The following is a 922,746-nucleotide window of genomic DNA, read 5'->3' on the forward strand; positions in this document are numbered from 1 at the left end:
GGAACGTCGGCATGTCCGCGCCGGCGCCCACGCCCGGGCCGCCCATGACGTAGAGGTCCATGAAGGACAAGGCGTGCTTGCGGATGGCCAGGAGCAGCTCCGCGCCCACGCGGCCTCCCTGGAGCGGCACGCCCACCAGCAGGCTCACCTCACCGCGCGTGGACTCACCGGCACGCGACGTCACGGTGCCCGCCAGCCGCAGCTCGCTTCCGATGACGTCCTTGTCGACGCCGGACAGCGGGCCCAGGTCGCGCTTCTCGCGCAGCAGCACGCCGGCCTCGCCGCCCACCTGCCACGTCTCCGCCAGGAAGCCGAGCTGCAGCCGCGGATGGAGGGCGTACTCGTCGCGCGCCAGCAGGTCCTCGCTGCCCAGTGGCAGCGCCGCGCTGAAATCCGCGGCGAGCTGGAAGCCGAAGTCCTGGCGCAGCAGCGCCGCGCGCGCGCCCACCCACGGCGTGGCCAGGCCCGCGCCCTCGGGCGGCTGCACGTCCATGTGCGGCTTGCCGCCCTGCTTGACGATGTAGGGCATCTCCGCCGACACCTGGAGCCAGGGCAGCACGCCGTAGGCGGCCGTCACGTCCATGGTGAAGCGGTTCTCCACGAGCCCGATGCCATTGCCCGGCTCCCAGCGTGTCTGGAAGTGGAAGGGCAGGTTCTCGTAGTGGCCCTGCACCGCGACGCGCAGCATGCCCTGCGGCAGCGTGCGGCCGGTGCCCACCATCAGCGAACCCAGCGCGGCCGGGTCCAGCTGGAGACGCTGGAGGTCGAAGGTGGGGAGCCTGGAGTCCTGCGCCCGCGCGGAGGCGGGGCCGAGGCACAACACGAGAGACGCGACAGCGGAAAACAGCGCGAGCGAAGGCCGGGACGGCACGACGACTCCTTCAATGAATGTCAGCAGCGAGCGGCCCCGAACGGGGCACCACTCGCATGTCTGGGATTGGAGTGCAAGCGCAACGCTATTTGCTCCTCGTGCGGCAACTATTGCGTGCCGTGGGTGCAACCTCCTTGACGCGCGCGCGGTCCGGGCTCTCCAGGACTTGCCGAGAAGTCCGTCCCCGTGCCGGCGGCATGAGAGGCGTGCAATGGCTCCGGAGGCCCTGCGTACGGCAGACACCGCAAGGGGTGCTCGCGTGTCCGTCCTGGTCGATGACCTTCGTTTCTCGCTCCGGCTCTTGCTGAAGAACCGGGGCTTCACGCTCGTTTCGGTGCTGACACTCGCCCTGGCCATCGGGGCGAACACCGCCATCTTCAGCGTCGTGCACGGGGTGCTGCTGCGCCCGCTGCCGTATCCGGATTCGGAGCAGTTGGTGCAGCTCAGCCGGAAGGAGCCGGACGGAACGAGCTCGTCGCAGAGCATCGCCCACTACACGCTGCTGTCCGGCCAGTCCGCCCTCTTCTCGCACGTCACGGCGTACGAGGTGCTCCCCAGCGGCTTCAACCTCGTGGGGGACGGGATGCCGGAGCGGTTGTCCGGCGTGCGCGTGACGCAGTCCTTCTTCGACACCTTCCGCGTTCGGCCGGAGCTGGGGCGAAGCTTCTTGCCGGAGGAGGACGTGCCCGGCGGCGGCCACTCGGTGGTCATCAGCCACGGGCTCTGGCAGCGCCGCTTCGGCGGGGCCGCGGACGTCATCGGCAAGTCGCTCACGCTGAATGACCAGCCCTACACGGTGGTGGGCGTTGCGCCCGCGAGCTTCCAGTACCCCAAGGGCGTGCAGCTCTGGGCGCCGCTGCAACTGGACCTCACCAACGAGGACAACGCCAGCTTCCTCGTCGTCACCGGGCGGCTGAAGCCGGGCCTGTCGCCCGACACGGTGGACGCGGCCCTGAAGACGCTCAGCAGCCGCCTGCACGCGGAGAAGCCGCTCCTCATGGAGGAGAACGAGCGCTTCCAGGCGGAGGACCTGCGCGTGTTCCTCGCGGGCGACTTGCGGCTGGCGCTCTGGGTGCTGCTGGGCGCGGTGGCCCTGGTGCTGCTCATCGCGTGCGTCAACCTGGCCAACCTCCAGCTCGCGCGGGCGGCGGCGCGGCAGCGGGAGCTGGTGGTGCGCGCGGCCCTGGGCGCGGCGCCGGGGCGGCTGGTGCGCCAGCTCCTGACGGAGAGCATGCTGCTGTCCCTGTCGGGCGGTGGGCTCGGGCTGCTGCTGGCCTCGGCGGCGCTGCCGGCACTGCTGTCGCTGGCTCCGGCGGCGGGGGCCGCGTCGGGAAACGGCGGGCTGGGCGGCGCGGCGGTGGGAATCAACGGCGTGGTGCTGCTCTTCACGCTGGGGGCGTCGGTGCTGACGGGCCTGCTGTTCGGCCTCCTGCCCGCGTGGCACGCGTCGAGCCCGGACCTGCAGACGGCGCTGCGCGAGGGGGCGCAGCGGGCCACCGCGGGCCGCGCGGGCGGGCGCACGCGGCGGCTGCTGGTGGTGGGGCAGGTGGCGCTGGCGGTGGTGCTGCTGGTGGGCGCGGCGCTGCTCATCCGCGGCTTCGCGTCGATGAGCCGCACCTCCCCGGGGTTCGACCCGCACGACGTGCACGTGGTGACGCTGTCGCTGCCGGAGGCGCGCTACGCCGACCCCGCCGTCCTGGAGCGCTTCACGAAGCAGGTGACGGAGCGGGTGGCGGCGCTGCCGGGCGTGGAGGCGGCGGGCTTCACCTCGGCGCTGCCCATGGGCATGGGGCCCGGGATGCAGTTCTCCATCGAGGGCAAGTTCGAGGGGCGCATGGACGGGCCCGGCGTGGGCGGCGGGCAGTTCCGCCCGGTGACGCCGGGGTACTTCAAGGCGCTGGGCATCAGCCTCGTGCGCGGCCGGCTGCTGACGGAGACGGACGTGGCGGGCAGCGCGCCGGTGGTGGTCATCAACGAGGCGACGGCGCGCAAGTACTGGAAGGGTGAGGACCCCATCGGCCAGCGCATCCGCTACGGCCCCACGGTGCCGAGCATCCGCGACGAGATACCGCGCACGGTGGTGGGCATCGTCCGGGACGTGCGGGAGAACGGCCTGGCGGAGGACGCGCCCGCCGTCCAGTACGTCGCGCTGGGGCAGCTGACGCCGGGCTTCAACCAGATGCTGGTGCGCCTGCTGCCGCAGAACCTCCTCGTGCGCACCCGGGGCTCGCATGCGTCGGTGGTGTCGAGCGTGCAACGCGAGCTGTGGGCGGTGGACCCGCAGCAGCCGGTGACGGAGACGCTGAAGCTGGAGGACCACGTGGAGCGCTCGATGGGTTCGGAGCGCTTCAACATGGTGCTGCTGGGGCTGATGGCGGCGCTCGCTCTGGTGCTCGCGGCGGTGGGCATCTACGGCGTGCTGTCGTACCTGGTGAGCCAGCGGACGCGGGAGATGGGCGTGCGGCTGGCGCTGGGCGCGCCGCGTGGCGAGGTGGTGCGGCTGGTGCTGCTCCAGGGCCTGGGCTCGGTGGGCCTGGGGGTGGCGCTGGGCGTGGGCGGCGCGTGGGGCCTGACGCGCGTGGTGGAGGGCATGGTGCACGGGGTGAGCGCGCTGGACCCGCTGGCCTTCTCCGCCGCGCCGCTGCTGCTGCTGGGCGTGGGACTGGTGGCCACGTGGGTCCCCGCGCTGCGCGCCTCGCGCGTGGACCCCATCATCGCGCTCAAGTACGACTGAACGGGGGAGGGCGCTGACCGTGCTCAGCGGATGGCGAAGCCCCAGGTGTACGGGGTACCCCGATACCGGCACGTAGTACCGTTGCTCCAGGCCCACGTAAAGTCGAGCCGCCCGCCGGCGCAGTACTCACCCGCATAGTCCGCGAGGTGTCCGCGGGCCGTGGGCTGCCAGTCGCTGTCGCACGCTGAGCCCACCGAGGTTGTGTTGTTGTAGCTGTAGTTGACACAGCCCATCATGATTTGCGAGCTGGCTGGTCCGTACGTGCCTTGCTTGAAGGCCGTGCCGGCCGTGCCAATCACCATGTTGGTGCTGGCGTAGTTCCAGGTCGAGGCAGGGTAGGTTGCGCTGAAGCCTTCGTCATACGTCCGGTTGAAGACGCGAATCTGGCTGAACTGCACGCAGGCGAGGCTCTTGGACCAGTTGTCGCTCCCCATGGTGCCGCGATTGGCGAGGCCGAGGTTTGTCTTGGCCGAGGCGGGCTGCCAGCCCGCCACCGTCCAGCCGCCGCCTTCAGACGTCATGTCGCAGTAGTACTGGCCCGCTCCGGTGCCGCACGGGTTCAGGGAGTAGACGCCGCTGCCCAGCGAGGGACAGAACTGCTGCAACTGGCGGCAGGACTGGGGTGTCGCGGAGGGCGCCTCGGGGCAGGGCTTCGTGGGAATGGAAGGCCCGCTCGGGTCCGTTCCCGTCGACGGGGTGCTGCTCAGGGTGAAGACGATGTCATTGAAGTCGTCGTCCACCTGCTCGTGCATGCGGTCGGAGTCCTCGAACGCCAGCACGCGACGCTGCTCGCCCAGGTGGAACACGGAGATGATGTGTCTGCGCTTGGACTCGGTCAGCTCGGGATTGAGCGCGTCCAGGGAGTAGTAGGTGGTCCGGCTGAAGTCGACCTCGGTCCAATTCCATCCATTGGACACGAGGAAGAACCCGATGCGCGTCCCCGCGGGGAACTGGCCCAGGTACATGCGGTCCCCCGTGTGGAGGCCACCACCCGAGCCCCACGCCGAGGCATTCTCGAAGATGACGTGCTTCTCGATGGCGGAGGCGCTGCTCGGCGGACTGCCATCCGGGTAGGTGAAGTAGCCCAGGCTGTTCAGGAAGGTGGCGCCCTCGGAGATGAAGGTGACCCAGACATCGGACGTCGCGGTCACCAGGACATTGGGGTCGAAGGTGGAGGCCACGAAGGCCGGGTGATGGATGGGGACGGACTGGTTCTCCGGAAGCTCATTGGCGAGGTCCTGAAGGAACGCCTCCGGAAGCGTCTCGGGCGTGTCCGAGCTCACGGCTCCGCGGCTGCTGCGAAGGGGCTTCGTTTCGGTGGGGGCTCCCGCGTCCTTTTCACAGCCCGCCGCCATGAGCAGGAAGAGAGAGGCCAGGACCCTGGGCAGGGTTGGACACGGCAATGAAGTCATTGGGCAGTCTCCGTGGGGGAACGAATGCTCCGGTCAGGAGCAGCCAGATTGGATGGGAATCCGGCAAACTGCGCAATTCCAGTTGCTCAACTAGCGCTGGTGTCGAGACGTACTCAGGTTGCATCTACAACCAGGAACCGCCGGGCGTGGCTACGCCGCGCCGCCGGCGGCCAGGTCCTGCAGCTCCTGCCAGCGCGCGTAGAGCCGGTCCACCTCGGCGGCGGTGGCCTCCAGCTCCTTGTTCACCTCGGCCACCTTGGGGCCGTTGCTGTACACGGCCGGGTCGGCGAGCTGCGCCTCCAGCGCCGCCTTCTTCGTCTCGGCGGCCTCAATCGCGGCCTCCATGCCGTCCAGCTCGCGCTGCTCCTTGTACGAGAGCTTCCCCGGCTTGCGCGCCGCCTTGGACGCGGGCGGGGGCGGGGGCGGCTCCTCTTTCTTGAGCGCGGGCTTCGCGGCGGCGGCCTGCGCGTCCGCCTGCTCCTTGAGCCGCCGGTACATGGCGTAGTTGCCCTCGTACCGGGTGACGCGGCCCTCGCCCTCGAAGGTGAGGATGCTGGTGGCCACCTTGTCCAGGAAGTACCGGTCGTGCGTCACCAGCAGCGTGCTGCCGCCGAAGTCCAGCAGCAGCCGCTCCAGGATGTTGAGCGTGACGATGTCGAGGTCGTTCGTCGGCTCGTCGAGCACCAGCACGTTGGCGCCCTCCAGGAACAGGCGCGCCAGGAGCAGCCGGTTGCGCTCGCCGCCGGACAGCGCCTTCACCTTCATGCGCTGCATGGGCACCGGGAACAGCAAATCGTCCAGGTAGTCGCGCAGCGCCACCTTCTGGTCGCCCAGGATGACCCAGTCCTCGCCCTGCGAGGCCGAGTCGTACACCGTGGACTCCAAATCCAGCTGCGCGCGCTGCTGGTCGTAGTACGCGACCTTCGTGTTCTTCCCGATGACGAGCTTGCCGCCATCCGGAGGCGTCTCACCGAGCAGCACGCGCAGGAACGTCGTCTTGCCCACGCCGTTGGGGCCCACGAGGCCCACGCGCTCGCCGCGCTGGAGCCGGAAGTCCACGTTGCTCAGCACCTTCCGCTCGCCGAAGGACTTCTGCAGCCCCTCCGCCTCGATGACGGTGTGCCCCAGCCGGGGCGCCGCCGCCACGCGCAGGTCCGCCACCTTGGGCCGCTGGAAGCCCTTCTCCGCCATCAGCTTCTGCGCCCGCTCGATTCGTGCCTTGCTCTTGGTGCGGCGCGCCTCGGGGCCGCGGCGCAGCCACGCCACTTCCTGCGCTATCCACCGCTCGCGCTTGTGCTGCGCGAGCTCGGCGTTCTCCTGCGCCACCAGCTTCTGCTCCAGGTAGGCCTGGTAGTTGCCGGGGTAGGACGTCACGCCCTCGCCGGGCTGGATTTCGACGATGCGGTCCACCAGCCCGTCCAGGAAGTAGCGGTCGTGCGTGACGAGCAGCAGCGCGCCGGGCAGCTTGTCCAGCTCCTCCTCCAGCCAGTCCACCGTGTCCGCGTCCAGGTGGTTGGTGGGCTCGTCCAGCAGCAGCAAATCCGGCCGCGTCAGCAGCGCGCGCGCAATGGCCACGCGCTTGCGCAGGCCGCCGGACAGCTGCGCCACCGGCCGGTCCCAGTCCTTCACGCCCAGCCTGTCCAGCAGCGTCTTCGCGTGGTGCTCGGTGTCCCAGCCGCCCATCTGCTCAATCCGGTCGCTGAGCGCGGCCATCTGCTCCAGGAGCTTCTGGTGGCCCTCGGCGGGCGCGGACTCCAGCCGCTTCGTCAGCTCGGCGTGCGCGGCCAGGGCCTCCTTCAGCGGGCCTTGCGACACGGACAGCTCGGACGCCACGGTGGCGCCCTCGGGGAACTCCGGCTCCTGGGGCAGGTAGGTGACGCGGGCGCCGCGGCGCAGCTGCAGCTCGCCCGTGTCCGCCCTCGCCGCGCCGGCGAGAATCTTCATCAGCGACGACTTGCCGGAGCCATTCACGCCCACCAGGCCCACGCGCTCGCCCTCTTCAATCGTGAAGGTGAGGCCCTGGAAGACGGTGCGGCTTCCGAAGCTGAGCTGGACGTTGGCGGCTCGAAGCAGCGTCACGGTGCGGACTCCTGAAAAGGCGAAAGGCGCCCCTCACTGAAGAGGAGCGCCTTCCTTACCGCCAGAGTGCGGCGGAGGTGTGGACTACTTGCGGGCCGCCTGCTCCTGGGCCAGCTTCTCCTTGTACGCGGCCATCAGGGCCTCGGACTCGTTGCGCGGCACCGGCGAGTACTTGGAGAACTCCATCGTGAACTCGCCCTTGCCCTGGGTGGCGGAGCGCAGGTCCGTGGAGTAGCCGAACATCGTGTTCAGCGGCACCTCGGCCACCGCCGTCACGTAGCCCTCGGCCGTCTCCGTGGAGAGGATGGTGCCACGGCGCTGGTTCAGCTGACCCACGACGGAGCCCTGGAAGTCCTCGGGAGCCTGGACCTCCACCTTCATCATCGGCTCGAGGATGATGGGCTTGGCGGCGGCGTAGCCCTCGCGGAAGCCCATGATGGCGGCCGTCTTGAACGCCATTTCGGACGAGTCCACCGCGTGGAAGGCGCCGTCGTTGATGACCACGCGCACACCCACCACGGGGAAGCCGATGAGGCTGCCCTTCTTCACGGCCTCCTGGAAGCCCTTGTCGCAGGCCGGGATGAACTCGCGGGGGATGGAGCCGCCGACGATGTCATCCACGAACTCGTACTGCTGCACCGCGTCCGAGGGCAGCGGCTCGAGGTAGCCGCACACGCGCGCGAACTGGCCGGAACCACCGGTCTGCTTCTTGTGCGTGTAGGCGAACTCGCCCTTCTGGCTGATGGTCTCGCGGTACGCCACCTGCGGCTTACCGGCCTGGACCTCGCAGTTGTACTCGCGCTTCATGCGCTCGATGTAGATCTCCAGGTGGAGCTCGCCCATGCCGGAGATGATGGTCTGACCGGACTCCTCGTCACGGCGGACGCGGAAGGTCGGGTCCTCCTTCGTGAAGCGGTTGAGCGCCTTGGAGAAGTTGGCCAGCGCGCCACGGTCCTTGGGGGACACGGCGAGCGAAATCACCGCGTCCGGCACGTGCATGGACGTCATCGTGTAGTTCACGGTGCCGTCGGTGAACGTGTCGCCGGAGGCGCACTCGACGCCGAACAGCGCCACGATGTCGCCGGCCGTCGCGTCGCCGATGTCGTGCATCTCGCTGGCGTGCATGCGGACGATGCGCGGAACCTTGACCTTCTTCTGGTTCACCTGGTTGACGATGAAGTCACCCTTCGCCACGCGGCCCTGGTAGACGCGCATGTAGGTGAGCTGGCCGTAGCGGCCGTCTTCCAGCTTGAACGCCAGGCCCACGAAGGGCTTGTTCGGGTCGGACTCGAGGACGACCTTCGCCTCGTTGTTCTTCTGGTCCAGCGCCTCGTTCACCGCCTCCTTGGGGTTCGGGAGGAAGCTGCACACGGCGTTGAGGAGCAGCTGCACGCCCTTGTTCTTGTAGGCGGAGCCGCACATGACCGGCGTCATCTTCAGGGCAATGGTGGCCCGGCGGACGGCGGCGACGATGGCATCGTTGGAGATGGCGGCGTCGGACAGGAACAGCTCGCCCAGCGTGTCATCGACCTCGGCCACGAGCTCGATCATCTGCTGACGGCGGCTCTTGGCCTCGTCCACGAGCTCGGCGGGAATCTCCTCCTCGCGGACGTTCTCGCCGTTCTCACCGTCGAAGTAGAACGCCTTCATCTGGATGAGGTCGACCAGGCCCTTGAAGCGGTCCTCGGCGCCGATGGGCAGCTGCAGCTTCACCGGGTGGTGGTTCAGCTTCTCCTTCAGCTGTGCGGCCACGCGGTCATAGTTCGCGCCGGCGCGGTCCATCTTGTTGACGAACGCGATGCGCGGAACGCGGTAGCGCTTCATCTGCCGGTCCACGGTGATGGACTGGGACTGAACGCCGGACACCGAGCAGAGCACCAGGATGGCGCCGTCGAGAACGCGCAGGGAGCGCTCCACCTCGATGGTGAAGTCCACGTGTCCCGGGGTGTCGATGAGGTTGATGTTGTGCTCGCCCCACATCGCGTACGTGGCGGCGGACTGGATGGTGATGCCCTTCTCACGCTCCAGGTCCATCGAGTCCATCACCGCGCCCACGCCGTCCTTGCCGCGAACCTCGTGGATCTCGTGGATCTTGCCCGTATAGAACAGGATGCGCTCGGAGAGCGTCGTCTTGCCCGAGTCGATATGGGCGGAGATACCGATGTTACGAATCTTCTCGATGGGTGCGTTGGCGGCCACGATCCGGTCCTTCTTGATTTGAAAAGTGCCTGAGGGAACAGAGCAGGCGGGGCCCTTACTTCCCACAGGACGTAGTTTCCAGCCAAATCCGCATGACGGTGGGCTTGACTACACCCACCTCCGCCTACCAGGCGGCTATCCCACCTTTATAAGAGTGAGGCCCCGGCCGCCGCTGGAAGCGGGTTGGGGCGATGCTTTCCGAGGTCTCCTAACCATGAGCGCGTCCGAAAACTTCTCCATTGCCCAAGCCTGGTTGCACGCCTTCAACGCCCACGACGTGGACGCCCTGGTGGCGCTCTATGCCGAGGACTGTACGCACACCTCCCCCAAGATTCGCGTGCTGCACCCGGAGACGGGCGGCCGGCTGATTGGACGGCCGGCGCTGGCGAAGTGGTGGAGGGAGGCCATCGCCCGGCTGCCCGGCCTGCGCTACGAGGAGACCGCCCTGACGGCCGACGGTGAGCGCGTCTTCATGGAGTACCTGCGCCACGCGCCGGGCGAGGCGCCCATGCCGGTGGCCGAGGTGCTGGAGGTGCGCGGGGGGAAGATTGTCGCCTCGCGGGTGTACCACGGCTGAGAGAGCCGCACGGGCGGGAGGCGTTGGGTTAGGGTGCCGTGACGACGAGGACGAGGAGGACGGCCGTGGCGAAGAACCCCAGCTCCAGCACCCCTGCCGGCGCCTTCGACAGGGACTTCGGGTACCTGCTGCCCTTCATGGACAAGGTGGCGGCGGCGGCCGAGGGGCTCGAGGACGCCGCGGCCCGCGAGGAGCTCACGCGGCTGATGGCGGAGGAGAAGGTCCGCTGGCAGCGCATCCGGGAGCTGCTCAGCGGGGCCGCCGGACCGGCGGTGGCCGCGGCGCCGGCATCCGCGGAGTCCGGCCGCATGGGGGCGCCGATGGTGGCGCGGGTCTCGGCGGACGGCGCGCACCGCGTGGCGCCCGCGTCCACGGGCCTCACGGTGGGCAGCCTCAAGGGCACGCGCTGAGCGTCAGTCCCCCACGCGCTGGAGGTAGTCCAGCGCGTCGAAGGTGGCCGCCTTGTAGGACTCGGACAGCGTGGGGTAGTTGAAGCACGTCTCGATGAAGAGGCGCGCGCTGGCGCCCATGAGCAGCGCGGTGAGGCCCACGTGCACCAGCTCCGAGGCCTGCTCGCCGATGACGTGCACGCCCAGCAGCTTGAGGCTCTCGCGGTGGAAGAGCAGCTTCAGCAGGCCGTGCATCTCCCCGATGATTTGACCGCGCGGGTTCTGAGCGAAGGCGGCGCGCCCGGCGACGTAGGGCACGCCCTTCTCGCGCAGGGCCTCCTCGGTCTCGCCGGCCATGGACACCTCGGGGATGGTGTAGATGCCGTAAGGCAGCACCGGCGCCATGGTGCGCGAGCCCGTCAAATCGAAGGCGTGCTCCACGGCGATGCGCGCCTGGTCCATGGAGGTGGAGGCCAGCGCGGGGAAGCCGATGACGTCACCCACCGCGTAGATGTGCGGGATGGCCGTCTGGAAGTCCGGGCCCACCTCCACGTGGCCGCGCTTGCTCATCTTGATGCCGAGCGCCTCCAGTCCCAGGCCCGCGGTGTTGGCGGTGCGGCCGGAGGCCACCAGCACCTGGTCCGTGTCCACGGTCTCTCCAGACGAGAGCGTGAGGCGGATGGGCTCGTCCGCGCTGGAGGGCACCGCCACCGCGCTCACCGTCTGGCCGAAGCACAGGCGGATGCCGATGGCCTCCATGCGCTGGGCGAGCAGCGTGGAGATTTCGTCGTCGAGGAAGGGCAGCACCTCGTGCTTCACGTCAATCAGCGTCACGGGGATGCCGAGCGCGGCGAACATGCACGCGTACTCGCAGCCGATGACGCCCGCGCCCACCACCACCAGCGAGCGCGGTAGCCGGCCGATGTCGAGGATTTCATCCGAGTCGTGGATGCGCGGGTCGCCGAAGGGGTACGGCTGCGGGCGGAACGGGGACGAGCCGGTGGCGATGAGGATGTAGTCGCCGGTGAGCAGGCGCTCCGTCCCGTCCTGGCGCTGCACTCGGACGGTGTGCGGGTCCGCGAGCGCGCCGGTGCCCCGGACGACTTCCACTCCGTGGCGCTGCAGGTTCTGGAGGATTCGCTCGCGCTCCATGCTCTTCACGCGGCGCTCGCGGTAGAGGAAGTCGGAGACGGTGGCCTCGTGGCGGAGCGTGGTCTCCACGCTGTAGAGGCCTCGGGCCTTGAGTCCGGAGAGGTGGAGCGCCGTCTCGCGCAGCGTCTTGGAGGGGAGGGTGCCGGTGTTGGCCGCCGTGCCGCCGAGCACGGGCTCCTTCTCCACCACCACCACGCGCTTGCCCGCCAGCGCCGCCTGCACCGCGCCCCACTCACCCGCGGGGCCGCATCCGATGACCACCAAGTCGAAATCCGCCATGGGGCACGACGGTAGACGAGCCCGCGAGGGCTTTGAAGTCACGGGACGAGGTGTTGCTCGAAGAACTGCACTGTCTGCCGCATGGCCTGGCGCGAGCTCTCCACGTCGTCCACCAAATCGAAGGAGTGGTGGGACTCCGGCAGCTCCACCCGCGTGAGCGGCGCGCCCCGGCCCTTCGCGTCCTGGACGACGGCATCCAGCGCGCTGTTCAGCTGTGGCATGTCGCGGCCGGCTCGCACCACGAGGAACGCCTCGCCGGGGCCAGGCGGGCCGGAAGGACGTGGCGGTTTGCACTGCGAGCGCGGACCGGACCGCGGGCTATTCCGGTGACTCCGCCGCGCCACGCCCCTCGTAGCGCAGCTTCTCGCGGACCTCGTCGTCGGTGAGGACGCGGAAGGTGCCCTCGGGGATGTCGAGCACGATGTCGCCCACGGCCTCGCGGTGCAGCGCGCGCACGGGCAGGCCCACCGCGCCGAGCATCCGCTTCACCTGGTGGTTGCGGCCCTCGGTGATGGTGACCTCCACCGTGTGCTCGTCGCGGACCACGACCTTGGCGGGACGCGCCGGGCCGTCGTCGAGCGTCATGCCCTTGCGCAGGGGCTCCACCTTCTCGTCGGTGGCGGTGCTGAACACCGTGGCCACGTAGCGCTTGGGCAGGCGCGTGTCCGGAGACGTCGCGTGCGCGACGAGCTTGTCGTCGTTGGTGAAGAGCAGCAGCCCCGTGGAGTCCACGTCGAGGCGGCCCACCGCGTGCCACGTGTAGCCGGCCAGCTCGGGCGGGAGCTGGGGCAGCAGCACCTCGAACACGGTGCCGGTGCGGTGCTGGCGCGCGGTGGAGGACAACACGCCCGCGGGCTTGTGGAAGGCGAGCACGCGCGTGGCCGGCGCGCCGAGCGGCACCACATGGCCGTCCACCTTCACCACCGAGCCCGCGGGCACGGGAGTGAGTGACATCTTTGCCACTCGGCCGTTGATGCTGACGCGGCCGGCGGCGATGGCGGCCTCCGCCTCGCCTTGGGGAAACACGCCGGCACGGGCGAGCGCGCGCGACAGCCAGTCCGGCTTCTCCTTGCCCTCCCAGCGCTTCTGAGACGGCGGCTTCGGCTTGTCGGGCTTGCGGGACATGGGCGCGGCACTGTACCTGCCCGGGCCGGCGGGGACAGCGCTACTTGCGCGGCGGCCGGCTGGAGTCCTCGCCCTCGGCGGAGCCGGGTGTCTTCCCGGGCTCGCCCTGGGGCATGCGGCGCTCCTCGTCGAGCCCGCCGCCCTCCGCCGTCCTCGGCGTGCGCTTCGGCTCGTTCTCCGAAGGGGCCTGACGCGGATTGCCGCGGCCGGGTTCCTCGCCACCAACCTCCATCGACTCGTAGGGCATGTGGTCCATGCGGTGCTCCCTCGTGAAAGTGCGTGGCCATTCCCCGGCCATTGCCGGGAAGGTAGGGCCGCCGCCGCACCGTGACGCCTCGGGCCTTGCGGCCGGACGCCTGCTCGCTCACCCTCCAGGCCCCTCGCTGCGGAGGTCTCATGTCGCGTCTTGCCGTCTGCCTCGTCCTGCTCGCGCTCCCCGCCCTGGCCGCGGAGCCGGCCGCCGTTCCCCGCCGTCCCGTGCACACGTACTCCATCGTCGCCAGGGACCCGGCGACAGGGGAGCTCGGCGTCGCCGTGCAGTCCCACTGGTTCTCCGTGGGCTCCACGGTGCCGTGGGCCGAGGCGGGCGTGGGCGCCATCGCCACGCAGTCCTTCGTGGACCCGTCGTACGGCAAGCTGGGCCTGGAGCTCCTGCGCGCGGGCCGCGCCGCTCCGGATGCGCTCAAGGGGCTGCTCGCCGCCGACACCGCGAGCAACGTGCGGCAGGTGGCGATGGTTGACGCGCAGGGCCGCGTCGCCGCGCACACCGGCGACAACTGCATCGCCGCCGCCGGCCACATCGTCGGCGAGGGCTTCTCCGTGCAGGCCAACATGATGGAGAAGGACACGGTGTGGCCCGCCATGGCGAAGGCCTTCCGCGAGTCGAAGGGAGACCTGGCCGAGCGCATGCTGGCCGCGCTCGAGGCGGCGCAGGCGCAGGGCGGGGACATCCGTGGCAAGCAGTCCGCGGCCCTCATCGTCGTGTCCGCGAAGCCCTCCGGCCGTCCCTGGGCGGACCGGAAGTTCGACCTGCGCGTGGACGACTCCGCCGAGCCCCTCAAGGAACTGCGCCGGCTCGTCACGCTCCAGCGCGCCTACAACTTCATGAACGAGGGCGACCTCGCGATTGAACGCAAGGACACCGAGGGCGCGCTGAAGGCGTACTCCTCCGCGGAGAAGCTGGTGCCGGACAACGCGGAGATGGTGTTCTGGCATGCCATCTCGCTCGTGAGCGTGGGCCGCGTGGACGAGGCGCTGCCGCTGTTGCAGCGCACGTACAAGGCGGACCCTCGCTGGCGCGAGCTGCTGACCCGGCTGCCGAAGGCGGGGCTGCTCCCGGATGACCCGAAGCTCATCGCCCGGCTGAAGGGCGAGAAGGCAGCGAAGTAGGCCGGCCGGGGAGGCGGGCGGCCCATGCCTGCCTCCGTCGCCGGATGGGACGGAAGGGTAGTGCGCTTGTGGACATCTCCGGGGATGGAGACGTTCCCGGAGAGAGGATGACCATGCGCACGCCCCAGGCCCTGTTGCTCACGTTGCTCGCCCCCATCGTCGCGCTCGCCCAGGCGCCCATGCCGGGGCCCGTCGAGCGGGAAGTCTCCCGCAGCCCTACGTACTGGTTCTGGGTGGTGTTGCTCGCGCTCGCGGTCATCGCCTTCGCGTGGAGCGCGGTGAGCATCTCGCGCAAGAGGCGCGGACCACCGACGAGGCCGGGGACCGGCACGGGTACGGGCCGGGGGCCACGCACGCCGCGGACGCCGCGTCCTGTCTAACCCTGCGTCAGCTTCTTGCGCATCGTATGCAGCGCGGCGAGCCACAGCCGCGCTTCCTTCCGGGTCAGCCGCGAGCGCCGCAGCGGCGCGAACAAGTCTCGCAGCGCCGTGCGTCCCGGCTGCTCGTCCACGAGGAACCCTCCCGCGCCGAGCATCGTGTCCAGCGCGGACTCCACCTGTGCCAGCTCCGCATCCGTCGCCGCGGCGGGCAATGGTCCCGGAGGCGGCGCACTGGCCTCCAGCGTCGCCACACGCACCTCGTAGGCGTAGAGCAGCACCGCCTGCGCGAGGTTGATGGAGGGTTGCTCGGGCGCGGTGGGCACGGCGGACAAATCATGGACGCGCTCCACCTCCGCATTCGTGAGCCCGCTGCGCTCATCCCCGAACACCAGCGCCACCGGCCCCTGCGGAGCACGCGCCACCAACTCCTCTCCGACGGTACGCGGAGCCAATCTGCGCTTCCCCTCCACCTTCCGCGAGCTGGTCCCCACCACCCACACGCAGTCAGCCACCGCTTCCTCCAGTGTGTCCGCGCGGCGCGCCGCATCCAGCACGTCCTCCGCGTGCACGGCGAGCCGGCGCGCCGGGCCCAAATCCTCCACCTCCGGCGTCACCCAGACCCAATCCGACAGGCCGCAGTTCTTCAGGGCTCGCGCGGCGGCACCGAGGTTCTCCGCGTTGCGCGGGCGCATGAGGACGAATCGAACGGGCAGCACCATGAGACGCGAACCTTAAACCCGGTTCGAGCCGGGCGTTGCGGCAGTTCCAGTCCCATGTCTCAAGCCTCGGGAATGGCTCCGACGAGGATGTCTCCGAGCGCCTCGCCCGTTGACCCTGGGCCCCATCGCCCCCTATAGGCTGCGGCCATCGACGTCTTCGCGGGCGCCCGGAGGCCACGGAAGAAGTGTGGTCCACCAGACACCCTGCGGGCCCGGTGACGCATCGGGGAGGCGTCCGGGCCGCGGGCGACCGACCACACTCCTCCCTTGCACGGCGCGCGCAACCCCGGCACGCCGCATGAACTACCGAAGGCACCTTTTCGGAGGAACCATGGGTTCGCGGTCCGTCGTCTCGCACAGAGCGCCTCGCACGAGCTGGCCCCTCGTCGCGCTGCTCGTTGGCGCCATGCTCGCGGGTTGCAAGCAGGAAGCGCAGCAACAGCCCGGCACTCCCGCGCCGTCTCCCACCGCGGAGGCCCCTCCTGCTGCTTCCACGCAGGCGGGCACGGACGCGGGCACCGCCACGGCCGAGGCCACGCCGCCGCCCTCGCCCGAGTCGCTGACGCCCGTCATCCGCGAGCTGGCCACCGGGGACTCGTTGCCCAAGGGCATCGTCATCGAGTTCCCCCGTCCCGTGGCGCCCAATGACAACGAGGTGAAGCCGGGCACCGTCGTCGCGCTGACGCCGCGAGTCCCCGGCGGCTTCTCCTGGCGCACTCCGTCTTCGCTCCTCTTCACCCCGTCGGGAGGCTCGGGCTTCGGCTTCGACACGACGTACACCGTCACCCTCGAGTCCGTGGAGACGGGCAGCGGCGTGGTGAAGCCGCCCTCCGAGGGCGCCTGGTCCCACCGTTTCACCACGCCGGCCTTCCAGTTCCTCCGCCTCGCGCCCAAGCAGTTGGACCTGCTCAAGGGCCGCGTGGAGGTGGACGTCGTCTTCTCCGGTCCGGTGGACGTCAACGCCCTCCGCTCGCGCGGCACCTTCCAGGTGGAGGGAGAGCCCATCTCCGACGTGAAGTGGCGCACCGTCCCCAACATGCGCAATGTCGTCAACGCGCAGCTCGGGCATCCGCGTCTCAAGCCCGCCGCGAAGCTGCGCTTCGACCTCAAGGCCGGGCTCGCCGCCGCGGGTGACGCGAAGGCCACCGCGCCCGCCGCCGAGAGCACCGTCGAGCTGCGCGCCGGCAAGCGCCTGGACTTCACCGCCGTCACGCTGGGAGAGGGCTCCAGCGGTCACTACCTGGAGGTGAGCTGCCGCGACGTGGACGCCAACGCGCCCGTCAGCCCGCGCGAGTCCGAGGGCTACGACGAGTACTACTGGGACCACCGCAACAAGGGCTGCATGCTCGAAGACAGCGTGGCGGTGGACGCCATCCACCTGACGCCTCCGGTGAAGTTCTCGCTCGCGCCCACCCGCCGCGGCTTCCGCATCTTCGGTGACTTCAAGCGCGGGCCGTACTCGCTGCGCATCGACGCGGGCACGCCGTCCGTGGGCGGCGGCGTGCTGCTGTCCCCCTACGTCAACGCCGTCTCCGTCCCCGCGCGCCAGCCGCAGGTCTCCTTCTCCACGTCCGGCCGCTACCTGCCGCGCAGCGCGTGGCGCAACCTGCCCTTGCAGCACCTCAACCTGGACGAGGTGGAGCTCACCGTCCGTGTCGTGCCGCCGGAGAACCTCGTCTTCTGGATGAGCGACGACCGCACCGAGACGGCGGACGAGCGCACCTCCAACGTGATTGCGAAGCGCAAGCTGCCCCTGAAGTCGGAGCCGGACACGCTGGCCACCACGTACGTCGACGTGGCCAGCATGGTGCCCGCCAACACGCGCGGCCTGGTGGAAATCTCCGCGCGCAAGGGGGACTGGCAGGCCGCCTCGCGCATCCTCCTCACGGACCTGAGCCTCGTGGCCAAGCGCGGCGGGCCCGCGCCCGGCTCCGGCGACAAGGGCGAGGTCTGGGTGTGGGCGCTCGGCATGGAGAACACCGAGCCGCTGTCCGGCGTCGAGGTGTCGCTGGTGAAGAAGAGCGGCCAGACGGTGGCTCGCTGCACCACGGTGGCGACAGACGGCTGCCAGCTCAAGGTGCCCGCGCCCGGCGTGGATGACTCGGAGCCCTTCGCCCTCATCGCCCGCGACGGCGACGAGCTCACGTACCTCAAGTACAGCGAGCTGAAGACGGAGATTGCCAACTCGGACGTGCAGGGCGAGCCGTACCGCTCGGAGAAGCCCTACCGCGCCTCCATCTGGTCGGACCGCGGCGTGTACCGTCCCGGCGACACGGCGCACGTGGCCGCGGTGCTGCGCGGGCAGGACGACAAGGCGCCTCCGGCGGGCATGCCGGTGGAGTTGGTGGTGGTGGACCCGCGCGAGCGTGAGCTCAAGAAGGTGCCCCTCAAGACGAACGAGGCGGGCCTCGTGTCGCTGGACCTGCCCTTCGAGGCCTTCCAGGACACGGGCCGCTACCGCGTGACGCTGAAGGTGGCGGACCGCGACGTGGCCACCTACGGCCTGAGCGTGGAGGAGTTCGTCCCCGAGCGCATGAAGGTGACGGCGCGCACGGAGAAGGAGGGCTACGTCCAGGGCGAGGAGGTGCCGGTGGCGGTGGAGGCGGCGTACCTCTTCGGCGGCTCGGCGGAGGGCAGCCCGGTGGAGGTGGCGTGCCGGCTGGTGCCGTCCGAGTTCAAGCCAAAGGAGAACGCGCAGTACGCCTACGGCGTGTGGCGCCAGGACGGCGGCCCGCTGCGCGCCGTGACGCTGGGGCAGGTGAAGGGCACGCTCGACGAGAAGGGCCAGACGCTGCTGCGCTGCCCTGCGCAGGCGGCCACGGGAGGCCTCCGCGGCGCCGCGAAGCTGACGGCGCTGGCCAGCGTCTTCGAGTCCGGCAGCGGCCGCTCCAGCGTGGCCGAGGCGACGACGCCGGTGCACCCGGAGGCGTACTACGTGGGCCTCCAGGCCACGACGCGCAAGGTGAAGGCCGGCAAGCCCTTCACCGTGAATGGCGTGGTGGTGGACTGGGACGGGAAGCTCCTCACCGCCGGAGGCAAGGCGCCGAAGACGGTGGACGTGGAGTACGTGCGCCTGGAGGAGGAGTACGGCTACTACTACGACGAGTCGGAGGGCTATGAGCGCTACCAGCGTTACCTACGCCCCATGCGCGAGGGCCGCGCCACCGCGCAGGTGCAGAATGGCCGCTTCACCCTGCAGGTGACGCCGGGCGAGGACGCCGCCGGCTACCTCGTGCGCGTGCGCTCCGGCGCCACGCAGACGGACCTCGAGTTGGAGGGTGAGGGCCGCTACTACTGGTGGGGCGAGGGCTCGCGCGTGGACCAGACGCCGCGCCCGCTCAAGCCCGCGTCGCTGGACGTGGCGCTGCCGACGACGGCGCGCGTGGGGCAGCCCATCGCCGTGAAGGTGAAGGCGCCCTACAAGGGCCGGATGCTCTTCACCGCGGAGACGGACCGCGTGCTCGCCACCGAGTGGAAGGCGGTGGAGCCTGGCGAGGTGACGTGGAGCTTCAAGCCCTCGGGCTTCGCGCCCAACGTCTACGTGAGCGCCTTCCTGGTGAAGGACCCGCACCTGGAGTCCCGCGAGGCCTTCATGCCGGACCGCGCCTTCGGCGTGGCCAGCGTGCCGCTGGAGCCGGTGGACTTCACGCAGGCCGTGACGATGAACGTGCCCAAGGAGGTCCGCTCCAACGACACGCTGAACGTGGAGCTGGACCTGGGCGCGGTGGAGGGGCCCACCTTCGCCACGGTGGCGGTGGTGGACGAGGGCATCCTCTCCCTCACGCGCTTCCAGAGCCCGGACCCGCTGAAGCAGATCTTCACCAAGCGCGCGCTCGGCGTGGACACGTACGAGACCATCGGCTGGACGCTGCTGGTTCCGCCGGGTGGCAACTCGCGCTCCACCGGTGGTGACGGCGAGGGCGATGCGTCCGGCCGCGTGCAGCCCGTGAAGCCGGTGGCGCTGTGGAGCGGCGTGGTGGCGGTCCCGGCCAACGGCAAGCTGCGCGTGCCCTTCAAGCTGCCGCAGTACCGGGGCGCGGTGCGGGTGATGGCGGTGACGGCGGGGGCGAAGCGCATCGGCCGCGCGAGCGCGCAGGTGCTCGTGAGAGATCCGCTGGTCCTCCAGGCCACGCTGCCGCGCTTCCTCACGCAGAACGACGAAATCCAGGTGCCCGTCTTCGTCACCAACCTGTCCGGCAAGGCGCAGGACGTGAAGGTGACGCTGGTCACCGAGTCCCTCCCGGTGCCTGGGCTCGTCATGACGACGGCGACCTCGCCGCTCCAGTTGCTCGGCAAGAGCGAGGGCCGTGCCCGTCTGGAGGATGGCAAGTCCTCCACCTTCGTCTTCCAGGCGAAGGCGGTGCAGGCGGTGGGAGCGGCGCGGATGACGGTGACGGTGGAGGGCGGCGGCTACACGTCGCGCGAGTCGCTGGACGTGCCGCTGTCTCCCGCCGGCCCCCGCGAGCGGCGCGTGCAGCGCATCGAGCTGGCGCAGGGGGTGACGGACGTCTCGAAGTACCTCCAGGGTTGGGTGCCTACGACGGAGCGCTCCACGCTGTGGGTGACGACGAATCCGTATGCGCAGTCGCTCCAGCACCTCTCGTACCTGGTGCAGTACCCCTACGGGTGCATCGAGCAGACGACGTCCTCCACGCGGCCGCTGCTGTACGTGTCGGAGCTGGTGGACGACGTGGACCCGACGCTGACGCAGGGCAGGGACGTGAGCGACATGGCGCTGGCGGGCATCAACCGAGTGCTCTCCATGCAGACGCCGTCGGGCGGCTTCGCGTACTGGCCGGGCCAGACGGAGCCGGTGGAGTGGGGCACCGCCTACGCCACGCACCTGCTGCTGGACGCGCAGAAGCTGAAGTACCCCGTGCCGCAGGACCGGCTGGATGACGCCCTCACGTGGATGGGCAACGCGCTGAACAACCAGGAGGGCCGAGCGAATCGTCAGCACGGCACGTACAGCGAGAGCTCCGAGGCGTACATGCACTACGTGCTCGCGCTGGGCGGCAAGGGGCGCAAGGCGCGCATGCAGAAGATGGTGGAGGTGCTGGCCGAGCGCGCGAAGAAGGCTCCGCTGTCCGGCGAAGAGCGCGAGGAGGACTACATGCTCAAGGCCGGGCTGTGGCTCGCGGGAGACCGCCGCTACGAGAAGGAGCTGCGCAACCCGGACCTGTCGCCCGTCACCGACGAGCGGAAGAACAACTGGTCCTTCTACTCGGACCGGCGGCGGCGCGGCTTCATGCTGAGCACCTTCCAGGACCTCTTCGGCAACGACGCCGCGGGCGAGCCCCTCGCGCAGATGGTGGCCGAGGCGCTCCAGTCGCACTCGAGCAGTTGGTACACGACGCAGGAGCTGGTGTGGGGCCTCACGGGCCTCGGCAAGCGGTTGCAGGGCGCGGCCTCCAGCTTCACGCCGCCGGTGCTCACGGCGGATGGCAAGGGCGTGGCGCCGGTGCAGGGCAAGGACGCACGCACGTCGGACCGCACGTGGGCCCTGGCTCGCGCGAGCGAGCGGCAGGGGCTCCAGCTCGACGTGAAGACGAAGGAGGCGGGGAAGCTGTACCTCGTGCTCAGCAGCGAGGGCGTGCGCACGGACGGGCAGGTGAAGACGGGCGGGCAGGGGCTCGCGCTGACTCGCACGTGGCGCACGCTGAACGGCGCGGAGCTGAACGTGCGCTCGGCGCCGGTGACGCTGGCGGACCTGGTGTACGTGGAGCTGACGGTGCGCAACACCACGGCCGAGCGCGTGCAGAACATCGCCCTCGTGGATCGGCTGCCGGCGGGCTGGGAAATCGAGAACGCGCGGCTGGGCCGCGGTGGTAGCGCCTCGTGGATTGACGCCGACTCGCTGTGGGCGGCGGACTACGTGAACATCCGCGATGACCGCATGGAGGTGTTCGGCAGCCTCGCGGCGGGCGAGTCGAAGAAGGTGGTGTACGCGGTGCGCGCGGTGACGGCGGGTTCCTTCACGCTGCCGTCGGCGGAAGTCGAAGCCATGTACGACCCGCGCCTCTGGGCGCGCGAGTCGGCCGGCACGGTGCAGGTGTCCGGCCCGTGGAAGGACAACCTGCTCTAGGCCCGTGCTTCCATGAGCCGTATCCGCCGTATCGTCAGGAGGCTCGCGCTGGCCGCCGGGGTGTTGCTCATCCTCGGCGGCGTGGGCGTGTGGGCCGCGTGGTGGGTGCCGCTGCCGTCGCGGCTCTCCGCCCCGGCGTCGGTGGTGATGGAGTACCGCGACGGCACACCGGCGCATGTCTTCCTCGCACCGGACGAGCGGTGGCGCATCCCCACCACTCCGGAGCGAGTGGACCCGGCGTACCTGCGCGCGCTGCTGGCGCTGGAGGACAAGCGCTTCTTCGTCCACCCGGGTGTGGACCCGCTCGCCGTGCTGCGAGCCACCGCGCGCAACGTGACGCGGGGGCGCCGCGTGTCGGGCGCGTCCACGCTCACCATGCAGTTGGTGCGCGTGCTGGAGCCCCGGCCGCGCACCTTCACGTCGAAGCTCATCGAGTCCTTCCGCGCGGTGCAGTTGGAATCGCGGCTGACGAAGCAGGAGGTGCTCGCCGCGTACCTCCAGTTCGTTCCCTACGGGCGCAACGTGGAGGGCGTGGAGGCCGCATCGCTCGCGTACTTCGGCCACACGGCCGCGCACCTGAGCCCGGCTGAAATCTCCACGCTGCTGGCCGTGCCGCAGAATCCGAATCGCCGCTTTCCCTCACCGGAGAACGCGGCACGGCTGAAGTCGGCCAGGGACGGAGTGGCCCGGCGGCTGCTGGACGAAGACGCGCTCCCTCGCGGCCCGGAGGGAGCCACGGTGTCCCCGGACGCGGTGATGACCGAGGTCCACGCCACGCCGGTCCCCGTGGGCCTCACGCCGTTTCCGCGCGAGGCACCGCACGTGGCGGGGTGGCTCCGCACGCAGCACCCGGAGCTGGCGCGGCTGCGCACCACGCTCGACGCGGGCACGCAGCGGATGGTGGAACGGTTGATGCGGGACGCGGCGGGAGGCCTGGCCGCTCACGGCATCCACAACGGCACTGCGGTGGTGGTGGAGCGGGAGCACGCGGAGGTGCTCGCGCTGGTGGGCAACTTCGACTTCTTCGATTTGGAGCACGGCGGGCAGATTGCCGGCTTCGCCACGCCGCGCTCTCCAGGCTCGGCGCTCAAGCCGCTGCTGTACGCCATGGGCATCGACCTGGGGCTCGTCGGCCCGGAGCAGCTCGTCGCGGACGTGCCCACGACGTACGGAGGCTATGCGCCGCGCAACTTCGACGGCCGCTTCCAGGGGCTCGTGCGGCTGGAGTACGCGCTATCGCAGTCGCTCAACATGCCCTTCGTGCGGCTGCTGGAGCGCGTGGGTGTGGAGCGCTTCCTCGGCACGCTGCGAGCGGCGGGCGTCAACAGCCTGGAGACCGAGCCGGGGCACTATGGCCTCTCCGCGGCGGTGGGCGGCATTGAACTGACGCCACTGGAGCTGGCGGGCGTGTACGTGGCCCTGGCGGGGAACGGGCGTGCGCCGACGCTGAAGCTGCTGCAGGACGAACAGCCCGTGGGTGAGCCGGCGGAGGTGGTGTCCCCGGGCGCAGCGTGGCTGACGCGCAAGGCACTGTCGCTGCGAGACAGGCCGGACTTTCCCGAGCGACGGCGGCTGACAGGCATGCCGCCCCGGGTGCACTGGAAGACGGGGACGAGCTTCGGCCACCGGGACGCATGGGCGGCGGGTTCGGGGCCGAGGCACACGGCGGTGGTGTGGCTGGGGAACTTCGACCACTCGCCCAGCGTGCACCTGGTGGGCGCGGACGCGGCGGGGCCGCTGCTGTTCGACATCCTGGAGGGCGTGGGCCCGCGCGGGAAGGCGGTGCCCGACGAGGAGGTGGCGCCGCCGGACGACCTGATGCCCGTGGAGGTGTGCGCGTACTCGGGCCACCTGCCGACGGACGCGTGCACGCAGCGCAAGACGGTGCTGGCGCGGCGCTCGGCGGTGCCCACGGCGAAGTGCCCCTACCACCAGAAGGTGGAGGTGGACGTGGCCACGGGGCTCGCGGTGGGCCCCACGTGCAGGGCAGGGAAGACAACGGAGGAGCGCGTGTTCCTCACGTGGCCCGCGACGATTCGGCGCTGGCTGGAGGAGCAGCACCGCAGGCTGCCCGAGCCTCCATCAGCCGCGCCCGGCTGCGAGCCCGGAGGCGCGCGCGCCGCGCCGACGATTGTGGCCCCGGCGGACGGTCAGGTGGCGATGTTGATTCCCGGTGTGCCCGCGGAGGAGCAGGAGGTGCCGTTGGAGGCAGAGGCCTCGCACGAGCGCGCGCTGACGTGGTTCGTGGACGGCGCGCTCCTGGGCACGGCGCGCGCGGATGAGAGAGTGTGGTGGACGCCCTCGGTGGGCGCGCACGAAATCCTCGTCACGGATGACCGGGGCCTGACGGCGAAGCGCACGCTGGTGGTGCGCCAGCGGCAGTGACTCAGAGGAACCGCGCGCGGAGCTCCGGCGTGGGCATGCGGCACGCCTCGGCCTTGCCGAACCAGCGGTAGCGGTTGCGCGCGATGAAGCGGTAGACGACATCGCGGATGGGGCGGGGCACGACGATGAACGCGTAGAACAGCTTCCACGCGCCGGGCAGCTTCCGGGCCACGCGCAGGGCGGCGCTGGAGCGCTCGTACACGCGACCGTCCTCCACGAGGATGAAGCTCTGGGGCTCGGCCTCGGGCACGCGGCCCAGCGGGGCGAGCAGCGCCGCCGCCTGCGAGGACTGGAGCGCCGCGAAGCGGAAGCGCGCCGACGGGTCCCGGTCGATGATGAAGTTCACCGCCCCATTGCAGAGGTTGCAGACCCCGTCGAACAGCACCACCGCCGTGTCCTGCTTCGCCTCGCTCATACGTGGACCTCTCCCTCCAGATAATGCGCTTTCAGCTCCGGCGCATGCGCCTCAAAGGCGCGGGCGCCCGTTGCAAGCGGGGGGCCTTGCGAGCGGGCCAGTACTACATGCCCTCGTATTCCCAGTCGAAGTAGCGCTGAAGCTTCTCGACGCAATCAGGCCAGGTCTCCGCCTCGCAGGACGCGACGGTCCGTTTGAGCCAGCGCCACAGAGCTTCATGTCAGTGCGCTCCCTGGACTGGGGTCCAAAGGCGGGACGGGAGTCACGTCAGAGGGCTGACAGCCTCCGCGCCAACGCCACGCCGCTGAGGAATGCGCCCTCCACGCGCGGCCCGCCGCACCAGTCCCCGCAGGCCCCGATTCCCAGCGTCGCGTCGAACAGCGACGTCTCTTCCAGCGCGGGGGAGGGCAGGGCATGGCGCCACCGGTGGGCCACCGCTTCCACCGGCCGCACGTCCAGCCCCGTCGCCTGCGCGAAGGCCTCCACCCACCGCGCCGCGACGACGTCCGGAGCAGCCTCCAGGTACTCACGGCTGGCCACCGGCGAGCCATGCAGCACCCACCGCTCGCCCTCCGCGCGCCCGGGCTTGCTCGCGTCCCGTGCCACCCACGACAGCGGCGAGCCATGGACGAATGCTCCATCCAACTCCAGCGGCACGCGCTCCGCGAAGCGAGCCATCACCGCCTGACACGGCTCCATGTTCACCGTCGTCGCGCGCGCCGCCAGCGCCGATGCACCGGCCAGCAGCGGCACTGCCTGCGGCGCGGGCACGGCCACCACCACGACGTCATACGGCCCGAGCTTCTCACCAGACTCCGTCGTGAGCCGCCATGCCGAGCCTTCGCGCTCCACCCGCTCCACGCGGACCTCGTAGCGCACGTTCAGCCTCTCGGCCTCCCTGCGCACCCCGGAGCCCATCGCGGGCACGCCCACGTAGCGAACCTGCTCGCGCTCGGAGCGTGTCACCCGGCCGTGCTCCAGCGTGCCGATGACACCGTGCCACTCCGCGACGAGGCCCGCGTCCATCCACGCGCGGACCTGCTCCTGGAAGAGCGCGTCCCTCGCCGTGAAGTACTGCGCCCCATGGTCGAAGGTGTCGCCCACCGGCGTCCTCCGAGTGGACATGCGCCCACCCGGTCCCCGGCTCTTCTCGAACATCGCCACGGGGAACCCGGCCGCGCTCAACACCCGGCCCACCACCACGCCGGACAGGCCCGCGCCAATCACCGCGACAGAAGGCGCGGGGCCGGTGCGCTTCGGAATCAGGTCATCGAGGGGACTCTGCATCGCACGTCACCCGCTTCGACCCGCGCGCCACGGCCCGGCGGAGCGACGGAAGCGCTCCACCTCGTTGCCGTAGTGGTGCGCGCGTCCCTCGTGCTCCATGCCCAGCTTCCGCAGCACCGCCTGCGAGGCGACGTTCTCCAGGTTTGCCACGCCGATGATCTGCTCCAGCCCCAGCTCCTCGAAGCCCCACCGAAACAACTCACGTCCCACCTCGGTGGCGAGCCCCTGGCCCCAGTACGGCGTGTCGAACAGGTAGGCAATCTCCACCAGGCCCGTGTCCTCCAGGTAGCACAGGCCCGCGCGCCCCATGACGCCCGGAGCCTCCCGAAGCGTGACGGCGAACAGCCCGAAGCCATGCGCCTCCCAGTGGCCCATCATCTTCGCGACGTGGGCCACCGTCTCCTCGCGGCTCCGGGGCCGGCCCGTCAGGTGCCGCATCACCTCCGGCTTCGCGTACAGCGCGGCGAAGCCGTCGGTGTGCTCAGGGGTGACACGGTGGAGTCTCAGCCGCTGGGTTTCGAGCATGGAGCGGGCAGGGTATCACTTCACTTCCCACCCCTTCGTTCCGCGCTCGTAGTGCTTGCCCGTGGACAGCTCGCCGTAGAAGAGCAGGTCCTTCACCCCCACCACGGACTTCCCGTCGAAGAGGCCAATCTCCCCCTCGGAGGGAAGCTGGATGCCCAGCTCCGAGGTCTTCAGGCGCACGCGCTCGCCCGGGGCCACCGTCACGTCCGGCAGCACCGCGCCCGTGGGGTTCTTCACCTGCGTGGGCGCATGGTCGCTCTGCGCCAGGCTCACGCGGAGGTTCGTCGTCAGCACCAGGCCTTTCAGCGACAGCGCGGACGCCGTGCGGTTGCCCACCTCCACCCAACCCTCGCGCGGGTCGAACGCCTCGAACACCAGCGTGGGCTTCTGCTTCGAGAACCTCGCCAGCTCCGCGAGGATGATGGCCCTCCGCTCCTTCACGAAGCGCTTCATGTAGTCGCGCCCCGCCTGGAAGCGGCCATAATCCATGTACGGGTCATCCTTCATGTACGGGGCGATGAGCGCGTGCAGCGAGTCGATGTACGGGTTCATCACCTTCTCGATGAAGAGCTCGTCCATCGCCTTGTCCAGCCGCGCCTCCAGCCGCTCGCGCAGCTCGGGGTTCATCACCACGCGCGTGCCCAGGTTGGAGAACACCGGCAGGTAGCCCGGGTACGACGCCGTCTCCAGCTTGCGCTGCTGGTACATCTTCTCCACCCACGTGTCCGTGAGGGTGAAGTTGAACAGCGGGTGGCGCATGTTGCTGCTGCTCGTGCGCATGTCCTCCACGCTGATGGGGTACCACCAGCGCGCGTCCACGTTGTTCAAGTCCCATGGGACGTAGGACCACTTCGCCACCGCCTTGTCGTAGACGAAGTAGCTCTCCGAGTCCTCCACGTAGTTGTTGGACATCAGCGCGTCCAACACCATGGAGCGCAGGTAGTGCTCGAGCTGGAAGCTCTTCTCCAGCGCCTTCACCAGCTGCGGCTCCGGCGTGTGGTTGATGACGTCCAGCATCTCCACGAGCTTGTCGTTCGGCTGTGTCTCGTTGGTCTTCTTCACCCAGTTGCCCTGGTAGGGCACCTTCCACGTCTTGAACTCGCAGTCCTTCCAGCCGCACCGGTAGATGTCGCCGTCGGTGTCGGTGAAGTCGTGCGCCTTGAGGAAGGCCTTGTTCACCTGCTCCACGTCCAGGAACACGCCCTGGGGCGCGCCATTCACCTTCAGCCGGACGAACTTCGCCTTCGACGCGGGCACCCGCATGGCCTCCAGCAGGTCATAGGAAATCTTCTCCGCCAGCAGCGTCGCGTCCGCGTACTCGGCCACGAGGTTGAGCGACGTGCGCCCCTCGAACTTCACCTTGTCCGCGAAGCTCACGTTCCAGCTCTTCTTCGGGAAGAAGCGCGCGGAGGCGCCGCGCAGGCGCACCTGCACCGGATACGTCGTCCCGTTCGCCTTGAAGACGGCGTCCTGCTCCGGCGTCCACGGGTCCGCCTCGAACTTCTTCATCGCCTCTTCGGGGATGAGGAGCTCGTACTCCTGCACCGAGGTCTGCACGGCCGGCAGCTCGAAGGGCAACTGCGTCTCCGGCACCGGCTGTGGTTCCGGCTCGGGCTGCGGCTCCGGTTCCGGCTGTGGCTCGGGCTGCGGCTGTGGATTGGGTTGCGGCTGCGGATTCGGGTCCGGATGGGGCGTGGGCGTCTCGTCCGGCGGCGTCGTCTGCGGAGACTCGTCCACGGGATGCGGCGTCGTCGGGACGGACGGCGTGTCCGGTCCGCACGCCCACAGGCACAGCAACGGAAGGCAGAGCAGCAGTCGTACGCGTGTCATCGGGTTCCCGGTGAGCAAGGGACGTGCCCTTCGAGCGGCCCGCACGTCTGGCCAGGAGTGGACACCGCGGACGCGAAGGAGGCGCCCGCGCGCGTCACCGGTGGGTAACGGTTTGCCCACGTTGAGGCCGCCTGCTCGCCTCGTCCGGAAGGGTGGGGCCACCGGAGAGAGTCCCGTCCTCTCCTGGTAGGGCAGGCGGCCGGGCGGGGTGGGGCAGGGGGCTGCCCGGCGCGCGGTGCCCACCTCGCGGCGCCAGCCCTAGCTTCACGGGGAAGCAGGGAGCGCTGCGTCAGGGGAGAGAAGCCGCATGGAGACCTGGAACCAGATTGCGTCCGATGAGGTCCGCACCCATACGCCCGTGGTGGTGAACCGGCGCATCGACGAGCACGTGGAGTCCTGCGTGCGGTACATGGCGCAGAAGGGGGACCGCGCGGAGATGAGCCGCTACCTCGAGCGCCTGGAGCGCGAGTGGGACATCAGCCGGGCCCTGACTGTCGGTGCCGCCGCCGCGTCGGCGCTCGGCCTGTTGCTGGGCCGCAGGGACGGCGGTGGTTGGCGCGTGTTGAGCGCCGTGGCCACCGCGCTGCTGTTCCAGCACGGCGTGTTCGGCTTCGGGCCCATGTCCGGGGTGCTGCGCCTGATGGGCGTGCGCACGCGCCGGGAAATCGACCTGGAGAAGTTCGCCATCAAGGCGCTGCGCGGCGACTTCGAGCGCATCCCCAACGACGGGGGCCCGCTCGCGAAGGCCAACGCCGCCCTCGTCGCCGCGCAGTCCTGAGGCCGTGGAGCGTGGAAGGCCCGCCCCACGCGGGCCACGGAGGCGGGCCGTGCGTGGCCCGCCCCCGCCGTCACGTCAGTGCCTCGGTCCGGTGTAGCCGCCGCCCACCGCGGGCATCAGCGCGGGCGAATTGGGCTTCACCGCGCCGTTGTTCTTCGCGCCGGTGTTGCCCTGGTCGAAGAAGCCGTTGAGGCCGGCGATGCCCAGCGAGAAGTTCGTCACCCAGCCCGGGTCCGGCTTGCCCGCGGCCGCGCCGATGTCGAGCGGCCGCGCGAAGTGCAGGCGCATCAGCAGGGGCCCCAGCGCCAGGTTGACGCCGGCAACGGCGTTCAGCACGCGGTGGTCCCGGAAGTCCTCCCAGTTCTCGCCCACGCCGCCGAAGTCCATGGCCGCGATGGCCTCCAAATCACTGAGGAAGGCCACCCGGACGATGTCGTTCAGCGGCAGCTGGAGCTCCAGCGTGGAGTAGAAGAAGTGGCGGCCCAGCAGCCACCGCTCGTCTCCGAAGTTCACGCCGCGCAGCGTGTCGAACGAGGACAGGAAGTAGGAGCGGGCGTACCGGCCACCCAGTGTCGTGCCCGCGCCGCCGCGGAGGAAGACGTTGGTGCGGCCGTAGATGGGGAAGTACCGCTCCGCGTCCAGGCGCAGGTTGCTGTACGCCTCGTTGTCGAAGGGCTGCACGCCCACCGTCGCCTCCAGCAGTGCCGAGCTGCCGGACAGCGGGCCCGTGGCGTAGTGGTACTTCAGCGTGTCGTAGCCCACCTGTCCGCTCACCTCCGTCTGGAAGCGGATGTCCTTGTTCTGCGCGTTCCACGCGGACAGCAACTCCTGGTTGGCCTCGTTGCGGTCCGCGAAGAACAGGTAGAACTCGGTCGGGTCGTCCAGGAAGTACTTCGCGCCGCCCACGCTCAAGTCACCCTGCAGGTAGAAGAAGGTGCTCAGCGGGTAGCGCAGGCTGCCCATCACGCCGAAGTAGCGCTCGCCGGAGGTGAAGAACACGGGCGAGTTGGGGAACGTCTGGTCCACGCGGAAGCGCAGCGACTGGAAGAGGCCGCCGCCCCACGTCGTGCGGTTCTCGTCGTTGATGTACAGCAGGTAGCCGTCCGTCAAATCGAAGCTGCCGTACACCGACAGGGTGAGCAGGAACTGGTGGTCCCGCATGCGGTCGCTCGCCGCGGCGAACAACTGGCCCACGAAGCCGCCGCCGCCCGCGCCCGCGAAGCCGAAGATGGGGCCGAACTCCAGGTTCTGCCGCGTGAAGGGGCGGTATTGCTGCGCGTCCGTCAGCGGGCGCACGGCGATGGGCTCGGGCGGCTCCGGCTTCGTCTCCGTCTTCGGCACGTCCAGCGCCAGCATGCGCGGCGGGCGCAGCAGCGCGGGCCGGCGCTCGCCGGACATGTGGAACAGCATCCACAGGCTGCCCTCCGGGCCGGGGCCGGGCTCGAACACGCCCGTCGTCAGGTCCGTGCGCCGCACGACGCGCCCATCCGTCATCAGCTCATGCAGGTCCGAGCTGCTGTTGTTGAAGGCCGTGAAGAAAATCCGGCCGTCCGGCAGCGCCGTCGGGTCCGCCTCGTCGCGCTCCTCGGTGGTGAGCCGCTCCACTTGGCGGGGCGCGTCCACCCTCACGCGGAAGAGGTTGTACTTGCGGTGCGACGTGGCGTCCGACGTGAAGACGATGCCGGCCGGGCCCCACGTGAGCTGCCGCTCGGAGTACACGTCGTCCGTGAGCTGCAGCGGCTTCGCGTCCGGTCCCGCCTGCAAATCAACGGCGTACAGGTCGCGCAGGCCGCTGTCGTTGATGCCGATGAAGGCCAGCCAGCGCCCGTCCGCGGAGAAGGCCGGCGAGTAGGCCGCCAGCAGGCCGTGCTTGTCGATGCGGTACGCGACGCGCCCGCCCACGCCCAGCCGCACCGTCGTGCCCAGCTCCCGGTCGATGCCGGTGCGGATGGGCGTGCGCCGCACCAGCACGTCCGCGGCGCGCTTCTCCACCACGTGCTGGTAGTCCTGCACGTAGATGACGTCGCGGCCCACCATCTCCGCGATGAAGGCCAGCTTGTTGTCCGTCAGCGCGAAGCTGCGCCCGGAGATGGGGTGCAGCGACTCCACACCCGGCGCGCCGTCCGACGTGACGCGCATCGTCTTCTCCGGAGCGCGCGGGTCCATGAGGTACAGCCGGCTCTCGCCCGTCTCCGGCACAATCGTGCGCAGCGCCAGCACGTGCCCGTCCGGCGAGCTGGCCATCGAGGTGATGTAGCCGGGCGACTTGTCCAGCATGTCCATCACCGGCGCGGCCTGCTCCGAGCTCAGGTACGTCTTGAAGGCCCGGCGCTTCAGCCAGTTCTCGAAGCGCGCCGCCAGCCGCTTCGGGTCATCTCCGGTGAGTCGCTCCAGCAGCTCCTCGAACTTGAGCGACGGCGAGTCGCGCGAGCCGCCCACCAGCCGCGGCGACTCCTCCAGCACGCGCTGGATGAAGCCCTTGCCGTACTCCTCCTCGAGGAAGGTGCAGCGCACCTGGCCCACCTTGTAGATCCACAGGTAGCCGTAGGGCCCGGGCGAGAAGAAGTCGAGGAACGCGTAGCCCTTGTACAGGTCCGGGTTGACGAGCAGGTCCCTCACCAGCATCTCGGCTTCGGGGTCCATGCCGCGCTTGGCGTAGAACTCGGCCAGGCCTTCGATGAACCACAGCGGCATGCCCGCCAGCGGATCACCGAACACCTTCGCCTGCTCGGCCACCGTGCGCACCTTCTGGATGGTGAACTGGTGCGCCAGTTCGTGCGTGGAGATCTCCTCGAAGAGGCGGTGGTCGCCCAGGTACGGCAGCGTCAGCTTCAGGTCCTCGCCGGTGCTGGTGATGCCCAGCGTTCCTTCGGATACCTGGAAGAGGTTCGTCTGCAGGAACTCCTGGTAGCTGCTGTAGAGGATGTACGGGAACGTCTGCGTGGGGACGTACTGGAACGTGTCCACGAGGTATCGGTACGCGCCCTCGATGACGGGCGCGGCGCGCTCGGCGACCATGCGCTCGCGCTCGTAGAAGTAGAAGCGCACGCCACCCGTCTTGTCCCCGAGCGTCTTCGCGTAGGTGTAGTTGAAGCCGCCGTCGGGGTTGCCCAGGCCCAGCGAGGCCACGCCGCCGCCATCCGCCGAGCCTCCATCCGCGCCCGCGGCGCTCAGCAGGGTGCCCCCATCCGTCACGCCGCCGTCCGCGGCCTCCGTGGCCACCAGCGGAGGCGAGGTGGGCGTGCCCTCACTGGCCGGGGACGCCGTGCCCGGCTGGAGGGTCTCCGGCGTGATGTTGCCGCCGGTGGGCTCGGTGCCTCCCGTCTCGGGAGACGTGGTGGGCACATCCGGGTTGGCGCCTCCCTGGGTGCCGGGCGGCTGGTCGTGGGCCGTGCGCTCCGGCGGCTTGGCCATGCCCGCGGCGTTGGGCCCCACGAGGATGTCCACGTGCTGCCACTCGAACTTGTAGCTGTTCACCGGTGATTTCCCCGGCCGTCGGGGCACGACGTAGAACTGGGCGAGCGCCAGCCCGGGGAGGAGCAGCGCCAGGGCGGCGACTGCGAGGGGGCGGGGATTCACAGGGGGTCACCTCTTCGGATGGGGAGCGGGCGAGAGGGCAGAGACCTGGGAGGTTCCCTCCCAGCGACTCGTGTATACAAGCGCCTCGATTATTTCTTTCCGTTTACTTGCCGCTTGGTGAGCGTCCCGCGCGCACGGTCTGCGTGGGATGGGGGCCTTCCTCTGGTGCTGGCGCCCGATGATATGGATGGGGCCATGAGACGCCTTCTCGCACTGTCATCCACGCTGGTCCTCGCTCTCGGCTGCGGCAAGGACAGTAACTCCAATGCCAAGGCCGAGTGTCAGCTTGAAGCCATCGACCTGTCATCCTGTCAGCGTTCAAGCCTCGCCGCTCTCAATCCCGAGGGCGTGTGGAACCTCAACATCGAACTGAATGACGGCACCGGTGCCGCCAGCGCCATGCGCCTGTCGGGCGCGGCCACCGGTGCGTCCATGCTCGGGTTGACGGTGACGGAGCGGCAGGTCTCTGGTGACACCTTCTACCTCGCCAGCGACATCGTGGGCACGGACGACATCGAGCTGCGCTACGCGCTCGCGGGCTGCGCGGCCACGGGGCCGGGGAAGCTCACGGGTGTGTTCCGTCGCTGCCAGGACGGACAGCTCGACCTGCAGGGCACGTTCGAGGCCGTGCGCGTGGCGCGCCGCGACGGAGAGACGGAGTCCGACAAGGTGGCGCTGGTGGGTGAGGCCGTGCTGCCGCGCGGCACGCCCACCGAGCTGGCGGTGGCCAACGGCCACGCCTACGTCACCGCCGGCACGGAGGGGCTCTTCGTCTACGACGTGCGGACGCCCAACGCGCCGCGCAAGGTGGCCGAGTCCAAGCCGTCCGACGACTACTACGCCGACGTGCTGGTGAATGGCACGACGATGTATCTGGCCACCAAGAAGAGCGGCATCGCGGTGTTCGACCTGACGGACCCCGAGTCGCCCGTCCGCGTGCGCGCGGTGCCGGACACGGCGGTGGAGGTGCAGTCGCTGGCCATGGATGGCACCACGCTGTACGCGGCGTCGCCGTACCCCAACGCCGAGGTGCTCATCTACGACATCAGCACGCCCGCGACGCCCAAGCTCCTCACGCGCTACTACGTCGAGGGCGCCGAGCCCACCACCGGCGAGCGTCCGCTGGACGTGGTGGCCATGGGCGGGAAGCTGTACGTGAGCCACTGGACGTACGGCATGACGGTGTCGGACGTCACCAACCCGGCGAAGCCGAAGCTGCAGGGGCGCTTCGGGGCGTCCAGCTCGCGCACCACGGCGGTGGGCACGGTGGGCGGCAAGACGCTGGCCTTCGACGCGGGCGAGGACTGGGGCGCGCACCTGAGCGTGCTGAACGTCACGATTCCGGAGTCGCCGGTGCAGATGGGCGAGTTCCGCCTGCGTGACGAGGTCTCCATCCGCTCGGTGACGCTGGCCGGCACGAAGCTGTACGTGGCCTACTACCAGGACGGCCTGCGCGTGCTGGACGTCTCGGTGCCGGGCGAGCCGCGCCAGGTGGCCTACTACAACACGTGGCGCGAGGGCGACGCAGGGCGCGGCGTCACCTTCTTCGAGGGGCTGAACACGCTGCGCGTGCCGGGTGACGGCTACATCTACGCGACGGAGACGTCGCGCGGGCTGCTCATCTTCCGCGAGACGGAGTAGGGCGCTCGGAGGTTCGCCACCCTGGCGCGGCCGGGGTGGCGGCTCATCCACGTTTCAGGGGTTGAGCATGACGTTGCCGGTGGACTCGCGTCCCAGCATGGCTTCGCGGACGTAGGCCAGCTCGAAGCCGGCATCCGCGAGGGCGCAGCGCGCGGCGTAGTTGTCGCGGTTCTCGACGGCATCGCGAGCGCGTTCGAGGTAGGCGCGAGCCCGCTCGGCGTGGACGACCACGGGGCCCTGGCCGTCGCCGGCGGCGCTGGCGCGCACGTTCTCGAAGGCCTGGTCGGCGAGGTCGATGGCGTTGTCGACGGCGAACTCGCCCTGCTCGAGGGCCTGGTCCGCGGCGAGCATCCACTGGCCAGCGGTCTGGACGTACGACAGGCGTTGCTGTCGGGCCTGCTCCACGTCGAGGGCGCGGTCTCCGGACTGATCGATGTGCTGCTGTACGTCCGTGGTTTCCGACGCGAGCTCCTGGTCGCGCTGCTTCAGCTCGGTGGTGCTCTGCTTCTGCTCGGTTTCGAGTTGGTTCACGCGCGTATGGAGCTGTTGGAGTTGCTCCTGCATGGTGAGGGGGCGGGTGGGGGGTGGCGGGCTCGCCGTGGTGCCGGCCGCCGCGCCGGTGCCGGCCACGAGCGGGAGCGCGGCTCCCTGCGGGGTTGCGGTGCCTGCCGTGCCCGCGCCGCCTGTGGCGTTCTGTCCGGTGGGTTGTGAGGCCGTGGCATTCTCGTCGACGTCGGAGGACTGCGTGCCGGAGGACGGAGGGGTCCCCGTCGCGCCCGCGCCGCCGGTCGCGCGCTGATCCGTGGTTCCAGTAGTGCTCGCGTCGCCGGTCGTTCCCTGACCGATTGTTCCCGCGGTGCCCGCGCCGCCGGTTGCGCCCTGGTCGGCGGTGCCCATCGCGCCTGCGCCGCCGGTCGTGCCCTGAACGGCAGTATCACTGCCCCCGGTTGCGCCTTGCGTGGCTGCTTCCGAGCTGCCCGCCGCATCCTGAGCGGTGGTCCCTGCGCCACCGGTCGCGTCTTGTGGGACCGCACCCGTGCTACCCGTCACCCCTTGTGAGGCAGCTCCTGTGCGATCGATTGCCTCCTGTGCGGCAGCTTCCGAGCTGCGCGTACCATCCTGTGTGACGGTTCCCCCGCCGCCGGTCGCTTCCTGCTGTGCGGTGCTTCCCGTGCTGCTTTCTTTCTCCCGCTCCGGCGTCTCAGGGCTGCTCTCAGCAGAGCCTTGCCCCGTCACAACCGAGCGTCCCCCGATGATCTCGCCCGCGCGGTACCCAGTGACGACGGAGCGTCCCCCGATGATCTCGCCCCCGGTCGAGCTCTGGCTCGTTTCCGTCGAGCCCGCGGCAGACCCCGCGCCGCCGGTCGCGCTCTGGTCTGTGGCAGTACTCGCACCTCCGGTAGCGTCCTGGCCCGCTGCCGCCGAGCCGGTCGCAGTCGCGCCGCCAGTCGCGCCCTGGTCTGTCGTCGCCGAGCCGCCGGACGTACTCGCGCCGCCGGTCGCGCCCTGGCCTGTTGCCGTTGGACTCCCAGCTGTGCCGGCGCCGCCGGTCCCATCCTGTCCCGTTGTCGTGGAGCTCTCGGCAGTGCCTGCGCCGCCAGTCGCGCCCTGGCTCGCTGCCGTCGAGCCGCCGGCACTACCCGCGCCGCTGGTCGCGTCCTGCCCCGTTGTCGTCGCGCCACCGGCCGTGCCCGCGCCGCCGGTCGCGCTCTGTGCGGACGTCCCCGTGTTGCTTCCGGTCTGCCCGCTCGCGGACTGCGTCGCCGTGCGGCTCGTTCCCACGGTGCTTCTCGTGGATCCGCCCGTCACACCCTGCTGTCCGGTCTGATTCGCTGCCCCCGTGGCGGATGTTCCCTGTGCGGCTGTGTCCTGCGTGGATGTCTGGTCGCCGCTGCCACCGGTGCCCGATTCATCCTGCACCTTGTTGTCCCAGGGGGCGGGCACGGGTTGGTACACCTGCGACGCCTCGTCGTAGGCCATGTCCCCGACGGACGTGGCCGGGGCGCCATCGGGAAGGACTGGCACGAACGTGTACGTGGTGGTCGTGTCGACGGGCTGCTGCACCACGTAGCCCTCTGGAGGCCTCGCGCCTTCCGCATTCTCGGCCGCACGCTCGTAGGAATCCCGCAGTGCTTCCGCGGCGGGGTCCCGGTTGTTCGGATCCAGAGGCGACGGCAGGGACGTGGCGTCAGGCGTCTGTCCCAGGCTCAATCCCGCGGCGATGGCAATCCACAGGTGCATGCCTGAAAGGTGTCCACCAGTGGATGTGCAAACACCCCGCCCGGCGGCGCTCCGCCCGACGGGCCGCCTGGTGGGCGCGCCATCGAGCGCCCTCGAGAGATGCGCACCTTCATGCCTCGGATCGATTGGACAGCCCGGTGGCTCACGGGAAAAGCCCGTGCATGCCTGGCGGGGTCGGGTGGCCAGCCTGGTGGCTCCCTGTTCGGAAATGTCGGGACATTTCACGCGTCACATGGCGCTCAAAACCCCCGACATTTCCGAACAGGAAGCCCTCCAGCCCGCTCCCTCGGCAACGTCACTTCCTCCGCCGGGTCACCGCCAGCACCTCGCGCGCCGCGCGCTCACCGGTGGCGATGGCGCCATGCACCGTGCCTTCCTCGCCCTCGGTATTCGTGGCCTCGCCCGCGAAGAACAGGGTGCTGTCCACGGGAGCCGCGAGCGCTTCCATCGCATCCGCCGCGCCCGTCGGAATGACGGCATACCCGCCCCGGGTGAACGGCTCGCGTTGCCAGTCCTGCACATGCCACGCCTCGAGCAACTCATGCAGCGCCTGCCGAGGCAGCCGGAAGATGCGAGAGAGAGACTCCACCGCGCGCGCCAGCACCTCGTGCTCCGGGAGCCCGGACAGCGCCAATGCCCCAGGGCCACCGGCCCAGCCCACCAGGTGCGGGGACTCGCGAGGCGACAGCGTCCACCACGTGGGCACCGGCAGGGATGGCCCATGGAAGAAGCCGAACCGCCGCGTGTCCTCGCGCTCGCTCCAGAACGCGGTGCGGAACCGCAGCAGCACCTTCACGAGCGAGCCCATCTCCAGCCGGCCCCAGGCCCGCTCCTTCTCCGGCAATCGCGGGAGGAAGCGCACCGCACCGGGCTCGGGAGGCCGCGCCCGCAGCACGCCCAGGGGCAGCGTCACCACGGCCCGCTTCGCCCGCACCTGCCCGAGCCCCACGCCCTGCCGGGTACGCACTCGCACCCGCACTTCACCGGCTGCCCAGCGGAGCTCCTCCGCCACCGCGTTGAAGAACACCGTTCCCGGGCGCTCCAGCAGAGGCCGGGCCAGCGCCCGCGGTACACGGTCATAGCCCTCCATCACCCGAGAAGGCGTATTGCCTCCCAGTTCCTCCGAAGCCATCTCCATCCGGGCAATGGCCAGCGTGCTCGCGGTGTCCGGGTCCGCCGCGTAGAAGCCCTCCACGTACGCCCGGCCCATGGCCACCTGGACCGATGGCCAACGCTCGGCCCGGGCGCGCTCTCGCAGCAGCTCCGCGACGGGCCGGTCCGGAGGCTTCGCGGAGGCGAGCGCGTTCATGAAGCGGAAGGACTCCTCGCCATCCATGAAGCGTCCCTTCCACGACAGCGCATGGGTGTCATTGCAGGAGCGCATGGTCAGCCGTGCCCGTCGTGCCAGCTTGCGAAGGGACTCCGGCTCTCCGTGCACGAACTCCGCGCCCAACTCGAGCGGCACATCCGTGACGGGGTCATGAACGGTGGCCACGCGCCCGCCGACCCTGTCGCGAGCCTCCAACACCGTGACGCGAAGCCCCGCCCGGTGCAGGGAGGCCGCGGCCGCGAGCCCCGAAGCCCCCGCGCCCAGGATGACGACATCCGAGATGAGGTCCATGCCGAACCTCTAGCCACGCCCGAGCGAAGGAGCACCCCTCCGCGAGCAGGTCGTCACACGCGAGACACTCAACCCCGAAGACGCGAAGGGCCGCGCCCCCAACCCGGGAGACGCGGCCCCGATGAAACACACCACGCAGCCGTCAGAGGCTGATGCGAAGCCCCACGCCCAGCTCGAACGTGGGCGCGGCGACGCTGAAGCCCTGGATGCTCTCTCCGTTGACGACGACGTCGGGAATGGAGAATCCGAGCCGCAGCTCGCCGCCCTTGTGGCCGTAGTGCACGGCGCCGAACGCCTCCACCGTGAGGTAGGTGAGCGCGCGATACGTCACGTTGAGCCGGCTCGTGTACGAGTCGTCCGACAGGTTCCCCAGCGTGAAGAAGTTGAACGCGGTGTGGTCCCAGTCGAACGGCTGGTTCAGGAACAGGTACGCCGCGCCGTAGTGGCGGCCCACGTACAACGGCTGGAACGCGCTCTGGGCAATCAGGTACGGGTAGCCCACCGAGCTGGTGTAGCCCGTCGAGTTGTAGAAGTACTCGACGCCCACCACGGCCAGGTCGTTCTCTCCATACGGGAAGCTGTAGTTGGCGCCACCCGTCACCTGGGGCGTGAGGCCGCTGGGCACGTACGACTCCACCTGGATGCCGTTCTGGATGATGTCCTGCAGCGAGGTGCCCTCGGGCAGCCGGTACAGCGGGCGGTCCGTGCCCTTCTTGATGCCGAGCTCGCCGTAGACGTCGATGGGGCCCAGCGCGGAGGACAAATCCAACCCGAAGCGCGGCTTGCGGCCACGCTGGGCCACGCCGCTGACGCCCACTTCCGCCGGGCCGAGCACCACCTCCGCGCGCAGCGCACCACCGATGCGGCTGAGCCGGTTGACCGGGTCGCTGCCGCCGGAATTCGTGGGGCTTCCGTTGGGGTCGGTGACGGCGCCCGCGTCGGTGCCCAGGTCATCCACCACGGCGATGCCGTAGAAGTTCCACCCGCGCGACTCCCACGGCACGTGCAGCTTCACCATGGACACGCCGGTGCGCAGGTCCACGAAGGCCAGCGGGTTCCTCCGCTGCGGCGACAGGAAGTCCGTGGGATTCCATATCTGCCCCGTGCCCCACTTCACGTGCTGCTTGCCCACCGTGAAGAACACCTTGCGCTCCAAATCGAAGCGCAGCCACGCCTGGTCCAAGAGGACGCGCGGGTTCGACGGCGCGCCTTCGGCAGGCTCGGTGGAGCGGGTGGGGTCGTAGCTCAACCGCCCCACCACGAAGCCGCGCAGCCGGTCCGTGGGGCGCGCGTCGAAATATCCGTCCACCAGCGTGGGCGCGGAGAACGACGTGTTGCCGAAGGACACGCCCTCGTTCGCCGCCACGTTGGCGCGCAGGTAGAACTGCCCGCCAATCTTCAGCGGGTCATCCACCGCCTCCTCGGAGTCGAAGGCGCTGCGCGTCGCCGGCCCGTCCAGCGCGCTCGCGTCCCGGTCGCCCGCGGCTGGAGGGGCCTCGGTGAGCGAGGGCTGCTGCTGCGCGGGCTCGCCGGACGTCGTTGTGTCCGCCGCCGCCGTGTCCCCGCCGAAGACCTCGTCGTCGCTGGGACGCTCGGACGGTGACTCGGGGGCGGCGGGCGTGGACTCGGCGGGCGTCTGGGACTCACCGCCGAAGAGGGCATTCTCGTCCGGCCGGTCCGCGCTGTCCGACGACTGCGCGAGCACGGGCGCTCCGGCGAGGGCCGCGGACAGCGCCGCGGCCACGGTGAGGGTCCGAGGACTCATCGACTTTTGCTCTCGAGCCACGCCTTGGTGAAGATGTTCGCTTCCAGCGGGCGCAGGTCGACGGACTTGAGGAGGACGACCGTGGAGTTGGCCTTCTCCACCTCGTCGTAGAAGCGCATCTCCTCGGGGTACCAGACGTCGGCGCCCTTGGACTCGCTGAAGACCTTCTTCCAGCGCGGGTAGAGCGCGGTGCGCAGCTTCCGGCCGGACAGCGCGTACTCCTCGCGCTTGAGGACGTTGGTCGTCTCCTTGTCCACCCACAGCTTGATGACGGGGTAGGCCACGTCCACGCCGGGCTTCGCCTTGAGGGTCAGCATGAGGGCCGTGTACTTGCCCAGCTTCCCCTCGCCGTCGAAGGAAGGGTCATACTCCTCGGCCAGGCGGGACTCGTCGAAGTCGGCGCGGCGGCTGTCGGTGCCGGCGATGCGCTCGCGCTCCGTGCGCCGCTCCCACTTGCCCACGTTGGGGTCATAGCTCCAGAGGTTCTTGTCCAGGCGCAGGTAGCCCTTGCCGGCCTCCGTCTTGGGACGGCTGAAGAGAATCATCAGCTTGTCGTCCGCGTCGCGGCGGTAGACGAAGCCCTCGCGCACGCTGTCCGTTTTGTCCTTCTCCTTCTGCTCCAGGTAGAAGAGTGACTTGTAGTCGCCGCCGTTGCGCTGCCGGTCGTCGATGGTGGCCAGGAGCTTCACCAGCTCCGCGGGCTCCATCGCGACCGCCGCCGGAGCGGACAGCAGGGCCACGGCGAGCACCGCGGCCGACATCACGCTTTTGAGACTCATGGTGCTTTCACCCGATGTGGTGCATCGCCGTGACGGGCTTCATCCGCGCGGCGAGGAAGGAGGGAATCAGCGAAATCGCCGTGGTGCACGCGGTGATGAACAGCATGGCGCCCACCACGGACCCGGTGTTGACCGCCAGGTGCAGCTTCTCCGACATGATGAAGACCGCGACCACCTCTGGGACGGCGATGTCCGCGGCGTTGATGGAAAGGCACACCACCAGCCCCAGCGCCGCGCCCGTGAGGGTTCCCAGGGCGCCCAGCGTCAGCGCCTCGAAGACGAACATCGCCAGCACGCGCGTGCGCTGCATGCCGATGGCGCGCAGCGTGCCAATCTCACGCGTGCGCTCCCGGATGGCAATCCACAGCGTGTTCATGATGCCCACGCAGATGATGACCAGCAGGACGAAGATGAGGACGCCGGTGAGGCCGTTGAGCGCGGTGAGCGTCCAGTTGATGAACGAGATTTCGTCCTCCCAGTTGGTGATGTCGAGCTTCTGGCCCGTCCACCCCTCGCGGTTGACCACCTCGAACTTCATCCAGAAGGCGCGCGGGTCGTTGTCCATCACCTCGTAGCCCGCCGCCGCCAGCGTCTGGCGCAGCCGCGCCTGCACCGCCGGCACCTGCTTCACGTCCTTCAGGTACAGGTAGATGGCGCCAGTGGTGTCCTTGTTGAGCTGGTACAGCGAGCGCAGCGTCTGCGAGGGGACGAAGACGTTGAAGTCGCTCATCAGCCCCACGTTGGCGGCGATGGCGGCCACGCGCACGTCCACCGTGTTGTTGGTGCCGCGCATGGTGGGCGCGGAGAGCGTCACGGTGTCGCCCACCTTGACGTCCAGGCGCTTGGCCTGCTTCTCGAACACGAGCACGGTGTCGGGCTCGGCCAGCGCGTCCAGCGAGCCCTGCTTCACCTGGAGGACCTGGTGGATGCCCGGCTCGGACTGCACGTCGATGCCGCCCAGGCCCACCTGCACGGAGCCCGTCTCGCTGACCAGCTTCACCCAGCCGCGGCCGCGGTGGACGACGTAGTCCAGCTCCGGCACGTCCTTGCGGACCTGCTCGATGATTTTCGTGTAGCCCGTCACCACCGGCGCGGACTGACCGGCGGTGACTTTGTAGAAGCCCGCCACGTTGACGTGGCCGGTGGACAGGGTGGTGGCGGAGCGCAGCATCGTCGCCTGCATGCCGTTGGACAGGCCATTCAGGATGACGAGCAGCGCGGTGACGCCTGCGATGGCACCACCCAGGAGCAGCGTGCGGCGGCGGTGGGTGCCGAGGTTGCGGAATGCGATGAGGAAGAGCTGGAGCATGGGCTTACTCGTCCGTCTGCATCGCCTGGAGCGGAGAGACTCGCGTCGCCAGGAACGCCGGGTAGAGGGTGGAGATGGCGGAGACGACCACCACGATGATGAAGGCCGCGATGAGGTTGCCCGCGCTGAGGCTGGGGTACAGCCGCGGCCCGGAGAAGAAGAAGTAGAGCGCCTCGTTGCCCGCGGGGATGCCCGCGCTGCCCAGGGCCGCCATGATGCCGCTGCCGAACAGCATGCCGCCGGCGCCGAACACGAAGCCCAGCAGCAGCGTCTCCACCAGCACCATGCCCAGCACGAAGGAGCGCTGCGCGCCAATGGCCCGCATGGTGCCCACCTCGCGCACGCGCTGCAGCGTGGCCATCATCATCGCGTTGTTGATGATGACCAGCACCACCACGAAGATGATGAAGACGGCCGCGTACAGCACCAGCTTCGCCATCAGCACGAACTGGCCGATGATGCCCGCCGCCTGCTGCCAGGACACCACGCGCAGCTTCAGCCCGGCGTCCGTCGCGGACTGCTTCAACTCCGCCATCGTCTGCTGGAGCTTCTCCGGGTCCTTGAGGATGACGGCCGCGCTGAGCACCACACCCTGCTCGATTTCGCCCTGCGAGTAGACGCGCTTCGTCAGGTCATCCCGGCGCAGCGAATCGATGGCTCCGCCAAGCGAGTCCTGCTCGTTGATGAGGCCCGGGGTGGCCTCGGCCACCAGCGTGTTGCCGCTGTCCTCGCCGAAGAGGGCGGACTCCGCGTCCTCGCGCGAGACGGCCTTCACGCCGCTCTGCTTCTGCAGCTCGGCCAGCTCCTCCTTCTTGTCCGAGGTGAGGTAGCCGTACAAATCCCGGAAGGACATCAGGTCCATCAGGTTGAGGGCGCCGGCCAGCGCGGACTTCTCCAGTCCCTTGAACTGGTAGGTGCCGTAGACCTTCACGTTGACGCTCTGCACGTAGCCGCTCTTGGTGAAGGCGGTGATGGTGAGGCTGTCCCCCAGGCGCAGGCGGTAGAGCTCCAGCAGCGGCGCCAGCTCCGCGTAGAACTGCTGGTAGCGGGCGTCGAAGTTGGCGTCGTCCGTGGTGAGGAAGGCGGACAGGAGCTTGTCCAGCTTCGGCTCCTGGCTGCCCAGCGCCTTCTGCAGGCGCTCCACCGCGAGGCGCGTCTTGATGGGGTCCAGCTGGAAGACGATTTCGCGCGTCTGCGTCTGGTTCTCCTTCACCCAGCGCTGCAGCTGCGGGTCCGTGGCAATGGTCTTCTTGTTGAGCTCGCGCTCCTGCTTGATGAGGTCCAGCCGGCGCGCCGTCTTCAGCTTGAGGTACTCCTCGTAGAAGAACTTGGAGAGGAGCATGCCGCGCTGCCCCTTGGGCACCGGCTGCCCGTCCACCACCTCCATGCGGTCGAAGGTGTGCTGGAAGGCGTCCAGGTCCGTGCCGGCGTAGCGGATGTAGAGCATGTCGCCGTCCGGAATCTGCGGGGCGATGCGGTTCTCCAGGAACTCCAGCGAGCCGAACGGGTCCTGCTCGAAGGCGCTCCAGAACCCGTCGGACATGGCGCGGGCGAGGGCGTCCTTCTCCTCGGGCGTGCGGGCGGCGTCGCTGAGCAGCGCGCTGGCCCTGGCCATGTCCTCCTGCATGAGGGACACCATCTGCCGCACGTGCGCCTTGAGGCTGTCGATGTTCTCCCGCAGGCCGGGTGTCTCGCCTCCTTCCGCGCGCTTCTTGTAGAGGTCCCTCAGGCGGGCCAGCGTCAGGTCCACCGTGTTGCCGGAGGTGATGAGCGCGCCGCTGGTGCCCATGGGCACCACCGTCTTCACGTTGGGGTGCTTCTCCAGCACCGGCTTGATGTGGCTGAAGTCATCCACCTCCGCGAGGTCCGGCTCGCCGCCCATCTGCCCGAACAGGCCCAGCTCGTCCTTGGACTCGTCCGAGTAGACCTGGATGTGCCCGGCCACGCTGCCGATGATGCTGCGGCTCATGGCGCTGTCCATGCTGTCCAGGAGCGCGCCGCCCACGACGACGAGCAGCGTGCCCAGGAAGATGATGCCGCCGATGAGCAGGTTGATCTTGCTGGTGAACAGGTTGCGGAACGCCACCTGCAGCAAGAGACGGAAGTGCCCCATGGTCAGTGACTCCCCGCGGCCATGGCCCGCTGCGCCTCGGAGGCGCTGAGCCGGTCCAGAATCTTCCCGTCCGCCAGGCGCCACACGGCGTTCGCGTGGTGCATCACCTTGGCGTCGTGGGTGGAGAAGATGAAGGTGGTGCCCTCCTTCTGGTTGAGCTCCTTCATCAGGTCGATGATGTGCTGGCCCGTCACCGAGTCGAGGTTGGCGGTGGGCTCGTCCGCGAGCACGAGCTGCGGCCGGGTGACGAGCGCGCGCGCCACGGCCACGCGCTGGCGCTGGCCGCCGGACAGCTCGTTGGGGCGGTGCTTCGCGTGGTTGGCGAGCCCCACCTGCTCCAACAGCTGCATGACGCGCTCGTGGCGCTGCGCCTTGTCCAGCTTGCGCTGGAGCAGCAGGGGGAACTCCACGTTCTGGAAGACGCTGAGCACCGACACCAGGTTGAAGCTCTGGAAGATGAAGCCGATGGTGTGCAGGCGCAGGTCGGTGAGCTGGCGCTCGGAGAGCTGCTTGGTGTCCTTGCCGGCCACGCTGACCACGCCGGTGGTGGCGGTGTCCACGCAGCCGATGAGGTTGAGCAGCGTCGTCTTTCCGCTGCCGGACGGCCCGGCGATGGAGATGAACTCACCCGGGTGAACCTGGAGGTCCACGCCCCGGAGCGCCGGGACGACGACCTTGCCCAGGTTGTAGTCCTTGGTCACGTTCGTGATGGAGACGATGGGAGTCGCTGCGGGCGTCATGCGGTACGTCCTTTCGAAGCCTTGGGGGTGCGGGTGGGGCGTGCGGAGCGGGTGGCGCGCCACCGCTCGGCGATGCCGGCCATCTCGGTGAGGTAGAAGTCGCAGAAGTCCGCCGCCTCGCGCAGGTGCGGCTTGCCGGCGAGCTGCGGCGAGGCGAGGGCGCTGCGGCACATCTTCACGAAGGCCTTCATCGCCTCCTCCGCGGTGCGCAGCCGGCTCTCCCAGCCCTCGGAGCTGATGACGTAGTAGTGCTGCCGGTCTCCAGGCACGCTGACCGGCTCCACCAGCCCCATGGCCATGCAGGCCCGGATGTTGGTGGACACGGAGGCCGCGCTCACCTTGAGCAGCTCGGCGATGTGTTTGAGCGACAGCGGCGCGTCCGCCAGCATCAGCAGCGCGTGGATGCGCCCGCCGATGCGCGTGCCGCCCTGCCGCTCGAAGTGCAGGGCCATCGCTTCGATGAAGCGCAGCTCCGCGGCGCCCAACTCCGTCATGCCTGGCCTCCGTGCCTTCCACCCGGGCGCCGCTCGCGCTCGCGCTACGAAACGGCAGTCCCAGGAAGGCGGGCCGGCATGTAATCCGTTCAGTTCATTCAGTCAACACTGAATGAAGTGAGTTGACCGGGCGTGCATGTGCCACACGGTTGCGAAAAAGGAAGGGGCCCGCGGCCGTGGGTGGCCGTGGGCCCTGGGAGTACCCCGTGCGCCGGGGCAGGGTGTGTGTCACGGGCGGGTGTCCGTGGCGTGACGTGACTCAGTGCGTGTCGGTGCCGGAGCTGTCGTCCGGGTTCATGGTGTTGCTGCCGGAGTTGATGTCGGTGTTCCCGCTCGGCTGCTGCGTCGAGTCCATGCCCGAGCCGCCGGTGTTCATGTCCACGTCCTTGTCCTTCTCCAGGCCGGAGCCGCCCGTGCCCTCGTTGATGGACGAGTCGGGCGACATCACGTCCCCGGAGCCGCCGGTGCCGGACATGGAGATGCTCTTGGCGACGTTGTCCGTCTCCTTCACCTCGTAGCTGGCGCGAATCTCCTGGCCCGGCTGCAGGTCCTTGGCCTTCTTGAGGTTCGGGTCATCGAACTTGGTGCTCTTGTCCACCTTGAGCGGCACGACCGCGCCCATGTGCTCCAGGTAGATGGTCTTCGAATCGGCCTTGACCACCTTGCCCGTCAGCTCCTTCTGGCCCATGGCGTTCTGATTGCCCATGGTGCCGGTGCTGCCCGGGGTGGTGGAGCCCGAGCCGCCCATGCCCGGCTCCTGTTGTGTGGAGCCCTGCATGCTGCTGTCCTGCGGCACGGACTCGCTACCCGCCGTGCCGGAGCCACCCTGGGCGGTCGATGGCTCCTGCTGCGTGCTCGCGGAGTCCTGCGCGAAGGCGGCGCCCGAACCGAACAGTGCGATGGTCGCGATAACCCCAACCAGCTTCTTCATGGAGACTCTCCTGTGTGAGTGCGGCGGAGGGCATGCGGGCCGCTCCGTTGCGCAAAACCTAGGTGCGCTGGAGGAAGCGGACAGGGCTTGCTGGGCAGTCCGTTGGAGTGCCCGTTCCCTCCTCGGCCGGTGGGACGTGGCGTCCAATCCCCAATGGAAGGGGCCGGGCGGCTTGATGGGGGCCGGGCTTTTCCCCTACCGTCCCGAATCCAGAGCCCATCGGCCGTCCGGCCGCTGGCCCGTCAGGAGACTTCCGCCGCAATGCCCCCGTCCGCCAAGCCGTCCACGCCCGCGCCGGCCCAGGAGCTGCCCGCGCCCTCCTATCCCGCCGTCGAATCCCTGATTGAAGCGACCCCGGCGGAGGAGGTGCGCGCCTTCTTCGCGCCCGTGAAGGCCGGCCTCGCCGAGCTCAAGGGCCCCAAGGTGGAGCAGGGCAAGAAGGTGCAGGCCGCCGTGGCCCGCGCCGAGGAGCTGCTGGAGCTGCTGGTGGAGACGCGCGAGCGCCTCATCGTCGAGGCCAAGGGCGGCAAGGGGCGGCGCTAAAGGCCCGGAATGACGGAGGTTTCCCGGGCATCCCACATTTTTGGGGTGGATCAGGAAACCTCGGGCCCCCGGGGCCGATAATCAGGGAGAGAGCATCCGGAGCATTGGGGATCTCTGACCTTTTTCGCTGTCCGCAGCGCCTGGAGGAAGCAATGGCGAAGATCGACAACATGATGGGCCCGAACGTGCGTCTCTCGACCAACGTGACGACGGCACGGCAGACGCCGCAGACGGGCTTTGGAGCGCGCCTGCAGAACGGCCTCAACAGCGCGGCGAGCGCTGTGGGCACGGGCGTGGGCGCGGTGGCGGGCATGGTTCCGGGCGGGACGATTCTGTCCGCCGCGGTTTCGTCCATGCACACCTTCTCGAGCAGCAGCGGCTCCGGCATGGCCGGCCAGCCCTACGCGGGTGTGATGAGCACCGCGGTGTCGCCGGGTGGCGGCTCGGCGGTGATGGCCTCGGGCGTCGCCGGCGTCGGCGGCGGCGTGGCGGGCACCGGCCTCGCCGGTAACCCGTCGGCGGGCGTGGGCTCCAACGCCAGCGCCACGGACACCGTCAACGGCAACTTCTCGCTGAACAAGATGGCCGAGGAGAACTCCAAGCTCCTCAACCTGCAGGCCGCCATCCAGCAGGAGTCGCAGACCTTCACGGCGATTTCCAACGTGATGAAGTCGCGGCACGATTGCATCAAGAACTCCATCGGCAACGTCCGCTAATCCCTGGCGGGCGGCAGGCCTGAGAGGGAGGGGAGCGGCGCCGCTCCCGTCCCCGCCGGGCGCGGAAAGGAAGAGCGAAGTCCATGGCGGAGAGCTCGGAGATTGCGAACAGCCTCGTCCCCGTCGGCCGCCGGCAGGCCATGGTCCTGCTGGAGGCGGGCTATCTGTGGCTCGACATGGGCCACTTCGACAAGGCTCGGGAAATCTTCGCCGGAGCCGCGGCGCTGATGCCGAAGAGCGAGGTGCCTCAGCTCGGGCTCGGCGCGGTGGAGTTCGCGCAGGGTCGCCACGACAAGGCGCTGCAGGCCTACCGCTCGGCGCAGCGGCTGGCGCCTGACTCCGCGCTGCCTCGCGCCCACGCGGGCGAGGCGCTACTGTTCATGGGAAAGGTGCCGGAGGCTCTCAAGGAGCTGAAGGCGGCCATGGACCTGGAGCCGGACGGAGATGGCGCGAAGCTTGCCCAGTCGCTCATCCAGGCGAAGGAGGCGGGTGTCCTGCCTCCTGCGAAGAAGTAGACGACGGGAGGAGATGGCGATGGCTGTCGGTGGTGTGGGACGAGGCGGCGGAAAGGGACGTGCCGGCGGCGCGAAGGGCGCTGGCGGCGCGGCGCCGACGGCGGGCTCCAGCTTTGGCGGGAAGGTGGACCGGGCGGAGTCTCTCGTCGGGCCCTCGGGTCTGGTAGGCTCCAGCAACGTCCAGGGCCCCCAGGCCGCGGACCCGGTCGCCGCCCAGGCGAAGGCCATTGCCCGGAAGCTGAAGAATGGGGGCTTCAAGAGCAAGGAGGAGGCGACGAAGGCACTCGTCGCCGAAATCCTGAAGGAGAAGCTCCGCATGAAGTCCTCCTCCTTGACCAGCAAGATTTCAGACGCGCTGCAGGATGATCCGCGGCTGAACCAGGTTCTCGAGCGGCTGTGGTCCAAGGCCGAGTGAGCTGCGCTTGGCTCTGGGCGAAGACAGGAAGGTCATCCTCGAGAAGTACGGCCCCTACGTGCGGTCGCTGGCGGCGACCGTGCGCAAGCAGTTCAACGCCCAGCTCGAGCTGGATGAACTGGTGGCCTACGGGCAGATAGGGCTGCTGGAGGCCGCCGAGCGGTTCGACCCGAAGGTGGGGGCCAACTTCCTCACCTTCGCGCACTACCGCATCAAGGGTGCCATCTTCGACGGGCTGCGGAAGATGGGGGTGTTGCGAGGGGCGGACGCTCGGACGGCGTTCGCGGGAGAGCGGGCGGCGGCGTACCTGGGCAATCTGGCGGACCGCGAGTCGGGCGCAAGCAACCGGGGCAGCTCCTTCGACGATGATGTCAATGACATCTCGGATGCGGTGGCCGGGCTCGCCATGGTGTTCGCGACGAGCATGGAAGGGGCGGACTCCGCGGGCTACACCGACGAATCGCTGCCGGTGGACGTCCGGATGGAGCTGGAGCAGACGAAGAACAGGGTGAGGGCGGCGATAGAGAAGCTCCCGGAGAAGGAGAAGAAGCTCCTTCAGGGCTACTACTTCCAGGGCAGGACGCTGGAGGAGGCGGGAGCGGAGATTGGGCAGTCGAAGAGCTGGGCATCGCGGCTTCACGCACGCGCCATCGACCGGCTCAAGGAACTCTTGAACGAGGAGGAGGAACTGCCTCCTTCTCCGACGGATGCAAGGAGGGTCTCACATGGCGGGTCCGATGACCGGAGTCTCCGCGGCGCAGGTGGCGCAGCAAAAGCTGCAGGACCAGGGCGCTCAGCAGACGAACAAGCAGGGCGCGTCGAAGTTCGACGGAGTTCTCGCTGACAAGGCCCAGGGCGCGGGCCAGGTGGACGCCGCCCAGGGTGTGAACAAGGCGCAGGCGGCCCAGGCCACCCAGAAGGCGGACGCCGTCCGTCAGGTGGAGACCGTCAACAAGACGGAGAAGGCCGCCCTGAACAAGGTCAGCGGCGCGGGCCAGGAGCCCATGACGGCCAAGGCCGCCGAGCCCGTGCAGGGCAAGGCCGAGACGGCCAAGTCCTCCAAGGCCGGCGACATGGTGACGCAGGTGATTGGCGACCTGGAGAAGGGCCAGGTCAACCTGGAGAAGATCATCTCCCAGGCCTCCAGCGGGAAGCAGTTCTCCAACGCGGAGCTGCTCTCCCTCCAGGCGTCCATGTACCAGTACACGCAGCAGCTGGACCTGACGTCCAAGGTGGTCGAGAAGGCCACCACCGGCCTCAAGGACGTCGTCAAGACGCAGGTCTGAAGCCTCCCACCAACCTCTGGTGGCGCTCGTGAAGGGCGGCTCCTCCCAATCCCGGGAGGGGGCGCCCTTCCGCGTTTTCCGGGGGCCTAGTAAGCTCTCGCCCGCCCATGATTCGCCGACCGCACGCGTTTGCCGCCCTGCTCCTTGCCCTCGTCTTCACGACGGGCTGCCAAATCGAGCTCCAGCACGAGCTGAATGAAGCGGACGCCAACGAAATCTACGTCCTGCTCAGCAAGAACGGCATCAACGCCAAGAAGGAGAAGGAGGAGGGCGGCAACGAGGTGCGGTTCATGATTACCGTGCCCAAGGCGGACGCGGCTCAGGCCGCGGAGCTGCTCAAGCGCAACTCGCTGCCGCGCCCGGTGGAGAAGGGCCTGGCCCACTTCGCCAAGGGCAGCATGGTGCCCACCGCCACGGAAGAGCGCGCCATGCTCCTCAAGGCGCTCGGCGGCGAGGTGTCCAACGCGCTCAATCAGATCGACGGCGTGCTGGAGGCGCGCGCCATCGTGATGATTCCGGAGAACAACGACCTGACGCAGCCGGAGAACAAGCCGATGCCGTCCGCGTCGGTGTTCATCAAGTACAGGCTGATGGACGGCAAGCCGCCCATCGCCGAGGAGATGGTGAAGAACTTCGCGGCCTCCGCGGTGCCGGAGCTCAAGCCGGAGCACGTCACGGTGCTGATGACGCCGGCGATGCTGCCCACGGCGGAGACGGACGCGGAGAGCCGGCTGCAGGACGTGCTGGGGCTGCGGATGACGGCGGCCAGCGCCAGCCAGTTCAAGGTGATGTTCGCCGGGGCCTTCGGCCTGGTGCTGGTGATGATGGGCCTGACGGCGTGGACCTTCATGCGCGGCGGCTCCAGCGCTCCCGCGGCGCGCGCCGGGGCCCGTGGCCGCGGCCGGCCTCCGGAGGCCTGAGGCTGGGGCCTGACGCTTCTCTCCCCTCGAAGCGGGCGGCCGTGAGCCCGCGAGGTGACGTTTGGACTCGTTCTTCACCTCGCTCAACAAGCGCCAGAGCATGATGCTGCTGACCGCCGTGACGTTCGGCGGACAGGACAGCCTCGGCGCGTTGGAGCACCTCCCGGAGGAGGAGGGCGCGCTGCTCAAGCACCGCGCGCAGGAAATCCTCCAGATTCCGCGCGAGAAGCGCATCCCCGCGCTGGTGCAGGAAATCAAGCGGCTGGTGAAGGACCGGCGCGGGCAGCTCTGGAGCGCCGAGCCGGAGCGGCTGGCCGCGCTGCTGCAGCGCGAGCGCGGAGCGCTGGTGGAGGTGGTGATGCGCGCGCTGCCGGGCACGCTGGCGGACGCGGTGCGCACGCACCTGCCGCCCTCGCGCGTGAAGCTCACCCGCGAGGTGCGGCCGCAGGTGCTGGACATCGTCCGGTGGAAGCTGGAGGACGTGCTGGCGCGCGAGGCGGCGGCGCAGCAGGCCGCGAGCTTCAAGTTCTCCGACGTGCTCCAGCTGCAGCAGCGCGAGCTGCTCACCGTCTGCGACAGGCTCGGCGCGCGCGTGCTGGGGCCGGCCATGGCGGGCCTGCCCGACGCGGAGCGCGACGCCCTCGTCGAGCCGCTGCCGCCGGATTTGCGCCTGCTGGCCACCAAGGCAGTGACGGCCAATGCTCCGCGCAAGCTGCCGGAGGAGGACGCCCGCGCGCAGCTGGAGGTGCACGACGGGCTGAAGAACCTCGGCGGCGCCATCCGCAGCGCGGGCGTGCAGCGGCTGGCGCGCGCGTGCGTGGCGCAGTCCCCGGAGTTCGCCGCGCGCATGCTGGAGAAGTACCGCGGCGAGTTCGGCGCCCTCATCGCGAAGTGGGTCCGCGAGGAGCGCATCCGCCCCACCGCGCGCGGCGACGGCGGCCGTACGGACATCGTCATGGACCTGGAGCGGCTGGCCTCGCGCGGCCTCATCGAGCGGCCGGTGCGTCTGGCGTCCGCGCCGCCTCCGCGCCAGTCCGCCATGCTTCCGCCGCCCCCCGGCGCGCGCAAGGCCGCGGGGGCTCCCGCTCGCGCGGCCCCGTCCGCCCCTGCTGCCGATGGCCGTCCGGCGCCGCGTGCCTCCATGGCCGGCCCCGCCGCGTCCCGTCAGGTGCCCGCCGTGTCCGGCGCCGCCCGCCGCGACATCATGGCCGAGCGCGCCGCCCGCAACGCGGGGGCCGTCTCCAACCGCGAGCCCTCGCGCGCTGCGCCCGGCATGAAGCGGCCCGGAGACCCGGGCGGCTCGGCCGTGCACCGGGTGCCGCCGCGCCGTGATGACGCCTCCACCGCCAACCCCGCGGGGAGCCGCCGCGAGCCCGGCGCGCCGGAACCCCGGGCGTCGCGCGCCATGCGGGGAGACCCGGAGGGCGCCCGCATCGGTCCGCCTCCCTCTCGGCTGGGGCAGCGGGACGCCCGCCGGTCCGAGGACCCGGAGACGAACCCCGAGCCCGCTCGGGAGCGCTCGCGCGTGCAGTCGCGGCCGGCGGAGGACTCCTCGCGTGTCTCGCGGGTACGGCCCCGGGCGGAGCCGGAGGCCGACCGCCGCGAGGTGGGGGATGATCCGGAGGGCTCACGGGTGTTCCGCTCTCGGGGCTCCGTTCCCCGGGCCCGGGGCTCGCAGGAGGAGTCCGCGCCGGAGCGGCCTCCTCGCGTCCTGGCCGGGCGGTCCACCACGTCTCCCGGGCAGGGCTCCGTGTCCCTCCCCCGGGGGGAGGGGACGTCGGTGCAGCGCCGCCCCCGGGCCCCGTCCGGAACCGACCGTCCGGTGCCTCCGGGTGCCGGTGGGCGTGGACCGAAGGGCGGAACGCGCTAGCATCCGGGCCCCAAGGAGCACCCCATGGCTATCGGCAAGGTAATCAAAGGCGACGGCTCGGCCGAGCCGGCCCTCGCGTCGGAGCGGCCCGCGCTGCGTCCCCCCTCCATGCGCGGCGGCGGCGTCATCAACGCCGAGGTCTTCGAGGCCAAGCAGGGCGCCCAGGCCATCATCGAGGACGCCCACCGCGAGAAGGAGCGCATCCTCGCCGAGGCCCAGCGCGAGCGCGACGACTTGCTGGCCAGGGCGAGAGACCAGGGGCGCCAGGAGGGCCTGGCGCAGGCCACCGAAATCGTCCTCCGCGCGAAGATGCAGGCGGGGGAGCTCCTCGGCTCCTACGAGAAGGACGTCATCGCGCTGTCCTTGAAGATGGCGGAGAAGATCATCGGCCGGAGCCTGGAGAAGGACCCGGACCTGATGGTGGAGCTGTGCGCGTCCGCCATCGACAACCTGCGCAGCGCCCGTTCCATGGTGCTGCGGGTGCACCCGAAGACGGCGGCGGTGCTGCGCGCCAAGAAGCCCGTCCTCATGGAGCTCATCGGCCGCGCGGTGGACCTGGCCATCAAGGAGGACCCCGAGGTGGCGCCGGTGGGCTGCATCGTCCAGACGGAGTTCGGCACGGTGGACGCCCAGCTCCCCACCCAGCTCGAGATGCTCCAGAACGTCCTCCTTCCGGACCCGAACGGCCGGAAGGAAGGGCCGGCCTGACGAGGGAGGACACCACCCATGGCCATCGACCTGTCGCGCTACTACGAGCTCATCAAGGACGCGAGCCTGGTGCGCGTCCGCGGCCGCGTCACCGAGCTGACGGGCCTCATCATCAAGGCCAGCGTGCCCAACGTGCGCGTGGGCGAGCTGGTGTTCATCAAGAGCCGCACGCGCGGCTCGGTGCGGGCCGAGGTCGTGGGTTTCCAGGGCGACGAGGTCATGCTCATGCCCCTGGGCGAGCTGTACGGCATCGGCCCGGACAGCGAGGTGGTGCCCACCGGCAAGCCGCTGACCATCAAGTGCGGCGAGGCGCTGCTGGGCCGCGTCCTCAACGGCATCGGTGAGCCCATGGACGGCAGCCCCCTGCCGGACGAGGGGCTCGTCGACTGGTCCGTGGACCGAGACTGCCCGGACCCCTTCACCCGCCAGCGAATCGAGCGGCCGCTGCCCCTGGGCGTGCGCTGCATCGACGGGCTCCTGACGGTGGGCGAGGGCCAGCGCGTGGGCCTCTTCGCCGGCTCCGGCGTCGGCAAGTCCACGCTGATGGGACAGATAGCGCGCAACACCAAGGCGGACCTCTGCGTCGTGGCCCTCATCGGCGAGCGTGGCCGCGAGGTGCGCGAGTTCATCGAGGACGCCATGGGCGAGGAGGGCATGAAGCGCTCCGTGCTGGTGTGCGCCACCTCGGACCAGCCCAGCCTCGTGCGCCTTCGCGCCGCCTATGTGGCCACCGCCATCGCCGAGTACTTCCGCGAGCGCGGTGGCAACGTGCTCTTCATGCTCGACACGGTGACGCGTCTGGCCCGTGCCCAGCGTGAGATCGGCCTCGCCGTCGGTGAGCCCCCGGCCCGCCAGGGCTACCCGCCGAGTGTGTTCTCCATGCTGCCCCGCATCCTGGAGCGCACGGGCAACTCGCAGAAGGGCAAGTGCACCGCCATCTACACGTGCCTCGTGGCCGGCGGTGACATGGAAGAGCCCATCGCCGACGAGGTCCGCGGTATTCTCGACGGCCACTTCATCCTCAACCGCGCCCTTGGCGAGCGGAACCAGTGGCCCGCCATGGACGTGCTGGCCAGCCTCTCCCGTGTGATGAGCGGCATCGTCACCAAGGAGCACAAGAAGGCCGCGGGCACGCTGCGCGAGTTGCTCTCCACGTACGAGAAGCAGCGAGACCTCATCCTCCTGGGCGCCTACCAGTACGGCACGGACCCCCGCACGGACCGGGCCATCGACAAGTACGACGCCATCATCGACTTCCTGAAGCAGGACACCCATTCCAACTCGGAATTCGAGGAGACGGTGGCCCAGCTCATCGCCCTGTTCGAGGAGTGACGGCGGGGCAGGGGTGCGCGGTGGGAATTCCGGGTTAGGATGGCGCCACCATGCCCCCGTACCGGTTGCAAGCCCTGCAGGACATGCGCGCCCGGGCCAAGGAGGAGGCGGAGCAGGCCTTCTCCGCCGCCATCAAGGCCCTGGAGAAGGAGAAGGCGGAGCTCCAGCGGCTGATCGACGACCTGGAGAAGCGCAAGCGCGAGCGCAAGCAGAAGGTGGCCGCCTACCTCAAGGAGGTCATGGCCCGGGGTGCCGGCATCAACGGCATGAACATGATGAGCCGCTTCGAGGAGCGCCTGAAGGACGAGGAGGCGCAGGTGGCACTCGAGGTGGAGCGCCAGAAGGAAGCGGTGAAGGTGGCGGAGAAGCTGGTGGAGAAGCGGCGCCAGGAGATGGCGGACGCGGCCATGGAGCTGAAGGCCATCGAGAAGCACAAGGAGAACTGGTTGAAGCAGGTGAAGTACGAGCGCCAACAGCGCGAGGAGCTGAACCAGGAGGAGATTGGCAATGCCTTGTTCCTGGCTCGACAGCGCAAGTAACCTGCCGCCCACCCACCCCTCGGGAATGACGCCATGAGCCGAGTCGACGACGACCGCGAAGCAGCGCGCCTGGCCGAGCGCCTCCTGCAGGAGAAGAAGCTCGCCGAGGGCCAGGCGAAGAAGCGGCAGGAGGGTGCCACCGCCTTCCAGAAGCTGATGCAGCCGCAGGCCCAGACGCCCGCAGCGCCCCAGACGCCAGCGCAGCCCCAGGGGAACCTGGGCCGCTCCGTGCTGGCCAAGGCGCTGCAGCAGGGCAAGACCTTCAACGAGAAGCTCCAGCAGCCGGGCACCGGCGGCAACGAGGCGGCGACGCAGACGGGCCGGCGCTCGGATGCGAACGCGACGGAGGCCCGCTCCGGCTCGCGCGCGGCGGACGCGAAGGAGAACCGCCGCTCCGCGGAGGTCCGCGAGAAGGACATGAGCAGCGCGGAGAGCGCGCTGGGGCAGGTCAGCTCGGAGCGGGGCGCCGCCATCAAGGCGGACGCCGACGCGGGCGGCGGCAAGGGCAACAGCGGCGGGGGAGGGAAGGACAAGAAGGAGGGCGGGACGGAGATGGGCCCGGGCTTCCGCTTCAACCCCGCGCTGATGGCGCCGGTGCCGGTGGCCAAGCCCAAGGACACCGCGGGCTCCGAGCGGCTGCGTGCCCTGGCGAGCGAGATTGCGCAGAAAATCGTCGACCGCATCCGGGTGGGCACCAACGCCGCCGGCAATGCGGAGTTCCAGATTGATTTGCGCGGCGACGTGCTGAGCGGCCTGTCCATCAAGGTCAGCGCGAGGAACGGGAAGATTTCGGCCACCTTCAGCGGCACCAACCGCGAGGTGCTGAAGCAGCTGGAAGAGGCGGGTGAAGGCCTGCGCACCGCGCTGAGCGGCCGCGGCCTGAGGCTCGAGGACCTGAAGTTCGAGGCCCGCACATGAGTGTGGAGCCCGACGACGACGGGCCCGGAACGCACGAGCGGACGATGCTGGTGGACGTCCGCGAGATGCGGATCCGTCCGGACCGTCCACCGGAGCGGCAGGAGCGCGCCCCGGAGCGTGCTCCCGAGCGCCCGGAGCGCGCCCCCGAGCGTCCCGAGCGCGCCCCGGAGCGTCCGGAGCGCGCCCCGGAGCGAACGCCGGAGCGCTACGAGCGCGAGCCGTCGCGGTACGAGCGCGAGCCTTCCCGCTACGAGCGAGAGCCCTCCCGGTATGAGCGCGAGCCGTCCCGGTACGAGCGTCAGCTGCCGGAGCGGCCCGCGAAGCCGGAGCGCCCGTGGCGGCCGTTCACCTTCCGGAACCTGGAGAAGGTGTCGCGCGCCCAGGGCCTGCTGGCGGAGCGGCTGCGCTGGCTGACGCCGGCGGAGGGGACGCTCACCTCGGTGGCCACGCGGCTCAAGGAACTCTTCGACGCCCCGGTGAGCCTGTCGCTGGAGTCCGTGCAGGTGCGGCCCATGGCCGAGCTGCGGCGCTTCCTGGGCGACCCCACGTTCCTGGCGGTGCTGGCCCCGGGCGCGCTGCAGGGGCGCGCGGTGCTGGAGGTGGAGCTGGCGCTGGCGCACGCGGCGGTGGACCTGCTCCTGGGCGGCGCCGGTGAGATGGTGGGCCTGCGGCCGCTGACGGACATCGAGGAGGGCGTGATGGGCTACGTCGTCCTCGAGTCCCTCAAGGTACTGGTGCCCGCGCTGCAGCAGGCGGTGCCCCGGCCCCGGCTGGACGGTGTGGCGCGTGGCGTGGACGAGGTGTCCGCGCGCCTGGGCGACGACGGGCCCATGCTGGCCGTACACCTGCACGCCACGCTGGGGCCGCACGGCGGCCTGGTGCGCCTGGTGGTGCCGGCGGCGGTGCTGGAGGCGGCCGAGCCGGTGGTGGAGAGCGCCCACCGGCGCGCGCGCCTGAAGGCGGACCTGGAGGCCAACGCCAGCCGGCTGTCCGCGGTGCGCAGCTGGCTGCGGGCGGAGATTGGCGCGGCGGAGATTTCGGCGCAGGACCTGGCCAGCTTGCGCGTGAAGGACGTGCTGCTGGTGGACGCGCTGTCGGCGCGGCCGGACCGGGGCGAGCCAGGCACGGCGCAGCTCCGGGTGGGCTCGGGGCGGGCGGGCCGCGCGGACGCGGAAGTCTTCATCGAGGGTGGACGCTACCGGGCGCGCATCACCGACATCGTCCTCGGCGAGCCGGGCAACCCGCGCTCGGCGGGGGAAGAGGGCTCGGGGGCGGAAGAACCAGAGGACTTCACCAACCCGGAGCTGGATGTGCCTCCGGAACTGGAAGGGGCGGCCTTGGACGAGTTGAAGGACGGAAGCGACCTGCTCGGCGATGTGCCCCTGCAGATTGCCGTGGAGCTGGCGCGTGTGCCCGTCACGGCGCAGCAGGTGGTGGGCATGCGGGCGGGCCAGGTGCTCGAGCTGAACCGCGGCCCGGGCGAGCCGGTGGAGCTGAGTGTCAACGGCAAGGTGGTGGCGCGGGGCGAGCTGGTGGAGGTGGAAGGCCAGCTCGGCGTGCGCATCATCGCCCTGGCGGGGTGAGGCCCCGCCCCGGCTCAGGAAAGGGCAGGCGGGCAGGCGGGCGGGGCCCGTGGCGGTCCTCCGTCCGATGAACTAGCCTCGCCCCCAACCATGGCAGTCCTCCGCCCCTCCCTCATGCGCCTGCTGCTCGGTGCCGCGCTGGTGCTCACGCCGCCCGCCGTCCTGGCGCAGGCTCCGTCCGCACCCTCGCAGCCGGCCGTGGCGCCAGCACCCACGGCGGAGTCGGCGAAGGCCGCGCCGGTTCCGGCCGAGCCGTCCGAGAAGCCCGCCCCCCCTGCCTCCGTGACGGACGCGCCCGCTACACAGGCGCAGGCCGCGAAGGCTCCGGCGGACCCCTTCGATGACCCGTCCATCGGCGCGACGCAAGGGGCAGGGGAGGAGCAGGACGAGAGCGTGGGCTGGATGCTCCTGCGCACGCTGCTGGTGCTGGGCGCGGTGGTGGCGTCCATCTACCTCACGCTGAACGTGGGCCTGCGCAGGCTGATGGGGCTGCAGGCGGTGTCCTCGGGCCGCCAGCCGCTGGTCTCCGTGGTGGAGCGGCTCCCGTTGGACCAGCGCCGCAGCCTCTTCGTGGTGAAGGCCGCGGACGAGTATCTCCTGGTGGGTGGCGGCGAGGCCGGCCTGCAGTTGCTGTCGAAGCTGGATTCGGAGGCGGTGGAGCGCATCCGCGCGCAGCAGCGCCCGCAGCCGAACGCTGTCACCCTGAGCCCCTTCCTCCAGAAGCTTCTCTCCCGCCGCAATGGCGGTTCGCCCTCCCAGCCCCCCGGCGCCTGAAGACCTTCCCGTGCACACCCCTTCCTCCGCCCGCTCCGTCCTTCCGCGCATCCCGCCCTGGCTGTTCGCGGCCGCGGTGTCACTCAACCCCATCATCGCGCTCGCCGCGCCGAAGAAGGGCGGCGCCGCCCTCCCCGAGTCGGTGGCCAACGAGGCGGTGAACAGCGACTCGTTCACCTCGCGCCCGCTCATCCTCATCCTCGCGCTCGCCGCCATGGGCCTCGTGCCCTTCGCGCTGATGATGGTGACGAGCTTCGTGAAGATTTCGGTGGTGCTCTCCATCGTCCGCTCGGCGCTGGGCACCCAGCAGATTCCGCCCACCCAGGTGATTACGGGCCTGGCGGTCATCCTCACCGTCTACATCATGGCCCCCGTGGGCATGGAGATGTACCGGGCCGGCGGCGTGGACATCTGGGCCAAGGGGCCCGGCGTGTTCTCCTCGGAGACGGTGGGCTCGCTGCTCGGCGCGGCCGACAAGTCCAAGGAGCCCCTGCGCGCGTGGCTGATGAAGAAGGTGACGAACAAGGACCGTTCGCTCTTCTTCAACCTCGCCAAGAAGCTGCGCAAGGGCGAGGACCGCGACGCCGTGCAGAACAATGACTTCATGGTCATCATCCCGGCGTTCGTGGTGTCCGAATTGAAGGAGGCCTTCCAGATAGGCTTCCTCCTCTTCGTCCCATTCATCGTCATCGACATGGTGGTGGCCAACATCCTGCTGGCGCTCGGCATGCACATGCTGTCGCCCACCACCATCTCCATGCCCTTCAAGCTGCTCCTGTTCGTGCTCGTGGACGGCTGGTACCTCATCGCCAAGGGCCTCGTCGTCGGCTACCTGTAGGAAGGCGCCCCCATGAATCAGCTCACGTTCATCACCCAGGAGGCCCTGTTCCTGGTGCTCGTGGTGTCGGCGCCGCCGGTCCTCACGAGCCTGCTGGTGGGCTTCCTCATCTCCCTGTTCCAGGCCACCACGCAGATTCAGGAGCAGACGCTCACCTTCGCGCCCAAGGTCGTCATCGTCTTCGGTGTGCTGGCGCTGACAGGTCCGTGGATTGGCAGCCAGCTCTTGCGCTTCACCTTCCACGTCTTCGACAGGTTCCCCGCGCTGATTCGATGAACGTCGCGGACCTCGTCAGCGAGCTCGCCTCCCGAGCCAACGTCTCCGCCGTCATCTTCACGGTGGCGCTGCTGATGTGCCGGGTGATGCCCGTGCTCATCTTCAGCCCGTTCCTCGGCGGCGAAGTCGTGCCCACCGAGCTGAAGATGGGCATCGGCCTGACGCTGTCCATCGTGCTGTACCCGGTGGTCGCGGCCTCCGTGAAGACGATTCCGCTGAGCGCGCTGCCGTACATCGCGCTGATGGCCAAGGAGGTCTTCATCGGCTTCTCGATAGCCTTCATCGTCAACACGGCCTTCGAGGCGGCGCGCGTGGCCGGCACGCTGGTGGACACCATGGCGGGCAGCAACAACGCCCAGCTCTTCGTGCCGCAAATCGGCCAGCAGGTGTCCCTCTTCTCCAACCTGAAGATCCAGCTCGCGGTGGTGCTCTTCCTCACGCTGGACGGGCACCACCTCGTCATCCAGGCCCTGGGCGACAGCCTCGTCTCCATTCCCCTGGACGGTTTCCCCCGCTTCAGCCAGGGGCCGTGGCCCTTCTTCGACATGCTGATCCGCGTCTTCGCGGACCTGTTGCGCGTGAGCCTGGCGCTGGCCGCGCCCGCCATGCTGGCCACCTTCCTCACCGACGTGGCGCTGGGCGCCATCAACCGCGTGGCCCCGCAGATTCAGGTGTTCTTCATCTCCATGGCCATCAAGCCGCTGGTGAGCGTGCTCATCATCTTCCTGGTCTTGAGCGCCCTGACGACGCGCATGCAGGTGGAGCTGCGCGGCATGCTGGTGATGCTCAACAACGCCATGAAGCTGCTCACCTGACCTTCCTTCCCCCCGGACGCACGCCATGTCGGACGAGAGCGGAGAAAAAACAGAAGAGCCATCGCAGAAGAAGCTCGATGACTCTCGCAAGAAGGGCCAGGTCTGGAAGAGCAAGGACCTGAGCGGCATGGGCGTGCTGCTCGTGGGCCTGGGCGTGGTGAAGGCGACGTGGAGCTCGCTGGAGCAGGAAATCTCCACGCTGTTCCAGTTCACCTTCGACCACGTGGCGCACCCGGAGCACCTGGACGTCGTCACCGGGCAGGCGCTCTACCTCGCGCTGCGCACCATGCTGCTGGTGTCGCTGCCCATCATCTTCGGCGGCGCCTTGATGGGAGGACTGCTGGAGTACGTGCAGGTCGGGTCCCTCTTCACCATGGACCCGCTGATTCCCAAGCTGGACAAGCTCAACCCGCTCGCCGGCTTGAAGAACATGTTCTCCAAGAAGGCCATCGTCGAGCTGCTCAAGAACCTCATCAAGATCTCCGTCACCGCCTACGTCGTCTACGGCGTGGTGCGGGACGCCATGCCGCTCGTGGTGGAGACGGTGCGCCAGGACACGCGCGGCATCATGATCATCATGGGGGAATTGGTGACGCGCGTGGCCTCCCGCGTCGCGCTCCTCTTCGTCCTCTTCGCCATCTTCGACGTGTGGTGGCAGCGCAAGTCCTTCATGAAGGACATGATGATGACGAAGGAGGAGGTGAAGAAGGAGTACAAGGAGAGCGAGGGCGACCCCCACCACAAGGCCAAGCGCAAGGAGATGCACCACGAAATCATGGAGGGTGCGCAGATGGAGGCCGTGCGCGAGGCGGACGTCATCGTCACCAACCCGGACCACGTGGCCGTGGCCCTGAGTTACGACCGCGAGAAGGACGGCGCGCCCCGCGTCATCGCCCGTGGCATCGACCACAAGGCCGAGCGCATCAAGGCCATTGCCCGCGAGAAGGACGTGCCCACGCTGCGCAACGTGCCGCTGGCCCACGCCCTGCTACGTGTGGAGGTGGGCAACGAGATTCCCGAGGAGCTCTTCGACGCCGTCGCCGAGGTCCTCAACTTCGTCTACGGGCTGAAGGCCGCCCCGTCGACGCCCGCGGCGTCCGGGGACAAGGGCCGCGCGCGTGCATGAGTGGGAGCAAGCGGCCATGATGCACGGAACTTCTTCGGAGCTGCCATGAGTGACGACGAGGCCGAAATCGCCATCGCGCTGAAGTACGACAAGGAGAAGGACGGCGCTCCGCGCGTGGTGGCCAAGGGCATGCGGCTCAAGGCGGAGAAGATTCGCGCCATCGCCAGGGAGCACGGCATCCCCTTCATGCGGAACGTCAACCTCGCCAACGCCCTGTACCGCGTCGAGGTGGGGCAGGAGGTTCCAGAGGAGCTGTACGATGCCGTCGCCGAGGTGCTGAATTTCGTCTACGAGCTGCAGCGCGAGCAGGCGGCCGCCAACAGTAAGCGCTAGGGGGGCTGGACGGCCCCCTCCCACATGGAGTGACATCGGGTACCACGATGGCCAGAATCAACAATCAACCCCCCAAGACGCCGGTATGGCCCTGGGGGGGACCCCGAAGCGTCCGTGAGCGGCTCGTCGACCCGTCCCAGGTCGACCGCAAGAAGCTCCGCAAGACGGGCAACCCCAAGAACCCGGCGCTCGCCTCGTCCGCGCTGCTGGACTTCATCGGCCCGGCGCACTCGTCGGAGGAGCTGCGTCTGCCGCTGCCCCCGCACCCCGGCGGGCACGACGCGGACCTCGAGGGCTTCAGCGACCGGCCGCACCTGGCCAGCGTCGCCGGCCGCGGGGACGAGGAGCAGCGCCGCATGCTGGATCGCGGCCTCTCCAAGGTGAATGCCCCGCCGGAGCGGCTGGAGCGCCTCAAGGCCCTGCTCCAGCGCGAGTCCGCCATGCTGACGCTGGTGGATCAGGTCAACGAGGAGACGAAGGAAATCATCCGCCAGATGTGGGCGGCTCAGAAGGACGAGGGCATCTAGCGCCATGGCCGTGCTGGACCCGGAGGATCCGCAGGACGAGGCGAAGCTCGCGGCCACGCTGCAGCGCTGGGCGGACGGGAAGGCCACCCTGCGCGACGTGCGTGGCTACTCGGACGACGAGCTGTATGCCATTGCGAAGACGGCCTATTTCTTCTTCTACCAGGGCCGTATCAGCGAGGCGCGCACCCTCTTCCAGGGGCTGTACGCCGTGAATCCCACCGACGGCTATTTCGCCAAGGCACTGGGCGTGGTGGAGATGGCCGCCGGCAACGGGCAGGGCGCGCTCGCCGCCTTCGACGTGGCCGCCAAGCTGTCTCCCCAGGACCCGTCCGTCTACGTGGGCCGCGCCGAGGTGAAGCTCGCGCTCGGCCAGAAGCAGCAGGCGCTGGAGGACCTGCGCCGCGCCGCGGCGATGACGCCCGAGGATGACCCCGTCGTGCGCAAGGCCGGGGCCATGCTCACGGCGCTCGGACGCCGGTGACGGGTGGGTCAACCATCACTTCCGGAATGAAACGAAATACCGGGAGTCTGCTAGGCTGTCTGACGTTCCCTTTTTGTCGTCATGGAGGTTGTCGACATGTCGAACCCTAATCCTGATCCGCGCGTTCCCGCCGAGATGCCGCCTGAGGCTCCGGCCGAGCTGGTTGCCAAGCGCGAGCGCATCGTCCCCGAGCTGGAGAAGCAGGCGAAGTCGGCGACGGGCACGCTGCAGCAGGTGATGCGGAAGATGGCGGCGCTGATCGGCAACACGAAGCCGGGCGCGTCGCTGAGCTTCCAGCTCTACCAGGACGTGAAGGACGCCTTCTCGCGCCACCTGGCCGAGGCGGAGAAGAACCCGGCCCTGGCCCAGATGCCGCCGGTGCTCATCGAGTCCGTCGAGTGGATGCAGGCGTACCTGAACGCCCGCGGCTTCGCCTCCGAGCCCGCGGCCGCCTCGACGGCGGCTCCCGCGAAGGCCCCTGCCAAGTCCGGCGCGCCGGCGGGTGCGAAGGACGCCTTCGAGACCAGCAGCAAGAAGCACGCCTCGCTCACCGGTGAGGCGCCCCCGCCTCCCGCGGTGCAGCCGGACGTCAAGGCCGAGCAGAAGGACCTGGAGTCCTTCAAGGCCTGGATGAAGAACCCCAGCCTGGGCAAGCTCAAGGGCTAGCCGGGGCCGCGGTGTCGAAAGGGGCGCGGGAACGCAACTTCCGCGCCCCTCCCGTCGATAACTCCTCCGAGACTCATTTCCCCAAGGAGCTTCCCCCATGGGCAACACCATTGGAAACACGCCGCCGGCCACCGCGCGCGGCAACACCCAGCAGGCCAGCGACGCCGAGAAGACCAGTGCCTGGCAGGGCGTCCTGGACTCCGCCGTGGCTCGGATGACCGACTCGGAGGTCAAGGGCAGCCTGAAGTACCTGGGCGACGGCCGCATCGACGGCGTCAAGCAGAAGGTGAAGGATGAGATGGAGGCCTTCGTCCGGGACAACCCGAACGCCTCCGTCGACGAGATCAAGAAGAAGGCGGAGGAGGTCTCCTCCAAGCACGAGACGAACGCCGTCTTCAACAAGATGCGCGACGACAACTTCTTCAACAAGCTGATGAGCCGCCGCAAGGAGCTGCTCAAGGACATGTGGGGCTGATCCCCCGACGGATCTCCCACAGCCTCCTGTCTTGCCCCGCCGCCCGGGTCCCCTCGAAAGAGGGTTGATCCGGGCGGTGGTCTTTTTGGCGCCCTGCGTCGTGGGCCTGGCCCTCAGGAGTTGAGTCCCCGGGCCCCTGGGAGCTCCAGCAGCTCGTGCGCAGGAGGGGGGCCGCCGAGCTCATGCTTCGCAGGGGCCGGTCACGCCTGGTGCGCGCCGGCAGCTCATGCTCCGGCCGCCGCCCGCGGGCTGGTGGAGTCTGGCCCGCAAAAGCGAAGAGCCGGCATCCCGTGAGGGAGGCCGGCTCTCGAGACTGCGACCGCGGCAACCGAATTACTTGATGTTGCCGATGACGGACATCGCGATCTCGTTCAGCTTCTTGATGATGTTGGAGGCGAACGCGGTGGCCTCCTGCTGCTTCTGGAGCATGAGCTGGGCCTCGGCGCGGTCACGGTCCGGACCGGTCAGGCCGGACAGGGACTTCTCCTCCAGCGCGCTCAGGGACTGGCTGTTGCCCAGGGCCTTCGTGAGGGAAGCGGCGGCGGTGGTGGCGGTGGTCATGGCGTTCTCCGGGAATTTGGAAGCGAGTGGTTTGCTGCGGCGCTGCTTACAAAAGGATTATGGGCGGGACGGGGTCGAAAGTTTCCTCGGGATTTTCTGATTCTTTTTTCCCCTCTGACAAGGGGGTGGGGCCCCTAAGAAATCCCAAGAAATGTGGGACGGGAAATTGTCGGGGCCTTCTTCATAAAGATGGGGGGACGCGCGAAACTCCGGAAAGCCAACTTCGAAAATAGGTGTGTAGCTGCACAGCTCACCCATTTGTTTCGAATTCTTTCTGGGGGTACCAAGTCATGTCGAACAACATCTCCGGCGTCGGCAACCGTCAGATCAGCCCCGCGATGCTCTCGTTTGGCGCCGTCAACACCTCGGCGCTCGAGAAGAACGCGAAGCTCATCGAGTCCACGCTGAACCTGGTGCAGAAGACCATCGACCTGGCCACGAAGTTCGTGGATCAGATGTCGAAGGCGGTCGACTCCAACCCCGGCATCGCGGCCGGCCCGGGCGGGTGCTTCCCCTCCGAGAAGCCGAACCCGCTGGACTCCGTCCGTGAGCAGAACTCCCTGAAGGTGGACAAGGAGAGCGGCAAGATCACCACCCCGGGCGGCTACCAGATTGAGCAGATGGGCCAGTTCGAGTGGAAGGTGACGGGTCCGGACGGCAAGAGCACCCGCGTCTGGGGCGACCCGCACGTCGAGGAGTCCGACGGCGGCAAGTTCGACTTCAAGCGTGACACGGCCTTCGTCCTCGGCGACGGCACCCGCATCAACGTCACCACCAAGCCCTGGGGCAACGGCATGACGGTGACGGGCCAGCTGGACATCGTCTCCGGCGACAGCCACGTGCGCGTGACGGACATCGACAAGGGCAAGGGCAAGGTCGGCGAGGTCAAGCAGGACGGCCTGGACGAGGTGGTCCGCTTCCACTCCAACCCCAAGGCGGACGTGTTCCGCATGGGCAACGAGACGGACGACTGGACCTACGACGGCAAGGAGATCACCGGCTCCGACCAGGGCGGTGACGTCATCAAGACGGCGAAGGATCCGTTCACCTTCAAGCCGGGCCAGAACACCGCGACCCAGAACCACACCACCAACGGCACCAACGGCGCGAAGCCCAAGCCGGCCTGGGAGGAGCTGGGCAAGCTGACCGAGAAGTTCGACGCCATCAGCAAGCTGTTCGACCAGCTGAAGAACACCCGCGCGAACGGCTTCAACCCGTTCCGCCGCCAGGACGACATCTTCGGCCGCTACGACCGCAACCAGCACCGCAGCGCGATGACCCAGTCGTTCCGCGCGCTGGGCAACATGTTCCGGGCGCTGGAGCAGGTCTCCAAGCTGAATGATATGGTCCGCTTCCGCGGCACCCAGATGTTCTGATCGCTGGAACCATCCCACCGGGCCAGGTGCGGTAATGCCTGGCCCTCCTCGAGGTCGTCGTGAGCGACACGCCCCCTGCTGGAGAAGACAAGAAGGCCACGGTCCCGGAGCCCCTCGGCGAGGCAATCATCCGGGGTGAAGTCACCCTCGGTCAGTTCCTCGGTGTCACCAAGGAGGACCTGTACCGCTGGGCGAACACCGCGCATCAGCTCCTGCAGGCGGGCAGCACGCAGCAGGCCTTGACCATCTTCGAGGGCCTGGTGGCGGCGGCGCCCACGGACGCCGTCTTCCACGCGCAGCTGGCCGCGACGTACATGACGCTGGAGCGCTTCGACGAGGCGTTCGACGAGTTCAACCTGGCGTTGCAGTTCAACAACGGGCACGTGGACGCGCTCGCGGGGCGGGGTGAAATCTTCCTGCGCCGGGGGCAGGTGCCCGAGGCGCTCGCGGACCTGAGCGCGGCCATCCAGAAGGACCCCTCGCTCCAGCGGCGCGCGACGCAGCGCGCTCACGGGACTCTGCTCGCGCTGAAGCAGCAGGCCGAGCAGGCGAAGAAGGCGAAGTAACGGGCACCTCACGGGTGTCCTCTCCAGGCCCGGGCGGCGCGAGGTTCGCGCTGCGCCGGGCCTTCGCTTTTTCGGCGACCGGGTGCTGGGGCCGCCGCCCGTCGTGAGGCGCTCGGGTCGAGGTCTCCGGCGGGGCGCGTTGCCCGGCCGGCTTCCCCGGCGAGGACTTCCGAAGCGAAGAAGCGTCAGACAGGTCCGAGCCAGACCGCCCAGCTCGTGCTCCCGAATGCCGCCGGACGGGGAGGGCGCTCGAAGCCGTGCTCCGGCCGCCGCCCGCGGGCTGGTGGAGTCTGGCCCGCAAAAGCGAAGAGCCGGCATCCCGTGAGGGAGGCCGGCTCTCGAGACTGCGACCGCGGCAACCGAATTACTTGATGTTGCCGATGACGGACATCGCGATCTCGTTCAGCTTCTTGATGATGTTGGAGGCGAACGCGGTGGCCTCCTGCTGCTTCTGGAGCATGAGCTGGGCCTCGGCGCGGTCACGGTCCGGACCGGTCAGGCCGGACAGGGACTTCTCCTCCAGCGCGCTCAGGGACTGGCTGTTGCCCAGGGCCTTCGTGAGGGAAGCGGCGGCGGTGGTGGCGGTGGTCATGGCGTTCTCCGGGAATTTGGAAGCGAGTGGTTTGCTGCGGCGCTGCTTACAAAAGGATTATGGGCGGGACGGGGTCGAAAGTTTCCTCGGGATTTTCTGATCCATTTTTCCCGCCCGTCCAGCCACGCCCGCGCTTCAGCGGAGTGCACTGCGTTGTTGGATGACCCGATAACAGTCTAAGCTCCCGGCGCCCGGTACCGACTGCCCTTGCCGGTACCCGGGGCCGTCCTCCCGCCCTCATGAGGGATGTGTGCAGATGACGACCGAATCAAAGGCAACGGTGTCCAAGAACGACGCGAAGCCCCTCTCCGGCCCGGAGATGCTCGAGCGGGCCACCGAAGGCTTCAACCTGTTCCAGGACGGGCGCTTCCGTGAGTCGCTGGCCATCTTCGAGGCCCTCGCCTCCAGGGACCCCACGGAGCCCTACTTCCAGACGGCTCTGGGCGCCTGCCACCTGGCCCTGGAGGACCTGGACGTCGCCGAGTCCTACTTCAACCGCGCCATCGAGCTGGACCCCACCGACCTCACGCCCTTCGTCAACCGGGGCGAGGTGCACCTGCGCCTGGGCAAGGTCATGGAGGCCGCCCGTGACTTCAACCACGCCGTGAGCCTGGACCCCCAGGGGCAGGATCCGCTCAGCGCCCGGGCCCGGATGCTCGCCGCGGCGGCGCTGGAGAGCGTGGAGGATGCTCAGCACTCCGGGCCGGGGAACGACAGCGCTCCGTAGTCACGCGCCCCCCGGCCCTTCACCCCGGGCCGGGCTCAGGGGAACTTCATCTCCAGGTCGATGCGGTTCACCGTGCTGGCGATGGTCTGGAAGTCCGCCGTCACCGAGCTGGCGTACGCGTCGCCACCGTTGAGCCGGATGACCATGTCCCGGGCCGGCTTGCCCGCCGGCGCGTACTTCGCCGTAATCTTGTAGCGCCCCAGCGCCACGTCCTGCAGGCCGAAGCCGTCGCCCGAGTTGGTCCCTCGGGCCGTCAGCGGCGCTCCGGCGCTGCCATCCACCAGCGTGCCCTCCGGCGTCAGCGTCAGCTCCACGTTCTCCCGCTCCACCGGCGCGTTCGGGTCCTCGGGGTCCGTGTACGCCGTCAGGTTGAAGAGCACCTTGCTCCCGTAGACGCCCCCTTCCGGCCTCTGGCCGGTGAGCTTCCAGGAGAAGTTCCGGATGGCCCCCTCGTTCGTGGCGAAGGACGCCGGGTTGTCGGGGTGCAGGTCGAACTTGTACGTCTTGCCGTTGTACTGGCGCTGAATCTGGGCGCTGGCGTTCCACGTGACGGCCGCCCTGCCCAACTCCAGCCGGTAGGTGCCGTCCGTGCCCGTGTTGCCCACCACGTTGGAGTCGTGGAGGACCTGGTTGTCGGCGACGACCTGCGCCCCCGAGAGGGGCTTGCCAGCGGTGTCCACCACCTTGCCCTTCACCACGTTGGTCTCCACCTGGCCGGGGTTGTTCGTTCCCGCGTCGTCCTTCTCCTCCCCACCGTTGCTCGAGCACGCCGAGCAGGCGAGGGTCGAACCCAGCAGCAATAGCGAGAGACTCCGGCTCACCGCACCCTTCAGTCGCATCGTGACGCTCCTCGTTTTCAGACAGCCTGTCCCGGCCCCGGGGGTGACAGGGCTCGTCAAGAGGGGATGAATCCGCGAGGTGTGACGCCGCGCAAGCAGTATCGCCCGCATGGGTCGGCTGACTGGCTGCTCCAATTTCCTGGAGGCGCCATGTCACGGAAAAAGTTTCAGGGCGCTGCTGGTGGAATTCCGTCCACCCGGATGCAGCCCGGGGGAGCCCCCCCTGACAGAAGCAGCCCGGGTTGGCCTAGGATGCCTGTCCGCTGATGGCCTCCAATTCGAACAGCTTCCTTTCGAAGTACTCCGACATCGTCCTGGCGCTGGTGGTCGTGTGCATCGTCGGGATGATGATCGTCCCGCTGCCCACGCTGCTGCTGGACGTGCTGCTGACGCTGAACATCAGCATCTCGGTGGTGCTGCTGCTGGTGTCGCTCTACGTGCCCGCGGCGCTGCATTTGTCGGTGTTCCCGACACTGCTGCTCATCACCACGATGTTCCGGCTGTCGCTGACCATCTCCACCACGCGACTCATCCTCCTCACCGGCGACCCGGGTGAAGTGGTGGTGGCGTTCGGTAACTTCGTGGTGCAGGGCAACTTCGTCGTCGGCGCCATCCTCTTCATCATCCTCGTCATCGTGAACTTCATCGTCATCTCCAAGGGCTCGGAGCGCGTCGCGGAAGTGGCCGCGCGCTTCACCCTGGACGCGATGCCGGGCAAGCAGATGTCCATCGACGCGGACCTGCGCGCGGGCTCCATCGACCAGGACCAGGGCAAGAAGAAGCGCCGTGACTTGGAGCGTGAGAGCCAGCTCTTCGGCGCCATGGACGGCGCCATGAAGTTCGTGAAGGGCGACGCCATCGCCAGCATCATCATCACCGTCGTCAACATCGTCGGCGGCCTCATCATCGGCGTGACGCAGAAGGGCCTGTCCGCGGGCGACGCGGCGCAGAAGTACACGCTGCTCACCATCGGTGACGGCCTGGTGGGCATGATTCCCGCCATCCTCGTGTCCACCTGCGCCGGCATCATCGTGACGCGCGTGGGCGGCGAGGAGGAGGGCAACCACCTCGGCATGGACATGGGCAGCCAGCTCACCGCCTACCCGAAGGCCATCGCCATCGCCGCGGGCATGCTCATCGTCCTCGGCCTCGTCCCCGGTCTGCCGAAGATTCCCTTCTTCCTCCTGGGCGCGGGCGCCGGCTTCGGCGCCTGGACGATGCTGAAGAAGCAGAAGATGGACGCGGTGGTGGAGGAGGCCGGCCCGGCCCTGGAGACGGAGAACGGCACGCCCATGGCGACCGAGCCCGCGCCCAAGGAGCCGATGAATCCGGACTCCGAGCTCTTCATCCCCGTCGTCACGCCGATTGTGCTCGAGGTCTCCGACGCGCTGGTGCCCTTCGTGGACTCGCGCCAGGACAACGGGAAGTTCCTCTTCGAGCTGATTCCCTTCATGCGCGACGGCCTCTTCGTGGAGCTGGGCGTGCGCTTCCCGGGCGTGCGCGCCCGCGGCAACGCGTCCCTCCCGCCGGGCGCGTACCAGATTCAAATCAACGAGGTGCCCGTCGTCACCGGCCAGGCCACGCTGGGGCACATCCTCGTCAACGACACGGTGGACCGCCTCAAGCTGATGAACATCCAGGGCTTCGAGGCCATCAACCCCGCCACCCGCCAGCCGGCCGCGTGGGTGCCAGAGCAGCACCGCGAGACGCTGGAGGCCGCCGGCCTCACCACCTGGGACGTGCCCGGCTACATCATCCTGCACACGGCCGCCGTGCTGCGGCGCAACGCCCGCGAGTTCGTCGGCGTGCAGGAGACGCAGACGATGCTGGAGCAGCTCGAGAAGGCCTTCCCCGCCATCGTCAAGGAGGTGGTGCCGAAGGTCGTCAACGTGCTGAAGCTGACGGACATCCTGCAGCGCCTGGTGGAGGAGGAAATCTCCATCCGAGACCTGCGCGGCATCCTCCAGGCCCTGGCCGAGTACGGGCAGGTGGAGGCGGACAACGTCATGCTCACCGAGCACGTGCGCGCCTCGCAGCGCCGCTACATCTCGCACAAGTACGCGCGCGGCACGGGCACCCTGGTGGTGTACCTGCTGGACCCGAACATCGAGGATGCCATCCGCGGCTCGGTGAAGCGCACGTCGGCGGGCGCGCACCTCGCGCTGGAGCCGGAGCTGGCGCAGGAAATCGTCCAGGCCGTGCGCTCCGAGTGCGGTCACCTGCCGCCCAGCGCCCAGCGCCCCGTCATCCTCACCGCCATGGACATCCGCCGCTACGTGCGGAAGCTGCTGGAGTACGAGTTCAACCCCTCGTTCTCCGTGCTCAGCTACCAGGAGCTGTCGCCCGAGCTGAACATCCAGCCGGTGGCCCGCATCTCCACGCGGTAGCGGCGGCGCGGGAGCGGGCCCTCTTGGGGGCCCGCTTCGTTCGTTGGAAGTGAGTAGGCCGCCCGTGCGCCCTCGGCCTTGGAAGGCCGCTCAGGCGCCGGCGAGCACGGCAATCATCAGCGTGAGGAAGAGCAGCCCCACCACGCCCATCACCACCAGCGGGACGAGCTTCTTCTTGTCCTTCAGCGGAGAGACGGCGTCGGCGGAGTCGTCCGGGACGGCAACCTCCGCGGACTGGGAGACAGGCTCCTCGACGGACGGGGACTCGGCGCTACCCGCGGGCTCCTCTGAAGACGCGGCCTCGGCGGCTTCCTCGGGCGGGGGGGCGGGCTCCTCGTCCGGGGGCGCGGGCTCCTCCGCGGGAGGCTCCTCCACCGCCTTCATCTGGCGCGACGGGCCCGGACGCTGCGGCGAGGGCGGCGGCGAGGCCTTCACGTCCGTGGAGAGCTGGACGGGCTCCTCTGCCGGCTCGGACGGGTCCACGTAGAGGAAGCGGGTGGCGCCCACCTCCAGCTCGTCGCTGTCCTTGAGCGCCTTGCGGTTGACGCGCTTCTTGTTGACCTTGATGCCGTTGCGGCTGCCCAGGTCCTCGACGTGGGTGCCGGACCAGTCGCGGCGAATCTTGGCGTGCTTGCGCGAGACGAGGTCATCCTTGAGGACGACGTCCACCTCCTTCTCGTCGCGCCCGAAGATGATTTCCTGCGTGTCGCCCAGCTCGATGCGCTGGCCCTCGCGCGGGCCATTCATGAAGCGCAGGTAGCGCTCCACGCTGGAGCCGCGCATGGCGTCCTTCACCATGCCGCGGGCGATGAACGACGTCTTCTCCGAGTTGACGTCCGCGTTCAGCTCCGTCATCCGGTCGAAGCGCACGTCGTACTGGGCAATGGCGATGACGTCGCCGTTGCGGAGCAACCGCTTCTCACCCTTGGGCAGCGGCTTGCCGTTGACCTGGGTGCCATAGGCACTGCCCAGGTCCTCCAGGAAGAAGAGGGTGCCCTCCTGGCAGATGCGCGCGTGGTTGCGCGACACGGCCTGCTGGGGGAGCACCACCTGACAGGCCTTGTCACGCCCCAGGGTGATGACCGCGTCGTCGAGGACGACCTCGGTGCTCGGGGCAGCGCCGGCCTCGCTGCGCTGCGTGACGGTGAGACGGACGCTCATCGCGGAGGTTGTACGTACGGGGAAGGGCGGGACGTCAGAAGGTGGCGTCGCTGATGAACTTCTCGCACGTCTGGTACTCCGTGGGGAACTCCTCGGAGGTGCCGTACTTGAGGAAGTTCTTGCAGGCCACCTGCGCGCTCTCCTGTTTGTGCGCGTCCGAGAAGAGCTGGAAGAGGCCGAAGTGGCAGGGGGCGAACTTCGCGTCCAGCTTCACGCACTTGCGGTAGGTGGACTCCTCCTCCGCCAGCAGGCCCTTCTCGCGGTACTGGCGGGCCAGCATGTAGAGGGCCGGGGCGGAGTTCTCCGCCTGCTGGGTGTCCTTCAGCTCCTTGAAGGCCGCGTCGGTGAGGGCCGTCTTGCGCTGGGCCAGGGCGAGGTTGTTGACGCAGCTGGCGTTCTTCGGGTCCAGCTGAGCGCAGTTGGCGAAGGCCTCGCGCGACTCGGGGAAGCGGCCGACCTCCATCAGCGCGGTGCCCAGGTCATGCCACATCTGGGGAGCGTCCGGGGTGAGCTGCACCGCCTGCGAGAGGTGCTCCACCGCCTCGTCGAACTGGTTCTCCGAGTAGGCGATGATGCCCAGGGTGTGGTGCGCGTCCGCCAGGGCGGGGTTCACCGCCAGGAGGGTACGCAGCTCCTTCTTCGCCTCCTCCATCTTCTTCATCTTCATGAAGGTGACGGCGAGGTTGTAGCGCGTCTCGAGGTTGTCCGGGTTGACCTTCAGGGCCCGGCGGAAGTTGTCGTGGGCCTTCCCGTACGCGCCTTCCTCCAGGTAGATGATGCCCAGGCTCTGGTACGCCTGGAGGTGCTCCTGGTTGAAGCGGAGCGCCTTGATGAAGTGCTTCTTGGCCTCCTCCTTCTTGCCGTTGCCCAGGGCGATGAGGCCCTTGTTGGCCCACAGGTCCGCGTACTGGGGAGAGAACTCCAGGCCGAGGTCGCAGTAGACGTCCGCGCGGACCAGGTCGCCCTTGTTGAGCTCCTGGACGCAGAGCTCGTTGTTGATGAGCGCCCGCTCATGAGGTGCAGGCGTGCTCACGCAGGCCGCGAGGGGAAGGGCGGAGACCAGGGACAGCGCGGTAACGAGTCGGCTCAGACGCATGGCCGGCCGAGTGTAGGAGAGCGGCCCCTCCCGAAGCAACGCCCCGGGAACCCCGAATCCGGGCTGTTTTCCGCAGGTTGCACCATTAAAGTGGCGCTCCATGCGTACCCTGCTCTGCACCGTTGTATTCGCCCTGGCCCTCCTCGGGGCCGCCCCCGCGCACGCTCAGTTCGCCAATCGAAGCCTGGGTCTGTCGCTGGGGTACATGGACTTCAACAAGACCAAGGGACTGGACGACGCGCTCTTCCTGGGCGTCGACGCCAGCCTCTACATCGAGAACGGCTTCGAAGTGGTGTCGCTCTCGAAGATTGCCTTCCCGAAGGACACCACGGCTGAGAAGCGGGTCGTGGCACTCGCGCCCTCCGTCGGCCTGCGCTACCTGTTCTCCGAGGAGTCCATCCGCCCGTACATCGGCTCGGACGTGAGCTACCTCGTCGTCTTCAAGGACAGCGTCAGCAACTTCGTGGGCATCGGTCCCAACGTGGGCCTCGACTTCTTCGTGTCGGACTCGGTGAGCCTGGGCCTGCGCGGCCAGTACAACTTCTACATCGCCCTCAACGAGAAGACGCAGACGTCGCTGACGCTGTCGGCCGGCGCGGCGGCGTACTTCTAGACGCGCGCCCATCCGGGCGTGCTCCCGCGGACGGCAGCAGGGCGGCGGCCACCAGCAGGGCCCACTTCTCGTCGGAGAGGTGGGCCGGCTTCTCCATGGCCAGCGCGTCCTGCAGCCTCGCTCCCAGCGCGGAGAACAGCCTCAGCCGCGCCTCCAGCCGCAGCTCCTCGCGGCGCAGGGCGGCGGACAGCACCAGCTCCCGCTCCTCGGTGGACAGCCGCTTCACGCGCGCCACGAAGAGCGGGTCCGCCAGCAGGCCCTCCTCGCCGGTGGTGCCCAGGGCGGAGGGCACCTTGAGGCGGCGCTCGCGCACCACAATCGTTCCGGCCAGCATGTCCCCCAGCCGCTGCTGGGAGCCGGAGACGAGCGCGGCCACCCCACCCACGAGGTAGAGGAGGGGGAGCCCGTCCACCGGCCGCGCCAGGTTGCGCAGCGCCGCGTGGTAGAAGCCGATGCGCACGCCGCTCTCCTGGATGACGCGCAGGGAGAGCACGCGCTTTCCCACCGTGCGGCCGCTCCACACCGTCTCCAGGAAGATGGAGTAGCCCCAGTCCACCAGGAAGAAGACGACGGCCATCAGCGCGCTGCCGAAGCCGGGGAAGGCCATCATCACCACGCTCAGCCCGAGCATGATGGTGAAGGTGAGCGCGCTGACGATGAACCTGTCCAGGAGCCACGCCAGGAAGCGCGAGTAGAGGCCCGCCAGGGTGAAGCGGAACTCCACGTACTCGGGGGTGAGCACCGTGTGGGTGCCGTCCAGCAGCGTGTCGGAGGCGGTCGTCACCCGGCCAGTCTAGCCCTTCGGGGAGGCGGCCGGGCGCCCGGTGGTTCCAGTGCCGCGGCGGAAGTGGGGCGGGGGTGTGACGAAGCGCGGAGGACGTCGCACGCTGAGCAGGTGGCCGTCCGGGCGTTCGCGGGGTTATTCGTGGTTGTCCGGAGCCTGGGTTAGGCTCTGGCGCTCGCTCACCGTGGCCGCCTCCAACACCTCATCCTGGAACCGCCGACTCTGGCCGGCGGCCGCCTTCCAGTTCGCGCTCATCGCCGGAATCACCCAGCTCAAAGCGACGGCGAGCGCGCTGGTGCTGTCGCGCTTCGAGTCGCAGGCGATGCCGTACCTGTACCTGCTGGGCGCACTGATGACGGTGGCGTTGACGGTGCTGCCTCGTGGCCGGCCCGACTCCCCCCTGGAGTCCCCGGGCGTGCTGACGGGGCTGGGCGGGGTGGTGACGCTGGGGTTGGCGTACGCGCTGACGGCCGGGCACCGGATGTCGGCGCTGGCGCTGTACCTCTTCACGGACACCTTCTCCACGTACGTGTCCTTCCGTTTCTGGGGGCGCATGGCCGCCGCGTTCGACGCGCGCGAGGCGCGGCGGGCCTTCACCGCGCTCAACGGCTTCGCCATGGGGGGCGGCATCGCCGGCGGCCTGCTGGTGCAGGGGCTGGCGGTGAAGCTGGGCACGCCGGCCATGGTGGTGAGCGGCGCGCTGGGCCTCTTTGCCGCGGGCGCCATCTTCCACCACCTGTACAAGGGCGCGCCCCCGCCCGCGCCGCGCGGCCGTCCCGCCTTCATGTCCTTCATGGGGTGGAGCTACCTGGCGGAGAGCCCCTACGCGCAGGTGCTGGCGGCGCTGGGCATCGCCTTCGCGGTGCTGTCCTCCTTCGTGGACTACTTCTTCCGGCTGCGGGTGGAAGGCACGATGAGCGAGGACGCGCTGGCGGCGCTCTTCGGCTCGCTGCAGTCGTGGATTGGCCTGTTCTGCGTGGCCTTCCAGCTCGTCCTGGCGCAGCGGCTGCTGAAGCGGCTGGGCCTGCTGCCCTACGTGGCGCTGGTGCCGCTGGTGCTGGCGCCCCTGGCGGGTGCGGCGCTCGTCACCCCGGCGATGTGGCCGGTGCACCTGCTGCGGCTGGTGGAGACGGCGGTGAGCTACTCCATCCTCCCGGTAGGCATCCAGCTCCTGTACGCGGCGGTGCCGGACGACCAGCGCGAGGGGCTGCGCGCCACGGTGGATGGGCTGTTGCGCAAGGGCGGCATGGTGCTGGCGAGCCTGTTGCTCATCGGCGCGGGGCGCGGCGCCACTGGCGACACCATGGCGGTGGCGGTGGTGGGCATGTGCGCCGCGCTGGGCGTGCTGCTGGTGCGGCTCAAGCCCGCGTACGTGGCGGCGCTGGGCGAGCAGGTGGGCGCGCCGGAAGAAGAAGAGGTGGAGCTGGAGGGCGAGGAGGAGCAGCGGCTGTTGGCCGAGGCGCTGGCGGCGCCTTCTCCGGAGCGGGTGCTGCGCGCGGTGGCCATGATGGAGCAGGCCGACGTACCGCTGCGGCCGCACCTGCCGGCCCTGCTGCGCCACCCGAACGAGCGCGTATTGGAGCGCGGCGTGTCGCTGGCCCTGGCGCTGGAGGCGCGCGAGCTGGCGCCCGTGCTGGAGCGGCTGGTGGAGGAGGGCCCTCGCCGTCCTCGGGACCAGGCCGTGTGGGCGCTGGCGCGGCTGTCGCCGGACCGCGCGGAGCGGCTGCTGCCCGCGCTGCTCAACCACCCGGACGTGGGGCTGCGCTGCGCGGCCATCGGCGCGTTGATCAAGGCGACGGGAAGCGCGGTGGCGCTGGCCTCGCTCGAGGAGTTGCTGGCCCGCGGTGAGGCGGCGCAGGAGCCCGAGCGGCGCGAGGTGGCGCGGCTTTTGGGGCGGCTCCAGGACGCGCGCTTCGCCGGGCCGCTGGCTCGCTACCTGGAGGACACGGACCCGTCGGTGCGGCGCGTGGCGCTGGCCGCGGTGGGCGAGGGCGGCTACGTGGAGCTGGCCCCGCGCTTGTTGCCCTTCCTCACCTGGCGCGAGGAGCGCAAGACGGCGCGCGAGGCGCTGGTGGTGTTGGGCGACGCGGTGACGCCGCTGGTGGAGGAGCAGCTCAACAACAAGGGCGCGCCCCTGGCCATGCGGCTGCAGTTGCCCCGCGTGCTGCGCGGCATCGGCACGCCCGAGGCGCTGAACGCGCTGCTGTTCTCCAACGTGAAGGACGACGCCTCGCTGCACTTCCGCATCGGCGCGCAGATGTCGCGCCTGCGCGATGAGCACCCCGAGCACCCGGTGGACGCGGAGCGCGTGCGCGAGGCGCTGGGCCGGCGGCGTGACGTGTACCGCGCGCTGGTGGGCGCCTTCCGCGACGTGCGCGCGGCGCTGGGCGACGGCTCGCTGCTGACTCGCGCGGTGGGAGACCGGCTGGACCAGGCGCTGGAGCTGTCCTTCTTCCTGCTGGGGCTGCTGCACTCGTCACAGGTGATGCGCGGCATCCACTACAACGTGATGGGGCAGGACGCGCGGCGCCGGGCGCTGGCGCTGGAGCTTCTGGAGAACCTGGTCTCCGAGGAGGACCGGGAGCTGATGATGGAGCAGGTGGAGGCCCACCACCGCGAGCTGCCTCCGGGCGCGCCGGGCCGCCTGTGGCGGCGGCTGGCCGCGCTGGTGCAGAGCGAGGACGTGGTGCTGCGCGCGTGCGCTCGCCACGTGGCGCGCGTCAATGGGCTGAACGTGCTCCCGCAGGAGGGTGACTTGAGTGACCGCACTGTCCAACGGATGTTCGCGCTGGAGGGCGTGAGCGTCTTCTCCCAGAGCGACGTGGACGACCTGGCGGCCATCGCCGCCGTGGCGCGCGAGGCCTCGTACAAGGCCGGGGAGCGCATCTACGCGCAGGGCGACCCTGGCGACGCGCTCTACGTCATCGTCGAGGGCGCGGTGGATGCCTTCCACGACGGCGAGCACGTGCTGCGCTTCCAGGGCAAGCAGGCCTTCGGCGAAATCAGCCTCCTGGACGGTGCGCCCCGGCCCACGGACATGGTGGCCGCGGTGGACACGAAGGTGCTCATCATCGACCGGCGCGACTTCCTCGACCTGCTCGCGGACCGCCCGGAGCTGCTCACCGGCTTCTTCCGCGCGGTGGGCCTCCAACTGCAGAAGCTCATCGGCCTGCCGGACTCGCGCGAGCTGGGGCAGCGCCTGGAGCTCACCGGCCCGCAGCCGCTGGAGGTGCCGCCGCTTCCCACCGGCCCGGCCCCCGAGCCCAGCGGGGCCAACGAGACCATCATGTCCTCCGGCGAGGACGAGGAAGAGCGCGCCCGCGACGGGAAGTGACGGGCGCGCCCGCGTGGCTTCGGACGTCAGTGCTGCTCAGGCGCCCGTCTCGCCTGCGGGAATGTGGGGCTTGGGCGCGGGGGGCACGGCCGCGGCGCGCGCGGCGGCTTCTTCCGCGAGCAGGTGCGCGGAGGCCACGGGGATGAGCGGGCGGAAGAAGAACTTCAGCGGCGGAGTGGAGCCGACGAAGCGCACCACCGCCAGCCCCGCGAAGGCCCACGGGTGGCGCTCCACGGTGGCCACGGGGCCGAGCACCTCCTGCGTCCGCCGCGTCCAGAACGCGCCGTAGCGCTGGAGGATGCCCCAGCGCATCCCAGGCACCTTCGTGGTGAGCCACGTCCAGGCGCGCAGGAACCACGGCGGACGGGGCTCCGCGGGCGGCACCCACGCCTGCTCGCTCTTGGCGGCGGTGAACACCACCAGCCACCACGCGCCCCAGACGGTGCTCAGCACGGTGAAGACGGTGGAGCTGAGGCACAGGAAGGGCACGGTGAGCAGCGCCAGGGCCGGCACGCCCACCGCGAACAGCCACCACGCCCGCCAACGCCGCCGCAGCTTCTTGCGGAGCCACTGCACGTCGAGGCGCACGCGCGGCTCGATGACATCGTCCTCCGGCTTCACGCCGGTGAGGAGGCTGGCATCGCGGGCGATGACGTCGTGGTAGTCCCGCGACAGCGCGATGACCACCCACTGGGCGAGGTGCAGCGCACCGAACAGCGCCGCCCAGAAGGCCAGGCTCCACGGCGAGGAGCCACGCACCGTCCAGAAGGAGTCCTCGCCGCCAATCTTCACGCGGATGCGGCCACGGGGCTTCTCGTCGCCGTCCTCGGGCGGGCTGCCCTGGGGGACCGCTGCCACGGCCGTGCCTCCGTCCTGCGCTTCCGTGAGCTCGGCCTCGCTCGAGTCGTCCTCATCCTCGTCTTCGTTCTCGGAGGAGTTGCCGTCGCCCTTGCTGTCGATGTCGGAGGCGGCTTCGTCCGACTCGGCTTCCGCTGTGCGCGCCGCTTCGAGCACCAGCGCGGTGAGGGACTCCGCGAGGGACGTGCCTCCGTCCTGCCCCTGTGCCGCGGCTTCGAACTCGCGGGCCCGCTGTTTGAGGCGGGCCTTCATCTCGGCGCGGCGCTCCGCGCGCGAGAGGGGGCGACTGCTTTCCGCGTCAGGCACGTTCGCGGCAGCGGTGTGTGCGGCCGTTCCGTCCGCGTCCTCACTGCTGGCGGCTGTCGCGAGGTCTTCCGAGGCCGAGCGGGGCATACCCGCGTCCTCCCGGGCCGGCGCGAGTGCCGTCGCTTCCTCGAGCTTGCGTGCCTTCTCGTCCAGCCTGCGGGCCGTCTCGTCCAGGTCGCGGGCCTGTTGATCCGCCCGGGCCTTCGCCCGGCGGATCTTCGCCTCGACCAGCTTCTGTGTCGCGCGCTCGACGGCTTCCGCCCGGCCCCGCTCGTTGTCGTCCGCGTGCTCCGCGACCTCCGTGCCGGACTTCATGCACGTCAGCGCCAGCACCAGCGCCGCCACCATCTGGATCAGCCCCACGCGCAGGTACGTCCGCCGCGCGGCTGGCTCCCTCAACAGCGCCCGCGCCACGTGGAAGGGCAGGCTCATGCCGTGGAAGAACTGCCGCAGCGGGCCCTTCGGACGCGCTTGTCCCTGGAGGTGGAAGTGCTCCACACCCCCGCGTACCTCATCCCAGATTTTCCGGCTCAAAGACTCATCCCGTCCGTCTAATCCCTGTTCACCGGAGTTACGTCCCGGGTCTTCCGGTGAAGACGGGCCCTGACCACTCTTGCGGTCCGACACGCGTATCACCGTACCACGAGCCGACTTGTGCTAAAGGCGCCGGTTGTGAGACCGACCCCTCCTGCCTTCCGTCCGAGTTTCCTCCGCCAGCCGCGGCTGTCCGGCGTGCTGGTCCTCGCTCTTGGAGCCCTCGCTGGCTGCGAGAAGAGCAACCCCACGCCTCCGCCCGCTGCACCGGCGGAGCAGCCCGCGGCGGCGGCACCGGCCCCCGCGGCTCCTGCGGTTCCCCATGAAGTCACGCTCCTGGTTACGGGCGGCGCCTTCGGCCAATTGCAGCCCGTCGATGGCAAGGGCGGCGCCGCGGAGATGCTCGGCCGCTGGGTGGCCGACGAGAAGCACTGTCCCGGCCCCGTGAAGGAGGGCCAGGCCCCCTGCGCCGACTCCGGCACGCTGGCGCTCGCCACCGGCGACCACTGGAACGGCCCGGCCATCTCCTCCTTCTTCCTGGGCACGCCCACCGCCGAGGTCATGGGCCGCATGGGCTACGCGGCCTCCGCCATGGGCAACCACGAGCTGGCCTTCGGCAAGGAGGCCTTCCTGAAGAACCGCGCCGCGGGCGGCTTCCCGTTCCTCGCGGCCAACCTCAAGGTGAAGGATCCGTCGCTCGCGGGTGACCTGTCCCTGCCTGCCTTCCAGGTGTTCGAGCGCCGCGGCCTGAAGATTGGCGTGGTGGGCCTCGCCTCGGAGAAGACGGTGCGCACGGCCATGGCCGGCCGCGCCGAGGGCCTGGAAGTCACCGGCTACGAGGACGCGCTCTCCAGCGCCGTTCCCGAGGCCCGCAAGGCCGGCGCGGACGTGGTGGTGGTGGTGGCCGACACCTGCGTCACCGAGCTGCAGCCCGTCGTCGCCAAGCACGCCGACTGGAAGCTGGCGCTGGTGGCGGGTGGCCGCTGCCCGCAGCCGGTGGACACCAAGGAGGGTGACACCACCTTCGTGTCGCTGGACCGCGGCTTCAACAAGTACTTCCGCGCGCAGCTCAAGTTCGACCCGGCGAAGCCCGCTGGCGAGAAGGTGACGGCGGTGGACACGAAGCTCGTCGACGTGGCCGGCGGCACGCCGGACGCCGAGACGGCGCAGCTCATCGCCAAGTGGAAGGCGCAGCTCGACGAGGTGCTGGGCCAGCAGATCGGCTTCACCAAGGCCGGCATCCCGCAGGCGTCGCCGCTGATGGCGAAGTGGGTGGCGGGCGCGGTGCGCGAGGTGCTCAACGCCGACGGCGCCATCCTCAACAAGGGCGGCATCCGCGGCGACCTGCCGGCCGGCCCGATTACCCGCGGCAGCATCTACTCGGTGATGCCCTTCGAGAACACGCTCCTCGTGGTGAAGCTCAACGGCGAGGACCTGTCGAAGCAGCTCGCCAACCCCAACGCGCTCATCGCCGGCTTCACCCCCGCCGGGAAGGGCAAGTTCAAGGACGCCAAGGGCAAGGCGTTGGACCCGAAGAAGGAGTACTCGGTGGCCACCGTCGAGTACCTGTACTTCGGCGGTGACGGCTTCGAGTTCGAGAAGCTCGCCCCCGAGCCCACCGAGACGGGCATGGCCTGGCAGACGCCGGTGGTGGACTGGACGAAGGGCAAGGAGTCCAGCGAGAAGAAGCCGCTGGAGAAGCTCATCAAGTAGGCCGCACGCTTCTCCGCTGTACTCCGAGGCGCCGGTGGGACTCCCGCGTGGGTCCCCCGGCGCTTCGCCGTTTCAGAGCCCGGAGGGCGCCGGCGCCATCGGCACGCCCGGGGCCGCCGCGGGCGAGGGGGAGGCCGGGCCGCACACGGCCTCGTAGCGGGCCAGCGCGTCGTGCACCGTGCGCCGCAGCCGCTCCGGGGTGCTCTCGTGGAGCATGTCCGCGGCGAGCTGCTGCGTGGAGAGCGCCTCCGGGCAGCGGCCGAGCTGGAAGAGAATCGTGGACCACGTGTCGAGCACGGACGGGTTTCCGGGCGCCAGGGCCACGGCGCGCCGGGCCGCGGCCAGCCCCTTCTCCGGCTGCGACGTGCGCGCGTAGAAGCCGGCCAGCCCGTTCTGCGCGCTCATGCTGTCGGGCAGCAGTTCCACGGCGCGCAGCCGCGCGGTCTCCTGCTCCTCGGAGGTGTTGCCCGCAGCGTCCAGCGCCTGCGCCAGCACGTCCCAGGCCTGGCCGCTGTCCGGGTGCCGCTCCACGAGCTGCTGCGCCAGTCCCAGCCGCCGGGACGGGTCCACCGTGGAGCGGATGCGCAGCAGCGTGGCGGCGACGTTGCCCGGGTCCTCCTTGAGGGCCTGCGCCATCTCCTGCTCCACATGATGGGCGCGCTCCTCCGGCGACGCGGCCCCGGGTGTCATGAGGTAGAGCTGGGCGCGGATGGCGTGCACCTCCGCGGGCTCCAGCGTGCGCATCTGGAGGGGGCTCGTCACCGGCACCAGCGGGGCGGTGATGGTGGGGTAGACGACGTGGCGGCCTCCATAGACATACGCGTGCACCTCGCCGACGAGGTCCTTCACGCCGCGGAAGGACTCCTCCCACGCCGCCCGGGGCTCCTCGCCCGCCATGAGGCGCGTCTGGAAGTCGTCGAAGCGCTCGGCGTGGCGGCTGATGAAGAAGTGCACCCACAGCCACGAGGACGCGTAGTAGTTGCGCGACTCCGCGGTGCCGAGCAATCCCTTGCCGTCCCATTCCCACAGCTCGTTGAGGCTGCGCCAGCCGTTGCGCTGCACGTGGGCGAGGAAGCCCGAGTGCAGGCCGCCGAGGACGACCTCGTGCTTGTCCGGCCGCAAGTCAATGGACTCCAGGTAGGCGGCGAGCCCCTCCGATAGCCAGCGCGGCTGGCGCACCAGGGCGAACTCGGAGAGGTAGTGCGTCAGCTCGTGCGCCTGCGTGCCCACGTCGGCCGGGGCCTCGCTGAGGGCGTAGGCGTTGCCGGCGAGCACCAGCACCGGGCCGTCCTGGGTGGTGGCGCTGAAGCCCTCGATGCGGACGTTGGTGAACTCCTCCAGCGCGGTGCGGTTGCGCAGGACGATGACTTCCACCGTGCCCGGCGGGTCGAAGGTGCCGGCCCACGCCTGGAGCAGTCCCTGGCGGAGCAACTCCAGCTCGCGCGTGGCCTCCTGCGCGGTGTCCCCGTCCAGGTTGGTGCGAACGCTGAAGTGGGGACTTCGCACCTCGACCCAGGGGCGCCCGCCCTCGGCGGGGCAGAGGGCACGCATGTTGGCGCAGCCCGAGAGCAGGCTCAGCACCAGGCCCAGGACGGACACCGACATCCGACACGTCATGGACCCGAGTTTTCCCACAACCCGCGCCGCGAGGGCAGGGAGGGGGGCCGGCGCCTGGGTTAGAGTGTCAGGCCATGGAGATGGCGGAGTTCATCGAAACGCGCCGGCCGCGCTGGGAGAAGCTGGAGGCGCTGCTGGACAGGTCCGAGTCCCACGGCCTTCGCGGGCTGAGCCTGGAGGAGGCCCGCACGCTGGGCAAGCTGTACCGGGCTGTCTCCAGTGACTTGCTCTGGGTTCGCGCGCGCAGCGGCTCGGCGGATGTGAGCGCGTACCTGAACGATTTGGTGGGCCGGGCCTATGCGCTCACCTACCCGGGGAGGCGCCCGCGCTTCGCGGACGTGTGGAACTTCGTGTCCCGGGGCTTCCCCGCGCTGATGCGCCGGGAGTGGCGCATGTATGTGGCCTCGGTGCTGCTGCTGCTGGCGGGGACGGGGTTCGGATACCTGGGCATGATTGTGGACCCGGACGCCGCGCACTACCTGGTGCCGGCCGAGCACCTGAACCTGGACCCGGTGAAGCGCGCCGCGGACGAGGCGGCGGGGGATGGGATGACGGCGGGGCAGCAGGCCCACTTCTCCGCCTTCCTCTTCACCCACAACATCCAGGTGGCCTTCCTGGCCTTCGCGCTGGGAATCACGATGGGGCTGGGCACGGCCATCATGCTCTTCGTCAACGGCCTGTTCCTGGGCGCGCTGGCGCAGGTGTACGCGGCGAAGGGCATGGCGGGCTGGTTCTGGGCGTGGATTCTGCCGCACGGCATCCCGGAGATTTCCGCCATCTGTATTGCAGGTGCAGCGGGGTTGGTGATTGCGCGTGGGCTGGTGGCGCCGCGCGGCCTGCCGCGGGGGCAGGCGCTGCGCCAGGAGGCGGTGACGGCGGTGAAGCTGCTCTTCGGGACGCTCGTGCTGTTCGTGCTCGCGGGCTTCATCGAGGGGACGATTTCCCAAATCCATCCGCCGAAGCTCTCGGTGGCGTTCAAGGTCTCCTTCGCGCTCATGGTGGGCGCGGGCGTGTACGCGTACCTGCTGTCCGACTGGCTGCGCGGCGGGAAGGCGGGCGCGGAGGACGGGGCAGGCGAGGCCGCCCCGGCGCCGTGATACACCGCCCGCGTGACTGAGCGCCTTGCCCTGCCTCCGCTTCCGCCCGAGCCGGAGGTCCTCATCGAGAGCCCGCGCTTCTCCTTCGTGAAGCGGCGCGCGGACGGGGCGGTGGACTTCGTGTCGCCGCTGCCGTGTCCGTACAACTACGGCAGCATCCCCGGCCTCGTCTCCGATGACGGGGACCCGCTGGACGCGGTGGTGATGGGCCGCAGGCTTCCGCGCGGGCAGCGCGTGCGCGTGCCCGTGGTGGCGGTGATTGGCTTCATCGACGCGGGGCGGGGGGACCCGAAGGTGGTGTGCAGTGCCTCGCCGCTGACGGCCTGGGAGCGCGCAGGGCTGGAGCGCTTCTTCCGCGTCTACGCCTTCTTCAAGCGCGGCCTGCACCGCATGCGCGGCAATGTGCCCGACACGCGCTTCGTGGGATGGCTCACGCCACCAGGGGCTTCGTCATCCGCAGCAGGCGGTAGGTGAGCAGGCCCTGCTCCAGCGGTCCCACCCACTTCTCCTCGCCGAAGCCCATGCGCGTCCAGAAGCGCAGGGCCGCGGGATTCGGCTCTGCGACTCCGAGCCGGAGCAATCGCGCGCCCTGACTCCGCAGCCACTCCTCGTACGCGCGGATGACGGCCTCGCCGCGCCGGTGCCCTCGCACCTCCGGGGCCAGCAGCATCAGCCCGAGGTACCACTCACCGGGTGACGGGAAGTCGCTCACGCCTTCCAGGATGCCCACCAGCGCGCCGCTCGCGTCCCGCAGCGCCACGAGGTGTCCGCGCTCCGGGCCCAGACCCGGTGGACGCTCGCCCGGCATCTGCTTCGCCTCGTCGTGGCGCGCGGGCCTTCCGTAGCAGCGCTGGAAGAAGTCCTCGCAGCGCTCCAGCAGCGGCTGGAACAGGTCCACGTCGGCGTCGGCCACGCGCTCGGCGGTGAGGTCGGCGGCCTGGAAGAGAGGGGCCATGGCGTGCCGCTACAGCACGCCGCGCGCCTTGATGTCCAGATAGCGATTGACGGCCGCGAGGCTCAGTTCATCCGGCTGCACGTCCATCATCTGCACGCCGCCCTGGCTCACCCGCGCCTTCAGCACCTCGCGGTCCGTGAGCAGCTCGGAGGCCACCGCCTGCTGGAAGGCTTCCTCCGGTCCCGGCGGCGGAGTGCGCAGCAGCTTCTGCAGCGCGGTGTCCTTCACCGACAGACAGAGCGGCACGTGCCGCCGCGCCAGCCGGTGCAGCGGAGCCACCATGGTGGAGGCCTGCTCCTCGTCGAGGAAGTCCGTGAACACGCACAGCAGGCTGCGGCGCGTGAGGCGGACATTCAGCTCCTTGAAGAGCGCCAGGTAGTCCACGTACGTGAGGCTCGGCGTGGTGGAGTAGAGCGCGTCCACCATCTTCCGGTACTGCCCGCGCCCGGCCGCTGGCGGCAGGTACGTCTTCACTCCGTCCGCGAAGACGGCCAGCCCCACCCGGTCTCCATTGCGCACCGCCACGAAGGCCAGGAAGAGCGCGGCATTCACCGCGTGGTCCAGCTTGGTGAGGCCGTCCACGTGCGCCGCCATGGAGCGGCCCGCGTCCACGCAGATGAGGATGGACTGCGAGCGCTCGGACTCCATGACGCGCGTCACCGGCCGGTTGCGCCGCGCGGTCGCCTTCCAGTCCACGTCGCGCACGCTGTCGCCCTGCGCGTAGTCACGCAGGCGGGCGAACTCGCTGCCGCGCCCGTCTCGCCGCAACTGACGCAGGCCCAGATTCACCAAATCCAGCGCGGCGCCGGACAACAGCAGCCGGCTCGCCCCGCGCAGGTCCGGGTACACGGAGATGGACGTCGCGGAGGGGAAGGCGCGCTCGTGGAACACGAGCCCCAGCGGCCCGCGCACGCGCACGTGTACGTCGCCGAACTCGAAGCGGCCTCGCTTCGAGGGCGTCACCCGGTACACCCAGCGCGCCTCGCTGTCCGGAGGCAGGGACAGCGGCGCCTCCTCCGGCGAGGCCGTGAAGGACTCCGGCACGTCGTCCTTCACCCGCACGTCCACCGTGCCCGAGCCCCGGTGCACCAGCCGCAGCTCCACCTTGTTGGGCACGCCGACGTTGAGCCGCTGCGGCAGCACCCGGCGCACCTCCAGGCGCCCCCGCCGGGCGGAGAGCAGGTCCACCCCGGCCAGCGCCAGCGCCAGCACGTCCAGCGCCAGCACGACGCCGCCGAGGCCGGGGAAGAAGCCCGCGGCCATCATCGGCAGCGCCAGCAGCGCCAGCAGCCCCCAGAGGCGCGGAGTGGGAATCAACGCGGGACCTCCACCCCCTGCACCACCTCGCGCAGCACGTCCGACGGCGTGGCCCCGTCCAGCTCCGCGTCCGGCGACAGCAGCAGGCGGTGCTTCAGCACCGGGCCCGCCAGGAAGCGCACGTCGTCCGGCGTGACGAAGCCACGCCCCCGCAGCGCCGCCAGCGCCTTCGCCGCCAGCAACAGGTGCACGCCCGCGCGCGGGCCCGCGCCCAGGCGGATGCGCGCCGACGAGCGCGTGGCCGCCACCAGCTTGCGGATGTACGCCAGCACCGCCGGCTCCACCGTCACCTCGTTGAGCGCCGCCCGCGCCGACAGGAGGCCATCCTTCGCCACCGCCGCGTTGACGCCCGCGCGCTGCAGGTCACCAGAGTCGAAGCCCCGGTGCACCGAGGCCAGAATCGCGTCCTCCTCCTCCGGCGCGGGGTAGCCCACTTCAATCTTCAGGAGGAAGCGGTCCAGCTGCGCCTCGGGCAGCGGATACGTGCCCTCGGACTCCACCGGGTTCTGCGTGGCGAACACCGTGAAGAGGGGAGACAGCGCGAGGTTGCGCCCCTCCATCGACACGCCGCGCTCCTGCATGGCCTCCAGCAGCGCGGACTGCGTCTTCGCGGGGGCGCGGTTGATTTCGTCCGCCAGCAGCAGGTCCGTGAAGATGGGGCCGCGCACCAGCACGAAGGACTGCGACTTCAAGTCGAAGACGCTGGTGCCGAGGATGTCCGCGGGCATCAGGTCCGGAGTGAACTGGATGCGCTTGAAGTCCGCGCCGATGCTGCGCGACAGCGCCTTGGCCATCAGCGTCTTCGCCACGCCGGGCACGCCCTCCAGCAGCACGTGGCCGCCGGCGATGAGGCCGCACAGCATCAGCTCGAGGGCCTCGTCCTGGCCCACGACGGCCTTGCGCACCTCGTTCAGCACGCCCTCGCGGATGGCGTGGGCGGCCTGCACGGCGGTGCCGCTGGAGGCGAAGGAGGGAGCGGTATCGGTGACGTTCATGTCGTTCCGGGAGTGCTGCGCCGGCCCGCGCCGGCGGTGTGGAGTCGTTGCCGCAGCCCGGCCGCGTTGGCGGCGAGCTGCTGGAGGTCGGAGTCGCTGGCCACCGTGTCCGCCTCGGCGGCCACGGCCTGGAGGCCCTTCGCCAAATCCTCGCGGCCCCGCTCGCGCAGCCCCTGCGCCACCGAGGCGGCGGGCGAGTGCGCGGGCAGGCCCGCGTGCAGGGCCAGCTCCTGCGTGAGCCCCCTGGTGATGAGGCCCGCGGCGAAGGCGTGGTGCCGGCCCTCGCGGTACAGGCGGCCCATGGCGAAGAGGGCGTCGGTGGCGCCCACGCGCACGGACTCGGGCGGCGGGTGGGGGCGGCCGAAGCGCTTCAGCGATACGGACCAGAGCGCCACGCCCAGCAGCAGTTGCACCACTGCGAAGTGCAGGCCATAGCGCCGCGCGAAGTCCACCACCGAGCGCTCGTTGGTGAAGCCGTGGTGGAACTCGTCGAACTCGTACGGGCCGGGGCCCATGGCGGCCAGGGCGCTCAGCCAGAACTGCGCGTTGTCCGCGCGCGACAGCGCCCGGTTCATCGCCAACTCCGGTGCGCCCACCACCAGCACGCGGCCCTGGCCATACGGCACCACCGCCGCCACCACCTGGCCCAGCCGGTCATCCTCCAGCACGGGCACCGCGGACGTTGGCAGCGTCAGGTAGCCCTGCACCTTCGCCTCCACGCGCTCCACGCCCAGCGTGTACGGCGTGGGCAGCGGTGGCACCAGCGTGCGCATGGGCAGCGTGGTGTCCGCCTTGGTGAGCTTCACCTGCAGCGCGTCCAGCAGCGGGTTCTCCCGCGAGCCCCACGGCACATAGACGAGCGTGCCGCCGTTGCGCACGTGCTCCAGCAATGCCTTGGACTCGGTGTCGTCGAGCGCCGCGGCGCGGAAGGCGTTGAAGCCGGTGCGCGGGACGTCCTCGTCCGCGAGGCCGGCGTCGGGCTCGGCGGCCAGCTGCGTCTGGTCCGGGTCCGCCTCGTACGCCTCCTCCACTTCCACCGCGAGCAGCACGGGCGTTGCCGTCTGCTGCCCGTCCCCGTCCATGATGCGCAGGTCCGCCATGCGGCGGGCCACGGGCAGGCCGCTCTCCTGGGCCAGCAGGAAGAGGGCGCGCGCGCCGTCCTCCTGCGCGCGGAAGGTGGACAGCGTGTCGGCGAACTCGCCGCGCTGCGCGCTCTTCACGAGGAAGGTGCCCAGCACGACGGTGAGCACGAGTCCGCCCACCACCAGCAGCGGGAAGCGGTCACGCACCGGCGGCCTCCGGCGTCGGAGCGGGCGCGGCCAGCAGCGGCGCGGTGAGCGCGCGGAACTCGCGGTAGCCCTCCACGCCCACCGGCACGTTGCCGTACCAGGCGAAGTCGAAGCGGCGCGTCAGCTCACGGAAGGGCGGCTTCCACTCCGCGCGGCCGCGGAACTGGCGCAGGTAGTCCCAGTTGCTCAGCGTCACGTCGTACAGGATGGCCCCGTCGCGGTGCAGCCGGGACAGCAGCGCCAGGTACAGGCTGCGCACCGCCTCGCGGTACTCGCCCTTCGCGGCCAATTCGTCGGCCAGGTGCGCCCAGCCCTCGGGCGGGCGGGACAGCGCGTGTGCCGGGTCTCCCGCCAGCGCCGCGGCGTCCAGTGTGGACACCTCCAGCCCGGCCCCGTCCGCCTGCTTCGTTCCCTTGTTGAGGTACACAATCAGCAGCCCGGCCAGCACCAGCACCGTCAGCGTCACCAGCACCATGACGAGCACGTTGGCCACGGTGATGCCGCTGACCCACTGGGCGTTGTCCCTCGGCTCCGGGGCCTCCTCCCGCTCGAAGAGCTTCTTGAGGAGCTCTCCCAGCCAGTCGATGAAGCGCCGCCACCAGCCCGGCGGCTCCGGGGGCACGAGGTCCTCCGGGGCGTCCTTCTCCGCCTTCGGCGGCGCCACCTGAAATTCGGGCCGCGCGAGGATGTCCTTCGCCCGCGCCGAGGCCACCCGCGCGTCCGCCTTCGCCTGGGCCTCGACGGTGCCCCGCGCCTGCTCCAGTCCATGCTCCAGCGTGGCCATGGCCGTGTCGCAGTCCTGCTCGTCCAGGGCCTGGCGCTCCACGGTGCGCACCAGCCGCTCCAGCTTGCCCGCCTCGGCGGGGCCCAGCGCGCCCAGCGACTCGAAGCGCTTGTCGTCCGAGCGGCCATCGGACTCGCACGCGTCGGCGACGGCGCCCAGCCGCTTCACGGCCTCACGGGAGGAGGTGACGTGCCCGCGTGGCGCGCTCTCCGCGAGGGCCGGGCTCCCCGCCAGCAACATCCCCGCGCCGAGCACCGCCGCCAGCACCGCCGCGCTCCTGGAGCCCGGCGAGCCCAGCGGCCGGCCCGTGTTGCGCGCGGGGAGTTGCTGCACGGCGGCGAGCAGGTCCAACCCCTCCTGCCGCACGCGCCCGTCCACCAGGAGCAGCGTGGCCAGCGCGGCGCGCACCGGCTCGAAGAGGGCGAACGTCGCGGCCCCGAGGAACAGCAGCCACGGCGGCGTGTCCAGCGAGGCGAACCGCTCCGCGAAGGTCAGGTCGATGCCCGCCAGCTTGCGGGCGAGGATGAGCGCGAAGTTGGCGGCGATGTGCAGGTTGAAGAAGGCCAGGAGCTGCACGCTCATCAGCAGGCGCACCAGCAGGGCGGTGCCACGCGCCGGGCCCAGGAGCCGCGAGCACAGGCCATACAGCTTCAGCGGGCTGCCCTTGCCCTGCATCATCGCCGCGTAGCCCACGCCTTGCGCGGCGAACACGAAGAAGCCGATGCCCAGCGACAGCGTCGTCACCAGCGCGTTGAAGGCGAAGAGGTACGCCACCGCGATGAAGAGGCCGGGCGCGCGGCCCAGCGCGGCGCGCATGGAGGCCCACGCGCCAGGCTCGCCCTTCGTGCCCAGCAGCAGCTCCTGGACGTAGTGGCACGCGGCGCCCTGGCACAGTCCGCGGAGGTACCACGCCAGCGTCAGCGCCAGCGAGGGCAGGGCGAGCGGCCGGCCCATGCGCACCGCCTCGGCGAGGTACAGCACCGCGGCGGTGACGGCCGCGCCGCCGGGCAGGGTGAGGGCCCAGACGCCGGTGTTGCGCGCGCACAGCCGCAGCGCCGCGTCCATCAGGGCCACCGCGCCCCGGGGGCGCAGCTCGAGTGCGTTGACGGCCATGCGCTAGCTCGCCGCCATCTGGGAGACGAGGAGGATGGCCCCCCAGACGAGGCCCACCCCCACCAACGCCAGCACCACGTTGCCCGGCGTCCACTCGCGCCGCTCGCCCGGGCCCTCCAGCGCCTTGAGGCGCTTGTCCAGGCAGCTCGCGCAGCGGTTGATGCCCTCGAACTGCGTGGTGCACTCCCGGCAGATGACGCGCCGGCACTCCACACAGACGCCGAGGCCGGCGCGCTCCGGGTGGTAGTGGCAGCGGCCCGAGCCCTGAATCATGCCGCCACCTTACGCAAACCCGGGCCCGCCATACCACCCCCCGAAGGAGCGACTAGAGCTCGTCCAGGAACTCGTCGTTGTACGTGTAGCGAGACAGCCGCTTGACGAGCGCCTCCATCGCCTCCACCGGCTTCACCGCGAAGAGCATCTGCCGCAGCTTCTTCACCTTCTCGTACTCGCGCAGCGTGAAGAGCTTCTCCTCCTTGCGCGTGCCGGACTGGGCGATGTTGATGGCCGGGAAGACGCGCTTCTCCGCGAGGAGCCGGTCCAGGGTGACTTCCGAGTTACCCGTGCCCTTGAACTCCTCGAAGATGACCTCGTCCATGCGGCTGCCGGTGTCGATGAGCGCCGTGCCGATGATGGTCAGCGAGCCCGCCTCCTCGGTGGCGCGCGCGGCGCCGAAGATGCGCTTGGGGCGCTCCAGCGCGCGGCTGTCCACGCCGCCCGACAGCGTGCGGCCCGAGTTGTCGATTTCCTTGTTGAAGGCGCGCGCCAGACGCGTAATCGAGTCGAGCAGAATCACCACGTCCTTGCCGGACTCCACCAGCCGGCGAGCGCGCTCCAGCGCGAGCTCCGCCACCTTGAGGTGGTCCGCCGTGGGCCGGTCCGAGCTGGACGCCAGCACCTCGGCCTTGATGCTCCGGCGCATGTCCGTCACTTCTTCCGGACGCTCGTCGATGAGCACCACCATGACGTGGCACTCGGGGTGGTTGGCCAGCACCGCCTGGGCGATGCGCTGGAGCATGATGGTCTTACCCGTCTTCGGCGGGGCGACGATGAGCGCGCGCTGACCCTTGCCGATGGGGGAAATCAGGTCCAGCACCCGCGTCACCATCTCCTTGTGGCCGTTCTCCAGCTTGAGCCGCTCGGTGGGGTCCACCGACGTCAGGTCCGCGAAGTGCGGCAGGCGCGGGGCGCCCTCCAGCGGCCGGCCGTCCACGGTGTCGACCTTCTGCACGACGCCCTTGTTGCCGCGCATCTGCGCGAAGGCCGTGAGGTACTGGCCCTGACGCAGCCGCAGCTTCTGCACCAGGTTCTTGGGCAGCTCCGGGTCATCCGGCGCGGCCAGCAGGTTGCGTTTGACCTGCCGCAGGAAGGCGTTGGGGCCTTTCGCCTCCGTGTCCAGCACGCCCTCCACCGGGGCCAGGTTGGACTGCGGCGCGACCTGGTTCTGCGGGCCGCCGTGCTGCTGGCGCTGCTGCTGGTGGTGGTGATGCTGCTGCTGGCCGCCCTGCTGCTGCTGTTGTTGCTGCTGCTGGGCCTGGCGCTGGCGGTACTGCTCCACCTCCTGCGGCGTCAGGAAGACCTGGACCTGCTGGCCGTCGGGGCTGGCCTGCATGCGGTAGGCCTGACCGTCCGGAGTGAAGAGGACCTGCGCGCCACGACGACGGCGGCGGCGGCGGCGGCGGCGGCCGCCCGCCTGGCCGGGCTGTCCGGGGGCACCCCCGGCAGTGGGGCCACCCGCGCCCGCGGCGTCGCCCTCGTCGGGACCCTCGTCGTCGCCCTCATCGCCGCCGTCGTCGTCCGCTTCGGGCGGAGGCGCCGGCCGGGCGGCCATGGGCATCGGTGGGGTTTCACGAGGGTCGCGGTTATCGGAGTTTTCGCTCATGGGGTTTCCAGACTGCGCGCGTCCCATGCAGACCCGTCCCGGAGGAGGCGGAGACGCGAGTGACTCAGGCTGTGGGACAGGGTGCCGGACGCGGGGCCTTGTGACGAGCAGGCCGAACCGCCGGTCCCTGAAGCGCCCTGGCGGCTCGAGGCCGTCCGGGGTGCATGGACAACACTAACAGAGGCCGGCGGCGGTGCCGCCGGTTTTTTCACCCCCGCCGCACCCTGGTGTTGGGCGGACGACCTCATTCCACCGTGAGGGTGAAGGGCATCATCGCCTTCATGCCCGGCTGGAGCAGCTCCAGGTTGAGGCCCGTGGAGCGCGCCAGGGCGCGGAGGGGCTCGGGGATGGCCGGAGGGGGCTCGGGCAGCAGGGAGAGCACCGCCCGGACGCCCGGCTCCCCGCCCAGCCCGGAGAAGAAGCCCCGCGCCTCGCCCATGATGATGAGGTCCAGCTCCTCGTCCGCGGGCACGCCGGCCCGTGTCCTGGCGGCGTCCACCGCCTCGGGCAGGCCGCCCAGCCGGTCCACCAGCCCGCGCGCCTGCGCGTCCTGGCCGCTCCACACGCGCCCCTGGGCCATTTCATGCACCTTCGCCTTGTCCAGCTTCCGCCGCGCGGCCACCTCGGTGATGAAGATGTCGTACGAGGCATCAACCCAGGCCTGCGCCGCCGTCTGCTCCTCCGGCGTCCACGGCCGCCACGTGTCGAACATGTCCGACAGCGGGCCTCGGGTGATGCTCACCTGGCTGACGCCGAGCATGCCTCCCAGGAGCCCCTCCAGCGCGGGCTTCACGTAGTAGACGCCGATGCTGCCCGTAATCGTGGGCGCCAGCGCGAAAACCTCGTGCGCGCCCATGGCCGCGTAGTAGCCGCCGGACCCGGCCACGTCACCCATGGAGGCGATGACGGGCTTGTGCTTCGCCGCATCCATGACGGCCTGGTACATCAGGTGCGAGGCCAGCACGTCGCCTCCACCCGAGTCCACGCGCACGACGATGGCCACCACCGCCGGGTCCGACTGCGCGCTCTCCAGCGCCCGCACCACCGTCTCCGCGCCGGCAATCTGGCTGAAGCCCAGCGGGTCCTCGCGGCTGCGGCCCCCGGAGATGGTGCCAATCACCGGCACCACGGCGATGCGACGCCGGCGGCCCCAGCGCCCCTCGCGCTCGTCCCTCGGCGCGTAGGTGGTGCTGAAGTGGGCGCCCGGCACCAGCTCCTTCACCTTCGCGTCCAGCTCGGTGGGGAGGATGACGCCGTCGAGGAAGCCCAGCTCCTGCGCCTTCTTCGCGGTGGCGAGCCCCGTGGCCCACAGCTCATGGAGCCGCTCGGGCGGGTGCTTGCGGGACTCGACCACGCCCTTCTTGTACCAGGCCGTCTGCGTGTCCAGGTACGCGTTCACCTGCTCCTTCCACGGCTCGCTGGGCTCGGTGTTGGCGAGCTGCTCCGTCGCGGCCTTGTACTTGCCCACGCGCGCCACGTCCCAGTGCACGTTCAGCTTCTGGAACGTCCCGCCCAGCGTGTTGAGGTGCGCCGTCAGCCCGTTGATGGGGAGCATCGACTCCGGCACCGCGTAGATTCTGTCCGCCGCCGAGGCCACGAAGTAGCCCGCGTCGTCCGCCGACAGCAGCACCGCCATCACCCGCTTGCCCGAGGCGCGCAGCCGCAACACCGCCTGCCGCAACTCGTCCGCCTTGCCCCAGCTCACGCCGGGCATGCCCTCCATCTTCAGCACCACGCCGGACAGCCGCTCGTCCTTCGCGGCCAGGTCCAACCACCGCGTCAGCTTGAGGTACGGGTCCGTGCCGCTGGCGCCGAGCACCGTGAGCAGGGGACTGGTGCCTCCGGCCAGCACGTCGTTGAGGTCCAGCATCGTCACCACGCCGCCGGGCGGGCGCAGCGCGCGGTAGCTCTCGCTGGACAGCCGCAGCGCCACCACGTGGTCCGTCCCGTCCTCCGTGCCGCCCGCCGCGTAGGTGAGGCCCAGGCCGGACGTGTCCACCGTGGCCGCGAGCTGGAGCGCCAGCGGCACGCCGCTGACGAAGCCGTGGGACACGCCCGCGCCCACGCGCAGGCCCGGAATCACCTCCGCGTTCAGCGTGTACGTGGCCTTCCCCTGGCGGAAGGCCCCCTCGGAGAAGAGCCAGTCCACGCCCAGCGTGTAGCGCTCGTCCAGCGGACGCACGCCCAGGCCCAGGTTGTACTGGCGCTTCAAGTCATACGGGCCCTCCTGGGGCGCGTTGATGTCGCGCACCACCGCCGCCAGCGACAGCGCGCGCGCCGGCCGCGCGGTGAGGCCCAGGTCGAAGGTGTCCAGGTCGTCCAAATCACCATCGTCCGAGCTGAAGGCGTGCCACGCGCCGCCCAATTGCAGCGTGCGCGGGCCCACCGACAGGCCCAGCGACGTCTTGCGGTAGTCCGGCTGGGCGTGGCCGCGCACCCACTCCATGGAGAGGCCCGCGCCCAGCCCGAGGAAGCGCGAGGCGAGGAAGACGCCGTCCCCCACGCCGTCCTGCACGAGGTTGCGCTCGTGCAGGTAGAAGAGCTGGCTGCCGCCGACGTAGCCGAGGCCGGCGGGGTTGAGGGAGAGGGAGGTGGCCTCGTCCACCAGGGCGGCGCCGGTGGGCGGCAGCGTCACGCCGCGCGAGGGCAGTTGAGCGGAATCGATGGCCCCTGTCTGGGCCACCGCGAGGGAGGGAAGCAGCAGGAGGGCGAGCAGGCGCATACGGCCCGGGACTCTAGGCGCCGAGCGCCCCGGGACAAGCGCCTCGCGTCACCAATCCTCGGTTCCGGACACCCCGTCGAGCGGGTCGTCGGCTTTCTTCTTCTTCTCCGAGGCCTTCGTCTTGCCGCCGCGGTCCTCGGCGCTCCAGTCCTCGGTGCCGCCGCGGTTGTCCAGCGGGTCCGAGCTGCGCGACACCTTCTCGCCGCTCGAGTTCACCATCTGGTTCACCATGCGCTCCAGCTCCTGCTTCAGCTGGCCGTACTCGTCACCCTGGAGCACCGCGCGCCGGCCGCCGAGCCTCTTGCCGCTCTTGATGTCGTAGTAGCCCAGCAACAGCTCGGAGCCGACCTCCTGCGCCTTCAGCGTGCCCACCATGACGCGCTCCAGCCCCAGCGACTGGCCCAGCGCCGACACGCCGCGAGACTGCTGCCCGGCGCGCATCACCTCGCCGGCCACGCGGTCCAGCTGCGCGTCGTAGGCCTTGTACTCGGGCGTGGGCACCAGGTCCGTGCTCACCTCCACGTCGTCCGGCGTCACCTCGATGAGCTGCCCGTGCTGGCGGAAGCCGGGACGCTCCAGCCGCAAGAGGTGCTTGCCGATGGGCAGCGTGGACAGCGTCACCGGCGTGTAGCCCACCTGCTCGCCGTCCAGGAACACCCGCGCGCCGGCCGGCCGGGACTTCACCACGGCGCCGCCACGGAGCTGCGCGGAGCGGCCGGTGGCCACCTGCACGCGCAGGGCGAGGTAGTCCCGGCCGAAGCGCTTGGGGTTGAGCTCGAAGGTGGGGTTGAGGGCAATCAAGTCCATCAGCGCCAGCTTCGCCTCCTCCACGTCGCCGCGAAGCTGCAGCAGCGCGCCGTAGAGGGCCAGCGACTCGCACAGCGGCGAGCAGCCGCGCATGGCGCCCGCGGCCGTCTCCAGCTCCTTGAGGGTGGCGCGAACCTTCTTCTCCGCCTCCTCGTACTCCTTCTTGTCGAAGGCGGCGACGCTCTCCGACAGGCCCTTGCGCGCCTTGTCCAGCGACGCCTTGGCCGCCGCGTCCTCCGGCAGGCCGAAGAGCTCCTCGGGCTTGCGCACCGTGAGGCCCTCGAAGTTGCCGAGGGCGTCATTCATGTAGCCCTCCATCTGCACACTGGTGGACTCGGAGGCCGGGTCCATGGGCACGACGAGGCTGGTGATGCGCCGCGCCGGCGGTGGCGCCGCCAGGGCCAGGGAGGGGAGGAGGGCGAGGAGAAGGGCTTTCATGGGGGGAGCACCTCGGCGCGGGCGACGCGAGCCGCCCGCCAGACATTCATTCCCTGTGCCTTTTTTAGAAGCCGACGCCGCCGTTGACGGGGTTCCAGCCCTTGCCCTTGTCCTGCGTCACCACGAACACCGTGCCCGCCGTCACCGCCGCCACGCCGCCCACCACGGCCCAGAAGGCGGGGCGCTTCAGCAGCGAGAAGTCCGGGCCGCCGCCGCGCTCGGAGACGCGGGGCGCCATGGCGCCGTTGACGAAGCCGCGCACCTGGTCCGCCGCCGCGGCCGGGCCGTGCTTCGGGCTGCCGGAGGCCAGCTCGATTTCCACGCCGCGCAGCCGCGCCTTGGAGCGCAAATCCCACGCCTGGAGCTCCGCCTCGGCGCGGCCCTTCCTGTCGCGGGACACCGCGGCCAGCACCACGTAGCGGGCGCCCAGCCGCTCACCGATGGCCCGCGCCTCGGGCGGGACGGTGTCCTGGTCGAAGGCCTCCTCCGTCGCCGCCTTGGAGGCGAAGTCGCGCACCGCGGCCAGGCCCGGCGCGGGCTCCAGCTTCGCCTTCACGTCGGTGGGCTTCGAGGACTTCACCTCCGCGTAGAGGGCGTAGGACGTGTAGCCGGGCAGCGACACCACGACGGGGTGCTGGCCGGCGGGCACCTCCAGGTTGCGCACCGGTGTGATTCCCACCTTGCGGCCGCGCACCCGCACCTCGGCGCCGGCCGGCTGCGAGTCCACCGTCAGCGAGCCCTGGGCCAGCCCGCGCACCGCGCCGCGGGCCTCCTCGTAGGCCTTCTGTACCTCCTGGCTGAAGAGGGCGCTGTCCGGGCGGGCGGTGGGCTCGGCCACCACCGCGTGGGTGAAGGCCTCCTTCGCGCCAATCATGTCCCCGTTGAGCTGCCGCGAGGCGCCCAGGAAGACGTACGTCTGCGCCAGCCGCTCCGTGCTCATGTCCGCCGGGGCCTGCGTGTACGCCTCCGCCGCCGCCTTGAACTTCTTCTCCGCGGCCTCGGGGTCCAGGTTGTCGTAGGCGGTGCGCCCCTCCTCGAAGAGGGTGTCCGCCTTCGTCAGCGGCACGGGCGCGGGCGGCGGGAAGGCCGCCCCCAGGTCCACCAGCGTCACGTCGCCGGTGCCCAGGTGGCGCAGCAACTCGCCCTCGAGCTTCACCGCCGCGTCCTGCGCGTTGGGCGTGCGCGCCACGGCGAACAGCACCACCGGGCCGGAGGCCGTCAGCACGGCGGGCTTCTCGACGACAGGCTTCTCCACGACGGGCTTCGCCGTGGGAGGCGGGGGGAGCTGCGGCATTGCCGGCGTGGCCACCGCGGGCGTCGCCGGCTTCTCCAGCGGCGTCACCGGCGTGTCGTGCCCGGCGGGGGTGGGCTTCGAGTCGGGCTCGCCGAAGACCATGGGCTCCGGCGACTCCACGTCCGTTGTACCCGCCGTCTCGGTGGCCTCCACGGGCGGCGCCTTCTTCTTCTTGTTGGAAGGCGCCTTCTTCTTCTTCGCCACCTTGGTGACGGCCGGCTTCTTCCGGGTGACCTTCCTCTTGGTGGTCTGCGCGTGCGCGGGAAGGACGGCCAGCAGCAGCGCGAATAACAGGGCGAGTCGGCGGAACGTGTTCACGGGGCCGGAGCCTAGCCGAGCAGGGGGGCTTCCTCAAAAGCCCCAGGCCGTCACCCCGGCCCCACCGGGTGGAGAGAGACCCGCGCCACCCCGGGGAGGGGGGGCGCGGGCCCGATTCCGGGGACCGAGGGCGCTAGACGTCCAGCTCCTGGACGTCGCTGGCGCGCTCCATGATGAACTTGAAGCGGGCGCTCACGTCCTTGCCCATCAGGTCATTGATGAGGCGGTCCGTCTCCAGCGCGTTGTCGATGGTGACGCGCAGGCTCATGCGGTTCTTCGGGTCGAGCGTCGTCTCCTTCAGCTCGTCCGGCGTCATCTCGCCGAGACCCTTGAAGCGCATGATGTTGGGCTTCGCATTGCCCTTGGTCTTCTCCCGGATGATGCGGTCCCGGTCCGCCTCGTCCAGCGCCCAGTACGTCTCCTTGCCGATGTCCACCCGGTACAGGGGCGGCTGGGCGATGTGGATGGTGCCGCCTTCAATCAGCGGACGCAGGTGCCGGTAGAAGAACGTCAACAGCAGCGTGGCGATGTGGTGGCCGTCGCTGTCCGCGTCCATCAGCAGGAAGACGCGGCCGTAGCGCAGCTTGGAGATGTCGAAGTCCGAGCCGATGCCGCAGCCCAGCGCGGAGACGATGTCCTGCAGCTCCTTGTTCGTCGTCACCTTGTCGGTGGACGCCTGCTCCGCGTTGAGCACCTTGCCGCGCAGCGGGAGGATGGCCTGGGTGCGCCTGTCGCGGCCCTGCTTCGCGGAGCCGCCTGCGGAGTCACCTTCCACGATGAACAGCTCGCTCAGTCCCGGGTCGGTCGAGGAGCAGTCCGCCAGCTTGCCCGGCAGGTTGAGCCGGTGGCTGACGGCCGACTTGCGGCTGATGGCCTGCGACGCCGCGCGGCTCGCCTCGCGCGCGCGGGCGGCGAGGATGATGCGGGCCACCACCGCCTCGGCGATGGACTTGTTGTCGTTGAGCCACTTCTCCAGCGCCGGACGCAGCACGCCGTCCACCTGGGCCGTGGTTTCGGGGTTGTTGAGGCGGCCCTTCGTCTGGCCCTGGAACTGCGGCTCCACGACGTAGGTGGAGAGAATCGCCACCATGCCCTCGCGGATGTCCTCCGCGGTGAGCGTCACGCCCTTGGGCGTCAAGTCATGGGTCTCGATGTAGTTGCGCACCGCCTTGACGACAGCGCCGCGCAGGCCCGCCTCGTGCGTGCCGCCCAGGTTGGTGGGGATGCCGTTGACGTACGAGCGGATGTGCTCGTCCGTGGCCTCCGTCCACGCCAGCGAGGCCTCCAGGCGCACGCCGTTGTCACGCGAGTGGTAGAACGTCGCGCTGCCCGGCGGCACCATCGGCTTGTTGCGCTCCGCCACCACCTTGGTGAGGTACTCGGCGATGCCGCCGTCGTGCTTGTACGTCACGTGCGTGTGCGGGTGGGCCGTCTCGTCCTTCCAGACGACCGTCATTCCCTTGTGGAGGTAGCTCTTCGCCTCCAGCCGCTCGCGCACCAGCTCCGCGTCGAACTTCAGCTTCTCGCCGAAAATCTCCGGGTCCGGCTCGAAGGTGACGGACGTGCCCGTGCCGCGCGCGGGGCCGTCCACCTTCAGCGCGCTGGTGGGCTTGCCGCGCGAATACGTCTGGACGTGCTTCTTGCCGTCGCGCTTGATTTCGATGACGAGCTTGCGCGACAGCGCGTTGACCACCGAGCTGCCCACGCCGTGCAGACCGCCCGAGTGGATGTAGTTGCCCTGCTCGAACTTGCCGCCCGCGTGAAGCGTCGTGAGGATGACCTCCACGGCCGGCTTCTTTTGCTTGGGCATGATGTCCACGGGCATACCGCGCCCGTTGTCCACCACGGAGATGCTGCGGCCGTCCTTGTGGAGCGTCACCTCGATGGTGGTCGCGAAGCTGTTGATGACCTCGTCCACCGAGTTGTCGACAATCTCCCACAGCAGGTGGTGATACCCGGTGCTGTCGGTGCCGCCGATGTACATCGCCGGGCGCTTGCGCACCGGCTCCAGGCCCTCGAGGACCTGGATGTCCGCGCCTGTATAGCTTTCCTTCTTCGTCGCCATGGCGTCCTCTGGCTACTCCTTCTTCTCCGGCAGCGGGATGAAGACAATGGGCCGGACCACCGTCTCCACCGCGTCCTTCTTGGACATCTCGTGGCCCTTGCCGCCGCGGCCCGTCACCTCGTACTTCGCCGGGGACAGGTGCAGCTTGCGGCCCTTCTGCGTCTCGAACTCCAGCTTCGCGTCCTTGTTGCTCGGCGGGACGGCCAGGAACTCCACCACGCCGTCGCCCTCGTCCACCTTGATGACGGTGACGCCCTTGCCGGGACCGGCCAGCTCGTTCACCTCCGCCACCTTGCACACCAGGGCGCTGGTCTTCTTCGTGAGCACCGCGAGCAGGTCCTTCTCGCCCACCGGCTGCACGCCGATGATTTCGTCGCCCTCGCCCGTCTTCGCGTAGCGGCGGCCGGCGCGCGTGGAGACCTCCAGGTGCGGCTCCAGGAGGAAGCGCATGCCCAGGCCGTGCTTCGTCACGCCCAGCAGCTTCTCCGGGCGCGGCAGCCGCGCGTCCAGCGACAGCGCGGCGACGACTCGCTCACCGTCGTCGAACTTGAAGAACTTCTGCACCGGCTCGCCGTAGCCCGTGGAGGCGGGCACGTCGTTGAAGCGCGTCACGTACGCGGTGCCGAAGTTGCTGAACAGCACCAGGTTGGACTTCAGGCTGCCGGCCAGCACCGCCATGACGGCGTCGCCCTCGCGCAGACGCGTGGAGGAGGGGTCCTTCACCTCGCGCATGCGCTTGACCCAGCCGTCGCGCGTCAACACGACGTGCGCGTCCTCGTCCGCGATGAAGGCCTCCTCGCTGAACTCCATCTCCTCGGAGCCCGCGCCGCCGATGCGCGTGCGGCGCTTGTCGCCGTACTGCGTCTTCAGCCCCGTCAGCTCGTCGCGCACGGTGGCCCAGACCTTCTTCTTGTCCTTGAGGATGGCCTCGATGCGCTTGATTTCCGCGCGCTTCTCCTTGAGCTCCTTCTCCACCACGAGAATCTCGAGGCGGGCCAGCTTGTAGAGCTTCATCTCCAGGATGGCGTCCACCTGGAGCTCGTCCAGCTTGAAGCGGGCGATGAGCTTCTTCGCCGCGTCCTGCTTCCCCTCGGACGCGCGGATGATTTTGATCATCTCGTCGAGCGCGTCGTAGACCTTCTCGAAGCCCTCGAGGATGTGGACGCGCCGCTGCAGCTCTCCCAGCTCGTGCTGGAAGCGCTTGGTGACGACGTCGAAGCGGAAGTCGAGGAAGTACTGGAGGATGGACTTGAGGTCCAGGCGCTCCGGGGTGCAGACCTCGGGGTTGTCCTTGTTGGGGACGAGGCACGTCAGGTTGACGCCGAAGTTCGTCTGGAGCGCCGTCTGCTTGTAGAGGTACGCCATCACCAGCTCGGCGTTGGCGTCCTTCTTCAGCTCCAGGACGATGCGCACCTCCTTGGTGGACTCGTCGCGCACGTCGGTGATGAGCGGCATCTTCCGCTCGCGCACCAGCTCGCCAATCTTGGCGACCAGGGTGGACTTGTTCACCGTGTAGGGGATGGAGGTGATGATGATCTGCTGGCCGCCGCGCTTCAGGTCCTCCAGCTTGTACTCGCCGCGGATGCGGATGCTGCCCTGGCCCGTCTCGTAGATTTCCCGCAGCTCCGGCTTGCTGTTGAGCACCTGCGCGCCGGTGGGGAAGTCCGGACCCTTGACCCACTTCATCAGGTCCTTGGTGACGAGCTTCGGGTCTTCAATCAGCGCCACCAGCGCGTCCACCAGCTCGCCCAGGTGGTGGGGAGGAATGTTGGTGGCCATGCCCACGGCGATGCCGGTGGTGCCGTTCATCAGGAGCTGCGGCACGCGCGCGGGGATGACGACGGGCTCCTGGCCCGAGCCGTCATAGGTGGGGCGGTAGGCCACCGTCTTGCGGCCCAGCTCCTCGAGCAGCTCGCTGGCCAGCGGCGCCATGCGGCACTCGGTGTAGCGCATGGCCGCGGCGCCATCGCCGTCCATGGAGCCGAAGTTGCCGTGGCCGTCCACCAGCGGGTAGCGCAGGGAGAAGTCCTGCGCCATGCGCACCAGGGCCTCGTAGATGGAGGCGTCGCCGTGCGGGTGGTACTGGCCCATGACGCTGCCCACCACCTTGGCGGACTTCTGGTACTTGGCGTCAGAGGTGAGCCGGTGGTCGTGGTACATGCCATAGAGGATGCGGCGCTGCACCGGCTTGAGGCCGTCCCGCACGTCCGGCAGGGCGCGCGAGGTGATGACGGAAAGGGCGTAGTTGATGTACCGGCGACGCGCCTCGTCAGCCAGCGAGGCCGGGACGGAGTTCTCCCCACCGCCGCCACCGGCGCCAGCAGCGGAGCCGCCGCCACCGCCGCCGCCCCCGGCCCCCTGCTTCTTTCGCGTCTTCGTTTCGGCTTCTGCGAGCATGGTCATCAATCCAGGTGAGAACGCCTCGTACCCGAACGCGGCGCGCGGCCCGCGCACTCCTCACTTCCGGGGTCAGAGGTATGTAACAAGGCGCCGGGACTACCATGGCCCCCTGACATTGGGAACGAATTCGGGGGGTTGCGCATGCTCCGGGTGTGCACACCTATACGCCCGTATAGTCCTGAGCCCCAGTAGAACCCCTCAGCAACCCCGCGAAATTCCGAGGTTGTGGGCCTGGCTGGTTGCTTTGTGAGGACGCGACGGTGGGTGTGGGGCGTACCGGACTACCCGTTGTCGCCGGTAGGGCTGCCGGGCGTGCGGGGCTTGCGCGGGTCGGCGTCGCGGGCCCGGCCCCAGCTCCCGCCCTTGAAGATGCGGACGCCCTTGCTGCCCCCGCCGCCGCCGATCATCCCGGGGATGGAGGCCTGGACGGGCTTGGCGCCCGGGGGCTGGTACACGACGCGCACCTTGCGGGCGGACGGAATGGCGGGGCTGGTGGCGTCCACGAGGACGTAGACGGTGTTCTCGTCCACGTGGAGGCGCTCGGTGTCCTGGCGGTGGTTGAGCTCGGCGAGCAATTCACCGTCGTCCGCGGAGCGCGCGTCGTTGGCGAGCAGGCGCACCTTGATGCGCAGCCAGGTTTCAGGGGGAGCGCCGTCCTCCTTGGCGGCCTCGCGGACGCCCTGGACGACGATGGCCAGGTCGGCGCCGTTGGCGGGGCCCTCCTGCGTCAGGTGCAGGCCCGTCTGCTTGCTGGCGTCGGTGTCGAGCAGGAGCGTGGCGTTGGCGCAGCGGTTCTTGCATGCCTCTCCCCAGGGCTCGCGGTTGAAGCGCAGGCGCATGGCGAAGTCGCTGCCCTGGGGGCCGACGGTGGCGTCGACGATGACGGGGCGCTCCTCGTCCGCCGGAGCGGTGTAGCTGAAGGTCGGCTTCTCCTTCGCGGCGAAGCTGGTGCTGGCGAGCAGGGTGCAGACGAGCAGCGGCAGCTTTCGCTTCACGGGGCGGAACCTCCTCGGGAGCCGAGGGACGTATTCAAGTGGGAAGGGGGCCGCGGCTTCAAGCCCCGGACGTTAGAGTGGGCCAGTCTGGAGGACGAACGCGATGCGCAATCCATACGTGCGGCAGCTCAAGCTCGGGCCCATGGACAACTTCGTCTACCTCGTGGGGCCGGCGTCCTCGGACGAGGTGCTGGTGGTGGACCCCGCGTGGGACGTGGACGCGATTGAACAGGCGGTGAAGGCCGAGGGAAAGCGGTTGGTGGGCGCCTTCGTGTCGCACTGTCACTTCGACCACATCAACGGGCTGCCGGATTTGTTGTCGCGCCACGACGTGCCGGTGTACGCGCAGCGCGAGGAGGTGGAGTTCTCCGCCGAGCTGCGTGAGCTGGGTGACGCGCTGCGTCCGGTGGGGCCGGGGGACGCGGTGAAGGTGGGGGCGGAGAGCTTCCAGGCGCTGCACACGCCGGGGCACACGCCGGGCTCGCACTGCCTGCTGGCGGGGGACGCGCTGGTGTCCGGGGACACGGTGTTCATCAACGGCTGCGGCCGGTGCGACATGAAGGGCGGCAACCCGGAGGAGATGTACCGCTCGCTGTCCCAGGTGCTGCTGAAGGTGCCGGACACCGCGAAGCTGTGGCCGGGGCACGACTACGCGGACGTGCCCGTGACGTCCATGTCCGAGGTCCGGAAGAAGAACCCGTACTTCGCCTTCAACGACGTGGCGTCCTTCGTCGCGTTCCGGATGCGGCCGAGGAAGTAGCGCCCGGCGCCCGGGAGGTGCGTCCCCGGGCGCTCGCGGGCATCGGCGTCAGACGAACAGGTTCTCGATGGAGAGGTAGCGCTCGCCGGTGTCGTAGTTGAACGTCAGCACGCGGCTGCCGTCCGGGACTTCCGCCAGCTTGCGCTGCACCGCCGCGAGCGACGCGCCCGAGGAGATGCCGAGGAAGATGCCCTCCTCCTTGGCGGCGCGGCGCGCGAAGTCGAAGGCCTCCTCCTCGGGAATCTGGATGACGCCGTCGAGGACGTCCGTGCGCATGATTTTGGGGATGAAGCCCGCGCCGATGCCCTGGATGGGGTGGGGGCCGGGCTGGCCGCCGCTGAGCACCGGGGACTTCGTGGGCTCCACGGCGAAGACCTTCAGCTTCGGGAAGCGGTCCTTGAGCACCTCGGCCACGCCGGTGATGTGGCCGCCGGTGCCCACGCCGGTAATCAGGTAGTCGATGCCCTCGGGAAAGTCCTGGAGGATTTCGCGCGCGGTGGTGCGCTTGTGCACCTCCACGTTGGCGGCGTTCTCGAACTGCTGCGGCATCCACGCGCCGGGCGTCTGCGCCACCAATTCCTGCGCGCGCGCAATTGCGCCCTTCATGCCCTGCGCGCGCGGGGTGAGCTCCAGCTTCGCGCCGTACGCGGCCATGAGGCGGCGGCGCTCGATGCTCATCGACTCGGGCATGACGAGGGTGAGCGGATAGCCCTTCACCGCGGCCACCACCGCGAGTCCGATGCCTGTGTTGCCGGACGTCGGCTCGATGATGACGCTGTCCTTCTTGAGCACGCCGCGCGCTTCCGCGTCCTCAATCATCGACAGGGCGATGCGGTCCTTGATGCTGCCGCCCGGGTTGGAGCGCTCCAGCTTCACCCAGACCTCCACGCGCGGGGAGAAGAGGCGGTTGAGCCGGACGTGCGGGGTGTTGCCGATGGTCTGCAGGATGTTGGCTGCCTTCATGGGGTCTGCCTCCAGGGAACGGAACGACGGGGACGTGAAAATGGAAGCGGCCCGACACCTCTGAGAGGGCGGGCCGCGCGAGCGACGGGGAGAGATTTCAGGGACGCTCTACGCGCTCTCCCAGTGCTCGGGGCCCGCCAGACAGCAGCAGGTACACGCCACGCGGCAGCAGCAGCACTGAGCGCCAGTCGTGGGGAGCGAGAGCGACATTCGGGGAGGAACTATGGGCGCCAGGGCGGGCGGACGTCAATCCGTTATAACGGAGGGCGGCCAGTCACTCGGGCCCCGCGTGCCCTGCTCTCGCACGCGGTGTCATGCCCCGCCGCTCGCGCACACCTTCCTTCATGGGCCCCGGCGAGGGCCCGCAAGGAGGGGCGCGTCGTGTTGATGCCGTCCAGTGGCCTGAAGCCCTCCGAGGTCAGCGTCCATGCCGAGCCCCTGACGGTGTTCGCGCCGCTGGTGGGCGAGGCGGGCTGGCGTGCCTTCACGGAAGACATCGAGCAGGCCCGCGCCCGCATGGCGGGCCACACCTTCTGGAGCGTGAATTCCACGGCGCGGGGAGGGGGCGTGGCGGAGATGCTTCCCTGGTTGCTCGCCTATGCGCGCGGCGCGGGCGTGGACGCGCGGTGGATGGTGCTGGAGGGCACGCCGGACTTCTTCCGCATCACCAAGCGGCTGCACCATGCGCTGCACGGCTCGCCGGGAGACGGCTCGCCGCTGGGGCCGGAGGAGCGCGCCGTCTATGACGAGGTGCTGCGCGACAACGCGGAGGAGTTGCTCGCGCTGGTGCGGCCGGGGGACGTGGTGCTGCTCCATGACCCGCAGACCGCGGGCCTCGCGCCGGCGTGCGCGGCGGTGGGGGCCCGCGTGCTGTGGCGGTGCCATGTGGGCTCGGACACGGTCAACGCGGAGGTGAAGCGCGCGTGGGAGTTCCTGGCGCCGGGGCTCGCCGCCGCGGAGGTCACCATCTTCTCGCGCGCCTCCTATGTGCCACCGGAGTGCGCGGACCGCGCGCTCATCGTCCGGCCGTCCATCGACATCTTCTCGGTGAAGAACCAGCCGCTCGCGCCGGACATCTCTCGCGCCATCCTCGCGCACGCGGGCCTGCTGCGGGAGGAGCCCGGTGCGCCCGAGCCCATCTTCACCCGGGTGGATGGGTTGGCGGCTCGTGTGTCGCGTGGGGCGGACATCGTGCGGCTCGGCTCGGCGCCGGTGCCGGACATGCCGCTGGTGGTGCAGGTGTCGCGGTGGGACCCGCTGAAGGACCCGGCGGGCGTGCTGCGGGGCTTCGCGCTGCTCGCGCGGGCGACTCCGGGCCTGCGCGCGGAGTTGGTCCTCGCGGGCCCGGCGGTGACGTCCGTGGCGGACGACCCCGAGGCCGCGTCCACGCTCAACGCCGTCATCGCGCTGTGGCGGCAGCAGCCCCACTCGGTACGCCAGCGCATCCACCTGGCGTGCCTGCCCATGCGGGATTTGGAGGAGAACGCCGCCATCGTCAACGCGCTCCAACGTCACGCGACGGTGGTGGTGCAGAAGAGTCTGCAGGAGGGCTTCGGGCTCACCGTCACCGAGGCGATGTGGAAGGAGCGCGCCGTGGTGGCCAGCGCGGTGGGCGGCATCCAGGACCAGATTGTCCACGAGGTGAATGGCCTGCTCGTGAGAGAGCCGAATGACCTGCCGGAGTTCGCCAGTGCGGTGCGCAGGGTGCTCTGTGACAGCGAGCTCGCCGCGCGCCTGGGGACGCGGGCGCGTCAGGACGTGCTCAAGTACTTCACGGCCCCGCGTCACCTCATCGACTTCGCACGGCTGCTCGAGCGGCTGGACCTGCACCCCGAGCGCAGCCACATCGCTCCGCCCGGAGATGCGTCCGCGATGCACGCTGTCTGACACGGAGCCGGGGCTCATCACGAGCCCCGGTCCGCTCACGCGGCGACTACCAGTAGACGGCGACCGAAGAGATTCGGTCGTTCCACGAGTGCCAGCGGCGGAACGGCCACCAGCCCGTGTACCAGCCCCAGTTGCTCAGGTTGGGGATGGCCCAGCCGCGGCCAATCCACAGCACGTGGCCCTGGAAGTTGGAGTGCTCCGTGACGAGCGTCCAGCGCCCGCAGCCGGTGCTCCAGATGGAGGAGATGCGGTCGTTCCAGTACCAACCCAGGTTGCCATAGCCCCAGCCCGGGTACACCGCGAACCAGTTCCCCCAGTAGCCCGCGTGCTCGAAGAAATACGACCACGGGTTGCAGACGAGTGGCTGCATCCGGGGCTCTTCGGAGGGGAACTGGTCGGTCTCCTCGAAGTACTTCTTCAGCTCCTCCGTGGTGCGGAAGCCCTGCACCACGCCCTGCTCCGCCGCGCGCTCGTCGAGCACGTAGTGCGACAGGTGGATGTCCTTCTCCTGGAGCTCCGCGGGCGTGTACTTCTCGCCATCCACGAGGATGGGCAGGTCCGGGAGGAAGCCGTCCTCGGGCTCCTTCTCCAGGTCCTCGCGCTCCGCGTCGCGCAGCACCGCGGACAGCGGCACCCGGGTCAGCTCGCCGTCCTTGTTGTCCTGCGGCTCCGTGTTGTTCTCCGGAACGGGCTCGTACGGCGGTTCAGCGAGAGACGGCCCGCCGACCAGCAGCGAGGCCAGCGTCAGGGAACCAATGAGCGTCTTCAGCTTCATGTGTTCGCCACCTGTTCGTGATTGGGGTGCGGAAGGGCCGGACGGCCTCCCATGCCCGCGGCCACACCGCGGCCGGGACCTCACGCTTATGGCATTATTCATGATTTAACTGAAATACGTGCAATCCACGTGTGGGCGTGGATTGACCTGTGTGTGACCGCACCGGTAGGGCTACACCCGCCGTGCCCGCGCGGACACGGGCGGCATCTGGAGGCCGCGCGGCTTCGCGTGCATGGACACGTATGCCGCCACGGCGAGCAGGCCCACGGCGAGCCCCGTCCATATCGCGGCCCACACCACCGAGGGCACCCAGGTCAGCTCCGCCAGCAGCGCCGCATCGCTGTGCGAGCGCACCGCGCTGTTCCACAGGTCGTCCCGCAAATCGAACACGGCGTACAGCGCGGTGAACGCGGCGATGAACAGGTTCAGCACGTCCACCGCGCCGTCGGGCAGGTACTTCGCGCAAAGGCCCAGCACCAGCGCCGTGCCCAGACAGAAGGCCAGTGTGAACAGGTCCCCGAAGTAGAGCAGGCCCATCACCGTCAGCCACACGCACGCGGCGCCCAGCACCCAGCGCCGGAGCTGGAAGCGGAACGTGGCCAGGAGCAGCCCCGCCCCCGCCACCGCGCTGCCCAGGTAGCCTCCCGAGTAGACGGCCACCTTCGGGAAGAAGCCCGGCGGCAGGCTGGACAGGCAGGAGCCGGACTCGTTGGTCGCCAGGTGGATTTTGTCCACCGAGCCACCCACCAGCAGCGTGGCCAGCGCATGCCCGCTCTCGTGCATCATCACCACCAGCACCTTCAGCGGCCACAACACGGGCGAATACCAGAAGTACCAGCCCACCCCCAGCATCAGGACGAGGAGGGCCAACCGGCCGAAATCAAGCTGTGCTCCGCTGGCGGTCCTCATGGCTGCCTCCCCTCCTGGGACACCCCAACACTTAAGCCGGGTTCATCTTCCTGTGAAAATGCCCCCTTCGTGCCGCAAGGCGTTGAAGAAAGGGGAGTCGCGTGCGGGCGCCGGACGGGGTAGGGAATGGGGTCATGAAGAAGACGCTCCTCCTCCTGTCGCTCATGGCGGCGCCGGCCCTCGCCGGTGAAGGCAAGTGGACTCCCCAGCAGGTCCTGGAGCTGGACCCCGCGTGGCTTCGCGCCCAGGGCCTCCAGGTTCCTCCCAAGAAGCTGTGGGACCCCCAGCGCGGCACCGGCCTGCTCGCGGGCGCGGTGAACGTCGGAGGCTGCTCCGGCGCCTTCATCTCCGCGTCCGGGCTCGTCATCACCAACCACCACTGCGCCTTCGGCATCATCCAGGAGCACAGCTCCCCGAAGCGCGACCTCATCACCGACGGCTACCTCGCCTCCAAGCGCGAGGACGAGCTGCCCGGCAAGGGCGCGCGCGTGCAGGTGCCGCGCAGCTTCACGGACGTGACGAAGGACGTGCTCGCCGCGGTGCCGGCCGGCGCGGACGACCTCACGCGCTACAAGGCGATTGAGCGCAAGCAGAAGGAGCTCGTCGCCGAGTGCGAGAAGCGCCCCGCCACCCGCTGCCAGGTGGCGACGTTCGATGGTGGCCTCAACTACACGCTGGTGGACGCGGTGGAGCTGGCGGACGTGCGGCTCGTCTACGCGCCGCCGCGCGCGGTGGGCGAGTACGGCGGCGAGGAGGACAACTGGATGTGGCCGCGCCACACCGGTGACTTCGCCATCATCCGCGCGTACACCGCGCCGGACGGAACGTCCGCGCCCTACAGCGAGAAGAACGTCCCCTACAAGGCGGAGTTCTTCTTCCCGCTCGCCACCGAGGGCGTGAAGCCCAACGACTTCGTCATGGTGCTGGGCTACCCGGGCCGCACCTGGCGCGCGCTGCTCGCGGAGGAGATGGCCTCGCGCCAGTCGCAGGTCTATCCGAGCATGCGCGACGTGCTCGGCGAGGCCATCCGCATCCTCGAGGAGGAGGGCGAGAAGGACGCCGCCGGGAAGATTGCCGTCGCCTCGCAGCTCAAGGGTCTGCACAACGTCCACAAGAACGCGGCGGGCCAGCTCACCGGCCTGAAGCGCGGCCACATCGTGGAGAAGCAGCACGCCTCCGAGGCCGCCGTGGTCGAGTGGGCGAAGAAGGGCGGCGCGAAGTGGGCGGACGCATTGAAGGCCCGCGAGGAGCTGCTGGCCCTCCAGGCCGAGACGGCGAAGTTCTTCGGACGCGAGTTCCTCCTCGGCTCGGTGATGCGCCTGGCGCGCGGCCCGGCGCTGGCGGCCACGGTGTCCCGCCTGGCCGCGGAGCGCGCGAAGCCTGATTTGGAGCGGCGCCCGGAGTTCATGGACCGCGAGCTGCCGCGCCTCAAGGACCGCCTGGAGCGCGAGCAGAAGAACCTCTTCCTCGCCGCGGACAAGAAGCTCCTGCTCGCCTTCGTCAAGCGCGCGCAGGCGCTGGGCCCCAGCGAGCGCATCGCCGCCGTGGACACGCACTTCGGCAAGACGTTCTCCGAGAAGGACGCCGCCGCGAAGATTGATGCGATGTACGCGGGCACGAAGGTGCTCACGCTCGACGAGCGCATGAAGATGGCGGGCGAGACGGTGGCGCAGCTCTCGGCCCGCCAGGACCCGCTGCTCGCCTTCGGCCTGGACCTGGCGAAGGAGCTGGACGCGCTCGACGACGTCGAGGACCGCCGCGACGGCGCCACGCTGCGCCTGCGGCCGGAGTGGCGCAGGGCCGTGCTGGCCCACGCGGGCAAGCCGGTGGCGCCGGACGCCAACAGCACCCTGCGCGTGACGTTCGCGAAGGTGCAGGGCTACTCGCCGCGCGACGGCGCCATCTACACGCCGCAGACGACGCTGTCGGGCATGCTGGCCAAGCACACCGGCGAGGAGCCCTTCGACGTGCCGGAGAAGGTGGCGAAGGTGGCGGAGGCGAAGCGCTTCGGCACGTGGATGGACCCTCGCCTGAAGGACGTGCCGGTGGACTTCCTGGCGGACGCGGACACCACGGGTGGCAACTCGGGCAGCCCCACCGTCAACGGCAAGGGCCAGCTCGTGGGCGTCAACTTCGACCGCGTCTGGGAGAACGTCGCCAACGACTTCGGCTACAACCCGGACGTGGCCCGCAACGTCAACGTGGATGTGCGCTACATCCTCTGGATGCTGGACCAGGTGGAGGACGCGGACGCGCTCCTCCGTGAGCTGGGCGTGCGCAAGGGCCCGCCCGTGGTGCGGGAGACGCGCTGATGTCGGACGCGGGAAACGGCTCGCTGCCCCTGCCCGTCTTCAAGCCGGACGAGCGGGTGTGCGCCAACTGCAAGCTGTTCAGCCCGCACTCCATCGAGGAGGGGAAGGGCTGGGTGGGGACGTGCCGGCTGCACTCGTGGCGCGGGATGTTCCCTCCGTCCGCTCCCATCTGCGACAAGTACGTGCCCAAGGGGAGCGCCGCGCCGGTGACGCCGTCCGTCCCCGGGCGCGAGCGCTCCGCGCGCAGCGTGGCGCCGGTGGTGGTGCGGCGCCGCGTGGACCCTCAAGAAGAAGTGGATTTGGAAGGGCTGAGCATGACGCGTGAAGAGCTGATGGAGATATTCCGGGAGGCGTCCGGCATGGGCGAGGCGCCGCCCCTGGCCAACAAGTGGGAGGGCGGCACGCTGCGCCTCGTCCCCGGCAACCCGGAGCTCCAGTCGAAGGACCTGCCCATCGACAACCTGTTCCACAAGGTCGTCATGGTGCGCGACCGGCTGCGCGTGCTGGAGCAGAAGCTCAACGCGCACCCCAAGCTGACGGACGCGGAGAAGGTGGAGATGCAGAGTTACATCACCCGCGTCTACGGCTCGCTGACGAGCTTCAACGTCCTCTTCAAGGAGAAGGCGGACCAGTTCGTCGGCTCGAAGGGCGACGAGTGACGTCGCGCCGCCAGGGGCCGCGGGGGACGTCCCCGTGGCCCGTGGCGGTGATGCCTCAGGGCACCGGATGGAAGTGGTAGTTCTGGTTGTACGCCGAGTCCCACGTCACGCAGGAGGTGCGGTCCCAGTTGTGGAACCACAGCTCCAGGTGGCTCGCGGTGGCGGGAATGGCGAGGACGGCCGGCACCTGCTCGCGGCCGAAGGTGCCCACCACCTGCGTCAGCGGCGCGTACTGCACCGTGCCTCCGTCGAAGCGGTACTGCGCCTCCACGTCCCACGTCTGGTAGCCGTTGTACGTCTGGCGGCAGCCGGACAGCCGGGTGATGTCGTAGTCCACCACCACGTTGCCGCCCCGCTTCAGCGTCCCGTAGACGGCCGTCGTCCAGTTGGAGCCGAAGACGATGCGCGGGCTGCCCACGTCGAAGCGGAAGTTGTTGCCGTAGTTCGAGTCCCACTCGCTGCAGCCCCACAGGTTCGTCACCTGGAACCACAGCGCGAGGCCGCCGTCCTCGGGCAGGTTCAGCACGGCCTCCGGCGACTGGCCGGGGAACGAGGGCCGCCCGCCCGCGAAGAAGTTGCCCACGGTGCCGTCGTTGAGCTGGTAGTAGCCGGTGATGGCCCACGCCGGCCCGCCGTCGTTGGCGGTGCCGCGGCAGCCCGGCAGCCGGTCCGTGTCGTAGATGATTTTGACCTGCCCCCCCGGCGTCAGCGGCGCGGACTGGGTGATGCTCCAGTTGAGCGCGCTGTCGTTGAAGGTGAGGGTGGGGATGGACGTCTGGGCCCCCGCCGCCGTGGCGACGAGCAGCAGCGGGAGCAGGTACAGCGAGGTACGGCGCATGAAGGATGACTCCGGGGGAAGCGGGGGTGAGCCGGCCCGAGGTCCTCCAGGCCGGAAGGTGCGGAGGGCCCGGCTTCCCTCCGCGGGCCTCCACACTCCTGCTTAGCAGGCGGGCCCCACTTCACGTGGCGTCAGGGCTGCTGGCCGCGCTGCTCCATCAGCGTGAGTGCGCGCTGCCGGGCGCGGTGCAGGGTGCTCTTCACCGTGCCCTCGGGGATGCGCAACAGGCTCGCAATCTCCGGGTAGCTGAGGCCCCGCACCTCGCGCAGGTAGAGCACCTGTCGCTGCTGCTCGTTGATGTCCTCCAGGGCCTGGCCGAAGTGGCGCTCCATCTCCGCGCCCACCGCGAGCAGCTCGGGGGACAGCGGCTCCTGCGGCTCGTGGCTCAGCCGCTCGCGACGCTTGCGCGCGCGCAGCCAGTTGATGCTGCTGTTGACCATGACCCGGTGCAGCCACGTGCTCCATGCCGCTCGGCCGCCGAAGCCCGGGGCCCTGCGGGCCAGCCTCGCGAAGACGTCCTGCACCACGTCCTCCGCGTCGTCGGTGTCGCCGACGATGCGCCTTGCGATGGCCAGCGCGCGAGGACGGTGCTCGTTGTAGAGCTGCGACAGCGGCGGAAGGGTGAGAGCGGCGGCGTGCATGACGGGTGGTCTCCTGAACACCCCGGGTGGGGACTGCCACCCGTGTGAACGAACCCGCCGTCAAAAGGGTCTATCGCCTCAGGGCGAAAGGGTTTCTCACCCCGCGTGTCCGGAGAGCGACACGCACATCGCCCTCGCGGGAGGGCCTGCTCCCGCGCGTCCTGCTTCGTCAGGCCCCGGTGCTTCAGCCGCTCGCAGCGGCAGCGTCTACTCCTGCTCGTCCTGCTTCGTCAGTCCCCAGTCCTTCAGCCGCTTGAAGAGGGTGGAGCGCGCCACGCCCAGCTCGCGCGCCACGCGCTCGCGGTTGTTGTTGCAGCGCTTGAGCGCGGCCTCGACGATTTGCCGCTCCAGCTTCTCCAGCATCTGCTCCAGCGTCATGCCGGGCGGAATCTCCGGCACGGCGATGCCGGTGTCGCGGTTGAGCTCCTGGTCGAAGCTGATGTCGCCCGCGTCGATGACGGGGCCCTTGCGGAGCAGCAGCGCGCGGTGCACCACGTTGCGCAGCTCGCGGATGTTGCCCGGCCACCCGTGGTGCTGCAGCCGCTCCAGCGCCGCGGGCGTGAAGCGCACGGCCTGCCCGCGCGGCGCGTAGGTGCGGATGAAGTGCTCCGCCAGCATGGGCAGGTCCCCCTTGCGGCTGCGCAGCGGCGGCAGGTGCAGGGGAATCACGCAGAGCCGGTAGTACAAATCTTCACGGAAGCGCCCCTCGCGCGCGGCGGCGAGGAGGTCGCGGTTGGTGGCCGCCACCACCCGCACGTCCACCTGCACCGGGCGGCTGGCGCCCACGCGCTTGATTTCACCGCCCTCCAGCGCGCGCAGCAGCTTGGCCTGCAAATCCAGGGGCAGCTCGCCAATCTCGTCGAGGAAGAGGGTGCCGCCGTCGGCCTCCTCGAAGGCGCCCTTGCGCGCGTTGGCCGCGCCGGTGAAGGAGCCCTTCTCGTGGCCGAACAGCTCGCTCTCGATGAGCTCCTTGGAGATGGCCGCGCAGTTGACGGGGATGAGGGGCCGGTTGGCGCGCTGCGAGCACGCGTGGATGGCGCGCGCCACCAGCTCCTTGCCGGTGCCGGACTCGCCCAGCACCGTCACCGCCGCGGAGGACGGGGACACGCGTTCAATCAGCTCCGCCAGCTGCCGCACCGACGGGTCCGAGCCGATGATGCCGTGGAAGTCCGCCACCTCCTTGCGCGCCGCCGGCGTCGCGGCCTCCAGCACCAGCTCCGTTTCGCCCACGCGCAGCACCGTGGGCAGCGGCACCTCCGCCTCGAAGACGCGCACCGGGCCCAGCCACGTGCCGTTGGTGGAGCGCAGGTCCACCACGTGGAAGACGCCGTCGCGCCGCGTGACCTTCAGGTGCCGGCTGGAGGCGAAGCGGTCATGGAGCACGAGGTCGCACGCGGCATCCTTGCCCGCGGTGAAGCCCTCGCCGGTGAGCCGGTGCACGGACTCGTTGAGGCCCTGCTTCACGCGCACCTGCGCGGCCTGCCAGCGCGCGGCCTGCGCGTCCGGGGCCTGCACCGACGTGGTGTGCCCTACCTCCGTGGTCTGGTCCGCGCCGTCGCCGCCCGCGCGCACGCGGAACACCGCGCGCCACTGGCCCAGTGCCAGGTCCGCGCCGTCCGCGAGCTCGCCCTCGGTGAGCGTCTTGCCCGCCACGGTGGTGCCCTTGCCGGACAAGTCCTCCACCCGGCAGCGCGCGCCGTCCCACAGGAGGGCCACCTGCTGGCGGCTCACCTCCGGGTCGGGGATTGCGACGTCGCTCTGCTCGCCGCGACCGAGCACCAGCCGGGCCCGGTCCACCGCCACCCTCAGCACCTCCTCGCCACGACGAAAGAACACCAGCTCCGGCATTTCAGCCTCTCCCGGCAGGTCCGAAGGGGAGGGCTTTACACAGGAAGCTGTTCACCTTTCAACCCACACGCCCCAGGTAGGGCGTGGGGTGGGGGGAGGCCGTCAGCGGCGCGGCAGGAAGGTGGGCCGGTTGAGGAAGCCGGCGAGGCGCGCGGCGCGGAAGGACGGGTCCTTCTTGTCCGGCGGGAAGATGGTGACGCCCGCGGCGAGGAGGCCCAGGCGCTTCTGGGCCTCGGGGTCCAACTTGAGATTCACATCCATGGCGGGCTCGCTGTACTCCAGCCGCTTGCCCAGCTTCAGCGTGCCGGTGGCCATCGCCTCCAGGTCCTCGCTCTTGAGCCGCAGCGTCTGCACGGTGCCCAGCCCCTTCTCGAACTGGATGCGGCCGGTGAGGTTGCCCAGCGCGACCTTCGGCAGGTCCATGGGCATGGCCGGGCCACCGCCCATGGGCACCGCCACCTTGCCGCCCTTGATGACGAGCCCCTGCGTGTCCAGCGTCAGCTCACCGTCCGCCAGGGACAGGTCCGCGTCCGCGCCCTTCGAGGGCAGCGTCAGAGAGAGGGCGCCGTTGATTTCACCGTCCAGGTCCAGGCCGGTGAAGGCCGGCAGGTTGCCGCCGGACGCCTTCAGCCCGTCCGCCTCCACGTGCACCTTCTTGTCGCCGAGCAGGCCGACGGACGCCGACACCGTGCCGCCCATGGCATTCGCGCGCATGGCGACGCCGGGCGGGAAGAGGCTGGGGCGCACCGCCACCGAGTCGAGCACCAGCGCCTCGCCCAGCTCCAGCGCGCCGGGCACGTTGCCCTGGCCGGAAGCCAGCGCCGCGATGGTCTCCGCGCTCAGCGGCTGCGGCGGCTTGCTCACCCGCACCTGGGTGGCGGTGATGCCCGCCAGCCCCGGACGCAGCGAGCCGATACGCACGGCGAGCCCCGCCTTCGCCGCCTCCGTGACGAGCAGCGAGCGGACGGTGTCGTACGGGAAGGTGAGGAACAGGCAGAGGATGAAGGCCACCACCGCGAACGCGGCGTAGCCGAGGAAGACCTTCCAGCGGGCAGGCTTGTTCTCAGGAGGCATGGTTTATTGCTTCATCCGGTAGGTGGCGACGGTGGTCCACGCCGTCAGTGTGTCCGAGGCGGGCTTCGGCTCGATGCGCAGGTACTTCACCTTCACCACGCCCGGGCCGCTCTCCACCGTGCGCAGGAAGTCCGTCAGCTTGCGCAGGTCCACGTCCGTGAAGGTCAGCTCCACGGTGCTCTCGATGATTTTTCCGTCACCGACGCCCATGTCTCCCTTGGGCGTCATGTTGGGCACCTGGAGGCCGGACGCGGTGGCCTTGTCCTCGATGTAGCTGATGAGCTGCACGTTGCTGGACGTGAGCTGCTGCTCCACGGACTGGCGGGCCGCCTGCGCCTCGCGGTAGCTGGCCGCCAGCGCCTGCACCTCCTGCAGCTTCGCCAGCTTGTCCTGCGTGCGCTTGCGGTGGCCGGCCGCGCTGGTGGAGAACCCCATCACCACCGCGAAGACGATGAACGCCAGCAGCGCCGCGCCGGCGATGGACACCATGCGCCGCTCGCGCTCGCTCAGCCGCTCGAACCACGCCGTCACCGGCGCGAAGATTTCAGAAGCCTTGGCCATGACTAGCTCTCACCGCCCGTGTCGCCGGGGCACTGCACCTGGACGTCCAGGCGGAAGGACACCTTGTTGCCGTCGCGCGTGCGCTCCACCTTGCCCTGCTTCACGTCCTTGAAGCAGGCGTGGCCCTTGAGCGCGTTGGACAGCGTGTCCACCTGCTTCGAGGAGTCCGTCTCACCCTGGAGGATGACCCGGTCCAGGTCGATTTGGATGCGGTCGAACTTCACCGGCACGCTCTCCGGCACCCGCTGCGTGACTTCCGCGAGCAGATTCACCGCCGTCATGCGCGGCAGCGCCGCCGCCGGGCTCTCCACGCCCTTCAACATGCTGAGCGCGCGGTTGTAGTCCTTCTCGCAGCGGCCGAGGATGCGCTGGGTGGTGTCACACAGCACGGCGTCCACCTCCGCCTCGCGGCGGGACAGCACCGTGTTGCGCACCACGCCGAACGCGATGAGGAGCAGCAGGAGCGTGGCCCCGAACGCGGCCAGCAGCCCCAGCTTGTCCTTCATGTAGTCGAAGTCACCCTTGAAGGCGAGCTCGCCCCGGCGGAAGTTGAAGCGCGGCGCCTTCGCGCCCGTCGCGTTGCCGCGCAGCGCGAGCGCGTACGCCTGCGCCGCCGCCGGCTGCGTCGCCGCGGGGATGGCCTCCGCCGTGTCCGCGGGCAGCGCGAGCACGCGCACCGGCAGGTTCAGGTCCCGCGACAGCTGCTCGGCGAGGCCGGGCATGCGCGCGGTGCCGCCGCACAGCACCACCGCGCCCACCTGCTGGCGGGTGCGGGCGGTGAAGGCCTTGAGGGTGGGACGCAGCTCGCGCAGCACCGGCTGCAGGCCGCGCACGAAGGCCGCCGCCGCGCGCTCCGCGTCCGGGCCCTGCGCCGCGCCGGCCATGGCCCCGTGCTGCTCCTTCCAGTGGTGCGCCTCCGCGAGGGACGTCTGGAACTCGGTGGCCAGCGCCTTGGACAAGTCCCGGCCGCCGCCCGCGAAGGTGCGCGCGAAGAGCACGCCCGTGCCCGGCTTGCCGAAGGACACCGAGGTGCGCTCGTGGCCGATGTCCACCATCGCGATGGCGCCGCCCTCGCCCTGGCCCTCGAAGAGGCCCGGGTACTGCTGGAGCAGGTTCTGGTACGCGAGGCCCGGGTGCGTGACGATGCGCGGGTCCAGCTTCAGCTCGGACAGCAGCGCCAGGAGCGACTGGAGCTCCTCCTTGCGCACCACGCCGACGAGCAGGTCCGCCGCCTTCTCCTTGCTGCCCTCTGTCTCCTTCTGCGCCACCACCTGGTAGTCGTAGACCACCTCGGAGATGTCGAAGGGCAGCTGGCTGCCGATTTCGAAGGGGAGGGTGGCCTCGATGCGCTTGCCGTCGGAGAACGGCAGGCCGAGCGCGTGGGTGATGAGGGACGGGCCGGGCAGGGCGATGACGACCTGGTCCGCATGCCCCGGCGGGAGCTGACCGATGAGCTCCTGCACCGCGGCGCGCAGCGTGTCCGCGCGCTCTCCCTCGGTGGCGCGCCGCACCTCGGCGAACCCCCGGACTCCGTGTCCCTTCGTCTTGGACTCCAGCACCACGCCCTTCACGGAGTGGCTGCCGAGGTCCAGGCCAAGAATGCGGGCCATGCTATTCCTCTCTCCAGTACAGGAGGCGTCCCAGCGAGTCGTCCAGCCGGACCACGGCGGTGAGCGTCTTCTGCACGCTGCCCGCCTCTCCCACGGATTTGATGGTGAACGTCTGACTCTTGTCGCCCAGGAGGCGGTTGCCCGCCACGTTGGACTTCACGGCCGGGTTGACGGCGATGCCATTGGACTCGATGACGGCGACGAAGTCCTGCACGGACATGCCGAAGAAGCTGAACATGCGCGCGGAGCGGACGCGGTTGATGAGCTCGTTGAGGAACACCGGGTCCGTCAGCCGCGGGTCCGGGTGCGCCGGGTCCGCCACCGACAGGATGGCCAGCCCCATCATCACCGGGTCGTCCGTGTTGATGTTGGGCCGGCGGTTGATGTCCGGGTACACCGTGAGCCGGTCGCGGAACGCGGACATGAACTGGTCATTCACGCCGTGCACCCGGTACAGCTCGTCCAGGCTGTCGAAGCGCGCGTTCTTCGGCTCGTAGGACGGGTCATAGCGGCTGTAGTCCCCGCCCTCGTCCTTGAAACCGTTGGGCATGGGGTTGGTGGGGTCCACCTTGTTCATCGTCGACCCTGTCTCGTCGTCGTCCGCCCAGTCCTTGATGGCCAGCACCACGTCCTCCGGCACACCCCGCACCTTGTTCGCGTCGTCGCGCTCCCAGAGGAACTCGAAGCGCTTGTCCTTGAACATGTCCACCATGCGCAGCATGGTGGGGTACGCGTCGCCGGCACCGGCCATGAGGCGGTGGACGTTGAGCTTCTCCTCCTCGTCCGTAATCGAGGCGAGGAAGCAGCCCTCGAAGCCGCCGAAGGAGCGCTTCGTCATCTGCGATGCGACTTCACGCGCGGCCGGGTCCGCTTCCGCGTCGTCCATCTTGAAGTTCGAGTCTTCCTCCGCCGGCTTCAGCGGAGACGTCTCGCCGCCCCCGGAGCCGTCCTCGCTCTTCACCAGCCCCTTGAGCATGTGGCAGTCCACGCGCGCCATCTTGTAGAGCTGGATGTTGAGCGACGTGGGCTGCGGCGTCTGGGTGCCGCCCTGCTGCTGCCCGCCGCCGATGCCGAGCTGCGCGAGGATGGACGCCGGGTTGGGGATGGGCGTCTGGTCCACCTGCTTCTGGAAGCGCAGGAGCAGCCGCGACAGGGCGATGCCCGAGCGCGCCATGTAATAGGCGCGCACCTCGTCCCGCTGGTTGGCCGCGAGCTGCAGGTCCACCCGGCTGTTGTACGCGAACTCGGTGGCAATCACCGTGAGGATGGCGATGGAGACGATGGCGATGATGAGCGCCACGCCCCGCTCGCGCTTGCCGCCAGCGGCCGTGGAGGCACCGGGTGCCCCGGGGTCCGCGGCCGGGCGGCGGCGCCTCGACGTCTGTTTGAAGAAGGAGCGTGACATCAGTACCTCGGGAGCTCCGTGTTGAGCATGATTCGGGCCTGGGTGGTGTAACGCGCTTCCTTCCCGGACTCGTCCACGGCCGTGACGGTGATGCGCACGCGCGTGGGCAGGATGGCCTTCTGCTCCGTGCGCTTCGTGTCCCACTCGTCATCCCACTGCTTCTTCTCCGAATTCCAGTACTCGAGCTCCAGCCCCTTCACGCCCTCGAAGAGGGTGTCGGTGGTGCCGCCGCGGTCCATGCGGTCGTCCACGTTGGGGTTGACGCGCCGCTTGAGGTCCATACGCCCGCGCGCGTCGCGGTCCGAGGACTGCTCCACGAAGTACTCCACCACCGCCTGGTCGGACTCCTTCACGTCCGTGTACAGGCGCTGATGGGCGAACGTGGTGAAGAGCAGCTTGTCCCGCTCGCCCACGAAGTTGGTGGGCCGGTCCTGCTGGTCGCGGAAGCGCTTCAAGTCGTAGCGGTCGCTCACGTACGCGGAGCCGATTTCGCGCGCCATGCGGTTCATGGCCACGCGCACCTGGCGGTAGCGGTCCGCGTCCGTCTCCACCGTCTCCTTCGCGGTGATGCCCGTCTGGAAGGCCATGGCCACCACCGTGCCCATCAGGGCGGTGATGGCGACGGCCACCATGACCTCCATCAGCGTGAAGCCTCGCATGCGGCGCCTCATCACTGGTCCCTCCTCAGGCCGCCCGGGAGCTTGATGTTGCCCAGCGGGTTGTTGCCCTGCCTGCCGCCCGGAACGATGCCGCCGTTGCCGCTGCCGGTGCCCTGGCCGCCGTTGCGTTGGTTGTTGAAGACGTCCTGACGCACGAGCGGCGCGCGCGTCTGCGGGTGCAGCATGGTGCCGTTGGGGCCCGGAATGGGGTTGGGCACGATGAGGCCCGTGTTCGGGTCCACCCACTGGTTCGACTGGCCCTCGGGCTGCTGGCCCTGCTGGTTGAGCGCGCCGCCGTTGCGGTCCGAGCCCGGCCCCAGCGACACCACGTGCGTCACCAGGTCGATGCTCTCCACCTGGGTGCCTTCCTGCCAGTAGACGGTGAGGTGCACCTCGCGGACCGTCTGCGTAATCTGCTGCACCATCTGCGTGAACATGGGCTGCGCCATGCCCATGGCCGCGCCCTGCATGCCGCTCACGCCGGCCTGCTGCGGACCGCTGGAGCCGTCCTTGCCTCCGCCGGAGCCGCCGCCGCCGAAGAGGCCGGCCAGCCCGGACATGGGGTCGCTGCCGTCGCCGCCGATGGGCAGGTTGAAGATGGCGCCGATGAGCTGGTCCGGCGTCACGCCCTCCGTCTTGGGAGCGATGATGCGCGCGCGCCACTTGAACTGGGACCAGCCCTCGTCGGAGAAGTCGCCGGACTCCTCGTCGTCGTCGTTGGAGAAGCCCTCGTCGTAGAGCTTCTGCTCCAGGTCCGTCATCTTCGAGCGGGCCAGCAGCGACGCCACGGTGAGCCGCTTCGTGTACACGTGGTTGGCCACCGCGCCCGCGTTCAGGTCGAAGATGGCCATGAGCGCCATCGCGAGGATGGCGAGCGCCACCACGACTTCGAGCAGGGTGAAGCCCTTGTTGCGCCTCATCGCGGCACCTCCAGCGCCTCGGCCACCACCTGTACCTTGCCGGTGAGGGGTGACACGTCCAGCGTCCAGACGTTGTCTCCCTGCCTCAGGTAGACGTACGCCTTCTCCGTGTAGCCCTGCGGGAAGAAGTAGAGGTACGCCACGCCGCTCTCCACGGGCTCGCGCTGCTGGCGCGTCCACACCGACACCTTCACGTCCGGCGGCAGCTCGCGCATGGGCACCTCTTCCGAGGTGTACGACGAGAAGCGGGACGCGCTCTCCACGCGCTGCTTCTCGCCCTCCATCAGGTCCGTCGCGCTCGGCGCATCGCCGCCGCCGGACACCATGTAGTTGCGGCGCGTCTCGCCCGGCGGGGCCTTGCCGCCCGAGCGCTCGGCCCGCTCTCGCGCGCTGTTGTCCTCGCGCAGCGTCGCGTCGCGGTCTCGCGACGTCGTCACCGCGCCCTCCGCGCACTCGGCGTGGTAGCGGGTGGGCTCCTCTGCCTTCGGGTCCGGAATCTCGAACACCAGGCGGCACGTCTTGCCGCGCAGCGCGGACGAGTCGTAGAGCGAGCGGATGAGGCCCGCCATCTCCCCCGCGGAGCCCTTCGCCTTCGCGCCGGTGATGGAGCCGATGCCCATCACCGCGGCCGAGAAGAGCATCGCGACGATGATGATGGCGATGGAGATTTCGATGAGCGTCAGGCCGCGCTGGGCCCGGCGGCGCGCAGGCGTCAACCCGCGCCGCGTCCGGAAGTCCGTGCGGCGGGGAGAAGTGTGGGCCGGAGTCATGGCTGGTGCTCCCAGTTGGAGGCGAGCACGCCGCCGCTGCTCAGGTCCGCGTCCACGCCGGTGCCGCCCGGTTTGCCGTCCGCCCCGTAGGAGATGACGGCGCCGCTGGCGCCATCCATCCAGTACACGTACGGGTGGCCCCACGGGTCCATGGGCGGGCCGTCCAGCAGCTGCGCCTGGATGAGCGGAGTGAAGCCCTCTTCCTTCGAGGGGAAGCGGCCCATCAGCCGGTGATGCGACTTGAAGAGCCCCTCCAGCTTGCGGATGTCCGCCCGGGCCCGCCGCTGCTCGCGCGTCAGCGAGGGGTCGTTGGTCAGCCAGACCAGGAAGAAGGCCAGGGCCGTGGCGACCGAGACGACGAGGGCCAGGATGAGCCGCCCCGTCCTGCTGGGGCGCTCCAGCCCTGTCGTCGAGGGCATCGGGGATGTGGTGGAGACGTGCTCGTTCATACCCAAGGCCCTGTTCAACACGCGCGGTGCGCTAGTTCTTCACTTGTTGGCAGCAGCGGCGTCAGCAGACGAGATATCCGCGTCGTTGCCCTCGCCGCCGGCGGTGCCGTCCGCGCCGTAGGAGATGATGACGGGCTTGCCGCCCTCGTTGATGTACACGTAGTCGTTGTTCCAGGGGTCCTTGGGCATCTGCTCGAGCGCCTGCGCCTCCACCAGCGCGCCCAGGCCGGAAGCGGTGTCCGGGTACTTGCCCTTCTTCGTGTAGTACAGCTTCATCGCGCCCTGGATGTTCTTGATGTCCAGCGAGGCGCGGTCGCGACGGGCGGCCTCGAGCTGCGGAATCACGGCGACACCCACCGCCGCGGCGATGAGGCCGAGGATGGTGATGACCACCATGATTTCGATGAGGGTCATGCCGCGGCTGCGACGGCGGCGCTGCTGCTTCTGGGTGTTCTGGCTCATGTCAGCTCACTTTCTGGGGTGACTTTCTGGCAAGCCACCGAAGGGTTTGTGTGTCGTCCTGTCAGGGCGTCCGGGCCCCGGCCGCCACTCCCGCCTCCGGACGCGCCGGCTGGGAACCGTACAGCCGGGCCCCCACCGTCAGCAGCGCCGCCGCCACGGCAATCATCGCCGCCAGGGTGACGCGCTGTATCCAGCGGTCCAGGGTGTCGTTCATCGCTCCGTCACTCCTCAGTGGATGGCCGAGTTCACCTGCAGAATCGGCATCAGGATGCTGAGTGCGACGAATGCAATCACCGCGCCCATCACCACGATGAGCATCGGCTCGAGCAACGAGGTGAGGGCGGTGATGCGCACATTCACCTGCGTCTCGTAGTTGTCCGCCACGCTGGTGAGCATCTCCTCCAACTGGCCGGAGCGCTCGCCGATGGCGACCATGTGGTACACGAGGGGAGGGAACTCACCGGAGCGCTTGAGCGGGTTGGCGATGCTCTCGCCCTCGCGGATGGAGTCCCGGGCCTTCTCCACCACCTCCGCGAGGACGGTGTTGGTGATGATGGCCTTCACGATGTCCATGGCCGCCAGCAGCGGGACGCCGCTCTTGAGCAGGGTGGACAGCGTGCGGGCGAAGCGGGAGATGGCCAGCAGGCGCACGAGGTGGCCCACCACCGGCGCCTTCAGCGTGAAGCGGTCCCACTTCGGCTTGCCCTTGGGGCTCTTCGTCCAGCGCACGAAGAGGAAGCCTCCCAGCACCATCAGCGGGAGGATGATGAACCACCAGTTCTGGAAGAAGTTGCTGCTGGCGATGAGGATGCGCGTGTTCAGCGGCAGCGTGGCCTTCATCGTCTCGAAGATTTTCGTCACCTTCGGCACCACGAAGACCATGAGGGCCACGAGGATGCCGCCGCCCACCACCATCATGATGGCGGGGTAGAGCATGGTGCTGAGAATCTTCTGCTGCAGCCGGGCCTGGTTCTCCGTGAAGTCCGCCAGGCGCGTGAGCACGGCGTCCAGCGCGCCCGAGGCCTCGCCCGCGCGCACCATGTTCACGTAGATGCTGGGGAAGATTTTCGGGTGGGCGCCCATGGCGTCCGCCAGGGACGAGCCCTCATTCACGCGCTGCTTGATGTCGGAGAGGGCGCGCTTGAAGCGCTCCTTCTCCACCTGGTCCACCAGCGCGCTGAGGGACTCGACGAGGGTGACGCCCGCGCCCAGCAGCGTGGAGAGCTGCCGGGTGAAGATGGCCACGTCGTCCGTGTTGACGCGGCCGCGGCCCAGCTTGCGCAGGTCGATGTCGCGCGCGACGAGGGACGCGTTGGCGCCCCTGGCCACGGCGGCGCGGCTGCCCTCCGCCTGCGCCAGCACGTCGGTGAGGAAGATGCCGTCGGTGCGCAGCTTGGTGCGCAGCGTCTTGGGCGAATCCGCTTCCAGCAGGCCCTTGACCTGCTTGCCCGCGGCGTTGAGACCTCTGTACTCGAAGACCGGCATGGCTCAGTACCCCGGCCCCTCCCAGGGAGGAGCGGTCGGTTACATGTCCTCCTGGGTGATGCTCAGCACTTCCGCGATGGTCGTCTCTCCGAGGGCAATCTTCCGGGCTCCGTCGTCCAGCAGCGTCGTCATGCCCTTGGACGTGGCGGAGCGCTTGATGGTGGACGCGTCCACGTTCTTCAGGACGAGCTGGCGGACGTCGTCATCCACGGGGAGGAACTCGTAGATGCCGGTGCGGCCGCGGTAGCCGTTGCGGTTGCACGAGGGGCAGCCGGCGGCCTTGTAGATGCGGTCCGTGCCGTAGCGCTCCTTGAACGACGCGAGGGTGTGGCCCAGTTCCTTGAGCTCCGCGTCCGTGGGCTTGTAGGGCACCCGGCAGTCCGGGCACACGCGCCGCACGAGGCGCTGGGCGAGGATGCCGGTGAGCGAGGACGCCACGAGGAAGGGCTCCACGCCCATGTCCACGAGTCGCGTCACCGCGCCCGCCGCGTCGTTGGTGTGCACCGTGGAGAGCACCAGGTGGCCCGTCAGCGACGCCTGGATGGCGATTTCCGCCGTCTCCTTGTCGCGGATTTCGCCCACCATGATGACGTCCGGGTCCTGGCGGAGGAAGGAGCGCAGCCCCTGGGCGAACGTCAGCCCAATCTTCGGGTTGATGGCCATCTGGCCAATGCCCTTGAGCTGGTACTCGACCGGGTCCTCGACGGTGAGGATGTTGAGGTCCGGCGTATTGATTTTCGACAGGGCGCCGTAGAGCGTCGTCGTCTTGCCGGAGCCCGTGGGGCCGGTGACGAGGATGATGCCGTGAGAGCGCTTGATGACGGCTTCCATCGACTCGAGCGTCTTCTGGCTCATGCCGATTTCCGCCAGGTCCAGCAGCGTCGCCGTCTTGTCGAGCAGACGCATGACGATGCGCTCGCCGAAGGACGTGGGGATGGTGGACAGACGGATGTCGATGTCGCGGCCCGCGAGCTTGATGCGGATGCGGCCGTCCTGCGGCAGGCGCTTCTCGGCGATGTTGAGCTGCCCCATGACCTTCACGCGGGACACAATCGCGTTCTGGTAGCGCTTGGGCGGCTTGATGATTTCCTGCAGCACGCCGTCCACGCGGAAGCGCACGAGCAGCTCGCGCTCCATGGGCTCGATGTGGATATCGCTCGCGCGCTCCTTGGCGGCGCGGAAGAGGATGGAGTTCACCAGCCGGATGACCGGCGCCTCGTCGTTGACGTCGAGCAGGTCCGTGGGCTCGTCCAGCTCGTGGGCGATGGCGTCCAGGTCCTGCGTCTCCATCTCGTCCACGAGCTGCTCGGCCTCGTTGACGGAGCGGTCATAGACGCTGTTGATGGCGTCGATGATGGTGCTGGCCAGCGCGATGCGGGGGGTGATGTTCTGCCCCAGCAGCACGCGCACGTGGTCAATGGCGGAGGTGTCCAGCGGGTCCGCGACGGCGACGACGACGGTGTCACCCTCCAGGGACAGCGGGAGGATGTGGGACTGCTTGGCGAAGTTGATGGGGATGCGCTTGACCAGCTCCGCGTCCACCTCCTCGGTGAAGATGCGCGCGAGGTAGGGCAAATCCAGCTGGTGGCCGAGCGCCTTGGCCACGTCCTCTTCGGAGACGGCCCGCATGCCCACCAGGGCCTCGCCGATGCGCTGGCCCTTCTCCGCCTGGACGGTGAGGGCTTCCTGGATCTTCTCCTCGGTGAGCGAGGGGACGAGCGCGCGGAGGATTTCCCCCAGCGGCCGTCCGCAGAGGAAGGCCTGGCCGTGCGCGACGACCTGGGTGGCGTCGTTGCGGGCGGGAGCCACGGCGGCCGTGGCGTTGGTGGTGGGGTCTGCGGTCACGTTCATGGAGTCTGTTCCCCTGGGTCCGGCTGCACGCGCAGGTTCTCCGGCGAGGCCTCCGGAGCCGGAGGGCTCTCGGGGGCGGGCGCCCCGGAGGGCTGCGCCGGTGCACCAGGCACTGGTTGATCGGAACCACCCGGAGGCGGCTCGACTTCCCGCACCGGCGGTTCAGCCGGAGGCGTCCCCGGGGCGGGGGCCGACGAGGGGGCGGGGGCCGTGCGCCCGTTCGCCGGGGCGGGGGCCGGGCTGGAGGGGGCGATGATGCGCTCACCGTTGGCGCCGGGGCCGCCGTTCTCCGCGCGCTGCTGCTCCTTGAGGACGGACTGGTTCATGCGCGACAGCGGGCCGGGCTTGTGGCTGAAGTCCACCGCCACGTCGTAGCCGGGCACCTGGCCGTAGAACTGCTCCACGAACTGCTGCCGCTCCTTCATCTTGCGCTCGAAGATGATGCGGAAGTCCTCGGGGCCCCGGATGATGTAGGGCGTCAGGAAGAGGAGCAGGTTCGTCTTCGTCTTCTTGCGCGTCGTCTCTCGGAACAGGTGGCCGATGATGGGGATGTCACCCAGCACCGGCACCTTGGTGACGGACTCCAGGGTGCGGTCCTGCATGATGCCGCCGAGCACCACCGTCTCCTGGTCCTTGGCAATCACCGTCGTCTTCGCGCTGCGGCGCGAGGTGGTGGGGCCGAGCACCGGGTCCGTGGAGGCAATCTCCTCCGTCTGCTCGCTGATGACGAGGCGGATGTAGTCGCTCTCGTTGATCTGCGGCTTGACGGTGAGCTTCAGCTCCACGTTCTGGCGCGTGATGGGCGCGTACAGCGAGCTCAGGCCGCCGAGCCCGCCGAGGATGCCGCCCAGGCCGCCGGAGGTGGTGCCGCCTCCGGTGCCGCCCACCGTGGAGCCCAGCGACGAGGGGTTGAAGCCGGACTGGAAGGGCACGTTCTGGCCCACCGTGATTTCCGCCTCCTCGTTATCGCTGGTGAGGATGTGCGGGGTGGAGAGCACGTTGACGTCCGAGCTCTGCTGCATGGCGTGCAGGATGATGCCGAAGGCGGGGATGTCCAGGCCGAGCTTCTCCAGCGCGGGGATGACGGGGCCCTGGAGGCCGGCGAGGAAGCCGCCGAACTGCGCGAGGCTGCCCAGCGACAGCGACGGGGGCAGGCCGTTGCCCGTGTTGTTGGTGCCGATGATGCCCGGCACCGCGCCGTCATCCGTCTTCAGGCTGAAGCCGCTGTGGAGGTTGACGCCGAACGCGGCGTCCCGGTTGAGGTTGACCTCCATGATGACCGCCTCGACGAAGACCTGGCGGCGCGGCGTGTCCAGCTGCTGGATGATGGAGACGATGTTCTTGTAGTCCGCCGCGCTGGCGACGATGACCAGCGAGTTGGTGCCCTTGTCGGCCGAAATCTTCACCTCGCCGCTGAACAGCTCCGCGGCCTGTGTGCCGGCGCCCGGCGCACGGGGGATGCCCGCCGGCGGCACCGGAGAGGGGTTGCGCGGGCGGTTGGCGGTGCCCTGCGCCAGCGACTGGAGCGTGCTGGCCAGCTCCTCCGCGTTGGCGTTCTCCAGCGGGTAGACGTTGATGCGGCCGCCGCTGGTGGTGGGGATGTCGAGCTGCGCCACCAGCTCCTGGATGCGGTCGAACGCGGCGGGGCTGGCGACGATGATGAGCTTGTTGGTGCGCTCGTCCGGGATGATTTGAGACAGCGTCACCGGGCCGGCGGCGGTGTCCTGGCCCCCGGCGGACTGGACGGCGACCTCCTGCGGCGGGCCACCGGGATTCACGTTGGACTGGAAGCCGCCGGGGCGCTGGCCGCCGCGGGCGTTCTTCGCCTCGAAGAGGCGCTGCACCGTGTTGGCCACGTCCTGCGCGGTGGCGTACTGAATCTGGATGATGCGCAGCTCGTCGCTCGCGGCGCGGCTGTCGAGCTGGTTGATGATGCGCTCCAGGCGGTGGATGTTGGAGCCCACGTCGTTGACGATGATGGTGTCCGGCGGGTACGGAATCGTGTCGCCGTCCTTGGACACGAGCTGCTGGAGCACGCCGCGCAGGGGCTCTACTTCCACGTTCTTGATGCGGAAGAGCTTGGTCACCATCTGCTCGTTGGTGGTGTACGGCTCCCCATCCTCGATGATGGTGGGGATGGGGTTCTGCTTCGCCGAGCGCTTGTCGACAATCTTCAGGAAGCGGCCGTGCTGGTAGACGGACAGGCCGTTGGCGTCGAGCGCGGCGAGGAAGGCGGAGTAGAAGGCATCCGCGTTGACCTCCACGCGGCCATTCTCAGGGCCGATGATGGAAATCTTCCCGCGCACGTTCTCCGGGAGGATGAAGGTGCGGCAGGTGGCGTCCGCCACCGTCTGGACCAGCTTCTCGATTTCCACCTTGTCGAAGTAGATGCCGTAGCGGGCATTGCGCCGGGCCTCCTCGCACGTGGGCGTGCGGCGGGGACCCTGGTTGGACTCCTCGCCGTTGCCGCTGGCGGAGGGGGCCTGAGGGGAAATCGTCCTCTCGCCCGGCGTGGCGGGTGCGGTGGTGCCGGGCGGAGGGGGGCGGCGCTGGGCCTGCGCGGGAACGGCGAGCGCGAGGCACAGGCAGAGCATCCAGGACGGGAGCGTCTTCATGGAGAGCGGGCGCTGCGGGTGTGATTAACGGACGTTGTACGACTTTTTGATCGGCGCTCCGTTGCGCTCGATCTCGATTTCGATACGGGATGCGTCCTTCATCTTCGAGTAGACCTCGAGCGCCTTCTCGGGGCTGTTGAGGTCGAACCCGTTGATGCGGCGGATGACGTCGCCGTTCTGGACACCAATCTTGGAGTAGATGGAGTCCGGACGGATGGAGAAGAGCTTGAAGCCCACCGCCTGACCGTCCTTGAAGGCGGGAACGATGCGGGCCTGCATGGCCACGTCGTTGAGGTTGTTGAGCGTCTTGTCGATTTCCGCGCGCGGGACTTCGTACTCGTTGTCGCTGGTGGCGCGGATGCCGCTGCCGTTGCCAGGCGGCGGCGGAGCGGTGTTGGCGGCCACGGGCGGCGAGGGCGGAACGAAGGCGCCGTCACCCGGCTGCCCGTCGATGAACTCGCGGCGGCCGTTGTTGAGGATGATGACGCGCTCGCGCTCGATTTCCTGCACGGTGGCGCCCTGGAGGGCGTTGCCCACCATGTACGTCTGCGAGCGCTGCGTCACCATGTCCTGGATGGACGCGAAGGACCAGTCCGGGTTGGCCGCGACGAGGGTGCCGAGCAGCTTCACCCGCAGGCCGCTCTTCACCGGCGGCGCGTTGGGGTCCACCTGAGGAGTCTCGGGCTCCTTCACGGCGACCTCGAGCTCCGGAATCTTGATGCCGGTGAGCTTCGACAGGCGCTCCATGTCGAGCATCGCCATGGCCGTCTCCGCGCGCCGCGTATGCGTGGGCGCGCGCGCCGTCGCCCCGGAGGGCACGGGAGAGAAGGCGACCTCGAACACGAGGTTCACCGTGCGCGCGGCCAGCAGCGCCACGAGCAGGATGAACAGCAGGTTCACCGTCCAGAAGTACTTTCGAAAGAAGAGTTCCATCACGCTTCCGGTGGAAAGCCGGGCCAACGGTGAGCAAGTCAGGTGCCACCGCGTGCCAGGCGGGCAATCCAGGGGCAACGGGCCAAGGGCGCGAAATTATTCCGAAATGGCGGCCCGCCCCGCGCCCGGGGGCGGCCCTCGGAACCCCGTGGGACAAATTGTCAAAAGGCGGCGGGGCCCCGTGTGACGCCCTGTCAGTCGTCCGCTTCGGTGGTGGGGGCCGGGGCGGAGGGGTTGGAGGGGGCCTCGCCGGTGGACTGCTCGCGCTCCAGCTTGCGGTAGATGGTGCGCGCGGCGATGCCCAGCAGGCGGGCGGCCAGCGTCTTGTCGCCGCGCGTGTGGCGCAGTGTCTCGTGGATCACCCGCCGCTCGACTTCCTCCATGGGCGTGCCAATGGGGATGACGAGCTGACCGGCCGAGCCCACCGGGCCCTTGCGCACCGACTCGGGGAGGTCGCTCGCCTCCAGCACCTCGCCGCGCGCGAGCACCACCGCGCGCTCCACGGCGTGCTCCAATTCGCGCACGTTGCCGGGCCACGCGTAGTTCTCCAGGACGTTGAGCGCCTCCTGCGAGAAGCCGCGCAGCACCTTGCCATTCTTGGCGGCGAAGCGGCGCAGGAAGGCGTCCGCCAAGAGGGGGATGTCCTCGCGGCGCGAGGCGAGCGCGGGCACGCGAATCTCCACCACGTTGAGGCGGTAGTAGAGGTCCTCTCGGAAGCGGCCCTCCGCCACCTCCTTCTGCAGGTCCTTGTTCGTGGCGGCCACCAGCCGCACGTCCACCTTCACCGTCTGCGTGCCGCCCAGCCGCTCGATTTCGCCCTCGGCCAGCGCGCGCAGGAGCTTCACCTGCGCGGACAGCGGCATCTCGCCCACTTCGTCGAGGAAGAGGGTGCCGCCGCTGGCGCGCTCGAAGCGGCCCTCGCGGCGGGCCACCGCGCCGGTGAAGGCGCCGCGCTCCACGCCGAAGAGCTCCGCCTCCAGGATGTTCTCCGGCAGCGCGCCGCAATTGACGGCGACGAAGGGCCCCTTCGCGCGGTTGGAGTACTCGTGCACCGAGCGCGCGGCCAGCTCCTTGCCGGTGCCGGACTCGCCGAGCAGCAGCACCGTGGCGGTGGAGGGTGCCGCCTGGCGGATGGTGTCCAGCATGGCGCGGAAGGCGGGGGACTGGCCCACCATGGTGCGCCCGCCGGCCGCGTTCATCTCCGCCAGCTTCGCCTTGAGGGACTGGTTCTCCGCGACGAGCGCGCGCTTCTCCAGCGCCTTCTGCACCGCCTTCACCAGCGCGTGGCGCTTGAGGGGCTTGGTGATGAAGTCGTAGGCGCCGTCCTTCATGGCGGCCACGGCCGTCTCCACCGTGCCGTAGGCCGTCATCAGCACCACCTCCACGTCCGGGCGGATGGTGCGCGCGGCGCGCAGCAACTCCTGCCCGTCCATGTTGGGCATCATCAGGTCCGTCACCATCACAGTGACTTCGGGGCGGCGCAGCAGCTCCAGGGCCTCCGTGCCGTTGGCGGCGGACAGGGTGGCCATGCCTTCACGCTGGAAGATGCGGGCGACGGAATCGAGGTTGGCGCGGTCGTCGTCGACGACCAGGACCGTGGGGGATGTCATGGCGTGCGGAAATTCTCCTGGGCGGCCGCGCTCCTGCAAGTCGCGTTCCCTCAGGCCGACTCCTCGTCGGCCTCCACGGGGCCGCCGCCCATGCGGCCGATGTCCTCGCGGTTCACCTTGTCCACGTTGAACTTGCGGGCGCTGGCCAGCATGCGGTCCAGGGTGGCGTTGAAGTCCGGCTTGCCCCCGTCCTTGCGGAAGCGGAGGAAGTTGATGCGGGCGACGACGAAGTTCTTGAGGTAGGGGCTCTGGAGGCCGCGCTCCTTGAGGGTGTTGACGACGGCGACGACGGCGTCGTCCAGCTCCAGCAGCCGGTCCGCGCGAGCCTCGCGCAGGGCCAGGGCCTCCTTGAGAGACATCTCCTGGAAGTCCTCCAGCACCTTGACGAAGGGGTGGTAGGCGCCGGCGGAGAAGCGGGGCCGCTTCTCGTACGCGGCGCCGAGCGTCACGAAGGACGGCTCCTCGAAGAGGTGGGAGAAGGCCGTCTCGTTGCCCTTCCGGTCCGCGCCCACGAGGCCGCGGTACATGCGGATGACCTCCAGCGAGCGTTCCTTCAGGTTGTGCGCCTTCTCCGTGTTGAGGGCGAGGATTTGGTAGGCCACGTCCTCGTCCGGCAGCACCAGCGCCACAATCGACTTCGCGCCCAGCAGCTTGCTGGCGTTGAGGCGGTGGTTGCCGTTGGGCGTCCAGTACATGCCGTCCTTGCGCACGGCGATGACGGGGTCCAGGTAGCGGTCCAGCCGCTCCATGGCGTTGGCCAGCCGCTTCACGTGCGGCTCGGACAAGTCGCGCTGGTACGGGGTGGGCTCCACCTTGTCGATGGGGAGCACGGCGAAGATGGTGGGGTGGCCGCCCAGGGGCTCGCGGTAGACGCCGAGCACCTCACCGCCGTCGGTGTGGATGGCCTCCAGCAAATCCGTGGGGTACTCCACCGAGTCGCTGGCCACCTCCGCCGGGGAGAGGCCCTTCGACTTCGGTTCCGCCTTCTTGCGGCGTGGCTTGCGGGCCGTCGTCGGCTTCTTCGCGGTGGCGGACTTCCGTGCGGACTTCGCTGCTGCCATGGGCCGAGCCCTCCTTGCGTTGCCACTGGGTTGTACGCGGGGCCCCTGACATGGAGGCGGCCCCGCGTTGGTCCACGCTAGGGTGACGCGGAGGGTAGGGCTACTCTCCCGAGACGGTGAGCTGCCGGAAGCGGACAGTGGGCGCGCCCACCGAGCCTCCGCGGAACTGCAAGTCGTTCCCGAGGCCGTCCACATCCTGCAGCATCTGGAGGAGGTTGCCCGCCACCGTCACCTCCTGCACCGGGTGCGTCAGCTCGCCCTTCTCAATCCAGAGGCCGTTGGCGCCGGCGGACAGCTCGCCCGTCACCGGGTCCGTGCCCTGGCCGAGCAGCGCCGTCACGTAGAAGCCGCTGTCCACCTCGCGCAGCAGCTCCTCGGGCGGCTTCGTACCGGCCTCCAGGTAGAGGTTGGTGGTGCCGATGGAGGGCAGGGCGTTGTAGCCGCGCGACGCGTTGCCCGTGGTGCGCGCCTTCGCCTTGCGCGCGGTGAAAGCGTCGTAGAGGAAGCCGGACAGCACGCCCTTGTCGAGGATGGGCGTGCGCCGCGTGGGCACGCCCTCGCCGTCGAAGGGCGCGGTGGCGAGGCCGCGGGGCAGCAGGCCGTCATCCACCAGCGTCACGTGCGGGCCCGCCAGCTTCTTGCCCTTCAGCGGCGCGAGGATGCTGGCCCCCTGGTACACGGCGTTGCCGTTGGCCGCGGCGGCGAGGTCCGAGACGAAGCTGGAGGCGACGAGCGGGTCCAACACCACCGGCACCTGCTGCGTCTTCACCCGCTTCGCGCCCAGCATCCGCACCGCGCGGCGCGTGGCCTCGCGGCCGATGGACTCGGGCGTGTCCAAATCATCCAGGAAGCGCTTGTAGTCCACCCAGTAGCCCGTCTGGAGGCCCGCGCCGTCGGACGCCACCGGCATGGCGTAGAGGAAGACGTACGTGCCGGAGTACGCGCCGGTCAGCCCCTCGGTGGAGGCCACGTACACCTCGGAGACGAAGTCCCCGGCGCCCACCGCGTTGAAGGCGACGACGCGCGAGTCCTCCGCGCGGGCGGCCTTCTCCACCTCGAGCGCGGCCTTTATCTTCCAGTCGCCGGGCAGCTCCGAGACCCTGGTATCGAAGAGCAGGCCGGTGTCCCCGAAGCGGCCCAGGTCCTTGCCGGACGGCAGTCCGTTGAGCTTGTTGGGCGCGGCGGCCCCGGCGAGCTTCAGCGCCTGGTCGATGATGTGGTCCAGGGCGCCGGTCTCGAAGTCCGACGTATAGGCGAACCCGAGCCGGCCCTTCACGAGGACGCGCACTCCCACGCCCTTGCTGGTGGACTGGGTGAGGTCCTCGATTTCTCCGTTGTGCACACGCACGCTGCCCTGGCGGCCCACCTCCAGGAAGGCCTCCGCCTGCTGGGCGCCCTTCTTCTTCGCGCGCTGGACAATCTTCTTCGCGAGCTGCTGGTAGTCCACGGTTGGCGCTCCCTCTCTCAGGCGACCTTCGTTCCGCCGACGGTGACGTTGTCGATGCGCAGCGTGGGCAGGCCCACGCCCACCGGAAGCATCTGCCCATCCTTCATGCACACGCCCATGCCCGGGTCCGGCATCGGGTCACTCCCCACGCGCGAGACGTTCTTCAGCGCCTCCGGCCCCACGCCGATGAGCATGGCGTTCTTCACCGGGCGGCCCAGCTTGCCGTCCTCAATCTGGTAGGCCTCGCTCACCTCGAAGACGAAGTTGCCGTTGGTGATGTCCACCTGCCCGCCGCCGAACGTCGCGCAGTACAGGCCGCGCTTCACCTCCTTGAGGATGTCCTCGGGCGCATGGTCGCCGGGTGCGAGGAAGGTGTTCGTCATGCGCGGCAGCGGCAGGTGCTTGAAGGACTCGCGCCGCCCGCTGCCGGTGGTGCGCTGGCCCATCAGCTTCGCGTTGAGGCTGTCGTAGAGGTAGTTCTTGAGGACGCCGTTCTCGATGAGCACCTTGCGCTCACCGGGGTTTCCCTCGTCGTCGATGTTGATGGAGCCGCGCCCGCTGGACACCGTGCCGTCGTCGATGACGGTGACGAGGTCCGACGCCACCTTCTGTCCGAGTTTGCCAGCGAACAGCGAGGTGCCCTTCCGGATGAAGTCCGCCTCCAGGCCGTGGCCCACCGCCTCGTGCAGGAGGATGCCGCTCCAGCCCGGCGCCAGCACCACCGTCTGTGGGCCGGCCGCGCACTCCACCGCGCCCAGCGTGGCCACCGCCTGCCGCGCCGCCTCGCGCGCCACGCCCTCGGGCGGGAAGGTGTCCCAGTGCGTGAAGGGCACCCGGCCGCCGCCGCCGAACATGCCGGTGCGCTGCTCGCCGTTCTTCCCCTGCGCCACGACCTGGACCGCCATGCGGCACAGGTCCTGGGTGTCCTCGGTGTAGCGCCCGTGCGTGTTGGCCACGGCGATGCGGCGCGTCTGGTCCACGTACGAGGCATTCACCTGCTTCACCCGCGCGTCGAAGGCGCGGGCGGCCTTGTCCGCGCGGGACAGCAGGCCCGTCTTCAGCGCCACGTCCACGTCCATCAGCGGCGTGGCCACGCGGTAGTGGCTGGGCACGGCGGCGCGGTGCACCGGGAAGCTGCGCTCGGCGCCGCCACCCTGGGCAATCATCGCGGCGGTGGAGGCCGCGCGGAGGAGGGCGGCCTCGTCCCAGTCGTCCGAGTAGGCGTAGCCCACCTTGGGCCCGGAGATGACGCGCACGCCGACGCCCTGGATGAGGCCCGTCTGGGCGCTCTTGATGCGGGACTCCTCCAGCATCACCGCCGTGGTGAGCGTGCGCTCCACGTAGACCTCCGCGAAGTCACCGCCGCGCTCCATGGCGACGGCGAGCAGGCGCTCGATGAGCGGCTGGGGCAGCAGCGGGGCGGCCGAGGGCCCCCGGGCCACCGGGGGGGCAAGCTGGGAGGCGGAAGCGCGTCGAGTGGACGCAGTGGCTCGCGGCATGTGTCGGGACTCCCAAGGTGAAGCTGGTGGGGTGTGGGCACCTACATAGGAGGCGGCGCCGCCCGGAGCAACGCTCAATGCCCGCCCTTCTTTCCCGGGTGAGCGGCCTGTCCGCATTCCCACCGTGGAGACGGCGCTCTAAGATGCCCGCCGCTTCGAGACTGGAAACCACCCCATGCCTCCTCGTCCTCCTCCCTCTTCCCGCGCTGGCACCGGCCGTTCCGGTAGTGGCTCGGGGGCCAACTCCGGCCGTGGCCGGCCTGCCCGCGGTACGTCCTCGTCCGAGGACGAGGACTTCTCCGCGCCATTGTCCAGTGAGGAGAGCTACCCGGAGGACGGGCCACCCAACCCGGAGCTGTACGGCGACGCCAGCGGCTCGCGCCGCGACGAGACGCGCGTGGCCTCCGTGCGGGACTTCGAGGAGGAGGAAGGCTCCGCGCGCGAGCAGGACGACGACAACCCGGACGCCACGCGCGCCGGCCCGCCGGTGCAGATGCTGGTGCTGGACGGCCCGGACCGGGGCCGCAAGAAGCGCTTCCAGAGCGTGCGGATGGTCGTCGGCCGCGGCAAGGACTGCGACTTCGTGCTGGAGGACCAGTCCATCTCCCGCCGCCACCTGGAGCTGGTGTACGGCGAGGGCGGCGTGGTGATGCGTGATCTGGGCAGCGTCTCCGGCACCCGGGTCAACGACGAGCGCGTGGACGAGTGCGTGCTGAAGCACGGCGACGAGCTTCAGGTGGGCAAGACGCGCCTGCGCTTCGTGGACGAAGCGGAGCAGATAAAAGAGATGCGCGCCCAGGCCGAGGCCCGCGATGCCGAGGAGCAGCGCGAGCGCGAGGAGTCCGCCAAGGATGCGGCGGAGGCCCGGAAGAATGCCTCCTCCGCGCGCGGCCGCGACCTGGACCCGAGCGACCCTCGCCTCAACGAGGCCACCAACGCCAACTACAAGCTGGCGGACGTGCTCCGCGACGAGGGGAGGAACAAGGGCACTGCCGTGGTGTCCCGTCCCGTGCGGCCGCCCACGCGCAGCGGGGGCAGGACGGGCGGGGGGATGACGGGCAAGCAGAAGGCCCTCATCGGCCTGGCCGGCCTCGTCCTGGTGCTGCTGGTGGTGGGGCTCGTCTTCGCGAAGAAGCGGCCGCCGCCTCCGCCGCCGGTGGACCCGAACGCGGAGCGCGCGAAGGTGCTGATGCAGAAGGCGCGCGAGTCCGTGCGCGCGGAGGACTTCGCCAACGCGGTGCGGCTGGTGGAGGAGGCGGAGAAGCTGCTCCCCGGCGTGGACGAGGAGGGCCTGGCCCGCGCGGCGAAGAAGCAGCAGGACGTGCTGGACGCGCTGCAGGCGGTGCGGGAGCTCATCGACGAGAAGAAGTTCGACGAGGCGCGCGAGAAGCTGGCCAATGCGCCGGAGGGCACGGCGAAGACGGATGACGACCGCCGCAAGCTGGAGGCGGAGCTGGAGGAGAAGCACCTGGCCTTCCGCATCCAGCAGGTGGAGGAGGCGCTCGCCACGAGAGACCCGGAGGCGGTGCGCCCGCTGCTGGACGCGCTGCCCCCGGCGAACCGGCCCGCGTACGAGACGAAGCTGGCGGACCTGGAGGCGGAGCTGGCGAAGGATGCCGCCGACGACGCGCGCCGCAACCGCAACGCCCGGGAGCGCGCCGCGGCCAACGCCAAGGAGCAGCGCCGCCAGTTCATCGAGGAGGCCTTCGTGGACGTGGAGCGCCGCTTCAACGGCGGCGACTACCAGCGCGCGGTGCTGGAGTGCGACCGCGTGGTGGACAAGTACAAGGGCGACAAGGACGTCAAGGACCGCGCCACGGCGCTCAAGCGCCTCATTCCCCAGTTCGCCCGCGTCCTCGAAGAGGGGCAGCGGAAGATGGAGCAGAACGCCCTGGAGGCGGCGGCCAAGCCGCTGCGCCGGGCGGCGGAGCTGTACCGGCAGATTGGCTTCCGCGGCTCGCTGGGCAACACGCTCGACGAGCAGCTCGCGTCCTCGTCCGTGGCGGCGGGGCAGGCGGCCCTCAAGCGCGGGGAGCTCGCGGTGGCGGGCTCCAACTTCCGCGAGGCGATGCGCCTCAACCCCGGCGACGGCCGCGCGCGCGACGGGCTGGAGTCCCTGCAGAAGAAGGTGGAGGAGCTCTACCTCCAGGCCTATATCCAGCGCGACCGCGACCCGCAGGCCGCCGCGGAGAAGTTCAAGATCATCATCGAGACCGCCGCGGATGGTTCCGAAGTGAAGCGCAAGGCGGAGATGTACCTGAGCGAAGTGCAGCAGTGAGCCGCGGCGAGCAAACACCGAAAGTGCTGGGAGAGTAGGGATGAACGAGTCGTCGCTGCGTGAGCTCGGGATGGACCTCATCGAGGAGCGCCAGTTCGAGCGCGCGCTCGCCGTGTTCGCCGAGGCGGTGCGCCGCGTTCCGGCGGACCACCGCTCGCGGATGCTGGCGGCCCGGAGCCTGGCGGAGTTGGGTGAGCGCGAGCGCGCCGTCACCGCGTACCACGCGTGCGCGGAGGGGCTGCTGCGCCGTGACTACCTGCTGTCCGCGATGGCCGCGTGCAAGCAGGCGTTGGATTTGTCCCCGAACGAGCGCCGGCTGAAGGACACGCTCATCCGCGTGCACGCGCGCGCGGTGCGCAACGCGCCGGGCCGCGCCGCGGTGCCGCCGCCCCTGCCGCCGGAGACGCTCTACGACGGCAAGGTGGACACGGACCTGATGGGCCTGCAGGGCGAGGAGCTGTCCAACCGCGCGATTGAGGTGCTGGCCGCGCCGGACCCGGGTGGACAGGCGGACCCGAACAGCCGGCCGCCGCTGCCGTTGTTCGCGGAGCTGGACCGGGACGCCTTCCTGGACCTCGTGGGCCGCATGGCGTGGCGCCGGGTGAAGCCGGACGAGGTGGTGAGCCGCGAGGGCGAGACGACGGACCACCTCTACGTGCTCGTCGCGGGCAAGGCGGAGGTGACGCGGCAGATGGATGGCGAGGCGCGCACGCTGGGCTTCCTCGGCGGCGGCTCCATCTTCGGTGAGATTGCGCTGCTCACGGGCGCGCCCCCCACGGCGACGGTGACGTCGGTGGTGGACACGGAGGTGTTCGAGATTCGCCGCGAGCACCTCAACGCGGTGGCCAAGAACCACCCCGCGGTGCCGCAGGTGCTGGCGGACTTCGCGCAGCAGCGCATGGCGCGAAACCTCATGGCGACGTCGCCCATGTTCCAGACGCTGCCGGAGTCCGAGCGTGGCGCGCTGCTCCAGCGCTTCACCTTCCGGGCCCTGCAGGCGCGCGAGAAGGCGCTGGTGGAGGGCGAGCACTCCCCGGGCCTCTTCCTCGTGCTGGCGGGCGAGCTGGTGGTGCAGAAGGAGGACCCGGCGGGCGGGCTGGTGACGCTGGGCGTGCTGCGCGAGGGCGACGTGGCGGGGGAGATTTCCCTGCTGACGGGCCTGCGCGCGTCCGCCACGGTGGTGGCCACGCGCAAGACGGCGGCGGCCTTCCTGGAGCGCGCGGCCTTCCACGAGCTGGTGAAGAACTTCCCGCACATCCGCACGTACCTGGAGCAGCTCTCGGACCGGCGCCTGAAGCAGATTGGCGAGGCGCTGCGGCCGGCGGAAATCATCGACGCGGACGAGCTGGTGCTCGAGCCGGAGGCGGCCTGAGGCCGGCATGCTGACGTTGTCGCGCTCTCGCGTATTGGGGCTGGGGCTGGCGCTGCTGGTGGCGGGCGCGGTTCTGTATTTCTGGCCGCGCCCGGAGCCGGGCGTGCAGGAGGCCATCACCCGCAAGGTGGTGGAGATGACGCGCGCCGCCGAGGAGAAGGACGTGGGCGGGGTGATGGAGTCCGTCTCCGAGCGCTTCAAGAGCGACGGGGGCGGCTGGGGCAAGCAGGAGGTGCGCGGCGTGCTGACGGCGCAGGTGCTGCGCGGTCAGTGGGTCCGCGTCTTCATGACCAACCTGGAGGTCCAAGAGGTGTCGCCCACGCAGGGCGACTTCCAGGCGCGCTTCATCTTCGGCCGCTCGCAGGCGGAGCGGGTGCAGGACCTCGCCGCCTCCAGCGTGCTCAACGCGTACCTCATCGAGGGCACGTTCGAGAAGGAAGAGGACGGCGAGTGGCGCGTGGTGCGCGCGAAGTACCGCCCGCTGGACCCGACCGACCTGCTGTAGCGGCGCGCTACTGGAGCAGCACGCCCGTCTCGTTCACCCAGGCCTTGGCCATGTTGCCCTGGCCCGCGGCCTCCAGGCTCTTCTTGATGCCGTCGATGCGCGCGGACAGCTCCTCGCGCGGGGCGCCCTGCGTGCGGGCGCGCACGAGGCCGAAGTAGTAGTGCTGGCAGCCGGCGGCGTACTCGCTCTGGGCGAAGAGCAGGTCGCCCATGGCGGTGTACGCCTCCGCCAGGGTGCCCGAGCCGGAGTCCGGTGCCACCAGGGTGAGCAGCGCCTTCGCGCCCGCGTAGTCCTTGCGCGCGAGCAGCAGCGCGCCCTTGGCGTACTGGGCGCGTCCCAGCCCCACGCCACGCGCCGCGATGGCCTTGTCGTACGCGGTCAGCGCCTCGTCCTGGCGGCCCGCCGCCTCCAGCACGCCGCCGCGCGCCAGCCAGTAGCGGCCGTCCTGCTCCAGCAGGGCGACCTTCTTCCCGTCGGCGGACGCCACCTGCACGGGGCGGAAGGTGGCCTCGTATGCGTCCAGCAGCGCCAGCGCGCCCGCGCCGTCTCCGGCGCCTTGCAAGGCTCGCGCGCCGTCCAGGTAGAGCAGGGGGGCGTTGCGGCGCTTCGCCACGGCGGCCTCGAAGGCGGCGCGGGCTTCCGGGGCCTTCTTCACCGCCAGCGCGCGGGCGCGGGCGAAGAGGGCGTAGTGGTCATCCGGGGTGATTTTCAGCGCCTCGTCCGCGGCCTGCACGGCCTCGTCCGCCGCGCCGCGCGCCAGGGCCAGCTCGGCCTTCAGCGCGCCCACGCGGGACTTCACCACCGGCGTCAATTCCGCGTCGCGGGCCTGGAGGTCGGCCAGCGTCTTCTGCGCCGCCTCCAGCTTGCGGCCCTGGTACGCCTGCGCCAGCGCGAGCGACACGCGCGCCAGCAGGTGGTCCGGGCTGACGGTGGTGGCCTTGGAGAAGGCCTCCATCGCCGGGCCGTACTGGCCCTCGTCCAGCAGGGCCTCGCCCTGCGCGGTGGTGAAGCGCGGGTCCCGGTAGGCGACCTCGGCGGCGCGGGCGAAGGCCTGCCGGGCGCCGGGCAGGTCTCCACGGGCCTGGAGGGCCATGGCCATGGCCAGCGTCAGCTTCGGGCTGCTCGCGCCCTGCGTCTTGAGGTCCTCGAGGTACTTCTCCGCCTCCGCCGCCTTGCCCTCCGCGAGCAGGTGCAGCGCGCGCGTGCCGAAGCGCTCGCCGGAGCGCGAGTCCAGCGCCTCCGCGCGCGAGAGGAAGTCACGGGCCTGCGCGTCCGAGCCGGGCTGGTGGTGCTCCAGCCACAGCACCGTCTGGATGTCGGCGGCCAGGGCCTGCGCGTCGCGGTTCTTGTCATTGAGCTGGAAGACGGCGTCCAGCTCCTTCATGGCCTGCGCGAGGTCGGCCGGGTTGCCGCGCTGGGCGGCGGCGCGGGCCGCGCGCATGTGCTCCTCGGTCTCCTTCCGGACACCGCCCCGGTGGACGAAGTACACCACCGCACCCACCAGCAGCAGGGCGACGGCACCCACCTGAATCAGGGCGCTGGCAAAGCTCTCGCGCCGCTTCCAGTCCCCGCGTCCTTCCGTGCCCATGGACCTGCCTCCCCCGCTGGGAATGAGTGTTTCCGGACGGTTTGAGCCCTCTTGCCGAGTATAGGGGCCGCGCACAGATAGGAACGCCCCCTCCAGGTGTCAACGGCGCGGCCCGAGGGCTGAGCGCCAGCTGTCGACACGGAGCGTCTGCGTCCGGCGCCACTGGTGCATACTGGCCATCGGAGGTGCGCAATGGCGGTACACACGGCCCTGTCTCCCGAGGCGTTCGCCCGGGTCTCGGAGGCGTACGGGTTGGGGCAGGTGCGCGAGGTGACGCCCATTCCCCAGGGCTCCATCAACACCAACCACCGGCTGGAGACGGACACGGGGCGCTTCTTCATGCGCCACACCACCGTGCGCTCCGCGGAGGATTTGCGCTTCGAGTCCGCGCTGCTCACGCACCTGGCCGAGTACCACTTCCCCGGGCCGGTGCTGCTGAAGCCGCGCACCGGCGACACGCCCTTCCTGGAGCTGGAGGGCGGGCGCGTCAGCGTCTTCCGCTGGCTGCCCGGAGAGGAGCTGCGCCACCCGAACCTCACGCCCGACCACCTGGAGTCGCTGGGCACGGAGCTGGGGAAGATGCACCGGGACACGCAGTCCTTCTCCGGCTCGCGCGCCAACCCCTATGGGCCGGAGACGGTGCGCCAGTGGCTGGTGGGCCTGACGGGCCACCCGGACGCGGAACTGGCGTCCGTGGCGAAGGAGCTGGAGCGCTACCTGGACACGGCGGAGGCGGTGCGCCAGGGGCTGGAGCCCCGTGGCGTCATCCACGCGGACCTCTTCATGGACAACGTGAAGTGGCTGGGAGACCGCGTGGGCGCCTTCTTCGACTTCGAGATGGCGTGCCGCGAGGCGTACGGCCTGGACGTCGTCATCACGCTCAACGCGTGGTGCTTCGACAACGGCCAGTACCTGCCCGAGCTGTGCCGCGCCTTCATCCGCGGCTACCAGGACGTGCGGCCCCTGTCCGCCGTGGAGCGCGCCAACCTCTTCGGCCACGCGCTCTTCGGGGCGGTGCGCTTCACGTCCAGCCGCATCCGCGACTACCACCTGTCGCCGCTGCCGGCGGACAAGCTCACCAAGAAGGACTACCGCACGTACCTCAACCGGGCCCGGGCACTGTCCGCCATGGGGCCCGAGGGGCTCGCGCGGTTGCTGGGGCTGTGAGGCCGGGGGGCATGGAGCCAGGTGCCCCACGCCCCGCGCCGGTGCCTCAGATGCCGGAGACAATCTTCCAGGTGCCGTCCTTCTCGCGACGGAACACCATCTGCTCCAGCTCGGAGTCGCGCTGGGGCTTCGGGTTGAGGCCCGGCATGCGCCAGGTCGCCTTCCAGTAGTAGATGGCGGCGGCGAGGTTCTCGCTCACCTGCACGCGGCGCACATCCAGCTCCACCTTGGGCGACTGGAGCGCCTTGAAGAGGTTCTGCAGGTAGGGGGCAAGGTTGGCGGCGGTGAGGTCGTCCTCGGGGTCGGACGGGGTGCCCGCGTCCTCGCGGAAGTCGTTCGCGACGAGGGCCTGGATGGCCGCGGCGTCGCGGTTCTCCAGCGCGGAGCGGTACTTCTCCATCACCTCGAGGATGGCGCGCGTGTCGGACGTGTCCTCGATTTCGGTGCCGGGGATGCGCTTCGGAGCGCAGGCGGCCAGGAGGGACAGGACGCTGAGGGCGAGGAAGCGTTTGAGCATGACGGGGCCTTACGGGGACAACCAAGAGGAAGTCAACCCATTCCCAGGCCCCGCTCGGGGGCGGACTTTCGCGGTCCGCCCCGGCGGCCGGGCTAGGCCTTGCGGATGACCTCGGCGATGAACCGGTTCAGCACCGGCACCTCGTTGTCGAGAATCTTCAGGCCCTCGGACTGGATGACCTTCTCGCCAATCATCGCCAGGGGCTTCATGAGGAACGGCAGTTTGAGGGTGATTTCGCCATCCAGCGTGCGCTCCGTCTGACCGCCGCCCAAATCCCGCAGGCTCAGCTTGCCGGTGTTGACCAGCATCTTGGAGATGGTGTGCGACGTGGGCACGTTGGAGAAGGTCAGCTCCTTGCGGCGCTTGTCGTACGTGGACGTCTCGATGAAGGCGAAGTACTCGGGCGGCACCTGCTTGGGGCCGATGCTCTGGATGACGGGCCTGGGGCGGTAGCGCACGCGGCGCTTCACCAGGTCACCCTCCGTCTTCACCTCCAGCGGCTGCAGCTCCAGGAGCACGCCGTGGTTCTTCAGCAGGAAGTCGAAGTACCGCTCGTCGAGGAGCGCACGCTCCACCTCGTCCACCGTCCCCTGGATTCGCTGCCTCGTCTCGAACCGCATCCGCTCCTCCTTGGCTTTGGGCTGCTTTCGTCGTTGCTGTCGGGCCCTGCCTAGCGGAATCCCCGGCTAGCGGAAAGCCTGACGTGGCACGAGGGGGCCCCGGAAGGTCGTCTCCTCGAAATCACACCGCTCGCGCCACTCGTCGGCTGTGGCCTTGAAGGCGGCGCCGAAGTCCGGCAGGGCACCCACCTCGTGTCGCACCGCGCCGCAGTCCCCGGCCAGGTAGGCCGTCTCCACGCGAAGGCGCAGCGCCTCGCGGCGCAGGGCCTCGGGCAGCGCCTCGGCGGACAGGGCCCGCAGGAGCGGCTCCCCGGCCAGCGTGGGGGCCCCCACCTGGCTCAGCCGCCGCCCCAGCAGGTAGTTGAGGTACGCGTCACCGGGCAGCGCGATGAGGGCGCGGTTCAGCAGCAGGAGCCGCAGCTCCTCCTGCGTGGCGCGGAAGTAGGCGTCGATGGGGGCGCGGCGCCCGGGCGCGTCCGGGTCCAACGCGGCGAGCTTCACCTGCGCGGTGCGCGTCAGCTCCGGCCCCGCGTCCTTCGCCAGCACGGTGTCGAGGAAGCGGCGTGCGGCGTCCGGCTGCTCGCGACGCAGCTCGACGTCCGCGCGCGCCATGGCGACCTCGGCTGCCAGCACGGGCTGGCTCTTCACGCGCTCGGAGTCCGCGAGCGACGTCAACACGGCGGCCGCGTCGTCGTACCGCTCCATGACGGACAGCGCGGCGGCTTGGCCGATGCGGAACGAGGGCTCATCCGGCTGCAGGTCCGCGGCGCGGCGGTAGCGCTCCAGCGCGTCCTCCGGGTCGCTGGCGAGCGCATCGCGGGCGGACTCGGACAGGCGGGCCACCTCGCGCGCGCAGGCGCGGGTGAAGAGGCTGCCGGTGCGGAAGCGGGCGAAGGCGCGCGCCACCGCGGCGTCGTCCAGCGGCAGCGCGTCTACGTAGCGCTCCCACTCGGTGACGAGCTCGTCCAGCGGCCGGCCGTAGGCGTCCTGGAAGTCCCCGTGCGCGTACACGGCGCGCAGCTTGGGCGCGCCGTACGTCTCCGCGAGGTACAGCAGGAACGAGCCGGCCACGGTGTACGCGCGCGCGGGCGCGGACTGGTAGAAGCCCTCCGGCCCCATCAGCTTGCGCATGTCCGGGGCCAGCTTCTGCCGGCGCATGCCCGCGGCCCACTGGTGCAGCGTGAGGTCGCCCTGCACCGGACCGTCCGCCGCCACCGCGAGGCCTTCAATCAGCCCCATCAGCGGCCACACGCCCAGCCGGGTGGTGACGCGGAAGGGGCCGCCGCCCGCGGGGCCCGCCATGACGTGCGCCAATTCGTGGTGCAGCGTGGAGTGGGGGAAGGGCTTGTCCTGGATGTGCAGCGCGTGCAGCCACGGCTTGGCGAACTGGGTGCGGCCGGCGCCCACGAGCTGCTGCTTCTGCTTCTCGTCCTTGTAGAGCCAGATGTCGATGCGCTCCGTGGGCGCCACGCCGAGGAAGCGCTGCGTCTGCATCCACCGGAACTCCAGGTCGCGGACGAAGCGGTCCACGTCCTCGCGCGGCTTGCCCCGGTAGTAGTGCAGGCGGAAGTGCTCCGTCTCGCGCAGGCCGCCCAGCGTCTCCGCGAGGTGCGCGTCGTTCATCCGCAGGCCCAGTTCCGGCCCGCGCGACTCCAGGAAGGCGATGGCGGCCAGCGGCAGCACCAGCGGCACCAGGGCCCCCGGGCGCAGACCGGAGCGGCCCAGCCTTCCGGTGCCCTTGTCGAGCAGGCCGGCGGACAGGCCCACCAGCACCCAGGCCCACAGCAGCGTCTGCAGGCGGAACCAGCCCAGGGCGGGCGTCACCGCCAGGGCCTCGTCGTACAGCGGCCCCGGCATGTGTCCCAGGAAGTGGTTGAAGGCGAACACCTGGGGGCCGAGGACGATGGGCCATACCGTCGGCACGGCCGACACCAGCACCAGCAGCGCATACAGGCCCACCGCACCCCGGGGCCGCTTCGCCCTGAAGCCGCAGAAGACGCCCGCCGCCGACGCCAGCACGGCCGAGGGGAGGGTGAGCAGGGGATAGAAGCCCACCAATTCGAAGGGGTCGCACGCGGTGCGCAGCAGGGCGAAGAGGGTGGCCGCGAGGAAGGGAGGCACCAGCACGCCCACATTCAGGACGAGGGCGGCCCCCAGGGCGCGACCCACGGCGGTGCCGGGGGCCTCTTCACGCAGGGCGCCAGGGGGGCGGGGGTCCACCCCCAGGAGCAGGCGGCGCTCCTGGAAGGCGGCGGCGATGCCTGGTCCCCCTCCCAGCAGGCCGACGGCGATGGAGAGGGCCAGGCCCAGCTCGAAGCCGGGGACGCCGAAGAGAGGCACGAGGACGAGCGCCGAGCCACCTCCCGCCAGGACGAGGACGGTGGCCAGGACAGCCGGGCGGCGCAGGAGGCCCAGGGCACGGGTGAGGACTTGCCGCATGGCCTCCCCTATACTCCCGGCCAGCATGTCCGAACAGAAGACAGGTCCCGAGGCCCGCCAGCATGGGCGCGCGCCCATCGAGCTGAAGGTCGACTACAAGAAGCTCAACTCGTTCTTCGCGGACTACACGAAGAACATCAGCAAGGGCGGCACCTTCATCAAGACGAAGAAGCCGCTGCCCATCGGCACGCGCTTCCTCTTCAAGCTGACGGTGCCCCACCGCGACGCCCCCTTCGAATTGCTGGGCGAGGTGGTCTGGTCCAAGGCGGACGCGGAGGAGCCCGGCATGGGCATCCGCTTCATCTACAGCAGCGAGGGCCAGCGGGTGGAGTTCGAGACCATCGTCGAGCGCCTCATGTCCGACAGCCTCGGGCCCGAGCTGACGGAGAAGCTGCTCAACAAGCCGCTGCACCCGCACGCGTGAGGGCCCACGCCTTCATCCGGGGCGCCGCGCTGGCCGGGGCGCTGCTCGTCTCCGGCTGCCAGCAGGAGGCCCAGGGCAGCACGCCGCGGAAGGCGGCTCCCGCGAAGCCGCCGTCCAACGACGTCAGCGCGGAGGACTACCCCATGCAGCCGCTGCCCCGAGGGTATGTGCGGCTCAAGGACGCCTTCGGCGGCGTGCACCGCGTGGAGGTGGAGATTGCCGCCACCCCGGAGGCGCGCACCCGCGGCCTCATGTGGCGCAAGGAATTGGCGGACGGGAAGGGCATGCTCTTCCTCTTCCCCGAGGAGAACGTCCAGAGCTTCTGGATGCGCAACACGCTCATCCCCCTGGACATGTTGTTCATCACCACGGACCTGCGCGTGGCTGGAATCGTCTCTCGCGCGGAGCCGCGGACGCTGACGTCCCGCTCGGTGGGGCTGCCCAGCCAGTACGTGCTGGAGGTGCCCGGCGGCTGGACGGAGAAGGTCGGCGTGAAGAAGGGCAGCGCCGTGGAGTTCGAGGGCGTGTCCGGAGTGCGCATCGCCCCCTGAGCACCGCGCGTCACCGCCGCCGGCACGTGTCGCGAGCCCGTGACGCGGGGGCGCCGCCGTGATGAAGAAGTGACACTCTCTCCAATGGGTTGCCACACGGCCCTCGCAGGATGCGCCAGCGTTCGCGTGTCCTCGGGCCGCGAAACCACCTTGGAGGGTGTACTTCATGGCTTCTCGTCTGTTGGGGCTCGCCACCGGCGCGATGCTCCTGGGCAGCACCGTGGTTGTCGTCGGCTGTGAGGGGGAGCAGGGGCTCGATGGAGCCCAGGGCGCGGCCGGCCAGGACGGGCAGGACGGTGCCCCCGGGCAGGATGGCCAGGACGGGCAGCCCGGCTCGCAGGGCCCGCAGGGTCCCTCGGGCCCGGGCTCGAATGGCCAGCCCGGCCCCGGCGCCGTCACCCGCGCACCCGGCGTGGAGTCGGGCACGGCGCTGTCCTCGGTGATTGCAATCACGTTCCGCGGCGACCTGGGCACCGGCGCCACCAACCTGCCGGAGTACGTGAAGGCGCGCGTGGACCAGGTGGTGGCCGGGAAGATGCCGACGCCCATGGTCTTCCCGCTGCCGCCGGCCTCGACGGACACCGTGCGCACGGTGCCGGGCCTGTTCTCCACCACCGTCATCAAGTGGATGGACCCCATCGGCTTCGCGAAGACGAGCCCGCGCTTCGGCGGCAACGCGGACTACATCGCGTTCTTCGGTGACACCTGGTCCGCCAACGGCAACGCGCCCCAGTTCAACGGCAACGGCACGTCTGGCTGGATGTGGGTGAACCACGAGTACGTCTCCGGCTCGAGGCCGAGCACCGGCACCGCGCCCCTCGGCCAGCACCTGGACTTCGCGAAGTTCCTCCGCAACACGGGCGCGCTGTCCAACAACGTGACGGACGGCACCACGTGGCAGGCGGACCAGCTGATTGCGTACAACAAGGAGTGGAAGAAGCAGGTCGGCGGCTCGTGGATTCGCGTGGTGCAGGACCCGGCCACCGGCGAGTGGGCCGTGGACCGCAACGCGGCCAACGTCCGTTACGACGCCACCAGCGCCACGCTGGCGAAGGTGACGGGCGTGACGCTGTCCGCGACCGAGCGCGATGACAGCGGCGCCGCGCTGCCCGAGGGCGTGGTCCCCGGCACGCACTCCAACTGCTCGGGTGGCCAGACGCCGTGGGGCACCATCTTCATGGGCGAGGAGAACGTCCAGGGTGCCTACGGCGACCCGGAGATGGCCCTGTGGACCGACAGCCAGAACGTCTGGAACGAGAACGCCCCGGGCTTCGCCCCCGGCGCCCCGGTCTCGCCGAACTTCATGCCCTCCACGACGGGTGACTTCATCAGCCCCGACGTCAACTCCAGCCACAGGAGGGACGGCTACGGCTACCTGACGGAGGTGGACCCGGGCCAGCCCGCGAACCTCTGGTACGACAAGGACGCGACGAAGCCGGGCGCGGGCCACCGCAAGCTGGGCGCCATGGGCCGCGCGCACTGGGAGAACGCGGCCTTCGTGGTGGACGCCAACTGGAAGCTCCTCAACAACCAGCCCATCGTCATGTACGGCGGCGATGACCGCCGTGGCGGCCGCATCTACAAGTTCGTCTCCAGCGGCGTCTACACCGAGGGCATGACGAAGAAGCAGATCCGCGACCTGCTCAACGACGGCAAGCTGTACGCCGCGCACTTCGCGGGCCTGGACAACAGCACGGGTGACACGCTGGTGGGCGGCGCCATCCCCACCGAGCAGGCGCCCGGTCAGGGCCGCTGGGTGGAGCTGAGCGTGGACAGCCAGGACCTCGCGCCCAACGGCGCGGCCTATGGCCAGCCCACGCTGACGGTGGGTGCGGCGCTGCGCGACGCCAGCTACAACGCGGTGGGCGGCTTCACCAGCGACGACCAGGTGCGCAAGGTGCTCTTCACGGTCTCCAACAAGCTTGGCGTGATGGAGCTCAACCGCCCCGAGGACCTGGAGTGGAACCCGAAGGACCCGAGCGGCGCGCCGCTCCTGTACGTGGCCTTCACGGAGCACGGGCAGCCCACCTACCTGGACCAGCAGGGCCGCGTCGCCACCGCCGAGCGCAACTCGGAGGGGACGTGGGTGAAGAAGAGCCGTGGCGCCACGGACAACCGCAGCGGAGACCGCGTGGGCTCCATCTTCGGCATCCGCGAGTCCAACACCGCGGCGCCGGGCGGCTCGAAGACGTTCACCTATTTCCGCGTGTGGAAGGGCGAGACGGCGTCCCTCAGTGCGGCGCCGGAGTACTCGGCGGCCAAGCCGGACAACATCGCCATCGACCATGACGGCGGCGTGTGGTTCGGCACCGACGGCAACTTCGGCGTCAACAAGGTGGCTGACAGCGTCTACTACCTGGACCAGAGCCCGGCCCACCGCGGCAGCGAGTACTTCCGCCGCGCGTTCCGCGTGCTCTCCATGCCGAGCGACGCGGAGGCCACCGGCCCCGCCTTCAGCGCGGACATGAAGACCCTCTTCGTCAGCGTCCAGCACCCGGGCGAGGACAACTTCAGCGTCTGGCCGTAGCGAGCAGTCCCCGGGAGTGAGTCGGATGCGCGCGATGTCGAAGGGAATGATTCAGGGGGCCCTCATCGGGGCCCTCGCGGTGGGGCTCGTGGTCTCCGCGGTCGGCGTGTGGAGGACGCGGCAGCCTCCCACACCGGAGCCTCCCTTCGACCCGCTCGCGCAGGCCCTGGCGAGCGGCAGCCGCGTGCTCAACCGCGAGGCCCCCATTCCCTCCGTCTGCTACACGAAGACGGAGGGCGTCTCGAACCCGTGCTGGACGTGCCACACGGGCGGGGTGGGCGCCAATGTCATGGGGGACTCGGCGCTGCAGACGGAGTACGCCTTCAGCGACGTGGGGCAGACGAACCAGTGGACGAACCTCTTCACGGACCGCTCCGCCGTCATGGCGGACATCTCCGACGACGAGGTGCGGGAGTACATCCGCGGCGACAACTACACGCCGCTGGCGGCCGCGCTGAAGGGGCGGCCCGGCGGCTTCAAGGGCTGGGTGCCGGACCTGGACCTGAAGCAGGGCTTCGATGGAGACGGCTTCGCCCGCGATGGCAGTGATTGGCGGGCGGTGCGCTACAAGCCCTTTCCCGGCACCTTCTGGCCCACCAATGGCAGCACGGATGATGTCTTCATCCGCCTGCCGGATGTGTTCAGGAGGGATGCGGCAGGGCAGCCGTCTCGCGAGGTGTACCGGCTGAACCTCGCCATCCTCGAGGCGGCGATGACGGTGGACCCGGGCCTGAAGGACGTGACGCAGGCGCGTCGCCGCGTGGAGCCCGTGGATGAGCGCGCGGGCGGCGTGGACCTGGACGGCGATGGTGAGCTGAAGCCCGGCGTGGAGGAGGTGCGCGGGCTCCCGGCGCACTACGCGGGCGCCGCGGCGCAGGTGGCGGTGCGCAAGCACTTCTACCCACGGGGCACGGAGTTCCTGCACACGGTGCGCTACGTGGACCCGGATGCGCCGAGCCTCTTGTCCGCGCGGATGAAGGAGGTCCGCTACTCGCGCAAGGACGAGGAGCACGACGAGCTGCGCGTGCAGGGCTTCTACGCCGAGGAGGCGGAGAAGAAGCTCCAGGGGCGCCTGCCGGTGTTCCCTGGCAACCCCGAGCTGGGACTGGTGAACGAGTTCGGCTGGCGGTTCCAGGGCTTCATCGAGGACGCGCGCGGGCGGCTGCGCGTGCAGACGATGGAGGAGCACGTCTTCTGCATGGGCTGTCACAGCAACCTCGGCGTGACGGTGGACCAGACGTTTGGCTTTCCGCGCAAGGTGCCGGGCAAGGAAGGCTGGAGGCACCAGGACCTGCGAGGCATTCCCGACGTGCCGCAGGCGGGCCACGCGAAGCCGGAGGTGCTGACGTACTTCGAGCGCGTGAAGGGCGGCGACGAGCTGCGCGCGAATGACGAATTGCTCTCGCGCTTCTTCCCGGGCGGCGTCTTGGATGAGGCCAACGTGCGCCGCGCCGCGAAGGGGGGCGACAGGGACCTGGCGTGGCTGCTGACGCCCTCGCGCGAGCGGGCGCTGGCGTTGGACCGGGCCTATATGGCGTTGGTGCCTGAGCAGGCTTTCACGAAGGGACGCGATACTCTGATTGCGCCGCCGAAGAACGTGCTCACGCACATCGAGAACGGCTCCACGGGATTGGAAGACGCCGGCCTCGTCTTCGAGGACGGGCGGCTGCACCTGTCGTGGGAGTAGGCAGGGATTGCGCTCCGTGACACGAAAGTTGCGTGTGTTTGTCTGTCAGAACGGCGACATCGTGCACCCTCTTGTGAGGGGGCGCATTGCCATACATCGAGACGGGTAGGGGCGCTTCGTGCGTGCGGCGACTGCTGGAGGCGCGCACGGCGGGCATTTCGCGGACAGTGCTGCTGGGACTCCTGGTGGCGGGCGTCATGGCCTGTCAGGGCAGCTCCGTCGAGCTCGAGCCCGGCCTGGAAACGTCGTCGGATGGGCAGGAGCTCGTTCATGCCTGCTGGCCGGCGAATACGCCCGATGACCAGAAGGTGTGTGCGGGCGGTTTCTATTACAGCCTTCAGTGCTTCAACCTGAAGCGCTCAGCCGCGTGCCCCCTGCAACCCTCGGGGCAAACGTGCACGCGAAACAAGACGTGCGCCCACCCCGACTTTGGCGTGGCGACTCGTGGCACGTATTCCTACCTCGGGTACGCGTATGACTATGACTTTGATCCATGGGGCCTCAACAACTGCCAGGGGATGGCGGAGGACATCCTGGCTTCAGAAGTCCCCAATCCACTGAATCGCCAAGGCGTCACCTTCACCTTCACACAGAATACGTACTTGGACACCTCGGACGGCCGGTATGTCACCGAGTGCAACGTGACGTATTCCGGCTTCCCGCTGACCTACAACACCGGCACGGGGCCCCAGTGCGGAACCGAGACGTATGACTGCGGTCCCGAGCAGTTCAGCGAGTGCAGGCATCCCAGCCATGGTGAAGCCCCCGCGCTCGACTGCGGATTGGAGACCCGCTTCACGCAGCCGAACGTCTCGCTCGTCCAGGTGCAGGCGCAAGCGGCCAGCGAGTGGGCGGCGATGAAAGGCCAGGGCGCTCCCGTGTTCCGGGTCCAGCCCACCTGCACCTCCTGCTCGGAGACCGGCGCGTTGGACGCGAACGGCTGCTGGCCCGCGGGTACCACGGACTCCAACAAGACCTGCGCCGACGGCTACACCTTTGGCCTGAAGTGTTTCAACCTCCAGTCCTCCCCGGCCTGCCCGCGGACTGGCTACGAGCAGAAGACCTGCACGGAATACAACACGTGCCGTCACCCGGACTTCGGCGTGGAGAGCCTTGGCACCCGGCAGGTGCACGAGATGCTTCCCGGCTACATCGATCTGGTCTGGGTGTGCCTGCCCACGCTCACCTCGAGCGGTGGCCAGGTCGCTGCTCCGGACCCCGGCCGGGACTGCACGCAGGTGGAAACACCCAAGCTGAGCAAGACGTGCTCCCAGCGTGCCTCGGAGATTCGCGCGACGCTTCCGACCCAGCTCCAGGCGTCGGTGACGTACAGCGTGACGCAGGGGCCCATGACCACCAATGCGGAGGGGGACCCCACCGCCTCGTGCGACATCACCTTCCAGAACTGGCCCACGTTCCGTGAGGGCACCGGGGTGTCGTGCGGCATCAAACGCACCTATTCGTGTGACGACGTCACGCGCCCCATTCATGGCGCATGCCGCCACGAGAGCCATGGACTTGCACCGGCCTATACCTGTGGCGTGCCCGAGCTCGTGACGTCGGCGCGGGGCTCGTCGCTGGCTCAGGTGAATGCACAGGCGCAGCAGCTCTGGTCCGAGATGAAGGGGCAGGGGCCCATTCCCTATCGCGTCGCTCCAGTCTGTCCCTCCTGCACCGATGTGGTGCCCTCCCAGGAGAGCATGGGGCAGTCGCCGGGGCGCACCACCGGCACGCCATCCGTCACCGCGGATGGGGCCGCTGCCTATTCCCTGCCGCTCTGGGTGTCTCCGGGACGCGCGGGGGTGCAGCCGGAATTGACGCTCCAGTACAACAGCCGCCAGGGTGATGGGCCACTGGGCGTGGGCTTCTCCCTCACGGGCCTGTCGAGCATCTCCCGGTGCAGGCGCACGGTGGCGCAGGACAGCGAGGCGGATGCCATCCGGTTCGACTCGACGGACCGCTTCTGCCTCGACGGCAACCGGCTGGTGGCAGTGAGCGGTGTCTATGGCGCCCACGGGACGGAGTACCGCACGGAGAACAACCTCTTCGCGCGCATCGTCTCCCTCAACCCGGATGCACTGGGGCCCACCTCCTTCGACGTGTACCTGAAGGACGGGCGCATCCTCACCTTCGGCGGCACGACGGACTCCCGGGTGGAGGCCCAGCGCGCGCGCCTGCGGCCCCTGGGGAGGGACAACGTCGATTTCCAGTACCCTGAATCCGTCCGCTACACGTGGGCGATGTCCCAGCTGCGCGACCGCTCTGGCAACGCGCTGCGCGTGCGCTACGGCTCCTTCCGGGACGCCTACGTGGACGAGTCGGTGGAGCACTGGCCGGAGGATATTGTCTATACCGGCTCGACGGTGCAGGGGGCGCCCGCGCCCACCCGCTCGGTGACGTTCGTCTACGAGAACCGCCCGGATGTCACCGAGCAGTACGTCTCGGGAATCAAGCTCCGCCGCTCGCGCCGGCTGGCCCGCCTGGAGATGCGGGGACCCCATCCGACGCAGCCGGCGCTCCTGCGGAGCTACCGCCTGGTGTACGGCACGCCCTCCATCTCCGGGCGGAGCGTCCTGACGGAGCTGTACGAGTGCGATGGGGCGGGGGTCTGCAAGGCCCCGACGCGCTTCGAGTGGACGCCCGGCAGCGCGGAGTTCGAGGAGATTCCCACCGGCATCACCGACGTGACGAACAGCGCGGGCTACGCCCGGGCCGAGGGCGTGTGGATGCTGCACACGCCGGACGTCAACGGCGACGGCTGGGATGACCTGCTCTACCGGGAGTACCTCAACGATGGCGGCGGCTCGCTGGGCTACGGGCGCTGGTGGGTGCGGCTGAGCAACGGCCAGGGCTTCGGACCGCGCCAGCCTGCCAACGTCCCCGACAACTTCTACGAGGGAGTCACCTCCGCGGGGCGTCCCGCCGACTTCGACGTCGACGGGAAGCTGGACTTCGTCAACCTCGCCACGCGGGAGGATGGCTGGTCCCATTACCGCCTGTACCGCTCCAATGGCGCGGGGTTCACCTGGGACGGGGTGGACCTCGAGTCCTCGAAGATGTGGGTGACCACCGGCACTCCGGCGCTGCCGCTGTTCTACGTGGCAGACCTCAACGGCGACGGGCTCCCCGAGGCCACCCGCTCCATCACCTCGAACGCGTGGGATTCCCATACCGCGTGGGGCTACCGGCTCAACGTGGGGGGCACGCTCGGGGCCTACACGGAGCTGCCGGTCAACGCGGTCAATGAGGCGGGTGCGCAGTTCGCGGACGTGGATGGCAGCGGCCGCACGGCCCTGCTGGCGACGGACCCCGCGTCCAGTCCCTACTACTACACGGCCCTCATGCTGGGCGCGGGCAACCAACTGGTGCGCAAGCCCACCGCGCTCCAGGCCACGCAGTGGACCGGCTACCGCCACTGGTTCGCCGACCTGAATGGGGACGGGCTCTCCGACGCTGTCAGCGTCCTGTGGAGCGGTGAGAATCCGCTTATCTCCATCAACACCGGCAACGGCTTCCTGCCGCAGCGGCTGCAATCGCTGCCCGTCGAGCACCAGTTCGGCGAGCTCGATTATGGCTACCGGGGCATCGAGGGCGGTGTCCGCGTCGACGACTTCAACGGCGACGGGCGTGCCGACATCTTCATCGCCAATTCCTATGTCTCACAGGGCTCGCGCGGTCATTGGCTGGTCCTCGAGTCCACGGGCAACCAATTCCGTGCGCGCCCGCTCTCCGTGCCACTGGGCATGACGGCTCAGAGCGGGTGGAAGATGCACCAGTTGCTGGACGCCAACGGCGACGGGCTGCGGGACATCGTCCAGGCCGTCAATGGGACGGTGCGTCTCTACCTGCGCAAGGGCCAGAAGCCGGACCTGCTGACGCGGGTGACGGACGCCGTCGGTGCCCGCTCGGAGTTCGACTACAAGCCCCTGTCGGACCGCAACGTCTACTCGCCCGGTTCCCAACCTGCGTTGCCCCAGATTCGCGTGACGCGAGGACTGTGGGTGGTGGCGGAGCACCGGGTGGAGAATGGCGTGTATGGCCTGGATGCCACCCGCTACACGTACTCGGACGCGCGCGCGGACCTCCAGGGGCGGGGATGGCTCGGCTTCGGTACGCGCGTCGCCACGGAGGTGCGGACCGGGGAGGAGCGCCTGACCCGGTATGGCCTGGACACCCGGGCGGGCACGGCGTGGCCGTACGCGGGCCGTCCCGTCTTCGAGCAGAAGACGCTGCGCCTCGGCTCGGGGCTCTACGTGCGGGAGCAGCGCCATACGGGCTATTCGCTCCACACCGAGGCGGGAGGGCAGGTCCGGTTCGCCTGGCCTTCCTCCCAGTCGGAAGTCCATCTGGAATGGGGCCAGGGCGTGTCGCTGGAGGACGCCCGGGTGACATTCGGCGCCCAGACCACGCTGGCCTTCGACACGGATGGAAACCCGACGCTGCGGCACCTGCGCTCGATGTATGGCGGGCTGTACACAGGCGACGAAGAGGAGTGGCGCGCCACCTACGAGCGTTGGCCCGGGGCATGGATCATCGGACGTCCGAGCGGCGAACAGCACATCAGCCGCTCGCGGACCGGTGCTTCTGTCACCCGCCGCATCCGCTACACGCACGACCCAGCCACGGGGTTGTTGCGCACGCGGACCGTCGAGGAAGGGGACGCTCTCTTCCAGTTGCGCAGCACCTTCGAGCGCGATGCGTACGGGCTCGTCACGCGCATCACCGACGCTGACGCCGCGGGCCACACGCGCGTCGCCTCCACCGCCTACGACAACGTGGATGGCACCTTCCCCGCGTCCATCACCAACGCCATGGGCCATCGCACGGAGCTTGCCTATCACTCCGGGCTGGGCGTGGAGGTGGCTCGCACGGACGCCAATGGCCTGCGGACGCGCCGGCGCTATGACGGCTTCGGGCGGATTCGCTGGGAGGGGCAGCCGGATGGAATGGAGGTGTCCTTCACCTACGGCAGCGGCGGTACCTACTTCCTGAACGAGCTGGGGAGCATCGCCCACGCCACTCGCTCCGATGGGAGCCGGGTGAGTGTCTATTTCGACCGTCTCGAGCGGCAGGTGGTTTCGGAGTCCACCGACGCCGAGGGGCGGCCGGTCTATGCGCCCGTCCAGTACGACCTCCTGGGGCGTGTCTCCAAGGTCTGGCAGCCCTACACCTCGACGGACATCATCCTCTTCACGAGCTACGAGTACGACGAGCTGGGGCGCCTGCTCTTCGCCCGTCACAGCGATGGCTCCTTCGAGGAGTACCAGCACACCACCCTGACGACGGAGGGCTGGGACGCCAAACGCAACCACAGCACCCTGGTGCGCGATGAGCTGGGCCGCATCCGGGAAAGCATTCAGACCGGGCCGCAGGGCGAACCCCTGCGCACGCGCTTCACATATGCCCCCTTCAACCTGCCGGAGAAGGTGGAGCAGCTCGTCAACAGCGAGGTGCGCCACACCGCCCAGCTCGAGTACGACCGCCTGGGGCGGCGCACGGTGCTGGTGGAGCCGCAGGGCATCCGGCAGTACCGCGAGGACCTCACCTACAGCGCGTTTGGCGACGTGACACGCAGGACGGACGCCGCGGGTGCGGTCACCACCTACGAGCACGACCTCCTGGGGCGCACCGTGCTGGAGACGGGACCGGAGGGAGACACACGCCTCATCTGGGACACGGGAAGCGGCAAGGGGAGAGGCCAGCTCGCGTCGGCCCTGAGTCCGGACGGCGTGCTGACCACGTATGACTATGACTCCGTGGGCCGGCTGGCGCGCAGCGCGTGGACCATCGATGGGCGTCAGTACACCGTGGGGCTCGGCTACGACTCGGTGGGCCGGCTGGACGTGCTCTCCTACCCGGAGGTGCCAGGGCAATCCCGCTTCCAGGTCCGCCACACCTATACGGCATGGGGCGCGCCCAAGGACGTCCGCGACGCGGTGAGCGGCCATGTGTACTGGTCCGCCGAGTCGCGCACGGGCGCGGGGGTGCTGAAGTCCGAGCGCTTCGGAAACGGCGTGACGTCCACCCGCCAGTACGACCCTGTTCGCGGTGTGTTGCGGCGCATCGATACGGCGCATGCGTCGGGTGTGGTGCAGTCATTGGGTTACGACTTCGACGCCAATGGCAACCTCTCCACGCGGCAGGACGGCGTCACGGGTGTGTCGGAGTCGTTTGGCTATGACTCGCTGGACCGGCTCACTGGCTGGACGGTGGTGGCTCCGGGGCGGCGCTCCGTCCATGGCTTCCGCTACGACGGGTTGGGCAACCTGCTCGGCCGGGACGTGTACGAGGGTGACGGGACGCCCTATTCGCTCACCTACGACACGTCATTGGGGTACGGCGCCTTCGCGGTGACGCACTCGACCTGGGGAACCTACGCCTACGATGCCAATGGCAATCAGGTCTCCGCGCCCGGAAGGCAGGTGCGCTACACCGGCTTCGGGCTGCCCTCGCGCATCGAGCTGGCCTCCGAGGTGCTCACCTTCCAGTACGGCGCGAACCAGACTCGCGCGCTGAAGCGCAGCAGCACGGGCGCCACGACGGCGTATGTGGAGGGGCTCTACGAGCACCGGCGCTCCGGCACGAGCGCGGAGCACGTCTTCCACATCCACGGCGATGGCCGTCCGGTGGCGGAGGTGTCTTGGAAGGAGCAGGCCGGGACTATCACCAGCAAGGACGTGCTGTACCTGCACGGTGACCACCAGGGGTCCGTCGACACGGTGACGAACGCTTCGGGCGGCGTGGTGCGGCGCCTGAAATACGACCCGTTCGGCGCGCGGGCCCTTGCCACCAACCCCGCGCTTCCCGAGTCGTGGGTGCCCGGCATGCCCAGGCGTGGCTTCACCGCTCACGAGCACGACGAGGAAGCGGGGCTCATCAACATGCGGGGGCGTGTCTACGACCCGAGGACAGGACGCTTCCTCAGCCGGGACCCGCTGGTCCAGTTCCCCACCTTCGGCCAGTCACACAACCGCTACTCGTACGCGCTGAACAACCCGCTGCGATGGACCGACCCGTCGGGCTTCGCCAACGAGGAGCTCCGCATCCTCAGCACGACCTATACCCCCAACGTCGGCACCATGGAGGTGGACGGAGAGTCGCTTCAGGTCGACGAGATTGCCGTCGAAGCGGAGTTCGTGAAGGGCGGCTCCGAAGTGAAGGGTGGGGGCAGCAATGATGATGGCTTTTCGGGTGCCAGCACCGGCGACGGCGTGGCGGGAGCAGGTGGCGCAGCCTCCTCGTCGGATACGGGAGGCGGCTCGGGGACCGGCGCCACACAGGCCTACGATGACTGTCATGGGTGTGTCTATCTGGATGATTCGATGGTCTGGAGCCATACGGCTGAGCAGTTGTCGGCCATGGGCTACCAGCAGGACTGGAATGGGGGGTGGTACATGCCCGGACTGCCCCGCATTGGCTTCACGCTGGACTATGCGGGACTGACGCTTCAGCGTCTGCTGGCAGTCTCGCCCCTGTTGTCAGGGTGGGGAAGCTCGCTGTCGATGAGCACCCTGTTCGCGAACAGCCGCACAACCGTCCAGCTCACGGCCGCGGACCTGGGCCTCGGCGCGACCGATGCGAACGTTCAAGTGTTGTACCGTCTCAAGGACTCTCTTGCGATATTCAAGTTTGAATATCTGGGGACCGTGAGGGGGATAGGGACGTCCGCGGTGCGGGTGCTCAAGAGAATGACGACCATGGCTCGAGAGGATGGCGCAACTTCGATGCGAATCGAGACCACGCCAGTTGTCGAGGAGACGGGCAAGCTGCGCGCCTTCCTGGAGCGGCTGGGGTTCAATTCGCGTCCGAATGGGACGATGTATTATGAGGGACCGCTCTGATGATGACACTGGAGAGGTACGTCAATCGAAACTTCCACCTGAAGCCTGGGCGGGGCGGAGCGATGATAGGGCTGAAGCAGTATTATGCGTTTGCGCATGGCTCGCGCCCGACCTGGTGGACGGATGATGTGCCATTCGCCGCCGCTACATTTGGTGTCTACGAGAACGTTCCCGGGAGCAGGGCGCAGGCCCTCTTGTTTGGTGAGGAGCAACTGACGGTTCTGTCTCCGAACGGTGTCTCGTTTGTACGGTTCGCGGACATCGAACGGCTGGTGCTTCCGGTGAAGGAGCCCATTTCGGAGTCATTGTCCGTTGTCCTGTACTCCGGTGAGGTTTTCGAGATTCCAGCCTTCGGCCCCAAAGGAGTTGCCTTCGACCTGTACCGGTTGCTTCTGGCTGCCACACGCAACCTGCCGAAGCGTGATTCCCCGGGCACGCCCAGGGATTCGGATACGAAGTGAAGATGAGGAGCGCTCGCCTCAGCGCGAGACGCGGCGCTCCAGCAGCTCCGTGGAGCGGTGGATGAGCTGCCTCATCGTCACCGTGCCCAGGAAGCGTCCCTGGCCGTCCACCACCACCACCGGCTCGTAGAGCGTCTCGGGCCCGCGCTTCATCGCCACGCGGGCCAGCGTGGTAATCGCCATGCGGTCCTCGACCACCAGCGGGTGCTCATCGCGCTCCAACATGCGCTGCCGCGTCACCAGGGACTTCGGCTGCTCTCCGTTCAGGAGGACCACGTGGTCCAACTGAGGCGCCTCGCGGAACAGGCCGTGCAGTTCATCGGTGGGCAGTGACTCATCCACGCAGAGGCGGCGGATGATCATGCTGCCCACCGTCTCGTCATCCTCGCGCTCGCGGAAGTCGAGCGCGCGCATGGCCTTGTGCCGCGCGGTCTCGAACTCGGTGGTGGGCAGCACGGGGGTCGGGGCAGGGCGGGCGATGAGATAGCCCTGCACGTGGCGGATGCCGAGCCGCAAGAGCACCGCAAGCTCGTCCCACGTCTCCACGCCCTCGGCGATGAGGACCGCGTCCACGCTCGCGGCGAAGTTGACCAGCGACTTCACCAGGTGCTGCTGGTAGCTGTACCGATGGATGTCGCGCACGAGCGCCTGGTCCAGCTTGATGAACTGCGGCGCGCTGTGCACCAGTGTCACCAGCCCCGAGTGCCCCGCGCCGAAGTCGTCCAGCGCAAGGCCGAAGCCCTCCGCCGCGCACTGGCGCGTCAGCCGCTGGATGAGCGCGTGGTCCTCGAACGCCGCCTTCTCGGTGATTTCGAGCACGAGGTGGCGCGGCGTGAGGCCATAGCGCGCCAGCAGCGCCACGGTGGAGCCGTCACCGAAGCGCGGGTCGCTCAGCACGTCCGGGCTGACGTTGAAGAAGAAGGGCGCACTGCGCTGCTCGGCCGGCAGCGTGGAGATGCACCGCAGCGCGGACGTCCAGCACGCGCGCTCGAGCTCCCAGGTGAAGCCCTCCGCGCGCGCCTGCGTGAAGAGCGCCGTCGCCTCCCGCCACTGACCGGGTCCTCGTGAGAGCACCTCGTGCCCGATGACCTTGCCGTGCAGCAGATCCACGATGGGCTGAAACACAGATGTCACGCTCGGCTCGTCGCCGTTCCACAGCCAGGCGGGGGCCTGGGTGGAAGATGAGGAGAGGCTCATGTGGGGAAAGTGTAGCCCAACCGTCCCACGCCTTCAGGCCACCCCTGTGAGAAACCCATGGCGGTCGGGTGACGCGGGGCTCCGTAACCCCGCGTCACCGGCCGGCCGGGTGGCCCCGCCAGGACCCGCGAGCTTGCGTAAGTCGCTGTTTTCCCTCGGATATCAACGTGAATACCCGTTCAACTCCCGGCCCCGCGCCCCCTCGGCCCTGCGGCTGAATGTCCCTTCAACTTCCAGCCGGGCTGCGTCGCGCGGAAGCCCCTGCCTGCCTCCCGGCCGGCCGTTTCAGGACTCCCTCACCCGCTCAGGCCCACCTGAGAGCGCTGCTTCCGAATCGGACGGAGGAAGCTCGCTCACGGGTGCGGACAGCGCTGGAGAAGCACTCACCGGCTCCGCAGCCGAAGCCGCCACCGGCGGAGTCACCGACAGCGCGGCCTGCGTGGCGACGGCGTCCAGCGACTGCCCCTCTTCCCATTGCACGGACGAGAGCGAGCGGAAGCGGCGCGCCAGGGCGGACAGCTCCGCCGCCTTGAGCTGGGCCTGACCACTGCGCAGCGACAGCAGCGCCACCCGCGCCCGCTCCAGCAGCGCCACCTCCGCGCGCAGCCGCGCGAGGATGCGCTCCCGACGCCCCTTCAGCTCGCCCAGGTGCGCCACCTCCTCGGCCAACGACGCCGCGGCCAGCTCGAGCTGCCGCCGCGCCACGGCGTCCGTGCTCGCGCGAGCGCTGCGCTCCAACTCCTCGCGCTCGGCCTGGAGCTCCGCCTGGGCCCGCTCCTCCAGCTGCGCCTCCACCCCGGCCCACTCCGACGCCAGCTCCACTGCGTCGCGCGTAATCCGCGCCAGCGTCCGCGCCAATTCCTCACGCGCGGGCTCGCGAGGCAGCAGCGCGAGCGACTGGCCACATTGCCGGTACAGCGACAGGGCCCGCTCGGACAGCGTGCGGAAGTCCCCCGCCAATCGCGGCAGCAATTCCTCCGCGCGCGCCTCCACCGGGTCTGCCGACAGTCCCAGGTGCGCGGCCACCGCGCTCAAGCCCACGAACAAACCCAGGATGCCGCCCACGACGCCCGCTCCCAGCAACGCCGGAGTGGCCAGGTCCGCCATGCGCGCGGAGAACACCTTCGCCACCTCCAGGCCCGCCAGCGTGAGGCCCACGCTCAACCCCGCGCCCAGCCCGAAGTGCACGAGCGTGGGCCGCGCTTCGGCCACCTGTCCCTTCTCGCCCCGCTCGCTGAGCCGGGCGCGCACCAGCAGCGCCCCCGCCGCCGCCGCGCTGCACGCCACCGTCCACCCGGGCGCCATGCCCAGCGCGTACGGAATCGCGGTGAGCAGCAACCCCAGGCCCCCCAGGAGGAAGCGGTCCCACCGGTCACCCTGCGCGCATGCCAGCACCACCGCAGCGGGTACCAGCCACGCCAGCGGCAATGGCATCCCCAGGCGCGCGGTGGCCAGGTTCACCAGGCCCGCCCCCGCGCCCGCGGCCAGGGCGCGCGTCACGGTCCTCTCGAAGGCTTCACGGTGGTGGAACTGTAGAATGGTGGCGCTCATCGACACCCCACGGAGTCGGGTCGGGCTGGGAATTCCCCCTTTCACGCGCGGGAGAATAAAAAGGTCTTCCGGATGAGCACCCCTCCCGTTCCCGAGACGATGCGAGCGCTGGTCCTCACCGCCTACGACGGGCGGCCGACGTCGCTCCAGGTGCAGGAGCGCCCCGTGCCCCGGCCCACGACGAGCCAGGTCCTGGTCCGCGTGGCGGCGTCCCCCATCAACCCGTCCGACATGATGTTCGTCCGCGGCACGTACGGGGTGAAGAAGCCGCTTCCCACCGTCCCGGGCTTCGAGGGCAGCGGCACGGTGGTGGCCGCGGGCGGAGTCACGGGCAAGCTGCTGGTGGGCCGGCGCGTGGCCTGCGCGGCCCCGCCGGAGGGAGACGGACTCTGGGCGGAGTACGCGGTGGTGGGGCTGTCCCAGTGCATGCCGTTGCGCTCGCACATCAGCGACGAGCAGGGCGCGTGCCTCTTCGTCAACCCCGTCACCGCCTGGGCCTTCATGGAGCGCGCGAGAGAGGGCAACCACGTGGCCCTCGCGCAGACGGCGGCGGCCAGCTCACTGGGCCGGATGATGCTCGCGCTGGCGAAGCGCGCGAAGCTGCCCATGGTGAACGTGGTGGGGCGGCCGGAGCAGGTGGAGCTGTTGAAGAAGCGCGGCGCCGAGCACGTGCTCAGCAGCCACGAGCCCGAGTTCGAGGAGCTGCTGCGCATCAAGTGTCACGAGCTGAAGGTGTCGCTCGCCTTCGACGCGGTGGGCGGAAGGCTCACCGGGCAGCTCCTGCACGCGATGCCGGACGGTGGCACCCTCATCGTCCACGGTCTCCTGTCCGAGCAGGAGTGCCGCATCCACCCTGGCGAGCTCATCTTCGGCGACAAGAAGGTGGAGGGCTTCTGGACGGAGCGCTGGGTCCGTCAGGGATTCGGCCGCGAGAAGCTCAAGGCGGGCATGGCCGTGCCCGCGCTGGTGGGCCGCGTGCTGGAGACGCCGGTGCGCGCGCGCCTGCCGCTGGAGTCCGCGGGCGACGCGGTGCGCATCGCCTCGTCGGACATGACGGCGGGCAAGGTGCTCTTCGTGCCGGGGCAGGGCGCCTCGGCGTAGCTGCGCCTACGCCTTGTCGCGGGAGATGGGGCCCGTCTTCGCCTTCGTCACCCGCAGGTAGTCCGCCGGCGCCAGCACGAGCTGCGTACCGCGCACGCCCGCGGACACCGCCACCACGTCGAACAGCTCCAGCGTCTCGTCGACGAAGACGGGGTAGTCCTTCTTGCCGCCAATGGCGGTGCAGCCGCCGCGCACGTAGCCCGTCAGCGGTTGCAATTCCTTCAGCGGCACGGTGTCCACCTTGCGGTCGCCGGTGAGCCGCGCCAGCGCCTTCAAGTCCAGCTCCGCGTTGCCGGGCACCACCGCCATCAGCACGCCCGTGCGGTCTCCTCGCGCCACCAGCGTCTTGAAGACCTGCTCGGGGGGCATGCCCACCTTCGCGGCCACCGACTCCGCGGACAGGTCATCCGGGTCCACCTCGTAGTCGCGCAGCTCGTACTTCACGCCGAGCGAGTCGAGGATGCGGGCGGCGTTCGTCTTCACGGCGTCACACTCCCAGGGCGGTGGCCGCGGCCTTCACTCGCGCGAGCGCGTCCTCGGGCGTGGAGCCCACCGCGGACAGGTGCCCCATCTTCCGGCCCTTGCGCGCGTCCTTCTTGCCGTACAGGTGCAGCCGGACGCCGGGCATGGCCAGCACATCCTCGAAGCGCGGCCCGCCCTCCTTCAGCCACAGGTCACCCAGCAGGTTGACGATGGCCGCGGGGCGCACCACCTCCACCGAGCCCAGCGGCAGGTTGCACGCCGCGCGCACCGCCTGCTCGAACTGCGACGTGAGGCACGCCACCTCCGTCGAGTGGAAGCTGTTGTGCGGACGCGGCGCCACCTCGTTGACGAGCAGCGTGTCGTCGCCCAGCAGGAACATCTCCACCACCAGCAGCCCCTCCACCTGGAGCGAGTCCGTAATCGCGCGCGCCAGCTCCGTGGCCTGCGCGGCCACCTTCGGCGGCAGCGGGCCGGGCAGGAGGGACCACGCGAGGATGCGCTCCTCGTGGTGGTTGTACGCGGGCGGGTACACCGCCGTCTCGCCCTTCGGGCTGCGCGCCACCAGCACGGACAGCTCGGACTTCAAATCCAGCGCGGCCTCCACCACCACGGAGCGCTCGCCCAATTCCTTCCACGCGGTGGGCGCGTCCGCGGCGGACTTCACCTCCCACTGGCCACGGCCGTCGTAGCCGCCCTCGCTGGACTTCACGAAGCAGCGGCCGCCCAGCGCCTGAATCGCCTCGGCCAGCTCCTGCTCGGAGTGCGCCTCGCGCCACGGGCCCAGCGGGAAAGCGCCCTTCGCGAGCCAGCCCTTCTGCCGGCCGCGGTGCTGGACGATTCGCAGTACGTCCGCGCCCGGGCGCATGGGCGCGTGGCGGGCCACCGCCTCCAGCGTGGCCAGCGACACCTTCTCGATTTCGAGCGTCACCGTGTCACAGCCACGCGCCAGCTCCTCGGCCGCGGCGGTGTCGGAGAAGGACGCGGTGATGCAGCGGTCCACGACGGAGAGGGCAGGGCAGGTGGCGTCCGGGTCCAGCGCCTGCACCTGGAAGCCCAGCGTGCGCGCCGCCAGCGCCATCATCCGGCCGAGCTGACCGCCGCCGAGGATGCCAATCGTCCCGCCGGGGAGCACCACGCGTGACTTCATGAAATCTCCCGGTGCGCCAGCACCTCGTCGGTGCGCGCCTTGCGCCAGGCCGCGAGCCGCTCGCGCAGCTCCGGGTACTTCAGGCAGAGGATGGCCGCCGCGTGCAGCGCCGCGTTGGCCGCGCCCGGCTTGCCGATGGCCTGCGTGCCCACGGGCACGCCCTTGGGCATCTGGACGATGGAGAGCAGCGCATCCAACCCGCTGAGCAGGGTGGTGGGCATGGGCACGCCGATGACGGGCAGCAGCGTCTTGCTGGAGACCATGCCGGGCAGGTGGGCGGCCCCTCCCGCGGCGGCGATGATGACGGACAGGCCGCGAGACTCCGCGGTGGACGCGTACTCCATCATCCAGTCCGGCGTCCGGTGGGCGGACACCACGCGCACCTCGTGCGGGATGCCCAGCTCCTTGAGGATGTCGACCGCGGGCTGCAGGTACTCCAAATCACTCCTGCCGCCCATGATGACCCCGACCCAGGGGGTGACCGTACTCGCCATGTGGTGTGCGCGCCTCCGTGCGCTCTCTCCAGCCGAGGCCGGAGGAAACGCGGAGATAGGGCGGGGGGGAACGTCGGTCAACACGGAAGGTAGGGCGGTGCACCCGAGTGGGCACGGGGCGCCCGTCCGTCCCGCCGTCCGTCCAGGTGTGGGTGCCCCACGGTATGACTGCGCTGGAGCCCGCCGGGATGCAATCGCCCCGGTGCCCGGCCGTGTGGCGGCCAGGCGCAAGGCTTCGTGACGTATCCATCCGGGGCCCCAGGCCCCACCCGGGAGGCCCTTCACCGCCTCCCGGTCCGAAGAGGGGGAATCACACATGAATCATCGAAGGCCGTGGATGGCTCCACGCAATCCGTTGCGTTCTCGCGGTGGCTCCAGGCTCCGTGAGGCGCTCGCTCCATTTCTCCTGCCCCTGGCGTTCCTGGCCGGGTGTACCGGCACGGCGCCGGAGGGCGTACCCACCGAAGCCGCCGTCGCGCAGGAGGGCGCCGCTTCCGCCGCATTGACAGGCTCGGAGACGCGGAGCCTGCCCGCCATCACCCTGCGCAACGCCATCGTCACGCAGCCCTTCGCCCCGGTGCTGCTGACGCCGGACGGGCGGCTGGGGCTCGGCTTCGGAGGCGCCGGCATCAACCTCATGGCCCTGGGGGACCCGTCCATCACCGTCACGGATGGCGCGCCCCGTTTCTCGGCCGCCATGGCGCAGGGGACGACGTTCACACTCGCCCTGCCTCCGCTCGCGGCCCGCTCCGTCACCCTCACGCATGTGAATGGCTCCGCGCCGCTCTACACGAACACGGCGCTCCAGCCCTGGGTGAACTCGGGGCAGGGGACGCTGGTGTTGGATCCGCGCTACTCGCCCGCGGGCAAGCCCTTCCCCGTCACCGAGCCCGGCGAGTGCCTCAACGCCACGCCGGCGACGCAGGAGGGCGTCATCAACCCCGCCGGGCGCTACGAGTGCTACCGCCTCATCCACTTCCAGCCCTTCTACGCGACGGCGACGGGCGCGCTCGCGCTGCATCAGGCGGAGCTCGCGGTGGTGGTGGACGCGCGCCGTCCGGACACCAGCACCGGCGTCGTGGCCCGCGCGGCGACGCCCAACGTGGTGAATGCGCGCTACGTGTCCAACGCCTTCTCCATCTGCCGCAGCCAGGGGTCGTCCTTCTACCTCTGGTCGCTGGAAGCGAGCGTGACGGGTGACTCGCGGCTGATGACGGCCCAGGGCGGGTACTGGGCCTTCAACGAGACGCCCTGGAATCCGAACACCTGGACGACGCAGCGGGAGTTCAGTGTCCTCTACGACAGCGTGCGCAACAACGTGGAGGGGCTGCAGCGCATCTGCCGCCGCATCGACCCGGCCACGGGCCTGTCGTCCTGCACCACCGCGACGGAGGAGGACTTCGCGCGCGTGTACCCCGTGGCCGCCCGGCCCCTCTTCCTCGCGGACGGCTCGCGCCGCACGGATGGCGGCTTCCCCACGCACTACACCTCGTGCGGCTACACGTGGATTACGCCCGAGGGCACCGACGTCTTCTGCCGCCCCGACCCGAACGTCAACGGCAGCGTCCAGCCGTCCGTAGCGTTGGATTTGCCCCAGGGCTTCGAGAGCTCCACGGGCATGCACTTCTTCTCCTTCGGTCAGCACAGCGGCTGGATGTTCCGCCGGCTCGACAGCACCATCAACAGCCGGCGCTTCAACCCGCAGCGCCTGATGTCCCCGGTGCCGCCCGAGGACCCCATCCACCGGCCCTTCTCGCCGGTGTTCCTCAACACGGCCACGGGCTTCTGGGCGGAGAACCGCACCAGCGCGGAGCGCTCGCTGCCGCTGCGCCGCCAGTGGCCGCTGTTCCAGTTCATGTCGCAGGCGGAAGGCGTGCGCAACGCCGCGGGCGCCGCGTACGCGAGCCTCGGTCTGGTGCCCGAGGCGTACACCTCCATGTGGAGCAACATGCAGTACTGGGAGGCCTCGTTCGCGTGCGGCGTGAATCCGAGCTGCCTCATCCACCTGCCGATGAACGAGATGTTCTACGACAAGGCCGCCGCCCCCTCGGTGCTGCGCGCGCTGCCGCTCACCCACGATGACTCCAACAACACGGACTTCCTGGACGCGAGCGGCAACCCGCTGGTGGCCCTCCACCCGTACGTGGGTCAGCTCCAGGGCGCCGCGCGTTTCGTCGGTGAGGTCTACGGGCCGCAGGCCGACGAGCGCTACCTCTCGGGCTTCCGCGGCACCGCCATCAGCCTGGGCGCCACCGGCTTCGTCTCGGTGGCGGCCGGTGTCCCGGATGGCACGTCATGCCGCCGCAACAAGGGCTGCCTCGCCGGGGAGCTCTACGACAATGGCTTCACCGCGGAGCTGGCCTTCCTGCCGCTGTTCGACACCACGGGGGCCACGCTCCCGCTGGCGCAGCACCACGGCCTCTGGGCCTTCCGCATCCAGAACGGCACGCTGATGGCGGACGTGTTCTACACGTCGTCCAAGGGCCTCGCGAGGTCTCTCACCCTCACGGGCCCGAGCGTGCTGCCCTTCGCGCAGGTGGCGGACCTCCCGAGCACGCAGGCGGCTCGCTGGCGCCACGTGGCGCTGCGGGTGGCTCCGGACGAGTCCACGGTGTTCCTCCTGGTGAATGGCGTGGCCGTCGCCAAGGCCGGGCTGGAGGCCGGGGCCTTCTACCAGGGCACGGGGAACGGCGCGGAACTGCTGCGCGTGGGCCCGGCGGGCCAGTGCGCGGCCTGCGCCGCGAATGACGCGCTCTTCGTGGACGAGCTGGCCTTCCACCGGGCCGCGGTGCCCTTCGAGGAGCTGGCCGCGTCCGCGTCCGCCTTCGCGGGCCGGCAGGACTTCCTCACGCCGGCGCAGGCGCGCACGCTCTTCGCTCGCTACTTCAGCGTCACCAACCCGCGCCGGCTGAGCCTGCAGGCGGATGGCTTCCCGCGCTTCCTGCGCGCGGAGGACCTGCGCGTGCCGGTGGCCTTCAACGTCTTCCTGGACCCGTCGCGCGAGGCGGCCTTCCGCCAGCTCGTCTCGGTGGGTGATTCGCTCTTCCACTCACCGGTGCTGTCGACGAACGCGGCGGGCGTCAGCCAGGTGCAGGCGGGCACCAACGCGCCGCTGTCCTGCTCCACGTGCCACCAGGTGGCGCGGGCCTTCACGGACGGCCGCGCGACGGCGGTGGGCGTGCAGCCGCTGACGCTCAACGCGCCCACCATCGTCAACCGCGCGTTCGGCACCAACCAGTTCTTCGCCCGGCGCTCGCAGGACCTCATGGACCTGGCGCTGGAGCCGGTGGTGGACCCGCGCGAGCTCAACGCGGACGTGAACAAGGTCCTGGAGCGCATCAACACCGGCGCGGACCAGGCGGTGCTGCGGCAGGGCTTCAACGCGGTCTTCGGCAACGTGCCCGTCACCCGCGAGCACCTGGAGCTGGCGCTCACAGCGTTCCAACTCGTGCAGCTCAGCGTGGACTCGCTGGCGGAGGCCGTCATCGCCTCCGGCAAGCCGGTGGTGGACGGGCAGGGCACCCTGCTGCGGCCGGAGTTGCTGCGGCTCGGCAAGGAGCTCTTCGAGGGCAAGGCCCGCTGCAGCGCCTGCCACACGGGCCCCAACCTCACGGACGAGCTGGCCCACGACACGGGCGTCTCCACCACCAGCGCTGGCGCCTTCAAGACGCCCACGCTCTGGGACGTGGCCAACACCGGGCCGTACTTCCATGACGGCAGCCGCACCACGCTGCGGCAGGTGCTGGACTTCTACAACGCCGGGGGCAACGCGCCCGGGCGGGTGGCGGACGGCCTGCGCATCATCGACCCCGAGCTGCGCCCGCTGGCGCTGTCGGAGCGCGAGCTGAACGCGCTGGAAGTCTATCTGCGCTCGCTCCAGAACGCGGGGCCGGTGCTCACGGCGGGCTTCGAGGGCCTGGCCTTCAGCGACCATGGCCCGATTCCCGGCATGGCGTGCGTGGCCATCAGCGAGAGCGCGGACCCGGACTCCTGGGACAACAACTACCTCTGCGCGCCGCAGAGCCGGGGCTTCGCGTGGAGCAGCGCCGGCCCCATCGCCGGCATGCGCTGCACGCAAATCAACGAGGGCGCGGAGCCCGCTTCCACGACGTGGGCGGACAACTACCTGTGCGTGCCCAATGACTCGCCGCTGCGGCTGACGTGGTCCATGGCGGGCCCCGTGTTCGGCAAGGCCTGCGTCCGCTTCTACGAGCCGGCGGACCCCTACGCCTGGTCCGACAACTACCTCTGCTACGACGAGCCGCTGCGGCTGCGCTTCAGCGCGGAGGGCCCCATCTCCGGGATGACGTGCACGGAGATGAACGAGCTCTATGACGCCGCGGGCGGGTGGAACGACAACTACCTCTGCGCGAACAAGGACATCGGCATGCGGTGGAGCATGGGCGGGCCCATTGCCGGCATGCGCTGCACGCAGGTGTACGAGGACGCGGAGCCGCCCTCCACGACGTGGGGTGACAACTACCTGTGCGTGCCGCCCGAGGTGGACGCGCAGCTGTCCTACTCGCAGGCCGGGCCCATCTCCGGGCTCACCTGCGCGCAGGTGTACGAGCCGAAAGATCCGCAGCCCTGGGTGGACAACCACGTCTGCTGGCGCGAGGAGCCGCTGTCGCTCCAGTTCTTCTCGGCCGGTGCGCCGGCGGGGCTGGCGTGCACCTCCGTCAACGAGTCGCAGGACGTGGCGGGCACGTGGGGGGACAACTACTTCTGCGCCAACCGCGACATCGGCATGCGCTGGAGCGGCGCCAACCCCATCGCCGGCATGCGCTGCACGCAAGTCACCGAGCGCATGGAGCCGGTGCAGACGGCCTGGCACGACAACTACCTGTGCCTGCCGTCCCAGTCCCGGCTCGACTTCGCGTGGTCCGACGTGGGGCCGCTCGCGGGGAGGACGTGCGTGGCCTGGTACGAGGCTGCGGACCCGCACTCCTGGGACAACAACTACCTCTGCTACTGACGGCGTCCGCTGAAGCCTGAAACGGCACACCCCGCCTCCAGCCGGCTCCGAAAGGGGCCGCCGGGGGCGGGGTGGCGAGGTGCGAGGGGTGCGCGGCCCCTACCGTCTCAGTAGGTCGAGCCCACCTTGCCGAAGCTCTTCAGGGCCTTGACCTTGCTGCGCTTGACGGCGGAGCGCGTCTCCTCGTCGTTGTCCGCGCTGTCGTACTCGTCCAGCGTGGCCTGCTGCTCGGCCACGTCGGCGGCCACCGCGGCGGCGCCCGTCACGGCGCTGGCCTCGTGGAAGAGGGCCTGGTTCTGCTGGATGTAGCCCTTCGCCTCGTCCTTGCGGCCCCCGCGCAGGGCCTCGGCGGCCTTCTGCATGTTGGCGGCGCTGCGCGCCCGCGTCGCGTACACCGTGGCCTCGCGGTCCTGCTTCGCCAGCACCTCCTCGTGCCGGTCCGTCACCACCGAGGACAGCGTGGCCGCGTTCTGCACGCCCACGTTGCGGATGAGGTCCGTGTACGCGAGCTTCAGGTCCGTCACGCGCACCGTGTGGCCCACCGTGTCGTCCGTCACGTTGAGCCGCACCACCACGCGCTCCAGCTGGCCCGCGGAGAAGTCCGGCAGCGACACGCTGACAATATTGCCGGACTGCGTGGCGCGGTAGCCCAGCACCTCGCCCAGCGCCGTGCCCGGGGGCAGCGTGAAGGTCAGCGTCACGTCGCGCGCCACGGACGTCGTGGCCTGCTGCAGGTCCTTCTGGAAGAGGGTGGCCAGCTGCGCCGCGTCCTCGAGGAAGCCGTACGCGCCCGCGCCGTACTCCGCGAAGCCCTGCATCAGGTCCTCGTTGAAGTCGGTGCCCACGCCGATGGCGCTCATGGTGATGCCGGCGGCGCGCAGCTCGCGCACCTGCTGCGTCAGGCCCTCGTCGTCGGTGATGCCCTCGGTGGGCTGGCCGTCGCTCATGAGGATGAGGCGGTTGACGTGGAACGCCCCCTGCGCCGAGGCGAGCTGGAAGCGGCCCGCGGACAGCCCCGCGCCGATGTTGGTGCCTCCCTCATCCCAGATGCCGTCGATGTACTGGAGCATCCGCTCGCGGTTGCCCGGCGTGGCCTGCAGCGACGGCAGGCTCTTCACGTCCGAGCCGTAGTGGATGATGGCCAGCCGGTCCTCGTCGCGCAGAAGCCCCACGAGGTGCCGCGCGGCCTGCTTCGCCTGGGCCAGCTTGTAGCCGCTCATGGAGCCCGAGCGGTCGATGACCACCGCCAGGTTCACCGCGCTGCGCTTCGCCCCCGGCACCTCGGCGCCCGTCAGGTCCACCGTGGCGAAGACCTCGGACGTGCCCACGGGGATGTACGGATGCGACAGGCGGCTCGTCATGGTGAGCGAGCCGGGCGTCGCCGTCACGGGCGGGGGCGGAGTGGGCGGCGGCGTCACCACCACCGGGCCCGGAGGCGGCTGCGGGGGCTGCACCCCCGCGAGCTGCGGCAGCCCCAGCACCAGGGCCGTCAGGGCGAGGCCACCGGCGAGGCTGAGGAAGAGGACCGTTCGGTTCATGGCAGGGCTCCTGGCGCAAACGACGCGGGCCCTGCCTTTACGAACGAAGCGCGGGAAAAGGTCTACCCCCCGCGCCGGAAAGTGTCAGTTGCCGGCCTGCGTCACCGGGGCGCCCGCGCAGAAGAAGGGCGAGTTGTTCTCGCCGAACGTCCGCCGGTAGAAGGCCTCGTCCGCGGAGCGCAGGGCCTCCAGCGTGTCCTGATCCAGCAGCAGCGCGCGGCAGCTCATGCGCCCCGGCAGGTCCACCTGCACGTCGGAGGTGTCCTTCACCTCGCACGCGTTGGAGCCTTCCACGCACTCCTTGCTGCAGTAGCCCTGGGCCGGCGCGTTCTGGTTGATGGTGCCGTCCTCGTTCGTCGCCCGGGGGAAGTCCGCGTCGCGCACGCAGATGAGGTCCTCGCAGCCCAGCGCACCGAAGGAGATGAAGTCCTGCCTCGGGGCAATCTCCTTCTCGAGGATGGGCATGGTGTCGGAACCGAACTGCTCCTTCTCCTCGGGCGTCGCCTTGCGCACCAGCGTGCACGGCTTGCCGATCTGGCTGCTGACCTCGCAACCGCCCAGGAACAGCGCGGCGGACATCAGGAGGGCGGTTCGCACGGACATCTTCATGACACCTCTGAACATGGGGGGAGGGGACGCGGGACCTCTGGACCCGCGATGCGCCAAAGAGGGTAGCACAGCACCCTCGCAGGCCAACCCTCCCGTACCATGGGACGGGGCAGTGGAAAGATGAAGGAATACCGGAGGGATACAGGGCAACCAGGCATGCGCGGCGTGGTTGATGGTTGGGAATGTGACCGATAGGATGCGCAAGCCGAGAGTCGCGCTGTACCCCCGGTGGCAGTTACGCCCCCCTCCCTCACGGAGCCTCCGGATTTGAACCGCCCCACGTTGCTGCTCGCCCTGTGTCTGGTGCCGTCACTGGCGCCCGCGCAGAGCCAGGAAGGCATGGGACTCGACCTGACCAAGGAAGAGACCCAGGCCGCGCCGTCTTCTTCATCCGAGGAGACCCCCACGCCACCACCCGCGGAGGAGGCCACGCCCGCCGTGTCCACCGCCGCGGAAGAACCTCCCCCCGAGCCCGTCGCGCCGCTGGCGGACATCACCCAGGAGGACCGGGTGAAGAGCGTCCAGCGCAAGGTCTACCGGAAGAAGGGCCGCTTCGAACTGACGCCGCTCATCAGCATTTCGGTCAATGATCCGTTCTACTCCAAGGTCGGCGCGTCGCTGCGCGGCGCCTGGTACCTGGCGGACACGCTGGCCATCTCCGCCCGCGGCACCGTGATGCAGGTGGTGCCGTCCGACGACGTGCGGACGGCCAAGGGCACCTTCAACAGCAAGATCTACAACTCCGTCCCCGAGTGGTCCGCCATGGGCGACCTGGAGTGGAGCCCGCTGTACGGCAAGGTGGCGTTCCTCAACTCCATCCTCCACTTCGACGGTTACCTGCTGGCGGGTGCCGGCGTGGTGCGCACGGAGACCTCCGCGCTGCCCGACCGCGGCCTCAACCCCGCCGCCGACCTGGGCCTGGGCATGCGCTTCGTGGCCAAGGACTTCGTGGCCGTGAACGTGGCCCTCATCAACACCTCCTACGTGGATCAGCCCCTGGGCAGCAGCAAGGGCGCCATCCAGAACATGATGACCCTCAACGCCGGCATCTCGCTGTTCCTGCCCTTCAAGTCGACGGGGAGGGACGCGGAATGAAGTGGACCCTTCGTCTTCTCCTGGCCCTCTGTCTCGTGATGCCCGCCCTGGGCCATGCCCAGAACACCTCCGAGGAGGAGGAGGCCGGCGACGTGTCCGAGGTGGACAAGGACCGGATGGGGCCGCTGCGCGAGCGCGTGCGCCCCGTCTCCGGGCACCTCTTCCTCAAGAAGGGGCGCTTCGAAATCAGCCCGTCCGTCTCGCTGTCGCTGCGCGACGCCTTCTTCAGCAAGTACATCTTCGGCGGCTCGCTCACCTACCACCCGATGGAGACGCTCGGCGTCGGCCTGCGCCTGGGCTATGCCCTCAACACGGTGGCCGGCGCGGCGCAGTTGTGCACCTTCTCGGACGGCACGGACGGTGGCTCCACGCGCGGCTGCAGCTCGCCCACCATGAACCAGCTCGACGGCCGGGCCCCCGGGCAGCTCAAGCTGCTGGCCGGCGCGGACGTCCAGTGGGCGCCCATCTACGGCAAGCTGTCACTGCTGGCGGAGAAGTTCGTCAGCTTCGACCTGTACGGCATCGTGGGCGCGTCCGCGGTGCAGTACCGCGGCCCGGACCTGTCCAACGCCTCTGCCGCGAAGAACTACATGACCGGCGGCGGCAACCTGGGCGTGGGTGCGCGCTTCTTCTTCAACCGCTGGGTGACGCTGCGCACCGAGGTGCGTGACCTCATCTATGTGGAGAAGGGCCGCGGCGAGCCCGACAACTACCTGCGCAACCAGCTCATGTTCGAGCTGGGCGTGTCCTTCTTCTTCCTCAACGGCTCCGAGTCATGATTCGCTCCTTCCGGCTCATCCGTCTCGCCGTCCTCGGGCTCGCGCTCGCGTGGACGGCCCCCACCTACGCCCAGAGCTTCGAGGGCCTGGACCTCGGCGCCCAGTCCAAGAAGAAGAAGCGCGGCTCCAGCACCACCTCCAGCAAGAAGAAGAAGCCCACCACGCGCAAGGCGCGCGGCAAGGGCAAGCAGGCCACGCCTCCGGAGGAGGACGCCGCCGAGGCCTCCGCTCCCACCGAGAGCGCGGCCCCCGCCGAGTCCACGCCCGCCGTGGCCACGCCGGCCGCTCCCGCCACCACGCCCGCGGCGGCCCCGGCGCCGACGCCCGCCACGCCTCCGGCGTCCGCCCAGTCCGGTGGCTCCACCGGCGGCGGCCTGGGGCTGGACCTGTCGCAGGAGGCGCCCAAGCAGGCCGCGCCCACCATGTCCTTCGACGCGGTGGACGTGTCCGGCAAGACGGCGGACCGCCAGCGCCTGGACATCGCCGTCAACCTCTTCAAGAACGACGAGTACGAGAAGGCCGCCATGTCGGCCCATGAGCTCTTGCAGGACCAGAAGCTGGCGGGCCTGCACACCGAGGCGCGCTACGTCCTCGCCAAGTCGCTCTACCGCATGGGCATGTACCACTCGTCGCTGGGCGAGTTCTCCAAGCTGCTCGCCCTGGGCCCGTCCACCAAGTTCTTCAAGACGAGCCTGGAGTGGCTCTTCTTCATCAGCCGCAAGACGAAGAACGAGACGGTCATCCTCGACGAGATTGCCCGGCACGCGAACCAGGAGTTCCCCGAGAAGTACCGGAACGAGTTCCGCTACCTCCTGGCGCGCTACCACTTCGTGCGCGGCCGCGCGCTGGACCAGGTGGGCCAGCCGGCGGACGCGGACAAGAGCTTCGAGGAGGTCAAGCGCCTCGCCCTGAGCATTCCGCGCACGGACCCGTTCTACCCGCGCGCGAAGTACCTGGAGGGCCTGTCCTCCTTCCGCAACGGCAGCCACCAGAAGGACGCGGCGGCCAAGCGCGGCAACGGCGACATGCTGGCCTCCATCGAGGCGATGAAGGAGGTCATCCGCCTCACCCGGCCCGTGGCCGGCAAGTCCGCCGAGCAGGCGAAGCTGGACAAGTCGCTGCGCGAGCTGGCCTTCATGCAGCTGGCCCGCACGCACTACGGCATGCAGCAGAACCGCTACGCGCTCTTCTACCTGGCCAAGGTGGAGCGCGGTAACACGCAGTGGCTGGAGTCCCTCTTCGAGTCCTCCTGGGCCAACTACCGCGTGGGCCAGTACGAGCAGGCGCTGGGCAACCTGATTACGTTGTCCTCGCCCTTCTTCCGCGAGGAGTACTTCCCCGAGGCGCTCATCCTGAAGGCGGTCATCTATTACGAGAACTGCCGCTACCGGGAGTCCAACCTCATCCTCCAGGACTTCGAGCGCACGTACCTGCCGGTGCATGACCAGCTCGAGGCGCTGGTGAAGAAGAACATGGACGCCAGCGAGTACTACTCGGTGCTCGCCGACGTGCAGAAGAAGAACAAGGAAGGCCTGGAGAAGAACGAGACGGACCTCATCCTGGAGCGCATCCTCCGGCTGGCCCTCACGGACCAGGACCTGCGCAAGACGAACGACTCCATCCTCGAGCTGGAAGGGGAGATGGACGCCTTCGCCAACCGGGCGGACACCTTCAAGTACAGCGACCTGAGCAAGTCGCTCCTGGAGGGCCTCAAGGTCCAGCGCACCGCGCTCATCTCCAAGGCCGGCATCATGGCCAAGGGCAAGCTGGAGACGGAGCTCGTGGCGCTCAAGCAGCTGCTCGCCAACGGCCTGCGCATCAAGTTCGAGACGACGACGAAGGAGAAGGAGTTCCTCGAGGAGCAGCTCAAGGCGGGCGGCCGCACGGCCATCGTCAAGAAGTACAAGTACTCGGTGGCCGTCTCGGACGACCAGCTCTACTGGCCGTACGAGGGTGAGTACTGGCGCGACGAGCTGGGCACGTACCAGTACACCCTGACGAAGGGCTGCATCGAGCGCGACACGGCGAACCGGAACGTCCAGTCCGCCGAGGCCCTGTAGCACCCCTCACAAAGGGTACTTCTCCACCCTACCCACCGCCGGGGGCGCTATGTTCCGCGCTCCCGGCGGTTTCGTTTTTGGAAGGAAGGTGTCCCTGGTGGTGAGGCGGGCGGCGTCACTGCGCGTCGTCTTCGGAATCGTCACGCTGGACCTCATCGGGTTCGGCATCCTGATTCCGCAGTTGGGCGTGTACGGGGTGAAGTTCGGCGCCTCGCCGTTCACGGTGGGGCTGCTGATTTCCGTCTATTCGCTGATGCAGCTGGTGGCGGCCCCGGTGCTGGGGCGGATGAGCGACAGGTTCGGCCGGAGGCCGGTGCTGCTGCTCAGCCAGGTGGGCTCGCTGGTGGCCTACGTGTTGTTCGCCTTCGCGCACTCGCTGCCGCTGTTGTTCCTGGCGCGCATCATCGACGGCGTGTCTGGAGGCAACATCTCCACCGCGCAGGCGGTGGTGGCGGACATCACCCCGCCGAAGGACAGGGCACGGGGCATGGGCGTCATCGGCGCGGCATTCGGACTGGGCTTCGTGCTGGGGCCGGCGCTGGGCGGCTTTCTGGGCGCGTGGGGCGGCAACCTCGCCATCGGCCTGTTCGCGGCGGGGCTGGTGGCGCTCAACCTGACGTGCACCTTCCTCTTCCTCCCGGAGACGCGGGCCCAGGGGGCCGCGGGGCACGCGCGCACGCTGAAGGGCGCGTCGGTGGCGCTGGGCCTGCCGCTGGTGGGGCGGTGCCTCGTGCTGGTGCTGGTGTTCACCACCGCCTTCGCGCAGATGGAGGGGACGTTCTCGGTGTACCTGCTGACGCGCTTCCTCTCGTCGGGGCCGGTGCCGCTGCAAGGGGGGCTGTTCCTCCAGGCGGCGCTGCCGGACGCGGCGGTGCTGCGCGAGGCGAGCCTGCGGGCGGGCTGGCTCTTCGCGACGGTGGGCGTGCTGTCCGCGGTGGTGCAGGGCGGGCTGGTGCGGCGGCTGGTGGGCGGGGGGGAGGGCAGGCCCGGGCGCGAGGCCCCGGTGGCCACGGCGGGCTTCGTCCTCACGGCGGCGGGGCTGGCGCTGCTGCCGGTGGCCCCCGGTTATGGGTGGCTCTTTCCCGTCATGGGCCTGCTGGCGGTGGGCTCGGCGCTGGTGAACCCATGTCTGTCCGCCCTGGTATCCCTCCATGCTCCACCGGAGCGGCTGGGCGCGGTGCTGGGGGCGTACCAGGCCTTCGGCTCGCTGGGGCGAATCGTGGGGCCGGCGCTGGGCGGGTGGCTCTTCACCCGTCTGGGGCCGGGGGCGCCGTACGGGACGGCGGCGGTGTTGGTGGGGCTGGCGGCGCTCTTGGCGTTGACGCTGGTGGCCCAGGCGAGAATGGCAGGCGCGGGGGACGTGCAAAGGTCCTAAGATGGAGGCCATGGTGGGGACGCAGCCGCAGCCGGTGACGATTGCCTTCGATGTCATGGGGACCGACCACGGTCCGGCGGAAGTGGTCCGGGGCGCGGCGATGCTGTCGCTCGAGTCCCCGCACATCCACACGCTGCTCGTCGGGGACAGGGCCCTCATCGACGAGGCGCTGGCCGAGACGAAGCACAACGGCGAGCGCATCTCCGTGCAGCACGCGGCGGACTTCGTCGGCATGGACGAGAAGCCGGGCGAGGCGCTGGCGCGCAAGCCCAACGCGTCCGTGGCGGTGGCCGCGCGGCTGGTGGCCGAGGGCGAGGCGCAGGCGCTGGTGTCCGCCGGCAACACGGGCGCGGGCGTGCTCGCGTGCGCGCGTCACTTCCAGCTCATCCCCGGCGTGCGGCGCGCCGCGCTGGCCACGGTGTACCCGACGCGCTCGGTGCGCGGCGAGAAGGAGGACCCCTTCTCCCTCATCCTCGACGTGGGGGCCACGGTGGAGGCCAACGCGGAGGACCTGGTGACGTTCGCCGTCATGGGCTCGGCGTACGCGCGCATCATCTCCAAGAACGAGCGGCCCAAGGTGGCGCTCCTGTCCAACGGCGTGGAGCCGCAGAAGGGCCCGCCGCGGGTGGTGGAGGCGCACGCGCGGCTGACGGAGATGCCGGGCATCAACTTCATCGGCAACGTGGAGGGCATCGACATCCCGAAGGGCACCGCGGACGTCATCGTCACCGACGGCTTCGTGGGCAACGTGTGCCTGAAGATGCTGGAGGGCGTCCACGACACGGTGGTGGAGCTGGCCCAGTACGCCTACAAGGAGAGCCTGCGCTGGCGCGCGGGCCTGGCCATGCTGTCCAGCGGCATCCAGCGCATCAAGGACATCACCGACTGGAACCAGTACGGCGGCGCTCCGATTCTGGGGTTCGATAAAATCTTCATCAAGGCGCACGGGCGCTCGAAGTCGCGGGCCATCGCCAACGCGGGCAAGGTGGCGGCGAAGGTGGTGGCGAACAATCTGACGAGCGCCATCCGGGAAGGCCTGAAGAAGTGAGCCTGCCGGACCGCATCGACCCGCGTCCCCCGCGGCGCATCTACCGCTGGGACCTGGACAAGACGTACCTCCAGACGGACTTCGACTCGCTGCGTGACTTGCTGCGCACCGCCTTCCAGAAGGCGCACGAGAAGGTGGCCGTGCCGGGCGCGAGCGCGCTCATCCGGGAGCTGTCGGAGCAGGGCGACTCGCGGCTGTGCATCGTCTCCGGCAGCCCGAAGCAGATGCGGGCGGTGCTGGAGGAGAAGCTCAAGCTGGACGGCGTGAAGTGGGACGAGTTCGTCCTCAAGGACAACGTGGGCAACCTCTTGCGCGGGCGCTTCCGGGCCCTGCGCGGGCAGGTGGGCTACAAGCTGCCGGCGATTCTGGAGAGCCGCGTGCACGCGCCGGTGGAGGCCGAGGAGGTGCTCTTCGGCGACGACGCGGAGGCGGACGCGTTCATCTACTCGCTGTACGCGGACCTGATTGCGGGCCGCGTGGACGAGCGCGTGCTTTCACAGGTGCTGGAGGCGGGCGGGGTGTACCCGGACGACGCGGAGCGGGTGCGCGCGGCGTGGAAGAAGATTCCGGTGTCGGACCCGGTGCGGCGCATCTTCATCCACCTGGACCGGCTGACGCCGCCCGCGCAGTTCTCCGCGTACGGCCCTCGCGTGGTGCCCATCTTCAACTACTTCCAGGCCGCGCTGGTGCTGCTGGCGGACGGCCACCTCACCGCGCCGCAGGTGCTGAAGATTGCCGTGGAGATGGTGCAGACGGCGGGGCACAACATCATCACCCTGTCGAACTCGTTCCAGGACCTGCTGCGGCGCGGGCTGCCGCTGCAGCAGGCGGCCATTGCCCTGTCGCAGGCGCTGGAGGGGCCCAACAAGCTCCTGGCGGCGATGCGGCCCATGCCGGACATCCTGGCCGCCTTCAGCAAGCGCCTGGCCGCGCTGGGCACGCCGCCGCCCCCGCCGCCGGTGCAGGCGGTGGACTACGTGAAGCTCATCCACCACGCGCTGCCGCGCACCCACAAGGGGCGCAAACAGCCGGCGGAGGAGTAGGGGGCCTCGAGTCTCAGGCGCCGCCCGGCCGGGCCCGCCGAACCCACCGACGCACCTGCTGGAGCGTCTGGCGGACGGGAGCGGGCAGGTTCTCCACCGCCCCCTGGCGGAGCATGGGCAGCACGTTGCCCTGGAGCGACATCTGCCCGTCCCGCACGTCCTGGAGGAGCCGTGGCAGCAGCCGCGCGCGAGTCACCGCCGCGGGCCGGGAGAGGACTTCGCGCGCCCGCGCTCGTCCAGCCCCCGCGTCCCGTGCCAGCACGTAGAAGGCCTTCACCGAGTGCGGGAAGAACGGGTCGAACACCTCGTGGAGCCGGCGCTCCACGTCCGTCAGCCGCTGCAGGCCGTGCCGTTCGAACTGCCGCTCCCACCACTCCGTGTGGGCCCAGATGAGGTGGCCCGAGGCGGGGATGGCCGGCGAGGTGTGCTCGGCGAGGAGGTACTCGAAGGGCTCGCGGGCGTCGAAGCGGGAGCGGTTCTCCTCGAACTCGAGGGGGAACTGCTCGCCGAAGACGCGGTCCTCACCGAAGGCGGGGATGACGAAGACGCAGAGCGCGTCCGGCGAGGCCACGTCGAGCACGGCGGCGATGTAGTCGTGCAGGGTGCTGGGGGCGAGGTGCTCCCAGATGTCGAAGCCGCACAGCGTGTCGAAGCGGCGGCCCCGGGCGGCGAGGGTGCGGCAGCACTCGCGGATGTCGCCGGAGAAGAAGGCGTCCCGGATGTTGGGCCAGACGGAGGCGCGGATGTCCTCGCTGAAGTCCACGCCGGCCACGTCCACGCCCTTGTGACGCAGCAGGGAGATGACGTCACCCCGGCTGCAGCCCAGGTCGAGCACGGCCCGCGGCGCGAGCTCACGCACCAGCTCCGAGAGGAACCAGAAATGATTGACCTTCGTCGTGTCCCGCAGCCCGCTGTGGGTGCGGAAGTACGCCTGGTCGTAATAGCCGGTGTCGAGGATGTTGCCGAGCAGCGCCTGGAAGTCCTCCGGAGCTTCGACGTGGATGAGCCGGGCGGCCTGCCCGTGGTTGAAGAGCTTGCCGTCGTCGAGGTACCGGGAATCGAGCAACTTCATGGCGCGCGAGAGTAGGCGCTTTGCCGCGAACGGGGCCAGGACAAGCCCGCCCGGCACCCCCCCGAGCGGCCCGCTGCCCGACACCCCGGTGGCCGCCAGAACGTTTCACGTGCGTGGCGTGTTGATACGGGACAGAGTGCCCCGGGAGAACGGGTCGTCCGACGCGCTTCCGGCCAGACCGCCGCTCGCGTGACACCCCTTCACGCCCTGGAGCCAGCCCGGAGCAGGATGCCCTTCCACGTCTCCCCGAATGTTCCACCTCGAAGAGACAGCCTGGCCGTCCGCCCGTGGGGGCGCGGGGTGGGCCCCTCCGGGCCGGTAATGCCGGTCAACATTGTCTTCACGCGCTACTCCCCTGGCGGGTGGATGCGGTATAGACGGCTGCCCTTGAAGCGCCCCGTGGGGGGCGTCTATAGGCGATGACGCGAGATTCGACTGAAACGCCGCCTGCCGGCATGACGCTGCCACCTGCGCCCGACACTGACGCGCGCGAGGTTGCCTCCTTCGAGGCGGTAGCGACTTCCGAGCGCGGCGCACAAGAGGTTCCCATGAGTTCAAACCCGGAGCTGTCGGCGCCCCCCGAGCGGGCCAGCGCCTCCGAGCCCGAGGCCGCCGAAGCGGCCCCTTCCGAAACCGAAACACCCCGCACCACCCCCGCCCCCGCCGAAGCGCCCGAGCCGCCCGTTGAGGCCGCTGGCACGGATGACGCTGACGAGGACGAAGAAGACGACGAGACCGATGACGAGGAGAGCGGGCTGGCCGTCGAGGCCGTGCTCGCCGCCGCCGAGGCCGCGGACGCCGCCGAGCACCGTGGCGAAGAGGTGGAGCCCATTCCCGCGGTGCTCGAGCCCGAGCCGGAGCCCACGCCCTACGAGCGCGAGCTGCACGCCCCCCACGTCCGCCCCACCGGCGAGCCGGCGGAAATCGACCCCGACGAGCTGGACCCGGACGCGCTGAAGGTCGTGCTGCGGCTGCACCAGCACGGGCACCAGGCGTACATGGTCGGCGGCTGCGTGCGCGACCTGCTCCTCGGCCGCAAGCCGAAGGACTTCGACATCGCGACCAGTGCGACGCCCAACGAGGTGCGCGCCATCTTCCGCAACTGCCGCCTCATCGGCCGGCGCTTCCGGCTGGCGCACGTCTACTTCAAGGGCGGGAAGATCATCGAGGTCTCCACCTTCCGCGCCAACCCGACGGAGCTGGAGCCGGCCAACGGCGGCGAGGACGAGGGTGAGAGCGAGGACCTGCTCATCACCCACGACAACGTCTTCGGCACGGCGCAGCAGGACGCGCGCCGCCGCGACTTCACCATCAACGGCCTCTTCTACGACGTGGCCGAGGGACGGGTCATCGACTACGTCCGTGGCCGCAGGGACCTCGACGAGCGCTTCATCCGGACGATTGGCGACCCGGAGATTCGCATGCGCGAGGACCCGGTGCGCATCCTGCGCGCCGTGCGCTTCGCCGCGAAGCTGGCCCTGGACATCGAGTCGCGCACGTACGCGGCGATGGAGGGCGCGGTGGAGGACCTGCCGCGCTGCGCTCCCGCGCGCCTGCTGGAGGAGACGTTCCGCCTCATCCGCGGCGGTGTGTCCGCGCCTGCGCTGAAGCTGCTGGACGCGCTGGACGCGCTGAAGATTCTCCTCCCGCCGGTGAATGCGTACCTCAAGCAGCACGGCAAGGAGGGCGAGAAGACCTTCTACGCCTTCGCCGAGTCGCTGGACCGCCGCGTCACCGCGGGCGAGGCGCTGGACGACGCCATCCTCCTGGCCATGCTGCTGATGCCCATCAGCCGCTCGACGACGCAGGAGGAGGCGCAGCAGTCCTCGTCGCAGGAGGGCGGGCGTCCGTCGGTGTCGCAGGTGGTGGAGGACCTGCTCGCGGGCTTCGTGCAGTCCGCGCGTCTGCCCCGCCGCATCGCCGAGCGCTGCCGCATGCTGCTGCTGGCCCAGCGCACGCTGTCCGGCGAGCGCCGCCGCCGCAGTGCCGCCTTCAAGCGCCACCCGCTCTTCCAGGAGGCGCTCACCGTGTTCGAGATGACGGTGGAGGCCACCGGCGAGGGCCGTGAGCAGTTGGACGCGTGGAAGGCCGGCGAGGTGCCGCAGCCGCGCGCGGATGCCGCCGAGGGAGAGGGCTCCGAGGGTGGAGGCCAGCGCAAGCGCCGCCGCCGTCGTCGCCGCCGTCGTCCCTCGGGCTCCGGGAATGGTGCTGCCTCCGGTGAGTCGGCCTCGGGGTCGTCCGCGTCGGGCTCCGACGCTGGCGACGCTTGAGCCTTCCGGCCTCGAGCACCGCGAGCCCGTCCCGGGCTCGGGTCTACGGAGGCCTGGTGCTGGGCGTGGTGGCCGTGTCCTGGGCCGCCCCGCTCATCCGCTTCGCGGAGGCGCCGTCGCTGGCCATCTCCGCGTGGCGCCTCACCTTCGCCTCCGTGCCGCTGCTGTTGCTGGCACTGCTGCGCGGCCGCGCTGGGTTGTCCACGCTCACCGCGCGCACGTGGGGCTGGCTGGTGCTGTCCGGCCTCGCCCTCGCGCTGCACTTCGCCACGTGGATTGCGTCGCTGCGGTACACCACCGTGGCCAGCTCCGTGGCCCTCGTCACCACGACGCCCGTCTGGGTGACGCTGTTCTCCTGGCTGTCCCTGTCCGAGCGCGTGGGCTCGCGAGGGCTCGGTGCCATCGCGTTGTGCCTCGCGGGCAGCGTGCTCATCGGCGCGCGCGACTTCGCCCTCGGTGGCTCGGCGCTGTGGGGCGACGTGCTCGCGGTGATGGGCGCCATCCTCGCGGCCGCGTACTTCGTCATCGGCCGGCGCGTGCGCGAGGCGCTGTCGCTGGGCAGCTACGTGGGCGTCGTGAACTCGGTGGCCGCGGTGGCGCTGCTGGTGACGCATGCCTTCGTGGACTCGCCGCTCACCGGCTTTGCGCCGCGCACGTGGCTGGTGTTGGTGGGCCTGGCGCTCGTGCCCCAGCTCATCGGCCATTCGATGCTCAACGCGTCCGTGCGCCACCTGTCCGCGCCCTTCGTTTCGGTGGCCGCCCTCGGCGAGCCGGTGCTGGCCACGCTGTGGGCCGTGCCCCTGCTGGGCGAGACACCCGACTGGGTGCAGGTCCTCGGCGGAGTCATGGCCCTGGTGGGCGTCATGCTGATGGCCCGCGAGGAGGCCCTGCGTCAGCCGCCGCCGCCGGACATGGTGCCGGCGGCGGACTGAGCCACGCGCACGCCCGCACGCCCTGGAATGAGGCGTGCGGGCATCGGACACCGACGTCATCCGACTGCGTCAGGTCCTCACTCCAGCGCCAGGGCCGGCGGCTGGGAGAAGCCCTTCAGCATGGGCGCCGTCGGTCCGCCGTTGCGCACGCACTGGCCGCTGATGGGCTCGCTCAGGCCACAGCCCGCCTCGGGGTTGCCCCAGTCGGCGGTGATGTTGAGCCAGGCCAGGCTTCCGGCGTACGTGCCCGTGGTCTGCCAGGGGAAGACCACCGGCCGCACCCAACCGTCCCACGCGATTCCCCGGCCCGTGTCGTCAGCGAGGAAGTCCCCATTGGGGAGGTTCTCGTAGATGTGCCGGGCCGCATCCCGGTAGAGCCCGTGCGAGCCCATCGCCGCGTAGGCCTCCGGGTGGGTGTTGTCCACGAGGGTCAGCCACTTGGAGCCGTAGGGGAAGGTCTCTCCTCCCGAGTGCTGGCTCAGATACACCGCGTCCGGCCGGCCATCGACGAAGCGCACCGTCATGTGCTCCCAGTCGCCCACGTGGTTGCCGAAGGTGGAGTAGGCACCCACGCATCCCCAGGGCGAGTACCAGCCGATGCACACGCGCTTGCCATTGTTATACGGGTAGAAGGTCCAATAGATGATGTCGGTGATGTTGGTGGGCAGGCCGTTCTGCGTGCGCTGGACGATCTCCACGTACATTGGCACGTGGACCTGGTCCGGCCGCTGGCCGTCGAGGAACGCCGGGTCCGTGCAGGAGTCACAGCCCAGGTCCTGGTTGGTCACCAGGTGCCCGTTGTCCAAGTGCACGTTGGCCAGGAAGTGCTCGACCGACGAGGGGAAGTAGTACTCCTCGCCGTGCAGCCAGATGCGCGGCGCGAACTGGAGCGCCGTCTGCCCGTCGACGGGCAACCCCATCAACTCCGGATTGGCGGTGGCGCTCTTGTTGAGGACCCAGAAGCGATTGGGGTCTGAAGCCCCGTAGTAGTTCTGGCCCTTGAAGGTGGACAGGCTCAGCCCGCGGTAGTCGCGTGGCTCCGACTGCGACAGGCTCACGTCGTAGTCCGCGCCGGAGCCCGCGTCGTCCCACACATAGACGGGATTGCCCGGCAGCACGTAATCGCTCCGGACGCACCGGATGAGGTCGGTGGAGGGCTTGTCGTAGCCCAGCACCGTGACGGTGCCCAGGCACGTGTAGCCCGAGGGCGGCACCGGGTCCCAGAAGGACACGTCATGCTCGCCACCCGAGCCCCAGTCGCTCCAGATCCAGTTGTAGTCCACCGGCCGCGCGAGCAGGTCTCCCTCGCCGGAGACCACGAAGGTCATCCGGGGCGCTTCACCATGCGAGGGCATGGCCACGTCGCCGAGCGAGTAGTATCCCGGATACCGGCTGAGGTCCGCGCGCCAGACGGACACGTCGTCGGCGGCCCCCGTCTCGTAGTCGTCGTACACCCAATTGAAATACGTGGCCACCTGGACGCGGAGGCGCTGCGGATAGCGCAGCAGCGCCCGGTCCGCGTTGAGCGTGAACTCGGCGGTCTGTCCGGCGGTGGCGGTCGCCGCGACCAGCTTGTACGTCCCCGCCTGCAGCACCCGGGAGATGCGCGCGTGGGTGCCGCCTCCGCTGTTGTCATCCTCCGCGATGACGTTGCCATTCCCATCCAGCAGGTAGAGATAGGCATTGGCGGAAGAGGTGAGCTGGAAGCTCACGGACTCGCTCATTCCGTAGACGTCCACGAAGAACTGCCGGTTGGACGCATGGGAAGCGGAGCGCCCGCCGGAGTTGTTCCAGTGGCCATACACGGTGTTGCCGATGTTGGCGCCGCCCGACCCGGGAGACTCGGAGGCGAAGACCTGGACCTCGGCGAGGCTCAGGGGATTGGTGCCGTTGAGCTGGACGCGGACGTAGCGGGCCGCGCGGTTGATGGTGAACGAGGTCTGCGTCGGCGCGACACCCGTGTACGGGTAGTCCTGCCAGTTGAGCCCGTCCGAGGACACGCGCACGCGGAAGTTCTGGAGCCGCTCCGCGCAGCAGTCAGTGCGGTTGTGGAGGACCACGGTGGAGATGTTGGCCAGGCCCTGGAGGTCGACCTGCCACCAGGCCTGTGCCTCGTTATTGGTGTGGGTGACCGAGTTGGCGCCCCAGTTGCCATTCGTGATGCCGTCCACCGCGAGCGCCGCCGCGCCGCCGCCGCCGGGGTAGTTGCTCGACTGCATCGTCGGCTTGCCGAGCGCGACGTTGGAGGCCGCCGGGAAGACCTGGACCTCGGCGAGGCTCAGGGGATTGGTGCCGTCGAGCTGCACGCGCACATAGCGGACCGTGCGGTTGATGGTGAACAGGGTCTGCGTCGGCGCGATGCCCGTGTAGGAGTAGTCCTGCCAGTTGAGCCCGTCCACGGAGACGCGTACGCGGAAGTTCTGGAGCCGCTCCGCGCAGCAGTCGGTGCGGTTGTGGAGGACCACGGTGGAGATGGCGTACTGGTTCTGGAGGTCGACCTGCCACCAGGGCTGCGCCTCGTTGTTGGTGTGGGTGACCGAGCCGGCGCCCCAGTTGCCGTTGGTGTTGCCGTCCACCGCGAGCGCCGCCGCGCCGCCGCCACCGGGATAGTTGCTGGACTGCGTCGTCGGCTTGCCGAGCGCGTAGTTGGGAAGGGGGCTCAGCGCCGCTTGCGCGCTGGCACCGGGGCCATCGTTGGGAAGCTCCTCATCGGTGAGGCCCTCCGGAGAGCACGCGCCGAGGAGCGCGGCTCCCGCGAGGCCTATGAGCCAGGGGAGTCTGGATGTTCGAGTGAAGGGCATGTGACGTCCTCTCGGGGGTGGACGGCCGCAGGCGGCTGGCGAGATGCCGGCGTGCCGCGACCGTGCGGCGCGACACCAAAGCAGCCAGCGTGCCATGGCCCGGTACCCCAGGACTCCAGAGGGGACCGGCCGTCCCGGGCTGGAGGAGAGGTCGCTTCCACGCGTGGAACCCGGACGCCGACGCGTGGAAGTGCTGTCGGAAGTCTGCTTTGTTCCGGGACGTGTCCTCCCAGCCCCGTCCCCCGGCGTTGGACCACTCCACGGCCGATGTCTCCGGACGCCCGCTCACCGCGGAAGGTTCCCGGCTCGTCCCCGCGCTGACCATCGCCTCACACCCGCGGACGCATCGCGTCGGTGAGCGGCTGTTGCTGGAGGCGCTGGCCGCGGGCCGCCCGGTGAGCCTGTCCCGCAACGAGCCGGACTTCATGCGGCCCGGGGGCGGTCTCGGCCAGCACCTGGCGGACCCCTTCCTGAGCCGCAAGCCGCTCGTCTTCGCGCCGGGCGCGGACGGCGGCATCCGGCTGGAGCCGAGCGAGGGGAGCCGCGTGGCCATCGCTGGCGAGGTGCTGCGCGAGCCGTGGGAGCTGTCGGCCGGGGAGGTGGCCGCGGGCGTGCCGCTGGAGCTGGCCGGGCGCGTGCTGCTGGTGCTGCACCTGGCGGACCCCGCGGCGAGGGAGGCCGAGGATGCGCTGGGCATGGTGGGCAGCAGCGTGGGGCTCCAGCGCGTGCGCCAGCACATCACCCGGGTGGCGGACCTCCACGTGCCGGTGCTCATTCGAGGAGAGACGGGCTCGGGCAAGGAGCTGATTGCCCGGGCCATCCACCGGCACGGCCCGCGCCGGGACAAGCCCTTCGTCAGCGTGAATCTGGGAGCCATCCCCCGCGAGCTGGCGGCCGCGGAGCTGTTTGGCGCGCGCAAGGGGGCCTTCACCGGCGCGCTGCGGGACCAGCCCGGCTTCTTCCAGGCCGCGCACGAGGGGACGCTGTTCCTGGACGAGGTGGGCGAGGCGCCGCCCGAGGTGCAGGTGATGCTGCTGCGCGTGCTGGAGACGGGGCAGCTCTACCCCGTGGGTGAGCGCACGCCCGTCACCGTCGACGTGAGGCTCGTCGCCGCGACGGATGCGCACCTGGAGCAGCAGATTCAGGAGGGGCGCTTCAAGGCGCCGCTGCTGCACCGGCTGGCCGGCTACTCCATCCGCGTGCCGCCGCTGCGGGAGCGGCGAGAGGACATCGGGCTGCTGTTCCACCACTTCGCTCGCCAGGAGCTGGAGGCACTGGGGGAGGCCTGGCGCCTGAAGCCCGAGGAGCCCCTCGCGGAGCCGTGGCTCCCACCGGTGCTGGCCTCGCGCCTGGTGGGCCACCGGTGGTCGGGGAACATCCGCGAGCTGCGCAACGTGGTGCGGCAGCTCGTCATCGGCAGCCGGGGCCAGCCGTCCCTGCGGCTCGACGCCCAGCTCGAGCAGGAGCTGGCCCTGGTGAAGGAGGCGCCTCCGGGGCGCCCCGCCACCGCGGCCCCGCCTCCGGCCGGGCCCCGGGCCGCGCCCCGCCGCAAGCCCTCGGAGATTTCAGAGGCGGAGCTGCTGGCCGCCCTGCGGGAGAACGACTGGGACTTCCAGGCCGCCGCCGACCAGCTCCGCATCCACCGGTCCTCCATCTACGACTTGATAGACAAGAGCCCCAACCTGCGGACCGCTGGCGAGCTGAGCACGGAGGAAATCACCCGCTGCTTCCACGAGTGCCACGGGGACCTCGACGCGATGACCCGGCGCCTCCAGGTGTCGAAGCGGGCGCTGGGGCGTCGCGTGAAGGAGCTCGGCCTCGCCTAGCGGACTCCGGAGTCTGGGATGTCATTGGCTCCGTGAAGTGTTGGAATTCTGGCATACCCGGTGTTCGTCCAGAGTCCGACGTGGGAGCCAGCGCGATGAATCCAAGAGATGAGATGCGCAGTGGTGTGGGGCAGGTCCTGGTCCGTGTCCTGATGCCGGGACTGCTGCTGGGGCTTTCGTTCACCTGGCTCGTGGCCTGCGCCACGTCGGCGGCCGCGCAGGAGCAGCCACCGCCGAAGCCCCCGGTCTGCAAGCGCTTCCACTCCGTGGTGGATATCGACCTGAACGAGAGCGGGCTCCACTTCATGCCGGACCACTGTCTCGCGAAGGGAGGCACGGCCCGGTTCATCAACGCGTGCAAGGAGGAGACAGTCTTCAAGGTCGATGGGCCCGAACCGGGCATCACCCTGCCGCTGCCTCCGGACAAGGAGCGCGACCTGTCCTTCGCGGTGGCGGGCGCCTACTTCGTCAGGGCCTTCAAGGGGTGTCCTGGGCTGCCGGATGACTCGAAGATAGGGACGCTGGAGGTCGGGACGGGCCCAGGCCCCGAGGAGAAGGAGTCGCCCTGAGCAGGGGGTTCAGCGCGAGGGCCTGCTCGAGGTCCTCCCGGGCCTCGCGCGGCGACTCCGCCTCTTCACGCAGCCGCGCGCGCAGGAGCAGCGCGTCCGCCCAGCGGGGACGCGCGGCCAGCACCTCGTCCACCAGGGCGAGGCCGCGCTCCAGTGCGGCGCGAGACTCCAACCCCGTCTTCTTCCGCCAGGCGGCCCACTCGCGGCAGAAGTGGCCGAAGGCGATGCGGTAGTCCAGGCGCCGGGGCTCCAGCTCCAGCGCCTTCTCGAAGGAGCGAGCGGCCTCCTCGAAGTCCCCGGCGTGCGCCCGTCCCTGGAGCGCGAGCCAACTGGCCCGCAGGCCCTTCACCTCGCCCTGGACGAGCCAGGCCAGGGGTTCCCGGGGGCCGCGCTCGAAGGCCTGACGCAGGGCCGCCTCGGCATGGTCGAGGCTCGCGCGCGGCTCACCCGCGTGCTCCAACTCGAAGGCCGCCCGGCGCGCGTGGACCCGCGCAAGGCTGGCCGGGAAGTGCGCGCCGCCCGGGAGCAGCGCGCTGGCCTCGCGGTAGGCCGCCTCGGCCGCCTGGAGGTCGGTGCGTGGGTCCTCTCCGGAGCGGGCGCGGTACGTGGCGCGCTCGGCGTGGGCCTCACCGAGGTTGTGCTGGCCGAAGCCCTGCTGGGGGGACACCTCGATGGCCTGACGCGCGGCGTGCGCGGCCTGCTCGAGCCAGGGGTAGGGCGCTCGGCCGGAGTCCCACGCCTCCCGCGCTTGCTCGACGAAGACCGCGCTCCGGCCGTTGTGGAGCTGCGCGATGCGGGCGTTGATGCGCAGGCCGCCGTCGAAGAACTCCAGGGCGGTGGCCAGGTCGGGCCCGGCGTCCGCTCCCTGGCTCCGGCGCCGCTGGGCGAGCTCCAGGTGCAGCGTGCCCCCGAGGAAGTAGGGCACGTAGCTGCGCGGGTTGAGCTTGCGCGAGGTCTCCAGCGCGGCGCGGGCCTGCTCCAGGTCCTCCAGGGGCGCCTCGGCGCGCGGGTTCGTGGCCCGGGCGAGGAGGGCGATGCCCAGGTTCATCCACGTGTCCGGCAGCCGCTCGTCGAGCCGGATGGCCTCGCGGTAGGACGCGATGGCCTCTCCACGGTGGGCCCGCGAGTCCTCTCCCTGCTCGTCCTCGTAGTCCGCCCAGATTTTGAAGACGAGGCCGCGAGTGGTGTGGAGCTCGTAGTCCTGCTCCTTCGCGGGGATGGACTCCAACAGCGCCACGGCCTCGCGGAGCGGCGCGTTCGGATTCAACCCCCGGGCCTGGATGGCGCGGGCGCGCCGCCAGAGGCTCTGGACCTGCTCCAAGCGGGCCCGGGGCGGTTCGGGCACGAGGCGCATGGCGGCGCGCGCGGCCGAGAGGGCCTTCTCGAGGGGCTCCTCCACGTCACCGCCCCGGCTCATCCGGTACTCCGCCAGCCGGTTGTGGAAGCGCGCCTCCAGCACCCGCGCGAGCCCGAAGTCCGGGTCCGCCTGGAGCGCGCGGGAGACAGCCTCCAGCCCACGGGTGAAGGGAGGCAGGATGTCCCCCTGGCCGTAGAGCTCCATCACCATCGCGGCGTATTCGAGCCGTGCCAGGGAGTGGTGGACCTCGGGCACGCTCTCGCCGGTGGCGGCGGCCGCGGCGTAGGCGCGGCGGCCGGCCTCGAAGTCGGCCAATGCCCCCTCCCGGTCTCCCTCGTTCCATCGCCGGGTGGCGCGCGCCTGGAGGAGGTCGCCGCGCAGCAGGGGCGACTCGTGGAACCAGGGGAGGCGGTCCCTCATCGCGTCGAGCCGGGCGAGGGCCTCGTCCAGCCGGTCCTCGTAGAAGGCCAGCAGCGCCGCCACGTACTCGGGAGAGGGCACGTCGGCGCCCTGGCTCTGGCGCAGCCACTCCAGGGCGGGCGCGCGGTACTGGCGCTGGATGTCCTGCTTGCGTGACTCGCGCTGCTCCGGGACGCGGAGCCGCTCGGCCTCCAGAAGCTGCTCCTGGTACAGGTGTCCCATCACCAGCGCCAGGGACCAGGCCACGCGGGGCTCGCGGAAGCCATGGCTCCAGGCGGCCTCCAGGTGCTCGCGGGCCAGGGCCCTGTCACCGAGCGCCAGCGCGCCTCGTCCCAGCGCGTAGTGGCCGGGGCCCACGGCCAGCGCGCCGGCCTCCTTCACCTCGGCCTCCAGCGCGCGCATGTGGCCGCGGAGGGCCTCGCGGTCGGCGCGGATGTCGTGGAGCCGGGACAGGCCGGAGTAGCGAGCCAACGCCTCGATGCGCTCGACGCGCTCGGTGAACTGACGCGAGAGGCGCTCGCGGCGGCTCGCGTCCTGGCGCGTGAGGGCGACCTGGACGGCGGCGAGCGCCACGGCGAGCAGGGCCACGGCGGCCACGCCCACCACGACACGGTGCTTGCGGAGGCTCCTGCGCAGCCGTTGGCCCGGGCCGGAGGGGCGCGCCCGCACGGGCTCGCCGGCGAGGAAGCGGTCCAGGTCCTCGGCCAGCGCGCGCGCCGAGTCGTAGCGAGCCGCGCGCTCCTTCTCCAGGCACTTGAGGACGATGGCCTCCAGGTCCACCGGCAGGGCCGGGTTGAGCGCGCGCGGCGGACGGGGCTCGACGGTGGCGATGTTGCTGAGGACCTCCAGCGCGTTGTCGCCTGGAATGGGGGGCTGGCCCGTCAGGAGGGTGTAGAGCGTGGCGCCCAGGCTGTAGACATCCGCGCGCCTGTCCAGCCGGGACACCTCGCCGCGAGCCTGCTCGGGAGCCATGTAGTGCGGCGTGCCGAGCACGGCGCCGGTCGCGGTGAGGCCCTGCGCCTTCCAGTCGCGCGCCAGCCCGAAGTCCATGACATAGGGCTTGAGGCGGCCATCCTCGGTGCGCTCGACGAGGATGTTGCCGGGCTTGAGGTCTCTGTGGATGAGGCCGGCCCGGTGGGCGGCGTGGACGCCCTCGGCGACATCCCGGAGCAGCAGGGCCATCTGCTCCACGGTGAGCGCGTCCCCGAGCTGGTTCGACGGGAGCCCGTTCACGTACTGCATGGCGATGAAGGCGAGTCCCTGGACCTCGCCCACCTCGTACACCTGGCAGACGCGCTCGTGCTGGACGCGGGCCTGGGCTCGGGCCTCGGAGAGGACGCGCCGGGTGTGCCCGGTGTCCGCGTCCCGGACGAACTTGAGGGCGGCATGGCGGCGCAGCCGTGGGTCATAGGCGAGGAAGACCTGACCCATGCCTCCCTGCCCGAGGAAGCGCACGCCCTGGTAGCGCTCCCAGCCGGGCACGGGGAAGACGGGAGCCTCTGAAGATGGTGAGCGAGGTGCGGGGAGGCCCTCCAGGGTGGATGCACCCGCTGTTGCGGCCCTGCCGGCGTCGCTCATGGCTCGCGCTCCCGTGGACACACACCGGGCGCGAATCTAACCGCCCCCGAGCCGGGGCGGGGGGACCAGGCGAACGCGAGCGCCCTCCCGTGACGGCATGGTCCGTCCGGAGGGAGCACCGGGGGAGGGGAGCTTCAGCGCTTCGGCTTCTCCACGGGGCGCTCGGAGCGGTGCTCGTCGCTGTCGGTGGCCTCGCTGCCCGCGATGTCCGCCGTCGTAATCGCCTTGCTGCCGAAGCGCTCCGCGATCTTGTCCAGCGCCGCGTTCAGCTTCGCGGTGCGCGGCGGCGCGGCGGGGAAGAGCCCGAGCTGCGGCGGCACCTCGTCGAGCTGCACGCTGACGCCGGTGAGGCGGATGGGCTTGCCCTCGTGCGAGCGCTCCAGCAGCTCCAGCGCCGTGCGGTAGAGCGTCTGTCCGTCATCCGTGGCCTCGCGCAGCGTGGTGCGCCGGGTGATGAGTGTGAAGTCCGAGAACTTCAGCTTGAGCTGCACCACGCGGCTCTTCACGCCCGCGCGCCGCAGTCGCCTCGCCACCCGCAGCGCCTGCGAGTGCACGTGCGGCTTCAGCGCGTCCACGCCCGTGAGGTCCTCCTCGAAGGTGTCCTCCGCGCCCACGCTCTTCGCGGCCCGGTCCGGCACCACCTCTCGCGAGTCGATGCCCTGCGAGAGCTCCCACAGGTGCCGTCCGCTGGAGCCCAGCCGCTCCTCCAGCCACTCCGGTTCCCGCACCGCCACGTCGCCGATGGTCCGCAGCCCCGCGAGCTTGAGCGCCTCCTCCGTCTTCGGCCCCACGCCCCACAGGCGCGACACCGGCAGCGCGGCGAGGAACGCCACCATCTCCTCCGGCCGCACCTCGCGCTGGCCGTTGGGCTTCGCCAGGTCCGAGGCAATCTTCGCCACGAACTTCACGGGGGCGATGCCCGCGGAGGCCGGCAGGGACAGCTCGTCGGCAATCTCCTTGCGGATGCGCCGGGCGATCTCCGCGGGCGAGCCGAACAGGCCCACCGAGGCCGTCACGTCGAGGAACGCCTCGTCCAGCGAGAGCGGCTCGATGAGCGGCGTGTAGCGCTCGAAGATGGAGAAGACCTGCTCGCTGGCCTCGGCGTACGCGGAGAAGCGCGGCTTCACGACGATGGCGTGCGGCGCGGCTTTCATGGCGCGGGCCATGGGCATGGCGCTGCGCACCCCGAAGGGACGGACCTCGTAGGAGGCGGCGACGACGACCCCGCGCTGTGCATGCCCACCGACAATGATGGGCTTGCCCCGCAGGGCAGGGTTGTCGCGCTGCTCCACGGACGCATAGAAGGCGTCCATGTCCACGTGGATGATGGCTCGCATGGCGTGAGTCACTGTAGTGGGCCCCTCTGACGCTGAACCGCCGCCGACATGAAGACCCTGACCGAGTACCTGTGGTTCGAAACCAAGGAGCGCCGCGAGCTGGTCCGCCTCACCGACACGGTGGCCGCGCTGGTCCGCAAGAGCGGCATCCAGGAAGGGATGGTCCTCGTTTCGGCCATGCACATCACCGCCGGGGTCTTCGTCAACGACGACGAGCCCGGCCTCCATGAAGACATCTGGGAGTGGCTCCAGAAGCTGGCGCCCTTCGGTCCCGATTACCGCCACCACCGCACCGGCGAGGACAACGGCGACGCGCACCTCAAGTCCATGCTCGTGCACCACCAGGTCGTCATCCCGGTGACGACCGGGAAGCTGGACCTGGGGCCATGGCAGCAGGTGTTCTACGCCGAGTTCGACGGACAGCGCCGAAAGCGCGTCATCGTGAAGGTGATGGGCGCGTAGGGCTACACCCTGAGGGGGCGTCTCCGAGAGGACGACGTCACAGGTGGGGCGGGGGGGCAGGGCTCCGAGGGAACCCCGCTGGTCCGGAACGGAAGCTCCGTTCCGATGCGGGCCTCCCAGGCGGGTAGAGGCTTCAGCCCTCGCTGATGCTCGACGGAAGGGGCAGTCCCAGGCGTTCCAGCTCCGCGCGCAATTCCGGAGGCAGGGGGCTGCTCACACGGAGCTGCCGCTGCGTCTGCGGGTGGGGCAGGGACAGCGACCGGGCGTGCAGGAAGAAGCGGCCCAGCCCCGGCGCCTCGCGTCCGCCGTACAGCGTGTCACCGACGATGGGCGCACCCACGCCGGCCAGGTGCGCGCGCACCTGGTGCAGCACGCCGGTGAGAATCTGCACCTCCACGAGGCTGTGCTCGCCCGTGCGCGCCAGCACCTTGAAGCGCGACACCGCCTCGCGCGCGTCCTCGGCGCCGTGGGGCGCGGGCTCCACGCGGTCCGGATGGCGCGGGTGGTGGCGCAGCGGCACGTCGATGTCGCCCTCGTCCGCCAGCGGCCCCGTCACCAGCGCCACGTAGCGCTTGTCCACCGAGCGCCCACCGAAGGCCTCGCGCACCGCCGTCCACGCCTCACGCGTGCGTGCCGCCACCAGCACTCCGGACGTCTCCACGTCCAGCCGGTGGCACAGCCCGCCCTCGCGCGGGTCCACGGAGGCCTGCGCGCACTCGGGGTAGCGCGCCACGAGCGCGTTCGCCACCGTGCCCGTCTCACCGGACTGCAGCGGGTGCGAGGGCCGGCCGGCGGGCTTGTCCACGAACACCAGCGCCGAGTCCTCGTGCAGCACCACCAGCGGGAAGTCGGTGTCGGGCACCGCCTCGCGCGTCTCGTCCTCGACCTCCACCGCAATCTGCTGGCCGGCCGTCAGCGTGAGGCCCTTCTTCGCGGTGCGGCCATTCACCTTCACCGCGCCGGCCTCGAAGAGGCGCTTGAGGCGCGCGCGAGACAGGCCCAGGGCTTCGCCAATGAAGAGGTCCACCCGCTGGCCCGCCTTGCCGGCGTCCACGGTGAGGGTGTGCAGCTTGGGGGGATTCACTCGGAAAGGGCCTCGTAGACTTCCTCGGCCGTCTGGAACCGGTCGTCCGGCTCCTTGCGGATGAGGCGGTGGGCCACGCGCGCGAGCTGCGGGTCCCCGTAAAGGTTCAGCGCCAGCACCGGTGGCGGCTCCGTCTCCAGCACCTGACGCCAGAGCTCGTGCGGCGTCTTCGCGTCGAAGGGGGGCCGCCCGCTCATCAGCTCATAGAGGATGACCCCGAGGCTGTACAGGTCCGAGCGCCCATCCAGCGGCTCACCCAGAATCTGCTCCGGCGCCATGTAGCGGTACGTGCCCACCATCTTGCCGGCCTCGGTGATGGCCACGTCGTCCGCGAGGAACTTGGCGAGCCCGAAGTCCATCAGCCGCACCTGCCGGTCCTCGTCCACCATGATGTTGGACGGCTTGAGGTCCCGGTGCACCAGGCCGTGGCCGTGGATGTACGCGAGCGCCTCGCAGACCTGGAGCATCGCGTCCTTGAGACGTCCCATGCGCTCGGGGCGGTTGAGCTCCTCCACGCGCATCACCCGGTTGCGGTCCTCGGGCACCGGACGGCGGGGCGCGGGGGGCGGCGGGGCGAGGCCCTCGTACGAGTCGTCCGAGTCGTACGCGGACGACGCCAGGCCGCCCGTCATTCCGCCGCCCGCGAAGCTGGCGAGGTCCTCGCTGGGGGCCTCGTCGGCGAAGGCCTCGAGGCCGAAGACGGCCTCGCCGCTCTCCTGCGAGCCGGAGACGCTGTCGTCGCTGCCGGGGCCGAAGTCGTCGTCCGCCGTGCGCTTGATGGACAGCGGGCTGCGCGGCGTGAGGCCGGCGGGGTTGGAGAGCAGGTCCTCGCCGCTCATGTCGAGGTAGTGGCGCAGCGTGAGCCCCTCGATGAGCTCCATGGCGAGGTACGGCCAGCCCTGGTGGACGCCGGACTCGAAGACCTTGACCACGTTCGGATGGGACAGGTCCGCGAGCGTGTCGAACTCGCGGGCGAGCCTGCGCGCGGCACGAGCGTCCAACGCGGGGCCGGCTGAGAGCAGCTTCAGCGCGACCTCGTCGTTGGTGCGGCGGTCCAGGGCCCGGTACACGGTTCCGGCCCCGCCACTGCCGAGCGTCTCAAGAACGCGGTAGGGACCGATGACCTTCGGGGGCATGGGTGCGGAGATCCTACGGAGCGCGTCGGGTCAGGGTCAAACGCGATGTACGCTCGTTTGCCTGGAGTTGGGCAGAGCGGGCCGGGCGGGGTTTCACTTTTCCATCAAACCTGGGAGAACCCGACTCCAACATGCAAATCGGGAAGTACCAGCTCGTTCGTAAGCTCGCCTCGGGGGGCATGGCGGAGGTCTTCCTGGCGAAGGCCGCCGGGCCCATGGGCTTCGAGAAGACGCTCGTGCTCAAGCGCATCCTCCCGCATCTGGCGGAGGACCCGGCATTTGTTGAGATGTTCCTCGGCGAGGCCAAGCTGGCCGCGCAGCTGGAGCATCCGAACGTCGTGCAGATCTTCGACTTCGGTGAAGCCGAGGGCAGCTACTTCCTGGCGATGGAGCTCATCGACGGGCCCACGCTGCGCAAGCTGGTGAAGCGCGCACAGGAGGTGCCGCTGCAGCCCGCGCTGTGCGCGAAGCTGGTGGCATACGCCGCGGAGGGGCTGGCGTACGCGCACGACTTCAGGGACTCGGCGACCGGCGAGCTGCTGGGGCTGATTCACCGCGACGTGAGCCCGGACAACATCCTGGTGTCGAGGCAGGGCGCGGTGAAGGTGGTGGACTTCGGCATCGCGAAGGTGGCGGGGCAGAGCCATCGCACGCAGACGGGCGTGGTGAAGGGGAAGGTGGCGTACATGCCACCGGAGCAGCTCCAGACGAAGCCGTTGGACAAGCGCGTGGATGTCTACGCGCTCGGGGTGGTGCTGTACGAGTTGCTCACGGGCAAGCGGCCGTTCGACGCGACGACGGACGTGAGCGTGATGCAGGCGATTCTGTTCGAGACCTTCATTCCCGCCACGCAGCGGCGGCCGGATTTGCCGGTGGCGCTGCAGCAGGTGTTGGACAAGGCGCTCGCGAAGGACCGCGACAAGCGCTACCCGGACTGCCGCGCGCTTCAGTCGGATTTGGAGCGGTTCGTGATGTCCACCGGTGAGTCGGTGGGCGCGTACCAGATTTCGCAGTTCATCGCGCAGTGGATGGCGGCAACGGGCGCGGCCGCCGTGGGCATGACGCCGCCGGTGGCCGGGCCGCGTGTGCAGACGGGGCCGAAGCCGGTGACGGGACCGAGGTCCATCTCCATGGCGGCGCCGCCAGAGCCGCCGGTGGATTCCACGTCGCCCACGACGCCGATGCCGATTTCGATGCGCTCCATGATGGGCGAGATGGAGGGGCCCACAGAAGAGGAGCTCCCGGCGCTCCGCCCCGCGGAGCGGGCCACCGTTCAGGAGCGGGCGATTCAGGGCAGCGGACAGGCGTCGTCTCGGCCGCGAACGGAAGCGCGTGCTGCGCCCGGTCTGGCGGTAGCGGGAGGCCGTGCGGGCGGGACGTGGAAGCCGCCCGCGGCCGTGGCGATGGGGGCCGTGACGGACGCTTCGCCTTCCGTGGGGCAGTCGAGTTCCGACGGGAAGGTGGACGCCGAGGACTCGCTGGATACGCGGAGCGCGGAGTACACCGCGCCGCAGCCGGTGCCGAAGCGCTCACGCACGCTCGTCGCGGTGGCGGCGGGTGGTGTGCTGCTCGCGGTGGGCGGCGCGGTGGTGCTGTTCGGCTCGGACCCGGAGCACGCGGTGCCGGTGGATGTGAAGCCGCTGCCGGAGCAGCCGAAGCCTTTCGAGCCGCGGGCGGACCGTGTCACTCCGGCTCCGCCTTCAGCGCCCGTGGCCGGGCCCTCGAAGAGCAGTGGCGCCACGGTGGTGAATTCGGCTGCTGGAGCGGGACCTGCTCCGAGAACGGATGTAGCGCAAGGCAGCGAGGAGCAGGAGCCGGTTGAAGGGAAGCCGGTCCAGGACAGTGCTCCAGCGGCTACAAACGGGACCGCACCGGGAGCGGCTCAAGCCGCGGTGACGCCTCCCACCACGGTGACTCCCGTCAGTGCTTCTGGTGCCTCGGCCGCGCCGAAGACAGTCGCGGAGAAACCGACCTGGCAGGGGCCTCGGCCGACGCCTCCGGCCCGGTCCACCACGGTCAAGGTCCCGATAGACATCCGCATTCGCCCCTACGCCGTCGTGTACATCGACGGGAAGTTGGTCGGTTCGATGCCGTTCGACAAGGCCGTCACGGTTTCCGTGGGCAAGCACAGGCTGAGGCTCGTGAACCCCGAGGACAAGCTGGAGAAGACAGTGACCATCGAGGTCACGGCGAGCGGTCCCAACGTGTTCAAGCTCAAGTGGGACGGGGAATAGGGCGGTACGGAGTTGCTATCGCTGAGGGCTGTGCTGTGGCGGCCCCGCATACTGCACGGGGCCGCGTGCGCAGTGGGGCCGCATCCAAGGGCAGGGCCTGGAGCCAATCGAGGTGAAGGCGGACCCGCCGAACGTGTTCAAGCTCAACCTGGAAGCGGAGTAGGGCGTTACTGCGGCCAGTGGATGATGTTGCCCTTGTTGCCGGCCACCCAGAGGTCCACGGGACTGGTGCCCGCGATGTCGTGGAGCTGGACGCTCCCGAGATCGCCAATTCGCGCCCAGCTCGTGCCATTGAATCGGTAGATGTTGCCTTGGAGCGAGGTGGCGTAGGCCGAGTTCATGCCGAAGGCAACCACGGACGTCAGGTCGTCGTTGTTGGGGAAGTTCAGCCTGCTCCAGTCCGTGCCGTTCCACCGCAGGGCGACGCCATCATCACCAACGACGAACATCAGTTGCTCGTTTACCAGCCAGATTCCATTGAGGCGCCACGACAGCCCTGGGACCTTCGACTCCACTCCCATCGAGTCCCACTGCTTCGAGTCATTGTTGAACCAGAAGACACGCGGTCCCACGAAGGTGCCCGAGTTACTACCGCCGACCGCGAAGACCCGGTCCGGGGACACTGCGTGGACATCATAGAGGGGGAGCACGGTATTGGTGGGGGCGTTGAAGGTCACCGAGGCGCTGGCGCCGTCCCATCGGAATGCAGAGCCTAGAGTTGCAGCGCCGTTCTGGTCGCTTGCTCCGTAGAACTCGAGCACGTTGTTGTTCCGCACGCCCGTGATGCCTTGGACGGGGTAATCAATATCCGCGACCTGGGTGCAGCCAGGAGTGGCGGTCGGATCCTGGAACGCCAACCGGCCACTTGCGGAGCCGAGATAGGCACGACCATTGTTGTTGGGGTCGGCCCAGACGGAATACCAGGCGGTCGTCGAATCGCCGCACCCATTCGTCGTCACGGTGAATGCCGTTTCTGTCGGCTTCATGAACGCGCGGCGATTGTTGTCGCCGACGAACCACACGCCTCCTGGCGTCCAGGTGGAGACCGAATGCCAGATCTGGCCTCCCCGCCGACGCCTGCTTGAGCGACCCATTTCGGTCCACCTCCCGGGCACACGGCCGCATCGTCGGATGGGGACTTGCAGTCGTTGTCGAGCCCATCGCAAACCTCGCTCGCGCCGGGGTGGATGAAGCGGTTGCCATCATCGCAGTCGCCGCCCTGGCTCACGAAAGTGGGGGGCTGCACGCAGGACTCCCTCTCCCCTGAGTTCGGGCCATAACCGTCACCGTCCGCATCCGGGTACCACTTCGTCGCGGCCTGCGTCGCGATGCACGTCAACCCGCTTCCGGCAGTGCACTGCTGGGTGCCGGCACATTGGGTCGCTGAAATGGTGCACGCGTCACCACGCCCCGCGATGCCCTCGTCGGTCTGGCCGTTGCAGTTGTCCCGGGTGTCGCAGAGCTCCATGGCCCCGGGGTGCACGCTGGCGCCCGTGGCGGGGGTGTCATCGCAGTCGTCGGGCGTGGTGGTGACGATATATCCGGGGTCTACGGTGCCGCAGAAGGTCTTCGCGGTCGCGCTCTTGTCCGCGTACCCATCGTTGTCCGCGTCCGGATACGCCTGGAAGACGGTGGGCGTTTGGCAGAAGTGCTTGCCATCGCTGCCACAGGCATTTGTGCCGCTGCAGCCGGAGGCGGTGCACGCCGCTCCCAGCTGGAACGCTTCTCTATCCGACTTGCCGTCGCAGTTGTCGTCCACGTCGTTACACAATTCTGCCGCGTCCGGATGGATGTTGGCCCCGGCGGTCGGGTTGTCATTGCAGTCGGTGCCGCCCGAGTTTGGAGCGACGTAGCCGTCCCCATCCGCGTCCGTTGCCTTCAGCGACAGAGACGCAGTGGCCGACTGGCCTCGTGTCAGCTCGACGTCCCGCGAGGCGGTCGCGACCTGTTGTACGTCGCAGAAGCGCTCGTAGGCCCGCGCTTCCACCTGCACTGTGCTGCCCCAGTTGCCCGGAGGGAGCACCGCGACCACGAGCGAGCCGTCGCCGGGCGTGACCGTGTCCTTGACCTCCTGGGTGATTTCCGTCCCGCTGGCCACGTCGCGCGCGATGACGCGCATGCAGCCGGGCTTGAAGCCTTCGTAGGTCACCGTGACCTTCACGGCGCTACAGCCCAAGCGGTTACCGAGGACTGCATCGACTGGTCCACCCGCAACACCTGTAGGAGTGAGAGAGTCTGAGCCGTCGCACAGAAGTTCGTTGAGGCTCGGCACGGTGCACGAAGTACCGAGCAGCAACACAACCAGCGCCGCGCGAATTACGGAGACACCTCCGCCTGCGCGGTCTCGTTGCCGGTGAAGTACGTGATGACAGCGCCCGCCGCCGCGGTGACAGCGACGCCGAAGAGGATGTTGGCCGCGAGAGCCTGTCCCCGGGCGTCATCCAGATGTGCTTCCTTCTCGCTGAGAGGGGCGACCTTGCGTGCGTCGTCGATGTTGCCCTGGGACCGGAGCCCGAAATACGTCCCCGCTCCGCCAGCCACCACGCCCGCTCCGAGCAGCGCCAGCGAGAGCGGCCGGATTCGGCGCGAGCTCTTCTCGTCCAGGGCCGGCTCATCCAATCCTCCCACGGGCGCGGTGGGCGTCGGTTTCGCGATGAGTTCCGGAATCTGCTCGGGTGGCCGCGTCGGACGGTCTGTGGGCGTGGGCGGCTGCACGGGCTTCGCGCGCTCCAGCACGGCGAGCTCGTTCTTCACCTCCGAGCGCACCATCTCGAAGTCCCGCGCCACCTTGGGGGACACCTTCACCGGAAGCTGGGCATTCGGGTTCAGCAAGAGCGCCTCGCGGAACGCCGCGAGCGAGCGGGCCCGCTGCCCGACGTCCGCCATCACGATGCCCTCGTACAGGGCCCGCTGGATCCGCTCGGCGTCGGTCTTCACCAGGGCAATGGCCTGGGTCAGCGCGTCGAGAGCCTGCTCATACTCCAATTCCTCGTAGAGCCGCGCTGCCTCCTTCAATCGCGCCTGGAATCCATTCTCCTGCCCGGTGCTGGCCTTCGTCGTGGCGGGTGCCGCCCCCTGCGCGAAGGTCAGCCCCGGCAGCGCCAGGACCAGACACAAGGCCAGACAACGGACAGACTTCCCCCCGAAAGGAATGCTTTCCATGGAAGCCAACCCTAGCACGCCAGCTTCGCCGGCTCATCGCGGAGCTTTCTTCTTCGCGTCACCGGATTGCTGAAGTGAACGGTCATGCATCGCCAGAATCCCTCTCGCCAAATCGACGAGCCGGTTCCGCAATGCCTCCGGCGCGAGCACCTCGAAGCCGCCGCCCACCTCGCAGAGTTGACCCACGGCGATGCTCTCGCGCTCGAAGTCCACGGTGACCGTCCTCAATCCCTTTCGAGACTTAGGCGCCGAGTCGAAGCGCGCGTGCTCGGTGCGCGGACGAATCTGCCGCAGCTTCTCCGCAGCCTCCTCCGTGAGCCGCAGTGACACCTCGAAGGTCGCCCGCTTCTCCGCGAAGCGTTGGCACCACTCCTTCCAGAACGAGGGCAAATCGAAGCGCTGCGGCCGTTCGAACGTCTCCGCCAGCATTCGCGCGCCGTCCACCCGTGAGCCCCGGTAGACGCGCGGCTCGCCTTCCTTTCCCGCGACGAGGTACCAGCGGTCCGCCTTGATGACGAGCGCGTACGGGTCCACCGTCCGCTTGCTCTGCTTCCCGTCGAAGTCCCGATACACCAGTGACACCCGCCGGTCCTGCCACACCGCGTCCCGCAGCACCGCCAGATGCGGCACGGGCTCGCGCTCCGCGAACCACGAGGACGCGTCCACATGGAGCCGCTGACGCGCGTACTCCAACGCAGGCTGTTGAATCGCTGGCAGCGCCGCCGCGAGCTTCACCAGCCCCGTGCGCAGCGGCGCCGACAATCCCAAATCCTCCAACGCTCCCGGCGCGCCCACGGTGGCCAGCGCATGCAATTCCGCCCGGGTGAGCCCGGTGAGCTGCGTGCGCCAGCCCTCCAGCAGGGACACGCCGCCCTCCGCGCCGCGCGTCGCGTACACCGGCACGCCCGCGCTGGAGAGCGCCTCCACGTCCCGGTGAATCGTCCGCTCGGACACCTGGAGCTCACGCGCCAGCTCTCCCGCCGTCATCTTCGGGCGCATCTGCAACAGCAAGGTCAGCCTGACGAGTCGGTCTGCTCGCATCGGCCGCGCACTGTACGCGGGGAATCATGACAGCGGATGTCAGGATTCCCTCCCTAGGGTGCGTTGCGAACGACCGGCGAAGCCATCCACCCTCCGGTCCACCAAGGAGAGCCCAGCCATGAAGCCACTCGAAGGACGCATCGCACTCGTCGCAGGCGCCACGCGCGGGGCGGGACGCGGCATCGCCACCATGCTCGGTGAGGCCGGAGCCACCGTGTACTGCACGGGCCGCAGCGTCCGCGGACGGCCCGCTTCCGGCTCCAACCGCCCGGAGACCATCGAGGAGACAGCGGAGTTGGTCGATGCACGGGGAGGGAAGGGCATCGCGGTGCGCGTGGACCACTCCGTGGAGGAGGAGGTCATCGCCCTCTGCGAGCGCATCCGCCGCGAGCAGGGCCGACTCGACGTCCTCGTGAATGACATCTGGGGCGGCGAGCAGCTCACCGAGTTCGGCCCGCCGTTCTGGAAGCAGGACGTCGCGAAGGGCCAGCAGATGTTCGAGCGCGCCATCTTCACGCACGTGCTGACGAGCCGTCACGCCGTCCCGCTCATGGTGGAGCGCAACCAGGGGCTCATCGTCGAAATCACCGACGGCAACATGTTCGGCTACCGCGGCAGCCTCTGGTACGACCTCGTGAAGATGTCCGTCATCCGGCTGGCCTTCTCCATGTCGAGAGACCTCCGGCGCACGAAGGTGACGGCGCTGGCCCTGACGCCCGGCTTCCTGCGCTCGGAAGAGATGCTGGAGCTCTTCGGCGTCACCGAGGCCAACTGGCGCGACGGCGCGAAGAAGGAGCCCGACTTCATCTGCTCGGAGTCTCCCTTCTTCGTGGGCCGTGCCGTCGCGGCGCTCGCGGCCGATCCCAACGTGGGCTCCAAGGCCGGCCGCGTCTTCGCCTCCTGGGACCTCGCGCGTGAGTACGGCTTCACCGACGTGGACGGCTCCCAGCCGCACTGGGCCGAGCACTTCTCGCGCACCTATGGCACGCCGTACCCCGCCGCCAACGAGGCCGCCTACGCCTCGTGGCTCGACAGCCCCATCGAGCGCGTCCGGCCCAACTGGCCCGAATACTGAGCGTGCGAGCAGGGGAGCGGACCAGGTCATGCCTACTCCGCCCCACATGTCCTGGCGCTCTGGCCATTCAGCCCCGACGGGCGACCGGCCAGGGCGGTCGGGTGACGGTTGGGCTACGCGCCCGTGGACGGCGCAGCGCAGCGTCGATAGGGTGCGCGGCTCAATGGATCGCCCTTCGGTTTCCGCCCTCGAGCTACAGGTGAAGGCCCGTCCCGTGCCTCGCCACGTGGGCATCATCATGGATGGCAACGGGCGTTGGGCGGAGTCCCGGGGGCTTCCCCGGCTGGAGGGCCACCGCGAGGGCAGCGTCAGCGTGCGTGAAGTCACCCGCACCGCGCGCCGCCTGGGCATCCAGGCCCTCACGCTGTACGCCTTCTCCTCGCAGAACTGGGCCCGTCCCGCCGAGGAGGTCGCTGGCCTCATGGAGCTGCTGCGCGACTACCTCGAGCGCGAGCGCCCCGAAATCCTCGACAACGGCATCCGCCTCAACGCCATTGGCGACGTGGACCGGCTGCCCCGCTACGTGCGCGAGCCGCTCGAGAAGCTGATCGCCGACTCGAAGCACAACACCGGCATGGTGCTGTCGCTGGCGCTGTCCTACGGCGGGCGCGAGGAAATCCTCCAGGCCGCCCGGCGCATGGCGGACGCGATTGCAAAGGGCGAACTGCCCGCGACGGGGCCGGTGGAGGAGAAGGACTTCGAGCAGTTCCTGTGGACGAACGGGCTGCCCCCGCTGGACCTGGTGGTGCGCACCAGCGGCGAGCTGCGCGTGTCCAACTTCCTCCTCTGGCAGGTGGCGTACGCGGAGCTGTGCTTCACGGACGCCCTGTGGCCGGACTTCCGCACCGAGGAGTTCCTCCGCTGCGTGGCGCAGTTCCAGCAGCGTGAGCGGCGCTTCGGGCTCACCTCCGCCCAGGTGAAGCGGGACGACCCTCCGCAACGGGCCAAGGCGTGAACGACAAGAACCGAAACCTCGTCATCCGCGTCGTATCGGCAGTGACGCTGCTGCCGCTGGTGCTGCTGTTGCTGTTCCTCGGGGGCGTCTGGAGCGCCGGGTTGCTCGCCGTCGCCGCCGCCGCGTGCGTGGGCGAGTACTACCTCATCGTCCAGAAGCGGCTCACGGTGGCCGCCTGGGTGGGCATGCTCGCCGCCGCGGTGCTGCCCTTCCTGCCGCTGAAGGACGCCGCCCGCACGGGTGAGACGGCCTTCTGGCTCACCATCGTCTACGCGTTCTTCGCGTGGATCTACCACCTCTTCAAGGGCCCCCTCGCCGAGGCCCCCACCCGCACCGCGCACCTCGTCAACGGCTTCCTGTACGGTGCGGTGGGCCTCACCGCCCTGTCCGCCCTGCGGCTGCTGCCCGGGGACGGCCTGGCGTGGGTCATCTGTGCGCTGGTCATCACCTGGGCCAACGACACCGCCGCGTACTTCTTCGGCCGCTTCCTGGGGAAGCACAAGCTCTACCCCGAGGTGAGCCCCAACAAGACGTGGGAGGGCTTCTTCGGCGGCATGCTCGGCTCGGTGGGCGGCATGTTCATCGCCAAGGCGGGCTTCTTCCCCGTCTTCACCGTGTGGGACTGCGTGCTCCTGGGCGTGGCGGGCGGAATCCTCGGGCCCATCGGCGACCTGTGCGAGTCCATGCTCAAGCGCGCGTACGGCGTGAAGGACTCGGGGTTCCTCATCCCCGGCCACGGCGGCGTGCTGGACCGCATCGACGCGCTGCTGTTCAACGCCCCGCTGGTGTTCGTCTATGTGCAATTCGTGCGCGGTCTCCTGCCGTAACCGCGCGTGAATCCGCCTGCCCGCCTGCTCGGCGGGCCCTGATGTGCGTTGTCCCTCCGGGCGCCCACGATTACTGTTGCGCCCATGCTCCAGAATGCCGGGTTCTTCATCCTGTTGCTGGGCGTGCTCGTGACGGTGCACGAGCTCGGCCACTTCCTCGTGGCCAAGGCCTGCGGGGTGAAGGTTCTCAAGTTCTCCATCGGCTTCGGGCCGAAGCTGATTGGCTTCACCAAGGGTGAGACGGAGTACCAGATTGCGCTGCTGCCCCTGGGCGGCTTCGTGAAGATGGCGGGAGACCTGCCCCACGAGGAGCTCAGCCCGGAGGAGGCCAGCCGGGGCTTCCTGGCGCAGCCGCCCTGGAAGCGCGGCCTCATCGTCCTGGCGGGGCCGGTCTTCAACCTCATCTTCCCGGTCCTCATCTACTTCTTCGTCTACCTCGGGCCACATCAGGCCACGTCCACCCTGGTGGGCAGCGTCATCCCCGGCCAGCCCGCCGCTTCCGCTGGCGTCCGCCCGGGAGACCGCGTGCGCGCGGTGGACGGCATCGAGGTGGAGACCTTCGGCGACATGCAGGAGGCCTTCATCGGCCGCTTCGAGCGGCCCATCCCCGTGGTGGTGGAGCGCGACGGGCAGCGCGTCACCCTGCAGGTGACGCCCCGGCGCAACGAGGAGAAGTCCCCCATCGAGACGGTGGAGCGGGGGCAGATTGGCATCATGGCGGCCTCGCGGCCGGCCCTCGTCGGCGTGCCGAAGGGCTCCGTCGCGGAGCAGGCGGGCCTGCGCACCTTCGACCGAATCCTCACCGTCAACGGCACGGCCGTGGCGGACGAGGCCCGGCTCCAGCAGGTCGTGGACAAGGTGCCGGAAGGCACGTCGCTGGAGCTCGCCGTGCGGCGGCTGGACGCGGTGGAGGCGGGCGCGGTGACGGGACGGGTGCCCCGGGTGCTGAAGCTCACCGTGCCCCGGCAGTCGGGAGAGGGCCTGGCGGCGCTGGGCGCGGAGCCCGCGGACCTGTACCTGGCCGTCGTCGCCTCGGGCAGCGCGGCGGAGAAGGCCGGGCTGAAGCCGGGAGACCGCGTCGTCTCCATGAACGGCAAGCCGCTCCAGTCCTTCCAGGAGCTCGTGCAGAACCTCGGTGAGGTGAAGGAGCAGCCCTTCACGCTGGTGTGGCGTGGCGCGGACGGTGAGCGCACGGAGAAGCTGGCCCAGGCCCCGCTGCCGATGACGGACGGGATGGGCACCAAGAGCGCGCCGCTGGCGCTGGGCGTGCGCGGGTGGTTGCTGACGGCGACGGATGTGCCGCCGCAGGACGAGGTCACCGTCCACCTGGGCCCGGGCGCGGCCTTCAAGGAAGCGGCGCTCATCGTCCCGAAAATCGTCTTCCAGATGGTGAAGGTGATTGGCGGGCTCGTCACGCGTGACGTGCCGCTGAGCACGGTGGGCGGACCCATCATGATGTACCAGATGGCGTCCAAGAGCGCCGAGCAGGGCATGGACAGCTTCCTCAACCTGATGGCCATCATCTCCATCAACCTGGGGGTGATGAACCTGCTGCCCATTCCCGTGCTGGACGGCTTCCACCTGCTGTCCGCCGCCTGGGAGGGCGTGCGCCGCCGCCCCATTCCGGTGCGCGTGCGCGAGGTGGCCAACATGGTCGGCCTGGCGCTGCTCATCATGCTGATGCTGCTGGCCGTCACCAACGACGTCATGCGCTAGAGGTGCCATGCGAGGAAGCTTCGTTGCCGTCATGCTGGGCTTGAGCGTGCTCGCGGCCTGCGCGCCGCGCGCCGCGAAGCCCCAGCCGCCGGAGACGTCCACGCGCGAGCAGCCGGCCTCCTCCGGCTCGCCGCGCGTGACGAAGCGGGAGCAGATGCCGCGCACGTACCTGGGCGAGGGGCTGGCGTCCTTCTACGGCCCCGGGCTGCACGGCAGGCCCACCGCGAGCGGGGAGCGCTTCAACCAGAACGCCCTCACCGCCGCGCACCGCAAGGAGCGCTTCGGCTCGTGCCTGCGCGTCGTCAACATGGAGAACGGCAAGCAGGTGGAGGTGCGGGTGAATGACCGCGGGCCCTTCGTGGAGGGCCGCATCATCGACCTCTCGCAGGCGGCCGCGAAGAAGCTGGGCATGCTGGACAAGGGCGTGGCGCGGGTGCGGCTGTACCGGTGCGAGACACCCGTCTCGGAGATTCCCCGGGCATCGTGGGCCGCGCCGGTGTAGGGAGCGGCGCCATGTTCCTCTCGCTGGACACCTCCACGCTGACGCTGTCGCTCGCCCTGGTGGAGCGCGAGCCCTCCGGGGCCGTGCGCGCGCTGGAGCACGTGGTGGTACCGCCGCCGCAGAAGCAGAGCGAGGTGCTGCCCGGCGTGGTGGGTGAGCTGCTCGCGCGGCACGGCGTGAAGCTGGCGGAGTTGGAAGGGCTGGCGGTGGGGCTGGGGCCGGGCTCCTTCACGGGGCTGCGCATCGGCCTGGCCACGGTGAAGTCGCTGGCGTACGCGACGGGCCTGAAGGTGGCCGGGGCGTCGTCGCTGGCGGCGGTGGCGCTGGAGGGGCCGGAGGGCGTGCCGCTGTACTGCCTCGCGGTGGCGCGCAAGGATGACTTGTACCTGGGCGCGTACCGGCGCACCGGTGCCACGGTGGAGGCGCTGGAGCCGGAGACGGCCATGTCGCCGAAGGAGGTGGCGGAGCGGCTCGCCGCCGAGCCTCGCGCGCTGGCGCTGGGCCCCGCGCTGGTGGACTACCGCGCCGCGCTGGAGTCGCACGGCGTCGCGCCCGAGCGGCTGCTGGCGGGGCCGGGCTTCCCGTCCGCGGTGGAGCTGGCGCGGCTGGTGCGCTTCCCGGAGGAGCGCTCGCTGCAGGCGCTCTTCTCGCTGGAGCCGCACTACGTGCGCGCCTCCGAGCCGGAGCGCAACCCGAAGTTCCCCCCGCTGCCGGGCCCCGCGCCCGCGGCGCGGTTGAAGGATGACTGAACGCACGCGCGAGTACTGCCCGCGTGCGCGGTGACGTAAAGGACGCGCCATGAAAAACGACTTCAGTATCGCCGTGGTGGGCGCCACCGGCGTGGTGGGCCGCGAGGTGCTGGCCGCGCTGCACGCGCAGGACGTGCCCGCAGAGCGCGTGCGGGCCTTCGGCTCGGAGCGCTCGAAGGGGCTGGAGGTGGAGTACGGCGAGGACTCGCTGGATGTGGAGCGCGCCACGCCGGACGCCTTCCGGGGTGTGGGCGTGGTGCTGCTGGCCACGCCGGCCGAGGCCTCACGCACGCTGGCCCCGGCCGCGCAGGCGGCGGGCGCGTGGGTGGTGGACGCCAGCTCCGCCTTCCGGAGCGACGGCAACGTCCCCATGGTGCTGCCCGGCTTCAACACGGAGGTGCTGGGCGCGGGCTTCACCTTCAAGGGCCGGGTGGTGTGCCTGCCGGGCGCCGTCACCACCGCCGTGGTGCACCTGGTGGAGCCGCTGCGGCGGGCCTTCGGCGTGACGCGCGCGCAGGTGACGGCGATGATGGGCGTGTCCAGCGCGGGCGTGCGCGGCGTGGCGGAGCTGGAGAAGCAGACGGCGGACCTGCTCTCCGGCCGCGAGCCCGAGCCGCACGTCTTCCCCCACCGGGTGGGCTTCAACCTCGTCCCGCAGGTGGGCGGCTTCATGGTCAACTCGCCGTGGACGGAAGAGGAGGGCGGCTGGACGCTCGAGGGCGCCCGGCTGTTCTCCTCGCGCGGCGACGTGCCCGTCATCGCCGGCACCGCGGTGCAGGTGCCGACGTTCTACGGCCACGGAATCACCCTCAACGTCCAGCTCAAGAAGGCGGGCCCGGTGGAGCAGGTGCGCGCCGCCCTCAAGACGTCACCGGTGCTCAAGGTGCTGGACGTCCCCGGCGAGCGCGTCTACCCCATGCCCATGCTCGTCATGTCGGACCCGGCCGTGCATGTGGGCCGGGTGCGCGCCTTCCCCCAGGCCCCGGAGTGGGTGACGCTCTTCGCCTCGGTGGACAACGCCAGCCGGGGCGCCGCCCTCAACCTGGTGGAGGCCGGCTTCAAGCTGGCCGAGCGCCCCGCCTGACAAATTGGCAGACCGGCCCCGGCCTCCCCCTGCCTGTTTGGCGCGGGGCGGCCGTCCTCCCGGGGGGAATCCGGCGATTAGATGGGGGTTGTGGGTGGCCCCCCGCTTGCTAGCGTGCGCGTACCCATGCGTTTCCTATTCGTTGGTCTCCTGCTCTTCGCATCGACCGCCCTGGGGCAGACCCTCACCCTGACGGTCAACAACATCACTGACACCAGCAAGGCCGTCGGGCTCAACCGCAGCGATTGTGGCGACACGGTGGAGGTCCGGTGGACCCTCAGCGGAGGCGTCGCCTGCGCGTCGATGCAGTTGTGGGTCACTCAGGATGGCTCCTGCAAGGACACGGCGTCGGCCGGTGATTTGGAGCTGCAGGAGGTGTCCATCGGCAGCGTCAACAGCCCGGGCAACCTGTTCCGCGAAATCAAGGTGAACCAGCTGCCCATCTTCACGTCGGGGGACGCAGGCACGGTCACCTGCGACACGGCCCAGGTGGAGAAGACGATGCGCGTGTGCGCGGCCACCAAGGTGCAGAACAGCCTGCTCCAGTGTGAGACCATCATCAAGCCGTCGGCGGCCCCGCTGGTGCGCTTCGACACCCAGCCCCCGCCCAAGCCCACCATCACCGCGGTGTCGCCGCGCGACTCCGCGCTGGGTGTCACGGTGGAGGCCGAGGAGGACTCCACCGTGGTCGTCAGGGCCTTTCTCCAGGACGGAGACGGGGGCGTCGGCACGGAGGTGGCGTCGGACGAGACGACGGCCACCGAGGGGCTCGCGAACCTGGATGGTCTGGAGAACGGGGTGACCTACCTCGTGACGGCCACGGCGACGGACGTCGCGGGCAACTCCACCGAGTCGGACCCGTCGGAGGGTACGCCCGTCAAGAGCAACGGTTTCTTCGAGGCCTATCGGCGCGCGGGCGGCCAGGAGACGGGCGGCTGCGGCGCGGCGGGTGGCGGTCTCGCGGGTGGCGCGGTGGTGGCCGCCCTGGGGTTCTGGCTTTCGAGGAGGAAGCAGTCATGAGGCGGGCAACGGCCCTCGGTTTCGCGGCGGTGCTCGCCGCGCTTCCGGCATGGGGAGAGGATTCGACTTCGTCGTTGGTGCAGGAGGACGTGACGCTGCGCTCGCCGCGCACGGGTGCCGTCATCCTCCGTCTGGGCGGGTACAAGCCGCGCATCGACGAGGAGGAGGCGCTCAACGGCGCCACGCCGTACAAGGACACCTTCGGTGATGCCTCGCTGTTGCTGTTCGAGGCGGAATTGCAGCGCTTCTTCTACCAGGGCTATGGCACGGCGGGGCTCAGCCTGTCCGCCGGCTACGGTGAGAAGTACGCGGCGGCGAGACTGGCCGATGGCGGGGCGGCTGGAGAGCAGACGGCGCTGCGGGTGATTCCGCTGAGCGCCAACGTCTTCTACAAGTTCGACTACGCGGCCTTCGAGTGGGGCGTGCCCCTGGTGCCGTACGGCAAGCTGGGCCTCAACTACATCCCGTGGTGGATTACCAAGGGCAGCAGCCGGGAGGTCGCTGACGGCTTCACGGGCTCCGGCGGCAAGTGGGGCTGGAGCGCCACCGGCGGCATTGCCTTCATGCTCGACGTGCTGGAGCCGCGTTTCGCGCGCGACTTCGACTCGGACCTCGGGGTGAACCACTCGTACCTGTTCGCCGAGTACATCTACGCGGACGTGAACAATTTCGGGAAGCCGGGGCTCGACCTGTCCAGTCGGCGCTGGATGTTCGGACTGGCGCTGGACTACTAAGCGGCTCATGCCGCTTCCACCGCGCCGCTCCACGTCTCTTGTCGCGCTCCTGCTGATGGCGGTCGCCGTGGGCTCCACGGCGGCGGGTTGCAGGCGCGCGGTGCGGCCGGACCTGGGGCAGGACCGCACGGTGGAGGCGGGCGTGCCGGTGGAGCTCGGCTCGCGCGAGAAGGGCGTCCCCGCCGTCACCTGGGAGCTGGGTGACGGCACCGACGCGCAGCAGGCGGCCAACGTGTCCCACGCGTACGCGCGGCCGGGCACGTACACCGTGCGCGCGCTGCACGAGGGCGAGGAGGTGGGCCGCGTGCGCCTCACCGTGGTGCCGCGACCGGTGCTGCGCGCGGTGCCCGCGGGCGCGCAGACGGTGCTGTGGGTGCCCCGGCTGCGCGGCAACGTGGAGCCGCTGGTGGACTTCTACGAGCGGCTCATCGGCCCGGAGAACGCGCGGCGCTCGCTGGAGGAGGCCCCGCTGGTGTCGCTGCTCCTGCGCAGCCTCTACGGCGGCCCCGGCGTGGTGGACCCGGACGAGGGCCTCGGCTTCTTCCTCCTGCCCGGCTTCGACGGTGTGGTGGCGCTCCTGGGCATCCACGAGCCGGCCGAGGCGCTGGACGCGGTGGGGCACGAGCTGGAGGAGGCGGGCCACCGGGTGCTGCGGCAGGAGGACGGCTCGATGCGGGTGGTGCCGCAGGACAACGGCCCGCAGTGGCTGCTGTTCGAGGACCGGGGCTACCTCTACCTCGCGGTGCCGGAGAGCCCGGACGCGGTGGAGGAGGGGGCGCCGGTGCAGGCGCAGGCCGTGGCGTCTCCGGACCCCGAAATCGCGCGGCGCGAGGTGAAGGGCCTCACCGGTGCGGGCATGTCCGAGGAGGCGCTCCTGGGCGAGCTGCGCGGCAAGGTGGCCGAGGGCAGCGTGTACCTGTACTCGGGCGCGAGGCCGGAGCCGCGCGAGGAGCCGGGCCCGGTGCGCGGCTTCTTCGCGTCGGTGGGCATGCAGTCGGAGGAGCTGGTGCTGGATGGCTTCCTCGCCTCGTCGCGGCCGCTGCTCCAGGGCGCGAGCGCGCCGGCGTCGGCGCTGCTGGAGCAGGCGGCGCTGGGGCCCGTGGCGGCGGCGCAGCTGTCCGTGCCGCCCGAGGAGCTGGCGAAGCTGGCCTTCGGCGCGCCGGGCTCTCCGCGCCGCGAGCGCACGCTGGAGCGCTGGCGTCAGCAGGGGCTGGACGCGGAGGCGCTGCTGAAGGCGCTGCGCGGCGACGTGGCGATGCTGGTGTACTTCGACGCGGCGGCCTTCTTCCGCAACTTCATCCGCAACAAGCGGCCGGAGCCGAAGGGCACCGTGGTGGTGGACGCGGGCCTCACCTCGGCGGAGGCGGTGCGCAAGCTCATCGACAAGCAGCTGCAGGACACGTCGCTGCGCTTCACCACGCAGCCGCTGCCGGACGGCGTGCTGTACCGCACGCAGGTGCGGGAGCAGCCGGTGGAGCTGCGAATCACCGCGCAGCGCGCGACGCTGCTGGCGGGCGAGGTGTTGGAGGGGCGCCCGCGCGGGGACGTGGGCGCGGCGCTGCGCGAGCGCTTCGGCGGCGCGGCGTTCGGCGCGGGGCACGTGTCGGTGATGCTGGATTTGGGGCAGCTCCGCGCGGACCTCCAGGCGCCGGAGGAGGTGCCGGGCGTGCCGTCGGGGCAGCTCGACGCGGCGCAGGCCTTCACCGGGGCGCTGCTGGACCAGCTCACGCCGCTGGACTCGGCCTTCCTGGACTTCTCGCTGGCGGAGGGCGGGGCCCGGCTCAAGGGGCGCGTGTCCCTGCGTGGCACGCGGGAGGTCTCGCGTTGAGCGGGGCCGTCACCGTCCTCTACTTCGCCGCGGCCCGCGAGCGCGCGGGTGGGGCGCGTGAGGCCGTGGAGATTCCCGAGGGCGCGCTCGTGCGGGACGTGCTGAGGCTCGTCACCGAGCGGCACCCGTCGCTGGCGCCGCTGCTGCCGCACCTGCGCGTGGCGGTGGACCAGGAGTTCGTCGGGCCGGAGGCGCCGGTGCGCGTGGGCGCGGAGGTGGCGCTGATTCCGCCGGTGGCGGGTGGCTCGCCGGGGCTGTTCCGCGTGGTGGACCGGCCGCTGCGGCTGGACGAGGTGGTGGACGCGGTGGGGGGCGAGGCCTACGGCGGGCTGGTGACGTTCAGCGGCTCCGTGCGCAACCAGACGAAGGGCCGGCGCGTGCTGCGGCTGGAGTACGAGGCCTACGCACCCATGGCGGAGAAGAAGCTGGCGGAGATTGGCGCGGAGGTGGCGGCGCAGTGGCCCGGGACGCGGCTGGCCATCGTCCACCGCGTGGGCACGCTGGTGCCGGGGGAGTTGGCGGTGGTGATTGCCGCGGCGGCGCCTCACCGGAAGGAAGCCTTCCGCGGCTGTGAGCACGCGATTGAACGGCTCAAGCAGGACGTGCCCATCTGGAAGAAGGAGTTCTTCGAGGACGGCGAGGTCTGGGTGGGCCTGGGGCCCTGACTCAGCGCACGCGGAAGTAGCCGGGCAAGTGGACTTCGGTGCCACCGTCGGACTGCTGGGCGCGCTCGTCGTCGGTGAGGGGGCGCATCGGCGTGTCCAGGCCCAGGGCCTTGCGGCGCGCGGCCTCCTGCTCGGCGGCGGCCTTGAGGGCGCGCGCGTTGGACTCGGCCTTGCGTTCCGGGGTGGGGCCCGCGATGAGGAAGCCCACCGGCAGGCTGAGGAAGAGGGCGCTGACCACCAGCAGCCAGCCGAAGTCCTTCGCCTGGAGGCGGCCGACGCGCTCCTTCACCACGGAGCCCTGCACCACGAGGTGGAGGTCGCCCTCGGAGAGGCGGAGCGTCATGCCATCGGACAGGTCCACGGAGGTGCGGCCGTCGCGGCGGTGCAGTGACGTCTCGGGGACGGTGCCGAAGGTGTCACCGCGCACGCGGCGCTCGGCGCGCACGGCGGGGGGCAGGTGGATGCGCCAGCCGTGCTCGGTGTGCTCGGCGAGGAGGAAGGGCTCCTCGGGCAGCGTGAAGCCGTAGAGGGGGAGGGGGGCCTTCTCGTCCGGGGCGGCGTGAACCTGCGCCTGCTCGGGGCCGTAGCTCCACGCCTCGGACAGGTTGGTGCCCCAGTACAGCTCGCAGTACAGCCCTCCGCTCGGCCTGGTGTTCATCGCGCGCTGAAGCATAGGTCGTTCACCCGTTCCCGGCCCCTCGAAGTGGACCGGGACGTCCCACAGACGACGCCCGCCGCCTGCCAGGTCCCTGGACAGCCGGGGCGGGGGAGAGGTTCCACGGACGCGCGGTCAAGGAGGCGTGCCGGCGGCGGTGGCAGGGGGCGTGGGCTGCCTGCCCTGCGCGGGCGCGGGGCTGGTGGGGGCGGAGGTCGCCGCTGGGGACTGGGGCGCCTCCACACGGGCGCTTCCGCTCGGTGAGGCGGGAGGCGTTGAGCCCGGCGTCGTGGCCTGCGTGGTTCCGGTCGTGCCTGTCGGAACTGGCGCCGGGGCGGCCTGCGTTCCCGGTGCTGCTCCGGCAGGCGGCGTCGCTCCGCCCGAGGCCGCGCCGTTGCCTGTCGCGACGGTCGGCGGAGAAGGCGCGGGGACTTGTCCCGCATCGGACGTCATCGCGGTCGCGGCCACCGTGCCGGCCGTGCCTGCATCGGACGTCATCGCGGTCGCGGCGGCCGTGCCCGCATCCGCCGCCGTGGCCGGAGCCGGAAGCCCGGCGGCCACCGCCGTGCCTTGCGCCGGAGTCGACGCATCCGGAGCGACCGCGCTGCCCGCAGCCGCTCCTGCATCCGAGGGTGGTGTCACCGGTCGTGCCGCCGATGCACCACTGGCCGTCGCCGGAGCCGGGCCCGTTGGCGCCGTCGCGGGTGTCGAGCCCGCTGGCATCGTCGGTGGCGTTGTCGCGGGTGACGCGGTGCTCGCCACCGGTGCCGGAGGCTGTGCCGGCTCCGGGAGCGCCCGCCGAATCTCCGCGCCCGCCATCGCCACAATCACCGCGGCGATGCCGAGGAAGCCCACCGTCTGCGCCACGGTCTCCACGCGCGCGGGCAGCTTCCTTCCGCTCGCCGCCTCCACCAGCAGCAGCACCACGCGGCCGCCATCCAGTCCCGGCACCGGAAGCATCGTCAGCAGCGCCAGCGCCACCGACGCCGCCACCAGCGCTCGCAGCATCGAATCCCAACCCGACGCCGCGGCGTCCGAGGACTCCTGCCGCATCAGCGCCCCGGGCCCCGAGGCGTCGGAGTGCCCCGGCCCCTTCACCAGCCGCACCAGCATCGACAGTCCCTCGCTGGCCACGTTGCCGATGTGCGTGAACGAGTGCCTCAGCGCCTCGCCGGCCTCGTGCGTCCGGTACACGTACTGCTGGCTCACGCCGATGCGGCCCGCGCCGCGCTCGTCCGGACGCGGGCGCACCTGCACCGTGCGCAGCTCGCCGTGCCGGTCCACCGCCAATTCCAGCGGACGCCCCGGCGACTCGGCCACCTTCTCCACGAACTCCGACCAGCTCTTCAGCGGCTGTCCCGCCACGCTGACGATGCGGTCTCCCGGCAACAACTGCGCCCGCGCCGCCTCCGAGCCGGGCTGCACCGTGCCCACCGTCAGCGGCACCACCACGTGCGTGCCCGCCGTGTACAGCGCGAAGAGGACGCCCAGCGCCAGCAGCGCGTTGGCCAGCGGCCCCGCCAGGACGATGAGCACGCGCCGCAGCGGGCCCAGCGCGCGGAAGCTGGCCGGCTCTTCCGAGTCCGCGCGGTGCGGGTTCATCCCCTGCACGTGCGCGGTGGCCCCCAGCGGCACCGCGGCGAACACGTACTGCGTGCCCCACAGCCGGAACGACAGCAGCGGCGGGCCGAAGCCGAACACGAAGCGCGGCACCTTCACGCCGAGCAGCCGCGCGGCGACGAGGTGCCCCAACTCATGCAGGGCCAGCAGGGCCCCGAGGGCCAGGAGGACGAGCGCGTAATGCATCCGCCGTTCGCCGCGCCCCTACAGCTTCCGCCGCTGCCCGGTCCGCTTGTACGTCCGGTAGTCGGAGAGGATGGTGCCGTGGTCGAAGCAGAGGTCCTTCGGCAGCGCGTCGAGCGCGAACGCCTTCGCCTCCTCCGCGTCGTCCGCGCCCTTCGGCTCGCCCTCGGCCGTGGCGAGGTAGACGGTGGAAATCGTGTGCTGGCGCGGGTCTCTCTTCGGGTCCGAGTACGTGAAGAGCTGCTCCACCAGCTTCACCGTCAACCCCGTCTCCTCCCGGGCCTCGCGCGCGGCGGCCGTGTGCAGCGCCTCGCCCTCGTCCACGAAGCCGCCCGGCAACGCCCAGCCGACGGGCGGATTCTTCCGGCGGATGAGGACGATGCGTTCACCGGACAGCTCGATGATGCAGTCCACGGTGGGCTTGGGGTTGCGGTATTCGGCCATGGCGGCAAGTCTAACCGCGCCCGTCACGGCGCACTGCACCCAATGCGCCCCGTGGGCTATGGTGCGCGCCGTGTCCACCCCGAGACGCTTCCAGCTCCTCGTCCCCGCACTCCTCGTGGTCGGCATGGCCGGCTGCCTGCCCTACGCCCAGGAGGAGGGCGACTACGTCCTCACTCCCGTCGAGGTCTACCGCGACGAGTGCGGGCTGTACGCCTCCGACCCGGACGCATTCCGGGGGGCCCTCCAGATTACCGGCCGCGTCGTCACCATGGACTTCGCCCTGCTGGACAGCCGCCTCACCGGCTACTTCCTCGAGAACGGCGACGACTTCTCCATCGACGGCAGCATCGTGAACGCCGCCACGGAGGTGAATGGCGAGGAGTGCCTGCTGGACCAGGTCAACCTCCACCTGGAGGGCACGACGCAGTGCGAGACGCAGTTCAACGGCGTGCTGCGTGTGCGCTACGAGGCCCCGCGCCCGGACTCGTGCGTCTGCGAGCTGTGGATGAGGTACGAAGCCGTCAAGGATTCGAAGCGCTGCGACTAGTTCGCTTGAGCCCGGGCGCGTGGGTTCCTAGAACAGAGGGGCGGTTGCCCATTCTGCGGAGGAGCCCATGGCTGAAACGCAGCACGAAATCCAGTCGGTCCTGACGGAGACGCGTGTCTTCCCGCCGCCGGAGGCCTTCTCGAAACAGGCCCATATCCGGAGCATGGAGGACTATCGGCGGCTCTGGGACGAGGCCGCGAAGGACCCGGAGAAGTACTGGGGCGACAGGGCCCGCGAGGAGCTGTACTGGAAGGAGCCCTTCCGCACGGTCCTGGACTGGAAGCCGCCGCACGCGCGCTGGTTCGTCGAGGGCCGCACCAACCTGGCCTACAACTGTCTGGACCGGCACCTCGACAAGCGCCGCGACAAGCCCGCCATCCTCTTCGAGGGGGAGCCCGGTGACAGGCGGAAGCTGACGTACGGAGAGCTGGCGGCCGAGGTGAATCGGCTCGCCAACGGGCTCAAGTCGCTGGGCATCCGCAAGGGTGACCGCGTGGGCATCTACCTGCCCATGATTCCCGAGGCCGCGGTGGCCATGCTGGCGTGCGCGCGCATCGGCGCGGTGCACTCGGTGGTGTTCGGCGGCTTCTCCGCCGAGGCGCTCCAGGAGCGCATGAGCGACATGGGCGCGCGGCTCCTGCTCACCTCGGACGGCGGCTGGCGCAAGGGCGCGGTGGTGCCGCTGTTGAAGAACGTGGAGGCCGCGCTCCCGAACATGCCCACCGTGGAGAAGGTGGTGGTGCTGCGGCGCACGGGAGACTCGCTGCCCCTGTCCGGCCCGAAGCTGCTGGCGTGGGACGCGCTGGTGAAGTCGCAGTCCGACGTCTGCGAGCCCGAGTGGGTGGAGAGCGAGCACCCGCTGTTCATCCTCTACACCTCCGGCTCCACCGGGAAGCCCAAGGGCGTGCTGCACACCACCGGCGGCTACGCGGTGAATACGTCGCTCACCACGCGCTGGGTGTTCGATTTGAGGGAGGACGACGTCTACTGGTGCACCGCGGACGTGGGCTGGGTGACGGGGCACAGCTACGTCGTCTACGGCCCGCTGATGAACGGCGTCACCACCGTGCTCTACGAGGGCGCGCCCACGCACCCGGGCCCGGACCGCTTCTGGGAAATCATCGCGCGCTACAAGGCCACCATCCTCTACACCGCGCCCACCGCCATCCGCGCCTTCATGCGCCTGGGCGAGGAGCACCCGCGCAAGCATGACCTCTCCTCGCTGCGCCTGCTGGGCAGCGTGGGCGAGCCCATCAACCCCGAGGCGTGGATGTGGTACCGCGACGTCATCGGCGGCGGCCGTTGCCCCGTGGTGGACACGTGGTGGCAGACGGAGACGGGCGCCATCATGGTTTCGCCGCTGCCGGGCGCGACGCCGACGAAGCCCGGCTCGGCCACGTTCCCGCTGCCCGGCATCCACGCGGAGATTCTGGACCGGCAGGGCAACCCGGTGCCGCGAGGGCAGGGCGGGCTCCTCTTCATCACCAAGCCGTGGCCCTCCATGCTGCGCACCGTGTACGGCGACCCGGACCGCTACGTGCGCACGTACTTCAGCGAGCTGCCCGGCAAGTACTTCACCGGCGACGGCGCGCGCACCGACGCGGACGGCTACTTCTGGCTGATGGGCCGCGTGGACGACGTGGTGAATGTCGCCGGCCACCGCCTGGGCACCGCGGAGGTGGAGAGCGCGCTGGTGGCGCACCCGCGCATCGCCGAGGCCGCCGTGGTGGGCCGGCCCGACGACTTGAAGGGCACGGCGCTGGTGGCCTTCGTCACGCTGAAGCAGGGCAACGCGCCCTCGCCCGAGCTGAAGAAGGAACTGGCCGCGCACGTGGGCAAGGAGATTGGCGCCATCGCCCGGCCGGATGAAATCCGCTTCGCCGAGGCGCTGCCGAAGACGCGCTCCGGCAAAATCATGCGCCGCCTGCTGCGCGACGTGGCCGCGGGCAAGCAGTCCTCCCAGGACACCACCACGCTGGAGGACCTCAACGTCCTCGCCGCGCTGCGGCAGAGCGACGAGTAGCGCACTGCGGCTCGCACCGCGGTGCAGGTAGACCCGCGCCACGTACGGGTTTCCACGGGCCCCGGCCGTCACCCCAAGCGGGTGGCGCCGGGGCCCTCGCATTCCTGGAGGCCGACGGCTTCCTACCTCTCAGGAAGCACCGAAAAGGCCACCCCTTCCTACCTCTTCTCCTGCTTCCAGCACCCATGACGCGAGCAGCCGCCGACCAGGCAAAGCAAGCGCTTGCTGGGCTTGCCCGAGTCGCCTGCAAGGGCAGTCTTTCGCTCTGTGCTGAACATCCCTTTGAGTCGGAACAAACGAATACAGCCCGGTCATCGGAGTAGCCCGGTTGACACTGGAAAGATGCAAAGGCATTAAATGGAGCCAGGCTCGCCCCCCAAGTGCCTTGCCTCTCGACCCAGCGACGCCCCCCTCCTCCCCCGGAAGTGCTTCATGGATCTCCGTGATCAGCTCGAGTCGCCCCTCTTCACCCACTTCATCTCCAACTACTCCCAGCCGACGGGGCCGGACCTGCTGGGGCGGACGGAGGAGTTCTTCCAGTGGCAGGAGGCGCGGCGTCAGACGGGGCTGTGGCCGTACTCGCGGAGCCTGGAGTCCGCTCCCACTCCGGAGGGTGGTGTGCGCAGCGAGACGGGCACCTCGCGGCAGGGCCTGAATTTCGGCTCACAGGACTACCTGGGGCTTTCCACGCATCCGGAAGTCGTGGCCACGGCGCACCGGGCCATCGAGCAGTACGGGCTGCACAGCGCGGGTTCCGCGATGCTGGGGGGCAACACGGCACCGTCGCTGATGCTGGAGAAGGCGCTCGCCGAGCACCTGCAGATGCCGCACGTGGCGCTGTTCTCCACGGGGTGGGGCGCGGGCTTCGGGACGATTGTGGGGCTCGTCCGGCCGGATGACCACGTGGTGCTGGACGCGCTGTCGCACCAGTGCCTGCAGCAGGGCGCCGCCGCCGCCACGCAGAACGTGAGCCGCGTGCCGCACCTGAGCAACCGCGCCATGCGCCGCAAGCTGCAGGAGATTCGCGCGAAGGACGCGCGCAACGGCGTGCTCGTCGTCACCGAGGGCCTGTTCTCCATGGACTCGGACGTTCCTCGCATCGAGGAGCTCCAGGCCATCTGCCGCGAGTACAGCGCCACGCTGCTGGTGGACGTGGCCCATGACCTCGGCGCGCTGGGGCCTCGCGGCACGGGCAGCCTGGGCGCGCAGGGGCTGCTCGGGAAGGTGGACCTGGTGGTGGGGGCCTTCTCGAAGACGTTCGCGTCCAACGGTGGCTTCATGGCCACGCGCTCGCCGGCGGTGCGCCAGTTCGTGCGCGTCATGGGCGGGCCGCACATCTTCTCCAACGCGCTCTTGCCCATCCAGGCGGCGGTGGTGCTGGAGGCGCTGCGCATCGTCCGCTCCGAGGAGGGCGAGGCGCTGCGCAACAAGGCGCGGGAGAACAGCATGGCGCTGCGCACCGCGTTCTCCGAGCGCGGCATCGAGTGCCTCGGCGAGCCGTCCAACGTGGTGCCGGTGCCGGTGGGGGACCCGAAGGTGGCCCGCCTGGCCGCCAAGCTCGTCTTCGAGCGCGGCATCTTCTCCAACCTCGTGGAGTACCCCGCGGTGCGCCTGCGCGAGACGCGCTTCCGCATGCAGGTCATGGCGACGCACACCCCGGAGCAGGCGCGCCACGCCGCCGACGTGGTGTCCGGCGCGATTGAGGAGGCCCGCCGGCTGGTGAAGTCCCTGTCCCGCGCCTCCCGCGTCGTCTCGCCTCTCCTCGACGAGCGCCTCCAGGCCGAGCTGTAGTCCACGGCCCCGGCGTCCCGCCCACGTGTCGGAGCGGGGCGCCGCTCAGGTGTTGTCGTCGCGGCTGGCGGCCTGCAGGTGGGTGACGTCGCCCCACGTCACGAGGCGCAGCCTGCCGTCGTGGAAGTCGAACTGGTTCCACCCCGCGTTGAGCACGGAGAATGCGCGGGGCGTGCCAATCGGAATCCCCAGGCTGTGGCGGAACAGCAGGCTCAGCACGCCGCCGTGGGTCACCGCCACCACGCGCTCACCCCGGTGCCGCGTGCCCAGCTCCTCCAGGCACGCCACCGCGTGCGCCAGCCGCTGCGCGGTGCTCTCGCCCTCGGGGACGACGTAGTCCGGCCCCTCGTTCGTGTAGCACGCGTACACCTCCGGGTGGCGCTGATGGGCCTCTTCGCGCGTCAGCCCCTCCAGGATGCCCAGGCCCCGCTCGCGCAGGCGCGTGTCCGCAACCACCGCGTGCCCCGTGCGCGCGGCGATGCGGCGGGCCGTCTCCAGCGCGCGGCCGAGGTCACTGCTGTAGAGCGCGTGGAAGCGCACCGACGCGAGCCGCGCGGCCAGCAAGTCCGCCTGCCGCAGCCCCTCGCGGCTCAGCGCGCTGTCCTTGTGCCCCTGCAGCCGGTTCTGTGAGTTCCACTCCGTCTCGCCGTGGCGGATGAGGATGAGCTCGGTCTTCAACGTGCCCGCTCCAGATGGGTCATCGCCTCTTCCAGCAGGGCGGCCACGCCCCGGCGGACCACGTGCACGACTTTATGGCTGTAGGCCGGGCCCCCGTGCGTGTAGTGCCCGCTCACCTTGTGGTGCAGCTCCGTGGCGCCCCACACCAGCACCAGGTCCGCCCAGTCCAAATCACTCCGCGCCCGGTCCGACGTGCGCCGCTCGGTGCCGTCCACCATGCGCAAATCAATCTGGTGCCCGAGCTTCTGCTCCAGCTCCTCGCGCACCGCGGGCGAGCCGCCGACAATCACCACCTTGCGCACGCCGTGGCGCTTGCAGCTCTCCACGAAGGCCACCTCCGCGCGCCGGTTGGCCGAGCCGCCACACCGCGCGCAGTGGCTCCGCGGCTCCACGCGCAGCGGCTCCCTGCCGCTCGCCTGGGCCACCTTGAGACACGCCCCGTCCGCGCACACGGAGAAGAAGCGGGAGTCCAGCAGCTCCGCGGCCTTGAGCAGCTTCGGCTCGCTCATGCGCTGCTTGCCCTGCCGGGTGAGGCCCGCCTCCTCCAGCACCTCACGCGCGCGGGCCTTGGCGTCGGGCAGGGTGATGCCCCGCGCCGCCATCCACAGGTCGATGTCCTGGTCAGAGCTCACGTGTCGTTCGTCGTCGTCGCGGAAGGGATAGCGGGGAAGAGCTCCGTCTGCACCGCGGAGGGCGTGGAGCCGGGCCCCAGTCCGAGCGCCTCGCGCACCGGCCCGAAGCTCCGGCGATGGATGGGCAGCACGCCCTTCTCCTTGAGCGCCTGCACATGCTGCGGCGTGGGGTAGCCCTTGTGCGCGGCCAGCCCGTAGCCCGGGTACTGCGCGTCCAGCTCCGTCATCAGCCTGTCGCGCGTCGTCTTCGCGAGGATGGACGCCGCGGCGATGCTCATGGAGAGCGAGTCACCCTTGATGATGCCGCGCTGGGGCGCGGGACACTCCGGAATCTTCCGCGCGTCCACCAGCACGAAGTCCGGCTTCAGCCCCAGCCCCTCCACCGCGCGGCGCATGGCCAGCAGGCCCGCGTGGTAGATGTTGATGCGGTCGATCTCCTCCACCTCCGCCCGTCCCACCGCCCACGCCACCGCGTCGCGCTTGATGGCCACGGCCAGCTCCTCGCGCTTCTCCGCGTCGAGAACCTTCTTCGAGTCGTCCAGGCCCTTGAGCCGGTAGCCCTTCGGCAGCACCGCTGCGGCGGCCACCACCGGGCCGGCCAGCGGAGCCATGCCCGCCTCGTCCACACCGGCCACGTGCGTCAGGCCCTGCTCCCACAGCTCCACCTCGAACTTCAGCAGGTGGCGCAGGCGCTGGCCCTCGGCGCGGTTGCGCTCCTGCCGCGCCCGGATGCGGCGGGCGAGCTCCCGCGCGCCGCGCCGCGAGTCACCCTCCAACGCCTCCAGCAGCCCGGAGGGCACGGGGTGGGAGTGGGTGACGAAGCGCTCCGTCAGCTCGGAGAGCGCGCACTGGAGAAGCTGTTCCACGCTGTCTGCGGACATGTCGATTGAACGCTACCCGAGAGGTAGCGCCCGGGCATGACCTCGTGGAGGGGCAACCCGCTGGCCGCCGCGACACGTCCCCCCCTCCGCGCACATGTCGGCGCCCGGCTGGCGGGTCGCCCTGGGGGCGGGGAGGGTGGGACGCAGGGAGGGCAGGCGGGCGTCTCGCATGGCACTAGCCGTACCCCAGGCGCAGGGGACAACACAACCTCCCTGGTGGAAGTCCGGAAGTCCCGGGAGCGGAGGGGACCGGGGCCAGCGGCCTACGGCGTCAGCTCGAGCCGCAGCGTCTGGGGTTCCGGAACGCAGTTGCAGCTGTCACACACCCACTCGACGCGGACGGAGGGCGACACCTTGGAGCCCGCGTTGGCCACCACGCGCACCGGGCTGGGCGCGAGCGACTCGTTGACGGCGGTGGTGACGCCGTTCTCGTCGGTGATGCCGGTGATGCTCACGTCCGACGCCAGGTTGGTGGCCGTGACGGTGGCGCCACGCACGCGGGCTCCATCCGCCGCCACCACCTCCACCCGAAGCGCCACCAGCTCCTCCTGGCAGTCGTCGTCCGCGCGCTCCACGCGCGGCGCCTCGTCACACCCGGTGAGAAGAGAGAACCCGATGAGCCACCACCACCCACGCACCCGAACCATGATGCGCTTGAAGGTGGTGCCGCACGGGGCGCGCGGCAACGCGGGTGTCAGTCGGATGACGGAGACACGCGCTCGCGCGCGAAGCGCGCCGCGCTCGAGTCCGGATAGCGGTGCAGCACGTAGCGGTACACCTCTTCCGCGCGCGCCGTGTCGGCCATCCGCTCGCCCAGGACACGCGCCAGAAGTACCAACGCACGGGGCGCGGTGGGGGCATCTGGCGCCGTGTCTGCCGCGGATTCCAACGCCGCTACCGCCAGTGGGAAGTTTCCTTCCACCGCCGCGGCCTGTCCGACGAACAGGTGGTGCGCCGGAGGGACACGCACCTCCGGCTGCGCCCGCAGTGTCGTGTACAACGCCATCGCCTGCGGCACGTCGCGCGCCTCCACCGCCGACGCCAGCGCGGAGAGGCCGTCGCTGGCGGCCTGCCGCGATGCATCCTTCACCTCGGTGAACGGCTGCCCGCCTTCGAGGGCCGCCAGCGGCGCGTCGTCACGCAGGGGCGCGGCCGTGAGGCGCGGGCGCGTGTCTCCGAGGATGGGCACCCAGTAGTCCCTCGCCACGCCATACCCGAGCGCATCCCCGCGCACGTACAGCAACAGCCCCAGCACGTGCGCGGCGGTGAACGGGGCGACCAGGGTGACGGCCTCCGCCAGGATGCGCGAGATGAAGACCCAGTCGTGCCACCGCAGCCACAGTGCGATGCCTTTCGCTCCCAGGTGGACGAGGCCCAGCAGCACGAGCGCGCCCACGGTGAGCAGGTAGTCGCGTCCCAGGCTGCGCATCATCCGCACCACCGACGGCACCTTGAAGATGGCCGAGGGCGGCATGCCCGCCGACGTGACGATGAGCGCCTGGGGCAGCCACACCACGCCCACGAGCAGGAGCACCCAGAGCACCGGGTCCTCCAGCGGAGGCCGCTGGTCCCCGCTCAGGATGAAGCCGAACCCGACCCAGCCGGTGTGCCCCGGCCGCAGGAAGGCCGTCCAGATGATGGCCGGCATCCACACCGCGGTGAAGGCCGTGAGCCCCCTGATGCCGGGGATGATGGCGTCGTTGAAGAAGTCGGTGAACTCCGGCGTCTCCAGCTCCGTGACGCCCCGGGAGGAGTCGCGCACCAGGGTGAAGAAGGTGGCCCAGAACATGCTGCCGTACAGCGCCAGGGGCAGCGGCTTCAGGAAGGGGGCCGTGAACTCCACCAGGAACCCGAGGGCGGAGAGCACGAGGCTCACCGCCGTCAGCACCTGCGCGCCGGACGCGGTGAAGACGTAGCGCCACGCATTCTTCAGGCGCCGGGCCAGCGGCTCGCGGCTCCGGTGGGTGAGGATGGGCGAGGCCCCGCCTCCGCAGAGGCTGCACGCCACGAGCTCCACCGTCTGCGCGCGGCGTCCCACCGCGCAGTCGGGGCACAGCGCCGATTCGCACGACTGGCAGCGCCAGCCGGCGGGCGCGCGAGGGTGTTGTTTGCAGAAGGGCGCGGGCGCGTCCGCGTCCACGGCGTCCGGCGGGGGCAACAGGGCGGTCATCGCCCTCCAGCCTACGTCGGGCCAGGGGCCTCGTCCCAGGGGGCACCGAGCCACGCCTGGAATGCGGCTTTCTGCGCGTCGGTGGGGCGCTCCACCCGCGCCAGCCACACGGCCTCGGCGGGCTTCTGGCCCAGCACCACCGGTACCTCCAGCAGCCTGTCCCGGCGGAACACCGTCACCCGCACCGTCTCGCCGGGCCGCTTGTCCTCACAGCGGCTCAGGAGGCCCGCGCCGTCCACCTTCCACCCGTCCAGCGCCACCACGTCGTCCTCCACGTAGAGGCCGGCCTCCTGCGCGGGCGAGCCCTCCAGCACCGTGGCCACCGTGGTGCTGCTCCCCTTGGTGGTGAGGCCCAGCCAGCCCTTGGGACGGCCCTCGCCGGCCTTGCCCTTGGGCGGCGGCGTGCCGCCCTTGTCGTTGGCGGACTCGCGCGGGCGGAAGCACGGCTCCAGTCCCACGTGCGAGAAGACGCCGTAGTCCAGCTCATCGGTGGTGCGCAGCGCGCGGTCGAAGAAGGCCGTGAGGTCCGTGCCCGCCACCTCGCTCGCCGTCTTCTCCACGCCGTCCTCGGGCACGCCGGAGCCGTCGCCATGGCGCAGCCACAAGAGGCGCAGCACGTCGTCCAGGCACTTCACGTCATGGGTGGCGCGGCGGATTTCGAGGTCCAGCAGCGCCGACACCACCTCGCCCTTCAGGTAGTAGGAGATGGCGCTGTTGGGCGAGTGCTCGTCGGGGCGGTAGTGCTTCACCCACGCCACCAGCGACGCCTCCTCCAGTGTCTGCACGCGGCGGCCCGGCGTGGAGTGGAGCGCGGTGAGCGTCTCGCCCAGGCGGGTGACGTAGCGCTGCGCGGACATCAGCCCGGCGCGGCGCACGAAGAGGTTGTCGTAGTACGCGGTGGAGCCCTCGAAGGCCCACAGGAGCGAGGTGTAGTTCTCCTGCGTGTAGTCGAAGGGCACCAGCGCCCGGGGCTTCACCCGCTTGATGTTCCACAGGTGGAAGTACTCGTGCGCGGCCAGCGTGAGGAGGTCCTCCCAGCCGCGCGAGCTGGACAGCCCCGCGCGTGGGAAGAGCAGGGCGGTGCTGGCCTGGTGCTCCAGCCCTCCGCGCCCCTTGTCCGTCAGGTAGATGAGGAAGAGGTAGCGGGAGACGGGCAGCCCGCCGTACATGCGCGCCTGCGTCTCGCAGATGCGCTGCAGGTCCGCGCACAGCCGCTCCGGGTCCGCGACGGTGTCGCCCCACACGACGACTTCATGGGGCACGCCCGCGGCCATGAAGCTGAGCGGCGTGTGCGGCCCCACCTCGAAGGGGCTGTCCACCAGCGTGTCGTAGTCCGGCGCGACGAAGGCGCCCTCGCGCTGCTCCAGCGCGCAGAACGCCCGCCAGCCCCGCGGCGCGTCCACGGTGACGTGGTGCCGCAGGCCGCGCGTGGCCTCCGTGTAGAGGAAGACACAGGCGCCGTTGAAGAAGGCGTGGGTGCCGTCCAGGTGGCTGGTGCGCACCGTGAGCTCGTTGGCGTAGACGCGGTAGCGCAGCGTGACGGCGCGGCCGCCCGCCTGCACGCGCCAGGTGCGCTTGTCCACGCGGCGCACCGGCAGCGGCGTGCCCTCCGGGGAGACGGCGGACAATTCCTGCACGTGCCGGGCGAACTCTCGCACCAGGTAGCTGCCAGGCGTCCATACCGGCAGCACCGCGTCGAGCACGTCGGCGCCTTCCGGAAAGGTGACCTCCACCTCCAGCAGGTGCGAGTGCGGCCGGGGCATGGAAACGCGGTAGCGGACGGCGTGGGGCATGGCCGGTGTCTCTCTCCCTGGTGCGAGGCGAGGTGAAGGCTACTTCGCGCGGACGAGCACGGCGCCGAAGAAGCCGTCGGTGCCGTGCGTGTGCGGCGCCAGCCGCAGGTACGGGCCGGGGCCCAGCTTCGGCCCCAGCTCCGGGCCCAGCAGCTCCGCCACCGGGCGCACCGTGAAGTCGGGGTGCTTGGAGAGGAAGTCCTCGATGACGCCCTCGTTCTCCGCGTGGAGCACGCTGCACGTGCCGTAGATGAGGCGGCCGCCCGGCTTCACCAGCATGGCGAAGCGCGCGAGCAGCGCCTTCTGCCGGCCCACGTGCATCTCCAAATCCTCGGGCGTGAGGCGGTAGCGCGCGTCCGGCTTGCGCCTGAACGTCCCGGTGCCGCTGCACGGCGCGTCCACCAGCACGCGGTCCGCCTTGCCCTTGAGGGGCTCCAGCGCGGCGTCCGCATCAGGGCCCTCGTGGGGGATGAGCTGGGCGCGCACGTTGTGCACCCCGGCGCGGCGCGCGCGCTTCTTGAGGTCCTCCATGCGGCGCTCGTCCACGTCCAGCGCGTGCAAGTCACCCCGGTTCTTCATCTGCGCGGCCAGCTGCAGCGTCTTGCCGCCGGCGCCCGCGCACGCGTCCACCACGCGCGTGGGCGGCGCGTCCACCAGCATGCCGAGGAGCTGGCTGCCCTCGTCCTGCAGCTCCAGGAAGCCCTCGCGGAAGCTCTCCAGCGAGAACACGTTGAGGCGCGACTCGAGGTGCAGGCCCATGGGCGACAGCGGGGTGGGGGTGGTGTCCACGCCCTCGGCCTTGAGGCGCTTCGCCAGGGTGTCGCGGTCCGTCTTGAGGAGGTTGGCGCGGCCGGTGAGGGGGGCGCGCTCGTTCATCGCCTCGGCGGCGCGGGCGGCGTCGGGGCCGAACTGCTTCAGGAAGAGCTCCGCGAGGAAGTCCGGCAGCGAGGAGGCGATGGGGAAGCGCTCCTTGCGCGGCAGCGCCTCCAGCGCGGCGGCGGCTTCCGGCAGCGCGCCGAGGGCCGCGGCATCCGCGGGGGCCAGCGCGCTGGTGCGGGCCACGACGTCGAGCGGCTCACCGTAGAGGACGCGCGAGGTGGCCAGGCGCAGCACGTCCTGGCGCGTCTTGTCGAGCGAGTCGAAGCGCGAGTGGGCGCGCGAGAGGAGGAAGTCGACGGTGCGCTGGCGGCGGAGCAGGCCGTAGACGCGCTCGGCCACGGCGCGGCGCTCGTTGGAGTAGAGGTTCTTCTTGTGGCGCAGGACGAAGTCGAGGGCGCGGTCCGACAGGCGGCCCTCGTGGCGGACGGAGCCGTAGGCCTCGAGGCACGCCTGGAGGACGAGGTCCTCGCGCAGGGGCCGCTCATAGCGCTCCGGGTTCCTCGCGCGCTCGGCGGGGGAGACGCGCTCGCGCGCCTCGCGCTGGGAGCCGCCCGGACGACGCTCGGCGCGGCCACCTCGCTTGGAGTGGCCGAAGCGGCGGGCACCCTCGTCACGGCCCATGCCGCCTCGGCGCTCGGACCCCTCCCGAGACTCAGTGCCACGGGGCTGCTCGCCGCGGCGCGGACGCTCGGAACGGCCGGTGCGCTCGGGACGCTCAGCGGGCCCGGTGTCGCGAGGGGACTCGGAGCGGCGCGGACGCTCGGAACGCTCCGGGCGCTCGGCGTGGCGCGCGTCTTCGGCGCGCCGGGGGCGCTCGGTGGACGCGGGCTTCTTCCCGGCCCCTTCGGTGGCGAACTTCTTCGGGGCAGGGCGGGAGACCGGTCGGGACTTGTGTTTCATGGCCATGGCGGAATGGGCCTTTGCATTCCCCGGGCCGGGTTGACAAGCCCGGAAAGCAAACCCGGGTGTCCGATGGACGCGAGCCCACCGGTCCACCCGGGCCGAACCGCGCCTCCCGACAGGGGCGCGGAGGCCCCACCCGCTGCCTCGGGGTGGGGCCGGGGTTCACCTTCCTACTTGCGGCGGCGCCGGCGGAGCATGCCCGCCACCAGCAGGGCGACACCCGGGAGGACGGCGGCCGCGGGGCTCGCGGCGCATCCGCCACCCCCGGAGCCCGAGCCGTCGCCCGTCTCATCCGAAGGGCTCGTCGGGGGGGTGGGCAGCGTCGGCCGCGACTCGTCCGGCGTGTCCGTGCCGCCGTCGCCGTCCGACGGCTGCGGCTGCGTGGGCGTCTCGCCCGGCGTCGCCGCGCCCGTCACCTGCACCACCGAGGTGGCCGTCAGCGTCTGCGTGCCCGCGGTGGCCGTGGCCGTCACCGTGTACTGGCCGGCCTTCGCGTAGGTGTGCGTCACCGACTCGCCCTCGGCCGAGCCGCCATCGCCGAAGTCCCACGTCACCTTCGCGCCGGAGGCTGTCGTCGTCGCGCGGAAGAGCGCCTGGTGCGGGGCCACGCCGCGCTCGCCCTCGACGGTGACGGTGAGCGTGCCCGCGGGCTGCTCCAGCGGGGGCAGGTCCTTCCTCAGCGTGAAGCTGTCCAGCACCTTGCCGTTCGTCTCGATGAGGTTCGCGGTGAGGGTGCCTTCCTCGACCTTCACGTCCAGGAAGCCGTGGGCCTGGTCGTCACGGATGACGCTCCAGTCCGGCTTCGACGTGGCGAAGGCGCGCAGCGACGCGCCGCCTCCGCCCACCACGAGGTAGGGGATGCCCCGGCCCGCGGCGGCGATGGCATCACCCTCCATGGGCTTGCTGCGCTCGTAGTTGTGGTCATGCCCGGTGAGCACGAGGTCCACGCCGTACTTCTCGAAGATGGGCGCGAAGTTGCGGCGCATGGCGAGCTGCGAGCCGTGCTCGCCGCTGGACCAGGGCGGGTGGTGGAAGAAGACAATCTTCCAGGGCTGCTTCGTCGCGGCCAGGTCCTTCTCCAGCCACGTCTTCTGCGCGGCCAGCGCGCAGCGGTCCGCCGACGACAGGCCGATGGCGCAGTTGGAGTCCAGCGCCACGAAGTGCACGTGGCCCCAGTCGAACGAGTAGTACCGCTCGCTGTTCGCCGGGTTGTTGGACGGCAGGTAGAGGTTGTCCAGGTACGGCTGCCCCTGGTTCGTCACGTACTCGTGGTTGCCCAGCGACGCGAAGAGGGGCACCTCGGCGAGCAGGTCCGCCATGGGGGCGAAGAGGTTGTTCTGAATCTCGGACTCGGTGCCGGACGAGTAGGCGTTGTCGCCCAGCGCCACGAACAGCTCCGGCTCCGCCTTGAGCATGGCGGTGGACACCTGCTTCTGGTCCGTGCCGCCGGTGCCGAAGTCACCCACCGCGGCGAAGTGCACGCTGCGCGTGCCGGGCACGGGCGCGGTGCGGAAGTGCTTCGCGGGCGTCACCTTGCCGCACGCGTCCACCACGTAGGTGTACTCGGTGGCGGGCTTCAGCCCCGTCAGCACCACCGCGTGGATTTTGCCGCTGTCCGGGGATGCCTTCGTCTGGTCGGTCGCTCCCTCGCCGAACCGGACGGTGGGCGTGCAGTTGGCCGCCAGGCGGAACGCCACCGTGGCGGTATCCGGCCCGACCTTCTGCAGGAACGGGTCCCTGGGCAGCACGCCCGCGCAGGCAACACCCGTCGCCAGCGTCAGCGCCGCCAGCAGCGGCGCGAGGATGAAGGTGGAAGTGCGGTGCATGAAACCTCCTCCCGAAGCAACTCGGGGTGGAGGCGCAACCGTTCATTCTCCAACCTTCATCCAGCCTTCTTCAGTGACGAGCAGGCGGCGGGGCGGGCCTTCCGGCGGACGCCGCCTCCTCGGGCGGGCGCTACTTCTTCACGTCGTAGGACACGAGCTCCTCGGTGCGCTCGCCCTCCTCGCGAATCTTCCCCACGCCGGGCGCGAGCCAGTAGGTGCGCTCCTTGCCCTCCTTCACCTCGCCCGCGTCGTTGAGCTTGTCGCGCTGAACCTTCACGACGTCGGTGAAGGTGCCCGCCTTCGTCGTCACTGTCAGGCCCGTTTCCAACACGCGCCACGTGTACGTCGGGTCGCTGTCCTCCTTCGTCCCGTCGCCCAGCACCGTCTGCTCCTGCACCGCGCTCTGGTAGGACCAGGGCATGGACTCCGGCGCGCGCGCCAGGGACTTCACCGTGGCCGGAGCCCAGACGGTGCTGCGCACCTGCGCGCCGTCCCGGTGGTCCTCCTCGCGCAGGCGCACCACGAGGCCGTTGGTCAGCTCGAGCTGGTACGAGTACTCCTCGTACACCGTGCCGCTCCGCGTGCGGTCCTGCCGGCTGTGCACGAGCACCGCCTTCTTGCCCTGCATGTCCGGCACCTCGCGCGGGCCGAGCACCGTCACCGTCTTCTTGAACCGGCCCAGCATGGGGTCGGGGTCATCGATGTCGTAGACCCACGTGGAGCCCGTCGTCAGCGGCCACAGCGAGGTCGACACCTCGGGCGTGTTCTCGTCCGGATTCACCGAGTCGCCGGGCAGCTCGCCGGGCGGCGTCCGCGAGTCATCCCCTGGCCCTGGAGGCAGGCTGTTCCCGCCACCACACGCCACCAGCACCCAGCCCGCCGCGAGCGCGGCCATCCATCTGCGGCTCATACCATGTCCTCCCGTGCCCCCTTCGGGCTCACCGCCGTCCACCGCAGCCCCCTCAACGGCGTCCCCTCGGTGCGGCCCAGCGCCGCCGCGAGGGAGCCCGGCTCCGGCTCCTCCACTTCCAGCTCCACGCGCCGCCCGTCGAAGTCGAGCGCGCAGCTCTTGACCATGACGTTCCGCTCGCGCAGCGCCCGCCGCAGCGTGGCCTCCGCGCCCACCAGGTCATCCGCCTGCGCGGACACCAGCAGCCGCTGCTTCGGCGCGCTCTTCTCCTCGCGGCTGAAGATGTCGAGCACCCACAGGAGCCCGGCGACGAAGAGCGTGCCCATGCCGGCCAACCCCAGGCTGCCGTGGCCGCACGCCATGCCCAGGCCAATCATCAGGAAGAGGATGGCCGCGTCACGCGGGTCCTTCAGTCCCGAGCGGAAGCGCACGAAGCCGCCCAGGCCCACGAGGCCGAAGGCCTTGGCCACGCTGTCGCCGATGACGGCGGTAATCACCGCCGCCGCGGCGCACAGCAGCACCTGCGCCTGAATCATCTCCGACCGGGGCAGCGCGCGCTTCATCAGGAGCCGCCACGGCCGCAGCGACAGCACCGCGCCGATGAGCGTGGCCGCCAGCATGCGGGGGAACATGGCCCCCGCTTGCAGCGAGCCCAGCTCCGACTTCGCGCCCTCGAAGAACGCAGAGAGGGGTTCCATGGGCCGCTATCCCTGGACTTCCACGCGCGCCGTGACGTCCGTCTCGGAGCGGGCCGCGCGTGCGGGCATCGTCGAGAGGTGGCGCGCGGTGGCGACGACGGCGTACGCATTGCGCAGCACCGGCAGCCGGCCCGGGTTCGCCTCCAGCACGCGGTCGATGAGCGCACGCGAGTACGGCCCCAGCGGCAGGCCCTTCAGCGACGACACCACCGTGGTCGGCCACCGGTTCGCATGCGTCACGCGGAGCTGCCACGCGCGCGGGTCATCCAGCCCGTCCACCGAGTCCAGCGCCTCCTTCGTCAGCGGCGCGCCCTTCTCGCGCAAGCTCCAGGCCCCCTCCGTGGTGAGGCCGGTGAGCGAGCGCAGCACCAGCTTCATCGCCTTGTCCGCCAGGGCCTCGCGCAGGCCGCGCGCCAGCGCCGTGTCGAGGCCGGTGGTGCTGCGCAGCACCGCGAGCCTGTCGTGCGCCAGCAGCACCTCGCGCAGCGCGTCCGCGCGAGCGGTGGTGAGGCCACCGAGGCTGCGCGCCACCTCCGCGTACAGCCGGCGCTGCATGCCCGCCTCGCGCACCACCCAGGACTCCTCGCCGTCCACGCCGGCGAGGCCGCAGAGCACCTCCGCCAGCCGGCCGTCCTTCATGCCGCGCTCGCGCAGCGCCCACGCCTGGGGCGAGCCGTCCCGCTTGAGGCCGGTCAGCACCTCCTCCGGGGCCTGCGCGTACAGGCGCTCGCGCAGCATCATCGCGCGCGGGCTGTTGAGCCCGCCCAGGCTGGAGGCCACCTCCGCGGGTGCCACCGGGGCCAGCACCTCGCGCAGCGTCCAGGCCGGCTCGTCGTCCAGGCCACCCAGGCCGCGCGCGGTGAGGGCGGGGAAGCGCTCCGTGTACGCGAGCCGCCGCTGGTGCGCGGCCATCCCGGGCAGGCCTCCCACCATCCACGCCGCGAGCGCCGGCTCGCGCACCTCCACCGCGTCGAGCGCTCGGAAGAAGCGCTCCTCGACGTTCTCCACCGTCGCCGGGTCCGAGGGCAGGGTGGCCGGCGCGGGGACGATGCGCTGCACCGGAATCTCGCGCCCCTCCAGCCGCGCCACCACCGCGTCCACCAGCCGCTGCTCCAGCACGCGCAGCGGCACGTCGTTGTTCTCCAGGATGAGCCAGCGCTGCGGGTCCTTGCGCGCCATCTCCAGGAAGGACTCGCGCACGCGCACCGCGAGGCCCGCGCCGGCCAGCCCCTTGCGGCTGTCGCCGTCCGCCGCGCGGGCGCTCTGCATCTTGCCCAGGCGCTTGCGCCAACGCGCGAGGTCCGGGTCCACGTCCACGAGGATGACCAGGTCCGGCCACAGGCCCTGTGAGGCCAGCTCGCACGCGGGCATCAGCTCCGCCATGGGCAGGCCGCGCCCGCCGCCGCTCAGCGCGAGCTGCGAGTACAGGTAGCGGTCGGTGATGCACACCTCGCCCCGCCGCAGCGCGGGGGCCACCACCTCTTCCAGTTGCTGCGCGTCGCGCGCCAGGTTGAGGAAGAACTCGGTGCGGGGCGACATCTCCAACAGGCGCGCGTCGCGCGTCAGCTCGCGCACGCGCCGCGCGGCGGGTGCCTGCAACTCGCCGCCCTCGCGCGCATGCGCCACCCGGTAGCCCAGCCGCTTGAGCCGCACGGCGAGCAGGTTGGAAAGCGTCGTCTTTCCGCTGCCGTCAATTCCCTCGAAGTCGATGAACACGGTGCCCTATCCCCCTGCGACCCCATCCGTGGCGAAGGCATGCACCCTCGCCATTCCTTCCGCGAACTTGCTGTATGCCGGCGCTCCGCCCGGATTGAGCGACGCCAGCCACTCGGGCAGCTCACACCCGAGGTGCTTCACCTCCACCACCACCCGGCGGTCCACCGAGTGGGGTGCTCCCAGCCGCTCCGCCGTGAGCGACAGCTGCGACAGCGCCAGCTCCGGCGTAATCGTGTGGAAGGTGATGTCCCGGTCCACCGTCACGCGCCACTCCTGCATGGCCTGGTACACGTGGCGCTTGTACGTGACGGCCAGCACCGGCACGAGGCTGCCCCCCGCGATGAGCGGCAGCAGCCCGCCGGCCCCTCCGCGCAGCACGCGGCCCAGGTCGCCGCGCGGCACCCAGACGCGGCGCTTCTGCGTGAGGCCATGGCGCTCGCGCTTCACCTCCAGCACCACGCGCTGTATTCCGCCCGCGCCCAGGTCCGGCGAGTACTCCTTGGTGCGGACCTTGAGGCAGTCCTCCGGAGTACGCAGCGCGCGCTGCGCCAGCGGGCAGCCCGGCCGGTCGAAATAGACCGAGACGATGCGCGTGGGCGCGGGCAGGTGCCCACCCAACCCGCGCGACAGGCGCCCGCACAGCGCCACGGCATCTTCCTCCTCCAGCACGAGCTTGAACTCACGCCGGAGCTTGGTGACTTCTCCCTCGGCGAACGACAACATGGCGTTCTGTCTCCGTGCGCTAGAAACGCGTGGCGAGCTGCACCGTGTATTCGAGCGCGGCGGTCTCATCCCCCGGACGCAGCGCGCGCTCCGCCTGGAACATCGCCTTGAAGCGGTCCCCCAACAGCACATTGAGGCCACCCACCAGCGCGTGGCCCTTGCCCTCCACGTCCCCTCGAAGCTGGAGCGCCTCGAAGCCCGCGACGGGCTGCACGGCCCACTCCTCGCCGCCCACCGGCAGCGTGTAGTGCGCCAGCAGCAACTGCGCGGTGAAGGGGCCCAGCGGCAGCCGGCCGGTGACGGCCTCGCCGCTGAGCATCAGCCCGCCCAGGTGCAATTGCGCGTCGGCGGCCACCGCGTGCTTGCGCACCACGTCCAGGGCCTCCGCCACGTAGGTGCTCACGCCCAGGGTGAGCTTCTTGAACGGGCGCAGGCTCACCCGAGCGGAGAGGTCCTCCTTCATGCGCACGCCCGCCTCGTCCTTGGCGCCCTCGAAGACGCCCGCGGACACCTTGAGGCCCCACGCGTTCTTGAGGCGCATCTCGCCCATGAGGCCCAGCCGGCGCCCGCCGAGCTGGTGCACCTCGGTGAGGTAGTCCTCCACGAGCCCGCGGCGCACCAGGGGCAAATCCCACGACGACTCCAGCGAGCGCTCGAGGAAGGGCGACTTGAACTGGCCGCCGTAGATGCGGAAGCGCTTCGAGTCATCCGCGAGGCGCACGAAGGCGTCCTTCAGCAGCGAATCGTCAGCGAGGTCCGCAGTCACCTCGGCCTCGATGTTGGGCAGCGACGTGCCGACGCCCACGCGCGCGGAGGGGATGCTGAGCGAGCGCTGGTACTTCTGGCGCTCGTCCGCGCTGGCCCTCGCGTACACGCGGCCGAAGACGCGCACGTGCTCCTTGTCCTCCTCGGCCGTGTCGTCCACGACGTCGGGGTTCTCGCCCATCGAGTCGTCCTGCGCCTCGCCGGGCTTCGCCTTCTTCTTCTGCTGCTTCTTCTTGGCCTGCTTCTCCGGCGCGGCGGGGGCTGCCTCGCCCGGCACCGGGCCCACGGGCGACACCTGCTCCTCGGGCTTCCCCTGCGCTGGCATCGACTGCGCCAGTGCCCCCTCCATCACCTCGCCCGAGCCGTCACCCGTGGGCCCCTCCGCGGCCGCATCGGCCGGCGCACTGCTCCCGGTCCCCTCCACGCCATCCACGACTCCGCCCGAGAGCGTGTCCTCTTCAGCCTCCGTGCTGGAGGCCCCTTCCTCCGGAACGGGCATGCCCGCGCTCGCGAGCCCCGGCACGCCCAGGAGGACTGCGGCGAGAAGGCCCCGCCTCGCCCGTTCTTCGAACCTCCACCCCACCATGTCCCTCGCCTCCCCGCCGCAGTCGGGAGGCTTCGTGTGCAACACCGGTGCCCGTCTGATGGGGCGTCGGATGGTGGACAGATGAGCGTGGGATGAGCGCGTGATGCGTTCGGAAGCGGGCGTCACGAGGCAGTTACCTGCCCGTGATTGGGAACGAAAGTTCCCACGCCCCGGGCAGGCGGGCCTGTACGAATGCCCGGCCGATGGAAGGAGTTACCGGCTGGCTGACGGATCCGCCGGTGGCGTGGAGGACACGTCGGTGTCCGGCGCGGCCGGCGGCTGCGGAGCAGGCTGCGCGGTGTCCGCCGCCGACGCTCGGATGCGGCGGAGCACGGTGCGCACGCCCAGCACCAGCGCCGTCCCGGCCGCCGTGATGATCAACCCCCAGCCGAGCCCGCGCGGCAGCGGTTGATCCGCCACCGGGATTTTCGCCGTGAGCACCTTCAGGCGCGTGTTCCGGTAGCGCACCTCCAGGTCCCACAGGCCGGGAGCATCCGCGGTCAGCTCGGTGTGCCAGTTGACCCCCTCCCGCGTCAGCGTCCGCGTCACCAGGGCAGGGGAGCCGGGCTTCTGGAAGGTAATCGTGAGGGGCCCGTCGAACTCGGGGCCCTGGAAGTTGCCCACATGGAGCGACAGGGCGAAGGGCTCGCCCTCCCGGGGAATCGCGGGGTGGAGGCTGCCCTGGAGGCGCTCCTCGGCGTCGGACCACCGCAACTCCAGGAGGTCGCCGCGCCGCTCCACGCGGATCTGATCATCCGAGGGCGCGGCGGCCGCGACACTGGCCACGACCAGGCAGGCGACCAGCGCCCACCCGGGTTCCCATGCTCGCTGCCTTTGCCATGGAGGCGGCGGTCCTCTAGTATGCCGTGCCCTGACGCATTCCACCTGAGCTGCTCCCCGCGGCCGAAGTCCCGGGATGAACCCTCAATCATTCGGGAAATACCAGCTTCTGAAGAAGCTCGCCACGGGCGGCATGGCCGAGGTCTGGCTTGCGCGCCAGATGGGCATCGAGGGCTTCCAGAAGAACCTCGTCGTCAAGCGCATCCTTCCGCACCTCGCGGAGGACCGTGAGTTCGTGGAGATGTTCCGGAACGAGGCGCTGATTGCCGCGCGCTTCAACCACCCGAACATCGCCCAGGTCTACGAGTTCGGCGAGGCCAACGGCACCTACTACATCGCCATGGAGTTCATCCACGGCGAGGACCTCGGCCGCGTCATGCGCAAGGCGGCCAGCTCCGGTCAGTGGGTGGCCCGGCCGCTCGCCATCCGCATCGTCGCCGCCGCGTGCGAGGGCCTGCACTACGCCCACTCCCGCACGGACGACGCGGGCCGGCCGCTGCGCGTGGTGCACCGCGACATCTCGCCGCAGAACATCCTCATCAGCTTCGACGGCTCGGTGAAGCTGGTGGACTTCGGCATCGCCAAGGCGGCGGATCAGGCGTCGCTGACGAAGTCCGGCGCCATCAAGGGCAAGTTCGCGTACATGGCCCCGGAGCAGGCCGCCGGCAAGCCGCTGGACGGGCGCGCGGACATCTTCGCCATCGGCCTGGTCCTCTACGAATTGCTCACCGGCGTGCGGCCGCTGAAGCGCGACTCCGAGCTGGCCACGCTCCAGGCCGCCATGGAGTGCGCCATCTCCCCGCCGTCGCAGGTGGCGGACGTGCCGGAGGAGATGGACCCGGTGGTGATGCGGGCCATCGCGAAGAACGCGGACGACCGCTACCGCGACGCGCGCCAGTTCCAGATGGCGCTCGAGGAAATCCTCGTCGGGCAGCGCTGGGTGGCGGGCTCGGTGCAGATCTCCGAGCTGATGGAGACGCTCTTCGCGGACCGGCTCAACGAGGAGAAGGCCCAGGGCCAGGTGGTTCCGGTGGGCGAGGACTCCGGCAACTCCGGCACGCCCCAGCCGCCCGCGCCGCCTCCTCCGGAGCGCGGCCGCAACAAGCCTCCTCCCTCCGCGGCGGACATGAGCTGGGAGGCGCCTCCGGGCGAGCCCTCGCACCGCGAGCGTCCGCGCGCCCCGGCCGCGCGTGCCTCGGCGCCTCCGCCCCCGCGCCGCGCGTCCTCGGTGGCCGCGCCGGCCGTGGCGCCCGAGGACCCGAATGAGTGGGAGGCGCCGTCGGGCACGGACGAGCACCCGCCTCGCCGCCGCACCCAGGAGGGCGTGCGCCGCACGTCCAACCCCAACGTCACGCAGGTGGCGCGTACCAACTCGCGCACGGACCTGGGCCGCACGCCCACCGGCGAGTCGCCGCTGCCGCGCCGCTCCAACACGCGGGCCCCCGCGGTGCCGGACGACGGGGACATGGACACGCTGCCGCCTCCGCCGCCGTCGCGCTCGCGCGCGAATCTCCAGGCGGTGCAGGACGAGGAGGCGGATGACGAGCGGACGCTCCTGCCGCCTCCGGAGCCCGTCGCGCCGCCGCGCCGCCGCGCCACCGGCATGCAGTCCTCGGTGGAGGCGCCGCGCCGCCGCACCAGCAGCCGCATCGACAACCGTCAGGAGATGCCGGACGCGCCGCCGCGCCGCTCCTCGGGCTCCGCGCTCGCCGTTCGCGACGAGGACGACGACCCGGTGGCGCGCGCCCTCGAGGCGTCCAACCGCCGCGCGCGCAAGAGCATGGTCACGCGCAACGTGGCCACGGCGGCCTTCGTCGTCGGTGTGCTGATTGTCGGCTTCATCTTCCGCAATCCCATCCTCGGGGTGCTCAACGGCACGGCGCAGGACGGGCAGGGCGTGTTGCTCACCGTCAACACGAACGAGCGCGTGAAGGTGTCCGTGCGTCACACCGAAAGGTGCCGGAGTGCCAAGCCCGTGACGGAGCTGGGCTTCACGCCGATGACGATGATGTCCGGGGCGCACCTGCAGGACACGCTCATCCTGGAGAACGAGCAGCAGGGCATCTACCGCGAGGACAGCGACACGCTGGCCTTCGGCGAGCCCGGCCAGCCCAAGGTCGTCACGTACGAGTTCAAGCGCGGCCACCTCCAGCTCACGCTGAAGCCGGACGGGCTGAAGGGCATCACCGTGCGGCGCAACGGCCAGGAGGTCGGCAGCTACGTGGGCGGCAAGTTCCTCAAGCTCGAGCTCATGGAGGGCCACCACAAGCTGGAGCTGACGGGCGGCCCGCTGAAGGAGCCGTTCCTCTTCGAGGTCGAAATCAAGCCCGGCTCCATCACCAAGGAAACGCAGGACTTGAGCGCCTTCGTCGGCTAGTGACGCGTCAGCGACGCGTCAGTAGCGCGGCAGGCGGGGGTCCACCTGCCGCGAGTACAGGTCGATGCCGCCCTTCAGCGACACGGCCTCCAGCCCCTTCGCAATCAGGTACGCCGCGCCGTCCAGGCTGCGCACGCCGTGGTGGCAGTACACGACGACGGGCCGGCCGCGCAGGGCCTCCAGCTCGTCGGCGCGCTCGTCCAGCTCCGGCAGCGGAATCAGCACCGAGTCCGGGAGCGCCACCCACGCGTGCTCGTCCGGGAAGCGCACGTCGAGCAGCGCGGGGCGGGACTCGGGAGGGCCGGCGAGCAGCTCGGCGAGCCGGGTGGGGGAGATTTCGGGAATGGGCATCATGCGTCTCAGGCGGCGGTGGGGGAGGCGCAGAACTGCTCGTAGTCGATGAGCTCCACCTTCGCGCCCGGCGCGCACACCGGGCACTTGGAGTCCCTGCGCAGCTTCAGCTCCTGGAAGCGGGTGCCCAGCGCGTCGAAGGTGAGGAGCCGGCCGATGAGCGGCTCGCCCCGGCCGAGGATGAGCTTCAGGGCCTCGTTGGCCTGGAGCAGGCCGATGAGCCCGGGCAGCACGCCCAGCACGCCGGCCTCCGCGCACGACGGGGCCAGCTCCGGCGGCGGCGGGGCGGGGTAGAGGCAGCGGTAGCAGGGGCCCTGGCCGGGGACGAAGGACGTCACCTGTCCCTCGAAGCGGAAGATGGAGCCGTGGATGTTGGGCTTGCCCTGCATGACGCACGCGTCGTTGAGGAGGTAGCGCGTGGGGAAGTTGTCCCCGCCGTCCAGCACCAGGTCGAAGCCCTGCAGCACGCGCAGCACGTTGTCCGAGGTGAGCCGCTCCTGGAAGGGCACCACCTTCACGTCTGCATTCAGCGCTTCAATCGCCGCGCGAGCGCTCACCACCTTGGGCTGGCCCTGAAACTCGCGGGTGTGGATGACCTGTCGCTGGAGGTTGCTCAGGTCCACCACGTCCGAGTCGACGATGCCCAGCGTGCCCACGCCGGCCGCCGCGAGGTACAGCGCCGCGGGCGAGCCCAGGCCTCCGGCGCCCAGCAGCAGCACCTTCGCCTGGAGGAGCTTCGCCTGACCCTCCTCGCCCACCTCGGGGAGGATGAGGTGGCGGCGGTAGCGCTCCTTCTGCTCGGCGGTGAGGACGAAGGGCTTCTCCACCGGGAGGGCCGCGTCGCTCCAGCGGTTGAAGCCGCCCGCCATGGACGCCACGCGCGTGTAGCCCAGCTCCTTCAGCGTCTTCGCGGCCAGCGCGGAGCGGGTGCCGCCGGCGCAGTAGACGACGACGTCCTCGTCCCGGCGGGCCCGGTCCTCGATTCGAAGCTCCAGGTAGCCCCGGGGGATGTGGAGGGCGCCGGGCAGGCGGCCGCCCGCGTACTCGTCCGCCTCGCGTACGTCCACGAGCTTCACGGGGGGGTGGGTGTCCAGGAGCCGCTTCACCTCGTCCACGGTGACTTCGCGAATCTCCTGCTTCACTCCGGCCAGCAGCTCTTGAAAGGTGGGAGCCATGCCGCCGGGTATAACCCGCCACCCCTGGCGCGTCCGTCCAGATGTGGGCCTCCGGGCGGACGGCCAGCCGGCCCCATGGATTTTCCCGGCCCGGGCGTTATAAGGCGCGTCATAGGAGAGCAACCGACATGGAAAGCACCACGACGACTTCCGCCGCCGGTACCGTGACGGCCCCCCAGGCCAACCCGGACGTGGCCGTGCGCCTGACGGAGACCGCCATCAATCAGGTGAAGGCGGTCATCAAGGCCCAGGGTTTCGAGGGCTACTACTTCTCCATCCGCGTCGTCCCCGCCGGCTGCAGCGGCCTCGGCTACGACCTGAACCTGGTCAAGGAGACCAAGGCCGGCGACACCGTCTGGGAGCAGGACGGCGTGAAGATTGCCACCGACGCGATGAGCAGCCAGTACCTCGCGGGCACGGAAATCGACTACGTCTCCGCGATTACGGGCTCGGGCTTCAAGTTCAACAACCCGAACGCGAAGTCCTCCTGCGGCTGCGGCACGTCGTTCTCCACCTGAGACGCACGCCGTTTCGCGGTCGAGCCTCCCGCCCCGGAATGGGGACGGGCACCACGGGCCGGGTGGGGCGGATGCCTCCCCCGGCCTCGTTGTCTTCGCTCAGGCCCCGGCGAGGGGCCGCATCACCTTCAGCCAGGTCTGGTTCTCCTTCTGTCGCGCGAGCCGCTGGGCGCGGCGCGACTCGGCCTCACGGAAGGCCTCGCGCTCGGCGTCCGTCTCCATGAAGAGCGGCGGCACCAGCACGCGGCCCCCGTCCTTGTCGATGGCCACGAAGGTGAGCAGCGCGCTGGTGGTGAGGAAGCGCTCCCCGGTGAGCGGGTTCTCCGCGTGCACCGTGACGCCCACCTCCATGGACGTGCGGAACGCCGCCAGCACCCGCGCGTGCAGCAGCGCCACCCAGCCCACCTTGATGGGCGCGTGGAAGTGCAAATCATCCATGGACGCGGTGACGACCACCTGCCGGCAGTGGCGCTGAGCCGCCACCGCGCCGCAGATGTCTATCCACTCCATCACCTTGCCGCCGAAGGCGGCGTTCAGGTTGTTGGCGTCCGGAGGGAGGATGAGCTGCGTCATCACCACCTCTGTGTCCTTCGCACTCTTCGGGCTCAAGTCGTGCATCTCACACCTTCGGTTCTCTTCTCCAAGACAGGTGTCTGCCTGGAGGGAGGGACAGGGACGATGTCATCCCGTGAATGGCTCCGGGCTTCAACGCGCGGGTGCGCGGGAAACGCGGTTGCGGCTCAAGCGTTCCGTCCCTATCAGTCCGGGCATTGCTTTCCACCCCCGGAAGCAGCCCCTTCCCACCGGAGAACCCCCGTGTCCGCCACCCCCGTTTCCGCGCGTTCCGTGTTGCCCCAGGGCGTAACGGCTGAAGACCTCATCCGCCAGGCGGACGAGCTTCAGGGCTCGGACCTGGACGCGCTGCCGTTCGGGATGATTCAGCTCGACCGCACCGGCCGCATCCTCAAGTTCAACCAGACGGAAGCGCGGATGGCGCGCATCAACCGGGACCGGCAGATTGGGAGGAACTTCTTCGACCAGGTGGCCCCGTGCACCAAGGTGCGCGAGTTCTACGGCCGCTTCCAGGAAGGGCTGGAGAAGCGGAACCTCTACGAGACGTTCGGCTTCGTCTTCAAGTTCGACCACGGCTGGCGCAACGTGGCCATCACCATGATGTACAGCGACAAGACGGACAGCGTCTGGGTCCTCGTGTCGCAGCAGTCGGTGACGCCGCCGCCCCCGTCGAAGTAGGGCGGCGCGGTCCTCGCGGAGCCGGGCGCGGCGCGTGCGCGCTTCAGGCGAGGAAGTCGGAGATGCGGTCCAGGAACTCCTCGCGGCCGCGTCCCCGGCGGATGTCCTGCGTGGACACGTCCATGATGAGGCAGTCCACGCCGTACTTCTCCTGCAGCACGAGGGGGAAGCTGGCGTAGTAGCCGTTGAGGCCGCGCAGGAACTGGTGGCGGATGCCCTTCTCCTCCTCGCGGCCGCGGGTGCGGATGCGCTGGAGGAGCACGTCCACGCTGCCCACCTCGAAGCAGATGACCTTGTCGGGCTGGATGATGTGGCGCGACAGGCGCTGGAAGTACTCGTAGTACAGGTCCAGCTCCGCGTTCGTCATGTGCCCCAGGCCGTGGAGGTACTTGGCGAAGATTTCCGGGTCCTCGTACAGCGTGCGGTCCTGCACGCAGCTGCGCTTGTACGAGTGGATGAGCTCGTGGTGCTCCACGCGGCGGATGAGGAACTCGAGCTGGAGCGTGAAGGACCAGCGCGACATGTCCGCGTAGTAGTCACGCAGGAAGCGGTTGTCGATGACGGGCTCGTCGAAGAGCTGGTAGCCGAAGCACTGGCTGATGAGCTTCGCGGCCGTCGTCTTGCCCGCGCCGATGTTGCCCGCGAGCGCCACGAAGCGCCGCCCCTTGGGCACCTTCACCCGCAGGGTGTTGCGGGGGCGGGGAGCGGGTGCGGCTTCGTCCCCGGCGGGTGCGGCCGGTGGCGTGGGCGGGCGCTGGCGCGAGGTGGTGCGGGGCATGGGAGGCAGGGCTTACCCCGGCTTCGTGGAGGCGTCCATTCGCTGCCTCAGCAGGTCTGGCCGGTCGGTCATGATGCCGCCGACCCCTTCCTGTAGCAGCGTGTCCATCTCCGCCGCGTCATCCACCGTCCAGACGTTGACCCACTTGCCCCGGGCGGCGCACGCGCGCAGGAAGTCCGGGTCCACCAGCCGGATGTCCCCGAAGTACAGGGGCATGTCGAGGACGGTGAAGCGCGGGTCCTCGGGCGGAGTCTCCCCGGCGCGCAGGGAGATGACGAAGGCGGCCAACGCGTCGCGCGGGTAGAAGTGGCAGGCGTCCGGCAGCCGCGCGGCGAGCCGCTCTCCCACGCTGTCCTGCTCGCTGCCCATGCAGACGCGCTCCAGGGCGCCCTCCTCCTTCAGGAGCTGCGCGAAGGGCTCCTCGATGCCGGGCACGTCCGGCTTGAGCTCCACGTTGAGCCGCAAGGAGGGGAAGGCGCGCAGCACCTCGCGCAGGGTGGGGATGCGGGCGCCCCGGCCGCGGAAGGGGAAGGTGTGGCCCTCGTCCGGGCTGAAGTGGAAGCCCGCGTCCAGCCGTTGCAGTTCGGCGAGCGTCAGCGCGGCCAGCGGTCCGGTGCCGTCGGTGCAGCGCTCCAGCGTGGCGTCGTGGGCCACCACCACCTCGCCGTCGCGGGTGAGGTGCACGTCCAGCTCCAGCATGTCCGTGCGGTAGCGCTCCACCGCCATGCGGAAGGCGTCCAGCGTGTTCTCCGGGGCCAGCGCCGCGCCGCCCCGGTGGGAGATGTGCAGCGTGGGCTTCAGGCCCTGGAGGAAGGGAGGCGGGCGAGGGGACATGCCGCCATTGTAGCGAGCGGAAGCGGCGGCCCGGAAAGACGAAGGCCGCGGCCCCCGAAGAGGGAGGCCGCGGCCCGGTACGTCAGTCAGGCGTCGACTGTTACTGGCGCTTGGTGCCCGGGGTCGGCGTCACGACCTCGAAGTCGGCCTTGTTGTCGTTCGTGTCCAGCACCTTGCCGGTCACGTCGGGGTTCAGCTTGCGCTGGTAGGACACGTTGTTGGTGTTGTTCTCGAAGAGGTCCGTGGCGGTGCCCTCGACGAAGGAGAATTCCTTGTCACCCACGCCCGTCGCGATGGTGCCGGTGAAGACGGTGGGGGGCGCATCCTTGGAGGTCTCGTACCAGAGCGTGTCGGTCAGCGTGCCGGTCGGGTAGTAGAGCAGGGCGACCGCATCGTCCGAGCCGTTCTGGATGATGTCCGTGAGCGGGCTGGTGATGGTGACGCGCAGGGTGCCCGCGGGCAGCGAGTTCGTCACGGTGGCGGGGCCGACGACGAGCACCGCGCCGGGGGCGAGCTCGTCGGTGGCGTTGGTGCCGTCCGTCACGGAGGACAGCTCGAAGCGGCGGTACTCCTGGCGGCTGGTGGCGGGCGTGGTCGGCGGGCTGCCACCGGTGGGGCTCGCGTTGATGAGCACCACCGCCATGTTGCCCACGTGCACGGGCACGTCGGAGTTGTTGATGAGCTCGACGTACTCACTGTCGTCCGGGTTGCCCTGGGCGGCCGGGACGTTGTCGGACTCCAGCTCGTTGATGATGAGGCCGTTGGGCGCCGTGTCGCTGCCGCCCCAGAAGGTGGCGGTGGCGGCGGTGGTGCTCACGGGGGCCCCGTTGGTGCCGCTCAGGTCCTTGGCCGTCACCGTGTAGCGGGTGCCCTCGGCCTGGGCCGAGGTGGTGAGCTTCACCTTGCTGCCCGAGACTTCCACCGCGCTGACGGCGAGGTCCGGGGTGATGGTGAAGTCAGCGGCCGCCACGGTGGAGGCGTCCACGGGCACGTTGAAGACGACCTCCACCGAGGTCGTCCCCAGCGGGCGCGCGGCCGTCACGTTGACGGGGCAGGCCACGACGAGGTCATTGGCGCTGAACGGGGAGATCTGCGCGATGGCGTTGAAGCGGACGTAGGGCACGGCCTTCGCGGTGAAGTTGCACTGCTGGTTGATGCCCGTGGCCGTCACCACCGTGTTGGGGATGCGCAGGATGAAGTTGGGCGACGCCGTGGGCGAGCCCGCGGTGGTGAAGGTGAAGGTCGTGAAGCTGCTGCCCGAGGCGGTGGCGGGGCCGGCCACCGTGCCGCGCACCTGCACGAGGTCCGCCTGATAGGCGGTGAGCGCCGCTTCGCTCTTCACGTCCGTGCGGTTGCTGATGTCCACGGCGAGGCCCGGGGTGCTGGCGTCCACCAGGTTCTGCACGGGGGCGCCCTGGCTCACGCGGGTGAGGCCGGTGATGGCGCTCGCCTGGCCGAGGCTGCCGAAGACGGTCTTCTCCGTGATGTTGAAGGAGATCTTGTCACCCACCGCGAGCGCTGGCGTCTGCGCGGCGGCGTCCAGCTTCACGAAGATGGAGGGGCCCGGCGCGGTCGCCTGCACGTAGAAGCCCGTCGGCGTGGAGCCGACCGTGGGCGAGACGTACGTGACGTACACGTTGGTGATGGGCAGCGGCGGGCTCACCGGCGTCGGATTGGTGCCGTTGGCCGTCGCCGCGATGAACGCGTTGATCTGCGCGTTCTCGGCGCTGGTGATATCGGCCGGGATGTCCGACGTGCCCGCATCCGTGCCCGCGTCGGAGCCCGCATCCGAGCCCGCGTCGGTGCCGGCATCCGTGCCGCCGTCGGCCGGGGTCGGATTCACGCATACGTTGTTCGAGCAGACCTGGCCGGTTGCACAGTCGACGTTGGATTCACACTCGTTTTCGCCGTCGCGGTCAGAGCAGGCTGCCACCGCGGCGAGCGCGGTGAGACCAGCCACCAGCACCAACCGCCCATTGCGATTCACCATTGGGTCATGCCTCCAGGATGCCTTCGTAGGTGGTCCGCTCTTACACTGCTGCCCGGGGGGGCGTCCATTCGCTGAACCATCCGAAACAGGGCCGTCACATGCCGCTGATTTCCCTCTGGGAGGGCATGTTTCCCAGGGAGTGCCAGGGCTCTCGCGGAGCGTGCGCGCGAGGTGTCCTTCGCGACGCATCCACCCCGCATCACGCATGCGAAATCCGCATCCGTTGCGCATCCATCCCGCGTCCACGCATGCGAGATCCGCATCCGCGGCGCATTCCACGCGCCATGCATGCGAGATCCGCACTCGCGACGCATCCACCACGCGCCATCCACGATGCGGAATCCGCATCCCGGCGCACGCGACGGCGGCCCCGGACGCGGCCTTGAATGATCCGCACCCCGCACCACACCCGGTAGGGCGGCTTCTTTTCCGGGGTTGTCTGGTCCTGTCCGGTACCCACCGAAGCGGGTAGGGCGGTTGGCTCCCCCTAGCCGGTGATTGTGGGTAAGCTCAGGAAAAGTACGCCCCACCCACCTCCAGACAGACGGCGTTCCCTTCCGTGAGCTCGCCCCAGACGGCCATTCCGTTCGGAAACTACCTGCTGATCAAGCGGCTCGCCGTGGGCGGCATGGCCGAGCTGTTCCTGGCGCAGCGGCCTCCGTCGCCGGAGCTGGTGGTGCTGAAGCGGATCCTCCCGTACCTGTCGGAGGAGCCGGAGTTCGTCCAGATGTTCCTGGACGAGGCGCGCATCGCCGCGCAGCTCCACCACCCCAACATCGTGCAGGTGCACGAGCTGGGGAAGGAGGGGGACAACATCTTCATCGCCATGGAGTACGTGGAGGGCGTGGACCTGCGGCGCGTCGTCGCCGAGGAGGCCAAGTTCGGCGCCACCGTGCCCTACGCCGTGGCGGCGCGCATCTGCGCGCAGGTGGCGGCGGGCCTGGACTACGCGCACCACAGCCGGGGCGTGGACGGGCGCCCGCTGGAGCTCATCCACCGCGACGTCAGCCCGCAGAACGTGATGGTTGGCTACGACGGGCGCGTGAAGCTCGTCGACTTCGGCATCGCCAAGGCCGGCGCCTTCATGGAGCGCAGCAAGCCGGGCGTCATCAAGGGGAAGTTCCTCTACCTGGCACCGGAGCAGGTGGCGCAGGAGCGGCTGGACCACCGCGCGGACATCTTCGCGCTGGGCACCATGCTGTACGAAATCACCACCGGCCGGCAGCCCTTCGCCAAGCCCACCACCGAGGGCATCCTCTACGCCATCCGCTACGAGGACCCGCCGCCGCCGCACGTCCTGCGCAACGACTACCCGGAGGCGCTGTCGCGCATCATCATGCGCTGCCTCACCAAGGACCGCGGGCAGCGCTACCAGCGGGCCTCGGCGGTGCGCGCGGACCTGGAGTCCTTCCTCGACTCGGGCGTGCTCCGGCAGAGCACGGACGTGTCCGAGTACATCGCCCGGCTGCTGGGCGAGGAGGAGGAGCGCACCATCCTCCACATCCCCGTGGCCAAGGGGCCGGGGCGCCGGGACGCCACGGTGCCGCTGCCGGCCACGCGGCCGCCGGTGCCCGAGCCGTCCGCGCGCCCCTCCCTCCTGGAGAGCACCGCCCCCACGCTGTCCTCCACCACGCCATCCGCGGAGCCGCCCGCGCTGGCCACGCCCGGCCTCACCGCCCGGCCCACGCCGCGCCGTGTCTCGGGGGACGCGCTGCCGGTGCCCTCGTACGCGGATGAGCCGGAGCCCGCGACGCAGATGGCGCGCCCCAGGGAGCTGCCCACCGGCCGCCGGGACGAGGAGGACGCCGACGCGGACGTCTCCACCGCCATCAACACCACGCCCACCGGCTTCCGGCTCGCGGCCGAGGTGGCGGCGGAGCTGGACGTCGAGGACGCCGAGCACACCCTGCCGCAGCGCGGCCGCATCGTCCGTGACGAGCGCCCGCGCACGCCCTCCGCGCCGCCGGTGCCGCCGTCGCCCGCGCGCCGCTCGGGCCCTCCCTCCGAGCCCCCGCCGCCGCCGCGCGCGTCCCACATCTCCGAGCCGCCGCGCTCGCGCCGCGTCTCCCCGCCGCCCGCGCCGCTGACGCCGCCGCCCCGGCGCACGCCCCGCCCGGATGACGGGGCCTCGCAGTCCGTCTCCGTCACGCCGCCCTCGCCGCCGCGCCGTCCCTCCGTCGTGGACGAGGTGGACGAGGAAGCGTCGCAGTCCGTCTCCATCACCCCGGCCACGGTGAACCAGCGGCCCGTGTCGCGCAGTGGCCTGCCCGCGTCCCGGATGGCCGCGCCGGACGAGGAGGACGACTACCTCCCCACCGACTCGGGCCTGTCCACGGTGGAGCACACGGACCCCACGCCCACGCTGCGGCCGGACCCGGACGATGACGAGTCCACCGCCGGCTACGTCGGCTACGCGGACGACTCCGACTCGGGGGAGATGTACGTGGCCACGAATGCCACCCCGGCCAGGCGCCGCTTCCCGGTGGCGCTGCTGGTGGCCGTGGGCGGTTTGCTGCTGCTCGCTCTTGGCGTCGGAGTCGTCTGGGCCCTGCGCATGCCCGCGGCGGTGCCGCGGCAGGACCTCTCCGCGGGCGCCCTGCAACAGCCGCCGCCCGAGGCCGCTCCGGCCACACCCTCGGAGCCGCCGCCGGCCGTGGACGCGCCTTCTCCGAATGGGAACGGCGACGCGACGAGCGTGAAGGCCACCGTGGCGGACGCGGGGACGGACGGCACCGCGCTCGCTCCGGAGGGCACGACGGCACCGGAGCCGGACTCCACCGCAGTGACTGAAGCCGACGCGGGTACATCCGCACCCGCTCTGGTGGATGTCCGCTTCGAGGCCCCCGCGCGCACCATCCTCAAGCAGGAGGGGGGAGAGCGGCTCCCCGTCAACAAGGTGGTCTCCCTGGCCCCGGGCCCCATCCGCGTGCGCTACGCCTGCCCCGGGCGTCGGGCACCCAAGGGTACAAAGCCCTACCTCATAGAGCCGGCGAGCAAGGGACCGTTGGTCCTCCAGATTCCCTGCAAGAGCCGGCGCTAGTCGTGTCGGGTACTTGGCACGTATGCGGCATCCTGCCCCCGGGGCGGACAAGTGGGACCGGGTGGGCTTGAGTGCCATTAAGTCGTTGGAATTCCTAGGTTTTCCTCTTCCAGTGCGCGTTGCTACATGTCAGACCGGCCCGTAGAATCCGTGGCCCTTATGGCGCGCCCGAAGACTCAGAAAAGCGTAGTCAAGAAGAGGAGTTACACGGCCGGCCGGGTGGCCCGGCAGCTTCCCGTCGCACCGGAGCCCAACAGGCTCCTCAAGGTGTGGCGGCGCGTGCTCGAGCGCCGCCTACGCACGCGGTTGCGCGCGAAGGTGGCGTTGGAGATCCACGACAACACGCACACCATGCTGACCTTCCAGCGGCAGAGGTCCATGTGGCGGCTGCGGCTGCACCACATGTTCCTCGCGGCGCCGGATGACATCGTCCAGGCGCTCGCCAGCTTCGTGCGCAGGGGCGACCCGGACGCGAGCGTCATGCTGGACCGCTACATCGAGCGCAACCGCGCCTACATCCGCCGGCTGTCCCCGGCGCAGATGCGCAAGCGCATCCGCCTGGAGCCGGAGGGGGCGCACCATGATTTGGAGCGCATCTTCGCCCGTCTCAACGAGCGCTACTTCGAGAGCCGCATCGACGCGGCGATCACGTACGGCCCGGCGCCGCGGGTGAAGGGGCCTCGCAAGAGCATCAAGATGGGCTCGTACTCCGCGGACTCGAAGGTCATCCGCATCCACCCGGCGTTGGACCAGCCCGTGGTCCCCCGCTACTTCGTGGAGTGGATTGTCTTCCACGAGATGCTCCACCACGTGTACCGGACGCGGCGGGGCGATGACGGGCGGCGCTGCATCCACCCGCCCGAGCTGATGGAGCACGAGAAGCGCTTCCACGACTACTCGCGCGCCCAGACCTGGGAGCGGGAGAACCTGGACCTGCTGTTGCGCGCCCGCGTCGGACCGGCGTGAGCGGGCGCGCCGCCTCCCCGCGCGTCAGGGGAGGATGAGGCCGCCGGGGCTGCGCCGCTCCTGCGAGGGAGCAGGCGCGGCCGCGGGGGCCTCGGACGTCGTACCCGGGGGCTGGGTCGCCGCGGCCCCCTGCGCGCTGGCCCGGGCGCCGGCGGCGGCGACGAGGGCGAGCACCTTGTCGAAGAGCCGCTCCATGAAGCGCGAGGTGGGCTCCCCGGCGTCATGGTAGAGGCGGCGGGCCTCGCCCCGGGCCACCTCGGCCTCGTGTGGGCGGGCGGTGCGCTCGAAGTAGTCGGCCATGCGCCACAGCCGCAGGGCGTAGCGCTGGCGGAGCTCCGGGGTGGCGAGGAAGTCGCGCGCCACGGTGCGCACCGCCGCCTGGAGCTGCTCCTGGCGCTGCACGTCGCTCAGGGCCAGCGGGCTGTGCATCACCTCGTCCATCTTCTGCAGGAGGCGCTTCACGTCGGGCTCCGGCGGCAGCCAGGTGGCCATCTCCGGCGTGGCGTGGAGCGTGTCGCCCTCGAGGACGCGGCGCACGTCCTCGGGCTCGGGCGTGGGCAGGGGCGTGGGCTCCACCTGGGGCTGCACGCCGAGGTGGCGCAGCGCCAGGTCCAAATCGGGCGGGAAGGGCGTGCGTGTGCGGAGGTTGGTGCCGGCGGCCTCGGCGAGCAGGGTGGCGGCCTCGTGCAGGGGAAGCTCCACCGTGCCGCCGCGCTCCAGGCTCTCCTTGAGGAGGCGCCGGAAGCTGCCGCGGCTCTTCTCGCCCACGCGCAGCTCGACGACACCCTCCGTCTCGGTGATGAGGGCCTGCACCATCTCCACGCCGCCGCCCTTCAGCGGGCGGGCCATGACGACCGCCCGCTCGCCCGCGCTGGTGATGGTGGACGCCATGGCGGGCAGCGCTTCCGGCGCGGGCGCGGCGCGAGGAGCCTCCGGCTCGCTGGGGCGGGGAGCCTCGGCCACGGCGACGCCGCGCGAGCGCAGGCGGTACAGCGCCTTCTTCGCGGCCTTGGCGAGGGGCTTCACCTTGGAGTTGCAGAGGGCCTCGGGGAGGGCGGGCAGGCCTTCGAGGACGGCGGCCTCCAGCACGGCGGCGGCGAGGGCCTCCGGAAGGGGCTCCACGGCGGCGGGCGAGGCCGCGCGCACGTCCCGCGCGAGGGTGCGGGCGGCCTCCACGGCGTCGGCGGGGAAGGCGGGCAGCGGGGTGCCGGCGCGCAGCGCGTCCAGCAGGGGGCGGGGTTCATTGGCGCTCATGCCCGGGCCTTCTACTGCACGCGGCATGGTGCGGGGCACGGGACGTGAGGGGCGTGCGCCCACCAGGCCACACTCGCGCGTGCTCAGCGGCGGCGCACCAGCCAGCTCCGTCCGGACTCCGCCACCACCACGAGCTCCGACTGGAGCCGCGCGCCGAACACGCGCGAGGGGTGCACGCCGCGCACGAGGAAGTGGTCGTACCAGACGCCCTGCGTGGCGTAGTCCATCTGCTGCGGCTGCCACTCCGACGGGAAGGTCGGCGGCACCTCGCCGGAGTAGCGCAGCGGCGAGTGCGGCGTGGACGCGAAGGTGAAGTTGGGCACGCCGCCGCGAGCGCGGGCCAGCACGGCCGCGCCGTGGAGGAACACCGGGAAGCGCACCACGCGCGACTGGCTGTCGAAGATGAGCCCCATGACGCGCGCCCTGGGCGCCGTGGCGGCCACCAGCGGCTCCCACTCGACGGCGGCCTCGCGCGAGAAGGCCCGGTAGCCGCGCGTCATGACGAAGCCCAGCACCAGCGCGCACGCGGCCGCCGCCAGCCGCAGGGGCCGCCGCCACTCCGGCACCGCGGCCGGCGCGGTGGCCACCAGCAGCGCCGCCGCCAGGTGCGCATAGCGCGTGTTCAGGTAGTAGACGTACCCGCGGATGTCGAAGGGCAGCAGGAAGTAGAGCGCCAGCGCCAGCAACCCCAGTCCCAGCAGCCGCGCTCCACCCACGGGCCTTCGCGCCTTCGAGCGGTCCGGCCGCAGAAGCCCCGCCACCCACGCGGCCACCGCCACCGCGCCCACCGCGTACAGCGCCCACCGGTCCGAGCCGTCGCGGAACGTGTTGGCCAGCACCTCGAGGAACTCGGCCCGGTTCTGCTCGAAGCTCTTCCACGCCAGGTTCTGCGGCGAGAAGGTCGGCCCCCACGCCTTCCACGGCACGCCGGGCTGGATGTCCGGCGGCTCGCCAAAGCGCAGCACCACCCAGCCGAGGAAGAGCGCCACGCCGGGCACCACGCCCAACAGCGCCGGCACCCGGGGCACGAGCCGCGCGCCCAGGCCCTTCGCGCCCGCGTCCTCCGGCACGGACGTGGTGAGGAGCAACCACGGCAGCCCGAAGGCGAGGAACCCGAAGGCCTGCACGTGGAAGAGCAGCACCGCCACCAGGCACACCGCCAGCCCCACGGCCCACTTCCGGCGGCGGGGCACGTCCTCCAGCGTCCGCACGAAGAGGCCGCAGCACAGCAGCGTCAGCGGCAGCGCCGCGCAATAGTTGACGAAGCCCCAGCCGAAGCTGTCGCCGTACGCGAAGGGCAGCGCCAGCAGCGACGGCCACACCGGCCGCCCCAGGCTGCGCAAGAGGAAGCCCAGCCCCAGCGGCAGCCCCACCACGTACGCGGTGAGGAAGACGCGGTTGGCCATCTCCAGAGGGAAGAGCCAGTTGAGGGCGCTGACGAGGTAGTAGTAGCCGAGGTACGGCGTCAGCTCATGACGCGCGGCGAAGAGCTGCGGGTACAGCGTGGTGGCGTCATCCAGCCGGTGCAGGACGGAGATGAGGTACAGGTGCTGCGGCAGGTCCGTCATGGGCAGGTCGCGCGACGCCCACAGGGGCAGCGCGCCCAGCACCAGCGCCACGGCGTAGACGCGTCGGTCGTTTCGGTTCGTCACGGAAGGCGCGGACTGTACGCGCCACCTCCAGCCCCGGCGACAAACCCGTGCGAGCAGCCAGCCAACCGTCACGGGTAGACAAAGGTGTGGCCTTCATCCTTGGCAGGGGGCGGGGGCTGCGGTATGAGCGCACGGCGAGAGTGGGTGCCGTGGCGGTATCCCGAAGGAGAACGGACATGATGCGCATCGCGACGATGGTGGCCGCGGGGCTGATGGCCGGAGGGCTGCTGCTCGCGCCGGGCTCGGCTCGCGCCTGCGAGGCCCACGCACGGGCCGCCGCCGAGGCGAAGAAGGCCGAGGCCGCGAAGGCCGACGCGAAGCAGGCGGACGCCACTCCCAAGCCTGACGCCACCAAGGCGGCCGACGAGGCCGGCGCGGCGGACCCGAAGGCATCGCCCGCGCGTGGTGAGGTCGAGCGCCCGCTGGACGCGCTGGACTCGCTCATCGCCGGCAAGTGCAACTGCGGCAGCAAGGCGGACTGCACCTGCAAGAAGGGCTCGTGCAGCTGCTCCAAGTGCCAGAAGTCCAAGCACCAGGTGATGGACGCGCTGCGTGGCCGTCCCGCCGAGCTGAAGCTCCAGGAGGCCCGCTACGACGCCTCCGCCGGCATCTTCATCTGAGCGACTCGGCGGAGCCCTTCTCCGCCTTCACCACCAGCAGCGGCGGCAGCGACACGCGCTCGAAGCGCACCAGCCCCGCCGCGGTGGCCTCCGCGCGCAGCAGCGCCTCGCCGCGCGGGTGCAGTCCCAGCCGCTTGTGCAGGAGCGCCGTGGGCGCGCCCGGGGGCTGGTAGGTGCTGGCCACCCAGCGGCCGCCGGGGCGCAGCACCCGCGACACCTCCAACATCATCCGGCCCAGGTCCGCCACGAAGTGCAGCGCGCCGGCCATCAGCACCGCCCCGAGCGTGCCGTCCTGGAAGGGGAGGTAGGGCGCCTCGGCGCGGAGGAAGTCCACCGCGGTGCCGGCCTCGCGCACCTGGGCCACGCCTTCCTCCAGCATGGCGCGCGACACGTCCATCGCCGCCACGGTGGGGAAGTCCGGCTCTCTCGCCAGCCTCCGCGCCATCAGGCCCGTGCCGCAGCCCGCGTCCAGCACCGGCGCCTCCGGGCGGCCCAGCAGGTTGCGGTAGAGGACGTACTCGCTCTCCACGTCCCACGACTGGCGGGTGAGGGCGCGCTCCAGCGCGGGGCGCACGTAGCGCTCGTACGAGCGCGCCACCCAGCGATTCTCCAGGCCGCGCTGCACGGTGCCCGCGGCGGAGTGCTCCACCACGAGGTCCGCCACGCCCTCCGCCACGGGGAACGTCGCGCGGCACTCGGTGCAGCGCAGCGGGCCGAAGAGCAGCACCGCGGCATCCACCTCCGGCTGGAGGCCGCCACGCCGGCACCGGGGACACCGAAGGAGGGAGACGAGCGCGCGCCGCATGGAACCGGTGAGGCTAGCGCCCCCGGCCCCACACGAGAACCGCTTTCACCATGGCACGGCGCTTCGGCTCAGGCCGACGGCGGGGTGCGCGCGACGCGCTTGTCCTCGGCCACCAGCACCGGCCAGCCGCGCGCCATGGCCTCGCGGAAGAAGGCGGCCAGCTCGCGCCGGCTGTGATTCACCGCGCCCAGGAAGGGGTCGATGAGCGCCTCCTCGCCCAGGCTGCGCGGGGACGTCAGCTCCACCGGATTGCCGCACCGCTCGCAGCGGATGGACACCTGGCGCACCAGCGCCACCGGCACCGCGTAGCGGGCCCCGCACTCGGTGCACTTCCACACCAGGGCGCGCTCGCCGGCCTCTCGCTTCGCCAGGTTCTCCAACTCGTCCGCCAGCCGCAGGAGCGCCGGCAAGTCCTGGGGCGGCTGCGCGAAGACGGCGGATGGGCCGAAGCCCGCCTCGGGGGCGCCCAGCGTGGGGGGACGGTCCCCCTGCAGGAGGGCGCGCAGCCTGTCGCGGGCGCGCACGTCGCGGAACTCGGCGCCCGTCAGGGCACGCTCCACGGCCTCGTGTACCGGAGGCAGCTCCGGCTCGAGGCGCTCATCGTCCGGCAGCGACTGGGGGTAGTTGACCAGTCGGTGCCCGGGGACTGCGAGGAATCGGAAGGCCACGCCTGCTCCATTGCACCCCGCCCGTTTCGAAGCAAGGCGCGAGTTGCCAAATGTCCGCTGCTCGGAGTTCCCCGCCCGCCCCTATACCGACCACTCCAGCATCCGCTGCAGCGGCGCCCGGGCGGCCTCGCGCAAATCCGTGGGCATCACCAGCTCCGGCGTCCGCTCCTTCATGCAGCGCCACAGCTTCTCCAGCGTGTTCAGCCGCATGTACGGGCACTCGTTGCATGCGCAGCCATTGTCCGGAGGCGCGGGGATGAATGTCTTGTGCGGCGCGCCCTTCTTCATCTGGTGGAGGATGCCCGCCTCCGTCACCACGATGAACTTCTCCTTCGGGCTCTTCAGCACGTAGTCGAGGAGGCCCTTCGTGGAGCCGATGAAGTCCGCGTGCCGCAACACCGGCGCCTCGCACTCCGGATGCGCCACCACGTCCGCGTCCGGGTGCTCCACCTTCAGCTGCACCAGCTTCTTCTCGCTGAAGATTTCGTGGACGATGCAGCTGCCCGGCCACAGCACCATGTCGCGACCGGTCTGCTTCATCACGTAGCGCCCCAGGTGCTGGTCCGGGGCGAACAGGATTTGCCGGTCCTTCGGCACCTGGTTCACGATTTTCACCGCGTTGGACGACGTGCAGATGACGTCGCTCATCGCCTTCACCGCGGCGGAGCTGTTCACGTAGCTCACCACGAAGGCCCCCGGGTGCTTGTCCTTGAAGGCCTTGAAGGCCGCGGGCGGGCACCGGTCGGAGAGCGAGCAGCCGGCCTTCAGGTCCGGCAGCAGCACCTGCCGCGTGGGGTTCAGGATTTTCGCCGTCTCCGCCATGAAGTGCACGCCGCAGAAGACGATGACGTCCGCCTTCGTCGTCGCCGCCGCCTGCGCCAGCGCGAGGCTGTCCCCCACGAAGTCGGCGAGGTCCTGCACCTCACTCTCCTGGTAGTAATGCGCCAGGATGACCGCGTTCATGGAACGCTTGAGCTCCTGGATTTCCTTCGCGTAGTCCACCTCGGTGCCCATCGCACCTCCTTGCGTAGAGGACAATTAACCCGGTCGAGGGTGCCAGGCCATAGCGGCCCTCTCCCGCCGACCGGCCGGGCGGGCCTCCCCAAGTGTCCCTGGGTCGTCTCTGCACCGCCCCCCCGTCGCGCTACTCTTCGCCATGGATGGCCTCACCTGATGGCTGGGAGCAGGTAGAATGCGCGCAATCCCCCGGGTCGTCTCGGTGGGGCGCATCCGCACTGCTGTCAAGGTTGGACAAGCCAAATCACATCAGGGTTCGAGAACACGCGATTGGCTCTGGAGGGGGCAGCACCAGACCTGGGGCAGGAACGAAGGGTCTGGAACGCGCTGGCTCCGCCGTGAGGCCTTTCCGTCGAGGAGTGACATGAGTGTCCCCACTCAGGACGTGCTGATTGTGCATCCGAACGCTGGCCGCCGCGCTGCCCTGGCCGCGGTTCTAGGTGTCCATCGGGTCGTGGCCGTGGAGTCGCAATCGGAAGCCACGCGGCGGATGGAGTCCGCCGTCCCCACGCTCATCATCGCGCCGCCGGACAATGCGCGCCGCTTCCTCCGGCACGTGGACCGCGCGGCCCCCGAGGCCGTGCGCGTCTTCGTCTGCTCTCAGACGGACCGGCAGGGACTGGAGGAGCTGGTGGAGACGGCCGCGGAGGGCCACGTCTTCAACACGCTGGATGACAGCCTCACCATCTCCGAAATCGGCCGGCGCCTGACCAACCTCCTCCAGTCGCGCGCCTCGGCGCGCGTGGCCCCCAGCAGCACGCTGGACGTCCACTTCCGGCTGCACGGGGTGACGTACACGGCGGGCTGCCTGGACGTGGGCAACTTCGGCGCCGCGCTGCGCATGCCGCTCAGTACCTCCGTCGGTGCCTTCCTCGTGGGCACCGCGCTGGAGGACCTGTGCATGGAGCGCGACGGCAAGCTCGTACTCCAGGTCCCTCGCGCCTTCATCCGGCATGCCTATCAGGTACGGGGGTTCTCCCAGCCCTACCTGCGGCTGGGTGTCACCTGGAGCGAGGTATTGGACGAGCCTGGCAAGTCACCCTCCACGACGGTGAGGGACCCCGTCATCGTGCTCGGCGCGCTGCGCAAGGCGGTGCGGCGCGAGTCGCCCATCTGGCTGCACTTCCTGGACACGCCGTCCTCGCACTTCCGCCTGGACGCGCCGGTGGTGGAGCTGGTCTCCGGGCGCGCGGTGCTGCGTGGCCTCAACAACGGTGGCTTCCCGGCGGACCAGGGAGATGTGCTGCAGCTCTCCTTCGAGGTGGGCGGCCAGAGCTACTCGGGCGCCACCAGCGTCTTGCGGCGCGGCCCCCATGACGTGGCGCTGAGCGTGCCGCGCACCTTCAACCAGCAGAACCGGCGGGGCATGCAGCGCTTCCGCCTGGGGCCGGACCACCGCTTCCTGGTGACGTTCCAGGCGCCCATCAACGGTGAGCGCATCACCCGCTCCGTGCTGGACCTGAGCAGCCGCGGCTTCGCCTTCCCGTTCGACGCCTCGTGCGAGGTGCTGCCCGCGGGCTCCAAGCTGGAGGCGTCGCTGCTGCTGCCGGACGGCTCGTCGGTGCCGTGTCTCGCCGAGGTGCGCTCGGTGGACGCCGTCACGGCCGACAGGCGCTTCGACCGGCAGCTGCGCCCGTACCGCTGCGGCGTGCGGCTGCTGGAGGTGCCCCCGGCGGTGCGCGACGCCATCCAGGATGCCTTCATGGCGGCGCGCTGCCCGGCCTCGCTGGACGGCGGGCGCCAGGACTTCGCGGACATCTGGAAGATGATGGAGGAGTCGCACTACACCTTCCATCCGGACTACCCCTTCGGCGGCGAGCCCCGCTACCTGGCCGCGCTGGAGGACACGCACCAGAAGCTGGCCCGCGCGAAGGACCTGGGGCGCTCCATCCTCTATACGGACGAGGGCCGGATGATGGGTCACGTGGGCGGGCTGCGGATGCACTCGCGCTCGTGGCTGGTGCAGCACCTGGCCGTGCGTCCCGGCTACCACCGGCACGAGCAGATTGCCAACGAGCTGACCGCGCTCGCGGTGGAGCTGGGAGAGGCCGTCGAGGACGTGGAGTTCATCCGGTACATGTGGCGCGGCGACAACCGCTGGCCCAACCGGCTGGGCACGTGGCTGGCCCGCGTCATGGAGGACCGGGGCTTCAGCCAGCTCCGCTCGTTCCACTACATGCGCCTGGCGCTGGAGGACGCGCCCGAGGTCCCCGCGCCGACGCTGCCCGTGCGGGAGGGGACGCGGGAGGACCGGACCTGGCTGGAGGCCCACCTGCGCTCGCGCGGCGAGGTGGTCCGGGTGCTGGCGGAGGACCTCCAGGCCGAGCCGGACGCGCAGGACGAGCTGAAGTCGCGCTTCGCCGCGGCCGGGCTGCACCGCGACCGGCGCATGTTCGTGGTGGATGGCGAGGACGGGCCGCTGGCCATGGCGCTGCTGGAGGAGGCCTCGCCGGGCCTGAGCCTCATCGAGGTGACGAATGCCTTCTGGCTGGCGGTGGCGGACCGTGAGCACCCCCAGGCAGCGGAGGCCCTGCGCGCGTTGGTGGCGCGCTGCATCGAGCATGCGCGCGCCCAGGGCCGGCCCTCCGCCGTGGGGCTGATGTCCGAGGAGGACGTGCCGCTCCTGGCCGACTTCGGCTTCAAGGACCAGGGGCGCTTCTGCGAGTGGCTCTTCCACCGCTCCATGGTCCGCCGCTGGTGCGACCTGTGGCGCTCGCTCTTCGAGCGCCTCAGCCGGCCGCGCCGGGGGGCCACGGCCCAGGGCGCCGACACGGCCACCGACACCGACAAGGACAAGGACAAGGACACTTCATGTACCTGATGGAGTCCTCGGAAGAGGGCCGACGGCTGCTGGCGCAGGAGGGGGCGGCCGGGTACTTGCGCACCGTCCTCACCGGGACGGGCCTCAAGGTCGGGGACCGCGTGCTGGACGCGGGCTGCGGGCCCGGCGGCATCTCGGAGACGCTGGCCGACCTCGTCGGCGACACGGGCCAGGTGACGGGCCTGGACCTCAACGCCGAGCGCATCCGCGATGCCGCGGCGCGCAATGCCCACCGCCCCTGGCTGCGCTTCGTCCAGGGGGACGTGCGGCGCACGGGCCTGCCGGATGCCTCCTTCGACTATGTCTGGAGCCAGTACGTCTTCGAGTACCTGCCGGACCGGGACGTGGCGCTCGCGGAGTTGATGCGCGTCACCCGGCCGGGCGGCAAGGTGGTCATCTCCGACATCGACGGGCTGGGCTTCCAGAACTGGCCCTTCCAGGACTCGCTGCGCGAGGGCACGCAGCGCATCGTCGAGGCCCTGTCCACGCGCGGGTTCGACCTGCACGTGGGCCGCAAGCTCTTCTCGGAGTTCCGCACGGCGGGGCTGCGCGACGTGCGGGTGCACCTCTTGCCGTACTACCTGGTGGCCGGCGCGGCGGACGAGCGGCTGATGAAGGACTGGGAGATTCGCTTCGCCGCGCTGGCGCCGGTGGCGGCGCTGGCCTTCGGGGGCAAGGAGGCCTATGAGGCCCACTGCCGTGAGTACCTGCGCATGCTGGCGGACCCGGACGGACTCAAGTATGCCGTGACGCTGGTGACGGAAGGAACCCGGCCTTGACCGACAGTGCCCCACGGCGGGAGGAGGCGCTCCCCCCGGACAACGCGCCCGAGGTGGGCACTCGCGCCACCTCCACGCTGCTGCTCTACTTCGAGCACCGCTACGGCGCGGAGCGCCTGTCCCGCGTGTGGAAACAGCACGGCTTCGGCCTGGGCCTGGACTACATGCGCACGCCGACGAACTTCGTCTCGCTGCGCTTCCTGGAGCGCGTGGCGTCCGTGCTCCAGGCGGAGTCCGGGGACTCCGGCTTCATGCGCCAGGCGGGCCTGTTCACCGCCTCGCCGCAGGCGCTGGGCTTCGTCTACTACATGCTCCGCGCGGTCGGCTCGCCGCGCATGTGCTACCGGCAGACGATTGAGTTCTCTCCCAGCTACAACCGCGTGGGCACCTTCACGGTGGAGCGGCTGGAGCGCCAGCGGCTGGAGCTGTCGTACCGCAGCAGCATCCTCGAGCAGGACCGGAAGATTTGTGAGCTGCGGATGGGGCAGTTCGCGTCGTTCCCCACCATCTGGGGCCTGTCGCCCGCGGAGGTGCGCGAGTCGGAGTGCCAGGTGCATGGCGCGCCCGCGTGTCGCTACCACCTCAAGTGGATGGATCCGCCGTCCAACTGGGGGCACCACCTGGGGCTGGTGCTGGGCACGGCGGGCGGCCTGGCCGCGAGCGTGGCGGGCCTGGGCAACCCGGTGTTCTGCGTGGGCTCGCTGGCCACGGCGGGCTTCTGCATGGGCGGCTGGTGGGACCGGCGCCGGGAGCTGCGCCGCAAGGATGACGCCCTGGCCGCGCAGACCGAGGCCAACATGGGCTCGCTGCGCGAGCTGCAGGAGCGCTACGACGAGGTCTTCCGCACCAAGCTGGCCCTCGAGGACCGGGTGGCCGAGCGCACGCGCGAGCTGTCCGAGGCCAACGTCAAGCTGGAGGCGTCGCTCGCGAAGCAGCAGGAGCTGGACCGGCTCAAGAGCGAGTTCTTCGACAACGTCAGCCACGAGCTGCGAACGCCGCTCACGCTCATCCTGCTGACGCTGGAGTCGCTGGAGCGCCGGCACGGGGAAGCGCTGCCGCCGGCGGTGCGCCAGCACCTGGCCACCATGGACCGCAGCGCGCAGCGCCTGCTGCGGCTCATCAACAACCTGCTGGACCTGGCGCAGCTGGAGTCGGGCAAGGCGCGGCTGCGCTACCAGCCGCTGGAGCTCAACGGCTTCCTGGCCTCGGTGCTGCCGCCGTTCCAGGCCATGGCGGACCGGCAGAACCTGTGGCTGCGTCTGGAGGGCGGGGTGGTGTCCCCCGTCCACGTGGACCACGAGCGCATCGACATCGTCTTCCAGAACCTGTTGTCCAACGCGCTCAAGTTCACCCAGGCCGGAGGGGTGACGGTGCGCCTGCGCGAGGACGCGACGGACGCGCACGTGGAGGTGGAGGACACCGGCCCGGGCATCGCTCCCCAGGACATCCCCGTCATCTTCGACCGCTTCGCCCAGGCGGACAACAGCGGCACCCGCCGCTTCGGCGGCACGGGCATTGGCCTCGCCCTGGTGAAGGAGACGCTGGAGCTGCACTCGGGTGGCATCTCGGTGACGAGCGTGCAGGGCAAGGGCTCCACCTTCCACGTGCGGCTGCCCAAGGGCACGGCCCACATCCGCGAGGACCTGCGCGAGCGCCGCCGGTCGGACATGCCGGTGCGCAAGGACCGCCGCTCCTCGGGCTCCTTCCCCTCGCTGGAGCCGGGCAGCCCCAGCAGCGGCTCCGTGTCCCTCTCCGCGCCGGCGAGGGACCACGAGGGCCCCGTCCAGCACGCGCCGCGCCTGCTGGTGGTGGAGGACGACGCGGAGATTCGCGGCTTCATCGCCCGGATGCTGGCGCAGCACTACCGGGTGCTGGAGGCCGTCAACGGCGAGGAGGGGCGCCAGCGCGCGCTGGCCGAGCGGCCGGACCTCATCGTCTCGGACGTGATGATGCCCGTCATGTCCGGCCTGCAGATGCTGACCGCGCTGCGCGCCGACGCGCGCACGGTGGACATTCCCGTCATCCTCCTCACCGCGCGGCAGGAGGTGGCCGCCAAGGTGGAGGGCCTGGGCACGGGCGCCAATGACTACCTGGGCAAGCCCTTCAGCCCGCGCGAGCTGCTGGCCCGCATCGAGACGCAGCTGCGCCTGCGTGAGGCGGCGGTGCGCGCCGCGGAGAACGAGCGGCTGGCGGCCATCGGTCTGCTCACCTCCGGCTTCGCGCACGAGGTGCGCAACCCGCTCAACGGCCTGATGAATGCCCTGGGGCCCCTCAAGGCCACGCTGGAGGGCGGGCCCACGGACGTGGAGCTGGGCCGCGCCATGCTCTCCGTGGTGGAGGAGTGCGGCCAGCGCATCCGCCACCTGGCCGAGTCCCTGCTGTCCTTCACCCGGACGAGCGAGACGCCGCTGGCGCTGTCGCTGGCCTCCTCGCTCGACTCCACGCTCAGCGTGCTGGCCTGGCGCGTGCCGTCCGGGGTGACGGTGGAGCGCGACTACGCGTGCACCGAGCCGGTGATGGGCGACCCGGGCACACTCAACCAGGTGTGGCTCAACCTGTTGGACAACGCCCTGCGCGCGGTGGGCGAGCAAGGCCGCATCGTCGTCGCCACGGCGCGTCAGGGTGACGAGGCCGTCATCACCATCAGCGACAACGGCGTGGGCATCCGCGAGGAGGACATGGAGCGGCTCTTCCAGCCCTTCTTCTCCACCCGCGCCGCGGGCGAGGGCACCGGGCTGGGGCTGGCCTTGAGCCGGCGCATCATCATCCGGCACGGCGGCAAGGTCCTCCTCTCCAGCTCGCCCGGCGTCGGCACGAAGGTGGAGGTGCGGTTGCCTCTACGCCCGCCGACGTCGCAGCCCTCCGCGCCAGGGGAGCTCGGCGAGCCGTCCCTGGAGCACCACGTCGGCCGCCTGGGGTGAGGCGGACAACGCCCGCCCGCCGGGCCCCGGAACAGGGCTCCCTGTCCTGCGGGTAGGGAATTCCGCATGTGCCCAGGTGTCCTCCTGGGCATGGCCGGCGTGTCTGCTACAGTCACGCCTCTTTTCCGTTACACCCCTCCTTCAAGGAAAACCACGGCATGCAAGCCACAGTTGCGGCGGGCGCCGCCCGCAAGGGCCACCCGCGAGGGCTCTACCTCCTGTTCTTCACCGAGATGTGGGAGCGCATGTCGTATTACGGCATGCGCGGCCTGCTGGTGCTCTTCCTGACCGACAAGGTTGGAGGCTGGGGATGGACCACGGGGAACGCGCTCGCCCTCTACGGCACGTATACGGGCCTCGTGTACCTGACGCCGATTGCTGGCGGCTATATCGCCGACAACCTCATCGGGCAGCGCAAGGCGGTGGTGTTCGGCGGCACGCTGATGATGATTGGCCACCTGTTATTGGCACTCCCGGGGCAGGCCGTCTTCTTCACGGGACTGGGGTTCCTCATCGCCGGCAACGGCTTCTTCAAGCCCAACATCTCCACCATGGTGGGTGGCCTGTACGAGCAGGGTGACGGCCGCCGCGACAGCGCCTTCACCATCTTCTACATGGGCATCAACCTGGGCGCGGTGCTCGGCAACTTCATCTGCGGCACCCTGGGCGAGAAGGTCGGCTGGCATTATGGCTTTGGCGCCGCTGGCGTGGGCATGTTCCTGGGCCTCGTCACGTTCCTCGCGCTGAGCCGCGGCCTGCTCGGCAAGGTGGGCCTGACGCCCGAGAAGACGGATGCGGAGCGCCGGGATGCGTGGCGCCGCGTGGGGATGTATGGGATTGCCACCGCCGTCGCTGTCGCCGTCTTCTACGGCCTCGCCGCGCTCGTGCCGTCGCTCGCGGACGCCACGCTGGTGAAGTTCGCCGTCGCGCTCGGGGCGTTCGTGGCCGTGGCGCTGCTGGGCAACAAGGTGCTGAAGCAGGGGAAGAGCGCGGCGGAGGCGCATGCCGGTGCGCTGACGAAGGAGGAGCGCGACCGCGTCATCTCCATCTTCATCATCGCCATCTTCGTCGTCCTCTTCTGGATGGGCTTCGAGCAGGCCGGCGGTCTGATGAACCTCTACACGGACCAGAAGGTGGACCGCGGCCTCTTCGGCTGGGAGGTCCCCACCACGTGGTTCCAGAACTTCAACTCCGCGTTCATCGTGCTGCTCGCCCCCATCCTGGCCGCGCTCTGGAGCCGGCTCGCCGCGCGCGGCAAGGACCCGAACGTGGCGGTGAAGATGGCGCTCGGCCTCATCTTCATGGGCGTGGGCTTCCTCTTCATGGTGGGCGCCTCGCGCGAGAGCGCCGTCATGGGCAAGGCGGCCGCCTGGTGGGTCATCATGGCCTACCTCTTCCACACCGTGGGCGAGCTGTGCCTGTCGCCGGTGGGTCTCTCCATGGTGACCAAGGTCGCCCCGGCGCGGATGGTGAGCGCGATGATGGGCGTGTGGTTCCTCGCCAACGCCGCGGCCAACAAGCTGTCCGGCGTGGTGGGCGGCTACAGCGAGCAGATGGGTGAGTTCAACGTGTTCCTCTCGCTCGTCGCGGTGGGCGTGCTGGGCGGCGGCCTCCTGTGGGCGCTCTCCGGCAGGGTGAAGGCGCTCATGCACGGCACGGACGAGGTGAAGCCCGCCGCGCCGGCCACCACGACGCAGGGGAGCACCGCGGCCGCGGCCTGAGCCCCGCCTTCCGTCGAAACAGAAACGCCGGAGCGCCCGCGAGGGTGCTCCGGCGTTTTCATTTCCGACGCCCGCGCGTCTACGCCGTCTTCGCCGTGGCTCCCGCGCCCGCCGTCGTGTGCTCGCCGGTGGGGACGGAGGCGGCCTGCGACTGGAAGTAGTCGCGCACCTTGAAGTTGCGCGCCACGAGCCAGAGCATCAGCCCCGCCAGCAGCGCGAGGCTGCCGTAGAAGAAGAACTGGCTCGGGCCCTTGAACGCCTGGATGCCCGAGATGAAGGCCACGAAGATGTTCGCGAGCGCCGTCGTCACCAGCCACAGCGACTGCACCACGCTCTTCATCTCGCGCGGCGCCTGCGTATAGGCGAACTCCAGGCCCGTGGTGGACACGAGGATTTCCGCCACCGTCAGCACCGCGTAGGGCAGCACCATCCACGCGATGTTGAGCACCTCCTTGTTGTCCATGCGCTGCTGGAAGAAGCCGGCGATGACGTAGGACGCCGCGCACAGCACCATGCCCAGCGGCATGCGGCGCAGCGGCGTCAACTCCCAGCCCAGGCGCTTGAAGAGCGGGTAGACGCCGCCGGCCAACAGGGGAATCAGGATCATCACCAGGCCGGGGTTGATGATTTGAATCTGGCTCGGCCGGAAGGTGAAGGGGCCCACCACCGGGTCCATGGACTTCGCCTGCAGCACCAGCGTCGAGGCCTTCTGGTCGAAAATCATCCAGAAGAACATCACCGGGATGAAGAGCACGACGAGCCGGAGCACGGCCTTCACGCCCTCGATGGCCGCCTCGGGGTGCTTGGCCTTCGCGGCGTCCAGCCAGTGCGCGCCCTTCTCGCGCGTGCCCTTCGCGAACAGCGCGGACAGGACCACCTTGAGGAACGAGTGCGGGTCCTTCCCCGTGGGCGGCACCATGACGTAGTGCTTGCGGCCCAGCCAGTAGATGGCCGTGGCGACGAACATCAGGACGCCGGGAATGCCGAACGCCACCGACGGCCCGTACCTCGCCAGCACCTCGGGGATGAACAGCGCCGCGAAGAACGAGCCGAGGTTGATGCTCCAGTAGAAGATGGAGAAGATTTTGTTCACGAGGTGCTTGTTGGACTCGTTGAACTGGTCCCCCACCATCGCCGCGACACACGGCTTGATTCCGCCCGAGCCCACCGCGATGAGCAGCAGCCCGAAGTAGAAGCCCAGCGGCACGTTCTCGAAGAACGCCAGGCACGCGTGGCCCACGCAGTACACCAGGCTCAGCCAGAGGATGACCTTGAACTTGCCGAACACCCGGTCGGCGAGCCAGCCGCCCACGAGCGGGAACCAGTACACGCCGAACATGAAGAGGTGGAAGTAGCTCTTCGCGAGCGCGGTGCGCTCCTCGCCTTCGCCCGCCGACTGGCGCAGCAGGTAGTCCGCCAGGAACACGGTGAGGATGCCGCGCATCCCGTAGAAGCTGAACCGCTCACAGGCCTCCTGGCCGATGATGAACGGAATCTGGGGCGGGAACTTGTTGCTCGGCGCGGCGGGGGCGCTGGTCGTCTGTGCCATGCGTCGGGGTGCTCCCTCGTGGCGAAAGGTGGGGCTCTGGGAAAGCGGGCGCCCACCCTATCCAACGCGGCGTCCGGACTCCAACCACCCCCGCGCCCGGAGTCGGGGACTGCACCCGCTCGCCCGGGCAGCAGTCTGACGCGGCAAGTCAAAAAGGCCGTGCGGCGCACGGAGCGCTCGCGGCCACACCCCTATCGGAATTCTCTCGCGAGCATGCTCGCGCAATTCCGATACAGATGCGGCTTGAACGATACAACTTGATTAGTTGTCACGCGTTTGACAGGGATTGGGACATCCCTATCATATGACTCGCGGTACGTCTCACTTCGCGAACCACACCCCTCCCGTGACACCGTTCCTCCAAGGTGGACGGGGGGTTGGGGGTGAATGAAGGCACCCCCGCCCCCCGCTCCATGTTCGCGGTGAGGGCGCGATGGGACGTCAGCTCGCTTCCTGCAGCTCCACCGCGGGGCCGTCCACGCGCTGGCCCACGCGAGCGCGCCGCGCCTTCGACAGCACGTGCGCCAGGTAGCGGCCGGTGTGGCTGCCCTCCACCTTCGCGACCTGCTCCGGAGTGCCGGTGGCCAGAATCTTCCCGCCGCCCGCGCCGCCCTCGGGGCCGAGGTCGATGACCCAGTCCGCGCTCTTGATGACATCCAGGTTGTGCTCGATGACGAGCACGCTGTTGCCCGCCTCCACCAGCCGGTTGAGCACGGAGAGCAGCTTGCGGATGTCCTCGAAGTGCAGGCCGGTGGTGGGCTCGTCGAGGATGTAGAGCGTGCGGCCGGTGGCCACGCGGGCCAATTCGCGCGCCAGCTTGATTCGCTGGGCCTCGCCGCCGGACAGGGTGGGGGAGGGCTGCCCGAGGCGGATGTAGCTCAGGCCCACGTCATGCAGCGTCTGCAGGACGCGCATGATGTCCCTGTGCGCGGCGAAGTGCTCCATTGCCTCGCGCACGCTCATGTCGAGCACCTCGGCGATGTTCTTCCCCTTGTAGCGCACGCGCAGGGTGGCCTCGTTGAAGCGCTTGCCGCCGCACACCTCGCAGGGCACGTACACGTCCGCGAGGAAGTGCATCTCCACCAGCTTCACGCCGTCGCCCTCGCACGCCTCGCAGCGGCCGCCCTTGATGTTGAAGCTGAAGCGGCCCGGGCCGTAGCCGAAGGCGCGCGCCTCCGGCGTCATCGCGAACACGTCGCGGATGTTGTCGAACAGCTTGGTGTACGTGGCCGGGTTGCTGCGCGGCGTGCGGCCGATGGGGCGCTGGTCGATGTCGATGACCTTGTCCAGGTGCTCGAAGCCCTGAATCGACTTGTGCTTGCCGGGCGCCTCGCGGCTCTCGTAGAGGTGCCGCGCCAGGGCGGGGTAGAGGATTTCGTTGATGAGCGTGGACTTGCCCGCGCCGGACACGCCGGTGACGGCGGTGAAGATGCCGAGCGGAATCTCCGCGTCCACGTTCTTCAGGTTGTTCTCCTGCGCCCCCTGAATGACGATCTTCCTCTTCGGGTCCGGCTTGCGGCGCGACTCGGGGATTTCGATTTCCTTGCGCCCGGAGAGGTACGCGCCCGTCTCGCTGGCCTCGTTGGCCATCACCTGCGCCGGCGTGCCCTGGGCCACCACCTGGCCGCCCAATTCACCCGCGCCGGGGCCGAAGTCCACCAGCCAGTCCGCCTCCTCCATCGTCTCCTCGTCGTGCTCCACCACGAGGACGGAGTTGCCCAAATCCCTCAGGCGCTTGAGCGTGGCCAGGAGCTTGCCGTTGTCGCGCTGGTGCAGGCCGATGGAGGGCTCGTCGAGGATGTAGATGACGCCCGTGAGCTCGCTGCCCATCTGCGACGCCAGGCGGATGCGCTGGCTCTCGCCGCCGGACAGCGTGGACGCGGTGCGGTCCAGCATCAGGTAGCCCAGGCCCACGTCCACCAGGAAGGACAGGCGGCTGCGAATCTCCTTCAGGAGCTCGGTGGCAATCTTCCGCTCGTGCGCGGTGAGCCCCAGGTCCCCGAGGAAGCTCAGCGCGTCGGAGATGGTCAGCCGGCTCAGCTGCACAATCGTCTGGCCGTGCACCTTCACCGCGCGGCTCTCCGGCTTCAGGCGCTCGCTCTTGCAGGAGGGGCAGGGCTTGTCACTGAAGTACTTCTGCAGCTCGGCGCGGCGCGACTCGGAGGTGGTGGTCTTGAAGTTGCGCATCAGGCGCTCGACCAGGCCCTCCCACTCCATCTTGTACTGGCCGCCCTCGCCCCACTCGACGGTGAAGCTCTTGCCGTTGGAGCCGTACATCAGCGTTTCCTTCTCACGCTTGGACAGCTTCGCGTACGGCACGTCCAAATCAATCTTGAACGCCTTGGCCAGGCTCTCCACGAAGTCCGCCGTCCAGCCCTCGCCGCGATTCATTCCGCTGGCCCACGGCTCAATGGCGCCGTCGCGGATGCTGCGGGACGGGTCCGGGACGATGAGGTCCGGGTCCATCTCCGGCTTGGTGCCCAGGCCGTTGCAGTCCGTGCACATGCCCAGCGGGTTGTTGAAGGAGAAGGACGCGGGCGTCAGGTCGCCGAAGGACAGGCCGCAGGTGGGGCACGCGTTCAGCTCGGACATGACGCGGTCCGAGGCCGGGGTGCCCTTCTCGTCGGTGACGATGAGCGTGCCCTTGCCCTCGCGCAGCGCCGTCTCCACCGAGTCGGTGAGGCGCGTCTTGATGTCCGGCTTGAGCACGAGCCGGTCGATGATGAGCGCGATGTCGTGCTTGGACTTCTTGTCCAGCTCGATGCGCTCCTCCAGGCTCTTGAGCGCCCCGTCGATGCGCGCGCGGGAGAAGCCGCGCTTCTGCGCCTCGGTGAGCAGGTCCTTGTGCTCGCCCTTGCGGTTGGTGACGAGCGGCGCGAGAACCTGAATCTTGCTGCCCGCGGGCATCTTCAGGATTTCGTCGACAATCTGTTGCGCGCTCTGCTTGCCCACCTTGCGCCCGCAGTTGGGGCAGTGCTGCACGCCGATGGAGGCGTAGAGCACGCGCAGGTAGTCGTGCACCTCGGTGACGGTGCCCACGGTGGAGCGCGGGTTGTTGCTGGCCGCCTTCTGCTCGATGGAGATGGTGGGCGACAGGCCGCGGATGGTGTCGTACTTCGGCTTCTCCATCTGCCCGAGGAACTGCCGGGCATAGGCGGAGAGGCTCTCCACGTAGCGGCGCTGGCCTTCCGCGTAGAGCGTGTCGAAGGCGAGCGAGCTCTTGCCGGACCCCGACACACCCGTGAAGACGACGAGCTTCTTCTTGGGGATGTCCAGGGAGACGTTCTTGAGGTTGTGCTCCTTGGCGCCTCGGAGGGAGATGACGTCGGGCTCGGACATGGTGGCGGCGCTTTACACTGAAAGGGTGTTCCGGTGCGAGGAAACTCGCACGGGAGGAGTGGATGACATCCAACGCCCCGGGTTTCAACGCACATCCCACATGTGGCAGGTCTCCATGCAGGCGTGCGCTCGACGCACGACATGCAGGCGTGCGCGTCGAGCACGACATGCAGGCGAGCGCGTCGGGCATGACGGGCAGGCGTGCGCATCGCACACGACGGCGGGGCGAGCAGGGTGGCTCTCGTGCCTCCGCGGTTTCCCTGTAGCGTGCGCCCGTACATGAGTCGTTGGGTCCTTCCAGAGCGCTACCGCGGCATTCCCCTGCTCGTCTTCTCGAGCTTCCTCTTCGCGGTGATGGCGCTGTGCACGCGTCTTCTGGCGGGCCGCCTGTCCCCCGGGCAGGTCGCGTCTGGCCGCTTCCTCATCGGGCTGGCCTTCCTCGCCATCTACTTCCCGGTGCTGAAGCGCAGGCCTCGCTACGGGCGGCTGTCGCTGTGGGCGCTGCGCGGCGTCTTCGGCGGCGCGGCCGTCTACCTGTACTTCATCGCCATCGACCGGATGACGGTGGGCCCGGCGGTGATGCTCAACGCGTGCTGGCCCATCTACGCGGCCATCATCGGCTGGCTCTTCCTGCGCGAGCGCGTCACCGGGCCGCTGCTGGGCGGACTGGTGCTCACCACGCTGGGCGCGGGCCTGGTGATGTGGAGCACCCTGGACGGAGGCGCGTCGCTGTCGCTGGGGCTGGGCGCGTGGGCGGGCATGGGCTCGGCGGTGCTGGGCGGCGCGGCGATAGTCGTGGTGCGCGCGCTGCGGCACGACACGGACTCGGCCACCGTCTTCTTCTCCTTCTGTCTCTTCGGCCTGCTCTTCAGCCTGCCCTTCGCGATTCAGGACTGGCGGCCGCTGGGGTGGGACGTGGTGCTGCCGCTGCTCGGCGTGGGGCTGACGTCCGTCGCGGCGCAGATGACCTTCACGTATGCCTTTGGCTACGTCACTGCGGTGGCGGGCGGCGTGGCCACGCAGCTCACGCCGGCCTTCTCGTGGGTGATGGGCGCGCTGCTGCTCGGCGAGCCCGTGTCTCTGCTGGCCGTCACCGGCGCGGCGGTGTGCGTGGGCGGAGTGCTGTGGGGCACCGGCGTGGTGGGGCGGCTCTTCGCGCCCGCGTCGGCGTCGCGGCCCACCGCGTGAGCGTCGCCTGCTGAACTCGCCAGCCCCTCCCGTCCGTTGGATTCGTCCGTGTGGTACCGGCGCTTCCTGAAAAAACTCCAGACTTCCGGCCCGAATGGGAAATGTTGTTCCACGCTCGGAGCAAGCCGTTTCCCATGGAGGCCAGAGGCTTGCCACGTCGGCATGCCGACGTCTTCCCCCTACAACGCCCGGGCATCGTGGTTGCAGAAGGCCCACCGCCGGAGCCGTGGATCACCGCGGCACATCGAATTCGAAGTCCCCGGGGCGTGGTGGGAGGTCGTTATGCGAAGGGCGCTGTGGGTGGCGTGGGTGGCGGCGGCGTTGATTGTTGGAGTGGGCTGCGAGCGGCCGTCGTCCCAGAAGGCGAAGAGCGCTTTCGTCGTTCGCCCGGAGACGATTGAGTTCGGCCCCGCGGCGCTGGGGCGCACCAAGAGCTTCAAGCTGAAGATTGCCAACGGTGGCCGCGCCTCGTACCGCGTGGAGGGCGCCGTCTCCAGCGTGCCCAACGTGGAGATTCCGCCCTTCGAGCCCTTCACCCTCTCGGCCGGTGCCGAGCAGGAGATTGAAGTCCGCTTCACGCCGAGGGTGGAGGGCGTGGTGCAGGGCATGGTGGAAATCATCACCGACGCGGAGGCCGACGGGAATGTCCCCGTCAACGGCCGCGGCGTGAAGGCCTTCGTCGAGGTGCCCGAGGCGGCGCTCGACTTCGGCAACGTGGCCATGGGCATGGTGGAGATGCGCGAGGTGACGGTGCGCAATCCCTCCGACGTGGAGAGCCCGCTGGTGCTGTCGATTCAGGGCACGGACGCGGACCAGTTCTCCGCCGGAGCGGGGCAGGCCCCCACGCTGGCGGCGGGCGAGGAGCGCGTGGTGCCGGTGGCCTTCGCGCCCAACCGCCTGGGCCAGTCGGAGGCCGCGCTGCACGTGGTGGTGTGCGAGGGCTGCGAGCCAGCGGTGATTCCGCTGCGCGGCATGGGCGTGGCCTCCAAGCTGGAGGTGACGCCGCTGCGCGTGGACTTCGGGCGCGTGGCGCTGGGGGCCACGGCGGAGCAGTCGATTACGGTGCGCAACCAGGGCACGCAGCCGCTGAGCTACTCGGGGGTGCAGCTCCTGGACAACCCGGGCGGCGTCTTCAGGGTGGTGAACGAGCCGCAGCTCGCGGGGGGAGTGCTGGCCGCGGGCGCGGCGGTGGAGCTGCGCGTGGCCTTCACGCCAGTGGCGCTGGGGCGCGTGCGCGACGGCCGCGTGGAGATTGGCGTGCGCGAGCAGGGCACCACCGCGCCGGGTCCCAAGGTGTCGCTGACGGGCGAGGGCGGTGCCTCGTGCGTCACGGTGCTGCCGCGCAAGATTGACTTCGGCGTGGTGGCGGAGGGGATGACGGCCACGCGCGAGGCGGAGGTCATCAACCGCTGCCGGGAGAGCGTGCTGGTGAGCAACCTGCAGCTCGACACGCTCCAGGGCGGCTACTTCACCCTGGCCCAGGCGCCCGCGAGCATCACCGTGCCCGCCGGTGAGACGGTGAAGGTGGGCGTCACCTTCAGCCCGCGCGCCGGGCTGCTGAAGGCCAGCGCCGGGCAGCTCGCGGTGACGGTGCGCACCAACAGCACCTCCGCCACGGAGGCCGTGTCGCTGACCGGCGAGGGCCGCGTCTTCAAGCCCTGCACGTATGACATGCCGCCGACCCTCAAGTTCGGGAAGGTGCCGGTGGGCGCCTCCGTGGCGCTGGGCGTGTCGGTGCGCAACACCGGCGCGGAGGACTGCTACCTGGCCTCCATGCAGCTCACGCCGGGCTCGGACGCGGTCTTCACCTCGCTGCCGGTGCAGAACGGCGTGCTGGCGCCGGGGAAGAAGGCCACGCTGGTGGTGAGCTTCAAGCCGGACGCGGAAGGGCTCTTCAATGGCATGGCCGAGGCGTGGGTGAACCACCCGACGCTGGGCCACCCGATGACGCAGATTACCGGTGAGGGTGTGAAGGGCTGCTTCGCGGTGCAGCCCACCACGGTGGACTTCGGAGTCACCAAGCTGTCCTGCGGCCCGCGCACCCGCGAGCTGCTCGCCATCAACGACTGCCTCGGTCCGGTGAAGGTGTCGGGCATGACGGTGGAGCAGGTGGGGAGCGAGTTCGAGGTGTCGAGCGACCACGCCTTCCCGTACGAGATTCCGCGTGGCGGCCGGGTGCGTCTGACGGCCTCCTACACACCGGTGGATGACGGAGATGACGCGGCGACGCTGCGCTTCATGCTGCCGGACGGCGCCGAGTACACGGCGGGCCTCGTGGGCCGCGGCGTGACGAAGGCGGAGCAGACGGACCGCTTCTTCCAGGAGTCCGAGGCGAAGGTCGACGTGCTCTTCGTGGTGGATAACTCCGGTTCCATGATGGAGGAGCAGCAGAGCCTGGGGCAGAACTTCGCTGCCTTCCTGAGCGCGGCGAGCCAGGCGGCGGTGGACTACCGCATCGGCGTCACCACCACGGGTCTGGACCCGTCTCCGGGCGGCTGGTCCGAGTGCCCGGGCGGCGCGCAGGGCGGTGAGAATGGCCGCCTCTTCCCCGTGGATGGCTCGCGGCCGCGCATCATCACCCCGGGCACGCCCAACGCGGCGAGCGTCTTCGCCAACAACACCCGGGTGGGGGTGTGCCACTGGAACGAGCAGGGACTGGACGCGGCGTACCGCGCGCTGTCGGACCCGCTCATCTACAAGCAGGACGACCCGCGCACCCCGCTGGCCAACGACGGCAACGCGGGCTTCCTGCGCGAGGAGGCGAAGCTGGCCATCATCTTCCTGTCGGACGAGGAGGACTTCAGCTCGCAGCCGGTGTCCTTCTACGAGACGTACTTCCTGGCGCTGAAGGGCAATGACAAGACGAAGCTGAGCATCAACGCCATCGTCGGTCCCATGGACCTGGGCACCTGCCCCACGTCGAGCAGCTCCGGCAGCCGCTACATCCAGCTCGCGCAGTCCACGGGCGGCGCGGTGGAGAGCATCTGCACGCCGAACTGGGCCGCGTCCCTGGAGAAGCTGTCCAACAGCGCCTTCGGCCCCAACCGCCGCTTCAAGCTGACCGAGGAGCCCGCGGACCCCTCGCGCATCGTCGTCGCGGTGGACGGCGTCCCGGTGACGGAGGGCTGGCAGTACGAGGCGGACAGCAACTCCATCCTCTTCGACCGCAACGCGGCTCCCGCGCCCGGCTCCATGATTGAGGTGACGTACCCGCTGGGCTGCAACTAGGCCCGCGACGCGACACGGTCCTCCCGGGGCGCTCCCGCCGTGAGGTGGGGGCGCCCCGTCGTTTCTTCCCCCCGCCAGGGCCGGCCGGCCGGCGAGCGGGCTATTTGTCAGCCATTGACCCCCACGTCACAAAGATGACTCGACAGGGCGGGGAGGCGCGTGCAGCCTTTCGGCCCGAGATGCCGGAACCCCTTCTCGTCGCCGCCCTGGGTGACATCCACGGGCGCTTCCACCGCGTGGAGACGTGGTTGGACGCGCTGGAGGAGACGCGCGGCCGCCGCGTGGACCTGGTGCTGGCGGTGGGGGACGTGGAGGCCTTCCGCCGCGCGGACGACCACCGGCGCAAGGCCGCCAAGCGCACCATGCCGGCGGAGTTCGCGGAGTACGCGGACGGGGTACGCCGGGTGAAGCGGCCGCTGTACTTCATCGGTGGCAACAACGAGGACTTCGAGGCGCTGCACGACCTGCAGGGCGGCGGCGAGCTGGCCCCGGGCGTCTGCTACCTGGGCCGCGCCGGGCTGCGCGAGCTGCACGGGCTGCGGGTGGCGTACCTGTCCGGCATCCACGCACCACGCTTCATCGAGCAGCCGCTGAAGCGGCCCACCACGCAGGACACGATGAAGCAGGCCGGCTACTTCCGCACGGCGGAGGTGGAGCACGTGGCCACGCTGCGCGACGTGGACGTGATGCTGGTGCACGAGTGGCCGCGAGGCATCGTCCAGCGGGCGCGCGCGGAGAACCCATCGCCGCCCCGGCCGCTGCCCTCGTACTGGATTGGCAACCCGGTGACGCGGCGACTGGTGGACACGGTGCAGCCGAAGTGGGTGCTGTGCGGCCACTCGCACAAGGCCTTCGCGGTGACCCTGGAGGAGCAGGGACGGCAGCCCACGCGCGTCGCCTGTCTGGACCAGGCGGCGAGGGCGCAGGAGGCCGTCTTCTGGCTGGAGTTCGAAGGCCGGGAGGCCGTGCGCGCGGGCTGGGGCACGTCCGGCGCCGTGTCGTGGGAGGCGGGGCAGCGGTGGGACTTGTCCTCGCTGCCGCCGCACGTGGGAGACGGCGAAGGGGCTCCGGCGGAAGCGGGTTACTGAGCCCCGCTCAGGGCTGGCCCGGGCGCCAGTGCGTCACGGCGACGACCGGCGAGGTGCTGTTGGAAGGGCCCCCCTGCGTCGAGAGCGATTCGAGCTCCTGGGCCTGCTGGCGGAGCTGCGCGTCCAGGAACCGGAGCGTGTCGTTCGCGCAGGCAGCCCAGCCTCGCGACGTGCTCGTGGCCCGTCCCGCGGGCGCGAGCGCGGGAGCCACGTTGGCGGCGGCACCGATGCTGGTGAAGTCGAGATGCCGCAAGCCGGTGATTCGCACGAGCCACCGGTCCGCGCCGCGCAGGGAGCGCACGAAGTCGAAGTCGGGCACCACCGTGTTGTCGCCCTGCTGGTAGAGGTGCATCAGCGGTACGCGGAAGTCATCGGGGCGGAAGCCGGTGAGGCCATCGAGCCACTCCTTCCCCTGACGGTTGGCGATGCCTCCGTCGAGGCTGACGAGGGCGGACGACTCGGGGTGCTCGCGCGCGAAGAGGAACGCGGAGCGGGCTCCGAAGCTGTGCCCCACGAGCGCGATGCGCGAGGCGTCCACGTGTGTGTCGGCCTTGATGACGTCGTACGCGCGCGCCAGGTCCCGCGTCTGTCCCCGGGCAATGGCGAGCACGTCCTCGTTCTCCGCCGGCGGCGCGAGGTGCGCGGGGAAGGGCGTGGTGGCCACGATGTAGCCGTGGCTCGCGAGGTACTCGGCCAGCACGGCCTGATGGTGGGCGGAGTGGAAGCGCCCCTGGGCCACGAGCACCAACGGGAAGCGCCCCGGCGCATGTGCCGCTCCGCGCACCGCGAGGACCTCCGCGTCCAGCCACGCCGACACGGCGGACGCGGGCAGCCCCATGCTCGTCACGAGCTTCTGGTAGCGAGCCACCGCGGCCTTGGAGACGTACGGGTCCTCCGAGGAGTCCGGCTGCTGCTCGGAGCCGGTGAGGCCCACGTAGTCGCGGTAGTGCAGGCGCGAGGCGGGGGCCTCGGCTCGCGCCGGATACCAGACGGTGAGCTGGAGCGGACGCGCGTCCGCGGCGTCCTGGCCGGGGGGAACCGTCAGGACTCGCAGGCCCACGTCATGGTTGCCTGGGGCGAGCGGCCCCCAGAGTGCGGGCGCCTTGCTCGCTGGCGCCGGGGCCACCATGGGCTGGGCGGAAGGCGTGGGACGGGACGTGCCGCAGCCGGCGAGGAGGGCCAGCGCCAGCAGCCAGGAGTGGAGCGCTCGATGCCCGAGGGAGCTCATCAGAAGCGCCCCGAGATGCCCGCCATGTGCGCACCGGCCACGGGCATCATCCGCACACGGGCGGCCCTTTCGGGACTCGTGGTCTCGCCGGTGCGTCCGTGCATCAACAGGGGAACGGCGAGGCCGAACGCCGAGCCGAGCAGGGCGCCGGTGGCGACATCGGTGAGGTAGTGCTTGTCGGCGCCCATGCGCAGCAGGCCCACGGAGGTGGCGAGCGGTAGTCCCACGGCCCAGATCCACGCCTGGTTCTCATAGCCGCGCAGCGCGGCCACGGTGCCCGCGGAGACGACGAGGGAGAACGCGAGGTTGGTGTGGCCGCTGTAGAAGGAGAGGTTGTTGTCGCTCGGGTGGGCGGTGAGGCCCTTCTGGTCCTCGGGGAGTTGGTGCACGAAGGGGCGCTCGCGGCCGACGATGAACTTCACCGTCTGGTTGGCCACGGACGCGAGCACCGCGCTCTGGATGATGATGGTGGCGTCCTGGGCGAAGAAGCGGTCGGGAGCGCCGGAGCCGTGGCCCACGGCGTACTGCACGCCGAGGACGCTGGCGGGGACGACGGCGAAGCCGAGGATGTTGCTCCAGGTGTCGGCGCGCTTGCGGGACTCCTCGGTGCTGCCCGCGAGCCCGCGGCCCCAGCGGTCCAGCCGGTTGAGGGTGTCGGTGCCGTCCGGGGCGCGGTCACACCAGCGGCACTGCGCGGGGGCGAGGTCGTCCTTGAAGAAGGCCTCGCTGGAAATCCATAGGACGCCGCCGGTGCCGGTGATGATGGCGTCGCGGGTCCAGTCGAAACGAAGCTCATGGAGCCGGGGCGAGTCCTCCTGGGCGGAGGCGGACAGGGGTGCGAGGGCCAGCAGGAAGGCCACCACGGCGGCAATGGGAGCAGGGCGCACGGCGCGGAGCATAGGAGGCTCCCGCGTCGTCGTTCCACCCTCCGGAAGCCGTTCTCCCGCGCGGCCTACACTTCGGTGAACTTCATGCCCGTGGCTCCCGTGCGCTCCAGGGCGAGCTTGATGTCCTCGGAGACGATGATGACCATCGGCCAGCCCCAGGGACGGAAGACCTTTCCGGCGCCGACCTTGGACTTGTCGATTCGAAGGCCGCGAACGTTGTGGTAGGTCCCCACCTTCTCTGGCTGCCCGTCCTCCGGCTGATAGTAGTCGACGTATTCTGAAGCCTTGTCGTCGATGCACCTCAACAGCCGCGTGACGTTGAGGATGAAGTACGGCTCGGGCTGACCTTCGACCTCCACGGAGAAGAGCTGCACGTCGTCGGGTGCCAGTTCCGCGAACACGGAGGCGACCGTCTTGTGAACGATGGGAGTGGCGCCCACGGCTGTCGTAGCGAAGTCGACCGCTCGGCCAGGGCGATACAGAGGGATGCGGAGGGGCTCGCGAAGCTCCAAGGGCTGCCCCTGGGAAAACTGCCAGACGTCCCCGATCTCCTGGCCTTGGAGGTCCGTGGGCTCGTCTGGGTACCAGCGACCTGGGACGTAGAGGTTCTGTGCGAGGTCGAAGTAGCGTTCAGGCATGTCTACTCCAGGTCCTTCGTAACAAGGCGGCGGAGCATGGCTCCTGGGGTGAGGAGCTCGTTGCGCAGTTTCTTCAACTCCCCAAGCAGCGCTTCCCTGCACACGTTGGTGCTACGGCAAGAACCAAGTGCTCGCTGTAGCCGCAGAAAGACTTCCCGATGATACGCCTCCGGGTGCGGACCTTCATGGCCACGGATGCGTACCAGATTGGCGGGGTCGTTCAGCGTCATGCCCGCCCTTCTGAAGAGCTTCTCGAACACCGGCGTCCACGGTCCTCCGTTCGCATCTGACTCGGTGTTCTTGTCGGTGCAGATGTGATGCACCTTCCCGTCCGGATCACCCAGGATGCCACTCGAGCCCGAAGCCACCATGGCCACCGCGCCGGGCCCGAGGGTGATGATGACGCCACCCTCGACCACCGCGACCGCGCTCACTTGTTCAATCGCCGCGAGATTCACTCCGAGCTGCGATGCACTCAGTGCCGCTGCCGGAGGGAAGCCTGGTAACAGGGGTAACCGGGAGGCCAGCGCTGAGGCTCCACTCATAGTGCCCTTGCCCAGCACTACTGCCACTGCGAGCACGAAGATGCGCGCCCCTTGCGTGCCCATGACATGGCCGAAGCGCTCGCCGGCCTCTTCCAACTCCTCGAACGTACGGGCCCGGTCCGAGTTCCGCTTCAGCTCGATGCATGCGTGGACCAACTCGAGGAACGCGTCGATGCCCACGTACGCCAGCATCAGCACCGACACTACTGCGGCCGCCTTGGTGAACACGGGCTCGGGGTTCGCTGCCAGCACGGCCCACGTCACCAACGCCGACACCACCACCGCCTTGAAGAAGGTGGGGTTGAGCGTCTTCTCCACCGCCTCCGCGATGCTCGCGTGCATTGGGTCCAGTGACAGGCCCATTGCCAGGGTCAACCGGTCCCTCTCATCGAAGCCAAGTCCGTCCTCCAGCAGCGAGAGACAGTCCCCTGGCCCCTCGTGCGCCTGGCACCACCGGCCGTACCGCTTATGCAGCGCGCTCCGCAGCGCCTTGTCCATGGTGCTGCCGCGATTCGAGGCACGTACCAACCACCCGGCATCATCGGAGGGCCGCAGGGACAGGGGCACATCCAGCGCGAGCCGTGCGAGAGCCTTCTCGAAGTCCTCTGCATCGACCTCGACGGAACCACCCGAGGCCCGCGGGACATGCTCCACCACCCGACCCTGGCCAGTATCGAGCCGCACGACGCGCGAGCCCGTACAGCCCACCATCCACGGAATCAACAGCAGGGCCCACCAGCTTTTCGCCACCACACGTGCCTCCCCGGGGCCGAGCACCCCTGAGTCAGGCGCGGCACGAGAGCATCGGCTTGGAGCCCAGGTCGATGGTGGAGAACCGCAGAGTCTCTCCTCTGGCCTGAACGGCATGAGCCGGATGTGCCCGCTCGCTTGCTGGAGACCCACGCTTGGGCCGACCCACCTCGTCCGTGCGAGCCCTCGTTGAACGCCCTGTCCGAGGATGGCCTAGAGTCCCGGAGCGAACACGTCATGACGACCTCCTTCGCCACCCGGTTCCCGCTCAAGGTCCGCCTCTCGCTGCACGGAGGCACGCTCCTGGTGGGCGCGTTCACGTATCTCTACGCGCGGCTCGTCTGCACGTATATCTGCTCGCTGCCGCCCCTGCTGTTGCTGCAATCGGTCCTCGGGCTCTCGGCGGTCCACATCGTCTTGCGAGAAGGCGTGTTCCGCTTCGCTCCCGAGCCGGATGGAAGCCGCACTCCGGCCCGCCATGCGTATCTGCTCTCCGTGGGCACCTGGGTGGTGACGGGCTTCGTGGCCTTCACGCTGCATCTCTGGCTCTATCCCCACTTCCCGCTCCTCAGCCACGTGAAGCTCGCCGTCGGGTACTGGCTGCTCGGAGGCGGCCTCGTCGCCCAGGTGGAGTACCTCCTCTTCGAGCAGCTCCGCCCCTCCACGTCCTCGCCCGTCGCGCAGTTGCGCGAGCGACTGGGGCACCGGCTCATCGAGGGCTACGTCCTCTTCACCACCATCCCCGTGCTGGTGCTGCTGCTCACCCTCGTGCGCATGGTGGGCGAGTTTCACGGGAGCCGGCAGGCGTTGATTGAAGCCTCGCTCCTCGCCGCTTCCATCACCGTGGTGGCGCTCATCGCGGCCGTGGCCTATGGCTCCAGCCTGCGGCGCGACTCGGAGCGACTGCTGGACGCCGTGCGCCGGGTCGGCAGTGGGGACCTCCATCCCTCCGCCGCCACGAGCCGCCCTGATGAACTCGGGCTCATCGCCCTCGGCATCAACGACATGGCTGACGGACTCCGTCTCCGCGAGCGCATCCGCGAAGCCTTCGGCCGCTTCGTCTCACCGCAGGTGGCCAACGAGTTCATCGAGAAGTACGCGCGCCCGGGACGTGCCGCGGAGCTGGGAGGCCGCCGGCGCGATGTGGTCCTTCTCTTCAGCGACCTGCGCGACTTCACGCCGCTGTCCGAGTCGCTCTCCCCCGAGGACCTCATCGAGGTGCTCAACGGCTACTTCGGGGAGATGGTCGCCACCATCCAGAAGCACGGGGGCATGGTGGACAAGTTCATCGGCGACGCGGTGCTCGCCGTCTTCGGTCTCACCGAGGGCAGCGAGAACCCGGCCGTCGCCGCCGTGGCCGCCGCGCGCGAGATGCAGCAGCGTCTGAAGGACTACAACGCGCGGCTCGCCGGACGAGGGCTGTGCCTTCGTTCCGGCATCGGCGTGCACGCGGGCGAGGTCGTCGCGGGCTATCTCGGCAGCGCGGAGCGGCTGGAGTTCACCGTCATCGGCCACACCGTCAACGTCGCGGCCCGCATCGAGAGCCGGGCCCGCGAGCCGCTGCCCTCGCTGCTCTTCAGCGACGAGGTGGCCCGGAGGCTCGCGGGGAAGCTCGACGTTCGCGAGGTGGAGTCCGTCACCCTCAAGGGCGTCGCGGAGCCGATGCGTCTCTACACGTTGGCGCGCGAGGCCGAAGACAACCAGGCCGCGTGAGGGCGTGAGCCGCTGCTCAGGTGGTCCCGCTGACGCGCAAGTCCGAGGACAGGCAGGACACCTGAAGACAGACGCCGCTCAGGTGCCAGAAGCCACCGGGACGCGTGTGAAGCTCAGCGTCTCCGCCTCGTCCTTGCCATTGCTCCGATACGTCTCCACCTTCGTGAAGTGGTTCGCATCCCCAAGCGTCAACTCCAGCCGGTGCAGATGCGAAGCACGAGGCGCCTTCAGATTGGTCGCGTCCAGGAAGGTGAAGACCCACCGTCTCTCGGTGGCATCCGGAGCGAGGCGGAGGCGCGGCTGGTTGCCCTGCGCGCAGTAGTGCGTCGCCAGCAGTCGCGCTCCATCCAGGTGATAGAGCGTCAGCGTCTCCTTGCCCGAGGGCAGCGTGTACGTCTCGACGAGCGTGCTGTCGCCTGAGACGAGCCGGTAGGTCAGCCGGATTTCCTTGCCCTCGGACAGGGGCGCGGTCCACGTGCCGACCAGGGCACGCAGTTGCTCGAAGCTCTGCGCGGCGGAAGGAGCCCCCGCGCGAGCCGGCGTCGAGCCGAGACACAGCAAGACCGCGAGGAAGAGGGGAGCGGTGAGTCGCCAAGGCATGAGCATGCGTGAAACATAGAAGCGCCGGGTGTCCCACCGCACGCGTGTTCCTCACGGACCGGAGCTCACTCCGAGGGAGACAGCTTCGTCACCCAGAACGCGTCCGGCACCTTCGCCGCCGCGCCCTTCTGCAGTTGGTTGCGCAACCGCGCCTCGGTGACCCAGATGCGTCCATTGGCTTCCACCGTGAGGTTGACGGGGGACTCCATCCCCGAGGCCAGCACCTCGATGCGCCTCGGACCCGACGTCTTCCCGAGCACGTCGATGCGGACCACACGCCCGTCGCCACTCTTCGTCGCGCCCTCCAGCACGAGCAGCCGTCCATCCGGCGCGAAGCGCATTCCATCCGGATTCTCCAGGCGTCGCGGCAGCTCCACCTCGCTCACGGCCGGAGGCGCCCCCGCGTCACCAGGGCGCACGAGGAAGAGCCGGCCAGGACCGAAGGTGCTGACGGCCAGCGTCTTCCCGTCTGGAGCCAGCGCGATGCCCGCGGGGCCGATGCCCGAGAGCCCCGCCTCCTTCGACTGGAAGCGTGCGTCGGACACGTAGGTCTCCAGGCGCTCACCTCCAGGCGGCAGGTAGAGGACGGAGGCCCGGGTGCTGTCCGTCACGTACAGCCCACCGTCGGCTGCAAGAGTGATGTCATTGCCCAGCCCTCCCTCCGGGATGGGGACGATGCGCCGCACCTCGCCGGAGCGAGCATCCACCGCGAAGAGCCGGTGCCACCGCTTCCCCAGCGCTCCGTCCGGGCGCATCAAGCCCATGACGTCCGGAGACGTGCCCCACAGCAGGCCACGCGGTGCATCGAGCCGCAGGCTCGTCACCGCGAAGACCTCCTCCGAGCCGGGGAACAGCACCGTCCATTCGCCTCCCGGAGCCTTGCGGAGGATGCGCCCGCTCGGCACCGAGCCGACGAAGAGCGTCCCGTCTTCCGCGTGGGTGATGCCATTGGGATACGTGAAGCCCGAGGGCAGGGTCAGCCGCTCACGGCGCGGGGCGGCGGCCTCCGGAGCAGAGGGCGTCAGCGTAAGCAGGACCGCGGTGAGGACTCCGAGGAAGTTCAGTCCGTGCATGGCGCTCACCGCTGCGAAGCCGTGGTGGAAGGAGTGACCCAGGAACGGTGCCCGGCGATGGTGTACCCGCCGTCGACCAGCAGGTTCTGTCCCGTGACGAAGCGCGCCCCGTCGGAGCACAGCCAGACCACCGCGTCCGCCACCTCCTCCGGGCTGCCGAGCCGGCGCGCGGGCGTGTGCGCGATGAACGGCCGCTGAATCTCCTCCGTGGAGAGGAGACGGTGGAGCATGGGCGTTTCGATGATGCCCGGGTTGACGTTGTTGACGCGCACGCCGCGGTCCATGCCCTCCAGCGCCACCGCGCGAATCATCCCGTCCAGCGCCGCCTTGCTCGCCGAGTAGATGGAAGTCCCCGTCATCGCGCCATGCGCCAGCCACGAGGAGTTGTTGACGATGGCCCCGCCGCGCCCCGAGCGCAGCATGGCCTCCACCTCGTACTTCATGCACAGCCACACCCCACGCACGTTGATGCCGAAGGTGTGGTCGAAGTCCTCGGCCTTCAACTCGTGAATGGGAGCGAAGGAGCCCTCGACGCCCGCGTTGTTGAAGGCCGCGTCCAGCCGGTCGAACCGCTCGAGCGTCGTGCGCACGAGCCGCTCCACCTCCTCCTCCTTCGCCACGTCGGTGGGGACGGCGAGCGCCCGTCCACCGGCCGCCTGGACTTCCGCCGCCACCGCTTCCAACTCCGCGCGCCGCCGGCCCGCGAGGACCACGGTGGCTCCCTCGCGAGCGAAGGCCACCGCGGCGGCCTGCCCGATTCCACTTCCGGCCCCGGTGACGAGGACCACCTTCTCCTGGAACGACTTCGAACCCTTCACGTCCGCCATGGTGCTTGTACTCCGCAGGGGGGACCGGAAGCCCACGCGGCCCGGATGGCCGCCCGCGCCTTTCCGATGCGTGCGCTGCACAAGTAGCCCACGGGTTCCGCCCCATCATCGCGCGGCGCCGCACTAGACTCGTGCACCGCACGCAACAATGTGGGAGGAGCGGGGCATGGAGCGCGTGGCACTGCGGGACAGGCTGGAGGACATGCTCAGCTTCACGGCGGTGGCGCGGGCGTTGAGCTTCGCGGACGCGGCCCGGGAGCTGGGCATCAGTCCCTCTGCTCTGAGCCGGCGCATCGCCCGCCTGGAGGATGCGCTGGGCACGGCGCTCCTTCGCCGCACCACGCGCCATGTGTCGCTCACGGAGGCGGGGACGCTGTACCTGGAGCGATGCACCGACGTGCTCACCCGCGTCGAGGATGCGGAGGCGCTCGTCTCGGGCCTGGCGGGAGAGCCCAGGGGGCGGTTGCGCGTGGCCGTGCCCAACCTGTTCGGCCAGCTCCAGGTGGCGCCATTGCTGCCGGACTTCCTGCGCCGATATGCGCGCATCGGGTTGGAGCTCTCGTTCATGGACCGCTACGTGGACCTCGTGCAGGAGGGCTTCGACGTGGCCATCCGCATCGGCGCGCTCACGGACTCCAGTCTCGTGGTGCGCCGGCTCGCCACGAACCACCGCTTCCTCGTCGCGGCCCCGAGCTACCTGCGAGGCCGCCGGCCGCTGACGAAGCCCGAGGACCTCGCGCACCATGCGTGCCTCTACTTCAGTCCGCTTGCGGATGGGCAGTCGTGGACCCTGCACAGGGCAGAGGAGCAGGTGACGGCGCGAGGACGCCCGGTGCTCGTCGCGGACAACGCGGAGGCACTGCGACTGGCGGCGGTGGCGGGCTGTGGTGTCACCGTGCTGGCCACGTTCCTCATCGCGGAGGACCTGCGGGCCGGGCGGCTCGTACGGGTGATGGACGGTTGGTCGGTGCCTGACACGGGCATCTTCGCCGTGCACCCACCCGGGAGGCTGGTGCCGTCGAAGGTGAAGTCCTTCGTCTCGTTCCTCGCGGAGCGCTACGCGGGCACGCCACCGTGGGAGCAGCGGTTGGGCTCGCGACGCTCCGGTGCGTGAGGAACTCTGGTAGACATCGCGGCGCCATGGAGCTCATTCCCGCTTCGGATTTCTCACCGCGCGCCCTCTCCACCCTCTTCGCGCGCTCGTTCGAGAATTACTTCGTCAACATCCCCGACGCGCCCGCGCTGTTCGACGCGCGCGTGCGCACCGAGCACATCTCGCTGGCGGACAGCCGGGTGGCCCGGGTGGACGGTGAGTCAGTGGGGTTGGTGCTGATGGCGCGGCGGGGAAGGGTGAGCCGCGTCGCGGGCATGGGCATCATTCCCTCGCACCGCAACCGCAAGCTGGGGGCTCGCATGTTGTTGCCGTTGTTGGACGAGGCCCGGGCGCGCGGCGACACGCGGATGGTGCTGGAGGTCATCGAGCAGAACGCCCCAGCGGTGAAGCTGTACGAGCGCCTGGGCTTCCAGCGCGTCCGCCGGCTGGTGGGCTTCGTGGGGACTCCGGCGCCGGAGCCCGCCGCGCTGGAGGAGGTGGAGGCGCTGGCCTGCGCGCGGCTGCTCCCGGATGACGTGCCCTGGCAGATGGCGCCATCCACGGTGGCGGGACTGGCGCTGCCCGCGCGGGCGTTCCGGCTCGGGCCCGCGGTGGCGGTGATTGGAGATGTCTCCGCCCCCACGCTCGCGCTGCGCGCCATCGCCGTGGAGCCTTCCGAGCGGGGAAAGGGCTTCGGGCGCAGGCTGTTCCGCGCGCTGGCGGCGGCCTGGCCCGGAAGGCCGATTGCCGCGGGCGCCATCATTCCGGAAGGGCTGTGCGACGGCTTCTTCCTCGGCGCGGGCTTCCAGCATCCGGCGTTGTCCCAACTCGAGCTCGTCCACCGTCTGACCGCGCCATGAACCTCATCGAACGTCTTCAAGACTCCATGCGCCACGCGGCGCAGGAGCGCTACACCGCCGTCTCCGTCCCGCCCTTCACGGCCTACTTCCACCCGTTCGACGCGATGGTCTACCTGAACTACGCCATCCCGGACGGGCCCGTGACGGGCGACACGCGCGTGGCCCTGCGGCGGCTCCGCACCGAGTTCGAGTCGCGCCAGCGCGTGCCCCGCTTCGAGTACGTCGACGCGCTGGCCCCCGAGCTGGCCGGCATGCTGCGCGACGCCGGCTACCGCCAGGAGGCCGAGGCCCGGCTCATGGTCTGCACTCGCGACAGTTACGTCCCCGTCCCGGGGCCGGACGGGCTCGTGCTCGCGGTGCTCTCGCCGGACTCGCCTCGCGAGGAGGTCCGCGCCTTCTGCGTCACCACGCGCCAGGGCTTCAGCCCCGACGAGACGCCCGCCGTGAGCGACGAGGAGGTCTCCAAGACGCTCGCGGACCTGAAGGACGGCCGCGCGTTCCTCGCGAAGATGAACGGGCGCCCGGTGGCGGGCGGGCTGTTCACCTCACCCCACCAGGGCACTTCCGAGCTCGCGGGCGTGGCGACGCTCCAGGAGTGGCGCGGGCGCGGCATCGGCGCGGCGCTTGTCTCGCGCGCGGCGCAGGAGGCCTTCTCACGCGGCGTGGAGGTGCTGTTCCTGAGCACCATCACCGAGGAGGCCGGCCGCCTCTACGAGCGCGGCGGCTTCCGGTTCGTCACGCGGATGTTGTTCTACGTCGACGCCGCGGCTCCCACCCACGGCTGAGTCACGTCGGGACGCTGGCGCGTCCCCGTGCGACGCGGATGGTGTGCCTGGCCGCCCGCTCGCGTGAAGTACGAGGTCGCCAACTTCGACGAGGACCTCATCGACCGCGCGAGCAAGAGCTATGAGATTCGGGCTGCCATCGACACGCTGAACGGTGGCGGCGTCGCCGGCTTCATCCAGAGCGTCCTCTGAGAAGTCCGGGAAGTCTTCCTTCCTGGGCAGGGCAGACAGGCGAGCATTGAAAAGACCTGGGCGGCGGGCTCGCAAACGAGCATGAAAGCCACCCGCCCGGTCGTTCTACAATCCGCTCCCGAATGTCCCCCCGTCCCGGCCGTACCCTCCACGTGTATCCCGACGCCGGCCGGCGCCAGGCCGCGCTGCGCGCAGGGGGGGATGCGAGCGGCCTGTCGGTGGGGGCCCACCTGCTCACCTGGGATGAGCTGCTGCATGCCCTCGGTGGCGCGCGCGAGCTGAACCGGCGCCCGTGCCCGGCCATGGCCGCACGCGCCGTCGTGTCCTCGCTGGGCCCCGTGCTGGGCGACACGCCCTTCGGTGAGTACGTGCGAGAGCCCGCCTTCGCGCGCGCCGCGCTGGACGTGGTGCTCGACTTGAAGGCCGGCCGCCTCACCGCGCGCGAGCTGCAGGACGCGGTGGAGGTACTGCCTCCGGACAGGCAGAGGAGGGGACGGGTGCTCGCCCGCCTGTACCACCTCTACGAGCAGAAGATGGCGGAGCTGGGACTGGCGGACCGCGAGGACGTGATGCGCGGCGCACGCGAGGCCCTGGGCCGTGGCGCATGGCCGGCGGGCTGGGAGGGCGTGGGCGCGCTCGTGCTGCACGGCATCTACGACGTGCGGCCTTCCGGGCTGGAATTGCTGCTGGCGCTGGTCGCGGCGTGCGAGTCGCGCCGGGTGACGCTGCGGGTGGAGACGCCGGTGGGTGGCTCGCCCGCGGCGGACGCGGCGTTGGCGGCGTTGTTCCGCGCCTTCGAGAACCGCGGCGAGACGATGCCGCACGTGGACCTCTTCAAGGCGGACGTCACCTTCGAGGGCCGGCCCTTCATCGACCTCGGTCGTCACCTGTTCTCTCCGCGTGCCTCGCGGGACGTGCTGAAGGACGCGCTGCCGGGCCTGCGCGTGTGGAGCGCGGCCACGGCTCGCGAGGAGGCGCGCCTCGTCGCGCGAGACGTGAAGCGGCTCATCGCGGAGGGCGCCTCGCCGGGAGACATCGCCATCGCGTGGCGCGAGCCGGGGCCCGAGGCCGGGTGGCTCGCGGAGTCGCTGGGAGAGCTGGGCGTGCCGGTGCGCCTGCCCTGGGGTGAGCCGCTGGCCCTCGCGGGCCCCGTGCGCCTCGCGTTGGACCTGCCGGCGCTGGCGGAGGACGGCTTCCCCGCCGAGCGCGTCGCGGAGTTGGTGGGCAGCCGCTACGCGCCCACGCTGTCTCGCGGTGGCCCGGACGCGCCCGCGAGCCTCTTCGCTCTCGCGGCCGTGCGCGACGACAAGCTGGGCGCGCTGCGCAACCGCGGCGCGTATGACGTGCGGCTGGATGGGCTCGCGCGCCGGCTCCTCGCGCTCTACGGAGCGCAGAAGAAGGACGCCGGCAACCGCGTGCACGCCGTGCAGGTGCTGCGCCAGCGCTGCATGCTGCTCGTGGACCACTGCCGTCGCATCCCCGAGAAGGGCACCATCGAGGAGCTGCTCACCGCGTGGTGGCACGTGGTGGAGCGGCTGGGCCTGATGGACTCGGAAGGCCCGCTGGAGGCGCGTGAGGAAGGTGGCCTGGGCGCGCGGGCGGTGGACGCGCGAGCGCGGGACGAGGCCGCTCGTGAGGCGCTGCGTCAGCGCGTGCAGGGACTCCTGCGGACGATGAAGGCCGTGGGCGGAGGGCCGGAGCTGAAGCGGCGCACCTTCGGCCGCTGGCTGCGTGACGCCATGGCGGACGCGCACCTGCCTCCGCGCGGGCCTCGCACCGGAGCGGTGGAGGTGCTCGACGTGGCCGAGCTACCGGGCCGCACCTTCCGCCATCTCTTCCTCGCGGGCATGACGGAGGGCCGCTTCCCCGGCCGTGACGCGCCGTCTCCGCTGCTGGGAGACGCGGAGCGCTCCGCCCTCAACAAGCACCTGGGCCGCGACGTGTTCCGCCTCACCGGCGGCGAGTTCGAGGACCGCGCGGCGTGGCGCCTCACCGAGGACCGGCTGCTCTTCGCCAGCGCGCTCGCCGTCGCCGAGGAGACGGTGAGCCTGTCCTTCGCCATGGAGGCCGCGGGTGGACAGGAGCAGGTGCCCTCCGCGTTCCTCGAGGAGGTGCGCCGGCTCACCGCGCTGAAGTGGATGCCGCGCTCGTTGCCGCCCATTCCTCCGCTCGACGAGGTGCTCACCGAGGCGGAGCTGCGCCGCAGCGTCGCGCTGGAGGCGCTGGCCCAGCCCAAGCTGCGCGTCACCGAGCCGGACCCGGCGGCCCCGCTGCTCCGGCGTCAGTTCGAGAAGGAGGTCTGGTACTCGGCCGCGAAGGAATTGTCGCTCGTGGAGATTGAGCGCCTGTTCTTCTTCGGCGACCCCAACCGGCAGCCGGGTCCGTACACGGGCTCGGTGGATGCGAACACGCTGCGCGAGTCCCTGCGCGAGACGTTCCGCTTCGACCTCACCCGCCCGCTGTCCGCGTCGGCGCTCGCGCGCTTCGGCAACTGCGGCTTCCAGGGCTTCCTCACGTATGGCCTGAAGGTGACGGAGCCCGACACGCCGGGCGAGGAGTTCGACGCGCGCGGCCGAGGCACCTTCTGGCACCGCGTGGTGGAGGAGGTGTTCAAGTCGCTCAAGGAGCACGGCCTGCTGGGCAAGGCGCCCGAGGACGTGCCGGACGAGGTGCTGGACACGGCGCTCAAGTCCGCCATCAAGCACTTCGAGAAGTTCCACCACGTGGGCCATCCCGCGCTGTGGAAGCTGGCGCACGAGCGCGCCCGCGCCATGGCCCGCCGCATCCTCGTGGACGAGCGGCACGGGCTACCCTTCGACAAGATGGTGCCCGAGGGCTTCGAGCTCCAGTTCGGCCCCGCCGCCGAAGACGACAAGTGGCGCAACGTCATCCTCCCGATTGGCGGTGACGCCATCGTCTTCGAGGGGAAGATTGACCGGTTGGACAAGGCGGGCGGCGAGGTGGGCGTCATCGACTACAAGTCCGGGCGGCTGGACAAGCGCGCGCTGAAGGAGAAGCTGCTCACGTCGGACTTCCAGCTCCCGCTGTACCTCTACGCGGCGCGCGAGAGCGGCCACAAGGACGCGAAGCAGGCGGCGTGGTTCTCGCTGCGCACCGGCGCCACCATCCACCTGACGGAGGTGGTCTCCGCGCAGGAGATGGACGAGCTGCTGTCCACGGACCCGGAGGTGCGCGCGAAGGTGGCGGAGAAGCAAGGCCTCAACCTGCCCAACGCGGTGGAGTCGCTCGTGAATACGCTGCGCGAGGGGCGCTTCGCCGCGCGACCCCAGGACTGCGGCACGTGCGGCTTCCGCGCCGTGTGCCGCATCACGGAGCGCCGCATGACGGAGGAGGGCGGATGAGCGGCACGCCGTCCATCTTCGCGCTGGAGCGCAACCTGGCCCTGATGGCGGGCGCGGGCGCGGGCAAGACGTACAGCCTGGTGACGATGACGCTGCACCTGCTCGCGGGCGCGCGTGAGGCCGGCGCGGCGGTGCGTCCGTCTCGGCTGTGCATGCTCACCTTCACGGACAAGGCCGCCGCGGAGATGCGCTCGCGCGTGCGGCAGCGTCTGGATGGGCTCGCGCAGGGCGACACGCGGCAGGACCAGGAGAAGGAGCTGCGTGCCTCGCTGGAGCGGCTGGACAAGCCCTTCCCGCTGCCGGATGCGTGGCGGCAGCTCCGCGAGGAGCTGGGCGCGGCCACGGTGGGCACGTTCCACTCGCTCTGCGGGCAGTTGCTGCGCCGTGCACCGCCGGCCGTGGGCATCGACCCGAACTTCGAGGTGCTCGACGAGCTGGAGGCCTCGGGGCTGGTGCAGGACGTCTGCGAGCGCGTGGTGCTGGATGCGCTCGAAGAGGGCGACGCGCAGGTGCGCGAGCTGTGTCAGGAATTGGGCTTCTCCGGCTCGGGCTTCTCGGATGGCCTGGTGGCCGCGCTGGTGTCCGTCTACCGCAAGCTGCGTGAAGAGGGCCTGCGCGCCGCCACCGCCGCCGTGGGCAATGCCGCGGAGGCCCGCGCGGAGCTGGAGGAGGAGATTACGAGGTGCATCCAGCTCTGCTCCGAGGCGCACGGGCTGGACGTGAAGGGCGAGTGGAGCCGGCTGCTCGGCGGGCTGGAGCGCGCGCTGAATGGAATGACGGCTGAGAACTTCGGCACGGGCGAGCGCTTCCCGTGGCTGCGCGCCTGCTTCAAGGCCGATGGTCGCAACTTCGCGCGACTGAGCAAGGGCGCCGCGTCTCCCATTCGCGAGCTGTACTGGCGCGTCTTCGGCAAGAGCGACGGCTCCGTGCCCCGTCTGGACGACGCGTGGGCCGCGTGGCGTACCGCGCCCTTCGAGCTCACCTTTCGCGAGCTGCTGACACAGGTGGAGGAGCGCCATGACGAGGAATTGTCGCGGCGCAACGTGTTCGACTTCACCTCGCTGCTCGTGAAGTCGCGAGACCTGCTGCGAGACTTCCCGGAGTTCCGCCGGCAAGTGCAGGAGCGCATCGGCGCGCTGCTGGTGGACGAGTTCCAGGACACCAACCGCCTCCAGTTGGAGTTGGTGCTGCTGCTCGCGGAGAAACGCGACGGTGGGCCGCGCGAGCTGGCGAAGGACACGGACGTGGTGGCGTCGCTGCCATTGGAGCCCGCGTTCCTCTGCGCGGTGGGTGACCGCAAGCAGTCCATCTACGAGTTCCGCGGCGCGGACGTGTCTGTCTTCTCGGTGCTGGCGAAGAAGATTGAGGACGAGGGCGGCACGCGCGGCTTCCTCCAGCACAACCGCCGCTCGGTGCCAGGGCTGCTGTCCTTCTTCAACCGCACCTTCGCCGGAGTGCTCGTCGCCGCCGACGAGAGCGAGCCGCGCCCCTTCGAGGTCGTCTACGTCCCCGAGGAGGACGACCTCTCGCCCGTGCGTCCGTCCCTCACCGAGTCACAGGTGGTGGAGCGGCTGCAATTGGAAGAGGCGGACACGGCGGCGGACCTGCGCTGGCTGGACGCGGACTCGGTGGCGCGGCGGCTGCGGTGTCTGCTGGCACCGGGCGCACCGGCCACCGTGGAGCGCGAGGACGGAGAAGGATTGCGCCCCGCGCGCGGTGGCGACGTGGCCATGCTCTTCCGGACCTTCACGCACCTGGAGGTGTACCGGCAGGCGCTCATCCGCCACGGTGTTCCGCACCGGGTGCTGCGCGGGCGTGGCTTCTATGGCGCGCAGGAGGTGCTGGACCTGGCCTCGCTGCTGGCGCTGCTCGCGGACGCGGAGGACTCGCTCGGCTTCGCCGCGGTGCTTCGCTCTCCACTGGTGGGGCTGTCGGATGCGTCGCTGTTCCTCCTCGCGGGGGACCAGCCCTTGTCGCTGGCGTCGCCCAACCTGAAGGATGCGAAGGTGCTGGAGTCCCTCCCCGAGCGCGAGCGGACGCGGCTGGAGCGCTTCCTCGGGGCACTGCCCGCGCTGCGCCGTGAGCGCGACCGGCTGGGCGTGCGCGAATTGTTGCTGTCCGCGCTGGACGTGACGGGCTACCGCGAGGCGCTGGCGGGCTCGCCCTACGCGGAGCAGGCGAGCGCCAACGTGGAGAAGCTGCTGGCGCTGGCTTCGCGTCGGGACGAGCGCGGCACTGGTGGCTGCGTGGCCTTCGCGCGCGAGCTGCGCATGCTCGCGGAGAACGACCCCACCGAGGCGCAGGCGGACCTGCTGGATGCGGGCGACCCGCGCGCGGTGCAGTTGCTCACCATCCACCGCGCGAAGGGCCTGGAGTGGCCCATCGTCGTGGTGCCGGCGCTCGGCGGGCGGCGGCGCACCACCAGCGCTCGCGCGCACTTCGAGCGCTCGCACGGAATCTCCCTGCGGCCATGGGTGCCGGACTCGCTGGACACCGACTACACCTCCAAGCGCTTCGACGCGGTGAGGGCGGAGCTCAAGGCGCGCGAGGACGCCGAGTACCGCCGCCTCCTCTACGTGGCCCTCACCCGCGCCCGGGACATGCTGGTGCTGTCGGGCGGCGCGGAGCCGCGCGGCGGCAAGGACTCGTGGTGGCACCTCATCAACGCGCGGCTGGAGGAGGAGCCGGAGCTGCGCGAGCTGGTCGATGACCTGAATGTGGATTCACTTCCGCCGCCCGCGGACCCCGTGCCTCCAGGCCCCGAGGAGCTGGCGCGCGCCGGGGCTCGCGTGGAGGCCGCTCTGCTGCGCGTGCGCGGGGGGCTCGGAGAGGATGGCGAGACTTCGGGCTCGGTGGTGGCGTCGGTGGACGCGGTGCAGGACTTCCTCGCGTGTCCGCGGCGCTTCCACTACCTGCACCGGCTCGGCTTGCGCGGCGCCGCGTGGCCCTGGGAGGTTCCGCCCCGGGGAACGCCGCCGCTCGTGGAGCCCGACGGGTGGTTGCCCGCCGAGAGTCCGGAGAACCTGACGCTGCGCCTGCTGCGCGCCGTGGACTTGCGGCTCGCGGCGGCCCCGGACGTGGAGCCCGCCGAGCGGCGTGCCCACCTGGAGGCGCTGCTGCGCGCCGCGGGCGCGCTCCCGGACGATGAGGGCATGGAGGGCGTGGTGGGCACCGTGGAGCGCTTCCTCGGCACCGAGCTGGCGCGGCGCATGGCGGCGTCGCCCTCGCAGGCCGTCCACCGGGGGCTGCCCTTCCACGTGGTGCTGGAAGAGGGGGCTGCCCTGGAGGGCGAGGTGGACATCCTCTGGGAATCACCCGAGGGCGAGGCGGTGGTGCTGTCCTTCAAGTCCGGCGGACGACATCCGATGGGGGCGGCGGCCTACACGCACGAACTGGCGGCGCTGGACCTGGCCGCGCGGCGCATGGTGCGTGAAGGGGTGCCGGTGCGGGTGGGAGTGGTCTTCCTGGGCGAGCCTCGCCCGGAGCCGGAGTGGCTGACGGGCGCGAAGGGGCTGGAGGCGGCCGCCGGGAGGCTGGCCGGGGCCGTCCGGGCGCTGGCTCGCGGGGAAACCCGGGGGGAGTGGGCCGGGCGGGAGAGGGCGACCTGCCAGGCCCTGCATTGTGGCTTCTCGGAACACTGTCACCCGGCCCCCGGCGCGTGCTAAGCGGCGCTCACCATGCCGAACGTCGTCGTCATCGGAGCGCAGTGGGGAGATGAGGGTAAGGGCAAGGTCGTCGACCTGCTCACCGAGCACGCCCAGTTGGTCGTCCGTTTCCAGGGCGGCAACAACGCGGGCCATACGCTCGTGGTGGGCGGGCAGAAGACGGTGCTGCATCTGATTCCCTCGGGCATCCTCCACCCGGGCAAGACGTGTGTCATTGGCAACGGAGTGGTGGTGGACCCTGCCGTCCTCGTCGGGGAAATCGACGCGCTCAAGGCGCGCGGCTTCCTCAAGGAAGACTCGCAGCTCATCATCTCCGACAATGCCCACGTCATCTTCCCGTGGCACAAGCTGCTGGACAGCTTCCGCGAGAAGGCGCGCGGTGGCAGCGCCATCGGCACCACGGGCCGGGGAATCGGCCCGTCCTATGAGGACAAGGTCGCTCGCCGCGGCATCCGCGTGCGCGACCTGCTCAACCCGGAGCGCCTGCGCAAGCGCATCGAAGAGCGCCTGCCGCTGGCGCTGGAGGAGCTGAAGGAGCTCTGCAAGCAGGCCGGCGCGGACGTGCCGCAGCTCGAGGTGCCGCAGGTGCTGGCGGAGTTCTCCGCCCTGGGCCAGCGGCTCAAGCCCTACGTGCACGACGCCTCGCTCTTCCTCTCCGAGCAGGTGCGCAAGGGCGCGCGCATCCTCTTCGAGGGCGCGCAGGGCACGCTGCTGGACGTGGACCACGGCACGTATCCCTTCGTCACCTCGTCCAACTGCGTTGCGGGCAACGCCGCGGTGGGCTCGGGCCTGGGACCCACGGCCATCGACAAGGTGATGGGCATCAGCAAGGCGTACACCACGCGCGTGGGTGGCGGCCCGTTCCCCACCGAGCTGAACGACGCCCTCGGCGACCAGCTCCGCAAGGTGGGTGACGAGTACGGCGCCACCACCGGCCGCCCGCGCCGCTGCGGCTGGCTGGACGGCGTGGTGCTGCGCTACGCCGCGCGCGTCAACGGCCTGTGGGGCATGGCGCTCACCAAGCTGGACGTGCTGAGCGGCCTGAAGACGCTGTGCATCTGCACCGCGTACGACCTGGACGGCCAGAAGATTACGGAGCTGCCCGGGGACTACGAGGACCTGGCGCGCGTGAAGCCCATCTACGAGACGCTGCCCGGCTGGGACGAGAAGCTCGCCGGCGTGCGCACCTTCGATGAGCTTCCGGAGAACGCCAAGCGCTACGTGCGCCGCGTGGAGGAAGTCTCCGGCGTCCCCGTGGTGTGCGTCTCCGTGGGCGCCGACCGCGGCGAGACGGTGTTGCTGCAGAACCCGTTCCGCAGCTGAACCGACCGTGGTGAGGCGGTGCTGCTCCCATCCGTCGCGGAGCAGCACCGCGCAGCGCCTTCCCTGCATGTGCAGTGGCCGCGGCGGCGAGATGGTGCTGCTCCCATCCGTCGCGGAGCAGCCCCTCGCTGAGCCCTTCCATCCCGCGCAGTGGCCACGGCGTGGGGGGCACCTCCGCATCGAGCGCGAGGTGGGCTGACACGCCCCCGGGGTTTCTGCTACGGCTTCCGGGTCGGCACACCCGGGGGCTGTTCATGTTTTTGCGCAGGTTCGTCATCGCCGTGTCCGCGACGTGGCTCTTGGGCGCCGCGGAGCCCTCCGCTCCGGCGCGTGCGGCCTTCGAGCGCGGTGAAGCGGCGCTGTCGGCCGGCCGGGTGGACGAGGCGAGTGCGGCCTTTCGCGAGGCACTATCCGCCACGCCCGGTTACGCCGCGGCCCTGAACGGGCTGGGCAGCGTGCTCTTCCGCAAGGGACAGGTGAGCGAGTCCATCGCCCGCTTCCGCGAGGCCACCCAGGCGGACCCCAACTTCAAGATGGCGTACTTCAACCTGGGCTATGCCGCGCGCAAGGCGGGCGACGTCGCCACCGCGGCCCAGGCGTACGAGCGTTACACGCAGCTCGAGCCGAACGACGCGGACGGCTACTACGGGCTCGGCGAGAGCTACCGGCAGCTCGGCCAGAAGGACAAGGCGATTCCCGCGTACCAGGCGTACATCGCGCGCGAGAAGCGCCCCGGTGAGCAGGTCTGGGTGCGCAAGGCGCGCGAGTACCTCGCGGCCATGGGCGCCGAGCCGCTTCCGGCAGGTGCGACGGTGCCGGCGTCGGCTCCGGCGTCTGCTGCCGCTTCGGCGCAGCCTGCCGCCGCGCAGCCGTCGGCGGCGCAGCCCGCGCCGTTCCCGGAGTCGAAGCCCGCGGCCCCAGCCGTGGCCGAGCCGGAGCGCACGCCGAACCCGTCGCTCGCGGCCTCGCGCATCCGGGACGGGGACGCGCTGATGAAGGAGCGCCGCTACCGCGAGGCGGCCTTCGCCTTCCTCGACGCGACGCACGCGGACAACGGCCACGTGGAGGCGCTGTTCAAGCTGGGCAACGCGATGGCGGTGCTCGGCTACTACGGGCAGGCGGTGGAGGAGTGGGAGCGCGCGGCGAAGCTCACCCAGGACGCCACCATCCGCCAGAGCGCGCAGGACAACATCACCCGGGCGCGCTCGAAGATGGCGCAGGCGGGCGCCTCACCGCAGGCCGCGGGCCAGCCTCCGGGCTCCGGGCCGGTGGCGGACACGACGCGCGCGCAGGCGCGCCGCGCTTACGAGCAGGGGGTGCAGCGCATCGGCAGCCGTGACTACGGCGGCGCGCTGACGAGCCTCACGCAGGCCATCCAACTGGAGCCGATGCTGGCGGTCGCATACACCGCTCGCGGCAGCGCGAACATTGGACTCCGGCGCTATGCGGAAGCCGCGGCGGACTATCAGTATGCGCTGGAATTGGAGCCGGCCTCGGCCTCGCCGTTGTACGGACTCGCGGAGTCGTTCCGCGCGCTGGGCCGCAACGCGGAGGCGCGAGTCCTCTACGAGCGCTATGCGTCCTCGTCCGCCACGGACGTGCGTGCACAGCTCCAGGAAGAATCCCGACAGAAGGCCGCGAAGCTGCGTTGACCGCCTGCCAGGAGGGCAGGGGGGCAGGTGGACCATGTCAGCTCCAAGCATTAACTTGGGAGTATGACCGGGCGAGACGCGGATGTGGACCGAGGGCAGGTCTTCCGACCCCGCAGAGTCCTGGCGGCTTCCATGGCCGTGGCGGGACTGCTCTGGGTGGCGGTGCTGCTGTACCTGCTCCGCTTCGATGGGGTTCCGCTGAAGACGTTCCTCTCAGCGGGGTTCTTCGTCCTCTTCTTCGGTGTCTCGCTCACCTACTACGCGCGCACACGCATCGTGGTGGATGCGCGGGGCATCACGTACCGGGGCATGGTCCGCACGCGGCACTTCTCCTTCGCGGACATCCGCAAGCTCGACGTGCTGCCCGGCCCCGTGACGGTCTACGCCATCCGCGGCAAGTGGGGCTTCGTCCACTTCACCAGCTTCTTCCAGCACCACCAGCGGCTCGCGCGGATTCTCGTGGAGCGCGCGGGTCTCGCGCCGATGGCCGGGTAGGGGCGGCTCAGCCGCTTCCCGCCAGCGCGTAGGTGACGACGAGCCCTGCGAGCGCCGCGAGCGCGCCCAGGCCAATCAGCCACCACTCACCTCGGGCCTTCTTCGGCGGTGGAGGCATCGCCGGCGCCTCCATGGGCACCTGCGCTTCTGCTTCCGTCGCGGGAGCCGGAGCCTCGGCCCCCGGTGTCTGCTCCGCGTTTGCGCCAGGAGCGGGCTCGGGCGCCGGAGGTGGTGCGGGAGGCGGCGGTGGCTCCTCCACGGGCGCCTGGAAGCGCAGCAGCGTGCGTCCCAACTCGATGACGTCTCCATCCGCCAGTGGCGCGCGTCCCTTGACGCGCTGCCCGTTGAGGAAGACGCCATTGGGGCTGCCCAGGTCCTCCAGCGTGAATCCCCCGTCCCCGTGAAGGACACGCGCGTGGGTCCGTGACACGGCCCTGTCGCGCAGGCGGAGGGCCACCTCGCTGCCACGCCCCAGCTCCGTGCACGCCTCCGCGAGCGCATGTGTGCGGCCCACGTCCAGTCCCGTGAGGCAGGTGAGGGTGGCCGCGCGCGACGGGCCCGGTCCCTCCGCGCCGGTGAGCAGGCCCTTGAGCACGGCCACGGTGCCCACGCCGCGCTCCGCCGGAGCCTCCTGAAGCACCCGCAGGCACATCTCCTCCGGAAGTCCGAGCACCTCCCCGGGAAGCACCAGCCGGGAGACACCGGGCGGGGCGAGGACGCCATTCACGGAGACCGTGCGCGATGCCTCGACCATCAGCCGCTGCGCCTCGATGCGCAGGGTCAACAGCCGCGGAGGCAGTCCCTCCAGCCGGATGTGGTCCTCGGTGCCGCCGCCCAGCAGGTGTTGACCATCGGAGAGCTCGAACGGCGTGGTGGTGCCCAGGTGCTCGAATTCGAAGCGCATGGCCCGGCACCGGAGCAACCGCCGGACCGGCATGGTGCCCCGGGTTTTCGCGAAGTTGCCGGGACGGAGGCGTCCACGTCCGGCGAAGCCCGTCCAGGCCTCGGGACGGCCTTCAGCCCGCGTCACTCCCAGGGGCGGGACTCATGCCGCGTGGCCGACACCGGGAGGCGTTGCTCCAGGAGCGTCGGCTGGCAGCCGCGAGCCCGGGTACACGGACACCTCCGAGCCATCCGCGACGAACGCCGAGCTGGGCTTCCCACACAGGAACGGCTCGAAGCGCGCGCCGTAGAGCCCGCGCACGTCGCAGTCCAGCTCCACGTCGTCCGCCTGCCAAACGGACCAGCGCGGGTGCTCCACGCGGTACTCCGCGCAGCCGCCGTCCCGCTGCTGCGTGTAGCCCCAGTAGTGCTCGGTGATGAACTCCTCCTCCGAGCCCGGCGCACTGGCTTGCGGCGCACCACGCGTCCTCGCCGACAGGTGCTGCCAGCGCCCGCCGGCCCTCCACGCGTATTCCAGCCGGCCCGGCGTGCCCTGCTCCGCGCCCTGCATCTCCACCATGTGCCGCATGCGGAGCGCGACGTACGGCTCGTTGTAGAGGACGCGAGCCACCGTGGCGATGGCGAGGCGCGGGACGATTTCCTTCACGAACGCCACACCGCGCCGCCAGCCCTCCGGGCCCCGATAGCGCACGTAGTAGCGCAGGTTCACCTCATCGAAGTTCTGGTGGAACGGCACGGCCAGGCCGCGCACGCGAGTGTCCAGGAAGCGGAAGCCCACCATGCTGGCGAATGCCTTGCCCTGCCACGTGTCCAGCTCCGTCCCCCGGGGCACGAGGGGCCGCAGCACCTCGGGGTCCACCTCGTAGTTGAGCATGACGAGGTACCGCCACGTGGCCGTCAGGAAGGGGCGCATGCTCATGTCGTAGCGCGCGCGTTGTCCGCCCGTCCAACCCGCGCGGGAGCCCCTCATTCCCAGCTCTGATGGCGCGAAGAACGAGCCCGGGCTCCGTGCACATGCACTCCTGCCGGGCCGGCCTCGAACGCACGGCGACGCGAGCAGTCCGACCCATCCTCCGCGAAGCCCGCTAGGATGTCCGGCCCCGATGCGCCTCTCGTCCAAAGTCCTCGTCCCGCTCCTGACGCTCACGTGCCTCGCCGCCTGCCGCGACGAGCAGGCCGGTCCGCCGCAGCGCGCACCCCGCCTGCCCGCGCCCACGCAGACGCGCACCCTGGATGCCGCGCCCGCGGACCTCACGTTCCGCAGCGGCGCCACCTTCGCGGGCGGCACGGTGGTGTACCTGGGCTCGAAGGTGACACCGCAGAACGCCTCGCCCGGTGAGCAGGTGCGCCTCGCGCACTACTTCCAGGCCACGCGCCCGCCGCCTTCGGGCTTCGGCTTCTTCGTCCACCTCATCGACCCCAACAGCGGCGGCATGCTCTTCAACGCCGACCATGAGGTGCAGGGCGGAGCCGCGCCGCTCGCGTCATGGCCCGTGGGCAAGGTCATCGAGGACGTGCACTCCGTCCCCATGCCGTCCGTGCCCGCGCGAGTGGTGCTCGGCTTCTGGCGCGACGACCAGCGTCTCCCCGTGGACGACGCGAACGCCCATGATGGCAGCCAGCGCATGCTGGGCCCGCAGCTCGGTGGTAGTGCTCCCGAGCTGCCCGAATACGCCGTCGGCCGCGCGAAGAAGGCGCCTACCATCGACGGGGTGCTGGACGACGCGGCATGGAAGGGCGCCCAGCCCGTGCTGCTGCGCGGCAGCTTCGACGGACGTCCCGCGCAGCTGCGCACCGAGGCGCGCCTCGTCTACGACGATGCGAACCTCTACGTGGCCTTCGACATCGAGGACCCGGATATCTGGGGCACGCTGCGCAACCGCGACGACTCCATCTACGAGGAGGAGGTGGTGGAAATCTTCCTCGACGCCAACGCGGACGGGCGCACGTACAACGAGCTGCAGGTGTCTCCGCACAACGTCATCTTCGATGCGTACTTCCCCGCGCGACGCCAGGGCATGGACCGCTCGTGGGACTCGGGCATGAAGACGGCGGTGAAGGTGCGCGGCACGCTGGATGCCCCGTCCGACAAGGACGAGGGCTGGACGGTGGAGATGCAGATTCCCTTCGCGCGCCTGGCCGAGGTGCCGCGCATTCCGCCGCAGAAGGGCGACCGCTGGCGCTTCAACCTGTACCGGCTGGAGCACCACCAGCGGCGCACGGTGGAAGGGCAGGCCTTCTCACCGCTCTTCATCGGAGACTTCCACGCGCTGCCACGCTTCGGCTGGCTGAGCTTCCAGTAGCGAGGCGGGCACGCCTCACGCGTGCGGAGTGATTTCCCAGTGTGCGTCCGCCACGGAACGCTCCGCCGGGTCGCCCAGGAAGCGCAGGAAGCCGCGAAGCTCCAACGTGTCGACGAGCTCCTCGGCCTCAAGCTCCGAGAAGCCCTTCATGTGCACGAGCACGTCCCGCATGAGCGCCTTGCCACGCAGGTAGCCGACGGGCTCACCGGGGCCGAGCGTCTGCTTCAGCTCGGCGGTCAACGCCTGGAGATCGAGATCCTCTGAAATCATCGCTCGAAGGTTGCGGACGCTCTTCCCCGACGGCAACCCGGGCATTCTCCGGCGAAGGCTCGCGCGGCAGATGGGGGACCAGCCGGACGTCCTTCCCGTCACTCTCCACGGTGACGGCCCCGTCCAGGTCTGTCCGCCAGCACTCACTCCCCACGGCGCGGTAGCGCGCTTCGACCTCCGGGTGGGGGAAGCCATAGCGGTTGCGCCGTCCCACGCAGAAGACGACGTGCCGGGGCCGCGTCTTCGCGAGCATCGCCTCCGTGGACGACGTCCGCGAGCCATGGTGCGGCGCCTTCATCACCGTCACCGCGTCGAGCTGTCCGAGGAGTTCCGCCTCGCCGTCCTCCTCCACGTCGCCCGGGAGCAGCACGGTGACGTCGCCGTGCCGCACCCGCAGCACCACGCTCCTGTCATTCGCGCCCTCCAGCAACTCGCGCTCGAGCGGGCCGGGAGGCCCCAGCACCTCCAGCGTGGCCTCGCCCAGGCGCAGTGAGGGGTGGCCGGCTTCCACTCCCTCCACGCGCGCGTCGCGGGCGGCGGCCACCACCTGCCGCGACAGGGGACCGTCGCCATCACCCGCGGGCATCCACAGCCGCTCGGTGGGCACGTGCTTCAGCGCCGACGCCAGGCCCAGCGCATGGTCCGGATGAGGATGGGACAACACCGCCAGGTCCAACCGCGAGATGCCGGCCTGCTTCAGGTACGGGACGACGAAGCGCTCTCCGGTGTCCATGCCGCCGGGCACACCGCCACCGTCCACCAGCGCATGGTGTCCCCGCGAGCTGAGCACCACCGAGTCCCCCTGGCCCACCGAGAGGAAGGTGATGCGCAGCCCCGGCTCCGGCAGCAGCTTCGGCGCCAGCACCGTGCCCGCGACTGCCATGGGCGCGAGCCACCCGCAGAGCCTCCACCGTCCCGTGCCGAGTGCCCACGTGAGCAACCCCGCCGCATACAGTGCAGAGGCGAGTCCCCCCAGCGCGGGCACCTCCACGGCGGCCAGCGGCGCGGCGGCGAAGAAGCGGGTGATGGCCAGGAGCAGCTCGGACGCCCACGCACCGGCCCACAGCACCGGCGTGGCGAGTACGGGCACCACCACGAAGAGCGCGGCCCCGCCCGCGGCCAGCCCCGTGAGCAGCCCGCAGAGGGGCAGGGCGACGATGTTGGAGACGAGCCCCGCCAGGCTCACCCGCCCGAAGGCCGCGGCCACGACGGGCAGGCCCGACAGCGTGGCGGCGGCGCTCGCGCTCAAGGTCTGCGCCACCGTCTCGCGCGCCTGTCCCCACCAGCGCCGCAGCCGCCGGGGCTCCTGGGGATTCGGAGGCGCCAGCGGAATCGCCTCCCGCAGCGGAGGGGACAGCAGCACCAGCCCCAGCACCGCGAGGAACGACAGCCGTAGCGACAGGTCCATGACACTGGAGGGCGCCCACGCCACCAGCACCACCGCCGCGGCAGCCAGCCCGTTGAGCCCATCCGCGCGCCGCCACAGCGCCAGCCCCAGCAACACCACCGTGGCCATCACCGCCGAGCGCACCGCGGGCGGCTGATTGCCAGTGAACAACACGTACGCCCAGACGAAGGGCACCGCCGCCGGAGCCGCCATTCGCCGCGCGTCCAGCTTCCGCCACCGGGCCCCCGCGCGCACCAGCCCGCGCCGCAGCAGCGCGAGCGTCATCAGCGCCAGCGCCGCCACGTGCAGCCCGCTGACGCTCAGCACGTGCGCCAGCCCCGCGCGGGAGAACGCCTCCTCCCACGCGTCATCCAATTCCGCCCGCTGTCCGGCTGCCAACGTGAGGAACAACGCCGCCGCGTCCTTCGACGGCGCCACCGCATGCACCGCCACCGCCAGCCGCGCGCGAGTCGCCTCCAGCGCGCTCCTCCAATCCGGGGCAGGGGAGAGCACCAGCACGCGTCCCGCCTCCGCGCCGCCGGTGAAGGCCACGCCCTGCCGCCGCCGCGCGGCGCCGAAGTCCTTCTCTCCCGGATTGCCGGGCGGCACCTCCGGGGCGAGCCGCGTCTCTACTCGCACGCGTTGCCCGGGCAGCAACTCCACGAGCGCCCCGCGAAGCGACAGGCTCACCCGGAAGCGCGACGGCTCCAATGCCCCGTCCGGCGCCCCGGCGCGGGCCACCGCCAGGCGCACCCGGGTGGCTCCGTCGAAGCGCTCCACGCGCTCCGCCTCGCCCTCCAGCACCGCCGGGCCTCCAGCCCTGAGGGCGGTCGGCACCTCCACCCGTGCCTCCCAGCACGCGAGGCCCGCTCCTGCCGACCCGAGCGCCGCCAGCACCGCGAGATGGGCACCAGGCAGGCGAGCGAGCGCCAGCCCGAGCGCTCCCAGCAACGCCCCGGCAACCAGAAATGGAAGGGGTCCGATAAGTGTTGCTGGTGCGCAAAGCGCGCCGAGCGTGAGGCTCAACGCGGGAAAGAATAGAGGTCGCGACCCCAGGTCGCGCCACGCATGACGATCCACCGCCCGACCCCCACCCGCCACCGCCGTCACGCGAGCGCGCACACCTGGCGACACCGCGTACGAAAACCGACAACCTAGTCGGGCGCCGAAGGGGTGGTCAAGGCGTTATCGTTGCCCGTGGATGTGGTTTGTGGTAGTAGTGCCCGGCTGAAAGGCCGGCATCGAGTCTTTCAAGGAGGCAGTTAGTGCAGACCAGCTTCAAGACTGGTGACAAGGCGGTCTATCCGGGCCAGGGCGTCGGTGAGGTGATGGGAATCGAGCACACCGAGGTGGCCGGGCAGCGCCAGTCCTTCTACGTGCTGCGCATCCTCGAGAACGGGATGCGGATCATGATCCCGATCAACAAGGTCGGGTCGGTCGGCCTCCGGGAGATCATCAGCGAGGAGGACGTCAAGCAGGTCTACTCCATCCTCAAGGAGAAGGACATCTCGGTCGACTCCACGACGTGGAACCGTCGCTACCGGGAGTACATGGAGAAGATCAAGACGGGCTCCGTCTTCGAGATCGCCGAGGTGCTGCGCGACCTCTACCTCCTGAAGGGTGACAAGGACCTGTCCTTCGGCGAGCGGAAGATGCTCGACACGGCCCGCTCGCTGCTCATCAAGGAGCTGTCGCTGGCCAAGGACTGCTCCGAGGAAGAGATCGAGTCGGACCTGAAGAAGATCTTCAACCTCGCCTGAGTCGTCCGCCGGGCGCACGCCCGAGACGCTCCGCCCCGGGTTCCCTTCGTGGGGACTCGGGGCTTCGTGTTTCCACGCCATGAGCGAGCCGTTGTCCACATCGCCGGAGCAGGAGGAGCGGGAGCGCCGCATCGCCGAGTTGGAGGCGCGGCTCGCTCGTCGCCGCGTGGGCGTGAAGCCCCTGGCGGCGGTGATGGCCATCGTCGTGGCCGGGGCGCTGCTGTGGATGCAGCGGCGCGAGCTGGCCTGGTTCTTCTCCCCGAGGGCGCCGCTCACGCTGGGGACGGAGGGCGCGTACCGGTACGAGGAGCTCGTCTCGAACCGCTATGCGCAGGTGCACGGCATTCCCACGGCGCGGGGCGCCTATGAGCGTACGGATGGCGGCCTCTACGTGCTGGTGGGGCTGCGGGAGTCGCCGCTCGTGGTGCGCCGGAGCGCGCTGGACGGGGAAGAGTGGAAGCCGGGAAGGCCTCCGCCGCAGCCGGATCAGCGGCCCTTTGCCGTCCGGGGGCGGCTCCTGGCGGAGGAGGATGCGCCGCGCTACCGCGAGGCGCTTGCCCTGCTGAGGAGCATGGGCGAGGTGCAGCCCCACGAGGGGCGGCTGTGGCTCCTCGTCGAAGGGGAGCAGCCGGGAGCGGACCGGGGCCTCTTGCTGGTGGCCCTGGCGCTCGTGGCCTTCATCGCATTCAACGCGGTGCTGCTCGTCAGGGGCCTGCGGCGGGGCTGAGCTCCGCGAGTCGTTCACGGGCCTCGCGGTGGTCGGCGTCGTACTTCAGCGCCTGCTCGAAGGACGCGCGGGCCTCGTCCACCCGGCCGGCCCTGCCGTGCTCCGTGCCCTCCTTCACGTGCAGGTCCGCCAGTCGCTTGCGGAGCTGCGGACCATGTCGGCTGCGACCCGCCGCGAGCGTCTCGTCCACCGTGACCGCCGTGGTGAGCTGGGTGATGGCGCGCCGCAGGTCCCGCTTCGACATCGCATCGCGGGCCTCGGCCTCGGCGTTCTCGAAGCGCGCGAGCTGCTTGTCCAGGTCGTGGAGCTTCGCTGCCTTGGCCCGCTCGCGTGCCGCGGCCACCTCGCCCGCCTCGTAGCGCTTCAGCACGTCCGCTTCCGCCGGCGAGCCTGACCGCGCCGCCACGTCGTGCGCGGACGGTGCCGCTTCGGAGCGCTCCAGCTTCGCCGCCGAAGCGTTCGCCACTCCGCGCGCCACGTCCGTGGCACTCGGCCCCGGAGTCACCTCGATGCGGATTCCGGGCGTCTGCATCACAGGCCCGTTCGCACGCTCACCCGCGGGATTCGCGGCTGGCGGCGGGGGCTGGGGCTCCATCGAGGCCAGCTCCGTGACGGACTTCGAGGGCTTCGTCGCGGGTGCCTCGGCGTCGCCGTCGCCGAAGCCCACGGCGATGCCGGTGACGAGCGCGGCCACCGCCGAGCCCAGCGCCGCCGCGATGAGCGCCACACCGAGCGTGCCCAGGCCCTTCTTCTTCCCGCCATCCGGAATCGTCGTGGTGGCGGTGACGGAGGGCACGCCCAGCGCCGGCGTCCCACCCGGGCCGCGCAGCCGCAGCAGCGCGTTGCCCATCGAAATCTCGTCCCCCGCCTTCAGCTCCATCTCGGTGGTGATGCGGTCCCGGTTGAGGAACGTGCCGTTCTGGCTGCTCAGGTCCTTCAGGTAGAAGCGGTCCGCGCGCCGGGTGAGCTGCGCATGGCGGCGGCTGATGGACGGATGCTGCAGCCGCAGGTCCGACGACGACGAGCGCCCCATCACCAGCGTGCCCTGCTTCACCGGCACGAGCTGGCCCACGCCGGGCCCTCGCTCGACGTACAGGAAGGCGGGCGGATGGCCCGGGTCCGAGTACTCGTGCGCCCAGTCGAAGCGCGGGGCCAGCTCGCGGTCGTTGCTCTCGCGCTCGCTTCCCTGCCTCCTGCTGCGGCGTGAGCCGGCCGGGTACTGCGGCACGCGCTGAGGGCGCGGGTCGTCAGCCCTCAGGGGGTCCACTTCGTCGTCATCGAAGGGGAGCTCCACATCGGAGTCCTTCGGCGCCTGCGTGCCCGGCGGACGGGGAGGGCGGGGCGGGCGCTTGGGATTCGGTGGAGCCATGCGGCCATTCTCCCATACGAACTTCCTAAAGTTTCCCGAAGCAGGAGCCTACTGCTCAGCGCCATCCAGAACTCGCGAATCCCTGGTGAATGCTGGCCTGTGTGGGGACCGAGATCCTAGAGTGACGGCCACACCCACGACTACGGACACAGGAGGATTGCCGCACGTGACCCCGCCATCCATCCGGCTCTTCAACACGATGACCATGCAGAAGGAGCTGCTGGAGCCCGCCACCCCTGGCGAGGTCGGGGTCTATGTGTGTGGTCCTACCACGTATAGCTACATCCACATCGGCAACGCCCGCACCTTCACCTCCTTCGACGTGGTGGTGCGCTACCTCCGACACCGGGGGTTCAAGGTCCGGTACGTCCGCAACTACACGGACGTGGATGACAAAATCATCAAGGCCGCCGCCGAGACGGGCGAGGCCGCGGTGGCGCTGGCCGCGCGCTACGTCGAACTCTTCCGCGAGGATGCCCGCGCCCTGCACCTGCTGGAGCCGGACGTCTCGCCGAAGGTGAGCGAGCACATCCCCGAAATCGTCGGCATCATCCAGAAGCTGGTGGACAAGGGCCACGCGTACGAGTCGCAGGGCGACGTGTACTTCTCCGTCAGCAGCGACCCGGACTACGCGAAGCTCTCCAAGCGCAACCTGGACGAGCTCTGCGTGGGCGAGCGCGTCCAGCCGGGCGAGCAGAAGCGCGAGCCGCTCGACTTCGCGCTGTGGAAGGCGGCCAAGCCGGGCGAGCCCTCGTGGGACAGCCCCTGGGGCAAGGGCCGGCCGGGCTGGCACATCGAGTGCTCGGCGATGAGCGCCAAGTACCTGGGCGAGACGTTCGACATCCACGGCGGGGCGCTGGACCTCATCTTCCCCCACCACGAGAACGAGATTGCCCAGAGCGAGTCCGCCAACGACAAGCTCTTCGCCAAGTACTGGATGCACTGCGGCTTCCTGGACCTCGAAGGCGCGAAGATGTCCAAGTCGCTGGGCAACGTGGTGCGCCTGCGCGACGCCCTGTCCCGGGTGGACCCGGAGGCCCTGCGCTTCTTCTTCCTCTCCACGCACTACCGCCACCCGCTGCACTTCGCCGACAAGGCGCTGGCGGACGCGGAAGCGCGCATGGAGTACTTCTACGAGACGCTGCGCAAGGTGGACGACCGCGTGGCGGGCAAGGACTTCGGCAAGGGGCCGCTCCACGGCGAGCCGCACCGCTTCTTCACCGAGTTCGAAGCCGCCATGGACGACGACTTCAACTCCGCCGGTGCCCTCGGCGCGCTGTCCGGCCTCTTCGTGCTGATGAACGAGCTGGTCGACAAGCCGCCGGTCAAGGACAAGGCGCTGGTGGGCCGCACGCTCCAGGCGCTGCGTGAGGACGTGCGCCGCGTGTCCGGCGTGCTCGGCCTCTTCGAGGACGACGCGGGCCAGTGGCTGCTGCGCCGCCGCGACAGGGCCGTGCGCGAGCGCGGCATCGACGTGGCGGAGGTCGAGCGGCTGCTCGGCGAGCGGACCGCCGCGCGCGCCGCGAAGGACTTCGCCGCGGCGGACCGGGTGCGCACGACGCTGAAGGAGAAGGGCGTGGAAATCATGGACACGCCTGCTGGGACGACGTGGAAGGTGGCCTCGGCGTAGGCCCGACGCGGCTGCTGCATGGGCCCGGAGCTTCGTGTTAGGGCTCCGGGCACCATGAAGCGCCTGCTGTCCCTGTTCCTCGCCCTCAGTGCCGTCCCCGCGCTCGCGCAGCGCACGCCGCTCGTCACCTCCGCGGAGAAGTCCGCGTCCGAGGCCATCGTCCCGGACGTGATGCGCGCGCACGTGCGCTTCCTCGCGGATGATTTGCTGGAGGGCCGCGGGCCCGGCACGCGCGGAGACGCGCTGGGGCAGGCGTACATCGCCTCGCAGCTCGAGGCGCTCGGGCTGAAGCCGGCGGGCACGGACGGCACGTACTTCCAGCAGTTTGATTTGGTGGGCATCACCAGCCACCCGAAGGGCTTGTCGTTCCGCACGCCGCAGGGCTCGGCGGACCTCGAGTTCTACAAGGACTTCATCGCCGTCTCCGGCGTGCAGGAGCCCGAGGCGAAGCTGGAGGACTCGGAGCTCGTCTTCGTGGGCTACGGCATCCAGGCGCCCGAGTACGAGTGGGACGACTTCAAGGGGATGGACCTGCGCGGCAAGACGCTGCTCATCCTCAACAACGACCCCGAGGACGACCCCAAGCTCTTCGCCGGCCGCACGCGGCTCTGGTACGGCCGCTGGGATTACAAGTACGAGCAGGCGGCGAAGGTGGGCGCCGCGGGCGCCATCATCATCCACACCACGCCCAGCGCGGGCTATCCGTGGCAGGTGGTGCAGACGTCGTGGACCGGTGAGCAGTTCGAATTGCCCGCCACCAACGGCCCGCGCGTGCAGGTGAAGGCGTGGACCACCGAGGACGCCACGCGCCGCGCGCTGAAGCTCACGGGGATGGATCTGGACGCGCTCCGCGCCGCCGCGCAGAAGCGCGACTTCCAGCCGGTGCCGCTCGGCGTGAAGGTGAACACGCGCTTCAACAGCGAGGTGCGCCGCCGGCCCACGGCCAACGTGCTGGCGGTGCTGCCCGGCAGCGACGCGAAGCTCTCCCAGCAGGTGGTGCTCTACACCGCGCACCATGACCACCTCGGCCTGAAGGAGGGCGGGCAGCCGGGCGAGGACACCATCTACAACGGCGCGCTCGACAACGCGGCCGGCGTGGCCGCGATGCTGTCGGTGGCGAAGGCCTTCAGCGAGCTGCCCCAGCCGCCGCGCCGCTCCATCCTCTTCGCCGCCGTGGCCGCGGAGGAGCAGGGCCTCTTGGGCTCGCAGTACCTCGCCGAGCACCCGCCCGTGCCGGCCGGCCGCGTCGCCGCGAACATCAACATCGACGGCGCCAACATCCACGGCCGCACCCGCGACCTCACCGTCATCGGCCTGGGCAAGTCCAACCTGGACGCCGTCATCACCGCGCTGGCGAAGACGCAGGGCCGCGTGGTGAAGGCGGACCAGCTCTCCGACCGCGGCTTCTTCTACCGCTCGGACCAGTTCAACTTCGCCAAGCGCGGCATTCCCGCCGCGTACTTCGGCAGCGGCATGGACTTCATCGGCCGGCCGGAAGGCTGGGGCAAGCAGCAGCGCGAGGCGTGGGAGGCGAAGCACTACCACCAGCCCTCCGATGAGCTGCGTCCGGAGTGGGACCTCTCCGGTGCCGTGGAGGACGTGCGCCTGTTCTTCCTCCTGGGGGCGAATGTCGCCCGCGCGCCGGAGATGCCGCGCTGGAACAAGGGCGACGAGTTCGAGGCCGCCCGCCTGGAGGCCCTGGAGGCGCTGAAGTCCAGCGGCGCGGCGCGGTAGGCACGCGCTCCGTCCTCCGTCCGACGGGCAGGCACGAACCAGCGGCCTTCCCCTCCGTGCGGTGTTAAACCTCACGGATATGCCGGACTTCCAGATCGTCAGTGACCACAAGCCCGAGGGCGACCAGCCGAGGGCCATTGGAGAGCTCACGGAGGGCGTCCTGCGGGGCGACCGCTATCAGACCCTCCTGGGCGTCACCGGTTCGGGCAAGACCTTCACCATGGCGAACGTCATCGCCAACGTGAAGCGCCCGGCGCTGGTCATCGCCCACAACAAGACGCTGGCCGCCCAGCTCTACGGCGAGTTCAAGGCGCTCTTCCCCAACAACGCCGTCGAGTACTTCGTCTCGTACTACGACTACTACCAGCCCGAGGCGTACGTCCCGTCGACGGACACCTTCATCGAGAAGGACTCGTCCATCAACGACAACATCGAGCGGATGCGCCACTCGGCCACCCACTCGCTGCGCACGCGCGACGACGTCATCATCGTGGCCAGCGTGTCCTGCATCTACGGCCTCGGCGCGGCCCGCAGCTACGTGGACCTCGCGGTGCGCGCGGGAGTGGGCGAGGACATGGGGCGCGATACCTTCATGCGCCGGCTCGTGGAGGCCCAGTACGAGCGCAATGATTTGGACTTCCACCGCGGCACCTTCCGCGCGCGCGGCGACACCGTCGAGGTGTTCCCCGCGTACGAGGAGGAGCGCGCCGTCCGCGTCTCCTTCTTCGGCGACGAGGTGGAGAAGATTACCGAGTTCGACCCGCTGCGCGGCGTGACGCTGGGCGCGCTGGACAAGATTGTCATCTTCCCCGCGAGCCACTACGTGGCCGGTGAGGACGTGCGCAAGCGCGCGCTGCAGACCATCCGCGACGAGCTGTCCGAGCAGCTCCAGCTCTTCAAGAAGGAGGGCAAGCTGCTGGAGGCGCAGCGGCTGGAGCAGCGCACCATGTTCGACCTCGAGATGATTGAGCAGGTCGGCTACTGCAGCGGCATCGAGAACTACTCGCGCCACTTCTCCGGCCGCGCCCCGGGTGAGCCGCCCCCGTGCCTCATCGACTACTTCCCGCGCAACCTGCTCGTCCTCATCGACGAGAGCCACCAGACGGTGCCGCAGATTGGCGCCATGTATCGCGGCGACCGCGCGCGCAAGGAGACGCTGGTCAGCTTCGGCTTCCGCATGCCCAGCGCCCTGGACAACCGCCCGCTGAAGTTCGGCGAGTTCGAGGAGCTGGTGCCCCAGTCCGTCTTCGTCTCCGCGACGCCGTCCGAATACGAGCTGCAGAAGTCCCAGGGTGTGGTGGTGGAGCAGATCATCCGTCCCACGGGCCTCACCGACCCCGAGGTGGAGACGCGCCCCGTGGGCAACCAGGTGGATGACCTGCTGGAGGAGGTGCGCCTGCGCGTGGCCCGCCAGGAGCGCGTGCTGGTGACGACGCTCACCAAGCGCATGGCGGAGGACCTCACCGAGTACTTCGCCGACGTGGGCGTGCGCGTGCGCTACCTGCACTCGGACATCGACGCCATCGAGCGCATGGCCATCATCCGGGACCTGCGCAAGGGCGAGTTCGACGTGCTGGTGGGCATCAACCTGTTGCGCGAGGGCCTGGACATCCCCGAGGTGTCGCTGGTGGCCATCCTCGACGCGGACAAGGAAGGCTTCCTGCGCAGCCACGTGTCGCTCATCCAGACCATTGGCCGCGCGGCCCGCAACCTGAATGGCCGCGTCATCATGTACGCGGACAACATCACCGACTCGATGAAGAAGGCGCTGGAAGAGACGACGCGCCGCCGCGACATCCAGAAGAAGTACAACCAGGAGCACGGCATCACCCCGCGCTCCGTCAAGAGCAACATCACCGACCTGTCCGAGCACGCCGCCTACGATGCGGGCGACGCGGGCGCGCTGCCCATGGCCGCCGAGGGCGAGGACGACGTCCTCCAGCCCAAGGAGATCAAGCGGCTCATCGAGGAGTTCACCAAGGACATGCTCGCCGCCGCGGACGAGATGCAGTTCGAGAAGGCGGCCGAGTACCGCGACAGGGTGCAGCTCCTCAAGGACATGGACCTGGGGCTCAAGCCGGCGTCGCGCTCGCTCTTGAGGGCTCCCGCGAAGAAGCAGGAGGATGAGCCTGTGAAGGGCCGCGGCAAGGGCAGGGGCCGCGGAGGCGCGGGCGCGCGGGCTCGGGGCCGCCGGTAGTCGTCAGGAGACGGCACGAGTATGGACGCGAAGCTCCAGGAGAAGCTGGACGCACTGCCCACCGAGCCCGGCGTGTACCTGATGAAGGACCGCCGGGGGCAGATCATCTACGTCGGCAAGGCCGTCAACCTGCGCAACCGCGTGCGCTCGTACTTCACGCGCACCGGGGACACGCGCGTCTTCGTGTCGCTGTTGGATCAGCTCCTCGGCGACCTGGAGACGGTGCTCGTCCACAACGAGAAGGAAGCGCTGCTTCTCGAAAACGAGCTCATCAAGAAGCACAAGCCTCGCTTCAACGTCCTGCTCAAGGATGACAAGCAGTTCATCTCCTTGAGACTGGACCGGACGCAGGCCTATCCGCGCCTGGAGGTGGTGCGGAAGTACGAGCGCGACGGCGCGCGCTACTTCGGCCCGTACTCCAGCGCGGGCGCCATCCGCGAGACGCTGCGCATCATCAACCGCTACTTCCACCTGCGCACCTGCACGGACCACGTGCTGGCCAATCGCAAGCGGCCCTGTCTGCTGTATCAGATTGGCCGCTGTCCCGCGCCGTGCGTCCACCCCGTCCCCGAGGACGAGTACCGCCGCAGCGTGGACGAGGTGGGGATGTTCCTGGAGGGCAAGGCCAACGAACTGGTGGAGGGCCTGCGTCTGCGCATGAAGCGCGCGTCCCAGGAATTGAAGTTCGAGGAGGCCGCGCGGCTGAGAGATCAGCTCAATGCCATCGAACGGAGCCTGGAGCGGCAGAAGGTGGCCACCACGGACTTCAAGGACCAGGACGTCTTCGCCCTCCACCGCGAGGGGGACCGCATCCTGTTCTACGTCCTCTGGGTGCGGCAGGGCCGCCTCAACGGTGGGCAGGCCTTCCCCTTCGGCAGCCAGGAGTTCCCCGACGCGGAGCTGCTGTCGTCCTTCGTCAACCTCTACTACGACCAGGGCAGCTTCGTGCCGGAGGAGGTGCTGCTGCCGCTGGAGCCCGACGACGGGACGGACGGCCTGGAGGCACTGCTCTCCGAGCGCAAGGGCGAGCGCGTGCGGATTGCGGTACCCAAGCGCGGCGAGAAGCACGACCTGGTGCTGATGGCCGCGAAGAACGCCGAGCAGGCCTTCGTGGAACGCCGCCGCACCAAGGACGAGACGGACAACGTGCTGTCGCGCCTCCAGCAGCGGCTGGGCCTGCGCAACTTCCCGCGCCGCATGGAGTGCTTCGACATCTCGCACTTCCAGGGCTCGGCCATCGTCGCCTCGCAGGTGGCGGTGACGGACGGCGAGGCCGACAAGTCGCGCTACCGGAAGTACAAAATCAAGACGCTGGAGAAGCAGGACGACTTCGCCAGCATGTACGAGGTCGTGACGCGCCGGCTCAAGCGCGGGCTGGAGGACAATGACCTGCCTGATTTGCTCGTCATCGACGGCGGCAAGGGACAGCTCGCCAGCGCGCACGCGGCCATGAAGGACCTGGGCGTGGACACGGTGGACGTGGTGGGCCTCGCCAAGAGCCGTGATTTGGAAGTCTTCGACCGGGATGAAGAGAGCGCGAGGAGCCCGGAGCGCGTCTTCGTGGTGGGGCGGAAGGACCCCATCGTCCTTCAACAGAACTCCGCGGAGATGTTCATGCTCACGCGGATGCGGGACGAGGCGCACCGCTTCGCCATCACCTTCCAGAAGCAGGTGCTGCGCAAGAGTCGGGTTCGCTCGGCCCTGGAGGACATTCCCGGGGTGGGCGAGGCGCGGCGGAAGATGTTGCTGCGGCACTTCGGTTCGCTCAAGCGGGTGTCGGAGGCCACCATCGAGGAGCTGGCGGAGGTGGTGGGCCCGGCGGTGGCCGAGCGGGTCCACGCCGGCCTTCACGGGCACCCCGAGGAGGACGCGGAGGACCCCGTACGTCAGGCGTCCCTGGACGACGCGAGCGAGCCGGTGAACGAAAAATCGCAGGGAGGGTCGCCACCCGGAGCGGCGTGATTAATTTCCGCTGCAGACCGTGGGGGCAGTGCGCTGAAACCGCGAAGTTCCCGGGGTTTTTCATTGCGACTGGGCTCGGCGCTGATTTATAGCGGTTCACGATCCGAGCACGTTTTTAGAGGGTGAGGGACCGACATGAGGCTGTATCCGAAGGTGATCCCGATCATCTCGCGCGAGGGAATTCAGCAGCTCATGCAGGATGGGGACATCGAGGTGGAGCCGATGCGCGTGGCTGACGCCGAGATGGACCTGTCCGCCATCATGCGCGAGTACCTTGCCAACGAGGAGCGTGTGAACCAGGCGACGCGAGAGGCGCTGGAGCGTCGCGGATATGACTACTCGAAGTTCAACCAGGTGAAGCGCGAGATGGCCGACGTCCGCGGCTTCAAGATGGGCGACGAGGGCATCGAGTACGTCATCAACCAGATGATTGAGTTCCTCCTCATCAGCCGGAACGTCGAGGAGGTGTACGCCGCGGACAACGTGCTGCGTCAGAAGATCTTCGCGGTGATGAAGCGGCACCTGGACGTGGACGACGAAATCGACAAGGAGGCCCGCTCCCGCCTGAAGCACCTGCAGGAGGGCACGAGCGCCTTCGACATCGAGTACAACAAGACGGTGGAGCAGATCCGCCGCGCCCGGGGTCTCATCTAGCCTTCCGGAGAGGGGACTGCCGTTCCCCGCTCCGCTGCCTACCTTGTGAGACAAGGAGGCAGCGTCGATGGCGGGACCCTTCACCACGCTTCTGTTGTCTGGCTTCCTGGCCGCGGCGCCAGGCGGGTTCACGTTCGAGGGCCGGGAGGCCAGCGCGAGGACCGAGCGGCCGGACGGCTTCTTCATCCACGGCCCACTGCCCTTCACCGACCTGGCCGAGAGCGGCACGGGCAGCGCCTCGCTGTCGGTGGAGGACCGGGTGTCCCTGCCACGCGCCACGTACGGCGACCTGGGGCAGCTCTCCGCCACATTCAGACTGGGCGGGGTGGAGTACCGGGTGGAGCTGACGCGCCCCGGTTTCCCGCCGCCGCAGGTGTCGGGGCAGGCGGGCTCGGGCCCGCTTCCCCGGCCGCCTCCGCACGCGATTGGCGGCGGCGTGCTGCTGGACGTGCCGATGTACGGCGACAGCGGGCTGGGCTGGACGGCGATGACGCGCACGCACGCGGCGGCCGCGCTGTGGGGCGTGGGCAGCGTGTGGCGCAACGGGCAGCTCCTCACGGACCGGGCCTTCGTGCACGCGGCGGCGCTGTCCTCGGGCGCGTGGGCGGATGACGACACGCACCGGCTGATTCGGCAGGCGCGCCCCGGCGACACGGAGCTGGTGGTGGTGGCGTGGAACCTGCCGGCGGCGGAGCCTCGCGGCTTCGTGCAGTTCGTGTTCGAGGACGTGTCCATCGCCCTCGACGGTGCGTCGGTGCCGTACCGCGCCGTGGTGGAGGTTACGGGGAACCCGCCGGTGGACTACCGCCTGCTGACGCCGACGCCGCCCACGACGCTGTTCGGGACGCAGACGACACCGCCGCCGGTGACAGTCACCGTGGGCACGGCGGGGACGACGTTCGCCACGGCGCCCGGAGGCACGCCGGAGACGACGCCCGGGGCGCAGACCGGCGTCGGCGTGGCGGGCGGCGGGCGGGACATCGTGGCCACGCAGGGGGGCGGAATCGTCACCGTGGGTGGCGCGACGACGGGCACCGGGGGGGCGGGCACGGGGGGCGCGGGGACGACCACCGGCACCGGCGAGGTGGCCTCCGGCGGACTCGGGGCTGAAACCATCAGCGGCACGGGGGAGACGGGGTCGGCCCTGGGGGCGAACGTCGCGGGCGGCGGGACGACGCCCACGGGGGCGGCGCTGCCGGACGCGGACACGGGCGTGGTGGGCGGGCCGGTGACGGCGACGACGTCGGCGGCCGCGGAGGGCTCCGGGGCCCTGGGCGGCACGGGACAGCCGTCGGTGGCGGGCGTGGCGGGCGGAGCGCTGGTGACGCCGCCGGGCTCCACGGTGGCCGCGCTGCCGGGGGCCGAGGTGCCGGGGCTGCCGGTGACGCCGGATGTGACGAGCGGCACGTTCCCCGTCACGGGCGCGCCGAATCCACCGGTGAACATCTCGGGCTCCCTGCCGGGCACACCCGCGCCGGGCTCGCAGCTGGCGGTGGAGGGCGCCGTGGTGCCGGGGACTGCGCCGCCGGGGACGCCGTCGGGCTTCGGGCCGGCGACGAGTGCGTTCTCCACGCCGACGGGGGGCGTGGCCTCGCTGGGCCTCTTCACCGTGCAGGGCCTGACGGCGGGCACGTTCGACCAGTTCCTCGGGACGTCGCAGTCGAGCACGGGCGTCCTGGCGACGCCGCCACCGCTGAACTCGGACACGGCGACGCCGCCGTCCGCGCTGCTGGGCTCACCGGCGCCGCTGACGGCGGGTCAGGCGGCACCGCTGCTGGGCACGCCCGCGCCGCTCACGGCCGCGCCGGCCACACCGCTTCCGGCGACGCCCGCACCAGCGAACGTGACGCCGGGCACGAGCACCACGACGGCGGGCCCCGCGGCACCCGCGGGCTCGGCACCCGCGACGCCGGTGACCTCGCCCGGCGGTACGGCGGTTCCGCCCAGTATCTGACGGGCTCAGCGCAGTCGCGTGGGCACGTAGCCCTGGCGCTGCAGGGCGGCGGCTTGCGACAGGCGCTTGCGCACCTGGACGATGACGTCTTGCAGGTAGTCCAGTTGCTGGAGGACGCGCAGGTCCTCGCCGGCCTCCAGCAGCGTCACCGGTGACAGTTCCTCGGTGCGCAGCGTGTCCAGCAAGCCGGTGAAGTGGGCCCCCACGTCGCCGAGCGCGTCGAGCCCTTCGCGCAGGTCATCCTCCAGCAGGTCCACCAGCACCCGCGCGTCCGTGCGGGCCGGGAGCGAGTGGGCCAGGCGCTCCATGGCCACGTGGACCGGGTCGGCGCGGCGCGGTTGCGCGGAAGCGGCGATGGCAAGGGCCGGAGGGGGCATGGCCATGACGCTACAGGCCGGTAGCACCCCGTCAATTTCCCGGCCGGCATGCCCCGCCCGCGAGTCTGTCAGAGCGAGTGGAGGAACTCTACCAACGCCGCGCGGTCCGACGCGGACAGCCCGCGGAAGCCCTCGCGCGAGGCCTCCGCTTCACCGCCGTGCCAGAGGATGGCCTCCTCCAGCGTGCGGGCCCGGCCGTCATGCAGGAAGGCCGCGTACGGCAGCACCGTCTGCGTCAGCCCCAGACCCCACAGCGCGGGCGTGCGCCACTCGCTGCCCGTGGCCGCGCCGTCCGGACGCCCGTCAGCGAGCTCCGGGCCCATGTCGTGGAGCAGCAGGTCCGTGTACGGATGGATGCGCTGCCGCACCACTTCCGCCACCGCGTGCGCGCCGGTCTCCAGCGTCTCGCGGTGGCACTGCTCGCAGCCCAGCGACTTGAAGAGCCCCTCTCCGCGCACCACCTCGAGGTCGCTCAGCGCCGTGCGCGCCGGCACACCCAGCGACTGCGCGTAGAACACCGCCGCCTCCAGCGTGTCGCGCGTGATTTCGTGCGTGCCGTCCTGCTCGGGGAAGAGGGGATTCGTCACGCCCATGTCGTTGACGTACGCCTCCGCGGACTGCTGCGTGAGGTGCGGGCTGTTCGCCTTCCAGCCGAAGCGCCCCGGCGCCAGCGCACGGGCCGCCACGTCCCAGACCTCGTTCAGCCGTCCGGAGACGCCGTCCCCGTTCCCATCATCCGGGTCCGCGAGCGCCTGGAGCGTGGACACGTCCACCGCCTCCAGCAGCCCCAGTCCAAACACCGGCGGAGGCAACCGCAGCGACGTCAGCAGTCGCTCGGGCAGCACCGCGCCGTTCTTCGGAGTGATGCTCACCCGGGGCGAGCGCAGCGAATACGCCGTGCCATCCGCGTAGCGCCCCTGCGTCTCCACCCACTCCAGCGCGACGGAGGCCTCCGGCTGCACGCCGTAGTTGGACTGGTCCTGCACCTGGAAGCCGAAGCCCGGCACCGGCACCGCGCCACGGGGGTGGTCCGGCGTGCCGTCCGGCAGGCTCACGCGCACGAGCAACTGCGTGCGCTGTGGGCCCGTGCCCATCACCGGCATGCCGCGCCCGTTGCGCAGGTGGCAGCCATTGCAGGAGGTGTTGTTGTAGACGGGCCCCAGCCCCGGGTTGACGGGCGCGGGGCCGGGCACGAACACCGCCTCGAAGGCCGCGTCGCCCATCCGGTGTCGCTCCGCGTCCTCGGGCGACAGGTTGGGCGCGGGCTGGGCGAAGGCCAGCGACGTGCGGTCATCGATGGTCGTCGCGCCTCCCGCACGCGGCGGCTCGGCTGGCGCCCCGGGCGCCTCCTCTCCGCAGCCCGTGGTCCACAACAGCAGCGCTCCCAACATCAACGCACGTCGCATGGCTATTTCCCCCTTTTGAGACGAACCGAGCTGCCTGCGCTCAGCGAGTCACCAGCGGCAGCACCTGGGTCTGGAAGGTGTCGTGCAGCTTGCGGATGGCGGCCTGCGCGGCCTCGATTTCGTCCGCCGAGCCCGGGTCGCTGATGGAGTCGCGGAAGGGCTCGGGAATCTTCGCGAGCGCGTCGATGGCCACCTTCAGCTCTTCGCCGATGCGCGCGTCGATGTCCTTGCCCGCGCCCACCACGTCGCGCAGCGTCTGACCCTTCGCCGCCCCGTCGGCCGTGCGGCCGAAGTACACGTTCTCCACGCTGCGCAGGTTGTTGGTGAAGTCGCTCAGCGAGTTGTACGCGAACTGGCTCTCCACCAGGTTCGGGTCCTTCGCGTCGTACGGGTCGGCAATCTTCCCGTTCGCCACCTCGTCGAGGATGTTGATGATGCCGCCCACCATCTCCTGCGCCGCCGCCTGCAGGGACGGGTAGGCCGTGTTGCCGGACTGGCCGGCGGTGGCCAGCGTGTCGCGGTACGGCGGCCGGCCGTCGACGGACTGCGTCCACGCGGCCGCCAGCGACGTGCTCACGGACTTCAGCTCGTTGGTAATCGCGGTGAGGTACTCGAACTGGCGCGCGGTGAACTCGTTCGCCGTCTTGGTGCCGCCCTCGCCGAAGAGCAGGTACTCCACCGTGTGGAAGCCCTTCTGCGTCTCCTGCAGGTTGCGCACGTACTCGGCGGTGAGCGTGTCGTTGCTGGCCAGCACCGCGTCCAGGTCCGTCCGGTTCACCGGCCAGCTGTCCAGCGCCGGGTCAAACCCGTAGCTGTCCACCGGCCCGAAGAGGAACGCCTCGCTCTGCTCCCACGGCACGCGCGCGGCGAACCATGCGGTCTTCGCCGCCGCCAGCTTCTCCGCGGTGGGGGCCGCCTGCAGCGCGCGCGCCGCCGCGTCCAGCTCCGACAGCCGCGTGGCCAGCTTCTGGTACGTGGGCACCACCACCGTGTCCGCGAAGTTGACCACGAGCTCCTGCTTCAGGTCGGTTTCAGGTGCGGTGCAGCACACCTCGTCGTCGCCACAGGCACTGAGGAACAGCGCGCCGGACGCGAGCACGGACGTCAGCGCGAAACGAAGGGTGCGGGGGAAAGAAGGCATGGGATTGATTCCTTGCGGGGGTCAGTAGGAGAAGCCGGTGGACACGCGCAGCGTGTTCTCCGGCCGGAAGGTGACGGCACCGAGGCGGCGGTGGCTGAAGTCGAGCTTCGCGAACGCCACGCCCTCGAGCGTGTACGACGTGCCCACCGTGTAGATGGTGCGGCGGAAGCGCGGGTTGTCGAAGAGCTCCGCGCGCGGCTTGAACTCGGTGTCCGCGTAGTCCACTCGGACGAAGGGGAAGAGCTGGTGCGCGTCACCCAGGTGCAGCGGCCGCGCCACGTCGAAGCCCAGCTCACCCCAGGCGGCGAGCGCGTTGTCGGACACGGGCGTGCGCAGCACGCCGAGCAGGTTGGACAAGCGCGCGTTGCGCTGGGACACCTGCTCCGCGTTGCTCAGGTGGCCCCACATCACCAGCGCCTTCGCGCGCCACGGGCCCTTCCGCACGGACAGGTGCGCGTCGAGGATGACCACCGGCGCGGACACGTAGCCGCACGGCGCCACCACGTTTTCATTCCCGTTCTCGCACTGCTGGACGAGGTCCGGCTTGGGGCGGTTGCGCGTGGTGTTGCCGTAGTAGCCGGACGTGCCGAAGGTGAAGCCGTCGTAGCGGACGACGTCCGCGCGGCCGACGAAGGCCAGGTCCGAGGCGCGCGCCACCTCGAAGCGGCGCTGGTGCCCGCCCACCACCCACTGCTGTGAGCTGAAGCCCGTGGAGTCCAGCCCGTTGACCACCTGCCCGATGAGCCGCAGGCCCCAGGGCGCCTTCCACTGGACCTGCAGGCCCATCTCGTCCCAGGTGTTGGGGATGATGAGCGTCTCCGCCTCGTCCCGCACCGTGCCCAGGTAGTCCGTGGGGCGGTAGTACTCGAACAGCGTGCCCACCGCGACGTAGAAGCGGCCCACGGTGACCGCCGCGTGGCGGCCCAGCTTCTTGGAGAGGTACAGCTCCTCGATGAGCACCTCGCCGCCCTTGTCCACCTCCTGCTCGTACTCGCCGAACTCCTCGTACTCCAATTCCAGCGCGGCGCCGGTGCCGGCGTGCTCGAACTCCACCTCCGCCTCGGCCTCCAGCCCGTACTCCTCGAGGCCCGCCTCCATCGACAGCACCAGGCGCGTGGTGTCGAACGCCAGCCGCGAGTCGCGCTGCGAGCCGCGCGCCCGGTTCTGGTTCTCACCGTAGTTGAAGTACGCGAACTGCAGGTCGCCGTAGCCGCCCAGCTCGAAGTCCAGCTTGGGGCGCTTCTCCTCGTCCTCGTCTTCTTCGTGCTCCTCGTGCTCGCGCTCCTTCTGGGGTTCATCTTCGTCGGCCCAGGCGGGCGCGGCGCAGAGGAGGAGGGACGCGGACAGCAGCAGCGACAGCGGACGAGGTGTACGGGCAGTCATCGGAGCGGCGAGCACCGTACGCCCATGATTTTGATATTGCAAACCACTTTCAATTCGCAGGAAAAGAAGAAGCCAGGGATGCAGCATCCCTGGCTCCGAGGGCGGACGTCAGTCGTGGTCGTGCGTCAGCCTCTCACCACTTCATGTCCTCCTCGCCGCCGGCCTCCTGGCGCTTCTCGCCGGGGCGGGCGACGGAGGTGAGGGTGGCGCGCACGGCGCCCAGGTCCAGCGTGCCCACGGCGGCCAGGGGCAGGCGGCGGGCGTCGTCGGAAATCCACACGTGCACCTCGCGCTTCTGCGAGGGCCTGTCCAGGCGGATGGCCATGCCCTGCATGTGCCAGGCGTTGAACTGGCCCAGCGGCGTCGTCACCTGCTCGCGCTTCACCACCGCGCCCTGCATGCGCCACAGTCGGCGCACGCCGTAGACGTCGAAGCACACCTGGAGGTTCTCCTGCAGCGGCAGCTGGCGCAGCAGGTAGATGGAGCCGGCCACGTCGAGGCCGTCCTTGTCATAGGTGTAGTTGAACTGGCCCTTGGGGCGCTTCCCAATCTGGTAGTCCACCTTCACCGAGCGGTCCTTCGCGCCGAAGGCGACCTCCACCTTGCGGCGCTGCTCGTTCTCCGTGGTGTCCTCCACGTAGCGCTTGGGGCGCAGCGTGCGCGGGTGCAGGTACGTGGTGGCGCTGCCCTTCACGCGCCGCACCTTGGAGAAGAAGGAGTTGGTCTGCGCCTCCACCTCCACCGGCAGGTGCCCGTCCTTCTGCTTCTGGACGCGCATCACCATCTTCCCGGCCTGGGCGCCCATGGCGTCCAAATCGAACTCGAGCACCTCGCCGGGCATGAAGGCCATGGGCGTGCGCAGCGCGGGCAGCGCGTGCGCGCACGGGGCGACGGTGAGGGGCTGCTTGTCCTTCTCCGCCTGTTCGGCCTTCTCGGCCTCGGGCTTGTCGGCCTCCGCGTCCGGGAGCTGGGCCCAGGCGGTGGCGGTGGTCAACGTCAGCCAGGCCGCGAGGAGGGTGCGCATGGAGCTCATCCTTTTCCTTCCACAGGGACTACGGGGTGCTGTCGGGCGTCTGACGGCCCGGGCGCTTCGCATATTCGGAACGGGCCCACAGCTTCCGCAGCCGGGCCGTGACTTCCTGGCGGACAGCTTCCCATTCTCCCGCATCCCGGGTGATGTCCCAACCCGAGGGGGCCAGCCTCCGCGCGGCCGCCTGCGCGAAGGCGCCATCTCCCAGCTCCGTCAGCAGCCGGAGGTATTCATGGTCCTCCAGCCCGTCGCGGATCTGCTTGAGACGCAAACTGATGACAGGATGGTGGCCGGACGTACCCAGGCGGGCCGGAGTGCCCGGATAGAAGAGGGTGCCGTCGCCGTTGCCGCCGAACTCGAAGACGTCCGTCCACGGGTCCTTCTTCGTGTTGTAGGCGAACACGGTGTCGAAATAGAGCTCGCCGTCCACGCCGGACGAGAAGGCCAGCACGCCCATGGCGCGGTTGAGCGGGGCGGGGTGGTCCACCATGTAGGAAGCCCAGCCGCTGTAGACGGCGTCCACCGCCGCGTCCTCGGGCGGGCCGCCGTTGCAGCCGTGCGAGTTGCAGCTCTGGTACCACCACACCCTCGCGCTCTTCGGCAGGCGGCCGCGCAGCGTGCGGGCCGTCAACACGTTGCGGCACGTCTGCGGGCCGGGGCGCGGGTAGAAGCAGTTGAGCGTGGGCGTGAGGATGTCCGCCGAGCCTCGCAGCGCGTCATCCAGCGGGCTGGTGACGAGCACCGGGATGCCCCCGGCCGCGCGCACGCGCTTCGCCTGCGCCTGCACCAGCGGCACGTCCTCCGGCTTCGGCTCGTCCTTGGCGTAGAAGAAGAGCTGCGCCGGCCAGCCCTTCTTGCGGAAGTGCTCGACGAAGGCGCGGTAGTACGCGGCCTTCTCCGCGTCCGTGCTGGCCTGCTTGTTGTCGCGCACCTCGGCGGTGGTGAAGCGCGCGCCCGAGGGCAGCAGGCTGCCGTCGAGGAAGGGCCCCATTTCCGCGTCGTACGCGCGCCAGTCCACCACCGGCCTGCCGTTCTCGAAGCGCACCGGCGGCGGCGACATGCTCATGCCGTGCGCGCTCACCCGGTGCTCCAGGAGGGCGCGGCCGTACTCGCGCAGCAGCGCCTGCGCCTCGGTGGACTCCGGCGACAGGCCGTGCCCCCGGGCGATGCTGTACAGCGACACGCCGAAGCTGTTGGGCAGCGAGGACGTCGCCGGCAGCGCGAAGGGCTGCACCTCCACCGTGAAGGGCACCGGCGCGGCAGACGCGCCCTCCGTCTTCACGCGCAGCTCGCCCTTATAGGTGCCCGGGGCCTGCTTCTCCGGCGCGCACACCTCCACGAAGAGGACGGTGGGGAGGCTCGCGTCGTCCGCTTGTATTGGCGCCTCCACGGGCACCAGCGCGTCCGGCCACGGGCCCTGCCGGCCCTCTCCGTTGGACGGCGTCTTCACGTCCACGAAGACTTCGCGCCACACGGAGGCCTTCAACGCGGCGCCAGGCCCCGAGAGCGACAGCGCCGCCACCTTCGGGCGCGCCACGTGCGAGGGCAGCACCACCTGCGTGGCCTCGCACTCGCCGCGGGCCACGCTGAGCCGGGCGTCGCGGCGCCCCTGCACCGCTTCACCCGGACGCACCTTCACCAGGGGGGAGACGACCCGTGCCCCTGAGGTGGCGGAGTCCGCCGCCACTGTCGGAGTCGCGGCCAGCGCCGCGATGACACCCCACGCCCTTGCCCCGCCCATCCGCCCCCTTCGCCGCTCCCGCGGGTGGCTACCCGTCGTTCCCGGCCCGGGCCAGCTCCATGATGCGGCCCGGCTTGTAGTCGGTGATTTCCGCCACCATCGTCCCCAGCGCGAAGTCCGCCTCCACGCGCACCGGCACGTGGTTGGGGTCCGTGGTGAGGTACACGAACATGTCCCGCTTCGACGTCAGGCTGCCGCCGAACTCCGCCGCCACGCGCAGCTTGAAGACCTCCTTCGGTCCCAGCTCCGTGTTCAGCATCTCTCGCGCTTCCACCTTCGCGCGCATGGTGAACGTCTTGCTGCCCGTGAAGACGGGGAAGGCGTAGTCCTGGCCCACCACCAGCTCGCGGTTGCGCAGCGCGAAGGTGGCGCCCGTCACGTCCAGCGTGCCCTGCTCCAGCTCGCGCGTGGACTCGCGCGGCGGCTCGCCCTCCTTCTGCTTCACCACGAGGGCGCCCTTGCCATCCGGCTGCATCTTGATGCGCTGGCGGCGGCGCTTGCCGTTCTCGTCCGCGTGCAAATCACTGCCCAGCACGCGCTGACCGGCGGCCTGCCAGTACGAGACGAACTTGTCCTTGATGGGCCACACGCCGATGACGTCCTGCGACTTCGCCAGGGCGATGATGGGCCACACCTCCTCGCCGAACTGCTTCATGGGCGCGCCCACCGTCACCTGCGCGGTGCCCGCCGTCACGCCGAGGTACTTCACCCGATACTGCGCCTGCTCACCGGGGCCGAAGGCCGGATTGGCGGAAGATTCCTGGGCCGTGGCCGTTGCCGACCACACCAGGCCCGCCAGCATCGCCGCGAACCCCCACCTGGACTGCGCACGCATCGAGTGAGCTCCCTCGCTAGGAAGTTAAGTAGCCTGGTCGCTTTCCGCCAGGCCCGCCCCCAACCGTCCCCGCCGCGCCGCATTTCCACTGACGTGCCTGGAGGCCAGGCATTCAACGGGTGCTCGCTCCCTCCACCGGGGGCCGGCGGAAGCGTCACGGGGGACACACTCTCGCATGCATGGCCCACCCGGCGCCTCCCTGGCTGCCCGAGCCCGGCTGCCCTCCATGCGACCCAGGATGTCCACCCGGAGACAGCGCTCTGCTAGCCTTCGGCCCCGTCCGCGCCCGAGGCGGCGCCACGCGCCAGGAGGCACCATGGCCAACGACTACGATTTCGACGATGACGACAAGGACGCAAAGGCGTCCGGCGGGGGCAAGCGCAAGGAGTTCGACTGTCCGGACTGCAACGCGAACAACCCTGTGCACGAGCCCTTCGGAGACGGGGACGAGGTGCGCTGCAACTACTGCGGCACCGAGTACCGCGTCACCATCAATGCCGAGGGCAGGGTGAAGTTCAAGGAGCTGTGAGGCGGAAGGCCGCGCCCAGGCCTCACGCCCGCTCGCCGAAGATGGCGGTGCCCACGCGGACCATGCTGGCCCCCTCGGAGATGGCCAGCTCGAAGTCGTGCGTGGTGCCCATGGACAGGCCGGGCAGCCCGTGCGTCCGGGCCAGCTCGCGCAGCGCCTGGAAGTAGCCGCGCGCCTTCGCCTCGTCGTCCGTGGGCGGCGGCAGCGACATCAGCCCCACCAGTTGCAGGTTCGGCAGGGCGCGTGCCTCCGCGAGGAACGTGCCCAGCGCTTCAGGCTCGAGGCCGCTCTTGGTGGCCTCACCGCCCACGTTGACCTCCACGTAGCAGGGCAGGGGAGGTGTGCCCTCGCGGCGCTTCGACAGCTCGCGCGCCACCTCCAGCCTGTCCAACGCCTGGAAGGCGTGGGCCACGCGCGCCACGTACTTCACCTTGTTCGTCTGCAGCGGACCGATGGCGTGCCAGCGCAAATCCGTCAGGTCCGCCAGCTCCGCGGCCTTGTCCCGCAGCTCCTGCGCGTAGTTCTCCCCGAAGTCGCGCTGCCCGGCCGCGTACGCCTCGCGGATGAGCGCCGCGGGCTTCAGCTTGGACACCGCCACCAGCGTCACCGACTCCACCGGCCGCCCGGCGCGCGCGCAGGCCTTCGCCACGCGCTCGCGCACCGCCGCGAGGTTCTCCGCCACGCTGCCGCTCATGACGCCGCCCTCCACGGCAGCGACACCCCGGCGCGCTCCAGCAGTGCCAGCGTCTCGCCCAGCGGCAGGCCGATGACGTTGGTGGGGCTGCCGTCCACCGCCGCCACGAGGAAGCCCCCCTTGCCCTGCACGGCGTAGGCGCCCGCCTTGTCCAGGGGCTCGCCGGTGCCCGCGTACCAGGCAATCTCCCCCGGCGTGAGGCCGCGGAAGGTGACGCGGGTGCGCACCACGAGCGCTTCCGCGTGCCGGCCCGCCAGCGCCACGCCGGTGTGCACCTCGTGGGTGCGCCCGGACAGGCGGGTGAGCATGGCCTTCGCCTCCTCCACGTCACGGGGCTTGCCCAGCAGCTCCGGCCCCAGCACCACGGTGGTGTCAGCGGCCAGCACCCACGCACCGGGGTGGCGGGCGGCCACCGCGCCCGCCTTCTCGCGCGCCAGGCGCAGCACGTAGGCCTCGGGGGCCTCCCCGGGACGGGGGGTTTCGTCGATGTCCGCCGCCGACACGGTGAAAGTGAGGCCCAGTTGTGACAGCAACTCCCTGCGCCGGGGGGAGGCCGAAGCCAGGACTAGCAACGTTTGCTCCGCGTTCGTGTGCATGTTACGGCTCGGGGCGGCCTTACCAGACTTGCGCCCCGGAGTGGACTCTACGGATGAAGCCCGCAGACCTCCTGTCGGCCATGAAGCGGACGGTGGAGCAGCTTGCCGCCTTCAACGAGATGGCCAAGGCGCTGACCTCCACGCTCGAGCTGCGCGAGGTGCTCGGGCTCGTCATGCAGAAGGTCAGCAGCCTGCTGTTGCCTCGCAACTGGTCCCTCATCCTCCAGGACGAGCGCACCGGGAAGCTGTACTTCGAAATCGCCGTGGGCGACGGCGCCGAGGTCCTCAAGGGCCTCCAGCTCAACCCCGGCGAGGGCATCGCCGGCGCCGTCTTCTCCTCTGGCGTCGCCCGCCTCGTCCATGACGTGGGGGGAGACCCGAGCTTCGCTCCCCGCTTCGACAAGGCCTCCGCCTTCCACACCCGCTCCATCCTCGCCGTGCCGCTGCTCGCGCGCGGCCGGGTGCTGGGTGTGATTGAGCTCGTCAATGGCCCCTCGGACCCGCCCTTCGGCAACGAGGACCTCACCACCCTCACCGCCATCGCCGACTACGCGGCGATTGCCATTGAGAACGCGCGCAACTTCCGCCGGGTGCAGGAGCTGACGATTACCGATGAGCACACCGGCTGCTACAACGCCCGGCACCTGCGCGCGCTGCTGGACCACGAGGTGAAGCGCGCCGCGCGTTTCCGGCATCCGCTGTCGCTCGTCTTCCTGGACCTGGACCACTTCAAGAGCATCAACGACAGCCACGGCCACCTGATGGGCAGCGCCGCCCTGAAGGAGGTGGGCGACATGCTCATCGCCCTGGGCCGGCAGAACCTGGACGCCGTCTTCCGCTACGGCGGCGACGAGTTCGCCGTGCTGCTGGTGGAGACGGATTTGGACGGCGCGGCCATCATCGGCCAGCGCATCTGCGAGGCCTTCCGCGGGCGCGCCTTCCTCCAGGAGCACGGCCTGGACGCGCGCCTCACCGCCAGCGTCGGCGTGGCCACCTTCCCGGACCACGCCATGTCCGCGCTGGACCTCATCCGCGCCGCGGACTTCGCCATGTACGCGGCCAAGGCCCGAGGCCGGGACGGCGTCAGCATCGCCGTGCCCACCACGCCGGACAGCGGCTCCTCGGACTTCCCCGCGCGCTGAAGGAGTCCTGGGAAAAAGCAGAGGGCCGGGGAGGGAAGCACCCTCCGACCGGCCCTCATGCTGCTTCGACGTGAAGCGGACTCGGGACTACCCCGCGCCCACCACCTGGTCGATGGCCTCGGTGTTCGTCACCACGGTGCCCGTCTTCTTCAGGGCCTTGAGGAAGGACTCCGTGACTTCAATCTGCTTGGCCTGCGTGGCCTGGGCGCGGAGCTCGTCCTTGCGCTTCTCGAAGCCGGCGGCGTCCGGCTTCTGGCGCTCCACCACCTGCGCCACCACGAAGCCCTCGCCCACCGGGTAGACCTGACCGAGCGCCTGCGGGCCGTTGACCGCGAACACGGCCTTCACCAGCTCGGGCGCGGGGCCCAGGTGCGGCACCGCCTCACCCTCGGCGGTGAAGCTGTCCGTCTCCACCGCCTCCGGACGCGTCTCCGTCTCGAAGCGCAGCAGGGCCGGCTGCTCCTTCTCCGGCGGGAAGAGCTCCTTCAGCGTCTTGCCACCCTGCACGGAGGCCAGCGCCTTCTGCGCCTCGTCGCGGGCCTGCTGCTTCGCGCGCTCCTGCTTGTAGAGCGTGGTGGCAATCTCGTCCTGCACGTCCTCGAGCTTCTTGTCCTGGGCCGCCTGCTTCTCCTCCACCTTCACCAGGTGCACGCCGAACTTCGTCTCCACCGGCTGCGTCACCTCGCCCGCCTTCAGCGCGAAGGCCGCGTCCGCCAGCGACGGCTCCCAGCTGCCACGCTCCACCCAGCCGAGGTCTCCACCGCGCGCCTTGCTGCCCGGGTCCTCGCTGCTCTCCTTCGCCACCGCGGCGAAGTCCTTGCCGCCCTCGAGCTCCTTGCGCAGCGCCTCGGCCTTCGCCTTCGCCTGGGCCTTCTGCTCGGCCGTGGCCTCGGGGGCCAGCTTCACCAGAATCTGCCGGGCGTGGATGCGCTCGGGCTGCTGGTAGACGAACCTGTTCGCCTCGAAGTAGTCCTTGATTTCCTTCTCGTGCGCCTTCTTCCAGTCCGCGAGCTGGGCGGGCGTGGGTGCGGGCACCTTGTCTGCGTACATGGTGGGCAGGAAGCGGGCGAAGACGACCTTGGCCTGGTTGCCCTCCTTCTCGAACTTCGCGCGAATCTCGTCGTCGGACACCACGGCGCTGGCGCGCACCACCTCAATCATCTTCTGCGCGGAGAGCTGGCGGCGCAGCTCGCCCTCGAAGTCCGGCGGCGTCTTCCGGTAGAAGTCGCGCAGCACCTGCTTGTAGCGCTCCATGTCGAACACGCCGTCCTTCTGGAAGTCGGGGTTCTGATGGATGAGCTTGCGCAGCTCGTCGTCGGAGGCGGTGATGCCGTGGCGCTCGGCCGCCTGGGCGAGCAGCTCGGTGTTCACCAACCGGTCGAGCACCTGCGTGTGCATGCCGAACTGGCGGGCGAGCGACTCGGGGATGGGGCTGCCTTGCGAGCGCAGGAAGTTCATCTGCCGGGCCCAGGCGGTGGCGAAGTCCCGCATGGGGATTTCCTTGCCATTTACCGTGGCCACCGAGCCGGGCGCCGTCGTGGTGCCGCCCGTACCGCCGAAGCCGCTGCTGCCCGGCCCGAAGGACAGCGTGAACACCACCGCGATGCCGATGATGAACACCAGGGAGAAGACCTTCCGGGGATTCAGACCGTCCATTGTCGTCACTTCGAGGGCAAACGCGCCGAGAAAACCCGTGCGGAAGGACTCGCGACGCGGTGTTGTTGGTAGCCCGGCCGGAGGGTGGTGAAGCTGTGACCGCCCCCCATGCAAGGCCTTGACTGCCTAGGACAACGCACCGGAAAATGCAAGCGATTTAGAGAGCTTAGCCCACTCCCACCCCACCTGCTCCACCCTCCCACCTCGGGGACCACCTTCCCTTGTTGTCGCTCCTCAAGCGGTACCGCCGCCCCCTCACCGTGGGCGTCCTGCTGCTCTACCCGCTCCTCGCTTTCCTGTTGAGCGGGCGGAAGGGCAGGGACCCCAATCCCATCGACCGGGCCGTCATCGCCGTGACGTCGCCCGTCCAGCAGGCGCTCACCACCACCATCGAGGGTACGGTGGCGGCGGTGCGCGGCTATCTGGACCTGCGCGGGGTGCGGCAGGAGAATGACGCGCTGCGGTTGGAGAACCTGCAGCTCCGGGCGGCCGTGCAATCGCTCGGGGAGTCCCGCGCGGAGAACGAGCGGCTGCGGAAGCTTCTGGGGTACGCGGAGGCGGAAGCGGGCGCGGAGATTCCGGCGCGGGTGGTGGGGGTCAATCCGGTGGCCAAGCTCCTGTCGGTGCGGATCAGCAGTGGTGAGAAGGACGGCGTGTTCCGCGGCATGTCCGTGGTGACGCCGGACGGAATCGTGGGCCAGGTCATCCGCGCCACGGGCGGCTACGCGGACGTGGCGCTGGTGACGGACCCGCAGAGCCGGGTGGCGGTGCGCGTGCAGCGCTCGCGGGCGCGCGGCACGGCGGCGGGCACGGGCTCGGGGCCCCTCAAGCTGGAGAACATGCTGCGCACCGAGGATGTCGAGGACGGTGACCTCATCATCACCGCCGGCACCGACGGCGTGTATCCGCCCGGCGTGGTGGTGGGCCGGGTGACGAACCTGGAGAAGAAGGAGCACGGCATGTTCCAGGGGGCGGACATCATCCCGGCGGTGGACACGAGCAAGCTGGAAGAGGTGTTGGTGGTGGGCAGTCCCTACAGCGCCATGGCGCCGGGCAGCACCGCGGAGGGCGCGCAGAAATGAAGTTCCTGGTGACGGTGGGCCTCGCGTTGGCGTTGCTCACGTTGGAATCCGTGGTGGTGAAGCAGGCGGGCCTGGTGCTCGGCCGCATCGACGTCACCGTGGTGCTGGTGGCGTTCCTGGCCCTGCGCGCCACGCTGCTGGAAGGGGCCTTCTCCGCCTTCGCGGTGGGCTACCTGCTGGACCTGATGAGCGGCCAGCCCACGGGGCTCTTCACGTTCCTCGCCGTGTTCACCTTCCTGGTGGGCCGGCTGGTCTCCACCTTTGTCGACGTGCGCGGCGCCATGTCCTTCGCCCTCTTCGCCATGGGCGCGGACGTGGGGCACTCGCTCCTGTCCGCCTTCTTCACGTGGCTGACGGTGAAGGATGGCAGCACGTCCTCGCTCCTGTCCGGCCTGCCGCTCCAGGTGTTGCTGACGGGAGCGGCGGCGCTGGCGCTCTTCCCCCTGCTGCGCCGCTTCGAGGCGGGTCAGGACCGTCAAGTGGGGTTGCTGCGGTGACGCCTCCGACGCTGGGCAACACGACGCCGGGCCGCGAGCTGAAGCGGCGCTTCCTGTGGCTGGGCCTCGCCATGACGGTGGGGCTCGGCCTCTTGTCCATCCAGCTCTACCGGCTGCAAATCACGCGTGGCGAGGAGTACTCCGCCAAGAGCGTGGCCAACTTCGTGAAGGAGGTGCGGCTGCGCGCCGACCGCGGCGTCATCAAGGACGCGCGCGGCACCATCCTCGTGGACAGCCGTCCGTCCTTCGACGCTGTCATCACCCCGGCCTTCTGCACGGACTGCTCCAATCAGGTGATTCCGCGCCTGGCGGAGCTGCTCCAGTGGGACGCGGACCAGCGCAAGAAGGTGGAGGACCAGGTCCGCATGGGCCGGCGCAACGCGCCCTTCCAGCCGGTGCCGGTGCGCGTGGACCTCACGCGTGACGAGTTCGACCGCATCGCCGCCCGCCGCGACATCCTCGACGGTGTCGAGGTGGCGCCCGTTCCGCACCGCTTCTACCGGACCAACACGGTGCTGTCGCACGTGCTGGGCTACATGAACGAAATCACCCAGGAGGAACTGGAGCGGCTCAGCGCCGACGGCGCGAAGTACGCCCTGGGCGACTACATCGGCCGGCGCGGCCTGGAGCGCTACTTCGAGCAGCGGCTGCGCGGCACGGACGGCGTGCGCAAGGAAGTGGTGGATGCGCGCGGCAAGACGATTGACGAGCTCAACGTCAAGCTGGGCGACAACGCGGTGATTCCGCCCGTCGCGGGCAGCAACCTGGTGCTGTCCATCGACATGCGGCTGCAGGAGGAGGCGGAGCGCGCCTTCCCGGGCGTGGCGGGCGCGGTGGTGGCCATCGACGTCAATACCGGCTTCGTCAAGGCGCTGGTGTCGCGGCCGGGCTTCGACCCCAACCTGCTCACCGGCCGCGTGACGCCGGCGCAGATGGCCATGCTCTCCAGGGACCCGCTGGAGCCCATGGTGAACCGCGTGGCGGCGGAGCACTACAGCCCGGGCTCCACCTTCAAGGTGGTGACCCAGCTCGCCGCGTACAAGTCCGGCGCCTTCCGGCCCGAGTCGTCCGTGTTCTGCCCCGGTGGCTACCGGCTGGGCGCGCGCGTGTGGCGCTGCCACAAGGACAGCGGCCACGGGCAGATGGACGGCTACAACGCGATGAAGACGTCCTGCGACACCTGGTTCTACAAGGTGGCGGACACCATCGGCCTGGACCCCATTGGTGAGATGGGCAAGGCGCTGGGCCTGGGCTCGCCCACCGGCATCGACGTGGTGGCTGAAGTCCCGGGCATCATGCCCACCAGCGCGTACCACGATAAGGCCTCGCCCGGCGGCTACACCAAGGGCATGGCGCTCAACAGCGCCATCGGCCAGGGCGATGACAACGTGACGCCGCTGCAGCTCGCGCTGGTGTACGCGGCGATTGCGAATGGCGGCATGCTCTTCAAGCCGCAGCTCGTGCAGCGCCTGGAGAACCTGGACGGCCAGGTGGTGGAGGAGTTCAAGCCCGAAATCGTGCGCAAGGTGGACATCCCTCCCGCGCACCGTCAGGCCGTCATCGAGGGGCTGGTGAAGGTGGCGCAGGAGCCGGGCGGCACGGCGTACCGCGCGCGCATGGCGGGGCTGGCGGACAAGGGCATGCAGGTGGCGGCGAAGACGGGCACCGCGCAGGTGGCGCGGCTGGGCACGGTGCGCCTGAAGACGCAGCAGATGAGCTTCTTCGAGCGCGACCACGCCTGGTTCGCCGGCTTCGCCCCGGCGGACAAGCCGGAGCTGGCCATCGTCGTGCTCAACGAGCACGGCGGCCACGGCGGCGCGGACGCGGCCCCCACCGCCATGGCCGTCATCCAGAAGTACTTCGAGTTGAAGAAGCTGGACGCCACGGCCCCGCCGCCGCGTCCCAACCAGCCCTACACGCCGTCCCTCTCACGCGCGCCGAGTCCCGACGAGGCGGCGCTGACGCGGGGCGTGGTGCCTCCGGCCAATCTGCCGGGTGACGATGACGAGGACGTGACGAGTGCAACTCCGGATTGAGCGTCGCATGGTGCCCCACATTCCGTGGGGCCTCATCGTCTGCGTGCTGGCGGTGTGCACGCTGGGCATCTGGAATCTGGCCTCGGCCGCGCGTCCGGCGCCTCCGCTCACGCCCGTGTGGTACAGCCAGACGCTGTACCTGGGGCTGGGCGTCGTGGCGGTGCTGGTGGTGTGCCTGGTGGACTACCGGTGGATTCAGCGCATGGCGCTGCCCATCTACGTCGCCAACATCCTGGCGCTGCTCGCGCTGCGTGTCATCGGCCACACCGCGAAGGGCGCCGAGAGCTGGTTCGTCATCGGCCCGTTCCGCCTGCAGCCGGCGGAGTTCATGAAGATTGGCGTGGTGCTGATGCTGGCCAAGGTCTACCACGACGACTTCCGGCCCAATGAGCCGTCCTATGGACTGGTGCGGCTGTGGAAGCCGCTCCTCGTCGTCGGCGTGCCCTTCCTGCTGGTGCTGGTGCAGCCGGATTTGGGCACCGCGCTGATGATTGGCCTGTCGTCCCTCACCGTCATCCTGTTCGGCAAGGTGCGCTGGTACCTGGTGGCCACGCTGGTGGCGGGCCTCCTCGCGGGCGCCATCGTCATCTGGAATGACTACATCCGCGAGGTGCCGGAGCCTCGGCCCACCATCGTCCGGCACTACCTGAAGAAGCACCAGAGCCAGCGCATCTCCGGGTGGTTGGACCCGGAGGCGGACCTGCGCGGCAGCGGCTACCACGCGGCGCAGTCGAAAATCGCGGTGGGCTCGGGCGGCGTCTCCGGCAAGGGCTGGCGCGAGGGCACCCAGACGGGCCTGCGCTTCCTCCCAGAGCAGCACACGGACTTCATCTTCTCCGTGTGGGCCGAGGAGCACGGCTTCGTGCTGTGCGTGATGCTGTTGGTGCTCTATGGCGCCATCTTCATCTTCGGGCTGGGCGTGGGCTTCAACGCACGCGACAGGTTTGGCGCCTTCGTCGCGGTGGGCGTGGTGGCCATGCTGTTCTGGCAGGTGTTCGAGAACATCGGCATGGTGATTGGCCTGCTCCCGGTGACGGGCATCACCCTCCCGCTGATGAGCTATGGCGGCTCTTCCATGCTTTCCGTCATGCTCAGCATCGGCCTGCTGGTGAACATCAGCATGCGCCGTCACATGTTCTGAGCCGCCCTCCGCCGCGCCCGGCGTGCGTCCTGCCTGGAATGGAAGGGTGGTGTTGGAATCACCCCACCATTGCAGGTAGGAAGGCGGTAGCTTCCGGGGCAGGTGGAGGTCGAGCATGCAGAGGAAGGTTGCCCAGAAGGGCAGTGTGACGGTGGCCGCGGTGGCGGAAATGGCGGCGAAGGACGTCCGCCCCGCCGCCGGGGCCGGGGCCCTTGACGCGCGCCGGACGGTGGCGCCCCTCATCGAGATGAACCAGGGAGAGGCCGAGCACCGGCAGTTCCCCCGCGCGCAGCTGGCCACGCGCTTCGAGGCGTGGGTGGACGGTGAGGGCGGGCGGCGCTTCTCCGCGAGCTTCCTGTCCGTCAACGTCAGCGTCAGCGGGGCCTTCCTGGAGAGCACCTTCTACCTGCCGCTGGGCACGGTGCTGGCGGTGCGCTTCTCGCTGGAGCCGGGAGCCGCGCCGGTGCTGGCGCGCGCGGAAATCGTCCGGGAGGAGCGCAGCAGCGGGCCCGGCGGCCGCAGCGGCTTCGGCATCCGCTTCCTCGACTTCAGCGGGCAGACGGAGGTGGCGCTGGCGCGCCTCTTCGTGGGCATGCGGCTGCGCGCCTTCGCGGAGGACTACCTCAAGTCCCAGCGCGCGCGTTCCCTGCCCAACGAGCTGGAGCGCGTGGTGGACGTGCTGGCCGCCTGGGAGCTGCTCAAGGCCACCACCTCCGCCGTGGATCCCTGGCAGGGCGGGTAGGGGCCGAGTCCGCCGGCCCGGACTCACGAATATCAACCATTGATAAAAGCTCTGCCGTCTTCATTCCCTGGCGCCGCGAGGGGTGTGGGGTGCGCCGGGAGCGCGACACCTGCGGCTCGCCCAGGGCCGTGGGCGTCACCGCGAGCGTCGGGATGACTCGCTCAGGCGGGCTTGCCACCCGAGAGCTGCCGGCGGCGCTCCGCCTGGTAGTGCGCCGAGCACAGCCCCTTCGAGCGCTGCTCCCGGTTGCAGCCATCCACGGTACAGCGGCGGTCCGTGGGCACCACGTTGCCGCCCGCCAGCACCTTGGGCGGCCTGCCGCGGCGGCGGCCCGCCGTCACTGTGTTGTAGGACCCGCTGCCGTTGCCATTGCCACCCAGTGACGGCATGCCCGTGTTCAGCGCACGCAGCATTCCCCGGCCGATGGCGTCTCCCAGCGCCTCCGCCCAGTTCACCATGGCTGGCGTCAGCGGGACGTTGGACAATTCTTTGCGTGGACGTGCCATGAATACTCCAAGTGAAAACAGTTGGTGAAGACAGACACTGCTATGTGCCTATTTGGCGGTTGAAGTCATCGCTGTCAATACAACCTTGGAGGGTCTGTCGTGACTCGTAAACGAATTCAGAAATTTGATGACAAGAGTGAACATGGATACGTGTTTCCCGTAAGTCCTCCGGGCACGTTGTCTCTTCGTGACGTGGACCTGACGGTCTCGGTGGAGAGCGACGAGGCGTATGAGAAAGAGCTGGAGGTGCTCCAGGAGCGCGCGTTCCAGCTCCAGATTCAGACGTACCTGGCGAAGCGGCGGGCGGTGCTCGTCTTCGAGGGCTGGGACGCGTCAGGGAAGGGCGGCGTCATCCGGCGGTTGACGACCCTCATGGACCCGCGCGGCTACAAGGTCTGGCCCATCAGCGCGCCGTCCGAGGAAGAGAAGCGGCACCACTACCTCTGGCGCTTCTGGTCGAAGACGCCGGGCTCGGGCGAAGTCTGTGTGTTCGACCGGAGCTGGTACGGCCGGGTGCTGGTGGAGCGGGTGGAGGGCTTCGCCCGGCCGGCCGAGTGGCGCAGGGCCTACGCGGAAATCAATGCCTTCGAGCGCACGCTCACCGAGGACGGCGTGCGCATGGCGAAGTTCTTCATCCACATCGACAAGAAGACGCAGTTGCAGCGCTTCCGCTCGCGGGAGAAGGACCCCACCCGGCGCTACAAGCTCGGGCCGGAGGACTGGCGCAACCGCTCGAAGTGGGGGAAGTACGAGGGCGCCATCCAGGACATGCTGGACCACACCCACCGGCCCGACGCGCCCTGGCACGTGGTGCCCGGCAACGACAAGCGTCACGCGCGGCTGGAGGTGCTGCGCCGCTGCGTGGAATTGCTGGAAGCGTGAAGGGGTGGGGCGGCACGCGGGCGGGCAAGCGGCCCTCCCGCGCGCACGGGCCCCGGAAAGCCGAGCCTGCGGACTACAGCGCCTTCTGGAGCGCGGCCTCGATGCGGGCCTTGGGCACCGCGCCGACAATCTGCTCCACGACCTGGCCGCCCTTGAAGATGAGCAGCGTGGGGATGGAGCGGATGCCGTACTGCTGCGGCGTGTCCTGGTTCTCGTCGATGTTGAGCTTGGTGAACTTCACCTGGCCCTGGTACTGCGTGGCCAGGGAGTCGATGGCCGGGGCGATGGCCCGGCACGGCGCGCACCAGGTGGCCCAGAAGTCCACCAGCACGGGCTGCTGGGATTCCAGCACCTGCTTCGTGAAGTCACCGTCCCCGACGTTCGTCACATTGTCGCCTGCCATGATGTCTCCTTCGGGCCCTCAACCGGCCATTCCGGCGCGTCGTCTAGTACGCGTCCGTTGGCCCTGCAAGAACGGGCCGGGCATCAGCCCATCTGGCCGGACAGATGCGGCTGACACGTAGGCGTTTCAACCCATTCCCCCGAAGTGGCCCCCTCGCGAGGGGTGGGTGGTGTAAGCTTGGGGGCGTGACGAAGCTCTTCCTGCCCCAGGCCCAGCTCGAGGAGTGGGCACTGGCGGACAAAGCGGACCTGCGTGAGGGCAAGCTGGTGGTGATGGCGGAGGGAGGTGTGAGCTTCCCCCTCACCCCGGCGGTGCACTTCGTGCAGCTCGTGTCGGGCGAGGACACCCAGGGGCTGGTGGCCCGGGTGAAGACCGAGGAGCAGCTCGCCCGCATGGGGGCCGAGCAGATGGCCGACTCGGTGCTGGTGGGGGACAACGCCTATGAGGTCGTCCCGGGGTATGTCACGGAGGTGGCCTCGGCGCCCCGTCCGGAAGGAGGGGCGAAGAAGCCGGACTCCGAGGCGGACCTGCTGGCCGCCTTCATCCTCAACAAGATGGGCTGATGCCCGTCTCGCAAGGCGGACTGAATTGCCCGTCTTCGGTGGTTAAGAGCCAGTGCCCATGAGCCATACGCTCGTCTCGCTCGCCTGCCACGCCTATGGCATCGCCGCCGTGGTCTATCTCGCCTACCTGGTGCGCCAGAGAGAGGAGCTGGCCACCGTCGGCCGCGTGCTGGTGGGCGGCGGGCTGGCGCTGCACGGCGTGGCCCTCTTCGAACTGCTCGACGCGCAGTCCGGCCGCCCGGTGGGCCTGGCCCAGGGCTTCTCCGCGCTCGCCTTCCTGCTGCTCGCCATCTTCCTGGCGCTGGACGTGCGCTACCGCCGGCCCGTCATCGGCGCGTTCCTCACGCCGCTCGCGGTGACGGTGCTGATTCCGGGCCTGCTCCTCCAGGGGGGCCAGGCTCCGCTGCCCCCGGGCGTGCGCCAGCCGCTCTTGCCGCTGCACATCACGCTGGCCCTGCTGGGGCTGGCGGCGTTCGCGGTGGCCGCGGGGGTGGGCGTGATGTACCTGCTGATGGAGCGGCAGGTGAAGAACAAGCGCTTCGGGCTGCTCTTCTCGCGGCTGCCCTCGCTGGAGTTCCTGGACACCCTCAACCGGCGCCTCGTCGTCTGGGGTTTCATCGCGTTGTCGGTGACGCTGGCGACGGGCGCCTTCTTCGTCACCTCCACGCCGGATTTGGGCTGGCATTGGGACGGCAAGTCGATTGCGACGGTGGTGGCGTGGGGCGTCTTCGCGGCGCTGGTGAACGCGCGCATCTTCGCGGGATGGCGAGGGCGGCGGGTGGCGCTGCTCACCATGGCGGGCTTCTGCCTCGTGCTGGTGTCCTTCCTGTCTTCGTATGACCTGGCGGCGCCCACGGCCGCGGCCATGAGGGTGCCCTGAGTATGGAGCTCATCTGCATCGGCCTGTCCCACCGCACGGCGCCCCTGATGGTCCGTGAGCGGCTGGCCCTGCCCGAGTCCCGGCAGGTGGAGGTGCTCCAGCGGTTGGCGCAGGCGCCGGTGGAGGCGCTCTGGGTGTCCACCTGCAACCGCGTGGAGGTGTACCTCGCGGCCCCGGACGCCGCGCAGGCGAAGCAGCGCGTGGTGGAGGAGATGCAGTCGCTGGGCGGGCCCGAGGCGCTGGAGCACCTCTACGAGCACCGCGGGGAGAACGCGCTGGTGCACCTGTTCCGCGTCGCCGGCAGCCTGGACTCCATGGTGCTGGGCGAGGCGCAGATTCTCGGTCAGGTGAAGGACGCCTTCGAGCGGGGCCAGGGCGCGGGCGCGGTGCGCGGCGAGCTGACGCGCGCGTGCGCGGCGGCCTTCAGTTGCGCCAAGCGCGTGCGCACGGAGACGGCCATCGGCCGCGCGTCCACGTCCATGGCGGCGGCGGCGGTGCAACTGGCGAGCAAGGTGTTCGACGGGCTTCGCGGCAAGACGGTGCTGGTGGTGGGCGCGGGCGAGATGGGCGAATTGGCCGCGCGCCACCTGAAGCAGGCGGGCGCCACGAAGCTCTTCATCACCAACCGCACCCTGGCCCGCGCGGAAGGACTGGCCACGGAGGTGGGCGGCACGGCGCGGCCCTTCGAGGAGCTGTTCGCGCTGCTGACGGCGGCGGACGTGGTGGTGTGCAGCACGGCGTCGCCGGTGCCGCTCTTCACGAAGGAGAACGTCGGCTCGGTGGCGAAAGCGCGCAAGGGACGGCCGCTGTTCATGGTGGACCTCGCGGTACCGCGCGACATCGACCCGGGCGTGGGCCAGCTGGACTGGGTGCACGCGTACGACGTGGACGACATCCAGAAGTTCGTCGCGGACAACGCCGCGGCGCGCGCCGAGGAGGCGCAGAAGGCCGGGGTGCTGGTGGCGCAGGAGGTGGCCCGCTTCGTCAAGGAGCGCGCGCTGCGCGAGGGCACGCCGGTGCTGGCCCGCCTGCGCCAGCGCGCGGAGGCCATTGCCCGCGCCGAAGTGGAGCGCACGCTGGGTGCGCTGGGCGACGGCCTCAACGAGAAGCAGCGCAAGAGCATCGAGGCCATGGGCCGCGCCATCGTCAACAAGCTGTTGCATGAGCCCACCTCGCGCCTGCGCGCCGTGGGCCCGGAGGGCGAGGGCAACCGGCTGGCCGGCGCCGCCGCGGAGTTGTTCGGGTTGCTGGAGCTGGAGGAGCCCGCCGCACCGGCCGCTCCCGCCGAGCTCCCCGCCGCCCAGGCCGCCGCTACGGGAGCCAATCGATGAAGGTTGTGAGGATTGCCACCCGCCAGAGCCCGCTCGCGCTCTGGCAGGCCCGCCACGTGGGCGCGCTGCTGGCGGCGCGCCACCCGGGGTTGGAGGTGTCCCTGGTGGAGATGACCACCGAGGGTGACCGCTTCCTGGGCGCGCCCCTGTCCGCCGTCGGCGGCAAGGGGCTGTTCGTGAAGGAAATCGAGCAGGCGCTGCTCGACGGCCGCGCGGACCTGGCCGTGCACAGCTTGAAGGACATGACGTCCGTGCTGCCGGAGGGGTTGATGCTCGCGGCGGTGCCGGTGCGCGAGGACCCGCGCGACGCCTTCTGCGGCCTCGCCGGGCAGACGCTGGACACGCTGCCGAAGGGCGCGCGCGTGGGCACGTCGTCGCTGCGGCGCAGCTGCATCCTGCGCTCGGGGCGGCCTGATTTGGACATCGTCAGCCTGCGCGGCAACGTGCAGACGCGGTTGGCGAAGACGAAGGAGCTGGGGCTTGCCGGCGCGGTGCTCGCGTACGCGGGCCTGAAGCGGCTGGGGTTGGAGGGCGTCGTCACCCAGGTGCTGTCCACCGAGGTGAGCCTGCCCGCGGTGGGGCAGGGCGTGCTGGCGATTCAATGCCGCACGGCCGACGCGCGCGTGCGCGAGTTGCTGGCGCCGCTGGAGGACGCCACCACGCGCATCGCCGTGACGGCCGAGCGCGCGCTGCTGGCGAAGCTGGAGGGCGGCTGCACCGTGCCGCTGGCGGGCCACGCCACCGTGTCCGGCGACACCGTGCACCTGCGCGGGCTGGTGGGCCGGCCGGACGGCACCCACGTGGTGCGCGGCGAGGTGCGCGGCCCGGTGGAGCGCGCGAGGGAGCTGGGCGAGTCCCTGGCGGATGACCTGCTGTCGCGTGGGGCGGCGGACATCCTGCGTGATTTCGCTCGCCGCGCGGAGGCGCGGGAGTCCTAGACTGCCGCCCGCGTGGAACGGCGACTGGAAGGCATCCGAGTGTTGGTGACGCGCCCGCGTGAGCGGGCCGAGGAGCTGTGCTTCCTCCTCGAGGACGAGGGCGCGGAGGTGCTCAGCGTGCCCCTGCTGGAGCTGCGGCCGCCGGAGGACCCGCGCCCGCTGGCGTCCGCCGCGGAGCACATCCAACGCTACAAGTGGGTGGTGTTCGCCAGCCCGTCCGCGGTGGAGGCGCTGATGGAGGCGCTGCGCGAGGCCGGCACGGCGGACCGGCTGCGCCGAGTGAAGGTGGCCGCCGTGGGGCCCCGCACCGCGCGCACCGCGGAGGGTTATGGCCTGGACGTGGCGGCGGAGCCGGAGGAGGGCACTGGCGAGGCGCTCTTCCACGTCATCAAGGACGGCCTCCAGCCAGGTGACGAGGTGCTGCTGCCCGCCGCCGAGGAGGGCCGGCGTGAGCTGGAGGACGGGCTGCGGGAATCGGGCGTGCTCGTGACGCGCGTGACGGCGTACCGGTCCGCGCCCGCGGCGCTGCCGCCCGAGGTCCTGTCGCTGCTGGCGGAGTCGCCTCCGGACGTGGCCCTCTTCGCCTCGCCGCGCACCGCGGAGGTGTTCCTGGAGGACGTGGGGCGAGAGAAGCTGGGCACGGCGAAGGTGGTGGCGATTGGCCCCACCACGGCGGCCGCGCTGGAGCGGTTGGGATTGCCCGCGGCCGCCGTCGCGGAGCGGCCCACGCCTGAAGCGCTGGTGGACGCGGCGGTGCGCGCGGTTCGCGGCCAGGCGTCCATGCCACAGGCGTAGTCGCACGGCGTGCGGGGCCTCGGGCCCGTCGCTGTCTTGGAACGTTTCGCCGAGGCCTGCCCGGCGGGCTGCCAGTCCGGCCCGGATGCACGTCCGACAGACTCCGCGCCAGCGGCGGCGCCTGTTACGCTTCCTCCCCGGAAGGGAAGGAGACGGGCTTGGCACAGGCACTCAATAGCGCGAGCAACATCCCCTCGAGGAGCCGGGACGACTTCACCACGCTCTTCGTGCTGGAGGCGCTGGTGGCCCAGCAACTCCTATCGCCGCAGCAGGCGCAGGAGGTGTTGGCCCGCGAGTCCGCCGCGCGCGCCCGCGTCCTCAAGGCGCAGGGAGGCACCGGCAAGGAGGCCGCGCGCTACGACGTGTCACCGGTGGAGGTGGTGGCCATCTTCCAGGTGCCCCTGGCCAACGGCCGCGGCGTGCTGGACGAGGACCGCGTCACCGAGGCCGCCGCGCGGGCCGCGGGCGTCGCCTACCGCAAAATCGACCCGCTGAAGCTGGACATGGCCATGGCCACGCGCACCGTGTCCCGGCCCTACGCGCAGAAGCACGTGCTGCTGCCGCTGGAGCGCACCGAGGGCGGGCGGCTGCTGGTGGCCGTCGCCAACCCGTTCGACCGCGAGCTCTTCGAGAACCTGCAGCGCCTCACCGGGCTGCCGGTGGACCCGGTGCTGTGCGCCAAGACGGACATCCTCAAGTCCATCGCCCACATCTACGGCTTCAACAAGACGCTGGCGCGCGCCGCCGACGACTTCGGCGCCACCGTGGGCGCGCAGGTCTCCAACTTCGAGCAGCTCGTGTCGCTCAGCGGCACGCAGGAGCTCGAGGCCTCCGACAAGCCCGTGGTGCAGGCGGTGGACTACCTGCTGCGCTACGCCTTCGACAACCGCGCCTCGGACATCCACCTGGAGCCCAAGCGCTCCACCAGCCTCGTGCGGCTGCGCATCGACGGCGTGCTGCACCCCGTGTACACGCTGCCCGCGCAGGTGCACGCGCCCATGGTGTCGCGCGTGAAGATGCTGGCGCGCATCGACATCTCCGAGAAGCGCAAGCCGCAGGACGGCCGCATCAAGACGGAGCGCGATGGCCGCGAGGTGGAGCTCCGCGTCTCCACGCTGCCCACGGCTTTCGGCGAGAAGGTGGTCATCCGTATCTTCGACCCGGAGACGCTGGTGCAGGACATCGCCCAGCTCGGCTTCGAGCAGGACGAGAAGTCCTCCTTCGAGTCGTGGATTGACAGGCCCCACGGCCTCATCCTCGTCACCGGCCCCACGGGCAGCGGCAAGACGACGACGCTGTACTCCGCGCTCAAGGCGCTGGCCGGGCCGGACGTCAACGTCACCACGATTGAAGACCCCATCGAAATGGTGTGGGACGCCTTCAACCAGGTGCAGGTGCAGCCCAAGGCCGGGCTCGACTTCGCCGGGGCGCTTCGCCACATCCTCCGTCAGGACCCGGACGTCATCATGGTGGGCGAGATTCGAGACCCGGAGACGGCGGAGAACGCCATTCAAGCCGCGCTCACCGGCCACCTCGTGCTCTCCACGCTGCACACCAACGACGCGCTGGGTGCGGTGGCGCGCATGCGGGATTTGGGCGTGCCGTCCTTCCTCCTCGCGCAGAGCCTCCTGGGCGTCATGGCCCAGCGCCTCCTGCGCCGCGTGTGCAGCCACTGCGCGGAGGAGACGACACTCACGCCGGACGAGCTGCTCGCGCTCCAGGCGCCGCTGCCGCTGTTGCCCGGTGGCGTGCGGCTCCTCAAGGGCGCCGGCTGCGTGCGCTGCCGCGGCACCGGCTTCGTGGGCCGCACCGGCGTCTTCGAAATCGTCACCTGCGGAGGCGAGCTGCGGGACCTCGTCTCGCGCGAGGCGCCCTACGACAAGCTGGTGGAGGCCGCGCGGCGCTCGGGCATGCGCACCCTGCGCGAGGCCGCCGTGCGCAAGCTGGCCCAGGGCCTCACCGCCTTCGACGAGGTGGTGCGGATGACGTCCGCCTGAGCGCGGGCCTTCGAGCTCCCGAGCCCTGAAAACGACACGGCCCGGCTCCCCACGAAGGGAGTCGGGCCGCGGTGTTTCAGGGGAGGAACGGCTGCGGGACTAGAAGCGCGCCTGCAGCAGCGTGTTGAAGCCCAGCGCGCTCGGCTCCTCGAACGTGGGCTGCGCCACGCCGGTGATGTCGTCGCGGAACGTGGTCCGGTTGTTGTCGTACGTGTAGTAGATCTCACCCACGGCGGCGACGGAGTCCGACAGGTCCCACCGGAAGGTGGCCTTCGCCGAGTAGATGGGCTCCGCCTGGCAGACCTTGTTCGACGTGCCGCACACCTCGGGGAGCACGCTGAGCTGGTTCACGTCACGCACCACCACGGTGCGCGTGCCGATGAGGCCCTCGGGCGGGTTGTTGCCGCCCAGCACCGGGGTGGGGCTGCGGAACGACGCCGGCTGCTGCACGCCGACGACGAAGCCCGGCGTGAAGTGCAGCTTCGGCAGGTGGTAGTCCGCGCCCAGCGCCAGGAACATCTCCGGCTTCAGCTTCGTGCCCTCGGGGAAGTCCTGGAACGGGGGGAAGCCCGGCACGTTGAACTGGATGTACGAGAGGCTGCGGTACAGGCCCAGGAGGCTGACGCGCAGGAAGTTCCACTTGGCGCGCGCCTGCAGGGCCACCGCGGTGGCGCCCTGCGGCTGGGTGGCGCCGAACTCGTCCGGCTTCTCCAGCGTCTGCGAGAGGTAGCTGCCCTCGAGCGACACGGAGTAGGAGAGGCCTCCCGGGTACAGCTCCGGCGCGAAGAAGCGCTGGTAGATGTCCGGGTCGTTCTTGTAGAGCCGGAAGTCCACGCTGGTGCCCACCGGCACGCCCACGTGGTAGACGACCTGGCCGGAGATGCCCGCGGCGTTCACCGGAGCCTCTACGCCCAGCGTCGCCAGGCCGGGCACCAGGCCCTTCTGGAAGTAGCCGCCGCCCGCCTCGACGCGCAGCGTGTCCAGGATGTCGAAGCCCGCGCCGGCCATGATGCCGTAGAGCGTCTCCTCCTCGAGGATGAGCTCGTTCTGCACCAGCGCCGTCTTGCCGCCGACGTACGCGTACCACCTGTCGCGCGTAATCTGGAGCTTCGCGCCGGGCACGCCGTTGGTCGCCGAGCGCGTGGTGAACACGTCGCTGCCGCCCCAGGAGATGCGGTACGCATAGCCCAGGCGGAAGCGGTCCGCGGACACCGGGAAGCCGACGAGGGAGATGCCCTCCTTCTCGCCCCAGCCCGGCGGCTGGTAGTTGAGCCGGATGTAGCTGGAGTTGTCGCGGATGTCGACGCCACCCGCGGGCCGCTCCAGCACCAGCAGCGTCAGCGCCGCTTCCGTGGTGAGCCCCTCGAAGAACGCGGGCGCGCGCTTGTAGAGCACCACGTTCGACAGCGACTCGAAGCCGGAGAACTTGGTGTTGAAGTTGTCGTAGAACTGGGTGTTCTGGTTGCCCGCGCCAAAGCGTGCGTTCGGGCTGTTGGGCGTCGTCTCGCCCGAGCCCGCCAGCACGTTGTCGTCCGCGAAGACGAACGACAGGCGCGTGTCCACGAAATCACCGGCCCAGGCGGGCGCACTCAGGGATAGCAGCCCGGTCAGGGCCAGCGTCTGCAGCGTTTTCAATGTCCCTCTCCACGAAGCGGCCCGGGGGGAACCGCTCCTCCCCGCGCTCCGGCTCTCACCGGAGCGCGAACTTCGTCAACTGACTACGGATTGGCGCACGGCTGGATGGGCTTCGGGCACTGATTGCCCGGGCCCGGGTGGCAGCAGATGTCGTCCTGGTCTCTCGGAAGGACAATCCACCGGGGCCGCGCGGCGCTCACCTGGCGCAGGTGGCCCACGACGTCGAAGGTGGCCTCGTGCAGGTACTTGCACTGCAGGGCCTTGTCCGAGTCCGGGTCGTCCGTGCGGCAGTTCACCACGAGGTCCGGCACCGCGTCCTTCGTCACCAGGTTGATGCGGGTGCGCGCGTTCACGCCCACCTTGCAGGTGACATTGCCCTTCGTCTCGTCCTGCGGGACGAACCACATGACGGACTGGGACGCCGTCAGCTTGTAGGAAAGCCGCGTGTTCGCCGCCAGCGGCGTGTTCGCCGTGTTGGGCAGGCTGTCGCCGCCGAAGCGCAGGAAGGCCGCCTTGTCGCACCAGACATTCACCTCGTACTCGGGCGTGAGCGCCCGGGACTGGCCCCACGACACGGTGTCCGGGTCGCCGTCCGCCGTCGCGACGAGCGTCTGCACGCGGCCCGTCACCGAGGCGTCCAGGCCCGCCTCGGCCGCGCCAGACGGGTTCATCTCCACCACGAACTGGCCGAACCCTTCATAGGTGTTCTTCTCGGTGCAGAGCTTCCCGGCGAACTCGCCGATGCCCAGCGTGCAGTCGATGTTGCACTGGCGCTCCGGCACGTCCGGGTCTCCCGGAGTGTCCGTGCCGCAGGCGCCCCAGGTGCCGGCGCTCGGGTTCGGGCAGAAGAAGGGCACCGAGCCGTTGCCGTTGGCGTCGCAGCTCTTGAAGACCTCGGGGAAGCGCACGCGGCGAATCGTCACCAGCGAGGACTCCAGGCTCTCCATCTTGTAGTTGCCGTAGCTGTAACCGCACAGCGGGTCGGTGATGTAGAGCGTGCTGCTGTAGCCGCACCGCCGGCCGTTGATTTCCACCGGCGGGGCCAGCTTCAGGTACTTGTTCCACTCGGCCTGTGGCAGCAGGCGCACGCGCTCGCGAATGCTCCACGACGGGAAGGTGAGCTGCGTGGTGGCGGTGAACTCCTGCACCGAGCCGGCCACCGTCCACAGGAGGTCACCCGGGTCCAGGCCCTCGGGGAAGGAGTAGTTGTAGATGTAGAGCGAGTTGAAGCGGCCCGGGTAGTAGCCGTCCGGCTCCGCCGTCTGGGTGTTGCCGCCCTGGAGGCCCTCCCTCACGCGGCACGCCGTCAGGTCCGTCACGAAGAAGCCACCCGGGTCCGTGCCCGTCACCAGCAGCGTCACGGGCTCGTTGTTGTTCGGGTCGTTGGCATCGCAGTTCTGGCGCAGCACGCTCCCGGACTCGGGGTTGCGGCCGATGCGCATGTACGTGCCGCTGTACGCGGTGAGCTGGTCGCCGTTCTGCGGGACCTGCACCGTGGCCAGCGTGGGCTCCTCGAAGAGGAGCTCCTTGGACAGGCCCGTGGCGTACGTGCGCGTCGCCGGCTCCTCCGGCAAATCACCCGGAGCCACGTCGCCCTGGGCGTAGTCCACCTCGGGCGGCTCGTCCTCCACCCACACGTGCAGCTCACCGTAGAGCTGCGAGGCGCGCACGGTGCCGCTGCCCTTGCCGTTGGTGAGGTTCGTCCAGCGGTAGGTGTACGCACCGGTGAGGTTGCCCGGGACGACGCGGAAGGACACCGGACCGTTGAAGGTCTCCAACGGCTGGCCCTTCACGTCGATGGCGGTGACGTCCACGTCGATGTCCACCGCGCTGCGGGGGATGACGTAGCGGCACTCCTCCGTGCCGCGCACCTCGGCGGGGACCTGCGCCTGCGAGCCGTACTTCGTCGCGCACGCATTCACCACCGACACGGCCGTGCGGGGGTTGCTGTTGGCGACGTAGAGGCCCTTCACCTGCACGTCGAAGGTGGCGACACCCTTCGGCTGCGTGGCGTCATCGGTATAACAGCCAGCCAGGGCAAGGGCCGACAGCAGCATGAGTCGCTTCATCACTTCACCCTCCGGCCGATACGGCCGTCTTCCACCGCGTCCGCGATGGCCATGGACGTGGGATTCTCACAGTAGTTGCGCAGCTCCGGCGTGATGTTGCCGCAGATGGGATTGGTGCCCGCGAGCACTTCACGGCAGCTGCAGCGGCCCGAGTAGGGGCCGTTGGACGGCGCGCAGTAGGCCCGCGCCTCGGCGGGCGTATCGAGCTCGGCCGGCACGTTGCAGTTCCCGGGGAAGGTGCCCGTGTCCGGGTTGAGGTCCCTGCAGCTGCACTGCTCGCCGACCGGCTTCGCGGCGACGCAGGCCGCCTGGGCCTCCGCGGCCGTGGTGACGCCCGCCTCGTTGCAGCCCGTGGGGTCGAAGCCCCGGCGCATGAGGTCCACGCACGTGCAGCTGCCGACCTTCGACGAGAGCTCCGCCTTGAAGGACTGGGCCGCGCGGCAGAAGCCCACCACCTGGTCATCCACCGTCCACTGGCCGTTGATGAGGTTGCCGCAGCGGGCGCCCGACTTGGACGTGGCGTTGCCGGCGAGGATGTCCTCGCAGGTGCAGAAGCCCTGCATGTAGCCGATGAGCGAGTCGCGCAGGGAGATGCCCGTCTCGATGCGCGTGGTGTTGCGCTTGAGCACGTTGAAGCCCGAGCCGCCCTTGGCGATGTAGTCGTTGACGGCAATCTTGTACGTGCCGTTCGGGTCCAGCGGCTTGCCGTTGATCTGGATGTCCGTGCCCGGGTTGGCGTAGCAGCGGCCCTCGCCGGGGGCGGACGCCTCGTCCTCGATGCACTGCCAGGCGGCGTGGCCCGTGCGGTTCTCCGCGGGGCAGTCCGTGGCGTTCTTCGCCAGGTCGCAGGAGACGCGCAGGTCGTTGATCTGCACCTGGGCGCAGTCCATGGTGAAGCGCGCGCCGGAAATCTGCGCCTGGCTCACGCAGCCGCGCTCGGCGGAGCGCTCGGCCACGAAGTTGAACATCTCCTGCATCTCCTTGCCGGAGAGGTACATGATGTTGATGGTGTTCTCGAACGGGAACACGTTGAACATCGACTCCTGCGTCACCACGCCGGCATAGAGGTTGTCGCGGATGCCCAGCGAGTTGGTGAGCGCCATCTCCGCCTCGACGCGGCGGCGCTTGCGCATGGAGTCCGCGGCGATGTTGCCCAGCGGCGAGTCACCACCCGTGGAGTTGTTGCGGCGCTGCACGTCGCGCGGGGCGTAGGAGAAGATGTTGGTGAGCTGCAGCTTGAAGTCCATGCCCAGGATGTAGGGCTGGAGCAGCTGCGTGGTGTCCCGGTCCTCCTGGTCCTTGCAGGCCTCGATGGCGGCGCGCACGTCCGGGTTCGAGATGAACTGGCCCTCCTCCCAGAAGATGCTCGAGTCATACCGGTAGCGGCGCATGGCGTCGTTGCACCAGAGCGCGTCCAGCGGGAACACGCGGTAGTCCTGGCTGAGCACCTCGGCGCCCTCGTTCTCGCCGAGCGCCTCGGGCATCTTCACCACCAGCTCCAGCCGGCCGATGTACTTGGCGAAAGCGCCCGAGTGCGCGAGCACCACCTTGCGGCCGGCCGGGTCCGTGAGCAGCTGCGGCGGGTTGAGCACCACGTGCAGGTGGCCGCCCAGAATCACGTCCACGCCGGACACGCCGGGAATCATCACGCGCACCACCGACTTCTCGTCGCCCTGGGGGCCGAACCACTCCAGCACCTGCCACGGGTTCTTCGCGCGCGTCACGAAGGACTTCGCGCGGCCCCACTCGTAGTAGGCCTCGTAGCCCTGGACGACGTCCTGGTCCTCGGTGAGGCCCAGGTGGCTGACGATGACGATGAGGTCCGTCACCGGGCGCAGCAGCTCCACGTACGCGCGCACCACCTCGTTCTGCTCCAGCGCGGTGGCCTGCAGGCTGTTGCCGCCTTCCACGATGGAGTTGAGCGAGGAGATGTTGGCCATGCCGATGACACCCACCCGCACGCCCTTGATGTTGCGGATGGTGTACGGCGCGGTCTCCAGCCCCGTCTGGTTGCTGCCCGTCGCGCGCCAGTCGTTCCAGAGGTAGTTGGCGGCCAGCAGCGGGAAGGTCGCGTTGTCCCGCGCGCGCTGGGTGAAGTTGAGCGCGCCCGCGTCGAACTCGTGGTTGCCCACCACCGCCGCGTCCAGGCGGCTCTGCGAGAGGAACTTGAACTCCACCTCGCCGGTGTTGAGGTTGAAGATGGGCGCGCCCTGGAAGCAGTCGCCCGAGTCGAGGTGGATGACCCGGTCACCCTTCTCACGCTCGCGCTTGAGCAGCGCCCCGATTCGCGTCGCGCCACCGAAGGGGCCGGCCTCCGGGATGAGCCCCAGGTCCTGGTCCGTCTTCAGCGGTGCGAAGTCATACGGGATGAGGCGCGAGTGGATGTCCGAGGTATGGAGGATGGTGAGGCGCACCTCCTGTCCCTCGAGGTTGTAATCCTGGCCTTCCTTCACCGGCATACAAGAAGCCGCAGCCAGGACGCAGGAGAGGCCGAGCAGGACGCGACGCATCAGGAGAGATTCCGTGTTTCAGGGGGAGGACAACGGTAAAGCCGGCGCACCGTACGGGATCAGGCTCTGTCGGGCAAGCAACGCAGCCATGGCATCCCTTCTCCCTTCCATTGCATTCCTACTCCCCAGGAGGGCAGCCAGGCATGAAGGCCCCGCATTCCAGTGTGACTGACATCGAGATCATCGAGGATTTCTCGTCCACCGCGCGTTGTGACGAGGGCTTCCTGCGAGTGCGGCGGCTGCGCTGCCGGAACCGGCGCTCGGACGGCAGTGCCTCTCCGGTGTACCGGGTGGACGTGGTGGACCGGCCCCGGTTGGACGCCGTCGCGGTGCTGGTCTACCGACGCGGCGCGTCGGGATTGTTGGAGGTCCTGACGCGGATGAACCTGCGGCCCGCGGCGTACTTCCGGAAGGACAACCGGGACGCCATGACGGTGCCGGACCCGGTGGTGGGGTACCTGCGGGTGGAGGAAATCGTCGCGGGGCTGTTGGAGCCGGACGACAAGGGCGAGGAGGGCCTGAAGCGGCGCGCGGCGGAGGAGGTGCGCGAGGAGGCTGGCTTCGCGGTGGCGCCCGGAGACATCCAATTGCTGGGCGGCGCCTTCTTCCTCGCGCCGGGCATCCTGTCCGAGAAGGTCTTCCCCGCGGCGGTGGACGTGACGGGCCTGGCGCCGGAGGAGCCGGAGGGGGACGGCTCGCCTTTGGAGGAGGGGACGCAGCTGCACTGGCGGCCCATCCAGGAGGTGCTGGAGGCGTGCCGGCGCGGGGACATCCCGGATGCGAAGACGGAGGTGGCGCTGACGCGGCTGCTCGCCCGCCCGGCGTGAAGGACGGAGAGTGTGGGGCGGCGGGCTTGCGGTTTCGCGGGGCCTCGGAAGCGGGGTAGGGTGCGCCCCGTCCCGTCACCCATTGCCGAGGTCGCTGCATGTCGTCGCTGCCCCCCTGGCTGGCCCAGCTCCTGCCCATCCTCATCCTGCTGGGGGCCATCGCCCTCGTGCTGGCCCGGCTTCCCAAGGTGGAGCTGGGGCACTCGAAGGCGTTCCAGCGCCGCCGCTTCTACAACTGGTTCCCGCTGGGCCTGACGTACGCGTTCCTCTACATGGGGCGCTACAACGTCAACGTGGCCACCAGCGCCATGGGGGACCGCACCTCCAACGCGGACTTCGCCACCATCTTCATGTGGGGGACCATCGTCTACGGCGTGGCCTTCCTCCTCAACGGCCCGCTGACGGACAAGCTGGGCGGCCGCGTCACCATCCTCCTGTCGGCGGGCGGCTCGGCGGTGGCCAACATCCTCATGGGCCTCGTCGTGTACGCGGTGCTGGAGAGGGGCTGGGCGCCGCCCGGCGGCCTCGTGGCGACGCTGTCCTTCCTCTACGCCGTCAACATGTACTTCCAGAGCTTCGGCGCGGTCTCCATCGTCAAGGTGAACGCGGCGTGGTTCCACGTGCGCGAGCGCGGCCAGCTGGGCGGCGTCTTCGGCATCCTCATCTCGCTGGGCCTGTACTTCGCCTTCGACTGGAGCCGCCTCATCCTCCAGGCGGCGTCGGTGTACTGGGTGTTCTTCGTGCCGGCGGTGGTGCTGCTGGCCTTCGTGGTGCTGGACTCCTTCATCATCCGCGACAACCCGAGCCAGGCGGGCCACCAGGACTTCGACACCGCGGACGCGTCCAGCGGGGACACCGGCGCGCCGCTGGGCGTGGTGGCGGTGTTCCAGAAGATGCTGAGCAACCGCATCATCCTGGTCATCCTCGCCATCGAGTTCTGCAGCGGCTTCCTGCGCAACGCCGTGCTGCAGTGGTTCCCCAAGTACGCCAAGGCCATCGGCGAGGGCGGCGGCTTCGTGGCCACCAACTGGGGCATGCTGTCGTGCGTGGCCGGCATCCTCGGCGGCATGTTCGCGGGCGTCATCAGCGACCGCATCTTCGACTCGCGCCGTGGCCCCGTGTCCGCGGTGCTCTACGCCGGCCTGCTGGTGGGCTCCACCGCCGCGTGTTTCCTGATGGGCAGCGCGGGCATGGGCTGGTCCGTGGTGTGGATGTCCCTGTGCGTCATCGGCGTGCACGGCATGCTGTCCGGCACGGCCACCATGGACTTCGGTGGCAAGAAGAACGCGGGCGTGGTGGTGGGCATCATCGACGGCGCGGTTTACGCCGGCACGGCCTTCCACGCCTTCATCTACGGCATCATCCTCCCCACCGGGGACGCGACGAAGGTGGCGGCCAACTGGCAGCCCTGGCCGGTGGCGATGCTGCCCTTCGCCGTGGTGGGCCTGCTCCTGGCCACCCGGGTGTGGAACGCCAAGCCCCAGCCGAAGGGGGCCTCGCTGCCCACCGCCGCCCCCATTCCGTCTCCGGCGGAAACCGCCTCCACCCCCCGGACTGGTACCCGGGGCTGATGGGGCTGTGGACCCGAGGACGCGTTACGGCCGGGTCACTCCCGCGTGACAGACAGGTAACGTAGAGTGCGGGTGTGTCCCAGGCACCCGCACCATTGCAGAGCCGCTTCGAGGTCCACGACCGGAAGCAGTTCGAAATCAAGCTCGAGTACCAGCCCTCCGGGACGGACGAGACGCGCTACCTCGTGGAGGCGTACCTCTTCCTGCCCGGCAGTCTGAACATCGACGCGGAGACGTACCCGCGCGCGGACTTCTACGCGGACATCCACAACTACGTGCGCTTCAAGACGCCGGTGATGGCGGTGGAGGAGCTGCTCTCGTCGGACGCCTCACCGCTGGTGAAGCTGGAGGCGTGGCTGCGCACGGGGATGGGCAGCGAGAGCGACATCGTCTACCAGGCGAAGCTGCTGTCCTGCGTGCTGCGCGGGGCGCTGCGCCGCTTCGCGGTGGGCGTGGAGTCGCGCTGCGAGGGCTCGAGCACGCCGCTGCCGCAGGACGCGTGCGCGGTGCTGGAGGCGGACGTCGTCGCCATGCAGTCCGGCGTCACGGCGGTGCTGGAGCGCTTCCGCGCGTGGCTGCGCTCGGCGGGGGAGCTGCGCCTGCAGGAGCGCCCGCGCGCGGCGCTGCGGCTGGTGGACGAGTACGTCAGCCTCCTCGTGGAGGGCGGCTTCCGGCGCGCGGTGGCGGACATGAAGGCGCTGCCCAAGACGGAGCCGTGGATGGGGCTGCGCAAGGGGTTGATGGAGGCGGTGCTGCGCGAGGAGGCCTACCGCAAGGAGCACCGGCTGCGCAGCGTGTTGAGCCCCACGGGGGACAACGAGGAGTACATCCAGCGGCTGGGCTTCCTGAAGAAGTTCTGCATGAACGTGCTGTTCCTGTCGTCGAAGCGGAAGCAGAAGCGGCAGGGCTTCGAGGAGATGCTCTTCGCGCTGGCGGCGGGCGTGGCGATGACGTTCGCCACAGCGGTGGCCTTCTGGGCGCAGGCGCGCTTCGCGCAGGCGAGCCTCAACTTCTTCCTCATCCTCGTCGTGGGCTACATGGTGAAGGACCGCATCAAGGAGGGCATGCGGAAGATGCTCAGCCGCGTGGCGGCCACGCACCTGGCGGACCGGACCATGGACCTGGTGGACCCGGTGACGAAGCGCTCCATCGGCACGTGTGAGGAGCGGGTGGACTACGGCCCGACGCTGAAGGTGCCGGAGTCCGTGTCCGCGCTGCGCCACCGCGACGACTTCCTCACCGCGTCCCAGGGCGAGCTGACGGAGACGGTCATCCGCTACCGCAAGCACATCGAGCTGGACGCGCGCCTCATGCCGCGCACCGAGCGCGGCCTGTCCGGCGTCACGGACATCATGCGCCTCAACGTGGGGCGCTTCCTGCGCGACATGGACGAGCCGGAGCTCGCGCTGGAATACGTGGACCTAGCGGACCTGTCGGTGGGGCACATCCGCGGCGCCAAGCGCTACCCGGTGGACGTGGTGTTCCGCTTCACGGTGGAAGAAGAAGAGACGGACCGCCGTCAGGAGACGACGCAGTTCGTCAGGCTGGTGCTGGACCGCAATGGCATCCAGCGCATGCAGTGCTTCCCGGAGCCCTCGTCTCCCGGGACGCCCCCCGGCACCGTGCCCTGGCAGTCGGCTGCCTGACGGCCACGGTTTCGGCGGCGCCCATGCGCGGGCGCGGGTAATCTGCCCCGCGCTCATGGCCTACGACGACTTCAAGAAGCGCATCCGCCACGACTGGCGGGACACCCTGCGGGGCATCCTGACGCACGCCCGCTCGCTCGGTTCCCGGGCGGTACTGGCGTTCGATTTGGACTCCACCCTCTTCGACAACCGGCCCCGGCAGGCCCGCATCCTCCGTGAGTTCGGTGCCGCTCGCTCGCTGGCCGTGCTGGCCGCGTGCGAGCCCCGCCACTGGGTGACGGGCTGGGACATGCGCGAGGCCATGCGTGCCTGCGGCCTCGACGAGGCCCTGGTGCAGGCCCACTTCCCCGACGCCCGCCGCTTCTGGGTGGAGCGCTTCTTCACCAGCGACTACTGCGTGGACGACGTGGCGATTGAAGGAGCGGCCGCCTTCACGCACGCGGTGGTGGGGACGGGCGCGCTGCTCGTCTACGTCACCGGCCGGCACGAGGGCATGCGTCACGGCTCCGTGTCCTGCATGCGGCAGCACGGGCTGGCCATTCCCGACGAGAAGCAGGTGCACCTCTTCATGAAGCCCACGCTCCAGGAGGACGACGACGCCTTCAAGCGGGAGGCCCACGCGAAGCTGGGCCGGCTGGGCACCGTGGTGGCCGCCTTCGACAACGAGCCCACCCACGCCAACGACTACCGGCGCAAGTTCCCCGAGGCCACCGTCATCCATCTCGCCACCGACCATTCCGGCCGGCCCGTGGAACTGCTGGAGGGCGTCATTTCCGTCCCTCACTTCGCACTCGATTCGTGACGCACCGCGCCTGGAAAGACAGGCGTGGCACAGAACGGTTTGTATCGCTTTGAAGTCCCCCTGCCGCGCGCTATGAGGCGCACGGCGTCCGCCGCCCCGTAAGGACGAAACAGGGGCGGCCAGCATGGAGGCATTCCGCGGTGGCCAGCCCGTACTCGAAGGAACTGCTGTTGACGATGTACCGGAAGATGTACCTCATCCGTCGCTTCGAGGAGCGCGCGGGTCAGCAGTACACGCTGGGGAAGATCGCCGGTTTCTGCCACCTCTACATCGGCCAGGAGGCCGTGGCGGTGGGCCCCAACGAAGCCATCCGTCCGGACGACTACATGCTGAGCGCGTACCGCGACCACGGCCAGCCGCTGGCGCGTGGCAGCGACGCGGGCATGGTGATGGCGGAGCTGTTCGGCCGGGGCACCGGCTACAGCAAGGGCAAGGGCGGCTCGATGCACATCTTCGACATCGAGCACCACTTCTACGGCGGCTACGGCATCGTCGGCGGGCAGATTCCGCTCGCGGCGGGCATGGCCTTCGCCAGCCGCTACCGCAACGAGGACCGCGTCACGGTCTGCTACTTCGGCGACGCGGCGGCCAACCAGGGCTCCTTCCACGAGACGTTCAACATGGCGTCCAAGTGGAAGCTGCCGGTCATCTACATCTGCGAGAACAACCGCTACGGCATGGGCACGGCCATCGCCCGCACGTCCGCGGTGCCTGAAATCCACAAGCGCGCCGCCGCCTACGGCATGCGCGGCGAGCCGGTGGACGGCATGGACTGCCTCGCCATGTACGAGGCGGTGAAGGACGCCGCCGCGTACTGCCGCGCGGGCAAGGGCCCGGTGCTGCTGGAGGCCAACACCTACCGCTTCCGCGGCCACTCCATGGCGGACCCCGCCACCTACCGCAGCAAGCAGGAGGTGGAGGACGAGCGCAAGAACGACCCCATCCCCAAGCTGCGCGAGCACACCCTCAAGAACAAGCTGGCCGCCGACGCCGACTTCGAGGCCATCGAAGAGGAAGTGAAGGCGCAGGTGGACGCGGCGGTGAAGTTCGCGGACGAGTCCCCCGAGCCCAGCGTGGAAGAGCTGTGGCGGGACACGATTGTGGACGAGGGCGAGCAGGACGTGCGCCCCCGCGAGCGCGTGCTGGGCGTGAAGGTGACCAACTGGCCCAAGTATCCGAGCGGCCAGGAGCTGAAGGTGACGTGGGACCTCGAGCCCCGCGAGCAGGCCGAGCAGACCGACAAGAAGGCGGGCCTGAGCCGCTAGCCCCCACGAGTCCATCCACCCAACCCTTTTTCTTCGATTCCCTTCGGAGCTGACGATGCCCGAGTTGATGTACCGCGAGGCGCTGAACCAGGCGCTCGCCGAGGAGATGGAGCGCGACGCCAACGTCTTCCTGATTGGCGAGGAGGTGGGCCGCTACAACGGCGCCTTCAAGGTGTCGCAGGGACTGCTGGACAAGTTCGGGAGCGCGCGCATCATCGACGCGCCCATCTCCGAGCTGGGCTTCACCGGCATGAGCGTGGGCGCGGCCATGGTGGGCCTGCGCCCCGTGGTGGAGATGATGACGTGGAACTTCGCGATTCTCGCGATGGACCAGATCGTCAACAACGCGGCCAAGCTGCGCCACATGTCCGGCGGCCAGCTGCGCTGCCCCATCGTGTTCCGCGGCCCCGGCGGCGCGGGCGGCCGGCTCTCCAGCCAGCACAGCCAGGCGCTCGAGGCCAACTACGCGCACTTCCCGGGCCTGAAGGTGATTGCCCCGGCCACGCCGGCGGACGCCAAGGGCATGCTCAAGGCGGCCATCCGGGACGAGAACCCGGTCATCATGTTCGAGGGCGAGCGCCTGTACGCGCTCAAGGGGGAGGTGCCGGAGGGCGAGCACGTCGTTCCCCTCGGCAAGGCGGACGTGAAGCGCGAGGGCACGGACGTCACCATCATCACCTGGAGCCGCATGTACTACTTCTGCATGGAGGCGGCCGAGCAGCTCGCGAAGGAGGGCATCTCCGCGGAGGTGCTGGACCTGCGCACGCTGAGGCCGCTGGACGAGGAGGCCATCCTCGCCAGCGTGCGGAAGACGAACCGGGTGGTCATCGTCGAGGAAGGGTGGGCGCTCGCGGGCGTGGGCGCCTCCGTGGTGGACATCATCCAGTCGAAGGCGTTCGACGACCTGGACGCGCCGGTGCTGCGCGTGACGGGGCTCGACGTGAACATGTCCTACGCGGCGAACCTGGAGAACGCGACCCAGCCGGACGCGCCCAAGATCATCGACGCGGTGAAGAAGGTGCTGTACCGCGAGGGAGCCTGAACGCGTATGGCCATTGCCATCCAGATGCCCAGCCTTTCCCCCACGATGAAGGAGGGGAAGATCGTCAAGTGGCTCAAGAAGGTGGGCGACAAGGTCTCCTCCGGCGAGGCAGTCGCCGAGGTGGAGACGGACAAGTCCAACCTCGAGATTGAAGCCTACGACGACGGCTACCTGCTGCAGATTCTCGTCGGCGAGGACCAGATGGCCGCCGTGGGCGCGCCCATCGCGTACCTCGGCGCCAAGGGCGAGAAGGTGGACGCCGGCAAGGCCGCCGCCGCGCCCGCCACGAAGCCCGCCGAGGCTCCGGCCGCCGCGAAGGCTCCGGTTTCGGCTCCGGCGCCCCAGGCCCCGGCCGCGCAGCCCGCCGCCGCTGGCGGTGGCAACCGCATCGCCGTGGTGATGCCGAACCTCTCCCCGACGATGAAGGAGGGGAAGATCGTCCGGTGGATGAAGAAGGTGGGCGACAAGGTCTCCTCCGGCGACGCCATCGCCGAGCTGGAGACGGACAAGTCCAACCTCGAGATTGAAGCCTACGACGACGGCACGCTGGCGGAAATCGTCGTCGGCGAGAACCAGATGGCCGCCGTGGGCGCGCCCATCGCGTACCTCACGGGCAAGGGCGCCAAGGCGGCCGCGGCTCCTGCTCCGGCGGCTCCGGCCCCGAAGCCCGCGGCTGCCGCGCCCCAGGCTCCGGCCGGGGGCCAGGTGGTGTCGCCGCGCCGCGAGGAGCCGGCCCCGGCCGGTGATGGCCGGCGCGTGCGCGCCAGCCCGCTGGCGAAGAAGATCGCCCGCGAGCGCGGCCTGGACATTGCCCAGGTGCGGGGCTCCGGCCCCTCTGGCCGCATCGTGAAGCGCGACATCGAGGAGGCGCTGGCGAAGGGCGTGGCGGCTCCGGCGCCCGCGGCGAAGAAGGCCCCGGCGGCGCCCGGCGCGCGTCCGGCGTTGGGCGTGCGGCCCGAGCCGCAGGTGGTGCCGCTCACGTCCATGCGCAAGGTCATCGCGCAGCGCATGACGGAGGTGAAGCCCGGCGTCCCGCACTTCTACCTCACCATCGAGGTGGACATGGAGGCCGCGGTGAAGGTCCGCGAGGAGGCGAAGGCGATGGAGCTCAAGGTCTCCGTCAACGACCTCATCGTGAAGGCCGTGGCCATGGCGGTGCGCCGCTATCCGAAGATCAACGTGTCGCTCCAGGGCGACCACGTCGTGCAGTTCGGCACCGTGGACGTGGGCATCGCCGTGGCGCTGGAGGAGGGGCTCATCACGCCCATCCTCCGTGACGCGGACCAGAAGGGCCTGCAGGCCATCGCCACCGAGGTGCGCGAGCTGGCCGAGCGCGCCCGCAAGCGCGCGCTCAAGCCGGAGGAGTACTCCGGCGGCTCCATCACCGTCAGCAACCTGGGCATGTACGGCATCGACCAGTTCGTCGCCGTCATCAACCCGCCGCAGGCGTCCATCCTCGCGGTGGGCGCGGTGGCCGACAAGGCGGTGGTCGTCAACGGGCAGCTCGCGGTGCGGAAGACGATGACGGCCACGCTGTCGTGTGACCACCGCGTCATCGACGGCGCCATCGGCGCGGAGTTCCTGCGCGAGCTGCGCGGCCTCCTGGAGCACCCCACGCGGCTGCTCTTCTAGACGCACGCGGCAACGAGGAGGGGCCGACCACCGCTCGGGTGCGTCGGCCCCTTCGCATTTGCGGGGCCTCGCTGGGCTCCGGAGTCGAGGCCGGCGCTACTCGCGCGTCGGCTCCTTCGAGCCCTCCATCTCCTCCTCGAGCTTGCGCTGGGCCTCCGTCACGCCCGCCTGCTGCTCGCGCGGGGTGCCGGTGGGCAGGTCGTGCTCCTCGTCCCGCGAGCGGCCTTCGATTCCGGGCCACGGCTCGGGCCGTGTGGCCTGAACATGCTCGATGTGCTCGACGTAACCCTTCTCACCGCTCGCGTTGCGCTTGTTCTCGCCGCCTTTGTCCTTCTTCGCCATGGCGCTGTCCTCCCTCGTTGAATCCAGGTGCGGCTGCATCCGTGGCGGTAACGGTGGGACGCCTCGCCTTCGCTGACCACCCGCGAGCAGGCACGGCGGCTTGCTTCCCCGCCTGCAGGGCAGGTCCCGAAAAAAGGCCGGCAGCCGGGCGCGTTCGCTGCTTAACTTCGTCTCAAATGAACGACGACATGACACGCGAACGGCTTGCCCAGGGTGTGTCGGAGTTGGAGGCCCGCGTGGGCCAGCCGCTGCCCCTCGCTCGGGTGCTGCATGACGCGCTCCTCGGCGCGGTGTTTCCCCTCTCCGCGGAGCAACTGTCGCGGGTGGCTCGGGAGAACGAGTCCCCGCCCATGCTGCTCTCGCTCCTCGGAGGACTGCCGCGCGGCGACTTCGCCTCCCTGGACGCGGTGACGGTCGCGCTGGAGGGCACGTTGTCCGGCGAGGACGCCCCCGCCACGCAGCCCCCGGCCACGCCCACGCGCTGAGCGCGTTCCACACCCCGCGCGTGCGCCATGCGCTGCACGCGAAAGAGACGGACAGCCTCGCAATCCCCGCGAGCGCTACCGCCTTCACCGTCACTGCAGGATTTCCTCGGGAATCTTCCCTGAGCGGGAGGAGAGCCTGGGGGGATGCGGCTCGTCAGTGTCTCCCCTTATGCTGCCTGGTGCGCGCCGTACCCGGCGAAAGCCAGGGGGAGGAGGCGCTATCCTAGGCCCTACCAGCCTGGCCCCTCGTGGGACACCCCGGCCAGGAGGAGCGTCATGAACCCGTCTGAACTGCCCGCGGTGCTGTACGTCGATGACGACGCCCTGAACCTGCGGGTCTTCGACGCGAACTTCGGACAGCGCTTCCGCATCTTCCGCAGCTCCTCGCCGAGCGAGGCGCTCGCGCTGTTGGAGCAGCGCCGGGGTGAGATTGGCGTCATCCTCTCCGACCAGCGCATGCCGGGCATGACGGGCGTGGAGTTGCTGGAGCGCGCGCGCACGATTGCGCCCGACGCCAAGCGCATGCTCGTCACGGCGTACGCGGACATGCAGGCCGTCATCGACGCGGTGAACCGCGGTCAGGTGACGCGCTACTTCGTGAAGCCGTGGGACCGCGCGGAGCTGCAGTCCGCGCTGGACGACGCGCTGAAGATTGCCCGGCTGGAGTTGCGCATCCGCGAGGTGGAGGGGCGCATGCTGAAGTCCGAGCGCCTGGCCACGCTGGGGCAGGTGACGGCGGGCATCGCCCATGAGCTGATGGGCCCGGTGGGCTACCTCTCGCAGAACGTGGTGTCGCTGCAGCGAGACCTCGCGAGCGTCATCCAGTACGTGTCGCGGCACCTGCCGGCGGACCCGAACCCGCAGGTGGCGGAGACGGTGGAGGACTTGCCCGCGCTCATCAAGGACCTGGCGGACGGCGCCGAGCACCTGCGGCAGGTGGCGCTGGGCCTGCGCGCGCAGGCGCGGGGCGAGGACCACGAGGCGACGGCGGATGTGGCGGAGGTGGTGTCCTTCGCGGTGAAGCTGGCGCGCGCCGAGGTGCGTGACAGGGCGCGGCTGACGAGCAACGGCGAGCCGGTGCGCGTCACCTTCGGGCCGGTGAAGCTGTGCCAGGTGGTGCTCAACCTCGTCGTCAATGCGTCGCAGGCTATGGCGGGCACGGGCCGGCCCGGGCGGATTGAAGTGCGGTGGACGGTGCGCCCCGAGGACGTGGTGCTCACCGTGGCGGACAACGGCTGCGGCATTCCCCTGGAGCTTCAGGAGCGCGTCTTCCAGCCGCTCTTCACCACCAAGCCCGTGGGCGTGGGCACCGGGCTGGGCCTGTCCATCTGCAAGGAGCTGGTGACGCAGGCGGGCGGCAACCTGCGCCTGTCCTCCACGCCGGGCGAGGGGACGGAAATCGAAATCACCCTCCGGCGAGCCCCGCACCCCTGAGCCCGAAGGCGTTGCTCAGCATGCGCCACACGCGGTGGAGCGTCTCGCCCTCGGAAGGGCGCACGCCCTCCACCAGCAGCGCGCGGCGCCGCTGCGCGTCCTCCAACTCGTACTCCACCACCAGCGCGTAGCGCGGGCCGGGGCGCTCCACCATGTGCACGGCCTTCACCGCGTCGAAGGGTACCTGCTCCGCGCGCGTGGCCCCGGGCGTCCACGCCAGCCGCTCCACACGCAGGGACTCCGAGCGGAAGTGCAGCACGAAGCGCCGTCGTCCCAGGGATGACTCCAGCCGCAGCGCGAGGCCCACCAGCACCGCCGCGGCGAGGCCCAGCGCCAGCGCGGCGGCCGGCAGCGTGCCACCCTCCAGGCCCACGAGCAGGGCCGCGCCCACGGTGCACCCCAGTGCCACTCCGACGCACAGCCCCGGCAACAGGCGCCTGTCCCAGGGAGGAGGCAGGGACTCGCCCACCAGCCTGGCGCCGTCGAAGCGCAGCCTCACGTCGCCCAGCAGGGGGGGCACCCGGTTGTCCAGCAGCGCGTCTTCGAAGCTCGCCACACGGGCAGCATAGCGGGCCTGTCACCGGAGCCTCAGCTGAGCCTCGAAGTTGGAAGAGAGCTGTGCGAATCTGCGCAGCCATGGATCTCCCGTTCGAGACCGGGGACGGCGAGGGTGGGGAAGGGGGGACGCTCGCCTCGACGGTGTTGGTGGTGGACGACGAACCCGTCGTCCTGGACATCTGCGCCCGCCTGCTGGAGCGCGAGCCGGACCTCGCGGTGACGCTGGCCCAGAGCGCTGAAGAGGCGCTGCCGCTGCTCGCGGAGCAGCGCTTCGACGTGCTGGTGACGGACAAGAACCTGCCCGGCATGGGCGGCGTGGAGCTCATCGCCGAGGCGCGGAGGCTGCAGCCCGCGCTGGAGGCGCTGATGATTACCGCCTACGCGAGCTCCGAGTCCGTCGTCGCTGCCTTCGCGGCGGGCGCCAGCGACTACATCCTCAAGCCCTTCGACGATTTGCGAGTGCTGCGCGCGAAGGTGCGCGCCGCCCTGGAGCGCGGCAGCTCCGGCTCGCGGGTGCGCCAGCAGGCGAGGGAGGTGGCCCGCGAGGCCGCCGTGCTGCTGGCCGCCGGCCAGGATGCGCCCGAGCCCGCCCACGAGGCGCTGGAGGAGGAGCTGCGCGCGTACGAAGAGGCCGTGCGCGTGGGCCTCAACGGCCGCGTGGCGGTGGTGGGCAGCAGCGAGGCCGTGGCGGTGCTGCGAGAGCACGGCTTCGAGACGGTGGAGCTGCCGCCCTACGCGCCCGAGCTGCAGGGCGTGGACATCGTCGTGGTGGAGACGGGGGACCCGCAGTGGCGCACGCTGGCGGAGCGGCTCCAGCGCCGTCCCCCGGACGTGCTGCTGCTGGCCAGCCCCCAGGCCGACCTGGGAGACCTGCTGGAGGCGATTACGCTCCGCATGGACCTGGTGGGCTTCGGAAGCACCCACGGCGCCAGCGCGCTGCCGGAGAAGGTGCGCATGTTGCTGCTGCGCCGGGGCGTCGAGCGCGCGCAGGACAGGCTCGCGGCCGCGCTCGCGGCCTTCCGCCAGAGCATCCCCGCGCCGACGGCCTGAAGTCCGGCCCGGGCGGCCCGTCGCGCTGCCCGCGTGTCCATGGCCCCAAAAAGCGAAACGCCCACCTTCTTTTCAGAAGGTGGGCGTCTCAGTGACCCTGCCGGGATTCGAACCCGAGTTTGAGCCGTGAGAGGGCTCCGTCCTAACCACTAGACGACAGGGCCGATGCTTGTTTCAACCGCTGCTAACTGCCGATGCTTCCTACATTTTCCGTCCGCCCTCGTCAACCATTCTTCTTTGCTGCCGTGCTGCCTGGTTGCTTCGGACTTCCGGGTGCTGCGAGCTGGGGAACTAGGATTCGAACCTAGATAAGCAGAGTCAGAGTCTGCTGTCCTGCCGTTAGACGATTCCCCAAGGACCAACTGCGGCGCTTCTCTACCAACGCCGCTTCAGGACTGCAACAACCAACTGCCCCTTCGACTTCTTCCTACTTCTTCTTCGCCGGCTTCGGATTCTCCGGCTTCTTCACCGGCCGGGGCGCCTGCTGCACCGGAACGATGTAGATGCGAACCTCGTCGTTCGCCTCGTAAATGTTCAGCCCCGCGAAGTTCTTCCCCGACGGGTTGCTGATGTGGACCGCCTTCACGCCCGGCTGGTTGACGATCTGCCGGCGCGGGTAGTTCGAGGTCGAGTACACCGCTTTGTAGTAGTCGAGCGTCGCCTCGAAGTCCCTGGGCGCCCGGTAGCGGTTCTCGCCAACCTTCTGCGAGCCGTCCGGGAGCTGCGCGCCGCTGACCACCTCGGCGCCCGCCACGGTCGCCCAGAGGGCCAACAGCGCCGTCCCGAGCGGGCGCGCCTTATAGGAGTGGCGTTTCAGGCTGTCAAGCGCTCGAGTCATGGGCCCAAGAATAGGTTCCGCATGTGCTGACGTCCACCGCTTCATGGGCCTGACGTTCAGCCGCGAGCGAGCGCCGCGTCGATGCGCCGCAGGGCCTCGTCGCGGCCCACGAGGAGCAGCGTCTCGCCGATGCCGGGGCTGGTGGTGTTGCCGGTGACGGCCACCCGGATGGGCTGCGCCACCTTGCCCATGCCCACGCTGGAGGACTCGCTCACCGTCTTCACCACGCCGTCCAGCGCCTCCACCTTCCACTCGGGCAGGGCGGCGAGCGCCTCGCGCGCCTTGCGCAGCAGGTTGAGCGACTCACCGGTGAGGTGCTTGGCCGCGGCCTTCTCGTCCAACGTGATTCCGGAGCGGAAGTACACGTTGACCGCCGTGGTGGCCATCTCCTCCAGCGTGTTGGAGCGCTCGCGCAATGCGCGCACCAGCGGCTCCAGGCGCGCGTCGCCCTTCACGTGGACGCCCTTGGCCTCGAGGAACGGCAACAGCCGCTCGGCGACGACGGACTCCGGCAAGGCCTTCATCCACTGCTGGTTGACCCACAGCAGCTTCTCCGGGTTCCACACGCCGGACGTGGTGCCCACGTCGGAGAAGTCGAACCACTGGAGCATCTGCTCGCGGGAGATGACCTCGTCGTTGCCGTGGCTCCAGCCCAGGCGGACGACGAAGTTGAGCAGCGCCTCCGGCAGGATGCCGTTGCGCTTGTGCAGCATCACGTCCGCCTCCGGGTGCTTGCGCTTGGACAGCTTCTCGCGGTCCGGCCCGAGGATGAGCGGCAGGTGGGCGAAGTCCGGCGGCGTCCAGCCCAGCGCCATGTACAGCATGAGCTGCGGGAAGGTGGAGTTGACGTGCTCCTGGCCGCGCGCCACCAGGGTGATGTCCATCAGGTGGTCGTCGATGACGCAGCCGAAGTTGTAGAGGGGGATGCCGTCCGCGCGCAGCATGACCCAGTCGTCCAGGTCCGAGTACGGCTTGGCAATCTTCCCCAGCGCCTTGTCGTCGAAGGACACGGTGCCCTCGCCCGACGGCATCTTGAAGCGGATGACGGCGTCCTCTGCGCGCTTGCCCGGGGGCGGGCCCTTCAGCTCCCGGCAGGTGCCCGGGTACTTGAAGGCGCCGCCCGTCTTCTCCGCGGCCTGGCGCTGCGCGTCCAGCTCCTCGCGGGTGCAGTAGCAGCGGTACGCCTTGCCCTCGGCGAGCAGCCGGTCCGCGTGCTCGCGGTAGGTGTTCAGCCGCTGCATCTGGAAGTAGGGCGCGTAGGGGCCCTCCTTGCCCGGGCCCTCGTCCCACTCCAGGCCCAGCCAGTTGAGGCCGTCGAGGATGGCCTGCACCGACTCCGGCGTGGAGCGGCCCTGGTCCGTGTCCTCGATGCGCAGGATGAAGGTGCCACCCTGGCGCCGGGCCTGGAGGTAGTTCATCAGCGCCGTACGGGCACCGCCGATGTGGAGGTAGCCGGTGGGCGAGGGAGCGAAGCGGACGCGAAGGGCGGAAGGCATACGGGCGCGCGGATTAGCAGGAGGAGGGTAGGGGGTCAACGCGCATGGCCGTTGCAGAAGCCATACGCCCGGGGGCCGCTGGGGTAAGCTGCGCCGCCAGGGAGAACACGTATGTCCATTCGTCAGGTATTTCGCACGTTGCTGATGACGGCCTTCCTGGGGGCCCTTCCGGCGGGCGCCACCACCCAGCTCAAGGTCGAGCTGTCCGAGCTCGCCCAGGGCGCGGACGCCGTCGTCCATGGCGTCGTCCGGCGGGTGGAGAGCCGCTGGAGCGGCGACCACATGCGCATCGTCACCGACGTGGAAATCCAGGTGACGGAGTCCCTCAAGGGGCAGCCGGGCAGCAGCACGGTGCTCGTCACCCAGCCTGGAGGCCGCGTGGACGACGTGGGGCAGGTGGTGCACGGCCTCGCCTCCTTCGCTGAAGGCGAGGAGGTGGTGGTGTTCCTCCAGAAGCGCGGCGCGCGCGCCTTCCGCGTGTCCTCCATGGCGCAGGGCAAGTACCAGGTGCAGCGCGCCGAGGACGGGAAGACGGCCATGGCGGTGCCCGAGTCCACCGAGGCGCTGCTCCTGGACCCCGTCACCCGCAAGCCGACCGCGAGCGCGCTCAAGCCCATGACGCTGGAGCAGCTCAAGGCCGCCGTGCGCACGGCGCTCGAGTCCGCGCCCGCGACGAAGGGACGGACACCGTGATGCCGCTCGCGCCCCTCATGGTGGCCCTGGCGCTGGGCCAGACGGCCCCGTACGTGCGCAGCCGCGTGGACGCGGGCGACACGAGCACCCAGTGCCTCTACTGGACGGCCAGGGCCCTCCCCTGGCAGCAGAGCACCTACGGCAATCCGAACACGCAGGGGGACACGGAGTTCGACGCCATCCGCCGCTCCTTCCAGAGCTGGCAGGACATCTTCACCCAGTGCGGCAACCTCGTGCTGCAGGAGGGCCCCCGCGTCGACGACCGGCAGGTGGGCTACAAGCGCGAGGGGGGCAACCGCAACCTGGTGCTCTTCCGGGACAGGGACTGCAACACGGTGGCGCCCGCGACGGACAAGTGCTGGGACGATGACACGTGCGCCAACACGTTCGACTGCTGGGAGGATGACGACAACACCATCGCCATCACCCTCACCACGTACGACGAGCGCTCGGGCATCATTTACGACTCGGACATCTCCTTCAACGCTGCGCGCTTCCAGTTCACGACCTCGGATGGGACCACCTGCTTTCCACCGGTGACGACCAACTGCGTGGCCACCGACGTGCAGAACACGGCCACGCACGAGATTGGCCACTTCGTCGGGCTGGACCATACGCTCGCCTCGGGCTCCACCATGAACCCGAGCGCCCCGCCGGGCGAGGTGTCCAAGCGCAGCATCGACTCCGGCTCGCGCGACTTCGTCTGCGACGTGTACCCCAAGGGCAGCGCGAGCCAGGCGTGCCTGCACCCCGTCATGGAGAAGGAGCTGGGCCCCAAGGGCGGCGGTGGTTGCGCCGCCGCCGGGCCGGGCGCGCTGCTGCCCGCGCTGGCCGCGTGGGCGCTGTGGCTGGCGCGCCGCCGCCGCGAGGAGGTGTCCCGGTGAAGCGGACGCTCGGGGTGCTCGTGGCCGCGCTGCTCGGGGCCGCTCCCGCGCTGGCGCAGGAGGAGGAGGACGCGCCCTTCCATCGCACCACCGTGCCCGGGCGGCCGCTGTGCCTGCTGTGGCCGGGGCGGGACTACGTCTACCACCTCGACGCGGACGGCAGCGCGCGCACGCCGGGCAACACCGAGGTGGCCGCCATCGAGGCCTCCTTCGCTACCTGGCGCCAGCTGTCCAGGTCGTGCAGCGACTACAACTTCATCCGCGGCGAGGACTGGAGCCTGCCGGTGAAGGTGGGCTACGACCAGGAGCATCCGTACAACAACTACAACGTCGTTACGTTTCGCGAGACGTCGTGCCCGGACGTGGCCCCCGCGGAGGACCCGTGCTGGGATGACGACACGTGTGGCAACACCTACGACTGCTGGGACCATGGTGAGGGCACCATCGGCCTCACCTCGTCCACCTTCAGCTACCGCGACGGGCGCGTGCTGGACTCGGACATCGAGCTGAACGCCTCGATGCCGGGCGGCAGCGTCGGCTTCCTCTTCACCACGGTGGACTCGCCGGTGTGCGAGGGCCCGCCCGCGACGGACTGCGTGGCCACGGACCTCCAGAACACCATGACGCACGAGATTGGCCACGTGGTGGGGCTGGACCACACGTTCTACCCGGGCTCCACCATGGGGCACACCGCGCCGCCGGGCGAGACGAGCAAGCGCGTCATCGACCCCGGCAGCGCCTCCGGCTTCTGCTCCATCTACCCGCGCGGCATGCCGCCCACCCAGTGTGCCGTCCGGCCGGGCGCGGGCATCACCACGCAGGGCGAGGGCCGGGGCACCGGCTGCACCGCCGCGCCGGGGCCGCTGGCGCTGGGCGCGGTGCTCGCCGTCCTCGCGCTGGGCCGTCGGCGGGTGGCCAGGCGGCCGGGGGACGGCGCTGCGGCCCCAGGCGGGCGGGGTTAGAGGTCCAGGCGTGACCGTCGCCTTCTTCGACCTGGACAAGACGCTCATCGCCGCCAACTCCGGCGCGCTGTGGGTGCGCCGCGAGCTGGAGCTGGGACACATCACCCGCCTCCAGGCGCTGCGCGCCAGCCTGTGGATTGCGCGCTACCACCTGGGCTTCGTCTCCATGCAGGACGCGGTGGCGCGCGCCATCGCCCAGCTCGCGGGCTCGCTGGCGGAGCCCATCCGCGAGCGCACCGCCGTCTTCTACGAGACGTACGTGCGTTCCCTGTACCGGCCCGGCGCGCGCGTGGCGCTGGAGTCGCACCGCCAGGCCGGGGACAGGCTGGTGCTGCTGACGTCCTCCTCGGGCTACCTGTCGGAGCTGGTGGCGCGCGAGCTGAAGCTGGACGCGGTGCTGTGCAACCGCTTCGAGGTGGACGGCGAGGGGCGGCACACCGGCCGTCCGCTGGGCGTCATCTGCTTCGGCGAGGGCAAGCGCACCGTGGCCGAGGCCTATGCGCGCGAGGCCGGCGTGGCGCTGTCCGCGTGCGCCTTCTACACGGACTCGTACTCGGACCTGCCGGTGATGGAGGTGGTGGGGCGGCCGGTGGCCGTGCACCCGGACCACCGGCTCAAGCGCGAGGCGAAGCGTCGCGGCTGGCCGGTGGTGAGCTGGGGCGTGCCCGAGGGCGGCGCTCCCGCCGCTCCGCCCGCGCCTCCCGTGGTTCCGTCCACGGGGCCCTGAGCCGGAGCGCGGGAGTCACGCCGCCGGGCTCGTGACAGGCCCGGCGGCGGCAAGGCATTTCAGCGCCGGGGCGCCACGAGCCGCATGGTGAAGGTGTAGTCCACGTTCACCGGGTGGCCCTGGTAGAGGATGGGCTTGTACGTGCGCGACTGGAGCGCGTCGAGCACGGCCTTCTCCATGTAGGGCACCGGCTTGATGATGCGGCACTTCTCCACGCGCCCCTTCTGGGTGATGGTGCAGCGGACAATCATCGCGCCCTCGGACTTCGCGGCCATCGCCTCGCGCGTGTAGATGATGTCCTTCGTCTGGTCGAGCATCTCCGGACGGGGCATGTCGTCGTTGTAGGGCAGCACGTCGCCGCGCGCGGAGGCCAGGGCCGCCGTGGGCAGCACGGGCACCGCGAGGCCACCCGACACGCCCTTGGCCGGAGTGGCCGCCGCGGTGGCACCCACCGCGCCCGCCGTGGGAGGGGGCTCGGGCGCGGGCTGGGCCGTGGGGGCCAGCATCACCGGAGCGGACATGCCGCCGGGCGTGGCCACCGGCTCGGCGGCCTCCACCTCGTCCGTCGCCGTGGCGGCCGAGGCCACCTCGACGTTGCCGCCGCGACCACCGCCGCCGCCGCGCCGCTTCTGCAGCTTCTGCGACAGCACCACCTCGCCGGAGCCGCCCGCGACGACGGTCTCCATCTGGTAGCCCTCGAGCGCGAAGGTGAGCTCTACCGTGACGGAGCCGTCCGCGCCGGTGGGAATCTCCAGCGTGAAGGGCGTCGTGCCGCGCTCCTTGCCCCGGTAGAAGACGCGCGCGCCGCTCGGCTGGCTCATCAGCTTGAAGCGCACCTTGCCGTTGCCGGGCGTCGGCGCCGGCTCCTGCGCGGCGGCCGCCGCGACGGGCGCAGTCGGGGCCGTCGTGGGCGCAGTGGCCGCCGGCTCCGGCTTGGGGTCCTCACCCTTGCCCTTCGACATGAACAACACCGCGCCACCGGCGATGAGGCCCGCCACCACGAGGCCGACGAGGCCTCCCGTCAGCAGCGTGCGCTGCCGGGCGCGCTTCACCTCGCGAGGCACCTCCACGCTGATGTCCACCGCCAGCGTGTCACCGGAGGACTCGTGCGCGCTGCCCGCGCTGGAGAAGAGCGCGGGGGACGGGTAGGGGCCCGTCGTCGTCGCGCCGCCGGGGCGCTTGAAGATGCCGCTGTTGCCGCCCGCGGCCATGCTGGACTCGCGCAGCCCGTCCAGCACCTCGTCCATCGTCTGGAAGCGCCTCGCCGGGTCTTTCTCCAGGCAGCGCCGCACCACCGCCTCGATTTCCGGCGGCACGTTGATGTCCGGGCGCAGCTGCTGGAAGGTGGGCGGGGCTTCTTTGTAGTGGGCGAAGATGAGCTCGATGTGGTCCCGCGCGATGAACGGCGGGCGGCCCATCAGCATCTGGAACAGCACGATGCCCAGCGAGTACACGTCGCTGCGCGCGTCGGTGACGTTGCGCGCCTGCTCGGGCGCCATGTACTGCGGCGAGCCGAGGAACGTGCCGTTCTGGGTGATCTCCGGGGAGATCTGCCCCTCCTGCGGCGCGGCCACGGACTTCACGAGGCCGAAGTCGAGCACCTTCACCAGGTCCTGATCCGACTCGTTCAGGAGCATGATGTTGGCGGGCTTCAGGTCGCGGTGGACGATGCCCAGGCTGTGCGCCTCGCGCAGCGAGCGGCAGATCTGCTGGGCCACGGAGACGGCGCGCTGCCACGGCAGCGGGCCAATCTGGCCGAGCACCTGGGCCAGCGTGCGGCCGTCCAGGTACTCCATGGCGATGTAGTAGATGCCGTCGTCCGTCTGGCCGTAGTCGATGACGGTGACGGTGTTGGGGTGACGGAGCTTGGAGGTGAGCGAGGCCTCCCGCAGGAAGCGCTTCTGGAACCCCGGGTCCTTGCTCTGGGGGAAGCTGGGGTTGAGCACCTTGAGCGCCACCACGCGCTCCAGCGGAGCTTGCAGGGCGCGGTACACCTTGCCCATGCCGCCGACGCCGAGGGGCTCCAGGATGCTGAAGCGTCCGTTGAGGGTTCGTCCGATGAGCGGATCAGCGCCCGTGCCAGAAGGTGCCTCGGGGTTCGACGCGTCGCCCTTGATCATTCGTTACCCCTGACAGCAAGCAACATGGATTCTCCAGGAGTGTGGCGACTGGGCATCAAACCACAAATTCCCGACGCGACGCACCCCTGGGATGTCCTCTTCAGCACGTCTGGTTGCTCTGGATGGCGAGACCAACCCTGGAGGGTGGTGTGTGCGTGGTGTGGGCGAATGGAGGGCGCAGCCCCCTTTGACGCTTCTTCGCCCTCCGGACTAGCGTGGCTCGTCCGGCGCTTCAGGGCTGAAGCAGGCCGGTCGCGCAGATGTCCGACACCCCCAACCCTTTCGTGAATGCCCAGGTACGCCGGCTCTCGGTCCAGGAGCGGCTGAGCGAGCTGGAGGCCGAGCAGGCCCGGCTGCGTCATGAGCTCGTGTCGCTCGCGGGCGAGCTGCGACTGCCGGGCATGTATCTCACCATCGACGCCGCGAGCACGAGCGCGCTGCTGGCCGCGGACTCGGTCCAGGAGGTGGTGCGCCTGGTGGAGCTGGAGCCGCTGCCGGGCGCGCCGCCGCACATCGCGGGGACGTTCGTCTACCGGGGCAGCCCGGCGGTGGTGGTGGATCTGGCCGCGCTGATGGGCGTGCGCCGCGTGCCGGATCTGGACGCGCACCTGGTCATCTGCCGGGGCGCGCGCACGGTGGCGGTGCTGGTGGACCGCGTGAGGGACCTGGTGGAGGCGCCCGTGCTGGTGGACGGGACGCCGGACGGCACCACGCCCCTGCCGTGGGATGCCACGGGGCTGATGGCGGGGTTGTGCCGCACGCCAGAGGGCGTCCGCCCGCTGCTGCGCACCTCGGCGGTGCTGGTGGGGTCGGAGGGGTCGTGAGCGAAGCGGTGCTCGACGATGCGACGCTCGTCCGCGTCGAGGAGGTGCTCCGGGCCGCGTGCGGTCTGTCGCTGGCGCGCAGCCTGCGCCGCTCGCTGGAGACGGCGCTGACGCGGGCCTCCGAGTCGCGCGGGGTGCAGCCGGACGAGTTCCTCCGCCTCCTGCTGCTGCGCGAGTCCGCGGCGGTGGAGAGCTTCATCGAGCACGCCGTCATCGGCGAGACGTATTTCTTCCGCCACCCGGAGCAGTTGCGCGCGCTGGCGCGGCTGGCGCAGGCGCACACGGGGTCCTTCTTCCAGGTGTGGAGCGCGGGTTGCGCCACCGGCGAGGAGCCCTACAGCATCGCCATGGCGTTGCTGGCGTCGGGCATGCCCGAGGGGCGCTTCCGCGTGCTGGCCACCGACGTGTCCGGCCGGGCGCTGCAGCGGGCTCGCGAGGGCGTGTACGGGCCGTGGTCGCTGCGCCGCATCGAGCCGGATCTGGAGAAGCGCTTCCTCGAGGCGCGGGGTGATCAGCTCTCCGTGGTGGCGCAGGTGCGGCGGACCGTGGACTTCCGGCGGCACAACCTCGCGGTGGACGCGCCCCCGGTCAATGGGCTCGCGGCCATCTTCTGCCGCAACGTGCTCATCTACTTCCCGCCGGAGCTGGTGCGCGACGTGCTCACGCGCTTCGTGGAGGCGCTGGCGCCGGGCGGGCTGCTCTTCGTGTCGCCCGCCGAGGTGCCGCTGACCAATGGCCTGGGCCTGGAGACGGTGGACGCCGAGGGCAGCGTGGCGCTGCGTGTGCCGACGCCCGGGTGGGCGCGCCCCGTGGTGCAGGTCGTGCCGAAGCTGGAGCGTCCGCGTCTCGTGCCCACGCCGCCTCGCCGGGTGACGCCCACGCCGCTGCCCATGCCGGTGCTCGCGCCGGCCGCCGCGCGAGCGGAGTCGCCCACCGTCCGGACGGTGGCACCCGCCCCGCGCGAGCAGACGCCTGCCACGCCGGAGCCGCTGAGCCGTGCCCTGGAGGCCGCTCGCGCGGGCCGCTTCGAGGAGGCGGAGGCGCTCGCTCGCGAGGCGGCGAAGGGGCTGGTACCGGAGGCGTACCTGCTGCTCGCGATGGTGGCCGAGGGGCGCGGAGATTTGAACGGCGCGGTGGAGGCGGTGCGCAAGGCGCTGTACCTGGAGCCGCAGCTCGCGCTCGGGCACGCGACGCTGGTGGCGCTCTACGGACGGTTGGACCGGCGCGAGGACGCGGAGCGGGCGAGGCAGAACGCCCTGCGCGCGCTGGACGGGCTCGACGACGAGCAGCCGCTGCGTGGGGTGGAGACGATGACCGCCGGAGGCCTGCGGCAGGCCCTGGTGCCAAGGAATCAGGCCGGATGGCAGGGCGCGCGCTGAAGGCGCGGGCCCGCGTGTAGGTGGGAGGCAACGTGGACGTCAAAGGGACGAAGCTGACACTGCCGGGACAGGGCGCGGTGGGGCGGCTCAGCTTGAGGATCAAGATCCTCGCCGTCACCGGGGTGACAGGCCTGCTGGTGGCGGGCATCCTCATCCTGGCGTTCTGGGTGCAGATGGGCGCCGCGCAGCGCGACGACCTGTCCCGCCGCTCCCACATGGTGAGCGGAGAGCTGGCCAAGACGCTCACGCCCATGCTCACGGCCAACACCGACCCGGGGAAGCTCCAGGCCTCGGCGCACGGCGTGCTCCGGCACGTGCCCGACGTGGCCTACGTGCTGGTCCGCGACGCGAAGGGAGACCTGCTGGGCGAGGTCGCCACGGAGCGCTTCGCGGGCGAGGACACCGCGCCCCCCGAGGGCGACGAGCCCGTGGACCGCCGCATGAGCGTCAACGGGGAGAGCGTGGTGGAGTCCACGACGCCCGTCTTCGTGCCGTCCACCACGGCGGGCGGCGCGCCCCAGCGGGTGGGCACGGTGCAGGTGGCGCTGCACGAGGAGGCGCTCAACGATGCGCTGCGGGGCACCACTCGCTTCACGGTCATCCTCGGCGTGCTCATCCTCGCGGGCTGCCTGCTCGCGTCGTGGCTGATGTCCGGCCTGCTCATCGTCCCGCTGGAGCGGCTCGCGCACGCGGCCGCCGGCATCGCCTCGGGCAACCTGCGCCAGCAAATCGATACGCAGGGCCGGGACGAGATTGGCGACGTGGCGCGCAGCTTCGCGGCCATGGCGGACGCGCTCACGCACCTGCTCCAGGATTTGCGCGGCGCCGCGGCGGAGATGGAGCGCGAGGCGGCGGGCGTGCTGGCCACCTCCACGCAGCAGTCCGCGATGGCGCACCAGCAGGCCTCCGCCATCAACGAGACCAGCACCACGGTGGCGGAGATTGCACAGACGTCCAAGCAGGCCACCGCCTACGCGGACTCGGTCATCTCGCAGACGCAGAAGTCGGAGACGCTCAGCACGGAGGGCCAGAAGGTCGTCGCGGAGAGCGTGTCCGGCATGGAGAAGCTGGGCGACCAGGTGAAGGCCATCGCCCTGTCGATTACGGACCTCAGCGAGCGCACCCTGCAGATTGGCGACATCATCAGCACCGTGAAGGACGTGGCCGAGCAGTCGAACCTGCTCGCGCTCAACGCCTCCATCGAGGCGGCCAAGGCGGGCGAGCACGGCCGCGGCTTCGCGGTGGTGGCCACGGAGATGCGCACGCTGGCGGAGCAGTCGCGCATCGCCGCGGACCAGGTGCGCGGCCTGCTCAACGAGGTGCAGAAGGGCACGCGCGCGGCCGTCTCCGCCACGGAGGAAGGCAGCCGCCGCGCCCAGGCGGCCATGGAGCTGGCGCGCAGCGCGGGCTCCACCATCCTCGGCCTGTCGGAGGTCATCCGTGAGTCGTCGGGCGCGGCGCGGCAGATTGCCGGCAACACGCGCCAGCAGACCATTGGCGTGGAGCAGATTTCCGCGGCCATGGGCGAGCTGACCTCCGCCATGGGCGACGCGGTGGATCAGACCCGGCGCATCGAACAGGTGGCCGGCAACCTGACGACTCTTTCCAAACGGTTCTCGGACCTGGTGGGTAGGTACCAGCTATGACCAATACGGTGGCGGCAGGACGACGGGCCATGAAGGTGCTCATCGTCGAGGACACGAAGACCATCACCAACCTGCTCCAGGTGTACCTCATGGGGTGGGGCCTGGAGTTCTTCGACGCGCCCAACGGTGCGTTGGGGCTCACCCGCGCGCGGGACTTGAAGCCGGACCTCATCATCTCCGACGTGCAGATGCCGGAGATGGATGGCTTCGCGCTCTGCGCGGCGGTGCGGGCGGACCCGAACCTGCACAACACGCCCTTCATGATGCTCACCTCGCTCAAGGACGATGCGAGCCGGCAGAAGGGCAAGCTCGTCGGTGCGAGCGCCTTCCTCAACAAGCCGGTGTCCGTGGATGACCTGCGCTCGAAGGTGCGCGACATCCTGAAGCTGCCCGCCACCCGGTACTAGAGCCCATGCCCGGCGAAGACGACGCGAAGGTGGGAATCAACTACACCGAGCTGCGCAAGCAGCTCGACGAGGCGCATGCGCTGCTCGAGGGCACGCAGGCGGTGAGCCCGGAGCGGCGGCGCGAGGTGCTCGGCGCGCGCGCTCGGGCGCTGGCCGAGTCCCGTCACGAGGAACAGCAGGAGGTGCTCTCCGTGCTGGCCTTCCAGGTGGGCGGCGAGCGCTACGCGGTGCGCATCGAGAACGTGGACCACGTGCTGGAGGCGCGCGGAATTGCCTCGCTGCCGGGGGCGCCGAGGCACGTGCTGGGCGCGCTGGTGAGCCGCTCGCGCGTGGTGCCGGTGTTGGACCTGCGCCAGCTCCTCGGGCTGGAGGGCGGTGGCATGTCGGACCTGGGCAAGGTGGTGGTGGTGGAAGTGGGCGAGGAATGCTTCGGGCTGGCGGCGCAGGAGGTGGAGGGACGCAAGGAGCTGCCGAAGGTGGAGCTGTCACAGCCGCCGCCGGGGCCCTTCTTGTTCCTCACGCAGGACCGGTTGACGGTGTTGGATTTGGAGCAGCTCGGGGGACCCTCCGCGCGGCCAGAGGGGGAATAGGGGCGCGCCATGGACGCACAGCTCTTGCGCAGCATCTGGCCGGTGTTCTCCGCGGAGACGCGCGAGCAAATCCAGGCCATCGGGTCGAAGGTGCTGGGGCTGGAGGGCCCCGCGCACGAGCGTGAGCCGGACCTGCTCCCATCCCTCAAGCGGCTGGTGCACAGCCTCAAGGGCTCGGCGGCCAGCCTCGGGCTGGACGACATCGAGCAGGTGGTGCACGCGATTGAAGACGGGCTCGCCCACTTCAAGCCGGAGGAGCAGCTTCCTCGCGCGGTGGTGGAGTCCATGCTGCGCGGCCTGTCCGCGATTGAAACGGCCATGGGCCGTGGCGACGCGGGACACAATCCGGTGGTGGATGGGCTGGGGTCGCTGTTGTCCGCGCTGGGGCGCGGGGGCGCGGTGACGGCGTCCTCGGGCAACGCGAGCGGCGGCGTGGCGAAGGGGCTGGACGCGCTGGAGTCGCTGGAGGCGGCGCTGGGCGCGCTGTGCTCTCCGGACGTGCCGGACCGCGCGGCGGTGGTGCGCACCGCGGTGGAGCGGGCGCGCGCGCTGAGGGCCGTGGCCGAGGCATCCGGCGGGGAGAAGGTGGCCTCGCTGGCGGAGTCCGCGGCGCTGGGCTTCACGCGCATGGAGCCCGGTGGCGACGCCGCGGGCCTGGCCGCGTCCGACGTGGCGGGCACGCTGGTGGACCTGCGGGCCGCGCTGGAGGCGTCGGGCGGAGAGGGCGCGGTGGAGCGCGCCGTGGAGGCGCTGCGCTCGGTGCCGGCGCCGTCTTCGTCGGCGGAAGGCTCGGGTGTGCAGGCGACGGCGGGGGGCTCGCAGGAGGCTCGCGGCGCGGCGGACCGCACGGTGCGCGTGTCGGTGAAGACGCTGGAGTCGCTGGCGCTGCAGGTGGAGCTCCTGATGGCGGGCCGGGCGCAGCAGGCCCGGCGCGGCGAGGCGCACCGCACGCTGATGGACGGCATGCACGAGGTGCTGCTGCACCTGGAGCGCGCGTCCTCGCAGCTGACCATGGCGGGCGGCGGGCCGGCGCTGGAGCCGCTGCGCTCGGGCGTGACGCTGATGCGTGGCCTGCAGAAGCGGCTCCTGGAGCTGACGAAGGAGACGCACCGCGACGGCGAGCAGCTCTCGCTGGTGGTGCAGGTGGCGCGCGATGACCTGCGCGATTTGCGCATGGTGCCCGCGTCGCAGGTGCTGGAGCCGCTGCGGCGCACGGTGCGCGAGGTGTCCGCGCGGCTGAACAAGGAAGTCTCGTTGGAGCTGGCCGGCGGTGACGTGCGGTTGGACCGGCGCATCCTGGACGCGCTGAAGGACCCGCTGCTGCACCTGGTGCGCAACGCCATCGACCACGGCTTGGAGTCCACGGCGGAGCGCCGCGCGGCGGGCAAGTCGGAGACGGGGCGGCTGTCGGTGCGGGTGGAGCCTCGGGGCACGCGCATCGCGGTGGTGGTGGAGGACGACGGCGCGGGCCTGTCTCCGGAGCGGGTGCGGGCGACGGCGGTGCGGCGCGGGCTGCTCACGGCCGAGGCCGCGGAGAAGCTGACGGACGCGCAGGCGGCGCGGCTGGTCTTCCAGCCGGGGTTCTCCACGCGCGAGCAGGTGACGGCGACATCCGGGCGCGGCGTGGGCCTGGACGTGGTGCAGGCCACCGCGCAGCGGCTGCAGGGCTCGGTGGACGTGGACTTCACGGCGGGGAAGGGGACGCGCTTCACGGTGGACCTGCCGCTGACGCTGGCCGCGGCGCTGGGCCTGCTGGTGCGCACGGGCACGACGGTGTCCGCGATTCCCTCCGACAGCGTGAAGCGCGTGCTGCGCCTGACGCCCGACGACGTGGGCACGGTGGCGGGGCGCGTGGTGGCTCGCGTGGACGGGGAGCAGCTCACGTTCCTCCCGCTCGCGGAGTCCATCGGCCTGCCCCGGCTGCCCATGGCGCTGGACTCGGGGAAGCTGCAGAACGCGGCGCTGCTGTCCGTGGGCGAGGACAAGGTGCTCTTCGCCATCGACGAGGTGGTGGGGCAGCAGGAGATTGTCGTCCGCTCCCTGGGGCGGCACGTCGCGGGCGTGCGGCACCTGGCTGGCGCGGCGGTGCTGGACGATGGGCGCGTGGTGCCGGTGCTGAATGCGACGGAGTTGGTGCGCGCGGCGCGGCCGGAGACGCGCTCGACTCCGGCGGCGCAGGCGACGCGGCCTCGCATCCTGGTGTGCGACGACGCGCTCACCACGCGCTTCGCCATGAAGTCGCTGCTGGAGATTGCCGGCTACCCGGTGGTGACGGCGGCGGATGGCGAGGAGGCGTGGGGCGTGCTGGAGCGCTCGCCCGTGCAGCTCGTGGTGAGCGACTGGCAGATGCCCCGGCTCGACGGCGTGGGGCTTGCCCGGCGCATCAAGTCACATCCGACGCTCAACCGGACGCCCATCATCCTCGTCACCTCGCTCGACAGCCCGGAGGACCGGGCCGCGGGCCTGGAGGCGGGCGCGGATGGCTACCTCGTCAAGCGAGAGGTGGAGCGCGGCAAGCTGCTGGAGTTGGTGCGGCAGCTCCTTCCCGCGTCCTGAAATGCATGCGCGTCGAGGCCGTGGTGCGCCGTTGATGGATGGGCGCACCGGGCCGCGGCAAGAGAGCGCGGGCTGGCTGCTGCTTCAGCCGTCGTGAGCCGCGAGCGCCGCGGGCAGGGTGTCATCCGCGGGCAGATGCACCACCAGCTCGCCTCCGTCTTCCGTCGGAAGCGACAGCCCGCCGCGCAGCCGCTGCGCGAGGTGTCGCAGCACGGCCCCCGTCTTCTCCGGCAGCGCCTTGCCTCCGCGCGCGTCCACGCGCAGCCGCCACATGCCCAGGTCCTCCGCCGGCTCCACGCGCACCGTCACCGCGCCCGCTGAGACCACCGCGCGAGCCAGCGTGCGCACCAGCAATTCCACCTGGGGCCTCGCTCCCTTCACCGCCACGGGCCGGTCCGGCAACGTCATCGTCACGTCCACCGTGCGCCCCGCGCGCACTGCCGGAAGGAACGCGGCGCGGAGAATGGGACGCGCGTCATCCACGCACTCGCCCAGGCCCTTTCCCAGACGCCGCTCGATGAGCGCGCCCTGGTCGTTCGCCACACGCTGCATCCGGTCCAGATATCGCTGCATCGGCGGAGTGAGCGGGCCCGCGGTGCCCTTCGCCATCATGTCCACGTAGCCCTTCATCACCATCAACGGCGTACGCAAATCATGTGACGCCCGCGAGCGCCGCCGCTCCGCCTGCGACACCGCGCGCTCCAGCCGCTGCTTCGCTTCCAACAGCCGCGCCTGCCGTGCGCCCGCGTCCACCTCACGCGCGTGCGCCGCCATCAACGCGCCGCCGAAGCGCGCGAGCCGCGTGAGCACCTCCTGACTCGAAATGCCCAGCGGCTCCGGCCACACCACCAGCGCCTGCCTCCGCGCCGTCGAGGCACACGCTCGCGCCGGAGCGGCATGGCCCGCCCTCGCGACGCACGTGCGTCCGTCATAGAGCGCCGCGCCCGAAGCGCCGGTCAGCCGCAGTGCCTCGCGCACCAGCGCGTCCAGTCCCGCGCGCGTGCCACACCGGAGCGCTCGCTCGGCTACCGCCGCGAGCACTGTTTCCACCCTTGCATCGAGGCTGTCCTCGATGCGCCGCCCCATCCATTCCCCTGCCCGCACGCGCCAAGGTATGGGCATGGCACCGCCGGGACGCAACGCTGCCCACCCTGGGAAGCGAAGGGGGCGCCGATCGGAAATCCTTTACCCATGTCAGGCCTCACTTCTCCCGAATTTTTACCGTCATACGGGGCGGGGTGAGCGTCCAAACCCCTTCAACTCCTCGGGAGTACCCACTGGCCGGGCGTTTGCTAACAGGCATCGCGACGGGCGGCGGAAGGGACGGATGGGGACTCTCGACTACTACGCGGCGATCGCTCGACTTGCCCCGGCGGGGCTGGCGCGGAGCGCGGTGCGGCGGGTTCAAGGCGTGGCCAGGCAGGCGCTGTATCGCCGGCGCGAGCGCGCCGACGAGGTCCAGCTCCTCCAGACCTTCGGTGCCACGAGCGCCGACGCGCTGGCGGACCTGGCCCTGGGACAACGCTCCTCGCGCATCTGGTGCGAAGTCTCTCATCGCGCCTCCGTGCGTGAAGCGCTGGCGGGCATTCCCGGCGCAACCGTGCGCGCCCGGGCCCGTGCGCTCGCGGCGCTCCGGCAGGAATGGGACATCTTCGGCACGCGCGTGGCCTTCGGTGAGGGCAACCCCGTGGACTGGTCCCTGGACCCGGTCAGCGGCCACCGCTACCCGGTGGAGCCCGTGGAGCGGATGCCGCATCACTCGACGGGGAAGGACCCGAAGTACCCGTGGGTGATGGGCCGCCTCGACAGCGTGGTTGCTCTGGGTCAGGGCTACTGGGTTGCGGATGCAACTGTTGAACGCTCGCGCTTCGCCACGGGCTTCGTGACGCAGACGCTGGATTTCCTCCAGGCCAACCCCGTGGGCATGGGCGTCCATTGGACGTGCCCCATGGAAATCGCGCTGCGCGCGGCCAACCTCGCGCAGGCGCTGGCCATGTTCTCCGACGCGCCCGAGGTGCACCGGCCCGAGTTCCTGGTGCCGTTGCTGGGCGCGCTCGCCGAGCACACCGCGTGGGTGGAGGCACATCTGGAGGACAGGGGCGCGGTGCCCAACAACCACCTCGTCTCCAACTACGTGGGCCTGCTCATCGTGGGCCTGCTCTTCCCGGAGCTGCCGGGCGCGCCGCAGCAGGTGGCGCTCGCGGTGTCCGGCCTTCGCGAGCAGGTGGAGCAGCAGGTGCACCTCGAGGGCACGTCCTTCGAGGGCTCCATTCCCTATCACCGCCTCGCGGTGGAGCTCTTCACGCTCGCGTACCTCGCGGCGCGCGGCGCGGGCGTGTCACTGGGCCCGGCGTACGAGTCGCGGCTGCGCCGCATGTTCCACGCCGTGCGCGCGTGGTGCTCGGAATCAGGCCTGGCGCCGCAGATTGGCGACAACGACTCTGGCCGCGTCTTCCCGCTGTGTGAGCGCGAGGACAACGCGCACGGCTACCTCGTGGGACTGGGCGCGGCGCTTTTCGGCGACACGGGCCTGGGCGGTGGCGAGCTTCCGGACGAGGCGGCGTGGCTGCTGGGCCGTGCGGGCGCGGAGCGCTTCCATTCGTTGTCCGTGGCTCCCACGCCGGTGTCGGTGAGCTATCCGGAAGGTGGCTTCCACATCTTGCGCGGCGCGGGCGCCGTTATCACTGTCAGCGCGGGCAAGCAGGGGCAGGGCGGCGTCGGAGGACACAGCCACAACGACAAACTTTCTTTCGAGCTCCACCTCGACGGGCACCCCGTCATCGTGGACCCCGGCACGGGCACGTACACGCGAGACCCGGCCACGCGGAACTGGTTCCGCGGCACTTCGGCGCACAACACGGTGCAGGTGGATGGCGCGGAGCAGGCCTTCCTCGACCCGGCGCGGCTCTTCGCGCTGCCGGAGGAGGCCCGGGCCCGCGTGGTGGCCTTCCTTCCCGGAGGCACCGTGGACCGGCTGCTGGTCCGCCATGACGGCTACCGCATGCTGCCGGCGCCGGTGGGCATCGAGCGCACGTTCCGCCTGGACCGGCACGAGCGCGCGCTGTCGGGACGCGACAGGTTCATCGGCATGGGCCGCCACGACGTCGTGGGCCGGTTCCACCTGCCGGACGAGGCGGCGCGGATGGTGGCGCCGGACATGCAGGTCCTCGCGCGCGCGCGGCGCGTGGCGGAGGGGCCGGTGGAGTTCGAGCCGCTCGCGGTGGAGCTGGGCCCGGAAGGGGCGCCCCGCGCGTGGTTGGTGGTGGAGAAGGGATTGGCGCTGAAGCTGGCGCCGTCGCGGTATTCGCCAGGGTATGGCCGGGTGGAATCGGCGCTGGCGGTGGAGTTCCGGGGGCAGGTGACTCCTCCGGTGTGGCTGAGGTGGGTGGTTGTCTTCAGGTGAGTGTTGGGTCGGGGCGTGACCGTCTCTGGCGGCACGTCGCATCAGGAGAGGTGAGGACGATGAGGGTGATGGTGAGCAGCCCGCTGCTGGATCGCATCAAGAAGCGGGACGCGAAGGTGGGCGTGGTGGGTCTGGGTTATGTCGGTCTGCCGCTGGGCATGGCCTTCGCGGAGGCGGGCTTCCCGGTGATGGGGCTCGACATCGACAAGCGCAAGATTGACAAGATTGAGAAGGGCGAGAGCTACATCAAGCACATCCCCAGCGCGCCGCTGGCGGAGCTGAGCAAGGCTGGCAAGCTGAAGGCGACGTCGGACTTCGCGAAGGCGAAGGACATGGACTGCGTCATCATCTGCGTCCCCACGCCGCTCACCGCCTCGCGCGAGCCGGACATGAGCTTCATCATCCAGACGGGTGAGGCCCTCGCGCCGTACGTGCGCCGCGGCCAGCTCTTCATCCTCGAGTCCACCACCTACCCGGGGACGACCGAGGAGGTGCTCAAGCCCCTGCTGGAGAAGAACGGCCTCAAGGCCGGCGTCGACTTCCACCTGGCCTTCAGCCCCGAGCGCGAGGACCCGGGCAACAAGAGCTTCAACACCAAGACGATTCCGAAGATTGTCGGCGGCTACTCTCCCGAGTGCTCCGAGGTGGCGTGCGCCCTCTACGGCAGCGCCCTGAAGGAAGTGGTGCCGGTGTCCTCCACCCGCGTGGCCGAGCTGGCCAAGCTGCTGGAGAACATCTTCCGCTGCGTCAACATCGCCATGGTCAACGAGATGAAGATGCTCTGCGACCGCATGAACGTGGACGTCTGGGAGGTCATCCAGGCCGCCAGCACCAAGCCCTTCGGCTTCATGCCCTTCTTCCCGGGCCCGGGCCTCGGTGGGCACTGCATCCCCATCGACCCGTTCTACCTGACGTGGAAGGCGCGCGAGTACGAGTTCCACACCAAGTTCATCGAGCTGGCCGGCGAGGTGAACTGGCAGATGCCCTACTACGTGGTGCAGCGCACCATGGAGGCCCTCAACAACCAGCGCAAGACGCTCAATGGCGCGAAGGTCCTCTGCATCGGCGCGGCCTACAAGAAGGACATCGATGACATGCGCGAGAGCCCCTCGCTGCGCGTCATGACGCTGCTCAAGGAGAAGGGCGCCGAAATCAACTACCACGACCCGTACGTCCCCGAGCTCCACAAGGGCCACGGCTTCAACATGGAGCTGAAGTCGGTGCCGCTGAACGTGGACACCCTCGGCAAGTACGACGCGGTCCTCATCCTCACGGACCACTCGAACATCGACTATGCCGCCGTGGTGGCCAACTCGCAGGTCGTCATCGACACGCGCAACGCCACGAAGAATGTCAGCAAGGGCCGCGAGAAGGTGACCAAGGCCTGAGCCTCTGACGAGGAGTTGCCCGGATACCGACCCTCCGGGCAGGGGGCCTCGTCTCCGGACGTCGGGAGGGGCGTTCGGAGGCGAGGACCTGCTCGTGTTACGTCGGGGGTTGGATAAAGTAGAGGGGTGCGAACCCTCTTCCGTCCCGTACTCCCTCTGCTGATGGCCTCGGCGGTGTTGATGGCGGCGGCGCCCGCGCCGGATGCCCGCGTGACGCTGCTCGACGCCATGGCGAGCGAGCTGGCGCGCAACCAGCAGCAGTTGAAGATGCAGAGCCACGAGCCGCCGTACTTCATGAGCTATCAGCTCAAGGACAGCGAGCAGACAGCCGTGGCGGCGCGTTACGGCGCCATCTTCCTCGATGACAGCTATCGGGAGCGGAAGCTCTACGTCGACGTGCGCGTCGGCAGCTACGAGTTCGACAGCTCCGTGCCGGAGGGGCTCGACTTCAGCTTCTCCACCAAGGGCACCAGCTACATCGCGCGCAAGGACGGCCCGCTGGACGACTCGCCGCTGGCGCTGCGCACCTCGCTGTGGCTCGTCACGGACGAGAAGTACAAGTCCGCGCTCTTCCAGTACCTGAAGAAGAAGGGTGAGGACGTCTACGCGGTGGAGGACCCGAAGCGGCCTCCGTCCTTCACGAAGGAGAAGCCCGCCACCCTCGTGCAGCCGCCCCTGGCCGCCCCGTTCAACCGGGAGCGCTGGGTGAAGCTGTCGCGCGAGGTGTCCGGCCTGTTCAACGCGCATCCGGAGATTTTCGACTCGGAGGTGCGCGTCACCGCGGACAAGACGACGCGCCTGTTCGTCTCCACGGAGGGCAGCCGCATCATCACCGAGGAGGTGCTGTACGGCCTGCACGTGTCGGCGGTGACGCGGGCGCCGGACGGGCAGCTCCTGGACGACTCGCGTGACTTCTACACGCCCACGGAGGCGGGGCTGCCGGACGACGCGACGGTGCGCGAGGCGGCGGCGAAGGTCATCGAGGAGATGCTCGCGCTGCGCGCGGCGCCGGCCATCGACCCGTACACGGGCCCGGCCATCCTCGCGCCCGAGGCCTCCGGCGTGCTCTTCCACGAGGCGGTGGGCCACCGGCTGGAGGGGGACAGGCAGGACGGCGACAACGAGGGCAAGACGTTCAAGGGCCAGGTGGGCAAGGCCGTGTTGCCGTCGTTCATCTCCATCCACGACGACCCGTCGGTGCGGCAGCTCAACGGGGAGCCGCTCAACGGCTACTACCTGTTCGACGAGGAGGGCGTGAAGGGGCAGCGCGTGACGCTGGTGGAGAAGGGCGTGCTGCGCAGCTACCTGCTGGGGCGCATGCCGGTGGAGGGCTTCCTCCAGTCCAACGGACATGGGCGCAGCCAGGGCACGCTGAAGCCGGTGGCGCGCATGGCCAACCTCATCGTGGACAGCACGAAGGCGGTGAGCGACGCGGAGCTGAAGAAGCTGCTCATCGCCGAGGCGAAGCGCCAGGGCAAGCCGTATGGCCTCATCATCCGCGACATCACCGGCGGCAATACCAATACATCCAACTACGGCTACCAGGCCTTCAAGGGCGTGCCGCGCATGGTGTACCGCGTGGACGTGAAGACGGGGCAGGAGTCGCTGGTGCGCGGCGTGGAAATCGTCGGCACGCCGCTGTCGGCGGTGAATCGCATCATGGCGTCCGGGCAGAAGCAGGGCGTCTTCAACGGCTTCTGCGGCGCGGAGAGCGGCAACGTGCCGGTGTCCACCGTGGCGCCCGCGATTCTCCTCCAGGAGATGGAGCTGCAGCGGGCCATGGAGGGCAAGGACCGCCCGCCCATCCTCTCCAGCCCGGCGGCCCTGAAGGACACGGCGGTACAGAAGGCCACGCCGTGACGCGGCCGTGTCCCGGGGAGGGGTCGTCCCTCCCTTGGCTCACGGTGTGACCGCACCCGTGCCAGGGGGTACTTGTGCTGGCCCCCGCGACTTGCGTCTGATGAGGCCGATGCGCTCCGTCCGCTTCCTCGCGCTGCTCGTGCTCACCGTGGCGTCCGCCGCGCGCGCCCAGCCTGTGTCTCCGGCTTCCCTGGAGCTGATCCATGAGGACCGGCTCGGGGCGGCGGGCGGCTGGGAACTGCGCTCAGTGGAGTACGTGCTGGATGGGCAGCCGCTGAGGGATGGAGCGAAGGTTCCGCTTCCGCCCGGCATGCGCCAGTTGGACGTGCGCGTGGTGTACGAGGGGCGCTCGCCCGTCTTCTCGTACGTGGACGGCTACCGCTTCGTGATGCGGGGCCGCGTCACGCTGGACGCGCGGCCGGGTGACACGGTGCGAATCACCTCCACCGCCTTCGAGCGCGAGGGCGTCACGGTGCAATGGGCGCAGCGCCCCGCCTTCGTGCTCGCGGGCCAGCCGCAGGACGCGGTGGTGGGCATCGAGTACGGGCCGGTGGAGAACCTGCCGCTCGCGGAGGCCGCGGCCCTGCGTGCGGTGGACGAGGTGCTGGCCGAGGCGCGGCGCCGCGTATCCGAGTCGCCGGCACGCACGACTGCCTCGTGCGCGATGGAGCCCGTCTTCTTCGGCTTCTTCGACACGCGGTTGAGCCCGGAGGCGGAGGCCGTGCTGCGGCGCTCGGCGGCGTGCCTGCTCCAGCAGCCGGCGCTGCGCGTGCGCCTGGAGGGCCATGCGGACGCGAGCGGGCCCGAGTCCGTCAACGCGTCGCTGGGCCAGGGCCGCGCGCAGTCCGTGGCCGCGTATCTCCTGTCGCTCGGCGTGGAGCGCGCGCGGCTGGTGCTGGAGTCGCAGGGCGCCACGCGGCCACCGTGCCCCGAGCACACGCCCGAGTGCTTCTCGAAGAGCCGCCGCGTGGAGCTGGTGGCGGAGCCCGTGGGCCCCTGAAGCAACTCAGTTCGGGTGCTGCCGCGCGCTGGCCAGGGCGAGCAGGCCGTGGATGTGCGCGGGCTGGAAGGGCTTGGTGAGCAGCGGGTTGCGCACCTGCTCGACGAAGCGCTGCATCTCGGGCGTGAAGGCGCCGCCGGTGATGAAGGCGATGCGGTCCTGGAGTCCCGGCCACGACTCGCGGACCGCCTGGTACACGTCGATGCCCGTCAGCTCGGGCATCATCAAGTCACAGAGGATGAGGTCGAAGCGCGCGTCCTCTCGCAGCCGCTCCAGCGCCTCTCGGCCGTTGGTGGCCGTGACGAGCTCATGCCCGCGCAGCATGCGCCGCAGCAAATCCAGCACGCGTGGCTCGTCGTCCACCGCCAGCACGCGCCGGCCGCTGGTGGGCGGCACCATCTCCTCGCTCTGGGCCTTCGGCGGAGTGACGTCGATGCGCGGCAGGCTTACCTCCACCTTGGTGCCCTGGCCGGGCTCGCTGCGCGCCGTCATGGTGCCGCCGAAGGACGTGACGATGTCGCGGCAGATGGCCAGCCCCAGGCCCATGCCGCCGCCACCGCGCTTCGTGGTGAAGAACGGGTCGAAGATGCGGGGCAGCACCTCCGGGGGGATGCCGCGCCCCGTGTCGGAGATGGCCAGCAGCACGCCGCCCGCGGTGTTTCGCAGCGAGACGGTGAGGCGGTTCTCCGAGTAGTGCCCCTCGGGAATGGCCTGCGCCGAGTTGAGCACGAGGTTGAGCACCACCTGGCCCAGCTTCGTCGTGGTGCCGCGCACGCGGGGCAGCTCCACGTCGTACTCGCGCACCACCTCCGCGCGGTGGCGGAGCTGGTTGGCGGCGATGCGCAGGGTGCTCTCGACGACGGCCTTCAGGTCCACCGCCTCTTCGTCCGCGGAGTCCCCGCGCGAGAAGGAGCCGAGGTCCGCGACGATGCGGCGGATGCGCCGCGCGCCCTCCAGCGCCTCGTCCAGCACCTGTTGGCACTCGTCCGCGAGCCCCTGCGTCGTGTGGGGGCAGGGGAGCTGCTGCTTCAGGTACTCCAGGTTGCCCGTCGTGTACGCGAGCGGGTTGTTGATTTCGTGCGCGAGCCCCGCGGCGATGATGCCCAGCGAGCGGGCGCGCTGCTCCGTCTCCTTCTCGTGGAGGAGCAGCGTGTCCCTCCGCTTGCGCTCCAGCGCCGTCACCAGCGCGCTGCCCGTCAGCCCCAACAGGTGCAGCTCCTCCGGCGTCCAGTTGCGGGGCGCACCCACCGCGTCGAACCCCATCCACCCGCACAGCCGGCCCCCGAGCGACAGCGGCGCGTTGACGTAGGCACGTACACGTCGCGCATCGAAGGCGCCGCGCTCGCCGGCGGCCTCGGGCGGCAGCATGGCCGGGTCCGACACCGTCACCGTGCGGCCCGCCTGGAACTCCCGCAGCGTCCACGCGAAGGAGGAGGTGGACTTGCCGCGCAGCCGCTCCAGGCCGGCGGGCTCCGTGCCCGGCGCGCACCACTCGTACGCGTCCGTGATGACTTTGCCGTCCTCGGAGATGAGGCCCACATAGCAGCGCTGCGCGCGCACGTGCTGGCCGAGCAGCGCGAGCGCGGCGCGGATGCCGGACTCCATCTCCTCCGGCGGAAGGTTGAGCAGCCGCTGCGAGGTGTCGGCGATGAGTGCGCTGCGCTCCAGCAACTTCCCCAGCTCGCCTCGCATCTGGCGGAGCGCGGCCACCTCTCGCTTCAGGGCGAGGTGGGCCTCGTCGCCCACGCCGGAAGTCTCCTGGGCGCACAGGCGCTCCAGGACCTCCTCCGACTGCTGAAGGCGCTCCAGCAGTGTCCGCGACCCGGGCTCCTCGCCGGACGGCTCCTGCCGTGCACCTTGCTGCTCGACCATGAACTCACCCCTCGGTTCCGGGCAGCGCTTCCCCAAGTATCTCCCGGATTCCAACGCGGCGAGAATAATGTCACCAGTTTGTTGCCTGCATCCACTGTGCAGTTTTGAAAAGTGCAAGTAGGCGTCACCCCGTGCATCAGCGTGCCTCAAGGGGCCGTGGGAGGCGGGATGGAGGGCGCCGGCCGCTGGGGCGCGAGCTTCCGGCCACCCTTGAAGCCCCGCCAACGCACGTAATTCCGGAAATCCTGGAGGAAGGTCTCCGGTGGGAGGCCCACGGCCTCGGTGAAGGCGGCGGTGAAGTCCGGCCCCCGGCTCATGGAGTGGAGGACGTTGCGCACGGTGGGCTCGCCGTAGCGGCGCACCAGGAAGGTGAAGGCGTGGTGGGCGGCCCCGTAAACGATGTCGCTGTCACCCTGGTACAGCGTGTCCGCCTGACTCAGCGGGTCGGCGGTGGGGTGGTTGCGCCAGAAACGCTCCAGGTCGTCCAGGCTGGGGACGCGGTAGCCCTGCTCGGCGGTGTACGAGGCCATGCCCTCGCGGAACCAGAGGGGGATGCCCTTGCGCGTCCAGCCCATCCGGTCCGAGGCCACCTGGTACATGAGGCTGTGGGTGAGCTCGTGCAGCAGCAGCTCGTCCACCTGCGTCTGGCTGGCGCCGAGCAGCGTCCAGGTGCTGGGGCTCTGGAGCTCTATCTGCTCGTAGCGGGCCCAGGCGCGGAGGAAGTCGTAGCCGGAGCGGTTGGCGGCGCGCTCCAGCGCGGCGTGGTTGGGGTGGATGACGATGGTGACGGAGTCGTCGAAGGAGCCCCAGCGGGCCAGCTTCGGCAGGGCGCGCTCCACGGCGAGCCTCACCTGGTCGGCGGAGGCGGCATCCTTGTCGCGGAACTCCACGTCGATGCGGGGGCCGGAGGGAGCCTTCATGAGCGCGCCTTCCGCCGACTGCTCGGCGGCCACGGCGGGCACGCTGGTGCTGCGGGTGCTGGCGCAGCCGGTGAGCCACGCCGCGACGAACAGCGCCGCGACCCGGCCGGGACTCCACCCCCTCTGCGTCCTTCCCCGCATCACGTGTCTCACTCCGCCCCAAACCAGCGCAGCACCGCGCGCCCCACGTCGGCGACGGTGGAGAAGGACTCCACCTCCGGCGCGGGAGGTCCGAAGTAGAGCACGGGCACGGGGTGGACGGTGTGGCCCCGCGTGGAGAGGTCCTCCACATTGCCGTGGTCACTACAGACGAGCACCCGGGCGTCCGATGGACGGGCGGCCACCACCGCCCGTGTGAAGGCGTCGAAGGTGTCCAATGCGCTCAGGGCCGCTGTCCAATCCTGGGCATGGCCGGCCTCGTCCGCGAGGTAGTGCTCGAAGTAGGTGAAGTCCGCGCCCGAGGCGACGTGCCAGAAGACACGAGCGGCCTCCTCGGGCGTGCGCTCGGGCGCGGGCAGGCCGTGCGCACGGGCGGCGGCGCCGGTGATGTCGGGCGTGAGGCCGTCCCCGGCGCGCGCGTCATCGAGCGTCCGCAGGAGAACACCGCCGGCGGTGAAGGCGAGCTTCGCGGCGGAGGGCTTCACCTTGCGGCGCGCCTCGGCGGGGATGGTGAACTCGGGCGGTGAGGTGCTCTGGCGGCGGGGCACGCCCATCGCGTCCAGGTACGGAGCGGGGTACGCGTTGGCGAAGGTGGCGGTGCGGCCGGCGGCGCCCAGGCGCTTCACGATGGAGCGGTCCGCCATGAGGCCGCGCAGGGGTGCGTTCGGGTAGCCGAGGACGTGCTGGCCGAGCAGCTTGGGGGCCGGGTCTCCGGTGAGGATGGCCGTCTGGTTGGAGGCCGACTGGGGCCGGCCGGCCACGCCAAACGTCGTATCCACGGGGATGATGCGGCCGCCGTCCGGCAGGGCGGGGGGCGGGGAGTCCTGGAAGCAGGAAAGCAGGTGCTCCCTGTGGGCAAGCGGGTTGATGGCCGGGTCCTTGCGGCCGATGCCCACGCCATCGATGAACAGGAGCGCGACGCGCACGGCGGTCGACTGTATCCTCAACTCTGACAGCATGGCCCTCCACGGCGACCTCTTCAGCTATCCGCTTCCCGAGTTCCTTCAATGGTTGGACAGCTCCCGCAAGACGGGCACGCTCCAGCTCTCCTGGGAGGCCGGCGAGCGGAAGCTCTTCGTGCTCTCCGGCCAGGTCAGCGCCACGGCGTCCGAAGGCCTGCGGGGCCGGGTGGCGCGGCTGCTGACGCTGGGGAAGCTGGCGGCGGGGACGAAGGTGCTCGCCGCGTTCGATGAACTGGCGCGCACGCCGGACGTGGACGCGGCGTTCGACTCGCATGGCATCCAGGCGCGGTGGATTCGCGATTTGGGCCGCGAGGAACTGTTCGCGGCGATGACGGACCTGACGATTGCCGCGCGGGGCACGTTCCACTGGACGGAGGACGCGGACCGCTCGGGCGAGGACTGGGTGCCGTCGGACATGAGCATCCGCGAGCTGCTCTTCGAGTCGCTGCGCTGGGTGGATGAGCAGCCGGACGTGGAGAAGGCGCTGCCGATTGATGCGTTGAGCGTGAAGGCGCTGGCGCCGCCGAGCCCGAGCCAGCCGCTGATGCACCGGCTCATCCTGACGCTGTGCACGTCGCCGCAGAACCTGGGGCGGCTGCGGTTGTCGATGGGCGTGTCGCGCTCGTCGGTGACGCGGCGGGTGTACGAGCTGCTGCGGGCGAAGCTGGTGGAGGTGGACGGGGCGCCGCAGGTGGAGGCGGACCCGGTGGCGGAGATGCTGGAGAAGGGCGCGGTGCTGATGCGCGAGGGCCAGTACGACGCGGCGGGCATCGTCTGCGCGTCCCTGCTGGCCAGCGACCCCGCGGACCGGCGCGTGCGCGAGTTCGCGCGCCTGGTGCAGCGCGAGCACGTGGCCGCGCTCTACACGGAGATGCCGCCGCTGGTGATTCCGGTGATGATCCACGACCCGCAGGGGCTGGCCCTGCTCAAGCCGGAGGAGCGGCAGATTGCCGGGCTCGTGAATAGCGCGTGGGACGTGTCCACGCTCGTGCTGGCGAGCCCCGCGCGTGAGCTGGAGACGCTGAAGACGCTGGCGAAGCTGCAGCGGATGGGACTGCTGCAGCTCACGTATCCGCGCTGAGCGTTGTGCCTGTCCGCGCCGCGCGCTGCATCCATGATGCGGCGGCAGCGACGGCACCCGCCCGGTCGAGCCTCACCGGGCGAGGGCTACTCCGCGTTCGGCAGGCCCACCGAGTTGAGCCGGATGAACACCTGCATCAGCACGTAGAGGGCGAACGCGGCGTCATCCACGCGGATGTGCTGCTGCGTGGCCAGGCCCTGGAAGCGGAGCAGGTCCGCGCCGTCCACGCGGAGCAGGTACGCCTGCTGCGTCAGCGAGCCCTCACCGGCGTACGCCAGCGCGCGGCGGATGGCGTCCGTGCACGCGGCCACGCACGTCGCGTAGTCGCCCGACATGAACGCGGCCTCGGCGGCGCGCGCGTGGTCGAACATGTCGCCCGGTGCCAGCGCGCTCGCCGCGCCCAGCAGCTTGGGGCCCGTCTGGGGCGAGGCCACCGGCGCCGCCTCCATGCGCGGCGGCGGCACCACGGCCACCGGTGCCACGCGAGGCACCGGCGTCGGCGCCAGGGCAGGGGCGGGGCCTCCCGTGAAGGCCATGGGCGAGGCCGGCTGCGTCACGTGCGGCTGCTGCCGGTTCTGCAGGTGCTGCGTGAGCTGCGCCTCCAGGCCCGCGGGCTGCGGCCCGCCCGTCGGCGTCGTGGGACGCGGCGGCGGGACGATGCGCTTGGCGCGCAGGTCCTTGATGACCAGCCGCGTAATCGCCTTCAGCGTGTCCAGCACGCCGCGCCCGTTGGCGGCCGCCGTCTCGAACTCGGGCACGCCGCGCGGGTTGAGCTCCTTGTGGAGCACGTCCACCGGCAGCACGCCCTCCAGGTCCCGCTTGTTCCACTGCATCACCAGTGGGAAGCGGTCCAGGCGGATGCCGTGCTCGAAGAGGTTCTCCTCCAGGTTGGCCAGTGACTCGCGGTTGGCGTCCATCGCCTCCGGCTGCGAGTCCGCCACGAACACCACGCCGTCGGCGCCCTGGAGCACCAGCTTGCGGGTGGCGTTGTAGAAGACCTGGCCCGGCACGGTGTACAGCGCGAGCCGCACGGAGCAGTCGCCCACGCGCTCGACCTTCACGGGGAGGAAGTCGAAGAAGAGCGTCCGGTCCCCCTCCGTGGCGATGGACATCATCTCGCCGCGGTGCGCGGGACGCACGGTCTCGTAGATCTTCCGCAGGGTGGTCGTCTTCCCCGACAGGCCCGGCCCGTAGAAGACAATCTTCGCGGCCACCTCGCGGGCCATCAGGTTCACGCTGCTCACGGTGTCAGCTTACCTAGAACGACTCGACGCCTCGCGCCAGTTGCGGACGGCACATTCGCCGCCGTTCCCACCAGATGCTCGGCCGCCAGGAGGGCAAAGAGGGCGGCCTCTTTCGCTCCTTCCGGGAAACCGAGAGCCTCCAACGTCCGCACGGGCAGGGGCGCCAGCCGGGCCCGCAGCCGCTCCATCATCGCAGGGTTTCGCGTCCCTCCTCCCGAGGCATACATCCCCTCCAGACCCGGGAAGCGCGGGAGCAGCCACATTTCATGGGCCCGGGCGATGCTCTCCACCGTGAGCTCCAGCGCCGTGGCCATCAAGTCGTAGGGACGCTCCGCGTACCGGGCCCAGAGCCGGTCCACCAGCACCTCCCCGAAGCTCTCGCGGCCGGCGCTCCGGGGCGGGGGCTGGGCCAGGAAGGGGTGCGCCAGCAACTCCTCGAGCAGCTCCGGAATCACCCGGCCCCGGCGGGACAGCGTGCCGTCCAAATCGCACGCGAGCGCACCCTGTGTGACACGCCGGGCCAGCCCGTCCAGCACCATGTTGCCGGGCCCGGTATCGAAGGCGAGGGTGTCCTCGAGCCTCGCGCTGACGGCGCTGACGTTGCCGATGCCGCCGATGTTCAGCAGGGCGCGGGGGGCGTCGCGGCCCCGGAAGAGGGCCCAGTCCAGGTAGGGCACCAGCGGCGCGCCATGGCCTCCGGCGGCCACGTCCCGCGTGCGGAAGTCGCTGATGACGGGCACGCCGGTGCGCTCGGCGATGACGGCGGGCTCGCCAATCTGGAGCGTGGAGGGCGTCTCGTCCGTGCCCGGCGGCAGGTGCGCCATCGTCTGCCCGTGCGAGCCGATGGCGGCCACCTGCTCCGGCGACACCCCGGCGCGGGCCATGACCTGCTTCGCGGCGTCAGCGAAGTGCTCGGCCAACTCGAAGTTGAGGCGGCTCAGCGAGGCCGCGTCCTGCGGCCCCAGCACGCGAGCCACCAGCTCGCGGGGGAAGGGCACGGAGACGTGGGCCAGCAGCTTCAGGCGCACGCTGTCCCCCGTGCCCGTCACCTCACACAGCGCCGCCTCCACGGCGTCCACGCTGGTGCCGGAGAGCAGGCCCACGCACAGGCGGGACTGGCGCGCGTCGCTGAGGGGTGGGGGCAGGCGCATACCGGGAGTGTATGCCCCAGGGCCCACGCCCCGCTCCTCACCGGGGCTTCTTCGTCCGCGCACTCCGTCGCCCGCCGGGCGAGAGGGCACGCAGGCCCTCGGCCTGGAGGCGCTTCCGGGCCTCCTTCGCGTCCAGCCCGGTGAAGTGCATGGCCAGCGCCAGCTTCACCTCGCCGCCCGCGGCTCGCAGCAGCTTCGAGGCTTCGGTCGCGGGCAGGTCCGTCAATTCCGCCACCATGCGCGCCGCGCGCGTGCGCAGCTTCGCATTGGCGGGGCGCACGTCCACCATGCGCCCCCGGTACACCTTGCCCAGGGAGACGAAGGCCGCCGTCGTCATGGCGTTGAGGATCAGCTTCGTCGCGGTGCCGGCCTTCAGCCGCGTGGAGCCCGCCACCAATTCCGGCCCCGTGCGCGCCAGCACCACCGTGTCCGCGTCCACCTTCGGGCCAGGAGGGTTGCAGCACACCAGCACCGTGTGTGCGCCGCGCCGCCTCGCCTCGCTCAGGGCGCCCAGGACATACGGGGTGGAGGCGCTGGCGGAGATGCCGCACACCACGTCCTTCGGGCCCGCCCGGAAGGCGCGCACCGCGGTGGCTCCGGCCTCGAGGTCATCCTCGGCGCCCTCCACGGCATGCGTCAGCGCCCGGCGGCCACCAGCGATGGCGGCGCGAACCTGGGACGGAGGGACTCCGAAGGTGGGTGGGCACTCGCTGGCGTCCAGAACGCCGAGCCGCCCGCTGGTACCCGCTCCGACGTAGAGGAGCCGGCCACCTGCCCGCAACGCATCCGCCACGGCCCGCGCCGCTTCGCCAACAGCGGGAAGCGCGGCACGAACCGCTCGGACGGCGGCCAGGTCTTCGTCATGCAGCCGCCGGACGATGCTCTGGATGGGACGTAAATCCAGGTCGTCCGCGCGGGGGTGAAGCCGCTCGGTGGGGGGCAGTGACGGCGGTGAGGCGCGAGACGTGCCCACCCTCGAGCGTCCAGGCCTCAGGCGGCCTTGGTCACCTTTCCTGCCTTGATGCAGCGGGTGCACGCCAGCACGCGAGTGGTGCTGCCTTCGACGGTCGCCCGCACCTTCTGGAGGTTCGGGAGGGTCCGCTTCTTGGTCTTGTTGTTCGCGTGGCTGACGTTGTTACCCACCAGCGGACGCTTCCCACAGATGTCACACTTCCACGCCATGACTTCTAACTCCTTGAAAACTGGGGCGTCGGACGCCTGCCGATTAAAAGAGCGGCGGAACCTGCCAGAAGACGGACAGGAAATCCAGCCTATACCGCCAGAGGATCATCCCTTGAGCGGATCCTTCTTCTTCAACATCTCCTGAGCCATTCGAGCGGATCGGATTCCGGCGAGCAGCTCGCCCTCCAGGCCGAGGCCGGGCAGCACCTCCCGGCTGGCGAGGAGGATGTTCTTCGCCGGCGTACGCTGGCTCAACCCCGTGACACCCAGGAAGGCTTCCGACTCGAAGCTGTAGAGGGGGTGGGGCATGAGCCGGCTGCCGCGCACTCCTCCGGCGTCCAGGTAGGGGGCCGAGCGCAGCAGGCGGTGCTGCGCGGTGAAGGGCATCAGCGCATCGAGGTGCTCGTCGATGCGGTTGGCCACGCCGCGCAGGTGCTCCTCGCCGAGGTCGCGATAGGAGTCCGGAACGAAGGCGCCCGCGCACACCACGCGCAGCCCTTCCGCCTCCTTGGCCTCCTTGCCGCCGGGGCCCGGGGCGGTGCGCGCCAGGTGGACCTGCACCAGCAGCGGGCCCAGCTCCTGGTCTCCGGTGTCCACCAGGGCCAGCTCGCCCAGGCCACGCGGCAGGGCCGACTCCGGCACCACCCAGTTCACGGTGAACAGGAGCGACTTGGTGGACGACTGGTCCAGGTGCTCCAGGAGGCCGCGGTTGTGCTTCTTGTCCGTGACGAGCCGCCGCAGCGCGCCGGAGTCCGTGGCCGCCACGAGGCACGAGGCGCGGTACACCGTGTCCGAGCGCAGCAGCTTCATGCCGGCGAACTTGCTGCCGTCGAAGGTGAGCTCCTCGACGATGAAGCCCGCCGGGCTGTCTCGGCCGAGCACGTCGCCGCCCAGCTCCATGACGCGGCGGGTGAGCAGCTCACGCAGGCCCTCACGCCCGCCGTTGAAGCAGGACGGGGAGGACAGCACCTGGGAGATGGGCCTCGAGCGGGACAGCGGCGACTCGGGGCTCTCCAGGTGGCTGACGAAGGGGAGCAGCCCGCGCACCAGCTTCATCGCGGGGGCGTCTCCGGCGAGCCGGGGCGGGGCCTCCAGGCCGGGGTGGGCCTTGATGAGCTTGTTGAGGCCCCACTTCTCGAAGAAGCCGTCCGGAGGGAGGGCGGGTACTTCCTTGAAGAAGGCGTCGGTCGTCTCGTGCTGGGCGGCGGCGCCGGCCAGGGCTCCGAGGAGCGCCTCTCCCTCCTCGCCGAGCTCGCGCGTGGCCTCGGCCTTGCGGCGGGCCGCGTCGGCGTGGAGGTCGAGGCGGTTCCTGGGGAGGAGGAGCTGCAGGTCGGGGACGTGGGGCCGCAGCGAGCGCTGCACGGTGCCGGTGAGGCCCAGCTCGGTGAGGGCCTCCTCCACCACGGGCATCGTCTTGAGCGGCGGCGCGACGAAGGGGGCGTAGGGGAGCACGTAGCCGTCGTGCTCGTAGCCCGGGCCCATGCCGTCGTGCTCCACCAGCAGGACGCGGTGGCTGCGCTTCGCGAGAAGCGCGGCCGCGAGGGCACCGCCCAGCTGACTGCCGAGCACGATGACGTCGTACACGTGCCGGGAGGGGCCCGAAGGAAGCTTGAGTTTGGCTGAGGACGTCGCCATGGGCGCGCAACACTACACAACGTGCCCGCCGCTGGCGCCCTTTTGGCGCATCGGGCCCGCACGGGTGCGGCTGGCCCCGGGGCGCGTGTGCCCGGTACCTACCAGGGCGCCCGGCCTGCCTCGAGGCGGGCTACAGCGCCGGTTGTCCCCGGAGGCGCCCCATGGCCCAGGCGGCCCCCGCCCCGAGCACGTACAGCGTGCACGCGATGACGAGGGCGAACTTGATGGAGGCACAGACGCCCGCGAGGACCGTCAGGAGCGCGGAGGGATTCCGGCTGACGGGGACGTCGAGGATGCGCAACAGACACAGGTTCTCGACGACGTCGAAGAGGCCCGCCAGCCACGGCGTGAGCGCGAGGCCCAGGCCCAGCCTCTGGAGCCGGCCGCTGCTGCCGCGCGCGACGAGCAGCACCAGCCCGGTCAGCAGCGTCGCGTAGGCCACGATGTATGGGAAGTCGATGACCACCGAGTCCCACGCGTTGGAGGCCTTCACCGGGCCCCAGGAGTCGAGCAGCGCGCGGGCCCGCTCCGGCGTCCAGACGAACTCGAAGGCGATGATGTCGGGCCCGCTCACCGACATCCGGCCGGCGATGAGCGGGACGGCGATGGCCGCCAGCACCGTCAGTCCCCCCAGGATGGGCTTGGGCGGGAACTCCAGCAGCCGTCGGAGGAAGCTCATGCGCGCGCCCCTTTTCGCGAGGCCTTCGTGCAGCGGTGCCTCGCCAGGCCCGTGAGCTTGGGCGGCGAGGCGCCAGGGACGCAATGCTTCAGGCTCGCGCGTCGAAGAGCCGCGCCTCCACTTCCTTCGGGAGCGTCATGAAGTCCGGGACCGTCCACCCGGCACCGGCCTCGCGAAGCTGCTCCGCTGGAGCGGCGGTGGTGATGCCCACCGTCGTCATGCCCGCGTTCTTCGCCGCCATGACGCCCAGCACCGCGTCCTCGAACGCGAGGCACTCGGAGGGCTCCACGCCCAGCGCCTTCGCCGCGGCGAGGAAGATGTCCGGCGCGGGCTTGCCTCGCGTCACCTCCTCGGCGCCCACCACGCGGTTGAACAGGGGGCGGATGCCGAGCCCGTCGAGCACCAATTCGCGGTTGCCCCGCGGCGCGGCGGTGGCGATGGCGATGGGAATGCGCGCCTCGCGCAGCCGGGTGATGAAGGCCTCCGCGCCCCGGTGCAGGCGCAGGTGGGGCCGGTACAGCGTGCGGTAGTGGTTCTCCTTCTCCTCGGCGAGGTGGTTCATTTCGTCATGGGGCAGTTCGCGCCCGAGGATGGCCGGGAGGATTTCTTCGTTCTTCTTCCCGGCGAAGTGCGTCTGGAAGTCCTCGGCCGTCAGCGACAGCCCCAGCCTGCGGGCGAGCGTCACCCAGGCCTGGTTGTGGAAGACCATGTTGTCGACGAGCGTCCCGTCCATGTCGAAGATGACGGCGCGCAGGGGAGCCATGGAGGAGGTCATGGTGTCCCCCATAGCGCTTCCGGCGCCGGGGTGGGCCAAGGAATCCGCGCAAGGTGGCCGCCCGCCTGATATCCCCTCCGAGCATGAGTGATGACGTGCTCCTGGAGACGCGGGGGGCGGTGGGCGTGGTGACGCTGAACCGTCCCAAGGCGCTGAACGCGCTGGACCTGGGAATGTGCCGGACGATGCTCCCCCAGCTCGACGCCTGGGCGAGGGACGCGGCGGTGAAGGCCGTGGTCATCCGGGGCGCGGGCGGCCGGGCCTTCTGCGCCGGAGGCGACGTGCGCGCGGTCGCCGCCTCGCTGGCCACTTCACCGGCCGAGGGACAGGAGCGGCTCTCCCGCGAGTTCTTCCGCGCCGAGTACGCGCTCAACCACCGCATCCACCACTTCGGCAAGCCGTTCATCGCGCTGGTGGACGGCATCTGCATGGGCGGCGGGCTGGGGCTGTCCATCCACGGCGCGTACCGCGTCGTCACCGAGAAGCTGGTGCTGGCCATGCCCGAGACGGCGATTGGCCTCTTCCCCGACGTGGGTGGAGGCTGGTTCCTCCCGCGCTTCCCCGGCGAGTCGGGCACGTACCTCGGCCTCACGGGCGCGCGGTGCAGCGCGGCGGATGCGCTGTGGCTCGGCTATGCGACACACCACGTGGAGTCCGTACGGCTGGACGCGGTGCTGGAGGCGCTGGTGGGCGCGGAGTGGGGAAGCGGCACGGCGAAGGCCGTGGTGGAGCGCGTGCTCGCGGGCTTCCACGCGGACGCCGGCACGTCGGCGCTGGCGGTGCAGCACGCGGCCATCGACCGGTGCTTCGCGGCGGAGCGGGTGGATGACATCCTCCAGGCGCTCGAATTGGAGGGCACTCAGTGGGCCCAGGAGACGTGGGCCACGCTGATGCGCATGTGCCCCGCGAGCCTCAAGGTGACGCTGCACCAGCTCCACATGGGCCGCACGCGCGACTACGACGAGATGGTGACGGTGGAGTACCGCCTCAGCCAGACGATGACGGCGCGCGCGGACTTCCGCGAGGGCATCCGCGCGGTGCTCGTGGACAAGGACAACAAGCCGCGCTGGCAGCCGCCCACATTGTCCGAGGTGTCCGACGCGGACGTGGAGGCCTGCTTCGCGCCGCTGCCGGAGGGCGACTGGGCGCCGCCCGCCCGGTAGCGGTGTCGTTCCGTCAACCCAGGGACGCCATGATGCCGCGCTGTGAGAGCTGGACGCGGCGGCGGATGACGCGGATGCACTCGATGGCTTCCTCCACGCTCTCGGCTTCGGCCGTGGGGGCATTGAAGCGCACGCCACTGGTGATGATGGTGACGCGCACCGCGGTATCTCCACCGACCCGGTAGGAGATGCCCATGTAGTTGTTGGTCAGGTCTGCCCGGAATGTGCCCCAGAGGGACAGGGCTTCGTCGCGGACATGAAAGTCATCGAGCACGATGACCACGTCAGGCTTTCGCTCCAGCGTGAATTGCTTGAGCCCACACTTCCATTCCTGATGCCAGGCGAGAATGTCCTCCCGGGTGCGCAGCGTGCAGTGAGCCGTTGCAATGACGATGTCGTTCACCAGGTCGTATCTGAAATCAATCATTCACGGCCCCCACGGTGCGCCCCACCTTTCAGGCGCGCACGTGCGCCTGTCGAGCCGGGCTGTAGCGTTGAAGCCTGTCTGTGATTTCAGGACGAAGCAAGGCGCGGGGCTGCTCTGAGTCTGAGAATGTCCCGGATTGTGAGAAGGTTTTATCCGCTCGGTGACGTCGGGTCCGGCGCTCTGTCTGTCAATAGGGGCCGGGCCCGTGCCGATGTCAGGGATTGAACGCCCGGCGGCTGCTAGAGGTCCTCGTCGCTGAGGACGGTGATGCCCTCGGCGAGCAGCAGCGCGGCGGTGATGCCTTCACCGGACCGCAGCTTGCCGGCCTCGTACACGTGTTGCGTCCCGCACGAAGGGCTCTTCTCCTTCAGGAGGGCCACCGTCGCGCCGAACTTTCGTGCTGCTTCCAGGGCCATGCGCGCGCCACGCAGGAAGGCGTCGGTGCGGTCCACACCGGCCTCACGCTCCAGGGCCCGCGCGCGGCCCGCCCAGACGTCCACGCCGGTGCCGCCGCTGAGCTCCACCGGAGGACGCGGAATGGGCAGACCCGAGCCCACCTCCGGGCACATGGGCACGACTTCCTTGCCCTCCAGCGCCGCCATCACCCGCTCCGAGCGCTTGGAGCATCCGTCGAAGCGGCAGGCCTCGCCCAGGAGGCACGCGCTGACAAGCACCACCCGGGCCTCGCGCAGCGCGGTGACGCGGTCCTCACGAGAGAGCGAGGCCGCCTCCGTCATCCCCGCGGCGCCCCGGGGCTGCGCAGGGACAACTCACCCACCGTGGACTGTGCGTCCACGCGCGTGCGCGTCCCATCCATCGTCACCTTGCCCGTCACCGCCAGCCGCACGGCGAGCGGATAGAGCCGATGCTCCTCGGTGAGGATGCGCGCGCTCAGGGACTTCTCGTCATCGTCCGGCAGCACCGGCACGGCGGCCTGCGCGATGATGGGGCCCGTGTCCGTGCCCGCGTCCACGAAGTGCACCGTGCAGCCGGCCACCTTCACCCCGCGCTCCAGCGCCTGCCGCTGTGCATGCAGCCCGGGGAAGGACGGCAGCAGGGAAGGGTGGATGTTCAGCACCCGCCCCGCGTAGTGCCCCAGGAAGTCCGCGCTCAACAGGCGCATGAACCCCGCCAGGCACACCCACTCCACGCCCGCGCCGCGCAGCGCCTCCCGTAGCGCCTGCTCGAAGTCCGCCTTCGAGGCGAAGGCCTTGTGGTCCACCACCACCGCGGGCACGCCCGCCTTGCGCGCGCGCTCCAGCGCGAAGGCGGTGGGCACGTTGGACACCACGCAGGCCACCTCGGCCGGGAAGCCCTCCTGCGCGCACGCGTCCAGCAACGCCTGCAGGTTGCTCCCGCTGCCGCTGACGAGCACTCCCAGCCGCGCCCGCTTCGCGCTCATGGCTCGATGACCGCCGTCGCCTCGCCCTGGCCGGCTTCCACGCGGCCGACCTCGGTGGCCTGCACGCCGCGCGCCTTCAGCACGCTCAGCGCCTGCGCCACGTCCTCCTTCGCCACCACGACGATGAGGCCCAGGCCCATGTTGAACGTGTTGAACATCTCGTCGCGCGCCACGCCGCCGCGCTTCGCGATGAGGTCGAAGATGGGCGGCTTCGTCCACGTCTTCTCGCTCAGCACCGCGCGCGTGCCGTCGGGCAGGCAGCGGGGCAGGTTGCCCGGAATGCCGCTGCCGGTGATGTGGGCCATGCCCTTCACCTTCACCGCCTGGCACAGCGCCAGCGCGTCCTTCACGTAGATGCGCGTGGGCTCCAGCAGCGCGTCCGCGAGCGGCCTGTCCAGGCCCTCGGGCGTCGAGTCCAGCGACAGCTTCGCGTCGTCCAGCAGCACCTTGCGCGCCAGCGAGTAGCCGTTGCTGTGCAGTCCGGACGAAGTCAGTCCGATGAGCGCGTCACCGGGCTTCACGCTCTTGCCGTCGATGATGGCCGAGCGCTCCACCACGCCCACGCAGAAGCCCGCCAGGTCGTACTCGCCCCGCGCGTAGAAGCCCGGCATCTCCGCCGTCTCGCCGCCGAGCAGCGTGCACCCGGCCTGCTCGCAGCCCTGGGCGATGCCCTTCACCACCTCGGCGGCGGCGTCCACCTCCAGCCGGCCGGTGGCGAAGTAGTCGAGGAAGAACAGGGGCTCGGCGCCGCAGGTGAGGATGTCGTTCACCGACATGGCGACGAGGTCGATGCCCACCGTGCCGTGGCGCCCCGCCGCGAAGGCCACCTTCAGCTTGGTGCCCACGCCGTCCGTGCCGGCCACCAGCACCGGCTCCTTGTACTTGCCGGGCGGCAGTGCGAACAGGCCACCGAAGCCACCCACCCCGGCCACCACCTCGGGGCGCATGGTGCGCGCGGCAAAGGGTTTGATGCGCTCGACGAACGCGTCGCCGGCCTCGATATCCACTCCGGACTGCTTGTAGGTCGTTCCCACGGGCGGCCTTCTACCCGGCCGGAGCCCGCATGTCTCGGGCCCTGAAACAGCGGTGTCGCCTTTGCGGCGTGTCATGGGCCGGCCCGCCGGCGCGGACTGGGACGGCGTCTTCTCCGCCCCGACCCGCCAGGTCACACGCGATGTCCCACACGCGGTGCACAGCAAGGATATTTGACCGGTGGGGTGGGGGCTGATTGACTCGCAGGCAGGATGGGCGCCGAGGAAACCCTCTTTCAACGCTTCGGGAAGGAATTCCCCAAAGGTACCGAGCTCTTCCGCGAGGGAGAGACCGGCAAGGAGATGTTCGTCATCCAGGCGGGCCGGGTGACCATCTCCAAGCGCGTGCGCGACGTGGAGAAGGTGCTCGCGGTGCTCGGCCCCGGCGAGTTCTTCGGGGAGATGGCCATCATCTCCAACAAGCCTCGCAACGCCTCCGCCATCGTCCAGGACGACGCGCGCCTGCTGGTCATCGACCCCAAGACGTTCGAGGGGATGATCCGCGGCAACGCCGAAATCGCCGTCCGGATGATCAAGAAGCTGGCCGAGCGCCTCTCCGAGGCCGACGCGCAGATTGAAAACCTGCTCCACCATGATCCGGCCAGCCGCGTGGTGCACCAGATCCTCCAGGCGGCGCTGACGCGCGGCCGCCCGTCGGACGAGGGCGTGGAAATCGACTACCTGGTGCGCGAGATGCCCAGGCAGCTCGGCGTGGGGGAGCCCGCGGTGCGGAGCATGCTGGACAAGCTGGAGCGGGCCGGCCTCGTCGAGCGCGGCCCTGACAGACTGGTTGTGTATGACACGTCCAGGCTCCACGACTACCTCCAATACCTGGAGATGAAGTGGAAGTTCGGAGACCTCTAGCGTGAAGCTGCGAGTCCTCGGCTGCCACGGCGGCGAGCTGCCCAACTGCAAGAGCACGTGCTTCCTCGTCGATGACGTGCTCGCGCTCGACGCGGGGGCGCTGACGGGCTCGCTCACTCTCGAGGAGCTGTGCCGCGTGGACCACATCCTCGTGGGCCACAGCCACTTCGACCACGTGAAGGACCTGCCGCTGATGGCGGACCTGGTCATCGGTCGCCGCGACAAGCCGGTCACCATCCACGCCTCGCGCGAGTGTACGCGCGCCCTGCGCGACAACATGTTCAACAACGCGCTGTGGCCGGACTTCACCCGCATCCCCACGCGCGCCAACCCCGTCCTCCAGCTCAAGTCGTTCAGGGCGGGCAGCACCTTCCAGGTAGGCCCCTACACCGTGCGCAGCGTGCCGGTGAGCCACCCGGTGGAGTCGTGCGGCTTCATCATCTCCAATGGGAAGAGCTCGCTCGCCATGAGCGGCGACACCGGGCCCACCGACAAGCTCTGGAAGGCGCTCAACGAGACGGACAACCTCAAGGCGCTGCTCCTGGAGACGTCCTTCCCCAACAAGCTCCAGTCGCTCGCGGACATCTCCGGCCACCTCACGCCGTACACGCTGGAGCAGGAGCTGAAGAAGTTCCGCCGCAACGGGGCCTCGGTGATGCTGTACCACCTGAAGCCCGCCTTCGTGGCCCAGCTCAAGAAGGAGCTGGCGCCCCTGCCGGTGGACGTGCTCGAGCTCGGCGACACGTTCGAGCTGTAGAGCCGCTGTAGCCGGGGGCCGTCATCCCGGGGCTGTCGTCAACGCGGCGCGCTACACGGAACGGTTGACGGCTGGGGGCAGGCGGGATTAACCCGCCCTCGTCATGGCCTGGTTCTCCAAGAAGCCCCGCATCTCCACTCCCTCCGAAGCCGAGCAGCCCGCCGAGTCCCGTCCTTCCCGCATGGAAGGCCTGTGGGCGAAGTGCGAGACCTGCGACGAAATCCTCTACCGGCAGGACCTGGAGAAGAACTGGATGGTGTGCCCGCACTGCGAGCACCACCACTACTGGCCGGCCCGCGCCCGGCTGGCCGCGCTGTTGGATCCGGACAGCTTCGAGGAGTTCGACAAGGAATTGGAGCCGCAGGACCCGCTCCAGTTCAGCGACTCGAAGAAGTACAAGGACCGGCTCAAGTCCACGCGCAAGAACCTCGGTGAGAACGACGCCTTCGTCTCCGGCGTGGGCCGCATCGAGGGCCACCAGGTGTCCGTGGGCTGCTTCGTCTTCGAGTTCATGGGCGGCTCCATGGGCTCGGTGGTGGGCGAGAAGGTGGCCCGCGTCTTCGAGCGCGCGCATGAGCTGAAGTGCTCCGCGCTCGTCTTCTCCGCGTCCGGCGGCGCGCGCATGCAGGAGGGCATCTTCTCCCTCATGCAGATGGCGAAGACGTCGGCGGCCATCGCCCGCTTCCGCACCGGCACGCGGCCGTACATCTCCGTGCTGCTCAACCCCACCACGGGCGGCGTGGCCGCGTCCTTCTCGTGGCTGGGCGACGTCATGCTCGCCGAGCCCAAGGCCCTCATCGGCTTCGCCGGCCCGCGCGTCATCGAGCAGACCATCCGCCAGAAGCTGCCCGAGGGCTTCCAGCGCTCCGAGTTCCTGCTGGAGCACGGGATGATCGACAGCATCGTCCACCGCAAGGAGCTGCGGGCGAAGCTGGGGCAGATTCTCGGCCTGCTGGGCTGAGCGCGCCAAAGGCCACCGGCATGAGCGCCCCGCGGACGCCCCAGGAGGCGCTGGCCTTCTTCACGAGGCTCAACCCCTCCGGCATCAAGTTGGGGTTGGAGCGCGTGCGCGAGGCGCTGGAGGCGCTGGGCCACCCGGAGCGGCGCTACCCGGCGCTGCACGTGGCGGGCACCAACGGCAAGGGCAGCACCTGCGCCTTCACCGCCGCCGCGCTCCAGGCCGCCGGCCACCACGTGGGCCTCTACACGTCCCCGCACCTGGTGCGCATCAACGAGCGCATCCGCGTGGACGGCGTGGACATCTCCGACGAGGACTTCGGGCGCGCCATCCTCGAGGTGCTGGAGCGCTACCCGTCCGCCGTCACCGAGCCGATGACGTACTTCGAGTTCGGCACCGTGGTGGCCCTCTGGCACTTCGCGCGCGTGGGCGTGGACGTGGCCGTGCTGGAGACGGGCCTCGGCGGGCGCCTGGACGCCACCACCGCGTCGAGCCCGGTGGTGACGGCGATTACGCCCGTGTCCTTCGACCACATGGAGTACCTGGGCCACACGCTCGCGGCCATCGCCGGGGAGAAGGCCGGCATCCTCAAGCCGGGTGTGCCCTGCGTGGTGTCCCGGCAGGAACCGGAGGCCCTCGAGGCGATTGCCCGCAAGGCCGGGTCCCTGGGGGTCCCCCTGTGGGTGGAGGGCCGCGACTTCGCGGGTGAGACGAAGTCGGATGGAACCCTCTCGTACCGGGGGCCTTCCTGGTCGCTGGAGGGGCTGACGCCCGTGCTGCGCGGTCCCCACCAGAAGCAGAACGCCGCGGTGGCGCTCGCCTGTCTGGAGGCCCTGCACGCGCGCGGCGTGTCCGTGCCCCAGGAGGCCGCGCGGGTGGGACTGGCCTCGGCGCGCTGGCCGGGGCGCTTGGAGGAAGTGCCGGGGCAGCCGCCCCTCCTGCTCGACGGCGCCCACAACCCCGCGGGGGTGGAGGTGCTGCTCGCCTCCCTTCGCGCGCTGTACGCGGACCGCCGCATCCACCTCGTGTTCGGCGTGGTGGGCGACAAGGACCGGGGACCGATGATGCGGGCCCTGTTTCCCAAGTGTACCTCGGTACAACTCACGCCGTTGGATACACCTCGCTCGCTCGCGCCCGCGGCGTACCTCGACGAGGCTCGCTCGCTGTGCGCGGACGTGGCTGCCTGGCCTGACCTGGGCTCGGCGCTGGACGCGGCACGTAGGAAGGCAGGGCAGGGCGACGTCGTGCTCTGCACAGGCTCACTGTTCCTGGTGGGCATGGTGAAGGCCCGCCTGGGCTGAATCCCGGGCGCAATGCTTGGCGCAATGCAGCAGCGGCCGTAGATTCAAGGCATGCGCCTGCCGGACTGGAGAACAGCGACCCCAGGGCCGCACTTCCCCACCGTCGACGAAGTCGACTTCCGGGCGCTTTACTCGAAGACGAAGTACGTCGTGGAGACGGCGGACGGTTGGTCGCTGGTCATCACCCGCTACCGTCCGGTGAAGCAGCCCTTCCCGCAACCGTTGTTCGGCGAGCCGCTGCTGCTGGTGCACGGCTTCTCGCAGAACCGGCACACGTGGACGAGCGGCCAGTTCGTGAAGAACCTGCTCTTCTTCGGGGTGGACATCCACATCCTGGAGCTGCGCGGCCACGGCAAGAGCTCCATCGCCTTCCAGAAGGAGCGGGCCGAGCGCTTCAAGCGTCCCCTGCCGACGGACCTCGACTACGGCTGGGACATCGACAGCTACTTCCTCTACGACCTGCCGGCGGCCGTCTCCGGCGTGAAGCGCATCACCCGGCGCGAGCGCATCTTCTACTGCGGCCACTCGATGGGCGGCATGCTGGGCTACGGCTACGCCGGCATCCACAACGACTTCGCGGGGCTCATCACCATCGGCTCCCCGGCGGACCTGGGCCGGGGCTTCATGCTGCTGCGCGTGCTGGCGCACGGCACGCCGCTCCTGGGCGGCATGATTGATTTGACGCTCGCCGGCCTGAATGTGACGGGCAAGGTCGAAGGCGCGAGCCGCAGGCTGCTGGCGCGAGGCGTGGGGGCCCTGCACGCGGGGCTGGGCCGCAAGCTGGAGCCGGAGGAGCGGCGGTCGCTGAAGTTCAACGCGATGCCGGTGGACGTCATCCTCAAGTTCGTGGAGCGGCAGATTGGCAAGGCGGAGGAGTCCCCCCTCTACCAGCAGCTCACCACGCGGCTGAACCGGCTCATCAACCCGGAGCGGGTGAGCGCGGACGACGTCCGCTGGCTCCTGCGCGAGGGCGGCGAGCGCGAGCCGCGCAAGGTGCTGGAGCAGTTCGCCCGGTGGATTCGCCGGGGGGAGATGGTCTGCTACCGGACGGGCTTCGACTTCAAGCGTGGCTTCGGCCGCATCGAAGTGCCCATGGCCATCATCTTCGGTGATCTGGACCCGCTGGCCTCGCTGGAGTCCACCCGGAGCGTGTACCGCGCCGCGAAGAGCGAGTACCTCCTCTGGCGGCCGGTGAAGGGAAACAGCCACATCGAGCTGACGATGGGCCACGACATCCGGCAGATCTGCTACGACATCAAGAACCTCATCGAGTACGCCCGGACGCACCGCAACCGCGCACCCAGCCTCCCACGTCTGGGGAAGTAGCGCGGGGCCGCGTCCCGGTCGAAAAGTTGGGGGGATGGGGACGCGTGCTAGCATCCCCAGGGCTCTGTCAACGTGAACGGGAGTGGTCGATGAAGGCCTCTGCGGTGTGGCTGCTCGGTGTCGTGCTGGTGCCTGTGCTGGCGCTCGCGCAAGCGCCGGCGGCGGACGTGAACACCATCACCGGTGTCCAGGTGAATGGCGGCACCGTGTCCATCACCGGCACGAAGAAGCCCAACTTCACCACCTTCACCATGACGGACCCGCCGCGGCTCGTCATCGACATCTCCGAGGCCGTCTTCTCCGGCGTCCCGGAGGAGGTGCAGGTGGGCAATGGCACGGTGACGGGCATCCGCACCGCCAGCTACGGCTCGGACGCGTCCGCCATCGCCCGCGTGCTCATCGGCTATGAGCGCGAGGTGGAGACGGACATCCAGGCCAACGGCAACCAGCTCGTCGTGAAGGTGACGGGCGGTGGGGGCCAGGCCGTCGCGCAGGCGCCCGCGCAAGCCCCGGCCGGGGAGACGGCCGCGCCCGCCGGGGACGGCAGCGCCGCCCAGGCCGCCGCCGCCGCGAAGGCGGACCGCGAGGCCCAGGAGAAGGCCGCCGCCGAGTCCGCCGCCGCCGCGAAGGCCGAGCGTGAGGCGCAGGAGAAGGCCGCCGCCGAGGCCTCCGCCCGCGCCCAGGCGGACGCGGATGCCGAGCGCAAGCGCCAGGAGGAGGCCCGCGCCTCGGCCCAGCGCCAGGAGGAGGAGGCTCGCGCCTCCGCCCAGGCCGCCGCCGAGGAGAAGAAGCGCCAGGAGGACGAGGCCCGTGCCTCCGCGCAGGCCGCCGCCGACGCGAAGAAGCGTCAGCAGGAGGAGGCCCAGGCCGCCGCGAAGTCCGCCGAGGACGAGCGCCGTGCCGCCGCCGAGGCCGCCGCGGACGAGAAGAAGCGCCAGCAGGAGGAGGCCCGCGCCGCCGCGAAGTCCGCCGCCGAGGAGAAGAAGCTCCAGGCCCAGGCCGCCGCCGAGGAGCGCCAGGCCCAGGCCGAGGCCGCCGCCGAGGCGCGCCGCCAGCGCCAGGAGGAGGCCCGCGCCTCCCGCGAGAGCGCGAAGCAGGAGAAGCTCGCCATGGCGGAGACGCCGCGCGAGCGCCGCGAGGTGTCCAGCAGCGGTGGCGAGGTCTCCGTGTCCTCCCGCCGCAAGACGATGACGCTGGTGGGCTTCCAGCAGCAGCCCGGCGCGTCCCGCGTCTTCATCCGCACCAACGAGCCGGTGCGCTACTCGGCCAGCGAGGACGGCCGCTCCGTGGTGGTGGAGCTGGAGAACACCCGCATCGACCTGAGCAACAACACCCGCCCGCTGGACACGTCCTTCTTCAGCTCCCCCGTGACTCGGGTGGAGGCGGATGCCTCGGGGCGCTCGGTGCGCGTCACCATCAACCTGCGCCAGCAGGTGGCGTTCCAGGCCCGCCAGGAGGGCAATGTCATTTCGTTGGACTTCCCGCGCGCGGGGCGGTGAAAAGGGGAGGCCGCGCGGCCCGGGCGCGGCATACCCTGCACCCCTGAATGAGCATCCTCGTCCCGCTCGCCGCCGCGCTGCTCGTGTCGTCGGCGCAGATTCCGCTCGCCACGCAGGTGCAGCTGCCCACCGGCGAGACGGTGGAGCTGGCGGCGGACTTCGTCGCGTATGAAGCCGACAAGCAGGTCCTCACCGCGCGCGGCCACTGCGAGCTGCGCACCGGGGACATGCTGCTGCGCGCCGACGAGGTGACGTACGACGAGGCCGGCCAGGTGGCCACCGCCTCCGGCAACGTCATGTTCGTGGGCCCCGGAGGCATGGCCGCGGTGGCGGATTCCGTCCACGTGGACATCCGCTCCTTCGAGGCCAACCTCCAGGGCGGCCTCTTCATGCAGAAGAAGGGCGTCACGCTGGAGGCCATGCTCGCGGCCAAGACGCCGCAGGAGCTGCGCGCCATGGGGGAGACGCCCGTCATCCTCAGCGGCACGCGCATCCGCCGCACCGGGCCCGAGTCCTTCGTCGTGGACGACCTGGCCTTCACCCCGTGCGAGTGCGGCCCCGGCGAGCCGAGCTGGCGCGTGGAGGCCAGCGCCGCCAACGTCGTCCTCGGCGAGCGCGCCACGCTGAGCTGGCCCGTCGTGTACGTGCGCTCGGTGCCCGTCTTCGCGCTGCCGTGGCTCTACCTGCCGCTGGCGGAGCGGCGCTCCGGCCTGCTCATCCCGAAGCCCTCCACGTCCAGCCTCAACGGCTTCAGCCTGGAGCAGCCCGTCTTCGTCACCCTGGGCCGCAGCTACGACATGACCTTCACGCCGGGGTACTTCACCGGCGGCGGGGCCCAGACGCACGCCATCAGCACGGCGGAAGGGAGTGTCGACGCGCTCGAGCCGAACTACTTCGGTGTGAAGGGCCCGCGCCTGCTCACCGAGTTCCGCTACGTGCCGAGTGAGCATGCCCGGGGCCGACTCACGTTGGGGTTCCTCTACGACAGCCGGCCGATTCGCGACCCCCGCGACGGGACCTTCTACCGGGAGCTGACCGCGGAGGGGGCGAGGACGGCGACCTTCGTCGACGACCCACGGGGCCTGCGCGGCGAGGCCTCCTGGCAGCACACACAGGAGCTGGGCAACAACTGGTACAACCGCGTCGAGGCGTCCTTCGTCTCCGACGGCTACTACACGCGCGACCTCACCGCCGACATCATCGCGCGCGAGTTCCAGTACCTGCGCAGCACCGCCTCCCTCTACAAGCGCGAGGACGACCTCTACGCGGGCCTCGACGTGTCCCTGCGGCAGGACATCCGCTACGCCTACCGCTTCTTCCAGGACGACAGCATCCCGGCCAACGCCACCTCGACCAATCCCGACCTCGCGCTCCCGCCGGGGACGGTGCTGCCATCCCCCAGGACGTTCCAGCGGCTTCCCGGCGTCACCTTCGCGCTGCCCGAGCGCCCGCTCCCGTTCCCCGGCGGGCTCACCGGCGGGCTCAAGGTGGAGTACGCGCGCCTGTCGCCCATCCTGCACAGCAACGGCGACGAGGGCATCGACGGCATCTTCCGGCCGGAGGCCAACGCCGTCGCCCCCTGGTACGCCGAGGTACCGGGCGCGGCGGTGCCCGACCCGGCCCAGTCCGACGGCGTCTTCAACGCCTCGGACCGCGAGGCGCGGCACCGGGTGGACTTCCTTCCCCGTTTGTCCACGTCCTTCGCGCTGGGAGACTACGCGCGCGTGACGCCCTCGCTCGGGCTGCGGCAGGACATCTGGGCCGGGGAAATCTCCGGGCGGACGTATCAGCGCGGCTACCCGATTGCCGGACTGCTCGTGGACTCGCAGGTGGCCACCACCTGGTCGGGCAGGGCGGACGCGAAGTATCGCCACGCCATCGCTCCGTCGCTGGAGCTGCGCTACGTCCCCGGCGGCTGGGGGCGCGTGCCCTCAGCGGGGGCCACGCCGGGCGGGCCGCCCCAGCCCTACGACGAGGTCGACGCCGCCGTCCCCCTGAGGCCGGACGGGCGGACGCGCCCCTTCCTGCACGCCATCCTCGCCGTGGACCAGACCCTGCGCTTCAAGCGGGGGACGAACATGCAGGAGCCCCTGCGCCTGCGCATCGGGCAGGGATTCGACCTGACACGGAATGGCTCGAATCCCGCAAATCCAGACGAACGTGGACCGGTGCTACGCGATACCTTCGCGCGCCTGAGCGCCAGCGCGGGCGTGCTCTCGGCGGGTGGGCAGATTCGTCTGGATCCGAACACTGGCCGTCTCATGCAGGTCAGCGCGGACTGCACCATCGACAATGGAAAGGCCGCCCTCTACGGACGGTTCGATGACCTGCTCGTCACCTCGCCCGAGGCACTCGGCAAGGGAGTCGCTCCCTTGTCCATCGGGCCGGACGCATTACGGAGAAGACTGGATACCCTGGTAGGCAGCGCATCGTTCGCACCGCTCGGCCCCTCTTCGGCCAGACGAGAACAGACCCTCATCGCGGGTACGCGATTGAAGCTCGGATTTGGGCTGGGAGTGCGGTACGAAGCCTATGTGCAGCCGTTGGTCGAAGACCCGAACCCCCTCTCGCAACAGACTCTAGGCCTCTCGTATGGGCCCGCGTGTGACTGCTGGAGAGTCGAAGGGGTGATGATCCTACGCAGGAATGCGTCGCTGGAGTTTGGCGGCATCAATGTCAGCGTAGCCGGGTTCGGGTCCTTCGGTTCCGGTGGCTAGGAATCACCCGCCGTGCGTGGTGGTTCCAACAACCTCGAAACAGCCAGGAGAAGTAATTTCGTGTCGGACCTCGGAAAACGAATCGGCCAGCGCATCCGCGAGCTTCGCACGCAGCGACCGGAGCGATGGACGCAGGAAGAGCTCGCTGAGCGGGCTCAGATCAGCGTCTCCTTCCTTTCCATGATCGAGCGCGGTGAGCGTGTCCCCCACGTGGAGACGCTCGCTGCCCTGGCCAACGCCCTCGGCGTGAGCCTCGGTGAGCTCTTCACGGGAACGGAGCAGACCCTTGCTCAGACGGAGGACCTGCTGCGTCCCCTGTCTGACTTCGCGCGCGCCCGCGGCCTCACGGCCCGGGACGTGGACCGCCTGCTCGGGGTCGCGCGGGTGATGTTCAGCGGCTCCGCCGCCTGACGTCCCCACTCGGGGCTTCGGGCCCGGAGCGCAAGAGGACTCCGGTCTTCCTGTCCTGTCCTTGACTGGACGGCAGGTGGCCCGGGAAGATGAGGGGCCACGCTGTGCGTCGCTTACGCACAGCGCGCTTCCTTCTTCGTTCCAAGGAGTCTCCGCTGATGCGTCCGGGTCTGGCCCCATGGGTGGCCTTCGCGAGCGTGATGTTCGTGGCGTGCGCGCCGCCGCCTCCCGCCACACTTGAGTTCGTGGACCAGTCACCGGCGCGGCCGAGACTGGGAGAAATCACCACCCTGCGCTTCCGGGCGGTGGACTCCAGCGGCCAGCCTCAGGCGGGCGCGAAGGTGTCCTTCTCGCTGCAGTCGGAAGTGCCCGGGGTGGAGCTGTCGCCCGACGAGGGCACCACCAACGTCGGGGACGGCCTCGTCTCCGTGCAGTTGGTGGCCCGGGGCGGCCGGGTGACTTCCGTCGTCGTGATTGCCACCGCGACCGGCAGCGAAGGGGAGACGAAGACGGCCATCAGCCCGGCGGTGAGCTTCGCCGGTGCCGGCGCCAACTCGCGCCAGCTGACCTTCCAGTGCGGCTCGTTCTCCGGTGACGGCTCCGGCCTGCACCACGCCATTGGCGCGTGGGACGAGACGCGCGGCCTCATCGCGGGCGTGAAGGTGCGCTGCATCGCCCACGTGGGTGACCGCAACGGCGACGGCGTCCTGGGCGCCCAGGTGTCCTTCCTCACGGAGGCGGGCACCATCGGTCCCAGCGCCGAGACTGTCACCGACGTGGTGGGCAACGCCGAGGTCCTCTACAAGTCCTCGTACCCGCTGCCGGAGGACGTGGAGCCGGGGACCTTCACGTGGAGTCCGGTGGAGGACGTCACCCATACGGGCGAGTACCTCGCCCCGCTGTGGATGCACCCGTTCCTCTGGGCGGAGAACCCCCTGGCGGCCTACGGCACCGTCATCAATCCCCAGGAGCCGCGCCCCGAGCCGCGCCGCAATGACCCCATCCGCCCGGGCAAGGTCAACAACCCGCGCGACAGCCTCGTCTCCATCATCGCCGTCACCAACGGCGAGGAGGAGTTCGATGACGACAACAACAACGGCGTGTGGGACCAGGGCGAGCACTACGAGGACCTGACGGAGCCCTTCGTCGACAACAACGACAACGGCACGTGGGACCCGCACGAGCGCTTCGTCGACGCCAACGGCGACGGCAAGTGGAACGGGAAGAACGGGCGGTTCGACGAGTCCACCGTCATCTGGGCGCAGGAGCGCATCCTCTGGACGGGCTGGCCGCACGCGCTGGACAACCCGCAGGTCTTCCGGCAGATCCGCCCGCCGGTGGGCCAGGACGAGACGACCTTCATCGTCGAGCACTTCGGCTCGCAGACGGTTCAGTTCCTCGTGTCGGACCCCTGGTTCAACCGCATCGCGCAGAACGGCGACGATGACGGCTGCACCGGCGGCGCGTCCGGCCCCGTCACGGTGGCGCCCACCGTCACCGGCATCGCCATGACGTACCCCTCGTTCAAGTTCGAGATCTACTCCGTGAAGGACGTCCACGAGCAGCCCCCCGAGGGCCTCCCGCCGCCGGAGAGCAACCCGCCCGTGGCCTGGGAGGTGTCTCCGGCGTGCTACTACACGGCCGCCCAGCTCGAGGGCCACAAGGTGGGCATCGTCGGCCCTACCGTGAAGGGCCGGGTGAAGTAGCAGGGCAGGGGATGTGGGCCCGGGGTGTCAGCCGCAACAAGGCATTGACCCCAGGGCCCCTCCCTCCGTAGGGTCGGCCCCCCGGCCGATTCGCGAATCAACCGTGCCGGGGGAGGACGTCGTGGGTCAGCAGAGCAAGACGGCGGCGGACAATGGCTCGCGGGAGAGCGAGCGCCGCCGCACCATCCTGCGCGCGGCCATCGACGTGTTCGCTCGCAAGGGCTACCACGGGTGCCGCATCGCGGACGTCGCCAAGGAGGCGGGCGTCGCGTACGGGCTCGTCTACCACTACTTCAAGAACAAGGATGAGCTGCTGGAGACGGTGTTCGACACCGGCTGGAGCGGCTTCGTCACGCGCGTGCGCGCGGTGGTGGAGACGGAGGGGACGCTCGCGGAGAAGGTGCGCGGCATCGTCGACGTGGCCTTCGAGGCGTACCGCGTGGACCCGCGCGCGGTGAAGGTCCTCATCCTGGAGATTGCCCGCAGCCCGGCGGGCTCGCGCATCAACCGGCAGACGGCCTTCGTGGACGCCATCCGCCTGAGCTCGGGGCTCTTCGCGCAGGCGCAGGCGTCCGGGGAGCTGCGCGCGGACATGGACCCGCAGCTCGCCGCGGCCCTCCTCTTCGGCAACATCGAGATGGGGCTCACCGCCTTCGTGGTGGGGCTGACCGACTCGCGCGACGCCGCCACGCTGGAGCGGGCCAAGGCGCAGATTGCCGACTCCTTCCTGTACGGCGTCCTCACGGATGCCCAAGGCGAAGAGGTGCCCACATGGAAGTCGTCGGAGAAGCCGCAGGAGAAGTCCGCTACGAAGTCCAGGGCGCCCAGGCGCACCTGACCATCGACCGGCCCAGGGCCCGCAACGCGCTGTCTCCCTCCGTGGTGCGGGGCCTGGTTTCCGGCCTCGAGCGCGCCGAGGCCGACCCCGCCGTCCGCGTGGTGGTGCTCACCGGCGCGGGCGAGAAGGTGTTCTGCGCGGGGGGGGATTTGGGCCAGATGGCCGGCGACGAGGGCTTCCTGGCCACGCACGAGGGACGGCGCGCCTACGGGCGGCTCCTGTCGCGCTTCCAGGAGGTGAAGAAGCCCACCGTGGCCCGCGTCAACGGGCACGCGCTGGCGGGAGGCCTGGGGCTGGTGCTCGCGTGTGACTTGGCCGTCGCGGTGGAGGGCGCGGACTTCGGCACGCCCGAAATCGACGTGGGGCTCTTCCCGATGATGATGATGGCGCTGCTCCAGCGGCACCTGGGCCGCAAGCGCGCGCTGGAGCTGGTGCTCACCGGGGACAAGCTGCCGGCGCGCGAGGCGCTGGCGCTGGGACTGGTGAACCGGGTGGTGCCCGCGGCGGAGCTGGACGCCGCGGTGGGGGCGCTGGCGGGGAAGCTGGCCGGGAAGAGCCAGGCGGTGCTGGCGCTGGGGCGCCGCGCCTTCTTCACCGCGGAGGACCTGCCGCTGCCCGCCGCGCTCGAGTACCTCGCGTCACAGCTCTCGCTGAACGTGCTCGCGGACGACGCGGGCGAGGGCATCTCCGCGTTCCTGGAGAAGCGGCCGCCGAAGTGGAACGACCGCTGACCGGGGCCGGGCGCGTGCGCTAGGGCACGCCGACCTGCGTGGACCCGGCGGCGACGCCGGGCGTGGTGGGCGGGAAGAAGTCCAGGCGGAGGAGCTGCGCGCCGTCCACCCAGAGGTCATCCACCTTCACGCCCCAGTGGAGGTGCGGGCCGGTGACGCGGCCGGTGCTGCCCACGAGGCCGAGCTTCTGGCCCTGCTTCACGCGCGTGCCGTTCTTCACGCCGAGGCGGGACATGTGGAAGTACGAGGTGTAGAGGCCGCCGCCGTGGTTGACGATGACCGTCTTCCCGGAGGAGTAGCAGTCGCGCGACATCACCACGACGCCGTCGTTGGCGGCGAGGATGGGCGTGCCCGGGTCCCCGTCGATGTCCACGCCGAAGTGCTGGCTGGACAGCTTGCCGTTGAAGGTGCGCCGGTCGCCGTAGGGCGCGGTGACGCGGTCCTGGCGCGGCCAGGCGAAGTTCTGCCCGAAGAGCGGGGCGGCGAAGGCCTGCGAGAAGGCCTGGGCGAAGGCGCGGCGGTCCGCGGCCATGCGGGCCTTCACGCTCGCGGGCGGCTCCACGTACTTGCCGGACACCTTCAGCTCGCGCGCGGGGTAGCCGGGCTCCACCACGTCCAGCGTGCCCGTCAGCTCCACTGGCGCGGCGCCAGGAGCGGCGGGGCCCAGCACCTTCACGGCCGCCGTGCCCGGCGTCATCTCCACCGGCAGGCCCGTCATGGCCATGAAGCCCTCGCCCCAGGGGAAGAAGCGCAGGGGCCGGCCCGCCAGCGTGCCCGAGGGCAGCTCCGCCATGCCGCGCACCACGACGAGCACCGGGTCACCAGGCTTGGCCGCGCCGGGCTGCAGCGACAGGAGGGGACGGCCCTCCGCGAGCGGCGGCGACTCGGGCGTGGCGACCGTGGGAGTGGAGGCGCCGGTGGGCGCCGCCGGAGACGGCGCGGCGGCCTGGGCCTTCGCACCGAGGGCGAGCAGGGCGAGCAGCAGGTAGGGCGAGGTGGAATACTTCCGGCCAGCGGGGAGCGGAGGCATGGGCCGTTCTTACACCACGCAAGCGCGTCCTCTTCCCGCGGTGATGCAAGGAGGCGCCGCACGCCTGCTCCGTCCCCCGGAAGCGCTCGCCGTGCCGCCTGCTGCGGCGTGCTCCGCCGGCTGCCCGGCGAAGGAGCGATGACTGCCTGACATTGTCGGTACTTGGACGGGCTCGATGGGGATGACGCCGGCCGGAGGCCTGGAGGGGGGGCGAGCGGGCGGGGCATGTGCCGTCAAGGCGTACCCGGGGACACCGGTGCTCCCTAGCTTCTGGGCGGACTCGATTCTTGGAGATTCGCGGATGCCACGTCCCTATAGCTACGACCACTTCCAGGTCCCGAAGACGCTGCCCGCGCAGAAGCGCAGCCTGCGCCACGAGGACAAGGCGCGCGTGAAGAAGACCAGCGCCCATCCGGAGCAGATGGAGAGCCACGAGGGCGTGCACTACGGGAAGAGCCACGCGCAGACGGAGGAGCTCTACCAGGCGCACCAGATGGAGGCGGAGCTGGAGGAGCTCGCCCGCCCCGAGCCCGACACCAAGTTCTCCCGCGGCCCGGAGTTCAAGAAGCCGAAGCAGAAGAAGCGGGCCGCGGCCGCGGCCGTCTCGGCCCGGGCCCAGGTGCCCGTCATCGGCGGCACGGCGCCCATCGGCGCGCTGCCTCCGACGAAGGAGCAGCCTCCGCGCGGGCGGTGGGCGGACCTGATGGACGAGGCCCAGCGCCAGCTCCAGGCCATCCAGGGCGGGCTGGGAGACGCGGCCAAGGCGGTGTCGCGGCTGGCCTCGCTGCCCGTGGAGGTGGCGCGGCTGGCGGCCCGGCGCTTCCACCTCGTCAACGGGTGAGCCGCGCGCGTGGAGCTGACCCTCGTCTCGTACAACATCCACAGCGGCATCGGCACCGATGGCCGCTTCGACCTGTCGCGCGTGGGCGCGGTGATTCGCGAGGTGGGCGCGGACATCGTCGCCCTCCAGGAGGTGGGGGACTTCCGCAACCTCACGCCGCGCGAGGACCAGCCCGAGCACCTCGCGGACATGCTCGGCATGCACATGGCCTTCGGCCCCAACGTGGTGCGCAACAACCGGCGCTACGGCAACGCGATTCTCTCGCGGCTGCCCATCCTCAAGTCGAAGAACTATGACCTGAGCGTGGGGCGCCGCGAGCCGCGGGGCGCGCTGCGGTGCGACCTGGACCTGGGCGACAGCAAGCAGCTCCACGTCTTCAGCCTGCACCTGGGGCTGCGGCTGGGCGAGCGGCGCCGGCAGGAGGCCCTGCTGCTCTCCGCGGACATCCTCCGCGAGGCCGCGCGCAAGGACCCGCTCGTGGTGTGCGGGGACTTCAACTACCTGGGGAACGGGCCGGTGCCGTCGCTGGTGCGCCAGGCCATCCACGACGCGGCGCTGGAGCTGGGGGCTCCGGCGCGCACGTATCCCACCCGGCTGCCCATGCTGCGGCTGGACCGCATCTACGTGGACGCCGGGGTGCGCCCCCTGGACATCCACCCCCACCGCACCGAGACGAGCCGTGTGGCCTCGGACCACCTGCCGCTGGTGCTGCGCTTCGAGGCGCCCATCTCCGTGGAAGGACCCCACTCTCTCCCCGTGCAGCTCATCGGCTAGCCTTGTGCGGGCCGGTGGGCGCGTTCAGTGGCCGACGCTTGCGAACGCCGGACAGATCCGCCGTGACGTGGTTGTCGCGCGGAGGTGGGGTGCCTAGGTTGGCCCCCACCCGAGAGGGACGTGGGCGCCGGCCGGAGAAGCACATGCACGTGGGGAGTGAACAGACAGAGCGCGGAATCTCCGCGCTCGTCGGGCGCATGGCGGACGGCTTCAGCCGCCTGGTGACACAGCACCTGCAGCTCGCGCGGCTGGAGCTCGCCGAGGACGTGAAGGCCACCGGCCTGGACGTGGCGATGATTGCGGCCTTCGTGCCCTTCATCCTCGTGGGCTATGCCTTCGTGTGCGGCGCGATTGCCGCGGTGCTGTCCACGTGGCTGGGCTGGGCCGGGGCGCTCGGCGCGGTGGGGCTCGTCAACCTCGCGGGCGGCGCGGGTGGCGCGCTCTGGGCGGTGAAGCGCCTGAAGGAGCGCCGGGTGATGGACGACAGCACCAGCGAGCTCTCCCGTAGCATGGCCGCGCTCACCCAGTCCCCGACGGCCGCCCCCGTGAATACGCTGCGGGCCGCCAACAGCGAATACTTCAAGGAGCCGCAGAATGGCCGCTAGCAATGGACTCCCCAAGTCCGCGAGCCCCCAGAGTGCCGCCGCGCTTCGCGCGGAAATCGAGCGCACTCGCGCGGAGCTGGCCACGCACGTGAGCGCCCTGCGCGAGGAGGTGGCGGTGGCCGCCGACTGGCGCCAGTGGGTGCGCCGTCATCCGCACGCGTGCATCGGCGCGGCCTTCGTCGTGGGTTTCTGGCTGGGCTCGCGCCGTTGAGGGACGCGACTTCTACGTTTCACCCCTGAAAGAGGAGATGGCTTCGATGGAGATGAATCCGCAGCAGGTGGCCGACCGGGCCCGGCAGCTCCAGGACCGCGTGGTGCCGCAGATTGACGAGGCCCGGCAGAACCTGGTGGACCTGAACAACCGCGTCGTCGGTTTCATCCGCGCCAACCCGGGCACGTGCCTGCTGGGCGCGGTGGCCATTGGCTTCCTCGTCGGCCGCATCGCCTCGCGCCGCTGACGCGTTCCCGAAGGACACGAGAGAGGGCACTCATGACGACCTATCCAGGTGCAACGGGCAACGGTACGCCGCAGTCGCAGGAGGGTGGCAACAACGCGGGCTTCGGGCAGCGGGTGGACCAGATTGGCTCGGAGGCGCAGCAGCTCTGGACGGACGCTCGCAGCGCGGTGACGGACCTGGGCGAGACGTTGGACCTGCGGGGCCGCGTGGAGCGCAACCCGTACGGGATGATGGCGCTCGGTCTGGCCGCGGGCTACGTCCTGGGCGGTGGCCTCTTCACGCCGCTGACCGCGCGCATCTTCCGCCTGGGCGTGAGGCTGGCCGCGCTGCCGCTCGTGAAGGACGAGCTCATCGGCATGGCCGAGCGCGCCTTCGAGGGCTACCAGGCGGGCCGTGAAGTGGCCCGCGGGATGGGCTCGCCGGGCAGCGCCTCGGCGAACGCCACCCATGCCAGTACGCCGCGCCCGCCGAGCTACTAGGCTGGCGGGCATCACCCATTTGCCGTCGCAGTACCCACCCCTGGAGTAGAGAATGGTGAACCTCAACACCCTCAAGAAGATGGACAAGGACGACCTGCTGCACCTCATCGGCCTGGAGACGCGCCGCGACACGACGGAGCAAATCCTCCCGGTGCTGGGCGCCTTCGCGGCCGGCATCCTGGTGGGCGCGGGACTGGGGCTGCTGCTCGCGCCGAAGCGGGGCACCGAGCTTCGGGATGACCTGCGGCAGCGGCTGGCCAGCGGCCAGGAGTACCTGTCCAACGCCGTGGGCCGCGTCGCCGAGACGGCCCAGCAGCAGGGCGTGCCGTCGAACCGCACGACCTGATTTCGAGCGGACGGCTGTCTGCATGTGAGGGCCTCCATCCAGCAGCGGATGGGGGCCTTCTCGTTGCGGGGCGGTTAGAGTCGAGCGCGTGAGTGACACGAATCAGGGCGGGATGTCGCGGCTGCCCGGAGTGGAGTCCGCTTCCGGAGCGGGGCCGGATGCCGCGCTGGCGCGGCTGCGTGCGCTGGAGACGCTCGAGTCCGGCTACGAGGCGTGGCTGGAGCTGAAGCTGGACCACGCCGCCTTCCGCGCGCGCCTGCGCGACGAGCGCGAGCGGTTGGACCAGCAGGGCTCCTTCCTTCTCGGGGCCGTGCGCGCCGCGGGCCTGGTGCCGCCGTCGACTCCGGAGGGCCCGGGCCTCGTCCCGTCCGCGCCGTCCGCCGGTGACTTCGTCCGCGACGCCGAGGCGAAGCTGGCCACCACCCGTGAGGCCCTGGCGAAGCGCGAGGGCGAAGCCGAGGCCCGCTACGACGCGGCCTTCGCGGAGATTCGCGCCACGCTCGAGGACCGCATCCAGCGTCACCTGGCCGTGAGCCGCCCGCGCCTCACGCTGCTGCTGCGCCGCGTGGGCACGGAGCGCTCCATCCTCCACGTGGAGCGCGTGTCCGGGGACACGCCCGTGCTGCTGTGCTTCCTCTTCAGCGGGCGCATTCCGTCGCGCCACGGCTTCCTCCTGGACGACTCCACGGAGGACGTGGCGCTTCCGCCCGCGCCCCTCTATCCCGACGAGGGCGTGGACCCGGCCCAGGTGCGCCCGGACGCGGTGGGCCTGGAGGCGCGGCTGCGAGGGTCCGGGGAGGTGGTGCCGCTGAAGGGCTTCCTGCCCGTGTTCGTCCCTCGCCCGGGCGGAGGTGAGGACTTCTTCCGCCTCCTGCAGCGCGGGGCCGTGCTGGAGGTGGAGGTCGCGGAAGGGGTGGCCTTCCGCAACGTCCTCGCCCGCGAGGAGGCGGAGCGCTTCGCGGGACACCTCCTGCGCCTCAAGCTCGAAGGGAGAATCGACCTGGAGCTCGAGGCGGGCTGAAGTGGGCGTTCAGCGCGTGCGCACCACGCCGACCTCGGCGGTGCCCGCCAGGAGCGCGCTGCCGAGGAACAGGTTGTCGGACTCGGCTCCACCCATGCGCACGGCCTGGAAGATGACGAGGTACGTCTTGTTCGCCTCGGGGAACGCGGTGCCCGGAATCGTCACGCGCGCCTCGCGGTACGGGCCCGGCAGGCCCACGAGCTGGAGGAACTGCACCGGCGTCTGCGGCACGTTGGTGTACGTGGGCTCGCCCTGCGAGCCGTCCGCGCTCAGCGGCACCACCGTGACGAAGCCCAGCGTGCGGTCCTGGCCCTCGGGCACCGCCGCGCGGTCGAACGTCAGCTGCGCCTTCGCGTCGAGGCGCACGAAGCCCTCGGGCGGGTGGAAGGTGGCGATGGTCTCCTTCACCGGCGCGTTCTCCACCTCGCCCACGTAGCGCGTACCACCCTGAGAGGCGATGAACTGGTACGTCGCGCCGGACTGGTACTGGAAGCCCTCCTCGCCCACGCTGGTGCGGCTGTAGCTGCCCGAGCCGTCCTCCGTCAGCGTCGTGGCCTGCCCGCCCGACGGCTGCACCGAGACGGACGCGCCCGACACGCCCGACGGCTGCGAGTTCTCCCCGGAGCGCGTGCCCAGGAACACCACGGCCGCCGTCTGCGCGGGCAGCGAGATGACGTCACCGCCATCCGGGCCGAACGTGCCGGCGTCGTAGCCCGCCATCGCGGAGGCGGAGATGTCCACCTGCGGCGTGGCGAGCAGGGTGCCGACCATGACGTGGTCGGCGGCGAGCTGGTTCCCCGTCTTCTCCAGGTCGCAGGCCAGGGGAGCGAGGGAGGAGGCGGCGAGGGCAACGGACAGCAGCAAACGTTTCATCGGTGTCTTCCAGGGATGCGACAGGAGCGGCGAGCATAGCAGGGGCCGATGACGGCGCCCTCGCGGGGGCCGGAGTCGGGGTATCCTCCGGGCTCCCGTGCAAGGTCACCGTGTCCACTCCGCAGGCCGGCGCTTCCTCAAGCGGCTCGGCGTCTCGCTCCTGATGGCGGTCAGCTTCGGCTGCGTGCTGGGCCTGATGGTCTACCTGCGCGCGCCCGGGCTGGCCGAGCGCAGGGACGATGACACGGGCTGGTCACTCTCCTCCGCCTTCGATGCCACGCAGGCGTGGCTCGACGGGTGGGAGCGCGTCTCGTACGACTGGCGCGTGCGCGAGCTGGGCGAGCGCAGCGAGCGGCCGGACGAGGCGGTGGTGGTGGCCATCGACGACGAGACGCTCGCCGAGGCCCGGCAGGACGACCGGCCAGGCGTCGCCACGCAGCCATGGCCCCGCCAGTTGGTGGGCGGCATGGTGCACCGGCTGGTGGAAGAGGGCGCCCTGCTGGTGCTGGTGGACCTGCCCTTCACGGAGCTGAGCCCCAACTCCTGCGTGGACCCCCGGCTGGCCCCCCAGCCCGCGCCCAATGACGACGCCGCCTTCCGCGCGCTGCTGGACCGCGACTCCGGCCGCGCGCTCCTGTCCTTCTCCTGGGAGTCCCAGGGGCCCCGCGTGCTGCCGCCCGCCAACCGCCTGTGGCCGTACCGCGCGAAGCTGGGCAGCTATGCCACGCCCGCCGAGGCCCGCACGCGCGCGCAGGCCGTGCTCGCCGTGCAGCGCCCCGCGTTCCTCATCCCCAATGGCAATCAGGTGGAGGTGTGGGGCGGCGCCACCGACGAGGCGGACGGCCATGCCCTGGGCATCCGCCTGGGCGTGAGCTCCGCAGTGGTCGAGGAGCGCCGCGCCGCCGACGACGCCTGGCGCGTGGGCCCCACGGACCTCTTCGTGTCGCTGGCGGAGGTGCAGGTGGAGGGGCTGGACCCGTCGAAGCTGCTGGAGGTGCGCCACCTCCAGCACCCGGTGGCCCCGCTGATGGGCGGAGGCAGCGGCTATGGCTCCGTCACGCTGCCGGCGGACCCGGACGGAGTGGTGCGCGCCATTCCCCAGCTCGTGGCGTACACCGTGCGCGGGCAGCGGCACGTGTTGCCCTCGCTGCCGCTCGCCGCGGCCATGCGCCTGGCTGGTACGCGCACGCTGCGCTACGCGGACGGACTGCTGCACGTGGGCGACGCGTACGCGGTGCCCATGGACGCGTCGGGCTTCAGCCTGGTGCGCTGGGACGCGCCCACCGCGGGCCGGGGCTCTCGCGGCTCGCTGGCGCGCTCCATCCGCGCGTGGAACGTGCTGCTCAACGTCTTCGACGTGGCGGGCGAGCGGCCGGCGCGCTTCGACAACGACCTGGAGGGCCGCACCGTCGTCCTCACGCGCACGGCGGGGGAGGGCGGCCACCTGCTGGCGACGCCCATCGGCCCGGAGACGCCGGGCGGCGCCATCCTCGGACAGGCGCTGGCCAACATCCTCCGCTCGCAGGGCATCTCCCGGGCGACACCGGACACGGACCTGATGCTCACCGTGGGCCTGGCCTTCTCGGGGGCCTTCCTCGCGCTGTCGCTCAGCTTCCTCCTGCGCTCGGTGCGCGGCGCGGTGCTGTACGTGGGCATCCTCGTCGCGGCCGCCGCGGGCTACACGGCGGTGGCTGGCTATGTCTTCATCGAGCAGCGGTTGTGGATTGCCATGGCCGGCCCGCTGCTGGCCATGGTGGGCGCCTTCGTCGTCACGCTCCTCTACGCCTTCAGCACCGAGAACGAGGTGCGCGACTTCGTGCAGAACGCGCTCGGCCGCTACGTCAGCCCCGAGGTGGCGCGGCTGGTGACGCGTGACTTGAACCTGATGCGGCCCGAGCGCCGCAAGATGTCCGTGTACATCTGCGACATCGAGGGCTTCACGCGCCTGTCGGAGGGCATGTCCCCGGAGCAGCTCGTGGGGCTCTTCAACGAGTACCTCACGGAGATGGCCGCGGTGGTGCGCTCCACGGCGGGGCAGGTGGACAAGTACATCGGCGACTCCGTCATGGCCTTCTGGGGCGCGCCGGTGCGCACGGACCGGCACGCGCACCTGGCCTGCGAGGCGGCGCTGAAGCTGCGCGCGGTGCTCGCGGAGAAGCAGGACGCGTGGGAGAAGAAGTTCGGCCGCCGCCTGAGCTTCCGCGCCGGCATCGACACCGGCGAGGTGGTGGTGGGCGACATGGGCAGCCAGCTCAAGTCCAACTACACCGTGCTCGGTGACGCGGTGGGGCTGGCCGCGCGGCTGGAGTCCGTCAACAAGGTGTACGGCACCTGGGTGCTGGTGGGGGACGCCACCGCGCAGATGGCGAGCGACAGCTACGTGTTCCGCATGGTGGACCACGTGCGCTTCAAGGGGCGCTCGCAGCCGGTGCGTGTCCACGAGTTGTTCGGGCGGCGCGGCGAAATCACCCCGCGCATGCAGGAGCAGCTCGCCCTCCACGAGCAGGCCCTCACCGCGTACCACCAGCGCCGCTTCGCGGAGGCCCACGTCCTCTTCGAGCGCGCCAGCATGGACTTCAAGGACACCGTCGCCGCCGTCTACGTGGCCCGCTGCGCGCGCTTCCTCGTGACGCCGCCGCCCGCGGACTGGGACGGCGTGCACGGCCTGGAGGACCCGGGGCCCACCGCCACCGCGGCGTGAGGCGGAGGGGCCCGGCCGGCCCACGAGCACGGGCCGCACGCGACGGCGGAAACTCAGTCCTCGCCGGAGTCCGGCTGGCCGAAGAGCTCCTTCACCGGCGCGTCCCTGGCGATGTGCTCCTCCACCACGCGCCGCATCTTCTCCGGCGTCATGTGCGAGTAGTACACCTCGCCCGGCCAGCCCATGAGCTGGTAGTCCTCGGGGGACAGCGGGTCCCTCTTGCGGCCCGTGTCCTCGCGCACGACGACGTTGGGGCCCATGTGGCAGAAGCCGTAGCAGCCGCCCCGGTACAGCTCGCAGCGCGGCACCAGCTTCCCGGAGGACAGCGCGTCCCTCGCCTCGGCGTACACGGCGTCCGCTCCGTTCGCCTTGCAGCTCGAGCCCTTGCACACCGACAGCCGGTAACGCTTCATGGGTGGCTCCACCCTACGGAGTCCCGGTGGTGTCGAAAAGCAGACGGGCGCCGGCACACCACGGCCGCCTGTACACCGCACGGGCCCGGGAGACGGCCGTCCTCGCGCGTGGCGCCAAGTGCATTGAAGAGCTTCATCGTCACCACCTGCACCCCGAAAAGGCACCGGCCCGCCTTTCCGCTGCGGGAGCGGAGGGCGGGCCGGCAGTCACAGAGCCCTACGGGCTCGTGAGGAAGTCGGATCTACTTGAGGAACTTCGTCACCTGGATGGGACCCTGCTGCGTCACCACCGTCTGGCCGTGGCCGCCCGTCTGGGCGCCCGAGGTGGCCTTGCCGTGGCCGCCGTGGCCGTGGCCCGCGCCGAGCTGGCCGTGCTGCGGCAGCTTCAGCTCCACCAGGCCCTCGCCGATGCGCGTGTGGGCCTCCTTGTGCACGTGGTGCGGCTCCTCGGAGCCCTCGCGCTTGTTCCACGGGTCCGAGGGGTGCGACACCGCCGGCCCCTTCAGCAGCTTGGGGATGTCGTACACGAAGTTCTGCCGCGTGTACTCCGGAGGGGTGTGCGTGTACGTGTCCATGCGGATGGCGTCCTTGGGGCACGCATCCACGCACAGGCCGCAGACGATGCAGCGCAGCTCGTCGATGACGAACTGGGTGGGGAACTTCTCGATGACGCGCGACTCGCCCTCGGCCGACGTCTCCTCGTACTCACCCGCCTCGATGTAGATGCACTGCGCGGGGCAGATGGTGGCGCACATGTAGCAGGCCACGCAGCGGGGCTTGCCGTCCTCGCGCGGAACCAGCCGGTGCAGCCCGCGGTAGCCCTCGGGGTAGATGGGCTTCTCCTCGGGGTACTCCACCGTCGTCATCAGGCTGGTGCCCGTGCGGTCCACCACCGACGTGTTCGTGTCGCGCGTGCCGAAGAGGTTGCGGAAGAAGTGCTTCGCGGTGATGCCCAGGCCGCGCAGCAGCTCGGGCACGTACGCCCGCTCGCGGATGTCGGTACGCGGGTCCTTGGTTACCTTGACGGCCATGATGATGTTCTCGATTCCCGGTATGCCTGGAGCGCGAGTGGGAGGCTAGTGGGTGGAGGCGTGAGCCGCGCCGTGCGCCGCATGCGCGCCGGCCGGCAGCCCGTGCCCGTGGTCGTCATGTCCGTGGCCGCCGTGAGCACCATGCGCCCCATGCGCACCGCCCTCGGCCGGCGCCTTCTGCGTCATCGTCAGCACCACGAAGAACGCAATCTCCAGCAGGCCGACAATCGCCAGCGTCCGCAGGGACGGATCCCACAGCACCAGCGCGCCGCTGACGAAGACATTCACCAGGCCCATGGGCAGGAGGATCTTCCAGCCCAGCGCCTGAATCTGGTCGTAGCGGAAGCGGGGGAACGTCCAGCGGATGAGCAGCTGCACCCAGATGAGGAAGAGCACCTTCACCCAGAACACGGTGCCGAGGATGGCGCCGTAGAGCCAGCCGTGCTCCTGCATCGCGGGCAGGCTCGCCAGCCACTCGCCGCCGAAGGGCAGGTGGTGGCCGCCGAAGAAGAGCGCCGTCGTCACGCCGGCCAGCACCACGACCTCCACGAACTCGGAGATCATGAAGAGGCCGAACTTCATGCCGGAGTACTCCACGAAGTAGCCGATGATTTCGGACTCGCCTTCCGGCAGGTCGAACGGGGCGCGCTTGGTCTCCGCGAAGGACGCGGCGAAGAAGCCGAGGAAGCCCAGCGGCTGCAGGAAGATGCCCCACGCCGGCAGGCCCAGGTCGAAGCCGCCGTCGGTGCGCCACAGGTACTGCGCCTGGCCGGTGCCGGCGACGGCCGCGGAGCCCAGCTCACCGACGATGGCGGGGAGCTGCACGGAGGAGAAGGCGAGGAACAGGCCCACCAGCGACAGGCCCAGCGCCACCTCGTACGAAATCATCTGCGACGTGGCGCGCACGCCGCCCAGCAGCGCGAACTTGTTGTTGGAGGCCCAGCCCGCCAGCGCCGTGCCGTAGACGGCCAGCGAGGCGATGGCGAGCACGTACAGCATGCCGAAGTCCGGCGTGGCCACCACCATGTCCACCGTGTGCCCGAGGACCTTCACCGTCGGGCCGGCGGGGACGACGGCGAAGAGCGCGAACACCGGGGCGAAGGCGAGGATGGGGCCCAGGTTGAACAGGAAGCGGTTGGCCGTCCCCGGGATGAAGTCCTCCTTCGTCAGCATCTTGAGGACGTCGGTGAGGATGTGCGGCAGGCCGCCCAGCGCGCGGTTCTTCAGGCCGGGCAGGCCGATGCGCGCGCGGTTGGGACCCACGCGGTCCTGGATGAACGCGCTCCACTTGCGCTCCGCCATCGTGAGGAGCGTGGCGATGATCATCACGAAGACGAGGATGAGGAAGATGATGTTCGTCAGCCGGCTGGCGCCGGTGAACAGCTTCTCCTCGGCCAGTCCGCCCACGGCATACGCCGCCGCCGAGACGCCGAACATGGCGGCGACGATGGTGAAGATGGCGGTGAGGATGGTCAGTACGCGGCTCATGATTTACATACCCCTCACTCGAGGCGTACCGAACTCGCGGTACCCCGGAGGACGCCCGTCGGCGCCAGCAGGCAGCGGGTTGATGCCCGGCTTCTCCCGGTCCGGCGGAGAGGCCTTGTCCCAGTTGAACTCGGCGAAAGCGGCCACCTTGCCGGCCAGCTCGCGCCACACGTCGCGCGCGGACGCCCAGGCGGCCTCGCCGCCCAGCTCACGCGTCAGCTCCGCGGCCCAGCGCCAGTGGGGCACCACGTCGCCCTTGGGCGGGTAGGCCTTGCGGAAGCGCTGGATGATGCCGTCCAGGTTGACGAAGGAGCCCTCGTCCTCCACGTGCACGGAGGCCGGCAGCAGCACCGTGGCCTGCGTGGTGATGGGGGACTCGTTGAAGGCCTGCGCCACGAAGACCTCCAGGCCGGCCACGGCCTGCGCGAAGGCCGCCGCGTCGCCCGGCACCTCCGTGCCGATGGCGTACAGCGCCTTCACCCGGCCCGCGCCCACCGCGGAGGACAGCGCGTCGAAGGACTCCAGCTTCAGCCCCAGGCCCTGGGCGATGAGCTCCAGGCCCTTGCGGTTGGGGTTCTTGTCCGCCGTCATCAGGAAGTGGTCCGCGGCGCCCTGCGGACGGCCGCCCACGTACACCGTGGACACGCCCAGCGTGGCCTTGGCGAAGGTGAGGCCCGCCAGCAGGTCCTCGTTGGAGGCCACCGGGGACGCCAGCACCGCGAGCTGCCCGCTGCCCACCAGCGGCTTGAGCGCCTTGGCCGCGGCCTGCACCGCCTCCTTGCGCGTCACCACCGGCTCGGCCTCGCCGGCCTTGCCCGTGCGGCGGCCCACCTGCGGCCGGAGCGCACGCTCCAGGTTGAGGTACTTGTACGAGAGCCGGCCCTGGTCGCACATCCAGCTCTTGTTGACGGCCTCGTTCTCACGCGGGCGGTAGCGGTAGGTGTCCTGCGACATCCAGTCCGCGTAGGTGGTGCAGCCGCGCGAGCAGCCGGTGCACACCGACGGGGTGGCGGACAGGAACCACGCGCGCGCCTTGAAGCGGAAGTCGCGGCTGAGCAGCGCGCCCACCGGGCACACGTCCACGGTGTTCAGCGAGTAGTTGCTGTCCAGCTCGCTGCCGGGGAACACGTCGATGCGCTCGTGGCTGCCGCGGCCGAACACGCCGAGCTGCGGCTCCTTGGCCACCTCGTTCATCACGCGCACGCAGCGGGTGCACATGATGCAGCGCTCCTGGTCCAGGACGACGCGGGGCCCCAGCACCTTGCGCTTGTTCTTCAGCGTCTTGCCGCCCTCCAGGCGCGAGGGGCGGTAGTCGTACTTCATGTAGTAGTCCTGCAGCTTGCACTCACCGGCCTGGTCGCAGATGGAGCAGTCGACCGGGTGGTTGAGCAGCAGGAACTCCATCACCGCGCGCTGCTGCTCCTTCACCTTGGGCGTGGTGGTCTTGATGACCACGCCCTCGGCGAGCGGCGTCTGGCACGCGGGCACCAGCTTGGGGGCGTTGGACGCCTCGATGAGGCAGATGCGGCAGTTGGCCGCGATGGAGAGGCGCGGGTGGTAGCAGTAGTACGGAATCTCCGAGCCGACCGTCTTGGCCGCCTCGATCATGTTCGTCCCCGGCTTCACGACGACTTCCTTGCCGTCGATGGTGCAGGTGACGAAGCCCGGATTCTTGGGCGCCGGCTTGGGCGGCGGACCGGCCGGGGGCGGCGGCTTGGGCGTGCCGGTGGGGCCGCTGGCGGCGGCGGGAGGCGTGTCGAGCTTCGCGCCTGCCGGCGGGTTGGACGGCTCGGGGCCAATCTTGGCCGCCGGGGTGTCGGTGGGCGCGCCCTTGGGAGGCGTCTGCGCATCACCGGTGGGCTTCTTCGTGTCGTTGTCGCTCACTGCTCGACCTCGCCGCCGATCATGTTGATGGTGTCGAAAGTGGGGATGAGGTCCGCCAGCATCTTGCCTTCGATGATGTGCGGCACCGCCGCGAGGACGGGGAAGCCCGGGGCGCGCACGTGGACCTTGTACGGACGGCCGCGGCCGTCGCTCACGATGTACCAGCCCAGCTCGCCGTTGGACGCCTCGGTGGAGTCGTAGACCTCGCCGGGGGGCACCTGGATGCCCTCCATCACCAGCTTGAAGTGGGACATCACGCCCTCGATGGTGCCGTAGACCTCGGGCTTGGGCGGCAGGGCGATGCGCCAGTCATCCACGATGATGGGGCCGGCGGGGATGGTGTCCATGGCCTGGCGCAGGATGCGGATGGACTGCTGCATCTCCTCGAGGCGGACGAGGTAGCGGTCGTAGTTGTCGCCGTGCTCGCCCACCGGGACGTCGAAGTCGAACCGGTCATAGACCCAGTACGGCTTCGCCTTGCGGATGTCATAGTTGACGCCGCAGGCGCGCAGGGCGGGGCCCGTGTAGCCGAAGTCGATGGCGTCCTCGGCGGAGATGACGCCGGTGCCCTTGGTGCGGTCCACGAAGATGCGGTTGCGCGTGAGCAGCGCATCCATCTCCTGGATGAGCTCCTCGCCGCGGTCCAGCGACTTGCGAAGCTTCTCCACCCAGCCGTCCGGCAGGTCGCGGTTGATGCCACCCACGCGGCCGAAGCTGGTGGTGAGGCGGGCGCCCGTCAGCTCGGCGGTGCGGTCAAAGAGCAGCTCGCGGAACTCCATGGCGAGGAGGAACGGCGCGAAGCCGCCCATCTCCAGGCCGGTGGCGCCCACGCACGTCAGGTGGTCCGTCAGCCGGTGCACCTCGGAGCCGATGACGCGGATGTACTTGGCGCGCTCGGGAATCTCGAGGCCGATGAGCTTCTCCACGGCGTTGAGGAACCCGAAGTTGTTCATCATCGCGGACAGGTAGTTGAGCCGGTCCGTGTAGGGCAGGCACTGCGTCCACGTGACGTTCTCGCAGCTCTTCTGGAAGCCGCGGTGGAGGAAGCCGATCTCCGGGTCGATCTTGACGATGGTCTCACCCTCGAGCTCCACCTTGAGCCGCACGGTGCCGTGCGTGGCGGGGTGAGAGGGGCCCATGTTGATGACCATGCGCTTGGTCTGGAGGTGGGACTCCAGCTCCGACTCGTGGGCGTACGCGTCGGTGTCCGGGTTGGGGGCGTGGTCTTCGGGCTTGCCGTGGTCAGCCATGGTGTCCTCGAGAAGTGCGCTGGGCCGGGCGGGGCGTCAGGAGAGCCCGCTGGTGCCGGGGCCGCGGAAGATGTCCTTGATGGGGCGCTCGGGGATGAGCGGCTGCCGGTCGCGCAGCGCGTAGTCCTTGCGCAGGGGGTAGCCCTGGAACTCCTCGTACAGGAGGATGCGGCGGAGGTCCGGGTGGCCCTCGAAGCGGATGCCGTAGAAGTCGAAGGTGAGGCGCTCCCACCAGTTGGCGCCCTTGTAGAGCGACGACAGCGTGGGCACCACCGGGGCGTTCTCACCCACGCGCACCTTCAGGCGCACGTGCTCGTTCCGCTTGAGCGAGTAGAGGAAGTAGACGACCTCGAAGCGCGGGTCGTTCTCCGCGAGGTGCAGGCGGTCCACGGCGTCGATGGAGCCGAAGAGCTTGAACTCCAGCTCCGGGTCGTTCTTCAGGAAGGCCGCGACCTTCGGAAGAGCGTCCGCATGGACCACGGCCCAGGCGCCGCCGGTCCGGTCCACATAGCGCTCCACCACCGCCTCTGGGAGCTGGGCGGAGACCCTGTCCAACGCGAAAGTGCTCAAGGGGAACCCAATAGACTGAAGGGAGAAGAATTCGCGGCGTTATAAGGACCCCCGGAGGGGGGCGTCAACGTAAACCCTCAACCATGTAGGCCACTTAGGAGGCCCAGAAGCCCGAGTTGGGCGGGCGGGAGCCAGGAGGCCGTGCGGACCTCCCGTGCGGGAATGGATCACGGCGCCGCACCCACCGTGTCACCGAGGGGGACGGGGGCCGGGGAGGGGACGAAGGTGGCCACCGGCTGGCTCTTGCCGGGGACGGGGGCCTGGGTGACGGGCTCCCACCGGAAGCCCGCTCCGGCGCGCTCCCGGGTGGCCTGGGAGACGAGGACGGGGACGCCGGCCTTCTTGGTCAACCCCTCGATTCGACTGGCCAGGTTCACCGTGTCGCCGATGGCGGTGTACTCCAGGCGGCGGGTGACGGAGCCGATGTTGCCGAGGACGGCCAGGCCGGTGTGGACGCCCACGCCCATGCGCAGGCCGGGGGCGCCCCGGGCGGCGCGCTCGGCGTTGACGGCCTCCAGCTCCGCCACCATCTCCAGCGCGCAGCGGACGGCGTGGGCGGCATGGTCCGGGTCGTCCAGGGGGGCGCCGAAGTACACCATCAGCGCGTCCCCGATGAACTTGTCGAGCGTGCCGCCGTTGCGGAACACCACCTCCACCATGCGGCCGTAGTACTCGTTGAGGATGCCCACCACCTGCTCGGGGGGCAGGCGCTCGCTCAGGGCGGTGAAGTCCCGGATGTCCGCGAAGAGGACCGTCACCTCGCGCAACTCGGGGGCGAGCGAGGCCTGGTGCTGGAGGTGCTCAGCCACCCAGGGGGAGAAGTAGCGGCCGAGGCGGGCGCGCTTGAGCTCCTCCTCGGAGACGGCGGCGGACAGGGCGCGGATGCGGTTGAGCAGGTGCCGGGCCCCGGCGGCGGCCACGCCCAGCACCACCAGCGCGGCCACCTGGGCCCCCACGCCGATGCCGGCCTCGCGCTGGAGCCGCACCTCCGCGATGACGGCAATCGCCGTCACCACCAGCGTCACGGTGCGGCGCAGGGACAGGGCAGCCAGCACCACCAGCACGGCGTAGATGCCCAGCGTGAAGCCCGCCACGCCGCCGGGTGAGGGCGACACGGGGATGGCCAGGTGCTGGAGCCAGTACACCGCCGGCACGTCCACGAAGGCCAGCGAGAGGCCGGCCCACCTGGCGGCGCGGGGCGTGGCGAGCACGGCCACGGCGACGGCGGTGGTGAGCACCCAGTAGACGGAGAAGGTCTCCAGGTAGACTTCCCAGTCCTCCAGGCCTCGGAAGAGGCCCAGGTATGCCGACACGGCGAACAGGAGGGTGACGGCCACGAAGCGGATGGCCGACATCTGCCGGGCATTGCGCAGGCGCTCGGCGTCCAGCGCCCGGCTCACCGAGTCCTGGCTGCCCTCGAGCTGGCGGGCCCGCCCCGTCTGGCCCCACGGGCCCGGCCTGGTGGGTTGGTCACTCAAGCGCCCTCATCTTGCCTGCTCCCCCGCGACACGCACGTTTCGTGAAGCGCCGATGCGTCAACCGTAGCGTGGTTGTTGCAATCCGGGCATCGGGTGTAGACGCGGGCGCATGTCCGTCCCCTCCCTGTCCGGCACCCTCCGCCCCCTGCTGTGGCGCCTGCTGTCCGGCGCGGCGCTGGGACTGGGGCTCTTCGGGGCGGAGTCGTGGCTTCTCCTGAGCTCGGGTGTGGTGGGGGTGGACATCCCCGTGGAGGGTCCGTACGCGGCGCTGGCGGCGGCGGTGCGGCCGGTGGTGCCGGCCCTGCTGCTTCGCGTCGCGGCGGTGTACGCGGCGACGGGGGCGGTGCTGGCGCTGGCGGCCTTCGTGCTGGCGCGGGCGTGGGGGCCGGTGGAAGGGGCGGGTCTCGGGGCGCGGGCGTGGGGCCTGGGGCGGCGGGTGCTGATGGAGCTGGGCGAGGGGCTGGTGCTGCTGGGGCTGCTGGCATGGGGACATGCCATCTCCCGTCCCGCCCTCTTCGATGACCTGCCCGCGGTGCGGCCGCTGCTGGCGTGGCTGGTGGAGCACGGGCAGCCCTGGCATCCGCGAGCGGCGGCGGGGGCGTGGCTGCTGCTGCACGGCGTGCTCTTCGTGACGCGCTCCGGCGTCCCGAGGCGCCGGCTGGCGGTGGGGGCGGCGGTGGCGGGCATCTGCGCGCTGGCCTTCGCCGGGGCGGGGCGGTGGGGAGCAGGGGAGGCCCGGCATCCGCTGGTGGTGGTCATCGGCATCGACGCCTTCCGGCCGGACCGGCTGAAGTCGCAGGGCGGCACGGGCGAGGTGGCGCCGCACGTGGAGCGCTTCCTGGAGGACGCCACGCTCTTCACCCGTGCGTACACGTCCGTCGCCCAGACGGAGCCCGCGTGGCGCTCGCTGCTCACCGCGCGGTGGCCCCACACGACGGGCGTGCGCTACGCGCTGACGGCGGACTCGCGGATGCGCCTGCAGCCCACCTTCCCGCAGTCGTTCGCCCAGGCGGGCTGGCGCACGATGTTCGCCACGGACTGCTCGCGCTTCCACTTCGAGGGGCCGGCATCCGGCTTCGCCACGCGCTTGCAGCCGCCTCGCGGCGCGGTGAACTTCCTCCTGGAGAAGCTTCGCTACCGCGCGCTGGGTGTCTTCGCGGACCACGCGCTCGGGGCGGCGTGGGTGCCCGAGTTCATCGACAACCGCGCGCTGGCCGGCATCCACGACCCGATGGGCTACGCGGAGCGGCTCGCCTCCCGGCTGGTGGACGAGTCCCGCCAGGGCCCCACGCTGTTCGCCTTCCACGCCACCGCCGCGCACTTCCCGGGTGACCCGGTGCACCCCTTCTACCGGCGCTTCGTGCCGGCCTCCGAGCCGCTGGAGCGCCGCCTGCGCATGCACTTCGCCCCGGTGACGCCGGGCGCGAAGGGCGGGTGGCGCCGCGAGGGCGCGGAGGCGCTGTACGACGAGCTGCTCGCGCAGGCCGACGCGCAGGTGGGCGAGGTGCTGGACGCGCTCAGGCGCAGCGGGCGCTACGACGACGCGCTCATCGTCCTGCTGTCGGACCACGGCGAGAGCTTCCACGCGGACCGGCCGGACCTCGCGGGCGCAACGCCCGTGCACGGCGCGCGGCTGTCCGACGAGGAGTACCGCGTGCTGCTGGCCGTGAAGCCTTCGAAGGGTCGGGGCACCGGGCCGGCGGTGGTGGATGCGCTGGTGCGTCTGGTGGACGTGGGCCCCACGCTGCTGGACTTGTCCGGCCTGCCCGCGCTGCCAGAGGCGGACGGCGCGACGCTGGCGCCACTCTTGCGCGGCGGAACGCGGGCGACGCTGCCGCTCTACGCGGAGACGGGCTTCACCCACGTGCTGCCCGAGGTCTTCGACGCGGGGCACTGGCCCGGCGCGCCGCGCGCCTTCGACGCGTACCGCATCCGCCCCGACGGCGTGGTGGAGATGGGCGAGGAGGCCCACGCGGCCATCCTCCGCGAGAAGGACCGCGGCGCCTTCGACGGGAAGCGCTGGTGGGTGGACCGTCCACGCGCGGACGGAAGCGTGCTCCGCACGTGCGAGGGCGACTGTGAGGGCCTGGACGCCCATGCGCTGGAGGCGTGGCTGGACTCCGTGCAGGGCCTTACGCCGGAGGGCGGCTGGCGTAAGGTGGCGGGCCATGTCGACGACCCCAGACACACCGAGCCTCCAGGAACGCTACGCCCCCCACAACAGCTGCTTCGGCTGCGGGCCGGCCAACCCGATGGGCCTGCGAATCCGCAGCCGCGCGGAGGGTGACCTCGTAGTCGCGGACTGGACGCCCCTGGAGCACCACCAGGCGTTCCCCGGCGTCCTCAACGGCGGCATCATCGGCGCGCTGCTGGACTGCCACTGCAACTGGACGGCCGCGTACCACCTCATGAAGGCGCAGGGCGCGGAGTCCCCGCCCTGCACCGTCACCGCCGACTACGCGATTACCCTCAAGCGCCCCACGCCCATGTCCGGGCCGGTGCACCTGGAGGCGAAGCCAGTCGAGATTCAGGACGACCGCGCGGTGATTGAAGGCACGCTCACCGCGGGCGGGAAGGTGACGGCCACCTGCCGCGGCACCTTCGTCGCGGTGAAGCCCGGCCACCCCGCGTACCACCGCTGGTAGACGGCGCGCTCGCGCTGGAAAAGCCAGGGCCCCGGCGCCTCCGCTCTTTCGAGGGGAGGCACGCGGGGCCCTGTCACTACCGCGCGTGGGGCGCGTGAAAGCTTCGCTACTTGCCCATGGACAGCAGCAGGTCGTGCCGGGCGGCCGTGGGGTTCGGCTGCTCGCGGTCCGCGATGCGGTGGACCTGGTTGCCAATCTTGTCCTGGAGCAGCATCAGGCCGTCGAGCACCTGCTCGGGGCGCGGCGGGCAGCCGGGGATGTAGACGTCCACCGGGATGATGCGGTCGATGCCCTGGAGCACCGCGTAGTTGTCGTAGAAGCCGCCGGACGACGCGCAGACGCCGAAGGCCACCACCCACTTGGGCTCGGCCATCTGCTCGTAGACGCGCTTGAGGATGGGGGCCTGCTTCAGGTTGATGGTGCCCACCACCATGAGCAGGTCCGCCTGGCGCGGCGAGAAGCGGGGGAACTCGGCGCCGAAGCGCGAGATGTCGTGACGGCTGGCCGCCACGGACATGTACTCCATGCCGCAGCAGGCGGTGGCGTACGGGTAGGTGAAGAGGGAGTACTTGCGAGCCCAGCCCAGGCCCTTGGAGACCATGCGCTGGAAGAAGCCCATGGCCTCGTCGCGGCGGGTCGCCAGTACAGGAGCAATGTCGGTGTCAGCCATGATGTCTCAGCTCTCCCAGTCCAGGGCGCCCTTCTTCCAGATGTAGATGAGGCCCACGACGAGCGTCACCGCGAAGATCAGCATCTCCACGTACCCGAACCAGCCCAGCCACTTGAAGTTGACCGCCCAGGGGTAGAGGAACACCGCTTCGACGTCGAACACGATGAACAGTAGCGCCACGACGTAGAACTTCACCGCGAAGCGCTGGCGCGCCGGGCCGCTCGACTCGGAGCCGGCCTCGAAGCTGGTGGACTTGATGGCGCTCGGACGCCGGGGCCCCAGACGGGTGGTGATCTGGGGAATGAGCATCGCCATGCCGCCGGCCAGCAGCAGCACCACTGCCAGGGGCAGGTACGGCGAGAGTGGAGTGGGAGTCATCGCGCGCGGAACCTAATGACACCGGCCGCGCCATGTCAAAGGGAAACTCCCCCGGGGCGGCCCTCCAACCCCTTGAGATGACGGCGAAAAGCGGAGCTTGTCGGCCCGGCTCCTCCCCCGGGCGCCCCGGCCCGCCAGCGCCCGTCCGCTCGTGCACAGGGGAGGCGGGGGCCCCGTTTGACGCTCCGCGGACACCCGCCTACCGTCCCTGGACGCCCGTTCCGGCGTGGATCACCACTAGAGGGGAGACGACAAGGCATGTGGGGCCGGCTCAGCTTGCGGATGCAGGTGGCCATCGCGGTGCTGGTGCCCTGCCTCGCGGTGGTCCTCTTCTCGTTGGTGTACTTCCCCGCCCAGCAGCGTGACGTCACCCTGGACCTGCTGGAGAAGCGCGTGCGGGTGGTGGGGCTGCTGATGGCGCAGCACCCGGTGCTGCTCGCGGCGGAGAGCGCTCCGGACAAGCAGGCGCTGGGCGTGGTGTTCAGCCGGCTCGAGTCGCCCAGCCCCGTGGACGGGCGCAGGGGCTTCACGGTGCACTACCAGGGGCTGCTCCGCCCGGACGGCACCGTGGTGTACGAGCACATTCCCCTGGCTCCGCCTCCCAAGGTGAAGGAGCCGGGCTCGGTGCCCCCGGAAGGCTGCGTGACGACCCCCTCGATGGCGCGCGGTGAGGTGGTGGTGCGCTGCGCGAGCGGCGGCCTCACCTACGTGGCGAGCTTCGGCGTGGAGGATGCGCTGTCGACGGGGACGGAGCTGCGCGGCTCCGCGCTGGGGGGACTGTTGGGCGCGCTGTTGGGCGGCCTGCTCCTGGCGCTGGTCATCGGCCGCAACATCGTCGAGCCCGTGTCGCGCGTGACGGAGGTGGTGCGAGATTTGTCGCGCGGGGACATGTCGCGCGGGGAACTGGACGTGCCGGCCACGGGCGAGGTGCGGCTCATGGCGCAGTCCTTCAACCAGATGCTCGGCACGCTGCGCGGCACGGTGATGGAGCTGGTGTCGCGGACGGAGCAGCTCTCCGGTGCGTCGCGCGGGCTGTTGGGCGCGTCCGCGGACCAGGAGCACGTCATCAGCCAGCAGGCCGCGTACGCGCAGCAGATTGCCGCGACGTTCGAGGAGCTGAGCCGCACGGCCGAGCAGATTTCCAGCTCCACCGAGGTGGTGGAGTCCGCCGCGCGCCGCACGCATGAAGCGGTGGCCGAGGCCATGGCCGTGGTGGCGCAGGTGGTGGCCGGCATCAACGACATCCGCACCGAGTCCAAGGGCGTGGCCGACGCGATTGTCGGCCTCAACCAGGACCTCCAGCAGGTCTCCAAGATTGCGCAGGTCATCAATCAGGTGGCGGAGCGCTCGGACCTGCTCGCGCTGAACGCGGCGCTGGAGGGCACCAAGGCGGGCGAGGTGGGGCGCGGCTTCTCGCTGGTGGCCGCGGAGATGCGCAAGCTGGCGGAGAACGTGTCCGCGTCCGCGCGCGACATCGCCCGCATCGTGGAGAAGGTGCAGGACTCGGGTGAGGAGGCGGCGGCCAAGGCGCGCGTGGGCATGGCCACCAGCGACCGTGGCGTGGAGGTGGCCGAGCAGGCCTCCTCCGTGTTCCAGCGCATCGTCGAGCTGGCGCGCGGGACCAGCGAGGCGGCCCGCCAAATCACCATCGCCACGCGGCAGCAGCGCCAGTCCAGCGAACAGGCCGTGCAGGGCGCGCGCAACGTGGCGGAGTTGGTGAAACAGGGAGTGGACGCCACGGGGCGCACCACCCGCATCGCTCAGGACCTGCAGGCCGTGGCCGAGGGGCTGACGGCCGTCACCAGCCGCTTCAAGACGACGCGGAGCTAGCGACTCACTCTCGCTGCCAGCGCACCTGGAACTCCACCTCGTCCAGGCCGCCCTCGCGCTCGTGCTCGATGTTGAAGTGCGCGCTGGCGGGGATGTGCAGGCGCTCTCCGGCAATCTGGATGCTGAAGGCCTTGCCGGCTTCAAGGGCATCCGCCAGTCGCCGCAGCTTCGCGACGAAATCCTTGCGCGGGTAGGTCTTCTCCAGGTCTCGGTCGGGACGTTTCTTGGCCATGGCCTCATCCTGCCAGCGATGTGGCCCGTGCATGCATGGCCATTCACCGAGAGGGCTTCGGGCGTTAGCGTGCGCGCACCATGAGCGCCCTGGATGTGACTCCCGCGCAGTTCCGCCGCCTCGCCGACCGGATTTCGTCTCTCGCGGAGCAGTGGCTCTCGGGATTGGACTCGCGGCGCATCGCTCCCGCCACCACGGGCGCCGCCACGGAGGCGCTGTTCGCGGACGGCCTTCCCGAGGTGGGATTGCAGGACGCGGCGTTGGAGTTGCTGAAGCCGGTCATGGACGGCTCGCGCGCGGGCAACGGGCGCTTCCTCGCGTATGTGTTCGGCTCGGGTGAGCCGGTGGGCGTGCTCGGTGACTACGTGGCCAGCGTCATCAACCAGAACGTCACCGCGTGGCGCTCCGCGCCCACGATTGTGAGCCTGGAGCGCTCGGTGGTGCGGAGCCTGGCGCGCGCGGTGGGCTGTGAGGGCTTCACCGGCAGCCTCACGGGCGGCGGCTCGGCGGCCAACCTCATGGCCCTGGCCATGGCTCGCGAGGCCGTGGCTCCCGCGAACGAGGAGGGCTCGCCCTCCGGCGTGGTGTACGCCTCGTCCGAAGTGCACATGTCCATTCCCAAGGCGATGGCGCTGCTTGGCCTGGGGCGGAAGAACCTGCGGCTGATTCCCGTCGACTCCGCGTGGCGCATGCGCCCCGAGTTGCTGGAGCGCGCCATCGCCGAGGACCTCGCGGCCGGTCGGCGCCCGCTGGCGGTGGTGGCCACCGCGGGCACCGTCAACACCGGCGCGGTGGACCCGCTGCCCGAGGTGTCACGCATCGCTCGCGCGCACGGCCTGTGGATGCACGTGGACGGTGCCTATGGGGCGCTCGCCGCCATGTCCCTGCCTGAGAAGTTCGAGGGCATGTCCCTGGCGGACTCGCTCTCCATGGACGCGCACAAGTGGCTCTACCAGCCGGCGGACTGCGGCGTGCTCCTGTTCCGCGATGCGGGCGCCGCGCGCAAGGCCTTCTCCTTCAGCGGTGACTACGTGCGCACGATGAACGCCGACGCGGTGGAGGGCTTCGCCTTCTTCGACGAGTCGATGGAACTCTCCCGCCGCGCCCGTGCGCTGAAGGTATGGCTCTCCGTGCGCTACCACGGCCTCGCGGCGTTCCGGGAAGCCATCCGCCGCGACGTGGAGAACGCGCGGCGCATGGAATCACTCATCCGCGCCGCGCCCACCCTGGAATTGCTTGCACCCGCGAACCTGAGCGCGGTGTGCTTCCGCTACGCGGGCAGCGTTCCCGAGGCGGAGCGTGATGCGTTCAACGCGCGGTTGATGGCTCGCATCAACGCGCGCGGCCGTGCCTATCTCTCCAATGCCACGCTGCACGGGCGCTTCGTGCTGCGCGCCTGCTTTGTCAATCACCGCACCTCGCCCGAGGACGTGGACACGGTGGTGGCGGAAGTGCTCGCCGCCGCCGGGGAGTTGTTCTGAGCTTCCCGGTGACGGACATGCTCACCGCCGCGAAGACGGCGCGGTAATCCGCCAGGGCCCGCGAGCCTGATACCGGGGCTCGCGGGCTCATGGCCCGCCCGTGCGCTACGGGCGGGTCCCCGTGCGCGCCGCGATGAGCTGGGTGAGCAGCTCGGTGCGCTGGCCGTCGGGGAGTAGCGTGAGCTGCGCGCCGCTCTCCAGCAAGCGCTGCGTCTCCAGCAACTCGAAGGTGGCCTCCAGCACCTCGGGGTCCTCGCCAATCTTCTTCAGCGCGGCGCCGACAATCTGGGGGCGCAGCGCGGCGGCGCGGGCGAACTCCACGGCGCTCTGTCGCTCGGCGGTGCTGGTGATGATGCTCACCTGGTTGGCGCCGTCCTGGCGGATGGCGCTCGTCACCTGCCGCAGCCGGTTGACGACCTTCTCTTCAATCTGCCGAATCATCTGCGCGTCGCGGAAGTGCACCTTGCGCACGTAGACGCTGCCCAGCTTGTAGCCCCACTCGTGGCTCTGGGGGCTCACCTCGGCGCGCACGGTGCGGCTCATCTCGTGCCGCGTCTCCAGCATGGCGGACAGCTTCATGTTGGACAGACAGCGCACGGCGGCGTTGCTCACGTTGGCCGCGAGGCTGCCGCGCGGGTCCGCGTTCTCGAAGAGGAAGCGCTTCGGGTCCGAGACGTACATCTCGTACCAGATGCCGATGCCCATCGGCGCGCCCTCCTCGGAGTTCACCGCCTGGCTGCGCAGGTACTGCTGGTCCAGTCGCAGGTCCACGACGTGGCAGCGGCCCACGAGGTTGACGATGAGCGCCTTCCACCCGAGCTTCGGCCACAGGAAGTGGAGGCCGGGCTCGTCCAGCGTGCACACCACCGAGCCGAACAGCACGTACACCCGGCAGGTGCGCTCCTGGACGATGGCGTAGAAGCCGAACAGCCGTAGCAGCGAGAAGAAGACGGGCAGGCCGATGGCCATGCCGAAGAAGCCGATGATGGCACCCACCAGCGTGCTAACCATGCTTCACCCCCATCAGCACCGCCTGGGCTTTCTGATACAGCCCGAGCCGGATGTTGCGCAGGTACGCCTGGAGCGCGCCCGGCCCGCTGCGCTTGAGCAGGGCCAGCTCGTTGGAGATGGCGACGAGGGGCTCCACCTCCGCCTGCGCCTTCAGCGTTTCGATTTCCACCGCGCGGCGGCTCTGGACGATTTTCTGGTCCGCGGAGGCCTGCGCGAGGCTGATGTCGCTGGAGACGTGGTTGTGCGCGGTGTTGATGGCGGCCAGCGCGCTCTCCACCTCCTGCGGCGGGTCGATGCCGGTGATGAGCGACGCCTCCAGCACCACGCCGTAGCGCGCCTCGCTGCCGCGGCACTCGTGGACCATGTGCTCGTTGAGGTCCCTCAGGTTCTTCCGCAAGTCATTGATGGACACGCCGGAGACGACGCTGGCCTCCAGGCTGTTGTCGTCGCGCGCGGCGGGCGGCGCCTCGAAGTTGGCGATGCGCTGGCGGAGGATGGAGATGAAGAAGCCCATGACGTGGGCCACCGGATTCTTCACGCCGAAGAGGTACGCGTAGAGGTTCTTCTCCGAGACGCGGTAGCGAATTTGCCCGGTGAGGCCGGTGTTGAGCTGGTCCTTGGTGACGGCGTCCACCACGGTGCCGCCCTGGTTGGCCTCGGGTGACTCCGGGTCGAAGGCCATGTTGAGCGTCTGCGTGGCGACGGAGACCTTGCGCACCTGCTCCCACGGCCACTTGAAGTACGGGCCGCCGGAGGAGATGACGCGGAGCTGCGGATAGACGTAGCGCTCCTCGTCGGTGCGGGCGAGCCCCTCGGAGAGCGGGCCGTCGCGGTTGGTGAGGTTGGCGCCGAGGCGCTCGGCGCGGCCCAGCCGCACCTTCACCGCGCGCACGTTCTGGTCGACGGTGAAGAGCCCGCCCAGCACGTAGCGCACGAAGAGATAAGTGAGTGCGCCCAGGAGCACTCCGTTGAAGAGTCCCTGGGCGAACGTCACCACTTCAGGGTCTGTCGGTTCCATGGCCCCGCAGCGTAGCAGGCCCTGGCGCCGCCCCCGACAGCCCCCCTCGAAGCCCTCTTCAGCTCCGCTTCGCGTTGCGGCGCCAGGCCAGGCAGGCGAGCAGCAGCAGGGGACTCCAGGCCAGCCCCGCCGACGCGCCCGAGCCGGTGCTGCACCCGAGCGAGGCCTCTTCCGGCGCCGGCACGGACACCGGCTTGCGCCGGCTCACCGTCACCTGGAAGGCACACGAGGCGCTGTTGCCCGCGGCATCCGTGGCCGTCATCGTCACCGGCGTGGTGCCCACCGGGAACTCGGAGCCGGAGGCCGGCGTCGACGTCACCGTTGGCGAGGACACCGCGTCCTCGGCGGTGGCGGAGGGGAGCTCCACCGTGGTGGGCTTGTCCGGGCCCACCCGGACGGAGACATCCGTGGGGCAGGTGATGGCGGGCGCCGTGGTGTCGCGCACCGTGACGGTGAAGGTGCAGGACGCGGTGCGGTCCTCCGCATCCCGGGCCGTGGCGGTGATGGACGTGGTGCCCACGGGGAAATCCTCGCCGGACGCGTGGCTGTACGTCACCGACACCGGGAGGCGGCCGTCCGTGGCGCTCGCGGCCGCGTACGTGGCGGTGGCGCCGTTGGGGCTGGTGGCCTCGACCACGACGTCCACAGGGCAGGTGATGGCGGGCGGAGGCGGCCTCGGCTGCACGGTGATGTCAAAGCCGCACGTGCCGGTATTTCCCGCCGCGTCCTTCGTGGTGATGGTGACGTGCGTGACGCCGACGGGGAAGACGCTGCCGGAAGCGTGGCTCGCGGACAGCGCGGGCGCGGCGGTGACGGCATCCGTCGCGACGGGCGCCGCGTACGTCACCGTGGCGCCGTCCGGTCCGGTGGCCTCAATGCCGATGTTCCCCGGGCAGCTCACTGCCGGCGGCGTGGTGTCCTGCACGACGACGAACGTGGTGCAGGTGTTGCTGACGTTGCCTGCTTCATCCTTCGCGGTGCCGGTGCGCGGCGTGGGGCCGAGCGGGAAGGTGGAGCCGGGAGTGGGCGAGTAGGTGAGCTCCACGGAAGTGGACGCGGCATCGGTCCACGTCGCCGCTGGCACGTCGGCCACGGCGCCCGCGCTGCTGGTGGCCTCCACCGCGAAGAAGGACTCGCAGGTGAGGACGGGCGGCGTCGTGTCGCGCACCGTGACGGTGAAGCTGCAGGAGCCGCCGCCATCCTGGCTGTCACGCGCGGTGGCGGTGACGGTGGTGGTGCCCCTCGGGAACGGGGTGCCCGTCGCCTGGCTGTACGTCACCGTGTACGGCGGATAGCCGTCAGTGACGAGCGCCGGGCCGTAGTCGACGATGGCGCCGTTGGGGCTGGTGGCCTCCACCACCTCGTCATTCGGGCAGGTGATGGCGAGCGGTCTCGGCACCACGGTGACGGTGAAGGAGCAGGTGGCCGCGTTGCCCGCAAGGTCCGTGGCCGTGACGTTGACGGTCGATGTGCCCAGGGAGAAGCGCGAGCCGGACAGCGGGCTGAAGAACACCGTCAGCGCGGACGCGGGCGTCACCGTGTCCGATACGGTGGCGGGCGGATAGAACACCTCCGCGCTGCCTCCACCGGTGGCAGTGACGGTCATGTCCGCAGGGCACGTCAGCTCCGGAGGCGTGGTGTCGCGCACCGTGACGTTGAAGCTGCAGGACGCGGTGCGCTCCTCCGCGTCCCGCGCGGTGGCGGTGACGGACGTGGTGCCCACGGAGAACACCGTGCCCGACTCCTGACTGTACGTCACCGACATGGGCGGCCGGCCGTCAGAGGCCGTCGCGGCCGGGTACATGACGGTGGCGCCGCTCGGGCCGGTGGCCTCGGCCATCACGTCCGCGGGGCAGGTGATGGCGGGCGGAGGCGGCCTCGGCTGCACGGTGACGTCGAAGCCGCACGTGCCGGTGTTGTTCGCCGTGTCCGTCGCGGTGACGGTGACGTGCGTGGTGCCCACGGGGAAGACGCTCCCGGAGGCATGCGAGGCCGACAGCGTCGGCGAGGTCGTGACTGCGTCCGTCGCCACGGGCGCCGCGTACGTCACCGTGGCGCCGTCCGGTCCGGTGGCCTCCACGGCGATGTTTCCAGGGCAGCTCACGGCGGGCGGCGTGGTGTCCTGCACGACGACGAACGTGGTGCAGAACTGGCTGACGTTGCCCGACTCATCCGTGGCGGAGGCCTGGCGGAAGGTGACTCCCAGAGGGAAGGTGGAGCCAGGCGCCGGCCAGTAGCTGAACGTCACGGTATTCGACGCGGCGTCCTGCCACGTGGGCTCCGGAATGTCGACGACGGCGCCCGCGCTGCTGGTGGCCTCGGTCCCCATGAACGACTCGCACGTAATCACCGGCGGCGTCGTGTCGCGCACCTCCACGCGGAACGTGCAGGAGCCCGTGCCGCCCTGGCTGTCCACCACGTCCGCCCTGGCGGGGGTGAAGCCCTTCGGGAACCGCGAGCCCGAGGCGGGCGTGAAGGTCACCGTCCGCGGATACGGGAAGCTGCCGTCGGTGAGCCGGACGATGCCCGGTTCGAGGTACACGAGGGCACCGGCGGGACTGGTGGCCTCGGTATACGTGGGGTCATCACAGGCGAGGGCGAGCTGTCTCGGCACCACCGTGACGTTGAAGGTACAGGTGGTCCTGTTGCCCGCTTCGTCCGTGGCCGTCGCGGTGACGAGCGTCGTGCCCAGGGGAAAGCGGTACCCGCTCGCGGGGCTGTAGAAGACGCCGATGCCCTGCGCGGGCGTGACGGCGTCGGAGACCACCGCGGGCGGGTACTCCACGATGGCGCTCTGCGCGGTGACGACCTCGGCGGTGATGTCCGCCGGGCAGGTGAAGGAGGGCGGCGTGCTGTCCCGCACCGTGACGTCGAAGCTGCACGAGGCCGTGTTGCCTTCGTCGTCCTTCGCCGTGACGCCCACGTGCGTGGTGCCCAGGGGGAAGGTGCTTCCTCGCGGATGCGTGTAGCTCACCGTGGGCTCGAGAGTGCCGTCATCCACCACCGTCGCGAGCGGATACTCCACCGCCGCGCCGCTGGCGCTGGTGGCCTCGGCGATGACGGTGGCCGGGCACGTCAGCGTGGGGGGCGTGGTGTCGAGCGGAGAGGGGAGCACGAGGCTCCACAGCTCCCAGCCCGATGTGCCGTCGTCCGCGCTGAAGTACAGCCGGTCTCCCGCCACGGTGAGCCTCCACGGAGAAGAAGTCCAGGCGCCCGGGGCCAGGTCCGCCACCATCACCGTGCCGGCCTCGGTTCCGTCGCTCACCCACAGTTCCTGGCCGTGCGCTCCATCGTTGGCCACGAACCAGACCCGCCCGCGCGCGGCCACCATGTACCGGGGCCGCGAGCTCTGTGTCCCTGGAGCGATGTCCTTGATGAGCACCGTGCCCTCCGCGGTGCCGTCCGTCCTCCACAGCTCCGCGCCATGCTCGGCATCGGCGGCGCTGAAGAAGAGCTGTCTGCCCACGGGCAGCAGGCGGCTCCCGTAGAAGGCGTAGTGGGTGGGGTAGTCCGAGCCGGCGTGCACCTTGACCGTGCCGGCCGCCGTTCCATCCGTCCGCCAGAGCGTGTCGCCCCACGAGCCGGTGAAGAAGTAGAGCGCGCCATTCCAGGCGGTGAGGCCAGACACGGTCGTGCCCGTGGCGCCCGGCGTCAGGTCCGCGACGAGCTGCGTGCCCACCTCGGTGCCATCGCTCTTCCACAGCTCGCGGCCGTGGGCGGAATCCGAGGCCGTGAAGTACAGCAGGTCTCCCATGCGTGTGAGCCCGGAGGGCGCGAAGCCGGTGTTCCCGGGGACGCTCTCGCGCACCCGCCGCGTGCCTTCCCCGGTGCCGTCGGTGCGCCACAGGTCGGGTCCGTGCGTGCCGTCGTCCGCCACGAAGTAGACCGTGTCCCCCACCTGGACGAGGTTGGAGAGCGACGAGCCCGTGGCTCCGGGCTGGAGGTCCTTCACGAGCCGCGTCCCCTCGGGCGTGCCGTCGCTCGTCCACAGCTCCGCGCCAGACACCCCGTCATTGCCGTCGAAGTAGACGCGGTCTCCCACCGCCCATATCTGCGTGAAGGCCGACATGTTCTCCACCGGGTGGATGTCCTTCACCATCCGGGTGCCTTCCGGCGTGCCGTCACTCACCCACAGGGTGTGGCCGCCCGTCGAACCGTGGGCGCGGAAGAAGAGCTTTCCTCCCGCCTTGACGAGCAGGTTCGGAAGGGAGCCTTCAAATCCCACCCGCACGTCCTTCAGCAGCGAGGTGCCCTCGGACGTGCCGTCGGTGCGCCAGGGCTCGGTGTTGCTGATGCCATCGTCGGCGGTGAAGTGGAGGATGCCACCCAGCTCCACGAGGCTCATGGGTGAGGAGGACTCTGTCTGCCTGCGCACGCTGCGGAGGGCCTCGGTCGTCGCCTCCGTGCCGTCGCTTCGCCACAGCTGTCGCTGGATGCTGACATTGGCCGTGAAGAAGAGCCGCGAGCCCGACGCGACGAGCTCCGCCGGCGCCGACCCATTCGAGCCGGGCCACACGTCCCTCACGAGCACCGTGCCCTTGTCGGTGCCGTCGCTCTTCCACAGCTCGCGGCCGATGGAGCTCGACTGGGCCGCGAAGTAGAGCGTGCCCTGCACATCCACCAGGCCCGTGGGCAAGGAGTCGGACGAGCCCGTGTTGATGTCCCGGACGAGCAGCGTGCCCGCCTCGGTACCATCACTTCTCCACAGCTCGCAGCCGGCTCCGGAACGAGCATTGAAGAAGAGCAGCCCACGCGACACGGCGAAATTATTCGGCGTGCAGTTGCTGGAGGTCGGCCACGGGGTGGCGCGGACGATGCGTGTGCCGGCAGCTGTGCCGTCGGTGCGCCACAGCTCGGAGCCGGACTGCCCGAGCAGGTGGATGTAGAGGACATCGCCGGCGGAGACGAGGTTGCTCACGTTGCTTCCCGCCGTGCCGGGGACGAGGTCCTTCACCAGCATGACATCGCCGGCCATGCCCTGGGTCCGCCACAGCTCCTGGCCATGCGTCGGCGAATACGCATGGAAGACGAGTGAGTCACCGAAGGCGGTGAGCAGCGTGGGATTGGAGTCGCCCCGCATGGGGTTGAGGTCCGCGACCATGAAGGTGCCCCCGGGCGTGCCGTTGGTGCACCACAGCTCCACGCCGCGCGTGTTGTCGGTGGCCGAGAAGAAGAGGAGGCCCAGTGCCGGCACCGGAGTCAGGTTGGAGGGAAGGTACGTGGTGATAGAGACGGGCGGCCGGAGCATCACTGTGCCCGCGGCGGTGCCGTCGCTGACCCAGAGCTCCGGCACGCTGTGCTCGCCCCTCGCCCGGAAGAAGAGCAGGTCGCCGAGCGCCGTGAGGAGCTCGGGGTTGGAGGAGCTCTTCCCGGGGAGGATGTCCTTGACGAGCACGGTGCCCTCGGAGGTGCCGTCGCTCTTCCAGAGCTCGCGGCCCGTCCGGTCGTCGTCCGCGACGAAGAAGAGGGTGTTGCCCACGGCGGTGAGCTCCAGGATGTCGGTACCGTCCTCGCCCGGGCTGAGGTCCTTGACGAGCTGCGTTCCCGCCATCGTGCCGTCGCTCTTCCAGAGCTCACGGCCGCCGTTTCCGACTCCCTCGAAGAAGACGGTGTCCCCAATGACAACCAGGTCCGTCGGGCTGTAGGGCTGGAGTTCGGTCTCCGGCCGGGCGTTGAGGTCCCGCACGAGCTGGAGCACCTGCCCCTGAAGCGCGGCGCTGGCCGTGCGCGACTCCTCCCGCGCCTCGGGCTTCGAGGCCGTGGGCGCTTCACAGCCGACCAGGACGAACGCCAGAATCCACCCGCACAGCAGCCGCTGCCCGCTTCGCATGACACAGTCTCCGGAAGTTCCGCGGTGCGCCCGTCATTGCACGCATGGCCGGGGGCCCCTCCCGCCTGCGGAACGGGCAGAGAATCCCCTCTCCACGAGGGGAAATCAATTGCATCCGCTGAATCACAGACAGTGCGGCGTCAGTCCATCAGCCGGTGGAGGCTGAGGTCCAGCCGGCTCTGGACCAGTCCCAGAAGACTCTCCAATTCCTGTCCATTCAGCTTCAAGCGCGCGGCCAGCTCGCGGTGGGTACGCTTGAGGAGCTTCTCGCGGGCCTGGGCGACGTGGCGGGCGATGCTGGAGCGGGGCTCGCCGTACATGGTTGCGATGCGATCCATGGTGAGGCCGTGCAGGTGGTGCAGGCGGAGCAGGGCGCGCTCGCGCTCGGTGAGCTCCGCGAGGGCGGACTGGAGGGACTCGGTGAGCGCCTGGCGCGAGTGGGCGTGGAGCAGGTCCTGCTCCGGGTCGCCGCCGGACAGCAGGCGCTCCAGGGCCCGCGGGGCCTCGGAGCCCAATTCCTGACGGCCGGCCTGGCTGCGCAGCTCGCGGGCGATGCGCGAGGCGACGATGCGCACCCAGCCGCTCAGCGCGCCCCGGCCGGAGAACTCGGCAATCTTGGGCGAAGACCCCGCCACACCCAGGAACAAACGCTGACGCGTCACCTGGAGCACTTCGTCCAGCGTGACGCCGGGTGAGGAGCTCAGACGCGAGGCGACCTTGGACAGCACGTGATGCTCGAAGTGCCGCAGGGCCTGGGGCTCGCCCGCGGCGCACGCGCATGCGAGGTACAGGTCCGCGGCGCGCAGGTGGCGGAGCGCGTCCTCGGCCGGGCCCTCGGAGTGGAGGTGACGCGCGAGGTGACGGAGGAACTGCTCCGGCGTGAGCGTCACGTCGGGCCAGGCCTCGCGGCCCTTCGCGAGGTGCCCTTCCAGCAGGGCTTCCAGGTCGGACACCGTGCGCAGCGCGTCCCGCTGCGCGGAAGGCACGTGTGACAGCAATTGCTCCGTGAGAGCGCCGGACGTCATCGGGTGGCCTCGCTCACGGTGGGCGGATGTTTCGCCTGCCATGCCGTCACCTCTCGCAACTCCACGCGCCCGCGGAGGCCCTGTGCCTCCAGCCAGTCGTGGGCCTCGCGGGCCAGGTCCATCGCGCGCTTCCTCGCCTCGGGCGAGCGGCGCTCCCACAGCGCACGGGCCAGCAGGAAGGACACGCGGGCCGCGTCGCGCCGGTCCAACCGCGCTTTCGTGTCGATGCGCCGCGCGCGCTCCAGCAGCGGTACGGCCTCCTCCGGCGCTCCCAGGCCGAGCTGCGCCTCCCCCAGGCACGCGAGGTCCAGCGCGGTGTCCGGGTTCTCCGCGCCCTGTGTCTCTTCGTCGAGCTTCAACGTGCGCTGGCACCGCGCGAGCGCCGCCTTCCAGGCTCCCGTCGCCAGGTCCACCCGCGCGAGGTCCCTCAGCGCACCCGTCGCCACCGCGCTGTCAGGGCCGTTCTCCTTCTCCAGCAGCGTCACCGCGCGCTGCAGGCTCCGCCGCGCCTCCTCGGGCCGCCCCGCGCGCAGATGGATGAGGCCCAGGTTGCGCAGCGCCATCTCCGCGCGCGGCGTGTCCGCGCCCAGGCCGCGCTGGATGCGCTCCAGCGCCTGCTGGTTGTACGCGAGCGCCTCGTCCAGTTGCCGCGAATCGTACGCCACCATCCCCAGCGCCGCGAGCGCGGTGACGGTGCTCGGGTGGTTGGGGCCCTTGCTGCGCTCGAACAGGGCGAGCGCCCGCTGCGCATGCTGCCGCGCCTCATCCAGGCGTCCTTCGCGCCGCAGCAACACCGCGAGGTTGTTGAGCGGCGCGGCGAGGCTCGGGTGGTCCTTGCCGCGCGCCGTCTCCAGCAGTGTGAGCGAGCGCTGGAACGTGGCCAGCGCCTCGTTCGTGCGGCCCAGGGAGACGAGCTCCGAGGCGACGTTGTTGAGGTTGAGCGCGAGCGCGGGATGCTCGGGACTCCACTGCCGCTCCTTCAGCGCATAGGCCTGGGCCCGCTGGTACAGCTCGAGCGCCTCCTCGGAGCGGAGCTGGCGCGAGCGGACGCGGCCCAGCCCGGAGAGGAAGTAGAAGGTGCGCAGCCGCTCGGGGCCGGTGGCCTTGCGCGACAGCTCCAGCCCCTGCGTGTACTCCGCCTCCGCCTCGTCCAGCTTGCCCTGCACGAGCCGCAGTCCGCCCATGCGCAGGTGCAGGTCCATGGCGATGGCGGGGAAGCGCTCACGGCCCAGCCGCTCCACGGCGGCGCGCGCGTGGTGCACGAGCCGGTTGGCCTCGTCCATCCGCGCCATCTGGTCACCCACCACCCAGAGCAGCAGCGTCCAGACGCGCGCGACCGTCTCGTCGTCGCGCCCGGCCTCGGCCGCCCACAGGGCCTTGTAGAGGATGTCCTCGGCCTCCTTCGGCTTGCCGGTGAGGCCGAGCAGGTACCCGTGCATCGTGAGCACCTCGCCCTCCAGCGGGCGGTAGTCGAGCCCCTTCAGGTCCTGGAGCAGCGCCGTGGTGACTTCGAGCGCCGAGGCATGGTTGCCCACCTCCATGCGCGCCCGGGCATCCGCCATCCGGCGGCGGGCCGCATCCACGCGGGGGCGCAGCGCGTCCGGAGGCTGCGGGCGCGTCGTCAGGGCGGGCGCGTCCTTGCACCCGGAGATGCCCTCCAGCGAGGCCACCAGCTGCGGCGCGTTCTGCACCGTCTGCGCGTCGGCCTTCTCCAGCACGTCGGTGATGGCGGCCAGGTGCCACAGCCGCGCGTCCAGGCACGCCGCCGTCTGCCATGTGGTGCTGCTGGCATCGCGCGCCGCGAGGCACGAGACGGTGCGCAGCGAGCGCCACGCGGAGGCCTGAGTGTCCAGCGCGGTGGAGACGGTCTCCCACGCGGAGGCCGCATGGGGCTTGCCGGTGGCGAGGAAGGCCGCGTGGATGCGCTCGCGCCGCTCGGGGTTCCAGACGGTGGCGAGCTTGTCCGCCTCCTGCGCGCATCTCGCCTCGTCGCGGTGTGCCACCACGTAGCCCACCGTGAGGCCCACGAGACTGGCCGCTCCGGCGGAGGCCGCCATCCAGGTGCGGATGTGCAGGGTCCTCGGCGCCAGCTCCGCGAGCAGCGCGTCCATGGAGGGGAAGCGCTCCTCCGGACGCGCGAGCAGGCCGCGCATCACCGCGCGCCGCACCCGCGCGGGCACCTTCGACTCGCGCTCCGGCGCACGCAGGCGTCCCTCGCGCGCCGAGCGCGCCAGCGCCTCCGGGCTGTAGCCCTCGAAGGGGCGCACGCCGTACAGGGCCTCGTAGAGCGCGACGCAGAAGCTGAACTGGTCCGACCGGGCATCCACACCCTGGCCCTGCTGCTGCTCCGGCGCCATGTAGGCCGGCGTGCCCACCGTCGCGCCCGTGCGCGTCAGCGGCGCCGGGGCGTCCGGAGCGCGCGGCACGGACCCGGGGCTTCCGCGAGGGCTCAGCCACCGGTTGGACGGGCGCGCGAGGCCGAAGTCCGTCACCCGCACCCGGCCGTCATGCCCGACGAGGACGTTGCCCGGCTTGAAGTCGCGATGCACGAGGCCCGCCGCGTGCGCCGCCGCGAGCCCGCTCCCCGCGTCGCGGAAGACGCGCAGCACCTCCTTCCACGGGCGCGGCGTCTTCAGCCACTCGGAGAGGGTGGTGCCCTCGACGAGCTCCAGCGCCAGGAAGAGACAGTCCCCGGCCACGCCCACGTCGTGCACGGTGACGACATGCGGGTGCGCGAGGCGCGCCAGGGCCTGGGCCTCGCGCAGCAGCCGCACGCGCAAGTCCTCCAGGTGGCGCCCCTCCGGACGCAGCAGCTTGAGGGCCACCTGCCGGTCCAGCTCCGGGTCATAGGCCGCGTACACCTCGCCCATGGCTCCCCGGCCAATGCGCTCCAGCACCACGTAGCGGGACAGGGTGGCGCCCTGGGCCAGCGCCGGCGGCTCCCCGGGGGGCTCCGGGACGCCCGGCTCGGAGCTGGTCCCCATGGCCACCTGCTCCTGACACGCCTCGCAGCCCTCCACGTGCGCCAGGACGCGCGCGCGCTCCGCCTCGGGGAGCTGGCCCTCGAGGAAGTCGCTCAGTGTCGTCTCGCTCGGGCACTCCATGGAGATGGGGAGCGTAGCAAAAACCCGGACCCCTCTTCTTTCCCTGGAATTTGCGGCATGGGGTGGAAGCCACCCCGAGGCTCACGCCGAGGCGCGGGCGCGGAGCTTCGCGAAGAGCTCCGGCGGCATGGCGGCGTCGCCGAACTTGTGGTCGGGGGAGACGGCCTCGCCATGGAAGTCGCTGCCGGAGGTGGGCACGAGGTCCAGCTCCTTCGCCAGCGCGAGGTACTTCTGCCGCACGCTGGGGTTGTGGTCCGAGTGGAGCACCTCCAGCCCGGCCAGCCCGGCCTTCGCCAGCGCGCGAATCTCCAGCCGCTCCATGCGCGAGGAGCCGGGGTGGGCGAGTGTCGCGGTGCCGCCGGCATTGCGGATGAGGCGGATGGCCTCCGCGCCGTCCAGCTTGTACCGGTCAACCCAGGCCGCGCCCCGCGTACCCAGGAAGCGGTCGAAGGCCTCCCTCACGTCCACGGCCCAGCCCTTCTCCACCAGCACCCGCGCCAGGTGCGGCCGCCCGAGCTGCGCGTTGCCCGCCATCGCGCGCACGTGCTCCATGTGCACGGGATAGCCGAGCTGCCGCATCCGCTCCACCATGGCCTCCATCCGCGTGTCGCGCTCCTTGCGCAGTCGCTCGGCGAAGCGGGCGATGTCCTCGTCGTCCGGCCGCAGGAAGTGCCCGAGGATGTGCACCTCGCGGCCGTGGATGAAGGCGGACAGCTCGATGCCGGGCACCAATTCCACCCCGTGCGCGCGCGCCGCCTCCGCCGCCTCCTCCAGCCCCGCCACCGTGTCGTGGTCCGTCACCGCCAGCACCGTCACCCCGGCGGCCGCCGCGCGCGCCAGCAGCTCCGACGGCGGGTACTGCCCGTCGCTGGCGGTGGTGTGCGAGTGCAGGTCAATCAAGGCGGGCTCCCAGGGGCGGGTGGTGCACCTCACACCTACGTGAAGCATGCACGCTTTCACACCAACTTAAGACGTTGGACGCGCCGGTGCAGCGGCCCGAATGTCCAGGGTGGACAGTCCCTCACGGTGTGTCGAAGCCGACCTCGCGGTCCCTGGAGCCGGTGCCTAGAGTGGCCGGCCTATGGGCAAGAAGAACGACACGACCATCGAGAACCGGGTGTACCTCTTCGAGTCGCTGGCCAGCAGCTACGTCTCCGCCGCCTCCGAGGAGCTGGGCTCGGACGACCCCGCCGTGCGCGAGCGCTCGCGGCGCGCGCTGGCGGAGCTGGCCTATGTCTCCTGTGTGGTGTCCGACACCGCGCACCTGTCCGCCGAGCAGGTGAGGGACCGGGTGCTGGGACTTCCGGAGCCGGAACGCGCTCGGGACGCCGCCGACGACAACGGCGGCAACGCCACCGGCGGCGGTAGGAAGCGCGGCAAGTAGCAGCGGGGCGCACCCGGCGCTCCCCATGGGGGGCGCGGGGTGCTATGTCGCCGCGCCATGGCCAAGACCTCCTCGAACCCGAAGAAGTCCCTTCGCGCCGCGTACTCCGGGGCGCGCAAGGCTGACCCCCGTCCCATCACCGGCAAGGAGAAGCCGTCGGAGCTGCTCGCCCACGCCTTCAGCGCCTACGTGGGCCGCCAGGAGCGCACGGCCTTCGAGCTGATGTCTCAGTCCATGGAGCAGGACGCCTCCATCTTCCTCACGCTCTCCGGCGCCATGACGCCCGCGGGCCTGCACCAGAGCTGCCTCATCCCCCTCATCGAGAAGGGCGTCATCAGCGCGATTACCACGACGGGCGCCAACCTCTACCACGACGCCCACCGCATCATCGGCCACGCCATCCGCGAGGTGAACCCCAACGCGGGCGACCTCCAGTACCGCCTGGCGCGCATCATCCGCATCTATGATTTGGGCTTCTGGGAGGAGGCGCTGCTCGACACGGACCGGCTCTTCTCCGCCATCATCCGGGGCCCCGAGTTCCAGCGGAAGATGACCACGCCCGAGTTCCACTACCTGCTCGGCAAGGCCATCTACCAGATTGAGAAGAAGCTCGGCGTGAAGCAGCCGTCGCTGTTGTCCACGGCGTACAAGCACGCGGTGCCCATCTGGGTGGGCGCGGTGCAGGACGGCTCCATCTTCCTCAACATCGTCAAGCTGAAGCGGCTGCTCGGTGACGAGTTCAAGTTCGAGCTCGACATCAACGACGACGTCTACTCCATGGCGGCCATGCAGCACTTCTGCCGGCACAATGGCAGCAAGCGGCTGGCCATCTGGATTCTGGGCGGCGGCGTGCCGAAGAACTACACGCTGCAGGGCGAGCCGCTGCTGGACCAGATTCTCAACGTCCCCACCACGGGCTTCGACATCGACGTGCAGTTCTGCGTGGACCCGGTGGACAACGGCGCGCTGTCCAGCTGCCCCGCCGGCGAGGGCCACACCTGGGGCAAGGTGTCCGTGGAGGCGGTGGAGACGGGCTCCGTCTACGTGCACACCGACGTGACGGCGGTGTTCCCCTGGCTGACGCACGCGCTGCTCAGCGAGCCGAAGAACAAGCGCAAGCCGATGCGGCTGATGGACCGCATGGCGGACGCCATCTCCTTCCTCGACGCGGACGTGCAGAAGCGCCGCAAGTCGCTGATGAAGACGCTGGATTGGAGCGTGGAGGACGCGGAGCCCTCCACCAAGGACGACACCCAGAAGCACGAGGCCTTCGTCCGCTGAAAAGGCGGATTCACCCCTCAGGAGCGCCGACATGAGCCAGCCGCAGACCCCCGCCACGGGCGTGGTGATGACCGTGGTCAGCCAGCCCCAGTTCAAGACGCAGCTCACCCACGGCCCGTCCGGCTCGGTGGTCGTCACCGAGGCGCCGCGCGACAACGGCGGCACCGGCGGCAGCTTCTCGCCCACGGACATGCTGGCCGCGGCGCTGCTGTCCTGCGCGGTGACGACCATGCACCTGTTCGCCTCGCGCGAGGGAATCACCCTGGGCGAGGTGACGGGCCGCGTGGAGAAGCGGATGACGCCCCCGCCGCGCCGCGTGGGTGAGCTGGTGATGGCGCTCCAGATGCCGGCGGGCCTGTCCGCCGACCAACGCAAGCGCCTGGAGGAGATTGCCCATGGCTGCCCCGTGGCCCGCAGCCTCCACCCGGACGTGAAGCTGCCGCTGACGTTCAGCTACCCGGACTGACGCCCGCCCGCCTGCCCCACGGCCGAGCCCCCTGGCCCCTGCTGCCAGGGGGCCGGGCCATGCCCACCCTCCGGGGCTGCGGGAGTGCGCAACCGGAGGGCAGGGCATGGACGCGAAGCGGCTGGGCATCTATCTCAACGACCACCTGGCGGGCTCGGTGGGAGGCATCGAGCTGGCGGTCCGCACGGAGTCGGAGAACCGCAGCAACCCGGTGGGCCGCTACCTCGCGGCGTTCATCCCCGAGCTGAGGCATGACCAGTCCGTCCTGCGCTCCGTCATGCAGGCGCTGGAGCTGAAGGAGGACCCGCTCAAGAAGCGCGGCGCGTGGGTCGTCGAGAAGCTCGCGCGCCTGAAGCTCAACGGCTCCCTGGTGCGCTACTCCCCGCTGAGCCGGCTGGTGGAGCTGGAGGGGCTGTGTACCGCCACCGAGGGGCGCCTGTCCCTGTGGCGCACCCTGGCCCGGCTGTCCGCGAAGGACACGCGCCTGGCCGGCTTCGACTTCGAGTCCCTCATTGCCCGCGGCGAGTCGCAGCAGCAGGCGCTCCAGCACCTGCGCGCCCGCGCCGCCGACGTGGCCTTCGCCGACGAGCCCGTGCCCTTCGGCGCGGGGGAGCCCGTCATCGCCAACCTGTAGACGTACGAAGCCCCCTGGCGCGGCGTGCGCGGCAGGGGGCTCCATGGGACTGCTTCAGCGTCTCGGGGCTTCAGCGCCCTCAGGTGCCCGACGGAGGCAGCGTGTTGCGCTGGCCCGAGCCGGTGTTGGGCTGGGGCACCAGGCGGAGCTGGTTGGCGCTGGTGGCGAAGCTCGCGTCCACCTCGCGCTCCAGGTACGTGTAGCCGGAGAGGCCGTCCTCGTACATGCGCAGCAGGCTGCGCGACTCGTCCAGGCTGATGCGGCCGTTGCGCAGCGCCAGCTCGGTGAACTTGCGCAGCTTCGCGACGAGGTCGTCCTTGTTGTAGCTGACGTAGTTGAGGACCTCCGTCACCGTGTCGCCCGCCACCACGTTGTCGATGAGGTAGCCGCCGTTGGGCCCCAGCGACACCTGCACTGCGTGCGTGTCGCCGAAGAGGTTGTGCAGGTCGCCCAGAATCTCCTGGTACGCGCCCACCAGGAAGATGCCCAGGTAGTAGTCGTCGTCGTTGAGCGCGTGCAGCTCCAGCGCGTCCTTCACCTCGCGCTTGTCGATGAAGTGCTCAATCTTCCCGTCCGAGTCGCAGGTGATGTCCGCGAGCGTCGCCCGGCGCGTCGGCTTCTCCGCCAGCCGGTGGATGGGCATCATCGGGAAGAGCTGGTCGATGGCCCACGAGTCCGGCAGTGACTGGAACACGGAGAAGTTGCAGAAGTAGGTGTCGCTGAGCGACTTCTCCAGCGACTCCAGCTCCTCCGGAATCTCCCCCGCCTCCTTCGCGATGCGCAGAATCTTGTGGCAGGTGGCCCAGTAGATGTTCTCCGCCGCCACGCGCTGCTCCAGCGACAGGTGGCCCAGCGAGAAGAGGGTGAGGCTCTCCTCCTTGGCGTCCTGGGCGTCGTGCCACGCCTCCAGGAGGTTCTTGTTGGTGACCTCCTTGAAGGTGGCCATCAGGTTGCGCACGACGGACGGGGCCTTGTCGTCCAGCTTGTCCGGCACCTGGGCCGGGTCGAACTCGCTGGTGCCCAGCACGTCCACCACCAGCACCGCGTGGTGCGCCACCACCGCGCGGCCGGACTCGGACACGAGGGTGGGGTGCGGCACGCCGGCGCGGTCACACGCCTCCATGACGCCGAACACCACGTCGTTGGCGTACTCCTCCGTCGTGTAGTTCATGGAGGAGGCGAAGTTCGTCTGCGAGCCGTCGTAGTCCACGCCCAGGCCGCCGCCCACGTCCAGGTACTTCAGCGGCGCGCCCTGGCGGGCCACCTCCACGTAGAAGCAGCCCACCTCGCGCAGCGCGTTCTTCACGTTGCGGATATTGGAAATCTGGCTGCCCAGGTGGAAGTGCAAGAGCTCGAAGGAGCCGAGCATGTTCGTCTCCTTCATGAAGCTGATGCAGCTCATCAGCTCCGAGGAGGAGAGGCCGAACTTGGAGCGGTCACCCCCGCTCGCCTCCCACTTGCCGGCGCCGCGCGTGGACAGCTTCACGCGCATGCCCAGCCGCGGGGCGATGCCCGTGCGGCGCGAGACCTCCGCGATGAGCGGCAGCTCGCTGGGCTTCTCCACCACGAGGATGACGTTGCGGCCCAGGCGCGAGTAGAAGAGCGCCGTCTCGATGTACTCCTCGTCCTTGTAGCCGTTGCAGATGACGAGCGCGTCCTCGTTGTCGAGGAGCGCCATCACCGCGAGCAGCTCCGGCTTGCTGCCGGCCTCCAGGCCGTAGTTGTAGGGCTTGCCCGCGTCGATGATGGTCTCCACCACGTAGCGGTGCTGGTTCACCTTGATGGGGTACACGCCCCGGTAGCCGCCCTTGAAGCCCTGGTCGGCCATGGCCTTGCGGAAGGCCTCGTTGAGGTGCACCACGCGGTGGCGCAGCACGTCCGTGAAGCGCAGCAGCAGCGGCAGGCCGATGCCCCGGCGGCGGACTTCGTCCACCAGGTCCTTCAGGTCCATGCTGGGAGCCTGCGGCCCGTCCGGATGGACGCACACATGGCCCTTGTCGTTGATGCCGAAGTAGGGGTTGCCCCAGTTGCGGATTCCGTAGAGCTCGTGGGCGTCAGCAAGGGTCCAGCGGTGCGGAGGGGCGTTTGCGGGCATCGGCGTCTCGAGGCTCCCTATGAAGAGGGGGTGACTCCCGTGAACAACGGAAGGGCGCGGGAACTATAGGAAAGCAACACCGCGATCAACAGTCGCCTGCCGCCAGGGCGGGCAGGCGGGCTCCGAGGCATCCGCCGGCCGCCAGAAGGGCAGGCGGGCGGGCACTGTTACATTCTGGTGCCTGTCGTCCCGCAGGCGAGCCTTCCATTCAATTCCTACCCTTTGTCCATAGGTCCGGGAGGACGCGTGGATAGAAGGGGAGGGTTCATGGAGTCGTCCGCACGCAGGGAAGACGCGGTGCTGACCCCGAGGGAAATCTTCGAGCGGCTGGACCGCTTCGTCATCGGCCAGGATGCCGCCAAGCGCGCGGTGGCCATCGCCGCCCACAACCACCTCAAGCGCGTGCAGGCGCGGCGGCTGCGCAGGACGTCGCTCATCAAGAAGTCCAACATCCTACTGATTGGCCCCACCGGCAGCGGCAAGACGCACATCGCGCGGAACCTGGCGGACATCCTCCATGTCCCGTTCACCACCGTGGACGCCACCGAGTACACGGAGGCCGGCTATTACGGGAAGGACGTGGAGGTGATGATTTCGGACCTCCTGTTCAAGGCGAACCACTCGGTGGAGGACACGCAGCGGGGCATCATCTTCATCGACGAGGTGGACAAGATTGCCCGCCGCTCGCAGGGGGCGCGCAACGGCGCGGGCAGCCGCGACATCGGCGGCGAGGGCGTTCAGCAGGCGCTCCTGAAGCTGCTGGAGGGCCGCGAGGTGTACGTGCCCCTCAACGTCACCCAGGCGTGGAACAAGAGCGACTTCGTGCAGGTGGACACGCGCGACATCCTCTTCATCTGCGCGGGGACGTTCAGCGACCTGCACGACTACGGCGACGAGGGCAGCCGGGCCATGGGCTTCGGCGCGGAGGATGCGGCGAAGCGCTCGCGGAGGCGGATTACGACGAAGCAGCTGGTGGACTTCGGCATGCTGGCGGAGTTCCTCGGCCGCCTGCCGGTGGTGGTGCAGCTGGAGAAGCTGGGCGAGCCGGAGCTCATCCGGGTGCTGACGGAGCCGCCCGACTCCATCGTCCGCGAGTTCCGCGAGCTGCTGGCCATGGACGACATCGAGCTGGACTTCACCGAGGGCGGGCTGCGTGAGGTGGTGCGCTACTCGGTGGAGCGCGGGCTGGGGGCCCGCGGGCTGCGCTCGATTCTGGAGTTCGTGATGGCGGACATCATGTTCGAGGCGCCCGAGCGCCGGCGCCGCCGCGTGGAGGTGGGCTCGGACTTCGTGCGCCAGCGGCTGGTGGGGCTGGACTCCGCGCAGATTGGCGTGTGAGTCAGTCCGTGTGCTCCGCCGCCTTGACGGCCGCTCGCAGGCGGGCGGCCACGTCCGGGTCCTGGATGAGCTGGAGCACCAGGTCGTTGCGCAGCAGGGCGGCGGTGTCGCCCTTCGCGAGCGCCTGCTTCAGCGCGTCGTCCCGGAGCAGCTGCTGGAAGCGCGCGTCCTTGCGCAGGGCCTTGTAGGCGGGGTCCTCCTGGAGGCGGCTGGCGGCTTCCGGGTCGCTGGACGCCTTGGCCACGCGGACGAGGTTGCCCACCTGGGAGAACTGCGTCATCTCGAAGAGGTTGAAGCGGCGGGCCACCCGGAGGGCCAGCGAGTCCTGCGTGGCGAGGCCGACGCGGCGGCCGGCCACCACGACGTGCTGCTCGAAGAAGGTGAGGGCGCTGAGCGCCACCCAGGCGATGAGGAGCATCTTCGCGCCGCCGAGGGCGAAGCCGAGGAAGCGGTCCACGCTGCGGTCCTCGTTGTGCTTGCCGGTGCTGAGGAAGCGCAGGAGCAGCGCGCCCAGCGCGTAGCGCACCGCGAGCCACACGACGACGAAGACGATGATGGAGCCCGCGATGATGCCGAGGAACAGCGGGCTGCCGAGTGAGGCCGCGAGCTTCGGGCCGAGGATGGGGCCCAGGCGGCTGGAGGCGAAGTATGCCGCCGCGATGCCCACGAAGTTCGCCACCTGCCGCGAGGCGCCGGTAAAGGCGCCGATGACGGCGAAGAAGAGCACCAGGCCGAGGATGAGGAGGTCGAATGCCATGGTGCCGTCCTGGAAGTGGCGCCGTCAGCGAATCTTGAACGAGGAGTCGCCCTTGTTCTTCGCTTCGTCCTGGAGCTGCTTCTGCACCTCGGCCAGGCGCTCCTTGTAGCGGGCGTTGGAGGGCTCGTAGGTGAGGGCCATCTTGAGGTTGCGCTCGGCGGCGGAGGGGTTGCCGGCGTCGCTGTCCTTCTGGGCCTGCGCGTAGAACTGGCGCCCCTTGGGGTGGGTGCCGATCTGCTCCTCCTGCTCCTTCTTGGCGGCGGCCTTGGTCTCCGCCTCGGAGGCATCGGTGAAGCGCAGCTTCTGGGCGCGCTCGGGGCCCGTCAGGTCGGCGAGGTACTTCTTGCGCTTCGTGTCGTCGCGCAGGACGTAATAGGCCTCGGTGACGCGCTTGTAGAGCTCGTGGACGCGCTCCTTCAGCTCCTTGTCCTCGACGTGGAAGAAGCGGTCCGGGTGGTAGGTGCGGCTCTCCCGGTAGAAGGCCTTCTTGATGTCCCCCGGCGCGGCGGTCTTCTCGATGAGGAGCACCTCGAAGTAGTCCACCTGGTCCAGCTTCGCGCAGCGCGCCTCCAGGTCCGCGAGCTGCTGCGCGTCCAGGCCCGGGCCCTTGTCGGCGCCGGGAGGGGGCGGCGGCGTCATCGCGGCGGCGGGAGGCGGAGGCGGCACCCGCTGCGCCACGGACGGAGCGGCCGGGGCGATGGGCGGCACCACGGGGGCGATGCCGGGCACGGCCGGGACGCGCGCGGCCACGGGAGCGACGCCCGGCACGGCGGGCGCGACGGAGGGCACCGCGGGAACGGCAGGAGCCACGGGCGGCACCGCGCCGCCCACGGCGGGCGGAGGCGGAGGACGCGGCGCGGAGCCGGCGGGGGCGAGGGCGGGAAGGGAGACCGTGGGGCGCGCGCCAGGACGAGGCTGGGGCGGCGAGGCCGGAGCCACGGGCGGCGCCACCTGGCCCACCGCGAGCGTGGGCGGCGGACGTGGGGCACCTCCACCCACGATGGGCGGACGCACGGCGGCACCGGCGCTCGGGACAGGACCCGCGGCGGACGGAGGACGCGCGGTGGCGCCGGGGGCCGCGGCCGGGCCTGCGCCGGAGGCGGGACGCTGGGCGGTTGCCGCCGCCGGAACGCCGGCTGCCGGTGCAGCGGCGCCCGGAGCGACGGGCGGCACGGCGTTCGGCACCGTGGTCACGGTGGCCGCCGCGACGGAGGGCACGGCCGGAGCGACGGAGGGCACGGCGCTCGGCATCGTGGTCACGGTGGCCGCCGCGACGGAGGGCACGGCCGGAGCGACGGAGGGCACGGCGCTCGGCACCGTGGTCACGGTGGCTGCGGCGACGGACGGCACGCTTCCGGAGGGAGGACGCCGCGCGGCGGCCGCAGCGACCCCCGGCGCGACGGGCGGAACGCTGCCGGTGGGCGTGCGCTGTGCGGCCGCGGGTGACACGCCGGGCACGGCGCCCGACGGCGGGCGCTGCATGGCGGCTGCCGGGGGCGGAGGTGGCTGTCCGGGCACGCCAGGCGTGATGGACGGCAGCGTCGCCGGAGTTCCTCGAGGCGCGGGGCCAGACGCGGTGGCCACGGCGGGAGTGATCGCGGGCGTGCCGCGCGGGGCAGTGCCGCTGGCATCAGCGCCCGGACGTCCGGCCTGCTGGGGCGAGGCCGCGGCGCCAACCGCCGGTGCCGTCACCGTGGGACGCGCGGACGGAGGCACGGTGCCCGGTGCCCCCGCGGCGGGGAGGGGGGTGATGGTGGCCCGCGGGGTCGTGGGAGTCCCGCCGGCAGCGGGCGCGCCCACGGTGGGAATGCCCGCGACGGTGGCGCGCTGAGGCGCCCCGGGAGTCGCTCCAGCAGCGGGAGCTCCCACGGCGGGGATTCCGGTCACGGTGGCGCGCTGCGAAGCCATAGGAGCCGCACCCGCGGCGGGAGCGCCCACGGCGGGAATGCCCGCGACGGTGGTGCGCTGAGGCGCGGCGGGAGCAGCACCGGCGGCGGGAGCGCCCACTGCGGGAACGCCCGTCACGGTGGCGCGCTGAGGCGCGGCGGGAGCAGCACCGGTGGCAGGAGCGCCCACGGCGGGAACGCCCGTCACCGTTGCCCGCTGCGGAGCCACGGACGGCGCGCCGGGCGCCGTCACCACGGGGCGCGGCGTGGCCGCCGTGGCCGCTCCAGGGGCTCGAGGCGGCACGGTGCCCTGCGACGCGGGCACGGCGCCCGGAGCCAGCGGCGGTCTCGGAGCCTGGGGGGCGCCCGGAGCGGGCGCGGACGGTACCGTGGGGACGGTGGCCGTCACCCTGGGGACGGCGGGGCGTGCGGGGGCCGCCGGCGTCCCGGGCGGGGCTCCCGGCGGCTTGCCGGTGCTGGGGTCTGAAGGCTGGGACATCTTCGGCGTCCAGGGGCCCCTTACTGGGCCACGGCGGGCAGGTCGTTCGTGTTGTGGCCAGCCAGCCGCGTGTCACGGTTCGACTGGATGGACTTCTGGATGTCGGCCTCGGACATGCCGGACGACAGGGTGATGGTCGTCGACGTCTTCTGGCCCGTCTCGGTGTCGCACGCGGACACGTTCACCAGGCCGTCCGTGTTGATTTCGAAGGTGACCTCAATCTTCACCTCGCCGCGGTACCCGATGCGGAAGCCCGAGAACTCGAACTCGCCCAGCATCTCGCACTCGTCGGCGCGGTTGGACTCGCCCTGGTACACGCGAATCTTCACCTTCTCCTGGCCGTCGCGGCTGGTGGTGAAGGTCTTCGAGCGGTCGATGGGGACCGGCGTGTTCTTGTCGATGATCTTCTCGGTGTAGCCGCCCACCGTGCCGATACGCAGCGTCAGCGGAGTCACGTCCACCAGGAACGTCTCCGTCTTGCTGTCCAAGAGCGCGTGCGACTGGAGCGCCGCGCCCATGGCCACGACCTGGTCCGGGTTGATGCCCTCCAGCGGGTCCTTCTGGAAGTAGTGCTTCACCGAGTTGCGGATGATGGGCAGCCGCGTGGGACCGCCCACCAGGATGACCGCGTCGATGTCCGCCGCCGTCAGGCGCGCGCTCTGCAGCGCCTCGTCGCAGACCTTGAACGTGCGCTGCACCAGGTCCATCACCATCCGGTTGAACTGGTCCTGGGTGAGCGAGCCGCGCAGGTCCATGATGTTGCCCTGCGCGTCCTGGCAGATGCCCTGGCAGAGGATGTCCGCGTGGCCCGTCTGCCCCACGTCGATCTTCGCCTTCTCCGCGGCCTCCTTGAGCATCTGCAGGCAGTACTTGTTCTGCCGCACGTCCAGCCGCGTCTTCGTCAGGAAGTCGTCCGCCAGCCACGTCATGATGCGGTCGTCGAAGTCGTCGCCGCCCAGGTACGTGTCACCCGCGGTGGCCAGCACCTCGAAGACGTCCTTGCCGATCTCCAGGATGGACACGTCGAACGTGCCGCCGCCGAGGTCGTAGACGACGATGCGCTGGTTGACGTCGCGGCCGAAGCCGTACGCGAGCGCCGCCGCGGTGGGCTCGTTGAGGATGCGCAGCACCTCCAGCCCGGCGATGCGGCCCGCGTCCTTGGTGGCCTGCCGCTGGTTGTCGTTGAAGTACGCGGGCACGGTGATGACGGCCTTCGTCACCTCGCGTCCCAGGTACGTCTCCGCCACCGCCTTCATCTCCTTGAGGACGAGCGCGCTGATTTCCGGCAGCGAGTACGTCCGCGCCCCCACGGCGATGCGCACCGAGTTGTTGTCGCCCTCGACGATGCGGTACGGCATCACCGCCTGCGCCTTCTTCACCTCGTCGGAGAAGTAGTAGCGGCCGATGAGCCGCTTCGCGGAATAGACGGTCTGCTCGGGGCTGGTGATGATGTTCTTCTTCGCCGCGTTGCCCACCAGCACCGAGCCGTCCTCGAGGAAGGACACACAGGAGGCGTGCGTCGTCTCGCCCCACTCGTTGGGGATGACGACGGGCCCACCGTCCTGGACCACCGACACGCATGAATACGACGTGCCCAGGTCGATGCCGATTGCGATCTCGTCCGCCATTACGTCTCCGGTGAAGACCCGCGAGCCCAGGTCCGTCGGTGAAGGGCAGGGAGGTTAGGACTCTCTCCCCGGCGTGTCAACGTTTCAGGTCAAGCAAAGCCCAGCCATTTCAAGGACTTAGCGAGGGGGCAAGGGGCCGTGCCTGCTGGCTTGAGGGGGGAGGTTGGCGTCATTATCTATCTCTGGGAAGGGGGTCTTCATCCATGTCCGTCGTCCTCGCCGCCCTGACGTCCGACCCGAACCTGCTCCGCTGCGAGCTGCAGCGGCTCGCCAGTCAGGTGCTCCTTCAAGGAGAGCAGCGCTCGAATGCCCTGGGGGTCGGCGCCTATGCGCAGGACGAGGTTTTGCTGCGGCGCTTCGCGGGCGACGGCGAGCTGACGCTGGACTCGCTCGCGCCCCCGCATGAGTCCGAGGCCCTGCTGTTCCACGGCGGCAGGCTGCCGCTGGGGCTGTCGCTGGAGGACAACACCCAGCCATTCCGCGCGCGCCGCTGGCTCTTCGCGCACCAGGGAAGCGTCAACGGCTTCGAGCAGCTGCGCGCGGGGCTGATGGCCTCGCTGCCCGAGCACCTGCGGCGGCTGGTGCGCGGCGGCACCGACAGCGAGGTGCTCTTCGCCCTCTTCCTGCGCCACCTGCGCGACGTGGGCCGCACGGATGACCCGAGGCTGGAGGCCCAGGTCGCCGGCCAGCTCCTGGCGGACACCGCGCGCGAGGTGGCGAAGGCCGGCGCGGACGCGGGAATCACCCGCACCTCCACGCTCAACCTCGTGGCCACCAACGGCTTCGTCCTCGTGGCGTGCCGCTTCGGCGAGGCGCCGCTCTTCTATACGCGGCTGGAGGGCACCGCGGAGTGCGAGCGCTGCGGCCTCACCGCCGGCACGCCGGAGACGCAGCCCGCGGTGGGCGCTCACCGCCGCCGCCACACGGTGGTGGTGGCCAGTCACGTGAAGCGCCCCGCGGGTTGGGTGGAGCTGGCCCAGGGCACCACGTTGGTCGTCGGGCCGGACCTCCAGGTGAAGCACCTCCACGCGGCCTGACGAGCGAGGAGGGCGCAGCACCCGGCGTAGAACCGGAAACCCAGAGCTTCGCGGATGAATCCGGTGAAGCCGGGTCCCAATTCACAAAAGTCGTGGATTTTAGCCCGAGCTTCCCAGGAATGGAAGTGGGTTGTAGTGGGTGAGATGTGCACCACTTTACATATTCATCGTGAGGGTGCTTAATTTACGGAAATTTTTCATCTGGGATGACTCTTTTTGCCGGCCCCTCTCCCTCAATTCTCAGATTCTGAGGCTCCGCTCTCCGTAGAGGTCCGACTGAAGTCGGACGCGGCGGTGGCGGCGGCGCTGGGGCGGCGGTTCGCGCGGCAGGTGGGGCTGACGGCCCCGGCCAGCGCGGAGGTGGCGGTGGTGGTGAGTGAGCTCGCCACCAACCTCGTCCGTCACGCCGGCGCGGGTGGCACGGTGGAGCTGTGGTGCGAGGGCGAGTTCCTTTTCATCCGCTCGAGAGACCGTGGCCCCGGTATGACGGACCCGTCGCGCCTCTTCATGGGGCGCGGCGAGGGACGTCCCGGGCCGCTGCCGGGCGAGAGCCTGGGTGAGGGTGGCGCGGCGGTGATGCGGCTGACGGATGGAGTCCACGTGTGCAACCGCGAGGGCGGCGGCCTGGAAGTGGTCGCCCGCAAGCGCGTGATTCTGGAGAACAGGAGGCACCGGTGAGCCGGGGCACGATGTGCACGGAGCTGTTGCGGGTGCTGCAGCAGTTCATGTCCGAGACGGCCGCGCGGCTGGTGCTGCGCGGTACGCTGGAGCCGCTGCGGCTGTCGGCCGAGTCCGTGGGTTCCGCGGAGCTGCCCCGCGTCATCGAGGCGCTGGAGCCGGCGACGCGCCACTTCGTGGACCCCGCCCGCAGGCCGCAGCTCGCCGCGCAGCTGCGCACGCTGGCCACGCCCAACGCCAGCGCGGTGTCGGCGCTGTACCCCACGGCCACGCCCGCCGCGCAGAAGCCCGGTGGCAGTGGCACCCCGGCGCAGGGCAGCCACGTCGCCGCCGCGCCGGCTCCGGCCCCCGCCGGACCCCAGGTCCGCGCCACGACGTACCTGGTGCGCACCGAGGCGGACGCCAGCCACGCGCGGCTCGCGGCGCGGATGATGTGCGAGGCCATGGGCGGCCGCGGCTACGAGTGCCAGAAGGTGGCCACGGCGGTGAGCGAGCTGGCGCGCAACCAGATTGCCTACGCCGGCGGTGGCACCATCCAGCTCACCCCCGAGCAGACGCCGAAGCGGCTGTTGCGCGTGCGCGCGGAGGACCAGGGCCGCGGCATTCCGGACCTGGAGCGCGTGCTGTCCGGCACCTACCGCAGCAAGACGGGCATGGGCCTGGGCATCCTCGGCGTGAAGCGGCTGGCGGACAAGTTCGACGTGCGCACCGGCCCCTCGGGCACCCAGGTGGACTTCGAGGTATGGCTGTGAAGCTCTCCGTCGCCTGGCAGTCCCGCCCCAAGCACGGCGAGGTGCGGAACGGCGACATGGCGCTGGTGCGCCAGGAAGGAACCCACACCCTGCTGGCCGTGGTGGACGCGCTGGGCCACGGCGCCGCCGCGGCGGAGGTCGCCGCCGAAGCGGGCCGCTGCCTGGAGCGCACGCCGCTGGACGGCGGCGTGGAGCCGCTGATGGAGGCGGCGCACGCGGCCCTGCGCAATGGCCGGGGCGCGGCCATCATGGTGGGCCTGTTCGACGGGAAGACGCTCCAGTGTGGAGGTGTTGGCAACGTGGAGCTGCGCACGCGCGGCACGCGGGTGCCGGTGGTGCCCACCCCTGGAATCCTCGGGCAGTCCATGCGCTCGCTCCGCACCGCCTCGGCGGCGCTCGTGCCGGGAGACCGGCTCGTCCTCTTCAGCGACGGGCTGAGCTCCCGGTTGGACCTGGAATACGCTCGGAAGCTTCCCCCCAACGAGGCCTGCGTGCTGCTCATGGAGCGCTACGCCCGCCCTTCGGACGACGCCACCGTGCTGGTGGCGGACGTGGAGAATTGACTCATGAGCCAGCACGACTTCCCCGGGGGCTCCCGCCCCGACCGTGAGACGTCCCGCATTCCCATCATCCCCCTCTGGGGCAACCTCATCGTCCCGCTGCAGGGGGACATCACCGACGCCCAGGCCGCGCAGCTGTGCTCGGACGTGCTGCGCGACATCCAGCGCATCGGCGCGCGCGGCATGGTGGTGGACATCTCCGGCCTGTGGCTGGTGGACAGCCACCTGTGCGCGGTGCTCGCGCGGCTGGCCGCCTCGGCGCGGCTGATGGGGACGCGCACCGTGCTGTGCGGCATGGGCGCGGACGTGGCGCTCACCTTGCAGAGCATGGGCATCCAGCTCGAGGGCGTGGAGACGGCGCTGGGCCTGGAGGAAGGCCTGGCGCTGCTCGGCGTCGAGGTGGTGGGCGCGCGCGGCGCCGACTCCGAGCGCGAGGCCTCCATGGCCCTGGCCGACGAGATGCTCGGCCTGGCGCCCTCACCCGTGACGAAGCCTTCCGCTTGAAGTCCGAAGGAAGAGGAACCCCACCCCCACCATGAGCGCCCTTCCCAAGCAGGACCTTCTCACCATCAGCCCCGAGCGCATCGGCCGCATCATCGACGTGCTGTCGATGATTTCCGTGGGGGAGTTCTCCCCCGAGCGCACCACCATCCCCATCCACGAGATGGACGAGCTGGCGGCGCTGGAGGAGACGCTCAACGTCTTCGTGCGCGAATTGGCCACCACGCGCCGCGAGCACGAGGAGGCGCTCACCCGCCTGGCGACGAGCCACCGGGAGCTGGAGGAGAAGCTCGGCACGATTGACCGCCAGCGCGAGGCCATCCGGGACTTGTCCACGCCCATCATCGAGCTGTGGGAGGACATCCTCACGCTGCCGATTGTCGGCGTGGTGGACACGCAGCGCTCGGTGGAGATGACCGAGCGGCTGCTCCACCGCATCGTCCAGTCGAAGGCCCGCTGCGTCATCATCGACATCACCGGCGTGGAGGTGGTGGACACGATGACGGCCAACCACTTCATCAAGATGGTCAACGCCGCGCGCCTGTTGGGCGCGTACTGCGTGGTGACGGGCATCAGCCCGCTCATCGCCCAGACGCTGGTGCAGATTGGCGTGGACCTGCGCGAGGTGAAGACGCTCAGCAGCCTGAAGGAAGGTCTGCGCGACTGCTTCCTCCACCTGCGCAAGCACACCACCGGCACGTCCAACACGCAGCGCTGACGCTCGCCCGAGCCCGGACAGGGAGCACCGCCATGAACGCCATCTGGACGCTGGGTCCTCACAAGATGTGGTTCGAGGAGCCGGACACCGTGCGGCTCCAGACCGTGGGCGTCTACGACTTGAAGCTGCTGGAGGAGTCGACCGCGCTCGCCAGCGAGCTGAAGAGGACGCATCCCACGCTCTTCCTCATCTCGGACATGAGCCGGTCCACGGGCATGTCTCCCGAGGCGCGCAAGCTGCTGGGAGACAAGCCGGAGCTGCTGCCCTACGCGGGCACGGTGGTGTTCGGCGCCAACTTCGCCGTGCGCACCATGGTCAACATGATGACTCGCGCCGCGGAGCTGCTGGGCCGCGGCACGGTGAGCACCCCCTTCACCATGGTGGCCACCGAGGACGAGGCGAAGGCCTGGGTGGCCCAGCTGCGCGAGGCCGCGCGCGTGAAGCCGGCCTCCTGAACCCAACCCCTTCCTGATTCTCTAGAGGAGCCGAAGCCATGGGAGCCGTCTGGACGTTGGGCCCGCACAAGATGTGGTTCGAGGAGCCGGACACGCTGCGGCTCGTCACCGTGGGCGTCTACGACATGAAGCTGTTGGAGGAATCCAACGCCATCGCCAACGAGCTGAAGAAGCACCATCCCACGCTCTACCTCATCACCGACTCGCGGCAGGGCTCGGGCATGTCCGCGGACGTGCGCAAGCTGCTGGGCGAGAAGCCGGACCTGATGCCCTACGCGGGCTCGGTGCTGTTCGGCTCCAGTTTCGCCATGCGGACCATGGTCAACATGATGATTCGCGCGCAGCAGTTGATGGGGCGCACGGCCGCCGTCGAGTTCACCATGGTGGCCACCGAGGAGGACGCGAAGGCCTGGGTCGCCGGGCTGCGCGAGGCCGCGAAGGCGAAGAAGCCGGCCTGAGGTCTTCAGGACGCTCCCCTCGTACCGGAGGGTGATTGCCGTACGACTCGGGAAGTACACCCCGGGTCTGGAAGGAAGTAACCGGGCGTGATGGCCTATGCTGCCCGGCATGATCATCGCCATTCCCCGTGAAACGGTGCCGGGCGAAAGGCGGGTCGCGCTCGTGGCGGAGAGCGTGAAACGCCTCGTCGGCAAGAAGCACGAAGTGGTGGTCGAGAGCGGTGCGGGCCTGGGCGCGGAGTGCTCCGACGAGGAGCTACGCGCCGCCGGAGCGCGCATCGAGTCCAGCGCCGCCGCCGTCTACGGTGCCGCGGACGTGCTGCTGAAGGTGCAGCCTCCGACTCCTGACGAGGTGTCGCTCCTGAAGTCCGGCTCGGTGCTGGCGAGCCTGGCGTTCCCCCTGGCCAACCCGAAGCTGGCGCGCGCCATCGCCGAGCGGCAGGTGACGCTGCTGGCCATGGACATGGTGCCGCGCACCACGCTGGCGCAGATGATGGACGTGCTCAGCTCGCAGGCGACGATTGCGGGCTACCGCGCGGTGCTGCTCGCGGCGGAGGCGCTGCCGAAGCTGTTCCCCATGCTGATGACGGCCGCCGGCACCATTCCGCCAGCCAAGGTGCTGGTGCTGGGCGCGGGCGTGGCCGGCCTGCAGGCCATCGCCACCGCGCGCCGCCTGGGCGCGGTGGTGGAGGCGTACGACGTCCGCAAGGTGGTGAAGGAGCAGGTGGAGAGCCTCGGCGCCCGCTTCGTCAACATCGAGATTGAAGACGGCGCGGGCTCCGGTGGCTACGCGAAGGAGTTGAGCGAGGAGGCCAGGAAGAAGCAGGCCGAGGTGCTCGCGACGCACGTGGCGAAGTCCGACGCGGTCATCACCACCGCGCAGGTGCCCGGGCGGCGCGCGCCGCTGCTGCTGCCGGCGGACATGGTGCGGCGGATGAAGACCGGCTCGGTGGTGGTGGACATCGCGGCGGAGCAGGGCGGCAACTGCGAGCTCACCCGCCCCGGCGAGCGCTACCGCACGGACTTCGGCGTCACCGTCATCGGCGAGAAGAACCTGCCCAGCCAGCTCTCGGTGCACGCCAGCGCCATGTACTCGCGCAACCTGGAGAAGCTGCTGGCGCACGTCACGGACAAGGACGGCGCGCTGAAGCTGGATACGGCCGACGAAATCGTGAAGGGGATGCTCATCACCCGCGGCGGGGACATCGTCCATCCGGCCGTGGCGGACGTGGCGTTGAAGGAGGTGGCCTGACATGTCGCTGACGCTCATCTTCGGCCTGTACGTGTTCTTCCTGGCCGCCTTCACCGGCTACCAGGTCATCTCCAAGGTGCCGCACCTGTTGCACACGCCGCTGATGGCCTTCACCAACGCCATCTCCGGCATCTCCCTGGTGGGCTCGCTGCTGGCGGCGGGCGGTCACTACGGGACGGTGTCCACGGTGCTGGGCGCGGTGGCGGTGCTCGCGGCCACCATCAACGTGGTGGGCGGCTTCCTCATCACCGACCGCATGCTGCGCATGTTCAAGAAGAAGGGCGGTGCGCGATGACGCTCTCCCTGACGGAGACGTTCGTCCAGTTGCTGTACCTCGCGGCCTCCATCCTCTTCGTGCTGGGCCTGAAGGACTTGGGCGACGCGCAGACGGCGCGGCGGGGCGTGCTGCTGGCGGAGGTGGGCATGCTCGCCGCCGTCGTCGGCACGCTGCTGTACGGCATGGAGGTGTCCGGCGTCATCGTGCGCTGGGAGTGGATCATCCTCTCCATCCTCATCGGCTCGGCGGTGGGCACGGGCATGGGCCTGTGGATTCCCATGACGAAGATGCCCGAGCGCATCGCCCTGTCGCACGCCTTCGGCGGCCTCGCGGTGGCCTTGGTCGGCGTCGTCGAGTACCTGGAGCACGGCGGCCCGCACATGACCACGCTGGCCGTGACGGCCACCGGCCTGGAGGTGGCGCTCGGCGCGCTCACCTTCACCGGCAGCCTCATGGCCTTCGGCAAGCTGCAGGGCTTCATCACCGGCAAGCCCGTCACCTACCCGGGGCAGAACGCGTCCAACATGCTGCTGATTGTCGGCACGCTGGGCCTGGTGGGGCTGCTCGTCTACTCGCCGGAGGCGTCGTGGGCCTTCTACGCCGTGGCGGCGCTGGGCGTGCTCCTGGGCGTGCTGCTGGTGCTGCCCATCGGCGGCGCGGACATGCCGGTGGTCATCTGCCTCCTCAACTCGTACGCGGGCCTCGCGGCGTCGGCCACGGGCTTCGCGCTGGGCAACAACGTCCTCATCATCTGCGGCGCGCTGGACGGCTTCTCCGGCTTCCTGCTCGGCATGATGATGTCCAAGGCGATGAACCGCTCGTTCGCCAACGTGCTCTTCGGCGCCTTCGGTGCGGAGCCCGAGGCGAAGGCGGTCACGGCGGGAGCGGCGTCCTCCGGGCCCGCGCCCAACGTGGGCTCGGTGGAGGAGGCGGCCGAGGTGCTCCGCGCGGCGCGCTCCGTCATCGTGGTGCCGGGCTACGGCATGGCGGTGTCCCAGGCGCAGCACGCGGTGCGAGACCTGGCCAACGCGCTCCAGTCCAACGGCTGCGACGTGCGCTACGCCATCCACCCGGTGGCCGGCCGCATGCCCGGACACATGAACGTGCTGCTCGCCGAGGCGAACGTCCCGTACGACCACCTCTTCGACCTGGAGGTCATCAACGATGACTTCGCGGCGACGGACGTGGCGCTGGTGGTGGGGGCGAATGACGTGGTGAACCCCGCCGCGCGCAGCAACCAGAGCAGCCCCATCTACGGCATGCCGATTCTGTCGGCGGACATGGCGAAGACGTGTCTGGTGCTGAAGCGCTCGCTCAACCCGGGGTTCGCGGGCATCGAAAACGAGTTGTTCGTCCGGCCGAATACGATGATGGTGCTGGGTGACGCCAAGAAGACCATCTCCCAGTTCACCGCGGCGTTGAAGGAGTAGCGCGGACGATGATTCGTGAAGCGGTTCCGGCGGATGCCCCGTTGCTGGCCCGCCTGCTCCGGGAGTCGTTCGAGGAGTACCGGGGGCGGTTGGATCCGCCCTCCAGCGCGCACGGCAAGACGGAGGACGTCGTGCTGCGCGAGCTTCGGGACGGAGGCGCCCTCATCGCCGAGGAGCCCTCCGGGCCGGTGGGCTGCGTCTTCTTCCACGTGAAGCCGGACCATGTGTACCTGGACCGGCTGGCGGTGCTCCCGCCCTTCCGGGGGCGGGGCACGGCCCGCGCGCTGATGGAGGCGGTGGAGGCCCGGGCCCGGGCGCTGGGGCCCACGCCCGTGCGACTCAACGTGCGGCTGGCGCTCAAGGACCACCAGGACTGGTACGGGCGCCAGGGCTACGCCTTCCTCAGCTACGGCACCCACGCGGGGTACGCCTCGCCCACCTACGTCGTGCTCCAGAAGGACCTCTGACTCCGCGTCACTCCTGTCGCCGGGACGCCTGCTCGGACCTCGTGCGGGCGGGTGTCATGTGGCGGACGGAGCGCCTCGAGCCGCTGGAGGCGTGACTGGGCCACTGTGGGCGGGCGCCGCACAGTGGGATGACGATGCCAGAACGGAGGCGGATATTTTCGTCGGGGCTCCGATTAAAGTGGGGACCTCGTCCACCTTCGCGCAGTCGCTCTCCGTTGACGAATCCGCCCGCGGGCATTCCATTGGGGAGTCAGAGGGTGGCGGAGCGGGTCGTCGATCGGGTTCTGGCAAGGAGCGGTGCATGGTGGGCAACTCAGGCGATGGGAGCGCCAAGCCGGGCGGCTCCCGGGAAGGCCGCTCGGAGGAGCCGGACACCGACTCCTCGCCCGTGCTGGATGGTGTGGCCGACGCGGAGCTGGATGCCATCGTCAGCAAGCTGCGCACGGACAAGCGCCGCACCATGGCGCCCGCGGCGCAGTCGCGCTCGCGCGGGGAGATGATGTCCGAGCGGCTGCATCGTGGACGCCCGCTCGTGTCCGCGATGCCCACGCCGCAGCCTCCGCCCCCGGAGGCGCCGAGCTATGCGTGGTACGTCGCGCTCGGCACGCAGGCCTCGGGGCCGCATGACGCCGCGGCGCTGAAGGCCTTCTGGGAAAAGGGTGAGCTGGGACCGGATTCGCTGTGCTGGCGCGAGGGCTTCAGCGCGTGGCTGCCGCTGTCCCAGGTGCCGGAGCTGGCGGGGACCGTCGTTCCGCTGCCGGAGGAGAAGGTGCCGGCGGTGGACGCGCCCGCGGATGCCGGTGCCCAGCGGGCCCGTTCCGGGTTGAAGGGAGCCGAGGTCCTGCGGGCCATCGCGGCGGGAGCCGTGGCGGACGAGGTGACGTCCGCGCCCGTGGCTTCCTCGGGGCCGGTGGCAGGCGCGACCGTGGGAAGCGGGGCCGCTGGGATGCCTGTGGCCGGCGCGATGCCTGGCGTCACGGGCTCGGGCGTGCAGGGCCCTGCGGCCCAGCAGCTCCAGTCCGCTGGCGTTGCTTCGGCGGGCGTCGACTCCGAGAGCACCACGGAGAAGGAAGTACCCGTGGCCCCGCCTCGGCAGGAGGGTGGCTTCGCGGGTGCGCAGGTGCAGGCCGCTGGCTTCACCACGGAACAGGACACGTCCGTGACTCCGGCGGCGATGCACGCCGTGCTGACGGATGAACCGAAGGCGGGCCGTGAGCGCGCGCGGCGGCGTGGCGCCGTGTGGCTCGTGGCTGGAGGCGGAGTCGTGGGCGGCCTGACGGTCGCCGTGGCCATGGGGCTGCTGGGGAACGTGGACGTCCGTGGGCTCGCGGCGCGGTTCGGCCTCCGCGAGGACGCTCCCAGGTTGGAGGCCTCCGCTTCCGGGAACGCATCCGCCACTCCGAACGCTGGCGGCACGGAGCCCTCCGCTTCCGGGAGCGCGTCTGCCACTCCGAGCGCTGGCGGTACTGAATCCCCCGTCATCTCGAATACGGGTGGCGCGGCGACCGGCGAAGGGCAGGGCGCCGCCGGTGGTATCGCCAGCACCTCCGCTAAGGGGACCGGCGGGGAGACCTCGGGAGCGGCGGGAAGCGGCCTCGCGGCCACGGTTGCCTCGGGGACCTCGGGAGCGTCCGTGTCCTCAGGGGCCGGCGCGAGCCCCTCGCGCGCACCGCTGGGCGCCGTTGGAATCGACCGGGGTGGAAGCCTGCCCACGCTGACGGGCTCGCGCAGTGACGACGTGGATGATGTCGACCGTGCGCCGAACTCGGTGCTGTCCTCTCCGCTGCCGACGGGCAGCTATCCCTCGCGAGCACAGGGAGACCCGCAGGCCGCGTCCGGCGCCGCGCTCGCGAAGCGCACGGCGGAGTCGCCCGTGGGCGGAGCTCCGGGCAAGACGGAGCCGAATGCCGCCGCCGCGAAGGCGGAGCCCAAGTCGGACGTGGGCCCGGACGAGGACTACGAGCGCGAGCTGCTGGATCCGCCAGCCGTGAGCGGCCCCCCGGAGCGCAACGTCTACGTGCCGCCGGACCCGTCGACGCCGCGCGAGATTCTCCCGGAGACCGACATCTACGAGGTGGTGGCCGCGAACACGGCGGACATCGCCTCGTGCGCCGTGGGGGAGAAGCCTCCGCGCCGGGTGGTGGTGCGCTGGACCATCCTCCCGAGCGGCCGGGTGACCGATGTCATCACCGAGACCGCGTCCGTCAAGGGCACTTCGCTCGCCTTCTGCATCGAGGACAAGGTGCGCGCGTGGAACTTCTCCCGGCACCAGTCGCAGGGCGGTCCCGTGCGTTTCCCGTTCGTGTTCTAGGCAGACCTCGAGGAGCCTGAATGCCGGCCTACGTCGTGGTGCAGATTGCCGTGCACGATGCGCAGACCTACGAGCGCTACAAGCAGCTCGCCCCGCCGTCGATTGCGCAGTACGGCGGGCGCTACCTCGTGCGCGGAGGCGCGACGGAAATCCTCGAGGGCACGTGGCAGCCTCCGCGCTTCGTCATCCTCGAGTTCCCCAACGTGGAGCAGGCCCGCGCCTGGTGGAGCTCACCGGAGTACGCGCCCGCCAAGGCGCTGCGCCAGTCCAGCACCCACTCGATGATGGTTCTCGCCGAGGGCCTGCCCGTCGGCGCCGTGCCGCCCTGATTTCGCCCGTCCTCCCAACGTCCCCGCGCACCGGACGGGGCGGCCCGGGGCCGCGGGCCGCACACCCGTCCTGAACGACCCGTCAGCTCACGCCGACGGCGGTCCAGCTCTCCTTCACCTTCTGGAGCTCCGTCGAGTTGGCGCCGTACAGGTCGGTGGCGGCCTTGATGGTGGCCTCACGCGCCTGCTTGAAGGTGGTGTTGGGCGTCATGTAGTGGGCGAGGGCGCGGTAGTAGATCTTCAGGCCCTTCTCCATGCCGATGCCGTCCTTCACCTCGACGCCGGAGGTGCGGTTCTTCCCGCCGTTCGCCAGCAGGTAGAACGCGTTGTTCGCGATGCCGCTGGAGCCGTGGACCTCCTGCTGCTTCGGGTAGTTCTTGTAGTTGTCGATGGAGTACCCGTCCTTCGTCGGGTCGTTCATGTACCGCAGGCCGTCCGTGTTGCCGTTGCCCGGGGTCCACGCCGTCTCGCCCACCGTCCAGTTGAACTTCACGTCGGAGTTCTTCTGCGAGGCGTACCACTCCACGCCCGCGCCGAAGATGTCGCTCATGGCCTCGTTGAGGCCGCCGGACTCGCCGCTGTAGATGAGGCCCGCGGTGCGCTCCGTGAGGCCGTGCGCGATTTCGTGCCCGGCGATGTCCAGCGCGGTGAGCGGGCCGGCGTCCTTCCCGTCGCCGTCGCCGTAGCTCATCTTCTCGCCGTCCCAGAACGCGTTGACCAGGTTCTTGTCCACGTGCACGTACGAGACGAGCTTCTCGCCCGCGCCGTCGAGCGAGTCGCGGCCGAGCACGTTCTTGATCATGTCGTACGTCATGGCCGCGCCGTAGTGCGCGTCCACCGCCGCCTTCGAGCGCGCATCGTCACCGGTCTCGCCCCAGACGTCGTTCTTGTCCTTGAAGTCCACCGAGCCGCTGGCCTGCGCCTTGTTCTGGCCGTCGTAGGTGATGACGCCCTTGCCGCGCGTGGAGTCGTGGAGGCTGAAGGTGCCGTCCGCGTTCTTGTTCGTGGAGAGCGCCACCTTGCCGCTGTAGAGCGACGTGTCGTCCGCCGTGCCCGAGGGCGTGGGCGTCGGGCCCGGCGTGGGCTGCGTCTCCGGCTTGCCCGTGGCCTTCAGGCCCCAGCCATTGAGCACGCCCGTGTCGCCGCGCGCCTTGTCGCTCACCGTGAGCGTCCACTCGCCCTTGGCCTTCTCGCCCGCGAAGGCCGTCAGGTCGAACGAGCCCTTCAGGTCGTCCGCGCTGCCGCCGGTGCGGTTGTGCACCACCGCGCTCTTGCCGGAGGGGCTCGTGAGGGTGACGGTCAGGTCGCCGCGGTACGTGTGCTTGATGTCGAGGTCCAGCTTCAGCTTGTCGACGGTGACGTCGCCGTCCAGCTTCAGCTTCGACGTGACGGTGCCCAGGTCGCCGATGGCGGCCTTCGGCGTGGCGGTGGCGCTCGTCTCGGGTGTGGTGGCCGTCGCGGTGGCGGCCTTCGCGCCCTTCTTCGAGACGGAGAAGCCGTCAATCTCGTTGTAGCGGTTGAGGACCTTCCCGGTGTTGGCGTCCACCAGGTAGTTCATCCGGCGCGGCTTCTCCTGGCCGGCAATCTGGTCCATCTCCACGCGGTAGGCGGACTGGTACTTCCCGGTGGACGGGTCCTTGTAGATGACGCGCTCGGCGTTGGGCTGCTTGTCCGGCCTGGCGCCGAACTCCTTGCGCGCCACCTCGATGGCCTGCGCGGGCGACAGCTTGGGCTTCTCGCTGCCGAGGCCGGAGGGGATGGCGGGCTGCTCGCCGGTGATGCTCGTCACCTTCCCGTCCTTGTCGAGGTGGGAGATGAGCTGCTCACCGAAGACCTTCACGCCCTCGTGCACGCGGTCCAGGCGCACGTGCGTCATGCCCAGCTCATCGCGCTCGACGTTCTTCGGGACGTAGGTGTCGGCCGGCCTCGCGAGCGACGGCGTCCCCGGGCCGATGTACGCGAGCGAAGTCTGGATGGCGGCCTGCGCGTCCTTGCTGGCCAGGGCAAGGCGGCCGGGCTTGGGGGGCACGGGCGTCAGCGTCTGCTCCGCGCGAGCCAGCTCGGTGCGGCGCGGGGCCGGTCCGAAGCCGTCCTGGATGACGAGGGGCTTCGCGGCCCCAGCCTTCACGGTGTTCTTCGGCTGCGTCTCAGTGGTGGTGGGGCGGAGGTTGACCGTCTTCGGGCCATCGGTACGGCGGACGCTCATGGTGGGGGGCTCCGTGCGGCTGGGGGTACTGAATTGTCGGGCCCGCACCGTCAAAGTTGCGCTGTGCGTCGAAAAATTTATTGATTTGATACAACCCGGGAAGTCAGGCGAAGGCTTTCGGGTTTTCAGGGGAGTTTGTTGGAGGGGCATCCACCTCGATGACCTGGGTCCCCGGCTCCCTGTCCAACGACCTGCCCCGCGGGGCAGCAGCTCGGCGCGCCGACGCAGTCCCATTACCTCGCGCGTAATTGAGACACGCACCTCGTCGGCGCACATTGCCCTCGTGAGCGCGCGGGCCCGCCTGGGCCCCGCGGGATGACTCCCACGCTCCATTCGAAAGCGAGAGCAATCATGGACAGGCGAGACCTTCTGAAGTCGGCGGTGGCGGCGGGCGTGGGCATGAGCCTCGTGGCCGAGGGCAGCGAATGGCTGTCCCCGAGCGGCAGGCCCGGCGAAGCGAGGGGCCAGGTGCAGTCCGGCTCCATCATCCGCACCCGTGATGGCGTGGAGCTGTACTACCGCGACTGGGGTTCGGGCCGGCCCGTGGTGTTCCTCCACGGCTGGGCGCTCACCTCGGAGATGTGGGCGTACCAGATGCAGCCGCTGTCCGAGCAGGGGCTGCGCTGCATCGCGTACGACAGGCGTGGGCACGGCCGCTCCAGCGACCCGGGGCGGGGCTACGACTTCGACACGCTCGCGGATGACCTCGCCGCGGTGCTGGACGCGCTGGACCTCCGTGACGTCACGGTGGTGGCCCACTCGATAGCGAGCTGCGAGCTGACCCGCTACCTGTCGCGCCACGGCCGTGGGCGCATTGCGCGGCTCGTGTATCTCGCGCCGGTGACGCCGTTCCTGCTCAAGACGGCGGACAACCCGGACGGCGTCGACGCGGCGGTCTTCGAGTATGTCCGCAACCACTTCTACCTCCGCGACTTCCCCGGGTGGCTGGCGGACAACGCGCGCCCGTTCTTCGTCCCCGAGACGTCGGCGGCGATGGTGGAGTGGATCATGAGCCAGATGCGCGGCTGCTCCATGAAGGCCGTCATCGACTGCAACCGCGCCATGACGTCCACGGACTTCCGTCCCGAGCTGGCGCGCATCCGCCTGCCCACGCTCGTCATCCACGGCGACAAGGACGCGTCCGCGCCGCTGGAGCTCACCGGGCGCAAGACGGCGCGTCTCATCCCCGGCGCGCGGCTGGAGGTGTACGAGGGCGCGCCGCACGGCCTCTTCGTCACCCACCTGGAGCGGCTGAACGCCGACCTGCTGGCCTTCGCGAAGAGCTGAAGGCGCCTCACGGCCCGCCGAAGAAGGACACCTCCAGGATGCGCACGTAGAGGTTGCACGCGGCGTGGAAGAGGGACGAGCCGATGACGGTGCCGGTGCGCTCGCGCATCCAGCCGAAGAGGAGCGCGGGGAAGAACACCGACAGGCGCCAGGCCTGGAAGATGGCCAGGTGGCCCAGGGCGAAGAGCACCGCCGTCACCCAGAAGGCGCGGCCCAGCCTGCCGCCCAGCACGACGCGCCCCTGCGGCCACGCGTCGCGCAGCCGCGCCTGGACATAGCCGCGGTAGAAGAACTCCTCCGGCAGCGCGACGACGAAGAGCTGGTCGATGACCCACTCGCCGAAGCGCGGGGGCAGGCGGAACTGGAAGTGGGGCTCGCCCACCATGGGCGTGATGAAGCGCGCCAGCCAACGGGGCAGGTGGGGAATCACCTCCGCGAAGCCCGCGAAGGCGACGAAGAACAGCGGCCCGACGATGACGGACAACACGAGGAACAGGCGCACGTCCTCGCGCCACGCGCGCAGGGACAGCCCGTAGTCGCGGTAGTCCTCGTCCCGCCAGCGCATGGGGATGAGCGGCAGGTAGAGGAAGCCCACCGTGGCCACCAGCTTGGGGATGCTGGTGCCGCCGAAGAGCAGGAACGCGACGATGATGCCCAGGAAGCCCACCGCCCACAGGCCCAGCACTTCCTGCACGGCGCTCGGGCGCCACTGCGTCGTCATCGCCTGACTCATGTCCCGTCCGCCGACGCGAGCTGCACCTTCACCTCGCCCAGGGGCAGCACGCGGCAGCCGCGCTTGTGCCGCTGCACCACCACCGCCACCAGCCGCCCGTCCCCGTCGAACACCGGGCTGCCCGGAGGCAGGGCCAGGGGCACGTCGAAGAAGGGCAGGGGGGCGGTGCGGTTCACCTGCGCGGACACGGGCCGTGCGGGCTCCCGCCGCGTCGCGGGCAGCACGCCCACCACCCACCGTCCCGCGAGGCTGTCGCCGTCCTTCAGCAGCCTCACCGGCACGGCGGGGTAGGTACCGTCCGGCGCGGCCACCACCGCCACCTTGAGCGCAGCATTGGCCAGCACCACCTTCGCGGGCAGGGCCTTGCCGTCGTGCTCCACCGTGGCGGCATTCAGCCCGACGAAATCCTCACCCACCGGGCCCAACGCGGTGAGCACCTGCCCGGCGGACCCCACGATGACGCCGGGGCCGGTCTCCTTCGGCCCGCGCACCCGCACCACCGAGCGCGTGTGCAGCTCCATCACCCGCTGCAGGTCCGCGCGCGAGGGACGGGCCTCGTCCGCGAGGGCGGGGAGGGTGAGGAGAACGAGACAGAGGAGGAGCGGCGGCAGGCGGGACATCGGCTCGCGCCGCAGCCTATCACCGGCGGGCGCGCAGCGCGGCGAGGAAGCGGTCCGCCGGCAGGGTATTCAAAACGTCGGATTTCCGAGCCCAGCCCCGGCGCGCGGTGGCCACGGCATAGGCGAGGTTGCGCAGGTCCTCCTGGCGGTGCGCATCGCAGCTCACCACCAGTCGCACGCCGAGCTTCACGGCCTGGCGCACGTACTCGGCCTTGATGTCCAGCCGCGCCGGCTTGCCGTTGACTTCAATCGTCACCCCGCGCTCGGCGGCGCGCTCGAGGATTTCCTCCATGCGCAGCGGGTACGGCTCGCGGTTCTGGATGAGGCGGCCGGTGGGGTGCCCGAGGATGTGCAGGTGCGGGTTGTCCAGCGCGGTGAGCAGCCGCCGCGTCATCTGGTCCTCGTCCATGCCATGCCGCACGTGGATGGAGCCGATGACCAGCTCCAACTGCTCCAGCACGCTGTCGGGGTAGTCGAGCGCGCCGTCCTCCAGGATGTCCACCTCGATGCCCTTGAGCAGGCGCATCCCGGGCACCGCCGCGTTGACGCGGTCGATTTCGTCCCACTGGCGCTTCAGGTCTTCCACCTTCATGCCGCCGGCGTAGATGGCCGCCTGGCTGTGCTCGGTGACGGTGAGGTACTTGAGGCCCAGCGCCTGCGCGGCGCGCGCCATCTCCTCCAGCGAGTGCTTCCCGTCGGACCACGTGCTGTGCGCGTGCACGGCGCCCTGCACGTCCTCCAGCGTGACCAGCTCCCGCGGCAGCGTCCCTTCGCGCGCGGCCTCGACTTCACCGTTGTCCTCGCGCAGCTCCGGCGGGACGTACTGCATGTCCAGCAGCGCGTAGAGCGAGGCCTCGTTCGTGACGGGCACCTTGGTGCCGTCCTCGCGGTGCACGCCCCACTCGGAAATCTTGAGGCCCCGCTCGTGGCCCAGGTTGCGCAGGCGGATGTGGTGCGCGCGCGAGCCGGTGAAGTGGTGCAGCGCGGTGGCGTAGTCCTCGTCCGGCAGCACGCGCAGGTCCACCTGCAAATCCCCCTGCGTCATCCGCACGGAGCACTTGCTGCCGCCCTTGCCCAGCACCGTGGCCACGCCCGGCGCATTCGCGAGCGCGTCCAGCACCGGGCCCGGGTCCTTCGCGGACGCGATGATGTCCACGTCCGCCACCGTCTCCGCGCGGCGGCGCACGCTGCCGCCGAGGCTCGCGCGCACGACGCCGGGGCTGGCCTTCACCTGCTCCAGCAGCGCCTCCGCCACGGGCAGCACCTCACCCAGCAGCTTCCGCTCGCCTCGGGCGCGCCGGTACACGGCGATGCCCTCCAGAATCTTCGCCTCGCTCTTCTCGCCGAAGCCGCGGAGCTGGCGCACGCGGCCCTCCTGGCACGCGCGCTCCAGGGCCTCGATGCTGCCCACGTCCAGCTCGCGCCAGAGGACGGCCAGCTTCTTCGGGCCGATGTCCGGCAGCTTCAGCAGCTCCAGCAGGCCGGCGGGGAACTTCGACTTCAGCTCCTCGTAGTAGCCGAGCCGGCCGGTGGTCACCAGCTCGGTGATCTTCTCCGCGAGCGCGGGCCCGATTCCCGGCAGGCTCTCCAGGCGGCCCTCGGCGACGAGCGGACCCAGCTCCTGGGGCAGCCCGGCGATGCGGTCCGCGCCCATGTCGTAGGCACGCACGCGGTAGCCGCTCTCGCCCTGGAGTTGGAGCAACTGCGCGATGTCCCGGAGGACCTGGGCGACTGCCGCCTTGTCGACGCTCGGTTGGCTGACGTCTGGAGTCACGGGGGAGAAGGTAATGCCCGGGGAACGGGGGTGCAGGGCGCACCGCATTGTGGGAAAAGAGACCGCGATGACGAAGATCAAGCTGGGCCCGGCGGATTTCGCCGAACGGGAAATGCGCGGTTACGAAGTCGGCAAGCGCAACGTGTGTATCGCGAAGATTCAGGGCCGCTACAAGGGCCTGGATGATTGGTGCAACCACGCGGGATGTCTGCTGTCGGGTGGCCGCGTCGAGAACAACATGGTGGTGTGTCCGTGCCACGAGGTCGGCTTCGACATGGACACCGGCCGCAACGAGACGTCCCCCGGCGTCTGTGACGACCAGCCGACAGTGCAGGTCGAGGTCAAGGACGGCGAGCTCGTCGTCGACCTGCCCGACAACACCTGACCGCGCCACGCGCGCACCGGAGCACCTCTCATGGCACACGACGGGCACGACCACGACCATGACCATGACCACGGTCATGGCCACTCGCACTCCCACGGCCACTCGCACGGGCATGACCACTCGCATGACCACGACCACGGTCATGACCACTCGCACGACCATGGGCCCGGGCATCCGCACCACGGGCATGAGCACGGGCACGAGCATCACCACCACCCTCCGCACGGCCATGACCACGCGGCCCCGGGTGTCGCGGCGGAGCACAAGGCCCGCGCGCCGGTGCACGTGAGCGCCTTCGTGGTGACGTGCTCGGACTCGCGTGACGCGGCGCGGGACGAGAGCGGGCGGGTGCTGCGCGAAGGGCTGGAGTCCGCCGGCCACCAGGTCGCGGGCTCGGTGGTGGTGAAGGACGACGCCGAGGCCATCCGCGGCGCGCTCGCCCAGGCGCAGGCGGCGGGGGCTCGCGCGGTGCTGTTCACCGGCGGCACCGGCATTGGCCGGCGCGACTGCACGGTGGAGACGCTGCGTCCGCTGTTCGAGAAGGAGCTGCCGGGCTTCGGCGAGCTCTTCCGCATGCTGTCGTACCGGCAGGTGGGCAGCGCGGCCATGATGTCCCGCGCCACCGCCGGCACGTACCAGGGGATGATTCTCTTCGCCCTCCCGGGCTCGCCCCAGGCGGTGCGGCTGGCGCTGGACGCGCTCATCCTCCCCGAATTGGGCCATGCGGTGCGCGAACTGACGCGCTGACGACGTTCCTATCGCTCCTCGGGGCGGGGGTTGAGACGGCTCACCGTGGCTCATGGCTGTCTCACGAGCGACAGTGATTCCCAGTTATCTCAGGAAATGTCACACTGACGGTGAAGGCGGGAAAATTCATTCCTGCTGGTTCGCAGTAGCCGTCCCCCCGCACACCGCAGTGGAGAAGCATATGAACGTGAAGCGCCTGGCTTCAGTCGTCATGGTGCTCTGTTGTGTCTCGGCGTTCGCGAAGGCCCCTGAAGCGAGCGCCCCCCTGGCGAAGGCCCCCGAGCAGGACCGGGAGGTCTACATCACCGTCGGCACGGATGCCCTGGAGGTCGTGAACTCGGCGCTGGCCGCCCAGGGCCTCGCGGCGGCGACGCTGGCGGGCCAGAAGGGCGAAATCACCGCGCTGCGCGTGCGCGAGTCCCAGCTCAACTCCATCGCCCGGGAGATGCACGCGAAGGCCAACCGCTGTGGTGGCTTCATCTACCACGAGTCGGAGGCGGAGGCGCTCGAGGCGCTCAACGGCCTGTCGTCGCAGAAGGGCATGGCGTCGCTCGCGACGTACACCACGGACAACCCCGCCGTGGCCAATGGCCTGGCGAACGCGGTGCAGGAGTCCAACATCAAGAGCACCATCGGCTCGCTGGTGGGATTCGGGACGCGCTACCACACGACGACGAACGCCAACTCGGCGGGTAGCTGGCTGAAGACGCAGTGGGAGACCTACGCGGCGGGCCGCTCCGACGTCACCGTCGAGCTCTACACCCACACCAACACGGCGATGAAGTCCGTCGTCATGACGATTACGGGCACCGCGCAGCCGACGGAAGTCGTCGTGCTGGGCGCGCACCTGGACTCCACCTCCTCGCCCACGAGCAACGCACCGGGCGCGGATGACGACGCGTCCGGCGTGGCCACGCTCACCGAGGTCATCCGCGTGGCGATGCTCCAGGGCTACCACCCGGCGAAGACGGTGAAGTTCATGGCCTACGCCGCCGAGGAAGTCGGCCTCGTGGGCTCCAAGGAAATCGCCAACGCGTACAAGGCCGCGGGCACCAACGTCATCGGTGTGATGCAGCTCGACATGACGAACTACCAGGGCTCGAGCTGGGACGTGGTGCTGATGACGGACTACACGAACGCGGCGCAGAACACCTTCATCACCGGCCTGATGTCCACGTACCTGCCCACGCTGACCAAGAGCACGTCCTCGTGCGGCTACGCGTGCTCGGACCACGCCTCGTGGACGAACGCGGGCTTCCCCGCGTCGATTCCGTTCGAGTCGCTGATGAGCCAGTACAACCCGTACATCCACACGGTGAACGACACGATTGACAAGAGCGGGAGCACCGCGAACCACGCGCTCAAGTTCGCGAAGGTGGCGTCGGTGTACGTCGCCGAGCTGGCCAAGGGCACGCTGGCGTCGGCGGACACCACGCCTCCGACGGTGGCCCTCACGGCGCCCTCGGCGGGCAGCTCGCTGACGGGCACGGTGACGCTGTCCGCGAACGCCTCGGACGCCTCGGGCATCAGCAAGGTGGAGTTCCTGGTGGACGGTGCGGTCGCCGGCACGGCGACGGCGTCGCCCTACAGCTACGCGTGGAACAGCGCCAGCACCACCAACGGCAGCCACAGCATCTCCGCGAAGGCGTACGACGCGTTCGGCAACACGGCGACGACGAGCGCGGTGGCGGTGACGGTGAGCAACACCAGCACCGCGGCGGCGTATGACTCCACGCTGAAGGCGCCCCGGTGCTTCTCGGCGTTGGCCTCGTGCGACTCCGGCACGCTGCTCAACGGCCGCGGCACGCTGTCCGGCGGAGCCGAGCCCAACCAGCCCAACACCATCGCCGGCTCGTGCACGGACGGCCTCTCCGGCTCGTACCACGTGGACGAGTCGAACGACCGCATCAAGGTGTCCACGCTGGACGGCACGCCGTTCGCCGCGGGCAAGACGGTGAAGGTCGAGGCGACCGTCTTCGTGTACTCGACCACGGCGGACAAGCTGGACCTGTACTACACGGCCAACGCCAACAGCCCGGCCTGGACGCTCATCGGCACGATTACGCCGACGGCGAAGGGCATCCAGACGCTGTCGGCCAACTACACGCTGCCCTCGGGCACCGTGCAGGCGGTGCGCGCGCGCTTCCGCTACAACGGCAGCGCGGCCGCGTGCGGCACCGGCAACTACAACGACCACGACGACCTCATCTTCGCCGTGCAGTAGTCTGCGCTCCGTCCCCCTTCCTCCCGCCATGAGGGAGGGGGACGTCCGGGCCCTCGTGAAGAGGGCCCGGGAAGCCCGGCCCCCGGGCTGAAGTTCCAGTGGCATTGGGAGCCTCCGACGTGACACCGCGCTCTTCGAAGCGCACCAGCCGTGGCAGTGGATTGAGCGCCCGGGCAGCCGAGCACCTGCGCCCGAGGCTGGATGCCTTCCTGGCCTCCACCGACTCTCGCGCCCGCATCGCCTTCGACCCGGTGGAGTTCCCCCACCGCTACGAGGACCCTCGCGACATCGAGGTCAGCGCGCTGCTCGCCGCGTCCCTGGCGTACGGGCGCGCGGACCTGTTCCGCCCCAAGGTGGACGCGCTCCTCCAGCGCATGGGGCCTTCTCCCGCGGCCTTCGTCCGTGCGCTCGACGTGCCCGGCGCCGCCGCCTTGCTGTCCGGCTTCGTCTACCGCTTCAACGTGGGCACCGACGTCGCAGTGCTGCTGCTCGGCATGGGCCGCGCCCTGCGCGAGCACGGCAGCCTGGAAGCCCTCTTCGTGAAGGGACTGGAGGCGCGCGGCACGCTGCACGGCGCGCTCGACGCCTTCACCACCGCCCTGCGCCAGCTTCCGGAGATGGACGCGCTGCGCGCGGCCATGGGCCCGGAGCGCGGCCTGCACCACCTGCTGCCCTCGCCGCTGGGCACGGGCGCGGCCAAGCGGCTCAATCTCTATCTCCGGTGGATGGTGCGCGGCCCGGACGCGGTGGACTTCGGCATCTGGAAGCGCGTGCCGCCGTCCGCACTCGTCATCCCGCTGGACACCCATATTGGTCGCATCTCCAAGTACCTGGGCTTCACGAAGCGCAAGGACCTCACGTGGCGGACGGCCGAGGAGGTCACCGCGTCCCTGCGTGCCCTGGATGCCGCCGACCCCGTCCGCTACGACTTCGCCCTCTGCCACTACGGAATGAGCGGCGCCTGCCCGGCCCAGCCGGTGCCGGAGAACTGCGCTCGCTGCCCCCTCCTGGTCGCCTGCGCTGTGGGCCCTCGCGTGGTGGCAATGGCGACCCGGCGGGTCCGTAAGGCCACCAAATAGATGAGTGCGGGTGCATCGAATATCCGCCGACGTTGATTGTTTTGCTCCGGGGCTGTGCAATCCAGGGTGGCCCCGGGACTTGCATGCCGGCGGACATGGGTCCTGTTCGAGGCCGAGGAGCGACAGGAGTGCACGCGACGTTGGTGGCGGTGCCGTCCGCGGTGGCGGAGGAAGTCGAGCGCGGGTTGCGCGAGTCCGACGCGGGGCGCACTTGTTACGTGCTTCGCGTCTCCGAGGCCCTGGCTCCCGGCTCCATGACGGAGGGGCTGCTCGTGGCGTGGGACGAGGGCGGCCCGCTGGAGGAGGCCCTCGCCTGGTGCCGCCGGCTGGATGAGTCTCGCGTCGCCTCTCGCACGCAGTTCGTGGTGCTGACGGGTCGGCCGCCCTCGGAGACCGAGGCGCTGTGCCGGGCCGGTGCCGACGAGTGCGTGGCCCCACCGGGCACGCACTGGGGCGCGCGGCTGGCGTCGCTGACGCGCAGGCTTCGAGCGGAGCACGCGGCGGTGGACGCCCAGGCGATGCGCCGCACCGCGGACTTCCTGCGCAGCGCGCTGGACGCGGTGCCGGACCCCATCTTCATCAAGGACCGGCAGCACCGCTTCGTCGCCGTCAACAGCGCCTTCTGCGACTTCATGGGCTCCTCGCCCGGAGACTTGCTGAGTCGCTCGGACTACGACTTCGTCCCCGCGCAGGAGGCGGACGTCTTCTGGCGCAAGGACGAGCAGGTCTTCCGCTCCGGCCGCACCGACGAGAACGAGGAGCAGCACACCAACCCCGTTGGCCAGACGCGCACCATCGTCACGAAGAAGGGCACCTTCATCAGCGCGGACGGCGAGGGCTTCCTCGTGGGCGTCATCCGCGACGTGACGGACCGCAAGCGGCTGGAGTCGCAGCTCATGGTGGCCGAGCGCATGGCCTCCGTGGGCACGCTGGCCGCTGGCGTCGCGCACGAAATCAACAACCCGCTGGCCTACGTCTGCTCCAACCTCTCCTTCCTCAAGGAGCGCCTGGGGCAGCCCTTCGTGTCGCCGGACGCGCTCCCGGAATTGCGAGAGGTGGTGGCGGAGGCGGAGGAGGGTGCCGGGCGCGTCTGCGCCATCGTCCGTGACCTGCGCACCTTCGCCCGCGCGGACGAGGAGCGCCTCGCGCCGGTGGACGTGTCACGCGTGGTGGACGCCGCGCTCCGGCTGGTGCGCAACGAGCTGTCGCACCGGGCCCGGCTGGTGTGCATGCTGCAGCCCGTGCCGCGCGTGCACGGCAACGACGTGCGGCTGAGCCAGGTCGTGGTGAATCTGCTGGTGAATGCGCTGCAGGCGCTTCCCGAGCGGCCCGCGGACGAGAACGAGGTGCGCCTGTCCCTGCGCACCACGCGCAACGGCCAGGTGGAGCTGGAGGTGACGGACAACGGGAACGGCATGCCGCCCGAGGTGCAGCGCCGCATCTTCGACCCGTTCTTCACCACCAGGCCCGTGGGCGAGGGCACCGGGCTGGGGCTGTCCATCTGCCTCACCCTGGTGCAGGCCATGGGCGGGCGCATCGAGGTCTCCAGCGCACCCGGCCGGGGCAGCACCTTCCGCGTGCTGCTGCCCGCGCTCGCGCCGGAGCCGGCCATCCCGTCCGTGAATACGAGGCCGCGCGTGGCGCGCCCGGCGGCCCCCCGCCGGAAGCTGCTGCTCATCGACGATGAGCCCTCCGTGGGCAGCTCGGTGAGCCGGCTGGTGCGGGACGTGTACGACGTCCGCGCCGTGCAGGGCGCGCGCGAGGCACTTCAGTTGCTCTCGGAAGGCGAGCGGTTCGATGCCATCCTGTGTGACCTGATGATGCCGGGCATGAGCGGGATGGACTTCGTGGTGGAGCTGGAGCGGTTGGCTCCGGACCTGGTGGTGCGCACCGGGCTGATGACGGGCGGGGCCTTCACGCCGCAGGCGCGTGAATTCGTCGGCCGCCACTCCCGCGGGCTGCTGGAGAAGCCCTTCGAGCGCGAGCGCCTGTGCACCTTCGTCGAGCACCTGCTCCAGTGAACCGCGCCGGACGCAGGGCCCTGGCCGCGTCGCTGGCGCTGCTGCTGGGCCTCGCGCTGTGGGCAGGGGCGGATTGGCAGCGCGGCCTGTCCTTCGTGCTGCGCGCCGCGGGCATGAAGGGCGAGCCGGCGGAGACCGTCGCCCGCTGGGGCACCGGGCCCTTCGACGTCAGTGAGTTGCGTGTGCCCACGCGCCACGGCGAGGTGCGCGCGCGGCTGTACCGTCCCCGCGAGCCGCGGGGGCGCACGGTGGTGCTCACCTCGGGCGTGCACGCGGACGGCATCGACGAGCCGCGCCTCGTGAAGCTCGCGGGAGACCTGGCCGCGGGCGGGCATCTGGTGCTCACCCCCGAGCCGCCGGACCTGCTCCGCTACGAAATCACCCCGCGCCTGGCGGACATCATCGAGGACGCCGCCGGGTGGGCCGCGTCGCGCGCGGACCTGGCGCCCGACGGGAAGGTGGCCCTGTTCGGCATCAGCTTCTCCGGAGGGCTGTCCGTGGTGGCCTCGGGGCGGCCGGCGCTGAAGGGGAAGGTGGCCGCGACGCTCTCGTTCGGCGGGCATGGGGATTTGCCGCGCGTGCTGTCCTTCCTGTGCACCGGCGTGCTCCCGGACGGCCGCCACCTGTCGCCGCACGACTACGGCGTGGTGGTCATCCTGCTCAACGTGGCGGACCGGCTGGTGCCTCCCGAGCAGGTGGAGCCGCTGCGCGCGGGCATCCGCACCTTCCTGCGCGCCTCGCACCTGACGCTCACCGACGGGGCCCTGGCGGAGCAGACCTTCGCGAAGGCGCGGGCGATGCAAGCGGAGATGGCCGAGCCGGCCACCACGCTGATGAAGTACGTCAACACGCGCGACGTGGCGGCGCTGGGGCCGCTGCTGCTGCCGTACGTGAAGACCTTCGCCGCGGACCCGTCGCTGTCACCCGAGCGCTCTCCGCCGCCGTCCTCGCCCGTGTACCTGCTGCACGGTGAGGGCGACACGGTGATTCCCGCCATGGAGTCCGTGCTGCTCGCGAAGGCGCTGCGGCCGCACACCGAGGTCCATCAACTGGCCACGCCCCTCATCTCCCACGCGGAGGTGGACCGGCAGGCGAGCGCCGGAGACGTGTGGCGGCTGGTGGGATTCTGGGCCGGGCTGCTCGACGAGTAGGCGGGACGCTTGGCCCTGCAACGAACCCGTTACACGAGGACGGAACAGCCGGGCGGGCGTCACGAAGGTGACATCGGCGCACGTGCATGGCTTCCCGATTGGCTCGGCGGATACATTGTCCGGCGCCATGAGCGTGAGCCTTCGTGATGTCCTCACCGGCGAGGATGTCTTCGGCTACATCCACCGGGTTCGGGGTTCCTTCGATTCGCGCCTCTACCAGCAGCTCCTGGGCGCGGCCAACGCCTTCAAGGAGGGCGACGAGGCCCTCGGCATCGCCGCCGCGGACGAGGTGTCCCGCGCCAATGCCCGCACGCTGCTGGCCCGCACGAGGCTGGGCGCCATCCACGCACATCCGCCCTTCGAGGACAGGCTCCATGCCTTCATGTTGGAAGGGTTGGACGGGGAGCTGCTCGCCCGGTTGTCCGACTGGACGCTGGGGCAGCTGAAGCAGTTCCTGCTCACCGCTCCCGAGGCGGAGGTGCATGCCATCCTCGGTGGGCTGGGCAGCGACGTCATCGCCTGCGTCGTGAAGCTGATGAGCGACGCGGAGCTCACGGCGGTGGGCGCGCGCATCTTCCACCCACTGCCCGGTAGCAAGCTGGGCGCGAAGGGCTACCTGGGCGCGCGCATCCAGCCGAACTCGCCCACGGACCACCCGGACGACATCCGCTGGCAGGTGTTCAACGGCTGGTCCTTCGCGGTGGGCGACGTGGTGCTGGGCACCAACCCCGTGTCCTCGGTGCCCGGGTCCGTGGCGGCGGTGGAGTCCGCGCTGCTCGACATCCTCGTCACCTTCGGGCTGACGGAGGTGATGCCCCACTGCGTGCTCTCGCACATCGACGTGCAGGCGCAGGTGGAGGCCGAGCAGCCGGGCACCACCGGCATCTGGTTCCAGAGCCTCGGCGGTAACGAGGCGGCCAACCGCACCTTCGACGTGACGATTGAGAAGATGGTGCGGCACGCGGCGAGCCGCACCGGGAAGTTCGGGCTCTACTTCGAGACGGGGCAGGGCGCGGACGCGACGAATGGGCACCACCACGGCTGCGACATGCTCATCCACGAGTCGCGCAAGTACGGCTTCGCGCGGGCACTGAAGGCTCGCGTGGCGCTGGCGCAGCTCGGAGCGGGGCAGAAGCCGGAGCCGTGGGTGCACGTGAATGACGTGGCGGGCTTCATCGGGCCGGAGGTGTTCCGGACGAAGGAGCAGCTCGTGCGCTGCTGCCTGGAAGACATCGTCATGGGCAAGCTGCACGGGCTGATGATTGGCCTGGACGTGTGCTCCACGCTGCACATGGACGTGTCGCTGGACGACCTGGGCTGGTGCCAGGAGCAGGTGGCGCCCGCGGGGCCGGGCTACCTGATGGCGTTGCCCACGCGGAACGACCCGATGCTCAGCTACCTGACGACGGCGTTCCAGGACCACGTCCGGCTGCGCGAGAAGTACGGCCTCAAGGTGGATGACCGGATGTGGGCCTTCTTCCAGGAGCTGGGCGTCATCGACGCGCAGGGCCGGCCCACGGAGCACTTCGGCGACCCGGCGTGGGTGTACCTCCAGTACCGGCGTCGGAAGGGGGACACGCGCCCGGACGCGGAGGTGCTCGCGGAGGCGAAGCGGGAGATGGCGGCGGTGCGCGAGCGCAGTGTGCCGCTGGCGGTGGGGCACGGAGCGCGGACGTACGATTTGGAACCCTCGCTGGAGCGCGAGCTGCGCGCGCTGTACGAGGACGCCAAGGTGGGCCTCTGGTCGGAGCTGTCCGATGCAGCGGTGGCGCAGCTATCGGACGCGGTGACGCTGCGGACGTGCTCGGAGGACCGGCGCGACTACATCCTGCATCCGCCGTCGGGTGAGCGGTTGGACTCGGAGTCGGAGCTCGCGGTGCGGATGCTGCGGCTGCGGCACGCGGGGCAGTGGGACGCGCAGATTGTCATCTCGGATGGACTGGACGCGCGCTCATTGATGGACGAGGGGCACCTGAATCCGTTCCTCACGGAGCTGCGCCGCGAGCTGACGGCGGCGGGCTGGCGCGTGGCGCCGGAGCACCTGGTGGTGAAGTACGGCCGCGTGCGCGCGGGCTACCAGGTAGGCGAGTTGTTGTTCGGTGACGTGGAGGCGTCGGCACCGCGAGCACTGGTGCACGTCATCGGCGAGCGGCCGGGCTCGGGGCACCATGCCTTCTCCGCGTACCTGAGTGCTCCGTCCGCGAGAGCGTGGGGCGTGCAGGGCAGGGTGGACCACGACATCACGCGGTTGATTGCCGGCATCTCGGATACGAGCGTGCGGCCCGAGGCTGCGGCTCGTGAAGCGGTGCGAATCCTCGCGGAGCTGGCGGCGGCGGCGCGGAATGAGCCGCCCACGGCCGGTGGGACCGTGGAGGCTCGTGGGGCCTGACGGGCGCTGGAGCAACGGTCATCCAGCGCCTTCAGGAGTTTCGCTACGAGACGTCCCCGTTGCAGCTCCAACCCGCGCCATCGCACTTGATCCAGCCCGGGCTGCCCGGAGCATCCGTTCGGTAGTCGCAGTCCCACGCGCCCGAGCATTCCAGGGACATGCCGTTGTTGCAGATGAGGTGCAGGTAGCAGGGGCCTGCATAGCCTGGGGCCTCCTGCGCCTCTGCCTTCCCAATGGGAGAGATGCCAACACCGAGTCCGATGACCGCGCCCAGGGTGACTGCAAGCCACTTCGACATGGTGACCAGCCTTTCATCAGAGGAGGACTGCGTGGAAAGGATACCAGTCAATCCCAGACGTCACCATGCGGGCGGGGACGAAAAGCCATGAATATGCCGTAGCCACTCCGTTGCAGTTGAGCCAATACCATGCGGGCGGAGTCGTGAGGCCCTGTCGGGAGTCAGGTGATGCGGGCGGCCGTGCGCACTCCGCCCACGGCCGTGGCCAATGTGCTCTGACCGGGGAACACCGAATCTCCGACGAGCCACAGTCCATCCATGACCTGCACGGGGCCCAGGTTCCGGTAGTTGCCCAGGCCCGCGCGCCGGGGCACTCCGCCTACCGCGCCCCCCTCCCGCTGCGTGAAGCGCTGATACGTGCGGGGTGAGGCCGTCATCGTGTGCGTGAGCCCGGCCATCCACTCGGGTGCGAGCAGTTCCAGCCCCTGCTGCATGCGCTCCTGGATGCCTCCCAGGTAGCGTCCCTGTTCCTCCGGTGGCAGCCGCGCCAGCGTCTTCAATGGCACGTGCGTGGACACCGTCACCGTGCGGTGGCCTTCAGGGGCTCGGCCTTCGTCCGACGCGCCGCTGATGGACATGAACAGGTGATTGCCTTCGATGAACGGCGCGCGTGAGTCTCGCACCAGCTCCAGGTGGTGCGCGCTGCCGCCCTCATGCTCCGGGGCCTTCACCACGAGATAGAGCATCGCCGCGCCCCAGCCCTCGGCGATGCGCTCGGACATGGCGTCCAGCCGGGGGAGCTGTTCCGCCGTCATTCCGAGCAGGCGGAGCACGCCTCGCGGCAGCAGGTTGGCGACGACGTGCCGTGCTCTCAGCTCGCCCTTACGCGATGCCACGCTCCAGCCACCGGACACCTTGGTGATGGACTTCACGCGGTTGGCCAGCAGCACCGTGCCGCCGCGCGATTCCACCGCCTTCGCCATCGCCTCCGCCAGCTTGCCGATGCCGCCCCGCACGTGGCCCGTGCCGCGCCAGTAGTAGTCCATCGCCGCGAGCGCGAACGGAGCCTCGGCTTCGGCCGCGCTGCACTGCACGGTGATTTGACAGAGCGCATCCAGGTACGTGCGCAGCGGCTCGAAGCCCGTGAGCCCCAGCTTCTCCAGCACCGCGTCCAATGGACGTCCCATCCACCGCAGCAGCGGCGCGTATTGGAGCGCGCGTCCCGAGTGGCGCAGCAGGGCCCGCGCATTCAGCGGCGGCAGCAACGCCGGGTCATCGAACAGCGGCCAGAGCGCTTCAGCCACCTGGGCCTGCAACGCGAACAGGCGACGGATGCCATCCACGGGCGCGCCGGGCAGGGCACACAGTGACTCGATGAAGCGCGCCTTGTCCCGGTGTATCGGCAACTGAAGCTCTGGCGTGCGCAGCTCCACCACCGGGTCCAGCCAGTCCACTGTCACGGCCATGCCGTGCTCGCGAATCCACCGGCCGAAGAGCTGATGCGGTTCGAAGCCGGAGAACAGCGTGGCCCCCGCCTCGAAGGCGTGGCCTTCTCGGCGGAAGGTGCTGGCGCAGCCGCCGGGGTAGTTCAGCGTCTCGCACAGCGCCACGCGAGCGCCCCGCCGCGCCAGCTCCAGCGCCGTGGCGAGCCCGCCGAAGCCCGCGCCCACCACCACCGCGTCGTACCAGGTGCTCGACATCATCCTCGAGAGGATGCCCCAGCTCCCGCCGGCAGGAGCACTGCATCCGAGGAGCGCTATTCCGGATCGAGCGCCCAGGTTCCTTCTTCCCAGCGTTTCAATGCCTGCTGCGCTCCGAACGGGACCAGCCCCTGTCCCTTGGCAGCTTCGTCAAGGACCGCTTTGGCTTCGGCCGTCCGATAACGGAGCAGATGTGCGGCAGCCATCACGCGCACGTCCATTCGCTCATGCTTGAGCAGCGCGGCGAGAGCATCACGTCCGGCATTGCCGTGGGCCAGGAGCTTATCGACGGCGGCACCGTACTTCCTGGCGTGCTTGTTCCCGGTCTTGGCGTCTCCCCGCAGGATGGCCTCGTTCTGCTCCTCCACGTTCAGCGCGAACTGCTCGACAAGATCCTCCAACTTCACCACCAGAGCCCCTTCCTGATGTTCTTGATGGCCAGCAGCCCCAACTCACGTTGGCCTACTCCGGATCAAGCGCCCAGGTTCCGTTCTCCCAGTGCCTCAGGGTCATGATTGCGTCGAGGGCGCCGATGCCTCCTTCCTTCGCCGCAGCCTCCAACACGGCCTTGGCTTCTGCCGTCCGGTAGCGGAGCAAGAACCCAGCCGCCATGGCGCGAACATCCGTACGCGGATGCTTTAGCAGCACGGCGAGGGCGTCTCGCCCAGTATCTCCCTGCGCGCGTAGCGCCTGAAGCGCGGCAGTGTACTGCCTGGCGTGCTTGTTCCCTGTCCTGGCATCTCCTCGATGAATGGCATCCGTCTGGGCCGCGACGTTCCGCGCGAATTGATCGACCAGTTCTTCCAGCGTCATCACCAGACCCTCTTCTTCACGTTCTCGATGGCCAACAGCCCGAACTCGCGTTGGACCTCGTAGGACTGTGTGCTCAACCACTGCCTCACGGTCTGTGTATACGACTGCGTGACCGAATGGCGAATCGACGAAAAGAACGCGCTGACGTCGCTATGTAGGGCCTTGTCCAGCGGGATGATGTTCTCGGTGTTGTGGAGGGCCTGGGGGCCGAAGCGATTCACGTTGCCCGGAGTCTGCTCGACGATGTGGTGCCACTGCTTGTTCTGGCCCGCCGGGCCCATGGCCTTCTTGAAGCCACTGAACGAGCCCCAGGCCCTGTAGCCCGAGGGACGCGCCTTGGCGGAGGCGCCGCTACTCGTGCCGCTGGCCGCCATGGCCACAGCGCCGGGCGCGAGGGCGATGGTGACGGTCTCGGCACTCACGGCCACCGTTCCCACTTCCGCGACCGCCGCGAGCCTGATGCCCACCTGTGCTTCGGCCTGCACCGCCGCCTGCGCGGCGCCGGGGAGCTTTGGCACCTTCGCCCCCAGCCCCGCCGCCGTGTTCCCAATGGCGGCCGTGGCCAACATGGCGAACGCGCGCGCCGCGTTGCGGCCCATGACCTTTCCGTAGCGCCCCCCCGCCTCGCGTAGCTCGTCAAACGTGGTGGCCTGTTCCGCTTCCTCCATCAACCGCTTGAAGCCCACGATGAGGCTCCAGAACGTATCGACCCCTACGTAGGCAATGAGCGAAGCGGTCATCACGGCGGCCACGCCCTTCGAGAAAGGCTCGGGCACCGCGAGCAAGATGCAGTACGTGGTCCACGTCCAAAGAGCCGCCGACATCATGGCCTGGGGGTCGGCCATGTCCTTGAATGCGTCCATCATCTCGTCCAACACGACGCCCTGGGCCAGGGCCATGGCCAGGGCGTAACGGCCATCCCCGGTGACAGTGGGGCTCTCCATCAGGAGGCGCAGGCAATCGCCGGACTTGTTCGTGCGCTCGCACCAACGCAGGTAGGCGCGCGTCAACTCCACCTCTGCCTCGGGTTGTTCGCCCTCCAGGTGTTCGCCTGGTCCCAGCGGGATGACGCGGTGGCCGCGTGGCTCGTACAGGTACGAGCCGCTGCGTGCATCCACCTCGAACAACCGCCGGGCCGTTTCCTGGGGACGAGTGGAAGGCCGCACGCTCCGGGCCAGCGCTTCTACGGCTTCAACGAAGTCGCCTTCGTCCAGTTCCACCGGCGCGGCATCGCCGCTGCGTAGAGCGAGGACGATGGGTTCGCCGTGGCCCGTGTGAAGGCGCACAGACTTCGTGGTGCCGCTGCATCCGGCCAGACTCACGAGCAGTAGGGGAATCGACCATCGTGGCAGCATGCGGAGCCCTCCTGGCGCCCGTGGACGGCTCGCCACTCAGCGATACATGAGCGCCATGCTGTCCATGCGCGCGCCCTGGCCGGGCGTGAACTCGAACATGCAGGCGTCGTCCGTGTAGCCCATGTAGTTGTGCACGGGGTCCAGGCCCGGGTCCGCGGGGCACGTGTCCAGTCCGTCCGTGCACGCGGTGGACGAGCCCGCGGACCTCGGCGTGTCCGCCACGCCGTCATCCACCGAGCAGCCCTGCACCGTGTGATTGAGGCCCAGCCAGTGCCCCACCTCGTGCACCGTGCTGTCGCCCTGGTTGTACGGCGCCGCCGTGCCACCCGGCAGCGTCGAGTTCAGCATCACCACGCCATCAATCACCGGGCTGGAGGCATAGCTCCACGGGAAGGTCGCCCAGCCGAGCAGCCCGCCGCCAGGGCTCGCGAGGTACAGGTTGAGCGACTCCTTTCCACCCCGGCGCAGCGCCGACTTCGCCGTCCGCTCCGCCGAGCTCCCCGGCGACATCACGTACCACGTGGCATTCGTCGTCCGCGTGGTGGTCACCAGGTCGAAGTAGAACGGCGTGGCGCTGTACGCACTGTTGAGCACCGCGAGCTGCGCGCTGATGACCGAGTCCGGCACGTCTCCATTCGCCGTGCCCGTCCCCTTGCGGATGACGTGCACGTACGTAGGCACGCGCACCGAGCCCGGCAGCCGCATCTCGCGCACCGCGTGCGCCGCCAGCTCCGTCTCCACTCGCGCCAGCTCCGTCACGTCCGCGTCACCGGTGCCGCACCGCGCCTCCTCCACCACGGCGGAGGCCGGCTCCTCCACCTCCAGCGTCCCGCCACATCCCACCGCCAGCAGGCCTCCCACGGCGAGCCACAGCGTGCTGCTCCGCTTCTGCATCCGCATGTCTCCTCCTGTGTGCGCAACTCCAGTCACATACCAGCGAGAACCGTACTTCCTGCCAGCGGAGGAAAACGAGGCGCGGCGCGCCAGGGCCGTGTCATTTCATTTTGGGTGCGCGATGACCCGGTGCCACGCGCGTAGACTGGGGGCGCTGCTTCCACGGAAAGGCCCCTCCCGCTTGAACCGCTCGCTCATTGCCGCCGGCTGTGCGCTCGTCCTGGGTTGTGCGTCCACGCAGAAGCCCGCGGTCGCGTCGCAGGCGGAGGCCTCCCCGCCGACGCGCGCCACGCCAGCGGAGACCGCGCCAGAGCACCCGCGCTTCCTCTCGCCCGCGGAAATCGCCAGGCGCCTGGAGGAGTCGTCGGTGTCCTACCGCGTGGAGGGAAAGGACTCGCCGCCGGGAGGCTGGGCGGACGCGCTGTGGCCGCAGCGCGTGGAGGAGGTGCAGTTCCCCCGCGTGGTGGCGAAGGACGGCGAGCGCGTCATCCGCGAGTGGCCGGAGAACCCGCAGGCGCGCAAGCTGCTCGACGAGTCCGAGCCCCTCTTCCAGGCGAAGAAGTACGCGGAGGCGGGGAAGCTCTACGCGCGCGCCACCGAGGTGTGCCCGGACTGCTACATGGCCTGGAACTTCCGCGGCGACGCGGCCTACTTCTCGGACGACGCGGCCACCGCGCTCGGGTACTACCGCAAGGCCGTCGAGCTCAATCCGAACGACCACCGCTCGTGGTTCTTCCTGGGCAATGCGCTCGGGAAGCTGGGGCGCTTCGATGAGGCGCTCGACGCGTGGGCACAGTGCCTGACGCTCAACCCTCGCTACTCCGTCATCCGCCAGTTCTTCCGCAACAACTCGCACCTGGGGCTCATCGTCCGCGAGGACGCCATCGTCCCGCGCGGCTACGCGGAGCGCTCGGGCGAGGGCGTCACCATCCAGTTCGACCCGAACCATGACCTCGGCTGGTTCGCCTTCGCCAACTGCAAGGCGTTATGGATTGGCGAGCCCTCGCACCGGAAGGAGATGACCGGCACCACCGAGGAGCACTTCAACTCCATCGAGGAGCTGGAGTGCCTCGGCGCCGCGCTCGTCGTGCACGAGGACCAGAAGCAGCAGGGGAAGACGGACACGTCGGACCCCTCGCTGGACCGGCTGTATGACATTGCACAAGACGGCATGCTGCTGGAGGCGGTGCTTTTCGAGGTGGGCTCCCGCGTGCACCCGCAAATCGTGCTCACGTTGGATGATGCCGCGCGCCAGCGTTTGAAGGCCTACGTGCGCAAGCACGTCCTGGTGTCGATGAGCGGCATCGACCTGTGAGGGACTACCGGGGCGGCTTGCGCTTCACCTCACTCCAGGAGTCCTCCAGGTCCTTCGCCGTGCCGGTGGAGAAGGCGCCTGGCAGGACATGGCTTGAGGCAAGACTGAAATCCACAATATCTTGGTTTTCATGGGCACCCAGAACACGGAAGCCGAGCTGGCTCGAGCCCTCGAGCAGATCAGCGTCCGGGGCAACCTCGTCGATGCCGAGCGCATCCGCGAGCTCGCGGAGCGCTTCGGATCCGCGGCTGCTCCGTTTCTTCTCCTTGCCATTCGAGACGGGTCTCCCGCGGTTGTTGCCGCGGCCATTCAGGCGCTCGCGCGAGTCGCCCCGGAGACGGTGGAAGAGAGTGCTCTCGCCATTCTCGCGATGCCCGACCAGGACTCCGATGCCCGCGCTGCAGCCGCCGAAGCCCTGTCTCAGGTTCATGGCGAGTCGGCACTCACCGCCCTGCTTCAAGCCACCGTGGACAGTCCCCTCGTCTCGAGCGCCGCGCTTCGTGCCCTTCACGAGCACCGCGGCACTGCCGCGACGGTTCGGATTCGCGAGCGGTTGCGGTCGCTGCTCGAAGACCTGGCGCGCTCGCAAGTGGAACCGGTGACCGACGAGGACCGACAACTCCGGGCGCGCCGTCGCAGGGCCGTCACAGGGAGCGCTGGCAGCAGCGGCCTGTTGCAGCTCCTCGTGCAGCGTGCGTATCCAGAAATGGAGGCAGACCTGCTCTCCTGGTTGAGAACGCATCCTGATGTCGATGTGAAGGCCGCGGCGGCGAGCGAGCTCTTGCGGGGCTCCAGCAACAACGCCTACGCGGTACTGGCCGAAGGGCTCCCTGGTGCGAACGATGGGCATCCCATGAGGCCGCGGGGAGAGCTTGATAACGGACCAGTACGTCATTCCCTGGCCCACGCTGCGTACGTTGTGCTTCTCGGCGCACCTCCGTCCGACGCGTTCAATCGACTTTCGCCGTTCTTCGACGTTGGAAACCTGGGGGACTGGTTCGGCACCAAGCGCGCCGAAATCATTCTTCTGCTCCTGCTCGGCCAGGTGGGGTGGAGCCCCACTTCCTGGCTGGCGGGCTACGCTAATAAGCTGTATCGCCGAGGTGTTCCGCCCGACACAAGATGGCAGGAAATCGGCTCCCGATTGCATGGCGGCCCTCAGCTACTGCAGGACCTTGCCGCCGAGCTACGCGCAAGGCTCTAACTGGAGTCCTGGGGTTTCAGAAAGAAGTCTTGAGTCAGTTGGCCTCATGAAGGACTTGCCGTCGGGTCCGCCGTTGCGTTCAAGCGCTCCGTCCGGGCGCTCCCTATTTTGGGAGGTATGAACAATCACCTCCCGGCAGCGTCGCCCCTCCAACTGCTCGTCACTCACAACGCGTGGGCCAACCGACAGCTCTTCGCCGCCCTTCGCGCGGTCGATTCCTTCGAGTCGCAGACGGGCTCGGACTTGATCAGGCGGGCCCTCGATCACATCCATGTCGTCAGATGCGTCTTCCAGGCCCACCTGCAGGGCGTTTCGCACGGCTACACGTCTACACAGAGGGCGGTCTTTCCCTCACTCGAGGAGCTTGACCGTGAATCCGAGGCCATCGACCGCTGGTATGTGGATACCGCGGCGTCGCTCTCACCGGAGGAGCTCGCACGGCCTCGCGATGTGCGCTTCACCGACGGGAAGGTCGTGACGATGACCGCCGCCACGATGCTCCTCCACGTGGTCACCCACACCATCCATCATCGTGGAAACGTGGACGTCATCATGATTCAAGCCGGGATGCCGCGCCGGAGGGACGGCTTCCCCGAGTTCATCGTCAGTCGAGCGTCCGCCACGTGACCGAGCTCAGCCCCTGCGTTGGCGTCATGCCGAACTGCTCCCGGAAGACGCGGCTCAGGTGGGCGCTGTCCGCGAACCCGGCGGAGACCGCGGCGGTACTCAGGCTCGCTCCTTTCTCCACCTCGGCGATGGCGCGGCGCAGGCGCTTCCACCGCAGATACGCGCGCATCGGGAGCCCGACGTCCCGCGCGAAGGCATGACGCATCTGCCGGGGCGAGAGCCCGGCCTCGTGTGAAAGGCTCGCGAGGTCGACGGGGTCGGAGCCGTCGAGATACGCGCACATCCGGCGTGCCGCCGGGTGTCGCGGCCTCGGTGGCTGATGCAGGTCGAGGGCGGAGAGAATCGAGTCGATGAGAGCGCGTGCCTGCTCCGGCGTCGGATGGAGAGGCACCTCCACCTCGAGCGTGTCGCGCTTCCACGTTTCGCACCGAGGCTCGGCGTTACGAGAGAGTGCTCGGCTCGCCAGGTCGTCTCCGTCGAGGAACAGAAGGGCGCCATGTGTGCACGCACCGTGTCCATGGAGTTGGTGTGGGGGAATGACGGCCGTGCAGGCGCGAATGCGGCCGTCGGCACCGTCCTCGATGTCCAGCCCCCGCGGCGCGATGACGATCTGGGCCGCATGGTGCGCGTGCCGCCTCGTGGCAACGAGAGGGCCCACGTAGAGCATCCGCGTCCCCGACGCGAACACCGTACCGTCCAACCGTGCCGACCTGCTCACCTGGCTCCCTCCATCCGCTTTCCATTCTCTTCTACAAGCGCTACCAACGTAACTCATGATGCACACGCTCTATCGACCCAGGCCACCGCTCGATCGGCTCGTGGAATCCCTATGGGTCTCCGACAGCTACGTCGCGCAGGCACCGCGACAGCGTGTGCTGCCAATCGGTGCGCAGGCGCTCATCGTCCCTCTCGTCGAGAGTCCGGTTCGCATCTACGCCGGCGAGAGCACGAGCGGGTTCGCCGACATCTCCGGCGCAATCGTGTGCGGTGCACGGAGCAGCCCGCTGATCATCGGCACCTCTCTGGGCCCCATTGTCGGCGTCAAATTCAGGCCTGGCGGCGCCCTTCCTTTCTTCGATGTCCCCGCCGATGCACTCGCGGAGCAGATCCTCTCGCTGGAGGCGCTGTGGGGCACCGCGGGCCGCTCGCTGCGTGAGCGGCTCATGGACGCGCCCTCGCCGGCCGAGCGCGTGCACCTCCTGGAAACAGCGCTTCTCCAAAGCGCACGCCGTTCGTTCGAGCAGAGCCCCGCGCTTCGCGAGTCCCTCAGCGCGTTCGAGGAGCCTGACCTTTCGTCGGTCGCGGAGGTCAATCGCCGCACGGGGCTCTCGCCGAAGCGCCTCCTGGCGCTCTTTCGTGAGCAGGTCGGCTTGAGCCCGAAGGCCTACTGGCGTGTCCGGCGGTTCCGAGCGGCACTGCACGACCTGGAGCGCGGCGCCTTGCGTGGCGCCGACCTGGCCAGCGAGCACGGCTACTTCGACCAGGCGCACTTCATCCGCGAGTTCCACGCTCTCGCCGGGTCGAGCCCGCGCGAGTACCTCGCGGCACGAATCGCGGACACCGACCACGTCCTGGTCCACGGGTAAAAAGATCCAATACGCGGGAGCTCTCCTGGCGTCTGCTTGGGGCATGAGCTCAAGCAATCACGCCACTGAGAGAGCGGAGAACCGCCCGCTCGCGGGTCTCGGAGCGCTCCTCGCGCTGCAGGGGCCGCTCGTCGCCAGCGCGGCCCTCACGTCCACGTTGGCCGCCGCGCTGGCCCTTCTGCCGTTCTTCGTCGTCGCTCGTATGGCGACCGCCATCTACGCGGCGCCGCCCGATCTCGACGCCGTTCGCTCGCTGGCCCTCGTCGCGGTCGGAGCGCTGGCCATTCGCTACGTTCTCGTCGCCGCCGCGAACATGCTTGCCCATGTCGCCGCGTTCCGCATCCTGCACGCGCTCCGCCTCGGCCTCGCGAAGAAGCTCGGCGCGGTCCCGCTCTCGTTCTTCAGTCATCGCGGCGCTGGGGAGCTGAAGAAGACGCTGATGGACGACGTGAACCAGATTGAAGGGTTCGTCGCCCATCACTTCCCGGACGCGGTGGCCTCGTTCGTCGTCCCGATTGCGACGGGTACGGCGCTCTTCTGGATCGACTGGCGCATGGCGCTCGCCAGCCTGGTGATGGCGCCGCTCGCCGTGATGGCGATGGCCATCGCCATGCGCGACGTCGGCAAGGCCCACCAGCAGTGGAACGAGATTCAGGGCCGGATGAATACGTCTCTGCTCGAATACTTCCGGGGCATCCACGTCATCAAGACCTTCGGCCTGACGGCGCAGCGCTTCGGTGACCTCTCGCGCTCGATAGAGGATGGCCTGACGTGGATGGAGGGGTTCATGCGCACCAACGGCCGGGGCTTCGGCGCGTTCGGCGCGCTCATCGGCTCGAGCCTCGTCGTCCTCGTCCCCATCGGCGGTTGGCTCTACACCCGCGGCACGCTGTCCCTCGAGGCGCTGGTGCTCTTCCTCGTGCTCGGGCCGCAGCTCCTCATGTCGATGATGCGGCTCATGTTCGCGTGGGGCAACGTCGACCGCATCAAGGCGAGCAACGCGCGTATCCAGGCCATCCTCACCACGCCGGACCTGGAGAGCGCCGGGAGCGTTGCTCGGCCCGCGCACCATGGCCTCGCGTTCCGCGGCGTCGGCTTTCGCTACGACGCTGATGGGCGCGAAGTCCTCCACGACGTGTCCTTCGAAGCGCCATCCGGCAAGGTCACGGCGCTGGTGGGGCCGTCGGGCGCCGGCAAGACGACCCTCGTGCGGCTGGTGCCGAGGCTGTGGGAGGTGACGAGCGGCGCCGTCGAGCTCGGCGGCGTCGACGTGCGAGCGCTCCAGCTCGACGGGTTGCTCTCGCACATCTCGATGGTGTTCCAGGACGTGTTCCTCTTCCACGGGACGGTCCGCGAGAACCTTCGCCTCGCTCGACCGGACGCCACCGACGAGCAGGTCGAAGCTGTCTGCCGTGCCGCGCGCGCGCACGACTTCATCCAGGCGTTGCCCCGCGGGTACGACACGCTCCTGGGAGAGCGCGGCGCGCGGCTCTCCGGCGGGGAGAAGCAGCGCCTGTCGATTGCCCGCGCGCTGCTCAAGGACGCGCCCGTATTGCTTCTCGACGAGGCGACGGCGTTCGCCGACCCCGAGAACGAGGCGCGCATCCAAGAAGCGCTGTCGGAGCTGTGCGCGGGGCGAACGGTGCTGGTGGTCGCGCATCGCCTCTCGACCATCGCCACCGCTGACCACATCGTCGTGCTGGACGGCGGCCGCGTGGAGGACCAGGGGACGCACGCGGAGCTGCTCGCGCGCTGCGCCCTCTACCAACGTTTGTGGAAGAGCCATACCGAGGCGCTCGACTGGTCCCTCGGCGAACCCGGCCCTTCGTCCATCGCACAGGAGGTGGCGTGATGCTGCAAGAGGTCTTCCTGCTCGGTGAGCGGCTCGCCGGCAAAAAGGATGCGCGCCTTCGCCGAGGCCTGCTCTTCGCCTTCGCCGAGGCCGTCGCCATCGCAGCGCCCTACGCCCTGGTCCTCTTCTTCATCCGAGAGGCGCTCGGGCACCGGCTGTCCCCGGCGCTGACGGGCCAGGTCACGGTGGGCATCGTCACCGCCGTGCTGCTGCGCCTCGTGTTTTCGCGGGGCGCGCTGTCGAACATCTTCGTGGCGGCCCATGCCCTCATGGGGCAGGCGCGCATCCGCACCGCGGACCACCTGCGCCGCCTGCCGATGGGTTTCTTCACGCAGCGCCGGAGCGGCGAGCTCACGGGCGTGCTGACCACGGACGTCGCGCTCGTCGAAGACCTGTGGTCGCACACCATCGGTGTCTTCGCGTCGAGCTTCGCGCTGCCCATGTTGGTCGGCCTCGGCCTGTGCTTCCTCGATTTGCGCCTCGGCCTCGTGGTGCTGGCCGCGCTGCCGGCGGCGCTCCTGGTGATGGCAAGAATCACCCCGATCTTCGTACGGGAAGTGGATGCGGTACTCGAAGCCACCACCGACGTCAGTGCGCGCGTGGTCGAGTACGTGCAGGGCATCGCCGTGCTCCGCACGTTCGGCCGGCATGGTGAAATCTACCAGCGGCTCGTCAGGGCCATGGAGCGCCTGCGCGACGCCCTCACTCGCGCCGACGTCCTGCCCTCGCCGCTGCTTGCCGTGTTCGGCTTCGTCATCGAGGTGAGCTTCGTCGCGGTGGCCTACGTAGGAAGCTCGCTGGCCCTGGTCGGCTCGATTGAGCCGGGGGGGCTGCTCGTCTTCCTCGTCGTCACCGTCGGCATGGTGCGGCAGGTCGCGGACATCGGTGTGGCGCTGCTCCTGTTGCGCGCCTCGCAGCGGGCGCTCGGTCGTGTCAATCGGCTGCTCGCCGAGGAGCCGCTCGTGGAGCCGCCCACGCCGACCGCGCAGGTCCAGCGGTTCGACGTGCAGGTCGACGCCGTGTCGTTCGCCTACGAAGACCAGACCGTACTCGACGGCGTCTCGGTGACGTTCCCCGAGCGCTCGCTCACCGCGCTCGTCGGCGCTTCGGGGGCCGGGAAGTCGACGTTGGTCCACCTGGTCGCGCGGCTGTGGGACATCCCGCGCGGCAAGGGCGCCATCCGCATCGGCGGCGTCGACGTCCGCGACGTGCCGTTCGAGGAGCTGCACCGGCACATCGCGATGGTGTTCCAGGACGTCGTCCTCTTCTCGGGGACCGTCCTGGAGAACCTCCGTGTCGGGCGTCCCGACGCCTCACGCGAGGAGGTCGAGCAGGCGGCGAAGGCGGCGCGCGCGCATGACTTCATCGCGGCGTTGCCGGACGGCTACGACACCGTGCTCGGCGAAGGAGGCGGAACGCTCTCGGGCGGAGAGCGCCAGCGTCTCTCCATCGCACGCGCCATTCTCAAGGACGCGCCCATCGTGCTCCTCGACGAAGCGACAGCTTCCGTCGACGCGTCGGCCGAAGCGGAGATACAGCGCGCGATTGACGCGCTGGTCAGGACGAAGACCGTCGTGGTGATCGCGCATCGACTGCGCACCGTGCGACGCGCGCAGCAGATTGTCGTGCTCGACAAGGGGCGCGTCGCGGAGTCAGGCAACCACGACGGGCTGCTCGCCCGGGAGGGTGTATACGCCGCACTCTGGCGAGAGCAGGAGCGGGCGAAGGGCTGGCACCTCGGCGGGACCGCGCGGGTCGCGGGCTGAATCCAATGTCAGGAGGCGTCACCTCTCGCCGGACGCGAGCCCGGCGAGAGGACGGCACGGACGTCTGTCGCTGGTGTTCGGCCACAAGGTGCTGGTCTTCAACGCCGCTTCGAGCGCGGCAGACCAGGGAAGGCCTGGAGTCCGGCCCTCATTACCTTAAGGGTACTGGGAGGACGATGAAACCAGAGCTCCAGGCGTATGCGCTGGGCGAGCGGCTCCATGCAGGGCACCGGGCGACCGTCCACCACGCCGTGCGTAGCACCGATGGACGCGCGATCCTCCTCAAGGTTCTCGAGCCCGAGCACAGCCGCCCGGAGGACCTCGAGCGGCTGCGGAAGGAATGCGAGGTGGGGCGTGCGCTCTCGGGCCTGGCCGTCGTCGAGCCGCTCGCCCTCTCGACGTTCGAGGGGCGGCCGGCGCTCGAGCTCGAGGACTTCCCAGGCGTTCCGCTCGAGAAGCTCGTGGGCGCGCCGATGCCCGTCGGGGACTTCCTTCGCCTGGCGGTGCGTCTGGCCGGGATTGTCGCTGACATCCACGAGCGAAACGTCATCCACAAGGAGCTCAAGCCGGGAAACATCCTCTTCGACCCCGGGAGTGGCGAGCTCAAGGTCTGGAACTTCAGCATCGCCGTGCGCAGCCCACGGGCGCAGCCCCCACCTCGCGCCGCGCGGCTCGTCGAGGGGGCGCTCCCCTACATGTCGCCGGAGCAGACGGGCTGGATGAACCGCTCCGTCGACAGCCGCTCCGACCTCTACGCCCTCGGCGTCACCTTCTATGAGCTGCTCACGGGGCGCCTTCCCTTCGATGCCCGCGACCCCCTGGAATGGGTGCACTGCCACGTTGCCCGCACTCCGCCCGCGCCTTCCTCGCAGGTTCCCCGCCTCGCGGGCGTCCTCTCGGACATCGTCCTCAAGCTCCTGGCCAAGCTGGCGGAGGAGCGGTACCAGACCGCGCGCGGGCTCCAGCACGACCTCGAGCGCTGTCTGTCGGACTGGCAGGCGAAAGGCAGGCTCGTGCCCTTCAACCTGGGAACGCACGATGTTTCGGACCGCTTCGAGCTACCCCAGCAGCTCTACGGCCGCGAGGCCGAGCTCACCGAGCTCCTTCATGCCTTCGGGCGCGTCGTCGAGCAGGGGACCCCGGAGCTCGTACTGGTGTCTGGGTACTCTGGCATCGGCAAGTCTTCGCTGGTCCGTGAGCTGCACAGGCCCATCGTGCAGGAGCGCGGGTTCTTCATCTCCGGCAAGTTCGACCAGTACCGGCGTGACGTGCCGTACTCCACCTTCGCCCAGGCGTTCGCCGAGCTGATCGATCAAATCCTCACCGAAAGCGAAGCGAGCGTGGCCGCCTGGAGGGAGCTGCTGCGGCAGGCGCTCGGCGCGAGCGGGCAGCTCATCATCGACATCATTCCTCACGTGGAGCTCATCCTCGGCCCGCAGCCCGCGCTTCCTTCCCTCCCTCCGCTCGAAGCGCAGAACCGCTTCCACTGGGTGTTCCGCCAGTTCATCAGCGTCTTCGCGCGCAAGGAGCACCCTCTCGCCCTGTTCCTCGACGACCTCCAGTGGCTCGACTCCGGGAGCTTGAAGCTCCTCGAGGACCTCGTCCTCCACCCGCAGACCCGCTACCTCCTCCTGCTGGGCGCGTACCGCGACAACGAGGTGGGCCCCTCCCACCCCCTCGCGCTCACGCTCGACACCATCCGGAAGTCCGACGTGCCCGTGCATGAGCTCGTCCTCGCCCCCCTCACCGTCGAGCATCTGGGACAGTTCATCGCGGATGCCCTGCGCTGTCCCCCCGGCTCCGCCGCGCCCCTGGCCCGCCTCGTCCACGAGAAGACCGCCGGCAATCCCTTCTTCGCCATCCAGTTCCTCACCACGCTCCACGAGGAGGGCCTGCTGGAGTTCGACCGCGGTGCCTCCCGGTGGCGCTGGGACGTGGCGAAGATCCACGCCAAGGGCTTCACCGACAACGTCGTCGAGCTCATGGTGCGCAAGCTCAAGCGCCTCCCATCCGCCACACAGGAGGTGTTGAAGCTCGCCGCGTGCGTCGGAAACACCACGAACCTGCACACCCTGGCCGTCATCTCCAACCAGTCGGGCGAGCAGGCCGCGAGCTCGCTCGCGGACGCGGTCCGGGAAGGGCTGATGCTTCAGCAGGGTGACGTCTACACCTTCCTGCACGACCGGGTCCAACAGGGGGCCTATGTGCTCATCGAGGACGAGAGGAAGAAGGGCGTCCATCTCAGGATAGGACGTCTGCTGCTGGCGAGCCTGGACGCACGCAGCATCGAGGAGCGCATCTTCGAAGTCGTCAGCCAGCTCAACCACGGCCTCGTCCTCATCACCGACCCGGCGGAGAGAGGCGAGCTTGCGAGGCTCAACTTCCTCGCTGGAAGGAGGGCGAAGGCGTCCATCGCCTATGCCTCCGCGAGGAGCTTCCTCTCCGTCGCGGCGGCCCTCCTGCCCGAGGACGCCTTGGAGTCCCGCTACGACTTCGCGTTTCCACTCTTCCTCGAGCGCGCGGAGTGCGAGTACCTGGGCGGCGCGTTCGAGCAGGCCGAAGCCCTGTTCGACCTCCTCCTCGCGGGTGCGAAGACCGACCTCGACAAGGCCTCGGTGTACGAGCTCCGCCTGAAGCTCTTCCACGTCGCGGGCAGATATGACGATGCGGTGGCGATGGGCCTCAAGGCCCTTCAGCTCTTCGGTGTGGACATCCCCGAGGACGACGCGGTGCTGGGCGAGGCGACCCGCGCCGAGGCGGAGGCCATCCCGGTCAGCCTGGGCGGACGCCGCATCGCGGACCTCGCGGATGCCGCCGAGGCCAGAGACCCGCGTATCAGGGCCATCATCGGTCTGCTCTCGAACGTGGCCCCCGCGGCCTACATCGGCAGCAGGCCCCAGGTCTTCCCGCTCGTCATCCTGAAGCTCGTCAATCACTCCCTCCGGTTCGGCCACACGCGCGAGTCCTGCATGGGGTACAGCTGCTACGGCCTGATGCTCATCTCCCTCTACGGTGACCCTCGTGCCGCACACGAGTTCTCGGAGATGTCCATCAGGCTCAACCAGAAGCTCGGCGACATCAGCCGGCGGGGCACGGTCATGCACCTCCACGGCAACCACATCAATTTCTGGAGCCATCACATCGCGACGGACTTTCCCATCCTGGAGCGGGGATTCCTCGCGTGCCTGGATGCGGGCGACCTGGTCTTCGCGAACGCCATCGCATTCCAGATTGTCTGGCAGGCCATCGAGCGGGGCGATGCCATCGATGATGTCATCAGGTTCTCGCGGAGCTACGCGGCCTTCGCCCGGGACTCCCGCAACGAGCCCATCCACCAGACCATCCGGCTGGAGCAGCAGTTCCTCGCGTGCCTGAAGGGACAGACCCGCGGGAGCACCTCCTTCGACGACGAAGCGTTCCAGGAGGCCCCGAGCCTCGCGAAGATCGCCGAGGCGTCCTTCGGGTGCGGCATCGCCTTCTTCCACACGATGAAGCTCATCACGGCGTATCTCGCCGGAGACGACGCCGAGGCGCTCCATCACGCGGACGAAGCGAAGAAGACGCTCAGCGCCGTGATGGCCATGCCCATGGAGGCGACCTTCTATTACTTCCACGCCCTCCTGCTCGCCCGCATCCACCCGCGGAGGACGGAAGCAGAGCAGCGGGAGATTGCGAGGACACTCGAGGGCTACAGCAAGAAGCTCGCCCTCTGGGCCCAGAGCTGCCCGGAGAACTTCCTCACGAAGCACGCCCTCGTGTCCGCGGAGATGGCCCGAATCACGGGAGACGAGCTCCAGGCCGAGCGGCGCTACGAGGAGGCCATCCGGGCGGCGCGGGCCAACGGCTTCGTCCACTGGGAGGGCGTGGCCAACGAGCTTGCCGCGGCGTTCTACCGGGAGCGACGCTTCGAGACCGTCACCGCCGCCTATCTTCGGGAAGCTCGAGACTGTTACGTCCGGTGGGGCGCGGAAGCGAAGGTGAGGCAGCTTGCCCAGCGCCACGCGCACCTTCACGAGCCAGCTCCGCTCGGCCCCGCGGCCGTCTTCGCGGCCCGGCCCGAGCAGTTCGACCTGCTCTCGGTGGTCAAGGCCTCGCAGACCATCTCCGGGGAGATGGTCCGCGAGAAGCTCTTGCGCACGCTCTTGCAGGTCGTCCTCGAGCAGGGTGGGGCGCGACGGGCCCTCCTGGTCCTGTCCCGCGAGGGCGAGCTCGAGGTCGCGGCCGAGTCCTCCGTGGGCGAGGAGGGGGCGCCGGGCAGGTTGTTCAGCCCGGCCTCGCAAGCGCTGGGGGCACGCGCCCCGGCGTCCATCCTGCAGTACGCGCAGCGGACCCGGGAGCACGTGCTGCTTGCCGACGCGGCCGCCGACGCGGAGCGGTTCTCGGGGGACCCGTACTTCGCGCGGGCGCGCCCGCGGTCCGTCCTCTGCCTCCCCATTCGCAGGCAGGCGGAGCTCGTCGCCTTCCTCTACCTCGAGAACGACCTCGTCCCCGGAAGCTTCACGCCCGAGCGGTTGCTGGCGCTGGAGCTGCTCGCGGCCCAGGCGGCCATCTCGCTGGAGAACGCGCTCCTCCTCGAGCGCGAGCATGCCGGCCGCGTGGAGGCCGAGACGGCCGGGCGGCGCGCGCTCCTGCTCGGAGAGGCGACCGCGCTCATCTCCTCGTCGCTCGACTACGAGGGCGTGTTCGACGCGCTGACCCGCCTGTGCGCGCGCTCGTTCGCCGACTGGGCGTTCATCGACCTCAACGAGGGGGGCACGGTGAGGCGCCTGGCGGGCGCACACCGCGACCCGCAGAAGGAGCCGCTCCTGCGTGAGCTTTCGGAGCGGTACCCCGCGAGCATCGGCACGGCCACGCCGGTGGCGAGCGTGCTCCAGAGCGGGGCCCTCGTCCACCTGCCGGCCCTCTCCGACGAGCAGATCCGGGCCTACACGCGCGACGAGCACCATGCCGCGCTCGTCCACCAACTGGGTACGCGGAGCGTGCTCATCGTTCCGCTGGTCGCGCGAGACACGCCGCTCGGGGCCTTGACGTTCGTGGCGGCCTCTCCGCACTGGTTCGGGACGGCCGACGTGGAGCTGGCGGTGGAGCTGGGCCGCCGCGCGGCGCTGGCCATCGACAACGCGCGCCTCCTCGCCGAGACGCAGCGGGCACTGCGCTTGCGGGAGGAGTTCCTCACCGTGGCCTCGCACGAGCTCCGCACGCCGGTGACCTCGCTCAGGCTTTCGGTGGAGGGACTGCTCCGCGCGGCCGCGTCCGGAAGGGCCGTCTCGCCGGAGACGCTGAACCGTAGCCTCAACCGGGTGCTGAGCAAGACCGACAGGCTCGAGCAGCTCACCGGGGAAATCCTCGACGTGACGCGCATCGAGCAGGGACGGTTGGTGCTGGAGCTCGGCGAGGTCGAGCTCGGTGCGCTGGTGCGCACCGTGGTGGAGCGCCTCGAGCCCGAGCTGACCGCGGCCTGTTGCAGGGTGTCCTTCACGTGCGAGGCGCCGGTGGTGGGGCAGTGGGACGCCGCGCGGCTCGCGCAGGTCGTGACCCACCTGCTCCACAACGCCCTCAAGTTCGGGCCGGGCAAGCCCATCGAGGTCTTCGTCGGCAAGGAGGAGGGGAGCGCGCGGCTCGTGGTCAGGGACCACGGAATCGGTATCGCCCCGGTACAGCAAGGCCGCCTCTTCGAGCGCTTCGAGCGCGGCGTGTCCAAGAACTATGGCGGGATGGGGCTCGGCCTGTATCTCAGCCGCAGGATTGCGGAGTCGCACGGCGGTTCCATCCAGGTCCAGAGCGTGCCCGGCGCCGGCGCCACGTTCACCGTCACGCTTCCGTGCGTCGGGCGGTGAGCAGAAGGCCGCGTTCGAGGTGCTCGCGCCGACCTGCTCCGGCCGGGTGCACGAGCAGGGCTCCGGAGCAGATGGCTATGGACCGCCGTCTCGCTCCGCGGGGCCCGAGGTGGCAGGGCGTTCCCGCTTCATGACAGGGAAGTAGCACGCGCCCTTGTATTCAAAGCTGCCCTCCTCATCATCACAGTCCTTCAGGTCCACGGGCAGCTTCCTCCAACAGCCGCCGTTGATTGCGACCTGCACCTTGCTGGGACAGCGGCCGTTGCCGTCCGGGCGCCGCTGACCTGGGAAGGGTTTCGATGGCAGGTCTACCGCGATGGGTTGCCACACGGAGAGGGCTCGTTCGGGCTCCACCCGCGCCGTCAGCGCGGTGTCCCCGAGGGCCACGGTGCCGCCATCCGCTGACTCTTCCTGCTCCGCGAAGTGGGGCGTCTCGGGCTCCTCGGAGCGACTCACACTCAGCAACCCCGCGGCGCTCAGCGCCAATGCGCCTCCGATGCCCGCGGCCGCGAGCCCGGGCCATCTGCGCGGGCGGGGAGGAGGCCGCACCATGACGCGCCGGGGGAGGGGAAAGAGGCCCGCGGGCTGCGGCTCGTTTCCAGTGAAGAGAGGCACATCCGCCCCGCGTCCCGCGCTGCGCGTTGCCTGCTCCAGTGCTTCCGCCACCTCCCGCGCGCTTCCTCGCGCCTCGGGTTGGGGCGAGAGCATTTTGGACACCAGCGCGCTCAGCTCCTGAATGCAGCGGGGGTTGCAGACTCTCGCCGTCCAGTGCGCGAGCTCCTCGGGACGCCAGAGCCGGGCATCCTCATCCTCCGGGTGCGTCGCCGGCGGGTACTGCCCGGTGACGAGTCGATAGGCGGTGACACCCAGGGCGAAGACGTCATCCGCGGGCCCCGGGGGATAGGGGACAGCGGGAGGCTTGCCGGAGCGGGGGATGTGGCGCCATGCCTCGGGTGCGCGGTAGGCCGGAGTGCCAGGAGGAAAGGCCTGCCAGGTCAGCGTGGCGGCCCCCAGGTGGTGTCCGGCGCCGAAGTCCACGAGGAAGGGCAAACCGTCGGCCCGCCGGACGCGGACGTTGTCCCCCTTCACATCACGGTGGAGGCCTCCGGCCGAATGGGTGGCGTCCAGGGCTCGTGCGAGCTGGGTCAGGAGCTGAAGCACCTGCCGCGAAGACGGGCGCTGGGCCCGGGCCCATTCGTAGAGCGGCACGCCCTCAATCCACTCCATGACGAGCCAGGCGTAGGACAGGCGCTCCCGGGGCTGCCATTGGCCGTGGTCCAGCAGGCGGGGGACGGCGGGGTGGCGGATGCGGGAGAGCAGCTCGGCCTCACGCGCGAAGCGCGCATCCCCTGGGTGCAGGGCCAGTTTGATGGCCACGGCCTCGGCGGCTGGCGCCTCGGCGGGGACGGCGAGGAAGACGACGCCGAAGGTTCCCCGGCCGCGCAGCTCCAGCAGACGCCACGGGCCGATGAGCGCCCCGGGGAGCAGGCTTGCCGGATTGAAGACGTAAGACTCCATGAGCTACCTCGTGAGGCGGTCCGCACCGCGCTCGGGGAGACTACTCGCGAGGTAGTTGGACTCCAACGCAATCCGGCAAGGTGGGCGAGGTGTTGGCCGCAGCCCCATGCATCCCAAGCACTCCTGACATCTGGCCCCATCGTGGGAACCGGAGGGTGGTCAGCGGAAGCTGACTCCCACGGAGCTGACCACGTCGTTCCAGGGGCCGCCCGTGACGTTGCCGACGTTGCTCACGGACTGGGACGTGCTGAAGCACCGGCCGGTCTGGTCGATGTGCTCACAGAAGGTCCCCACGTACGGGCCGATGATGTCGATGGAGGACAGGATGTCGTTGAAGCCGAGGTCGCCGAGCCGGCCCACGCTCGAGGTGAGGCGCACCACGTTGCCCTCGAAGTTCGCGTGCTCGTAGAGGTACACGCCATCCTGCGCGGAGTAGCCCTGGACAGCGTAGGTGTAGTCGCCCAGCGTGAGCTTGGCGGCCTTTCCATAATCCGCATACGCCCAGTTGCTGAGCCCGCCAGGTGCCTGTTTCACCACGACAGACCAGGACTGGAAGGGATAGCGCGCCTTCACGCGGTTGAAGAGCTGGGTGGCCCGGTCCGCCGTGTTCCCCGACAGGCTGCCCAACTGCCCATTCACATAACTCTCCAGGGCGCTCTTGCTGACCGCGCTCGTCACCGTGCGCGAGGTGAAGGCGATATGGGTATAGCCATCCATGGCGTCGGACTGGAGGAAGGTCCCGTCGTAGTGCATCCATGCGCCCCAGGACTGCTTCAGGGCCATGATGTGCCAGTTCCGTCCAGGCGCGGTGTTGTGGATGAAGTCGCTGATTCCATACCAGCGGTCCTCGGCATCGCCCCCGAGGGTGTAGGAGATGTTCCTGAAGATGGTGGAGAGGTCGGCGGGAAGGCTGCTCGAGGCGGGCAGCATCCGGTAGTTGAGGGCCAGGATGGCATCGATGAGCCCCGCGCCCGGGAAGTCCATCATCAGGATTCCCGCGCGCTGGACATGGGCGCCCACCAGGTAGTCGATGGCGAAGTCATTGACACCGCGGGTCGCGCCCACGCCACCTGCCACCACGTTGGGGAAGGCCCCCACTGACGAGCCGCTCAGGAAATTCACATACAGCGTGGAGGGGGCGCCCGTGTTCGTTGCATCCAGGTGGGCGCGGACCTTGTTCCACTTGTCGTCGATGTCGAAGATGGTGGACACCGTCCAGTCATCCTGGAGGGCCAGCGACGACCAGGGGATGCCGTAGGTCCCGCCACTGAAGTCGTCGAGGATGACAATCTTCCCGCGCACTTCGCCCAGGGTGGGCACGAAGTTGCCTCGCCAGATGTATGGATTGAAGGCGGGCTGGTTCCGGTACCACTCGAAGGTCTGGGCGAAGGTGCGGGTGACGTTCTCCTCCGTGTGCTCCTTCTTCACGCGCATCACGAGCGTCTCGCGAGGGTTCGCGTTCAGGAACTGGACGGCGGTGTTCAACACATCCGTGAAGTTGACGTTCAGGTAGACGACGCCGTGATGGATGGTGAAGGCGTCGTCGATGTGGCGGCAGCGGATGTCGAGCGCCCGGATGCCCGCGTCGAGCTGGGCCCGCAGGTTCAGGGACTGGGTCTGCGTCAGGTCTCCACCGGCGTTCGTGAACGCCATGGTGTCATGCGTTCCGGGCAGGGACATGGACGCGAGGCTCGTCGAGTCGGGGAACGCGTTCATCCAGTTGGGGTGACTCGTCTCGATGCTGCCCGAGTGGTTGTAGTAGCGCCCACCCGCGGAGGCGGGCAGGGCCAGGGTGAGCAGACCGAGAACGAGGAACATCGCCGCGCCTCGTGGGCGCACGGTGGGGCGTGGGGAGGGAGTCATGGGACTTCGGTTTTACTTGGAATCCATGTTTGTCTGAAAGAGGTCTTGCTGCCTGGCACCAGGTGCTTCGCGCCAGCAGGCGGGCAGGCGCCCGGCACCGGGCCTGACTACCGCAACGTGCAACACTCCCCATGGCGTTCTGCCCGTCCACGGAGTGTCATGCGCGGGCTGGTAGAGTGTGCGCGCTACGGCGGCATGCGCTTCGCATTCGACGCCTCCCGAGCAGGTGAGGTCCGCATGTCACGCCACATCGCACTCGTACTCATCGCGGTCGGACTGACGCTCGTGGTGATTCCCTTCGCGCTGGTCCGCTTCTTCGGAGTGACGGCGTCCTCGGAGCGGGGCGCGGGCCTGGGAGCGCTGCCCCTGGACTTCGTCCGGGGTGATGCCGAGCTGCCGCGGCACCTCGAATATGTGCGGCTCGACAGCCGCGCCCTCGACGGAAATCTGCTGGGCGATTCACGGACGCGGGAGTTGGGCGTGCTGCTTCCGCCGTCGTACTTCAGCGCCCCCGAGCGCAGGTTTCCGGTGGTGTACCTCCTCCATGGTCTGGGGCAGCGGAAGAACGGGCACCTGGGCGCCTTGGGTGTGCAGCGCGCCGCGTTTCGCCAGATGGAGGAGGGCGCGTTGCCCGAGCTCATCCTCGTCGCGGTGGATGGGACGACCTCGCTGGGCGGGAGCTACTACGCGCGCTCGCCGACGATTGGTGACTTCGAGACCTACGTCGTGCGTGAAATCGTGGGTGCGGTGGATGCGCGGTACCGGACTCGCGCCGATGCGACCTGGCGCGCGATTGCCGGCTTCTCGATGGGCGGGCACGGCGCCATCAAGCTGGCCATGAAGTACCCGGGCGTGTTCTCCATCGTCGGTACCTTGAGCGCGAGCCCGCTGGCCATCGACCAGCGCAAGGCGCTGTACCGGAGCGCACTGGCGCAGAAGCCCGTGGCGCGCGACGCCGAGGAGCTCGCGGCGCTGTACCCGTTCGATGGGGCCTGGACGGTGGCGTCCATCTACGCCAAGGCCGCTGCATATTCTTCCGACCGGTCGCGGCCCCCGCTCTTCCTCGCGCTGCCGTTCGAGAGCGGACGCGACGACGACCCGGTGTGGCGGCGCTGGCTGGAAGAGGACCCGCTCACACTGCTGCGAAAGCACCACGCCGCGTTGGGCGCACTCGACACGCTGTACATGGACCGGGGCAGCGAGGAGACCTTCCTCGGCGCCGAGGCGTTCGACCGCGCGCTCGAGGCCCATGGGATTCCCTTCCGGCACCACGTGTTCGAAGGCGGCCACGCGGATGACTTCCAGGAGCGGCACCTGCGCATGTTGCGGTTCCTGGCGATGCGCTGGGCTCCCGGCGCGTAGCGCGGCCTTGGACGCCCGCACCTCGTGTGGTTCAGTGCCGGAGAATGCCTCCACCCCTGACAACGGACCGATTCACCCTGCAGCGGATAGCGCCAGAGGACCGGCCTTTCATTTTCGAAGGCCTGAGCCATCCGCAGGTGATTCCTTTCTACGGGGTCCGGTTCGATTCACTCGAAGCCACCCAAGCCCAGATGGATTTCTTTGAAGCCCTGGAGCGGGATGGAACCGGGCAGTGGTGGAAGATCGTCAGCAGGCAGAGTCAGGAAGCCCTGGGGGCGATCGGGTACAATCACTATCAATCTCAGCATCGGAAGGCCGAGATTGGCTATTGGCTGCTCCCCCGGTTCTGGAAGCAAGGCGTCATCACGGAAGCGATGCCCGCTCTGCTTCGTTACATGCAACGGGGAATAGGCATTCACCGCATCGAAGCGCTGGTGGAGGAAGGGAACACTGCCAGCAATCGGCTCCTGGAGCGCATGGGATTCCGCCATGAGGGCACCCTGCGTGACTGTGAAATCAAAGACAGCCGCTACATCAGCCTTCGGGTCTACAGCCTGCTTTCGACGGATGGAGCCGGCCCGGAACTCTAGCAGGCTGGGGCCTTTGGCCCCCCATGTGAAGGACGTGGCCGATTCCGCTGGCGAGAGTTCGTGCTCGGGACGACAGCCAGAGTGAGCGGGACATTTCGTATCCCCCACCAGAGACCTGGTACGAGGCTCTGGGAGCGCGTTCATGTGGTGGGCGGTAGACGTCGAGCGAAGGTTTGGCCCGCACCGGGACATCCCACGGAGTGACATCGATTCTCGCGTGCCTCCAGAGGGTGGCGGCAGTGCGCCTCCCGCTGCCCCTCACTCCAGGCTCCGCGACCTCGGAGCGGGGCTGGCCTTTCCCGTCGGGCTCTTCTGCTTCAGCCGGCTGGCGCTGTTCCTGCTCGCGCGGGTGTCGCTCTTGTTCGATGACAGGCTGCACCGCGCGCCCTTCAAGCAGGAGGGGCTCGCGAGGCTGGACGCGTTCTGCCGCTGGGACTGTGGCTGGTACTCGGACATTGCCCAGAATGGCTATGCACGTCCCCTGGCCCCCAACTTCTTTCCGCTCCTGCCGTTGCTGGGGCGGCTCGTACACGAGGCCACGGGACTGCGCGTCGAGGTCTCCGTGGTGCTGGTGGCCAATCTCGCCGGGTTGCTGGGGCTCATCGTCCTGTACCGCCTCTTCCGCTCGCTGGAGGGCGAGGACACGGCCCGCGTCTCGCTCCTGCTCTTCACGGCCTATCCGTTCGCCTTCTTCCAGTCTGCGGGCTATCCCGAATCCGCCATGGTGTTGTTCACCGCGCTCGCGGTGTTGCTGAGCCAGCGAGGTCGGCACTGGCTGGCGGCGCTCGCGCTGGGGTTCGGTGGACTGGCGCGCCATCTGTCGCTGGTGGCGGGATTGTCCCTGCTGTTCCAGCAGCTTCGCTCACGCGGCGGTGGGCTCCGGGCCTGGTTTCATCGCGACCTGCTCGCGCTGGCGTTGCCGCTGCTGATGACGTCGCTCTACTTCGTCTTCCTCTGGCGCACGCTCGGAGATCCACAGTTGTGGTGGAAGGTTCGCGACGGGGGATGGGCGGGGGCCTGGGCGGGACTGGTGACCTGGTGGACCGGCAACTGGGGACCCGAGGTGGGGATGTACGTGGTGACGTCGTTCATCCCGGGAGCGGGAGCCCTGCTGCTCGCGCGCCACCGTCGCTGGTGGCCGCTGGCCGTGTTCGGCATCCCGTTGATGCTCGTGTTGTGGACGGTGGGGCTGGTGGGGCTGGGCCGCTACAGCGCGGCGGTCTGGCCCGCGTTCCTGCCCCTGGGCGCATGGCTGGCGCGGCACCACGCGCTGCGAGGCCCCGTGGTGCTCGGCTGCGCGCTCTTCCAGGGCATGCTCGTCTTTCTCTTCGTGCACTCCTATCCCATCAACTAGCCCGGCTCAGTCACACCGGGCACGGCCATCGGCCTGGAGCCGGAGCATGACTTGCGGGTTCCCGAGATGTCGGTGTTCTTGCCTCAATGTGAGCGAGCAACTGCGCTTCACTCCTTTTGTCATGGGTGTGACGCCCCAACAACGCTGGCTGCAATTGGCGCCGTTGCAATCAGCTCCGCCCTTCCCGGGGCATCAAAATAATATTCAAACAAGGATTAATTGAAAATCATGTAATAAATGAATAGCATGAGGAATGTCTTCACGCGTGTCGGGTGGTTTCGTCGTGGGGTGTCTGATGCTGGCATGTCAGAGCAGCCCCACCGTGGGAGGGCCCTCGGCGGAGTCGGCTCGCGGCGCCACGTCTGAAGGAGCGGATGCGGGCGCGGCCCCCGGGTGCCTGCCGGAGGGCGCGGGATGGACTCCGTATGGTGAACCCTCCAGTCAGGGCGAGGCATCGTGGCCCGGCTGTTGCCCGGGGTTGGTGAAGCTGGAGCTCTACGACGAACACCTGCTCGCGGAGGGCAAGTGCATTCCCTCCAAGGGAGGGCGCCTGGTCTGCACCCGCTGCGGGAACGGGCGCTGCGAGGCCGGAGAGAGTCGATGCAACTGCCCCGCTGACTGCCCCTGAGCCAGCAGCCCGGGTCAATTCCTGTTTGCAACGCCGTTGTCCCCACCATGGAGTAGACATGCAAGCCAGACGGAATGTTTTGTCTGTCGTATCGTTGCTGGGATTCGGGCTGTCCGGCTGCGGCACTGTCGAGGGCGCTGCGGAGGAGGCCGTGCCTACGAGCGACCTCGTGCAGCGGGTCTCTGACCCGACAGAGCTCGCCCGGATGCAGCAGCACCTCGACTCGCTGTACGACGCGAAGGACGTCCGTCACCACTTCCAGTCCCTGCAGGGAGACGACATCGACTGCGTGGACCTCTACCGCCAGCCGGCGCTGCGGCAGCCGGGCATGGAGAATCACGTCGTCCAGTTCGCCCCGAGCACCTTCCCCAAGGAACTGGACGAGGCCCCCAAGGCCTCCGCGGACGCGTCGCAGCCGGCCCAGGCCGAGCTGGCCTTCTCGATGGACGCCACGGGCGCGGTGCAGCGCTGCCCCCAGGGCACCATCCCCATCCTCCGGTTGACCCTGGACACGCTGAAGCGCTTCAAGAGCCTGGAGGACTTCCGCAGCAAGGTTCCCAGCCATCTCGCGGGTGACCCGAGCATCGCGGGCTCGACGGCCTCCCACCAGTACGCCGCCTACCGGCAGACCGTGGACAACATGGGCGCGGAGAGCGCGCTGAACCTCTGGAACCCCGCGGTCGAGCTGGCCAGCGAGTTCAGCCTCTCGCAAATCTGGGTCGCGCGCGGCAGCGGCGCCGACACCGAGACGGTGGAGACGGGCTGGCAGAACTACCGGAACCTGTACGGAGACAACAACTCCCGGCTCTTCATCTACTTCACGCCGGACAACTACGGCTCCGGTGGCTGCTACAACCTGAGCTGCGGGGCTTTCGTCCAGACGGACAGCTCCATCACCATCGGCGGCGCCTTCTCCGCGTACAGCGTCTCCGGCGGCGCCCAGCAGGAGGTAAAGCTCTTCTGGTTCAAGGACGGGACGGCCGGCAACTGGTGGCTGCGCTTCGGGACCACGTGGGTCGGCTACTATCCGCGCACCAAATTCGACGCGAACGGCATCGCCGACAAGGCCGGCCGCGTGACTTTCGGCGGGGAAATCATCAACAGCAACGCCGGGCGGCACACGACGACGGACATGGGCAGCGGCGCCTTCTCCGCGCAGGGCTGGCAGCGCGCCGCCTACCAGCGGCAGATTCAGTACGTGGACACCGGCAACGTCTATCGCTCTCCCGCCAGCCTGTTCGCCATCACCACCGACGCCAACTGCTATGACAGCAGCGCGGTGGGCAACGACACGTCGGCGGGTGGCTGGGGCCGGTACTTCTACTTCGGCGGGACTGGCTACAACACCAACTGCACCTAGCGAGACGTCTCAGCGCCTGGCGGAGTGTGGCTCTGGGACGCGGCATTCTCCGCCGCGTCCCGCACACTTTGGACGGCATCGACCTGTGAGGGATTACCGGGGCAGCTTGAGTCGGAGGGTGAAGACGTAGGACACGCTCACCGCCCTGCCCTGGTACGTGACGGGGCGGTAGCGCCAGGTCTCCAGGGCATCCACCACGGTTTCATCCATGTGCGGCAGGCCCTTGAGGACGCGGCAGTTCTTCACCTCGCCCTCGGAGGTGATGACGCACTTGGCGATGAGCGTGCCCTCCACGCCGGCCGCGCGCGCCGCGGGTGTGTAGTCGATGGGCGTGACACGCACCTGCGTCGGCGGCGTCATGCCCTGGCCGAAGGGGAGCACCTCCGTGCCCGTGGGGCCCTGGCCCATTCCGCCCGTGAGGCCGGGGATGAGCGGCACGCCGATGGTGGTGCTGTTCGGGTCGCCGTTCGGGTCGCCCCCGACGACGCCATCGCCCGGGTCCGCCACCTCGTCGGTGCTGCTGGAGTCGGACGGAGTGGGCTCATCCACCGCGGGCGGCGCGTCCGCCGGCAGCGGCATCACCTGCTTGGGGACGCGGTCCTTGTTGCGCGGGCGGGGCTTCGGCGCGGCGGCCTGCTTGGGCGCGGCGGGCGCCGGCGTGCCCTTCGCCAGGTTGGGGCCCGCGCTGAGCTTGATGGTGTAGTCCTTGTCGGGCTCGGGCGGCAGCTCCGCCGGCCTCGCGGAGATGAAGAGCACCGCGGCGAACAGCGCGGCATGCACTCCGACGGACAGCCACATCCCCGTGCCAAGACGTCCTGCCCTCTGCCGCTCGATGACTGACTGGAACATGGTGAAGGCCTCCTCCCAGGACGGGCGCTCCCGGCATCCGTCCGTCCCCCACGAAACGGATGCCGGCGTGGGTGGATGGCTCTGGAGCGCCCTGACCACGCACCACTCAAACTACGCAGTCGACGCAAGGGATTGGCCGTGAGGAGTCCATCTCTTGGTCACGGTTTGGTCATGAGGAAAGGCCGCTTGCTTCCGGTGCGGCCGTGAGCCGGAAACAGCAACGCCCTCCTTCCCGGGAGAGGGGAGGAGGGCGTCGATGCCACCGGCGCGTGTCTGTCTTTGTTCCCTACCGAGGCAGCTTGAGGCGGACCGTGACGTTATAGGTGACGCTCACCGGACTCCCCTGGAACGTCACCGGGCGGTAGTGCCGCGTCTCGAGCGCTTCGAGCACGGCCTCGTCCATGTGGGGCATGCCCTTGAGGATGCGGCAGTCCCGCATCTCGCCCTCGCGGGTGATGACACACCGGGCGATGAGCGTGCCCTCCACTCCGGCCTGCAGCGCCCGCTGCGTGTACTCGATGGGCTCTCCGCGCAGCAGCACCGGCGGCGTCATGCCGTCACCGAAGGGGAGGTGCTCCTCGACGGGGGCCTGGTTCACGAGCTCCGTGGGGAGGTCCGTGGGCAGCGGGCCCGTGGGCAGGGTGCTCTCCGGGTCGCCCTCGGGGTGACCCTCCGGGTCGACGACCCGGCCCGTCACCGCTCGCTCCTCGGTGCCTTCCGAGGTGGGCGCGGGGTCGGGCTCGGGCGGGAGCGGAACCACCGGCAGGGGCTCGGGCTGGCGGGGCACGCGGTTCCGCGGGCGCGGCTTCGGACGCGGGGCCGTGGCCTGCGGTTGGGGTGCGGGCTCTGGCGTGCCCTTCCGCACGCTGGGGCCCTGCCGTTTGAAGGGGCGGTGGGGCAGGAGCTCGATTTCGGGCGGTGGTTCCGGCGGCCTCGTGGAGACGAAGAGCACCACGGCGAACAGCGCCGCGTGCACGCCGATGGACATCCACACGCCCGCGCCCAGCCGCCCCGCCCGTTGCCGCTCAGTGACTGACTTGAACATACGGAAGCCCTCCCGCACCGATGGGCGCTCCCGGTGGACCGCCGCTCAGGCGCGGGCGTGACACCGGCGTGGGCGGATGGCTCTGGAGCGCCCTGACCACGCAAGTGTCAACCTACGTGGCGGGAGTCGAGGCATGGCCGTGGGCCGGCCATCGCTTCATCATCGTTGTGTCACAGGCTCGAGACTTCCATGCGGTAGCCCACGCCGCGGATGGTGTGGATGGTGAAGCCGGAGGTGCTCGTCCATCCGAGCTTCTTCTTCAGGCTGGAGACGAAGTTGTCCACCGTGCGCGGGTCCACCACCACGTCCCGGCCCCACACCGCGTCGAGGATTTCGCCGCGCGGCAGCGCCCGGTCCTTGTGGCGCAGCAGGAAGGCCAGCAGGTCGAACTCGGTGCGCGTCAGCTCCACGTCCTGCCCGTCCGGCTTCGTCACCGCGCGCCGGCCCAAATCCAACGAGAAGCCACCGAAGGTCATGACTTGCGGCGGGGGCGTGCCGGCCCGGCGCACCAGCGCGCGCACGCGGGCGAGCAGCTCACGCAGCCGGTAGGGCTTGGTCAGGTAGTCCTGCGCGCCCGCCTCGAAGCCGCGGAGGATGTCGTCCTCCAGCGAGCGCGCGGTGAGCATCAGCACCATGCTCTTCACGCCCTGGCCGCGCAGCCGGCGGCAGAAGGAGTAGCCGTCCTCGCCCGGCAGCATCACGTCCAGGATGAGCAGATCGAACTCGCGCTCGCGCAGCATCGCCTCGGCGTCGCGGGCGGAGGGGGCCTCGGACACGACGTAGCCCTCGTCCTGCAGGTTGTCACGCAGGCCGATGCGGAGGTGGGCATCGTCCTCGACGATGAGGACGGAGGGGCGGGTGGTCGGGTTCGGAGTGGCGGTGGTCATCGGTACGGCTCGTGAAAGGTGAGAGCGAAGGTGGTGCCCTCCGGGCTGGAGGTGGCCACCTGGATGTCGCCTCCGTGCAGCTTCATGATCTTCCGGCAGAGCGCCAGTCCCAGGCCACTGCCGTGCACTTCCAGGCCGGGCGGTGTCAGCCGGTAGAAGTCCTGGAAGACGTTCTCCCATTCCTCCTCGGGCATGCCCATGCCGTTGTCGCTGAAGAGCACGGTGCAGCCATGGCCGGGGACCACCTGCGCGGAGACGGAGATGCGCACGGGGCTGCGCCGATTGTAGGCGCACGCGTTGCGGCCCAGGTTGGAGAAGAGCAGCCGCAGGAGGGACGGGTCCGCCAGCAGCTCCGCGTCACCCACGTCCGCCACCAGGTCCACCGGTACGGTGGTCGCGGTGGCCAGGTCGTCGCGCAGCGGGTTGACCAGCTCCTCCAGTCGCACGCGCGAGGCCCGCAGCTTCCAGCGGCCCTTGTCGATGCGGTTGAAGGACAGGATGTTCTCCACGAGGAAGTGCAGGCCGTCCGCCGCCTGGACGATGCGGGCCGGGTAGTCGCGCACCTCGGGCGCCTGCGCGAGCTTGCGCTCCAGCGTCTCGCCCAGCAGGCGGATGGAGGCCAGCGGCGTGCGCAGCTCGTGCGAGACGGTGGCCACGAAGTCGCTCTTCAGCTCCAGGAAGCGGTACTTGCGCTGCTGCGCCACCACGGACAGGACGAAGATGGCCAGGGCCAGCCCACCGCACACCAGCACCAGCACCGTCTTCAGGCCGTAGCGTGCCTCGATGTCCGCCTCCGCCCGCGCCCACTGCGGCATGTCCGCGCGCACCCGCAGCGTGCGCATGGGTTGCGCAAAGCGGTCGGGCTTGAGGCTCAGCGTGCCGTCCGAGTCGAGAAGCCGGCGCGCGCGCAGGTCATCCGCGATGGGGCGCAGCATCGCCGGCACGTTCACGGCGATGCCGTAGACGGCCTCCTCGTTGCGAGGCTCCACGTACCAACTCTCGCCCAGCAGGGTGGGCTCCACCAGCCCGTCCGGCATCACCAGCATGCCGGCGCCCACCTCCTCCGCGCGGTCCTTGAAGTCCTTGGTGGGCTCGCCCAGCGCGGTGCTCAGGCGGACAATGCGCTCATGGAGGAAGTCGAAGTCCGCCTGCGTGAAGCGCGAGCGCTCGCGCAGCAAGTCGCGCTGGAGGCCCGAGGCACGCGCGAAGCCGCCGAAGTCCTCCGGGAGTCCCTCACGCAACAGGGCCCGCACCAGCGGCTCCGTGGCGGGGCCGCGCTGCATGCGCTCGACCGCGAGCACCAGGAAGGGGAGCTCCTGCGCCGCGGGGAGCGGATTGGCGGCGTGGTAGCGCAGCAGGTCCTCCACCAGCCGGCTCGCGCCGCGCGTGTTCCGCGCCGCGAGCGCCGCCTCCACCGCGCGCAGCCTGGCAATGCGCTGCTCCCACTTCCCCGCGTGCGAGCCGTCCGCGAGGTGGCCTTCGAGGGCCTGGTACGCGTCGCGCGCGGGCGTGCGGTTGCCGGCGTTGGGGCGGGTGATGCGGGGGAGGAACTGGTAGCCGCGGAAGAGGAGGTAGAAGCCCTCGGCTGGAGCGAGCGGGTCTCCCACCGCCTCGTGCAGGAAGGGGATGTTCTCCTCGAGCTGCTTCGCGAGGCTCTGCCGAAGCGCCTCGGAGGCGGCGTGCTCCAGCGCCTCGCGGCGGGAGCGCACCTGGGCGTGAGCGTCCTCACGCTCCTGCGTGAAGATGCGCTGGAGGCTGTAGAGCCCCCAGCCGAGGGCCAGGAGGCCACAACCCAGGGCGATGAGGGTGGGAAGGAGCCGGCGCAGCATGCAGTGGGACGCCGACTATCGCACAGCCGGCGGCCCCCCGAGGCTTTTCGCGTGGGCCCGGAGGAGGAGGTGAGTGTCCTCGGAGGGCGGACGGCCGGACTTCCGGTCCACGGGCCGACAGCATGGCGCGGCGGGCCATGGCGCCAGGAAGCCCGAGGGAAAACCCTGGGGCAGGAGGTGCCCGCATGCGTGTCGAGTTCCCCCTGTCGCGTCCCTGGTCCGGTGGCCCTGTCGTGCTGTGGGGTGGGGCGCTCCCCGCCGGCAGCCTCAAGTACCTCACCTTTTCTCGCTACCTGGAGTCAGCGATGCCGGAGGGGGCGCGCGGGCTGGTGGAGCTCTCCGGCGCGGCCACCGCGCTGGCGCTGGATGCGCTGGGACAGGAGCGAGGGCTGCCGGTGGTGGCGCTGACGGACGCGGCGGGGACGGGCTACCTGCGCACCCACGGGTTCGGCGGCGAGGTGCGCACCGTGCGCGGACTGGCCGAGGCGTGGGAGCTGGCGCTGGGCTACGAGCGCGAGGGCTGGTGCTGGCCGAGGCAGCTCGCCAACGGGGAGCTGGTGGAGTGCGTGGCGGCGTGGGCCATGCGGCTGCGCGACATCGTGCGCGACGTGTTCCCCTCGGTGCGGACGGTGGTGTGCGGCTTCGGCACGGGCGCCACGGTGGTGGGGCTGCACCGGACCTTCACGGCGGCGGGCTACGAGGTGGTGGGCGTGCAGCCCGCGCCGGGTTGCGTGCTGCCCGGCTGGCGGCGCTGGATGGAGCAGAGCCTGGGGGAGACGGACCTCTTCTACCCGTACCGCGAGGAGGTGGCGCTGGAGACGGCGCGGGAGCGGGACTCAGATGGGCTGGGCGCGCTGCTGGCCTGGGCGCGCGAGGAGCCCCGGCCGGAGGAGGTGCTCATCATCTCCCACAACGCGCGGCCCCCGTGTGGTTGATGTGGGCTACGGCTGCTCGCCACCGGCGCGGAACCCGCCGCGCGGGCGGTCATTGCCCCACTCCTCGCGGCGCAGCTCGCGGTACTTCGCCTGCTGCTCCTCGTTGAGGAGCGAGCTCATCTCCTGGTCCGTCTGCTGGCGCTCGGCGCGCAGCTCCTGGCGGATGTCGCGCGGGTTCTTCGTGCCGGCCTGCACCTCGGCCATGAGCGCCTGGCGCTTCGCGTCCTCGGCCTGCATGCGGCGGGTGAGGGCCTGCTCCTGGTTGTAGTTGAGCCCGGCCTCGGTGGCGAACTTGCGCAGGCGCTCCGCGCGCTGCGTCTGGGCCTGGGCCTGGGCCTGCGCCCACTCCTGCTGGCGGGCCTCGCGCTGCTCGGTGCGCATCTCGTCCTGCACGGCGCGCACGGCGTCCTTGAGGTAGGAGCGCCCGCCCTCGGAGTTGAGCGCCTCGCCCGCCACCATGCCGCGCACCTCCGCGCGGAGTTGCTCGATTTCGGCCGTGAGCGCGGCGGGGGCGGCCACCACGCCGCCATCCGCGGAGACGACGGGACGCTGCTCCAGCGCCATCAGCCGCCGAGACAGGCCGAGCGAGGTGTCCTCCAGCGCGCGGATGCGCCGCTCCAGGTCATCCATGTCCGCGGAGGTCACATCGGACAGGGCCTCCTGCGCGGCGGGGGCGGGAGCGGCGGGCTCACCCCGACCCATGAGGGACACAGCGAGCGCCGCGGAGGCCAGGACGAGGGACGCGATGCCGAGGAGCTTGTTCATGTCTTCTCCGACGTGGGAGGGCGGTCCGTATTCCATACCTCGCCCGCGCGTCCGGCTCCACGCACGGCTCATGTAGGCGGGCCTGGTGACGGAGTACGACGGACCGTCCAGGTCCGCGGGGCACTCTGCTGGTGCCGAGCCTCATGGCGCGGTCATCACACATCGGCATCACGAGGGGATGTGTGGTGCCGGGCGTCTCCACGGACGTGGCGCTCGGAGCGCTCGTTCGACAGCACCAGAGACGGGCAAAATCATCCGATGCCCAACGAGTACCGGTTCCGTGTGGATGGTCACATCCCTGTCCTCAAGGTGCACTACGAGCCCAGGCCCGGCCCTGCCGTCGTCGTGCTGCACGGGCTGTTCTCGAATGCCGACGCGCAGCGCTGGGAACTGGATGCGCTCGCGCAGTGGGGCATGGCCGCTGTCGGCGTGGACGCCCCGCACCATGGCGCCCGGCGCGACGGCTGGCTCGACGGGATGCCCTCGCTCGGCCCCACGGACTACCACGCGCGTCTGCTCTACTTCATCCGCGAGGCCGTCCCCGAGGTCTCACGGGTCATCGACCATGTGGCGGGGGAGGGGCACTGGCCCATCGGGCTCGCGGGCGTGTCGTTCGGCGCGTACACGGCGCTGGCCGTGGCGGCCCAGGACTCCCGCGTCCAGGCGACGGTGTCCATTCTCGGCTCGCCGGATTGGACGCCCCGGGATGGCTACGTCACCGACGAGCTGCGCTGGCTGATGCAGGACGCGCCCGTCCACCGTCCCTGGGACTGCGCGCGCCACCCGCTCCTCCTGCTGAACGCGGGGAGGGATCAGCTCGTCCCCGCGCATCAGGCCCGGGACTTCGCGCACCGGCTCTGGAGGGAGCTCCCCTGGCTGGGCTCGCACGTCGGGCACTACGAGTACCCGGAGTCGGACCACTACATGCGAGCGGAGGACTGGAACGACGCCTGGGGCCGGGCGTTCGGCTTCCTGCGGCGCAGCCTCTATCGGGAGTGACGCCAGGCAGGGCCTCTCGGTGAAGCGCCCCGCCAGGTGATGCCGGGTCGTGGGGCGGCCAGCAATGACGTCGTCGTGGACCTCACGCGCGGTGATGCGCGGCGGCACGCGGCCCGCGCAGGGCCGCACTCCTCGCCGCTGAGCCAGACAGGGCTACGAGTCACGATGCCGCGCTCGGGACTTCCGGGCGCGGCATCGACGTGTCTGAAGACGCTCAGCCAATCTTGAACGCGTCCAGCTCCGGCACCTTCTCCAGCAGCAGCGGCGCGGAGTGGAGGTACGCGGTGCTGCGGCGCTTCTGGTCGATGTCGTCGTAGACGCGCTGCACCTGCGTGGGCGTCAGGCCCATCACCTGCGCGGCCTCGTCCGTGGACACGCCGTGATTCTTCGCCCACATGAGCAGGTCCAGCTGCGAGTAGTGCACGGAGAAGTAGAAGTCCTCCTGCGACTGCGGAAGGCTGAACGTGTCCGTGGTGGGCTCGCCGCTGGTGATTTCGTCGATGACGCCCAGGTGCTTCGCGAGCTTGTACACCTGCGTCTTGTAGAGGCCGGCGATGGGCTTCACGTCCGCCGCGCCGTCACCGAGCTTCACGAAGAAGCCCTGGTCGTACTCGAGGCGGTTCGGCGTACCGGCCACGGCGAAGTTGAGCCGGTCCGCGTGGAAGTAGTCCATCATCTTCCGGGTGCGCTGCTTGAAGTTCGTCGCGGCGACAATCTGCGTGTACGCCTGCGGCGAGAGGCGGAAGCGGCGCTCCTCGCCATTCACCTGCACCACCACGTAGAAGAAGTTCACCGCGTCCGTGTTGAGCCGGTCGCCGTGCATGACAATCTTCCACTTCATGTCCGGGGTGAACTCGGGGAACACCGAGCGCACTGCCTCGTCGCGCTGCTTGTAGCAGCCGGCCGCCTCGAGAATCGGGGCGATGTCGTGGAGCTGGTACTTGATGCCCAGCTTCTCGCAGAGCTTGCGGCCCAGCTGCGAGCTCCACCCGCTGGAGTCCTTCTCCGGCAGGAGGATGCCGAACACCCGGTCCGGCCCCAGCGCGCGCACGGCCAGCGCGGACACGCAGGCGGAGTCGATGCCACCGGAGATGGCCACCACCAGCCCGCGCTTCTTCAGCTTCTTCAGCACCGCTTCGCGGAGTCCCTCGGACAGCTCGGCCGCCTTGGCCTCCCAGTCCAGCTCCAGCACCTGCTTCGAGAACTTCATCGTGTCCACCCCTCTGTGGAATCCGTTACTTGGAACCGACTGACGAATAACGCGTGCGCAACTCCGCCTTGAGCACCTTGCCGGCGGGCCCGCGCGGCAGCGCCTCCGCGAACACCACGTGCTTGGGCACCTTGTGCACCGGCAGCGACTCGCGGCAGAAGCGCCGCAGGTCGTCTTCCTTCACCTCGGCGCCCGCGTGCGGCACCACCACCGCGCAGGCCGCCTCGCCGCCCAGCGCGTCCGGCACGCCCACCACCGCGACTTCATTCACGGCAGGGTGACGCGCGAGGTGATGCTCGATTTCCGCCGGGCTCACCCGGTGGCCATTCACCTTGAGGATTTCCTTCGCGCGGCCCACCAGGAAGAAGAAGCCGTCCGCGTCGCGCCACGCGAGGTCGCCCGTCCACAGCCAGCCGTCCTTCAGCACGGCGGCCGTCTCCTCGGGCGCGTTCAGGTAGCCCGGCGTGACGTTGGCGCCCCTGGCCACCAGGTGGCCCGTCTCGCCCACGGGCAGCGGCGTGCCGTCCTCGCCGACGACGCCGAGCTCCACGCCGGGGATGCCCATGCCGATGGAGCCCACCTTCTCCTTCGCGTACTTCGGCGGCAGGTAGCTCAGCCGCGCGGTGGCCTCCGTCTGGCCGTACATGACGTACAGCTCGGCCGGGTGGAAGGACTCGCGCGTCCACTGGATGGTGTCCGGCGCCATGCCTCCGCCCGCCTGGGTGAGGTAGCGCAGCTTCAGCTTGGACAGCGTCTCCGGGCTGGCCTGCCGCTTCAGCAGCTCGAAGGTGAGCGGCACGCCCGCGAAGCCGGTGCTGCCCTCGGCGGCCATGGCCTCCAGCACCACCTGCGGGTACATGAAGCGCGGGTCCAGGAACACCGAGCCACCCGCGAGCAGGTGCGTCTGCAGGACGCTCTTCCCGTAGCAGTAGTGCAGCGGGAGGATGAGGTGCGCGCGGTCCTTCGGCGTCAGGTTCAGGTACTCGACGATGGAGCGCGTGTTGGCGGCGATGTTGCCGAACGTCTGGATGACGCCGCGAGGCGTGCCCGTGCTGCCGGACGTGTAGACGATGGCCGCGTGCGCGTCCGGCGGCGTGGCGGGCAGCGCGTCCAGGGGCGGGGACTTCGCCTCCGAATCCAACGCGCCGTCCTCCTGCACCCACGTGCACGTGGCTGGCGCGAGCACCTGGAGCATGCGCTCCGGCGGGCGCGCGGAGTGCGCTACGAAGAAGTGCGTGAGGCCCGGCTTGCCGGCCCACTTGCGCGCGTCCTGGCCGAAGAGGAAGGCGTGCCGCGCGCCCGTCTGCGCGAGGATGGCGTCCAGCGAGGCCGCGCCGGACTCACGGTCCAGCTCCACCGCGCACGCGCCGAGCGCCTGCACCGCGAGGCCCGCGACGACGGCCGCGGAGCCGAGGGGCAGGGCGATGAGCACCTTGTCGCCGGGCCGCACGCCCGAGGCCTGGAGGTGGCCGGCCACCGCCAGCATCCGCTCCGCCAGTTGACGGTACGTGAGCCGCACCCACGGCGAGTCCACCGCGGGAGCGTCCGGCGTGCGCTCTGCGTGACCGAGCACCCAGGCAGGGGATGAGGCCATCGCGCTCATGCCGCCTCCAACACCACCGCGTCCACATCCGCCTGGGGCGGAGGCCGGGGCGGGAGGAAGTGGTGCGCCAGCAGTTGCGTGGACGCCATGGCGAACAGGGCCATTGTGTCCGCCTCGCTCTCCGCCGCGTTGGGCGCGCGCAGCTTGGCCACCAGCCGCTCCGCCTTCTTCGCGTCGAAGACGCCCACCTTCGCCACCGCCTCGGGCGACAGCAGCTCGCGGGCCCAGGCCGGCGCGTCGGGCCCCACCAGCGCTCCGGCAATGGGCGCGCGGTAGGGGAACTTGCTGCGCTCCAGGATGGACGCGGGCACCTTGCCTCGCGCGAAGCGCTTGAGGACGTGCTTCTCGTCCAGGCCCTTCAGGCGCACCCGCTCCGGCACGCGCGCGGCGAACTCCATCACCGCCGTGTCCAGGAAAGGGAAGCGCCCCTCCACCGCGTTGCCCAGCAGCATGCGGTCGCCCTGCGCGGACAGCAGGTACCCGGACAGCAGCGTCTTCGCCTCCAGGTACTGCGCGCGCGCCAGCGGCCGCCACCGCGCCACATGCTCCGGCACCGACTGGAGCACCGACGCCACCGGGTCCTCGTCCGCCACGCGCGCGGCGAAGTCCGCCGAGAGGAAGCGCGTAATCCGGCCGCTGTTGGACCAGCGCACGAGGTGCGAGAAGCCCAGGCTCCCCGGGTCCTCCAGCCCCATGCCGAAGAACTCGCGCAGCAGCTCCACGTTCTGCTGGCTCACGGACAGCGTGGGGTACAGCTTGCGCAGCAGCAGCGGGCGGTACTTCGACTCCGGGCGCCGCGCCCAGAACTGGCGGACCTTCGTCTCCTTGAAGAGGTCGTACCCGAGGAACATCTCATCCGAGCCCTCACCGGTGAGGACCACCCGGATGCCGTTCTCCCGCACCCACTCGCTCAGGCGCAGGAAGGGCGCCGGCGCGGAGCGCATCATCGCCTGCTCGGCGTGGAAGATGACGCCCGGCACCAGCGTGCCGATGTCCCCGTCCTTCATCTCCACCACGCGGTGCTGCGTGCGCAGTTCCTCCGCGACGGTGGCCTGGTGCTGGCGCTCGTCGAAGCGCGCGTGCGCGAAGCCCACGGAGAACGTGCGCAGCGTGCCGCCGAGCTGCCCCTGCGCCAGCGCGCACAGGAGGCTGGAGTCCAACCCGCCCGACAGGTACGCCGCCACCGGCACGTCCGCGCGCAGGCGCAGCCGCACCGCGCGCTCCAGCACCTCGCCCAATTCCTCCAGCAGCTTCGGCTCGTTGGCGGGCTCCGGCGTGACGCCGAAGTCGAAGTCCCAGTACCGGAAGGTTTCCAGCTTCCCGTCGCGGAAGCGCGCCGAGTGCGCGGGCGGCAGGAGGCTGACGCCCTCGAACGAGGTGCGCGGCGCCACCGGGGACCAGAGCGCGAAGGTCTGCTTGAGGCCCCGCGCGTCCAGCGTCGGCGTCACCAGCCCGCCCGCGAAGAGCACCTTCGCCTCGGAGCCGAACGCGAGCTGCCCGCCCGGCAGCTCCGAGTAATACAGCGGGCAGATGCCCACCCTGTCCCGCGAGAGCCAGAGCGTCTTGTCGCGCGGGTCCCACAGGGCGAAGGCCCACTGCCCCTCGAAGCGGCGCACGCAGTCGATGCCCCACGTGAGGAACGCGGCGAGGATGACCTCGGTGTCCGAGCGCGTGCGGAACGCGTAGTGCGCCGAGAGCTGCTCGCGCAGCTCGACGTAGTTGAAGATTTCACCGTTGAAGACGACGGTGAGTCCCGTCCGGGCGTCCCGCATGGGCTGGTGGCCGCCCTCCAGGTCGACGATGGAGAGCCGCGTGTGGCCCAGGCCCACTCCGTCCAGCACCAGCGCCCGCTGTGCGTCCGGGCCCCGGTGCTTGATGCTGGCGGTCATCCTGCGCAGCCGCTCGGCGGCCTCCTGCCGCGCGGCTGCTCCGGCACTCCCGCCCGCCGGAAAGGTGAATCCCGCGATGCCACACATGGCCGTCCCCCCTTCTGCTCAGCTCGCCTGAGACAGGCGCTGCGCCTGCTTCTTCTCGACGAAGGCCACCACGCGCGACAGCGAGTCCAGGTTCTCCGGCACCAGCTCGCGGTCCTCCAGCTTCAGGCCGAAGTCCGACTCGAGGAAGGCCACCAGCTCCATCATGCCCGTGGAGTCGATGAGGCCCTTGCGGAGGAACGAGTCGTCGTCGGCGAACTCGTCCACGAAGAAGGTGTCGACGATGAATCCGCGGATGCGCTCACGAGTGCTCATGTTTATCAGTCCTGTCTGGGATGGGTTGTGAATGGAAGTGCAAGGCTCCAGGGCGGGCAGGCCGCCCCGGCGGTGAAGCGAAGTGGAAAGGCTTTCAGGAGCCCGACGACTCGCGGGCGACCAGCTCCAGGCTCATGTTGCGGGCGGGGTTGCCCATGGCGAGCGAGTCCGGTGGCACGTCCTGCGTGACGATGCTGCCGGCGGAGACCACCGAGCGCGCCCCCACGCGCACTCCCGGCATGATGATGGCGCCATGGGCCACCCAGACATCGTCCTCGATGACGATGGGCGCGGTGCGGTGCCCGTCGCGGTCTCCCACGCGCACGAACGAGGCGAACATGCACCGGTCGCCGATGGTGACGGACTCCCAGGCCTCCAGGGAGACGCCGTAGTTGAACTGCCCGTCCGCGCCGATGCGCAGCCGCGCGCCCGGGTGGCACACCAGCGAGCTGGGCATCATGCCGCCCACGAAGGTGAGCCTGTCACCGAGGCAGATGGTGCCCTCGTTCTTGACGGACATGGGGCCGTACGCGGCCACGTTGCGGCCCACGGACTGGACGGAGCGGAACAGCCAGCGCGCGCGGGCCAGCGCGACCGCGCGCACGGCCCGGGGCTCCACGGTGTCGCGCAGCCCCTGGAGCTGCGTCACCCAGTTGGACAGCGGCAGGGCGGACAGTCTCGAAATCATCCGGCCACCTCGCGGCGAAGCACCCGGGGCGGCGAGCCACCCACCGTCACACGGGGAGGAATGCGGCGGGAAATCACGGTGCCCGGCGCCACGGTGGCGCCCTCCTGCACGTGCGCGCCGGGAAGGAGGATGGCGCGGCTGCCCACCGTCACCCCGCGCTCGATGACGAGCGGGACGGAGGGCGGGCGCTCGTGGCGGTTGCCGCGCAGCGGGTGGTGCTGGTTGTCCATCACCTTGCAGAAGGCGCCCAGCCGCGCGCCTGCGCCCACGGTGATGGACTGGAGCGCCTCCAGCGAGGCGCCCCCTTCGATGGTGACGTCGTCGCCGAGGACGATGCTGCCGCCCTGCATGGCGTGCAGCTCGATGGGCGCCGTCCGCCCGTCCAACACCACGCGGTGGCCCAGGCGCACCTCGCCGGTGCCGTGAATCCACACGCGGCCGAGCACCGTGGGGGAGTCTCCCACCACGCGACAGCGTCGCAGCTTCAGGCGCGAGCGGAGCGTGTCCAGCCCGCGCGTCAGAGGTGAGGGAAGCGGGCTCATGTCACGGTGCGGCCTGGACGGCCGGGATGGGAGGCTGCACGGCCGGGGCCGGCAGGTTGGACAGGAAGGCGAGGAACTCCTTCGCCATGCGGGCCTGCCCCGCGGCGTTGAGGTGGCCGCCGTCATCCGAGTACGCCGGCACCATCGCCGGCCACGTCTGCCCGTTCAGCTCGTACGTCTCCGGCGTGCCCTCGGCCGTGGTGGACTCGAGCTTCGCCAAATCAAACAGCGGCTCCTTGCCGCCGTACGTCTGGCGCAGGAGCTGGTTGAAGTTCTCGCGCTGCACGTTCTCCTTGATGCCCCACACCGACTTGCCGAGCAGCTCCTTCAGCCACGCCTTGGCGCCGCGCTGCACGGTGGTGAGCGGCACGGTGACGTGCACGAAGGTGGTGTGGGGGTGACGCGCCTTCAGGCCTTCCATGGTGGCGCGGTACTTCGCGAAGAGGGCGCGGGTGTCGGTCGCGCCGTCGAAGTCGATGTAGCAGAACTTGAAGAAGGCCACGTCCGCCCCCTTCGCGAGGCCCGCATCCATCAGACGCTCGAAGTCCACAATCTTGGATTCTGGTTTCGTATTTTCGCCCACCATGGCGTGGGCGATGGTGCCGGGAGCCACCGGCTGCGACGGGTCCTTCACTTCCACGACACGCGGAGCGGACGGCACCTGCTGGACGCCGTCGAGGATGTTGCCGCCCACGGATTGGTGTCCGAAGAAGATGCGCTTCTGCGCCAGCTTTTCCATTGCCACCCCCGCTTCGGAGCCCGGAGGCGTCGCGGCGCTCGCCACGCCGTGCAACGCCATGAGCATGACGGCAGACAGCACCGCGGTGCTCATCCGCACAAGAAAGGTCCAGTCGAAGTGCATGCGGACTCTTAAACCCGACGCTTGGCAAGCGTCAAAGGGCCAACGGTCCAGGATGCGCGTCTGGCTTTCTTGGGGCTTGGAATGACTGGAGTGCCGTTGGACCCGCCCCCCTGGCTGGCCGGGCGGCGAGCATGCCGTCCCCAGGGCATTGACACGGGCCGCGCGGGTTCCGGTCCTACTCCGAGCGCAGGGAGATGGCCGGCGACACGCGGCTGGCACGCAGCGCCGGCAGCCAGCTCGCGAGCAGCGCCACCGCGGCCAGGGCCACGGCCACGCCCGCGAAGATGGTGGGCTCGCTGGCGTCCACGCCGTAGAGCAGCGAGGCCAGCAGCCGCGTGCAGCCGAAGGCGGCGAGCAGGCCCACGCCCACGCCCATCAGCGTCAGCCGCAGGCCCTGGCTCAACACCAGCCGCAGCACCTGCCGGGGGTGTGCGCCCAGCGCCAGGCGGATGCCCAGCTCGCGCGTGCGCTGCCCCACGCTGTAGGCCATGACGCCGTAGACGCCCACGCCGGCCAGCACCACCGCGAGGAGCGCGAAGGCGGCCAGGAGCCGCGCCGTCGCCGTGGGGCGCAAGAGCTGGCGGTCCACCCGGTCCGAGAAGGGCGCGAGGTCATAGACGGGCTGCTCCGCGTCCACCGCCTTCACCTCCTGGCGCACGGCCGTCACCAGCGGGGCCGCCGCGCCCTGCGAGCGCAAAAGCAGCGTCACGGAGGGGACGGGCACCTGCGCCAGGGGCAGGTAGATTTCCGGCCGGGCGGGGACGGTGAGCCGGTCCGCCCGGACGTCCGCGACGACGCCGACGATGTCGTGGAACGCCGTGTCCCCGTACCAGTCGAGCTTCACCCGCCGGCCCAGGGGCTCGCCCGTGCCGAGGTAGGCCCGGACGAAGGCCTCGTTGACGATGGCCACGGGCGCGCCCTTGTCCCCGTCCTGCGGGCCGAAGGCGCGGCCCTGCCGCACGGCGATGCGCAGGGTGCGGAAGTAGTCCGGGCTGGCCACCCGGTACTCGGCGAGGAAGCGCTCCCCGGGCTGCGGCGCGCTGCCCTCCAGGACGAAGTCCCCGTTGGTGTTGCTGCCACCCAGCGGGGCGTCGTTGATGAGGCCCGCGGCCTCCACGCCCGGCAGCGTCGCCAGCCGGCCCAGCAGCTCCTGGTAGAAGGCGGCCCGGCGCGGCGCGTCCGTGTACTTCGTGGCGGGCAGCGACAGCCGCGCGGAGTGCACGCCGTTCAGGTCGAAGCCCAGGTCCACGGCCATCACGTTCTGCAGCGTGCGCACCATGAGGCCGGTGCCCACCAGCAGCACCAGCGCCAGCGCGAGCTGCACCATGACGAGCGCGTTGCGCAGCGGGTGGTTGGAGCGCGCGCCCGCCGCGCTGCTGGACTGCTTGAGCAGCGGCAGCACGTCCATGCCCGAGGTGTGAAGCGCGGGCGCCAGCCCGAAGAGCAGCCCCGCGCCCACGGACAGCGCCACGCTGAAGGCCATGGCCGGGCCGCTCAGCTCCACCGGCGTCATCCGCAGCATGTTGGCGGGCAGGAGGGTGCGCACCAGCTCCATGCCCCACAGCACCAGGAGGAGGCCCAGCGCTCCGCCGAAGACGGCGAGCAGCACGCTCTCCGCCAGCGCCTGCTGCATGCGCCGGCTCCGGCTGGCCCCCAGCGCCGCGCGGATGGCGCCGTCGCGCTGCCGCGCCAGCGCCCGCACCAGCATGAGGTTGGCCACGTTGGCGCAGGCGATGAGCAGCACGAAGGCCACCGCCGCCCACAGCGTCCACAGAATGGGGCGCACGTTGCCGGTGAGGTGCTCCTGGAAGGTGAACAGCGTCACCTCGTGTGGTGGCTCGCCGGGGTCCCCGGTGTCGAGCAGCGTGGCCACGCGCGCCAGGTCCGTCCGCGCCGCCTCCACCGAGGTGCCCGGGGCCAGGCGGCCGAGCACGCTCAGGTAGTGGCTGCCCTTGGCCTGCGGGTCCAGCCAGTGGGGGACCCAGACCTCCGCCTCGTTGCCGAACTCGGGGAAGGTGAAGTCCTCCGGGAGCACGCCCACCACGGTATGGCTCCGGCCGTCCAGCACCACCGTGCGGCCCACGGCGTCCGCGCCGCCGAGCGCGCGCTTCGCGAAGCCGTGGCTCACCACCACCGTGGATGCCGGCTGCCCGGCCTGGGCGTCCTCATCGGTGAAGTCGCGGCCCTGCGTGGGCAGCACGCCCAGTGTGGAGAAGAAGTTGGTCGTCACCAGGCCCGCGCGGACGCGCTCCGGCGACTCCACCCCGGTGCGATTCAAGTCACGCATCCCGAAGCCCGCGAGCTTCGCGAAGCCCTTGCCGTTCTCCCGCCAGCCGAGCAGCTCCGGCGCCGAGACGGACGCCTGGTCCAGGTTGCCCCGCTGCTTGCACCAGACTCGCACCAGCTCCGCCGGATTCGGGAAGGGCAGGGGCCGCAGCAGCATGGCGTGGATGGCGCTGAAGAGGACGGTGTTCGCACCAATGGCCAGCGCGAGGGTGATGCCGGCGGCCAGCGTGAAGCCCGGGGTGCGCTTCAGGGTGCGCAGCGCGTAGCGGAAATCCTGGCGGAGGGAATCCATGGGCACGTCCCAAGAGCGAAGGACATGCCAGCGCCAGGTCCCCGGCTTTACGAGGGAAGGCCGCCAGGCAACCCGGACGGGATGCACGGATGCGGGAAGTCGTGTCCCGGAAACGGACACCGCGTGCCGCGACGGGCCGGGGCCGCGGCCACGTCACGAGCTCGATGTGCCGGCAGGACGGGCCGGGGCCGCGGCCACGTCACCATCTGGCGCCCCGGGCACACCTCGCGTGTGTGTGCCCCGAGGCCCGCGTTCAGTTCACATCCCAGCGAGCGGCAATCTCCTCGCACGCCAGCTTCACGTCATTCATCCGGCGCTGACGGGCGCGCGGCGCGACGTACAGCTTGCCGGCGAAGACGTCGAAGACGCCCACGAGGCGCGGGTCCACGGGGCCGCGCTGCTCGAGCTGCTGCTCGGCGTAGTGCAGGAGCACGGTGGCGATGTACTGCCCGGCGCGCTCATCCAGCGGCGTGTGCTTGGAGAAGTAGAGCTTCATCAGGCCCGAGCGCATCTGCCCCTGCGCGTCCACGCTGCGAAGCAGCACCTCCGGCCGCACGTTGACGGCGACGCCCGCCAGCTCGAGCGGCGGCAGGTCTCCGTCCACCGGGCTGGCGACGGCGTGCGTGGCGAGCCCATCCGCGGAGACGAGGCAGCGCTGCAGCGCCTCCGCGCACAGCGCGAGCCGGTGCGCGTCGAAGTCCGACTCCGGCGCGGCGTTCAACAGTCGACGCTGGTGGTAGCGGAGGATGACCTCGTCGCGGCCTTCGCAGAGGTACTCGACGATGGCCTGCGAGGCCGCCGGGTAGCGCAGGTACTGCGGGTCCACAGGATTTTTCTGCCCATGGATGATGCGCTTGCGCAAAGAGGGCGTGCCGGTGAGGTACTGGCCCAGCTTGTTGACGGAGACGCGGGGGTTCTCACGGGTGGCGTTCATGCGGCCTTCCTTTCGTGCTTCGTTGATGAAAGGGAGACTACCGGAGGGGTCTGACATTCCCTCGGCTGGCCGGCCGCGGGGTGGGGTGGCGCGGATTCCTCCCTGAAAGGTAGGAAACCACCCCCTCCGGAACCCACCCGAAACCCCTGACGCGGTGCTCACCGAGGGTGCCGCGAAGCGTCACCAGAGGCCCGTTTCCTGGCGCATCGCACTGTGCGGCGCGCTGACAATCTCTGCTCGTGCTTTGTACTTTTCCCTGAGCAGGTCGGTCCCTACCTTTCGCGACGAAGAAGCCTCCCTCAGTCGGGGGCTTCCTGAGACACGGCGCGGGTGGAGCCCGCGCCCAATCGAAGCGGAGGCGGTGCAATGGTGGATACGGCTGAGAACCCTCTTGGGCTGAACGGCTTCGAGTTCGTGGAGTTCACGAGCCCCGCTCCCGAGGTGATGGTGAAGCTGCTGGAGCGGCTGGGCTTCACCGCGTACTCCAAGCATCCGACCAAGGACCTGCTTCGCTTCAAGCAGGGTGACATCAACCTGCTCGTCAACCGCGAGCCCACCGGTCAGGTCTCCGAGTTCCGCGTCGCTCACGGCCCGTCCGCCAACGGCATGGCCTTCCGCGTGGCCAACGCCCGCACCGCCTACGAGATGGCGCTGGAGCGCGGCGCCAGGGCAGCCGACCCCGCCCGCGGCGCGCTGGGCGAGGGCTCCTATGTGCTGGAGGGCATCGGCGGCAGCCTGCTGTATCTCGTCGACCGCTATGGCGCGAAGGGCTCCATCTACGACGGGTGGACCAAGTTCCCCGGCGCGGACGAGGCCGAGGCGAAGAACAGCGTGGGCCTGGAGACGCTGGACCACCTGACGCACAACGTGCGCCGCGGCCAGATGCGCACCTGGTCGTCCTTCTACAACCGCATCTTCGGCTTCACCGAGCAGAAGTACTTCGACATCAAGGGCCAGGCCACGGGCCTGTTCAGCCAGGCGATGATTGCCCCGGACAAGGCCATCCGCATTCCGCTGAACGAGAGCCAGGACGACAAGTCCCAGATTGAGGAGTTCATCCGCCAGTACAACGGCGAGGGCATCCAGCACCTGGCCCTGACGACGCGCGACATCTACGGCACGGTGGAGCGCCTGCGTCAGCGCGGCGTGGCCCTGCAGGACACCATCGACACGTACTACGACCTCGTCGACAAGCGCATCCCGAACCACGGCGAGGACCTGGAGCGCATGCGGAAGAACCGCATCCTCATCGACGGCTCCGAGCAGGAAGGCCTGCTGCTGCAGATCTTCACCGAGAACCTCTTCGGGCCCATCTTCTTCGAGATCATCCAGCGCAAGGGCAACGAGGGCTTCGGCAACGGCAACTTCCAGGCGCTCTTCGAGTCCATCGAGCTCGACCAGATTCGCCGCGGCGTCATCAAGGTCGACAAGGCCCACTGACCCGACACATCCGGCCCCGCGGAAGGAGATTCCGGTGACTCTCAACACCCAACCCGGGGCCGGCTCGCAGGGCGAGCTGAAGATGGCGCCCGGCGGCTACCTCTCTGGCTTCGGCAACGAGTTCGCGACCGAGGCCGTCCCTGGCGCGCTCCCGCAGGGGCAGAACTCGCCGCAGCGCGCGCCGTATGGGCTGTATGCCGAGCAGCTCTCGGGCTCGGCCTTCACCGCGCCGCGCCGGGAGAACCGGCGCTCGTGGCTCTACCGCATCCGTCCGAGCGCCAACCACCCGGCCTTCGAGCCGCACCCGCAGGGCCTGCTGCGCAGCGGTCCGTTCGACGAGGTGCCCGTCTCGCCCAACCGGCTGCGCTGGAGTCCGCTGCCGGCACCCACGGGCAAGGTGGACTTCGTGGATGGGCTCGTCACCTACGCCGGCAACGGCGACCCGGCGACGGGCGGGGGCATCAGCATCCACCTGTATTCCGCCAACACGTCCATGGTGGACCGCGTGTTCCAGGACGCGGACGGCGAGCTGCTCCTCGTGCCGCAGGCGGGGCGGCTGCGCCTCGTCACGGAGATGGGCGTGCTGGACCTGGCGCCGGGCGACGTGGGCGTGGTGCCGCGCGGCGTGCGCTTCCGCGCGGAGCTGCCGGACGGCAAGGCCTCCGGCTACGTCTGCGAGAACCACGGCGCGTTCTTCCGCCTGCCTGATTTGGGCCCCATCGGCGCCAACGGCCTGGCGAACCCGCGCGACTTCCTGACGCCCGTCGCGGCGTACGAGGACGTGGACCGGCCGACGCTGGTCATCCAGAAGTTCGCGGGGAAGCTCTGGGCGTCGAAGTTCGACCACTCGCCGCTGGACGTGGTGGCGTGGCACGGCAACCTCGTGCCGTACAAGTACGACCTCGGGCGCTTCAACACCATCAACACGGTGAGCTACGACCACCCGGACCCGTCCATCTTCACGGTGCTGACGTCGCCGAGTGAAATCCCGGGCACGGCCAACTGCGACTTCGTCATCTTCCCGCCGCGGTGGATGGTGGCCGAGCACACCTTCCGGCCGCCCTGGTTCCACCGCAACGTGATGAGCGAGTTCATGGGCCTGGTGCAGGGTGTCTACGACGCCAAGGCCGGCGGCTTCGCTCCGGGCGGCGCGTCGCTGCACAACTGCATGAGCGGCCACGGCCCGGACCAGGCGAGCTACGAGGGCGCCATCAACGCGGACCTGAAGCCGCACAAAATCAAGGACACGCTGGCCTTCATGTTCGAGTCGCGCTGGGTCATCCGCCCGACGCGCTTCGCGATGGAGACGCCCGCGCTCCAGTCCGACTACGACCACTGCTGGTCGGGCTTCCAGAAGGCGAAGCTGCCCTGAGGTCCGCGCGGTGAGTGACGCGGCACAGCCGCCTCGCGAGAGGCTCACCGAGACGCCGCCGGGCGTGAAGCTGCTCCCGGTGGCGGCGCTCCAGGACCCGGGCGCGCGCAACCTCGTGCTGCAGATTGGCGACGCGTACTTCCACGGCTTCCTGGTGCGCACCGGCGACGAGGTCCATGGCTACGTGGACCGGTGCCCGCACGCGGGCCTGCCGCTGGCGCAGAAGCTGGACCAGTACCTCACGCCCGACAAGCAGCTCATCGTCTGCTCCTGGCACGGCGCGCTGTTCCAGCCCCGGGACGGACGCTGCGTCGGAGGCCCGTGCGCGGGTGCTCGCCTCACGCCCTGGCCGGTGAAGGTCGAGGGCGGCTACGTGATGACGGCCTGAGCCACGGGGCTCAAGCGCCCGCGTGCGCCACGACGGGCTCGGCGCCCATCGTCGGCTCCACGAGCGACTTCTTCTCCCAGGCCCGGCTCCGCCAGCGCATCCACATCGTGATTCCGCGCACCCACTCGTCCGCCGCGACGGCGAGCCACACGCCGGACAGGCCCAGTCCCAGCTTGAAGACGAGGAAGTACCCCAGGGGCAGGCTCATGCAGGCCATGGACAGAAAGCCCATGTAGACGGTGAACGTGGCATCGCCCGCGGCCCGCAGCCCGTTGATGAGCACGAGGTTGAAGGCCCGCCCCGTCTCCAGCATGAAGCCGATGACGATGACCTGGGCCGCCACCTGGAGGATGTCGGCGTTGTCCGTGAAGAGGCGGATGAGCGGCACGCGCACGAGGATGATGGCCAGGTCCACCACCACGGTGATGCCGAGCGCCCACTTCAGGCCGTGAAGGGCCTCGCGGTATGCGTCGTCCGTGCGGCGCGCGCCCACCAGCCGTCCCACGAGGATGGACGTGCCCAGGCCGAGCGCCAGGCTGCACAGGAAGACGTACTGCGAAATCGAGTGCGCGTACTGCCGCGCCGCCAGCGCCACGGGTCCGAGGAACGTCACGTAGTACAGGAACACCGTCTGGCACGCCTGATACGTGAGCTGCTCCACCGCGGAGGGCACGCCCACCTTGAGAATCTTGCGGACGTACTCCAGGGAGAACGTCACGTAGTCGCGCGACACCATGCGCACGGGCATGACGCGGTAGAGCATCCACACGAAGACGCCGAGCGCGACGGCGCGGCTCATCACCGTGGAGACGGCCGCACCGGCCACGCCCAGCGCCGGCAGCCCGAAGTGGCCGAAGATGAGCGCGAAGTTGCCGCCCACGTGAATCACGTTCATGCCCAGCGACACGAGCATCGACTGCTTCGTGAAGCCGTACGTGCGGATGAGACTGGAGAAGACGTTGATGAGCGCCTGGAGGAACAGGAACCCGCCGACGATGTGCAGGTATGTCGTCGCGTAGGTCAGCACCTCGCCGTGCAGGTTCATCCCGCCGAGGATTCGGTCCCCGAAGCCGATCAGCGCGGCGCTCACGGTGACGCCGAGCCCCAGGTTCAGCGAGACGGCGAGCGCGGCGATGCGCGCGGCCTCCTGCTGCCTGCGCGCGCCGAGGTACTGCGACACGACGATGGCCGCGCCGTTGCCGATGACCTCCATGATGAGGATGCAGATGAAGACGTACTGGTTGACGACGCCCACGGCGGAGACGGCGTCGTCGGACACGCCGCTGAGCATCAGCGTGTCCGCCGTGCCCATCAGCATGAAGAGCAGCAGCTCCAGGAGGATGGGCCAGGTGAGCCGGAACAGGCTCAGGGGTGCAGCGGGGTGCGACTCGGATGCGGCGGGGACTGCGACGTCCATCGGTAGCGGTCAGCTCTCCGTCGGGCAGGGGCCCGGCACCTCCGGCATCTCGCACCTTTGTCGCGCCGCGTCGAGTGACATCCGGTATCGCCGCCGCGCCTGCCTGCTACGACACGGCGCGGACCTTCCCCTCGGACGGGGCCGGACCTCAATCGTGCGTGGCGGCCAGCCCGAAAATCTGCCGCAGCCGTCCGAGGATGCGGCCCACCTCGGCGGGGATGGGGTCGGCTCCGGGCCCGCCGGCCTGGGCCATGGCGCGCAGTTGCGTGCGCCGCTGGGCGAGCAGGGCGGAGAGCTGCCGCGCCAGCCCGGGGTACTGCTCGAACATGCGCGCGAAGGTGGGCCGGTCCACCTCCAAGAGCAGCGAGTCCTCCACCGCCACCACCGTGGCCGCGCGCTTCTCGCCCGTCAGCAGCGACATCTCCCCGAAGTAGCCGCCGCGCCCCAGCCGCGTCACCTCGGCCTGTAGCTTCCCGGCGCGTACGCTCACCTCACCGGACGCGAGCACGTAGAACGTCCGGCCCTCGTCGCCCTCCTGGATGATGCGCTCGCCCTTGCCGAAGCGGCGCACCAGCACCTCCTGGCGCAGTTGGTCCAGGTCCTCGGTGCCCAGGGGCTGGAAGATGTCCACCTGGCGCAACAGCCCACGCACCGTGTCCTCGGACAGCTCCGCGTGGGCCACCTGCTGCCGCACGTGCACCGTGCGCTGCGGGTACGGAACCTCGATGTTCTCCCGCCGCAGCCGGTACCAGAGCCGCGTGTGCAGGTCCTCCTTCACCAGGTCCGCCAGCCCATAGTCCGAGAGGAAGAAGCGCACCATGTAGCGGACGCACGATTCCTCGTACGACAGCGTGCGGGCCTGCGGCGGCGGCTCCACCAGTACCTGCGGAATCTCCTTCAACACATCGAGGAGCACCGCCTTCACGTGGTTGGGCGGCGCGTCGTAGGACAGCCCGAGCGTCACGTCGACGCCGACGGGCGCCTGGCTCTCGGAGAAGTTCTGCACCCGCTCCTTCGCCACCATGCTGTTGGGCAGGGTGACGACCTCCCGCCGGAAGCTGGACAGGCGGATGGAGCGCCAGCCGATGTGCACCACGCGGCCCGTGTGGTCGCCAATGCGGATGATGTGCCCCACCTCGAACGGCGCATCGAGCTGCAGCGACAGGCCGGCGAAGAGGTTGCCCAGCGTCTCCTGGAGCGCGAGACCCACCACGACGGACAGCACCGCGGACGTGGCCACCAGGCCCGTGAGGTCCAGCGCGAGCTGCGTCTTGAGGATGGGCACCGCCGCCAGGCCGTAGAGCGTGAAGTCGATGACGTCCCGGAGGATTTTCGGCATCGCCACCGCGCGGGCTCGCAGCCGCATCAGCTTCAGCCCGAAGCCCACGCTCGCGCGGATGACGCCGAAGGCGAACGTCAGCATCCACCCGACGCGCACCGCCTTCAGCAGCGCCTTGGGGGCCGTGTCCGGAATCGCCCAGGCTGCCACCCGCAGCACCAGGAAGGCGAACAGCAGCCGGATGGCCCCGTTCAAATCCCGCTGCAAATCCCGGTCTTGGGTGGTGGTGCGGACCGCCAGCAGTGTCATCGCCAGCAATGCGCCCACGGCGAGGGACAGGTTGCTCTGGAGGAAGGGAAGCAAGGCCCGCCCATGTCACCAGTGGGTTACGAGAGGGTCAAGGCAGGCTTGTTGACGGGGGCCAGACCTCCGGGGATACACCCCCTTCATGACGCTGGCATCGGTTCAGGGACAGCCGCGCGCGATTGATGCACTCCAGGCGGCACTGCGCGGAGGCGCGGTGCACCACGCGTATCTCTTCGCCGGGCCGCCGGGTGTGGGCAAGGAGCTGGCCGCGGTGGGGCTGGCCCAGGCGCTCACGTGCCCCGAGCATCCGGACGTGGGCTGTGGCACCTGCGCGAGCTGCGTGCGCGTGGCCAAGGGGCTGCATCCCGACGTCACCTGGGTGATGCCGGACGAGGAGCGCGTGGCGCGCGGGCTGGCGGGGCGCTCGGACTTCACGGGCACGCCCAGCCGCGAGCTGCGCGTGGAACAGATTCGAAACCTCCAGGAGCGGCTGGCGCTGCGCGGCCTGGAGTCGAAGCGCAAGGTGGCGATTCTCATCTCCGCCGAGACGATGAACGTGCAGGCGCAGAACGCCTTCTTGAAGACGCTGGAGGAGCCGCCCTCGGACACCACGCTCATCCTGGTGGCCAGCGCCATGGACAGGCTGCTGCCCACCATCCGCAGCCGGTGCAGCAAGGTGCACTTCGGCCCGCTGCCGGTGGAGCTCATCGCGAAGCGCGTGCAGGAGGAGCGCAAGCTGGACGCGGACACCGCCGCGCTCGCGGCCGTCATGGCCGGAGGCAGCCTGGGCCGCGCGCTGGCGCTGGACGTGGACGCGCTGTCGCAGCGCAAGGACGTCATCACCGCCTTCGAGTCGCTGCGCGGCGAGGACGCGGTGGGCCTCTTGCGCTTCGCGGAGGCCCATGGCGGCTCGCGCGAGGAGGCGGAGGCCGCGCTGGAGCTGCTGGTGCTGTGGACGCGCGACGTGGCGCTGGCGCGGGTGGGGATGGAGGCGGGGCTCGCCAACCGGGACTTGAGGGAGCTGGCGCGGGAGGTGGCGGCGCGCTCGTCGGAGGCGCTGCTGCACCGGCGGCACGCGTTGCTGGAAGGCGCGCGCGCGGCCATTGCCCGCAACGGCGCGCCGAGGCTGCAGCTCGAGCGCATGCTGATTGAGCTGTTCACGGAGGCCGCACGGTGAGCGCCGAACTCGACGAGGTGCTGAAGGAGGTCAAGGCGGGCAAGGTGGCGCCGCTGTACCTCCTGTGGGGCGAGGAGTTCCTCGTCCGCAAGGACGCCGACGAGCTGGTGAAGACGCTGGTGCCGGACGCGGCCATGGGCCTCAACCTGGCCGTGCTGGACGCGGGCAGCCCGCGCGAGGTGGCGCAGGAGCTGGCCACGATGCCGCTGTTCCCCGGGCGCAAGGTGGTGCTGGTGCGAGACCCGGAGTTCCTCGCGCCGAAGAAGGGCCGTGGCGACGCGCTGGGCAAGGCGCGCGAGGCGTGGAAGGCGGGCAAGCGGAAGGAGGGCGCGCGGCGGCTCCTGGCGCTGGCGGCGCGCGCGGGCTGGGGCGTGGAGCAACTGGACCCGGGCGCGCCCAAGGCGCCGACGGTGGAGCAGTGGAAGGACGAGCTGAACGTGGACCTCGCCGAGGCGGACATCGCCTTCCTGCGCGAGGCCGCCGCCTTCTGCCGCGAGGAGCGAATCAGCGCGCCCGAGGGTGACGCGTCCGCGCTGCTGGAGCTCATCCAGAAGGGCGTGCCGTCCGGGCACGCGCTCGTCATGGCGGCCTCGGAGGTGGACGCGAAGAGCCCGCTGGTGAAGCTGGCCCACGACAAGGGCCACGTCGTCGAGCGCAAGGTGGCCGCGCGCCACAAGGATTTGGACCTCTCCGAAATCGCGAAGGAGTTCCTGGCGCCCTTCAAGAAGAAGCTGGGCCCCGGCGCGCTGGACGAGCTGAAGGAGCGCATCGGCGGCAACATCCGCCTGCTCCAGTCCGAGCTGGAGAAGCTGGCCACGTACTCGGAGGGGCCGGCGATTGAGAAGGCGGACGTGGCGATGCTCGTCCACCACGCCCGCGAAGAGGAGTTCTTCGAGCTGTCCGAGGCGCTGCAGAAGCGCGACTTCGGCGGGGCGCTCGCCTACGCGGAGGACGCGATGGGGCAGGGGACCCACGCACTGCAGTTGCTGGGCGCGGTGGCCTCCATCGTCCGCTCGCTGCTGGAGAGCCACGAGTGGCTGTGGCGCTACGCGGGTGGCAACCCGCCCCGCACGGCGAAGGACGTGGAGGCGCGCGTGCTGCCCCGCCTGGAGGCGGAGCTGAAGGGCACGAAGCGGAAGATGCCCAACGCGTGGGCGCTCACCTTCAGCATGAAGGCCGCGGCCGGCTACGAGCGGAAGGAGCTGCTGGGTGCGCTGGTGGCGTGCGCGGAGGCGGACCTCGCGCTCAAGTCGTCGGCGAATGGCCGGCTGGTCATCGAGCGCCTGCTGGCCACGGTGTGTACCCGGGTCTGAGCGCCCGGCGAGGGGCGGGGACGCCGGCCTGCTCCCCGCTCCAGGCACTTCGGGATGCGCGAGCGCCCGGGTTTGGGTAGAGGAGGCCCGCCATGGCGGACAAGCGTCGCTTCGACCTCTTCGCGGACTTCATCGTGTCGCGCTTCGCGGCCCCTCGCGTCTTCGACGTCGCGGGCGGCCAGGGGCGTCTCAACGAGGCGCTGACGAAGCGTGGCCGCTCCGTCATGACGTTCGATTTGCGCCACAAGCACCTGCCCGTCACCTACGCGCAGCGCATCTTCACCCTCGACGAGCCCTGCGAGGCGGAGCTCGTGGTGGGCATGCACCCGGACGGCGCCACCCGCGTCATCATCGAGTACGCCGCGAAGCACCGGCTGCCCTTCGCCGTGGTGCCGTGCTGCTCGGACAACGGCATGCCCTACAACCCGTGGATGCGGCACCTGGCGGAGCTGGCCCGCGCGTCCGGCTTCGCCACGGTGGAGGAGGCGAAGCTCTCCATGGATGGCCGCGCCCGCGTCCTCCTGGGTGTGCACGGCCCCGGGTAAAGTTGTCATCCAAAACATATTTCGTTATAATTCACGCCTGTTCCAAAAACAGACACCCTCACTGATGGTGTGTCGTTTTGAGCGACAGGCTTGGAGCGCGCGGCTCCCGAGCGGCGGAGTGGGTCTCCCGGGCTTTTCTGTAACGCCCTGATACATTCGGGCAGTGCGTCGAGCGACATCCGTGTGCCACCGCAGGGCGGGCGCAGGCGGGGCTTATCGAGTGTATCGCGAGGGCTCAAGGCGTTGGCCCGGTCCGTGCTGAGGCGGGAGCCGCCCGCCGGCACCTCGCAGGCGGGCTCACAGGAGCCACCCCCTTTGGTTCGAACCCGTTTCCTTACCGCACTGCTGGTCCTCCCCCTGACCGCTTGCGAGATGAGTGGTGACGCGTCGTCTCAAGACTCCCAGAAGCCCGACGAGCTCGCGGACGTGACGAGCTCGCTGGCCTCCATGCCCGGCGCCGAGGTGGTAGGCCGGCATGACGACGGCGTGCCGTTCCTCATCCGTGGCCGCCTGGGCACGGTGGACAGCGCGGTCCGCGGCTTCGCGGGTGCGGACACGGTGCGCGCCGCCAGCGCCTCGCTGCCGGGCATCGCCGGCTCCTTCCGCCTGCGCGCCGAGGACCTGGTGGTGAGCCGGGTCAACGTGGACGACCAGGGCTTCACGCACATCCGCTACAGCCAGACGAAGAATGGCCTCCCCGTGGTGGGCCAGGAGCTGGCCGTCCATCTGGACAAGGACGGCAACATCGTCATGGCCAACGGCTCGGCCCGTGACGGCGAGTCCGGCGTGCCCTCGAAGGCCCGCATCGCCGCCCAGGCCGCGATGACGTCCGCGCTGCGCAGCACCGCGGGCACCCGCCTGGAGATTGAGGGCCAGCCGCGCCTCGTCTACGTGCGCCCGAGCGAGGGCGCGAAGCTGACGCTGGCCTTCGAGGTGGTGGTGACGGGTGAGGGCGCGGACCTGCCCATCCGCGACCACGTCTTCGTGGACGCCACCACCGGCGTCGTCGCCGCCCGCTTCGGTGACATCCACTCCGCCCTGAACCGCGCGGTGTACAGCGCCAACAACGGCTCCACGCTGCCGGGCACCCTGCGCCGCAGCGAGGGCGGGGCCACCACGGGCGACGCGCACATCGACCAGAACTACGACCAGCTCGGGTTCACGTACAACTGCTACAAGACCATCTTCAACCGCGACTCGTACAACAACGCGGGCGCGCAGCTGAAGAGCTCGGTGCACTACAGCACCAACTACGTCAACGCCTACTGGAACGGCACCCAGATGGTGTACGGCGATGGCGACGGCGTGAACTCCGGCATGCTCGGCAAGGACGCCGACGTGACGGTGCACGAGCTGACGCACGCCGTGACGTCGTCCGAGTCCAACCTCACGTACTCCAACGAGTCCGGCGCGCTCAACGAGGGCATGTCCGACATCTTCGCGGCGGTGTGCGAGTCCTGGAACACGGGCTGGTCCACCAGCGCGGACGTGTGGATGATTGGCGAGGACATCTGGACGCCGGGCACCGCGGGTGACGCCCTCCGCTACATGGCGAACCCGACGCAGGACGGCTCGTCGAAGGACTACTACCCCGAGCGCTACACGGGCACCTCCGACAACGGCGGCGTGCACTGGAACTCGGGTATCGCCAACCTGGCGTTCAAGCTGCTCGCCACGGGCGGCACGCACCCGCGCAGCAAGACGACGGTGAGCGTGACGGGCGTGGGCGTGGAAGTGGCCGCGCGCATCTTCTACAAGGCGAACACGGACCTCTTCACGGCGTCCACCACCTTCGCCCAGGCGAAGACGTACACGGTGACGGCGGCGCAGCAGCTCGGCTACAGCACGGCCATCCAGGACTCGGTGACGAAGGCCTGGGAGGCGGTGGGCGTGGGCGTGACGACGCCTCCTCCGGCGTGCACCCTGCTGACCAACGGCGTGGCCGTGACGGGCATCTCCGGTGCGGCGGCCTCGCAGAAGTTCTACTGCATCGACGTGCCGGCCTCGAAGGCGTCGACCTTCGCCATCAGCGGCGGCACGGGTGATGCGGACATGTACGTGAAGTACAACGCGGCCCCGACGACGTCCTCGTACGACTGCCGCCCGTACCTCTCCGGCAACGCCGAGTCGTGCAGCATCGCCGCGAAGACGACGGCCGGCCGCTTCTACATCATGCTGAACGGTTACTCTGCCTACAGCGGCGTCTCGCTCAAGGCGACCTACTAGCCTGATGCGAAGCGTGGCGGGGTGAAGCCTCGCCGCGACACCGCCTCCGGGGCCTCGTGCCTCGGGGGCGGTTTCGTTTCTGGCGGTCCCCGTCAGGAGTCCCCGGGCTCCAGTGCACGCATGAGCGCGTTGAGTTTCTCCGCCAGGGTGGCGACGTTCGGCGGCTGCATCACGGTGGTGTGGTCACCCGGCAACTCGCTCACCCTGACGCCACCCGAGACCCAGGCCGACCAGCCTCCATCCATGGGCCGGTGGAAGTGAGGGGGCGCTGAAGAAGCCATGAGGAACTCGGCCGTGCCCGTGAAGGGGCTTGAGGGGACGTAGAGACGTTGCGCCTCGGAGAGCCGCTCGTTGACGGCGTAGAGCTGGCTGACGTGGGTTGGCTCCAGGCCTTCGATGGCGGGCAGGTCCCGCAGCTCTTCCAGCACCCGCTTCATCAGCTCCGCACCTTCCAGCCCGCTCAGTTGCTCCGGCTCCAGCGGCGGGAGGTCCTGTAGCGGCAGTCTCACCATCCGGGCGAAGTCGGCCACCCGAGCCAGCGGCGGTTGCGCGGGTTGGATTTGTCCCGAGGGCGCGTAGCTGTCGATGAAGGCCAGCAGTGCCACCTGCTCGCCCAGGGCCTCGAGCTGCCGCGCCATCTCGTACGCCACCACTCCGCCCAGGGACCAGCCCGCGAGCAGATAGGGGCCGTGGGGCTGCTCCTCGCGCACCTGGTCCACGTAGAGGCGGGCCAGGGCCTCCATGGAGGTGGGAGGCAGCTCTCCGCCGTTCAGGCCGGGGGCGAAGATGCCGTGGATGGGCCGCTCGTTCCCGAGGTTGCGGGCGAGCTCGGCATGGCTGAGCAGTGCCCCTCCGCCGCCGTGGACGAGGAACAGGGGCCGGCGCCGGGAGGTGCCTGTGTCGAGCCGCATCAGGTTGGGCGTGCGCTGGCGGACCTCCGAGGGCGGCGGCGCGAGGCGGGCGAGCCGCTCGACGGTGGAGCCCTGGAAGAGCGCGGACAGGGGCAGCGTCAGGCCGGTGCGCTCGCGGATGAGGGCCAGCAGGCGCACGGCGAGCAGGGAGTGACCGCCGAGGGCGAAGAAGTCGTCCTCCACGCCGACACGCTCCAGGCCCAGCACCTCGGCGAACACCCGCGCGAGCTGCTCCTCCAGCGGGGTGCGCGGGGCGACGTACTCCGCGCGAGCCGCCGAGACATCCGGGACGGGTAGCGCCTTCCGGTCCACCTTGCCGTTGGGAGTCAGCGGCATGGCCTCCAGCGCGACGAAGGCCGAGGGCACCATGTAGGCCGGCAGTCGCTCCTGGAGGAAGGTTCGCAGGGCTTCGGTGGGCACTGGCTCGGAGGAGACGACGTAGGCGACGAGGCGCTTGTCACCGGCGACATCCTCGCGAGCCACCACGAGGGCCTCGCGCACGGCGGGATGTTCTCGCAACATGGTTGCGATTTCGCCGGGCTCCACGCGGAAGCCGCGCACCTTCACCTGGAAGTCGGCGCGGCCGATGAACTCCACGCGTCCGTCCGCCAGCCAGCGCACCTTGTCGCCGCTGCGGTACATGCGCGCGCCCGGAGTCGGGCTGTAGAGGTCGGGCACGTACCGCTCCGCCGTCAGCTCCGGACGGCCGAGGTAGCCACGCGTCACCTGGGCACCGCCGATGTACAGCTCACCGGGCACGCCGATGGGCGCGGGCTGCAGATGCTCGTCGAGGACGTAGATGCGCGAATGGGCCAGGGGCCGGCCCAGCGGAACGGTGGCCGGAGCGGAGCCCTCGGTGGGCCACTGCACGCGGCCGGCGAGCACACCCACCGTCGTCTCGGTGGGGCCGTAGTGGTTGAAGACTTCGCAGTCGGGCGCGAGCGCGCGCACCTGCTCCATGAGGGCCCAGGTGGAGGACTCACCACCGAGCACCAGCTTCTTGCGAGGCAGGACGTGCTGGGGCTCGGTCGCGGTGAGCAGCGCGGACAGGTGAGAGGGGACGAGCTTCACGCAGTCGACGGCGTGGCGCTGGAAGTACTCGGCGACGCCCGCGGGGTTGCTGGCGCGCTCGTGGGTGAGGACATGCAGCAGGCCGCCAGTGCACAGGGCGGGGAAGAGGACGGTGTTGCCGAGGTCGGCGACGAAGGTGGAGACGAGGGCAAAGCTGGTGCAGTCGGCGAGGCCCAGCCGCTGGGTGGCGGCGTGGACGTAGTGGGCGAGCTGTCCGTGGGAGACGGCGACGCCCTTGGGCCTGCCGGTGCTGCCGGAGGTGAAGAGGACGTAGGCCACGTTGTCCGCGGACACGCCGCTCGTCGGCGCATCCGTGCGTTGGCTCGCGAGCAGCTCCGCGTCCTCATCCATCCGCACGCAAGCGGAGGCGAAGGAAGCGGCGTAGCGGGACACCGTCACCACGACGGGAGCGGCGACCTCTTCCACCAGGGCTTGCAGGCGCAGCGCGGGCTGAGCCGGGTCGAGCGGGACGTACGCGGCGCCCGCCTTCCAGACGCCCAGCAGCGCCACCACTGTGTCCACGGAGCGCTCCAGGCACAGGGCTACGCACGTCTCGGGGCCCACGCCCAACGAGCGCAGGTGCCAGGCCAGTTGGTTGGCGCGGGCATCCAGCTCCGCGTAGGTGAGCACCTGGCCCTCGCAGGCCACCGCGGGCTTGGATGGGTGAAGCGCGGCCTGTGCCTCGATGACGGAGTGGAGGCAGTCCTCGGTCGGGAGGTCCGCCCGGGTGTCATTCCACTCGCGCAGGAGTTGGTGGCGCTCGGCGGCGTCCAGGAGTGGCAACTCGGACAGGCGCGCCTCGGGGCGTGCCACCACGCCGTGCAGCAGCGTGCGCAGATGGGCGACGAGACGGCGCACGGTGTCTTCCCGGAAGAGGGCGGTGCTGTACGTGGCCGAGCCAGCCAGCCCCTCGGGGGACTGGGTGAAGGAGAAGGTGAGGTCGAACTTGGCTCCCACGGACTCCGTCTCCAGGGGGAGCATGGACAGCTGCTCCGGGTGCGCCGGGGTGGCCGGCCGCGAGGCGCTCTGCTGGAGGATGAGCATGACCTGGAAGAGCGGAGAGCGGCTCAGGTCGCGCTGGGGCTGCAGCTCCTCCACCAGCTTCTCGAAGGGCACGTCCTGATGGGCGTAGGCACCCAGCGTTGTCTCGCGCACGCGGGCCAGCAGCTGGGTGAAAGTGGGGTTGTCGTGCAGGCGCGCGCGGAGCGCGAGTGTGTTGATGAAACAGCCGATGAGTCCCTCCAACTGGGCGAAGCGACGGCCGGCGATGGAGGAGCCGAGGGTGATGTCGTCCTGGCCGCAGTAGCGCGCGAGCAGCGCGTGGGTGGAGGCCAGCAGGACCATGAAGAGGGTAGCTCCGTGCTGGTGGGAGAGGGATTGGAGTGACTGGCTCAGCTCGGCGGGCAGGTGGAAGTGGAAGGTGGCACCCGCGGAGGACCGCACGGCGGGCCGAGGGAAATCCGTGGGCAGCTCCAGCGCGTGTGGCGCGCCTTCCAGGTGCTGGCGCCACCAGGAGAGCTGCTGCTCGAGGCTGTCGCCGTGCAGCCAGGAGCGCTGCCAGACGGCATAGTCGGCGTACTGCACGGGCAGCTCGAGCAGGGGCGAGGGCTGGCCTCGGCTGAAGGCGGCGTAGAGCGCGGCGACCTCGCGCACCAGCACACCCATGGACCAACCGTCCGAGATGATGTGGTGCATGTTGAGCACCAGCACGTGCTCGGCCAGGGCGAGCCTGAGCAGCAGCGCACGCAGCAGTGGGCCCGCCGCCAGGTCGAAGCCACGCGCGCCCTCCCGGACCAGCAGGCGCCGGGCTTCTTCTGGCGCGGACTCGCCCAGACCGCTCAGGTCCACCACGTGCAGTGGCAGCTCCATGGCGGGCGCGATGACCTGGATGGGCTCGCCCTGGCGCTCGTGGAAGGTGGTGCGCAGGGCCTCGTGGCGGCGCACCAACTCGTTGAGGCCGCGCTGGAGGGCTTCGACATTCAGCTCGCCCTCCAGCCGCACGGCGGTGGGGATGTTGTAGGCGGAGCTGCCGGGCGTCAGCTGCGCGAGGAACCACAGCCGCTGCTGGGCGAAGGACAACGGCAGCGCGTCCGTGCGTGGCACCGGCACCAGTGGCGGTAGCTCGGGGAGCTCCACCAGCCCGCGCGCGAGCAGCGAGCGGTGCACCTGGCGCGCACGCTGGTACAGCTCACTCCAGGTGAGCGTCTGGCCTTCGTGCTCCGCGGCCACTGTGTCCGGCGTGAGGCGGGCCTGGGCCTGGAGGAGCCGGTGCAGGCTGGCGTCACCCACCGAGATGGCGGAGGGCTCGCGCCACGCATTGAACAGCAGGTGCCGCTCCCCGGGCGTGAGCATGGACAGGGTGGACAGCGGCCGGTCCGGGCTCGCGAGTGCGGCTTCCAGCAACACGCGCAGGTGCTGCACCATGCGCGCTGCCGTCGAGGCGTCGAACAGGTCGGTGCTGTACTCGAGCTGGCCCCGCAGCTGATGCCCCCGGTCGGAGATGGCGAGGGCGAGGTCGAACTTCGCCGCGCGACTGTCGAAGGGCACGGCCTCCATTCGGAGCCCCGGCCCCATCACCTGCGGCATGGGGGCGTTCTGGAAGGCGAGCATCACCTGGAAGAGAGGCGTGCGGCCCGCGACACGCTCGGGCCGCAGTGCCTCCACCAGCTTGTCGAAGGGGACGTCCTGGTGGGCGTAGGCGCCGAGCGTCACGTCGCGCACGCGTGCGAGCAGTGCGCGGAAGCTGGGGTCGCCGTCCAGCCGGGTGCGCAGCACCAGCGTGTTGACGAAGAAGCCGATGAGGCCCTCCAGCTCCACGTGGGTGCGGCCGGCGGTGGGCATGCCCACGCTGACATCGTCCTGGCCGGAGTAGCGCGAAAGCAGCGCCTGGAAGGCGGCGAGCACCACCATGGCGGGCGTGACGCCCTCCTGCCGGCAGAGCGCGTGGAGTGCGTTCGACAGCTCGGGAGGGAACTGGAAGGCGTGCGTGGCGCCGTGGAAGGTCTGCACGGCGGGACAGGGCCTGTCCGTGGGCAGCTCCAGCGCTCGGGGCGCGCCGTGGAGCTGCTGGCGCCACCAGCCCAGTTGCGCCTCCAGCACTTCGTCTCGCAGCCAGTCGCGCTGCCACAGGGTGTGGTCGGCGGGCTGCACTGGCAGCGGCTCGAGGTGCGCGGGCTGGCCCGTGGCGTGGGCTGTGTACAGCGCCGTCAGTTCCTGGAGGAGCACGCCCATGGACCAGGCGTCGGAGATGGCGTGGTGCAGGGTGAGGAGCAGCGCGTGCTCGTGCGCGGAAATGCGGACCAGGAGGGCGCGCCAGAGCGGTCCCGCCTCCAGGTCGAACGGCGTCCAGGCCACGTGTTCGAGGAAGCGCGCGAGCGTGGCTTCGCGCTCTTCGTCGGAAAGGGCGCTCAGGTCCACCCAGCCCGCGGGCAGCGCGGGCTCTGGGGTAATCACCTGGAAGGGAGTGTGCTCGCGCTCCTGGAAGGTGGTGCGCAGCGACTCGTGGCGCTGGAGCACGTCACGCAGGGCGCGCGTGAGGGCGGGGACATCGAGCGGGCCGTGCAGGCGCACCGCGGCGGGGAGGTGGTAGGCGGCGCCGTCCGGGTCCAGCTTCGCGAAGAACCACAGGCGCTGCTGCGAGAAGGAGAGCGGCGTGGGGACACCCTCCGGCCGCGGACGAAGCGGCGGGCGGTCCTGCGCGGGGCGCTCCGCCGCCAGCGCCTCGATGCGCTGGGCGAAGGACTCCAGGGTGGCGGCGGCGAAGAAGTCACCCATCGGGAGGTCCACATGGAAGTGCTGGCGCGCGTGCGTGAGCACCTGCATGGCGCTCAGCGAGTGGCCCCCGAGCTCGAAGAAATGGTCCCCGGCGCCCACTCGGTCCACGTGAAGCACCCGGGACCAGAGCGCCGCCAGCGCCTGCTCGGTGGGAGTCCTCGGCGCGACGTACGCGGAGGAGGAGCTGGCCTCCGGAGCGGGCAGAGCCTTCCTGTGCACCTTGCCATTGGGAGTCAGGGGGAAGGAGTCCAGGGCCATGAAGAGAGAGGGCACCATGTGCTCGGGCAGGTGCTCTCGGAGGAAGTCGCGCAGGGCGGAGGTGTCCAGCATGGCGCCACCAGCCGACGGGGAGGCGGGCACCACGTAGGCCACCAGCCGCCCGTCACCGGAGGCGTCGCGGTGCACGCTGGCCACGGCCTGGCGGACGGAGGGGTGACGAGAGAGGACGGCCTCGACTTCGCCCAGCTCAATCCGGAAGCCGCGCACCTTCACCTGGAAGTCAGTGCGGCCCAGGAAGTCGAGCGTGCCGTCATGGCGCCAGCGAGCCAAATCTCCGGTGCGGTACATGCGGCCACCGGGGACGGAGGAGAAGGCGTCGGGGACGAAGCGCTCGGCGGTGAGCTCCGGGCGGCCGAGGTAGCCGCGCACCACGCCGTCGCCAGTGATGAAGAGCTCACCGGGGGTACCCACGGGGACTGGCTGCCCATGGGCGTCCAGCACGTAGAGGCGGGTATTGGCGATGGGAGCGCCGATGGAGATGGTGGAGGCGTCCGCGTCGGCGGAGGAGACGCAGTGGGTGGAGGACCAGACGGTGGTTTCCGTCGGGCCGTACATGTTGGTGAGGGTGGTGGAGGGAAGGGCCTGGCGAGTCTGGGAAGCCAGGGGCCCGGGAAGGGCTTCGCCGCCGACGAGCAGGTGGCGAAGCGCGCCCAGCGCTGCAACTGACTCGGAAGCCAGCACCCGTGCGCGGAGGAAGGCGGGGGTGCATTGCAGGTGGGTCACCGCGTGGCGGCGAAGCACCTCGGGCAGGGCGAGCGCGGTGCCCTGGCGAGAGGCGGCGCGCTCGTCATGAAGCACGACGTGGAAGCCGCGAGTGAGAGTCCAGAGCAACTCCAGCACGGAGATGTCGAAGGAGATGCTGGTGACTGCCAGCCAGGTGCCGGGGGAGGAGGAGCCCAGCAGCGAGTCCATGGCGGCGAAGAAGTTGGCGGCGGTGCGGTGGGGCACCATGACGCCCTTGGGGCGGCCGGTGCTTCCGGAGGTGTAGATGACGTAGGCGAGGGAGTCTGGCTGCGAGGCGCCAGCACGTGGCGCTGCTTCTGCCTCCATTGCCTCTTCGAGCAGCAGCACCTGGACGCCGTCGGAGGGCAGGGTGCCTTGCAGCGAGCGAGAGGTGAGCAGGACGCGTGCGCCGGAGTCCTGGAGCATCCACGCCAGGCGCTCGGAGGGGTAGTCGGGGTCGAGAGGAAGGTAGGCGCCGCCAGCATGGAGGATGGCGAGCATGGCGGCGACCATGTCGGGGGAGCGCTGGAGACACAGGCCGACGGGCGCATCCGGCCGCACGCCGAGAGCCTGGAGGCGGAGGGACAAGCGCAGCACGCGCTGATGGAGCTGGCGGTAGGTGAGGTGCGTGTCGCCGAAGCTGAGGGCGATGGCATCCGGAGTGCGAGCCACCTGGGCTTCGAATTGCTGGTGGATGCAGGCGGCGTCGTAGGCGCGGGCAGTGGCATTCCACGCATGGAGCACCTGTTGTCGCTCGTCCTCGGCCAGCGGGGGGATGGTGCCGGTGTGCTCCTCGGGACCGGCGATGGCGCCTTCCAGCTCTCGCTGGCGCTCCTTGGCGGACAGGGGCGTCTCAGGGCCAGACCGCGCCGGCTCACGCGCGGCGGCTTCCTCCAATGGGGTGACGGGCAGCGGTAGCGCGTGGGTGTCCCGAGGTCTGGCGGCGGCCGGCGCACCCTGGCCCGCGAGGGCTGCGTCAATCAGGCGCGCCACGCCCTCGAGGGTGGGGGATTCGAATAGCCCGCGCAGCGGCAGCTCCACGCCGATGGCCTGACGGATGCGGCTGACGGCCTGGGTGGCCAGCAGCGAGTGGCCGCCCAGGTCGAAGAAGTTGTCGCCGACGCCCACGCGCTGGACGCCGAGCAACTGGCTCCACAGCTCCGCGAGGCGCTCCTCGGTGGGCGTGCGGGGCGCGACGTGCTCGCGGACCTCGCTGTCGAAGTCCGGCGCCGGCAGCGCCCGGCGGTCCACCTTGCCGTTGGAGGTGAGCGGCAGCGCCGGCAGCACCACCACGGCGGAGGGCACCATGTACTCGGGCAGCGTCTGCTTGAGGGCCGCGCGGAGGGTGGCGCTGTCCGTCCGCGCTCCCTCGTGCGTCACCACGTAGCCCACAAGCCGCTTCCCGCCGGGCCCGTCCTCGCGCGCCACCACCACCGCCTCGCGCACCGCGGGCAGCTTCGCGAGCGCCGCTTCCACCTCGCCCAATTCAATCCGGAAGCCGCGCACCTTCACCTGCGCGTCCGCCCGGCCGATGTAGTCCAGCGTGCCGTCTTCCCTCCAGCGCACCACGTCGCCCGTGCGGTACAGCCGTGCGCCCGGCACGCCGGAGTACGGGTCCGGCACGAAGCGCTCGGCCGTCAGCGAGGGCCGGCCCGCATAGCAGCGCGCCACGCCCACGCCACCCACGTACAGCTCGCCCTTGACGCCCACGGGGACCGGCTCGCCGCGCCCATCGAGCACATAGACGCGCATGTTGGCCAGGGGCCGGCCGATGGAGGGCTGGCGCCCATCCGCCTCGCACACGGCTAGCGTGGCCACCACCGTGGTCTCCGTCGGGCCGTAGCCGTTGAAGAACGTCCTGCCGGGAGCCCACCGCGCCACCACCTCGGCCGATACGGCTTCACCGCCGGAGATGACGGTGCGCAGCGCGGGGTAGCCCTCGGAGGGCGTGGCCGCCAGCGCGGCCGGGGTGACGCTGATGACGGTGAGCGCCTCGTCCAGCATCAACCGCTGCAGCGGCGCGCCCGGCATGAGCTTCTCCATGGGCGCCAGCACCAGCGTGCCGCCGGAGCACAGCGTGGTGAATATCTCCTCCACCGACAGGTCGAACGAGAGGCTGGCGAACTGCAGCACGCGGCTGCCCGGGCCGATGCCGTAGGCCACCGCCTCGTGCGTCACCAGGTTCGCCACGCCGCGGTGCTCCACGGCGGTGCCCTTGGGAATGCCGGTGCTGCCGGAGGTGTAGAGCAGGTACGCCAGGTGGTACGGGGCCACGCCCGTGGCCGGAGCCTCCGTGCTCTCCCGCGAGAGGGCTTCGCGCTCGGAGTCCAGGCAGAGGGCGTGGGCGCGGTGCGCCTCGGGGAAGCGCTCCAGCAGGGCCGACTGCGTCACCAGCGCCGAGGCGCCGCTGTCCTCCAGCATGAACGCCAGCCGCTCGCGCGGCAGCAGTGGATCCACGGGCACCCAGGCGCCGCCGGCCTTGAGGATGCCCAGCAGGCCGATGACGACGTCCAGCGAGCGCTCCACGCTCAGGGCCACGCGCCGTTCGGGCCCCACGCCGCGGCGGCGCAGGGCGTGGGCGAGCTGGTTGGCCTGCGCATCGAGCTGCGCGTAGGTGAGGCACTCGCCCTCGAATGAGGCGGCCACCGCATCCGGAGCGCGGCGGGCCTGGGCCTCGAAGAGCGAGTGGACGCACGCCTCGGGGAAGGAGGCGTGGGTGGCGTTCCAATCCACGAGCACCTGGCGGCGCTCGTCCCCTGCCAGCAGCGAGAGTGCCGACAGGCGGCGCTCGGGAGTCGCCACCAGGGACGCCACCAGCACGAGCAGGTGCCGCACCATGCGCTCCACGGTGGACGCGTCGAACAGGTCGACGGCGTACTCCAGCCCTCCGTGAAAGCCATTCGCGGTGCGCGACAGGTTCAGCGTCAGGTCGAACTTGGCGACGCGGCTCTGGGTGGAGCCAGGCCGGAAGGTCAGCCCCGGCATGGAGAGCTCCGCCGGAGGGAGGTTCTGCAGGATGAACATCACCTGGAACAGCGGCGCCTGGTGCAGGTCGCGCATCGGCTGGAGTTGTTCGAAGGGGATGTGCTGGTGGGCGAAGGCGCCGAGGGCGGTGTCCCGGACACGCGCCAGCAGCTCGCGCCCCGTGGGGTCACCGTCCAGGCGCGTGCGCAGGACGAGGGTGTTGAGGAAGAAGCCGACGAGGCCCTCCAGCTCGGCGCGGTCGCGTCCGGCCACCGGCGAGCCGACGACGATGTCGTCCTGGCCGGAGTAGCGGGACAGCAGCAGCTGGAATGCGGCCAGCAGGAACATGAAGGGCGTGAGGCCCTCACGGAGGCAGAGGGCCTCCACGGCTTCCGAGAGCTCCCGTGGGAGCACGACGGGGACGTGGGCCCCCAGCGGCAGGGCGCTGTGCGTGCGCGGCCTGTCGGTGGGCAGCTCCAGCTCCTGCGGCGCCCCTTCGAGCTGTCGCCGCCACCAGGTGAGCTGCTCCTCCAGCTCGGCACCTTGCAACCACTGGCGCTGCCAGGCGGCGAAGTCCGCGTACTGGAGCGGTAGCGGCGCCAGGGGTGAAGGACGGCCGGAGGCGAAGGCGGCATGGAGCTGTGCCACCTCGCGCACCATGACACCCATGGACCAGCCGTCGGAGACGATGTGGTGGACGGTGAGCAGCAGCACGTGCTCCTGCTCGTCGAGCACCAGCAGGCGGGTCCGCATCAGCGGGCCGGTGGACAGGTTGAAGGGGAGCAGGGCCTCCGCCTCGGACAGCCGCTGTGCCTCGGCCTCACGCTGCTCCGCGGGCAGCGAGCGCAGGTCGACGCGCTCCAGGCGCAGGGCACCAGGTGGGAAGATGACCTGGACGGAGCCGCCTGGCTCGTCGCGGAAGGTGGTGCGCAGCGCTTCATGCCGGTGCACCAGCGCTTCGAGGCTCCGGCGCAGGGCCTCGGTGTCCAGCACGCCGGACAGGCGCAGCGCGAAGGGCATGTTGTAGGCGGGGCTGCCGGGAGCGAGCTGGTCGAGGAACCACAGGCGCTGCTGCGCGAAGGACAGTGGCAGTGCTTCCGTGCGGGAGACGGGGACGAGGGCGGGCGCCCGGCTGCCGGAAGAGGACTCGCGGGCGGAGTCGATGCGAGCGGCGAGAGCCTGGAGGGTGGGCGCTTCGAAGAGCGCGAGCAGCGGCAGCTCCACGCCCAGGGTGGAGCGCACGCGTGAGATCACCTGTGCGGCCAGCAGGGAGTGGCCGCCTGACTCGAAGAAATGATCATGCACGCCCACGCGAGGCAGGCGCAGCACCTCGGCCCAGAGGGTGGCGAGCTTCTCCTCCGTCGCCGTGCGCGGAGCGACGTACTCGGAGGCGGAGGACGCTTCCGGTGCGGGCAGGGCCTTCCTATCCACCTTGCCATTGGGAGTCAGGGGGAAGGAGTCCAGGGCCATGAAGAGGGAGGGCACCATGTGCTCGGGCAGGTGCTCTCGGAGGAAGTCGCGCAGGGCGGAGGTGTCCAGCGGGGTGTCGCTGGCCGCAGGGGAAGCGGGCACCACGTAAGCCACCAGCCGCCCGTCACCGGAGGCGTCGCGGTGCACGCTGGCCACGGCCTGGCGGACGGAGGGGTGACGAGAGAGGACGGCCTCGACTTCGCCCAGTTCAATCCGGAAGCCGCGCACCTTCACCTGGAAGTCAGTGCGGCCCAGGAAGTCGAGCGTGCCGTCATGGCGCCAGCGAGCCAAATCTCCGGTGCGGTACATGCGGCCACCGGGGACGGAGGAGAAGGCGTCGGGGACGAAGCGCTCGGCGGTGAGCTCCGGGCGGCCGAGGTAGCCGCGCACCACGCCGTCGCCAGTGATGAAGAGCTCACCGGGGGTACCCACGGGGACTGGCTGCCCATGGGCGTCCAGCACGTAGAGGCGGGTATTGGCGATGGGAGCGCCGATGGAGATGGTGGAGGCGTCCGCGTCGGCGGAGGAGACGCAGTGGGTGGAGGACCAGACGGTGGTTTCCGTCGGGCCGTACATGTTGGTGAGGGTGGTGGAGGGAAGGGCCTGGCGAGTCTGGGAAGCCAGGGGCCCGGGAAGGGCTTCGCCGCCGACGAGCAGGTGGCGAAGCGCGCCCAGCGCTGCAACTGACTCGGAAGCCAGCACCCGTGCGCGGAGGAAGGCGGGGGTGCATTGCAGGTGGGTTACCGCGTGGCGGCGAAGCACCTCGGGCAGGGCGAGCGCGGTGCCCTGGCGAGAGGCGGCGCGTTCGTCATGAAGCACGACGTGGAAGCCGCGAGTGAGAGTCCAGAGCAGCTCCAGCACGGAGATGTCGAAGGAGATGCTGGTGACTGCCAGCCAGGTGCCGGGGGAGGAGGAGCCCAGCAGCGAGTCCATGGCGGCGAAGAAGTTGGCGGCGGTGCGGTGGGGCACCATGACGCCCTTGGGGCGGCCGGTGCTTCCGGAGGTGTAGATGACGTAGGCGAGGGAGTCTGGCTGCGAGGCGCCAGCACGTGGCGCTGCTTCTGCCTCCATTGCCTCTTCGAGCAGCAGCACCTGGACGCCGTCGGAGGGCAGGGTGCCTTGCAGCGAGCGAGAGGTGAGCAGGACGCGTGCGCCGGAGTCCTGGAGCATCCACGCCAGGCGCTCGGAGGGGTAGTCGGGGTCGAGAGGAAGGTAGGCACCGCCAGCATGGAGGATGGCAAGCATGGCGGCGACCATGTCGGGGGAGCGCTGGAGGCACAGGCCGACAGGTGCATCCGGCCGCACGCCGAGAGCCTGGAGGCGGAGGGACAAGCGCAGCACGCGCTGATGGAGCTGGCGGTAGGTGAGGTGCGTGTCGCCAAAGCTGAGGGCAATAGCGTCCGGAGTGCGAGCCACCTGGGCTTCGAATTGCTGGTGGATGCAGGCGGCGTCGTAGGCGCGGGCGGTGTCATTCCACGCGCGCAGCACCTGCTGGCGCTCGGCCTCGTCCATGAGCGACAGCTCGGAGAGGCGTGCTTCGGGCCGCTCCACCACTCCCCGCAGCAGCGTGTGGAAGTGGCCCAGCAGCCGCGCCACCGTGCTCTCGTCGAAGAGGTCCGTGCTGTACTCGGCGGTGAGGCGCAGGCCGCGCGACTCCTCTGCGGCGATGAGCGTCAGGTCGAACCGCGAGGAGCCCGAGTCCACCGGCTGCGCGTGCATCAGCAGGCCGGGCAACTGCACCGGCGGCAGCGGGGCGTTCTGCAACATGAACATCACCTGGAACAGCAGCGGGATGTTCAGGTTGCGCGTGGGCCGGAGGACCTCCACCAACTTCTCGAAGGGGACATCCTGGTGCGCGAAGGCGCCCAGGGCCGTCTCATGCACCCGGCCCACCAACTGCGAGAAGGACGGGTCGCCGGACAGGTCCGTGCGCAGGGCCAGGCTATTGACGAACAGGCCGATGAGCCCTTCGAGCTCGGCGCGGTTGCGGCCCGCGATGGGGGTGCCCACGGTGATGTCGTCCTGGCCGCAGTAGCGGTGAAGCAGGACGTTGAAGGCGGCCAGCAGGACGGAGAAGAGGGTGCGGCCGTCGCGTGCGCCCAGGTCCTTCAAGGACTCGGCGAGGTGCGGAGGCAGGAAGACGGTGTGGCGCGCGCCACGGGCGGAAGGAGTGGCGGGACGGGGCCTGTCCGCCGGAAGCTGAAGCACGGCGTTGGGGTCCAGCCGCTGGCGCCAGTAGGAGAGCTGGGCCCCCAGCACCTCGCCCTGAAGCCACTCGCGCTGCCAGGAGGCGAAGCTGGCGTACTGGAGTGGCAGCGGGGGCAGGGCCGAGGGACGTCCGGAGACGAAGGCCCCGTAGAGCTCCGCCACCTCGCGCACCAGCACGCCCATGGACCAGCCGTCAGTGACGATGTGGTGCAGGGAGAGCAGCAGCAGGTGCTCGCTGCTGGAGAGCCGGTAGAGCACCACGTGCAACAGCGGGCCCTTCTCGAGGTCGAAGGGCCGGCGGGCTTCTTCGCGCAGGCGGAGCCAGGCCTCCGGCTCGCGCTCCGGGGCCGGGAGGCCTTGCAGCTCCACCACGGCCAGGGACAACTCCAGCGCGGGGACGAGCTGCTGCAGGGGACGGCCGTCCTGCTCGACGAAGGTGGTGCGCAGGGGCTCGTGGCGGCGTATCAGCTCGTTGAGACTGTGGCGCAGGGACTCCTCGTCGAGCTGTCCCGAGATGCGGATGACGACGGGGACGTTGAGGGTGGCGCTGCCAGGGGCCAGGCGCTCCTGAATCCACATCCGCTCCTGGGCGAAGGAGGCGGGGACAAGCGAGGGTTGACGGTTCTTCTCGCGCAGCAGCTCGGCGAGCCGCGCGCGTTTCTGCTCAGGAGTCAGGGCCATGGATGGGTTTCCTTCGCGCTACGCGAAGGACCGGCAGGTTCATGTCCCCCCTGAGTTCGTTGGACCTGCGCAGTCGCGTGAGTTCATCGAGTTGAAACGGTCACAGTTGACGCGGACTGAATGTGATTGCGCATTCTGTCGCCCCTCGACGGTGCGCTCAATCTTTTACATCCCGCGCGCGTGAATCCTTGTCTCGTGGCCTGCTTCCGGCTGCAACCCGACGAGGGCCAGCACCCATCGGCCCTGTTGGCACGTGACTTCCTGGCGTCGCTGGTTGTCTTTTATTCGCAGCGACAGCAACTCATTGCGTTGGTCGCGCGGTTTTGATGACAGCGGAGTGTCTCTCCAGCGTCACCACGCCACGGACGGCACACGGTGCCTGACAGGCTCATCCCCGAGGTCCTCCGGTAGCCATCGCGGAGGCCGACCCGCGGCGGCGGCCATCGCGCGCCGAAGCCGGGACCGCTCCGGCCGGGAAGGTCAGCCGGTGGCCGTCGCGGCGGAAGGCGCGAGCAGCCCGGTGACGTCCTTCCACGGGCCCACGCAGGGCGCCGTGTCACTGGCCAGGTAGTGCCCCACGCGCCCCGGCGCGAGCGTGACGAGGGCCGACGAGCGCGTACCGTAGGCCGGCGTGTGGATGCACAGCGCCTGGAGCTGCTGGAGGAAGTCGCGCGGCAGGTCCTCCCCGGTGGCGGGCATCGGAATCGCTTCGGGCGGCGGCAGCGTCGCGTCCGCCAGCAGCGCCTTCAGCCCGGCCTCCAATTCCGGCCAGGGCCGGTGGGCCACCTGTGCGGCGAGCAGCCGGGCGCGCTCCACCTTGGGCATCGCGGGCGAGTCCAGCACGTCATTGGGGAGCACGTGGATGCCGGGCGGCACGTCCTCCCGCTTGAGGCGCTTGTCTCCCGGCCGGGCATAGGCCACCCGGAGCCGGTTCGCGTCGCCGTAGAGGAGGTTGAAGGGGAGGAACTCGTCGCCGGGGAGGGTGTCCAGGTAGCGGTCGACGGCCTCCACGCTCCCCGCCTCCAGGGCCCGGAGCACCACCTCGCCCCGCGAGCGGGGGGCCGGGCCTCGGGCTCGGTCGCCCCGCTGGTTCGTCAGGCCGACGAAGAGTCCTTCGTTGGTTACACCCATCCAGGTCCCGCCGCGCTCCACGTCGCGCCCGCCCACGGCGCGCGGGGACTCCCGAAGTACCTGGGGGCCGGTGGCGGGGCGGGCGTAGAACTCGTCCCGGTTGGCCGCGAGCACCAGCGGCCATTCGGGGTGGACCTGGCGAAGAATGACGATGGTGCACATGCGTATCCGGTCGATAACATCCCCGGCTCCCCGGCGCATTCGTGTCCGGGACCCCTCACGCCGTCGATGACCTCGGCCCCCCGAGCGGCTAAGGTCCGCCGCCCTCAGGAGAATCCATGGCTGAGAGAATCCTCGTCACCAGCGCGCTTCCCTACGCCAACGGCCCGGTCCACATCGGCCACGCCGTGGAGTACGTCCAGACGGACATCTTCGTCCGCTTCCTCCGCTCGTGCGGCAAGGACGTCGTCTACTTCTGTGCGGACGACACCCACGGCACCCCCATCGAAATCAACGCGGCGAAGCAGGGCCTCAAGCCCGAGGACTTCATCGCCCGCTTCCACGAAGAGCATCAGCGCGACTTCCGCGACCTGGACATCCGCTTCGACTACTTCCACTCCACCAACTCGCCGGAGAACCGCCACTACGCGGAGCTCATCTACGGGCGGCTGAAGGAGAAGGGCGACATCGAGCGGCGCAACATCGAGCAGGCCTACTGCGAGAAGGACCGTCGCTTCCTGCCGGACCGCTTCATCAAGGGCACCTGCCCCAACTGCAAGTCCCCGGACCAGTACGGCGACGCCTGCGAGAAGTGCGGCAAGGCCTACTCGCCCACGGACCTCATCGAGCCCCGCTGTGCCCTGTGCGGCACGCCGCCGGTGCGCAAGAACTCCGAGCACCTGTTCTTCAAGCTGTCGCGCCACGCGGACTTCCTCCAGTCCGTGCTGCGCCGCCCCGGCTTCATCCACCCGGGCCTCGCCACCCAGCTCCAGGGCTTCTTCGAGAAGGGTCTGGCGGACTGGGACATCAGCCGCGACGGGCCGTACTTCGGCTTCGCGATTCCGGGTGAGACGGACAAGTTCTTCTACGTCTGGCTGGACGCCCCCATCGGCTACATCGCCACCACGGAGAAGTGGGCGAAGGAGACGGGCAAGGCGAAGGGCGCGCTGGACTACTGGGACGGCAACAGCCCGTCGCGCATCATCCACTTCATCGGCAAGGACATCGTCTACTTCCACGCCCTGTTCTGGCCGGCCGTGCTCAACGTCGCGGGCCTGCACGTGCCCAACGAAATCAAGGTGCACGGCCACCTGACGGTGAACGGCGAGAAGATGTCGAAGAGCCGCGGCACCATGGTGCCGGTGCGGGACTACCTGGACCAGTTGGATCCGAGCTACCTGCGCTACTTCTACGCGGCCAACCTGGGCGCGGGCGTGGAGGACCTGGACCTCAGCCTCAAGGACTTCCGCGAGCGGGTGAACGGCGAGCTGGTCAACAACGTGTGCAACCTGGCCAACCGCGCGCTGTCGCTGCTGTCCGGTCCGCTGGAGAAGCGGCTGGCGCCGGGCCGCGCGGGAGGGCCGGGCCGCGCGCTGGTGGAGTCCGCGCTCGCCCGCGTTCCGGAGGTGCGCGCCGCGTTCGAGAAGCTGGAGTACCGCAACGCCATCCGCGTGATTACGGACATCGCCTCGGCGGCCAACGCCTTCGTGCAGGCGCAGGCTCCGTGGGCGGCGGCCCGCAAGCCGGAGACGGCCGAGACGGCGCGCGCGGACCTGTCCGACGTGGCGGATGTCATCTACCTCCTGGGCGCGCTGCTCGCCCCGGTGACGCCGCGCCTGTCGGAGAAGCTGTTCGCGCAGCTCGGCGCTCCGGAGTTGACGTTCCAGGGGCTGGAGGGCGCGAAGTACCCGCTGTTGGACCGCAGCCGTCCCACTGGCACGCCGGAGCCGCTGCTGCCCCGGCTGGAACCGGACCGGGTCAACGCCATCATCAAGGCCCCCGAGGGGGCACCCCAGGCCGCGGAGGCGAAGCCGGCCGCTGGCAAGGAGAAGAAGAAGGTGGAGAGCGAGAAGAAGCCCGAGGCAGGGACCCCGCAGGCGTCTGCGGGCGCGGGCGCGGGTGAGGCGTCGGGGGAAATCGAGTACGCGGACTTCGCGAAGGTGGTGCTCAAGGCCGGCCGCATCGTCGCCGCGGAGAAGGTGAAGGACGCGGACAAGCTCCTGAAGCTCACCGTGGACCTGGGCGAGCCGTCGGGCCCGCGCACCATCGTCTCCGGCATCGCCGAGGCGTACGCGCCGGAGGCCATCACCGGGCGGAACGTGGTGGTGGTGGCCAACCTGAAGCCGCGCAAGCTCAGGGGCATCGAGTCGCGCGGCATGCTCCTGACGGCCGGCACGGGCGGCAAGGACCTGTCGCTGCTCGACCCGGGCAACATGCCTCCTGGCAGCGAGGTGAAGTGAAGTGACGGACTGGCGCGCCGAGCGCGACCGCGCTCTGTTGACGTTGGAGCGCGAGAAGCGCCCGGCGCTCCGGGCCGAGGCCGCGGACCAGCTCTACCACCTCGCCCTCGAGGCCCCCTCGCGCGCGGCGGACTTCACCGACGCGCTCGCCCGGCTGCTGACGGACGCGCAGCCGGAGGTGCGCCGCTCAGGGGTGGGGCTGGCCGCCGTGGTGCTGCCCGCGGACGAGTTGCCGGGCACGCTCATCTCCCGGCTGCGTGACGACGAGTGGCTGGTGCGCCTGGAGGCCACCGGCCGGCTCGCGGACCTCGCGCGGCCGGAGCTGCGCGGGGCGCTGGCGAGCATGCTGGAAGATTCGATGCCCGAGATCCGCTTCGAGGCCGCGCGAGGCATCGCCGCCCTCAGGCACCCGGCCGGGCTGGACATCCTCGTGGAGGCGCTGGACTCGGACCTGCTGCGCTTCCGCGCCCTGGGCGCCATTGGCGAGTTGGAGGATGCGCGCGCGCTGCCGGCCGTGAAGAAGCTCTTCCGGCGGTGGCTGTTGCCCGCCTTCGACAAGACGCAGGCCGCGGGGGTGCTCGCGCAGTTGGGCGACGCGGAGGGGGCCACCTGGCTGCTCCAGCGGACGCGGAAGAAGTGGAGCACGGACCGCGCGCTGGCGGTGGAGCTGTGCGGCGCGGTGAAGGCGCCCGGCGCGCTGGAGCGGCTGAAGGAGATTCTGGAGGACGCCAAGGACGACTGCCGCGGGGCCGCCGCGCGCGGGCTGGGGCGGCTGGGCGACGCGCGGGCGCTGCCCTGGCTGCTCGCGCTGCTGGACGAGCGGGGCGCCGCGGAGGACTTCCGCCTGGATGCCGCGGACGCGCTGTGGCGGCTGGGCCTGCCGGAGGGACGCGAGCGGGTGCGCGCCTCCATCCCCACCTTCACCTCACCCGAGGCGCGCACGGAGCTGGAAGAGCTGTTGTTGGAGGAGACATGAGACTGGTCGACGCCCATTGTCATCTCGAGGTGAAGGACTACCCGGACGTCATGGCCATCCTCGAAGGGGCCCGGGCCGCGGGCCTCGTGCACGCGATTGTCGTGGGCCAGTTCCACGGGCCGGGGGACTGGGGCAACGCGCTGGAGCTGGCCGCCGCGCACCCGGACTTCCTCTCGCCCACGCTGGGCATCCACCCCCATGAGGCGGCACGCGCCACCGAGGCGGACTTCGCCACGCTGGAGGCGCAGTGCGCGCGTCCCGAGGTTCGCGCGGTGGGGGAGGCGGGGCTGGACTACTACTATGACAACTCGCCCCGGGACGTGCAGGCCACCGTCTTCCGGCGCCAGTGCGAGCTGGCGCGCCGGCTCTCCAAGCCGCTGGTGGTGCACGTGCGCGACGCGCATGACGACTGCGAGGCGATTCTTCGCGAGGCGGGGCTGTCCCGGGGCGTCATCCACTGCTTCACCGGGGACACGGCCGCCGCGCGGCGCTACCTGGACCTCGGCTTCCTCCTGTCGCTGTCCGGCGTCGTCACCTACAAGAACGCGCAGGCGCTGCAGGATGCGGTGCGCTTCGCGCCGCTGGACAGGCTGATGGTGGAGACGGACAGCCCGTACCTCGCGCCAATCCCGCACCGGGGGAAGAAGAACCAGCCCGCGCACGTGGTGGAGACGGCGCGCAAGGTGGCGGAGCTGAAGGGCGTGACGCTGGACGAGGTGGCGGCCACCACCACCGCCAACGCCTCCGCCTTCTTCGGGCTCAGCCTGGGCTGACGGTGGAACCGAGGCCGCCGCGCTCGCAGCCAGTGCCGGCTGCGAGCAGCAGGGGAACCTTCGGGCTCAGCCAGCGGTGACGGCGCTGACGAGCGACAGCAGGTCCTGGAGGTCCTGGTCCATCTGCGGGACGTCCAGGAGCAGCGCGTCCGGGTCGTACTGGAAGTCCGCCTGCTTGAGCTTCAGCAGTGCCTGCAGCGCCGGCTCCCCGGAGTGGCCGCCGAAGGACGCGAAGACGACGCGGCCGCGCTCCAGGTGGAGGTAGCCCTCCAGCGTGTGCTGGCGCAGGTGCAGCCGGCCATTCTTGTGGTTTCCGGCCAGCGTGCGCAGCAGCTCCTTCGGCGGTAGCTCGTCGAAGCTGCCCCGCACCACGCGGCCCGGGCCGTTGTGCTGCACCCGGTCCTCCAGCTGCGCCCGCACCGCCTTGGCCACCACCTGCTTGTCCGCGGGCGGCAGCACCTCCGTGGCGCCGCCCATCATCAGCCGCTCGCGCGTGGGGCCATCCGGCTCTCCCACTACGACGATGGGCAGGCCCGCCGTCTCCGGCATGGAGCGCGCCTGCTGGAGCAGCTCCAGCACCTCCTGCTGCCCCAGGCGCAGGCTCAGCACCAGCACGTCGCAGTCCTGCCGGGCCAGGCCGTCCTGCGCGCCCTCCAGCGTGGACAGCGCGTGCGCCACCAGCCCCTGCTTCAGCACCACCTCCAGCAGCTCGCCGCGCGTCGCCTCGTCCGGCTCCACGATGAGGACCTGCCGGCCCTCGCTCTCCAGCCGGTGGCGCAGCAGCTCGCCGCTCTGCAACTGGATGACGATGTCCGCCACCACCGGGTCATAGAGCACGCCCGCGTGGGTGCGCAGGTGCTCCAGCGCCTGGTCCTTGGTGAAGACCTTGCCGTTCGCGTTGCCCGGGTTCTTCGTCAGCTCCAGGAAGCTGTCCACCGCCGCGAGGATGCGCGCCCCCAGGGTGATGTCCTCGCCCTTGGCGCCCTGCGGGGTGCCCGAGCCGTCCCAGGCCTCATAGAGCTGCGCGAGGATGGTGTTCGTCTGCGTGGGCAGGTGCACCGTCTCGAACAGCTTGGTGGGCGCGCGCACCGCCAGCTTCGCCTGCGCCTTCCAGTCCGGGTTGACGGCGTTGCTGGCCAGGGAGAAGTGGCGCTCGGACGTCTTGCCCAAATCGTGGAGGTACGCGGCGATGGACAGCGCCGTCAGCTCCTTGTGCGGCATGCCCATGCGCTGACCGACGATGACCGCCTGCCGCGCGAGCTGCGCGGAGTGGCCGCGGTGGCGCTGCCGGTCCTGCTCCAGCAGGCCCACGAGGATGCCCAGCGTCTCCACGTAGTCGGCGTCGCTGACGATGCCGCGGGGGCCGCCCGGCTCGCGCCGCTGGGTGGAGGAGGGGCGCGGGGCCGGGGTGCCTCCACTGGGCCGATTCACCCGCATCCGCGGGTCCGTCTCCATGGGGTACTGGAGTCTGCTCAGCCCCGTCATGGTGCTGCGGCCCGTAGAGGTGCGGTTGTGCTCCGCCGCCCCCGTGCGCCCGGGCGCGACGGGGCTGGCCGCCACCTGCTCCCTGGCGCCCTCCAGCAGCGCGGTGAAGGCCGTGGGGTCGCCGTAGTAGTGCTTGCGGATGGCCGCGGCGATGGCGCTGCGCAGGCCCACGTACGCGTAGACCTCGGACATGCCGGTGACGAGCGCAATCTCGTCCATCAGCGCCTTGTTCTGCGGCTCGGCGGCGACGATGGAGATGAGCTTGCGCTCCGGGTCCACCGCCAGCGGCAGCACGTTCTGCGCCTCGGCGAGGCGGACGGGCAGCCTGTCCAGCACCTCGGTGGCGATGCGGGCCTTGGCCAGCTTGTCCGCGCTCACGAAGCGCGTCTGGAACTCGGCGGCGAGGAAGCGAAGCAGCCCCGTCTCCTGGAGCAGCCCCAGTTCCACCAGGCAGTCCCCCAGCTTGTGGCCGGTGATTTTCTGGTGCTCCAGGGCCTGCTCCACGGCCTGTGCATTGACGAGGCCGGCCTCGATGAGGCGCTCTCCCAACTTCTTCGCCATGTGACTTTGAGCTCCCTCAGCTCTCCGAGGACCCCTCGCCGTCCTTCGCCGGGGTGATGGTCGTCAGCGCGCTGAACGGCTTGAAGGTCAGCTCGCGGGGCAGGCTGCTCGCGTCGCGGGGCGGACGCTCCTCGCGCGGAGGCCGCGGCGGACGCTCCTCGCGGGGCGGACGCTCTTCACGCGCGCGCTCCTCGCGGGGCGGACGCTCGCGACGCGGCGGCCGCTGCTGCTGCTGCTGCTGCTGCGAGCCGGCCTCGGCCTGCGCGGCGCCTTCGGCCTGGGCCTGGGGCTTCTCGCCGCCCTGCTCACGCGGCTTGTCGCCCTTGGCCTTGCGCTTCTCCTCGCGCGACTTGCGGCGGCCACCGCCACCGCCTTCCACCGGGGCGCGGCCCCGCTGGGTGGGCGCCGGGCCCTTCCAGAGCTGCCGGTCGTAGTGGCGCAGCACGTCCGTCCACTTGTCGTTCGAGTCCCGCTGCATGGCCTCCAGCCACGAGGCGATGCGCGAGTCGAGCGAGTCCAGCGCGTGGACGATGTGCGCCTCCAGCGTCATCGGCACCTTGGGGCTGCCGTACTCGAGCTGGCCGTGGTGGGCGATGACCAGGTGCGTGAGGTGCTGCTCCAGCAGCGGCGGGAAGCCCGGGATGGCCAGCGTCTTCTCGCGAATCTTCTGCGCCGTCATCACCAGGTGGCCAACGAGCTTCCCCTCGTCGGTGTAGTCGAAGCCCTTCTCGGGGGAGATTTCGGCCACCTTCATCACGTCGTGCAGCAGCGCGCCGGCCAGCAGCAAATCCCGGTCCGCCATGGGGTAGTGGTCCGCCACGCGGAGCGTCAGCCGCATCACCGACAGGAGGTGCTCGGCCAGGCCGCCGCGCCACGCGTGGTGCATGCCCTTGGCCGCCGGGGCGATGGGCAGGCCCGCCGCAATCTGCGGGTCGTCCAGGAAGGCCAGCAGCAGCTGCTTCACGTGCGGGTCGTTCACCCGCTCGGAGACCATCTCCCGGATGAGGCCGGCGGCGCGCGAACCCGCGGAGCCGTCCCGGGCGCCCTCGTGGCCCCGGGCCTCCTTGCCCTCGGCGCGGGCCTCGCCCTTGTCGGCCTTCTCGCCCTTGTCACCCTTGGGCTCGCGGGCCTCGCGCGGCTCGGCCGGCTTCGCCTCGGCGGCGGGCTTCGCCTCGGGGGGCGGAGCGGGGGGCGGCTCGAACTCCTTGGGGTCCAGCGGCTCCGGATCCAACCGCTCCAGGCCCTCCACGACGACCTGCGTGCGGCCGTGGAAGCTGATGACGTTGCCCTGCACCAGCACGAAGTCGCTGGACTGGAAGGTGGATTCCAGGGCGTCCACCTTGTCGAAGATTCGGGCGTCCACCTCGCCGCTCTTGTCGACGAGCGTCAGGGCGAGGAACACCTTGCCGCTGCGCGCGGTCACCTTCTCCTTCTTCGTGACGCGGAAGACGGTGTTGACGCGGTCCTTCTCGCGCAGGTCCGCCGCGTACACCTTGCGGACGGTCTCCACGGAACCCTCCGGGGTAGGGGTGGCGGTCTCGGGCACGTTTTCGTTGGTCATTGCGGCCGCGGACACTAGCACCAGGAAGGCGCTTCGAGGGGAACTCGCGTCAGCTCACCTCCAGGGCCATGGCGTCGAGGTAGTCGGACCCCGGGGAACCGACCAGGGTGGGGTGGTCCGGCGGCAGGCCCAGCCGGGCGAGCCGGGTGCCGATGCGGGCCTCCCCCTCACAGGCGGTGGCCACCAGCTCGTCGAAGTTCCCCAGTCCAAGAGGCGGGTGGTAGCCGACCACCAGCAGCCTCCCCCCGTGCCGGGTGCGCCGGAGGGCATGGCGGAGCTGCTCCAGGAATTCCTCCTCGGACGTCACGCCGGGTGTGTCCAGGAGGACCAGGTCGAAGGTGTCCCGGAGGGCCCGGAGCACCTGGAGCGGCTGGCCCGTCTCCACCGTGGCCCGTCCGAGCAGACCGTTGGCCTCGGCGTTCTCCCGGGCCAGGTCCGCCGCGTCCGCGTTCTTGTCGAAGGCCAGAATCTGCCGCGCGCCGTGCAGGCCGGCGTGGACGAAGAGGCCGCCCACGTTGCAGCACGTGTCCAGCACCCGTCCGCCGTTGGCCATGCGCGCCACGAAGCGGCGTAGCTCGCGCTGGTCGTAGTGGTAGCCGGTGCCCACCCCGTAGGTGAGGTCCACGGTGAAGCGCGCGCCCATCTCCAGGAGTCGGCACCAGCGGGGCGGGGTGCCGTAGAGGACGTGGGCCCGCTGCGTGGGCAGGCCCAGCGCCTTGCGCCGCGGCGAGTCGTTGCGCAGCAGCACCGAGCCGGCGCCCGTCACCTCCACCAGCGCGCGGGTGATTTCCGCCTGCCGCGCGTCCATGGCGCGCGTCAGCGTCTGCACCACGAAGTGGGTGTCGTACCGGTCCACGATGAGTCCGGGCAGTCCGTCCCCGTCGTCATTCACCACGCGGCAGAAGCGCGGGTCGTCCACCAGCCGGCCGCGCCGCTCGAAGGCGTGGCGCAGGTGGCGGGGGATGAGGCCTTCCACGGCTTCGTCGGGCTGGCCAATCCGCCGCACCGCGAACGAGGACTCCAGGTCCACGTCGCCCAGGCCCAGCACCGAGCCGTCCTCGTCCCGGAGCTGCACGGGCTCCCCGGGCTGCGGCGTTCCCTCCATCGAGACGATGTCCTCCCGGTGCAGCCAGGGGGCACCATGGCGAAGCCGGCGGGCGGCATCTCGGGACAGATAGGTGCTGAGCAAGGTGTCTCCTCCCTCTCGCGGTTCCACCGCGGGCACCGGCGCCCACGGGCGTCCTCCCGAGGGAGAACATGCGCTGTCGTCCGCCAGCTTGCGGCGAGCGCCGGGACGCCGCGCGGCAGGGCAGGCGGGGGAGGGAGCGGTGCCTTCGGGGCGTCAGCCGCCGGAAGAGGGGCGCTTGAACGCCTTGAACGTCACCCGGGTGAGCATGAAGCTGGCCGTCAGCGCGAGGACGATGCCGAACAGGCGCAGGTGCCAGTTGTCGCGGAACAGCAGCGACAGGGCCAGGACGCCCAGCAGCACCACGCCCACCACCGACAGAATCTGCCCCCGCTGGGCGGCGCCGGTGGCCGCGCGGCGCGCTCGGGCCAGCGTGGGAAGGCTGCCCGCCTTGCGCCACTTGGACGAGTCCTCCTCGCGGACCTCGTCCTCCGGGTCCACCAGCCCCTGGAGGTAGGCCTGCTCCACCTCCAACAGGCTGGGGTAGACCAGCTCACCGTCCGGTGTGCGCACCACGTAGCGCATGGAGCCCTCCTCCCGGGCTGCCCGTACTAGGACAGCTCGATGGCAATCTGCTCAGCGACCCGCAGCCCATCAATGGCGGAGGACACGATACCACCCGCGTAGCCGCACCCCTCGCCCGCCGGGTAGAGCCCCTTGAGGGACACCGACTGCAAATCCTCCCCACGGGTGATGCGCACGGGAGACGAAGTGCGGCTCTCGATGCCAATGAGCTTGCCCTCGTCGCTGATGAAGCCGCGCATCTTCCGGTCGAAGGTGCGCAGGGCCTGCTTGATGGACTCGGTGAGCCGCTCCGGGAAGAGGCGGTTGAGGTCCACGTGCGCCAGCCCCGGCCGGTAGCTGGTGCCGCCCGGGTCCTTCTTCACGCGCCCGGCCAGGTAGTCCGGAATCGTCTGGGCCGGGGCGAAGAAGCGCCCGCCGCCCAATTCATACGCCTTCTTCTCCCAGTGGCGCTGGAACTCCAGGCCCGCGAGCGGGCCGCGGAAGCCCTCGCGCTCGAAGTCCGCCACGGACACGGAGACGACGATGCCCGCGTTGGCGTAGCGCGCGTTGCGGCGCGAGTTGCTCATGCCATTGGTGCACTGCAGGCCCTCTTCCGTCGGCGTGGGCACGACGATTCCGCCGGGGCACATGCAGAACGAGTAGACGCCGCGCACCTCGCCGTCCACGTCCAGGTTCTCCGCCAGCTTGTAGTCGGCCGGGGGGAGCTTGGGATTCTTGGCGGCGTTGCCGTACTGGATGCTGTTGATGAGCGTCTGCGGGTGCTCGGCGCGGAAGCCGAGCGCGAAGGGCTTGGCCTCCACGCTCACCCGGCCGTCGGCGGCGAAGCGCTCGTAGAGCTCACGCGCGGAGTTGCCCGGCGCGAGGATGACGCGGTCGCTCTCCAGCGTGCGCCCGTCGGACAGCTTCACGCCCGCCACGTGGCCGTCGCGGTAGAGCAAATCGTCCACCCGGTGCTCGAAGAGCACCTGGCAGCCGCCGGCGATGAGCTCGTCGCGCAGCTTCGCCACCGCGCCCGGCAGCAGGTCCGAGCCGATGTGCGGCTTGCCCTCGATGAGGATCTGGTCGGGCGCGCCGTACTTCGCGAAGGCCTCGATGACCTTGCGCACCATGGGGTGGTTGATGCGCGTGGACAGCTTGCCGTCCGTGTAGGCGCCGGCGCCGCCCTCCCCGAAGTTCATGTTGCTCTCCGGGTCCAGCGTGCCGTCGCGCATCAGCTTCGCCACGTCCTTGCGGCGCGCCACCACCTCGCGGCCGCGCTCCAGGAGGATGCTGCGTACGCCGCGCTCCAGCAGGCCCAGCGCGCAGAAGAGCCCGGCCGGGCCGGTGCCGATGATGATGGGCCAGCGCTCCGGCGGCTTCACGGGGGCCAGCGGCTCCGGCGGAGGAGGGGCTTCACCCACGTCCGGAGGCAGGTGGGCCGGCTTGCGGCCGGGCGCCATCTCCACCTCCAGCGTGTAGATGTAGCGGGGGCTGCCCTTCTTCCGCGCGTCCAGCACGGAGCGCACCACGCGCACGCTGGCGAGGTCGGAGCGGGTGACCCCGAGCTTCTCCGCCGCACGCTGGCCGAGCAGCTCTTCCGGCTCGTCCAGCCACAGCCCGATGTTGTTCACCCGATACGCCATGACCATTCGCTCCTGGTGGGGGCGCGTATCTGCTCCACCCCCATGAAAGATTGCAAGCACTTGAAACCACGAGGCTCGCGAAGCGCCTCGCAGGTGCGTACCCGTTGATGCACCCCCCTTCGCCATCCCCCCGTGGGGACGACAGGTGCGTAACAGTCTTCGCACCCTTTGGGAGGCCATGCCGGGCCGCGGCATGGTTCAACCCCTGGGAACTGCTGGGGAATCCGTTTGGAAGAGAACGTCTGGCACGGGGGTTGAAGTGTTGAGGCCGCATGCTTATGCGGCGACCCCCTCTCTTCGCCGCTTTCTGGAGGCAACCACTGTGAGCACGGACCAAAAGGGCACCCGAATCCTGGCGCGCACCTTCTTCAACCAGCTGCGCGCGAGCGGCTACACGCCGCACCAGGTCATCGGCATCGCCACGGAGCTGCTCGACCTGGTGACCACGGACCTGAAGGAAGGCGACAAGGCCGTTGCCGTCCAGGCGACACAGGAGCAGGGCTCCGAGTGGCGCCAGCGGGCCTGAGTAGCTACTCTTCCAACCATCGACCCCGCGGGCGCGCGGGCTCCGGACTGGTTTCGGGGCTCCCGCCCGCGCGGATGCAGGACGGAACCGGCGTCAGCCGGTTTTTTTGTTTCCGCTGACCGGTGAATCGCCCGCCTCGTGGGCCGCGAAGCGCTGCTCCCGCCTCCGCTGTTGCGCGGCCGCGCCGGCCACGAAGATGAGCCCGCCCGTCAGCGCGCTGAAGACCATGCTGGCCGTCTGGAGCGCCAGCACCGCGAGCAGCACGAAGGCCGCCAGGAGGGCCACCACGTCCACCGCGACGGGGCGGCGCTGCGGCAGCACCAGCGCGACGACGCAGGCGGTGAGCGGCAGGCCCAACGCCACCTGCCGGGCGATGGCGTCCGTGCTGGTGCGCACCGTCTCCCAGTTGCTCACGAGGATGGCGGCGAAGATGACGACGGTGCCCAGCGCCAGCACCAGCACGCCGGCGGCGGCCGCGTCCTTGGCGAGGCGGGCCTTCTCGTCGAACTGCTGGACGGCGAGGTCCACCAGGTGCTCCAGGGCGCTGTTGAGGATTTCCGCGAAGAAGATGAGGAGGACGCAGAAGATGAGCGTCACCTTCTCCGCGAGCCCCAGGGTGATGCCGCTGCCCACCAGTCCCACCAGCACGCCCGAAATCAGGTGGACGCGCATGTTGCGCTGGTGGACGACGGTGTGGATGAGCCCGTTCCACGCGTGGCCGAACGAGGCGAACAGCCCCGAGCCCCGGCGGGGAGGGAAGGCGGAAGGTGGCCGGACAGGAACGTTCATCGGTGATTGAAGGGGCGGGCACCGTAGCACCCACGGGTCCGGTTGCCGCTCGGGGTTGAACGGGTATGGTCTGACCCCGTGAATTCCGCTTCCTACCGTTACCGGGCGCGCCTGGGGTGTGCGGCCCTGTCCCTGTTGTTGACTTCCTCCCTGGCCCGCGCCGAGGCGCCGGCTTCCGACGCGTCGCTCGACGAGGGCGCCTGCGGCCTGGAGCCCCCCGGCGTCCAGTACCTCCCACCGCCCGGCCCCCGGGCGCACGAGACGCGGCGCTGGTCCTCCTCGGAGCCGCCGGTGGTGCGGCGCGAGGAGCGGGGTGGGGCGGTGCGCGCGTCCGTGGCCGGCGTGCCGCAGACGCGCGTGCGCGGCGGCGCGCTGTCCGGGAAGGTGGTGTACCTGAGCCCCGGCCACGGCTTCTACCGGAGCGCCCCGCTGGACAGGTGGGCCACGCAGCGGCCCAATACCTGGGCGGTGGTGGAGGACTTCATCTCCGCCGAGGTGGTGAGCCAGTACCTCATGCCCATGCTGATGGGGGCGGGCGCCACCGTGGTGCCGGTGCGCGAGACGGACCTCAACTCGCGCATGGTGATTCTGGACGCGGGGCAGGCGCAGGGGGGCTACACCGAGGCGGGTGACGCGGCCCTCTTCCAGGACTCCGCGCAGAAGGGGTGGGGCACGCCGGCTTTTCCCATCGGCAACGCGGTGGAGCCCTTCACGCTGGGCACCACGCGCGTCATGTCCACCGCGCGCACCGCCACCGCGAGCGCCACGTGGGCGCCGGAGGTGCCGGCGGACGGCTACTACAACGTCTACGTCTCCTACGCGTCGGACGCGGCGCGGGCGACGGATGCGCACTACGTGGTGAAGCACGCGGGCGGGGAGAGCCACTTCCGCGTCAACCAGCGGCGCCACGGCGGCACGTGGGTGCTGCTGGGCCGCTTCTACTTCAAGGCGGGCACGCACGCGGACACGGCCTCCGTGGTGGCGATGAACGACACGGCCGAGGGCGGCACGGTGTCGCTGGACGCGGTGCGCTTCGGCGGAGGCCGGGGCCTCATCGGCGACGCGGAGGTCGCCGCGCTCGACAGGCCTCGCTTCGAGGAGGCCGCGCGCTACCACGTGCAGTTCAGCGGCGCGCCCGCCACCGTGTACGCGCCCACCGGGGCCAACGCGCTCTCCAACGAGCGCAACGCGGACGTCACCGCGCGCCCGCGCTTCGCGGCGTGGCTGCACGAGGACGGTGAGGACGCGGTGTACCTCGCGTGGCACACCAACGCGGGCAGCACCGGCACGGTGAATGGCACGGAGGGCTACGTGTACGGGCCCAACCCGGTGGACGGCACGCTCAACTTCACCGGTGTGGCCGGCAGCGACGTCATGGCCCGCGCGCTGCTGGACGAAATCAGCCGCGACTTGAAGCGCGAGGTGGACCCCAACTGGCGCGTGCGCAACCTGCGCTCGGCCAACCTGGGTGAAGTCAATCCCACGCACAACCCGGAGATGCCGTCGGTGCTGCTGGAGATGGCGTACCACGACAACATCCCCGACTCGAACCGGCTGAAGGAGCCGGAGTTCCGCCGCGTCGCCGCGCGCGCGATTCTGCAGGGGCTCATCAAGTACTACGCCGCGAGGGACGGCACGCCGGTGCTCCTGCCGCCCGAGGCCCCCGCCGCCGTCGCCGCGCGCAACGCCGCTGCCGGCGCGGTGGAGGTGCGCTGGACGGCGCCCGCCGCCAACCCCGACGAGGAGGGCCACGACGCGCCCACCGGCTACCGCGTCTACCAGAGCGCGGACGGCTTCGGCTGGGACGAGGGCACCGAGGTGACGGGCACGTCGTTCACCACCACGCTGCCGCCGGGCACGGTGCGCTACTTCCGCGTGGCGGCGCTGAGCGCGGGCGGCGAGGGCTTTCCGTCCTCCACCGTCGGCGTGCGCACGCCCGCAAGCGGCGCGCAGGCGCCCGTGCTGCTCGTCAACGCCTTCGAGCGGCTGGACGCGTCGCTCGCCTGCGCCGAGGCGCTGGACGCGTACGACTTGCAGGCCCCGGTGCGCGTCTTCGTGGAGGCGATGAACGACGGCACCTACGTGCGCCGCCACGGCGACGCGCTGGCGCACGCGAGCACGGCCTTCGACAGCGCCACGAGCGCGGCGGTGAAGGCGGGGCTCATCACCGTCGCGGCGCCGTACACGGCGGTGGACTGGTTCACCGGCCGGGGCGGCGAGGACGCGTCGAGGCCCACGCGCCAGGAGCAGGACGCGCTGCGCGCCTTCGTCACCGGCGGAGGGAGTCTGCTGCTGTCCGGCAGCCAGGTGACGTCCGCGCTCGCCACGGGCGGGGCGGAGGACCAGGCCTTCCTCGCGGACATCCTCCGCGCATCGCCAGGCACGGGCACGCCGCCGCTCACGGTGGAGGGGCTGGCGAGCGGCTGGCTCTCCGGCGTGCCCGCGGGAATTCTCGACGAGGGCACGCGCGGGGCGTACCCGGTGGGCGTGACGGACGTGCTCACGCCCGCGTCCGGCGGCTCGGCGGTGCTGCGCTACGCCGGCACGGACCTGGTGGCGGGCGTGTCCTCCAAGCCGAACGGTGAGGTGCTGCTGTTGGGCGTGCCCTTCGAGGGCATCGTCAGCCCGACGCGGCGCAAGCAGCTGCTCTCCGCATTCCTGGTGCACGCGGGCGTGCTCGCGCAGGAGCCTCCTCCGCCCGCCGAGGACCCGGGCGGCGAGGGCCCTGGCCTGCTCACCGCCTGCGTGGCCGCGCGCGGCGTGGACCCGCATCCGCCCCCGCCGCCTCCTCCTCCGCCGCCTCCGCAACCCATCGTCCTTGAGGAGCTTCCGCAGTTCTACTATCCGGTCGGTGACTCGGGCTGCGGCTGTGGGGCTGGAGGGGGAACGGGCTCCGGTATCAGCCTGTTGCTCGGGGTGATTGTTCAGCTTCGGCGTGCGCACCGTCGCAAGTGCGACGCGAAGCGTTGACTCGGAGGGTGCGGATGCCTACGGTCGGCGCCCTCGAATTCGACGTGACGTGACGACACGCGTGGGCACTCGTGCACACGCCCTTCAAGGAGACACTCGGACATGGCTACCCGCATCGCCATCAATGGCTTCGGTCGCATCGGTCGCTGCATCCTTCGCGCTGCCCTCAGCCGCAAGGAGGACCTGGAGATCGTCGCCATCAACGACCTCGACAAGCCCGCGGCGCTGGCCCACCTGTTCAAGTACGACTCCGTGCACCGCACGTGGCCGGGGACGGTGAAGGCCTCCGAGAAGGGCATCATCGTGGACGGCAAGGAGATTGCCGTCACCGCCGAGAAGGACCCGACGGCGCTGCCCTGGAAGGGCATGAACGTGGACGTGGTGCTCGAGTGCACCGGCCGCTTCACCGCGCGCGACGGCGCCGAGAAGCACCTGAAGGCGGGCGCGAAGAAGGTCCTCATCTCCGCCCCGGCCAAGGGCCCGGACCTCACCATCGCCTACGGCATCAACCACAACGAGTACGACCCGGCGAAGCACCACATCGTCTCCAACGCCTCGTGCACCACCAACTGCCTGGCGCCCATCGCCAAGGTGCTGGTGGACAACTTCGGCGTGGAGAAGGGCCTGATGACCACGGTCCACAGCTACACCAACGACCAGCGCATCCTGGACCTCACCCACGAGGACATGCGCCGCGCCCGCGCCGCCGCGCTCTCCATGATTCCCACCAGCACCGGCGCCGCGAAGGCCATCGGTGAGGTGATTCCGCAGCTCAAGGGCAAGATGCACGGCCTCGCCGTCCGCGTGCCCACCCCGAACGTGTCCCTGGTGGACCTGACGGTGAACACGCAGAAGAGCGTCACCGCCGAGGCCGTCATCGAGGCCTACCGCAAGGCCGCGGAAGGGCCGCTCAAGGGCATCCTCCAGTTCAGCGACGAGCAGACGGTGTCGGTGGACTACAACGGCAACTCGCACTCGGCCATCTTCGACTCCACCAACTGCTTCGTGATGGGCGACAACCTCCTGAAGGTCATGGCCTGGTACGACAACGAGTGGGGCTTCTCCAACCGCATGGTGGACACGGCGAAGTTCCTCGTCTCCAAGGGCGTCTGAGTCCCGCGGGCTCCAGAGGGAACGACCGAGATGATCCGCTACATCGACGAACTGCAGCTCACCGGGAAGCGCGTCTTCATCCGCGTGGACTTCAACGTCCCGCTGGAGGGGCGGCGCGTGACGGACGACACCCGCATCCGCGAGGCGCTGCCCACCATCCGGCGGGCGCTGGAGATGGGCGGGAAGGTCATCCTGGCCTCCCACCTCGGCCGTCCCAAGGGCCCGGACCCCAAGCTGTCGCTGGAGCCCGTCGCCGCGAAGCTGGCCGAGCTGCTCGGCGGCAAGCACGAGGTCATCCTCACGGATGACTGCATCGGCGACGGCGTGAAGAAGCAGGTGAAGGAGCTCAAGGACGGCCAGGTGGTCGTCCTGGAGAACCTGCGCTTCCACAAGGAGGAGGAGGCCAACGACGAGACGTTCGCCCGCGAGCTGGCCTCGCTCGCCGACGTCTACGTCAACGACGCCTTCGGCACCGCGCACCGCGCCCACGCCTCCACCGCGGGCATGGTGCCCTTCGTGAAGGAGAAGGCCGCCGGCTTCCTGATGCGGAAGGAAATCGAGTACCTCGGCAAGGTGCTCAAGAACCCGGAGAAGCCCTTCGTGGCCATCCTGGGTGGCTCGAAGGTGAGCGATAAAATCAAGGTCATCGAGAGCCTGCTGCCCAAGGTGGACGCGCTGCTCATCGGCGGCGCCATGGCCTACACCTTCCTCAAGGCGCAGGGTGTGGAGGTGGGCAAGTCCCGCGTCGAGGGCGACAAGCTGTCGCTGGCCACGCGCATCCTGGAGGCCGCGCAGCGGCTGAAGACGCAGCTGGTGCTCCCGGTGGACCACATCATCGGCACCGAGCCCACCGAGGCCAGCGTCGCGAAGGAGACGGCGGACAACGCCATTCCTCCGGACATGATGGGCCTGGACATCGGCCCGAAGACGCGCGCCATCTACGCGCAGCACATCCGTGACGCGCGCACGGTGGTTTGGAACGGGCCCATGGGTCTGTTCGAGGTGGCGAAGTTCGCGGAGGGCACCCGCTCGGTGGCCGCCGCCATGGCCATCAACACCCAGGCCACCACCGTCATCGGCGGTGGCGACAGCGCGGCGGCCGTGGAGCAGATGGGCTTCGCCGCCAAGATGAGCCACGTGTCCACCGGTGGCGGCGCCTCCCTGGAGTTCCTGGAGGGGCGTGAGTTGCCGGGTATCAAGGCGCTGGAAACGCGGTAGGCTGCGCGCCCGCATCAAACCCGTATCGCACACCCCTGGGGGGCTAAATGTCTGCCGCTGCTCGTCGCAGGAAGATCGTCGCCGGCAACTGGAAGATGAACAAGACGGTGCCCGAGGCGTTGGGCCTCGTGCGCGAGCTGCGGAGCATGGTGGCTCCGCTGGGTGACACGGTGGAGGTGGTGCTGGCGCCGCCGTTCGTGGCGCTGCAGCCGCTCCACGTGGCGCTGGAAGGTGCGCCGCTGCAGCTGGCGGCGCAGAACTGCCACTGGGAGTCGTCCGGCGCGTTCACTGGTGAGGTGTCCGCGCCGATGCTGGCGGAGCTCGGGTGTGCCTACGTCATCGTGGGGCACTCGGAGCGCCGGCAGTTCTTCGGCGAGACGGACGAGACGGTGAACAAGCGGGCCCGCGCGGTACGGGCGGCGGGCATGACGCCCATCATCTGCGTGGGCGAGACGCTGGCCGAGCGCGAGGCGAACCAGACGCTCCCGGTGGTGGAGCGCCAGGTGCGCGGGGCGCTGGCCGGCTTCGACAAGAAGGACGTGGCCACCTTCGTCCTCGCGTACGAGCCGGTGTGGGCGATTGGGACGGGGCGGACGGCCACGTCGGCGCAGGCGCAGGAGGTCCACGCGGCGATTCGTGGGCTGCTCGAGCGCCTGTACGACGGGGAGACGGCCGGGCGGGTGCGCATCCAGTACGGCGGCAGCGTGAAGCCGGACAACGCGGCGGAATTGCTGGGACAGCCGGACGTGGACGGGGCGCTCGTCGGAGGGGCCAGCCTGAAGGCGGGCGACTTCGCGGCCATCGTCAAGGCTGCTGGTTAGATCGGCATTACTGGAATCGGTGGGCGGAAGAAGTTGTCACCCGTTCACCACTTTGTGTAGGGTGCGCCTCCTTCTCACGGAACGTCTGGAAGACCTCCCATGCTGACCTTCGTCACGATCGTGCACGTCCTCGTGTGCGTGTTCATGATCTTCGTCATCCTGCTGCAGCCCGGTAAGGACGCGGGCATGGGCTCGGCCCTCGGCGGCGGCGCGGCCACGAGCGCCTTCGGTGGCCGCGGCGCGGTGACGTTCCTGAGCAAGCTCACGGGCGTCTGCGCGATGCTCTTCTTCTTCACGTCGCTCGGCCTGTCCTTCGTGGGGATGCGCTCCTCGGTGGCGAGTGGTGGCTCGGTTGCCGCACCGCCTCCGGCGCAGCAGGCTCCGGCGACGCCGGGTGGTGCCACGGCTCCGGCCTCGGGTGCGTCGACGACGCCCTCGGCTCCGCCGCCTGGCAGCCTGGAGCAGCCGCGCGGCGAGACGCCGGTTCCTCCGCCCGCCGAGGGTGGGGCGCAGCAGCAGGCTCCGGCGCCTGCTCCGGCTCCGGCGCAGTAGGTTTCAGGAAGTATCTGAGTCACGCGTCGGTTGAAATTGTCGTTGCGTGACTCAAGGCGGTCCTGTAGATGGTCGCCGCAGAAGTTGCCCAGGTGGTGGAACTGGTAGACACACCAGCTTGAGGGGCTGGCGCCGCAAGGTGTGCGGGTTCGAATCCCGCCTTGGGCACTCCGAATGAGGCCCCCGAGTCGAAAGACTCGGGGGCTTTTTTCGTTTCTGGGGCTTCGCGCCTGGGGCGCGATGGATGACTCGACCTGCATCTTCTTCTCCGTCGATGCCGCCGGGGCGGCGGAGCCACTCTTCGAGCAGATGAAGCGACTCCATCCCGGCCTCGTGCTGAAGCACCACGATGCGGACGAGGACTTCACGTGAGCGCCCCGGGGGCATGAGGGCTTGCGTGTGGGGCTTTCCGGCTCTCGCCGCTTCTGTGGCCCGCGTGGTCAGCTCCGCTCGTTCCTGCACCTGTCCGCGTGCGGAGGGCATGGAGGCTTTTTCGTTTTCTGGGTTCGGTGCCGGCGTGTTGACCTGCGTCTTCCGCCCGGAGACGAAGGATGCCCGCTCGCCGTGTGGTGTGCTGGAGGCCTGTTTCCTGCGCGCGGCTGGCGCGCTTTGGATGGCTTGTGCCGGCGGCTCTCAACATGCCACCCGGGGTGAGCTGCGGCTCGGCACGGAGACTGCGCACCTCTTCCACCATGCCGAGGCCCTGGGTTGGTCTGGCCGTCATAGAAGGTGATGGTGCCGTCGTCCGAGTTCGCCGTCGCGGCGGGCCCACCTGGGTCTGGCTCCCCCTTGATGGCGACGTGCTCGCGCGAGCTCCGGAGGTCCTTCGGCGTCTCGCTGTAGGAGTCGATGGCCTGGGTGAGGACGTCCGCCACGTCAACGTCGCTGCCCGCCTCGACGGTCACGGTGAACGGGTCCTCACCGACGCGCATGGCGTAGATGCTGTCGCCATTGATGGCGCCGGGAAGCTGCTGGACGGAGACGGCTGTCTGGGATTGGCTACGGGCTGGCGTTCAATCATCTGTCACCCCTCGAGGAGCAGGTGCCAGCGGTCCGCGACCTGCTGCGCCTCTGGAGCACCCACTACTGCCGCACGCACGTACTCTGTCGAGCGGTCTCTGGTGATGACCTCGACGCCAGGATGCCGGCGCAGCCGGTCGGCCAAAGTAGGAGCCGAACGGTCTGGCAACACATCCACGCCGCGATGCGCCTCCAGGTCAACGAGGATGGCCCATACATGCGTCCCTTACGTAAAGCCCCGTCATCCCCACCAAGCACTCGAGAAGTCTTGGGGGGGAGAGCGGAGCGCTGCGTATCAGCCGCAAAAGCGTGTCGAGGCTTGCGGGCATGGCCAGAGGTTTGAGCAACCTGACTCCTGTCTCTGCACCGGTGGTCAGTGCCACCACGCATTGGGCCGCAACCGGCCACCGCGTTCGCCGGGCTGGGTGAGCCAGCAGGCGAGGCAGTCGCTGCGGAAACGTGTGGCGAGAGCACGCCCAGGGTGTATTCGCCCCACTGGCCGCCTGCGGCGTCTGCCTGCTCCTGTGAGGGAGACCCACGAAGCGCGGGAGCGCCTTCAAGCCGGTGCAACACCACTCACCGGCTTGCCCTTCGGTACAGCTCCCGACCCCATAGCTCAGTCGGTTGGACCCGCGACACAGGCGCTGTGCCCTCGGCAACGCGTGGTCATGAGATTTGTCGACCCAGAACCCATTATCTACCTCCCGTCTTGTGGTTCCGGGACTTCGCACCCAATGTCCCGCCCGCTGTGGCGGTTGGGGGGCAGGTCATCACCAGATTCTGAGTCCCGTTCGCGCGTTCGCCCCTCGATGCAGTCCACGCTCACGGCCGGGGGGCTCGATGGCGGAGACGATCATTCCAGGGACGTACATCACCGTCCGTGCGGAGGGCCTGATCTCCGCAGGCCGTATCGCGACGGGGATTGTGGGCGTGGTGGGGACTGCGGCCAGGGGCCAGGTGGGGAAGCCAATGACCCTGGCCAGCTTTGGCAACGCGCGCGAGCTGTTCGGCGCGGCGGACGACTTCGACAATCCGGAAGACAATGCGAACCCGCTCACGCTCGTCCGGGCGCTTGAGCAGGCCTACAACAACGGAGCGTCGACTGTGGTGGCGGTGCGCGCCGCCAGCGCCACATATTCGAGCGCCAGCTATGCCGTCCTGGACGAGGTGGGCCGCACGGTGGCGACGCTCGCCGCCAATACGCCGGGGACGTGGGGCAACTCCCTTCGCATCCAGGTAGAGGATGCCCAGGACCCGGCGCGCATCTCGCGCGAGGTGGTCCCCGCCACACTTGCGCGCCTCCGCTACGCCCCGGTCATGGACTCCGCGGAGAACCAGTTCCGCATCTTCCGGGGGACGACCCGACAGACCGAGACACTGATCCCTCACTACAGACGGAGGGTCTCGGATGAGCGGGTGCCGAACGTGGGCGGCCGGTTCATCCTGCAGTCCAAACCCCTCGCGTCGGCCGACTTCACCCGGATCGTGGTGAGGGACAAGACCAGCACGACTGTTGTGAGGGAGTACGCTGGGCCGGCCATCCATTTCGAAGCCGGTGCCGCGCCCGCGAGCGACAACGTCCGCATCAACACCGCCACTGGCGAGATCACCTTCGCGGCCGACCAGCTCCCGAAGACGACCCACGAGGTGCTCGCGACGTATGGAGTTGGCTTCGATGGGACGTTCGAACGGGGTCATGTGCTCGTCACGACCTGGGATGGCTCGCTTGAGTTCGCGAGCGGGGCAGGGCCGGTGCAGGCCGATAGAGATCAGATCATCGCCTCGTACCTGGTCGCTCCATCGAGTTGCGTCCGGGTCACGCTCAGCGAGGGGACCGTCACCGAACGGTACACGGTCCCTGACGGGCGGATGCTCGCGGAGCTCGTCAGGGGCTCGAAGCTGGTCAGCGGAATCGCGGACCAGGACCAGGGCGACAAACGGCCGGCCCAGGTGGACGCATTCTTCGGGACCGGCAGCAACCCGTCCGGCAACAACGGCGCGGACGCGGGGCAGGACGACTACGCCGCTGCGCTCGACACGCTCTCCAACGAGACCATCAACATCGTCGTGCTTGCCGGTCAGGATACCCGGAAGATGGGCCCCGTCCTGGAGTCGCATCTCAACCAGACGGGGGAAACGGACCGCGAGCGCATCGGTGTCATCGGCGCACCGGGCAGCACCCTGGAGGAGGCGCTCGGCCACTCCCGCGTGAGCGACCGGCTCATCGTGGTGGCGCCCGGTATCGCGAACCCGGACGGGCCGACGCTGCCTGCCGCGTACACTGCGGCGGCGGTGGCGGGGCTGATGAGCTCCCTGGCGGTGCAGACGAGCCTGACCAACAAAGCACTGAACGTGTCCGACCTGGCGCTCGACTTCAACCGCGGCCAGCAGGAGCAGCTCATCCAGCGCAACGTGCTGGCGGTGGTGCGCAAGAACGGCTTTCGCCTCCTCAAGGGCGTCACCACTGCGGGCGAGGGCACGCCCTTCTCGTCCATCCCCATCCGCCGCATCGTCGACTATGCCCGGTACGGTGTTCGCTCGGCGGCCAACCCGTACATCGGCCGGCTGAACAACCCGCGCGTGCGGACCGCGATGAAGGCCACGATCGATGCCTTCCTCACCCGCATGGTGGAGGACGAGGCGCTCACCGCCTACGAACTCGAGGTCACCGCCACGCGCCCGCAGGAGATCCGCGGCGAGGTCAACGTGACCATGACCCTCAAGCCGACCTTCAGCATCGACTTCGTCCTGGTCACCATGATCTTGAAGTAGTGCCGGGGGGAACGATTCATGCCAAACGACATCTTTCGCGCGAACGACGCGGTGCTGGTGTTGGGCGTCGACGATGCGGTCTCTCCCGAGGGAGCGCTCGCAGACGGGCTGATCTCGCAGTACGCGCTCAGCAATGCCGTGGGACGGCTGACCGACGTGACCTTCACCGTCACCACGGACCTCAGGCCCTTCTACGAGATAGGCCGGCGCTACCCGGCGCACCTGCGGCCGGGTACCGTCAGCGTCTCGGGCACTGCCGAGCGCGGCCACGTCAACGGGGCGCTGCTGCGGCTGCTGCTCGGCGAAGGCGCGGTGAGCCCACCTGCGACGGCCAACTTCGTGCAGCCATCGTTCAACATCATCTCCACCCTGAGGGATCCCGCGCACCCGGACCAGTTGACGAAGATCATCATCTTCGGCGCCCGGTTCTCGAGCTGGCGCTACAGCATCCCCGTGGAGGAGTTCGTGATGGAGTCGGTCTCGTTCCACGCGATGCGGGTGGCATTCGAGGAGGCGTGAGCGTTGCCTGCTCCACCGACCATGACTGAAACACCGCGACCCACGGACACCCCCCGGATGCTCTCCGCTCAGGAGCTGTTGCTCGGAGGCGGCATCCTCCACGACGTGAACGTTCCCCAGGAGATCCTCCTCCCCGGCGCACCGCCGAAGGAGAGGGTCGCCGGAGGCAGGGTGCGAATGCGCCCCCTGAGCGTGGCGATGCTCACGCTCATCTCACAGGCATCCCATGAGAATCCGACACTGGTGCCGCTGCTGATGATCAAGGAGTCGATCGTCGAGCCTCCGCTCACGCTCGACCAGGTCCGCGCGATGCACGTGGGGCTGGTGGACTTCCTCGTGCGGCGGATCAACGCCCTCTCGGGGCTGTCGGAGGACGGGGAGTCGTTCGAACAGGTCGCGAGCTCGCCGCTGGGGCGGACGCACCTGTTGCTGGCGAAGCACTTCGGCTGGACCCCCGAGCAGGTGGCCCAGCTCACTCCCGGGCAGGTGGCCGTGTACCTCGCCGGCATCGAGCAGCTCCTCCGGCTGGAGGAGCGTGGCCCATGAGGGTGGCGGTCATCGCGCGCCTGACCTCCGTGGGCAGCAGGCTGCTGGGGCTCGACGAGAGGCTCCGCGGGCCGCTGGTCTCCTCAGCACTCGGGGACCCGCCGCGGCTGCGCGGGCTGCTGGACGACCCGGTGGACCGGTGGACGGCCAACCTGGGCCTCATCCTCGCGCGGCTTGATGCTTCGGACCCCTCCGTGCCTCCGGTGCCCCGGCCCCCGGATGGGCGGGGCACATCCCGACCCTTCGCCGCAGAGTGGCCGGCGCCGTCCCGGGCGGTGGTGGAGCCAGTGCGAGCGAAGCCGTCCGGAAGCGCGACGTGGAGTGGACCGGGCCTCTCCGCGCCAGGAACCGGGCTCCGGCGAGCGGGAGCGGGGGCGACACCCATGGTGCATGGCCCGGGGGCGGTGCCGCGGGCGGCCCCTCTTCACGCGTTCGCGGCTGGTGGGCCCGCCCGTGCGGCGGCCGTGCCAGGGGCGCAAGACAGTCGAAGTTCCTCGCGCTGGCCGGGGCTTGCGGTCGGAGGCGCGGGAGGCCGGGTGGTGGACGTACCTCGAACGAGCCGTGCGCTTCCGTCCGTCCAGGCCAGTCCCCGAAAGGCGCCGCTCCTCATTCAGTCTCCACCTCGAAGGGCTCCCCTCCGCGTTCTGCCGCCGGGTGGCCCTGAGACGACAGACATGGCCTTGCCGCTGCTGGACGAAGGTCCGCTCCCGCGGGGGGCGACGCGTGCAACACGGGAGCAGGGAGCGCAGGACGCCGCGCCAGCGGCGAATGGTCAGCGGGAGGAAGGCGTTGAACCCTCCGGTGGACTCCGCCTGGCACCCGGTCCCGGGCGGCTCGTGGACCTGCTCCGCACGAACCTCGCCCGTTCCCGCGAGCCGGTGGTGCCAGCGGTGTCTCCGCTACCCGGGGACGCGCTCCACGAGGACCTGGTCCGAGCGAACCCCTCCCGTGCCTTCGAGGCTGTTGTGCCCTCGGTGTCTTCGCCGTCCGGGGACATGCCCCGAGCGGACCTGCTCCGCACGAACCTCGCCCGTTCCCGCGAGCCGGTGGCGCCCGCGGTGTCTCCGCTACCCGGGGACGCGTTCCACGAGGACCTGGTCCGCGCGAACCCCTCCCGTGCCTTCGAGGCTGTTGTGCCCTCGGTGTCTCCGCCGCCCGCGGTTGCGCCCCTCGCCCTGGAGCCGGACTTCAAGGCGGGCACACCGGGCACGGTGGACCCGCTCGGCTCGCAATGTCGGGAGGGGCTCGGTGCGGGCGCGAACGAGACCGGGGCGAGGCAGCAGACGGCCGGGGTGGGGCTGCTCGATGCGGAGCGCCTTGCCGACGCGCTCGCGGACCTCCTCGAGCTCGAGCTCCTTCGCGTCTATGGGACCACCGGGAGATAGAGCGTGGCGATCGAGCTCGGAACCGTCAGGCTGGAGCACCTCACCCACGTCGCGGTTCGCGAGCACGCCCGCCTGGTCGCGCACGGCGTGCCCGGCATGAACGGGGATCTGATCCAGGTCCTCGGGCGCCCCTCGGTGGAGGTGGAGTTCCGGGGCATCTTCTACGGTGCCGGCGCCTTCGAGGAGCTCCAGGAGCTGCGCGATGCATACCGCGCCCACGTGCCGGTGGACTTCTTCGCCGAGGCGGTGGGTGAGGGCTACTTCGCACAGGTCATCATCGCCTCCCTGGAAGTGGCGCAGCGCGCCGGCTACCTGGACCAATACGACTACGCCTGTCGGGTTCTCGAGTATGTCGAGCCGCCCGCGGCGGTGGCGGTGAGCCCCTTCGATGCGCTGAACTCGGACCTGGTCAACGAGGCCACCGGTGCGGTGGACACGGTGCAGAACTCCCTGGACCAGGTCTCTCAGCTCACCCAATTGCTGAGCTCCATCCCGTCCTTCGGCGATCCCACGAGCAAGCTGCCGTCCATGCTGAGCGACTACCAATCCGTCAGCACCAGCGGAGAGGCCGTGCTGACCGCCCTGCGCCGCGTCTTCTGAGGAGGCACTGACTTGGCCGATGGCATCCTCCAGAGGCTTCCGGATCCCGCGCCGCTCCGCGACGCGCTCGGCCGGACCGGGTCGCTCCTCGAGCCGCTCGAGACGGTCCTCGGCGCGCTCGGTGCGCAGGACGCCAGCTCGCCGCTCGGCCCGCTGGTGGGCGCCATGGTCGGGCTCGAGGTTCAGGCCCACGTCGACGTGAGTGGGATCTCCACCCGGCTGCCCCATGCGCTCGAGACGCTCTCCGGTGCACTGCCCTCGAGCGCCCTCGAGTACGTGGAGTCCATCCACGACGCGTACGCGCGCGCCCAGACCTCCCTCATGCGGCACCCGCTCCTCCGGGACCTGCCGACGGGCAAGGGGCCGCGGGACGTGGCACTCGCCGTCCTCGACGAGGCCGTCAGGCTCTTCCAGGCCAGGGTCCAGCAGCTCACCCAGGGCCTGATTCCCACCGAGACGCTCCAGCGCATCTCCGCGGAGCTCGCCGAACTGGAGCAACTGCTGTCGGACTTCGAGACGCACAAGGAACAGCTCGGCCCGTTCCTGGCGCGGCAGCTCGCCGGGGTCGCGCCGGAGTTGCTGCGCGGGCCACTCGAGCACGTCCAGGCCTCGCTGGCGGCGGTGGCCTTCCTGGAGCCGGACGCGCTGGCCACCGCGCTCGGTGCGCCGCTCGGAGCGCTGGCCACCGCCCGGGACGAGGTCGCGGCCGCCCTCGCCGCCCTGGAGCCTGACGACCCACAGGGCTACGCCGCCGTCGCCCAGGCGCTGGACGCCCTGCAGCAGGCTGTGACGGTCCTGTTCGGCGCGCTGCCCCACCTGTACGAGCAAATCCAGCAGCTCGTGGAGGCGCAGGACTGGGACGCAATCGCGCCGACGTACCAGCGGCTCCTCGAGGCCATCGAGCTGGTGCCCGCGGCCACCGTTGACGACATCGTCGGCTCGGCCGTGGAGCTGCTGACCTCGATGCAGGCCGGCCTCGCCCGGGCCGGCACGGTGGACGACCTGAAGGCCCGCATCGACGCGATGGGCGACTCCATCCGCGAGGCGGCGCGCCAGTCCGCGCTCGGCCAGGTGCGCCCCGCGGTGCTCGACTTCCTCGATGGCGTCCGCGCCACCGTCGAGGCGATTCCCACCGGCGACATCCAGCAGGCCGTCGAGCAGATGTTCGGGCGGGTGAAGCAGGAACTGGACGCGCTGGGGATGGAGCAGGCCGCCGCGAACATCGAGGCCGGCTTCCAGTCCCTCGAGGACTTCACCACGAGCACCATCCGGGGCGTGGAGGTGCACCCCCCCGACGTGGCGAATGGGGTGCTGGCCCAGGTCGAGGCCAGCCTCACGCCGCTTCTGGGGCAGCTCTCCAGTGCCCTGACGACCCTCTCCGAGCTGCTCACCGAGGCCGAGAAGAGCGTCGGGGAACAGCTCGACAAGCTCCAGGAGCTCCTGGCGAGGCTGGAGCAGGTCAGCTTCGAGCCGGTGGGCACCGCGGTCATCGACGAGATCCATCAGATCCGCGACAAGCTGCGCGGCATCGACCCCAACGCGCTGTCGGACGTGGAGAAGCTCGCCCTCGTGGCGGCGCTGGCCACGCTCCAGGCGCTGGACCTGGAGAACCAGGCGCTCAAGGAGCTCAAGGAGCTCTTCGCCGCGGCCGAGGGCAAGGTGATGCCGCTCCTGGACGAGCTGGGCGCGGCGGTGGACGAGTTGAAGCACCACCTCGGCGGCTTCCACCCTGCTTCGCTGCTCGAGCCCCTCTCCGGTCTGCTGAAGAAGGTCTCGGACGCGGTGAGCCACCTCCAGGGGAACGAGCTCGTGGCGCCGCTGCGCCACCAGGCGGACGCGCTGAACCAGGCCCTCGCCAGGATTTCGCCGGGCGCACTGCTCGGTCCGCTCCAGAAGCCCTATCAAGACTTCATGGGGCAGGTGGCGCGTCTGGAGCCGGCGCGGTGGCTGGCGCCCTTGAAGGACCTCTACGCGCAGCTCGACCACCTCATCGCATGGCTGGACGTCACACCGCTCCTCGAGGAGCTGGGGCGGCGCGAGCAGGCGCTGCTCGCCTCCATCCGCTCCGGCCTGCTGTCCGCGCTGGATGAGCTGCTCCTTCCGGAGCCGCTCAAGTCCTTCTTCGCGGCCCTACGGCCGTTGGTGGAGGACCTGACGGGCGCCCTCCTGACGGACACGGGCACGGAGCTCACGCGTATCGCCCCCCACGTCCGCGACCACTTCCAGGTAGGAGCCGCCTTCAAGGCGCTCGATCCGCTCTTCGACAAGCTGGTGGCGATAATCCAGGCCGCTCCGCAAGCCGCCGTCACCGACGCGGTCAACACCCTCCGGACCGGGTTGTCAGTGGCGCTCGAGGTGCTCGACCCCTGGGCCATCCGCTCCCACCTGCTCGGCGCGCTCGACCGGCTGGCCCGGCTCTCGCCTCGGCCGCTCCTGCAGCCGCTGGAGGACCTCGCGACGATGAAGCGGGCCTTCCATGCCACCGCCTCGCTGGCCGCGACGGACCGGGAGGGGGACATCGCCACCGTGAGCGTGCGCTTCGACGCGGTGCTTGCGCTGGTGGACCCCCAGCAGGTGGACGGTGCGGCGTGGCGGCTGTCGCGGTTTCACGAGGCCGTCTTCACGGCGCTCCAGCGCGGGGTATCCGCGGTGGACCTCTCCCCGGCGGCCGGGACGTACTCGCGGCTCCGTGAGGCGCTGGACCACCGCCTGCCCACCTTCCTCCGCCAGAGCGAGGCGCTCGCCTTCGAGGCCATCCTTGCCGGAGTCACCGAGCTGAGGCCGTCCCTGCGCGCCAGGCCCCTCCAGGAGGCGGCGGACGCCTTCCTCACCCAGTTGCAGCCGGTGGCGGACGCGCTGGCCACCACCCTCAACGGCTTCTTCGGCGCGCTCCACGACGTCGTCTGGCTGATCGACCCGCGCTCGCTGGAAGACGCCGTCCGCATCGTCTACGACGCCCTCCACGCGAAGATCCGCCTGCTCGACCCGGATGCGGTGGCCAACGCCCTGCGGACCCAGGTCCTGGAGCCGCTGAAGGCGCCCCTGGAGGCCATCGACCCCGGGAAGCTGGGCGCGCGGCTGGACGCCGCCTACACCCGGGCGCGCGATGCCGTGAGGGACAACCTCGGGCTCGTGCTCGACGCCGCGGCGAGAGCGCTCGACGAGGAGTTGGTCAAGGTGCGCGTCGCGCTGGGGGCGCTCCTCGGACAGGTGGACGGCGTGGTGAAGAAGACCGGCGCGGACCTCGAGCGCCTCACCCGCCGGGTGGAGCAGCTGGCGCTGGTGGAGTTGATCGACCGGTTGAAGCGGATGGCGGACAAGCTGAGGGAGAGCTTCGACGCGGAGCTGAACCGGGTCCGCGTCGCGTTCGACGACATGCTGCGGGCCATTCCGTACAGAGGCGCGCCGCGGCCCGCGGCCGCGGTCAACGGGTGACGACCATGGACCGACGCGTCCAGCACACGCGCGAGCGACTCCGAGCGGAGGCCGAGCGGCGCATCCTGGCGTGGCGGGAGCGCGACCAGGCTGGCCGCTCGGTGCACGCGCCAGCGGGGCGGGTCGAGGCCGTGGACGAGCTCGGGGCCGGCACTTCGCGCTACCTCTACGATGAGCGCGGCGAGCTGGTGGCCCTCGTCGAGCCCGACGGGCAGCGGACGTCCTATCGCCATGACGACCTGCGCCGGCTGGTCCGGGTCGAGCACCCCGACGGCGGCGCGACGTCGTACACCTACGACGCGCGGGACCGGCTGGTGTGCGTCGAGGAGCGCGGCGTCCCCCGGCGCTTCGAGTACGACGAGGCGGGGCGCCTCCGGGCCGTGCTCCGGGGCAACGCCGAGCCGCTCTCCTTCCAGTATGACGCGGCGGGGCGCGCCGTCGAGGCGTCCACCGCGCATGTCTCCACGCGGCACGTCCATGACGAGGCAGGGCGGCTTGCCTCCCTCCGCCAGGAGATCGACGGCGTGGTGCTGGAGGTGACGCTCGCGTACGACGCCTCGGGCCGCGTCTCGGAGCTGGGCCTGCCCGGCGCGCACGCGGTCCGTTACGCCTGGGACGAGCGCGGCCGACTTGCGTCCCTGGCGCTCGGCGAGCGGGTGGTTGCGCGCTTCGAGTACGAGCCCGCAAGGCTGAGGACTCGCGTCCTGCTGGCCAACGGCGTGGTCGAGGAGACGCAGGTGGATCCGGTGGACGGCCGGCCGCTGACGCGCGCCGTGCGCGGCGAGGCGGGCCTGCTCTTCCACCGTGACTACGCGTATGGCCCGGCCGGCGAGCTCCTCGATGAGGGTGTCCGGCGCTACGCCTACGACGGGCGGGGCCGGCTCTCGGCCGCGGAGGAGCGTGAGGGTGGGGCCTGGCGCTTCGGATACGACGCGCTCGACAACCTGAGCTGGATGCAGGAGCCGGGCGGTGAGCGCCGTTTCGCCCACGCGGGCGGACGGCTGGTGGGCCTGGAGGGCCCGGGCGTCCGCGCGGAGGTGGTCTCGGACGCCTTCGGCCGGGTTGTGGGCCTGGCCGGAGCGGAGGGGTGGACGTACCGCTACGACGCCGCCGGCCAGCTCGTGCAGGTGCTGCGGCACGGCGCCCCGGTGGCGCGCTTCCTCTATGACCACGCCGGCCGCCCGGTGCTGGCCCGGTTCGCCGACCGGACCGAGCGCTATCTCTATGGGCCGGACGATGCGCTCGTCGCGGTCACCGATGCGACCGGCCGCTGGCTGCGGCTTCCGCTCTGCTCGCCCCACGGCGTGGTCGCGGAGCTGCGCGCGGACGGCGGACTCGTCTTCCAGCACCACGACGTCCGCGGCACCTGCCACCTGGTCACCGACGAGGCCGGACGGGTGGTGACCCGCTTCGGGTACACACCGTTCGGCGCGCCCACGGCCGAGGGGGGAGGGGAGGGCCGGCCGGTGTTCAGCAGCCGCGCCTGGGTCCCGGAGGTCGGGCTCTATTGGTTCGGCGCGCGGTGGTACCACCCGCACCTGGGCCGCTTCCTCACGCCCGACACGTACTCGGCCGGGCCGGACGACGAGCGGCTCGTCCACCCGGGCGCGCCCGCCAGCCGCCAGGCCGCGGCGCGCTCCGCGCTGCTGGCCGACTGGCTGCGCCGCCCCCGCCTGCGCAACCGCTACGCCTTCTGCGGGAACGACCCCGTCGGCCGCGTGGATCCCGACGGCCACTGGTCCTTCGGTGGCGTGCTTCTCTCCGTGCTCGGCGTCCTGTGGACCCTGCCCAACACGGCGATCGGGTTGATCATCGAGATTTCGAACCTCGTGGGCGAGGTGATTCGCTGGCTCGTCTACGCCATCACCGCGGGGCGTGCGACGTGGGATGGGGCCGGCTTTGGTGCGGCGGCGTCCACCCGGCTCGACGCGTTCGCGCTGGTGTTCAAGTGCGGAGGGTTTGGCGAGCTGCTGGATGCGCTCGGCATCCATGCCATCACGTTCGGCAATGTCTTCTTCGTCTCGCCCAGCGGTGAGCGGCAGACCGACCCCTCCCTCACGGAGCTCGTGCGCCCCAGGGCCTACGGCGGCCGGGTCGAGCTGCCTTTGAAGGACGCGCTCTACGAGCACGAGCTGCGGCACACCAATCAGTACGGCTGGTTCGGGCCGTTCTTCCTGGGCTTCTACCTGGTGGACGCCGTCTTCCTGCACGACTACTGGCACTCGTGGACGGAGACGGATGCACGCGACCACTCCCTGGGCGAGCCCGACCCCGCGGGCGGCTACAGCTCCACCGGCGTGGGGCTCGTCCTCCAAACGACGGCGCCCAACGCGCAGCCGTTCAAGAATGCCTGGGTCTACCGGCACGAGGCGGGGCGCTTCACCCCGCTCCGGACCGACGCCCGGGGCACCCTCCTCGCGCTCTCCAGCGGCAAGGATGCAGAGCTCCCGGAATCCTATGAGCAGCCGTACAAGGCGCGCGAGCAGGCCACCCTCGAGCTCTTCGCGAGCTCCTGCGCGAAGCGGCTCCCGGATGCGGTACTGACAACCCTCCTCCCGATGTTCCGGAATCAGGTGGTGCCATACGAGGCGTCGCCCGGCGCGTCCGCGATCCTCGTGCAGGAGGAGGCCCTGCTCTCCCTGACGAAGCCGGCGCAGCTGTCCCTCTGGCCGCTGCTCTGGGAGCCGCTGCCGGAGGGCTACGCCACCGACCACCTGAGCCAGGGGGCGCGTCTCTGGAGGCAGGTGGGGACGAGGTTCATTCCGCAGGTCAACGAGGACGGCACGCCGCAGCCCCCCGATGCGTCCGTTCGTCCCCGGGAGCGGGCCCTGGTGGTGGAGGGGCTCGTGGACGCCCGCGCGCGCACGGCCACCGTCCAGCTGCTCGACGCACGGGGGCGCATCATCTCGCTCAAGCCCTCGCGTGACTCCGCCACCGGCGTCCCGCTTGTCCCGGCCACACTGGACATGCCCGCCGGAAAGACGCGGCCCTTCAAGGCGGTGCTCTACCTGGTGGACCCTGCCCAGGCGCTCGGCCCCGTGTTCGTCGCGGTGCACGCGGGTCCCGTGCCACGCATTGCCGACCTGTTCTTCTGCCAGCTCGTGGGCGTGCAGATTGCGCTCGTGGATGACTACACCGCCGCGGACGACAGCGGCCAGTCGCCCGGGAGGATTCTCGACGAGAGCGATGAAATCATCGTCGTCGACTTCCTGGACTCGCCGGGCACATCCGACGGCGCACAGCGGGCGCGGGCCCGGGCGCGACGGATGGTGCCGTACGACCATCACTTCCGCCAGCGGGTGCTCGAGCTCCCGGACGGACGACGGCCCGTGGTCCCGCTGCCCGAGATGCCGCTCTGGATGATGGAGCTCCAGATGGTGGGCCTGGGCAAGGCCGACCTTCAGCAGTTGCTGAGGCTCCGCAAGGCGCTGCTTCCCGGCAACCCCACCACGCTGGAGTTCGAGATCGTCTGGGAGTTCCAGCTCGAATGGGGCGGCCCCGATCGCAGCGTCCCGGGGGACAAGCACTTCCGGGAGGACCACCGGCTACCGGTGGGGCTCCAGCGCGCCACCGTCACGCTGCTCAAGAACGGCACCGTGGAGGACACGAAGCTGGCGGAGCCGGTGGCGTACCCGGTGGCCGGCCGGCGCCCTCCCAGGCTGGTGGTGCAGGGCCGCACGCGCCGCTGGGGGCGCCGCCCGACGGGGCCCGAGCGCGACACGGTGGTGATTGAATTCCAGCCCACCGTCGCCGAGGACGCAGAGCGGATGCGGGGCGGCAACGGACATCTCGCGGCGAGGTCCCTCTCCATCGCCGGAGTCCCTATCGAGCCGGGCCTGGTGCTCGTCTCCGGCAGCCCCGCGCCCCCACCGGCCGGCACGCCCGTCCAGGTGCTGCCAACGTTCCGGGTCCGAGGGGCCAACCCACCCGACCTGCGCCGCCTGACGGACGCGCTCATGGCCAACTTCGTCCACGAGCACCGGGACAAGAACTGGGTCCAGTTCCTCCCCCTCGAAGTCTGGCAGGTGACGCTGTGGCTCATCGCCGGCCACGAGTCCGACCGGCACCAGTTCGACTCCAATGCGTCGCGGGTCGTGAAGTTCAAGTCGGCCTCCTACGGTCTCGAGAAGAACATGCCGCTGTTCGGTCCTCCTCACGGCTACGGCTACGGCCAGCTCGACTCGCCTCCGGACAGCGTCAAGCAGGAGGCCAACTGGAGCGTCCTGGAGAACCTGCGGGAGTCCATCGAAATCCTGATGAGCGGCGCTCGAGCCGCATACGCCGAAAGGATCAGTGCGCACGTGAGGGAGCTGCCCCTCCAGCGGGTCCGTGCGGTGTACCGGCGCGAGCTCGTCCGCGCGTACAACGGCGGGACGGAGTTCAGCTGGAACGGGTCGGACTGGGAGATACGCCCGAGCCTGCACCAGTGGCAGGACGAAGCAGACCACACGAAGGGGCCGTACCAGAACCTGCTGTATCCGAACCGGGTGCTCGGGACCGGCGTGGTCTACTTCACGGGCCAGGCCGAGAACACCCGCTTCCCCTGGCCCATCACCTTCACCGAAGCCCACTACGGACCGGGGTTCTGACCGCCATGCTCCGTCCAACCTTCGCGCTCGGCATCGGGAGCCTGCGCTCCACCACGGATAGACCGGCCGGAGGCCCGCGCGCGCTCGTGGTGGACCGGGACATGGACGTGGCCGCGGACGTGCTGCGCGTGGAGCTCGAGGCGCTCTCCGGAATCGCGCTGGAGGACGAGGTGGCGCTCGAGCTGGGCTACGGCGGGAACACCGAGCGCGTCTTCACGGGCCTGGTCGCGGAGCTCCGCGCGGGATTGGCGGGCGTGACGGTGACGGCGCTGGGCACGCTGCGCGCGCTGCTCGAGCTGCGCGCGGCCGCCACCTACGAGAACCGGCCCGCTGGCGGCATCGTCACGGATCTGCTGGACCAGGCCGGGCTTGAGGCGGGCACGGTGTCCACCGGGCCGACGCTTCCCCGGTTCGCGGTGGACCGGCGCCGCAGCGCCTTCGCCCACGTGAAGGGGCTGGCGGACCGGCTGGGCTACGAGCTGTACGCGGACCGCACCGGGCGCGTCATGTTCCACGCGCTCGGCGCGGACGCGGCGCTCGACGCGGGAGGCGGAGCGCTGGGAGGGCTCGGAGGGGCGCTGGCGACGGCCGCTGGGGGAGGCGGCGAGGACTACGCCCAGGGCAAGCACCTGCTCGACGCGACGGCGGCGCGCCGGACGCGGGGGCCCGGGAGCATCGAGGTGGGCGGCGAGAGCCCCATGTCGAGCCAGGGCGATACCACCGCGTACTGGCTCACCACCGGCGACGAGGACTTCCGGGGCAAGGCGGGCGACGGAGGGCCCCGCGTGCTGGTGACGGATGCGGCCGCGCGCACCCGGGACCTGGCGGACCGCTTCGCCGCCGGGCGGCTGGCCCGGGCGCAGCGCGACGCGCGGCAGCTGCGCGTCACCCTGGCGGGCCGGCCAGGACTGGAGCTGGGGGACACCGTCTCGGTGAGCAACTCCCGCGGCACGCCGCTGGCTGGCAGCGGCTACGTGCGCGCCCTGAGGCACGTGTTCTCGGGAGCGGCCGGCTTCGTCACCCTGCTACGCATCCGGGAGGTCGAGTCATGAGCCGGATTCTCAACGCCATCCGCCGCGTGGTGACGGAGGAGCTGGCCCAGCGGCGCGACTGCGCGCTGGGCGTGGTGACCGCCACCTGGCCGCACGAGGCGAAGGACGACGCCAACAACTACGAGGTGGACGTCCGGCTGAAGCACGAGGACCTGGAGCTGGGCCGGGTTCCCATGGCGGTGGGGCACATGGGCATGGCGGCGCCACCCAAAGCGGGCGAGCTGGTGCTGGTGCAGTTCGTGGACGGCGACCTGAACCAGGCGCTGGTGACCGGGCGCTTCTACCACGCGGACGAGCGGCCACCGCTCCACAAGGACGGGGAGTTCCTCTTCGAGCAGCGCGTCGGGAGCGACGGGACGCTGAACCACCTGCGCTTCAAGGACGACGGCACCTTCCTCCTGCAGCGCGACGTCACCAGGCCGGAAGACAACACCGAGTACAGGACGAGCCTCATCATCGACGGCCCCAGTGGCGACGTGACGCTCGAGGCACCGAAGAAGAAGGCGCGCATCCACATCGAGAACGAGAGCGGGAACATCGAGCTCAAGGCGGGGGACTCAATCGTCATCACGCTGAAGAACGATGGCGCCATCCAGATCGAGGCGAAGGACAAGCCGGTGGACGTCACGTGCGAGAAGCTGACCATCACCGGAGACGTGGAGGTGAAGGGCGACCTCACGGTGGGGAACGGCAGCAAGAGCACGAAAATCAGTGGGAACGTCATCACGGGGGCATGAATGGCGGATCTGCTCTTGAAGGGCCCGTTGAACCTGAATGGGAGCCTGGAGTTGAAGACCTCGGCTGGCGGGAAGGTGAAGGCCAATGACATGGAGGTGCTGGTGGAGGGCCAGAGCCAATCGGTGCCGCCGAGTGGACACGGCATGGCTCCCGCACCGGTGCCCATCCCTCCGCCGCCGCTCCCGCCCTCGGACCTCAAGATGGAGGTGTGGATCCTCAAGTCCTTCAACATGACGGTGACCGCGAACGGCAAGGCGGTGGTGGTGCAGGGCCTGTGTGCGCAGGGCACCACGGGCTGGCCAGGGATGGTCCAGGCCGGCTCCTCGACCGTGAAGGTCAACGGCATGCCGCTGAACGTGGTGAATGACACGGGGACCATCCTCCCCTCGGGTGCCTCCGTCACCTTCACCGCGAGCGGGCAATGACTTGAGGTGACCCTCGATGACGGCCATCCCACTCCAGATTTTGAGCCCCCTGCACGGCAGCGTCCTTCTGGGCGCCACCCAGGTGGAACTCAGGGGCGCCGCCCAGGTGCCCGCCGCGCTCGACGGCGTGCTGCTCTACTACCGCTGGTACTCGAGCCTCTTTGCCGCCCAGCGGAATCGCTACTCGCTCAACGAGCCCGCGCTCACCAACCTGAAAGCTCCCTACCCGGCGGCGCTCGGGCCGGGCTCGCATGCCATTACCCTGGCGGTGTCCGACCGGCCCGGCGAGGCGGACGTGGACTGGGACTCCATCCAGCACGGCGGCGTGGCGGGGGGAGCGGCAGGGGCCGCGCCCTGCGTCGTGCACGTGCTGACGGCCATCCTCGTCCACCCTCCCGAGGGCGCCACGGTGAGCTGGGCGGACGAAGTGGACGGGGTGAAGTTCGCCGCCCGGGCGCCCCTGCTGTGGGACAAGCCGGACTACGCGAGCATCAACCGGCTGCGCTACCGCTTCGTGGTGACGCCCCAGGCGGGCGAGCCGGCGGAGCTCGCTCTCGCGTTCCAGTTTTACGAGGGCGGGCCCGCGCTCTGTTACACGGGGCCGCGCCCCGTGGCCCTGGTCCCAGGCCCCTCCACGCTGACGCTGCGCGTGGAGGACAAGGGAGCCCCCGGCGTGGGCCACGAGGTCTCCCGTTCCGTCACCCTGACCGATTGAGGAACCCGAACCATGGAACGCGCCAGGCTCTTCGGTGACGACCTCCTCCTGGGAAATGACTCCGGCGGATTGGACCTGCGCCTGGACGCGGGGGGCCTGGCCCTGGCCCGCGGCAACGACAACATCGTGCAGGCGCTGACGCTCCGGCTGCGGGTGCACCGGGGCGAGTTGGCGCTGCTGGGCTGGCCCGACTACGGCTCACGGCTCCACGAGCTCATCGGCGAGCCCAACATCCCGCGCACCCACGCGAAGCTGATGGCGTTTGCGCGCGCCGCCGTCGAGCAGGATCCCCGCGTGGCGGAGGTGCTGGACGTGCGCGCCGAGCCCGGCGAGCGCGGGGTCGTGCGGCTCTCCCTGGAGCTGCGTCTCATCGACCGCCCTGTCCCGGCCAACCTCGTCTACCACCTGGACCTGGAGGCTCCATGATGGACCCGGGGCACCCGTTCTCGGCGAAGTACGAGGACCTCATCCAGTCCCTGGAGGACGGCATCCGCCTGGGGGCGGAGCAGCCGGCCACCCAGGTCTTCACCTTCCAGAAGGACGTGGATACCTACGAGCTGACGAGCCCGGCGGCCACAGTCTTGAGCGTCACCGGGTGGCTGGACAAGCGTGTCTTCGTCTTCCAGCCGGGCGAGGACTACGCCTTCATCGACAACAACGTCGTCTTCCGGCAGGGCGAGGAGGTGAATCGGCCGGATGATGGCTCGCAGCTGAACGTCACGTACACCTGGCGCCTGCACCCCGCAGGCCTCACCGACTTCAACCCCGGCAGCGTGGTGGGGACGCTCGTCCGCGTGGTGGCCCGCGAACTGAAGCGTCTCTACGAGCAGATGGACCAGGCCTACCGCCGCGCCTTCATCGACGGTGCCACCGGTCCGGCGCTCGACAATGTCGTGGCGTTGCTCGGCGTCACGCGCAACGCGGCCCTCCCGGCGACGGGCCGCGTGACGTTCTTCCGCAAGAGCGCCGCGCGGCAGGCCGTCACCATCCCCCATGGGACCCGCGTGGCCGACGTTGGCGGTCGCCTGTATGCGACCACCGAGGCCGGCACGATGGGCCCGGACCCGGTGGACGAGCTCCTCACGCCCACCGGCAACGTGCTCCAGGCTTCCCGCCGCATCGCCGAGGTGATGGGCCTCTGGCCTGGGGCCGTGGATCCCCAGACCACCGGCAGCCTCGCGTGGCGGGAGACCGCGCGCGGGAAGCCCTTCGGAGACGACGAGCGGACGGTGACGCTCGAGGCAGCGCCTCCCGCCGGGAGGCTGCGGCTGCGCTACGTCGCCCGGAGCGTCCAGCTCCCCGTTCAGGCGGTCGAGCTGGGGCCCCAGGGCAACGCCGAGGCTGGCAGGGTGAACCTCATGCCCACGCCCCCGCGAGGTGTGGACGGTGTCGTCAACGAGGCGCCCCTGACTGGCGGCCAGGAGGCCGAGTCCGACGACTCGCTCCGCCTCCGCGCCAGGCACAGGCTCGATCGCGCCGGCAACGCCACCCTGGACGCCCTCAAGTTCGCAGTGCTGGGGATTGACGGCGTGGAGGGCGTCACGGTCCTCGACTCCACCGTGGACGACACGGTACCGCCCGGCGAGGTGCGCGTTCGCTACTCTGTCGCGAGCGCGGACCCCGCCCGGCGCGAGGAGCTCAAGGCCAGCGTCTACGAAGCGGTGAACAGCACGCGCGCCGCCGGCATCTTCGCCCGGCTGGAGGAGATCGAGGCGGCGCTGCTGGCCGGGACGTTCTATGTGGTGCCGGACGAGACGCGCGCCAAGGACGCGGCTGGCGACTTCCGTGACGCGGTGGTCGACGCAGTGAAGGGAACGGGCATCGGCGCGCCGCTCTCGGTGCGCCGGCTCAACGCGCTCGCCTACCGGGTGCCCGGGCTCGCCGACGTGGCCGAGGCGCAGTTGACGTACACCGCGGGTGGGGCGACCCGCACCGTGACGGACCCGCTGCTCATCCTTCCCACCCAGCAGCTCCGGCCCGACGTGGGCCACCTCGCGGTGGAGGTGCTGGACCGCCTGACCATCAAGGAGGTGCATCCCTCCGACGCCACGGTCAAGTTCGTCCTGCAGCTCCTGGCGGCGGGCCCGGACGCTGGCGAAGCGCCGCTCCAGCGGTTCGCGCTCGATGTCATCGTGACGGTGAAGGCCCGGCTCAAGCGCAACCCGGAGCTGCCGCCCGAGCGGGTGGGCACCCTGGTTCCTTCCCCGCTCGTTTTCTCCCCCACGGCCACCCTGACCCTCGTTCCCGGCGACCTCCAGGACTTCCGCCCGGAGGACCACGAACCGACGGGCCTCCAGGTGACGGTCACCGCAGCGGCGCATGGCGGCCTCGGAAGCGCGACCCGGGCCTTCGACCTGCCTCCCGTCTGGAGCTAGCCACGCATGGCCCAGCAGACCGACAGGATGACGCAGCTCTTCCCGGAGGCCTATGCGGCCCGCGATCCGGGCTCGCTCCTCTACCGCCTGCTGGACGCCATCGGCGCGGAGCTGTGGTCCGCGGACGACGCGCTCAAGACGCTGCTCAAGTCGCATTGGGTCCACTACGCGAGCGGCGCCGCGCTGGACGGCCTGGGCGCGAGCTTCGGCGTATCCCGCCGGACCCTGCGTGGCGGTGCGCCCGAGAGCGACGACGCATTCCGCGTGCGCCTCCGGTCTGTCGTCCCGCTCTTCACCGGCGGCGGCACGGTCCGCGCGGTGAAGGGAGCGGTCCGCTCGGCGCTCGGGCTCCCGTTCGACCTGGCCGACCTGAAGCTCGACCCAACCTCGCCGCTCTTGCAGGAGCTCGAGGCGCTCGTCCAGCTCGACGAGTTCTCCCCCAAACCCGAGGAGGTCTCCGACGATCGGGTGGCACCGGTGACGGTGGCGCCGGGTGTGGAGGCCCACGAGCTGGTGCTCGTGGTGGACGTGCCCGGAGTCTACGAGGAGTGGCCGCGCATCGTATGGACGTTCACCTCCGGGGCGGCGCGCTTCGTCTCGGTGGAGCGCAGGGGGGCGCCGGGCCTGGGCGTGGCCTCGGGGGACCTGCTGCTACCGGCCGGCAGCGTGCTCATCCTCGCGGCACGGGACGGAGACGGGGCACTGAGCGCGTCGGTGGGTACGGACGACGTGACCGGCTCCTTCACCGACCTGGATGACCACTCGCCGCCGCGACTGCCGGTCATCCCCCAGGGGCGGAGCGAGTGGGTGTTCCGCGCCCGCAGCGGCTTCGACCAGGCGCTCTTCGATACCGACACGTTCGACCTGCCCGCCTTCCGGGTGGAGCTCCAGTGGCAGCGCAGGCAGCCGCTCACCTTCGACATCCACGTCCCGTTCTTCCTGAGCCAGACGGTGGAGGCGCTCGCAGAGCGGTACGGCTACACGGGCAACCCGCTCGTTTACGAGGGCATCCCGCTGGAGCGCCTGCAGGAGGTGGTGAATGAGACGCAGGCCGCGGGCGTGCGGGGCAGCGTTCACTTCTCGCTGATGTTCTTCGACGACCATTCCCAGCACGAGCGGCTCGTCCGCTCCGCCGAGCACCGGCAGACGGAGGACTCCCGCCTTTCGGAGTCGCAGTCGCCCGTGGTGGGGAGCCTCAGCACGGCGGTGGACCGCCAGGAGCTGCAGGAGGCGTTCGGTATCGGCGGCCTCTTCGACCTGTCGACGTTCGATGGAAGCCATGTGTTCACGGAACAGTGAGTGACCAAGGAGCCGGGCATGAGAGAGCAGATCGACATGCGCGGGCAGCTCACGCTGCGCGCGACGGACCGGGAGGGACGGCTCCTCGAGGAGCGCGTGTACGAGAACCGCATCGTCAAGACCGGCCGGGAACTGGTGGCGCAGATGTTTGGAGGCCCGCCCACCGGCCCCGCGCCCGCCAGGGTGAGTCACATGGCGGTGGGGACGGCAGCCGCGGCGCCGACGGACGACGATAAGGCGCTGGGGACGCAGCGGGGGGACCGCAAGCCTCTCAGCGACGTCACCTTCAAGGAGTTCGTCGACATCACCTCGGCGGGCAACCCGGTCAAACGGGTGGCCGTGACGCTCACCGCGATCTTCGACTTCAACGAGGCGAACGGGGCCGAGCCCCTCCGCGAGGCCGGCGTCTTCAACGCCGCCGCCGGAGGCGTCATGTACAACCGCGTCGTCTTCGAGCCAGTAACGAAGACCAACACGTTCAAGCTCACGTTGCTGTGGGACATCATCTTCTAGCGGGCGGAGGCCCAGATGCCATTCACTCCAGATCTGCCGTTTCCGAAGGCCCAGGGGAGCACCATCCGCTCGAAGGACTGGAACGACCTCGTCACCGAGGTGAAGCGGCTCGACGAGGCCAAGGTCAATCGTGCGGGGGCCGACACGCTGACGGGCCCACTGTCCGTCACGGGCGGCGAGTGGGACCTGACGAACAGCGAAGGCGACTTCAAGATTGGCAATGACGCCACACGGCTGAAGGTCGGCGTGACCTTGAGCGGCGGCAACGCCGGCGACGTGCGGCTCCGAGCGCAGGGCGGTACCAACAGGCTCCTGCTGGGGGGAGGGACGAACGACGTCCTCGCCATCACCCCCGACAGCGTGGGAATCGGAACCCCCGTGCCAACAGAGCGACTTGAGGTCGCGGGAAACCTCAAACTCACAGGCTCAATCAGGTTGGAATTCTCGTCCGCACGGAGCTTCAGGATCACGCACGACTCGACCGGCGAGAGCGTTCAATTTGTCCTTGATAACGGTAAAGGCTCTGTCATGGACCGCACTGGCACCCTCGGCCAGCTCTCAGACGCTTCACTCAAGGAGAACGTGGCCGGGCTCTCCGGCGTGCTGGAGCGGATCGTGCAGCTCCGGCCGGTGAGCTTCGATTGGAAGGGACTCGGTCTCAAGGGCCTGGGCTTCGTCGCGCAGGAGGTCGAGCCTGTCTTTCCGGAGCTCGTCTCTGCGCACACCGGGCCGGATGGAGAGCCACTCAAAGGTTTGTCCTACGCGACCTTCGGGGTCCTCGCCATCGGCGCCCTCCAGGAAATGAAGCGCCACTACGACGCACGGTTCGAGGTGCTCGAAACGCAGCTCCGCGCCCTCGCCTCGCGCTCATGAGTCGCCCATGATCGGTAACGTCGATGCCGCCCTGCGCGCGCTGCTCGCCGAAACCCTTCCCGACCTGTTCGGGGGGACGCCTGCCAAGGTCGAGCTCAAGGTGACGAGCGAGGCGCTCGCACTCGAGCCATCCTCGGTGGACGCGCTCGCAGGCGAGCCTCTCCCGGATGAGCGGGTGGACCCGCTGCCGTTCGACGCCGCGCAGCCGAAGGGGCCGTACACCCTGGCGCATCCCCCCTGCGAGGGGCCCCGCCGCGTCCGCCTGCGCACGCGTCAGGGTGACGCTGTCTGGCTCAAGGACCGCGAGGTGACGTGGGATGCGGACCAGCCGCGCGTCTTCAGGCTCGCGCTCGGGCCCGAGCGCGAGCCGGCGGACGTGGCCGGGGTGGACGCGGTCTACCCGGTGATGTCTGCCTTCACCACGTTGAAGGCGGTGCAGACGCTGGGCCTCGAACTGGAGAGCGCGGACGCGGATGCGCTCGAGCGAGCCCGGGCGCTGCTCATCGCCGTGGTGGCGCTGGAGCAGCAGCGGCTCATCGACGAGGCGCGGAATGCGTATACGACGCCGGGTTCGAGCTACGGCATGAGCGTCGAGCTCAAGAGCCTCCGGCTGGTGAGTGCGAGCAGTGCCGGGACGGCTCCGTCGCAGCTCACGCTCGTGGCCGAGCAGGAGCTCAAGGCGACCCGTGCGCTCGTGGACGGGGAGGGCAGGGCCATCCAGCGAGTGAACATCTCCAGTCGAGTGAACATCTCCAGTGCGGTGGAGTGACGCGCCCTGGGGAGCACCGGCGTAGAATCCGCTGACGGTCCCGCCTCTAGAGGCATGGGGCCCATCATGGGAGGGGATATGAACGAGCAGGTGCAGCGGCGCCTCAAGGACCTCGAGACCGAGTACCAGTCTGGTCAGAAGATGCTGGCCGAGCTCGACGCCAAGCGGAACATGCTGACCTCGACGCTCCTGCGCATCGAGGGCGCCATCCAGGTGCTGCGCGAAATGGTTCCGCCAGCCCAGGGCGGGCCGGCCGACGACTCCTCGGCCGGCGGCGCCCCCCGAGCCCTTGCCCACGGTCCCGCCAGGGCCGAAGGTCAGACTCCCGGCTGACTCCGTTGCCCGGGGGCGCGCTCGCTCCGGACCCGCACTCATCTGCTCAGCCCGTCTGGATGGGCAGACGCTCTTCCAGCCTGGCGACGCGCCGCTCGAGCGCCACACCCCGCGCGCTCAGTTCCTTGGTCGCCTCGATGAGGATTCCCACCAACCCGGAGTAGTCGACGGCTTTGTAATGATTTTCGGCGCCTCCCGCGACCAATTCGGGAAACACCCGCTCGATCTCCTGGGCAATCACGCCAATGTCGCGTCTCGCGGAAGCAGCCGGCCCCTTGCCCGCATCCTTTCGAACGAAGGACACCCCGCGAATCTCCTCCAACTTCGACAGCACCTCACCCAGCGGGTGCACGTCAGCCTTGAGGCGTGCGTCGGAGAACACCCTGAATTCTGGTCCCCAGATGGGTACCGAAAACTCCATCCGGCGCACCATGTCCGGGCGGTTCTCCCAGGGTTGTGCGAAGGCATACCAAGACTGATAATCATCTGCATCTGTTCTCACCCAGTGATAGCCATTGAGCCGACCGTTTCCGTCAAACCCGTTGATGCTCGTCCTTGCGTAGTGGAGGTGCAGTTCCCCAGAGACCGTCAGGTTTCCATCCAGGTTGGTGGAGCCCTGCGTGCGAAGCTCTCCCTGCACCACGAGGTTGCCATTGCCACCCCACTGCCTGCCGACCATCAGCCCCGCCATGTTCAGTACGTATAGATAATCCCCTCCCGCAATGTGACCGGTCTTCAGGACGCCATTGCCGCCGGCGCCAACTGTCACCTCCCCACTGGTCGTGATGTTTCCGACGGAGATGCCTCCGTAGACATGCAGGGCACTCGGGTTGTTCGGGTTGCCAATGACAACAGGCTGCCCATTCCCCCAGTTCAAGTAGAGCCCCTCATCGGAATCATTCTCGTAATGCTTGCCATTGATGTGGCGGGTCTTCAGGGCACCACTGCTGCCGGCGCCAACTGTCAGGTTCCCGCTGAGGGAGGCGCCTCCGGAGACCTGCAGGGCGCTCGGATTGTTCGGATTACCGATGACAACAGGCTGGCCATTCCCCCAGTTCAAGTAGAGCGCATCGTCGGCATCGTTCCCGTGCTGTTTGCCATCAATGTGGCGGGTCTTCAGGATGCCACTGCTGCCGGCGCCAACTGTCAGATTCCCGCTGACGTAGGCGCCTCCGTAGACCTGCAGGGGCCACGCGCCCGGGTTGTTCGTGCCTCCTATGACGACAGGGTGCCCGGTTTCCCAGTTCAAGTAGAGCGTTTCATTGGAATCATTCTCATGATGCTTGCCATTGATGTTTCGGGTCTTCAGGGTGGCGTTTCCGCCGGCGCCAACTGTCAGGTCCCCTTTGGCGAAGATGCTTCCATAGACATGCAGGACCAGCGCGCCCGGGTTGTTCGTGCCGCCGATGACGACAGGGTACCCGGTTTCCCAGTTCAAGTAGAGCCCTTCGTCGGAATCATTCTCAAAGTGCTTGCCATTGATGTGGCGGGTCTTCAGGGCACCACTGCTGCCGGCGCCAACTGTCAGGTTTCCACTGACGGAGGCGCCTCCGTAGACCTGCAGGGCGCTCAGATTGTTCGGGTTGCCGACGACAACAGGATTCCCATTCCCCCAGTTCAAGAAGAGAGCGTCGGCGGCATTCGTCGCGAAGTGCTTGCCATCAATGTGGCGGGTCTTCAGGGTGGCGTGTCCGTCGGCGCCAACTGTCAGGTTCCCACTGACAAGCGCGTCGCCCCCGCTGACGTGAAGCCTCGCCTCGGGCGCTGCGGTGCCGATACCGACGTTCCCGGAGTCCGCAATATGCAATGCCTCGGACACGTCCTGTCCCGGCCGTTTGACGTAGAACGCCATGTAGGAGCTCGCGCTCCCGTCCGCGGTGGCCGCGAAGCGAGATGAAATCGCTCCCAGGCGAACTGTCTTCCCTCCATCGTTGAGGCCCCAGAAGTTCAGGTTGGGGCCCTGGTTGATGGCAGCAGGCTGCCGCATGTCGAACAGGTTGAGCGTCTCCCAACCCTTGTGTCCGATCACGGTGCTGACGTTTGCCCACGCACCACTATGAGCGTCAGCCGTTTCGTCCAGATTTGTCTCAACTGACAGGGGGTCGTTGAAGTGGTAGTGAACTTCTGTGTCAGGCATTGGACTTCATCCTTTCTCCAGACCTTGTCCACGCAACGCGCTGCGATGTGGCGTCGCATCAATCCGTGGGCCTCATCCCACCGCTTTCTTGGGAAGGACAGGTGAGTGCCGGAGTCATCTGCACCTTGAAAGCCGCCCTCCGGTCTGAATGGGGTCGCGGAGGGACCTCGCGACTCACGGCAGCCGGGCCGGGTTCATGTCGTGCAACTGTTTGCGCAGCCGGATCGGCCGCTCGAACAGTCTGCGCACGCCGGCTTGCTCGCAGAGGGGGGATGACGCCTGGCGCCCCTGTCACGCTTCGCTGCACTGCGCGGCAGGGTCCCCCCGCCTGACCGACCTTGCGAAGGACCCCGTGCCTCGCCATGACAGCCCCCTGTGCTGCGAGGAAGGTGCACCGGACGCCTGTATGAGCCCATGGGCTGGAGGGGTACCGGCAATGCCTCCGCCACGACAGCCGGTGGCCCTGGCCGGCATGCCCTGAGTGGGCCGCTCATCGCCGCTCAGGTAGGCGACAGCCCGTCAGCAACCCGGGTGTCTGCCTCCCACGAGCTGCCGGGGCGCGCCTCCTCATCGGGCGGTTCAGCCTGCTTATCCGGGAAGAACAAGCTCCACTTCGTTGTCGCTGTCTCCGGGTCAATTCCACTTGAGGTTCCATCACCTGTACCGGGTTCGAATCCCTCCCTGGGCACTCCGAACAAGAGCCTCCGAGTCGAAAGACTCGGGGCTTTTTTCGTTTCAGGCCCCGGCCACCTGGCCGCGCGCTGGTTTGGTATGCAGCCGAGATGCCGCAGGCTGTCGTCCACCGGAGCCAACCCCAGCTTTCTACTGCGCAGCGGGCGTTCCCCCGACTGCGCGGAGAGAGAGGTCGGAGATGAAGGTGTTGGCGTTCGCCTCGTCGGTGCGGCGCGGCTCATTCAACCGGAAGCTCATCGAGCTTGCGGTGAGGATTGCTCGCGAGGAACAGGCCGAGGTGGATCTCGCGGACTTTCGGGACTTCTCCATGCCCGTCTACGACGGAGACCTGGAGCATGAGCAGGGCCTGCCGGATGGCGCACTCGAGCTGAAGCGCCGGGTCGAATGGGCAGATGCCCTCCTCATCTCCACCCCTGAGTACAACTTCTCCATCGCCGGGCCGCTGAAGAACGCCTTCGATTGGGTGTCCCGCGCCCGCCCGATGCCGTGGCGGGGCAAAAGCGTCTACCTGATGTCCGCCTCGCCCTCGCCCATGGGAGGAATCCGGGGGCTGTGGCAGACGCGCATCCCCTTCGAGGGCTGTGGGGCGCTCGTCTTCCCGGACATGTTCGCGCTTCCTCACGCCAATGCCGCCTTCACGGCGAGCGGAGAGCTCTCGGATGCGCAGCAGGCGGAGCGCTTGCGCAAGGAGCTCGTGGGCTTCCTCCGCCTCGCCGAAGCGGTCAGCCACATCTGTGGCAAGGAGGTCCCGCCGCGAGAGCGGGCACGTCGCACCCAGATTGCCGCCGCGCTGGAGGAGCAGTCGGTCATCCAGCCCGGCACGGCGTAGGACTCGTCCGCAGCCCCGAGGGTAACGGCTGCGCCGAGCGCTTCATCCACACCCTCAATGAGCAACTGCTCTGGGGGGCCGTCCTTCGCCACGGTGGAAGAACTCTGCCAGGCCCTATTGGAGTGGGCCCATCGGTACAGCGAGCACTGGCTGCTGGAACGCCACAACTTCCTCTCGCCGAGTCAGGCCCGGCGGGAACTGATGCAGAAGCGGGCGGCCTGATTACGGCCAACCTGGTGTTTCAACAATCCGGTGCGGTACAGGTGGATTCACCGTGGTCTCCGCGAATGGGGACTACGCCACGGGTCTGGCCTGCTCCAGTCGAGTGAACATCGCCAGTGGGTGGAGTGACGCGCCCCGGAGGACCCCGGCGTAGAATCCGCTCGCGGTCCCGCCGCCAAAGGGTCGGGCCCCCCGCCACGGGAGGAAATATGACCGAGCAGGTTCAGTAGCGCCTGAAGAACCTCGAGGCCGAGTACCAGTCCGGTCAGAAGATGCTGGCCGAGCTCGACGCCAAGCGAAGCAACCTGACCTCGACGCTCCTGCGCATCGAGGGCGCAATCCAGGTGCTGCGCGAAATGGTTCCACCAGCCCAAGGAGGGGCCGCCGACGGCGCCTCGGCCGGCGGTACCCCCCGGAACCTTGCCCCCGGCCCTGCGAGGGCCGAAGGACAGGCTCTCCCACTTACTCCGTAGCCTGTCATGGGCGGGTGCCATGAGCTGGCGCCCGCTTCGCTGCAATCACTTCCTGGCGCTGCTGGTCGCCACCTTGGCGTATGTCCCCTTGAGGGTCACGCCGATGACGAAGGTGCCGGCGTGGCACTCGTACTCGGTGGCGCTCATGAACTCGGTGCTCTTGTAGCTGCTGACGATGTCCACCACGGCGTTGGCGCCCTTCTTCTTCGCGCCCTCCTGGAGGGTGATCAGCGCGGAGAGCGCCGCCCACCGGCAGCCATCCTCGTCCGACTTGCCCACGCCGTTGGTCTTCTTGTTGGTCTCGCCGGTGCCCAGCGTCTCGGTCGGCTTGGGCGCATTCTTCTGCCCGGACATGTAGAACTTCACCGAGCCGTCCAGCTTCGTCTTGGCCTCGGGCATCGCCAGCACGTCGGCGATGGGAAGCTTGTACACGGTGTCACGCGCCAGCGCCGGGCCGGACACCGTGAGTGCGAGCAGCGACAGCGACAAGGCCTTCTTCATAGGGCTTCTCCGTCACTCCCATCGGCGGAAGATCAACGACGTGTTGATTCCCCCGAAGGCGAAGTTGTTACTCATGACGACATCCGTCGAAATCCTTCGACCCGCGCCCGTCACGTAGTCCAGCGGGGCGCAGCGGGGGTCCACCGTACCCGGCTCCAGGTGCAGCGTGGGCGCGAACCAGCCGGAGCGCATCATCTCGATGCTCATCCACGCCTCCAACGCCCCGCAGGCCCCCAGCGTGTGGCCCATGTAGCTCTTCAGCGAGGAAATCGGCATGGCCTCGCCGAAGACCTGGTTCGTCGCCGCCGTCTCCGCGATGTCCCCCTGGTCCGTGGCCGTGCCATGCGCATTCACATAGCCCACGGCCGAGGGCGCAATCCCCGCGTCCTCCAGGGCCAGCCGCATCGCCTCGGCCATGGTCTCCGCGTGGGGCTGGGTGATGTGGCGCCCGTCGCTGTTCGTCCCGTAGCCGAGCAGCTCCGCGTGAATCCTCGCGCCGCGCGCTCGCGCGTGCTCCAGCTCCTCCAGCACCAGGGTGCAGGCACCTTCCCCCAGCACCAGCCCGTCCCGCTGGGTGTGGAAGGGGCGCGGCGTCAGCTCCGGCGTGTCGTTGTTCTTCGTGCTGGTGGCGAACAGCGTGTCGAACACCGCGGCCCCCGTGGCATCCAGCTCCTCCGAGCCACCGGCGAGCATGGCCACCTGCCGTCCCAGCTTGATGGCCTCGTAGGCGTAGCCGATGCCCTGGCTCCCCGAGGTACACGCGCTGGAGGTGGTGATGATGCGCCCGGTGATTCCGAAGAAGACGCCGATGTTCACCGCGGCCGTATGGGACATCATCCGCACGTACGTCGTGGCGGTGATGCCCTCGGTGGTCTTCTCCGTAATCATCCGCCCGAAGTCGCCCATGTTGGCCGGCGTGCCCGCGGACGAGCCGTAGGCGATGCCCAGCTTCCCGCTCTTCACCAGCGGGTCTCCCAGCAGCCCGGCGTCCGCGAGCGCGAGCTCGCTAGCGCGCGTGGCCAGCAGGGCCACCCGGCCCATGCCCCGCATCGTCTTGCGGGAGTACGTCTGGGGCGGCAGCTCGAAGGGCGCGGCGGGAGCTCCGACGCTCGTGTGCAGCCCGTCAATCTGCTTCCAGTCCTCCATGACCTGCACGGCGTTGCGCAGCGACTTCAGCCGCGCCTCCACCGTGGGCCAGTCATGGCCCAGCGGGCTGAGGGCTCCCATGCCCGTCACGACAACGCGCCTCATCCGAACAGCCCTCCATTCACCGAGATGACCTGCCGGGTGATGTAGCCGGCATCCTCGCTCATCAGGAAGCTGACCGCGGCGGCTACCTCCTCGGGTTTCCCCATGCGCTTCGCCGGAATCATCTTCAGCGCTTCCTCCACCACGTGCGGCTCCACCATCTCCGTATCGATAAGGCCGGGGGCCACGCAGTTCACCGTAATCCCACGGCTCGCCAATTCCACGGCCAGCGCCTTCGTCGCGCCGATGATGCCGGCCTTCGCCGCGCTGTAGTTCACCTGCCCCCGGTTCCCCATCAGCCCGGAGACCGAGGACAGCGTGACGATGCGCCCCGGCTTGCGCCGACGGACCAGCGGCATCGAGAGCGGGTTGAGCACGTTGTAGAAGGCGTCGAGGTTGGTGTGGATGACCGCGTCCCAGTCCTCGCCGGGCATGGCGGGGAAGGCGTTGTCCCGGGCAATGCCCGCGTTGCACACCACGCCGTAGTAGCAGCCGTTCGCCTCGACGTCGGCGAGCAGCGCCTGCTCCGTCTTCGCGCGGTCCGCCACGTCGAACTGAAGCACGCGGGCGCTCCGGCCCAGCGCGCGAATCTGCGTGGCCACTTCCTCCGCCTGCTCCACCTTGTTGCGGCAGTGCACCACGACGTCGTAGCCGTCGCGCGCCAGCCGCAGGGCAATCGCCCGGCCGATGCCGCGGCTCGAGCCCGTCACCAGTACCGTCTTCTCACTCATCCGCGTCCACCTTCATCCCTTGCCCCGCGACGGGCGGCTCGAACACCGTCAGCGCGGCCGTGGCCACCGTCTCGCCGCCAATGCCAATGGTGCAGTCGAACTGGCCCAGCCCGTTCTCCGCCCAGAACTGGCGGTGCACCTCGATGCGCAGCAGCTCTCCTGCCTTGAACATGGGCCGGCTGCACTCATAGCGCCGCGTGCCGAGCAGGAAGCCCACCTTCAACGGCGCGCCGCGAAGTCGTGCAGTCCAACCGGCCCACGCGCCAATCGTCTGCGCCATGAACTCGATTCCCACCCAGCCTCCCACTCCGCCGTGCTCGTAGAAGAGGCTGTCCTCGCGGATGGTGACCTCCGCTACCAGGCTCTCCTCGTCGGCCTCCACGGCCCGGTCCAACAGGCGCATCCGGTCCGTGTGCTGGAGCAATTCCGAGATGTCGTAGGCAATGGCCGTGCGCATCAGGCCCTCCCCAGCACCAGGGCGGCATTGCTGCCACCGAAGGCGAACGAGTTGCTCAGCACATAGCGGAGCGGACGCCCCAGCGTCTGTCCCGGCTTCACCAGCGACAGGGTGGGGAGCTCCGGGTCCACCTCGCCGTCCCACCAGTGCGGCGGCAGACGTCCCTGTGCGTTGTCCGTCAGCGTGAGCCAGCTGAACGCCGCTTCGAGCGCCCCCGCGGCCCCGAGCGTGTGCCCGGTGAGCGGCTTCGTTGAGCTGCACGGCACGTCGCCGCCCAACAGCCCATGCACCGCGCGGCTCTCCATGGAGTCGTTGTGCGGCGTCGCGGTGCCGTGGAGATTGACGTAGTCCACCTCGGCGGGGCTGATGCCCGCGCGCTCCAGCGCAGCCTGCATGGCAGTCCGCGCGCCCTGGCCATCCGGAGCGGGGGCGGAGATGTGGTGGGCGTCCGAGGACTCGCCCCAGCCCGCGAGCCGCACCGGCCCGGGCTCCCGCGTCATCAGGAACAGGGCCGCGCCTTCGCCGATGTTGATGCCACGGCGATTCACGCTCATCGGATTGCAGCGAGCCTCGCTCACCGAGTCGAGTGCGGAGAAGCCCGCCACGGTGAAGCGGCACAGCGCGTCCGCGCCGCCGGTGATGACCGCGTCCGCAAGGCCCATCCGCAACAGCCGCGCCGCGCTGGCCAGGGCCTTGGCGCTGGAGGAGCAGGCGGTGGAGATGACGTGCGAAGGCCCCTTCACGCCCAGCACGTGATTCAGCGCCAGGGCCGGCGAGCCAAGCTCCTGCTGCCCGATGTGGAAGTGCGCGGGGAGCTGCCCCGTCGCCACGTGCGCGGCGATGGCGGCCTCGCTCTCTCCGATGCCCGAGGTGCTGGTGCCCAGCACGATGGCCACGCGCTCCGGGCCGAAGCGGCGCAGGGCCTCGTCCACGGCGGGACGGAGCTCCGCCAGCGCGGTGAGCAGCAGCGCGTTGTTCCGGCTGCGCAGTGGCACGGGAAGCCCGGACACGTCGGCGAGCGGCGCGGTGACGCAGCCCACGTGCAGCGTGCGCGCGGCGAAGTCCGGGCTCGGAGCCACGCCCGTGGGCCTGTCGCCGAAGAGGCCCGCGGACACCTCGCGCTGTCCGCTGCCCAGGGCGCAGACGAGTCCGAGCTGGTTGAGAAATACGGGCACGGTCATCCGCTCATCCCTCGGTGGGGCGTGATTCGATGGTCAGCCGGTAGTGCTCCGCGAGGTTGACCAGCTCCGCGTGCCCGTTCCAGCGGGGCTCGCCACCATACCGCACCGTCACCCACTCCCGGCCCTGTTGGAAGAGGACCCGCCGACCAGGGCCATCCTCCAGCGTCCACCCCGGAGGCAGGGCGGCGCGGACTGCCTCGGCCGGCCAGTAGACGAGCTGCACGTCCCGCAGCACCTGGCGCGCCTGGAACTGCTCGGGCAGGCGAGGGTCTCGCTGCTCGTCGAGCGCCGTGCCGTCCCATTGCATCGTGAAGACCCGCTGCCCGAGCGCGAAGCCCGCCAGCCGCAGCGCCGACGCGTCGACCTCCAGCAGTGCTTCCAGCGAGCGGGGGCCCTCCGGGTCGGCCTCGTGCGCGAAGCTCAGCCGCTGCGTCAGGCTCACGCTGGCGCCGAAGGCCACCGGCGCCAGCTCGAGCGCTGGCAGCGGCACCTCCGGCGCCAACTGCCGCGGGCGCACGGTGGCGCACGCGGCGAGCCCAAGCAGCAGCAGTGTCGGAATCAGCCGGAGCACAGTTCCTCGAGCACACCCAGCCGGCGCTTGCTGTCGGCCACGTAGGGGTTGGTCTTGTCCCAGGCGTAGCCCGCGAGGATGGCCGAAATCATCCGGCGGACATCCGTGGAGGGCGTCGGGTGGAAGATGACGTTCTGGAAGCCACCCTCGTACCAGGACTCGACGAAGGTGCGGAACGTGTCCACGCCGGCCTTGAGCGGCACCGCGTAGTCGCGCTCCCAGTCCACCGTCTCACCGGCGAAGGCGCGGTTGAGGCAGGCCGCCGCGAGGCTCGCCGACTTGAAGGCGATGGTGACTCCCGAGGAGAACACCGGGTCCAGGAACTCGCCCGCGTTGCCCAGCAGCGCGAAGTTGCGGCCCCACAGCGACTTCACGTTCGCCGAGTAGCCGGTGATGGTGCGCGCCGGCGTGTCCCAGACCGCGTTCTTCAGCAGGGAGGACAGCGTCGGGTCCTCGCCAACGATGGCCTTCAGGCGCTCGGTCTCCGTGCCCTGGTACTGCTGGAGGAACTCCTGCTTCGCCACCACGCCCAGCGAGCAGCGGCCGTTGGAGAAGGGGATGGTCCAGTACCAGACGTGCACGTGCTCGGGATGCACGGTGACGCGAATCTTCTCGCGGTCGAAGGTGCCCAGGGGAACCCGGTCCTCCACGTGGGTGAAGAGGGCGCCGCGCACCGGGAAGTTGGAGGGCGTCTCCAAGTCCAGCAGCCGCGGCAGCACCCGGCCGAAGCCGCTGGCGTCCAGCAGGAAGCGCGCCTGGACGCGGTACGTCTCTCCCCCGGGAGAGCGCACCGTCACCTCGGGCTGCTCACCCGAGACATTCACGGAGGTGACGGTGTGGCCGAAGCGCAGGGTGGCGCCCATCCGCTCGGCGGCGCGGGCCAGCACATTGTCGAAGTGGGCGCGCTGGACCTGGTAGGTGGTGCCCCAGCCCTGGGAGAACTTGTCCCGGAAGTCGAACGCCGTGTACTTGTCGCCGCGCGCGAAGGCCGCGCCGTTCTTGAACTGGAAGCCAGCCTCGACGACGTCCCGGAGCATTCCAGCCGCCTCCAGGTACTCCATGCTCTGCGGCAGCAGGCTCTCGCCGATGGAGAAGCGCGGGAATTGCTCGCGCTCCAGCATCAACACCGTGCGCCCCTGCTTGCGCAACAGTCCCGCCGCCACCGAGCCCGCGGGGCCCGCGCCAATGATGAGAACCTCAGTTGTCTCTACGTTCACGTTTGTTCCTTGCCCGGAGGCATTCTGTAACACGGTGTCAGAATCCAGATGGTGACCTCGCCCAGGAGCATGGCGAGTCCGAATGAGCGCAGGGCCGGCGTGGCCGACAACCCCAGCAGCCCGAAGGAGAGGAGGGTGCTCACGCCGGCAAGTGCCACCGCGAGCCACGCCGAGCCGTCGCCCGGGTGCTCCAGCAGGAAGATGCCGTAGTCCACGCCCATGCCCAGCAGGAGCACGAGACCCAGCACGCTGAAGAGCTGCAGCGGCTCGCCGGCATACCCGAACACGGCCAGGGTGATGAGCGTGCCCAGCACGGAGGGAACCCAGGCCCGCCAGGCCTCGCGCTTGAAGCGGGCGACCAGCGTCAGCAGCACCGCCACGTAGCCCACGCCGATGAGCCAGCCCATGAGCCGCCGGTAGCGCCCCAGCAGCCGCGAAATCTCCTCCGTCTTGTCCACCCAGCGCACGCCCTCGAGCCCGCGAGCGGCCTCCGCCACGCGGGGGAGCACGGACGGGTCGCTCAGTCCCCGCAGCATGACGACGCTGTAGTGCTTCGTCCCCAGGAGCCCCAGCCACTGCTGCCGGATGGCCTGCGCGGCGGGGCTGGCGAGGAAGCTCGCGGGGGTGAGGACTCCCGAGGCGAAGGTGGCGCGGGTGGGGGCCTCGCCCGTGGCTGCGGCGACGGCGGACACCGCCTGCTCTTCCGCGCGGGCGCTCAGGCTCGCGTCCGCGACCTGCTGCGCGGCGGACGGCAGCCAGTCCGATACCGCGCGGTAGCCGGCCAGCGCCTTGTCCGCGACGAGCGGCTCCAGCCGCTGCTTCAGCTCGCCCTCTCGCGCGAGGACCTGCTCCTCGCTGTCTCCACCGACGAGGAAGAACTGGGCCGGGCTGGGCAGGCCCAGGAGCCGCCCCAGCTCCCGCTGGTCCGAGATGAGCTTCTCCGGCGCTCCCTGGAGCTGGCGGATGTCGTCACGCGTCTGAAGCCGCCACAGCCCTCCGGCGATGACCACGGCGAGCGCCGCCGTCGCCAGCCACCCATTCCGCGTGGACGAGAAGCGGGGCCAGCGGGAGATGGACGCGGAGAAGCGCGCGGCGAACCGCGTCACCGGCAGCGCGCCGGTGTCCAGCGAGGGGAACCAGCACACCACGGTGAGGAAGGCGCCCGTGAGCCCCGCGGCGGAGAACACCGCCATCTGCCGGAGCCCCGGGAAGGGCGCCACGCCCAGCGCGAGGTACGCCACCACGCTGGTGATGAGCGCCAGCGCCATGCCCGGCAGCAGGCTGCGCATCACCGGGCCGCGCTCGGAGGGAGGCTTGCCCTGTCGCGCCGCGAAGTAGTGGAAGCCGTAGTCCTCGGCCACGCCGACGAGGCTCGAGCCGAACACCAGCGTGAGCAGGTGGACGCGCTCGAAGAGCAGGGCAGTGACGCTCAGGGCAATCGCGCACCCGAGCGTCAGCGACACGCCCACCAGAAGGATGGGCCTCAGCGAGCGGAAGGTGAGCCAGACGAGCAGCAGCACCGCCGCGAGCGAGCCGAAGCCGATGGTGGACATCTCCCAGCTCGCCTGCGCGGCGGCGGCCTCCGCGTACAGCGGCACGCCCGCGGCCACCAGTCGGCCTCCCGGCACCGCGGCCTCCACGGCCGCCCGGGCGCGCTCCACCACGGAGGTGATGCGCCCGTCCGCGCCCAGGGCGAAGGCGGAGACCTTGATGCGCCAGGTGAGCAGCACCCACTCGCGCCCCTCGCCAGCCACCCAGAGCCGTCCGTCCCTCGGCCGCGCCGAGCTCTCCCCGGCCCGGGCCGACCACCAGTCCGGCCACAGCCCCAGCGGGTCGGCGTCCCACGCGGTCAGCCTCGGGCCGGCGGGCTGGTACAGCTTCATCAGCGCCGTGCCGCCCAGCTCCTCCGGTGTCGCCTTCGCCAGCCACGTGCGCTGGGCGGGCGTCAGCAGCCTGTCGCGATAGGGGCGGTAGAACTCCACCGCCGCCTCCAGCGCGGAGGCATCCGTGGCGGTGGGCTCCAAGAGCGCCGCGTCCTTCGTCAGCTCCGCCAGGGCGGTGTCCGCCGCGTGCTGCGCCGAGGCCCAGTCCGGAGCGCCCACCAGCAGCACCAGCTCCCGCCCCGCGCCGTCCGCGAGCCGCCGGGTGGCCGCGTCCACCTCGGGGGCCTGCTCGTCCTCGGGCAGCAGCGCGAGTACGTCCGTGTCCAGGCGCGCCGAGCGCCAGAACAGCACCTGGTGCACGCCCACGGCGAGGACGACGAGCGTCCAGAAGATGGCCAGCCTATTTCGCAAGGCGCTTCGCTTCCGCTTCGCTCGGGAGAGGCGTCCTCGCCAGGTGGTCGAACCGGATGACGCTGGAGTCCCCGCGCGTCTCCTCGAGCTGCACCTGGCGCACGTACTTGTCGCCCTCGAGCTTCACGCTCTTGAAGACGCGCGCGAGCCCCGCGTCCGTCGGCGTGAGGCTCAGCTTCCAGCCGTCCGCGCCCACCAGCTCGCCCTCGACGCGGAAGCGCGTGGCGAGCGAGGCCACGTCCCCGGCGAGCAGCGCGAACAGCAGCTCATTCACCGCGGCCAGCGCCGGCTCGCGGCTCGAGTCCAGGTGGTAGGCCGCGCCGCCCGCTCCCTGCTCCGCGCTCAGCGACGTGCGCGTCAGCGTGAGCGTCGAGGCGAAGGGCTGCTTCGTGTCCCAGAGCACGCCCTTCTGCCGGGACAGGACGAAGTCACCCCGGGAGACGAGCGGCTTCTTGAATCCAGCCACCGTCTTCGTCTGCTCGAACTGGCCGCGCAGGAATTGCGCGTCCTCCAGCCGGGCGCGCACGCCTGTCACCACGTCGCTGGCGCTGGCGCTCGTCGCCAGCAGCATGCCCACGAGGACCATCAGCCGCTTCATTCGGGCCTCACTCCCAGCCGCTCCCACAGCACTGGCGGGCAGACGTACTGCAACTCCCCGGTGGCCATCGACACGGCGACCTGGATGGTGTGGGCCTGAGTGATTTTCTGTCCGGTGGCCGCGTCCCGGATGACGAAGTCCATGCGCAGGCGGTTCTCCCACTCGGTGATTTCCGCGCGCACCTTCAGCCGCTGCCCATAGACAACCGGCTGCACGTACTTCAGCCGCATGTCCACCACGGGCCAGGCGAAGCCGGACTCCTTCATCTGCGGGTAGTCGTAGTTGAATTTCGCCAGCAGCGCGCCGCGAGCCAGCTCCAGGTACTTCACGTAGTTGCCATGCCAGACGACCTCCATCATGTCGAGGTCATGGAAGGCGGGCGCCAGCTCGATTTCGTGACTGAGGTCAGGCTTCATAGAGCGTCCATTCGCGCGCGCGGATGGCTCCCAACAATCCTTGCAACTCGCGGTCCAGTGCCCGGTCCTCCACGACCAGGGCCATCCGCTTCTCGAGGTCCGCCTGCATCGACGCAAGCGAGGGCGCAAGCTTCAATCCGTTGTCCACGCGCTGGCGCAGGGTGACGCCCTGCCGCGCCGCGATGAGCATGGCCGCCACCACCTGCTCGGAGAGCTCCAGCACCCGCAGGCAGTCGCGCGCGGCGATGGTGCCCATGCTCACCTTGTCCTGGTTGTGGCACTCGGTGGAGCGGGAGAAGACGGAGGCCGGCATCGTCTGCTTGAGGGCCTCGGCCGTCCACGCGGAGACGCTGATTTGCAGCGCCTTGAGCCCGTGGTTGATGGTGGCGCGCGGCCCCGTCGCACCGGAGAGGTTGGCCGGCAGCCCGTGGTTGTAGCGGGTGTCCACGAGGAGCGCGAGCTGCCGGTCCAGGAGGTCCGCCACGTTGGCCACCGCGTTCTTCAGGCCGTCCATCGCGAAGGCGATGTGCCCGCCGTAGAAGTGGCCGCCGTGGAGCACGCGCTCGCCCTCGGGGTCGATGAGCGGATTGTCGTTGGCGCTGTTCAGCTCGTTTTCAATCTGCGTGCGGAAGAAGGGCAGCGCGTCTTCAAGAACGCCAATCACATGCGGGGCGCAGCGCAGCGAATAACGGTCCTGCAGCCGCTGCTCGTTGCGGCCGGGGTGGCCCGTCGCCAAATCCGTGCGCAGGCGCGCGGCCACGCGCTGCTGGCCCACGTGCGGCTTCACCGCGAACAGCGCCTCGTCGAAGTGGTGCGCGTTGCCGGCGCTGGCCACCACGTTGAAGGCGGTGAGCCGCGTGGCCATCCGGCACAGGTACTCGGCGCGCTCCCACGCGAGGCAGGCCAGGGCGGTCATCACCGCCGTGCCATTCATGATGGCCAGGCCCTCCTTGGGACGCAGCCGCAGGGGCGCGAGCCCGAGCTTCGCGAGGACCTCCGCCGCGGGGCGCCGCTCGCCGCGGTACCAGGCCTCGCGCTCGCCGCAGAGCACCGCCGCCACGTACGACAGCGGGGTGAGGTCGCCGCTGGCGCCCACCGAGCCCTCCGCCGGGATGAGCGGAAGCACGTCGTGCTGGAGCAGCAGCTGCAACCGGGTGAGCAGCTCCAGCCCCACGCCCGAGAAGCCCTGGGCCAGCGAGGCCAGCCGCGTCGCCAGCACGGCGCGCGTCTCCTCGGGGGAGAGGAACCGGCCCGCTCCGACGCCGTGGTACGTGTAGAGGTGGTGCGGCAGCTCCGCGACGAGCTCCGGCGGAATGGACACGGTGCACGAGTCGCCGTACCCCGTCGTCACGCCGTAGATGACGCCTTCCTCGGCCAGCAGCCGGTCGAGGAACTCCGCGCCCCGGGTGATGCGCTGGCGGAAGTCGGGCGACGTGCCCAGCTCGGCGGGGCGCTCTCGGCGCGCGAGCGCCGTCACATCTTCGATGGTGAGCCGGCTTCCGTCGAAGCGGACCGCGCGTTCATTGTGGAGGCCTTGCGGGGACATTCTCTTGATTCCAGAAGGGGAAGAAGTTGAACCAGTCGAGCGGCGAGCGCTTCAGCAGCTCCGTCAGCCGCTCGGCGTACCGGTGGGCGTAGCCCGTCAGTGCCGCCTCGCGTCTACCGCGGGGAAGCTCCACGCGCTCGGCCAGGCACTCGAAGTGGATGGTGTAGCCGGGGCCCTCGCGGATGCACCCCAGCAGGAACAGCGGGCACTTGAACAGCGCCGCCAGCACGTACGGGCCTATCGGGAAGGGGGCGGAGTGGCCCAGGAAGTCCACGCGCACCGTCTGGGTGGAGTGCACCGGGACGCGGTCTCCCGCAATCACCACGAACTCGCCCGCGGACACGCGCTCCTGCAGCGCGACGGCCGTCGCCGGCCCCATCTCCGTGACTTCCATCAAGCGGAACTCGCTGTCCGGATTGAGCCGCTTGAGCAGCCGGTTGAACTGCTCGGCGTGCCGGGTGTGCACGAGGATGGTGAGCTTCACCTCGCCGCGCTTCTCGGCCATGGCGCGGCACAATTCGAGGCAGCCCATGTGCGCGGTGATGATGATGCCGCCTCGGCCACCCTTCGCCGCCTCGTAGAACTGCTCGCGGCCCTCGGTGCGGACCTGCTCGAAGCGGTAGCGGCCGCTGACGGCCAGGAGCTTGTCGAGCATCGTCTCCGCGAAGGCCACCATGTGGCGCAGGCTGTCCCAGCGCCCGGGCTTCCTACCCAGGGCCCCGGTGGCGGACTCCACCCGCGCGAGGTACTCGAGCGAGGCCTCGCGCACGAGCGGGCGGGCCAGCCAGTGCACCAGGACCACCGGATACAGGCAGACGCGGAAGGGCCAGCGGCCCAGCAGCCGGTGAATCCAGTACAAGAGCCAGATGCCGAGGACGAAGGTGCTCTCACCCACGTCCGCCCAGTGCCGCGCCTTCATCCCGCCACCTTCCTCCACAGGAGCAGCGGCAGCCGCACCAGCATTCCGAAGAACAGCTTCGCGTGCATGCCGGAGATGCGCACGTTGTCCCAGAGCACGTCGAAGTGGGAGATGCCGTCCGTGGGGTAGCGCACCCGGGTGGGCTGGTTGAGGATTCGCATGCCCCGCCAGAACAGGCGCACCAGCACCTCCACGTCGAAGTCCATCCGCTTGCCGATGTGCACCGAGTCGATGAGCGCCACCGTGGGCGCCAGCGGATAGACGCGGAAGCCGCACATCGAATCGCGGATGGCGAAGGACAGCGTGTTGATCCACACCCAGATGTGCGTGGCGTAGCGGCCGTAGAGCCGGCCCTTGGGCACGGACTCGTCATACACGGGGGTGCCGCAGATGAGCTTCTCGGGCGAGCCGGCCGCCAGCTGCAGGAAGCGGGGGATGTCGCCGGTGTCGTGCTGGCCGTCGGCGTCAATCTGCAGCGCGTGCGAGTAGCCCGCCGCCTTCGCCGCGCGCAGGCCGGCCATCATGGCTCCGCCCTTACCCTCGTTCTGTGGCAGGCGGACCAGCTCGATTCCGGCGGAGTCCTGCGCGGCCAGCGTGTCCAGCACCGCGGCGCAGCCCGGCTCGCTGCCGTCGTCCACCAGCACGCAGGGCAGCCCGTGGCCGCGCACGGCCTTCACCACCGCGCCCACGGCCTCGCCGTGGTTGTAGACGGGAATCACCGCGCAGACCTTCATCCGTGGACTCCACCGAACAGAATGCGGCCGCTGGCGTGGGGACCGGCGTCCGACGAGAGCTTGAAGTGGAGGCTCCCCTTCGCCTCCGTCCAGGCGAGCTCCACGGTGAGGCGCGTGCCGGGCGTGATGACGCGCTGGAACTTCACCGCCTCCATGCGGAGGAAGTCGGGGGGGATGGGGAAGAGCTCGCGGCCGAGATGGATGGCCCACTCCAGCTGCGCCACGCCGGGCAGGATGGGCATGCCGGGGAAATGCCCTTTGAGGAAGGGCGAGCTGTCGGGGACGTCCACCTCCAGCACGGCGCGCGCGGCTTCGCGCTCCAGCACCCGCGCCGCCGGCCGGCGGGGGTCGAAGAGGGCGGCGAGCGCCGCTTCGGTGGTCTTGCCCTGGCTGTTGACTGGCATCGCCTCCAGATACCGGAAGCGGCGCGGGAGGACACTCGCTTCGAACTGTTGCGAGAGCTGTTCGCGAAGCGCCTGGTTCAGGGAGCGCTTGCTCCCCTCCGTGTGGAGCCGCCAACCCGCCTCGCCCGGCACCGCCACCACCGCCAGCGACAGCCGGTGGCCCTCGGGAATCGGCACCACCCGGGCCTCTCTCAGGAGCCCGCCTTCGAGCAGCGCCCGCTCCATGCCCGTCAGCGACACCCGCTTCTCCTCCAGCTTGAGGAGGCGGTCCTTGCGGCCCAGCAGCTCGAAGCCCTCCGGCAGGAGCCGGACCCGGTCCTCGGTGCGGAACCAGCCTTCTTCATCCCACTGCGCGTGAGGCGACCGGATGGCCAGCGCGTCGTCCTCGAGGCGCACCTCGACGCCGGGCATCAGCGTCCACGGCCAGGTGTCCTCCTGGGTGCGCTGGCGCCAGGCGACGCCGCCCGTCTCGGAGCTGCCATAGACTTCGACGGGCGCCTGGCCGAGCAGGGCGCGGCAGGCGTGCAGGGCCTCGTTGGACAGCGGCCCGCCGGAGGAAAACACCGCGAGGAGATTTCCGCGGACGCCCGCCCAGTCCAGCGACTCCGGCAGGCGCTTGAGGTGGGCCGGACTGGAGACCAGCGCGGCGGGTCCCTCCGCCAGCGCGGCCACGATGTCCTCGGGGTACGTGAGGCTCCGCGCCAGGAACGGCCGGCCCGCTGCCAGGGGCCAGAGCGCGCGGAACAACAGCCCGTAGATGTGCTGGTGCGAGACGGTGGCCAGCACCCGCTCCTCGCCGAGCCGCGCGTCGAAGAGGCGCGCCAGCGTCGCGACTTCGCGGCTCAACTGCCCCAGCCGCTTGGGAATGGCGGTGGGCTCGCCGCTGGAGCCCGAGGTGTAGAGCACCAGCGCCCGCGCCTCCAGGGAGAGGGGCCGCCAGTCACCCCGGGCGCCCTCCACCGGCGTCAGTGGTGCGTATTCGGAAGGAATGTCTCCCGCGAAGCCATCCACCTCGCCGCGCAGGCGCTCCAGCGTCGCGGGGCGGGCGTCGGCGGGCAGATAGACGCACCGGTCCGCGTGCCATGCGCCGAGCAGCGCGGCGGTGAGCTCGAAGGTGTCCTCGAAGTAGAGGGCCAGGCGCCGGCCCGGCCGGGCCTCGAAGGCCGCGCGCCAGCCAGCGGCCCGCGCCGCGAAGTCGGCGAAGCCCAGCGTCCGTCCCTCGCGGAGCGCCACCGGGAACGAGGCGGGCCGCCCGCGCGCCAGGAGTTGCTCGATGCCGATGTGCTCAGCCATGCGCGTGCCTCGCCCTCACGCGGCGCCGCACCAGCCACTCTCCCGCGAAGAGCACTCCCATCAGCCCGTAGGAGATGAGCCCGTTGTACAGCGCCCACGTGGCGTCACTGCCCCAGAGCGCCGTGCCCAGGGAGATGCCGCCGTTGAGCACGAAGAAGCCGCACCACACCTGCGTCACCCGCCGCGTGTAGGCCACCCCCGACGGGGGAAGGTCCGGCTCGCGCAGCCGCGCCAGGCGCTCGATGACGGTGGGAGGGTAGGCGAGGCTGGTGGCGAACAACACGAGCAGCAGCCCGTTCACCAGGAGCGGGTAGAGCTTCAGCGGCAGCGCGTGGTTGCCGAGCATGCTGGCCGCGGCGAGGACCAGGGCCCCCGCGGCGGCGGCAAGCCAGACCCGCTCGCGGGTGGCCACGGCGCGCACCACGGCCATGCCCGCCAGTGGCACCGCCATCCAGCGAGGCTCGAACCGGCCCAGGCCCAGGTAGACCAGCAGCGGGTAGGCCAGGCTCAGCAGGCCGAGCAGCGCTGGACGCAGGTGCTTCACGCCGCCACGGATTCGTCGAGGAGCGAGTGCAGCGCGTCCACCACGTCCTGGATGGTGCGGACGGACTTGAAGACCTCCGGCGGCAGGCGCTTGCCCGTCACCGGCTTCAGCCGCACCAGGAGGTCCACCGCGTCGATGCTGTCGATGTCGAGGTCGTCCCGCAGCCGGGCCTCGGGAGTGATGCGCTCCGGCTCGATGTCGAAGGTCTCTTGCAGGAGCGTGCTCAGGTTCTCGAATAGCTGTGTCTTGGTCATGGTCTATTTCCCCCTCGGAAATGGGTTGGGCTCAGGACTTGCGGTGGGCGCTTACGAACTCTGCTAGGGCGCGCACGCTGGCGAAGTGACGGCGGTTGTCCTTCGAATCGCTCGCCAGCGTCACCCCGTAGGCTTTCTGCAGCGCGAGGCCGAGCTCCAGGGCGTCAATCGAATCGAGACCGAGTCCCTCGACGAACAGTGGCTCGGACACATTGATGTCATCCGGGGTGAGGTCCTCGAGGTTCAGCGTCTCGATGACCAGCTTCTTGATTTCCTGCTCAAGCGCCTGCATGACGTTGCGTCTCCCTGACAAAGTAGTCGTGCAGCATCTCGGTGAGCTGGCGCGCGGCGAGTGCCTCGCCGCCTGCGTCCCCCACCAGTGATTCCACCGGGATGTCGTCCTGCACGACGATGGTGAAGTTCATGGGCCGGGGCGGCACCTTCCACCAGGGCGTTCCCTTGGTGAGGCCCAGCGGCTCGCACACGATGGTGACCGGGGTGATGTTGCACGGCCCTCGCACCGCGATGTTGGCGGCGCCGCGCTGCAGCTTCATCCCGCCGCTCACCGGAGTCCGCGTGCCCTCCGGGAAGATGATGAGGTTGTTGCCCGCCTTGACCGACGCGATGCAGTCCTTGACGAGCTCCGGTCCGGAGTCGTTGCACAGGTAGCCGGTGGCCTCGATGGGGCCGCGGCAGAAGGGGTTCCTGGCCAGGCTCGCCTTCACCACGCAGTCGGCGTTGGGCACCAGCGAGATGAGGAAGACCACGTCGATGAGCGTCGGGTGGTTGGCGAGCACCAGCAGCCCGGGGCGCGACAGCTTCTCCACCCCGATGATGCGGTAGCGCAGCACCCCGACGAAGCGCATGAACCCGATGAAGAAGCGGAAGCTGTAGTGCACGGCGAGGCGCGCCTGCCGCGTGCGGTTGGCCTTGTTCCGCACGAGTAGCCCCAGCAGCGGGAAATACAGCAGCCGCAGCAGGAGCCCGCCAATCCCGAAGGTGGCGAAGGAGATTCCGGTGGCCAGCACGCGCCACGCGCGGTCGAGCAGTTCACGCATGACGTTGCCACCGCCAGAGCCGGGACCCCACGGCGTGTTCGAAGCGCTCCTCGCCGCTGACGAGGAAGCGGAGCACGGAGAGGGACTCCGGCAGTCCGTCCGCCCCGGCGCTGTCCTGCGTCCCCGTGCAGGCGCCACACTCCAGGCTGAAGCCCGGCGCGCCGTTGGCGGCCGTCAGTCGGCAGGCCCAGGCGTGGGGCAGGGTCACCTGCTCGGGGAAGTGCTCGAAGGGGCGGGGGAGCGGCTCGTCGTAGACGACCACCATCACCTCCGGCGCCCCGTCCGCCAGGAGCCCGCACGCCTCGACGAAGGCGGCCTCGACCGTCTCGGCGCCCGCGGCCACGGCGCTGTAGGCGGAGGTGTCGCCCCGGGCGATGGAGTAGAGCGCGCCAATCGCGTTGTGGACCGACATGCTGAAGGACGCGGGGGACAGCGGCGTGGCGTGCGCGAGTTGCTCCAGCAACTCCACTGAGCGTCCAATCTCTCCATACCGGGATGCGAACACCACGGGACACGGCGGAGCTTCCCCCTGGCACTCATAGGTCGCCTGCAGGGCGACGCGCCCCAGGCGGTCCATGCGTCGGCGCAGCATCGCCGGCATCTCGCTCAGGGGCGGGGTGCCCTCGGTGGGAAGGGGGTGACGGCTCGAGAACCAGGTTCTCCAAGCGTCTTGGCCGGAGAGCCCGGGTGCCCAGGCTGCCCAGTGGTGAAGGGAAAAAACCATCATGATGCCGGGAGGATGCGTGTGCTCCAGGCGGCCTTTTCTACCAAAGCATCACATAGGGGACAATTGGCCGCGAGTCGGACTTTTCATGATGGACGGCCTTTCCCTCGGCTTCCAAGAGGCCTCGGTGGGGGGCTCCGAGAGGAGAGGGAGGGGCCATGGTGCTCGCATGGCCGCTGGCCGGGCGGGTTGGACGATCTGACTTCGGCACGGTGAGGCCCCCCAAGTACGCGATTCCCGGCGTCAGGGGACGTGCTCCGCGCATCGATATTCACGCCGGACGGCGGGTCCCCGATGCCGGCCCCCATCCTCGAACTCCCCCAGCGCCTCGGGCCCCTGGTCGAGGGCGCGCATGTACTCGGACCAGGCCTCCGCGAAGTCCTCTGTATAGGTACCGGACTCCTCGTAGCTGTCCTCCGTGTAGTCGTTCAGGTGGTTGTCGTCGTCGTCGGCCGCCTCGGCCCAGCCGTCGGGGATGCCCGGGGGCTGCCCGGTGAGGCTCTCGATGATGCGCGACAGGAAGGTGTCGTTCGCGTCCTCCACCTGCCGGCCGATGAGGTGGCCGATTTCGTGGTGGAAGATGTCCGCCGTCACGTTGGCCTCGCCGCCGTAGAACGTGATGGTGCCGTCGTCCGAGCTCGCGGTCGCGGCGGCCCCACCCGGGTCCGGCTCCCCTTGATGACGACAGGGTGGAGCGAGCCCGGAGGTCCTCCGGCGTCTCGCTGTACGAGTCGACGACCTGCGGACGGGCTCGAACACGCTGGCGCCCTGGAACGTCCGCATCGCCGTGTTCTGGATGCTGGGAGCGGTGGTGGGCAGGGCGCGGGACGGGCCGCGAGGGACGCCGTGGCGGACGCCGAAGTGGAGGAGGACAGCGACACGGGACGGGGCAGCCGGCTCCGCGGCAGCCGTGTGTTGAGTCAGGGCTCAAGGGCGGGCGAGGCGCCGTGACGTGACTGTCGGCCCGAAGGGAACGCGTCACTGTCTGTCAATCAAGACGCCTGTGTCATTTGATGTTTCGGCAGGTGGAGTGCCGGCCGACGTGTGAGTCATTGCCCTCGCGGGCAGTACATTGTTGGACCGGACGCATACATGGAGTGTGCGATTGACTGAGCACGCGCAACCTGTTCATGCGAGCGTGGTGATGCGGGGCGTCAAATGTTCCGCTCTGTATTCTTGACGTGATGGGTAGGATGTAGCACGGCCGATGTAACCCGACGGGCATATGCGATCTGTTTTTCCTATACGCACGGGGGGTGACAAACCGTTTTGTTTTTGGCATGGTGCCTCCCCAATTGACGTTGGTGTGTTGGAAATCAGCTGGAGATTTCCAGGGGTGGGGGAAACCAATGCTTCGGGAAGTTTTGCCTCGGCCAATTGTCATACCGAATCGCGGAGGGCGCTGGGGGCGCGCCATCCGTGAGTGGCCTCGTTCGACGGCTCATCCCGGCCCCTAGTCACACGGCGGAATCCACTGACGTGCTTGTTGCACCGGCACGCGCGTTCTTCGTGCGTGCGCCGCAGGGCCCCGTCTGCGTTCTCTTCCCGCGGCCTGGGCATTCAGAACCCATTCTTGAAGGGAGGACGACTCATGCCGGCTGCTCTCAGCTACCCGGGCGTCTACGTCGAAGAGATTCCAAGTGGTGTCCGTGCCATCACCGGCGTGCCCACGTCCGTCACGGCCTTCATCGGCCGCGCACTGCGCGGGCCCACCGATGACCCCATCATCGTCAACGGTTTCGGGGACTTCGAGCGCATCTTCGGCGGCCTCTGGGTGGACAGCTCCCTGGGCTACGCCGTGCGCGACTTCTTCCTCAACGGAGGTGGGCAGGCCATCATCGTCCGCCTCATCGGCACCGGCGCCACCACGGCCAGCATCGCCGTGAGTGGCATCACGTTCGTGGCCGCCAGCCCGGGCGCCTGGGGCAACAACCTGCGCATCTCGGTGGACCACGACACGAAGGACCCCACCAGCACCACGCTGTTCAACCTGACCGTCACCGACACGGGGACGAACAACTCGGAGCGGTTCCTCAACCTCTCCAGCTCGGCGTCGGACGTGCGCTTCTACCCGAAGGTGCTCGAGCAGAGCTCCCGGTACGTCCGCGTCCAGCCGGACGGGTCCGGCAACTTCCCCACCTCCCGGCCGGCGGTGACGGCCTCGCCCGTGGGCCCCGCCACCGCGCCCGTCGACGGCGGCCGCCTCACCGAGGCCGCGTTCACCGGCACCGGCAAGGAGGATGCCAAGCAGGGCCTCTACGCGCTGGAGAAGGCGGACATCTTCAACCTGCTGTGCATCCCGCCCTACCTGGCCGGGGATGACGTGGACCCGTCCCTGGTGGGGGCCGCGGCCAGCTACTGCGAGAAGCGCCGCGCCGTCCTCATCGTGGACCCGCCCAGCGACTGGGACGACGTGAAGGCGGCGACGGACGGCTACAAGGCGGACCCGGACCCCATCGGCACGCGCAGCAAGAACGCGGCGCTGTACTTCCCGCGCCTCGTGCAGCCCAACCCGCTGCGCGAGAACCAGTTCGAAATCTTCGCCCCCTGCGGCGCGGTGGCCGGCGTCATCTCCCGCACGGACACGCAGCGCGGCGTGTGGAAGGCGCCCGCGGGCCTGGAGGCGTCGCTCACCGGCGTGCCCAAGCTGAGCGTGCCGCTCACCGACAAGGAGAACGGCCAGCTCAACCCGCTGGGCATCAACTGCCTGCGCACGATGCCGGCCGCCGGCCGCGTGGTGTGGGGCGCGCGCACGCTGCAGGGCAATGACCTGCTGGCCTCCGAGTGGAAGTACCTGCCGGTGCGCCGGCTCGCGCTCTACATCGAGGAGAGCCTCTACCGGGGCATCCAGTGGGTGGTGTTCGAGCCCAACGACGAGCCGCTCTGGGCGCAGATCCGCCTCAACGTGGGGGCCTTCATGCAGGGGCTCTTCCGCCAGGGGGCCTTCCAGGGCGCGTCGCCGCGCGAGGCGTACTTCGTCAAGTGCGACAAGGAGACCACCACGCAGGACGACATCAACCTGGGCGTGGTCAACATCGTCGTCGGCTTCGCGCCGCTCAAGCCCGCGGAGTTCGTGGTGCTGAAGCTGCAGCAGATGGCCGGTCAGAGCGAGGCGTAAAGGAGATTCCCCATGGCCCAGTTCAGCGTCAACGCGCAGCGGTTCGATCCGTACAAGAACTTCAAGTTCCGCGTGAAGTGGGACGGGAAGTACGTGGCCGGCGTGAGCAAGGTGAGCGCCCTCAAGCGCACCACCGAGGTGGTGAAGCACCGCGAGGGTGGAGACCCGAGCAGCAGCCGCAAGTCTCCCGGCCGCACGGAGTACGAGGCGATTACGTTGGAGCGCGGCGTCACCCACGACCGCGAGTTCGAGCAGTGGGCGAACAAGGTGTGGAACTACGGCTCCGGCCTCGGCGCGGAAGTCTCGCTGAAGGACTTCCGCAAGGAGGTCATCATCGAGGTCTACAACGAGGCGGGGCAGCTCGCGATTGCCTACAGGGTCTACCGGGCCTGGGTGTCCGAGTTCCAGGCGCTGCCGGACCTGGACGCCAACGCCAACGCCGTCGCCATCCAGACGCTCAAGCTGGAGAACGAGGGCTGGGAGCGCGACTACCAGGTGGGCGAGCCCACCGAGCCGAGCTTCCTGGAGCCGCCCAACTCGTGAGCCGGTGACGGGGCATGCGCGCACTGACCGCTCCAGAGCTGATGGGAGCCTGGGAGGCGGGCCATCCGCACGCCGGCCCCGGGCGAGCGCTCGCGCTGTTGTGCGCGGCGTTCCCGGACGTGGCGCCGGAGCAGCTCGCGAAGCTGCCGGTGGGAGCGCGCGATGCGCTCCTGCTGACAGTGCGCGAGGGCACCTTCGGGCCGCGTGTGGTGGGGCTCGTGCCGTGCCCCGCCTGCGGTGAGCGGGTGGAGCTGGGCTTCGAGGTGGCGGACATCCGCGCGGCTCCGGAGGCGCCGCCGCCGGAAGCGCTGGACGTGGCGCATGCGGGGTACGCGGTGCGGTTCCGGCTGCCGGACAGCCGGGACCTGGCGAGCCTGCTCGGGCTGGACGCGGGCAGGGCGCGGCAGCGGCTTCTGGGGCGGTGCGTGCTGGAGGTGAGCCGGGAAGGAGAGGCCGTGAGCGTGGCGGAGCTGCCAACAGACGTGGTGCTCGCGGTGGCGGACGCCATGGAGAAGGCGGACCCGCAGGCGCGCGTGGAGCTCGTCACGGCCTGCCCGGCGTGCCGGCACTCGTGGCAGCCGGTGTTCGACATCGGGGAGTTCTTCTGGAGGGAAGTGGAGACGTGGGCGCAGCGCACGCTCCACGAGGTGAACGTGCTGGCGCGGGCCTACGGCTGGTCCGAGGAGCGCATCCTCGCGATGAGCCCGTGGAAGCGGCAGCGCTACCTGGAGATGGCGGCGGGATGAGCGACTACTTGAGCCATCTGGTGGGACGGCAGCTCAGCCCCGACTCCGGGGTGCGGCCCCGGGTCGCCTCGATGTTCGCCCCCAGCGAGCACGTGCCCGAGGAGGGCTCCGCGCTCACCGAGGGCATCGAGGAGCGCGAGGTGCTTGGCACTCCGTCCCGGAGCCCGGCGCGCATGGACCCGTGGAACACCGTGGCCCGCGCGCTGGCCTCGCCGCCGCGGCCCGGCCCCGCGCCGGTGCCGTCCATGGCCGCGGGCCTGGCGCGTGATTCGTTGGACTCGCCGCCGGGGCTCGCCGCGCGTGGACGCGCGTCGCCTGCGTCCGCCATCGCCGTGGGGCTCGACCTCGACGTGCCGCCCGCGCGGCGGAGCGCACCGGCGAGCTCCGTGCCGGCTCAGGACCCGCTCTCGACGAGAGGCGAGGGGACCGCAGCACAAGTGGTCGCCGACCTGGACGCGAATGCGCCACGCGAGGGCACGGTGCGTCCGGAGCCGGAGGGCCTGGAGCCAACGCCCCGGAGCGTGGAGGCGAGCGCGCCTTCTCCGAAGAGCCCCGCGCCGCGGAGCCCGGGCGAGGCTCCGCGCTTCGCCGAGCGTGCTCCCTCGCGGAATACCTCCGCTCCGCATCAGGACTTCGTTCCTTCCGCCTCGCGGGAGGTCGCTTCCCCATTCTCCGGGGGCAACGGGCCCGGGACGTTCGAGGCCACCGCCACGGTGTCGCCGCCAGACGCGGCCGCCCCGGGGCGCGCGGCGCCGCCCGCCTTGGAGCGGGCCCGTGCCCCCGGTGCCGTACCGGTCCGGACATCCTCCGCGGCCGAAGCGTCCGACGCCCGGGCCTCCACCTCGCCGCGTGGCCCGGCCATCCCGGTGCAGGCGGAGCGCGTGGTGTCCACGCCCCCGCAGGTGGTCACGGAGAGCACGTCCGCGCCTGTGGTGCAGGTGACCATCGGCCGAATCGAGGTGCGCGCCGCCACGCCGCCCGCGCCCGCGAGGCCGGCTCCCGCGCGCCCGTCATCGGCGCTGTCACTCGATGAGTACCTCCGGCGCCGCAATGGGGGTGGGCGATGAGCAACTCCCTGGCCATCGCGGCCGTGACGGCCACGCTGCGCACGCTGCTGTTCAGCCACCTGCAGGGGGACTTCCCGGACATCGACGTGTCGACGCTGCCGCCGGACAAGGCGCGCTCGAAGGACGCGACGCACCACCAGGTCAACGTCTTCCTCTTCCAGGTCACGCACAATCCGAACCTCCGCAACATGGAGATGCCCACGCCGGGCCGGACGAACGAGGGCGGCTTCCCGCCGCTCGCGCTCCGGTTGAGCTACATGCTCACCGCGTACTCGCCGGGCGACGACGACGTCGCCAGCCACAAGGTGCTCGGCAAGGCGATGCTCGTGCTGCACGACCACGCGCTGCTGGGGCCGGAGGAGATTCGCACCTCGCTCCCCGACAATGATTTGCACCAGCAGGTGGAGCGCGTCCGCATCACCCCCGACCAGCTCTCGCTGGAGGACGTCTCCAAGATGTGGACGGCCTTCCAGTCGCAGTACCGCATCTCCGTCATCTACCAGGTGTCGGCCGTGCTCATCGAAAGCGCCCGGGCCCGCCGCTCGCCGCTGCCCGTGCTGCGCAGCCAGATTACGTCCCGGGCCGGGCTCCCGGCGCCGTTCCCCGTGCTGGAGTCCGTCCTCCCGCCCGACCCGCAGACGGGCGCGCGGCTGGGCGAGACGGTGGTCCTCCAGGGCGGAAACCTCGCGGGCGACACGGTGGCGGTACGCTTCAACCACCCGCAGTGGACGGCCCCGGTGGACGTGGCGGCGTCGGACGTCACCGCCGCGCGCCTGACGGTGGCCATCCCCAACAACGCGGCGGCCTGGCCCGCCGGCATGTACTCCGTGGCGGCGGTCATCCAGCGCGCGGGCGAGCCCACGCGCACCACCAACGCGCTGCCGCTGGCGCTGGCGCCCAACCTCACCAGCATCACCGTGGGGCCGCGCGCCGGGGACGACTCGGTGACGCTCACCGTGGGCTTCGCGCCCCAGGTGCGCGTGGAGCAGCGCGTGTCCCTGCTGGTGGGCGACCGCGAGGTGCCCGCGCCCTCTCGCGGCAGCGCGGTGGCGTCCCTGGCCTTCGTCGTGCCGGACGCGCCCACGGGTGAGCACTACGTGCGCCTGCGCGTGGACGGCGTGGACTCGCTGCGCGTGGACCGCAGCGTGACGCCTCCGGTGTTCGACTCCTCGCAGCGGGTGACCCTCCCATGAGCACGCCCAGCAAGGCGCAGCCCTGGACGGAGGCCAACCGCCGCCACCTCACCGCGGCGCTGGGCGTGGTGCGCGCGCACCTGCACCGGCACGCGCGCGCGTCCGGAGCGCAGGTGCCCGCCGGCGCGGATGACCTGGACGCGGCCCGCGCCGCGCTGGCCAGCGCCGAGGCCGCGCTGCCCGCTCCCTCCGCGATGAGCGTGCTGGTGGCCGCCTTCGGGCTGTCCCCCTTCGAGCGGGACGTGCTGCTGTGCAGCGCGGGAATGGAATTGGATTCCGGCTTCGCCGCCGCGTGCGCCGCCGCGCAGGGCGAGCCCCGGCGCGCATTCCCCACCTTCGGCATGGCGCTGTCCGCGCTGCCGGACGCGCACTGGAGCGCGCTGACGCCGGTGGCCCCGCTGCGCCAGTGGGAGCTCGTCTCGGTGTCGCCGGCCGAAGGGCTGACGCACGGCGCGCTGCGCGCCGACGAGCGCGTGCTGCACTACCTCGCCGGGCTCTCGTACCTGGACCCGCGCCTGCGTGACATCGTGTTCCCCGTGCCACCGGGTGCCGCGCTGCCGCCCTCGCACGAGGCGCTGGTGGGCCGTATCCAGCGCGTGTGGCAGCACGGCGCGGGCCTGGACGAGGCGCCGGTGGTGCAGCTCTGCGGCCCGGAGTCGGAGGGCGCGCAGGCCGTCGCCTCCGCCGCGTGCTCCGCGCTGGGGCTGGGCCTGCACGTCCTCCGGGCCTCGCACCTGCCCGCGTCGCTGGACGAGCGCGCGGCCCTGGGCCGACTGTGGGAGCGCGAGGCGCTGCTGGCCGGCAGCGGCCTGCTCGTGGAGTGCGACGAGTCGTCCGGCGCCGAGGTGCTGCGCGCGGCGGTGTCGTTCGCCGAGCGGGTGCGCGGCGCCGTCTTCCTCTCCAGCCGCGAGCCGCTGCGCCTGCGCGGCCGCCCCGCGCTGCACCTGGACGTGCGGCGGCCCACCCGCGACGAGCAGCGCGTGTTGTGGCGCGAGGCGCTCGGCCCCGCCGCGTCCCGCGTGGACGGGGTGGTGGAGCGCGTGGTGTCCCAGTTCGACCTGTCCATGCGCTCCATCCGCGCCGCGGGCGCCGAAGTGCGCGGGCAGGCGGGAGATGGCGAGGGCTCCCCGCTGGGCGACGCGCTGTGGTCCGCGTGCCGGCTCCAGGCGCGGCCCCGCCTGGAGGACCTGGCGCAGCGAATCGAGCCCTCCGCCGACTGGGACGCCCTGGTGCTGCCCGAGGCGCAGAAGTCGCTGCTGCGGCAGGTGGCCGCGTGCGTGCGCCAGCGCGTGCGCGTGTACGAGACGTGGGGCTTCGCGGCGCAGGGCTCTCGCGGCCTGGGCATCAGCGCGCTGTTCTCCGGCGCCAGCGGCACCGGCAAGACGATGGCGGCCGAGGTGCTGGCGCGCGAGCTGAAGCTGGACCTGTTCCGCATCGACCTGTCGCAGGTGGTCAGCAAGTACATCGGCGAGACGGAGAAGAACCTGCGCCGCGTCTTCGAGGCCGCGCAGGAGGGCGGCGCCATCCTCCTCTTCGACGAGGCCGACGCCCTCTTCGGCAAGCGCACCGAGGTGAAGGACAGCCACGACCGCTACGCCAACATCGAGGTGAGCTACCTCCTGCAGCAGATGGAGGCGTACAGCGGCCTGGCCATCCTCACCACGAACATGAAGGACGCGCTGGACACCGCGTTCCTCCGCCGCCTGCGCTTCGTGGTGCAGTTCCCGTTCCCGGACGCCGCGCAGCGCGCGGAAATCTGGCGTCGCATGTTCCCGCCCTCCACGCCCACCGAGTCGCTGGAGGTGGCACGGCTGGCGCGGCTGAGCGTCACGGGCGGCAACATCCGCACCATCGCCCTCAACGCCGCCTTCCTGGCCGCGGACGCCGGAGAGCCCGTCCGCATGGCGCACCTGCAACGCGCGGTGCGAGCCGAGTTCAGCAAGTTGGACAAGCCCTTGTCGGAAGCCGAGGTCTCGGGGTGGACATGAAGCCGCGACACATCTCGCTGCACATCGACGAGCTGGTGCTGCACGGCGTCCCGTCCGCCCACCGCCAGCGCGTGGGCGAGGCCATCCGCGAGGAGTTGTCGCGGCTCCTGGCCGAGCAGGGCCTGCCGCCGGGCGTGGACGCGGCCTCGCTGGCGTCCCGGCTGGACGCCGGGGCCATCACCGTGAAGCCCGGTGGCACGCCGGAGGCCATGGGCGTGAGCGTGGCCCGCGCCGTGTACTCGGGCCTGGGCGGTGGCGGAGGGCAGGGACGATGACCACCTTCCCGCGTTCACCCCGCGCGCAGCGCGGCGCCATCATCGGCCTGGACCCGATGAACCCGGTCTCCAGCGTCGTCGTGTTCCAGTACAACCCGGACACGATGACGCGCACGTTGCAGCCCCAGATGGCGGGCGACAACGGAGACCGCACCGAGGTGCAGCGCCTCAAGGGCCCCCCCATCGAGACCATCAAGCTGGACGTGGAAATCGACGCCACGGACCAGCTCGCGTCGGTGAATCCCATCGCCACGTCGATGGGCATCTACCCGCAGCTCTCCGCGCTGGAGATGCTCGTCTACCCGAAGACGGCGCAGGTGCTCCTCAGCAACGTGCTCGCGAAGGCGGGCGTGCTGGAGGTGCTGCCCAACGTCTCGTCGATGACGCTGTTCGTCTGGGGGCCCAAGCGCGTGGTGCCCGTGAAGCTGACGGAGTTCTCCATCACCGAGGAGGCCTACGACCCGTCGCTCAACCCCATCCGGGCCAAGGTGACGCTGTCGTTGCGGGTGCTCACGTACAACGACCTGCCCATCACCCACCCGGGCTTCGCCCTCTTCTTCTCCCACCAGGTCGTCAAGGAGGCCATGGCCGTCGTCGGCAGCGTCAATGGTGCTGCCAGCGCGCTGCCGAGGTGATTCCCGCATGCTCGACCCCAACAGCCGCTACGCCAACCTCGAGACTGTCACCATCACCCTGCCGGATGGCCGGGTGGCCGCGTACAAGCGCCGCCGCTTCCTTCCGTCCGGCCAGGACATGCGTCTGCTCGCCGAGCTCACCGTCACCGAGGGCGACCGCCTGGACTTGCTGACGGCGCGCACGCTGGGAGACCCGGAGCAGTTCTGGCGCGTGTGTGACGCCAACGACGTGCTCAACCCCTTCGAGGTGATGGAGGAGCCGGGGGCGGTGGTCCGCATCGCCATGCCGGAGATTTAAGCGCGTATGGGAATGCTGGGCGTCAACCTCCTGATGATGGTGGGACCGGCGGTGCCGATCCCCGCTCCGCCTCCGCTCATCGAGGCGCTGCAGTCCGTGGAGGTCACCCACAACGACGAGGGGCGCTCCGGCTTCCAGCTCACCTTCAGCGTGGGCCGCGCCGGGCCGTTGCAGTTGGTGGACTACGGGCTGTTGTCCAACCCGCTGCTCCAGCCCTTCAACCGCGTGGTGCTGGTGGTGACGTTCAACGTGGTGCCGCAGGTGCTCTTCGACGGCATCATCACCCACCGGCAGCTCACTCCGTCCGAGCAGCCCGGGGCCTCCACGCTCACCGTCACCGGTGAGGACGTGAGCACCATGATGGACCTGGAGCAGAAGGTCCACGAGAACCCGGCACAGGTGGAGCCGCTCATCGCCCTGCAGCTCATCGCCCGGTACGCGAAGTACCAGATGGTGCCCATGGTGCTGCCGCCGCCCACGCTGGACGTGCCGCTGCCCATCGTCCGCTCACCGATATTCCGCGGCACGGACTACGCGTACCTCCAGGAGATGGCCCGCCGCTTCGGCTACGTCTTCTACGTGGAGCCCGGCCCGGCGCCGCTGATGAACAAGGCGTACTGGGGCCCGCCCATCCGCACCGGCGTCCCGCAGCGCGCCCTGTCCGTCAACATGGGCGCGGACACCAACGTCAACAACATCAGCTTCCAGTACAACGCGCTGGAGCCCACCACCGTGTCCGGCAAGGCGATGGTCTTCGGCCGGGCCATTCCGGTGCAGACATTCATCAGCACGCGCCTGCCGCCGCTCGCGGCCATGCCCGCGGTGCTGGTGCACCAGCCGAACGTGCGCAAGACGCTGCTGGAGGTGCCGGACGGCACCAGCTACGTCGCCGCCTACGCCCAGGCGCAGGCGATGACGGACGCGTCCACGGACAAGGTGCTCACGGGCTCCGGCGAGCTGGACGCAGCGCGGTACGGAGACCTGTTGCGCCCGCGCGGCCTCGTGGGCGTGCGCGGGGTGGGGTGGATGCACGACGGCTTCTACTACGTGAAGAACGTCACGCACTCCATCAAGGTCGGCGAATACAAGCAGCGCTTCACCCTCACTCGCGAGGGACTCGGGGCGCTCACACCGGTGGTGCCTCCATGAGCACGTACTACGGGAAGTACCGGGGCGAGGTGGCCAACAACATCGACCCCATGATGCAGGGGCGCGTCCAGGTGAAGGTGCCCACCGTGCTGGGTGACAGCCAGCTCTCCTGGGCCATGCCCTGCATGCCCTATGGCGGCAACGGCGTGGGCTTCTTCGCGGTGCCGCCCAACGGCGCCAAGGTGTGGGTGGAGTTCGAGCGCGGCGACCCGAACTACCCCATCTATACCGGCTGCTTCTGGGAGGCGGGCGAGGCACCCGCCCAGCCCGCCGTGCCGCAGATGAAGGTGTGGAAGACGGACGGCATCACGATGACGCTGAGCGACATGCCCGGCGCGGGCGGGCTCACGATTGAAATCAGCCCTCCCGTCGTGGCCATGCCGCTGAAGGCCGTCTTCAACTCGCAGGGCATCGAGCTGTCGCAGGGCGGCACGACGAAGGCGGTGCTGAGCGCCACCGGCATCGAGCTGTCGTTCGGCGCGGCCAACGTGAAGCTCGGCCCCACGGGAGTCAACATCAACAACGGCGCGCTCGAGGTGATGTGACGCCATGCCCGGATTCCTCCTCCACGTCGGCGCCACGGTGATGTGCCCCCACGGGGGCCAGGTGCAGATTTCCCCCGGCAACCCTCGGGTGAAGGTGGGCGGCCAGCCGGTGGCCACCATGGCGGACATGTACATGGTGTCCGGCTGCCCGGTGACGATTCCGCCGCCCACGCCCGGCCCGTGCCTGCGGGTGCAGTGGCTGGTGCCGGCGGTGCGCGTCCGCGTGGGCGGGCAGCCCGTCATCCTCCAGTCCAGCTCGGGCCTGACGTTCAGCGTCCAGCAGATACCGGTGGGCCCGCCGCAAGTGGTGATGACCCAAGTCCGGGTGAAGGGGACCTGACATGCAGATCGGCTTCCCGTTCCGCATCGATGGACGTGGCCGCACGGCAGACGCGGACCTGGACACGCACGTGCGGCATCTCCTGGAGCAGGTGCTCTTCACCTCGCCCGGCGAGCGCGTGAATCGGCCCACCTTCGGCACGGGACTGGCGCAGCTCGTCTTCGCGCCGAACAGCGAGGAGCTGGCCACCGCCACCCAGTTCCTGGTGCAGGGCGCGTTGCAGCAGTGGCTGGGAGACCTCATCCAGGTGGAGTCGGTGGACGTCGTCAGCGTGGAGGGCACGCTGTCGGTGACGGTGCGTTACGTGGTCCGCCGCACGCAGCAGCGGCAGGTGGCCCAGCTGTCCCGGGGGACGTGACATGGGCGAGCGCTACGTCTGCAAGAGTGAGCGGCGCCGTCAGCTCGTCGCCGCGTCCACGGACTTCAACGGCATCGACTACCTGGAGGTGCTGGACGCCGAGGCCACCGAGCTCGGCGTGGAGCGCCAGAAGACGCTCTGGGTCCACTTCTTCAAGGAGCTGCCGGAGACGCTCGGCACCGACAACGTCCTCATCGAAGGCGGCGTGCGCCTGAAGGACGTGGGCGTGGTGTGGGCGTACCGGCTGGACAGGATTCCCGCCGGCACGGACGGCGGCGCGTGGGCGGGGGAGCAGTCCCGCCCGGACGCGAAGGAATGGCTGGTGGTGCGCACCGACTCCGTGGGGGACTTCTCCACGTACACGCTGGTGCTGCGCCGCTCTGTTGCCGACACCGTCCCGCCGGACGGCTTCGACGTGCTGCTGTCTCGCGTGGACTTCACCTTCAAGGTGGAGTGCCCCAGCGAGTTCGACTGCGCGCCCGCGAAGGCTGGCCCTCCGCCCCCGGGCGCGGACCCGCAAATCGACTACCTCACCCGCGACTTCTCCAGCTTCCGGCGGCTGATGCTGGACCGGCTGTCTCAGGTGTCGCCGCAGTGGAAGGAGCGCAACGCGGCGGACCTGGGCGTGGCGCTGGTGGAGGTCATGGCCTACGCGGCCGACTACCTCAGCTACTACCAGGACGCGGCGGCCACCGAGGCGTACCTCGGCACCGCGCGCAAGCGCACCTCCGTGCGCCGGCACGCGAAGCTGCTGGACTACCCCATGCACGACGGCTGCAACTCGCGTGCGTGGGTCTGCGTGGAGGTGATGGAGGGCGCGGACGGCTTCGAGCTGAAGGGCCCGACGGAGACGACGCCGGGGACGCTGTTCCTCACCACCACGAACCCGGGGCCGCGCGTGCTGGACGCGTCCCAGCTCACCGTCGCGGTGAGCGAGGGTGCCGAGGTCTTCGAGTCGCTGCACGACGTCAAGCTCTCCTGGAAGCACTCGGAGATGCGCTTCTACACGTGGGGCGAGGACAAGTGCTGCCTGCCCGAGGGCTCCACGACGGCCACGCTGCTCAACGAGGGCAACGTGCTGAAGGACCTCGCGGTGGGGCAGGTGCTCCTCTTCGAGGAGGTGCGCGGCGCCACCACGGGCCGTCCGGAGGACGCGGACCCGTCCCGCCGCCACCCGGTGCGCCTCACCAGCGTCACCTTCACCGAGGACCCGCTGCTGGAGAAGCAGGTGGTGGACATCGCGTGGAGCGCGGAGGACGCGCTGCCCTTCGAGCTGTGCCTGTGGGACGTGGAGGTGCCCGCGGATTCGTTCGCGCTCTCCGCGAACGCGCCCGCGCTGCTGGCGCAGAGCACCACTGGCACGCCGGAGATGCTCAGTGGCGTCACGGGCCCTGGGGCCCTGATGCTCACGGGTGGAGGCGGTGGAGGCCCGCCGCCGGGCGAGAAGGCCCCGGTGAGCGTGGTGCGCGGCAACGTGGTGCTGGTGGACCACGGGCGCACGCTGAGCGGCGAGGAGCTGGCGGACGTGCCGGAGGAGGGGCGCTACCGGCCCCGGCTGAAGCGTGGACCGCTGACGATGGCGGGCCGTGCAACGGGAGGCCGCAAGGCGGTGGACGCGAAGGCCTCGGCGGCCGCGGCCATGCGCTGGTCCATGGAGGACGTGCTGCCCGCCATCTGGCTCCAGGAGAAGGACGGCGGGCGCGTGTGGACGCCGCGCCGCACGCTGCTCAACAGCGGGCGCTTCAGTCGTGAGTTGGTGGCGGAGGTGGAAGAGGACGGCCGCGCGCGGCTGCGCTTCGGCGACAACGTGCTGGGCGAGCGCCCCTCCGCCGCGGACACGCTGCTGGCCACCTACCGCGTCGGCAACGGCACCGCGGGCAACGTGGGAGCGGAGTCCATCTCCCGCCTGTACCACGCGACGGGCGGCGACTGGCGCAATGCCATCTTGCGCGTGCGCAACCCGCTGCCCGCCGTGGGCGGCGTGGAGCCGGAGTCGCTGGCGCAGGTGCGCATCAACGCGCCCCAGGCCTTCCGCGTGCAGCAGCGCGCGGTGACGGAGGCGGACTACGCGGAGGTGGCCCAGCGCCACCCCGAGGTGCAGCGCGCGGTGGGCAGCCTCCGGTGGACGGGGAGCTGGCACACCATGTTCGTCACCGTGGACCGCAGGGGCGGGCGCCCGGTGGACGGCGAGTTCTCCAGCACGCTGGGCACCTTCCTGGAGCGCTTCCGGCTGGCGGGCTACGACATGCGCATCGAAGGCCCCGTCTTCGTGCCGCTCGACATCGTCATGACGGTGTGCGTGCAGCCGGGCTTCCTCGCCAGCAACGTGAAGGCGGCGCTGCTGGAGGTCTTCAGCAGCAGGGATTTGCCGGACGGCCGCCGCGGCTTCTTCCACCCGGACAACTTCACCTTCGGACAGCCGGTGTACCTGAGCCGCATCGTCGCCGCCGCCATGGCGGTGCCGGGCGTGGCGTGGGTGGACACCGAGGAGGCCACGGCCAAGCCCAACCGCTTCAAGCGCTGGGGCCAGGTGTCGCGTGGCGAGTGGCAGGAGGGGCTCATCACCATGGAACGGCTGGAGATTGCCCGGCTCGACAATGACCCGAGCCAGCCGGAGAACGGGAAGCTCGACTTCCAGATGCAGGGGGGCCTGTGAGCACGCCAGGGACGGGGCTGGACGACGGATGCGAGGCCTGCACGGATGACGGCTCCGCGGAGCCGTCGCCGCTGTACAACCGCCCCGGACAGCCGGCGCTCGCGTACCGCATCGGCACGCACGCCAGCTTCTTCCACCGCATGCTGGCGCGGCTGCCGCGCGAGGCGCTGCCGGACGGCGACTTCGCCCACACGCGCCCCCTGGCCGCGCTCACCACGCGCAGCCCGGAGGACCCGGCCGTCGCGCTGCTCGACGCGTTCGCCACCGCGGCGGACGTGCTGACCTTCTACCAGGAGCGCATCGCCAACGAGGGCTTCCTGCGCACCGCCACCGAGCGGCGCTCGGTGCTCGAATTGGCGCGCGAGATTGGCTACGAGCTGAAGCCGGGCGTGGCCGCGAGCACGTACCTGGCCTTCACCGTGGAGACGGCGCCGGGCTCGCCCGAGGTGGTCCAGGTGGCCGAGGGCGTGCAGATTCTCAGCATCCCCGGCCAGGACGAGCGGCCCCAGACGTTCGAGACGGTGGAGGCACTGGAGGCGCGCGCGGCGTGGAACGAGCTGTACCCCCGCCAGACGGAGCCGCAGGACTTCTCCAACACCACGAAGAAGCTCTACCTGCAGGGGCTCCAGACGGGAATCGTTCCCGGGGACGCGCTGCTCCTCGTGGGCGCCGAGCGCGAGGAGAGTCCCGGCAGCGAGCGGTGGGACCTACGCATCGTCCGTGAAATCACGCGGGTGACGGACCTGACGGACTCGGCGCGCAGCCACACGGTGGTGGCGTGGGAGCCGGCGCTGGGCAGCGAGACGCCGCCCGTGCCGCCCTCGTCGAAGCCCAGGGCCTATGTGCTGCGGCTGCGCGCCAGCCTGTTCGGCTACAACGCCGCGGACTTCCGGCTGCTGCCGGACCAGGTGAAGGATGCGTTCAAGAAGAAGCCCGAGGACCCGCGCCCCACCGACTATCCCGGCTTCGAAATCCAGACCGCCTCCGACCGGATGTTCGACCTGGACCGCGAGTACCCCTCGCTCGTCCCCGGGAGCTGGGTGGTGTTGCAGAAGTCCAGCTACCTGGAGCTGTACCGCATCCAGGAGGCGAAGCCCTTCGCTCGCGTGGACTTCGGCCTCACCGGCCGGGTGACGCGCCTGAAGGTGGACGCGATTGAGCACCTGTCGTGGTTCCCCCTGCGCGGCACCACGGTGCTGGCGCAGAGCGAGGAGGTGCCGCTGACGGAGAAGCCGCTCACCACGACGGTGAAGGGCCTGACGGTGCTGCTGGACCGCGAGGTGGCTGGGCTGACGGCGGGGCGCATCCTCATCGTCGAGGGGCGGACCACGGCCGCGGGCGCCCCGCTGGTGCGCGAGCGGGCGATTCTCGCGAGCGCGACGAAGAGCGGCACCAGCACGCTGCTCGAGTTCGAGGAGCCGCTGCAATACGAGTACGTGCGCTCCACGGTGCGCATCTACGCCAACGTGGCCAATTCCACGCACGGCGAGACGGTGTCGGAGGTGCTGGGCAGCGGCGACGGCTCGCGGAAGAACCAGCGCTTCGCGCTGAAGAAGCCGCCGCTCACCTACGTGCCCGCGGCCACCGTCACCGGCGGGGAGAGCACGCTGGAGGTGCGCGTCAACGGCGTCCTCTGGGAGCAGGTTCCCACCCTGTTCGGCCAGGACTCGCGCCGCCAGGTGTACATGGTGCGGCACGAGGACGACGGCTCCGTGGTGCTCACCTTCGGCGACGGCGAGTCCGGCGCGCGGCTGCCCACGGGGCAGGAGAACGTGGTGGCGGTGTATCGCTCCGGCATCGGTCCGGAGGGAGAGGTGGACTCGGGGCAGCTCGCGCTCCTGCGCGTGCGCCCGCTGGGCATCCGCGCCGTCACCAACCCGCAAGACGCCACCGGCGCGGCGGCGCCCGAGTCGCGAGACGACGCGCGCTCGCATGCGCCGTCCTCCGTGCTGACGCTGGAGCGCGTGGTGTCGCTCCAGGACTACGAGGACTTCGCCTCCACGTTCTCCGGCATCGGCAAGGCGCAGGCGGCGGACCTGACGAACGGCGAGCGCATCCTCGTGCACCTCACGGTGGCGTCGGAGCGGGGAGAGGCGGTCGCCAAGGGCACGCAGCTGTACGACGCGCTGGTGGACGCGTTGACGAAGGTCCATGACCCGGTGCGCGAGTTCGTCGTGGACTCGTTCGAGCGCATCACCTTCCGCCTGAAGGCGAAGCTCCAGGTGGACCCGCGCTACCTGGCGGAAGACGTGCTGGCCCGTGCGGAGGCGGCGCTGGGCTCGGCCTTCTCCTTCACGGCGCGGCGCTTCGGTCAGGCGGTGAGCGCGGCGGAGGTCATCCGCGTGCTGCAGGAGGTGGAGGGCGTGGTGATGGTGGACCTGGACTCGCTCTATTTCGGCACCACGCCGTCGCTGAGCTCGCTGCTGCCCGCGCGCACGGCCCGCTGGGAGGGCACGCAGATGAAGCCCGCCCAGCTCCTGCTGCTGGAGTGGGTGGCCGGTAGCCTCGAGGTGAAGCCATGAGCACGGCCCCCCAGGACAGGCTCTACAAGCTGCTGCCGGCCGTCTACCGCAGCCGGGATGCGCTGCAGGGCGAGCCCCTGCGCGCGCTGCTCGCCATCATCGAGCGCGAGATGCTGGCCGTCGAAGACGACATCGGCCAGCTCCACGACAACTGGTTCATCGAGACGTGCCAGGAGTGGGTGGTGCCGTACATCGGCGACCTGCTCGGGGTGCGGGACCTCATCCCGGTGGACCCGTCGCTCTTCAGCCAGCGCGCGTACGTGGCCAACACGCTGGCCTACCGCCGCCGCAAGGGCACGGCCGCGATGCTGGAGCAGCTCGCGCGCGACGTGACGGGCTGGCCGGCGAAGGTGGTGGAGTTCTTCGAGCGCGTGGGCACCACGCAGCACGTCAACCACGTCCGCCTGCACTCGCTGCGCACCCCGGACCTGCGCGACGCCAACGCGATGGAGCTGGTGAGCACGCCCTTCGAGAACGCCACCCGCACGGTGAACGTGCGCCACATCGACAACCGGCGCGGCAAGCACAACATCGCCAACGTGGGTGTCTTCCTGTGGCGCCTGGAGGCGTTCCCGGTGGTGGGCGCGCCTGCTGCTCCAGTGGCTGTCGGCTCCGAGCCGGGCGTGGAGGGACCGGGCTACTTCCGCTTCAGCGTCCTCGGCAACGACACGCCCCTCTTCAACCCGCCGCAGTCGGAGACGGCCATCACCTCGCTGGCCTCGGAGGTCAACGTGCCCGGGCGGCTGCGCCGCAAGCCGCTCTCCGCCGAGCTGGAGGCACGCCGCGCGGCCCTCACCCGGGGCGAGACGCCCGAGGAGCTGTACTTCGGCGCGGCTCCGGCCTTCACCCTCTACCAGGCCAACCTGCCGGCGCAGCCCACGCCGCTGGAGCCCGAGCGCCTGGTGCTGTGCGACTTGTCCACCTGGCACCGGCCGCCGGAGAAGCTCACGTACCAGGACGCGGACGGCAACGACGTGGAGGTGCCCATCCTCGCCGGGGTGGACCCCGTCACCGGCCGCATCGCCTTCGCACCGGGACAGCACCCGGACCGGCTCCACGTGTCCTATTCGTACGGCTTCAGCAGCGAGGTGGGCGGCGGCTTCTATGACAGGCAGGACACGCTCCCGGCCGTCGAGGAGCGCGCCGTGTACCGCGTCTCGTACAAGGGGCCGCACGCCACGGTGGGCCACGCGCTCATCGCCTGGCGCGCGGACCTGAACGCGGGCGCGCCGCGCGCGAAGGACGCGCTCATCGAGGTGCAGGACAGCAGCGTCCATGCCTTCGACGAGCTCCATGTCCCGGCCGGCGTGAAGCTGGAGCTGCGCGCCGCCAACCTCCAGCGCCCGGTGCTGGACGTGCCCGGCGCCCCGTGCGTGGTGCGGCTGGACGCGGGCGCGGAGGCCATCCTCAACGGCTTCATCGTGAAGGGCGATGCCCTGGACGTGCGCGCGGGCGACGACGCGTCGCTGACGCTGCGGCACTGCACGCTGGTGCCCGGGCTCGGACTGAGGCCGGACGGCTCGCCCATGGACCCGATGGCGGCGAGCCTCACCCTCCGCGGCGCGGGCGTGGGCTCGTGCGCGGTGTCGCTGGTCCGCTGCATCACCGGCCCCATCCTCGCGGGGCAGGCCACGCGCCTGCTGCTGGAGGACTCCATCGTGGACGGCCTCGGTGGCCCCGCGCTGGGCAGCCTGCCGGAGCCCGGCACGGGTGGCGGCGGTCAGGTGCTGGCCCCGGAGGAAGACGCGGCGGAGGAGGCCGGCCAGAAGAGCTTCGGGCCCGGCGAGGAGCCTCCACCCGAGGGGCCTTTGACGGACTCGGGGGCGACGGGCCGGCTGACGATTCGGGCCAGCACGGTGCTGGGCGACGTGGAGGCCACGGTGTTGGAGCTGGCCAGCGACTCGCTCTTCACCGGAATGGTGAGCGTGGTGCAGCGGCAGAAGGGGTGCATGCGCTTCAGCCACGTGCCGGCGGGCTCGCATGTGCCCACGCGTTTCCGTTGCCAGCCGGCCTACGCGGAGGACGCGCCGGCGGAGGTGAAGGAGGAGGTGGAGCGGCGCGTGTGGCCCGTCTTCACCTCCCTGCGGTACGGCGACCCCGGCTACTGCCAGTTGTTGGTGGATGCGGATGACGCCATCCGCCGGGGCGCCAGTGACGAAGGCGAGATGGGCGTGTTCCACCACCTGCAACAACCCCAGCGCGAGGCCAACCTGCGCGCCAGCTTGAAGGATTACCTGCGCTTCGGACTCGAGGCGGGGATCTTCTTCGTGACCTGAGGAGACGCCATGAAGGGCGATTTCAGCCGGAACACCTTCCGGCCCGCGAAGCACTACTCCGGCGTGCGCATGCAGCAGGGCCGCGTGCAGCTCGACGCGGACTGGAACGAGCAGCTCGACATCCAGTCGCACCTGGACGAGACGACGCACAAGGACGTCATCGGCCGCGCCGGTGGGCCGCTCGAGGCGGGCAAGCCCATCGACCAGACGGGCTTCGCCATCTTCCTGCAGGGCAGCCAGCCCTGGGTGCGCAAGGGGCGCTACTACGTCGACGGCATCCTCTGCGAGAACGAGGAGGACACCGCCGTCGCCACGCAGCCGGACCTCAAGGCCCTGCCGCCGCTGCCCACGGCCGAGGGCACGTACGTCTTCTTCCTGGACGTGTGGCAGCGCCACGTGACGGCGCTGGAGGACCCGGCCCTGCGCGAGGTGGCGCTGGGCGGCCCGGACACCGCCACGCGCTCGCGGACGGTGTGGCAGGTGAAGTGGCTGCCAGTCACGGGCGCGGACCTGTCCAAGCCGTGCGAGGACTTCGGCACCGCGAGCTGGCTGCCTCCGGCGCTGGCGAGCACCGGCAAGCTGGCCGCGCGCGCGCAACCCGAGGCGACCAGCACGAACCCGTGTGAGGTGCCGGCCAGCGCGGGCTACCGGCGGCTGGAGAACCAGCTCTACCGCGTGGAGGTCCACGACGAGGGCTCCGCGGACGGCACGGCCACCTTCAAGTGGTCCCGCGACAACGGCGTGCTGGTGAGCGCCGTGAAGAACGTGGACTCGGCCCTGCGGCTCATCACCGTGGACGTGCCGGGCAAGGACGCCTACCGGCGCTTCATGCCCAACCAGTGGGTGGAGCTCACCGACGAGGACCGCGTGCTGCGCGGCCAGCCCGGCGTGCTGCTCCAAATCGAGACCGTCACCGGCCCCCAGCTCAAGGTGAAGACGTGGCCCGCGGGGACGCCCACGACGGGCAAGCTCACCGTGCGGGCCTGGGACACGGTGTCCACCAACGGCACCCTGAAGGTGGCGACGGACGCCGACACCACCACGCCCGCCGTGAAGGACTGGCTGACGCTGGAGAGCGGCATCCAGGTGCTCTTCACCGCGGGAACCTACCGCACGGGCGACTACTGGCTCATCCCCGCGCGCACCGTGCTGGGCGACGTGGAGTGGCCGGTCGACGCGTCGAAGAATCCCATCTTCGAGGCGCGCCACGGCATCGACCACCACTACTGCGCGCTGGCCATGGTGCGGCGCAACGCGGACGGCTCGTACACGCTGATGCACGACTGCCGGCGGCTCTTCCCGCCGCTCACCCAGCTCAAGTCGCTGCTGTACGCGGGCGGTGACGGGCAGGAGACGATGCCGGGGCAGTGGCTCATGCGGCCGCTGCGCGCGGGCGTGTTCAACGGTCAGGTGCCGGTGCAGGGCGCGAGCGTGCGCTTCACCGTGCTCACCGCCGAGGGCAACGGCGTGCTCGGCGCGACGTACAACGCCGCGACGACGGCCACCACGCTCACCGTGCAGACCGACGCGAATGGCATCGCGGAGGTGTTCTGGAAGCCGGACGACACGGGCTGGACGACGGCCAACATCCGCTACAGCCAGCGCGTGGAGGCGAAGCTGCTGGACCAGGATGGCCACGAGATTCACGGCCCCATCCGCTACGGCGCCAGCCTCAGCGTGGCCAGCCAGGTGGCCTACAACCCGGGCTGCACCAACCTGAGCGCGACGCACACGGTGCAGGAGGCGCTGGACACGCTCTGCAACCAGTTGGAGCTGTCCTACGAGGGCGGTGACGGGCAGGAGGTGCTGCCGGGACAGGCGCTGGACCAGCCGCTGCGCGTGGGCGTGGCGCGGCACCAGCTGCCGGTGGCCGGTCAGACGGTGCGCTTCACGACGACGCAGGGGCGGTTGTCGCTGGACGGCACGACCTTCACCTCGCAGGAGGTGGTGGCCACCACCGGAGCGGCGGGCGAGCTGCTCGGCATCGCCCAGGTGTACTGGCGGCCGGACGGCACCAGCGCGGCGCCCGCCACGCAGCAGGTGAAGGCGCGGCTGGAGATTGCGGGCACGCCGGTGCACCTGCCGCTCGTCTTCACCGCGCGGCTGAGCCTCGCGCGCCTCGTGGCCTACACGCCGGGCTGCACCAACCTCAGCGACGCGGACACGGTGCAGGAGGCGCTGGACACGCTGTGCAACCAGCTCGAGCTGTCCTACGTGGGCGGGGACGCGCAGGAGGTCATTCCCGGCCAGTCCCTGTTCCAGCCGTTGCGTGTGGGCGTGGCGCGCCATCAGCAGCCGGTGGGCGGCCAGACGGTGCGCTTCACGGCGCTGCAGGGCGAGCTGTCGCTGAACAACGACACGGGCTGGGCGCCGGAGCTGGTGGCCACCACCGGGACCACGGGGGATGCGCTCGGCATCGCCCAGGTGTACTGGCGGCCGGCCAGCGGCGTCGAGGCTCCCGCCACACAGGAGGTCATCGCGAAGCTGGAGGTGGGCGGCAAGGTGGTGCACCTGCCCGTCCGCTTCACGGCGCACCTGAGCCGCGCCAGCTCGGTGGCGTACCAGCCCGGCGCGTGCTCCACCCTGAGTAGCGCCACCAGCGTGCAGGAGGCGCTGGACACGCTGTGCCGCGTGCGCGAGTTCCGCTACGTGGGCGGAGACGGGCAGCAGGGCCCGCGCGGGCAGTTCCTCCCGTCGCCGCTGGAGGTGGCGGTGGTCAGCGGCGAGACGCCGCTGGCGGGCGTCATGGTGCGCTTCCGCATCACCACCGGCACGACTACCGAGGCACAGCTGCGCCGGGTGGATGACCCGCGGGTGGTGGGCCCACAGCTCGACGTGCCCACGGATTCCGAGGGCATCGCCCGCGTGAGCTGGAGGCTGGACTCGCAGAACACCACGCAGCGCGTGGAGGCGCGGCTGCTGGAGCCGTCCGGCCCGTCCAACGCGGTGCCGCCCATCCACTTCAATGCGGGCTACGCCGAGGGTGCCTCGGACCCGGTCATCAAGGTGACGGGCATGTCGTGGGTCAGCACGAACTACGGCACGCTGGTGAACAACGGGGGCTACATCTTCTTCTCCGACAGCTTCGCCCCGGGCATCCGCCTCACCTGCGACACCGAGCTGCTGCAGACGACTCCGCCTCCGTCCGTGGTCTACGCGCAGGTGGACGTGCCGTATCCCTTCTCGCCGCAGGACCGGACCTACTGGCAGGGGCAGTGGAACAACCAGCAGCTGGGGACGCTGCCAGGCGTCATCGCCTACCAGACCTTCACGCTCCTCGGGAACGTGAGCATCCAGGGCAACACCATCGTCTGGGTGCCGCCCAAGGCCACCACGGACTTCATCAACGTGCTCATGTCGGTGTCGTGGCCCGTGGGCGTGCTGATGCGGCTGACGGTGAAGGGCGGCTTCATCCGCTCGAAGGATGGGACGCGCCTGCTCGACGGCGAGGTGACCTCCCTCTCCAACGAGAATCCGTGGAGCATCGGCCTGCCCAACACGGGCGACGGGAAGCGCGGTGGGGACTTCCAGGTGTGGTTCTACATGCGGCCCCTGGTCATCGGAATCGTTCCGATTACGGGCGGCACGGGCGGCGCCATCGAGGTGCCGCGCGTCACGGAAGGCACGGCGACGCCGAGCCTGGTGCCCGCCACCGCACGGTTGGCGGTCTCCGCGCCGACGACGGAGGAGGCCGCGAAGCCGCGCACGTACTCCGGGCTGAAGCAGTCCTGGGGCATGGCGCGTGACTCGAAGCGGGCCGAGCTGCTGGTGGCGGACTCGGCGGGGGACGCGGTGGTGCGCTTCGACCTGAAGGCCGAGGGCACCGTGAAGCCCCTGGGCACCACGGAGAAGGGGCTGGACGCGCCCACGGCGCTCGTGGTGGACGCGGAGCGCGACGAGGTGTTCGTCGCCAACAGCGGCAATGACTCCGTGGCCGTCTTCAAGCGCGACGCGAAGGGCAACCTCGTGCCGGCTCGTACGTTGGCGGGCCGCAAGACGGGGCTGTCCGGGCCGGTGGGCCTGGCGTTGGACTCGGCGAAGAAGGTGCTCTACGTCGCGGGCTCGGGGAAGACGCTGCTCGGCGCGGCGACCGGGACGCGGCCGGTGAAGGCGGCCTTCCTCTCGGTATTCGACGTGGACGCCAGTGACGACACGGCGCCGCGGCATCGGTGGACGGGGGATGAGCTCGGCCTCCACCGGGCGGCGGGCCTGGCGGTGGACCTCCAGAAGCGGGAGCTCTTCGTGGCGGACACGGGGGCGGATGCGGTGTTCGTCTTCTCGCTGGATGCGCTGGAGTCGGGCGCGGAGGAGGTGAAGCCGCTTCGCGTGCTCCAGGGCAAGCGCACGGGGCTGGCGCAGCCGGTGAGCCTGTCGCTGGACGAGCGGAGCGAGGAGCTGTGGGTGGCGAATGCCCGCACGGGCGCGGTGACGGTGTACGCGCGCACCGCGCAGGGCGACGTGGCTCCGGCGCGCACGGTGGAGGTGCCGGGCGAGGCGAAGAAGGGCCTGCGAGGCGTGCTGGTGTAGCAGGCGCGGCGGGAAGGGGGTTGCTGCGTGGCGGCTCGGGCCAGGACGAAGGCGACGGTGAAGCCCACGGCCCCCGCCTCGCGGGCCCGGGCCTCCGTGCGTCCGCAGCCGGCTTCGGCCGTGGCTCCGCAGGTGCAGTCGGCGCTGGAGGCGCCGGGCCAGGCGCTGGAGCCGGGCGTGCGCGAGGCGATGGAGGCGCGCTTCGGGCACGACTTCGGCCAGGTGCGTGTGCACACCGGTGGCTCGGCGGCGATGGCGGCGAAGGACCTCCAGTCGCTGGCCTTCACGCATGGGCAGGACATCGTGTTCGCGGCGGGGCAGTACCAGCCGCACACGCAGGCCGGTATGCGGCTGCTCGCGCACGAGCTGGCGCACACGGTGCATCAGCGCGGGGCCGCGCGGCCGGTGCGGGGCTTCAGCGAGGTGAGCCGTCCCGGTGAGCCGCTGGAGCGCGAGGCCGAGTCGGCGGCATCGCGGGTTGCGGACGGGGGCGGGATTGCACCGGCGGCGCTCTCGGTGGGCGCGGCGGGAGCGCGGGGGCTGATTGCCCGGCGCGTGGACCCGGCGGCCTCGAGTGCGTCCGGGGCGGTGGAGCTGGACTCCACGCGCATCATCGAGACGCTGGTGCGCGTCATCCTGCTCAGCTTGCAGATGGACCCCGGGGACAGCTCCGGGCGGGTGCGGCGGCAACTGGAGCCGCTGCCGGAGACGGTGCGCGACGCGGTGGTGGCGCGGCTCCGGGAGCGCGTGGCTCCGGCGAGGCTGGAGGCGCTGCTGGCCACGGTGCAGGAGGCGCCCGAGGAGGCACCGGCACCGGGAGAGACGCCGGAGGTGCAGGCCCGTTCGCCGGAGGAACAGGCGGGGGCCCGCAACGAGGGCTCGGCCGCGGCCACGGAGCAGGGAATCTCCGAGTCGGAGCGCGAGGCGGCGGGAGAGGCGGAGCCGGGAAGGGCGCGGCTGACGGCCGAGGAGCAGCGCGCGGCGCAGGCGGAGGCGGAGCGTGCCGCGGCGGCGAATGCGTCGCGAGGGGCCGCCATCGCCGCGAGGGTGGCGGCGGAGGCCGCGGCGGCGGAGCGGCGCGGAGTCGGCTCGCCCGCGACGGCGGCCCGAGTGGCGGCGGAGCGTCTGGCCGCGGGAGTCCCGGCGCCGACCCCGCCACCGCTTCCGTCGGAGGCACAGGCAGAGAGCACGAGGGACACGGCCCAGGAGTCGCGCGCCGAGGCGGCGAGGAAGGCGCCCTCCGCGGCCCAGGCCCTCGCGGTGGCAGTGCGGCTCCGGGCGGGGAGGGACGCGGAGGCCGAGGCGCGGACCGGCGCGGAACCCACGGATGTCAGCAGTGCGGCACCGGAAGGAGCTGCCGCCGCTCCGGCCGAGGGGGCCACGGCGGAAGAGGCGCGACAGGCCGAGGAAGCTCAGCCGGAAGAAGCACGCACGGCGGGGGCTCGTGGCCGAGGACCTCGGGCGGCCGCGGGAGCCGCGCCGACGGAGGGCGGAGCTGCCGCGATAAATCGTGGGGAGCCCGTCGGTCCGCCGCCCAACCGGGCGCCGCCACTCCAGATAGGGGCGGTGGAGGCCGCGGCGTCAGATGCCGCGCGTGGCGCCGCTCAGGCGGGGGGCGCCGCACCTGCGGGCGCATCGGCGGCAAGGCCTGCCGCGGCAGGTGCCACCACAGGCGCGGCGTCGGGAGGAGCGGTCGCGGCAGGCCCTTCGGCGGCACGAGCTGGCGTGGCAGGGCTCTCGACGGGCGGTGGTGCCGCGGCAGGTCTCACAACGGGAGGTGCGGGCGCAGCAGTCGCCACGACAGTCGGTGCTGTAGCAGCAGGTCCTGCGGCGAGCGCGACGACGGCCAGTGCTGCAGCAGCAGGTCCTGCGACGGGCGCGACGACAGCCGAAGCAGGCGCGGCGGGTGCGGCGACAGGCACGGCCGCAGCGGGACTCGTTACGGGCGCACCAGCGGGAGGTGCAGGCGCAGCAGCCCCATCCGCCGAAGCGCCGACGGGAGGTGTCACCGTTGCAGGCGCGAGAGCTGCCGGAGCAGGAGGCGCTGTCACAGCGGCGCCGACGGGCAGTGCCGCTGCGGGCACCGTGGCAGGAGCACCGACGGGCAGTGCTGCCACGGCGGGCGCCTCGGCAGCCACGGGGATGGAAGGTGCCGCACCGGCCGGCGCCGTGTCGGGTTCGCCGACAGGAGCCGCTGCCTCGACGGGCGCGGCGACAGGAGCGCCATCGGGAAGCACTGCCTTGGCAGGCGCGGCGACAGGAGCGCCGACGGCAGGCGCCGCTGAGAGCGCGACGGCGGGCATGGCGACGGGAGGCGCTGCCTCGGCGGAAGGTGCCACCTCCGCACCCGCTGGTGGTGCGCTTCCGGCTGGCGAGGAGTCCGCGGGAGGCGGGGCCGAAGCTGTTCCGGAAGAGGAAGGCGCCTCCACCGCTCCAGCAGGGCCCGAAGGCGCCGAGGCGGGAGCCGCCGCGCCGGAAGCCGCGGGGCAGGGTGCGGCTGGAGAGAGCGCCGCCGAAGAGGCGGAGCCCGTCGCGGCCGAGGAGGTCGCCGCGGCCGAGGAAGAGGGTGCCACGGCGCAGGTCCTGCCCGAGCCCCAACCGGAAACCTTCCCGTCCGGTTCGCCGCCAGAAGTCGAGGCCGGGCCCACTCCAGAGCAGCTCGGCTCGGGAGGCGCGGCTCCATCCATGAGCGCCCCCCCGGCGGAGTCGTCCGCCGCCTCCGAGCCATCGGAGACCGCCGCTCCACGGGCCGCCACGAGAGGCGCCGCCGACGTGAGCGCGGAGCAGGCCGCTGCATCCGTCGGGGCCGCACCCGAAGAGTCCGAAGTGGGCCCCGCCCCGGCGGAAGCGGCCGCCGAGACGGCCCCCGCTCCGGCGGAACCTGCTGTCGAGGAAGGCCCCGCGCCCGCGACTTTGGAGTCCCCGGCGCCCGAGCCCGAGGCCACGGCGGCACCTGGAGCCACCACGGCGGCAACTCCGTCGGTGGACCTCGGCTCGATGGCGGAAGCGGGAGACCTCGCCGGAGACCTGGGCGGCGGCGGGGAGATGGCGGCCCCGTCCATGGGCGGAGGTGGGGGCGGAGGCAGCGCCGTGCCCGAGCCGCCGACGCCTTCGGTGCCCGACGTCTCCCAAGCAGACCCGGTCTCGGCGATGGGAGCCGTGGGCAACCTGCCCGCCGTGCAGCTGCAGCAGGCCCTCGGTGGCGTGAGCGCCTCGGCGACGCGGAGCGTGCAGGAGCAGCGGCAGGAGCTGACCGCGAACCCGCCGCAGATGGAGCGCCCCTCGGGAGCGCCCGCGCCCGGAACGGAGACCGAGGGCACCGCGCCCTCTTCGCGGCAGGGACGGAGCCGCGTGGATCGCGCTCCGGAAGGCCCGGCCAGGCCCGTGGCTGGGCCCGCGCCGCTCCCGCAGGCCCCCGTGCTGCCCACCGCCTCGGTCGCGACGCCCCAGATATCCGGCACGGCGGAAATCACGGCGCAGGATGCCCAGCGGGTCGCCAACGCCGTGCGCGACCTGCCCACGAGAGACCCCGCGCTGAACGTCACGGTGGGCGCTGCGCCAGCGCTCACCCTGGAGGGCAATGCCGACCCCGCCCGCATGCGCGAGCAGCGCGAGCGGCTGGAGCAGAGCACCACGGAGTCGTTGACGCAGGGCCGCAGTGACGTCGCCCAGCCCATGGGCGAGGACCACGTGCTCCCCGACGTGCCCGAGGAGACGCTGCAAGCCAATCTCTCAACGGGAGGAGGCGCGGCGGCGGGAGGCGGAGGCGCGGGAGGCGGCGGCGGGGCGGCCCCTGCGGGAGGAGGCGCAGCGGGAGGAGGCGGGGACGACGTCGCCCTCTCGGTCATCGCCGAGCAGGAGCGGGGCGACGAGATTCGCGCGAGCGTGGCGGGCGCGCGCACCGAGCTCGGCAGCCGGGTGCAGGAGCACGGCCAGCAGGTGGCGGAGGAGCGGGCCCGCTCGCAGGAGGAAATCGACACGCTCGTCGCGGAGAACGCCAGCGCGCAGACCGACGAGCGCTCCCGCGTGCGCAGGGACGTGAGCGCGAGGCGCGAGGAGTGGAGCCGCGAGCAGGACTCGGAAGTCTCACGAGCTCGCGAGCAGGCGGGAGAGGCCGGCCAGCGGGGCGCCAGGGACATCGAGCGCGAGCGGGCCTCGGGCGAGGGCGAGGCCGCGGGCCACGTGCGCGAGGGCGACGCCGAGGTGGCGGGGCATCGCCAGGAAGCGGAGCGCAACGCCGCGAGGGAGCGGCGCAACGCGGAGGGAGAGTCGGGAGGCATCTTCGGGTGGATTGGCTCGCGGGTGCGGGCGTTCTTCGACCGCGTCAAGCGAGCCATCCAGGCGGGCTTCGAGCGGGCAAGACGCCTCGTCCGCGCCGCCATCCAACGCGCGCGTCAGTTGGCCATGGCGGCCATCGAGCGCGCGCGCCGGGCCATCGTGGGCGCCATCCGCTGGGTGGGCGACCGGCTCATCGAAATCGGCGACACGCTGCTGGCGGCCTTCCCGAGGCTGAGGGACCGCTTCCGCCGCTTCATCCAGGAGCGGGTGGCGCAGGCCGAGGCCGCGGTCAACCGGCTGGCCGAGGCGCTGAAGCAGGGCGTGCAGCGGGCGCTGGACCTGCTGGGCGCGGCGCTGGACGCGGCGCTGGGGCTGCTGGAGCGCGGGCTGCTCGCCGCGGTGGACGCGGTGAACCAGGTGGTGCAGAGCGCCATCAACGCGGCGCGAGCGATTGCGCAGGCGCTGGGCGCGTTCATGCAGCTCATCCGCGACATCGCGGCCAACCCGGGGCAGTGGCTGCGCAACCTGGGTGCCTCGATTGTGGACGGCATCCGCAACCACCTGGTGAGCGCGTTCCGGACGGCCATCCGGCAGTGGTTCAACGAGACGGTGGAGGGGCTGCTGGGGTTGGGCTCGGCCATCCTGAATCTGCTGCGGAACGGGGGAATCACCTTCCAGCAGATTGCTCGCATGGCATGGGACGGGCTGAAGTCGGTCATCCCGATGCTGCTGGTGCAGCTGCTCATCGAGCGGCTGGTCTCGATGATTGTCCCTGCGGCGGGAGCGGTGCTGGCCATCATCCAGGGCCTGCAGGCGGCGTGGGGGACGGTGAGCCGCATCATCCAGGCGTTCCAGCAGTTCTTCGCCTTCCTGCGAGCGGTGAAGAACGGCAACGCGGGCCCGCAGTTCGCGCAGGCGCTGGCGTCGGCGGCCATCGTCGTCATCCAGTTCGTGGCCTTCTTCCTGTTGCGCCGGCTGGTGCGGCCGGCGGCGCGAATCGGCCAGCGCATACGGGCCATCGCCCAGCGCATCGGCCGGCTCCTGCAGCGGGCCGCGCGCACGGTGGCGCGAGGCGCGAGAGCGGCGGGCCGCGGCCTCATGCGAGGCGTGCGCGCGGTGGGCCGTGCGGTGGCGCGAGGCGCGAGGTCGGCGGGAAGGGCCGTGGCGCGAGGCGCACGCGCGGTGGCGAGGAGGCTCGCGAGGACGAGGTTGGGGCGGCTGCTGCGGCGGGGCTGGAGGGGCCTGCGCAGCCGGCTGCAGCGTGCGCGCGAGCGCATCCGTCAGTGGCGCGAGCGGAGGCGGCGGCAGCGGCCCACGCCTCAGCAGCGGCTGGACCGGGCCGTGAGTGCCCTGAGGCCGCGCATCGCTGCAATGCTCCGCAGGGGAACGTCCGGCGTGCTGTTCCGGGCCTGGTTGATGGCTTGGCGCATCCAATATCGCCTGACCCGCTTGGACGTTCAGCGGCAGGGCGATCGCTTCACCGTCATGGCCGTCGTCAATCCCCAGGCGCCGCTCGGCGAGGGATTGCGTGCCTCTGACCGGAAGTTGCTGCAGATCCTGGATACTCGCTTGGGGCGCGAGAAGGTCGAGCTGCTTCGCCTCGTCCGGGAAATCACCGAGCAGCTCACGGAGCAGCACGCTGCCCAGGCTCAAGCGCTGCGGGCTCAGCGGGGGACCTTCACGGAAGGTGACGTCTCGGGCCGCAGCGTCCGGGTGGACCGGAACGTTCCCATTCCCGCGGTGGTCCAGTACATCCACCAGCGGGGGCAGCCGACCGTGCCGCACTTCCGCTACAGCTACGGAGAGGCCAACGTACGCGAGAGCTACGTCCCCACGCCGCAGCAGCGCACGCGCATGGCAAGTGGAGGTGGGTTGCCGAGCCTCACGGAAGGACAGGCCCAGGTCTACGGTCTGGGCCGGGGCGGCAGGTACAGCGACATCGCTGAGGACCTCATTCCCAGGCTGCGAGCCACGGGGCTGACGGATGCTCAGATCGCACAGAACCTGGGTCACTTCGTCCAGACGAATACGCTTCTTCCTGGAGCTGCCGGTAACAGGGAGCAAAGAAGGACGTTCGCGGCGCTGCAACACCTGCTCTTCGTTCGTGAGTCCTCGAGAACCCGTGCGAACCTCGCTCATGCCGCCATGCTCACGCAGCTTGTCGAGCAGGGAGGCATCACGGATATCAGGCAGGCCTTCACCGGCTTTGGACCCGAGCGTCAGGGGGGCGGTCTGCTACCCGTGTCCTTCGAAGGTGCGGCGGGCGCTGCCCGGCGGCTCGACAGAGTGCTCGGCTTTGAACCCCAGCGAGGGACAACACCGGCGAGACACGTGCTAGAGCTTGCCCAGCGCGAGTACGATTTGATTGAGCGCTGGATTCGAATGACGCTGCGCACCCGGGCACAGTTGGAAGGGCTCGAGTTCGATAACGAAGAGCATCTGCAGGAGTACGTCGCAGCCCAGTTCCGTGCACTCATGCAGGACAGGCCGAGACTTCGTCTGCTCATCCAGGAGAACCTGGAGATTTTCTACAGGAGGGCGCCTGCGAGCTGAGGTGGCATGACGCGCGCTCCCGCGAAAGGTTCATATGAAGAAGGTCCGTGTTCCCCTGAAGAACGTTCATGCCGCGGCGCAACTCAGCTCGGTCGCGCGAATCGGTGGCTGGAAGATGGACTCCGTGACGGAAGCCACGCCCACCCAGCCGTACCAGGTCATCTGGGTCACGGCGGATGGACAGAGCATCGTCCGCTTCATCGACGACTTCATGATTGAAGTGCCGTACATCTACATCGAGAGCGAGACGCCGGAGCGCATCATCCGCGGCCTCCGGAAGTTCGTGGACCTCTACACCGATGAAGAAATCCGGAAGCTCGCCGAGGCGGCTTCCACGGTGGAGGAGATGGACCTGGCGGTCCGCCTCATGGCGCTCATCGCTCCACCCTCTTTTGACGCCGCCTTCTTCGATTTCCTTCGCAAGGGCCTGACGTTCTCAGAGCCCTCCGTCCGGCGCAGGGCCATCCTCGCCATCGGTTACCCGGGATGGAAGGAGTTCCGTCCCGTGCTGGAGTCACTGGCGAAGGACGATCCTGTTCCGGAGGTTCGAGACCTGGCGAAGATTGCGCTAGAGGGATTCGAGAAGTTCGGTTTCCAAGGCGGTGGAGAGCCCGAGCCGTCCGGTGGCAAGACCTAGCGGGCCCATGAAGTTCGAGATTCATCTGGAGGCCGTGGTTCCGCCGGACTGCACGTTCGAGAAGATCAAGCAGGCCTTCGAAGCGCAGGGTTGGAAGTGGGCCCAGAGCATCACGAAGCAGGAATCATATTTTCGAGAGGAAATCTGGGAGGTCGAAGAGGAGCGCGGAGCCGTGCGCTACATCGACGACGACTTCCTGAAGGTCACCATCATCCGTGCGGAGAGCAACATCGGGGGAATGGTGGCCACGCTGCTCCAGCAGCTCGAATCACAGTTACCCCTCCGATACCTCACGCCGTTGGTGCACCTGAGCAGGTCCGAAGACTCAGGGACCCGGGCGTTCGCGCTCCGGGGCATGGCGGCCATCACGGACGAGTTCTACGGCGACGTCTTCCGAGCCTTGAAAGAAGCTGCCCTCGACCCGGACCCAAGGTTTCGCGGACTGGCACTGCGGTGCATCACCCGCTACCCGTGGTTCCAGTTCATCAAGGTGCTCCAGGAGGCCGCCTCGAAAGAGACCATGCCCGAACTGCACGCGGAGCAACTGGCCCTCAGTGAAGACCTCCGCAAGCACGGCCGGCGCGGAACCTGAACCTCCACGGGCACCCTACGCCCCGAACGCCCGCTGAGCCCGGTCGTCCGCACCACAGTCCGTTGTCCTCTTCCCATCAGCCCGCCACCTTCAAGGACGATTTCCCCTGGAGGAGGACAGGCATGAGGGCAGGCATCCGGATGGGACTGTGCTTCGCGCTGCTCGCGGGAGGGAGCGCGGCCGCCGAGGAGCTCACGGCGATGGACTCCCGGTACGTGGAGTGGCAGGGGCCCTATTTCCTGCTGGGCCTCGGCGCGGAGGGCTACACCGGCGACCTCGCCCCCAACCTCAACCCCGGCCTCTCCTACGACGCCACCATCGGCTTCCGCGCGTCGGAGATTCTCGGCGTCGAGGTGGGCTACAGCGGCGGCGTCAACGACCTGGACCCGGGCGCGGGCACGGGCGTGGGCGGCCCCGACATCGTCCGCAATGGCGCGCAGCTCGCCATCAACGTGGGCTTCATCCCCCACACCCGCCTGCAGCCCTATGCCCTGGCCGGCATCGGTGTGGAGCGCTACTCCGTGCGCAGCGGCGTCTCCGTCCGGTACTTCGATGACACGGGTGGCTACGTCCCCGTCGGGCTGGGCCTGCGGTACAAGCTCAGCCAGACCCTCTCCGCCGAGGCCCGCGCCAGCTACAGCGCCCTCTTCAGCCAGGACTTCGCGCCCATCACCGACGAGGACGTGCTCGATGGGCGCTACCAGGGCCTGCTGCAACTGGGTGGCACCTTCTGAACCTGTCCGGAGCCACGGCGCCTCGAGGCCGTCGTCGCTCCGGGTACGGTGGGCCCACGCTACGGATGCTGCGCCCGCGCGGAAGCGCGCTGCGCCTTCTCCGCCTTCTTGAGCAACTCCAACAGGTCCCGCAGGCGCGGCTCCTCCACGGGCTCGACGAGCTGCACCGAGTGCCGCCGCCCATCATCGTCCTCGATGGTGACGGTGTAGAGCGTCCGGTCCGCGCCGCGTGACGCCGTGCCCACGGTGCCGGGCTGCTCGAAGAAGCGCGCCTCCCGCACGGCGCGCTGGAGCGCCTCCGCCGTATCAGGCGGAAGCGACGCCACGTCCATGCTGCGAGGCTTGCTGAGGCCCGGGAAGAAGGCGATGCCCCCCTCCCGCTTGAGCTCGATTCGCATCACTCGCTCCAGGTTGCCTCGTCCTGCCTAGTGGGCCGGCGGCCGCTGTCCGGGCTGCTGCGGGAGCTGCACGCCGGGGCCCCACATGGGCTCGCCCGCCCGCTCGCGCGAGACGCGGATGTCCACCTGGGCCCAGGAGTCGCGGACCACCTTCTCCTCGTCGCTGCCGCTCCCGTAGAGGCGGGCGGCGGACAGCACCGTGAGCCGCGCGAAGGACAGGAAGGACGCATTGGCCCGCAGCCGCGGGTCCCTCAACGTCTCGTACCAGATGTGGCCGGCGCGCTCCCACGAGTAGCCGCCCAACTGCGAGGCCACGAGGTAGAAGGCCCGGTTGGGGATGCCCGAGTTGATGTGCACGCCGCCGTTGTCCTCCCACGTGCGCACGTATTCCTTCATGCGGCCCGGCTGCGGGTCCTTCCCCAGCACGTCGTCGTCGTACGCAGTGCCCGGGTCCTTCATGGAGCGCAGCGCCACGCCCTCGACGTTGTCCGTGAAGAGGCCCTCGCCGATGAGCCAGTCCGCCTGTTCCGCCGTCTGGTTCAGCACGCGCTGCTTCACGAGCGAGCCGAAGACGTCGGAAATCGACTCGTTGAGCGCGCCCGACTGGGAGAAGTAGGTGAGGGGGCCGTCGTACTCGGTGACGCCATGGGTCAGCTCGTGGCCGATGACGTCCACGGCGATGGTGAAGCGGTTGAAGAGGTCTCCGTCCCCGTCGCCGAACACCATGCGCTCGCCGTCCCAGAAGGCGTTGTCGTAGTCCACGCCATAGTGGACGTGGGCGTTGAGCGGCATGCCCTTTCCGTCGATGGAGTTGCGGGCGAAGATCTCCCAAAACAGGTCATACGTGGCGCCCAGACCGTTATAGGCCTCGTTGACGCACACGTCGGCGGTGTCGCCCTGTCCCTCGGTGCGGACCACGGTGCCGGGGAAGGACTCCGTGTTCTTCATGTCGTAGATGGTTCGCTGCTTCTGGCTCTCCACCATCATCGGTGCGGGAATGAGCCGCTGCCCCAGTGGGACCATCGCTCCGCGCGCCACGCGCATGGCCCGGATGGTGCTGTCGGTGGCCAGCGTCCGGAGGACGCGCTCGCGCTGCTCCTTCGAGCCGTTCTGCGCAATCTGGCGACTGAGATGAGGCGGGAGGATGCAGTGCAGGGAATGTCGGTGTCGCGGATGGGGTCTCATCGCCGGGCGCTCCTGTAGACGTGTTCAAGAGGGCTGAAGGTGATGGCCGCCGTTGTGACGGGGCGTGCCCGCCTGCCTGCTTCCCTCCGCGTAGTCAGGTCGGCCCGTGTCCTGACGTGGGTAGTGGCGCCGCCGAAGACCCCTGCCTGGGACTCCATGCTCCTGACGCTCTCGACGACCCACCACCCAGCGACGGACCTGGGCTACCTGCTCCACAAGAATCCCACCCACGCCCGGTCGTTCGAGCTGCCCTTCGGACAGGCCCACGTCTTCTACCCGGAGGCCAGCGAGGCGCGCACCACGGTGGCCTTGTTGCTGGAGGTGGACCCCGTCGGCCTCGTGCGCAACCGCCGTGGCCCGGCGGGCGAGGGGGGCGCCCTGGAGCAGTACGTGAACGACCGGCCCTACGTGGCCTCGTCGTTCATGTCGGTGGCGCTCTCGCGCCTCTTCGGCTCGGCGATGTCGGGTCGCAGCCGCGAGCGGCCGGAGCTGGCCGGGCAGGCGCTGCCGCTCGCCGCGCGACTCTCCGTGCTGCCGTGCCGGGGCGGGGAGTCCTTCCTGCGCCGCCTCTTCGAGCCCCTCGGGTATGCCGTCACCGTCACGCCGCATGTGCTGGACGAGACGCGGCCCGACTGGGGCAACAGCCGCTACTTCACGGTGACGCTGGAGGCGTGCACCCGGGTGAGCGAGCTCCTCACGCACCTCTACGTCCTCATCCCGGTGCTCGACGACGACAAGCATTATTGGGTGGGCGACGAGGAGGTGGAGAAGCTGCTGCGTCACGGCGAGGGCTGGCTCGCGGCGCACCCCGAGCGGGAGCTGATTGCCCGTCGCTACCTGCGCCACCAGAAGAGCCTCGCGCGTCAGGTGCTGGAACGGCTCGAGGGCGACGAGGCCGCCGAGCCCGAGGAGCGCGAGCGCGTGCGCAACGAGGAGGAGGCCGCGCTGGAGTCGCGCCTCAGCCTCAATGACCAGCGCCTCCAGGCGGTGGTGGACGTCCTGAAGCAGAGCGGCGCCGCGCGCGTGGTGGACCTCGGCTGTGGCGAGGGCCGGCTGCTCAAGGCCCTGCTGGAGGAGCGCCAGTTCACGGAGCTCCTCGGCATGGACGTGTCCTTCCGCACGCTGGAGCTGGCGAAGGAGCGGCTGGGGCTCGACCGGCTCCCGGACATGCAGCGCCGCCGAGTGAAGCTCCTCCACGGCTCGCTCATGTACCGCGACTCACGGCTGGCGGGTCATGACGCGGCCACCGTCATCGAGGTCGTCGAGCACCTGGACCCGCCGCGCCTCGCGGCCTTCGAGCGCGTGCTCTTCGAATGCGCGCGGCCGGGCACGGTGGTCCTGACCACTCCGAACGCGGAATACAACGTGCGCTTCGAGTCGCTCCCCGCCGGGAAGCTCCGCCACAAGGACCACCGCTTCGAGTGGACGCGCGCCGAGCTCGAGTCCTGGGCGCAGGGCCTGTGCGCGCGGTTCGGCTACAGCGTCCGCTTCCAGCCGGTAGGCCCCGTGGATGAACGGGTCGGCGCGCCGACCCAGATGGCGGTGTTCACCCGATGAAGCTCACCATTCCCGAGCTCTCGCTCGTCCTCCTCATCGGCCCGTCCGGCTCGGGCAAGTCCACCTTCGCGCGGCGGCACTTCAAGCCCACGGAGGTCCTGTCCTCGGACACCTGGCGCGGCATCGTCTCCGACGACGAGAACGACCAGGACGCGACGAAGGACGCCTTCGAGGCGCTGCGCTTCGTCGCCGCGAAGCGCCTCGCGCGCGGCCTGCTCACCGTGGTGGACGCCACCAACGTCCAGCCCGAGGCGCGCAAGCCGCTCGTCGAGCTCGCGCGCGAGTACCACGTGCTGCCGGTGGCGGTGGTGCTCGATGTCCCCGAGAAGACCTGTCACGAGCGCAACCGCCAGCGGCCGGACCGGAGCTTCGGCCCGCACGTGGTCCGCGGCCAGCTCCAGCAACTGCACCGCTCGCTGCGAGGCCTGGAGCGCGAGGGCTTCCGGCACGTCCATATCCTCAAGTCGGAGCACATCGACACCGTCGAGCTCGCGCGGCAGCCGCTCTGGAACAACCGCAGGCACGAGCACGGCCCATTCGACATCATCGGCGACATCCATGGCTGCCTCGATGAGCTCGTGGCGCTGCTCACCCGCCTCGGCTACGGGCTCGCGCCCCGCGCGGACGGAGCCCCGGGCTTCGACGTGTCCCCACCCTCCGGGCGCAAGGCTGTCTTCCTCGGAGATTTGGTGGACCGGGGCCCGGACACGCCGGGCGTGCTCCGGCTCGTCATGGGAATGGTGAAGGCGGGCACGGCGCTGTGTGTCCCCGGCAACCACGAAATCAAGCTGATGCGGAAGCTGCGCGGCAAGGACGTGAAGGTGTCGCACGGCCTGGCGCAGTCGCTGGAGCAACTGGAGCGCGAGTCTCCGGAGTTCCGCCAGCAGGTGGTGGACTTCATCGACGGGCTCGTCTCGCACTACGTGCTGGATGGCGGGCGTCTGGTGGTGGCGCACGCGGGTCTGAAGGAGTCCATGCAGGGGCGCGGCTCGGGCAAGGTGCGCGACTTCGCTCTCTACGGGGAGACCACGGGCGAGACGGACGAGTACGGCCTGCCCGTGCGCTACAACTGGGCCGCTGAATACCGGGGCAAGGCCTCGGTGGTGTACGGCCACACGCCGGTGGTGGAGGCCGAGTGGCTCAACAACACGCTCTGCGTGGACACCGGCTGTGTGTATGGCGGGAAGCTCACCGCGCTGCGCTACCCGGAGCGCGAGCTCGTCTCCGTGCCCGCGGCCCGCGCGTACTGCGAGGCGGTGCGGCCGCTGGGCGGCGCGCCCACGGCTCCGCAACGGAGCGCCCAGCAACAGCACGACGACCTGCTGGACCTGGAGGACGTGCTGGGCAAGCGCATCGTCACCACGCGGCTGCTCCAGAACGTCACCCTGCGCGAGGAGAACGCGACGGCGGCGCTGGAGGCGATGAGCCGCTTTGCCATCGACCCGAAGTGGCTCATCTACCTGCCCCCGACGATGTCGCCCTCGGAGACGAGCCAGGCGCCAGGGCTCCTCGAACACCCCGCCGAGGCCTTCGCGTACTACCGCAAGGAGGGCGTGGCGAAGGTGGTGTGCGAGGAGAAGCACATGGGCTCGCGCTCCGTCATCGTCCTCGCGCGCGACGCGGAAGCCGCGCGGCGCCGCTTCGGCGTGACGTCCGGAGAGACGGGCGTCTGCTACACGCGCACCGGGCGCCGCTTCTTCGCCGACGCGGCGCTGGAGTCGGCCTTCCTGGCCCGGCTGACGAAGGCGTTGGACGCCTCCGGGTTCTGGGAGGCGCTGAGCACGGACTGGGCCTGCTTCGACTGCGAGCTGATGCCCTGGTCCCTCAAGGCGCAGGAGTTGCTGCGGGAGCAGTACGCGGCCGTGGGCGCGGCGTCCCGCGCGGCGCTCGCGGACGTGGTGGCGGTGCTCGGACAGGCGGCGGCGCGAGGGCTGGACGTGGGCGAGTTGTCCGCCCGCTTCGGCGAGAAGGCGAGCAGTGCCGGGCGCTACGTGGAGGCGTGGCGGCGCTACTGCTGGCCGGTGCGCTCGTTGGAGGACGTGCGGCTCGCGCCCTTCCACCTGCTGGCCACCGAGGGCGCGGCCCACGTGGACAAGGACCACGTGTGGCACATGGAGACGCTGGCCCGGGTGTGCCGCGCGGATGAGGCGCTGCTCCTCGCGACGCCCTACCGCGTCGTCGACCTGGCGGACGAGGCCGCCGTGGCGGAGGGCATCCGCTGGTGGGAAGCGCTGACGTCGCGAGGAGGGGAGGGGATGGTGGTGAAGCCGCTCGACTTCGCGGTGCGCGGGCGCAAGGCGCTGCTCCAGCCGGCAATCAAGTCTCGCGGCCCGGAGTACCTGCGCATCATCTACGGCCCGGAGTACACGGCCCCCGCGCACCTGGAGCGCCTGCGCCAGCGAGGGCTCTCCACCAAGCGCTCCCTGGCGCTGCGCGAGTTCGCGCTCGGCGTCGAGGGGCTGGAGCGCTTCGTCCGTGCCGAGCCGCTGCGCCGCGTGCACGAGTGTGTCTTCGGAGTGCTGGCACTGGAGAGCGAGCCGGTGGACCCGAGGCTTTGACGCGCGGGCTCAGGACGCCTTCGTTGGAGGAAGGCGTTCCATGACCTCGTCGATGATGCCGTACTGCCGGGCCTCCTCGGCGCTCATGTAGTAGTCGCGCTCGGTGTCCTTCTCCACGCGCTCCAGCGAGTGGCCCGTGTGCTTCTGGGTGATTTCGTTGAGGCGCTGCTTGAGGCGCAGCATCTCCCGCACCTGGATTTCGAGGTCCGTGGCCTGGCCCTTCGCCCCGCCGTGCGGCTGGTGCATCATGATGCGCGCATTGGGCAGGGCGTAGCGCCGGCCCTTGGCGCCCGCGAGCAGCAGCATGGCGCCGAAGCTGGCGGCCTGCCCCACGCAGATGGTGGACACCGGCGCACGCACGTACTGCATGGTGTCGTAGATGGCGAGCCCCGCGGTGACGCTGCCTCCCGGCGAGTTGATGTAGAGGCTGATGGGCTTCTCCGGGTCCTCGCTCTCCAGGAAGAGCAGCTGGGCGACGATGATGTTGGCCACATCGTCGTTCACCTCGGTGCCCAGCATGATGATGCGGTCCTTGAGCAGGCGGCTGTACAGGTCGTACGTCCGCTCACCACGGTGCGTCTGCTCGATGACGTAGGGAATGTTCATCGCACGGCCTCGCTGAAGGGAAAGGGACGCGCTGCTTCAAGCGGCGCGGAGACGCATGCCCACGGCACGGCGCACGGCCCGGAGCTGGGGCCTCCGGAGGCGCGGACGCGCCGCCACCCGCGAGCGCGCACGGCGGCGGACTCCCGGCGCACCGAGCCGCGAGGCGAGCGAGTCGAGGAACGCGCCCGCTCCACCCATGGCCACCGCACTGATGGGGGCCCGCCAGTGCGTGAGAACGAGGCGCACTTTCTCGCCCTGGGGCGTCAGCTCGAACGTCACCTCCGAGTGTGGCGTGTCCGCCTCGCTCCAGGTGAAGGACAACACGCGCGGAGGCTCGCACCGGGTGACCACGCCCTGCACGGTGCGCTCCGTGGGCCGCTGCTCCTGGCCCTCCGTGCGGAGCGGCTGGAGCTCCACTCGGCCTCCCTCGCGCAATTCGATTCGGGAGACGGCCAGCCACTGGGCCAGCAGCTCCGGTTCCGTCAGGTGGCGCCAGACGAGCTCCAGCGAGCCCGGGAGCAGTCGCTCCAGCCGTGTGCTGCGCGACTCCTTCGGAAGGACGGACGGTTTCACGGGCGTCTCCGTTTCTTCGTTTCAGGGTGGGCCGCCAGCCGCTGTTCGAGCACGTCGAGGCGCTCGTTCCAGAAGCCGCGGATGCGGTGGACCCAGCCCTCGAGCTCGTCGAAGCCCGCCGGGTCCAGCGTGTAGATGCGCCGCTGCGCCTCGGCGCGCACCTGCACCAGCCGCGCCTCCTTCAGCACCTTCAGGTGCTGGGAGATGGCGGGGGCGCTGATGTCGAAGCTCTCTCCCAGCTCGCCCGCGGAGCGCTCACCCGAGGCGAGCAGCTCCACGATGCGCCGGCGTGTGGGGTCCGAGAGGGCGGTGAAGGCTTGCACGTCCGGTATTTAAGTCCGGATTTAATTAAGCGCAATCTTAAATTAGAGCCGAGCCGGAGCCGTGGCCGGGACGGCTCCCCGCCTGCTCAGCCCACGGCGAGCCCACGCGGGGCGGTGGTCTCCAGGGCGGCCATCAGCCGGAGCGCGGCGTCGTCGACTTCCCGACGCCAGGCGATACGCCAGGGCCGGCGCAGGGGCCCCGAGGCGAGCCGCTTCGCGACGAGGTCACCCCGGCCGAGGTGCGGGCTGGCAATCCACTCGGACAGCACGGCGACGCCCATGCCCGCGCGCGCCACGTCGAGGATGGCCTCGGTGAGTGGCAGTTGCTCGAAGCGCAGCCGGGGCCGCTCGCGGCCGAAGACGTGCTTCATGAACCACTGTATCTCCGCGGGTGGCGTCCTCCCGGTGAGCAGCGTCGTCTGCTTCAGGTCCTCCCGCGTGAGGGCCCTGCGGGACGCCAGCGGGTGCGAGGTGGACATGACGAAGGCCACCTCGTCGGTGAAGATTTCGCGCTCCTGGATGCCCCCGCTCGGGACGGAGGCCGTCGTGACGAGCGCCACGTCGATGTCTCCGGCCACCAGCGCGGGGATGGGGTCCTGCGTGTGCTCCACCACGAGGCTGAGCTCCAGACCCGGCAGGCTGGCGCGCATCTTCACCAGCGCGGACGGCAGCCAGTGGTACGCGGTGTAGCACTCGCAGACGAGGCGGACGCGGACGGGCGGGGCCACCGGTGTGCGCACGCGGTGCTCCAGGTCTCCCAGCTCCATGAGGAGTCGCGTGGCGCCGGAGACGAGCTGCTCGCCCGCCGGAGTGAGCACGAGTCCCCGGGGCGTCCGGTCGAAGAGGCGCGCCCCGAGCTTGTCCTCCGCCGCCAGCAGCGCGCGGCTCACCGCGGGCTGGGTGAGGTGCAGCACGCTGGCCGCCTGCGCGGTGGTGCCGGCGGAGGCCAGGGCGAGGACGACGCGCAGGTCGCGGATGTCCAGCCGGGGGTTCGGAAGGGGGGCGATGTCTGCCATGCATCGAGCCTATGCCAAGTATGCGTTGGATGCATCGGCCCGAAGTGAGCACTGTTGCGCCGTTCCCACGCAGGGAACGGGACTTCACACCTGGGAGTCAAGACCATGCAGCTCTATTACTCGCCCCTGGCCTGCTCGCTGGCGACCCGCATCTCCCTCTACGACGCCGGCGCGGAGGCGTCGTACATCGAGGTCGACAAGGCGAAGCGCACCTCCGACGGGAAGGACTTCCGCGACATCCACCCGCTCGGCCTCGTCCCCACGCTGCGCACGGATGACGGCGACATCCTCACGGAGAACGCCGCCATCCTCCAGCACGTGGCCGAGAGCTTCCCCAAGGCCAACCTCGCGCCCACGGACAGCAAGGGCCGCGCGAGGCTGCAGCAGTGGCTGTGCTTCATCGGCACCGAGCTGCACAAGGCCCTCTTCGTGCCGCTCCTGGACGCCAAGGCTCCCGAGGTCGTGAAGGCCTACGCGCTGGAGAAGGCGGCCTCGCGCCTGGGCTACCTGGAGAACCACCTGAAGGGGCGCGAGTTCCTCCTCGACCACTTCAGCGTCGCGGACGCATACCTGTTCACGGTGCTGAACTGGTGCGCCGTGACGCCGGTGGACCTGAAGCCGTGGCCGGCCATCAGCGCCTACGTCGCGCGCCTGCGCGAGCGCCCGAGTATCGCGAAGGCCTTCGCCGAGGAGGCGAAGCTCTACGCGGCCGAGCAGAAGCGGCACAAGGCCACCGCGTGACGGAGCCTCACCGGAAGGCGTGGAGCGAGGCCTGGGCCGCGAGCCACCGCTCGATGTTCTCGAGCTCCCGAGGGTGTCTCCGCGGTTGGCTCCGGTAGAAGTCTCCCGCCGCGCTCGCGAGCCTCCGCGCCCGCTCCAGTTCCGCGGGCTCGTTCGCGAGTGCCCTCGCGAGCGCGAAGCGCGCATCCGCCAGGTTGCCACCCGCCGTCTCGGGCGGCTGCCGTTCGAAGATGGCCACCGCGCGCTCCAGCGGCGCGCGGGCCTTCCGGTGCGCGCCCATCCCCAGATAGTCCACGCCCAGCCCCAACAGGTCGATGGCCACCTGACCACTCTCCGGCCCCAGCGCCTTCTCCCTGATGGACAGCGCACGCTCGTGGCGCACCGCGGCCTCCGCGTAGCGCCCCAGCTTCGCGAGCGCCCGCCCCGTGCCGGACAGTGACGATGCGAACTTCGTGTCCGTGGAGCCGAGCTGCTTCTCGCGGATGCCCGCCGCGTGCTCGAAGGCCTGGAGGGACTCGTCCGCGCGGCCCAGCTCCAGCAGGAAGCCGCCGAGGTTGTGGAGGGTGCTCGCGGTGGTGAGGTTCTCCTCGCCGAGGACGCGCTGGAAGATGGCCAGGGCGCGCCTGCCATGCTCCACCGCCCCCGCCGCGTCTCCGGCCTGCACCTGGTGCACGGCGATGACGTCGTGGACGACGGCGACGTTGGGGTGCTCCGGGCCGAACGTCCGGGCGTAGATGGACTCCGCCTCCAGCAGGAAGGGCAGTCCCTCTTCACTCCGTCCGAGCAACCCGAGCGTCTGGCCCACGCCGAGCAGCGCCGTGGCCAGCTCCGGCTCGTCCGCGGTGTACGTCTTCCGTGCCATCTCCAGCGCGCGCTGGCTCTCCTCCAGCGCCTCGTGCAGCCGGCCCCGGGCGCGGTGCAGGCTGACGAGGTTGCGCGAGAGCGTGGCCTCGATGCGTGCGTCTCCGCCCAGGCGCTGGAGCGCGGCCCTCGCGTGACGGGGCGTCTCCTCGTCCGGGTCCAGCTCCGTGCCCACGAAGCTGAGCAGCCGCACCAGCCCGGCCCACGACTCCGCGGCCTGACGGTCATGCCGGCTGGCCTCCGAGGCCTGGATGGCCCGGTGCAGCGTCTTGATGGCGTCCCGGTACTGCCGCGCCTGGCCCTGTGCCTCCGCGAGGATGTCGAGGACCTCGGCCTCCAGCGGGCCATAGCCCACCTCGTGGGCCTCCTTCGCCACCGTCGTCGCCAGCTCCAGCGCGGGCATCACCTGTCCGGAGTTGAGCTTCGCGCGCACCGCCGCGCGTCCGGTGCGGATGCCCTCCATCCGGCGCCGCGTCGGCTCGTCCAAAGGCGGCGGCTCCGGCGAGGCCAGCGTCGCGATGTCCGCGCAGGGGGCCAGGCTCTCCAGGCCATGGGCCGCGCGCGCCGCGTTCTGGATGACCTGGGCATCCGCGGTGGACAGCGTGTCGACCACGGCCGACAAGTCCTTGAGGCGCTGGTCCAGGCAGATGACGCGCCTGTCCAGCAGTCGCTCCGGCTGGTGTCCCGTCACCCACGTGGCGGCACAGGCCTCGTGGCTCGCGCTCACCCAGTCGCGCGCGTAGTCATCCAGTGTGCGCTCCACCTCGTGCCACGCGCTCGGCGCGAACGGTAGGGGACTGGCCGCGAAGACGTTCTGCACGGCGCTCTTCCGGGACGCGTCCCAGACTCCGGCGAGGGCCTGCTCACTGCCGCCGCACGGGTCCGTCGATGTGGAGCGGTTGAGCACCGCGCCCCCGGCGACGAGCACCAGCCCGGCGGCGGCGACACCCACCCTGCGCCAGGTCTTGCCGGGCCTGCGTCCGAGCTGCCGGAGCAGCGCGTCCATGGACGCGTGACGTTGCTCGGGGGAAGGGGAGAGCCCCTGGAGGAGGGTGCGGTGTAGCCACGCCGGCACGCCGGCATCGCGCGTTGGGCGCAGCCCGTTGGCGATGTCCTCCGCGACGGGGCGCTTGCCATACAGCGCCTCGTGGAGCGCGACGCAGTAGCTGTACTGGTCGCTGCGGGCGTCGGACGTCTCGCCACGCTTCTGCTCGGGGGACATGTAGGCCGGCGTGCCCAGCACCTGGTCCGAGTACACGGGCGACTCCCCGCGCCGGAGTCCCGGGCGTGGCTCGGCGACGGGCTCACGAGGGGTGTCGAGTCCGTCGACGATTCGCGCGAGCCCGAAGTCGGTGATGCGCACGCGCCCGTCGCGTCCCACCAGCACGTTGTCGGGCTTGAAGTCCCGGTGCACGAGCCCCTGCGCGTGCGCGGCGGCGAGCCCACGTCCTGCCTGGAGGAACAGCTCCAGGAGGGTGCGCCAGTCGCGCGGGCCCTTCTGGCGGCGCATGTGCTCGCGAAGGGTGGTGCCGTCCACGAGCTCCATGGCGAGGAACACGTGCTCGCCGAAGCGGCCCACGTCATGGATGGTGATGACGTTGGGGTGGACGACGCGGGCGGTGGCCTGGGCCTCTCGCAGGAGGCGGGCCTGGGCCTCTTCACGCTTCGACGGGCCCACCGCGTCGAAGCGGATGAGCTTCAGGGCGACGCGGCGGTCCAGCTCCGGGTCATACGCGGCATGGACGACGCCCATGCCGCCGGCTCCGAGTCGTTCGAGCACCACATAGCGTCCGAGCAGGGTGCCGCGCTGGAGCCAGGGGAGGAGCGCCTGCCCGGCATCCTGCCTGGTGGCGGAGGGCTCGGCTTCACCCTGGGCGCGAGCGGCCTCGGCGAGGAGCGCTCGACAGACGGCGCAGGAATCCAGATGCTGTTCCACCGGCGCCGCGGCCTCGGTGCCCAGCTCGCCTTGTGCGAAGGCGAGGAGTTGTTGGGTGTCGAGGCAATCCATGGCGAGAGATAGGATACCCCGTCGCGGGTGGTCATGACGATGAACGACACCGACCCCCAGGGTGACCTGGCCTTCGCGCGAGCCTGTGCTCGGGGCGATGTGGATGCGCTCGCCGCGTTCGAGACGCGCTTCATTCCTCCGCTGAAGAAGTCCCTGCTCACGCGGGGGCTGGATGTCGCGACGGTGGACGAGGCCCTCCAGCTCCTGCGGGTGAAGCTCTTCGTGCCCTCGGAGGAACGAGCGGCGCGGATTGAGGATTACAGCGGGCAGGGTACGCTGCTGGCCTGGCTCCGTGTCGCCGCCCTGCGCACCGCGCTGAACATGCTGCGCGAGCGCAAGGGAGCGGTGGAGCTGGATGACTCCTCGCTGGAGGAGGCCGCAGCGCCCATCGACGAGGCCGACAGTCGCTACATCAAGGAACGCTACCGGAAGGACTTCACGGAGGTGTTCCAGGAGGCGCTGAAGGCGCTGCAGCCGCGAGACAGGACGCTGCTGCGTCTGCACCTGGTGGAGGGGCTGGGGACGGCGCAGATTGCCCGCGCCTACCGGGTGGACCGCTCCACGGTGAAGCGCTGGCTCGCGCAGGCGCGTGAGTGGCTGCGCGCGGAGGTCCGCATGCGGCTCGCGGCGCGAATCGGTGTGGACACGCCCGCGCTCGGCAGTCTGCTGCGTGAGCTCCAGAGTCAGCTCGACTTGAGCATCCGCACCGCGATGAAAGACCCGACGCCGGGTTGAGGGGCGCGCCGCTGCCTCAGGCGGAGGGCTCGCCTCTTCCGGCTTCAGCCCTGCCCCCACTTGAGGGGAATACAGAAAGCATTGTTCCCCCTTGGGGTTCGACGAGGCTTGAAGCATGGTCGATCCATGAATCGGCAGGAGTCCGCGCTGTTCTTCGGGTCGCTGTTGCTGTGGGTTCCCTTGCTCCTGGGCGCGGGGGTCGGGAGGTGGCGTCGCAAACGCGCCGGGGACGACGCGTCCGCCGCCAGGCTCTGGGCCATCGTGAACCTCCCGGGGGCGCTGGTCTTGATGCTGGCCTGCAACGGCGTCATGGCGCCCAGGACCCTCGCGTGGCTCAGGTCGCTCGGCGCGCTGCCCTTCGCGCCCACGCAAGGGATGCTGCAGGGCGTCGCCATGTTCGCGGCGTTCGTGTTGGGCTACAGCATCGCGTCCATGATCTGGCGCGGCATGGCGCAGGACGCCTCGACGGCGTCCGCCAACGCGCCGGGGACGGCAGGGCCCGTCAACAAGCACTCCAGCGCGAAGGTGTTCGCCGTCATCTGCGCCACGATCGCCCTCGGCATCGGCACGGGCGTGGTGAGCCAGGGCCTCCGGAAGGGCGGCTTCCTGACGACCTCGGACGTGGGAGGACTCACCGAGCTGGCTCAGGTCCAGGAGCAGCTGAGACCCCTCGAGGCCTGTTCGATCACCTACCGGCGGCGCGACAAGCGCGGCCAGCGCCAGTATCCGAACACGGTCTTCATCGAGACGTGCACGGTGGGCGAGTACATCAGCGTCCTCATCGATGTCCCAGGCACCTGGGCAGCCAAGGGCGTCGGCTTCGAGATGAGCCGCGGCTCGATGTCGGAGCCCTGGGAGATCCAGGTCGAGAGGGCGGAAGTGCCCTTCCCCGACCTCAAGGAGGCGCTCGAGCACTTCGCGCCCCTCATCGCCGCGCAGTATCCCGAGAAACTGCGCGAACGACGCGCGAGCGCGAGCGACATGGAGCGCCACCTGGACGAGCAGCAGCGGCTGGAGCAGGAGCGCAAGGCGCGCGCGAAGGACTCCTATCCGCGATGACGCATCCGTTCCACCTGGGCGTCCATCTCGCGGCCTGACGTCACGCCCCGCGGACCGCCCGGGTGAGACGCCCATGAAGCGTTTGAAGGCAAATATAGGAGAGATGGAGGCCCTGCTCTTATCCCTGGGGAAGCAACAGTCTTCAGGTCGGGAGTCAGCGGCCGTGCTGCGAGCACCTGCCAACCCGCCGGACCTTGGCTACCAGCCAGTTCTACTGCGAAGGATTCGAGGTGGCCGGGCGTGGGGGCGGGAAGGCCGGCATGTAGCAGGCTCCTTTGTACACGTAGTCCTCCACATCGCAGTCCTTCACATCCACGGCCAGTTTCTTCCAGCAACCTCCATTGATGGCGACCTCTGAGCGTCGGGGACAACGCCCGTTGGCATCAGGCCGGGTCTGCCCTGGGAAGGGCGTGGCTGGCAAGTTCGTGGCAATGGGGGCCCAATCGGAGGGAATAGACGTTGACGGCAAGAATGGCTCGCCCGAGTGAAACAATGCGGCGCACGCGAGACTCGCCACGCAGGAGCGGCTCCACGGCCTCGGTGTGCCGCAGCTTTGACTACTGGCCTTCAGGCGGGTCCGTAGGATTTGAGGTGGCCGGGCGCCCAGGTGGCAGTGCAGGCGAGTAACAAGCGCCTTTGTATACGTAGTAATCCTCGTCGCATTCCTTCACACCTACGGCCATCTTGTTCCAGCAACCGCCATTGATGGCGACCTGCGGTCGTCGGGGGCAACGACCGCTGGCATCGGGTCGGATTTGCCCTGGCAACGGCTTCGGTGGCAGGTCCACCGCGATGGTGGACCATACAAAGGGCGCCTTGGGGGAAGACACCGGTGCTGTCAGTACTGAATCGCCAACGGCGATGGTGCCGCCGTCCTTGGCTTCTTCGGACATCTGCGGTTCCACCATCGCGGGCACTGCCTTGGGGAGTGCGCGGAGCATCCACCCGACGCCCAGCGCCACCAACCCACCCATGCCCACCACTGCGAGCCAGGGCCTTCGTGACTCGCGAGGCGGATGGAACTCGAAACGACGTTCAGGCCACTCATCCAGGGGACGTGGTTCGTCACCAGTGAAGAGAGGCACATCGGCCTCGGCTCCTGCTGCCACAGCAGCCCGCTCCAGCGCATCAGCCAGCTCGCGCGCGCTCCCACGAGCGTCCGCGCGCAGCGCGAGCATCCTCACGACGAGCCCATCCAACTCCGGCGCACAGCGCCCGTTGCGAGCGCGCGGCGAACCAGCACTGGAGCTCTCAATCCACTGCCACGACTCGTCATCCCCTGGATGTGTCGATGGGGGATATCGCAGGGTAATCAACCGATACGCGGTGACTCCCAACGCGAAGACATCATCCGCGGGAGTGGGGGCGTAGGGCGCAGCCCGGGAATTGTCTCTGTACCGATGTGCGAACCGCCAGGCCTCCGGTGAGCGATAGGGCGGCGTCCCCGGAGGAAACGGCTGCTTCGTCAATGTCGCGGCGCCCAGGTGGTGCCCGGAGCCGAAGTCCATCAGGAAGGCCAGTCCATCCGCACGCCGCACCAGCACGTTGCTGCCCTTCACGTCCCGGTGGAGGCCGCCCACCGCATGCGTGACCTCCAGCGCCCGAGCGAGCCGTGCCAGGAGCCGGAGCACCTGCCGTGACGTGGGCCGCTGCGCACGCGCCCATTCATAAAGCGGCATGCCCTCGATGAACTCCATCGCGAGCCAGGCGTACGGCGTGCCCGCCGCGTTCTGCCACTGTCCCTGGTCCCTGAATCCGGGCACGGCCGGATGGTGGATGCGGGACAGCAGCTCCGCCTCGCGAGCGAACCGTGCATCCCACGGGTACATGGCCAGCTTGAGCGCCACGGTGTCTTTCGCCGAGTTCACGCTCTCGGCGCGATACACGGTGCCATAGGCCCCACGGCCTCGCTGCTCCAACACGCGCCACGGCCCGACCTGCGTTCCAGGTGGCAGGTATGCCGGGTTCAGTCTGCCCATCTCCATGACTGTCCTCGCGACGGGGTGCGGCTCACTCTGGGGATACTACTTGCGGAGTAGGTAGGCGTCAGCGCAATCTGCTAGGTGGACGAGGCACTGGAGGCCCGCGCCTTCGTCCATCAGCCATCAGCTCCCGGTGCCCCGAAACAGTTGCGGGCCCAGGGCTTCGGCGGGGGGCGTTACCGTGCTCAGGGTCGGGGCCCCATGCGGGCCGGGGGAGAGGAGCAGGAATGCCACTGTGGCTTCAGGCCGGGCTGTGGGGACTGCTCGCGGGGAGCGCGCTGCTCGTGGGGGCGGTCGTGGGCTACGCCGTCCGCCTCCCGGTGCGCCTCATCGCCGGCATCATGGCCTTCGGCGCGGGAGTGCTCATCTCCGCGCTCTCCTTCGATCTGATGGACGAGGCCTTCCATCAGGGAGGTTTCATCCCGACAGCGCTCGGCTTTCTCAGTGGGGCCGCCGTCTACAGCGCCGCCAACCTCTTGCTCGCGAGCTATGGAGCCCGGCATCGCAAGCGTTCCGGCGGACAACAGCCCTCGGAGTCCGAGGCGGAAGGGAGCGGCACGGCCATTGCCGTTGGCGCGCTCCTCGATGGCATCCCGGAGTCCATCGTCATTGGCGTCAGCCTCATCGCGGGAGGCGCCGTGAGCACGGTGGCCGTCGCCGCCGTCTTCCTCTCCAACGTGCCAGAGGGACTCTCCTCCGCGGCGGGGATGAAGCGGGCAGGGCGCTCGAAGGGCTACGTCTTCGGAGTGTGGGGCGGCATCGCGCTCGTCTCCGGGCTCGCGTCGCTCGTCGGCTACGTCGTCTTCCGGAGCTTCTCCCCGGCTGTCGTCGCAGGGACCACGGCGGTCGCCGCTGGCGCCATCCTCGCGATGTTGGCGGACACGATGATTCCCGAGGCCACGGAGGGGACGCACAACCTGACGGGCCTCATCACGGTCTTCGGCTTCCTCGCTGCCTTCGTGCTCAGCAAGCTCGGAGGTTGAGCCATTCGGCGGCCTGGCAGCACGCACCGCGCTGGGGGCGCGATGGCGAATCGAGCGGTGGCATTCCGGGCGTCTTGAACGCTGGCCAGGGACGTTTCCTCTCCGGCCGCGAGCATTCACAGGAGACGTGTATGCGCGTGAAGCGAAGATGGGTCGCTGTATGGCTGCTGCTCTTGCCGCGTGTCGCGTGGACGCAAGAGAGCGACGAGCCTCCAATCGCGTCGGAGCAGGAGGAGACCTCGGCAGATGGGCCGCCGGTAGAATCGCCGCCCGCGTTGGAGCCAGAGGCGGCCGAGCTCCCCGTGCCTTCCTCCGCGCGCAAGTGGCACTACCTGACGCGCCTGGAGGCGACGAATTGGAGGCTGGTTCCTCGTGCCGGTGCCGGTGATGACGAGGGCTTCGTGCAGGTGGAGCCCCTGCTCATCATCGATGGCGGAGAGGACTTTGGCGTCAACGTGGGTGCCCCGGTGCGGCTGCGGCTGTGGGGAGGCGGGCAGGACACGGGCGTGGTGAGGCGGGAGGACTGGGACGCACTCTCCGACTGGGGACAGCTCGTGCGAGGGCTCAAGCTGGGCTCCGACACCGCGCCTCTGTCCGCGTGGTTTGGAGGGCTGGAGGACTACACCCTCCTGTCCGGCCATCTCGTCCGGCGCTACTCCAACCGGGCCAATCCGGACTACCACCCAGCGGGCGGTTTCCTCCTCGGCACATTGGGGCCGCTCTACACGGAAACCTTTGTCTCGGACGTGCTGGGAGCGCGCCTCACGGGCGCGGAGCTCTCCCTGGACCTGGAGCACGTCCTCTTCGGCCAGCCGCGCGCACCGGCCTGCTACACGCTGGCATTGTCGGCGGTGCATGACTGGGGGCGTGCCGGAGGTCGCGCGCCTTCGCTGACGCTGGCGCACCTGGACGCGATGGCCATCTTCGTGGCGCAGCCGACATACGAGGCACACGTGTCCGCGGGTTGGGGTGGGCGGCCTGGAGACGGCGGCGCGTGGGGCGCGGTGGTGGGTGCGGGACTCGATGTGCTGACGTCCACGCTGGACATGAGGCTGCGGCTGGAGGCACGTCGGCAGCACGGTGGTTTCCGGCAGGGCTTCTTCGGCCCGGACTACGAGCTGGCGCGCTTCCAGGCGGCGGGCTCGAGCGGCATGCCGTTGGCGGATACCCCCTTCCCGGATGGCTACTCGATTCATGCCGAGGCGCTCGTGGGCTGGGACGCCGTCAGCTACGGCGGACTCCAGAAGCACCTGTGGCTGTCACTGGGTGTGGAAGCCTTCACCTGGGGACGCTTCGACGTGGACGGTCGCGTCGAGGTGCAGCTCTTCCGCCGCAACCTGGAGCTGGTCGTGAAGGGGCTGGGCGTGGGCATGGGGCAGCCCGGAGCGCGCTACCTCGGCGCGGCGGAAGTCCGGTGGCGCTTCCTCGGCGGGAAGCTCTACGCCATGGGAACGGGCGGCACGCTCCTCTTCCCGGAATCGGAAGGGACGCTGCGTCCGGGAGCTTTCGCGTCGGTGGGCCTGGGGGTGGACAATGCGCGCTGACGTCCTGTTGCTGTGCGTGGCGTTGCTCTCCACCGGTTGCGCGTCATTGTCGCCAGCGCCGAGCCGAAGTGGGGGCCTGCGCTCCATGCCGCGCGTCCCGCCGGCACTGACGCAACCGCCGCACGAGGGGCACCCGCATTCCTGGGAGGCTTCGCCGCCTTCCATCGTGGGGGATGCGATTCAACGTCGGTTGTCGCATCGTAAAGCACCACAGGGCGGCGTAACGGGGGCAGCCTCGGGCGGCGTGGCGGGCGGCACTGCCGCGAGTGCCTCACAGGCGCGGGACGCGGTGCTCGAAGCGGTGGATGGCGTGAAGGGCTCCACGGACACCATCGCCACCGCGCTCTCGAAGCTGGCCAGTCGTCCACCCGCGAGCCTGGGGAACCGGACCCTGACTGGCTTCAACGGGGCCTTTTCGCGCTACCTGGACTACGGCTCCAACCAACTGCCCTGGCTGCGCGGCGCGCTCGGCGGCACGACGGCGCTGGTGGCTGTTGCCGGGGAAGTTGGCGACGCGGACATGGAAATGGGCATCCTCCGGATGACGGGCCCGCGCCTTCAGTCGGCCATGTTCGGCTCCACGCTGCTGGCCGCTTGGCTCGACTTCCTCACCCTCGCGGATGTCGTGCTCCGCGAGTGCCCCGCGTGCGGAGTCGAGACGTTGCTCGTGGACATGCACCGGGTGCAGCAGCGGATTGCGCCCACCATGGAAGCGCTCGCGTCAGGTGATGCCGAGAGGGCGGAGGAAGCGGCCATGGCAATGCCCGAGTTGATGGGGCAGCTCACCCGCGAGTTCGGCTCCATCCGTGACGGTGCGCGCAAGTCCATGGAGAGCAGCGAAAAGCTCATGACGGTGATGCAGCTCGTGGACATGGTCACCATGATTTCGGCGCTGAAGATGTCGCTGCCCCGTCTTCCACCCGCAGCTCCCGCCACAATCGGCGTGAGTTTCGTCATGGGCTCGGGCGGTGTCATGGCCGGCTCGCAGTTCGTCGTCTCCGCCGAGTGGGTGGAGATGATTCGGCGCCTCGTGAAGGCGGGCGTCATCTCCATCCCCGCCGTGAGCGCCGCGGTCCGCATTCACGGTGGGCAGGTGATGATGGCGCAGTCGAACGGGGACCTGCCGGACGGTGTCCGCGACGCGCTGGGGGATGGTCCCGAGGTGCGTGGTATGCACGAGACGGGCAGAGCGGGGGCGGGCATGTCCGAGAACCCTCTGCACCACGTCATGCCGCGAGAGCGCCGTGCATGGTTCCAGCAGCGCGGCTTCAAGGGCGACATGGACATCGACAACTTCTGCGTCCGGTTGGAGAGGGCGAACCACGAGGCGATTCACGGTGGCGGCGACTGGCGCCTGGGGCGCATGTGGCCCGGCGAGTGGAACCGGATGATCATGCGTACCTTGAGTGATGCGGAGCTGGCAGCAGGCCGGATGTTGACCCACAACGAGATCCTGAGAATCGTCGCCGAGCGAATGAGGACCTATAAGATCCCGATGAACTTCGTTACCGGGAGAAGCCGATGAGCGAGGATCGTTCTTGGGAGGGCAACTGGAGAGTTCGCCTCTATGAGCGGGTCCGGGCTCGTGGCTTCGATTCGCTGACCGCCTTCGCCGAGGCACGTCCTGCCGTGCCGCTGTACGCGCTGGCCGAAGAGCTTGGCAAGGATGACGTCGCAGGGGTGCAGGTGTTGACGGGGTTGCGCGCTGAAGCGGAACGAAGAAAGCAAGTCACACGATTTGTTCGTGATTTGCTCGTGCGCGAGCTGGCCGCAGGACTCCCCAATGGCTGGCCTGCAGAACTTGATGACGCAAACCGCTTCGAGGTTGCCAAGGCACTTGGCCTCTGGTCTGGCTCCACTCCAGATGCGTATTCGGATCGCACCAGGCAGTTGATTGTAGCGCTCCTCGCGAATCCGCCTCCCGCCGGCTGGCGTCCCATCGGGCCTGACGACGAGCTTCTCCGGACGCTCTTGCCGGATGATGAGGTCTGAGCGGGGACGACGAACCTCACCCCACATCCTCCTTCGCCCGCGCTCGCACCTCCGCCGCGAACAGCTCCGCCGCGGGCGCCCGGAACGCCCCCTTACGCCACAGGAGCGCCGCCAGCTCCGAGCGCGGAGCAGGGGACAACCGCTTCACCACCAACCGCTCCGCGTCCCCGAGCCGTGGCTCCGGCAGCACCGTCACCGCGAGCCCCGCCCGTACAATCGCGAGCACCGTCGCCACCGCATTCGACTCCAGCGCCACCCGTGGCGCGAGCCGCATCGCCGCGAAGTACGCATCCACCCGCGCGCGCACCCGCAGCCCCCGTGACAGCAGCGCGAACGGCTCCTCCACCAACTGCTTCACTCCCACCGACTCCGCCCCCGCCAGCGCGTGCCCCCGCGCGATGACGAGCGTCAGCCGGCTGTCGAACACCGGCTCCGCGTCCAGGTCCGCCAGTCGCGCGGGCGCATAGCCCAGCCCCACGTCCAGCTTTCCGTCCGCGAGCCGCCGCTCCAGCCGCCGCACCACCGCCTCCTCCGCGCTCAACGCCAACCCCGGGTGCCTGCGCAGCACCGCCGCCAGCGCCGGCACCACGATGCCGCGCATGCTCGGCGGATACCCCACACGCAGCGCCCCCGTGGTGAGCCCGCGCAGCGCCTCCACCGCGGACACACCGGCATTCACGTCCTCCAGCGCACGAGACGCATACGTGCGAAACAGCTCCCCCGCCTGCGTCAGCCGCACCCCCGCCCGAGCCCTCTCGAACAGTGGCGTCCCCAGCTCCTCCTCCAACTGGCGAATCTGCTGCGACAGCGTGGGCTGTGAGACATGCACCCGCCGCGCGGCGCGCCCGAAGTGCAGCGTGTCCGCGACGGCGGAGAAGTAGCGAAGGTGCCGGAGCTCCATGCCTTCATCATAGATGCCACCTATCGGGTCGATGAGAACAAACGAATGTACGAATCGAGCCCCGCGGGTACATCTTCCTCGTCACGAAGGAGAGGCACCCATGAAGGCATCCGACCTGTTCGTCAAAGCCCTCGAAGCGGAAGGCGTTCGCAACGTCTACGGACTCCCCGGCGAGGAGAACCTGGACCTGCTCGAGTCCATGCGCACCGCGGGCATGCGCCTCATCGTCACCCGCCACGAGCAGGCGGCCGGGTTCATGGCCGCCACCCAGGGCCGGCTCACCGGGCGCGCGGGCGTGTGCCTGGCGACGCTCGGCCCGGGGGCCACCAACCTCGTCACCGCCGCCGCGTACGCGCAGCTCGGCGCCATGCCCATGGTGATGCTCACCGGCCAGAAGCCCATCAAGGTCAGCAAGCAGGGCCACTTCCAGATTGTCGACGTCGTCGGGATGATGCGGCCCCTCACCAAGTCCACCCGCACGCTCGTCTCCGCGGAGCACGTCCCCTCGGCCGTCCGCGAGGCCTTCCGCCGCGCCGAGGAGGAGCGCCCCGGCGCCACCCACCTGGAGCTCCCCGAGGACGTCGCCCGCGAGTCGACCGAGGCCGCGCCCCTGGCGCCCGGAGTCCTCCGCCGGCCCGTGGCCGACGAGGCCTCCATCGCCCAGGCGGTGGAGACCATCGCCTCGGCGCGCCGCCCGCTGCTGATGATTGGCGCGGGCGCCAACCGCAAGCTCACCTCGGAGATGCTCCGCGTCTTCGTGGACCGTGTGGGCATGCCCTTCTTCAGCACGCAGATGGGCAAGGGCGTCGTCGACGAGTCGCACCCCTTGTGGATGGGCACCGCCGCGCTGTCCGACGGCGACTTCGTCCACCGCGCCATCGAGGCCTCGGACTGCATCGTCAACGTGGGCCACGACGTCATCGAGAAGCCCCCGTTCGTCATGCGCGACGGTCGCCGCACCGTGGTTCACCTGAACTTCAGCTCCGCCGAGGTCGACCCCGTGTACTTCCCGCAGGTCCAGGTGACGGGAGACATCGCCAACGCCGTGTGGCGAATCGCCGAGGGCGTCGGTCCACGCTCGCACTGGGACTTCACGCCCTTCGAGCGCGCTCGCGCCGGGCTCGACGCGCAGCTCGCGGGCGGCGCGGCCGATGACCGCTTCCCCATCTACCCCGCGCGACTCGTCGCGGAGGTGCGCCGCGCCATGCCGGACGACGGCATCGTCTGCCTGGACAACGGCATGTACAAGCTGTGGTTCGCCCGCTACTACCGCTGCCGGAGGCCCAATACGCTGCTGCTCGACAACGCGCTTGCGACGATGGGCGCGGGCCTGCCGTCCGCGATTGCCGCGAAGCTCGTCTATCCTCGCCGCAAGGTGCTCGCGGTCTGCGGCGACGGAGGCTTCATGATGAACTCGCAGGAGCTGGAGACGGCGGTGCGCCTGAAGCTGGACCTGACCGTCGTCGTCGTGCGCGACGACGGCTACGGGATGATTCGCTGGAAGCAGGGGGAGATGGGCCTGCCTGACTTCGGGATGACGCTGGGCAACCCGGACTTCGTCCGCTACGCGGAGGCGTACGGCGCCCGGGGCCACCGCCCGGGGAGCGCCACCGAGTTCGGCGCCACGCTCGCCCGCTGCCTGGAGTCCGGCGGCGTGCACGTCATCGACCTGCCCATCGACTACTCGGACAACGCACGGGCGCTCGGCGCCGGTGCCGAGGCCGCCATCGAGCCGTGAACACAGGACGGAATGTGGGGAACACCATGCTGGCTGAACGCTACCCGTACTACCTGGCCAACCGTCCGCGGCAGCCCAACGCGGACCTGCCCGTCACCGACAAGTACTCGGGGGAAATCGTCACCCGCGTGGCCGTCGCCGACGCGGCCGCCGTGGAGGAGGCCATCGCCGCGGCGGTACGCGCGGCGGGGCCCATGCGCAAGCTCGCGCCGTACGCGCGGCAGGAGGTGCTGGAGCACTGCGTGCGCCGCTTCCATGAGCGCGCGGAGGAGCTCGCGCTCGCCCTCTGCATCGAGGCGGGCAAGCCGCTGCGCGACGCGCGGGGGGAAGTCACGCGCCTCATCGAGACCTTCAAGGCGGCCGCGGAGGAGGCGGTGCGCGGCGGCGGCGAGGTGCTGAACCTGGAGGTGTCGAAGCGCACGGCGGGCTACCGGGGCTTCACGCAGCGGGTGCCGGTGGGGCCCGTCTCGTTCATCACCCCGTTCAACTTCCCGCTCAACCTGGTGGCGCACAAGGTGGCGCCGGCCATCGCGGCGGGCTGCCCCTTCGTGCTCAAGCCGTCGGACCGCACGCCGGTGAGCGCGCTCATCATGGCGGAGGTGCTCGCCGAGACGGCCCTGCCCGAGGGCGCCTTCTCCGTGCTCCCGACGCGCCTGGAGGACGTGGGCCCGTTCATCGAGGACGACCGGCTGAAGCTGCTGTCCTTCACCGGCTCGGAGAAGGTGGGGTGGGACCTGAAGGCCCGCGCCGGCCGCAAGAAGGTGGTGCTGGAGCTGGGCGGCAACGCGGCCTGCATCGTGGACCGCGAGCCGGGCGCGGACCTCGACTTCGTCGCGGACCGGATTTCCCACGGCGCCTTCTTCCAGGCGGGGCAGAGCTGCATCTCGGTGCAGCGCGTGCTCGTGCACGAGGAGCTGTACGGCGCCCTCAAGGACAAGCTCGTCACGAGGGCCCGGGCGCTGCGCGCGGGCAACCCGAGGGACGAGGCCACCACGCTCGGGCCCATGATTGACGAGCCCGCCGCGCGGAGGCTGGAGGGGTGGATTCAGCAGGCCGTGAAGCGGGGCGCGAAGGTGCTGACCGGGGGAGGGCGGAAGGGCGCGTTGCTCGAGGCCACGGTGGTGGAGGGCGTCCCCGCGGACGAGCCGCTGTGCGCGGAGGAGGCCTTCGGCCCCGTGGTGCTGCTCCAGCCGTTCCGCGACTTCGACGAGGCGTTGCGCCTGGTGAATGACAGCCGCTACGGGCTGCAGGCCGGCCTCTTCACTCGGGACTGGCCCAAGGCGATGCGAGCCTGGGACGAGCTGGAGGTGGGCGGCGTCATCGTCGGTGACGTGCCGAGCTTCCGCGTCGACACCATGCCCTACGGTGGCGTGAAGGGCTCGGGGCTGGGACGCGAGGGCGTGAAGTACGCCATGGAGGACATGACGGAGCCGCGGCTGCTCGTGCTCCGCCAGGGCTGAGTCGTGCACACGGCCGGGCGCGCCCCGTCACGCGCGGGGTGCGAACCGGCCGCGGTACTCGGCGGGCGTCACTCCGAGCGCCCGCTTGAAGACGCGGTGCAGGGTCTCCAACGTGCCGAAGCCCACCTCGGTGGCGACCTCCTTCACCGTCCGCTCCGTCGACTCCAGCAGGGTGCGCGCGGCCTCCACGCGCAGCCGCTCGACGTAGCGCGCGGGCGTCACGCCGACCTCGGAGTGGAAGGCGCGGGCGAAGTTGCGCGGGCTCATCGTCGCGCGCTTCGCCAGCGCCTCCACGGAGAGGTCCTCCTGGAGGTGCTCGGGCAGCCACTCCTGCACCTCACGCACGGGCGCGCGCGAGGCCCACTGCGAGGCCATCTGCACGCTGAACTGGCTCTGTCCTCCGGGCCGGCGGAAGTACACCACCAGCAGCCGCGCCACCTGCCGCGCCACCTTCGCGCCCAAATCCTCCTCCACCAGCGCGAGCGCCAGGTCGATGCCGCTGGTGACTCCCGCCGACGTCCAGACGCGGCCGTCCCGCAGGTAGATGGAGTCCGGCTGCACGTCGCACCGGGGATGCTGCTGTCGCAACAAATCGCATGCGAGCCAGTGCGTCGTGGCGCGCTTGCCGTCGAGCAGCCCGGCGCGCGCGAGCAGGAAGCTGCCCGTGCACACGGACGCCACGCGCCGGCAGCGCTTCGCGAGCGAGGTCAGGTGCGGGGGCAAGTCCGGCTCCGAGTCGGGAACCATCGTCACCTCGCCGCCGGGCACCATCAGCGTGTCCACCGGGCCGCGCACGCGGTCGAGCGCGACGGTGGCCTGGAGGAGCACGCCGCCCTGGGTCATCACCGGGCCCTTGCGCAGGGCCGCGATTTCCACGCGGTATCCCGGACGCTTCCCCTCCACCACCCGCGAGGCGGTGGTGAAAACCGAGGACGGCCCCGCGATGTCCAGGAGCTGCACCTCGGGGAAGGCCACGAACAACACCCGCCGCTCTGTCGGAACCCGGTTGGCAGACATCGTCAAATCATTGGCAGCCCTGCCATCGACTGACAAGCGTACGTTGGCTCTCGTCGGCGCCAGGGCGGCGCCGGCTGACAACCCGACACGGGGGAGCCCACCATGGACATTGCCTTCCTGCTCTACGACAACATGACCTCGCTGGACTTCATCGGCCCCTACCAGGTGCTCACCATGGTGCCGAAGGCGCGCATCCACCTTGTCGCCGCCCAGGCCGGCCCGGTGCGCACGGACATGGGCGTGCTCATCCACGCGGACAAGCGATTGGAGGACGTGCCCCGCGCGGACATCGTCGTCGTCCCCGGGAGCCCGGACCCGTCGAAGACGATGGCGGACGAGCGCGTGCTCGCGTGGCTCCGCGCCATGGACGACAAGTCGCGCTGGACGACGTCGGTGTGCACGGGCTCGCTCATCCTCGGCGCGGCGGGACTGCTGAAGGGGAAGCGGGCGACGACGCATTGGATTGCGATGGAGGCGCTGGGCGGCTTCGGCGCGACGCCCGTCTCGGAGCGCATCGTGTTCGACGGGAAGACTGTCTCCGCCGCGGGTGTGTCCGCCGGCATCGACATGGCGCTGGCGCTGGTGGGGAAGGAGCTCGGGGCCATGGTGGCGCAGTGCATCCAGTTGGGCATCGAGTACGACCCCGAGCCGCCGTTCAATTCGGGCTCGTTGAAGGTGGCCTCGCCGGAGGTCATCGAGGCCACCCGGCGCATGCTGCAGGCCATGATGGCGGCCTGAAGTCCCTGGGCGCTTGTCATTCGGGAGCACCACTCACACCGTGTGTGGCCTCGCTCAGGGATGGGGATAGAGTGGCGCTCTCCATGCGCTTGCGTCTGCTCTCGTATTGCCTCTGTCTGGTGTTGTCCGGTCTCTACACCACGCCTTCCCATGCGGAGAGCGCCCCGGTCGGCGCCGAATCGGCGTGTACGCCCGGGGAGCTGCTCTTCGCGCCCAGCTACGTCCCGCTGGACCTGATTCCCACGCCCGATGGGCGCTCGCTCTTCGTGGTGGACCGCGGCGTCCTCGCCCTGCGGGATGTCTCTACCCTGAAGGTGCAGCGCTACCTGCTGCCCCAGGTGGACGGCTGGCAGTCGGCCTCTCTCTCCCAGGATGGCCGCACGCTCACCGCCCAGACCTTCGACGGTCAGCGCTATGCCTTCGACACCACCACGTGGGAGGCCCGACGCCTGCAGGATGCGCGCGTGCTGAAGGGGGAGCGTGAGCAGGCCGACTACGTGGGCATGGACGGCCTCGTGGGCACGAAGTTCCTGGGGCGTGAGGCCGACTCCCAGGTCCGGGAGGTGCTGCGAGCGCCCGGCCTCGTCCAGAAGCTGACGGCCGGCGGGGATTTCACCCAAGCGGTCGCCATGGATGCCGCTCGGCAGCAGTTGCTCATCGGCGGGGCGACGGGCTCGCTCACGCTCGTGGACCTGAAGGGTCAGCGCATCCTGAAGCGCATCCCGTGCAAGGGCTGCTCGTCCTATGTCGCACTGTCGGCCGATGCCAATGGGTATCTGGGCGTGACGGACCAGGGCCTGCTGCGCGTGCTGGACCGGAAGCTGAAGGTGGTGCGGGAGGTGGCCCTCCTGCCCCCGGAGCGCTCCGCGACGGGCGAGCCCGACGTGCGACTCGTGCGGAGTGTAGTTCGCGTCGGCGGCGGCTCGCGCGTCGCATGGCTCACCCGGGACCGCGAGCTGGGCCTCTTCGACCTCGAGACGGGGACCCATGTCGTCCGACTGCCCGCCGTGGGGCTCGGAGGAACGGACCTGGCGGCCCTGCTGGATGCGCGGCGTCTTGCCGTGGTCCACGAGGGGACGGTGCGCATCTGGGACATCCCGGAGCAGCGCCTGCTCGTCGAGAAGAAGGGGCCCTATGCGGACGCGGCCCGGGTCGATGCGGAGCAGCTCCTCGCCACGCGCTGGGATGGCTTCGCCGAGCTCATCTCCTCCCGCTCGGGAGAGGTCGTGCGCAGCCTCTGTGTCACGCAGCGCGGCTGCAAGCGTGGCGGCCCCAAGGACCTGAAGAGCCTCATCGCGCGCTACCGGGAGCATGCCCTGAAGGGCGAGGAGCGTGAGGCGGAGCTCCTGGCCGAAGAAATCACGGACCTCCAGACCCCCGAGGGGGCGGAGCTGCACGTCTCGCCGGACCGGCGGACGTTGGTGGCGCTGACCTATCCCTTCCTCGTGGCGGGCCGTTGGCAAGCCGGCTCCATCGGGACCTGGCGCCTGCCGGGGCTGGAGCCCCTGGCCATGCGTCCTCTCGCGCGGGACGAGATGAACGGGGAGGCGCGCTTCGGCGCTGACGGTGTGCTCTACGCGGGGAACAAGGCCTTGAGTGGCGCGGGTCTGCCCACCCCGGTCGCCAGGAAGGAGCAGGACCGCAACCAGGATGCGCCGGACGAGGACACGAAGAACGTCCGCGTCTACTCCGGTGGAGGGCTCACCCTCCGGGTGGAGCCTCCTGGTAACAGCGAGGATTCCTACGACGATGTCGCGCTGCTCGGCCCTGGCGAGCAGCCGCTGGGACTCCTCTCGGCCTTCGATGTGCACTTCCGGCGCTGGCCGCTCCGCCACGCGACGGTCGCGGACGTGCTCCCCTCGGGAGAGCGCTTCGTCATCTCCAGCCAGGCTTTGGTGAAGGACACACCGTCCTTGCCAGGCATTGCCCTGCTGGGTTCCACCCAGGTGTGGTGCTCGCCGAAGGGGCAGCCCCTGCCGCTCTTCCCCGAGGCCCCGCCCCTGCCCGCGGTGCTGGAGAGCAAGGGGCTCACCGAAGTGAGCCTCGCGGGTGTGCCCATGGGCTACGACTCCATCTCCGCCACGGCGGACGGCTCCGCCTGGCTCCTGGCCAGGGCCAGGCTGGAGTCCCTCTCCGCACCCACGGGGCCCTCCACGCTGTGGCGGCTCACGCCGCTCAAGCCCGAGGCCGAGCGGCTGGAGCTGCCTCCCACCCCCGAGGAGTGGTCTCGCCTCGCGAACGCGCCGGATGATGGTTCCCTCTGGGCCCTGGGCAAGGGCTCGCTGGCGCATCGCGAGGCGGATGGCCGGTGGACGCTGCACACGCTGCCAGCGGCCGACGGCACGTCACGAGAGCTGCTGGCGCCTGAGTTCATGGCGCTTCCCGGCGGACGGGCGGTGGTGATGCGCAGCTTCAACGAGCAGCCGGGCCTCCGCCTGCAGTTCGTCTTCGCGGGCCCGGGGCCGGCTCTGGAGGTGACGGAGTACAAGGGCGCGGGAGAGCTGCTCCCGCTGGTTCCACTGCCGGACGGCTTCCTGTTCCTGGGGACCCGGACGTCCATTCATCCCGTGTCGGGGCCCACGACTCCCGCATCGCTCCTCGTGCCGGGCTTCCGGTTCCGCGACGGCAAGCGCCTCGAAGAGGACGCGCTCCTCTCGCGGGTCCGTGAGCTGTTGCCCGAGCAGCTCTGGGGCCGTCAGGGTCGCGTGCTGCTGATTTCCGGGCGGCCTTCCAAGAACCTCGAGTCATGGCCCTGGGTCGAGCTGGACGCGCGGACGGGCAAGGTGCTGAAGCAGCATCCGTCCGCAGCGCTGCTCAGCACCGCGGTGGGCGTGCCCGACAAGCCGTCCGCGCCTGCTCGTCAGGGCAGCGCGAGACCCGAGTGGTTGGACCATCGGGGCAGGGCCCTCGCGGTTCCACAGTGGGCACATCCCGATTGGCTGCGCTGGGGCAGCGAGCCCCAGGACGTCGTGAGCACTCCGAAGGGCACCTGGGTGAGGCTGAAGGATGACGTGCTGCTCTTCTGGGATGGGGCGAAGCTGAGCGCCTATTTCCATCCCCAGACGCGCGACTACGCACTCAGGTACTCGAACTGAGCCGCTCACCGCCTGACGGGGACAGGGGAGGGCGGTGTCATGGGCCGTCGGTGATGACGACCCTGGGCCCTTCCTGCGAATTGGACTGCTCGAAGACCTCGATTTTCGTCGGGACCTCTTCGGGAATCGGGTCCTCGGACCGGACCCTCACGGTGGTGCCCTCGACACGGTCGGGCTTCACACAGGTCTCGCCCGCGCTGACGAGGCCATCTGTGTCGAGCCGTCTCCAGCCGGCCTTCACGCAGAACGTCCTGCCCGTCTCGTCACACCCATCGACCTCGCCATCTCCCGCGCCCACGCAGGTGAGCGTGGCGCTTACCGTGACATGTCCATCCGCATCTCGCGTCGCCGTGGCAGCCCGAATCCCCACCACATCGAACCGGGGCCCGCAGCCGGTGACGACGCAGCCGAAGACAACCATCCAAGAAGTCATTCGCATGTCGGTCTCCAGTGAGGCTCAGGGATTGGGAAGGACGACGCTGACGACGCGCGGGTCGGCCTGGACGTGGACTCGCAAGGTCGAATCGCTCGGAATGCGCTCGGAGGTGACTAGGTCCACGCGTGCACCGATGATGGACTTGACCTTCTGACACTGCTCGGCTTTCGCGATGGGATTCGCTGAGTCGGTGTCCGAGGCCTCGTACCAGCGAGCGGTGACGCAGACGCGGTCGCCATCCGCATCACATGAGTCACCGCCGCGCGGCATCCCGTAGATCAGGTCGCATGAGAGCGTGACGGAAATGGCGACCCGGTCATCTGACAGCCGCGAGGCCGTGGCCTCGCCGATACCGGGGGCCTCGAGCCCGAACTCGCAGCCCATGAAGGGCAGGACAATGAATGTCATGAGGATGGGATTCAGCCAACGACTCACGGGGGACCTCCGAGGGGTGTGTCCCGGTTGCGTTAGCAATCGTTGGACCACAAGCAGCTCGGGGTTTCACCCAGAGGGCGAAGCGGCACGGCCCTGACATGGAAGTCGCGAACGTCGGCGTTCAACGCATCAGGCGCATGACCTGGATGTCATGTCCGCGGGCCGGCCGCGTCGCTCTGTATGCTCTGCACGGAGGACCATCCATGGGTATCTGCCTCGAATCTTTCTCCCTCGCCGAAGTGCCACGGATGGCTCTCGTCCGGGACAGGGTGTGCGAAAGGCTGGGACGCCCGGTAGAGCTGATCGAGCACCCCGCGGGATTCAAGGTCGAGACCCGGTCGCGACTGTTCGTCGACATCGTGCCGGGTGAGCGCGTGCTCGACGTCCGCGATCTCGTCTTGGACCCCGAGCACCGCCTGTATCATCCATCCTTGCTGCTTCTATGTCGGGCCCTGACGGAGCTGGGAGGAAAGCAGGCTGCCGTTGAACATATTGCTACTCGGCCTGTGTAGAGCCGGAGGCCTCTGTCAGCAGCGCGTCGATGAGCTGAAGCCTGATGTCGCCAGGAACCTTCTGCTCATACGCGTAGAACCTTCGCTGGCGTCGCCCCGTTGGGAGATGCACCACTTCATAGGTGCCGCCTCCGTCGGCCCGACCGATACGGAACTCGAACTCTTCCACCTTGAAGAACCGGGACAGGAGCTGCGCGCGCAATTGCCGCTCCGCCTCCTTGACGCTGCCGCCACGAGGCACGTCGCGTTCGACCTGAGTCCCAGTCGGCACATGGGTGACGCGGACCCGCACTCCCTGCCCGATGGGGTCGATGGTGATTCGGAAGTCCTTGGGCAGAATCACAGGGAAGGCCTCGTAGCAGGTCTCTGCATGGCACTGAGCGTCAGGCCCGGGCGTGTGCGTCGTCCCCTCGGGGCACGCCGGGCGTCCACCGGCTCGCCTATAAGGTTCCCATGCCTCGCTCACAGCCTGTCGACTTCTCCCCGCGCGGGAGCCGTGCGCTCCTGGAGCATCGGCTCCGCACCGAGCGACTGTCGCCCTCCGAGCTACGCGGATTGCTCGCCGCGCCTGACATGGAGTGGGTTCATGCCGCGCTGCTGCACCTGAAACGGCGGCTGGAGCGGCTGGAGGCGGGCGACACGGCGGCGCAGCTCCTGGAGGCATTGCCCACGGCGCTCGGTGCGTGTGCTCCCGAGTCGCACGTCCTCCTCGCGGAGCTCGCCCGCCTGCTGCCTCCGGAGGTGCCGGTGGCGCGGCTGGCATCGCTGGCCACGGGGCCACGTCCCGTCGAAGCGGAGGTGGCGTGGCTCGTCACCGACATCCTTCGCGAGCCCGCGAAGCTGGCCTCGCATCCGGGAGGCGAGGTGCTGCTCCTCGCGGTCCAGCGACTCTCCCTCTCCGAAGCTCCCGATGCCGAGGCATGGGTCGATGCGCTGTGTGCGCACCCTGTGCCCGACGTCCAGCTCGCGGGCCTGCGTCACCTGGGCGACGCGGTGGGCACGGGACTCGTGACGCTGACCCACGCGCTGGCCCTGGCGGCTCGCGCGCTCGACGCCACGGACGAACGCGTGGCGCTCCAGGCCGCGGAGCTGCTCGCGGAGCCCTGGGCGGCGCGGCCCGCTCTGGCTCCCTCACTGCCATCACTCCACGCGCTGCTCGGACGCTCGGAGCGGCTGGCCATTGCCGCCCTGCGCGTGTGGGCCCATCGGGGAGAGTCCTTCGCGCTGCGGCTCGTGCTGGAGGACGAACGGCACTGGCGCTCCGCGCGGCGCGAGGCCATGTCACTGCTGGCTCCCTTCGCGGGTCACGAGGAGCTGCGGCTCGCGTTGCTCATCTCGCGGGAGGACCCGCTGTTCTTCGGGCCCACGTGCGCGGGGCTGCTCCAGACGCTCTACCGGCGGGGAGTGCGGTGCGAGTCCGAAGACGTGCCCCTGGTGAGTGAGCTGTTCGTATCGTCTCCTGCCATTGCGCCCGAGGTCGTCGCGGAGGTGCTGAGCCACCGGCAACGCGAGTACGTCGAGCCGCTGTGGACGCTGCCCACCTCGCACGCGGACTTCCCACGGCACCTCGCGCTCCTGCGGGAGCTGGATGGCTCCGAGGCCCTGGACCTGCTCGGAGTGCTGCTCGTACGGCCCGAGGGGCGTCCACTCCGGCCCGAGGTCATCGAGGCGCTCGGGCACCAGGGACATGAGACGTCCGAGGAGACCCTGCTGCGGGTCTTCGATGAGGAGCCCTGGGCCTGTCTCGAAGCGCTCCGTCGCGTGGGCGGCGCGCGCACCGTGGAGTTCGTTCGCGAGCACCCGAGGCTGCCCGTCGCCGAGTGGCGCGCAGAGGCCCTGGCCCTGGTCGCGGCGCTCGACGACGCAGCCCCAACGAAGACACCGTGGCCTGATGAAGGAGCGCCGACCTTCGAGAGGGTCGCGAGCCTCCAGCCTGTCTACGACGACGCGGCCTTCGCCGAGCTCTCTCGCATCGCCCTGCAGACGCAGCACCCTCGGAGACTCCAGGCCATCGACCAGCTCGGTCGCGAGGCGCGACGACGCGGGCTCGGGGCACTGGGAGCGCTGTTGCTCGACGCGGATGAGACCGTTCGTGCCTCGGCGCATCGGGCCATCACCGAAGTGGGACGCGGGCTCCATGCAAGGGGGCGTCTGCGTCCGAGAGGGCTGATCGGCTGTTCTTCGGGAGACGAGGCGGGTGCGCGCGTCCTCGCGGAGTGCCTGCTCGACCAGCTCGAGCAGCGGGACCTGAGTGACGCGCAGCTCGAGCGGGTGCTGGCACAGCTCGTGGGGCGGAAGCATCCGATGCTCGCGCGGCGGCTGCGGCGCTTCCTGCGCCACGGGAACGTGCATGTGCAGAAGCTCGCGCTGGAATGTCTCGCGCATTGCGGTGACGTGCGCGCCATCGCATGGCTGGTTCCCTTCGCGCGCTCGGAGGATATCTACCGGCTGCGCCAGGCGCTCGCGGGGCTCGGGGCCTTCAAGGTGCAATGGGCGGTGCCGTTGCTCGTGGCGGGGCTCGCACACCCCAACATGAACATCAAGAAGACCGCCGCCGAGGCGCTCGGGAACGCGGGCCCCGGGTGGCCGGCGCCGGTCGAGGCGATGCTGGGTTGGCTGCGGCGCCACGACAACCCCGGTCTGCGCGAGTCCCTGGTCCGAGCACTTCGCATCGCGTGCGGGCGGGGCTACGTGGCCACGGTGCTCGATGCGCTCCAGGACGCGGCCTCGTCTCGGGAGGAGCAGTTGCTGTGCGAGGCGCTCTCCGGAGTCCTGTCGCCCCATGCGCTCGTGGCATTCCTGCGGCGTGGGGCGCGCATCGGGAAGGTGCTGAACGATGCGGTGCGCGGCGGAGTCCTGGAGCTGTCTCCGGAGGCGCTCCAGGAACTGGAGGTGCTGCTGCGCCGCCATGGGCTCTCGCAGTGGATTCCCGAAGCGTCCTGGGACCCCGAGCAGGCCCGGCTGCTTCGTGAGCGACGGCTGGACGAGGACCTCGCATGGATGGACGACATGCTGTCGTCGGGGGATGTCAGCACGCTCGAAGCCGCCGAAGAGGACTTCTCGCGGCTGCTCTCGTCGGCGGCCATTGTCGGGCTCACGGCGGCGCGTGCGGCCGTCCTGAAGCGGCACCTCGATATGATTCGAGGCCTGCTCGAAAGTCCCAGGGCCTCCTTGCGCAACCTGGCGCTCTCTCTTCTCACGGTGCTCGCGCGTTGGCTGTCCGGGTTCGAGCGGGTGGGGGCTCTCGTCGACGTGCGACGCGCATGGGCGGACGCGCGCATCGAGCCGCGGGAAGCGCTCGATGCCATGCATCGACTGGAGGCCGTGCTGTCCGTGGAAGAGGCCCGGGTGGCGTCGGCGCTGCCCGATGAGCCCGTGGCGCTCTGGGGCGCCGAGCGGCTCATCCTCGCGGGTGAGCTGTCCGGTCCGAGATTGATGGAGGCGCTCGTCCAGGCCCGCTCCTCCTCGGTGCGTCGGTTCTTCCTGCCGTATGTGCTCCGCGAGGTGCCGCCGCTCCAGGTGCTCGACGCAGTGGCGCGAGGGCCGCACCCGGACCTGTTGGAGACCGTCCGGAAGGAGTGGGGCGTTCAGGCTCCGGAGGATGAGTTGCTCGCGAGCCTCACACGTGCCGCTGAATCCGCGACGCCCGCGAATGTTGGGACGGTGGTGCGGTGGATGGGGGACCTCGGGACGGAAGCGTCCCGTGCGGCGCTGCGACGACTCGCGCGGCATCATGAGCACGGGCTCGCGCTCGCCGCGCTCTCCGTGTTGGGGACTCCCGCGTCGGACGAGGACGAGGCGCTGTTCGTCGACCTGCTGACCCATGCCCACGTCGAGGTCCGCCGGCAGGCCGCTCGTCAGCTCTGGCGCGTGCGTGGATTGCCTCGGCTCCAATCGCTGCTCGACAGCCTCGGCGCTGAACGGCCGCTCAAGTGGGTTCCTCCAGGGGCGCTTGACCGGCGTGAGCTGGAAGCCCTCCGAGAGCAGCTCGGCGCGGTAGGGGAGGGCGTGGAGGGAGAGCTCTGGCTGGAGTCGCTGCTGGAGCTGCTCGGCGGGCTCGGTCCGAAGCCGAGCCTGCTACCGACGTACGTGCAGCTTCTCCTCGACGTGTGGCGGATGAATCGCGGCCGCTCGGGGACGACGGCGGCGGGCATGCTCCGCTCGTTCCCATCCGCACGGGTCCTGCCCTTCGTCCTCCCGATGCTTCGCGAAGGCCACACCGCGGTGCTGGCCGTCCTCGCCAGCGACCTCGTGTGGAGCCCCGAGCTGGTGGAGCTGTTCACCCAGGCGCGAGACCTGGAGCGAACCCACTTCCTGGAGCTGCTCGAACGGGGCGCCGCCTCGTACGCCATCGAAGGCCGCAAGCTGGAGGCCGCGCTTTTCCACCTCGTCCACGAGGATGACGGGCATCGAGAGGTGGCACTGCGGGTGCTCGGTGGCTTCGCATCGTGGGGCCGTCGCGACGAAGCCTTCCGCCTCGGCGGTTGGCTCGTCGACCTCGCGAACCGGAAGGAGGACGCCGAAGCCCTGGCGGCCCTGCTGCGGGGACTCGAACGTCAGAGCCCGGAGGTGCGAATCGCGCTGCTCTCGCTGGTCACCACGCTCGCGCTGCGGGCGGATGTCGTCACCGCGCTCGCGCCGATACTGCTGGATGACCCGTCCCTCGAACGGAACCTCTCCGCCGAGATGATGCGCGACGTGGAACGGAGGCTGGAGACGCTCGCGTGGGAGATTCCAGAGCCCGACCCGAGGGCCTTGGAGTGGATGGTGCAGCGGAGGGTGCCACATGTCGTCGAGCGGCTGACCCGGCTGCTCTCCCACCGGAAGTCCTCGGTGCGGCTGCGCGCGCACCGGCTGCTCAAGGGACTGGTGCCCAGGGCGCAATACCTGGAGCTGACCCGCGAGCTGCTGAAGGACTCGGAGGCGGGCCATGTCGTCCGGGCCATCCGGACGCTGATGTTCGGGAAGCACGAGCCCGCGGTGGCGGAGGTCGCGGCGTTGCTGCATGACCGTCGCAACCCGGTTGCACGCGCGGCGCTGGAGGGCCTGAGCGTCATGGGGGACGCCGCGCTGCCCATCCTCCGAGGAGAGGTGGCCCACGCCCGCCCGGACCGGCGCGCGTTGCTCGCACGGGTCATCGCCAGCCTGGAGCAGGCATCGGAGCCCTCCCGCACCCCGTAACGAAGCCTTGCCTTGCCCGTCAGCGACTTCTCCCGCAGTGTGGGTTGCGCAACACGCTCGTTTGGACTTCGAACCCAGGAGAAATCGCGATGCGCAAGTCGGTGATGTGGGTCCTCGGCTGTGGAGCTCTGCTGTCGTGCGGTGCCCCCGCGCCGGAGGAGCAGGATGCAGTCGGCACCCGCAAGGACGGCCTGTCCCAGGTCTTCACGCAGCAGGCGGACTTCACGGCCGCGACGGGCGCCACCCTCGTGCCTTTTCCGCAGTCCGCCTCCACCGCGTATCCGGACCATCCGTCCGGCTCGACGTCGAGCTGCGTCCGGACGCCTCCGGGGACGGACCTTCCCTGGGGCTCCAGCGCGCCCACCATCAACGTGCTGGCGCCCCGCGCCTCCACCAACAATTGGCTCTGCTTCATCGGGCCGGGGTGGAATCACAGCAACACGAACCCGCTGCCTGTGAAGTCCACGCTCGTCGTCAACGGCGAGGATGACTTCGAGATTGCCTTCCTCCGGCCCGTCTCCGCCGTGGGCCTGGAGTTGCTCACCAACACGTCGGCCGTGCACACCCTCACGCTCACCTTCACGGATGCCACCCAGGAGGTGATTGGCGACTCGGTCCTGGACACTGCTCCCAATTCGTTCGAGTTCGTGGGCATCAAGGCGTCGAAGCCCATCCGGACCATCTTCGTCGACACGCTCGGGGGCGCCTCCATCAACGAGGGCATCGCCGGCATCTGGACGGCGCCGTAGCAGGGAGTGAACAGGCCCTCCCGCTGGCCCGACGTGCCGGGTTGCGCCACGACGGGCCTCGTGCGTGATTGGGCGCCGTGCGGACTCCTACCGACCACTTCCTTCCACCGGAGGCCCCAACCCCGGCGGCACCTCGCGGGCGGGTGATTGTCATCGCCCCCACGCGGGCCGCCTGCGAGACCATCGAGCTCGCCCTGGGGCTGCGGCTGGACACATGGCTGGAGCGGCACCACGGCACACGCGTGCGAGAGCTGGCGCGCGCCGGGAAGGGCTTCGGCATCATCGCCGGGACGGGCACCGGGAAGACGCTCGCCATCCGGCCCATCGCCGAGGAAATCGTCCGGACGCCGCTGAAGGTGGGCGTGGTGAACCGCGAGCGCGAGGCCTCGCCGGAAACGCCGGGCTGGAACGTGGTCATCGTGACGACGGGCATCGCGCGGCGCTGGTTCCAGCACGGCGACATCCGGCCACACGACACGCTCGTCATCGACGAAATCCACCAGACATCGGCGGAGCTGGAGCTGTGCCTCGCGTTGGGCAAGCACGTGGGTTGCCGCTTCATCTGGCTGTCGGCCACGGTGGACCCCACCTTCTACGTGCGCTACCTGGACAGCGCCGAGGCCATCGAGGTCTCCGCCTACGACGCGACGAAGGCCGCGCGCGTCCGCGTCGAACGCCGGGAGCCGCTCGCGTTTCTCGACGCGGACTTCCTGGGCGAGGTGGAGGAGGAGCAGCGCGGCGTGGGCGTCTTCCTCCCTACGCGCGCGGCGGTGGAGCAGGTGGCGAAGCACGTCCGCGAGGACTGGCCGGGCATCAACGCTGCGTACTACCACGGGGGACAGCCCATCCGAGTCATCCGGCCGTTCCTGGAGGGCACGGAGCCCCGGCCGTACCTCCTCGCCATGACGGCGGCGGGGCAGAGCGCGCTCAACGTGCCCGGGTTGGACACGGTGGTCATCGACGACACGCGCTTCGCCAACCTCGTGGCGGAGGGGCGCAACGTGCTCACGCGCGTCCACCTGGGGAACAACGAGCTCCTCCAGATGGCCGGGCGCGTGCACGGCCGCGTCGAGGGCGGGCGCGTCTTCATCCTGAGCGACCGCGACATCGACTTCTTCGCGCTGCGGCCCACGACGCCCGAGTTCCAGCTCGCCGGAGACTCGGAGCGCGTCGCGCTCACCGCCGCCGCGCTCGGTGTTCGCGCGGATGCGCTGGAGCTGCCCGTGCCGTTGGACAAGGCCGCCTACGCGCAGGCGCTCCAGCGGTTGCAGGCGCGCAACATCGTGGATGCGCAGGGCCGGCTCACCCCGTACGGGCGCGCGGTGGAGGCGCTCCCGGTGGAGCGCGGCTGGGCGGAGCTCATCGTCAACGCTGAGGACGCGCTGCTGCCGGTGCTCGCGGTGTGCAGCGCCATCGAGTCCCTGCACCGGATGACGCGCGACGAGCGCGACTTGGAGGGGGTGCTCGCGCCGGGGAGTGACCACCTCACCGCGTACAACCTCTATGCCGAGGCGTACGGTGAGGCGGGCTCCGTGGGCGAGGTGTACGGGCTGCCGCGCCACGTGTTCGACGCGGAGAAGCTGGCTCGCTGGGCGGAGCGGCGAGGTGTGTTGGTCAAGGCGGTGGAGGACGCGGCGCTCGCCATGGCCAGCGTCTACCGCAGCGTGGGCGTGGACCTGCCCGAGCGGATGTCATCCGCCGACGAGGAGCTGCACCATCGCTTCGCAGACCTTCTCGCGTGCTTCATTCCGTTCGACCTCGTCATCGACGAGCTGACGGTGGAGGGCGAGACGGTCCGCGTCGCGAAGTCGAGCGTGTGCGGAAGCTTCGGCGCGGTGGCGGGCGCCATCCGCTACTTCGCGGACCGCTCCGGTGCCACGCATGGCTCCATCGAGGGGACACAGGTTCCTCTGGAGTTGCTGCGGAAGTACGCGCGGCGCGGGGAGCCGGAGGTCGCCTATGACGTGTTCCAACACTCGCTCGTGCTGGAGCGGAGCCTGGTGCACTCCGGCTTCGAGCTGGACCGCGAAGTCGAGGTGCTGAGCGCCTGGGGCCCGGAGCTGGCCGGACGCGCGCGGCACGTGCTCGCGGAGGCATTGGCGACGGGTGGGGCACATCATCCGGCCGTGCAGCGCAACCAGCCGGGCATCGACGTGGTGCGAGAGGTGTGGTGCCGGTCGGGAGGACAGACGCCCGCGCTGGAGGTCCCGGAGTTGACGGCGCGCTACGAGGCGCTGCTCGACGGCGTGGACTCGATGGAGGCATTCCTCGAGCGCCCGCTGGAGCTGGACCTGGAGGGGCTGGTGCCGCCCGACGTGCGCGCGCGGCTCATGTCACTCCCGAATGGGGTCCTCGTGCGCGAGCAGGCGGTGCCGCTCATCTACGATGTGGAGCGGGACGAGGAGGGGACGCCATACGGAGTGGTGTGGGTGGACCTGCCGGAGAAGCTGGCGCGGACGCTCGTGGAGGAGGAACTGCCGTCTCTCGACAGGCCCGTGCGCTTCCAGGCGCGGCGCGGCCGCCGCGGCATCGTCCGCGGCGACACGCTGTATGACTTGCAGGACCAGCTCGACCTGCCGTGGACCCCTGACGAGCTGGAGCAGGCGGGGGAGGGCGGTTACGGCCGCACGCGGAGGCGGCCGGGGCAGCGTCGATGAGGCACAGTCGACACACCGCGAGGCGCCGGGAATCAGGTGCCGGCCTACCCGGCCCGGAGCAGCGCCGCGAAGAGCTCTCGCGGGTCCAGGCTGGGAGGCAGGCCGGAGACGCCGCCGTCATTCACCTCGACGACGGCCCAGCCTCCGTCCTCCAGCATGGCCACATCCAGCGTGAAGAAGGGCGAGTCGATGCGCCGGCCGATACGCCCCCAGCTTGCACGCCTCCGCCAACGTCTTGGCGTGCCTCCACATCCGTGGCTAGCCGGTCGCTTCATCCCCTCTGTGCTCCTCTACAACGCGAGCTTGAACTGGTGCGGCATTGAATCCCGCATGCGAGCGCCCACGCTTAGCGATGCACGGGACGCGACGCTGATGCGTCGCCGCTCGTCGAATCACCAACGGTAAGGCTGCCTCCCGCAGTTGCCTGCGGGGTGCAGCCTCAAGCTGAGTGGCTTGTTCAGATTCCGAGCGCAGCGAACTCGTCGACGACCGGCAGATCGACGTAGATGCTCATGTGCGTCGTACGGGTCTGGAATGGCCCCTGCGTCCACGGCCCCACCACCGACTTGCACTCTGCCCAATCGAGGCCGCTGTCGAAGAGCACCTTGAGCGAGCTGTGCTTGCCGCCTGGCGCGAACTCGACCACCAGCTTGCGCGGGTGTTCGAGCTCAAAGCGGCGCTCGAAACTCAGGTCGAGGCCCTTCTTGCCCGCCTCGACAGAGCACCACTTCGCCAGCAGCTCGGACTGCTTCGGCCCGAGGTTTCCAGGGGCCTTCTTCAGCTTGAACAGCTCGTCGCTGGACTTCGCCTGGCCGTCGTAGCCATCCGCCTCGCGCGTCCAAATCTTGCCCTTGGCATTCGGCGCATAGGCGAAGCGCTGGAGGAGCTCTCCGAGCATCCACATCGCGATCGCACTCTTGCCGAGGTGCCGATCGTTGTACGCGAGCTTCGTTACCTTTCCCAGCTGGTTCAGGTCGCCGAGGTGCGAGCGGAGCAGGCGCCACGCGTAAACGAGGTCGGGGTTGATCACTCCTTTTACGATCTCGACGAGCGGACGGGCATTGGGCGATTTCGGCGTGAGATCGTCCACCGTCACCGGCTGACCGCGTCCCCAGCGCTCGGTGAACCTGGACCACGCATCCCTGGCAGCCTCGGGCTTCGCCTCGATGGGAGCGTACCCATCGAGCCACGCGGAGCCGAAGCTCAAACCAGTGCCGCCGGTAGTTTGTACACCGCCGATGGCCGCAGCGCGCGTCGGGCCGTTGGAGAGGACCTGCCACACGTCCTCACCGAGCGCCTTTAGATCCGTAGCGGCAGCGATGCGTATGTGCACGCCGCTCTCGATCAGACGTCGCAGATGCACGGCGACGACGGCATCCTTGTCGTTCTTTCCACTGGCATCGGGCAGGCGGCTGAGCATCAGCCTCGGCACGTGCTTCTCCGGGCCGAGCACGCGCCGCTGCACGGCACGCAGGATCCCGCCCGCATCGAGTGCATCTCCAGCGATCTCAGCTGCCTGAAGCCCAAGTTCCGAGCCGGTGTCCTCGACCAGCTCAATTGCGGCGAGCACCGGCCCGCGTCCACGCAGCACTGCGGCCCTGTGCTTTTCAACCGGATTGGCCGCATAGAGCAGCATCCTGCGCGCGGAATCGCGGAAGTGCGTCTGTAGCAGGTCGACGCGCAGCATGCCGCGCGCGGCGAGGAACTGCGTGTCAAAACGGATGATCTTCGCCTCGTCGTCGTTCTCAAGCATGTCGACCACATCGCGAAGAAGCGCGACCGGATCGTCCATGAGGTGTCGCAGCATGCCGGAGCCGCTAGTCTCATACACGACCGCCTCTAGTGCGGAGGCGCTCGTGTGCCCGTTGCTCGGGGGGGCGCCCTGCCACGTTGCGACGGCCGCGTGCAGCGTGCGCGGATCGATTTGGAGCTTCCGAGCAGCGACGAGTTGCAGGTAAGCCGCGAGCGTATGGAAGAACGCTTCTTCCTCATTAGGCATTACGGCAGGACGGAACTCCTTTGTCAGCCGCAGTCGGAATGCGTCGACCGTCATCGAGGTGCCAAGAACAGCGTGCCGCCAAGTGCCCTGGCCGTCGCATGGGCGGAATCCCCGGAGTCGATTGTGCTCGACGAACGCCTTGGGCAGGGGACCGCCGAACGAATCCTCCGGCTCTGCGAATCCGCAGCGCTGGCAGATGGCGAAGCCGAAGCCAGGTCCGCCCGGCCGTTCGGACCTGCCCTCAGAACGCACGAACACCGTCGAGTTGGCGGTGAAGCCACCGATGACGCCAGCGGGAAGGATCTCCACGAGGCCTATGGAGTTGGATGCGCGAACGGTCACGCGCGGGGAGGGCATCCGATCGATTTCGGAGCCCACCCGCCGTGGCCGGCGCCCGGCCTTGACCGCAAAGCCACTCGGTCGCATGTAACGGCGCACGCGACTCGGAGGAACTTCGCCCGCCTCGAGCGGAGTCTCCGCCTCGGAGGACTTCTTCTTTCGACGGCGGCGCCCAGCCGTCTCGGTGGTCGACTCCAACTCTTCGAGGAACACCGTGGGATGGTTGCAGATCTCGCATGCTACCGGCGGCGCGTTGTGGTCCTCGAAATGCCCGCACCTCTCGCACTCAAGATAGAAGTGACGGACGACGCTGCTCTCGTCGCCGGCCAGCCAGTTGCGAACCACACCCGCGACGCGGTGCAACTTCTTGCCGGCGATGATTTCGGAACCGGGCGCATACTCACTCAGTGCTATGTCGAGGGCGCGCTCCATTCGTAGATCGAGCGGCTCTTCCTGCGGCTTAGGCTCATCCTCGTCGTCGTTCTGCTCGCTCTTGCCCTTCTTCTTCCTAAACTTCCACTTCGTGTCGAGATGCACGACGTCGAGCGGAAAGCCGAAGCGCGGCAGGAAGCCGGTTCGCGCGAGGCATGCAATCAGCGTCTCGATGAGAAGCACGCGTTCCTGGTGTGCGAGAGCAGCGAGGAAAATCTCGTCGCGAGCGGACTCACCTTTCTGCTGCTCGCGTTCACGCTGCTCCTTGAGCACGTTGTAGTCCCTGGTGACCGCCCCGACAGCACGCGCAAGCGCCTTGGAGCAGGAGGCAGCCAGCTCAGAAATCGAATACGTGGCTAGAGTCGTGCCGTGCGTCAGATCACGGATTCGCGGCGCCACACTTGAATTGTCGTCGAGCTGTCCGAGCCAGCTCGCAAACGCATGTGCGAGCGGATCCTCGCTGAGCAGCTCAAGATCGCCGGCGAGTTGCTTGTCCATGCCTCCGCCACCAATGGCAGACCGGAACATGAACTCGTCAACCGTTCCAAATGCGCGCATTGGACTGCCAGTGCTGTCACGTTCCACTGCTTCCTCGAAGAACGCCGCCAGCAGCGACGCGTTCACGTGCCGAAGCAGAAGCGGCGACGTGTCAAGGCGCACCTGTGGTGGCGTCATCTCTGAGTGGAGGAAGCGCCGCGGGTTGGTGAACACTAGCTGATCGTGCGGCCGGTTGAGCGCAAGCGTGAGTACCATTGACGAGCCATCGGCGCGGCGGCCGGCACGGCCAGCTCGCTGCCAGTAGTTCGCGGGGCCCGGCGGTACGTTGGTCAGCATTACGAACGTGAGGCCTCCGATGTCGACGCCCATCTCCAGCGTGGTGGACGATGCGAGCAGGTTGCGCTCGCCGCGGCGGAAGGCGTTCTCTTCTCCTTCGAGTGAGTCGACGCCGATCTGCGCTGTATGCTCCACGCTGTGTAGGCCGAGGAGTGGATCCTCGAGGATGCGACGCACTGAGTGACGGGCAGACCAGGAGGCACGCTGGTCGTCATTCAGTGGCACGAGGGTACGCCGGCAGTTGGCCGCAGGAGCCACACCGCCCACGGAGCGGAAATAGACTCGGCCGGAGTCGACGTCGATGAGCGGCGGCTTTTCGTGCAACCGGAGTTCGAGGCGCGACAGATCGATTTGGAGCTTGTCCTGCTTCCGCCGGAGCCACTTGCAGCCCTGCTCTGCATGCTGGGTCAGCGCGTTCCACACGAGTGAGAGCAGCGAGTCGACGCCCATCGAGTCGGGCATCTTGAGGCGCTCGCGCACGCGCGCTGTGTACTCGTGCATTCGGCCAGCCTCGGGGCGGCGGCGCGGGTACATAGGGATGTCGCGGCCTGCATCTTCGTCTTCCGTCTCGGATTCGTCCTCGTCCGGTAGATCGTCGGCCGTGCTCCAGACGAGCTTGTTGCCGATCGTGTTTGGGAGGAAGTGCCCAAGCTTTTCCTCTGCTTCCGGCTCGTCGGTACTGGGCTTGATTACCACGCCTCGGCTGCGCGCAATGTCGAGTAGCTGAGCGACGAAGTCCTTCCATACCTTGTCGCTCCCAAAATAGGGCAGCGCATCGCTCGGGCACGGCGGTAGGGTGGGGTATACGACCTCCACGATACCGAGCGTCTCAAGCGTGTTGGCGCGGCTGGGCGGCCTCGCAAACTCTTCATAGAGCGAGAGCAGGCCGAGGTATTCGAGCGATTCAAATTGCTTGAGACCGCGCGAGGCCGCGCGCTCGCGGAGCAAGTTATCTTGACCGAGAGCGCGCGCCAGCTCTTTCACCGTCGAACTCCCGGCCTCGGCACGGAGCGCCGTGACGATGAGCTGGCGGTTGACCCCGGTGTCGTGTGTGCTCTCCACGACCGCAGCAATGCGAGCCGCTTCCTGGCGGCTATCCGAGAACGTGAGCAGGCGACGTCCGCCGCCCGGGCGAAACTCCTGCTTCGTATTGCTCGGCGGCATCTCGCCAAGGTGCGGATACACCATGTCAACCACGGCGCCGAGCGCCGCTCGCGGGCTGAGCAGAAGCGGGCGAAGCCGGGTCGCAGCCGTCTTGCATTGCAGGCATTTCATTGGCGAACGCCCGTGACGGTCCGCCGCCCCGAGTTCCTCGACCTCGACGGGGATGCGTGTTTCGCCGATGCACAGCACGTCCTCGCTGTTTTCCTTCGGGCGAACTGCGAGGCGGACCGCCTTGTCAGCCTTCTCGATCCGTAGTTCCTTAGCCTTTCCGACTCGGTGAGCGACTAGGTATGGCGCACCACATTCAGCGCAGACGCCGAGCTGCGTACGCGGAGATTCGGTGGGATCGCCGGAAGGTGGGAGCGAGGTCACCTGCCCCCAGGGCCACCCTTCAACGACCTTCGCCTTGGGCGGACGAGGATCGACCCAGACACCGGTTGGCGCGCGCACGAACGCATGCATGCGGATAGGGATGAACGGGTGGTGCTTGGCGTCAAGACGCGCGAGCGAACCAAGGCGCAGGATTGCATCGGTCGCGCGCCGCCGCTGTTCGCTCGGAGCGGCAGGACCATATACCTGGGCGGCGACTTGGTCGATGTCGGGTAGCTCATTTTGATCAGAGAGCCAAACGCGCAGCTTGGTGAGTCGCGGATGCGTCGCGTACACGTGATGCAGGAGGAGCGCCGGGCGGTCGGCAATGTCCGCTGGCAGCTGTGTGCGCTCCACTGCGGTCACCAGTCCGAGCGCTTCGCATGCCCTCCAAGCGGTATTGGCAAGTGCGGCATCGCGAAGCAATGCGGAGGGATTGCCCGAGTTGTCGTACTCAATTGTGCGGAGTTCGGCGTCAATCAACTGCTGATCGGCAGCGAGTGTGGAAGGATCTCGAAGCTCCGGCACTTGGCGCGGCGGGCGGGCTTCGGGCGGCAGATAGCGGTGTCCCTCGACGGACTTCACGCCGCACTTCTTTGCGAACATGCGGGACGCATACTCGTCGAGCACTGCGCGTCCTTCGTTCTCTCCGTTCGCGAGCGTCGCGGAAGTCGCGAACCCTTGCACCGCTTCGAGCGTGGTGCCGAAGCGCTGCGCTGCGCGGCGCAGCAGCATGTGGATCTCGGCTGCCTGCGCGCCAGCGTACACGTGCGCTTCATCAAGCACCATCAACTTGAGGCGCGGATGCTCGCCGTAGAAGAGGTTCTCGGGCTCGAAAATCGTCCGGTCGCTCGGGCGGATTAGCATGTACTCGAGCATGCTGAAATTGGTGATTAGAACGTGCGGCGGTCCCTTAGGCCGATCGTCACCACCATCAAGGCCACGCAGCGTCGCGCGGTCGATAATCTGGCATTTTGGCGGTACCGACTTGCCGCGGCGCTCATACGAGTTCTTCGCCGAACGCCACGTGTCCTTCAACCGGCTGGTGTAGTATGCGAAGTTGATCTCGTCTTGTGCGCCGAGCATCGCCAGCAGGCGATCCACTTGGTTGTTCACGAGCGCGTTGAGCGGGTAGACGACCAACGCGCGCACACCCGGCTGGCTTAGATCGTCGCGTGCCTCTTCATGATCCCAGAAGAGGCGATCAATGAGCGGGATGACGAACGCCTCGGTCTTGCCACTGCCCGTGCCTGCGGAGAGGACCACGGTTTCGCCGAGGGAAGCTGCGCGGATGGTGTCGACCTGATGCTCGAAAAGCCTGTAGTCGATTCCCGCCTTCTCTAGTAGAGAAACCGTCTTCGGATGGAGTGGCCGCTCCATCGTGCGCTGTTTGGTCGAGGGCGCCTGGAGCTCGGCAAGCGTCTTTCCCGGACGGAATGGGAACGCGGCTTGAACGAGCAGAGGGGCGAACAGAGAGAAGCCGCTGTCGCTGCTCCAGTGTGAGCGAAGAACGTCCGCAAGAGGCCCGGGGCGCACTCCAAATACGTCGAGCAGGAAGTCGGCGTACCGGCTCTGCAGTGCGTGATAGGCTTGGTAGCCGTCGAACTGGTAGTGCTTGCTCACGTTGTGCTTTCCTCCGCTGCCCAGCGGTTGAGCCAGTAGTCGAAAAGAGTTGGGGTGCTGTGCTGCAGCACCCGTACGTCGTCCCAAAGTTTCGGCAGAACAGGACCACCTGCGCGCCAGCGATGGACGCGCTCTGTCACGTTAACAACCGCGTTTTCGATTGCGCGTGCATCGGGGGGCAGCGTCTGCTGCCAGATTGCGTTAAGGCGGGGATGCACGTTCCCGGTATCGCCATCACGAGAAATGAGCCCCCGAAGGTCGGGATCATTTGACAGTTCGGTGTGCTTCCGCCGAACCTCAATGAGACCAGCAAGCCGGCCGTTGGCCGTACGTCTGCTGGGGCGGCTCATTCCTTCGGCTTCGGGACTGCACACTGCATTGATCTCTGTGTCGCTGAGCCGTCTAGGAATCTCGTTGAGCGGAGCGAGAAGCATTGCGACGTCCATGTAGCGCTCCCTCAGGTCCCATGTGAGGAATGCGGGCACGAGCAATCCAGCGTGCCAATCTGCGACCCTTCTCAATGCGACAACAGGATCGGATGGCTTGATACGCTGGAAATCGGCGTATCGGACACAGGCCAACGGCCAATCGAGTTCGCGAAAGACCGCTTCGACGACGTCGGACTCCTCGGTGGGCGCCACGAGGGCGCCAAGACGCAGATGCGTGGTGGCATCCGGGAGATGCTCGGCAATCTTGAACCAGCGCGCGCCATAGCGGCGGAGCGTTTTGAAGGTATCGAAGACCCACTTCTCGCGGTACTTGGAGAGGCGGCGCTCGATTGCATCGCGCCAGAGCTCCCGCTTGCGCTCGGTTCCATCCCAGAGCAAGCGTTCGAGCAGGTCGAGCCCAGGTGGCGCGGTCGGGCGGACAGCGTGAGAGTAGATCAATCCCATGCCGGCGATTCGTTCGGCGCCGGAGAACGCGGTAACCTGGTACGGGCGACCGGGAGTAGGGACGGGCACCTCGTAGAGGAAGCCACCCTCGTCGTGAGAGACGACCTTCGCCTCGATGCGGTGCGCGGGCATCCACGGAGTCCATGCGTTCACAAACTCGATGTGCACTGGAGGCGAATCCGGAAGCTTGGTACGCGCGTACCAAGTGTCTGCTCGCAGTTCCGCAATGACGTTCAGGCGGCGAGCTGTGCGCCGTGTGAAGCGGAGAGTTTCGGAGCGCCAGCTGCCCACGTACACACGGATGCGGAGACCGCCGTCGCCGACCTTGAGCACGCGCTGCGGTAGTTCGGAGAAGCGGATGAATCGGTGACCGGCCGAGTCGAGATAGCGGACGAAGATGACTTCGCCTAAATCGATGCGGACGGCGGCTGCCGGTGGGCCGTCGATCTGAAGGCCGCCACTGCCAAGGAGCAACTCGAGCGCACGCTCGTCGGTAGCCTCTGCGTCGGCCGCTGGGCGAACTTCCACGCGCGGCGGATAGGCGCCGATAGAATACGCACCGCGCAGGTTGGCACGCGGCCAGATGACGTCGATTGAGAGCTCGCCGTGAACCGAGGAGGGGACAGTCAATGCGAGTGTGTGCTCATTCGCGTACGTAAGCAGCTTCAGCTCATTGCCGGAAATGGCGATGTGAGTGCCGAGCGCGTCGGTTCTTGACGTGAGCGCGGTGCCTTCCGGAATGATTACAAAGTGAGCGAAGCCACGCCTTCCGTCTGCAGAGACCTCAAGCCGGTAGCGCCCAGGAGTCGCGGCGAGCTTCTGCGCAGGCCTGACGAGCCGATTGCGCAGATCGCTTGAATGCCTGCCGGCAGGACCAGTAAGGAGATAGCTGAACGTGCGGATGTCGCCATCGACGAAGAAGCGTGGAAAGCGCGAGTAGGCAGCAGCGCGACCGAACGTCAAGCCTGGGACATGGGGGGGCTCGAAGACGATGCGAAGTGGGAGCGCCTTGGGGTCGATTGGCCACTCCTCAGTCGAGCCATCTGGGCAGTACAGCGTCAGCGTCAGCGCGTGTGCTGGAAGCTGGCATGACCATGCGTCCAGGTCGGCGAGCGACCGGTGCTTGAAGCCTTCCGGTGCATCGAGTCGGTAGCCCGGCGCGCAGACAAGAACGACTGTGGTGCCGGCCGGTGCTGTGGAGAGTTGCGCTCCGGTATCGGCGTCGAAGAGCGCTACCGGCTCGGCAGGCGCCTCCACATCCATGTACGGGATCTCGAATTCGCCCTGCTCCTCGAAGGCGAGGATTGCAGCCGGAAATTTGGTACCGCGCGGCAACGGCAGTGACGACGAGTTGGACTCGCGCACGTATTGATCGCCTTGGCGCAAGTAGGCGACTGTGATGGTTCCATTCGCGAAGCCGAGGGAGAGGCGCTGTTGCTCAGGGCCGGCGCCGGGAACGGTGAGCATCTTGGGCAGGCGCAGTACGAGCCGGTCCAGTCCATTCTTGCTGTCCCAGTGCCACTCGGCTTGCGCTGGGGCCTGCGCCGTCGCCGCAGGTGGCGCCAAGCGGGCTGCGAGAGCGCGGGCCGTCTCCTCATCCGGAACTCCGAGCACCTCAGCGAGCGCGCCGCGAGCGAGCGGGGCAGCGGCGCGTTGGGCGAGGAATGCTTTCACCTCGGCGAAGCGCTGAAGACGCTCGCCGAGGTCAAGGCGCATGTCTTCGTCGCCAAGGACCGAGCGCAGGCCTTCACGTACCCGCAGGCACTTTGCCCGGTTCGCTATCCAGTCCCCAATCGCCGGCCCATCCGCTTGCGCCAGCGATTCCCAGCTCCAAGAGCACTCGACTTCGTCCGTGAGCGCCTCAAGCAGCGGCCAGAGCGCGCCGGAGTGCAGCAGCATGGTTTCGAGAATACGACGTGCTGCTACGCGGGAGCGCATCAGTCGTACACCCCAGACCTGGCGAGCTCCTCTCTCGATGGCAGACAAGGCGTCGGGATTCATGTGCTGAGCGAGGCCGTCGATGCCGAGCTTGACCCCGACGTTCGCGTATTCGAGGCGTGCGTCCGGATTGTCGTGGAAGAGCCTCTGAATTGCGCGCGCGCCGGCAAGCAGCATTGCTCCGCCCCAGGCGACCTTGAACTCGTCACGAAGCTTTTTGATCCTGTGAGCGCGATTGCCGACCCACGCGTCGAGCTGGCCGAGCTGCGAATCGGTCAGCTTGAGTGTGGCGAGATTGTCGCCAGGCTCCCATCCTGGCGAACTCGCCTTGATTGAGTTTAGGAACTCTTCAATTCGCATGTTCCCACCCCCACAACGCCTGCACGCAGTGTCAGCGCGAATTCCGAAACGCTGCTCAGGCGGCTACAAGTTTTACTTGTGAGCGCTTGGAGGTCAACGCGTGTTTATTGACCTTTGGTGTGCGCTGATGTGGCTGCGTGCGTAGTGGAACGGGCACGCACAACACGCTCATGGTCATTGCCGGAGCTGCGCATGCGCATTCGACACCGAGGGTAGCGAGGGCCTGCCGCAGTCCCCGGTTCGCGCCCTCGACTATGCGAGGCCCCGCCTCCGTCGCTGCACGCTGTGCGTGGTTGCGGGTGAGCAGCACCACACGACACGCAACTGCTCCTTGCGCTGGTGCACGGAGTGACTCACTGGGGTTGCGATGACACCCAGTCCGTGCGCCGCGCCGCTGGAGCTGCGCGGTCGCGCGACAGCGAGAAACGCTTGAAACTGTGGTAGCAGCGCTGAGCTCATTGCGCGAACTCCTGCGAAGCCCATGCGCGCTTCGCCTCATCATGCTCAAAAGGCTGAACCGACTGCGGGGAAGTATTTCCTAGGGAATGCCGCTGCGCAGGATGAAGACGATGGCCTTCAGGTCAGGTCGGTTATCCACCTTGTGGTCTTCCCTGCTTCTCTTGGGACTTGGAGGAGGGCTGCAGGTGCGCCACGTGCTGCCGAAATGCCTTCGGAACACAAGCTCTCCGGCCATACTCAAAAGAGGAGGGCACGTTTCGCTCGGGGCCAGCCCAGGCCTCACATTGGTTGCGCGCTCTTATTGCCTCTGTCGTCCAAAGTTTCGAAGAGCAGCGGCTAGCATGGCTTGCCGATCGACCTTCTCGCCTTGCCCAGCGTAATCTGCTACCAGCGCGCAAAACAGCGCCGACAGATTCACTCCAGCAGCCTGAAACCGTTCTGTGATGCTGTTCCGGATGGATTCCGCCGTCCACGTGTCAGGGACTTCTCCCATCACGCTCGTGTTCGGCAGGTAGGTGTTGCTTTCCAGTTCAGTGACATGAAGTCCCATGTCCCCCAAAATTCGGTATGCGGCTTTGTAATCCAGTGTTTCCCTGGCTAAATCGAACGTCACGAATGCTGTCTGCGTCATCTTGCTGTTTCCTCTCGACGAAATGGATGACCTCGCCATGGGCAGCTACTTCGCGTTGGGCTAATCAACGGACCGCACGCACCAGGCCTGTCCTCAGCAATGGCTGCGAATCGGTTCGGTTGAGGGGGGAGATGTTGTTGTTCTTTGAGACGGCAGGGAGTTACGCTTGAACTTTATTGCTCGGGTCAACTGAGTCCACGGCTGTCTTCATCTCTCAGCTCGTTATTTGCTTCCCATCTTGTTTGTTTGGGCCGCAATGTGGTTCGCGCGGACTTTCGCTGCATCCCTTTGAGGGTTGACTTGATGGGCGGGAACGTCTCGTTGCTGTCGAACTGGCTGATGCGCTCTTCGCTGAACGGCGTGAGGTCGTGTAGTCTGTATCGCCACCGAAGATGTAGATTCTCCGGGGTTGGGCACGGCTCGGCTGTCTTGAACCGCTGTTCCACAGGTGCCACGTTGGCCTCCTTTCCTGTCCTCACGAGATGGTCGTGCCACTTGGCACCGCGTAAGACTCTGGAATTGTGGATAGGCGCAGGCCATACCTCCCGAGGGGTAGTAGCCGGCCGCAGGGAAGAAGCACCCGGCGGAGAGAAGGAGCTGTCATAACCAATTGGGCGGTACTATCTGGGCATGGCACGAAAGCGCTCCCCAAGCAGGGCACTGGCTGCAAGTGCTCGGGGAGCACGATTCTGATGCCTCGTGGACGCGATGTTCCGGCGGGCCAACCAGGGACTGGTGACGTGAGCGGTGTGGGAGGCGGTCTCTCCTTGGGGGCGCGCCAGGGGCGGCACCGCCACGCTCATTCCCCCAGCTTACTTGAGCCTTATCGTCGCTTTTTCAACGCAGGAGCGCCGCGAAGAGCTCGCGCGGGTCCAGGCTGGGAGGCAGGCCGGAGACGCCGCCGTCATTCACCTCGACGACGGCCCAACCACCGTCCTCCAGCATGGCCACATCCAGCGTGAAGAAGGGCGAGTCGACGCGCCGGCCGAGCGGCTCGAAGCCGGTGAAGTCGGGCACCTCCACGTCGAAGTCGTGGTACGGCTCGGCGGCGAGCAGGCGGCCTCGCCCGAAGAAGAGGCGGAACTCCAGGTGCGCGGGACCGGCCGGCGTCCGGCCGAAGACCTTGAGCGGCAGGTACTTCCGCACCACGAAGCCGCGCTCGAAGCGGTCCCCTCGCTCCTCGACCAGGTTGGCGCAGATGCGCTCGAAGTCCTCGCGCGTGGCGCCGGCCGGGACGTAGCAGGCCTCCGCCCAGCGCTCCTTCGCCGACTTCACGTGGTCCTTCACAATCCACGGCGACGGCCCGAGCGACTGCGCCACGTGCCACGCCTCCGTCGCATCCGGCCCCTCCGTCCACACGGAGCGCGCCGTGTACGGCGCGAGGCGCGGGTACCAGTTCGGCAGGTAGTGCGCCGCCGCGTACTGCTCAGGCGTCGTCATCAGCCGGTGGCCCATGTCCGTGACGGCCTCATCGAGCGAGGTGTACTCCTCCTCGGTGAGCATCCACCCGCGGTAGAGCAACTGGAGCGAGCCGCGCTCCGGCACCGCGGCCAGGGCTCGTGAGGCATTGCCCGACAACAGGGCCGAGAGGTCGGCCTGGTACGAGTCGATGCCGAGCGCCTCGGCGGCCTCGGCCTCCACGTCGAACGGGTCGTGCTGGTGGGGATTGCGCCCGAAGAGGAGGGCCTGCGTTCGCCGCGAGTTCCGGGAGGAGGACATCCACGAGCCTTTCGTCAGGGGTGGCGACAGCGGGCTCATCCGACGGAGCCACACGCGTGTCCTGACGCGACCATTCCGGGCACACGCAGGTGCGCCAGCGGGCGGTCTCTCGTGAAGTTGCGTCCTCCTCCTGAACGGACGAAGGCGCACGGTGGGACCTGACACCGTGCGCCTTCCGGCTATTGCACCTCGAGCCGGCCGATGGCGAACCCGCTGCCATCGACGACGTCGGTGCCGAGCCTGTCCCGCATCAGCGCGCGGAACATCGGCCCGAGCGCCGCGCCGTCGAACACCACGCCCGAGGTGGCTCCAGGCTTCATCGCCAGTTGCACCGTGTAGAGCACCGAGCCCGCGGAGATGGCCGTGTCCGTCGTCACCGCGCCGTCACCCGCGGCCTTCTGGCTCTGGCCGGTGGTGAGCGTGCCCGCCAGCGGGCCGCTCGTGGGCAGCTTGCCGTAGGCGGCGATGGGGTTCTGCCCCGGAGGCAGCGCCGCGCCCGGAACCATCAGCGAGCCCGCGCCCTGCACGAGCGTCGTGTCCAGCGGCAGGTTCATGCCCACCGAGTAGCCCGTGAGGTCCTCCATGGCCACGAGGTCCAGCACCACGGTGGTGTCCGTGGAGGAGGGGTTGCGCACCAGGGCAATCCTCCTGCCCGGGGCGGGGTCCACGTAGACGAGCTTCGTGCCCGCCACCACCGCGTCGAACGCGGTGCTCGTGGCGCCGGTGAGGTCCGTGGCATTCGCGGTGAGGGTGTAGCCATTGCCGGCCGCGCTCACGGTGAGGTTCGCGAACGAGGCCACGCCGTTGGAGGCCGACACGGTGAGCGTGCCGCCCAGCGTGGCGCCGGACGGGTTGTTGCCCAGGGCCACGGTGATGCTGTCCGTAGCGCCCGTCACGGTGTTGCCGAAGGCGTCCTGCACCGTCACCTGCACGGCCGGGGTGATGGCCTGGCCGACGGAGGCGCGCGAAGGCTGGCCGGTGAAGGCGAGCTTGCTCGCCGTGCCCGCCGTCACGTTGAAGGCGGGGCTGGTGCCAGCCGTGAGGCCCGTGCTCGTCGCGGTGAGCGTGTAGCCCGTGCCCACGCGGGCCAGCGACACGCCGGAGAAGGTGGCCACGCCATTGACGGCGCTGACGACGAGGGTGCCCGACAGCGTGGCGCCGGACGGGTTGGTGCCCAGGCCCAGGGTGATGCTCGCGGTGGAGCCCGTCACCGTGTTGCCTCCCGCGTCCTGCACCGCCACCTGCACGGCCGGGTCGAAGGCCGTGCCCGCGGTGGTGTTCCCGGGCGGGGTGATGAAGGCGAGCCTGCTGGCCGCGCCCGCCGTCACGTTGAACGCGGCGGACGTCGCGCCCGTCAGGGGCGAGCTGGAGGCCACCAGCGTGTAACCCGTGCCAATCCTGTCGACGGTGAGGTTGGCGAAGGTGGCCACGCCGCTGACCGTCGTCACCGTGGTGGTGCCACCCAACGTCGCGCCGGTGGGGTTGTTGCCCAGGGCCATGCCTACCGAGACAGCTGGCGTCGTCACCGTGTTGCCGAAAGCGTCCTGCACCGTCACCCTCACGGAGGTGGTGAAGGTGGAGCCCGCGACGACGTTGGCCGGCTGGGTGGTGAAGGCGAGCTTGCTGGCCGCGCCCGCCGACACGATGAAGGTCGCGGAGGTGTTGCCGGTGAGGCCCGTGGACGCGGCGGCGAAGCGGTAGGTGTTGCCCGCCTTGTCCAGCGTGAGGTCCGGGAAGGTGGCCACGCCGTCCACCGCGTTGACGGTGAGGGTGCCACCCAGCGTGGATCCCCCCGAATTGGCGGACAGCGACAGGGTGATGGGCGCCGTGGAGCCCGTCACCGTGTTGCCGTAGGAATCACGCACGCCCACCTTCACCGCAGGGGTGATGGGCGCGCCGGCCGTCACCACGTTCGGCGGGTTCGTATAGAAGGACAGCGAGGCGGCCGGGCCCGGAATGACGTTGAAGGCCGCGCTGGTGCCACCGGTGAGTCCCGTGGTGGCTGCCGTGAGGGTGTAGCCGACGCCCGTCTTGGTGAGGGACAGGCCCGGGAAGGTGGCCACGCCATCCACGGCGGCCACCGTCTTGGTGCCGTTGAGGATGGCCACACCCGGGTTGTTGCCGATGGCCACGGTGATGCTGTTCGTCGCCGTCGTCACCGTGTTGCCCGCCGCGTCCACCACGCGCACCGTCACCGCCGGGGTGATGGCGCTTCCCGCCACCACGTCCGAGGGCTGCACGCCGAAGGCCAGCCTCGTGGGCACGCCCGGCACGACGTTGAACTCGATGGAGGTGGCGGTGAGGCCCGGCGCGGAGACGGAGAGGGTGTACCTGCTCCCTTCCTTGTCGACCGCGACGCCATTGAAGGTGGCCACGCCATTCACCACGGCCACCGCCACCGTGCCCGTGAGCGAGGCGCCAGTGGAGTTGTTGGCCAGCGCGAGCGTCAGCGTCGCCGTGCTGTTCGTCACCGTGTTGCCGAAGGCGTCGCGCACCGTCACCGCCACCGGAGGATTGAAGGGCGCGCCCACCGTCGCCTGCGTGGGCTGCGTGGTGAAGGTGAGGACGCGGGCCTCGCCCGGCGTCACGTCGAAGGACTGCGAAGCGGCGGACGTCAGCCCCGAGGCCGAGGCCGCCAGCGTGTAGCCCGTGCCCGGCTTGCGCAGGGACACGTTGGTGAAGCGGGCCACGCCGGCCACTGCGTCCACGGTGAGGGTGCCCTGGAGCGTGTCATTCGTTGGGTTGGCGGCGAGCGCCACCGTCACCGGGCCCGTGAAGCCGGTGGACAGGTTGCCCTTCGCGTCGAGCGCCGTCACCTCCACAGCCGGGGCGATGGAGGAGCCCGCGCCCACCGTCGACGGCTGCACGCGGAAGGTGAGCTGCGTGGCCGGGCCGCCGGTGATGTCGAAGCTGCTGGACGTCGCACCCTCCAGCCCGGCGCCGGAAGCGACGAGCGTGTACGTGCCCACGCGGTCCACGGAGAGGTCCGCGAACGAGGCCACGCCCTCCACGGCCGCCACGGTGACGGTGCCGGACAGCGCGGCGCCGCTCGCGTTGGTGCCGAGCGCCAGGGTGATGCTGTCCGTGGCGCCGGTGGCGGCGTTGCCGTGCGCGTCCACCAGCCGCACCTGCACCGCCGGGGTGAGCGTCGCGTCCACGGCCGCCGAGGCGGGCTGCGTGACGAAGGCCAGCGACTTCGCCTTGCCCGGCTTCACGCGGAACGCGGCGCTGTTGGCGGGCTCCACGCCCGGCGCGCTGGCGACGAGGATGTAGCCCTCGCCGGCCTTGTCGAGGGACAGCTCGGGGAAGGTGGCCACGCCATCCGTGGTGTTGGCGGTGAGGGTGCCGGAGAGGGTACCGCCCGCGGGGTTGGCGCCGAGCGCCAGCGTGACGGGCACGCTCATGGGCACCGGGTTGCCGGCCGCGTCTCGCACCGTCACCTGCACGCTAGGGGAGAAGGCGCCGCCGGCCTCCAGCTCGCCGGGCTGCTGTGTGAAGGCCAGGTCGTGCGCGATAACCGGGGCCGCGGTGATGTTGAAGGGCTGGCTCGTCGCGGGCTCCAGGCCCTGGGCCCGCGCGACGAGCGTGTAGCCCTCGCCCGCCTTGTCCAGCGCGAGGCTGGAGAAGGTGGCCACCCCCTGGGACACCGCCACCGGCGCGGCGCCGGAGAGGGTGGCGCCCGAGGGGTTGGCCTCCAGCGACAGCGACACCGTCACCTGCGCGCCGGGGACGACATTGCCCTCGGCGGTGAGGACGGACACCTTCACCGCCGGGGCGAGGACGGCGCCCGCGACGGCCTGCGAGGGCTGCACCGTGAAGGCCAGCTTCTTCGCCACCGGCTGCTCGGGCGGCTTGGAGCCGCCGCCGCAGCCACTCAGGATGAGCGCGCCCGTGAAGAGGACGAGCGCCAGGTTCTTCAGGCTCAAGGGGGACATCTCCAGGAAGGGGGCGGGGGAGGCGCGGCTCACGGGCGGCCTCCGATGCGGTTGAGCAGGTCGGTGAGGTCGTCGGAGTCGGTGCCGTTCACCGTGCCCGTCACGTCGGTGTTCCAGTCGTAATAGGGCTGCGCCGCGGTGGCCGGGCTCGTCCCCAGGCGACTGGCCGTGGCGGCCAGGTCCACGAAGTCGAGCTGCTGGTCCCGGTCCCAGTCCCCGTTACCGTTGACACCCTTCTCGGCGGTGGCGGACGGATAGATTTCCCACAGGCCGCGCCCGTAGGTGCCCACGCGCATCATCGCGCCGGTGCGGCTGAGGAACATGTCCGTCACCTTCACCAGCGGCAGGCCCTGGCCGAAGCGCCGCCACGTCTGGCCCGCGTCGGTGGAGCGGTACACGCCCAGCTCGGTGCCCACGTAGAGCGTGTTGTTCGTCAGGTCCGACGGGTCGTACTTCACGACGTCGATGCCCACGTTGGGCAAATCGAAGCCGGTGCCGTTGCCGTGCAGCGGTGCCCACGTGGCCCCGCGGTCCTGGGTGATGAAGAGGTGGCCCAGGGCATCCGGCACCACGGTGACGTTGTCGTTGGTGACGGGCGCCGCCGTCGCCGCCACGTACACATCGCCGGGGTTCTTCCCCGAGGGCGTGGTGGGCGGGAAGGCCACCGTCGTGGTGTAGCTGAGCTGCTCGCCGGCGGAGATGCTGCCGTTGCCGTTGACGTCGAAGCCCAGCACGCTGCTCTGCGTCCAGGTGCAGTTGGTGGCCGTGCCCTGGCAGTTGCCGGTGACGTAGAAGCGGCCGCCGCTCATGGACACGCCGTACAGTCCGTCGATGTTGGCGGACGCGGAGAGCAGGCGGGTGTAGCCGCTGAGGCAGGGGCTGATGACCTGCCACGCGCCCGTGCCGCTCACCCGGTGCACGGCGCTGTTGGTGGCGGTGAGGAACGTGTTGGCGCTGGGGCTGGCCGGCGCGAGCGCGTAGCGCATGATGAACGGCTGGCCCTCGGTGGCGCAGCTGGAGCGGGGCGTGGCGTCCTTGGCGAGCCACGCCGTGCCGGAGTTGCAGTTGCTGTTGGCGGCGGTGGGGATGCAGTACTCGCGCTCGCCGTTGACGCTGGCCCAGTAGATGGTGGCACCAGACGTGCCGTCCTTCGACGCCGCCGCGCCGAAGCCGTCACCGCCGATGACCTGGTTGAAGGTGGTGGACGCGGCGCCCGCGGCCGGGTCGCGGAAGCGCGTGCCGTTGTCCTGCAGGCCCGTGTAGGCCAGGTACGGGTTGCCCGTGGCCGGGTCGCCCGAGGCCACCGAGTAGCTCAGGTGCGTGACGATGCCGCGGTTCTGCCCGTCCCACACCACCTGCGGCGGCGTGGCGTTGAAGAGGTTGCGCGACACGAAGAGGCCGCCGTCCGTGCCGGCCATGGCCACGTAGCCCGTGCCGGTGCGGACGATGAGCGCCCGGTGCCAGTCCGCGTGCACGTAGTCCAGCGTGCCGCCCGTCACGTTGCCGTAGCCGCTGCTGGGCAGCCAGTGCGAGACGTTCTCCCAGGTGGGCGTGGCGGCCAGTCCGTTGGTGGTGCGCAGGCCGCAGAGCATGCCGCCCACGAGGACGTTGTTGTCGTTCCCCGGGTCCACCGCGAGCGCGGCGTTGTACCAGGCCTGCAGGTCATTCACGTTGACGGTGCCGCAGTCGCGCCCGTCGCCCGGGTCGTTGGTCCGGTTGGACAGCGTGCCGTTGATGGCCGTCCAGTTGGTGCCCGAGTTGATGGAGCGCCAGTACCCGGCACCCGTGGAGTTGCTGTACTCGTCCTGGTTGCCGAGCTGCGCGTACACCACCGTCACCGGCGGCACGGCGGCGGACGGCGTGCCCGCGGCCAACGTAATCCGGCCCACGGCGGTGGTGGGAATGGTGCCCGCCGCCTTGCGTGAGCTCCACGTCGCGCCCGCGTCGGTGCTCGTCCAGATGTCACCCGGGTTGCCCGAGGTGCAGTCCACGTTCGTGAGCTGCCCGAAGCCGGCCTCGGGCGGCAGCGATGCGGCGTTGCACGCATACGTTCCGCTCAGCGCCCAGCGACTCACGCCGTTGACGGCGCCCGTATAGACAATCGTCCACACGCTCTCCGCGCGCTGCACGGTGCCCGAGTTGGGCAGGTCCACCAGCGTGAAGCTCGCGCCCGCGTCGGTGGAGCGGAAGAGGCCCACCTCGGTGCCCACCAGCACCACGTTGGGGTTGGCGGGGTCCACCTTCACCGCGCGGATGCGCAGCGCCTTGACGGACAGGCCACCGGACGCGGCGGGGTACTGGCCGGTGAGGCGCACCGGCTCGCCCCACGTGGCGCCGCCGTCCTGCGTCTTCACCACGTGGCCGCCCGGCGTGTCCACGAAGTCACCCGCGCCCACGTAGAGCGTCTCGGGATTCGTGGGGTCCAGGTCCATGGCGCCGATGGCCAGGTTGCCCAGTGACTCGCTCACCGGGTACCAGGACGGATTGGCCACGCCGAAGTTGAACGTCTTCCAGAGGCCGCCGCCGCTGGTGGCCAGGTACACCACCTGCGCATCGAGCGGGTGGACGGCGATGCCGGAGATGCGCCCCGAGTCCACCTCGTTGTAGTTGGAGCCGTTGTATTCGAAGTTCGCGTTGGTGGGCCCCAGGTTCACCCACGACAGGCCGGACACCACGGCCTTGTTGGCGCCGGACGGCGCCGCGAACCAGTCCCACGGCCTGGGCGGGCGGGGCAGCAGGTTCTTCCAGCGCGTCGCCTCCGCGTGCGCGACGCGGGCGCGGTGCTCCATCACCTCGGCGGTGGGCACGCCCCACATCATCCGCGCGGCAACCTGCCGGCGCATCGGGTCGTCGCTCTCGGCTTCGCCCTCGCGCTCCTCGAACTTCTCCTCGCCGCGCGTGGCTTTCAACTCGCGCATCACCTCGGGCGTGGCCTCGCCCGCGCCCGGGTCATGGAGGAAGTTGGCGAACGTCGTCCGCGCGTTGCGCTGCTTCCAGCGCTTGTAGGCACTGGCGCCGGCAGGCACGGCGACGACCGAGACCACCACGACCGTGGAGGTCGCGATGAGCCACCGATAACGCTTGAGCAAGGGAGGCCTCGTATGGGGAGAACGAGGCCCTACTGTCCGTTCCCGGATGGCAAGCCGTCAACTGGACGGTAATGATGTGGTGTTGCTGTATGGGTCCTCAATGACTCCCGGTGTGGGCCCGCCGCCCAGGACGCGCGGAATGCCCCCCGCCACGGCGCCCAGCCGGGGCTGCCGCCCGAGGATGCCCAGCCTGTCGTGGGCGATGACGAGCAGCAGCGTGTAGAAGCCGCACGAGACGAGCACGTGCCACCACGCGTGGAACTGCGGATTGGGGAGGCCGTGCGCGGGGAGCGTCTCGTTGAGCGTCGGGCAGAACTGGATGTCGCTCAGCCACAGGATGATTGCCAGGGCATATGCGGCGATGCCGAGCCGGAACAGGCGCTTCACCTTCGCGTCCGGGCTGCGGCGCTGGAGCACGTACGTGCGGCCGAGCGCGTAGAACTCCAGCGACGCGAAGCTCACCTGGAAGAGGAAGAACTGCGCCGTGCCGCGCGTGAAGGCCGTGAGGTACGTCACCAGCACCGCATGGCCCAGGAGCAGCAACGGGAGCCACGTGCCGAAGCGCCGCACGGGCCGGTTCTCCAGCAGGATGTAGACGATGACGATGGCGAGGTAGAGCATCGGCAGCTCGTCGAGCATCTGGAACTCGCGCAGCAGCGTCGCGTGGAAGGCGGTGCTGCCGATGCCCACGACGGAGAGCAGCGCGAAGGCGAGCAGGAAGCGGCGCTCCAGCACGCGGCGGTGGAGGACGAGGCCGAGGACTCCCACCAGCACCAGCACGAGGCTGGAGGCGGAGTTGAACAGCTCGCCGACGTGGAAGAGGTGCTGGTAGTTCGTCTCGCACCAGTCCACCGTCGAGGTGCTCGGGCCCCAGAAGCCCACCGTGGGTGACGACATAGGGCACGGACGGTAGCCGGGGGAGGGTGGGGCGTCCACCTCAGGCGCGCGGCCGCGTGGGCAGCTCGACGATGAACGTGGCGCCGTGCTCCGGCTCGCTCTCCACGCGAATCCTCCCGCCGTGGGCCTCCACGAGCTGCCGGGTGATGAAGAGCCCCAGGCCGAGCCCGCCGTAGTTGCGCGAGGCGGCGCGCTCGAAGCGCTCGAAGATGCGCGCCTGCGACTCGCGCGGGATGCCCACGCCCTGGTCCGCCACCAGCAGCCGCGCCCGCTCCGCCTCGCGCGTCACCTCCACGCGGATGGGCCGGCCCGCGCCGTACTTCATCGCGTTCGTCAGCAGGTTCAGCAGCACCTGCTCCAGCCGGAGCCGGTCCCACAGCCCCACCACCGGCGTGTCGGCCACCAGCGTGAGCTCGCAGCCGGTCCGCTGGAGCTGCTCGCGCAGGTGGGCCACGACGCCGCGGGCCAGCTCCGTCAAATCCAGCTCCTCCAGCCGCAGCTCCAGCCGGCTGTCGTCGATGCGGGACACGTCGAGCAGGTGCTCCACCAGGTGCGTCAGCCGCTTGAGCTGCTCGTCGAAGACCTCCAGCATGCCCGCCACCTTCACGGCGAGCCGCGGGCCGTCATGCGGCCCCGACAGCGTGCGCTCCATCTGCTGGGCCCGCAGCTTCATGGACGTCAGCGGCGTCTTCAGCTCGTGCGAGGCGATGGAGAGGAACTCGTCGCGCGTGCGGATGGACTCCTGGGCCTTGGTGTAGAGCTGCGCGTTGTCGATGGCGAAGCCCGCCCGGCGCCCCAGCTCCTCCACCAGCGCCAGGTCCGCCGGGGCATGGGCGCGGCCGTACTGCGCGGACACCAGCGACAGCACCCCGAGAATCCGGCCTCGCGCGCGCAGCGGCACGCTGATGGATGGCCAGTGCTGGAACGGCCGCAGCGCCTCCCACCGCGGCTTCTCCAGGGCCTTCGGCGCCAGCATGCCCCCGGACTCACGAGCTGCCTCCGAGCGGCCGGTGGACATCACCCACGCGGGGCCCCGGGGGGCGCACGGCTCCGGGGGGTGGCGCTCGAGGAACTCACGTGCGTGGATGGGGACCTCGGGAGAGCTGTCGGCGACGGCCACGGGCCGCAGCGTCGCGTCCTCGCCCGGCATGAAGACGACACAGAGGTCCGCGAGCGTGGGCACCGCCAGCTCGGCGACGCGCTGGAGCGTGGCGGGCACGTCGAGCGACGTCACCAGCTCGCGGCTCGCCTCGGCGAGGAAGCGCTGTGCCACCTCCACGCGCTTGCGCTCGGTGATGTCGTTGGAGATGCCGCAGACGGCGTACAGGTGGCCCGAGGAGTCGATGAGCGGGAACTTCTGCGTGAGGAACGTGTGCAGCCCGTCATCCTGCGGGATGAGCTCCTCGCGCGACAGCGAGGCGCCGGTGTGGATGACGGCCTGGTTCAGCGCGTGGAGCCGGTCGGCGACGTCCTTCGGGAAGACGTCGTACGAGGTCTTCCCCAGAATCTCCTGACGCGTCTGGTGGAAGAGGCGCTCCCACTGGCGGTTCACGAACATGTAGCGCTCGTGCGGGTCCAGCAGGAAGAAGATGGTGGGTGCATTGTCGAGGATGGCCCGCAGCCGCTGCTCGCTCTCCAGCAGCGCCTTCTCGGTCCGCTTCCGCTCCGTCACGTCGATGAGCACCGCGAGCGAGCGGGTGACATGCCCCTCGGCGTCCTTCTCCGCGATGGCCGACAGGAGGACGTCCACGGGCTCGCCGCTCTTCTTCAGCATGCGGTACGGGACGTCCTTGCACGCGCCCGTCTCGAAGTACTCCGGCAGGACGACTTCCTTCGCGTAGCGCCGGGACTCGGACGTCATGAAGTCCACCGAGGAGCGCCCAAGCACCTCCTCGCGCTTGTAGCCCAGCGTGCTCAGCCAGTAGTCGCTGACGCTGATGAGCCGCCCCTCGCGGTCGATGGAATGCATCATCACCGGCGTGCTGCTGTAGAGCGAGCGGTACTGCTCCTCGCCCTGGCGCAGCCGGTCCAAAGCCCGCTTGAAGCGGGTGACGTCATTGAGGACGGAGACGCCGCCGCGAATCACCCCGGCCCCGTCCCGGACGGGCCGGGCGCTGACGAGCAGCCAGGCTCCCGCGGGCCTGGTCGCGTTGCGCATGTAGATTTCCGCCTGGTTGACGGCCTCACCCCGGATGGCGCGAGCCAGCGGAAGCTGCTCGGAGGGGTAGGGCGTCTTCATGTCCGGGAGGAAGAAGCCGAAGATGCCCGGCCAGTAGGGGAGGGGCTCGGTCGGCATCCCCCTGCCCAGGATGCTCTCCGCCATCGGGTTGAAGAGCTGGAAGTAGCCGCGCTCGTCCGACACCACCACGCCCTCGCTGATGCTGGAGAAGACGGACTCCAGGACCTGCGCCTGCTTCCGAAGGTCCGCGTCGATGGAGGCCGGGTCCTCGGGCATGTCTCGCAGGCGGGCCATGGGACGGTTGCGGTGGACGGTCTCCTCCAGCGTCTACGGTGAGGACGCCAGCCCCCTTTCGCCATCCCCGACGTGCGCGCCGCGCGGGGCTCGATTGGCTGGCGCGTGGGTGGCTTGACATGCAACCTGGAGGTTGCGTATTGATGAGGCCGTGGATGAGCGCTGACTTGGACATCGTCTTCAGGGCGCTCGCGGACCCGAGCCGCCGGCGGTTGCTCGACGCGCTGTTCGCGCGCAACGGGCAGACGCTCGGGGAGTTGTGCGGGCACCTGGAGATGACGCGGCAGGCGGTGACGAAGCACCTGGTGCTGCTGGAGGAGGCGCAGCTCGTCGCCGTCGTCTGGCGCGGGCGCGAGAAGCTGCACTACCTGAATCCGGTGCCCATCCACGCGATTGCCGAGCGGTGGATTGGCAAGTTCGAGCGCCAGCGGCTCACCGCGCTCGGGGATTTGAAGAAGGCCCTGGAGGAGGACGAGGATGCGTAGGCCCGGCTTTGTGTACGTGCTGTACATCGCCACGACGCCGGAGAAGCTCTGGAGCGCGCTCCTCTCAAGTCTCAAGACGTACTTGGAGACGGGCGAGGCGCTGGACATCTCCAAGCGCTTCGCCGCGGAAGGGCACTGACGCGCGCAGTCCCGCATTGGGGGCGTCGGAGTCCTGAGGTACACGGAGGGCATGACATCCAGACGCTTCCGTTCCTTCGCCGTGTCCCTGGGTCTTCCCGTCGTACTGAGCTGTGGTGCCGCGCCCTCGGGTGGTGAGCCCACGGCCTCCTCCGTCGTCACGACTCAGTCACAGGCCCTCCTGGCCGACAGCACGCCCTCCGCGACGGGTGTGCTGGCGTTCCTGAATGACTGGACCACCACGGTCAGCGTGCTCGACAACGACGTGCCGCTGAACGCGCAAGCCGCGCAGGCAATCATCGCGTGGCGCACGGGGCCGGACGGAATCGAGCACACGGCGGATGACCGGCGCTTCGTGTCGATTGCCCAGGTGGATGCGGTGCAGTACGTGGGGCCGGCCGCGCTCGCGGACCTGGAGTGGTACGCCAAGGGCACCGGCCGGGTGACGGGGCTGCCGCTGGACGAGCGGGTGGGCAACTTCGACGGGCATGACTTCACCGTGGCCGAGGCGCGGCGCACGCTGAAGGCGGCGAACACGGTGAGCGGGCCGGACCTGCAGAACGTGTACGGCATCTCCGCGCTCGCGGTGCAGGACATCCTGGCCGCGCGGCCGCTCTTCAACATGGTAAGGCTGTCGCGGCTGGCGAACGTGGACTCCACGGTGCTCCAGCAGTTCAAGACAATGACGGCGCTCGCGCCCGTGGGGGACCCGTGCACCGGCCCCGGGACGTGCCAGGCCGGGCTGGTGTGCGAGGGCCGGCCGGGGGATGGCTCCAGCAACTACGGCCGCTGCATCGACCCGGCGCCGATTGCGGGCGATGGCGACACGTGCTCCGTCTTCGTGCCGTGCCAGGCCGGGCTCGAGTGCCGCGGCGTTCCGTCCGGCGCGCCGGAGGGCTGGTGCCGTCCCGCGTGGATGTCGGGCGAGTTCACGAAGTACGCGGAGGTGGCGCTGCCGGCCGCCACCACGCCGGTGGAGTCCACGCAGGCGGTGGTGGGACTGGCCACGGTGCCCGAGGACATCATCGTGGAGGTGGACCTGGTGCACAGCGCGTCGCACCGGCTGGTGCTGACGCTGGTGGACCCGGGTGGTGACTCCGCGCTGTTGTGGGACGGGCCGAACGAGGGCACGCCGCCGTCGCGCATCTCCGTGACGCGGGGCATCTCGCGGGATGCCTCCGTCAACGGGCGCTGGCTGCTGCGCGTCACCAACCCGTCGGGCGTGGGCAGCGGCACGCTGCGCTCGTGGAAGCTGAAGCTCAACAGCCGGTACGACTGATGTAGCGGCTTCCGGTCCGGCCCCGTGCGTGGGCCGGACCGGTGGCTCATGCGGTGAACAGCTTGCGCCCGAGCCAGAAGAAGAGGGCGATTCCGGCGAGCACGGTGGGGAGGACGATGAGCAGGGCCTTGCCGAGGCGGGCCCACGTGAGTGCCCCCTCGCGAAACGCACGGCGCAGCAGGGTGGCCGTCACCGGAAGGATGCAGAGCAGCGCGGTGCCGAGCCCCGGCGCATAACGCCCGAGCGCCAGCGTGGCGAGCAGGTGGGGGAAGACGACGTTGAGGAGCATCATCGCCGAGGCGGCGAAGAACGCGTCGAGCCAGCGTCCTCCGCGCCGGAGGGCCAAGGCCGTCAGCCAACAGGCCGCGGCGGTGAGCACCACGAGGGTGAGCCGGAACTCCGCGGCCCCCACGGGAGGATGGAAGCCGCCTGCATTGGCGGCCCAGCCGGGCAGCCAGATGGCCTCCTCCAGGTTGTGAATCGTCAGCGCGACGGGGAAGAGCCAGAGGGCGCGGGAGGGGGAACTGCGCGGGGTGCTCTTCATGAGAACGCGTGGGGCACGAGGGACGCGCGCAGTCTATGCCCTCGCAGCCGGTAGTTTCGCCAGGCGAAAGTCGACTGAACATCTTTCGCGTAACTCGACGGCCTCACCCGGGCGGCGCGCTATAGATTGCGCTCGCAACCGGTTCAGGAGGACGCGATGGGCTGCTGCCACTACCACCCCGTGGGCGAGGGCTGCGACGGTGCCTTCACCGTGGACACGTCCCGGGTCACCTTCGGACGTGGCTGCCTCGCGGAGGCGGGCGACCGGGCGCGGGCGCTCGGGATGAAGCGCGTGGCGCTGTTCTCCGATGCGCGCGTGGCGCGGCTGCCCTTCTTCGAGAAGACGCGCCAGTCATTGCTCGCCGCGGGGCTCGACGTGGTCGTCTTCACCGACGTGCACGTGGAACCCACGGACAAGTCCTTCCTGGACGCGGCGCGCTTCGCGGCGGAGGCGAAGCCGGATGGCTACGTGTCGCTGGGCGGCGGCTCGGTCATCGACACGTGCAAGGCCGCGAACCTCTACGCCACGTATCCGGCGGACTTCCTCACGTATGTGAATGCACCCGTCGGAGCGGGGAAGCCGGTGCCCGGCCCGCTCAAGCCGCACATCGCGTGCCCCACCACGTCGGGCACGGGCAGCGAGGTGACGGGCATCACCATTTTCGACCTGCTGTCCATGGCCGCGAAGACGGGCATCGCCTCGCACGCGCTGCGCCCCACCGAGGCGCTCATCGACCCGGACTGCACCACGAGCCTGCCCGGTGAGGTCGTGGCGGCCAGCGGGCTGGACGTGCTCTCCCACGCGCTGGAGTCCTATACGGCGCGGCCCTACGTGCGGCGTCCCGCGCCCGCGAGGCCGAGCCTGCGGCCCATGAGCCAGGGAGCGAACCCATGGAGCGATTTGGGCTGCCGTGAGGCACTGCGCTTGATGGGGCTGTACCTGGAGCGCGCGGTGAAGGACGCCTCGGACACCGAGGCGCGGGAGCAGACGATGTGGGCCGCGACGCTCGCTGGAATCGCCTTCGGCAACGCGGGGGTGCACGCGCCGCATGGCATGGCCTACGCGGTGGCCGGGCTGGTGCGCGACTTCCGTCCGTCGGGCTATCCCGACGAGGAGCCCCTGGTGCCGCACGGCATGGCGGTCATCGTGAACGCGCCCTCCGTGTTCCGCTTCACGGCGGAGGTGAGCCCGGAGCGCCACCTGGAGGCCGCGCAGGGGCTGGGCGCGGACACGCGGGGCGCCCGGCCGGAGGACGCGGGCGAGGTGCTCGCGAAGGAGGTCATCCGCATCATGCGCGCGGTGGGCATGCCGAACGGGCTGAGCGGGGTGGGGTACACGGAGGCGGACGTCGCGGCCCTCACGGAAGGGGCCTTCCCCCAGCAGCGCCTGCTGCAGAACGCCCCGCGCGAGATGAGCAAGCCGGTGCTCACGGACCTGTTCCGGCAGGCGATGCGCTACTGGTAGTCCCAACGAGAGAGGCAAACACCGTGTCCGAGGTCGAGACCCCCGAGCGCTACCGCTACTTCCTGCCCATCACCACGCGGTGGATGGACAACGACGTCTACGGACACATCAACAACGTCACGTACTACAGCTACTTCGACACGGTGGCGAACCACTACCTCATCCACGAGGGTGGCCTGGACATCCACGCCGCGTCTGTCATTGGATTGGTGGTGGAGTCGAAGTGCTCCTACCGCGCGCCGCTCGCGTACCCGGACACGCTCCGCGCGGGCCTGCGCGTGGACAAGCTGGGCAACCGGTCCGTGACGTATGGCATCGCCATCTTCAAGGAAGGGGAGACGCAGGCGGCGGCCCACGGCCACTTCGTGCACGTCTTCGTGGACCGGGAGACACGCAAGGCTGTGGCCATGCCGGAGCGCCTGCGGGAGGCGCTCGCGCGTATCTCCGTGGGCTGAGTCGTAGCGGCGCTGTCAGTTGGCCTGGGCGACTGACCGTCCATGCCGACGCCGTTACGTGGACCGGCTTGGAGAGGAACGAGGGCAATGAACCATCAATCGCAGGCGGACCTCGTTGCCGCGCTCGTCGCGATCTTTCCCGAGTTCAAGGCGGAGTGGGAGGAGGACAACGAGGGCGGGTTTCGCAGTGACTCACTGCACTCGGTCTATATGTCGTTCCTGCCCTTTGTCTCGAAGGCGAATCCATCTCCCAAGCAGCTCGAACGCCTGGCTGTGGTTCTGAACGAAGCCGTTACCGCTGGCGGTGACGCGGAGAATGCGGTCGCAACCTGTTTTTTCGAGGGGCTTGGGCCGGGGCCTCTCCTTCGGACTTTGCGTCCACTGCTCAGCCGCGAGAACAGGACCCGGTATCACCTCTAACCGACGTCCACGATCTTCGAACACCTGCGTCGGAGCACCGCATCTCAGCGTAGCGATGGTCTCGACGGAATGTCGAAGAACTCATCCTCGCGGAACTTCGGGTCGCGTACCTTCTCGGGCGCGAAGTTCAGCGTGCCCTCCTCGAGGAGGGCCTTGGCCTTGGAGAGCTTGCTTCGAATTCTGGAGGACACGGCCACTCCTTGGAAGCAGATGAGCGTCATTACAAATACGCCGCTACCGCCCTTGCCTTCAAGCTGCTGACGGGGCGGTGCTTCATGGCTGCTTCCTCTTCATGCACGCGAGCGCAACCGGCTCCCGTTCGAGCGCGGACGAGAGGAAGCGGCGTAATTGAGTTTACGGTTGCGGCGCAATTCACCTGACAGCTCATGGACTGCTCGGCTTGCTGCGCATCAGCCGAGCGACGAGCTGCGCGAGTTCCATCAAGTCCTTGGCGCGGAAGAGCGCGCGCCCCCCGCCGATGGTGATTTCAGGGTCCTCGGCTACGAGGTCTGTCCACTGTTGAGGAACTGAGCAGATGGTCTCTTCATCGACTCTTAGTAAGAGACGCTTCCCGTAGCGGTTGAGCCGCTCGCCCACGCAGACGAGTTGCTGACCGCTGAGTGGGTGGAACGGGTGCATCACGCGTACAAGACGCGTCGAAGTGACGGGAGAGCCTGCATTCTGGACTGAGTTACAAGCGGCTGGACACCGGCTGCTTCCAGGTGCCGCACGGACTTGAGGAGGGCGCCCAAAGCCTCGCGGTGGAGGAGCACGTGCTGGAGGAGTTGCTGGACGGGCTGCGCGTCGAGGCGCCGCGCCGAGGCCCTCGTCCGCATTGAGGAGCCAGGGTAGCGGGGCGGAGGCGGTGGCCCCTACCCGGTAGGAGGGTATCGACAGCGCCGATGCAAGGGGTTACAAGGCCGCCGCCGATGCACGAGTCCCCGTCCGTTACCCAGGCGCGCATTGCCGAATTGGAGGCGGCCCTACTGGCGGAGCGGGCGGCCCTGGCCGCCGAGAGGCAGCGCACCGCGCAGTTGGAGAAGGAGCGGGAGGTACTGAAGGCCTCGCACGAGAGGCTGCGGCTGGAGTTGGAGCTGCACAAGCAACGACTCTTCGTGGCCAAGGCCGAGCGGGTGGACACGCGGCAACTGGAGCTGGAGTTCGCCCAGAAGCTGCGCGCCCTGGAGCAGGTGGCCGGCACGCTGGGCATGGCCTCGGGTGAGGTGTCAGGCAACGCGGGGGCGAAAAAGAAGCGCAAGCCCTCGGGCCGGCGGGACTTGAGAAACCTGCCGCTGGAGGAGAAGCGGGTAGAGATTGCTGACCCCGTCTTCGACGCGCTGGTGGCGCAGGGCAAGGCGTAGCGAATCGGCTTCGAGGAGAGCTGCAAGCTGGCCTGGCAACGGGGCGGGATGCGCCGGCTCGTCATCGCCCGGGTGAAGTACCGCACCGTGGACGCCGATGGTGAGGTCTTCCTGGCGTCGGCGATGACGCCCCCGGAGCTCTTCTTCCGCTGCCTGGCCGCGCCGTCGCTGCTGGCCCACCTGGTGACGGGGAAGTACTGCGAGGGGCTGCCGCTCTTCCGCTTGGAGCAGCGCTTCGCGCGCGACGGGGTGCCGGTGGACCGGGGCACCATGGCCCGGTGGATGGAGGACATGGGGGCGACGGTAGGCACCACCGTGGTGGCCGCCATGCGCGACGAGGCGCTCGCCACCGCCTTCTGCATCGCCACGGATGCCACGGGCGTGGCGGTGCAGCCGGTGCCCGTCGAAGGCCAGCGCCAGGCGTGCCGGCGGGGCCACTACTTCGTGCAGGTGGTGGACAAGGACGCCGTCTTCTTCGAGTACACGCCGCGCGAGACGAGCGCCGCGGTGCTGGAGCTCTTCAAGGGCTTCAGCGGGTACGTGCAGGCCGACGCCAAGAGCGTCTACGACGCCCTCTTCCGTCCCGCCGAGGACGAGCCGCCGGACGGCGAGGCCGAGGTGAGACACGAGGTGGCGTGCTGGGCGCACTGCCGCCGAGGCTTCTGGGAGGCGACGGTGGCCAAGAGTGTCGTCGCCCGTGAGGGCCTGGCGCGCATCGGCCGCATTTTCGAGTTGGAAGCGACGTGGAGGGACAAGCCTGCCGAGGAGATTCACCGGCTGCGGCTGGCGCACCTGCGCCCGCACGTGGACGCCTTCTTCACCTGGGCCGAGGCCGAGCACGAGAAGGTGCGGGAGGAGCGCGGCCTGTTGCGCAAGGCGCTCGGCTACGCGGTGCGGCACTGCGAGGCCCTGCGACGCTTCCTCGAGGTGTTGGCGGTCATCGCGGAGCGCGGAAATCTGGTCATCGGAAGCAGCTCGGCCCCGCCCTCCGACCGCAGAGGCGGAGCGGGAGAGCGAGGCCGGCTGGTCACTGCGGGGCACGGAGGAGTTCAGCCCTTCTTGGCCTTGCGCTCGGCGCGGGACTCCTCGGCCACGCGTCGGCGGTAGCTGTCGCCCTCAATGCTGATGATGCTGGCGTGGTGGATGACGCGGTCGATGAGCGCGATGGCGCACGCGGCGTTGGGGAAGATGGTGGTCCATTCCGAAAACGGGAGGTTTGTCGTCAGGACAATCGGCTTTTTCTCATACCTGCGCGACACCACCTGGAAGAGCAGGTCCGCGTTCCTCGCGTCGTAGGAGAGGTAGCCAATCTCGTCGATGACGAGCAGGCCCGCCTGGGTGCAGTAGTGCTTCAGGCGCCTGTCGAGGGCCCGCGCGGAGTCCTGGCTGCCCAGGTCGAGCAGCAGCTGGGAGGCGGTGGTGAAGAGGACGGAGTGGCCGGCCTGCACGGCGTTGTAGGCGATGTTCTGGGCAATCATCGTCTTGCCCAGCCCCTGGGGCGCGACGAGGACGACGTTGGCAGGGCGAGCCATGAAGTCGAGGGCCAGGGCGCTCTCGACGGCCGGCCTGTCAATCCGCTTGGGCCAGCCCCAGTCGAAATCGGCCATCGTCCTGAGCGCGCCGAGCTTGCTGCGCGACAGGCGCCGCTCCACGCTGCGTCGGGCCCGGTCCTTCGTCTCTTCTTCGGCGATGACTTCCAGCAGCTCGGTCGGCCCCCACCTGCGCTTGGTGGCCATGGCAATGAGGTCATCGAGTGCTTCACTGGTGTGGCGCAGGCCGAGGGCGGTGAGACGTTCTTTCAGGGGCATCATGGTGCTTGCTCCGGGTCGCCCCCGAGGAGGGCGTCGTAGGCGTTGAGGGAGTGTTGGGGGACGCGCTGCTCGCGCACGCGCGGGTCATCTGGCAGCACCAGGGGCAGCGGCGGGAGCGCCCCCTTCTGACGGCGTCTCTGGTCGAGGACGTGGGCGACGGAGGCGGGCCCGAGTGCGCCCCGCTCGAGCGTCTCGGCCAGTGCTGCGTCCAGTTCCGCGGAGCCGTACCGCTCTGCCAGCGCCAGCAGCTTCACGGTGTGGTTGCCGAGGTTGTCACCGCGCTCGGCGAGTGCCTGGAGCATCTGGTCCGCGCGTGGGCAGCGGGCGCGCAGCAAGTCCCTGCCGCGCAGCTCATGGGCGTGGGCCTTCTTCTTCGCCAGCGCGGCCAGGTGCCGTGCGTCCTCGACGACGGCGCCCTTGTCCCAGCTGCGCACGTGAGAGGCGACCTCCTCGGCGCCGTCGAGGAGGCGCACCGTGGTGGGGGAGGCCACCAGCGTGAGGGGACGGCGTACCAGGCCATCCGGAATCGAGTAGTCGTTGCCATCGAAGCGCACGTAGGGCGTCTTGCCAGAGGAGGCGGGGCGCACCACGTCGGTGGGCAGTGGGTGGGCGGGCAGCGGCAGCAGGCGGGGGCGCTCCTCCTCCAGGGCCTGCGCCACCGTGCGGCCCGAGGCGTCGCCGGGCACCCGACGCTGGTGGGCCACCTCGTCCACCCAGCGCTTCAGTTGCCGGTTGAGGTCGTCCAGCCCGTGGAAGCTGCGCGCGGCGAAGAAGGAGTCGCGCAGGTAGCGGATGGTGCGCTCCACCTTGCCCTTCTCGTTGCCGCGGTAGGGGGCGCAGGGCTTGGGCGCGAAGTGGTAATGGCCGGCGGCCTCCAGGACGCGTGGGTGGAAGCGGATGGCGTCTCCGGCCCGCTCCAACACGACGGACTTCAGGTTGTCGTAGAGGAGGCTGCGTGGGACGCCGCCGAGCGCCTCGAAGGCCTGGACGTGCCCCTGGAGGAAGCACTCCATTGTCTGGCCCAGGAAGAAGCGCGCGTACATGGCGCGCGAGTGGCCCAGCACCAGGACGAAGCAGGAGAGTGTCCGGGTGGCCCGTCCCACCTGCACCTTGCCGAAGCTGCCCCAGTCCACCTGCGCCTCTTCGCCAGGCAGCGTGCAGCGGCGCAGGAAGGCCTCGGCGTGGGGCGTGGGGCGCACCCGCCGCACGTAGCGCTTCACCTGCTCGTAGCCGCCCGGGTAGCCACGGGCCTTCACCATGTGGAAGAGGCGCGTGGCCCTCAGGCGCGGGTGGGCCTTGAGGGTGGCGTCGATAAAGTCCGTGTAGGGGCCCAGCACGGTGGGTTTCACCGTGCTCCTGTCGGCGGGGGCCACCTGCGCGTCCTCAAGGGCCGCCTCCACGGTGTCGTGGTGCAGCCCCAACTCCGTGGCGATGGTGCCCACCGGCCAGTGCTCCGCGTAGTGCAGCCGGCGGATGCGGGCGCGTACCTCCGGGGCAATCATCCGCGCGCCTCCTCAGGGAGGGGAGCGCCGCCAGCGCGGGCCCACTCGCGTGCGCGCCAGGGTGGTGTGACGCAGAAAGGGGCTGGGGCGCCCGCAGAACGTGCAGGCGGGAGAAGACGGCAGTGCATGCGGAGGTGGCCTCGCTGCGCTCGGCTCCGCGGTCACCTGCGTGGTGGCCTGGACCGGCGCGGGTGGCACCGTCGCCTCCCGGGCCACCCCCGGGGGAGCCTGATGCGTCACTTTCCTGCGTCGCTCCCGGTACGCGGCCTGGCGCGCGGCGTGGGCATGCCGCCCCTCCCGCGTGCGCTGGTAGCGCCGCCCGGCCGCACGCACCGACTCCGCGCGCGCCCGCCTGCCGCAGGCCCGCTCGCAGTAGCGCTGGCCCCGGTCACACCCGGTGCACAGCTGGAACTGCCGCCGACACTCCGGCCGCCCGCACACCGCCAACCGCAGCGACTCCACGCGCAGCCTCCCGCGCGCGCCGACTTCTGGCGCCGTGCCCCGGAGTGCGCTACCCCTCCCTCACCGGCCCGCCCCTCTCGCACACCAGGGCGCGCCTCCAGGAGGGCCCTCCAGGTGTCGCTGGTGGGCCTTCCGTTTTTCAGGACGCGCGCGACCGCGGACTCCACCGGCGCACTCCCCACCCCTCAACTTTTTGGCTGCACGCGCCGGCGGTGTCGGCCACGAAGTCAGGGAACTCAGGGCGACCGATGACCAGGAATCAGCGCATCCTGGAGACCATCAACACTCGAGGACGGCCGGCTGCTGCTGGAGAACAACCGCTCCGAAAGAGAGTTGAGGCGGATTGCCGTCGGAAGAAAGGCGTGGCTCTTCGTCGGCAGTGATGACCACGCCCAGAGCGCCGGCCACCTCTTCACCCTTATCGCCACCGCGCGGCTGCACCGCCTCGACCCCGAGGCCTACCTGAGAGACCTCTTGCGCGTGCTGGCCCACTGGCCCCGCGAGCGCTACCTGGAGCTGGCTCCCAAGTACTGGTCCGCCACGCGAGCCCGCCTCATGGCCGCCGAACTCGACGCGGAGGTGGGGGAGCTCACCGTCCCGGAGCCGCTCGCGACCTCGTCCGAAGAGCAGTCGTCGCCGCGCTGAAAGGGTTCCGTTCACCCCGTCAGCTTGCGCCGACCTCCCGGCTCACGGAAGACGGGGCTCGTGCAGCGCATACCTTCTCTGCGCAGAACGTCCGCTGGCTGGAGTCGGTGGACGTCGAGCCATACATCGCCACCGGCCGCCAGAAGCACGGAGAAGAGCAGGCAAAGGTGAGAGGCCGTCCGCCCGCGGGACTCACCCCGCGGCAGCGGATGGCCCGTAAGCTGGCGACGACTCGAGGCAGAGAGGTGTACCGAATGCGCAAGGCCATCGTGGAGCCCGTCTTTGGACAAATCAAAGAGGCACGTGGCATCCGTGCTCTGCTTCGACGGGGACTGCAGGCGGCGCAGCAAGAGTGGGCGCTCATCTGCGCCACCCACAACCTGCTCAAGCTCTTCCACGTGGCGGCCGCGTAGCGGCCTGCCCCAGCAGAGCGGCGGCGCGGCCATTATGCCGTCCGGTACCTGCTCGCGAGCCCGTTACCGCCACACGCTCCTAGTCAGACGAACCCTATCCTTGCCCCTGGGCAGGGCCTTCTCGCACTCAGGGGGGCTGCGCACACAGAGCCGAACGAGGAGTGCCCCTGCCACTTCTTCTCGTCGGCTCCGTGCCCGCCTTCCCTCCAAACTCGAGCGAGAATCACGATCCTTCGTTTAGGAAGACTTGATCCCGCCGAAGAACAAGGCGCTCTCGATGGAAGGGGCCAACGGCCATCCCGCTGGAAGACCCACCCCACTGAGTGCATCAATCAAGCCCTGGAGCAGACGTGGGAACGCAAGGCCGCAGAGTCTCGGCAGTCTGCAGTACTACAACCCTCAGCTATCCCAGTAAGGTCGCATAGATACCGACATTCTCCAAGGGAGCCAATCTTTGTATATTCATGCACAGGCAATGCCAATTGGCCACGTTCGGTGGGGGAAAATCAATGCTCTTGGTAGTCTGCTGGTGGGGGCAATCATTTGATCAATGAATTCCGTGACATCGACGCGCTCTCAGATCGTGACTTTGAGTTTTTTGTTCGAGATGTATTTGCCCAGGCCGGTTGGCAAGACCTTGAGGTGACGACGCCAGGATCGGAATATCGCTACGGAGATGGAGGGGTTGACATCTTTGGACGAAAGGATGATCGGCGCTTCGCTATCGAAGTCAAGCACCGAGCGAAGGGCACGCGCGTAGAGGTAAGTGCGCTGAATCAACTCTATACAGGAGCGAAGCTCGCCGGAGTCAGGCACATGGCTTTGGTGACAAACTCTACCTTCACCTCAGAGGTGAAGCTGCGAGCATTGCGACTTGGTGTAGAACTCGTTGATCGCGACGCCCTGCAAAACATCTGGATTGAGAAGCGGACCGACATCGGCAAGCGCATCCGCCCATGGATCTACCAGCAGCGAGTAATTGACGAAGTGCTAAATAGTGTCCAGGCAGGCAAGAGCCGATTTCTCATTGAGATGGCGACTGGACTTGGGAAGACGTATACCGCTGCTCACTTGGTGAAGGCCTTGATGGGGGAGCGAAGGCCCTATCGTGTCCTGTTCTTGGCGCATCAGGTGGAGTTGCTAATTCAGGCGCATACATCTTTTAAGAACGTGATTGGCATGGGAGACGTGAGCTACTCAGCTTGTTTTGATGGGGCAGATCCAGAGGAAACGGACCTCGTCTTCGCCAGTTTCGATACGTTCTCTCTTAAGTTGGAGATGCTAGAGCGGACTCGGTTCGACCTGATTATTATAGATGAGGCCCATCATGTGCCCGCTCGGACTTATGCGAGGGTGATTCAGCATTTTCATCCGCAGGTACTAATTGGTCTTACTGCTACGCCGTTTCGAATGGATGGAAGGAACGTGCAAGAGTTCTTTGGGGGCCCAGAAGGGCACGTCGGGAAATACGATTTGCTTTGGGGCTTGCGACATCGAAAGCTTGCCCAACCGAAGTATGAGGTGCTTCTTGATGACATTGATGAGCAGCAGATTGCTCGGTTGAGTCGGGGGCTTTCGATTGCCGATCTCGACCGTCGACTGTTTTTGCATAAACGTGACGAGCAGATTGTGTCAATCCTCGAGAAGACGATCGCATCGCGGAATATCAAAAGTCCCAAGGGCATTATCTTCTGCCGCAGCATTGGGCACATGAAGCATCTACATCAGTTCTTTCCGCCCGGAAGCGCTACGCTAGTGCACTCCAAGATGAACGGTCAGCAGCGACGAGAGAGTCTGACGCTCTTCCGGGAGGAGCCGACTTGTCGTTATGCACTGGTTTGTGACCTATTTAATGAGGGGATTGATATTCCCGAAACGAACCTGCTCGTCTTCCTGCGATACACACGCTCCCGGACAATCTGGCTTCAGCAACTTGGTCGCGGGCTTAGGAAGACTGCGAACAAAGACTATGTCCATGTTCTTGACTTTGTGGGTTCGTTGGAACGCATCCGTGACATCCAGGAGATCCGGGCTGCGGTTAGTCGTGTTCCCCTGGATGTTGACAGTCTCGAGGTTGGCGATTCGAAAGACGTAATACATGATGATGTAATTGAGGTGAGATTTAGCAAGACGGCGGCGCAGGTTTTGTCGTTGATCGAGCGATTTGAGTACCGACTGACCTCACGCGAACAGGCGATGAATGCGCTGCGCACTTTCTGGGAGGACGAGAAGCGTCTTCCGGCGATTGAAGAGCTTGAACAATCGTTGCCTGGCATCAGTCTCGATCAGATTGCGACCCACTTCGAATCATACATGGGGTTCGCTCGGGCGGCTTTTGGACTCACGGTAGATATCTCTGCTTTTCGAGCCCGGTGTCTGATGGATGCGCGCACGTTCATTGCCAAGGCTGGGTTCGAGCCAAGTGCACGGGGATTGAGTTCAGATAGTCGATACGACGTGCTCCCAGCCTATACAGAGTCTGAGGCAGAAGAACTCCTGGTGAGTATGAAGAGTGATTTGGGCATAACGAACGCTCTACATGTGAAAGAAAGGGCGGTCGTTGTTCCTGCTGCACCAGTGGAGGGTCCGAACGCTCAAGCAGTCTCTGACGACGAGCCTCTTGTTCTGAAGTACAGAGGCGTTTTGCGTACGATGGACGATGCTCGGTGTCTGACTGCGAACGAGAGGGACGAAATACGTCGGCAATATGGAACCCTGCTTGGCTTCCTTAGGAAACTGGAGACGCTGTAATGGGCCGGCTTCTCAATTTGGGACCGATGTCCCCCGGGCTTCGCTCTGCTGCGCTGGAGTTTGAGGACGAGTTGGCGCCGCAAAATGTAGTCGATGTGCTTGAGAAATGTCAGACTGCCCATGATGCACGTCTCAAGCGAGTTGGTAAGCATAAGGGGATGCGGTACGCGGAGCTTCGAGCCTTGGTGCTCATGGACCTGGGACAAAGGCCGGAGGCTGCGGAACTTTCACGAAGGGTAGTGCTTGAGCCGCGTAATGAACTCTTACCCGTTGAATTGCTGGATCGGGCTCTTGCCGAGGACTTCGAAGAGTATGTGCTGACCCTTGAAGCGCGCGAAGCTCGAGTGGTGCTTGCTCGGTGGGGGTGGGAGATGCATCAGCGCACCCTCGTAAGTTTAGGCGTTGAATTGGATGTAACACGGGAGCGTGTTCGGCAGATCGATTCAAAAGTTGCCAAGCAGGTGCTGGGTCGATCTATTCGGGTTCACCCCCAAACGCTTGAGCATAACGTGCGTGAACGTCTTGGAGCGGATCTGAGTGCCACATTTCCCCTTCTATCTAGTGCATTCTCCGAGCGTTCACTTTTTATCCGGTTCCTTGAGCTCTGTTCAGGTGTTGAGGAAGGGGCTTTCGCAGAACACCAAGTAGTTGATGGAGTTGGGCAGCGCATACTGGAAGGATTCTTTTGTGAGCACTCTTCGCCCATTCTGAAGGAGCGGTTGCTTGAAGCGCTGATGGCCGAAGAGGGTTGGACGCAGGTGCAGGCTTCGCGAGCTTACAGTGAACTCATAAATTTGGGGCGTCTCGAGGAGACATGCGATGGAGTGATACCTCGGCGATTGAAGCGGACGACGGCAATTGCGCATGTGTTACTCGACTTCCCAAAGGGACTCTGGTGGAAAGACGCCGCGCGTCTAGTGAATCTCCGCCGAGTTGCCGAGCACCCTCTTGTGGAGGACCGACCAGATCCTGCCTTTGGAAACGGCGCGCACGTGGCATGGGGAGGTCGGGGTATTTATAGGCACTTGGCATTTGCAGGTTTGAGCGAGGTGAATGTTGGTGAGTGTATTCAAGTCGTTCGCAAGGCACTTGAGTCTCGGGGGGTCGAGAATGAAAATCTTCGCAAGCTCTATCTTGAGTTGCCGGAGTTGGCGACGGTTGAGTACTGGATTCTACGCCACATAGTGCGAGAGATGGGACAGGAGGAGGGGCTCTACTTTGAGGGGCGATCTTTATCGGAAACGGTCAAGCTCGATCCGGCGGCGCCACGCGTATCAACCCGTGAGGCCATCGTACGGGCTCTTGAAGATGCGGGCGAGCCGCTTAGCGTAGGTGAGATAGCGCTTCGCGTGAACGCGTCAGAGGCGGTTGCTCACATGAACATGGAGTTGCTCCGAACGAATGGTCGAATCGTGCGAGTAGATTCGGCCCTTTTTACAGTTGCCCATCTGGCATTCAAAGGCTTGGATGTGGAATCCCTTGCGAGTCGTATCGAGGTGATACTTCAGGAGGAGGACCGCCCCGTGGATGTCGACTTGCTTCGCGAGAGGGTTAACGCGGAGAGCGGCGAGTTTTCTTCTAAGCACTTCTATGCGTCGTTTTCACGGATTTATGGGCAGCCACGTGGATGGTATGTGCGCCGCGGTTTGGTGTCCTTGAAGCCCGTCGCCTATGAAGGACTGTTCGAACTCGCCCGTCGACTGAGTAGGGAGAGCCCATCACTTGGCGCTGTGATGGAAATAATCCAAAGAGAGGTTGCTATTGGCGTGCAAACACTGCGTGGGCTTCGAGCGAGGCTCGCTCGTGAGTTTGATTTTGAAGACTAGTACTGCCCGGTCAGATGAATCGAGCGTTGGCGCCCCACGTTGATGGGCAACTTCACTCAGGGCCGCGAGTAGCACTACACGGCTCATGTTCCAAGAACACCGGACATCTCGTAGCCACTTTGTGGCTACGCCTCACTCCTCGAGCTCCCTGACCTTCCACGCGCAGCCGGTGTCGTCCCACTGCACATTCGCGAACACGGACGGCGGTTCGCCCGGCTTCGCATCGCGGGCCGGCATGGCGAGCGAGAATCGCTTCCAGGCATCCCGGCCCTGCTGGACGGGCCGTGCCTCCGCCGTGTGGAAGTCCGGATTCATGGAGAACCTGCCGCTGCCGTTGAATCGCTCCGAGAGGACAAACTTCCCGCAGCCAATGCTGGCGATGTGGCCATAGGTGCCAACCGCGTCCTCCGAGTAGTGGTGCTGGCTGGATACCAGGAGCACGGGGCGTTCCAGTGAGGGCAACGCCACATGGAATTCGGGCTGGAGGGACTGGCAGCCGGTGTAGTCGAAGTCGAGCAGGGTACGGGACTCGCCTTCCTCGACTGCCTTCTCTGCCGCCGCGAGGTCCTTCGCGCCTTCTTCCTTCGCCTCCTTCGTACAGGCCCCCACGCACCGGCCTTCCATCCATTCCTCCGCCAGCACCGCCTTCCCCTGCACCACGCGCAGGACCAGGTCGCTGGTCTCGCACTCCTCCTCGGAGCGCCGGTTGACCCGGTGGACGGTGAGCGCCAGCGCTGATGTCCCCGGGAAGCTGAAGGAGCCGAGCAACTCCGCGTCCCGGGGCAGCGCCGCCTTGACGTTGACGGGCTTGGGGCAGGCGAGGGGCACGGGGCCGGCGAGCTGCTTCACGTACACGTCTTCCACCATGGGCTGGACGCGGGTCCGGAAGGTGTCGGCCTCCGCGCGTGAGCCGCAGACCCCGAGCACCAGCACATGCAGTCCGTATCCGTCCGGCGAACGCCGTGCCGAGCCGCTTGAAGACGGTCGGGTGCTGTGCTCGGCAGTGGTCGCGAGCAGCACGACGTCCCAGGGCGTGAGCAGGTGGACGGGATGGAGCTGAGCGAGGGTGCTCAGGAGGAGTCGGCGGCGCGCAGGCGCTTCCACTCGTGGGGCAGCAGCTCGCCGATGCGCGAGTGGGGGTGCGTCTGCACGCGCAGCAGCACGTCGGCCAGGTACTCCTCGGGGTTGACGTCGTTGACCTCGCAGGTGGCTACCAGCGCGTAGAGTCCGGCGAGGTTCTCACCCGCGGCCTCGTGGCCGACGAAGAGAAAGTTTTTGCGGCCCAGAGCTGCCTTTCGCAGGGCACCCTCGCTCCGGTTGTTGTCCAACGGGAGTCGTTCATCGGAGACAAAGCGGCTCAGCGCGTCCCATTGCTTCAGCGCGTAGGAAATGGCCTGCCCCAGTGGCCCCTTGGGCGGATGCCGTGGGGCCTGCGTCTCCAGCCAGGCGCGCAACTGCGCGAGGACGGGCACGCTGTGCCGCTGGCGCAGCTCGCGGTGGGCGGCCGTGCGCACCACGTCCGCCTCGCGCGCCTGGGCCTCCACCCGGTAGAGGGCCAGGATGAGGTCCAGGGCCTCGCGCGCCTCGGGCGCGGTGGCGAGCGCGTCGAAGAAGCGACGGCGGGCATGCGCCCAACATCCGACGCGGGTGCGCCCGTCCGGCAGCGTCACCGGGTTGTAGCCGGTGTACCCGTCCACCACGAGCGCGCCCGTCGTGCCGCCCAGCACGTCCAGGGGCGTCCTGCCCCCGCGGCCCATGCTGAAGCGGTAGCCGATGAGCCATTGGCCCTTCTCGTTCTGGGTGAGGAACGTCCAGAGGTAGCCCAACTTCGTCTTCTTCACGTCCAGCACGCGCAGCGGCGTCTCGTCGGCCCACACCACCTCGGCGGACGCAATGCATTGCAAGAGGTGGCGGGACAGCGGCAGCAGTACCGAAGCGGACAGGTGGAAGAGGTCCGTCAGGGTGCTGCGGCTCATCGGCACCCCGCCTCTCTCAATCCGCTGCGCCAGCCGGTGCAGGGGCATGGAGTCAGCGCACTTGGACGTCACCACGTGCGCCAGGAAGCCCGGGCCGTACTCGCCTCTGTCCACCACCTTGGCGGGGGCGGGCGCCGTCACCACGCCCTGGCCGCACTTGCACGAGAGGACTTCCTGCACGTGCACCTGGCGCTCGAAGCGGGCGGGTATGTACTCGTACACCTCGGTGGTGCGCCCCTTGCCCAGCGGCTTCAAGTCCTCGCTGCCGCACGCGGGGCAGTGGCGCTCCTCGGCCGGGACGGCGTGGCGAATCTCGCGCGTGGGCGCCTCCTCCGCCTTGCGGGCCGCGCGCTCGCGTCGCTTCTTCAGCGCCGCCTCGTCCCGCGTCGCCTGCGCCTGCGCGCTCGCTGCGTCCGCGCGCAGCTCGGCCGCTACCGGCGGCAGGCGCTCCGCCTTGCGTCCGAAGACGTGGCGCTCCAGCGCCGCCATCTTCCCCTCCAACGAGGTCAGGCGCGCTTTGAGCTCCTCGGCTTCCTCGCGCCAGGGGCAGAAATGGTCGAGGGGCAGCTCTCGCGGCACCTGGGCTCAACACCGCCCCGGGTAGGGCATTCGCCACGTGACGTGCTCAGGTACCTGGACGCCCCGGGGGAGTCCAGGCAGGCTGGCGCTTCACCTGAGCCACGTCGATGCCGTCCAACAGCATCGCCAATTGCGTGGCGTCCAGCGGCACCGACTGCGCGTCGGCGTCCACCGGCGGCAGCCGGAAGCGGCCCGTCTCCAAGCGCTTGTAGTACAGGACGAAGCCGCCCCGACTGAAGGTGAGGATTTTCACCCTGTCGCCCCGCCGGCTGACGAAGGCGAAGAGGTGCCCGGAGTAGACGTCCTCGCCCCACGAGGTGCGTACCAGGGCCATGAGCCCATCAATCGACTTACGCATGTCCACCGGAGAGGTGGCCAGCAGGATTCGCACCGAGGCCGGCAGCGTCAGCACGCGGTGCGCCCCAGCGCCGCCACCAACCGCGCCACGTAGTCCACGTCCGTCCCGGGACAGAACCGCACGCGCGCCCCGCCGACGGTGAGCACCTCCACCGTCACCTCCTCGGCCCTGAGGGGAGGACTCACCTGCACGGGCAGCAGGCGCACGGGCGGCTCCGCCTCGGCACTCACCTGGCGCCGACGCCGGTACACCCACGACTGCAGCGTGCTCAGCCGCAGTCCGCGGCCCTCGGCGAACTCTCGCTGCGTCTGCCCGCTCGCTTCGAACTCCTCGGCGACCCGCAGCCACTCCGGTTTCTCGGCCCTCTTCTGCATCCGTCGAGGGATGACCCGAACGGCTCAACCCGGCAATGCCCCGCAGCACGTCATCCGCCGTACGGATACTGCAGTCCGGAGGCAAGGCCGGGCAGCGTGGAGGACTCGATGACCTTGGGAAACCCCTCTGCCGGGCTCACCCAGGCGAAGGCACCCGCCTTGCGCATCGGGTCGAGCTTCGCCTCCACGTCTGCGCGCTGGCCCTCGCTGGAGAGGATGATGACCCATGGGTTGCCCGAGGGCTTCGCCTTCGCGGGAGGACGCCCCCAGCCCTGGAAGGGCAGGAGCAGGAGTGCCAGCACCACCACGACGAGCTTGGGAGCGGAGGACATTCGACGCGCAGTCTAACCCGCACTACAACCCGTTGGATGATGCGAACCGTCCTCTGTGTGTCATTGCTCATCGCGGCGAACGCCGCCGCTCAGGGCACTCCCGATGCGGGCACGCGGGTGCCGCTCCAGTCCGTGGTGGACTCGCTGGTGCAGGAGGCCGCGCGCCTCACCCCTGGCGCCGATGTGGCCATCGCCGTGAAGGACCTGCGCACCGGGGAGTACGCGGGGACTCGTGACACGGTGCCGCATGTCTCGGCCAGCTCGGCGAAGGTGTTCTGGGTGGCCGCCGCGCTGAAGAAGGTGGACACGGCGAAGGTGGCTCCGCTGGCGGAGAAGGTCTTCCGCACCTCCGACAACGAAGCCACGGGCCTCGTCATCGACTCCGTGGGCGGGCCGGACGCCATCAATGACTATCTGCGCTCGCTGGGCTTCCTGAACACCGCCATCACGAAGTGGAACTACGGCAAGCCTCGCCGCGCCACCAACTCGCCCCGGGCGCTCGACAATGACAACTATTTCTGCGCCGCCGATGCCGTGTCTTTCCTCCAGCGCCTGGACGGCGGTGAGTTGCTGAAGCCCGGCCCCACCTCGCGCCTCCTCGGCTGGATGGAATTGCCTCGGCGCGAAGGCTGCGGCGGCTGGCTCGGCACGCTGCTGCCGCCCCCGGCGAAGGCGACGCTGCGGCACAAGGCGGGCTGGTTGCCTCCGGGCTGCTGCTCGGATGACGCGCGCTACAACGTGCTCAACGAAGTCGGCATCGTCCGGCTGCCGGACGGAGGCCGCTACGCCGTAGCCCTGCTCACGGCGCACGGGCCGGACTGGCCGCGACAGGCCTTCTTCGTCGAGCGTGCCTCATGCGTCCTCTACCGCGCCCTCTCCGGCGAGGCGTCACTGGACTGCGGCGAGGCGCTGGCGAAGCAGGGCGGGCCCACCCCCATCCCCGTACCGGATGGAGGCACTCCGCCCAACTACGACTGCGATTGACGTCACCCGCTCACGCCGCCGTGACGTGCACCGGAGGCCGGCGCCCCGCCCACGGGCGGGCCTCCTCCAACTGCGCGGCCAGGCGGAACAGCGTCGCCTCGTCCGCGTAGCGCCCGGCGAACTGCACGCCAATCGGCAGGCCCTCCTGGTTCCAATACAGCGGCACGGACATCGCCGGCTGGCCGGTGACGTTGAACACAGCCGTGAACGGGCACAGGCTGAAGACATACGCGTACCAGTCCTCGGGTGCCCTCGGCTGCATCGTATCCAGCACGCCGAGCTTGTACGGCGGCACCGCCACCGTGGGCGTCAGCAGCACGTCGTAGTCCACGAAGAACGCGCCCACGATGCGCGACACCTGGTTGAACGTGGCGAGCGCCATCTGGTGCTGCGCCACCGTGAGGCTCGCGCCGTAGCGCGCCACCTCCAGCGTGGTGGTCTCCATCGTCTCCGGCCCCAGCGGACGTCCCAGCACCGCGCTCAGTACCTGGGACCAGCCGGCCAGGGCCACCGCCCACACCGTCGTCATCGCGGAGTTCAGCGCCCCCGCGTCGTAGGTGAAGCCCGCCTCCACCACCTCATGGCCCAATTCCTGACACAGTCGCGCCGCATCCTCGAGGGCGGCGATGCAATCCGGGCTCACCGGTACGCCGGATACCGCCGTCCGTGACATCGCGATGCGCAGCTTGCGCGGCTTGTGTTTCAGCTGTTCGAGGAACGGCCGCTCCGGCGGAGCCGCGTAGTAAGGGTCGCCCGGCTCCGGCTGGCACGTGGCATCCATCATCGCGGCGCTGTCCCTCACGGTGCGCGAGAGGACGTGCTCGATGCCCATGCCGTTGAGCGCCTCGCCCATGTCCGGGCCGATGGAGATGCGGCCGCGCGTGGGCTTCATTCCAAAGACACCGCACAGCGACGAGGGGATGCGCAGCGAGCCGCCGCCATCATTGCCATGCGCCACCGGGACGATGCCCGCCGCCACCGCCGCCGCCGAGCCGCCGCTGGAGCCTCCCGAGCTGCGCTCCAGGCTCCACGGGTTGCGCGTGGGCCCGTGGAGCACGGGCTCGGTGCTGGCGTTGTTGCCGAACTCGGGCGTGTTGGTGCGGCCCACCGTCACCAGGCCGGCCCGCTTGTAACGCGCGGCCAGCGCGGTGTCCTGCGGGAAGACCATGCCCTTGCCCAGCCGGCTGCCCAGGTCCGTGGGCATGCCGCCCGTGTGGAGCACCAGGTCCTTCACCAGGAAGGGCACACCCCGGAACGGGCCCTCGGGCAGTCCGTGCTTCAGCGTGTTCCGCGCGTCGGCCTCGCGCACGTCGATGACGGCGTTGATGCGCGGATTGACGCGCGCAATCGCCGCCACCGTGGCCTGCAACAACTCCTCGGGTGTCACTTCCTTGCGTCGAACCAACTCCGCCAGCCCCACCGCGTCGTAACGACAGTAGTCGTCCAGGTGCATGTGTCCTCGCAGGCGCGCCGGAGGGAGGAGGCGGTCCGGTGCGTGAGCGGGAGGATACTCCCGGTGCCAGTGGACATGCGCCGGGGCCCCTGACCGGCCTTCTGGAGCCCGAGCCGTCAGCCAGTGCACCGATTGTCGCCATGCACGGCGAAAGCCGCCCATGCGCGTCCTCCGCGTTGTTAGGACGAGGGTCCCCGCCCTTCATCGCAGCAGCGCCACCAGGAGCACGTCGGGGTCCATGAAGAACGACTCGGTCCAGGACATCTTCGCGGTGGGCGGTGAGATGGGGGCGCTGATGCGCTCCGTCGACTGGTCCCGCACCGCGCTGGGGCCGGTGGAGACGTGGCCCTCCAGCTTGCGCACCGCGTTGGGACTGGTGCTCGGCGGCCGCTTCCCCATGCTCCTCTGGTGGGGCGAGGAGCTCATCCAGCTCTACAACGACGCCTACCGTCCCATCCTCGGGGACAAGCACCCCCGCTCGCTGGGCGCGCCCGGGGCGCGGGTGTGGGCGGAAATCTGGCACATCATCGGCCCGCAGGCGGAGCGCATCCGCGCGGGCGGGGCGGCCACCTGGAACGAGCACCTGCTGCTTCCCATGCAGCGCAAGGGCTACCTCGAGGAGACGTACTTCACCTTCTCCTACAGCCCCGTGCCCGACGAGACGGGCCAGGTGGGTGGCGTCCTCGTGACGTGCCAGGAGACCACGGCGCAGGTCCAGGACGAGCGCCAGCTCCGAGTCCTCCGTGACTTGGGCACCGCGCTCGCGGAGACGCGGTCCGCCGAGGAGGCCTGCGCGGTGGCCGCGCGCATCCTGGGGGGCAACACCGCGGACGTGCCGTTCTGCCGGGTGTTCCTCGCGGAGAAGGGCGGCGAGGAGGCCCGGCAGGTGGCCACCTCGGGTGACTTCAGCGGCGACGGACCGGAGGCGCCCGAGTGCTTCGTGTTGACGGAAGACGGTCCTCAGCAGGGACGCTGGCCGTTCGCGGAGGTGGCGCGCACCGGGCAGCCCGTCGTCGTCCGCGGGCTCGTGTCGCTGCCGGAGCCGGGGCGGGGCGTCGTCCCGCACTCGGCTGTCTGCCTTCCGCTGTCGCGGCCGGGGCAGCCGCACGTGGACGGCTTCCTCGTGTGCGGCGCCAATCCCCGGCGCGGACTCGACGAGCGCTACCTGGGCTTCTTCCGGCTCGCGGCCGACCAGGTGGTGACGGCCATCGCCAACGCGCGCGCGTGGCAGGAGGAGCGCCGGCGCGCCGAGGCCCTCGCGGAGGCGGACCGCGCGAAGACGCTCTTCTTCAGCAATGTCTCACACGAGTTCCGCACGCCCCTCACGCTGATGCTGGGGCCGCTCGAAGACGCGCTGGTGGACTCGCGCCATCCGCTGCCCACGCCCCAGCGCGAGCGGATGGAATTGGTCCGCCGCAATGGTCTGCGATTGCAGAAGCTGGTCAACAGCCTGCTGGACTTCGCGCGAATCGAGGCGGGGCGGGCCCAGGCCAACTTCGTGCCGACGGACCTCTCCACGCTCACCACGGACCTGGCCAGCTCCTTCCGCTCGGCCATGGAGGTGGCGGGGCTGGAGTTCATCGTGGACTGCCCGCCGCTGCCGGAGCCCATCCACGTGGACCCGTCCGCGTGGGAGAAGGTCGTCCTCAACCTCCTCTCCAATGCCTTCAAGCACACGCTGGAGGGCATGGTCCGCGTGGCCGTGCGGTGGCTGGGAGACCGTGTGGAGCTGGCCGTGCAGGACACCGGCACCGGCATTCCTCCCGACGAGCTGCCGCGCGTCTTCGAGCGCTTCCACCGCGTGCAGGGCGCGCAGGGCCGCAGCCATGAGGGCAGCGGCATCGGCCTCGCGCTGGTGCAGGAGTTGGTGAAGCTGCACGGCGGCACGGTGGGAGTGCGCAGCACGTTGGGGCAGGGCTCCACCTTCACGGTGACGCTGCCCTCGGGCACCGCGCACCTGCCCTCGGGCGAGCACTCGGAAGGCGCGCGTCCCTTCGTCTCCACCGGGGCCGCGGCCTTCCTCGTGGAGGCCACGCAGTGGAGCAGCATCCCCGCGCCGGCCCAGGTTCAGGAGGGTGCGTCCGGGGCCGTGGTGCCTCCCGTGCTCCTGGCGGGCGCCCGCATCCTCGTCGCGGATGACAACGCGGACATGCGCGGCTACCTCGTGCGGCTGCTGTCCGCGCACTGGCACGTGGAGGCGGTGGGCGATGGCGTGCAGGCCCTGGCCGCGGCGCGCGCGCGTCCGCCCGACCTGGTGCTCTCCGATGTGATGATGCCCAGGCTCGACGGGCTGGGCCTGCTGCGCGAGCTGCGCGCGGACGAGCGCACCCGCACCACGCCGGTGGTGCTCCTGTCCGCGCGCGCCGGCGAGGAGGCCACGGTGGACGCGCTGACGGCCGGCGCGGACGACTACCTCGTCAAGCCCTTCTCCGCGAACGAGCTGCTCGCCCGCGTCAACGGGCAGCTCACACTGGCGCGCCAGCGGCAGGAGGCGCTCGCCGCGGAGCGCGCGCACGCGGAGGAGGCCACGCGGCTGCTGCGTGAGGCGGAGCGGGCCACCCACTCGCGCGAGGAGATGCTCGCCGTCGTCAGCCACGATTTGCGCACGCCCCTCACGTCTGTCTTCACGGCCGTCGAGTTGCTGGAGCGCTCGCTCGGAAGCGACGGGCGTGACACCACCGCGCGCCGGCACGTCGCCTCCATCCGGCGTGCGGCCGGGCGCATGCGCCGGCTCATCGGCGACCTGTTGGACCTGGCGAGCATCGACTCGGGGACGCTGTCACTGGACCGGCAGACCCATGCGCCCGAGGACCTGGTGCGCGAGGCACGCGAGGCCTTCGAGCCGCTGGCGTACGAGAAACGGCTCAGCTTCACGACCGCCGCGGCGCCCGGGCTGCCGCTCCTGCCCTGCGACCGGGAGCGCGTCTTCCAGGCGCTCTCCAACCTCCTGTCCAACGCCTTCAAGTTCACTCCCGAGGGCGGCCGCGTGACGCTTCGGGCCCGCGCCGACGGAGCGCGCGGCGTGTTCTTCACGGTGGAGGACACCGGCGCCGGCATTCCCGCCGACGTGCTGCCCCGTATCTTCGAGCGTCACTGGCACACGACGCAGAAGGGGCGCGAGGGCCATGGCCTGGGGCTGCCGATTGCCCAGGGCATCGTCGAGGCCCACGGTGGGCACATTCACGTGGAGAGCACGCCAGGGCAGGGGAGCCGGTTCTCCTTCCGGCTCCCGGCGGTGGCGGCGCCGGAGGTCCCACTGAAGCCGCGTGTCGTGGGCACCCACCTCCCGCGAGTGTCGGGCGAGGAGTTCCTGCAAGGCGGTGGCGAGGCGGGGGAGCTCATGCGCTCCACCGACTGGAGGCGGACGCCGACGGGCCCCGTGTCGTCCTGGCCGCAGAGCCTGCGCACCGCCATCAGCATGATGCTCCCGTCGACGTTCGCGATGGTGGTCGCCTGGGGGCCGGAGTTCCGCTTCTTCTACAACGACCGCTACCGGCCCATCATCGGCAACAAGCACCCGGCCGCATTGGGCACGCCGGCGCGGGACATCTTCCCCGAGTCGTGGCCCGTCGTCGGTCCGCTGTTCGAGCGGACGCGGCGGGGCGAGTCCGTGGGCCTGGAAGACCTGCTCATTCCACTGGACCGCAGCGGCTACCTGGAGAACGCCTGGTTCACGATTGCGTACAGCCCCATCCGCGACGAGTCCGGCGGCGTCGGCGGCATGCTCGCGGTGGTGGCCGAGACGACGGAGCGCGTGGAGGGAGAGCGGCGGCTCGCCACGCTGCGCGCGCTGGCGCGACAGGTGTCCGACGCGAGGACGGTGGATGGAGCGCTCGAGGTGGCCGCGGCCATCTGCTCGAAGAACCCCACGGACCTGCCGTTCGCGCTGCTCTACCTCAACGAGGGGGGCGGACGCCGCGCGCGGCTCGCGGCCTGCGCGGGGCTGTCTCCGGGACAGTCCGGTGCGCCCACCGAGGTGGACCTGCGTGAGCCGGGCGACGCATCGGGCTGGCCGCTCGCGCGGGCGCTGCGGACGCGCAAGCTGGAGGTGGTGACGGACGTGCTGCCGCGCTTCGGTACGCTCCCGGGCGGCACGTGTCCCGAGCCCGCGCACACGGCGGTGGTGCTGCCGCTGGTGAAGGCGGGCACGGACAAGGCCCATGGTTTCCTGGTGGCCGGTGTCAGTCCGCGGCGGGCGCTCGATGAGCGGTACCGCGCCTTCTTCGAGCTGGTGAGCGAGCACGTGACGGCGGCCATCGCGAACGCGACGGCCTACGAGGACGAGCGCCGCCGGGCCTCGGTGTTGACGGAGCTGGACCGGGCGAAGACGGCCTTCTTCTCCAACCTGAGCCACGAGTTCCGCACGCCGCTGACGCTGCTGCTGGGGCCCGTGGAGGACGCGCGCGCGGACGTGTCGAAGCCGCTCACGGGCGAGCGGCTGGAGATGGTGTGGCGCAACGTGCTGCGCCTGTCGAGGATGGTGAACAGCCTGCTCGACTTCTCGCGCCTGGAGGCGGGCAGCGCGCAGGCGGCGCTCGTCCCCACGGACCTGGCGGCCTTCACCGCGAGCCTCGCGGGCGCCTTCCTTCCGGCCGCGGAGCACGCGGGCCTGAAGCTGAAGGTGGATTGCCCGCCGCTGCCCGCGCCCGTCCCCGTGGACCCGGAGATGTGGGAGAAGGTTGTCTTCAACCTGCTCTCCAACGCGGTGAAGTACACGCACCAGGGAGAGATTCACGTGTCGCTGCGCTGGGAGGACGGAGTCGCCGTGCTCTCGGTGAAGGACACCGGCGTGGGCATCCCCGAGGACGCGCTCCCGCACCTCTTCGAGCGCTTCTACCGGGTGCGGGCCACGCGGGGCCGCAGCCACGAGGGCACGGGCATCGGCCTGTCCCTGGTGCGCGAATTGGTGAGGCTGCACGGCGGCACGGTGTGGGTGGCGAGCCGGATGGGCGAGGGCAGCGCCTTCACGGTGCGGCTCCCCGTGTCCCAGGGGCCGCGTGTGGACCCGGTGGTGCTGCTCCCCGTGGCCTCCGAGGCGGCGCCCTTCGTCGAGGAGGCGCGGCGCTGGTCGCTTCCCACCGGGGAGACATCCGAGTCGCCGGTGGTGCTCGACGTCCCGTCGGGTGAGTGCTCGGTGCTCGCCGGTGCGCGCATCCTGGTGGCGGACGACAACGCGGACCTGCGCGAGTACGTCACCGGGCTGCTGCGCCAGGTCGGCTCGCGGGTGGAGGCGGTGGGGGACGGGAGCGCGGCGCTGGCTCGGGTGCATGAGTGGCGGCCGGACCTCATCCTGTCGGATGTGATGATGCCGGGGCTGGATGGGCTGGCGCTGGTGCGCGAGCTGCGGGCGGAGGCGCGCACGCGGACGCTGCCCATCATCCTGCTGTCCGCGCGCGTGGGTGAGGACGCGACGGTGGAGGGGCTGGAGGCGGGGGCGGACGACTACCTGGTGAAGCCCTTCAGCGCGAGGGAGCTCCGGGCGCGGGTGCGGTCCGCGCTGGAATTGGCTCGCGTGCGCCAGGAGGTGGCGGCGCACGAGGCGCTGGAGGCGTCGCTGCGCGAGGCGGTGCGGGCGCGGGACGAATTCCTCTCCGCCGCGAGCCATGAATTGAAGACGCCGCTGGCCGCGTTCCGGCTGAACCTGGAGCTCATCGACAAGGGACTCAGCGAGGAGTCACGGGCGCACGTCCACGAGAGATTGATTGCGGCCGGGCGCCAGGTGCGGCGGCTGCATGTGCTGCTGGAGCGGATGCTCGACGTGACGCTCATCACCACGGGCCGCTTCCAACTGTCATTGGGCGAGACGGACCTGGGCGCGCTGGTGCTGGACACGGTGGCCCAAGTGCGTGACGAGTTGAAGCGCGCGGGGATGTCCCTGGAGGTGCATGCGGAGCGCGGGCTGCTGGGCAACGTGGACCCGGCTCGGCTGGGACAGGTGTTGACGAACCTCCTGCGGAACGCGGCGACGTACGGGCAGGGGAGGGCGGTGGAGGTGCACCTCGGGAGGCAGGGAGACACGGCGCGCCTGGGCGTCGTGGACCATGGAATGGGGATTCGGCCCGAGGACCGTGCGCGCATCTTCGAGCGCTTCGAGCGGGCCGTGTCCACGCGGCATCACAGTGGACTGGGCTTGGGGTTGTGGACCGCCCGGGTCATCGTGGAGATGCACGGGGGCACCATTACCGTGGAGGACACTCCGGGCGGCGGGGCCACGTTCATCGTGGAGTTGCCGCTCCGGGCGGAGAAGGCAGACAGCGGCTCCGCTCCTGTCCATCATCCCTGGGGGTGATTCCCATTGCGTGGCCGGATGGCAGGGTTTGCATCCCATGCGAACCCTCTCTGCTGTCGGGCTGTTGGTGTTTACCGTGTCCTGGCTGGGCTGCTCCGGCTCTCGTCCCATCATGCAGCAGGCATGGGAGGGGGCGGAGGTGGAGTGCCGCGCGCCGGAAGAGGACCAGTGTGTCACGCTTCTGTGTCTGGGAACCGCGTGTGGCTTCTACCGCTGCGGTGACAGGATTTCTGAAGCCGAGTTGGCCCGTCTCCCTCCGGGTGCGGGTGCGCAGAACCTGCCCGACGGCGCCATCGTGGTGTTCTCCAGTTGGGGTGGCGCTCCCCAGCGGGTCATCCCGCCTTCACGGCAGCTCATGCCCGGCCGCTGGGAGAAGCACCACATCTTTCCCCAGACGGCCGACCTCGCGGAATGGTTCAAGGGCAGGGACGTCGAGATTCACGCCTACGCCATGCCCATTCCACGCGAGCTCCACGGACAGATTCACGACGGCAGTGGCCGAGGCGGGGCGTGGAACGATGCATGGCGCGCGTTCATGGTGCAGCACAAGCTCGCCACTCCAGAGGAGATATACAGGCACGCTGGCGAGCTCATGGTCCGCTTCAACCTCGTCGGTGGGACCTGACGCCGACGACTTCCGCGGCCGCGGATTGAGCGGGCGACGTCACAACGGCACGTTGACCGCAACTCCCTCGCGGCCGGAAATCCAATCGCGCAAGTACTGGTTGAGTCCCCCGAAAAATGACACCGACACCAGCTCCGCCACCGCAAAGAGCTCGCGGAGCAGTGGAGCCACATGGTTGTTATGCGTTTCGGCCGCGTCAGCGTCGACGTACTCCTCGATTATCGAATAATGACCGGGCCGCTGCGTGGCGAACCACTGGTAGCGCAACGTTCCCGGCTCGGTCGCAGCGGCGGATGCCAATGCCCGCGCCACCCGCAGGAACTCCGCCTCCCCGTTGGTCCGCGCTCTGAACTCACATAGCACCGTAAGACTCATACGATTCTCCTACGCTGGCCGCGCTTTGAAGGTCGGTTTTCGTCGTACCACTCGGCCGGCGAGAAGTCGTTTGATTACGCCCAAGAGGGATGGGGGCGAGCGCACACGCCTCGAGGTCTCCTGTCGTCGCGGTCTCACCGCGAACCAGAATGCCGTAGGGGCCGGGGGCTCCGAGCGACCTGGTGAATATCGCGGTGAGCCCGAGGCGGGAGCCCTCGGTGTGTCTCATGAGACCCGGGAGCCGCAATGAGCCGCTCCATGCCGCGGCGCGGCGCACGAAAAACGCCAATTCCTCCCATCGAGGTGAGCGTGTTTTGCAGGCCTGACGTGTATTTGTATGCAATCTCCACTAAGACGGGAGACTCCATTCGTCACACGAAGTGAGAAGGGAGTTGCGTATGTCCGGGTATCACCACCTGACCCGCCGTGCGGTACTGGCCGCCCTGTCATTCACCCTGGGCCTGGGCTGCGGCCCGGTGGAGGAGGCCTCGTCCCTCCCCGCCGCCGCCCCCGCGCCCGCCGCTGAAGCCCACCAGGGGCTCGCGGTGACGGGCTTCGCGGAATTGCACCATCACATGTTCGCGGAGGAGGCCTTCGGCGGCGGCTGGTTCCACGGCAGCCACCTCGGGACGCTCGCGAGCTGTGACGGCGGACTTCCGGAGAGCGACCACGCACGCGTACGCATGGACCTGAGCAACATGCTCAACCTATGTCCCAACTCCGGCAGCGTGGACCTGAGCGGCGTCCCCATCCTGTCCGCCGTCTTCGGCATCGGTGGCGCGGTGGCCTCCGAGTACATCGGCAAGATTGAGGGCACCGAGGGCGATACCGGAATCCACCTCGGCCGCGCCACGGTGAATACGCAATGGCCGCGCTGGGACACGATTGCCCACCAGCAATCCTGGGGCGGCTGGCTCAAGCAGGCGAAGGACGGCGGCATGTCCCTCGTCATGGTGTCGCTCGTCAGCAATGAGTTCCTCTGCAAGGCGCTGCCGTACGACAACCTCAAGCGCTCCTGTGACGAGATGGCGGACGTGGAGGTGCAGCTCCAGATGGCGAAGGCCTTCGACGCCGCCAACGACTGGGTGGAGATTGCCCTCTCGCCCGCGGACGCGCGCCGCATCATCTCCGAGGGCAAGCTGGCCATGGTGCTCTCCATCGAGGTGAGCAAGCTGTTCGGCACCAAGGACTGGCGCACGGAACTGGACCGCTTCCATGCGCTGGGCGTGCGTTCGTTGCAGCCGGTGCACCAGCTCGACAACCGCTTCGGCGGCGCGGCGCTGCACAACCCCATCTTCCAGGCGGCGCAGTTTTTGGAGAACTGCCACATCGACACGGACTGCGGCGTGACGACGGACTCCTTCACGCTCGGCTTCGACGTGTACAAGGACGCCGCCGGCAACTGCCGCAACACGCGCGGGCTCACCGCGGATGGCAAGGCGCTGCTCCAGGCGATGATGGCCAAGGGGATGATCATCGACGTGGCCCACGTGTCGGAGAAGGGCCTGCAGGACGCGTATGCCGTGGCGCAGGCGAACGCGTACTACCCGCTGGTCATCTCCCACGGCCACTTCCGCGAGGTGATGAACCCCGAGCTGGCGGACGACGAGAAGACGACGCCGTCCTGGGCGGTGCGCTATGTGCGGCAGACGGGCGGCATGTTCGGCCTGCGCACCGCGCACGACGAGACGCGCGCGTACACGAAGTCCAACGTGGCCAACAACTGCCAGGGCTCCACGCGCTCGCTGGCGCAGGCGTACGAGTACGGCCGCCAGGGCCTCAAGGTGCCCATGGCCTTCGGCGCGGACCTCAACGGCTTCATCCAGCAGACGCGGCCGCGCTTCGGTGACAACGGCGCGTGCTCGGCGGGCTTCAAGGCGGAGGCCGACGCGCAGTCCCGGCAGCAGACGGTGGGGGGCCCCGCTCGCCTGGGCACGGGCTTCGACGAGTACGGCCTCGCGCACGTGGGCATGCTGCCGGACCTCCTGAAGGACCTGGGGCGCGTGGGGGCGAATACCACCGCGCTGTCCGGGTCGGCGGAGACCTTCCTGCGCGTCTGGGAGCGCGCGGCGGGCCCGCGCACGGGCATGGCTGACGCGGCCGCTGACATCGACACCTCCGGCATCGCCGCGTACGTGGACAAGGCCGCCCGCGAGGCGGCGTACCCGGTGCTGTGCGGCGAGCACTACGCGCCGGACTCGAAGGAGGTGGGGCAGGCGTGCCGCTTCGACCAGGAGTGCCTCAGCCACGCGTGCAGCTCCGGCGACTGCGGCTCCGTGGGCTACTGCACGTGCACGTCGGACGCGAACTGCACCTCCAGCCAGTACTGCGGCTGGGGCCTCAACGAGGGTAAGTGCATGAACAAGAAGCCCAAGGGCGCCACCTGCCTCTATGGGCGGGAATGCCTGTCCGGCTCGTGCAGCTGGCTGTCCTGCCGCTGAAGGAAGGCACCGGGGCCCTGGCCGCGTGTCTCGGCCGGCCAGGGCCAACGCGCCGCGCTGTGTTCGCGGGGCGCCTGTCCGGCCTCGGGGCGTCCTGATGGACATTGCGCGGCGCACCCGTGGCGGGTAGGGAAAACACGCCCCATGTCAGCGACTGCTCAACTGCTGGAAGCCGTCCGGAAGGAAGCAAAGCCGGGCATCTGGTCCAATGGCGTCAACCTCGCGCGCTCGGGAGCCGTGGTGCTCCAGGCGCAGAAGGAGGGCGAGCTGGAGCTGCGAGTCCGCGCCAAGGGTCGGCCGGTCGCACTCACGGTCGTCCTCTACCCGAACGACGATGCCTGGGAGTGTGACTGCCCCAGCCAGGTGGACCCGTGCGAGCACGTCGTCGCGGCGGCCATCTCCATCCAGCAGGCGGAGAAGCAGGAGACGCCACTGGAGACGGCGGCGGCCCGCTGGTCGCGCGTGGTGTACCACTTCACCCGCGCGGACGGCGGGCTGGAGCTGCACCGGGCGCTCGCGCACGCGGACGGCCGCGAGGAGCCCCTGGAGGGGAGCCTGACGTCGCTGGTGGCGCAGCCCGCGAAGGCGGCGACGCTCCAGGTGGAGCAGGCGGACCTGCTGGCGGACCGGATTCTCGAGGCGCGTCGCACGCGCGGCACGCTGTCCCCGGAGACACTGGAGGCCCTCCTCAAGGTGCTGGAGAACGCGCGCAACGTGCTGCTCGACGGGCGCCCGGTGGCCGTGTCCGACGAGCCCGTGCTGCCGCGCGCCGTGGTGGAGGACCGCGCGCAGCAGATTGCGGTGACGGTGACGAGGGACGCGCGCGTGACGGAGGTGGTGAGCCCCGGCGTCGCGCTCGCCGGTGACACGCTGGCCCGCCTGGGCGAGACGCAGATGACGGGCGCGTGGCTCCAGGCGCTGCCCATCGTCCGCACGTACTCCGTGGAGCAGGTCGGTGAGTTGACGGCGAAGATTCTGCCCGAGCTGGGGCGCCGCATCCCCGTCGAGGTGCGCAGCAAGCGTCTGCCGCGGTTGGACCGCGAGCTGAGGCCGCGCGTCCTGCTGGAGCTGAACCAGTTGGAGCAGGGCCTGTCCGTGCTGCCCACGCTCGTCTACGGCGCGCCGCCCGCGGTGCGCATCGACAACGGGCGCATGGTGTACCTGCGCGGCGCGGTGCCGCTGCGCGACGAGGCCGCGGAGCAGCGCCTCATCCACCAGCTCCGCGACGAGCTGAACCTCGTGCCGGGCCGCCGGCTGACGGTGGCGGGCCCGGAGATGGTGCGCTGGGCGGACAAGCTGCGCCGGTGGCGGGGTGACCTGGCCGGCGACGCGGCGGGCCTCGTGAGCCCGGACGTGAAGCTCAAGCCGCTGCTCCAGGTGCAGTCCGGCGCCAACGCGCAGGGCGTGCCCGACGTGCGCTTCACGCTGGAGTTCCAGGTGGAGGGCGCGAAGGGCGAGGTGAAGACCGTGGATGCGGCCGCCGTCGTCCGCGCATGGTCCGAGGGGCTGGGACTCGTGCCGCTCGAAGGTGGCGGCTGGGCGCCGCTGCCGCGCGCCTGGCTGGACAAGCATGGCCAGCGCGTGGCGGACCTGCTCTCGGCGCGGCAGGCGGATGGCAAGGTGTCCAACCACGCGCTGCCGGAATTGAGCGCGCTGTGCGAGACGCTGGAGCAGCCGCCTCCGCCGGGGCTGGACCGGCTGGCGCCGCTCGTCGCTGGCTTCGAGAAGCTTCCGGCGCCGACGCTGCCGCAGGACCTCACCGCGACGCTGCGCCCGTACCAGCTCCAGGGCGTGAGCTGGCTCGGCTTCCTGCGCAACGCGGGGCTGGGCGGAATCCTCGCGGACGACATGGGCCTCGGAAAGACGCTCCAGACGATTTGCGCGCTGGGGCCGGGCTCGCTCGTGGTGTGCCCCACCAGCGTGCTGCCCAACTGGGCCGCGGAGCTGAAGCGCTTCCGCCCGTCGCTCAAGGTCTGCGTGTACCACGGGCCCGGCCGCGCGTTGGAGCCGGCCGCGGACGTGACGCTCACCACGTACGCCATCATGCGCCTGGACGCGGCGGTGCTCGGCACGCGCACGTGGGACGCGGTGGTGCTGGACGAGGCGCAGGCCATCAAGAACCCGGAGAGCCAGGTGGCGCGCGCGGCCTTCGGGCTCAAGGCGGGCTTCCGGCTCGCGCTCAGCGGCACCCCGCTGGAGAACCGGCTGGAGGAGCTGTGGAGCCTGATGCACTTCACCAACCCGGGCCTGCTCGGGGGGCGGAGGCACTTCCAGGACAAGGTGGCGCAGCCCATCTCCGACGGCCGGGCCGACGCCGCGGAAGGACTGCGCCGGAAGATTCGTCCCTTCGTCCTGCGCCGCCTCAAGCGCGACGTGGCGCCCGAGCTGCCGCCGCGCATCGAGTCGGTGATGCACGTGCAGTTGGATGAGCGCGAGCGCTCCGTCTACGACGCCGTCATGGCCGCGACGCGGAAGGAAGTCGTGGCGCTGCTCAACGAGGGCGGCAGCGTGCTCAAGGCGCTGGAGGCGTTGCTCCGGCTGCGCCAGGCCGCGTGCCACCCGGCGCTCGTGCCGGGCCAGCGGGCCAACACCTCGTCGAAGGTGGAGACGCTGGTGGACGCGCTCGACACCGCGGTGTCGGAGGGCCACAAGGCGCTCGTCTTCTCGCAGTGGACGTCGATGCTGGACCTCATCGAGCCGCAGCTCAAGGCAACGGGCATCACCTTCGAGCGGCTGGACGGCTCCACGCCCAACCGCGGCGAAATCACGCAGCGCTTCCAGTCCGACGGGGGGGCGCCGGTGCTGCTGATGTCGCTGAAGGCCGGCGGCACGGGCCTCAACCTCACGGCGGCGGACCACGTGTTCCTGGTGGACCCGTGGTGGAACCCGGCCGTGGAGGCGCAGGCGGCGGACCGCGCGCACCGCATCGGCCAGGAGCGGACGGTGATGGTGTACCGGCTCGTCTCGCAGGGAACGGTGGAGGAGCGAATCCTGGGGCTCCAGGAGAAGAAGCGCGCCATCTTCGAGGCCGCCCTGAGCGAGGCCTCCGCCGCGACGTCCATCACCCGAGAAGACCTGCTCGAGCTGTTCTCCTGAGGAGGACCGATGCTGAAACTGCGCAGGACGCACGTTCGCCTGGGACAGGCCGCCACCAGCAGGACGGAGGCCATCCGCCTCGTCGGGCAGACGCTGGTGGACGCGGGCTTCATCGAGCCCGGCTACATCGACAGCATGCTTCGGCGCGAGAAGGTCTCCGCGACGTACCTGGGGCACGGCATCGCCATCCCGCACGGCACGCCCGACGCGCGGGAGATGGTGAAGCAGACCGGCGTCGTCGTCGTGCAGTTCCCCCGGGGCGTGGAGTGGGGCGGGGACGGGCACGCGCGCATCGTCGTCGGCATCGCCGCGCGCTCGGACGAGCACCTCCAGGTGCTGGCCAACCTCACCGGCGTGCTCGGCGACGCGGCGAAGGCGGAGGAGCTGGCCCTCACGACGGACGTGGACGTCGTCGTCGCCACGCTCAACGGGGCTCCCGCGCGGGCCGAGCCCGTACCGGAGCCGCTGGCCGGCGGGGGCTGTTTCATCGAGGTGACTTCGCCCGTGCCGCACGGCCTGCACGCACGTCCATCCACCGTGCTGGTGGACGTGGCCAAGCGCTTCCGCAGCGACATCTTCGTCAAGTTCGACGGGCGGACGGCCAACGCGAAGAGCCTGGTGACGCTGCTGACGCTCGGGGCGCGAGGTGGCGCCACGCTCACCGTGGGCGCCGTGGGCGACGATGCGCCGACGGCGCTGGCCGCCATCCGCGAGGCCTTCGAGGAGGGGTTGGGTGAAGAGATGGAGGCGCCCCGTCCCGGTGGCGCGCCGGAGCCCGTCGCGGCGCCGGCGGTGACGCTCGACTACGAGGGGACGCTGGTGGTGGGCATCTCCGCGTCGCCGGGCATCGCCGCCGGTCCGATGTGGGCCTTCCAGCACGAGCGCCTGCACGTGGAGGAGCGGGCGCCGGACTCCATCCGCGAGCGCGTGCGCCTGGACAAGGCCCTGGCCAGCGCCACGGCGGACCTCCAGAACCTGCACCAGGAGTTCTTCAAGAAGGCCGGCGCCTCGCGGGCCGCCATCTTCAAGGCGCACCAGGAGCTGCTGGACGACCCGGACATGGTGAGCGAGGCACACCGGCATATCATCGCGGGCGCGAGCGCCGGCTGGGCGTGGCGCGCCGTCTACGAGGCGCGGGCGGACGTGCTCGCGCGCCTGCCGGACCCGCTGCTCGCCGGGCGCGCCGGGGATTTGCGCGACGTGGGGCGCCGCGTGCTGCGCCTGCTGGCGGACGTGGTGGAGGGCGTGGCCACGCTGCCGGACCACCCCGTGGTGCTGCTGGCCGAGGACCTGGCCCCGTCCGACACGGCGAAGCTGGACCCGGCGATGGTGCTGGGCCTGTGTACCGTCGGCGGCGGAGCCACCTCGCACACGGCCATCATCGCCCGCTCGCTGGACATTCCGGCGGTGGTGGCGGCCGGGCCGTCCGTGCTCGACCTGAAGAACGGGCAGGAGTGCATCCTCGACGGCAACGCGGGGGTGCTCGTCGTCACCCCGTCCGCGAAGGACCGCGAGCGCGCGGCCAGGCAGCGCGAGAAGGTGCGCGAGCAGCGCGAGGCCGAGAAGCTGGACCGCTACAAGCCCGCCATCACCCGCGACGGGCGCCGCGTGGAGGTGGCCGCGAACATCGGCTCCGCGAAGGACGCGCAGAAGGCCGTGGACGCGGGCGGCGAGGGCGTGGGGCTGATGCGCACGGAGTTCCTCTTCCTCCAGCGTGACGACCCGCCCGGCGAGGACGAGCAGTACGAGGCCTACCGCGCCATGGTGCGGGCGCTGAACGGGCTGCCCATCATCCTGCGCACGCTGGACATCGGCGGCGACAAGCAGGTGCCCTACCTGTCGCTGCCCGCGGAGGCCAACCCGTTCCTCGGCGTGCGCGGCATCCGCCTGTGCTTCGAGCGGGAGGATTTGTTCCGCACGCAGTTGCGCGCCATCTTCCGCGCGGCCCTGGACGGGCCGGTGCGCATCATGTTCCCCATGGTGGCCACGCTCGCGGAGTTGCGCCGGGCGAAGGCCCTCACCGAGGAGGTGCGCCGCGAGGTGGGCGCGCCGCCGGTGGAGATTGGCATCATGATTGAGGTGCCCTCCGCGGTGCTGCTCGCGGACCAGTTGGCGAAGGAGGTGTCCTTCTTCTCCATCGGCACCAATGACCTCACGCAGTACGTGCTGGCGATGGACCGCGAGCACCCCGTGCTCGCGCCGCAGGCGGACGGTGTGCATCCGGCCGTGCTGCGCATGGTGGACCTCACCGTGAAGGCGGCGCGCGCGGCCGGCATCTGGGTGGGCGCGTGCGGCGGCGTGGCGGGAGACCCGGCGGGCGCGATGACGCTGGCGGGGCTCGGCGTCAGCGAGCTGAGCGTGGCCATTCCCACCATCCCCGCCATCAAGGCGCTGCTGCGGAGCGTGTCCATGGCGGACCTGGAGGTGCTCGCGCGTGGGGCGCTCGCCTGTGAAAACGCGGCGGACGTGCGAGCGCTGGTGCAGGGCCTGCTGTCCCGGACGGGGGGGAACGTATGAATCCGATGAAGCCCGGCATCGTCACGGTGAGCCTCAACTCGGCCATCGACCAGACGCTGGAGTGTCCCGGCTTCACCGCCGGCGCCGTCAACCGCGTGACGTCGGAGACGCGCACGGCGGGTGGGAAGGCCATCAACGTCGCCGCGTTCCTCTCGGACGGCGACGTGCCCATCACCGCCACGGGTTTCCTGGGCACGGACAACGCCCAGGTCTTCGAGGTGCTGTTCCGCGAGCGCGGCATTCAGGACCGCTGCCTCCGGCTGCCCGGCGCCAGCCGTGTCAACATCAAGGTCGTGGACCGGACGGGTGGCACCGTCACGGACCTCAACCTGCCGGGCCTGCAGGTGCCGGACGGTGCGCTGCGGAAGCTGACGGAGACGCTGGACGCGCTCGCCAGGGACAACGGCTGCTTCGTGCTCTCGGGCAGCCTGCCGGCCGGAGTGCCCGAGGACGCGTACGCCACGCTGACGGCGCGGCTGCGGGCCCGGGGGGCCATCGTGGTGGTGGACACCAGCGGCGCGCCGCTGAAGCACGCGGTGGCGGCGAGGCCCGACTTCGTGAAGCCGAATGTGCACGAGCTCTCCGAGCTGCTCGGCCGTGCGCTGCCGGACCGGACCGAGGTGGTGCGCGCGGCGCGGCAGCTCCATGCGACGGGCATCGAGCTGGTGGTGGTGTCGCTGGGCGCGGAGGGCGCCATCTTCGTGGACGGCGAGGGCGCGCTGCTGGCGGTGCCGCCCCGGGTGGAGGTGGCCAGCACGGTGGGGGCGGGGGACTCGATGGTGGCGGGGGTGCTGACCGCGCGGCTGTCGGGGCGCTCGCTGGAGGAGTGCGCGCGGTACGGCACCGCCTTCGCCGCCGGCAAGCTGGTGCAGGTGGGGCCAGTGCCGCCGTCGCAGGCGCGCGTTCAGTCGCTGATGCGCATCGTGTCCATCGAACCCCTGGGAAGTGCCTGAGCCGCGAGAGACGAGGAGCGCACGACCATGGCGAAACTGGTAGCCATCACCGCCTGCCCGACGGGCATCGCCCACACCGTCATGGCGGCCGAGGCGCTGCACCGGGTGGCGGTGCTCAAGGGACACTCCATCTCCGTCGAGACGCGCGGCTCCGAGGGCGTCCGCTCGCCGCTCGAGGATGCGGCCATCGCCGAGGCGGACGCGGTCATCGTCGCGGCGGACATCTCCGTCGACGAGACTCGCTTCCAGGGCAAGCGCATCGTCCGCACCTCGACGGCGCTGGCCATCCGGGAGACGGACCACATCATCGACGAGGCGGTGGCACGTACGGGTGAGGCAACGGGGGCCGGCCCGTCAGCGGGCGCAATGGCAGGACACCCGTCAGGGGCAATGGCTTCCGGCCAGCCCCTGGCCGTGACTTCTCCGCGGCCCGTGGTGGGCGGTGCGGGGACTGCCCCGGCGGCGGCGATGGGCGGTCCCTCGACCGGGGTTGCAGGTGCGCTGACTTCCGCCGCTCCCGGCACCACCGGCCGCCTCGTGGCCATCACCGCGTGCCCCACGGGCATCGCCCACACCTTCATGGCGGCCGAGGCGCTGACTCGCGCCGCGAAGGCGAGGGGCTACACCATCAAGGTGGAGACGCAGGGCTCGGTGGGCGCGAAGAACCTGCTGACGCCGGAGGAGATCGCCGCGGCGGACGCGGTCATCATCGGTGCGGACACGCACGTCTCCACCGAGCGCTTCGCAGGCAAGCGGCTGTTGCAGACCTCGGTGGGCGAGGCGTTGAAGCAGGCGGACTCGGTCATCGAGCGGGCGCTGTCGCTGCCCGTGGCCCCGCCCGGGACTCCCGCCGCCGAGGCGCCCGCGAAGGCCGTGGCTCGTGCGAAGGCGGAGCCCACGGGGCCCTACAAGCACCTGCTCACGGGCGTGTCGTTCATGCTCCCGTTCGTCGTGGCGGGTGGGCTCGTGATGGCGCTGTCGTTCGTCTTCGGCATCGACGCCTTCAAGCAGGAGGGCACGCTCCCCGCCGCGCTGATGCAGATTGGCCAGTCCGCCTTCGCGCTCATGGTGCCGGCGCTGGCGGGCTACATCGCCTATTCCATCGCGGACCGGCCGGGGCTCGCGCCGGGCTTCATCGGCGGCATGCTCGCGAGTCGCATCGAGGCCGGCTTCCTCGGAGGCATCGCCGCGGGCTTCCTCGCGGGCTACGTGGCGCGCTGGTTCCGCGACCACATCCGCCTGCCCGCCAACCTCGAAGGGCTGAAGCCCGTCCTCATCCTCCCGCTGCTGTCGTCCCTCGTCGTCGGCCTGCTCATGGTCTACGTCATCGGCGCGCCGGTGGCCGCCATCATGCGCGGGCTGACGGGCTTCCTGTCGGGGATGAGCGGCACCAACGCCATCCTGCTCGGGCTGCTGCTCGGGGCGATGATGGCGGTTGATACGGGCGGGCCCGTCAACAAGGCGGCCTATGCCTTCGCGGTGGGCCTGCTCGGCTCCAACACCTTCACGCCGATGGCGGCGGTGATGGCCGCGGGCATGACGCCGCCGCTCGGGCTCGCGCTGGCGACGGTGGTGGCGCGCAACCGCTTCACGCTCCAGGAGCGCGAGGCCGGCAAGGCCGCCGCGGTGCTGGGCCTCGCGTTCATCTCCGAGGGCGCCATTCCCTTCGCCGCCAAGGACCCGCTGCGCGTCATCCCCTCCATCGTCTTCGGCTCGGCGATAACGGGCGCGCTGTCCATGTGGTTCGGGTGCGGCCTGCGCGCGCCGCACGGTGGCGTGTTCGTGCTCGCCATCCCCAATGCGGTGCAGCCGGTGGGGCTCTACCTCGTGTCCATCCTCGCGGGCACACTGGCGACCACGCTGGCGCTCGTCGTCCTCAAGCGTCCGCTCCCGGAGGAGCCCGTGCTGACGGGCCCTGAAACGACGCCCACCTTGCGCTAGAGAGGCGGTTCGATGTTCCGCGCAGTCCCGTTCCTTGTCCTGGGGTTCATCGCGATGCAGCCCGTCACCGCCGAAGCCGCGAAGCAGTCCGATGCCGCCACCGCGCTGCATGCGCTCATCCAGCGCGAGTGGCAGTACCAGCTCGAGCGCAGCCCGACGTATGCGTCCGTGTCCGGAGACCGGCGGTGGAACGACCGCTGGGATGACCTGAGCCTGAAGTCCATCGAGGCGGACCACCAGCACAACCTCCAGGTCGTCGCGCAGGTGAAGAAGCTGGACCGCAAGAAGCTCTCCGCGGCGGACCAGCTCAACTACGACCTGTTCCTTCGCGACTACGAGCTGTGGGTGGAGGAGCACCGCTTCAAGACGTACCTGATGCCGTCCAACCACCTCGGAGGCCTGCCGGAGGGAATCAAGCAGCCGCCGGGCGTGCAGACGGCCTACCAGTTCGCGGACACGCTGCGCTTCGAGACGGTGAAGGACTACGAGGACTGGGTGGTGCGGCTCCAGCGCTTCGGCACCTACGCGGACCAGGTCATCGCCCTGATGCGCGAGGGCCTGCGCGAGGGGCGCGTCCACCCCCAGGCCGTGCTGAAGCGCATGCCGTCGCAGGTGGAGAAGCAGCTCGTGGACGCGCCCGAGAAGAGCGCCTTCCACGGCCCCTTCACGCGCTTCCCCGCAAGCATCTCCGCCGCCGAGCAGCAGCGCCTCGCCTCCTCGGGCCGCGCCGCCATCGCCGAGAGCGTGCTCCCCGCGCTGAAGCGCTACCACCGCTTCCTCGTGGAGGAGTACCTCCCGAAGGGCCCGGAGCAGGTGGGCATCTGGCAGCTCCCCGAGGGCGAGGCGCTGTATTCGTTCCTGGCCCGCCGCTACACCACGACGTCGCTGACGCCGGACGAAATCCACGCGCTGGGCCTGTCCGAGGTGAAGCGCATCCGCGCGGAGATGGAGGCGGTGAAGGCGAAGGCGGGCTTCCAGGGCTCGCTGGCGGACCTCTTCAAGTTCCTGCGCACGGACTCGCGCTTCTACTACCGCACCGGGGACGAGCTGCTGACGCGCTACCGCAGCCTCTCCAAGCGCATCGACCCGCTGCTGGTGAAGCTGTTCAAGACGCTGCCGCGCCAGCCATACGGTGTAGAGCCCACGCCCGAGGCCATGGCCCCGGACGCCACGACGGGCTTCTACTACCCGGGCGCGTCGGACGGCTCGCGCCCCGGGACGTACCTGGTGAACCTGTACCGCCCGGAGACGCGGCCCCGCTGGGAGATGGTGCCCCTCACGCTGCACGAGGCGGTGCCCGGCCACCACCTCCAGACGGCGCTGGCCGCCGAGCAGACGGGCCTGCCCGAGTTCCGCCGCTACGCGTACCACGTCGCCTACGGCGAGGGCTGGGCGCTGTACTGCGAGACGCTGGGCGACGAGCTGGGGCTGTACGAGGACCCGTACGACAAGTTCGGCCAGCTCTCGTATGACATGTGGCGCGCGGTGCGGCTCGTCGTGGACACGGGCATGCACGTGAAGCGCTGGACGCGGCAGCAGGCGCTGGACTTCTTCATGGAGAACTCGCCGCGCCAGGAGCTGGACACCACCAACGAAATCGACCGCTACATCGCCTGGCCGGCGCAGGCGCTGGCGTACAAGGTCGGCCAGCTCAAGATTCGCGAGCTGCGCACCCGCGCCGAGAAGGAGCTGGGCCCGCGCTTCGACGTGCGCGAGTTCCACGACGTGGTGCTGCTCGACGGCTCGCTGCCGCTGGACATGCTGGAGACGAAGGTCCAGGGCTGGGTGGCCGCGCGGAAGGCGGCGCCGTAACGCGGTGTCAGCGGCAGCGCGCGCGGAAGGCGGCGAGCTCCTGGTTGAAGCGCGCCGCGTCCTCGGAGAACGGCGAGTGGCCCACCTCGGGGTAGAGCGACAGCTCCGCCCCGCGCACCTTCGAGGCGATGTGCTCGCTGGTGGCGGGCAGCACCACGCGGTCCGCCTTGCCGTGCGCAATCAGCACGGGGACCTTCAGCTCGCCCAGCACGTCGTCGCCGTCCTCCACCCGCTGGCCGACGCCCACGCGGACATGGAGGGGCACGCGGAGGTTGTAGGCGACCACTTCCGCGAGCCGCTCGGCCGTCACCGGCTGGTGGGAGAGCAGGGACGCGAAGGTGGCGAGCGCCGCGTCTCCCTCCGGTGAGAGCAGGGCGGGGATGAGCTGGAGGAACTCCGACCCGAAGTCGGCGAAGTACTCCGGCCGGCCCACGCGGGTGAGCGCGCCGACGAAGTGCACACCGGCCACATGCATGTCCCCGTGTTGGCGCAGGTAGTCCGTGACGACCACGCCACCGTAGGACCAGCCGACGAGCATGGGCCGGTGGAGTCCCAGCGTGCGGATGACGGCATGGAGGTCCCCCGCCCACAGGCGGCTGTCGGCATAGGCGCCCGCGGGCTTGTCCGAGTCACCGTGGCCGCGCAGGTCCAACGCGACGAGGCGGAAGTCCCGCGTGAGCTCGCTCTGGAGCTGGTAGCGCCACGCGAGGTGGGACTGGCAGAAGCCGTGGACGAGGAGGATGGGCGCGCCCTCGGGGTTGCCGGCCTCGACGACGTGCAGGTCCACGCCTCCCGGGCCCTTCACGGTGTGCCTCCGGACGGCCAGGGCGGGAGCGGGAAGGGACGGCTTCGGCGCGGCGGAGGGAGTCACGGCGGAACCTCTGGAGGTGGGGAGCAACGCTCCCGTCTCCTGATACGAGGCCGCCCGCCGTTCCTGGCTGTCACCGTCTCATGGCGTGCGTGCCTTGGGCGCCGGGGCTGGCGTGGAGGTCAGCCGCCCGTACTTGCGCATGGCCTTGACGAGCCTGTCTTTCGGCAGGGAGAAGGCGCGGGTGCCATCCGCGCCCGTCATGGTGTCCGCGGCGAGCATGGCGTTGAGGATGGCCTCCTGCGTGGCCTGCACCGTGGCCTCGAAGAGTGGGGTGATGCGGTCGTTGTCGAGCACCGACACGCTGGCGATGGGAGCATCTCCGGGCGCCTTCAGGTGCTGCGTGGAGAAGGCGAGGAAGATGTCGCCCGACATGTTCTCTCCGAGGCCGCCCATCTTCGCGATGCCCAGGGGCACGCGGCGCGCCAGCCGCGCGAGCTGGTGCGGCAGCAGGGGCGCGTCCGTCGCGACGGTGACGATGATGGAGCCCGCGCCCTCCGGCGTCGTGGGCTTCGTGACGCCACCCGAGGTGGCGCAGGGCTGCATCCTCGCGAACATCTCGTTGCTCGGCTTCTGCGTCCCCACGTAGCAGGGGCGCAGGTCGCTGATCTCCTCGCCCACCGGCACGCCCTCCACGGAGAGGAGGCGGCGCGAGCCGTAGTTGCACTGCACCAGCACGCCCACGGTGTAGCCGCCCTCCGTGTCCGCCAGCTTGCGCGACGACGTGCCGATGCCGCCCTTGAAGGAATGGCAGACCATGCCCGTCCCACCGCCCACGTTGCCTTCCGCCACGGGCCCGCTTCGCGCGGCGTCCAGCGCCTGCTGCGCGTGCGAGCCCTTCACGTGGAAGCCGTAGATGTCGTTGAGCATGCCGTCCCAGGTCTCCGCCACCACGGGCAGGCCGAGGTCCCACTCGAGCCCGCGCTTCATGGCCCAGGCAATCACCGCGTCACGCACCGCGCCCACGTCGTTGGTGTTGGTGAGCATCAGCGGCCCGGCGAGCTGGCCGGACTCGGCAATCCAGTGCGAGCCCGTCAGCTCGCCGTTGCCGTTGAGGGCGTACACGGAGGCGAAGACCTCCTCGGCCACGCCGTCGTGGCCCCGGGGCAGCACCGCCGTGACGCCGGTGCGCACCGCGCCCTTGCCCGGCTCGCCCGAGATGAGCGTGACGTGGCCGACCTCCACGCCCGCCACGTCGGTGATGGCGTTGAGCGGACCGGTCCGCCCACCGAAGGTGATGCCCAGGTCCCTCGCGCGAGGTCTGGCCGTGACGCTTTGTGCCAGACCCGCCCGGGGAGGCAATGCCAGACACAGCAGGACGCAGGGGAGGAGATGTCGCCAGGTCGAGTGCATGGCTTCGTATACCTCACCGTGAGGGGCATCTGGCTACGGATGGAGAGAGTGGTGCTAGGGTTTGCCCCCCTTCATCGACCCATGCGACTGCGAGCGTTCTCGATGCGTCTGATGTCATCCGTGGCCCGAATGGCCATGGTGGTGCTGCTGGTTGCCGGATGTGGTGATTCCTCCGAGCCCTCCACCCCGAACGATGCGGGCCTGCCCGATGCGGGGAGAGCGGATGCGGGCCTTCCCGACGGGGGGACCTCGGACGCGGGCGGTGATGACGGAGGCGCAACCGACGCGGGCGGTGATGACGCGGGCCTTCCCGACGCGGGAGGCGATGACGCGGGAACGCCGGATGCGGGAGATGACGCGGGGACGCAGGACTCGGGTACTCCCGACGCGGGGCCCCAGGAGACGTTCATCCTCTTCGACCCGCGCGGCAGCGAGCCCGTCTTCCCCGAGCCCAATGACTTGCGCATCGACCCGGACACGGGGCGGGTACGCCTCCCGGTGAGGGCAGAGGACACTCCCGCTCAGCAGGAGCTCACGCGCGACTACCTCAACACCCTTGACGGCTTCGTGCGGACGAGCGCCGCCCGCGCATTTGCGTCGGCCCAGCTCGAATACAGCACCGTCAACGCCGACACGGTCCGGGTGATGCGGGACGACGGGGCCGCGCCGGGGGGGCAGTATCTCGTCTCCGTCGACGTGGACTGGAAGAGCTTCCATGTCGTTGCCCCCAGCGGCTGGGAGCGCGGCACGCGGTACGTCGTGGCGGTGGTTGGCGGCAACTCGGGCATGAAGGACACGGAGGGCCGCCCCGTGGTCGGCAGCCAGGCGTGGCGGTGGGTCCGCTCCACCACGCCATTGGTGGATGACTCGGGTCGGAGCACCGTGACGGGACTCCCGGATGCGGAGGCGGCGTCACTGGAACGCCTGCGTCTGCGCTACGCGCCCTACCTGGACCGGCTCGCGCTCCAGGGGACGCGCCGCGAGGACGTGGCGGCGCTCTGGACGTTCACCACGGCGAGCCTCCCGCAGGTCCCCTTCGCTCCCGAGCGCCCCGTCCTCCCCCTTCCCAGCCACTACTTCATGACCAGCGACGGGAGCCGGGTGACGCTCCCGCTGCCTCCGTCCGGCACGGCGCCGCTGCAGACACAGGTCATCCGCGGCCTCAACCACCTGGATGGCTTCTCCACCACGGGCGTCATCGTCTCGGAGAACAGTCCGACGGAAGGCGCCCTGGACACGGGACTCGTGGCCCCGGACTCGCTCGCGGCGGGAACCCGGTTCATCCGGCTGAGCGGCACGGGCGCGGCGCCGTCCGTGGAGGCATGCCTGAACTGCACCTCCAGCCCGGCTCCTCCGTCCTCACCGCAGCAGCTCCAGTTCGTTCCGAAGCTGCCCCTCGATGAGGGCACCACGTACGCGGCCGCCGTCACCACCGGCCTGCGAGACACCACGGGCCGGCCGGTGACCGCGACGGTGGCCTGGGCGCTGCTGCGCCTGTCGGTGTCCCTCGTCGACGGCCAGGGCAAGAGCCAGGTGGCGGGAGTGGCGGACCTGACCGCACAGTCGCTGGAGCCGATGCGCCTGTCCATGAAGCCCATGCTGGATGCGCTGGAGGCCGGAGGACTTCCCCGCGCGCAGGTGGCACTGGCCTTCACCGTCAGGACGCAGTCCACGCTGAGCGCGCAGGCGAAGCTCGCGCAATTGGCGCGGACGCAGCCATCGACACCGGTCCAGGTGCTCGATGCGTCCAGCCAACTGCCGGCGCTGAGCGTGCCTCATGACCAGCTCGGCGGGCTCCATGAGGCCTGGGTCTCCGTCATCAACCTCCTCAACGGCCCCGGAGGCGTCATCGACACCAGCCAGATACGGCGGGAACAGGCGCGGGTGTTGTTGACCGTTCCGAGCGCGCCCATGCCCGCGTCCGGTTGGCCCGTGGTCCTCTTCGCCCATGACCTGGGCGGGGACCGGACGCACCTGCTGTTCATTGCCAACGAGCTGGCGCGCGCGGGCTTCGCCGCCGCCGCCATGGACTCCATCCGCCACGGCGAGCGCAGCATCTGTGTGGGGGCTCGATACCCGGCCAACGATGACGACGCATGCTCGGACCCGTCCACCATGCGCTGCGAGACCAACGTGGCCTCGGAGAGCCATGGCCGCTGCGTGGCGCGCAACACCGGCACCCGTGTGGACTGCACGCAGCCGGCGGGCGGCATGGGAGGAGACGTGTTCTGCGCGCAGGCCTCACTCGGCCGCTGCGTGTCCTCGGGGCTGGGGGATGGGAGACGCGTGTGCGAGGGCGGCACGTTCCGAACGGTGAGCAGCACGCAGCGCACGCCCGCCATCTCCGGCTGGAACATGCTCAATCCGTTGGACCCCTTTGCCACGCGCGACAACCACCGGCAGGCGGCCATGGACCTGGAGCAGTTGGTCCGAGTGGTTCGCAGCCAGGAACTGGCCTCGGCGCTCGGGAGCGTGAAGCTGGATGGCTCGCGGCTGCATTTCGTGGGCACGGGCCTGGGCGCGCAGGTGGGCTCGCTCTTCCTGGCCGTGAACGATGATGTCCAGCGCGCGGTGCTCAACGTTCCGGCGGCCGACCCGGTGGGGCTGCTGCTGACGTCGCCAGTGCTTGCGGCACAGCGGACGGGCTTGCTCGCGGCGCTCCAGGCGGAGGGCCTTGTCCAAGGCATGCCCGCCTACGACACCTTCATCCAGTACCTGCGCCAGGCGTTGGACCCGGCCGACGCATGGAACGCGGCGCGTGCCGTGAAGGACCACGCGGGGGCTCCTGCGGAGCGGGCGGTGTTCATTCAGTACATCGACGGGGACACGTTCATGCCCACGGCGCTGACGGAGAAGTTCATCGCCGCGGCCAACGCGGGAGACGCGAATCGGTGCCCGGTGTTCCGGTGGGACGCGGCGAACCTGCCAGCGGATTTCCGCCACGGCTTCCTGCTCAACCGGGTGGGGGATGGGGCGGTGACGGACGCGGCCCAGCGTCAGGCCGCCACGTTCCTCAAGTCGGGCACCATCACGGCTCCGCTCGCTGGCCCGCGGTAGCGGAGTCCTCGTGCGCAGCACCCGACGCTCGGCGTCTTTCGGCGCCGGACGGGGTGGAGACGTGAGGCGGGGGAGGGATAGCCTCCGTCCGCCTCGACGTCTCCACACCTCTGGGAGCGCTCCATGAACCGCGGTATCCGCGCCGTCGTCATGTCGTTGGCTGTGTCCCTGCTGCTGACTTCCTCCGTGGCCCGGGCCGATGGCCTGTCCACCATTCCCTATGGGGACAACTGCTGGGGCACCGGCACGGACACGGACCAGGACGGGCTCAATGACGACTGTGAATACCAGGTCGCGCTCGCGTTCATGCCGAAGCTCTGGTTCGACACGGGCGAGAGCGGCTACGGCCGCCGGCCCTATTTCGCGGTGAAGAGCGAGGCCTTCTCCACGCGCACGCTGCGCATCTTCTACCTGGACACCTTCTTCGACGACACCGGCGTCACCACCGGCCATGACGGTGACCCCGAGTTCCAGCTCTTCGAGGTGCACTACTCCGGTGGGCGTTGGTACCTCGACTGGGCGTACCTGTCCGCGCACCGCAAGAGCTCGTGTGACTCGTCTGCGTGGTACTCGTACGACCAGCTCGAGTACGACACGAGCGATTCGCGCAATGCCTGGCGCGGCTGGCCCACGCTCTACGTCGCCGAGGACAAGCACGCGACGTACAACAACCTCTCCACGTGCGACAACGGCTGCTTCTACCAGGACTACTGCAGCCGGTACGTGTCCCAGTTCCTTGATACCAGCAGCCAGCTCGTGTCTCGCAACGTGGGCTCCACGGCGGTGCCGCTCATCAACCAGGTGGTCCTCAACGGGAAGACGGAGCGGTTGCTCGACGACGTCGAGTTCAAGGGCTGGGATGACCAGTGGTACCGGCCCAACTCGCAGGGCTACCGCCGGCACCTCGTGGACTTCGGTTTCTAGCCCGAGCGCGTTCCATGTCTCCCGATGTTCATGAGCGTCGTCGTGGAGCCCGCAGCCGCTGGTTCCTCGTGGCGGGCGGTGCGCTGGTCATCGCGGGTGTGGCCCTGACGATTCCGGAGAGTGGTGAAGCACCCCTGCGGCCCACGACGCTCGACACGGTGACGTCGACGCCGCGAGCCGTGGGGGCGCCACCCGCACCCGTGGCCTCCGAGCGGGTGCTGCCCGTCGTGTCGGCCTCCGCATCCATTCCCGAAGCAGCGACGGGCGAGGCGCTCTCCCTGGCGTTGAACGAGGAGCGCGTCGTGCTCGCCTCCAGCACCGTCGTCGAGGGCATCGACGCGGACCGCCCGTGGGTATGCGCGGGCGAGTTGATGACGCTGTCCGCCCGCGTGGGCGGAGCGACGGAGCCGGGGGCCGTGCAGCGCTGGGTGTGGCCGGGCTCCGAGACAGGCGCCGAGCTGCAACCCGGCTCACGTCTCCAGTGGCGCGCACCGAAGCACGCGGGCCGGTACTTCGTGCGCTTCCAGGTGTGCAAGGACCTGGGCGGCCGGCGCGTCGGAGTGCTGGCCGAGCAGGCCGTGGGCGTCGAGGTGCGAGAGTGCGGAGCGTCGGACGCGGCGGATTCCCTCCGCGTGGAGGTCAGCCAGCGAGGACCCGCTGATTTCGTCTTCCGGGCCGTCGCCTCGGATGCAGCATCGCTCACTGCCTTGCAGTGGGATTTCGGTGATGGAGCTTCCGTTGTTACCGAGGGGCCCACGGCTTCGCACGCCTATGGCGCGCAGGGAATCGGGGCACAAGAAGCGCGCGGCTTCACGGTGCGACTCTCCGCCCGCGACAGCACAGGCAAGGCGCGGAATGCCACCGCCTTCGTGCAGCTTCGCGGTCAGCCGCCTCCGGACGAACCACGACTGGCGACCCTGGACTTCACGCGTGCGCGCGAGCCGATGGGCGACGAGGGCTGGCGCAGCGGCGTGACAGTCCACGTCCCCGAGGGCGGCGACGTCACCTGGGAGCGTGTGGAGCGCCTCACCGTGAGCTGGGATGACCAGGTGGAGTCCAGCACGCGCTCCTGGCGGGAGGTCATCACTGTGACGGAAGAACTGGAGCGCGGAGGCTTCCGAGGCCACGTCACGGTGCGGCCGTCGGAGGTGAATCCCAACGTGAAGCAGGTGGTGGACACCCTGCATGGGCGCGACGTGTCGGGCAGGGAGGTGGCGCTGTCCTGGGCCTCCTACAAGAGCGAGGCGCGGCCACCGCCCCGGTAGCTCGTGGATGGCGACTCGGCAGTGCCAGCTCGGGGCGGCAAGTCCGCCCCGAACCGGCCTCTTCTTCAACCCTTCAGAACGCCGTCCCGTCCGCGCGCTTGCCCGGCGAGTTACCAACGCCTCCCGGCAGCGTGTTGTGCAGCACGAAGCTCGCGTCCGGGTCCGCATCGGGCGAGCGGTTGAAGGACACGTTCTGCGTGGGCGAGGTGTAGTTGTACTGGTCCACCACGCCGCCATCCGGCAGCCGGAGCCGCACGGAGTCACCGGCGGCGGTGTTGCTCAGGCCGAGCGTGTTCTGGTTGCTGGAGGCCGCCGCCGCGTTCGTCAGGCCGGCCGGAATGCCCGCGCTGCCGCCGAACACGACGAAGCCCTTGCCCGCGCCCAGCTTCATGCCCGACGGGAACACGTGCCGCGCCGCTCCATTGGAGGAGTCCCACACGCTCCAGCCGGAGATGTCCACGGGGAAGGGGCTCCCGTTGACGAGCTCCACGAACTCATAGGCCTGGTTGAGCGAGCCATTGACGGTGGGCTCGTACGCGAGCACCTCGTTGATGAACACGCGCCCCGGGCCCTTCACCAGCGTCAGCGCCGCGTCGCTCGTGTCGGTGCGCGCCGGGTTGGACACGTCCACCACCCGCACGCGCACGCTGCTGGAGTCGATGTCCGGCAGCGTCCACGCATACCGCCCCTGCACCGCGGGCACCGACGCGGCGAGCACGCTCCACTGCGCGCCATTGTCCGTGGAGACCTCGATGCGCACCTGGTCCACGGAGAACGACGTCCAGGTGATGTCGAGCGCGCTGCCCGCCTGGTACGTGCCGCCCTGCGGCGACTTGAGACGGAGGAACGGGCCCGTCTCCGCGCTGAACGCGTACGCGCTGGTGACGGGGCGGTGGTCGCTCACGATGTTCTCGTAGTCCGGCAACTGGTTGTCCGCGTAGATGACGCGGGCCGACCTGGCCACGTAGCGCGCGGCCACCTCGTTGCTGGCCAGCGTGTGGTCCACCACGTTCTCGAAGTTGATGGTCGTGTCATCCCCCGCGAGCGACAGCTCCCGGGTGATGAAGGTGTAGTCCTCCGGGGCCGAGACGAAGTTCTGGTACGGCGTGGGCAGCGGATTGCCGGAGCTCGGGTCCAGGGTGATGGACTCGTCCACGTCGTCGTTCCAGTCACCGAGCACGATGACGTGCCGCGTGGGCAGGTTCGTGTCCAGGTACTCCTTCAACGCGGTGCTCGCGCGCTCACGCGAATCCCGGGGGGCTGTGGGGTCCGTGCTCTCCGCGCGCATGTGGACGACGATGACGGTGAGCGGCGTCTCCACGCCCTGGATTTCCGTCGTGAAGTCCACGCGCAAGGGCGGGCGGCTGCTGAAGTCGGGCAGGTGGGTCGCGTCGTTCAGGATGAGCTGCGCGCTCTGGAAGGTGAGGGAGCTGTCGTAGAGCACGCCCAGCTTCTGGGTGGTGCTGCCATACGGCGACGTGCCGCCGGAGACGAAGGCCGCGTTGTTGGAGAGGAAGCCGCTGAAGCCGGGGAGCTGGGACTTGAGGAGGTCGAAGTCGGCCGTGTCCACCATCTCCACCATGCCCCAGAGGTTGGCGCCCGCGTCGCGCATGATGTCGCGCGCGGAGGCAATCTGCAGGTCGTCGGACGTGCCGCCGTCCGAGCTGGAGTGCGTGGGGCCGCGCGTGTTGTCGCCGAAGTAGGCGAGGTTGTACTGGCCCACGGTGAACACCGGCGCGCCCGGGTCCCTCACCGTGAAGTCGAATGTGGCGGTGGTCGTCTGGCCGTCCGCGTCCTGCACGGACACGATGAAGTTGAACGCCCCCGCCGCGGGCGGCGTCCCGGAAAAGACACCCGCCGAGGACAGGGCGAGCCCGGCGATCGTGCCGCCGCCGACGAGGTTCCACGTCAGGGGCTCGCGGCCGCCCGACGCGGTGAACGTGAAGGAGTACGGCTCGCCGCGCGTGGCTTGCGGCAGCGCCCCCGAGGTGACAGCGAAGCGCGCGGCGACGGTGAACGTCTCGGTGCGCGTGGCCGTCACGCCATTCGCGTCCGTGGCGGTGAGGTCGAAGGTGAAGGTTCCGGCCTGGCTGAGCGTTCCCTTGAGGACGCCGTTCGTCAGGGAGAGTCCCGGCGGCAGCGTGCCGGACGAGAAGGTGAAGGGCGCCTTGCCGCCGGTGACGGTGAGCGTCTCGTTGACGGTGTCGCCCACCCTGCGCGACGCGGCGGGGAGCTCGGCGAGGGTAGGGGCCGCGTAGGTGGCGAGGGTGCGGAATGCCTCGACGGAAGTCCCCGCGGCATCACGCGCGGAAACGGTGAATGAGGTCTCCGAGGCGGCGGACGGGGTACCGGACAGCACGCCGTCCGTGGAGAGGGACAGTCCCATGGGCAGCGTGCCTCCCACGAGCGACCACGTGTACGGAGCCACGCCGCCAGACGCCACCAGCGTGGCCGAGTACGCGCGGCCGACATAGCCATCCGTCAGGGCCGCGGTGTCGATGGTCAGGGGCGTCTCGGTGCCCGAATCGGTACCGGAATCCGCGCCGGCGTCGGTGTCGGGGCCCGCGTCGGTGTTGGGGCCCGCGTCGGTGTCGGGGCCCGCGTCCTGGGTGATGCCGCTGTCCACCGGGCCTGGCGTGGGGTCGGGGTCGTCGGAGCAGGCGGACAGCAAGAGGAGGACGCACAGCGGTGCGAGGACGCGGGGGGACGTCATGGGCAACTCCGGGCGGAAGTACGAAGGTCGAAGGAGGCGGACTGTAGCCTTTTCACCTGGGGTGCGCTCGACACCTGCGGGGGAAGTCCCGATTCCGGCAACGGCAATCCGATGGCACCCGTATTGGTGAAGTGTGGGGCCATGGGCGTGGGCTCACGGGCGCGTGGATGAGGCGGGTGTGGCGGGTCCCATTGGCTCGCGAAGGCGCGGCGAGGGAGGATGGGGCCATGTGGTGTGAGTGGGGCCGCTACCGGGTGAGGCGCTGAGGGTGGGCTCGTCCCAGGACATCTACCGCGTGCGGCTGGAGGGGCGCGCGGAGCTGCTGGAGGCTGCACGGCCGCGCTTCCGGGAGCTGCTGGACGTGCTGCGCACTCCCCACTGGGAGGAGCGCGTGCGCGGCAGGGTGGATTTGCTGCGCGAGTCGGGCCCGGTGCTGGAGCGCGTGGACGCGGCGCTCACCCAGGCGCTGCGGCGGGCCGGAGTGGAGGCGTGGCCCGAGCGCTCACCCACGGTTCTCCTGCTGCACGAGGTGAAGGGCCTGCGCGACACGTTCTTCCGCACCGCCGCCGAGCGGCTCAAAGGCACGGTGCCCACGAACGCGGGAGTCTCCGCCTGGCTCCGGGCCCTGGAGGAGCATGCGCGCTGCGCGCCGCGCGAGGTGGCTCCCTCGCGCAGGGAGGCCGTGGCCATCGAGGTGCTTCCCGACGACCTGCCCGTGCTGAGGGAGGTCTCCACGTTTGGTGCGCTGCTGCGACGCATTTTCGCCCAGTCCTTCGACCCCGCACGTCCGCTGCCATTCCAGGCGGAGGACGTCGAGGCGCTGCGGCGGGAATGGAGCGAGGGACAGTTGGCGCTCGCCACGTGCTGGGACCGGCTGATGCGCGTGGACCTCCGGGGCGGTGTCGTGAGCGAGCTGCGCAAGCGCGCGGGACGGGAGCCGCACCACGAGCCACGCACCGGTCCCGAGCAGCTCGTGCAGGCCGAGTACTGGTTCCAGACGGCACGCGCCGCGCTGGAAGGCATCATCCGCGAGCGCCTTTCGCTCCTCCAGCCCACGCCCGCGGAATGGCTGGAGGTGGTGCTCTGGATATGCGAGCGCGACCGGAATCCGGAGGCACGACTGGAGTGCCCAACGCGTGTGGCGGAGTCGCGCGCGGGGCTCTTCGGCCTGGCGCACGAGCTGTGGGAGCCGCTCCGGGGCGCGGTGTCCGAGCCACGGCCCTGGCCCGCGAGGCGGTGGGAGCGCATGCAGGAGCACGCTCGCCGCGCCGAGCCCGAGGCCCGAGGCCCCGCCGGCCTGCGCGTGCGCGAGGCCCTGCGCACGCTCACCCTCGAGCGCTCCCTGGGCACATCGCACGTGCGCGGCTGGAGGGAGCCCGACACGCTGGAGGCGTGGGTGCGGCACGCGCGCGAGCTCGCCGGGTAGGGCCCATGTCCCGTGCGTCAGGCCCGTTCAGGGCCCGGCGTCAGCGGGCTCGGACCGCGGTGGTGGAAGGAAGGAAGAATCATGCGAGCTCGGGAGCTGACGACCCTCCAGGTGGAGCCCTTCGTTGACTTCTCGGAGGCCCTGGCGGGCCGCGAGATACGGGGCTGGGGCATCGGGCTCGCGAATGACCTGTGGCTCCTCGCGGATGGCGAGGCCCTCCACTTCGACGGAACGGGTACGCCTCTTTCGCGACTGCGCATCTCCGAGCCGGACCTCCAAATCCACTACGTCCAGCCGTTGCCCGGGGGCGAGGTGGTGCTGGTGGATGCCCGCTGCCGCTTCATCGAGAAGGACCGTCACGAGCGCAACGCCGTCGTCTACTCCCGCGACGGCGCGCGGGTGCGCGAGTTCACGCTGGGCGATGGCATCGAGGACGTGCAGGCCACCTCCGATGGGCGGCTCTGGGTGAGCTACTTCGACGAAGGCGTGTTCGGCAACTACGGCTGGGGCCGTGGAGACGATGACAGCATTCCCATCGGAGAGTCCGGATTGGTCCTCTTCGACGGTCAGGGGAAGCTCCTGTCCGACTACGACGCGGTAGAGGTGGGGACGGACTTCATCGCGGACTGTTATGCGCTCAACGTGGCGTCCGATGACGAGACGTGGCTCTACTTCTACACGGACTTCCCGCTCGTCCGGCTGCGCTCCGGTGAGCCCGCCACCATCTGGAAGACGCCCTTGCGCGGGGCCAGCGCCTTCGCCGTCAACGACACGCATGTGCTGTTCAACGGCACCTACGAGTCCCGCGAGCACTTCCCGCTCTTCTCGCTGTACGACCGGGGCGCTCGCCGAATGAAGCCTCAGGGCACCTTCCGCTTCGAGGACGGAGCGGGCACGCCGTGGCGCCCCGCGTGGACGCGCGGGCGAGGACCCTGGCTCTACGGCATCGAAGGCACTCGGGCGTTCCGCATCGACCTGGACACCGTGCTGGCAGCCGCGAACGCCTGGAGCTGAAGCCGGGTGGGATTGGCTCCGCGAGCGGAGCGTGCGAGGAGAGGGGACGCATGCGACAGGTGGTGTGCATCACGCGGGAACCCCATGGATTGGTGGCCCTCGTCCTCTCCGAGGCGGGGGCTGAACCCGCGCTCGCCCGGGTGCCGCTCCACGAGCTCGGTGAGCGGGACGCACCGGGACGCTCCGCGCTCCTGGCTGCATGGGAGGCCCTGGCGCGGTCGCGTGGCGCCACCGCCGAGACGCTGACACACGTGCTGCGCGTGCTGCTGGGAACGGTGCAGGGGGATGACGTCCCCTCTCGCGCGCTGGGGCATCCCTGGGTGGAACCGCCTCCCGAGCCCTTCCGCCGGACGGCGGCGCATCCGCGTGGCTATCGGGGCACCATCCACCAGCCACCCAAGCGGCGGCAGCCGGAGGCCCTCGACGTCCGGCTCCATCTGCTCCATCGCAGGGATATCCAGGCGCTGCTGGAGGCCCTACGCCCATGTCTGGCGGAGGCCGTGGGTTTCATGGAGTCACAGGGCTTCTCCGCCGAGCGACTGCGGCGCATGGCGGCGGCGCTGGAGTCCTCCGCGCGCGCCGATGCCGCGCTCGCCTACCACCACGGCTTCACCGAGGCGCGAGGCGCCGAAGTGCCCGCTGCATTCATGCGGCTCGGTGCGCTGCTCGCGGGAGGTCCGGAGGGAAGCTTCACGCGGCTGCTTTCGCTGCGCGGAAGGCTCGCCATCGACACACAGTCCTCCGTCTTCGCGGCCGCCGCGCGGTTGCTGCGGCGCCGGGGGCCGGGCGCGGGCCTTCCCTGGCTGGAGCTCGCGGCGAAGCTGCCGCCGGAGTCTCACGTCTCGTTGCTCTCCGCGCTCCTCGAGCCCGGTACGGACGGCGCGGATGCGAGCTCCTACGACCTGGACATCGAGCCATTCATCGCCCACGAGTCCCTGCGTCGCGTGCAGTACCTCCAGGGGCTCGCGGCGGGCTACTCGCGCGAGTACCTCAGGAGCGGCTTCAGGCTTCTCGAAGCCTTGGGCCTGGGCAGCCGCTCCTGGCTCGAATGGCCCATGCGCAGCGGCCCCGTCCCGGAGGAATGCCTCGTGCAGCTGAGGGGCCCGCTGAAGGCCGGAGGCTCCGGGGCCTATTCCCTGCCACGTCTCTGGACCCTCTGCGGTGAGCTGCCGGGCTTCGGGGAGAGGCTCGCCGCCCTGCCGTGGGAGTCACTGTCCCCGGCCGCCGTCCACGAGCTGGTGGAACTGCTGGTCTCGCTCTGGGACTCCCAGGTGGAGCGCGAGGTGCGCCTGCGTTGGTGGCGCATGGCGCGTCGTGTCCTTCCTCTGCTGGCTCGGCAACTGCTGCGCACCCCGGCCAGCCATCAGGCCCGCTGCGTCCACATGGTCTACGCCGCGGTGGCGTACGACGCGCCGCCATGGACTGCCCCCGAGGTCCGGGTGGCCACCGTGCTCGCCTTCTCCGAGCGCGTCTGCAAGCCACCATTCCAGGAAATGGACCGGCTGTCCTTCGCGCTGGAGCCGCTGCTCTGGCACACCGAGCCGGAGGTCCAGCGTCGCTTGCAGTCCATCTCCGAGCGGAGCCTCCTCCGCTTCGAGCACTGCTGTGCCCGGAACACCCAGGCGGGGTTGGTGGGCGAGGGGATGGCGCTGTTGGGGCCCCACGACGTGGGCCTCGTCCTGGACGCGCTGGAGCGCTTCCCCGACGTGCTCGGACGCACGGCACGGCTCCTCGGCTCGCTGCGGCGGCACGTGGGCCGACAGGTGCTCGCCGAATTCGCCCGGCATCCCCTCGTGCGCGAGGACCCCTTCGCCCTGCCCCCCGAGCGGATGGTGGCGCTGCTGGGACAGCACTGCACCGACGGCGTGGAGAGCCCGCTGCCGAGGAAGGCGCGGCTCGCGCTGGAGTCGGGCAGTGCCCTGCCGCCCGCGCAGCTCGAACGCGCGCTCCGTGTGGCCTCGGAAGCGCTGCCCCGCCTGCGTCTCCAGCTCCTCGCCCGCATGGCCGTGGACAGTCTGCGCGGTGGCCTCCCAGCGGATGCGCGGGACTCGCGCGTCCTCCATGCGCTCCAGATGGCGACGCTCATCGAGGACAACCGGCGCCCGCTGCGGCGGCTCTTGTCCCGCTACTTCTCCGGTGAGCGCGACTTCGCCCTCAGGCATCCCCGCTCTCGTGAGTGGTTCCAGCGTCATCCTCGCGTCGACGCGGAGCGCTGGCTCACGGGCCCGGTGTGGAAGCGCGAAGTCCCGGGCCTGGGGCCTGTGACGCTGGCGCTCGAACAGGACGTGCTGGAGGCACTGAGGCTCGGCACGCACGTGGGGAGCTGCCTCGGCCTCAACGCCGTCTGTGATTATTCCGCCGCGGCCGTGGTGCTCGACGTGAACAAGCGCGTCCTCTACGCGCGCGACGCGCAGGGACAGGTGCTCGCGCGGCAGCTCCTCGCCATCTCCGCGGATGACAGGCTGGTGCCCTTCAGCGTGTACCCGGAGCGCGCCCCGCAGGCGCTCCACTCACTCTTCCTCGAATACGACTTCGCCTTTGCCGAGGCGCTGGGGCTGTCGCTGTCGGACGGCCCCGGCTACCCGGAGGTGGAGAACGTTCTCTCCGAGTCCTTCTGGCACGACGGAAGCTGGGACCTGGGCGGGCCTCGCGAGGAGTGAGGCGCACGCACCGCGTGCCAGGCAGGCGCGATGCGAACCCTGCTCGCCGTCCCATTCCTGCTACCTACGACAGCCACGTCCCGCCCGAGCCCGGCGCGTCCTGCACGCCGTGACTGCGGCGCTCAGTGGATGCCGGGCGCCACTTCCTCGGTGCTGCTCGCGTACCGCGTGCCCGACTCCTCGCGCCGCGCGTATTGGGACATGCCCTCGAAGTCCACCATGGTGCAGGGCTCGTCGCCGAGGACCCACGCATCATGTCCGGGAGGGATGACGACCAGGTCTCCGGGGCCCAGCTCCGCCCGCGTGCCGTCATCCATGGCGACGGCCAGCCGGCCGGAGAGGACGTAGCCCGTGTGCGAAGCCTGGCAGCTCTCCGTGCCCGCGATGGGCTTGACGTCCTTGGACCATTGCCACCCCGGTTCGAAGACGCCGAAACCCGCCATGCTGCCGCCGCCGAAGTCGAAGATGTCGACATGCCCGTGCGCGAGGAAGGGCCGGCGCTCGTCCGGTGCCCTGGCATGTTTGACGATGAGCTCACTCATGACGCGCTCCCCAGCGCCCGTGAGCGAAGCACTTCCGCGCGCCACCGCCCACGCGGCGCCCCTGTGTTTCCCATTTGAAACTAGGGGCGCGCCCGGACTCCGGCAGCACCCGGGCTCAGGCGAGGAACTCGAGGCGCATGGACAGCCCCGCCTCGAACTCCGGCGCCTGGCGGAGCTGCTCCAGCACCCCCTGCGTGCAGTGCAACGTCACCTGCGGCAGCGTGCCCGGCTCGCTGATCCACCGCACCGCGCTCATGAGGTGCCTTGCCTGGAGGAAGCCCAGCACCGCGTCGCGGAAGCGGCGGCCCTCCTCACACCCCTCGGCGTGGAGCCTCGCGCGGTCGGGAGCAGGCGAGGGAGCGCTTGCCCGCATGCCTCGTCCACGTCGCGACAGCGAACGCGACGGGCGAGGACTCTCTCGGGGCATGACGATGGCTTCAATCCACATCACGTCATCCTCCGCGCACGGCGGTTACAACCAGCTTAGAAGATTATCGGACAGGGTCGGGTCCCGGTTTCTTGGAGTCGGTGTCGCACTGGAGGGTGGGGCCGACCCGCCCCAATGGCACGGGTGGGCCGCAAGGCCCCTGGTCGTCGCCTCGGAAGGCAGGCTGACAACCTGGGGCCTGCTCGCTCGGCTGCCCTCACGCGGACGCGCGGAGCGCCGCTGTTCCCGCGCACTTGCGGACGTGTGCAACGAGCGCACGCCGTGGAGCGCCTGCCATGCGGGCCGCCACTTCCTACCTTGGGGGACATGAAGTCCTCGCGTCGGCAGCTCCCGGTCTACGTGCCTCCGCGCACGGTGTGGTCCGTGGGGCTTCAAGTCCTCCTGCTCGCCGTGTGCTGGCTGGTCATCCGGCAGCTCTATCCGGTGCTCACGCTGCTGGCCGTGGTGGTGCTGCTGTCCATCGCCCTGGACCCGCTGGTGCGCCGGCTGGAGCGCTGGGGGCTGAAGCGGGGACTCGGCGTGGCCGTGGTGGCGCTGATGCTGCTCGGAGTCATGGGCGTGCTGGTGGGGACGCTGGTGCCCATGCTGGTGCAGCAGCTCCAGTCCCTGGTGCAGTCCACACCCGAGTACCTCCAGCAGCTCTCGCGGAAGGACTGGGTGCTGGACCTGGGCCGGAAGTACAACGTCCACGTCCGTCCGGAGGACCTCGTCCGCTTCGAGCCCGCGGACGTGGCGGACCGGGTCATCGACGTCCTCTCGTCCACGCTGGGGCTGGTGGGGGCGGGCATCACCGTGGTGGCGCTCACCGTCTTCAGCCTGCTGTTCGGCGCGGACCTCTACGAGAGCATCCTCCAGTGGGTGTCTCCGCGCCGCCGTCCGCGCGTGCGCCTCCTGGTGGGCCGCATGCGCGAGGCCGTGGGCAACTACCTCGCGGGCACGCTGCTGGTGATGACCATCGGCGGCACGGTGGCCGCCATCGTGGCCCTCGTCCAGGGCGTGCCGTACTTCCTCGCGCTCGGGCTGGTGGTGATGCTGCTCGGAGTCATTCCCTTCCTCGGCAGCGTCATCAGCGCGGTGCTGGTGGCGCTCACCACGCTCGCCACCGTGGGCATGAAGAAGGCCCTCATCGCGCTGGCGTTGTTCATGGTGTACCAGCAGCTCGAGTCCAACGTGCTCGGGCCCATGGTGCAGCGGCGCGCCATCCGGATGAACCCGCTGCTCATCTCCATCGTCGCGCTCTGCGGCGGCGCGCTGTCCGGGCTGGCCGGCGTGGTGCTCGCCGTGCCGCTGGCCGCGGCGGCGCAGGTGCTGGTGCAGGAAATCCTCCGCATCCGCCACGACGGCTGGAAGCAGGCGCACCGGCGCGAGCTGGCGCAGCACGAGCCGGGCCGGAGCGCGGCGGAGGTGGGGCTCCTGTACGGCGGCCCCCTGGATGAACCGCGCCGCGCGCACCCGCATGAGCCGGAGCACCCGGACATGCCGGAGCACCCGGGCCGCCACTGAGCACGCGCGCCCGGCAAAAAGCGAAGGGCCCCCGGACGCGCGTCCCGGGAGCCCTTCATTCACTCAGTCGTCAGCGAGGGTCAGCGGTCGGCCGGAGCCGCGCGGCCCTGCGCCGTCGCCTTCTTGCCGGACGGGCTGGCCGCCACCGCCGCGCCGACGCCGAACACCACGTCGTCGCGGTCGTTGTAGCTGCCGGAGGTGCACGCGCTGGCCGAGCCGCCGTAGCGGAACTGGGCGCGGATGGCGTGCGTGCCGGTCGTGGCGCCGAGGTTGAACGTGTGGGTGAACGTCTTCGACACGGCGCCCGCGGTGCAGGCCTGAGCGGTGGTCAGCGCCGTCCAGGCCGGAGTCCCGGCGTTCGTCGTGTAGTACAGGTCGAAGTAGTCCGTCGTGCCCCAGCACCAGACCGTCACTTCCACCGTCACCTGCTTGCCGACGGCGAACGGGCCCTGGTCCACCGTCTTGATGACCACCCGGTCGATGCTCTCGTCGGAGTGGAACGTACCGGAGGTGCCGTCCGCGCACGAGTCGGCGATGGTGTTGGGCTGGTTGGCCTCGACGCCGCCGGACATCGTGCCGCGGCCGTTGACCAGCGTGGTGCCCGTGTCGCAGCCGCACACCGTGCCGCACGTCGGAGCCTGGCGGGTGGTGTCGAAGGTGGCCGCGACAGGCGTGCAGACGCTGGTGGTGGTGAAGCTGTTGGTGGCGCTGTAGGCGCCGGTGCCGCAGCTATCCGCCGCGCGGGCCCGCCAGTAGTACACCGTGGAGCTGGACAGGGCCGGAGACACCGTCCAGTTGCTGGAGGTCAGCGTGGTGCTGGAGCGGACCACGTTGGTGAACGCGGAGTCGGTGGCCACCTGCACTTCGTAGCGGGTGGCGCCCGTCACGTCGGACCAGTCGAGCGCCGCGCCCGTGGCGACGCCGGTGGCGCCGTTGGCGGGGCTCGTCAGCGTGGGGGCGGCCAGGGTGACGCAGCCGCGGGTGGTGAAGGAGAACGCCGAGGACCACGCACCGGTGCCGCCGCACGAGTTCTTCGCGCGCACGCGCCAGAAGTACGAGGTGTTGGCACTGAGGGCCGGCGACGTCGTCCAGGTGCTCGTCGTCAGCGTGGTGGCGGTGGCCACGACGTTGGTGAAGGCGGAGTCGGTGGCCACCTGGACCTCGTAGGTGGACGCGCCCGACACGTCGGCCCAGTCCAGCACCGCGAGCGGCTCCACGCCGGTGGCGCCGTTGGCGGGCGTGGACAGCGTGGCGACACCCGGCGCCGTGCAGGCCGGCGTCGCGCAGCTGCAGGTGCTGGCGCGGCCGTAGCAGGCGTTCGAGGAGGCCGGGACGACCGAGTAGCAGTACTGACGGCCGTTGGCGACCTCGGAGTCCGTGTAGCTGGTGCCGGTGACGGTGGCGATCTTCGCCTTGCCGAAGTCACAGCCGGCGAAGCCCTCCGTGCGCATCACCCAGTACTCGGAGGCGCCCGAGGACGTGGACCAGTTGAGGGCCACCTGGCCGTCGCCCGCCGTGGCGGTGTGCGTGGGGGCGGCGGTGGGGCCGGCGGAGCAGCCCGCGTTGGTGGGGGCCGGCGTGGTGCAGGCGATGTTGTGGCGGTTGTAGGCGTTGTAGATGGCCGTCATGTGCGGCGTGCCATCGTTCAGGTTGCCGTTGTCGTCGTCCGCGGCCAGCCACTGCATGTAGCCGTTGGTGGCGCCACAGCCGTCGGAGGTGCCGGCGGTGCAGTTACAGCCGTGCCACGTGCCGATGTTGCCGCTACCTTGGTAGAAGATCTTGTTCGCGGTGATGAAGGCGGTGTTGGAGTCCATGTTGAAGGGCGCCGCCGTCAAATCACGCGTGACGAGGTCCCAGGCGGCCTGGCGCGCGGGAGACGCGGCGCAGTGCACCTGACGGCCGCAGGGGCCGGTGCTGGAGCTGCACATGGGGCACACGAAGTTCTGCGGCGTGGCCGGCACGTTGTTCACGCTGGCCGCCCAGTCCGCATCGCGCACGCCGGAGCACTTCGTGTTGCACCACGACTGGCCGGAGACCTGCGACTCCTGCTGGTTGTAGCCAGAGCCGTCCGGCGTCAGGCCGCAGCCGCGGTTGCTGGTCTGGAAGAAGCCGTAGCCCACGCAGGACGTCTGCAGGCGGTAGATGGCGGCGATGTCCGCGTAGCCCTCGGAGGAGTTGGACAGGGTGCCGTTGGAGTCGAAGTTGTCCATGCCGTGGCCCCACTCGTGGTCGAACACGGCGCCAATCTCACCGGTGTTCCGGCAGCCACCGCCGCTGCGGTAGAAGTTGACCGTCGAGCCGTTCCAGAAGGCGTTGCAGGTGCTGTTGATGTTGACGTTGGCGGTGAGCTGACCCTGGAGCCAGGTGTTGTTGGGCAGCCAGCCGCGGGCCTGCTCCTTCAGCTTGCCCAGCTCGTAGAAGCTGGAGCGCGACGCGGCCGTGTTGCCCGTGGAGCTGCCGGAGGGCACGGTGCAGTCGTGGTCGTTGTTCACGCCGCCCAGGTCCAGGTTGCCCGTGGACGTGCTGGCGCTGACGGTGCCGCAGGTGTCCGTCACGCGGACGTACTTGCCGTTCAGCGTGGTGGTGGAGGTGCCGGAGCTGAAGTTGTAGATGCCGGCGCCGTCCGTGTAGTTGTTGGGCGAGGCGAGGCCCGTGTTCGCCCACGGCATGGGCGTGTTGGGCTGCATGGTGCCGCACACCGTGTTGTCGGCGCAGGTGCCGATGTTGGTGGACGGGTAGACGCCACCCACGTACTGCGCGTCGAAGTAGTGGTTGTCGTCCTCGATGGCGATGGTCTCACCGGACTGCGCGTCCACCGTCACCTTCCAGCGCTGGTGGGCGTTGGGGTCCTGGAAGCCGTAGGTGTAGACGAGCTGGTGCTCGTAGCCGGTGCCCACGGCGCCGCTGAAGGACTCACCCTGGCGGGCGACGGGGGCCACCTCGAGGACGGGCTGCTGCCACAGGCTCTGCGCCACCGGCGCGAAGCCGATGAAGCTGCTGCCGGCGGACAGCGCGTCCTGCGGGCCGAAGGCGGGCTTCGTGTCGATGGCGACATTGGCCCACGCCTCGGTGCCCAGGAGGATGAGGTTGCCGTGGCTGATGGTGGCGGCCACGCGGCCGTGCCGCACGGCGATGCCATTCACCTGCTGGGGAATGTGCACCTGCCACAGGTGCTCGCTGACCTGCGTCACCTTGGGCTGGCCGAGCTGGAGCAGGTCGATGTTGAGCGCGGCCTGGTTGTCCGCGATGAACTTGAGGACGAGGTCCTCGATGACGGACGCATCCACGGCCGCGATGGAGCGGCCGATGGACTCGCGTACCTCGTCCATCGTCACCTTGTTGTTGAAGCCGTCACCCGGGATGAGGGGGATGACACCCTGCACGGCCGTGGGCGAGCCCGTGCGCGGGTCGATGTAGACGTTGAAGTCCTTCCCGTTCCTGGCGAAGAACGCGTCCCACGCGTCCTCCGTGGTGGCGGCCATGTTGCGGCGCGCCGTGTCCAACGGAACGTTCTGGATGGGCAGGTACAACTCAGGCTTGAAGAAAGCCTTGCTCGCGACTGCGCTCTGACCGCTCTCCGGGGGCTGCAACGCCCAGCTCGTCGCAGCTCCCAGGAGCAGGACGAGACATGCTGCTGACACCTTGGTGTGGCGCATGCGTTTCTCCTCGACGGGACCCCAGGGCCTTGAGCCCGGGATGGCTCCACAGACGGAGCCCGGAGAACGCCTTAGCCGATCACCCTACAAAATCTGAATACGGGTAATTCCAAGTGATACCGACAAACGTCGTAACAAAATGAAATCAATGGGTAGGAGTGTTGACTGGTGAACACTACCCAAGACGGATTGTGAAACCCACCGCGCCTCGGAGCGCGAATCGTCAACACCTGGAACGGATTTTTATTGACGGGGCCAGATTCTCACCCAGTCGTCCTGGATGAGCTTTCCGCTGGCGCTGTCGGTGCTACCGCTGGCCATGAAGCCGCGAGGCGCACCCAGTGCGAGGGTTCCGGCCTCCACCCACAACAGCAACAGCGTTGCGGCGGCGAAGGCGGGCAGCCGCGGGGCCAGCGAGGGCCGGCGCGCGGCGAGGGCGACGAGCGGCAGGAGCAGCAGCGGGAGGAGCGCGGGGAAGATGGCGAGCAGCCCGCGCGTGTAGCCGAAGAAGGCGAGGGTGATGAGGGCCCGGTGCAGCACCACGGCGGTGAACAGCGCCCAGGTGCGCCAGGGTGGCAGGAGTGACAGGGTTGCACCTGCGAGGAGGAGCACCAGGAGCGGCCACTTGAGCCACGCGCTCTCGGGGACGAAGAGGTCCACGGGCGCGCGGTTGCCGCTCAGGCCGGACGGCAGGTTGGACGCGCCGAAGCCCAGGCCCAGCCCGTCCAGCCAGCGGTCCAGCTTGGCCACGCAGAGGCGGGCCGCGTCGGCGGGGTGCTCGCGAATCCAGGTGAGCCCCTCTGCGTAGCCGTGAAGCAGCAGGCGGCGCTGGGAGGGGTTGGCCACGTCCAGGTTGCCGTCCTGGCCGAGCCGGTTGACGGAGTCCGGCGTGAAGCCGCCGGTGGCCCCGGCGTGGTTGGCCATGGCGAAGTTGATGGGGCCATAGACGGTGACGGGCGCCAGCTCCGGCAGCGGCTCCAGCTCCGGCGTGCGCGCGTTGATTTCCGCGAGCACGCGCGCGTTGTGCACGGCCCACGGCGCCAGCACGAGCGCGCAGACGAGCCCCGCCGCACCCCAGCGCGCCGCCAGGGCGGACAGCGGCGTCGTGCCCCGGTACAGCCAGGCCCACGCGAGCAGGAAGGGCCAGAGGTAGAGGTGCTCGGCGCGCGTCAGCGAGCCCAGCCCCATGACGAGGCCGAGCAGCACGGCGCCGCCCCACGTGGGCCCGGCGCGATGTTCGAGCATCAGCGCGCAGGTGGCGGACAGGAAGAGGGCGTAGAGCACCTCGTTGCTGTACGTGGTGGAGAGCACCAGCCAGCCGAAGCTGGACGCGAAGAGGGCGGCGCCGAGCAGGCTCCAGCCGGTACCGAGCGCCTTGCGCCACCACACCCACGTGAAGGCCACCGTGGCGGAGTTGAGCACCGCGAGCACGAGCTTGTACGGGTACGCGCTGCCCTGCGGCTCGCCCATGAGGCGGTAGAGCAGGCCCAGGCACCAGGGGAACAGGGGCGGGTGGTAGGGCAGGGTGGCCTGCGCGGGCCGCTCCCGCGCCCAATCGAGCGCGTACCCGTGGAAGAAGCGCGCGTCGCCGTAGAAGAAGATGGAGAAGGGCCAGGTCCGGTCCGGCGACGCCTGGAGATAGAGCCAGCGCATGAGCAGGCTCAAGCCGAACACCGCAGCGGCACCCAGGGCCACCGGGTGCCGCGTGCAGAGCTCCCGCACGCTGATGAAGAGCCGGCGCATGTCACCCCCAGGGGGAATCCCGCCCGCCGCCAGATGCGCTCGTGGGGCGGGCGTCTTCTTCAGGGGAACAGCAGTATCAGAAGACGAAGATGGACGGCGGGGTGGTGCTGGTGAAGAAGTTGGTGAAGCTCGCCGAGTAGTAGGTTCCCGACTGGCCGTTGATCTTCCCGCTCTTCGTGCCGAACACGCTGACGTTCGTGCCGCTCGTGCTGATGCCGAGGCTGCCCGTGAGGATGTTGCCCGTCATGTAGTCGCAGTAGATGTCCGCGTTGCGCACGGTGGCCAGCGTCGTCGGGTCCACGTGGCGCAGGCCGTAGATGTACGCGGCGGAGCCGCTCCAACCATTGCGCATCACGAAGCCCACGGCGAGCCCCAGGTCCGAGCCGACAATCGCCACGTCGGTCGGCGCGCTCAACGGGACGCTCTGCACCACCTGCGAGATGCCCGTCGTCAGGGCGCAGGCGGTGCCCCCCGTGCGGGTCACCACGATGTTGTACTGCGGCGGCGCGACGCTCGTCTGGACCGACGCCACCGAGTAGTCACAGCCCTGGGACGTCGCCGTCGTGAGGCGCGCGGTCTGCTGCGCCAGCGGCTCGCCCTCCTCCTCCTCCTGCTGCGGGCCACCACAGGCGCAGATGACGAGAGCCAGGCCCAGACACGCTGCACGCATGAATCTGTTCATTCTGTGAATTCCTTTTCTTCCTGGGAATTCAAGTACCTTAGCAATCCTCACCGGTGGGACCAAGGTGAGGTCCTGGTGGGCGAGCCGTTTCTGGCGACGTTGGGGCGCGTTGGGGCTCAGGCGCCGAGGTCAGCGTGCGGCGGCCTTGGCCGGTCTGGTCTACCCGGGCTTGCTCAGCAGGGAAGGGAGGCTCAGGTCCAGCTCGCCGTGCAGCGCTCGCATCAGGCTGTGCAGCTCGCCGGAGGACAGCCGGAGCCGCTCCGCCAGCCGCTGACGTGTCCCCTCGAGCGCTGTCTCCCGGGCCCTGGACACCCAGCGCGACACGGTGGACTTGTGCGTCTGGTACATGATGCCAATGCGCTCCAGGCTCAGTCCCTCCACGGCGTGCAGGCGCAGCACGGTGCGCTCCCGCGCGGGCAGGGCATTGAGTGCCTCGGAGAGCGCCGCCTGGAAGTCCTCGCGGTGTTTTCTGCGCAGGTAGTCCAGCTCGACGTCCGTCGCGCCCGCTTCGGCCGGGAGCGGCAGTGCCTCCGCCTCTTCCTCGGCGTGGGTCCTCCGGCGTTCCGCGCGCTGGAGGTTGAGGGCCGTGCGCACCGCCGCCGCCCGCAGCCAGGCCGTGAGCGGACCGGTGCCCTGGTATTCCGCCACGCGCGCGGGCCGGCCTCCTTCCGGAACCAGGAGCCGCTCACGCAGGCGCTGGAACACCTCGGCCGGCTCCACTCCGGTCTCCCGCAGACGCGCCACCGAGGCCGCTGCCTTGGGCAACACCTGACTCTCCAGCGCGGCATGCGCCGCGGGGTCACCTCGCGCGCAGGCACATGCCAGAAAGAGGTCCGAGGCATGCACGGATGCGAGCACCCGGGCGGGGTCCTCGTCCGGCGGCAGGCACCCGGCGAGGTGCCGCAGGAAATCCTCCTCCGCCAGGGACACGCCCGGCCAGGCCCGCTGTCCCGCGGCATACAGCGAGGCCAGCACGTCCTCCAGTCCGGGGAGGTTTGCGTAGCCACTCCGGGCGCCAGGCCCCAGGCGCTGGAGGAAGACGAGCAAGCGGCTCTGCTGCGTTCGCATGCGCACCTCGGCACGGCGCGTGCCTGGACCGGCACGACTCACGTCTTGTTACCCCGCCCCGTGCTCTCGTTTCCACCCGACCCTCACGACCCCTGTCCCGGGCGCGGATGCGCGCTTCCAGAAGCTGGCCGCTCGCTTGAAGTAGAGGGGAGGGCGTGCGCGGGGGGCACGCCCACGGTTCAGAAAGACAACGATTTACGGCACGCGGCTGGCGGGTTCTGTTACGCCCTTCCTAGAGTCGGGCGACTCCTGAGCCCTTCGCATGGAGGACCGCGTGTCCCACGCAGGTGAGAAGTCCATCCTGGCCATCGATCTCGGCACCTCGGCCGTGAAGCTCGCGGTGGTGACGGTTCGCGGGCGCATCCTCGGTGGAAGCACGGAGCCGTTGGAGCTCTCCCTGCTCCCCGACGGAGGCGCCGAGCAGGACCCCGAGGCCTGGTGGCACGCCATCATCGCGGGCACGCGGCGGCTGCTCGGCTCCGGCACCGTCCGCACGGAGGACATCATCGGCGTCAACTGCAGCTCGCAGTGGTCCGGCACCGTGGCCGTGGACGCGGCCGGAAAACCCCTGTGCCCCGCCCTCATCTGGATGGACTCGCGTGGCGCGGCCGAGGTGAAGCGCGTGGCCAGCGGCTTCATCCCCATCGAAGGCTACGGCATCCGCCGGCTGCTCACCTGGATTCGCCTGTCCGGCGGGGCGCCGAGCCTGTCCGGGAAGGACCCGGTGGGCCACATCCTCTACCTCCAGCGCGCGCAGCCGGACGTCTACCGGAACACGTACAAGTTCCTGGAGCCCAAGGACTGGCTCAACCTGAAGCTGAGCGGCCGCATCGCCGCTTCGTACGACTCCATCACCCTGCACTGGGTGACGGACAACCGCGAGCTCAGCCGCGTCACCTATGACGACCGCCTCCTGCAAATCACGGGGCTGGAGCGCGAGAAGCTGCCGGACCTGGTGCCCGCCGCCACGGTGCTCGGCCCGCTTCAGCCCGAGGCCGCGCGTGCGCTGGGCTTGCGCGAGGACGTGCAGGTGGTGACGGGCGCGCCGGACATCCTCGCCGCCGCGGTGGGCTCCGGCGCGGTGCGAGACCACGAGCCGCACCTGTGCGTGGGCACGTCCTCGTGGCTGAGCTGCCACGTGCCGTACAAGAAGACGGACATCTTCCACCAGATGGCCTCCGTGCCCTCCGCGCTGCAGGGGCGCTACCTGCTGGCCAACGAGCAGGAGTCCGCCGGCATCTGCCTCACCTTCCTCAAGGACAACATCCTCTACGGCCGCGACGCGAAGCCGGGCGAGGCCGAGGAGGACGACTCGGCGGAAGTGTACAAGCTGATGGAGCGTCAGGCCGGCAGCGTCCCCGCCGGCAGTGACAGGCTCATCTTCATGCCGTGGCTCAACGGCGAGCGCAGTCCGGTGGATGACAAGGCGCTGCGTGGCGGCTTCTTCAACCAGTCCCTCAAGACGACGCGGGCCCACATGGTCCGCGCGGTGATGGAGGGCGTGGCGTACAACTCGCGCTGGCTGTTCACCTACGTGGAGCAGTTCGTGGGACGCAAGCTGGACTCGCTGCGCATCATCGGCGGCGGGGCGCGCTCGCCGCTGTGGTGCCAGATTCACGCGGACGTGCTGGGCCGCACGATTCAGCAGGTGGACGAGCCCGTGCTGGCCAACGCCCGGGGCGCCGCGTTCCAGGCCGCCGTCGCGCTGGGACAGCTCACGGTGGATGAGATTCCCTCCCTCGTCCCCATCGCCCGCACGTACGAGCCGGACCCGAAGAATCGCGCCCTCTACGACGAGCTGTTCCGCGAGTTCGTCAACCTCTACAAGGCCAACAAGGCCATCTTCGCGCGCCTCAACCGCGCCCGGAGCGCGTGAAGCCCCGGAAAGGAACCCCTGCCATGGCACTGCCCGACCCGAAGTCGCTGCGCCTGTTGAACCACGTGCCCCCGCGCCTGCTGTCCGCGGCCGAGCGCTACCTCAAGGCGGTCCCCGTGGTGAGGGATTTGCTCTCGAAGGAGACGGACTCGCTCTTGTCCGAGCTGGAGGGAGACCTCAAGCCGTACCGGGGAAAGCTGCCCTCGTATGACCATCTGCCGGTGACGGGGCGCTCGCGCGAGGAGGTGCTGAAGGAATTGCAGGCGCTGGAGGCGAAGGAGGAGGTGCGCTGGCGCGAGGGCAAGGTGTCCGGCGCCGTGTACAACGGGGACTCGGAGCACATCGACTTCCTCAACCGCGTGTACGGGCTCCACTCGCAGAGCAACCCGCTGCACGCGGACCTGTGGCCCAGCGCCACCAAGTTCGAGGCGGAAGTCGTGGCCATGACGGCGAGCATGCTCGGGGCCGACGCGGCCAACGCGGGCAAGCCGGCGGAGGAGCACATCTGCGGCTCCATGTCGTCCGGTGGCACCGAGAGCATCATGCTCGCCATCAAGACGTACCGGGATTGGGCGCGGGCGACGAAGGGAATCACGAAGCCGGAGATGGTGGCGCCGTCCAGCGCGCACCCGGCGTTCGACAAGGCGGCGCACTACTTCGGCGTGAAGATGGTGCGGGTGCCGGTGGGGCCGGACTACCGCGCGGACGTGGCCGCGACGAAGAAGGCCATCAACCGCAACACGATTGTCCTCATCGGCTCCGCGCCGGGCTTTCCCCATGGCGTCATCGACCCCATCGCCGAGCTGTCCGAGTTGGCGCGGCGCAAGCGCATCGGCTTCCACACCGACGGTTGCCTGGGCGGCTTCGTGCTGCCCTTCGCGCGGAAGCTGGGCTACGAGGTGCCGCCCTTCGACTTCCGGCTGCCGGGCGTGACGTCCATCTCCGTGGACACGCACAAGTTCGGCTACGCGGCCAAGGGCTCGTCCGTGGTGCTCTACCGGGGGACGGAGCTGCGCTCGCACCAGTACTTCACGGCGACGGACTGGCCGGGTGGCATCTACTTCTCGCCGACGTTCTCCGGCAGCCGGCCCGGCGCGCTCATCGCCACCGCGTGGGCGTCCATGGTGAGCATGGGCGAGCAGGGCTACCTGGAGGCCACCCGCCGCATCCTGGAGACGGCCGACACCCTCAAGAAGGGCATCAAGGCCATTCCGGAGCTGCACGTGCTGGGAGACCCGCTGTTCGTCATCGCCTTCGGTTCGGAGGCGCTGGACGTGTTCAAGGTGATGGAGCAGATGAGCGCGCACGGGTGGAGCCTCAACGGCCTGCACAAGCCCGCCGCGGTCCACCTGTGCGTCACCTTGCGCCACACGCAGCCCGGCGTGGCGGAGCGGTTCCTCAGCGACTTGCGCAACGCCGTGGCTCACGTGAAGGCGAACCCCGGCGAGAAGGGCACCATGGCCCCTGTCTACGGCATGGCGGCCAGCGTTCCGTTCCGCGGGCTCGTGAGCGATTTGCTCAAGAAGTACATGGACCTGCTCTACAAGGTGTGACGGTCCTCCGGACGCTGCGCAAAAAGAGAACCCCCGGAACCTCCCGAGGGTTCTCGCTTTTCACTGCACTCTCAGCAGCCGCCCCACCAGCACGAAACATTGTCACGGAAATACCTGGCGGCGTCCCATTTCGGGGTTGAGACTTGCTGGATATCTTGACGCAAGCCCCAGTAGCCATACGAGCCATCAGCAGCGATGTTCGTGAACAGAACCATCGTCTGGGGGCCCGCATCCTTCCATTGGGTCAGGTATCGGGTGTACAGGCTGCCCATGCGCGGATCGCTATTGGCTTTCCGGAACAGAGCCTGGACAGCCGGATGGTAGAACCAGACCTCCTCGCCGCCTTGGACTGTTTTTTCAGCAAAGTCGAGCAGGTGCTGGCCACCCTCATACCCAAGTAGGATTTTGCCATATTTGTCGGCCACTGCCTTGTTCTGCCTCGTCCAGTTGATGGACTCTGGCAGAGAGACATATTCCAATTCCTCGAAGAGGGCCCCCAAGCCACCATCAGAATCGCCCAGCCACTGCATGACCGTGCGACCATGGCGGTCAAAATAGGGTGCCGGGTCGTGTCCATTGCCATCGGAGTCGACGTTCCCGATTTCTCCGCCGAAATAGGGAGCAATCGCAATGGCGTCAAACACCTGATCGCACGGCTTGCCCAACACATCATCGGCCACCGGGCACTTCAGAAGCATGTGCTCGTTTGTCCAGGCATTGGCCGCCCAGCCGCCCATGACGCATTTGACAGCAGATGAATCCGCGCCAAATTGCGCCTTCACGAGCTGACAGATTTGAGACGCCCGCAGGCTGTAGTAGTTGAGCTGTTTGCTCCAGTCGCTGCACTCGGAATCCTCACTTGCGCGACAGCAAGCGCCGGATTCCCCGGTCTTGCAGTCGGGGAAGGTGGCCTTCCCCCGTGCTGCAAGCCAGCTCGAGTTCGGAAAGGCACCGTTCCAGGGTTCATTCCCGTATTCAAGGTACAGGGTCTGACCTGGCGTCAGGCGACTCTTCGCCAGCTTTCCAAAGTTGATGGCAACGCTATCCTGAGCGCGGTATCCGATATTGATCCAGGGATCCGCACCGACTTCGTCGGCCAGGTCAAACAGCACAGGAAATGGAAGGCCTTCGTACTGGGTGTAGCTGACATCCTCGCGTTTTGCCCGGTCGCTCCAGGCAACCAGCGTATGTCTGGGGTCACCCGTGCTGCTGTCCTTGTCAGTGCAGTTCGTGCACATGGTATCCATGAAGCGCAGAACCCGCATGCCTTTCAGGCCCGCCACGAAGCGAGGATGAAAGACATGTGTCTTGGCATATTCTTCCATCGGGGTGAAGGTCCCCGTGCATTCAGCGGCCGTTGGCGTGAAGTTGTCCGGCTCGTTTGAGCAGGCCCCACCCGGAGGAATCACGCGAATATTGCGGAGGTGGTTGTCCGGGTTCGTTGTCGTGATCGTCAGATTGAACTCGTTTCCTGCGGTGTATTTGACGACATCCCGGCCAGGAACTGAGCCTGCCTTTGTCACGCCAGTGTAAGCCAGCGTGCCCTCGCCATCGTAGAGAATGATGTATTCGCCCGGATCGGACTTCGAGTCCGGGTGTAGGACGATTGCTCCGACCGCTCTGTATTTGACGCTCGTGTCGTTCGGAGCAGGCAGGGACAAGGGATAGCCATTGGGGTCCAGGTTCAGCTTGCTCTGCTCGCCCGTGTCCCAGGCTGCAAAAGTCCCCCAGCCGTTGGGATATGCGCGGAAGTTCCTACATCCGTCTCTTTCGACCTGGTTGTTGGAGTTCGGGTCGCATCTGGTCATCCAGATTCCAAATGGGCCAGAAGCCGCCTTCATGACGTTGGTGAATTTCAGCTCCGTGCCCCAGTAGTTGGCCGCGTTGATATTCACGCCAAGTCCGGAACGTGCGTGGACCGTTTCGGGCAGAGCGAAAACAGACAGCATCAGTGCGGCCAGGGCAAAGTGAAGCCTTTGATTTTGCGTGCTGTGTTTCATTTTGTATTCTCAAAGGGGGTACGTCGTCGCCGAGCACGGGTTCGCGTTGCAGTAGAGCTGCTCGTTCGTATGGCTCGCGGGATAGTCGAGGGAGTAATCGTATCGGGCGGCGAAATTGACGAGCCTGGTGCCGCGGTCGGCCATCTCGTCCAATGAGTAGGGAGTGCCGTTCGGGTTGGCCTGCACGGGGCCGGTCAGGAATGCCGAGACCTGCGCATCCTCGCCGGCCAACCTGGGGCTGATGTGGAAGACCGTCGGGTTTCCCGTCTCCGTCGAATGGCAGCCGCTGCATGTGGCCGCGGCGGCCTTGTGCCGCTTGGTCTCGCCGACGTTGCTTATCGTCCATACCGTGCTGCTGGTGAAGCGCGTGAACTTGGCTCGGAGCCCGTACCCGCCGGATTTCAGGTCCTGCCCGTAGGGCAGACCCTCTGGTGATGGGTATCGGTTGTTCCCGCAGCGCGCCGACAACTCGTCGACCTCGGCCTGTTCGAGCTTCCGCTCACCCAGCATGAACGTGAAGTGGAAATCATTTGCAGCGTTGTTCCACTCCTCCAGGATTCGATTCTTGAGGGTGGTGCTCCCCTGGGCGCAGAGAATCGGCTCTCGGCGGAGCTTGCGCGTCGCGATGTTCCACTGGTCGTTATGGTAGAACTCGCGGTACTCGAATTCGTTGGTGAATGCGCCCGTGGTCGGATCGTAGACCCGCTCTCCGGTTCGAAGCGCAAGGAGGTTGTCTCCGGTGGCGAACAGCTTGACGATCTTGAGCAGCAGCGCCTTGTAGTTGGCGTCGGTGTGAGGATATCGGGAGAGCTCGCGCCAGAGCTTTGCCCAGCGCGCTCGTCCGTCTCTCCATGCGTCGTTGCCCGCGGGCCCGGCCACGTAGTTGAACTCGGTATCGAGCTCGTACGTGGTGCTGCTGCCGACGGTGGTCTCTTTCAAGGCTGGCAACCGGTATTCTATGATGAGCGTCATGGGGTACGGCGTGCTTCCGTCGACATCCTGGTTCAGTCCGAAGACCAAGCGTCCCTCCCCGAACCATCGCCGCTCGCTCCCCGCGAAGTTTCCGCCGCCGCGGGTATCGACGTCACCGGCGATATCCATTCGGTTGACCACCGCGAGAAGGCGGAATGGACCGTTTTCGTCGCCGGCCGCCCACGGGGTCAGAATCCGCTCTTGAAACGTGTTTCTGATTGTTGGAGTCGTCCCGACTTTGACTCGGGGCCAGGCGTTGTGTTCGTTCACGTCATTGGCGCCTCCCTGGAATGGATTGCGCACGAAGCTTTCCAGCTCCTTGGGCGGGTCGCCGGGGCGGTCCTGGCAGATGTGGTAGTTGATGAAGTTGCCGTTGTCCTTGAGCAGCCTTCCGAGCGTGAACAGCGGTTTCACCGAGGAATAGCCGGCCTGCCTGGTGATGAGGAGGCTCCTGTCATTCACGAGGGTGGGAGTCGGCAGGCTGTTGTCGAGCGTGATGGTGGCAGTGCCGTTGAGCGACACGTAGGGACTACAAACGGCTTCCTGCGACCGCCCGGTGGCGCTCTCGACAGCGGCATCATCGACGGAGCCCGTTTCTGGCTGGCACGCCCCCATGGCGACGAGGGCCGGGAGTGCGAGTGCCATGAGGAGCCGTGGTCTTCTTCGGTGGTGATTTCGTGTCACGGTGGAATTCCGGGAAGGGCGCGGAATCGCGCTTTCCCGCATGAACACGGGGCCCCCGAAAAGGTTTCAGGAGGATGGGTGTCCGGGCTGCGCCTGCGGTCGTAGGAGCCAGGGTGTAAGGCCCGGGCCGTCTTTCGCCACCTCGAGCAGGTCCTCGCGGCTGGGTTCCAGCCAGCGGGTGATGCGCCGCCCGCGCGCCTTGTCACTCGAAGAAACCCGCGTGCCTTCCGGCGCGTACGGCTCCAGCTCCTTCACCCGCTCCTTCAGCGAGGGGCTCGCGTCCCGTTGAGCCATGGGGCTCGCCGTCAATGGCGGCGTGCCACCATGGCTCCAGCGAGGTTGGACCCCAGGGCCATGTCGCAATGCTTCAGTGAGGCCGTGCTTCCCGGGTTGCGGCACGGTGCTTCAGTGGCGCCATGCCGCCATGGTGGGCACGTGTTGGTCGAGCCTCACTCCGCCAGCGGGTTGAAGTCCTCCGGAGGCGTGAGGAAGAAGTACTTGTTCTTCCAGTCCCACATGAAGGGGATGTGCAGCTGGCGGTCCCGCTCGGTCGTCCCTTCGGCGGCCTGGATGTTGTAGATGCAGACGGCGCGGGCTTCGGCAATCTCCTGCATGAGGTCGTGCCCGGCCGTCCCGCCGATGGTCAAGTCACACGCGGCCTGGTCCGTGACGTAGCTGGCCATGGTCAGGGCCGCATCTGGAGCGTCATACCGGCGGATGACCTCCGCCGCGTCGAAGGAGAGCCACGTCTGCGCAATCCTCTCGGCCTCTGCCTGCGCGGCCGCCTGACGGTTCGCGACGGAGATGTCCCTCACGCGGATGAAGGAGGCCCACACGTCCTTCATGCCCTCGACCGCCGCAAGCGCGTTGAGCTTCACGTTCGCAGGCGTCCAGTCCCACTGACGGCTGCGCCAGATGATGTCACCCGTCGACAGGTAGTCCAGGTTGAGGTCGGCGGAGAACGGACGGGTGTGCGAGTGCTGGTCGCTGTGCATGGAGCAAAGGTAGGTCTTCATCCCGCGCACCCGCTTGTATCCGTCATCCAGCTCGCGCACGGAGTGGTCCGAGCTGAAGGAGTCCTGGAAGAGGTGCATGGCGCGGCCCGCGAGGAAGTACGGCCGGTCGACGGTCACCGCGGCGGAGAAGCCGCCTCCATCCCACGCGCGCAGGGTGCCTTCGGGCGCCATGGCCGCCGCCACGAAGTACTGGATGAAGCGCTGCGCCGAGTCCTCCATGGCTACCACGGCGCCCTCACCGCCCTCGTCCCCACGCTCACGGACGTAGTGGTCATGCTGCACGTCATCCGGAAGCTGCGCCACCGCGTCGAAGCAGTTGTAGGACGCCGTCTGCGATTTGGTGACGTTGAAGCCCCCGATGTCCACCCAGCGCTGGCCGAGGACCGCCGCCAGGACCTTGGAATAGCGCGCTTCGTAGCGCGTCTCCGACACCGTGGCCTGCTTGAAGGCGGAGAGCTGGGAGGACGTGATGTACGGATTCACCGCGCGAGGGAATGGCTGACCATTCGCAAGCGGCTGGTTGCGCGGGTCTCCCGCCGCATCCCCTGCTGCGTCCCCGAGCACCTCGTGGGCCGAACGCACCGTCAGCCACTCGTGTCCCTGGGGAGTTCCGCCCGAGCCGAGCACTCCAGCTCCCTGCGTAAAAGCCATCGCGTTCGCGGACACCATCACCGCCGCCGCCACGAACACACCGCACGAACCGCGCACCACACCGTTGTTCTTGAAAATCATTGCACGCCAGGAAGATGAACACCCGCACACCGGTGCGGAATGAGCGCGCGCATCTACACCAGGCCACGACGGACGTTCAAAACACGAGATATTTGTAGACTAATAATAACAGAAATGATGGTTATTTGGATGACCAATAAGGATTGATTCGGGAGTCAATGAGCACTCGGCTTTGTCTCACCTCCGTGTTGGTCACCGGCGCCGGTGGAATGCCCCACCGGCGCGATGTCTCCAGGCTCAGTGTGGCCGCTTCGCCCACTCCCACGCGCTGCCCTGGTGGAGTGCCGCGTAGATGTCGTCGCGGAGCGTGTTGCACTCGTCATGGGTGAGTGTGCGGTCCAGCGCACGCAGCACCACGCGGAGCAGCACGTTCTTCTGACCCGGAGAGACGCCCATGCGCTTCACCGCGCTGGGCGGCAGGCCGGAGTACGGCGTCTCCGAGAGGACCTGCACGCTCTCCACCAATTCCGCCCGCTCGCCCAGCGCCGCGCGCACGGCGTCTCCGAGCTCCTCGGGTGTCTGCTGTTCATCCAGGACGATGGACAAGTCCCGCCGCACCTCCGGCATGGAGGACACGGGGCGGTACGGCTCCAGGTCCTGGAGTTGTGAAGCGATGCGCGGGTCCGCCGAGCGCAACAGGCGGATGTCGTCCAATCCCTTGCGCAGCATCAGGATGCGGTCCATGCCCAGGCCCATGGCGAGGCCCGAGGTGGTGCGCGTGTCGAGGCCGCTCTCGTCGAGCAGCGCGGGGAGCGCGAGGCCGCACTCGCCAATCTCCACCCACTCGTTGCCTTCGAGGACGTCTATCTGGAGGCCGTCCGTGGTGTACGGGTGGACGGCCGGGGTGAGCTTCAGCTCGCGTCCCGGGAGCAGCGCGCGGACCACGGTGGAAATCATGGCGCGCAGGTCGTCTGTCGTCAGCGGTGGTCCCCGGCGGATGCGCCAGAGGTCCATCTGGTGGGGCTCGCCGGTGTGCAGCCGGTCGATGCAGTCGCGTCGGTAGACGAGGCCGGGGCACGCCAGCAGCGCGTCTCGAGGCGGCGCGACGGAGACGCCGCGCAGGAGGCCTGGAATCATGGCCGACGTTTGTGAGCGGAGGAGGGCGGTGTCACAGACGTAGCGTGAGTAACGCGCATCCCGGGCGGCGCCGCCCGGCGGGTAGTGGAGCCGGTCGTAGTTGTCCGCGATGGAGACGATGGGGCTCTGGCGGTGGATGCGCACCTCGCAACCCCAGGCGGTGCGCAGGGCTTCGAGCGCGGCGGACACGAGCTGCTGCATCGCGTGCGGGCCGGTGGTGGGGTCGGTGAGGTCGCGGACGGACAGGGCGCGCCGAAGCTCCTCGGCGCTGAGGATGGAGACGGAGACAGAGACGGACGACATGGAGAACCTCTCGGGTGGAATCGCGGTAGGACGCAGCGGTCTCCGGGACGCCGGGCGGGGAAGCCGCCATGCGCCGCCGGCTTCGGATGTCCCCCCGGCGAGCTCGGGAGGGCGTCGCGCCTGACGGCGGTCCACCAACGAGAGGGGCGTGCGCTCAGTCGAAGTGCACGGCCTCCCGACTCCCAAACGGGGCCGGGGGGCGGCTAAATCGACGTGCGCTCACGACGAGGTGCATGACGACAGGATTAACGATGCCGGGGGCTCCTGGCAAGCGGCCGGGCCAACTTCATCGCCTGAGAAGCCGGGCCGATGACGCGGGCCCAGACCCGGGCGGACACCGGGTCTCTGCGTTGCGGCTGCTCCAGGCCCCGCGTATATGCGGAGACATCGTGTCGCTGGTCCTTCGCCTCTTCACACTCGCTCTTCTGCTCGGCTGGCAGGCCGTGGCCATTGGTGCGAGTGGGCCCGCGCACTACTGCCCGAAGCAAATCGAGCGGCGCTCCACCCATTGTCGCTGCCCTCATGGGCTGGAGAAGGCGGAGCAGTCTCCGCATGCGCAGCAGATGCTGCGAATGGATTGCTGCGACGAGCCGGGCTGGCGGTTGCCCGCGCCGGTCTTCGCGGACGTCTCCAGCACCTCGTTCCTTTTGGCCGCCCCGCAGGTCCTGCCTCCCACGTGGCTGGACGTCCCCCCACCCGAGGGTGGGCCGCTCCCGTCACTCGCGTTGTGGGAAGTGCCGCGAGCCCAGGGGCCACCTGTCTTCCTCCGTATCCGCACGCTCCTGCTGTGAGAGCTCCTGGCTCCAGGACGAGGCCCTGCCACGTCCTGAAGCAAGCACGCCGAAGCCGGCGTGGTGGACCCGCCCGGGTTCGCCGCCGGTGTCCGTCAAGCCAGCATGCATTCCCACAGCATTCAGAAAGAGCCAGGTCGGATATGTTTTTGGAACTTCTCGTCGGTATCTTGGTGATGACGCTTCTCATCGTGGTGTTCGGGCCCGCTCTGTGGAGCTCGCGGCTCAGCCTCACCGAGGAGCAGAAGCAATGGGAGACGCAGGGCAAGAAGCGCCCCGGTTCAGGGCCCTGACGCTTCGGCCGAGGGCTTGCGCACGGTGACATCGCCCGTGCGCTCTCCCGGGGCCTGCGTCCAGCCCGAGGTCAGCTCCAGCTCCCAGCCATCGCCGACGAGCCGGCCGTCACGCGCCTCGAAGGGGAGGGGCACCGTCGCGCTCTTCCACTTCGTGTCCACCAGCACACCCGAGCGCGCCACCAGGCTTCCCCAGCCATCCACGATGCGCGCGCCGGGGTAGACGGTGCCCACGCCCTCGATGGGCACCATCTCCGAGGTGTTGAACTGGATGCGCATCTTCTCGAACGGCAGCCGCAGCACGGGGCCGTCGATGAAGCGCTTGCGCATCGTCGCGAGTCGCTCAAGGGTCGAGCGCTCTCGCTCGGCCTCGTGCTGCTCCAGTTCGGGCGCGCCGTAGGCCTTGCCGCGACTGGCGAGCAGCTCCTCCGACGGAGGCTTCGTGTCCAGGGACAGCGCTCGGGCCAGGAGGTCGCCCAGGTCCGCCCGGTCCAGGGCCTCGCGTCGCCAGCGCGGGCCGGCCGCATCGTCGAGGAGCAGCCCGTACGCGGGGCCAGTGGCGTGCACGAAGAGGCGCACCAGGGAGGGTCGCTCAGTGGCTTCCGCCATCGCCTTCTTCACGAACGCAAGGCGCGAGGCGGCGCTCTTCGCTCCCAGCCGCACACCGGTGTACTCGGCGAGGCCCTCGTTCTGTTCGAGCGCGCGTTCCTCCTCCTCGGCCTTCGGGAAGAGAGCGCGGCGGGCCGAGCGGAACGCGAGCGCATCCTGCACGGCGGCGCGGCGTGCGGCTCCGCTCGACTCCAGGGCCCGCGTGAGCGCCCTCCATTCGAGCTGTATCAGCGTCCGGCCCCGGGCCGTGTCGAAGTGCGCATTGGGCCTCTCCCCTGTGGTGAGCCCCATGCGGCGCTGGAGGTGGTGGAAGGCCTCGTGCGCCATCAAGACGCGCAGGGCCGTTGTGTCCTCGGGCAGGGGCCAGAGCAACTGTACCCAGAGGGTGCCCGCCCATTCCGTGGCGGTGTTGGCGACCGTCACCTCCGGCGGCAGGTCGCCGGTGAACGGGGGACCCGGGGACTTGCCCTGCTTCGGGGCCTCGCTCGCGACGAAGCGGCGGCTCTGGGCGTCCACCACCATCACGGGCGCGCAGATGGAGTCGCCCCAGAGGGCGCCCGCGTCCGCGCGGCAGGTGCGCTCGAGCTCCTTGATGGCTTTGGTGACTGTCGCGACGTCGGGCCCCGGAGGCGCCGCGAGGGCCATGGCCGCGGGCATCAATAGGAGCGACAGCACGAGACCTTGAAAGCGGGAGCGCGCACCCATGCATCCTCCTTGGCGAGGGACACCGCAGCCTTGCATGGTACGCAGCGCTCTCGGGGCCATTTCCCGCTGGGACCGTGCGGGCGCTGGCCATGTCGTCGTGGCGCATTTGCGACGAAGCACGCCACGCCGAGGGCATGCCGCTCACGCGGCGGTTCGCCGGCCGTTTGTGCAGGCGTTCTGGGGCGCCGTGCGCGCCGCGTGAAGCCGGTAGTCCTCGGCCCAAGCTCGACCCACCTGAGAAGTTCCCTCCTCAGCCGCGCCGGTGGCCGAGTACGCTGCCCTCTTGCCCGACCGTACTGGCTCCGCAGTGGACCGGGGCTGTAGCACTCTCACATTCAGCTGCTCCATGCTCCGCAGCGGGCCGCGCGGCCTCATGCGCGGGCCGAGCAGGAGCTACGGGGGCTGTAGGCCCCCGACCCGGTGCCGAACAACCGCGGAGAGAACGAGCAGGTGCTTGCCTCGGTCCTCATTCACCAGCTCAGGCTGACTCAAGCTCCGCCCTTCCCATCAACCGTGGTTCGCCACCGCCGCGCAGGTCGCTGATGGCCATCAACATGCCTGGCACGAGGTGGAGCATCTGCGCTGATGGCCATCACCCAGCCGGTTCACACGGCCATCAACAAAGGTGCGCGGCAACAGGCGACTCCCGCAATGCAATGCATTCACCCCGCAGCCCGGCGCCCTGCCGGACTGAACGGGAAGCCTCTGTCCATTGTCCCGCCGCTGGGGCCTTCACAGGAGACGTCGATGCTCATGCGCTGGGCCGTCGTGTTGCTGCTGCTGCCCGTAGCTGGGTGGGCCGAGGAGATTGCCTACCCTGAAGACTACGTAGCGGATCAAGAGGAAGACACCGTCCTCCTCGAGCCAGACGTGGACGAACTGCTCGGGCCTTCCATGGACGAGGGTGACGCGCAGCCCGAGGAGGCGCCTCCGGCCTCGTCCGGCTCGGGCTCTCGCTGGGCGGACCGGCTGAGCCTGGAGACCACGACATGGGCGCTACTGCCTCGACGTGGGGCGGGGACGGAAGAAGGCTTCATGCAGGTGCACCCGCGGCTGGAGGTCGTCAAACCAGGCCTGCTCCAGCTCGAACTGGGCGCTCCGGTGCGACTGCGCATGTGGGGCGGCGAGGCGGGCGCCAGTCTGGTGCGGAAGGAGGACTGGGACGAGTTCTCCGATTGGGGCCAGGTGGTGCAGAACCTGATGGTGGGAGGCGACGCACCGAACTTCGTGTGGGTGGGCTCCCTGGAGTCATACACGCTGCTGTCCGGGCACTTGGTGCGCCGCTACAACAATCGGGGCAACCCCAACTACAACCCGGCCGGGGCGGTGGTGACGGGCATGCTGAGGCCTTTGTACGTGGAGGCCTTCGCCTCGGACGTGCTGGGCGCGCGGCTGATGGGGGCGGAAGTCGTCCTGGACATGCAGCACATCCTCTTGGGCCGCCAGCCGTACCCCATGCAGTACACGCTGGCGCTGTCCGCGGTGCATGACTGGGGCAAGGCCGGAGGGACGTCGGAGCCGATGACGCTGGCCCACCTGGATGGGACGGCCATTCTCGTGCGGCGCCGCAATCCCGAGGGGGGCTTCGAGCTGCAGGCGAATGCGGGCTGGGGCGGACGTCCCGGCGAGGGTGGCGCGTGGGGCGCGGTGGCGGGGCTGGGCGCGGAGTACCTGACCTCGAGGATGGACCTGCGAGCGCGCCTGGAGGGCCGCCTCCAGCGCGGAGGCTTCCGGCAAGGCGCCTTCGGCCCGGACTACGAACTGGCGCGCTTCCAGATGGCGGGCCCGGACGCCTTGCCACAGGCGGACACGCCCTTCCCAGACGGGTACTCGGCCTACGGCGAGGTGATTCTGAGCTGGGATGCGGAGAGCCTGGGCGTGCTGGGGCAGCGCCACTTCCGGCTGACAATGGGCACCGAGGTCTTCAACTGGGGCCGGGTGGACGTGGACGGCCGACTGGAGACGCAGCTCATCCATCGGAACCTCTCGGTGGGGGTGGGCGGCGTGGCGGTGGGCGCAGGTCAGCCGGGAGCGCGCTACCTCGCCTCGGCCGAGGCGCGATGGCGCTTCCTGGGCGGGAAGCTGTACGCGGTGGGGCAGGGGGGCACGCTGCTCTTCCCGACGGCGGAAGGGACGCTGCGGCCAGGCGCCTTTGCTTCCGTGGGGATGGGGGTGGACAATGCGCGCTGAGCGGCCTTGGCGCGGCGGGCTTGGCCTGGCGCTGGTGGTAGCCCTTCTGGCCTCCGGGTGCGCCTCGTTGCCGGCGAGGCCGGGCCAGGTGGGCCGTGGGGCGGACCTGGCCTTCAGTCCCTTCTCCGCGCCCTCCCAGGCGGCAAGAGGTGCGGCGACGGGTGTGTACCAGGGGGAGGTGTCGGGCTCCGCGGATGGGACGCCGGAGCCGGCGCCGATGGGCTACCGGCGAGGGCCTATCGGCAATGCCGTCAACGGGAAGGGGGCGCGGGGCTCGGACGGGGAGGGCGGCGCCTTCGCCTGTGGCGGCAAGGCCCTGCTCTCGGGCTGGCCCCGCATGGGCTCCAGCCGGGAGGTACTGGCGCCCTTCCTGGCGTGTGCTTCGCCCGCGGAGTTCGTGGCCATGCAGCGCGGGGTGGACATGGCCGCGCTGGTGGAGTCCCTCACCGGCTGGGACGCCGTCCGCCTGGGGGCTCTGGGGCCTCTGGACGCGCAAGCCTCGGCAGTGCTGGGCCGCAAGCGCGCGGCCTTCCTGGTCACGGCCACCGAGAAGTACGGCGTGCCGTATACCGAGGTGCTCGCGCTCTTCGTCCTCCACTCGGCCTTCGACGACGAGCTGAGCGAGGTGGTGCAGCTGCTGGCCCGCGACAAGCAGCTGGGCGAGACGCTGGGCGCCATGGCCGCCGTCCGTGAGGAGCTGAAGCGGCGGGGCCTGGAGCTGGAGGGCTTCCCGGAGCGGGGCGAGCAGGCCCGCGACGTGCTGCGCGGGCTGGGTCGCGCGGGCCGGGACATGCTCTCCAGCACATTGGTGAGCGGTGAGGCCCGGTACACGGAACTCATGGCGATGCGTGGGCAGATGCCGCCGCCCTACCAGGCCGCCCTCGACGAAGTGCAAAAGGCGTTGATGGAGAGGCACTACTTGCCGGGAAGCGTCTCGGCGGGGGCCTTTGACCACCTCACCTTCGGTGTGCCGGTGGGCTTCTATCACCTGGCGGTGGGGACGGGGCACGGGGCGTACTCGCTGGCGCAGGGCAAGTACGAGCAGGCCACGCGCGAGCTGGCGCCGGCCGCGCTGGCGGTGGCGGTGTACGCCGGGGGCAAGGGCGCTCGCGCCCTGGTGGAGTCGCGCGGAGGGCTGCGGCGGCTCCAGATGCCGCCGCTCGACGTGGCCGGCATGAAGGCGCTGATGGCGCGCCTGGAGGAGCAGCTCGGCATCACCGCCGCGCGGGACTTGCTGCGCTACCTCCAGGCGAGCCGCGAGGGCGCGCTGATGGCCGCCGAGTGGGGTGAGGCGGGGCTGTTGGCGCTGTACGAGGCCCGCGGAAACCCCGCGAAGGCGCAGGCGGTGCTGATGGAGACGGCCAGCCGCGAGCCCGCCCAGCCCATGGCCACACGGGGCTCGGCGGGGACGCGGGCCGTCAACCTGGACCTATTCGCGCAGAACGCCGAGGTGGGCGCTACGGAGGCCGCGAAGGCGAAGCTGTTCCTGGCGGAGCTGGAGTCCTCGGGCCCCCGTCTCCCGAAGGACGTGAAGCTGCTGAAGGAGATGGCGCCCAAGCTGAACGAGCCACCTCCGGGAGTCGAGAAGGGAGCGCCGCTCTGGCAGGAGTACGTCGCCTACCGCAAGCGGCGGCTGAAGGAGATTCGGGACGGTGAGGCCGTCAAGGGACCCCTGAAGTGGGAGGGCTACGGGGGGATGCGCGCCTACTATGCTCGGGGAATGGCATTCGAGAGGACCATGGTCGCCATCCTGGAGGCGGACGCTGCGTTGCCCCGCTCACAGCGGCGCTGGCTCGGCGACTTCGAACAGCCTCGAATCGAGACGCACGTGGGTGTCTCGAAGGTGGACTTCCGGTATGCCGACGTCCTCGTCATCGAGGAGCGCCCTCCGCCGGGCCAGCCTCCTCGGGTGGAGACGTTCAGCTTCAAGAGTCGTGACCTCAGCCTCCTGAAGAGTGAGGAACTGGAGGTGCGGGTGAATACAGATGCGAGCAACGCAATGAAGTACTACGGTGGGTCGCTCAAGATTCTTCGGGAAGGTATGCGGCAACAGGCGGATGTTCGGAGGGTGCGCCTTGTCTATGAGGGACAGGACCTTCTGCCTAAAGATCAGAAAATGTTTAGCGACGCGGCGAGGCTGGCAGAGAATAGGATTAAGGGCGTGGAGGTGGAGCTTCAATGAGTCTGCTGACACTGCATGACTTGAATGGAGTGGATAGTCTGAACTTCACCTTCGAGGGGAGCTTCGATGCGACCGAAGGGGTTGAGCGCGCGTTGACGCCTCTACTCGATGCTCTTGAAAAGCAAGCCGAAGCTTGGATGCCAACAATCGTCAAGTCTGGGCGGAAACGAAAGTACTCCCGAGAGGCAGTGTGGCGTGCGCTGGAGGAACGGCGCGATGAATACGGATCAATCATCGGGTTGTATCGTTTGGAGAATCCCGCAGTGTCGCTGGCTCTCAATCTCATGCTCGCGCAGGGCGAGTCTAGCTTGCACGCCCGTCTCGACGTGCAGCCGCTCCCCTTCTTTCAGGAGGAATCTAGCCGCAGCCTTGTGGCAGTGGCGCGCGCATGGGCATCTCGATATCCGGCTGCTCATGCATCGGCCCATAGCATTGCAGACGAGCAGCTGGCTGGCTCTCCCAATTTTGGTCGTAAGGGGCGAGATGCGCGAAGAGATGGGTTCGACAAGATTTATGAGTTGTTTTGGCTGAACATCTTCGGGCCGAAATTGGTGGAGTCAGTAGGCCGCGAGCGGATGCTCTCGACGCCTGCGCACCTTGTGGAGGAGTTGCCCAACGGCTCCGTACTCCTAGTGCTACGGCCCACTGCCGCCGAGTTCGCCAGTGAGGAGGCTCGCGTGGCCCAGGCCCGTGCGCATGTCCACCTGCGGCCGGACCTCGACTTCAACACAGTGCTGCGCGCGCTGCGGGAGCGCAGCGCCGCGCTCGTACCCGTCGAGCCGCGCTTCCACCCTGACGTGGCGCCGTTCCTCTCGCGGCTGCCGGACGAGTTCGCCATCAGCGAGCGGCAACGGAAGATTGCCGAGCTCAACGCCTTCCAGCCGCCGGTGCCGGATGAGTGGCTGCCGGGCGCTCTTCCATCGGACGTGGCGAATCCGGAGCGCGTCCTCGAATCCTACGGAGACCTGTCCGAAGGTCTCGTGGCAGCGCTGCACACGAAGGTGCCCTCCATCATGGACGAGACGGCCGAGTCGCTCACGGACCTCGACTTCTACTTCTGGCGGGAGAACTTCCCGGAACGGTACACGCGCGAACTCATCGACAGTCACACAGCTCCGGCGCTTGGAGCCTATCTGGGGGACGTGCTGGTGCGGCGGTTGGGAGGGACGTGGGTGCTGCGGCAGAAGCTGGAAGAGTCCCAGGTGCGGGTGGGTAAGCGCGTCTGGCTGCCCTTCCTTCGGGCCCGCCGGTACATGCAGTCCCGCCAGTCGCTGCTGGACTACTCGCTCACTCAGTTCTTCCATGAGGCGGAGCGGTACCGGCCCTGACTGCGGCGGCCGGGCAGGGCGTGGGGGACCGAGGCAGAAGCTGGAGGAGCCTGGGCGCGCGTCGGCGGGCGCGCATGGCAGCTCCTGCCTTACACTCGCACCCGATAGCCCGAAGCCCACGACGGCTGCTGGAGCTTCAGCTGCTCCAGTACCGGCCGCAGCCGCTCCCCGCTGCACTGCACCCACTCTCGTACCACCCGCGGCTCGGTGTGGTGCACCTTCTCGTACAGCGCCTGCATCGACACCTTCAGCCCCTCGCTGGACTGGGCCGCCGCATGCAGCGACGGCCGCAGGCCCAGGGCCACCAGCGCCATCAGGTCCACCTCGGTGGAGAAGAGCAGCTCGCGCGTGTACTGCCGCTGACGATGCTGCTCGAACAGGCTGTCGAGCCACTCGGCACTCAGGGCCCGCTGCATCAGCAACCGCGCCATGACGGGCAAGGGGCTGTGCTGCACGAAGCGCTCGAAGACGACGTCCAGGGCCATGACTCTCCCTCCGGCCATACCTCCCGGAAAGATGCTCTCGCGGACCTCTCCCAGCGCCGCTACCTTCAGCGACCGCTTCCTCTCCTGCCTCCCCGCCCGCCAGGGAGACTCTTCCTTCACCTTGAAAGGGGGGGCTCTGAGCGCTTCAGCCCGGTAGGTTCCGTCCGAACAAGTCCACCAGCCGCTGCCAGTGCTGCTCGGAGGCGTCCTTGTCGTACGCGCCCGCGCCCGCCACGGCGTAACCGTGGCGCTTGCCCGTGAAGAGCTCGGAGCGGTGCCTGACGCCGGACTCCTTCAGGGCGGCCTCCAGCTTCTGGATGGCCTCGGCGGGCATGGAGCCGTCGTTGTCCGCGTGGCCGAAGTACAGCTCGCCCTTCGCCCTGCCGACGAGGCGATGCGGACTCTCTGGCGCGTCCGTGGCCAGTCGTCCGCCGTGGTTCGAGGCCGCCGCGCCGATGCGGTCCGGGAAGTCCGCCGCCATGCGCACGGCGATGCCGCCGCTCATGCAGTAGCCGACGACGCCCGCCTTCGGCCCCTTCACCTTCGGATGCTTCGCGAGGAAGTCGAGCTCCGCGGCCGCGTCCAGCTTCTGCCGCTCGGGCGTCAGGCTTCCGATGAGCCCATAGATGCGCTTGCGGAATGGCTCGTCCTCGAAGGAGCCGTTCAGGTCCAGCTTCGACGCATGAGCCTCACGGTAGAAGACGTTGGGCAGCAGGACGACGTAGCCCTCATTCGAGAGCCGCCGCGCCATGTCCTCGAACACGGGCCGGATTCCAAAGGCATCCACCAGCATGATGACCGCGGGCCACGGGCCGTTGCCCTCCGGGTACACCAGCTTCGCGTCCAGCGTTCCGTCAGCAGTCTTGATGTTGATGTCTTCCATACGCCTCTGTGACCTCCACCAGGGGTTACATCGAACGGGTGGCAATCTCCGTGAGCTCCGCGTCCGTGAGCGCCAGGGGATTGGCCTTCATGCTGCTCGCGGCCTTCGCCTTCGCCACCAGCGCTGGCACCTCCGCCGCCGTCAGTCCGTAGCGTCCCAGGCCCGGCACGCGTAGCGCGGCGCGCAAGTCCTCCACCCACGCCAGCGCATCCTCCGCGCGCGCGTCGGGCCGGCCCGTGAGCAGCACGGCCACCTCCTGGAAGCGCGGCACGGACGGGTGCTCCGGCGCGCGGGCGCGCAGGGCCCGCAGATTCACATCCAGCACGGCGGGCAGCAGCGCCGCGCACACCGCGCCATGGGGCGCCTCGAACATGCCGCCCACCGGTGCCGCGAAGCCATGCACCGCGCCCAGGCCGGAGTTCGCCAGGCACAGCCCTCCGAAGAGACTGGCCAGGGCCAGGTCCTCGCGTGCCTCCGCGTCCGGCCCCTGCAGCACCGCGCGCCGCAGCGAGCGTGCCGAGCGGCGCATGCCCTCGCGCGCCAGGGCATCCGTGAGCGGGTTGGCCCGCGCGGAGAGGAACGGCTCGATGAGCTGCGACAGCGCGTCCAGCCCGCTGGAGGCGAGCACGGCCGCCGGTGCGCCCGTGAGCAGGTCCGGGTCCACCAGCGCCACGCGCGGCAGCATGTGCGGGCTGCGGAGGCTGGCCTTCACCTTCGCCTCCTTCGAGCCCAGCACCGCGTTGCGCGTCACCTCCGAGCCCGTGCCCGCCGTCGTCGGAATCGCCACGAAGGGCAGCGACGGGCGCGAGAGCGGCTGTCCCCGGCCAATCACCTCCAGGTAGTCCAGCGGGTCTCCGCCGTTGGCGGCCAGCGCGGCAATCGCCTTGCCCGCGTCCAGCGCGCTGCCGCCGCCGAATGCCACCACCGCGTCGCAGCGGGACTCCCGCGCCATGGCCGTGCCTTCCCGCGCCAGCTCCACCGTGGGCTCACCGTCCACCGGGAAGACGCGCACCGGCAGGCCGAGCCGCTCCATGGCTTCCTGCAAGCTCCGCGCGCGCGACGGGTCCTTCCCGGTGACGAGGAGCACCCGGCTCCCGCCCAGGGACTTCACGGCCTCGGGCGCTTCGGAGAGGCGGCCGGGGCCGAAGACGATGCGCGTGGCGGTGGCGAACTCGAAGGGGGCGATGCTCACGTCACCACCCGGCGTCGTCGGGGACGCGGTTGATGTACTTCCGGCTGGTGCGCGGCTCCGCCATCATCGGCGCCACCGTGTCGCGCCAGAGGAGGTAGTGCGCCGTCTCCTTGTGCGCGGCCGGGGCCTGGGCATCCCGGTAGACTTCGACGAGCACGAAGCGCGTCGTGTCCTCGGTGTCCTGGATGACGTCGAAGCGCGCGATGCCGGGCTCCCTCACGCTCTGGCGGGCATTGGCCAGGGTGGCCTCGCGGAACGCCTCCACGTGCTCCGGCTTCACGTGGACGTGGACATGGACGACCAGCAGGGAATGGGACATGGCCCGTGAAACTACTCCGGGCCGGCGCCGCGCGGGTGCACGGACATCGGCCCGGAGGCTCCGCTGTTCGCTGTCAGGCAGCGGCTACGGCACGGTGAGCACCGCCGTCGGGCTGAGGACGTCCTCCAGCTTGCGGGCCATGGTCCATCCGTCGTGGTAGACGATGCCCGTCTGGGAGATGGTCTCGTTCCGGTACAGGCCCACCTTCAGGTAGTTGAGCATCCCCGGGAACTGGGTGGCGATGTTGCGCTTGGGCAGCACGAGCTGGCCGTTGAGGTACAGCTCCACGAAGCCCACGCTGGAGTCCGGCGACCACTTCACGTGGAAGATGAAGTCCAGCCACTTGCCGCGCACCAGCGGCGTGCGCCAGACGATGGTGCCCGGGCTGCCGCCGATGTTGAGGCGGATCTCCTCGCTGTACACGGTGAACTCCACCGGCGGCGAGCCCGAGTTGCCCTCGTGGTGCCACTGCGCGAAGAGCTGCCACGTCTTCGCGCTCGGGTAGGTGGCATCGAACATCGTGCTCCAGCGGTAGTAGTACTCGGAGCCCACCGGCTCGCGCGTCATGCGCACCAGCTCGTTCCGGTTGCCGCTGGCGTTGATGGGGTCATCGCCCTGCTTCACCGTGGCCTTGAGGGCGTAGCGGCCCTGGCGCAGCGGTGACGAGACGATGGCCAGCCGGTCCGCGCTCACCATCTGCGTGCTGCTCCACTGGGAGCGGCTGCCCGTCTCGAAGTCACCCACCCAGACCACGCTGGAGCCCGAGGGCGGGGGCGTCGGAGTCGTGGCGGCGCAGGCGCGCGCCTCGGCGATGCTGGCCCAGTCGTTCAGCGTGTTGCCGTTGACGGTGATGCGCAGGCGGCGGGCGGACACGGCCGGGAAGCTGTACGTCTCCGCCGCCGTCGTGGTGCCGCTGCTCCTACCGGAGTACACCGTCGTGTACGTGTTGCCATCCGGCGAGATGGACACCGTGAAGGTGTTGGCGCGCGTGTTGCCGTTGTGCCAGGCGATGGTGGCGCCGGAGACGGACTTCGTGGCGCCCAGGTCGTAGTCAATCCACGAGCCCTTGCCGAGGTTGCTCCAGCGCGTGTCGAGCCGGTCATCCATCGTATTGGCCGGGACGTTGCCGTCGTTGCCGCTGGCGATGACGGAGGTGGCGGTGAGCTGCGTGCAGTTCGACGCGGTGAGGTCCGCGGCCGAGGTGCCCATTGTTTCCGGGGCCTCGCCCGCTTCGGTGGAGGCGTCATAGCCGCCACAGCCCGCGCCGCCGATGCCCAGCAGCGTTCCAACCAGGAGGAGGGTCTTCTTCATTTCAGCTCTCGGAAAGCAAAGCAGACGGGGAGTGAGTCCGCGCCGCTGGGGGCGGGCGGACGCATGTCTGACTTTGCGAGTTGAGGTCTGCTCCAAGGAAGCGGCGAGACCGCCGCACTGCGATGTGAACGAGTATCGGTGATAACTATTTCGTACTCAACACATCGCGCACACGCCTGCCTGCCCTGCAGGGAGGGTAGCTGGGTAATTCATGTAAATTGATTGTATTTGTATATTGCGTCGCACCACTAGAACGAAAGGCCGACACACGCGGTGGAGAGCGGACAGTCGCACAGCCCCGAGGCGCGAGGGGCCGTGGGCCCGCGCGGCGTTACAAGTTCCACGCTGCTCCGAGGACGCGAGGGCTCGGCGCTCCAACCACACCGCATCAATCCGTTACGGGAGGTGGCCATGGCCTCGTCCTCGGGCATCTGTGTTGCCTGTGGGGCTCGAATTCCGGCGGGGGCTCTCGCGTGCCCGCGCGCCTCACCCGGGCGGACACCCGGGGCACTGGTGCGCAGGTGGATGTCCAGCACCTGCGAGCCCCCACTCGTGGGGCGCACGGCTCACCTGTCGCGGCTGGGGGACTTCGCGGTGCAGGTGCGGCGGGGGCTCGGCCGCGCGGTGTGGCTGGTGGGGGAGGCGGGGCTGGGCAAGTCGCGGCTGAAGGACGCGCTGGTGGAGCAGCTCTCGGGAGAGGGTTTCGAGGTGTGGGAGGGGAGTGGCACGGCGCTGCCGGGAATGCCGGGCGGGGCGTTCCGTGAGTTGCTCGAGGCCACGAAGGGCCTGCAGCCGCCGACGGGGGTGGGGTGGGTGTCCAGCGCGGACGCGGAGTTGTTGGCGCGCTTCCTGGAAGGGCGCGAGCGGCAGGGCGTGCCGGCAAGCCTGGCCTCCGAGCGGACCGCGCTGTTCGATGCGCTCTGCCATGCGCTGATGCCGCACCGGCGCCCGAGGCTGCTCGTGTTGGAGGACTGGCAGCACGCGGACCCGTTGAGTCATGCGCTCATGGAGGTGCTGGTGTCGCGGCTGTCGCACACGCCGCTGTTCCTGCTCGTGCTCCAGCGGCCCGGGGGGACGGCACCGGTGCCGCTGTCGGCCGAAGTGCTCACGGTGGGGCGGCTGTCCGACGACGAGGCCTCCGCGCTCCTCTCGCAGCGCGTGCGCTCTCCCGCGTCCCTGCAGCCCGGCGTCCGCGAGGCGCTGCTGCGGGCCGGCGCGGGGCATCCACTGCACCTCCTGCATGTGATGACCTTGCATGAGGAGCGGCCCGCGGCACCGGTGCCGCGCACGGGGGAAGAGGCGCTGATGGCGCGGATGGAGGCGCTGTCTCCCGCGCAGCGCGAGGCGCTCCAGATGGCTTCGGCGCTGGGCCCTTCGTTTCCCCGGCCGGTGCTCGGCGCGCTGGTGGGCGGCTATGCGCCGCTCTCGCCGCTGGAGGCGGGCGGGTGGCTGCGGGCCGTGGCGGGGGGGCGGTATGTGTGGGCGGTGACTCTTCCCGAGAGCGCACTGGACGCGGGAGCTCGCGCGCCGGATGGCGGAGACGTGGAAGCCCACGAGGCACTGGAGCGCGCTGCCTCCTCGTCGCACGCACTCCACCGCCGCGCGGCCGAGGCATATGAGTCGCTGCCGGTGGAGCTGCGTCGCCGGGCCTGCGTGGAGCTGTCGCGCCACTGGATGTCCGCCGACGTGCCGGAGCGCGCGCTGCCGCACCTGCTGGAGCTGGCCGGGTGGCACCGCGCGGCGCTGGAGACGGACTTCGCGCTCGGGGTGTATCGCTTCTCGCTCGGATGGGTGCAGGCGTGGGAGCCCTCCGTGTCGCTCGACTGGCAGCGCGTCCTCTGGGAGCGCAAGGGGGACTGCCACCGGCTCGCGGGCGCTCGCGAGGAGGCGGAATACGCATGGCGCACGGCCCGCACCCTGGACGCGCGCGAGCCGCCGCCTCCCCCGGTGGACCGGACCCGGCGCCTCTACAAGCTGGCCGCCGTGCTGCTCGCGCTGGGGCGCTTCGAGGAGGTGTTCGGGCTGGCGGACGAGGGCCACCGCGAGGGTGCGGAGGCCGTGCCCACGCTGGCCGCGGGGCTCGAAGCGCAGGCGGTGCTCGCGCTCTGCGGGCAGGGCTGCTACGCGCAGGCGAGCACCCGGCTGCGCGTGGCGCGCGAGCGGCTGCGGCTGGCGCCACCGGAGACCGGGCCGGTGCGTGCCGCCGTGGAGGCCGCGCTGCATCGGGCGATGGGCAACGTCCTCATGGGGCAGGGGAGGCCGGAGCGGGCCATCGCGGAGTACCTCGCGGTGCTGCGCTGGAGCGAGCTGGCGGGAGACACGTGGGAGCACGCCACCGCGCTGCTCAATCTCGGTGACGCCCATATGCGCGCGGGAGACCGGGAGCGGGCCACGCACTTCTTCCAGCTCGCGCTGGAGGTCGAGGCGCGCACCGGGGACCGCTGGGGCATGGCGAACACGCACCACGGCCTGGCCCTGCTGCACACCCAGGCGGACGCGCCGGAGCTGGCGAAGGAGGATGCCGTGCGCGGTCTGCAGCTCGCTTCCAAACTGGGGGACCGGAAGCTCAAGTCGCGCCTGCGCTTCGCCCTCGGTCGGGCCCAGTGGCGATTGGGGGAGGTGGAGGAGGCGGGCAAGCAGCTCCAGCTCGCCGCGCAGGACGCCGCCGCCGCGGGCGCCCACTCGGAGCAGCTCCAGGCGGAGGCCGCGCTGAAGGCGCTCGTCGCGCGGCGTTGACGGAACCCCGGGCGAGGCACGAGTGTCCACCTCCCGGTGCCTCTCCTCTTCCTCTTCGTGATGCTGGCCGGTGTGCTGGGGCTTCCGTCCGTCGCGCTCGCGGCGGATGCTCCCGATGCATTCGAGGCCTGGCTGCGTCCTCCCCATCCGCCAGCGGATGGCTTCGCCTCCATGCCCGACCTCCAGGCTGTTCGCGCGGGGAGCGAGGTGCGTGCGCTGGCGCACGGCCGCGTGGCGGAGGTCGGCGACGGGGGACGCTCCGTCGTGCTGGAGCACCTGTACTACGAGAACCATGCGCTGCTGCGCGCCCGCTCGGAGTACTCGGGGTTGGATGGCGTGGTGCTCCAGCCGGGAGCGCTCGTCACGCGTGGGCAGGCGCTGGGGCGCGTGGGGGCGAAGGTCCGGCCCTCGGTGACATTGCACGCGGGCCGGCGTCTCTCCGCGACCGAGGCGCGGCGCTTCGTCGATGCGAGGGAGAAGCTGCCGCTTCCGGCGGAGGAGCCCGCGCTGCTGCTCATCTCGCACGAAGACTTCCAGCTCCGGCTCTATGCGCGTGGCCGTGAGCTGGCGCGCAAGGAGGTGGGCTTCGGCCAGGCGGCGGGGGCCAAGCAGGTGCGCGGCGACAACCGCACGCCGAAGGGCATGTACTTCGTCACGCAGAAGGTGCGCGGTGACATCCCCGGGCCGTACTCGGCCTTCTACGGCGGACACTGGATTCGGGTGAACTATCCCAATCCGTGGGACGCGGACCGTGGCGTGGCCTCGGGCTTCATCGACGCGAAGACTCGCGAGCGGATTGCCCGGGACTGGGCGGCGCGGAAGAACACGGAGGCCTCCACGCGGCTGGGCAGTGGAATCGGCCTGCACGGGTGGGCGGGGGATTGGACGCTGGCGGAGAGCGGCGGCCGGTTGTCCTGGGGCTGCGTGGTGATGCACACGCCGGACATCTCCTCGTTGTATGACCAGGTTCCCGAGGGGACCATGGTCGTCCTCTTCTAGCCGCCATGGACGCCCAGCACATTCCATCGAAGTGGGTCGTGCACCTCCACATCGAGCCCCCGGAGGAGCATGTGTGGCTTGGCTGGAGCTCACTGGCGAGGTTGCTCGAGGACCTCAGCGAGCTGGCGACCGAACCGGACACCTTTGCCCGTGTCGCGTTCTCGGACGAGACCGTCGAGACCCTGAGCCAGTTCCTGGCACGCGTCGAGGAATGCCACGCGGCCCAGGAGCGCTTCGAGAAAAAATCGTTCGAGATGCGGGCCGAGCCGCTCGCCAGCGCCGCCAACGAATTGCATGAACGCGCGGCCCACATCGCGGAGGCGCTGGCCCGGCCCGGGGGAATGCCGACCGTCTCGCGTGAGCACCTGGCCGCGCGACAGTCCTTCCTCTCGGAGTGGCAGACGCTCCAGCACCAGATGGCGATGGGAGGCGGTCCGCGCATGCCCCTGCGCGGCTGCTCGGGCCGCGTGGCGCTGAAGCTCGAATGGGGATGGTAGCCTGACAAAGGCCTGACGAAGCCCTACCGCGCAGGGAGGCAGGCGTGGAATCCTTCCGCGCGTGATTGAACTCGAAACCGTCGAGGCCTTCGAGCGACACCTGCGCTCGGGGGCCCGCCTCGCCCATGTCGTCATCCAGGGGTTGGACTTGCGGCGCTTCACCCGCGAGCTCGTCTCCGCCGACCTGAGCGGCACCGTCTTCCTGGGCTGCGAGCTGGAGAAGGACGCCCTGCGCGCGGCGCTCGTGGGAGGGGCCCTGGTGTTCCCTCCCATCACCGGGCTTCCATACCAGCCCTATCGCAGCAGCCTCTACTCGCCGGAGGAGCTGTACGCCGGCTTCGACCCGGTGCGCCCGGAGACGTACTCCGACACGCCGGACGCGCGCATCTACTCGCACTGGGCCGCGCATGGACGGGGCAACGCGCCCACGCTGTTGGAGACGCTGGCCCAGCGGCTCCATGACCATGCCGTCACGGATGCGATGGAGGAGGTGCTCCACGCTGGCGGCGGCAAGCGCAAGGTGGTGGCCATCATGGGCGGCCACTCGATGAAGCGCGGCCAGGAGGACTACCGTGCGGTGGCGGCGCTGGCCCGCGAGCTGACGCAGCGGGGCTTCTTCATGGTCAGCGGCGGTGGCCCCGGCGCCATGGAGGCCACACACGTCGGCGCGTGGTTCGCGCGGCGCACCGAGGCGGAGCTCGACGCGGGGCTCGCCATCCTCGCGAAGGCCCCGAGCTACACGGACCGCGAGTGGCTCGCGCGCGCCTTCGAGGTGCGGAACGCGTTTCCGCTGCGCGACGGTGACAGGCCCCACTGCGACAGCCTGGGCATCCCCACGTGGCACTACGGGCATGAGCCGCCCAACCCGTTCGCGACGTACATCGCCAAGTACTTCGCCAACAGCGTGCGCGAGGACGGCCTGCTCACGATTGCGCGCGGCGGAATCGTCTATGCGCCGGGCAGCGCCGGCACCATCCAGGAAATCTTCCAGGACGCGTGCCAGAACCACTACAACTCCGTGGGCGTCATCAGCCCGATGATATTCCTCGGCACCGAGTTCTGGACGCGCACCCGCCCCGTGTACCCGCTGCTCGTGCAGCTCGCCCAGGGGCAGGAGTACGCGCGCTATCTCATGCTCACGGACTCGCGGGAGGAGGTCATCCGGGCGCTGGTGGATTACGACTCCGTGCAGGGCTCGACATCTGCCTCGTCCTGAAGTCGGTGACATTTTCTGCCCGGGTGGGTGTTTCGGGACATGCACGCGCGCCGGGCGTGCCGATATGCGCCGCAGTCAGGTCCGTTCCGCGAGGGACGTTCCTGGCCCCATCGGCCGAGGAGGAGTGCCATGTCCCACACCAATCCGTTCTGGCTGGGGGCAGCGTGCGTCGTGCTGGGTGCGCTCCTCTGGATGGCGCCCTCGTGCTGGACTTCCGAGCGGCCCCAGTCTCCGAGCAGGCCCGAGTCGCCCAGGCCCACACGGACGTATGTGAATGCCTCCTGGGGCCCACTGAGAGTCGCGTCCGGTGTGAGGTAGGGGGCGAGCCTTCACGCACGCGATGCACGGCCCCGGCGTGACGGTTTCGTCACGTCCTCCGGATTCAACGTGGGGCCCAGGCGCCGGAGCTCCGCGGCGATGAAGTCCGCGACCTCCTTGACCCGGGGCGTCGCGCGCAAGTCCCGGTGGACGCCCAGCCAGAGGTCCCTCGTAGGAGGCGGCGTGGGCGTGGTGAGTCTGCGCAATCCATTCATCGCATCGCCGAGGCACCGGGGCAGGCTCGCGAGCCCCGCGCCCGCCAGGGCCACGCGCGTCTGGACGTCACGATTGTTCAACCGGAAGGCGATGCGCGCACTGCCCGCGAGCTCGCGCAGCCAGGCGGTGTCGGCGATGGGGCCCAGCTCGTCGCTCATGGTGACGAGCGTGTGGCCCTCGCACTGGCGCGAGAAGTCCGGCGCGCCGTGCCTCGCGAGGTAGTCCTCCGACGCGTAGAGGCCGAAGGCCACGCGAGCCACCTTTCGCTGGATGATGTCCTGCTGCTCGAAGGGCACGACGCGCAGCGCGAGGTCCGCCTCCCGCTGCGTCAGGCTCACCCGGCGCACGTCCGCGTGCAGCTCGATGCCCAGCGCGGGGTGCTTCCCGGTCAGCGGGACGAGCATGGGCCCGAGCACGTGGCTCGCGAGCCACTCCGTGGTGCTCACGCGCACGGTGCCGGAGAGCCCGATGTCGCGGCCGGTGGCCTGGCGCTCGGCGGCGAGCGCGTCCTGCTCCATGCGCTCGACGTGGGCGCGGATGCTCTCGCCGGTGGCCGTCAGGGTGAAGCCCGAGGGCGTCCGCTGGAAGAGCCGGGAGCCGAGCTTCCGTTCCAGCGCGTCCAGGCGACGGCCCACCGTGGGCTGCGTCACCCGAAGCGTGCGCGCGGCGGACGACAGGCTGCCGTGCTGGGCAATGGCGAGGAAGAAGCGGAGGTCATCCCAGTCGAGCATCGTTCGAAGTCTCGCGAAGGCGGGCCATGCGTGGCGCATCCCAAGCCCATGCGAAAATGCATGGCCGGTCAACGCGCATGTCGTTGGCTTCAGGCAGGCCGGGCGCGCATGTCCTCCTCCGTCACAGTCTTGGAAAGGAAGGCAGTCATGTCGCTCGGGAAGTTCGGAATCGTTGCCGCGATGGTTTCACTGCTCGCCGCCTGCGCTGGCTCGGCGCCCAGGTCGCCCACTTCCAGCGAAGGCACCCTGCGCTGGTTCGGTGGGCCCACCGTTCTTCTGGAGCGCGGCGGCGTACGGCTGATGACGGACCCCATGCTGGGACCTCGCGGGCCGCATGCCTTCGTACTCCCGAAGCATCCCTCCACCGGCGCGCCCAACGCGGACATCGCCCGCTACATGGACCCGCCGGAGGTGCCTCTGGGACGGCTCGATGCCGTCCTCCTCAGCCACGGGCACGCCGACCACTTCGACGCGCGGGCCAAGGAGCTGCTCCCCAAGGACACGCTGCTCATCGTCGCTCCCGCCTCGGAGGCCAACGTCCGGAAGGCGGGCTTCACGAACGTGCGGGCGCTCGACTGGGGACAGTCCACGGTGCTGGAGGCGGGCGCCTCGCGCGTCCGAGTCACCGCCGTGCCCGCGCACCACTCGCATGACGCCGCGCTCGACTCGGAGCTGGGGAAGGGGAATGGCTATGTCCTCGCGTGGGAGGGTGCCTCTCCGTACGTGGTGTACTGGACGGGCGACGCTGTGCTGAGCGACGAGCTGCGCCAGCTCCCCGCGCAGTTCGGCACGGTGGACCTGTTCCTGCCCCACATGGGGGGCGTGGGAGGAGATGGGCCGCTGGGGCTCCGGACGATGGACGCCGACGAGGCGCTGGAGCTCCTCACGCTGCTTCGCCCGCGACGCACCATCCCCATCCACCACTCCACGTTCAGCCACTACCGCGAGCCCGCACGGGCGCTGGAGCAGCAGGCGGAGAAGGCGGGCCTGGGGGATGGACTCCGGCTTCCGCGCGAGGGTGAAGCCATCGACCTCGCCCGGTAGCGCGGCCCGCGTCACCCTCCGGGTCGCTGGGAGTCGTCGACGGGGCATGGCTACAGTGGGACTCCTGATGGGAGGGGGAACGTGAGCCAGCCGGAAGCGTCGTCGGACCTCGTGGTGCTCAAGGGCTGTGGTGACTCGGCGGAGGCGGCCATGGTGCGCGCGCTGCTGGAGTCCCACGGCATCGAGTGCGTCGTCCAGGGTGAGAACCACCGCGCCATGCTGGGCGCGATCATGGGCGGGTACATCGAGGTCAATGTGCTCGTCGCCGCGAGACGGACGCTTCGTGTGCGCAGACCCACCGAGCCAGTGTCGGACCACTTCTTGAGCTGAGCAACGCGGACACCCGTTGTTCCGAATCGATTCGTGAGGGCCATGCCAGCAGCTCCCGTGGCCTTGGTGCGTTCACGCAGCGCGGCCAGCTCCGCCTCACAGGCTGCACGGCGCGCTTCCAGCTCGGCCACCTGAGCCTGCATCGCCTCGGGTGGCCGCGCATCGCGGAACACTCGTACCTGGCTGTCTACTTCGGACGGATGAGAGACCAGCGTGAACTTTGCCTCGGGCTGAGACGCATCGGCGAAGCGAACTCGCAGCACTACATCACCCTTCAGCGCCGCGACGGGCTCCACGTTGATGGTCCGCTCGCCCACGTCCACCAGGGTGAAGAGTGTTCGGTCCAACTCCACGGAGTCCCGGTCGAGGTTCGGGTCGAGAATCAGCGTGGTAACCGTACCCGGTGCCACTCGAATCTCGGTCGGCGCCTTGGAGAGGGTGACGCGGCGGTCCTTGCGTACTCGCTCGGGATTCGGCTCCGCTGTTACCGTTCCCGCCAAGAGGGTGGCGAGCACCAGGACCAGCGCATGAAGTTGGAGCAATTCGGGGCAACCTCCCACGTCACTCTACCTGATGCCGCACTCGGGGCACGTCGCAGTGCAGTGCCCGGAAGAGGGGCCGAGGCTTTGGAGGTGGCCGAAGTCCGCAAGCTGGCCAGGGGCTCCTCGCTCCCGCTGCGCACACTCGCAATCCGGAGCGGCTCGCAGGCAGTTGTGGCGGACGCTTCTTCCTGACGAAGAATCCTGACCGACGACCGGCTCGGCCAGCCAACGAGCGGGGGTTTACTGGACGTGGAGAGGGAGTCCTTCGCGGAGCGCTCCACCGAGCAGGCAGGGGAGGGCGCGAGCCCTGTTCCACGGGGGCGAGGCGGCATATCCTCGGGGCCCTTCGGGAGGAATGCTCGGATGCGGCCCCGGGCCGTCTTCTTCGACCTGGATGACACGCTCATCGACCGTGCGGACGCCTTCGCCCGCTACGTCGAGCTCCTCTTCTCCCGGAACAGGGAGGCCTTGCCCAATGCCACCCGTGCCGCCGCCATCGCCGAGGTGCACGCGTTGGACCGGCGCGGTGCCACGGACCGCACCGTCTTCTGCAAGCGCGTGACGGAGACCTTCCCGGCCCTGGGGCTGACGCCCGATGCGCTCTGGCAGGACATGTCCACGCACCTCCCCATGTTCGTGAAGCCGGATGAGGCGGTCTGCTCGCTGATGAAGCAGGTGCAGCGGAGGTGGCCGGTGGCGGTGGTGTCCAACGGCTCGGCGCGGGTGCAGCACATGAAGCTGCGCTACGCCCGCCTGTGGGACGTGCTGCCCGACGTCTTCCTGTCCGGGGAGGTGGGCGCGGAGAAGCCGGACGCGCGCATCTTCCAGGCGGCGCTCGCGCGCGTGGAGCGGGCTCCCGAGGACGTGCTCCACGTGGGCGACGACCCGGAGCGCGACATCGCCGGCGCCGCACGCCTGGGCATGGCCACGTGCTGGGTGTCCCACGGACGGCCGTGGCCCTACGGACTGCCGCCGCCCACCTTCACCGTGGAGCGAATCGTGGGCGACCTGACCCCCATCGTGGAGGTGCTCGCGCGATGGACATGAACACCGTGGTCGGCTCCCATGACCTGCTCTTCCTCACGCTGGACACCCTCCGCTACGACGTGGCGGAGGAGCTGGCCGCGCAGGGCCGCACGCCCAACCTCACCGCGCTGATGCCCGGAGGCCGGTGGGAGAAACGCCACTCGCCCGCCAGCTTCACCTACGCCGCGCACCACGCCTTCTTCGCGGGCTTCCTGCCCACACCCGCCGCGCCCGGCGTCCACCCGCGCCTGTTCGCCATGCGCTTCGAGGGCAGCGAGACGACGGCCACGGGCACGTGCGTGCTCGACGCGCCGGACCTCGTCACGGGCCTCGCCGGGCGCGGCTACCACACGGTCTGCATCGGCGGCGTGGGCTTCTTCAACAAGCGCAACCCGCTGGGCAATGTGCTGCCCGGCCTCTTCGCGGAGAGCCACTGGAGCCGGGAGCTGGGCGTGACGGACCCGCGCTCCACCGAGCACCAGGTGGCCCTCGCGGTGAGCCGCCTGGACGCACTGCCCCGCGAGCAGCGCGTCTTCCTGTTCATCAACGTGTCCGCGCTGCACCAGCCCAACCGGCACTACCTGCCCGGAGCCACCGAGGACTCCCGGGCCTCGCACGCCGCGGCGCTGGAGTACGTGGACCGCCAGCTTCCGCCCCTCTTCGCCGCCCTGCGACGCCGGGGGCCTGCCTTCTGCATCGTCTGCTCGGACCACGGGACGGCCTATGGCGAGGACGGCTATACCGGTCATCGCCTGGGCCACCCCGTCGTCTGGACGGTGCCCTACGCCGAGTTTTCGCTGAATCGAGACACCGCACCATGACGCGCCTGGAGCAGATGCTGGGGGAGTCGCCCTACGTGGCGTACCTCTACGGTTACCCCCACAAGACGGCCTACCGGCCCTTCACCCCCGCGCTCCCCCTGGAGTCCGTCTGGGCGGAGGAGCGGCGCGACGCGCTGTTCCTCTACGTCCACGTGCCCTTCTGTGAGATGCGCTGCGGCTTCTGCAACCTCTTCACCGCCGCCGGCCCGAAGCAGGACGTGGTGGACGGCTACCTCGCCGCGCTCGGCCGTGAGACGCGTCGGGTGAAGCAGGCCCTGGGCCCGGCCTCCTTCGCGCGCGCGGCCATCGGCGGCGGAACGCCCACGCTGCTCGACGTGGCCGGCCTGCACGGCGTGTTCGACCTCATGGAAGGTGTCCTGGGCGCGGACTTGAAGGCCATCCCCGTGGGCGTGGAGGTGTCGCCGGAGACGGTGGACGCGGAGAAGCTGCGAGCGCTGCGCTCGCGCGGCACGGACCGGGTGAGCATCGGCGTGCAGAGCTTCCTCGAAGCGGAGGTGGCCGCGGTGAAGCGGCCCCAGCAGACGGCGCAGGTGGAGGCCGCGCTGGACCTCATCCGCTCCGTGGGCTTCCCCACGCTCAACATCGACCTCATCTACGGGATGGAGGGGCAGACGGTGGAGAGCTTCCTCTACTCGATTCGCGCCGCCCTCCGCTTCAACCCCGAAGAGCTGTACCTCTATCCGCTCTACGTGCGGCCGCTCACGTTCCTCGGCAAGAAGGCTCGCGCGTGGGATGACCTGCGCCTGGCGCTCTACCGCGCCGGCCGCGACTTCCTCCTGTCCCAGGGCTACACGCAGGTCTCCATGCGCATGTTCCGCGCGAAGCACGCGCCGGACCTCGGCGGCCCCGTGTACCGCTGCCAGGAGGACGGCATGGTGGGGCTGGGAGTCGGGGCTCGCTCGTACACCGGCAGCGTGCACTACTCGTCCGAGTACGCGGTGGGCTCGCGCGAGGTGCGCTCCATCATCGCCGCGTACAGCGAGCGCACCGAGGCGTCCTTCGGCGAGGTGGGCTACGGCTTCCGGCTGGACTCCGACGAGCGGCGGCGGCGGTACATGCTGCTGTCGCTGCTGGCGGACGGCGTGGACCTGGAGGCGTACCGGCAGCGCTTCTGCACCGACGTGCTGGCGGACTTCCCCGAGCTGCTGGAGCTGGAGGCGCGCGGGCTGGGCAGGCGGGTGGACGGTGTGCTGAAGCTCTCCGACGCGGGCGTGGAGCGCTCGGACCTGATTGGCCCGTGGCTGCACTCGGAGCGGGTGCAGGACATGATGAAGGAGTACGCCTGGCGATGAAGCTCACCGTGCTCTACCGGGGCCCGCTGTCCGGCTGCAACTTCGGCTGCGAGTACTGCCCCTTCGGCAAGTGGAAGCAGAGCGAGGAGGAGCTCGCCAAGGACCGTGAGGACCTGGCGCGCTTCATGGCGTGGGTGGAGTCACGCACGGACCTGCGCATCTCCGTCTTCTTCACGCCGTGGGGCGAGGCGCTCATCTGGCCGTGGTACCAGGAGGCGCTCGCGCGGCTGACGCACCTGGAGCACGTGGACAAGGCCGCGGTGCAGACGAACCTCTCCTGCACGCTGGACTGGGTGGAGCGCTGCAAGGTGGAGAAGCTGGGCATCTGGGCGACGTACCACCCCGAGTGGATGAAGCGCCGCCGCTTCGTGGCCCAGTGCGAGAAGCTGTCCGCGTTTGGCGTGCGGCACAGCGCCGGCATGGTGGGCTTCGTGCGCTTCGCGGAAGAAGCAGAGGCCCTGCGGAGCGAGCTGCCCGCGGACACGTACCTCTGGGTCAACGCGGTGAAGGACGGGCAGGAGGAGCCGTACACGCCCGAGGACCTCGCCCGCTTCACGCGCGTGGACCCGCTCTTCCCCATCAACAACACGCGCCACCCCAGCCTGGGCCGCGCGTGCCGCGGCGGCGAGTCCGTCATCTCCGTGGACGGCGAGGGCACCGCGCGCCGGTGTCACTTCATCGACGAGCCCATCGGCAACCTCTACGCGCCGGACTTCGACGCGGCCTTGAAGCCGCGTCCGTGCACGAAGGCGGTGTGCGGGTGCCACATCGGCTACGTGCACCTGGAGTACCTGGAGCTGGACCGCGTGTTCGGCTCCGGCATCCTGGAGCGCGTGCCCGCGACGCCGTTGTGGCGCGACGTCGCGGGCCTGAAAGCGGCTCCGGGTGTGGAGCAGCGCTTCACCACAATGTCCCCCGCCGGGGCCGTAGCCCCGGTTGTGAATGCGGCTCAGGGCGTGGAGTAGACCTTCACCGCGATGTCTCCGCCGGGGCCGAAGCCCCAGGCCACGGAGCCGGCGGTGCCGTCCGAACTGCGCCGGTAGTACCAGACGCTGGAGCTGGGGTTCGGGTCGACGTAGGGCCGCCAGACGGACAGGTCCGCCTTGCCGTCGCCGTCGTAGTCCGCGGGGACGGTGATGTCTCCGGCCAGGCCGAAGGGCCCACCAGTGAAGCCGCTCAGGTCCGGCGTGCGGATGTACCAGGTGCCATCCGACGGCCGCCAGACGGCGATGTTCGCCTTGCCGTCCTCGTCGTAGCCGGCGGGGACGGGGACGTCGCCGGAGAGGCCGAAGGTGTGGATCAGCGCGGGCGCGCCGTTGGAGTAGAGGACGTACCAGGTGGCGTTGGAGGGCCGCCACACGGCCAGGTCCGCCTTGCCGTCGCCGTCGTAGTCGGCGGGCACGGGCAGGTCGCCATACATGCCCCATTGCGTCACGGGAGCGTCGATGCCGGTGCAGCCGTAGCGGATGCGCCACGAGCCGTCCGACGGCCGCCACACGGCCAGGTCCGCCACCCCGTTGCCGTCGTAGTCGGCGGGGAAGGGCACATCCCCCTGCTGTCCGAGGTACGCCGTGGTGACAGTCTTGTCGGCGTTGCGGATGCTCCAGCGGCCCGTGGCCGGGTCCCACACGGCGAGGTTGGTGGTGCCGTCGCCGTCATAGTCCGCCGGGACGAGGCGCGAGTTGCTGTCACCCAGCGCCACCTGCGTCTGCACGCCCGCGGCGGTGCGAATCTTCCAGAGGCCCAGCGGCCGGTTGTACACGGCGATGTCCGAGACGCCGTCACCGTCGAAGTCCTGCGCGGGCCGGTTCGAGAAGCCGCCTCCGCACTGCGCCGTGGCGGCCTCTTGCGTACCCAGCTCCTCCGCCGTGGCCGGGGTGTCGAGCTCCGTGCCACAACCCGCCAGCAACATGGCGGCCGTGGCGGAAACGTACAGCTTCATGGGGACGGACATGGGTGCTCCTCCTGCGTGGGTGTTTCCGTCGAGCCGGTTGCAGATGCATTTCTTTGCATTTGCCGCCGTGAATTTCTCGGAGCACCTCTCGATGCCCACGTGGAGGCAGTCGTGGGCGCGGCAGTCGAAGGAGTCGCCGCACTGGCGGGCCTTGGTGAATCGAAGCACGCACCGGCCCGGGGACGCACCCAGCGTTCGCGAAGGACCTCTCCCCCGAGAGGCGTGCAATGCTGGCGCTCATCCTCGCCCGCGGCGAGGGAGGGCTGAAGCCCAAGGGGATGACCGAGATGCCCATGTGGATGCCGACCCGACGCCTTGTTCCGCTCCTGGCCCTCGTCTTCACCGCCTGCGCGGGCATCGACGTGAGCACCCAGTACGACGGTAACGCCATGAAGGCCGCGAGCGGCTATCGCACCTATGCCTGGCTGCCCCATGCGAAGCCCGCGGGGCAGGCCGCCCCGGAGGGCGCCGCGGACACGAGCGTCGAGAAGTCCGTGGACGCCTATCTCGCGTCTCGCGGCTACCAGCGCGTGGAGGCGGGCGCAACGCCGGACCTCCTCATCAGGTGGGGCAGCTCCATCAACTTCCAGGGCATCCTCGTGCCGGGTATGGACCCGAACCCTCCGAGGGCGCCCTACCAGGGCCCGTACCAGGACCCCTACCCGAGCATGCAGTCCAAGCCCATCAAGCAGGAGTTCTCCAAGGGCGTGCTCGACATCGACATCACGGATGCCCGCGCGCAGAAGCTCGTGTGGCGGGGCACGGCCCAGGGGGAGCTGTCGCCCGGGGCCAGCAACGCGGAGATACAGGAGTGGCTGGGCAAGGCCGTCCCCAAGCTCCTCGCGGAGTTCCCTCCCGAAACTCCGAAGGACTGACGGTCCGCTGGGGACATGGCAGGTCGGCGAGCGACTTGTTCATCCCCGGGTCCTATGCGGCGGGCCCGCCGAGCGTGAACGGATCGTGGACGGCGACGCGGATCGCCGCGGCGAGCTTGGGCTCGAGCCGCGACCGCTCGGTGTCCTCGACCCACTGCAAGGCGGCGCGCAGCCGCTGGGAGAGCCGAATGAAGTAGAACGGACTCTGACCATCGAAGGGCATGCCGCCGCCGCGGAGGCGACTCATCGTGTGTGCCGCGACCCGCATGGGCTCGAAGAACGACATCTGGGTCGCCAGCTCGAGGCACTTCTCCTCGTCGTGTCGGGGATGCAGCGCGGCGAGCAGGAGCAGCATCGCTCGCGGATCGTCGCTCGCTAGCCAGGCGGCCGCGACCGTCGCGCGATCGAAACCGAGGTCCTGCTGCGATGACCAGTCGCGGTTGCGGCCGGATACCTCGTCCATCAGGTCGGTGAGCGTGCGCCGCGTCGTCATGCGACGATAGTACGGCACGGCGCGCGTTGTTCGGCAGCCAGCCGGCGGCCGGCCGCGGTCTGCTCGCCCGCAGCGACAGCCGAGCCACGCCCGCCCCAACCGGAACGAAAGGCGAATGGGAAGGACAGGAGTCCTATCGGGCGTTGCGGGCGGGAGCAGAGGGGGAGGTGAGGGATGCTGACGGGGAGCCCATGCGCCGCACTGCGGGCCGGCGCAGAAGCGTAAGTGTTCGCCGTGCCCCGGCCCGGGTCCTCACCGCACCCCATCAAGGCAGTGCGGGAGTTGAAGCACACGATTTAATCCTTTCACGCGTCATCTACGTTGACTCTCACCGTGTGCCATCGCCTACCTCTCGGGGGATGTGGAGCACGCGGCGGAAGGGTTGCCCATGCCGCTGCGCGACATCATCCACACGCTGCTCCAGCGCAAGCCCTCGGAGCGTCTCGCAAGGGCCGCGGAGCTGGAAGCCGTCGTGCGTGCGCGACTGGCCCAGTTGGGGCCGTACTCGGGCGAAGACGTGGTGAAGGAAGTCCAGCAGGCGCTCGCGGAGGCGGAGGACAGCCTCTGGGACTTCGTGGTGCCCGAGGACGAGGGTGGCATCACCCCGCCCGCAGCCGGCGCTGGTGCGGACGAATCCTCCACTGAGACAGCGCCGCCGCGAGGCCGCCCACGGGCAGCCGCCGTGCCGAGCAGCCCGGATGAAGTGCCGACGGAGCCAGGTACGGGCCCGCGCCGGGCGTTGAAGAAGCAGCCGACGGCTTGACGCCGACGGCAATCCCTTTCCCTCATCGCTGCTGAGCAACACCGGCCCGGCCCGGCCTCGCCGAACTGGACGTCAGACGTGTGTCGTTTCGTCCCCGCCTGGGGCATTCACAGGAGACGTGTATGCGCGTGAAGCGAAGTTGGGCCGTTGCCTTGCTGTTGCTCTTGCCGTGCGTCGCGTGGGCGCAGCAGAGCGAAGCGCCTTCCGTGTCACCGGAGCAAGAGGAAGGCCCGCCAGCTGTGCCTCCGGAAGAAGCGCTGTCCGCGTCCGAGACGGAGGCGTCCGCGTCCGGCTCAATGCCCTCGGCGAAGAGGTGGCACTACCTGACGCGCCTGGAGGCTACGAGTTGGACATTGCTGCCGCGTGCGGGCGCGGGGACTGACGAGGGCTTCGTGCAGGTGGAGCCCACGCTCATCATCGACGGCGGAGAGGAGTTCGGCGTCAACGTGGGCGCCCCGATGCGGCTGCGGCTGTGGGGAGGCAGGGAAGGCGCGGGCATCGTGCGGCGTGAAGACTGGGACAGCCTCTCCGACTGGGGACAGCTGGTGCGCGGCCTCAAACTCGGCTCGGACTTCTCGCCGCTGGCCGTGTGGTTCGGCGCGCTGGAGGACTACACCCTCCTGTCCGGCCACCTCGTGCGGCGCTACTCCAGCCGTGCCAATCCCGACTACCACCCGGCAGGCGGCTTTCTCACCGGCACGCTTGGGCCACTCTATGCACACGCCTTCGCGTCGGATGTGCTGGGCGCGCGTCTCATGGGTGCGGAGTTCTCCCTGGACATGCAGCACGTCCTCTTTGGCCAGCCGCGCGAGCCGGGCCGCTACACGCTGGCGCTGTCGGCGGTGCATGACTGGGGGCGTGCCGGAGGACGCGCGCCCTCGGTGACGCTGGCGCACCTGGACGCGACCGCCATTGTGCTGGTGCGTCCGACGTATGAGGCGCACGTGATTGCAGGCTGGGGAGGAAGGCCCGGGGAGGGCGACGCGTGGGGCGCGGTGATGGGCGTCGGCCTCGACGTGCTGACGTCCACGTTGGACATGAAGCTGCGACTGGAAGGGCGGCGGCAGCATGGCGGCTTCCGGCAGGGTTTCTTCGGCCCCGACTACGAGCTGGCGCGCTTCCGGGCGGTGGGCCCTGATGGCGTGCCGGTGGCGGAAGCCCCATTCCCCGACGGCTACTCCGCTCATGGCGAGCTGAACGTGGGCTGGGATGCTGCCAGCTACGGCGGACTGCAACGGCACCTGAAGCTGTCGCTGGGCGCCGAAGCCTTCTCCTGGGGCCGCTTCGACATGGACGGGCGCGTCGCGGTGCAGCTCATGGAGCGCAGCCTTGAACTTGCGTTGAAGGGGCTGGGCGCGGGCATGGGGAAACCTGGGGCGCGCTACCTGGGAGCGGCGGAAGTGCGGTGGCGATTCCTCAAGGGGCAGCTCTACGCCATGGGCACGGGAGGGACGCTGCTGTTCCCAGAAGGTGACGGGACGCTGCGGCCTGGGGCCTTCGCCTCCGTGGGCCTGGGGGTGGACAATGCGCGCTGACACTCTGCTGCTGTGTGTGGCTCTGCTGTCCACCGGCTGCGCGTCACTGTCGCGAGCACCGAACCGAAGCGGAAGCCTGCGCTACATGCCGCGCGGTGCCACGAGCCCCATATTGACGCAACCGCCCGGCGAGGAGCCTCCGAGAGCCCCGGTTTCCGCTTCGCTGGTCGTGGCTGGGCCTGGAGTGCTGGAGCGGCGGCTGCTCCGTCGTGTCGAGCCACGGAATGACGTGACGGGAGCGGGCTCGGGCAGCGTGGCGCCTGCCGCCGGGGGCGTCGCTCGCGGCACGTCGCAAACGGATGCCTGGGAGAAGCTGCTCACCGACGCGGGTATGGAAGACCGGGACGAGCGGCCCTTGCCGGGACGCTCGCTGTCGCCCACGCAGGCGGCGCGGCTGATGGGGGCGTTGCTGCGCAAGCCGGTGACGCTGGGCAACTTCCCGGCCCGCATGGGCGTGGGCCTCATGCTGCGCGAGGTGCTGGAGACGGGAGAGGCTTCACGCGAAGAGCTGGTGCGCCGGGTGGAGCGCTTCGCGGACGTGGCGGTGCTCCGGCCCGATGGTTGCCTCGCGTGGGTGCGGAGTGGGAAGACGCAGCAGCGGGTGGCGCCCGTCGAATGGCGCGATGGAGCCTTCCGCTCCCACCAATTCGAGCTGGGCCGCTTCTACGTGAGCGATGGCTTCCTCTTCCATCTCGCGGATGAGCGGATAGTGCCGATTCGCAACGGCCAGGTGATGACGGAGGTCCACGATGACGCGGACTACGTCAGCCGCACTCTGGACGGAGCCGAGGCGGCGTTCGTGAAGCTGGCGCTCTCCATCGGCCACTTCTTCACCTACCCGCTGGACAGCATCGCCTCGCTCAAGAACCTGCCCGCTGGAGTGGCGGCGCTCATCGAGTCGTCCCCCGAATACTTCGAGCGCTTCCGGTACATGACGCGAGGCGAGCAGGTGCAGGCCATTGCGGAGTTGGTGACGAACCTCCTCGTGACGACGGGCACTGCTACGGCCACCACGCGCACGATTACGGGGGCGCTGGCGGGTGCCGAGGCGACCGTGCCGGTGCTGTCGCTGTCTGCACAGGGAGCACTGGCGATTGAGCGCGTCACGGTGCCGGTGGGAAGGGCGGTGGCCGGTCTTGGCGGTGGACCTGGGGCAGCTATCATCCTCCACCGGGCCAACACGGCAGCGGGACAGTCATCACCCTCCGGTGGGCGTGGTCCAGGACAGTGGGCTCCGTCCGGAGAAAAGGGCGCGTCCCCTCGTGCTCGGGCGTACCAGGAGCAGATCTCAGGACACCCCTACGATGACGCCTACTGGGTGGGGGGCGTGGGCAGGAACAGCGGTGGCGTGAAGTTCGATGGCTACAAGGACGGAGTGCTACTGGAGGCAAAGGGGCCCGGCTACGCTGAGTTCTTCGAGGACGGCCTTGACCCCAAATACTGGTACGAAAGATCCGGCAAAGCCCAGGACCTCATCGACCAAGCCGAACGGCAGCGCAAGATTGTTCAGGGCATGGGCATTCGCATCGAGTGGCATGTTGCCGAGGAGCATGCTGCCAATGCGATCCTGGCGCTGCTCAAGGAGAACAGGATCAAGGAGATCACCGTCATCCACACCCCGGCACGTCCCCTGGTACCCTAAAAAGAGCGCAGCAATGACCGTTCAATCCGCGCCCAAGACCTACCCTGAGACCTACTACGCTGGTGCCTACTGGGGGCCGAGACGGGAATCCCCAGAGGAGTGCGCCCGACGAGCAGTGACCTTCCTCAACATGCTGGCCGCGTGTGACCCCCTGCTGGCGCACTGGAACAAGATTCCCAAGCCGCGAGGCAAGGGACGGAAAATCCCCCTCATGCCCCCTGACCTCCCCACCTTGACGGAGGCGTTCCGGCGCGGCGTCAACCGAGAGTCCGGCGGGCCCCCCATTGAAGATTTGGGTTTGACCGTCTCGGCATACAACGACGGCGCTGGCCCAGACTTCGTCTCTGTGAGAATGCACTGCGGGAGCTACGCCGAATTCAGCGCCGCCAATGCGTGCGTCCTGTCGCTACCCTCCAAGGGGGAGAACGCGGAGCGAATACTCACGGCATCCGTGCTATCCGAGGTGGTGCGCAGCATGGCGCTGGCCTGGGAGCCTGATTGGGCGGTGGCCATTTCCCGCACGCATCGGGAGCTGGACGACAAGGACGGCGAGGCCGACGTGTGGCTTGGCTGGGTGACGTACCTTGCGCGTCAGCAGGGTAGGGCACCGCCGCTTCCTGCTCCCGTTCGCATCGAGCCGGTGGAGGACAAGGGCACGCTCATCGTCCTGACCCCGGAACGCTTCACGGTGGCCAACCCTGAGCATGTGGCGCTGGCGCGGCGCGTGCGCGAGCTGCTGTCCAGGGCCGGCCTCATGCAGCCAGTTGCGCCCTGACCGACAACGGCGGCCCCGCCTGCTGATGCGCGGGGGCGTCGTGTTCCCGCTCACTTCGTGAGCTCGTCGAAACCGTCAGAGGCCGTGCAGCGCCTCGCGAATTTCCCACTCGTACACGGTGAGCCCGTCGCGGCGCAGGTTGGGGAGCAGGTCGCCGAAGGCGTTGGCCTCCAGCACGCGGTGCCCCGTGAAGAAGTCCTCGAACATCAGGTCGATGCCCACATGGAGGCAGTCATGGGCGCGCGCCACGGTGCGGCAGCTCTCCAGGGCCGCGTTCCATTCATTCGCGGGGACGGCGGCGCGCAATTCGTCCAGCTCGCCTCTCCAGCCGCCCAGGTGCAGGTTGGTAATCGGGTGCCGGCTCTGCCGCACCACCGTGAAGGCCGGCTCGCCGCGCACCATCAGGATGCGGCAGTCGAAGTAGTCGCCGCCCAGGCGCGCCTTGGGGATGGAGTGCTCCACCTGTGAGCCCTCGGCGAGGAGGAAGCCCAGCACCTCGTCCACGCGCGCGGGCTCGTCGATGCGGCGCACCTTGAGTGAGTTGTACCAGCCCGTCTTCGCCTGCTCGATGGTGGTGACCAGCGTGTCCCGTGCGCGCCCGAGCCGGTAGATGGCGAGGCACGACGCGGACGAGCCGCAGGACAGCTTCACGAACACCTCGCGGCAGTCCTGCTCGCGCATCCGCTGGCGCAGGGAGTCCGAATCCGTCACGCCGTCCAGCCACTCCGGCACCGGCACGCCGAGCCCCGCGTACCTCCGCGAGGTGATGCGCTTGTCGAAGAGGTCCGCGATGCTCGCGGGCGCCTGGAGCACCTTCCAGCGCGGGTGCGCCGCGAAGATGGCCTCCAGCTCTGAGAGCGTGCGCAGGAAGCCGAGGTGGTGCTGCCGGGGATGGAGGATGCGCCCGTGGTCGTACTCCAGCGCGTCCACCTGCGCCGGAGTGATGGCCGTACAGCCGGTCTCCTGTGCATCTGGAGCGCCGCGCTTCAGCAGCGCCCGCTCCACGTCCCAGCTCTCGCCCGCCGAGTCGATGCGGACCAGCGCGTCGGTGTCCGGCAGGTCCGCGAGGAGTCCCGGGGTGGAGAGGAAGTCCACCCAGGGCACCACCCTCGCGGGAGGGAGCCCCTGCCGCGCCAGTGCCTCCTGGAAGAGGGTGACGCGGCGGTTCTCCGCGTTGCCGATGAGGATGAAGGGCGGAGCCAACGCCATCCGGCGCTACTCGCCCACCGCGACATAGCGGTGGTCGTCATCGTCGTCGGAGTAGTCCTTGCGCTGGTGTCCAATGACCACGTCCGCGCACAGCTTCGACAGCGACTTCGCAGCCTTGGTGCCGAGCAGGTTCTTGGTGAGGTCCAGGCGCTTGAGGTGCTTGAAGGCCGCCGCGTTCGCCAGCAGCACCGCCGCGCCTTCGTCCGTCAGCGTGCCCTTGGACAAGTCCAACGTCTCGAGCTGCGGGAGCACCTTGGACTTCGGCAGCGCCTCGACCAGCTCGTTGGTGAACTCGGCGTTGCACAGGCCCAGGTGCTTGAGCTCCGGCAGGCCGGTGGCGTCGAGGATGGGTTGGATGTGCTTCAGCTCGCCGCTGGCTCCGTAGTTCTCGCTGCCGAACCAGACTTCCAGCTTCTGCATCTTCGGCCAGTTCGCCGCGGCGATGGCCTTCACCGAGCCCCGGTCCAGTCCGCCGGACTCCAGGATGAACTCGCGCAGCTCCGGCAGGTCGATCTTCCCGAGGCTCACGTCACCACCGCGCAGGTGCAGCGAGCGCAGCTCCGGCAGGGCCTTGTACAGCGGCGCCACGTTGCCCACGTCCGTCCACGAAATCTCCGTATCGTCCGGGAACACGTAGTCGCCGATGAACAGCTTGCGCACCGTCTTGGGCGCGGACTTCGCGATGAGTCGGATGATGTCGTTGTACTCGTTCTCTCCCTCGTTGTCCGCCAGGCCGATGGTCAGCTCCTGGAGGAAGCGCGCGGACGGGTGCGCGAGCAGCATCTTCAGCGTCTCGTCGACCTGGAACTCCGGGTCCTCATCCCAGCCAGCGACCGCCACGCGGGCGCTGCGGATGAAGCCCAGGTGCCACTCGATTTTCAGCGTCTCGCCCCCGAGCATCGATGAGAGTTTCGTGCCCAGCAGCAGCCCCTGGTGCTTCTTGAGGAGCGCGGACACCTTCTTCTTGAGGGCGCTCGCCTCCGCGCCCTTCGCCTGTGACATCGCGTGCTGGAGGGCGATGAGCTCGCCGCGCGGGTCGCCCTGGGACTGGAGCCAGTCGCCGTAGACGAGGTAGCCGTCCGCGGCCTCGGGCTCACGGAGGATGGCGTCCTCCAATTCCTTGTTGGACTTGGGCTCGGGGCCGGTGTCCTCGGGCTTCACGCGCGCGTAGCCCTTCTTCGTCTTCTCCAGCACCTGCTTGTCGTAGGACGTGCGCGCCTCGTATTCGTGCTCGAAGGTCTGCGTCTTCTCCTGGCCCTCGGTGCCGATGCGGCCCCAGCGCGTGGTGAGGACGTTCTCCTTCCGGTCGATTTCCCAGAACTTGTTCGAGCTGCCTTCCTTGAATTCGAAGCGCGGCATGGTGTGTCCCCCAGACGTGTGATGCGCGTGGTGCTACTCGCCGACCGCCGAGTAGCGGTAGTCCTCTTCGTAGTCGCGCTGGTTGCCCGCGGCGACGCTGGGGCACAGCTTCGCGACCAGGCGCTCGCCCTCGTCGGTGAGCGTGTTCTCCGTGAGGTCGATGTGCTTGAGGTGGGCGAAGGCCGCGGCGTTCTCCGCGAGGATGCGCGCGCCCTCGTCGGACATGACGCCCTTGGACACGTCCAGCCGCTCGAGCTGCGGCAGCACCTTCGCCTTCGGCAGCACCTTGCAGAGGTCGTCGGTGAACTCCGAGTTGCACAGGCCCAGCGACTTGAGGTTGGGCAGGCCCTTGCCGTCGAGGATGGGCTGGATGTCCTCCACGCCGCCCTCGCCGCCGTAGTTGTCCTGTCCGAACCAGACCTCCAGCTTCTCCAGCTTGGGCCACTTCGCGGCGGCGATGGACTTCACCGCGGACAGGGGCAGGCCGCCCGTCTCCACCGTGAACTCGCGCAGCTCCGGCAGGTCCACGTTGCCCAGCTCCAGCGAGCCGCCGCGCAGCCGCAGCGAGCGCAGGTTGGGCAGCAGCTTGTAGAGGCTGGAGATGTCATGGATGTAGGACCAGGAGATTTCGGTGTCGTCCGGGTACTCGAAGTCACCGATGAACAGGCTCTGGAGCGTCTTCGAGCCGCCCAGCTCGTTGAGCGCCTCGGTGAGGGACTCGATGACGCTCCCGTAGTCGTTCTCACCGTCGAAGCTCGCCATGCCGATGGTGAGCTCGCGGATGAAGCGCGCGGACGGATGCGCGAGCAGCTCCTTCACCAGCTCCGGGATGTCGCGGTCGGAGTCGTAGTCCTTCTGGCCCACGCGCGCCGACTTGATGAAGCCCAGGTGCCACTCGAGCTTCAGCTCCTCCTCGTCCTGCGCGTCCGCGAGGTCGCCGAGGAGCGAGTCCTTGAAGCTCTTGAGGTGCTTCGCAATCTGCTTCTTGAGGTTGGCGGCCTCCTCGCCGCTGGCCTGGAGGGCCGCGTGCTGGAGGGCCACCAGCTCACCGCGCGGGTCGCCCTGGCGCTGGAGCCAGTCGCCGTAGACGAGGTACGCGTCCGCGTTGTCCGGGTTGGAGAGGATGGTGGCCTCGAGCTCCGGGTTGGAGGCGCTCTCGCCGGCCTCGCCTTCACCCTCGTCGCCGCCCTCGCCGTCGCCGACGAGCTCGTAGCCCTTCTTCTCCTTCTCGCGGACGAGCTTGTCGTACTCCTTCTTCGCGGTGGCGGTGTCGCTGAAGGACTGCGTCTTCTCCTGGCCATCCGTGCCGATGCGGCCCCAGCGCGTGGTGAAGGAGGTACCCGAGAGGGAAATCTCCCAGAACTTGTTGGAGCTGCCTTCCTTGAACTCGTACCGCGGCATGGACGTCCTCCGCGCGCCGTCGTGGCGCGTCCCGGACCGGACGCTAGAGAAGGCTCCGCGCAAGCTCAAGCGTCGTGCCCGTCCAGGACTCCCAGGGCGATTCGGGCTGGGGGGATTCCTGGGGCGCGCGTGTCGCAGTCTTGGAACCCAGGACGCGCACGTGCGGGGACGGTCCACTCAGGTCCACGAGCTGGAGGCCCACCCGGGCGTCGGCTTCCCGTGCGTCGTGGGCGCCGCGGGCTCCGTGACGTGCCGCGTCCACGAGGAGCACGTCCACCCGGGAGCGCTTGGTGCTCGCCGCGGCCTCGGAGAGGACGGAGTCGAGGTCGGGGGCGGTGAGGACTTCCGCGGTGCCTCGCTCGCGCCACTCGCGCAGGAGCAGCTCGCAGAGGCCTCGCTCAGGTTCTAGCGGGGACTGCGCCTTTTCGTCCTGCACGAAGACGACGCGGAAGCGCAGGTCCTCGGCGGTGAGCCAGGCGGAGAGCCGGCGCACGAGACACAACACCAGGCCCAGCGCGACGACGGCGCGCTGCCAGCGCACGCCGGTGTCCTTCACCCGCGCGTCCACCAGGCCCGGCAGCACGGCGAAGGTGATGACGCGGCGACGGCGCACGGCCACGCTCTCGTCGCGCGTGTAGTAGAGGAGCTCGCCCTCGACGTAGCGCACGTCGAAGAGGTCCAGGGTGGGCTCGTCCTCCATGTAGACCAGCTCGGAGGTGACGAGGTTCTCCAGGCTGCCCACGTTGGACACGGAGGCGAAGCCGCCCTGCGGGAAGGCGGCCTCGTCCTCCAGCGACGTGGGCGTGGGGCCGGAGGAGACGGGGCGCGCGCGCAGCTTCGGCGGCAGCGTGCGGGAGAGGGCTTCGGCGGCTTCCACCGCCTGCTCCAGGGCCATGCGCTGCGCCTTGCCCTGGAGGTGCTCCAGGTTCTCCAGCGTGAAGGCCTCCGCGTCGCCGAGGAGCGCCTGGGCCCGGCGGGCCGCGCTGGCCAGGGCCTCGTAGCCTTCGGCCAGTCGCTCCAGCGCGGCGCCGGCTCCGGGCTCTCGGAGTGCCGCGTAGCCCGCTTGCAGCAGTTCGGCGGGAGGGCGTTCCAGGACACGCCGTGCGAGGCCCGGGCTCAGCGCGGTGCCTCCGGTGAAGCCGAGCCGGGTGAGGATTCGTGCCGCGAGGAAGGCGACGCCCCGGGGGCGGAGTGCTTCGGGCAGGCGGGCCAGGGCGGAGGACACGGCGTCGAGGTGGGGCTCGGCGGCGAGCCGTGCGAGCACGTGGTCGTCATACGCGCGCACGGCGGCGCGCAGCCGGGGGAGCGTGTCCGGGACGGGCAGGGCGGGGGCGAGCGGCACGCCCGAGACGAGGCGCCCGAGGTCGGCGACGAGGGCCGGAGGCGGCAGGTCGGGGGCCTCCGCGAGCGTGGCGAGGAGCCATGGCACCGATGTGGTCAGTGACTCCGGGCCGAGGCCCTCCTGCCGCGCGAGGCAGAGCCCCGCGCACAGCCAGCGCTCCGCGTCCTGGGGTCCTCGCAGCTCCGCGCTCATGGGTTGCCCGCCAGTGACTCCAGGCCGAGGACTTCCTGCCGGGCGAGGTGCAACCCCGCACATGGCCAGCGCTCCGGGTCCTGGGGTCTTCTCAGCTCCGCGCTCATGGTTGCTCGTGAGACGGGGACGCAGGTCCCGCCCCTGTCGCCCGCTCCGTGGGAAGCGTGGAGCTTATCAGCCATTCAGGGTCCTTCGAGGGCAACGACGCATGCGGCGTTGCACGAAGCGGCAACCATTCGCGGCGGGGCTCGTGGATCGCTCTCGAGTGGAGATGTCGCGCTCGCGCCGCAAGGGTGGACGGTCGCCAACCGAGACACTGCGTGTAAGTCGCTGGCACGGCCGTGGTCGCGTCCGCAGCGGAGGGGAATCTTCTGCTATGAAAAGTCTCAGGAGCCCCAGGGGCGGCTCCGTCACGGAGAGGGGCACATGAGGAGTATCGCCGGCTGGTTTCTTCTCATCATCGGGCTCACCGGCTTCGCCGTGGAAATCGACAACCTGCGGAATGGCAAGACGGACAACACGGTCCTCGGGTTCTTCCTCGCCACCGCTTTTGTCATCTCGGGCCTGGCGCTCTTCCGTAGCGCGCGGCGAGCAAGGATGCCGGTTGCACAGCAGGAAGAGCCCGTCGCGCCGCAGCTCCCCGCCAGGTCTCCTCGCGACATCGAGCGGGCGGTCCTCTCCTGCGCGCAGCAGCACGCCGGCCGCGTCACCATCGCCGAGGTGGCGGCCGGGAGCGACCTCTCCTTCACCGAGGCCAAGGAGGTGCTCGAGGAGCTGTCTCGCGCGGGCGCCTGCACCGTCGACGTCACCGAGCACGGCGCCTTCATCTACGAGTTCAACGGCCTGATGCCCCGCGCCCCGAAGCGCGAGGCCATCGACGCTTGAGCCCCGCGCTCAGGTGAGACCCAGCAACCGGGGCACCTTCTCCTCCAGCAAATCAATCTCCTCCCGGCTCTCGCCGAGATAGGAGAGGAGCTGGAGGTCCTGCCGCTCCACCGCGCCGCCGTGGAATATCCACGCGCGCGTGCGCAGCAGCCGGTACAGCTTCACCAGCTTGCGGTCGCTGATGAAGACGCCGTCCTCGCGCGTCAGCGTCTGCACCACGCGGCGGAACTCTCGCAGCAGCTCGTCGCGGAAGAAGAGGTCGCGGTCTCGCAGCTCTCGCCCGTCCGGCCCCGTCTCGCGCTTGCCCATCATCAGCGTCAGGTAGCGGTGCGCCTTGAGCACGTCGTCCAGCGTGGCGTGCCCCTCCGCCCACGGCTTCTGGTTCATCTCCCGGTGCGTCTGCGAGTCCAGGCCCGAGTCCAGCAGCTCCAGGAAGTAGCGGTCCTGCACCGGACGGCACGCGGCCTTGAGGCAGAAGCGGTCCTTGAGCGCACCCAATTCCGCATGCTCGGGCAGCTCGTTGGTGGCGGCGAAGAGGACCTTCAGCCGCACCGGCTGCGGCGCTCCGTCCTGGTAGAACTTGCGCTCGTTGATGACGGTGAGCAGCGCGTTGAGGATGGCCGAGCTCGCCTTGAAGACCTCGTCCAGGAAGACGAGCTTCGCGGTGGGCAGCTTGCCGCCCTCGCGCCGGATGTAGCGGCCCTGGCGGAGCAGGTTGATGTCGATGGGGCCCAGCACCTCGGACGGCTCGGTGAAGCGCGTGAGGAGGTACTCGAAGTAGTCCTCGTTCGGGATGCGCAGCGCGTCCCGGAACTTCAGCACCAGGTCCGACTTCGCCGTGCCCGGCGGGCCCACCAGCAGCAGCGGCTCCTGTGCCACTGCCGCCACGGTCATCAGGTCCACCAACCCCTGCTTGCCCACGAAGTGCCGGCCCAGGGCCTGACGGAAGCGATTGAGCCGCTCGCGCAAGGCGTGGGCCTCTCGCGAGAGCGCGTCGAAGGAAAGCTCGCTGATGGGGTCGACGGCGAGGGACTCCTCGCGCCGCGGCAGACTGCTCATGTTGTGCGCTCCTCCAGCTCCCGATGGATGCGCCGTCGCACCAGGAATTCGTCCTCGTCCAGCCAGCTCCGCGCCCGCTCTCCGCTGCCCTGGCCCACTTCCACGTGGCCCAGCACCAGCGCGTCCGCGAGCTCCACCACGGAGAGGCAGAAATGGCTGTTCGTGTTGTAGCTGTCCGTCACGCTCGGCAACTGCTCCGACAGCTTCGCCAGCCCGGGCAGCGCCACGTCCACCGGCGCGTGCGCCAGGGCTCCCGCGAGGCTTCGCGTCAGCGCCAGCCGCTCCGGCAGCGCGCCCTTCGCCGCGGCGAGCGACTCGAAGGCGCGGTCGAACACGGGCAGGGCCTCGTCCACGCGGCCGAGCATCGCCAGCCCCGACGCCACGCCGAGCTGCGCGGGCATCGGCGTCTTCGGCTTGGAGAGCAGCCCCTGCGCCGCGTCCACCAGCTCGCGCGCCTCACGGGCCAGTCCCACCCGGCGCAGGCCGCGCAGGCTCACGCCCAGCAGGCCCTGGCCCCAGGCCGGTGACTCGGGAGGCAGTCCCGCCAGCACCTTGCGCAGGCGTCCCGCCAGCGCCGTCGCCCGGTCCGCGCGGCCGAAGAGGGCCGCCAGCGTGAGCGCGTCACCCAGCAGTTGTCCCTGCGCCTCACCGGGCAGTCCTTCCAGCGCGCCCACCATCCGGTCCAGCAGCGGCAGGGCTCGCGCGGGAGACAGCCGCGGCAGCGTGTCCAGCAATCCGCCTAGCAGTCGTTGCTTCTCCGGAGCCGCGAGCTTCGGCGCGGTGGCGCGGGAGGTGAGGGCCTCCACCTCCGCCGCGACCTTCACCGGGTCCCGGATGTCTCGCAGCGCCGCGAACTCCTCGCCGCGCAAGTCCCTCGCGCCACGCCCGAAGGCCCGCGCCGGGTCCAACCGCTCGCTTGGCTCCAGCAGCGCGGAGGACTGCCGCAGCCGGTCCACCTTGTACCGCTGGAAGGTCTGCAGCGCGTTCAGCTCCGCACCGATGTCCGCGGGCAGCGGTGTCTCCGGCGGCTGTCCCTCCAGCGCCTGCGCCACGCGCGCGCCATAGGCCCGTGAGAGGAAGCCGTGGATGGGCTCCGACGCGTCGAGTGCTCCAACGGCGGCAGTGGCCAGTGCGCGAGCCCGCTCCGCCTGCCCCAGCCGCGCCAGGCCGCAGGCGAAGACGAAGTGGACATAGGCCTGCGTCAGCGCCGGTGGTGCCTCGATGGAGGAGCGGCGGCGCGTGGTGCGCTCGAAGCGGTCCAGGAGGGCTTCCAACTGCGCCACCAGCTTGGGCGCGTGCGTGGCGTCCGTGCCGGCGCGCAGGAAGCGGGGCACGTCGCGCGCGAGGGACAGCCCGCGCTGGAGCAACTCCAGCAGCCGGTCTCCCGCCCGAGCGAGCCCGAGGGGGTCTCCTCCCGCGAGCCTGTCCAACGAAGCCCGCGCCAGCCACAGCGAGCGCACGTCGAGCGCCCCGTCGTGCCGGTCCAGCCAGCGCTGCAGCGAGGGCACATCCCCCGGTGCCTTCTCTCCGGGAGAGAGCACCGAGCGCACCAGGCTGCTGGCGAGCGCGCGCACGTCGTCGTCGGTCGGCGTCGCGCGTGAGAGCACTTCAGCGGGAGCGGGCGCGCCGCTCGTCTCGGCCTCGGCCCAGCGCGAGGCGAGCTCCGCGGCCTCGGGACCCGCGCTCTCCCAGAGCGCCCGCGTCCAGCACAGGCCCGCGTCGCGCCTGCGCCCGAGCTGTCCATTCAGCTCCGCCATGCGCACCCAGAGCTGCCGCCGCTCCGAAGAGTCCGCCGGTGCGTCGAGCGCGAGGAACGACTTCTCCAGCTTCGCCAGTTCCTCCTCGACGGCGCCGAGCTGCGTGGGCGTGAGCGGTGTCAGCCTCGGGCCCGGTGCCGGCCCCGAGGCCGCGCGCTTCGGAGCGGCCGACGCCGGTGCGGTGGGCTCCGCCTGCTGCGAAGGGGGCGTGCGGCGCGTGCGGCGCGACGACCTCGAATCCTTGTCGTCCTCCTCTTCGGCCTGCGCCTTCTTCGGGGCGGTGGTCAGCCACTCTCCGTCGGCGGCCTCGAAGGCGTCGAAGTCGAACGTCGTGCCGCGCACCCAGGGCACCAGCGCGGCGGCGCCCGTGTCCACCACGTAGTCCACCCACGCGTCGAGCGGATGGAAGGCCGACTCGGGCAGGCGCTCGGCGCGGAAGGCTCCGCCTCCGGTGGGGTGCAGCCACGTCACGGTGTCGCGCTCGGGCGCGAGCAGGGCGCGCAGCCTGTCCCGCCGCACGGGCGGCTCCAGCAATCCGTCACACGGCAGGAACAGGTCCGCGAGCTGCGGCAGCGGCGCGTACGCCATGCCGGACAGGCCCAGCTCGGGCGGATGCTCGCGTCCCGGCCTCGCGCGGAGGACGATGCACGGGGCCTCCGGCGTCCCGGCCACGGCGAAGCGGAGCTGCGCGAGCAGCGCCTCCGGCAGCGTGTGGACGAGCGACTCCACCTGGGCCAGCGCGTTGTCTCGGAGCACCCAGAGGCTCGCGGGCTCCGTGCGCGCGGCGCGCGTGAGGCGCAGCGGCACCGAGAGCCGGCCGGGCGACGCCTCGGCCTCCCACTCCTCCGCGGGCTCGGGGAGGCACAGGTCCGTGAGCTGGTACAGGTCCGTCCAGGGCCCGTCCGGCGCCGTCAGCCAGCGGCCTTCACCCGGGATGAGCAGCAGCGTCCCCGGCGCGGGCTGGAGCGTGCGCGCCAGCGGATGCGTGTGGCCCAGCTCCACCCAGACGGAGTGCTGTCCGGGCACCGCGGGCACGAAGGCGCGCAGCCCACCCGTGTGGTCCAGCGCGCCGGTGAGCGTGAAGTACGGCGGCGCCACCGCGCGCAGCAGGGCACGGCGTGCGTCACCCTTCGCGCTTCCGGCGAGACACACCTCCTGCCTGTCACACCCCAGCCGCAGCATCTCTCCGGCCAGTGGTAGCAGCGCCTCCGCGCTCTCCGGCAGGAAGAGCACCGGGCCACCGGGCGCCGAGTCGACAGGGACGCGACGCGGACGCAGCAGCTCCGCCCAGCACAGCACGGGGGCCGCGTCGTTGGCCTCCGCGTCCCGCGCCTTGACGCCGAGCGAGGTGAGCCCCTTGAGCGCGGCCCTGGTGAGGGGCGCGTCCGGGGTGACGTGGAGCGCACCCTCGGCGGTCCGGTGATAGCGCGCCGGCGAGGTCTGCACTTCGGAAGGGACGAGACCGGAGGTGAGCGCGAGCTGGAGCGCTTCCTCACTGGGGAAGACGAGCGTGGACATCAGGCCTTCTGGCCCACCTTTCCGGAAGTCTCCTCGGCCGAGGACGTGGGCTCCGCGGCCTGTCCGGCCGGAGTGTCGCGCTGGACGATGACGCGGCCCAGTTCAGAGGCCTTCAGCGTGCCGCCCGCGATGAGCTTGTCCACGAGGCGGCGGTGCTCCTCCTCGTGCTCCATGGGCAGCGCGTCCGAGTCGCTCTCGTACTGGATGATGACGTCCTTGCGGCCCGTCGCCGGGTCCACCTGCAGTCGGAGGATGAGGCTAGCCAAGGGCGGGCTCCTTCTTCGGCGCCGACGCGGGCGCCAGGTGGGTGAAGGCCTCTCGGTCCAACACCTTGCGTTCGATGAGCAAATCACGCAGCGCCACGAGCCGGTCCTTCTCGCGGCGGAGGATGTCGCGGGCGCGGGCGCGCTGCACCTCCAGCACCTCCTGCACCGCGGCCTCCAGCGTGCCGCGCGTGGCGTCGGAGAGGGCGTGGCGCTCGGCGTTGCGGCCCGGGGCGTCGAAGCGGCGCACCGGCACTCCGTCGCCGCCCATGCCCAGTTCCTCCACCAGCTCGCGGGCCATCTCCGTGGCGCGCTGCAAGTCGTGCGCGCTGCCCATGGAGAGGTCGTCCAGGAGCAGCGCCTCCGCCTCACGTCCACCGAAGAGCATGCAGATGCTGTCGAGCATCTGCCCGCGCGTGACGACATAGCGGTGCGCCGGGTCCGCGTACTGCACGAAGCCGAGCGAGCCCGCGAGGTCCCCGCGAATGCTGATGCGGTCGATGGCCGGTGCATGCGGGCAGAAGAGGGCGCACACCGCGTGGCCCGCCTCGTGCGTGGCCACCACCTTCTCCTCCGTGGGCGTGAGCTCCGGCCGGTCGAGGAAGTCCGTGAGGGCCTTCTCCACGTCCACCGCTTCCGTCGGCGCCTGCGTGCCGTCGCGCAGCCGTCGCCGCGCCAGGGCCCGGCACAGCGCCTGGATGTGGTCGCCGGAGAAGCGCGTGCCGGTGCCTTCCACGAGGTCCCCCGTGCGCTTCACCGCGTAGTCCATCGCGCGCTCCGTCATCGCGAGGCCCAGCTTCTTGTCATAGATGGACAGAATCGCGCGCCGGTCCGAGCTGTTCGGATACGGAATGCAGAGCTGGAACTCGAAGCGGCCGGGGCGCAGCAGCGCCGGGTCCAGCGACTCCACGAAGTTGGTGGTGCCCACCACGAAGACGAGCTCCTCCTTGCGGAAGCCGTCCATCTCCGTGAGGAGCTGGTTCACCATGGAGTGCTCCACGCCGGAGCCGGTGAAGGTGCCGCGCGCCGCCGCGAAGGAATCCAGCTCGTCGAAGACGATGATGCTGGGCGCGGCCTGCCGGGCGCGGACGAAAATCTGCCGCAGGTTCTCCTCGCTCTCGCCCACCCAGCGGCTCTTCAGCTCCGGGCCGCTCACCACCTGCACCGCCGCGCCCAGCGAGGACGCCATCGCCTTGGCGAAGAGCGTCTTTCCCGTGCCAGGAGGACCCCAGAAAATCATGCCGCGCGGCAGGAGCGCCTCCACGCGCTTCACCGCCTCCGGGTCATTCAGCGTGTCCTTGTGCGCGAGCACGTCGAGGATTTCCTGCTGGAGGCGCTGCTTCACCTTCGCATAGCCGCCGATGTCCGCGTGCAGGTCCAGCTCCGGCACGCTGAGGTTGCCGGTGAGCGTGGCGGAGCGGAGCTGCGCGTACGCGGGCCTCGGGTCCGCGGGGTAGTCCTCGCCGGTAATCGCTCCGAGCAGCCGGCGCAGGCGCACGGCATTGACGCCGGACACGTGCTTGTAGAGCGCGTACGGCTGGAGGCCCCGGCCGAACTTGCGGGCCTCGCGCTGGGTGATGAGGTAGCGGAGCCGGTCGCGGCTGACGCCGAGGATGCTCTCCTTGTGCGGGAAGAGGTTCTCGATGACGCGCGGCACGGGGAAGGACGGGTCCTTGAAGCCGACCCAGACCATCTCCGGGTTTTCATACAGGAGCGGAATCACCTCGCGCGCCTCGGAGGTGAGGCCTCCGCTGCTGGTGGTGAGCAGGTCCAGGTGCGGCAGCACGACGATGCGCTCGCGCACCGCGCCTCGCACCGCGTCCCGGAGCTGGCCGATGAGCGTGGCCATCATGCTCGGCGCGGGCATGCCCGGGGGCGGCTCCTGCGCGGCGCGGCCGTCCAGGTAGAGGAACTGCTTGCCGTCCTTCTTCAGCCTGTCGCGCAGGCACTTGTAGAAGAAGGGCGTGAGCTCCTTGTCGGCTTCAATCATCACCGGCAGGCCGCGCAGCAGGGCTTCACAGACGCGGTTCAGCTCGGCGGGGTAGGCGGCCTCCACCGCGGCGAAGGGCGACAGCTCGGTGGGCAGCGCGTCCTCGGGGATGCGCTGGCTCATACGCGCACCTTGATGGTGAGCGAGCCGGTGGCCGCGTCCTCGTGAATCTCCTCCACGGTGCCGAGCTGCTTCGCGCGCACCTTCAGCGCGTCCGCTGTCACCTTGTTCGACACGGCGTCCAGCTCCGACTTGAGGTCCTTCAAGCGGCCTTCGAGGCGGCGCGTCACCTGCTCGCGCAGGCGCTCGGTGGCGTCCTTGGCCTCGTCCTCCAGCCGGCTGCGCGCCTTCTCGCGGGCCTTGACCTCCGCCTCCTTCGTGTCGTTGGGATGGGTCACCGTCATCTCGCCCTTCGCCGTCAGCTCCACCTGGGCTTCGTCGGAGAGGGTGACGCTGACGTCTCCGGTGGTGACGTCCACGGCGATGCGCACGCCGTCCGACTCGGTGCGCACGGCGACGTCGCCATCACGCTTGAAGCCACGGCCTTCCAGCTCGGCCGCGAGCAGGCCAGCCAGCTCCTCTCGGGACAGCAGGGGCAGCAGCTCCAGCTTGGAGCAGAGGCCGTCCTCGGCCTGCACCACGCGGTTGAGGGACTCGGAGACGGAGACACGGTAGGCGCGGCTCATGGGGCGCTCCCGGTGGAGGGTGGGGAAAGGGGGGTGGGAATCGCGCTGGCTGTCGTCAGGGACGAGGACAGCTCACGCTCCAGGTCCGCGGCGCGGCGGAAGCCGGCCTCGCCGAAGGAGCTCCACTCGGAGAGGAGGAGCTGGGCGGCGTCGTAGTTGTCGTCGAAGAAGCGCACCACGCGGTGGTCCGCGTCCCACCGCGCGAGGCGGCCCAGCGAGCGCAGGAACGCACCCGAGGACCGGGCCGCCGAGGCACGCAGGCTCAGCGCGGAGTGGAGGGACAGGCCCTCCACCCAGCGCGACGCGGGCTGCTCCAGCAATGGGCGCCCGGCGTGGAGCAGGAAGCCGGCGAGGTCCCTGCGTCCGGCGGCGTCCACGGCGTCGAGGAACGCGGACAGCACGGCCTCCTGCGCGGTGCCCAGGGCCACCATCGCCTCGGGCTCGTGGACGAAGCGCTTGGACTCCTCGAGGCGGCGCCACCGGTGCGCGAGGTCCGCTTGCAACGCTTCCAGCAACCAGCCCCCATTGGCGAGCAGCGGCGCGAAGCTGGAGGCGGTGAGCTTCGGAGTCGTGGCGCCGAACACCTCCGGGACGCCGAGCCAGCAGAGCGCGGAGCGCCGGAAGAGGGCCTGCTCTCCCACGGCCTTCGCGCAGGGCGTGCCCGCGACGAGGCGGCAGCAGAGGTAGAGGAGGAATTCGTCGGCGGGCGTCAGCGTGCCCTCGGCGTCGAGCGGCTTGCCCCCGTGCTTCACCAGCGGCTGCTCCAGGAGCCAGCGCAGCATGTGGAGGCTCAGCGCGGAGAAGTGGAGCGTGGGCGGTGCGTGCCGCTCCCAGAGGCGGCCGGAGCGCTCCTGCCCACCGTCGAGGTAGCGCTGTTTGCGCCATCCACCACAGCGGGCGAGGGCGAGGACGGCGCCCTTGGAGAGGGTGTCGCGGAGCACGTGCATCGCGCCAGGGCTGAGGCGCTCGGGGACGGCGATGTGTCTGTCTCGGAGCAGGTCCTCGACGGGGGCATACTGTCCCAGGCCGATGATGGCGCGGGCGAGCGTGAGGAGGTCGTGCTCGGCGGTGGAGACGCGAATCATGGACGGAGCCGGTTGGCGAGCTCGGGCCAGCCGTTGATGACGAGCTTGCCGTCGATGAGGTGCATCTCCGCCGTGTTGGGGGAGGTGAACCGGGGCTCGTCCGGTGAGTAGCGCGCGGTGAGGAAGTGCATGACCTGGTTGCGCGAGCCAATCCAGCGCCGCCGGGTCTCCGGTTGGTCCTTCTCGTAGCGGCCGTCCACCAGCAGGTCCACGGTGGACAGCAGCCGCTCCACGTCGGGGCGGGACTGGGCCTTCAACTCCGCGAGCGTGTGGCCGGTGAAGAGCATGACGCTCAGGCCCGCGGCGCGGACGCGCTCGCAGAGGTCCGCGGCGGGGCCGGCCTGGGAGGTGGGCTCGCCGCCAAGGAGGGAGAGGCCCTCGATGCCCGGGGTGGCGAGGATGCGGGCGGCGAGGGACTCCACCGTCATGACGGTGCCACGCTCGAAGGCGAACATCTCCGGGTTGCAGCAGCCCGGGCAGCGCAGCGCGCAGCCCTGGACCCACACGGAGAAGCGCACTCCGGGCCCTTCCGCCTCCGTGCGCGGGACGATTTGCGCCACCCGGAGCACGGGTCCGCTGTCGGGAGTGGGGGAGGTGCCTTGGGCCGGAGACATGGACGTCCCGCCAGCATGCCAGGAGCGGCCCCGTCTGGGGGAGGGGCGTGTGCCACTTCGGCGCCGGGCCTCAGGATGTGGCACGTCGGGCGACCTGTGAGGGCGGTTCCAGGGAGGGCCTGCCCGGCCGGCAGAGGAGCCGGCGTGCGTCACAGCGCGATGACCGGGGCCTGGCCCCTGTCTTCCAGGATTCGTTTTCGTGCCCGCTGGCGCAGGCCATGGGCGCGGCCGCGAAGTCCTTGCACTGGTGCCCGTGGGCTGAAGCAGGCGCAAGTTGCTGTGATTCACGTTGCTGTTGCCACACACGCGTCAACACGAAACGCGCGTGCGAGCGCAAGAGGTGAGTGATGCTTGCGACTGGATGTGGCAGGGGACGCTGACCATCAAGCGGCCCTAGACACGCGCGGCGTGTGCAATGACACACTTCCCGCATGGGCGACTGTTGTATGTCCGGTTGCACCATGGCCACCCAACGCAAGTACGGCACCGCGCCCTTCAACGTTCCCGGTGAGTTCGTCGGAATCGATTTCTCTCCGGACTCGCGCCACCTGTGGGCCGTCCTGCCCGGCGACGAAAACACACAGTTGGTGTCCTTCGACGTGGCGACCGGCGAGGTCGCCTCGCAACGCAAACTCGAAGAACCCCTGCGCGTCATCTTCTCGCTGCCGGGAGGCGCCGTGCTGGTGGGTTGGTGGGGGCTCATCCAACGCATCTCCGCCAAGGGGAAGGTGGACTGGGCGCTCACGGGACCGCAGGCCTACCACCTGAAGGCGATGAACCCGAAGCGCACCCTCTTCGTCAGCGTCGAGGAGGGCGAAGTCCTGGTCCGTGACGTGAAGAACGCCGCCGTCATCCACACCCTCCAGGAGAAGGAGGGTGAGGTCTACGCCGTCGCCTTCAGCACGGACGGCGCGTGGCTGGCCACCGGGTCGTCGAAGGGAATCGTCCGGCTCTACGACGCGCACACGGGAAAGGAGCGGGCGAAGCGGAAGAGCACCAAGGTCCTTGCCCTCGCGTTCTCTCCGACGGGCGAGCACCTGCTCGTCGGTCATGGCAATGGGGCCGTGGAGCTGTGGAACGCGCAGGACCTGAAGCCCGTGCGCGGCTCCGTGGGCCGTCACGAGTTCGAGGCGGGCGGTGGCGCGGGGTGCCGCTGGGTCGCCTTCTCTCCGGACGGCACGCGCGCATACTCGCTGGGCAATGAGCTCATGCTGCGCTCGTGGAGCGTCCCGGACTTCGACGAGGGCCCGGTCATCGAGGTGCCCGACCGCCACATGCAGGGCTCCGTCACGGCGCTCTCTCCTGACGGAAAGTGGCTCGCCACCGGCACCACTCCGGGCGCGCTGAGCGTGTGGTCGACGGAGGACGGCTCCGCGCGGACAGGGAGCGCCGCTCCTTCTCCCATTCTCGGCCTGGCGCTCACGGCTCGCGCCGTCGTCGCCACGTCGAACCGCACCTACGTCTCGTGGGAGCTCGACACGGGCAAGTCGACGGAGATTGCAGCGAACTTCCCTCCCACGGATGTGAAGGCGCTGTCGTCGGGTGTGCTGGTGCGGCTCGACTACGCCTCCATCTTCGTCGGCAAGTCGCTCGACGCGAAGGCGCGCGAGTCGTTCGAGCTCTCCAGCTATTCGTCGGGGCCGCTCGCCATCTCCCGGGACGAGACGCTGCTCGCGGCGCCGGCCCAGGAGAACGTCCAGGTCTGGGTGCTGAAGCGCGCCCTGCTCAAGGCGGACCTTCCGCACAAGGACAGGGTGAGGGCCTGTGCCTTCGGTCCGAAGGACGCGTGGCTGGCTACCGCGGACAAGGCGCTGCACCTGTGGCGGCTCGGGAAGACGCCGGAGGTGATTCGCGAGGTCTCCCTGGGAGTCGACACGCTGGGCTCGCGCGTGTGCGGGCTCGCGGTATCGCCGCGTGGCTGGATTGCGGTCAGCGTCGCCGACGACGACCGTGACGACGCGGAGAGTGTGTTGCTCATGGTGGACCCTCGCAGTGGCGAGACGGTGAGCCGGCTCGAGCGCCACGACGCGGTGCTGGGGCAGGTGGCCTTCGTGGGGGACACGCGCGTCGCGGTGGCGGATTCGCTGGGGCGGCTGCTGTTCGCGGACGTGGCCAACCCGAAGAAGGCGCGCTGGCTCGGACCCGACGAAGTGGAGCCCCGGCCCGATGCGCTGATTCAAGAGGTGTGGCCCCTCGCGATGCTCGGCGACTCGGTGGCCTACGTGGGGCCGGACGGCAGCGTGGTGGTGGAGACGCTGAAGCCCGCGAAGGTCGACGACGGTGAGCCATTCCTGCTCGAAGCCGAGGCAGCGCCGAAGCGCGGCGGTAAGACGAAGAACACCGTGACCGGCAAGTCCGAGGCCCTGTTCGAGAAGCGCCTCGCCGGAGCGCGATTCCTCTTCGGCGGCCGATTCAAGAACGCGACTCCCGCGTTCCGCGAGGGGCTGCTGAAGGAGCTCGGCGCGGAGGTGGCGGCGAAGCCCGACGCGAAGGTGACGCACCTGGTGCTGGGGGACGGCGCCGCGGCCAGCGTGGCGGCGGGGCTGACGGCCAAGGGGGCGCAGCTCAAGAAGCTCTCCGAGAACGAGCTCATGAAGCTCCTGCTGCCCACCCCGGCGGAGGCGACGGCGATGCTCCGGAACGAGGTGAAGGACAGCGCGGAGCGGTGGAACTCCTGGCGCGAGCGCTACCGGGAGGCCCGCGGCAGTTCGGAGTTCTCCGTGCTCTTGCAGGGCATCGACCTGGCGGGGCGCAACCTGAGCGGGTACGAGCTGCTGGAGCTCGACTTCACCGAGGGCCGTTTCTCCGGAGTGGACTTCTCGAAGGTCTACCTGGGCGGCACCAACTTCCGCCACGCGGACGTGAGCAAGGCGAACTTCTCCGGAGCCTCCTGCTCCCAGGCGATCTTCACCAACGCGAACCTGCGCGGCGCGCGCTTCGAGAGCGCATCGCTCATGGTCACCCGCTTCGACGGCGCGGACCTTCGGGACGTGGACTTCTCGAAGGCCAAACTGCATTGGACCGACTTCAGCGGCGCGGACCTCACCGGCGCGAAGATGTCCTCCGACCTGAAGGACCTGAAGTACGACGCGAAGACCCGATGGCCCAAGGGCTTCAAGCCCTGAGTCACACGTTGGCCGATCGCGTGGCACCGTGTGAGTGCCACGCGACGAGCCGGCTTCATGCGGGAATCATTGCCCGTGCAGTCTGTGCTCGTCGCGCGACGACGTGTCGGAGGCCGCGCGACGAGTCAGCTTGATGCCAGCATCGTTGCCCGTGCAGTCCCGGCCACGTCCTCAGTGGGCCCCGTGACGCCGTCGGACCGCCAAGGTGAGGCCGAGCGCCGCGAGCAGAAGCCACGGCGCACTGCCGCTTCCCGACATGCTGCACCCGACGCCACCCTCGCCGGGATGACGCGCGAAGGCGGCCTCCGCTGCGCCTCCTTCATCCGCCGAGGACGGGTTGAGCATGTCGCTGTCGGAGAGCGGCGCGCCAACCCACGCGTCGTCCATCGGCGGCTCACCCGGATTCGCCGCATCGTTCGGGAAGCCGCTCCTGGTGTCCTCGAAGGCCGTTTCGCTAGCGCCGTTCGCCTGGAGCGCCACCCGTGAGTCACCCATCCGCGCCCGCAGTCGCTGCGCGTAGATGCCGGCGTCGACCTCCAGCCGCGACGTCACGCCGACCCACGTGCCGTTGCCCAGCGAGGCCAGCCCCAGCCTTCCGTAGTCGTCAACGTCCTCCTCCCGCGTCAGCTCGGGCGGGAAGAGCGTGAACGGCGTCGCATCGACCACACCGCCATCCCGATTCACGCGGGCTGCCTGGTAGAGCAGCGCGCTGGAGACGAGGCTCGAGCCGTACCGACGCCACCCGACCAGGTAGTTCGTCCCGTCCCAGGTGACCGTCGAGCGCAGGTTGTACCCCTGCGCTTGACCCAGGAGCACCGAAGCGCTCGCGACCTGGCCCGTGGCGGAGATGCGGGTCGCGCGGATGTCCGCGGTGGTCGACGTCGCGTTCTGCGCAAAGGTGAGGAGGAAGTCCGTACCGTCGCTGGCCGCTGAAGGCTGCGAGCCCGTCCCCGCGTCGAACCGGACGCCCTGTGCCACGCCCTGTGCGTTGAACCGCTGCGCCTTGAGCACGCCATTGTCCTGCCACGCCACCAGGTACTGGCTGGCATTGCCGGCGACCGTGGACAGGTTGGCTCCGCCATCCGTGGGCAGGGAGCCCAGCACCGTCACGCCACCATCACCCCGGACCAGGGTGGCCTGGAGGCCGCCACTCGGGGGGCCACCCGCCCAGGTCACCACCGCGCCTGAATTGCCGCTCGCGGCGGCGGGCTGGCTCCAGTTGGTCGAGGGCCCCAACGTCAGGGGCGTGGTGTCCACCCACTGGCCCGTGGACGAGACGCGCCGAGCCCGCAGTTGAGCGCTCCCCGTGCCGCCCCGCTCGACCCAGGCCACCAGCCAGTCCGTGCCATTCCAGGCCGCCACCGGTGCCACCTCGTCCCGAACTGTCGTGGCGATGGCGATGCCCGACGCATTCAGCACCTCGCCCGTCGGGCCGAGCCGCGCCCCGTAGAGGTCCGAGAGCTGCTCCACGTGGCGCCGGCTGTCCTGCCACACGACGAAGTAGCCTTCGGGGCTCGACGCGACAAAGGGCTCGGTCTGCGAGTTGTAACTGGTGCTGAGCGTCTTCGACGCCGTGCCGTCGAATGCCCGGCCGAGCACGTCCATTCCCGCGGACGTGGTCTTCCGGTCCCACACCACCAGGCTTCCATTCGGCCCCGCCGCGATGCGGGCGTGCCCCTGCAGATGGCCGCTCAATGCCGGGCTGACCCTGCCATTCGCGACGATGCCCGCATCGGGCTTCAGCCACGCGCTCTGAACCTCGGTGTAGTCGGTGCTGTTGTTGCGCGTGTTCGTCCAGACGACGCCGTACGCGCCCGCTCGCGGCAGCCAGGCGATGTCGGGGCGAAGCTGCTTCGTGGCGCTGCTCACGGTGTAGTTGCTGGTCCCGCCATCCGCCCGGCGAAGCCTGCCGCCGATGTACTGGCTGGTGTTCGCGAACATGTCGCCATACTGGTAGACGATGGCGTAGTCCTCTCCGTTGCTCGCGACGGCCGGGTAGCGCGCCTGGCCCGTGCTGATGCCGTAGAGCTCCTGCTCGATGGGACCCAGGTTGCCGTTGGCCTCCACCACCCGCGAGAGCATGTTGTCGCCCGCCTGCGTGTAGACGACGCGGAACGAGGTGCCGACGGCGGTGACGTCCACGTCGTAGGCGATGGCGTACTGCGACAGGAGCTTCTCGGGCATCACGATGGTGCCGGAGGGAGAGACCATGATCGCGTAGAGCCCACCGCTGCCGCTGCCGCCGGGTTCGACCCAGGCGATGAGGAAGCTCGTCCCGTTGAAGGCGATGGACGAGGGCGAGCCGCGGTTCGGCGAGTAGAACGAGATGGGCGTCGGGTCCACCACCTGGCCGTCGGGCGTGATGCGGAACATGCCGTACGCGCAGGCGACGACGTAGTAGCCCCCGCCGTAGGCCAGGGTGTCCATGCCGCAGCTGAGGCTGGGAAGCTTGAAGCCGCTGGGGTCCAGCACGGTTCCGTCCGGCGTCACCCTCGTGGCCCAATCTTCGGACCACGGGCCGCGCCTGTCAGTCCACGTCACCAGGAAGTTCGTTCCGTCGGTGGCGACCTTCGGAGCTTCCTGGTCGCCCGGCTCCACCGCCATCACGGGCTGGTCGATGCCGAACTCGGGTCCGATGACGGGGTCCAGCACCGCGGGGAAGGCGCTGGCCTTCAGCGTCTCCTCCGGGACGGTGAGCACGATGGCGCCGTCCTGGAACGTCGGCGTCACCTCGGTGCGCCTTCCGGTGGCGTCAATCCACGTGCCCGTGCCATAGCGGAGCCCCGCGCCCGTGGCCGCGTCGGAGAAGTGCAGGCCGCCAGCCGTCGTGCCCTGGTACGCGAGTCCGCGCACGGGCACGCGCACGCTCAGCGGGCCGCGCCCGGCGGGGAGGATGGGGAAACGCCACGACTGCTCCACTCCGTCCTCTCCGTTGCGGAGTTGTTCCTCCACGAGGCCGCGCTGCAGGTGCAGCGAGCCGTCCGAGGCCACCGCCGTGCGCGGCGTGCCCAGGCGGAGTGTCCGGGGGCCTCGCATCACCTGTGTGGCGCCGAAGGTGAGGGCGCTGCGGCGCGGCTCCGCCGGGTCGACTCGGGACGCCAGTGGCGAGACGGTGAGCTGACCGTCGGTGTGTGTGACTCGATAGGTGCGGTGCCCGCCGGAGAAGCCTTCACCGTCGGGGCGGAAGGAGAGTTGAACCTGCTGAATCACCTGCTGGGGTGAGAACGGCAATGTCTCCGCGGGGAGTGTCTCCGCGGAAGCGCCAGAGCCGAGAAGAAACAAGAAGGGGACGAAGCGTAGAGAGCGACTCACGTGTACTCCTGTCCTGATGGGTGCTCAGGACAAGGACAACACAGTTGCATTTTGGTTCAAGCGACTTACTGCTTTTTCCTGATTCCGACCCGCCAGGGAGTCCGTGCTCACGAAGCCGTGCCGCGCGCGTTCAATTGCATGCGCGCTCTCGCGTGGTGAGTCTTCGCTCCACCCGGCAGGTCTGTGCGCGTCGTCATTGCGACTTCTGGCGCGAAAAGCGGCCAACGCTGCCGCGCGGACGCCATGCAACGCTGTTGCGAATTCGGGACGAGCTCCGGTGGCGATTACCGCTTGCCCGCCACTCGGCGTTCGGGCGCGTCACTGAGTCCGGGCAGCTCCGAGGGCAGCGTCTGGCGAATCACATCCCTCGCCCGGCCTCCGAAGCGCAGGTCCAGCGTCACCGCCACGGGCACATCCGCCCGGCACTTCGGGCAGCGCGAGGCCTCCTCACGGATGGACGCGCCACACCCCGCCGGACACGGCCGCCGGGAGCGCGCCTCGAGTCGCCGCGCCACGACACCCGCCGCCACGCTCCCCACGGTGAACACCAGCACCAGGGCCAGTGCCAGCGGAGCCCACAGCAGCGCCGCCGCGGCCAGGCCCAGCGCGAGACAGTCCTCCGCGCGCATGAGCCACCGGTATGGATGGAACAGCTCGGACTCCAATTGGTCCACACTCTGCGCCAGCCGCTGCCGCATCGTCAGCGTCGCCACCGCGATGCCCGCGCCCACCGCGCCCACGGCCCAGGGCGGCATCTGCCCCGTCTGCACGCCCATCGACGCGAGCGCCACCAGGGCCCCGCTGCCAGCGCTCAGCGCGAGCTGCGCCGTCCCCAGGAACATGCGCAAATCGCCGTCCCGCTGCGTGTACATCTCGAAGGCCAGCAGGGTGATGAAGATGGCCATGGCCTCGGGCGTGGCCATCCACGCCATCTCCCGAGGCAGTGCGAGGAATTGGAAGTGCGCGGCCAATGCCAGCAGCAGCAGGCTTCCGCCCGCGCGCGTGCCGGACGCGCTGCTCAGGCCGATGAGCTGTGAAATCAGTGCGAACGAGAGCATGGCTCAGCCTCCCACCGGGGCGGCGAGGAACGACTGGAGCAGCCCGAGCTTCTGGAACACCCACCACAGCAGCGCCACCGCCGAGGCCGTGAAGACGAGCAGCGTCAGCAGGAACCCGACGAGCAGCGCGACTTCCCAGCCCGCCATGGGAATGCCCCGCGCCTCGCGCTCCGTCTGCCACGCCAGGTAGCGGCGCGCGAAGATGCCGGCGGCCGCGACCTGGCCCGTGCTCAGCGCCACCTTGGCCAGGGCGCCGATGGCGGGGACGAAGGTGAGCAGCTCATGCAGGATGATGGAGGCCGCGAGAAAGCACGCCGCTGCCAGCCGCAATGTCAGACGCGACACCTGCCGCCGCTGGGGCGTGAGCAGCCTCAGCGCCGGCTGCACCAGCGTCGCCCGAATCCATATCAGCGCGGCCAGCAGCAGCAGGGACGTGAGCAGCGGGAACCAGCTCGCCGCCAGGCTCGCGGTGGCCACCACCACCACGGCCACCCACAGCCGCGCCGAGGCGCGCTCGGAGGAGAGCCGGTGCAGGAGCTCGCGGTCCGCGGGGCTCGGGAGCGTCGCTTCACCGCAGCGGGGGCACGGCCTGCCTCGCAGCACGGCGCCGCCCGGAATCAGCTCCGCGCAGCGGCGGCAGCGGCCGCCCAGCAGCAGCGCGAGCTCGTGCTCCTCGCTGCCGGCGACCGCGGTGGTGCTCATCGTCACGGTGCTTCCCCCTCTACGACGAAGGCTTGCGGGGGGCGACGCTACTGGTAGGAGATAGGGTTTCCAATGGGGTGGCTCCGCCCCACGGGCCCGCGACTCGGGCTGCACCAACCACGGCGGCACGGGAAGCCCCGCCCCGTGAAGCACGCCCTCACCCGGTGCGCGAGTGATGAATGCTGAATCCTCCTACGCCGCAATTTGACGCCAGGACTTCACCCTTGAAGTAGAGTGCTTCACCCATGACGCGGCCTGTGTCCGCCTACGCCCCTCGAAGCGAGCGCAAGCCGTTGTACGTGAAGGTGGTGACGCAGCCCGCGCTCCATGGGTGCTGGGCCGTCAACATCAGCGAGACAGGCATTGGCCTCATTGCCACGCCGCGCGACTCGGCGGAAGGGCCCCGCGAGGGCGAGGAGGTGGAGCTGTCCTTCTCGCTGCCCGACTCCGGAGAGCACATCCGGGTGCTGGGGGACGTGCGGTGGCGGCACGACGCGTCCGGCGCGGTGACGTCGCTGGGCGTGAACTTCCGCAACTTCGAGGGCTCGGACGGGGTGAAGCTGGCGCGCTACCTCGCCACCATGCACGTCCAGGTGGTGGTGGCCTTCGCCAGCGATTTGGAGGCCCGCGCGGTGCGCGCCGCGCTGGAGGGGCAGGCCACGCCGCACTTCGCCACCCACCTCGACGAGGTCCACTCGCTGCTGTCGCGAGGCGACGCCGCCGCGCTGCTCGTCTGCGGGCATGACGAGGAGCAGGCGCTGGCGCTGGTGCAGTCGCTGGCCCTGCGCCGCGCGGAGCTGGACCTGTCCGGCGCGGGGGCGCCCAGCGACCTCGCCTCGCGCATCGTCTACTGCGCGCCCGCCGCCGCGGAGCGGCTGGTGGCCCTCTTCAACGCCGGGCGCATCTTCCGCGCCCTGGGGCCGCACCCCACGCCCGAGGCCCTGCGCCAGGCGGTGCTGGACGCGGGCCGCGAGCACGGCGTGCGCACCGAGCAGTGGCGCATGGCGCTGGAACTGGAGCGCAACCTCCTGCGCGAGCGCGCCCTGTCGATGGCGCTGCCCGCGGCGCCGGGCGGCAGGGGAGGGGACGAGGTCGGCTTCCGCAGCGGCGCCATGCAGCGGGTGATGGAGATGGTGCGCCTGGTGGCGCCCCACCGCGTGGCGGTGCTGCTGCAAGGCGAGACGGGCACCGGCAAGGAGGTGCTGGCGCGCATCCTCCACCGGCTCAGCGGCCGCGGGGACGTGTCACTGGTGGCCCAGGACTGCGGCGCGCTGTCGGAGACGCTGCTGGAGAGCGAGCTGTTCGGCCACGTGAAGGGCGCCTTCACCGGCGCGGTGGCGGACCACCCGGGCCTCTTCGTGCTCGCCAACGGCGGCACCATCTTCCTGGACGAAATCGAGAACACCACCCCCAACCTCCAGTCCAAGCTGCTGCGCGTGCTGGAGACGGGGGACGTGCGGCCGGTGGGCGGCACCCAGGTGCGCCACGTGGACGTGCGCGTGGTGGCCGCCAGCAACAAGGACCTGGGGGAGGAAGTGCGGGCCGGCCGCTTCCGCGCGGACCTCTTCTACCGGCTCAACAGCTTCACCATCGACATCCCTCCGCTGAGGGACCGGCCCGAGGACGTGCCGGAGCTGGCTCGCTACTTCCTCGACCTGTTCAACCGCGTCCTCAAGCGCTCCGCCAGCGGCATTGCCCCGGACGCGGAGAACGCGCTGCGTGCCCACGCGTGGCAGGGCAACGTGCGTGAGCTGCGCAACGTCATGGAGCGCGCCGTGCTCCTGTCCCGCCCGGGCGAGGTGGTGACGCTGCGGCTGTTGCCCCCGGCGCTGAACGCCGTGGCGCCGGTGCGCAACGAGCACACGGGCGATGGTTCGCTGCGCGCGCGGCTGGAGCGGGTGGAACGCGAGCTCATCCGCGAGGCCCTGGAGCGCCATGGCGGCGTGCTGCGCCGCGCGGCCGTGGCGCTGGGCATGGACCCGGTGACGCTGGGCCGCAGGGCCCGGCGCCACGGGCTGTGGAAGCCGGACTAGCGGCTCAGTGCGCCTTCACCCACTGGAGCACGGGCTTCCAGACGCGCTCCTTCGCGTCGTTCGCGAGGAAGATGTCCGCGTGGCCGTAGTCCACCGCGCGCTGTGCCTCCGGCAGCGTCCGCGCGATCAGGACGGTGACGTCCTGGCTGCCCAGCATCGAGAGGCCGTACTCGCCATAGCGGCCCACGCCGCCCGCGGCGCCGACGTACAGCACCGGCACCTTCACCTTGGCGAGGTGGTCGTCGAACGGCACGTCCAGGCCGCACGCCCACGCGTCCGACTCCACCACCTCGTTGAGGCTCTGGTAGGGCGCGGCGCGCTGCGCGTACTCGTAGAGGTAGGCCTCCTGGGTGAAGGTCAGCGTGTCCGGAAGGCCCAGCGCGTCCGGCTGGCCGGCCATCAGGTGGTAGCTCGGCGCGAGCGGCTTGAGCGGCGCCAGCATCGCGCCCGTGGCCGCCGCGGAGACGATGGCCACCTTCCGGTTGGTGGGGATGCCCGTGCCGGGGCCGAACACATCCTCCGGCAGGAGCGGCGTCGGCGCGTTGGGCGCCAGCGTGGCGAGCTGGCCGATGGCCTGCAACGTGATTCCGGGAGCGGGCCCGAGGACTCCTCCCTCCACGCGCCCCTTCTGCCGCTCCAGCTTCAGCGCCTCGTAGCGCTCACACGCGTGGGCCTTCTGCTCCGTGTCCTCGGGCGCGTAGCGCACCACCATGTCCACGGGGATGAAGCCGTCCACCTGGCGCAGCCCGCGCGGCAGCTTCGCCTCCAGGTTCATGTACACGTAGGCCACCGCCGCGCCGCGGCTCCAGCCCATGAGGTGCATGGAGCCGTTGCCGCCGCTGCCCGTGGCCAGCCGCACCGCCCGCGCCAGGCCCAGGCCCGTGCCCACGTCCTTCGCGTGCGTCTCCAGCGTCCAGTTCGCCATGAAGGAGAAGTCCTGCGTGCCCGCCGGCACCCCCACCCACCGCAGGTCGATGCCCCACACGTCCACGCCCTCCTTCGCCAGGTACGCGGCGATGGAGCGGTCCACCGGCACGTGCGCCGAGCCCACGCTGGAGAGGAAGGCCGCCTCGAAGCCCCACCCGTCGCCGTGCACCATGAAGACGGCGCGGCTCGTGCGCGCCGGCCGCCAGGGCGCGTCCTCCCGCACCACGCGGTGCAGGGTGACGAAGTCATGGGCACCCGGGCCCACGCGCACCTTCATCCGGTAGTGCGCCACGTTGTCGAAAATCACATCGCGCACGTCGGGCCGCATCGCGGCCAGCTCCGCCGCTCCCTCCTGGAGGGTCGTCTTCGCGGAAACGTCCTGGGAAGACACCTCGGCCGGGTCCGCATCGCGGACATCACCACCACAACCGAGTGTCAGCCCGGCCAGCGAGACGCAGAGAACAAACAAGAAACGCATACAAACCTCGAATCGACGGAAGGGGTTCCGAGGAAGCTGTCCGCCGGCCCGGGGCTTCCCCTGCTGTGTCGCCCTCCGAGCAGAATCCAAGCCACCCCCCAAACCCTTGGAATCCCTGGAGTGCTCTCCTGGCGTGAACTTCATGTCTGAAGTGCACTCTGGATCGAACCCCTGACATGCCCTGCCAGGTACGGGACTTCCGGGCTCGCTTCACCTCTGAAGCGGACACGTCATCCGTGCGGCCCCTCGCGCGAGCGAAAGGTCAATGGCAGCACATGGGCAGGAGGGCAATGAGCGTCAACCACTAAACACTGAAGGGATAGCTCCAGCAAGGACTGCTTAGTCCCCCAGGGCGGGATACCTGCATGGGTCCAGACAGCACCGGATGACGTGAAGGGATGCTGAACACCCGGGTCCCTCCCGCCCTCGCATCGCCCAGGGGGCTGGCGCACATGGGGTGTATCGCCCCACCCGGAGGCTCCATGGTGCAACCCCGTTTTCAGCGCAACCTCGGTGTCGTCGGCCCTGAAACCCTGGCGCGGCTGGCTCGCACGCACGTGCTCGTCGCGGGCGTGGGCGGAGCGGGCGGGCAGTGCGCGGTGGACCTGGCCCGGATGGGCTTCGGCTGCCTCACGCTGGCGGACTTCGACGTGTACGAGCGCCACAACATGAACCGGCAGGTGGGCTGCTTCGAGAGCACGCTGGGCCAGCCGAAGGTGGAGGTGGTGGGGCGCATGTGTCTGGACATCCACCCGGACCTGAAGCTGCGGTGTGTGCCCGAGGGCATCACCGAGTCCAACGCCGCGGAGGTCCTCGCGGGCGGCGAGGGGCTGCCCCCGGTGGACTACGTGGTGGAGGTCATCGACATCGCGGGCACGCGCGCGAAGCAGGCGCTCCACCGTGCGTGCCGCGCGCGCGGGGTGACGGCCATGACGGGGTTGATGCTGGGCTTCGGTGCGGCGCTGCACGTCTTCCAGCCGGACGCGCCTGCGTACGAGGCGCTCTACTTCCAGCCGGACGGCCGCATCGATTTGCCGGCCATCATCCCCCACCTGGGCAGCTACATGCTCCAGCAGTACATGGAGGCGTGCTACCGGGGCACGGGGCACGCGCCCACGTGCGTGGTGGGCGCCACCACCGCGGCGGGGATGCTGGTGAGCGAGCTGATGCGCGGAGTCATGCTCGGCGCGCGCGCCATGGTGTCCTGGCCCGAGTACCTCTACGTGGACCTCTTCGACCACCGCTACGTCCGGGCCTCGGTGAAGCCCGGGCGTCCCCAGCTCCGGCTCACACCACGCCGCGTGTCCGCGCCTCGTGGATGACCCTCGCGCCGTCCACGCCCAGGCGCCTGTTGAGGTACGGCGCCACCAGGTCCGCGTGCTTGTGCACGCGGTGGTACGACTCGTCGAAGGTGCGCGTGACGAGGTTGATGCCGGTGATGATGACCCGCTGCAGGTTGTAGTGCAGGTCGCTCCCCTCGAGGATGGCGTGAATCTCCGTGAAGAGCGGCCGCACGTCCGACTGGAGGTTGGACAGGTTGCGGCGCTGCTCGGTGTTGGGCACGGAGGACTTCGGATTCAGACTCGCCACCAGCACCAGCGGCGGCTTGAGCTCGTCGTACGCGCTCTTCATCTCGGCGTGGACGGTCTGGATTTCCTCGAGGCTCGGCGGCCCCTCCCAGCGGAGGAAGAAGACCCTGTCGATGATGGCTGTCTTGAAGACCGGAGTTCCCATGACGTCGCACTGCTCCTTCGCGCAATAGAACCGGAAAGCTCCCGGTCCCCCTCTCGCCCACGAACGCATGACGCGCGTGGGCGGTTCTGGGGGCGGATCGTGCGCGGGGCGTGTGCGGACGAAATCAGACCTGGGGGCGTGCATCGCCGGCAGGACAGTGCGGGACGCTCCAGTGCCCTCCAGAACCGGGATGCGTGACAGTTACGGGGATTGCGATGTCGGCGAGTGGATGCTCACGGCGGTGGCGGGCACTCGAGCCGATGTCGGCGGGTCAACGCGCGCTCGCGGGAGGCCGGGCGCGAGTCGGTGAAGAGCTCGGGCCCTGGCCGCGTCACCGCGAGGGTGGCGCCGGTGCTTCAGGCGGGAGCCCCGCCACGGTGAATGGCGGGGCCCCGGTACGGCTCAGTCGCCCGGCGTGGTGACTTCCTCAGTCACCCCACAGGGCGACTGCTTCAGTTACCGGAGATGGTGACCTCGTCGACCTTGGACGCGGCAATGTCCGCGTCCGTGTAGACGATGTCGCGCCACTCCTTCTTGGAGAACAGGCGCGTCTGGTCCGCGAAGTACGGCGACGCCGGGTCGCTGCTCTCGCTGTACGTCAGCACCGCGCGGCCCTTGGGGCCCTGGTCGGTGAACTCCATCGCCATGATGAAGCTGCTGCCGTTGTTGATGACGTAGCCCGTGGTCGAAAGGCCGGTGCGCGTGTTGTAGAGCACGCCCTGCGAGGCGCTGGGCGCGGCCTCCTCGGTGGAGGAGCGGAAGGTGCCGAAGGAGACGACGTTCGCCGTGCCGTCCACGGCGATGCCGCCGTGGATGGGAATCTTCTCGCCCGCGACGCGCGGCGAGTACTGCACCTCACCCAGCGGCCTGGTCAGCGCGATGCCCGCGCGGGTGAGCACGTCCACCGCCGACGCCAGGCGCTGGAGCACCGGGTCCTCACCGGTGGCGGGCGCCGGGGCCAGCGTGTTGGGCGTGGTGATGGGGGCGTCCTTGTTGAAGGGCACCGCGTACAGCGTGCCGCCAGTGGTGTGCGTGCCGCCCGGAGCGGTGGCCGCGAACTCGCGCCAGACGATGGCACCCACGCTGTTGGTGTTGTAGAGGCCGTCCCAGTTCTTCAGCACGGTGCAGGCCTGGCTGATGTCCACCTGCTTGGTGCCGGGGGGCAGCACGGTGGCGAGCGTCTTCCCCTCGCAGCGCTGCACCACGGCGGCGCGCAGCAGCTCCTCCGTCAGGCTGCGGTTGCTGAGGATGGCGTTCTCCAGCTCGGTCCGGTTGAACTTGCCGTTGGCTCCAGAGGCGCCGTTCTCCTTGACCTCCATGAGCAGCTCCGCGTTCATGCGCGTGCGCGGGCTCTGGCCCACGTTCTCCAGGCCGTGCATGGGCGAGTAGCCCGTGAGCGGCTGGAGCGGGTTGGCCAGCCAGTAGCTGTCGTTGGCGTTGAAGACGAAGTCCGTGCGGTCCAGCTTCGGCACCTTGCTGAAGGAGATGATGCCGGGGCGCTTGGCCTCGGGGTCATTCTGCCACTCGTTCTGCGAGTTGCTGCCGTCCAGCAGGACCAGGCCGTTGCCGTTGAAGACGGCGGCGACCTGCGGATCCGCGCCTCCCACGGCGGCGCGCCAGGCCTGGATGGCCTCGGGCTTCAGGTTGGGCGTGGGGGTGGCGTCCGTGTACCAGACGTTGCCGTCCTTGTCGGTCGCCATGGTGTTGACCCAGGGGATGCCCTCGGTGTCCGCGAAGGCCTGCTTGAACTCCGCCAGGCTCTTCGCCTTGTCCATGCGGAGGAACTGCTCGGTCAGCACGGTGTTTTCGAGGTTCGCGTCGCGCAGCGAGTAGGCGTACTGCTTCGTCCAGTCCAGCGAGCCGGGGATGGTGAGGATGGGGCCGTAGTGGCTCGTGTACATCGTCCGCGTGACGTTGGTCAGCGAGCCCTCGGGCAGCTTCACCAGGATGGTGATCTCCTTCGCCGTCATCTGGCGCTCGGCGCCGTCGTACTTGTACGTCGTCGGCTTGCCCTCCACGAGCGGCAGCCGGTACAGCGTCATGCGCTGGCCATAGGAGAACGTGTGCGTCCATGCGACGTTCTCGTTGAAGCCGATGAGGACGGCGGGCACGCCGAGCAGGCCCACGCCGTAGATGTTGAGCTGGCCGGGCACCGTGAGGTGGCTCTCCCACAGCTTGAGCTCACCCTCCCAGGGGAAGTGCGGGTTGGCCACCACCATGCCGCGGCCGCCCTCGGACTTGTCCTTGCCCACGGCCCAGCCGTTGCTGCCGACCTGCGCGGCGTCGGGGCGCTCCACCTTGAAGCTGCCCGGGGCGGGCACGCCCACGCCACCGCCCGTCGCCGTCGGCGGCGTGGCCGCGGCGATGGCGAGGATGAGCTGGTAGCTGCTGGCCGCGAGGCCCACGCTGATGTGGTACGCGAGCAGGTCCTCGGCGGTGATGGGCTTCACCCAGTCCGCGTTGGTGCAGGGCTTGGGCAGGCTGGCCGCCGGCGTCTCCTTCACATAGCGGTTGAAGCCCGCCGTGTAGCCCTTCAGCAGCGCCTGGAGCTCCGGCGTCTGCTTGCTGAAGCTGGCCTGCGCCTTGGCCGGCAGGTCCAACAGCCGGTACGCGAAGTCGCTGGCCGCGTAGAGCTGGCCGGTGCCCTGGCCGAAGTAGCGCGCGCGCTCACCGCGGACCTTGAGGATCTGATCCGCGAGGATGCAGACGTGGTCCTTGGCGAAGGCATAGCCCTCGCCGTAGCCCAGGCTGCCCATGTCCTTGGCGGTGATGTGGGGGATGCCGTGCGCCGTACGCTTGATGGTGGCTTCGTACGTCGGCGTCGTCGGGCCCGGGCCCGCATCCGGGATGGGGTCCGGATCTACTGGATCATCCGAGCATCCGGTGGCGAGGGCCAGGCTCAGCCCGGCGAGGAGGGATAACTGCCAGCGGGTGCTCCGGGTCTTCAGGGGCACTCCGCGCGGAGATGAGGGCGCAAGAGGGGTTGAGTGCATGACTATCTTCGAGCGTAGGGAGCGGTTGATTGATGCGTCAAAAGTTTTCTGGGAATGAACAATTTCCCACCTCAACGTACCAGACGCGACTGACGGGTACGAGGCGACCAGCAGTGAAGACGCGGTGTGCTAGGAGAACCTGCATATGACGACCGAGCCGCAAGGTGCCGCCCGCCGCCCGCGCCGCCACTTCTCGATGATCCGCACGTTCGTGCTCGCCGACTTCGTGACGCTGGGAAACGGTTTCGCGGGGGCGGGGGCCATCCTCGCCGCGATGCAGTTCCTCGCGTCGGGCGTGCAGGGCTGGCTGTGGGTGGCCTTCGGGTTGATGCCGCTGGCGCTGCTCCTGGACTTCCTGGATGGGCGCATCGCCCGGTGGCGTTACAAGAAGTCGCCCCTGGGGGCGGACCTGGACTCGCTGGCGGACGTCATCTCGTTCGGCATGGCGCCGGCGGCCCTGGGCTTCGCGGTGGGCCTGCGCGGCGCGCTGGACGTGGCGGCGCTCCTCTACTTCGTGGCGTGTGGCATCAGCCGGCTGGCGCGCTTCAACGTCACCTCCGCGGAGCTGGCGGACGCGACGGGGAAGGTGAAGTACTTCGAGGGCACGCCCATTCCCACCAGCCTCGCGCTGGTCATGGTGCTGGCGGTGGCCACGTGGATGGGGCGCATCGGTCCGGACCTGCTCGGTGGGGTGTGGGACTGGGGCCCGGTGGCGCTGCACCCGCTCGCGCTGATGTACGCGGCGAGCGGCAGCGCGATGATCAGCAAGACACTGCGCATCCCCAAGATTTGAAAGCGGACAGCAGACCCGGGTGAGCCCCCGTTTTTCCCACCCGTGGGTGGTTGCCCGCCCAGGAGTGGGTGCCTAGCTTCGCCACCGATTCGTGCGTGCTCCACCGAGTGGGGAGCGCGGCGGACATGGGCGATGGTTGTGGGGAAGGGGTGGGAGCCATGACGGGGCGCTGGGGCGTGCTGGCCCTCGCGGTGGTGGGCTTGCTGGCCGGGTGTGCGGACCGGGACCGTTCGTCTCTCGCGGACGGGCGACTGACGGCCACGCCCGGCGGGGTGGACTTCCAGAAGGTGGCCATCTTCGACGCGCGCGAGGCGGAAATCTCGCTGCGCAACGTGGGCCGCGCGCGCATCAATGTGAATGAAATCTGGGTGGAGGGGCCCGAGGGCAGCTACCGGGCCGAGTTCACCCACGAGGGGCCGCACAGCCTGCAGCCGGGAAGCGCGTGCGGCCTGAAGGTGCGCTTCGCGCCGCCGAAGCCGGGGGCGCTGCCGGCGATGTTGGTGGTGCGCTCGGACACGCGCATCGAGCCGCTGCTGAAGATTCCGCTCAGCGGGCTGGGCGTGGCGGCGTGGGCGGAGGTGTCGCCCCGGCGGCTGGACTTCGGGCGGATTGAAGCGGACTCGACGAAGACGCTGACGCTCAAGCTGGACAACGCCACGGAGATGCCCGTGGAGGTGACGCCGCGGCTGGTGGGCGCGGACCGCGACGAGTTCACGATGGAGCCGGTGACGCTGGCGGCGGGGGAGAGCCGCGAGGTGCCGGTGACGTTCAGTCCCGTGCGCGTGGGGAAGAAGCAGGTGGCGCTGGCGGTGTCGCCGTGCCGCGGCTGCGCGGACGTGCCGGTGCAGGTGGCGGCCGAGGCGCTGGAGCGCGCCGTCGTCGCCGAGCCCGAGGTGGTGGACTTCGGCGCGGTGCCGGTGGACCGCGAGTCCTACCGCGAGTCGCGCATCCACAACATCAGCACCGAGCCGGTGACGGTGACGCAGCTGACGCTGGAGGGGAAGGACGCGTCCTTCAGCCAGGCCAACACCGGCTTTCCGCTGGTGCTCCAGCCCGGCGAGGTGCGCGGCTTCCAGCTGCGCTACAGCCCGGACCACCAGGGTCCGGCGCAGGACAACGCCCTCTATCATGTGGAGAGCCGCCGCCACCCGACGCTGCCGGTGGGCCTGCGCGGCTATGGCGGCGCGGCGGAGCTGTGCGTGTCGCCGCTCTCGTATGACTTCGGCCGGCAGCCACTGGGCTCGAAGACGCGCGTCATCGTCAACGTGAAGAACTGCGGCTCGTCCAACGCGGGCGGGCTCACGCTCAACACGCTGGCGTGGCAGCCGGACCCGGGGGGCGAGCTGCAGTTCAACCACACGCCGCTGGCCATGCCGCACACGCTGAAGCCCGGTGAGGAGGTGAACATCGCCGTGTTCTACGAGCCCACGCGCACGGGTGATGCGCTGGGCTCGCTGGTGATGACCACCAACGCCTTCTCCGCGGCCACGGTGCAGATGGACTTCCGCGGCACGGCGGAGCAGCACGCACCCTGCCAGCTCACCGTCACCCCGCTGGCGCTGGACTTCGGCACGGTGCCGCCGGCGTCGGGCGCGGTGCTGGGCGTGAAGCTGGAGAACAAGGGCACGGACCTGTGCCCGGTGAAGAACATCCAGCTGCGCGACGACGGCGGCGGCGTGTTCGGCATGCCGGGCGGCGCGCTGTACGGCGGCATCATGTACCCCGGTGACTGGTTCAGCTTCATGGTGTCCTTCACCTCGCCCCCGCAGGGCGGCAGCTTCACGGGCACGCTGCAAATCGAGCAGATGGACCCGGCCAACCCGGTCCTCCTGGTGCCGCTGCGGGCGAACTCGCAGACGGCGTGCCTCGTGGCGTCGCGCCGCTACCTGGACTGGGGCGTGGCGCGCCGCGACTGCCCACCCGAGCCCCTGGAGGTGAACTTCCTCAACGCGTGCACCGCGCCGGTGACGGTGGACGACGTGTTCATCGGCCCGGGCACCACGGACTCCGAGTTCGAGCTCAAGGACGTGCCGGACCCGATGCCCTTCACCCTGCAGCCCAACCAGGGCTTCACGGTGGGGGTGGACTACCTCGCGCAGGTCTACGGCCTCAACATCTCGCCGCTCTACGTGGCCTCCAGTGATTTGCCCGAGCCGCTCCTGGTGCCGCTCATCGGCGAGTCCTCGAAGCGGGTGGAGAAGACGGACCTCTTCGTGCAGCAGGACGTGAGCAAGGTGGACGTCCTCTTCGTGGTGGACAACACGGACTCCATGGCGGTGGAGCAGACGCGGCTGGTGGACGCGGTGCCGACCTTCGTCGACACGGCGCAGGAGAAGAACGTCAACCTGCACGTGGCCGTCACCACCACCGGCATCCAGAAGGCGCCGCAGCCGAACCCGGCGGACAACTGCCCCGGTGGCGCGCTGGGCGGCGAGGCCGGCCGCTTCTTCCCGGCGGACAACAGCTTCAACCGCATCCTCGACAGCGGCATGCCGGACCTGGCCGCGCAGCTGCAGCGCAACGTGCAGGTGGGCAAGTGCGCCGAGGTGGAGGAGGGCTTCGAGGCCATGCGCCGCGCGCTGTCCCGGCCGCTGGTGGACAACGTGGATGATGCGCGCACCCCCCTGCCGCGCGACGGCAACGCGGGCTTTCTGCGCGACGCGGCCGCGCTGGTAGTGCTCTTCGTCAGCGACGAGGACGACCACTCGCCGGACGCGGTGGACACCTACGTGCAGTGGGCGCAGCAGCTCAAGGGCGTCAACCAGCCGCAGCGCGCGACGTTCTACGCCATTGCTCCGCCGGAGGACGGCTGCGACACGGCGGGCGGCGCGGGCACGCGTTACGCGGACGCCACGGCCCGCACCGGCGGCGAGGTGGTGAGCGTGTGCGCCACGGACTACCGGCCGCTCCTGCGCGCGGTGGCGGACAAGGCCTTCTCCGCGCAGACGCGCTTCCCGCTCAGCGAGGTGCCGGAGCCGGGCACCGTCACCGTCACGGTGGATGGCGCGCCGGTGACGACGGGCTGGACGTACGACGGCGCCACCAACAGCGTGGAGTTCTCCAACGTGCCCGGCCCGGGCTCGAAGATCGCGATTACGTACCGCCGCTCGTGCGCCGCGCTGTAGGGCAGGCGGGGGAGCGCGCCATGTGACGCAGTCGATGGGCCGGTCATCCGGCCCTCGACGTTCATGTCAGTCCCGGGTGCTACAGGCCTGCCATTGCCTGTGCGAATGACCAGAAAATTGGAGGTCACCTCGTGGTGTGTACCCTGAGGTCGTACCTGCTGCTGCCGAGGAGGCACCCGGTGAGCTCCCACGAGACCGAAGGAACGACGACCGCGGCGCGCGCGCCGGTGCGCACGCCCGGGTTGCGCGTCATCCGCGGTGAGGGCCAGCGGAGGGAAGAACCGCTCGCTTCCCGGGATGCCGTCGCGAGGGTGCTGATGGAGGCCGGCGCGGACCTGCTGCTGCGGAGGATCAGCCCGCTGCGAGCGCAGGAAATCGAGCGCAAGGTGGACCGCGTCCTGGACCTGTTCGACCGGGTGGACGCGGCGCCGGTGCTGATGCCGGTGCTCAAGCGCCACCTGGATGAGCTGGAGGCGCTGATGCGGGAGACACGCGAGGTGCGGGCCGCCCGCAGGTAGCCGCCAGGTCCGGGGACAACGTCGTTCGGACGTTTGATTCCCCTGGCCGGTGCGCTTACGCTCGGGACCTCTCCGCGTCCGGACCCCGGGGCCACGGGTGGTGGCAGGCTGGGGGAGCGGTCAGGTCGCCGTGTCCATTGAAACCTACGGCAGGTACCAGCTCCTGAAGCGACTCGCCACGGGCGGGATGGCGCAGATCTACCTGGCGCGCCGCCCGGGACCTGACGGCGATGGGCTGCTGGTGGTGAAGCGGATCCTCCCGCACCTCACGGAGAACGAAGACTTCGTCAAGATGTTCCTGGACGAGGCGCGCATCGCCGCCCGCCTCAACCACGCCAACGTCGTGCAGATCTTCGACCTGGGCGCGCAGGACGACTCGTTCTTCATCGCCATGGAGTACATCCACGGCGAGGACCTGCGGAAGCTGTGGCGGCACGCGGAAGGGCGGGGCATGCCGCCGCCGGTGCCGCTGGTGTGCCGCATCCTCATCGAGGCGTGCGCGGGCCTGGACTACGCGCACAAGCGCACGGACCCGGCCACGGGCCGGCCGCTGGGCATCGTCCACCGCGACGTGTCCCCGCAGAACATCCTCGTGACGTTCGAGGGTGGCGTGAAGGTGGTGGACTTCGGCATCGCCAAGGCGGCGGACCAGGCCACGGTGACGCGCTCCGGGGTGCTGAAGGGGAAGTACTCGTACATGTCCCCGGAGCAGGCGGCCGGGGAGCGCGTGGACTGCCGCGCGGACATCTTCGCGCTGGGCGTGGTGCTGTACGAGCTGCTCACCGGGACGCGCCTGTTCAAGCGCACCACCGACATCCAGACGCTGGCCGCCGTGTCCGAGTGCCGCGTCACGCCGCCCTCGCAGCTGACGACGCGCGTGCCGCCGGACCTGGACCCCATCATCCTCAAGGCGCTGGCGAAGAACCCGGCCGAGCGCTACCAGGAGGCGGCGCAGCTCCAGGCCGCGCTGGAGGAGTGGCTGGCCACGCACCGGCTGCCCGCGTCGTCCGCGCACCTGGCCGCGTACATGAAGGAGCTGTACGCGGAGCGGCTGGCCGAGGAGGCCCGCTCGGGCGAGGTGCAGGTGGAGGACTCGGAGGTGCCCATGCCGCCGCCTCCGCCGCGTTCGGATCCGCCTTCGCGGCGCACGGGCCAGCGGCCGGCGCTGCGGCCCGGTCCTCCGGTGCCGGACGAGGCCACGTCCGCGCAGCGCCCTCGCCGGCGCGCGGAGATGGAGCCCGAGGCGGAGCGCCCGTCATCGCCGCGGACGTCGGGGGCGCGCCGCATGGTGGAGCCAGCCCCGGGCGAGCGTCCCTCCCGGACGGGCGTGGCGGTGCCGGCGCTGCCCGTCATCGAGGAGGAGGCGCCGACGCTGGACAGCCGCGTCTCCAGACGGGGGACGCAGACGGACGTCGAGGTGGACGTGGAGCCGCCGGAGGTCGACGCGCGCACGTCCCGGGTGACGCCGCCGGGTCCGCCGTACCCGATTCATGCGGATGAGGACGGCCCCACGCAGGCGCTGCCGGAGGTGCGCTCCTCGCGCATCATCCTGCCCGTCCCCCCGGAGAACGAGGCGGAGGAGGACGCCCCCACGCTGGCGATGGTGGACGTGGGCCGCATCTCCCGCGTGGTGCTGCCCGTGCCCGAGGAGAACGAGGCGGAGGAGGACGCGCCCACGCTGTCGCTGGGGTTCTCCAAGGAGACGCGGCCCCAGCCGGCCCCCGTGGCTTCCGCGGCCCCGGACCTGAAGCGCATGGGCTGGATGGCCGGGGTGGGGCTGGTGGTGGTCGCCGTGGGCGCGCTGCTGTGGGCGTTGCTGAAGCCTCCGCCCGCCACGGTGCGGCTGGAGACGCTGCCACCCGGGGCCACGGTGGTCTTCAACGGCGAAAAGCTGGCGCAGAAGACGCCGCTGGTGCTGCCTCCGGTGGAGGCCGGCCAGTACCCCCTCGAGGTGAGCCGGGACGGCTACGAGGTGCTGCGGAGCAGGTTGGATGTCCCGGCCACGGGCAATGTGTCCCCCGGGCTGCTGCGGCTGGTGCCGGTGGCGCCGAAGCCCGTGGCGGCGCCGCCTCACGGGGAGACGGAGTCCAGGCCCGCGCAGGCGAAGCCGGCCGCCCCCGCGCAGGTGCTGTTGAGGGTGGAGACGGAGCCCGCGGAGTCTCTCGTCTATGTGGACGGCCAGCCGCAGGGGCCCGCTCCGGCGCAGGTCTCCGTGGTGGCGGGGCGCGAGGTGGCCATCCGCGTGGAGTCGGCGAAGCACCACCCGCTGGTGCGCGCGGTGAAGGTGGGGACGGGGCCGGAGCAGGTGGAGCGCTTCGTGCTGGAGCCCACGGCGGCCGCGGCGCGCGCCCGGTCCGGCATGGCCCGGGTCCGTTTCGCGGTGCAGCCCTGGGCGAAGGTGACGTGCGACGGGGAGTACCTGGGGGAGACGCCGCTCGGGGTCATCGAGATGCGGCTCGGCTCTCATGAATGCCGGTTCTTCAATCCCGAGCTCAAGAAGACGCGCAACCAGCGTATCGAGGTAGAGCCCATCGACCTCAACGTCGTGAATGTGAAGCTCGAATAGGTCAACCTCCGGATGCTCTCGTGACGCTCGAAGCCGGCACCCACATCGGCAAGTACGTCGTCCGCCGCAAGCTCGCCGAGGGCGGGATGGCGGAGATCTACCTGTGTACGGCCCGGGGCGCGGAGGGGTTCGAGAAGGAGGTCGTCATCAAGCGGGTGCGGGCCTACCTCGCGAGCGACCCCGAGTTCGTCGGGATGTTCATCGCCGAGGCGCGCCTGGCCTCGCGGCTCAACCACGCCAACGTGGTGCAGATCTTCGACTTCGACAAGCACGAGGACACGTACTACCTGGCCATGGAGTACGTGCGCGGCTGCTCGCTGTGGGAGCTGCGCAAGAAGAGCAAGGAGCTGATGGAGCCGGTGCCGCCGGTGATGGTGGCGCACATCGGCACGGAGGTGGCGCGCGGGCTGCACTACGCGCACCGGCTGAAGGTGAACGGGCAGCCGCTGGACCTGGTGCACCGGGACGTCACGCCGCACAACGTGCTGCTGTCCTACGACGGCGCGGTGAAGCTGACGGACTTCGGCATCGCCAAGGCGGGCAACAAGCTGACGCAGCCGGGCGTGCTCAAGGGCAAGTTCGCGTACATGTCCCCGGAGCAGGCCCGCGGCGAGGCGGTGGACGCGCGCACGGACATCTTCGCCCTGGGCGTGGTGCTGTGGGAGATGCTCACGGGTGGGCGGCTGTTCGACGGGGACTCCGAGGTGGCGGTGCTGCGCGCGGTGCAGCAGAGCGCCATTCCGCCGCCGGCCCGGCTCAACCCGGACGTGCCGGAGGACCTGGACGCCGTGGTGGTGCGGGCGTTGGACAGGGACCCGGCGGGCCGCTTCCAGACGGCGGGCGAGCTGGAGCGCGCCCTGGCCCAGTGCGTGCTGAAGCACGCGAAGACGGTGGACGACACGGACCTGAGCGTCTTCATGCGGCGCCTGTTCCCCACGAGCCTCACCCAGGCCATGCCCACGGTGCAGGAGCGGACGCACGTGGAGGATGCACCGGTGCCTCCCGGCGCCGGGGTGCAGGTCCAGGTGCCGCGCGAGCCCACGGCGGTGATGCCGGGCGTGTCGAGCGGGCGGGGCGTGGCGATGGCGCCCTCGCCGGACGAGGACGTCAACGCGTCCACCTTCGTACTGCCGCGCCGGGATGAAGGGGCGGGGGACGCAGCGCTGTCCGTGCCGTTGCCGCCCATGGCCACGCCGATGATGCCGCTGCCGGCGGTGGCCTCGTCGCCGGTGCCCCGGCCGCTGCCGCCGGTGGCCGTGCCCGTTGCCGTCGTGCGCCAGAGCCGTCCGGAGGGGACTCCCGCCGTGGCTCCGGCCGAGGAAGGGCAGGGGAGTGGCACGGGGGGCAGTGGGAAGCGCTCCAGCAGGCCAGAGGGTGTTTCGTCCGTCAGCGGGAAGCGGCCGAGCAACGAGGGCGTGTCCTCCGTCAGTGGCAGGAACCCCAGCCGCGACGGGGTGTCCTCCGTCAGCGGGAAGAGGCCGAGCAACGAGGGCGTGTCCTCCGTCAGTGGCAAGAACCCCAGCCGCGACGGGGTGTCCTCCGTCAGCGGCAAGAGGCCGAGCCAGCCCGAGGGGATTTCCCCCGTCGGTGCTCGGAATCCGGGGGGAGCCGAGGACGGGTCCTTCGGTTCCTCCGGCCTGGGGCTGGGGACCGGGTCGTTCGAGGATGACGACGACCTGGACGACGACGCGCCGGACACCGTGTCATCGACCGAGCCGGAGGGCATGGTGGAGGACGCGTCCGTCCCGGCGCCCGCACCGGCGGGGCGTTCGTCGGCCGAGTCCTCCGTTACCGATGGCTCGGGTGCGCACGGAGCCGCGAAGCCCGCGGCCCGGCGCCGTCCGATGGCCCTGGGCCTGGCCGCCGCGGTGGCGCTGGCCGTCGTGGGCGGTGGCGTGGCGGTGATGCGCTTCAACTCGCACCCGGCGTCCACCGAGACGTCCGGGACTCCCGCCACCGAGGTCCCCGCCGCGACGGCACCGAAGCCGGGTGAGACGCCGTCTTCCGGCACGCAGGGCATGGCCTCCGCGCCCGACAAGACGGCCCAGGCCGGCGAGCCCACCCAGCCCTCCGCTACTCCGGATGCCCCGGCGACCGACACCCCCGCCGTGGCCGCGGCGGGCCACGCGGACTCCGACACCGCCGAGGTGGACGGACTCAAGCGCGAGGCGGCGCTCGGCACGGAGCCCTCTCCGGCCACCGCGGACGCCCGGCCCGCGGCCGGCACCGCCCAGGACACCCGTCCCGCCGAGTCCACCGGTACGCTCCAGGTGCGGGCCTCCCCGTACGCCACCGTCTTCCTCAACGGGAAGCGCATGGGCGAGGTCACCGGGCGCGCCACCTACAAGCTCCCGCCGGGCACCTACAAGCTGGTCTTCCAGCACCCCTCCGGCGACAAGCGGTTCGACGTCTCCGTCACCGCCGGCACCTCGGTGATTCGCGAGTTCCGCGCGCCGAAGGCCCGCTGAAGCGCCGAACCGTCATCCACTGAACGTTGCTGGAAATCCCGGGGCCGCGCCGCCCCGGACGGCCGCCGTCCGCTCGCGGCGTGCGTGTCGGAACCGCCTCCCGCCACCGGCCTGAAGCGTCGTCCGCGAATCAGACCTGTAGCACTGCCTTGACTCCTCCGATCGGCTCTGGCACTCACTGGTCCCCATTCAATAGCCTATATTCAATGGAATCAATGGACCTGCTGGCTCCCGACGAGATTGCCCGCATCGAGCGCGAGAACGCGAGCGGCCTGCCCGCGAGCGCCATCCTGGAGCTCTTCCGGCCCAAGGGCGTGCGGCTGTCGGAGGCGACGTTCCGCAAGTACGTCCAGGCGGGGCTGCTACCGCGCAGCCGCCGCGTGGGGCGCAAGGGCAAGCACCAGGGGAGCCGGGGGCTCTATCCGGTGGAGACGGTGCGCCGCATCAATGTCATCAAGAAGATGATGGCGGAGGGGCACACCCTGGAGGACATCAAGCGCTCTTATGTCTTCCACCGCAATCACATCGACCAGTTGGAGCGGGACCTGGCGGGTCTATTGGATGGGTTCCAGGAAGAGTTGGGGGACCGCGCCTTCGGGGGGGCGCACCGGCGGACGCTCGAGGCGGAGTTGGCAACCCTGAGGCAAAGAGCGCAGGATCTGGTCCGGGATGTGGCCCGGCTGGGCAGCGCGGTAACCGCACGCGAAGACGAAACCATCCGTTCGCAATAAGATGCCGGCCCGGAACCGGGTAGACTGGCCTCACGTGGAGGGGACATGTCGGAAGTGAAGCAGCTTCAGGAGGAGGGCGGGGCCCAGGACGAGGAGCAGTCGCCCGAGCGGCGCCGCTCGAAGACCATGTCGCGCAAGGAGATGGCGCGCGACCTGCGGCGGCGCCGCCTCACCGGTCAGGTGGACCCGGAAGAGGCGGACCTGCTGAAGCAGATGGACGACACGCGGCCGCGCACCCGCGCCGACTGCGTCAATGGTCCGCGCCCCTGCATGTTCGTCTCCTGCAAGCACAACCTCTATCTGGACGTGAATCCGGAGACGGGGTCCATCAAGCTCAACTTCCCCGACAAGGAAATCTGGGAGCTGGAGCACACCTGCGCCCTGGACGTGGCGGAGAAGGGCGGAATCACGCTCGAGGAGGTGGGGGAAATCATGAACCTCACCCGTGAGCGCATCCGCCAGGTGGAAACGCGCGGTCTCATGAAGCTGCGCGAGGCCACCGAGGCCGAGCCCCCGGTCTCGGCCCGCAAACCCTGAAGGTCCGGGCGGATTCCGCCCGTCGACGAAGGGCCGACGTGTTGCGTTGACACCCCTGGGGGTGGTTGCTAGTACCGCGCCGCCCCCGCACACCGAGGCCCACACGTGCTGGCTCTCCTCAGCGTTTCCGACAAGCGCGGTCTTGTCCCCTTCGCCCAGGGCCTTGTTCGCCTGGGTTTCCGGCTCCTCTCCACCGGCGGCACGCTGGAGGCGCTCAAGGGCGCCGGCGTCCCCGCCACCAAGGTGTCGGAGCACACGCAGAGCCCCGAGATTCTCGGCGGCCGCGTGAAGACGCTCCATCCCCGCATCCACGGCGGGCTCCTCGGTCGGGTGGACCTGGAGTCGGACCGGGCGGAGATGAAGGCGAACGGAATCGAGCCCATCTCCCTCGTCGCGGTGAATCTGTACCCGTTCCGCCAGACGGTGGCCTCGGGCGCCGCCGAGGCGGACGTCATCGAGCAGATTGACATCGGCGGGCCGGCGATGGTCCGCGCGTCCGCGAAGAACTTCCGGCACGTCACCATCGTGGTGGACCCGGACGACTATCCGGCGGTGCTCGCGGAACTGGAGCAGCAGAAGGCGGTGGGCGAGGAGACGCGGCGCCGGCTGATGCGCAAGGCCTTCGCGCACACGGCGGCCTATGACGCGTCCATCTCCGGGTGGCTGTCCTCCACCGCGAGCGAGCCCTTCCCGGGGGAGCTGGCGCTGGCGTACCAGAAGGCGCAGGACCTGCGGTACGGCGAGAATCCGCACCAGCGCGGCGCCTTCTACCGCGAGCACTCCGCGCCGGCCGAGCCCACGGTGGCCTTCTCCAAGGTGCTGCAGGGCAAGGAGCTCTCCTACAACAACATCCTGGACCTGGACGCGGCGCTGGGGCTGCTGCTGGAGTTCCCGGAGAATCCCGCCGCAGTCATCATCAAGCACAACACCCCGTGCGGCGTCGCGGTGGATGACGCGCTGGTGAAGGCCTACCGCACGGCGCGCGCGGTGGACGAGGTCTCCGCCTTCGGCGGCATCGTCGCCCTCAACCGCGAGGTGGACGAGGCCACCGCCCAGGCGATGGCGGAGACGTTCCTGGAGGCGGTCATCGCGCCGTCGTACTCGGCCGCGGCGCTCCAGGTGCTGGCGGCGAAGAAGAACCTGCGGCTCCTGGAGGCGGGCCCGGCGCTCGCCTCGCCGCAGGCCCGGCCGAGGGCCCAGCTCGACGCCCGGAGCGTGTCCGGCGGCCTGCTCCTCATGGACCGGGACGCCGTCGAGCCCCCGCTCTCCTGGAAGGTGGTCTCCAAGCGGGCGCCTACACCGGAGGAGGAGCGGGCCCTCCGCTTCGCCTGGAAGGTGTGCAAGCACGTGAAGAGCAATGCCATCGTGTTCTCCTCGGGGGCGCAGTTGCTCGCGCAGGGCGGCGGCCAGACGAACCGGGTGGACTCGGTCCGTATCGCCATGAAGCGGGGCGGCGATGCCCTCAAGGGGAGCGCCGTGGCCTCGGATGCCTTCTTCCCCTTCCGGGACGGCCTGGACGAGGCCGCCCGGGCCGGGGCGACATGCGTGGTCCACCCTGGCGGCTCGGTCCGGGACGCGGAGGTCATCGCCGCGGCGGATGAGCATGGGATGGCCATGGTGCTCACGGGAGTGCGACACTTCCGGCACTGAGCCATGCGCATCGTCTGTCAGAAATGCGCGGCCGCCTATGCGATCGATGATCGTCTGATCACCGCCAAGGGCGTTCGCGCGCAATGTCCCCGCTGCCGGCACCTGCAGCTCGTGCGGCGCGATCCTTCGGCCGCGCCCGCAGCGGGCGCGCCGGCTCCCTCGCCGCAGCCCGGGGCGCCCGCCACCGCGGTTCCTTCCGCTCCGGCGGGGGCCGCCCCCGCGGACGACCTCTTCGGCGACTTCGGCTCGCCGCCGCCCGCGGCGAGTCCACCGGCGGCGGGGCCGTCACCCGCGGCCGGTCCGCCAACAGGGGCCGCCGCGCCCCGGCCCGCCCCGGCGCCTCAGGCCGCGAATCGTCCCGCCCAGGCGGGGGCGGCCGGAGCACGGCCCGCCGCAGGGACGGACCTCTTCGCCGACTTCGGCGCCATGCCGAGTCCCGGCCCCGCTTCCGCGCCGCCGGTGGACCCGTTCGGCGCCCCGGGGGCCGCGTCGCCGTCCGCCGGTGGGGCGCCCGCCAGTGGGGACCCGCTGCTCGACTTCCTCGGGCCGCCTCCCGCCGCGCCGCCCGCTCCGGTGGCTCGAGTCCCCACGGCGCACGGCGCCGCGCCCGTGTCCGTGGCGCCTCCCGGTGGCGCCGCCGCGCCCAGGCCGGCCACCGCCGGCTGCCGCTCCTGTGGCAAGCCGCTGACGGACTCCTTCGACCAGGCGCTCGGCATGTGCGACGACTGCCGGCAGCGTCAGCCAGCATCCGCTGCCGCCGCGCCGGCCCCCACTCCCGCACCTGCTGCTTCCGAGGGCGCGGACTTCCTGCCGCCGCTCACCACGCTGGACGCGGGCTCCGCGGCGTCGCCGCTGCCTTCCGAGCCCAGGTCCAGCCCGCGTGCGCCGGCGGCCCCGGCCCTGGGCGCGGAGCCCCGGAGCAACAGCAGCCCGCGCATCCCCATCAGCACCGACATCATCCCGGACATGGGCCCGGAGCCGCGCAGCGGTCCGCGCCCGGCCGCGCCGTCCCTGGGGCCCGAGCCGCGCAGTGGCTCGCGCAACTCCGGCATCTCCGCGGCGCGCACGGGCTCCGCGCAAATCCAGGTCGCGGGCGGTGGGACCGGACGCGGGCGGGGCGTGCTCGTGGGCGCGCTCGCGGTGCTGCTCATCGGCGGTGGCGCCGGGGCGTGGTTCCTCTACTCGCGCCACCAGGAGACGGCGCGCCGCAATGCCCAGCCTCCCGCGCCGCCGCCCGTTCCAGAGGCGGTGCAGGCCTCGCTGTCTCGCTGGAAGCTGAAGTACCTGGAGGAGCTCACCGGCACCACCAGCACGGAGAAGCTGGCGGAGGGGCAGCAGCAGCTCGCCCGGGACGAGCGCTTCGCGTACGCCCAGTCGGAGGAGTCCTTCCAGCAGGCGCTGCTCCTGGACCCGCAGAGCGACGACGCCATCGCCGGCTACGTGCAGGCGCTGGCGCTGGGCCGTGGCGCGGGCATGGACGACGCCACCTTCCAGGAGGCGCGCTCGCTGGTGGAGGCCGCGGAGGCCCGCTCCGGCCGCACGGCGTCGCTCCTGCTGTCGCATGCGAACCTGCTGCTGGCGCGCTCGCGTGAGCCGGAGCGCATGGAGCAGGCGCGCAAGCTGGCCGAGGAGCTGCTGGCGCTTCCCAAGGCCTCCGACGCGCAGAAGGCCGAGGCGCACCTCGTGCTGGGCCGCGCCTACCTGTCCACGTCCCGCGAGCTGGCGCGCACGCACTTCGACGAGGCGCAGAAGCTCGCGCCGGGCCTCAAGCGCGTGGCCTTCTACCGCGCGCTGGCGCACGAGTCGGCCGGCGAGTACTCGCTCGCGCTGGACACGCTCCGCAAGCGCCTGGCGGCCGACCCGGACGACTGGGACAGCCTCGCGGCCACGTCGCGCATCTACCAGGAGGTGGGCGAGCCCGGTGAGGCGCGCAAGCTGTACGAGGCGCGCGTGAAGGCGGACCCCAACGAGCTGCGAGCGCTGCTGCCACTGGCCATGCTGCGCTACCAGTCGGAGGACAACCCCGGCGCCGCGGTGCGCGAGCTGCGCGCGTTGCTGAAGAACCGCTCCCGCTACGAGAACCCCGAGGTGGCCGAGGTGCTGGTGCACCTCGCGTCCGCGCAGCGCTCCGCCAACGACGCGGACGGCGCGGCGAAGTCGGCGGAGGAAGCACTCCAGCTCGTGAAGGACCTGCCCGAGGCGCACCTCCAGGTCTTCCTGGTGGCGCTGGGCCGCAAGGAGGCCCCGCGGGCGCGGACGCACTTCACGGGCTTCCAGGGCCGCCTGGACGACGCCGCGCTGGAGAAGGTGCTCGAGGGCCGGCTGCTGCTCCTGGAGAAGAAGCCCGCCGAGGCGGTGGAGCGCTTCCAGGAGGCGGTGCGGCTGGACTCGCGGCGGCTGGACGCGCAATTGCTGGCCGGCGTGGCTTCCGCGAGCGCGAAGCGGCGGGACGACGCGTTCCGCGCGTTGAATCCGGCGCTCCAGTCGGACCCGATGCGGCTGGCGCCCCGGCCGGTGGCGACGCGCTTCTGGCTGCGCCCTGGCGAGACGGTGGAGGGCATGGAGGGCGCCATCCTCGCGCTGGCCGAGGGGCCGGAGGACCCGTCCCCGCTGCTCTACGAGGGCCTCTTGCGCTTCCACCAAGGCGAGCTCGAGGCGGCCGACCGGCACTTCCGCGACGTGCTGGAGGTGGACGCGAACAACGCGGGCGCGCTCGCGTACCGCTCGCTCATCGCGCTGAAGCGCGGCAACACCTCCGAGGCGAAGGCCCTGGGCGCGCGCGCGGTGGAGGGCGGCCGGCAGAACGCCATCGCCCACCTGTCGCTGGGCATGGCACTGGCGGAGTCCCGGCAGGTGGAGCCCGCCAAGCGCTCGCTCCGGGACGCGCTGCAGCTGGCGCCCGCGCTGCTGTCGGCGCAGGCGCGGCTGGCGGAGTTGGAGGCGCCCCAGCGGCGCGACGTGGCACGAGACACCCTGGTGCGGGTGGTGGGGTTGGACCCGTCGTACCTCCCCGCCAAGAGGATGCTCTACCAATTGGAACGGTGAGGTGGATGTGAAGGTCCTGCTGCTCGGCTCCGGAGGCCGCGAGCACGCGCTCGCGTGGAAGCTGTCCCAGAGCCCCCGGCTCACGAAGCTCCTGTGCGGCCCCGGCAACCCGGGCACCACGCGGCTGGCCACCAACGTCCCGCTGCGCGCCGACGTGCCGGACGAGGTGGTGGCACTGGCGAAGCGCGAGGCGGTGGACCTGGTGGTGGTGGGGCCCGAGGCGCCGCTGGTGGCGGGCGTGGCGGACGCGCTGGCGAAGGCGGGCATCCCCTGCTTCGGCCCGGTGGCGGGCGCGGCCCTCATCGAGGGCTCCAAGGCCTTCGCGAAGGAAATCATGGCCGAGGCGGGCGTGCCCACCGCGGCCTTCCGCACCTTCACCGACGTGGCCGAGGCGGAGGCCTACGCGGTGCAACAGGGCCGCATCGTCGTCAAGGCGGACGGGCTGGCCGCGGGCAAGGGCGTCATCGTGGCGCACGACGTGGAGGCCGCTCGCGCGGCGGTGCGCGCGGTGGGCGCCATGGGCACGGCGGGCCAGAAGATGGTCCTGGAGGAGCTGCTGGAGGGCGAGGAGGTCTCCGCCATGGCCCTCTGCGACGGTGAGCGCTACGCCATGCTGCCCCTGTCGCAGGACCACAAGCGGGTGGGGGACGGCGACACCGGCCCCAACACCGGCGGCATGGGCGCGTACAGCCCGGCGCCGTTCCTCACCGACGCGCAGCTCGACGAGGTGGGAGAGCGCGTCATGGCCCCCACGCTGGCCGTGCTGCGAAAGCGCGGAATACCGTTCCGGGGTGTGCTGTATGCGGGGCTGATGCTCACGCGCAGCGGACCGAAGGTGCTGGAGTTCAACGCGCGCTTCGGTGACCCGGAGACGCAGGTGTTGATGATGCAGCTCGGCGAGGACCTGCTGCCGCTGGTGGACGCGTGCGCGCGGGGCCGGCTGGAGGCGCGCCCGCTGAAGTCCAACCCGGGCGCCTCGGTGGGCGTGGTGATGGCCGCGGAGGGCTACCCGGACGCGCCGAAGAAGGGCCAGCGCATCGACGGGCTGGACGGGGTGCCCGCGGACGCCACGGTGTTCCTCGCGGGCGTGGAGGCGAAGGACGGCGCGCTGGTGACGAGCGGCGGCCGGGTGATGACGGTGTGCGCGCGGGGGGACACCCTGGCGCAAGCGCGCGAGCGGGCCTACGCGGCGGCGCAGGCGGTGCGCTTCGAGGGCATGCACTTCCGCCGGGACATCGGCGCGCGAGGGTTGAAGGCGGCGCCGTGAATCGCGTCTCGCGCTACCTGCTCAAGGAGCTGCTCGTGCCGCTCGGAGTGTGGGTGGCGTTCATGTTCCTGCTCCTCTTCGTCATGCAGTTCCTGAGGGGCACGGACGTGCTGCTGGGCTCCTCGGTGACGCTGGTGGATTTGGGGCGGCTGATTGCGTACCTCGCGCCGCACTTCCTGATGATGGCGCTGCCCATCGCCTTCCTGCTGGCCATCCTCCTGGGGCTGGGGCGGCTGGGAGAGGACAGGGAGCTCACCGCGCTCCAGTCGCTGGGCGTGGGGCCGATGCGTCTGCTGGCCGCGCCGATGGGCGTGGCCGCGGTGCTCAGCGCGCTGATGATGCTGATTACCTCCACCGCGCAGCCCTGGGGGCTCACCGGCGTGAAGGAGTTGGTGAGCGAGGTCATCCGCAAGAACGTGGTGGGCGACGTGAAGTCCGGCGTCTTCTACGAGGACCTCAGTGACTTGACGCTCTACGCGGAGCGGGTGTCGCCGGACGGGAGCTGGACGAACGTGCTGCTGCACGACGACCGCGAGGCGAGCGCGCCGCTGCTGGTGCTGGCGCACCGCGGGCAGGTGGGCGTGAGCGGGACGGGCGAGGTGCTGCGCTTCGCCCTGGAGGAGGGCGAGGTGCACCGCTCCGGCCGCGCGGGCGAGGATTACAGCGTCATCCGCTTCGACAAGTCCGAAATCAGCGTGGGCGTGGGTGTCTCCATGGGCAAGCGCAGCCGCTTCACCTCGGCGAAGGAGGAGCTGACGCCCGTGGAGCTGATTCAGGCGGCGCGCGAAGCGGAGGCGCAGGGTGGAGACCCGCGCTCGTTCCGCATGGCGCTGCACAGCCGGCTGGGCGGCGCGCTGGCGCCCATTGCCTTCGCGCTGCTGGGCACGCCGCTGGCCATCGGTCGGCGGCAGTCGGGGCGGGCGTGGGGCTACCTGCTCACGCTGGGCGGCTACGTCCTCTACTACCTGCTGAGCCGGGCCTTCGAGCAGATGGGGCAGAAGGGGAAGCTGCCGGTGGAGCTGGCCGGGCAGCTGGCCAACGTCATCTTCATGCTGGTGGGCGCGGTGACGCTGTACCGCGTCAACCGCTCTGGGACGGTCCGGTGAAGGTCACCCTCTTCGGCTACGTGCTGCGCACGTACCTGCGCTTCGCCCTGGGCATCCTCGCGGGGCTCGTCATCATCTTCGTGGTGGTGGACTTCGTGGACCGCGCGAAGACGTACACCGGGGCGGGCTGGGTGGAGGCCGCGGCGAAGCTGTACGGCTACAAGGCGCTGGTGTCTGTGCAGCAGCTGGGGCCGGCGGCGCTGCTGCTCGCGGCGGGGACGGCGGTGTCCGCGCTGCGCAAGCAGGGCGAGGTGACGGCCATCCGCGCGCTGACGTTCGGCCCGTCCGCGCTGTACCTGCCCATCCTCGCCTGCTCGCTGACGGCGTGCGTGGGGCTGGTGGCCTTCGACGAGTGGGTGGCGACGCACGCGGGGCGGCGGGTGGATGAAATCACCACCCAGCGCTTCAACCGCGGAGGCGACTGGCGCTTCTACTACACGCCGAAGCAGTGGTTCCGGCGAGGGGACCGCATCTTCTTCCTCCGCTCGGGCAGCGCGCAGGAAGGCTTCCGGGACGTGTCCATCTTCACGGTGTCGAAGCAGTTCGAGCTGCGCCAGCGCCTGGACGCGGCGGAGATGCACCCGCTGGAGGGCAATCGCTGGCGGTTGGTGGACGTGTCCGAGCGCGGCTTCTCCGGCGAGGGACGCACGACGGTGAAGCAGCTCGCCGAGGCCGAGTACGATTTGGGCGTGGCGCCCGGCGTCTTCCGCATCCGTCCGGGCCGGCCGGAGCAGATGCGCGTGCCGGAGTTGCGTGAGCAGATTGTCGCGCGCAGGGAGGTGGGGCTCGCGACGCGCCAGTTCGAATTGGCGCTGCACAACCGCTTCGCGTACCCGATGGCGGCGCTGCCCGCGGCGCTGTTGGGCGTGGGCCTGGCGCTGCGCTCGAGCAGGCGGGGACACCTGACGGCGGCCATCGTCGAGGGGCTGCTCATCGCGGTGGCCATGTGGGGGCTGATGGTGGTGTGCCGCACGCTGGTGCTGACGGAGCGGCTGCCGCCCCTCGTGGCCGCGTGGATGCCCACCTTCCTCCTGGTGCTGGTGGCGGGGGCGGTGTGGCTGCGCCGCGAGGGCCTGCTGCACCTTCCTCGCGGTCGCGCGCTGGTGAGGTAGCGTGCTCAACCCCATGGACTCCGCTCCTCCTCCGCAGACGGTGGACGCACGTTTCCGCCGCGCGGCGACGGGCGTGTTCGTGGTGTGGGCGGTGGGGTTGGTGTTCGCGGAGGTGGTGCTCCAGGTGGCCGCGAGCGCGGCGGTGCTGCTCGCGGGTGTGCTGGTGGCGCGCAAGCGGCTGCGGCTGGCGCCGGATGTCCGCGCGTACGTGGTGGCCAGCCTGGTGCTGTGTGCGTGGCAGCTCGTGTCGCCGGCGGTGGCGCTGCTGACGGGCGCGGCGGAGAAGTGGCCGCGCGGCTCGCGCTACGGGCAGGTGCTGGACACGGTGGCGGGCGCGGCGGCGGCGTGCATCGGCACGGTGGGCGTGCCGTGGCTGCTGCTGGCGGCGGTGGTGGCGGGAGGCTGGCTGGTGGCCGCGGCGCTGGGGCTGTTCCAGAACCGGGTGAAGTGGCCGTGGGCGCCGCCCGCGTTCCTCAAGCTGAGCGTGGTGCGCCTGCACGAGAACTTCGGCACGGAGGAGTCCCCGCGCTTCGCGGCCGGAGGCTTCTTCTTCCACCGGCTGCGCTTCGCGCACGGGGCCATCGCCGCGCTGGGGCCGACGCTGGCGGTGCTGGGCGGCTCCGAGGTGGCGCGGCGCCGGGCGGTGGCGGGGCTCGTGGTGTTGGGGATGCTGGTGTCCATCTACAACGCCTTCGCGCGGGCGGCGCTGGGCGCGGCGCTGATTGTCAGCGTGGTGGCGCTGCTGCTGCTCGTGCAGGGACGGGCGCGGCGGGTGGGGCTGGTGCTGCTGGCGGCGGTGGTGCTGGCCGTCGGAGTGTCACCCGCGTGGCGCGCGCGGCTGGGCAAGGCGGTGGGGAACATCTACGGCGGCGAGCGGGAGCTGGCCATGTCCGTGGGGTGGATGCTCGTGCGCGAGCACCCGCTGACGGGCGTGGGCTTCGGCAACCACCGGACGGCGGCCATGGCCACGGCGCCGGAGACGGGCATCAACGACTTCCTCGCCACGGACTCGCACAACCTCTGGCTCACCGCGTGGGCGGAGACGGGGCTGGTGGGCCTGGTGCTGCTGGCGGCCATGCACGCGCTGCTGGCGAAGGCGCTCATCCGGCGCCACCGCGAGGGCTCGCTGGCGGCGACGGGCGCGTTGCTGTCATGGGTGGGCTTCCACGTATTGTCGCTGGTGCACTACCTGCCGTTCCACCCCAGCGTGCACCTGTCCTTCGCGCTCGTGTGGGGACTGGGGCTGTGCGACGGCAGTGAAGTCCTGCGCGGTGGGGCCGCGTCACTCGCCGCGAGTGCCCGGGACTGAAGGCATCTCCAGCACCCGCCGATACACCGCGAGCGTGCGCCGCGCGCAGTCGTCCCAGGTGAAGCGCGCCGCGCGCTCGCGGCCCAGCTCAATCAACTCACTGCGCAGCACGTCGTCCCGCAGCACGCGCAACGTCGTCTCCAGCCACGCGTTGGCGTCGTCCGGAGGCAACCTCAGTGCCGCACCGCCCACCACCTCCGGCAGCGCGGACGCATCCGCCGCCAGCACCGGGCAGCCCGATGCCATGGCCTCCAGCGCCGGCAGGCCGAAGCCCTCGTACTTCGACGGCAGCAGCAGCGCCGCCGCCGCGCCGTAGAACAGCGGCATCTCCGCCTCGGGCAGTTCTTCGAGGTCGAGCACGTTCTCGTGCAGCCCCAGCCCATGCGCCACCGCGCCCTTGCCGGCCAGCAGCACCACCGGCACCGGCAAATCCGGCGCCACTCGCTTCAAGAGCTCCAGGTTCTTGAAGCGCTTCGCGTTGCCCACCGCCGCCACGTACCTCGCGGGCAGCTCGTGCTTCTCGCGGAAGGCCTTCGCCTCGCCCGGCGTCGGCGGCTGGAAGCTCGCGCCCACGCCGTTGTGGATGACTTGAAGCCGGTACGGCGACAGGTGGAGGTACTTCGCCAATTCGTCGCGGGAGAACTCCGACACCGTCACCAGCGCCGAGGCCCGCTTCGCCCTCGGCCCCACCACCATGCGGTAGTAGAGTGACTGCACCGGCGTGTACTGGTCCGCCAGGGCCAGGTGGTTGGCGTCATGCAGCGTGGCCACCAGCCGCCCGTCCCAGAACAGCGGCACGGAGAACGACGTGGCGTGGAACACGTCCGGCCTCAGCTTCGTCAGGTCCGCCAGCAGCGCGGGCTGCTCGAAGGGGGAGAGGAACCCCGCGCGCGAGCGGTGCACCGGCATGGGCGGAGCCAATTCTCCGAGTCCTTCGGGGAGCCCCTTGGGCCCGGCCAGCGCACTGAAGCGCACGTCGGGCGCGAGCGCGGGCAGACGCCGCGCCAGCTCCAGCGCGTACCGCGCGATTCCATGCAGCCGGCCCTGCACCATGCGCAGGTCGAGGAGGACGTGGGCCACGGCCCCCGGCGTAGCACACGTGGGGCCGTCGTGGGGCGGGGAGGGGAGCGGGCAGGCGAGCACCCCACGTGTCCTTCGGCACCGCGCGGTCCGATGCTAGAAGCCCGTCCCGTGAAGGTCGCCCTGGTCCACGATTGGCTCGTCACCCACCGCGGGGGAGAGCGCGTCCTCGATGCGCTCTGCGAGGTGCTCCCGGACGCGGACATCTACACCCTCGTCCACAAGCCTGGCAGCCAGTCCCCGGCGATTGAATCCCGCCGCATCTTCACCTCCTTCCTCCAGCGCATCCCCGGCATCCACTCGCGCTACCGGCACTTCCTTCCGCTGATGCCGCGCGCCATCGAAGCCCTGCGCCTCCAGGACGACTACGACCTCGTCCTCTCCTCCAGCCACTGCGTCGCCAAGGGCCTGCGCACGCCGCCGGGCACGCCGCACCTGAGCTACGTGCACGCGCCCATGCGGTACATGTGGGACCTCTTCGACGACTACTTCGGCCCGGGCCGCGCGAGCCCGCCCGTGCGCGCCGCCGCCCACGCGGTGCGGCCCTGGCTGCAGCGGTGGGACCGCGAGTCCGCCGCGCGCGTGGACCGCTTCGTCGCCAACAGCCACCACATCGCCGCGAAGATTCGCCGCTTCTGGGGACGTGACGCCTCCGTCGTCCACCCGCCCGTCTCGCTGGAGCGCTTCGCCCGGCAGCCGCTGGAGGGCTGCGGCAGGGGCGGCTACTTCCTGTGGCTCGGCGCCTTCGCTCCGTACAAGCGGCTGGACGTGGCGCTGGAGGCGTTCCGTGGATTGGACGCGCCGCTGTGGGTGGTGGGCACGGGACAGGAGGCCTCGCGCCTCATGTCCGGGCCGGTGCCGCCGAACATCCGCTTCCTCGGCAACGTCGCCGACGACGCGCTGCCGGGCCTGTACCGCGATGCACGCGCGCTCATCTTCACGCCCGAGGAGGACTTCGGAATCACGCCGCTGGAGGCCCAGGCCACCGGCCGCCCCGTCATCGCCTTCGGCAGGGGCGGCGCGCTGGAGACGGTGACGTCTCGCACCGGGCTCTTCTTCTCCGAGCAGACGCCCGCCGCGCTCGCCGCCGCCGTGCACCAGTTCGAGTCGTGGGAGCCCGGCTTCCGCCCCGAGGACGCTCGCTCGCAGGCCGAGCGGTTCAGCCGCGCCGCCTTCCAGCGCGCCATGCTCGCCGAGGTGGACTCCCTCCTCCGAGTGGGGACGTCCTCCCCAGGCCGCGTCGCCGGGGTGTGACGCCGCTGTCAGTCCCCTCTCCAGCTTCCGTGGCCCACCTCTGTCCACCACCTCACCCTGTAGGGGAGGGGTCAGTGCAACCCATTGGTTTCACGCGATTTCCCATGCTAGGTACCGCGCCCGTCATACGGTGTTGGGCAGGGCACGTGCTCGGTGTCGCAGGGTGCGAGTCTTGCAGCGGGTGGGCCGCCCGTTGACCAGGTTACAGGAGTCCCGCGGTGTTCAGTCGTCTCCAGCGGTTCTACACGTCCATCAAGATTTTCGCGGACATGGTGATGCTCGCGGCGGCGTTCGGCCTCGCGTACGCCACCCGCTTCTCCGGCCTGTTCCCCATCACCGAGGGCATTCCGCCCTGGGACGACACGCTCGTCTCGATGCTGATGGTGCTCTTCATCTTCCCCGTGACGTTCAAGCAGTCGCGCCTGTACGCCACCAACCGCGCGCGCACCAACACGGGTGAGGTGTTCGAGGTCTTCAAGTCCACCATCACCGCGACGCTCATCCTGGTGGCGGCGACGTACTTCGCGCGCGAGCGCTACTCGCGCCTCACGCTGGTCATCTTCGTCGCGTACGCCTTCATCGCGGTGACGTGCAACCGGCTGTTGTTCCGCTGGGTGCTGAGCGAAATCCGCCGGCGTGGCCACAACCTCAAGTCCATCCTCGTCATCGGCGCGGGCGAGCTGGGCCAGCGCGTGATTGAGACGGTGGAGGGCCACCGCGAGCTGGGCTTCCGGGTGACGGGCGTTCTGACACTGCGGCCGGAGAAGGTAGGCCAATATGTCAGCGGCGTGCGCGTCATCGGCCACGTGGACGCGGTGAACGAAATCCTGGATGCGCACCCGGTGGACCAGGTCATCATCGCGGTGCCGCTGGAGGACCAGGCGCACGTGAAGCGGCTGATGGAGCAGCTCGCGCTGCGCACCGTGGACGTCCGCGTCGTGCCGGACCTGTACCAGTACATCACCCTCTACGGCGGCCTGGAGGAGTTCGGCGGGCTGCCCATCATCCGCCTCCAGGGCGACCCGATGGAGGGCTGGAGCCGGGTGGCGAAGCGGGCCTTCGACATCCTCTTCTCGCTGCTGGCCATCGTCATCACCTCGCCGCTGATGCTGGCCACGGCGCTGGCGGTGCGGCTCACCAGCCGCGGGCCCGTGCTCTACCGCCAGGAGCGCATGGGGATGGATGGGCGCACCTTCCCCATCCTCAAGTTCCGCACCATGCGCGTGGACGCGGAGCACTCCGGCGCGATGATGGCCTGCCGGGAGGACCCGCGCCGCACGCCGATTGGGACCTTCCTGCGCAAGTACTCGCTGGACGAGCTGCCCCAGTTCTTCAACGTGCTCCTGGGCGACATGAGCCTCGTGGGCCCGCGCCCCGAGCGCCCCGTCTTCATCGAGGAGTTCAAGCGGCAGATTCCGCGCTACCACCTGCGCCACAAGGTGAAGGCGGGCATCACCGGCTGGGCGCAGATCAACGGCCTGCGCGGCCAGACGTCCATCCAGAAGCGCATCGAGTACGACCTGTACTACATCGAGAACTGGTCGCTGCTGATGGACCTGAAGATTCTCGTGCGTACCGCGCTCGGCGGGTTCTTGTCGAAGAACGCGTATTGACGGCGCGGCTGTAGCGGGCGTCGGGGAAGCCTTGGCTGCGGCTTCCTCCTGGGCAGGCAGGCGCTCGTCGAATTCTTCACCTGGAGCGTTGGACTCGCTGCGGGCGGTGCGGGCCAGCGAGCGGCCATGCGGAAAGGACGGCGCCGAGGGCTCGGGGGGAGGTTTCCCGGGCAGGAAGCTGTCTAGAATCAGCGCGGCATGGCCGAAAAGCTCGGAGCAATCCTGGTCCGCAAGGGCCTCATTACGCCGTCGCAGCTCGACGAGGCCCTCAAGGCCCAGCTCATCTACGGTGGGCGCCTGGGCACCAACCTCGTCGAGTTGGACATCCTCGACATCGACACGCTGGCCATGGTGCTGGGGGAGCAGTACCGCTACCCCGTGGCGCAGGAGGCGGACTTCGAGGCCGTGCCAGACACGACGCTGGCACTGCTGCCGGCCGCGCTGGCGGAGAAGCACCTCGCCTTCCCGCTGGGGCAGGAGGGGCGCCGGCTCAAGGTGGCGATGGTGAACCCGCAGGAGCTGCGGGACACGGACGCGCTCAGCTTCGCAACCGGGTTGCGAATCGTCCCGCACGTCGCGCCCGAGCTGCGGATGTACCACTTCCTGGCCAAGCGCTACGAGATTCAGCGCGAGTCGCGGTACATCCGCCTCGAGCCCTCTCGGCGTCCGCCTCCGGGCGTGGCGGCGGGGGCTCCGGCTCCGGCGGCGGTGCGGCAGGCGCTCTCGGTGGCGCCGCCTCCCGCGCCCGTGCGTCCCGAGCCCGACTCTGAAGGAATCTTCGGCGGGCTCGCGCCGGGGCAGTACCTGAGTGATGACGCGGATGCGGATGCGGATGCGGACGCGGGTGACGCGGGGCTGCCACCTCCGGCGCCTCCGCAGCTTGCCGCCATGGAGCCGCCGCGAGGCGCACCGGCGCCTTCGGGGATGCGGCCCGGTGGGCCGCCCCGGCTGACGCCTCCGGAGCTGCCTCGCGTGGTCGAGCCGCCCCGGCTGGCTCCTGAGCTCGCCCCGGTCGAGGAGCTGGATGTCCTCGAAGGGGATGTGATGGAGGAGCTTCCGGTGGCTCCCGGTGTCGCGTCCGGGCCGCCGGTGCTGGGGGCCGCGCCTCCGCCGAGGCTGACGCCTCCGGAGCTCCCACGGGTGCCTGGGCCTCCGCAGCTGGCGCCCGCCGAGGGGGCACGTGTCGGACCTCCTCAGCTCGGGCCCGCGCCACAGGCGCCGGCCGTGCCGACCCGGCCGAGCTCTCCCGAGGTGCCGGTCGTCACGGGAAGCGCGCAGCCGCCGGGCATGGTGGCGCGTCAGGCGGGAGGTCCGCCGCAGCCTCCGGGGATGAATCGTGCTGCGCCGGGGCAGGCAGCGGGCCCGCAGCCGGGAGCTCCCGCGTCCATGCCTCCGGGGATGGTGGCGAGGCCGGGGGCGGCCGCGGTGCCGCCGGGCCCGGCGGGGACTCGGCCTCCGTCGATGACGGGACTGCCGGCGGTGCCGGGGCCTCAGCAGGGGGCCGTGCCTCCGGGCATGGCGCGTCCGCCGGCTCCGCCGTCGGCGCAGCAGCCGCCCATGGCTCCACAGGGTGCGGCGCCGCGTCCCCCTGGAGCGACACCTCCTCCGGTGACGGCGCGTCCGACGCCTCCTCCGGTGGTGGGGCCGCCGCAGCCTCCGGGCATGGCGCCCAGGGGCATGCCGCCCGCGATGGCGCAGGGTGGGGGGATGCCGCCTCCGGCCACGGGACCGGGGGCCGCGCATCCGAATGCGCCGATGACGCCTCCGCCTGGAGCAAGGCCTCCGCAGGTCGCCGGGCCCGTGCCTCCGCAGCAGCCGGGGGCTCCCATGGGGCCGCCGCCCGCTCCGGGGATGATGCCTCCGGGCGCCCGGCCTCCGGCGATGCAGGGCGCCCCCATGCCTCCTGGCGCCGCGAGGCCGCCGCCTCCGGGCGCAACGCCGCCTCCAGGCGTGGGCGGGCCTCCGATGCCTGCCCAGGGCAGGCCGATGCCTCCGGGGATGATGCCCGGGGCTGCCGTTCCTCCGGGCGCTCCGATGGGCGCGCAGCCGGGGATGCCTCCGCGTCAGGGGCCGCCTCCTGGGGGCCCGGTGCCTCCTCCCGGTGGCCCGATGGCTTCTCCAGGGGGGCCGGTGCCTCCGTCGGGAGGACCGGTACCTCCTCCGGGCATGCGTGGGCCCGGGATGCCTCCGGGGCCGCAGGGCCCGGGGATGCCGATGGGCGGGCAGCCCATGCCCAAGCGCCCGTCGCAGTCGATGCCTCCGGTGGGGACTCCCGCCGCGCCGCCTCGGCCTGGTGAAGCTCCGCCGGCTCGCGTGTCCGGTCCCTCGATGGGCATGCCGGTCTCGGCTCCGCCGGGAGTGCCCCAGGTGCCGCCGGGGATGTCGCCCGCGGCTCCGAGGACTCACGAGCACGCGCCCGTGGCTCCTCCGGCTTCCGCTCCAGCGCCGCAGGAGACGTCCAGCGCGGACCTCTCCGCCTCTGCCTCGTCCCAGGTGTCCGGGGACGTCTCGACGCGCGCAAACGTCTCGGCGGCTCAGCCCGCGGAGCTGTCGCCAGCCGTGAGCGCGGAGGCGTTGCCCGCGGCCGCACCGGCTCTCGTGCCGTCGGCGCCCGAGGTGCTCGCGGCTCCTGCCCCCAGCGCGGAGCTCGTGCCGATGGACGTCGCGGGGCAGGGGAGTGCCACCGCCGACGCGGCGCCAGTTCTCATCGATGCGGAAGTGTTGGTCCCGAGCACTCCCAGCGCCGAGAGCGCGGCTCCTTCCCAGCCGGAGCTGGACCTCGACCTCTCCGATGCGTCCTCGCCGCTTCTGGCTCCTGACGACGGAGCCCTCACCGCCGAGTCGCTCACGCTGGAGGCAGGTGCCGACGCTGCCCCCGCGCCGGTCCGCATGGCGGTCAGCAACACGGGGGCGGAGTCTCAGGGGAGCGCCCTGCAGGCAGTCGGTGGAGACGACGTTCCCACCGAAACCGCGACCGAGGTCTCCGCGCCCACGGGCCGCGGTGACACGGCGTTGTCCGATGCCGCGACTCCGATGGCCGCGGTGCTCGAAGGGGGCGCCGCCGTCGAATTGCCAGTGGCTGGTGCCAGCGCTCAGGCTGAAGCCGCGACCGAGCTGCCGACGGCCGAGCACACCACGGCCTACGGCGTCGCTCTGCCCGCGGATGCGCTCGGTGAGGAAGACGAGGCGCAGCGCCCGGAGGCCAGTCCGTCCGCGGAATCCGTCATCGCGAACGAGGCCGTGGCTGCTGTTGCCGAGCCCGTGTTGGATGCAGCGGCTCACGCCGAGTCAAGCAACGCCGCATCCGGCCCTGGTGTGGCCACGCCGTCCATCTCGGAGACGGAGACACAGCAGGGCAAGGCACTCGCTGACGCCAACATGTCGGAAGGAGCCGCTGCCTCCGCGTCGGCCCCGAGCGATGCAGGCTCCGAGCAGTCCATCGCCGCCCGCGTCAGCGCGGAGGCCACATCGGGCACCGCGTCGTCTCCGGCCCACGCTGCTGAGTTCATCGCCGCGTCTCTTGTCAGCGCGGAGGATGGGGCCGCTGTCGCTGCTGCCGCTCCATCTCCGGCCAGCGCGTCCGCCGAGCACCGAGACAGCACGGAGTCCGAGGCTCCCGCCGCTCATGTGTCCGAGGCTCCCGCCGCCAGGTCCGGTGCCGACGCGGAGCCTGTGCCGCACGCGGACCTCGTCCCCGCCACGGCTTCTGCCAGCGCTGAGCCCGTGGCGGACGCGGGCGGGGCCCCTGTCGCTCACATCGCCACGGCCCACGTCGATACGGAGAAGGCGGAGTCCGCCCACGCCGATGACGCGTCCGTCGCGGCTCCGGCCCCGAGTGTCTCCGACGCCGCCGCACTGGATGCTCCACCCGAGCAGGTGAAGCCCGCTCCGCGAGCCCCCATCGAGCTCGACGACCTGCCTGCCTCGTCCAGCGACACGATGGAGCTCGCGTCCACCTGGGAGTTCGTCGGCTGGCAGGGCCGAGAGAGCAACGGCACCATCGGCCACACGGCCGAGACGACCTGGGCGGACCGCGCGGTGGACCTCGATGGCCCCGCCGCCCCCGCCGCGCCTCCGGAGCCCGCCGCGGGCGACGTGCCGCTCGCCTCGGCGTGGGACTTCATCCAGCAGCCGTGGCAGCCCCAGTCCAGCCAGCTTTCCGAGCTGGTGACGTCGCTCCTGGCCGCGGCCAGCGCGTCCACGGACACGCCGTCCTCCGGGCCGGCGGTGACGGCGGAGCAGGTGCTCGCGGCGCTCGACGGCGTGGGGACGCAGGGCACGCTCAGCAAGGTGCTGCTCGCGTACTGCGCGGGCCGCTTCCGGCGCGCGTTCCTCCTCGGCGAGAGCCTCGGCCTCGCGCGGGTGGGGCACGCCTGGGGCCCGGGCAGCGACAGCCCCGCCGTGTCCGCGCTCAAGGTGGACCTCGAGGCTCCGTCGCTCCTCACGGCCGCGATGTCCGCCGGCCCCAACCCGAGCGTCTTCGACGCTCCGACCTGCTCGCAGGACGAAGCCATCTTCGCCGCGCTCGGTGGGGACGCCGCTTCGAAGCTGCTGGTCGCCACAGTGCGCAGCCGGGGCCGGCCCGTGGCCTTCATCATCGCGGACCCTGGCGCGGAGCACGTGGACATCTCCGCGCTCGAAGAGCTCACCCGCGTCATCGACAAGGCGTCGGAGGCCTTCGACCGTCTCCCCTCCGTGCGAGGCGCCTGACACGGGCGCAGGGCAGGGGGCGCAATGCCCCCGCGTCACCGAGACGTCGCCCAGCCCACTGCGCAAGTCACTCGACGTAGACACGTCACCCTGAAACGCAGAAGGGCTCCGGAGCGCGGTGCTCCGGAGCCCTCTTCACTTCAATCGCTGACGCCGGGGCTCAGCTGCACCCGCTGGTCGCGCCGCAGTTGCCGCATTTGTAGCAGGCACCGCTGCGCACCATGATGGCTCCGCACGTGTGGCACGGCGGCGCGTCCGCCTGGTTGAGCCACGTGGCGCGCAGCCCGGCGACGGGCGGCGGCGCGGACACCACCTCGGCGGGCAGGGCTTGCTGCGCGGGCGCTGCTTCCACCGGAGCGGCCAGCACCGCGTCCTCGGACTCCACCTGCTTCGGCAGGAACTTCAGCTCCAGCCACCGGAAGATGTAGTCCGTAATCGACTTGGCGATGGGGATGGCCGGGTTGCCCGTGAAGCCGCTCGGCTCGAAGCGGGTGTGGCTCAGCTTGTCCACCAGCACCTTCAGCGGCACGCCGTACTGCAGCGCCAGGGACACGCTGGTGGCGAAGCTGTCCATCAGCCCGCTCACCACCGAGCCTTCCTTCGCCATGACGATGAACAGCTCGCCCGGCGCGCCGTCTTCGTACATGCCCACCGTCAGGTAGCCCTCGTGGCCACCGATGGAGAACTTGTGAGTAATCGACCGGCGCTCGTCCGGCAGGCGGCGCCGCACCGCGCGGGGCTCCGGCTTCACGGCGGGCTGCACCGCGGGCTCGGCGGCGGCCGCGGGGGCCTTGGTGTCCTTCATCGTCTCCTTCGACGTGTTGAGCGGCTGCGTGCGCTTGCACCCGTCGCGGTACACGGCAATCGCCTTGAGGCCGCGCTTCCACGCCTCCAGGTACGCCTTCTCGATGTCCTCCACCGTGGCGCTGGACGGCATGTTCACCGTCTTGGAGATGGCGCCCGACAGGAACGGCTGGCACGCCTCCATCATCTGGATGTGGCCCATCCACGAGATGCTGCGCTGGCCACGCGCGGGCTTGAAGGCGCAGTCGAACACCGCGAGGTGCTCAGGCTTCAGGTGAGGAGCGCCCTCAATCGTCTCCTGCTTGTCCAGGTAGCTGATGATGTCCTGCGCCTGCGTCTGAGGGTAGCCCAGCTTCTCCAGCGCGAGCGGCACCGTCTGGTTGACGATCTTCAGCATGCCGCCGCCCACCAGCTTCTTGTACTTGATGAGCGCGATGTCCGGCTCGATGCCGGTGGTGTCGCAGTCCATCATGAAGCCGATGGTCCCCGTCGGAGCGAGCACCGTCACCTGGCTGTTGCGGAAGCCGTGCTCCTCGCCGAGCGCCAGCGCCGTGTCCCAGGCCTCCTTCTGCGCCGCGTACAGGTCCTCGCTCACGCCCTCGGGCGCGACGTTGTACGCCGCCTTGCGGTGCTTGCGGATGACGCCCAGCATGGAGTCCGCGTTCTTCGCGTAGCCGGCGAACGCGCCCTGCTTCTCGGAGATGCGCGCGCTCATCGCATAGGCCTCGCCGCACATCAGCGACGTAATGGCCCCCGCGTAGTTGCGGCCGGCGGGCGAGTCGTACGGCAGGCCGGTGGCCATCAGCAGCGCGCCGAGGTTCGCGTAGCCCAGGCCCAGCGGGCGGTAGTCGTGGCTGTTCTTCTCGATTCGCTCGGTGGGGTAGCGCGAGAAGCCGACGATGATTTCCTGCGCCAGCAGCAGGACGTCCACGGCGTGCTTGAAGGCCGTGACGTCGAAGTCGCCGTCGATGGTGCGGAAGTGCATCAGGTTCAGGGACGCCAGGTTGCAGGCCGAGTCGTCCAGGAACATGTACTCCGAGCACGGGTTGGACGCGTTGATGCGCGCCGTGGCCGCGCACGTGTGCCAGCCGTTCACCGTGGTGTCGAACTGGAGGCCCGGGTCGCCGCACAGGTGCGCCGCCTCGGCGATTTCGCGGAACAAGTCCCGCGCCCGGTGTGTGTCCATGGGCCGGCCGTCGCGCACCGCCCGCGTCGTCCACGGGCCGTCGTTGACCACCGCCTTCATGAACTCGTCGGTGACGCGCACCGAGTTGTTCGAGTTCTGGAAGAAGACCGAGGAGTACGCCTCGCCGTTGAAGGACGGGTCATACCCGGCCTCGATGAGCGCCCAGGCCTTCTTCTCCTCGGTGGACTTGCAGCGGATGAACTCCAGCACGTCCGGGTGGTCGGCGTTGAGGATGACCATCTTCGCCGCGCGGCGCGTCTTGCCGCCGCTCTTGATGACACCGGCGAAGGCGTCGAAGCCCTTCATGAAGGACACCGGGCCGGACGCGGTGCCGCCGCCCGCAAGCAGTTCCTTGCTGCCGCGGATGGAGGACAGGTTGCTGCCCGTGCCGCTGCCGTACTTGAAGAGCATGCCCTCCGTGCGCGCCAGCGTGAGGATGGAGTCCATGCTGTCCTCCACGCTGTTGATGAAGCACGCGGAGCACTGCGGCTGGGTCTCCACGCCCACGTTGAACCAGACGGGCGAGTTGAACGACGCCTTCTGCCGGAGCAGCAGGTGCGTCAGCTCCGCGTGGAACGCCTCGCGGTCCGCCTCCGCGGCGAAGTAGCCGCCCTGCACGCCCCACTGGGTGAGCGTGTCCACCACGCGCGCTACCAGCTTGCGCACGCTCGTCTCGCGCTCCGGCGTGCCCGGCGTCCCGCGGAAGTACTTCGACGCCACGACGTTCGTCGCCAGCATCGACCAGGACTTCGGCACCTCGATGTTCTTCTGCTCGAAGACGGCCTTGCCGTCCTCGCCGGTGATGCTGGCGCTCCGGTATTCCCACGCCAGCTCATCCGCGGGGTCCACCCCCGGCGTCGTGAAGAAGCGCTCCACGGTCAATCCCGTAGCCGCCACGCGCCCCTTTCGCCCGTTGCGTCGCTCCTTCCCGTTCACCGACGGCTTCGAGCTCAGCTCCTTCTCCATGTCGCCACCTCCACGGGGTTTCACTGAATGTCCTGGTGCAAAATTTTGCAAAATGCCAAGGCCGCGAGATCGCTCAGGATCTGGAGACACTCCGCTGACACGTGCGGGTGACTCCAGAGTGGACTCGCGAAGCGGTTCGAAGCGCGCTCGGGCGCCGGAAGCTGTCTGTGGGATTGCTCGGCCGCCGGCCGGGCGAGCGGATCAATACGACGCTCGTGGCAATCCCGTCAAAGAATCCGATTCCCCCATCAATAGTGCTGGGGAGTGTCATACACACCACCTATTGTGGACACGTCGCGAAGAGAGTGGGGTGCTACGACTGGCCGCCTGCTTGTAGCGGGGCGCCGCGGGGGCTGACGATCTAGAGCCAAGCGATGGCGGTAGCAACAGGTGCTTTGCATTGCCCAGAGCCATATGGCGAGCCATGTATCGTCACTCCTTCGCAAGCGAGCGTGATCACTGGGAGACGTTTGCTGTGAGTCTGTGCACGAATCCTACGGGCGCCAACCCGGCCGGCCAGAAACCGGGCTCCGGGGCTCGCGCCGGCCGGTCCGGTGGTGAACGGCGACGTCGATTTCTCGTGTCCGCCGAGTTAGGAGGCGGACATGCCTCCTCCCTTCAAACGACACGTCTTCGTCTGTACCAACCGCCGTCCGGACGGGCACCCCAAGGGGTGTTGCGCCACCAAGGGTGCGGAGGAGGTACGCGCCGCCTTCAAGGAGGAGCTCGACAAGCGCGGGCTCAAGGGCGGCATGCGGGCCAACGCGGCGGGGTGCCTGGACACGTGCGCCTTCGGCGTCTCCGTCGTCGTCTACCCGGAGGGCACCTGGTACGGCGGCGTGAAGGTGGAGGACGTGTCCGAAATCGTGGACCAGCACCTCGTCAACGGCCGCCCCGTGGAGCGGCTGATGATGCCGTTCTCCCGCAAGGAGAAGGCGGGGAGCTGAAGAGCGCACGGCGCGCTTCACCTGATTAACCCGAAAAATTAGCTGCGTGACTCCTTCCTGCTGAACCCGAAGAAAGTCCGCGCGGAGGTGGACGGGCGCGTGGTGTGCCCGTGCCGTCCTCCTGCGCGGCGAGGAGCACACGCATGCGTCGCAGCACGTGGGCCTGGGGCCTCGTCGCCACTGCCCTGTCCGTTGCTGGTTGCAGTCCGGATGTCTCCACCCCCGAGTCCGCGGAGCAGTCCCGGCAGGCCGCGCCGCTCGAAGCGGCGTGGGCCGTGGGCGTCTACTACCCGGTGGGCACGCGCGTCACCTACGGCGGCCGCGTCTATGAGTGCCGGCAGGCCCATACCTCTCAAGCGGACTGGACGCCTCCGGCGGTGCCCGCGCTGTGGCTCGACGTGGGGGCCTCTGGTGGAGGCACCGACGCGGGCACGGGCGGCGGCACCGACGCGGGCACCGGTGGTGACGTCATCGCGCCCACGGCGAACCTCAGCGCCAGCGCCACGCGCTTCACCGCGGCGGGCACGCTCTCGCTGACGGCCACGGCCACGGACAACGTGGGCGTGACGAAGATTGAAATCCTCCAGAACGGCACCGTGGTGGCGACGGGCGGCAGCTACAGCCGCGCCTTCTCCGATGCCGCGCAGAACGGCACGTACGTCTATGACGTTCGCGCCTACGACGCGGCCGGCAACGTGGGCACGAAGAGCGTCACCGTCAGCGTGGAGATTGGTACTCCGCCTCCACCGGGAGGCAAGCGCATCATCGGGTACTTCACCGCGTGGGGCATCTACGCGCGCAACTACCAGGTGTCCAACGTCCCGGTCTCGAAGCTCACGCACATCAACTACGCGTTCTCCAACATCTCCGCGGATGGGAAGTGCGTCCTCGGCGACTCGTACGCGGACATCGACAAGGCCGGCGGCTGGCCGGGTGAGTGGGATGCCGGGCAGCTTCGCGGCAACTTCCGCGCGTTCAAGGAGCTGAAGAAGACGAACCCGAACCTCAAGCTGCTCATCTCCGTCGGCGGCTGGTCCTGGTCCACATACTTCTCGCAGGTGGCGGCCACGGCGGCGTCGCGCTCGGCGTTCGTGAAGTCGTGCGTGGACCTCTACATCCGCGGCCAGTTCCCCGGCGTCACCCCGGCGAATGGCGCGGGCGTGTTCGACGGCATCGACATCGACTGGGAGTACCCCGTGGGCGGCGGCCTGCCGGGCAACACCAACAGCCCCGCGGACAAGCAGAACTACACGTTGCTGATGCAGGAGTTCCGCAGCCAGCTCAACGCCGTCACCGCGCAGACGGGCAAGCAGTACCTGCTCACGATTGCGTCGGGCGCGTCGCCGGACCTGCTGGCGAACAAGCAGGAGACGAAGAACCTCGCCAACGTGCTCGATTGGATCAACGTGATGACGTACGACTACCACGGGGCCTTCGAGAGCACGGTGAACTTCCACTCGCCGCTGCTCCGCGTGACGGGAGACCCGACCGCCTCCACCGGCTTCTACAGCGACGGCACGGTGGCGAAGATGCTGGAGCTGGGCGTGCCCGCGTCGAAGATTGTCCTCGGCGTGCCGTTCTACGGGCGCGGCTGGGGCAGCGTGCCCAACGTGAACAACGGCCTCTTCCAGAGCGGCGTCCCCACCAAGGGCACGTGGGATGACGGCTCCTCCGGGCTCACGGGCGTGTTCGACTTCAAGGACATCAAGGCCAACTACGAGCGCGCCGGTTCCGGGTACACGAAGTACTTCCACCCGGAGAGCAAGGAGGCCTACGTGTACAACCCGTCCACCCGCATCTGGATTGCGTACGACGACGCGCAGAGCATGGGCGCGAAGTCGGACTACATCCTGAGCAAGGGCCTGGGCGGTGCGATGTTCTGGGAATTGAGCGGCGACGACGGCTCGCTGGTCGACGCGCTCTACCAGAAGCTGCACTGAGAGCGGCGCATTCCCGCGTCACCACAGCGCGGGTCCGTGAGGTAGATGCGGACCCGCGCGGTCGTACTCGCCGGGACTTCTTCCAGTGTCCGACGTTAGCTAGGGTTCGTCGCATGTCATTGGCGGCGGACGTGCTGCTGCGGCGCGGGCTCGGGAGCGTCCTGCTGTTGTTGCTCGCGGCCCCGGCGGTGGCCTCCGAGCCATGGCGAGCGGTGGCGCGCGTGGCGTCCCCCGAGGACGCGGCGCTGCTGGAGCGCGTGCGTGGGCAGTGCAGTGACCTTCCCGTGAAGCTCGTGGCGGAGCTGGGGGAGCGACTCGATGGACCTCCTCCGCTGCGTTGGCCCGCGGCGGAGTTGCTCGCGGAAGCGCATCAGGCCCGTGTCGTGCTGTGGTTCCTGCGCGAAGGAGCCAACGTGCACGTCCAGGTTGCCGAGCCCGCGAGCCGGCACCTGTTCGTCCGCTCCGCGCGCCTGGAGGGTGAGCCCGGTTCGTTGCAGTGGTCCGCAGGCGCGGAGGCCCTGGCGCTCACGGTGCGCTCCGCGCTGCGAGCCGTGGACCTGGGCGAGCCCTTGGGCGAAGTGGTGGAGCCTCCGCCTCCCGCTGTTGCTGCTCTCGTTCCTCCCCCGGAGCCCGTGCCCGTTCCGGTTCCGGTGCAGGCGATGGAGGCACCACCGCCTGCTGTCGCCTCCAGCCGATGGAAGTTGGCGGTGGGTGGGTACGCCGCGCTCGACGGATATGGGAAGGGCGGGCACCAGGGGCTGTCGCTCGGAGCGGGGTGGGAGGTGGGCTCGTGGCGGCCGGGGCTCGAGCTGCGGATGGGCATGCCGACGCGGCTGCTCGATGAGTACACGCGGCTCACCCTGAGACAGAACGCGGCGGTGCTGGGGGTGGAGCGGCGCGTCGGGTCCCTCGACACGCTGAGCTGTAGCTTTGGGCTGGAAGCCGGGGCGGTGGTCTTCACCCGGCGGACGGAGGCGCTCGCGCCGCAGGTCGAGGCGGCCCCCGCGAGCACCATCGTCGCGCCGCTCGTGGGCCTGCGGGGCGCCGCCCGTTGGAGTCCGGCCACGCGGTTCGCGCTCGAACTGAGCCTGGCCGCCGAGGTCCTCATGGGGCGTCCCGAGCTGGGCTACTCCGTGGATGGAAATGTGGTGCCGCGTGGTGATGGAGCGCCCATCCGGCCCCGGGCGGGGCTGGCGATGGTGTTTTTGCTGTGAAGCCGATGACCCGATTCCGAGGGGAGCGTTCTCCATGTCGGAGATGAGGAGCTCGGGCTCATTTGCAACCGTGGCGCCCCGCGAGGCGGAGGACCCTCGCATCCAGGAAGCCATCCAGGGACGGCGCGAGGCGACCGAGTCCCTGCTGATGGAATTGCTGCCGCGTGTGCGCAACCTGGTGCGCTACCTCGTGCGCGGGGACGTGGATGTGGACGACATCGCACAGGAGGGGCTCATCGCCCTGATGCGCGGCCTGCCCACGTACCGGGGCGAGGGCCGGTTCCACGCGTGGGTGGACCGCGTGGTGGTGCGCGCGACGTTCGCCTGGCTGAAGCGCTCGCGGGGCCGGGAGGCGCGGCACGCTGCCGAGGAGCCGGCGGAGTTGGTCGCGGTGCCATCGGACGACGCGCAGCCGGATGAGTACGTGCATCGGCGGCATCTCGTGAAGTTGTTGGACAGGCTCTCCACGGAACAGCGGCATGCGCTGGTGCTTCACCATGTGCTGGAGCTGAGCGTGCCGGAGATTGCGGCGGAGCTCGGCATTCCATTCGAGACGGTGCGCAGTCGCCTCCGCTTGGGGCGGACGGCCTTGCGCACGCTGGCATCGACCGGGGAGGGGGAGGGATGAGCCCGGTGCGAGAAGAGGGGGATGCGCAGATGGACGACCTGTTCGCGCCGCTCGACGGCGAGGCGGGTCCGGCGCGTCGAATCTCCCGGCAGAAGTCCGCGTCGCTCGTGTTGGCGGCGATGGACGCGGCGACGAACGAGACGCCACCCCGGCCGAAGGTGCCGAAGAAATGGCCGCGGATGTGGCTGGTGGCGGGAGCGGTGCTGTTCACCGGTGCCGCCGCGGCGGCCGTGTGGACGTGGGCGAGGTCGGAGCGGGTACCGGAGGCACAGGCGGTGCATTCGCCAGCCGAGGCACCACCGGATGCGAGTGCCCGTGCGCCGGAGGTCGCTCCAGGGACGGTGGCTGTCCCTGCTCAGTCCGCCTCCGCGCATACGGGCGCGACCGAGCAGGTCATGGATGCGGAGACCGCCGGGGGCACTGTCCCCCGGGCACCGGCGCAGAGCGCGGCGACTCCGCCTGAAGCCATCCAACGCGAGAGCACGCATCCCTCCGTGCGCAAGCAGCGGTCGGGGACGCCATCTCGACTCCCTCCAGCCACCGCGCCCGAAGACCTGCTGCGCGAGGCGAATGCACTCCGCGCCGGAGGCAGGTGGAAGGACGCGGAGGCGCTCTACCTGCGAGTCATTCGCGAGCAGCCCTCGTCGCTGGCGGCGTACGTCGCGCGAGTCGCTTCGGGCTCGCTGCGACTGGAGCATCTCGGCAATGCGCGCGGTGCGCTGCGCCAGTTCCACGACGCATTGCGCCTCCAACCTCGAGGCGTGCTCGACCAGGAGGTCCGTCACGGAATCGCGGAGGCCTGGCGGGCGCTCGGTGACACGAAGGCGGAAGCGCGGGCGCTGGAAGAGTTCCTCGCGCACCATCCCGACTCTCCGCTCGGGACCAACGCACGCGCACGGCTGCGGGAGCTCTCCTCGCCATGAAGCCGCCCCCTCGATGCGGTCCGATTGAGTACCTCCGGCCCGTGAAGTGGCGCGGGGCTCTCGGCATCCTGCTGGTCAGCACGCTCTACACAGGCTGCACGCGGGGAGACCTCGTCGCGTCCATCCACTCACGGGACGCAGGCACCTCGGACGTGGGCGAGGACCCACCGCCCACCGACGCGGGGCCTTCCGACAGCGGCACGCCTTCCGATGCGGGGTCTCCCGACAGCGGCACTCCCGACGACTGGAGCACGTACTGCGACGGACAGGGCCCACCCATCATCGTGGGAGACATCGCCAGCGAGACACAGGTCTGCGGTGGCCGGCTCGCGGCGCAGACCTTCCGTCAGGCCCTGTGTACCTGCGAAGGGCTCGCGCTCAGTGCCCGGATGGAGACGGATTCCTTCCGAGGCGCATCCGGCCCGTACCAGCCAGGAGGGCAGGGCGGTGACGTGAGCGTGAATGGCGCGCTGTCCGCGAACGACTCCGTCACCGTGGGCGGCATGCTGCGCGTGGGAGGCACGGCGGGCATCCAGCTCGCGCGCACGCTCTCCGTGGGCGGAGGGCTTCAAAGCAGCGGCCCCCTGACCGGCAGTGCCGCCACCGCCACCATCGCGGCGGACGCACGCGTGCGCGGCGACGTGGCCCTGTCCTCGCTCACCGTCGGCGGCATCCTCACGGTTCCATCCGAGTACACGCTGGGCTCCGCGCAGGCCGCCGAGGTCCGTCGCGAGCCCGTGGACCCCATCACCCCCTGTGCCTGCGATGCCGCCTCTCAAGTCGACGTCGCCGCGCTCATCGCCCACCACTCTGGGGACAACGACAACGCGGCCATCGGCCTGGATGCGGCGGCGCTGGAGTCCATCTCCGGTGAACGCACCCTGGCACTTCCCTGCGGCCGGTTCTTCCTCACGGGCATCACCGGCACCGGACACGCGACGCTCACCCTCCGCGCCCGCACCGCGCTCTTCATCCGCGATGGCGTGGACCTGGGCGAAGGCCTCACGGTGGATGTCCAGCCTCCGGGCGAGCTGGACCTGTTCATCGGCGGCCGTGTCTCGGTGGCGGGACCGCTCCTGCTGGGCTCCACCACCACGCCCTCGCGCGTCCGCGTGTACGTGACACGCTCGAGTGTCCTCGCGCTCTCCGCGGGCAGCACGCTCGCCGGCAACCTCTACGCTCCCGGCGCGTTCCTCAGCACGAGCGGCGACGCGGACGTCTACGGCTCCATCTTCGTGCGCCACCTCGAGGCCGCGGGGCCGCTGCGGTTCCACTACGACGCGGACGTGCTCGAAGCCGGCGCCGCGTGTCCGTCCCCCTGAGACGGCCGCTTGAAAACAGAAGCGGCGGTGCCGCCCCGAGAGGCCTGCACCGCCGCTTCGTGAATCCCACCGCTCTCCGAGACGACTACCGGCGCTTGCCGATCAGCCGCAGGATGTGGATGAACAGGTTGATGAAGTCCAGGTACAGCACCAGCGCGCCGACGATGCTCACCGTCGCGGCGCTGCTGAAGCCGGTACCGGCGTGCATCTCGCGCAGCTTCTGGTTGTCGTACGCCGTCAGGCCGGCGAAGACGACGACGGCCGCGCACGACGTCACGAAGGACATGGCGTCACTCTTGAAGAACCAGTTGGCGATGCTGGCCAGGAGCACGCCCCACAGTCCCATGAAGAGGAAGGTGCCCCACGTGCCCAGGTCCTTCTTGGTGACGGTGCCGTAGATGGCCATGACGCCGTACACTCCGGCCGTGAGGAAGAACGCCTGCGCGATGCTGCCAGCGGTGTAGATGAGGAAGTAGATGGACAGCGTCATCCCCGTCAGCGCCGAGTAGCCGAGGAACATCGCCCCGGCGACCGGACCCGAAAGGCGGGGAGCGAGGAAGCTCAGCGCGAACACCGCGCCGAGCTGCACCAGCAGCAGCGGGATGTGCCAGCTCAGCACCGCTCGCATCAGCGGCTCGTTGGTCACCGTCGCCAGGGCCATGATGCCCGTGAGCATCAGCCCACCGAACATCCAGCCGTGCACGCGCGTCATGAACGCGCGCTGCGACTCCTGCACCAGCACGGCATTGGCCGAGCTGCGCTCAGCCGTCTGCCATCCGGAAGTTTCCCAGGCCATGGACCCTGATTCCTTTCATGCCGGGACGGGCCCGGCGGCAAAGCCTTTATAGCGTGCCGGGCCGCGTCATGCGCGCGCACCGGCTCCGGTGAAGTCCCTTAAATGGCCTTCCACGCCAGCAAAAGCTTGGAGGCCACTTCAGAGGTGATGAGCGGCAGTACCCCACCGCCGCCGACGATGTTGACGATCTCCGACATCGAACCCCGACACACACCGCCCCACGCGGGCTGGCGGGCGAGCCCCACCGATGCATACGCGGAGTAGTCCACGAAGAAGGACGTGGGGAGCACCGTGCCGTTGGGCTCGCAGAGCAGGTGGTCCTCGGGCGTCGTGTCCACCACCTCCTGCACCACGAAGCCACCGCCGGCCGTGTCCACCGCGGCGCGCGCGCACAGCTCCGGCCAGCCCAGCACCTCGCCATAGGCGGCCTTCACGCGCTCCGTGTACGGCACCGTGCCGGCCGAGCGCCCGAGGAACACGGCCTTGCCGCCGTAGTCCCACGCCCGCTTGAGCACGAAGCGCTTCGGGTCCGCGGACACCAGCGCCACCAGGTCATCGGTGCGCTCGCCGTCGGGGCCCACCGAGGGGCCGGAGCGGAAGATGCGCGTCCACGGCACCGAGGCGCGAATCGCCTCCAGCTCCTCCGGCGTGAGGCCCGCGGCCTCGGCGAGGCGCGGCTCGGCCAGCGCCTGCGACAGGCGCGCGAAGGTGGACTTCACCTCCACCTGCGAGGCGGGCGGGTTGAGGAACACCGCCTTCTTCCCCGGCACCGTGCCCAGGAAGTCCTCCACCCACGGCGAGGGCGTCTCCTCCAGCCGCCGCACGAAGAGGTGCCGGTACACGAGGTCGTACTTCTTGCCGCGCACCTCGAAGGCGTCATCGCCGCTGACTTCATCCGGGTGCACCACGTCCGCGTCCGCGCCGTACTCGCGGAAGCGCTCGCACAGCCAGCGCAGCTCCGTGATTTGCGCGTCGTTGCGGCGGCACAGCAGCGCCACCGTGTCTGGCATCTTCCCGTTGCGCTCCGCCGCGTAGCCGTCCAGCAGCGATCGGTACAGCGCCAGCGCGTTGCTGCCGTTGAGGCTCAGCAGGGCGTGCAGTGCCTTGTCCGGGTAGCGGAAGTAGCGGCCCACCACCTCGATGAAGGTGCGGGCCGCGATGTCGGAATACCCCTGCATGGCGGGGATGGTGGCGTTGACCTCCAGGGCCCACGGCTTGCCGCCCGCGACGAAGTAGTCCACCCGCGTGGTGGCCAGCCGCGAGGCCTGGCGCCAGGTGCGCTCCGCGAGCGAGCGCTCGAGCGGAGAGAGGGCGCCCAGCAGCTCCTGCGCGTCGTCGCCGGCCAGCCACGCGCGCGCCATCTTCACGGTGGCGGAAGAGAGGTGGGCGGACAGCTCGGCGCGGCGGCGGATTTCCGCCGCGTCCAGCACCACGGGGGTGGCGGTGATGGGGATGGGCCGGGTGGTGCCGTCCTTCTGCGTCACCGCCAGGCCCCGCTTGTAGGCGAGCTGGGCCAGCTCGGGCGCGATGTGGCGCGCCTGGCTCCGCAGCACGTCGATGAGCTCTTGCACGAAGTCCTGTCCTCGAAGAAACGCCCGGGACCGCCCGGGAAGCGCGCACCCTACGCCCACACGGCCGCACGGGTCCATCGGCAGGGTGACACTCGCTCCCGGCCCGGGTGGTCGGCGTGGACCCGGATTTGCCACGATTGCTCCCTCGGCCGGGGGGCGGGCGCCGGGTGGTGGCGGTGCGCCCTCCGTGTTCACCAGGGAGGAGGCTCGACATGGGCATGGTCACCGGCGGGCAACTCGTGGCGCGGATGCTGAAGAAAGAGGGCGTGCGCCACCTCTTCACCCTCTCCGGCCTGCACGTGGCGCCCATCTATGCCGCGTGCGTGGAGGAGGGCATCTCCATCATCGACACCCGGCACGAGCAGGCCGCCGCGCACGCCGCGGACGCGTATGCGCGGCTGACGCGCGGCGTGGGCGTGGCGGTGGTGACGGCGGGGCCGGGCGTGACGGACGCGCTCACAGGCGTGGCCAATGCGTACGCGGCCAGCTCGCCCATGGTGCTGCTCGGCGGCGCGGCGCCGACGTTCAACCAGGGCCGGGGCGCGCTGCAGGAGATGGAGCAGGTGGACCTGTTCCACCGCATCTCCAAGTGGTCGGACCGCGTGCCGGCGCCGGAGGCGGTGCCGCACTTCCTGGCGAAGGCCTTCCGCGTGGCGCTCTCCGGTCGGCCCGGGCCGGTGTTCCTGGAGCTGGCGTGGGACGTGCTCTGCAACGGCGTGGACGAGGAGTCGCTGCGCATGCCGGAGCGCTACCGCACGGACGCGCGCGTGGCGCCGGACCCGCGCAAGGTGGACGAGGCCCTCGCGCTGCTGCGCGCCGCCGAGCGTCCGGCCCTCCTCGCCGGCTCCTCCGTGTACTGGGATGGTGCATGGGACGCGCTGCGCGCTTTCGCCGAGAAGGCGCAGGTGCCCGTGTTCCTCAACGGCGCGGGCCGGGGCTGCCTGCCCGCGGGCCATCCGCTCTTCTTCCAGCACTCGCGCAAGGAGGCGCTGAGCGGCGCGGATGTGGTGTTCGTCATCGGCACGCCCTTCGACTTCCGCCTCAACTACGGCGCGGAGCCCACCTTCAGCGCGGAGTCGAAAGTCGTCCAGGTGGACATCGACCCGACGGAGCTGGGCCGCAACCGCCCCGTGGACGTGGGCCTCGTCGCGGACAGCTTCAGCGCCCTCACCGCGCTCGCGGCCGGTGCGGACCGCGCGCGCCGCGACACGCTGCTCTCCGCGCTGCGTGAGGGCGAGGCGCGGAGGCAGGCCGCCATCGACGAGTGGGCGCGCAGCGACAGCACGCCCATCCACCATTACCGGCTGGCGAAGGAACTGTCGGACGTGGCCAACGGCGCGGGGCAGGACCCGGTGTTCATCGCGGATGGCGGCAACTGGGTGGCCATGGCCGCGAAGGTGCTGGAGCTGCGCAGGCCCGGGCGCTGGTTGGACCCGGGGCCGCTGGGGTGCCTGGGCGTGGGCGCGCCGTTCGCGCTCGCGGCGAAGGTGCTGCACCCGGAGCGCACCTGCTGGGTGGTGCAGGGCGACGGCTCGTTCGGCCTCAACGGCTTCGACTTCGAGACGGCGGTGCGCTTCAAGCTGCCCATGGTGTGCGTGGTGGGCAACGACTCGGCGTGGGGACAGATTCGCCTGCCGCAGGTGCAGATGTTCGGCGAGGACAAGTCCCCCGCCACGCGGCTCGCACCCACGCGCTACGACAAGGTGGTGGAGGCCTTCGGCGGGCACGGGGAATTCGTCACGGAGCCGGCACACATCCGCCCCGCGCTGGAGCGCGCGCTGGCCAGCGATACGGTGGCATGCGTCAACGTGTTGTTGGATCCGGACGCGCCCATGAGGTCCGGTGCCATGGGTTATGCCGTGTGAATCAAATGCGAGGGTATGACTTGCACTGTCCTCGCGTCTGGCTTACAAAACACAACCGCGTTTTACGCAATCCCGTGTCATCTGGGAACCCACTGACGTGAGCCCCTCCACCCGCCGCCTGTCCGTGAGTCTCGTCCGGTCGCGCCTCCTGGCGCTGCCGCTCGTGCTCCTGTGCGCGCTGGCGTATGTGGGCAACGTCATGCACTTCGCCCTGGTCCAGCACGCCACGTGCTTGGAGCACGGCGAGTTGGTGCACCTGGAGGAGGGAAGCGCGCACGCCGTGGGGCAGGTCGAGGACTCCTTCGACGATGCCCGCGTTGCCTCCCGCCAGGACTCCGTCGAGGCGCACGACGTGGACGCTCACTGCGTGCATGTCTTCTTCCGGCGCGAGGCCCCGCCTCCGTCGCAGGACACCGCCATCCTCGCGGCCGTGTCCACCCGCTCCGCTCCGGCGCTGGCGGTGTTCCGCTTCCACGCGGAGCCCGTCGCCCGGCTGCACCTCGCGCCCAAGGCATCTCCGCCTCGCGCCTGAAGTCCCGCGTGACTGAGAGCCGGAGCACGTCCGTGTTCCGCACGGCACCCTCGTGCCGTATGGCGTCCCGCTGATCCGTGAAGCCTTTCGTCGTCGTCCCGCCGCGCGCGGGGCGCGAGGAATGGGGCTCCATGGCGTCATGGGCTGACGTCCGCTCGCGTCCACGCATCGCATTCCTCTCAAAGCCTTTCACGTTCTCGCATCCGCGCTGGCGCCGCCTTCATGGGCGGTGTCCGGGGCGGCATGGGAGACGTGTTTCCCCGCAGTACATCCCGTGGAGTCACACCATGAAGAAGAAGCTCCTTGCCGCCCTCCTGCTGTCCACCGCCCTGCTCGCCACCGCCTGCGGCGACGACGAGAACGAGGAGGAGGAGAACGTCGACGTCGAGGGCTGCGAGCACCTCCAGGAGGGGCCCGCTGTCGCCGTCACCGCCACCACCAGCGGCACCGCTCCGTCCGTGAGCAATGACCACCGCCGCTACGACATCACCCTCGTGGATGGCACGGGCGGCAAGTCGGGCTCGGTGTCCTTCGCTGTCGCCGAGGCGACTGACTACGTGTTCTTCACGAGTGTGGATGTGCCGCTCACCGTCCGAAACTCCAGCGGCACCGTGGTGGCCATCGAGGAGAGCACGACGAGCTCCGCCCAGTGCGCTGACATCAAGGGCCGCCACGTGGTGCCCCTGACGGTGGGCACCCACACGCTCACCTTCGGCCCCACCTCCACGGCGACCGTCTCCCTCGTCATCGAGGAGTCCTCGCACGAGGGGCATGACCACGAGGAGTAGCCGCGGCTGAACCCCGAGCCCCCTGTCGATGGCCATGGGCCAGCAGGCACGTCAGCCCCTCTACGTAGGAAAGGAGCCGATGATGGCTGCTGGCATCCCAGGTACCGACACGCGGGCCGCGAGCAGAACGTGAGGCGTCCCATGTCCGGTCATTGGTGTCCCACCCCCGTGCTTCCCCCCGAGCTGCGCCGCGAGGGCGCGCGTCTGTTCGACGTCTCCCTCTGGTGTCTCGGCAGGGATGTGAGCTGTCCCGAGGGGAATCTCCTCCTGCGCCGGGGACTCGTGCGCCACTCACGTCCCGCCGGTGTCGAGGGACAGAGTGCATACGCGGTGCATATGCCGGGCATGGGGCGTCTCGTGTTGTGGGGCTTTGGAGTGCTGTGTGAGTGCGGAGATGCCGTCTTCGTTCCGAGAGATGGGTTTCTTCCGCGTCTGTTGAAAGTGCCGCCGCCGCGGCTCCCATTTCTGGCACGCGAGCTGGGGCCGTGGCGCGAGCCCGCAACCCCGGAGCAGAATCGCGATGTTCGTGTCGCGTTGGCATCCGTGGCTTCGTGGCTCGCGGGCCATGAGGACTGGGTGGTGCGGGAGCTGGGGCCGGGCTGGCGGCGTGAGTGCCTGGAGGCGCGTGGCAAGGCGTCTCCCATCCCGGCGGATGCGCTGGCCGAGGCCTGGAGGAGGCTCGGTTCTCGCATCTGCTCACTGGAGTCTGGATTGAACGCCTGTGTCACCCCGGTCTCCGGGGCCCGAGGAGCACATCATGCTGGCACGACTTCTCCGAGCCGATGAGCCGTCCATCTACGTCCAGACCCCGTGGGAGGATGTCGCGGACCTGGCCCTGCCAGCGCCTCCGCTGCGCGAAGGGCTGGGCACCGCGCACCTGACGGTGAGCACCCGCGAGCCGCTGGCGCAGGCGTACTTCGACCAGGGCCTGCGGATGCTGCACCTGGGCTGGGGCTCGGAGGCCCGGCGCGCCTTCGCCGAGGCGGCGCGAAGGGATTCGGAGCTGGCCATGGCGTGGTGGGGCATGGCCCTCACGCGCGGCGCCGGTGCCCGCTTCGCCAGGTTCCGCGCGGAGTCCGTCCGCCGAGCGCTGGCGCTGAGCGAGGGGACCTCGGACTTGGAGCAGCGCTATGTCGTCGCCGCCAGCCTGCTCGCGGACAAGGGCCCCGCCAACGGGCGCCACGCCTTCGTGCGCGACATGGAGTTCCTCGTGGACCGCTACCCCGAGGACTGCGAAGCGCGGCTGCTGCTGGCGGGCTTTCTTCTGGATGGCTACGAAGCCGACGGCCGCCCTGGACAGGGCCATCCGTACGCGCAGGCCCTGCTGCGCGAGCTGCTGCGCACGCACCCGGACCACGCGGGCGTGCACCATGCGTGGGTGAACGCCATGCTGCACAGCGCCCGGCCCGAGGCGGCGCTGGAGAGCGCGCGCAGGCTGGTGGAGCTCGCCCCCGGGGCCAGCCCGGCGCTGCTCGTCGCGGGCCGGTTGCTGCTGCGGGTGGGGCACGGGGACGAGGCGCGCCGCGCGCTGGAGGCCGCGGTGGCCGCGGACGACGCGTACCTCGCCGCGGAGTCGCTGCCGGCGCCCGCGGCCCCGAGCGCCGAGGCCGCGATGCGGCTGCTCAGCGAGAGCTGCGCGGAGGCGGGGCGTTACACCGATGCCCAGGCCTGGGCCCGGCGCCTGCGCCACCGCGTGGAAGCGGTGGAGGGCGAGCCACAGGCGGCGCTCTTCGCGTCGCTCACACTGGTGTCCGCGCACCTGCGCTTCGGCTTCTTCCGCGCGGCGGCGGACGTGCCCATGGAGCTGCCGGGGCCCGCGTCGCTGGCGGACCACGCCCTGCGCGACGGCGTGCGCCACTACACGCGGGGCCTGAGCGCGCTGGAGTCCGGCCGGCTGTCGGTGGTGGAGCAGGCGTGTGACGCGCTCGACGCGCTCCATCCTCCGCTGACGGAGGCGCGCCGCTCGGAGGGCCGTGCCTTGTGTCCGCGCGACGTGGCCCGCGTGGTGGAGGTGGCCGCGCTGGAGCTGCGTGGCGCGCTGGAGGCCCGCCGGGGCGAGACGGGCCGCGCCGAGGCCACGCTGACGCGCGCCCTGCGCCTGGAGCGCCGCCTGCGCGCGGCCGGGCCCATGCCCTTCTCGCGTTCGGCGCGCGAGGCGCTGGTGAAGCTGCGGCTGCACTCGGACCGCGAGGACCGGGCGTTGACGCTGGCGCGGGCGCTGGTGTCGGAGCGGCCCGGCTGTGGCCACATGCGCCTCTTGTCCGCGGAGGCCCTCGTGGCCCTGGGCGCGTGGGAGGACGCGGTGGCGGAGTTCACCGCCTTCCTCGACTGTTGGCGCGACGCGGACCCGCACCTTCCCGAGCTGCGTCGTGCGAGGTTGTTCATCGCCGGACGGGGCCGCGTGCTGCGGCTGGTGCGCCCCGCGGAGCTCGCGACGGCGCAGGAGGCCGAGAGCACGGCACCCCGCGTCTTGGAAAAGGTGTCTTGATGTCGGTGGGGGATTCGATGACGGCTCGCTCACGCTGGGACGGCGTGGGCCAGCTCCTCTCCGCGTTGTGCATCGTCCACTGCGTGGTGCTACCGCTGGTGTTGGGCCTGCTGCCGGTGGCTGTCGCTGGCGTGATGGAGGGTGAAGCCGTGCACCGGTGGCTCCTCGTGCTGGTGGTCGCGAGCGCGCTGGCGTCCTTCGTTCCGGGCTGGCGCCTGCACCGCCGCGCGTCCGCCGTGTGGCTCGCGGTGCTGGGCCTGATGATGTTGGTGGCCGGGGCCTTCCTCGTTCCGGAAGGCACGACAAGCCCCTGGGAGACGGGCCTCACGTTGTTGGGCGGAGGGGTGATGGCAGTGGCCCACGGGCGCAACCGCTCCCTGTGCCGCGACTGTTGCCCTCCCGAAGCAGGGTGAATGCGAGCGTCGTCCCGGGGGCGCCGTCGTCCTTCCGCCGCTTGACGGGCCGGAGGGGTTCGCGCGAGGAGGGGGCATGCCCACCTTCCGCCTCAAGCTGGACCAGGCCGCGCTGCTCGTCGTGGACATCCAGGAGCGGCTGTGCGCCGCCATGGACCGGGACGCCTTGGACAGGATGCTCGCGCGCACCAACGCCGCCATCGAGGGCGCGCGAGCGCTCGGCCTGCCCATCATCGTCACCGAGCAGTACTCCAAGGGACTGGGCCCCACGCACTCGCTGGTGCGCATGCGCCTGGCGGACGTGAAGCCCGTGGAGAAGATGGAGTTCAGCGCGGCGGTGCCGGACACGCTGGCCGCGCTGGGCAACCGGCGCCAGGTGTTGGTGGCCGGCATGGAGGCGCACATCTGTGTCTTCCAGACGGTGCGTGATTTGGCCGAGCGGGGGCTGTCGCCGTTCATCCTGGCGGACGCGGTGCTGTCGCGCTCGACGGAGGACCGCCGCGTGGGGCTCGACTTGTGCCGAGACGCGGGCGCCCACGTCGTCACCGTGGAGGCCGCGCTGTTCGACTTGCTCGAGCGTGCGGGCACGCCCGAGTTCAAGAAGGTCTCCGCGGCGGTGCGCTGACGCCTAGAAGATGGACGGTGCGTCGGGCTTCGGAGGCGGCGCCGGACGGATGCCGGACGGAGGAGGCGGTGCCTTCTCCTTGGAGATGGCGGGCAGTGACGGCGTCAGCTCGCCGACGTAGAGCAGCCCGTCGAAGCCCTCGTCCGTGGGGGACTCGAAGCGCTGGACGTACGGCGTCTGTCCGGGGGGCGCCGCCACGCGCTCCGTCGGCGTCGTGCCGATGTAGCCGCACTGGAGCTTGCCGGCGCGGTTCAAGTCGCAGCCCCAGCGCGTGCCCTGCGCGTAGCTCATCTCCAGCACCACGAGGCGCCCCTTCTTCAGGTGCTTCGCCATGGGCGTGAAGTCCTTGTCCCACGGCGTGCCGGTGACGGTGCGAGTGTGCGCGTTGCCCGCGAGGATGACGTGGAGCTCGTCGGGGTGCGCCTTGCGGCGCTGGGTCCACACCTTCGCCAGCTCGGCGTCGCGTTGGCTCGCCCAGGCCGTGTCCGTGTCGTAGGCCACCAGCGTCACACGCAGGCCCGCGGCTCGCATCGCGCGCACCCGGTCGATGAGGTCGAAGATGGCGTGGCTGCTGCGGCCGTCCTGGTAGGGCCGCGTCCAGAAGCGGCCTTCCAGCAACGCATCCTGGTCCACCGGAGCTCCCGGGCTGGAGAGGTAGCGGTCCAATCGCTCCTGCTCCGTTTGTGGCAGCGACAGGCCGAGCACCACGGGCAGGCCCGCGCGGGCGAACTGGCACACCGCGTTGCCCACCACGGCGGGGGCCTCGCGCGAGCCGAGCTGCTCGCCGATGAGCAGCGTGAGCCCGGGAATCATCAGCTCGTCCAGGTCGCGCACGGCATCGCCGCACAGGGCATCCGGAGCGGGCGCCGTGTCCGTCCACCGGGCGAGGTAGAAGTCCGCCTCGCGTACGGCAGTGGGCACCGGGTCCTGGTGGATGTTGCCGCTCACGACTTCGAGAGACGGCGCGGACTCCAGCCGCAGCGTGAGCTCCTTCTCCAGGTCCATGTCACGGCTGCCGCGCGTCGCCATGCGCATCTCGAGCGGAGCCACCGGCGCATCCTCGATGAGGGTGACGTCGTATCTTCCGCTGCGGGTCAGCTCGGCGCGCTCCCGGAGAACCTTCCACCATACGTTTTTCTGGCTGACGTCGTTGCCCACCGAGTGGAACGTCATGCGGAAGATGCGGACCACGGACTGGCGCGGCCCCACCGCGACGCCCGTCACCAAGTAGCGCGAGTAGGTGATGTCGCCGGTGCCCCGGTGGACCGGCTGCTCCCAGGTGGTGAGCAACTGGCTCGGGTCCTGCGTCTCCTCGAAGGTGTAGCCCTTCGCGGACAGCAGCTCACGCGTGGCGGCCAACGCCTCGGCCAGCGGCTTCTGGAAGATGTGCTCGTACTTCGGCTGCTCTGCCTTCGCGGTCCGTGGCGCATGCGCACACCCGCTGACCACCACCGCCACCAGCCACGGCATCAACCATCGAACGTTCATGGAAGCCCCCCGGTCCAGGCCGGATGACAAGGTCCGCCCATGTAACGCTACGACAGGCGTCGTATATCGTGGGAGTGCGAGGCACCCGCCCGGGCCGCGGTAACCACGGACCCGGGGCGGATGCCCTCGTAGGCGACCTGACTCAGTGCGCCGGCCTGACGAGCCGCACGAGGCCCCGCAGCGCCATGGCCACGGCGACCAGCACCGCGGCGAGCACCGTCTGCGAGCCGCCCACCGGGAAGTCGTAGAAGTAGGCGAAGAGGTAGCCGCCCACGCCGGAGATGGCCCCCGCGAGCGTGGCCACGAAGAAGGTCGCCGGCAGGCGCATCTCCAGCATCAGCGCGGCGATGGCGGACAGCGTGGAGAAGGCGAACACCGGCAGCGCGCCCAGGGCGCGGGCGCACACGCCCACCATGACGCCAATGGACACCATCAGCACGCCGTCCAGCAGGCGCACCGGCAGCCCCTGCACGTGCGCGCCGATGCGGTCGAAGCTGGCGAAGGTGATGCCCCGGAACCACCACAGGTGGATGACCATGACGAGCGTGGCCGCCACCGCCACGGTGTGGAGCTGCTCGGGCGTCACCAGCACGGCGGTGCCGAAGAGGATGCCCTGGATGTCATGGGCCTCCTGGGCGATGCGGTCTCCCACCAGAATCGCCGCGCCGCCGGACAGCGCATAGGCCAGGCCGAGCAGGCTCTCGCGCGTGAGCTTCAGCTTCGTGGGCTCGGTCATGAGCAGCAGCGTGGCGGCCAGGGCCATCGCGGTGGCGCCCAGCACGGGCTCCACGTGGAAGCCCAGGTGGATGCCCGCGAAGAAGGCCAGGGCCACGCCCAGGCCGGCGGACTGGGCCACCGCGGCGCTGACGAACACCATGCGCCGCAGCACCACGTACACGCTCAGGAAGCCCAGCACGCCCCCGGCGATGAGGGCGCACAAGAGCGGGTCTCGGAACAGCTCGAACCCCGCGATGAACTCCTGCCACTTGGAGGGCTCAGCGAGCAGCGTCGTTTCCACGGTGGGGTCCCTTGGGTGCGCGGTGGCAGTACTCGTCGCCGTACTGGCGGCGGAAGGCGGGGTGGCAGAACACCGTCTGCGCATCGCCCACGACGAAGGCGGACGTCTCGCGGTCGACGAAGAGCAGGGTGTCCGCGTGCTCGGCGGCGACTTCCAAGTCATGCACCACCACCACCACGCCCAGGCCGCGCTTGCGCGCCAGCGAGCACAGCCGCTGCATCGTCTCGCGCTCGGCGACGGCGTCCATGGCGGCGGTGGGCTCGTCCAGGAGCACCATGTCCGCCTCGGTGGCGATGAGCCGTGCCAGCAGCGTGCGCTGCTTCTGGCCCTCGGACAGCTCGCGGTAGGGACGCGGGGCAATGGCCTTCGCGCCCGCCGTCTCCAGCGCGGTCTCCACCGCGTCCCGGTCCGCCTTGCGCGGGAAGGGCCAGAGGAAGCTCCACCCGCGCAGCCGGCCCCAGGACGCCAGCTCTCGCGCGCGCAGCGGCAGCAGCGAGTCGATGGCGGACGTCTGCGGCACGTACGCGCTGCGCATCTCCGACGAGCTGCGGCGGATTTCGCCCGACACCGGAGGAACCATGCCCAGCAGCGTCTTGAACCAGGTGCTCTTGCCGGAGCCGTTGCGGCCCACCACCGCCACGAACTGGCCGCGCCGGATGACCATGTCGATGGGCGGCAGCATGGCCTTGTCGTTGTATCCGATGACCAGCTTCTCGCACGTGAGCAGCGGCTCGCCGGGCGTGAAGGAGGGGGACACCGAGTGCTCGGCGCTCAACGGGTCTGTCACGTCATCGGTCTTCACGGCTCACCTCCGCCTCGGGCTCCTGCTTGCCCAGGGCCTCCAGCAACTGCTTGCGTAGCGCCTCGTTCTCCGGCGCGCCCAGGTCCACCACGCCGTCGGTGCCGGGCGTGGCCGCGGACCAGTCCAGCCCGTCGAAGAGGGTGGGGGACAGCGCCAGGGACAGCGCCAGCTTCACGAGCGGCTCGTGCTCGCGGTCCGCTGGCACATCCAGCGTTCCGCTCAATTCCGCCAGCGGCTCGACGTCTTCTTCCTCTTCGCCCTCCACCGCGAGGTCCAGGCGGAAGGGGCGCTCGCCCTGGAAGCGCGGCGTGGCGCGGTTGTCTCGCACCGCGCCCTGGAGGCGCAGGGCCGTCACGTCCCAGTGCGCAGTGGAGAGGGTGCCCTTCGACAGCTCGCAGTCCGGCTCGCACTCGGGCGTGAGCGTCTGCGAGGCCAGCAGGTCCAATTCCGCGTCCACGTGCAGCGCGGCCACGAGCGAGGACGTCGCGCCACCGCCGCCGCCGTTCAGCTCCGCCTGGATGTCCTCGTAGCTGACGAGCGCACCGTCATCTCGGTGGCAGTGCCCGCCGTGGCACAGGCTGTAGCCGGGCGGAGGGTTGGCCGGGTCGAACGTCTCTCCGCTACCGCCACCGCTGCTGCTTCCACCGCTGCTCGCGGCGCTGAGCAGCTCGACGTGCGACAGGCCCAGGGACGCGGCGTCCAGGCGCACCTGGAAGTCGGACGCGAGCTGCTGGAAGCCATTGCCCGCGTCGCGTGAGGACAGCGGTGTGTAGCCGGCGCTCACCGTGGGCTCCAGCGTGGCGAAGCTCCCGCCGGCGTCCAGCGCACAGCCGGACAGGAGGAGCAGGGGGAGGATGTGTCTTGCTCGCATGACTTCAGTCCCCCTTGCCGGCGAGCGCCTTCTCCAGGCGCCCCACCAGTTCGTCGATGTGCTGGATGTACGTCTCGCCCGCGCGGAAGTCCGTGCCGCCGTGCACGATGACGAGCGGCGCCGGAATCTTCGAGGCCACGAGCTTCGCGGTGGTGTCCGGGTAGTAGCTCTCGATGAGCACCATGCGCGCCTTCTGCTGCCGGCCCTGCGCCAGCACCGAGGCGACGTGCGACGGGTTGGGCGGAATGCCGGGCTTGGGCTCCAGGAAGGCGATGGGGTTGAAGCCGAGCCAGTCCGCCAGGTACGCCGTCGTGCGGTGGTAGGCGATGACGGGCGCGCCCTTCATGCCGGCCAGCCGCTGCTCCCAGCCTGCGCGGGCCTTCTCCAGCTCGTCGGTGAACTTGGCGAGGTTGGCCTTGTAGGCGGCGGCGTTCTTCGGGTCGAGCTGCGCGAGCCGGTCGGTGATTCCGCGCGCGACGGCCAGGGCCTGGCGCGGGTCGTAGAGGTAGTGCGGGTTGCCGCCCGGGTGCACGTCACCGAGGCTGCGGTCCACCTTGCCCTGGGGAATCTCCAGGATGCGGGGGAACTGCGACGCGTTGAGGAAGCCCGGGTTGTTGACGAGAATCTTCGGGTTGCGCGCGCCCTGCTGCAGCGTGGGCAGCCAGCCAATCTCCAAATCCAGACCGATGGCGATGAGCAGGTCCGCGCGGTTGAGGGCCAGCGCGAGGTTGGGTTTGGCGTCAACGAAGTGCGGGTCCTGGCTGGCCAGCGCCAGCGACTGCACCTGGACATGGTCGCCACCCACCGCCTTGGTGAGCGCGGCGAGGTCCGGCAAGGTGGTGACGACGTTGAGGTCCGCGGCGCGCGCGGGCGCGGCGGCGAGGAGGGAAACGGCGGCGCACAGGGCCGCGAGGAGACGGAAGTGTCGCATGAGGCATGAGCTCCTGTGTGAGGGGGTCAGAAGGCGTGGGCGCCGTGGGCGCCGGTGACCAGCTCGAGCGCGAGGAACACGGAGTAGTCCGGCTCATCGCGCCAGCCGGCCCGGTCCATGGCGCCCTGGAGGCGCAGGCGGGAGAACTCGGTGGGCCAGAAGGTGACGTTGGCGGAGACGCGCTGCCGGTCGTCCGTCCACTCCGGATCCAACGGGTCGGTGACGATGGCGCCACCTTCACCCTTCGCGGGCGTGCCCAGTTCGTAGCGCGCGGCGGTGGCCCACCGCTGCGAGAAGCGCCACGCGGCCTGGGCGTAGGCGTTGAAGTCCGTCAGCACGTCACCGGGCACCTGGCGGCGGCGGTAGAAGGCCTCCGTCTGGAAGGTGATGAGCGTGGTGCTCGCCTCGGTGATGGGCCGGTAGCGGAGGTACAGGTCCGTGCCGTACACGTCCGTGCGGTTGCGGTAGCCGCTGGCGTTGGGCCCGGTGGCGGCGGACAGGCCCCACATGAGGGACAGGTTGTCCGACAGCGGGAAGAACTGCTTCACCACGCCGGTGAGCTGCAAATCCAACGGCGACAGCACGCGCTCGTCGGACGCGCCGAGGAAGCTGCGCGCGGTGCCCTCGCCCGACGCGTCCGTGGCGCTGCCGATGAGCTCCACGTACCAGGGCAGGGGCGTGAGCCAGGACACCTCCGTGCCCAGGCCGCGGTTGCCCTCGCCGCCGAAGACGCGGCCAATCGCGAAGGGCTGGTCCACGAAGTCCCAGGCATGCGGGTGCGTGGGGTTGAGGCGCCCGAACTTCGTGAGGAACTGGCCCGCGCGCACCTGGAGGTTGGCGGGCAGCGCCAGCGTGGTGCCGTACGCCTCTTCGATTTCCACGCCGAACTGACTGAAGACGAGGTTGGCGTCGAAGCGGAAGTACGGGTCCACCACCGAGCCGATGGACAGCTCCAACTGCTGGAGGTTGAAGCCGTTCTTGGTGGGGTCGTGCCCGCCCGTCTGCAGCGGCTCCTTCGACGAGAAGCCCGCGCCCGCCACGTCGAGGATGAAGCTCAGGTCCAGGAAGTTGGTGCCGCTGGTGCTCACGCCTGGGATTGCGAGCGCGTTGCCTCCGCCGGGAGAGGACTTGGGCGCGGTGGCGGTGCCGGAGGGCGCGTTCTGCTGCGCCTCCTGCGCGTCGCTGCCCAGCGCCTTCTGGATTTCCTCCAGCTCCTCCGGACTGAGCTCGGCGGGAGGCGCCTCCGCGGGCGTGCCCGTGCCTTCCGCGGGCGGAGGGGACTGCGTGGGTGGGGCGGTCTCCTGGGCCGCGGCGCTGGCGGTGGACAGGAGGGTGGCGACGGACACGACGATGAGGGCGTCCTTGGGACGCCTGCGAACGATGGACACCTGGGATGCTCCGCGTACGCGACGCCCGCTCGAGCGGACGTCGACCAAAAGCCAAAAAGCCCGACAGGACGCGACTTCAGCCGCGCGCGGGAGGAGAGGCCTTGGGAGCGGTGTCGAGGACGGCGAGGGGCGGGGAACCCTGGGGCGGCGCGGTGGCGGGGACGCTCACCGCGAGCCGCTCCAGCGTGAGCATCACCGGGCGCGAGGTGAGGACCTCGTCACGCGCGCTGGAGGTGAGCAGCGGGCAGGTCTCGTGCAGCGGGCCTGTCGCGTCCGTCCCTGCTTCGGGGATGGAGTTCAGCTGGGGGTTCCGCGCGGCGGCGAGCCGGGACAAACCCGAGCCCGTGCCTCTCGCCGTCTCCTCGAAGGCCTGGTGCTCCGGGCAGAAGCGGTGCGCGTGCGCCGACTTCGCATGCAGCAGTGCGCCCACCGGCTGACACGCCCACAGCGCGACGAGGAATGTCGCGACGTAGCGGGCGAAGGTGTGGGCGCGGTGGATCATCGGAAGAGAGAGGCGCCTGGGTGCTGTACTGACGGACCCCAGGAAGTGTCAAGGCAAGCTATCACGCGGTGTTCATGGAGAGGGACGGGCCGGCCCTTCTTCCATTCACGGCGGCGGGATGCGTCACGCACCCCGAGGCGTTGGAGACCCGCGTATGCAAGGACATCCGGACGGCGACTTCATTCCGGTGGCGACGCTGGCGGACCTGGACGCCCGGGGGCGCGCGGTGGTGACGGTGGGGGGCACCCGGGTGGCGCTCGTCCGGGTGGAGGGGCGCCTCCATGCCCTGGATGACACCTGCCCCCACCGGGGTGGCCCGTTGTCGGAGGGGGATTTGGAGGGCCCCGTGCTGCATTGCCCGTTGCATGCCTGGCCGTTCGACGTGCGGACGGGGCAGTGCTTGCGACGCGAGGCCCGCATCCGCATCTACGAGGTGCGCGTGGAGGGCGAGCACATCCTTTTGTCCGCGTCCGCATCGGGTAGCTTCCCGGCCCGCTGAACCGCCGCCCTCCCACGTCAGGAGCGACCGTCCCGTGAGTCCGTCCCGAGCCCGCCGCAAGAGCACCTCCGCTTCAACGTCCTCCGTCGTGCGGACTCCAGACCGGGCGGCCATGGCCCGCGCGGTGGAGGACTTCCTTCGCGCCGCCGGCCTTCCCCTGAAGGACGACAACCTCGTGGGCACCCCCGAGCGCGTCGCCGAGGCCTGGGAGCGCGAGTTCCTCGACGGCTACGCCCAGACGCCCGAGGCGGCCCTGGGCGAGACGTTCCCCGCGCCGTCCAACTCGTCCGGTGAATTGGTGGTGGTGACGGACCTCCGCTTCCACTCCATGTGCCCGCACCACCTGCTGCCCTTCACCGGGCGCGCCCACGTGGCCTACGTGCCGGGCTCGCGCGTGGTGGGCTTCGGGCGGCTGTCGGCGCTGGTGGACTGCTTCGCGCACCGGCTCATCCTCCAGGAGGACCTCGCGCGGCAGGTGGCCGGCTCGTTGGCGCGCGTGCTCGGCAGCCCCGCCACCGCCTGCATCATCGAGGCGGAGCAGGCCTGCATGCGGCTGCGCGGTGACCAGCAGCGCGACGCCGTCACCCACGCGGAGGCCTACGAGGGCCGCCTGCGGCGCGACGGGGCGCTGCGCCGCGAGCTGTGGGCGCGGCTGGGGGCTCGCCGATGAGCATGCCCGCGCTCCAGAAGTTCCAGCGCGTGGAGCCCGAGCGCGTGGAGCGCGCCTGCGCGGAATTGCTGCATACGCTTTCGCCAGGACAGGTGCGGCGCGACGAGGACACGCTCTCTGCCTACGCGCGCGACGAGTCCGACAGCGGCGTGTACCTGCCGGACGCCGTCGTCTACCCGGAGACCACGGCGCAGGTGTCCACCGTCTTCAAGGTGTGCAACGCGCACGGCGTGCCCTTCACGCCCTGCGGGGCGCGCAGCGGCAAGAGCGGGGGCTCGCTGCCCCTGTGCGGCGGCGTGGCGGTGAGCCTGGAGCGCATGAAGCGCATCCGCTCCATCTCCGTGGAGGACCTCACGGCCGTGGTGGAGCCGGGTGTGGTGACGGGCGACTTCATGAAGGCCGTGGAGGCGGTGGGCCTCTTCTACCCGCCGGACCCGAACTCGTGGGAGTGGTGCACGCTGGGCGGCAACGTCGCGGAGAATGCGGGCGGCCCGCGCGCGCTGAAGTACGGCGTCACTCGCGACTACGTCATCGGCTTGGAGTGGGTGCTGCCGGACGGTGAGGTCGTCCGCGTGGGCCGGCGCACCATCAAGGGCGTGGCCGGCTATGACCTCGTGGGCCTCTTCGTCGGCTCGGAGGGCACGCTGGGCGTGGCCACCGAAATCACGCTCCAGCTCATCCCCCTGCCGCGCAAGGTGATGACCGCGCTCGTCGTGTTCCCCTCCGTCATGCAGGCGGCGCGCGGTGTGTCCGCGGTGCTCGCCGCTGGCATCCTCCCGCGCTGCCTGGAGCTCATCGACGACGTGGCCCTGCGCGCGGTGGATGGCCGCGGCTTCCACTTCCCGCCGGGCGCCGGCGCCGCCGTCATCGCCGAGGTGGACGGCAACAACGAGGACGGCCTGCTCGCCGAGCTCTCGCAGCTTGGTGACATCTGCACCGCGCAGGGCGCCACGCAGACGCTGGCCGCGCAGGACGACTCACAGCGCGAGAAGCTCTGGGCCGCGCGCCGCTCCATTTCCCCAGCGCTCCGTGCTCTCAAGCCTCACAAGATTTCCGAGGACATCGTCGTGCCACGCTCGAAGATTCCGGAAATCATCGAACGGCTGAAAGCCATGGGCGTGGAGCTGGGCCTCACCGTGGCCACGTATGGCCACGCGGGCGACGGAAACCTGCACGCCAACATCCTCTACGAAGGCCCGCACCAGCGGCCGCTCGTGGAGGAGGCCCTGCGCCGCATGCTGGTGATGACGGTGGAGCTGGGCGGCACGATCACAGGCGAGCATGGTGTAGGCCACGCCAAGCGGGAATATTTGTCGTTGGAGCAGCAGCCAGCGCTCATCGAATTGCAGCGGCGCCTCAAGCACTTCTTCGACCCATCAGGGCTGCTCAACCCCGAGAAAATCTTCCCCGCTCCCGCGCGTTCTTAATTTGTAGCCGTTTCGGGCTCATTTTCGCCGGGCCGTCATGCCGCTTACCTTCCAAGTACCGGGAAGGAATGGGCATTGGCGGCCCTGTGACTCAGGTAGGGGAGCGAAAACTCCCTCTGAGTCGGAATGAGAAACCCTTTCGCTCGTTGCGCGTCTTAGTTGCAGGTGGACGCGAAGCGGGCGGGGGCGAGCGCGTCCGGCATCGAACGGAGGACGGGAAATCATGGCCAATTCGACGAAGTACGCGGCCGAGGGCCTGTCGTATTACCTGCGCAACCTCGGTGGGCACCAGCAGCTCACGCGCGAGCAGGAGTACGAGCTGGCTCGGCAGGCCCGGAAGGGAGATGAGGCTGCGCGACAGACGCTCGCCAGCTCCAACCTCGCCTTCGTGGTTGCCGTAGCGAAGAAGTTCGCCAACCGGGGCGCGCGCCTGGATGACCTCATCCAGGAGGGCAACGTGGGGCTCATGAAGGCAATCGAGCACTTCGACCCCAAGAAGAATGTGCGCTTCGCCACCTATGCGGTGTGGTGGATTCGCGCCTACATCACCCGGTACCTGAAGGACAACCGCAGCCAGGTGCGCGGCGGTGAGGCCGAGCGCGGCAGCATGGTGGACTTCTCTCTGGACGCCACCATCGACGAGGAGGGCGAGACGACCTTCCTGGACCGCATCGAGGACGGCGGGCCCTCTCCGCAGCAGGTGTACCTGTCGCGCGAGCAGGACAACGAAATCCAGGAGGCGCTCTCCAAGGTCCGCAAGCGCATCGGCGACCTCGGCTGGGACATCCTCACGGAGCGGCTCACCCAGGACAAGCCGCTCACCCTGGAGGAACTGGGCCAGCGCTGGGGCGTCTCGCGCGAGCGCGTGCGCCAGGTGGAGCTGAAGACGAAGAACTTCCTCGAGCGCTACCTCTCCGCGTTCAACGAGAACGAGGAGCACCCGGGCGAACTGACCTCCGCCGACGCGGCATGAATCAGCCATGCCTCCCCACCCGGGGAGACGTCCCCTGCGGGCGGGACTGGACGGGTACTCTTCCCGGCCAGCCCCGCCCTTGTTTTTTTGCGGGCCATGCCCCGCCGGGTTGGTTTGCTTGCAAGCAATCGTGCGTGCTAAACCCACCCGCCATGCGCTTGATTTTGCTTGCGTGCTGCCTGCTCGTGGCCCTCCCGGCACGGGCGGCGGACCCCGGAGTTCTGTCCACACTGGACGCGCTCCATCAGAAGCGCGGGGACCCGGCTGCCGAGAAGGAGCTCGAGGACGCGCTGAAGGCCGCCCTCAAGGCCTCGCCGGACGACTTCGAGCTCGTCTGGCGCCAGGCGCGCCTCCTCCAGTGGCAGGCCGACGGCGCCAGGGACGAGAAGCGCAAGAAGGTGCTCGGCCGGCAGACGTGGGACTGGGGTGAGAAGGCGCTGAAGCTCGCCCCGGAACGCGTGGAAGGCCACTATTACGCGGCAGCCGGGATTGGCGCATATTCCCAGGCCGTGGGCGTGATGAAGGCCCTGGGCGAGGGGCTGGAAGGCAAGTTCAACGAGCGGCTCGACAAGGCCATCGCCCTCGACTCCGACTTCGAATGGAGCGCTCCGTTGTTGGCCAAGGGGCGCTACTACTACGAGGTGCCGTGGCCCAAGAGGGATTTGGGGAAGTCCGCGGCGTTGTACGAGAAGGCCATCGCGAAGCACCCGGAGATGCTGCGCGCGTACCTCTTCCTTGCCGAGACGCTCCTGAAGGACGACAAGGCTCAGAAGGCGCGTGAGGCCATCCAGAAGGTGAAGCAGGGCAGTGTCGCGTACGACCCTCCGGAGGGTCGTCGCGTGCAGGAGCTGGCCAAGAAGGTCGATGCGGATATCGAGGAGGAGCTCAAGTGAGGGCAGAGAATCAGATGGTAGCTCCGGCTCCCGCGGCCGGGGGGTCGCAAGAAGGGAACCTGGTCCAACTACTCGTCCAGAATGCGCGTAACGCCTCCAAGGTGGGCGCCACGCACAAGAAGGACGGGCGCTGGCAGGACGTCACATGGGCGCAGATCCTCGAGGAGGTGAAGACGCTCTCCGAGGCCCTCGTGGCTCAGGGAGTGCAGCCCGGAGACCGGGTGGCCCTCTTCGCCAACACCAGCCTGCAGTGGATCATCTGTGATTTGGCCATCAGCGCGACGCAGGCCATCACCGTCCCCATCTACGCGTCCAACACCCCGGACGAGTGTCGCTACATCATCAACCACTCGGAGACGTCGTTCCTCTTCGTCGACAACGACGAGAAGGACGCCAAGCAGGCGGGCCGGCTCACGCGCATCCGCCAGAAGCTGGCGGAGATGCCCTCGCTGAAGCGGGTGGTGCTCCTCGAGGGCGCCGTCGCGGGTGGCGCGGAGATGACGCTGGCGGACCTGGTGAAGCAGGGCCGCGAGGCCATCCAGGCGCGCCCCGGCGCCTTCGATGAGCGCGTGTCCGCCATCAAGCTGGAGGACACCAACTCGCTCATCTACACGTCCGGCACCACCGGCGAGCCCAAGGGCGTCATCCTCACCCACAACAACTGGTACTACGAGGCGAAGGCCTCCCAGTCGGTGGGGATGATGGAGCCGGGCGACTCGGTGATGCTGTTCCTGCCGCTGGCGCACGTCTTCGCGCAGGTGGTGAAGGCCGCGTGGCTCAGCATGGGCTACCGCCTCATCATCGCCGAGTCGGTGGACAAGCTCCTCGCCAACCTGGTGGAGACGAAGCCCACCGTGCTGCCCTCGGTGCCGCGCGTCTTCGAGAAGGTCTACAACAACGTCGTCTCCAACGGCTCCGCGTCGCCGGGCCTCAAGGGCCGGCTGTTCCGCTGGGCCTTCAAGCTCTTCGACGAGTACGTCGAGGCGCGCAAGGCGGGCCGCGAGTACGACACCCTGGCCTTCTCGCTCGCGAAGAAGCTGGTGTTCGCCAAGGTGAAGGCCGCCATCAGCGAGAAGCTGGGCGGCAACATGCGCATCTTCATCTCCGGCGGCGCGCCCCTGTCCTCGAAGATTGGCTACTTCTTCGACCTCTTGGGCCTGAAGGTGCTGGAGGGCTACGGCCTGACGGAGACGTCCGCCGGTACCACCGTCAATCGCGAGAACAAGATCAAGATTGGCACCGTGGGCGCCCCCATGCCGGGCACGGACATCAAGATTGCCTCCGACGGGGAAATCCTCATCCGCGGCCCCGGCGTGATGAAGGGCTACTACAAGAACCCCGCCGCCACCGCCGAGGCCATCGACGCCGAGGGCTGGTTCCACACCGGCGACATCGGCGAGCTGGATGCGGACAACTACGTGCGCATCACCGACCGCAAGAAGGACATCATCGTCACCGCGGGCGGTAAGAACGTGGCGCCGCAGAACATCGAGAACCAGCTGAAGACGCACGCCATCATCAGCCAGTCCATGGTGTACGGCGACAAGCGCCCGTACCTCGTGACGCTCATCACCGTCTCCGACGAGGCCGCGCGCAAGCTCCTCCAGGAGAAGGGCGCCCCGGTGGGCACCTACGCGGAGAACTCGAAGCGCCCGGAGGTCCACGCCGCGGTGAAGGCCGCCATGGACGCCGTCAACGCGGAGCAGCCGCCGTACGCCACCATCAAGCGCTTCTCCATCCTGGATGCGGACTTCTCGCAGGAGACGGGCGAGCTGACGCCCAAGCTCAGCGTGAAGCGCAAGGTCTGCAACGCCAAGTACAAGGCGCAGATTGACGCCATGTACGATGGCGCCGCCGTCGTGGACTGACGTCCCGCGCGCCTTCCGGCCCGGCTCCCTCGGGGGGCCGGGCTCAGGGAGGCGGCAGGCAGTGGCCTTCAAACGACGACGCCCGAATCACCTCGCGCTTGGCGGGGTGGCTCGGGCGTTGGTGCGTCAGGGGCTTTCGTCCGGGGCCTTCAGCGCCCCGAGTCTTCAGGCGTGGTGGCTGGGCGACTGGGACTTGGAGACGTCCTTGTCCACGTTGCCGCCGCCGGCGAGCGAGCCGGGCTGCTTCTGGCCGGGCGCGGCCTCTTCGTCGCCGCTGAAGCCCTTCTTGAAGTTGCGGATGGCGCTCCCGAGGGAGGAGCCGAGCTGCGGCAGCCGTGTGGCCCCGAAGAGGAGCAGCAGCACGAAAAGGATCAGCATCAATTCCATAGGC

General features: G+C 69.9%; 715 protein-coding genes, 3 tRNA genes and 4 pseudogenes (1 of these 722 running past the window's edge). 384 read left to right on the top strand and 338 right to left on the bottom strand.

Features of this window, described 5'->3' with window-relative positions; genetic code table 11:
- Positions 1–871, bottom strand: partial view of a flagellar motor protein MotB gene (locus ACVTJA_RS15860; RefSeq protein WP_465837209.1) — the 5' portion only. 44 nt of this gene lie to the left of the window's left edge; 871 of the gene's 915 nt are visible here — the first part of the coding sequence; it begins with the start codon at positions 869–871; its stop codon lies off the left edge, out of view.
- A gap of 259 nt (positions 872–1,130) precedes the next feature.
- Between ACVTJA_RS15860 and ACVTJA_RS15865 the strand changes: the two genes are divergently transcribed.
- Entirely contained in the window at positions 1,131–3,605 is a 2,475-nt protein-coding gene (locus ACVTJA_RS15865; RefSeq protein WP_465837210.1) for an ABC transporter permease, read from the top strand.
- 23 nt (positions 3,606–3,628) lie between these two features.
- Here ACVTJA_RS15865 and ACVTJA_RS15870 read toward each other — a convergent pair whose 3' ends face one another.
- From ACVTJA_RS15870 to fusA, 3 genes are all read right to left on the bottom strand, one after another.
- Positions 3,629–4,888 carry a fibrinogen-like YCDxxxxGGGW domain-containing protein gene (locus tag ACVTJA_RS15870; RefSeq protein ID WP_465837211.1) on the bottom strand — a complete coding sequence of 420 codons (1,260 nt, stop codon included), beginning with the start codon at positions 4,886–4,888 and terminating at the stop codon, positions 3,629–3,631.
- 279 nt (positions 4,889–5,167) lie between these two features.
- Positions 5,168–7,096 (bottom strand): ABC-F family ATP-binding cassette domain-containing protein, encoded by a 1,929-nt coding sequence (locus ACVTJA_RS15875; RefSeq protein ID WP_465837212.1) that lies wholly within the window; start codon positions 7,094–7,096, stop codon positions 5,168–5,170.
- 84 nt (positions 7,097–7,180) lie between these two features.
- On the bottom strand, positions 7,181–9,295 hold the full coding sequence (gene fusA, locus ACVTJA_RS15880) for an elongation factor G (protein WP_465837213.1): 2,115 nt from the start codon (positions 9,293–9,295) through the stop codon (positions 7,181–7,183).
- A 214-nt stretch (positions 9,296–9,509) separates the two neighbouring features.
- Between fusA and ACVTJA_RS15885 the strand changes: the two genes are divergently transcribed.
- The gene (locus ACVTJA_RS15885; RefSeq protein WP_465837214.1) at positions 9,510–9,872 is read left to right on the top strand and encodes a nuclear transport factor 2 family protein; all 363 of its coding nucleotides are present in this window, start codon (positions 9,510–9,512) and stop codon (positions 9,870–9,872) included.
- 65 nt (positions 9,873–9,937) lie between these two features.
- Positions 9,938–10,282: a hypothetical protein gene (locus ACVTJA_RS15890; protein ID WP_465837215.1), complete on the top strand. Its 345-nt coding sequence runs from the start codon at positions 9,938–9,940 to the stop codon at positions 10,280–10,282.
- A 3-nt stretch (positions 10,283–10,285) separates the two neighbouring features.
- Here ACVTJA_RS15890 and sthA read toward each other — a convergent pair whose 3' ends face one another.
- From sthA to ACVTJA_RS15910, 4 genes are all read right to left on the bottom strand, one after another.
- Positions 10,286–11,692, bottom strand: a complete 1,407-nt coding sequence (sthA, locus tag ACVTJA_RS15895; protein WP_465837216.1) for a Si-specific NAD(P)(+) transhydrogenase — start codon at positions 11,690–11,692, stop codon at positions 10,286–10,288.
- A 38-nt stretch (positions 11,693–11,730) separates the two neighbouring features.
- The gene (locus tag ACVTJA_RS15900; RefSeq protein WP_465837217.1) at positions 11,731–11,913 is read right to left on the bottom strand and encodes a hypothetical protein; all 183 of its coding nucleotides are present in this window, start codon (positions 11,911–11,913) and stop codon (positions 11,731–11,733) included.
- A 97-nt stretch (positions 11,914–12,010) separates the two neighbouring features.
- Positions 12,011–12,817, bottom strand: a complete 807-nt coding sequence (locus ACVTJA_RS15905; RefSeq protein ID WP_465837218.1) for a pseudouridine synthase — start codon at positions 12,815–12,817, stop codon at positions 12,011–12,013.
- Between the two features lie 40 nt (positions 12,818–12,857).
- Positions 12,858–13,073, bottom strand: a complete 216-nt coding sequence (locus tag ACVTJA_RS15910; protein ID WP_465837219.1) for a hypothetical protein — start codon at positions 13,071–13,073, stop codon at positions 12,858–12,860.
- 140 nt (positions 13,074–13,213) lie between these two features.
- On the opposite strand from ACVTJA_RS15910, the gene ACVTJA_RS15915 reads away from it, so the two are divergent.
- Together ACVTJA_RS15915 and ACVTJA_RS15920 are read left to right on the top strand one after the other, a co-directional pair.
- Positions 13,214–14,206, top strand: coding sequence for a DUF1028 domain-containing protein (locus ACVTJA_RS15915; protein ID WP_465837220.1), 993 nt, complete (start codon positions 13,214–13,216; stop codon positions 14,204–14,206).
- A gap of 113 nt (positions 14,207–14,319) precedes the next feature.
- Positions 14,320–14,586, top strand: coding sequence for a hypothetical protein (locus tag ACVTJA_RS15920; RefSeq protein WP_465837221.1), 267 nt, complete (start codon positions 14,320–14,322; stop codon positions 14,584–14,586).
- Here the strand turns inward: ACVTJA_RS15920 and ACVTJA_RS15925 are convergent.
- The gene (locus tag ACVTJA_RS15925) at positions 14,583–15,305 is read right to left on the bottom strand and encodes an RNA methyltransferase (RefSeq protein ID WP_465837222.1); all 723 of its coding nucleotides are present in this window, start codon (positions 15,303–15,305) and stop codon (positions 14,583–14,585) included. The two genes, ACVTJA_RS15920 and ACVTJA_RS15925, sit on opposite strands and share 4 nt — an antisense overlap.
- A gap of 331 nt (positions 15,306–15,636) precedes the next feature.
- On the opposite strand from ACVTJA_RS15925, the gene ACVTJA_RS15930 reads away from it, so the two are divergent.
- Positions 15,637–21,390 (top strand): alpha-2-macroglobulin family protein, encoded by a 5,754-nt coding sequence (locus tag ACVTJA_RS15930; protein WP_465837223.1) that lies wholly within the window; start codon positions 15,637–15,639, stop codon positions 21,388–21,390.
- Between the two features lie 12 nt (positions 21,391–21,402).
- Positions 21,403–23,775, top strand: coding sequence for a penicillin-binding protein 1C (pbpC, locus tag ACVTJA_RS15935; protein ID WP_465837224.1), 2,373 nt, complete (start codon positions 21,403–21,405; stop codon positions 23,773–23,775).
- 1 nt (position 23,776) lies between these two features.
- Here the strand turns inward: pbpC and ACVTJA_RS15940 are convergent, their stop codons facing one another.
- The 5 genes from ACVTJA_RS15940 to ACVTJA_RS15960 form a co-directional block, all read right to left on the bottom strand.
- Positions 23,777–24,190 carry a thiol-disulfide oxidoreductase DCC family protein gene (locus ACVTJA_RS15940; RefSeq protein ID WP_465837225.1) on the bottom strand — a complete coding sequence of 138 codons (414 nt, stop codon included), beginning with the start codon at positions 24,188–24,190 and terminating at the stop codon, positions 23,777–23,779.
- A 103-nt stretch (positions 24,191–24,293) separates the two neighbouring features.
- A complete protein-coding gene (locus tag ACVTJA_RS15945; RefSeq protein ID WP_465840407.1) occupies positions 24,294–24,401 on the bottom strand; it encodes an Imm8 family immunity protein in 108 nt (35 codons plus the stop codon).
- A 56-nt stretch (positions 24,402–24,457) separates the two neighbouring features.
- A complete protein-coding gene (locus tag ACVTJA_RS15950) occupies positions 24,458–25,477 on the bottom strand; it encodes an NAD(P)/FAD-dependent oxidoreductase (RefSeq protein WP_465837226.1) in 1,020 nt (339 codons plus the stop codon).
- A 6-nt stretch (positions 25,478–25,483) separates the two neighbouring features.
- Positions 25,484–26,002, bottom strand: coding sequence for a GNAT family N-acetyltransferase (locus tag ACVTJA_RS15955; RefSeq protein ID WP_465837227.1), 519 nt, complete (start codon positions 26,000–26,002; stop codon positions 25,484–25,486).
- Positions 26,003–26,017: 15 nt separating this feature from the next.
- Entirely contained in the window at positions 26,018–27,832 is a 1,815-nt protein-coding gene (locus ACVTJA_RS15960) for a CotH kinase family protein (RefSeq protein WP_465837228.1), read from the bottom strand.
- Between the two features lie 307 nt (positions 27,833–28,139).
- Here ACVTJA_RS15960 and ACVTJA_RS15965 point away from each other — a divergent pair, with 307 nt between their 5' ends.
- On the top strand, positions 28,140–28,610 hold the full coding sequence (locus ACVTJA_RS15965; RefSeq protein ID WP_465837229.1) for a hypothetical protein: 471 nt from the start codon (positions 28,140–28,142) through the stop codon (positions 28,608–28,610).
- Positions 28,611–28,685: 75 nt separating this feature from the next.
- Here the strand turns inward: ACVTJA_RS15965 and ACVTJA_RS15970 are convergent, their stop codons facing one another.
- Positions 28,686–32,189 (bottom strand): tolB protein precursor protein, encoded by a 3,504-nt coding sequence (locus ACVTJA_RS15970; protein ID WP_465837230.1) that lies wholly within the window; start codon positions 32,187–32,189, stop codon positions 28,686–28,688.
- A gap of 195 nt (positions 32,190–32,384) precedes the next feature.
- Here ACVTJA_RS15970 and ACVTJA_RS15975 point away from each other — a divergent pair, with 195 nt between their 5' ends.
- On the top strand, positions 32,385–33,830 hold the full coding sequence (locus tag ACVTJA_RS15975; RefSeq protein ID WP_465837231.1) for an LVIVD repeat-containing protein: 1,446 nt from the start codon (positions 32,385–32,387) through the stop codon (positions 33,828–33,830).
- 54 nt (positions 33,831–33,884) lie between these two features.
- On the opposite strand, the gene ACVTJA_RS15980 is transcribed toward ACVTJA_RS15975, so the two are convergent.
- From ACVTJA_RS15980 to ACVTJA_RS16020, 9 genes are all read right to left on the bottom strand, one after another.
- Positions 33,885–36,071, bottom strand: a complete 2,187-nt coding sequence (locus ACVTJA_RS15980; protein WP_465837232.1) for an autotransporter outer membrane beta-barrel domain-containing protein — start codon at positions 36,069–36,071, stop codon at positions 33,885–33,887.
- Between the two features lie 295 nt (positions 36,072–36,366).
- Positions 36,367–37,692, bottom strand: a complete 1,326-nt coding sequence (locus ACVTJA_RS15985; RefSeq protein ID WP_465837233.1) for a flavin monoamine oxidase family protein — start codon at positions 37,690–37,692, stop codon at positions 36,367–36,369.
- Positions 37,693–37,834: 142 nt separating this feature from the next.
- Positions 37,835–39,457, bottom strand: a complete 1,623-nt coding sequence (locus tag ACVTJA_RS15990; protein ID WP_465837234.1) for a hypothetical protein — start codon at positions 39,455–39,457, stop codon at positions 37,835–37,837.
- Entirely contained in the window at positions 39,454–40,236 is a 783-nt protein-coding gene (locus tag ACVTJA_RS15995; protein WP_465837235.1) for an outer membrane lipoprotein-sorting protein, read from the bottom strand. Before ACVTJA_RS15995 ends, ACVTJA_RS15990 begins: the two co-directional genes overlap by 4 nt.
- 7 nt (positions 40,237–40,243) lie before the next feature.
- A complete protein-coding gene (locus tag ACVTJA_RS16000; RefSeq protein WP_465837236.1) occupies positions 40,244–41,545 on the bottom strand; it encodes an ABC transporter permease in 1,302 nt (433 codons plus the stop codon).
- A gap of 4 nt (positions 41,546–41,549) precedes the next feature.
- On the bottom strand, positions 41,550–43,658 hold the full coding sequence (locus ACVTJA_RS16005) for an ABC transporter permease (protein WP_465837237.1): 2,109 nt from the start codon (positions 43,656–43,658) through the stop codon (positions 41,550–41,552).
- 2 nt (positions 43,659–43,660) lie between these two features.
- Positions 43,661–44,398: an ABC transporter ATP-binding protein gene (locus ACVTJA_RS16010; RefSeq protein WP_465837238.1), complete on the bottom strand. Its 738-nt coding sequence runs from the start codon at positions 44,396–44,398 to the stop codon at positions 43,661–43,663.
- Entirely contained in the window at positions 44,395–44,892 is a 498-nt protein-coding gene (locus ACVTJA_RS16015; RefSeq protein ID WP_465837239.1) for a GbsR/MarR family transcriptional regulator, read from the bottom strand. Before ACVTJA_RS16015 ends, ACVTJA_RS16010 begins: the two co-directional genes overlap by 4 nt.
- A 259-nt stretch (positions 44,893–45,151) precedes the next feature.
- A complete protein-coding gene (locus tag ACVTJA_RS16020; protein WP_465837240.1) occupies positions 45,152–45,823 on the bottom strand; it encodes an RNA-binding protein in 672 nt (223 codons plus the stop codon).
- Between the two features lie 261 nt (positions 45,824–46,084).
- Between ACVTJA_RS16020 and ACVTJA_RS16025 the strand changes: the two genes are divergently transcribed.
- The 23 genes from ACVTJA_RS16025 to ACVTJA_RS16135 all read left to right on the top strand — a co-directional run bounded on the left by ACVTJA_RS16025 (position 46,085) and on the right by ACVTJA_RS16135 (position 63,479).
- The gene (locus tag ACVTJA_RS16025; RefSeq protein WP_465837241.1) at positions 46,085–46,366 is read left to right on the top strand and encodes a hypothetical protein; all 282 of its coding nucleotides are present in this window, start codon (positions 46,085–46,087) and stop codon (positions 46,364–46,366) included.
- 152 nt (positions 46,367–46,518) lie between these two features.
- Positions 46,519–47,082, top strand: a complete 564-nt coding sequence (locus tag ACVTJA_RS16030) for a hypothetical protein (protein WP_465837242.1) — start codon at positions 46,519–46,521, stop codon at positions 47,080–47,082.
- Between the two features lie 83 nt (positions 47,083–47,165).
- Positions 47,166–47,597, top strand: coding sequence for a tetratricopeptide repeat protein (locus ACVTJA_RS16035; protein WP_465837243.1), 432 nt, complete (start codon positions 47,166–47,168; stop codon positions 47,595–47,597).
- 19 nt (positions 47,598–47,616) lie between these two features.
- Entirely contained in the window at positions 47,617–48,012 is a 396-nt protein-coding gene (locus ACVTJA_RS16040; protein WP_465837244.1) for a hypothetical protein, read from the top strand.
- Positions 48,013–48,019: 7 nt separating this feature from the next.
- On the top strand, positions 48,020–48,856 hold the full coding sequence (locus tag ACVTJA_RS16045; protein ID WP_465837245.1) for a sigma-70 family RNA polymerase sigma factor: 837 nt from the start codon (positions 48,020–48,022) through the stop codon (positions 48,854–48,856).
- The gene (locus ACVTJA_RS16050) at positions 48,774–49,298 is read left to right on the top strand and encodes an ATP-dependent helicase HrpB (RefSeq protein ID WP_465837246.1); all 525 of its coding nucleotides are present in this window, start codon (positions 48,774–48,776) and stop codon (positions 49,296–49,298) included. The genes ACVTJA_RS16045 and ACVTJA_RS16050 overlap by 83 nt, the downstream gene beginning before the upstream one ends.
- A 107-nt stretch (positions 49,299–49,405) precedes the next feature.
- Positions 49,406–50,218: a type III secretion protein gene (locus tag ACVTJA_RS16055; RefSeq protein WP_465837247.1), complete on the top strand. Its 813-nt coding sequence runs from the start codon at positions 49,406–49,408 to the stop codon at positions 50,216–50,218.
- 61 nt (positions 50,219–50,279) lie between these two features.
- Entirely contained in the window at positions 50,280–52,088 is a 1,809-nt protein-coding gene (locus ACVTJA_RS16060) for a hypothetical protein (RefSeq protein ID WP_465837248.1), read from the top strand.
- Positions 52,089–52,112: 24 nt separating this feature from the next.
- On the top strand, positions 52,113–52,796 hold the full coding sequence (locus tag ACVTJA_RS16065) for a FliH/SctL family protein (RefSeq protein WP_465837249.1): 684 nt from the start codon (positions 52,113–52,115) through the stop codon (positions 52,794–52,796).
- Between the two features lie 18 nt (positions 52,797–52,814).
- Positions 52,815–54,128, top strand: a complete 1,314-nt coding sequence (sctN, locus tag ACVTJA_RS16070) for a type III secretion system ATPase SctN (RefSeq protein WP_465837250.1) — start codon at positions 52,815–52,817, stop codon at positions 54,126–54,128.
- Between the two features lie 50 nt (positions 54,129–54,178).
- On the top strand, positions 54,179–54,667 hold the full coding sequence (locus ACVTJA_RS16075) for a flagellar assembly protein FliH (RefSeq protein ID WP_465837251.1): 489 nt from the start codon (positions 54,179–54,181) through the stop codon (positions 54,665–54,667).
- A gap of 33 nt (positions 54,668–54,700) precedes the next feature.
- Positions 54,701–55,585 (top strand): flagellar hook-length control protein FliK, encoded by an 885-nt coding sequence (locus ACVTJA_RS16080; RefSeq protein WP_465837252.1) that lies wholly within the window; start codon positions 54,701–54,703, stop codon positions 55,583–55,585.
- Entirely contained in the window at positions 55,582–57,168 is a 1,587-nt protein-coding gene (gene sctQ, locus ACVTJA_RS16085; RefSeq protein ID WP_465837253.1) for a type III secretion system cytoplasmic ring protein SctQ, read from the top strand. Before ACVTJA_RS16080 ends, sctQ begins: the two co-directional genes overlap by 4 nt.
- 90 nt (positions 57,169–57,258) lie before the next feature.
- The gene (locus ACVTJA_RS16090; protein WP_465837254.1) at positions 57,259–57,942 is read left to right on the top strand and encodes a FliO/MopB family protein; all 684 of its coding nucleotides are present in this window, start codon (positions 57,259–57,261) and stop codon (positions 57,940–57,942) included.
- Positions 57,908–58,780 (top strand): type III secretion system export apparatus subunit SctR, encoded by an 873-nt coding sequence (gene sctR / locus ACVTJA_RS16095; RefSeq protein ID WP_465837255.1) that lies wholly within the window; start codon positions 57,908–57,910, stop codon positions 58,778–58,780. The genes ACVTJA_RS16090 and sctR overlap by 35 nt, the downstream gene beginning before the upstream one ends.
- A 12-nt stretch (positions 58,781–58,792) precedes the next feature.
- On the top strand, positions 58,793–59,056 hold the full coding sequence (fliQ, locus tag ACVTJA_RS16100) for a flagellar biosynthesis protein FliQ (protein ID WP_206720262.1): 264 nt from the start codon (positions 58,793–58,795) through the stop codon (positions 59,054–59,056).
- Positions 59,053–59,871, top strand: a complete 819-nt coding sequence (locus ACVTJA_RS16105; protein ID WP_465837256.1) for a flagellar biosynthetic protein FliR — start codon at positions 59,053–59,055, stop codon at positions 59,869–59,871. The genes fliQ and ACVTJA_RS16105 overlap by 4 nt, the downstream gene beginning before the upstream one ends.
- 25 nt (positions 59,872–59,896) lie before the next feature.
- Positions 59,897–60,997 (top strand): type III secretion system export apparatus subunit SctU, encoded by a 1,101-nt coding sequence (sctU, locus tag ACVTJA_RS16110; RefSeq protein WP_465837257.1) that lies wholly within the window; start codon positions 59,897–59,899, stop codon positions 60,995–60,997.
- A 45-nt stretch (positions 60,998–61,042) separates the two neighbouring features.
- On the top strand, positions 61,043–61,330 hold the full coding sequence (locus ACVTJA_RS16115) for an EscU/YscU/HrcU family type III secretion system export apparatus switch protein (protein ID WP_465837258.1): 288 nt from the start codon (positions 61,043–61,045) through the stop codon (positions 61,328–61,330).
- Between the two features lie 47 nt (positions 61,331–61,377).
- Complete coding sequence (locus ACVTJA_RS16120) at positions 61,378–61,857, top strand: hypothetical protein (RefSeq protein ID WP_465837259.1); 480 nt, start codon at positions 61,378–61,380, stop codon at positions 61,855–61,857.
- Between the two features lie 4 nt (positions 61,858–61,861).
- Positions 61,862–62,338: a SycD/LcrH family type III secretion system chaperone gene (locus ACVTJA_RS16125; RefSeq protein ID WP_465837260.1), complete on the top strand. Its 477-nt coding sequence runs from the start codon at positions 61,862–61,864 to the stop codon at positions 62,336–62,338.
- Between the two features lie 96 nt (positions 62,339–62,434).
- Positions 62,435–63,004 (top strand): hypothetical protein, encoded by a 570-nt coding sequence (locus tag ACVTJA_RS16130; protein ID WP_465837261.1) that lies wholly within the window; start codon positions 62,435–62,437, stop codon positions 63,002–63,004.
- A gap of 97 nt (positions 63,005–63,101) precedes the next feature.
- On the top strand, positions 63,102–63,479 hold the full coding sequence (locus tag ACVTJA_RS16135; protein WP_465837262.1) for a hypothetical protein: 378 nt from the start codon (positions 63,102–63,104) through the stop codon (positions 63,477–63,479).
- 333 nt (positions 63,480–63,812) lie between these two features.
- Here ACVTJA_RS16135 and ACVTJA_RS16140 read toward each other — a convergent pair whose 3' ends face one another.
- Complete coding sequence (locus ACVTJA_RS16140) at positions 63,813–64,040, bottom strand: hypothetical protein (protein ID WP_465837263.1); 228 nt, start codon at positions 64,038–64,040, stop codon at positions 63,813–63,815.
- 290 nt (positions 64,041–64,330) lie between these two features.
- On the opposite strand from ACVTJA_RS16140, the gene ACVTJA_RS16145 reads away from it, so the two are divergent.
- Positions 64,331–65,416: a DUF1521 domain-containing protein gene (locus tag ACVTJA_RS16145; protein ID WP_465837264.1), complete on the top strand. Its 1,086-nt coding sequence runs from the start codon at positions 64,331–64,333 to the stop codon at positions 65,414–65,416.
- A 59-nt stretch (positions 65,417–65,475) separates the two neighbouring features.
- Complete coding sequence (locus tag ACVTJA_RS16150) at positions 65,476–65,982, top strand: tetratricopeptide repeat protein (protein WP_465837265.1); 507 nt, start codon at positions 65,476–65,478, stop codon at positions 65,980–65,982.
- Positions 65,983–66,346: 364 nt separating this feature from the next.
- On the opposite strand, the gene ACVTJA_RS16155 is transcribed toward ACVTJA_RS16150, so the two are convergent.
- Positions 66,347–66,574, bottom strand: a complete 228-nt coding sequence (locus ACVTJA_RS16155) for a hypothetical protein (protein ID WP_465837263.1) — start codon at positions 66,572–66,574, stop codon at positions 66,347–66,349.
- 256 nt (positions 66,575–66,830) lie between these two features.
- On the opposite strand from ACVTJA_RS16155, the gene ACVTJA_RS16160 reads away from it, so the two are divergent.
- Positions 66,831–67,301 carry a tetratricopeptide repeat protein gene (locus tag ACVTJA_RS16160; protein ID WP_465837266.1) on the top strand — a complete coding sequence of 157 codons (471 nt, stop codon included), beginning with the start codon at positions 66,831–66,833 and terminating at the stop codon, positions 67,299–67,301.
- A 35-nt stretch (positions 67,302–67,336) separates the two neighbouring features.
- Here ACVTJA_RS16160 and ACVTJA_RS16165 read toward each other — a convergent pair whose 3' ends face one another.
- Positions 67,337–68,140, bottom strand: coding sequence for a carboxypeptidase-like regulatory domain-containing protein (locus ACVTJA_RS16165; protein ID WP_465837267.1), 804 nt, complete (start codon positions 68,138–68,140; stop codon positions 67,337–67,339).
- A 263-nt stretch (positions 68,141–68,403) separates the two neighbouring features.
- On the opposite strand from ACVTJA_RS16165, the gene sctV reads away from it, so the two are divergent.
- Positions 68,404–70,527, top strand: a complete 2,124-nt coding sequence (gene sctV / locus ACVTJA_RS16170) for a type III secretion system export apparatus subunit SctV (RefSeq protein ID WP_465840409.1) — start codon at positions 68,404–68,406, stop codon at positions 70,525–70,527.
- Positions 70,528–70,617: 90 nt separating this feature from the next.
- Here the strand turns inward: sctV and ACVTJA_RS16175 are convergent, their stop codons facing one another.
- Positions 70,618–71,688: an FHA domain-containing protein gene (locus ACVTJA_RS16175; RefSeq protein ID WP_465837268.1), complete on the bottom strand. Its 1,071-nt coding sequence runs from the start codon at positions 71,686–71,688 to the stop codon at positions 70,618–70,620.
- Positions 71,689–71,722: 34 nt separating this feature from the next.
- Entirely contained in the window at positions 71,723–72,784 is a 1,062-nt protein-coding gene (locus ACVTJA_RS16180; protein WP_465837269.1) for a tetratricopeptide repeat protein, read from the bottom strand.
- A gap of 100 nt (positions 72,785–72,884) precedes the next feature.
- Here ACVTJA_RS16180 and ACVTJA_RS16185 point away from each other — a divergent pair, with 100 nt between their 5' ends.
- Positions 72,885–73,397, top strand: coding sequence for a hypothetical protein (locus ACVTJA_RS16185; protein ID WP_465837270.1), 513 nt, complete (start codon positions 72,885–72,887; stop codon positions 73,395–73,397).
- Here the strand turns inward: ACVTJA_RS16185 and ACVTJA_RS16190 are convergent.
- Positions 73,339–74,181 carry an RDD family protein gene (locus ACVTJA_RS16190; protein ID WP_465837271.1) on the bottom strand — a complete coding sequence of 281 codons (843 nt, stop codon included), beginning with the start codon at positions 74,179–74,181 and terminating at the stop codon, positions 73,339–73,341. The genes ACVTJA_RS16185 and ACVTJA_RS16190 overlap by 59 nt on opposite strands.
- A gap of 184 nt (positions 74,182–74,365) precedes the next feature.
- Here ACVTJA_RS16190 and ACVTJA_RS16195 point away from each other — a divergent pair, with 184 nt between their 5' ends.
- The gene (locus ACVTJA_RS16195; protein ID WP_465837272.1) at positions 74,366–77,515 is read left to right on the top strand and encodes a cyclic nucleotide-binding domain-containing protein; all 3,150 of its coding nucleotides are present in this window, start codon (positions 74,366–74,368) and stop codon (positions 77,513–77,515) included.
- A 36-nt stretch (positions 77,516–77,551) separates the two neighbouring features.
- Here ACVTJA_RS16195 and ACVTJA_RS16200 read toward each other — a convergent pair whose 3' ends face one another.
- The gene (locus tag ACVTJA_RS16200; RefSeq protein WP_465837273.1) at positions 77,552–79,177 is read right to left on the bottom strand and encodes a hypothetical protein; all 1,626 of its coding nucleotides are present in this window, start codon (positions 79,175–79,177) and stop codon (positions 77,552–77,554) included.
- A gap of 234 nt (positions 79,178–79,411) precedes the next feature.
- Here ACVTJA_RS16200 and ACVTJA_RS16205 point away from each other — a divergent pair, with 234 nt between their 5' ends.
- A complete protein-coding gene (locus tag ACVTJA_RS16205) occupies positions 79,412–80,926 on the top strand; it encodes a bifunctional metallophosphatase/5'-nucleotidase (protein WP_465837274.1) in 1,515 nt (504 codons plus the stop codon).
- A 72-nt stretch (positions 80,927–80,998) separates the two neighbouring features.
- Here the strand turns inward: ACVTJA_RS16205 and ACVTJA_RS16210 are convergent, their stop codons facing one another.
- Entirely contained in the window at positions 80,999–82,531 is a 1,533-nt protein-coding gene (locus ACVTJA_RS16210) for a tetratricopeptide repeat protein (RefSeq protein WP_465837275.1), read from the bottom strand.
- An 86-nt stretch (positions 82,532–82,617) separates the two neighbouring features.
- Between ACVTJA_RS16210 and ACVTJA_RS16215 the strand changes: the two genes are divergently transcribed.
- Both ACVTJA_RS16215 and ACVTJA_RS16220 read left to right on the top strand, forming a co-directional pair.
- Positions 82,618–83,640: a stage II sporulation protein M gene (locus tag ACVTJA_RS16215; RefSeq protein WP_465837276.1), complete on the top strand. Its 1,023-nt coding sequence runs from the start codon at positions 82,618–82,620 to the stop codon at positions 83,638–83,640.
- Positions 83,641–83,652: 12 nt separating this feature from the next.
- Positions 83,653–84,114: an inorganic diphosphatase gene (locus tag ACVTJA_RS16220; RefSeq protein WP_465837277.1), complete on the top strand. Its 462-nt coding sequence runs from the start codon at positions 83,653–83,655 to the stop codon at positions 84,112–84,114.
- On the opposite strand, the gene ACVTJA_RS16225 is transcribed toward ACVTJA_RS16220, so the two are convergent.
- The 13 genes from ACVTJA_RS16225 to ACVTJA_RS16285 all read right to left on the bottom strand — a co-directional run bounded on the left by ACVTJA_RS16225 (position 84,071) and on the right by ACVTJA_RS16285 (position 103,014).
- A complete protein-coding gene (locus tag ACVTJA_RS16225) occupies positions 84,071–84,595 on the bottom strand; it encodes a GNAT family N-acetyltransferase (protein ID WP_465837278.1) in 525 nt (174 codons plus the stop codon). The genes ACVTJA_RS16220 and ACVTJA_RS16225 overlap by 44 nt on opposite strands.
- A gap of 9 nt (positions 84,596–84,604) precedes the next feature.
- Entirely contained in the window at positions 84,605–85,912 is a 1,308-nt protein-coding gene (locus ACVTJA_RS16230; protein ID WP_465837279.1) for a DUF58 domain-containing protein, read from the bottom strand.
- Positions 85,909–86,907, bottom strand: coding sequence for an AAA family ATPase (locus ACVTJA_RS16235; protein WP_465837280.1), 999 nt, complete (start codon positions 86,905–86,907; stop codon positions 85,909–85,911). Before ACVTJA_RS16235 ends, ACVTJA_RS16230 begins: the two co-directional genes overlap by 4 nt.
- A complete protein-coding gene (locus ACVTJA_RS16240; protein ID WP_465837281.1) occupies positions 86,904–88,196 on the bottom strand; it encodes a DUF4350 domain-containing protein in 1,293 nt (430 codons plus the stop codon). The genes ACVTJA_RS16235 and ACVTJA_RS16240 overlap by 4 nt, the downstream gene beginning before the upstream one ends.
- Positions 88,189–90,093 (bottom strand): DUF4129 domain-containing protein, encoded by a 1,905-nt coding sequence (locus ACVTJA_RS16245; RefSeq protein ID WP_465837282.1) that lies wholly within the window; start codon positions 90,091–90,093, stop codon positions 88,189–88,191. Before ACVTJA_RS16245 ends, ACVTJA_RS16240 begins: the two co-directional genes overlap by 8 nt.
- 3 nt (positions 90,094–90,096) lie before the next feature.
- Positions 90,097–90,366, bottom strand: coding sequence for a hypothetical protein (locus ACVTJA_RS16250; RefSeq protein ID WP_206720238.1), 270 nt, complete (start codon positions 90,364–90,366; stop codon positions 90,097–90,099).
- 52 nt (positions 90,367–90,418) lie between these two features.
- Positions 90,419–91,975, bottom strand: a complete 1,557-nt coding sequence (gene rho / locus ACVTJA_RS16255; protein ID WP_465837283.1) for a transcription termination factor Rho — start codon at positions 91,973–91,975, stop codon at positions 90,419–90,421.
- A gap of 244 nt (positions 91,976–92,219) precedes the next feature.
- Positions 92,220–94,697, bottom strand: a complete 2,478-nt coding sequence (gene sppA, locus ACVTJA_RS16260) for a signal peptide peptidase SppA (RefSeq protein ID WP_465837284.1) — start codon at positions 94,695–94,697, stop codon at positions 92,220–92,222.
- A gap of 48 nt (positions 94,698–94,745) precedes the next feature.
- Complete coding sequence (locus ACVTJA_RS16265) at positions 94,746–95,942, bottom strand: PEGA domain-containing protein (RefSeq protein WP_465837285.1); 1,197 nt, start codon at positions 95,940–95,942, stop codon at positions 94,746–94,748.
- A 64-nt stretch (positions 95,943–96,006) separates the two neighbouring features.
- Positions 96,007–97,554: a PEGA domain-containing protein gene (locus ACVTJA_RS16270; RefSeq protein ID WP_465837286.1), complete on the bottom strand. Its 1,548-nt coding sequence runs from the start codon at positions 97,552–97,554 to the stop codon at positions 96,007–96,009.
- Between the two features lie 133 nt (positions 97,555–97,687).
- A complete protein-coding gene (locus ACVTJA_RS16275; protein WP_465837287.1) occupies positions 97,688–99,619 on the bottom strand; it encodes a DNA gyrase/topoisomerase IV subunit B in 1,932 nt (643 codons plus the stop codon).
- A gap of 12 nt (positions 99,620–99,631) precedes the next feature.
- Positions 99,632–102,016, bottom strand: coding sequence for a DNA gyrase/topoisomerase IV subunit A (locus ACVTJA_RS16280; protein ID WP_465837288.1), 2,385 nt, complete (start codon positions 102,014–102,016; stop codon positions 99,632–99,634).
- A gap of 284 nt (positions 102,017–102,300) precedes the next feature.
- Entirely contained in the window at positions 102,301–103,014 is a 714-nt protein-coding gene (locus ACVTJA_RS16285) for a hypothetical protein (protein WP_465837289.1), read from the bottom strand.
- Between the two features lie 103 nt (positions 103,015–103,117).
- On the opposite strand from ACVTJA_RS16285, the gene ACVTJA_RS16290 reads away from it, so the two are divergent.
- Positions 103,118–103,774, top strand: a complete 657-nt coding sequence (locus ACVTJA_RS16290) for an MBL fold metallo-hydrolase (protein ID WP_465837290.1) — start codon at positions 103,118–103,120, stop codon at positions 103,772–103,774.
- Between the two features lie 48 nt (positions 103,775–103,822).
- On the opposite strand, the gene cysK is transcribed toward ACVTJA_RS16290, so the two are convergent.
- Positions 103,823–104,737, bottom strand: coding sequence for a cysteine synthase A (cysK, locus tag ACVTJA_RS16295; RefSeq protein WP_465837291.1), 915 nt, complete (start codon positions 104,735–104,737; stop codon positions 103,823–103,825).
- Between the two features lie 387 nt (positions 104,738–105,124).
- On the opposite strand from cysK, the gene ACVTJA_RS16300 reads away from it, so the two are divergent.
- Positions 105,125–106,624 (top strand): glycosyltransferase, encoded by a 1,500-nt coding sequence (locus ACVTJA_RS16300; protein WP_465840411.1) that lies wholly within the window; start codon positions 105,125–105,127, stop codon positions 106,622–106,624.
- Between the two features lie 46 nt (positions 106,625–106,670).
- On the opposite strand, the gene ACVTJA_RS16305 is transcribed toward ACVTJA_RS16300, so the two are convergent.
- Positions 106,671–107,399 carry a hypothetical protein gene (locus ACVTJA_RS16305; RefSeq protein ID WP_465837292.1) on the bottom strand — a complete coding sequence of 243 codons (729 nt, stop codon included), beginning with the start codon at positions 107,397–107,399 and terminating at the stop codon, positions 106,671–106,673.
- Between the two features lie 171 nt (positions 107,400–107,570).
- Complete coding sequence (locus ACVTJA_RS16310; RefSeq protein WP_465837293.1) at positions 107,571–108,308, bottom strand: M50 family metallopeptidase; 738 nt, start codon at positions 108,306–108,308, stop codon at positions 107,571–107,573.
- 134 nt (positions 108,309–108,442) lie between these two features.
- On the opposite strand from ACVTJA_RS16310, the gene ACVTJA_RS16315 reads away from it, so the two are divergent.
- Both ACVTJA_RS16315 and ACVTJA_RS16320 read left to right on the top strand, forming a co-directional pair.
- A complete protein-coding gene (locus ACVTJA_RS16315) occupies positions 108,443–110,620 on the top strand; it encodes a S46 family peptidase (RefSeq protein WP_465837294.1) in 2,178 nt (725 codons plus the stop codon).
- A complete protein-coding gene (locus ACVTJA_RS16320; protein WP_465837295.1) occupies positions 110,620–111,279 on the top strand; it encodes a hypothetical protein in 660 nt (219 codons plus the stop codon). Before ACVTJA_RS16315 ends, ACVTJA_RS16320 begins: the two co-directional genes overlap by 1 nt.
- A 55-nt stretch (positions 111,280–111,334) precedes the next feature.
- Here ACVTJA_RS16320 and ACVTJA_RS16325 read toward each other — a convergent pair whose 3' ends face one another.
- The 21 genes from ACVTJA_RS16325 to ACVTJA_RS16425 all read right to left on the bottom strand — a co-directional run bounded on the left by ACVTJA_RS16325 (position 111,335) and on the right by ACVTJA_RS16425 (position 135,017).
- Positions 111,335–112,117, bottom strand: coding sequence for a DUF6209 family protein (locus ACVTJA_RS16325; RefSeq protein ID WP_465837296.1), 783 nt, complete (start codon positions 112,115–112,117; stop codon positions 111,335–111,337).
- Between the two features lie 131 nt (positions 112,118–112,248).
- Positions 112,249–112,758 (bottom strand): RNA polymerase sigma factor, encoded by a 510-nt coding sequence (locus ACVTJA_RS16330; RefSeq protein WP_465837297.1) that lies wholly within the window; start codon positions 112,756–112,758, stop codon positions 112,249–112,251.
- Positions 112,759–112,965: 207 nt separating this feature from the next.
- Positions 112,966–114,606, bottom strand: a complete 1,641-nt coding sequence (locus tag ACVTJA_RS16335; protein ID WP_465837298.1) for a sigma 54-interacting transcriptional regulator — start codon at positions 114,604–114,606, stop codon at positions 112,966–112,968.
- 102 nt (positions 114,607–114,708) lie between these two features.
- The gene (gene gspN / locus ACVTJA_RS16340; RefSeq protein WP_465837299.1) at positions 114,709–115,680 is read right to left on the bottom strand and encodes a type II secretion system protein GspN; all 972 of its coding nucleotides are present in this window, start codon (positions 115,678–115,680) and stop codon (positions 114,709–114,711) included.
- A 3-nt stretch (positions 115,681–115,683) separates the two neighbouring features.
- Complete coding sequence (gene gspM / locus ACVTJA_RS16345) at positions 115,684–116,241, bottom strand: type II secretion system protein GspM (RefSeq protein WP_465837300.1); 558 nt, start codon at positions 116,239–116,241, stop codon at positions 115,684–115,686.
- Positions 116,242–116,243: 2 nt separating this feature from the next.
- Entirely contained in the window at positions 116,244–117,851 is a 1,608-nt protein-coding gene (gene pilM, locus ACVTJA_RS16350) for a pilus assembly protein PilM (protein WP_465837301.1), read from the bottom strand.
- Position 117,852: 1 nt separating this feature from the next.
- Positions 117,853–119,256, bottom strand: a complete 1,404-nt coding sequence (locus tag ACVTJA_RS16355; RefSeq protein WP_465837302.1) for a type II secretion system minor pseudopilin — start codon at positions 119,254–119,256, stop codon at positions 117,853–117,855.
- On the bottom strand, positions 119,256–119,927 hold the full coding sequence (locus ACVTJA_RS16360) for a type II secretion system protein GspJ (RefSeq protein ID WP_465837303.1): 672 nt from the start codon (positions 119,925–119,927) through the stop codon (positions 119,256–119,258). Before ACVTJA_RS16360 ends, ACVTJA_RS16355 begins: the two co-directional genes overlap by 1 nt.
- Entirely contained in the window at positions 119,927–120,835 is a 909-nt protein-coding gene (locus tag ACVTJA_RS16365) for a type IV pilus modification PilV family protein (protein ID WP_465837304.1), read from the bottom strand. The genes ACVTJA_RS16360 and ACVTJA_RS16365 overlap by 1 nt, the downstream gene beginning before the upstream one ends.
- Positions 120,832–121,605, bottom strand: coding sequence for a prepilin-type N-terminal cleavage/methylation domain-containing protein (locus ACVTJA_RS16370; RefSeq protein ID WP_465837305.1), 774 nt, complete (start codon positions 121,603–121,605; stop codon positions 120,832–120,834). Before ACVTJA_RS16370 ends, ACVTJA_RS16365 begins: the two co-directional genes overlap by 4 nt.
- A complete protein-coding gene (locus ACVTJA_RS16375) occupies positions 121,602–122,054 on the bottom strand; it encodes a type II secretion system protein GspG (protein WP_465837306.1) in 453 nt (150 codons plus the stop codon). The genes ACVTJA_RS16370 and ACVTJA_RS16375 overlap by 4 nt, the downstream gene beginning before the upstream one ends.
- A 39-nt stretch (positions 122,055–122,093) precedes the next feature.
- Entirely contained in the window at positions 122,094–122,516 is a 423-nt protein-coding gene (gspG, locus tag ACVTJA_RS16380; RefSeq protein WP_465837307.1) for a type II secretion system major pseudopilin GspG, read from the bottom strand.
- A 61-nt stretch (positions 122,517–122,577) separates the two neighbouring features.
- On the bottom strand, positions 122,578–122,730 hold the full coding sequence (locus ACVTJA_RS16385; RefSeq protein WP_206720213.1) for a hypothetical protein: 153 nt from the start codon (positions 122,728–122,730) through the stop codon (positions 122,578–122,580).
- A 14-nt stretch (positions 122,731–122,744) separates the two neighbouring features.
- Positions 122,745–124,001 (bottom strand): type II secretion system inner membrane protein GspF, encoded by a 1,257-nt coding sequence (gene gspF / locus ACVTJA_RS16390; RefSeq protein WP_465837308.1) that lies wholly within the window; start codon positions 123,999–124,001, stop codon positions 122,745–122,747.
- A 39-nt stretch (positions 124,002–124,040) separates the two neighbouring features.
- A complete protein-coding gene (gene gspE / locus ACVTJA_RS16395; protein WP_465837309.1) occupies positions 124,041–125,852 on the bottom strand; it encodes a type II secretion system ATPase GspE in 1,812 nt (603 codons plus the stop codon).
- The gene (gene gspD / locus ACVTJA_RS16400; RefSeq protein WP_465837310.1) at positions 125,849–128,467 is read right to left on the bottom strand and encodes a type II secretion system secretin GspD; all 2,619 of its coding nucleotides are present in this window, start codon (positions 128,465–128,467) and stop codon (positions 125,849–125,851) included. The genes gspE and gspD overlap by 4 nt, the downstream gene beginning before the upstream one ends.
- A 24-nt stretch (positions 128,468–128,491) precedes the next feature.
- On the bottom strand, positions 128,492–129,400 hold the full coding sequence (gspC, locus tag ACVTJA_RS16405; protein ID WP_465837311.1) for a type II secretion system protein GspC: 909 nt from the start codon (positions 129,398–129,400) through the stop codon (positions 128,492–128,494).
- Between the two features lie 194 nt (positions 129,401–129,594).
- Positions 129,595–131,010, bottom strand: a complete 1,416-nt coding sequence (locus ACVTJA_RS16410; RefSeq protein ID WP_465837312.1) for a sigma-54-dependent transcriptional regulator — start codon at positions 131,008–131,010, stop codon at positions 129,595–129,597.
- Between the two features lie 50 nt (positions 131,011–131,060).
- A complete protein-coding gene (locus ACVTJA_RS16415; RefSeq protein WP_465837313.1) occupies positions 131,061–132,071 on the bottom strand; it encodes a chromosome partitioning protein ParB in 1,011 nt (336 codons plus the stop codon).
- Positions 132,072–132,171: 100 nt separating this feature from the next.
- Positions 132,172–133,518 (bottom strand): TldD/PmbA family protein, encoded by a 1,347-nt coding sequence (locus ACVTJA_RS16420; RefSeq protein WP_465837314.1) that lies wholly within the window; start codon positions 133,516–133,518, stop codon positions 132,172–132,174.
- A gap of 17 nt (positions 133,519–133,535) precedes the next feature.
- Complete coding sequence (locus ACVTJA_RS16425; RefSeq protein ID WP_465837315.1) at positions 133,536–135,017, bottom strand: TldD/PmbA family protein; 1,482 nt, start codon at positions 135,015–135,017, stop codon at positions 133,536–133,538.
- Positions 135,018–135,192: 175 nt separating this feature from the next.
- Here ACVTJA_RS16425 and ACVTJA_RS16430 point away from each other — a divergent pair, with 175 nt between their 5' ends.
- The 3 genes from ACVTJA_RS16430 to ACVTJA_RS16440 are packed head-to-tail and all read left to right on the top strand — an operon-like array spanning position 135,193 to position 139,172.
- Positions 135,193–137,295 carry an FHA domain-containing protein gene (locus tag ACVTJA_RS16430; RefSeq protein ID WP_465837316.1) on the top strand — a complete coding sequence of 701 codons (2,103 nt, stop codon included), beginning with the start codon at positions 135,193–135,195 and terminating at the stop codon, positions 137,293–137,295.
- A 40-nt stretch (positions 137,296–137,335) separates the two neighbouring features.
- Entirely contained in the window at positions 137,336–138,667 is a 1,332-nt protein-coding gene (locus tag ACVTJA_RS16435; protein ID WP_465837317.1) for a cyclic nucleotide-binding domain-containing protein, read from the top strand.
- A 7-nt stretch (positions 138,668–138,674) separates the two neighbouring features.
- Positions 138,675–139,172: a hypothetical protein gene (locus tag ACVTJA_RS16440; protein WP_465837318.1), complete on the top strand. Its 498-nt coding sequence runs from the start codon at positions 138,675–138,677 to the stop codon at positions 139,170–139,172.
- A gap of 7 nt (positions 139,173–139,179) precedes the next feature.
- Here ACVTJA_RS16440 and ACVTJA_RS16445 read toward each other — a convergent pair whose 3' ends face one another.
- Positions 139,180–140,760 carry a tetratricopeptide repeat protein gene (locus tag ACVTJA_RS16445; protein WP_465837319.1) on the bottom strand — a complete coding sequence of 527 codons (1,581 nt, stop codon included), beginning with the start codon at positions 140,758–140,760 and terminating at the stop codon, positions 139,180–139,182.
- 192 nt (positions 140,761–140,952) lie between these two features.
- Here ACVTJA_RS16445 and ACVTJA_RS16450 point away from each other — a divergent pair, with 192 nt between their 5' ends.
- A complete protein-coding gene (locus tag ACVTJA_RS16450; RefSeq protein WP_465837320.1) occupies positions 140,953–141,927 on the top strand; it encodes a homoserine kinase in 975 nt (324 codons plus the stop codon).
- A gap of 46 nt (positions 141,928–141,973) precedes the next feature.
- On the opposite strand, the gene ACVTJA_RS16455 is transcribed toward ACVTJA_RS16450, so the two are convergent.
- From ACVTJA_RS16455 to ACVTJA_RS16465, 3 genes are all read right to left on the bottom strand, one after another.
- Entirely contained in the window at positions 141,974–142,444 is a 471-nt protein-coding gene (locus ACVTJA_RS16455; RefSeq protein ID WP_465837321.1) for a YybH family protein, read from the bottom strand.
- Between the two features lie 92 nt (positions 142,445–142,536).
- Positions 142,537–143,064, bottom strand: coding sequence for an SRPBCC family protein (locus tag ACVTJA_RS16460; protein WP_465837322.1), 528 nt, complete (start codon positions 143,062–143,064; stop codon positions 142,537–142,539).
- A 66-nt stretch (positions 143,065–143,130) separates the two neighbouring features.
- Entirely contained in the window at positions 143,131–145,503 is a 2,373-nt protein-coding gene (locus ACVTJA_RS16465) for a hypothetical protein (protein WP_465837323.1), read from the bottom strand.
- A 25-nt stretch (positions 145,504–145,528) separates the two neighbouring features.
- On the opposite strand from ACVTJA_RS16465, the gene ACVTJA_RS16470 reads away from it, so the two are divergent.
- The 6 genes from ACVTJA_RS16470 to ACVTJA_RS16495 all read left to right on the top strand — a co-directional run bounded on the left by ACVTJA_RS16470 (position 145,529) and on the right by ACVTJA_RS16495 (position 158,994).
- Positions 145,529–145,927 carry a TIGR02266 family protein gene (locus tag ACVTJA_RS16470; RefSeq protein WP_206720196.1) on the top strand — a complete coding sequence of 133 codons (399 nt, stop codon included), beginning with the start codon at positions 145,529–145,531 and terminating at the stop codon, positions 145,925–145,927.
- Positions 145,924–146,478, top strand: coding sequence for a DUF192 domain-containing protein (locus ACVTJA_RS16475; RefSeq protein ID WP_465837324.1), 555 nt, complete (start codon positions 145,924–145,926; stop codon positions 146,476–146,478). Before ACVTJA_RS16470 ends, ACVTJA_RS16475 begins: the two co-directional genes overlap by 4 nt.
- Positions 146,479–146,644: 166 nt before the next feature.
- The gene (locus ACVTJA_RS16480) at positions 146,645–149,005 is read left to right on the top strand and encodes a PhoX family protein (RefSeq protein ID WP_465837325.1); all 2,361 of its coding nucleotides are present in this window, start codon (positions 146,645–146,647) and stop codon (positions 149,003–149,005) included.
- Between the two features lie 25 nt (positions 149,006–149,030).
- Positions 149,031–150,692: a hypothetical protein gene (locus ACVTJA_RS16485; protein ID WP_465837326.1), complete on the top strand. Its 1,662-nt coding sequence runs from the start codon at positions 149,031–149,033 to the stop codon at positions 150,690–150,692.
- 122 nt (positions 150,693–150,814) lie between these two features.
- Positions 150,815–158,533 (top strand): RHS repeat-associated core domain-containing protein, encoded by a 7,719-nt coding sequence (locus tag ACVTJA_RS16490; RefSeq protein WP_465837327.1) that lies wholly within the window; start codon positions 150,815–150,817, stop codon positions 158,531–158,533.
- Positions 158,533–158,994 (top strand): hypothetical protein, encoded by a 462-nt coding sequence (locus ACVTJA_RS16495; protein WP_465837328.1) that lies wholly within the window; start codon positions 158,533–158,535, stop codon positions 158,992–158,994. Before ACVTJA_RS16490 ends, ACVTJA_RS16495 begins: the two co-directional genes overlap by 1 nt.
- 18 nt (positions 158,995–159,012) lie before the next feature.
- Here the strand turns inward: ACVTJA_RS16495 and ACVTJA_RS16500 are convergent, their stop codons facing one another.
- The gene (locus tag ACVTJA_RS16500; protein ID WP_465837329.1) at positions 159,013–160,191 is read right to left on the bottom strand and encodes an EAL domain-containing protein; all 1,179 of its coding nucleotides are present in this window, start codon (positions 160,189–160,191) and stop codon (positions 159,013–159,015) included.
- 285 nt (positions 160,192–160,476) lie between these two features.
- Positions 160,477–161,742, bottom strand: coding sequence for a hypothetical protein (locus ACVTJA_RS16505; protein ID WP_465837330.1), 1,266 nt, complete (start codon positions 161,740–161,742; stop codon positions 160,477–160,479).
- 72 nt (positions 161,743–161,814) lie between these two features.
- Here ACVTJA_RS16505 and ACVTJA_RS16510 point away from each other — a divergent pair, with 72 nt between their 5' ends.
- Entirely contained in the window at positions 161,815–162,843 is a 1,029-nt protein-coding gene (locus ACVTJA_RS16510; protein ID WP_465837331.1) for a zinc-binding dehydrogenase, read from the top strand.
- A 6-nt stretch (positions 162,844–162,849) separates the two neighbouring features.
- Here ACVTJA_RS16510 and ybaK read toward each other — a convergent pair whose 3' ends face one another.
- The 3 genes from ybaK to purE are packed head-to-tail and all read right to left on the bottom strand — an operon-like array spanning position 162,850 to position 164,967.
- Positions 162,850–163,326 (bottom strand): Cys-tRNA(Pro) deacylase, encoded by a 477-nt coding sequence (gene ybaK, locus ACVTJA_RS16515; protein WP_465837332.1) that lies wholly within the window; start codon positions 163,324–163,326, stop codon positions 162,850–162,852.
- A gap of 4 nt (positions 163,327–163,330) precedes the next feature.
- Positions 163,331–164,473, bottom strand: coding sequence for a 5-(carboxyamino)imidazole ribonucleotide synthase (gene purK / locus ACVTJA_RS16520; protein ID WP_465837333.1), 1,143 nt, complete (start codon positions 164,471–164,473; stop codon positions 163,331–163,333).
- Positions 164,470–164,967, bottom strand: a complete 498-nt coding sequence (gene purE / locus ACVTJA_RS16525; RefSeq protein ID WP_465837334.1) for a 5-(carboxyamino)imidazole ribonucleotide mutase — start codon at positions 164,965–164,967, stop codon at positions 164,470–164,472. The genes purK and purE overlap by 4 nt, the downstream gene beginning before the upstream one ends.
- Before the next feature lie 337 nt (positions 164,968–165,304).
- On the opposite strand from purE, the gene ACVTJA_RS16530 reads away from it, so the two are divergent.
- Entirely contained in the window at positions 165,305–169,942 is a 4,638-nt protein-coding gene (locus ACVTJA_RS16530; protein WP_465837335.1) for a cytochrome-c peroxidase, read from the top strand.
- Positions 169,943–170,049: 107 nt separating this feature from the next.
- On the opposite strand, the gene ACVTJA_RS16535 is transcribed toward ACVTJA_RS16530, so the two are convergent.
- Both ACVTJA_RS16535 and cglC read right to left on the bottom strand, forming a co-directional pair.
- On the bottom strand, positions 170,050–171,480 hold the full coding sequence (locus ACVTJA_RS16535; protein WP_465837336.1) for a vWA domain-containing protein: 1,431 nt from the start codon (positions 171,478–171,480) through the stop codon (positions 170,050–170,052).
- Between the two features lie 84 nt (positions 171,481–171,564).
- Entirely contained in the window at positions 171,565–172,083 is a 519-nt protein-coding gene (gene cglC, locus ACVTJA_RS16540) for an adventurous gliding motility lipoprotein CglC (RefSeq protein ID WP_465837337.1), read from the bottom strand.
- A 273-nt stretch (positions 172,084–172,356) separates the two neighbouring features.
- Between cglC and ACVTJA_RS16545 the strand changes: the two genes are divergently transcribed.
- The 6 genes from ACVTJA_RS16545 (at position 172,357) to ACVTJA_RS16570 (ending at position 179,489) form a co-directional block, all read left to right on the top strand.
- The gene (locus tag ACVTJA_RS16545; RefSeq protein ID WP_465837338.1) at positions 172,357–173,184 is read left to right on the top strand and encodes an outer membrane beta-barrel domain-containing protein; all 828 of its coding nucleotides are present in this window, start codon (positions 172,357–172,359) and stop codon (positions 173,182–173,184) included.
- Positions 173,181–173,963 (top strand): outer membrane beta-barrel domain-containing protein, encoded by a 783-nt coding sequence (locus ACVTJA_RS16550; RefSeq protein WP_465837339.1) that lies wholly within the window; start codon positions 173,181–173,183, stop codon positions 173,961–173,963. The genes ACVTJA_RS16545 and ACVTJA_RS16550 overlap by 4 nt, the downstream gene beginning before the upstream one ends.
- On the top strand, positions 173,960–176,023 hold the full coding sequence (gltC, locus tag ACVTJA_RS16555; RefSeq protein WP_465837340.1) for an adventurous gliding motility protein GltC: 2,064 nt from the start codon (positions 173,960–173,962) through the stop codon (positions 176,021–176,023). Before ACVTJA_RS16550 ends, gltC begins: the two co-directional genes overlap by 4 nt.
- Before the next feature lie 97 nt (positions 176,024–176,120).
- Complete coding sequence (locus tag ACVTJA_RS16560; protein ID WP_465840413.1) at positions 176,121–177,398, top strand: MFS transporter; 1,278 nt, start codon at positions 176,121–176,123, stop codon at positions 177,396–177,398.
- A gap of 10 nt (positions 177,399–177,408) precedes the next feature.
- A complete protein-coding gene (plsX, locus tag ACVTJA_RS16565) occupies positions 177,409–178,446 on the top strand; it encodes a phosphate acyltransferase PlsX (protein ID WP_465837341.1) in 1,038 nt (345 codons plus the stop codon).
- Complete coding sequence (locus ACVTJA_RS16570) at positions 178,443–179,489, top strand: phosphatase domain-containing protein (protein WP_465837342.1); 1,047 nt, start codon at positions 178,443–178,445, stop codon at positions 179,487–179,489. The genes plsX and ACVTJA_RS16570 overlap by 4 nt, the downstream gene beginning before the upstream one ends.
- A gap of 13 nt (positions 179,490–179,502) precedes the next feature.
- On the opposite strand, the gene ACVTJA_RS16575 is transcribed toward ACVTJA_RS16570, so the two are convergent.
- Positions 179,503–180,561, bottom strand: coding sequence for a class I SAM-dependent methyltransferase (locus tag ACVTJA_RS16575; protein WP_465837343.1), 1,059 nt, complete (start codon positions 180,559–180,561; stop codon positions 179,503–179,505).
- 548 nt (positions 180,562–181,109) lie between these two features.
- On the opposite strand from ACVTJA_RS16575, the gene pcnB reads away from it, so the two are divergent.
- Positions 181,110–182,831 carry a polynucleotide adenylyltransferase PcnB gene (pcnB, locus tag ACVTJA_RS16580; protein ID WP_465837344.1) on the top strand — a complete coding sequence of 574 codons (1,722 nt, stop codon included), beginning with the start codon at positions 181,110–181,112 and terminating at the stop codon, positions 182,829–182,831.
- The gene (locus ACVTJA_RS16585; RefSeq protein WP_465837345.1) at positions 182,828–183,763 is read left to right on the top strand and encodes a DMT family transporter; all 936 of its coding nucleotides are present in this window, start codon (positions 182,828–182,830) and stop codon (positions 183,761–183,763) included. The genes pcnB and ACVTJA_RS16585 overlap by 4 nt, the downstream gene beginning before the upstream one ends.
- 77 nt (positions 183,764–183,840) lie before the next feature.
- Here the strand turns inward: ACVTJA_RS16585 and ACVTJA_RS16590 are convergent, their stop codons facing one another.
- Positions 183,841–186,564 (bottom strand): galactose-binding domain-containing protein, encoded by a 2,724-nt coding sequence (locus ACVTJA_RS16590; protein ID WP_465837346.1) that lies wholly within the window; start codon positions 186,562–186,564, stop codon positions 183,841–183,843.
- Between the two features lie 221 nt (positions 186,565–186,785).
- Here ACVTJA_RS16590 and ACVTJA_RS16595 point away from each other — a divergent pair, with 221 nt between their 5' ends.
- Positions 186,786–188,390, top strand: coding sequence for a sigma 54-interacting transcriptional regulator (locus tag ACVTJA_RS16595; RefSeq protein WP_465837347.1), 1,605 nt, complete (start codon positions 186,786–186,788; stop codon positions 188,388–188,390).
- Between the two features lie 95 nt (positions 188,391–188,485).
- Positions 188,486–188,959, top strand: a complete 474-nt coding sequence (locus ACVTJA_RS16600) for a hypothetical protein (protein WP_465837348.1) — start codon at positions 188,486–188,488, stop codon at positions 188,957–188,959.
- On the opposite strand, the gene ACVTJA_RS16605 is transcribed toward ACVTJA_RS16600, so the two are convergent.
- Together ACVTJA_RS16605 and dinB are read right to left on the bottom strand one after the other, a co-directional pair.
- Positions 188,868–192,218: a protein kinase domain-containing protein gene (locus ACVTJA_RS16605; protein WP_465837349.1), complete on the bottom strand. Its 3,351-nt coding sequence runs from the start codon at positions 192,216–192,218 to the stop codon at positions 188,868–188,870. The two genes, ACVTJA_RS16600 and ACVTJA_RS16605, sit on opposite strands and share 92 nt — an antisense overlap.
- A 230-nt stretch (positions 192,219–192,448) precedes the next feature.
- The gene (gene dinB / locus ACVTJA_RS16610) at positions 192,449–193,651 is read right to left on the bottom strand and encodes a DNA polymerase IV (protein WP_465837350.1); all 1,203 of its coding nucleotides are present in this window, start codon (positions 193,649–193,651) and stop codon (positions 192,449–192,451) included.
- Positions 193,652–193,699: 48 nt separating this feature from the next.
- On the opposite strand from dinB, the gene ACVTJA_RS16615 reads away from it, so the two are divergent.
- Complete coding sequence (locus ACVTJA_RS16615; RefSeq protein WP_465837351.1) at positions 193,700–194,113, top strand: secondary thiamine-phosphate synthase enzyme YjbQ; 414 nt, start codon at positions 193,700–193,702, stop codon at positions 194,111–194,113.
- A gap of 133 nt (positions 194,114–194,246) precedes the next feature.
- Here ACVTJA_RS16615 and ACVTJA_RS16620 read toward each other — a convergent pair whose 3' ends face one another.
- Both ACVTJA_RS16620 and ACVTJA_RS16625 read right to left on the bottom strand, forming a co-directional pair.
- On the bottom strand, positions 194,247–195,197 hold the full coding sequence (locus ACVTJA_RS16620; RefSeq protein ID WP_465837352.1) for an RluA family pseudouridine synthase: 951 nt from the start codon (positions 195,195–195,197) through the stop codon (positions 194,247–194,249).
- Complete coding sequence (locus ACVTJA_RS16625) at positions 195,194–196,333, bottom strand: serine/threonine-protein kinase (RefSeq protein ID WP_465837353.1); 1,140 nt, start codon at positions 196,331–196,333, stop codon at positions 195,194–195,196. The genes ACVTJA_RS16620 and ACVTJA_RS16625 overlap by 4 nt, the downstream gene beginning before the upstream one ends.
- A 131-nt stretch (positions 196,334–196,464) precedes the next feature.
- Between ACVTJA_RS16625 and ACVTJA_RS16630 the strand changes: the two genes are divergently transcribed.
- Complete coding sequence (locus ACVTJA_RS16630) at positions 196,465–198,567, top strand: protein kinase domain-containing protein (RefSeq protein WP_465837354.1); 2,103 nt, start codon at positions 196,465–196,467, stop codon at positions 198,565–198,567.
- 167 nt (positions 198,568–198,734) lie between these two features.
- On the opposite strand, the gene ACVTJA_RS16635 is transcribed toward ACVTJA_RS16630, so the two are convergent.
- The 4 genes from ACVTJA_RS16635 to ACVTJA_RS16650 form a co-directional block, all read right to left on the bottom strand.
- Positions 198,735–199,589 (bottom strand): beta propeller repeat protein, encoded by an 855-nt coding sequence (locus tag ACVTJA_RS16635; protein WP_465837355.1) that lies wholly within the window; start codon positions 199,587–199,589, stop codon positions 198,735–198,737.
- A complete protein-coding gene (locus ACVTJA_RS16640; RefSeq protein WP_465837356.1) occupies positions 199,550–200,728 on the bottom strand; it encodes a putative metal-binding motif-containing protein in 1,179 nt (392 codons plus the stop codon). The genes ACVTJA_RS16635 and ACVTJA_RS16640 overlap by 40 nt, the downstream gene beginning before the upstream one ends.
- Before the next feature lie 155 nt (positions 200,729–200,883).
- Complete coding sequence (locus ACVTJA_RS16645) at positions 200,884–201,684, bottom strand: tetratricopeptide repeat protein (protein ID WP_465837357.1); 801 nt, start codon at positions 201,682–201,684, stop codon at positions 200,884–200,886.
- 78 nt (positions 201,685–201,762) lie between these two features.
- Positions 201,763–202,740, bottom strand: a complete 978-nt coding sequence (locus ACVTJA_RS16650; RefSeq protein WP_465837358.1) for a helix-turn-helix transcriptional regulator — start codon at positions 202,738–202,740, stop codon at positions 201,763–201,765.
- A gap of 148 nt (positions 202,741–202,888) precedes the next feature.
- Between ACVTJA_RS16650 and ACVTJA_RS16655 the strand changes: the two genes are divergently transcribed.
- The 11 genes from ACVTJA_RS16655 (at position 202,889) to moaD (ending at position 213,925) form a co-directional block, all read left to right on the top strand.
- Positions 202,889–203,845: an SDR family oxidoreductase gene (locus tag ACVTJA_RS16655; protein WP_465837359.1), complete on the top strand. Its 957-nt coding sequence runs from the start codon at positions 202,889–202,891 to the stop codon at positions 203,843–203,845.
- Positions 203,846–204,008: 163 nt separating this feature from the next.
- On the top strand, positions 204,009–204,800 hold the full coding sequence (locus tag ACVTJA_RS16660; RefSeq protein ID WP_465837360.1) for an isoprenyl transferase: 792 nt from the start codon (positions 204,009–204,011) through the stop codon (positions 204,798–204,800).
- Complete coding sequence (locus tag ACVTJA_RS16665) at positions 204,797–205,627, top strand: phosphatidate cytidylyltransferase (protein ID WP_465837361.1); 831 nt, start codon at positions 204,797–204,799, stop codon at positions 205,625–205,627. Before ACVTJA_RS16660 ends, ACVTJA_RS16665 begins: the two co-directional genes overlap by 4 nt.
- Positions 205,628–205,711: 84 nt before the next feature.
- Positions 205,712–207,343 (top strand): RIP metalloprotease RseP, encoded by a 1,632-nt coding sequence (rseP, locus tag ACVTJA_RS16670; RefSeq protein ID WP_465837362.1) that lies wholly within the window; start codon positions 205,712–205,714, stop codon positions 207,341–207,343.
- A 7-nt stretch (positions 207,344–207,350) separates the two neighbouring features.
- Entirely contained in the window at positions 207,351–207,845 is a 495-nt protein-coding gene (locus ACVTJA_RS16675; protein ID WP_465837363.1) for a septal ring lytic transglycosylase RlpA family protein, read from the top strand.
- A gap of 11 nt (positions 207,846–207,856) precedes the next feature.
- A complete protein-coding gene (gene tsaB / locus ACVTJA_RS16680) occupies positions 207,857–208,594 on the top strand; it encodes a tRNA (adenosine(37)-N6)-threonylcarbamoyltransferase complex dimerization subunit type 1 TsaB (RefSeq protein WP_465837364.1) in 738 nt (245 codons plus the stop codon).
- Between the two features lie 49 nt (positions 208,595–208,643).
- Positions 208,644–209,678 carry an aspartate-semialdehyde dehydrogenase gene (locus ACVTJA_RS16685; protein WP_465837365.1) on the top strand — a complete coding sequence of 345 codons (1,035 nt, stop codon included), beginning with the start codon at positions 208,644–208,646 and terminating at the stop codon, positions 209,676–209,678.
- A 126-nt stretch (positions 209,679–209,804) separates the two neighbouring features.
- The gene (locus ACVTJA_RS16690; protein ID WP_465837366.1) at positions 209,805–210,698 is read left to right on the top strand and encodes an MXAN_2561 family MXYO-CTERM-anchored protein; all 894 of its coding nucleotides are present in this window, start codon (positions 209,805–209,807) and stop codon (positions 210,696–210,698) included.
- Positions 210,695–211,432 (top strand): MXAN_2562 family outer membrane beta-barrel protein, encoded by a 738-nt coding sequence (locus tag ACVTJA_RS16695; RefSeq protein ID WP_465837367.1) that lies wholly within the window; start codon positions 210,695–210,697, stop codon positions 211,430–211,432. The genes ACVTJA_RS16690 and ACVTJA_RS16695 overlap by 4 nt, the downstream gene beginning before the upstream one ends.
- A gap of 7 nt (positions 211,433–211,439) precedes the next feature.
- Positions 211,440–213,260, top strand: a complete 1,821-nt coding sequence (locus tag ACVTJA_RS16700) for a PKD domain-containing protein (protein WP_465837368.1) — start codon at positions 211,440–211,442, stop codon at positions 213,258–213,260.
- A complete protein-coding gene (gene moaD / locus ACVTJA_RS16705; RefSeq protein WP_465837369.1) occupies positions 213,257–213,925 on the top strand; it encodes a molybdopterin converting factor subunit 1 in 669 nt (222 codons plus the stop codon). The genes ACVTJA_RS16700 and moaD overlap by 4 nt, the downstream gene beginning before the upstream one ends.
- A gap of 1 nt (position 213,926) precedes the next feature.
- Here moaD and ACVTJA_RS16710 read toward each other — a convergent pair whose 3' ends face one another.
- The 3 genes from ACVTJA_RS16710 to ACVTJA_RS16720 form a co-directional block, all read right to left on the bottom strand.
- On the bottom strand, positions 213,927–214,583 hold the full coding sequence (locus ACVTJA_RS16710) for a hypothetical protein (RefSeq protein ID WP_465837370.1): 657 nt from the start codon (positions 214,581–214,583) through the stop codon (positions 213,927–213,929).
- Positions 214,584–214,715: 132 nt separating this feature from the next.
- Positions 214,716–216,386 (bottom strand): M50 family metallopeptidase, encoded by a 1,671-nt coding sequence (locus ACVTJA_RS16715; protein WP_465837371.1) that lies wholly within the window; start codon positions 216,384–216,386, stop codon positions 214,716–214,718.
- An 18-nt stretch (positions 216,387–216,404) separates the two neighbouring features.
- The gene (locus tag ACVTJA_RS16720) at positions 216,405–216,827 is read right to left on the bottom strand and encodes an NUDIX domain-containing protein (RefSeq protein WP_465837372.1); all 423 of its coding nucleotides are present in this window, start codon (positions 216,825–216,827) and stop codon (positions 216,405–216,407) included.
- 70 nt (positions 216,828–216,897) lie between these two features.
- Here ACVTJA_RS16720 and ACVTJA_RS16725 point away from each other — a divergent pair, with 70 nt between their 5' ends.
- From ACVTJA_RS16725 to ACVTJA_RS16735, 3 genes are all read left to right on the top strand, one after another.
- Complete coding sequence (locus ACVTJA_RS16725; RefSeq protein WP_465837373.1) at positions 216,898–217,374, top strand: hypothetical protein; 477 nt, start codon at positions 216,898–216,900, stop codon at positions 217,372–217,374.
- A gap of 67 nt (positions 217,375–217,441) precedes the next feature.
- On the top strand, positions 217,442–219,397 hold the full coding sequence (acs, locus tag ACVTJA_RS16730) for an acetate--CoA ligase (protein WP_465837374.1): 1,956 nt from the start codon (positions 217,442–217,444) through the stop codon (positions 219,395–219,397).
- 432 nt (positions 219,398–219,829) lie between these two features.
- Complete coding sequence (locus tag ACVTJA_RS16735; RefSeq protein ID WP_465837375.1) at positions 219,830–221,188, top strand: aminotransferase class I/II-fold pyridoxal phosphate-dependent enzyme; 1,359 nt, start codon at positions 219,830–219,832, stop codon at positions 221,186–221,188.
- A 45-nt stretch (positions 221,189–221,233) separates the two neighbouring features.
- On the opposite strand, the gene ACVTJA_RS16740 is transcribed toward ACVTJA_RS16735, so the two are convergent.
- The 14 genes from ACVTJA_RS16740 to ACVTJA_RS16805 form a co-directional block, all read right to left on the bottom strand.
- The gene (locus tag ACVTJA_RS16740) at positions 221,234–221,866 is read right to left on the bottom strand and encodes a histidine phosphatase family protein (RefSeq protein WP_465837376.1); all 633 of its coding nucleotides are present in this window, start codon (positions 221,864–221,866) and stop codon (positions 221,234–221,236) included.
- On the bottom strand, positions 221,863–222,498 hold the full coding sequence (locus ACVTJA_RS16745; protein ID WP_465837377.1) for a hypothetical protein: 636 nt from the start codon (positions 222,496–222,498) through the stop codon (positions 221,863–221,865). Before ACVTJA_RS16745 ends, ACVTJA_RS16740 begins: the two co-directional genes overlap by 4 nt.
- On the bottom strand, positions 222,495–223,379 hold the full coding sequence (locus tag ACVTJA_RS16750) for a ribonuclease HII (protein ID WP_465837378.1): 885 nt from the start codon (positions 223,377–223,379) through the stop codon (positions 222,495–222,497). Before ACVTJA_RS16750 ends, ACVTJA_RS16745 begins: the two co-directional genes overlap by 4 nt.
- A gap of 263 nt (positions 223,380–223,642) precedes the next feature.
- Positions 223,643–224,026, bottom strand: coding sequence for a carboxypeptidase-like regulatory domain-containing protein (locus tag ACVTJA_RS16755; protein ID WP_465837379.1), 384 nt, complete (start codon positions 224,024–224,026; stop codon positions 223,643–223,645).
- Positions 224,027–224,073: 47 nt separating this feature from the next.
- Positions 224,074–225,549: a B-box zinc finger protein gene (locus ACVTJA_RS16760; protein WP_465837380.1), complete on the bottom strand. Its 1,476-nt coding sequence runs from the start codon at positions 225,547–225,549 to the stop codon at positions 224,074–224,076.
- A gap of 11 nt (positions 225,550–225,560) precedes the next feature.
- The gene (locus tag ACVTJA_RS16765) at positions 225,561–227,342 is read right to left on the bottom strand and encodes a M61 family metallopeptidase (protein ID WP_465837381.1); all 1,782 of its coding nucleotides are present in this window, start codon (positions 227,340–227,342) and stop codon (positions 225,561–225,563) included.
- A 39-nt stretch (positions 227,343–227,381) separates the two neighbouring features.
- Positions 227,382–228,842, bottom strand: a complete 1,461-nt coding sequence (locus ACVTJA_RS16770; RefSeq protein WP_465837382.1) for an RsmB/NOP family class I SAM-dependent RNA methyltransferase — start codon at positions 228,840–228,842, stop codon at positions 227,382–227,384.
- Positions 228,843–229,294: 452 nt separating this feature from the next.
- Positions 229,295–230,950 carry a metallophosphoesterase gene (locus ACVTJA_RS16775; protein WP_465837383.1) on the bottom strand — a complete coding sequence of 552 codons (1,656 nt, stop codon included), beginning with the start codon at positions 230,948–230,950 and terminating at the stop codon, positions 229,295–229,297.
- Between the two features lie 130 nt (positions 230,951–231,080).
- Complete coding sequence (locus ACVTJA_RS16780; protein WP_465837384.1) at positions 231,081–231,860, bottom strand: hypothetical protein; 780 nt, start codon at positions 231,858–231,860, stop codon at positions 231,081–231,083.
- A complete protein-coding gene (locus ACVTJA_RS16785; protein ID WP_465837385.1) occupies positions 231,857–232,558 on the bottom strand; it encodes a DUF4956 domain-containing protein in 702 nt (233 codons plus the stop codon). Before ACVTJA_RS16785 ends, ACVTJA_RS16780 begins: the two co-directional genes overlap by 4 nt.
- A gap of 6 nt (positions 232,559–232,564) precedes the next feature.
- Positions 232,565–234,274 (bottom strand): dTMP kinase, encoded by a 1,710-nt coding sequence (gene tmk, locus ACVTJA_RS16790; protein WP_465837386.1) that lies wholly within the window; start codon positions 234,272–234,274, stop codon positions 232,565–232,567.
- Positions 234,275–234,280: 6 nt separating this feature from the next.
- Entirely contained in the window at positions 234,281–234,997 is a 717-nt protein-coding gene (locus tag ACVTJA_RS16795; protein WP_465837387.1) for a VTC domain-containing protein, read from the bottom strand.
- A gap of 19 nt (positions 234,998–235,016) precedes the next feature.
- A complete protein-coding gene (locus tag ACVTJA_RS16800; protein WP_465837388.1) occupies positions 235,017–236,348 on the bottom strand; it encodes a hypothetical protein in 1,332 nt (443 codons plus the stop codon).
- 213 nt (positions 236,349–236,561) lie between these two features.
- Entirely contained in the window at positions 236,562–237,134 is a 573-nt protein-coding gene (locus tag ACVTJA_RS16805) for a hypothetical protein (protein ID WP_465837389.1), read from the bottom strand.
- 130 nt (positions 237,135–237,264) lie between these two features.
- On the opposite strand from ACVTJA_RS16805, the gene ACVTJA_RS16810 reads away from it, so the two are divergent.
- Positions 237,265–239,565 (top strand): serine/threonine protein kinase, encoded by a 2,301-nt coding sequence (locus ACVTJA_RS16810; protein ID WP_465837390.1) that lies wholly within the window; start codon positions 237,265–237,267, stop codon positions 239,563–239,565.
- A gap of 18 nt (positions 239,566–239,583) precedes the next feature.
- Here ACVTJA_RS16810 and ACVTJA_RS16815 read toward each other — a convergent pair whose 3' ends face one another.
- Positions 239,584–239,916 (bottom strand): rhodanese-like domain-containing protein, encoded by a 333-nt coding sequence (locus ACVTJA_RS16815; RefSeq protein ID WP_465840414.1) that lies wholly within the window; start codon positions 239,914–239,916, stop codon positions 239,584–239,586.
- Positions 239,917–239,924: 8 nt separating this feature from the next.
- The gene (gene moeB / locus ACVTJA_RS16820; protein WP_465837391.1) at positions 239,925–241,091 is read right to left on the bottom strand and encodes a molybdopterin-synthase adenylyltransferase MoeB; all 1,167 of its coding nucleotides are present in this window, start codon (positions 241,089–241,091) and stop codon (positions 239,925–239,927) included.
- A 128-nt stretch (positions 241,092–241,219) separates the two neighbouring features.
- Here moeB and ACVTJA_RS16825 point away from each other — a divergent pair, with 128 nt between their 5' ends.
- A complete protein-coding gene (locus ACVTJA_RS16825) occupies positions 241,220–241,609 on the top strand; it encodes a HesB/IscA family protein (protein ID WP_465837392.1) in 390 nt (129 codons plus the stop codon).
- Positions 241,610–241,708: 99 nt separating this feature from the next.
- On the opposite strand, the gene ACVTJA_RS16830 is transcribed toward ACVTJA_RS16825, so the two are convergent.
- Positions 241,709–242,227, bottom strand: coding sequence for an acyl-CoA thioesterase (locus ACVTJA_RS16830; RefSeq protein ID WP_465837393.1), 519 nt, complete (start codon positions 242,225–242,227; stop codon positions 241,709–241,711).
- 198 nt (positions 242,228–242,425) lie between these two features.
- Between ACVTJA_RS16830 and ACVTJA_RS16835 the strand changes: the two genes are divergently transcribed.
- Positions 242,426–242,860 (top strand): PAS domain-containing protein, encoded by a 435-nt coding sequence (locus ACVTJA_RS16835; protein WP_465837394.1) that lies wholly within the window; start codon positions 242,426–242,428, stop codon positions 242,858–242,860.
- Positions 242,861–242,903: 43 nt separating this feature from the next.
- Here the strand turns inward: ACVTJA_RS16835 and ACVTJA_RS16840 are convergent, their stop codons facing one another.
- From ACVTJA_RS16840 to ACVTJA_RS16850, 3 genes are all read right to left on the bottom strand, one after another.
- Positions 242,904–243,638 carry a deoxynucleoside kinase gene (locus tag ACVTJA_RS16840; protein ID WP_465837395.1) on the bottom strand — a complete coding sequence of 245 codons (735 nt, stop codon included), beginning with the start codon at positions 243,636–243,638 and terminating at the stop codon, positions 242,904–242,906.
- 12 nt (positions 243,639–243,650) lie between these two features.
- Positions 243,651–244,472 (bottom strand): glycerophosphodiester phosphodiesterase, encoded by an 822-nt coding sequence (locus tag ACVTJA_RS16845; RefSeq protein ID WP_465837396.1) that lies wholly within the window; start codon positions 244,470–244,472, stop codon positions 243,651–243,653.
- A gap of 100 nt (positions 244,473–244,572) precedes the next feature.
- Positions 244,573–246,462: a dickkopf-related protein gene (locus ACVTJA_RS16850; protein WP_465837397.1), complete on the bottom strand. Its 1,890-nt coding sequence runs from the start codon at positions 246,460–246,462 to the stop codon at positions 244,573–244,575.
- A 559-nt stretch (positions 246,463–247,021) separates the two neighbouring features.
- On the opposite strand from ACVTJA_RS16850, the gene ACVTJA_RS16855 reads away from it, so the two are divergent.
- Together ACVTJA_RS16855 and ACVTJA_RS16860 are read left to right on the top strand one after the other, a co-directional pair.
- Positions 247,022–249,502: a serine/threonine-protein kinase gene (locus ACVTJA_RS16855; protein WP_465837398.1), complete on the top strand. Its 2,481-nt coding sequence runs from the start codon at positions 247,022–247,024 to the stop codon at positions 249,500–249,502.
- A gap of 219 nt (positions 249,503–249,721) precedes the next feature.
- Positions 249,722–250,468 carry a hypothetical protein gene (locus ACVTJA_RS16860; protein ID WP_465837399.1) on the top strand — a complete coding sequence of 249 codons (747 nt, stop codon included), beginning with the start codon at positions 249,722–249,724 and terminating at the stop codon, positions 250,466–250,468.
- A 24-nt stretch (positions 250,469–250,492) separates the two neighbouring features.
- Here ACVTJA_RS16860 and ACVTJA_RS16865 read toward each other — a convergent pair whose 3' ends face one another.
- Together ACVTJA_RS16865 and ACVTJA_RS16870 are read right to left on the bottom strand one after the other, a co-directional pair.
- A complete protein-coding gene (locus ACVTJA_RS16865; protein WP_465837400.1) occupies positions 250,493–251,722 on the bottom strand; it encodes a hypothetical protein in 1,230 nt (409 codons plus the stop codon).
- A gap of 83 nt (positions 251,723–251,805) precedes the next feature.
- Positions 251,806–253,374 (bottom strand): hypothetical protein, encoded by a 1,569-nt coding sequence (locus ACVTJA_RS16870; protein WP_465837401.1) that lies wholly within the window; start codon positions 253,372–253,374, stop codon positions 251,806–251,808.
- A 176-nt stretch (positions 253,375–253,550) separates the two neighbouring features.
- On the opposite strand from ACVTJA_RS16870, the gene ACVTJA_RS16875 reads away from it, so the two are divergent.
- Positions 253,551–253,994, top strand: a complete 444-nt coding sequence (locus ACVTJA_RS16875) for a metallothionein (RefSeq protein ID WP_465837402.1) — start codon at positions 253,551–253,553, stop codon at positions 253,992–253,994.
- On the opposite strand, the gene ACVTJA_RS16880 is transcribed toward ACVTJA_RS16875, so the two are convergent.
- From ACVTJA_RS16880 to nadA, 3 genes are all read right to left on the bottom strand, one after another.
- Entirely contained in the window at positions 253,987–254,721 is a 735-nt protein-coding gene (locus tag ACVTJA_RS16880; protein ID WP_465837403.1) for a class I SAM-dependent methyltransferase, read from the bottom strand. The two genes, ACVTJA_RS16875 and ACVTJA_RS16880, sit on opposite strands and share 8 nt — an antisense overlap.
- Positions 254,722–254,867: 146 nt before the next feature.
- Positions 254,868–255,467, bottom strand: coding sequence for a zinc ribbon domain-containing protein (locus ACVTJA_RS16885; RefSeq protein ID WP_465837404.1), 600 nt, complete (start codon positions 255,465–255,467; stop codon positions 254,868–254,870).
- 81 nt (positions 255,468–255,548) lie between these two features.
- Positions 255,549–256,481, bottom strand: a complete 933-nt coding sequence (gene nadA / locus ACVTJA_RS16890) for a quinolinate synthase NadA (protein ID WP_465837405.1) — start codon at positions 256,479–256,481, stop codon at positions 255,549–255,551.
- A gap of 367 nt (positions 256,482–256,848) precedes the next feature.
- On the opposite strand from nadA, the gene ACVTJA_RS16895 reads away from it, so the two are divergent.
- The 4 genes from ACVTJA_RS16895 to ACVTJA_RS16910 all read left to right on the top strand — a co-directional run bounded on the left by ACVTJA_RS16895 (position 256,849) and on the right by ACVTJA_RS16910 (position 264,726).
- The gene (locus ACVTJA_RS16895) at positions 256,849–259,305 is read left to right on the top strand and encodes a PilZ domain-containing protein (protein ID WP_465837406.1); all 2,457 of its coding nucleotides are present in this window, start codon (positions 256,849–256,851) and stop codon (positions 259,303–259,305) included.
- A complete protein-coding gene (locus ACVTJA_RS16900) occupies positions 259,296–260,084 on the top strand; it encodes a methyltransferase domain-containing protein (protein WP_465837407.1) in 789 nt (262 codons plus the stop codon). The genes ACVTJA_RS16895 and ACVTJA_RS16900 overlap by 10 nt, the downstream gene beginning before the upstream one ends.
- A complete protein-coding gene (locus ACVTJA_RS16905; protein ID WP_465837408.1) occupies positions 260,081–263,005 on the top strand; it encodes an ATP-binding protein in 2,925 nt (974 codons plus the stop codon). The genes ACVTJA_RS16900 and ACVTJA_RS16905 overlap by 4 nt, the downstream gene beginning before the upstream one ends.
- Positions 263,006–263,163: 158 nt before the next feature.
- Positions 263,164–264,726: a peptide MFS transporter gene (locus ACVTJA_RS16910; protein ID WP_465837409.1), complete on the top strand. Its 1,563-nt coding sequence runs from the start codon at positions 263,164–263,166 to the stop codon at positions 264,724–264,726.
- Positions 264,727–264,805: 79 nt separating this feature from the next.
- On the opposite strand, the gene ACVTJA_RS16915 is transcribed toward ACVTJA_RS16910, so the two are convergent.
- Positions 264,806–266,275, bottom strand: a complete 1,470-nt coding sequence (locus ACVTJA_RS16915; protein WP_465837410.1) for a POT family MFS transporter — start codon at positions 266,273–266,275, stop codon at positions 264,806–264,808.
- Positions 266,276–266,716: 441 nt separating this feature from the next.
- Positions 266,717–269,614, bottom strand: coding sequence for an excinuclease ABC subunit UvrA (gene uvrA / locus ACVTJA_RS16920; RefSeq protein WP_465837411.1), 2,898 nt, complete (start codon positions 269,612–269,614; stop codon positions 266,717–266,719).
- 279 nt (positions 269,615–269,893) lie between these two features.
- Between uvrA and ACVTJA_RS16925 the strand changes: the two genes are divergently transcribed.
- The 3 genes from ACVTJA_RS16925 to ACVTJA_RS16935 all read left to right on the top strand — a co-directional run bounded on the left by ACVTJA_RS16925 (position 269,894) and on the right by ACVTJA_RS16935 (position 275,118).
- Positions 269,894–270,802: a DMT family transporter gene (locus tag ACVTJA_RS16925; protein WP_465837412.1), complete on the top strand. Its 909-nt coding sequence runs from the start codon at positions 269,894–269,896 to the stop codon at positions 270,800–270,802.
- Between the two features lie 282 nt (positions 270,803–271,084).
- On the top strand, positions 271,085–274,030 hold the full coding sequence (locus ACVTJA_RS16930; protein WP_465837413.1) for a choice-of-anchor D domain-containing protein: 2,946 nt from the start codon (positions 271,085–271,087) through the stop codon (positions 274,028–274,030).
- Between the two features lie 179 nt (positions 274,031–274,209).
- Entirely contained in the window at positions 274,210–275,118 is a 909-nt protein-coding gene (locus tag ACVTJA_RS16935) for a metallophosphoesterase family protein (protein WP_465837414.1), read from the top strand.
- A gap of 7 nt (positions 275,119–275,125) precedes the next feature.
- Here ACVTJA_RS16935 and ACVTJA_RS16940 read toward each other — a convergent pair whose 3' ends face one another.
- The 4 genes from ACVTJA_RS16940 to ACVTJA_RS16955 are packed head-to-tail and all read right to left on the bottom strand — an operon-like array spanning position 275,126 to position 279,127.
- Complete coding sequence (locus tag ACVTJA_RS16940; RefSeq protein WP_465837415.1) at positions 275,126–276,346, bottom strand: dienelactone hydrolase family protein; 1,221 nt, start codon at positions 276,344–276,346, stop codon at positions 275,126–275,128.
- Positions 276,346–277,245, bottom strand: a complete 900-nt coding sequence (locus tag ACVTJA_RS16945) for a phosphatase PAP2 family protein (RefSeq protein ID WP_465837416.1) — start codon at positions 277,243–277,245, stop codon at positions 276,346–276,348. The genes ACVTJA_RS16940 and ACVTJA_RS16945 overlap by 1 nt, the downstream gene beginning before the upstream one ends.
- Before the next feature lie 53 nt (positions 277,246–277,298).
- Complete coding sequence (locus ACVTJA_RS16950; protein ID WP_465837417.1) at positions 277,299–277,871, bottom strand: imm11 family protein; 573 nt, start codon at positions 277,869–277,871, stop codon at positions 277,299–277,301.
- 2 nt (positions 277,872–277,873) lie between these two features.
- Positions 277,874–279,127: an AHH domain-containing protein gene (locus ACVTJA_RS16955; RefSeq protein ID WP_465840416.1), complete on the bottom strand. Its 1,254-nt coding sequence runs from the start codon at positions 279,125–279,127 to the stop codon at positions 277,874–277,876.
- A gap of 276 nt (positions 279,128–279,403) precedes the next feature.
- Between ACVTJA_RS16955 and ACVTJA_RS16960 the strand changes: the two genes are divergently transcribed.
- The gene (locus ACVTJA_RS16960; RefSeq protein WP_465837418.1) at positions 279,404–280,879 is read left to right on the top strand and encodes an adenylate/guanylate cyclase domain-containing protein; all 1,476 of its coding nucleotides are present in this window, start codon (positions 279,404–279,406) and stop codon (positions 280,877–280,879) included.
- A 78-nt stretch (positions 280,880–280,957) separates the two neighbouring features.
- Here ACVTJA_RS16960 and ACVTJA_RS16965 read toward each other — a convergent pair whose 3' ends face one another.
- From ACVTJA_RS16965 to ACVTJA_RS16975, 3 genes are read right to left on the bottom strand one after another with little or no spacing between them, the layout of a single operon-like run.
- Entirely contained in the window at positions 280,958–281,485 is a 528-nt protein-coding gene (locus ACVTJA_RS16965; protein WP_465837419.1) for a hypothetical protein, read from the bottom strand.
- A gap of 59 nt (positions 281,486–281,544) precedes the next feature.
- On the bottom strand, positions 281,545–282,552 hold the full coding sequence (locus ACVTJA_RS16970; RefSeq protein WP_465837420.1) for an SMP-30/gluconolactonase/LRE family protein: 1,008 nt from the start codon (positions 282,550–282,552) through the stop codon (positions 281,545–281,547).
- 5 nt (positions 282,553–282,557) lie between these two features.
- The gene (locus ACVTJA_RS16975; protein ID WP_465837421.1) at positions 282,558–283,379 is read right to left on the bottom strand and encodes an SDR family NAD(P)-dependent oxidoreductase; all 822 of its coding nucleotides are present in this window, start codon (positions 283,377–283,379) and stop codon (positions 282,558–282,560) included.
- Between the two features lie 166 nt (positions 283,380–283,545).
- Between ACVTJA_RS16975 and ACVTJA_RS16980 the strand changes: the two genes are divergently transcribed.
- The 9 genes from ACVTJA_RS16980 to ACVTJA_RS17020 all read left to right on the top strand — a co-directional run bounded on the left by ACVTJA_RS16980 (position 283,546) and on the right by ACVTJA_RS17020 (position 296,806).
- Complete coding sequence (locus ACVTJA_RS16980) at positions 283,546–284,493, top strand: LysR family transcriptional regulator (protein WP_465837422.1); 948 nt, start codon at positions 283,546–283,548, stop codon at positions 284,491–284,493.
- A gap of 26 nt (positions 284,494–284,519) precedes the next feature.
- On the top strand, positions 284,520–285,332 hold the full coding sequence (locus ACVTJA_RS16985) for a GNAT family N-acetyltransferase (RefSeq protein WP_465837423.1): 813 nt from the start codon (positions 284,520–284,522) through the stop codon (positions 285,330–285,332).
- Positions 285,329–286,117, top strand: a complete 789-nt coding sequence (locus tag ACVTJA_RS16990; RefSeq protein ID WP_465837424.1) for a GNAT family N-acetyltransferase — start codon at positions 285,329–285,331, stop codon at positions 286,115–286,117. The genes ACVTJA_RS16985 and ACVTJA_RS16990 overlap by 4 nt, the downstream gene beginning before the upstream one ends.
- A 27-nt stretch (positions 286,118–286,144) precedes the next feature.
- Complete coding sequence (locus ACVTJA_RS16995; protein ID WP_465837425.1) at positions 286,145–286,309, top strand: hypothetical protein; 165 nt, start codon at positions 286,145–286,147, stop codon at positions 286,307–286,309.
- A 122-nt stretch (positions 286,310–286,431) separates the two neighbouring features.
- Positions 286,432–289,671 carry a PD-(D/E)XK nuclease family protein gene (locus ACVTJA_RS17000; RefSeq protein ID WP_465837426.1) on the top strand — a complete coding sequence of 1,080 codons (3,240 nt, stop codon included), beginning with the start codon at positions 286,432–286,434 and terminating at the stop codon, positions 289,669–289,671.
- Positions 289,668–293,336 (top strand): UvrD-helicase domain-containing protein, encoded by a 3,669-nt coding sequence (locus ACVTJA_RS17005; RefSeq protein WP_465837427.1) that lies wholly within the window; start codon positions 289,668–289,670, stop codon positions 293,334–293,336. Before ACVTJA_RS17000 ends, ACVTJA_RS17005 begins: the two co-directional genes overlap by 4 nt.
- Positions 293,337–293,348: 12 nt before the next feature.
- Complete coding sequence (locus ACVTJA_RS17010) at positions 293,349–294,659, top strand: adenylosuccinate synthase (protein WP_465837428.1); 1,311 nt, start codon at positions 293,349–293,351, stop codon at positions 294,657–294,659.
- Positions 294,660–294,913: 254 nt separating this feature from the next.
- Entirely contained in the window at positions 294,914–296,311 is a 1,398-nt protein-coding gene (locus tag ACVTJA_RS17015; protein ID WP_465837429.1) for a tetratricopeptide repeat protein, read from the top strand.
- Positions 296,312–296,374: 63 nt separating this feature from the next.
- Positions 296,375–296,806 (top strand): PH domain-containing protein, encoded by a 432-nt coding sequence (locus ACVTJA_RS17020; protein WP_465837430.1) that lies wholly within the window; start codon positions 296,375–296,377, stop codon positions 296,804–296,806.
- Positions 296,807–296,813: 7 nt separating this feature from the next.
- Here ACVTJA_RS17020 and ACVTJA_RS17025 read toward each other — a convergent pair whose 3' ends face one another.
- Both ACVTJA_RS17025 and ACVTJA_RS17030 read right to left on the bottom strand, forming a co-directional pair.
- A complete protein-coding gene (locus tag ACVTJA_RS17025) occupies positions 296,814–297,710 on the bottom strand; it encodes an FHA domain-containing protein (RefSeq protein ID WP_465837431.1) in 897 nt (298 codons plus the stop codon).
- A 141-nt stretch (positions 297,711–297,851) separates the two neighbouring features.
- Positions 297,852–298,679, bottom strand: coding sequence for a YqjF family protein (locus ACVTJA_RS17030; RefSeq protein WP_465837432.1), 828 nt, complete (start codon positions 298,677–298,679; stop codon positions 297,852–297,854).
- Positions 298,680–298,812: 133 nt separating this feature from the next.
- On the opposite strand from ACVTJA_RS17030, the gene ACVTJA_RS17035 reads away from it, so the two are divergent.
- Positions 298,813–300,012, top strand: coding sequence for a carbohydrate-binding family 9-like protein (locus ACVTJA_RS17035; RefSeq protein ID WP_465837433.1), 1,200 nt, complete (start codon positions 298,813–298,815; stop codon positions 300,010–300,012).
- A 15-nt stretch (positions 300,013–300,027) separates the two neighbouring features.
- On the opposite strand, the gene ACVTJA_RS17040 is transcribed toward ACVTJA_RS17035, so the two are convergent.
- Positions 300,028–300,282: a hypothetical protein gene (locus ACVTJA_RS17040; RefSeq protein ID WP_465837434.1), complete on the bottom strand. Its 255-nt coding sequence runs from the start codon at positions 300,280–300,282 to the stop codon at positions 300,028–300,030.
- Positions 300,215–302,749, bottom strand: coding sequence for a DNA internalization-related competence protein ComEC/Rec2 (locus ACVTJA_RS17045; RefSeq protein ID WP_465837435.1), 2,535 nt, complete (start codon positions 302,747–302,749; stop codon positions 300,215–300,217). Before ACVTJA_RS17045 ends, ACVTJA_RS17040 begins: the two co-directional genes overlap by 68 nt.
- A 185-nt stretch (positions 302,750–302,934) precedes the next feature.
- Between ACVTJA_RS17045 and ACVTJA_RS17050 the strand changes: the two genes are divergently transcribed.
- Positions 302,935–303,429: a CarD family transcriptional regulator gene (locus ACVTJA_RS17050; RefSeq protein WP_013939202.1), complete on the top strand. Its 495-nt coding sequence runs from the start codon at positions 302,935–302,937 to the stop codon at positions 303,427–303,429.
- A 79-nt stretch (positions 303,430–303,508) separates the two neighbouring features.
- Positions 303,509–304,156, top strand: a complete 648-nt coding sequence (locus ACVTJA_RS17055; RefSeq protein WP_465837436.1) for a hypothetical protein — start codon at positions 303,509–303,511, stop codon at positions 304,154–304,156.
- Here the strand turns inward: ACVTJA_RS17055 and ACVTJA_RS17060 are convergent.
- Entirely contained in the window at positions 304,134–305,525 is a 1,392-nt protein-coding gene (locus ACVTJA_RS17060; RefSeq protein WP_465837437.1) for an FHA domain-containing protein, read from the bottom strand. The genes ACVTJA_RS17055 and ACVTJA_RS17060 overlap by 23 nt on opposite strands.
- A gap of 199 nt (positions 305,526–305,724) precedes the next feature.
- On the opposite strand from ACVTJA_RS17060, the gene cysS reads away from it, so the two are divergent.
- From cysS to ACVTJA_RS17090, 6 genes are all read left to right on the top strand, one after another.
- The gene (cysS, locus tag ACVTJA_RS17065) at positions 305,725–307,155 is read left to right on the top strand and encodes a cysteine--tRNA ligase (protein WP_465840418.1); all 1,431 of its coding nucleotides are present in this window, start codon (positions 305,725–305,727) and stop codon (positions 307,153–307,155) included.
- A gap of 54 nt (positions 307,156–307,209) precedes the next feature.
- On the top strand, positions 307,210–308,889 hold the full coding sequence (locus ACVTJA_RS17070) for a M28 family metallopeptidase (RefSeq protein ID WP_465837438.1): 1,680 nt from the start codon (positions 307,210–307,212) through the stop codon (positions 308,887–308,889).
- A 79-nt stretch (positions 308,890–308,968) separates the two neighbouring features.
- Entirely contained in the window at positions 308,969–311,086 is a 2,118-nt protein-coding gene (gene uvrB / locus ACVTJA_RS17075; RefSeq protein ID WP_465837439.1) for an excinuclease ABC subunit UvrB, read from the top strand.
- 21 nt (positions 311,087–311,107) lie between these two features.
- Positions 311,108–313,048, top strand: coding sequence for an excinuclease ABC subunit UvrC (gene uvrC / locus ACVTJA_RS17080; RefSeq protein ID WP_465837440.1), 1,941 nt, complete (start codon positions 311,108–311,110; stop codon positions 313,046–313,048).
- A 135-nt stretch (positions 313,049–313,183) separates the two neighbouring features.
- Entirely contained in the window at positions 313,184–313,702 is a 519-nt protein-coding gene (locus tag ACVTJA_RS17085) for a DUF507 family protein (RefSeq protein ID WP_163996900.1), read from the top strand.
- 67 nt (positions 313,703–313,769) lie between these two features.
- A complete protein-coding gene (locus ACVTJA_RS17090) occupies positions 313,770–315,656 on the top strand; it encodes a hypothetical protein (RefSeq protein WP_465837441.1) in 1,887 nt (628 codons plus the stop codon).
- A gap of 5 nt (positions 315,657–315,661) precedes the next feature.
- On the opposite strand, the gene ACVTJA_RS17095 is transcribed toward ACVTJA_RS17090, so the two are convergent.
- The 7 genes from ACVTJA_RS17095 to ACVTJA_RS17125 form a co-directional block, all read right to left on the bottom strand.
- Complete coding sequence (locus ACVTJA_RS17095) at positions 315,662–316,033, bottom strand: hypothetical protein (protein ID WP_465837442.1); 372 nt, start codon at positions 316,031–316,033, stop codon at positions 315,662–315,664.
- 68 nt (positions 316,034–316,101) lie between these two features.
- Positions 316,102–317,439: a di-heme oxidoreductase family protein gene (locus ACVTJA_RS17100; RefSeq protein WP_465837443.1), complete on the bottom strand. Its 1,338-nt coding sequence runs from the start codon at positions 317,437–317,439 to the stop codon at positions 316,102–316,104.
- 40 nt (positions 317,440–317,479) lie between these two features.
- Positions 317,480–318,580, bottom strand: a complete 1,101-nt coding sequence (locus ACVTJA_RS17105) for an imelysin family protein (protein WP_465837444.1) — start codon at positions 318,578–318,580, stop codon at positions 317,480–317,482.
- A 21-nt stretch (positions 318,581–318,601) separates the two neighbouring features.
- Positions 318,602–319,963 carry a hypothetical protein gene (locus tag ACVTJA_RS17110; RefSeq protein ID WP_465837445.1) on the bottom strand — a complete coding sequence of 454 codons (1,362 nt, stop codon included), beginning with the start codon at positions 319,961–319,963 and terminating at the stop codon, positions 318,602–318,604.
- 133 nt (positions 319,964–320,096) lie between these two features.
- The gene (locus tag ACVTJA_RS17115) at positions 320,097–320,996 is read right to left on the bottom strand and encodes a DUF3108 domain-containing protein (RefSeq protein ID WP_465837446.1); all 900 of its coding nucleotides are present in this window, start codon (positions 320,994–320,996) and stop codon (positions 320,097–320,099) included.
- 19 nt (positions 320,997–321,015) lie between these two features.
- Positions 321,016–322,734 carry a DUF4091 domain-containing protein gene (locus ACVTJA_RS17120; protein WP_465837447.1) on the bottom strand — a complete coding sequence of 573 codons (1,719 nt, stop codon included), beginning with the start codon at positions 322,732–322,734 and terminating at the stop codon, positions 321,016–321,018.
- Positions 322,735–322,762: 28 nt separating this feature from the next.
- On the bottom strand, positions 322,763–323,569 hold the full coding sequence (locus ACVTJA_RS17125) for a DUF3108 domain-containing protein (RefSeq protein WP_465837448.1): 807 nt from the start codon (positions 323,567–323,569) through the stop codon (positions 322,763–322,765).
- A 316-nt stretch (positions 323,570–323,885) separates the two neighbouring features.
- Here ACVTJA_RS17125 and ACVTJA_RS17130 point away from each other — a divergent pair, with 316 nt between their 5' ends.
- Positions 323,886–324,098, top strand: coding sequence for a hypothetical protein (locus ACVTJA_RS17130; protein ID WP_465837449.1), 213 nt, complete (start codon positions 323,886–323,888; stop codon positions 324,096–324,098).
- Between the two features lie 22 nt (positions 324,099–324,120).
- Here the strand turns inward: ACVTJA_RS17130 and ACVTJA_RS17135 are convergent, their stop codons facing one another.
- Complete coding sequence (locus ACVTJA_RS17135; protein ID WP_465837450.1) at positions 324,121–324,792, bottom strand: YggS family pyridoxal phosphate-dependent enzyme; 672 nt, start codon at positions 324,790–324,792, stop codon at positions 324,121–324,123.
- Positions 324,789–325,388 carry a Maf family protein gene (locus tag ACVTJA_RS17140; protein ID WP_465837451.1) on the bottom strand — a complete coding sequence of 200 codons (600 nt, stop codon included), beginning with the start codon at positions 325,386–325,388 and terminating at the stop codon, positions 324,789–324,791. Before ACVTJA_RS17140 ends, ACVTJA_RS17135 begins: the two co-directional genes overlap by 4 nt.
- Positions 325,389–325,441: 53 nt before the next feature.
- On the opposite strand from ACVTJA_RS17140, the gene ACVTJA_RS17145 reads away from it, so the two are divergent.
- On the top strand, positions 325,442–326,530 hold the full coding sequence (locus ACVTJA_RS17145; protein WP_465837452.1) for a GGDEF domain-containing protein: 1,089 nt from the start codon (positions 325,442–325,444) through the stop codon (positions 326,528–326,530).
- A gap of 87 nt (positions 326,531–326,617) precedes the next feature.
- Here ACVTJA_RS17145 and ACVTJA_RS17150 read toward each other — a convergent pair whose 3' ends face one another.
- A complete protein-coding gene (locus ACVTJA_RS17150) occupies positions 326,618–328,186 on the bottom strand; it encodes a peptidylprolyl isomerase (RefSeq protein ID WP_465837453.1) in 1,569 nt (522 codons plus the stop codon).
- 221 nt (positions 328,187–328,407) lie between these two features.
- Here ACVTJA_RS17150 and mreC point away from each other — a divergent pair, with 221 nt between their 5' ends.
- The 5 genes from mreC (at position 328,408) to ACVTJA_RS17175 (ending at position 333,684) form a co-directional block, all read left to right on the top strand.
- A complete protein-coding gene (gene mreC / locus ACVTJA_RS17155; RefSeq protein ID WP_465837454.1) occupies positions 328,408–329,268 on the top strand; it encodes a rod shape-determining protein MreC in 861 nt (286 codons plus the stop codon).
- Positions 329,265–329,765 carry a hypothetical protein gene (locus ACVTJA_RS17160; RefSeq protein WP_465837455.1) on the top strand — a complete coding sequence of 167 codons (501 nt, stop codon included), beginning with the start codon at positions 329,265–329,267 and terminating at the stop codon, positions 329,763–329,765. Before mreC ends, ACVTJA_RS17160 begins: the two co-directional genes overlap by 4 nt.
- Positions 329,762–331,801, top strand: a complete 2,040-nt coding sequence (mrdA, locus tag ACVTJA_RS17165) for a penicillin-binding protein 2 (RefSeq protein ID WP_465837456.1) — start codon at positions 329,762–329,764, stop codon at positions 331,799–331,801. The genes ACVTJA_RS17160 and mrdA overlap by 4 nt, the downstream gene beginning before the upstream one ends.
- Positions 331,802–331,808: 7 nt before the next feature.
- The gene (rodA, locus tag ACVTJA_RS17170; protein WP_465837457.1) at positions 331,809–332,942 is read left to right on the top strand and encodes a rod shape-determining protein RodA; all 1,134 of its coding nucleotides are present in this window, start codon (positions 331,809–331,811) and stop codon (positions 332,940–332,942) included.
- Between the two features lie 115 nt (positions 332,943–333,057).
- Positions 333,058–333,684: a PilZ domain-containing protein gene (locus tag ACVTJA_RS17175; protein WP_465837458.1), complete on the top strand. Its 627-nt coding sequence runs from the start codon at positions 333,058–333,060 to the stop codon at positions 333,682–333,684.
- A gap of 161 nt (positions 333,685–333,845) precedes the next feature.
- Here the strand turns inward: ACVTJA_RS17175 and ACVTJA_RS17180 are convergent, their stop codons facing one another.
- On the bottom strand, positions 333,846–334,190 hold the full coding sequence (locus ACVTJA_RS17180) for a hypothetical protein (protein WP_465837459.1): 345 nt from the start codon (positions 334,188–334,190) through the stop codon (positions 333,846–333,848).
- A gap of 192 nt (positions 334,191–334,382) precedes the next feature.
- On the opposite strand from ACVTJA_RS17180, the gene ACVTJA_RS17185 reads away from it, so the two are divergent.
- The gene (locus ACVTJA_RS17185; protein WP_465837460.1) at positions 334,383–335,072 is read left to right on the top strand and encodes a polyphosphate kinase 2 family protein; all 690 of its coding nucleotides are present in this window, start codon (positions 334,383–334,385) and stop codon (positions 335,070–335,072) included.
- A 73-nt stretch (positions 335,073–335,145) separates the two neighbouring features.
- On the opposite strand, the gene trxA is transcribed toward ACVTJA_RS17185, so the two are convergent.
- Positions 335,146–335,475 carry a thioredoxin gene (trxA, locus tag ACVTJA_RS17190; protein ID WP_465837461.1) on the bottom strand — a complete coding sequence of 110 codons (330 nt, stop codon included), beginning with the start codon at positions 335,473–335,475 and terminating at the stop codon, positions 335,146–335,148.
- Between the two features lie 104 nt (positions 335,476–335,579).
- Between trxA and ACVTJA_RS17195 the strand changes: the two genes are divergently transcribed.
- The 6 genes from ACVTJA_RS17195 (at position 335,580) to ACVTJA_RS17220 (ending at position 341,979) form a co-directional block, all read left to right on the top strand.
- A complete protein-coding gene (locus ACVTJA_RS17195; RefSeq protein WP_465837462.1) occupies positions 335,580–336,038 on the top strand; it encodes a hypothetical protein in 459 nt (152 codons plus the stop codon).
- 58 nt (positions 336,039–336,096) lie between these two features.
- The gene (locus ACVTJA_RS17200) at positions 336,097–336,918 is read left to right on the top strand and encodes a cytochrome C assembly family protein (RefSeq protein WP_465837463.1); all 822 of its coding nucleotides are present in this window, start codon (positions 336,097–336,099) and stop codon (positions 336,916–336,918) included.
- 2 nt (positions 336,919–336,920) lie between these two features.
- Positions 336,921–338,249: a glutamyl-tRNA reductase gene (gene hemA / locus ACVTJA_RS17205; protein ID WP_465837464.1), complete on the top strand. Its 1,329-nt coding sequence runs from the start codon at positions 336,921–336,923 to the stop codon at positions 338,247–338,249.
- Positions 338,246–339,187, top strand: a complete 942-nt coding sequence (gene hemC / locus ACVTJA_RS17210; RefSeq protein WP_465837465.1) for a hydroxymethylbilane synthase — start codon at positions 338,246–338,248, stop codon at positions 339,185–339,187. The genes hemA and hemC overlap by 4 nt, the downstream gene beginning before the upstream one ends.
- 42 nt (positions 339,188–339,229) lie before the next feature.
- A complete protein-coding gene (locus ACVTJA_RS17215) occupies positions 339,230–339,982 on the top strand; it encodes a uroporphyrinogen-III synthase (protein ID WP_465840419.1) in 753 nt (250 codons plus the stop codon).
- Positions 339,983–340,140: 158 nt separating this feature from the next.
- The gene (locus ACVTJA_RS17220) at positions 340,141–341,979 is read left to right on the top strand and encodes a GspE/PulE family protein (protein WP_465837466.1); all 1,839 of its coding nucleotides are present in this window, start codon (positions 340,141–340,143) and stop codon (positions 341,977–341,979) included.
- Between the two features lie 99 nt (positions 341,980–342,078).
- Here ACVTJA_RS17220 and ACVTJA_RS17225 read toward each other — a convergent pair whose 3' ends face one another.
- From ACVTJA_RS17225 to ACVTJA_RS17235, 3 genes are all read right to left on the bottom strand, one after another.
- Complete coding sequence (locus ACVTJA_RS17225) at positions 342,079–343,614, bottom strand: hypothetical protein (protein ID WP_465837467.1); 1,536 nt, start codon at positions 343,612–343,614, stop codon at positions 342,079–342,081.
- An 83-nt stretch (positions 343,615–343,697) separates the two neighbouring features.
- Positions 343,698–345,683 carry a hypothetical protein gene (locus tag ACVTJA_RS17230; RefSeq protein ID WP_465837468.1) on the bottom strand — a complete coding sequence of 662 codons (1,986 nt, stop codon included), beginning with the start codon at positions 345,681–345,683 and terminating at the stop codon, positions 343,698–343,700.
- Positions 345,683–348,193 (bottom strand): bifunctional metallophosphatase/5'-nucleotidase, encoded by a 2,511-nt coding sequence (locus ACVTJA_RS17235; protein WP_465837469.1) that lies wholly within the window; start codon positions 348,191–348,193, stop codon positions 345,683–345,685. The genes ACVTJA_RS17230 and ACVTJA_RS17235 overlap by 1 nt, the downstream gene beginning before the upstream one ends.
- Before the next feature lie 143 nt (positions 348,194–348,336).
- Between ACVTJA_RS17235 and ACVTJA_RS17240 the strand changes: the two genes are divergently transcribed.
- The 7 genes from ACVTJA_RS17240 (at position 348,337) to ACVTJA_RS17270 (ending at position 356,978) form a co-directional block, all read left to right on the top strand.
- Positions 348,337–349,020: an NUDIX hydrolase gene (locus ACVTJA_RS17240; RefSeq protein WP_465837470.1), complete on the top strand. Its 684-nt coding sequence runs from the start codon at positions 348,337–348,339 to the stop codon at positions 349,018–349,020.
- A 98-nt stretch (positions 349,021–349,118) separates the two neighbouring features.
- Complete coding sequence (locus ACVTJA_RS17245) at positions 349,119–350,591, top strand: MFS transporter (RefSeq protein WP_465837471.1); 1,473 nt, start codon at positions 349,119–349,121, stop codon at positions 350,589–350,591.
- Between the two features lie 74 nt (positions 350,592–350,665).
- Positions 350,666–352,237 (top strand): hypothetical protein, encoded by a 1,572-nt coding sequence (locus ACVTJA_RS17250; RefSeq protein WP_465837472.1) that lies wholly within the window; start codon positions 350,666–350,668, stop codon positions 352,235–352,237.
- Positions 352,238–352,292: 55 nt separating this feature from the next.
- The gene (locus ACVTJA_RS17255) at positions 352,293–353,039 is read left to right on the top strand and encodes an HAD family hydrolase (RefSeq protein ID WP_465837473.1); all 747 of its coding nucleotides are present in this window, start codon (positions 352,293–352,295) and stop codon (positions 353,037–353,039) included.
- Between the two features lie 140 nt (positions 353,040–353,179).
- Positions 353,180–354,304 carry a pyruvate dehydrogenase (acetyl-transferring) E1 component subunit alpha gene (gene pdhA, locus ACVTJA_RS17260; RefSeq protein WP_465837474.1) on the top strand — a complete coding sequence of 375 codons (1,125 nt, stop codon included), beginning with the start codon at positions 353,180–353,182 and terminating at the stop codon, positions 354,302–354,304.
- Between the two features lie 55 nt (positions 354,305–354,359).
- The gene (locus ACVTJA_RS17265; RefSeq protein WP_465837475.1) at positions 354,360–355,346 is read left to right on the top strand and encodes a pyruvate dehydrogenase complex E1 component subunit beta; all 987 of its coding nucleotides are present in this window, start codon (positions 354,360–354,362) and stop codon (positions 355,344–355,346) included.
- A gap of 6 nt (positions 355,347–355,352) precedes the next feature.
- Positions 355,353–356,978: a pyruvate dehydrogenase complex dihydrolipoamide acetyltransferase gene (locus ACVTJA_RS17270; RefSeq protein WP_465837476.1), complete on the top strand. Its 1,626-nt coding sequence runs from the start codon at positions 355,353–355,355 to the stop codon at positions 356,976–356,978.
- A gap of 96 nt (positions 356,979–357,074) precedes the next feature.
- On the opposite strand, the gene ACVTJA_RS17275 is transcribed toward ACVTJA_RS17270, so the two are convergent.
- Entirely contained in the window at positions 357,075–357,320 is a 246-nt protein-coding gene (locus tag ACVTJA_RS17275; RefSeq protein WP_465837477.1) for a hypothetical protein, read from the bottom strand.
- A 188-nt stretch (positions 357,321–357,508) separates the two neighbouring features.
- Between ACVTJA_RS17275 and ACVTJA_RS17280 the strand changes: the two genes are divergently transcribed.
- Together ACVTJA_RS17280 and ACVTJA_RS17285 are read left to right on the top strand one after the other, a co-directional pair.
- Entirely contained in the window at positions 357,509–357,805 is a 297-nt protein-coding gene (locus ACVTJA_RS17280; RefSeq protein ID WP_465837478.1) for a DUF2795 domain-containing protein, read from the top strand.
- 276 nt (positions 357,806–358,081) lie between these two features.
- Positions 358,082–359,239, top strand: a complete 1,158-nt coding sequence (locus ACVTJA_RS17285) for a sensor histidine kinase (protein ID WP_465837479.1) — start codon at positions 358,082–358,084, stop codon at positions 359,237–359,239.
- On the opposite strand, the gene ACVTJA_RS17290 is transcribed toward ACVTJA_RS17285, so the two are convergent.
- Positions 359,211–359,795, bottom strand: a complete 585-nt coding sequence (locus tag ACVTJA_RS17290) for a hypothetical protein (RefSeq protein WP_465837480.1) — start codon at positions 359,793–359,795, stop codon at positions 359,211–359,213. The genes ACVTJA_RS17285 and ACVTJA_RS17290 overlap by 29 nt on opposite strands.
- Positions 359,796–359,875: 80 nt before the next feature.
- Between ACVTJA_RS17290 and ACVTJA_RS17295 the strand changes: the two genes are divergently transcribed.
- Positions 359,876–360,847 carry a response regulator gene (locus ACVTJA_RS17295; RefSeq protein WP_465837481.1) on the top strand — a complete coding sequence of 324 codons (972 nt, stop codon included), beginning with the start codon at positions 359,876–359,878 and terminating at the stop codon, positions 360,845–360,847.
- 92 nt (positions 360,848–360,939) lie between these two features.
- On the opposite strand, the gene ACVTJA_RS17300 is transcribed toward ACVTJA_RS17295, so the two are convergent.
- From ACVTJA_RS17300 to gltX, 4 genes are all read right to left on the bottom strand, one after another.
- Positions 360,940–361,011: transfer RNA gene (locus tag ACVTJA_RS17300), tRNA-Glu, on the bottom strand.
- A gap of 119 nt (positions 361,012–361,130) precedes the next feature.
- Positions 361,131–361,201: transfer RNA gene (locus ACVTJA_RS17305), tRNA-Gln, on the bottom strand.
- Positions 361,202–361,274: 73 nt separating this feature from the next.
- A complete protein-coding gene (locus tag ACVTJA_RS17310; RefSeq protein ID WP_465837482.1) occupies positions 361,275–361,685 on the bottom strand; it encodes a hypothetical protein in 411 nt (136 codons plus the stop codon).
- 56 nt (positions 361,686–361,741) lie between these two features.
- Positions 361,742–363,181 carry a glutamate--tRNA ligase gene (gene gltX, locus ACVTJA_RS17315; RefSeq protein ID WP_465837483.1) on the bottom strand — a complete coding sequence of 480 codons (1,440 nt, stop codon included), beginning with the start codon at positions 363,179–363,181 and terminating at the stop codon, positions 361,742–361,744.
- Positions 363,182–363,292: 111 nt separating this feature from the next.
- Here gltX and ACVTJA_RS17320 point away from each other — a divergent pair, with 111 nt between their 5' ends.
- From ACVTJA_RS17320 to ACVTJA_RS17335, 4 genes are read left to right on the top strand one after another with little or no spacing between them, the layout of a single operon-like run.
- The gene (locus tag ACVTJA_RS17320) at positions 363,293–363,874 is read left to right on the top strand and encodes a hypothetical protein (protein WP_465837484.1); all 582 of its coding nucleotides are present in this window, start codon (positions 363,293–363,295) and stop codon (positions 363,872–363,874) included.
- Complete coding sequence (locus ACVTJA_RS17325; protein WP_465837485.1) at positions 363,871–364,758, top strand: myxosortase-dependent metalloprotease, MXAN_2677/MXAN_2678 family; 888 nt, start codon at positions 363,871–363,873, stop codon at positions 364,756–364,758. The genes ACVTJA_RS17320 and ACVTJA_RS17325 overlap by 4 nt, the downstream gene beginning before the upstream one ends.
- Positions 364,755–365,720, top strand: coding sequence for a myxosortase-dependent metalloprotease, MXAN_2677/MXAN_2678 family (locus tag ACVTJA_RS17330; protein WP_465837486.1), 966 nt, complete (start codon positions 364,755–364,757; stop codon positions 365,718–365,720). Before ACVTJA_RS17325 ends, ACVTJA_RS17330 begins: the two co-directional genes overlap by 4 nt.
- Positions 365,721–365,730: 10 nt before the next feature.
- Positions 365,731–366,447, top strand: a complete 717-nt coding sequence (locus tag ACVTJA_RS17335; RefSeq protein ID WP_465837487.1) for an HAD family hydrolase — start codon at positions 365,731–365,733, stop codon at positions 366,445–366,447.
- A 59-nt stretch (positions 366,448–366,506) separates the two neighbouring features.
- On the opposite strand, the gene ACVTJA_RS17340 is transcribed toward ACVTJA_RS17335, so the two are convergent.
- On the bottom strand, positions 366,507–368,567 hold the full coding sequence (locus tag ACVTJA_RS17340) for a TonB family protein (RefSeq protein ID WP_465837488.1): 2,061 nt from the start codon (positions 368,565–368,567) through the stop codon (positions 366,507–366,509).
- A 260-nt stretch (positions 368,568–368,827) separates the two neighbouring features.
- Between ACVTJA_RS17340 and ACVTJA_RS17345 the strand changes: the two genes are divergently transcribed.
- From ACVTJA_RS17345 to ACVTJA_RS17370, 6 genes are read left to right on the top strand one after another with little or no spacing between them, the layout of a single operon-like run.
- Positions 368,828–369,391 carry a chemotaxis protein CheW gene (locus ACVTJA_RS17345; protein ID WP_465837489.1) on the top strand — a complete coding sequence of 188 codons (564 nt, stop codon included), beginning with the start codon at positions 368,828–368,830 and terminating at the stop codon, positions 369,389–369,391.
- Positions 369,388–370,770, top strand: a complete 1,383-nt coding sequence (locus ACVTJA_RS17350) for a CheR family methyltransferase (protein ID WP_465837490.1) — start codon at positions 369,388–369,390, stop codon at positions 370,768–370,770. Before ACVTJA_RS17345 ends, ACVTJA_RS17350 begins: the two co-directional genes overlap by 4 nt.
- A 32-nt stretch (positions 370,771–370,802) precedes the next feature.
- Positions 370,803–372,416: a methyl-accepting chemotaxis protein gene (locus tag ACVTJA_RS17355; protein WP_465837491.1), complete on the top strand. Its 1,614-nt coding sequence runs from the start codon at positions 370,803–370,805 to the stop codon at positions 372,414–372,416.
- A 29-nt stretch (positions 372,417–372,445) separates the two neighbouring features.
- On the top strand, positions 372,446–372,823 hold the full coding sequence (locus tag ACVTJA_RS17360; RefSeq protein WP_206729296.1) for a response regulator: 378 nt from the start codon (positions 372,446–372,448) through the stop codon (positions 372,821–372,823).
- A gap of 5 nt (positions 372,824–372,828) precedes the next feature.
- On the top strand, positions 372,829–373,413 hold the full coding sequence (locus ACVTJA_RS17365; RefSeq protein ID WP_465837492.1) for a chemotaxis protein CheW: 585 nt from the start codon (positions 372,829–372,831) through the stop codon (positions 373,411–373,413).
- A 9-nt stretch (positions 373,414–373,422) separates the two neighbouring features.
- Positions 373,423–375,969, top strand: coding sequence for a hybrid sensor histidine kinase/response regulator (locus ACVTJA_RS17370; protein ID WP_465837494.1), 2,547 nt, complete (start codon positions 373,423–373,425; stop codon positions 375,967–375,969).
- 84 nt (positions 375,970–376,053) lie between these two features.
- Here the strand turns inward: ACVTJA_RS17370 and ACVTJA_RS17375 are convergent, their stop codons facing one another.
- Positions 376,054–377,055, bottom strand: a complete 1,002-nt coding sequence (locus tag ACVTJA_RS17375) for a sensor histidine kinase (protein ID WP_465837496.1) — start codon at positions 377,053–377,055, stop codon at positions 376,054–376,056.
- Between the two features lie 241 nt (positions 377,056–377,296).
- Between ACVTJA_RS17375 and ACVTJA_RS17380 the strand changes: the two genes are divergently transcribed.
- The 4 genes from ACVTJA_RS17380 (at position 377,297) to ACVTJA_RS17395 (ending at position 383,620) form a co-directional block, all read left to right on the top strand.
- Positions 377,297–379,372 carry an alginate lyase family protein gene (locus ACVTJA_RS17380; RefSeq protein ID WP_465837498.1) on the top strand — a complete coding sequence of 692 codons (2,076 nt, stop codon included), beginning with the start codon at positions 377,297–377,299 and terminating at the stop codon, positions 379,370–379,372.
- Between the two features lie 68 nt (positions 379,373–379,440).
- Positions 379,441–380,760: a nucleotide sugar dehydrogenase gene (locus ACVTJA_RS17385; protein WP_465840421.1), complete on the top strand. Its 1,320-nt coding sequence runs from the start codon at positions 379,441–379,443 to the stop codon at positions 380,758–380,760.
- Positions 380,761–380,922: 162 nt separating this feature from the next.
- On the top strand, positions 380,923–382,620 hold the full coding sequence (locus ACVTJA_RS17390) for a TldD/PmbA family protein (RefSeq protein ID WP_465840422.1): 1,698 nt from the start codon (positions 380,923–380,925) through the stop codon (positions 382,618–382,620).
- Between the two features lie 109 nt (positions 382,621–382,729).
- On the top strand, positions 382,730–383,620 hold the full coding sequence (locus tag ACVTJA_RS17395; RefSeq protein WP_465837499.1) for an OmpA family protein: 891 nt from the start codon (positions 382,730–382,732) through the stop codon (positions 383,618–383,620).
- Positions 383,621–383,626: 6 nt separating this feature from the next.
- Here ACVTJA_RS17395 and ACVTJA_RS17400 read toward each other — a convergent pair whose 3' ends face one another.
- From ACVTJA_RS17400 to ACVTJA_RS17410, 3 genes are all read right to left on the bottom strand, one after another.
- Positions 383,627–385,492 carry a hybrid sensor histidine kinase/response regulator gene (locus ACVTJA_RS17400; protein ID WP_465837501.1) on the bottom strand — a complete coding sequence of 622 codons (1,866 nt, stop codon included), beginning with the start codon at positions 385,490–385,492 and terminating at the stop codon, positions 383,627–383,629.
- Between the two features lie 146 nt (positions 385,493–385,638).
- Complete coding sequence (locus ACVTJA_RS17405) at positions 385,639–386,553, bottom strand: hypothetical protein (RefSeq protein ID WP_465840424.1); 915 nt, start codon at positions 386,551–386,553, stop codon at positions 385,639–385,641.
- Between the two features lie 8 nt (positions 386,554–386,561).
- Positions 386,562–387,497: a metalloenzyme gene (locus ACVTJA_RS17410; protein ID WP_465837502.1), complete on the bottom strand. Its 936-nt coding sequence runs from the start codon at positions 387,495–387,497 to the stop codon at positions 386,562–386,564.
- 31 nt (positions 387,498–387,528) lie between these two features.
- On the opposite strand from ACVTJA_RS17410, the gene ACVTJA_RS17415 reads away from it, so the two are divergent.
- The gene (locus ACVTJA_RS17415) at positions 387,529–388,614 is read left to right on the top strand and encodes a DUF4388 domain-containing protein (RefSeq protein WP_465837503.1); all 1,086 of its coding nucleotides are present in this window, start codon (positions 387,529–387,531) and stop codon (positions 388,612–388,614) included.
- Positions 388,615–388,700: 86 nt separating this feature from the next.
- Here ACVTJA_RS17415 and ACVTJA_RS17420 read toward each other — a convergent pair whose 3' ends face one another.
- From ACVTJA_RS17420 to ACVTJA_RS17450, 7 genes are all read right to left on the bottom strand, one after another.
- Positions 388,701–389,858, bottom strand: coding sequence for a GTP-binding protein (locus ACVTJA_RS17420; protein ID WP_465837504.1), 1,158 nt, complete (start codon positions 389,856–389,858; stop codon positions 388,701–388,703).
- Entirely contained in the window at positions 389,855–391,009 is a 1,155-nt protein-coding gene (locus ACVTJA_RS17425; RefSeq protein ID WP_465837505.1) for an anhydro-N-acetylmuramic acid kinase, read from the bottom strand. The genes ACVTJA_RS17420 and ACVTJA_RS17425 overlap by 4 nt, the downstream gene beginning before the upstream one ends.
- Before the next feature lie 37 nt (positions 391,010–391,046).
- Positions 391,047–391,982 (bottom strand): N-acetylmuramic acid 6-phosphate etherase, encoded by a 936-nt coding sequence (murQ, locus tag ACVTJA_RS17430; RefSeq protein WP_465837507.1) that lies wholly within the window; start codon positions 391,980–391,982, stop codon positions 391,047–391,049.
- Positions 391,983–391,999: 17 nt separating this feature from the next.
- Positions 392,000–392,191, bottom strand: coding sequence for a 50S ribosomal protein L28 (rpmB, locus tag ACVTJA_RS17435; RefSeq protein ID WP_206729283.1), 192 nt, complete (start codon positions 392,189–392,191; stop codon positions 392,000–392,002).
- Positions 392,192–392,296: 105 nt separating this feature from the next.
- Positions 392,297–393,826: an NAD(P)-binding protein gene (locus ACVTJA_RS17440; protein ID WP_465837509.1), complete on the bottom strand. Its 1,530-nt coding sequence runs from the start codon at positions 393,824–393,826 to the stop codon at positions 392,297–392,299.
- A gap of 130 nt (positions 393,827–393,956) precedes the next feature.
- Complete coding sequence (locus tag ACVTJA_RS17445; protein ID WP_465837510.1) at positions 393,957–394,505, bottom strand: hypothetical protein; 549 nt, start codon at positions 394,503–394,505, stop codon at positions 393,957–393,959.
- 88 nt (positions 394,506–394,593) lie between these two features.
- Positions 394,594–395,280, bottom strand: a complete 687-nt coding sequence (locus ACVTJA_RS17450) for an HAD family hydrolase (RefSeq protein ID WP_465837511.1) — start codon at positions 395,278–395,280, stop codon at positions 394,594–394,596.
- Between the two features lie 83 nt (positions 395,281–395,363).
- On the opposite strand from ACVTJA_RS17450, the gene ACVTJA_RS17455 reads away from it, so the two are divergent.
- The gene (locus ACVTJA_RS17455; RefSeq protein ID WP_465837512.1) at positions 395,364–396,443 is read left to right on the top strand and encodes an enoyl-CoA hydratase/isomerase family protein; all 1,080 of its coding nucleotides are present in this window, start codon (positions 395,364–395,366) and stop codon (positions 396,441–396,443) included.
- Between the two features lie 13 nt (positions 396,444–396,456).
- On the opposite strand, the gene ACVTJA_RS17460 is transcribed toward ACVTJA_RS17455, so the two are convergent.
- From ACVTJA_RS17460 to purM, 4 genes are all read right to left on the bottom strand, one after another.
- Positions 396,457–396,846, bottom strand: a complete 390-nt coding sequence (locus ACVTJA_RS17460) for a hypothetical protein (protein ID WP_465837514.1) — start codon at positions 396,844–396,846, stop codon at positions 396,457–396,459.
- Between the two features lie 263 nt (positions 396,847–397,109).
- Entirely contained in the window at positions 397,110–397,607 is a 498-nt protein-coding gene (locus tag ACVTJA_RS17465) for a 2-thiouracil desulfurase family protein (protein WP_465837516.1), read from the bottom strand.
- Entirely contained in the window at positions 397,604–398,272 is a 669-nt protein-coding gene (gene purN / locus ACVTJA_RS17470; protein ID WP_465837518.1) for a phosphoribosylglycinamide formyltransferase, read from the bottom strand. The genes ACVTJA_RS17465 and purN overlap by 4 nt, the downstream gene beginning before the upstream one ends.
- Entirely contained in the window at positions 398,269–399,306 is a 1,038-nt protein-coding gene (gene purM, locus ACVTJA_RS17475) for a phosphoribosylformylglycinamidine cyclo-ligase (protein WP_465837520.1), read from the bottom strand. Before purM ends, purN begins: the two co-directional genes overlap by 4 nt.
- Before the next feature lie 210 nt (positions 399,307–399,516).
- Here purM and ACVTJA_RS17480 point away from each other — a divergent pair, with 210 nt between their 5' ends.
- The 11 genes from ACVTJA_RS17480 (at position 399,517) to ACVTJA_RS17530 (ending at position 412,411) form a co-directional block, all read left to right on the top strand.
- On the top strand, positions 399,517–400,167 hold the full coding sequence (locus ACVTJA_RS17480) for a Crp/Fnr family transcriptional regulator (RefSeq protein ID WP_465837522.1): 651 nt from the start codon (positions 399,517–399,519) through the stop codon (positions 400,165–400,167).
- A gap of 1 nt (position 400,168) precedes the next feature.
- Entirely contained in the window at positions 400,169–400,924 is a 756-nt protein-coding gene (locus ACVTJA_RS17485; protein ID WP_465837524.1) for an MBL fold metallo-hydrolase, read from the top strand.
- 103 nt (positions 400,925–401,027) lie between these two features.
- Complete coding sequence (gene accD / locus ACVTJA_RS17490) at positions 401,028–401,885, top strand: acetyl-CoA carboxylase, carboxyltransferase subunit beta (protein WP_465837525.1); 858 nt, start codon at positions 401,028–401,030, stop codon at positions 401,883–401,885.
- Positions 401,886–401,905: 20 nt separating this feature from the next.
- On the top strand, positions 401,906–403,183 hold the full coding sequence (locus ACVTJA_RS17495) for a bifunctional folylpolyglutamate synthase/dihydrofolate synthase (RefSeq protein WP_465837526.1): 1,278 nt from the start codon (positions 401,906–401,908) through the stop codon (positions 403,181–403,183).
- Between the two features lie 51 nt (positions 403,184–403,234).
- On the top strand, positions 403,235–404,509 hold the full coding sequence (locus tag ACVTJA_RS17500; RefSeq protein WP_465837528.1) for an alpha/beta fold hydrolase: 1,275 nt from the start codon (positions 403,235–403,237) through the stop codon (positions 404,507–404,509).
- Between the two features lie 89 nt (positions 404,510–404,598).
- Positions 404,599–406,008 carry an AMIN domain-containing protein gene (locus tag ACVTJA_RS17505; RefSeq protein ID WP_465837529.1) on the top strand — a complete coding sequence of 470 codons (1,410 nt, stop codon included), beginning with the start codon at positions 404,599–404,601 and terminating at the stop codon, positions 406,006–406,008.
- Positions 406,009–406,055: 47 nt separating this feature from the next.
- Positions 406,056–408,725 (top strand): LPS-assembly protein LptD, encoded by a 2,670-nt coding sequence (locus ACVTJA_RS17510; protein ID WP_465837531.1) that lies wholly within the window; start codon positions 406,056–406,058, stop codon positions 408,723–408,725.
- 12 nt (positions 408,726–408,737) lie between these two features.
- On the top strand, positions 408,738–409,136 hold the full coding sequence (locus ACVTJA_RS17515) for a helix-turn-helix domain-containing protein (RefSeq protein WP_465837532.1): 399 nt from the start codon (positions 408,738–408,740) through the stop codon (positions 409,134–409,136).
- A 158-nt stretch (positions 409,137–409,294) separates the two neighbouring features.
- On the top strand, positions 409,295–410,842 hold the full coding sequence (locus ACVTJA_RS17520; RefSeq protein WP_465837534.1) for an Ig-like domain-containing protein: 1,548 nt from the start codon (positions 409,295–409,297) through the stop codon (positions 410,840–410,842).
- 121 nt (positions 410,843–410,963) lie between these two features.
- Complete coding sequence (locus ACVTJA_RS17525; RefSeq protein ID WP_465837536.1) at positions 410,964–411,680, top strand: TetR/AcrR family transcriptional regulator; 717 nt, start codon at positions 410,964–410,966, stop codon at positions 411,678–411,680.
- The gene (locus ACVTJA_RS17530) at positions 411,614–412,411 is read left to right on the top strand and encodes an enoyl-CoA hydratase/isomerase family protein (protein WP_465837537.1); all 798 of its coding nucleotides are present in this window, start codon (positions 411,614–411,616) and stop codon (positions 412,409–412,411) included. Before ACVTJA_RS17525 ends, ACVTJA_RS17530 begins: the two co-directional genes overlap by 67 nt.
- 19 nt (positions 412,412–412,430) lie before the next feature.
- Here ACVTJA_RS17530 and ACVTJA_RS17535 read toward each other — a convergent pair whose 3' ends face one another.
- Positions 412,431–413,441, bottom strand: a complete 1,011-nt coding sequence (locus tag ACVTJA_RS17535; RefSeq protein ID WP_465837538.1) for a M23 family metallopeptidase — start codon at positions 413,439–413,441, stop codon at positions 412,431–412,433.
- Between the two features lie 301 nt (positions 413,442–413,742).
- Between ACVTJA_RS17535 and ACVTJA_RS17540 the strand changes: the two genes are divergently transcribed.
- The 8 genes from ACVTJA_RS17540 to ACVTJA_RS17575 all read left to right on the top strand — a co-directional run bounded on the left by ACVTJA_RS17540 (position 413,743) and on the right by ACVTJA_RS17575 (position 417,965).
- On the top strand, positions 413,743–414,282 hold the full coding sequence (locus ACVTJA_RS17540; RefSeq protein ID WP_465837539.1) for a hypothetical protein: 540 nt from the start codon (positions 413,743–413,745) through the stop codon (positions 414,280–414,282).
- 9 nt (positions 414,283–414,291) lie between these two features.
- The gene (locus tag ACVTJA_RS17545; protein ID WP_465837541.1) at positions 414,292–415,056 is read left to right on the top strand and encodes an endonuclease/exonuclease/phosphatase family protein; all 765 of its coding nucleotides are present in this window, start codon (positions 414,292–414,294) and stop codon (positions 415,054–415,056) included.
- Positions 415,057–415,199: 143 nt separating this feature from the next.
- Entirely contained in the window at positions 415,200–415,661 is a 462-nt protein-coding gene (locus tag ACVTJA_RS17550) for a phage holin family protein (RefSeq protein WP_465837543.1), read from the top strand.
- Positions 415,651–415,872 carry a DUF3618 domain-containing protein gene (locus tag ACVTJA_RS17555; RefSeq protein WP_465837545.1) on the top strand — a complete coding sequence of 74 codons (222 nt, stop codon included), beginning with the start codon at positions 415,651–415,653 and terminating at the stop codon, positions 415,870–415,872. Before ACVTJA_RS17550 ends, ACVTJA_RS17555 begins: the two co-directional genes overlap by 11 nt.
- 46 nt (positions 415,873–415,918) lie before the next feature.
- Positions 415,919–416,119: a hypothetical protein gene (locus tag ACVTJA_RS17560; protein WP_465837547.1), complete on the top strand. Its 201-nt coding sequence runs from the start codon at positions 415,919–415,921 to the stop codon at positions 416,117–416,119.
- Positions 416,120–416,151: 32 nt separating this feature from the next.
- Entirely contained in the window at positions 416,152–416,598 is a 447-nt protein-coding gene (locus tag ACVTJA_RS17565) for a hypothetical protein (RefSeq protein WP_465837549.1), read from the top strand.
- A gap of 52 nt (positions 416,599–416,650) precedes the next feature.
- The gene (locus tag ACVTJA_RS17570) at positions 416,651–416,944 is read left to right on the top strand and encodes a YtxH domain-containing protein (RefSeq protein WP_465837551.1); all 294 of its coding nucleotides are present in this window, start codon (positions 416,651–416,653) and stop codon (positions 416,942–416,944) included.
- A gap of 88 nt (positions 416,945–417,032) precedes the next feature.
- Positions 417,033–417,965, top strand: a complete 933-nt coding sequence (locus tag ACVTJA_RS17575) for a hypothetical protein (protein ID WP_465837552.1) — start codon at positions 417,033–417,035, stop codon at positions 417,963–417,965.
- A gap of 9 nt (positions 417,966–417,974) precedes the next feature.
- On the opposite strand, the gene ACVTJA_RS17580 is transcribed toward ACVTJA_RS17575, so the two are convergent.
- A complete protein-coding gene (locus ACVTJA_RS17580; protein WP_465837554.1) occupies positions 417,975–418,838 on the bottom strand; it encodes a hypothetical protein in 864 nt (287 codons plus the stop codon).
- Positions 418,839–419,001: 163 nt separating this feature from the next.
- Between ACVTJA_RS17580 and ACVTJA_RS17585 the strand changes: the two genes are divergently transcribed.
- Positions 419,002–421,539 (top strand): CHASE2 domain-containing protein, encoded by a 2,538-nt coding sequence (locus ACVTJA_RS17585; protein WP_465840425.1) that lies wholly within the window; start codon positions 419,002–419,004, stop codon positions 421,537–421,539.
- Positions 421,540–421,592: 53 nt separating this feature from the next.
- Here ACVTJA_RS17585 and ACVTJA_RS17590 read toward each other — a convergent pair whose 3' ends face one another.
- The 7 genes from ACVTJA_RS17590 to ACVTJA_RS17620 all read right to left on the bottom strand — a co-directional run bounded on the left by ACVTJA_RS17590 (position 421,593) and on the right by ACVTJA_RS17620 (position 429,653).
- Positions 421,593–421,952 carry a (2Fe-2S) ferredoxin domain-containing protein gene (locus tag ACVTJA_RS17590; protein ID WP_465837556.1) on the bottom strand — a complete coding sequence of 120 codons (360 nt, stop codon included), beginning with the start codon at positions 421,950–421,952 and terminating at the stop codon, positions 421,593–421,595.
- Between the two features lie 242 nt (positions 421,953–422,194).
- Complete coding sequence (locus ACVTJA_RS17595) at positions 422,195–422,983, bottom strand: NuoI/complex I 23 kDa subunit family protein (RefSeq protein WP_465837558.1); 789 nt, start codon at positions 422,981–422,983, stop codon at positions 422,195–422,197.
- A 45-nt stretch (positions 422,984–423,028) separates the two neighbouring features.
- Positions 423,029–424,471 carry a complex I subunit 1/NuoH family protein gene (locus ACVTJA_RS17600; protein WP_465837560.1) on the bottom strand — a complete coding sequence of 481 codons (1,443 nt, stop codon included), beginning with the start codon at positions 424,469–424,471 and terminating at the stop codon, positions 423,029–423,031.
- Between the two features lie 3 nt (positions 424,472–424,474).
- The gene (locus ACVTJA_RS17605) at positions 424,475–426,355 is read right to left on the bottom strand and encodes an NADH-quinone oxidoreductase subunit G (RefSeq protein WP_465837561.1); all 1,881 of its coding nucleotides are present in this window, start codon (positions 426,353–426,355) and stop codon (positions 424,475–424,477) included.
- On the bottom strand, positions 426,352–427,605 hold the full coding sequence (gene nuoD, locus ACVTJA_RS17610) for an NADH dehydrogenase (quinone) subunit D (protein WP_465837563.1): 1,254 nt from the start codon (positions 427,603–427,605) through the stop codon (positions 426,352–426,354). Before nuoD ends, ACVTJA_RS17605 begins: the two co-directional genes overlap by 4 nt.
- A 36-nt stretch (positions 427,606–427,641) precedes the next feature.
- Complete coding sequence (locus ACVTJA_RS17615) at positions 427,642–428,160, bottom strand: NADH-quinone oxidoreductase subunit C (RefSeq protein WP_465840427.1); 519 nt, start codon at positions 428,158–428,160, stop codon at positions 427,642–427,644.
- A 182-nt stretch (positions 428,161–428,342) separates the two neighbouring features.
- On the bottom strand, positions 428,343–429,653 hold the full coding sequence (locus ACVTJA_RS17620; protein ID WP_465837565.1) for an adenylate/guanylate cyclase domain-containing protein: 1,311 nt from the start codon (positions 429,651–429,653) through the stop codon (positions 428,343–428,345).
- Between the two features lie 109 nt (positions 429,654–429,762).
- Between ACVTJA_RS17620 and ACVTJA_RS17625 the strand changes: the two genes are divergently transcribed.
- Positions 429,763–431,940 (top strand): sulfatase-like hydrolase/transferase, encoded by a 2,178-nt coding sequence (locus tag ACVTJA_RS17625; RefSeq protein ID WP_465837567.1) that lies wholly within the window; start codon positions 429,763–429,765, stop codon positions 431,938–431,940.
- Entirely contained in the window at positions 431,906–432,298 is a 393-nt protein-coding gene (locus ACVTJA_RS17630) for a PaaI family thioesterase (protein ID WP_465837569.1), read from the top strand. Before ACVTJA_RS17625 ends, ACVTJA_RS17630 begins: the two co-directional genes overlap by 35 nt.
- A gap of 106 nt (positions 432,299–432,404) precedes the next feature.
- Here ACVTJA_RS17630 and ACVTJA_RS17635 read toward each other — a convergent pair whose 3' ends face one another.
- Both ACVTJA_RS17635 and ACVTJA_RS17640 read right to left on the bottom strand, forming a co-directional pair.
- On the bottom strand, positions 432,405–432,968 hold the full coding sequence (locus ACVTJA_RS17635) for an NADH-quinone oxidoreductase subunit B (RefSeq protein WP_163996993.1): 564 nt from the start codon (positions 432,966–432,968) through the stop codon (positions 432,405–432,407).
- A gap of 6 nt (positions 432,969–432,974) precedes the next feature.
- Complete coding sequence (locus ACVTJA_RS17640; RefSeq protein WP_465837571.1) at positions 432,975–433,346, bottom strand: NADH-quinone oxidoreductase subunit A; 372 nt, start codon at positions 433,344–433,346, stop codon at positions 432,975–432,977.
- Between the two features lie 258 nt (positions 433,347–433,604).
- On the opposite strand from ACVTJA_RS17640, the gene ACVTJA_RS17645 reads away from it, so the two are divergent.
- Positions 433,605–435,176: a methyl-accepting chemotaxis protein gene (locus ACVTJA_RS17645; protein ID WP_465837573.1), complete on the top strand. Its 1,572-nt coding sequence runs from the start codon at positions 433,605–433,607 to the stop codon at positions 435,174–435,176.
- Positions 435,177–435,180: 4 nt separating this feature from the next.
- Here ACVTJA_RS17645 and ACVTJA_RS17650 read toward each other — a convergent pair whose 3' ends face one another.
- On the bottom strand, positions 435,181–435,408 hold the full coding sequence (locus ACVTJA_RS17650; RefSeq protein ID WP_465837574.1) for an amphi-Trp domain-containing protein: 228 nt from the start codon (positions 435,406–435,408) through the stop codon (positions 435,181–435,183).
- An 80-nt stretch (positions 435,409–435,488) separates the two neighbouring features.
- On the opposite strand from ACVTJA_RS17650, the gene ACVTJA_RS17655 reads away from it, so the two are divergent.
- On the top strand, positions 435,489–436,889 hold the full coding sequence (locus ACVTJA_RS17655) for a pyridoxal phosphate-dependent decarboxylase family protein (protein ID WP_465837575.1): 1,401 nt from the start codon (positions 435,489–435,491) through the stop codon (positions 436,887–436,889).
- 105 nt (positions 436,890–436,994) lie between these two features.
- On the opposite strand, the gene ACVTJA_RS17660 is transcribed toward ACVTJA_RS17655, so the two are convergent.
- The 7 genes and pseudogenes from ACVTJA_RS17660 to ACVTJA_RS17690 form a co-directional block, all read right to left on the bottom strand.
- Positions 436,995–437,900 (bottom strand): SPFH domain-containing protein, encoded by a 906-nt coding sequence (locus tag ACVTJA_RS17660; protein ID WP_465837577.1) that lies wholly within the window; start codon positions 437,898–437,900, stop codon positions 436,995–436,997.
- Complete coding sequence (locus ACVTJA_RS17665) at positions 437,893–438,918, bottom strand: SPFH domain-containing protein (protein ID WP_465837579.1); 1,026 nt, start codon at positions 438,916–438,918, stop codon at positions 437,893–437,895. Before ACVTJA_RS17665 ends, ACVTJA_RS17660 begins: the two co-directional genes overlap by 8 nt.
- Before the next feature lie 58 nt (positions 438,919–438,976).
- Positions 438,977–443,677 carry an ELWxxDGT repeat protein gene (locus tag ACVTJA_RS17670; RefSeq protein WP_465840429.1) on the bottom strand — a complete coding sequence of 1,567 codons (4,701 nt, stop codon included), beginning with the start codon at positions 443,675–443,677 and terminating at the stop codon, positions 438,977–438,979.
- Positions 443,678–444,313: 636 nt separating this feature from the next.
- Positions 444,314–444,748: pseudogene (locus ACVTJA_RS17675) on the bottom strand (hypothetical protein); the annotation flags it as partial.
- 140 nt (positions 444,749–444,888) lie between these two features.
- The gene (locus tag ACVTJA_RS17680; RefSeq protein ID WP_465837581.1) at positions 444,889–445,773 is read right to left on the bottom strand and encodes a sigma-70 family RNA polymerase sigma factor; all 885 of its coding nucleotides are present in this window, start codon (positions 445,771–445,773) and stop codon (positions 444,889–444,891) included.
- Positions 445,770–448,877: a tetratricopeptide repeat protein gene (locus ACVTJA_RS17685; protein ID WP_465837583.1), complete on the bottom strand. Its 3,108-nt coding sequence runs from the start codon at positions 448,875–448,877 to the stop codon at positions 445,770–445,772. Before ACVTJA_RS17685 ends, ACVTJA_RS17680 begins: the two co-directional genes overlap by 4 nt.
- Before the next feature lie 81 nt (positions 448,878–448,958).
- Complete coding sequence (locus tag ACVTJA_RS17690) at positions 448,959–449,777, bottom strand: PHP domain-containing protein (RefSeq protein ID WP_465837585.1); 819 nt, start codon at positions 449,775–449,777, stop codon at positions 448,959–448,961.
- Positions 449,778–449,958: 181 nt separating this feature from the next.
- On the opposite strand from ACVTJA_RS17690, the gene ACVTJA_RS17695 reads away from it, so the two are divergent.
- From ACVTJA_RS17695 to ACVTJA_RS17710, 4 genes are all read left to right on the top strand, one after another.
- Positions 449,959–450,261, top strand: a complete 303-nt coding sequence (locus ACVTJA_RS17695; RefSeq protein WP_465837586.1) for a hypothetical protein — start codon at positions 449,959–449,961, stop codon at positions 450,259–450,261.
- Positions 450,262–450,318: 57 nt separating this feature from the next.
- Positions 450,319–451,542, top strand: a complete 1,224-nt coding sequence (locus tag ACVTJA_RS17700; RefSeq protein WP_465837588.1) for a deoxyhypusine synthase family protein — start codon at positions 450,319–450,321, stop codon at positions 451,540–451,542.
- A 31-nt stretch (positions 451,543–451,573) separates the two neighbouring features.
- Positions 451,574–452,008, top strand: coding sequence for an OsmC family protein (locus ACVTJA_RS17705; protein WP_465837589.1), 435 nt, complete (start codon positions 451,574–451,576; stop codon positions 452,006–452,008).
- Between the two features lie 106 nt (positions 452,009–452,114).
- Positions 452,115–452,642: a hypothetical protein gene (locus tag ACVTJA_RS17710; protein ID WP_465837591.1), complete on the top strand. Its 528-nt coding sequence runs from the start codon at positions 452,115–452,117 to the stop codon at positions 452,640–452,642.
- 79 nt (positions 452,643–452,721) lie between these two features.
- Here the strand turns inward: ACVTJA_RS17710 and speA are convergent, their stop codons facing one another.
- On the bottom strand, positions 452,722–454,737 hold the full coding sequence (speA, locus tag ACVTJA_RS17715) for a biosynthetic arginine decarboxylase (protein ID WP_465837593.1): 2,016 nt from the start codon (positions 454,735–454,737) through the stop codon (positions 452,722–452,724).
- Between the two features lie 267 nt (positions 454,738–455,004).
- Here speA and clpX point away from each other — a divergent pair, with 267 nt between their 5' ends.
- Complete coding sequence (clpX, locus tag ACVTJA_RS17720) at positions 455,005–456,075, top strand: ATP-dependent Clp protease ATP-binding subunit ClpX (RefSeq protein ID WP_465837595.1); 1,071 nt, start codon at positions 455,005–455,007, stop codon at positions 456,073–456,075.
- A gap of 1 nt (position 456,076) precedes the next feature.
- Here the strand turns inward: clpX and ACVTJA_RS17725 are convergent, their stop codons facing one another.
- A complete protein-coding gene (locus ACVTJA_RS17725) occupies positions 456,077–456,832 on the bottom strand; it encodes a CvpA family protein (RefSeq protein ID WP_465837597.1) in 756 nt (251 codons plus the stop codon).
- Positions 456,833–456,856: 24 nt separating this feature from the next.
- Entirely contained in the window at positions 456,857–457,846 is a 990-nt protein-coding gene (locus tag ACVTJA_RS17730; protein ID WP_465837599.1) for a DnaJ domain-containing protein, read from the bottom strand.
- Between the two features lie 49 nt (positions 457,847–457,895).
- Here ACVTJA_RS17730 and ACVTJA_RS17735 point away from each other — a divergent pair, with 49 nt between their 5' ends.
- Positions 457,896–458,663: a hypothetical protein gene (locus tag ACVTJA_RS17735; RefSeq protein ID WP_465837601.1), complete on the top strand. Its 768-nt coding sequence runs from the start codon at positions 457,896–457,898 to the stop codon at positions 458,661–458,663.
- 574 nt (positions 458,664–459,237) lie between these two features.
- On the opposite strand, the gene dnaK is transcribed toward ACVTJA_RS17735, so the two are convergent.
- Positions 459,238–460,845, bottom strand: a complete 1,608-nt coding sequence (dnaK, locus tag ACVTJA_RS17740) for a molecular chaperone DnaK (protein WP_465837603.1) — start codon at positions 460,843–460,845, stop codon at positions 459,238–459,240.
- Between the two features lie 203 nt (positions 460,846–461,048).
- Here dnaK and ACVTJA_RS17745 point away from each other — a divergent pair, with 203 nt between their 5' ends.
- The 14 genes from ACVTJA_RS17745 (at position 461,049) to ACVTJA_RS17810 (ending at position 472,070) form a co-directional block, all read left to right on the top strand.
- Entirely contained in the window at positions 461,049–461,882 is an 834-nt protein-coding gene (locus ACVTJA_RS17745; protein ID WP_465837605.1) for a class II glutamine amidotransferase, read from the top strand.
- A gap of 294 nt (positions 461,883–462,176) precedes the next feature.
- A complete protein-coding gene (locus tag ACVTJA_RS17750) occupies positions 462,177–462,560 on the top strand; it encodes an ATP-binding protein (protein ID WP_465837607.1) in 384 nt (127 codons plus the stop codon).
- The gene (locus ACVTJA_RS17755; RefSeq protein WP_465837609.1) at positions 462,557–463,312 is read left to right on the top strand and encodes an ATP-binding protein; all 756 of its coding nucleotides are present in this window, start codon (positions 462,557–462,559) and stop codon (positions 463,310–463,312) included. The genes ACVTJA_RS17750 and ACVTJA_RS17755 overlap by 4 nt, the downstream gene beginning before the upstream one ends.
- Entirely contained in the window at positions 463,303–463,875 is a 573-nt protein-coding gene (locus ACVTJA_RS17760; RefSeq protein WP_465837611.1) for a SpoIIE family protein phosphatase, read from the top strand. The genes ACVTJA_RS17755 and ACVTJA_RS17760 overlap by 10 nt, the downstream gene beginning before the upstream one ends.
- 3 nt (positions 463,876–463,878) lie before the next feature.
- Positions 463,879–464,376 (top strand): STAS domain-containing protein, encoded by a 498-nt coding sequence (locus tag ACVTJA_RS17765; protein ID WP_465837612.1) that lies wholly within the window; start codon positions 463,879–463,881, stop codon positions 464,374–464,376.
- 31 nt (positions 464,377–464,407) lie between these two features.
- On the top strand, positions 464,408–465,091 hold the full coding sequence (locus ACVTJA_RS17770) for an STAS domain-containing protein (protein ID WP_465837613.1): 684 nt from the start codon (positions 464,408–464,410) through the stop codon (positions 465,089–465,091).
- 32 nt (positions 465,092–465,123) lie between these two features.
- Positions 465,124–465,546 carry an STAS/SEC14 domain-containing protein gene (locus ACVTJA_RS17775; protein WP_465837615.1) on the top strand — a complete coding sequence of 141 codons (423 nt, stop codon included), beginning with the start codon at positions 465,124–465,126 and terminating at the stop codon, positions 465,544–465,546.
- Between the two features lie 38 nt (positions 465,547–465,584).
- Positions 465,585–466,004, top strand: a complete 420-nt coding sequence (locus tag ACVTJA_RS17780) for an STAS/SEC14 domain-containing protein (RefSeq protein WP_465837616.1) — start codon at positions 465,585–465,587, stop codon at positions 466,002–466,004.
- Positions 466,005–466,113: 109 nt separating this feature from the next.
- Positions 466,114–467,256, top strand: coding sequence for a Re/Si-specific NAD(P)(+) transhydrogenase subunit alpha (locus ACVTJA_RS17785; RefSeq protein WP_465840430.1), 1,143 nt, complete (start codon positions 466,114–466,116; stop codon positions 467,254–467,256).
- Between the two features lies 1 nt (position 467,257).
- On the top strand, positions 467,258–467,551 hold the full coding sequence (locus tag ACVTJA_RS17790; RefSeq protein ID WP_046713014.1) for an NAD(P) transhydrogenase subunit alpha part 2: 294 nt from the start codon (positions 467,258–467,260) through the stop codon (positions 467,549–467,551).
- Entirely contained in the window at positions 467,548–468,963 is a 1,416-nt protein-coding gene (locus ACVTJA_RS17795; protein ID WP_465837617.1) for an NAD(P)(+) transhydrogenase (Re/Si-specific) subunit beta, read from the top strand. Before ACVTJA_RS17790 ends, ACVTJA_RS17795 begins: the two co-directional genes overlap by 4 nt.
- Positions 468,964–468,971: 8 nt before the next feature.
- Entirely contained in the window at positions 468,972–469,430 is a 459-nt protein-coding gene (locus ACVTJA_RS17800; RefSeq protein WP_465837618.1) for a GNAT family N-acetyltransferase, read from the top strand.
- A gap of 301 nt (positions 469,431–469,731) precedes the next feature.
- On the top strand, positions 469,732–471,741 hold the full coding sequence (locus ACVTJA_RS17805; RefSeq protein ID WP_465837620.1) for a GYF domain-containing protein: 2,010 nt from the start codon (positions 469,732–469,734) through the stop codon (positions 471,739–471,741).
- A gap of 20 nt (positions 471,742–471,761) precedes the next feature.
- On the top strand, positions 471,762–472,070 hold the full coding sequence (locus tag ACVTJA_RS17810; protein ID WP_465837621.1) for a DUF1330 domain-containing protein: 309 nt from the start codon (positions 471,762–471,764) through the stop codon (positions 472,068–472,070).
- Between the two features lie 82 nt (positions 472,071–472,152).
- Here ACVTJA_RS17810 and ACVTJA_RS17815 read toward each other — a convergent pair whose 3' ends face one another.
- Positions 472,153–474,276: a M4 family metallopeptidase gene (locus ACVTJA_RS17815; protein WP_465837623.1), complete on the bottom strand. Its 2,124-nt coding sequence runs from the start codon at positions 474,274–474,276 to the stop codon at positions 472,153–472,155.
- 351 nt (positions 474,277–474,627) lie between these two features.
- Here ACVTJA_RS17815 and ACVTJA_RS17820 point away from each other — a divergent pair, with 351 nt between their 5' ends.
- Positions 474,628–475,563: an alpha/beta fold hydrolase gene (locus ACVTJA_RS17820; RefSeq protein WP_465837625.1), complete on the top strand. Its 936-nt coding sequence runs from the start codon at positions 474,628–474,630 to the stop codon at positions 475,561–475,563.
- A gap of 7 nt (positions 475,564–475,570) precedes the next feature.
- Here ACVTJA_RS17820 and mrtX read toward each other — a convergent pair whose 3' ends face one another.
- The 3 genes from mrtX to polX are packed head-to-tail and all read right to left on the bottom strand — an operon-like array spanning position 475,571 to position 478,690.
- The gene (gene mrtX / locus ACVTJA_RS17825; RefSeq protein ID WP_465837626.1) at positions 475,571–476,296 is read right to left on the bottom strand and encodes a myxosortase MrtX; all 726 of its coding nucleotides are present in this window, start codon (positions 476,294–476,296) and stop codon (positions 475,571–475,573) included.
- Positions 476,293–476,916, bottom strand: a complete 624-nt coding sequence (locus ACVTJA_RS17830; RefSeq protein ID WP_465837628.1) for an MXAN_2756 family trypsin-like serine endoprotease — start codon at positions 476,914–476,916, stop codon at positions 476,293–476,295. The genes mrtX and ACVTJA_RS17830 overlap by 4 nt, the downstream gene beginning before the upstream one ends.
- A gap of 19 nt (positions 476,917–476,935) precedes the next feature.
- Positions 476,936–478,690 carry a DNA polymerase/3'-5' exonuclease PolX gene (gene polX / locus ACVTJA_RS17835; protein WP_465837630.1) on the bottom strand — a complete coding sequence of 585 codons (1,755 nt, stop codon included), beginning with the start codon at positions 478,688–478,690 and terminating at the stop codon, positions 476,936–476,938.
- Positions 478,691–478,757: 67 nt separating this feature from the next.
- On the opposite strand from polX, the gene ACVTJA_RS17840 reads away from it, so the two are divergent.
- The 7 genes from ACVTJA_RS17840 to eutB all read left to right on the top strand — a co-directional run bounded on the left by ACVTJA_RS17840 (position 478,758) and on the right by eutB (position 488,686).
- On the top strand, positions 478,758–479,075 hold the full coding sequence (locus ACVTJA_RS17840; protein WP_465837632.1) for a Rieske (2Fe-2S) protein: 318 nt from the start codon (positions 478,758–478,760) through the stop codon (positions 479,073–479,075).
- Between the two features lie 279 nt (positions 479,076–479,354).
- Complete coding sequence (locus ACVTJA_RS17845) at positions 479,355–479,822, top strand: MogA/MoaB family molybdenum cofactor biosynthesis protein (protein ID WP_465840432.1); 468 nt, start codon at positions 479,355–479,357, stop codon at positions 479,820–479,822.
- A 181-nt stretch (positions 479,823–480,003) separates the two neighbouring features.
- Positions 480,004–482,046, top strand: a complete 2,043-nt coding sequence (locus ACVTJA_RS17850; RefSeq protein ID WP_465837634.1) for a M20/M25/M40 family metallo-hydrolase — start codon at positions 480,004–480,006, stop codon at positions 482,044–482,046.
- Positions 482,047–482,165: 119 nt separating this feature from the next.
- Complete coding sequence (locus ACVTJA_RS17855) at positions 482,166–483,125, top strand: TIGR02757 family protein (RefSeq protein ID WP_465837635.1); 960 nt, start codon at positions 482,166–482,168, stop codon at positions 483,123–483,125.
- Between the two features lie 95 nt (positions 483,126–483,220).
- Entirely contained in the window at positions 483,221–485,146 is a 1,926-nt protein-coding gene (locus ACVTJA_RS17860) for a two-component system sensor histidine kinase NtrB (protein ID WP_465837637.1), read from the top strand.
- Positions 485,143–486,297 carry a dienelactone hydrolase family protein gene (locus ACVTJA_RS17865; protein WP_465837638.1) on the top strand — a complete coding sequence of 385 codons (1,155 nt, stop codon included), beginning with the start codon at positions 485,143–485,145 and terminating at the stop codon, positions 486,295–486,297. Before ACVTJA_RS17860 ends, ACVTJA_RS17865 begins: the two co-directional genes overlap by 4 nt.
- Before the next feature lie 127 nt (positions 486,298–486,424).
- A complete protein-coding gene (eutB, locus tag ACVTJA_RS17870) occupies positions 486,425–488,686 on the top strand; it encodes an ethanolamine ammonia-lyase subunit EutB (RefSeq protein ID WP_465837639.1) in 2,262 nt (753 codons plus the stop codon).
- A 43-nt stretch (positions 488,687–488,729) separates the two neighbouring features.
- Here eutB and ACVTJA_RS17875 read toward each other — a convergent pair whose 3' ends face one another.
- The 6 genes from ACVTJA_RS17875 to ACVTJA_RS17900 all read right to left on the bottom strand — a co-directional run bounded on the left by ACVTJA_RS17875 (position 488,730) and on the right by ACVTJA_RS17900 (position 493,692).
- A complete protein-coding gene (locus ACVTJA_RS17875) occupies positions 488,730–488,984 on the bottom strand; it encodes a hypothetical protein (RefSeq protein WP_465837640.1) in 255 nt (84 codons plus the stop codon).
- A gap of 161 nt (positions 488,985–489,145) precedes the next feature.
- Complete coding sequence (locus tag ACVTJA_RS17880) at positions 489,146–490,627, bottom strand: phytoene desaturase family protein (protein ID WP_465837641.1); 1,482 nt, start codon at positions 490,625–490,627, stop codon at positions 489,146–489,148.
- Between the two features lie 53 nt (positions 490,628–490,680).
- The gene (locus tag ACVTJA_RS17885; protein ID WP_465840434.1) at positions 490,681–491,031 is read right to left on the bottom strand and encodes a DUF2019 domain-containing protein; all 351 of its coding nucleotides are present in this window, start codon (positions 491,029–491,031) and stop codon (positions 490,681–490,683) included.
- 55 nt (positions 491,032–491,086) lie between these two features.
- The gene (locus ACVTJA_RS17890; RefSeq protein WP_465837643.1) at positions 491,087–491,437 is read right to left on the bottom strand and encodes a DUF2019 domain-containing protein; all 351 of its coding nucleotides are present in this window, start codon (positions 491,435–491,437) and stop codon (positions 491,087–491,089) included.
- Positions 491,437–492,792 carry a SitA5 family polymorphic toxin gene (sitA5, locus tag ACVTJA_RS17895; RefSeq protein ID WP_465837645.1) on the bottom strand — a complete coding sequence of 452 codons (1,356 nt, stop codon included), beginning with the start codon at positions 492,790–492,792 and terminating at the stop codon, positions 491,437–491,439. The genes ACVTJA_RS17890 and sitA5 overlap by 1 nt, the downstream gene beginning before the upstream one ends.
- Before the next feature lie 36 nt (positions 492,793–492,828).
- On the bottom strand, positions 492,829–493,692 hold the full coding sequence (locus ACVTJA_RS17900) for a zinc metalloprotease (RefSeq protein ID WP_465837647.1): 864 nt from the start codon (positions 493,690–493,692) through the stop codon (positions 492,829–492,831).
- Positions 493,693–493,867: 175 nt separating this feature from the next.
- On the opposite strand from ACVTJA_RS17900, the gene ACVTJA_RS17905 reads away from it, so the two are divergent.
- From ACVTJA_RS17905 to ACVTJA_RS17915, 3 genes are all read left to right on the top strand, one after another.
- Entirely contained in the window at positions 493,868–495,001 is a 1,134-nt protein-coding gene (locus tag ACVTJA_RS17905; RefSeq protein WP_465837648.1) for a tetratricopeptide repeat protein, read from the top strand.
- A 130-nt stretch (positions 495,002–495,131) separates the two neighbouring features.
- On the top strand, positions 495,132–496,205 hold the full coding sequence (locus ACVTJA_RS17910; protein ID WP_465837650.1) for a HEAT repeat domain-containing protein: 1,074 nt from the start codon (positions 495,132–495,134) through the stop codon (positions 496,203–496,205).
- Between the two features lie 117 nt (positions 496,206–496,322).
- Positions 496,323–496,832, top strand: coding sequence for a DinB family protein (locus tag ACVTJA_RS17915; protein WP_465837652.1), 510 nt, complete (start codon positions 496,323–496,325; stop codon positions 496,830–496,832).
- Here the strand turns inward: ACVTJA_RS17915 and ACVTJA_RS17920 are convergent.
- Positions 496,810–497,499, bottom strand: coding sequence for a helix-turn-helix transcriptional regulator (locus ACVTJA_RS17920; RefSeq protein WP_465837654.1), 690 nt, complete (start codon positions 497,497–497,499; stop codon positions 496,810–496,812). The two genes, ACVTJA_RS17915 and ACVTJA_RS17920, sit on opposite strands and share 23 nt — an antisense overlap.
- A gap of 106 nt (positions 497,500–497,605) precedes the next feature.
- Here ACVTJA_RS17920 and ACVTJA_RS17925 point away from each other — a divergent pair, with 106 nt between their 5' ends.
- The 4 genes from ACVTJA_RS17925 to ACVTJA_RS17940 all read left to right on the top strand — a co-directional run bounded on the left by ACVTJA_RS17925 (position 497,606) and on the right by ACVTJA_RS17940 (position 507,873).
- A complete protein-coding gene (locus tag ACVTJA_RS17925; RefSeq protein WP_465837655.1) occupies positions 497,606–498,418 on the top strand; it encodes a helix-turn-helix domain-containing protein in 813 nt (270 codons plus the stop codon).
- Positions 498,419–498,461: 43 nt separating this feature from the next.
- Positions 498,462–500,270: an ABC transporter ATP-binding protein gene (locus ACVTJA_RS17930; protein ID WP_465837657.1), complete on the top strand. Its 1,809-nt coding sequence runs from the start codon at positions 498,462–498,464 to the stop codon at positions 500,268–500,270.
- Positions 500,270–502,036 (top strand): ABC transporter ATP-binding protein, encoded by a 1,767-nt coding sequence (locus ACVTJA_RS17935; protein ID WP_465840436.1) that lies wholly within the window; start codon positions 500,270–500,272, stop codon positions 502,034–502,036. The genes ACVTJA_RS17930 and ACVTJA_RS17935 overlap by 1 nt, the downstream gene beginning before the upstream one ends.
- Before the next feature lie 176 nt (positions 502,037–502,212).
- Positions 502,213–507,873, top strand: coding sequence for a sensor histidine kinase (locus ACVTJA_RS17940; RefSeq protein WP_465837659.1), 5,661 nt, complete (start codon positions 502,213–502,215; stop codon positions 507,871–507,873).
- Positions 507,874–507,948: 75 nt separating this feature from the next.
- Here ACVTJA_RS17940 and ACVTJA_RS17945 read toward each other — a convergent pair whose 3' ends face one another.
- Together ACVTJA_RS17945 and ACVTJA_RS17950 are read right to left on the bottom strand one after the other, a co-directional pair.
- On the bottom strand, positions 507,949–509,391 hold the full coding sequence (locus tag ACVTJA_RS17945; protein ID WP_465837661.1) for a serine/threonine protein kinase: 1,443 nt from the start codon (positions 509,389–509,391) through the stop codon (positions 507,949–507,951).
- Positions 509,392–509,550: 159 nt separating this feature from the next.
- Positions 509,551–511,209: a phosphatidylinositol-specific phospholipase C domain-containing protein gene (locus tag ACVTJA_RS17950; protein ID WP_465837663.1), complete on the bottom strand. Its 1,659-nt coding sequence runs from the start codon at positions 511,207–511,209 to the stop codon at positions 509,551–509,553.
- 282 nt (positions 511,210–511,491) lie between these two features.
- On the opposite strand from ACVTJA_RS17950, the gene ACVTJA_RS17955 reads away from it, so the two are divergent.
- The 4 genes from ACVTJA_RS17955 (at position 511,492) to ACVTJA_RS17970 (ending at position 516,548) form a co-directional block, all read left to right on the top strand.
- Positions 511,492–512,616, top strand: coding sequence for an alpha/beta hydrolase (locus ACVTJA_RS17955; protein WP_465837664.1), 1,125 nt, complete (start codon positions 511,492–511,494; stop codon positions 512,614–512,616).
- A gap of 44 nt (positions 512,617–512,660) precedes the next feature.
- The gene (locus ACVTJA_RS17960; RefSeq protein WP_465837666.1) at positions 512,661–513,206 is read left to right on the top strand and encodes a GNAT family N-acetyltransferase; all 546 of its coding nucleotides are present in this window, start codon (positions 512,661–512,663) and stop codon (positions 513,204–513,206) included.
- A 217-nt stretch (positions 513,207–513,423) separates the two neighbouring features.
- Positions 513,424–514,560, top strand: coding sequence for a mannosyltransferase family protein (locus tag ACVTJA_RS17965; protein ID WP_465837668.1), 1,137 nt, complete (start codon positions 513,424–513,426; stop codon positions 514,558–514,560).
- A 779-nt stretch (positions 514,561–515,339) separates the two neighbouring features.
- The gene (locus ACVTJA_RS17970; protein WP_465837670.1) at positions 515,340–516,548 is read left to right on the top strand and encodes a neprosin family prolyl endopeptidase; all 1,209 of its coding nucleotides are present in this window, start codon (positions 515,340–515,342) and stop codon (positions 516,546–516,548) included.
- 93 nt (positions 516,549–516,641) lie between these two features.
- On the opposite strand, the gene ACVTJA_RS17975 is transcribed toward ACVTJA_RS17970, so the two are convergent.
- From ACVTJA_RS17975 to ACVTJA_RS17990, 4 genes are all read right to left on the bottom strand, one after another.
- Positions 516,642–517,397 (bottom strand): energy transducer TonB, encoded by a 756-nt coding sequence (locus tag ACVTJA_RS17975; RefSeq protein WP_465837672.1) that lies wholly within the window; start codon positions 517,395–517,397, stop codon positions 516,642–516,644.
- 286 nt (positions 517,398–517,683) lie between these two features.
- Positions 517,684–518,442 (bottom strand): energy transducer TonB, encoded by a 759-nt coding sequence (locus ACVTJA_RS17980; protein WP_465837673.1) that lies wholly within the window; start codon positions 518,440–518,442, stop codon positions 517,684–517,686.
- 170 nt (positions 518,443–518,612) lie between these two features.
- A complete protein-coding gene (locus ACVTJA_RS17985; protein WP_465837675.1) occupies positions 518,613–519,329 on the bottom strand; it encodes a response regulator transcription factor in 717 nt (238 codons plus the stop codon).
- Complete coding sequence (locus ACVTJA_RS17990; protein ID WP_465837677.1) at positions 519,326–521,158, bottom strand: sensor histidine kinase; 1,833 nt, start codon at positions 521,156–521,158, stop codon at positions 519,326–519,328. Before ACVTJA_RS17990 ends, ACVTJA_RS17985 begins: the two co-directional genes overlap by 4 nt.
- A gap of 185 nt (positions 521,159–521,343) precedes the next feature.
- Here ACVTJA_RS17990 and ACVTJA_RS17995 point away from each other — a divergent pair, with 185 nt between their 5' ends.
- Positions 521,344–522,093: a pyridoxal-phosphate dependent enzyme gene (locus ACVTJA_RS17995; protein WP_465837678.1), complete on the top strand. Its 750-nt coding sequence runs from the start codon at positions 521,344–521,346 to the stop codon at positions 522,091–522,093.
- Between the two features lie 6 nt (positions 522,094–522,099).
- On the opposite strand, the gene ACVTJA_RS18000 is transcribed toward ACVTJA_RS17995, so the two are convergent.
- Positions 522,100–522,858 (bottom strand): hypothetical protein, encoded by a 759-nt coding sequence (locus tag ACVTJA_RS18000; protein ID WP_465837679.1) that lies wholly within the window; start codon positions 522,856–522,858, stop codon positions 522,100–522,102.
- Positions 522,859–523,140: 282 nt separating this feature from the next.
- On the opposite strand from ACVTJA_RS18000, the gene ACVTJA_RS18005 reads away from it, so the two are divergent.
- Positions 523,141–523,857: a dienelactone hydrolase family protein gene (locus ACVTJA_RS18005; protein WP_465837680.1), complete on the top strand. Its 717-nt coding sequence runs from the start codon at positions 523,141–523,143 to the stop codon at positions 523,855–523,857.
- Positions 523,858–524,071: 214 nt separating this feature from the next.
- Here ACVTJA_RS18005 and nadE read toward each other — a convergent pair whose 3' ends face one another.
- The 9 genes from nadE to ACVTJA_RS18050 all read right to left on the bottom strand — a co-directional run bounded on the left by nadE (position 524,072) and on the right by ACVTJA_RS18050 (position 534,523).
- The gene (gene nadE / locus ACVTJA_RS18010; protein ID WP_465837682.1) at positions 524,072–525,067 is read right to left on the bottom strand and encodes an NAD(+) synthase; all 996 of its coding nucleotides are present in this window, start codon (positions 525,065–525,067) and stop codon (positions 524,072–524,074) included.
- A gap of 25 nt (positions 525,068–525,092) precedes the next feature.
- On the bottom strand, positions 525,093–526,670 hold the full coding sequence (locus ACVTJA_RS18015; RefSeq protein ID WP_465837684.1) for a class I adenylate-forming enzyme family protein: 1,578 nt from the start codon (positions 526,668–526,670) through the stop codon (positions 525,093–525,095).
- Positions 526,667–528,646 (bottom strand): asparagine synthase (glutamine-hydrolyzing), encoded by a 1,980-nt coding sequence (asnB, locus tag ACVTJA_RS18020; protein ID WP_465837685.1) that lies wholly within the window; start codon positions 528,644–528,646, stop codon positions 526,667–526,669. Before asnB ends, ACVTJA_RS18015 begins: the two co-directional genes overlap by 4 nt.
- Positions 528,647–528,664: 18 nt before the next feature.
- Positions 528,665–528,919 (bottom strand): acyl carrier protein, encoded by a 255-nt coding sequence (locus ACVTJA_RS18025; protein ID WP_465837686.1) that lies wholly within the window; start codon positions 528,917–528,919, stop codon positions 528,665–528,667.
- Positions 528,920–529,013: 94 nt separating this feature from the next.
- Positions 529,014–529,607 carry an acyltransferase gene (locus tag ACVTJA_RS18030; protein ID WP_465837688.1) on the bottom strand — a complete coding sequence of 198 codons (594 nt, stop codon included), beginning with the start codon at positions 529,605–529,607 and terminating at the stop codon, positions 529,014–529,016.
- Positions 529,604–530,149 (bottom strand): acyltransferase, encoded by a 546-nt coding sequence (locus tag ACVTJA_RS18035; RefSeq protein ID WP_465837690.1) that lies wholly within the window; start codon positions 530,147–530,149, stop codon positions 529,604–529,606. The genes ACVTJA_RS18030 and ACVTJA_RS18035 overlap by 4 nt, the downstream gene beginning before the upstream one ends.
- Position 530,150: 1 nt before the next feature.
- Positions 530,151–531,011 carry a hypothetical protein gene (locus ACVTJA_RS18040; protein ID WP_465837692.1) on the bottom strand — a complete coding sequence of 287 codons (861 nt, stop codon included), beginning with the start codon at positions 531,009–531,011 and terminating at the stop codon, positions 530,151–530,153.
- Between the two features lie 175 nt (positions 531,012–531,186).
- Positions 531,187–533,589, bottom strand: a complete 2,403-nt coding sequence (locus ACVTJA_RS18045; protein ID WP_465837694.1) for an ABC transporter permease — start codon at positions 533,587–533,589, stop codon at positions 531,187–531,189.
- 253 nt (positions 533,590–533,842) lie between these two features.
- Positions 533,843–534,523 carry a hypothetical protein gene (locus tag ACVTJA_RS18050; protein WP_465837695.1) on the bottom strand — a complete coding sequence of 227 codons (681 nt, stop codon included), beginning with the start codon at positions 534,521–534,523 and terminating at the stop codon, positions 533,843–533,845.
- A gap of 366 nt (positions 534,524–534,889) precedes the next feature.
- Between ACVTJA_RS18050 and hppD the strand changes: the two genes are divergently transcribed.
- The 3 genes from hppD to ACVTJA_RS18065 all read left to right on the top strand — a co-directional run bounded on the left by hppD (position 534,890) and on the right by ACVTJA_RS18065 (position 537,723).
- Positions 534,890–535,963, top strand: coding sequence for a 4-hydroxyphenylpyruvate dioxygenase (gene hppD / locus ACVTJA_RS18055; RefSeq protein WP_465837696.1), 1,074 nt, complete (start codon positions 534,890–534,892; stop codon positions 535,961–535,963).
- Positions 535,964–536,045: 82 nt separating this feature from the next.
- Positions 536,046–537,335, top strand: a complete 1,290-nt coding sequence (hmgA, locus tag ACVTJA_RS18060) for a homogentisate 1,2-dioxygenase (protein ID WP_465840437.1) — start codon at positions 536,046–536,048, stop codon at positions 537,333–537,335.
- A 10-nt stretch (positions 537,336–537,345) separates the two neighbouring features.
- The gene (locus ACVTJA_RS18065) at positions 537,346–537,723 is read left to right on the top strand and encodes a Rieske (2Fe-2S) protein (RefSeq protein WP_465837698.1); all 378 of its coding nucleotides are present in this window, start codon (positions 537,346–537,348) and stop codon (positions 537,721–537,723) included.
- Positions 537,724–537,733: 10 nt separating this feature from the next.
- Here ACVTJA_RS18065 and ACVTJA_RS18070 read toward each other — a convergent pair whose 3' ends face one another.
- Complete coding sequence (locus ACVTJA_RS18070; protein WP_465837700.1) at positions 537,734–539,140, bottom strand: MATE family efflux transporter; 1,407 nt, start codon at positions 539,138–539,140, stop codon at positions 537,734–537,736.
- 148 nt (positions 539,141–539,288) lie between these two features.
- A complete protein-coding gene (locus ACVTJA_RS18075; RefSeq protein WP_465837702.1) occupies positions 539,289–540,782 on the bottom strand; it encodes a cyclic nucleotide-binding domain-containing protein in 1,494 nt (497 codons plus the stop codon).
- A gap of 85 nt (positions 540,783–540,867) precedes the next feature.
- Here ACVTJA_RS18075 and holB point away from each other — a divergent pair, with 85 nt between their 5' ends.
- The 4 genes from holB to ACVTJA_RS18095 all read left to right on the top strand — a co-directional run bounded on the left by holB (position 540,868) and on the right by ACVTJA_RS18095 (position 545,986).
- Positions 540,868–541,902 (top strand): DNA polymerase III subunit delta', encoded by a 1,035-nt coding sequence (gene holB, locus ACVTJA_RS18080; RefSeq protein ID WP_465837703.1) that lies wholly within the window; start codon positions 540,868–540,870, stop codon positions 541,900–541,902.
- Complete coding sequence (gene holA, locus ACVTJA_RS18085; protein WP_465837704.1) at positions 541,899–543,215, top strand: DNA polymerase III subunit delta; 1,317 nt, start codon at positions 541,899–541,901, stop codon at positions 543,213–543,215. The genes holB and holA overlap by 4 nt, the downstream gene beginning before the upstream one ends.
- 92 nt (positions 543,216–543,307) lie before the next feature.
- Positions 543,308–543,760: a hypothetical protein gene (locus ACVTJA_RS18090; RefSeq protein ID WP_465837706.1), complete on the top strand. Its 453-nt coding sequence runs from the start codon at positions 543,308–543,310 to the stop codon at positions 543,758–543,760.
- Between the two features lie 426 nt (positions 543,761–544,186).
- Complete coding sequence (locus ACVTJA_RS18095; RefSeq protein WP_465837707.1) at positions 544,187–545,986, top strand: M4 family metallopeptidase; 1,800 nt, start codon at positions 544,187–544,189, stop codon at positions 545,984–545,986.
- Between the two features lie 92 nt (positions 545,987–546,078).
- Here the strand turns inward: ACVTJA_RS18095 and ACVTJA_RS18100 are convergent, their stop codons facing one another.
- Positions 546,079–560,067, bottom strand: coding sequence for a non-ribosomal peptide synthase/polyketide synthase (locus ACVTJA_RS18100; RefSeq protein WP_465837708.1), 13,989 nt, complete (start codon positions 560,065–560,067; stop codon positions 546,079–546,081).
- 480 nt (positions 560,068–560,547) lie between these two features.
- Positions 560,548–561,360: an NRDE family protein gene (locus ACVTJA_RS18105; RefSeq protein ID WP_465837709.1), complete on the bottom strand. Its 813-nt coding sequence runs from the start codon at positions 561,358–561,360 to the stop codon at positions 560,548–560,550.
- Positions 561,361–561,476: 116 nt separating this feature from the next.
- Here ACVTJA_RS18105 and metG point away from each other — a divergent pair, with 116 nt between their 5' ends.
- Genes metG through ACVTJA_RS18120 form a run of 3 tightly spaced genes read left to right on the top strand, consistent with a single transcriptional unit; the run spans position 561,477 to position 565,346 of the window.
- Positions 561,477–563,597 (top strand): methionine--tRNA ligase, encoded by a 2,121-nt coding sequence (gene metG, locus ACVTJA_RS18110; protein ID WP_465837710.1) that lies wholly within the window; start codon positions 561,477–561,479, stop codon positions 563,595–563,597.
- 1 nt (position 563,598) lies between these two features.
- Positions 563,599–564,573: a HEAT repeat domain-containing protein gene (locus ACVTJA_RS18115; protein WP_465837712.1), complete on the top strand. Its 975-nt coding sequence runs from the start codon at positions 563,599–563,601 to the stop codon at positions 564,571–564,573.
- A complete protein-coding gene (locus tag ACVTJA_RS18120; RefSeq protein ID WP_465837714.1) occupies positions 564,570–565,346 on the top strand; it encodes a TatD family hydrolase in 777 nt (258 codons plus the stop codon). The genes ACVTJA_RS18115 and ACVTJA_RS18120 overlap by 4 nt, the downstream gene beginning before the upstream one ends.
- 66 nt (positions 565,347–565,412) lie before the next feature.
- On the opposite strand, the gene ACVTJA_RS18125 is transcribed toward ACVTJA_RS18120, so the two are convergent.
- The 5 genes from ACVTJA_RS18125 to ACVTJA_RS18145 all read right to left on the bottom strand — a co-directional run bounded on the left by ACVTJA_RS18125 (position 565,413) and on the right by ACVTJA_RS18145 (position 572,286).
- Entirely contained in the window at positions 565,413–567,392 is a 1,980-nt protein-coding gene (locus tag ACVTJA_RS18125; RefSeq protein WP_465837715.1) for an HD domain-containing phosphohydrolase, read from the bottom strand.
- 16 nt (positions 567,393–567,408) lie between these two features.
- Positions 567,409–568,953 (bottom strand): 3'-5' exoribonuclease YhaM family protein, encoded by a 1,545-nt coding sequence (locus ACVTJA_RS18130; RefSeq protein WP_465837717.1) that lies wholly within the window; start codon positions 568,951–568,953, stop codon positions 567,409–567,411.
- Between the two features lie 49 nt (positions 568,954–569,002).
- Positions 569,003–570,142: a class I SAM-dependent rRNA methyltransferase gene (locus ACVTJA_RS18135; protein ID WP_465837719.1), complete on the bottom strand. Its 1,140-nt coding sequence runs from the start codon at positions 570,140–570,142 to the stop codon at positions 569,003–569,005.
- 153 nt (positions 570,143–570,295) lie between these two features.
- On the bottom strand, positions 570,296–570,664 hold the full coding sequence (locus ACVTJA_RS18140) for a hypothetical protein (RefSeq protein WP_465837720.1): 369 nt from the start codon (positions 570,662–570,664) through the stop codon (positions 570,296–570,298).
- A gap of 26 nt (positions 570,665–570,690) precedes the next feature.
- Entirely contained in the window at positions 570,691–572,286 is a 1,596-nt protein-coding gene (locus ACVTJA_RS18145; RefSeq protein WP_465837722.1) for an NAD(P)/FAD-dependent oxidoreductase, read from the bottom strand.
- A 322-nt stretch (positions 572,287–572,608) separates the two neighbouring features.
- On the opposite strand from ACVTJA_RS18145, the gene ACVTJA_RS18150 reads away from it, so the two are divergent.
- On the top strand, positions 572,609–572,812 hold the full coding sequence (locus ACVTJA_RS18150) for a hypothetical protein (RefSeq protein WP_205525715.1): 204 nt from the start codon (positions 572,609–572,611) through the stop codon (positions 572,810–572,812).
- Between the two features lie 93 nt (positions 572,813–572,905).
- Here ACVTJA_RS18150 and ACVTJA_RS18155 read toward each other — a convergent pair whose 3' ends face one another.
- Complete coding sequence (locus ACVTJA_RS18155) at positions 572,906–573,601, bottom strand: diacylglycerol kinase family protein (RefSeq protein WP_465837723.1); 696 nt, start codon at positions 573,599–573,601, stop codon at positions 572,906–572,908.
- Between the two features lie 78 nt (positions 573,602–573,679).
- On the opposite strand from ACVTJA_RS18155, the gene ACVTJA_RS18160 reads away from it, so the two are divergent.
- The 7 genes from ACVTJA_RS18160 (at position 573,680) to ACVTJA_RS18190 (ending at position 580,647) form a co-directional block, all read left to right on the top strand.
- On the top strand, positions 573,680–576,571 hold the full coding sequence (locus ACVTJA_RS18160) for a golvesin C-terminal-like domain-containing protein (RefSeq protein ID WP_465837724.1): 2,892 nt from the start codon (positions 573,680–573,682) through the stop codon (positions 576,569–576,571).
- Between the two features lie 102 nt (positions 576,572–576,673).
- Entirely contained in the window at positions 576,674–577,684 is a 1,011-nt protein-coding gene (gene gap / locus ACVTJA_RS18165) for a type I glyceraldehyde-3-phosphate dehydrogenase (RefSeq protein WP_465837725.1), read from the top strand.
- Between the two features lie 30 nt (positions 577,685–577,714).
- Positions 577,715–578,902, top strand: a complete 1,188-nt coding sequence (locus tag ACVTJA_RS18170; RefSeq protein ID WP_465837727.1) for a phosphoglycerate kinase — start codon at positions 577,715–577,717, stop codon at positions 578,900–578,902.
- A 47-nt stretch (positions 578,903–578,949) separates the two neighbouring features.
- Entirely contained in the window at positions 578,950–579,723 is a 774-nt protein-coding gene (tpiA, locus tag ACVTJA_RS18175; RefSeq protein ID WP_465837729.1) for a triose-phosphate isomerase, read from the top strand.
- Between the two features lie 99 nt (positions 579,724–579,822).
- The gene (gene secG, locus ACVTJA_RS18180) at positions 579,823–580,275 is read left to right on the top strand and encodes a preprotein translocase subunit SecG (RefSeq protein WP_465837730.1); all 453 of its coding nucleotides are present in this window, start codon (positions 579,823–579,825) and stop codon (positions 580,273–580,275) included.
- Positions 580,276–580,361: 86 nt separating this feature from the next.
- Positions 580,362–580,443 (top strand) — tRNA-Leu (locus ACVTJA_RS18185).
- Positions 580,444–580,515: 72 nt separating this feature from the next.
- Positions 580,516–580,647 (top strand): hypothetical protein, encoded by a 132-nt coding sequence (locus ACVTJA_RS18190; protein WP_465837732.1) that lies wholly within the window; start codon positions 580,516–580,518, stop codon positions 580,645–580,647.
- A gap of 652 nt (positions 580,648–581,299) precedes the next feature.
- Here ACVTJA_RS18190 and ACVTJA_RS18195 read toward each other — a convergent pair.
- Positions 581,300–581,473 (bottom strand): transposase, encoded by a 174-nt coding sequence (locus tag ACVTJA_RS18195; protein ID WP_465837734.1) that lies wholly within the window; start codon positions 581,471–581,473, stop codon positions 581,300–581,302.
- A gap of 662 nt (positions 581,474–582,135) precedes the next feature.
- Between ACVTJA_RS18195 and ACVTJA_RS18200 the strand changes: the two genes are divergently transcribed.
- From ACVTJA_RS18200 to ACVTJA_RS18285, 18 genes are all read left to right on the top strand, one after another.
- Positions 582,136–584,067 carry a phage tail sheath subtilisin-like domain-containing protein gene (locus tag ACVTJA_RS18200; protein WP_465837736.1) on the top strand — a complete coding sequence of 644 codons (1,932 nt, stop codon included), beginning with the start codon at positions 582,136–582,138 and terminating at the stop codon, positions 584,065–584,067.
- A gap of 18 nt (positions 584,068–584,085) precedes the next feature.
- Positions 584,086–584,586 (top strand): hypothetical protein, encoded by a 501-nt coding sequence (locus ACVTJA_RS18205; RefSeq protein WP_465837737.1) that lies wholly within the window; start codon positions 584,086–584,088, stop codon positions 584,584–584,586.
- Positions 584,587–584,763: 177 nt separating this feature from the next.
- The gene (locus ACVTJA_RS18210; RefSeq protein WP_465837739.1) at positions 584,764–585,132 is read left to right on the top strand and encodes a hypothetical protein; all 369 of its coding nucleotides are present in this window, start codon (positions 584,764–584,766) and stop codon (positions 585,130–585,132) included.
- 836 nt (positions 585,133–585,968) lie between these two features.
- Positions 585,969–586,517 carry a hypothetical protein gene (locus tag ACVTJA_RS18215; protein ID WP_465837741.1) on the top strand — a complete coding sequence of 183 codons (549 nt, stop codon included), beginning with the start codon at positions 585,969–585,971 and terminating at the stop codon, positions 586,515–586,517.
- Between the two features lie 3 nt (positions 586,518–586,520).
- On the top strand, positions 586,521–587,117 hold the full coding sequence (locus ACVTJA_RS18220; RefSeq protein WP_465837743.1) for a hypothetical protein: 597 nt from the start codon (positions 586,521–586,523) through the stop codon (positions 587,115–587,117).
- A 12-nt stretch (positions 587,118–587,129) separates the two neighbouring features.
- Positions 587,130–590,552, top strand: coding sequence for a hypothetical protein (locus ACVTJA_RS18225; protein ID WP_465837745.1), 3,423 nt, complete (start codon positions 587,130–587,132; stop codon positions 590,550–590,552).
- Positions 590,553–590,557: 5 nt separating this feature from the next.
- A complete protein-coding gene (locus ACVTJA_RS18230; RefSeq protein WP_465837747.1) occupies positions 590,558–595,141 on the top strand; it encodes an RHS repeat domain-containing protein in 4,584 nt (1,527 codons plus the stop codon).
- A gap of 5 nt (positions 595,142–595,146) precedes the next feature.
- Positions 595,147–596,193, top strand: coding sequence for a hypothetical protein (locus ACVTJA_RS18235; protein WP_465837748.1), 1,047 nt, complete (start codon positions 595,147–595,149; stop codon positions 596,191–596,193).
- A complete protein-coding gene (locus tag ACVTJA_RS18240) occupies positions 596,190–596,930 on the top strand; it encodes a phage baseplate assembly protein V (RefSeq protein WP_465837750.1) in 741 nt (246 codons plus the stop codon). The genes ACVTJA_RS18235 and ACVTJA_RS18240 overlap by 4 nt, the downstream gene beginning before the upstream one ends.
- Entirely contained in the window at positions 596,931–597,356 is a 426-nt protein-coding gene (locus tag ACVTJA_RS18245; RefSeq protein WP_465837752.1) for a hypothetical protein, read from the top strand.
- Positions 597,357–597,372: 16 nt separating this feature from the next.
- The gene (locus ACVTJA_RS18250) at positions 597,373–598,071 is read left to right on the top strand and encodes a hypothetical protein (RefSeq protein WP_465837753.1); all 699 of its coding nucleotides are present in this window, start codon (positions 597,373–597,375) and stop codon (positions 598,069–598,071) included.
- 12 nt (positions 598,072–598,083) lie between these two features.
- A complete protein-coding gene (locus ACVTJA_RS18255; protein ID WP_465837755.1) occupies positions 598,084–598,497 on the top strand; it encodes a GPW/gp25 family protein in 414 nt (137 codons plus the stop codon).
- The gene (locus ACVTJA_RS18260; RefSeq protein WP_465837757.1) at positions 598,494–600,446 is read left to right on the top strand and encodes a baseplate J/gp47 family protein; all 1,953 of its coding nucleotides are present in this window, start codon (positions 598,494–598,496) and stop codon (positions 600,444–600,446) included. The genes ACVTJA_RS18255 and ACVTJA_RS18260 overlap by 4 nt, the downstream gene beginning before the upstream one ends.
- 6 nt (positions 600,447–600,452) lie before the next feature.
- Positions 600,453–601,745 (top strand): hypothetical protein, encoded by a 1,293-nt coding sequence (locus ACVTJA_RS18265; protein ID WP_465837759.1) that lies wholly within the window; start codon positions 600,453–600,455, stop codon positions 601,743–601,745.
- Positions 601,746–601,763: 18 nt separating this feature from the next.
- Positions 601,764–602,258 carry a hypothetical protein gene (locus ACVTJA_RS18270; protein ID WP_465837761.1) on the top strand — a complete coding sequence of 165 codons (495 nt, stop codon included), beginning with the start codon at positions 601,764–601,766 and terminating at the stop codon, positions 602,256–602,258.
- Between the two features lie 15 nt (positions 602,259–602,273).
- A complete protein-coding gene (locus tag ACVTJA_RS18275) occupies positions 602,274–603,131 on the top strand; it encodes a tail fiber domain-containing protein (protein WP_465837763.1) in 858 nt (285 codons plus the stop codon).
- Between the two features lie 7 nt (positions 603,132–603,138).
- Entirely contained in the window at positions 603,139–603,900 is a 762-nt protein-coding gene (locus tag ACVTJA_RS18280; RefSeq protein WP_465837764.1) for a hypothetical protein, read from the top strand.
- A 78-nt stretch (positions 603,901–603,978) separates the two neighbouring features.
- Positions 603,979–604,233, top strand: a complete 255-nt coding sequence (locus tag ACVTJA_RS18285; RefSeq protein ID WP_465837766.1) for a hypothetical protein — start codon at positions 603,979–603,981, stop codon at positions 604,231–604,233.
- Positions 604,234–604,279: 46 nt separating this feature from the next.
- Here the strand turns inward: ACVTJA_RS18285 and ACVTJA_RS18290 are convergent, their stop codons facing one another.
- Complete coding sequence (locus tag ACVTJA_RS18290; protein ID WP_465837767.1) at positions 604,280–606,370, bottom strand: tail fiber domain-containing protein; 2,091 nt, start codon at positions 606,368–606,370, stop codon at positions 604,280–604,282.
- Between the two features lie 871 nt (positions 606,371–607,241).
- Between ACVTJA_RS18290 and ACVTJA_RS18295 the strand changes: the two genes are divergently transcribed.
- Positions 607,242–607,892, top strand: coding sequence for an NADPH-dependent FMN reductase (locus ACVTJA_RS18295; protein WP_465837769.1), 651 nt, complete (start codon positions 607,242–607,244; stop codon positions 607,890–607,892).
- A 5-nt stretch (positions 607,893–607,897) separates the two neighbouring features.
- Positions 607,898–608,114, top strand: a pseudogene (locus ACVTJA_RS18300) (integrase core domain-containing protein); the annotation flags it as partial.
- A 518-nt stretch (positions 608,115–608,632) separates the two neighbouring features.
- Here ACVTJA_RS18300 and ACVTJA_RS18305 read toward each other — a convergent pair.
- The 20 genes from ACVTJA_RS18305 to ACVTJA_RS18400 form a co-directional block, all read right to left on the bottom strand.
- A complete protein-coding gene (locus ACVTJA_RS18305; protein WP_465837771.1) occupies positions 608,633–609,088 on the bottom strand; it encodes an excinuclease ATPase subunit in 456 nt (151 codons plus the stop codon).
- Between the two features lie 12 nt (positions 609,089–609,100).
- Positions 609,101–610,339: a beta-ketoacyl-ACP synthase gene (locus ACVTJA_RS18310; RefSeq protein ID WP_465837773.1), complete on the bottom strand. Its 1,239-nt coding sequence runs from the start codon at positions 610,337–610,339 to the stop codon at positions 609,101–609,103.
- Positions 610,336–611,067: a 3-oxoacyl-ACP reductase FabG gene (gene fabG, locus ACVTJA_RS18315; protein ID WP_465837774.1), complete on the bottom strand. Its 732-nt coding sequence runs from the start codon at positions 611,065–611,067 to the stop codon at positions 610,336–610,338. The genes ACVTJA_RS18310 and fabG overlap by 4 nt, the downstream gene beginning before the upstream one ends.
- A complete protein-coding gene (locus ACVTJA_RS18320; protein WP_465837776.1) occupies positions 611,060–611,524 on the bottom strand; it encodes a hotdog family protein in 465 nt (154 codons plus the stop codon). Before ACVTJA_RS18320 ends, fabG begins: the two co-directional genes overlap by 8 nt.
- Positions 611,524–612,705 carry a beta-ketoacyl-ACP synthase gene (locus ACVTJA_RS18325; protein ID WP_465837778.1) on the bottom strand — a complete coding sequence of 394 codons (1,182 nt, stop codon included), beginning with the start codon at positions 612,703–612,705 and terminating at the stop codon, positions 611,524–611,526. The genes ACVTJA_RS18320 and ACVTJA_RS18325 overlap by 1 nt, the downstream gene beginning before the upstream one ends.
- A gap of 4 nt (positions 612,706–612,709) precedes the next feature.
- Positions 612,710–613,276 (bottom strand): DUF3261 domain-containing protein, encoded by a 567-nt coding sequence (locus ACVTJA_RS18330; RefSeq protein WP_465837779.1) that lies wholly within the window; start codon positions 613,274–613,276, stop codon positions 612,710–612,712.
- A complete protein-coding gene (locus ACVTJA_RS18335) occupies positions 613,264–614,493 on the bottom strand; it encodes an NAD(P)/FAD-dependent oxidoreductase (RefSeq protein WP_465837780.1) in 1,230 nt (409 codons plus the stop codon). Before ACVTJA_RS18335 ends, ACVTJA_RS18330 begins: the two co-directional genes overlap by 13 nt.
- Positions 614,490–616,787: an MMPL family transporter gene (locus ACVTJA_RS18340; RefSeq protein ID WP_465837782.1), complete on the bottom strand. Its 2,298-nt coding sequence runs from the start codon at positions 616,785–616,787 to the stop codon at positions 614,490–614,492. Before ACVTJA_RS18340 ends, ACVTJA_RS18335 begins: the two co-directional genes overlap by 4 nt.
- Positions 616,777–617,385, bottom strand: coding sequence for a LolA family protein (locus tag ACVTJA_RS18345; RefSeq protein ID WP_465837784.1), 609 nt, complete (start codon positions 617,383–617,385; stop codon positions 616,777–616,779). Before ACVTJA_RS18345 ends, ACVTJA_RS18340 begins: the two co-directional genes overlap by 11 nt.
- A complete protein-coding gene (locus ACVTJA_RS18350; RefSeq protein WP_465837786.1) occupies positions 617,382–617,801 on the bottom strand; it encodes an acyl-CoA thioesterase in 420 nt (139 codons plus the stop codon). The genes ACVTJA_RS18345 and ACVTJA_RS18350 overlap by 4 nt, the downstream gene beginning before the upstream one ends.
- Positions 617,791–619,347 (bottom strand): HAL/PAL/TAL family ammonia-lyase, encoded by a 1,557-nt coding sequence (locus ACVTJA_RS18355; protein WP_465837788.1) that lies wholly within the window; start codon positions 619,345–619,347, stop codon positions 617,791–617,793. The genes ACVTJA_RS18350 and ACVTJA_RS18355 overlap by 11 nt, the downstream gene beginning before the upstream one ends.
- Positions 619,322–620,266, bottom strand: coding sequence for an LpxL/LpxP family acyltransferase (locus tag ACVTJA_RS18360; protein WP_465837790.1), 945 nt, complete (start codon positions 620,264–620,266; stop codon positions 619,322–619,324). The genes ACVTJA_RS18355 and ACVTJA_RS18360 overlap by 26 nt, the downstream gene beginning before the upstream one ends.
- Positions 620,263–621,000, bottom strand: coding sequence for a glycosyltransferase family 2 protein (locus ACVTJA_RS18365; RefSeq protein ID WP_465837792.1), 738 nt, complete (start codon positions 620,998–621,000; stop codon positions 620,263–620,265). Before ACVTJA_RS18365 ends, ACVTJA_RS18360 begins: the two co-directional genes overlap by 4 nt.
- On the bottom strand, positions 620,997–622,697 hold the full coding sequence (locus ACVTJA_RS18370; RefSeq protein ID WP_465837794.1) for an ApeI family dehydratase: 1,701 nt from the start codon (positions 622,695–622,697) through the stop codon (positions 620,997–620,999). Before ACVTJA_RS18370 ends, ACVTJA_RS18365 begins: the two co-directional genes overlap by 4 nt.
- Entirely contained in the window at positions 622,690–623,241 is a 552-nt protein-coding gene (locus ACVTJA_RS18375) for a COG4648 family protein (protein ID WP_465837795.1), read from the bottom strand. Before ACVTJA_RS18375 ends, ACVTJA_RS18370 begins: the two co-directional genes overlap by 8 nt.
- Positions 623,238–623,495: an acyl carrier protein gene (locus ACVTJA_RS18380; RefSeq protein WP_465837797.1), complete on the bottom strand. Its 258-nt coding sequence runs from the start codon at positions 623,493–623,495 to the stop codon at positions 623,238–623,240. Before ACVTJA_RS18380 ends, ACVTJA_RS18375 begins: the two co-directional genes overlap by 4 nt.
- A gap of 31 nt (positions 623,496–623,526) precedes the next feature.
- Positions 623,527–623,787 carry a phosphopantetheine-binding protein gene (locus tag ACVTJA_RS18385; RefSeq protein WP_465837798.1) on the bottom strand — a complete coding sequence of 87 codons (261 nt, stop codon included), beginning with the start codon at positions 623,785–623,787 and terminating at the stop codon, positions 623,527–623,529.
- Positions 623,774–624,553, bottom strand: a complete 780-nt coding sequence (locus ACVTJA_RS18390) for a lysophospholipid acyltransferase family protein (RefSeq protein WP_465837800.1) — start codon at positions 624,551–624,553, stop codon at positions 623,774–623,776. Before ACVTJA_RS18390 ends, ACVTJA_RS18385 begins: the two co-directional genes overlap by 14 nt.
- Entirely contained in the window at positions 624,546–625,280 is a 735-nt protein-coding gene (locus ACVTJA_RS18395) for a beta-ketoacyl synthase chain length factor (RefSeq protein WP_465837802.1), read from the bottom strand. The genes ACVTJA_RS18390 and ACVTJA_RS18395 overlap by 8 nt, the downstream gene beginning before the upstream one ends.
- Before the next feature lie 240 nt (positions 625,281–625,520).
- The gene (locus ACVTJA_RS18400; RefSeq protein WP_465837804.1) at positions 625,521–626,060 is read right to left on the bottom strand and encodes a hypothetical protein; all 540 of its coding nucleotides are present in this window, start codon (positions 626,058–626,060) and stop codon (positions 625,521–625,523) included.
- A gap of 808 nt (positions 626,061–626,868) precedes the next feature.
- On the opposite strand from ACVTJA_RS18400, the gene ACVTJA_RS18405 reads away from it, so the two are divergent.
- The 21 genes from ACVTJA_RS18405 (at position 626,869) to ACVTJA_RS18505 (ending at position 658,307) form a co-directional block, all read left to right on the top strand.
- Positions 626,869–628,395 carry a phage tail sheath family protein gene (locus ACVTJA_RS18405; RefSeq protein ID WP_465837805.1) on the top strand — a complete coding sequence of 509 codons (1,527 nt, stop codon included), beginning with the start codon at positions 626,869–626,871 and terminating at the stop codon, positions 628,393–628,395.
- 12 nt (positions 628,396–628,407) lie between these two features.
- Positions 628,408–628,938, top strand: a complete 531-nt coding sequence (locus ACVTJA_RS18410) for a phage tail protein (protein WP_465837807.1) — start codon at positions 628,408–628,410, stop codon at positions 628,936–628,938.
- Positions 628,939–628,952: 14 nt separating this feature from the next.
- Positions 628,953–629,684: a T4 family baseplate hub assembly chaperone gene (locus ACVTJA_RS18415; RefSeq protein WP_465837809.1), complete on the top strand. Its 732-nt coding sequence runs from the start codon at positions 628,953–628,955 to the stop codon at positions 629,682–629,684.
- A complete protein-coding gene (locus ACVTJA_RS18420) occupies positions 629,681–630,751 on the top strand; it encodes a hypothetical protein (protein WP_465837811.1) in 1,071 nt (356 codons plus the stop codon). Before ACVTJA_RS18415 ends, ACVTJA_RS18420 begins: the two co-directional genes overlap by 4 nt.
- Positions 630,748–631,944 (top strand): Pvc16 family protein, encoded by a 1,197-nt coding sequence (locus tag ACVTJA_RS18425; protein WP_465837813.1) that lies wholly within the window; start codon positions 630,748–630,750, stop codon positions 631,942–631,944. Before ACVTJA_RS18420 ends, ACVTJA_RS18425 begins: the two co-directional genes overlap by 4 nt.
- Positions 631,941–633,932: an ATP-binding protein gene (locus ACVTJA_RS18430; protein WP_465837815.1), complete on the top strand. Its 1,992-nt coding sequence runs from the start codon at positions 631,941–631,943 to the stop codon at positions 633,930–633,932. Before ACVTJA_RS18425 ends, ACVTJA_RS18430 begins: the two co-directional genes overlap by 4 nt.
- On the top strand, positions 633,929–634,207 hold the full coding sequence (locus ACVTJA_RS18435; RefSeq protein ID WP_465837817.1) for a hypothetical protein: 279 nt from the start codon (positions 633,929–633,931) through the stop codon (positions 634,205–634,207). The genes ACVTJA_RS18430 and ACVTJA_RS18435 overlap by 4 nt, the downstream gene beginning before the upstream one ends.
- Positions 634,204–634,842, top strand: coding sequence for a hypothetical protein (locus tag ACVTJA_RS18440; RefSeq protein ID WP_465837818.1), 639 nt, complete (start codon positions 634,204–634,206; stop codon positions 634,840–634,842). The genes ACVTJA_RS18435 and ACVTJA_RS18440 overlap by 4 nt, the downstream gene beginning before the upstream one ends.
- Positions 634,843–634,849: 7 nt before the next feature.
- Positions 634,850–635,140 carry a hypothetical protein gene (locus ACVTJA_RS18445; protein ID WP_465837819.1) on the top strand — a complete coding sequence of 97 codons (291 nt, stop codon included), beginning with the start codon at positions 634,850–634,852 and terminating at the stop codon, positions 635,138–635,140.
- A gap of 6 nt (positions 635,141–635,146) precedes the next feature.
- Positions 635,147–636,289 (top strand): hypothetical protein, encoded by a 1,143-nt coding sequence (locus ACVTJA_RS18450; RefSeq protein ID WP_465837820.1) that lies wholly within the window; start codon positions 635,147–635,149, stop codon positions 636,287–636,289.
- The gene (locus ACVTJA_RS18455; protein ID WP_465837822.1) at positions 636,286–636,834 is read left to right on the top strand and encodes a phage baseplate assembly protein V; all 549 of its coding nucleotides are present in this window, start codon (positions 636,286–636,288) and stop codon (positions 636,832–636,834) included. Before ACVTJA_RS18450 ends, ACVTJA_RS18455 begins: the two co-directional genes overlap by 4 nt.
- A 4-nt stretch (positions 636,835–636,838) precedes the next feature.
- The gene (locus ACVTJA_RS18460; RefSeq protein WP_465837823.1) at positions 636,839–637,174 is read left to right on the top strand and encodes a PAAR domain-containing protein; all 336 of its coding nucleotides are present in this window, start codon (positions 636,839–636,841) and stop codon (positions 637,172–637,174) included.
- Position 637,175: 1 nt separating this feature from the next.
- The gene (locus tag ACVTJA_RS18465; RefSeq protein ID WP_465837825.1) at positions 637,176–637,532 is read left to right on the top strand and encodes a GPW/gp25 family protein; all 357 of its coding nucleotides are present in this window, start codon (positions 637,176–637,178) and stop codon (positions 637,530–637,532) included.
- A 1-nt stretch (position 637,533) separates the two neighbouring features.
- Positions 637,534–640,188 carry a putative baseplate assembly protein gene (locus ACVTJA_RS18470; RefSeq protein ID WP_465837827.1) on the top strand — a complete coding sequence of 885 codons (2,655 nt, stop codon included), beginning with the start codon at positions 637,534–637,536 and terminating at the stop codon, positions 640,186–640,188.
- Positions 640,185–642,710: a putative baseplate assembly protein gene (locus ACVTJA_RS18475; protein ID WP_465837828.1), complete on the top strand. Its 2,526-nt coding sequence runs from the start codon at positions 640,185–640,187 to the stop codon at positions 642,708–642,710. Before ACVTJA_RS18470 ends, ACVTJA_RS18475 begins: the two co-directional genes overlap by 4 nt.
- On the top strand, positions 642,707–644,986 hold the full coding sequence (locus ACVTJA_RS18480) for a hypothetical protein (RefSeq protein ID WP_465837830.1): 2,280 nt from the start codon (positions 642,707–642,709) through the stop codon (positions 644,984–644,986). Before ACVTJA_RS18475 ends, ACVTJA_RS18480 begins: the two co-directional genes overlap by 4 nt.
- A gap of 9 nt (positions 644,987–644,995) precedes the next feature.
- The gene (locus ACVTJA_RS18485; protein ID WP_465837832.1) at positions 644,996–649,513 is read left to right on the top strand and encodes a DUF6519 domain-containing protein; all 4,518 of its coding nucleotides are present in this window, start codon (positions 644,996–644,998) and stop codon (positions 649,511–649,513) included.
- A gap of 27 nt (positions 649,514–649,540) precedes the next feature.
- A complete protein-coding gene (locus ACVTJA_RS18490; RefSeq protein WP_465837834.1) occupies positions 649,541–656,344 on the top strand; it encodes an eCIS core domain-containing protein in 6,804 nt (2,267 codons plus the stop codon).
- Positions 656,345–656,378: 34 nt separating this feature from the next.
- Positions 656,379–656,981, top strand: a complete 603-nt coding sequence (locus ACVTJA_RS18495; protein ID WP_465837835.1) for a HEAT repeat domain-containing protein — start codon at positions 656,379–656,381, stop codon at positions 656,979–656,981.
- 7 nt (positions 656,982–656,988) lie between these two features.
- Positions 656,989–657,573 carry a hypothetical protein gene (locus ACVTJA_RS18500; RefSeq protein WP_465837837.1) on the top strand — a complete coding sequence of 195 codons (585 nt, stop codon included), beginning with the start codon at positions 656,989–656,991 and terminating at the stop codon, positions 657,571–657,573.
- A gap of 122 nt (positions 657,574–657,695) precedes the next feature.
- Complete coding sequence (locus tag ACVTJA_RS18505) at positions 657,696–658,307, top strand: outer membrane beta-barrel protein (protein ID WP_465837839.1); 612 nt, start codon at positions 657,696–657,698, stop codon at positions 658,305–658,307.
- A 59-nt stretch (positions 658,308–658,366) separates the two neighbouring features.
- Here the strand turns inward: ACVTJA_RS18505 and ACVTJA_RS18510 are convergent, their stop codons facing one another.
- Positions 658,367–658,705 carry a protealysin inhibitor emfourin gene (locus ACVTJA_RS18510; protein ID WP_465837841.1) on the bottom strand — a complete coding sequence of 113 codons (339 nt, stop codon included), beginning with the start codon at positions 658,703–658,705 and terminating at the stop codon, positions 658,367–658,369.
- A gap of 27 nt (positions 658,706–658,732) precedes the next feature.
- Positions 658,733–659,890 carry a M4 family metallopeptidase gene (locus tag ACVTJA_RS18515; protein ID WP_465837843.1) on the bottom strand — a complete coding sequence of 386 codons (1,158 nt, stop codon included), beginning with the start codon at positions 659,888–659,890 and terminating at the stop codon, positions 658,733–658,735.
- Positions 659,891–660,046: 156 nt separating this feature from the next.
- Between ACVTJA_RS18515 and ACVTJA_RS18520 the strand changes: the two genes are divergently transcribed.
- Together ACVTJA_RS18520 and ACVTJA_RS18525 are read left to right on the top strand one after the other, a co-directional pair.
- Positions 660,047–661,447, top strand: a complete 1,401-nt coding sequence (locus ACVTJA_RS18520; protein WP_465837845.1) for a 3' terminal RNA ribose 2'-O-methyltransferase Hen1 — start codon at positions 660,047–660,049, stop codon at positions 661,445–661,447.
- Positions 661,444–664,005, top strand: coding sequence for a polynucleotide kinase-phosphatase (locus ACVTJA_RS18525; RefSeq protein WP_465837846.1), 2,562 nt, complete (start codon positions 661,444–661,446; stop codon positions 664,003–664,005). Before ACVTJA_RS18520 ends, ACVTJA_RS18525 begins: the two co-directional genes overlap by 4 nt.
- Positions 664,006–664,014: 9 nt before the next feature.
- Here ACVTJA_RS18525 and clpP read toward each other — a convergent pair whose 3' ends face one another.
- The 4 genes from clpP to ACVTJA_RS18545 form a co-directional block, all read right to left on the bottom strand.
- Positions 664,015–664,611, bottom strand: a complete 597-nt coding sequence (gene clpP / locus ACVTJA_RS18530; RefSeq protein WP_465837848.1) for an ATP-dependent Clp endopeptidase proteolytic subunit ClpP — start codon at positions 664,609–664,611, stop codon at positions 664,015–664,017.
- A gap of 36 nt (positions 664,612–664,647) precedes the next feature.
- Positions 664,648–665,184: an SRPBCC domain-containing protein gene (locus ACVTJA_RS18535; protein ID WP_465837849.1), complete on the bottom strand. Its 537-nt coding sequence runs from the start codon at positions 665,182–665,184 to the stop codon at positions 664,648–664,650.
- Positions 665,181–665,507, bottom strand: coding sequence for a metalloregulator ArsR/SmtB family transcription factor (locus ACVTJA_RS18540; RefSeq protein WP_465837851.1), 327 nt, complete (start codon positions 665,505–665,507; stop codon positions 665,181–665,183). Before ACVTJA_RS18540 ends, ACVTJA_RS18535 begins: the two co-directional genes overlap by 4 nt.
- Positions 665,508–665,593: 86 nt before the next feature.
- Positions 665,594–666,523: a LysR family transcriptional regulator gene (locus ACVTJA_RS18545; RefSeq protein WP_465837853.1), complete on the bottom strand. Its 930-nt coding sequence runs from the start codon at positions 666,521–666,523 to the stop codon at positions 665,594–665,596.
- 105 nt (positions 666,524–666,628) lie between these two features.
- Between ACVTJA_RS18545 and ACVTJA_RS18550 the strand changes: the two genes are divergently transcribed.
- Positions 666,629–667,264, top strand: a complete 636-nt coding sequence (locus ACVTJA_RS18550; RefSeq protein ID WP_465837854.1) for a glutathione binding-like protein — start codon at positions 666,629–666,631, stop codon at positions 667,262–667,264.
- A 7-nt stretch (positions 667,265–667,271) separates the two neighbouring features.
- Here ACVTJA_RS18550 and ACVTJA_RS18555 read toward each other — a convergent pair whose 3' ends face one another.
- On the bottom strand, positions 667,272–669,878 hold the full coding sequence (locus tag ACVTJA_RS18555) for a serine/threonine-protein kinase (RefSeq protein ID WP_465837855.1): 2,607 nt from the start codon (positions 669,876–669,878) through the stop codon (positions 667,272–667,274).
- Here ACVTJA_RS18555 and ACVTJA_RS18560 point away from each other — a divergent pair.
- From ACVTJA_RS18560 to ACVTJA_RS18570, 3 genes are all read left to right on the top strand, one after another.
- Entirely contained in the window at positions 669,864–670,145 is a 282-nt protein-coding gene (locus tag ACVTJA_RS18560; RefSeq protein ID WP_465837857.1) for a hypothetical protein, read from the top strand. The genes ACVTJA_RS18555 and ACVTJA_RS18560 overlap by 15 nt on opposite strands.
- Before the next feature lie 27 nt (positions 670,146–670,172).
- Positions 670,173–670,868: a sigma-70 family RNA polymerase sigma factor gene (locus tag ACVTJA_RS18565; RefSeq protein WP_465837859.1), complete on the top strand. Its 696-nt coding sequence runs from the start codon at positions 670,173–670,175 to the stop codon at positions 670,866–670,868.
- 126 nt (positions 670,869–670,994) lie between these two features.
- The gene (locus ACVTJA_RS18570; RefSeq protein ID WP_465837860.1) at positions 670,995–671,927 is read left to right on the top strand and encodes a hypothetical protein; all 933 of its coding nucleotides are present in this window, start codon (positions 670,995–670,997) and stop codon (positions 671,925–671,927) included.
- Between the two features lie 557 nt (positions 671,928–672,484).
- On the opposite strand, the gene ACVTJA_RS18575 is transcribed toward ACVTJA_RS18570, so the two are convergent.
- On the bottom strand, positions 672,485–673,912 hold the full coding sequence (locus tag ACVTJA_RS18575; RefSeq protein ID WP_465837862.1) for a serine/threonine protein kinase: 1,428 nt from the start codon (positions 673,910–673,912) through the stop codon (positions 672,485–672,487).
- Positions 673,913–674,136: 224 nt separating this feature from the next.
- Between ACVTJA_RS18575 and ACVTJA_RS18580 the strand changes: the two genes are divergently transcribed.
- The 4 genes from ACVTJA_RS18580 to ACVTJA_RS18595 all read left to right on the top strand — a co-directional run bounded on the left by ACVTJA_RS18580 (position 674,137) and on the right by ACVTJA_RS18595 (position 678,428).
- Positions 674,137–674,892, top strand: a complete 756-nt coding sequence (locus ACVTJA_RS18580; protein WP_465837864.1) for a ZIP family metal transporter — start codon at positions 674,137–674,139, stop codon at positions 674,890–674,892.
- 131 nt (positions 674,893–675,023) lie between these two features.
- Positions 675,024–676,436, top strand: coding sequence for a hypothetical protein (locus ACVTJA_RS18585; RefSeq protein WP_465837866.1), 1,413 nt, complete (start codon positions 675,024–675,026; stop codon positions 676,434–676,436).
- Entirely contained in the window at positions 676,426–677,961 is a 1,536-nt protein-coding gene (locus ACVTJA_RS18590; protein ID WP_465837867.1) for a DUF2380 domain-containing protein, read from the top strand. Before ACVTJA_RS18585 ends, ACVTJA_RS18590 begins: the two co-directional genes overlap by 11 nt.
- Positions 677,958–678,428, top strand: a complete 471-nt coding sequence (locus ACVTJA_RS18595) for an NUDIX hydrolase (protein WP_465837869.1) — start codon at positions 677,958–677,960, stop codon at positions 678,426–678,428. Before ACVTJA_RS18590 ends, ACVTJA_RS18595 begins: the two co-directional genes overlap by 4 nt.
- 16 nt (positions 678,429–678,444) lie before the next feature.
- Here ACVTJA_RS18595 and ACVTJA_RS18600 read toward each other — a convergent pair whose 3' ends face one another.
- Entirely contained in the window at positions 678,445–679,329 is an 885-nt protein-coding gene (locus ACVTJA_RS18600; protein ID WP_465837871.1) for a LysR substrate-binding domain-containing protein, read from the bottom strand.
- 100 nt (positions 679,330–679,429) lie between these two features.
- Between ACVTJA_RS18600 and ACVTJA_RS18605 the strand changes: the two genes are divergently transcribed.
- Together ACVTJA_RS18605 and ACVTJA_RS18610 are read left to right on the top strand one after the other, a co-directional pair.
- On the top strand, positions 679,430–681,067 hold the full coding sequence (locus ACVTJA_RS18605; protein WP_465837873.1) for an acetolactate synthase large subunit: 1,638 nt from the start codon (positions 679,430–679,432) through the stop codon (positions 681,065–681,067).
- Between the two features lie 26 nt (positions 681,068–681,093).
- Positions 681,094–682,527, top strand: coding sequence for an aldehyde dehydrogenase family protein (locus tag ACVTJA_RS18610; protein WP_465837875.1), 1,434 nt, complete (start codon positions 681,094–681,096; stop codon positions 682,525–682,527).
- A 27-nt stretch (positions 682,528–682,554) separates the two neighbouring features.
- Here ACVTJA_RS18610 and ACVTJA_RS18615 read toward each other — a convergent pair whose 3' ends face one another.
- The gene (locus tag ACVTJA_RS18615) at positions 682,555–683,544 is read right to left on the bottom strand and encodes a GlxA family transcriptional regulator (protein ID WP_465837877.1); all 990 of its coding nucleotides are present in this window, start codon (positions 683,542–683,544) and stop codon (positions 682,555–682,557) included.
- Positions 683,545–683,646: 102 nt separating this feature from the next.
- On the opposite strand from ACVTJA_RS18615, the gene ACVTJA_RS18620 reads away from it, so the two are divergent.
- Positions 683,647–684,282, top strand: coding sequence for a DJ-1/PfpI family protein (locus ACVTJA_RS18620; RefSeq protein ID WP_465837879.1), 636 nt, complete (start codon positions 683,647–683,649; stop codon positions 684,280–684,282).
- A gap of 83 nt (positions 684,283–684,365) precedes the next feature.
- Positions 684,366–687,377 (top strand): WD40 repeat domain-containing protein, encoded by a 3,012-nt coding sequence (locus ACVTJA_RS18625; protein WP_465837880.1) that lies wholly within the window; start codon positions 684,366–684,368, stop codon positions 687,375–687,377.
- A gap of 37 nt (positions 687,378–687,414) precedes the next feature.
- On the opposite strand, the gene ACVTJA_RS18630 is transcribed toward ACVTJA_RS18625, so the two are convergent.
- Together ACVTJA_RS18630 and ACVTJA_RS18635 are read right to left on the bottom strand one after the other, a co-directional pair.
- A complete protein-coding gene (locus tag ACVTJA_RS18630) occupies positions 687,415–687,816 on the bottom strand; it encodes a hypothetical protein (RefSeq protein WP_465837882.1) in 402 nt (133 codons plus the stop codon).
- An 18-nt stretch (positions 687,817–687,834) separates the two neighbouring features.
- Complete coding sequence (locus ACVTJA_RS18635; protein ID WP_465837884.1) at positions 687,835–688,221, bottom strand: hypothetical protein; 387 nt, start codon at positions 688,219–688,221, stop codon at positions 687,835–687,837.
- 230 nt (positions 688,222–688,451) lie between these two features.
- Between ACVTJA_RS18635 and ACVTJA_RS18640 the strand changes: the two genes are divergently transcribed.
- Positions 688,452–688,760, top strand: a complete 309-nt coding sequence (locus ACVTJA_RS18640; RefSeq protein WP_465837886.1) for a hypothetical protein — start codon at positions 688,452–688,454, stop codon at positions 688,758–688,760.
- On the opposite strand, the gene ACVTJA_RS18645 is transcribed toward ACVTJA_RS18640, so the two are convergent.
- Complete coding sequence (locus tag ACVTJA_RS18645) at positions 688,744–689,103, bottom strand: hypothetical protein (protein WP_465837887.1); 360 nt, start codon at positions 689,101–689,103, stop codon at positions 688,744–688,746. The two genes, ACVTJA_RS18640 and ACVTJA_RS18645, sit on opposite strands and share 17 nt — an antisense overlap.
- Before the next feature lie 110 nt (positions 689,104–689,213).
- Here ACVTJA_RS18645 and ACVTJA_RS18650 point away from each other — a divergent pair, with 110 nt between their 5' ends.
- The 3 genes from ACVTJA_RS18650 (at position 689,214) to ACVTJA_RS18660 (ending at position 697,347) form a co-directional block, all read left to right on the top strand.
- The gene (locus ACVTJA_RS18650; RefSeq protein WP_465837889.1) at positions 689,214–693,941 is read left to right on the top strand and encodes a HEAT repeat domain-containing protein; all 4,728 of its coding nucleotides are present in this window, start codon (positions 689,214–689,216) and stop codon (positions 693,939–693,941) included.
- Positions 693,942–694,030: 89 nt separating this feature from the next.
- Positions 694,031–694,690 (top strand): hypothetical protein, encoded by a 660-nt coding sequence (locus ACVTJA_RS18655; RefSeq protein ID WP_465837890.1) that lies wholly within the window; start codon positions 694,031–694,033, stop codon positions 694,688–694,690.
- Positions 694,691–694,767: 77 nt separating this feature from the next.
- On the top strand, positions 694,768–697,347 hold the full coding sequence (locus ACVTJA_RS18660) for a DEAD/DEAH box helicase family protein (RefSeq protein ID WP_465837892.1): 2,580 nt from the start codon (positions 694,768–694,770) through the stop codon (positions 697,345–697,347).
- Between the two features lie 44 nt (positions 697,348–697,391).
- Here the strand turns inward: ACVTJA_RS18660 and ACVTJA_RS18665 are convergent, their stop codons facing one another.
- From ACVTJA_RS18665 to ACVTJA_RS18705, 9 genes are all read right to left on the bottom strand, one after another.
- The gene (locus tag ACVTJA_RS18665; RefSeq protein ID WP_465837894.1) at positions 697,392–697,622 is read right to left on the bottom strand and encodes an ATP-grasp domain-containing protein; all 231 of its coding nucleotides are present in this window, start codon (positions 697,620–697,622) and stop codon (positions 697,392–697,394) included.
- 182 nt (positions 697,623–697,804) lie between these two features.
- Positions 697,805–704,107, bottom strand: a complete 6,303-nt coding sequence (locus tag ACVTJA_RS18670) for a DEAD/DEAH box helicase (protein ID WP_465837895.1) — start codon at positions 704,105–704,107, stop codon at positions 697,805–697,807.
- Positions 704,104–707,298, bottom strand: a complete 3,195-nt coding sequence (locus tag ACVTJA_RS18675) for a hypothetical protein (protein ID WP_465837897.1) — start codon at positions 707,296–707,298, stop codon at positions 704,104–704,106. The genes ACVTJA_RS18670 and ACVTJA_RS18675 overlap by 4 nt, the downstream gene beginning before the upstream one ends.
- A 757-nt stretch (positions 707,299–708,055) precedes the next feature.
- The gene (locus tag ACVTJA_RS18680; RefSeq protein ID WP_465837899.1) at positions 708,056–708,388 is read right to left on the bottom strand and encodes a hypothetical protein; all 333 of its coding nucleotides are present in this window, start codon (positions 708,386–708,388) and stop codon (positions 708,056–708,058) included.
- Between the two features lie 837 nt (positions 708,389–709,225).
- Positions 709,226–710,107 (bottom strand): ATP-grasp domain-containing protein, encoded by an 882-nt coding sequence (locus ACVTJA_RS18685; RefSeq protein WP_465837900.1) that lies wholly within the window; start codon positions 710,105–710,107, stop codon positions 709,226–709,228.
- A 179-nt stretch (positions 710,108–710,286) separates the two neighbouring features.
- Complete coding sequence (locus ACVTJA_RS18690; RefSeq protein ID WP_465837902.1) at positions 710,287–714,075, bottom strand: beta strand repeat-containing protein; 3,789 nt, start codon at positions 714,073–714,075, stop codon at positions 710,287–710,289.
- Positions 714,072–717,131 carry a hypothetical protein gene (locus ACVTJA_RS18695; RefSeq protein ID WP_465837904.1) on the bottom strand — a complete coding sequence of 1,020 codons (3,060 nt, stop codon included), beginning with the start codon at positions 717,129–717,131 and terminating at the stop codon, positions 714,072–714,074. The genes ACVTJA_RS18690 and ACVTJA_RS18695 overlap by 4 nt, the downstream gene beginning before the upstream one ends.
- Positions 717,132–717,188: 57 nt before the next feature.
- On the bottom strand, positions 717,189–718,028 hold the full coding sequence (locus ACVTJA_RS18700; RefSeq protein WP_465837906.1) for a ceramidase: 840 nt from the start codon (positions 718,026–718,028) through the stop codon (positions 717,189–717,191).
- A gap of 40 nt (positions 718,029–718,068) precedes the next feature.
- Positions 718,069–720,501 carry a sensor histidine kinase gene (locus ACVTJA_RS18705; RefSeq protein WP_465837908.1) on the bottom strand — a complete coding sequence of 811 codons (2,433 nt, stop codon included), beginning with the start codon at positions 720,499–720,501 and terminating at the stop codon, positions 718,069–718,071.
- 155 nt (positions 720,502–720,656) lie between these two features.
- Between ACVTJA_RS18705 and ACVTJA_RS18710 the strand changes: the two genes are divergently transcribed.
- From ACVTJA_RS18710 to ACVTJA_RS18720, 3 genes are read left to right on the top strand one after another with little or no spacing between them, the layout of a single operon-like run.
- Positions 720,657–720,986: an ArsR/SmtB family transcription factor gene (locus tag ACVTJA_RS18710; RefSeq protein WP_465837910.1), complete on the top strand. Its 330-nt coding sequence runs from the start codon at positions 720,657–720,659 to the stop codon at positions 720,984–720,986.
- The gene (locus ACVTJA_RS18715) at positions 720,979–721,125 is read left to right on the top strand and encodes a hypothetical protein (protein WP_465837912.1); all 147 of its coding nucleotides are present in this window, start codon (positions 720,979–720,981) and stop codon (positions 721,123–721,125) included. The genes ACVTJA_RS18710 and ACVTJA_RS18715 overlap by 8 nt, the downstream gene beginning before the upstream one ends.
- A gap of 51 nt (positions 721,126–721,176) precedes the next feature.
- The gene (locus tag ACVTJA_RS18720) at positions 721,177–722,403 is read left to right on the top strand and encodes a proprotein convertase P-domain-containing protein (protein ID WP_465837914.1); all 1,227 of its coding nucleotides are present in this window, start codon (positions 721,177–721,179) and stop codon (positions 722,401–722,403) included.
- A gap of 46 nt (positions 722,404–722,449) precedes the next feature.
- Here ACVTJA_RS18720 and ACVTJA_RS18725 read toward each other — a convergent pair whose 3' ends face one another.
- A complete protein-coding gene (locus tag ACVTJA_RS18725) occupies positions 722,450–722,947 on the bottom strand; it encodes an HXXEE domain-containing protein (protein ID WP_465837915.1) in 498 nt (165 codons plus the stop codon).
- A 156-nt stretch (positions 722,948–723,103) separates the two neighbouring features.
- Here ACVTJA_RS18725 and ACVTJA_RS18730 point away from each other — a divergent pair, with 156 nt between their 5' ends.
- The 3 genes from ACVTJA_RS18730 to ACVTJA_RS18740 all read left to right on the top strand — a co-directional run bounded on the left by ACVTJA_RS18730 (position 723,104) and on the right by ACVTJA_RS18740 (position 725,286).
- Positions 723,104–724,411: a hydroxyacid-oxoacid transhydrogenase gene (locus tag ACVTJA_RS18730; RefSeq protein ID WP_465837917.1), complete on the top strand. Its 1,308-nt coding sequence runs from the start codon at positions 723,104–723,106 to the stop codon at positions 724,409–724,411.
- Between the two features lie 23 nt (positions 724,412–724,434).
- Positions 724,435–724,866: an acyl-CoA thioesterase gene (locus ACVTJA_RS18735; RefSeq protein WP_465837918.1), complete on the top strand. Its 432-nt coding sequence runs from the start codon at positions 724,435–724,437 to the stop codon at positions 724,864–724,866.
- 87 nt (positions 724,867–724,953) lie between these two features.
- Positions 724,954–725,286: a DUF7674 family protein gene (locus ACVTJA_RS18740; RefSeq protein WP_465837919.1), complete on the top strand. Its 333-nt coding sequence runs from the start codon at positions 724,954–724,956 to the stop codon at positions 725,284–725,286.
- 44 nt (positions 725,287–725,330) lie between these two features.
- Here ACVTJA_RS18740 and ACVTJA_RS18745 read toward each other — a convergent pair whose 3' ends face one another.
- Positions 725,331–725,477, bottom strand: a complete 147-nt coding sequence (locus ACVTJA_RS18745) for a hypothetical protein (protein ID WP_465837921.1) — start codon at positions 725,475–725,477, stop codon at positions 725,331–725,333.
- A 193-nt stretch (positions 725,478–725,670) separates the two neighbouring features.
- Positions 725,671–725,925: a DUF5372 family protein gene (locus tag ACVTJA_RS18750; protein WP_465840438.1), complete on the bottom strand. Its 255-nt coding sequence runs from the start codon at positions 725,923–725,925 to the stop codon at positions 725,671–725,673.
- Between the two features lie 290 nt (positions 725,926–726,215).
- Between ACVTJA_RS18750 and ACVTJA_RS18755 the strand changes: the two genes are divergently transcribed.
- Both ACVTJA_RS18755 and ACVTJA_RS18760 read left to right on the top strand, forming a co-directional pair.
- On the top strand, positions 726,216–726,647 hold the full coding sequence (locus tag ACVTJA_RS18755) for a transposase domain-containing protein (RefSeq protein ID WP_465837923.1): 432 nt from the start codon (positions 726,216–726,218) through the stop codon (positions 726,645–726,647).
- Positions 726,648–726,695: 48 nt separating this feature from the next.
- Positions 726,696–727,754 carry an IS66 family transposase gene (locus ACVTJA_RS18760; protein WP_465837924.1) on the top strand — a complete coding sequence of 353 codons (1,059 nt, stop codon included), beginning with the start codon at positions 726,696–726,698 and terminating at the stop codon, positions 727,752–727,754.
- On the opposite strand, the gene istB is transcribed toward ACVTJA_RS18760, so the two are convergent.
- Together istB and istA are read right to left on the bottom strand one after the other, a co-directional pair.
- Positions 727,697–728,458, bottom strand: a complete 762-nt coding sequence (gene istB / locus ACVTJA_RS18765) for an IS21-like element helper ATPase IstB (RefSeq protein ID WP_465837925.1) — start codon at positions 728,456–728,458, stop codon at positions 727,697–727,699. The two genes, ACVTJA_RS18760 and istB, sit on opposite strands and share 58 nt — an antisense overlap.
- Positions 728,455–729,960, bottom strand: coding sequence for an IS21 family transposase (gene istA / locus ACVTJA_RS18770; protein WP_465837927.1), 1,506 nt, complete (start codon positions 729,958–729,960; stop codon positions 728,455–728,457). The genes istB and istA overlap by 4 nt, the downstream gene beginning before the upstream one ends.
- Positions 729,961–730,755: 795 nt before the next feature.
- Here istA and ACVTJA_RS18775 point away from each other — a divergent pair.
- From ACVTJA_RS18775 to ACVTJA_RS18790, 4 genes are all read left to right on the top strand, one after another.
- Positions 730,756–731,067: a transposase domain-containing protein gene (locus ACVTJA_RS18775; protein ID WP_465837929.1), complete on the top strand. Its 312-nt coding sequence runs from the start codon at positions 730,756–730,758 to the stop codon at positions 731,065–731,067.
- Positions 731,068–731,174: 107 nt separating this feature from the next.
- Positions 731,175–731,480: a transposase gene (locus ACVTJA_RS18780; RefSeq protein ID WP_465837930.1), complete on the top strand. Its 306-nt coding sequence runs from the start codon at positions 731,175–731,177 to the stop codon at positions 731,478–731,480.
- Between the two features lie 543 nt (positions 731,481–732,023).
- A complete protein-coding gene (locus ACVTJA_RS18785) occupies positions 732,024–734,231 on the top strand; it encodes a DEAD/DEAH box helicase family protein (protein WP_465837931.1) in 2,208 nt (735 codons plus the stop codon).
- Positions 734,231–736,057 (top strand): sigma factor-like helix-turn-helix DNA-binding protein, encoded by a 1,827-nt coding sequence (locus ACVTJA_RS18790; RefSeq protein WP_465837933.1) that lies wholly within the window; start codon positions 734,231–734,233, stop codon positions 736,055–736,057. The genes ACVTJA_RS18785 and ACVTJA_RS18790 overlap by 1 nt, the downstream gene beginning before the upstream one ends.
- A 132-nt stretch (positions 736,058–736,189) precedes the next feature.
- On the opposite strand, the gene ACVTJA_RS18795 is transcribed toward ACVTJA_RS18790, so the two are convergent.
- The 5 genes from ACVTJA_RS18795 to ACVTJA_RS18815 all read right to left on the bottom strand — a co-directional run bounded on the left by ACVTJA_RS18795 (position 736,190) and on the right by ACVTJA_RS18815 (position 739,676).
- Complete coding sequence (locus tag ACVTJA_RS18795) at positions 736,190–736,990, bottom strand: hypothetical protein (protein WP_465837935.1); 801 nt, start codon at positions 736,988–736,990, stop codon at positions 736,190–736,192.
- 137 nt (positions 736,991–737,127) lie between these two features.
- Complete coding sequence (gene tnpC, locus ACVTJA_RS18800) at positions 737,128–738,600, bottom strand: IS66 family transposase (RefSeq protein WP_465840439.1); 1,473 nt, start codon at positions 738,598–738,600, stop codon at positions 737,128–737,130.
- A gap of 58 nt (positions 738,601–738,658) precedes the next feature.
- Positions 738,659–739,024 carry an IS66 family insertion sequence element accessory protein TnpB gene (gene tnpB, locus ACVTJA_RS18805; protein WP_465829018.1) on the bottom strand — a complete coding sequence of 122 codons (366 nt, stop codon included), beginning with the start codon at positions 739,022–739,024 and terminating at the stop codon, positions 738,659–738,661.
- Complete coding sequence (tnpA, locus tag ACVTJA_RS18810) at positions 739,018–739,344, bottom strand: IS66 family insertion sequence element accessory protein TnpA (protein WP_465829020.1); 327 nt, start codon at positions 739,342–739,344, stop codon at positions 739,018–739,020. Before tnpA ends, tnpB begins: the two co-directional genes overlap by 7 nt.
- A 50-nt stretch (positions 739,345–739,394) precedes the next feature.
- Complete coding sequence (locus ACVTJA_RS18815; protein ID WP_465837937.1) at positions 739,395–739,676, bottom strand: hypothetical protein; 282 nt, start codon at positions 739,674–739,676, stop codon at positions 739,395–739,397.
- A 36-nt stretch (positions 739,677–739,712) separates the two neighbouring features.
- On the opposite strand from ACVTJA_RS18815, the gene ACVTJA_RS18820 reads away from it, so the two are divergent.
- Positions 739,713–740,660, top strand: a complete 948-nt coding sequence (locus ACVTJA_RS18820) for a serine hydrolase (protein WP_465837939.1) — start codon at positions 739,713–739,715, stop codon at positions 740,658–740,660.
- Positions 740,661–740,670: 10 nt separating this feature from the next.
- Here the strand turns inward: ACVTJA_RS18820 and ACVTJA_RS18825 are convergent, their stop codons facing one another.
- Positions 740,671–742,113, bottom strand: coding sequence for an amidase (locus tag ACVTJA_RS18825; protein ID WP_465837941.1), 1,443 nt, complete (start codon positions 742,111–742,113; stop codon positions 740,671–740,673).
- Between the two features lie 238 nt (positions 742,114–742,351).
- On the opposite strand from ACVTJA_RS18825, the gene ACVTJA_RS18830 reads away from it, so the two are divergent.
- Both ACVTJA_RS18830 and sitA6 read left to right on the top strand, forming a co-directional pair.
- A complete protein-coding gene (locus ACVTJA_RS18830) occupies positions 742,352–748,402 on the top strand; it encodes an ATP-binding protein (RefSeq protein WP_465837942.1) in 6,051 nt (2,016 codons plus the stop codon).
- Between the two features lie 37 nt (positions 748,403–748,439).
- On the top strand, positions 748,440–749,027 hold the full coding sequence (gene sitA6, locus ACVTJA_RS18835; RefSeq protein WP_465837943.1) for a SitA6 family polymorphic toxin lipoprotein: 588 nt from the start codon (positions 748,440–748,442) through the stop codon (positions 749,025–749,027).
- Between the two features lie 39 nt (positions 749,028–749,066).
- On the opposite strand, the gene ACVTJA_RS18840 is transcribed toward sitA6, so the two are convergent.
- Complete coding sequence (locus ACVTJA_RS18840; protein ID WP_465837945.1) at positions 749,067–749,402, bottom strand: putative quinol monooxygenase; 336 nt, start codon at positions 749,400–749,402, stop codon at positions 749,067–749,069.
- Positions 749,403–749,800: 398 nt separating this feature from the next.
- Here ACVTJA_RS18840 and ACVTJA_RS18845 point away from each other — a divergent pair, with 398 nt between their 5' ends.
- The 6 genes from ACVTJA_RS18845 (at position 749,801) to ACVTJA_RS18870 (ending at position 762,162) form a co-directional block, all read left to right on the top strand.
- Positions 749,801–751,843 (top strand): membrane dipeptidase, encoded by a 2,043-nt coding sequence (locus ACVTJA_RS18845; protein ID WP_465837947.1) that lies wholly within the window; start codon positions 749,801–749,803, stop codon positions 751,841–751,843.
- Positions 751,844–751,987: 144 nt separating this feature from the next.
- The gene (locus tag ACVTJA_RS18850; protein WP_465837948.1) at positions 751,988–754,939 is read left to right on the top strand and encodes a DEAD/DEAH box helicase; all 2,952 of its coding nucleotides are present in this window, start codon (positions 751,988–751,990) and stop codon (positions 754,937–754,939) included.
- A gap of 9 nt (positions 754,940–754,948) precedes the next feature.
- A complete protein-coding gene (gene ptsP / locus ACVTJA_RS18855) occupies positions 754,949–757,456 on the top strand; it encodes a phosphoenolpyruvate--protein phosphotransferase (protein WP_465837950.1) in 2,508 nt (835 codons plus the stop codon).
- Positions 757,453–758,409, top strand: a complete 957-nt coding sequence (pfkB, locus tag ACVTJA_RS18860) for a 1-phosphofructokinase (protein WP_465837952.1) — start codon at positions 757,453–757,455, stop codon at positions 758,407–758,409. The genes ptsP and pfkB overlap by 4 nt, the downstream gene beginning before the upstream one ends.
- Positions 758,410–758,436: 27 nt before the next feature.
- Positions 758,437–760,350: a PTS fructose-like transporter subunit IIB gene (locus ACVTJA_RS18865; protein ID WP_465837953.1), complete on the top strand. Its 1,914-nt coding sequence runs from the start codon at positions 758,437–758,439 to the stop codon at positions 760,348–760,350.
- A 12-nt stretch (positions 760,351–760,362) separates the two neighbouring features.
- Positions 760,363–762,162 (top strand): DUF885 domain-containing protein, encoded by a 1,800-nt coding sequence (locus tag ACVTJA_RS18870; protein WP_465837955.1) that lies wholly within the window; start codon positions 760,363–760,365, stop codon positions 762,160–762,162.
- 7 nt (positions 762,163–762,169) lie between these two features.
- On the opposite strand, the gene ACVTJA_RS18875 is transcribed toward ACVTJA_RS18870, so the two are convergent.
- Positions 762,170–762,967 (bottom strand): alpha/beta fold hydrolase, encoded by a 798-nt coding sequence (locus ACVTJA_RS18875; RefSeq protein ID WP_465837957.1) that lies wholly within the window; start codon positions 762,965–762,967, stop codon positions 762,170–762,172.
- A 144-nt stretch (positions 762,968–763,111) separates the two neighbouring features.
- Positions 763,112–764,383, bottom strand: a complete 1,272-nt coding sequence (locus ACVTJA_RS18880; protein ID WP_465837959.1) for a DmpA family aminopeptidase — start codon at positions 764,381–764,383, stop codon at positions 763,112–763,114.
- A gap of 102 nt (positions 764,384–764,485) precedes the next feature.
- Between ACVTJA_RS18880 and ACVTJA_RS18885 the strand changes: the two genes are divergently transcribed.
- The 3 genes from ACVTJA_RS18885 (at position 764,486) to ACVTJA_RS18895 (ending at position 769,629) form a co-directional block, all read left to right on the top strand.
- Positions 764,486–767,440 (top strand): hypothetical protein, encoded by a 2,955-nt coding sequence (locus ACVTJA_RS18885; RefSeq protein WP_465837960.1) that lies wholly within the window; start codon positions 764,486–764,488, stop codon positions 767,438–767,440.
- Positions 767,441–767,563: 123 nt separating this feature from the next.
- A complete protein-coding gene (locus tag ACVTJA_RS18890; RefSeq protein WP_465837961.1) occupies positions 767,564–768,364 on the top strand; it encodes a hypothetical protein in 801 nt (266 codons plus the stop codon).
- Between the two features lie 14 nt (positions 768,365–768,378).
- Positions 768,379–769,629, top strand: a complete 1,251-nt coding sequence (locus ACVTJA_RS18895; protein ID WP_465837963.1) for a PKD domain-containing protein — start codon at positions 768,379–768,381, stop codon at positions 769,627–769,629.
- A gap of 73 nt (positions 769,630–769,702) precedes the next feature.
- Here ACVTJA_RS18895 and ACVTJA_RS18900 read toward each other — a convergent pair whose 3' ends face one another.
- On the bottom strand, positions 769,703–772,342 hold the full coding sequence (locus ACVTJA_RS18900) for a putative Ig domain-containing protein (RefSeq protein WP_465837965.1): 2,640 nt from the start codon (positions 772,340–772,342) through the stop codon (positions 769,703–769,705).
- A 268-nt stretch (positions 772,343–772,610) separates the two neighbouring features.
- Here ACVTJA_RS18900 and ACVTJA_RS18905 point away from each other — a divergent pair, with 268 nt between their 5' ends.
- The 3 genes from ACVTJA_RS18905 to ACVTJA_RS18915 all read left to right on the top strand — a co-directional run bounded on the left by ACVTJA_RS18905 (position 772,611) and on the right by ACVTJA_RS18915 (position 777,442).
- A complete protein-coding gene (locus ACVTJA_RS18905; protein ID WP_465837966.1) occupies positions 772,611–773,768 on the top strand; it encodes a hypothetical protein in 1,158 nt (385 codons plus the stop codon).
- An 81-nt stretch (positions 773,769–773,849) separates the two neighbouring features.
- Positions 773,850–774,782 (top strand): hypothetical protein, encoded by a 933-nt coding sequence (locus ACVTJA_RS18910; RefSeq protein WP_465837967.1) that lies wholly within the window; start codon positions 773,850–773,852, stop codon positions 774,780–774,782.
- A gap of 50 nt (positions 774,783–774,832) precedes the next feature.
- The gene (locus ACVTJA_RS18915; RefSeq protein WP_465837968.1) at positions 774,833–777,442 is read left to right on the top strand and encodes a hypothetical protein; all 2,610 of its coding nucleotides are present in this window, start codon (positions 774,833–774,835) and stop codon (positions 777,440–777,442) included.
- 122 nt (positions 777,443–777,564) lie between these two features.
- Here the strand turns inward: ACVTJA_RS18915 and ACVTJA_RS18920 are convergent, their stop codons facing one another.
- A complete protein-coding gene (locus ACVTJA_RS18920; protein WP_465837970.1) occupies positions 777,565–777,984 on the bottom strand; it encodes a cupin domain-containing protein in 420 nt (139 codons plus the stop codon).
- Positions 777,985–778,099: 115 nt separating this feature from the next.
- On the bottom strand, positions 778,100–778,357 hold the full coding sequence (locus ACVTJA_RS18925; RefSeq protein WP_465837972.1) for a hypothetical protein: 258 nt from the start codon (positions 778,355–778,357) through the stop codon (positions 778,100–778,102).
- A gap of 381 nt (positions 778,358–778,738) precedes the next feature.
- On the opposite strand from ACVTJA_RS18925, the gene ACVTJA_RS18930 reads away from it, so the two are divergent.
- Positions 778,739–779,935: an AI-2E family transporter gene (locus ACVTJA_RS18930; protein ID WP_465837973.1), complete on the top strand. Its 1,197-nt coding sequence runs from the start codon at positions 778,739–778,741 to the stop codon at positions 779,933–779,935.
- Positions 779,936–780,015: 80 nt separating this feature from the next.
- Here the strand turns inward: ACVTJA_RS18930 and ACVTJA_RS18935 are convergent, their stop codons facing one another.
- From ACVTJA_RS18935 to ACVTJA_RS18950, 4 genes are all read right to left on the bottom strand, one after another.
- Positions 780,016–783,591 (bottom strand): endopeptidase, encoded by a 3,576-nt coding sequence (locus ACVTJA_RS18935; RefSeq protein WP_465837974.1) that lies wholly within the window; start codon positions 783,589–783,591, stop codon positions 780,016–780,018.
- A gap of 243 nt (positions 783,592–783,834) precedes the next feature.
- On the bottom strand, positions 783,835–785,334 hold the full coding sequence (locus tag ACVTJA_RS18940) for an ArnT family glycosyltransferase (RefSeq protein WP_465837976.1): 1,500 nt from the start codon (positions 785,332–785,334) through the stop codon (positions 783,835–783,837).
- A 76-nt stretch (positions 785,335–785,410) separates the two neighbouring features.
- On the bottom strand, positions 785,411–786,004 hold the full coding sequence (locus ACVTJA_RS18945; RefSeq protein WP_465837978.1) for a hypothetical protein: 594 nt from the start codon (positions 786,002–786,004) through the stop codon (positions 785,411–785,413).
- Between the two features lie 171 nt (positions 786,005–786,175).
- Positions 786,176–787,084: a sigma-70 family RNA polymerase sigma factor gene (locus ACVTJA_RS18950; protein WP_465837979.1), complete on the bottom strand. Its 909-nt coding sequence runs from the start codon at positions 787,082–787,084 to the stop codon at positions 786,176–786,178.
- A gap of 262 nt (positions 787,085–787,346) precedes the next feature.
- On the opposite strand from ACVTJA_RS18950, the gene ACVTJA_RS18955 reads away from it, so the two are divergent.
- Positions 787,347–788,960: a xylulokinase gene (locus ACVTJA_RS18955; RefSeq protein WP_465837980.1), complete on the top strand. Its 1,614-nt coding sequence runs from the start codon at positions 787,347–787,349 to the stop codon at positions 788,958–788,960.
- A gap of 23 nt (positions 788,961–788,983) precedes the next feature.
- Positions 788,984–790,513, top strand: coding sequence for a pyridoxal phosphate-dependent decarboxylase family protein (locus ACVTJA_RS18960; protein WP_465837981.1), 1,530 nt, complete (start codon positions 788,984–788,986; stop codon positions 790,511–790,513).
- A gap of 71 nt (positions 790,514–790,584) precedes the next feature.
- Here ACVTJA_RS18960 and ACVTJA_RS18965 read toward each other — a convergent pair whose 3' ends face one another.
- The 5 genes from ACVTJA_RS18965 to srmL form a co-directional block, all read right to left on the bottom strand.
- Positions 790,585–792,513, bottom strand: a complete 1,929-nt coding sequence (locus ACVTJA_RS18965) for a hypothetical protein (RefSeq protein ID WP_465837983.1) — start codon at positions 792,511–792,513, stop codon at positions 790,585–790,587.
- Positions 792,514–792,522: 9 nt separating this feature from the next.
- Positions 792,523–794,130 (bottom strand): c-type cytochrome, encoded by a 1,608-nt coding sequence (locus ACVTJA_RS18970; RefSeq protein WP_465837985.1) that lies wholly within the window; start codon positions 794,128–794,130, stop codon positions 792,523–792,525.
- A 105-nt stretch (positions 794,131–794,235) separates the two neighbouring features.
- Positions 794,236–794,463 (bottom strand): hypothetical protein, encoded by a 228-nt coding sequence (locus ACVTJA_RS18975; protein WP_465837986.1) that lies wholly within the window; start codon positions 794,461–794,463, stop codon positions 794,236–794,238.
- Positions 794,464–794,618: 155 nt separating this feature from the next.
- Entirely contained in the window at positions 794,619–795,767 is a 1,149-nt protein-coding gene (locus ACVTJA_RS18980; protein WP_465837987.1) for a hypothetical protein, read from the bottom strand.
- A 387-nt stretch (positions 795,768–796,154) separates the two neighbouring features.
- Complete coding sequence (gene srmL, locus ACVTJA_RS18985) at positions 796,155–797,297, bottom strand: PheS-related mystery ligase SrmL (RefSeq protein ID WP_465837988.1); 1,143 nt, start codon at positions 797,295–797,297, stop codon at positions 796,155–796,157.
- Between the two features lie 389 nt (positions 797,298–797,686).
- On the opposite strand from srmL, the gene ACVTJA_RS18990 reads away from it, so the two are divergent.
- Positions 797,687–798,088, top strand: a complete 402-nt coding sequence (locus ACVTJA_RS18990; protein ID WP_465837990.1) for a hypothetical protein — start codon at positions 797,687–797,689, stop codon at positions 798,086–798,088.
- A gap of 281 nt (positions 798,089–798,369) precedes the next feature.
- On the opposite strand, the gene ACVTJA_RS18995 is transcribed toward ACVTJA_RS18990, so the two are convergent.
- A complete protein-coding gene (locus tag ACVTJA_RS18995) occupies positions 798,370–799,695 on the bottom strand; it encodes a hypothetical protein (RefSeq protein WP_465837991.1) in 1,326 nt (441 codons plus the stop codon).
- Between the two features lie 747 nt (positions 799,696–800,442).
- On the opposite strand from ACVTJA_RS18995, the gene ACVTJA_RS19000 reads away from it, so the two are divergent.
- Genes ACVTJA_RS19000 through ACVTJA_RS19010 form a run of 3 tightly spaced genes read left to right on the top strand, consistent with a single transcriptional unit; the run spans position 800,443 to position 805,395 of the window.
- Positions 800,443–801,885: a hypothetical protein gene (locus ACVTJA_RS19000; RefSeq protein ID WP_465837993.1), complete on the top strand. Its 1,443-nt coding sequence runs from the start codon at positions 800,443–800,445 to the stop codon at positions 801,883–801,885.
- A complete protein-coding gene (locus ACVTJA_RS19005; RefSeq protein ID WP_465837994.1) occupies positions 801,875–804,067 on the top strand; it encodes a hypothetical protein in 2,193 nt (730 codons plus the stop codon). Before ACVTJA_RS19000 ends, ACVTJA_RS19005 begins: the two co-directional genes overlap by 11 nt.
- The gene (locus ACVTJA_RS19010; RefSeq protein WP_465837996.1) at positions 804,064–805,395 is read left to right on the top strand and encodes a hypothetical protein; all 1,332 of its coding nucleotides are present in this window, start codon (positions 804,064–804,066) and stop codon (positions 805,393–805,395) included. The genes ACVTJA_RS19005 and ACVTJA_RS19010 overlap by 4 nt, the downstream gene beginning before the upstream one ends.
- 170 nt (positions 805,396–805,565) lie before the next feature.
- Here the strand turns inward: ACVTJA_RS19010 and ACVTJA_RS19015 are convergent.
- The 5 genes and pseudogenes from ACVTJA_RS19015 to ACVTJA_RS19035 all read right to left on the bottom strand — a co-directional run.
- Positions 805,566–805,826, bottom strand: a pseudogene (locus ACVTJA_RS19015) (IS4 family transposase); the annotation flags it as partial.
- Positions 805,827–806,025: 199 nt separating this feature from the next.
- Positions 806,026–806,763: a dienelactone hydrolase family protein gene (locus ACVTJA_RS19020; RefSeq protein ID WP_465837998.1), complete on the bottom strand. Its 738-nt coding sequence runs from the start codon at positions 806,761–806,763 to the stop codon at positions 806,026–806,028.
- A 25-nt stretch (positions 806,764–806,788) separates the two neighbouring features.
- Positions 806,789–807,955: an iron-containing alcohol dehydrogenase gene (locus ACVTJA_RS19025; protein WP_465837999.1), complete on the bottom strand. Its 1,167-nt coding sequence runs from the start codon at positions 807,953–807,955 to the stop codon at positions 806,789–806,791.
- Between the two features lies 1 nt (position 807,956).
- A complete protein-coding gene (locus tag ACVTJA_RS19030; RefSeq protein ID WP_465838001.1) occupies positions 807,957–808,274 on the bottom strand; it encodes an antibiotic biosynthesis monooxygenase in 318 nt (105 codons plus the stop codon).
- A gap of 84 nt (positions 808,275–808,358) precedes the next feature.
- A complete protein-coding gene (locus ACVTJA_RS19035) occupies positions 808,359–809,585 on the bottom strand; it encodes a heparin lyase I family protein (protein WP_465838002.1) in 1,227 nt (408 codons plus the stop codon).
- Between the two features lie 525 nt (positions 809,586–810,110).
- Between ACVTJA_RS19035 and ACVTJA_RS19040 the strand changes: the two genes are divergently transcribed.
- The 4 genes from ACVTJA_RS19040 (at position 810,111) to ACVTJA_RS19055 (ending at position 815,033) form a co-directional block, all read left to right on the top strand.
- Positions 810,111–812,321, top strand: coding sequence for an AAA family ATPase (locus ACVTJA_RS19040; RefSeq protein WP_465838003.1), 2,211 nt, complete (start codon positions 810,111–810,113; stop codon positions 812,319–812,321).
- Between the two features lie 36 nt (positions 812,322–812,357).
- Positions 812,358–813,320, top strand: coding sequence for a L,D-transpeptidase family protein (locus ACVTJA_RS19045; RefSeq protein WP_465838005.1), 963 nt, complete (start codon positions 812,358–812,360; stop codon positions 813,318–813,320).
- A gap of 101 nt (positions 813,321–813,421) precedes the next feature.
- A complete protein-coding gene (locus ACVTJA_RS19050; protein ID WP_465838006.1) occupies positions 813,422–813,817 on the top strand; it encodes a hypothetical protein in 396 nt (131 codons plus the stop codon).
- Between the two features lie 61 nt (positions 813,818–813,878).
- Entirely contained in the window at positions 813,879–815,033 is a 1,155-nt protein-coding gene (locus ACVTJA_RS19055; protein WP_465838007.1) for an LOG family protein, read from the top strand.
- Between the two features lie 329 nt (positions 815,034–815,362).
- On the opposite strand, the gene ACVTJA_RS19060 is transcribed toward ACVTJA_RS19055, so the two are convergent.
- On the bottom strand, positions 815,363–816,298 hold the full coding sequence (locus ACVTJA_RS19060; protein ID WP_465838009.1) for a LysR family transcriptional regulator: 936 nt from the start codon (positions 816,296–816,298) through the stop codon (positions 815,363–815,365).
- Positions 816,299–816,445: 147 nt separating this feature from the next.
- Here ACVTJA_RS19060 and ACVTJA_RS19065 point away from each other — a divergent pair, with 147 nt between their 5' ends.
- Positions 816,446–817,342 carry an MBL fold metallo-hydrolase gene (locus tag ACVTJA_RS19065; RefSeq protein ID WP_465838010.1) on the top strand — a complete coding sequence of 299 codons (897 nt, stop codon included), beginning with the start codon at positions 816,446–816,448 and terminating at the stop codon, positions 817,340–817,342.
- A gap of 81 nt (positions 817,343–817,423) precedes the next feature.
- A complete protein-coding gene (locus ACVTJA_RS19070) occupies positions 817,424–817,672 on the top strand; it encodes a putative signal transducing protein (RefSeq protein WP_465838011.1) in 249 nt (82 codons plus the stop codon).
- A 32-nt stretch (positions 817,673–817,704) separates the two neighbouring features.
- On the opposite strand, the pseudogene ACVTJA_RS19075 reads toward ACVTJA_RS19070, so the two are convergent.
- A pseudogene (locus ACVTJA_RS19075) lies at positions 817,705–818,232 on the bottom strand (DUF2381 family protein); the annotation flags it as partial.
- A 345-nt stretch (positions 818,233–818,577) separates the two neighbouring features.
- Between ACVTJA_RS19075 and ACVTJA_RS19080 the strand changes: the two are divergent.
- Genes ACVTJA_RS19080 through ACVTJA_RS19095 form a run of 4 tightly spaced genes read left to right on the top strand, consistent with a single transcriptional unit; the run spans position 818,578 to position 822,339 of the window.
- Positions 818,578–819,261, top strand: a complete 684-nt coding sequence (locus ACVTJA_RS19080) for an HAD family hydrolase (protein ID WP_465838013.1) — start codon at positions 818,578–818,580, stop codon at positions 819,259–819,261.
- A complete protein-coding gene (locus ACVTJA_RS19085) occupies positions 819,252–820,061 on the top strand; it encodes an STM4013/SEN3800 family hydrolase (RefSeq protein WP_465838014.1) in 810 nt (269 codons plus the stop codon). The genes ACVTJA_RS19080 and ACVTJA_RS19085 overlap by 10 nt, the downstream gene beginning before the upstream one ends.
- Complete coding sequence (locus ACVTJA_RS19090) at positions 820,058–821,374, top strand: STM4012 family radical SAM protein (RefSeq protein WP_465838016.1); 1,317 nt, start codon at positions 820,058–820,060, stop codon at positions 821,372–821,374. Before ACVTJA_RS19085 ends, ACVTJA_RS19090 begins: the two co-directional genes overlap by 4 nt.
- Positions 821,371–822,339: an STM4011 family radical SAM protein gene (locus ACVTJA_RS19095; protein ID WP_465838018.1), complete on the top strand. Its 969-nt coding sequence runs from the start codon at positions 821,371–821,373 to the stop codon at positions 822,337–822,339. The genes ACVTJA_RS19090 and ACVTJA_RS19095 overlap by 4 nt, the downstream gene beginning before the upstream one ends.
- On the opposite strand, the gene ACVTJA_RS19100 is transcribed toward ACVTJA_RS19095, so the two are convergent.
- Entirely contained in the window at positions 822,324–823,328 is a 1,005-nt protein-coding gene (locus ACVTJA_RS19100; protein WP_465838019.1) for an FG-GAP repeat domain-containing protein, read from the bottom strand. The two genes, ACVTJA_RS19095 and ACVTJA_RS19100, sit on opposite strands and share 16 nt — an antisense overlap.
- Before the next feature lie 227 nt (positions 823,329–823,555).
- Here ACVTJA_RS19100 and ACVTJA_RS19105 point away from each other — a divergent pair, with 227 nt between their 5' ends.
- Positions 823,556–824,203, top strand: a complete 648-nt coding sequence (locus ACVTJA_RS19105; protein ID WP_465838021.1) for a DUF4136 domain-containing protein — start codon at positions 823,556–823,558, stop codon at positions 824,201–824,203.
- 52 nt (positions 824,204–824,255) lie between these two features.
- Here the strand turns inward: ACVTJA_RS19105 and ACVTJA_RS19110 are convergent, their stop codons facing one another.
- A complete protein-coding gene (locus ACVTJA_RS19110) occupies positions 824,256–824,696 on the bottom strand; it encodes a hypothetical protein (protein ID WP_465838022.1) in 441 nt (146 codons plus the stop codon).
- 388 nt (positions 824,697–825,084) lie between these two features.
- On the opposite strand from ACVTJA_RS19110, the gene ACVTJA_RS19115 reads away from it, so the two are divergent.
- From ACVTJA_RS19115 to ACVTJA_RS19130, 4 genes are all read left to right on the top strand, one after another.
- Positions 825,085–825,459 carry a hypothetical protein gene (locus ACVTJA_RS19115; protein ID WP_465838024.1) on the top strand — a complete coding sequence of 125 codons (375 nt, stop codon included), beginning with the start codon at positions 825,085–825,087 and terminating at the stop codon, positions 825,457–825,459.
- 122 nt (positions 825,460–825,581) lie between these two features.
- The gene (locus tag ACVTJA_RS19120) at positions 825,582–826,994 is read left to right on the top strand and encodes a hypothetical protein (RefSeq protein WP_465838026.1); all 1,413 of its coding nucleotides are present in this window, start codon (positions 825,582–825,584) and stop codon (positions 826,992–826,994) included.
- Positions 826,995–827,247: 253 nt separating this feature from the next.
- A complete protein-coding gene (locus tag ACVTJA_RS19125; protein WP_465838028.1) occupies positions 827,248–828,636 on the top strand; it encodes a Tox-REase-5 domain-containing protein in 1,389 nt (462 codons plus the stop codon).
- Between the two features lie 13 nt (positions 828,637–828,649).
- Entirely contained in the window at positions 828,650–829,411 is a 762-nt protein-coding gene (locus tag ACVTJA_RS19130; protein WP_465838030.1) for an immunity 52 family protein, read from the top strand.
- A 75-nt stretch (positions 829,412–829,486) separates the two neighbouring features.
- On the opposite strand, the gene ACVTJA_RS19135 is transcribed toward ACVTJA_RS19130, so the two are convergent.
- Genes ACVTJA_RS19135 through ACVTJA_RS19150 form a run of 4 tightly spaced genes read right to left on the bottom strand, consistent with a single transcriptional unit; the run spans position 829,487 to position 834,914 of the window.
- Positions 829,487–830,620, bottom strand: coding sequence for an STM4014 family protein (locus tag ACVTJA_RS19135; RefSeq protein ID WP_465838032.1), 1,134 nt, complete (start codon positions 830,618–830,620; stop codon positions 829,487–829,489).
- A gap of 6 nt (positions 830,621–830,626) precedes the next feature.
- Positions 830,627–831,979 carry a WGR domain-containing protein gene (locus ACVTJA_RS19140; protein ID WP_465838033.1) on the bottom strand — a complete coding sequence of 451 codons (1,353 nt, stop codon included), beginning with the start codon at positions 831,977–831,979 and terminating at the stop codon, positions 830,627–830,629.
- A 33-nt stretch (positions 831,980–832,012) separates the two neighbouring features.
- Entirely contained in the window at positions 832,013–833,380 is a 1,368-nt protein-coding gene (locus ACVTJA_RS19145) for a WGR domain-containing protein (protein ID WP_465838035.1), read from the bottom strand.
- Between the two features lie 43 nt (positions 833,381–833,423).
- Positions 833,424–834,914 (bottom strand): hypothetical protein, encoded by a 1,491-nt coding sequence (locus tag ACVTJA_RS19150; protein WP_465838036.1) that lies wholly within the window; start codon positions 834,912–834,914, stop codon positions 833,424–833,426.
- Positions 834,915–835,340: 426 nt separating this feature from the next.
- On the opposite strand from ACVTJA_RS19150, the gene ACVTJA_RS19155 reads away from it, so the two are divergent.
- Positions 835,341–835,799 (top strand): hypothetical protein, encoded by a 459-nt coding sequence (locus ACVTJA_RS19155; RefSeq protein WP_465838038.1) that lies wholly within the window; start codon positions 835,341–835,343, stop codon positions 835,797–835,799.
- A gap of 9 nt (positions 835,800–835,808) precedes the next feature.
- Here ACVTJA_RS19155 and ACVTJA_RS19160 read toward each other — a convergent pair whose 3' ends face one another.
- From ACVTJA_RS19160 to ACVTJA_RS19190, 7 genes are read right to left on the bottom strand one after another with little or no spacing between them, the layout of a single operon-like run.
- Positions 835,809–836,858 carry an AAA family ATPase gene (locus ACVTJA_RS19160; RefSeq protein WP_465838040.1) on the bottom strand — a complete coding sequence of 350 codons (1,050 nt, stop codon included), beginning with the start codon at positions 836,856–836,858 and terminating at the stop codon, positions 835,809–835,811.
- On the bottom strand, positions 836,855–840,133 hold the full coding sequence (locus ACVTJA_RS19165; RefSeq protein ID WP_465838041.1) for a hypothetical protein: 3,279 nt from the start codon (positions 840,131–840,133) through the stop codon (positions 836,855–836,857). The genes ACVTJA_RS19160 and ACVTJA_RS19165 overlap by 4 nt, the downstream gene beginning before the upstream one ends.
- Positions 840,133–840,399 carry a hypothetical protein gene (locus ACVTJA_RS19170; RefSeq protein WP_465838043.1) on the bottom strand — a complete coding sequence of 89 codons (267 nt, stop codon included), beginning with the start codon at positions 840,397–840,399 and terminating at the stop codon, positions 840,133–840,135. The genes ACVTJA_RS19165 and ACVTJA_RS19170 overlap by 1 nt, the downstream gene beginning before the upstream one ends.
- Positions 840,392–842,509 (bottom strand): AAA family ATPase, encoded by a 2,118-nt coding sequence (locus tag ACVTJA_RS19175; RefSeq protein WP_465838045.1) that lies wholly within the window; start codon positions 842,507–842,509, stop codon positions 840,392–840,394. Before ACVTJA_RS19175 ends, ACVTJA_RS19170 begins: the two co-directional genes overlap by 8 nt.
- Positions 842,506–843,072: a hypothetical protein gene (locus ACVTJA_RS19180; RefSeq protein ID WP_465838047.1), complete on the bottom strand. Its 567-nt coding sequence runs from the start codon at positions 843,070–843,072 to the stop codon at positions 842,506–842,508. The genes ACVTJA_RS19175 and ACVTJA_RS19180 overlap by 4 nt, the downstream gene beginning before the upstream one ends.
- Positions 843,069–844,157, bottom strand: coding sequence for a hypothetical protein (locus ACVTJA_RS19185; protein ID WP_465838048.1), 1,089 nt, complete (start codon positions 844,155–844,157; stop codon positions 843,069–843,071). The genes ACVTJA_RS19180 and ACVTJA_RS19185 overlap by 4 nt, the downstream gene beginning before the upstream one ends.
- Entirely contained in the window at positions 844,154–844,771 is a 618-nt protein-coding gene (locus ACVTJA_RS19190) for a 4Fe-4S single cluster domain-containing protein (protein ID WP_465838050.1), read from the bottom strand. The genes ACVTJA_RS19185 and ACVTJA_RS19190 overlap by 4 nt, the downstream gene beginning before the upstream one ends.
- A gap of 461 nt (positions 844,772–845,232) precedes the next feature.
- On the opposite strand from ACVTJA_RS19190, the gene ACVTJA_RS19195 reads away from it, so the two are divergent.
- A complete protein-coding gene (locus ACVTJA_RS19195) occupies positions 845,233–847,896 on the top strand; it encodes a pentapeptide repeat-containing protein (protein ID WP_465838051.1) in 2,664 nt (887 codons plus the stop codon).
- 171 nt (positions 847,897–848,067) lie between these two features.
- Here ACVTJA_RS19195 and ACVTJA_RS19200 read toward each other — a convergent pair whose 3' ends face one another.
- From ACVTJA_RS19200 to ACVTJA_RS19210, 3 genes are all read right to left on the bottom strand, one after another.
- Positions 848,068–851,208, bottom strand: coding sequence for an MYXO-CTERM sorting domain-containing protein (locus tag ACVTJA_RS19200; protein WP_465838052.1), 3,141 nt, complete (start codon positions 851,206–851,208; stop codon positions 848,068–848,070).
- 284 nt (positions 851,209–851,492) lie between these two features.
- Positions 851,493–852,266, bottom strand: coding sequence for a DUF4126 domain-containing protein (locus ACVTJA_RS19205; RefSeq protein WP_465838054.1), 774 nt, complete (start codon positions 852,264–852,266; stop codon positions 851,493–851,495).
- A 3-nt stretch (positions 852,267–852,269) separates the two neighbouring features.
- Positions 852,270–852,968 (bottom strand): hypothetical protein, encoded by a 699-nt coding sequence (locus ACVTJA_RS19210; protein ID WP_465838056.1) that lies wholly within the window; start codon positions 852,966–852,968, stop codon positions 852,270–852,272.
- A 245-nt stretch (positions 852,969–853,213) separates the two neighbouring features.
- Between ACVTJA_RS19210 and ACVTJA_RS19215 the strand changes: the two genes are divergently transcribed.
- Complete coding sequence (locus tag ACVTJA_RS19215) at positions 853,214–855,001, top strand: sigma 54-interacting transcriptional regulator (RefSeq protein WP_465838057.1); 1,788 nt, start codon at positions 853,214–853,216, stop codon at positions 854,999–855,001.
- A 4-nt stretch (positions 855,002–855,005) separates the two neighbouring features.
- On the opposite strand, the gene ACVTJA_RS19220 is transcribed toward ACVTJA_RS19215, so the two are convergent.
- Entirely contained in the window at positions 855,006–856,406 is a 1,401-nt protein-coding gene (locus ACVTJA_RS19220; protein WP_465838058.1) for an alpha/beta fold hydrolase, read from the bottom strand.
- A gap of 482 nt (positions 856,407–856,888) precedes the next feature.
- Between ACVTJA_RS19220 and ACVTJA_RS19225 the strand changes: the two genes are divergently transcribed.
- The gene (locus ACVTJA_RS19225; protein WP_465838059.1) at positions 856,889–857,728 is read left to right on the top strand and encodes a ThiF family adenylyltransferase; all 840 of its coding nucleotides are present in this window, start codon (positions 856,889–856,891) and stop codon (positions 857,726–857,728) included.
- Here the strand turns inward: ACVTJA_RS19225 and ACVTJA_RS19230 are convergent.
- Positions 857,694–858,140 carry a DofA protein gene (locus ACVTJA_RS19230; protein WP_465838060.1) on the bottom strand — a complete coding sequence of 149 codons (447 nt, stop codon included), beginning with the start codon at positions 858,138–858,140 and terminating at the stop codon, positions 857,694–857,696. The two genes, ACVTJA_RS19225 and ACVTJA_RS19230, sit on opposite strands and share 35 nt — an antisense overlap.
- A 452-nt stretch (positions 858,141–858,592) precedes the next feature.
- Positions 858,593–861,133: an acylase gene (locus ACVTJA_RS19235; RefSeq protein WP_465838062.1), complete on the bottom strand. Its 2,541-nt coding sequence runs from the start codon at positions 861,131–861,133 to the stop codon at positions 858,593–858,595.
- A gap of 145 nt (positions 861,134–861,278) precedes the next feature.
- Between ACVTJA_RS19235 and pssA the strand changes: the two genes are divergently transcribed.
- The 13 genes from pssA (at position 861,279) to ACVTJA_RS19300 (ending at position 881,360) form a co-directional block, all read left to right on the top strand.
- Positions 861,279–861,926 (top strand): CDP-diacylglycerol--serine O-phosphatidyltransferase, encoded by a 648-nt coding sequence (gene pssA / locus ACVTJA_RS19240; protein WP_465838063.1) that lies wholly within the window; start codon positions 861,279–861,281, stop codon positions 861,924–861,926.
- A gap of 158 nt (positions 861,927–862,084) precedes the next feature.
- Positions 862,085–865,051, top strand: coding sequence for a choice-of-anchor D domain-containing protein (locus ACVTJA_RS19245; protein ID WP_465838064.1), 2,967 nt, complete (start codon positions 862,085–862,087; stop codon positions 865,049–865,051).
- 134 nt (positions 865,052–865,185) lie between these two features.
- On the top strand, positions 865,186–865,569 hold the full coding sequence (locus ACVTJA_RS19250) for a hypothetical protein (protein WP_465838065.1): 384 nt from the start codon (positions 865,186–865,188) through the stop codon (positions 865,567–865,569).
- 130 nt (positions 865,570–865,699) lie between these two features.
- On the top strand, positions 865,700–868,135 hold the full coding sequence (locus tag ACVTJA_RS19255; RefSeq protein ID WP_465838067.1) for a protein kinase domain-containing protein: 2,436 nt from the start codon (positions 865,700–865,702) through the stop codon (positions 868,133–868,135).
- Positions 868,136–868,155: 20 nt separating this feature from the next.
- Complete coding sequence (locus ACVTJA_RS19260) at positions 868,156–870,603, top strand: protein kinase domain-containing protein (RefSeq protein WP_465838069.1); 2,448 nt, start codon at positions 868,156–868,158, stop codon at positions 870,601–870,603.
- 206 nt (positions 870,604–870,809) lie between these two features.
- Positions 870,810–871,334: a MerR family transcriptional regulator gene (locus tag ACVTJA_RS19265; protein ID WP_465838070.1), complete on the top strand. Its 525-nt coding sequence runs from the start codon at positions 870,810–870,812 to the stop codon at positions 871,332–871,334.
- A 45-nt stretch (positions 871,335–871,379) separates the two neighbouring features.
- The gene (locus ACVTJA_RS19270) at positions 871,380–871,871 is read left to right on the top strand and encodes a sigma factor-like helix-turn-helix DNA-binding protein (RefSeq protein ID WP_465838072.1); all 492 of its coding nucleotides are present in this window, start codon (positions 871,380–871,382) and stop codon (positions 871,869–871,871) included.
- A gap of 105 nt (positions 871,872–871,976) precedes the next feature.
- Positions 871,977–873,521: a bifunctional phosphoribosylaminoimidazolecarboxamide formyltransferase/IMP cyclohydrolase gene (gene purH, locus ACVTJA_RS19275; RefSeq protein ID WP_465838073.1), complete on the top strand. Its 1,545-nt coding sequence runs from the start codon at positions 871,977–871,979 to the stop codon at positions 873,519–873,521.
- A gap of 3 nt (positions 873,522–873,524) precedes the next feature.
- A complete protein-coding gene (locus ACVTJA_RS19280; protein ID WP_465838074.1) occupies positions 873,525–876,566 on the top strand; it encodes a zinc-ribbon domain-containing protein in 3,042 nt (1,013 codons plus the stop codon).
- Position 876,567: 1 nt separating this feature from the next.
- Positions 876,568–877,833: a phosphoribosylamine--glycine ligase gene (gene purD, locus ACVTJA_RS19285; RefSeq protein ID WP_465838075.1), complete on the top strand. Its 1,266-nt coding sequence runs from the start codon at positions 876,568–876,570 to the stop codon at positions 877,831–877,833.
- Positions 877,830–878,939, top strand: coding sequence for an LptF/LptG family permease (locus tag ACVTJA_RS19290; protein WP_465838077.1), 1,110 nt, complete (start codon positions 877,830–877,832; stop codon positions 878,937–878,939). Before purD ends, ACVTJA_RS19290 begins: the two co-directional genes overlap by 4 nt.
- Positions 878,936–880,051 (top strand): LptF/LptG family permease, encoded by a 1,116-nt coding sequence (locus ACVTJA_RS19295; RefSeq protein WP_465838079.1) that lies wholly within the window; start codon positions 878,936–878,938, stop codon positions 880,049–880,051. Before ACVTJA_RS19290 ends, ACVTJA_RS19295 begins: the two co-directional genes overlap by 4 nt.
- A 1-nt stretch (position 880,052) precedes the next feature.
- A complete protein-coding gene (locus ACVTJA_RS19300; protein WP_465838081.1) occupies positions 880,053–881,360 on the top strand; it encodes an O-antigen ligase family protein in 1,308 nt (435 codons plus the stop codon).
- Here the strand turns inward: ACVTJA_RS19300 and ACVTJA_RS19305 are convergent.
- The gene (locus ACVTJA_RS19305) at positions 881,334–882,413 is read right to left on the bottom strand and encodes a glycosyltransferase family 4 protein (RefSeq protein WP_465840441.1); all 1,080 of its coding nucleotides are present in this window, start codon (positions 882,411–882,413) and stop codon (positions 881,334–881,336) included. The genes ACVTJA_RS19300 and ACVTJA_RS19305 overlap by 27 nt on opposite strands.
- A gap of 138 nt (positions 882,414–882,551) precedes the next feature.
- Here ACVTJA_RS19305 and ACVTJA_RS19310 point away from each other — a divergent pair, with 138 nt between their 5' ends.
- The 3 genes from ACVTJA_RS19310 (at position 882,552) to ACVTJA_RS19320 (ending at position 890,017) form a co-directional block, all read left to right on the top strand.
- Entirely contained in the window at positions 882,552–883,694 is a 1,143-nt protein-coding gene (locus ACVTJA_RS19310) for a glycosyltransferase (RefSeq protein ID WP_465838083.1), read from the top strand.
- Positions 883,695–883,912: 218 nt separating this feature from the next.
- Positions 883,913–885,307: an undecaprenyl-phosphate glucose phosphotransferase gene (locus tag ACVTJA_RS19315; RefSeq protein WP_465838084.1), complete on the top strand. Its 1,395-nt coding sequence runs from the start codon at positions 883,913–883,915 to the stop codon at positions 885,305–885,307.
- Between the two features lie 198 nt (positions 885,308–885,505).
- Positions 885,506–890,017 carry a GspE/PulE/PilB domain-containing protein gene (locus tag ACVTJA_RS19320; RefSeq protein WP_465838085.1) on the top strand — a complete coding sequence of 1,504 codons (4,512 nt, stop codon included), beginning with the start codon at positions 885,506–885,508 and terminating at the stop codon, positions 890,015–890,017.
- Positions 890,018–890,177: 160 nt separating this feature from the next.
- Here the strand turns inward: ACVTJA_RS19320 and ACVTJA_RS19325 are convergent, their stop codons facing one another.
- Positions 890,178–892,973, bottom strand: a complete 2,796-nt coding sequence (locus tag ACVTJA_RS19325; RefSeq protein ID WP_465838087.1) for a vitamin B12-dependent ribonucleotide reductase — start codon at positions 892,971–892,973, stop codon at positions 890,178–890,180.
- A 605-nt stretch (positions 892,974–893,578) separates the two neighbouring features.
- Here ACVTJA_RS19325 and ACVTJA_RS19330 point away from each other — a divergent pair.
- From ACVTJA_RS19330 to ACVTJA_RS19355, 6 genes are all read left to right on the top strand, one after another.
- Positions 893,579–893,920 (top strand): (2Fe-2S) ferredoxin domain-containing protein, encoded by a 342-nt coding sequence (locus ACVTJA_RS19330; protein ID WP_465838089.1) that lies wholly within the window; start codon positions 893,579–893,581, stop codon positions 893,918–893,920.
- Positions 893,921–894,063: 143 nt separating this feature from the next.
- Positions 894,064–895,860, top strand: a complete 1,797-nt coding sequence (locus tag ACVTJA_RS19335; protein WP_465838091.1) for a glycosyl hydrolase family 18 protein — start codon at positions 894,064–894,066, stop codon at positions 895,858–895,860.
- Between the two features lie 113 nt (positions 895,861–895,973).
- Positions 895,974–897,074, top strand: a complete 1,101-nt coding sequence (locus ACVTJA_RS19340; protein ID WP_465838092.1) for a hypothetical protein — start codon at positions 895,974–895,976, stop codon at positions 897,072–897,074.
- 34 nt (positions 897,075–897,108) lie between these two features.
- Complete coding sequence (locus ACVTJA_RS19345; RefSeq protein WP_465838093.1) at positions 897,109–897,702, top strand: RNA polymerase sigma factor; 594 nt, start codon at positions 897,109–897,111, stop codon at positions 897,700–897,702.
- Complete coding sequence (locus tag ACVTJA_RS19350) at positions 897,699–898,625, top strand: tetratricopeptide repeat protein (protein ID WP_465838095.1); 927 nt, start codon at positions 897,699–897,701, stop codon at positions 898,623–898,625. Before ACVTJA_RS19345 ends, ACVTJA_RS19350 begins: the two co-directional genes overlap by 4 nt.
- The gene (locus ACVTJA_RS19355) at positions 898,622–899,947 is read left to right on the top strand and encodes a DUF7305 domain-containing protein (protein WP_465838097.1); all 1,326 of its coding nucleotides are present in this window, start codon (positions 898,622–898,624) and stop codon (positions 899,945–899,947) included. The genes ACVTJA_RS19350 and ACVTJA_RS19355 overlap by 4 nt, the downstream gene beginning before the upstream one ends.
- An 85-nt stretch (positions 899,948–900,032) precedes the next feature.
- Here the strand turns inward: ACVTJA_RS19355 and ACVTJA_RS19360 are convergent, their stop codons facing one another.
- Both ACVTJA_RS19360 and ACVTJA_RS19365 read right to left on the bottom strand, forming a co-directional pair.
- Complete coding sequence (locus tag ACVTJA_RS19360; protein ID WP_465838099.1) at positions 900,033–900,743, bottom strand: Bax inhibitor-1/YccA family protein; 711 nt, start codon at positions 900,741–900,743, stop codon at positions 900,033–900,035.
- A gap of 98 nt (positions 900,744–900,841) precedes the next feature.
- Positions 900,842–902,314 (bottom strand): hypothetical protein, encoded by a 1,473-nt coding sequence (locus ACVTJA_RS19365; RefSeq protein ID WP_465838100.1) that lies wholly within the window; start codon positions 902,312–902,314, stop codon positions 900,842–900,844.
- 212 nt (positions 902,315–902,526) lie between these two features.
- Between ACVTJA_RS19365 and ACVTJA_RS19370 the strand changes: the two genes are divergently transcribed.
- The 6 genes from ACVTJA_RS19370 (at position 902,527) to ACVTJA_RS19395 (ending at position 909,025) form a co-directional block, all read left to right on the top strand.
- Entirely contained in the window at positions 902,527–904,179 is a 1,653-nt protein-coding gene (locus ACVTJA_RS19370) for a thiamine pyrophosphate-binding protein (protein WP_465838102.1), read from the top strand.
- A 97-nt stretch (positions 904,180–904,276) separates the two neighbouring features.
- Positions 904,277–904,711, top strand: coding sequence for a hypothetical protein (locus tag ACVTJA_RS19375; protein WP_465838104.1), 435 nt, complete (start codon positions 904,277–904,279; stop codon positions 904,709–904,711).
- Between the two features lie 287 nt (positions 904,712–904,998).
- On the top strand, positions 904,999–905,499 hold the full coding sequence (locus ACVTJA_RS19380) for a hypothetical protein (protein WP_465838106.1): 501 nt from the start codon (positions 904,999–905,001) through the stop codon (positions 905,497–905,499).
- 757 nt (positions 905,500–906,256) lie between these two features.
- Positions 906,257–907,987: a hypothetical protein gene (locus tag ACVTJA_RS19385; RefSeq protein ID WP_465838108.1), complete on the top strand. Its 1,731-nt coding sequence runs from the start codon at positions 906,257–906,259 to the stop codon at positions 907,985–907,987.
- Between the two features lie 17 nt (positions 907,988–908,004).
- A complete protein-coding gene (locus ACVTJA_RS19390; protein WP_465838110.1) occupies positions 908,005–908,400 on the top strand; it encodes a MerC domain-containing protein in 396 nt (131 codons plus the stop codon).
- A gap of 76 nt (positions 908,401–908,476) precedes the next feature.
- Positions 908,477–909,025, top strand: a complete 549-nt coding sequence (locus ACVTJA_RS19395) for an isochorismatase family protein (RefSeq protein WP_465838112.1) — start codon at positions 908,477–908,479, stop codon at positions 909,023–909,025.
- 3 nt (positions 909,026–909,028) lie between these two features.
- On the opposite strand, the gene ACVTJA_RS19400 is transcribed toward ACVTJA_RS19395, so the two are convergent.
- The 7 genes from ACVTJA_RS19400 to ACVTJA_RS19430 all read right to left on the bottom strand — a co-directional run bounded on the left by ACVTJA_RS19400 (position 909,029) and on the right by ACVTJA_RS19430 (position 916,025).
- The gene (locus ACVTJA_RS19400) at positions 909,029–910,513 is read right to left on the bottom strand and encodes a TraB/GumN family protein (RefSeq protein WP_465838114.1); all 1,485 of its coding nucleotides are present in this window, start codon (positions 910,511–910,513) and stop codon (positions 909,029–909,031) included.
- Between the two features lie 142 nt (positions 910,514–910,655).
- Entirely contained in the window at positions 910,656–911,531 is an 876-nt protein-coding gene (locus ACVTJA_RS19405; protein ID WP_465838115.1) for a metal ABC transporter permease, read from the bottom strand.
- Positions 911,509–912,333 carry a metal ABC transporter ATP-binding protein gene (locus ACVTJA_RS19410; protein WP_465838117.1) on the bottom strand — a complete coding sequence of 275 codons (825 nt, stop codon included), beginning with the start codon at positions 912,331–912,333 and terminating at the stop codon, positions 911,509–911,511. The genes ACVTJA_RS19405 and ACVTJA_RS19410 overlap by 23 nt, the downstream gene beginning before the upstream one ends.
- On the bottom strand, positions 912,320–913,204 hold the full coding sequence (locus ACVTJA_RS19415; RefSeq protein WP_465838118.1) for a hypothetical protein: 885 nt from the start codon (positions 913,202–913,204) through the stop codon (positions 912,320–912,322). The genes ACVTJA_RS19410 and ACVTJA_RS19415 overlap by 14 nt, the downstream gene beginning before the upstream one ends.
- A gap of 4 nt (positions 913,205–913,208) precedes the next feature.
- Positions 913,209–914,135, bottom strand: coding sequence for a metal ABC transporter substrate-binding protein (locus ACVTJA_RS19420; RefSeq protein WP_465838120.1), 927 nt, complete (start codon positions 914,133–914,135; stop codon positions 913,209–913,211).
- 26 nt (positions 914,136–914,161) lie between these two features.
- Complete coding sequence (locus tag ACVTJA_RS19425) at positions 914,162–915,523, bottom strand: zinc-regulated TonB-dependent outer membrane receptor (protein ID WP_465838121.1); 1,362 nt, start codon at positions 915,521–915,523, stop codon at positions 914,162–914,164.
- Positions 915,524–915,599: 76 nt separating this feature from the next.
- A complete protein-coding gene (locus ACVTJA_RS19430) occupies positions 915,600–916,025 on the bottom strand; it encodes a hypothetical protein (protein ID WP_465838122.1) in 426 nt (141 codons plus the stop codon).
- Between the two features lie 154 nt (positions 916,026–916,179).
- Between ACVTJA_RS19430 and ACVTJA_RS19435 the strand changes: the two genes are divergently transcribed.
- The 6 genes from ACVTJA_RS19435 to ACVTJA_RS19460 all read left to right on the top strand — a co-directional run bounded on the left by ACVTJA_RS19435 (position 916,180) and on the right by ACVTJA_RS19460 (position 922,355).
- Positions 916,180–916,524 (top strand): Rieske (2Fe-2S) protein, encoded by a 345-nt coding sequence (locus tag ACVTJA_RS19435; protein ID WP_465838123.1) that lies wholly within the window; start codon positions 916,180–916,182, stop codon positions 916,522–916,524.
- Between the two features lie 112 nt (positions 916,525–916,636).
- Positions 916,637–917,194, top strand: a complete 558-nt coding sequence (gene folE, locus ACVTJA_RS19440; protein ID WP_465840443.1) for a GTP cyclohydrolase I — start codon at positions 916,637–916,639, stop codon at positions 917,192–917,194.
- A complete protein-coding gene (locus ACVTJA_RS19445) occupies positions 917,191–918,621 on the top strand; it encodes an FAD-binding oxidoreductase (RefSeq protein WP_465838124.1) in 1,431 nt (476 codons plus the stop codon). Before folE ends, ACVTJA_RS19445 begins: the two co-directional genes overlap by 4 nt.
- A 223-nt stretch (positions 918,622–918,844) precedes the next feature.
- Positions 918,845–919,594, top strand: a complete 750-nt coding sequence (locus ACVTJA_RS19450; RefSeq protein ID WP_465838126.1) for a sigma-70 family RNA polymerase sigma factor — start codon at positions 918,845–918,847, stop codon at positions 919,592–919,594.
- A 152-nt stretch (positions 919,595–919,746) separates the two neighbouring features.
- Positions 919,747–920,487 (top strand): tetratricopeptide repeat protein, encoded by a 741-nt coding sequence (locus tag ACVTJA_RS19455; protein ID WP_465838134.1) that lies wholly within the window; start codon positions 919,747–919,749, stop codon positions 920,485–920,487.
- The gene (locus tag ACVTJA_RS19460) at positions 920,484–922,355 is read left to right on the top strand and encodes an AMP-dependent synthetase/ligase (protein WP_465838136.1); all 1,872 of its coding nucleotides are present in this window, start codon (positions 920,484–920,486) and stop codon (positions 922,353–922,355) included. Before ACVTJA_RS19455 ends, ACVTJA_RS19460 begins: the two co-directional genes overlap by 4 nt.
- A 165-nt stretch (positions 922,356–922,520) precedes the next feature.
- Here ACVTJA_RS19460 and tatA read toward each other — a convergent pair whose 3' ends face one another.
- Positions 922,521–922,733: a twin-arginine translocase TatA/TatE family subunit gene (gene tatA / locus ACVTJA_RS19465; protein ID WP_465838137.1), complete on the bottom strand. Its 213-nt coding sequence runs from the start codon at positions 922,731–922,733 to the stop codon at positions 922,521–922,523.
- Positions 922,734–922,746 lie beyond the last annotated feature (13 nt).

The organism is Pyxidicoccus sp. M6, from assembly GCF_055568925.1.

Bases quoted from the DNA above. Each gene is read 5' to 3' on its own strand.
- ACVTJA_RS18345 (WP_465837784.1), bottom strand. From the start codon at position 617,385: ATGAAGCGGCTGATGGTCCTCGTGGGCATGCTGCTGGCGACGAGCGCC.
- nuoD (WP_465837563.1), bottom strand. From the start codon at position 427,605: ATGGCTGACCACGGCAAGCCCGAAGACCACGCCCCCAACCCGGACACC.
- ACVTJA_RS16325 (WP_465837296.1), bottom strand. From the start codon at position 112,117: ATGCGCCGTACCTCGCTGTACCTGCTCCCGCTGCTGCTCGTCGCCACG.
- trxA (WP_465837461.1), bottom strand. From the start codon at position 335,475: ATGGCAGGCGACAATGTGACGAACGTCGGGGACGGTGACTTCACGAAG.
- ACVTJA_RS16310 (WP_465837293.1), bottom strand. From the start codon at position 108,308: ATGAGGACCGCCAGCGGAGCACAGCTTGATTTCGGCCGGTTGGCCCTC.
- ACVTJA_RS19340 (WP_465838092.1), top strand. From the start codon at position 895,974: ATGTCATTGGCGGCGGACGTGCTGCTGCGGCGCGGGCTCGGGAGCGTC.
- ACVTJA_RS16710 (WP_465837370.1), bottom strand. From the start codon at position 214,583: ATGAACACCAGGCCGAGCGGAGGGCTGTACTGCGAGCTGTACTGGGGC.
- ACVTJA_RS16505 (WP_465837330.1), bottom strand. From the start codon at position 161,742: ATGAGCGCCACCATTCTACAGTTCCACCACCGTGAAGCCTTCGAGAGG.
- sctN (WP_465837250.1), top strand. From the start codon at position 52,815: ATGGCCATCGACCTGTCGCGCTACTACGAGCTCATCAAGGACGCGAGC.
- ACVTJA_RS17150 (WP_465837453.1), bottom strand. From the start codon at position 328,186: ATGGACGGTCTGAATCCCCGGAAGGTCTTCTCCCTGGTGTTCATCATC.
- ACVTJA_RS17595 (WP_465837558.1), bottom strand. From the start codon at position 422,983: ATGGCCGTCAAGGTAACCAAGGACCCGCGTACCGACATCCGCGAGCGG.
- ACVTJA_RS18130 (WP_465837717.1), bottom strand. From the start codon at position 568,953: ATGACCAACGAAAACGTGCCCGAGACCGCCACCCCTACCCCGGAGGGT.
- ACVTJA_RS18290 (WP_465837767.1), bottom strand. From the start codon at position 606,370: ATGCCTGACACAGAAGTTCACTACCACTTCAACGACCCCCTGTCAGTT.
- ACVTJA_RS18625 (WP_465837880.1), top strand. From the start codon at position 684,366: ATGCGCTTGCGTCTGCTCTCGTATTGCCTCTGTCTGGTGTTGTCCGGT.
- ACVTJA_RS18445 (WP_465837819.1), top strand. From the start codon at position 634,850: ATGCTCGACCCCAACAGCCGCTACGCCAACCTCGAGACTGTCACCATC.
- ACVTJA_RS17015 (WP_465837429.1), top strand. From the start codon at position 294,914: ATGTTTTTGCGCAGGTTCGTCATCGCCGTGTCCGCGACGTGGCTCTTG.
- ACVTJA_RS15990 (WP_465837234.1), bottom strand. From the start codon at position 39,457: ATGAGTCCTCGGACCCTCACCGTGGCCGCGGCGCTGTCCGCGGCCCTC.
- folE (WP_465840443.1), top strand. From the start codon at position 916,637: ATGGCCCGCGCGGTGGAGGACTTCCTTCGCGCCGCCGGCCTTCCCCTG.
- sitA6 (WP_465837943.1), top strand. From the start codon at position 748,440: ATGCGAACCCTCTCTGCTGTCGGGCTGTTGGTGTTTACCGTGTCCTGG.
- ACVTJA_RS16750 (WP_465837378.1), bottom strand. From the start codon at position 223,379: ATGTCCGCAGACAGCGTGGAACAGCTTCTCCAGTGCGCGCTCTCCGAG.
- ACVTJA_RS18790 (WP_465837933.1), top strand. From the start codon at position 734,231: ATGGGCCGGCTTCTCAATTTGGGACCGATGTCCCCCGGGCTTCGCTCT.
- ACVTJA_RS16865 (WP_465837400.1), bottom strand. From the start codon at position 251,722: ATGAGCGCCAATGAACCCCGCCCCCTGCTGGACGCGCTGCGCGCCGGC.
- ACVTJA_RS17125 (WP_465837448.1), bottom strand. From the start codon at position 323,569: ATGCGTGCGCAGTCCAGGTGGGGGTTCGCGGCGATGCTGGCGGGCCTG.
- ACVTJA_RS17910 (WP_465837650.1), top strand. From the start codon at position 495,132: ATGGGCACCCAGAACACGGAAGCCGAGCTGGCTCGAGCCCTCGAGCAG.
- ACVTJA_RS15985 (WP_465837233.1), bottom strand. From the start codon at position 37,692: ATGGACCTCATCTCGGATGTCGTCATCCTGGGCGCGGGGGCTTCGGGG.
- ACVTJA_RS18320 (WP_465837776.1), bottom strand. From the start codon at position 611,524: ATGCGCACGGCCATTGCCTACGACATCTCGGAATTGCTCCAGCACACG.
- gspG (WP_465837307.1), bottom strand. From the start codon at position 122,516: ATGAGCCAGAACACCCAGAAGCAGCAGCGCCGCCGTCGCAGCCGCGGC.
- ACVTJA_RS16385 (WP_206720213.1), bottom strand. From the start codon at position 122,730: ATGAACGACACCCTGGACCGCTGGATACAGCGCGTCACCCTGGCGGCG.
- plsX (WP_465837341.1), top strand. From the start codon at position 177,409: ATGGTGGGGACGCAGCCGCAGCCGGTGACGATTGCCTTCGATGTCATG.
- ACVTJA_RS15905 (WP_465837218.1), bottom strand. From the start codon at position 12,817: ATGTCCCGCAAGCCCGACAAGCCGAAGCCGCCGTCTCAGAAGCGCTGG.
- ACVTJA_RS17455 (WP_465837512.1), top strand. From the start codon at position 395,364: ATGAGTGATGACGTGCTCCTGGAGACGCGGGGGGCGGTGGGCGTGGTG.
- ACVTJA_RS18270 (WP_465837761.1), top strand. From the start codon at position 601,764: ATGAGAGAGCAGATCGACATGCGCGGGCAGCTCACGCTGCGCGCGACG.
- pilM (WP_465837301.1), bottom strand. From the start codon at position 117,851: ATGGCCCGCATTCTTGGCCTGGACCTCGGCAGCCACTCCGTGAAGGGC.
- ACVTJA_RS18635 (WP_465837884.1), bottom strand. From the start codon at position 688,221: ATGACATTCATTGTCCTGCCCTTCATGGGCTGCGAGTTCGGGCTCGAG.
- ACVTJA_RS18410 (WP_465837807.1), top strand. From the start codon at position 628,408: ATGGCCCAGTTCAGCGTCAACGCGCAGCGGTTCGATCCGTACAAGAAC.
- ACVTJA_RS18405 (WP_465837805.1), top strand. From the start codon at position 626,869: ATGCCGGCTGCTCTCAGCTACCCGGGCGTCTACGTCGAAGAGATTCCA.
- ACVTJA_RS19370 (WP_465838102.1), top strand. From the start codon at position 902,527: ATGGGCATGGTCACCGGCGGGCAACTCGTGGCGCGGATGCTGAAGAAA.
- ACVTJA_RS17360 (WP_206729296.1), top strand. From the start codon at position 372,446: ATGAAGGTGCTCATCGTCGAGGACACGAAGACCATCACCAACCTGCTC.
- ACVTJA_RS16990 (WP_465837424.1), top strand. From the start codon at position 285,329: ATGAACCTCATCGAACGTCTTCAAGACTCCATGCGCCACGCGGCGCAG.
- ACVTJA_RS17840 (WP_465837632.1), top strand. From the start codon at position 478,758: ATGACGAAGATCAAGCTGGGCCCGGCGGATTTCGCCGAACGGGAAATG.
- ACVTJA_RS17060 (WP_465837437.1), bottom strand. From the start codon at position 305,525: ATGGCTCCACCGAATCCCAAGCGCCCGCCCCGCCCTCCCCGTCCGCCG.
- sitA5 (WP_465837645.1), bottom strand. From the start codon at position 492,792: ATGCTGCCACGATGGTCGATTCCCCTACTGCTCGTGAGTCTGGCCGGA.
- ACVTJA_RS17680 (WP_465837581.1), bottom strand. From the start codon at position 445,773: ATGACGTCCGGCGCTCTCACGGAGCAATTGCTGTCACACGTGCCTTCC.
- ACVTJA_RS18925 (WP_465837972.1), bottom strand. From the start codon at position 778,357: ATGCGGGCAAGCGCTCCCTCGCCTGCTCCCGACCGCGCGAGGCTCCAC.
- ACVTJA_RS18740 (WP_465837919.1), top strand. From the start codon at position 724,954: ATGAACCATCAATCGCAGGCGGACCTCGTTGCCGCGCTCGTCGCGATC.
- ACVTJA_RS19385 (WP_465838108.1), top strand. From the start codon at position 906,257: ATGCTGGCACGACTTCTCCGAGCCGATGAGCCGTCCATCTACGTCCAG.
- ACVTJA_RS19455 (WP_465838134.1), top strand. From the start codon at position 919,747: ATGCGCTTGATTTTGCTTGCGTGCTGCCTGCTCGTGGCCCTCCCGGCA.
- ACVTJA_RS18355 (WP_465837788.1), bottom strand. From the start codon at position 619,347: ATGTCCCCGCAAGGCCTCCACAATGAACGCGCGGTCCGCTTCGACGGA.
- ACVTJA_RS17495 (WP_465837526.1), top strand. From the start codon at position 401,906: ATGAGCGCCCCGCGGACGCCCCAGGAGGCGCTGGCCTTCTTCACGAGG.
- ACVTJA_RS16215 (WP_465837276.1), top strand. From the start codon at position 82,618: ATGGAGATGGCGGAGTTCATCGAAACGCGCCGGCCGCGCTGGGAGAAG.
- ACVTJA_RS16315 (WP_465837294.1), top strand. From the start codon at position 108,443: ATGAAGAAGACGCTCCTCCTCCTGTCGCTCATGGCGGCGCCGGCCCTC.
- ACVTJA_RS16355 (WP_465837302.1), bottom strand. From the start codon at position 119,256: ATGTCACGCTCCTTCTTCAAACAGACGTCGAGGCGCCGCCGCCCGGCC.
- ACVTJA_RS17405 (WP_465840424.1), bottom strand. From the start codon at position 386,553: ATGCGGGGAAGGACGCAGAGGGGGTGGAGTCCCGGCCGGGTCGCGGCG.
- ACVTJA_RS19445 (WP_465838124.1), top strand. From the start codon at position 917,191: ATGAGCATGCCCGCGCTCCAGAAGTTCCAGCGCGTGGAGCCCGAGCGC.
- ACVTJA_RS16015 (WP_465837239.1), bottom strand. From the start codon at position 44,892: ATGACGGAGTTGGGCGCCGCGGAGCTGCGCTTCATCGAAGCGATGGCC.
- ACVTJA_RS18995 (WP_465837991.1), bottom strand. From the start codon at position 799,695: ATGGGTGCGCGCTCCCGCTTTCAAGGTCTCGTGCTGTCGCTCCTATTG.
- gspE (WP_465837309.1), bottom strand. From the start codon at position 125,852: ATGAACGTGACCGCAGACCCCACCACCAACGCCACGGCCGCCGTGGCT.
- ACVTJA_RS17480 (WP_465837522.1), top strand. From the start codon at position 399,517: ATGGGCGCCGAGGAAACCCTCTTTCAACGCTTCGGGAAGGAATTCCCC.
- ACVTJA_RS18140 (WP_465837720.1), bottom strand. From the start codon at position 570,664: ATGCGCTACGTGGTGCGCACACCGGACGGTGAGCTGGTCTACCCCAGC.
- ACVTJA_RS18400 (WP_465837804.1), bottom strand. From the start codon at position 626,060: ATGCGGACGTTCCAGGGCGCCAGCGTGTTCGAGCCCGTCCGCAGGTCG.
- ACVTJA_RS17660 (WP_465837577.1), bottom strand. From the start codon at position 437,900: ATGGTTAGCACGCTGGTGGGTGCCATCATCGGCTTCTTCGGCATGGCC.
- ACVTJA_RS17040 (WP_465837434.1), bottom strand. From the start codon at position 300,282: ATGATTTCAGAGGATCTCGATCTCCAGGCGTTGACCGCCGAGCTGAAG.
- ACVTJA_RS16465 (WP_465837323.1), bottom strand. From the start codon at position 145,503: ATGCGGCAAGTCCTCACCCGTGCCCTGGGCCTCCTGCGCCGCCCGGCT.
- ACVTJA_RS17940 (WP_465837659.1), top strand. From the start codon at position 502,213: ATGAAACCAGAGCTCCAGGCGTATGCGCTGGGCGAGCGGCTCCATGCA.
- nadE (WP_465837682.1), bottom strand. From the start codon at position 525,067: ATGAAGTTCTCGAAGCAGGTGCTGGAGCTGGACTGGGAGGCCAAGGCG.
- rho (WP_465837283.1), bottom strand. From the start codon at position 91,975: ATGAGCGAAAACTCCGATAACCGCGACCCTCGTGAAACCCCACCGATG.
- ACVTJA_RS17935 (WP_465840436.1), top strand. From the start codon at position 500,270: ATGCTGCAAGAGGTCTTCCTGCTCGGTGAGCGGCTCGCCGGCAAAAAG.
- ACVTJA_RS16280 (WP_465837288.1), bottom strand. From the start codon at position 102,016: ATGCTCGCAGAAGCCGAAACGAAGACGCGAAAGAAGCAGGGGGCCGGG.
- ACVTJA_RS17105 (WP_465837444.1), bottom strand. From the start codon at position 318,580: ATGCCTTCTTTCCCCCGCACCCTTCGTTTCGCGCTGACGTCCGTGCTC.
- sppA (WP_465837284.1), bottom strand. From the start codon at position 94,697: ATGCGCCTGCTCGCCCTCCTGCTGCTTCCCTCCCTCGCGGTGGCCCAG.
- ACVTJA_RS16850 (WP_465837397.1), bottom strand. From the start codon at position 246,462: ATGGTGAATCGCAATGGGCGGTTGGTGCTGGTGGCTGGTCTCACCGCG.
- ACVTJA_RS17850 (WP_465837634.1), top strand. From the start codon at position 480,004: ATGAACGTGAAGCGCCTGGCTTCAGTCGTCATGGTGCTCTGTTGTGTC.
- ACVTJA_RS18040 (WP_465837692.1), bottom strand. From the start codon at position 531,011: ATGCACTTCGACTGGACCTTTCTTGTGCGGATGAGCACCGCGGTGCTG.
- ACVTJA_RS17960 (WP_465837666.1), top strand. From the start codon at position 512,661: ATGCCTCCACCCCTGACAACGGACCGATTCACCCTGCAGCGGATAGCG.
- ACVTJA_RS17000 (WP_465837426.1), top strand. From the start codon at position 286,432: ATGTCCCCCCGTCCCGGCCGTACCCTCCACGTGTATCCCGACGCCGGC.
- ACVTJA_RS19225 (WP_465838059.1), top strand. From the start codon at position 856,889: ATGGTGCAACCCCGTTTTCAGCGCAACCTCGGTGTCGTCGGCCCTGAA.
- ACVTJA_RS16275 (WP_465837287.1), bottom strand. From the start codon at position 99,619: ATGGCGACGAAGAAGGAAAGCTATACAGGCGCGGACATCCAGGTCCTC.
- ACVTJA_RS17955 (WP_465837664.1), top strand. From the start codon at position 511,492: ATGTCACGCCACATCGCACTCGTACTCATCGCGGTCGGACTGACGCTC.
- clpP (WP_465837848.1), bottom strand. From the start codon at position 664,611: ATGAACATTCCCTACGTCATCGAGCAGACGCACCGTGGTGAGCGGACG.
- ACVTJA_RS18000 (WP_465837679.1), bottom strand. From the start codon at position 522,858: ATGAACAAGCTCCTCGGCATCGCGTCCCTCGTCCTGGCCTCCGCGGCG.
- ACVTJA_RS17780 (WP_465837616.1), top strand. From the start codon at position 465,585: ATGGGAGCCGTCTGGACGTTGGGCCCGCACAAGATGTGGTTCGAGGAG.
- ACVTJA_RS17655 (WP_465837575.1), top strand. From the start codon at position 435,489: ATGAGCGCCCTGGATGTGACTCCCGCGCAGTTCCGCCGCCTCGCCGAC.
- ACVTJA_RS18310 (WP_465837773.1), bottom strand. From the start codon at position 610,339: ATGAGGCGCGTTGTCGTGACGGGCATGGGAGCCCTCAGCCCGCTGGGC.
- ACVTJA_RS16980 (WP_465837422.1), top strand. From the start codon at position 283,546: ATGGAGCGCGTGGCACTGCGGGACAGGCTGGAGGACATGCTCAGCTTC.
- ACVTJA_RS17880 (WP_465837641.1), bottom strand. From the start codon at position 490,627: ATGATGTCGAGCACCTGGTACGACGCGGTGGTGGTGGGCGCGGGCTTC.
- ACVTJA_RS15955 (WP_465837227.1), bottom strand. From the start codon at position 26,002: ATGCTCGAAACCCAGCGGCTGAGACTCCACCGTGTCACCCCTGAGCAC.
- ACVTJA_RS18105 (WP_465837709.1), bottom strand. From the start codon at position 561,360: ATGTGCACCATCGTCATTCTTCGCCAGGTCCACCCCGAATGGCCGCTG.
- ACVTJA_RS17820 (WP_465837625.1), top strand. From the start codon at position 474,628: ATGGACAGGCGAGACCTTCTGAAGTCGGCGGTGGCGGCGGGCGTGGGC.
- ACVTJA_RS16470 (WP_206720196.1), top strand. From the start codon at position 145,529: ATGTCCGAACAGAAGACAGGTCCCGAGGCCCGCCAGCATGGGCGCGCG.
- metG (WP_465837710.1), top strand. From the start codon at position 561,477: ATGGCTGAGAGAATCCTCGTCACCAGCGCGCTTCCCTACGCCAACGGC.
- ACVTJA_RS18045 (WP_465837694.1), bottom strand. From the start codon at position 533,589: ATGGATTCCCTCCGCCAGGATTTCCGCTACGCGCTGCGCACCCTGAAG.
- ACVTJA_RS17535 (WP_465837538.1), bottom strand. From the start codon at position 413,441: ATGCCTCCGCTCCCCGCTGGCCGGAAGTATTCCACCTCGCCCTACCTG.
- ACVTJA_RS17560 (WP_465837547.1), top strand. From the start codon at position 415,919: ATGGAGATGAATCCGCAGCAGGTGGCCGACCGGGCCCGGCAGCTCCAG.
- ACVTJA_RS18425 (WP_465837813.1), top strand. From the start codon at position 630,748: ATGAGCAACTCCCTGGCCATCGCGGCCGTGACGGCCACGCTGCGCACG.
- ACVTJA_RS18125 (WP_465837715.1), bottom strand. From the start codon at position 567,392: ATGGCGAAGAAGTTGGGAGAGCGCCTCATCGAGGCCGGCCTCGTCAAT.
- ACVTJA_RS18545 (WP_465837853.1), bottom strand. From the start codon at position 666,523: ATGGCAGACATCGCCCCCCTTCCGAACCCCCGGCTGGACATCCGCGAC.
- ACVTJA_RS17625 (WP_465837567.1), top strand. From the start codon at position 429,763: ATGTCCGTCCCCTCCCTGTCCGGCACCCTCCGCCCCCTGCTGTGGCGC.
- ACVTJA_RS18930 (WP_465837973.1), top strand. From the start codon at position 778,739: ATGAAGTCCTCGCGTCGGCAGCTCCCGGTCTACGTGCCTCCGCGCACG.
- ACVTJA_RS15950 (WP_465837226.1), bottom strand. From the start codon at position 25,477: ATGCAGAGTCCCCTCGATGACCTGATTCCGAAGCGCACCGGCCCCGCG.
- purN (WP_465837518.1), bottom strand. From the start codon at position 398,272: ATGAGCGCGAAGCGGGCGCGGCTGGGAGTGCTCGTCAGCGGCAGCGGG.
- ACVTJA_RS15940 (WP_465837225.1), bottom strand. From the start codon at position 24,190: ATGAGCGAGGCGAAGCAGGACACGGCGGTGGTGCTGTTCGACGGGGTC.
- ACVTJA_RS18455 (WP_465837822.1), top strand. From the start codon at position 636,286: ATGAGCACGTACTACGGGAAGTACCGGGGCGAGGTGGCCAACAACATC.
- ACVTJA_RS17925 (WP_465837655.1), top strand. From the start codon at position 497,606: ATGATGCACACGCTCTATCGACCCAGGCCACCGCTCGATCGGCTCGTG.
- ACVTJA_RS17175 (WP_465837458.1), top strand. From the start codon at position 333,058: ATGCAGAGGAAGGTTGCCCAGAAGGGCAGTGTGACGGTGGCCGCGGTG.
- ACVTJA_RS18965 (WP_465837983.1), bottom strand. From the start codon at position 792,513: ATGAAACACAGCACGCAAAATCAAAGGCTTCACTTTGCCCTGGCCGCA.
- ACVTJA_RS16960 (WP_465837418.1), top strand. From the start codon at position 279,404: ATGACGACCTCCTTCGCCACCCGGTTCCCGCTCAAGGTCCGCCTCTCG.
- ACVTJA_RS16305 (WP_465837292.1), bottom strand. From the start codon at position 107,399: ATGAAGCTGAAGACGCTCATTGGTTCCCTGACGCTGGCCTCGCTGCTG.
- ACVTJA_RS16440 (WP_465837318.1), top strand. From the start codon at position 138,675: ATGCTGACGTTGTCGCGCTCTCGCGTATTGGGGCTGGGGCTGGCGCTG.
- ACVTJA_RS17700 (WP_465837588.1), top strand. From the start codon at position 450,319: ATGGCCAAGACCTCCTCGAACCCGAAGAAGTCCCTTCGCGCCGCGTAC.
- ACVTJA_RS18915 (WP_465837968.1), top strand. From the start codon at position 774,833: ATGCGACAGGTGGTGTGCATCACGCGGGAACCCCATGGATTGGTGGCC.
- ACVTJA_RS16055 (WP_465837247.1), top strand. From the start codon at position 49,406: ATGATTCGCCGACCGCACGCGTTTGCCGCCCTGCTCCTTGCCCTCGTC.
- ACVTJA_RS16765 (WP_465837381.1), bottom strand. From the start codon at position 227,342: ATGCCCCACGCCGTCCGCTACCGCGTTTCCATGCCCCGGCCGCACTCG.
- ACVTJA_RS18595 (WP_465837869.1), top strand. From the start codon at position 677,958: ATGAGCGAGGATCGTTCTTGGGAGGGCAACTGGAGAGTTCGCCTCTAT.
- ACVTJA_RS16140 (WP_465837263.1), bottom strand. From the start codon at position 64,040: ATGACCACCGCCACCACCGCCGCCGCTTCCCTCACGAAGGCCCTGGGC.
- ACVTJA_RS18655 (WP_465837890.1), top strand. From the start codon at position 694,031: ATGCGCAAGTCGGTGATGTGGGTCCTCGGCTGTGGAGCTCTGCTGTCG.
- ACVTJA_RS19150 (WP_465838036.1), bottom strand. From the start codon at position 834,914: ATGAGCGCGGAGCTGCGAGGACCCCAGGACGCGGAGCGCTGGCTGTGC.
- ACVTJA_RS17070 (WP_465837438.1), top strand. From the start codon at position 307,210: ATGAAGCGCCTGCTGTCCCTGTTCCTCGCCCTCAGTGCCGTCCCCGCG.
- ACVTJA_RS18825 (WP_465837941.1), bottom strand. From the start codon at position 742,113: ATGCACCTGGACGACTACTGTCGTTACGACGCGGTGGGGCTGGCGGAG.
- ACVTJA_RS16600 (WP_465837348.1), top strand. From the start codon at position 188,486: ATGAATCCAAGAGATGAGATGCGCAGTGGTGTGGGGCAGGTCCTGGTC.
- ACVTJA_RS17805 (WP_465837620.1), top strand. From the start codon at position 469,732: ATGGTGGGCAACTCAGGCGATGGGAGCGCCAAGCCGGGCGGCTCCCGG.
- ACVTJA_RS17310 (WP_465837482.1), bottom strand. From the start codon at position 361,685: ATGACTCGAGCGCTTGACAGCCTGAAACGCCACTCCTATAAGGCGCGC.
- ACVTJA_RS19065 (WP_465838010.1), top strand. From the start codon at position 816,446: ATGTCGCTCGGGAAGTTCGGAATCGTTGCCGCGATGGTTTCACTGCTC.
- ACVTJA_RS17055 (WP_465837436.1), top strand. From the start codon at position 303,509: ATGAGCGAGCCGTTGTCCACATCGCCGGAGCAGGAGGAGCGGGAGCGC.
- ACVTJA_RS18515 (WP_465837843.1), bottom strand. From the start codon at position 659,890: ATGAGACCCCATCCGCGACACCGACATTCCCTGCACTGCATCCTCCCG.
- ACVTJA_RS17255 (WP_465837473.1), top strand. From the start codon at position 352,293: ATGGCCTACGACGACTTCAAGAAGCGCATCCGCCACGACTGGCGGGAC.
- ACVTJA_RS17195 (WP_465837462.1), top strand. From the start codon at position 335,580: ATGCGGCTGACACGTAGGCGTTTCAACCCATTCCCCCGAAGTGGCCCC.
- ACVTJA_RS18955 (WP_465837980.1), top strand. From the start codon at position 787,347: ATGGAGGACCGCGTGTCCCACGCAGGTGAGAAGTCCATCCTGGCCATC.
- ACVTJA_RS18630 (WP_465837882.1), bottom strand. From the start codon at position 687,816: ATGCGAATGACTTCTTGGATGGTTGTCTTCGGCTGCGTCGTCACCGGC.
- ACVTJA_RS17725 (WP_465837597.1), bottom strand. From the start codon at position 456,832: ATGGCATTCGACCTCCTCATCCTCGGCCTGGTGCTCTTCTTCGCCGTC.
- ACVTJA_RS18975 (WP_465837986.1), bottom strand. From the start codon at position 794,463: ATGGCTCAACGGGACGCGAGCCCCTCGCTGAAGGAGCGGGTGAAGGAG.
- tpiA (WP_465837729.1), top strand. From the start codon at position 578,950: ATGTCTGCCGCTGCTCGTCGCAGGAAGATCGTCGCCGGCAACTGGAAG.
- ACVTJA_RS18370 (WP_465837794.1), bottom strand. From the start codon at position 622,697: ATGGCTGAGCACATCGGCATCGAGCAACTCCTGGCGCGCGGGCGGCCC.
- ACVTJA_RS16010 (WP_465837238.1), bottom strand. From the start codon at position 44,398: ATGACGCCCGCAGCGACTCCCATCGTCTCCATCACGAACGTGACCAAG.
- ACVTJA_RS17245 (WP_465837471.1), top strand. From the start codon at position 349,119: ATGTCGTCGCTGCCCCCCTGGCTGGCCCAGCTCCTGCCCATCCTCATC.
- ACVTJA_RS18590 (WP_465837867.1), top strand. From the start codon at position 676,426: ATGCGCGCTGACGTCCTGTTGCTGTGCGTGGCGTTGCTCTCCACCGGT.
- ACVTJA_RS17800 (WP_465837618.1), top strand. From the start codon at position 468,972: ATGATTCGTGAAGCGGTTCCGGCGGATGCCCCGTTGCTGGCCCGCCTG.
- ACVTJA_RS16715 (WP_465837371.1), bottom strand. From the start codon at position 216,386: ATGCATTACGCGCTCGTCCTCCTGGCCCTCGGGGCCCTGCTGGCCCTG.
- ACVTJA_RS15910 (WP_465837219.1), bottom strand. From the start codon at position 13,073: ATGGACCACATGCCCTACGAGTCGATGGAGGTTGGTGGCGAGGAACCC.
- ACVTJA_RS15915 (WP_465837220.1), top strand. From the start codon at position 13,214: ATGTCGCGTCTTGCCGTCTGCCTCGTCCTGCTCGCGCTCCCCGCCCTG.
- ACVTJA_RS17365 (WP_465837492.1), top strand. From the start codon at position 372,829: ATGCCCGGCGAAGACGACGCGAAGGTGGGAATCAACTACACCGAGCTG.
- ACVTJA_RS18520 (WP_465837845.1), top strand. From the start codon at position 660,047: ATGCTCCTGACGCTCTCGACGACCCACCACCCAGCGACGGACCTGGGC.
- ACVTJA_RS17230 (WP_465837468.1), bottom strand. From the start codon at position 345,683: ATGAAGCGACTCATGCTGCTGTCGGCCCTTGCCCTGGCTGGCTGTTAT.
- ACVTJA_RS19120 (WP_465838026.1), top strand. From the start codon at position 825,582: ATGCGCGTGAAGCGAAGTTGGGCCGTTGCCTTGCTGTTGCTCTTGCCG.
- ACVTJA_RS16685 (WP_465837365.1), top strand. From the start codon at position 208,644: ATGAAAAACGACTTCAGTATCGCCGTGGTGGGCGCCACCGGCGTGGTG.
- ACVTJA_RS16210 (WP_465837275.1), bottom strand. From the start codon at position 82,531: ATGTCGGTGTCCGTCCTGGGCCTGGTGCTGAGCCTGCTCTCGGGCTGC.
- ACVTJA_RS18940 (WP_465837976.1), bottom strand. From the start codon at position 785,334: ATGCGCCGGCTCTTCATCAGCGTGCGGGAGCTCTGCACGCGGCACCCG.
- ACVTJA_RS16235 (WP_465837280.1), bottom strand. From the start codon at position 86,907: ATGAACGTCACCGATACCGCTCCCTCCTTCGCCTCCAGCGGCACCGCC.
- ACVTJA_RS17580 (WP_465837554.1), bottom strand. From the start codon at position 418,838: ATGAAACGTTTGCTGCTGTCCGTTGCCCTCGCCGCCTCCTCCCTCGCT.
- ACVTJA_RS18285 (WP_465837766.1), top strand. From the start codon at position 603,979: ATGAACGAGCAGGTGCAGCGGCGCCTCAAGGACCTCGAGACCGAGTAC.
- ACVTJA_RS18415 (WP_465837809.1), top strand. From the start codon at position 628,953: ATGCGCGCACTGACCGCTCCAGAGCTGATGGGAGCCTGGGAGGCGGGC.
- ACVTJA_RS16795 (WP_465837387.1), bottom strand. From the start codon at position 234,997: ATGTTGTCGTTCGCCGAGGGAGAAGTCACCAAGCTCCGGCGTGAGTTC.
- ACVTJA_RS17345 (WP_465837489.1), top strand. From the start codon at position 368,828: ATGTCCGACACCCCCAACCCTTTCGTGAATGCCCAGGTACGCCGGCTC.
- speA (WP_465837593.1), bottom strand. From the start codon at position 454,737: ATGCCCGCAAACGCCCCTCCGCACCGCTGGACCCTTGCTGACGCCCAC.
- ACVTJA_RS19245 (WP_465838064.1), top strand. From the start codon at position 862,085: ATGACGGGGCGCTGGGGCGTGCTGGCCCTCGCGGTGGTGGGCTTGCTG.
- ACVTJA_RS17810 (WP_465837621.1), top strand. From the start codon at position 471,762: ATGCCGGCCTACGTCGTGGTGCAGATTGCCGTGCACGATGCGCAGACC.
- ACVTJA_RS18970 (WP_465837985.1), bottom strand. From the start codon at position 794,130: ATGGCACTCGCACTCCCGGCCCTCGTCGCCATGGGGGCGTGCCAGCCA.
- ACVTJA_RS18755 (WP_465837923.1), top strand. From the start codon at position 726,216: ATGCACGAGTCCCCGTCCGTTACCCAGGCGCGCATTGCCGAATTGGAG.
- ACVTJA_RS19380 (WP_465838106.1), top strand. From the start codon at position 904,999: ATGAAGAAGAAGCTCCTTGCCGCCCTCCTGCTGTCCACCGCCCTGCTC.
- gltX (WP_465837483.1), bottom strand. From the start codon at position 363,181: ATGCCTTCCGCCCTTCGCGTCCGCTTCGCTCCCTCGCCCACCGGCTAC.
- ACVTJA_RS16180 (WP_465837269.1), bottom strand. From the start codon at position 72,784: ATGCGTCTGAGCCGACTCGTTACCGCGCTGTCCCTGGTCTCCGCCCTT.
- ACVTJA_RS19205 (WP_465838054.1), bottom strand. From the start codon at position 852,266: ATGCTCTCGTTCGCACTGATTTCACAGCTCATCGGCCTGAGCAGCGCG.
- ACVTJA_RS19060 (WP_465838009.1), bottom strand. From the start codon at position 816,298: ATGCTCGACTGGGATGACCTCCGCTTCTTCCTCGCCATTGCCCAGCAC.
- ACVTJA_RS16945 (WP_465837416.1), bottom strand. From the start codon at position 277,245: ATGCTCCGCGCCGTGCGCCCTGCTCCCATTGCCGCCGTGGTGGCCTTC.
- ACVTJA_RS18385 (WP_465837798.1), bottom strand. From the start codon at position 623,787: ATGCAGGCGCTTGAGCAGGAAATCAAGAAGCTGGTCATCGAGACGCTG.
- uvrA (WP_465837411.1), bottom strand. From the start codon at position 269,614: ATGTCCGAGCCCGACGTCATCTCCCTCCGAGGCGCCAAGGAGCACAAC.
- sctR (WP_465837255.1), top strand. From the start codon at position 57,908: ATGGCGGTTCGCCCTCCCAGCCCCCCGGCGCCTGAAGACCTTCCCGTG.
- ACVTJA_RS16105 (WP_465837256.1), top strand. From the start codon at position 59,053: ATGAACGTCGCGGACCTCGTCAGCGAGCTCGCCTCCCGAGCCAACGTC.
- ACVTJA_RS16375 (WP_465837306.1), bottom strand. From the start codon at position 122,054: ATGAACGAGCACGTCTCCACCACATCCCCGATGCCCTCGACGACAGGG.
- ACVTJA_RS18100 (WP_465837708.1), bottom strand. From the start codon at position 560,067: ATGGCCCTGACTCCTGAGCAGAAACGCGCGCGGCTCGCCGAGCTGCTG.
- ACVTJA_RS16145 (WP_465837264.1), top strand. From the start codon at position 64,331: ATGTCGAACAACATCTCCGGCGTCGGCAACCGTCAGATCAGCCCCGCG.
- ACVTJA_RS15975 (WP_465837231.1), top strand. From the start codon at position 32,385: ATGAGACGCCTTCTCGCACTGTCATCCACGCTGGTCCTCGCTCTCGGC.
- ACVTJA_RS16915 (WP_465837410.1), bottom strand. From the start codon at position 266,275: ATGGCACAGACGACCAGCGCCCCCGCCGCGCCGAGCAACAAGTTCCCG.
- ACVTJA_RS16290 (WP_465837290.1), top strand. From the start codon at position 103,118: ATGCGCAATCCATACGTGCGGCAGCTCAAGCTCGGGCCCATGGACAAC.
- ACVTJA_RS18480 (WP_465837830.1), top strand. From the start codon at position 642,707: ATGAGCACGGCCCCCCAGGACAGGCTCTACAAGCTGCTGCCGGCCGTC.
- ACVTJA_RS18525 (WP_465837846.1), top strand. From the start codon at position 661,444: ATGAAGCTCACCATTCCCGAGCTCTCGCTCGTCCTCCTCATCGGCCCG.
- gltC (WP_465837340.1), top strand. From the start codon at position 173,960: ATGATTCGCTCCTTCCGGCTCATCCGTCTCGCCGTCCTCGGGCTCGCG.
- ACVTJA_RS18900 (WP_465837965.1), bottom strand. From the start codon at position 772,342: ATGACGTCCCCCCGCGTCCTCGCACCGCTGTGCGTCCTCCTCTTGCTG.
- ACVTJA_RS18815 (WP_465837937.1), bottom strand. From the start codon at position 739,676: ATGTCCTCCGCTCCCAAGCTCGTCGTGGTGGTGCTGGCACTCCTGCTC.
- acs (WP_465837374.1), top strand. From the start codon at position 217,442: ATGGCTGAAACGCAGCACGAAATCCAGTCGGTCCTGACGGAGACGCGT.
- ACVTJA_RS15920 (WP_465837221.1), top strand. From the start codon at position 14,320: ATGCGCACGCCCCAGGCCCTGTTGCTCACGTTGCTCGCCCCCATCGTC.
- ACVTJA_RS19415 (WP_465838118.1), bottom strand. From the start codon at position 913,204: ATGCGAGCAAGACACATCCTCCCCCTGCTCCTCCTGTCCGGCTGTGCG.
- ACVTJA_RS19180 (WP_465838047.1), bottom strand. From the start codon at position 843,072: ATGAGCCGCGCCTACCGTGTCTCCGTCTCCGAGTCCCTCAACCGCGTG.
- ACVTJA_RS16125 (WP_465837260.1), top strand. From the start codon at position 61,862: ATGGCCGTGCTGGACCCGGAGGATCCGCAGGACGAGGCGAAGCTCGCG.
- ACVTJA_RS19420 (WP_465838120.1), bottom strand. From the start codon at position 914,135: ATGCGACACTTCCGTCTCCTCGCGGCCCTGTGCGCCGCCGTTTCCCTC.
- accD (WP_465837525.1), top strand. From the start codon at position 401,028: ATGGCCTGGTTCTCCAAGAAGCCCCGCATCTCCACTCCCTCCGAAGCC.
- ACVTJA_RS19080 (WP_465838013.1), top strand. From the start codon at position 818,578: ATGCGGCCCCGGGCCGTCTTCTTCGACCTGGATGACACGCTCATCGAC.
- ACVTJA_RS19360 (WP_465838099.1), bottom strand. From the start codon at position 900,743: ATGGCCTGGGAAACTTCCGGATGGCAGACGGCTGAGCGCAGCTCGGCC.
- ACVTJA_RS18720 (WP_465837914.1), top strand. From the start codon at position 721,177: ATGACATCCAGACGCTTCCGTTCCTTCGCCGTGTCCCTGGGTCTTCCC.
- ACVTJA_RS18170 (WP_465837727.1), top strand. From the start codon at position 577,715: ATGATCCGCTACATCGACGAACTGCAGCTCACCGGGAAGCGCGTCTTC.
- ACVTJA_RS16225 (WP_465837278.1), bottom strand. From the start codon at position 84,595: ATGGCCCCTCTCTTCCAGGCCGCCGACCTCACCGCCGAGCGCGTGGCC.
- ACVTJA_RS17520 (WP_465837534.1), top strand. From the start codon at position 409,295: ATGCGTCCGGGTCTGGCCCCATGGGTGGCCTTCGCGAGCGTGATGTTC.
- ACVTJA_RS18420 (WP_465837811.1), top strand. From the start codon at position 629,681: ATGAGCGACTACTTGAGCCATCTGGTGGGACGGCAGCTCAGCCCCGAC.
- ACVTJA_RS18685 (WP_465837900.1), bottom strand. From the start codon at position 710,107: ATGTCCTCCTCCCGGAACTCGCGGCGAACGCAGGCCCTCCTCTTCGGG.
- ACVTJA_RS16845 (WP_465837396.1), bottom strand. From the start codon at position 244,472: ATGTCCCCTCGCCCGCCTCCCTTCCTCCAGGGCCTGAAGCCCACGCTG.
- ACVTJA_RS17815 (WP_465837623.1), bottom strand. From the start codon at position 474,276: ATGAGCGTCCGCCGTACCGATGGCCCGAAGACGGTCAACCTCCGCCCC.
- ACVTJA_RS16035 (WP_465837243.1), top strand. From the start codon at position 47,166: ATGGCGGAGAGCTCGGAGATTGCGAACAGCCTCGTCCCCGTCGGCCGC.
- pbpC (WP_465837224.1), top strand. From the start codon at position 21,403: ATGAGCCGTATCCGCCGTATCGTCAGGAGGCTCGCGCTGGCCGCCGGG.
- ACVTJA_RS18920 (WP_465837970.1), bottom strand. From the start codon at position 777,984: ATGAGTGAGCTCATCGTCAAACATGCCAGGGCACCGGACGAGCGCCGG.
- ACVTJA_RS18450 (WP_465837820.1), top strand. From the start codon at position 635,147: ATGGGAATGCTGGGCGTCAACCTCCTGATGATGGTGGGACCGGCGGTG.
- rpmB (WP_206729283.1), bottom strand. From the start codon at position 392,191: ATGGCGTGGAAGTGTGACATCTGTGGGAAGCGTCCGCTGGTGGGTAAC.
- ACVTJA_RS16825 (WP_465837392.1), top strand. From the start codon at position 241,220: ATGGAAAGCACCACGACGACTTCCGCCGCCGGTACCGTGACGGCCCCC.
- ACVTJA_RS18390 (WP_465837800.1), bottom strand. From the start codon at position 624,553: ATGCGTGAACTGCTCGACCGCGCGTGGCGCGTGCTGGCCACCGGAATC.
- ACVTJA_RS17710 (WP_465837591.1), top strand. From the start codon at position 452,115: ATGGACGCGAAGCGGCTGGGCATCTATCTCAACGACCACCTGGCGGGC.
- ACVTJA_RS17745 (WP_465837605.1), top strand. From the start codon at position 461,049: ATGTCCGTCGTCCTCGCCGCCCTGACGTCCGACCCGAACCTGCTCCGC.
- ACVTJA_RS18610 (WP_465837875.1), top strand. From the start codon at position 681,094: ATGCTGGCTGAACGCTACCCGTACTACCTGGCCAACCGTCCGCGGCAG.
- ACVTJA_RS18205 (WP_465837737.1), top strand. From the start codon at position 584,086: ATGCCAAACGACATCTTTCGCGCGAACGACGCGGTGCTGGTGTTGGGC.
- ACVTJA_RS16245 (WP_465837282.1), bottom strand. From the start codon at position 90,093: ATGGCCGTCAACGCACTCGAGCTGCGCCCCCGGGGCGCGGTGGCCCTG.
- ACVTJA_RS16265 (WP_465837285.1), bottom strand. From the start codon at position 95,942: ATGAAAGCCCTTCTCCTCGCCCTCCTCCCCTCCCTGGCCCTGGCGGCG.
- ACVTJA_RS18680 (WP_465837899.1), bottom strand. From the start codon at position 708,388: ATGACGCAGACAGCATTCGTGACGTTCGATTTAGCCAGGGAAACACTG.
- ACVTJA_RS16970 (WP_465837420.1), bottom strand. From the start codon at position 282,552: ATGCACGGACTGAACTTCCTCGGAGTCCTCACCGCGGTCCTGCTTACG.
- ACVTJA_RS15885 (WP_465837214.1), top strand. From the start codon at position 9,510: ATGAGCGCGTCCGAAAACTTCTCCATTGCCCAAGCCTGGTTGCACGCC.
- cglC (WP_465837337.1), bottom strand. From the start codon at position 172,083: ATGTCCGTGCGAACCGCCCTCCTGATGTCCGCCGCGCTGTTCCTGGGC.
- ACVTJA_RS18235 (WP_465837748.1), top strand. From the start codon at position 595,147: ATGCTCCGTCCAACCTTCGCGCTCGGCATCGGGAGCCTGCGCTCCACC.
- ACVTJA_RS16480 (WP_465837325.1), top strand. From the start codon at position 146,645: ATGGCTTCTCGTCTGTTGGGGCTCGCCACCGGCGCGATGCTCCTGGGC.
- ACVTJA_RS18260 (WP_465837757.1), top strand. From the start codon at position 598,494: ATGATGGACCCGGGGCACCCGTTCTCGGCGAAGTACGAGGACCTCATC.
- ACVTJA_RS18910 (WP_465837967.1), top strand. From the start codon at position 773,850: ATGCGAGCTCGGGAGCTGACGACCCTCCAGGTGGAGCCCTTCGTTGAC.
- ACVTJA_RS18620 (WP_465837879.1), top strand. From the start codon at position 683,647: ATGGACATTGCCTTCCTGCTCTACGACAACATGACCTCGCTGGACTTC.
- ACVTJA_RS19230 (WP_465838060.1), bottom strand. From the start codon at position 858,140: ATGGGAACTCCGGTCTTCAAGACAGCCATCATCGACAGGGTCTTCTTC.
- ACVTJA_RS18950 (WP_465837979.1), bottom strand. From the start codon at position 787,084: ATGCGAACGCAGCAGAGCCGCTTGCTCGTCTTCCTCCAGCGCCTGGGG.
- ACVTJA_RS17450 (WP_465837511.1), bottom strand. From the start codon at position 395,280: ATGACCTCCTCCATGGCTCCCCTGCGCGCCGTCATCTTCGACATGGAC.
- ACVTJA_RS18715 (WP_465837912.1), top strand. From the start codon at position 720,979: ATGCGTAGGCCCGGCTTTGTGTACGTGCTGTACATCGCCACGACGCCG.
- tatA (WP_465838137.1), bottom strand. From the start codon at position 922,733: ATGCTGATCCTTTTCGTGCTGCTGCTCCTCTTCGGGGCCACACGGCTG.
- ACVTJA_RS19400 (WP_465838114.1), bottom strand. From the start codon at position 910,513: ATGAACGTTCGATGGTTGATGCCGTGGCTGGTGGCGGTGGTGGTCAGC.
- ACVTJA_RS19090 (WP_465838016.1), top strand. From the start codon at position 820,058: ATGACGCGCCTGGAGCAGATGCTGGGGGAGTCGCCCTACGTGGCGTAC.
- ACVTJA_RS17590 (WP_465837556.1), bottom strand. From the start codon at position 421,952: ATGAAGCGTTACCGGCTGTCGGTGTGCAAGGGCTCGAGCTGCAAGGCG.
- ACVTJA_RS17645 (WP_465837573.1), top strand. From the start codon at position 433,605: ATGTGGGGCCGGCTCAGCTTGCGGATGCAGGTGGCCATCGCGGTGCTG.
- ACVTJA_RS16775 (WP_465837383.1), bottom strand. From the start codon at position 230,950: ATGCACCGCACTTCCACCTTCATCCTCGCGCCGCTGCTGGCGGCGCTG.
- ACVTJA_RS17555 (WP_465837545.1), top strand. From the start codon at position 415,651: ATGGCCGCTAGCAATGGACTCCCCAAGTCCGCGAGCCCCCAGAGTGCC.
- ACVTJA_RS19100 (WP_465838019.1), bottom strand. From the start codon at position 823,328: ATGTCCGTCCCCATGAAGCTGTACGTTTCCGCCACGGCCGCCATGTTG.
- ACVTJA_RS17585 (WP_465840425.1), top strand. From the start codon at position 419,002: ATGGCGGTCAGCTTCGGCTGCGTGCTGGGCCTGATGGTCTACCTGCGC.
- ACVTJA_RS17650 (WP_465837574.1), bottom strand. From the start codon at position 435,408: ATGGCCAAGAAACGTCCCGACCGAGACCTGGAGAAGACCTACCCGCGC.
- ACVTJA_RS17415 (WP_465837503.1), top strand. From the start codon at position 387,529: ATGGCCCTCCACGGCGACCTCTTCAGCTATCCGCTTCCCGAGTTCCTT.
- ACVTJA_RS17380 (WP_465837498.1), top strand. From the start codon at position 377,297: ATGGGGACTCTCGACTACTACGCGGCGATCGCTCGACTTGCCCCGGCG.
- ACVTJA_RS17320 (WP_465837484.1), top strand. From the start codon at position 363,293: ATGTCCATTCGTCAGGTATTTCGCACGTTGCTGATGACGGCCTTCCTG.
- ACVTJA_RS19135 (WP_465838032.1), bottom strand. From the start codon at position 830,620: ATGGCGTTGGCTCCGCCCTTCATCCTCATCGGCAACGCGGAGAACCGC.
- ACVTJA_RS19145 (WP_465838035.1), bottom strand. From the start codon at position 833,380: ATGCCGCGGTACGAGTTCAAGGAAGGCAGCTCCAACAAGTTCTGGGAG.
- ACVTJA_RS15925 (WP_465837222.1), bottom strand. From the start codon at position 15,305: ATGGTGCTGCCCGTTCGATTCGTCCTCATGCGCCCGCGCAACGCGGAG.
- ACVTJA_RS18505 (WP_465837839.1), top strand. From the start codon at position 657,696: ATGAGGGCAGGCATCCGGATGGGACTGTGCTTCGCGCTGCTCGCGGGA.
- ACVTJA_RS18710 (WP_465837910.1), top strand. From the start codon at position 720,657: ATGAGCGCTGACTTGGACATCGTCTTCAGGGCGCTCGCGGACCCGAGC.
- ACVTJA_RS16020 (WP_465837240.1), bottom strand. From the start codon at position 45,823: ATGAAGAAGCTGGTTGGGGTTATCGCGACCATCGCACTGTTCGGTTCG.
- ACVTJA_RS19235 (WP_465838062.1), bottom strand. From the start codon at position 861,133: ATGCACTCAACCCCTCTTGCGCCCTCATCTCCGCGCGGAGTGCCCCTG.
- ACVTJA_RS18865 (WP_465837953.1), top strand. From the start codon at position 758,437: ATGGCGAAACTGGTAGCCATCACCGCCTGCCCGACGGGCATCGCCCAC.
- rseP (WP_465837362.1), top strand. From the start codon at position 205,712: ATGCTCCAGAATGCCGGGTTCTTCATCCTGTTGCTGGGCGTGCTCGTG.
- ACVTJA_RS17860 (WP_465837637.1), top strand. From the start codon at position 483,221: ATGGGTCCTGTTCGAGGCCGAGGAGCGACAGGAGTGCACGCGACGTTG.
- ACVTJA_RS19115 (WP_465838024.1), top strand. From the start codon at position 825,085: ATGCCGCTGCGCGACATCATCCACACGCTGCTCCAGCGCAAGCCCTCG.
- ACVTJA_RS17980 (WP_465837673.1), bottom strand. From the start codon at position 518,442: ATGTTCAAGTCAGTCACTGAGCGGCAACGGGCGGGGCGGCTGGGCGCG.
- ACVTJA_RS17630 (WP_465837569.1), top strand. From the start codon at position 431,906: ATGGGCCTGCGAATCCGCAGCCGCGCGGAGGGTGACCTCGTAGTCGCG.
- ACVTJA_RS16660 (WP_465837360.1), top strand. From the start codon at position 204,009: ATGGATCGCCCTTCGGTTTCCGCCCTCGAGCTACAGGTGAAGGCCCGT.
- ACVTJA_RS19085 (WP_465838014.1), top strand. From the start codon at position 819,252: ATGGACATGAACACCGTGGTCGGCTCCCATGACCTGCTCTTCCTCACG.
- istB (WP_465837925.1), bottom strand. From the start codon at position 728,458: ATGATGCCCCTGAAAGAACGTCTCACCGCCCTCGGCCTGCGCCACACC.
- ACVTJA_RS16655 (WP_465837359.1), top strand. From the start codon at position 202,889: ATGAAGCCACTCGAAGGACGCATCGCACTCGTCGCAGGCGCCACGCGC.
- ACVTJA_RS17265 (WP_465837475.1), top strand. From the start codon at position 354,360: ATGCCCGAGTTGATGTACCGCGAGGCGCTGAACCAGGCGCTCGCCGAG.
- ACVTJA_RS16530 (WP_465837335.1), top strand. From the start codon at position 165,305: ATGGCTCCACGCAATCCGTTGCGTTCTCGCGGTGGCTCCAGGCTCCGT.
- ACVTJA_RS15930 (WP_465837223.1), top strand. From the start codon at position 15,637: ATGGGTTCGCGGTCCGTCGTCTCGCACAGAGCGCCTCGCACGAGCTGG.
- ACVTJA_RS17020 (WP_465837430.1), top strand. From the start codon at position 296,375: ATGACCGGGCGAGACGCGGATGTGGACCGAGGGCAGGTCTTCCGACCC.
- ACVTJA_RS19210 (WP_465838056.1), bottom strand. From the start codon at position 852,968: ATGAGCACCACCGCGGTCGCCGGCAGCGAGGAGCACGAGCTCGCGCTG.
- ACVTJA_RS16320 (WP_465837295.1), top strand. From the start codon at position 110,620: ATGTCGGACGCGGGAAACGGCTCGCTGCCCCTGCCCGTCTTCAAGCCG.
- ACVTJA_RS19435 (WP_465838123.1), top strand. From the start codon at position 916,180: ATGCAAGGACATCCGGACGGCGACTTCATTCCGGTGGCGACGCTGGCG.
- ACVTJA_RS18070 (WP_465837700.1), bottom strand. From the start codon at position 539,140: ATGGACGTCGCAGTCCCCGCCGCATCCGAGTCGCACCCCGCTGCACCC.
- ACVTJA_RS19040 (WP_465838003.1), top strand. From the start codon at position 810,111: ATGTCCAGCACCTGCGAGCCCCCACTCGTGGGGCGCACGGCTCACCTG.
- ACVTJA_RS16165 (WP_465837267.1), bottom strand. From the start codon at position 68,140: ATGCGACTGAAGGGTGCGGTGAGCCGGAGTCTCTCGCTATTGCTGCTG.
- ACVTJA_RS16160 (WP_465837266.1), top strand. From the start codon at position 66,831: ATGACGACCGAATCAAAGGCAACGGTGTCCAAGAACGACGCGAAGCCC.
- ACVTJA_RS16510 (WP_465837331.1), top strand. From the start codon at position 161,815: ATGAGCACCCCTCCCGTTCCCGAGACGATGCGAGCGCTGGTCCTCACC.
- ACVTJA_RS16430 (WP_465837316.1), top strand. From the start codon at position 135,193: ATGCCTCCTCGTCCTCCTCCCTCTTCCCGCGCTGGCACCGGCCGTTCC.
- ACVTJA_RS18200 (WP_465837736.1), top strand. From the start codon at position 582,136: ATGGCGGAGACGATCATTCCAGGGACGTACATCACCGTCCGTGCGGAG.
- ACVTJA_RS17570 (WP_465837551.1), top strand. From the start codon at position 416,651: ATGGTGAACCTCAACACCCTCAAGAAGATGGACAAGGACGACCTGCTG.
- ACVTJA_RS19010 (WP_465837996.1), top strand. From the start codon at position 804,064: ATGAGTCTGCTGACACTGCATGACTTGAATGGAGTGGATAGTCTGAAC.
- ACVTJA_RS16760 (WP_465837380.1), bottom strand. From the start codon at position 225,549: ATGACCGCCCTGTTGCCCCCGCCGGACGCCGTGGACGCGGACGCGCCC.
- ACVTJA_RS16040 (WP_465837244.1), top strand. From the start codon at position 47,617: ATGGCTGTCGGTGGTGTGGGACGAGGCGGCGGAAAGGGACGTGCCGGC.
- ACVTJA_RS18830 (WP_465837942.1), top strand. From the start codon at position 742,352: ATGAAGAACGACTCGGTCCAGGACATCTTCGCGGTGGGCGGTGAGATG.
- ACVTJA_RS17915 (WP_465837652.1), top strand. From the start codon at position 496,323: ATGAACAATCACCTCCCGGCAGCGTCGCCCCTCCAACTGCTCGTCACT.
- ACVTJA_RS17900 (WP_465837647.1), bottom strand. From the start codon at position 493,692: ATGCGGATGCAGAAGCGGAGCAGCACGCTGTGGCTCGCCGTGGGAGGC.
- hemC (WP_465837465.1), top strand. From the start codon at position 338,246: ATGAAGGTTGTGAGGATTGCCACCCGCCAGAGCCCGCTCGCGCTCTGG.
- ACVTJA_RS19005 (WP_465837994.1), top strand. From the start codon at position 801,875: ATGCGCGCTGAGCGGCCTTGGCGCGGCGGGCTTGGCCTGGCGCTGGTG.
- rodA (WP_465837457.1), top strand. From the start codon at position 331,809: ATGGTGCCCCACATTCCGTGGGGCCTCATCGTCTGCGTGCTGGCGGTG.
- ACVTJA_RS19035 (WP_465838002.1), bottom strand. From the start codon at position 809,585: ATGAAGAAGACCCTCCTCCTGGTTGGAACGCTGCTGGGCATCGGCGGC.
- ACVTJA_RS18435 (WP_465837817.1), top strand. From the start codon at position 633,929: ATGAAGCCGCGACACATCTCGCTGCACATCGACGAGCTGGTGCTGCAC.
- ACVTJA_RS19265 (WP_465838070.1), top strand. From the start codon at position 870,810: ATGGAATCAATGGACCTGCTGGCTCCCGACGAGATTGCCCGCATCGAG.
- ACVTJA_RS18960 (WP_465837981.1), top strand. From the start codon at position 788,984: ATGGCACTGCCCGACCCGAAGTCGCTGCGCCTGTTGAACCACGTGCCC.
- ACVTJA_RS17785 (WP_465840430.1), top strand. From the start codon at position 466,114: ATGATCATCGCCATTCCCCGTGAAACGGTGCCGGGCGAAAGGCGGGTC.
- ACVTJA_RS16575 (WP_465837343.1), bottom strand. From the start codon at position 180,561: ATGAAGTTGCTCGATTCCCGGTACCTCGACGACGGCAAGCTCTTCAAC.
- mrtX (WP_465837626.1), bottom strand. From the start codon at position 476,296: ATGAGTCAGGCGATGACGACGCAGTGGCGCCCGAGCGCCGTGCAGGAA.
- ACVTJA_RS16535 (WP_465837336.1), bottom strand. From the start codon at position 171,480: ATGAACCGAACGGTCCTCTTCCTCAGCCTCGCCGGTGGCCTCGCCCTG.
- hemA (WP_465837464.1), top strand. From the start codon at position 336,921: ATGGAGCTCATCTGCATCGGCCTGTCCCACCGCACGGCGCCCCTGATG.
- uvrC (WP_465837440.1), top strand. From the start codon at position 311,108: ATGGACGCGAAGCTCCAGGAGAAGCTGGACGCACTGCCCACCGAGCCC.
- ACVTJA_RS17090 (WP_465837441.1), top strand. From the start codon at position 313,770: ATGGCGGGACCCTTCACCACGCTTCTGTTGTCTGGCTTCCTGGCCGCG.
- ACVTJA_RS19330 (WP_465838089.1), top strand. From the start codon at position 893,579: ATGCCTCCTCCCTTCAAACGACACGTCTTCGTCTGTACCAACCGCCGT.
- ACVTJA_RS18350 (WP_465837786.1), bottom strand. From the start codon at position 617,801: ATGAAGCCTGACCTCAGTCACGAAATCGAGCTGGCGCCCGCCTTCCAT.
- dinB (WP_465837350.1), bottom strand. From the start codon at position 193,651: ATGCGAGCCATCATCCACGTGGACATGGACGCCTTCTATGCGTCCGTG.
- ACVTJA_RS17025 (WP_465837431.1), bottom strand. From the start codon at position 297,710: ATGCGCTTCGAATTCGAGCACCTGGGCACCACCACGCCGTTCGAGCTC.
- ACVTJA_RS18465 (WP_465837825.1), top strand. From the start codon at position 637,176: ATGCAGATCGGCTTCCCGTTCCGCATCGATGGACGTGGCCGCACGGCA.
- ACVTJA_RS18495 (WP_465837835.1), top strand. From the start codon at position 656,379: ATGAAGAAGGTCCGTGTTCCCCTGAAGAACGTTCATGCCGCGGCGCAA.
- pssA (WP_465838063.1), top strand. From the start codon at position 861,279: ATGACGACCGAGCCGCAAGGTGCCGCCCGCCGCCCGCGCCGCCACTTC.
- ACVTJA_RS18380 (WP_465837797.1), bottom strand. From the start codon at position 623,495: ATGACCAAGACACAGCTATTCGAGAACCTGAGCACGCTCCTGCAAGAG.
- ACVTJA_RS17235 (WP_465837469.1), bottom strand. From the start codon at position 348,193: ATGCGTCGCGTCCTGCTCGGCCTCTCCTGCGTCCTGGCTGCGGCTTCT.
- ACVTJA_RS18560 (WP_465837857.1), top strand. From the start codon at position 669,864: ATGGACGACGCCCATGCCGCCGGCTCCGAGTCGTTCGAGCACCACATA.
- ACVTJA_RS18470 (WP_465837827.1), top strand. From the start codon at position 637,534: ATGGGCGAGCGCTACGTCTGCAAGAGTGAGCGGCGCCGTCAGCTCGTC.
- ACVTJA_RS18145 (WP_465837722.1), bottom strand. From the start codon at position 572,286: ATGGCGTATCGGGTGAACAACATCGGGCTGTGGCTGGACGAGCCGGAA.
- ACVTJA_RS16955 (WP_465840416.1), bottom strand. From the start codon at position 279,127: ATGGTGGGCTGTACGGGCTCGCGCGTCGTGCGGCTCGATACTGGCCAG.
- istA (WP_465837927.1), bottom strand. From the start codon at position 729,960: ATGATTGCCCCGGAGGTACGCGCCCGCATCCGCCGGCTGCACTACGCG.
- ACVTJA_RS16900 (WP_465837407.1), top strand. From the start codon at position 259,296: ATGTACCTGATGGAGTCCTCGGAAGAGGGCCGACGGCTGCTGGCGCAG.
- ACVTJA_RS18850 (WP_465837948.1), top strand. From the start codon at position 751,988: ATGTCAGCGACTGCTCAACTGCTGGAAGCCGTCCGGAAGGAAGCAAAG.
- ACVTJA_RS18725 (WP_465837915.1), bottom strand. From the start codon at position 722,947: ATGAAGAGCACCCCGCGCAGTTCCCCCTCCCGCGCCCTCTGGCTCTTC.
- ACVTJA_RS16910 (WP_465837409.1), top strand. From the start codon at position 263,164: ATGCAAGCCACAGTTGCGGCGGGCGCCGCCCGCAAGGGCCACCCGCGA.
- ACVTJA_RS16780 (WP_465837384.1), bottom strand. From the start codon at position 231,860: ATGAGCCGCAGATGGATGGCCGCGCTCGCGGCGGGCTGGGTGCTGGTG.
- pfkB (WP_465837952.1), top strand. From the start codon at position 757,453: ATGAATCCGATGAAGCCCGGCATCGTCACGGTGAGCCTCAACTCGGCC.
- ACVTJA_RS17990 (WP_465837677.1), bottom strand. From the start codon at position 521,158: ATGCTGCGCCGGCTCCTTCCCACCCTCATCGCCCTGGGTTGTGGCCTC.
- ACVTJA_RS17770 (WP_465837613.1), top strand. From the start codon at position 464,408: ATGAGCGCCCTTCCCAAGCAGGACCTTCTCACCATCAGCCCCGAGCGC.
- ACVTJA_RS19320 (WP_465838085.1), top strand. From the start codon at position 885,506: ATGGCCGAAAAGCTCGGAGCAATCCTGGTCCGCAAGGGCCTCATTACG.
- ACVTJA_RS17095 (WP_465837442.1), bottom strand. From the start codon at position 316,033: ATGCCCCCTCCGGCCCTTGCCATCGCCGCTTCCGCGCAACCGCGCCGC.
- ACVTJA_RS18885 (WP_465837960.1), top strand. From the start codon at position 764,486: ATGCGTCTGATGTCATCCGTGGCCCGAATGGCCATGGTGGTGCTGCTG.
- ACVTJA_RS17120 (WP_465837447.1), bottom strand. From the start codon at position 322,734: ATGGGCGGGGCAAGGGCGTGGGGTGTCATCGCGGCGCTGGCCGCGACT.
- ACVTJA_RS18575 (WP_465837862.1), bottom strand. From the start codon at position 673,912: ATGGAGATGGGCAGACTGAACCCGGCATACCTGCCACCTGGAACGCAG.
- ACVTJA_RS19390 (WP_465838110.1), top strand. From the start codon at position 908,005: ATGACGGCTCGCTCACGCTGGGACGGCGTGGGCCAGCTCCTCTCCGCG.
- ACVTJA_RS18510 (WP_465837841.1), bottom strand. From the start codon at position 658,705: ATGCGAATCGAGCTCAAGCGGGAGGGGGGCATCGCCTTCTTCCCGGGC.
- ACVTJA_RS16940 (WP_465837415.1), bottom strand. From the start codon at position 276,346: ATGAGCTCCCTCGGGCATCGAGCGCTCCACTCCTGGCTGCTGGCGCTG.
- ACVTJA_RS17765 (WP_465837612.1), top strand. From the start codon at position 463,879: ATGAGCCAGCACGACTTCCCCGGGGGCTCCCGCCCCGACCGTGAGACG.
- ACVTJA_RS16155 (WP_465837263.1), bottom strand. From the start codon at position 66,574: ATGACCACCGCCACCACCGCCGCCGCTTCCCTCACGAAGGCCCTGGGC.
- ACVTJA_RS16615 (WP_465837351.1), top strand. From the start codon at position 193,700: ATGAAGACCCTGACCGAGTACCTGTGGTTCGAAACCAAGGAGCGCCGC.
- ACVTJA_RS19345 (WP_465838093.1), top strand. From the start codon at position 897,109: ATGTCGGAGATGAGGAGCTCGGGCTCATTTGCAACCGTGGCGCCCCGC.
- ACVTJA_RS17875 (WP_465837640.1), bottom strand. From the start codon at position 488,984: ATGTCGAAGTGGCTTGCAGTCACCCTGGGCGCGGTCATCGGACTCGGT.
- ACVTJA_RS18565 (WP_465837859.1), top strand. From the start codon at position 670,173: ATGAACGACACCGACCCCCAGGGTGACCTGGCCTTCGCGCGAGCCTGT.
- ACVTJA_RS17920 (WP_465837654.1), bottom strand. From the start codon at position 497,499: ATGCTCTACGTGGGCCCTCTCGTTGCCACGAGGCGGCACGCGCACCAT.
- ACVTJA_RS17385 (WP_465840421.1), top strand. From the start codon at position 379,441: ATGGTGAGCAGCCCGCTGCTGGATCGCATCAAGAAGCGGGACGCGAAG.
- ACVTJA_RS16985 (WP_465837423.1), top strand. From the start codon at position 284,520: ATGGAGCTCATTCCCGCTTCGGATTTCTCACCGCGCGCCCTCTCCACC.
- ACVTJA_RS18120 (WP_465837714.1), top strand. From the start codon at position 564,570: ATGAGACTGGTCGACGCCCATTGTCATCTCGAGGTGAAGGACTACCCG.
- ACVTJA_RS17285 (WP_465837479.1), top strand. From the start codon at position 358,082: ATGAACCCGTCTGAACTGCCCGCGGTGCTGTACGTCGATGACGACGCC.
- ACVTJA_RS18440 (WP_465837818.1), top strand. From the start codon at position 634,204: ATGACCACCTTCCCGCGTTCACCCCGCGCGCAGCGCGGCGCCATCATC.
- ACVTJA_RS17160 (WP_465837455.1), top strand. From the start codon at position 329,265: ATGAAGTTCCTGGTGACGGTGGGCCTCGCGTTGGCGTTGCTCACGTTG.
- ACVTJA_RS19355 (WP_465838097.1), top strand. From the start codon at position 898,622: ATGAAGCCGCCCCCTCGATGCGGTCCGATTGAGTACCTCCGGCCCGTG.
- ACVTJA_RS16495 (WP_465837328.1), top strand. From the start codon at position 158,533: ATGATGACACTGGAGAGGTACGTCAATCGAAACTTCCACCTGAAGCCT.
- sthA (WP_465837216.1), bottom strand. From the start codon at position 11,692: ATGGCGGATTTCGACTTGGTGGTCATCGGATGCGGCCCCGCGGGTGAG.
- ACVTJA_RS17400 (WP_465837501.1), bottom strand. From the start codon at position 385,492: ATGGTCGAGCAGCAAGGTGCACGGCAGGAGCCGTCCGGCGAGGAGCCC.
- ACVTJA_RS16410 (WP_465837312.1), bottom strand. From the start codon at position 131,010: ATGACATCCCCCACGGTCCTGGTCGTCGACGACGACCGCGCCAACCTC.
- ACVTJA_RS19130 (WP_465838030.1), top strand. From the start codon at position 828,650: ATGACCGTTCAATCCGCGCCCAAGACCTACCCTGAGACCTACTACGCT.
- ACVTJA_RS17395 (WP_465837499.1), top strand. From the start codon at position 382,730: ATGCGCTCCGTCCGCTTCCTCGCGCTGCTCGTGCTCACCGTGGCGTCC.
- ACVTJA_RS16460 (WP_465837322.1), bottom strand. From the start codon at position 143,064: ATGCGGTTCGAGACGAGGCAGCGAATCCAGGGGACGGTGGACGAGGTG.
- ACVTJA_RS18015 (WP_465837684.1), bottom strand. From the start codon at position 526,670: ATGAGCGCGATGGCCTCATCCCCTGCCTGGGTGCTCGGTCACGCAGAG.
- ACVTJA_RS17685 (WP_465837583.1), bottom strand. From the start codon at position 448,877: ATGGAGTGCCCGAGCGAGACGACACTGAGCGACTTCCTCGAGGGCCAG.
- ACVTJA_RS18265 (WP_465837759.1), top strand. From the start codon at position 600,453: ATGGCCCAGCAGACCGACAGGATGACGCAGCTCTTCCCGGAGGCCTAT.
- ACVTJA_RS17085 (WP_163996900.1), top strand. From the start codon at position 313,184: ATGAGGCTGTATCCGAAGGTGATCCCGATCATCTCGCGCGAGGGAATT.
- ACVTJA_RS18500 (WP_465837837.1), top strand. From the start codon at position 656,989: ATGAAGTTCGAGATTCATCTGGAGGCCGTGGTTCCGCCGGACTGCACG.
- ACVTJA_RS18305 (WP_465837771.1), bottom strand. From the start codon at position 609,088: ATGAAGAAGGCCTTGTCGCTGTCGCTGCTCGCACTCACGGTGTCCGGC.
- ACVTJA_RS17600 (WP_465837560.1), bottom strand. From the start codon at position 424,471: ATGAGCCGCGTACTGACCATCCTCACCGCCATCTTCACCATCGTCGCC.
- ACVTJA_RS17010 (WP_465837428.1), top strand. From the start codon at position 293,349: ATGCCGAACGTCGTCGTCATCGGAGCGCAGTGGGGAGATGAGGGTAAG.
- ACVTJA_RS17135 (WP_465837450.1), bottom strand. From the start codon at position 324,792: ATGAGCGGCAGCGTGGCGGAGAACCTCGCGGCGGTGCGCGAGCGCGTG.
- ACVTJA_RS16425 (WP_465837315.1), bottom strand. From the start codon at position 135,017: ATGCCGCGAGCCACTGCGTCCACTCGACGCGCTTCCGCCTCCCAGCTT.
- gspM (WP_465837300.1), bottom strand. From the start codon at position 116,241: ATGGCCAAGGCTTCTGAAATCTTCGCGCCGGTGACGGCGTGGTTCGAG.
- dnaK (WP_465837603.1), bottom strand. From the start codon at position 460,845: ATGGCGGACGAGATCGCAATCGGCATCGACCTGGGCACGTCGTATTCA.
- ACVTJA_RS18295 (WP_465837769.1), top strand. From the start codon at position 607,242: ATGAAGGTGTTGGCGTTCGCCTCGTCGGTGCGGCGCGGCTCATTCAAC.
- ACVTJA_RS17275 (WP_465837477.1), bottom strand. From the start codon at position 357,320: ATGGCGAAGAAGGACAAAGGCGGCGAGAACAAGCGCAACGCGAGCGGT.
- ACVTJA_RS19160 (WP_465838040.1), bottom strand. From the start codon at position 836,858: ATGAGCAGTCTGCCGCGGCGCGAGGAGTCCCTCGCCGTCGACCCCATC.
- ACVTJA_RS16000 (WP_465837236.1), bottom strand. From the start codon at position 41,545: ATGCTCCAGCTCTTCCTCATCGCATTCCGCAACCTCGGCACCCACCGC.
- ACVTJA_RS16175 (WP_465837268.1), bottom strand. From the start codon at position 71,688: ATGAGCGTCCGTCTCACCGTCACGCAGCGCAGCGAGGCCGGCGCTGCC.
- ACVTJA_RS17340 (WP_465837488.1), bottom strand. From the start codon at position 368,567: ATGATCAAGGGCGACGCGTCGAACCCCGAGGCACCTTCTGGCACGGGC.
- ACVTJA_RS19000 (WP_465837993.1), top strand. From the start codon at position 800,443: ATGCTCATGCGCTGGGCCGTCGTGTTGCTGCTGCTGCCCGTAGCTGGG.
- ACVTJA_RS16485 (WP_465837326.1), top strand. From the start codon at position 149,031: ATGCGCGCGATGTCGAAGGGAATGATTCAGGGGGCCCTCATCGGGGCC.
- ACVTJA_RS18360 (WP_465837790.1), bottom strand. From the start codon at position 620,266: ATGAAGGCGCGGCACTGGGCGGACGTGGGTGAGAGCACCTTCGTCCTC.
- ACVTJA_RS17775 (WP_465837615.1), top strand. From the start codon at position 465,124: ATGAACGCCATCTGGACGCTGGGTCCTCACAAGATGTGGTTCGAGGAG.
- ACVTJA_RS18555 (WP_465837855.1), bottom strand. From the start codon at position 669,878: ATGGGCGTCGTCCATGCCGCGTATGACCCGGAGCTGGACCGCCGCGTC.
- ACVTJA_RS19335 (WP_465838091.1), top strand. From the start codon at position 894,064: ATGCGTCGCAGCACGTGGGCCTGGGGCCTCGTCGCCACTGCCCTGTCC.
- ACVTJA_RS17100 (WP_465837443.1), bottom strand. From the start codon at position 317,439: ATGCGACGTGCGTTGATGTTGGGAGCGCTGCTGTTGTGGACCACGGGC.
- ACVTJA_RS16500 (WP_465837329.1), bottom strand. From the start codon at position 160,191: ATGAGCCTCTCCTCATCTTCCACCCAGGCCCCCGCCTGGCTGTGGAAC.
- ACVTJA_RS17270 (WP_465837476.1), top strand. From the start codon at position 355,353: ATGGCCATTGCCATCCAGATGCCCAGCCTTTCCCCCACGATGAAGGAG.
- ACVTJA_RS16445 (WP_465837319.1), bottom strand. From the start codon at position 140,760: ATGGGCACGGAAGGACGCGGGGACTGGAAGCGGCGCGAGAGCTTTGCC.
- ACVTJA_RS16120 (WP_465837259.1), top strand. From the start codon at position 61,378: ATGGCCAGAATCAACAATCAACCCCCCAAGACGCCGGTATGGCCCTGG.
- ACVTJA_RS19450 (WP_465838126.1), top strand. From the start codon at position 918,845: ATGGCCAATTCGACGAAGTACGCGGCCGAGGGCCTGTCGTATTACCTG.
- purK (WP_465837333.1), bottom strand. From the start codon at position 164,473: ATGAAGTCACGCGTGGTGCTCCCCGGCGGGACGATTGGCATCCTCGGC.
- ACVTJA_RS17930 (WP_465837657.1), top strand. From the start codon at position 498,462: ATGAGCTCAAGCAATCACGCCACTGAGAGAGCGGAGAACCGCCCGCTC.
- ACVTJA_RS16785 (WP_465837385.1), bottom strand. From the start codon at position 232,558: ATGGAACCCCTCTCTGCGTTCTTCGAGGGCGCGAAGTCGGAGCTGGGC.
- ACVTJA_RS18025 (WP_465837686.1), bottom strand. From the start codon at position 528,919: ATGAGCACTCGTGAGCGCATCCGCGGATTCATCGTCGACACCTTCTTC.
- ACVTJA_RS19270 (WP_465838072.1), top strand. From the start codon at position 871,380: ATGTCGGAAGTGAAGCAGCTTCAGGAGGAGGGCGGGGCCCAGGACGAG.
- ACVTJA_RS16810 (WP_465837390.1), top strand. From the start codon at position 237,265: ATGAACCCTCAATCATTCGGGAAATACCAGCTTCTGAAGAAGCTCGCC.
- ACVTJA_RS16025 (WP_465837241.1), top strand. From the start codon at position 46,085: ATGCCCCCGTCCGCCAAGCCGTCCACGCCCGCGCCGGCCCAGGAGCTG.
- ACVTJA_RS16755 (WP_465837379.1), bottom strand. From the start codon at position 224,026: ATGGTTCGGGTGCGTGGGTGGTGGTGGCTCATCGGGTTCTCTCTTCTC.
- ACVTJA_RS16075 (WP_465837251.1), top strand. From the start codon at position 54,179: ATGCCCCCGTACCGGTTGCAAGCCCTGCAGGACATGCGCGCCCGGGCC.
- ACVTJA_RS17295 (WP_465837481.1), top strand. From the start codon at position 359,876: ATGGATCTCCCGTTCGAGACCGGGGACGGCGAGGGTGGGGAAGGGGGG.
- gspD (WP_465837310.1), bottom strand. From the start codon at position 128,467: ATGAAGACGCTCCCGTCCTGGATGCTCTGCCTGTGCCTCGCGCTCGCC.
- ACVTJA_RS17130 (WP_465837449.1), top strand. From the start codon at position 323,886: ATGGCCAACGACTACGATTTCGACGATGACGACAAGGACGCAAAGGCG.
- ACVTJA_RS18605 (WP_465837873.1), top strand. From the start codon at position 679,430: ATGAAGGCATCCGACCTGTTCGTCAAAGCCCTCGAAGCGGAAGGCGTT.
- ACVTJA_RS17705 (WP_465837589.1), top strand. From the start codon at position 451,574: ATGAGCCAGCCGCAGACCCCCGCCACGGGCGTGGTGATGACCGTGGTC.
- ACVTJA_RS16925 (WP_465837412.1), top strand. From the start codon at position 269,894: ATGAGTCGTTGGGTCCTTCCAGAGCGCTACCGCGGCATTCCCCTGCTC.
- ACVTJA_RS18485 (WP_465837832.1), top strand. From the start codon at position 644,996: ATGAAGGGCGATTTCAGCCGGAACACCTTCCGGCCCGCGAAGCACTAC.
- ACVTJA_RS17240 (WP_465837470.1), top strand. From the start codon at position 348,337: ATGAAGGCCCCGCATTCCAGTGTGACTGACATCGAGATCATCGAGGAT.
- ACVTJA_RS16975 (WP_465837421.1), bottom strand. From the start codon at position 283,379: ATGGCGGACGTGAAGGGTTCGAAGTCGTTCCAGGAGAAGGTGGTCCTC.
- ACVTJA_RS18030 (WP_465837688.1), bottom strand. From the start codon at position 529,607: ATGATTTCGAGACTGTCCGCCCTGCCGCTGTCCAACTGGGTGACGCAG.
- ACVTJA_RS18880 (WP_465837959.1), bottom strand. From the start codon at position 764,383: ATGCACTCGACCTGGCGACATCTCCTCCCCTGCGTCCTGCTGTGTCTG.
- ACVTJA_RS16930 (WP_465837413.1), top strand. From the start codon at position 271,085: ATGCGAAGGGCGCTGTGGGTGGCGTGGGTGGCGGCGGCGTTGATTGTT.
- ACVTJA_RS18585 (WP_465837866.1), top strand. From the start codon at position 675,024: ATGCGCGTGAAGCGAAGATGGGTCGCTGTATGGCTGCTGCTCTTGCCG.
- ACVTJA_RS16625 (WP_465837353.1), bottom strand. From the start codon at position 196,333: ATGCCCCCGAAGGTCATCGGTCCCTACCGCGTTCTTGAGACGCTCGGC.
- ACVTJA_RS19030 (WP_465838001.1), bottom strand. From the start codon at position 808,274: ATGTCCCATTCCCTGCTGGTCGTCCATGTCCACGTCCACGTGAAGCCG.
- ACVTJA_RS19305 (WP_465840441.1), bottom strand. From the start codon at position 882,413: ATGGTGCAGGGCCGGCTGCATGGAATCGCGCGGTACGCGCTGGAGCTG.
- ACVTJA_RS18395 (WP_465837802.1), bottom strand. From the start codon at position 625,280: ATGATGGTTTTTTCCCTTCACCACTGGGCAGCCTGGGCACCCGGGCTC.
- ACVTJA_RS17635 (WP_163996993.1), bottom strand. From the start codon at position 432,968: ATGGCTGACACCGACATTGCTCCTGTACTGGCGACCCGCCGCGACGAG.
- ACVTJA_RS15995 (WP_465837235.1), bottom strand. From the start codon at position 40,236: ATGAGTCTCAAAAGCGTGATGTCGGCCGCGGTGCTCGCCGTGGCCCTG.
- ACVTJA_RS16360 (WP_465837303.1), bottom strand. From the start codon at position 119,927: ATGAGGCGCCGCATGCGAGGCTTCACGCTGATGGAGGTCATGGTGGCC.
- ACVTJA_RS18550 (WP_465837854.1), top strand. From the start codon at position 666,629: ATGCAGCTCTATTACTCGCCCCTGGCCTGCTCGCTGGCGACCCGCATC.
- ACVTJA_RS18945 (WP_465837978.1), bottom strand. From the start codon at position 786,004: ATGCGTGCAGCGTGTCTGGGCCTGGCTCTCGTCATCTGCGCCTGTGGT.
- ACVTJA_RS17945 (WP_465837661.1), bottom strand. From the start codon at position 509,391: ATGGAGTCTTACGTCTTCAATCCGGCAAGCCTGCTCCCCGGGGCGCTC.
- ACVTJA_RS19105 (WP_465838021.1), top strand. From the start codon at position 823,556: ATGCTGGCGCTCATCCTCGCCCGCGGCGAGGGAGGGCTGAAGCCCAAG.
- ACVTJA_RS16335 (WP_465837298.1), bottom strand. From the start codon at position 114,606: ATGCCGGAGCTGGTGTTCTTTCGTCGTGGCGAGGAGGTGCTGAGGGTG.
- clpX (WP_465837595.1), top strand. From the start codon at position 455,005: ATGGAGTCGTCCGCACGCAGGGAAGACGCGGTGCTGACCCCGAGGGAA.
- ACVTJA_RS16875 (WP_465837402.1), top strand. From the start codon at position 253,551: ATGATGCGCATCGCGACGATGGTGGCCGCGGGGCTGATGGCCGGAGGG.
- ACVTJA_RS18895 (WP_465837963.1), top strand. From the start codon at position 768,379: ATGTCTCCCGATGTTCATGAGCGTCGTCGTGGAGCCCGCAGCCGCTGG.
- ACVTJA_RS16815 (WP_465840414.1), bottom strand. From the start codon at position 239,916: ATGCCCATTCCCGAAATCTCCCCCACCCGGCTCGCCGAGCTGCTCGCC.
- ACVTJA_RS16435 (WP_465837317.1), top strand. From the start codon at position 137,336: ATGAACGAGTCGTCGCTGCGTGAGCTCGGGATGGACCTCATCGAGGAG.
- ACVTJA_RS18280 (WP_465837764.1), top strand. From the start codon at position 603,139: ATGATCGGTAACGTCGATGCCGCCCTGCGCGCGCTGCTCGCCGAAACC.
- ACVTJA_RS17950 (WP_465837663.1), bottom strand. From the start codon at position 511,209: ATGTTCCTCGTTCTCGGTCTGCTCACCCTGGCCCTGCCCGCCTCCGCG.
- ACVTJA_RS17200 (WP_465837463.1), top strand. From the start codon at position 336,097: ATGAGCCATACGCTCGTCTCGCTCGCCTGCCACGCCTATGGCATCGCC.
- sctU (WP_465837257.1), top strand. From the start codon at position 59,897: ATGTCGGACGAGAGCGGAGAAAAAACAGAAGAGCCATCGCAGAAGAAG.
- tsaB (WP_465837364.1), top strand. From the start codon at position 207,857: ATGTTCCTCTCGCTGGACACCTCCACGCTGACGCTGTCGCTCGCCCTG.
- ACVTJA_RS18035 (WP_465837690.1), bottom strand. From the start codon at position 530,149: ATGAGCCCGCTTCCCTCACCTCTGACGCGCGGGCTGGACACGCTCCGC.
- ACVTJA_RS16300 (WP_465840411.1), top strand. From the start codon at position 105,125: ATGCCGTCCAGTGGCCTGAAGCCCTCCGAGGTCAGCGTCCATGCCGAG.
- nadA (WP_465837405.1), bottom strand. From the start codon at position 256,481: ATGGGCACCGAGGTGGACTACGCGAAGGAAATCCAGGAGCTCAAGCGT.
- ACVTJA_RS18210 (WP_465837739.1), top strand. From the start codon at position 584,764: ATGCGCCCCCTGAGCGTGGCGATGCTCACGCTCATCTCACAGGCATCC.
- ACVTJA_RS17110 (WP_465837445.1), bottom strand. From the start codon at position 319,963: ATGACTGCCCGTACACCTCGTCCGCTGTCGCTGCTGCTGTCCGCGTCC.
- ACVTJA_RS15900 (WP_465837217.1), bottom strand. From the start codon at position 11,913: ATGCCACAGCTGAACAGCGCGCTGGATGCCGTCGTCCAGGACGCGAAG.
- ACVTJA_RS16695 (WP_465837367.1), top strand. From the start codon at position 210,695: ATGAGGCGGGCAACGGCCCTCGGTTTCGCGGCGGTGCTCGCCGCGCTT.
- ACVTJA_RS16455 (WP_465837321.1), bottom strand. From the start codon at position 142,444: ATGCTCAAACGCTTCCTCGCCCTCAGCGTCCTGTCCCTCCTGGCCGCC.
- ACVTJA_RS16185 (WP_465837270.1), top strand. From the start codon at position 72,885: ATGCGTACCCTGCTCTGCACCGTTGTATTCGCCCTGGCCCTCCTCGGG.
- ACVTJA_RS17375 (WP_465837496.1), bottom strand. From the start codon at position 377,055: ATGGGGCGGCGCATCGAGGACAGCCTCGATGCAAGGGTGGAAACAGTG.
- ACVTJA_RS16415 (WP_465837313.1), bottom strand. From the start codon at position 132,071: ATGGCAGCAGCGAAGTCCGCACGGAAGTCCGCCACCGCGAAGAAGCCG.
- gspC (WP_465837311.1), bottom strand. From the start codon at position 129,400: ATGGAACTCTTCTTTCGAAAGTACTTCTGGACGGTGAACCTGCTGTTC.
- srmL (WP_465837988.1), bottom strand. From the start codon at position 797,297: ATGTCGTCCGTCTCTGTCTCCGTCTCCATCCTCAGCGCCGAGGAGCTT.
- ACVTJA_RS17890 (WP_465837643.1), bottom strand. From the start codon at position 491,437: ATGACGCTGGAAGAACTGGTCGATCAATTCGCGCGGAACGTCGCGGCC.
- fabG (WP_465837774.1), bottom strand. From the start codon at position 611,067: ATGAGTGAGAAGACGGTACTGGTGACGGGCTCGAGCCGCGGCATCGGC.
- eutB (WP_465837639.1), top strand. From the start codon at position 486,425: ATGAGCGTGAGCCTTCGTGATGTCCTCACCGGCGAGGATGTCTTCGGC.
- ACVTJA_RS18050 (WP_465837695.1), bottom strand. From the start codon at position 534,523: ATGAACGCCACCCGTGAGAACCCCCGCGTCTCCGTCAACAAGCTGGGC.
- ACVTJA_RS17640 (WP_465837571.1), bottom strand. From the start codon at position 433,346: ATGACTCCCACTCCACTCTCGCCGTACCTGCCCCTGGCAGTGGTGCTG.
- ACVTJA_RS17830 (WP_465837628.1), bottom strand. From the start codon at position 476,916: ATGTCCCGCCTGCCGCCGCTCCTCCTCTGTCTCGTTCTCCTCACCCTC.
- cysK (WP_465837291.1), bottom strand. From the start codon at position 104,737: ATGAAGGCAGCCAACATCCTGCAGACCATCGGCAACACCCCGCACGTC.
- ACVTJA_RS16365 (WP_465837304.1), bottom strand. From the start codon at position 120,835: ATGAGGCGCAACAAGGGCTTCACCCTGCTCGAAGTCGTGGTGGCGCTC.
- ACVTJA_RS17665 (WP_465837579.1), bottom strand. From the start codon at position 438,918: ATGGAACCGACAGACCCTGAAGTGGTGACGTTCGCCCAGGGACTCTTC.
- cysS (WP_465840418.1), top strand. From the start codon at position 305,725: ATGACCATGCAGAAGGAGCTGCTGGAGCCCGCCACCCCTGGCGAGGTC.
- ptsP (WP_465837950.1), top strand. From the start codon at position 754,949: ATGCTGAAACTGCGCAGGACGCACGTTCGCCTGGGACAGGCCGCCACC.
- ACVTJA_RS19140 (WP_465838033.1), bottom strand. From the start codon at position 831,979: ATGCCGCGCTTCGAATTCAAGGAAGGCAGCTCGAACAAGTTCTGGGAA.
- ACVTJA_RS18650 (WP_465837889.1), top strand. From the start codon at position 689,214: ATGCCTCGCTCACAGCCTGTCGACTTCTCCCCGCGCGGGAGCCGTGCG.
- ACVTJA_RS19195 (WP_465838051.1), top strand. From the start codon at position 845,233: ATGGCCACCCAACGCAAGTACGGCACCGCGCCCTTCAACGTTCCCGGT.
- ACVTJA_RS17180 (WP_465837459.1), bottom strand. From the start codon at position 334,190: ATGGCACGTCCACGCAAAGAATTGTCCAACGTCCCGCTGACGCCAGCC.
- ACVTJA_RS19190 (WP_465838050.1), bottom strand. From the start codon at position 844,771: ATGTCTCCGGCCCAAGGCACCTCCCCCACTCCCGACAGCGGACCCGTG.
- tnpA (WP_465829020.1), bottom strand. From the start codon at position 739,344: ATGCAGAAGAGGGCCGAGAAACCGGAGTGGCTGCGGGTCGCCGAGGAG.
- ACVTJA_RS15965 (WP_465837229.1), top strand. From the start codon at position 28,140: ATGGAGACCTGGAACCAGATTGCGTCCGATGAGGTCCGCACCCATACG.
- ACVTJA_RS17995 (WP_465837678.1), top strand. From the start codon at position 521,344: ATGCGTGTCGAGTTCCCCCTGTCGCGTCCCTGGTCCGGTGGCCCTGTC.
- ACVTJA_RS18460 (WP_465837823.1), top strand. From the start codon at position 636,839: ATGCCCGGATTCCTCCTCCACGTCGGCGCCACGGTGATGTGCCCCCAC.
- ACVTJA_RS18890 (WP_465837961.1), top strand. From the start codon at position 767,564: ATGAACCGCGGTATCCGCGCCGTCGTCATGTCGTTGGCTGTGTCCCTG.
- ACVTJA_RS18240 (WP_465837750.1), top strand. From the start codon at position 596,190: ATGAGCCGGATTCTCAACGCCATCCGCCGCGTGGTGACGGAGGAGCTG.
- secG (WP_465837730.1), top strand. From the start codon at position 579,823: ATGCTGACCTTCGTCACGATCGTGCACGTCCTCGTGTGCGTGTTCATG.
- sctQ (WP_465837253.1), top strand. From the start codon at position 55,582: ATGAGTGTGGAGCCCGACGACGACGGGCCCGGAACGCACGAGCGGACG.
- ACVTJA_RS18090 (WP_465837706.1), top strand. From the start codon at position 543,308: ATGGCGGACAAGCGTCGCTTCGACCTCTTCGCGGACTTCATCGTGTCG.
- ACVTJA_RS19185 (WP_465838048.1), bottom strand. From the start codon at position 844,157: ATGATTCGCGTCTCCACCGCCGAGCACGACCTCCTCACGCTCGCCCGC.
- ACVTJA_RS18580 (WP_465837864.1), top strand. From the start codon at position 674,137: ATGCCACTGTGGCTTCAGGCCGGGCTGTGGGGACTGCTCGCGGGGAGC.
- ACVTJA_RS16690 (WP_465837366.1), top strand. From the start codon at position 209,805: ATGCGTTTCCTATTCGTTGGTCTCCTGCTCTTCGCATCGACCGCCCTG.
- ACVTJA_RS17500 (WP_465837528.1), top strand. From the start codon at position 403,235: ATGCGCCTGCCGGACTGGAGAACAGCGACCCCAGGGCCGCACTTCCCC.
- ACVTJA_RS16330 (WP_465837297.1), bottom strand. From the start codon at position 112,758: ATGCACGCCGCCGCTCTCACCCTTCCGCCGCTGTCGCAGCTCTACAAC.
- ACVTJA_RS17985 (WP_465837675.1), bottom strand. From the start codon at position 519,329: ATGACCACCGCCACTCCGAACCCGACCACCCGCCCCTCCGTCCTCATC.
- asnB (WP_465837685.1), bottom strand. From the start codon at position 528,646: ATGTGTGGCATCGCGGGATTCACCTTTCCGGCGGGCGGGAGTGCCGGA.
- ACVTJA_RS18570 (WP_465837860.1), top strand. From the start codon at position 670,995: ATGAATCGGCAGGAGTCCGCGCTGTTCTTCGGGTCGCTGTTGCTGTGG.
- ACVTJA_RS16065 (WP_465837249.1), top strand. From the start codon at position 52,113: ATGGCTATCGGCAAGGTAATCAAAGGCGACGGCTCGGCCGAGCCGGCC.
- ACVTJA_RS17140 (WP_465837451.1), bottom strand. From the start codon at position 325,388: ATGCACACGAACGCGGAGCAAACGTTGCTAGTCCTGGCTTCGGCCTCC.
- gspN (WP_465837299.1), bottom strand. From the start codon at position 115,680: ATGCCTCCTGAGAACAAGCCTGCCCGCTGGAAGGTCTTCCTCGGCTAC.
- ACVTJA_RS18750 (WP_465840438.1), bottom strand. From the start codon at position 725,925: ATGCACCCGTTCCACCCACTCAGCGGTCAGCAACTCGTCTGCGTGGGC.
- holB (WP_465837703.1), top strand. From the start codon at position 540,868: ATGACGCTGGCATCGGTTCAGGGACAGCCGCGCGCGATTGATGCACTC.
- ACVTJA_RS19155 (WP_465838038.1), top strand. From the start codon at position 835,341: ATGAGGAGTATCGCCGGCTGGTTTCTTCTCATCATCGGGCTCACCGGC.
- ACVTJA_RS19020 (WP_465837998.1), bottom strand. From the start codon at position 806,763: ATGGAAGACATCAACATCAAGACTGCTGACGGAACGCTGGACGCGAAG.
- ACVTJA_RS18870 (WP_465837955.1), top strand. From the start codon at position 760,363: ATGTTCCGCGCAGTCCCGTTCCTTGTCCTGGGGTTCATCGCGATGCAG.
- ACVTJA_RS16735 (WP_465837375.1), top strand. From the start codon at position 219,830: ATGGATCTCCGTGATCAGCTCGAGTCGCCCCTCTTCACCCACTTCATC.
- ACVTJA_RS16770 (WP_465837382.1), bottom strand. From the start codon at position 228,842: ATGGGCCGTGACGAGGGTGCCCGCCGCTTCGGCCACTCCAAGCGAGGT.
- ACVTJA_RS18640 (WP_465837886.1), top strand. From the start codon at position 688,452: ATGGGTATCTGCCTCGAATCTTTCTCCCTCGCCGAAGTGCCACGGATG.
- ACVTJA_RS18665 (WP_465837894.1), bottom strand. From the start codon at position 697,622: ATGAAGCGACCGGCTAGCCACGGATGTGGAGGCACGCCAAGACGTTGG.
- ACVTJA_RS18245 (WP_465837752.1), top strand. From the start codon at position 596,931: ATGGCGGATCTGCTCTTGAAGGGCCCGTTGAACCTGAATGGGAGCCTG.
- ACVTJA_RS17540 (WP_465837539.1), top strand. From the start codon at position 413,743: ATGCCACGTCCCTATAGCTACGACCACTTCCAGGTCCCGAAGACGCTG.
- ACVTJA_RS19395 (WP_465838112.1), top strand. From the start codon at position 908,477: ATGCCCACCTTCCGCCTCAAGCTGGACCAGGCCGCGCTGCTCGTCGTG.
- ACVTJA_RS17035 (WP_465837433.1), top strand. From the start codon at position 298,813: ATGCGCCTCTCGTCCAAAGTCCTCGTCCCGCTCCTGACGCTCACGTGC.
- ACVTJA_RS17505 (WP_465837529.1), top strand. From the start codon at position 404,599: ATGAAGGCCTCTGCGGTGTGGCTGCTCGGTGTCGTGCTGGTGCCTGTG.
- ACVTJA_RS18155 (WP_465837723.1), bottom strand. From the start codon at position 573,601: ATGAACGTTCCTGTCCGGCCACCTTCCGCCTTCCCTCCCCGCCGGGGC.
- ACVTJA_RS18845 (WP_465837947.1), top strand. From the start codon at position 749,801: ATGTCCGGGTATCACCACCTGACCCGCCGTGCGGTACTGGCCGCCCTG.
- ACVTJA_RS19325 (WP_465838087.1), bottom strand. From the start codon at position 892,973: ATGGAGAAGGAGCTGAGCTCGAAGCCGTCGGTGAACGGGAAGGAGCGA.
- ACVTJA_RS19220 (WP_465838058.1), bottom strand. From the start codon at position 856,406: ATGCGTTTCTTGTTTGTTCTCTGCGTCTCGCTGGCCGGGCTGACACTC.
- ACVTJA_RS16550 (WP_465837339.1), top strand. From the start codon at position 173,181: ATGAAGTGGACCCTTCGTCTTCTCCTGGCCCTCTGTCTCGTGATGCCC.
- ACVTJA_RS17390 (WP_465840422.1), top strand. From the start codon at position 380,923: ATGGCCTCGGCGGTGTTGATGGCGGCGGCGCCCGCGCCGGATGCCCGC.
- ACVTJA_RS19165 (WP_465838041.1), bottom strand. From the start codon at position 840,133: ATGTCCACGCTCGTCTTCCCCAGTGAGGAAGCGCTCCAGCTCGCGCTC.
- ACVTJA_RS18250 (WP_465837753.1), top strand. From the start codon at position 597,373: ATGACGGCCATCCCACTCCAGATTTTGAGCCCCCTGCACGGCAGCGTC.
- moeB (WP_465837391.1), bottom strand. From the start codon at position 241,091: ATGGCTCCCACCTTTCAAGAGCTGCTGGCCGGAGTGAAGCAGGAGATT.
- ACVTJA_RS16630 (WP_465837354.1), top strand. From the start codon at position 196,465: ATGCAAATCGGGAAGTACCAGCTCGTTCGTAAGCTCGCCTCGGGGGGC.
- gspF (WP_465837308.1), bottom strand. From the start codon at position 124,001: ATGCCGGTCTTCGAGTACAGAGGTCTCAACGCCGCGGGCAAGCAGGTC.
- ACVTJA_RS18615 (WP_465837877.1), bottom strand. From the start codon at position 683,544: ATGTCTGCCAACCGGGTTCCGACAGAGCGGCGGGTGTTGTTCGTGGCC.
- ACVTJA_RS18430 (WP_465837815.1), top strand. From the start codon at position 631,941: ATGAGCACGCCCAGCAAGGCGCAGCCCTGGACGGAGGCCAACCGCCGC.
- ACVTJA_RS18675 (WP_465837897.1), bottom strand. From the start codon at position 707,298: ATGCGAATTGAAGAGTTCCTAAACTCAATCAAGGCGAGTTCGCCAGGA.
- pcnB (WP_465837344.1), top strand. From the start codon at position 181,110: ATGAGTTCAAACCCGGAGCTGTCGGCGCCCCCCGAGCGGGCCAGCGCC.
- ACVTJA_RS18730 (WP_465837917.1), top strand. From the start codon at position 723,104: ATGGGCTGCTGCCACTACCACCCCGTGGGCGAGGGCTGCGACGGTGCC.
- ACVTJA_RS17795 (WP_465837617.1), top strand. From the start codon at position 467,548: ATGACGCTCTCCCTGACGGAGACGTTCGTCCAGTTGCTGTACCTCGCG.
- ACVTJA_RS16950 (WP_465837417.1), bottom strand. From the start codon at position 277,871: ATGCCTGAACGCTACTTCGACCTCGCACAGAACCTCTACGTCCCAGGT.
- ACVTJA_RS16030 (WP_465837242.1), top strand. From the start codon at position 46,519: ATGGCGAAGATCGACAACATGATGGGCCCGAACGTGCGTCTCTCGACC.
- ACVTJA_RS16965 (WP_465837419.1), bottom strand. From the start codon at position 281,485: ATGCTCATGCCTTGGCGACTCACCGCTCCCCTCTTCCTCGCGGTCTTG.
- gap (WP_465837725.1), top strand. From the start codon at position 576,674: ATGGCTACCCGCATCGCCATCAATGGCTTCGGTCGCATCGGTCGCTGC.
- ACVTJA_RS18190 (WP_465837732.1), top strand. From the start codon at position 580,516: ATGGATGACTCGACCTGCATCTTCTTCTCCGTCGATGCCGCCGGGGCG.
- ACVTJA_RS17425 (WP_465837505.1), bottom strand. From the start codon at position 391,009: ATGCGCCTGCCCCCACCCCTCAGCGACGCGCGCCAGTCCCGCCTGTGC.
- ACVTJA_RS16080 (WP_465837252.1), top strand. From the start codon at position 54,701: ATGAGCCGAGTCGACGACGACCGCGAAGCAGCGCGCCTGGCCGAGCGC.
- fliQ (WP_206720262.1), top strand. From the start codon at position 58,793: ATGAATCAGCTCACGTTCATCACCCAGGAGGCCCTGTTCCTGGTGCTC.
- ACVTJA_RS17695 (WP_465837586.1), top strand. From the start codon at position 449,959: ATGGGCAAGAAGAACGACACGACCATCGAGAACCGGGTGTACCTCTTC.
- ACVTJA_RS17030 (WP_465837432.1), bottom strand. From the start codon at position 298,679: ATGAGGGGCTCCCGCGCGGGTTGGACGGGCGGACAACGCGCGCGCTAC.
- ACVTJA_RS15960 (WP_465837228.1), bottom strand. From the start codon at position 27,832: ATGACACGCGTACGACTGCTGCTCTGCCTTCCGTTGCTGTGCCTGTGG.
- ACVTJA_RS16800 (WP_465837388.1), bottom strand. From the start codon at position 236,348: ATGGTGGGGTGGAGGTTCGAAGAACGGGCGAGGCGGGGCCTTCTCGCC.
- hppD (WP_465837696.1), top strand. From the start codon at position 534,890: ATGGTGGATACGGCTGAGAACCCTCTTGGGCTGAACGGCTTCGAGTTC.
- ACVTJA_RS19430 (WP_465838122.1), bottom strand. From the start codon at position 916,025: ATGATCCACCGCGCCCACACCTTCGCCCGCTACGTCGCGACATTCCTC.
- ACVTJA_RS16675 (WP_465837363.1), top strand. From the start codon at position 207,351: ATGCGAGGAAGCTTCGTTGCCGTCATGCTGGGCTTGAGCGTGCTCGCG.
- purE (WP_465837334.1), bottom strand. From the start codon at position 164,967: ATGGCGAGTACGGTCACCCCCTGGGTCGGGGTCATCATGGGCGGCAGG.
- ACVTJA_RS18230 (WP_465837747.1), top strand. From the start codon at position 590,558: ATGGACCGACGCGTCCAGCACACGCGCGAGCGACTCCGAGCGGAGGCC.
- ACVTJA_RS16090 (WP_465837254.1), top strand. From the start codon at position 57,259: ATGGCAGTCCTCCGCCCCTCCCTCATGCGCCTGCTGCTCGGTGCCGCG.
- ACVTJA_RS16115 (WP_465837258.1), top strand. From the start codon at position 61,043: ATGAGTGACGACGAGGCCGAAATCGCCATCGCGCTGAAGTACGACAAG.
- ACVTJA_RS18600 (WP_465837871.1), bottom strand. From the start codon at position 679,329: ATGGAGCTCCGGCACCTTCGCTACTTCTCCGCCGTCGCGGACACGCTG.
- ACVTJA_RS16840 (WP_465837395.1), bottom strand. From the start codon at position 243,638: ATGCCCCGCACCACCTCGCGCCAGCGCCCGCCCACGCCACCGGCCGCA.
- ACVTJA_RS18325 (WP_465837778.1), bottom strand. From the start codon at position 612,705: ATGACCGTGCCCGTATTTCTCAACCAGCTCGGACTCGTCTGCGCCCTG.
- ACVTJA_RS19215 (WP_465838057.1), top strand. From the start codon at position 853,214: ATGACGCGGCCTGTGTCCGCCTACGCCCCTCGAAGCGAGCGCAAGCCG.
- ACVTJA_RS19280 (WP_465838074.1), top strand. From the start codon at position 873,525: ATGCGCATCGTCTGTCAGAAATGCGCGGCCGCCTATGCGATCGATGAT.
- ACVTJA_RS18760 (WP_465837924.1), top strand. From the start codon at position 726,696: ATGCGCCGGCTCGTCATCGCCCGGGTGAAGTACCGCACCGTGGACGCC.
- ACVTJA_RS16720 (WP_465837372.1), bottom strand. From the start codon at position 216,827: ATGGCCGAATACCGCAACCCCAAGCCCACCGTGGACTGCATCATCGAG.
- ACVTJA_RS19095 (WP_465838018.1), top strand. From the start codon at position 821,371: ATGAAGCTCACCGTGCTCTACCGGGGCCCGCTGTCCGGCTGCAACTTC.
- ACVTJA_RS18700 (WP_465837906.1), bottom strand. From the start codon at position 718,028: ATGTCGTCACCCACGGTGGGCTTCTGGGGCCCGAGCACCTCGACGGTG.
- ACVTJA_RS18705 (WP_465837908.1), bottom strand. From the start codon at position 720,501: ATGGCCCGCCTGCGAGACATGCCCGAGGACCCGGCCTCCATCGACGCG.
- ACVTJA_RS19175 (WP_465838045.1), bottom strand. From the start codon at position 842,509: ATGAGCCAGCGCATCCCCGAGGACGCGCTGCCCACCGAGCTGTCGCCC.
- ACVTJA_RS17370 (WP_465837494.1), top strand. From the start codon at position 373,423: ATGGACGCACAGCTCTTGCGCAGCATCTGGCCGGTGTTCTCCGCGGAG.
- ACVTJA_RS17465 (WP_465837516.1), bottom strand. From the start codon at position 397,607: ATGACGGAGGCGGCCTCGCTCTCTCGTGAGGACCGCGTCACCGCGCTG.
- ACVTJA_RS16830 (WP_465837393.1), bottom strand. From the start codon at position 242,227: ATGCACGACTTGAGCCCGAAGAGTGCGAAGGACACAGAGGTGGTGATG.
- ACVTJA_RS17115 (WP_465837446.1), bottom strand. From the start codon at position 320,996: ATGAGCTCCATGCGCACCCTCCTCGCGGCCTGGCTGACGTTGACCACC.
- ACVTJA_RS17005 (WP_465837427.1), top strand. From the start codon at position 289,668: ATGAGCGGCACGCCGTCCATCTTCGCGCTGGAGCGCAACCTGGCCCTG.
- ACVTJA_RS17280 (WP_465837478.1), top strand. From the start codon at position 357,509: ATGACACGCGAACGGCTTGCCCAGGGTGTGTCGGAGTTGGAGGCCCGC.
- ACVTJA_RS16370 (WP_465837305.1), bottom strand. From the start codon at position 121,605: ATGACTCCGGCCCACACTTCTCCCCGCCGCACGGACTTCCGGACGCGG.
- ACVTJA_RS17445 (WP_465837510.1), bottom strand. From the start codon at position 394,505: ATGAGCTTCCTCCGACGGCTGCTGGAGTTCCCGCCCAAGCCCATCCTG.
- ACVTJA_RS18255 (WP_465837755.1), top strand. From the start codon at position 598,084: ATGGAACGCGCCAGGCTCTTCGGTGACGACCTCCTCCTGGGAAATGAC.
- ACVTJA_RS18365 (WP_465837792.1), bottom strand. From the start codon at position 621,000: ATGAAGGTCTGCGCGGTGATTCCCGTCTACAACCACGGCGAGGCCGTG.
- ACVTJA_RS17510 (WP_465837531.1), top strand. From the start codon at position 406,056: ATGAGCATCCTCGTCCCGCTCGCCGCCGCGCTGCTCGTGTCGTCGGCG.
- ACVTJA_RS18275 (WP_465837763.1), top strand. From the start codon at position 602,274: ATGCCATTCACTCCAGATCTGCCGTTTCCGAAGGCCCAGGGGAGCACC.
- ACVTJA_RS18820 (WP_465837939.1), top strand. From the start codon at position 739,713: ATGATGCGAACCGTCCTCTGTGTGTCATTGCTCATCGCGGCGAACGCC.
- ACVTJA_RS16450 (WP_465837320.1), top strand. From the start codon at position 140,953: ATGGCGGTACACACGGCCCTGTCTCCCGAGGCGTTCGCCCGGGTCTCG.
- ACVTJA_RS18935 (WP_465837974.1), bottom strand. From the start codon at position 783,591: ATGCGCCACACCAAGGTGTCAGCAGCATGTCTCGTCCTGCTCCTGGGA.
- uvrB (WP_465837439.1), top strand. From the start codon at position 308,969: ATGCCGGACTTCCAGATCGTCAGTGACCACAAGCCCGAGGGCGACCAG.
- ACVTJA_RS19110 (WP_465838022.1), bottom strand. From the start codon at position 824,696: ATGACGACGCGGCGCACGCTCACCGACCTGATGGACGAGGTATCCGGC.
- ACVTJA_RS18840 (WP_465837945.1), bottom strand. From the start codon at position 749,402: ATGAGTCTTACGGTGCTATGTGAGTTCAGAGCGCGGACCAACGGGGAG.
- ACVTJA_RS17760 (WP_465837611.1), top strand. From the start codon at position 463,303: ATGGCTGTGAAGCTCTCCGTCGCCTGGCAGTCCCGCCCCAAGCACGGC.
- ACVTJA_RS16005 (WP_465837237.1), bottom strand. From the start codon at position 43,658: ATGGGGCACTTCCGTCTCTTGCTGCAGGTGGCGTTCCGCAACCTGTTC.
- ACVTJA_RS16895 (WP_465837406.1), top strand. From the start codon at position 256,849: ATGAGTGTCCCCACTCAGGACGTGCTGATTGTGCATCCGAACGCTGGC.
- ACVTJA_RS17550 (WP_465837543.1), top strand. From the start codon at position 415,200: ATGCACGTGGGGAGTGAACAGACAGAGCGCGGAATCTCCGCGCTCGTC.
- hmgA (WP_465840437.1), top strand. From the start codon at position 536,046: ATGGCGCCCGGCGGCTACCTCTCTGGCTTCGGCAACGAGTTCGCGACC.
- ACVTJA_RS17145 (WP_465837452.1), top strand. From the start codon at position 325,442: ATGAAGCCCGCAGACCTCCTGTCGGCCATGAAGCGGACGGTGGAGCAG.
- ACVTJA_RS17790 (WP_046713014.1), top strand. From the start codon at position 467,258: ATGTCGCTGACGCTCATCTTCGGCCTGTACGTGTTCTTCCTGGCCGCC.
- ACVTJA_RS16700 (WP_465837368.1), top strand. From the start codon at position 211,440: ATGCCGCTTCCACCGCGCCGCTCCACGTCTCTTGTCGCGCTCCTGCTG.
- ACVTJA_RS19350 (WP_465838095.1), top strand. From the start codon at position 897,699: ATGAGCCCGGTGCGAGAAGAGGGGGATGCGCAGATGGACGACCTGTTC.
- ACVTJA_RS17565 (WP_465837549.1), top strand. From the start codon at position 416,152: ATGACGACCTATCCAGGTGCAACGGGCAACGGTACGCCGCAGTCGCAG.
- ACVTJA_RS16590 (WP_465837346.1), bottom strand. From the start codon at position 186,564: ATGCCCTTCACTCGAACATCCAGACTCCCCTGGCTCATAGGCCTCGCG.
- ACVTJA_RS17440 (WP_465837509.1), bottom strand. From the start codon at position 393,826: ATGGCGACGTCCTCAGCCAAACTCAAGCTTCCTTCGGGCCCCTCCCGG.
- ACVTJA_RS16135 (WP_465837262.1), top strand. From the start codon at position 63,102: ATGGGCAACACCATTGGAAACACGCCGCCGGCCACCGCGCGCGGCAAC.
- ACVTJA_RS17530 (WP_465837537.1), top strand. From the start codon at position 411,614: ATGGAAGTCGTCGGAGAAGCCGCAGGAGAAGTCCGCTACGAAGTCCAG.
- ACVTJA_RS16130 (WP_465837261.1), top strand. From the start codon at position 62,435: ATGTCGAACCCTAATCCTGATCCGCGCGTTCCCGCCGAGATGCCGCCT.
- ACVTJA_RS15980 (WP_465837232.1), bottom strand. From the start codon at position 36,071: ATGCACCTGTGGATTGCCATCGCCGCGGGATTGAGCCTGGGACAGACG.
- ACVTJA_RS16250 (WP_206720238.1), bottom strand. From the start codon at position 90,366: ATGATTCAGGGCTCGGGCCGCTGCCACTACCACCCGGAGCGCGCCGGC.
- ACVTJA_RS17975 (WP_465837672.1), bottom strand. From the start codon at position 517,397: ATGTTCCAGTCAGTCATCGAGCGGCAGAGGGCAGGACGTCTTGGCACG.
- ACVTJA_RS16935 (WP_465837414.1), top strand. From the start codon at position 274,210: ATGCCGGAACCCCTTCTCGTCGCCGCCCTGGGTGACATCCACGGGCGC.